825 protein-coding genes, 12 tRNA genes, 64 pseudogenes and 3 riboswitches (1 of these 904 cut by a window edge) are annotated in these 894,351 nt (G+C 62.6%); of the genes and pseudogenes, 398 read left to right on the top strand and 503 right to left on the bottom strand.

All coding sequences use genetic code 11. From position 1 onward, the window contains the following. The 3 genes from AC0V7N_RS24620 to AC0V7N_RS24610 form a co-directional block, all read right to left on the bottom strand. A protein-coding gene (locus AC0V7N_RS24620; protein ID WP_496627330.1) for a hypothetical protein crosses the window boundary here: on the bottom strand, positions 1–1,026 show its 5' portion. Its footprint begins 474 nt before the window's first position; the window shows 1,026 of its 1,500 coding nt (coding positions 1–1,026); it begins with the start codon at positions 1,024–1,026; the stop codon falls past the left edge of the window. Between the two features lie 148 nt (positions 1,027–1,174). After that, positions 1,175–2,338, bottom strand: a complete 1,164-nt coding sequence (locus tag AC0V7N_RS24615) for a DmpA family aminopeptidase (protein ID WP_475450900.1) — start codon at positions 2,336–2,338, stop codon at positions 1,175–1,177. Positions 2,339–2,370: 32 nt separating this feature from the next. After that, a complete protein-coding gene (locus tag AC0V7N_RS24610; RefSeq protein WP_475450899.1) occupies positions 2,371–2,973 on the bottom strand; it encodes a TetR/AcrR family transcriptional regulator in 603 nt (200 codons plus the stop codon). 147 nt (positions 2,974–3,120) lie between these two features. On the opposite strand from AC0V7N_RS24610, the gene AC0V7N_RS24605 reads away from it, so the two are divergent. Next, entirely contained in the window at positions 3,121–4,542 is a 1,422-nt protein-coding gene (locus tag AC0V7N_RS24605) for an APC family permease (RefSeq protein ID WP_475450898.1), read from the top strand. 695 nt (positions 4,543–5,237) lie between these two features. Here the strand turns inward: AC0V7N_RS24605 and glnA are convergent. Together glnA and AC0V7N_RS24595 are read right to left on the bottom strand one after the other, a co-directional pair. Beyond that, the gene (gene glnA, locus AC0V7N_RS24600; RefSeq protein ID WP_475450897.1) at positions 5,238–6,647 is read right to left on the bottom strand and encodes a type I glutamate--ammonia ligase; all 1,410 of its coding nucleotides are present in this window, start codon (positions 6,645–6,647) and stop codon (positions 5,238–5,240) included. 60 nt (positions 6,648–6,707) lie between these two features. Next, positions 6,708–7,046 (bottom strand): P-II family nitrogen regulator, encoded by a 339-nt coding sequence (locus AC0V7N_RS24595; protein ID WP_006205430.1) that lies wholly within the window; start codon positions 7,044–7,046, stop codon positions 6,708–6,710. A 357-nt stretch (positions 7,047–7,403) separates the two neighbouring features. Between AC0V7N_RS24595 and AC0V7N_RS24590 the strand changes: the two are divergent. Together AC0V7N_RS24590 and AC0V7N_RS24585 are read left to right on the top strand one after the other, a co-directional pair. Beyond that, positions 7,404–8,944: pseudogene (locus tag AC0V7N_RS24590) on the top strand (NAD(P)H-hydrate dehydratase). Further along, entirely contained in the window at positions 8,941–10,947 is a 2,007-nt protein-coding gene (locus tag AC0V7N_RS24585) for a hypothetical protein (protein ID WP_475450896.1), read from the top strand. The pseudogene AC0V7N_RS24590 and the gene AC0V7N_RS24585 overlap by 4 nt, the downstream one beginning before the upstream one ends. A 19-nt stretch (positions 10,948–10,966) precedes the next feature. On the opposite strand, the gene AC0V7N_RS24580 is transcribed toward AC0V7N_RS24585, so the two are convergent. Next, the gene (locus AC0V7N_RS24580; protein WP_475450895.1) at positions 10,967–12,499 is read right to left on the bottom strand and encodes an acyl-CoA carboxylase subunit beta; all 1,533 of its coding nucleotides are present in this window, start codon (positions 12,497–12,499) and stop codon (positions 10,967–10,969) included. A 391-nt stretch (positions 12,500–12,890) separates the two neighbouring features. Here AC0V7N_RS24580 and AC0V7N_RS24575 point away from each other — a divergent pair, with 391 nt between their 5' ends. Further along, positions 12,891–14,315, top strand: a complete 1,425-nt coding sequence (locus tag AC0V7N_RS24575; protein ID WP_475450894.1) for a DEAD/DEAH box helicase — start codon at positions 12,891–12,893, stop codon at positions 14,313–14,315. Between the two features lie 106 nt (positions 14,316–14,421). Here the strand turns inward: AC0V7N_RS24575 and AC0V7N_RS24570 are convergent, their stop codons facing one another. Continuing rightward, complete coding sequence (locus tag AC0V7N_RS24570; RefSeq protein WP_475450893.1) at positions 14,422–15,396, bottom strand: alpha/beta hydrolase; 975 nt, start codon at positions 15,394–15,396, stop codon at positions 14,422–14,424. Between the two features lie 93 nt (positions 15,397–15,489). Then, entirely contained in the window at positions 15,490–16,311 is an 822-nt protein-coding gene (locus AC0V7N_RS24565; protein ID WP_475450892.1) for an SDR family oxidoreductase, read from the bottom strand. 326 nt (positions 16,312–16,637) lie between these two features. On the opposite strand from AC0V7N_RS24565, the gene AC0V7N_RS24560 reads away from it, so the two are divergent. Then, positions 16,638–17,672, top strand: coding sequence for a cysteine synthase A (locus tag AC0V7N_RS24560; protein WP_496627328.1), 1,035 nt, complete (start codon positions 16,638–16,640; stop codon positions 17,670–17,672). Next, the gene (locus tag AC0V7N_RS24555) at positions 17,672–18,415 is read left to right on the top strand and encodes an alanyl-tRNA editing protein (protein ID WP_475460471.1); all 744 of its coding nucleotides are present in this window, start codon (positions 17,672–17,674) and stop codon (positions 18,413–18,415) included. The genes AC0V7N_RS24560 and AC0V7N_RS24555 overlap by 1 nt, the downstream gene beginning before the upstream one ends. 54 nt (positions 18,416–18,469) lie before the next feature. Here the strand turns inward: AC0V7N_RS24555 and AC0V7N_RS24550 are convergent, their stop codons facing one another. Genes AC0V7N_RS24550 through AC0V7N_RS24540 form a run of 3 tightly spaced genes read right to left on the bottom strand, consistent with a single transcriptional unit; the run spans position 18,470 to position 20,263 of the window. After that, entirely contained in the window at positions 18,470–19,309 is an 840-nt protein-coding gene (locus AC0V7N_RS24550; protein ID WP_475450890.1) for an alpha/beta fold hydrolase, read from the bottom strand. Positions 19,310–19,343: 34 nt separating this feature from the next. Continuing rightward, positions 19,344–19,634 (bottom strand): hypothetical protein, encoded by a 291-nt coding sequence (locus AC0V7N_RS24545; RefSeq protein ID WP_496628023.1) that lies wholly within the window; start codon positions 19,632–19,634, stop codon positions 19,344–19,346. Positions 19,635–19,648: 14 nt separating this feature from the next. After that, the gene (locus tag AC0V7N_RS24540) at positions 19,649–20,263 is read right to left on the bottom strand and encodes a hypothetical protein (protein ID WP_496627327.1); all 615 of its coding nucleotides are present in this window, start codon (positions 20,261–20,263) and stop codon (positions 19,649–19,651) included. A gap of 193 nt (positions 20,264–20,456) precedes the next feature. On the opposite strand from AC0V7N_RS24540, the gene AC0V7N_RS24535 reads away from it, so the two are divergent. Further along, positions 20,457–21,659, top strand: coding sequence for a cytochrome P450 (locus AC0V7N_RS24535; protein WP_475450888.1), 1,203 nt, complete (start codon positions 20,457–20,459; stop codon positions 21,657–21,659). Positions 21,660–21,668: 9 nt separating this feature from the next. On the opposite strand, the gene AC0V7N_RS24530 is transcribed toward AC0V7N_RS24535, so the two are convergent. Genes AC0V7N_RS24530 through AC0V7N_RS24520 form a run of 3 tightly spaced genes read right to left on the bottom strand, consistent with a single transcriptional unit; the run spans position 21,669 to position 23,792 of the window. Further along, entirely contained in the window at positions 21,669–22,478 is an 810-nt protein-coding gene (locus AC0V7N_RS24530; RefSeq protein ID WP_496627326.1) for a Stf0 family sulfotransferase, read from the bottom strand. A gap of 16 nt (positions 22,479–22,494) precedes the next feature. Then, entirely contained in the window at positions 22,495–23,361 is an 867-nt protein-coding gene (locus AC0V7N_RS24525) for an alpha/beta fold hydrolase (protein ID WP_496627325.1), read from the bottom strand. Then, positions 23,361–23,792 carry a hypothetical protein gene (locus AC0V7N_RS24520; RefSeq protein ID WP_475450884.1) on the bottom strand — a complete coding sequence of 144 codons (432 nt, stop codon included), beginning with the start codon at positions 23,790–23,792 and terminating at the stop codon, positions 23,361–23,363. The genes AC0V7N_RS24525 and AC0V7N_RS24520 overlap by 1 nt, the downstream gene beginning before the upstream one ends. A 195-nt stretch (positions 23,793–23,987) precedes the next feature. Between AC0V7N_RS24520 and sseA the strand changes: the two genes are divergently transcribed. The 3 genes from sseA to AC0V7N_RS24505 all read left to right on the top strand — a co-directional run bounded on the left by sseA (position 23,988) and on the right by AC0V7N_RS24505 (position 26,050). After that, on the top strand, positions 23,988–24,848 hold the full coding sequence (gene sseA / locus AC0V7N_RS24515) for a 3-mercaptopyruvate sulfurtransferase (protein ID WP_475450883.1): 861 nt from the start codon (positions 23,988–23,990) through the stop codon (positions 24,846–24,848). Positions 24,849–24,853: 5 nt separating this feature from the next. Next, complete coding sequence (locus AC0V7N_RS24510; RefSeq protein ID WP_475460469.1) at positions 24,854–25,417, top strand: GNAT family N-acetyltransferase; 564 nt, start codon at positions 24,854–24,856, stop codon at positions 25,415–25,417. 165 nt (positions 25,418–25,582) lie between these two features. Next, on the top strand, positions 25,583–26,050 hold the full coding sequence (locus AC0V7N_RS24505) for a DUF1203 domain-containing protein (RefSeq protein WP_475450882.1): 468 nt from the start codon (positions 25,583–25,585) through the stop codon (positions 26,048–26,050). A 214-nt stretch (positions 26,051–26,264) separates the two neighbouring features. Here AC0V7N_RS24505 and ald read toward each other — a convergent pair. Beyond that, positions 26,265–27,379, bottom strand: a pseudogene (gene ald / locus AC0V7N_RS24500) (alanine dehydrogenase). A gap of 157 nt (positions 27,380–27,536) precedes the next feature. Between ald and AC0V7N_RS24495 the strand changes: the two are divergent. Then, positions 27,537–28,010 (top strand): Lrp/AsnC family transcriptional regulator, encoded by a 474-nt coding sequence (locus AC0V7N_RS24495; RefSeq protein ID WP_475450880.1) that lies wholly within the window; start codon positions 27,537–27,539, stop codon positions 28,008–28,010. Here AC0V7N_RS24495 and AC0V7N_RS24490 read toward each other — a convergent pair. Both AC0V7N_RS24490 and AC0V7N_RS24485 read right to left on the bottom strand, forming a co-directional pair. Beyond that, entirely contained in the window at positions 28,007–28,420 is a 414-nt protein-coding gene (locus AC0V7N_RS24490; protein WP_475450879.1) for a hypothetical protein, read from the bottom strand. The two genes, AC0V7N_RS24495 and AC0V7N_RS24490, sit on opposite strands and share 4 nt — an antisense overlap. A 197-nt stretch (positions 28,421–28,617) precedes the next feature. Beyond that, positions 28,618–29,268 (bottom strand): 5-formyltetrahydrofolate cyclo-ligase, encoded by a 651-nt coding sequence (locus tag AC0V7N_RS24485; protein ID WP_475450878.1) that lies wholly within the window; start codon positions 29,266–29,268, stop codon positions 28,618–28,620. Positions 29,269–29,432: 164 nt separating this feature from the next. On the opposite strand from AC0V7N_RS24485, the gene AC0V7N_RS24480 reads away from it, so the two are divergent. Next, on the top strand, positions 29,433–30,698 hold the full coding sequence (locus AC0V7N_RS24480; protein WP_496627324.1) for an FAD-dependent oxidoreductase: 1,266 nt from the start codon (positions 29,433–29,435) through the stop codon (positions 30,696–30,698). Positions 30,699–30,846: 148 nt separating this feature from the next. After that, positions 30,847–32,826, top strand: a complete 1,980-nt coding sequence (locus AC0V7N_RS24475) for a bifunctional 2',3'-cyclic-nucleotide 2'-phosphodiesterase/3'-nucleotidase (RefSeq protein WP_475450876.1) — start codon at positions 30,847–30,849, stop codon at positions 32,824–32,826. Positions 32,827–32,883: 57 nt separating this feature from the next. Here the strand turns inward: AC0V7N_RS24475 and AC0V7N_RS24470 are convergent, their stop codons facing one another. The 3 genes and pseudogenes from AC0V7N_RS24470 to AC0V7N_RS24460 all read right to left on the bottom strand — a co-directional run bounded on the left by AC0V7N_RS24470 (position 32,884) and on the right by AC0V7N_RS24460 (position 34,861). Then, positions 32,884–33,198, bottom strand: a complete 315-nt coding sequence (locus AC0V7N_RS24470) for a hypothetical protein (protein ID WP_475450875.1) — start codon at positions 33,196–33,198, stop codon at positions 32,884–32,886. A 210-nt stretch (positions 33,199–33,408) separates the two neighbouring features. Continuing rightward, positions 33,409–34,664, bottom strand: a pseudogene (locus AC0V7N_RS24465) (class I SAM-dependent methyltransferase). Positions 34,665–34,762: 98 nt separating this feature from the next. Further along, a complete protein-coding gene (locus AC0V7N_RS24460; protein ID WP_475450873.1) occupies positions 34,763–34,861 on the bottom strand; it encodes a hypothetical protein in 99 nt (32 codons plus the stop codon). Positions 34,862–34,993: 132 nt separating this feature from the next. Here AC0V7N_RS24460 and AC0V7N_RS24455 point away from each other — a divergent pair, with 132 nt between their 5' ends. The 4 genes from AC0V7N_RS24455 to kdsA all read left to right on the top strand — a co-directional run bounded on the left by AC0V7N_RS24455 (position 34,994) and on the right by kdsA (position 37,424). After that, positions 34,994–35,128, top strand: coding sequence for a hypothetical protein (locus tag AC0V7N_RS24455; protein WP_475450872.1), 135 nt, complete (start codon positions 34,994–34,996; stop codon positions 35,126–35,128). Positions 35,129–35,297: 169 nt separating this feature from the next. After that, positions 35,298–35,588 (top strand): Dabb family protein, encoded by a 291-nt coding sequence (locus AC0V7N_RS24450; protein ID WP_475450871.1) that lies wholly within the window; start codon positions 35,298–35,300, stop codon positions 35,586–35,588. Between the two features lie 94 nt (positions 35,589–35,682). Further along, complete coding sequence (locus tag AC0V7N_RS24445; RefSeq protein ID WP_475450870.1) at positions 35,683–36,567, top strand: VOC family protein; 885 nt, start codon at positions 35,683–35,685, stop codon at positions 36,565–36,567. Further along, the gene (kdsA, locus tag AC0V7N_RS24440) at positions 36,564–37,424 is read left to right on the top strand and encodes a 3-deoxy-8-phosphooctulonate synthase (protein ID WP_496627322.1); all 861 of its coding nucleotides are present in this window, start codon (positions 36,564–36,566) and stop codon (positions 37,422–37,424) included. Before AC0V7N_RS24445 ends, kdsA begins: the two co-directional genes overlap by 4 nt. Positions 37,425–37,457: 33 nt before the next feature. Here kdsA and AC0V7N_RS24435 read toward each other — a convergent pair whose 3' ends face one another. After that, positions 37,458–38,147, bottom strand: coding sequence for a hypothetical protein (locus tag AC0V7N_RS24435; protein WP_475450869.1), 690 nt, complete (start codon positions 38,145–38,147; stop codon positions 37,458–37,460). Between the two features lie 144 nt (positions 38,148–38,291). Between AC0V7N_RS24435 and AC0V7N_RS24430 the strand changes: the two genes are divergently transcribed. Together AC0V7N_RS24430 and AC0V7N_RS24425 are read left to right on the top strand one after the other, a co-directional pair. Next, positions 38,292–38,495 (top strand): dodecin family protein, encoded by a 204-nt coding sequence (locus AC0V7N_RS24430; RefSeq protein WP_027045027.1) that lies wholly within the window; start codon positions 38,292–38,294, stop codon positions 38,493–38,495. Positions 38,496–38,578: 83 nt separating this feature from the next. Continuing rightward, entirely contained in the window at positions 38,579–38,944 is a 366-nt protein-coding gene (locus tag AC0V7N_RS24425; RefSeq protein WP_475450868.1) for a PRC-barrel domain-containing protein, read from the top strand. Positions 38,945–39,007: 63 nt separating this feature from the next. Here AC0V7N_RS24425 and AC0V7N_RS24420 read toward each other — a convergent pair whose 3' ends face one another. Next, the gene (locus tag AC0V7N_RS24420) at positions 39,008–39,133 is read right to left on the bottom strand and encodes a hypothetical protein (protein WP_475450867.1); all 126 of its coding nucleotides are present in this window, start codon (positions 39,131–39,133) and stop codon (positions 39,008–39,010) included. Between the two features lie 198 nt (positions 39,134–39,331). Between AC0V7N_RS24420 and eno the strand changes: the two genes are divergently transcribed. The 11 genes from eno (at position 39,332) to AC0V7N_RS24365 (ending at position 49,587) form a co-directional block, all read left to right on the top strand. Continuing rightward, positions 39,332–40,606: a phosphopyruvate hydratase gene (gene eno, locus AC0V7N_RS24415; protein ID WP_496627320.1), complete on the top strand. Its 1,275-nt coding sequence runs from the start codon at positions 39,332–39,334 to the stop codon at positions 40,604–40,606. Between the two features lie 157 nt (positions 40,607–40,763). Further along, positions 40,764–41,087, top strand: a complete 324-nt coding sequence (locus tag AC0V7N_RS24410) for an FtsB family cell division protein (protein ID WP_027045030.1) — start codon at positions 40,764–40,766, stop codon at positions 41,085–41,087. A 193-nt stretch (positions 41,088–41,280) separates the two neighbouring features. Further along, positions 41,281–42,318, top strand: coding sequence for a pyruvate dehydrogenase (acetyl-transferring) E1 component subunit alpha (pdhA, locus tag AC0V7N_RS24405; protein WP_496627319.1), 1,038 nt, complete (start codon positions 41,281–41,283; stop codon positions 42,316–42,318). A gap of 13 nt (positions 42,319–42,331) precedes the next feature. Continuing rightward, positions 42,332–43,729 (top strand): pyruvate dehydrogenase complex E1 component subunit beta, encoded by a 1,398-nt coding sequence (locus tag AC0V7N_RS24400; RefSeq protein WP_475450864.1) that lies wholly within the window; start codon positions 42,332–42,334, stop codon positions 43,727–43,729. A gap of 18 nt (positions 43,730–43,747) precedes the next feature. Beyond that, positions 43,748–45,112 carry a pyruvate dehydrogenase complex dihydrolipoamide acetyltransferase gene (locus AC0V7N_RS24395; RefSeq protein ID WP_475450863.1) on the top strand — a complete coding sequence of 455 codons (1,365 nt, stop codon included), beginning with the start codon at positions 43,748–43,750 and terminating at the stop codon, positions 45,110–45,112. A gap of 13 nt (positions 45,113–45,125) precedes the next feature. Beyond that, entirely contained in the window at positions 45,126–45,539 is a 414-nt protein-coding gene (locus tag AC0V7N_RS24390; RefSeq protein WP_475450862.1) for a hypothetical protein, read from the top strand. Positions 45,540–45,543: 4 nt separating this feature from the next. Continuing rightward, a complete protein-coding gene (locus AC0V7N_RS24385; RefSeq protein ID WP_475450861.1) occupies positions 45,544–46,182 on the top strand; it encodes an SGNH/GDSL hydrolase family protein in 639 nt (212 codons plus the stop codon). Between the two features lie 15 nt (positions 46,183–46,197). Next, positions 46,198–47,661: a dihydrolipoyl dehydrogenase gene (gene lpdA, locus AC0V7N_RS24380; protein WP_475450860.1), complete on the top strand. Its 1,464-nt coding sequence runs from the start codon at positions 46,198–46,200 to the stop codon at positions 47,659–47,661. A gap of 99 nt (positions 47,662–47,760) precedes the next feature. Beyond that, entirely contained in the window at positions 47,761–48,018 is a 258-nt protein-coding gene (locus tag AC0V7N_RS24375; protein WP_027028909.1) for a GlsB/YeaQ/YmgE family stress response membrane protein, read from the top strand. A 136-nt stretch (positions 48,019–48,154) separates the two neighbouring features. Further along, complete coding sequence (lipA, locus tag AC0V7N_RS24370) at positions 48,155–49,120, top strand: lipoyl synthase (RefSeq protein WP_475450859.1); 966 nt, start codon at positions 48,155–48,157, stop codon at positions 49,118–49,120. Positions 49,121–49,128: 8 nt separating this feature from the next. Beyond that, entirely contained in the window at positions 49,129–49,587 is a 459-nt protein-coding gene (locus tag AC0V7N_RS24365; RefSeq protein ID WP_475450858.1) for a type II toxin-antitoxin system RatA family toxin, read from the top strand. On the opposite strand, the gene AC0V7N_RS24360 is transcribed toward AC0V7N_RS24365, so the two are convergent. Next, positions 49,584–50,072: a CinA family protein gene (locus AC0V7N_RS24360; protein ID WP_475450857.1), complete on the bottom strand. Its 489-nt coding sequence runs from the start codon at positions 50,070–50,072 to the stop codon at positions 49,584–49,586. The two genes, AC0V7N_RS24365 and AC0V7N_RS24360, sit on opposite strands and share 4 nt — an antisense overlap. After that, positions 50,069–51,292, bottom strand: a complete 1,224-nt coding sequence (locus AC0V7N_RS24355) for a bifunctional 2-C-methyl-D-erythritol 4-phosphate cytidylyltransferase/2-C-methyl-D-erythritol 2,4-cyclodiphosphate synthase (RefSeq protein WP_496627318.1) — start codon at positions 51,290–51,292, stop codon at positions 50,069–50,071. Before AC0V7N_RS24355 ends, AC0V7N_RS24360 begins: the two co-directional genes overlap by 4 nt. Positions 51,293–51,523: 231 nt before the next feature. Here AC0V7N_RS24355 and dusB point away from each other — a divergent pair, with 231 nt between their 5' ends. The 8 genes and pseudogenes from dusB to hflX all read left to right on the top strand — a co-directional run bounded on the left by dusB (position 51,524) and on the right by hflX (position 61,679). Further along, on the top strand, positions 51,524–52,552 hold the full coding sequence (gene dusB / locus AC0V7N_RS24350) for a tRNA dihydrouridine synthase DusB (RefSeq protein WP_475450856.1): 1,029 nt from the start codon (positions 51,524–51,526) through the stop codon (positions 52,550–52,552). Next, the gene (locus AC0V7N_RS24345) at positions 52,549–53,691 is read left to right on the top strand and encodes a two-component system sensor histidine kinase NtrB (RefSeq protein WP_475450855.1); all 1,143 of its coding nucleotides are present in this window, start codon (positions 52,549–52,551) and stop codon (positions 53,689–53,691) included. Before dusB ends, AC0V7N_RS24345 begins: the two co-directional genes overlap by 4 nt. Then, positions 53,688–55,148: pseudogene (gene ntrC / locus AC0V7N_RS24340) on the top strand (nitrogen regulation protein NR(I)). The gene AC0V7N_RS24345 and the pseudogene ntrC overlap by 4 nt, the downstream one beginning before the upstream one ends. Positions 55,149–55,299: 151 nt before the next feature. After that, positions 55,300–57,585 carry a sensor histidine kinase NtrY-like gene (locus AC0V7N_RS24335; protein WP_475450854.1) on the top strand — a complete coding sequence of 762 codons (2,286 nt, stop codon included), beginning with the start codon at positions 55,300–55,302 and terminating at the stop codon, positions 57,583–57,585. After that, positions 57,575–58,936, top strand: a complete 1,362-nt coding sequence (ntrX, locus tag AC0V7N_RS24330) for a nitrogen assimilation response regulator NtrX (protein WP_095091615.1) — start codon at positions 57,575–57,577, stop codon at positions 58,934–58,936. Before AC0V7N_RS24335 ends, ntrX begins: the two co-directional genes overlap by 11 nt. Positions 58,937–59,032: 96 nt before the next feature. Continuing rightward, the gene (locus AC0V7N_RS24325; RefSeq protein WP_475450853.1) at positions 59,033–59,896 is read left to right on the top strand and encodes a D-amino-acid transaminase; all 864 of its coding nucleotides are present in this window, start codon (positions 59,033–59,035) and stop codon (positions 59,894–59,896) included. A 145-nt stretch (positions 59,897–60,041) separates the two neighbouring features. Then, positions 60,042–60,287, top strand: a complete 246-nt coding sequence (gene hfq / locus AC0V7N_RS24320) for an RNA chaperone Hfq (protein WP_006202172.1) — start codon at positions 60,042–60,044, stop codon at positions 60,285–60,287. Continuing rightward, positions 60,288–61,679, top strand: coding sequence for a GTPase HflX (hflX, locus tag AC0V7N_RS24315; RefSeq protein ID WP_475450852.1), 1,392 nt, complete (start codon positions 60,288–60,290; stop codon positions 61,677–61,679). It abuts the gene before it with no gap. Between the two features lie 55 nt (positions 61,680–61,734). Here hflX and mazG read toward each other — a convergent pair whose 3' ends face one another. Then, positions 61,735–62,559, bottom strand: coding sequence for a nucleoside triphosphate pyrophosphohydrolase (mazG, locus tag AC0V7N_RS24310; RefSeq protein WP_475450851.1), 825 nt, complete (start codon positions 62,557–62,559; stop codon positions 61,735–61,737). Positions 62,560–62,639: 80 nt separating this feature from the next. Then, positions 62,640–63,824, bottom strand: coding sequence for an amino acid aminotransferase (locus AC0V7N_RS24305; RefSeq protein ID WP_475450850.1), 1,185 nt, complete (start codon positions 63,822–63,824; stop codon positions 62,640–62,642). 179 nt (positions 63,825–64,003) lie between these two features. On the opposite strand from AC0V7N_RS24305, the gene AC0V7N_RS24300 reads away from it, so the two are divergent. The 6 genes and pseudogenes from AC0V7N_RS24300 to AC0V7N_RS24275 all read left to right on the top strand — a co-directional run bounded on the left by AC0V7N_RS24300 (position 64,004) and on the right by AC0V7N_RS24275 (position 68,623). Further along, positions 64,004–64,597, top strand: coding sequence for a histidine phosphatase family protein (locus AC0V7N_RS24300; RefSeq protein ID WP_475450849.1), 594 nt, complete (start codon positions 64,004–64,006; stop codon positions 64,595–64,597). A gap of 107 nt (positions 64,598–64,704) precedes the next feature. Next, positions 64,705–65,235 carry a sigma-70 family RNA polymerase sigma factor gene (locus AC0V7N_RS24295; RefSeq protein ID WP_475460467.1) on the top strand — a complete coding sequence of 177 codons (531 nt, stop codon included), beginning with the start codon at positions 64,705–64,707 and terminating at the stop codon, positions 65,233–65,235. Then, a complete protein-coding gene (locus AC0V7N_RS24290; protein WP_475450848.1) occupies positions 65,232–66,005 on the top strand; it encodes an anti-sigma factor family protein in 774 nt (257 codons plus the stop codon). Before AC0V7N_RS24295 ends, AC0V7N_RS24290 begins: the two co-directional genes overlap by 4 nt. 23 nt (positions 66,006–66,028) lie before the next feature. Further along, a complete protein-coding gene (locus tag AC0V7N_RS24285) occupies positions 66,029–66,745 on the top strand; it encodes a Bax inhibitor-1/YccA family protein (protein ID WP_475450847.1) in 717 nt (238 codons plus the stop codon). 168 nt (positions 66,746–66,913) lie between these two features. Then, positions 66,914–67,797, top strand: a pseudogene (locus tag AC0V7N_RS24280) (aldose 1-epimerase family protein). 46 nt (positions 67,798–67,843) lie between these two features. Continuing rightward, positions 67,844–68,623 carry a pyrroline-5-carboxylate reductase gene (locus AC0V7N_RS24275; RefSeq protein WP_475450846.1) on the top strand — a complete coding sequence of 260 codons (780 nt, stop codon included), beginning with the start codon at positions 67,844–67,846 and terminating at the stop codon, positions 68,621–68,623. Positions 68,624–68,630: 7 nt separating this feature from the next. On the opposite strand, the gene AC0V7N_RS24270 is transcribed toward AC0V7N_RS24275, so the two are convergent. Further along, a complete protein-coding gene (locus tag AC0V7N_RS24270) occupies positions 68,631–69,533 on the bottom strand; it encodes an agmatinase (protein WP_475450845.1) in 903 nt (300 codons plus the stop codon). Between the two features lie 273 nt (positions 69,534–69,806). After that, positions 69,807–71,183, bottom strand: coding sequence for an ISNCY family transposase (locus AC0V7N_RS24265; RefSeq protein ID WP_496627316.1), 1,377 nt, complete (start codon positions 71,181–71,183; stop codon positions 69,807–69,809). A gap of 235 nt (positions 71,184–71,418) precedes the next feature. On the opposite strand from AC0V7N_RS24265, the gene AC0V7N_RS24260 reads away from it, so the two are divergent. Continuing rightward, entirely contained in the window at positions 71,419–72,201 is a 783-nt protein-coding gene (locus AC0V7N_RS24260; protein ID WP_496627315.1) for a GNAT family N-acetyltransferase, read from the top strand. Here AC0V7N_RS24260 and AC0V7N_RS24255 read toward each other — a convergent pair. From AC0V7N_RS24255 to metG, 3 genes are read right to left on the bottom strand one after another with little or no spacing between them, the layout of a single operon-like run. After that, positions 72,190–73,011 (bottom strand): MBL fold metallo-hydrolase, encoded by an 822-nt coding sequence (locus tag AC0V7N_RS24255; protein ID WP_475450842.1) that lies wholly within the window; start codon positions 73,009–73,011, stop codon positions 72,190–72,192. The genes AC0V7N_RS24260 and AC0V7N_RS24255 overlap by 12 nt on opposite strands. Before the next feature lie 3 nt (positions 73,012–73,014). Then, entirely contained in the window at positions 73,015–73,809 is a 795-nt protein-coding gene (locus AC0V7N_RS24250) for a TatD family hydrolase (RefSeq protein WP_475450841.1), read from the bottom strand. Continuing rightward, a complete protein-coding gene (gene metG, locus AC0V7N_RS24245; protein WP_475450840.1) occupies positions 73,809–75,362 on the bottom strand; it encodes a methionine--tRNA ligase in 1,554 nt (517 codons plus the stop codon). Before metG ends, AC0V7N_RS24250 begins: the two co-directional genes overlap by 1 nt. 384 nt (positions 75,363–75,746) lie before the next feature. Between metG and AC0V7N_RS24240 the strand changes: the two genes are divergently transcribed. From AC0V7N_RS24240 to AC0V7N_RS24230, 3 genes are read left to right on the top strand one after another with little or no spacing between them, the layout of a single operon-like run. Further along, a complete protein-coding gene (locus AC0V7N_RS24240; protein WP_475450839.1) occupies positions 75,747–76,847 on the top strand; it encodes an aminotransferase class I/II-fold pyridoxal phosphate-dependent enzyme in 1,101 nt (366 codons plus the stop codon). Then, entirely contained in the window at positions 76,844–77,293 is a 450-nt protein-coding gene (locus AC0V7N_RS24235; RefSeq protein ID WP_496627314.1) for a hypothetical protein, read from the top strand. The genes AC0V7N_RS24240 and AC0V7N_RS24235 overlap by 4 nt, the downstream gene beginning before the upstream one ends. A gap of 7 nt (positions 77,294–77,300) precedes the next feature. After that, the gene (locus tag AC0V7N_RS24230; protein WP_496627313.1) at positions 77,301–77,714 is read left to right on the top strand and encodes a hypothetical protein; all 414 of its coding nucleotides are present in this window, start codon (positions 77,301–77,303) and stop codon (positions 77,712–77,714) included. Between the two features lie 40 nt (positions 77,715–77,754). Here the strand turns inward: AC0V7N_RS24230 and AC0V7N_RS24225 are convergent, their stop codons facing one another. The 4 genes from AC0V7N_RS24225 to AC0V7N_RS24210 form a co-directional block, all read right to left on the bottom strand. Beyond that, positions 77,755–78,804: a DNA polymerase III subunit delta' gene (locus tag AC0V7N_RS24225; RefSeq protein ID WP_475450837.1), complete on the bottom strand. Its 1,050-nt coding sequence runs from the start codon at positions 78,802–78,804 to the stop codon at positions 77,755–77,757. Then, positions 78,801–79,475: a dTMP kinase gene (gene tmk / locus AC0V7N_RS24220; RefSeq protein WP_475450836.1), complete on the bottom strand. Its 675-nt coding sequence runs from the start codon at positions 79,473–79,475 to the stop codon at positions 78,801–78,803. Before tmk ends, AC0V7N_RS24225 begins: the two co-directional genes overlap by 4 nt. A gap of 82 nt (positions 79,476–79,557) precedes the next feature. Further along, positions 79,558–80,724, bottom strand: a complete 1,167-nt coding sequence (locus AC0V7N_RS24215; protein ID WP_475450835.1) for a D-alanyl-D-alanine carboxypeptidase family protein — start codon at positions 80,722–80,724, stop codon at positions 79,558–79,560. Between the two features lie 83 nt (positions 80,725–80,807). Next, positions 80,808–82,037 carry a septal ring lytic transglycosylase RlpA family protein gene (locus AC0V7N_RS24210; protein ID WP_475450834.1) on the bottom strand — a complete coding sequence of 410 codons (1,230 nt, stop codon included), beginning with the start codon at positions 82,035–82,037 and terminating at the stop codon, positions 80,808–80,810. Between the two features lie 517 nt (positions 82,038–82,554). Here AC0V7N_RS24210 and AC0V7N_RS24205 point away from each other — a divergent pair. The 4 genes from AC0V7N_RS24205 to AC0V7N_RS24190 all read left to right on the top strand — a co-directional run bounded on the left by AC0V7N_RS24205 (position 82,555) and on the right by AC0V7N_RS24190 (position 85,522). After that, positions 82,555–82,737, top strand: coding sequence for a hypothetical protein (locus tag AC0V7N_RS24205; protein WP_496627312.1), 183 nt, complete (start codon positions 82,555–82,557; stop codon positions 82,735–82,737). A 259-nt stretch (positions 82,738–82,996) separates the two neighbouring features. Beyond that, positions 82,997–83,086, top strand: a tRNA-Ser gene (locus AC0V7N_RS24200). A gap of 219 nt (positions 83,087–83,305) precedes the next feature. Continuing rightward, positions 83,306–83,782, top strand: coding sequence for a hypothetical protein (locus AC0V7N_RS24195; protein ID WP_496627311.1), 477 nt, complete (start codon positions 83,306–83,308; stop codon positions 83,780–83,782). A 1,308-nt stretch (positions 83,783–85,090) separates the two neighbouring features. Then, positions 85,091–85,522, top strand: coding sequence for a hypothetical protein (locus AC0V7N_RS24190; protein ID WP_475450833.1), 432 nt, complete (start codon positions 85,091–85,093; stop codon positions 85,520–85,522). Positions 85,523–86,168: 646 nt separating this feature from the next. Here the strand turns inward: AC0V7N_RS24190 and AC0V7N_RS24185 are convergent. The 4 genes and pseudogenes from AC0V7N_RS24185 to AC0V7N_RS24170 all read right to left on the bottom strand — a co-directional run bounded on the left by AC0V7N_RS24185 (position 86,169) and on the right by AC0V7N_RS24170 (position 87,846). Then, positions 86,169–86,411, bottom strand: a complete 243-nt coding sequence (locus tag AC0V7N_RS24185; protein ID WP_475450832.1) for a hypothetical protein — start codon at positions 86,409–86,411, stop codon at positions 86,169–86,171. Between the two features lie 72 nt (positions 86,412–86,483). Continuing rightward, positions 86,484–86,705 (bottom strand): DUF768 domain-containing protein, encoded by a 222-nt coding sequence (locus AC0V7N_RS24180; RefSeq protein ID WP_475450831.1) that lies wholly within the window; start codon positions 86,703–86,705, stop codon positions 86,484–86,486. A gap of 69 nt (positions 86,706–86,774) precedes the next feature. Beyond that, a complete protein-coding gene (locus AC0V7N_RS24175) occupies positions 86,775–86,987 on the bottom strand; it encodes a hypothetical protein (protein WP_475450830.1) in 213 nt (70 codons plus the stop codon). Further along, positions 86,988–87,846 (bottom strand): annotated as a pseudogene (locus tag AC0V7N_RS24170) (ATP-dependent DNA ligase). It abuts the gene before it with no gap. Positions 87,847–87,959: 113 nt separating this feature from the next. Between AC0V7N_RS24170 and AC0V7N_RS24165 the strand changes: the two are divergent. Both AC0V7N_RS24165 and AC0V7N_RS24160 read left to right on the top strand, forming a co-directional pair. After that, a complete protein-coding gene (locus AC0V7N_RS24165; RefSeq protein WP_475450829.1) occupies positions 87,960–88,250 on the top strand; it encodes a DUF982 domain-containing protein in 291 nt (96 codons plus the stop codon). Further along, on the top strand, positions 88,247–88,471 hold the full coding sequence (locus AC0V7N_RS24160; RefSeq protein WP_475450828.1) for a hypothetical protein: 225 nt from the start codon (positions 88,247–88,249) through the stop codon (positions 88,469–88,471). Before AC0V7N_RS24165 ends, AC0V7N_RS24160 begins: the two co-directional genes overlap by 4 nt. Before the next feature lie 57 nt (positions 88,472–88,528). Here the strand turns inward: AC0V7N_RS24160 and AC0V7N_RS24155 are convergent, their stop codons facing one another. The 12 genes from AC0V7N_RS24155 to AC0V7N_RS24100 form a co-directional block, all read right to left on the bottom strand. Then, entirely contained in the window at positions 88,529–89,584 is a 1,056-nt protein-coding gene (locus AC0V7N_RS24155) for a hypothetical protein (protein WP_496627310.1), read from the bottom strand. After that, on the bottom strand, positions 89,581–90,306 hold the full coding sequence (locus AC0V7N_RS24150; protein WP_496627309.1) for a TIGR04255 family protein: 726 nt from the start codon (positions 90,304–90,306) through the stop codon (positions 89,581–89,583). Before AC0V7N_RS24150 ends, AC0V7N_RS24155 begins: the two co-directional genes overlap by 4 nt. Positions 90,307–90,579: 273 nt before the next feature. Then, complete coding sequence (locus tag AC0V7N_RS24145) at positions 90,580–90,870, bottom strand: hypothetical protein (protein WP_496627308.1); 291 nt, start codon at positions 90,868–90,870, stop codon at positions 90,580–90,582. Positions 90,871–91,096: 226 nt separating this feature from the next. Then, positions 91,097–91,288 carry a hypothetical protein gene (locus AC0V7N_RS24140; RefSeq protein WP_475450823.1) on the bottom strand — a complete coding sequence of 64 codons (192 nt, stop codon included), beginning with the start codon at positions 91,286–91,288 and terminating at the stop codon, positions 91,097–91,099. A gap of 45 nt (positions 91,289–91,333) precedes the next feature. After that, positions 91,334–92,650, bottom strand: coding sequence for a hypothetical protein (locus AC0V7N_RS24135; protein WP_496627307.1), 1,317 nt, complete (start codon positions 92,648–92,650; stop codon positions 91,334–91,336). Then, entirely contained in the window at positions 92,647–92,838 is a 192-nt protein-coding gene (locus AC0V7N_RS24130; RefSeq protein ID WP_475450821.1) for a hypothetical protein, read from the bottom strand. Before AC0V7N_RS24130 ends, AC0V7N_RS24135 begins: the two co-directional genes overlap by 4 nt. 200 nt (positions 92,839–93,038) lie before the next feature. Then, positions 93,039–93,755 carry a helix-turn-helix domain-containing protein gene (locus AC0V7N_RS24125; RefSeq protein ID WP_496628022.1) on the bottom strand — a complete coding sequence of 239 codons (717 nt, stop codon included), beginning with the start codon at positions 93,753–93,755 and terminating at the stop codon, positions 93,039–93,041. A 443-nt stretch (positions 93,756–94,198) separates the two neighbouring features. Next, positions 94,199–97,192, bottom strand: a complete 2,994-nt coding sequence (locus AC0V7N_RS24120; RefSeq protein ID WP_496627306.1) for a phage/plasmid primase, P4 family — start codon at positions 97,190–97,192, stop codon at positions 94,199–94,201. Beyond that, positions 97,189–97,653: a hypothetical protein gene (locus AC0V7N_RS24115; RefSeq protein WP_496627305.1), complete on the bottom strand. Its 465-nt coding sequence runs from the start codon at positions 97,651–97,653 to the stop codon at positions 97,189–97,191. The genes AC0V7N_RS24120 and AC0V7N_RS24115 overlap by 4 nt, the downstream gene beginning before the upstream one ends. A gap of 279 nt (positions 97,654–97,932) precedes the next feature. Next, a complete protein-coding gene (locus AC0V7N_RS24110) occupies positions 97,933–98,124 on the bottom strand; it encodes a helix-turn-helix transcriptional regulator (RefSeq protein ID WP_475450817.1) in 192 nt (63 codons plus the stop codon). 85 nt (positions 98,125–98,209) lie between these two features. Continuing rightward, positions 98,210–98,758 (bottom strand): hypothetical protein, encoded by a 549-nt coding sequence (locus AC0V7N_RS24105; RefSeq protein ID WP_475450816.1) that lies wholly within the window; start codon positions 98,756–98,758, stop codon positions 98,210–98,212. Then, the gene (locus tag AC0V7N_RS24100) at positions 98,751–99,989 is read right to left on the bottom strand and encodes a tyrosine-type recombinase/integrase (RefSeq protein WP_475450815.1); all 1,239 of its coding nucleotides are present in this window, start codon (positions 99,987–99,989) and stop codon (positions 98,751–98,753) included. Before AC0V7N_RS24100 ends, AC0V7N_RS24105 begins: the two co-directional genes overlap by 8 nt. Positions 99,990–100,423: 434 nt before the next feature. On the opposite strand from AC0V7N_RS24100, the gene AC0V7N_RS24095 reads away from it, so the two are divergent. Next, entirely contained in the window at positions 100,424–100,963 is a 540-nt protein-coding gene (locus AC0V7N_RS24095) for a DnaJ domain-containing protein (protein ID WP_475450814.1), read from the top strand. 64 nt (positions 100,964–101,027) lie between these two features. Here AC0V7N_RS24095 and AC0V7N_RS24090 read toward each other — a convergent pair whose 3' ends face one another. Further along, on the bottom strand, positions 101,028–101,261 hold the full coding sequence (locus AC0V7N_RS24090; RefSeq protein WP_475450813.1) for a hypothetical protein: 234 nt from the start codon (positions 101,259–101,261) through the stop codon (positions 101,028–101,030). 338 nt (positions 101,262–101,599) lie between these two features. On the opposite strand from AC0V7N_RS24090, the gene AC0V7N_RS24085 reads away from it, so the two are divergent. The 6 genes and pseudogenes from AC0V7N_RS24085 (at position 101,600) to rimO (ending at position 107,036) form a co-directional block, all read left to right on the top strand. Next, positions 101,600–102,397 (top strand): sterol desaturase family protein, encoded by a 798-nt coding sequence (locus AC0V7N_RS24085; protein WP_475450812.1) that lies wholly within the window; start codon positions 101,600–101,602, stop codon positions 102,395–102,397. Positions 102,398–102,543: 146 nt separating this feature from the next. Beyond that, positions 102,544–103,350 (top strand): annotated as a pseudogene (locus AC0V7N_RS24080) (alpha/beta fold hydrolase). Between the two features lie 167 nt (positions 103,351–103,517). Beyond that, on the top strand, positions 103,518–104,216 hold the full coding sequence (locus tag AC0V7N_RS24075) for a DUF2161 domain-containing phosphodiesterase (protein WP_475450811.1): 699 nt from the start codon (positions 103,518–103,520) through the stop codon (positions 104,214–104,216). Positions 104,217–104,272: 56 nt separating this feature from the next. Further along, positions 104,273–104,680 (top strand): DUF930 domain-containing protein, encoded by a 408-nt coding sequence (locus tag AC0V7N_RS24070; RefSeq protein ID WP_475450810.1) that lies wholly within the window; start codon positions 104,273–104,275, stop codon positions 104,678–104,680. Between the two features lie 191 nt (positions 104,681–104,871). Beyond that, positions 104,872–105,558 carry a TerC family protein gene (locus AC0V7N_RS24065; RefSeq protein ID WP_475450809.1) on the top strand — a complete coding sequence of 229 codons (687 nt, stop codon included), beginning with the start codon at positions 104,872–104,874 and terminating at the stop codon, positions 105,556–105,558. Between the two features lie 165 nt (positions 105,559–105,723). Beyond that, positions 105,724–107,036, top strand: a pseudogene (rimO, locus tag AC0V7N_RS24060) (30S ribosomal protein S12 methylthiotransferase RimO). A 72-nt stretch (positions 107,037–107,108) separates the two neighbouring features. On the opposite strand, the gene AC0V7N_RS24055 reads toward rimO, so the two are convergent. The 8 genes and pseudogenes from AC0V7N_RS24055 to AC0V7N_RS24020 all read right to left on the bottom strand — a co-directional run bounded on the left by AC0V7N_RS24055 (position 107,109) and on the right by AC0V7N_RS24020 (position 115,392). Beyond that, entirely contained in the window at positions 107,109–108,176 is a 1,068-nt protein-coding gene (locus AC0V7N_RS24055) for a BMP family ABC transporter substrate-binding protein (protein ID WP_069092151.1), read from the bottom strand. 50 nt (positions 108,177–108,226) lie between these two features. Continuing rightward, complete coding sequence (locus AC0V7N_RS24050; protein ID WP_475450808.1) at positions 108,227–109,147, bottom strand: ABC transporter permease; 921 nt, start codon at positions 109,145–109,147, stop codon at positions 108,227–108,229. Beyond that, on the bottom strand, positions 109,147–110,277 hold the full coding sequence (locus tag AC0V7N_RS24045) for an ABC transporter permease (RefSeq protein WP_475450807.1): 1,131 nt from the start codon (positions 110,275–110,277) through the stop codon (positions 109,147–109,149). The genes AC0V7N_RS24050 and AC0V7N_RS24045 overlap by 1 nt, the downstream gene beginning before the upstream one ends. Then, positions 110,274–111,851 (bottom strand): ABC transporter ATP-binding protein, encoded by a 1,578-nt coding sequence (locus AC0V7N_RS24040; RefSeq protein WP_475450806.1) that lies wholly within the window; start codon positions 111,849–111,851, stop codon positions 110,274–110,276. The genes AC0V7N_RS24045 and AC0V7N_RS24040 overlap by 4 nt, the downstream gene beginning before the upstream one ends. A 133-nt stretch (positions 111,852–111,984) precedes the next feature. Beyond that, positions 111,985–112,961: pseudogene (locus AC0V7N_RS24035) on the bottom strand (quinone oxidoreductase family protein). 27 nt (positions 112,962–112,988) lie between these two features. Further along, the gene (gene pcsA, locus AC0V7N_RS24030; RefSeq protein WP_475460465.1) at positions 112,989–113,795 is read right to left on the bottom strand and encodes a phosphatidylcholine synthase; all 807 of its coding nucleotides are present in this window, start codon (positions 113,793–113,795) and stop codon (positions 112,989–112,991) included. Positions 113,796–113,833: 38 nt separating this feature from the next. Continuing rightward, a complete protein-coding gene (locus tag AC0V7N_RS24025; protein ID WP_027045083.1) occupies positions 113,834–114,448 on the bottom strand; it encodes a DUF1326 domain-containing protein in 615 nt (204 codons plus the stop codon). A 14-nt stretch (positions 114,449–114,462) separates the two neighbouring features. Continuing rightward, positions 114,463–115,392 (bottom strand): DUF2182 domain-containing protein, encoded by a 930-nt coding sequence (locus AC0V7N_RS24020; protein WP_475450804.1) that lies wholly within the window; start codon positions 115,390–115,392, stop codon positions 114,463–114,465. A gap of 71 nt (positions 115,393–115,463) precedes the next feature. On the opposite strand from AC0V7N_RS24020, the gene AC0V7N_RS24015 reads away from it, so the two are divergent. Together AC0V7N_RS24015 and hspQ are read left to right on the top strand one after the other, a co-directional pair. After that, complete coding sequence (locus tag AC0V7N_RS24015) at positions 115,464–116,678, top strand: UbiH/UbiF family hydroxylase (RefSeq protein WP_475450803.1); 1,215 nt, start codon at positions 115,464–115,466, stop codon at positions 116,676–116,678. A gap of 149 nt (positions 116,679–116,827) precedes the next feature. Continuing rightward, positions 116,828–117,151: a heat shock protein HspQ gene (gene hspQ / locus AC0V7N_RS24010; protein ID WP_027027770.1), complete on the top strand. Its 324-nt coding sequence runs from the start codon at positions 116,828–116,830 to the stop codon at positions 117,149–117,151. A 109-nt stretch (positions 117,152–117,260) separates the two neighbouring features. Here hspQ and AC0V7N_RS24005 read toward each other — a convergent pair whose 3' ends face one another. Then, complete coding sequence (locus AC0V7N_RS24005; RefSeq protein ID WP_027045086.1) at positions 117,261–117,890, bottom strand: invasion associated locus B family protein; 630 nt, start codon at positions 117,888–117,890, stop codon at positions 117,261–117,263. Between the two features lie 233 nt (positions 117,891–118,123). On the opposite strand from AC0V7N_RS24005, the gene AC0V7N_RS24000 reads away from it, so the two are divergent. Both AC0V7N_RS24000 and AC0V7N_RS23995 read left to right on the top strand, forming a co-directional pair. Continuing rightward, complete coding sequence (locus AC0V7N_RS24000) at positions 118,124–119,944, top strand: extracellular solute-binding protein (RefSeq protein WP_475450802.1); 1,821 nt, start codon at positions 118,124–118,126, stop codon at positions 119,942–119,944. A 16-nt stretch (positions 119,945–119,960) separates the two neighbouring features. Further along, on the top strand, positions 119,961–120,641 hold the full coding sequence (locus AC0V7N_RS23995; RefSeq protein WP_475450801.1) for a DsbA family oxidoreductase: 681 nt from the start codon (positions 119,961–119,963) through the stop codon (positions 120,639–120,641). A gap of 28 nt (positions 120,642–120,669) precedes the next feature. Here the strand turns inward: AC0V7N_RS23995 and AC0V7N_RS23990 are convergent, their stop codons facing one another. Further along, on the bottom strand, positions 120,670–121,104 hold the full coding sequence (locus AC0V7N_RS23990; RefSeq protein WP_475450800.1) for a hypothetical protein: 435 nt from the start codon (positions 121,102–121,104) through the stop codon (positions 120,670–120,672). A 274-nt stretch (positions 121,105–121,378) separates the two neighbouring features. On the opposite strand from AC0V7N_RS23990, the gene AC0V7N_RS23985 reads away from it, so the two are divergent. From AC0V7N_RS23985 to mgtE (AC0V7N_RS23975), 3 genes are all read left to right on the top strand, one after another. Then, on the top strand, positions 121,379–121,780 hold the full coding sequence (locus AC0V7N_RS23985; RefSeq protein ID WP_496627304.1) for a DUF6252 domain-containing protein: 402 nt from the start codon (positions 121,379–121,381) through the stop codon (positions 121,778–121,780). Positions 121,781–122,152: 372 nt separating this feature from the next. Beyond that, entirely contained in the window at positions 122,153–124,045 is a 1,893-nt protein-coding gene (locus AC0V7N_RS23980) for an ABC transporter ATP-binding protein/permease (protein WP_475450798.1), read from the top strand. Positions 124,046–124,316: 271 nt separating this feature from the next. Continuing rightward, the gene (mgtE, locus tag AC0V7N_RS23975; protein WP_496627303.1) at positions 124,317–125,681 is read left to right on the top strand and encodes a magnesium transporter; all 1,365 of its coding nucleotides are present in this window, start codon (positions 124,317–124,319) and stop codon (positions 125,679–125,681) included. 48 nt (positions 125,682–125,729) lie between these two features. Here the strand turns inward: mgtE (AC0V7N_RS23975) and AC0V7N_RS23970 are convergent, their stop codons facing one another. The 4 genes from AC0V7N_RS23970 to rpiA all read right to left on the bottom strand — a co-directional run bounded on the left by AC0V7N_RS23970 (position 125,730) and on the right by rpiA (position 129,800). Next, positions 125,730–126,893 (bottom strand): serine hydrolase domain-containing protein, encoded by a 1,164-nt coding sequence (locus AC0V7N_RS23970; RefSeq protein ID WP_475450796.1) that lies wholly within the window; start codon positions 126,891–126,893, stop codon positions 125,730–125,732. Between the two features lie 42 nt (positions 126,894–126,935). Further along, entirely contained in the window at positions 126,936–128,324 is a 1,389-nt protein-coding gene (gor, locus tag AC0V7N_RS23965) for a glutathione-disulfide reductase (RefSeq protein ID WP_475450795.1), read from the bottom strand. A 119-nt stretch (positions 128,325–128,443) separates the two neighbouring features. Beyond that, the gene (locus tag AC0V7N_RS23960) at positions 128,444–129,082 is read right to left on the bottom strand and encodes a DUF2059 domain-containing protein (protein ID WP_475450794.1); all 639 of its coding nucleotides are present in this window, start codon (positions 129,080–129,082) and stop codon (positions 128,444–128,446) included. Then, positions 129,069–129,800: a ribose-5-phosphate isomerase RpiA gene (gene rpiA, locus AC0V7N_RS23955; protein WP_475450793.1), complete on the bottom strand. Its 732-nt coding sequence runs from the start codon at positions 129,798–129,800 to the stop codon at positions 129,069–129,071. The genes AC0V7N_RS23960 and rpiA overlap by 14 nt, the downstream gene beginning before the upstream one ends. A 173-nt stretch (positions 129,801–129,973) precedes the next feature. On the opposite strand from rpiA, the gene AC0V7N_RS23950 reads away from it, so the two are divergent. Together AC0V7N_RS23950 and AC0V7N_RS23945 are read left to right on the top strand one after the other, a co-directional pair. Continuing rightward, a complete protein-coding gene (locus AC0V7N_RS23950; RefSeq protein WP_475450792.1) occupies positions 129,974–130,660 on the top strand; it encodes a phosphoglycolate phosphatase in 687 nt (228 codons plus the stop codon). Positions 130,661–130,798: 138 nt separating this feature from the next. Then, a tRNA-Val gene (locus tag AC0V7N_RS23945) sits at positions 130,799–130,873 on the top strand. A 470-nt stretch (positions 130,874–131,343) separates the two neighbouring features. Here the strand turns inward: AC0V7N_RS23945 and AC0V7N_RS23940 are convergent. From AC0V7N_RS23940 to AC0V7N_RS23930, 3 genes are all read right to left on the bottom strand, one after another. Next, positions 131,344–131,994, bottom strand: a complete 651-nt coding sequence (locus AC0V7N_RS23940; protein ID WP_475450791.1) for a hypothetical protein — start codon at positions 131,992–131,994, stop codon at positions 131,344–131,346. A gap of 23 nt (positions 131,995–132,017) precedes the next feature. Next, a complete protein-coding gene (locus AC0V7N_RS23935) occupies positions 132,018–132,542 on the bottom strand; it encodes a COG3904 family protein (protein ID WP_475450790.1) in 525 nt (174 codons plus the stop codon). Between the two features lie 173 nt (positions 132,543–132,715). After that, positions 132,716–133,330 carry a hypothetical protein gene (locus tag AC0V7N_RS23930; RefSeq protein ID WP_475450789.1) on the bottom strand — a complete coding sequence of 205 codons (615 nt, stop codon included), beginning with the start codon at positions 133,328–133,330 and terminating at the stop codon, positions 132,716–132,718. 97 nt (positions 133,331–133,427) lie between these two features. Here AC0V7N_RS23930 and AC0V7N_RS23925 point away from each other — a divergent pair, with 97 nt between their 5' ends. Next, complete coding sequence (locus AC0V7N_RS23925) at positions 133,428–133,778, top strand: transposase (RefSeq protein ID WP_475450788.1); 351 nt, start codon at positions 133,428–133,430, stop codon at positions 133,776–133,778. Next, a complete protein-coding gene (locus AC0V7N_RS23920) occupies positions 133,727–134,575 on the top strand; it encodes an IS3 family transposase (protein ID WP_475460463.1) in 849 nt (282 codons plus the stop codon). Before AC0V7N_RS23925 ends, AC0V7N_RS23920 begins: the two co-directional genes overlap by 52 nt. A gap of 431 nt (positions 134,576–135,006) precedes the next feature. Here AC0V7N_RS23920 and AC0V7N_RS23915 read toward each other — a convergent pair whose 3' ends face one another. Next, entirely contained in the window at positions 135,007–135,279 is a 273-nt protein-coding gene (locus tag AC0V7N_RS23915) for a hypothetical protein (protein WP_475450787.1), read from the bottom strand. Between the two features lie 185 nt (positions 135,280–135,464). On the opposite strand from AC0V7N_RS23915, the gene AC0V7N_RS23910 reads away from it, so the two are divergent. The 3 genes from AC0V7N_RS23910 (at position 135,465) to AC0V7N_RS23900 (ending at position 137,221) form a co-directional block, all read left to right on the top strand. Then, on the top strand, positions 135,465–135,722 hold the full coding sequence (locus AC0V7N_RS23910) for a PepSY domain-containing protein (RefSeq protein ID WP_475450786.1): 258 nt from the start codon (positions 135,465–135,467) through the stop codon (positions 135,720–135,722). 160 nt (positions 135,723–135,882) lie between these two features. Beyond that, positions 135,883–136,623 carry a lysozyme inhibitor LprI family protein gene (locus AC0V7N_RS23905; RefSeq protein ID WP_496627302.1) on the top strand — a complete coding sequence of 247 codons (741 nt, stop codon included), beginning with the start codon at positions 135,883–135,885 and terminating at the stop codon, positions 136,621–136,623. A 121-nt stretch (positions 136,624–136,744) separates the two neighbouring features. After that, the gene (locus AC0V7N_RS23900) at positions 136,745–137,221 is read left to right on the top strand and encodes a hypothetical protein (protein ID WP_475450784.1); all 477 of its coding nucleotides are present in this window, start codon (positions 136,745–136,747) and stop codon (positions 137,219–137,221) included. Positions 137,222–137,224: 3 nt separating this feature from the next. Here the strand turns inward: AC0V7N_RS23900 and AC0V7N_RS23895 are convergent, their stop codons facing one another. Both AC0V7N_RS23895 and AC0V7N_RS23890 read right to left on the bottom strand, forming a co-directional pair. Next, on the bottom strand, positions 137,225–139,117 hold the full coding sequence (locus AC0V7N_RS23895) for a L,D-transpeptidase scaffold domain-containing protein (protein ID WP_496627301.1): 1,893 nt from the start codon (positions 139,115–139,117) through the stop codon (positions 137,225–137,227). 210 nt (positions 139,118–139,327) lie between these two features. After that, entirely contained in the window at positions 139,328–140,074 is a 747-nt protein-coding gene (locus tag AC0V7N_RS23890) for a 3-oxoacyl-ACP reductase family protein (protein WP_475450783.1), read from the bottom strand. A 100-nt stretch (positions 140,075–140,174) separates the two neighbouring features. Here AC0V7N_RS23890 and AC0V7N_RS23885 point away from each other — a divergent pair, with 100 nt between their 5' ends. Then, positions 140,175–140,789 (top strand): TetR/AcrR family transcriptional regulator, encoded by a 615-nt coding sequence (locus tag AC0V7N_RS23885; RefSeq protein ID WP_475450782.1) that lies wholly within the window; start codon positions 140,175–140,177, stop codon positions 140,787–140,789. A 57-nt stretch (positions 140,790–140,846) separates the two neighbouring features. Beyond that, positions 140,847–141,242 (top strand): rhodanese-like domain-containing protein, encoded by a 396-nt coding sequence (locus tag AC0V7N_RS23880; RefSeq protein WP_475450781.1) that lies wholly within the window; start codon positions 140,847–140,849, stop codon positions 141,240–141,242. A gap of 12 nt (positions 141,243–141,254) precedes the next feature. Here AC0V7N_RS23880 and AC0V7N_RS23875 read toward each other — a convergent pair. After that, positions 141,255–142,166: pseudogene (locus AC0V7N_RS23875) on the bottom strand (alpha/beta hydrolase). Between the two features lie 47 nt (positions 142,167–142,213). Between AC0V7N_RS23875 and AC0V7N_RS23870 the strand changes: the two are divergent. After that, positions 142,214–142,666: a MarR family winged helix-turn-helix transcriptional regulator gene (locus AC0V7N_RS23870; protein WP_027028975.1), complete on the top strand. Its 453-nt coding sequence runs from the start codon at positions 142,214–142,216 to the stop codon at positions 142,664–142,666. A gap of 16 nt (positions 142,667–142,682) precedes the next feature. Here the strand turns inward: AC0V7N_RS23870 and AC0V7N_RS23865 are convergent. Next, positions 142,683–143,293 (bottom strand): annotated as a pseudogene (locus AC0V7N_RS23865) (pyridoxamine 5'-phosphate oxidase family protein). A gap of 190 nt (positions 143,294–143,483) precedes the next feature. Next, a complete protein-coding gene (locus AC0V7N_RS23860) occupies positions 143,484–143,837 on the bottom strand; it encodes a gamma-butyrobetaine hydroxylase family protein (RefSeq protein ID WP_027045107.1) in 354 nt (117 codons plus the stop codon). A 191-nt stretch (positions 143,838–144,028) separates the two neighbouring features. On the opposite strand from AC0V7N_RS23860, the gene moaA reads away from it, so the two are divergent. From moaA to AC0V7N_RS23790, 14 genes and pseudogenes are all read left to right on the top strand, one after another. Beyond that, the gene (gene moaA, locus AC0V7N_RS23855; protein ID WP_475450780.1) at positions 144,029–145,024 is read left to right on the top strand and encodes a GTP 3',8-cyclase MoaA; all 996 of its coding nucleotides are present in this window, start codon (positions 144,029–144,031) and stop codon (positions 145,022–145,024) included. A 58-nt stretch (positions 145,025–145,082) separates the two neighbouring features. Next, complete coding sequence (locus AC0V7N_RS23850) at positions 145,083–145,412, top strand: hypothetical protein (protein WP_496627300.1); 330 nt, start codon at positions 145,083–145,085, stop codon at positions 145,410–145,412. Next, positions 145,409–145,555, top strand: a complete 147-nt coding sequence (locus AC0V7N_RS23845) for a hypothetical protein (RefSeq protein ID WP_496627299.1) — start codon at positions 145,409–145,411, stop codon at positions 145,553–145,555. Before AC0V7N_RS23850 ends, AC0V7N_RS23845 begins: the two co-directional genes overlap by 4 nt. A gap of 118 nt (positions 145,556–145,673) precedes the next feature. Next, entirely contained in the window at positions 145,674–146,033 is a 360-nt protein-coding gene (locus AC0V7N_RS23840; RefSeq protein WP_095200205.1) for a hypothetical protein, read from the top strand. A gap of 182 nt (positions 146,034–146,215) precedes the next feature. After that, a complete protein-coding gene (locus tag AC0V7N_RS23835) occupies positions 146,216–147,136 on the top strand; it encodes a DMT family transporter (RefSeq protein WP_475450778.1) in 921 nt (306 codons plus the stop codon). A gap of 44 nt (positions 147,137–147,180) precedes the next feature. Beyond that, positions 147,181–147,807, top strand: a complete 627-nt coding sequence (mobA, locus tag AC0V7N_RS23830; protein WP_496627298.1) for a molybdenum cofactor guanylyltransferase MobA — start codon at positions 147,181–147,183, stop codon at positions 147,805–147,807. Then, positions 147,804–148,307, top strand: coding sequence for a molybdopterin-guanine dinucleotide biosynthesis protein B (mobB, locus tag AC0V7N_RS23825; protein ID WP_475450777.1), 504 nt, complete (start codon positions 147,804–147,806; stop codon positions 148,305–148,307). The genes mobA and mobB overlap by 4 nt, the downstream gene beginning before the upstream one ends. A 159-nt stretch (positions 148,308–148,466) precedes the next feature. Further along, a pseudogene (locus tag AC0V7N_RS23820) lies at positions 148,467–149,251 on the top strand (ABC transporter substrate-binding protein). Between the two features lie 79 nt (positions 149,252–149,330). Then, entirely contained in the window at positions 149,331–150,050 is a 720-nt protein-coding gene (locus AC0V7N_RS23815; protein WP_096446000.1) for an ABC transporter permease, read from the top strand. Beyond that, positions 150,047–150,868, top strand: a complete 822-nt coding sequence (locus AC0V7N_RS23810; RefSeq protein ID WP_475450776.1) for an ABC transporter permease — start codon at positions 150,047–150,049, stop codon at positions 150,866–150,868. The genes AC0V7N_RS23815 and AC0V7N_RS23810 overlap by 4 nt, the downstream gene beginning before the upstream one ends. A gap of 106 nt (positions 150,869–150,974) precedes the next feature. Beyond that, complete coding sequence (locus AC0V7N_RS23805) at positions 150,975–151,844, top strand: NAD(P)-dependent oxidoreductase (RefSeq protein WP_475450775.1); 870 nt, start codon at positions 150,975–150,977, stop codon at positions 151,842–151,844. Between the two features lie 8 nt (positions 151,845–151,852). Further along, the gene (locus tag AC0V7N_RS23800) at positions 151,853–152,557 is read left to right on the top strand and encodes a DNA alkylation repair protein (RefSeq protein WP_475450774.1); all 705 of its coding nucleotides are present in this window, start codon (positions 151,853–151,855) and stop codon (positions 152,555–152,557) included. Continuing rightward, on the top strand, positions 152,517–153,095 hold the full coding sequence (locus AC0V7N_RS23795; protein WP_475450773.1) for a GNAT family N-acetyltransferase: 579 nt from the start codon (positions 152,517–152,519) through the stop codon (positions 153,093–153,095). The genes AC0V7N_RS23800 and AC0V7N_RS23795 overlap by 41 nt, the downstream gene beginning before the upstream one ends. Before the next feature lie 44 nt (positions 153,096–153,139). After that, complete coding sequence (locus AC0V7N_RS23790; protein ID WP_496627297.1) at positions 153,140–153,703, top strand: DUF3299 domain-containing protein; 564 nt, start codon at positions 153,140–153,142, stop codon at positions 153,701–153,703. Positions 153,704–153,718: 15 nt separating this feature from the next. Here the strand turns inward: AC0V7N_RS23790 and AC0V7N_RS23785 are convergent, their stop codons facing one another. The 4 genes from AC0V7N_RS23785 to AC0V7N_RS23770 form a co-directional block, all read right to left on the bottom strand. Beyond that, positions 153,719–154,210 carry an Lrp/AsnC family transcriptional regulator gene (locus AC0V7N_RS23785; protein WP_006205209.1) on the bottom strand — a complete coding sequence of 164 codons (492 nt, stop codon included), beginning with the start codon at positions 154,208–154,210 and terminating at the stop codon, positions 153,719–153,721. A gap of 108 nt (positions 154,211–154,318) precedes the next feature. Next, positions 154,319–154,993 carry a uracil-DNA glycosylase family protein gene (locus AC0V7N_RS23780; protein WP_475450771.1) on the bottom strand — a complete coding sequence of 225 codons (675 nt, stop codon included), beginning with the start codon at positions 154,991–154,993 and terminating at the stop codon, positions 154,319–154,321. Continuing rightward, on the bottom strand, positions 154,933–155,544 hold the full coding sequence (locus AC0V7N_RS23775) for a glutathione S-transferase (RefSeq protein ID WP_475450770.1): 612 nt from the start codon (positions 155,542–155,544) through the stop codon (positions 154,933–154,935). Before AC0V7N_RS23775 ends, AC0V7N_RS23780 begins: the two co-directional genes overlap by 61 nt. A 32-nt stretch (positions 155,545–155,576) precedes the next feature. Continuing rightward, positions 155,577–156,197: a thermonuclease family protein gene (locus AC0V7N_RS23770; protein ID WP_475450769.1), complete on the bottom strand. Its 621-nt coding sequence runs from the start codon at positions 156,195–156,197 to the stop codon at positions 155,577–155,579. 76 nt (positions 156,198–156,273) lie between these two features. Here AC0V7N_RS23770 and AC0V7N_RS23765 point away from each other — a divergent pair, with 76 nt between their 5' ends. Together AC0V7N_RS23765 and AC0V7N_RS23760 are read left to right on the top strand one after the other, a co-directional pair. Then, positions 156,274–157,794: a sensor histidine kinase gene (locus tag AC0V7N_RS23765; protein ID WP_475450768.1), complete on the top strand. Its 1,521-nt coding sequence runs from the start codon at positions 156,274–156,276 to the stop codon at positions 157,792–157,794. A 93-nt stretch (positions 157,795–157,887) separates the two neighbouring features. Beyond that, on the top strand, positions 157,888–158,475 hold the full coding sequence (locus AC0V7N_RS23760; RefSeq protein ID WP_496627296.1) for a GNAT family N-acetyltransferase: 588 nt from the start codon (positions 157,888–157,890) through the stop codon (positions 158,473–158,475). 14 nt (positions 158,476–158,489) lie between these two features. Here the strand turns inward: AC0V7N_RS23760 and AC0V7N_RS23755 are convergent, their stop codons facing one another. After that, positions 158,490–159,488, bottom strand: a complete 999-nt coding sequence (locus AC0V7N_RS23755) for a nicotinate-nucleotide--dimethylbenzimidazole phosphoribosyltransferase (protein ID WP_496627295.1) — start codon at positions 159,486–159,488, stop codon at positions 158,490–158,492. 242 nt (positions 159,489–159,730) lie between these two features. On the opposite strand from AC0V7N_RS23755, the gene AC0V7N_RS23750 reads away from it, so the two are divergent. Further along, a complete protein-coding gene (locus tag AC0V7N_RS23750; protein WP_475460461.1) occupies positions 159,731–159,916 on the top strand; it encodes a DUF1289 domain-containing protein in 186 nt (61 codons plus the stop codon). A 111-nt stretch (positions 159,917–160,027) separates the two neighbouring features. Beyond that, the gene (locus tag AC0V7N_RS23745) at positions 160,028–160,735 is read left to right on the top strand and encodes a TIGR02281 family clan AA aspartic protease (protein WP_475450765.1); all 708 of its coding nucleotides are present in this window, start codon (positions 160,028–160,030) and stop codon (positions 160,733–160,735) included. Position 160,736: 1 nt separating this feature from the next. On the opposite strand, the gene dusA is transcribed toward AC0V7N_RS23745, so the two are convergent. Next, positions 160,737–161,726 (bottom strand): tRNA dihydrouridine(20/20a) synthase DusA, encoded by a 990-nt coding sequence (dusA, locus tag AC0V7N_RS23740; RefSeq protein ID WP_475450764.1) that lies wholly within the window; start codon positions 161,724–161,726, stop codon positions 160,737–160,739. Positions 161,727–162,056: 330 nt separating this feature from the next. Next, positions 162,057–162,497, bottom strand: coding sequence for an Lrp/AsnC family transcriptional regulator (locus AC0V7N_RS23735; protein WP_475450763.1), 441 nt, complete (start codon positions 162,495–162,497; stop codon positions 162,057–162,059). A 137-nt stretch (positions 162,498–162,634) separates the two neighbouring features. Here AC0V7N_RS23735 and rocF point away from each other — a divergent pair, with 137 nt between their 5' ends. Continuing rightward, entirely contained in the window at positions 162,635–163,567 is a 933-nt protein-coding gene (gene rocF, locus AC0V7N_RS23730) for an arginase (protein WP_475450762.1), read from the top strand. Positions 163,568–163,569: 2 nt separating this feature from the next. Further along, positions 163,570–164,624 (top strand): annotated as a pseudogene (gene ocd, locus AC0V7N_RS23725) (ornithine cyclodeaminase). A gap of 157 nt (positions 164,625–164,781) precedes the next feature. Here the strand turns inward: ocd and AC0V7N_RS23720 are convergent. Together AC0V7N_RS23720 and AC0V7N_RS23715 are read right to left on the bottom strand one after the other, a co-directional pair. Continuing rightward, entirely contained in the window at positions 164,782–166,827 is a 2,046-nt protein-coding gene (locus AC0V7N_RS23720; protein WP_475450760.1) for an SPFH domain-containing protein, read from the bottom strand. A 303-nt stretch (positions 166,828–167,130) separates the two neighbouring features. Further along, a complete protein-coding gene (locus AC0V7N_RS23715) occupies positions 167,131–168,036 on the bottom strand; it encodes a LysR family transcriptional regulator (protein WP_475450759.1) in 906 nt (301 codons plus the stop codon). Between the two features lie 129 nt (positions 168,037–168,165). On the opposite strand from AC0V7N_RS23715, the gene AC0V7N_RS23710 reads away from it, so the two are divergent. The 3 genes from AC0V7N_RS23710 to AC0V7N_RS23700 all read left to right on the top strand — a co-directional run bounded on the left by AC0V7N_RS23710 (position 168,166) and on the right by AC0V7N_RS23700 (position 171,585). Beyond that, positions 168,166–169,500, top strand: coding sequence for an amidohydrolase family protein (locus tag AC0V7N_RS23710; protein WP_475450758.1), 1,335 nt, complete (start codon positions 168,166–168,168; stop codon positions 169,498–169,500). A gap of 69 nt (positions 169,501–169,569) precedes the next feature. Beyond that, positions 169,570–170,763 (top strand): arabinose transporter, encoded by a 1,194-nt coding sequence (locus tag AC0V7N_RS23705; protein WP_475450757.1) that lies wholly within the window; start codon positions 169,570–169,572, stop codon positions 170,761–170,763. Positions 170,764–170,814: 51 nt separating this feature from the next. Then, on the top strand, positions 170,815–171,585 hold the full coding sequence (locus AC0V7N_RS23700; protein ID WP_475450756.1) for an SDR family NAD(P)-dependent oxidoreductase: 771 nt from the start codon (positions 170,815–170,817) through the stop codon (positions 171,583–171,585). A 76-nt stretch (positions 171,586–171,661) separates the two neighbouring features. On the opposite strand, the gene AC0V7N_RS23695 is transcribed toward AC0V7N_RS23700, so the two are convergent. Further along, the gene (locus AC0V7N_RS23695) at positions 171,662–173,038 is read right to left on the bottom strand and encodes a hypothetical protein (RefSeq protein ID WP_496627294.1); all 1,377 of its coding nucleotides are present in this window, start codon (positions 173,036–173,038) and stop codon (positions 171,662–171,664) included. Between the two features lie 634 nt (positions 173,039–173,672). Here AC0V7N_RS23695 and AC0V7N_RS23690 point away from each other — a divergent pair. Beyond that, positions 173,673–174,038, top strand: a complete 366-nt coding sequence (locus AC0V7N_RS23690; protein ID WP_475450753.1) for a YybH family protein — start codon at positions 173,673–173,675, stop codon at positions 174,036–174,038. A gap of 126 nt (positions 174,039–174,164) precedes the next feature. Here the strand turns inward: AC0V7N_RS23690 and AC0V7N_RS23685 are convergent, their stop codons facing one another. The 8 genes from AC0V7N_RS23685 to AC0V7N_RS23650 all read right to left on the bottom strand — a co-directional run bounded on the left by AC0V7N_RS23685 (position 174,165) and on the right by AC0V7N_RS23650 (position 182,710). Then, a complete protein-coding gene (locus tag AC0V7N_RS23685) occupies positions 174,165–174,467 on the bottom strand; it encodes a DUF982 domain-containing protein (protein WP_475450752.1) in 303 nt (100 codons plus the stop codon). A gap of 140 nt (positions 174,468–174,607) precedes the next feature. Continuing rightward, entirely contained in the window at positions 174,608–175,588 is a 981-nt protein-coding gene (locus AC0V7N_RS23680) for an ABC transporter ATP-binding protein (protein WP_475450751.1), read from the bottom strand. 8 nt (positions 175,589–175,596) lie between these two features. Continuing rightward, positions 175,597–176,556: an ABC transporter ATP-binding protein gene (locus AC0V7N_RS23675; protein WP_475450750.1), complete on the bottom strand. Its 960-nt coding sequence runs from the start codon at positions 176,554–176,556 to the stop codon at positions 175,597–175,599. Next, positions 176,553–177,524 (bottom strand): ABC transporter permease, encoded by a 972-nt coding sequence (locus AC0V7N_RS23670; protein ID WP_475450749.1) that lies wholly within the window; start codon positions 177,522–177,524, stop codon positions 176,553–176,555. Before AC0V7N_RS23670 ends, AC0V7N_RS23675 begins: the two co-directional genes overlap by 4 nt. Then, positions 177,524–178,540 carry an ABC transporter permease subunit gene (locus AC0V7N_RS23665; RefSeq protein ID WP_496627293.1) on the bottom strand — a complete coding sequence of 339 codons (1,017 nt, stop codon included), beginning with the start codon at positions 178,538–178,540 and terminating at the stop codon, positions 177,524–177,526. Before AC0V7N_RS23665 ends, AC0V7N_RS23670 begins: the two co-directional genes overlap by 1 nt. A gap of 22 nt (positions 178,541–178,562) precedes the next feature. Beyond that, positions 178,563–180,224 carry an ABC transporter substrate-binding protein gene (locus AC0V7N_RS23660; RefSeq protein ID WP_475450746.1) on the bottom strand — a complete coding sequence of 554 codons (1,662 nt, stop codon included), beginning with the start codon at positions 180,222–180,224 and terminating at the stop codon, positions 178,563–178,565. A 20-nt stretch (positions 180,225–180,244) separates the two neighbouring features. Beyond that, positions 180,245–181,147, bottom strand: coding sequence for a proline iminopeptidase-family hydrolase (locus tag AC0V7N_RS23655; protein WP_475450745.1), 903 nt, complete (start codon positions 181,145–181,147; stop codon positions 180,245–180,247). Between the two features lie 54 nt (positions 181,148–181,201). Further along, positions 181,202–182,710, bottom strand: a complete 1,509-nt coding sequence (locus tag AC0V7N_RS23650) for a leucyl aminopeptidase (RefSeq protein ID WP_475450744.1) — start codon at positions 182,708–182,710, stop codon at positions 181,202–181,204. Positions 182,711–182,970: 260 nt separating this feature from the next. Between AC0V7N_RS23650 and AC0V7N_RS23645 the strand changes: the two genes are divergently transcribed. Both AC0V7N_RS23645 and AC0V7N_RS23640 read left to right on the top strand, forming a co-directional pair. Continuing rightward, positions 182,971–183,873, top strand: a complete 903-nt coding sequence (locus tag AC0V7N_RS23645) for a LysR substrate-binding domain-containing protein (protein ID WP_475450743.1) — start codon at positions 182,971–182,973, stop codon at positions 183,871–183,873. Between the two features lie 209 nt (positions 183,874–184,082). Then, positions 184,083–185,540, top strand: coding sequence for an NCS1 family nucleobase:cation symporter-1 (locus AC0V7N_RS23640; RefSeq protein WP_475450742.1), 1,458 nt, complete (start codon positions 184,083–184,085; stop codon positions 185,538–185,540). 81 nt (positions 185,541–185,621) lie between these two features. On the opposite strand, the gene AC0V7N_RS23635 is transcribed toward AC0V7N_RS23640, so the two are convergent. The 5 genes from AC0V7N_RS23635 to tpiA form a co-directional block, all read right to left on the bottom strand. Beyond that, positions 185,622–186,176: a DUF1697 domain-containing protein gene (locus AC0V7N_RS23635; RefSeq protein WP_475450741.1), complete on the bottom strand. Its 555-nt coding sequence runs from the start codon at positions 186,174–186,176 to the stop codon at positions 185,622–185,624. 83 nt (positions 186,177–186,259) lie between these two features. Continuing rightward, entirely contained in the window at positions 186,260–187,897 is a 1,638-nt protein-coding gene (pyrG, locus tag AC0V7N_RS23630; protein ID WP_475450740.1) for a CTP synthase, read from the bottom strand. Positions 187,898–188,114: 217 nt separating this feature from the next. Then, complete coding sequence (locus AC0V7N_RS23625; protein WP_475450739.1) at positions 188,115–189,242, bottom strand: L,D-transpeptidase; 1,128 nt, start codon at positions 189,240–189,242, stop codon at positions 188,115–188,117. Between the two features lie 211 nt (positions 189,243–189,453). Continuing rightward, positions 189,454–189,930 (bottom strand): preprotein translocase subunit SecG, encoded by a 477-nt coding sequence (gene secG / locus AC0V7N_RS23620; protein ID WP_475450738.1) that lies wholly within the window; start codon positions 189,928–189,930, stop codon positions 189,454–189,456. 167 nt (positions 189,931–190,097) lie between these two features. Beyond that, positions 190,098–190,868: a triose-phosphate isomerase gene (tpiA, locus tag AC0V7N_RS23615; protein WP_475450737.1), complete on the bottom strand. Its 771-nt coding sequence runs from the start codon at positions 190,866–190,868 to the stop codon at positions 190,098–190,100. A gap of 143 nt (positions 190,869–191,011) precedes the next feature. Between tpiA and AC0V7N_RS23610 the strand changes: the two genes are divergently transcribed. Genes AC0V7N_RS23610 through AC0V7N_RS23590 form a run of 5 tightly spaced genes read left to right on the top strand, consistent with a single transcriptional unit; the run spans position 191,012 to position 196,417 of the window. Then, entirely contained in the window at positions 191,012–192,904 is a 1,893-nt protein-coding gene (locus AC0V7N_RS23610) for a SurA N-terminal domain-containing protein (RefSeq protein WP_475450736.1), read from the top strand. After that, positions 192,901–193,911: an anthranilate phosphoribosyltransferase gene (trpD, locus tag AC0V7N_RS23605; protein ID WP_496627292.1), complete on the top strand. Its 1,011-nt coding sequence runs from the start codon at positions 192,901–192,903 to the stop codon at positions 193,909–193,911. Before AC0V7N_RS23610 ends, trpD begins: the two co-directional genes overlap by 4 nt. 3 nt (positions 193,912–193,914) lie before the next feature. After that, complete coding sequence (gene trpC / locus AC0V7N_RS23600) at positions 193,915–194,727, top strand: indole-3-glycerol phosphate synthase TrpC (RefSeq protein ID WP_475450735.1); 813 nt, start codon at positions 193,915–193,917, stop codon at positions 194,725–194,727. 2 nt (positions 194,728–194,729) lie between these two features. Then, positions 194,730–195,212 (top strand): cyclic pyranopterin monophosphate synthase MoaC, encoded by a 483-nt coding sequence (gene moaC, locus AC0V7N_RS23595; RefSeq protein ID WP_475450734.1) that lies wholly within the window; start codon positions 194,730–194,732, stop codon positions 195,210–195,212. Beyond that, positions 195,212–196,417: a molybdopterin molybdotransferase MoeA gene (locus AC0V7N_RS23590; protein ID WP_475450733.1), complete on the top strand. Its 1,206-nt coding sequence runs from the start codon at positions 195,212–195,214 to the stop codon at positions 196,415–196,417. Before moaC ends, AC0V7N_RS23590 begins: the two co-directional genes overlap by 1 nt. Before the next feature lie 46 nt (positions 196,418–196,463). Here AC0V7N_RS23590 and AC0V7N_RS23585 read toward each other — a convergent pair whose 3' ends face one another. Next, a complete protein-coding gene (locus tag AC0V7N_RS23585) occupies positions 196,464–197,294 on the bottom strand; it encodes a hormone-sensitive lipase (protein WP_475450732.1) in 831 nt (276 codons plus the stop codon). A gap of 316 nt (positions 197,295–197,610) precedes the next feature. On the opposite strand from AC0V7N_RS23585, the pseudogene AC0V7N_RS23580 reads away from it, so the two are divergent. Beyond that, positions 197,611–199,237, top strand: a pseudogene (locus tag AC0V7N_RS23580) (AMP-binding protein). After that, positions 199,234–200,070: a tryptophan 2,3-dioxygenase gene (gene kynA, locus AC0V7N_RS23575; RefSeq protein ID WP_258583683.1), complete on the top strand. Its 837-nt coding sequence runs from the start codon at positions 199,234–199,236 to the stop codon at positions 200,068–200,070. Before AC0V7N_RS23580 ends, kynA begins: the two are co-directional and overlap by 4 nt. 4 nt (positions 200,071–200,074) lie before the next feature. Here kynA and kynU read toward each other — a convergent pair whose 3' ends face one another. Beyond that, positions 200,075–201,322 carry a kynureninase gene (gene kynU / locus AC0V7N_RS23570; RefSeq protein WP_475450730.1) on the bottom strand — a complete coding sequence of 416 codons (1,248 nt, stop codon included), beginning with the start codon at positions 201,320–201,322 and terminating at the stop codon, positions 200,075–200,077. A 166-nt stretch (positions 201,323–201,488) separates the two neighbouring features. Between kynU and AC0V7N_RS23565 the strand changes: the two genes are divergently transcribed. Both AC0V7N_RS23565 and lexA read left to right on the top strand, forming a co-directional pair. Then, entirely contained in the window at positions 201,489–202,223 is a 735-nt protein-coding gene (locus AC0V7N_RS23565; protein WP_496627291.1) for a GntR family transcriptional regulator, read from the top strand. A gap of 382 nt (positions 202,224–202,605) precedes the next feature. Further along, entirely contained in the window at positions 202,606–203,343 is a 738-nt protein-coding gene (gene lexA, locus AC0V7N_RS23560) for a transcriptional repressor LexA (RefSeq protein ID WP_475450728.1), read from the top strand. Here lexA and AC0V7N_RS23555 read toward each other — a convergent pair. Further along, positions 203,337–205,791 (bottom strand): annotated as a pseudogene (locus AC0V7N_RS23555) (ComEC/Rec2 family competence protein). The gene lexA and the pseudogene AC0V7N_RS23555 sit on opposite strands and share 7 nt — an antisense overlap. A 102-nt stretch (positions 205,792–205,893) precedes the next feature. Between AC0V7N_RS23555 and gltX (AC0V7N_RS23550) the strand changes: the two are divergent. Continuing rightward, complete coding sequence (gltX, locus tag AC0V7N_RS23550; protein WP_475450726.1) at positions 205,894–207,318, top strand: glutamate--tRNA ligase; 1,425 nt, start codon at positions 205,894–205,896, stop codon at positions 207,316–207,318. 183 nt (positions 207,319–207,501) lie between these two features. Continuing rightward, positions 207,502–208,830: a citrate synthase gene (gltA, locus tag AC0V7N_RS23545; protein ID WP_475450725.1), complete on the top strand. Its 1,329-nt coding sequence runs from the start codon at positions 207,502–207,504 to the stop codon at positions 208,828–208,830. Between the two features lie 32 nt (positions 208,831–208,862). Here gltA and lpxB read toward each other — a convergent pair whose 3' ends face one another. The 13 genes from lpxB to AC0V7N_RS23480 all read right to left on the bottom strand — a co-directional run bounded on the left by lpxB (position 208,863) and on the right by AC0V7N_RS23480 (position 221,972). Continuing rightward, complete coding sequence (lpxB, locus tag AC0V7N_RS23540; protein ID WP_496627290.1) at positions 208,863–210,035, bottom strand: lipid-A-disaccharide synthase; 1,173 nt, start codon at positions 210,033–210,035, stop codon at positions 208,863–208,865. Continuing rightward, on the bottom strand, positions 210,028–210,927 hold the full coding sequence (locus AC0V7N_RS23535) for an LpxI family protein (protein ID WP_475450724.1): 900 nt from the start codon (positions 210,925–210,927) through the stop codon (positions 210,028–210,030). Before AC0V7N_RS23535 ends, lpxB begins: the two co-directional genes overlap by 8 nt. Next, complete coding sequence (gene lpxA / locus AC0V7N_RS23530) at positions 210,914–211,747, bottom strand: acyl-ACP--UDP-N-acetylglucosamine O-acyltransferase (RefSeq protein ID WP_475450723.1); 834 nt, start codon at positions 211,745–211,747, stop codon at positions 210,914–210,916. The genes AC0V7N_RS23535 and lpxA overlap by 14 nt, the downstream gene beginning before the upstream one ends. A gap of 13 nt (positions 211,748–211,760) precedes the next feature. Next, entirely contained in the window at positions 211,761–212,228 is a 468-nt protein-coding gene (gene fabZ, locus AC0V7N_RS23525) for a 3-hydroxyacyl-ACP dehydratase FabZ (protein ID WP_027044543.1), read from the bottom strand. Continuing rightward, positions 212,221–213,276 (bottom strand): UDP-3-O-(3-hydroxymyristoyl)glucosamine N-acyltransferase, encoded by a 1,056-nt coding sequence (gene lpxD, locus AC0V7N_RS23520; RefSeq protein ID WP_475450722.1) that lies wholly within the window; start codon positions 213,274–213,276, stop codon positions 212,221–212,223. The genes fabZ and lpxD overlap by 8 nt, the downstream gene beginning before the upstream one ends. A 73-nt stretch (positions 213,277–213,349) precedes the next feature. Then, the gene (gene bamA, locus AC0V7N_RS23515; RefSeq protein WP_496627289.1) at positions 213,350–215,716 is read right to left on the bottom strand and encodes an outer membrane protein assembly factor BamA; all 2,367 of its coding nucleotides are present in this window, start codon (positions 215,714–215,716) and stop codon (positions 213,350–213,352) included. Between the two features lie 217 nt (positions 215,717–215,933). Next, positions 215,934–217,076, bottom strand: coding sequence for an RIP metalloprotease RseP (rseP, locus tag AC0V7N_RS23510; protein ID WP_475450721.1), 1,143 nt, complete (start codon positions 217,074–217,076; stop codon positions 215,934–215,936). Positions 217,077–217,171: 95 nt separating this feature from the next. Beyond that, the gene (locus AC0V7N_RS23505; RefSeq protein ID WP_475450720.1) at positions 217,172–217,987 is read right to left on the bottom strand and encodes a phosphatidate cytidylyltransferase; all 816 of its coding nucleotides are present in this window, start codon (positions 217,985–217,987) and stop codon (positions 217,172–217,174) included. Continuing rightward, positions 217,984–218,718: an isoprenyl transferase gene (locus tag AC0V7N_RS23500; RefSeq protein ID WP_475450719.1), complete on the bottom strand. Its 735-nt coding sequence runs from the start codon at positions 218,716–218,718 to the stop codon at positions 217,984–217,986. The genes AC0V7N_RS23505 and AC0V7N_RS23500 overlap by 4 nt, the downstream gene beginning before the upstream one ends. A gap of 32 nt (positions 218,719–218,750) precedes the next feature. Then, complete coding sequence (gene frr, locus AC0V7N_RS23495; RefSeq protein WP_111546531.1) at positions 218,751–219,305, bottom strand: ribosome recycling factor; 555 nt, start codon at positions 219,303–219,305, stop codon at positions 218,751–218,753. A 111-nt stretch (positions 219,306–219,416) separates the two neighbouring features. Continuing rightward, on the bottom strand, positions 219,417–220,139 hold the full coding sequence (pyrH, locus tag AC0V7N_RS23490; RefSeq protein WP_027044550.1) for a UMP kinase: 723 nt from the start codon (positions 220,137–220,139) through the stop codon (positions 219,417–219,419). 142 nt (positions 220,140–220,281) lie between these two features. After that, complete coding sequence (locus tag AC0V7N_RS23485; RefSeq protein ID WP_475450718.1) at positions 220,282–221,391, bottom strand: aldo/keto reductase; 1,110 nt, start codon at positions 221,389–221,391, stop codon at positions 220,282–220,284. A 53-nt stretch (positions 221,392–221,444) separates the two neighbouring features. After that, the gene (locus AC0V7N_RS23480) at positions 221,445–221,972 is read right to left on the bottom strand and encodes a nuclear transport factor 2 family protein (RefSeq protein ID WP_475450717.1); all 528 of its coding nucleotides are present in this window, start codon (positions 221,970–221,972) and stop codon (positions 221,445–221,447) included. A gap of 115 nt (positions 221,973–222,087) precedes the next feature. Here AC0V7N_RS23480 and AC0V7N_RS23475 point away from each other — a divergent pair, with 115 nt between their 5' ends. Beyond that, entirely contained in the window at positions 222,088–223,023 is a 936-nt protein-coding gene (locus AC0V7N_RS23475; protein ID WP_475450716.1) for a LysR substrate-binding domain-containing protein, read from the top strand. 13 nt (positions 223,024–223,036) lie between these two features. Here the strand turns inward: AC0V7N_RS23475 and tsf are convergent, their stop codons facing one another. From tsf to AC0V7N_RS23450, 5 genes and pseudogenes are all read right to left on the bottom strand, one after another. Next, a complete protein-coding gene (gene tsf / locus AC0V7N_RS23470) occupies positions 223,037–223,957 on the bottom strand; it encodes a translation elongation factor Ts (RefSeq protein WP_475450715.1) in 921 nt (306 codons plus the stop codon). Positions 223,958–224,067: 110 nt separating this feature from the next. Beyond that, positions 224,068–224,849: pseudogene (rpsB, locus tag AC0V7N_RS23465) on the bottom strand (30S ribosomal protein S2). A 178-nt stretch (positions 224,850–225,027) separates the two neighbouring features. Continuing rightward, entirely contained in the window at positions 225,028–225,639 is a 612-nt protein-coding gene (locus AC0V7N_RS23460; RefSeq protein ID WP_475450714.1) for a LysE family translocator, read from the bottom strand. Next, positions 225,636–225,914 carry a DUF4031 domain-containing protein gene (locus AC0V7N_RS23455; protein WP_027044556.1) on the bottom strand — a complete coding sequence of 93 codons (279 nt, stop codon included), beginning with the start codon at positions 225,912–225,914 and terminating at the stop codon, positions 225,636–225,638. Before AC0V7N_RS23455 ends, AC0V7N_RS23460 begins: the two co-directional genes overlap by 4 nt. 36 nt (positions 225,915–225,950) lie before the next feature. After that, positions 225,951–226,781, bottom strand: coding sequence for a cell envelope integrity EipB family protein (locus AC0V7N_RS23450; protein WP_475450713.1), 831 nt, complete (start codon positions 226,779–226,781; stop codon positions 225,951–225,953). 138 nt (positions 226,782–226,919) lie between these two features. Here AC0V7N_RS23450 and AC0V7N_RS23445 point away from each other — a divergent pair, with 138 nt between their 5' ends. The 4 genes and pseudogenes from AC0V7N_RS23445 (at position 226,920) to AC0V7N_RS23430 (ending at position 229,937) form a co-directional block, all read left to right on the top strand. Then, positions 226,920–227,384, top strand: a complete 465-nt coding sequence (locus AC0V7N_RS23445) for a RidA family protein (protein WP_475450712.1) — start codon at positions 226,920–226,922, stop codon at positions 227,382–227,384. A gap of 13 nt (positions 227,385–227,397) precedes the next feature. After that, positions 227,398–228,127 (top strand): annotated as a pseudogene (locus tag AC0V7N_RS23440) (glycerophosphodiester phosphodiesterase). A 55-nt stretch (positions 228,128–228,182) separates the two neighbouring features. Next, positions 228,183–229,396: pseudogene (locus tag AC0V7N_RS23435) on the top strand (GNAT family N-acetyltransferase). Between the two features lie 109 nt (positions 229,397–229,505). Continuing rightward, positions 229,506–229,937, top strand: coding sequence for an HIT family protein (locus tag AC0V7N_RS23430; RefSeq protein WP_475450709.1), 432 nt, complete (start codon positions 229,506–229,508; stop codon positions 229,935–229,937). 33 nt (positions 229,938–229,970) lie between these two features. Here the strand turns inward: AC0V7N_RS23430 and AC0V7N_RS23425 are convergent, their stop codons facing one another. The 4 genes and pseudogenes from AC0V7N_RS23425 to AC0V7N_RS23410 all read right to left on the bottom strand — a co-directional run bounded on the left by AC0V7N_RS23425 (position 229,971) and on the right by AC0V7N_RS23410 (position 234,088). Continuing rightward, a complete protein-coding gene (locus tag AC0V7N_RS23425) occupies positions 229,971–230,591 on the bottom strand; it encodes a chloramphenicol phosphotransferase CPT family protein (RefSeq protein WP_475450708.1) in 621 nt (206 codons plus the stop codon). Positions 230,592–230,653: 62 nt separating this feature from the next. Next, positions 230,654–233,126: pseudogene (gene clpA / locus AC0V7N_RS23420) on the bottom strand (ATP-dependent Clp protease ATP-binding subunit ClpA). A 6-nt stretch (positions 233,127–233,132) separates the two neighbouring features. Continuing rightward, positions 233,133–233,462: an ATP-dependent Clp protease adapter ClpS gene (gene clpS, locus AC0V7N_RS23415; protein WP_027029050.1), complete on the bottom strand. Its 330-nt coding sequence runs from the start codon at positions 233,460–233,462 to the stop codon at positions 233,133–233,135. Positions 233,463–233,758: 296 nt separating this feature from the next. Next, positions 233,759–234,088 carry a phasin family protein gene (locus AC0V7N_RS23410; protein WP_172228772.1) on the bottom strand — a complete coding sequence of 110 codons (330 nt, stop codon included), beginning with the start codon at positions 234,086–234,088 and terminating at the stop codon, positions 233,759–233,761. A gap of 287 nt (positions 234,089–234,375) precedes the next feature. Between AC0V7N_RS23410 and AC0V7N_RS23405 the strand changes: the two genes are divergently transcribed. Further along, positions 234,376–235,833 (top strand): SPOR domain-containing protein, encoded by a 1,458-nt coding sequence (locus AC0V7N_RS23405; RefSeq protein ID WP_475450706.1) that lies wholly within the window; start codon positions 234,376–234,378, stop codon positions 235,831–235,833. Positions 235,834–235,879: 46 nt separating this feature from the next. On the opposite strand, the pseudogene AC0V7N_RS23400 reads toward AC0V7N_RS23405, so the two are convergent. The 3 genes and pseudogenes from AC0V7N_RS23400 to AC0V7N_RS23390 all read right to left on the bottom strand — a co-directional run bounded on the left by AC0V7N_RS23400 (position 235,880) and on the right by AC0V7N_RS23390 (position 238,777). Further along, a pseudogene (locus tag AC0V7N_RS23400) lies at positions 235,880–236,580 on the bottom strand (DnaJ domain-containing protein). A gap of 278 nt (positions 236,581–236,858) precedes the next feature. Further along, entirely contained in the window at positions 236,859–237,296 is a 438-nt protein-coding gene (locus AC0V7N_RS23395; protein WP_475450704.1) for a DUF1489 family protein, read from the bottom strand. Positions 237,297–237,373: 77 nt separating this feature from the next. After that, entirely contained in the window at positions 237,374–238,777 is a 1,404-nt protein-coding gene (locus AC0V7N_RS23390; protein WP_496627288.1) for an L-serine ammonia-lyase, read from the bottom strand. A 173-nt stretch (positions 238,778–238,950) separates the two neighbouring features. Between AC0V7N_RS23390 and AC0V7N_RS23385 the strand changes: the two genes are divergently transcribed. Further along, positions 238,951–239,670, top strand: coding sequence for a DUF599 domain-containing protein (locus AC0V7N_RS23385; RefSeq protein WP_475450703.1), 720 nt, complete (start codon positions 238,951–238,953; stop codon positions 239,668–239,670). Here the strand turns inward: AC0V7N_RS23385 and AC0V7N_RS23380 are convergent. From AC0V7N_RS23380 to AC0V7N_RS23350, 7 genes are all read right to left on the bottom strand, one after another. Then, the gene (locus AC0V7N_RS23380; RefSeq protein ID WP_475450702.1) at positions 239,643–240,440 is read right to left on the bottom strand and encodes a YdcF family protein; all 798 of its coding nucleotides are present in this window, start codon (positions 240,438–240,440) and stop codon (positions 239,643–239,645) included. The two genes, AC0V7N_RS23385 and AC0V7N_RS23380, sit on opposite strands and share 28 nt — an antisense overlap. Before the next feature lie 29 nt (positions 240,441–240,469). Continuing rightward, positions 240,470–242,035: an amidase gene (locus tag AC0V7N_RS23375; protein WP_475450701.1), complete on the bottom strand. Its 1,566-nt coding sequence runs from the start codon at positions 242,033–242,035 to the stop codon at positions 240,470–240,472. Continuing rightward, a complete protein-coding gene (locus AC0V7N_RS23370) occupies positions 242,035–242,487 on the bottom strand; it encodes a GNAT family N-acetyltransferase (RefSeq protein ID WP_475450700.1) in 453 nt (150 codons plus the stop codon). The genes AC0V7N_RS23375 and AC0V7N_RS23370 overlap by 1 nt, the downstream gene beginning before the upstream one ends. Positions 242,488–242,494: 7 nt before the next feature. After that, a complete protein-coding gene (gene gatC, locus AC0V7N_RS23365) occupies positions 242,495–242,782 on the bottom strand; it encodes an Asp-tRNA(Asn)/Glu-tRNA(Gln) amidotransferase subunit GatC (protein ID WP_010909575.1) in 288 nt (95 codons plus the stop codon). A gap of 75 nt (positions 242,783–242,857) precedes the next feature. Further along, positions 242,858–243,709 carry a radical SAM protein gene (locus AC0V7N_RS23360; protein ID WP_475450699.1) on the bottom strand — a complete coding sequence of 284 codons (852 nt, stop codon included), beginning with the start codon at positions 243,707–243,709 and terminating at the stop codon, positions 242,858–242,860. Positions 243,710–243,711: 2 nt separating this feature from the next. Next, positions 243,712–244,128, bottom strand: a complete 417-nt coding sequence (locus tag AC0V7N_RS23355) for a hypothetical protein (RefSeq protein ID WP_475450698.1) — start codon at positions 244,126–244,128, stop codon at positions 243,712–243,714. Between the two features lie 24 nt (positions 244,129–244,152). Then, the gene (locus AC0V7N_RS23350; RefSeq protein ID WP_475450697.1) at positions 244,153–244,860 is read right to left on the bottom strand and encodes a metal-dependent hydrolase; all 708 of its coding nucleotides are present in this window, start codon (positions 244,858–244,860) and stop codon (positions 244,153–244,155) included. Positions 244,861–244,983: 123 nt separating this feature from the next. Here AC0V7N_RS23350 and ruvX point away from each other — a divergent pair, with 123 nt between their 5' ends. Further along, the gene (gene ruvX / locus AC0V7N_RS23345; protein ID WP_475450696.1) at positions 244,984–245,490 is read left to right on the top strand and encodes a Holliday junction resolvase RuvX; all 507 of its coding nucleotides are present in this window, start codon (positions 244,984–244,986) and stop codon (positions 245,488–245,490) included. On the opposite strand, the gene AC0V7N_RS23340 is transcribed toward ruvX, so the two are convergent. From AC0V7N_RS23340 to AC0V7N_RS23330, 3 genes are all read right to left on the bottom strand, one after another. Further along, positions 245,408–245,749: a DUF6105 family protein gene (locus tag AC0V7N_RS23340; protein ID WP_172228752.1), complete on the bottom strand. Its 342-nt coding sequence runs from the start codon at positions 245,747–245,749 to the stop codon at positions 245,408–245,410. The two genes, ruvX and AC0V7N_RS23340, sit on opposite strands and share 83 nt — an antisense overlap. Then, complete coding sequence (locus tag AC0V7N_RS23335) at positions 245,749–246,312, bottom strand: hypothetical protein (protein ID WP_475450695.1); 564 nt, start codon at positions 246,310–246,312, stop codon at positions 245,749–245,751. Before AC0V7N_RS23335 ends, AC0V7N_RS23340 begins: the two co-directional genes overlap by 1 nt. A gap of 156 nt (positions 246,313–246,468) precedes the next feature. After that, positions 246,469–248,097 (bottom strand): DNA alkylation response protein, encoded by a 1,629-nt coding sequence (locus AC0V7N_RS23330; RefSeq protein WP_475450694.1) that lies wholly within the window; start codon positions 248,095–248,097, stop codon positions 246,469–246,471. Positions 248,098–248,274: 177 nt separating this feature from the next. Between AC0V7N_RS23330 and AC0V7N_RS23325 the strand changes: the two genes are divergently transcribed. From AC0V7N_RS23325 to dprA, 5 genes and pseudogenes are all read left to right on the top strand, one after another. Then, positions 248,275–249,240, top strand: coding sequence for an aspartate carbamoyltransferase catalytic subunit (locus AC0V7N_RS23325; protein ID WP_027044583.1), 966 nt, complete (start codon positions 248,275–248,277; stop codon positions 249,238–249,240). Next, positions 249,237–250,523, top strand: a complete 1,287-nt coding sequence (locus AC0V7N_RS23320; protein WP_475450693.1) for a dihydroorotase — start codon at positions 249,237–249,239, stop codon at positions 250,521–250,523. Before AC0V7N_RS23325 ends, AC0V7N_RS23320 begins: the two co-directional genes overlap by 4 nt. A gap of 124 nt (positions 250,524–250,647) precedes the next feature. Continuing rightward, positions 250,648–251,301, top strand: a complete 654-nt coding sequence (locus AC0V7N_RS23315; RefSeq protein ID WP_496627287.1) for a methyltransferase domain-containing protein — start codon at positions 250,648–250,650, stop codon at positions 251,299–251,301. A gap of 42 nt (positions 251,302–251,343) precedes the next feature. Further along, positions 251,344–251,931, top strand: coding sequence for a glycerol-3-phosphate 1-O-acyltransferase PlsY (gene plsY, locus AC0V7N_RS23310; RefSeq protein ID WP_475450691.1), 588 nt, complete (start codon positions 251,344–251,346; stop codon positions 251,929–251,931). A gap of 17 nt (positions 251,932–251,948) precedes the next feature. Next, positions 251,949–253,081 (top strand): annotated as a pseudogene (gene dprA, locus AC0V7N_RS23305) (DNA-processing protein DprA). Between the two features lie 9 nt (positions 253,082–253,090). Here the strand turns inward: dprA and AC0V7N_RS23300 are convergent. From AC0V7N_RS23300 to AC0V7N_RS23280, 5 genes are all read right to left on the bottom strand, one after another. After that, on the bottom strand, positions 253,091–253,303 hold the full coding sequence (locus tag AC0V7N_RS23300; protein WP_475450690.1) for a hypothetical protein: 213 nt from the start codon (positions 253,301–253,303) through the stop codon (positions 253,091–253,093). 52 nt (positions 253,304–253,355) lie between these two features. After that, positions 253,356–254,138 (bottom strand): trehalose-phosphatase, encoded by a 783-nt coding sequence (gene otsB, locus AC0V7N_RS23295; RefSeq protein ID WP_475450689.1) that lies wholly within the window; start codon positions 254,136–254,138, stop codon positions 253,356–253,358. After that, complete coding sequence (locus AC0V7N_RS23290) at positions 254,138–255,907, bottom strand: trehalose-6-phosphate synthase (RefSeq protein WP_496627285.1); 1,770 nt, start codon at positions 255,905–255,907, stop codon at positions 254,138–254,140. The genes otsB and AC0V7N_RS23290 overlap by 1 nt, the downstream gene beginning before the upstream one ends. A gap of 109 nt (positions 255,908–256,016) precedes the next feature. Continuing rightward, positions 256,017–258,179, bottom strand: coding sequence for an amylo-alpha-1,6-glucosidase (locus AC0V7N_RS23285; RefSeq protein WP_475460456.1), 2,163 nt, complete (start codon positions 258,177–258,179; stop codon positions 256,017–256,019). Positions 258,180–258,221: 42 nt separating this feature from the next. Continuing rightward, complete coding sequence (locus AC0V7N_RS23280; RefSeq protein ID WP_475460454.1) at positions 258,222–259,283, bottom strand: glycosyltransferase family 4 protein; 1,062 nt, start codon at positions 259,281–259,283, stop codon at positions 258,222–258,224. 174 nt (positions 259,284–259,457) lie between these two features. Here AC0V7N_RS23280 and AC0V7N_RS23275 point away from each other — a divergent pair, with 174 nt between their 5' ends. Then, positions 259,458–259,973, top strand: a complete 516-nt coding sequence (locus AC0V7N_RS23275) for a hypothetical protein (RefSeq protein WP_475450688.1) — start codon at positions 259,458–259,460, stop codon at positions 259,971–259,973. Positions 259,974–259,997: 24 nt separating this feature from the next. On the opposite strand, the gene AC0V7N_RS23270 is transcribed toward AC0V7N_RS23275, so the two are convergent. Beyond that, positions 259,998–260,717 (bottom strand): carbonic anhydrase, encoded by a 720-nt coding sequence (locus AC0V7N_RS23270; RefSeq protein WP_496627284.1) that lies wholly within the window; start codon positions 260,715–260,717, stop codon positions 259,998–260,000. A gap of 363 nt (positions 260,718–261,080) precedes the next feature. Continuing rightward, positions 261,081–261,156, bottom strand: a tRNA-Lys gene (locus tag AC0V7N_RS23265). Positions 261,157–261,460: 304 nt separating this feature from the next. Between AC0V7N_RS23265 and AC0V7N_RS23260 the strand changes: the two genes are divergently transcribed. After that, positions 261,461–261,955 carry a BA14K family protein gene (locus tag AC0V7N_RS23260; RefSeq protein ID WP_475450686.1) on the top strand — a complete coding sequence of 165 codons (495 nt, stop codon included), beginning with the start codon at positions 261,461–261,463 and terminating at the stop codon, positions 261,953–261,955. A 71-nt stretch (positions 261,956–262,026) separates the two neighbouring features. Here AC0V7N_RS23260 and glpK read toward each other — a convergent pair whose 3' ends face one another. From glpK to AC0V7N_RS23175, 17 genes and pseudogenes are all read right to left on the bottom strand, one after another. Continuing rightward, positions 262,027–263,517 (bottom strand): glycerol kinase GlpK, encoded by a 1,491-nt coding sequence (glpK, locus tag AC0V7N_RS23255; protein WP_475450685.1) that lies wholly within the window; start codon positions 263,515–263,517, stop codon positions 262,027–262,029. Between the two features lie 92 nt (positions 263,518–263,609). Next, positions 263,610–265,334, bottom strand: coding sequence for an ABC transporter substrate-binding protein (locus AC0V7N_RS23250; RefSeq protein ID WP_475450684.1), 1,725 nt, complete (start codon positions 265,332–265,334; stop codon positions 263,610–263,612). Positions 265,335–265,413: 79 nt separating this feature from the next. Further along, complete coding sequence (locus AC0V7N_RS23245; RefSeq protein WP_475450683.1) at positions 265,414–265,701, bottom strand: DUF2160 domain-containing protein; 288 nt, start codon at positions 265,699–265,701, stop codon at positions 265,414–265,416. A gap of 67 nt (positions 265,702–265,768) precedes the next feature. After that, positions 265,769–266,689 carry a carbohydrate ABC transporter permease gene (locus tag AC0V7N_RS23240; RefSeq protein ID WP_475450682.1) on the bottom strand — a complete coding sequence of 307 codons (921 nt, stop codon included), beginning with the start codon at positions 266,687–266,689 and terminating at the stop codon, positions 265,769–265,771. A 1-nt stretch (position 266,690) separates the two neighbouring features. Further along, complete coding sequence (locus AC0V7N_RS23235) at positions 266,691–267,557, bottom strand: carbohydrate ABC transporter permease (protein ID WP_027044598.1); 867 nt, start codon at positions 267,555–267,557, stop codon at positions 266,691–266,693. Continuing rightward, the gene (locus tag AC0V7N_RS23230) at positions 267,558–268,625 is read right to left on the bottom strand and encodes an ABC transporter ATP-binding protein (protein ID WP_475450681.1); all 1,068 of its coding nucleotides are present in this window, start codon (positions 268,623–268,625) and stop codon (positions 267,558–267,560) included. It abuts the gene before it with no gap. Positions 268,626–268,635: 10 nt separating this feature from the next. Further along, a complete protein-coding gene (locus AC0V7N_RS23225) occupies positions 268,636–269,715 on the bottom strand; it encodes an ABC transporter ATP-binding protein (protein WP_475450680.1) in 1,080 nt (359 codons plus the stop codon). Positions 269,716–269,757: 42 nt separating this feature from the next. Then, entirely contained in the window at positions 269,758–271,284 is a 1,527-nt protein-coding gene (glpD, locus tag AC0V7N_RS23220; RefSeq protein ID WP_475450679.1) for a glycerol-3-phosphate dehydrogenase, read from the bottom strand. Positions 271,285–271,411: 127 nt separating this feature from the next. Then, positions 271,412–272,179, bottom strand: a complete 768-nt coding sequence (locus tag AC0V7N_RS23215) for a DeoR/GlpR family DNA-binding transcription regulator (RefSeq protein WP_027044602.1) — start codon at positions 272,177–272,179, stop codon at positions 271,412–271,414. A gap of 116 nt (positions 272,180–272,295) precedes the next feature. Continuing rightward, the gene (locus AC0V7N_RS23210; RefSeq protein ID WP_475450678.1) at positions 272,296–272,700 is read right to left on the bottom strand and encodes a hypothetical protein; all 405 of its coding nucleotides are present in this window, start codon (positions 272,698–272,700) and stop codon (positions 272,296–272,298) included. A 45-nt stretch (positions 272,701–272,745) separates the two neighbouring features. Next, positions 272,746–274,159 (bottom strand): annotated as a pseudogene (locus AC0V7N_RS23205) (pyridoxal phosphate-dependent decarboxylase family protein). 114 nt (positions 274,160–274,273) lie between these two features. After that, positions 274,274–275,005: a proteasome-type protease gene (locus AC0V7N_RS23200; protein ID WP_475450677.1), complete on the bottom strand. Its 732-nt coding sequence runs from the start codon at positions 275,003–275,005 to the stop codon at positions 274,274–274,276. A gap of 31 nt (positions 275,006–275,036) precedes the next feature. Continuing rightward, a complete protein-coding gene (locus AC0V7N_RS23195) occupies positions 275,037–275,831 on the bottom strand; it encodes a transglutaminase family protein (protein WP_475450676.1) in 795 nt (264 codons plus the stop codon). Positions 275,832–275,916: 85 nt separating this feature from the next. After that, positions 275,917–276,858 (bottom strand): alpha-E domain-containing protein, encoded by a 942-nt coding sequence (locus AC0V7N_RS23190; protein WP_475450675.1) that lies wholly within the window; start codon positions 276,856–276,858, stop codon positions 275,917–275,919. Positions 276,859–276,879: 21 nt separating this feature from the next. Continuing rightward, positions 276,880–278,292 carry a circularly permuted type 2 ATP-grasp protein gene (locus tag AC0V7N_RS23185; RefSeq protein ID WP_475450674.1) on the bottom strand — a complete coding sequence of 471 codons (1,413 nt, stop codon included), beginning with the start codon at positions 278,290–278,292 and terminating at the stop codon, positions 276,880–276,882. A gap of 171 nt (positions 278,293–278,463) precedes the next feature. Beyond that, positions 278,464–278,700 (bottom strand): Lrp/AsnC family transcriptional regulator, encoded by a 237-nt coding sequence (locus tag AC0V7N_RS23180; RefSeq protein ID WP_010909609.1) that lies wholly within the window; start codon positions 278,698–278,700, stop codon positions 278,464–278,466. An 81-nt stretch (positions 278,701–278,781) separates the two neighbouring features. Continuing rightward, positions 278,782–279,405 (bottom strand): DsbA family protein, encoded by a 624-nt coding sequence (locus AC0V7N_RS23175; protein WP_475450673.1) that lies wholly within the window; start codon positions 279,403–279,405, stop codon positions 278,782–278,784. 191 nt (positions 279,406–279,596) lie between these two features. Between AC0V7N_RS23175 and AC0V7N_RS23170 the strand changes: the two genes are divergently transcribed. Then, positions 279,597–280,010 carry a DUF4864 domain-containing protein gene (locus AC0V7N_RS23170; protein WP_475450672.1) on the top strand — a complete coding sequence of 138 codons (414 nt, stop codon included), beginning with the start codon at positions 279,597–279,599 and terminating at the stop codon, positions 280,008–280,010. 4 nt (positions 280,011–280,014) lie between these two features. On the opposite strand, the gene tgt is transcribed toward AC0V7N_RS23170, so the two are convergent. From tgt to coaD, 7 genes are all read right to left on the bottom strand, one after another. After that, the gene (gene tgt / locus AC0V7N_RS23165; protein ID WP_475450671.1) at positions 280,015–281,145 is read right to left on the bottom strand and encodes a tRNA guanosine(34) transglycosylase Tgt; all 1,131 of its coding nucleotides are present in this window, start codon (positions 281,143–281,145) and stop codon (positions 280,015–280,017) included. After that, positions 281,138–281,407, bottom strand: coding sequence for a hypothetical protein (locus tag AC0V7N_RS23160; RefSeq protein WP_475450670.1), 270 nt, complete (start codon positions 281,405–281,407; stop codon positions 281,138–281,140). Before AC0V7N_RS23160 ends, tgt begins: the two co-directional genes overlap by 8 nt. Then, entirely contained in the window at positions 281,397–282,485 is a 1,089-nt protein-coding gene (queA, locus tag AC0V7N_RS23155; RefSeq protein ID WP_475450669.1) for a tRNA preQ1(34) S-adenosylmethionine ribosyltransferase-isomerase QueA, read from the bottom strand. Before queA ends, AC0V7N_RS23160 begins: the two co-directional genes overlap by 11 nt. Continuing rightward, a complete protein-coding gene (locus tag AC0V7N_RS23150) occupies positions 282,485–282,934 on the bottom strand; it encodes a DMT family transporter (protein WP_464610388.1) in 450 nt (149 codons plus the stop codon). Before AC0V7N_RS23150 ends, queA begins: the two co-directional genes overlap by 1 nt. 12 nt (positions 282,935–282,946) lie before the next feature. Beyond that, complete coding sequence (locus AC0V7N_RS23145; protein WP_475450668.1) at positions 282,947–283,459, bottom strand: peptidylprolyl isomerase; 513 nt, start codon at positions 283,457–283,459, stop codon at positions 282,947–282,949. 43 nt (positions 283,460–283,502) lie between these two features. After that, positions 283,503–283,997 (bottom strand): peptidylprolyl isomerase, encoded by a 495-nt coding sequence (locus AC0V7N_RS23140; protein ID WP_244277616.1) that lies wholly within the window; start codon positions 283,995–283,997, stop codon positions 283,503–283,505. Between the two features lie 111 nt (positions 283,998–284,108). Continuing rightward, positions 284,109–284,609, bottom strand: coding sequence for a pantetheine-phosphate adenylyltransferase (gene coaD / locus AC0V7N_RS23135; protein WP_475450667.1), 501 nt, complete (start codon positions 284,607–284,609; stop codon positions 284,109–284,111). A 194-nt stretch (positions 284,610–284,803) separates the two neighbouring features. Here coaD and AC0V7N_RS23130 point away from each other — a divergent pair, with 194 nt between their 5' ends. Beyond that, positions 284,804–284,956, top strand: a complete 153-nt coding sequence (locus AC0V7N_RS23130) for a hypothetical protein (RefSeq protein WP_013895297.1) — start codon at positions 284,804–284,806, stop codon at positions 284,954–284,956. Positions 284,957–285,026: 70 nt separating this feature from the next. Here the strand turns inward: AC0V7N_RS23130 and gyrA are convergent, their stop codons facing one another. Next, on the bottom strand, positions 285,027–287,831 hold the full coding sequence (gyrA, locus tag AC0V7N_RS23125) for a DNA gyrase subunit A (RefSeq protein WP_475450666.1): 2,805 nt from the start codon (positions 287,829–287,831) through the stop codon (positions 285,027–285,029). A 175-nt stretch (positions 287,832–288,006) separates the two neighbouring features. Here gyrA and AC0V7N_RS23120 point away from each other — a divergent pair, with 175 nt between their 5' ends. After that, a complete protein-coding gene (locus tag AC0V7N_RS23120) occupies positions 288,007–289,743 on the top strand; it encodes a SulP family inorganic anion transporter (RefSeq protein ID WP_475450665.1) in 1,737 nt (578 codons plus the stop codon). Continuing rightward, the gene (locus AC0V7N_RS23115) at positions 289,740–290,363 is read left to right on the top strand and encodes a ParB-like protein (protein WP_475450664.1); all 624 of its coding nucleotides are present in this window, start codon (positions 289,740–289,742) and stop codon (positions 290,361–290,363) included. The genes AC0V7N_RS23120 and AC0V7N_RS23115 overlap by 4 nt, the downstream gene beginning before the upstream one ends. Here AC0V7N_RS23115 and AC0V7N_RS23110 read toward each other — a convergent pair. Beyond that, positions 290,327–291,220 carry a helix-turn-helix transcriptional regulator gene (locus AC0V7N_RS23110; protein ID WP_475450663.1) on the bottom strand — a complete coding sequence of 298 codons (894 nt, stop codon included), beginning with the start codon at positions 291,218–291,220 and terminating at the stop codon, positions 290,327–290,329. The two genes, AC0V7N_RS23115 and AC0V7N_RS23110, sit on opposite strands and share 37 nt — an antisense overlap. Positions 291,221–291,304: 84 nt before the next feature. Between AC0V7N_RS23110 and AC0V7N_RS23105 the strand changes: the two genes are divergently transcribed. The 3 genes from AC0V7N_RS23105 to AC0V7N_RS23095 all read left to right on the top strand — a co-directional run bounded on the left by AC0V7N_RS23105 (position 291,305) and on the right by AC0V7N_RS23095 (position 292,975). Further along, positions 291,305–291,832 (top strand): hypothetical protein, encoded by a 528-nt coding sequence (locus tag AC0V7N_RS23105; protein ID WP_475450662.1) that lies wholly within the window; start codon positions 291,305–291,307, stop codon positions 291,830–291,832. A 32-nt stretch (positions 291,833–291,864) separates the two neighbouring features. Next, positions 291,865–292,242 (top strand): VOC family protein, encoded by a 378-nt coding sequence (locus tag AC0V7N_RS23100; protein WP_496627283.1) that lies wholly within the window; start codon positions 291,865–291,867, stop codon positions 292,240–292,242. A 103-nt stretch (positions 292,243–292,345) separates the two neighbouring features. After that, the gene (locus AC0V7N_RS23095; protein ID WP_023670949.1) at positions 292,346–292,975 is read left to right on the top strand and encodes a MarC family protein; all 630 of its coding nucleotides are present in this window, start codon (positions 292,346–292,348) and stop codon (positions 292,973–292,975) included. A 34-nt stretch (positions 292,976–293,009) separates the two neighbouring features. Here the strand turns inward: AC0V7N_RS23095 and AC0V7N_RS23090 are convergent. Continuing rightward, positions 293,010–293,434, bottom strand: a pseudogene (locus tag AC0V7N_RS23090) (OsmC family protein). A gap of 135 nt (positions 293,435–293,569) precedes the next feature. Beyond that, positions 293,570–294,091, bottom strand: a complete 522-nt coding sequence (locus AC0V7N_RS23085; protein WP_475450659.1) for a single-stranded DNA-binding protein — start codon at positions 294,089–294,091, stop codon at positions 293,570–293,572. Positions 294,092–294,318: 227 nt separating this feature from the next. On the opposite strand from AC0V7N_RS23085, the pseudogene AC0V7N_RS23080 reads away from it, so the two are divergent. The 9 genes and pseudogenes from AC0V7N_RS23080 (at position 294,319) to AC0V7N_RS23040 (ending at position 302,143) form a co-directional block, all read left to right on the top strand. Further along, positions 294,319–294,632: pseudogene (locus AC0V7N_RS23080) on the top strand (ArsR/SmtB family transcription factor). A gap of 14 nt (positions 294,633–294,646) precedes the next feature. Then, on the top strand, positions 294,647–295,141 hold the full coding sequence (locus AC0V7N_RS23075; protein ID WP_475450657.1) for an SRPBCC family protein: 495 nt from the start codon (positions 294,647–294,649) through the stop codon (positions 295,139–295,141). 21 nt (positions 295,142–295,162) lie between these two features. After that, positions 295,163–295,768: an ATP-dependent Clp protease proteolytic subunit gene (locus tag AC0V7N_RS23070; protein ID WP_475450656.1), complete on the top strand. Its 606-nt coding sequence runs from the start codon at positions 295,163–295,165 to the stop codon at positions 295,766–295,768. A gap of 89 nt (positions 295,769–295,857) precedes the next feature. Then, positions 295,858–296,157, top strand: a complete 300-nt coding sequence (locus AC0V7N_RS23065; RefSeq protein ID WP_475450655.1) for a hypothetical protein — start codon at positions 295,858–295,860, stop codon at positions 296,155–296,157. Positions 296,158–296,876: 719 nt separating this feature from the next. Next, a pseudogene (gene uvrA, locus AC0V7N_RS23060) lies at positions 296,877–299,797 on the top strand (excinuclease ABC subunit UvrA). Beyond that, a complete protein-coding gene (locus tag AC0V7N_RS23055; RefSeq protein ID WP_475450653.1) occupies positions 299,797–300,204 on the top strand; it encodes a DUF302 domain-containing protein in 408 nt (135 codons plus the stop codon). Before uvrA ends, AC0V7N_RS23055 begins: the two are co-directional and overlap by 1 nt. After that, complete coding sequence (locus AC0V7N_RS23050; RefSeq protein ID WP_475450652.1) at positions 300,201–300,647, top strand: GNAT family N-acetyltransferase; 447 nt, start codon at positions 300,201–300,203, stop codon at positions 300,645–300,647. The genes AC0V7N_RS23055 and AC0V7N_RS23050 overlap by 4 nt, the downstream gene beginning before the upstream one ends. Further along, a complete protein-coding gene (locus AC0V7N_RS23045; RefSeq protein ID WP_475450651.1) occupies positions 300,648–301,262 on the top strand; it encodes a hypothetical protein in 615 nt (204 codons plus the stop codon). It begins immediately after the preceding gene. A 73-nt stretch (positions 301,263–301,335) separates the two neighbouring features. Beyond that, positions 301,336–302,143 (top strand): annotated as a pseudogene (locus AC0V7N_RS23040) (DUF72 domain-containing protein). A 96-nt stretch (positions 302,144–302,239) separates the two neighbouring features. Here the strand turns inward: AC0V7N_RS23040 and AC0V7N_RS23035 are convergent. Next, positions 302,240–302,956: an autotransporter domain-containing protein gene (locus tag AC0V7N_RS23035; RefSeq protein WP_496628021.1), complete on the bottom strand. Its 717-nt coding sequence runs from the start codon at positions 302,954–302,956 to the stop codon at positions 302,240–302,242. Positions 302,957–304,274: 1,318 nt separating this feature from the next. Between AC0V7N_RS23035 and AC0V7N_RS23030 the strand changes: the two genes are divergently transcribed. Both AC0V7N_RS23030 and AC0V7N_RS23025 read left to right on the top strand, forming a co-directional pair. After that, positions 304,275–305,903, top strand: coding sequence for a sulfotransferase (locus AC0V7N_RS23030; RefSeq protein ID WP_496627281.1), 1,629 nt, complete (start codon positions 304,275–304,277; stop codon positions 305,901–305,903). An 82-nt stretch (positions 305,904–305,985) separates the two neighbouring features. Next, on the top strand, positions 305,986–307,134 hold the full coding sequence (locus tag AC0V7N_RS23025) for a GGDEF domain-containing protein (protein WP_475450646.1): 1,149 nt from the start codon (positions 305,986–305,988) through the stop codon (positions 307,132–307,134). A 137-nt stretch (positions 307,135–307,271) separates the two neighbouring features. On the opposite strand, the gene AC0V7N_RS23020 is transcribed toward AC0V7N_RS23025, so the two are convergent. The 6 genes from AC0V7N_RS23020 to urtA form a co-directional block, all read right to left on the bottom strand. Continuing rightward, complete coding sequence (locus AC0V7N_RS23020; RefSeq protein ID WP_013531844.1) at positions 307,272–307,448, bottom strand: hypothetical protein; 177 nt, start codon at positions 307,446–307,448, stop codon at positions 307,272–307,274. A gap of 267 nt (positions 307,449–307,715) precedes the next feature. Next, positions 307,716–308,411 carry an urea ABC transporter ATP-binding subunit UrtE gene (gene urtE, locus AC0V7N_RS23015; protein ID WP_013895283.1) on the bottom strand — a complete coding sequence of 232 codons (696 nt, stop codon included), beginning with the start codon at positions 308,409–308,411 and terminating at the stop codon, positions 307,716–307,718. Positions 308,412–308,482: 71 nt separating this feature from the next. After that, positions 308,483–309,229 (bottom strand): urea ABC transporter ATP-binding protein UrtD, encoded by a 747-nt coding sequence (urtD, locus tag AC0V7N_RS23010; protein ID WP_475450645.1) that lies wholly within the window; start codon positions 309,227–309,229, stop codon positions 308,483–308,485. Positions 309,230–309,235: 6 nt separating this feature from the next. Then, positions 309,236–310,471 carry an urea ABC transporter permease subunit UrtC gene (gene urtC, locus AC0V7N_RS23005; protein WP_475450644.1) on the bottom strand — a complete coding sequence of 412 codons (1,236 nt, stop codon included), beginning with the start codon at positions 310,469–310,471 and terminating at the stop codon, positions 309,236–309,238. Beyond that, positions 310,468–312,084: an urea ABC transporter permease subunit UrtB gene (gene urtB / locus AC0V7N_RS23000; protein WP_475450643.1), complete on the bottom strand. Its 1,617-nt coding sequence runs from the start codon at positions 312,082–312,084 to the stop codon at positions 310,468–310,470. Before urtB ends, urtC begins: the two co-directional genes overlap by 4 nt. Before the next feature lie 105 nt (positions 312,085–312,189). Next, entirely contained in the window at positions 312,190–313,470 is a 1,281-nt protein-coding gene (gene urtA, locus AC0V7N_RS22995) for an urea ABC transporter substrate-binding protein (RefSeq protein WP_475450642.1), read from the bottom strand. A 343-nt stretch (positions 313,471–313,813) separates the two neighbouring features. Between urtA and AC0V7N_RS22990 the strand changes: the two genes are divergently transcribed. After that, positions 313,814–314,221: a hypothetical protein gene (locus tag AC0V7N_RS22990; RefSeq protein WP_475450641.1), complete on the top strand. Its 408-nt coding sequence runs from the start codon at positions 313,814–313,816 to the stop codon at positions 314,219–314,221. A gap of 17 nt (positions 314,222–314,238) precedes the next feature. Here the strand turns inward: AC0V7N_RS22990 and AC0V7N_RS22985 are convergent, their stop codons facing one another. Continuing rightward, on the bottom strand, positions 314,239–315,591 hold the full coding sequence (locus AC0V7N_RS22985; protein ID WP_464614840.1) for an IS5 family transposase: 1,353 nt from the start codon (positions 315,589–315,591) through the stop codon (positions 314,239–314,241). Positions 315,592–315,844: 253 nt separating this feature from the next. Here AC0V7N_RS22985 and AC0V7N_RS22980 point away from each other — a divergent pair, with 253 nt between their 5' ends. Then, positions 315,845–317,758, top strand: coding sequence for a PhoX family protein (locus AC0V7N_RS22980; RefSeq protein WP_475450640.1), 1,914 nt, complete (start codon positions 315,845–315,847; stop codon positions 317,756–317,758). 63 nt (positions 317,759–317,821) lie between these two features. Here the strand turns inward: AC0V7N_RS22980 and AC0V7N_RS22975 are convergent, their stop codons facing one another. The 3 genes from AC0V7N_RS22975 to AC0V7N_RS22965 form a co-directional block, all read right to left on the bottom strand. After that, positions 317,822–319,393: a GMC oxidoreductase gene (locus AC0V7N_RS22975; RefSeq protein WP_496627280.1), complete on the bottom strand. Its 1,572-nt coding sequence runs from the start codon at positions 319,391–319,393 to the stop codon at positions 317,822–317,824. Between the two features lie 49 nt (positions 319,394–319,442). Continuing rightward, complete coding sequence (locus tag AC0V7N_RS22970; RefSeq protein WP_475450638.1) at positions 319,443–319,973, bottom strand: gluconate 2-dehydrogenase subunit 3 family protein; 531 nt, start codon at positions 319,971–319,973, stop codon at positions 319,443–319,445. An 80-nt stretch (positions 319,974–320,053) separates the two neighbouring features. Continuing rightward, the gene (locus tag AC0V7N_RS22965) at positions 320,054–320,449 is read right to left on the bottom strand and encodes a VOC family protein (RefSeq protein ID WP_475450637.1); all 396 of its coding nucleotides are present in this window, start codon (positions 320,447–320,449) and stop codon (positions 320,054–320,056) included. Positions 320,450–320,677: 228 nt separating this feature from the next. Here AC0V7N_RS22965 and AC0V7N_RS22960 point away from each other — a divergent pair, with 228 nt between their 5' ends. Further along, positions 320,678–320,983: a ribbon-helix-helix domain-containing protein gene (locus AC0V7N_RS22960; protein WP_475450636.1), complete on the top strand. Its 306-nt coding sequence runs from the start codon at positions 320,678–320,680 to the stop codon at positions 320,981–320,983. On the opposite strand, the gene AC0V7N_RS22955 is transcribed toward AC0V7N_RS22960, so the two are convergent. Further along, positions 320,920–321,693, bottom strand: a complete 774-nt coding sequence (locus tag AC0V7N_RS22955; protein WP_475450635.1) for a purine-nucleoside phosphorylase — start codon at positions 321,691–321,693, stop codon at positions 320,920–320,922. The genes AC0V7N_RS22960 and AC0V7N_RS22955 overlap by 64 nt on opposite strands. Before the next feature lie 89 nt (positions 321,694–321,782). Beyond that, positions 321,783–324,359, bottom strand: coding sequence for a cell cycle histidine kinase CckA (gene cckA, locus AC0V7N_RS22950; protein WP_475450634.1), 2,577 nt, complete (start codon positions 324,357–324,359; stop codon positions 321,783–321,785). Between the two features lie 318 nt (positions 324,360–324,677). Between cckA and AC0V7N_RS22945 the strand changes: the two genes are divergently transcribed. Beyond that, entirely contained in the window at positions 324,678–325,436 is a 759-nt protein-coding gene (locus AC0V7N_RS22945; protein WP_475450633.1) for a hypothetical protein, read from the top strand. 161 nt (positions 325,437–325,597) lie between these two features. Here AC0V7N_RS22945 and dksA read toward each other — a convergent pair whose 3' ends face one another. Then, entirely contained in the window at positions 325,598–326,014 is a 417-nt protein-coding gene (dksA, locus tag AC0V7N_RS22940; protein ID WP_006202025.1) for an RNA polymerase-binding protein DksA, read from the bottom strand. A gap of 276 nt (positions 326,015–326,290) precedes the next feature. Between dksA and AC0V7N_RS22935 the strand changes: the two genes are divergently transcribed. From AC0V7N_RS22935 to AC0V7N_RS22920, 4 genes and pseudogenes are all read left to right on the top strand, one after another. After that, complete coding sequence (locus AC0V7N_RS22935; protein ID WP_496627279.1) at positions 326,291–326,794, top strand: histidine phosphatase family protein; 504 nt, start codon at positions 326,291–326,293, stop codon at positions 326,792–326,794. Positions 326,795–326,882: 88 nt separating this feature from the next. After that, a pseudogene (locus tag AC0V7N_RS22930) lies at positions 326,883–328,357 on the top strand (YcjX family GTP-binding protein). Next, positions 328,354–329,439 (top strand): YcjF family protein, encoded by a 1,086-nt coding sequence (locus tag AC0V7N_RS22925; protein WP_475450630.1) that lies wholly within the window; start codon positions 328,354–328,356, stop codon positions 329,437–329,439. The pseudogene AC0V7N_RS22930 and the gene AC0V7N_RS22925 overlap by 4 nt, the downstream one beginning before the upstream one ends. 123 nt (positions 329,440–329,562) lie before the next feature. Beyond that, positions 329,563–330,114, top strand: a complete 552-nt coding sequence (locus AC0V7N_RS22920) for a hypothetical protein (protein WP_172228651.1) — start codon at positions 329,563–329,565, stop codon at positions 330,112–330,114. Positions 330,115–330,200: 86 nt separating this feature from the next. On the opposite strand, the gene AC0V7N_RS22915 is transcribed toward AC0V7N_RS22920, so the two are convergent. The 3 genes and pseudogenes from AC0V7N_RS22915 to AC0V7N_RS22905 form a co-directional block, all read right to left on the bottom strand. Next, positions 330,201–330,467: a hypothetical protein gene (locus tag AC0V7N_RS22915; protein ID WP_027029131.1), complete on the bottom strand. Its 267-nt coding sequence runs from the start codon at positions 330,465–330,467 to the stop codon at positions 330,201–330,203. Positions 330,468–330,646: 179 nt separating this feature from the next. Continuing rightward, positions 330,647–331,854 (bottom strand): annotated as a pseudogene (locus AC0V7N_RS22910) (MFS transporter). A 58-nt stretch (positions 331,855–331,912) separates the two neighbouring features. Continuing rightward, positions 331,913–332,902 (bottom strand): AraC family transcriptional regulator, encoded by a 990-nt coding sequence (locus AC0V7N_RS22905; protein ID WP_475460450.1) that lies wholly within the window; start codon positions 332,900–332,902, stop codon positions 331,913–331,915. 160 nt (positions 332,903–333,062) lie between these two features. On the opposite strand from AC0V7N_RS22905, the gene AC0V7N_RS22900 reads away from it, so the two are divergent. Then, on the top strand, positions 333,063–334,898 hold the full coding sequence (locus AC0V7N_RS22900; protein ID WP_496627278.1) for a monovalent cation:proton antiporter-2 (CPA2) family protein: 1,836 nt from the start codon (positions 333,063–333,065) through the stop codon (positions 334,896–334,898). Positions 334,899–334,913: 15 nt separating this feature from the next. Next, on the top strand, positions 334,914–335,459 hold the full coding sequence (locus AC0V7N_RS22895) for a DUF924 family protein (RefSeq protein ID WP_475450628.1): 546 nt from the start codon (positions 334,914–334,916) through the stop codon (positions 335,457–335,459). Between the two features lie 26 nt (positions 335,460–335,485). On the opposite strand, the gene folK is transcribed toward AC0V7N_RS22895, so the two are convergent. Genes folK through folP form a run of 3 tightly spaced genes read right to left on the bottom strand, consistent with a single transcriptional unit; the run spans position 335,486 to position 337,196 of the window. After that, positions 335,486–335,998, bottom strand: coding sequence for a 2-amino-4-hydroxy-6-hydroxymethyldihydropteridine diphosphokinase (gene folK, locus AC0V7N_RS22890; protein ID WP_475450627.1), 513 nt, complete (start codon positions 335,996–335,998; stop codon positions 335,486–335,488). Next, positions 335,982–336,341, bottom strand: coding sequence for a dihydroneopterin aldolase (gene folB / locus AC0V7N_RS22885; RefSeq protein WP_172228641.1), 360 nt, complete (start codon positions 336,339–336,341; stop codon positions 335,982–335,984). The genes folK and folB overlap by 17 nt, the downstream gene beginning before the upstream one ends. A 3-nt stretch (positions 336,342–336,344) precedes the next feature. Continuing rightward, positions 336,345–337,196: a dihydropteroate synthase gene (gene folP, locus AC0V7N_RS22880; RefSeq protein ID WP_475450626.1), complete on the bottom strand. Its 852-nt coding sequence runs from the start codon at positions 337,194–337,196 to the stop codon at positions 336,345–336,347. Positions 337,197–337,296: 100 nt separating this feature from the next. Here folP and AC0V7N_RS22875 point away from each other — a divergent pair, with 100 nt between their 5' ends. Then, positions 337,297–337,920 (top strand): DUF922 domain-containing Zn-dependent protease, encoded by a 624-nt coding sequence (locus tag AC0V7N_RS22875; RefSeq protein WP_475450625.1) that lies wholly within the window; start codon positions 337,297–337,299, stop codon positions 337,918–337,920. 230 nt (positions 337,921–338,150) lie between these two features. Then, the gene (locus tag AC0V7N_RS22870) at positions 338,151–339,632 is read left to right on the top strand and encodes an MDR family MFS transporter (RefSeq protein ID WP_475450624.1); all 1,482 of its coding nucleotides are present in this window, start codon (positions 338,151–338,153) and stop codon (positions 339,630–339,632) included. Positions 339,633–339,716: 84 nt separating this feature from the next. Here AC0V7N_RS22870 and AC0V7N_RS22865 read toward each other — a convergent pair whose 3' ends face one another. The 3 genes from AC0V7N_RS22865 to AC0V7N_RS22855 form a co-directional block, all read right to left on the bottom strand. After that, positions 339,717–340,748, bottom strand: coding sequence for an NAD(P)/FAD-dependent oxidoreductase (locus tag AC0V7N_RS22865; protein WP_475450623.1), 1,032 nt, complete (start codon positions 340,746–340,748; stop codon positions 339,717–339,719). 98 nt (positions 340,749–340,846) lie between these two features. After that, positions 340,847–341,167: a 2Fe-2S iron-sulfur cluster-binding protein gene (locus AC0V7N_RS22860; protein WP_027044661.1), complete on the bottom strand. Its 321-nt coding sequence runs from the start codon at positions 341,165–341,167 to the stop codon at positions 340,847–340,849. Positions 341,168–341,264: 97 nt separating this feature from the next. Beyond that, complete coding sequence (locus AC0V7N_RS22855; RefSeq protein ID WP_475450622.1) at positions 341,265–341,633, bottom strand: Hpt domain-containing protein; 369 nt, start codon at positions 341,631–341,633, stop codon at positions 341,265–341,267. Between the two features lie 270 nt (positions 341,634–341,903). Here AC0V7N_RS22855 and AC0V7N_RS22850 point away from each other — a divergent pair, with 270 nt between their 5' ends. Together AC0V7N_RS22850 and AC0V7N_RS22845 are read left to right on the top strand one after the other, a co-directional pair. Continuing rightward, positions 341,904–348,497, top strand: coding sequence for a kinesin (locus tag AC0V7N_RS22850; protein WP_475450621.1), 6,594 nt, complete (start codon positions 341,904–341,906; stop codon positions 348,495–348,497). Positions 348,498–348,682: 185 nt separating this feature from the next. Beyond that, positions 348,683–349,297, top strand: a complete 615-nt coding sequence (locus tag AC0V7N_RS22845; RefSeq protein WP_475460448.1) for a 3'-5' exonuclease — start codon at positions 348,683–348,685, stop codon at positions 349,295–349,297. A gap of 39 nt (positions 349,298–349,336) precedes the next feature. On the opposite strand, the gene AC0V7N_RS22840 is transcribed toward AC0V7N_RS22845, so the two are convergent. The 4 genes from AC0V7N_RS22840 to AC0V7N_RS22825 all read right to left on the bottom strand — a co-directional run bounded on the left by AC0V7N_RS22840 (position 349,337) and on the right by AC0V7N_RS22825 (position 353,413). Further along, complete coding sequence (locus AC0V7N_RS22840; RefSeq protein WP_475450620.1) at positions 349,337–349,945, bottom strand: ABC-type transport auxiliary lipoprotein family protein; 609 nt, start codon at positions 349,943–349,945, stop codon at positions 349,337–349,339. A gap of 79 nt (positions 349,946–350,024) precedes the next feature. Continuing rightward, positions 350,025–351,398, bottom strand: coding sequence for an MlaD family protein (locus AC0V7N_RS22835; protein WP_475450619.1), 1,374 nt, complete (start codon positions 351,396–351,398; stop codon positions 350,025–350,027). Positions 351,399–351,412: 14 nt separating this feature from the next. Then, positions 351,413–352,222: an ABC transporter ATP-binding protein gene (locus AC0V7N_RS22830; RefSeq protein WP_475450618.1), complete on the bottom strand. Its 810-nt coding sequence runs from the start codon at positions 352,220–352,222 to the stop codon at positions 351,413–351,415. Between the two features lie 3 nt (positions 352,223–352,225). Next, the gene (locus AC0V7N_RS22825; RefSeq protein ID WP_258583542.1) at positions 352,226–353,413 is read right to left on the bottom strand and encodes an ABC transporter permease; all 1,188 of its coding nucleotides are present in this window, start codon (positions 353,411–353,413) and stop codon (positions 352,226–352,228) included. 76 nt (positions 353,414–353,489) lie between these two features. Between AC0V7N_RS22825 and dgcA the strand changes: the two are divergent. Next, a pseudogene (gene dgcA / locus AC0V7N_RS22820) lies at positions 353,490–354,472 on the top strand (N-acetyl-D-Glu racemase DgcA). Here dgcA and AC0V7N_RS22815 read toward each other — a convergent pair. Further along, complete coding sequence (locus AC0V7N_RS22815) at positions 354,392–355,657, bottom strand: MFS transporter (RefSeq protein ID WP_475450616.1); 1,266 nt, start codon at positions 355,655–355,657, stop codon at positions 354,392–354,394. The pseudogene dgcA and the gene AC0V7N_RS22815 sit on opposite strands and share 81 nt — an antisense overlap. A 125-nt stretch (positions 355,658–355,782) precedes the next feature. After that, the gene (locus AC0V7N_RS22810; RefSeq protein WP_027044671.1) at positions 355,783–356,598 is read right to left on the bottom strand and encodes a UDP-2,3-diacylglucosamine diphosphatase; all 816 of its coding nucleotides are present in this window, start codon (positions 356,596–356,598) and stop codon (positions 355,783–355,785) included. Positions 356,599–356,717: 119 nt separating this feature from the next. Between AC0V7N_RS22810 and AC0V7N_RS22805 the strand changes: the two genes are divergently transcribed. The 4 genes from AC0V7N_RS22805 to AC0V7N_RS22790 all read left to right on the top strand — a co-directional run bounded on the left by AC0V7N_RS22805 (position 356,718) and on the right by AC0V7N_RS22790 (position 362,147). Next, entirely contained in the window at positions 356,718–357,497 is a 780-nt protein-coding gene (locus AC0V7N_RS22805; protein WP_475450615.1) for an SDR family oxidoreductase, read from the top strand. A 176-nt stretch (positions 357,498–357,673) separates the two neighbouring features. Further along, positions 357,674–359,998 carry an NADP-dependent malic enzyme gene (locus AC0V7N_RS22800; protein WP_475450614.1) on the top strand — a complete coding sequence of 775 codons (2,325 nt, stop codon included), beginning with the start codon at positions 357,674–357,676 and terminating at the stop codon, positions 359,996–359,998. 193 nt (positions 359,999–360,191) lie between these two features. Then, a complete protein-coding gene (locus tag AC0V7N_RS22795) occupies positions 360,192–360,869 on the top strand; it encodes an outer membrane protein (protein WP_475450613.1) in 678 nt (225 codons plus the stop codon). A 72-nt stretch (positions 360,870–360,941) separates the two neighbouring features. Next, complete coding sequence (locus AC0V7N_RS22790; RefSeq protein WP_475450612.1) at positions 360,942–362,147, top strand: DUF2865 domain-containing protein; 1,206 nt, start codon at positions 360,942–360,944, stop codon at positions 362,145–362,147. Here the strand turns inward: AC0V7N_RS22790 and gltX (AC0V7N_RS22785) are convergent. The 7 genes from gltX (AC0V7N_RS22785) to AC0V7N_RS22755 form a co-directional block, all read right to left on the bottom strand. Next, positions 362,065–363,438 carry a glutamate--tRNA ligase gene (gene gltX, locus AC0V7N_RS22785; protein WP_475450611.1) on the bottom strand — a complete coding sequence of 458 codons (1,374 nt, stop codon included), beginning with the start codon at positions 363,436–363,438 and terminating at the stop codon, positions 362,065–362,067. The two genes, AC0V7N_RS22790 and gltX (AC0V7N_RS22785), sit on opposite strands and share 83 nt — an antisense overlap. Before the next feature lie 275 nt (positions 363,439–363,713). Then, on the bottom strand, positions 363,714–364,895 hold the full coding sequence (locus AC0V7N_RS22780; protein WP_496627277.1) for a hypothetical protein: 1,182 nt from the start codon (positions 364,893–364,895) through the stop codon (positions 363,714–363,716). 381 nt (positions 364,896–365,276) lie between these two features. Beyond that, positions 365,277–367,082 (bottom strand): ATP-binding cassette domain-containing protein, encoded by a 1,806-nt coding sequence (locus AC0V7N_RS22775; RefSeq protein WP_496627276.1) that lies wholly within the window; start codon positions 367,080–367,082, stop codon positions 365,277–365,279. Positions 367,083–367,465: 383 nt separating this feature from the next. After that, a complete protein-coding gene (locus AC0V7N_RS22770; protein ID WP_475450609.1) occupies positions 367,466–368,416 on the bottom strand; it encodes a diacylglycerol kinase catalytic domain-containing protein in 951 nt (316 codons plus the stop codon). Between the two features lie 7 nt (positions 368,417–368,423). After that, positions 368,424–369,311, bottom strand: coding sequence for an SPFH domain-containing protein (locus tag AC0V7N_RS22765; RefSeq protein WP_475450608.1), 888 nt, complete (start codon positions 369,309–369,311; stop codon positions 368,424–368,426). A 26-nt stretch (positions 369,312–369,337) separates the two neighbouring features. Then, a complete protein-coding gene (locus AC0V7N_RS22760; protein WP_475450607.1) occupies positions 369,338–371,014 on the bottom strand; it encodes an NAD+ synthase in 1,677 nt (558 codons plus the stop codon). Between the two features lie 124 nt (positions 371,015–371,138). After that, positions 371,139–371,855 carry a DNA-3-methyladenine glycosylase I gene (locus tag AC0V7N_RS22755; RefSeq protein ID WP_475450606.1) on the bottom strand — a complete coding sequence of 239 codons (717 nt, stop codon included), beginning with the start codon at positions 371,853–371,855 and terminating at the stop codon, positions 371,139–371,141. 95 nt (positions 371,856–371,950) lie between these two features. On the opposite strand from AC0V7N_RS22755, the gene AC0V7N_RS22750 reads away from it, so the two are divergent. Together AC0V7N_RS22750 and AC0V7N_RS22745 are read left to right on the top strand one after the other, a co-directional pair. Continuing rightward, entirely contained in the window at positions 371,951–372,514 is a 564-nt protein-coding gene (locus AC0V7N_RS22750) for a DUF1003 domain-containing protein (RefSeq protein WP_475450605.1), read from the top strand. Beyond that, positions 372,511–373,098, top strand: a complete 588-nt coding sequence (locus tag AC0V7N_RS22745; protein WP_475450604.1) for a DedA family protein — start codon at positions 372,511–372,513, stop codon at positions 373,096–373,098. Before AC0V7N_RS22750 ends, AC0V7N_RS22745 begins: the two co-directional genes overlap by 4 nt. A gap of 4 nt (positions 373,099–373,102) precedes the next feature. On the opposite strand, the gene AC0V7N_RS22740 is transcribed toward AC0V7N_RS22745, so the two are convergent. The 3 genes from AC0V7N_RS22740 to AC0V7N_RS22730 all read right to left on the bottom strand — a co-directional run bounded on the left by AC0V7N_RS22740 (position 373,103) and on the right by AC0V7N_RS22730 (position 374,585). After that, positions 373,103–373,690 (bottom strand): hemerythrin domain-containing protein, encoded by a 588-nt coding sequence (locus AC0V7N_RS22740; RefSeq protein ID WP_475450603.1) that lies wholly within the window; start codon positions 373,688–373,690, stop codon positions 373,103–373,105. A 40-nt stretch (positions 373,691–373,730) separates the two neighbouring features. Beyond that, entirely contained in the window at positions 373,731–374,090 is a 360-nt protein-coding gene (locus tag AC0V7N_RS22735; RefSeq protein ID WP_027029167.1) for a diacylglycerol kinase, read from the bottom strand. 78 nt (positions 374,091–374,168) lie between these two features. Beyond that, positions 374,169–374,585, bottom strand: coding sequence for a GFA family protein (locus AC0V7N_RS22730; RefSeq protein ID WP_475450602.1), 417 nt, complete (start codon positions 374,583–374,585; stop codon positions 374,169–374,171). A gap of 56 nt (positions 374,586–374,641) precedes the next feature. Between AC0V7N_RS22730 and AC0V7N_RS22725 the strand changes: the two genes are divergently transcribed. Further along, a complete protein-coding gene (locus AC0V7N_RS22725; RefSeq protein ID WP_475450601.1) occupies positions 374,642–374,827 on the top strand; it encodes a hypothetical protein in 186 nt (61 codons plus the stop codon). 171 nt (positions 374,828–374,998) lie between these two features. Next, positions 374,999–376,069 carry a diguanylate cyclase domain-containing protein gene (locus tag AC0V7N_RS22720; RefSeq protein ID WP_475450600.1) on the top strand — a complete coding sequence of 357 codons (1,071 nt, stop codon included), beginning with the start codon at positions 374,999–375,001 and terminating at the stop codon, positions 376,067–376,069. A 111-nt stretch (positions 376,070–376,180) separates the two neighbouring features. Here the strand turns inward: AC0V7N_RS22720 and AC0V7N_RS22715 are convergent, their stop codons facing one another. From AC0V7N_RS22715 to AC0V7N_RS22705, 3 genes and pseudogenes are all read right to left on the bottom strand, one after another. Next, entirely contained in the window at positions 376,181–377,554 is a 1,374-nt protein-coding gene (locus AC0V7N_RS22715; RefSeq protein WP_475450599.1) for a class II 3-deoxy-7-phosphoheptulonate synthase, read from the bottom strand. A 136-nt stretch (positions 377,555–377,690) separates the two neighbouring features. Then, positions 377,691–381,188 (bottom strand): annotated as a pseudogene (mfd, locus tag AC0V7N_RS22710) (transcription-repair coupling factor). Positions 381,189–381,260: 72 nt separating this feature from the next. After that, entirely contained in the window at positions 381,261–381,548 is a 288-nt protein-coding gene (locus tag AC0V7N_RS22705) for a succinate dehydrogenase assembly factor 2 (protein WP_475450598.1), read from the bottom strand. A gap of 92 nt (positions 381,549–381,640) precedes the next feature. Here AC0V7N_RS22705 and recG point away from each other — a divergent pair, with 92 nt between their 5' ends. Then, on the top strand, positions 381,641–383,749 hold the full coding sequence (recG, locus tag AC0V7N_RS22700) for an ATP-dependent DNA helicase RecG (protein ID WP_475450597.1): 2,109 nt from the start codon (positions 381,641–381,643) through the stop codon (positions 383,747–383,749). On the opposite strand, the gene AC0V7N_RS22695 is transcribed toward recG, so the two are convergent. The 4 genes from AC0V7N_RS22695 to glmS form a co-directional block, all read right to left on the bottom strand. After that, a complete protein-coding gene (locus AC0V7N_RS22695; protein WP_496627275.1) occupies positions 383,701–384,453 on the bottom strand; it encodes a DUF502 domain-containing protein in 753 nt (250 codons plus the stop codon). The two genes, recG and AC0V7N_RS22695, sit on opposite strands and share 49 nt — an antisense overlap. Before the next feature lie 81 nt (positions 384,454–384,534). Further along, positions 384,535–384,834, bottom strand: a complete 300-nt coding sequence (locus AC0V7N_RS22690; RefSeq protein ID WP_475450596.1) for a HigA family addiction module antitoxin — start codon at positions 384,832–384,834, stop codon at positions 384,535–384,537. Between the two features lie 38 nt (positions 384,835–384,872). After that, positions 384,873–385,154, bottom strand: coding sequence for a type II toxin-antitoxin system RelE/ParE family toxin (locus AC0V7N_RS22685; RefSeq protein ID WP_224590168.1), 282 nt, complete (start codon positions 385,152–385,154; stop codon positions 384,873–384,875). Between the two features lie 118 nt (positions 385,155–385,272). Continuing rightward, a complete protein-coding gene (gene glmS / locus AC0V7N_RS22680) occupies positions 385,273–387,096 on the bottom strand; it encodes a glutamine--fructose-6-phosphate transaminase (isomerizing) (RefSeq protein WP_475450595.1) in 1,824 nt (607 codons plus the stop codon). Positions 387,097–387,304: 208 nt separating this feature from the next. Between glmS and AC0V7N_RS22675 the strand changes: the two genes are divergently transcribed. Next, positions 387,305–387,679, top strand: coding sequence for an ADP-ribosylation/crystallin J1 (locus AC0V7N_RS22675; protein ID WP_475450594.1), 375 nt, complete (start codon positions 387,305–387,307; stop codon positions 387,677–387,679). Between the two features lie 3 nt (positions 387,680–387,682). Here AC0V7N_RS22675 and glmU read toward each other — a convergent pair whose 3' ends face one another. After that, positions 387,683–389,050, bottom strand: coding sequence for a bifunctional UDP-N-acetylglucosamine diphosphorylase/glucosamine-1-phosphate N-acetyltransferase GlmU (gene glmU / locus AC0V7N_RS22670; RefSeq protein WP_496627273.1), 1,368 nt, complete (start codon positions 389,048–389,050; stop codon positions 387,683–387,685). A 191-nt stretch (positions 389,051–389,241) separates the two neighbouring features. Between glmU and AC0V7N_RS22665 the strand changes: the two genes are divergently transcribed. After that, positions 389,242–389,457, top strand: a complete 216-nt coding sequence (locus AC0V7N_RS22665; protein ID WP_475450593.1) for a hypothetical protein — start codon at positions 389,242–389,244, stop codon at positions 389,455–389,457. An 18-nt stretch (positions 389,458–389,475) separates the two neighbouring features. Here AC0V7N_RS22665 and AC0V7N_RS22660 read toward each other — a convergent pair whose 3' ends face one another. Then, positions 389,476–390,222, bottom strand: coding sequence for a cytochrome c biogenesis CcdA family protein (locus AC0V7N_RS22660; protein WP_475450592.1), 747 nt, complete (start codon positions 390,220–390,222; stop codon positions 389,476–389,478). A gap of 177 nt (positions 390,223–390,399) precedes the next feature. Between AC0V7N_RS22660 and AC0V7N_RS22655 the strand changes: the two genes are divergently transcribed. From AC0V7N_RS22655 to AC0V7N_RS22620, 8 genes and pseudogenes are all read left to right on the top strand, one after another. Then, entirely contained in the window at positions 390,400–390,777 is a 378-nt protein-coding gene (locus tag AC0V7N_RS22655) for a COG4315 family predicted lipoprotein (RefSeq protein ID WP_475450591.1), read from the top strand. Positions 390,778–391,142: 365 nt separating this feature from the next. Continuing rightward, a complete protein-coding gene (gene topA / locus AC0V7N_RS22650) occupies positions 391,143–393,956 on the top strand; it encodes a type I DNA topoisomerase (RefSeq protein WP_475450590.1) in 2,814 nt (937 codons plus the stop codon). After that, positions 393,866–396,073, top strand: coding sequence for a ribonuclease R (rnr, locus tag AC0V7N_RS22645; RefSeq protein WP_496628020.1), 2,208 nt, complete (start codon positions 393,866–393,868; stop codon positions 396,071–396,073). The genes topA and rnr overlap by 91 nt, the downstream gene beginning before the upstream one ends. Further along, complete coding sequence (locus tag AC0V7N_RS22640; RefSeq protein WP_475450589.1) at positions 396,073–396,525, top strand: DUF983 domain-containing protein; 453 nt, start codon at positions 396,073–396,075, stop codon at positions 396,523–396,525. Before rnr ends, AC0V7N_RS22640 begins: the two co-directional genes overlap by 1 nt. A 73-nt stretch (positions 396,526–396,598) precedes the next feature. Continuing rightward, positions 396,599–397,339, top strand: a complete 741-nt coding sequence (locus AC0V7N_RS22635; RefSeq protein WP_475450588.1) for an NUDIX hydrolase — start codon at positions 396,599–396,601, stop codon at positions 397,337–397,339. A gap of 78 nt (positions 397,340–397,417) precedes the next feature. After that, positions 397,418–398,584, top strand: a pseudogene (locus AC0V7N_RS22630) (MFS transporter); the annotation flags it as partial. Positions 398,585–398,687: 103 nt separating this feature from the next. Next, on the top strand, positions 398,688–399,143 hold the full coding sequence (locus AC0V7N_RS22625; RefSeq protein ID WP_496627272.1) for a YqfO family protein: 456 nt from the start codon (positions 398,688–398,690) through the stop codon (positions 399,141–399,143). 85 nt (positions 399,144–399,228) lie between these two features. Next, a complete protein-coding gene (locus tag AC0V7N_RS22620) occupies positions 399,229–400,185 on the top strand; it encodes an IS5 family transposase (RefSeq protein WP_475450585.1) in 957 nt (318 codons plus the stop codon). Positions 400,186–400,366: 181 nt separating this feature from the next. Here the strand turns inward: AC0V7N_RS22620 and AC0V7N_RS22615 are convergent, their stop codons facing one another. Next, positions 400,367–401,299 carry an IS110 family RNA-guided transposase gene (locus tag AC0V7N_RS22615; protein WP_475450584.1) on the bottom strand — a complete coding sequence of 311 codons (933 nt, stop codon included), beginning with the start codon at positions 401,297–401,299 and terminating at the stop codon, positions 400,367–400,369. 417 nt (positions 401,300–401,716) lie between these two features. Here AC0V7N_RS22615 and rpmG point away from each other — a divergent pair, with 417 nt between their 5' ends. Beyond that, positions 401,717–401,884, top strand: coding sequence for a 50S ribosomal protein L33 (gene rpmG, locus AC0V7N_RS22610; RefSeq protein ID WP_006201775.1), 168 nt, complete (start codon positions 401,717–401,719; stop codon positions 401,882–401,884). A 103-nt stretch (positions 401,885–401,987) separates the two neighbouring features. Here rpmG and AC0V7N_RS22605 read toward each other — a convergent pair whose 3' ends face one another. The 7 genes and pseudogenes from AC0V7N_RS22605 to AC0V7N_RS22575 form a co-directional block, all read right to left on the bottom strand. Then, positions 401,988–403,055, bottom strand: a complete 1,068-nt coding sequence (locus tag AC0V7N_RS22605; protein ID WP_496627270.1) for a sn-glycerol-3-phosphate ABC transporter ATP-binding protein UgpC — start codon at positions 403,053–403,055, stop codon at positions 401,988–401,990. A 4-nt stretch (positions 403,056–403,059) separates the two neighbouring features. After that, positions 403,060–403,908 carry a carbohydrate ABC transporter permease gene (locus tag AC0V7N_RS22600; protein ID WP_475450582.1) on the bottom strand — a complete coding sequence of 283 codons (849 nt, stop codon included), beginning with the start codon at positions 403,906–403,908 and terminating at the stop codon, positions 403,060–403,062. Further along, positions 403,908–404,831, bottom strand: coding sequence for a carbohydrate ABC transporter permease (locus tag AC0V7N_RS22595; protein ID WP_475450581.1), 924 nt, complete (start codon positions 404,829–404,831; stop codon positions 403,908–403,910). Before AC0V7N_RS22595 ends, AC0V7N_RS22600 begins: the two co-directional genes overlap by 1 nt. A 175-nt stretch (positions 404,832–405,006) precedes the next feature. Next, positions 405,007–406,284 (bottom strand): ABC transporter substrate-binding protein, encoded by a 1,278-nt coding sequence (locus tag AC0V7N_RS22590; protein ID WP_475450580.1) that lies wholly within the window; start codon positions 406,282–406,284, stop codon positions 405,007–405,009. A gap of 29 nt (positions 406,285–406,313) precedes the next feature. Further along, the gene (locus AC0V7N_RS22585; protein ID WP_496627269.1) at positions 406,314–407,501 is read right to left on the bottom strand and encodes a PLP-dependent transferase; all 1,188 of its coding nucleotides are present in this window, start codon (positions 407,499–407,501) and stop codon (positions 406,314–406,316) included. Beyond that, complete coding sequence (locus AC0V7N_RS22580; protein ID WP_475450579.1) at positions 407,498–408,232, bottom strand: FadR/GntR family transcriptional regulator; 735 nt, start codon at positions 408,230–408,232, stop codon at positions 407,498–407,500. The genes AC0V7N_RS22585 and AC0V7N_RS22580 overlap by 4 nt, the downstream gene beginning before the upstream one ends. A 155-nt stretch (positions 408,233–408,387) precedes the next feature. Then, positions 408,388–409,061, bottom strand: a pseudogene (locus AC0V7N_RS22575) (DJ-1/PfpI family protein). A gap of 88 nt (positions 409,062–409,149) precedes the next feature. On the opposite strand from AC0V7N_RS22575, the gene AC0V7N_RS22570 reads away from it, so the two are divergent. Continuing rightward, positions 409,150–410,097, top strand: a complete 948-nt coding sequence (locus tag AC0V7N_RS22570; RefSeq protein ID WP_475450578.1) for a GlxA family transcriptional regulator — start codon at positions 409,150–409,152, stop codon at positions 410,095–410,097. A gap of 41 nt (positions 410,098–410,138) precedes the next feature. Here AC0V7N_RS22570 and AC0V7N_RS22565 read toward each other — a convergent pair whose 3' ends face one another. From AC0V7N_RS22565 to AC0V7N_RS22555, 3 genes are all read right to left on the bottom strand, one after another. Beyond that, the gene (locus tag AC0V7N_RS22565) at positions 410,139–411,629 is read right to left on the bottom strand and encodes an FAD-dependent monooxygenase (protein WP_475450577.1); all 1,491 of its coding nucleotides are present in this window, start codon (positions 411,627–411,629) and stop codon (positions 410,139–410,141) included. Positions 411,630–412,161: 532 nt separating this feature from the next. Then, positions 412,162–413,535, bottom strand: coding sequence for a PleD family two-component system response regulator (locus AC0V7N_RS22560; protein WP_475450576.1), 1,374 nt, complete (start codon positions 413,533–413,535; stop codon positions 412,162–412,164). A 33-nt stretch (positions 413,536–413,568) separates the two neighbouring features. Then, positions 413,569–413,985: a response regulator gene (locus AC0V7N_RS22555; RefSeq protein ID WP_475450575.1), complete on the bottom strand. Its 417-nt coding sequence runs from the start codon at positions 413,983–413,985 to the stop codon at positions 413,569–413,571. A 202-nt stretch (positions 413,986–414,187) separates the two neighbouring features. Between AC0V7N_RS22555 and AC0V7N_RS22550 the strand changes: the two genes are divergently transcribed. Then, on the top strand, positions 414,188–414,487 hold the full coding sequence (locus AC0V7N_RS22550) for a DUF3572 domain-containing protein (protein ID WP_172228527.1): 300 nt from the start codon (positions 414,188–414,190) through the stop codon (positions 414,485–414,487). Next, positions 414,484–415,137, top strand: a complete 654-nt coding sequence (locus tag AC0V7N_RS22545) for a hypothetical protein (RefSeq protein ID WP_475450574.1) — start codon at positions 414,484–414,486, stop codon at positions 415,135–415,137. Before AC0V7N_RS22550 ends, AC0V7N_RS22545 begins: the two co-directional genes overlap by 4 nt. 97 nt (positions 415,138–415,234) lie before the next feature. Here AC0V7N_RS22545 and AC0V7N_RS22540 read toward each other — a convergent pair whose 3' ends face one another. Both AC0V7N_RS22540 and AC0V7N_RS22535 read right to left on the bottom strand, forming a co-directional pair. Beyond that, complete coding sequence (locus AC0V7N_RS22540; RefSeq protein ID WP_475460443.1) at positions 415,235–416,797, bottom strand: hypothetical protein; 1,563 nt, start codon at positions 416,795–416,797, stop codon at positions 415,235–415,237. Between the two features lie 92 nt (positions 416,798–416,889). Further along, positions 416,890–417,476, bottom strand: a pseudogene (locus AC0V7N_RS22535) (GNAT family N-acetyltransferase). Between the two features lie 66 nt (positions 417,477–417,542). Between AC0V7N_RS22535 and AC0V7N_RS22530 the strand changes: the two are divergent. After that, a pseudogene (locus AC0V7N_RS22530) lies at positions 417,543–418,869 on the top strand (DNA polymerase IV). A gap of 28 nt (positions 418,870–418,897) precedes the next feature. Here AC0V7N_RS22530 and AC0V7N_RS22525 read toward each other — a convergent pair. After that, positions 418,898–419,404 (bottom strand): hypothetical protein, encoded by a 507-nt coding sequence (locus AC0V7N_RS22525; protein ID WP_475450571.1) that lies wholly within the window; start codon positions 419,402–419,404, stop codon positions 418,898–418,900. 190 nt (positions 419,405–419,594) lie between these two features. Between AC0V7N_RS22525 and AC0V7N_RS22520 the strand changes: the two genes are divergently transcribed. Together AC0V7N_RS22520 and AC0V7N_RS22515 are read left to right on the top strand one after the other, a co-directional pair. Further along, positions 419,595–420,476, top strand: coding sequence for a DMT family transporter (locus AC0V7N_RS22520; protein WP_475450570.1), 882 nt, complete (start codon positions 419,595–419,597; stop codon positions 420,474–420,476). Positions 420,477–420,644: 168 nt separating this feature from the next. Continuing rightward, positions 420,645–421,685 carry an IS110 family RNA-guided transposase gene (locus tag AC0V7N_RS22515; protein ID WP_475450569.1) on the top strand — a complete coding sequence of 347 codons (1,041 nt, stop codon included), beginning with the start codon at positions 420,645–420,647 and terminating at the stop codon, positions 421,683–421,685. Positions 421,686–422,084: 399 nt separating this feature from the next. Here the strand turns inward: AC0V7N_RS22515 and AC0V7N_RS22510 are convergent, their stop codons facing one another. The 3 genes from AC0V7N_RS22510 to AC0V7N_RS22500 form a co-directional block, all read right to left on the bottom strand. Then, positions 422,085–422,888, bottom strand: coding sequence for an ion channel (locus AC0V7N_RS22510; RefSeq protein ID WP_475450568.1), 804 nt, complete (start codon positions 422,886–422,888; stop codon positions 422,085–422,087). A gap of 52 nt (positions 422,889–422,940) precedes the next feature. Continuing rightward, positions 422,941–426,468, bottom strand: coding sequence for a DNA polymerase III subunit alpha (dnaE, locus tag AC0V7N_RS22505; protein ID WP_475450567.1), 3,528 nt, complete (start codon positions 426,466–426,468; stop codon positions 422,941–422,943). Positions 426,469–426,729: 261 nt separating this feature from the next. Further along, positions 426,730–428,742: an acetyl-CoA carboxylase biotin carboxylase subunit gene (locus AC0V7N_RS22500; protein ID WP_475450566.1), complete on the bottom strand. Its 2,013-nt coding sequence runs from the start codon at positions 428,740–428,742 to the stop codon at positions 426,730–426,732. Between the two features lie 199 nt (positions 428,743–428,941). Here AC0V7N_RS22500 and AC0V7N_RS22495 point away from each other — a divergent pair, with 199 nt between their 5' ends. The 6 genes from AC0V7N_RS22495 to AC0V7N_RS22470 all read left to right on the top strand — a co-directional run bounded on the left by AC0V7N_RS22495 (position 428,942) and on the right by AC0V7N_RS22470 (position 433,719). Further along, complete coding sequence (locus AC0V7N_RS22495) at positions 428,942–430,069, top strand: S-(hydroxymethyl)glutathione dehydrogenase/class III alcohol dehydrogenase (protein WP_475450565.1); 1,128 nt, start codon at positions 428,942–428,944, stop codon at positions 430,067–430,069. Positions 430,070–430,137: 68 nt separating this feature from the next. Continuing rightward, positions 430,138–430,707, top strand: a complete 570-nt coding sequence (gene gfa / locus AC0V7N_RS22490; RefSeq protein WP_496627268.1) for an S-(hydroxymethyl)glutathione synthase — start codon at positions 430,138–430,140, stop codon at positions 430,705–430,707. A 63-nt stretch (positions 430,708–430,770) separates the two neighbouring features. Then, a complete protein-coding gene (locus AC0V7N_RS22485; protein ID WP_475450564.1) occupies positions 430,771–431,238 on the top strand; it encodes a YaiI/YqxD family protein in 468 nt (155 codons plus the stop codon). A gap of 31 nt (positions 431,239–431,269) precedes the next feature. Beyond that, the gene (locus AC0V7N_RS22480) at positions 431,270–431,947 is read left to right on the top strand and encodes a DUF1345 domain-containing protein (RefSeq protein ID WP_475450563.1); all 678 of its coding nucleotides are present in this window, start codon (positions 431,270–431,272) and stop codon (positions 431,945–431,947) included. A 97-nt stretch (positions 431,948–432,044) separates the two neighbouring features. Continuing rightward, entirely contained in the window at positions 432,045–432,926 is an 882-nt protein-coding gene (locus AC0V7N_RS22475) for a cytochrome b/b6 domain-containing protein (protein ID WP_496627267.1), read from the top strand. Position 432,927: 1 nt separating this feature from the next. Beyond that, positions 432,928–433,719, top strand: a complete 792-nt coding sequence (locus AC0V7N_RS22470; RefSeq protein ID WP_475450561.1) for a molybdopterin-binding protein — start codon at positions 432,928–432,930, stop codon at positions 433,717–433,719. Between the two features lie 82 nt (positions 433,720–433,801). Here AC0V7N_RS22470 and AC0V7N_RS22465 read toward each other — a convergent pair whose 3' ends face one another. Together AC0V7N_RS22465 and AC0V7N_RS22460 are read right to left on the bottom strand one after the other, a co-directional pair. Next, the gene (locus tag AC0V7N_RS22465; protein WP_475450560.1) at positions 433,802–434,230 is read right to left on the bottom strand and encodes a hypothetical protein; all 429 of its coding nucleotides are present in this window, start codon (positions 434,228–434,230) and stop codon (positions 433,802–433,804) included. Positions 434,231–434,435: 205 nt separating this feature from the next. Continuing rightward, positions 434,436–435,329: an aspartate racemase/maleate isomerase family protein gene (locus tag AC0V7N_RS22460; RefSeq protein ID WP_496627266.1), complete on the bottom strand. Its 894-nt coding sequence runs from the start codon at positions 435,327–435,329 to the stop codon at positions 434,436–434,438. 216 nt (positions 435,330–435,545) lie between these two features. Here AC0V7N_RS22460 and AC0V7N_RS22455 point away from each other — a divergent pair. The 3 genes and pseudogenes from AC0V7N_RS22455 to AC0V7N_RS22445 form a co-directional block, all read left to right on the top strand. Beyond that, a pseudogene (locus AC0V7N_RS22455) lies at positions 435,546–435,647 on the top strand (FAD-dependent oxidoreductase); the annotation flags it as partial. 176 nt (positions 435,648–435,823) lie between these two features. Beyond that, the gene (locus AC0V7N_RS22450; protein WP_475450558.1) at positions 435,824–436,825 is read left to right on the top strand and encodes an FAD-dependent oxidoreductase; all 1,002 of its coding nucleotides are present in this window, start codon (positions 435,824–435,826) and stop codon (positions 436,823–436,825) included. Positions 436,826–436,833: 8 nt separating this feature from the next. Then, positions 436,834–437,556: a GntR family transcriptional regulator gene (locus AC0V7N_RS22445; RefSeq protein WP_475450557.1), complete on the top strand. Its 723-nt coding sequence runs from the start codon at positions 436,834–436,836 to the stop codon at positions 437,554–437,556. An 18-nt stretch (positions 437,557–437,574) separates the two neighbouring features. Here AC0V7N_RS22445 and AC0V7N_RS22440 read toward each other — a convergent pair whose 3' ends face one another. Continuing rightward, entirely contained in the window at positions 437,575–438,576 is a 1,002-nt protein-coding gene (locus AC0V7N_RS22440; protein ID WP_475450556.1) for a hypothetical protein, read from the bottom strand. 197 nt (positions 438,577–438,773) lie between these two features. Continuing rightward, positions 438,774–438,860: riboswitch (glycine riboswitch) on the top strand. Positions 438,861–439,009: 149 nt separating this feature from the next. Between AC0V7N_RS22440 and gcvT the strand changes: the two genes are divergently transcribed. From gcvT to gcvP, 3 genes and pseudogenes are all read left to right on the top strand, one after another. Continuing rightward, positions 439,010–440,110 carry a glycine cleavage system aminomethyltransferase GcvT gene (gene gcvT, locus AC0V7N_RS22435; RefSeq protein WP_475450555.1) on the top strand — a complete coding sequence of 367 codons (1,101 nt, stop codon included), beginning with the start codon at positions 439,010–439,012 and terminating at the stop codon, positions 440,108–440,110. Between the two features lie 5 nt (positions 440,111–440,115). After that, positions 440,116–440,484, top strand: a complete 369-nt coding sequence (gene gcvH / locus AC0V7N_RS22430) for a glycine cleavage system protein GcvH (protein ID WP_475450554.1) — start codon at positions 440,116–440,118, stop codon at positions 440,482–440,484. A gap of 17 nt (positions 440,485–440,501) precedes the next feature. Further along, a pseudogene (gcvP, locus tag AC0V7N_RS22425) lies at positions 440,502–443,313 on the top strand (aminomethyl-transferring glycine dehydrogenase). 6 nt (positions 443,314–443,319) lie between these two features. On the opposite strand, the gene AC0V7N_RS22420 reads toward gcvP, so the two are convergent. The 4 genes from AC0V7N_RS22420 to AC0V7N_RS22405 all read right to left on the bottom strand — a co-directional run bounded on the left by AC0V7N_RS22420 (position 443,320) and on the right by AC0V7N_RS22405 (position 446,127). Beyond that, positions 443,320–444,495: a GGDEF domain-containing protein gene (locus tag AC0V7N_RS22420; RefSeq protein ID WP_475450552.1), complete on the bottom strand. Its 1,176-nt coding sequence runs from the start codon at positions 444,493–444,495 to the stop codon at positions 443,320–443,322. 170 nt (positions 444,496–444,665) lie between these two features. Continuing rightward, entirely contained in the window at positions 444,666–445,139 is a 474-nt protein-coding gene (locus tag AC0V7N_RS22415) for a hypothetical protein (protein ID WP_475450551.1), read from the bottom strand. A gap of 160 nt (positions 445,140–445,299) precedes the next feature. Beyond that, positions 445,300–445,494, bottom strand: coding sequence for a hypothetical protein (locus tag AC0V7N_RS22410; protein ID WP_475450550.1), 195 nt, complete (start codon positions 445,492–445,494; stop codon positions 445,300–445,302). Between the two features lie 12 nt (positions 445,495–445,506). Next, positions 445,507–446,127, bottom strand: coding sequence for a PA3715 family protein (locus AC0V7N_RS22405; protein ID WP_475450549.1), 621 nt, complete (start codon positions 446,125–446,127; stop codon positions 445,507–445,509). 628 nt (positions 446,128–446,755) lie between these two features. On the opposite strand from AC0V7N_RS22405, the gene AC0V7N_RS22400 reads away from it, so the two are divergent. Both AC0V7N_RS22400 and AC0V7N_RS22395 read left to right on the top strand, forming a co-directional pair. Next, entirely contained in the window at positions 446,756–447,163 is a 408-nt protein-coding gene (locus AC0V7N_RS22400; protein WP_475450548.1) for a transposase, read from the top strand. Continuing rightward, a complete protein-coding gene (locus AC0V7N_RS22395) occupies positions 447,160–448,017 on the top strand; it encodes an IS3 family transposase (RefSeq protein ID WP_475450547.1) in 858 nt (285 codons plus the stop codon). The genes AC0V7N_RS22400 and AC0V7N_RS22395 overlap by 4 nt, the downstream gene beginning before the upstream one ends. 108 nt (positions 448,018–448,125) lie before the next feature. On the opposite strand, the gene AC0V7N_RS22390 is transcribed toward AC0V7N_RS22395, so the two are convergent. The 7 genes from AC0V7N_RS22390 to cpaB are packed head-to-tail and all read right to left on the bottom strand — an operon-like array spanning position 448,126 to position 455,420. Next, positions 448,126–449,091, bottom strand: a complete 966-nt coding sequence (locus AC0V7N_RS22390; RefSeq protein ID WP_496627265.1) for a type II secretion system F family protein — start codon at positions 449,089–449,091, stop codon at positions 448,126–448,128. Position 449,092: 1 nt separating this feature from the next. Beyond that, positions 449,093–450,058 (bottom strand): type II secretion system F family protein, encoded by a 966-nt coding sequence (locus AC0V7N_RS22385; RefSeq protein WP_475450545.1) that lies wholly within the window; start codon positions 450,056–450,058, stop codon positions 449,093–449,095. A 4-nt stretch (positions 450,059–450,062) separates the two neighbouring features. Then, positions 450,063–451,484 carry a TadA family conjugal transfer-associated ATPase gene (locus AC0V7N_RS22380; protein ID WP_475450544.1) on the bottom strand — a complete coding sequence of 474 codons (1,422 nt, stop codon included), beginning with the start codon at positions 451,482–451,484 and terminating at the stop codon, positions 450,063–450,065. Next, positions 451,481–452,695 carry a CpaE/TadZ family protein gene (locus AC0V7N_RS22375; protein WP_475450543.1) on the bottom strand — a complete coding sequence of 405 codons (1,215 nt, stop codon included), beginning with the start codon at positions 452,693–452,695 and terminating at the stop codon, positions 451,481–451,483. The genes AC0V7N_RS22380 and AC0V7N_RS22375 overlap by 4 nt, the downstream gene beginning before the upstream one ends. A 36-nt stretch (positions 452,696–452,731) precedes the next feature. Further along, complete coding sequence (locus tag AC0V7N_RS22370) at positions 452,732–453,001, bottom strand: hypothetical protein (RefSeq protein ID WP_027045917.1); 270 nt, start codon at positions 452,999–453,001, stop codon at positions 452,732–452,734. A gap of 4 nt (positions 453,002–453,005) precedes the next feature. Next, positions 453,006–454,457, bottom strand: coding sequence for a type II and III secretion system protein family protein (locus tag AC0V7N_RS22365; RefSeq protein ID WP_475450542.1), 1,452 nt, complete (start codon positions 454,455–454,457; stop codon positions 453,006–453,008). A 30-nt stretch (positions 454,458–454,487) separates the two neighbouring features. After that, the gene (gene cpaB, locus AC0V7N_RS22360; protein ID WP_475450541.1) at positions 454,488–455,420 is read right to left on the bottom strand and encodes a Flp pilus assembly protein CpaB; all 933 of its coding nucleotides are present in this window, start codon (positions 455,418–455,420) and stop codon (positions 454,488–454,490) included. A 237-nt stretch (positions 455,421–455,657) separates the two neighbouring features. On the opposite strand from cpaB, the pseudogene parE reads away from it, so the two are divergent. Further along, positions 455,658–457,711 (top strand): annotated as a pseudogene (gene parE / locus AC0V7N_RS22355) (DNA topoisomerase IV subunit B). A gap of 45 nt (positions 457,712–457,756) precedes the next feature. Further along, a complete protein-coding gene (locus tag AC0V7N_RS22350; RefSeq protein ID WP_496627264.1) occupies positions 457,757–459,823 on the top strand; it encodes an FUSC family protein in 2,067 nt (688 codons plus the stop codon). Here AC0V7N_RS22350 and AC0V7N_RS22345 read toward each other — a convergent pair. Further along, entirely contained in the window at positions 459,820–460,944 is a 1,125-nt protein-coding gene (locus tag AC0V7N_RS22345; RefSeq protein WP_496627263.1) for a DUF2336 domain-containing protein, read from the bottom strand. The two genes, AC0V7N_RS22350 and AC0V7N_RS22345, sit on opposite strands and share 4 nt — an antisense overlap. Positions 460,945–461,097: 153 nt before the next feature. Here AC0V7N_RS22345 and AC0V7N_RS22340 point away from each other — a divergent pair, with 153 nt between their 5' ends. Then, positions 461,098–461,550 (top strand): MaoC family dehydratase, encoded by a 453-nt coding sequence (locus AC0V7N_RS22340; RefSeq protein WP_475450538.1) that lies wholly within the window; start codon positions 461,098–461,100, stop codon positions 461,548–461,550. After that, positions 461,550–462,430 (top strand): annotated as a pseudogene (locus AC0V7N_RS22335) (HpcH/HpaI aldolase/citrate lyase family protein). Before AC0V7N_RS22340 ends, AC0V7N_RS22335 begins: the two are co-directional and overlap by 1 nt. Here AC0V7N_RS22335 and AC0V7N_RS22330 read toward each other — a convergent pair. Continuing rightward, positions 462,427–464,274, bottom strand: coding sequence for a CASTOR/POLLUX-related putative ion channel (locus AC0V7N_RS22330; protein WP_496627262.1), 1,848 nt, complete (start codon positions 464,272–464,274; stop codon positions 462,427–462,429). The pseudogene AC0V7N_RS22335 and the gene AC0V7N_RS22330 sit on opposite strands and share 4 nt — an antisense overlap. 323 nt (positions 464,275–464,597) lie before the next feature. Next, the gene (locus AC0V7N_RS22325; protein WP_475450535.1) at positions 464,598–465,272 is read right to left on the bottom strand and encodes a methyltransferase family protein; all 675 of its coding nucleotides are present in this window, start codon (positions 465,270–465,272) and stop codon (positions 464,598–464,600) included. Between the two features lie 143 nt (positions 465,273–465,415). On the opposite strand from AC0V7N_RS22325, the gene AC0V7N_RS22320 reads away from it, so the two are divergent. Next, positions 465,416–466,132 (top strand): TetR/AcrR family transcriptional regulator, encoded by a 717-nt coding sequence (locus AC0V7N_RS22320; RefSeq protein WP_475450534.1) that lies wholly within the window; start codon positions 465,416–465,418, stop codon positions 466,130–466,132. Between the two features lie 17 nt (positions 466,133–466,149). On the opposite strand, the gene AC0V7N_RS22315 is transcribed toward AC0V7N_RS22320, so the two are convergent. Both AC0V7N_RS22315 and AC0V7N_RS22310 read right to left on the bottom strand, forming a co-directional pair. Continuing rightward, positions 466,150–466,758: a flavin reductase gene (locus tag AC0V7N_RS22315; RefSeq protein WP_496627261.1), complete on the bottom strand. Its 609-nt coding sequence runs from the start codon at positions 466,756–466,758 to the stop codon at positions 466,150–466,152. A 1-nt stretch (position 466,759) separates the two neighbouring features. After that, positions 466,760–467,344 carry a nitroreductase family protein gene (locus tag AC0V7N_RS22310; RefSeq protein WP_475450532.1) on the bottom strand — a complete coding sequence of 195 codons (585 nt, stop codon included), beginning with the start codon at positions 467,342–467,344 and terminating at the stop codon, positions 466,760–466,762. A gap of 154 nt (positions 467,345–467,498) precedes the next feature. On the opposite strand from AC0V7N_RS22310, the gene AC0V7N_RS22305 reads away from it, so the two are divergent. Next, entirely contained in the window at positions 467,499–468,461 is a 963-nt protein-coding gene (locus AC0V7N_RS22305; protein WP_475450531.1) for an RgsD C-terminal domain-containing protein, read from the top strand. 2 nt (positions 468,462–468,463) lie between these two features. On the opposite strand, the gene AC0V7N_RS22300 is transcribed toward AC0V7N_RS22305, so the two are convergent. Continuing rightward, complete coding sequence (locus tag AC0V7N_RS22300) at positions 468,464–469,402, bottom strand: 1-acyl-sn-glycerol-3-phosphate acyltransferase (RefSeq protein ID WP_496627260.1); 939 nt, start codon at positions 469,400–469,402, stop codon at positions 468,464–468,466. 82 nt (positions 469,403–469,484) lie between these two features. Continuing rightward, complete coding sequence (gene thrS / locus AC0V7N_RS22295) at positions 469,485–471,461, bottom strand: threonine--tRNA ligase (protein WP_475450529.1); 1,977 nt, start codon at positions 471,459–471,461, stop codon at positions 469,485–469,487. 315 nt (positions 471,462–471,776) lie between these two features. Between thrS and AC0V7N_RS22290 the strand changes: the two genes are divergently transcribed. Beyond that, a complete protein-coding gene (locus tag AC0V7N_RS22290; RefSeq protein ID WP_475450528.1) occupies positions 471,777–472,568 on the top strand; it encodes an SAM-dependent methyltransferase in 792 nt (263 codons plus the stop codon). 5 nt (positions 472,569–472,573) lie between these two features. Here AC0V7N_RS22290 and blaOXA read toward each other — a convergent pair whose 3' ends face one another. The 4 genes from blaOXA to AC0V7N_RS22270 form a co-directional block, all read right to left on the bottom strand. Further along, entirely contained in the window at positions 472,574–473,401 is an 828-nt protein-coding gene (gene blaOXA, locus AC0V7N_RS22285; RefSeq protein WP_475450527.1) for a class D beta-lactamase, read from the bottom strand. A 121-nt stretch (positions 473,402–473,522) separates the two neighbouring features. Further along, complete coding sequence (locus AC0V7N_RS22280) at positions 473,523–473,729, bottom strand: hypothetical protein (RefSeq protein ID WP_475450526.1); 207 nt, start codon at positions 473,727–473,729, stop codon at positions 473,523–473,525. 73 nt (positions 473,730–473,802) lie between these two features. After that, entirely contained in the window at positions 473,803–474,177 is a 375-nt protein-coding gene (gene yidD, locus AC0V7N_RS22275) for a membrane protein insertion efficiency factor YidD (protein WP_475450525.1), read from the bottom strand. Between the two features lie 85 nt (positions 474,178–474,262). Next, positions 474,263–474,421: a hypothetical protein gene (locus AC0V7N_RS22270; protein ID WP_475450524.1), complete on the bottom strand. Its 159-nt coding sequence runs from the start codon at positions 474,419–474,421 to the stop codon at positions 474,263–474,265. A 91-nt stretch (positions 474,422–474,512) separates the two neighbouring features. Between AC0V7N_RS22270 and AC0V7N_RS22265 the strand changes: the two genes are divergently transcribed. Next, positions 474,513–475,430 carry a LysR substrate-binding domain-containing protein gene (locus tag AC0V7N_RS22265; protein ID WP_475450523.1) on the top strand — a complete coding sequence of 306 codons (918 nt, stop codon included), beginning with the start codon at positions 474,513–474,515 and terminating at the stop codon, positions 475,428–475,430. 24 nt (positions 475,431–475,454) lie between these two features. Here AC0V7N_RS22265 and tolA read toward each other — a convergent pair whose 3' ends face one another. Together tolA and AC0V7N_RS22255 are read right to left on the bottom strand one after the other, a co-directional pair. Then, positions 475,455–475,919 carry a cell envelope integrity protein TolA gene (tolA, locus tag AC0V7N_RS22260; protein WP_496627259.1) on the bottom strand — a complete coding sequence of 155 codons (465 nt, stop codon included), beginning with the start codon at positions 475,917–475,919 and terminating at the stop codon, positions 475,455–475,457. Positions 475,920–475,942: 23 nt separating this feature from the next. Next, a complete protein-coding gene (locus tag AC0V7N_RS22255; protein WP_475450521.1) occupies positions 475,943–476,389 on the bottom strand; it encodes an iron-sulfur cluster assembly scaffold protein in 447 nt (148 codons plus the stop codon). A 239-nt stretch (positions 476,390–476,628) separates the two neighbouring features. On the opposite strand from AC0V7N_RS22255, the gene folE reads away from it, so the two are divergent. The 3 genes from folE (at position 476,629) to AC0V7N_RS22240 (ending at position 478,824) form a co-directional block, all read left to right on the top strand. Then, a complete protein-coding gene (gene folE / locus AC0V7N_RS22250; protein WP_183451676.1) occupies positions 476,629–477,264 on the top strand; it encodes a GTP cyclohydrolase I FolE in 636 nt (211 codons plus the stop codon). 42 nt (positions 477,265–477,306) lie between these two features. Further along, a complete protein-coding gene (gene hisI / locus AC0V7N_RS22245; protein WP_475450520.1) occupies positions 477,307–477,768 on the top strand; it encodes a phosphoribosyl-AMP cyclohydrolase in 462 nt (153 codons plus the stop codon). 84 nt (positions 477,769–477,852) lie between these two features. After that, entirely contained in the window at positions 477,853–478,824 is a 972-nt protein-coding gene (locus AC0V7N_RS22240) for a patatin family protein (RefSeq protein WP_475450519.1), read from the top strand. An 80-nt stretch (positions 478,825–478,904) separates the two neighbouring features. Here AC0V7N_RS22240 and AC0V7N_RS22235 read toward each other — a convergent pair whose 3' ends face one another. Next, the gene (locus AC0V7N_RS22235; RefSeq protein WP_496627258.1) at positions 478,905–480,152 is read right to left on the bottom strand and encodes an MFS transporter; all 1,248 of its coding nucleotides are present in this window, start codon (positions 480,150–480,152) and stop codon (positions 478,905–478,907) included. A 32-nt stretch (positions 480,153–480,184) separates the two neighbouring features. Further along, positions 480,185–480,463 (bottom strand): hypothetical protein, encoded by a 279-nt coding sequence (locus AC0V7N_RS22230; RefSeq protein ID WP_475450517.1) that lies wholly within the window; start codon positions 480,461–480,463, stop codon positions 480,185–480,187. Positions 480,464–480,557: 94 nt separating this feature from the next. On the opposite strand from AC0V7N_RS22230, the gene AC0V7N_RS22225 reads away from it, so the two are divergent. Continuing rightward, on the top strand, positions 480,558–481,529 hold the full coding sequence (locus AC0V7N_RS22225) for a GlxA family transcriptional regulator (RefSeq protein WP_475450516.1): 972 nt from the start codon (positions 480,558–480,560) through the stop codon (positions 481,527–481,529). A gap of 171 nt (positions 481,530–481,700) precedes the next feature. Here AC0V7N_RS22225 and recJ read toward each other — a convergent pair whose 3' ends face one another. The 8 genes from recJ to AC0V7N_RS22185 form a co-directional block, all read right to left on the bottom strand. Beyond that, a complete protein-coding gene (gene recJ, locus AC0V7N_RS22220; RefSeq protein WP_475460441.1) occupies positions 481,701–483,482 on the bottom strand; it encodes a single-stranded-DNA-specific exonuclease RecJ in 1,782 nt (593 codons plus the stop codon). 154 nt (positions 483,483–483,636) lie between these two features. Beyond that, positions 483,637–483,861: a DUF6434 domain-containing protein gene (locus AC0V7N_RS22215; RefSeq protein ID WP_475450515.1), complete on the bottom strand. Its 225-nt coding sequence runs from the start codon at positions 483,859–483,861 to the stop codon at positions 483,637–483,639. 73 nt (positions 483,862–483,934) lie between these two features. Beyond that, on the bottom strand, positions 483,935–484,918 hold the full coding sequence (glpX, locus tag AC0V7N_RS22210; protein ID WP_475450514.1) for a class II fructose-bisphosphatase: 984 nt from the start codon (positions 484,916–484,918) through the stop codon (positions 483,935–483,937). A 204-nt stretch (positions 484,919–485,122) separates the two neighbouring features. Next, positions 485,123–485,290, bottom strand: coding sequence for a Thivi_2564 family membrane protein (locus tag AC0V7N_RS22205; RefSeq protein WP_081293949.1), 168 nt, complete (start codon positions 485,288–485,290; stop codon positions 485,123–485,125). Between the two features lie 55 nt (positions 485,291–485,345). After that, complete coding sequence (locus AC0V7N_RS22200; protein ID WP_475450513.1) at positions 485,346–485,705, bottom strand: hypothetical protein; 360 nt, start codon at positions 485,703–485,705, stop codon at positions 485,346–485,348. A 125-nt stretch (positions 485,706–485,830) separates the two neighbouring features. Then, positions 485,831–487,144, bottom strand: coding sequence for a homoserine dehydrogenase (locus AC0V7N_RS22195; RefSeq protein ID WP_475450512.1), 1,314 nt, complete (start codon positions 487,142–487,144; stop codon positions 485,831–485,833). A 37-nt stretch (positions 487,145–487,181) separates the two neighbouring features. Continuing rightward, positions 487,182–488,399, bottom strand: a complete 1,218-nt coding sequence (locus tag AC0V7N_RS22190) for an LL-diaminopimelate aminotransferase (protein WP_475450511.1) — start codon at positions 488,397–488,399, stop codon at positions 487,182–487,184. A 45-nt stretch (positions 488,400–488,444) separates the two neighbouring features. Next, positions 488,445–488,714: a hypothetical protein gene (locus AC0V7N_RS22185; RefSeq protein WP_475460439.1), complete on the bottom strand. Its 270-nt coding sequence runs from the start codon at positions 488,712–488,714 to the stop codon at positions 488,445–488,447. A 220-nt stretch (positions 488,715–488,934) separates the two neighbouring features. On the opposite strand from AC0V7N_RS22185, the gene phaC reads away from it, so the two are divergent. From phaC to AC0V7N_RS22165, 4 genes are all read left to right on the top strand, one after another. After that, complete coding sequence (phaC, locus tag AC0V7N_RS22180; RefSeq protein WP_496627257.1) at positions 488,935–490,770, top strand: class I poly(R)-hydroxyalkanoic acid synthase; 1,836 nt, start codon at positions 488,935–488,937, stop codon at positions 490,768–490,770. A 216-nt stretch (positions 490,771–490,986) separates the two neighbouring features. Continuing rightward, the gene (locus AC0V7N_RS22175; RefSeq protein ID WP_496627256.1) at positions 490,987–492,240 is read left to right on the top strand and encodes a D-Ala-D-Ala carboxypeptidase family metallohydrolase; all 1,254 of its coding nucleotides are present in this window, start codon (positions 490,987–490,989) and stop codon (positions 492,238–492,240) included. Positions 492,241–492,677: 437 nt separating this feature from the next. Beyond that, positions 492,678–492,752, top strand: a tRNA-Glu gene (locus AC0V7N_RS22170). A 115-nt stretch (positions 492,753–492,867) separates the two neighbouring features. After that, positions 492,868–493,164, top strand: a complete 297-nt coding sequence (locus AC0V7N_RS22165; protein WP_496627255.1) for a hypothetical protein — start codon at positions 492,868–492,870, stop codon at positions 493,162–493,164. A 217-nt stretch (positions 493,165–493,381) separates the two neighbouring features. Here AC0V7N_RS22165 and AC0V7N_RS22160 read toward each other — a convergent pair whose 3' ends face one another. The 3 genes from AC0V7N_RS22160 to AC0V7N_RS22150 all read right to left on the bottom strand — a co-directional run bounded on the left by AC0V7N_RS22160 (position 493,382) and on the right by AC0V7N_RS22150 (position 494,786). Further along, entirely contained in the window at positions 493,382–493,684 is a 303-nt protein-coding gene (locus AC0V7N_RS22160; RefSeq protein WP_496627254.1) for a hypothetical protein, read from the bottom strand. Between the two features lie 201 nt (positions 493,685–493,885). Then, on the bottom strand, positions 493,886–494,632 hold the full coding sequence (locus AC0V7N_RS22155; protein WP_475450508.1) for a hypothetical protein: 747 nt from the start codon (positions 494,630–494,632) through the stop codon (positions 493,886–493,888). Further along, positions 494,625–494,786: a hypothetical protein gene (locus AC0V7N_RS22150; RefSeq protein ID WP_496627253.1), complete on the bottom strand. Its 162-nt coding sequence runs from the start codon at positions 494,784–494,786 to the stop codon at positions 494,625–494,627. The genes AC0V7N_RS22155 and AC0V7N_RS22150 overlap by 8 nt, the downstream gene beginning before the upstream one ends. Positions 494,787–494,972: 186 nt before the next feature. Here AC0V7N_RS22150 and AC0V7N_RS22145 point away from each other — a divergent pair, with 186 nt between their 5' ends. Continuing rightward, the gene (locus AC0V7N_RS22145; protein WP_475450506.1) at positions 494,973–495,230 is read left to right on the top strand and encodes a transcriptional regulator; all 258 of its coding nucleotides are present in this window, start codon (positions 494,973–494,975) and stop codon (positions 495,228–495,230) included. A 42-nt stretch (positions 495,231–495,272) separates the two neighbouring features. On the opposite strand, the gene AC0V7N_RS22140 is transcribed toward AC0V7N_RS22145, so the two are convergent. From AC0V7N_RS22140 to AC0V7N_RS22120, 5 genes are all read right to left on the bottom strand, one after another. Further along, a complete protein-coding gene (locus AC0V7N_RS22140) occupies positions 495,273–495,488 on the bottom strand; it encodes a hypothetical protein (protein ID WP_475450505.1) in 216 nt (71 codons plus the stop codon). Positions 495,489–495,624: 136 nt separating this feature from the next. Further along, entirely contained in the window at positions 495,625–495,786 is a 162-nt protein-coding gene (locus AC0V7N_RS22135) for a hypothetical protein (protein WP_475450504.1), read from the bottom strand. Positions 495,787–495,797: 11 nt separating this feature from the next. Continuing rightward, positions 495,798–496,019: a DUF768 domain-containing protein gene (locus AC0V7N_RS22130; protein WP_475450503.1), complete on the bottom strand. Its 222-nt coding sequence runs from the start codon at positions 496,017–496,019 to the stop codon at positions 495,798–495,800. A 24-nt stretch (positions 496,020–496,043) separates the two neighbouring features. Further along, positions 496,044–496,181 (bottom strand): hypothetical protein, encoded by a 138-nt coding sequence (locus AC0V7N_RS22125; RefSeq protein WP_475450502.1) that lies wholly within the window; start codon positions 496,179–496,181, stop codon positions 496,044–496,046. A 43-nt stretch (positions 496,182–496,224) separates the two neighbouring features. Continuing rightward, a complete protein-coding gene (locus AC0V7N_RS22120) occupies positions 496,225–496,485 on the bottom strand; it encodes an exopolysaccharide production repressor protein (RefSeq protein WP_475450501.1) in 261 nt (86 codons plus the stop codon). Between the two features lie 442 nt (positions 496,486–496,927). Between AC0V7N_RS22120 and AC0V7N_RS22115 the strand changes: the two genes are divergently transcribed. Both AC0V7N_RS22115 and AC0V7N_RS22110 read left to right on the top strand, forming a co-directional pair. Beyond that, on the top strand, positions 496,928–497,095 hold the full coding sequence (locus AC0V7N_RS22115; protein ID WP_475450500.1) for a hypothetical protein: 168 nt from the start codon (positions 496,928–496,930) through the stop codon (positions 497,093–497,095). Positions 497,096–497,932: 837 nt separating this feature from the next. Continuing rightward, positions 497,933–498,136: a hypothetical protein gene (locus AC0V7N_RS22110; protein ID WP_475450499.1), complete on the top strand. Its 204-nt coding sequence runs from the start codon at positions 497,933–497,935 to the stop codon at positions 498,134–498,136. A 201-nt stretch (positions 498,137–498,337) separates the two neighbouring features. Here AC0V7N_RS22110 and AC0V7N_RS22105 read toward each other — a convergent pair whose 3' ends face one another. The 14 genes from AC0V7N_RS22105 to AC0V7N_RS22040 form a co-directional block, all read right to left on the bottom strand. Beyond that, positions 498,338–500,101: a hypothetical protein gene (locus AC0V7N_RS22105; RefSeq protein ID WP_496627252.1), complete on the bottom strand. Its 1,764-nt coding sequence runs from the start codon at positions 500,099–500,101 to the stop codon at positions 498,338–498,340. A gap of 405 nt (positions 500,102–500,506) precedes the next feature. Next, positions 500,507–500,857 (bottom strand): phage upper tail fiber protein, encoded by a 351-nt coding sequence (locus AC0V7N_RS22100; protein WP_475450497.1) that lies wholly within the window; start codon positions 500,855–500,857, stop codon positions 500,507–500,509. Positions 500,858–500,869: 12 nt separating this feature from the next. Continuing rightward, entirely contained in the window at positions 500,870–501,661 is a 792-nt protein-coding gene (locus AC0V7N_RS22095; RefSeq protein WP_475450496.1) for a hypothetical protein, read from the bottom strand. Between the two features lie 18 nt (positions 501,662–501,679). Next, complete coding sequence (locus tag AC0V7N_RS22090; RefSeq protein WP_496627251.1) at positions 501,680–502,615, bottom strand: hypothetical protein; 936 nt, start codon at positions 502,613–502,615, stop codon at positions 501,680–501,682. Further along, on the bottom strand, positions 502,552–503,148 hold the full coding sequence (locus AC0V7N_RS22085; RefSeq protein WP_496627250.1) for a hypothetical protein: 597 nt from the start codon (positions 503,146–503,148) through the stop codon (positions 502,552–502,554). Before AC0V7N_RS22085 ends, AC0V7N_RS22090 begins: the two co-directional genes overlap by 64 nt. Further along, positions 503,145–503,309, bottom strand: coding sequence for a hypothetical protein (locus AC0V7N_RS22080; RefSeq protein ID WP_475450494.1), 165 nt, complete (start codon positions 503,307–503,309; stop codon positions 503,145–503,147). The genes AC0V7N_RS22085 and AC0V7N_RS22080 overlap by 4 nt, the downstream gene beginning before the upstream one ends. A 620-nt stretch (positions 503,310–503,929) precedes the next feature. Next, complete coding sequence (locus tag AC0V7N_RS22075; RefSeq protein WP_475450493.1) at positions 503,930–504,403, bottom strand: hypothetical protein; 474 nt, start codon at positions 504,401–504,403, stop codon at positions 503,930–503,932. Further along, on the bottom strand, positions 504,388–505,263 hold the full coding sequence (locus AC0V7N_RS22070; protein WP_475450492.1) for a hypothetical protein: 876 nt from the start codon (positions 505,261–505,263) through the stop codon (positions 504,388–504,390). Before AC0V7N_RS22070 ends, AC0V7N_RS22075 begins: the two co-directional genes overlap by 16 nt. After that, positions 505,260–505,496, bottom strand: coding sequence for a hypothetical protein (locus AC0V7N_RS22065; protein ID WP_475450491.1), 237 nt, complete (start codon positions 505,494–505,496; stop codon positions 505,260–505,262). Before AC0V7N_RS22065 ends, AC0V7N_RS22070 begins: the two co-directional genes overlap by 4 nt. A 186-nt stretch (positions 505,497–505,682) precedes the next feature. Beyond that, complete coding sequence (locus AC0V7N_RS22060; protein ID WP_475450490.1) at positions 505,683–505,877, bottom strand: hypothetical protein; 195 nt, start codon at positions 505,875–505,877, stop codon at positions 505,683–505,685. Then, positions 505,877–506,068, bottom strand: coding sequence for a helix-turn-helix transcriptional regulator (locus AC0V7N_RS22055; protein ID WP_496627249.1), 192 nt, complete (start codon positions 506,066–506,068; stop codon positions 505,877–505,879). The genes AC0V7N_RS22060 and AC0V7N_RS22055 overlap by 1 nt, the downstream gene beginning before the upstream one ends. Before the next feature lie 92 nt (positions 506,069–506,160). Next, a complete protein-coding gene (locus AC0V7N_RS22050; RefSeq protein ID WP_475450488.1) occupies positions 506,161–506,679 on the bottom strand; it encodes a hypothetical protein in 519 nt (172 codons plus the stop codon). Next, positions 506,679–507,806 carry a tyrosine-type recombinase/integrase gene (locus tag AC0V7N_RS22045; protein WP_475450487.1) on the bottom strand — a complete coding sequence of 376 codons (1,128 nt, stop codon included), beginning with the start codon at positions 507,804–507,806 and terminating at the stop codon, positions 506,679–506,681. The genes AC0V7N_RS22050 and AC0V7N_RS22045 overlap by 1 nt, the downstream gene beginning before the upstream one ends. A 1,267-nt stretch (positions 507,807–509,073) precedes the next feature. Continuing rightward, complete coding sequence (locus AC0V7N_RS22040) at positions 509,074–509,976, bottom strand: LysR substrate-binding domain-containing protein (RefSeq protein WP_475450486.1); 903 nt, start codon at positions 509,974–509,976, stop codon at positions 509,074–509,076. A gap of 95 nt (positions 509,977–510,071) precedes the next feature. On the opposite strand from AC0V7N_RS22040, the gene AC0V7N_RS22035 reads away from it, so the two are divergent. The 4 genes from AC0V7N_RS22035 to AC0V7N_RS22020 all read left to right on the top strand — a co-directional run bounded on the left by AC0V7N_RS22035 (position 510,072) and on the right by AC0V7N_RS22020 (position 513,379). Beyond that, positions 510,072–511,094, top strand: a complete 1,023-nt coding sequence (locus AC0V7N_RS22035; RefSeq protein ID WP_475450485.1) for an agmatine deiminase family protein — start codon at positions 510,072–510,074, stop codon at positions 511,092–511,094. Between the two features lie 69 nt (positions 511,095–511,163). After that, entirely contained in the window at positions 511,164–511,355 is a 192-nt protein-coding gene (locus tag AC0V7N_RS22030) for an agmatine deiminase family protein (protein ID WP_475450484.1), read from the top strand. A gap of 8 nt (positions 511,356–511,363) precedes the next feature. Beyond that, positions 511,364–512,254, top strand: a complete 891-nt coding sequence (aguB, locus tag AC0V7N_RS22025; protein ID WP_475450483.1) for an N-carbamoylputrescine amidase — start codon at positions 511,364–511,366, stop codon at positions 512,252–512,254. 39 nt (positions 512,255–512,293) lie between these two features. Beyond that, positions 512,294–513,379, top strand: a complete 1,086-nt coding sequence (locus AC0V7N_RS22020; protein WP_496627248.1) for an extracellular solute-binding protein — start codon at positions 512,294–512,296, stop codon at positions 513,377–513,379. Between the two features lie 25 nt (positions 513,380–513,404). On the opposite strand, the gene AC0V7N_RS22015 is transcribed toward AC0V7N_RS22020, so the two are convergent. The 13 genes from AC0V7N_RS22015 to AC0V7N_RS21955 all read right to left on the bottom strand — a co-directional run bounded on the left by AC0V7N_RS22015 (position 513,405) and on the right by AC0V7N_RS21955 (position 529,826). Further along, complete coding sequence (locus tag AC0V7N_RS22015) at positions 513,405–513,758, bottom strand: TadE/TadG family type IV pilus assembly protein (protein ID WP_475450481.1); 354 nt, start codon at positions 513,756–513,758, stop codon at positions 513,405–513,407. A 129-nt stretch (positions 513,759–513,887) separates the two neighbouring features. Then, positions 513,888–514,685, bottom strand: coding sequence for an IS3 family transposase (locus AC0V7N_RS22010; protein ID WP_496627247.1), 798 nt, complete (start codon positions 514,683–514,685; stop codon positions 513,888–513,890). Positions 514,686–514,698: 13 nt separating this feature from the next. Next, on the bottom strand, positions 514,699–515,034 hold the full coding sequence (locus AC0V7N_RS22005) for a transposase (RefSeq protein ID WP_496627246.1): 336 nt from the start codon (positions 515,032–515,034) through the stop codon (positions 514,699–514,701). A gap of 145 nt (positions 515,035–515,179) precedes the next feature. Then, on the bottom strand, positions 515,180–515,620 hold the full coding sequence (locus AC0V7N_RS22000) for a TadE/TadG family type IV pilus assembly protein (RefSeq protein ID WP_475450479.1): 441 nt from the start codon (positions 515,618–515,620) through the stop codon (positions 515,180–515,182). Positions 515,621–515,626: 6 nt separating this feature from the next. Then, entirely contained in the window at positions 515,627–515,878 is a 252-nt protein-coding gene (locus AC0V7N_RS21995) for a hypothetical protein (RefSeq protein ID WP_475450478.1), read from the bottom strand. Positions 515,879–515,929: 51 nt separating this feature from the next. Continuing rightward, entirely contained in the window at positions 515,930–516,502 is a 573-nt protein-coding gene (locus AC0V7N_RS21990; protein ID WP_475450477.1) for a pilus assembly protein TadG-related protein, read from the bottom strand. A 321-nt stretch (positions 516,503–516,823) separates the two neighbouring features. Next, a complete protein-coding gene (locus AC0V7N_RS21985) occupies positions 516,824–518,368 on the bottom strand; it encodes an autotransporter domain-containing protein (RefSeq protein ID WP_496627245.1) in 1,545 nt (514 codons plus the stop codon). Next, positions 518,365–518,679, bottom strand: coding sequence for a hypothetical protein (locus tag AC0V7N_RS21980; RefSeq protein WP_496627244.1), 315 nt, complete (start codon positions 518,677–518,679; stop codon positions 518,365–518,367). Before AC0V7N_RS21980 ends, AC0V7N_RS21985 begins: the two co-directional genes overlap by 4 nt. Continuing rightward, the gene (locus AC0V7N_RS21975; protein ID WP_496627243.1) at positions 518,676–523,412 is read right to left on the bottom strand and encodes a beta strand repeat-containing protein; all 4,737 of its coding nucleotides are present in this window, start codon (positions 523,410–523,412) and stop codon (positions 518,676–518,678) included. Before AC0V7N_RS21975 ends, AC0V7N_RS21980 begins: the two co-directional genes overlap by 4 nt. A gap of 4,703 nt (positions 523,413–528,115) precedes the next feature. Beyond that, positions 528,116–528,379, bottom strand: coding sequence for a DUF6074 family protein (locus AC0V7N_RS21970; RefSeq protein ID WP_475450474.1), 264 nt, complete (start codon positions 528,377–528,379; stop codon positions 528,116–528,118). Positions 528,380–528,580: 201 nt separating this feature from the next. Further along, positions 528,581–528,877 (bottom strand): DUF982 domain-containing protein, encoded by a 297-nt coding sequence (locus tag AC0V7N_RS21965; RefSeq protein ID WP_475450473.1) that lies wholly within the window; start codon positions 528,875–528,877, stop codon positions 528,581–528,583. Between the two features lie 182 nt (positions 528,878–529,059). After that, entirely contained in the window at positions 529,060–529,299 is a 240-nt protein-coding gene (locus tag AC0V7N_RS21960; protein WP_475450472.1) for a hypothetical protein, read from the bottom strand. 110 nt (positions 529,300–529,409) lie between these two features. Continuing rightward, positions 529,410–529,826, bottom strand: coding sequence for a hypothetical protein (locus AC0V7N_RS21955; RefSeq protein WP_475450471.1), 417 nt, complete (start codon positions 529,824–529,826; stop codon positions 529,410–529,412). Positions 529,827–530,027: 201 nt separating this feature from the next. Between AC0V7N_RS21955 and map the strand changes: the two genes are divergently transcribed. The 3 genes from map (at position 530,028) to AC0V7N_RS21940 (ending at position 532,810) form a co-directional block, all read left to right on the top strand. Beyond that, on the top strand, positions 530,028–530,855 hold the full coding sequence (gene map, locus AC0V7N_RS21950) for a type I methionyl aminopeptidase (protein ID WP_475450470.1): 828 nt from the start codon (positions 530,028–530,030) through the stop codon (positions 530,853–530,855). A 56-nt stretch (positions 530,856–530,911) separates the two neighbouring features. After that, a complete protein-coding gene (radC, locus tag AC0V7N_RS21945; protein WP_475450469.1) occupies positions 530,912–531,673 on the top strand; it encodes a RadC family protein in 762 nt (253 codons plus the stop codon). A gap of 300 nt (positions 531,674–531,973) precedes the next feature. Further along, positions 531,974–532,810: a hypothetical protein gene (locus AC0V7N_RS21940; RefSeq protein ID WP_475450468.1), complete on the top strand. Its 837-nt coding sequence runs from the start codon at positions 531,974–531,976 to the stop codon at positions 532,808–532,810. Between the two features lie 7 nt (positions 532,811–532,817). On the opposite strand, the gene AC0V7N_RS21935 is transcribed toward AC0V7N_RS21940, so the two are convergent. From AC0V7N_RS21935 to AC0V7N_RS21925, 3 genes are all read right to left on the bottom strand, one after another. Next, positions 532,818–532,988 carry a hypothetical protein gene (locus AC0V7N_RS21935; RefSeq protein WP_475450467.1) on the bottom strand — a complete coding sequence of 57 codons (171 nt, stop codon included), beginning with the start codon at positions 532,986–532,988 and terminating at the stop codon, positions 532,818–532,820. Positions 532,989–533,025: 37 nt separating this feature from the next. Beyond that, positions 533,026–534,117 (bottom strand): hypothetical protein, encoded by a 1,092-nt coding sequence (locus AC0V7N_RS21930; RefSeq protein WP_475450466.1) that lies wholly within the window; start codon positions 534,115–534,117, stop codon positions 533,026–533,028. A 216-nt stretch (positions 534,118–534,333) separates the two neighbouring features. Further along, on the bottom strand, positions 534,334–534,558 hold the full coding sequence (locus AC0V7N_RS21925; RefSeq protein ID WP_475450465.1) for a hypothetical protein: 225 nt from the start codon (positions 534,556–534,558) through the stop codon (positions 534,334–534,336). Positions 534,559–534,675: 117 nt separating this feature from the next. Between AC0V7N_RS21925 and AC0V7N_RS21920 the strand changes: the two genes are divergently transcribed. The 7 genes from AC0V7N_RS21920 to AC0V7N_RS21890 are packed head-to-tail and all read left to right on the top strand — an operon-like array spanning position 534,676 to position 541,779. Next, positions 534,676–535,857, top strand: coding sequence for a carbohydrate kinase family protein (locus tag AC0V7N_RS21920; protein WP_475450464.1), 1,182 nt, complete (start codon positions 534,676–534,678; stop codon positions 535,855–535,857). 60 nt (positions 535,858–535,917) lie between these two features. Further along, entirely contained in the window at positions 535,918–536,694 is a 777-nt protein-coding gene (locus AC0V7N_RS21915) for a glutamine amidotransferase (RefSeq protein WP_475450463.1), read from the top strand. A gap of 27 nt (positions 536,695–536,721) precedes the next feature. After that, entirely contained in the window at positions 536,722–537,492 is a 771-nt protein-coding gene (locus AC0V7N_RS21910) for an ATP-binding cassette domain-containing protein (protein WP_475450462.1), read from the top strand. A gap of 34 nt (positions 537,493–537,526) precedes the next feature. Next, positions 537,527–538,513: an autoinducer 2 ABC transporter substrate-binding protein gene (locus AC0V7N_RS21905; RefSeq protein ID WP_475450461.1), complete on the top strand. Its 987-nt coding sequence runs from the start codon at positions 537,527–537,529 to the stop codon at positions 538,511–538,513. 46 nt (positions 538,514–538,559) lie between these two features. Then, the gene (locus AC0V7N_RS21900) at positions 538,560–539,507 is read left to right on the top strand and encodes an ABC transporter permease (RefSeq protein ID WP_475450460.1); all 948 of its coding nucleotides are present in this window, start codon (positions 538,560–538,562) and stop codon (positions 539,505–539,507) included. Beyond that, a complete protein-coding gene (locus tag AC0V7N_RS21895) occupies positions 539,504–540,463 on the top strand; it encodes an ABC transporter permease (RefSeq protein WP_475450459.1) in 960 nt (319 codons plus the stop codon). The genes AC0V7N_RS21900 and AC0V7N_RS21895 overlap by 4 nt, the downstream gene beginning before the upstream one ends. Beyond that, positions 540,463–541,779: a M20 family metallopeptidase gene (locus AC0V7N_RS21890; RefSeq protein ID WP_475450458.1), complete on the top strand. Its 1,317-nt coding sequence runs from the start codon at positions 540,463–540,465 to the stop codon at positions 541,777–541,779. The genes AC0V7N_RS21895 and AC0V7N_RS21890 overlap by 1 nt, the downstream gene beginning before the upstream one ends. 3 nt (positions 541,780–541,782) lie before the next feature. On the opposite strand, the gene AC0V7N_RS21885 is transcribed toward AC0V7N_RS21890, so the two are convergent. The 8 genes and pseudogenes from AC0V7N_RS21885 to AC0V7N_RS21850 form a co-directional block, all read right to left on the bottom strand. Next, entirely contained in the window at positions 541,783–542,661 is an 879-nt protein-coding gene (locus AC0V7N_RS21885; RefSeq protein WP_475450457.1) for an SMP-30/gluconolactonase/LRE family protein, read from the bottom strand. Between the two features lie 36 nt (positions 542,662–542,697). Continuing rightward, positions 542,698–543,660 (bottom strand): 3,5-dioxohexanoate:acetyl-CoA acetone transferase, encoded by a 963-nt coding sequence (kce, locus tag AC0V7N_RS21880; RefSeq protein ID WP_475450456.1) that lies wholly within the window; start codon positions 543,658–543,660, stop codon positions 542,698–542,700. Next, positions 543,657–544,603 (bottom strand): annotated as a pseudogene (locus AC0V7N_RS21875) (3-hydroxyacyl-CoA dehydrogenase). The gene kce and the pseudogene AC0V7N_RS21875 overlap by 4 nt, the downstream one beginning before the upstream one ends. A gap of 10 nt (positions 544,604–544,613) precedes the next feature. Then, entirely contained in the window at positions 544,614–545,420 is an 807-nt protein-coding gene (locus AC0V7N_RS21870) for an SDR family oxidoreductase (protein ID WP_475450454.1), read from the bottom strand. Between the two features lie 13 nt (positions 545,421–545,433). Then, positions 545,434–547,509 carry an ABC transporter permease subunit gene (locus tag AC0V7N_RS21865; protein ID WP_496627242.1) on the bottom strand — a complete coding sequence of 692 codons (2,076 nt, stop codon included), beginning with the start codon at positions 547,507–547,509 and terminating at the stop codon, positions 545,434–545,436. Further along, entirely contained in the window at positions 547,506–549,071 is a 1,566-nt protein-coding gene (locus AC0V7N_RS21860; RefSeq protein WP_496627241.1) for an ATP-binding cassette domain-containing protein, read from the bottom strand. Before AC0V7N_RS21860 ends, AC0V7N_RS21865 begins: the two co-directional genes overlap by 4 nt. A 63-nt stretch (positions 549,072–549,134) precedes the next feature. Continuing rightward, entirely contained in the window at positions 549,135–549,263 is a 129-nt protein-coding gene (locus tag AC0V7N_RS21855; RefSeq protein ID WP_475450452.1) for a hypothetical protein, read from the bottom strand. Then, the gene (locus AC0V7N_RS21850) at positions 549,260–550,261 is read right to left on the bottom strand and encodes a sugar ABC transporter substrate-binding protein (protein ID WP_475450451.1); all 1,002 of its coding nucleotides are present in this window, start codon (positions 550,259–550,261) and stop codon (positions 549,260–549,262) included. Before AC0V7N_RS21850 ends, AC0V7N_RS21855 begins: the two co-directional genes overlap by 4 nt. A 219-nt stretch (positions 550,262–550,480) precedes the next feature. On the opposite strand from AC0V7N_RS21850, the gene AC0V7N_RS21845 reads away from it, so the two are divergent. Continuing rightward, positions 550,481–551,161: a GntR family transcriptional regulator gene (locus AC0V7N_RS21845; RefSeq protein ID WP_183460182.1), complete on the top strand. Its 681-nt coding sequence runs from the start codon at positions 550,481–550,483 to the stop codon at positions 551,159–551,161. Between the two features lie 14 nt (positions 551,162–551,175). Here AC0V7N_RS21845 and AC0V7N_RS21840 read toward each other — a convergent pair whose 3' ends face one another. After that, on the bottom strand, positions 551,176–552,081 hold the full coding sequence (locus AC0V7N_RS21840) for a LysR substrate-binding domain-containing protein (protein WP_475450450.1): 906 nt from the start codon (positions 552,079–552,081) through the stop codon (positions 551,176–551,178). A gap of 239 nt (positions 552,082–552,320) precedes the next feature. Between AC0V7N_RS21840 and AC0V7N_RS21835 the strand changes: the two genes are divergently transcribed. The 11 genes and pseudogenes from AC0V7N_RS21835 (at position 552,321) to AC0V7N_RS21785 (ending at position 562,226) form a co-directional block, all read left to right on the top strand. After that, positions 552,321–553,163, top strand: a complete 843-nt coding sequence (locus AC0V7N_RS21835; protein ID WP_475450449.1) for a transporter substrate-binding domain-containing protein — start codon at positions 552,321–552,323, stop codon at positions 553,161–553,163. Between the two features lie 171 nt (positions 553,164–553,334). Then, positions 553,335–554,048, top strand: coding sequence for an ABC transporter permease (locus AC0V7N_RS21830; protein ID WP_475450448.1), 714 nt, complete (start codon positions 553,335–553,337; stop codon positions 554,046–554,048). Continuing rightward, positions 554,048–554,766, top strand: a pseudogene (locus AC0V7N_RS21825) (ABC transporter permease). Before AC0V7N_RS21830 ends, AC0V7N_RS21825 begins: the two are co-directional and overlap by 1 nt. Then, entirely contained in the window at positions 554,763–555,545 is a 783-nt protein-coding gene (locus AC0V7N_RS21820; RefSeq protein WP_475450447.1) for an ABC transporter ATP-binding protein, read from the top strand. Before AC0V7N_RS21825 ends, AC0V7N_RS21820 begins: the two are co-directional and overlap by 4 nt. Positions 555,546–555,603: 58 nt before the next feature. After that, the gene (locus tag AC0V7N_RS21815) at positions 555,604–556,776 is read left to right on the top strand and encodes an NAD(P)/FAD-dependent oxidoreductase (protein WP_475450446.1); all 1,173 of its coding nucleotides are present in this window, start codon (positions 555,604–555,606) and stop codon (positions 556,774–556,776) included. A gap of 288 nt (positions 556,777–557,064) precedes the next feature. Then, a complete protein-coding gene (locus tag AC0V7N_RS21810; RefSeq protein ID WP_475450445.1) occupies positions 557,065–557,949 on the top strand; it encodes a cytochrome c oxidase subunit II in 885 nt (294 codons plus the stop codon). A gap of 21 nt (positions 557,950–557,970) precedes the next feature. Then, the gene (gene ctaD / locus AC0V7N_RS21805) at positions 557,971–559,740 is read left to right on the top strand and encodes a cytochrome c oxidase subunit I (RefSeq protein WP_475450444.1); all 1,770 of its coding nucleotides are present in this window, start codon (positions 557,971–557,973) and stop codon (positions 559,738–559,740) included. Next, complete coding sequence (locus tag AC0V7N_RS21800) at positions 559,737–560,441, top strand: cytochrome c oxidase subunit 3 (protein ID WP_475450443.1); 705 nt, start codon at positions 559,737–559,739, stop codon at positions 560,439–560,441. The genes ctaD and AC0V7N_RS21800 overlap by 4 nt, the downstream gene beginning before the upstream one ends. A gap of 9 nt (positions 560,442–560,450) precedes the next feature. Then, positions 560,451–561,170 carry a heme-copper oxidase subunit III family protein gene (locus tag AC0V7N_RS21795; protein WP_475450442.1) on the top strand — a complete coding sequence of 240 codons (720 nt, stop codon included), beginning with the start codon at positions 560,451–560,453 and terminating at the stop codon, positions 561,168–561,170. Positions 561,171–561,179: 9 nt separating this feature from the next. Then, on the top strand, positions 561,180–561,572 hold the full coding sequence (locus AC0V7N_RS21790) for a cytochrome C oxidase subunit IV family protein (protein WP_095199925.1): 393 nt from the start codon (positions 561,180–561,182) through the stop codon (positions 561,570–561,572). Positions 561,573–561,752: 180 nt separating this feature from the next. Further along, positions 561,753–562,226, top strand: a complete 474-nt coding sequence (locus AC0V7N_RS21785) for an aminoacyl-tRNA deacylase (RefSeq protein ID WP_475450441.1) — start codon at positions 561,753–561,755, stop codon at positions 562,224–562,226. 56 nt (positions 562,227–562,282) lie between these two features. Here AC0V7N_RS21785 and AC0V7N_RS21780 read toward each other — a convergent pair whose 3' ends face one another. The 5 genes from AC0V7N_RS21780 to tig form a co-directional block, all read right to left on the bottom strand. Beyond that, the gene (locus AC0V7N_RS21780) at positions 562,283–563,101 is read right to left on the bottom strand and encodes a DUF2189 domain-containing protein (protein WP_475450440.1); all 819 of its coding nucleotides are present in this window, start codon (positions 563,099–563,101) and stop codon (positions 562,283–562,285) included. Between the two features lie 453 nt (positions 563,102–563,554). Continuing rightward, entirely contained in the window at positions 563,555–564,493 is a 939-nt protein-coding gene (locus AC0V7N_RS21775) for a heme o synthase (protein WP_475450439.1), read from the bottom strand. Between the two features lie 159 nt (positions 564,494–564,652). Next, positions 564,653–565,033: a c-type cytochrome gene (locus AC0V7N_RS21770; RefSeq protein ID WP_475450438.1), complete on the bottom strand. Its 381-nt coding sequence runs from the start codon at positions 565,031–565,033 to the stop codon at positions 564,653–564,655. Positions 565,034–565,185: 152 nt separating this feature from the next. Continuing rightward, positions 565,186–565,710: a hypothetical protein gene (locus AC0V7N_RS21765; RefSeq protein WP_475450437.1), complete on the bottom strand. Its 525-nt coding sequence runs from the start codon at positions 565,708–565,710 to the stop codon at positions 565,186–565,188. 164 nt (positions 565,711–565,874) lie between these two features. After that, on the bottom strand, positions 565,875–567,353 hold the full coding sequence (gene tig, locus AC0V7N_RS21760) for a trigger factor (protein ID WP_475450436.1): 1,479 nt from the start codon (positions 567,351–567,353) through the stop codon (positions 565,875–565,877). Between the two features lie 395 nt (positions 567,354–567,748). On the opposite strand from tig, the gene AC0V7N_RS21755 reads away from it, so the two are divergent. Next, a tRNA-Leu gene (locus AC0V7N_RS21755) sits at positions 567,749–567,831 on the top strand. A 70-nt stretch (positions 567,832–567,901) separates the two neighbouring features. Here the strand turns inward: AC0V7N_RS21755 and AC0V7N_RS21750 are convergent. The 3 genes from AC0V7N_RS21750 to AC0V7N_RS21740 form a co-directional block, all read right to left on the bottom strand. Further along, entirely contained in the window at positions 567,902–568,312 is a 411-nt protein-coding gene (locus tag AC0V7N_RS21750) for a RidA family protein (RefSeq protein WP_475450435.1), read from the bottom strand. A 166-nt stretch (positions 568,313–568,478) separates the two neighbouring features. Then, the gene (locus tag AC0V7N_RS21745; protein ID WP_475450434.1) at positions 568,479–569,063 is read right to left on the bottom strand and encodes a GDYXXLXY domain-containing protein; all 585 of its coding nucleotides are present in this window, start codon (positions 569,061–569,063) and stop codon (positions 568,479–568,481) included. Next, complete coding sequence (locus AC0V7N_RS21740; protein ID WP_496627239.1) at positions 569,060–570,178, bottom strand: DUF2157 domain-containing protein; 1,119 nt, start codon at positions 570,176–570,178, stop codon at positions 569,060–569,062. Before AC0V7N_RS21740 ends, AC0V7N_RS21745 begins: the two co-directional genes overlap by 4 nt. Before the next feature lie 236 nt (positions 570,179–570,414). Between AC0V7N_RS21740 and AC0V7N_RS21735 the strand changes: the two genes are divergently transcribed. Next, positions 570,415–570,555, top strand: a complete 141-nt coding sequence (locus AC0V7N_RS21735; protein WP_013531315.1) for a DUF1127 domain-containing protein — start codon at positions 570,415–570,417, stop codon at positions 570,553–570,555. Between the two features lie 49 nt (positions 570,556–570,604). Next, positions 570,605–570,745 carry a DUF1127 domain-containing protein gene (locus tag AC0V7N_RS21730; RefSeq protein WP_013895120.1) on the top strand — a complete coding sequence of 47 codons (141 nt, stop codon included), beginning with the start codon at positions 570,605–570,607 and terminating at the stop codon, positions 570,743–570,745. A gap of 49 nt (positions 570,746–570,794) precedes the next feature. Here AC0V7N_RS21730 and AC0V7N_RS21725 read toward each other — a convergent pair whose 3' ends face one another. Further along, complete coding sequence (locus AC0V7N_RS21725; RefSeq protein ID WP_496627238.1) at positions 570,795–570,980, bottom strand: hypothetical protein; 186 nt, start codon at positions 570,978–570,980, stop codon at positions 570,795–570,797. 340 nt (positions 570,981–571,320) lie between these two features. Here AC0V7N_RS21725 and trmFO point away from each other — a divergent pair, with 340 nt between their 5' ends. Beyond that, positions 571,321–572,736 (top strand): methylenetetrahydrofolate--tRNA-(uracil(54)-C(5))-methyltransferase (FADH(2)-oxidizing) TrmFO, encoded by a 1,416-nt coding sequence (gene trmFO, locus AC0V7N_RS21720; RefSeq protein ID WP_475450433.1) that lies wholly within the window; start codon positions 571,321–571,323, stop codon positions 572,734–572,736. A 4-nt stretch (positions 572,737–572,740) separates the two neighbouring features. Continuing rightward, a complete protein-coding gene (locus tag AC0V7N_RS21715; RefSeq protein ID WP_496627237.1) occupies positions 572,741–573,286 on the top strand; it encodes a hypothetical protein in 546 nt (181 codons plus the stop codon). Positions 573,287–573,289: 3 nt separating this feature from the next. Here the strand turns inward: AC0V7N_RS21715 and AC0V7N_RS21710 are convergent, their stop codons facing one another. The 7 genes from AC0V7N_RS21710 to AC0V7N_RS21680 all read right to left on the bottom strand — a co-directional run bounded on the left by AC0V7N_RS21710 (position 573,290) and on the right by AC0V7N_RS21680 (position 579,282). Then, positions 573,290–574,240: a sterol desaturase family protein gene (locus AC0V7N_RS21710; RefSeq protein ID WP_496627236.1), complete on the bottom strand. Its 951-nt coding sequence runs from the start codon at positions 574,238–574,240 to the stop codon at positions 573,290–573,292. Continuing rightward, positions 574,240–574,674 (bottom strand): hypothetical protein, encoded by a 435-nt coding sequence (locus AC0V7N_RS21705; protein ID WP_475450431.1) that lies wholly within the window; start codon positions 574,672–574,674, stop codon positions 574,240–574,242. Before AC0V7N_RS21705 ends, AC0V7N_RS21710 begins: the two co-directional genes overlap by 1 nt. 84 nt (positions 574,675–574,758) lie before the next feature. Beyond that, positions 574,759–575,610: a phytoene/squalene synthase family protein gene (locus tag AC0V7N_RS21700; RefSeq protein ID WP_475460438.1), complete on the bottom strand. Its 852-nt coding sequence runs from the start codon at positions 575,608–575,610 to the stop codon at positions 574,759–574,761. 1 nt (position 575,611) lies between these two features. Next, a complete protein-coding gene (locus tag AC0V7N_RS21695) occupies positions 575,612–576,004 on the bottom strand; it encodes an Mth938-like domain-containing protein (RefSeq protein WP_475450430.1) in 393 nt (130 codons plus the stop codon). A 28-nt stretch (positions 576,005–576,032) separates the two neighbouring features. Then, positions 576,033–578,582 (bottom strand): protein translocase subunit SecDF, encoded by a 2,550-nt coding sequence (secDF, locus tag AC0V7N_RS21690; protein ID WP_475450429.1) that lies wholly within the window; start codon positions 578,580–578,582, stop codon positions 576,033–576,035. Between the two features lie 51 nt (positions 578,583–578,633). Beyond that, positions 578,634–578,975: a preprotein translocase subunit YajC gene (gene yajC / locus AC0V7N_RS21685; RefSeq protein ID WP_027043763.1), complete on the bottom strand. Its 342-nt coding sequence runs from the start codon at positions 578,973–578,975 to the stop codon at positions 578,634–578,636. Between the two features lie 94 nt (positions 578,976–579,069). Next, on the bottom strand, positions 579,070–579,282 hold the full coding sequence (locus tag AC0V7N_RS21680) for a hypothetical protein (RefSeq protein ID WP_475450428.1): 213 nt from the start codon (positions 579,280–579,282) through the stop codon (positions 579,070–579,072). On the opposite strand from AC0V7N_RS21680, the gene AC0V7N_RS21675 reads away from it, so the two are divergent. After that, positions 579,266–580,141 (top strand): ATP-binding protein, encoded by an 876-nt coding sequence (locus AC0V7N_RS21675; protein ID WP_475450427.1) that lies wholly within the window; start codon positions 579,266–579,268, stop codon positions 580,139–580,141. The two genes, AC0V7N_RS21680 and AC0V7N_RS21675, sit on opposite strands and share 17 nt — an antisense overlap. A gap of 6 nt (positions 580,142–580,147) precedes the next feature. Here the strand turns inward: AC0V7N_RS21675 and AC0V7N_RS21670 are convergent, their stop codons facing one another. Then, positions 580,148–580,969, bottom strand: coding sequence for a helix-turn-helix domain-containing protein (locus tag AC0V7N_RS21670; RefSeq protein WP_475450426.1), 822 nt, complete (start codon positions 580,967–580,969; stop codon positions 580,148–580,150). A 111-nt stretch (positions 580,970–581,080) separates the two neighbouring features. Between AC0V7N_RS21670 and AC0V7N_RS21665 the strand changes: the two genes are divergently transcribed. Continuing rightward, on the top strand, positions 581,081–581,971 hold the full coding sequence (locus AC0V7N_RS21665; RefSeq protein WP_475450425.1) for an NAD-dependent epimerase/dehydratase family protein: 891 nt from the start codon (positions 581,081–581,083) through the stop codon (positions 581,969–581,971). Between the two features lie 111 nt (positions 581,972–582,082). Here AC0V7N_RS21665 and AC0V7N_RS40925 read toward each other — a convergent pair whose 3' ends face one another. Further along, positions 582,083–582,463, bottom strand: coding sequence for a murein hydrolase activator EnvC family protein (locus tag AC0V7N_RS40925; RefSeq protein WP_503428552.1), 381 nt, complete (start codon positions 582,461–582,463; stop codon positions 582,083–582,085). Between the two features lie 50 nt (positions 582,464–582,513). Here AC0V7N_RS40925 and AC0V7N_RS40920 point away from each other — a divergent pair, with 50 nt between their 5' ends. The 3 genes from AC0V7N_RS40920 to AC0V7N_RS21650 all read left to right on the top strand — a co-directional run bounded on the left by AC0V7N_RS40920 (position 582,514) and on the right by AC0V7N_RS21650 (position 584,719). Beyond that, positions 582,514–582,759: a hypothetical protein gene (locus tag AC0V7N_RS40920; RefSeq protein ID WP_503428553.1), complete on the top strand. Its 246-nt coding sequence runs from the start codon at positions 582,514–582,516 to the stop codon at positions 582,757–582,759. A gap of 420 nt (positions 582,760–583,179) precedes the next feature. Beyond that, positions 583,180–583,422: a hypothetical protein gene (locus AC0V7N_RS21655; protein WP_496628048.1), complete on the top strand. Its 243-nt coding sequence runs from the start codon at positions 583,180–583,182 to the stop codon at positions 583,420–583,422. A 583-nt stretch (positions 583,423–584,005) separates the two neighbouring features. Next, positions 584,006–584,719 carry an outer membrane protein gene (locus AC0V7N_RS21650; RefSeq protein WP_475450424.1) on the top strand — a complete coding sequence of 238 codons (714 nt, stop codon included), beginning with the start codon at positions 584,006–584,008 and terminating at the stop codon, positions 584,717–584,719. Between the two features lie 77 nt (positions 584,720–584,796). On the opposite strand, the gene AC0V7N_RS21645 is transcribed toward AC0V7N_RS21650, so the two are convergent. From AC0V7N_RS21645 to AC0V7N_RS21585, 13 genes are all read right to left on the bottom strand, one after another. After that, positions 584,797–585,450 (bottom strand): protein-L-isoaspartate(D-aspartate) O-methyltransferase, encoded by a 654-nt coding sequence (locus AC0V7N_RS21645; protein ID WP_475450423.1) that lies wholly within the window; start codon positions 585,448–585,450, stop codon positions 584,797–584,799. Continuing rightward, positions 585,447–586,205, bottom strand: coding sequence for a 5'/3'-nucleotidase SurE (gene surE, locus AC0V7N_RS21640; protein WP_352655206.1), 759 nt, complete (start codon positions 586,203–586,205; stop codon positions 585,447–585,449). The genes AC0V7N_RS21645 and surE overlap by 4 nt, the downstream gene beginning before the upstream one ends. Next, positions 586,205–587,509, bottom strand: coding sequence for a serine--tRNA ligase (serS, locus tag AC0V7N_RS21635; protein WP_475450422.1), 1,305 nt, complete (start codon positions 587,507–587,509; stop codon positions 586,205–586,207). Before serS ends, surE begins: the two co-directional genes overlap by 1 nt. Positions 587,510–587,611: 102 nt before the next feature. Further along, positions 587,612–588,487 carry a twin-arginine translocase subunit TatC gene (gene tatC, locus AC0V7N_RS21630; protein ID WP_496627235.1) on the bottom strand — a complete coding sequence of 292 codons (876 nt, stop codon included), beginning with the start codon at positions 588,485–588,487 and terminating at the stop codon, positions 587,612–587,614. Next, entirely contained in the window at positions 588,484–589,287 is an 804-nt protein-coding gene (tatB, locus tag AC0V7N_RS21625) for a Sec-independent protein translocase protein TatB (protein ID WP_475450421.1), read from the bottom strand. Before tatB ends, tatC begins: the two co-directional genes overlap by 4 nt. Positions 589,288–589,317: 30 nt before the next feature. Then, positions 589,318–589,539, bottom strand: a complete 222-nt coding sequence (locus AC0V7N_RS21620; RefSeq protein WP_013895102.1) for a twin-arginine translocase TatA/TatE family subunit — start codon at positions 589,537–589,539, stop codon at positions 589,318–589,320. 179 nt (positions 589,540–589,718) lie between these two features. Then, positions 589,719–590,486, bottom strand: coding sequence for an SMC-Scp complex subunit ScpB (gene scpB, locus AC0V7N_RS21615; protein WP_475450420.1), 768 nt, complete (start codon positions 590,484–590,486; stop codon positions 589,719–589,721). After that, positions 590,483–591,283 (bottom strand): segregation and condensation protein A, encoded by an 801-nt coding sequence (locus AC0V7N_RS21610; RefSeq protein WP_475460436.1) that lies wholly within the window; start codon positions 591,281–591,283, stop codon positions 590,483–590,485. The genes scpB and AC0V7N_RS21610 overlap by 4 nt, the downstream gene beginning before the upstream one ends. Before the next feature lie 62 nt (positions 591,284–591,345). Further along, positions 591,346–592,365 carry a beta-N-acetylhexosaminidase gene (gene nagZ / locus AC0V7N_RS21605; RefSeq protein WP_496627234.1) on the bottom strand — a complete coding sequence of 340 codons (1,020 nt, stop codon included), beginning with the start codon at positions 592,363–592,365 and terminating at the stop codon, positions 591,346–591,348. A 166-nt stretch (positions 592,366–592,531) separates the two neighbouring features. Further along, positions 592,532–592,762, bottom strand: a complete 231-nt coding sequence (locus AC0V7N_RS21600; protein WP_475460434.1) for an SPOR domain-containing protein — start codon at positions 592,760–592,762, stop codon at positions 592,532–592,534. A 761-nt stretch (positions 592,763–593,523) separates the two neighbouring features. Next, complete coding sequence (locus AC0V7N_RS21595; protein ID WP_475450419.1) at positions 593,524–596,028, bottom strand: hypothetical protein; 2,505 nt, start codon at positions 596,026–596,028, stop codon at positions 593,524–593,526. 103 nt (positions 596,029–596,131) lie between these two features. After that, positions 596,132–597,889, bottom strand: coding sequence for an arginine--tRNA ligase (gene argS, locus AC0V7N_RS21590; protein WP_475450418.1), 1,758 nt, complete (start codon positions 597,887–597,889; stop codon positions 596,132–596,134). Positions 597,890–597,951: 62 nt separating this feature from the next. After that, positions 597,952–599,166, bottom strand: coding sequence for a deoxyguanosinetriphosphate triphosphohydrolase (locus tag AC0V7N_RS21585; RefSeq protein ID WP_475450417.1), 1,215 nt, complete (start codon positions 599,164–599,166; stop codon positions 597,952–597,954). A gap of 90 nt (positions 599,167–599,256) precedes the next feature. On the opposite strand from AC0V7N_RS21585, the gene erpA reads away from it, so the two are divergent. The 4 genes from erpA (at position 599,257) to AC0V7N_RS21565 (ending at position 601,210) form a co-directional block, all read left to right on the top strand. Continuing rightward, positions 599,257–599,604: an iron-sulfur cluster insertion protein ErpA gene (gene erpA / locus AC0V7N_RS21580; protein WP_475450416.1), complete on the top strand. Its 348-nt coding sequence runs from the start codon at positions 599,257–599,259 to the stop codon at positions 599,602–599,604. A gap of 4 nt (positions 599,605–599,608) precedes the next feature. Further along, on the top strand, positions 599,609–600,001 hold the full coding sequence (locus AC0V7N_RS21575; RefSeq protein WP_475450415.1) for a VOC family protein: 393 nt from the start codon (positions 599,609–599,611) through the stop codon (positions 599,999–600,001). A gap of 6 nt (positions 600,002–600,007) precedes the next feature. Continuing rightward, positions 600,008–600,802, top strand: a complete 795-nt coding sequence (gene xth, locus AC0V7N_RS21570) for an exodeoxyribonuclease III (RefSeq protein ID WP_292869203.1) — start codon at positions 600,008–600,010, stop codon at positions 600,800–600,802. A 90-nt stretch (positions 600,803–600,892) separates the two neighbouring features. Continuing rightward, positions 600,893–601,210: a hypothetical protein gene (locus AC0V7N_RS21565; protein ID WP_496627233.1), complete on the top strand. Its 318-nt coding sequence runs from the start codon at positions 600,893–600,895 to the stop codon at positions 601,208–601,210. Positions 601,211–601,418: 208 nt separating this feature from the next. Here AC0V7N_RS21565 and AC0V7N_RS21560 read toward each other — a convergent pair. The 4 genes and pseudogenes from AC0V7N_RS21560 to AC0V7N_RS21545 all read right to left on the bottom strand — a co-directional run bounded on the left by AC0V7N_RS21560 (position 601,419) and on the right by AC0V7N_RS21545 (position 607,148). Further along, positions 601,419–602,269: pseudogene (locus AC0V7N_RS21560) on the bottom strand (tetratricopeptide repeat protein). Next, on the bottom strand, positions 602,256–603,977 hold the full coding sequence (gene ilvD / locus AC0V7N_RS21555) for a dihydroxy-acid dehydratase (RefSeq protein WP_496627232.1): 1,722 nt from the start codon (positions 603,975–603,977) through the stop codon (positions 602,256–602,258). Before ilvD ends, AC0V7N_RS21560 begins: the two are co-directional and overlap by 14 nt. Before the next feature lie 290 nt (positions 603,978–604,267). Further along, positions 604,268–605,533 carry an OmpP1/FadL family transporter gene (locus AC0V7N_RS21550; protein WP_475450412.1) on the bottom strand — a complete coding sequence of 422 codons (1,266 nt, stop codon included), beginning with the start codon at positions 605,531–605,533 and terminating at the stop codon, positions 604,268–604,270. Positions 605,534–605,927: 394 nt separating this feature from the next. After that, positions 605,928–607,148: an OmpP1/FadL family transporter gene (locus AC0V7N_RS21545; protein WP_475450411.1), complete on the bottom strand. Its 1,221-nt coding sequence runs from the start codon at positions 607,146–607,148 to the stop codon at positions 605,928–605,930. 80 nt (positions 607,149–607,228) lie between these two features. Between AC0V7N_RS21545 and AC0V7N_RS21540 the strand changes: the two genes are divergently transcribed. After that, positions 607,229–607,408, top strand: a complete 180-nt coding sequence (locus tag AC0V7N_RS21540; protein ID WP_475450410.1) for a hypothetical protein — start codon at positions 607,229–607,231, stop codon at positions 607,406–607,408. Between the two features lie 97 nt (positions 607,409–607,505). Here the strand turns inward: AC0V7N_RS21540 and AC0V7N_RS21535 are convergent, their stop codons facing one another. From AC0V7N_RS21535 to AC0V7N_RS21505, 7 genes and pseudogenes are all read right to left on the bottom strand, one after another. Further along, positions 607,506–610,289: a valine--tRNA ligase gene (locus tag AC0V7N_RS21535; protein ID WP_475450409.1), complete on the bottom strand. Its 2,784-nt coding sequence runs from the start codon at positions 610,287–610,289 to the stop codon at positions 607,506–607,508. Between the two features lie 117 nt (positions 610,290–610,406). After that, the gene (locus AC0V7N_RS21530) at positions 610,407–610,688 is read right to left on the bottom strand and encodes a hypothetical protein (protein ID WP_496627231.1); all 282 of its coding nucleotides are present in this window, start codon (positions 610,686–610,688) and stop codon (positions 610,407–610,409) included. 177 nt (positions 610,689–610,865) lie between these two features. After that, positions 610,866–611,735 carry a PopZ family protein gene (locus tag AC0V7N_RS21525; RefSeq protein WP_475450408.1) on the bottom strand — a complete coding sequence of 290 codons (870 nt, stop codon included), beginning with the start codon at positions 611,733–611,735 and terminating at the stop codon, positions 610,866–610,868. A 203-nt stretch (positions 611,736–611,938) separates the two neighbouring features. After that, positions 611,939–613,315, bottom strand: a complete 1,377-nt coding sequence (locus tag AC0V7N_RS21520; protein WP_496627230.1) for a TolC family outer membrane protein — start codon at positions 613,313–613,315, stop codon at positions 611,939–611,941. A 182-nt stretch (positions 613,316–613,497) separates the two neighbouring features. Further along, positions 613,498–614,166 (bottom strand): methyltransferase domain-containing protein, encoded by a 669-nt coding sequence (locus tag AC0V7N_RS21515; protein WP_496627229.1) that lies wholly within the window; start codon positions 614,164–614,166, stop codon positions 613,498–613,500. A 91-nt stretch (positions 614,167–614,257) separates the two neighbouring features. Then, positions 614,258–614,331: transfer RNA gene (locus tag AC0V7N_RS21510), tRNA-Cys, on the bottom strand. Between the two features lie 490 nt (positions 614,332–614,821). Beyond that, positions 614,822–615,108, bottom strand: a pseudogene (locus AC0V7N_RS21505) (hypothetical protein). Between the two features lie 234 nt (positions 615,109–615,342). On the opposite strand from AC0V7N_RS21505, the gene AC0V7N_RS21500 reads away from it, so the two are divergent. Further along, positions 615,343–615,417 (top strand) — tRNA-Asn (locus AC0V7N_RS21500). Between the two features lie 179 nt (positions 615,418–615,596). Beyond that, a complete protein-coding gene (locus AC0V7N_RS21495; protein ID WP_475450406.1) occupies positions 615,597–616,217 on the top strand; it encodes a hypothetical protein in 621 nt (206 codons plus the stop codon). Positions 616,218–616,274: 57 nt separating this feature from the next. Here the strand turns inward: AC0V7N_RS21495 and AC0V7N_RS21490 are convergent, their stop codons facing one another. The 3 genes from AC0V7N_RS21490 to AC0V7N_RS21480 form a co-directional block, all read right to left on the bottom strand. Next, positions 616,275–617,177, bottom strand: coding sequence for a hypothetical protein (locus tag AC0V7N_RS21490; RefSeq protein ID WP_475450405.1), 903 nt, complete (start codon positions 617,175–617,177; stop codon positions 616,275–616,277). A 457-nt stretch (positions 617,178–617,634) separates the two neighbouring features. Beyond that, the gene (locus tag AC0V7N_RS21485; RefSeq protein ID WP_475450404.1) at positions 617,635–618,639 is read right to left on the bottom strand and encodes a S24 family peptidase; all 1,005 of its coding nucleotides are present in this window, start codon (positions 618,637–618,639) and stop codon (positions 617,635–617,637) included. Beyond that, entirely contained in the window at positions 618,632–618,946 is a 315-nt protein-coding gene (locus tag AC0V7N_RS21480; RefSeq protein ID WP_475450403.1) for a hypothetical protein, read from the bottom strand. Before AC0V7N_RS21480 ends, AC0V7N_RS21485 begins: the two co-directional genes overlap by 8 nt. A 173-nt stretch (positions 618,947–619,119) precedes the next feature. On the opposite strand from AC0V7N_RS21480, the gene AC0V7N_RS21475 reads away from it, so the two are divergent. The 4 genes from AC0V7N_RS21475 (at position 619,120) to AC0V7N_RS21460 (ending at position 621,751) form a co-directional block, all read left to right on the top strand. Continuing rightward, positions 619,120–619,269: a hypothetical protein gene (locus tag AC0V7N_RS21475; protein WP_475450402.1), complete on the top strand. Its 150-nt coding sequence runs from the start codon at positions 619,120–619,122 to the stop codon at positions 619,267–619,269. Between the two features lie 320 nt (positions 619,270–619,589). Beyond that, positions 619,590–619,931, top strand: coding sequence for a hypothetical protein (locus AC0V7N_RS21470; protein WP_475450401.1), 342 nt, complete (start codon positions 619,590–619,592; stop codon positions 619,929–619,931). A 347-nt stretch (positions 619,932–620,278) separates the two neighbouring features. Then, entirely contained in the window at positions 620,279–620,638 is a 360-nt protein-coding gene (locus tag AC0V7N_RS21465; RefSeq protein WP_475450400.1) for an ArsR/SmtB family transcription factor, read from the top strand. Positions 620,639–621,583: 945 nt separating this feature from the next. Further along, positions 621,584–621,751, top strand: coding sequence for a hypothetical protein (locus AC0V7N_RS21460; protein WP_475450399.1), 168 nt, complete (start codon positions 621,584–621,586; stop codon positions 621,749–621,751). Between the two features lie 328 nt (positions 621,752–622,079). Here the strand turns inward: AC0V7N_RS21460 and AC0V7N_RS21455 are convergent, their stop codons facing one another. Together AC0V7N_RS21455 and AC0V7N_RS21450 are read right to left on the bottom strand one after the other, a co-directional pair. Then, positions 622,080–622,301 carry a hypothetical protein gene (locus AC0V7N_RS21455; RefSeq protein WP_475450398.1) on the bottom strand — a complete coding sequence of 74 codons (222 nt, stop codon included), beginning with the start codon at positions 622,299–622,301 and terminating at the stop codon, positions 622,080–622,082. 102 nt (positions 622,302–622,403) lie between these two features. Continuing rightward, entirely contained in the window at positions 622,404–622,613 is a 210-nt protein-coding gene (locus tag AC0V7N_RS21450) for a DUF768 domain-containing protein (RefSeq protein ID WP_475450397.1), read from the bottom strand. 442 nt (positions 622,614–623,055) lie between these two features. On the opposite strand from AC0V7N_RS21450, the gene AC0V7N_RS21445 reads away from it, so the two are divergent. From AC0V7N_RS21445 to AC0V7N_RS21435, 3 genes are all read left to right on the top strand, one after another. Continuing rightward, positions 623,056–623,685, top strand: a complete 630-nt coding sequence (locus AC0V7N_RS21445) for a hypothetical protein (protein WP_475450396.1) — start codon at positions 623,056–623,058, stop codon at positions 623,683–623,685. A gap of 435 nt (positions 623,686–624,120) precedes the next feature. Beyond that, a complete protein-coding gene (locus AC0V7N_RS21440) occupies positions 624,121–624,540 on the top strand; it encodes a hypothetical protein (RefSeq protein WP_496627228.1) in 420 nt (139 codons plus the stop codon). A gap of 140 nt (positions 624,541–624,680) precedes the next feature. Further along, complete coding sequence (locus AC0V7N_RS21435) at positions 624,681–625,112, top strand: cupin domain-containing protein (protein ID WP_475450395.1); 432 nt, start codon at positions 624,681–624,683, stop codon at positions 625,110–625,112. Between the two features lie 32 nt (positions 625,113–625,144). On the opposite strand, the gene AC0V7N_RS21430 is transcribed toward AC0V7N_RS21435, so the two are convergent. Both AC0V7N_RS21430 and AC0V7N_RS21425 read right to left on the bottom strand, forming a co-directional pair. Beyond that, on the bottom strand, positions 625,145–625,504 hold the full coding sequence (locus AC0V7N_RS21430) for a hypothetical protein (protein ID WP_475450394.1): 360 nt from the start codon (positions 625,502–625,504) through the stop codon (positions 625,145–625,147). A 9-nt stretch (positions 625,505–625,513) separates the two neighbouring features. After that, on the bottom strand, positions 625,514–625,969 hold the full coding sequence (locus AC0V7N_RS21425) for a carboxymuconolactone decarboxylase family protein (RefSeq protein ID WP_496627227.1): 456 nt from the start codon (positions 625,967–625,969) through the stop codon (positions 625,514–625,516). Positions 625,970–626,238: 269 nt separating this feature from the next. On the opposite strand from AC0V7N_RS21425, the gene AC0V7N_RS21420 reads away from it, so the two are divergent. The 3 genes from AC0V7N_RS21420 to AC0V7N_RS21410 all read left to right on the top strand — a co-directional run bounded on the left by AC0V7N_RS21420 (position 626,239) and on the right by AC0V7N_RS21410 (position 628,164). After that, on the top strand, positions 626,239–626,991 hold the full coding sequence (locus AC0V7N_RS21420) for a copper homeostasis protein CutC (protein ID WP_475460432.1): 753 nt from the start codon (positions 626,239–626,241) through the stop codon (positions 626,989–626,991). Beyond that, entirely contained in the window at positions 626,988–627,476 is a 489-nt protein-coding gene (locus AC0V7N_RS21415; RefSeq protein ID WP_475450392.1) for a GNAT family N-acetyltransferase, read from the top strand. Before AC0V7N_RS21420 ends, AC0V7N_RS21415 begins: the two co-directional genes overlap by 4 nt. Positions 627,477–627,666: 190 nt before the next feature. Further along, positions 627,667–628,164 carry an SRPBCC family protein gene (locus tag AC0V7N_RS21410; protein ID WP_475450391.1) on the top strand — a complete coding sequence of 166 codons (498 nt, stop codon included), beginning with the start codon at positions 627,667–627,669 and terminating at the stop codon, positions 628,162–628,164. A gap of 1 nt (position 628,165) precedes the next feature. On the opposite strand, the gene AC0V7N_RS21405 is transcribed toward AC0V7N_RS21410, so the two are convergent. The 4 genes from AC0V7N_RS21405 to AC0V7N_RS21390 all read right to left on the bottom strand — a co-directional run bounded on the left by AC0V7N_RS21405 (position 628,166) and on the right by AC0V7N_RS21390 (position 633,235). Then, positions 628,166–629,032 (bottom strand): acyltransferase family protein, encoded by an 867-nt coding sequence (locus AC0V7N_RS21405; protein WP_496627226.1) that lies wholly within the window; start codon positions 629,030–629,032, stop codon positions 628,166–628,168. Positions 629,033–629,457: 425 nt separating this feature from the next. Beyond that, a complete protein-coding gene (locus tag AC0V7N_RS21400; protein ID WP_475450389.1) occupies positions 629,458–630,255 on the bottom strand; it encodes an FAD binding domain-containing protein in 798 nt (265 codons plus the stop codon). Positions 630,256–630,267: 12 nt separating this feature from the next. After that, positions 630,268–632,619, bottom strand: a complete 2,352-nt coding sequence (locus tag AC0V7N_RS21395) for a xanthine dehydrogenase family protein molybdopterin-binding subunit (protein ID WP_475450388.1) — start codon at positions 632,617–632,619, stop codon at positions 630,268–630,270. A gap of 112 nt (positions 632,620–632,731) precedes the next feature. After that, positions 632,732–633,235 (bottom strand): (2Fe-2S)-binding protein, encoded by a 504-nt coding sequence (locus AC0V7N_RS21390; protein WP_258583276.1) that lies wholly within the window; start codon positions 633,233–633,235, stop codon positions 632,732–632,734. Positions 633,236–633,545: 310 nt separating this feature from the next. Here AC0V7N_RS21390 and AC0V7N_RS21385 point away from each other — a divergent pair, with 310 nt between their 5' ends. Together AC0V7N_RS21385 and AC0V7N_RS21380 are read left to right on the top strand one after the other, a co-directional pair. Next, positions 633,546–634,682 (top strand): FIST N-terminal domain-containing protein, encoded by a 1,137-nt coding sequence (locus AC0V7N_RS21385; protein ID WP_475450387.1) that lies wholly within the window; start codon positions 633,546–633,548, stop codon positions 634,680–634,682. Positions 634,683–634,701: 19 nt separating this feature from the next. Then, positions 634,702–636,042 (top strand): hybrid sensor histidine kinase/response regulator, encoded by a 1,341-nt coding sequence (locus tag AC0V7N_RS21380; protein ID WP_475450386.1) that lies wholly within the window; start codon positions 634,702–634,704, stop codon positions 636,040–636,042. Between the two features lie 64 nt (positions 636,043–636,106). Here AC0V7N_RS21380 and AC0V7N_RS21375 read toward each other — a convergent pair whose 3' ends face one another. Continuing rightward, positions 636,107–637,051 carry an IS110 family RNA-guided transposase gene (locus AC0V7N_RS21375; protein ID WP_475450385.1) on the bottom strand — a complete coding sequence of 315 codons (945 nt, stop codon included), beginning with the start codon at positions 637,049–637,051 and terminating at the stop codon, positions 636,107–636,109. A gap of 293 nt (positions 637,052–637,344) precedes the next feature. On the opposite strand from AC0V7N_RS21375, the gene AC0V7N_RS21370 reads away from it, so the two are divergent. Next, positions 637,345–637,809 carry an Imm26 family immunity protein gene (locus tag AC0V7N_RS21370; protein WP_475450384.1) on the top strand — a complete coding sequence of 155 codons (465 nt, stop codon included), beginning with the start codon at positions 637,345–637,347 and terminating at the stop codon, positions 637,807–637,809. A gap of 56 nt (positions 637,810–637,865) precedes the next feature. Here AC0V7N_RS21370 and AC0V7N_RS21365 read toward each other — a convergent pair whose 3' ends face one another. Next, positions 637,866–638,549, bottom strand: coding sequence for a response regulator (locus tag AC0V7N_RS21365; protein WP_475450383.1), 684 nt, complete (start codon positions 638,547–638,549; stop codon positions 637,866–637,868). 225 nt (positions 638,550–638,774) lie between these two features. On the opposite strand from AC0V7N_RS21365, the gene AC0V7N_RS21360 reads away from it, so the two are divergent. Both AC0V7N_RS21360 and maiA read left to right on the top strand, forming a co-directional pair. Continuing rightward, complete coding sequence (locus tag AC0V7N_RS21360; protein ID WP_475450382.1) at positions 638,775–639,476, top strand: fumarylacetoacetate hydrolase family protein; 702 nt, start codon at positions 638,775–638,777, stop codon at positions 639,474–639,476. Between the two features lie 11 nt (positions 639,477–639,487). After that, on the top strand, positions 639,488–640,138 hold the full coding sequence (gene maiA / locus AC0V7N_RS21355; protein WP_475450381.1) for a maleylacetoacetate isomerase: 651 nt from the start codon (positions 639,488–639,490) through the stop codon (positions 640,136–640,138). Between the two features lie 4 nt (positions 640,139–640,142). On the opposite strand, the gene AC0V7N_RS21350 is transcribed toward maiA, so the two are convergent. After that, a complete protein-coding gene (locus AC0V7N_RS21350; protein WP_475450380.1) occupies positions 640,143–641,387 on the bottom strand; it encodes an MFS transporter in 1,245 nt (414 codons plus the stop codon). A gap of 99 nt (positions 641,388–641,486) precedes the next feature. Between AC0V7N_RS21350 and AC0V7N_RS21345 the strand changes: the two genes are divergently transcribed. Together AC0V7N_RS21345 and AC0V7N_RS21340 are read left to right on the top strand one after the other, a co-directional pair. Beyond that, entirely contained in the window at positions 641,487–641,948 is a 462-nt protein-coding gene (locus AC0V7N_RS21345) for a winged helix-turn-helix transcriptional regulator (protein WP_475450379.1), read from the top strand. Between the two features lie 118 nt (positions 641,949–642,066). Continuing rightward, the gene (locus tag AC0V7N_RS21340) at positions 642,067–643,107 is read left to right on the top strand and encodes a zinc-dependent alcohol dehydrogenase family protein (protein WP_027043808.1); all 1,041 of its coding nucleotides are present in this window, start codon (positions 642,067–642,069) and stop codon (positions 643,105–643,107) included. A gap of 9 nt (positions 643,108–643,116) precedes the next feature. On the opposite strand, the gene AC0V7N_RS21335 is transcribed toward AC0V7N_RS21340, so the two are convergent. Then, positions 643,117–643,980, bottom strand: a complete 864-nt coding sequence (locus AC0V7N_RS21335; protein ID WP_475450378.1) for a DMT family transporter — start codon at positions 643,978–643,980, stop codon at positions 643,117–643,119. A gap of 105 nt (positions 643,981–644,085) precedes the next feature. On the opposite strand from AC0V7N_RS21335, the pseudogene AC0V7N_RS21330 reads away from it, so the two are divergent. Continuing rightward, positions 644,086–645,505: pseudogene (locus AC0V7N_RS21330) on the top strand (aminotransferase-like domain-containing protein). Between the two features lie 17 nt (positions 645,506–645,522). Here the strand turns inward: AC0V7N_RS21330 and AC0V7N_RS21325 are convergent. Further along, positions 645,523–646,413, bottom strand: a complete 891-nt coding sequence (locus AC0V7N_RS21325) for a LysR family transcriptional regulator (protein WP_475450377.1) — start codon at positions 646,411–646,413, stop codon at positions 645,523–645,525. 130 nt (positions 646,414–646,543) lie between these two features. On the opposite strand from AC0V7N_RS21325, the gene AC0V7N_RS21320 reads away from it, so the two are divergent. Both AC0V7N_RS21320 and AC0V7N_RS21315 read left to right on the top strand, forming a co-directional pair. Then, positions 646,544–648,004 carry an MFS transporter gene (locus tag AC0V7N_RS21320; RefSeq protein WP_475450376.1) on the top strand — a complete coding sequence of 487 codons (1,461 nt, stop codon included), beginning with the start codon at positions 646,544–646,546 and terminating at the stop codon, positions 648,002–648,004. A gap of 176 nt (positions 648,005–648,180) precedes the next feature. Then, a pseudogene (locus tag AC0V7N_RS21315) lies at positions 648,181–649,222 on the top strand (IS110 family RNA-guided transposase). Positions 649,223–649,559: 337 nt separating this feature from the next. Here AC0V7N_RS21315 and AC0V7N_RS21310 read toward each other — a convergent pair. The 3 genes from AC0V7N_RS21310 to AC0V7N_RS21300 form a co-directional block, all read right to left on the bottom strand. Further along, positions 649,560–650,057, bottom strand: coding sequence for a MaoC family dehydratase (locus AC0V7N_RS21310; protein WP_475450375.1), 498 nt, complete (start codon positions 650,055–650,057; stop codon positions 649,560–649,562). A gap of 258 nt (positions 650,058–650,315) precedes the next feature. Further along, positions 650,316–650,744: a phasin family protein gene (locus tag AC0V7N_RS21305; protein ID WP_475450374.1), complete on the bottom strand. Its 429-nt coding sequence runs from the start codon at positions 650,742–650,744 to the stop codon at positions 650,316–650,318. Positions 650,745–650,842: 98 nt separating this feature from the next. Further along, a complete protein-coding gene (locus AC0V7N_RS21300; RefSeq protein WP_475450373.1) occupies positions 650,843–652,138 on the bottom strand; it encodes a DUF445 domain-containing protein in 1,296 nt (431 codons plus the stop codon). Between the two features lie 287 nt (positions 652,139–652,425). Between AC0V7N_RS21300 and rirA the strand changes: the two genes are divergently transcribed. Then, positions 652,426–652,887, top strand: coding sequence for an iron-responsive transcriptional regulator RirA (rirA, locus tag AC0V7N_RS21295; RefSeq protein WP_475450372.1), 462 nt, complete (start codon positions 652,426–652,428; stop codon positions 652,885–652,887). Between the two features lie 27 nt (positions 652,888–652,914). Here rirA and AC0V7N_RS21290 read toward each other — a convergent pair. From AC0V7N_RS21290 to hemP, 5 genes and pseudogenes are all read right to left on the bottom strand, one after another. Next, positions 652,915–653,705 (bottom strand): annotated as a pseudogene (locus AC0V7N_RS21290) (heme ABC transporter ATP-binding protein). A 34-nt stretch (positions 653,706–653,739) separates the two neighbouring features. After that, the gene (locus tag AC0V7N_RS21285) at positions 653,740–654,843 is read right to left on the bottom strand and encodes a FecCD family ABC transporter permease (RefSeq protein WP_475450370.1); all 1,104 of its coding nucleotides are present in this window, start codon (positions 654,841–654,843) and stop codon (positions 653,740–653,742) included. Between the two features lie 5 nt (positions 654,844–654,848). Then, the gene (locus AC0V7N_RS21280; protein WP_475450369.1) at positions 654,849–655,745 is read right to left on the bottom strand and encodes a heme/hemin ABC transporter substrate-binding protein; all 897 of its coding nucleotides are present in this window, start codon (positions 655,743–655,745) and stop codon (positions 654,849–654,851) included. A gap of 10 nt (positions 655,746–655,755) precedes the next feature. Continuing rightward, positions 655,756–656,817 (bottom strand): hemin-degrading factor, encoded by a 1,062-nt coding sequence (locus AC0V7N_RS21275; protein ID WP_475450368.1) that lies wholly within the window; start codon positions 656,815–656,817, stop codon positions 655,756–655,758. Positions 656,818–656,839: 22 nt separating this feature from the next. Beyond that, positions 656,840–657,049, bottom strand: a complete 210-nt coding sequence (hemP, locus tag AC0V7N_RS21270) for a hemin uptake protein HemP (protein WP_027043821.1) — start codon at positions 657,047–657,049, stop codon at positions 656,840–656,842. A gap of 199 nt (positions 657,050–657,248) precedes the next feature. Here hemP and AC0V7N_RS21265 point away from each other — a divergent pair, with 199 nt between their 5' ends. From AC0V7N_RS21265 to hmuQ, 4 genes are read left to right on the top strand one after another with little or no spacing between them, the layout of a single operon-like run. Continuing rightward, the gene (locus AC0V7N_RS21265; protein WP_475450367.1) at positions 657,249–659,441 is read left to right on the top strand and encodes a TonB-dependent hemoglobin/transferrin/lactoferrin family receptor; all 2,193 of its coding nucleotides are present in this window, start codon (positions 657,249–657,251) and stop codon (positions 659,439–659,441) included. Positions 659,442–659,446: 5 nt separating this feature from the next. Beyond that, entirely contained in the window at positions 659,447–659,890 is a 444-nt protein-coding gene (locus AC0V7N_RS21260; protein ID WP_475450366.1) for a hypothetical protein, read from the top strand. An 8-nt stretch (positions 659,891–659,898) separates the two neighbouring features. Then, positions 659,899–661,023, top strand: a complete 1,125-nt coding sequence (locus tag AC0V7N_RS21255) for an energy transducer TonB family protein (protein WP_475450365.1) — start codon at positions 659,899–659,901, stop codon at positions 661,021–661,023. Between the two features lie 60 nt (positions 661,024–661,083). Then, the gene (hmuQ, locus tag AC0V7N_RS21250) at positions 661,084–661,398 is read left to right on the top strand and encodes a heme-degrading protein HmuQ (protein WP_475450364.1); all 315 of its coding nucleotides are present in this window, start codon (positions 661,084–661,086) and stop codon (positions 661,396–661,398) included. Positions 661,399–661,435: 37 nt separating this feature from the next. Here the strand turns inward: hmuQ and AC0V7N_RS21245 are convergent, their stop codons facing one another. After that, entirely contained in the window at positions 661,436–662,536 is a 1,101-nt protein-coding gene (locus AC0V7N_RS21245; protein ID WP_475450363.1) for a glycosyltransferase, read from the bottom strand. A gap of 45 nt (positions 662,537–662,581) precedes the next feature. Continuing rightward, a pseudogene (gene putA / locus AC0V7N_RS21240) lies at positions 662,582–666,189 on the bottom strand (bifunctional proline dehydrogenase/L-glutamate gamma-semialdehyde dehydrogenase PutA). A gap of 163 nt (positions 666,190–666,352) precedes the next feature. Here putA and AC0V7N_RS21235 point away from each other — a divergent pair. Further along, the gene (locus tag AC0V7N_RS21235; protein WP_475450362.1) at positions 666,353–666,805 is read left to right on the top strand and encodes an Lrp/AsnC family transcriptional regulator; all 453 of its coding nucleotides are present in this window, start codon (positions 666,353–666,355) and stop codon (positions 666,803–666,805) included. A gap of 1 nt (position 666,806) precedes the next feature. On the opposite strand, the gene AC0V7N_RS21230 is transcribed toward AC0V7N_RS21235, so the two are convergent. Further along, positions 666,807–668,006, bottom strand: coding sequence for a cytochrome-c peroxidase (locus AC0V7N_RS21230; RefSeq protein ID WP_475450361.1), 1,200 nt, complete (start codon positions 668,004–668,006; stop codon positions 666,807–666,809). Between the two features lie 7 nt (positions 668,007–668,013). Next, complete coding sequence (locus tag AC0V7N_RS21225) at positions 668,014–668,463, bottom strand: FixH family protein (protein ID WP_496627225.1); 450 nt, start codon at positions 668,461–668,463, stop codon at positions 668,014–668,016. 150 nt (positions 668,464–668,613) lie between these two features. On the opposite strand from AC0V7N_RS21225, the gene AC0V7N_RS21220 reads away from it, so the two are divergent. Then, positions 668,614–669,534: a sugar kinase gene (locus tag AC0V7N_RS21220; protein ID WP_475450359.1), complete on the top strand. Its 921-nt coding sequence runs from the start codon at positions 668,614–668,616 to the stop codon at positions 669,532–669,534. Between the two features lie 2 nt (positions 669,535–669,536). Here AC0V7N_RS21220 and AC0V7N_RS21215 read toward each other — a convergent pair whose 3' ends face one another. The 5 genes from AC0V7N_RS21215 to AC0V7N_RS21195 form a co-directional block, all read right to left on the bottom strand. Then, positions 669,537–670,559, bottom strand: a complete 1,023-nt coding sequence (locus AC0V7N_RS21215; protein ID WP_475450358.1) for an aldose epimerase family protein — start codon at positions 670,557–670,559, stop codon at positions 669,537–669,539. Between the two features lie 91 nt (positions 670,560–670,650). Further along, on the bottom strand, positions 670,651–672,108 hold the full coding sequence (locus AC0V7N_RS21210; protein WP_475450357.1) for an NAD-dependent succinate-semialdehyde dehydrogenase: 1,458 nt from the start codon (positions 672,106–672,108) through the stop codon (positions 670,651–670,653). 278 nt (positions 672,109–672,386) lie between these two features. Next, positions 672,387–672,713 carry a hypothetical protein gene (locus AC0V7N_RS21205; protein ID WP_475451542.1) on the bottom strand — a complete coding sequence of 109 codons (327 nt, stop codon included), beginning with the start codon at positions 672,711–672,713 and terminating at the stop codon, positions 672,387–672,389. Then, positions 672,710–673,816: an IS5 family transposase gene (locus tag AC0V7N_RS21200; RefSeq protein ID WP_475450046.1), complete on the bottom strand. Its 1,107-nt coding sequence runs from the start codon at positions 673,814–673,816 to the stop codon at positions 672,710–672,712. Before AC0V7N_RS21200 ends, AC0V7N_RS21205 begins: the two co-directional genes overlap by 4 nt. Positions 673,817–673,892: 76 nt before the next feature. Further along, positions 673,893–674,843, bottom strand: a complete 951-nt coding sequence (locus AC0V7N_RS21195; RefSeq protein WP_475450356.1) for an AEC family transporter — start codon at positions 674,841–674,843, stop codon at positions 673,893–673,895. 111 nt (positions 674,844–674,954) lie between these two features. Between AC0V7N_RS21195 and AC0V7N_RS21190 the strand changes: the two genes are divergently transcribed. After that, the gene (locus tag AC0V7N_RS21190) at positions 674,955–677,975 is read left to right on the top strand and encodes a caspase family protein (protein ID WP_475450355.1); all 3,021 of its coding nucleotides are present in this window, start codon (positions 674,955–674,957) and stop codon (positions 677,973–677,975) included. 101 nt (positions 677,976–678,076) lie between these two features. Continuing rightward, positions 678,077–678,625 (top strand): histidine phosphatase family protein, encoded by a 549-nt coding sequence (locus tag AC0V7N_RS21185; RefSeq protein ID WP_475450354.1) that lies wholly within the window; start codon positions 678,077–678,079, stop codon positions 678,623–678,625. On the opposite strand, the gene AC0V7N_RS21180 is transcribed toward AC0V7N_RS21185, so the two are convergent. Together AC0V7N_RS21180 and AC0V7N_RS21175 are read right to left on the bottom strand one after the other, a co-directional pair. Continuing rightward, on the bottom strand, positions 678,622–679,092 hold the full coding sequence (locus AC0V7N_RS21180; RefSeq protein WP_475450353.1) for a hypothetical protein: 471 nt from the start codon (positions 679,090–679,092) through the stop codon (positions 678,622–678,624). The two genes, AC0V7N_RS21185 and AC0V7N_RS21180, sit on opposite strands and share 4 nt — an antisense overlap. A gap of 17 nt (positions 679,093–679,109) precedes the next feature. After that, positions 679,110–679,361, bottom strand: coding sequence for a hypothetical protein (locus tag AC0V7N_RS21175; RefSeq protein ID WP_475450352.1), 252 nt, complete (start codon positions 679,359–679,361; stop codon positions 679,110–679,112). A gap of 254 nt (positions 679,362–679,615) precedes the next feature. Between AC0V7N_RS21175 and AC0V7N_RS21170 the strand changes: the two genes are divergently transcribed. The 10 genes and pseudogenes from AC0V7N_RS21170 (at position 679,616) to AC0V7N_RS21125 (ending at position 687,204) form a co-directional block, all read left to right on the top strand. Then, positions 679,616–679,689: transfer RNA gene (locus tag AC0V7N_RS21170), tRNA-Lys, on the top strand. 2 nt (positions 679,690–679,691) lie between these two features. Then, positions 679,692–679,761: transfer RNA gene (locus tag AC0V7N_RS21165), tRNA-Asn, on the top strand. Between the two features lie 362 nt (positions 679,762–680,123). Then, a complete protein-coding gene (locus AC0V7N_RS21160; RefSeq protein ID WP_475450351.1) occupies positions 680,124–681,266 on the top strand; it encodes a slipin family protein in 1,143 nt (380 codons plus the stop codon). Positions 681,267–681,438: 172 nt separating this feature from the next. Continuing rightward, positions 681,439–681,732, top strand: a complete 294-nt coding sequence (locus tag AC0V7N_RS21155) for an acyl carrier protein (RefSeq protein ID WP_027029416.1) — start codon at positions 681,439–681,441, stop codon at positions 681,730–681,732. Positions 681,733–681,788: 56 nt separating this feature from the next. Further along, the gene (locus tag AC0V7N_RS21150) at positions 681,789–682,979 is read left to right on the top strand and encodes a beta-ketoacyl-ACP synthase (protein ID WP_475450350.1); all 1,191 of its coding nucleotides are present in this window, start codon (positions 681,789–681,791) and stop codon (positions 682,977–682,979) included. A gap of 46 nt (positions 682,980–683,025) precedes the next feature. Beyond that, the gene (locus AC0V7N_RS21145) at positions 683,026–684,297 is read left to right on the top strand and encodes a beta-ketoacyl-ACP synthase (RefSeq protein WP_475450349.1); all 1,272 of its coding nucleotides are present in this window, start codon (positions 683,026–683,028) and stop codon (positions 684,295–684,297) included. Between the two features lie 36 nt (positions 684,298–684,333). Next, complete coding sequence (locus AC0V7N_RS21140) at positions 684,334–685,362, top strand: zinc-binding dehydrogenase (RefSeq protein WP_475450348.1); 1,029 nt, start codon at positions 684,334–684,336, stop codon at positions 685,360–685,362. A gap of 5 nt (positions 685,363–685,367) precedes the next feature. Next, a pseudogene (locus AC0V7N_RS21135) lies at positions 685,368–686,350 on the top strand (lipid A biosynthesis lauroyl acyltransferase). A gap of 195 nt (positions 686,351–686,545) precedes the next feature. Next, complete coding sequence (locus tag AC0V7N_RS21130) at positions 686,546–686,833, top strand: type II toxin-antitoxin system ParD family antitoxin (protein ID WP_475460430.1); 288 nt, start codon at positions 686,546–686,548, stop codon at positions 686,831–686,833. A 5-nt stretch (positions 686,834–686,838) separates the two neighbouring features. Beyond that, positions 686,839–687,204, top strand: a complete 366-nt coding sequence (locus tag AC0V7N_RS21125; RefSeq protein ID WP_475450346.1) for a type II toxin-antitoxin system RelE/ParE family toxin — start codon at positions 686,839–686,841, stop codon at positions 687,202–687,204. 90 nt (positions 687,205–687,294) lie between these two features. On the opposite strand, the gene AC0V7N_RS21120 is transcribed toward AC0V7N_RS21125, so the two are convergent. The 3 genes from AC0V7N_RS21120 to AC0V7N_RS21110 all read right to left on the bottom strand — a co-directional run bounded on the left by AC0V7N_RS21120 (position 687,295) and on the right by AC0V7N_RS21110 (position 688,196). Continuing rightward, positions 687,295–687,368 (bottom strand) — tRNA-Pro (locus tag AC0V7N_RS21120). After that, a complete protein-coding gene (locus tag AC0V7N_RS21115; RefSeq protein WP_475450345.1) occupies positions 687,359–687,814 on the bottom strand; it encodes an SRPBCC family protein in 456 nt (151 codons plus the stop codon). Before AC0V7N_RS21115 ends, AC0V7N_RS21120 begins: the two co-directional genes overlap by 10 nt. After that, complete coding sequence (locus tag AC0V7N_RS21110; protein WP_475450344.1) at positions 687,804–688,196, bottom strand: ArsR/SmtB family transcription factor; 393 nt, start codon at positions 688,194–688,196, stop codon at positions 687,804–687,806. Before AC0V7N_RS21110 ends, AC0V7N_RS21115 begins: the two co-directional genes overlap by 11 nt. A 120-nt stretch (positions 688,197–688,316) precedes the next feature. Here AC0V7N_RS21110 and AC0V7N_RS21105 point away from each other — a divergent pair, with 120 nt between their 5' ends. Together AC0V7N_RS21105 and AC0V7N_RS21100 are read left to right on the top strand one after the other, a co-directional pair. Continuing rightward, positions 688,317–689,075: an alpha/beta fold hydrolase gene (locus tag AC0V7N_RS21105; RefSeq protein ID WP_475450343.1), complete on the top strand. Its 759-nt coding sequence runs from the start codon at positions 688,317–688,319 to the stop codon at positions 689,073–689,075. A 132-nt stretch (positions 689,076–689,207) separates the two neighbouring features. Beyond that, the gene (locus AC0V7N_RS21100; protein WP_496627224.1) at positions 689,208–690,041 is read left to right on the top strand and encodes a class I SAM-dependent methyltransferase; all 834 of its coding nucleotides are present in this window, start codon (positions 689,208–689,210) and stop codon (positions 690,039–690,041) included. On the opposite strand, the gene AC0V7N_RS21095 is transcribed toward AC0V7N_RS21100, so the two are convergent. The 3 genes from AC0V7N_RS21095 to AC0V7N_RS21085 all read right to left on the bottom strand — a co-directional run bounded on the left by AC0V7N_RS21095 (position 690,026) and on the right by AC0V7N_RS21085 (position 693,261). Beyond that, a complete protein-coding gene (locus tag AC0V7N_RS21095) occupies positions 690,026–691,231 on the bottom strand; it encodes an NAD(P)-binding domain-containing protein (RefSeq protein ID WP_475450341.1) in 1,206 nt (401 codons plus the stop codon). The genes AC0V7N_RS21100 and AC0V7N_RS21095 overlap by 16 nt on opposite strands. A gap of 124 nt (positions 691,232–691,355) precedes the next feature. Continuing rightward, positions 691,356–692,564, bottom strand: coding sequence for a carboxylate--amine ligase (locus tag AC0V7N_RS21090; RefSeq protein ID WP_475450340.1), 1,209 nt, complete (start codon positions 692,562–692,564; stop codon positions 691,356–691,358). A 265-nt stretch (positions 692,565–692,829) separates the two neighbouring features. Next, positions 692,830–693,261, bottom strand: coding sequence for a L,D-transpeptidase (locus AC0V7N_RS21085; RefSeq protein ID WP_475450339.1), 432 nt, complete (start codon positions 693,259–693,261; stop codon positions 692,830–692,832). Positions 693,262–693,481: 220 nt separating this feature from the next. Between AC0V7N_RS21085 and AC0V7N_RS21080 the strand changes: the two genes are divergently transcribed. The 5 genes from AC0V7N_RS21080 (at position 693,482) to AC0V7N_RS21060 (ending at position 700,054) form a co-directional block, all read left to right on the top strand. Next, positions 693,482–694,759, top strand: coding sequence for an acetylornithine deacetylase/succinyl-diaminopimelate desuccinylase family protein (locus AC0V7N_RS21080; protein ID WP_475450338.1), 1,278 nt, complete (start codon positions 693,482–693,484; stop codon positions 694,757–694,759). Between the two features lie 124 nt (positions 694,760–694,883). Then, on the top strand, positions 694,884–696,362 hold the full coding sequence (locus tag AC0V7N_RS21075) for an ABC transporter substrate-binding protein (protein ID WP_475450337.1): 1,479 nt from the start codon (positions 694,884–694,886) through the stop codon (positions 696,360–696,362). Between the two features lie 259 nt (positions 696,363–696,621). Further along, entirely contained in the window at positions 696,622–697,569 is a 948-nt protein-coding gene (locus AC0V7N_RS21070; RefSeq protein WP_475450336.1) for an ABC transporter permease, read from the top strand. Then, positions 697,566–698,435 (top strand): ABC transporter permease, encoded by an 870-nt coding sequence (locus AC0V7N_RS21065; protein WP_475450335.1) that lies wholly within the window; start codon positions 697,566–697,568, stop codon positions 698,433–698,435. The genes AC0V7N_RS21070 and AC0V7N_RS21065 overlap by 4 nt, the downstream gene beginning before the upstream one ends. Then, complete coding sequence (locus tag AC0V7N_RS21060) at positions 698,432–700,054, top strand: ABC transporter ATP-binding protein (protein ID WP_475450334.1); 1,623 nt, start codon at positions 698,432–698,434, stop codon at positions 700,052–700,054. Before AC0V7N_RS21065 ends, AC0V7N_RS21060 begins: the two co-directional genes overlap by 4 nt. 35 nt (positions 700,055–700,089) lie before the next feature. Here AC0V7N_RS21060 and AC0V7N_RS21055 read toward each other — a convergent pair whose 3' ends face one another. Beyond that, positions 700,090–701,040 carry a tyrosinase family protein gene (locus tag AC0V7N_RS21055; RefSeq protein WP_475450333.1) on the bottom strand — a complete coding sequence of 317 codons (951 nt, stop codon included), beginning with the start codon at positions 701,038–701,040 and terminating at the stop codon, positions 700,090–700,092. Positions 701,041–701,267: 227 nt separating this feature from the next. Continuing rightward, positions 701,268–701,699, bottom strand: coding sequence for a TerB family tellurite resistance protein (locus tag AC0V7N_RS21050; protein WP_172227975.1), 432 nt, complete (start codon positions 701,697–701,699; stop codon positions 701,268–701,270). Positions 701,700–701,846: 147 nt separating this feature from the next. Here AC0V7N_RS21050 and AC0V7N_RS21045 point away from each other — a divergent pair, with 147 nt between their 5' ends. From AC0V7N_RS21045 to AC0V7N_RS21030, 4 genes and pseudogenes are all read left to right on the top strand, one after another. Beyond that, positions 701,847–702,632, top strand: coding sequence for a TSUP family transporter (locus AC0V7N_RS21045; RefSeq protein ID WP_475450332.1), 786 nt, complete (start codon positions 701,847–701,849; stop codon positions 702,630–702,632). Positions 702,633–702,673: 41 nt separating this feature from the next. Further along, positions 702,674–702,844 carry a hypothetical protein gene (locus AC0V7N_RS21040; RefSeq protein ID WP_081850490.1) on the top strand — a complete coding sequence of 57 codons (171 nt, stop codon included), beginning with the start codon at positions 702,674–702,676 and terminating at the stop codon, positions 702,842–702,844. A 163-nt stretch (positions 702,845–703,007) separates the two neighbouring features. Continuing rightward, positions 703,008–703,836 (top strand): annotated as a pseudogene (locus tag AC0V7N_RS21035) (helix-turn-helix domain-containing protein). Between the two features lie 127 nt (positions 703,837–703,963). Next, on the top strand, positions 703,964–704,383 hold the full coding sequence (locus AC0V7N_RS21030) for a VOC family protein (RefSeq protein ID WP_496628019.1): 420 nt from the start codon (positions 703,964–703,966) through the stop codon (positions 704,381–704,383). A 279-nt stretch (positions 704,384–704,662) separates the two neighbouring features. Here AC0V7N_RS21030 and AC0V7N_RS21025 read toward each other — a convergent pair whose 3' ends face one another. Then, positions 704,663–706,138, bottom strand: coding sequence for a cobyric acid synthase (locus AC0V7N_RS21025; protein ID WP_475450330.1), 1,476 nt, complete (start codon positions 706,136–706,138; stop codon positions 704,663–704,665). Continuing rightward, positions 706,138–706,752, bottom strand: a complete 615-nt coding sequence (locus AC0V7N_RS21020; RefSeq protein ID WP_475450329.1) for a dimethylsulfonioproprionate lyase family protein — start codon at positions 706,750–706,752, stop codon at positions 706,138–706,140. The genes AC0V7N_RS21025 and AC0V7N_RS21020 overlap by 1 nt, the downstream gene beginning before the upstream one ends. A 144-nt stretch (positions 706,753–706,896) precedes the next feature. On the opposite strand from AC0V7N_RS21020, the gene AC0V7N_RS21015 reads away from it, so the two are divergent. Further along, positions 706,897–708,063 (top strand): isobutyryl-CoA dehydrogenase, encoded by a 1,167-nt coding sequence (locus AC0V7N_RS21015; RefSeq protein WP_475450328.1) that lies wholly within the window; start codon positions 706,897–706,899, stop codon positions 708,061–708,063. Positions 708,064–708,089: 26 nt separating this feature from the next. Next, a complete protein-coding gene (gene mmsB / locus AC0V7N_RS21010) occupies positions 708,090–708,974 on the top strand; it encodes a 3-hydroxyisobutyrate dehydrogenase (protein WP_475450327.1) in 885 nt (294 codons plus the stop codon). 320 nt (positions 708,975–709,294) lie between these two features. On the opposite strand, the gene AC0V7N_RS21005 is transcribed toward mmsB, so the two are convergent. The 6 genes and pseudogenes from AC0V7N_RS21005 to AC0V7N_RS20980 form a co-directional block, all read right to left on the bottom strand. Beyond that, positions 709,295–709,906 (bottom strand): cytochrome c oxidase assembly factor Coa1 family protein, encoded by a 612-nt coding sequence (locus AC0V7N_RS21005; protein WP_496627222.1) that lies wholly within the window; start codon positions 709,904–709,906, stop codon positions 709,295–709,297. 110 nt (positions 709,907–710,016) lie between these two features. After that, positions 710,017–710,322: a hypothetical protein gene (locus tag AC0V7N_RS21000; protein WP_475450325.1), complete on the bottom strand. Its 306-nt coding sequence runs from the start codon at positions 710,320–710,322 to the stop codon at positions 710,017–710,019. A 199-nt stretch (positions 710,323–710,521) separates the two neighbouring features. After that, positions 710,522–711,901 (bottom strand): aspartate aminotransferase family protein, encoded by a 1,380-nt coding sequence (locus AC0V7N_RS20995; RefSeq protein WP_475450324.1) that lies wholly within the window; start codon positions 711,899–711,901, stop codon positions 710,522–710,524. Between the two features lie 244 nt (positions 711,902–712,145). Further along, a pseudogene (locus AC0V7N_RS20990) lies at positions 712,146–714,208 on the bottom strand (prolyl oligopeptidase family serine peptidase). 98 nt (positions 714,209–714,306) lie between these two features. Continuing rightward, the gene (locus tag AC0V7N_RS20985) at positions 714,307–715,467 is read right to left on the bottom strand and encodes an MFS transporter (RefSeq protein ID WP_475450322.1); all 1,161 of its coding nucleotides are present in this window, start codon (positions 715,465–715,467) and stop codon (positions 714,307–714,309) included. Continuing rightward, positions 715,464–716,645, bottom strand: a complete 1,182-nt coding sequence (locus AC0V7N_RS20980) for an MFS transporter (RefSeq protein ID WP_475450321.1) — start codon at positions 716,643–716,645, stop codon at positions 715,464–715,466. The genes AC0V7N_RS20985 and AC0V7N_RS20980 overlap by 4 nt, the downstream gene beginning before the upstream one ends. A gap of 254 nt (positions 716,646–716,899) precedes the next feature. Here AC0V7N_RS20980 and AC0V7N_RS20975 point away from each other — a divergent pair, with 254 nt between their 5' ends. From AC0V7N_RS20975 to AC0V7N_RS20965, 3 genes are all read left to right on the top strand, one after another. Then, positions 716,900–718,477 carry a trimethylamine methyltransferase family protein gene (locus tag AC0V7N_RS20975; protein ID WP_475450320.1) on the top strand — a complete coding sequence of 526 codons (1,578 nt, stop codon included), beginning with the start codon at positions 716,900–716,902 and terminating at the stop codon, positions 718,475–718,477. A 69-nt stretch (positions 718,478–718,546) separates the two neighbouring features. Then, on the top strand, positions 718,547–721,117 hold the full coding sequence (locus AC0V7N_RS20970; protein WP_475450319.1) for a GcvT family protein: 2,571 nt from the start codon (positions 718,547–718,549) through the stop codon (positions 721,115–721,117). A gap of 9 nt (positions 721,118–721,126) precedes the next feature. Beyond that, positions 721,127–722,482: a M24 family metallopeptidase gene (locus tag AC0V7N_RS20965; RefSeq protein WP_475450318.1), complete on the top strand. Its 1,356-nt coding sequence runs from the start codon at positions 721,127–721,129 to the stop codon at positions 722,480–722,482. On the opposite strand, the pseudogene AC0V7N_RS20960 reads toward AC0V7N_RS20965, so the two are convergent. Continuing rightward, positions 722,447–723,273, bottom strand: a pseudogene (locus AC0V7N_RS20960) (phosphate/phosphite/phosphonate ABC transporter substrate-binding protein). The gene AC0V7N_RS20965 and the pseudogene AC0V7N_RS20960 overlap by 36 nt on opposite strands. Before the next feature lie 87 nt (positions 723,274–723,360). Next, complete coding sequence (locus tag AC0V7N_RS20955; protein ID WP_475450317.1) at positions 723,361–724,371, bottom strand: fatty acid desaturase; 1,011 nt, start codon at positions 724,369–724,371, stop codon at positions 723,361–723,363. Between the two features lie 230 nt (positions 724,372–724,601). Between AC0V7N_RS20955 and AC0V7N_RS20950 the strand changes: the two genes are divergently transcribed. Further along, entirely contained in the window at positions 724,602–725,459 is an 858-nt protein-coding gene (locus tag AC0V7N_RS20950) for a helix-turn-helix domain-containing protein (RefSeq protein ID WP_475450316.1), read from the top strand. 117 nt (positions 725,460–725,576) lie between these two features. Further along, positions 725,577–726,599, top strand: coding sequence for a betaine--homocysteine S-methyltransferase (gene bmt, locus AC0V7N_RS20945; protein WP_475450315.1), 1,023 nt, complete (start codon positions 725,577–725,579; stop codon positions 726,597–726,599). Positions 726,600–726,611: 12 nt separating this feature from the next. On the opposite strand, the gene AC0V7N_RS20940 is transcribed toward bmt, so the two are convergent. From AC0V7N_RS20940 to AC0V7N_RS20930, 3 genes are all read right to left on the bottom strand, one after another. Next, a complete protein-coding gene (locus AC0V7N_RS20940; protein WP_475450314.1) occupies positions 726,612–726,881 on the bottom strand; it encodes a hypothetical protein in 270 nt (89 codons plus the stop codon). 282 nt (positions 726,882–727,163) lie between these two features. After that, on the bottom strand, positions 727,164–729,317 hold the full coding sequence (locus AC0V7N_RS20935; RefSeq protein WP_475450313.1) for a vWA domain-containing protein: 2,154 nt from the start codon (positions 729,315–729,317) through the stop codon (positions 727,164–727,166). Positions 729,318–729,319: 2 nt separating this feature from the next. Continuing rightward, positions 729,320–729,880 carry an RNA polymerase sigma factor gene (locus tag AC0V7N_RS20930; RefSeq protein ID WP_095200256.1) on the bottom strand — a complete coding sequence of 187 codons (561 nt, stop codon included), beginning with the start codon at positions 729,878–729,880 and terminating at the stop codon, positions 729,320–729,322. A gap of 24 nt (positions 729,881–729,904) precedes the next feature. Here AC0V7N_RS20930 and AC0V7N_RS20925 point away from each other — a divergent pair, with 24 nt between their 5' ends. Further along, complete coding sequence (locus AC0V7N_RS20925; RefSeq protein ID WP_475450312.1) at positions 729,905–730,648, top strand: chromate transporter; 744 nt, start codon at positions 729,905–729,907, stop codon at positions 730,646–730,648. Then, complete coding sequence (locus tag AC0V7N_RS20920) at positions 730,648–731,199, top strand: chromate transporter (protein WP_496627221.1); 552 nt, start codon at positions 730,648–730,650, stop codon at positions 731,197–731,199. Before AC0V7N_RS20925 ends, AC0V7N_RS20920 begins: the two co-directional genes overlap by 1 nt. 28 nt (positions 731,200–731,227) lie before the next feature. On the opposite strand, the pseudogene AC0V7N_RS20915 reads toward AC0V7N_RS20920, so the two are convergent. Further along, positions 731,228–732,405: pseudogene (locus AC0V7N_RS20915) on the bottom strand (BaiN/RdsA family NAD(P)/FAD-dependent oxidoreductase). 112 nt (positions 732,406–732,517) lie between these two features. Beyond that, on the bottom strand, positions 732,518–733,255 hold the full coding sequence (locus tag AC0V7N_RS20910) for a dienelactone hydrolase family protein (protein ID WP_475450309.1): 738 nt from the start codon (positions 733,253–733,255) through the stop codon (positions 732,518–732,520). Positions 733,256–733,448: 193 nt separating this feature from the next. Here AC0V7N_RS20910 and AC0V7N_RS20905 point away from each other — a divergent pair, with 193 nt between their 5' ends. Further along, a complete protein-coding gene (locus AC0V7N_RS20905) occupies positions 733,449–733,730 on the top strand; it encodes a hypothetical protein (RefSeq protein WP_496627220.1) in 282 nt (93 codons plus the stop codon). A 52-nt stretch (positions 733,731–733,782) separates the two neighbouring features. Here the strand turns inward: AC0V7N_RS20905 and AC0V7N_RS20900 are convergent, their stop codons facing one another. From AC0V7N_RS20900 to AC0V7N_RS20885, 4 genes are all read right to left on the bottom strand, one after another. Beyond that, positions 733,783–735,084 carry a CynX/NimT family MFS transporter gene (locus tag AC0V7N_RS20900; RefSeq protein WP_475450307.1) on the bottom strand — a complete coding sequence of 434 codons (1,302 nt, stop codon included), beginning with the start codon at positions 735,082–735,084 and terminating at the stop codon, positions 733,783–733,785. Next, complete coding sequence (locus AC0V7N_RS20895; RefSeq protein ID WP_475450306.1) at positions 735,081–735,758, bottom strand: FadR/GntR family transcriptional regulator; 678 nt, start codon at positions 735,756–735,758, stop codon at positions 735,081–735,083. Before AC0V7N_RS20895 ends, AC0V7N_RS20900 begins: the two co-directional genes overlap by 4 nt. Positions 735,759–735,858: 100 nt before the next feature. Further along, complete coding sequence (locus AC0V7N_RS20890) at positions 735,859–736,584, bottom strand: hypothetical protein (RefSeq protein WP_475460426.1); 726 nt, start codon at positions 736,582–736,584, stop codon at positions 735,859–735,861. A 562-nt stretch (positions 736,585–737,146) separates the two neighbouring features. Beyond that, positions 737,147–738,721, bottom strand: coding sequence for a trimethylamine methyltransferase family protein (locus AC0V7N_RS20885; protein ID WP_475450305.1), 1,575 nt, complete (start codon positions 738,719–738,721; stop codon positions 737,147–737,149). A gap of 289 nt (positions 738,722–739,010) precedes the next feature. Here AC0V7N_RS20885 and AC0V7N_RS20880 point away from each other — a divergent pair, with 289 nt between their 5' ends. Next, positions 739,011–739,709 (top strand): cobalamin B12-binding domain-containing protein, encoded by a 699-nt coding sequence (locus tag AC0V7N_RS20880; protein WP_172227924.1) that lies wholly within the window; start codon positions 739,011–739,013, stop codon positions 739,707–739,709. An 85-nt stretch (positions 739,710–739,794) separates the two neighbouring features. Here the strand turns inward: AC0V7N_RS20880 and AC0V7N_RS20875 are convergent, their stop codons facing one another. Then, a complete protein-coding gene (locus AC0V7N_RS20875; protein ID WP_172227922.1) occupies positions 739,795–739,932 on the bottom strand; it encodes an EncA/B family entericidin in 138 nt (45 codons plus the stop codon). Between the two features lie 64 nt (positions 739,933–739,996). On the opposite strand from AC0V7N_RS20875, the gene AC0V7N_RS20870 reads away from it, so the two are divergent. After that, complete coding sequence (locus AC0V7N_RS20870; protein WP_475450304.1) at positions 739,997–740,626, top strand: DUF1638 domain-containing protein; 630 nt, start codon at positions 739,997–739,999, stop codon at positions 740,624–740,626. Positions 740,627–740,632: 6 nt separating this feature from the next. On the opposite strand, the gene AC0V7N_RS20865 is transcribed toward AC0V7N_RS20870, so the two are convergent. Further along, the gene (locus AC0V7N_RS20865; protein ID WP_475450303.1) at positions 740,633–741,556 is read right to left on the bottom strand and encodes an NAD-dependent epimerase/dehydratase family protein; all 924 of its coding nucleotides are present in this window, start codon (positions 741,554–741,556) and stop codon (positions 740,633–740,635) included. A gap of 155 nt (positions 741,557–741,711) precedes the next feature. Here AC0V7N_RS20865 and AC0V7N_RS20860 point away from each other — a divergent pair, with 155 nt between their 5' ends. The 7 genes and pseudogenes from AC0V7N_RS20860 (at position 741,712) to AC0V7N_RS20830 (ending at position 748,492) form a co-directional block, all read left to right on the top strand. Beyond that, positions 741,712–742,287 (top strand): DUF4893 domain-containing protein, encoded by a 576-nt coding sequence (locus AC0V7N_RS20860; RefSeq protein ID WP_475450302.1) that lies wholly within the window; start codon positions 741,712–741,714, stop codon positions 742,285–742,287. A 90-nt stretch (positions 742,288–742,377) separates the two neighbouring features. Continuing rightward, complete coding sequence (locus AC0V7N_RS20855) at positions 742,378–743,160, top strand: formyl transferase (protein ID WP_475450301.1); 783 nt, start codon at positions 742,378–742,380, stop codon at positions 743,158–743,160. A gap of 202 nt (positions 743,161–743,362) precedes the next feature. Then, positions 743,363–743,665, top strand: a complete 303-nt coding sequence (locus tag AC0V7N_RS20850) for a virulence factor (protein ID WP_227346844.1) — start codon at positions 743,363–743,365, stop codon at positions 743,663–743,665. Continuing rightward, positions 743,610–744,253: pseudogene (locus AC0V7N_RS20845) on the top strand (methylenetetrahydrofolate reductase C-terminal domain-containing protein). The gene AC0V7N_RS20850 and the pseudogene AC0V7N_RS20845 overlap by 56 nt, the downstream one beginning before the upstream one ends. Then, positions 744,250–745,341 (top strand): methylenetetrahydrofolate reductase, encoded by a 1,092-nt coding sequence (locus AC0V7N_RS20840; RefSeq protein ID WP_475450299.1) that lies wholly within the window; start codon positions 744,250–744,252, stop codon positions 745,339–745,341. The pseudogene AC0V7N_RS20845 and the gene AC0V7N_RS20840 overlap by 4 nt, the downstream one beginning before the upstream one ends. Before the next feature lie 78 nt (positions 745,342–745,419). Continuing rightward, positions 745,420–746,391, top strand: coding sequence for a methyltetrahydrofolate cobalamin methyltransferase (locus AC0V7N_RS20835; protein ID WP_475450298.1), 972 nt, complete (start codon positions 745,420–745,422; stop codon positions 746,389–746,391). Positions 746,392–746,401: 10 nt separating this feature from the next. Beyond that, positions 746,402–748,492 (top strand): ASKHA domain-containing protein, encoded by a 2,091-nt coding sequence (locus AC0V7N_RS20830; RefSeq protein WP_475450297.1) that lies wholly within the window; start codon positions 746,402–746,404, stop codon positions 748,490–748,492. A gap of 51 nt (positions 748,493–748,543) precedes the next feature. Here the strand turns inward: AC0V7N_RS20830 and AC0V7N_RS20825 are convergent, their stop codons facing one another. Next, positions 748,544–749,569: an acyltransferase family protein gene (locus AC0V7N_RS20825; RefSeq protein WP_475450296.1), complete on the bottom strand. Its 1,026-nt coding sequence runs from the start codon at positions 749,567–749,569 to the stop codon at positions 748,544–748,546. 317 nt (positions 749,570–749,886) lie between these two features. On the opposite strand from AC0V7N_RS20825, the gene AC0V7N_RS20820 reads away from it, so the two are divergent. Then, on the top strand, positions 749,887–750,072 hold the full coding sequence (locus AC0V7N_RS20820) for a hypothetical protein (protein ID WP_464610070.1): 186 nt from the start codon (positions 749,887–749,889) through the stop codon (positions 750,070–750,072). Between the two features lie 234 nt (positions 750,073–750,306). Then, positions 750,307–751,260, top strand: a complete 954-nt coding sequence (locus AC0V7N_RS20815) for an alpha/beta hydrolase (protein WP_475450295.1) — start codon at positions 750,307–750,309, stop codon at positions 751,258–751,260. Positions 751,261–751,290: 30 nt separating this feature from the next. Here the strand turns inward: AC0V7N_RS20815 and AC0V7N_RS20810 are convergent, their stop codons facing one another. Next, positions 751,291–752,190 (bottom strand): LysR substrate-binding domain-containing protein, encoded by a 900-nt coding sequence (locus AC0V7N_RS20810; RefSeq protein WP_013531163.1) that lies wholly within the window; start codon positions 752,188–752,190, stop codon positions 751,291–751,293. 228 nt (positions 752,191–752,418) lie between these two features. Between AC0V7N_RS20810 and AC0V7N_RS20805 the strand changes: the two genes are divergently transcribed. From AC0V7N_RS20805 to AC0V7N_RS20795, 3 genes are all read left to right on the top strand, one after another. Next, on the top strand, positions 752,419–752,604 hold the full coding sequence (locus tag AC0V7N_RS20805) for a hypothetical protein (protein WP_095199791.1): 186 nt from the start codon (positions 752,419–752,421) through the stop codon (positions 752,602–752,604). A gap of 364 nt (positions 752,605–752,968) precedes the next feature. Further along, positions 752,969–753,103 (top strand): hypothetical protein, encoded by a 135-nt coding sequence (locus tag AC0V7N_RS20800; RefSeq protein ID WP_013894968.1) that lies wholly within the window; start codon positions 752,969–752,971, stop codon positions 753,101–753,103. A gap of 346 nt (positions 753,104–753,449) precedes the next feature. Then, positions 753,450–754,388, top strand: coding sequence for a GlxA family transcriptional regulator (locus tag AC0V7N_RS20795; protein ID WP_348647147.1), 939 nt, complete (start codon positions 753,450–753,452; stop codon positions 754,386–754,388). Between the two features lie 26 nt (positions 754,389–754,414). Here AC0V7N_RS20795 and AC0V7N_RS20790 read toward each other — a convergent pair whose 3' ends face one another. From AC0V7N_RS20790 to AC0V7N_RS20760, 7 genes and pseudogenes are all read right to left on the bottom strand, one after another. Then, complete coding sequence (locus AC0V7N_RS20790; RefSeq protein ID WP_475450294.1) at positions 754,415–755,224, bottom strand: ABC transporter ATP-binding protein; 810 nt, start codon at positions 755,222–755,224, stop codon at positions 754,415–754,417. After that, complete coding sequence (locus tag AC0V7N_RS20785) at positions 755,209–755,982, bottom strand: ABC transporter permease (RefSeq protein ID WP_183460440.1); 774 nt, start codon at positions 755,980–755,982, stop codon at positions 755,209–755,211. Before AC0V7N_RS20785 ends, AC0V7N_RS20790 begins: the two co-directional genes overlap by 16 nt. Positions 755,983–756,069: 87 nt before the next feature. Beyond that, positions 756,070–757,020 (bottom strand): ABC transporter substrate-binding protein, encoded by a 951-nt coding sequence (locus AC0V7N_RS20780; RefSeq protein ID WP_475450293.1) that lies wholly within the window; start codon positions 757,018–757,020, stop codon positions 756,070–756,072. A 98-nt stretch (positions 757,021–757,118) separates the two neighbouring features. Further along, on the bottom strand, positions 757,119–757,967 hold the full coding sequence (locus AC0V7N_RS20775; RefSeq protein WP_475450292.1) for a DUF1194 domain-containing protein: 849 nt from the start codon (positions 757,965–757,967) through the stop codon (positions 757,119–757,121). 91 nt (positions 757,968–758,058) lie between these two features. Then, positions 758,059–760,619, bottom strand: a pseudogene (locus AC0V7N_RS20770) (GcvT family protein). A gap of 125 nt (positions 760,620–760,744) precedes the next feature. Further along, on the bottom strand, positions 760,745–761,485 hold the full coding sequence (locus AC0V7N_RS20765) for a siderophore-interacting protein (protein ID WP_475450290.1): 741 nt from the start codon (positions 761,483–761,485) through the stop codon (positions 760,745–760,747). Positions 761,486–761,544: 59 nt separating this feature from the next. Next, the gene (locus AC0V7N_RS20760; protein WP_496627219.1) at positions 761,545–762,549 is read right to left on the bottom strand and encodes a hypothetical protein; all 1,005 of its coding nucleotides are present in this window, start codon (positions 762,547–762,549) and stop codon (positions 761,545–761,547) included. Positions 762,550–762,747: 198 nt separating this feature from the next. Between AC0V7N_RS20760 and AC0V7N_RS20755 the strand changes: the two genes are divergently transcribed. After that, positions 762,748–763,569 carry an AraC family transcriptional regulator gene (locus AC0V7N_RS20755; protein WP_475450288.1) on the top strand — a complete coding sequence of 274 codons (822 nt, stop codon included), beginning with the start codon at positions 762,748–762,750 and terminating at the stop codon, positions 763,567–763,569. Positions 763,570–763,588: 19 nt separating this feature from the next. Here AC0V7N_RS20755 and AC0V7N_RS20750 read toward each other — a convergent pair whose 3' ends face one another. From AC0V7N_RS20750 to AC0V7N_RS20715, 8 genes are all read right to left on the bottom strand, one after another. Then, positions 763,589–764,347 (bottom strand): FkbM family methyltransferase, encoded by a 759-nt coding sequence (locus AC0V7N_RS20750; protein WP_475450287.1) that lies wholly within the window; start codon positions 764,345–764,347, stop codon positions 763,589–763,591. Further along, positions 764,344–765,576, bottom strand: coding sequence for a hypothetical protein (locus AC0V7N_RS20745; RefSeq protein ID WP_475450286.1), 1,233 nt, complete (start codon positions 765,574–765,576; stop codon positions 764,344–764,346). The genes AC0V7N_RS20750 and AC0V7N_RS20745 overlap by 4 nt, the downstream gene beginning before the upstream one ends. 17 nt (positions 765,577–765,593) lie before the next feature. Then, the gene (locus AC0V7N_RS20740) at positions 765,594–767,024 is read right to left on the bottom strand and encodes an aminotransferase class III-fold pyridoxal phosphate-dependent enzyme (RefSeq protein WP_496628018.1); all 1,431 of its coding nucleotides are present in this window, start codon (positions 767,022–767,024) and stop codon (positions 765,594–765,596) included. A 103-nt stretch (positions 767,025–767,127) separates the two neighbouring features. Further along, positions 767,128–768,135, bottom strand: coding sequence for an NAD-dependent epimerase/dehydratase family protein (locus tag AC0V7N_RS20735; RefSeq protein ID WP_496627218.1), 1,008 nt, complete (start codon positions 768,133–768,135; stop codon positions 767,128–767,130). Further along, positions 768,132–768,566: an EamA family transporter gene (locus AC0V7N_RS20730; RefSeq protein WP_475450285.1), complete on the bottom strand. Its 435-nt coding sequence runs from the start codon at positions 768,564–768,566 to the stop codon at positions 768,132–768,134. Before AC0V7N_RS20730 ends, AC0V7N_RS20735 begins: the two co-directional genes overlap by 4 nt. Positions 768,567–768,690: 124 nt before the next feature. Continuing rightward, positions 768,691–770,040 carry an FAD-binding oxidoreductase gene (locus AC0V7N_RS20725; RefSeq protein WP_475450284.1) on the bottom strand — a complete coding sequence of 450 codons (1,350 nt, stop codon included), beginning with the start codon at positions 770,038–770,040 and terminating at the stop codon, positions 768,691–768,693. Positions 770,041–770,042: 2 nt separating this feature from the next. Continuing rightward, positions 770,043–771,476: a UbiA family prenyltransferase gene (locus AC0V7N_RS20720; protein WP_475450283.1), complete on the bottom strand. Its 1,434-nt coding sequence runs from the start codon at positions 771,474–771,476 to the stop codon at positions 770,043–770,045. A 227-nt stretch (positions 771,477–771,703) separates the two neighbouring features. Further along, positions 771,704–771,967, bottom strand: coding sequence for a hypothetical protein (locus tag AC0V7N_RS20715; RefSeq protein ID WP_475450282.1), 264 nt, complete (start codon positions 771,965–771,967; stop codon positions 771,704–771,706). 863 nt (positions 771,968–772,830) lie between these two features. Here AC0V7N_RS20715 and AC0V7N_RS20710 point away from each other — a divergent pair. After that, positions 772,831–773,016, top strand: coding sequence for a helix-turn-helix domain-containing protein (locus AC0V7N_RS20710; RefSeq protein WP_475460421.1), 186 nt, complete (start codon positions 772,831–772,833; stop codon positions 773,014–773,016). A 138-nt stretch (positions 773,017–773,154) separates the two neighbouring features. Next, positions 773,155–774,030 (top strand): NAD(P)H-binding protein, encoded by an 876-nt coding sequence (locus AC0V7N_RS20705; protein WP_496627217.1) that lies wholly within the window; start codon positions 773,155–773,157, stop codon positions 774,028–774,030. Positions 774,031–774,044: 14 nt separating this feature from the next. Here AC0V7N_RS20705 and AC0V7N_RS20700 read toward each other — a convergent pair. Beyond that, positions 774,045–776,427 (bottom strand): annotated as a pseudogene (locus AC0V7N_RS20700) (mechanosensitive ion channel family protein). Between AC0V7N_RS20700 and AC0V7N_RS20695 the strand changes: the two are divergent. The 6 genes from AC0V7N_RS20695 (at position 776,314) to AC0V7N_RS20670 (ending at position 783,504) form a co-directional block, all read left to right on the top strand. Further along, positions 776,314–776,736, top strand: coding sequence for a hypothetical protein (locus AC0V7N_RS20695; RefSeq protein ID WP_496628047.1), 423 nt, complete (start codon positions 776,314–776,316; stop codon positions 776,734–776,736). The pseudogene AC0V7N_RS20700 and the gene AC0V7N_RS20695 overlap by 114 nt on opposite strands. Positions 776,737–776,741: 5 nt before the next feature. Then, entirely contained in the window at positions 776,742–778,001 is a 1,260-nt protein-coding gene (locus tag AC0V7N_RS20690) for a sarcosine oxidase subunit beta (protein ID WP_475450279.1), read from the top strand. A 10-nt stretch (positions 778,002–778,011) separates the two neighbouring features. Continuing rightward, on the top strand, positions 778,012–778,308 hold the full coding sequence (locus AC0V7N_RS20685; RefSeq protein WP_475450278.1) for a sarcosine oxidase subunit delta: 297 nt from the start codon (positions 778,012–778,014) through the stop codon (positions 778,306–778,308). Continuing rightward, entirely contained in the window at positions 778,305–781,313 is a 3,009-nt protein-coding gene (locus AC0V7N_RS20680) for a sarcosine oxidase subunit alpha (protein ID WP_475450277.1), read from the top strand. Before AC0V7N_RS20685 ends, AC0V7N_RS20680 begins: the two co-directional genes overlap by 4 nt. Beyond that, on the top strand, positions 781,306–781,893 hold the full coding sequence (locus AC0V7N_RS20675; protein WP_475450276.1) for a sarcosine oxidase subunit gamma: 588 nt from the start codon (positions 781,306–781,308) through the stop codon (positions 781,891–781,893). The genes AC0V7N_RS20680 and AC0V7N_RS20675 overlap by 8 nt, the downstream gene beginning before the upstream one ends. A 168-nt stretch (positions 781,894–782,061) precedes the next feature. Continuing rightward, a complete protein-coding gene (locus AC0V7N_RS20670; RefSeq protein ID WP_475450275.1) occupies positions 782,062–783,504 on the top strand; it encodes an MFS transporter in 1,443 nt (480 codons plus the stop codon). Positions 783,505–783,545: 41 nt separating this feature from the next. On the opposite strand, the gene AC0V7N_RS20665 is transcribed toward AC0V7N_RS20670, so the two are convergent. After that, positions 783,546–784,250 carry a nitroreductase gene (locus tag AC0V7N_RS20665; protein ID WP_475450274.1) on the bottom strand — a complete coding sequence of 235 codons (705 nt, stop codon included), beginning with the start codon at positions 784,248–784,250 and terminating at the stop codon, positions 783,546–783,548. A gap of 225 nt (positions 784,251–784,475) precedes the next feature. Between AC0V7N_RS20665 and AC0V7N_RS20660 the strand changes: the two genes are divergently transcribed. The 5 genes and pseudogenes from AC0V7N_RS20660 to AC0V7N_RS20640 all read left to right on the top strand — a co-directional run bounded on the left by AC0V7N_RS20660 (position 784,476) and on the right by AC0V7N_RS20640 (position 792,016). Beyond that, the gene (locus AC0V7N_RS20660; protein ID WP_496628017.1) at positions 784,476–785,018 is read left to right on the top strand and encodes a helix-turn-helix domain-containing protein; all 543 of its coding nucleotides are present in this window, start codon (positions 784,476–784,478) and stop codon (positions 785,016–785,018) included. 22 nt (positions 785,019–785,040) lie between these two features. Next, the gene (locus tag AC0V7N_RS20655; protein ID WP_475450273.1) at positions 785,041–787,494 is read left to right on the top strand and encodes a GcvT family protein; all 2,454 of its coding nucleotides are present in this window, start codon (positions 785,041–785,043) and stop codon (positions 787,492–787,494) included. Then, positions 787,491–788,396 (top strand): homocysteine S-methyltransferase family protein, encoded by a 906-nt coding sequence (locus AC0V7N_RS20650; protein ID WP_475450272.1) that lies wholly within the window; start codon positions 787,491–787,493, stop codon positions 788,394–788,396. Before AC0V7N_RS20655 ends, AC0V7N_RS20650 begins: the two co-directional genes overlap by 4 nt. Next, positions 788,389–789,570, top strand: a complete 1,182-nt coding sequence (locus AC0V7N_RS20645) for a pyridoxal phosphate-dependent aminotransferase (RefSeq protein ID WP_475450271.1) — start codon at positions 788,389–788,391, stop codon at positions 789,568–789,570. The genes AC0V7N_RS20650 and AC0V7N_RS20645 overlap by 8 nt, the downstream gene beginning before the upstream one ends. After that, positions 789,567–792,016 (top strand): annotated as a pseudogene (locus AC0V7N_RS20640) (GcvT family protein). The gene AC0V7N_RS20645 and the pseudogene AC0V7N_RS20640 overlap by 4 nt, the downstream one beginning before the upstream one ends. Positions 792,017–792,223: 207 nt before the next feature. Here AC0V7N_RS20640 and AC0V7N_RS20635 read toward each other — a convergent pair. From AC0V7N_RS20635 to AC0V7N_RS20605, 7 genes are all read right to left on the bottom strand, one after another. Beyond that, positions 792,224–792,811, bottom strand: coding sequence for an NAD(P)H-dependent oxidoreductase (locus AC0V7N_RS20635; protein WP_496627216.1), 588 nt, complete (start codon positions 792,809–792,811; stop codon positions 792,224–792,226). After that, positions 792,811–793,392, bottom strand: a complete 582-nt coding sequence (locus AC0V7N_RS20630) for an NAD(P)H-dependent oxidoreductase (protein ID WP_475450268.1) — start codon at positions 793,390–793,392, stop codon at positions 792,811–792,813. The genes AC0V7N_RS20635 and AC0V7N_RS20630 overlap by 1 nt, the downstream gene beginning before the upstream one ends. Before the next feature lie 234 nt (positions 793,393–793,626). Continuing rightward, the gene (locus AC0V7N_RS20625) at positions 793,627–795,030 is read right to left on the bottom strand and encodes an FAD-binding oxidoreductase (protein WP_475460417.1); all 1,404 of its coding nucleotides are present in this window, start codon (positions 795,028–795,030) and stop codon (positions 793,627–793,629) included. Further along, positions 795,030–796,331, bottom strand: coding sequence for a cytosine deaminase (locus AC0V7N_RS20620; protein ID WP_496627215.1), 1,302 nt, complete (start codon positions 796,329–796,331; stop codon positions 795,030–795,032). The genes AC0V7N_RS20625 and AC0V7N_RS20620 overlap by 1 nt, the downstream gene beginning before the upstream one ends. A 189-nt stretch (positions 796,332–796,520) precedes the next feature. Beyond that, positions 796,521–797,372 carry an ABC transporter permease gene (locus AC0V7N_RS20615; protein ID WP_475450267.1) on the bottom strand — a complete coding sequence of 284 codons (852 nt, stop codon included), beginning with the start codon at positions 797,370–797,372 and terminating at the stop codon, positions 796,521–796,523. Then, complete coding sequence (locus AC0V7N_RS20610; RefSeq protein ID WP_475450266.1) at positions 797,359–798,183, bottom strand: ABC transporter ATP-binding protein; 825 nt, start codon at positions 798,181–798,183, stop codon at positions 797,359–797,361. Before AC0V7N_RS20610 ends, AC0V7N_RS20615 begins: the two co-directional genes overlap by 14 nt. 12 nt (positions 798,184–798,195) lie before the next feature. Then, positions 798,196–799,200 (bottom strand): ABC transporter substrate-binding protein, encoded by a 1,005-nt coding sequence (locus tag AC0V7N_RS20605; protein WP_475450265.1) that lies wholly within the window; start codon positions 799,198–799,200, stop codon positions 798,196–798,198. 265 nt (positions 799,201–799,465) lie between these two features. Between AC0V7N_RS20605 and AC0V7N_RS20600 the strand changes: the two genes are divergently transcribed. The 4 genes and pseudogenes from AC0V7N_RS20600 (at position 799,466) to AC0V7N_RS20585 (ending at position 801,359) form a co-directional block, all read left to right on the top strand. Then, a complete protein-coding gene (locus AC0V7N_RS20600) occupies positions 799,466–799,849 on the top strand; it encodes a RidA family protein (RefSeq protein ID WP_183460504.1) in 384 nt (127 codons plus the stop codon). A gap of 54 nt (positions 799,850–799,903) precedes the next feature. Further along, a pseudogene (locus AC0V7N_RS20595) lies at positions 799,904–800,706 on the top strand (creatininase family protein). A gap of 102 nt (positions 800,707–800,808) precedes the next feature. Further along, a complete protein-coding gene (locus AC0V7N_RS20590; protein WP_475450263.1) occupies positions 800,809–801,063 on the top strand; it encodes a type II toxin-antitoxin system ParD family antitoxin in 255 nt (84 codons plus the stop codon). After that, positions 801,063–801,359 (top strand): type II toxin-antitoxin system RelE/ParE family toxin, encoded by a 297-nt coding sequence (locus AC0V7N_RS20585; RefSeq protein WP_475450262.1) that lies wholly within the window; start codon positions 801,063–801,065, stop codon positions 801,357–801,359. Before AC0V7N_RS20590 ends, AC0V7N_RS20585 begins: the two co-directional genes overlap by 1 nt. Before the next feature lie 25 nt (positions 801,360–801,384). Here the strand turns inward: AC0V7N_RS20585 and AC0V7N_RS20580 are convergent, their stop codons facing one another. Next, positions 801,385–801,894, bottom strand: a complete 510-nt coding sequence (locus AC0V7N_RS20580) for a tyrosine phosphatase family protein (protein ID WP_475450261.1) — start codon at positions 801,892–801,894, stop codon at positions 801,385–801,387. After that, a complete protein-coding gene (gene cobD, locus AC0V7N_RS20575) occupies positions 801,891–802,937 on the bottom strand; it encodes a threonine-phosphate decarboxylase CobD (protein ID WP_475450260.1) in 1,047 nt (348 codons plus the stop codon). The genes AC0V7N_RS20580 and cobD overlap by 4 nt, the downstream gene beginning before the upstream one ends. On the opposite strand from cobD, the gene cbiB reads away from it, so the two are divergent. Beyond that, a complete protein-coding gene (cbiB, locus tag AC0V7N_RS20570; protein ID WP_475450259.1) occupies positions 802,936–803,910 on the top strand; it encodes an adenosylcobinamide-phosphate synthase CbiB in 975 nt (324 codons plus the stop codon). The genes cobD and cbiB overlap by 2 nt on opposite strands. Here cbiB and cobO read toward each other — a convergent pair. Genes cobO through AC0V7N_RS20550 form a run of 4 tightly spaced genes read right to left on the bottom strand, consistent with a single transcriptional unit; the run spans position 803,907 to position 806,035 of the window. Next, on the bottom strand, positions 803,907–804,521 hold the full coding sequence (gene cobO, locus AC0V7N_RS20565; protein ID WP_475450258.1) for a cob(I)yrinic acid a,c-diamide adenosyltransferase: 615 nt from the start codon (positions 804,519–804,521) through the stop codon (positions 803,907–803,909). The genes cbiB and cobO overlap by 4 nt on opposite strands. A gap of 1 nt (position 804,522) precedes the next feature. Next, entirely contained in the window at positions 804,523–805,038 is a 516-nt protein-coding gene (gene cobU, locus AC0V7N_RS20560; protein WP_475450257.1) for a bifunctional adenosylcobinamide kinase/adenosylcobinamide-phosphate guanylyltransferase, read from the bottom strand. Next, positions 805,031–805,840: a CbtA family protein gene (locus tag AC0V7N_RS20555; protein ID WP_475450256.1), complete on the bottom strand. Its 810-nt coding sequence runs from the start codon at positions 805,838–805,840 to the stop codon at positions 805,031–805,033. The genes cobU and AC0V7N_RS20555 overlap by 8 nt, the downstream gene beginning before the upstream one ends. Before the next feature lie 15 nt (positions 805,841–805,855). Further along, positions 805,856–806,035: a CbtB domain-containing protein gene (locus AC0V7N_RS20550; protein WP_475450255.1), complete on the bottom strand. Its 180-nt coding sequence runs from the start codon at positions 806,033–806,035 to the stop codon at positions 805,856–805,858. Between the two features lie 33 nt (positions 806,036–806,068). Beyond that, positions 806,069–806,266, bottom strand: a riboswitch (cobalamin riboswitch). A 143-nt stretch (positions 806,267–806,409) separates the two neighbouring features. Here AC0V7N_RS20550 and AC0V7N_RS20545 point away from each other — a divergent pair. After that, the gene (locus AC0V7N_RS20545; protein ID WP_475450254.1) at positions 806,410–807,579 is read left to right on the top strand and encodes an aromatic ring-hydroxylating oxygenase subunit alpha; all 1,170 of its coding nucleotides are present in this window, start codon (positions 806,410–806,412) and stop codon (positions 807,577–807,579) included. Between the two features lie 3 nt (positions 807,580–807,582). On the opposite strand, the gene AC0V7N_RS20540 is transcribed toward AC0V7N_RS20545, so the two are convergent. Further along, positions 807,583–808,782: an MFS transporter gene (locus AC0V7N_RS20540; RefSeq protein WP_496627214.1), complete on the bottom strand. Its 1,200-nt coding sequence runs from the start codon at positions 808,780–808,782 to the stop codon at positions 807,583–807,585. A gap of 225 nt (positions 808,783–809,007) precedes the next feature. Between AC0V7N_RS20540 and AC0V7N_RS20535 the strand changes: the two are divergent. Together AC0V7N_RS20535 and AC0V7N_RS20530 are read left to right on the top strand one after the other, a co-directional pair. After that, positions 809,008–810,007: pseudogene (locus AC0V7N_RS20535) on the top strand (heparan-alpha-glucosaminide N-acetyltransferase). Then, on the top strand, positions 810,004–810,480 hold the full coding sequence (locus AC0V7N_RS20530; RefSeq protein ID WP_475450252.1) for a methyltransferase family protein: 477 nt from the start codon (positions 810,004–810,006) through the stop codon (positions 810,478–810,480). The pseudogene AC0V7N_RS20535 and the gene AC0V7N_RS20530 overlap by 4 nt, the downstream one beginning before the upstream one ends. 6 nt (positions 810,481–810,486) lie before the next feature. Here AC0V7N_RS20530 and AC0V7N_RS20525 read toward each other — a convergent pair whose 3' ends face one another. Further along, on the bottom strand, positions 810,487–810,873 hold the full coding sequence (locus AC0V7N_RS20525) for a MerR family transcriptional regulator (RefSeq protein ID WP_006203215.1): 387 nt from the start codon (positions 810,871–810,873) through the stop codon (positions 810,487–810,489). 152 nt (positions 810,874–811,025) lie between these two features. Continuing rightward, positions 811,026–812,438 (bottom strand): magnesium transporter, encoded by a 1,413-nt coding sequence (gene mgtE / locus AC0V7N_RS20520; RefSeq protein ID WP_475450251.1) that lies wholly within the window; start codon positions 812,436–812,438, stop codon positions 811,026–811,028. A gap of 424 nt (positions 812,439–812,862) precedes the next feature. On the opposite strand from mgtE (AC0V7N_RS20520), the gene AC0V7N_RS20515 reads away from it, so the two are divergent. The 7 genes from AC0V7N_RS20515 to AC0V7N_RS20485 all read left to right on the top strand — a co-directional run bounded on the left by AC0V7N_RS20515 (position 812,863) and on the right by AC0V7N_RS20485 (position 820,678). After that, positions 812,863–813,483, top strand: a complete 621-nt coding sequence (locus AC0V7N_RS20515) for a response regulator transcription factor (RefSeq protein WP_027044923.1) — start codon at positions 812,863–812,865, stop codon at positions 813,481–813,483. Between the two features lie 149 nt (positions 813,484–813,632). Then, entirely contained in the window at positions 813,633–814,823 is a 1,191-nt protein-coding gene (locus tag AC0V7N_RS20510; protein WP_475450250.1) for an aminotransferase class V-fold PLP-dependent enzyme, read from the top strand. A gap of 11 nt (positions 814,824–814,834) precedes the next feature. After that, positions 814,835–815,785, top strand: coding sequence for an HpcH/HpaI aldolase/citrate lyase family protein (locus AC0V7N_RS20505; RefSeq protein ID WP_475450249.1), 951 nt, complete (start codon positions 814,835–814,837; stop codon positions 815,783–815,785). A 42-nt stretch (positions 815,786–815,827) separates the two neighbouring features. Continuing rightward, the gene (locus AC0V7N_RS20500; protein ID WP_473461855.1) at positions 815,828–817,012 is read left to right on the top strand and encodes a malate--CoA ligase subunit beta; all 1,185 of its coding nucleotides are present in this window, start codon (positions 815,828–815,830) and stop codon (positions 817,010–817,012) included. A 14-nt stretch (positions 817,013–817,026) separates the two neighbouring features. Continuing rightward, complete coding sequence (gene sucD, locus AC0V7N_RS20495; protein ID WP_140701761.1) at positions 817,027–817,926, top strand: succinate--CoA ligase subunit alpha; 900 nt, start codon at positions 817,027–817,029, stop codon at positions 817,924–817,926. A gap of 668 nt (positions 817,927–818,594) precedes the next feature. Continuing rightward, a complete protein-coding gene (locus AC0V7N_RS20490) occupies positions 818,595–819,356 on the top strand; it encodes a response regulator (RefSeq protein WP_475460415.1) in 762 nt (253 codons plus the stop codon). Then, positions 819,353–820,678: a sensor histidine kinase gene (locus AC0V7N_RS20485; protein WP_475450248.1), complete on the top strand. Its 1,326-nt coding sequence runs from the start codon at positions 819,353–819,355 to the stop codon at positions 820,676–820,678. Before AC0V7N_RS20490 ends, AC0V7N_RS20485 begins: the two co-directional genes overlap by 4 nt. Positions 820,679–820,765: 87 nt before the next feature. On the opposite strand, the gene AC0V7N_RS20480 is transcribed toward AC0V7N_RS20485, so the two are convergent. Next, positions 820,766–820,850 (bottom strand) — tRNA-Leu (locus AC0V7N_RS20480). A gap of 235 nt (positions 820,851–821,085) precedes the next feature. Here AC0V7N_RS20480 and lipB point away from each other — a divergent pair. Beyond that, positions 821,086–821,828 (top strand): annotated as a pseudogene (gene lipB, locus AC0V7N_RS20475) (lipoyl(octanoyl) transferase LipB). 22 nt (positions 821,829–821,850) lie between these two features. Here the strand turns inward: lipB and AC0V7N_RS20470 are convergent. The 5 genes and pseudogenes from AC0V7N_RS20470 to proS all read right to left on the bottom strand — a co-directional run bounded on the left by AC0V7N_RS20470 (position 821,851) and on the right by proS (position 826,871). Further along, on the bottom strand, positions 821,851–822,027 hold the full coding sequence (locus tag AC0V7N_RS20470; RefSeq protein WP_475450247.1) for a hypothetical protein: 177 nt from the start codon (positions 822,025–822,027) through the stop codon (positions 821,851–821,853). A 2-nt stretch (positions 822,028–822,029) separates the two neighbouring features. Then, a complete protein-coding gene (locus AC0V7N_RS20465) occupies positions 822,030–823,100 on the bottom strand; it encodes a site-2 protease family protein (protein WP_475450246.1) in 1,071 nt (356 codons plus the stop codon). A gap of 480 nt (positions 823,101–823,580) precedes the next feature. Next, on the bottom strand, positions 823,581–824,261 hold the full coding sequence (locus AC0V7N_RS20460; RefSeq protein WP_475450245.1) for an ABC transporter ATP-binding protein: 681 nt from the start codon (positions 824,259–824,261) through the stop codon (positions 823,581–823,583). Beyond that, positions 824,261–825,546, bottom strand: a pseudogene (locus tag AC0V7N_RS20455) (lipoprotein-releasing ABC transporter permease subunit). Before AC0V7N_RS20455 ends, AC0V7N_RS20460 begins: the two are co-directional and overlap by 1 nt. Then, entirely contained in the window at positions 825,543–826,871 is a 1,329-nt protein-coding gene (proS, locus tag AC0V7N_RS20450) for a proline--tRNA ligase (RefSeq protein WP_475450243.1), read from the bottom strand. Before proS ends, AC0V7N_RS20455 begins: the two are co-directional and overlap by 4 nt. 215 nt (positions 826,872–827,086) lie before the next feature. On the opposite strand from proS, the gene AC0V7N_RS20445 reads away from it, so the two are divergent. Continuing rightward, on the top strand, positions 827,087–829,600 hold the full coding sequence (locus AC0V7N_RS20445; protein ID WP_475450242.1) for a caspase family protein: 2,514 nt from the start codon (positions 827,087–827,089) through the stop codon (positions 829,598–829,600). 492 nt (positions 829,601–830,092) lie between these two features. Here AC0V7N_RS20445 and AC0V7N_RS20440 read toward each other — a convergent pair. Both AC0V7N_RS20440 and mce read right to left on the bottom strand, forming a co-directional pair. Further along, positions 830,093–830,376: pseudogene (locus AC0V7N_RS20440) on the bottom strand (DUF1467 family protein). Next, positions 830,373–830,777 (bottom strand): methylmalonyl-CoA epimerase, encoded by a 405-nt coding sequence (gene mce, locus AC0V7N_RS20435; RefSeq protein ID WP_475450241.1) that lies wholly within the window; start codon positions 830,775–830,777, stop codon positions 830,373–830,375. Before mce ends, AC0V7N_RS20440 begins: the two are co-directional and overlap by 4 nt. Positions 830,778–831,003: 226 nt before the next feature. Here mce and AC0V7N_RS20430 point away from each other — a divergent pair, with 226 nt between their 5' ends. Beyond that, positions 831,004–831,798, top strand: coding sequence for an MBL fold metallo-hydrolase (locus tag AC0V7N_RS20430; RefSeq protein ID WP_475450240.1), 795 nt, complete (start codon positions 831,004–831,006; stop codon positions 831,796–831,798). Between the two features lie 16 nt (positions 831,799–831,814). Here the strand turns inward: AC0V7N_RS20430 and AC0V7N_RS20425 are convergent, their stop codons facing one another. The 13 genes and pseudogenes from AC0V7N_RS20425 to AC0V7N_RS20365 all read right to left on the bottom strand — a co-directional run bounded on the left by AC0V7N_RS20425 (position 831,815) and on the right by AC0V7N_RS20365 (position 847,650). After that, on the bottom strand, positions 831,815–833,485 hold the full coding sequence (locus tag AC0V7N_RS20425) for a ribonuclease J (RefSeq protein WP_475450239.1): 1,671 nt from the start codon (positions 833,483–833,485) through the stop codon (positions 831,815–831,817). Positions 833,486–833,619: 134 nt separating this feature from the next. After that, a complete protein-coding gene (locus AC0V7N_RS20420) occupies positions 833,620–834,441 on the bottom strand; it encodes a biotin--[acetyl-CoA-carboxylase] ligase (RefSeq protein ID WP_475450238.1) in 822 nt (273 codons plus the stop codon). Between the two features lie 5 nt (positions 834,442–834,446). After that, the gene (gene nuoN, locus AC0V7N_RS20415) at positions 834,447–835,883 is read right to left on the bottom strand and encodes an NADH-quinone oxidoreductase subunit NuoN (protein ID WP_475450237.1); all 1,437 of its coding nucleotides are present in this window, start codon (positions 835,881–835,883) and stop codon (positions 834,447–834,449) included. An 18-nt stretch (positions 835,884–835,901) separates the two neighbouring features. Next, positions 835,902–837,407 carry an NADH-quinone oxidoreductase subunit M gene (locus tag AC0V7N_RS20410; protein WP_475450236.1) on the bottom strand — a complete coding sequence of 502 codons (1,506 nt, stop codon included), beginning with the start codon at positions 837,405–837,407 and terminating at the stop codon, positions 835,902–835,904. Further along, positions 837,407–839,380 (bottom strand): NADH-quinone oxidoreductase subunit L, encoded by a 1,974-nt coding sequence (nuoL, locus tag AC0V7N_RS20405; protein WP_475450235.1) that lies wholly within the window; start codon positions 839,378–839,380, stop codon positions 837,407–837,409. Before nuoL ends, AC0V7N_RS20410 begins: the two co-directional genes overlap by 1 nt. A gap of 10 nt (positions 839,381–839,390) precedes the next feature. Further along, the gene (gene nuoK, locus AC0V7N_RS20400) at positions 839,391–839,699 is read right to left on the bottom strand and encodes an NADH-quinone oxidoreductase subunit NuoK (RefSeq protein ID WP_202307073.1); all 309 of its coding nucleotides are present in this window, start codon (positions 839,697–839,699) and stop codon (positions 839,391–839,393) included. After that, positions 839,672–840,322 (bottom strand): NADH-quinone oxidoreductase subunit J, encoded by a 651-nt coding sequence (locus AC0V7N_RS20395; protein ID WP_496627213.1) that lies wholly within the window; start codon positions 840,320–840,322, stop codon positions 839,672–839,674. The genes nuoK and AC0V7N_RS20395 overlap by 28 nt, the downstream gene beginning before the upstream one ends. 237 nt (positions 840,323–840,559) lie before the next feature. Beyond that, positions 840,560–841,051: an NADH-quinone oxidoreductase subunit NuoI gene (nuoI, locus tag AC0V7N_RS20390; RefSeq protein WP_023812382.1), complete on the bottom strand. Its 492-nt coding sequence runs from the start codon at positions 841,049–841,051 to the stop codon at positions 840,560–840,562. Then, the gene (gene nuoH, locus AC0V7N_RS20385; RefSeq protein ID WP_172227648.1) at positions 841,051–842,094 is read right to left on the bottom strand and encodes an NADH-quinone oxidoreductase subunit NuoH; all 1,044 of its coding nucleotides are present in this window, start codon (positions 842,092–842,094) and stop codon (positions 841,051–841,053) included. The genes nuoI and nuoH overlap by 1 nt, the downstream gene beginning before the upstream one ends. 2 nt (positions 842,095–842,096) lie before the next feature. Further along, positions 842,097–844,177, bottom strand: a pseudogene (gene nuoG / locus AC0V7N_RS20380) (NADH-quinone oxidoreductase subunit NuoG). A 74-nt stretch (positions 844,178–844,251) separates the two neighbouring features. Next, positions 844,252–844,947, bottom strand: coding sequence for a helix-hairpin-helix domain-containing protein (locus AC0V7N_RS20375; RefSeq protein WP_475450233.1), 696 nt, complete (start codon positions 844,945–844,947; stop codon positions 844,252–844,254). 80 nt (positions 844,948–845,027) lie between these two features. Continuing rightward, a complete protein-coding gene (gene nuoF / locus AC0V7N_RS20370) occupies positions 845,028–846,332 on the bottom strand; it encodes an NADH-quinone oxidoreductase subunit NuoF (protein ID WP_475450232.1) in 1,305 nt (434 codons plus the stop codon). A gap of 10 nt (positions 846,333–846,342) precedes the next feature. Further along, positions 846,343–847,650: an NADH-quinone oxidoreductase subunit E gene (locus tag AC0V7N_RS20365; RefSeq protein ID WP_475450231.1), complete on the bottom strand. Its 1,308-nt coding sequence runs from the start codon at positions 847,648–847,650 to the stop codon at positions 846,343–846,345. A gap of 60 nt (positions 847,651–847,710) precedes the next feature. Here AC0V7N_RS20365 and AC0V7N_RS20360 point away from each other — a divergent pair, with 60 nt between their 5' ends. Next, positions 847,711–847,977: a hypothetical protein gene (locus AC0V7N_RS20360; protein ID WP_475450230.1), complete on the top strand. Its 267-nt coding sequence runs from the start codon at positions 847,711–847,713 to the stop codon at positions 847,975–847,977. Between the two features lie 98 nt (positions 847,978–848,075). Here the strand turns inward: AC0V7N_RS20360 and AC0V7N_RS20355 are convergent, their stop codons facing one another. The 5 genes from AC0V7N_RS20355 to AC0V7N_RS20335 form a co-directional block, all read right to left on the bottom strand. After that, positions 848,076–849,266: an NADH-quinone oxidoreductase subunit D gene (locus AC0V7N_RS20355; protein ID WP_095204095.1), complete on the bottom strand. Its 1,191-nt coding sequence runs from the start codon at positions 849,264–849,266 to the stop codon at positions 848,076–848,078. A gap of 66 nt (positions 849,267–849,332) precedes the next feature. Beyond that, the gene (locus AC0V7N_RS20350; RefSeq protein ID WP_496627212.1) at positions 849,333–849,710 is read right to left on the bottom strand and encodes a four helix bundle protein; all 378 of its coding nucleotides are present in this window, start codon (positions 849,708–849,710) and stop codon (positions 849,333–849,335) included. Between the two features lie 34 nt (positions 849,711–849,744). Then, entirely contained in the window at positions 849,745–850,347 is a 603-nt protein-coding gene (locus tag AC0V7N_RS20345) for an NADH-quinone oxidoreductase subunit C (RefSeq protein ID WP_475450229.1), read from the bottom strand. Between the two features lie 4 nt (positions 850,348–850,351). Beyond that, positions 850,352–850,933, bottom strand: a complete 582-nt coding sequence (locus AC0V7N_RS20340; RefSeq protein WP_023720749.1) for a NuoB/complex I 20 kDa subunit family protein — start codon at positions 850,931–850,933, stop codon at positions 850,352–850,354. Then, complete coding sequence (locus tag AC0V7N_RS20335; RefSeq protein ID WP_010910112.1) at positions 850,924–851,289, bottom strand: NADH-quinone oxidoreductase subunit A; 366 nt, start codon at positions 851,287–851,289, stop codon at positions 850,924–850,926. Before AC0V7N_RS20335 ends, AC0V7N_RS20340 begins: the two co-directional genes overlap by 10 nt. 333 nt (positions 851,290–851,622) lie before the next feature. On the opposite strand from AC0V7N_RS20335, the gene AC0V7N_RS20330 reads away from it, so the two are divergent. The 8 genes and pseudogenes from AC0V7N_RS20330 (at position 851,623) to AC0V7N_RS20295 (ending at position 861,970) form a co-directional block, all read left to right on the top strand. Next, positions 851,623–852,822, top strand: coding sequence for a winged helix-turn-helix domain-containing protein (locus AC0V7N_RS20330; protein ID WP_475450228.1), 1,200 nt, complete (start codon positions 851,623–851,625; stop codon positions 852,820–852,822). 29 nt (positions 852,823–852,851) lie between these two features. Beyond that, positions 852,852–853,056, top strand: a riboswitch (cobalamin riboswitch). Between the two features lie 38 nt (positions 853,057–853,094). Continuing rightward, positions 853,095–853,529 carry a DUF1636 family protein gene (locus AC0V7N_RS20325; protein ID WP_475450227.1) on the top strand — a complete coding sequence of 145 codons (435 nt, stop codon included), beginning with the start codon at positions 853,095–853,097 and terminating at the stop codon, positions 853,527–853,529. Next, positions 853,526–854,563: a cobalamin biosynthesis protein CobW gene (cobW, locus tag AC0V7N_RS20320; RefSeq protein WP_496627211.1), complete on the top strand. Its 1,038-nt coding sequence runs from the start codon at positions 853,526–853,528 to the stop codon at positions 854,561–854,563. The genes AC0V7N_RS20325 and cobW overlap by 4 nt, the downstream gene beginning before the upstream one ends. Before the next feature lie 120 nt (positions 854,564–854,683). Continuing rightward, positions 854,684–858,329 (top strand): annotated as a pseudogene (locus tag AC0V7N_RS20315) (cobaltochelatase subunit CobN). Beyond that, positions 858,326–859,819 carry a precorrin-3B synthase gene (gene cobG / locus AC0V7N_RS20310; RefSeq protein WP_475450224.1) on the top strand — a complete coding sequence of 498 codons (1,494 nt, stop codon included), beginning with the start codon at positions 858,326–858,328 and terminating at the stop codon, positions 859,817–859,819. Before AC0V7N_RS20315 ends, cobG begins: the two are co-directional and overlap by 4 nt. Positions 859,820–859,821: 2 nt before the next feature. After that, positions 859,822–860,454, top strand: coding sequence for a precorrin-8X methylmutase (locus AC0V7N_RS20305; RefSeq protein WP_475450223.1), 633 nt, complete (start codon positions 859,822–859,824; stop codon positions 860,452–860,454). Further along, positions 860,451–861,209, top strand: a complete 759-nt coding sequence (locus tag AC0V7N_RS20300; RefSeq protein WP_475450222.1) for a precorrin-2 C(20)-methyltransferase — start codon at positions 860,451–860,453, stop codon at positions 861,207–861,209. Before AC0V7N_RS20305 ends, AC0V7N_RS20300 begins: the two co-directional genes overlap by 4 nt. Then, on the top strand, positions 861,206–861,970 hold the full coding sequence (locus tag AC0V7N_RS20295) for a precorrin-3B C(17)-methyltransferase (RefSeq protein WP_475450221.1): 765 nt from the start codon (positions 861,206–861,208) through the stop codon (positions 861,968–861,970). The genes AC0V7N_RS20300 and AC0V7N_RS20295 overlap by 4 nt, the downstream gene beginning before the upstream one ends. Here AC0V7N_RS20295 and AC0V7N_RS20290 read toward each other — a convergent pair. Beyond that, positions 861,934–862,701, bottom strand: a complete 768-nt coding sequence (locus AC0V7N_RS20290) for a cobalt-precorrin-6A reductase (protein WP_475450220.1) — start codon at positions 862,699–862,701, stop codon at positions 861,934–861,936. The genes AC0V7N_RS20295 and AC0V7N_RS20290 overlap by 37 nt on opposite strands. 1 nt (position 862,702) lies before the next feature. Here AC0V7N_RS20290 and cbiE point away from each other — a divergent pair. The 8 genes and pseudogenes from cbiE (at position 862,703) to AC0V7N_RS20250 (ending at position 869,839) form a co-directional block, all read left to right on the top strand. Further along, positions 862,703–863,937: pseudogene (gene cbiE / locus AC0V7N_RS20285) on the top strand (precorrin-6y C5,15-methyltransferase (decarboxylating) subunit CbiE). Continuing rightward, complete coding sequence (locus tag AC0V7N_RS20280; protein WP_475450218.1) at positions 863,934–864,320, top strand: cobalamin biosynthesis protein; 387 nt, start codon at positions 863,934–863,936, stop codon at positions 864,318–864,320. The pseudogene cbiE and the gene AC0V7N_RS20280 overlap by 4 nt, the downstream one beginning before the upstream one ends. Continuing rightward, positions 864,317–865,081 carry a precorrin-4 C(11)-methyltransferase gene (gene cobM / locus AC0V7N_RS20275; RefSeq protein ID WP_475450217.1) on the top strand — a complete coding sequence of 255 codons (765 nt, stop codon included), beginning with the start codon at positions 864,317–864,319 and terminating at the stop codon, positions 865,079–865,081. The genes AC0V7N_RS20280 and cobM overlap by 4 nt, the downstream gene beginning before the upstream one ends. Then, a complete protein-coding gene (cobA, locus tag AC0V7N_RS20270; protein ID WP_475450216.1) occupies positions 865,078–865,896 on the top strand; it encodes a uroporphyrinogen-III C-methyltransferase in 819 nt (272 codons plus the stop codon). Before cobM ends, cobA begins: the two co-directional genes overlap by 4 nt. Then, entirely contained in the window at positions 865,893–867,206 is a 1,314-nt protein-coding gene (locus AC0V7N_RS20265) for a cobyrinic acid a,c-diamide synthase CobB (protein WP_475450215.1), read from the top strand. The genes cobA and AC0V7N_RS20265 overlap by 4 nt, the downstream gene beginning before the upstream one ends. A gap of 48 nt (positions 867,207–867,254) precedes the next feature. Next, entirely contained in the window at positions 867,255–868,028 is a 774-nt protein-coding gene (gene cobS, locus AC0V7N_RS20260; RefSeq protein WP_475450214.1) for an adenosylcobinamide-GDP ribazoletransferase, read from the top strand. A gap of 39 nt (positions 868,029–868,067) precedes the next feature. Beyond that, positions 868,068–869,078 carry a nicotinate-nucleotide--dimethylbenzimidazole phosphoribosyltransferase gene (cobT, locus tag AC0V7N_RS20255; RefSeq protein WP_475450213.1) on the top strand — a complete coding sequence of 337 codons (1,011 nt, stop codon included), beginning with the start codon at positions 868,068–868,070 and terminating at the stop codon, positions 869,076–869,078. 23 nt (positions 869,079–869,101) lie between these two features. Continuing rightward, on the top strand, positions 869,102–869,839 hold the full coding sequence (locus tag AC0V7N_RS20250) for a hypothetical protein (protein ID WP_475450212.1): 738 nt from the start codon (positions 869,102–869,104) through the stop codon (positions 869,837–869,839). 78 nt (positions 869,840–869,917) lie between these two features. Here the strand turns inward: AC0V7N_RS20250 and AC0V7N_RS20245 are convergent. Beyond that, positions 869,918–869,993: transfer RNA gene (locus AC0V7N_RS20245), tRNA-Lys, on the bottom strand. A gap of 107 nt (positions 869,994–870,100) precedes the next feature. Then, the gene (locus tag AC0V7N_RS20240; RefSeq protein ID WP_475450211.1) at positions 870,101–871,009 is read right to left on the bottom strand and encodes a PhzF family phenazine biosynthesis protein; all 909 of its coding nucleotides are present in this window, start codon (positions 871,007–871,009) and stop codon (positions 870,101–870,103) included. Between the two features lie 101 nt (positions 871,010–871,110). Here AC0V7N_RS20240 and AC0V7N_RS20235 point away from each other — a divergent pair, with 101 nt between their 5' ends. Genes AC0V7N_RS20235 through AC0V7N_RS20225 form a run of 3 tightly spaced genes read left to right on the top strand, consistent with a single transcriptional unit; the run spans position 871,111 to position 874,329 of the window. Further along, positions 871,111–872,403, top strand: coding sequence for an efflux RND transporter periplasmic adaptor subunit (locus tag AC0V7N_RS20235; protein ID WP_475450210.1), 1,293 nt, complete (start codon positions 871,111–871,113; stop codon positions 872,401–872,403). Between the two features lie 4 nt (positions 872,404–872,407). After that, on the top strand, positions 872,408–873,115 hold the full coding sequence (locus AC0V7N_RS20230; RefSeq protein WP_475450209.1) for an ABC transporter ATP-binding protein: 708 nt from the start codon (positions 872,408–872,410) through the stop codon (positions 873,113–873,115). Continuing rightward, positions 873,112–874,329 (top strand): ABC transporter permease, encoded by a 1,218-nt coding sequence (locus AC0V7N_RS20225; RefSeq protein ID WP_496627210.1) that lies wholly within the window; start codon positions 873,112–873,114, stop codon positions 874,327–874,329. Before AC0V7N_RS20230 ends, AC0V7N_RS20225 begins: the two co-directional genes overlap by 4 nt. Positions 874,330–874,472: 143 nt before the next feature. On the opposite strand, the gene AC0V7N_RS20220 is transcribed toward AC0V7N_RS20225, so the two are convergent. Next, a complete protein-coding gene (locus AC0V7N_RS20220; protein WP_475450208.1) occupies positions 874,473–875,699 on the bottom strand; it encodes a hypothetical protein in 1,227 nt (408 codons plus the stop codon). Positions 875,700–875,860: 161 nt separating this feature from the next. On the opposite strand from AC0V7N_RS20220, the gene AC0V7N_RS20215 reads away from it, so the two are divergent. Beyond that, positions 875,861–876,100 (top strand): hypothetical protein, encoded by a 240-nt coding sequence (locus AC0V7N_RS20215; protein ID WP_475450207.1) that lies wholly within the window; start codon positions 875,861–875,863, stop codon positions 876,098–876,100. A gap of 5 nt (positions 876,101–876,105) precedes the next feature. Here the strand turns inward: AC0V7N_RS20215 and AC0V7N_RS20210 are convergent, their stop codons facing one another. After that, positions 876,106–876,822, bottom strand: a complete 717-nt coding sequence (locus AC0V7N_RS20210) for an NUDIX hydrolase (RefSeq protein ID WP_475450206.1) — start codon at positions 876,820–876,822, stop codon at positions 876,106–876,108. A 5-nt stretch (positions 876,823–876,827) separates the two neighbouring features. Beyond that, positions 876,828–877,940, bottom strand: a complete 1,113-nt coding sequence (locus AC0V7N_RS20205) for an endonuclease/exonuclease/phosphatase family protein (protein ID WP_475450205.1) — start codon at positions 877,938–877,940, stop codon at positions 876,828–876,830. A gap of 189 nt (positions 877,941–878,129) precedes the next feature. Here AC0V7N_RS20205 and AC0V7N_RS20200 point away from each other — a divergent pair, with 189 nt between their 5' ends. Together AC0V7N_RS20200 and AC0V7N_RS20195 are read left to right on the top strand one after the other, a co-directional pair. Then, positions 878,130–878,714, top strand: a complete 585-nt coding sequence (locus AC0V7N_RS20200) for a BA14K family protein (RefSeq protein WP_475450204.1) — start codon at positions 878,130–878,132, stop codon at positions 878,712–878,714. A gap of 179 nt (positions 878,715–878,893) precedes the next feature. After that, positions 878,894–880,183, top strand: coding sequence for a lipase family protein (locus tag AC0V7N_RS20195; protein ID WP_475450203.1), 1,290 nt, complete (start codon positions 878,894–878,896; stop codon positions 880,181–880,183). A 76-nt stretch (positions 880,184–880,259) separates the two neighbouring features. Here AC0V7N_RS20195 and ilvC read toward each other — a convergent pair whose 3' ends face one another. Both ilvC and AC0V7N_RS20185 read right to left on the bottom strand, forming a co-directional pair. After that, on the bottom strand, positions 880,260–881,279 hold the full coding sequence (gene ilvC / locus AC0V7N_RS20190; protein WP_013531065.1) for a ketol-acid reductoisomerase: 1,020 nt from the start codon (positions 881,277–881,279) through the stop codon (positions 880,260–880,262). Between the two features lie 26 nt (positions 881,280–881,305). Then, a complete protein-coding gene (locus tag AC0V7N_RS20185; protein ID WP_475450202.1) occupies positions 881,306–881,959 on the bottom strand; it encodes a TetR/AcrR family transcriptional regulator in 654 nt (217 codons plus the stop codon). A gap of 154 nt (positions 881,960–882,113) precedes the next feature. Between AC0V7N_RS20185 and AC0V7N_RS20180 the strand changes: the two genes are divergently transcribed. After that, on the top strand, positions 882,114–882,557 hold the full coding sequence (locus tag AC0V7N_RS20180; protein WP_475460411.1) for an anthrone oxygenase family protein: 444 nt from the start codon (positions 882,114–882,116) through the stop codon (positions 882,555–882,557). Positions 882,558–882,559: 2 nt separating this feature from the next. Here the strand turns inward: AC0V7N_RS20180 and AC0V7N_RS20175 are convergent, their stop codons facing one another. Further along, a complete protein-coding gene (locus AC0V7N_RS20175) occupies positions 882,560–883,018 on the bottom strand; it encodes a MarR family winged helix-turn-helix transcriptional regulator (protein WP_475450201.1) in 459 nt (152 codons plus the stop codon). 99 nt (positions 883,019–883,117) lie between these two features. On the opposite strand from AC0V7N_RS20175, the gene AC0V7N_RS20170 reads away from it, so the two are divergent. Next, on the top strand, positions 883,118–883,849 hold the full coding sequence (locus tag AC0V7N_RS20170) for a glutathione S-transferase family protein (protein ID WP_475450200.1): 732 nt from the start codon (positions 883,118–883,120) through the stop codon (positions 883,847–883,849). On the opposite strand, the gene AC0V7N_RS20165 is transcribed toward AC0V7N_RS20170, so the two are convergent. Further along, complete coding sequence (locus AC0V7N_RS20165; RefSeq protein WP_475450199.1) at positions 883,797–885,062, bottom strand: FAD-dependent oxidoreductase; 1,266 nt, start codon at positions 885,060–885,062, stop codon at positions 883,797–883,799. The two genes, AC0V7N_RS20170 and AC0V7N_RS20165, sit on opposite strands and share 53 nt — an antisense overlap. A gap of 53 nt (positions 885,063–885,115) precedes the next feature. Next, on the bottom strand, positions 885,116–885,475 hold the full coding sequence (locus AC0V7N_RS20160) for a winged helix-turn-helix transcriptional regulator (protein ID WP_475460409.1): 360 nt from the start codon (positions 885,473–885,475) through the stop codon (positions 885,116–885,118). Between the two features lie 185 nt (positions 885,476–885,660). On the opposite strand from AC0V7N_RS20160, the gene AC0V7N_RS20155 reads away from it, so the two are divergent. Next, positions 885,661–886,551 (top strand): SDR family oxidoreductase, encoded by an 891-nt coding sequence (locus AC0V7N_RS20155; protein WP_475450198.1) that lies wholly within the window; start codon positions 885,661–885,663, stop codon positions 886,549–886,551. 34 nt (positions 886,552–886,585) lie between these two features. Here AC0V7N_RS20155 and AC0V7N_RS20150 read toward each other — a convergent pair whose 3' ends face one another. From AC0V7N_RS20150 to AC0V7N_RS20135, 4 genes are all read right to left on the bottom strand, one after another. Continuing rightward, entirely contained in the window at positions 886,586–887,614 is a 1,029-nt protein-coding gene (locus tag AC0V7N_RS20150) for an SDR family oxidoreductase (protein WP_475450197.1), read from the bottom strand. 35 nt (positions 887,615–887,649) lie between these two features. Continuing rightward, positions 887,650–889,569, bottom strand: a complete 1,920-nt coding sequence (locus AC0V7N_RS20145; protein WP_475450196.1) for a potassium transporter Kup — start codon at positions 889,567–889,569, stop codon at positions 887,650–887,652. Positions 889,570–889,757: 188 nt separating this feature from the next. Continuing rightward, positions 889,758–891,671, bottom strand: a complete 1,914-nt coding sequence (locus AC0V7N_RS20140; RefSeq protein WP_475450195.1) for a potassium transporter Kup — start codon at positions 891,669–891,671, stop codon at positions 889,758–889,760. 98 nt (positions 891,672–891,769) lie between these two features. Next, complete coding sequence (locus AC0V7N_RS20135; protein ID WP_475450194.1) at positions 891,770–892,510, bottom strand: pyridoxine 5'-phosphate synthase; 741 nt, start codon at positions 892,508–892,510, stop codon at positions 891,770–891,772. Between the two features lie 154 nt (positions 892,511–892,664). Between AC0V7N_RS20135 and AC0V7N_RS20130 the strand changes: the two are divergent. Then, positions 892,665–893,070, top strand: a pseudogene (locus AC0V7N_RS20130) (SpoIIAA family protein). A gap of 40 nt (positions 893,071–893,110) precedes the next feature. Here AC0V7N_RS20130 and AC0V7N_RS20125 read toward each other — a convergent pair. Continuing rightward, entirely contained in the window at positions 893,111–894,238 is a 1,128-nt protein-coding gene (locus AC0V7N_RS20125; RefSeq protein WP_475450192.1) for an ATP-dependent DNA helicase, read from the bottom strand. Positions 894,239–894,351: the final 113 nt, after the last annotated feature.

The raw sequence follows: 894,351 nt of genomic DNA, 5'->3' as shown, positions 1-894,351 counted from the left end.
CAATTGCACAGGATATTGTCTGCTTTCGCCCTCGGCGATCAATCGTTGGATCTCGGGCGAATCGTCGAGGCTTGCGGCGATGTCGAAACGAAGGCTCCAGGCCATTTGGGCGACATCCGGATCATCCCGGATTTTGTCCAGTATCTTGAGTGCGGCCTTCGCGTAGTCCGGCTGGTATCGGAAAGTCCCAGCGTAGAAATACAGATATCCAGATGCCAGGTTCCAGCGCGCCATCTGAAGCTGAAAATCCGGCGTCGGCTCCGACGAAGCCAGGACGCGCTGCGTGACTTGCGCGAGCGTTTGCAGAAGTCCCGGCTGAAACCTGTACTGATCCAGTGCCTTTGCCATGACCGTGGCCAAAGTCGAAGCATCTGCGTCGATTTTATAGATCTGGTCCGCGAGCAGATCGGCGGATTTGTCATCCGGGATGCCGCCATTGTTCGCGATTGCCACGACAGCCTCGGCGATTGCCAATGGTTGCCCTTTCGCTTTGGCAAGGCCAGCCGTGGCGGACATCACTGCCTTGTTGGGATCGCCGGTTCGGTCGAACAAAAGTGCCCAGCTTAGATCGACCCAGGGATCCTTGGCATCGAGTTCAGCTGCCTTGCCGAGTTGAAGCCTGGCGCTCGCCGGGTCGCCCGAGAGAATGAAGGCGCGAGCACCCAGAATGTAGGATTTGGCATAGGTCGGCTCGAGTTTTTGCAGCTCCAGAACAATCGGAGTGAATGACTTGGCTCCGATGACCATGCCGAGGCCGTCCGAAACCCATAGCCATTTGGCGCGGGCTGCCTCCACTTGAATCGGGATAAAGCCTGGGTGGGCGGCGCTGAAATTCTGGATGTCCGCCTGAACCTTCGCGACTTGCGCGGCATCGCTGCGCCAATTGTCGAGGGCGCTCACGATATTGTCGAATGCGGCTTTGTCGGTTTGGCTAAGCTGTTGGAGGCTGCCGCCAAACGTGCTGGAAGATTGCCCCATCATGAACAAGGCGACCAGTAGGGCGGCAATAACTCGCCTGGCGATCATCGGGCAATGCTCCATCTTTGCAACCGAGGATAGATGGATAGATTTATGACCGGGTGAATCCGGTCATGAAAATTGAAGAGATGACGGTGAGTGATTGTCATCGGGCGGCAGCTTGTTGGTGCCGCCCCGGATTAAAGCGTGCAAAGGGTCAGCCGGCGATAGCGTCGCGCACCTTCAGTGCGGCGATAACCTTCGCATGCGGCAAGGCAGGCATACGGTTGCCGTCGCGGCCGGTCATGTCGCTGTTGGCGACGAGCGCGTTGAGCACCGCCTCCTCGGTTGCCTGCACGACGGCAGCATAGAAATCGTCCATGCGGCCCCACGGGATGAAGTCCATGCGGCTGTAGCTCTCTTCGCTGGCCGGGCCTTTGGGAAAGCGGCCGTTGAGCGCATCGCGGTTGGCGGTCGAGAAGCCGAGGAAAATGTCGCCGGAGAAATGTGAGCCCGTAGTGCCGGTCCGCGCCAGGCCGAGCGGCACGCGCCGGGCCAGCGCCTTGCATTGGCCCGGCAAGAGCGGGGCGTCGGTGGCGATGATGCCGATGCAGGAGCCAGCGCCCGTCGGGCCGCCCCGGAAGTACGCCTCCATCGGGTTGTCGTCTGCCAGCTGATTACCAAGCGGTACGCCGGCGATGGTGAGCTCGCGGCGCGACCCGAAATTGGCCTGCAGGAAGACGCCGACAGTGTAGGAGCGATGGCCGTAGTCTACGATCCGTGAGGCCGTGCCCGAGCCGCCCTTGAAGGCATAGCAATTCATGCCTGTGCCGCCGCCGACCGAGCCTTCCTCGATGCGCCCGCTCGCCGCGTTGTCGATCGCGGCAATCGCATGATCGACCGTGACATGCGAGCCGTTGATGTCGTTGAGATAGCCGTCCCAGGTTTCGGCCACCACCGGCAGCAGCCACTGTTTCGCGACATCGGGCTTGTGGCGGGCCACCCAGTCGATGACGCCGCGATGGCAGGGACCGATCGCATGGGTGTTGGTGATCAGGATCGGCAGGCTGATGCTGCCGGCCTCCTCGATCCACGATGCGCCGGTCATCTCACCATTGCCGTTGAAGGAATGGTAGCCGGCGGCACAGGCGACGCCGACGCCGTCATGGCCGAACGGCAAAATGGCCGTCACGCCGGTGCGCACCGGTCCTTGTCCATTGAGCTTGCCTTCGCCCTTGATGATCGTGGAGTAGCCGACCAGGACACCACCGACATCGGTGATGGCATTGGCGGGGCCGGGCGTGCCTTGCAAGGGAATGGCGAGCGCGCGGGCCCGCGCCTTGCCGGCTGGCGTGGTGGTGTGGGTCGGCAATTGGTCCATGCTTGGGGTTCGCTCCGTTGATGTAAGCCGGCTCAGCGAAGGCTGCAGCCGGTCGCAAGCTCGGCGTAGCTGGTCAGGATTGCCAGCGCCGACGGTTGATCGACCGCGGGCACAACGTTGACGAGATGCAGCCCCAGCCCGTCCTCGAGCACCACTAGGCTGCGCGCGATCGTCTCGCTGGCCGCCTGCAGCTCGAAGATGCCGGTGGCGGAACCCGCTTCCAGAATGCCGACGTAGATCGACACCTGCCGTTCGAACAGCGTGATGTGGCGTGCGGCATAGCTCGGATCCGAGCGCGAGTAGGCGCCGAGCTCGAGCAATAGCCGGCAGAGCTGGTCATCCGCATCGGTCGGCAGTCCGTTCTCGATCATCGTTTTCAACCGCAGCCGCGGATCGGCGATCTCGGCGACCGACGCCGCGCGTATCGTGCAGAACCGCTCGACAGCCTTGCGCTGCACATCGTCCAGCAGGTCCTTCAGGCCGGGATAATAATAGAGCAGGGCGCTCGAACTCATCCCTGCCTCATTGGCGACGTCGCGCAGGGTGACGCCGGCAAGGCCGCGCCTGGCGATCATCGATTCTGCCGCCGCGACCAGAGTGAGGCGGCGATCGGTCTGGGTTTTGGGTCGTCCCATTTCTGTTTCCTGAATTTGATTCAGTTAAAAACTGGCATGTGAATTTTTGCAAGCATCAATGCGGCATATTTGTTGACGATATCTGACTCCATCGATAGGTTCCGCGTCGGAGGATAATTTTTATCTGATTAAAAAAAGGGGAGGACGATGTCTACAAACGAAGCAACAACAGGGGCGGTCGACAAGGCTGCGCCAACCGCCAAGGGACTGGACCGGGCACTCAATGCGCTGGGCACGCTGATGATCGTGCTGTCGGCGGTGACGCCGGCATCCTCGGTGTTCATCATCGTGCCGGGCGTCATCGCGCTCGCCGGCACCGGCTCATTTCTGAGTTTCGTCATTGCCGCCGTCATCGGGCTGTTCATGGCCTTCGTCTACGCCGAACTGTCATCGGCCTATCCGATGGCCGGCGGCGAATACACCATGATCGGCCGCACGCTTGGCCGCTTCTGGGGCTTTGTCACGCTGGTGCTGGTGTTTATCTCGATCGTGCTGATCGTTGCCGTCATCGCGCTTGGTGTCGGCACCTATCTCGGCGTGCTCATCCCCAACCTCAGCCCACAATGGGTCGGCGTGGTGACAATCGCGCTTGCCGGTACGGTCGCGGCCATGCGCATCAAGCTCAACGCCTTCGTCACAGGCATCTTCCTCGGCATCGAAATGCTGGCATTGCTGGTTCTGACTGGCCTCGGCTTTGCCCATGTCGAGCGGCCGCTGTCGAGCCTGTTCACGTCGCCGCAATTGCTCGATGCCACCAACACGCTGGTCCCGGCGTCGGCCGGGATCATCCTTGCGGCCACCGCCGTTTCGCTCTTTGCCTATAATGGCTATGGCGCGGCCGCCTATTTCGGCGAGGAGACACAGGACGCCAAACGCAACATCGGCAAGGTCGTGGTCTGGGCGCTGTTGATCACTGTCGCCGCGGAGCTGATCCCGCTGACCGCCGTGCTTCTGGGGTCGCCCGATCTGGCGGGACTGCTCGCAGCTCCCCAGAAAATAGAATATTTCCTCGAGGCGCGCGGTGGCCATGCGCTGACGGTGCTGATCAGCCTTGCCATCGCGGTTGCGATCTTCAACGCGGTCATCGCCATCATCCTGCAGGCAGCGCGGCTGCTGTTCAGCTCCGGCCGCGACAAGACCTGGTTTGGCCCGATCAATGCGGCGGTCGCCTCCGTCCATGGCAGCTACGCGTCCCCCTGGATCGCCACCATCGTCGTGTCGGTGCTGGCGGCGGTCGCCTGCTTCATCGACATCAACCTTTTGCTGGTGGTCAGCGGCACGTCGCTGGTGGTGATCTACGCGCTTCTGTGCGTGGCGGCGTTTGCCGGGCGCCGCAACGGCACCACGGCTGGCGGACACTACCGCATGCCCTTGTTTCCGGTGCCGGCCATCCTTGCCTTCGTGGCGCTGGTCTATGTCGCCTATCAGAACCTGCTCGACGCCGCCTTCGGGCGCCCGAGCCTGATCGCGACGCTGCTGATCATGGTCGTGGCGGCGATCTACTATGTTCTGGTCCTGGCTAGGCGGACGGACTGGAATCTGCACGGCCCCGACGAACTTGCCGGATAGGCGCCGCCCTCCGACGCTGCGTCCGTGCGAGAACCCCGGCCTTCGCCGGGGTTCTTTTGCCATGCTGGCCCGGCGGACCGAATTCCCCCAAAAAAAGTCAGGTTGAAAAGGATTCGACAAATTCACCAGGCTGAGAGGCTTTTGATTGACGCCCCTTGCCCCCATTGGTGCCGTGCGTTTCCGTGTTCCCTGAAAAAGCCCGGAAAACAGCCTGTTTCAGGTCATCCGTACACCAATGATCAGTTATATAAGCCTCTGATCAAACACTGAAATCGGCGTTCGACACCTCCGACCGGTGGCGTTGACAGATTGCACCGCAGCATGCGTATTCGGGCCTTGGGGTTACGCCAAAGCGATGCTGTTCGAACGGGGCGGGGTTTCTTGAACGACGGCATTGGCGGGGGCGCCGGACGAGCGGGCATTGCAGCCTGAGGCAGTGTGCCGCTCGCTCCTCGCTCGCTCCAGGCGTTCGATTGCGCTCGAAAATGGCCACGCGCACGCCTTCATTCGCGGCTTCTGCCGGCGGCCATAGCCCAGGCAAATCCTGCCATCCAGCGATCCGTTAAAACCAGAAGAGCTTGCCCGCTGTTGCGTGGCTGGTCGCACGCAATCCATCCGCGGAGCATTGGGGGCAGCAAAAAGCCCTTGAAGGCGGAAATCCTTCAAGGGCTTTGCATGGTTATCCCAAAGGGATCTTAGACCGAATAGTACATGTCGTATTCGACCGGATGCGGGGTCATTTCGAAGCGCATCACCTCGGCCATCTTCAGCTCGATGTAGCTGTCGATCTGGTCGTCGTCGAAGACGCCACCGGCCTTCAGGAAGCCGCGGTCCTTGTCGAGGCTCTGGAGCGCTTCACGCAGCGAACCGCAGACGGTCGGGATCTTCTTCAACTCCTTCGGCGGCAGGTCATAGAGATCCTTGTCCATCGGCTGTCCCGGATGGATCTTGTTCTTGATGCCGTCGAGGCCGGCCATCAGCAAGGCGGAGAAGGCCAGGTAGGGGTTCGCGCCCGGATCGGGGAAGCGGACCTCGACGCGCTTGGCCTTCGGCGACGAGCCGAACGGGATGCGGCAGGAGGCCGAGCGGTTGCGTGCCGAATAGGCGAGCAGCACCGGCGCTTCATAGCCGGGCACCAGGCGCTTGTAGGAGTTGGTCAGCGGGTTGGTGAACGCGTTGACCGCCTTGGCGTGCTTGATGACGCCGCCAATGAAGAACAGGCAGTTCTCCGACAGGCCGGCATATTCATTGCCGGCGAAGGTCGGCTTGCCACCCTTCCAGATCGACATGTGGACATGCATGCCCGAGCCGTTGTCGCCGAAGATCGGCTTCGGCATGAAGGTTGCCGTCTTGCCATAGGCGTTGGCGACCTGGTGCACGACGTATTTGTAGATCAGCATCTTGTCGGCATTGCGCACCAGCGCGTCGAATTTGATGCCAAGCTCATGCTGGGCGGCGGCGACTTCGTGATGATGCTTTTCGACGCGCACGCCCATTTCGGCGAGCACGGTCAGCATTTCCGAGCGCATGTCCTGCGCGCTGTCGATCGGCGGCACCGGGAAATAGCCGCCCTTGACGCGCGGGCGGTGGCCAAGGTTGCCGGTCTCGTAGTCGGTGTCGTCATTCGACGGCAGTTCGGTGGAATTGAGCTTGAAGCCGGTGTTGTAGGGATCGGCCTTGTACTTGACGTCGTCGAACACGAAGAACTCGGCTTCCGGGCCGACATAGATGGTGTCGCCGATGCCTTCGGCCTTCATGTAGGCCTCGGCCTTCTTGGCCGTGCCGCGCGGGTCGCGGTTGTAGGATTCGCCGGAGACCGGGTCGAGGATGTCGCACAGGATGACCATGGTCGATTGCGCGAAGAACGGGTCCATGTGAACGGTGTCCGGATCGGGCATCAGCACCATGTCGGACTCGTTGATGGCCTTCCAGCCGGCAATCGACGAGCCGTCGAACATGACGCCATCGGCAAACATGTCTTCCTCGACCTCGACGACATCCATCGTCACGTGTTGCAGCTTGCCCTTCGGGTCGGTGAAGCGCAGGTCGACGAATTTCACGTCGTTGTCCTTGATCTGCTTCATGATGTCTTTGGCTGTCGTCATGTCATGTATCCCTGTTTGATGACGTTTTTTGATGGATGACGGTTCTTGGAGGATGGCTTGTCAGACGGCATCCATGCCGGTTTCGCCGGTACGGATGCGTACAACTTCCTCGATATTGGAGACGAAGATTTTGCCGTCGCCGATGCGGCCGGTCTGGGCCGCCTTGCGGATGGCTTCGATCGCGCCTTCGACCGCATCGTCGCCGAGCACGACCTCGATTTTCACCTTGGGCAGGAAATCGACGACGTATTCGGCGCCACGGTAGAGTTCGGTGTGGCCTTTCTGGCGTCCGAAGCCCTTGGCCTCGGTCACGGTAATGCCTTGCAGTCCGGCCTCCTGAAGCGCTTCCTTCACTTCGTCCAGCTTGAATGGCTTGATGATCGCTTCGATCTTTTTCATGTAAAAAGTGGCCTCCACTGCCAAAAAAACGGGTTGTGAGCCCCCGCTTGCGCCTCAATCAAGCACGAACTGTGCCAATCCGAGGGATTCGAAGCGGTCTCATACGATTTCGAAGCCATGCCGCACCTGGATGCAAATTCGCGTCATTCACTGCAACGGATGCGGCATGGGCTGCAAGAGCCTATACAGTGCCGTCATTTGCGTCCGCGCAAAAACCAGGCAAGCTGCTCATATAATGGGCAATCTCGCGCCTGCGACGTGCATTCTGACGGTCTGGCGGCGGATCGCGACAACTCCTCCCCGTTTGCGTCGAGCCGAAAACTGGACAATGCTTGATCGAATGCGGATCGGCAATCCATGAGCAACGAACTTCTTTCTCCCGCCGAAATGAGCGAGGCGGATCGGCTGACGATTGCCGCCGGCCCGCTCAACGGTTTTGGCCTGATGCAGCGCGCCGGTGAGGCGGTCGCTGCGGTGGTCCTGGCGCGCTATCCGGCGGCAAGCCGCGTGCATGTGCTGTGCGGCCCTGGCAACAATGGCGGCGACGGCTATGTAGTGGCGCGCCTGCTGGCCGAGGCTGGCGTCAACGTCGCCGTTTGGGCGGAGGGCAAGCAGAAGCCTGGGAGCGACGCGGCACTGGCTTCCGAGGCCTGTGACCTGCCGGTGAACCATCTGAATGACTTTCATCCTACGGCAGGCGAAGTTGTCGTCGACGCACTTTATGGCGCCGGACTTCTCGAAGACCCTTTCTCCTTACGCTCAGGCGGCTTCAGGGATCAGCGGAGCGGAGAAAGTACCAGTCGTGTCGATCGATTTGCCGTCGGGCGTGTCCGGTGACACCGGATTGACCAAGGCTTATTTTCAAGCCGCAGTGACGGTAACTTTTGCACGGAAAAAGCATGGCCATCTGTTGATGCCGGGGCGCAGCCTATGCGGCGAGATCATCGTTGCCGACATTGGCATACCGGATACGATCGTTGACCAGCTCAACATCACGACGTTTGAGAACACGCCAGACCTCTGGCTGCGATGGCACTTCCCGAGAACGGCGCTCGACACGCATAAATATAAACGTGGCCATGTCGGTGTCTTTTCCGGCGGACCATCGGCGACCGGTGCGGCGCGGCTGTCGGCGATTGCTGCGGCCAGAACGGGGGCAGGGGCAGTGACTGTGCTATCGCCCGCCAATGCCATGCAGGTCAACGCTACGCACCTGACCTCAATCATGCTGCGCGCGGTAGATACGGCGGCTGACGCAGGCGAATTCATCGACGAAAAACGGCAGACGGCGTTCGTTCTTGGTCCCGGATTCGGAGTCGGCGAAAAAGCCCGCGATTTTGCCTTGCGATTGCTCAAGCAGGACAAAGCCTATGATTTTCGAACGCATGGGCTTGTTTGGAGGCATTGTGCTCGACGCCGACGGTCTGACGTCGTTTCGCAACGCTCCAGATGCTCTCTTCGAAGCTGCACATCGAACGTTCGCGCCGGCATTGGTGTTGACGCCGCATGAGGGCGAATTCGCTAGGCTCTTTCCCGACATTGCCGGTGAGAAGAAGCAGTCAAAACTTGCCAAAGCGCGTGTGGCGGCGGCGCGCGCCAATGCTGTCATTGTCTACAAGGGCGCCGACACAGTGATCGCGGCGCCAGACGGCCGGGCAGCGATCAACGCCAATGGCGCGCCGTGGCTTGCTACAGCCGGCTCGGGTGACGTGCTGGCAGGCGTTCTTGCCGGATTGCTGGCGCAAGGCATGGCGCCCTTCCAGGCAGCTTGTGCCGCGGTCTGGATTCACGCTGAAGCCGGCCGACGTTTCGGGCCCGGGTTGATTGCCGAGGATCTGCCGATGGCTCTGGTGCCGGTGCTGCGCGAATTGATCGAAAGCCAACCGGACCTTCGATGAGACGCCTTGCTATCCTTTTCACCGCGCTCGTCATGGCCGTATTGACGACACAGTCGGCGAATGCCGTCGGGCAGCCGGTGACCATCGTCGACGACCCGGCGGTTCTCGCCGCCCTCGATGCCAAGGGCTTTGGCTTCGCCGGCATTTTCGACGTCGATGGTGCGGACGACCTGAAGGCGCTCTATGACAGGGCGCCGGCCTATCATGCGATCGTCGATACCGTGGCATCAGACATTGCCACGCTGCGCGCCGAGATGAACGCCGGCGGGCGCACGCTCTATGAGGTAACCGACGGCAATGTCGGCCGGATCATGGACATGCGCTGGCTGAAGACCGAGGCGGCGCGCTTCCGGCTGGTCGGCGTCGTCAACCGGCTCGACCGGCGTGACTTCGCTGCCTTGGAAGGCGACAAGAGCTGCGGCGAGGTGCGTTTCATCTATCGCCTGGCCTACAGTTTCAGGAAGGGCGGCAAGGTTCTGGCCTCGCGGCTGCCGTTCAACTTCAACGCCGTCTACAGTGCGGCACCCGACGCCGATGGCGGCTGCGTCGGCGTTGCCGGACGCTGGACGCCGCAGCTGGATGAAAGCGTCGACGCCGGCTGGCTGACCGGCGGGCCGCTGGAGCGGGCCGGGCTCACCTTCAAGCAGCTCGAACTCAATGCGCAGGTGGTGCGCTTTCCCTCTGGTCAGGAGACCGAATTCGGCGGCCAGGCCGCGTATCTGATGCGGATCTTCGGCATCGATGGCGCTGATATCAGCGAGAAGCCGCTGGAAAACACGCCGGACACAGCGCGGCTCTCGCAAGACGCGGCGCTGAAGAAAGAGCTCGCCGACTATGTCAGCGCCAACGTCGCGGCGATCGATCTCGGCGTCTACGAAATCCCCGACGCATTCCTGGCGAAGAAGGTCATCTCGTGGTCGACCTTCGGCAGCGCGCGGCAAGCCAACCACCCGTTTACGCAATTATTCCAACCCAAGGAATTCGCGTCGCTCGATTATTCCAAGCCGAAACTGGTGCGCACGCCGGAGGCGCTGGTCGAGCGGCTGGACAATGGCGCCTGCCAGGGCTGTCACCAGGCGGGATCCACGGCCGGCTTCCACTTCATCGGCCTCGACGACAAGACGACATCGCCGCTAAACCGCATCGAGGTCGGCATCTCGCCGCATCTCCATGCCGAGATTCCCCGGCGCCAGGCCTGGCTGCGCGCAACGCAAGAGGCCAAGGAGCCGAATCGCTACCGGCCGCTGTCCTTCGCACCGCCTGCGACATGGACCGATACCGGCGATGTCGATTACGCGCCGGCCGGGATGGCGATGCCATGCCTGATGCCGGACGACGCCAAGCGTTTCGGCACGACCTGGCAATGCGGCGGCGGCACGGTCTGCACACCGCTGGCGACCGCATCGGGCGTGCGCACCACTCTGGCGCAGTGTCTGCTGCCCAAGGACAGTCCAAAAATGTTCTCCGGCCATCCCTGCCTGACTGGGGCGATCGCCAGCAACCAGTCGCAACCTTTCAACGACCGCTACAGCATCACGAGTCAGTTCGCGGCCTTTGCGCCGGATGTCTCGCGCGCCGCCTACACCTGCCGTCCGCCGAAGATCGGTGTGCCTGCAGGCATCGCTTATCGCGGCTGCGACGACAAGGACCGTGCCTTCGCTGCCTTCAAGGCCGGCAAGCCGATGCCGAACGAGATTTGCGGGCTGGTCGGTGGCAAGAAATTCGACATCTGCGTGGCGACCAACAATTTCGACCAATGTCTTGGCGGCGCCGTCAATCGCGGCAACCGGCCGGCCTGTGATGCCGAGCATTTCTGCCGCGAGGATTATATGTGCCAATCAATGCCGCCGGACACGCCGGGCATTTCAAAAATGAAAGGCATCGGCTTCTGCTCGCCGACCTATTTCATCTTCCAGATGCGCATCGACAATCACGCAACACCCTGGGCGAGCCCTACCAGCGCCACCAAGGACGCGGGGTTCGGCGCGGCGGAGGAGGAGTGAGGGCTCGACAGCTACCCCCTCACAGCGGGATGTTGTCGTGCTTCTTCCAGGGGTTCTGCATGTCCTTGTTGCGCAGCATCCGCAATGCCCGCGCAATGCGCCGGCGGGTCGAATGCGGCATGATCACCTCGTCGACATAACCGCGCTCGGCGGCGACGAAGGGTGACAGGAAGCGATCCTCGTAAGCCTTTGTATGAGCTGCGATCTTTTCCGCGTCGCCGATGTCCTTGCGGTAGATGATCTCAACCGCGCCCCTGGCGCCCATCACCGCGATCTGCGCCGTCGGCCAGGCATAATTCATGTCGCCGCGCAGATGTTTTGAGGCCATCACGTCATACGCGCCGCCATAGGCCTTTCGGGTGATGACGGTGATCTTCGGCACAGTCGCCTCGGCATAGGCAAACAGCAGCTTGGCGCCATGCTTGATCAGCCCGCCATATTCCTGCGCCGTGCCAGGCAGGAAGCCCGGAACATCGACGAAGGTGATGATCGGGATCGAAAAGCAGTCGCAGAAGCGCACGAAGCGCGCCGCCTTGCGGCTGGCGTCGGAATCGAGCACGCCGGCCAGCACCATCGGCTGGTTGGCGACGAAGCCGACCGTGCGGCCTTCGACGCGTCCAAAGCCGGTGACGATGTTTTTGGCAAAGCTCTGCTGGATTTCGAAGAAGTCGCCCTCGTCGGCGACCTTCAGGATCAACTCCTTGATGTCGTAGGGTTTGTTGGCGTTGTCGGGGATCAGCCGGTCGAGCGACAAATCATGGTCGGTGACCGACTGGTAGCATTCGACCTCGGGAATCTCCGATGTGTTCGAAGCAGGTAGGAAATCGACCAGCCGGCGCATCTGCAGCAACGCCTCGACATCATTGTCGTAGGCGCCGTCGGCGATCGAGGATTTCGTCGTGTGGACGGAGGCACCGCCGAGGCTCTCGGCGGTGACCGTCTCGTTGGTGACGGTCTTCACCACATCCGGGCCGGTGACGAACATATAGGAGGTGTCGCGCACCATGAAGATGAAGTCGGTCATCGCGGGCGAATAGACGTCGCCGCCGGCGCACGGACCCATGATCACGGAAATCTGCGGAATGACGCCGGAGGCCAGCACGTTGCGCTGAAAAATCTCGGCATAGCCGCCAAGGGCTGCCACGCCCTCCTGGATGCGGGCGCCGCCGGCGTCGTAGATGCCGATGATCGGCGCACGGTTGCGCAGCGCCATCTCCTGTACCTTGATGACCTTTTCGGCATGGGCTTCCGACAGCGAACCGCCGAACACGGTAAAATCCTTGGCGAAGAGGTAGACCGGACGGCCATTGACCGTGCCCCAGCCGGTGACGACGCCATCGCCGGCGATCTTGGTCTTCTCCATGCCGAAATCGGTCGAGCGGTGCTCGACATACATGTCGAATTCTTCGAACGAACCCTCGTCGAGGAACACCTCGATGCGCTCTCGCGCCGTGAGCTTGCCCTTCTTGTGCTGCGCATCGATGCGGGCCTGGCCACCGCCCATGCGGGCGATGTCGCGCCGGCGCTCGAGTTCCTTCAGCACATCCTTCATCGCTTGGTCCCCAAAATAGAAGCTGCATTTGTGGTAATGATGCCCGCCGGGGAGCGCAAGCGTCGGCTTTTGGTCGGTTTTTGCTGCACCGCAACATGACGCCCCTTGCATTCCGGGGCGAACTCAGCCATATGCAGCCCATAGGCGCTTGGGCCGGGAGATTCCGGCCTTCTCGACAAATGAGACTGGTTGCGTCTGTTTTCCCTCTTCCCGACAAATCGGTAAGGCGGCGAAAAAGCCCCGTGGCATGATGCCTGCGGGCACGACAGCGCAGCCGAGTGGACGTTTACGTCCGCCCGCCTTGTCGTTTCATATCAAATTTTTCGACGGCAGGTTGCGCCCTGCCGCCATCGATGTTTGCGGCCACGGAGCCGCGTGAAAGAAGATTATTTTGACCAACGAAAACACATTGCCCAGCAACGACACCGCGGAACTCACGGGTTTCGCAGCGCTGGGAATTACGGGTGCGCTGCTCAAGGCCACCCACAATGCCGGCTTCACCGAACCGAAGCCGATCCAGATGCAGGCGATCCCGCCGCAGCTGGAAGGCCGTGACATTTTCGGCATCGCACAGACAGGCTCCGGCAAGACCGCGGCCTTCGCGCTGCCGATCCTCTCCAAGATCATCGCGCTCGGCACCAAGCGGCGCGCCAAGACTGCCCGTGCGCTGATCCTGGCGCCGACCCGCGAACTCGCGGTGCAGATCGAGGACACCATCAAGATCCTCGCAAAAGGCCAGCATGTCTCGACCGCACTGGTGCTGGGCGGCGTCTCGCGTTTCAGCCAGGTGAAGAAGGTTGCGCCCGGCGTCGACATCCTGATTGCCACGCCCGGCCGGTTGACCGACCTGGTGCGCGAGGGCGACCTCATCCTCTCCGACACCAAATGGCTGGTGCTGGACGAGGGCGACCGCATGCTCGACATGGGCTTCATCAACGACGTCAAGCGCATCGCCAAGGCGACCGCGCCTGATCGCCAGACGGCGCTGTTTTCGGCGACCATGCCGGACGAGATCGCCGAACTGGCCAAGGGCCTGTTGAAGAACCCGGTCCGCATCGAAGTTTCGCCGCAAAGCACCGCGGCGGTCGAAATCTCGCAGGGCGTCGTCTTCGCCCGCACCAAGCAGAAGCGCCAGGTGCTGTCGACCATGCTCGCCGACGAGGCGATGAAGTCCGTCATCATCTTCTCGCGCACCAAGCATGGTGCCGACCGGGTGACCAAGGATCTCGAGCGCGATGGCTTCAAGGCCGCCGTCATCCATGGCAACAAGTCGCAGAATGCCCGTCAGAAGGCGCTCAACGATTTCCGTGAAGGTTCGGTGCGCATTCTGGTCGCGACCGACATTGCCGCGCGCGGTATCGATGTCCCCGGCATCAGCCATGTCGTGAATTTCGACCTGCCGGATGAAGCCGAAAGCTACGTCCACCGCATCGGCCGCACCGGCCGTAATGGCATGGACGGCATTGCGATCACGCTTTGCGATCCTTCGGAAAACAGCAAGCTGCGCCAGGTCGAGCGCATCATCCGCACCAAGCTGCCGATCGTTGCCGACCATCTCGGCAGCCCCGATCCGCAGCGCAATCCGGCTGAAAAGAACGAGCGCTTCGAGCCCGCCAATGATCGCAACGACCGTAACGGCCGGCGTGACGGCAGGCGGCCGGGCGGTGAGAACAAGGGCAACGGCTTTGGCAAGAAGCGTTTCGGCGACAAGCCGGCCTTTGCCGGTGAGCGCAAGCCGGAAGGCGGCAAGCCAGCCTTCAAGGGCAACAACAAGCGCCGCTTCGGCGGCAAGCGGCCTGCGGCGCGGGCTGCGTAAGCCAGACCGCGTTGTAATCAGTCAAGCCTTTGAGCCTGGCTGGTTGCCGTGATTGATAAGAAGAGGGCGGCGGAAGCGATGCTTCGGCCGCCCTTTCGTTTGACCCTTACTTCGCCACCGCCTCCACCCAGACGGCGATTCTCTGCGCCAGGAAAGCCGTGGTCGATGGCGACAGCACATCGCCGGCAATGACATGGTTGTCCGGGTCGCCGGTGCTTTCGATTGGCACCAGTTCGTGCGGCGCGCCCCAGCGGCCGGCGATCTCACGCGTGCGGTCGGGCCGCACCACTTTGTCCATATCCGAGAAGATGAACAAAGCCGGGATGGTTGCCTTCTCCACCCGCGCCCCATAGGCAAGTTCCGTCAGTGCCTGCATCGGCAGCGTCGCGGCAACCGGATATCTGGTGGTCCAGAACTTTTCGTGCAGGGCGTTGCGCGCCACGAAGCTGCGCTCCTTGCCGATGACGAGTTCGGCGATCTGCTTGCCCCATGGCATGGTCAGAATCTCGGCGCCGGACGCCTTCACGCCGAAATTGGGCGAGATGAACGCGATCGCGGCTACACCTTCCGATGCGCCAGGTTGCGTTGCCGCCCAAGCCGCCAGCGAGCCGCCGGTCGAGGTCGAGATGACGATCACCTTGTCGCCGATCGCCCGGCCGATGGCGAGCGCCTCCTCATAATCGTTGATCCAGGCATTGACGCTGCCTTGCGTCATCGCAGCGCCATCCTGTCCGTGACCGGTGAGGCGGGTGTAGAAGAGGTTGGCGTCGAGCTGGTCGGCCACGTCGTCGGGCAGGGGGCGGACTTCGCCCTTCGATGCGGAGAAGCCGTGGATATAGACGATCGATAGTGGCGTCCTGGCATGCACCATCGGATTGGCCCAGACGATCTCCTTCTCCAGCCCGTCGCGGATGCCGGGAACGGCGGCTTCCACCTTTGCCACATAGGCCTGCGGATCGTCACCGATGACGGAAGGATCAAAACGGATCGTGGTGTCGACGGGAACGCGTGGACCAAGGACGAAGGCCAGAGCAAGGACGGCGATCAGGCCGAGCACAGCAAGCACGATCCGTCGCCCCATCGCAGACTCCACGCAACAACAACGAACCTATGGTGGCGACCATGAACAGGCAACGGCCGTTCAAGCGCAGAAACCATCAAATCCTGTGGGCATCTATTCGTTCGGCGGCTTGCGCTCGTAATGCAGCGGCCGGGCCTTCCAACCGGTCATCAAGATGATCACCCATCGGGTGACCGGCCTTGGCAACAGACTGAGAAATTTCAGCGGCCAGCTCGTGCGGTACGGAAAGGTGACTTCGAAGCCGCCGGATTTGATTGCCTTCACCATACGGCGTGTCGCCCGGCTGACCGGCATCAGGCCTGGCATCGGCAGCATGTTCTTTTCGGTCAGCGGCGTGTCGACAAAACCGGGGTTTATCACCTGGACGCGGATGTTCATCTTGTCGAAATCGTACTTCAGCGACTCTGCCAGGATGTTGATCGCCGCCTTGGTGCCGCCATAGGCGGCCGTGGTCGGCCAGCCGAAATAGGCAGTGACCGATCCGACCAGCACGACATGGCCGCGCGCCCGCACGCGCATATATTCCACGACCGGCACCAGCCCGTTGATGATGCCGAAATAATTGACCTCGAAGGAGCGGCGAAAGTCCTTGACGACGAGAGCCTCTCCAGGCGTGGAAATGTAGTTTCCGGCGTTAAAGACGGCGAGCACGATGGGGCCGAGTTCCTTCTCGATCGCGGCGACCGTTCTTGCCATGCGCGGCTCGTCGCTGACGTCGCAGGGAAATGCCGTGACGCTGCCCGGCATCTGCGCGGTCTCGACGATCAGCGTGTCGATAGGATCGTCGTCCAGCGCCGTTACTGCCACCGCGTAGCCCTGGGACGCCAGATCCCTGGCCAGCGAGCGGCCAATACCGCTCGATCCGCCCGTGACCCAGGCGACGCCGTGTTTCGGATCGGCCCGATAGAGTGTCATGCTGCGCCCTGCCGAGTTTGTTGGTGCCTTGCTCTAGAGCGGTTCACCGTTTCACGGAAACGCTGAACAGCTCTATCTCTTTGTTTGGAGCAATTCCGGACGGAAAACCGCCACGCACTTTTCCTGGAATTGCTCTAGCGGTGAAGAAATCGAATGAAAAGAGTGCTTTTCGACGTTGGGTGCAAATGAACTGTGCGATATCCACCGGTCTTGGGGCGGTCCATGCACGGCCGTGCTGGAAATGCGACTGGACCAGACAAATTCTTGCCTTGAAACCGAAGCTTCGGGTTTCTAGGGTTTCGGCGTACGCACACAAGGAATCCTGAATGCCCCGTTCTGTGATCGACGCGATCGGCAACACGCCTCTGATCCGCCTCAACAAAGCATCCGAAGAAACCGGCTGCGAGATCCTGGGCAAGGCCGAGTTCATGAATCCGGGGCAATCGGTCAAGGATCGCGCCGGCCTGTTCATCATTCGCGACGCCGAACAGCGCGGCCTGTTGCAGCCGGGCGGCGTCATCGTCGAAGGGACGGCCGGCAATACCGGCATCGGGCTGACGCTGGTCGCCAAGGCGCTGGGCTACCGCACCGTCATCGTCATTCCGGACACGCAGAGCCAGGAAAAGAAGGACACGATCCGGTTGCTCGGCGCCGAGCTGATCGAGGTGCCGGCCGTGCCCTACAAGAATCCCAACAACTACGTGAAACTGTCGGGACGGCTGGCCGAGCAGATGGCCAGGAGCGAGCCGAACGGCGCCATCTGGGCCAACCAGTTCGACAATGTCGCCAACCGCGACGGCCATATCCGCACCACGGCGCAGGAAATCTGGGCCCAGACCGGCGGCAAGGTCGACGGTTTCGTCTCGGCGGTGGGTTCCGGCGGCACGCTTGCCGGCGTCGCTTTTGGGCTGAAGGCCAGGAGCAACAATGTGAAGATCGCGCTGGCTGATCCGCTGGGGGCCGCGCTCTACAGTTTCTACACCAGCGGCGAGTTGAAGTCCGAGGGCAGTTCGATCACCGAAGGCATCGGGCAGGGGCGCATCACCGCCAATCTCGAAGGGTTCACGCCGGACTTCTCCTTCCAGATCAGGGACGAGGACGCGCTGCCCATCGTCTTCGATTTGATCCAGGAAGAAGGCCTGTGTGTCGGCGGTTCGACCGGCATCAACATTGCCGGCGCCATCCGGCTGGCCAGGGAATTAGGCCCCGGCCACACCATCGTGACCATTCTTTGCGACTACGGCACCCGCTACCAGTCCAAGCTGTTCAATCCGGAATTCCTGCGCGAGAAGAATCTCCCGGTGCCGGGCTGGATGGAACTGCAGAGCAAGATTTCGGTGCCTTTCGAAAAGGTCGCATGATGGCGCACAAGACGGAAGCGCTGTTTCGCGACGATGCCTATCTCAGTACTGCGGATGCGACGGTCGTTGCCGTCAATGATCGTGGCGGCATCATTCTCGACCGCACGATCTTCTACGCCACCTCGGGCGGCCAACCGGGAGACACCGGCTATCTCGAACGCGCCGATGGCAGCCGCATCGCCATCGCCGCCACCATCACCGGCGAAACCAAGGACGAGATCATCCATGTGCCGGCGCCGGAACAGCCGGCCTTGGCGGTTGGCGAGAGGGTAAAACTGACGATCGATTGGGAGCGCCGGCATCTCCTGATGCGCATGCACGCGGCTTGCCATCTGCTCACCGTCGTCTGCCCATTCCCGATCACGGGCGCTTCGGTTTCGGAGGAAGACAGCCGTGTCGATTTCGACATTCCGGACGCCAGCTTCTCGAAGGAAGAAGTGACCGCGAGCCTGATGGAGCTGGTGCGCGCCGATCATCCGATTTCCACCAGGCTGATCAGCGATGAGGAACTCGCCGCGAACCCTGGCCTGGTGAAGTCCAAGAACGTCCGGCCGCCGGTCGGCACAGGCAAGATCCGCCTGGTCTGCATCGGTGAGAATGGCGCGGTCGACAGCCAGCCCTGCGGTGGCACGCATGTGAAAAGCACCGGGGAAATCGGCGAAATCCACATCGGCAAGATCGAGAAGAAGGGCCGTGAGAACAGGCGCTTCCGCATCCGCTTCGGCCCGATGCCGGCGAACTGAGATCAGATGGCATCGGCCCTCTATGGTTGCTCGGGCGATCCTAAGACACCTTGCTTAAGCAAGATGTCGGAAACTGGAAAGCGGTCGCTCCACCCAAGCCTCGATCTGCTCGGTGACAAACTTGGCTGCTTGGTGGTGGATGAAGTGACCGGCGCCGGGTAGCGCCACCAGTGCGGTCACATTGTCGACCTCACGAAAGGTGCCATCGAAAGCGCTGGCCGGAACATAGGGATCGTCGGTGCCGAACAGCACAAGGGTCGGCGCCTTGACGAGCGGCAGTTGGCCGATATCAGGCACTCTGCCAAGCGGTATGTTGGCCCTGTAGTAGCCCAGCATTGCCTCCGGATCGGATCGCTTGAGGGAGTCCAACAGAGCTTGCCTGTCCTCCGGATCGGTGACCCAGGCGCAGAGCTCGTTGATGTCCAGCATCTGGGCCGCGCCCGGCACCTGGAAACGGCGTATGTAGCCGGTGATCTCGGCATTGGCCGGGTCGGCAATGGCACGCAGATGATTGCGCGGGTGCGGCGTCGACAACAGGACGAGATGGCGCACGACCTGCGGCACTCGTATGGCCAGCCACCATGCGATGATACCGCCCCAGTCGTGGCCTACAATGGCGGCCTGGGTCAGCTTTTCAGCGGCTAGAACGGCCAGCACGTCGTTGACCAGATTGGTCAGCACATAGTTGCCGTAGCCCTGCGGCGCATCGCTTTGTCCGAAGCCACGCAGGTCCGGCGCGATCACGCGATAGCGGCCGCAAAGCGCTTGCATCTGCCGGCGCCAGCCCATTCCATGATCCGGAAAGCCGTGCAGAAAGACGATCGGCGGGCCAGAGCCCGCCGCCATGTAGTGCAATTTGACGTTGCCGTTGACCGCGATCCTGGATTCGAACATCGCGCCCAAGCTCACCGCGTGCCGGTTACGACCGTCACATTTTGACTTCGAGACGAAGGAACGGTCCGTGGAAGGTCTGGGTGGTACTGTCCGCATTGATCAGCAGATTGTGCCACTGCTCGATCTTGTAGCCGGCCGTAAAGGTCGCGCCTTCTAGGGGCATCCAGCTCAGGCCAGCCGAGGCGTCGAGATTTGTCACTGTCTGGTTCTCGAACTCGCTGAACAGCGTGCCTGAGCCCTGTTCACCCGTTGTGAAGTTGTAATTGAATCCGGTGCGGTTTTCACGGCGGCCCCACATGACGGAGCCGGAAACCGCGCCTGTCAGCCCCCAGGTTTCGCTCAGCGGGTAGTATGCCTCGGCGCCAACACGCGGGCCGATGCCCGATATTCCGACGATCCCACCTTGTCGACGGTTCCGCCCTTATCGGCCGCATTGTCCGGGGAGAATTCTTCAAAGACATCGGCTCTTTCATCCGAATGCACCAGGCGCAGACCGCCAAAGAACCGAATATCGGCGGCCTGAACCTTGACGTGCTTGCCGACATCGAAATCGAACGCCTGGAAACTGTAGTCGTCGCCGTAGCCTATAGTCAGAAGGCCTGGTGTGTTGCCTGTTATCTGGCCGCTCTCTTCCCAAGAACGGTTCTTGCCCAAGTGAAACGCACCTGCAAGGCGCCAGTCCATGTCCGAAGAAATCTGCTTGGTCAGCGCGATCGAACCCGAGAAGTCACCATTGCTGTTTCCGAGCTTGTCGGAGCCGCCGGTCTTGTCGTCCTGATGGACGTTGTTTTGAAAGAACGCGCCCTCGAAGGCGATTTTGACGCGTGAATCGATGACCGACTGGTCTGTGGGCTTCGCATCCTCTGCATGCGCGGCAATCACGCCCGCCGAAGTCACCGAGGCGGCGGATGCCGCGACAGTCGCCAATAGTTTACCAGATGCTTTAGCCCGCATTACTTAACCCCGCCCAGAATCCTGCCCCAAAACCCAGCATTACAGACATAAACTAACGGGACATTGCAGCAAGTCCGGCCAGCAATTTTACCGGATGATGTTGCAGCTTTGCCACGGTGCCCGGTAGCGCCGTTGGACAGATGTGGTAAGCGTCGCGCGAGGGATGGCCGAAGCTCGGCTGACAGGGGGTTTGGTGGACAATCCAGCGCAAATCGAAAGCGTGCTCAACAACCTTGTCTATGCGCTTTTCGCCCAGAGCGGGCAGGTGGGGCTGAACGGGAAAGCCCGAGATCTCGGCAATCTGACCGTCTTCGACAATCCCGAGGCCGTCGACGTCATCGTCAAGGCGCCGGAGCTCTTCCGAAAGAACTTCTCTCTGATCTCGGCCCTGGGTTTCAGCCGCTTCAACACCAATGATGAGGACTGGTCTCTCCGGCGGGCCATCACCCAGGATATTTATCTGGCGGCCGCCAGGTCGGCGCAGCAGCATCCCGTGGCGGAAATCTTCGCCGCCTGTCTGTCCAGTAGCGACACTACGCTGCCTGCAATCCAGCATGCCCTGTTTGCGGCATCGATGACGATATTTTACCGGGCTTTCGGCCTTGTTCCCGACATGGCGGCGACGCTGTTGCTGCTCGACAGGGTCCGCGACGTGCTGAGGCGTCTCCAATATTATTCCTGGGTGACGCCGACGACCGCCGAACGTGCGAACGCCATCCAGGATGCTCGCGCGGTGGTCGCCGATTTCGCATCGCTGCTGATGGCGGATCCCCGAGCCGCTGCGGAGATGGACCGCTTTAAAAGCGAAGCCACGGATGTCGAAGGCTTTTCGCCGGTGGAAGAGTTCGTCATGAATTTCTTCGCCGGCGTCGAGACGACGGTAACGACCGCACTTTGGGTGATCGACCGGCTGGGCGCCAACCAGCAGGTGCAGGAGCGCATCCATGCCGAGATTCTCTCGGGTGAGGCGCAAACGCCGTACACCGATTGCATGATCAACGAGACGATGCGCTATTTCCCGCCGATACCGTTCCTGACCCGGGAAGTCGGCGCCGATGCCGCGCTCGATGGCCGGACCCTGCACGCTGGGCAATTGGTCATGGTGTCGATCATCGGCGTGCACCAGAATCCGGCCTTCTGGTCAAACCCGGGTGTCTTCGACGCCAGCCGCAAGGAATTCATGGAAAACAGCTTCGACCGACGGGCTTTTATTCCATTTCTCACCGGACCGCGCATGTGCGGTGGTGCCCGTCTGGGCCGGCTGGAAGTCAAGGAGGCGGTTCTGGCCGTTGTGCGGCAGTTCGCATTCAGTCGTGCCGACGACATAATCCGGTTCGACTATGCGCTGGCGTTGCGGCCCGCGCAGGGATCTTCGGTTGGTGTTTCGCGTCGATGACAGGTTAGATCAGGCATGGTCCCGCCAAAACCGTCGGATCAAGGCGCCGAATTGCCTTCCGATCATGTCCTTGAAGTCGGCACCTTGCGCATAGCGTCTGCTTGTCGACGTGGCATTTGACTTCAGCTCGAAGCCAGGGAGCAAGTTGCTCATTGTGGCGGATACGTTTCCCTGTTGGTTCGCGATAAAGTCCTCATAGAAGACGTGAGCCACTCTGTTCTGATCAACGGTGTTCAGATAATTCTTCCACCTGATCTCGCCATTCAAAATGTGCTGGGCGGCATCTTGGACCACCCTCTCGTTCAAAACTGCCACCGTTGGAATTCCAGGCAATGTCTCCTGGCTGTCGAATGGCTGGCCCGTTTGAAGCACCGAGAGCAAGCTTATGGTTTGATCGACCTTGTTTCTCCTGGAGAGGAAAACGTAGAACGAGTTGTCGTCGTCGCCGCCGATTGAACTGCGCGCGAATGGCAGGTTCTCATAAAATATCTTTGCGCTGAACACGCCATTCTCGGTTCTTTTCTCCATGAGATGGCGACCGTATGCCGCCCCCTGCTCATTGAGTGTTTCAAGGCCCATGGTGTTGTCAGCCGACCAGCGTCTCATCAACGGCAAGGCATACAGCCACTGAAAATACTCGGTCGGTATTCCCAGGCCAAACTGCTGCAACACCTGACAATAGGAATGCCCCGCCGTTCGCGGGGTCGTACAAACCAGGATCTTGGCGGGATTTTCGATTGCGCTTTGACAATCATAAGTCGCGGCGACATATTCACTGTACAAATCGTCGAAATGCATTTTTGGAACCAACTCCGCCACGACCACAATCCAAATTTCAGACTGCGGACAGGAACCCCAGGATAAGCAGGGCCTGGTCCAGCGACATCAGCGATGGTGGATCGCCCGCACCGATGTTGTCGACAAGCCATAGATCCGGCCGTGCCAGCCTTGCGCGGTCGACGGCCTGCCGGTCAATGATCTGGCTGTCGCGGCCGTACATCAGCAGGATCTGGGCGTCGATCTTGCCGGCGATCGGGAACAGATCGTATTCGCGGCTGGCCATGGCGCCGAACTTTCCCGTGGTGGCCGGATCAAAGGCAAGCCGGAAGCCATCCGGACCGGCGGTTATCCTGTTCTCGACATAGCGGTTGAACACCGTGTCGTCGACCCGCCCCATAACGTCTCTAGTGGCGCTCAGATATTCCTTGGCCGCCGCGCGGGTCGGAAATGCAAGCACGCTCTCTTTCAGAACCTCGTTTCTCATCTCGTCAACCTTAGGTCCACCGAGCATGGGCACATTGTCGAAAACGATCTTCGAGGCCTTGGAGCGGGTCATGTGCAGAAACAACAGCAAGATCGTGCCACCCCATGACGTGCCGATAAAGTGGTTTTCCGTGCCGGCGAACTCGCCCAGCGCACGCAGGCATTTGGAATAGACATTGATGTCGTAGCCAGAACCCAGATAGGCGCTGCGTCCACGTCCCAAGAGGTCAGGGCAGATTACCAGGAAACCGTTGCGACACAGGAAAGTAGCGAGGTAGTCAAAGTCGGCACCGTTTCCAGTGAAACCGTGCAAGCAGAAGACTGTCGCGCGTGGTTTTCCGGATGGCCGCCAGATGCGCACGAACATCGCGGCATAGCGGTCATCCAGCCGGATGAGGATCTCTTGCGTCAGCGCCTCGGCGGAGCCGGCCGGATCCATCAGATGTCGCGCTTGCGGACGGCACGCTTGACCGAGCCGCGGTTGTCGATGAAGTCGCGCTTCCAGAACACCGACTTGTCCAGGTTGATGCGCTTGGCTTCCTTGATCATCGGCAGGATGTGGGACGAAGACCGCGTCGCCAGCACCGTCACGGCGGTAGCGTCGCCGCCGGGGAAGGGGTTGAGCGGCCCGCCATTCGTCGCCCAGGCCTCGGCTATCTCGCGGCTGGTCTGGATCCAGCCGACGTAAGCGACGATGGCGTCGTCGATCGAGCCGATCATATGGGTCTGCTGATCCAGCTGGTACCGCAGTGTCTTCACCATCAGACCGAATTCGTAGCCGTCAAAAGGCGGATAGTGAGCGATGAAGTTGCAAACAAGCCCAAGCGAAACCGGATTGCTGGGAACACGGGAAAACAGAAGATTGCTCATGCCGAGATTGTTGACCCCGCCCACCCCAGATCATAACGATCAATCCGTACTCGCCACGAAACACGAAAACAATCGGAATCATCGGACCGCTGCGGCTGGCTGCGTCGCGTACCCAAAGCGAATGTCGTGTGCTCGGAACGCATCCGAATTGCCAATCTAAACAAAGTTTTGCCGAAGATGATCAGGAGAACAAGAATGGCCCAGGACAGCCCTTTCACAGTCGACGCGGATTGGCTGCAGACGCGCCTCGGCGAGCCAGGCCTGACGATCATTGACACGTCCTGGTATCTTCCGGCGCAGAAACGCGACGCACGTGCAGAATATGAGGCCGCGCATATTCCGGGTGCCCGATTCCTGGATCAGGATGCAATTTCGGATCCGAATGCCGCTTTGCCGCACACGCTGCCGTCGCCGCAGCATTTTGCCCAATATGTCGGTGCTATGGGCGTCTCGGCCGACGACACCATCGTCGTTTATGACGGTCCGGGGTTCTTCTCGGCACCCCGAGCCTGGTGGATGTTCCGCATCATGGGTGTCTTCCAGACCTATATTCTGGACGGCGGTTTCGACGGCTGGAAAGCGGCCGGCCGGCCGGTGACGGCGGAACCGACGAAGATCGCGCCAAGTGTGTTCCATGCCGATTTCGACGCCGGCCGCGTCGCCAGCCTCGCCGACATGCGCCGGATTGTCGACACCAGCGCCAGCCAGATTGCCGATGCCCGCGGACCCGGCCGCTTCACCGGTGCCGAGCCTGAACCCCGCGCGGGCATCCGCTCCGGCCATATGCCGGGCGCACGCAATGTGCCTTACTCCGCACTGTCGGAAAATGGCATGCTGTTGTCGAAGGACCGTTTGCGCAAGGTGGTCGAGGACGCCGGCATTGACCTGTCGAAGCCCGTCGTTACATCTTGCGGCTCGGGTGTCACCGCCGCGGTGATCACTCTGACGCTGGAGACGCTTGGCCACACCGACAACAGGCTTTATGACGGCTCATGGACCGAGTGGGGCGGGCTTTCGGACACGCCTGTCGTGACTGGCCCCGCCGGCAAGGAATGAAGACGATGGAAAATGGCGTGCTGCAGGACATTGAAGTCACGGTGACTTTTCTCGAAATGCATGCCCCTCCTGCCGTCTCGCCGCCAGTGCCCTACAACCGCCAGGTCGCGCTGCTGAAGACCAAGGACATCCCCTTGCATTTCTACCGCTACTTGATGGATCGGGTCGGGCGCAAATGGCATTGGGTGAATGTTCTGAGATTGGACGACGACGAGCTTTCGGCTGGCATCCATCGCGAGGACCGCGATATCAGGGTGCTCTACCTCGACGGTGCGCCAGCCGGCTTTTTCGATCTCAAACCGCATTTGCCTGAAGAAGTCGAACTCGCCTATTTCGGCATGATGGAACATGCAACCGGACTTGGCATCGGCCGCTGGTTCCTGGGTGCAGCGATCTCCGCGGCGTGGTCGTACGGGCCAAAGCGGGTGGTGGTGCAGACCTGTACGCTCGATCATCCGGCGGCTTTGCCGCTCTACCAGAAGCTCGGCTTTGCGCCGGTCGCACAGAAGAAAGAGGTCGTTCACCCGCTGGCTTTCGCGGAGCGTTCAGCCAGCGTGATGCGGCCGTGATGTAGTGATTAGCCGGCTTATTTGCTCCGATTGATGGCGTCGCTGATCCATCGAGAGACCGACCAGCACCGGCTGCTGACACCCGATTCGACACTTGGCAGGAATCGGGTGGGAAGCATCGGCTTCAGGGCATAATTTCCGGTCAGCGACACCGGAGATTTCACCATGACCATTCAGTTCAAGGCGCTGCCGACCCAGGATGTCAGGGCGCTGCAGTTTGGCGGCCCGGATGCTTACGGCCACACGCCCGAGCGAAAGATTTCCGACGGTGACGGTATGCCTTGCCGGCACTGCCTGAAGAACATCGCCGCCGGCGACGCCTATCTCATTCTCGCTTACCGGCCATTTCCTGACCTTCAGCCCTATGCCGAAACCGGGCCGATCTTCCTGCATGCCGAAGAATGCGGTCGGGCCACTGAGACCGAGGCGCTGCCCGAGATTCTCGAAAGCCCAGACTACATCGTGCGCGGCTATGGCAGGGATAACCGTATCGTTTACGGTAGCGGTGGGGTCATCCCGACCGGAGCAATTGCCGCGCGGGCCGAGACCTTGTTCGAGCGCGACGATATCGCCTACGTGCACGTCCGCTCGGCGCGCAACAATTGCTATCAGTGTCGCATCGAGCGCGCATGAGGCGCAAAGATTGCCGGCAGAGATTATGTCGTACTCCCGTCGCATAGTTGCGATAGAAAGCCAGTGTCGATCGATTGGCCGACCGCGGATGAACCGGCGGCAATCTCGGTATCGAGGAAGCGGGGCTTTGGCTCCGCTTTTTGTTGCCTGTGTTTAGGCAAGAAAAACCCGCCGGCATGGCCGGCGGGCTGACGGGAGGAATATCCAGGCGAAATCAGGCGGCCAGAACAGCTTTGGGCTCGACCAGTTCGTAGCCAAGCGCTTCGGCCACCGCACGATTCGTGATCTTGCCCTTGTGGACATTGAGGCCATTGCGCAAATGATGGTCGTCGACCAGCGCCTTGAGGCCCTTGTCTGCGAGCTGCAGGCCGTAGTGCAGCGTCGCATTGTTCAGCGCGTGGGCCGAGGTGACCGGTACGGCACCTGGCATGTTGGCGACGCAATAGTGGATGACGCCGTCGACCTCGTAGGTCGGCTCGGCGTGAGTCGTCGCATGCGAGGTCTCGAAGCAGCCGCCCTGGTCGATGGCGACGTCGACCAGCACCGAGCCTTTCCTCATGCCAGACAGCATTTCGCGGGTGACGAGCTTGGGTGCTGCAGCGCCCGGGATCAGCACGGCGCCGACGACGATGTCGGCCGAGAACATTCTTCCTCGAGCGCCTCGACGGTCGAGTAGCGGGTATGCACACGGCCAGCGAAAAGGTCGTCGAGCTGGCGCAGGCGCGGGATCGAACGGTCGATGATGGTGACGTCGGCGCCAAGACCGGCTGCCATGCGGGCCGCGTGCAGTCCGACGACGCCGCCGCCGAGCACGGTGACCTTGCCGGGCAGCACGCCGGGCACGCCGCCGAGCAGCACGCCACGGCCGCCATTGGCCTTCTGCAGCGCCGTGGCGCCGGCCTGGATCGACAGGCGGCCGGCGACTTCCGACATCGGCGCCAGCAGCGGCAGGCCGCCACGGTCGTCGGTCACGGTCTCGTAGGCGATTGCGGTCACGCCCGAAGCGAGCAGGCCCTTGGTCTGTTCCGGATCCGGAGCCAGGTGAAGATAGGTGTACAGGATCTGGCCGTCACGCAGCTGCACCCACTCATTGGGCTGCGGCTCCTTGACCTTGACGATCATGTCCGACTTGGCGAACACGTCGGCGGCGGTCTTGGCGATGGTGGCGCCGGCAGCACGATAGGCGTTGTCGTCGGCGCCGATGCCGGCGCCGGCGCCGGTCTCTACCAGCACTTCGTGGCCATGCGCCACATATTCGCGGACCGCGCCTGGCGTGAGGCCGACACGGTATTCGTGGTTCTTGATTTCCTTGGGGCAGCCGACGCGCATAGTCTTCTCCTGATCCGGGCCCTTTTGGGCTCACTCCCTGTATTGGTGAAGTGAACCATGAATCGGCTCGCAAGTGTTTGCGAATGCGCTTGCGCGGACGGTCAGGTTTCGATAATCGTTGCGCGAAATAGCCGGATATTCGCAGGATTCACGAAAAATGTCGCTCGACAGGATCGATATCGCCATTCTCGAGGCTTTGCAGAAGGATGGCAGGATACCCAATGCGGCACTCGCCGAGAAGGTTGGCCTGTCGCAGTCGGCCTGTTCGCGCCGGCTCGATAATCTCGAGAAATCCGGAACCATTCGCGGCTACCACGCCCGGCTTTCCAACGCGGCGCTCGGTCATCAGATGACGGCGATCGTGCACATATCTCTGTCGGGCCAGTTCGAGAAGACGCTGTCGGATTTCGAGGCGGCGATCAAGCGCTGCCCCAACGTGCTGTCCTGCCATCTGATGTCGGGCGAATACGACTACATCCTGCGCATCGCGGCGAAGGATCTCGTCGACTATGAGCGCATCCACAAGGAGTGGCTGTCGGCGATGCCGCACGTGACAAAGATCAACTCGTCATTCGCCTTGCGCGAAATCGTTGATCGCACGGCGATGGGCATGAAGCCGGAAATGGCTTAACGCCAAAGGCACACCCGGACGTCCTTGCCGACATAGCATGCGCCTTCGCGGCGAAGTGCTTCCCAGCGTTCGTCACCGTGCGTTTCGTCAATTTCGGAGTTGCTGTAGCCGGCCCAAACATCACCGTCCTTGTAGACATCTGCCCAGTAGTCCCGGGACATTTCACCAGCCCCACTGGGCGTATCGGGATAGTCGATACCTGCAAAAACTTGCCGAGGCCCCTGGATATTAAAATCACCACCCGCCTCGATTTGATAGGAGCATTTTCCGGATATGCGGGTCTGACCGCTGACAACAAGCAGGCAGCGGCCCCATTTGTAATCGCTCGGCAAACGATGCCGTGGTTGCGCATGCGAAGGCGACAAGGAAAACGCGATGACAAGGGCAGCCGATATAGTTCGTCCGATCATCTTGTCCTCCGTTGTGAAGCAGACAATCCAAGAGCGACCCGAAATTGTTGGACTCGCCCAGAGCGCATGTCGAAACAGTCCTCCGCAGCATGGTCCGCTTAAAGGTCAGATCATTTATCGACCAAGTCGGATTTTTGTCACGTGACATCTGCACTGCTGCGCGGCGGAAGTATGGATAATTTTCCGGAAACAGGCTCTCAGGCCTCGGTGACGACCCGATCCATCGCAATGTCATGCGGCTGAGGATAGATGGTGGCGATGCGCTGCAGTTCGTAGCCGACGCCGATGACCAGCGGCTTGAACGGCATGGCGGCCAGTGTGCGGTCGAAGAAGCCGCCACCATAACCCAGGCGATAATTTGCCGGATCAATGCCGACGATCGGCGAGATGACGATGTCGGGCAGCACCGGATCGCCTTCGGCCGGGATCGGGATGTTCCAGATGCCTTTTTCCAGCCGGTCTCCGGATTTGTAGGCACGGAAGATCAGCGGTTGCCCTTTCTCGACGACGATGGGCAACGCCGTGCGGCCGCCGCGCTCATTGACGGACGCCATCCATGGCCGCAAATCCGGCTCCCCGCGAAACGGCCAGTAAAGACTGATTATGCGGCCACTGATCTCGCCGACGATCGCGTCGAGGCCCTCAGCGATGCGCTGCGACATCACCGTCCGAGCGTCGGCGGAAACAGCGAGGCGAGCCGCGATCAGGCGTTCGCGCTCGGCCTTGCGCCAGCGCCGGACATCGGTCCAGTCGGATAGCGGCGCCCGGAATTCCGGATCGAGTTCATGCATGAAACAGGGCGGCGAGGCATGCTGCGCCGGACCCTGGTCGTCATGATCGTTGGCCATGCTTTGCCTCGTAAGCGTGTTCGATGACGCTATACCTCGCGACACGATACATCTTGTGCGTTCACGACATGGGACGACGAGTCCCGGGCCCTGTCCTTCTGTTGCTGCATTGCACAAAAATACCTACATCTAGGACAGGCAATCTTACCGGCAGGGTGAATGAGATGAACGAAGCCAGCCATCATGTCGTCGTTGTCGGCGCGGGGTTCGGCGGCCTCGAACTCACCCGCGGGCTGTCAGGCGCACCAGTGCGCATCACCATGATCGACAAGCGCAACCATCATCTTTTCCAGCCGCTGCTCTACCAGGTGGCGACGACCGCGCTGGCGACCTCCGAGGTTGCCTGGCCGATCCGCCATCTCCTGCGCAAGCGCAAGGATGTGACGACGCTGCTGGCCAATGTCACCGGCGTCGACCGCGCCGACAAACGCGTGTTGCTCGATGACGGCAGCGCCGTCACCTACGACACGCTGGTGCTCGCCACCGGCGCACGCCATGCCTATTTCGGCCACGACGAATGGGAGCCTTTCGCGCCAGGCTTGAAGACGCTTGAGGACGCCACCACCATCCGGCGGCGCATTCTCCTGGCCTTCGAGCAGGCCGAGCGGGAAACCGATCCCGCCAAACGCCAGGCGCTGCTGACCATTGCGATCGTCGGCGGTGGGCCGACCGGCGTGGAACTGGCCGGCACCATCGTCGAACTGGCGCACGACACGCTGCGCGGCGAGTTCCGCAACATCGATACGCGGCAAACGCGCGTGGTGCTGATCGAGGCCGGCGACCGCATCCTTGCCAATTTCGCGTCAAAACTCTCCGACTATGCCAGCAAGGCGCTCGAGCGGCTTGGCGTGACGGTCGAACTCGGACGCGCCGTTACGCGCTGCGACGCCGAGGGTGTTGTGTTTGGCGACAAGCAGCTGGAGGCGAGAACGATCCTGTGGGCCGCCGGTGTTGCCGCTTCGCCCGCCGCCGAATGGCTGGGGGCGAAGGCGGACCGCGCGGGCAGGGTGCTCGTCGAGCCCGACCTCAGCGTGCCCGGCAGCCCGGAGATTTTTGTCATCGGCGACGCTGCCCTAGTGCTGCGGCCCGATGGACGGCCGGTACCCGGCGTGGCGCCTTCCGCCAAGCAGGAGGGCCGCCATGTCGCGGCCACTATCAAGGCCAGGCTCGGCGGTGATAGCACCGCGCGTCCTTTCCACTACAAACATGCCGGCGATCTGGCGACGATCGGCAAACGCGCCGCCGCGATCGATTTCGGTTGGATCAAGCTGACGGGCTGGCTCGCCTGGTGGCTGTGGGGCATCGCCCACATCTATTTCCTGATCGGCTTCCGCAACCGGCTTGCGGTTTCCTTGAGCTGGCTATGGATCTACGTCACAGGCCAGCGCAGCGCCCGGCTCATCACCCAGGGCGACGACGACAAGACCTGACTTTTCTTCACTGTCGCATTCATCCGCGCGTCATCTGTCGCTGATCGACTGGCGCTCCAATGCGCGCGACTTCTTGAGTGGACTTGAGCCGGTTTCAGCGCCAAGTTCGCTTCGGGGCAGGGCGTCAGGTCGTCGAAGAGGAGAAAACATGTCGCAACTGCTCCACCCAGTCTCTCGCCGCGGTTTTCTCGCGGGTGCCGCAGCCACAGGGGCGCTGATCGTGCTTCATCCCTTCTCCGCCCGTGCGCAAGCCAACCAGGCGCATCTTCGCATCATGGAAACCACCGATATCCATGTGAATGTGCTGCCTTATGATTATTACGCCGACAAAGCCAACGACACGATGGGCCTGTCGCGCACGGCATCGCTCATCGACGCGGTGCGCAAGGAAGCCGTCAATTCGATGCTGATCGACAATGGCGACCTGCTGCAGGGCAATCCGATGGGCGACTACATCGCCTACGAGAGGGGCCTGAAGGACGGCGATCTCCATCCGATCATGAAAGGCATGACCCTGCTCGGCTACGAGTGCTCGACGCTCGGCAACCATGAGTTCAACTACGGCCTGTCCTTCCTGGACAAGGTGCTGGCCGGCGCCAATTTTCCGTTCGTCTGCGCCAATCTGATCCGCGGCACCGAGCTCGCCGCCAACCCGCGCGACGACAAGCTCTACCTCAAGCCCTACGTGATCCTCGACAGGAAGATCAAGGACGGTTCGGGCGCCGAGCAGCCGATCAGGATCGGCATCATCGGTTTCGTCCCGCCGCAGATCATGGTATGGGACCTCAAGAACCTCGAGGGCAACGTCAAGACGCGCGACATCGTCGAGGCGGCCAAGGCCTGGGTGCCGCAGATGAAGGAAGAGGGCGCCGACATCGTTATCGCGCTCTCCCATTCCGGCATTGATGTGAAGCAGGGCGACATGATGGAGAACGCCTCGTTCTTCGTCGCCGGCGTCGATGGCATCGATGCCGTGTTCACCGGCCACCAGCATCTGGTGTTCCCCGGCAAGAAGGATTTCCAGTCGCTCGAGGGCGTCGACACACAAAAGGGTACGCTGCAGGGCAAGCCCGCCGTCATGGGCGGCTTCTGGGGTTCGCATATGGGTCTGATCGACCTGATGCTGCAGCGTGACGGATCGAAATGGAAGGTCGTTTCCGCCACTTCCGAGGCGCGGCCGATCTTCGAGCGCGTCGACAACAAGAACAAGCCGACTGTTCAGGACGACAAGCGCATCATCGCCGCCCTCGAACAGGACCACCAGGCAACCCTGGCCTATGTGCGCCGTCCTGTCGGCAAGACTTCGGCGCCGCTCTATTCCTATTTCTCGCTGGTCGCCGACGATCCGTCGGTGCAGGTCGTCAGCCAGGCGCAGACCTGGTACTTGAAGGACATTCTCAAGAGCACGCAGTGGAAGGATGCGCCGCTGCTGTCGGCCGCCGCTCCCTTCAAGGCCGGTGGGCGCAACGGCGCCGACTACTATACCGACGTGCCGGCCGGCGACATCGCCATCAAGAACGTCGCCGACCTCTATCTCTACCCAAACACCGTGCGCGCCGTCGAAATCACGGGTGCGCAAGTCAAGGAATGGCTGGAAATGTCGGCCGGCATCTTCAACAAGATCGAGGCCGGGAAGGCCGATCAGGCGCTCATCAACACCGATTTCCCATCCTACAATTTTGATGTCATCGACGGCGTTACCTACAAGATAGACCTGTCGCAGCCACCGAAATATGATGCCAAGGGCGGCGTGGCGAATGCCAGCGCCAATCGCATCGTCGATTTGACGTTTGGCGGAAAACCAATTGATCCCAATCAGAAATTCGTCGTTGCGACCAACAATTACCGGGCCGGCGGCGGTGGCAATTTCCCTGACATTAATGCCTCCAAGATCATTTATGAGGCGCCGGACACCAACCGCGACGTCATCGTTCGCTACATCGTGAGCCAGGGCACGATCAACCCGACAGCCGACGACAACTGGTCGTTCACGCCGCTGCCAGGCACCAGCGTCGTGTTCGAGACAGGCGTCAAGGCAAAGGACTTCATTGCCGACGTGAAGTCGCTGAAGATCGAACCGGCGGGCGAGGGCGAAGCCGGTTTTGCTAGATATCGCATCACTCTTTGAGGAAAGGCACAAACCCACGCAACAGGTGCGTGGGTTTGTTTTCCAAGGCGCGCGGCGTCAGTTGGTTGCAGGCGTCGGCGTCAGCGGCAAAGCTGTCGCGGGGGCTTGCGGGCTGACCGGCTGCGTCGGTTCGAGTGACATGCCCGTCGGGTCGCTTGGCACGGTCAAGGGCGTCATCCCGGCCGGAGCATGCACCCCGCGGATAGTCGAGGTCGGTCTGCTGTCGATAAGATCGCTCACACCAGGCGTCAAGGTTGGGCTGATGCTGTGGCCCAGCGGATCGTTCATGACGGTGGGTGGAGCTACGCGCCGTGCATCGGCTGCGGATACGGCGGCAAGCAGGATGGCAATGGCGGCAACGGTTCGCTTCATGGAAGCCTCCTATGGTCAGAGGCGCTCGGCGTTGATTTGGGCGCGGGCGTCGGATGCGGCAGAACGCCCGCCAAGCGATCGCGGTTGCATCACGTTGGCATCAGGAAATCGCGATCGAAAAGGGCGAAGCACGCCAACCGGCAATCGACCCGGTCGTCATGTCCAGCAGTGCCGCCGTCCACTGGTAACGAAATCGAAGAGCGTATCGACCTACGCCTTGTAGACCACCTGGCGCACATCGATGTAGCTGGCGCGGAAGCCGGCTTCGCAATAATGCAGGTAAAACTCCCAGAGCTTCTGAAGCGATCGTCGAAGCCGAGCGGCACGATCTTGTCCCAGGATACCCAGAAACGCTGCCGCCATTCGGCGAGCGTACGCGCATAGTCATCCGGAAACACGCGCTCGCGCAGATGCGCAAGGCCATGATCCTTGCCGAGCGCCTTCAGGATCGACGGTGTCGGCAGCATGCCGCCTGGAAAGACGTAGCGCTGGATGAAATCCGGCCTGGCGCGATAGGTGTCGTAGGCTGCCTCGTTGATGGTGATGATCTGCAGGCCCGCGGTACCGCCGGGCCGCAGGCAGGCCTTCATCTTGCCGAAGAACACCGGCCAGTATTTCTCGCCGACCGCCTCGAACATCTCGATCGACGCAATGCGGTCGTAAGTCCCTGTTTCGTCGCGGTAATCCTGCAGCTTGATTTCGACCTTGTCGGCAAGCCCGGCCTTGGCGATGCGCGCCTTGGCGAAATCGTGCTGTTCGCGGCTGATCGTCAGTCCCGTGACGCGGCAGCCGATTTCGCGTGCCGCGAATTCGGCGAAGCCGCCCCAGCCGCAGCCGATCTCCAGCACGTGGTCCTTCCTGCCGATACCCGTATCCCTGGCCAGCGCCCGATATTTGGCGGCCTGGGCGCTTTCCAGGTCATTGGCGCCATTGGCGTAAAGCGCCGAGGAATAGGTCATGCTCGGGTCGAGCCACTCCTTGTAAAAGGCGTTGCCGAGATCGTAATGCGCCGAGATGTTGCGCTTCGAGCCGGTGCGTGTGTTCTCGTTGAACCAATGGCGGATGCGCTGGACGGTGTTGATGAGCCAGCTGGCGCCGCCGGCGACGCGTTCGCCGATCGCCGAATTGACCACGAACAATTCCAGGAAACTGGTGACGTCAGGGCTTTCCCAATCGCCATCCATATAGGATTCGGCAACGCCGATCGTGCCGCCGGAAAAGGCGCGGCCTGGCAGGCGCCAGTTCTTGAGCACCAGTTCGGCGTCCGGGCCAGGCCCCTTGCCACCGACGAGAACAGCGCGACCATCCGGCATCCTCACCTTGAGCGTACCACGCGGCAGGTTCATCGCCGCCGACAGCACCATGCGCGCCTTGGCCGGCAGGCCTTTGACGATCTCGGCGAAATTGAACTCGTCGAGCCTGACCGCTTCGCCCGGCGCTACGCTATGATGGTCCCCGTCTGCCATTTCATGCCCCTGGATTTCCGTGGTGCCGGCGCAATTGCCAAACCACGGTTCTCTGGACCATCCGCCAGGTTCGAACGCCCTTGCCTGGTCCCGTTGGCTCACGGGTTAGGCGACGGGCGGGTCGAACGAAAGCGCGCGCCCGCTAACCGGAGCTTCCGCGCTTCCCAGCGAATGCCGATCACAATCTTCCACGTCATGAGGGGGAACTTCAAGAGGCAAGCCGTCAGCTGGGCTGTGCCACGTGGCCTTCGGCACTATCGTCGAGCCGCCGCTGCCCAAAATCAAAAAACGTCTATGGTCGCAGTCGCGCTTGTGCGATAGCTTTAGCCATGCGTTATGTAGTCGTCATTGCCGCCATCGCGTTCTTCCTGATCTGGGACGGCCTCTACAATCAGGGCCGGTATCTCGACATATCGGTCAGGGAGTTCTCCCATGCTGTGCGCTACGTCACCGGCAAGGCATAATATCCCCTTCTAGAGATAGCAGCCTGGCGCTTCTGCGAGCTGTTCGTTGCTGCGAGATGAGGCCAGGCCCCATCCGGGGCGCGTCGCAAGGACGCGTGGCGCCATGAACGGTTGACGCGAGGGGACCGCCGTCACTAAAGACCCCGACATTCAGATCGAGGAGGCGGGATTGATCCGGCATATCGTTTTCTTCAGCGCGCGGTGCAAGGAGGATGTGGAGGCAGTGCGCACCGGACTGCTGGCGCTCGGCAACATTCCTCATTCCAGTCTCTTCGAGGTCACTTTGAACACCAAGGTCGACCCGCTGTCGGATGAAGTTGATGTCGTCGTCTATGCCGAGTTCGCCGACGACGCGGCGCTGGCCGCCTATAAGGCGCATCCGCTCTATGCGCAGACCACAGCCAAGGTCAAACCATTGCGCGAACTGCGCTATTCCGCCGATGTCGTGATGGGCAGCTGATCCAGCGCGCGGTTCCGGATCTCGACAAGTCCCCGGCGGCCACCAACGGGAAATGGCCTTGAACCGCTCTTTGGAATGATGCACACCGCACCTCATGACCGACAGACCAACCACCGGCACACATCCGCTTGACCATCTCGTTCTGCCGACGCAGAACCTCGATGTGGCGCGAGCCCGACTCGCTTCGCTGGGCTTCGTCGTCGCTCCGACCGGCATCCATCCTTTTGGAACGGAAAACTGCTGCGTTTTCCTCGCCGACGGCACCTATCTGGAGCCGCTCGGGATCGGCAGTGACCAGACAGCGATTGACGCAGCCGCCGGGGGCAATGTCTTCGTCGCGCGCGACCGCCTCTATCGCGACAGCCGCGGCGATGAGGGGTTTTCCGCGGTCGTTCTCGGCACGGACGATGCCGACGCCGATCATGCGCGCTATGTCGAGGCCGGCCTGTCGGCGGGAGACACGCTGAGCTTTTCACGCGCTTTCATGGATACATCGGGCAAGAGCGATGTGGCGTCATTCAAGCTCGCCTTTGTTGCGACCCACGGAGCAACCGACGCGTTCCTGTTTGCCTGCCAGCGGATCAACGCGCCAAAAGTGGACCGTACGGCTTTACAGGCCCACGCCAATGGCGCCACGGGCATTGTGGAGGTGGTGGCGGTCAGCGACCAGCCTGCCGAACAGATCAGGCTGATCTCGGTGGCGGTGAACGATCCTGCCGCCGATGGCGGGGCGTTTCTCCTGGCGAACGCAACGTTGAGCGTGCTTGATCCCAAATCCTTCACCGCCCGCTTTGGCATTCCGGCCGGGCCATCGACGAAACTTCGCTTCGCGGCGATCGTCTTTGCCGTCCGAAGCATCGATGTCACGTCACGGCTGCTTGCAGCCAATTCCATCCAGCACGATATAGCGGACACTGACATTGTCGTGCAGCCGGCATCCGGACAGGGCGCGGCTTTCATCTTCCGGGAGATCCCATGAGCAAGTCCCAAGCGTCCAATTCGATGGCGCCCAATTCGTCGGTTACGGTCGGCAGCGTCGTTTTCGACAACAACGCGGCTTTGGCGCTGATCGCCGGCCCATGCCAGTTCGAATCGCGCCAGCATGCCTTCGACATGGCCGGCGCGCTGAAGGAGCTGACCGGCAAGCTTGGCATCGGCCTCGTCTATAAGACGAGCTACGACAAGGCCAATCGGACCTCGCTGTCGGCAACGCGCGGCGCCGGCATGGACGCCGCGCTTCCGGTCTTCGACGAACTGCGCAAGGAATTTTCGCTTCCTGTTTTGACCGATGTCCACACCGAAGAACAATGCGCGATCGTCGCGCCGCATGTCGATGTGCTGCAGATTCCGGCCTTTCTGTCGCGCCAGACCGATATGCTGGTTGCCGCCGCTAAAACGGGCAAGGTGATCAACGTGAAGAAGGGGCAGTTCCTGGCACCCTGGGACATGAAGAACGTGGTCGCCAAGATCACCGGTTCAGGCAACGCCAATGTCTTGACCACCGAGCGTGGCGCATCCTTCGGCTACAACACACTGGTGTCTGACATGCGCGCGCTGCCGATCATGGCGGAAATCGGCGCGCCGGTGATCTTCGACGCCACGCATTCGGTGCAGCAGCCGGGCGGGCAGGGCGGTTCCTCGGGTGGCGAGCGGCGCTTTGTCGAGACGCTGGCACGCGCTGCCGTTGCCGTCGGCGTCGCCGGCGTGTTCATCGAGACCCATCAGGACCCGGACAATTCGACGTCTTCCGATGGTCCGAACATGCTGCCGCTGAAGGATATGCCGGCTCTGCTCGAGAGGCTGATGGCATTCGATCGCATCGCCAAGGGCCGCTAAAGCGCCCTGACGGATGCTGCAACCGCCTGCATGTCAGTTGTTCTGGCCTGACCGCCTCATGTCGATCGCGAACACCGCGTAATAGTCGACGCCTGGCATCGGCGCCGTGACGGTCAGGATCCAGCGCACATTGCCATGCTGGCGCTCGTAAGCCGGCGGGCCGTTCGAGGGCAGGGCATCGGCCGGGATTGCAAAGGCGAAGGGAATGCCCACGCTCGATTGCACGGAACCACGCGGCACGACGAGCTTTTCCTCGTATCTGAGCTCTTCCTTGTAGGTCGATTTGTCCCCAGCGGTCGTATTCACGGCCGGTCCGCCGACGCGGTAGGTTCTGATACATCGCAATTTGACGACGTAGTCACCGGAAGGAGCCAGATCGCGGCTCGACCGGAGCCGGCCTTCGAAGCGTCCGCCAGGTTTTGCCGGCCCCGCCTCTAGCGTCGTCGCGCCGAATTTGCGCACGCGCAATGTGTCACGGATCGCCTTCAGCAATGCGTAGAGCCCGATGACGGCAAACACGACCGGGACGAAGACCAGTGGATTGAATTCGCGGTCGTTGACGTTGAAGTTGAGCGGCAGCTCGAAATACCAGGGGATCAGGACGGCGATCAGCACCATGGCGCCGGCAAAGAAGTAGCCGCTGGACGCATTCGTGGCATTGGCATCAACCACAGGTGCCGGCGGCTGCGCCGCTGCTGGCTGCTGACTGCGCCTTCGGGCCATTGCCGCCTCACAAAACGACCGGACGCTCCCTCAATGCCACGCTGGACGGCGGCGTGACAATGGCCCCGACGGGGCCGCGCTTGTGGAAGGCATGAGCCGGTTGTACGCTTGGCCGGCAAATGAGCGTTTTGGCAGGAGGAAGCCATGTCCGTCGCCCGCGTCACCGAAATCACCTCGTCGTCGAAGAAGAGCTTTCAGGACGCCATCGAAAAGGGAATCGCCCGCGCTTCGAAAACCCTGAAGAACGTCGAAGGCGCCTGGATCCAGGATCAGAAGATCGTCGTCGAGGACGGCAAGATCGCTGCCTATCGCGTCAACATGAAGGTCACTTTCATCCTCGCGGAGTGATTGGCCGCCGCCGAAAAAGTCGGGAACTTTCGCCCGCGCCCCTCATTGTCAAAGCAGAGTTCAACGACAACGAGGAGCAGATCATGACAACTCAGACAGGTCACACCGAAGCCATTGCCGCTTCGCGCGTCATCGGTACGTCGGTCTACAACACCGAAGGCGATAGCATCGGCAGCATCGAGGACATCATGCTCGACAAGACGTCGAACGGCATCATGTTCGCGGTGATCGGCTTTGGTGGCTTTCTCGGCATCGGCGAGAAGTACCACGCCGTTCCCTGGGCAAGTCTCGACTATGACGAGCACAAGGGCGGTTATGTCGTGCCCTTCTCGAAGGATCAGCTGAAGGCAGCGCCCGCCTATTCGATCAACGAACTGGCCGGCGCGGATGGTGAGACCGCGCGCGATGCCTCGTATGAATACTACAAGGTCACGCCTTACTGGCATTGACGCAACCTCAATCAAAAAAGGGCCTCGTTTCGACGGGGCCCTTTTTCGCGTCAATGCCAACGTCTATTCGCTGGTGCTCAACGCCGGCAAAGGCGCGAAGGCCTTCGGTGGCGATTGCTGGGTGTCGCACGACGTCAGGAACGCCGCCGCGATCAGGAACAAACTCAAGATACCGCTCAACTCGGACATGGCGAAACTCCTCCTGTTTCGCCCCGCGCATCGAAACCATAGCTCGAAAAGCGCGTCTGATGACATGACTTATGATGACAGAAATTTGCGCTTCGTGAATCGGGCTGGCGGCACTATTCGGCCATGGCCGGATTGCCTTTTGCGTCGCTTTGGCTAAGACGGGCGCGACCTTTCGTCAGATCAATCGGGGACATCGCAATGACCGCCATCATCGACATTGTCGGACGTGAAATCCTGGACAGCCGTGGAAACCCGACCGTCGAGGTCGATGTTGTACTCGAAGACGGCTCGATGGGCCGCGCCGCGGTGCCGTCGGGCGCCTCGACCGGCGCTCACGAAGCCGTCGAGCTTCGCGACGGCGGCGCCCGCTATCTCGGCAAGGGCGTGCTGAAGGCCGTAGAGGCGGTCAATGGCGAGCTGTTCGAGGCGATCGGCGGCATGGAAGCCGAAAACCAGATCCATATCGACCAGACCATGATCGAGCTCGACGGCACGCCCAACAAGGGCCGGCTCGGTGCCAATGCCATTCTCGGCGTTTCGCTGGCGGTGGCCAAGGCCGCTGCGGACGCCGCCGGCCTGCCGCTCTATCGCTATGTCGGCGGCACAAAGGCGCACATCCTGCCGGTGCCGATGATGAACATCATCAATGGCGGTGCCCATGCCGACAACCCGATCGACTTCCAGGAATTCATGATCCTGCCGGTCGGCGCGCCGACGCTGCGCGAAGCCGTGCGCTGGGGCTCGGAAATCTTCCACACGCTGCGCAAGAAGCTGAAGGATGCCGGCCACAACACCAATGTCGGCGACGAGGGCGGCTTTGCCCCGAACCTGAAGAGCGCACCGGTGGCGCTCGATTTCATCATGGAATTGATCGAAAAGGCCGGTTTCAAGCCGGGCGAGGAGATCGCGCTCGGCCTCGATTGCGCCGCGACCGAATTCTTCAAGGACGGCAACTACGTCTATGAGGGCGAGAAGAAGACGCGCGATCCCAAGGCCCAGGCCAAATACCTCGCCAAGCTCGCCGCCGACTATCCGATCATCTCGATCGAGGACGGCCTTGCCGAGGACGACTGGGAAGGCTGGAAATACCTGACCGACCTGATCGGCAAGAAGACCCAGCTGGTCGGCGACGACCTGTTCGTCACCAACACGGCGCGCCTGCGCGACGGTATCCGCATGGGCGTCGCCAATTCGATCCTGGTCAAGGTCAACCAGATCGGCTCGCTGACGGAAACGCTCGACGCGGTCGAGACCGCGCACAAGGCTGGATATACCGCTGTCATGTCGCACCGTTCGGGCGAAACCGAGGATCCAACCATCGCCGATCTCGCCGTTGCCACCAATTGCGGACAGATCAAGACCGGCTCGCTGTCGCGCTCCGACCGCATGGCCAAGTACAACCAGCTGATCCGCATCGAGGAAGAACTCGGCAAGCAGGCGCGCTACGCCGGCAAGTCGGTGATCAAGGGCTGATCCGAATACCGAACTCGGATAGTGCGCGAAGGGCGGGAGCATTCCCGCCCTTTTTCATTTCGCTGGTTGCCGGGCCAGTCTCCGTAACCGTCCGTTAAGCACAATCAGGCGAAAAAGGTTCCGGGTCGTTTGAGTTTGCGGCCATGGGGAATCGGTTATGTGGACGCGTCAGCACAAGCAGAGAAACACCGGCCGGCTGATCATCCCTTCGCTTTGCGTGGTGTTCCTGGCCTATTTCGGCTTCCACGCCTATCACGGCGAATTCGGCATCAATTCTAAATATCAGCTGGAAGCTCAGACGGTTGCGCTGCAGGCCCAGCTCGATGCCGTCAAGGCGCGTCGTATGGAGCTCGAACGCCGCGTTCGGCTCATGCATGACGGTACGCTGGAGAAGGACATGCTCGACGAGCAGGCGCGCAGAGCGCTCAATCTGTCCCAGGCGGATGAAATCACCATCATGTTGCCGACTTCGTCGAAATAACTGAAGTTCAGTTAATCGCTAATATTTTCAATGATTTTAATCCCTTAGGCGCATGCCAGCTATGCAAATTCGTCATGGCGCAACGCTCTGACGCGTGTTAGCCTTGCATAAATCGGTGGGGAGAGCTGATCTTCCCAGGGCAGATTTCGTCCTGCCCTAATGTCCGCAAAGAGACGCCAACAGGGAGTGATGCATGGCCACCGCAGCCAGAAAAGCGCCTGCCAAATCGAAATCCGACGGCAAATCGGTGCTTTCCGCGCCCAAACCCGCTGAATTCACCAAGGACGAAGAGCTTGCCGCCTACCGGCACATGCTGCTCATCCGCCGCTTCGAGGAAAAAGCCGGCCAGCTCTACGGCATGGGCTTCATCGGCGGTTTCTGCCATCTCTATATCGGCCAGGAAGCGGTCGTCACCGGCATGAAGATGGCGCTGATCGACGGCGATCAGATGATCACCGCCTATCGCGATCACGGCCACATGCTGGCGATGGAGCTTTCACCGCGAGGCGTCATGGCCGAGTTGACCGGACGCCGTGGCGGCCTGTCGCGGGGCAAGGGCGGCTCCATGCACATGTTCTCCAAGGAGAAGCACTTCTACGGCGGTCACGGCATTGTCGGCGCGCAGGTGTCGCTCGGCACGGGCCTGGCCTTCGCCAACCGCTATCGCGACAACAACAATGTCTCGCTGACCTATTTCGGCGATGGGGCCGCCAACCAGGGTCAGGTCTATGAAAGCTTCAACATGGCCTCGCTGTGGAAGCTGCCGGTGATCTACATCATCGAGAACAACCGCTACGCGATGGGCACCTCGGTGTCGCGCTCGTCGGCGGAAACCAATTTTTCGCATCGCGGCGCCTCGTTCAGATTTCCGGGCATCCAGGTCGACGGCATGGATGTGCGCGCGGTCAAGGCGGCCGGCGATCTCGCTACCGAGTGGTGCCGTGGCGGCAACGGGCCGATCATTCTCGAAATGCAGACCTATCGCTATCGCGGTCACTCGATGTCCGACCCAGCGAAATACCGCTCGAAGGAAGAAGTGCAGAAGATGCGCTCCGACCATGACCCGATCGAACAGGTCAAGGCGCGGTTGATCGAGAAGAAGTGGGCGACCGAGGACGAACTGAAGACCATCGACAAGGAGGTTCGCGACATCGTCGCCGACGCCGCCGAGTTTGCCCAGAACGATGCAGAGCCGGATCCGTCCGAGCTCTGGACCGATATCGTACTGTAAGGGAGGCCAGGACATGCCGATCGAAATTCTCATGCCCGCTCTCTCGCCGACCATGGAAGAGGGCAATCTTTCCAAGTGGTTGAAGAACGAAGGCGACAAGGTCGTCGCCGGCGACGTCCTCGCCGAGATCGAAACCGACAAGGCGACGATGGAAGTCGAAGCCGTCGATGAAGGCACGATTGGAAAGATCCTGATCGCCGCCGGCACCGAAGGCGTCAAGGTCAACACGCCGATCGCCGTTCTGCTGCAGGACGGTGAAAGCGCTGCCGACGTCGGTAACTCCGCGGCTCCCGCCAAGGCGGAAGCGCCGGCAAAGGCCGAGGCACCAGCCGAGGAAAAGGTGGAGGCTACAAAGCCCGCCGCCGCTCCTGTCGCAGCCGCCCCGAAAACGGAAATCGCCGCCGATCCCGACATTCCGGCCGGCACGGAAATGGTCTCGACCACGGTGCGTGAAGCTCTGCGCGATGCCATGGCCGAGGAAATGCGCCGCGACGGTGATGTCTTCGTCATGGGCGAGGAGGTCGCCGAATACCAGGGCGCCTACAAGATCACGCAGGGCCTGTTGCAGGAGTTCGGGCCACGGCGCGTCGTCGACACGCCGATCACCGAGCATGGTTTTGCCGGCGTCGGCGTCGGTGCGGCGATGGCCGGCCTGAAGCCGATCGTCGAGTTCATGACCTTCAACTTCGCCATGCAGGCGATCGACCAGATCATCAACTCCGCCGCCAAGACGCTCTATATGTCGGGCGGCCAGATGGGTGCGCCGATCGTGTTCCGCGGACCGAACGGGGCCGCGGCCCGCGTCGCCGCCCAGCACTCCCAGTGCTATGCCGCCTGGTACAGCCACATTCCTGGCCTGAAAGTGGTGATGCCGTATACGGCCGCCGACGCCAAGGGCCTGCTGAAGGCGGCGATCCGCGACCCGAACCCGGTCATCTTCCTTGAGAACGAAATCCTCTACGGCCAGTCCTTCGACGTGCCGAAGCTGGATGATTTCGTGCTGCCGATCGGCAAGGCGCGCATCCACAAGACGGGCAAGGACGTCACCATCGTCTCGTTCGGCATCGGCATGACCTACGCGGTCAAGGCGGAAGCGGAACTGCGCGGCATGGGCATCGACGCCGAGATCATCGACCTCAGGACCATCCGCCCGCTCGATCTCGACACCATCATTGCTTCGGTCAAGAAGACCAACCGGCTGGTCGTGGTCGAAGAAGGCTATCCACAGAGCTCGGTCGGCGATCACATCGCCAACCAGGTCTCGCAGCGCGCTTTCGATTTCCTCGACGCGCCGGTCATCACCATTGCCGGCAAGGACGTGCCGATGCCCTATGCGGCAAACCTCGAAAAACTGGCGTTGCCGAATGTCGGCGAAGTCATCGAGGCGGTCAAAGCCGTCGCGTATCGCTGAACCGGGCGGGAGGACAAAATGCCAATCAACATCACCATGCCGGCGCTCTCGCCCACGATGGAAGAGGGCAATCTTTCCAAATGGCTCGTGAAAGAGGGCGACAAGGTTTCGCCGGGCGACGTGATCGCCGAGATCGAGACCGACAAGGCGACGATGGAAGTCGAAGCCGTCGATGAAGGCACGGTCGCAAAGCTCGTCGTCCCCGCCGGCACCGAAGGCGTCAAGGTCAATGCGCTGATCGCGGTGCTCGCCGCCGAGGGCGAGGACGCAGGCGCCGCCGCGAAAAGCGGTGGCGGTGCCGCGCCAGCGAAAGCCGAAGCTCCCAAGACTGAGGCACCAAAAACTGAGGCGCCGAAGGCTGAGGCTGCTGTCGCAGCCGCACCCAAGGCAGAGGCGGCTCCCGCCGCCAATGGTCATGCGGCTGGCGAGCGCACTTTCGCCTCGCCGCTTGCACGCCGTATCGCCAAGGACGCCGGCGTTGATGTCTCGGCCGTGACCGGTACCGGCCCGCATGGCCGTGTGGTGAAGGCCGACGTCGATGCCGCGATTGCCGGCGGCGGCGCCAAGGCAGCACCCGCGGCCAAGGCTCCGGCCGGAGCGCCGGCTGCTGCTTCTGCCCCTGCCGTGAAAGCGATGTCGGACGATCAGGTGCTGAAGCTGTTCGAGCAAGGCTCCTATGAGCTGGTCCCGCATGACAATATGCGCAAGACCATTGCGCGGCGCCTGGTCGAGGCCAAGACCACCATCCCGCATTTCTACCTGACGCTCGACTGCGAACTCGACCCGCTCCTGGCGCTGCGCACGCAGATCAATGCGGCGGCTCCCGTCAAGAAGACCGACAAGGGCGAGGCGCCAGCCTACAAGCTCTCCGTCAACGACATGGTCATCAAGGCCATGGCGATGGCGCTGAAGGCGGTGCCGGATGCCAATGCGTCCTGGACCGAGAGCGCCATGGTCAAGCACAAGCACGCCGATGTCGGTGTTGCCGTCTCGATCCCCGGCGGCCTGATCACGCCGATCATTCGGCATGCGGACGAAAAGACGCTGTCGACCATCTCCAACGAGATGAAAGACTTGGCGAGCCGTGCCCGCAGCCGCAAGCTGAAGCCCGAAGAATACCAGGGCGGCACCACGGCGGTGTCGAACCTCGGCATGTTCGGCATCAAGGACTTTGCCGCCGTCATCAACCCACCGCATGCGACGATCCTGGCGGTCGGTGCCGGCGAGGAGCGGGCGGTGGTCAAGAACGGCGAGATCAAGATCGCCACGGTGATGTCGGTGACGCTGTCGACCGACCATCGCGCCGTCGATGGAGCACTCGGTGCCGAGCTGCTGGTCGCCTTCAAGCGGCTGATCGAAAACCCGATGGGCATGCTGGTCTAGGAAGGAAAAGGCGGTGCGGATATTCTTCACCAGCCTTTTCGCGTTCGTCCTCTCCGGCTTCGCCGGCGGCCTAGTTGCGCAGTGGCTGGCTGTCGCCACCGACGATCAGGGAGCATACATCGTCGCCTTTGCAGTCTCGATGCTGGTGACGTTCGTCGTCACCTTTGTCTTCTTCATCGCTCAGCTGATGAATGATCCCGTCACCGCAGTGGCCAAAACTGGCAAATGGACGCTGATCGTGTTTGCGGTGCTGCTTGTCCTGCTGGTCGCGTTGACGCTCTATAGCGACAGCAGTGCGGCAGTCGTCAGGAAAGACATGCCATTCATTGCAGGCCTTGGCTTGCCTGGGCTGGTGACCATCGTCGTGCAGTGGCTTTTCGTGCGCTGGCGGGTGAAGCGCGGCGTATTGGGCACAAAGGCAGGTTGAGCGCATGAAGACGGTGCTTTGCTACGGCGATTCGCTGACCTGGGGACACGACCCGGAGAGCCTGGGTCGACATGACTATGAAGACCGGTGGCCAACCACACTGGCGACAGCGCTCGGACCGGGCTTCCGCGTCATCGCCGAGGGACTGGGCGGTCGAACCACGGCTTATGACGACTTCCTGTCGGGCGCGGACCGCAATGGCGCGCGGATATTGCCGACGACCCTGAGCACGCACTCGCCGATCGATCTGATCGTCATCATGCTTGGCTCGAACGACATGAAGCCGTCTATACATGGCAGCGCGGTCATTGCGTCCTATGGCATGCGGCGCCTCGTTGAAATCGTGCGGGGGCACGCCTATCCGTTTGGCGGTGTCGCCCCCGAGATTATTCTGGTTGCGCCGCCGCATATCGTGGAAACCCGCAAGGCGGACTACGCCGAAATGTTGGGAACGGGCGCAATCGAGTCACCCAAGCTCGCCGGCTTCTATCAAATCGCCGCCGAAGAGATGGGCTGCGGGTTTTTTGATGCCGCGAGCGTCGCCAAATGTACACCGCTCGACGGCGTCCATCTCGATGCCGAAAACACGCGCAACATCGGCAAGGCGTTAGCGCCTGTCGTGCGCGGCATGCTGGAACTGTGAATAAGGAGAAAATCCGTGGCTGAGAACTACGACGTCATCATTATCGGCTCCGGCCCCGGCGGCTATGTCACGGCGGTCCGTTCCGCCCAGCTCGGCTTCAAGACGGCGATCGTCGAGCGCGAGCATCTCGGCGGCATCTGCCTCAACTGGGGCTGCATACCGACCAAGGCGCTGCTGCGCTCGGCCGAGATCATGCACTATTCGGATCATTTGAAGGACTATGGCCTGAAGCTCGACGGCAAGGTCAGCGTCGACACGGCGGCCGTGGTCGACCGTTCGCGAAAAGTTTCTCTGCGGTTGAATGGCGGCGTTGCCTTCCTGATGAAGAAGAACAAGGTCGACGTCATCTGGGGCGAAGCCAAGCTGTCGAAGCCCCCTACTGGTGAAAAATTGGGTGAGATCGTCGTCTCTAAGACGGCCAAGAAGGCGATGGAACCGCAGCCGCCGGTGCCGAAGGGCGTCAAGGGCGAGGGCACCTACACCGCCAAGCACATCATCCTGGCGACCGGTGCCCGGCCGCGCGCGCTGCCTGGCATCGAGCCGGACGGCAGACTGATCTGGACCTATTTCGAGGCGATGGTTCCGCCGGAAATGCCGAAGTCGCTGCTGGTGATGGGTTCCGGCGCCATCGGCATCGAATTCGCTTCCTTCTACCGCACCATGGGCGCTGACGTGACGGTGGTTGAGTTGTTGCCGGCGGTGATGCCGGTCGAAGATGCCGAAGTCTCGAAATTCGCGCAAAAGCAGTTCGAGAAGCAAGGCATGAAGATCATCCTCGAAGCCAAGGTGACCAAGGTCGAGAAGGGTGCCAACTCGGTCACCGCGCATGTCGAGATGAAGGACGGCAAGGTCGAGAAGATCACCGCCGACCGCATGATCTCGGCTGTTGGCGTGCAGGGCAATATCGAGGGCCTCGGACTTGAAGCACTTGGCGTGAAAACTGACCGTGGCTGCGTCGTCGTCGACGGCTACGGCAAGACGAACGTAGCCGGCATCTACGCCATCGGCGATGTTGCCGGCCCGCCAATGCTGGCCCACAAGGCCGAGCATGAGGGCGTGGTGTGCATCGAAAAGATCGCCAGCTTTCCCGGCGTGCACGCCATCGACAAGCTCAAGATCCCCGGTTGCACCTATTGCAACCCGCAGGTCGCCTCCGTCGGCCTGACGGAAGCCAAGGCCAAGGCCGAGGGCAAGGATATCCGCGTCGGCCGCTTCCAGTTCGCCGCCAACGGCAAGGCGATCGCGCTTGGCGAGGATCAGGGCTTCATCAAGACTATCTTCGACAAGAAGACCGGCCAACTGCTCGGTGCCCATATGGTTGGCGCCGAAGTGACCGAACTGATCCAGGGTTTTGTCGTGGCGATGAACCTCGAAACGACCGAGGAAGAGTTGATGCACACCATCTTCCCGCATCCGACGCTGTCGGAGATGATGAAGGAAAGCGTGCTCGACGCCTATGGCCGCGCATTGAACGCATGATAGATTCGCCGCAGGAGACTCAGCCGCGAAAGCCCTGGGAACTCGACGGCAACGGTGGTCGTTTCCGGATGGATTTTTACGCGCGCAAGGAGAAGGCATATGCACTTGAATGGCGTGGGCTGGATCGCAGCCATCATCATCGGCGGCCTGGCAGGCTGGTTCGCCGAAATGGTCATGAAGAGCAACACCGGCATTTTCATGAACATTATCATGGGCATCGTTGGCGCGGTGGTGCTGAATGCCATCCTGCAGGCGCTCAATATCGGCGTGTTCGGCGTCGGCTGGACCGCCTATCTGATCACCGGCTTCATCGGCGCCTGCCTGCTGATCTTTGTCGGTCGTCTGGTGCGCCGCTAGTCGATATCGTTGCCGGCTATGCGAAAACGGTTGTAGCGGCATGCGCCGCTGCAGCCTTTTCTTTGCGCCGAAAAGTCCTAGATGACGTAAAAGTGACGATCGCCGACGGGCGGTCGCAAGAAAAGCCAGGGTTCAGATGGTCACTGTCCTCGACACGATCGCTAACGCGCCGCGGCTGCGGCACCCGGAAAAGGCGCACAAGCCTGATCAGGAGGTGTTGCGCAAGCCTGACTGGATCCGCGTCAAGGCGCCGGTCTCGAAGGGCTATGCCGAGACACGCGAAATCGTGAAATCGCACAAGCTGGTGACGGTCTGCGAAGAGGCCGGCTGCCCCAACATCGGCGAGTGCTGGGAAAAGAAGCACGCCACCTTCATGATCATGGGCGAGATCTGCACGCGCGCCTGCGCCTTCTGCAATGTCGCCACCGGCATTCCGACCGCGCTCGATGCCGATGAGCCGGCCCGGGTCGCGCATGCCGTCAAGCAAATGGGCCTGACCCACGTCGTCATCACCTCGGTCGACCGCGACGATCTCGCCGATGGCGGTGCACAGCACTTCGCCGAGGTCATCAGGGCGATCCGCGCGGCAACGCCTTTGACAACGATTGAAATCCTGACGCCCGATTTCCTGCGCAAGGACGGCGCGCTGGAGATCGTCGTGGCGGCCAAGCCCGACGTCTTCAACCACAATCTCGAAACCGTGCCGTCGAACTATCTGAAGGTTCGGCCGGGCGCGCGCTATTTCCACTCGATCCGGCTGTTGCAGCGGGTCAAGGAACTCGATCCGTCGATCTTCACCAAATCCGGCATCATGGTGGGGCTGGGCGAGGAGCGGAACGAAATCCTGCAGCTGATGGACGATCTGCGTTCGGCCAATGTCGACTTCATGACCATCGGCCAATACCTGCAGCCGTCGAAGAAGCACCACCCGGTGATCCGCTTCGTCACCCCCGAACAGTTCAAGTCCTTTGAGACGATCGGCCGGACCAAGGGTTTCCTGCTGGTGGCATCAAGCCCGCTTACACGCTCATCGCACCATGCCGGCGACGATTTCGCCCGGCTGCGCGCGGCGCGGGAAGCGCAGCTCCAGAAGTCGCTCTAGCCGATTTTATGCCCAAATTTGAAGCCACCCGCCGCGTTGCCCACACGCCGCAGCAGATGTTTGCGCTGGTTGCCGATGTCGAGGCCTATCCGCAATTCCTGCCGCTTTGCGAAGCGCTGACGGTTCGCTCGCGCAAGGAGCGTGACGGACGCACCGTGCTCCTGGCCGACATGAGCATCGGCTACAAGGCCATCCGCGAGACCTTCACCACGCAGGTGCTTTTGAAGCCCGACGAGAACGCCATCGACGTGAAGTACATCGATGGCCCGTTCAAATATCTGAGCAATGTCTGGCGTTTCGAGCCCGACGGCGCCGGCTGTGCCGTCCGCTTCTTCATCGACTACGAGTTCAAGAGCCGCATTCTGGGCGCGCTGATGGGCACCATGTTCGACCGCGCCTTCCGCATGTTTGCCGAGGCTTTCGAAAAGCGCGCCGACGTCATCTATGGTGTCGCGCCGCAGGCCTAATTCTGGCTGAGCGCTAGCAGGCCCAGCTTCAGCGCGTGTCTCACCGTCTCGTGGCGGATGAATTCACGGCCCTTGTGGCCGAACAGCTGGCGCTCGGCGACGACCGGCTGGCCGGCGAGCGCCAGGCCGAACCAGACGAGACCAATCGGCTTGTCAGCCGAACCTCCGCCTGGACCGGCAATGCCGGTGACGGCAAGAGAAAGGCTCGCGCGCGAATGCGCCAGCGCGCCGGCCGCCATCTCCAGCACCGTTTCGCGCGACACAGCTCCATGCGCGTCGAGCGTTTCGGCTGAAACGCCCAGCATCTCCATCTTGGCTTCGTTGGAATAGGTGACGAAGCCGCGGTCGACCACGGCGGAGGAGCCGGCAATGTCGGTGAGCGCCGCGATGATCAGGCCGCCGGTGCAGCTTTCCGCCGTCGCCAGCATGATGCCTCGTTGCTGGCAGGCCACCAGCAGGGAGTTTGCGAGCTCGGCGTTGCTCATTCCGGCACCTCGCCCGGAAACACCACGCTGGCCGTGGCGATCGCCGCAATGCCTTCCTCGCGGCCGATGAAGCCGAGTTTTTCGTTGGTTGTCGCCTTGATCGAGATGCGATCGGCGGAAATGCCCAGTATCTGTGAAAGGGCTGCCGTCATCGCCTCGCGATGCGGCCCGACGCGCGGCGCCTCGCAGATCAGCGTGATATCGGCATTGGCGATGCGTCCGCCGCGCGCGCGCACCACCTTCGCCGCATGCTCGACGAAGATCCGCGACGCCGCACCTTTCCACTGTGGATCGGACGGCGGAAAATGCGTGCCGATGTCGCCGGCGCCGCAGGTCGCCAGCAGCGCGTCGGTCAAAGCATGCAGGCCGACATCGGCGTCGGAATGGCCCGACAGTTTTTTGTCATGCGGAATGGCGACGCCGCACAGGGTGACATGATCGCCGGGTTCGAAGGCGTGGACATCGTAGCCGTTGCCGGTGCGGATGTCGGGGAAGTGCGTTCGTTCGCTGGAAAGCCGCTCGTGTGCCATGGCGATGTCCCGTGCCCAGGTGAGTTTGACATTGTCCGGCGAGCCGGGAACGAGCTTGACTGGAATATGCGCCCATTCGGCGATGGCCGCGTCGTCGGTGAAGTCCAGCCTGCCCAGCTGATAGGCCTTGTCATGTGCTGCAAGGATCGGCCCGTAGGGAAAACCTTGCGGCGTTTGCGCCGCGTGGAGCCCGCTGCGGGAAACGGTTTCCGCGACCACGCCGGCGGCCGACTCGCGCTTCAGCGTGTCGGCGACGGGCAGGGCGGGCAACGCTCCCTCGTTCTCGCCGATGGCGGCGATGGTGCGGTCGATCAATTCCGCGTCGACGAACGGCCGGACGGCATCGTGAATCAGAACCCGGCCCGGCGCGTGGGCCTTCAGCGCCAGCAGCCCGAGCCGGACGGACTCCTGCCTGGTCGGTCCGCCAATGACGGCGGTGACACGCTGGGCCTGGGTGCCCGCTGCTTGCCGGAACAGTTCGTGGTCGTCGGCATGGATGGCGACAACGATCTGGCCGGTGCGCGGATGGGCAAGAAACATCTCCAGCGTATGCGCGATGACTGCGCGCCCACCGATGTTCTGGTACTGCTTGGGCCCGTTGGCCTGTCCGGCACGAGCGCCGCGGCCGGCGGCGACGATCACCACCGCAACCCCACCCGTCGCGCTCGCGTTTCCACTTCCGTCAGTCATGGCGATTGGCTTAGCGCACGATCCCCAAAAGTGTAATTGGTTTTCCGAAAAGATCGTGCGTCAAATATGAATTCCAAAGCGTCTTGAAGGACGCGCGGCGCCTCGGTCGCGGTAAAAGCCGAAGGCCGGCATTTTCCCAATTGCGCCTTAATGTGGCGTCATTCCGCGTTGCACATTGCGGCCGATATGGCTAGAGAATGTGCAACGAATGGACATGCTTGGTTTTTATGCATGGTTAACCTGACCAAATTGGCCGCGCCTCTCGACGTCGGCGGCGTGGAAATCCGCAATCGCGTGTTCCTCGCGCCGATGTCGGGTATTACCGACGAGCCTTTCCGCAAGCGCGCCCATGCGCATGGCGCTGGCCTGGTCGTGTCCGAAATGGTGGCAAGCGGCGAACTCGCCAAGGGAAGGGCCGGCTTCGACCTGCGCATACGCCATTCCGGCCTGCCCGTCCATATGGTGCAACTCGCGGGGCGCGAGGCGGTACACATGGCTGAAGGCGCGCGCATCGCCGCCGGCGAGGGCGCCGACATCATCGACATCAACATGGGCTGTCCGGCCAAGAAGGTCACCGGCGGCTATGCCGGCTCGGCATTGATGCTGGATCTCGACCATGCGCTGTCGCTGATCGAGGCCGTGGTTGGTGCCGTCAAGGTGCCGGTGACGGTCAAGATGCGGCTCGGCTGGGACGAAGGCGCGCTCAACGCGCCAATCCTGGCGCGCCGTGCCGAGCAAGCGGGCGTCAGCATGGTGACTGTACACGGCCGCACGCGCTGCCAGTTCTATCAGGGCAAGGCCGACTGGCGCGCGATCGCTCGCATCAGGGACGCCGTTTCCATCCCGGTCGTCGCCAATGGCGATGTCTGTTCCCCGGCCGAGGCTGCCGCCATTCTCGACCAATCCGGCGCCGATGCGGTGATGGTCGGCCGCGCGCACTATGGCGCGCCCTGGATCGCAGGTGGCATCGCAGCCGCGGCGGCAGGCGAGGCGGCGACCAACGTGCCGCAGAATCCCGCGGCATTGGCCGATTACGTCGTCGCCCATTACGAGGACATGCTGGCGCTTTATGGTGTCGAGAGCGGCTTGCGCCAGGCGCGCAAGCATCTAGGCTGGTATCTCGATCGCCATGCCGTTGGCGTCGCCGGTGACGACCGCAAAGCCATCCTGACCGCGTTCGAGCCGGCCCGCGTCATTGCCTTGCTGCGCAATGTGTTCTCGCGCGATCCGCGATCCTTGAACCTGCGGAGTGCGGCATGAACGCCAACGTCACCCATGGCACAGATATGGCAGAGGCCGCCCATATCGTGCTCAACACCATCCGCCGTCCGGTGATCATGGTCGATACGGATGGGTTCATCACCTACGCCAATGCCGATGCCGAGGACTTCTTCCGCTCAAGCGCGAATATGCTCGCCCGCAACACGCTGTCCAAGCTGATCCCCTTCGGCAGCCCGCTGCTGACACTGGTCGATCAGGTGCGCGAGCGCCGGGCCCCGGTCAATGAATATCGCGTCGATGTGTCGTCGCCACGCCTCGGCATCGAGAAGGTCGTCGACCTCTATGTCGCGCCGGTGCCGGAATTCCCGGGCTCCGTCGTGGTCATGTTCCAGGAGCGGTCGATGGCCGACAAGATCGACCGGCAAATGACGCATCGCGGTGCGGCGCGTTCGGTGACCGGGCTGGCGGCGATGCTTGCCCACGAGATCAAGAACCCGCTCTCCGGCATCCGCGGCGCCGCGCAACTGCTCGAACTGTCCGCCTCCGATGAAGACCGCGCGCTGACCCGGCTGATCACCGACGAGACGGACCGCATCGTGTCTCTGGTCGATCGCATGGAGGTGTTTTCCGACGAGCGGCCGATCGATCGCTATCCCGTCAACATCCATGTGGTGCTTGACCATGTAAAGGCGATCGCCAAGAACGGTTTTGCAAAGAAAATCAGGATATTGGAGGACTATGATCCATCATTGCCTCCGGTCTTTGCCAATCGCGACCAGCTAATCCAGGTGTTCCTCAACCTGGTCAAGAACGCCGCCGAGGCGATCGGCAGCGATCCGCAGGGCGAGATCGTGCTGTCGACCGCCTTCCGGCCGGGCATTCGCGTTTCGGTGCCAGGAACGCAGGACCGCGTCTCGCTGCCGCTGGAGTTCTGCGTGCGCGACAACGGCTCCGGCGTCTCGGAGGACATCCTGCCGATCCTGTTCGATCCCTTCATCACCACCAAGCCGAACGGCTCGGGGCTGGGGCTGGCGCTCGTCGCCAAGATCGTCGGCGAGCATGGCGGCATCATCGAATGCGACTCGACCCCGCGCGGAACCACCTTCCGCATCCTGATGCCGGCCTGGAAAGAAACGCCGTTCGGCGCTGAAGAAGACGGTGAAGGAGACCGCAAATGACGGTTCGCGGCAATATTCTCGTCGCCGATGACGATGCGGCGATCCGCACGGTGCTCAATCAGGCTCTGTCGCGCGTCGGCCATGAGGTGCGCGTCACCTCCAACGCCTCGACCTTGTGGCGCTGGGTGGCAGCGGGCGAGGGCGACCTCGTCATCACCGACGTGGTGATGCCGGACGAGAACGCCTTCGACATGCTGCCGCGCATCAAGAAGGCGCGGCCCGAACTCCCCGTCATCGTCATGAGCGCCCAGAACACGTTCATGACGGCGATCCGCGCATCCGAGACCGGCGCCTATGAATATCTGCCGAAGCCGTTCGACCTGACCGAGCTGCTCAACATCGTCAACCGGGCACTGTCGGAGCCGCGCCGGCCGAAGATCGATGCGCGGCCGGAAGAACAGCCCGATGCGATGCCGCTGGTCGGCCGCTCGGCGGCCATGCAGGATATCTACCGCATGCTGGCGCGCATGATGCAGACCGACCTGACGGTGATGATCTCGGGCGAATCCGGCACCGGCAAGGAACTGGTGGCGCGCGCCCTGCATGAATATGGCCGCCGTCGCGGCGGCCCGTTCGTCGCCATCAACATGGCGGCAATCCCGCGCGACCTCATCGAATCGGAACTGTTCGGCCACGAGAAGGGCGCATTCACCGGCGCCCAGAACCGCTCCACCGGCCGTTTCGAGCAGGCCGAGGGCGGCACGCTGTTCCTCGACGAGATCGGCGACATGCCGATGGAGGCGCAGACGCGGCTGCTGCGCGTCCTGCAGCAGGGTGAATACACGACGGTCGGCGGCCGCACGCCGATCAAGACCGATGTGCGCATCGTCGCCGCCACCAACAAGGATCTGCGCACGCTGATCAACCAGGGACTGTTCCGCGAGGATCTGTTCTATCGCCTGAACGTCGTGCCGCTGAGAACTCCCGGCGCTACGCGAGCGCTCCGAGGATGTGCCCGATCTGGTGCGCCACTTCTTCAAGCTTGGCGAGATGGAAGGGCTGCAGACCAAGCGCATCTCGTCCGGCGGCATCGAACTGATGAAGCGCTATCCCTGGCCAGGCAATGTGCGCGAGCTGGAGAACCTCGTTCGCCGGCTCGCCGCGCTTTATTCGCAGGACGAGATTTCCGCTGAGATCATCGAGGCGGAGCTCAAAACCGGCGAGCGCCCCGTGGTCCCCGGCGGTGGCAACCTCATTCCCGACGACCTCTCGATCGGCCAGGCGGTGGAGCATTTCCTGCAGCGCTATTTCGCCTCGTTTGCCGGCGAATTGCCGCCCGCCGGGCTCTACCAGCGCATTCTGTCCGAAGTCGAATATCCGCTGGTCCTGGCCTCGATGACGGCAACCCGCGGCAACCAGATCAAGGCCGCGGAGTTGCTGGGGCTGAACCGCAACACGCTGCGCAAGAGATTCGCGAGCTGGGCGTCAATGTCTACAAATCATCGCGGCCAGGCTGAGCGCTGATCCGGCGTCGCCTCTTTTCAGGAGACTGAGCGTCTTTTCAGGGGACTGAGCGGCGAAAGATTGCTGCCATTGTCACACTTGTTGCATAATCGCCACAATGCGTTGCATAGATCGGATGCAATCATTGGCTCCCGAGACGGCGACATGGCTCCGCAGGCACCTGTACTCAACCAACCGCTTTTCAGCGAACCCGGCGCCCGCGACGGGCGCCGCCTGCTGGCGCTGCCCGGCGTCGTGGCAGTCGTCGGCGCGCTGGTCATGGCGGCCATTTCGTTCACCATCCTCGTCGGCGCGACACCCATCGCGCCTGACGCCAGGACGACCTGGGCGCTGATCGCGCTCAACGCCGCTTTCGTGCTTTTCCTCAGCGCGCTGGTCGGGCGCGAGGTGCATCGCATCGTCATGGCGCGCCGGCATGGCAAGGCGGCCTCGCGGCTGCATGTGCGCATCGTCGCCATGTTCGCGCTGGTTGCCGCCATTCCCGCCATTATGGTGGCGATCATCGCCTCGATCACGCTCGATATCGGCCTCGATCGCTGGTTCGAGATTCGCACCAAGACGATCGTCAATTCCTCGCTGTCGATCGCCGATGCCTATGTCCAGGAAAACGCCCGCAATCTGCAGGGCACGACGCTGTCGATGGCCTATGATCTCGATGCGTCGCGCACGCTCTATGGCCTTGATCGCACAGGCTTTCTCGACCTCCTGAACAAGGAGGCGGTGGGCCGGTCGCTGGCCCATGCGGCGCTGATCAAGCCCGACGGCTCGTTCGTCATGAGCGCCCAGACCGATGCCGATTTCTCCATGCCGGAACCGCCGGAAGGCTCGGTCAGCAGCGCCACCGACGGCAAACCGGTGCTGATCGAGCCGCGCACCCGCAACATCATGGGCGCCATCGTCAAGCTGCGCGAGATCGAGGGCCTCTACCTCTACACCATCCGCCTTGTCGATCCCGAGGTGATCAAGGCGCGGCAGATCGTCAGGTCCAACACCGACGAGTATCGCAACCTCGAAGACAACAGGCGCACCTCGCAGGTCGCTTTCGCGCTGCCTTATCTGTCGCTGACCCTGATCATCATCTTGTCGGCGATCTGGACAGGCATTGCCGTCGCCGACCGTCTCGTGCGGCCGATTCGCCAGCTCATCGGTGCCGCCGACGAGGTGGCGACCGGCAATCTCGACGTCGCGGTTCCCGTCAGGCCTTCCGACGGTGATGTCGCCTCGCTTGGCGACACCTTCAACAAGATGCTGCTGGAACTGAAATCGCAACGCAACGAGATCCTGTCCGCAAAGGACCTGATCGACGAGCGGCGGCGCTTTTCCGAAGCCGTGCTTGCCGGCGTCACCGCCGGCGTCATCGGCGTCGATCCCTACGGCATCGTCACCATCGTCAACCGTTCGGCCGAATCGATGCTGGCCATCTCCGCCAGTGCCGCGCTCGGGCAGAACCTGTCCGCCCTTCTGCCGCATGTCGGCCGCGTCTTCGAAATCGGCCGCCAGTCGGGCAAGCCTGTCTACCGCGAGCAGGTGACATTCTTCCGCGCCGGCACCGAGCGCACCTTCAACGTGCAGATCACCATCGAGGCGGGCGACGACGGTTCGGAGGAAAAATCCTACGTCGTGACGGTCGACGATATCACCGATCTGGTTCAGGCCCAGCGTTCTTCGGCCTGGGCCGATGTGGCGCGCCGCATCGCCCACGAAATCAAGAACCCGCTGACACCGATCCAGCTGTCGGCCGAGCGCATCAAGCGACGCTTCGGCAAGGTCATCACCGAGGACCGCGAGATTTTCGATCAGTGTACCGACACCATCATCCGGCAGGTCGAGGATATCGGCCGCATGGTCGACGAATTCTCGGCGTTCGCGCGGATGCCGAAGCCCGAGATGAAGGCCATCGATCTGCGCGAATCGCTGCGCGAGGCCTCATTCCTGGTCGAAGTCAGCCGCGCCGACATTGCTTTCGAACGCGTGTTCGGCAACGAGCCGCTCAAGGGCACGTTCGACAGCCGCCTGATGGCGCAGGCATTTGGCAATGTGATCAAGAACGCCGCCGAAGCGATCGACGGACTGGAACAGAAGGACGGTTCGCACGGCATAATCCGGATTCAAGCCGGGCGCCAGAATGGCGCGATTCGAATCGACGTCATCGACAATGGCAAAGGCCTGCCGCGCGAGAATCGCCAACGGCTGCTCGAGCCCTATATGACCACACGCGAGAAAGGCACCGGACTTGGTCTCGCTATCGTCAAGAAGATCGTGGAGGACCATGGTGGCAGGCTGGAACTTCATGATGCCCCTGCGGATTTCCACAACGGGCGTGGCGCGATGATCAGCATCATCCTGCCGCCCGCAGCTGCCACGCCGTTGCGCGGTGAAGCCAGGACGGAACACGAAAGAGAAACTGAAAAGGTCGGTAATGGCGTCTGATATTCTCATCGTCGATGACGAGGAAGACATCCGTGAGCTCGTCGCGGGCATCCTGAGCGATGAAGGTCACGAAACCCGTACGGCATTCGATGCCGACAGCGCGCTCGCAGCAATAGCTGATCGGGCGCCGAGGTTGATTTTCCTCGACATCTGGCTGCAGGGTTCGCGCCTGGACGGCCTGGCGCTGCTCGACGAGATCAAGACCATGCATCCCACGCTGCCGGTGGTAATGATCTCCGGCCACGGCAACATCGAGACGGCGGTCTCGGCCATCCGTCGTGGCGCCTATGATTTCATCGAGAAGCCGTTCAAGGCCGACAGGCTGATCCTCATTGCCGAGCGTGCGCTGGAAACCTCGAAATTGCGGCGCGAGGTGTCCGACCTCAAGCTGCGCAGCGGCGAAACCTTCGACCTGATCGGCATGTCGTCGGCGATGAGCCAGCTGCGCCAGACCATCGAGCGTGTCGCGCCGACCAACAGCCGCGTGATGATCATCGGCCCGTCCGGATCCGGCAAGGAACTGGCGGCGCGCGCCATCCACACGCTGTCGGCGCGCAAGGGCGCGCCGTTCGTGACGCTGAGCGCCGCCAACATCACGCCCGAGCGCATGGAGATCGAGCTGTTCGGCACCGAATCGAACGGTGTCGAGCGCAAGGTCGGTGCACTGGAAGAAGCCCATCGCGGTATCCTTTACATCGACGAAGTGGCTGACATGCCGCGCGAGACACAGAACAAGATCCTGCGTGTGCTGGTCGAGCAGCAGTTCGAGCGGGTAGGGGGTACCAAGCGGGTCAAGGTCGATGTCCGCATCATCTCCTCGACCTCGCAGAACCTGGAAGCCATGATCGCCGACGGGCGTTTCCGCGAGGATCTCTATCATCGCCTGGCGGTGGTTCCGGTGATGGTGCCGGGGCTGGCCGAGCGGCGCGAGGATATTCCCTATCTCGTCGACAACTTCATGAAGCAGATCGCCCGTCAGGCCGGCATCAAGCCGCGCCGCATTGGTGACGACGCGCTGGCCGTGCTGCAGGCGCACAATTGGCCGGGCAACGTCCGCCAGCTGCGCAACAATGTCGAGCGCCTGATGATCCTGGCACGCGGCGACGATGTCGACGCGCCGATCACCGCGGACCTGCTGCCGTCCGAGATCGGCGATGTCATGCCGCGCACGCCGAATCAGTCCGACCAGCACATCATGGCGCTGCCGTTGCGCGAGGCGCGTGAACAGTTCGAGAAGGACTATCTGATCGCCCAGATCAACCGCTTTGGCGGCAACATCTCGAAAACCGCCGAGTTCATCGGCATGGAGCGTTCTGCTTTGCACCGCAAGCTGAAGTCGCTGGGCGTCTGACGCACAGAAGTCAGCCTGCCCGTGGCCTACGCAATTGTCGGTTACGGGTGCGGCGGAATCGCATAAAAAAGCCGGGACTTTTCTGAGGGATCACCTATGCCGCGCATTGCCTATGTGAACGGGCGCTACGTCGTCCACGCGGACGCTTCCGTGCATATCGAGGACCGCGGCTATCAGTTCGCCGACGGTGTCTATGAGGTCTGCGAGGTGGCGCGGGGCTTCATCGTCGACATGCCGCGCCATCTTGCCCGGCTGAACCGCTCGCTGACCGAATTGTCGATCGCCTGGCCGGTCGCGCGCAACGTGCTGCCGCTCATCCTGCGCGAGGTGGTCAACCGCAATCAGGTCGTCAACGGTCTGGTCTATGTCCAGGTGACGCGCGGTGTCGCCAGCCGCGAGTTTGTTTTCCCGTCGGCGGACACCAAGCCGTCTTTGGTGGTGACGGCCAGGAAGGCCGATCCGGCCGCAGGCGCAAAGCGAGCCGAGACCGGTATCGCGGTCATCACCGTGCCGGAGAACCGTTGGGACCGGGTCGACATCAAGACCGTCGGACTGCTGCCCAACGTGCTGGCCAAGCAGAAGGCCAAGGAGGCCGGAGCCCAGGAGGCATGGTTCGTCGACACCGACGGCAACGTCAAGGAAGGCGGCTCGTCGAATGCCTGGATCGTCACCAGGGACGGCGTTCTGGTCACCAGGCCGGCCGAGCATGGCATCCTGCGCGGCATCACCCGCACGACCATGTTCGAGGTTGCAGCGAAGCTCGGCCTGAAGATCGAAGAGCGCGGCTTTTCCGTCGCCGAGGCCAAGGCGGCGCGCGAGGCGTTCATCAGCTCCGCGACGACAATTGCCATGCCTGTCGTGGCCATTGACGGCGATCCGGTGGCCAACGGCCATCCTGGCTCTGTGACACTTTCGTTGCGGCAGGCCTTTTTTGACATTGCGGAAAAAAGTCCAGCCTGATAACCGCACAGGTGGAATGAACATCAATATATCTCGTTCTGCTTGTCGTTACTGACGACAAGACGGTGTTTGCGCGCTTGACATGTGCCCGACAATTTGGCGCATTGGCTTGCAAACCGAAGGGGATCGGCGAAAGACAAGAACAATGGCGGAACGATCGCAAAACCTTCAGGACCTGTTCCTGAATTCAGTTCGCAAGAGCAAGAACCCGCTCACCATCTTCCTCATCAACGGCGTGAAGCTGACCGGCGTGGTCACTTCGTTCGACAATTTCTGTGTCTTGCTGCGCCGCGACGGCCACTCCCAGCTCGTCTACAAGCACGCCATTTCCACGATCATGCCGAGCCAGCCGGTTCAGATGTTCGATGGCGAGGAAAGCCAGGGCGCCTGATTGGCACGTGAGAGGGACGCGGACGCGACCGTTCGCGGAAAACCAGCGCATCATCCCGGGACGGAAGCCAAGGGCCCGACCCGGGCTGTCGTCATTGTGCCTGTGCTTACCCGCCAGCCGCGCGGCGACGACGATACAAACCGCCCGCGGCTGACTCGATCGGCTGACGCACGCCGCGACGAGGCCGTTGGCCTTGCCCGGGCCATCAATCTTGATCCGATCCATACGGCAGTGGTGACCGTCAACGACCCGCGCCCGGCGACCTTGCTCGGCAGCGGCAAGGTCGAGGAGTTCGCCGAGATCGTCAAGGAAGGGCACGCGGAACTCGTCATCGTCGACCACCCGCTGACCCCGGTGCAGCAGCGCAATCTCGAAAAGGAACTGAACGCCAAGGTGCTCGACCGCACCGGGCTGATCCTCGAGATCTTCGGCGAGCGCGCCCGCACCAAGGAAGGCACGCTGCAGGTCGAACTCGCCCATCTCAACTACCAGAAGGGCCGCCTGGTCCGCAGCTGGACCCACCTCGAGCGCCAGCGCGGCGGCGCCGGCTTCCTCGGCGGCCCCGGTGAAACCCAGATCGAATCCGATCGGCGGCAGTTGCAGGAAAAGATCATCAAGCTGAAGCACGAGCTGGAAACGGTGCGTCGCACCCGCGACCTGCACCGCGCCAAGCGCAAGAAGGTGCCGTTCCCGGTGGTGGCGATCGTCGGCTACACCAATGCCGGCAAATCGACGCTGTTCAACCGGCTGACCGGAGCAGATGTGCTGGCGCAGGACATGCTGTTCGCCACGCTCGACCCGACGCTGCGCCGCGTGCGCCTGCCGCATGGCACGCCGATCATCCTGTCGGACACGGTCGGTTTCATCTCGGACCTGCCGACGCATCTGATCGCGGCCTTTCGCGCCACTCTGGAAGAGGTGGTCGAAGCCGATCTCGTCCTCCATCTGCGCGACATCTCCGATCCCGACACGGCAGCGCAGGCCGAGGATGTCGAGCGCATCCTGGCCGACCTCGGTGTCGATGCCAGTGATACCAAGCGCGTCATCGAAGTCTGGAACAAGATCGATCTGCTGGACGAAGGCAACAGGAGCCGGTTGCTTGCCGATGCCGCCGACGGCAGCAAGGGACCGCCGATCGCCGTATCGGCGGTGACCGGCGAGGGCATCGATGCGCTGAAGACGATCATCGAGACGCGCATGGCGGGCGAGCTCGAAGATTTGACGGTGACGATCGAACCGGCACAGTTCGGCCTTGTCGACTGGCTTTATCGCAATGGCGATGTCGTTTCGCGCACCGACAATGACGACGGCAGCGCCACCATCTCGCTCAAGGCGACGCAAAGCGCCCGCGAAGAGATCGAAAGCCGATTGCGTAGGAAAAACCAGGGGTAACCCAAGGCAATTCCAGCCAAAGTCTATAGCGGTTTTCCATCCGGAATTGCCGAGGTTACTTCGCGGTTTTCGCTTCCTGCCACAGCGCTTCCATTTCGGCCAAGGTGGCATTCTCCAGCGTATTGCCGGACTTCTCCAGGGCCTGCTCGACATAGTGGAAGCGTGAGCGGAATTTCTCATTGGTGCCGCTCAACGCGGCTTCCGAATCGAGTTTTAGGTGACGGCCGAGGTTGACGACGGCGAACAGCATGTCGCCGAACTCGTCCTTGATCGACGCCGTCTCGCCCTTGGCCAGCGCCTCGCGCAATTCGCCGATCTCTTCCTCGATCTTGTCGAGGATGGGGGCCGCCTCGCTCCAGTCGAAGCCGACGCGCGCAGCCTTCTCCTGAAGTTTGAGCGCCCGTGTCAGGGCGGGCAGGGCAACGGGCACACTGTCCAGAAACCCTTTGCCGTTGTCTTCGGGGTCGAGACCGCGCGCGAGCCGAGCGCTTCGCTTCTCGGCCTTCTCCTGCGCCTTGATCTTTTCCCACATGCCCTTGGCCATGCCGGCACTGCGGGCTTTTTCGTCGCCGAAGACATGCGGGTGGCGGCGGATCATCTTTGTAGTGATGGCCTGGACCACATCCGGGAAGGCGAACTCGCCGGCTTCCTCGGCCATCTGCGCGTGATAGACGACCTGCAGCAGGAGGTCGCCCAACTCGTCACGCAGATCATCGAGATCGCCGCGTGCGATGGCATCGGCCACCTCATAGGCTTCCTCGATCGTATAGGGCGCGATGGTCGAGAAATCCTGCTCGATGTCCCACGGACAGCCGGTCTTGGGCGCGCGCAGGGCGGCCATGATCTCGATCAGGCGCGAAATGTCTTTCGATGGCGTCATGTGGCGGATGCTATCCCGCTGCCCGACGCGCGGCCAATGCTGTCAGCCGGCGAGGGCGCCTTGTCCACAGCTGAGCCGCTTCAGTCGAGTACGGAGACGATCGCCTTGGCGAGGTCGTCCATCCCATCCTCCGGCAGTCCGGCGACATTGATGCGGCTGTCGCCGACCATGTAGACGCCATGTTCGGCACGCAGCCGTTCGACCTGAGCTTCCGTGAGGCCAAGCCGCGAGAACATGCCGCGATGGCTGGCGACGAAGTCGAAGCGGTCGGAGTTGGACTGCCGGCGCAGCGCCTCGGCGAACTGGACACGGAGCCTCAGCATGCGCAGGCGCATCTCTTCCAGCTCGGCTTCCCAGTCGGCACGCAAACTAGCGTCTTCCAGCACGATGCGCACCGCCGCGGCACTATGGTCAGGCGGCATCGAATACATGGCGCGCGCCGCCGACAGCATCTGGCTCATCGCCACATCGGCCTGTGCGCCGTCCCTGGCCAGGACCATCGCCGCACCGACACGATCGCGGTAGACGGCGAAATTCTTCGAGCAGCTCGAAGCGACAACCATCTCCGGAACTTTCGCCGCCAGCAGCCGCAGGCCGAGGGCGTCGGCATCGAGGCCGTCACCAAAGCCCTGATAGGCGATGTCGACGAAAGGCAGCAGGCCGCGCTCGACGACCAGATCGGTGACGGCCTCCCACTGGGCCGCGTCGAGGTTGGCGCCGGTCGGGTTGTGGCAGCAGCCATGCAGCAGCACCACGTCGCCGCTGTTGGCCGTCCGCAACGCCGCCAGCATGTCGTCGAAACGAACGGTGCCCGAGGCCGCGTCGAAATAAGGATATTCGCGGATCTGCAGGCCGGCGGCACGCATTACCGGCATATGGTTCGGCCAGGTCGGGTCCGACAACCAGATGGTGGCGTCCGAACGCGTCCGCTTGAGCATCTCCGCCACCAGGCGCAACGCACCGGAGCCACCAGGCGCCTGTGCAGCCCGGATGCGCGTCATGTCCGCGTCCGGGCCGAAAGCGAGCTTGGCCATCACCGCGTTGAACCCGGTGTCGCCGGCCAGCCCGAGGTAGGTCTTGGTGTCCTGGCTGTTCAGCAGCCGCTTTTCGGCCTCACGCACGGCGCGCATGACCGGCGTCTTGCCGTCGCGGTCCTTGTAGACACCAACGCCGAGGTCGACTTTGTTGGGGCGCGGATCGGCGCGATAGAGGCCGATCAGGGCCAGGATCTTGTCGGCGGGAGCTGGCTGCAGGTCTTCGAACATCGTTATGGTTCCGTTGGCGCGGCGGAGTGATACGCAAATCGGACGTGATGCACCAGCGCTTTTAGTTGTGCGAAACAGAAGGCGGCGCCCAAGGGTATGGCCTTTCGATCGAAACGATAGCCGCTATTCTAATCGCAGCGTATGCGCCGCTTCGAAAGCGGCTCAGGGATGACTGCTTCATGCTGGTACGGCTGACGATGATCTGCAACGGCGCCACGGCCGCGACCCGGCAGGGTGCGTTCCCGTCGGATGAGCCGTTGGAGCCGCGATCGCTGACGCAGGCGAAGGCGATGCGCGGAACGCTGCGCCGCGCCGACCGCGTGTGGACAGCGCCAGCACTTCGCGCCCGGCAGACCGCCGAGGCGCTGGCGCTGGACGCATCGGTCGAACCGCTTCTGGCGGACCAGGATCATGGAAGCTGGGCCGGCAAGAGCTTTGAGCAGGTCCAGGCGGAACAGCCCGGGGACATTGCCGCTTGGCTCACCGACCCCGATGCAGCCCCGCATGGCGGCGAGTCGCTGGCCGAGGTTGCTCGCCGGACCTCCGACTTGATGGACCGGTTGATGGCGGAGCGTGGTCACACAATCGCCATGACCCATGCCAGCATCATCCGCACCGCGATCCTGCATGTTCTCGGCGCGCCGCTTGCCGCCTGTTGGAAGATCGATATCGAGCCGCTCAGCATCACCGATTTTCGCAGCGACGGCCGCAGGTGGGTTTTACGCGCCTGCGGTCTAACGATGCCCAAACCGCCAAAACCACTTCGCCCCTGAGAGCCAGGCTGGGCAGGGTACTGGCAAACGCGACCCTTCGGCGAACCCGCCAAAGAAAAAATGACATGGCTCGGGATTAAAATCCCCACATGCTCCGTAAACAGGGCATGAAACGGTCGATGCCACGCTTTGACATCATAGGACAGCTCGGGTCGCTGCGGCGCTACGCGCAGTCGCTGACGCGCGACAGTGCGGACGCCGAGGATCTCGTGCATGACGCGCTGGTGCGCGCCTATGAGCGGCGCGGCACCTTCCGCTCCGGCGGAAACCTGCGGGCCTGGTTGCTGTCGATCGTTCACAACGCGTTTGTCGACCGCATGCGCTCGCGCCGCTCGGAAGCGGCGCGCATCGAACAGACCGGATACCTCGCCGATGCCAGCACACCGGCGCCGCAGGAGCATTCGGTGCGCCTGGCGCAGGTGCGGGACGCCTTTTTCAACCTGCCGGAAGAACAGCGCTCGGCACTGCATCTGGTCGCCATCGAAGGGCTTTCCTACAGCCAAGCCGCCAATGCCACCGGCGTGCCGCTGGGTACGCTGATGTCGCGCATCGGCAGGGCTCGCGCCGCCTTGCGCCAGATGGAGGACGCCCCGGCACTCGGCAGGAATCATTTGAGAATCGTGGGAGGTGAGCAATGACCGCTCTTGTCGACCCCGTGACCGACACCGACCTCGACGCCTATGTCGACGACCAGATGGATGTCACCCGCCGCATCGAGGTCGAGGCGTTCTTGTCGACGCGGCCGGAGGCCGCCGCGCGCGTGATGTTGGATCTGCGGACCCGCGACGAACTGCGCGTGGCGCTTGCCGGTTCCAAGGGCATGGCGCGGCCGGCGACCGCTGACGCGGCGCGGCGGCTGGAGAGGGGGCTTGTCCGCGGCCGTATCTTCGGTGTTTTGCAGCGCGCCGCGGCCGTTGCCGCCTTCATCGCCGCCGGCTGGCTGGCGAACGGCATCATCGGGCCGATGTCGGTGACCAAGGTCGTCGCTTCGCCGCAGCCGCCCGCCTATGTCGACGAAGCGGTGCGGGCACACAGGACGACGCTGGTGCGCGAAACCATGCCCTCGCAGCCGGAAGCGCCGAACTACAATGCCGGTGAGATCCGCGCCGCGACCGCGATCGTCATGCCGTCGCTGCCCAAGGACTGGAAGGTGCGCGACGTGCAGATCTATCCGTCGCGCTTCGGCCCGAGTGTCGAGGTGGCCGTCGACACCAAGGATATGGGGCTGGTGTCGCTGTTTGCGATCCGGCCGGGAACCTTCGACGTGGTCAAGCCGACCGTCGCGCCCTCGGGCGACATTTCCTCGGCCTATTTCCAGATCGGCGAGGTCGCCTATGCGGTGGTCGCGAAGAGCGGGGTCCATGACCTCGACCGCGCCGCCGAGACGCTCGCCAGAACGCTCTACTGACCGATCCACAAAGGAGACTTCAAATGAACACGCCCAATCTGGGTTATCGCGTCGGCACCGGCGCCCAAACCGGAGCCGTCTTCGACGAGGGTCTGCGCCAGCATATGCTGCGCGTCTACAACTATATGGGCCTAGGCCTCGTGGTCACCGGCCTGGTCGCCTTCATGGTGTCGTCGACGCCCGCACTTTACGTGCCGATCTTCTCCAGCCCGCTGAAATATGTGGTGATGCTGGCGCCGCTCGCCTTCGTCCTGCTGTTCTCGTTCAAGATGCAGACCATGTCGGCGGCAAGCGCCCAAGCGATGTTCTGGGCCTTCTGCGCGGTGATGGGCCTGTCGCTTGCCTCCGTGTTCCTGGTCTTCACCGGAACCAGCATCGCGCGCACCTTCTTCATCGCCGCCACCATGTTCGGCGCCACCAGCCTCTACGGCTACACGACCAAGCGTGACCTGACGCAATTCTCGTCGTTCCTGATCATGGGCCTGATCGGCGTGGTGATCGCCAGCATCGTCAACATCTTCCTCGGTTCGACCGCGCTGCAGTTCGCCATTTCGGTGATCGGCATTGCCGTCTTCATCGGCCTGACCGCCTGGGACACGCAGACGATCAAGGAACAGTATGCCGAGAATTTCGATGCGGAATCGCGTCAGAAGCTGGCCGTCTTCGGCGCCTTCTCGCTCTATCTGAACTTCATCAACATCTTCCAGCTGTTGCTGAATTTCACCGGCGAGCGCGAATAACGACTGTCCGCTGTGGGCAAGGGCGAGCATATCGCCCTTGATGCGGAGAGGTGGCCGGAGGAGAGACTCCGGCCACAATTCATTCGGGCAACGCTCGTCCACACCTTGAGTCCCCAAGAGCTTTTGCTAGTCTGCCCACCGAACCAGCATCCAACACTGCGAGGACATGTGGCACAGGACAGCCAGACGCTTCATGGCGACGGCTTATCGGCTGTCATAGTCGGGCAGGGCGCAGAGCTGGTCTCGCTGCAAGACGCGCAGGGATTTGAGTACTTGTGGCGGGCCGGGCCAGAGTGGCGGCGCCATTCGCCGGTGCTGTTTCCGATCGTCGGCCGGCTGAAGGGCGATCAACTGCGCCATCGCGGCCAGACCTATCCGATGACGCAGCACGGCTTCGCCCGCGACAAGCCGTTCACCTGGGCGGAGAGGGGGATCGCTCCTGCACGCTGGTCCTCACCGACGATGCCGACACCCGTGCGCATTACCCCTTCGCCTTTCGCATTGCCGTCACCTACACGCTGGAGCGCCAGCAGCTTGGTGTGGCCCTGGAGGTCATCAACACCGGTGACGAGCCGTTGCCGGCGTCGGTCGGCGCGCACCCGGCATTCAACTGGCCATTGCTGCCGGAATTGCCCAAGGGGGCCTATCGGCTGACCTTTGCCGACGATGAGCCGGCGCCGATCCGTCGCCTGAAGGACGGCCTCCTGCTTCCAGAATCGCGGCCGACGCCGATCGAAGGCAGAACGCTTGCCTTGTCCGAACGGCTGTTCGATGACGACGCTGTCATCCTGGATCGGCCCGCCAGCACCAGCGTGCGCTACGCCGCCGACCATGGTCCGGCGATCGAAATGTCATGGCAGGGGGCGGAGCAGCTGGGCATCTGGTCCAAGCCGGGCGGAGCGCCGTTCCTGTGCATCGAGCCCTGGCACGGCGTGGCAAGCCCGGTCGATTTCGACGGCGAATTCACTGAGAAGCCTGGCGTGATGCTGATCGAACCGGGGGCGAAGCGTTCGCTGAGCTACCGGATCGGCCTGGAGCAGGGGCGGCTGTGACCGACGGACGGCCAGCCGGAGAACCAACGCCTTGATGGAGCATTAAATGAAACTCGGCTTCATCGGCACGGGCGCGCTTACTTCAGCCATTGTCACCGGGCTCAAATCCCTCGAGGGCGATCCGGTATCGGTGGTGTTGTCGCCGCGCAACGAAGAGATCGCGGCGGACCTCGCTTCCCGCTTTCCGAATGTGCATGTTGCCGCCGACAATCAGGCGGTCCTCGATGCATGCGACACGGTCATGCTGGCGGTCCGCCCGCAAATTGCCCCTCAGCTGTTGCCCGAATTGCGGTTTCGGCGCGACCACCACCTCATCAGCCTGATCGCAACGCTGTCGCGCGAGGAAATAGTCAGCCTGACAGCACCCGCGAGCCGCGTGACGAAAGCGCTGCCCATGCCGATGATCGCCCAGCGGCTGGGGGCGACGATCATCTATCCGCCTGATCCGGACGTGACCGCATTGCTGGCCGGACTGGGGAAGGTGATCGAGGTCGAGAGTTCGAGCGAGTTCGACGCCTTGAGCGTCGTGACCGCGACCTATGCCACTTACTTCAAATATCTCGATACGATCCATCGCTGGCTGAAAGCGCATGGTGTGCCGGATACCAAGGGGCGCGACTATATCGCAGCGCTCTTCACGGCGCTTGGACACGCTCCGGAGACGGCGCCCGATGCGGACTTCACGCATCTGGCGCAGGATTATGCGACCCGTGGCGGCATCAATGAGCAGGTTCTGAACGAGCTCACGGCCCGCAACGTCTTCGATGCGCTGGCGGAAAGCCTGGATGGGGTGCACCGGCGCATTTCGGTGCCTGGCGCGACATAGCCGGGTTTCAAACCTGCCGGACGATCGCACCGATCACGTTGACAAGAAGGCGCGCGGCGGTCAGCGCCGACAGGCCGTCCATGTCGGCGGGCGGATAGAGCTCGACAAGGTCGAATCCCGCGATCCTGGCTCGCTTGCCGAGGCCGGCGATCAGGTCGATCGCCTGCGTGTAGGTGAGGCCGCCCGGCGTACGTGCCGCCACGCCTGGCATGATGCCGGGATCGAGGCTGTCGCAGTCGAAAGTGACGACGACCCGCGCGCCTTCCGGAATATGCCTGAGCGCCGCTTCCACGCCTTGAGCATGCACCTCGCGCGCGGTCACGAAACGGCTGCCATAGTGCTGCGCCGCTTCGATTTCAGCGCTGCGCGCGCTGCCAACGCTGCGCAGGCCAACCTGCACCATGCCGGCGACATGCGGCATCTCGCTCGCCCGCCGCATCGGGCTCGAATAGCCGTAGCGTTCGCCATGCACCTTGTCGCGCCAGTCGATATGGGCATCGATCTGCAGGATCCAGATCGGTCCGTGGTCGGCAAAGCCGGCAAGGAACGGAATGACGACGGAATCGTCACCGCCAAGCAGGATCGGTATGGCCGGCAGGGTCAGGATCTCGCGCGTCTTCGCCTCGATCCTGGCGCGGTTGCCGGCATTGTCGTGCAGGGTGGTCGAGATGTCGCCGGCGTCGACGCAGCAGACCGGCTTGCCATCGAACAACGGGCCGCCGAGATCGAAGTCCCAGTGCTCGACCAGCGTGGCATCATCCTGGCTGGCTGCGCGAATGGCATCGGCGGCCAAGGCATAGCCGCCGTCCTTGCCAGGATAGGTGCTGCCGTGGCCGACTCCGAAGATCACTGCGCGAGGCGTGCGGCCATCGGCAAGGCGATCGGGAAGGCCGAGAAACGATAGTGTCATTTTCTTGATGGTCCTGATGATATGGACAAGGAGGTTATCGCGTTACGGGGGCGGCAGCAAAGTAGCCATCTCGGTGCTGCTTCGAGCCAAAACGTGCACGTCAGATGTTGCAACCAAGTTCGAATGTCGCCGGGCCAGCAAAGTAGAAATGTCGCATCACGGTTCTGCTGGCCGCGACGAGAGCACCCGATCGGGCGTCAGCTGGTCAGGATCGCGCAGCCCGATCGGGTGCGATCCAGCAAGGCTCCCCGGGTTTAGCTTTGAGAGCTGACTTCACTCGGCAGCATCCAGCCTTGCCAGCGCTTGTTGTCGACGCGCGATGACAGCAGGATCATTCATGAAATCCTTCCTACGCCCCGGCTTCCTGTCGCGCTTCTGATAGCCAGTCTGTTCGCTGTTCGTCTTAATCTTCGGCGCGGGCCGAGCCTCATCTTGCTGGCTCTTGATCCAGGACAGAACCTCGCCAAGCCGCTTGTTCTCGGTGACCGCGGCGTGGGTGACGCGCTGCTCTTTGTCGAAGACAGTGTAGGGCAGGGAGCATGCCTTCCACCGAACATCCAGGCGACCGTCGGCGAACTCGTAAATATCGACATATCTGCCGACCAGGCCGCATGAGATATCGTTCTTCTCCAGCATGATCTGCTTGCGTTCGTAGGAGAAAGACAATTGCTGGCCGACATAGCGCTGCTCGCGTTTGCAGAGCAGGTCGCGGAGTCGATCGGCCGGCATGTTCAAGACACGATGAAGATTGTCCGGCCGGGTAGGGATCTTCGCAAACTTGTCGTTGAAGCTGGTCGTGAATGCCGGCAGAAAAGCGTTGGCTACTTCGATATCTGAGATGCCAGCAAGACGCAGTTCCTTCACAAGCCGGTCCTGCAGCGTGCGATTGACACGTTCGACCCGGCCCTTGGCCTGGCTCGAATTGGCGCACAGGATCTCGATGTTGAGCTCGGACAAGGCTCGGCCGAATTGGGTCATGCCGCGGCCGGCACGAGCCTCGGCCTTCGCCACCCGAAACACCGTGTGCTTGTCGGAATAGAATGCCACTGGGCAGCCGTGCGCCTTCAGATAAAGATCCAAGGCCTCGAAGTAACTGAACGTGCTCTCCGACTTCACGAAGCGCAGCTGCTGAAGCTTGCCGGTCGCGTCATCGATGAAGACGAGCAGGGTGCATGGACCGCCCCGCTCCTCGAACCATCGATGCTCGCTGCCGTCGATCTGCACCAACTCGCCATAGGCTTCGCGGCGCAAGCGCGGCTGATGGAATGTCCGGCGCTGCTTGCGCGACAGCCAGATTCCGGCCTCAGCCATCCATTTGCGAAGCGTCTCACGCGATACGGTGACACCATGATCCTCAGCCAGCTTCTCAGCCGCAAGAGTCGGGCCGAAGTCCAGATAGTGTTCGCGGATGAGCGATAGAGTGAAGTCCCGAACGCCGTCGACAATCTGACGGTTCGAGCGTCGGCCGCGCGCCTTGTGGCGCAGTCCGGAAGCACCATCGGCCTGAAACGACTTCAAAAGCCTCTGCACCTGGCGCCTGGTTAATCCAAGCACATGTGCTGCCGCGACAGTCGTCATCCTTCGCTCGATGGCCTTCGATAGAACCTCTATGCGTTGGAGCTCGCGTTCGCTCATCAAAACAAATCCCACTTGCTGTCTCCCTCACAAACGGCGCCGGGGAGAATGGCATTCAGCAAAGGGGAAGCGACATTCCTACTTTGCAGAAGTGGGACATTTTAACTTTGCTCGTACATCAGAAAGTCGCATAAGATAGATTATGGAACTGATACATTGGCCAGCAGCTGGAAATTACTGCTGCTTTTCATAGGCTTGAGACGCTCGATGTCTGTTGCCTCATGTGGATTGCCAACGCTACGCTGCGTGGATGACAGCAGCCAAGCGCGAGCTGGAATCGGCGATCGAGGTGTTCGTACATGGCTACAGCACCGACAAAAGCCGCACCTTTCCCTACGAGGTCAGCCGCGTCGGGCCATTGTGGGCGATGCGCGATGCGCCGCGTAAGAATGCTCGCGACTACCGTGGCGAGGAATGGGTCGTCCATGACGTCGCTGCCCAGGAAGCCGATGCGATCGTGCGGCAGCATGCGCGGCCGGGTTTCGCCATTTCCGTCGTGATCGCAAACGACGAACCGGATGGGCCGACGCGAGCCGCATACAAGGCTCTCGGCTACCGACTGCTGCGGACGGAAGGTTTTTTCGTCCAGCCATTGCGCCAGATTCCAAGCCCGCCGGCGGCCGTCTCGATTGAGCGCGTCCAGACAGTCGAACGGGCGGCGCAATTGGCAACGATCATCCGCAGGCGGCCGATTGCGGCCGATCTGCTCGGCGACGGTGCGCCGTTCCGCCAATATGTGGCGGTCGATGGTGACGCTATCGTCGGGCGTGTGCGCAGCATAGACGCTGTCGGCGCCACCTGGTGCGCGGCCATGTATGTCGAGCCTGCGCACCGGCGTCGCGGTATCGGCCAGGCGCTGATGTCCAAAATGCTGCAGGACGACCAGGCTCGTGGAGCGCGATGCTCGATGCTGTTGGCGACGCATGCCGGAGCGCTGCTTTATCCCCGCATGGGCTATGAGCGGATTGGAACGCTGCTGATATTGGGCCAAGGAAGCGAACGGAACAATGAACAGGCGTATTTATCGCGCTGATTCATAAGGAATTTCGATCACCATGCCATCATAGGCCGGGACCACCTTATCAGGCGTCTCGGCCATCACGGTCGCATAGTCGAGCGGCACGTGCATATGGGTCAGCACGGCATTCCTGGGTGCCAGCTTCCCAATCCAGTCCAGCGCCTGGCCGAGCGACAAATGGCTGGGATGGGTGTTGTACTGCAGCGCGTCGATGATCAGCATCTCCAGGCCGTGCAACCGCTCGGCCGTGGCGTCGGGAAAGCCGCTGATATCAGGGCAATAGGCCAGCCCACCGATGCGGAAACCGAGCGAGATGATGTCGCCATGGAACTGCGGCAGCGGTTCGAGGGTGAGGGCACCCCCCTCGCCTTCGATCACCACGGGCTTTGCGTGGTCGATGATATGGGCCCGCACGATCGGCGGATAGGAGCTGCCCGGCGGCGTCTCGAAGCAATAGCCGAACGCCTGCCGCAGGCGCAGCATCGTCGGTTGGTCGGCATGGATGTCGATCAGGTGGCGCTGCTCGAGCACATAGCCGCGCAGATCGTCGATGCCGTGGATATGGTCGGCATGCGGGTGCGTATAAACGACCGCATCGATGCGTTTGACCGAAGCCAGCAGCATCTGCTCGCGGAAATCCGGCCCGGTGTCGATGACCACGGTGGTACGGCGGCCATCGGCGGCAATCCGTTCGACCAGCGCTGCCGTGCGCATGCGCCGGTTCCTCGGATTGGCCGGATCGCAATTGCCCCAGTCGCCGGTGATGCGCGGCGTGCCTGGCGACGAGCCGCAGCCGAGAATGGTGAGGCGCAGCCGGTCAGTCATCGTTCAGGCGCTCTGCTCGGCAGGCCGCGGCATCTTGCCGAACAGCCGGAAGAAATTGTTCGTCGTCAGATCAGCGACTTCAGCCTCGCTGACGCCAATCGTTTCGGCCAGCACCTTGGCGGTGTGCGCGACATAGGCCGGCTCATTGCGCTTGCCGCGAAAGGGTATCGGCGCCAGGTAGGGTGCGTCTGTTTCGACGAGCAGCCGGTCATGCGGTACATCGGCGGCGATGGCGCGTAATTCGGCCGAATTCTTGAAGGTCAGGATACCCGAGAACGACACATAGCCGCCGAGCGAGACACCGATTTCGGCCAGCCGGCGTCCCGATGAAAAACAGTGCAGGATGAAGGGGAAGGCGCCCTTCCCTGTTTCGTCCTCGAGAATGGCCGCCATGTCGTCATCGGCGTCGCGCGAATGGATGACGAGAGGCAGGCCGGTCTCACGAGCGGCGGCGATGTGATTGCGAAAACCCTGCGCCTGCGCATCGCGCGGCGCCTTGTCGTAGAAGTAATCCAGCCCGGCCTCGCCGATCGCCACCACCTTCGGATGGGCAGACAAGCGGACAAGCTCTGCGGTTGTGATGTCCAGTTCCTCGGCGGCATTGTGCGGATGGGTACCGACCGAGCAGTAAACCTCGTCGAAAGTCTCTGCGATTTCAAGGATTTGCTGAAACCGCTTCACACGGGTCGAGATCGTCACCATGCGGCCGATTCCGGCCGCTTTGGCGCGGGCGACAATGGCCGCCCGCTCCTCGGCGAAATCTGGAAAATCCAGATGGCAATGGCTGTCGACAAGCATCAGGCGTTCGCGCCCGGCTGTTCGACATAACGCGGAAATACGCCCTCCGGTACGGGCAATGCCGTGCCGGGCACAAGCGCATAGTCGGCGTGGACATGCTCGAAGTCACGCTTGTCCGCCGACACCGCCAGCAGGTCGAGCAGCTTCGCGGCCGACCCCGGAACAAAGGGCTGGCACAGCAGGGTGACGCGTCGAACCACCTCCGCGGTTGTCCACAGCACCGTTTCCATGCGTTCCGGATCGGTTTTCTTCAGCGCCCATGGTGCCTGTCCAGCGAAGTATCGATCGGCTTCCGCCACCACATCGAAGATCGCCGCCAGTGCCAGATGAATGCCTTGCCCAGCCATTGCTTTGCGCGCGGTGGCAAGAGCCGCCACCGCCTGATCCAGGATGGCGCTGTCGGCTTCCGTCAAATCGCCGCGCTTCGGCACCACGCCGCCGCAGTTTTTGGCGATCATCGACAGCGAGCGCTGCGCCAGATTGCCGAGGCCGTTGGCAAGATCGGCGTTGGTGCGGTTGACGATCGCTTCATGGCTGTAGCTGCCGTCCTGGCCGAACGGCACTTCGCGCAGGAAGAAGTAGCGCACCTGGTCGAGACCGTAATGCTCGACCATGGTGAACGGGTCGATGACGTTGCCGACCGATTTCGACATCTTCTCGCCGCGGTTGAACAGGAAACCGTGGCCGAAAACGCGCTTCGGCAGCGGGATGCCGGCCGACATCAGGAAGGCCGGCCAGTAAACCGCATGGAAGCGCACAATGTCCTTGCCGATGATATGCGCATCGGCCGGCCAGAAACGCCATTTCTCATCATTTTCATCGGGATAGCCGACGCCGGTGATGTAGTTTGTCAGGGCGTCGACCCAGACATACATGACATGCTTGTCGTCACCAGGCACCGGCACGCCCCAATCGAAAGTGGTGCGCGAGATCGACAGGTCCTTCAATCCCGATTTGACGAAACTCATCACCTCATTGCGGCGCTCGGCCGGGCCGATGAAGTCGGGCTGGCTTTCATAAAGCGCGATGAGCATGTCCTGGTAAGCCGAGAGGCGGAAGAAATAGCTCTCTTCCTCGACCCATTCGACCGGCGTTCCCTGCGGCCCATAGCGGATATTGTCGGGACGGACCTCCGTCTCCTCCTCGCCGTAATAGGCTTCGTCGCGCACCGAGTACCAGCCGGCATAACCGCCCTTGTAGATGTCGCCATTGGCGTCCATCGCCTTCCAGATCGCCTGCGAGGCCGCGTAATGCCGCTCTTCGGTGGTGCGGATGAAATCGTCATTGGAGGCGTTGAGCGCGGTTGCCATGCGCTTGAAATCGGCCGAGTTGCGATCGGCCAGTTCGCGCGCCGAAATGCCGTCGCGCTTCGCCGTCTGCAGCATCTTGATGCCGTGCTCATCGGTGCCGGTGAGGAAGAAGACCTGCTTGCCGTCGAGCCGCTGGAAGCGCGCAAGCGCGTCGGTGGCGATCAGTTCGTAGGCATGGCCGATATGCGGCTTGCCGTTCGGATAGGAAATCGCGGTCGTGATGTAGAATGTGTCGCGTGACATGAATGAACCATCATGAATGTCTGAATGGAAGCCGTGGCGGTGGATATCGCATCGGAATGGCGATTGCCATCCCGAGGCCAATGCATGCCGCCCAAAAGTGGGGCAACGGCATGCACCAAGAAGTCCGTCACATTCGCATCGCAGAATTCAGGCGGTCGATCATGGTCAAGGCGTGCTGCTTCTTGTCGAGATTGTAGGTGTCGGTCTCAGATATAGGTGTAGGTCTCAGATATAGCGTCCAGCGCTTCATGCCAAGTCCCGACCTTGGTGATATCGCCGGAGCCAGCGCTGCTTCGATAACACCAGCCGAGCGCCGGCTGCTGGACCGTTGCAAAGCTAAGTCGCCATCCGTAGTTTCGCGGCGGTGCAAAAGGGCAGACCGGCATGGCCACGACCACGCAATATGATCCGCGACAGGCTCTTGATGCGCGCCTGCGTCAGGCCGGCGCCAGCAAAACCGTTTACGCCCTTGTCACGCCCGAGATCGAAACCGTGAAGGCCGAGCTGCTCGGCAACAGTGGGGGAAACGGCCCCGATCCGATCCGCGCCGCCTATCTCGATCAGTTTCGCCATGCCTGGACCGGAAAGCAGAACGCACTGCACAGGCGGTTTTTCGACACCTGGCTCGGTTGGGCAAAGCCGATGGCGCCCCTGGACGCGGCTGCCTTTCCATTCAGCTATCCGACATCGGGTGCAAGCGAGCCGCTTTTTCATCTGATTGCCGACTACGGTAACCGCGCACGCGTCGAGGGGTTTTCCCCTCGGCTTGTGATCTTTCGCGGCGAATATGAGGGCTACAAAGCCTATGCGGAAGCCTGTGGCGTTCCGGTGGTGGAGTATGAACGCCACGCCTGGCGCGATGTCGCCGATACCGTCAATCCCCAGGATTTGCTCTGTCTCAGCCAGCCCTCGGCCATCGATGGCATGGTGTGGCCGCAGGCCAATGCCTTTCTGCGCCGGCTGAGCCAGCGCGCGAACCTGGCCCAGCTCGTCCTCGATTTGACCTATGTCGGGGCGACCGGCGAACCTCCGGCGGAGACGATCCTCGCCGACGCGCCTTGCGTGAGCGCCGTGGTGATCAGCCTGTCCAAGCCGTTCGGCGCCTATTACGACCGCATCGGCGGGGTGTTCTGCCGATCGGAGAATCTCGGCCTGTTTGGCAATCAATGGTTCAAAAACCTGACATCGCTGCAATTGGGAATACGGTTGATGGAGCGGTTCGACGTCTTCGCCATGGCGCGCCGTTACGCCGGCATTCAAGGCAGCGTCGCCGAACATGCCGGCCAGGCGCTCGGCCTTGCCTTGACACCCGCGGACGTCTTCATTCTTGCCCAGGCCGCGGCGGGCGCGCAGAACGATCCCGATCTGGCCTCCTATCTGACGCGCGCCCCCGGGGCGGTCGATGCCCGGCCACGCTTGTGCCTGACGCCAGGCATGGCGGAACGGATCGGCATGGCCGGTCCGAATTCCGAGACGTTGTCATGAAGAATTTGATCCCGCTTGTGACGAGCGATGACGTCCATGCCCATTGCCAGGCGCACTGGAAGACAGAAGCATTCCGATCCTCGCATCGCCAAGGCGGCTATGTCCACGGCATCGTCGATCAGTATGCCCGCCTGCCCCGCTTCATCTGCGAGACCACCAACGACCGCCTGGAGCGCGCCCATTTCTGCACCTGGTGGGGACTGACCATGCGCCGGGATGACTATGCGTCCCCGGCCATCGAAGATCTCTACCTCCTGCATGAAATCTGGCACGCCGCTCATATGCCCTTTATCCCGGGCATCGGATTCGAGGCTTTCCACGGCAAGATGGAGCGCAACGAACTCGAAGCCAGCGTGGCGTCCGAACTGCTGGTCTATTTCAAGATCGATGGGCTGAGGGAAAGCGCCTTTCCCCATCCCATCTATGCGGGACCGGTTTCTGAATGATCCGGCGATGCGGCTTTTGTGGCGCGAAAACGAAGTCGTCGCCACCAACACATTGCTCGAAGCGCGCCGCAACGTCATGTACTCCAAGCCCGAAGGCGACATGGACCTGAGCGAGCAATGGATTCGCAAATTCACCATGCAGAACCGGCAATGGTCGATCGTCTGGGCCGATCGCTACCTCGACATCGAGGATCATATGCACCGGTTCCAGCAGATGGCTCTCGGTGGCGACAGGAAGGCAGCCGCCGACTTTCACGCTGACTGGATCGAAGCCGAAGCCGCTACGGACACGGTGGACCACGTGCCTTTCCGCGACCAGGCGCTGCTCTTCGCCACCATCTATTGGGCCAATCGCGCGAAATACGATGCCGCGCTCGCGGTGCTGCGAAAAAGCCAGTCCGACAATACGGCCCTTGCCTGAAAGCAGGCCGCCTACGTCGAAAGCGTCGCCGAACGACTGTTCACATCGCGGACTTCAGGCGATCGATCATGGTCAAGGCATGCTGTCTCTTGTCGAGATTGAAGGTCTCTGTCTCGGAAATCGCGTCCAGCGCCTCATGCCAGGTGTCGGATAGCGTTTTGGCCCGCGCGAGGTCGCCGGCGAGCGCTGCCCGGCTTGCCGCATCCGACAAAAGGTCGAGCGCCCGGCGGTTGAAGATATCGAACTGGATCGCCTGGTCGCGGCCGGCGACGGCTTCCGCGAGCCGATAGGCGCCGCCGATGTCGCTCTTTCCCTTCGCCACCAACCCATCGAGCGTCTGGGCGATCTCCAGCCCGCCATATTGCGTCAAAAGGATCGCATTGCGGGCGCTGCCCCCTGCCCGTTCGACCAGCGCCGCCCGCGCGGCCGGATCGTCCGGTGGCGGCGGTTCGGCGGTCTGCAGCACCGCCAGCAAATCGTCGGCATCGAGCGGCGTCAGGCGTATCACCTGGCAGCGCGAGCGGATCGTCGGCAGCAGGCTGCCCGGCGCATGGACGATGAGAATGAAAAGCGTTCGCGCCGGCGGTTCCTCAAGGTTCTTCAGCAAGGCATTGGCGGCATTGGCATTCATGTCATCAGCGGGATCGACGATGACGACCCGGTAGCTGCCGTCATGCGAGGTCATCGACAGGAACCGGTTGACCCTGCGGATCTCGTCGACGGTGACGACGGTCTTGAAGCTCTTGGTCTTGTCGTTCATCGGACGGGTCAGATGCAGCACGCCCGGATGCGCCCCGGTCGCGATCTGGCGAGACAGCGGCGATGCCGGATCGGGCACGGCAAGGCTTTCCGGCGCCTGCGCGAAGGCCGGGTGCTTCAGCAAATGATGCGCCAGATGGAAGGCCAGCGTCGCCTTGCCGATGCCGACAGGTCCGGCGAAGATCAGCGCATGCGGCAGCTTTCCCGATCGATAGGCGGCGGCAAGCATCTCGGCCGCCCGCCGGTGCCCGACCAGACGGGGCGTTTCCGAGGGTTCTGGCACGCCGTCCAGCGTATCATGCTGTTCCGGCGCAATGCGTTCGAAGATCATACCGGTGCGGCCTGCCTGTTGCGCGCGGGTGCCCTCGCCTCCAGAGCCGCGAACACGGCCGCGGTGACGACGTGCTCCACCGTGTCGGGATCGGCGGACGCGTCGACGACGATGCAGCGTCCCGGCTCGGCCGCGGCGATCGCCAGGAAGGCCTCGCGACGGGCCTGATGGATGGCAAGCGTTTCCTTCTCGAAGCGATCGGCGTCGGCATCGCTGCCGCGCCGCAGCGTCGCGCGCCTGAGGCCTTCGGCCGGATCGATATCGAAGATCAGCGTCATGTCGGGCATCATGCCGTTGATGGCGACCTGTTCCAGCGCATCCATGAACGCCGGGTCGATCCCGCCGGTGACGCCCTGGTAGACGCGCGAAGAATCCAGGAAACGATCGCACAGCACGATGGAGCCGCGCTCGACCGCCGGCCGGATGACCTGCTCGACATGGTCGGAACGGGCGGCGGCGAAGAGGAGCGCTTCCATCTTCGGCCCGAATGGTTCTGCCGCCCCTGAAAGCAGCACATGCCTGACCGCTTCGGCGCCCGGCGAGCCGCCCGGTTCGCGTGTGAGCAGGACATCATACTTCTTGGCGCGCATCTTCCCCGCCAGCCGCTCGATCTGCGTCGACTTGCCTGCGCCTTCGCCGCCTTCGAAGGTGATGAAAAATCCGCGCGCCAATCGAAAGGGCCTTTGTCCGTGTTGGAGTGGATTGTTGCGCTCTAGATAGTCCGCGTTCGGGAAAACGTCCATGCCGTCGGTGCTATCGCAGCCAGCCGATCGCCAGTTCCTTGACCGCATCGAGAGCGCGCTGCGGCAACGTGCCGACACTGATCGACTCGGCGGCGAAAAGCGGCGTCTCCTGGCTCAGCGTGTCGCCGATCCAGACGCGCAGCGCGCCCACAGGCTGGCCCTCCTCCACGGGTGCCGCAACCGGGCCGGTGTAGACGATTTTGGCCGTCAGCTTGTCGCGGTTGGTGATCGGCAGGAAGATGTCGATCGGCCCTTTTGCCTTCAGCGTCACGCCGGATTTCGCGCCGCCAAAAACCTGGGCCTCGCCGACCACCTCGTCCTTGGCGAAAATCTCGGTTTTCTGGAAGGAGCGCGCGCCCCAGTCGAGCAGCTTTCGCGCCTCTTCGGCACGTTCCTTGTCATTGGCCAGCCCGCTCATCGCCATGATCACCCGCGTGCCGTTGTGGCTGACCGAAGCGACGATGCCGAAGCCGGACGCCTCGCTCGCGCCGACAGCCAAGCCATCGGCGCCGATATCCATGGCCAGCAGCGGATTGCGGTTCCTCTGCGAGATCTTGTTCCAGGTGAAATCCTTCAGGCCGTAATAGCGATAGAAATCCGGGTAATCGCGCCAAAGATGCAGGGCCAGCTGCGCCAGTTCGCGCACCGTCGTCTGCTGGCCGTCGGCCGGCAGGCCGGTCGAATTGACGAAGGTCGATGTTTTCAGGCCGATCTGGCGCGCCCGTTCCGTCATTTGCGCGGCAAAATTGTCCTCGGATCCGGACATGCCCTCGGCGATGATGATGCAGCCGTCATTGGCGGCTTGCACGGTCACGCCCTGGATAAGGTCCTCGAGCCGGATCGCCGATTTGAGCTTGGCAAACATCGTCGATGTTCCCGACGGCGCGCCGCCCTTGCGCCAGGCGTTTTCACTGACCACGAACGTGTCGTCGAGTTTGAGGCGCCCTGATTTGATGGCGTTGAAAACCACTTCCATGGTCATCAGCTTGGCCATCGAGGCCGGCGGGATCGGCTTGTCGGCGTCTTTCGAAAACAGCACCGTGCCGGTGTCGGCATCGATCATGAACGCCTGTGTGGCCTTGGTCTCGAAAAGCTGCGCTTGGGCTGGAACGAGGCAAAGCAGCAGCAAAGCCAGTCCCAGAAAGCCGGCAAATGGCCGAAAGGCGCGCAACTGCATGAAATCTCGACCCGTTTGCCGGTTTTGGCACAACCAAGCTATCAGGGTTTTTTCCGCAGGATCAACCGCGCGGGCAAAATAGATCAGTTGCGCACAGCCAGAGCGTCCGGCGCGCCGTGCGACCATGCCGCCTGCAGCAGATCATCCACGCCGCCATGGCCATTCGGATAGAGATTGACCGCATACCAGTCATTGCCGTCGAGATCGGAACGCTGGATCTCGGTTCTGCCGAAGGGTTGAAGTGCGGCGGCCACGCGCTTGGCTTCGGCGGCATCGTCGAACGTGCCTGCGGCGACATAGTCGGCGCTGGACGGCGAGGCCTGCGGATTGGACTTTTTCCACGACCGCAGGATGTCGGCGGGCGCCATGCCGCTGTCGTCGAGCGCGGCAAAGACATCGGCGCGCTTTACGCGCTCATCCGCATAGGACAGCGACGCCACCGCGAACGGCGACTGCGGCGGCAGGCCAATCTCGGGGCGCTCCGGCACGATCGGTCCGAAATCGGGGAGCACCACGTCGCCGAAAGCCGGCGCCTGAGCTGACAGGGACGGCTGCGCGGCGAACGCCTCGCCGGAATTCGTCAACTGACCGGGGAACGGTACGGCGGCGGCGCCCACCGGCACGCTTGGCGACGGCCCGTTCATGGCCACCATGACACCGGTTGGCAGGCCATCCGACGGATCCGGAATCCTGTTGCCTGGATGGTAGGACGCCATCAAATACTGGTCGTCGTCGCCATCGAGCGGCGCGCGGCCGACATATTCGACCTTGACCTTCGCGGTGCCGACCTTGGCGTAGTCGAGCATCTGCGCCGCGCGCTCCGAGACGTCGATGATGCGGTTCTCATGATACGGCCCCCGGTCGTTGACGCGCACGATGACCGAACTGCCGGTTTCGAGATTGGTGACGCGGGCGTAGCTCGGCAGCGGCATGGTCGGATGCGCGGCCGTCAAATGCGTCATGTCATAGACTTCGCCATTGGCGGTCAGCCGGCCGTGGAAGGCGTCGCCATACCACGAGGCCAGGCCGACCTTGGCGTAGCGCTTGTCTTCCCTGGGATAGTACCACTTGCCGCGCACTTGGTAGGGTTTGCCGAGCTGGTCGCGACCGCCGCCGCGCCGCATGAATTGGACGCGCGGACTTGCCTTCACGCCATATTCGGTTTCGGCGAAGTATTCCTTGGAGCGAGGCTTGGGATTGACCATCCCCTTCGGCTCAGGCTGGGACGCGCAAGCCGCCAGCAAGGCTGCAGACGCGGCAAGCAGCGTAAGCGTGGAAGCGCGACGAAGACGCGGGCGCGCCGTAGCCTGCATTTTTCCTGAAATCCCCTACAGTCTCAATCAAAACGCCGTGGTTTGAACAGCAGAGGAGCCAAAGCACTCACTCGACAACACCAACGGCGCCCTGAACCCCGATCCTTTGTGCGCAGGAATTGTTTATCACGATATTAACCGATTGTGGCCGGAACCGGGCAAGATTGTGACGGCGCCCTGCTGCGCCCGGTGCGCCCTCAGGCATGTTTTGCTTCCTCCGTTTCAGCCCACCAGCTTTCGCTGCGTCGAGTATATTAGCAATCGCTTGAATTTTACCCAAATCGAGATCATTCTTATCGATGGGTGCGGTCCGCAGTTCGTTAAGCGTTGAAGGGGGTAAGGCGTCATGGAATTCGCTAGCTGCTATGACCAGAGCGCGAGCATTTTTGCGTCAACGATGTTCCTGAACATCACGGCGTTTTTCGTAATTATGGCCGCATTTGCCGTCGCACGGCTGGTAACAATGTCCGGCGAAGGTTCCGTCAACCGGCTTCAGACCGCGTAAAGCCTCGGGCACATGGCCGGGATGATCGCGATCAAGGGCTGGACTTGCGGCATGAGCGACGAACTCGGCCGTGTGGTGCTGACGATCAACCCGACAGAGGGTGAACCGATCGTCGTTCTGATGACAATTTTCCAGGCGGCAAAAATAGCCCAGGAATTGCGAACGCCGAAATTCATCCCCTTTTCCCCTGTGTGACACGATTGAACGTTCCCCGCCTCATCGTTGAGCGGGTGCCACCTCTGAGGATCGCTCCACCTCCCCCACGGCTTCCGTAAATTGAGTCCGGCGCTTGCCCGGTCAACAGGAAGGCGCCGCAGCGGTGGTTGACGCGGCCCTCAATGCCGCTTTACAGGAATGAACTGCGAACCGGTCAGGAACGCCTTCGGTGCCAATCCGGCGCCGACGGCGAAAACCCTTCGGAAGCGCACGATCCAAGTGATTGAAAAATCACGACGGAGGGATGGCCGAGCGGTTTAAGGCACCGGTCTTGAAAACCGGCGTGGGCGCAAGTTCACCGTGGGTTCGAATCCCACTCCCTCCGCCACATGCCTTTGTTTTGTTTGCACTTTCTTTCTTTTGAACCGTCATACGTACAAATATACGCGCAAGGTACTTAAACTGATGTTCACCCCGAGATGGACATATCCTGCGGCTCTAACGCGCACAAAGCTTCCACAATTTGCCAGCTTGGTTCCTGTGTTGGGATATGCCGTGCTGTGGGGTGAATCTTTCCAAAACCTGGTAATGAAATTTTCCCCAGAACTTGGCCCCTCTCTTTTTCTCGGTCCTGCAACGTATCTACCTGCTTTACGTCGGCGGCGTCGTTATTTTAATCGGCCTACTGCTGTTCTGGGCGGCTTGCCCGAGGCAAATACGACGTTACCGCAGCCGCAGAGAATACGTTGAAGCTGTTCAAGGTGACAGGGATGCCGAAGAAGTCCGGCGGGCCGGCAGAGATCTGGCCCATATCCAGAAGATTATCACATTCGGAACTCAACAGCCTGTCTACGGAATTTTGGTATCGAAGGAAGCGCTCGAAATCGTCGAGAGGGAACAACATGCGGTGGGCTCAGGCGCTGCGGCCATTGCCCTGACTGTTTACTATGAGCATTTAGATCGGAAGTGGCCAATTCTTTCAGTGCTGTGCTTTTGCCTTCTATTGCTCGGCGCAAGCTTATTCCTGCTCCCAAGCTTCGAGGTCTTTATAATGGCTATCACTCGCTTGATTTCTCATTTGTAAGGCAGCGGGCCGTCTGGACAAATTGTACACTCGGTCACAGCAATGATCGCTTGCGCTGGTCGGTTTTTGTTGAGACCATATGCTCGCGAAATCAAAACGCGCTGGTTTCAGGGCCATCAACAAGTCCTGCAAAAGGTCACCGGATCCCTCAATCGATCCGGGCTGGACCCTTCGGGGTCGTTACGCACCGCCTTTCGCCGCACGTGACCGGCGCTCTCATACTCACCTGAAGTTCGAACTTCGTTTTGAAAACATTGAGCTGAGCGCTTGGCTCCTGAAAGGAGCACCCCATGGACATCACGGTTGTCTACGGGAAGGGCTTCAGAATCCGAATCGGCGCGCGGTTCTTCGCCTCGCTGGTGTTTCTGTTGACCTATTTTGCCTGAATGACGGAGGCGGCCCTGTGTCGCCTCCGTTTTCGCCACCGGAGGCAGCGGGCCGCACTGTGGCGCGGCTGTGTGCAACAAAGGCCGTCGATCCGCGTTGAAGCTCGTCCCTCAGTGGAGCTTCGAGAATGGACCCGGCAACCGCGGCAGTGATGATTCTACTCTCTTGCAGCCCTGGCGAGGCTGCCGTTTGCAAGCCCATTGATGGCGCGCCGACCACATATGCGTCGCTTGATCAGTGCCGAGCTTCATTGAAAGACAAGCTCGCTGCTGCTCCCAACGGGGAAATTGTCGGACGATGCCATCCCGTTGACGAAACTGTCACTGGCTCTCTGCCTCCAGGGTATACCACCGTTGTTGTCACACGGGGCGTAGGAAGCAATGCCGCGAGCAATAGTTACATCGTTCCGCACAAAGAATAGAAAGCCCGCCACCGTGAGGCAGCGGGCCAATGGCGCAGAGTGGACCAAATAGCGAGACGCGCTTGGCTAGCTTCCGCGATCACACCATATGCAGGGATCGCCTTCGGTATATTAGCATTTGCTTGCGGCGGACCTGCTGTCCGCTTGGCCGGCTTCATCCCAAGCCCACCCAGCTCCCAACTGGCGCCGGCCATTTTCGAAAGGAACATCCAGACGTCAGCGACGTTTGCGGGCATGGCTCTCGTCACCGGGTTCGCATCTGCAGTGGTGGTTCTGTTTGTCGTCCTGCTGCTCACGCACGCAGCCCGAGACCTTCAAAGCTCGCCAATCTATCACAGGATATGTCGCCGACTGCGCCGAGCCCTTTAGCGCTTCTTCGGCTTCGGAGTGATTTCTTTGGGTTGGTGCTTTGTAACGAATAGCCTGATCCAAGGACAGCGTTGACGCTTGTGCCGGCAACCCGATGGTGATTTGCTGCTGCCAAGCGCCTGGGGGGCAGAATGGATATACCGGGGACAATCGCGGCTGTCGGGTCAGCGCTATCGATCGTCAAGGAGATCAAGGCGATAGATGCACAGATCGACCAAGCAACGCTGAAGCTGAAAGTCGCCGAATTGACCGCGGCTCTCGCCGATGCGAAGTTGGGCCTCGTCGACGTTTCGCAGCTTCTCCACGAGAAAGATGCCGAGATCAGCAGGCTATCCGCGTTGGTCAAGTACAGGGCTGAAAATCTCGTCGACCACAACGGTTTTCGCTATCAGGCTAAAGATGGCAAGGCGTCAGGCCTGCCCTATTGCCCTGTCTGTGAGGCGAAAGGCATCTTCCTCAAACTGACTCAGAACCGTTCGCTTCCGGGGATGCCGTACGTGTGTCCAAGCTGCAAAGCGATGTATGGGTACCATGGGATTCACGTTACCGAACAAAGCGCGTGAGGAAACCGCGCTTCGAAAGCGCCTCTTCGGGAAGCAAAGGGAGGATTCAAAATCGATGGCATTCGATCAGCCGATTCCGAACACTGTTACAGTCGACAAGGTAGATGGCGGCTACGTCTATGTGGTGACTTTTAGAGGGACGCGAACCAGACCGATTGGACCCTTTAGGACATCTGCAGAGGCGCACGCGGCCGGGCAACTCGACCTCGACAGACTTGAGGCTTCCGATAGACGATAGGCTCGTCTCCTGGTCTATGAGAAATGTGAGGGCAGGTGCAGATCGCCAGCCGGCATGTCGGTCACGCCCTCCCCCCAGTAGCGCGAAAGCCCGCACCCCTCTGGCGGAGAAGGGGCCGATCGGAGGCCCGATCTTCGGCGGGCGATGGAGGGCACCACCTGCCGCACGCAACAATCTCTTAGAAGCAGCTAATGTTCCGTCAATCGTTACCTTCGATCGAGCGTCGGCGTCCAGTCGCAATTTCGCTGCCGATCAGCTTCAAGTTGCATGCTGAACTTACCGTTTGTTGAGCAGTTGAGCGCACCATCATATGCGGACATGGAATGTAGCTCGTACATGACTAAAAGCCCCGGCGCCTCACCCCGCGCCGGGGCTTTGTTTTTGATGATGTCGGCAAAGCTCGATGGTCTACCCAGCCGTAGGGGGACGCACCGGTCCTGTAGTGTTCCACCGGATGAACTCGACTTCCTCGCCGGTCACGTCCCGCACGACCTTCAACAGCACTTCGTGCAGGGTTCGAGTGGCGCGGTAATGATCGCAGTGTGGCGATATGAACGGCTTGATGATGCTCAGGTGCAGCGCTTCCGCTGCCACCAGGAAGCGCTCGATCTCGGTCTGCGATAACTGCTGGGAAGGTTTTGATCTGGCCATTGGCGATCTCCGTTTTGAGGGGTTCGCCGCAACGAAGGAATTTATTCCTCACCTTCATCCCGGTGGCAAGGGCTATTCTGGCAAGCCTGGGTCGTAATGCACAATCGCGTCGAGGATGGTTCGATAGAGGCTGTCGACCTCTTCGTCGATCTCGCCCCGCTTGATGCCGAGGGCCTTGGCGTCCGCGATCAGTTTGTGCGTAAGTTCGTCAACGGAGATGACATCGGCCTTCGTCGTCTCGGGGACATTGTTGGCGAGCCATCGGTCCAGAAAGTTGATTCCGCGTGTGGTCATGACCGCTTAAGCTCGGTGCCGATATTAGGTTCCACCGTCTTGACGACCCTCAAATTGTTACGCCCTGGGCTAACGCCCCAGCGGCTGTCTCGACAGTGAGGCGAGCTCGGCCTCATCCTTTATCCCGGCCATGTAGTTGGCAATGATCCGGGACGCCAATCGGCCCTGCGCATCGGGTGATTGGTCGTCGACGAGTTTGAGTTGGTCGAAAACCCGCCCTAGCATGGCCAGTTCGGCACGATCAAAAATCCCGGCGTCCACAGCCTTTCGTCTAATCGGCATCTAGTCCTCCTCTCTGAAATCCTGCAGCGAAGCGTGCCGAAGGTCATCCTCGCCCCGTAGATGCTTCACACGGCCGATCAGCCCGGGCTTGACCCACTGCGTCGCCGGCCGCTTCATGCCCTTTGGCGCCGCTCCTGCGTGGTCCTGGACGCGTTTCCAGAGCCGTTCGCGCATTTCCCGGTTCAAGGTGATGAAGGCGCTGCCGACATAGCGCCCGGTGCCACGCTCCGCCATCAGGGCGAAGGCCGGTTTGCCCGCCTCGCGCTCGACGCCGAGAAGTTCGTATTCGTCGATGGTATGCCTTGATCTTCAGCCAGGCCGTCGATTTGCCGCTCCGGTACTTACTGTCTTTGCGCTTCGAGACCATGCCCTCCAGCCCGGCCTTGTCGACCAGTTCGAAGATCGCCTTGGCATCGCCGGGCAGCGCCTCGCTGAATTGGATGCGGAGCCCGGGCGGAACTATCGCGTATAGCCCAGCCCGGCGGTCTTTGAGCGGCATATCGCGAAGATCGTATCCGTTCAGGTGCAACAGATCGAAGGCCACGAAATAGAGGTCGTGCTGCCGGCTGGTGATTGCTTTGCGGAGTGCACGGAAGTCGGACAGGCCAGCCTCGTTCGTGACGATCACCTCGCCGTCGATGATGGCGCTTTTGACGTCGAGATCGCCGGCCGCTTTGGCGAGATCCCGGTACTTCGACGTCCAGTCGAGGCCGCGGCGGGTAAAGATCCGCACGCCTTCGGCGTCGATGATGACTTGGGTGCGGTAGCCGTCGAACTTGATCTCGTGAATCCATTCACCGCCCTCTGGAGGCTTCTCCACAAGGGTCGGCATCAAAGGCTCTATGAACTTCAAACGCATACACTGACCCGCGCCCGGCGATTCAATTAGATTAAGCTAAAATAGTTCCCAAATTTGGAAACCAAACTTTCCTTGGCGCGTTCCGGCGCTCTCAACAATTGGGAGGTCGTGCCATGAGCAACTTTCTACCGCTTTCCATCAAGCTGGTGGACGGCAGAACCATGAGCGTTTCGTCCATCTGCGAGGCGGAGGTTGCGCTTAAAGGTCAATGGCGAAACAAGGAGGCAGTACCCTATAAGGACGCGTGCCGGTTAATAGCTGCAGCCAAAGACGGTAGCTGCAAACCATCTATCGCTTTTGCAGCGTTCAGGGCTGCGGCAATTGGCCAGGGCCTGTCGCTGCCAGCATACAGGAGTGCTGCACTCAAAATGCTGGATGACGTGAGCAGGGACATGCAGATATGACGAAGCTATCGGATCTCGGCCCGTCGATCCCCGGCAAGCTGCACGGCGGCGACCTCATCCGCGAAGAGGGCCATTTCTACAACTGCCCGAACTGCGGCCAGAAGGTCGATCAGCGTGATTTGCGTCAGGTCGTTTGGCATGAGGAGCCGGGGCACGAGCCGCTGGAGCCCGAACTCCGCGCCTCTATCCTCAAATTCCCAGAGCGACGGACGAGCAAATAGAAAGGTCGCCCGCCTGAGCGCGTGTGGCCTTTGCTCTTCTTGCCATATGCGGCGACTCTAGGCGGGGAAATCCGTGTTGAGCGCGAATGCGGACCACGATGACGCGGACAGCATTTCTTCCAGCTCGACGTCGTCATGCGGGAATCGCCTCACCTCAGCATGCGAAATATTGTCTCCATCTGCCGCATGCACGATCCTGATTTGATGCTTTCGCTTTTCACACGTCTTTCTGATTTCTCCGGCAACGCCATATGCAAAGGCGCTTTTTTTCCCAACGTCTCTTACCTTCCGCGTCAATCGCACGGTTTCGAGCATCTGACTGGCTCGATCACCCGAATAGAACTCAAGCCAATTGGTCGAGAGGTATTCCTCCTCGGGCCGAAGCGAAAAGGCATTGTAGGCCGGGCCCTCAACTTTCTCTGACCCGTCTTCCAAAACAACTCTCCGGAGTTTTGACCATGCGACGTAGCGAACTAGGTGATGCGCCTCGTCAATGGCATTCGTCATTTGGGGTTGCCCATTGGGTTGAACCATTGGGCTGGCTCGTACGGCAATAGGACCGCAGGCAGTCGGGACACTACCGTCGATCCCGAGGCAGACTCTGGCTCGCCATCTCTTGTAGAAGTGACTATCCAGCGGACCCTGTCCCCCGGCTCGTGAGGCGGTTTTTGTCGTTGCTCCACGACGCAACCAAACTTCCATACTGGGTTGCACCCAGACCGGGGCGCCGTGATGGACGCAGAAAAGTATCATCCGAAGAAAGGTGGTGGAGGCGCGCTGGGTCACCGGAATGTCATCGGGATCCCACTCGTCTTTGTCCAGTAGATGATCGATCTGGCCGAAAAGCTTTGAGCGCCAATCACCATCTAAGTGCATAGCAATTGTGGCGACTTCAATTTTGAACGCCGCTCTCGAATTGAAAAGCTTTCCCTCTAGGTCGCCTGCTTGGTTCAAAAACTCAAGATGCTGCTTTCTGACAGGCTTAGGTGAACCAGAGTCACGTTGAGTGGAAAGTGATAACGTATTGTATGACACCCCCGCCGCAACCGATTGCTGCAACCCTTGGTGCGTGGGTGAAGAATTGGAACCTTTAATTGAGACAACCGCATTCATCGAAACAGCTCACGGCTCCTATCGGTCACAAATTGTTCAAATAATTCATTCTTTAATTCTCTGGCTTCTGTCAATAGAGCTTCCTGGCCCTTGGCGGCAGCTGGTATCTCCTGGCTCCGCCATACATCAACGTCAAGCAAGAGCGAAACATACCCGAGCAAGGGTGGCGGGTTTACCAGTCCAGCACCTAAGTTCACGTTCCAATGGGGTTTCCTGGAAGCTGTAGACAGCTGAGTGGAGAACCCACTCCAAGGCGCATCAGACACGTTTGGAAATTCGATACGAAGGCGGATGTAGTCAGTGATCGGTACTTTATCAACCTGATCAATGGGAACGTCGATCCTGTTGATGAACCTCACACCGATCCTTGATAGAACTGCGAGCCCCGCAATTTTTCTCCACGCCTTCCAGTTTGCCAGCATGGAATGCTCAAGGCTTTCCCAACCCAAGTAGGGTGCCGATCTCGACGTCGTTATTCCGCCGATATTCAAAACACAGACATCAGCTTGATCTAACGACGTGAGACGGTAGCCGGCAGGGGTCATATCAACAGGCTTCTGAGCGCCCACCAGGATCTCGATGTCATGGATACCCTGTTTGGTGGGATAACGACTATGCAACTTCTGCGATAGACGCTCCAGATCCTCCATTTTGGCCGAACCATTGACGCGGAAATCAATCACCGCTTCTGTTATAGGAGGCTTACCGTAGCTCCTAGGCACCTCTGGACTCCTCCCCGATAGGCTTCACGTCGTGTTTGTAACGCAATCTGCGCGCCGAAAAAGGCAGTTTCGACAGAATTCACGCGCCTCGCACGGTAGGATCCCTGTTATCAGATAAGGCTTGTGCCAGGGTTTCGCCAACACACCTTTCGGTGACATTGACCTGCTCTACTAGCTTGTCGGATGGGCCGCGCGCCATCACGGTCCGCCAGCCAGGCAGCGACCATTTTAGGGCTGGCGCCGCGTCAGGGGCTATAGCAGCAGTAAATGATATTAGATTGGCATTATACAACCGTTTTGGCCGCCGGTTTTGATCTTTGTGATGATGCCTCGGCTATCGGTTGTAACTTTGGCTGTGCAGAGATAGCCGCGCTTCCGTCCCTCAAATTCCAAGAATTTTCCACCGTCGCTGGTAGGAGCGATGCCAACGGGCACTCCGTACTCGTCGTAGAGCGCATCGATTGGTTTGCCGACATAAAGTGCCGCTTCGGTGCTTTGATGTGCATCCCAGTTCGCGCAGCCGGAGATAGCAACAGCAATACCAAGCGCGAGTACTCTAAGCATAATGTTTCCTAGCCAAATTCGCGCGGTTCTCAAAGATGTCGGTCAGCGCGTCGATTGGCGTTGACGAGCCGCGTTGACAGTTATCTCTAATAAAACTCTGCTGAACAAGACCCGACAGTCCCCGCTCCTGGTTTCTTGCGCGAGCGCGGCTACTTCGGTTGCTGACCGGGAACTGCATGACCGCGGCGGGGAAGTTTGTCCCCGTTGAGCAAGGCAGCGATGGGGGTCAGCCCGCCCGACGCTGGGTTTCGATGTTGTCAGTTGCGGCCTTGATAGCGTCCTGGACCCCGGAAGCGCCCGCTCGACGCTGAGCCTCGGCACTGTCCATTGCGGCCTTGACCGCGGCCTGTAGAGCGCCGGGCGCGGCCGTGCGGGCGGCAATGCCGATGTTGGGGATGCTGATGGTTACGCTTGCCATGGTAGTTCCTCTCAGGAACGAGGGTTAGCTCCGGCGGCCAATCATTCAGTCGCTCCGGCGGCCGTAGCGCCGCATGAGGTCGGTGTCGCCGGACATCGGACGGAGTTCTCGTACTTCCGCGTGTTGGCGATGAAGCGCGATCTTTTCGAGACCGAGGGCATGCCGCTTGATGACGGCAAGGGCTTTTTCGCCGACCGCCCGGAGCGGATCCGATTGCTCGCGCGCCGTCACAAGCGCGCTATGGGCGTTTGCAAGCCGGAGGTGGTAGGCCTCGTCACTCTCGCCTTTGCGATCGACGTTAAGCCGCCTCGCCAGCGCGTAGCGCAACCGGTCGCGGTGGTCGGCCTCGTTCTCGCCGTCGGTCAGCTGCAGACGCAGGGCGCCGGCCACTGCGGCCCACCGGCGAGCGCTGTAGCCATCGTCACCCTCGTTCGCTCGCCGCTCGACATGCATGGCGCTGCATTCGGCGAGCACAGCCGAGCTCACGGTCGTGCCGCGCTCTTTCTTGCCGTTCGGTGCGACCCCGGCATTCGAGGCAACCACGGACCATAGCCTGGCTTCGAACGCCTCGTCGGACTCGCCAGTCCGGACAGGAACCACGATGCTGGCATGCCGGGTGCCGATTGTGTCGAGCACGGCGCGGCGCAGGATGTCCATGTCGATGACCAGGTCGCGGCGGTCGTTTCCCAGCGCCTGCTGGTTCATCCCCTCGATGGCAAGCGCGTGCTCCTCGAGCACGGTTGCGCTGTGACAAACGCCGGCCAGCAGCTTGTACATGGTCATCATCGCTTCGGCGGCGGCTGCCTGGTGCTCGGCCTTGACCGCCGCGGCTTGCGTCTCCAGCGCCGCCTTGCCTACGGCGGCCTGGGCCTTCGCAAGCATGGCGCGCGCGGGCGTAAGCCCCGCTTCAAGGGTCTTGACCAACTGCTCGGCGTCTCGCAGCCCGTTGTGCAGCGCATCGAGATCGCCACCGTTCAGAACGACATCTGCCCGGCTGCCGTCCAGCTCTGCGAGGCGCTGTCTTGTTTTCGCGACGTCGGTTTCGAGCCGGTCGACCACGGCCTGCCGCCGCGCCACCTCATCAGCCAACGCTGTGGCGTCCACGGCCGGCGTGGTCTCGGCCGGCCGCAGCAGCTCGTCCAGCGGGGTCACCTCGCCCGGGCCGTAGGTCTTGAATTCGGTCGAGGGCTGCTCGATAGGCCCCGATATGCCGCGCTGATCGCCATCAGCCGGCTGCGCAGGCGCTCCCGCGCCGGCGGCGGCCGAATTGTCGGCAAGGCCCCCGCTTTTGCTTTCCTGAAAACGAGCGAAAACGGCTCGCTCTTCTGCGTCGGCCCCGGCTTCGGTGGTCCTGGCGTTCATGATGTCACTCTTCGTCTGGTTGCGAGGTAAGCGGCAATGCGGGCGAGGTCCTGGGTGAACCACCGCGCGGCATGTTCGGCCAAGGCATCGGCGGGCTTGCCGCCGGGGGAACGTCCGTCGTCAAGCGTCTTGTCAGCAGCGCCCGGCTGCGGGACGACCTGGGCGACGTTTTTCACGATGACAGCCATTCAGTTTGTGCTGCGGTCGTTTTGTGGGGCTGCCAGGGCGATGGTTGCGGGCATGAGTTAAGCTCCAAATTGCCTTCGCATTGTACGCTGATTTGTACGTAACTGGCAAGGATCGCTGCTTGTAGCCTAAGCACCATGCGGTCTTGGCGGACATGCCCTCCGCATAACCGATGCCTTGAGCCCGGAGGCGGGCACAAAGGTCACCAATTATCCCGGGGATCATCCATCGGCAGAGGGTCGCCGGCACTTTCATCCTCCCAGCCTTGCGGCTCTTCAAGTCCTACAGACTGGCCTCGGACGGCGCGGGCCTGGAGGCGCTCCTGGAGGCGACTTGCTGCCGTGGAGGGGGCGCCATCCGTGCGTTCTGGGGTAGTGTGCACGCCTAAAGAATGCACGCGGCTGCAGGCGGCCTCAGCCAGGAGTTCGTCGACTAGTTCTTTCAACGACAAGGCGGCCTCGCGTGCCGGTCTCCGGGCTTCGGCAGCCTGGGAGGCTGCACGCGCCCGTATTCCCCGCACGAGCCCAGCGCGAAACTCAGGGTACTTGGCGCGCCATCGCTCAACCGTTCGCGTGTCGCAGCCTACCTCGGCCGCTATCGCTGCCTGCGTCATGCCGGCCTCGGCAAGCGGTACGGCGATTTCAGATCGGTATCTGGTAAGTTTACCGGGATTACCAGCAGTGAAGTACCCCTTCCCGGTCCTGTTTCCGGGCCTCGAAGTCTCGCGCACGGGGGCGCGCGCGACGCGCGCGCCTTTTGGGTGTGCTATTTTCGCACCGACATTACGGTTTGTTTGCCGTGCTCGCGGTAACGTTGGCGGTGACGTTTGCGGCACCGGTGGTTCGGTAGGGGGTGTTATATCCGTTCGGACATAACATGCCGTTTGAGGTGCCGGTGGTGGCCTAGGACGCGTGACCATTCTTTCGCTCGCCTTATAGTCTTCGCGGTTTAACGACTGCCGGCCCAAGCCGCTTTTCGACCTCATCCAGTAGCAGCCTGAGTTCTGCGTCGGGCGTGCTGGCGGGAGGTTTGGCCGCCGCCGCCGGTGCGTCGCATAGCAACAGTTGCCTCTCGAATTGGCCGAGAAGCTCGTCCAGCGTCCCGGCTTTCATCTTACACCTTCTGCGGATGGCGGAGCGGTGCGTCGCGACGTCGGGTCCGGGGTCACTGCAAGTCGCTGCCGCTTGGCTCTGAATTATATCTCTTTTTAGCTTATTCATATTGTCTCTCTTATAGAGAATTAATAACTGAGACCCCAGACCACCCCGGACCCCGCCTTGGAAAATAAGGGTTTCACGGGTTTTTCGACCCCAGACGTAACCCCGACCCGCCCAGACCTGGAAAACCACGACCCGGACGCCATCACGCGCCCCTAGCCGGTCGGGAGCGACCGCCAAACGACACCGGCGTCGCGTTGGCGCCTTCAACCCCGGACCCGTCTGATGTCGGGACCGGGTCGGAGGTCTGGGGTACCTCCTCCAAACCGCGAGCCCACGCTCGGGCGGCGGCGCTGTTGTACTCGCTGTCACGCATCTTGATCCCTTTGAAACAGTACTCCCGCGCACCTTCCGCTGCGGTGCGGATAGTGCTGATGGCACCAGGGCGTATCGCGTATAGGTTGCGTGCGAACACGGAAGCATCGACGGACTTGTAGCCCCGGTCTTGCCGCCACTGCTGATAGAGCCGGTAAAGAGTTTGCTTACCGACGCGGAAACCGACACCCGTTTCGCACATCTCCGAGATGAACACGTCTTCCACCGACGACAAGGCGGCGATGTTCCTGACACCTTCCAGCGCGGTCGCGGATTGTGTGAAGCGACCTTCCTTCTCGAGATCGGCCAAACCGTCGAGAGCGGCGTTCAGGATGCCGGGCAGCTCAGGGCTCAGCTTGTTCTTTAGCTCCAGATCCTCGCGACCTTTAAACGACACGGAGAACATCATCAGGATGAAGCGGCCTGCTACCGCCGTCGAGGCATCGCCCAGATACGGGATCTCGTTCGACAGCCACATGATGCGCGTGCTCAGGCGCCCGGTCCACGCCTTCTTGTTCTTGCGGGCCACCGCGATGCCATCCTCGCCGCTAATGCTCAGTAGTCGTTCCACCACTGTCTGCGTGTTCTTGCCCGCCGTGCGGGTGTCAGCGATGATCGCCAGCGACTTGCCTATCAGGTGCTCCGTTCCAAACATCTCGCCGAGATCGGCTTGCGACAGCGGCGTGGCGCTTGCGCCCAGAAGCTGAGCAGCCAGCCACGAGATGGTGCTTTTACCGCCGCGCGAGGCGCCGATGAGGCCGAAGACGCTCTGTAGATCTGTGCGGCCTGAAACCAGGTAGCCGAGCATCTGCCGCACCGTCCGCGACGTTCCGTCGTCGGTCGGCCACAAGGAGCGCTCGAAGTTCGCAAACACCGGACATGTGGCCGACGCATCGTACACGATGGGTGTGTGCACCAAATTGAAGTAGAGCGGCGAGTGAGGCATCAATTCGCGTGTCCGGATGTCGAGCAAGCCGTTGGCGCAAGCGACCAGCGTACCGGTCGTGCGGCCGTCCGCCCAACTAGGCGACTCCACCTCATCCTCGATAAGCAATACCGCTTGCAGCGCGTGCTTGAGATTGGCGAGCTTGTGGCGATCCGGCATCCACAACGCCGGGCCTTTCGAGGTGTCGTACGTTGCGTCGATGGTGAACTCGTACAGGCGCTTGTCGAGGGTCTCTTCGCTGACTTCGGCCCAATGCGACCCCAGCCAACCCCACCACGACCCGCGCCACCGACGCAAGGTCAGTTGAACGGCGTCGCCCTGGTAGGCGCAATGCGCGGCCACGTACTGCTGCGCGACCTTGAGCGGCTCGGAGGGCGAGCACAGCTCCGCACGGAGCTCTCCGTCGTTCTGCTCGCCCGCATGGTCTTTCATCCGCGACAGACACAGCGCGACGCCCTCTCTGAGCGCCTTCCTCTCGTTTCCGAGGCCCAAAGCCTGCGCGGCCTGCTTCTCGCGCTGCGCAAACTCTACAGGCCCGACGTCGGAGAGGGCCAAGATGCGCGTAACGGCGTCGCTTCGGTTGCCAGCCGCGCTGATCGCACGCGTCGCGGTCTCATTGTCGTGCCTCAGCTGGTAAACCTTCGAACCGTGCGCAAAGCTATGGATGACAGGCTTCATCCCGTCGTTCAGGAAGATCTTGCCGACGGCACGCCCGCCATCGTAGTCCGGCTCGACAGGGTCGAAGCAGATCCGCCCATCGTAATCCCCGCCTTGATCGCTCAGCAAAGTTTCGACGGAAACAACCGTGCCGTCGTCGAGAACGACGTCATCCGAACCGATCAACGCGCCCGCCTCGAACCGCTTGCCCGCGGCGCGTTCGGCCGCCTCCCTCGCGACGCCCTTGGCCATCAAGACGCCCGTGTGCTCGCGAATGCGCCCCGCGATGAGCTTCTCTTTCTGCGGCGTGAGAGCCTGCCGCGCTTTGTCCATGTTCGCGCTGGCGAGCTTGCGATCCTCATCGCTGATAAGCACCGACGCGGCGACCAGGAGAGGACCGTCGTCGTCGTACACAACATCCGCATCACCCGCCCTCTTCAGGCCCGGGCCGAGGTCGGCGCGCGGATAGTCTGGCTGCGTGGCGCGCGCCATAGCCTGGTCGGCAATGCTGCGAAAGAGCATCGAGCCGCCGTCCGACAAGAAGGCAAAGCGGTAAACGCACTGAGCCCAGCAACGCAGGTGCAAGACGTCAAGGAGGCGCGGTATTTCGCGAGCGTCGTCGACCGGGATGTAGACCCGCCAGCCGCCGGGCCCCTTCACCAATTCGCCGCTCTCGTCGACGACCATGCTGGAAGCGCTGGCGCGGACCAAGACCGGACACCCGTTCGCCTCAGGCAGGATTTTAGCAATCGCTGCCGAAACCTCGTCGTGCGTTTCCAGACGGAACGGTTCTGCGTCCGGGTAGACCGCTGCGAGTTCCGGCTGCGACTTGTGGTCTACGTCGATACGCAGCACGCCAGGCCCTTCGCGAAAAGCAATATAGTCCGTCGTCGCGGCCACGACCGGCGTCTCGGGACCGTAGTAAGCTCTTGCAGCGGGCCCCGCCTTTCGGGGGAGAAGCTTCGCGCCTTCCACGTCAGGCGCGTACGTGCCTGAGAAGAACATCGTGTGCGCGTCGGCGTGCGTGGTCTGGTTGAACAGCTCGGTGGCCGTTGCGAAGTCTTTGTTGATCGTCTCGGCCGCGTTGGCGCGCTCGTCGAGCAACGTCGTCTTCACGATCGAGCCGTCCGGCGCGCGTTCGAGCCGCTTGCCTACCGGCTTGAGGTAAACGCAGCCGCTGACGCGGATCGGCTTGTGTTTGGCGAGGTTCTTCATGGTCATGCACTCTCTGTTATCCGCAGGCCGGGCCACTTCAGGCTCTTCGTCCATGCCTCGCCGATTTCGATATTGCTGAGACGTCCGATGCAGGCTTTGCAGACGCCGGTGCCGATAGCGGCAGGGCCACCCTTGACGGGCACTGCAACGATGACGGCTTCAGGCGGGACGCCGATGCCGAAAGCTTCTTCGCAGGCGATACAGAGCCGGGAGCTAGGGTCGTCAGCCTCGACCGCGTTGCACTGCCGCAGGTAGCCTGCAACGGCGTCACAGACGGCCAGGGCGACGGCGTCGCCTTCGTGAGCGTCCATGATAAGTAAAGGCAACACCTGCCGGCGCACTACATGCAGCGTTGCCTGGAAAGGGCCGCCGGGGAACCACCGGCCTTTGCTTTCGAATTCCTTGACGCGCAGCCGGTAAGCCGCCGCTTCCCGGCGCCGCTCGGTGCGGTTGAGGCGCCCGGTCATCGCAGCGCCGCCCGGAGAATGGCAAGCAGGGATTGCACCGCGTATATTGCATGTGCCGCGGCAGGTATTGCTAGCCAGCCTGCGAGGGCCCCGAACGCGGCACGTGTTGCTACGTTCAGCCAATGAGTTGGTTTGGGTGTGTGCATGGCGATCGGTCCTTGAAGGGCCGCGCCGATCTTGACTTGGACGAAGATAGGAATTAATTCTGTCCCAGAGCAGATTGGTCCCCGCTCTCAAATCCTATCCCAGCCCGTGCAAATCAGCGCGGGCTGTTTAGTTTTAGGCGGCGCGACCTACAATGCAGCGTTCCTGCCAAGCGGCGATATCGCTCTCAAGCCAGCCGACGGCGCGGACGCCGAGCTTGACGGGCTTTGGAAACTCGCCTGATGCTATTTTTGCATAGAGGGTCGATCTGGGGAGGCCGGTCGTGCGTTCTACGGCGTCCCGGCGGAGGATGTTCTGGATAGCCATGTTTAAGCTCCTGATAGAACCAATAAGACGTCAGGAGCTAAATCACACCTTCGTGCGCGCGGCATGGGGTGGAATTGCGTTTGGCTTAACACCCTAATAGGAGGCGGTAGAGCCAAACGTTCGATTGGTAGTGCGGCAACTTCTGCCATTCCCGCACAGTGACCTTGGCGGTATCCAACGAGGCGCGGTTATTCGGCAGCGCGCCAGTATCGCATAGGTGCTTCGCGACCGCGTAAAGCGTCGCAGGCTTTTTTGCAGGTTTCGCTTCGAACAGGATTGCGGACCAGTAGGCCGCTTCGCTGCCTGCCCGGACAGGCGATGTGCTGGCAGCCCTTTTGGGCGCGATGATCGCCCGGACCAGCCGTGACAACTCATAGGGGATCGGCGCCTCCGCTTCGACGTACTGCTCGGTCAGCTGCACGACTGCAGCCTCCACGGTTGTCTTGTGATAGCCCTCCACGGCCTCCGGCAGCTTTCCATCGAGCGCCTGCCATTGCTGCCATAGGACGCGCGCGTGGGCGTCTAGAACGGCTGGGTCTTCCTCGCCTATGAGAGAGTTCCGAACCTCGCCATCAATTTTTTGGGTTCTGTCGCCGACGCGGGGGAGTTTTGCATCGATCGGGTGTTCAGACATTGGCCGCACTCCTGATCGGTGTCACGTTGTCCGATGCCGCCGACTTCACCGCGCTGCAGAAATCGGCCCAATCCTGCATGAGCCGGCGGCGCTTCTCCATCATGTCGCCGCGGCGATAGGCAGCTTCGGTCTTGTCGCTGACAGTGTGCGCCAGCGCCATTTCAAGCAGCTCGTTCGGGTATGCCGTCTGCTCGGCCGCCCAGTCGCGGAACGTGCTGCGGAAGCCGTGCGCGGTCAGGTCAGCGCGTTCCATCCGGCGGAGCGTCATCAGCAACGCCATGTTCGAAAGCGGCTTGCCGCCCTTCTCGCCGATGAAAACGGCGGCGTTGCCCTTCTCTCGCGGCAGGCTCTCGAGGATTTCGAGAGCGCGATCGGACAGCGGAACGCGGTGTTCCTTGCCGGCCTTCATGCGGTCGCCGGGGATGGTCCACAGCGCGTTCTCGGTGTCGATCTCACTCCAGCGAGCGCCGACGACTTCGCCGGTTCGAGTGGCCGTCAAGATGGCGAACTCAAGCGCCTTGGGGCTGACGCCTTCCATCGGCCGCAATGTGTTCACGAACTCGCCGATCTCTGGATAGGGCAGCGCGGCGTGATGCTTCACCTTGGCAACCTTGCTGCGGGCCGGCAGCAACTTGTCGAGATGGCCCCGCCACCGGGCCGGGTTCTCTCCCTGGCGGTAGCCGCGCGCCGTCGCCCAATCGAGAATGCTCTCGATGCGTCCCCGCACCCGCGTTGCGGTCTCAGGCTTTGTGGTCCAGATGGCCTCCAGCGCCTTCAACACCAGCGCCGTGTCGACGCGCGAGACTGCGAAACTCCCGAACTGAGGATAAGCGTAGGCCTCCAGCGTGGCCTTCCACTGAGCAGCATGCTTGATGTTTTTCCACCCCGAGCGATGCGCCTTGATATAGGCCTCGGCCGATTCCTTGAAGGTCAGCACGGTTGCCGACGCCGCCAGCTTCTCCAGTCGCTCAGCCTTGCGCTGCTCGATCGGGTCGTCGGCATCGAGGAGCTTTAGCCGCGCCTCCCCTGCCCGTTCCCGCGCCAGCTTCAGCGTCACGGTGTTGACAGAGCCCAGGCCCATCTTGCGCGGCCGGCCGGCGAGCATGTAGCGGAAGATCCAGCTCTTGGCGCCGCCGGAGGAAACCTGGAGGTAAAGGCCCATGCCGTCGGCATAAAGGCCGGGCTTGGTCTTTGCGTTTACGGCGGCGACGGACAGGCGGTTGATTTGCATTCGAACTCTCCCTGCGAACAAGTCTACGTACAACTTGCTCCGGGACTTTGCAAGACACCCTTAGACGCTATGAGCACTCAAATGCATACTTTGCAAGGGTTTCGGCGGGGATATGGGAAGCTCTCGGAACGCCTTGGATTAGGCGGAGACAGACACTCCCTCCGCCAAACGGCTCCGGCATATAAAAAGCCTGTCACCTGTGAGGCAGCGGACCCGATTGTCCGCTCGACTGGCCTCTATCGACCCGCTCTCCCGTCCAGTGAGCTCCGGCCATTGTTCCTCCCACGATACAGTGGCCGACCATCGACGCCAGACCAAAGTCTTGTCTGTTGCAGCAATGGTCTGACGTAACCGCTTTGGTTCTCTGCTTGTCCATTGGATGTTCATTATTTTAGATTATACGAATATATGATTGCGTTGGAGGGAGCGCCGTGATGTTCATTGACTACTACGAAGTTCTGGAAGTTAGCCCAAACGCCAACTCCGAAACCCTGGAACGGGTGTTTCGTTATTTTGCCATGCGTTACCATCCCGATAATCAGGACACTGGCGACGAAGCTCGCTTCAGCGAAATCGTAGAGGCGCACAATACGCTCAAAGACCCAGTCAAGCGCGCGCAGTACGACATCCAGTATCAGGACCATGCGGGTCTGCGTCGGGAGCTGACCGAGGAAGCCGGCAACACCAAAGGCATGGAGCGTGACGCCGTTATCCAGGCCAGGCTGCTCGCGCTTCTTTATGTAAAACGCAGAAAAGAGGTCAACAACCCTGGCATAGGCGATGTGGAACTTGAGAGATTGTCAGGCTGTCCGCGAGAACATCTTGAGTTTCATCTCTGGTATCTCAAGGCAAAAGGTTGGATAGCAAGGATCGAGAACGGGACGATCGCGATTACCGTTGAGGGCATCGACCGTGCCAATTCCGATCATCGTCGCGACCCGACCACCAAGCTCCTGGATCATGCAGCTTCTTGAACCGCGCGCTCGCTTGCGGCCGGCGTGGTGGCGCGGCGGTGACGGGCCCGCGCAACGTGATTGCTTATTCGGACGGCTGGGTACGCTCCGCGATGGCAAATGCCTGCAGGTTCTTGGCCTTGCCGATATCCTGATCCGCATTTGCGATGATCGAAAAGAAGGCCGCTCTCGCTATGTCCTTCTTCGAGGCCTTGGGGTGCGCTTTCTGGGCTGCCTTGACAAGCTGCTTGGGAGACATGTCGGGCGTGACGATCCTCATGAGGGTGTCGCCGATCGCACTCATTTCACTTGCGTCCATGACGGGGTGTCCTGTGCTGACCGTAGAGCCACAATAGCAAGGACGGTTCGTGGCTGCCAAGATGGCATCTGAAAATAGAAAACCCCACCGGCAGGGAACCGGAGGGGTTGGTCTTGGGAGGACGCGCGGCACACGCTGCGTTCGTCGACCGCGCATTACTGAGATATCGCCCGGTTGCGACACGGATGTGACAGCCAGGCAAGCATCTCGATCACATCCTCGGCCGTGAGCATGACCGGGGGACCGGCATCAAGCCTTTGGAAAGGAGAAATGTGGTTCTGTCTGGAAGCCGAAGCGCGAGCGCGTGCTGGCCAAGGCAAGGCAACAGAGGCGGGCGAATGGATATATTTGGCATCAAGGCGCTGTTGATCTCCGCGTTGATCTTCATTCCGTTCGAACATCTGTTCCACGAACGGCCCCAGAAGACCCTCCGCAAGGGCCTGGGTGTCGATCTGATCTATGTGCTGTTCAACGGCCTTATCATAAAAGTGGTCATCGTTTTGATCGCGGCCAACACCCTCGACGCCGCCGCAATCCTGGTCCCGCAATCAATGGCGCACGCCGTCGGCGGCCAGCCCATCTGGCTGCAGGTCGCGGAAATCATCCTGATCACCGATATCGGCGTCTATTGGACGCACCGGGCCTTCCACGAAATCCCCGCGCTTTGGAAATTCCACGCCGTTCACCACGGCATCGAGGAGCTGGACTGGCTCGGCGCCTTCCACTCCCACCCGGTCGACGCAATCCTCACAAAGGCGATGTCGCTGACGCCGATCTTTTTCCTCGGCTTCTCCGAAGCCTCGATCGCCGTCTTTTCGTCACTCTATTTTGGACACACGCTGCTTGTTCATTCGAACCTGCGGATTCCGTTCGGCCCCTTGAAGTGGCTGATCGCCAGCCCGCAGTTCCATCATTGGCACCATGCCAACCAGCGCGAAGCCTATGACAAGAACTTCGCCGGGCAGCTGCCTGTCCTCGACATGGTGTTCGGCACCTACAATGCCACCGGCAACAAGGTGCCGGAAAAATACGGCGTCGATGATCCGATCCCCGCCGGCTATTTCGGGCAGGTCAGCTATCCGCTCCTGCCCCGCGAGAAGCCATCAACCCGTGTGGTGCCGAGCACCGAAGCCTGACGGCGACATCGACAGCGCAGGGTCTTTTGCCGCTCAAAATTGGCGGTGTCGCCTGATGGCAGCAGACTTTCCGTCGCGGCTTGGTTCTGGCGGATACCAGCAATAATTGTAGGCCCTGCGCATTCGCCTCGAGGCTTTCTATCAGCATGGACTATCGCGACGACGATCTCAGGAAATTCGAAGCGCATGGCGCAGCGCCCCTGCCGGTCGTGCGGGCCGAAGGCCAGGTCGAGCATGAGGGTGCAAAATCTGGTACGCCGCGTTTGGCGCCGGCCCTCCCGTGATCTTGTTGCATGGCGGCCTCGGTCATGGCGGCAACTGGGGATTTCAGGTTCCCGCGCTGATCAAGCACCGCTACCAGGTCGTGGTGATCGACAGCCGTGGCCACGGACGCAGCACCCGCGACGAACGGCCTTACAAATACGAACTGATGGCTTCCGATGTCCTCGCCGTAATGGACACGCTGCATTTGAAAAAGGCGGCCGTGGTGGGTTGGAGCGATGGCGCCTGCGTTGCCCTGATCCTCGGCATGAAAGCCGCCGACCGCGTCACGGGCGTCTTCTTCTTCGGCTGCAACATGGATCCGAGCGGCACCAAGGAATTCGCGCCCAGTCCAATTATCGAGCGGTGTTTCGGCCGGCATGCCAAGGACTATGCCGAACTGTCGGCGACGCCGGACCAGTTCGACGCATTCGTCAAAGCCGTCGGCCTGATGATGAAGACCGAACCCAATTATTCCGCCGCCGATCTGGCGCGGACGCGCGTGCCCGTGGCGATCGTTCAAAAGCGAGCATGACGAGTTCATCAAAGACGAACACGCGACCTATCTGGCCCACGGTATCCCGGGGTCGGAATTGATCACCTTGCCTGGCGTCGGTCATTTCGCGCCGCTGCAACGACCCGAGCAGTTCAACAGCGTGCTGTTGGCCTTCCTCGGAAAAATTCATTCCTGAGCAATTCCAGGAAAAGTGGGAAACGGTTTTCCGTCCGGAATTGCGCCAAAACAAAAGATAGAGCGGTTCGGCGTTTCCAAGAAACGATGAACCGCTCTAGGGATCGGTGCGCCGCTCTCCCTGAAGCCCGAAGGCTTTTTCTCGCCGAATCGGCTAAGCCTTGCGGCATGAACGAGACCTCACTCTATGCGCCGGTGAAGCGGTTTCTCGAAAGTCTCGACTTCGTCGTGAAGGGGGAGATTGGCGGCTGCGACATCGTCGCGCTGCGCGAGGGCGAGCCGCCGATCGTCGTCATCTGCGAATTGAAGCTGCAGTTCAATCTGGAGCTCGTGCTGCAAGGCGTCGACCGTGCGGCCGCTTGCGACGAAGTCTGGCTGGCGGCGCGCATGTCGGCACGCGGCAAGGGGCGTGAAAGCGACGCCCGGTTCCGCAATCTCTGCCGTCGGCTTGGCTTCGGCGTGCTTGGCGTGACCGCCAATGACAAGGTCGAAGTGCTTGTCAGTCCCGCCGCGCCGGAGCCGCGCAAGAATGCGCGGAAGCGCTCCCGTCTTGTCGACGAGCACCAGCGTCGCCGCGGCGATCCTGTCGCCGGCGGAGGATCGCGCAATCCGATCATGACCGCCTACCGCCAAAGCGCCCTCACCTGCGCCGCCGCGATGGTTGACGGACCCAGACGGCCGCGCGATCTGAAGGCCTTGACGCCGATCGCGCCGAAAATCCTGCAGCATAATGTCTATGGCTGGTTCGCGCGCGTCGATCGCGGCCTTTACGATCTCACCGATGCCGGCCGCGCCTCGCTGGTCCGTTGGCCGCAAACCCCGCACGATGATGTCCGACACGAGATTTTGATTGCGTCGACCGCCTGAATGCGGTGGCTTGCCGAGCACGAAGCGGCCCTCTTGGTTGATTTTTCAGACAAAATATGCTGCTAGTCCCGCCCATGAAGACACTCTGCATGACAGCCATTGCGTCCCTGACGCTGGCTTTTCCGGCCAGCGCAATGGACAACGCCTTGCGCAACGGCCTGATGAAACTTGATCCGCAAACACGCCTCGAGCAGCGCTGCGATGCCGAAGTCCTGGACCGGATCACCCACGATGACCGCAATTTCAAGGCCGACCGTGTCGTCGCCTACGCCTTCGCGACGCCCGAGATGAGTGCCGATGCGATCAGGAGCCCTGGTGCGGCGTTCCGCAGCAAGGGACAGTGGTACCGGCTGAAATTCAAATGCCAGACCGGTCCGGACCATATGGAAGTCCTGCAGCTGCGCTACCGGATCGGCGATGAGATCCCGGAAGCCGACTGGGCGAAGTACAATCTCTACGACTAGTTTTTCCACACCCGCAGCGGCGCAAGCGTTCGAGCTGCGAGAACTGAAAATCCCCCGGTAATCCCACTGTAACAAAAGTGGTTTCCCAACCTTGTCCGATGCAGCGTCTTGACGCCAGCGGACCATGCCTTTAGGCCCGTTTGGATAGTCGGCGACGAACACTCGGCGAACAGGCAAGGGCTTCCAGATCTATGGAAATATTCACTGCCACGGGCCTATCGGCTCTTCTTCAGGTCATAGCCATCGACCTTGCTCTGGCGGGCGACAATGCCATCGTCATCGGCCTCGCCGCGGCTGGCCTGCCGGCAAGCCAACGGCAGCGCGCCATTCTCGTCGGCATCGCGGCTGCCACCGTGCTGCGCATTTTCTTCGCCTTGATCACGCAATGGCTGCTCACCATTGGACCGATGCTGCTTATCGGTGGCGGCCTGCTGCTGTTGTGGGTCTGCTGGAAGATGTGGCGCGAATTGCGTGTCAGTCATGAACAGGAGCGCGACGCGACCGAATCTCTGTCGAATGGTGATTTCGACAAGGACGGTGTCATCGGCGGCAAGGGGCCGAGCAAGACCTTCTCGCAGGCTGCCTGGCAGATCGTCATCGCCGACGTTTCGATGTCGCTCGACAACGTTCTTGCCGTAGCGGGAGCGGCGATGAACCATCCGACGGTTCTGATTGTCGGACTGGCCCTGTCGATTGCCTTGATGGGCTTTGCTGCCTCGTTCGTCGCGCGCCTCCTGCACAAATATCGCTGGATCGCCTATCTCGGCCTGGCGATCATTCTCTACGTTGCGGTGAAAATGCTGCTGGACGGTGCCGTGCAGCAGTACCCCGATCACTTCGCTTTCCTGGCGCCCTGGTTCGGGTCGGGCGGGCATTGATCCATCCCGATGGCGCGGACCGGCCTGGCGGCCGGTTTGCTTGATTGCTGAAGCCATGCTATTGCGCCGCGCGTATTGGCTCCTGCCACGCGCCACAGACCGACATTTACAGCGACTTGAGGCCGGACCAGCGTTTCGGTCCTTGCCCCCATTGGAAACTTGCCTATGTCCGCCCCTCGCGTCAGTTTCGTCAGCCTTGGATGTCCGAAGGCGCTCGTGGATTCCGAGCGCATCATCACGCGCCTGCGCGCCGAAGGCTATGAGATCGCCCGCAAGCATGACGGCGCCGATCTCGTCGTCGTCAACACCTGCGGCTTCCTCGATTCGGCCCGCGACGAGTCGCTCAATGCCATCGGCTCCGCGCTTTCGGAAAACGGCAGGGTCATCGTCACCGGCTGTCTGGGCGCAGAGCCGGACGTGATCCGCGAGAAGCATCCCAATGTGCTGGCGATCACCGGGCCGCAGGCCTATGAAAGCGTGATGGCCGCCGTGCATGAGGCCGCCCCTCCTTCGCACGACCCCTACATCGACCTGCTGCCGCCGCAGGGCGTCAAGCTAACGCCGCGCCACTATGCCTATCTCAAGATTTCGGAAGGCTGCAACAACCGCTGCACCTTCTGCATCATCCCCGCGCTGCGTGGCGATCTTGTCTCGCGCCCGGCCGCCGATGTGCTGCGCGAAGCCGAGAAACTGGCCAAGGCCGGTGTCAAGGAACTGCTCGTCATCTCGCAGGACACCAGCGCCTACGGCATCGACATCAGTACCAGACCTCCATGTTCGGCGACCGTGAAGTGCGGGCGAAACTCCTCGATCTTTCGGAGGAACTGGGCAAGCTCGGCATCTGGGTGCGCATGCACTATGTCTACCCCTACCCGCATGTCGCCGACGTCATCCCGCTGATGGCCGACGGCAAGATCCTTCCCTATCTCGATATCCCGTTCCAGCATGCGTCACCGCAGGTGCTGAAGAACATGCGCCGCCCCGCGCATGGCGAAAAGACGCTGGAACGCATCCGCGGCTGGCGCGACGTCTGCCCGGATCTCGCGATCCGCTCGACCTTCATCGTCGGCTTTCCCGGCGAGACGGACGAGGATTTCGAGATGCTGCTCGACTGGCTGGACGAGGCCAAGATCGACCGTGCCGGCTGCTTCAAATACGAACCGGTTCGGGGCGCGCGCTCCAACGACCTCGGCCTCGAGCAGGTTCCGCAGGAGATCAAGGAAGCGCGCTGGCACCGCTTCATGCAGCGCCAGCAGAAGATTTCGGCGACGCAGCTGGCCAGGAAGGTCGGCAAGCGCCTGCCGGTGCTGATCGACGAAGCCCATGGCACCTCGGCCAAGGGTCGCACCAAATACGACGCGCCGGAGATCGACGGCTCGGTCCACATCCAGTCGCGCCGTCCGCTGCGCCAAGGCGACATCGTCACCGTCAAGATCGACCGTGCCGACGCCTATGACCTCTATGGTTCGGCTGTCTGAGCCTTCAAGCAGCTTCTCCAGACAAATGAAAAAGGGCGCCTCGCGGCGCCCTTTTCTATTCGGGTGTGTCGCTTATTGCGGCAGCTTGTCGTCGACGCCCTTGACGTAAAAGTTCATGCCGAGCAGCGTGCCGTCATCGGCGACTTCACCGTCCTTCAGCCATGCCGAGCCGTCCTGCTTGGCGATCGGTCCGGTGAAGGGGTTCCAGCCGCCGGCGATCTTCTTTTCGGTCGCTTCGGCCATCGCCTTCACGTCGTCGGGCATGTTGGTGTAGGGCGCGAGCTTGACCGCGCCGTCCTTGATGCCGAGCCAGACATTGTCAGGCTTCCATGTGCCGTCGATGGCTGCCTGCACCCGGCTGATGTAGTACGGACCCCATTCGTCGGTGAGCGAGGTCAGCTGCGCGTTCGGCGCGAACTTGATCATGTCGGACGACTGGCCGAAGCCGTGCAGCTTGCGCTCCTCGGCCACCTGCAGGGCAGCGGTGGAATCGGTGTGCTGGACGATGATGTCGGCGCCCTGGTCGAACAGCGCCTTGGCGGCGTCGGCTTCCTTGCCCGGATCGAACCACGAATTGACCCAGACAATCTTGGCCTTGAAGTTCGGGTTGATCGACTGCGCGCCGAGCATGAAGGAGTTGATGCCCATCACCACTTCCGGGATCGGGAAGGAGACGATGTAGCCGGCAACGCCGGATTTCGATTCCTTGGCGGCGATCTGGCCGAGCACGTAGCGGCCTTCATAGAAGCGTGCATTGTAGATGCCGAGATTGTCACCGGTCTTGTAGCCGGTGGCGTGCTCGAACATCACTTTGGGAAATTTCTTGGCGACCTTCACTTCGGCGTCCATGAAGCCGAACGATGTGCCGAAGATCAGCTTGCAGCCTTCGCGTGCCAGGCGCTCGAAAGCGCGGTCGGCATCGGGACCTTCGGAGACGTTCTCCAGATAGGCGGTCTCGACCTTGTCGCCGAGCGCCTTCTCGACCTCGAGACGGCCCTGGTCGTGCTGGTAGGAATAGCCGAAATCGCCGATCGGGCCGGTGTAGACCCAGCAGGCCTTCAACTTGTCGGCAGCCTCTGCGGACGCGGCCAGCGACAATGCCGCTGTCGTCGTCATCAGGGCAATAAGCAGTTTTTTCATTGTGTTACCTCTCTGTGTTAAGCCTTGGAGCTTCCCGTTTGTTATTATTGTCAACGATCCGGAACGAATGGCTGCCCCAGGGATGCCGGCGTGTTCATCATCGTCAGACGCTTGTTGCGCGAGATTAGAACGAGAACCACGACGGTTGCCAGATAGGGCAGAGAAGAAAGCATCTGCGAGGGCACCGGAATGCCAAAAGCCTGTGCATGAAGCTGGCCGATCCACACCGCGCCGAAGATGTAGGCGCCGGCCAGCACCCGCCACGGCCGCCACGACGCGAAGACCACGAGTGCCAGCGCGATCCAGCCGCGGCCCGCTGACATGTTCTCGACCCATTGCGGCGTGTAGACGAGCGACAGATGGCCGCCGGCCAGACCGGCACAGGCGCCGCCGAAAATGACCGAGAGATAACGGTAGCGGATGACCTTGATGCCGAGCGCGTGCGCCGACGTGTGACTGTCGCCGATCGAGCGCAGTGTCAGTCCGGTTCGTGTCTTGAACAGGAACCACATGACGGCCGCCGTCAGCGCGATCGAGATGTAGAAGATCGGGTCCTGGCCGAACAGCAGCTTGCCCACGACCGGGATTGAACTGAGGCCGGGAATGTCGAGATTGGGCAGTCTGACACCGGGCTGGCCGACGAAGCTCGTCCCGATCATACCGGAGAGGCCGAGCCCGAGCAGCGTCAGCGACAGGCCGGTCGCCACCTGGTTGGTGGCCAGCGACAGCGTCATGACGGCAAACAGCAGCGAGAACAGCGCGCCCATGACGATTGCCGCCAAAAGGCCGATCCAGGGCGAGCCGGTCAGGTAGCCGGCGCCGAAGCCGCCGACCGCACCCATGATCATCATGCCTTCGACGCCGAGATTGAGCACGCCGGAGCGCTCGACCACCAGTTCGCCGATCGCCGCGATCAGCAGCGGGGTCGCTGCCGTGGCGATGGTCAGGAGGATGTTGACGGTGATGTCCATCAGCGGGCTTCCTTCAACTTCGGCGCCGCTTCGAGCTTCGCCGTGCCTTCTTGTTTCGTCAGTGCCAGGCCGATCAGGCGGATGCGGTAGTGGATGAGCGTGTCGCAGCCGAGCACAAAGAACAAAAGCATGCCCTGGAACACCCTCGCCACCTTGTCGGAAATACCGAGCGCGCTTTGCACCGCCTCGCCGCCGAGATAGGTCAGCGCCAGCACCAGACCCGCCGCGATGATGCCAAGCGGATTGAGGCGGCCAAGGAACGCCACGATGATAGCCGTGAAGCCGTAGCCGGGCGAGATCACCGGCTGCAACTGCCCGATGGCGCCAGAGACTTCCGAGATGCCGGCAAGGCCAGCCAATGCGCCAGACAGCAGGAAGGCGAAGAACACCATGCGGTTGAGGCCAAAGCCGGCGAAGCGCCCTGCCCGTGGGCTCGAGCCCAGCACGCGGACCTCGAAGCCCTTGAGCATGCGGCTCATCAGGATCCAGACCAGCACCGCGGCAACCAGCGCAAAGACAAAACCCCAGTTGGCGCGTCCGGCATCCGGCATCAGTTCCGGCAGCACGGCCGAGTCGCCGAACTGGATCGTCTGCGGGAAACCATGGCCCTGCGGATCGCGCCACGGGCCGCGCACCAGCCAGTCGAGGAAGAGCTGGGCGACATAGACCAGCATCAGGCTGGTCAGGATCTCGTTGGTGTTGAACCGGGTTTTCAGAAACGCCGGGATTGCCGCATAGGCCGCACCGCCGACCATGCCGAGCAGAAGCATCAGCGGCAGCACCAGCGGCCCTTCGAATTGCGGAAACAGCACCGGAATGGCGGAGCCGAAGATAGCGCCGAAGACGAACTGGCCCTCGGCGCCGATGTTCCAGATGTTGGCCTTGTAACAGACCGACAGGCCAACCGCGATCAGGATCAGCGGCGCCGCCTTGATCGCCAGCTCATGCAACTGCCAGACCTGGCTGATCGGCTCGATGAAGTAGATCCGGAACGCGGTCAGCGGATTGACGCCGAGCAGCGCGAACAGAACCGCGCCGGCAATGATGGTCAGCGCAAAGGCGATGAACGGCGACAGGGCCGAAAACAGCACGGAACGCTGCGGGCGTTTGACGAGTTCGAGGCGCATCATGCCGTCTCCAGCGTATGTTCGGCGTGGCCGGGCTCGGCGCCGCCCATCAGCAGACCGACCTTCTCGAAGGTTGCCTCGGCGATCGGCATCGGCTTGGACAATTCGCCATTGTGCATGACCGCGATCGCGTCCGATATTTCGAACAGCTCGTCGAGATCCTGGCTGATCACCAGCACCGCCGATCCGCTGCGCGACAGTTCGATCAGCGCCTGCCTTATATGGGCGGCGGCACCGGCATCGACGCCCCAGGTCGGCTGGTTGACCACCATGACGCTTGGGCGGCGGTCGAGTTCGCGGCCGACGATGAATTTCTGCAGATTGCCGCCCGAAAGTGCTGCCGCTTCCGGATCCGGCGCGCTCTTGCGCACGTCCATCGCCTCGATGATGCGTTGCGAGGCGGCATAGATTGCGGCGGCCTTGACTATCCCACCGCTGCTGACGAAAACCTTGCCGTCGGTGGCATGGCGCGACAGCAAAAGGTTTTCCGAAAGTTTCATGCGCGGTGCTGCACCATGGCCGAGGCGCTCTTCCGGCACGAAGGCGGCACCCAGCTGGCGCCGTCCGGTGATGGTGAGGCCACCCGCATCCTTGCCACGGATGCGCACGGAGGCGGCATCCTGCTGCAACACCTCGCCGGAGACGGATTCGAAGAACTCGCCCTGGCCATTGCCGGCGACACCGGCAATGCCGATCACCTCGCCGGCGCGGACATTGAGGTTGATGTTCTTGAGCGGAATGGAGAACGGCGTCGCCGGCTTGCGGCTGAGGCCGCGGATTTCGAGCAGCGGCTGCGCGGTTTCGATCCCCTCGACCGGTGCACGCACCACGGCCTGCACTTCGTTGCCGACCATCATGCGGGCGAGCGATGAGGCTGTCTCCTCGCGCGGATTGCAGTGGCCAACCACCTTGCCATGCCGCAACACGGTGGCCCGGTCGCAGATGCGTTTGACCTCTTCGAGCCGGTGCGAAATGTAGAGGATCGATTTGCCTTCCGCGCGCAGCCGCTCCAGCGTCTCGAACAGCTTGTCGGCTTCCTGCGGCGTCAGCACCGAGGTCGGCTCATCCAGGATGATGAGTTGCGGCGTCTGCAGCAGGCAGCGGATGATCTCGATGCGCTGGCGCTCGCCGACCGACAGGTCGCCGACCAGCGAGTCCGGATCGAGCGGCAGGCCGTAGCTGAAGGAAAGCGCCCTCGCCTTCGCGGCGATGCTGCTGATCGGCGCGCCGTCATCCAGGGACAGCGCGATGTTCTCGGCCGCGGTCAGCGCCTCGAACAACGAAAAATGCTGGAACACCATGCCGATGCCGAGCTTCTTGGCAGCCCCCGGGCTGGTGATCCGCACCGCCTGGCCGTTCCAGAAAATCTCGCCGGAATTGGGCTCCAGCGAGCCGAACAGCATTTTGACCAGCGTCGACTTGCCGGCGCCATTCTCGCCGAGCAGCGCGTGGATTTCACCCTTGGCGATGTTGAGGTCGATATGATCGCACGCCGTCAGCGTGCCGAATATCTTGGTCAGGCCACGAACCTCAAGCAGGTTCGCCCCGTCATGATCTGCACTCACAGTGCCTCCCATCTGGTTAGCCAGATATGTTCTGTGTTCCCGCAAGCATGGTAGGCGCCGCCGGCTCTCAACGGAAAGCGGCACGCGTCTTGAAAGAGCTTCAAGAATTTCAGCGGAAATTCAAGGGATAGCAAGCCTGGCGGGACTAAGGGATGAGAATGGTCGTCCCTGTCGTCCTGCGGCCCTCGAGGTCGGCATGCGCCTTGCCCGCATCCTTCAGCGCATAGCGCTGGTTGATCTTGATCTTGACGGCGCCGCTGAGCACCACCTCGAACAAGGCAGCCGCGGAGGCATCAAGGTCCTCGCGTTTTGCATTGTAGACGAACAGCATCGGCCGGGTCGCGAACAGCGAGCCCTTCTGTGCCAGCAGTGACATCGAGAACGGCGGGATCGGCCCTGAAGACTGGCCGAAGCTGACGAACATGCCGAGCGGCTTCAAACAGTCGAGCGAGGCCGGAAAAGTGTCGTTACCCACCGAATCGTAGACGACGTCGCATTTTTTGCCGCCGGTGATGGCAGCGACGCCGGCGACGAAATCCTGCTCCTTGTAGTTGATGACATGGTCGAAGCCGTGCGCCTTGGCGAGCTCGATCTTGTCGGTCGAACTTGCGGTGCCAATGACGGTTGCGCCGAGATGTTTCGCCCATTGGCCGAGAATGAGGCCGACGCCGCCGGCCGCGGCATGGAACAGGATCGTGTCGCCCGCCTTCACCTTGAAGGTCCGGCGCAAGAGATATTCGGCGGTCATGCCTTTCAGCATCATCGCGGCGGCCTGTTCGTCGCTAATGCCTTCGGGAATCTTCACCACACGGTCGGCGGCGATGACGCGTTGCTCGGCATAGGCGCCGACATTCGTCGATAGGCGATCCGGTCGCCCGGCTTCAGCCAGTCGACGCCCTCACCGACCTCTTGCACCACGCCGGCGGCTTCGCTGCCCGCAATGAGCGGAAAACCGCCGGGCGGCGGATAGAGCCCGGAGCGATGATAGACATCGATGAAGTTGAGGCCGATCGCCGTATGCTTGACCAGGATCTGCCCGGAACCCGGCTGGCCGGGATCGGTGTCCTCATAGGTCAGAACTTCCGGGCCGCCATGGGCGTGGATGCGGATCGCTTTGGACATGGATTAGCTTCCTGTGGGAGTGGCTGATCAGGCCTTTTTGGCGCCGAGATTTGGAAAGAACTGCATCATGCCACCGATAGAGGCGAGGTAGAGCCCGCTGATGGTGATGCCGATCTTGATGAAAGTGCTGACCTGTTCGCCCAGCACGCCGATCTGATCATAGAAGGCGGCAAGTGCCGCCTGTGCAAGCGCAAGCGCGCCGAAGGCGCACCACAAAAGCGTCATTGTGAGATTGATGCGCCGCAGGCGCACCACCCGCACCGGATGAATGAAATTGATCGGGACGAACGTCAGAATGCCGGCCACCACCACCACCGCGAACGAGACCCATTGTCCCGGCTCGATGACGAATAGCGTGAACACCACCATGTTCCAGACAACCGGGAATCCCTTGAAGAAATTCTCCTTCGTCTTCATGCCGGTGTCGGCATAATAGATCGCGCTGGAGACGACGATGATCGCCGCCGACAGGAATGACAGGCCCTCGCCCATGAAGCCGCGCTGGTAGAGCGCGAAGGCCGGGATCAGCACATAGGTCACGTAGTCAATGATGTTGTCGAGGAGTTCTCCCGACCAGGTCGGCAGGATTTCCTTGACCTCGAGCTTCCTGGCGATCGGCCCGTCGATACCGTCGACGAACAGCGCCAGTCCAAGCCACCAGAACATTGACGTCCAGCGTTCCTCACTCGCCGCCACCAGCGACAGGAAGGCAAGGAACGAGCCTGACGCTGTCAGCAGATGGACGGAGAACGCCCTCGCCTGCGGCCAGGTGACTTTCTTCTTCGGTCGCGGAATCCGATCGGTGAGCTTCTTGGCGGCTTTCCTTGCTGCCATATTCCTGGCCGCCATATTCCTGGCCGTTGTGTTCTTGCTCACGGGCCCCGCCAATCCAACTTGCAGATTTCGGCCGAGCGGCCGGCAAAATTCCAGTTGCGGCCAAAGGCCCGCATCTTGCTCTTGTCGGACCTCGCCACGATGATCTCCGGTGCGATCCAGTATTCCGAATTCGTGATCACCGTATCCTTCTCGCGATCCTTGCCCGCGATTGGCGTCACCGCCCCGTCGATGATCTTCGGTATCTGGAAGATACGCGTCTTGTCGCGCGTCTCATAGGTGATCGGCACCTGTTCGACGCCCAGGAATTTTCCGACCAGGATCGACAGCAGCGACGTGGTCCCGCCCGCCTTGCCGGTGAAGATCTTCGTCAATGCCTTGACCGCGTAGACCGAGGCGCGTTTGTCGATGAAGAGGCCGGCTGTCCAGTTGCCGCGGCTCATATAACCGGGGATTTCCATGATCAGCCCAAGGTTGAGGCCGGACAGGTCGACCTCGCCGAAATGACCGGCGTCGATACGGAAACCCGCCCAGGTCTGGCAATAGCCCTCGGTCGGTGGGTGACTGCCAAGCGACAGCACGCAAGGGCAAAAAACCGTGCAATTGCAGGAGAGTACAAGCTCTCCTTTCATTGCCCAGCCCTGATCTGTCATTGAATTTCCCCCACTCACAACGAGACTACTAGCAGCGCGGCTGCCCAGACAAGCAGTATCGCACCGGCCAGCCGGGTTGGAAGACTGCCCGTCGTCTGTTTTTCAATCAGGGTGAACATGCCGATCAGCGCCATCCAGAAGATGTTCATCACGCCGACGGCAAACATCACCAGCATCAGCGCCCAGCAGCAGCCGAGGCACCATATGCCTTGCACAACGCCGAGCCGGAAGACGCGGATCGGTTTGACGCTCCAGTTCGAAAACAGGATCGAGAACGGGTTGCGGCATTTCTTCAGGCAAGCCTCCTTGAGGCCGCTGAACTGGTAGAGGCCGGCAACCAGCAATGCGAGCGCGCCGGCAATGCCAAGCAGCGGATCGTAGATGTCGCCGGACGCGGCGAATGTGTGCACGGAGAGCGTCAGTGCTGAAAACAGCATCGCTGCGGCGAGCCAGACGCCGAGATAGCCGGCAACCAGCACCAGCGGATGGACGACCGGCTCGCCCTTGATCCGGGCCGTATCGGCGATCTCGCAATAGGTGCGGACCATTGGCGCCGCGGACGGCAGCATCGCGGCGATCGCCATCAGGAACCACATCAGGACAAGCGCCAGGGCGCGCAACCCGATGCTTGCGTCCAGCGGCGCCGGCGACAGGCAGAGCGCGAAGAACCGCTCCAGGAAATCGGGCAGCGGCAGCTGTGGCAGGCCGCGCAGGAGAATGTCGCCGGGCGCGCTGCCCCGGGCCTCGGCACCGCGAATCGCCATCGCGGCCAGCGACAACCAGGCGAGCGCGATGCCGGCGCCGACAACGACATTGACCGTCAAGCGAGGGTTGCGCGCAATATCAGCCGTGGCGCGGCCGGCGCGGTCGAGATGGCTGAAATCGTCCTGGTGGCCGGTCATGACACCCGAATGGGCCGAATCGCCACGTTGATCAAGCCGCATGATCTGACCTATATGCTCCTTGACTGGCAGGTCTGGTGGCCCGCCTCGCATCGCAAGCCGAGAGCCGATCCTTGGAGCATCAGGAAACAGCGCCGATACTGATTGCCGGCACCGGACCGGCAGGGCTGATCGCGGCGCTCGCTTTCGCCGATGCCGGCTTCCCGGTGACGCTTGTCGGACCTGAGGCGTCGGCGCCTGATGGCCGCACCACGGCGCTGATGAACCCTGCCCTGAAAGTGCTTGAGCGGCTTGATGTCCTCGAAGACATCAAGCCCAAGGCCGCGCCCTTGAAAGTCATGCGCATCGTCGATGCGACCAGCCGGCTGATCCGCAGCCCCGTCGTCACCTTCCGCGCCAGCGAGATCGACGAGGACCAGTTCGGGCTGAACCTGCCCAACAGTGTCTTCGGCCCGGCGCTTGCCGGCAAGGTGGCCGCGCATTCCGGGATCGAATGGCTGAGGTCGATGGTCAAGACCTGGCGTCTCGATGCCGACAAGGCTTACGCCACCCTCACCGACGGCAGCGAGGTTGGCGGATCGCTGGCGGTCGCTGCCGATGGGCGCCTGTCGCCCGCACGCGAGGCGGCGGGCATGTCGACCGCGGCGCGCTCCTATCCTCAGGCGGCGCTCGTGCTCAATTTCGGCCATAGAAGCGAGCATGCCTTCACCTCGACCGAATTCCACACCGAGACCGGTCCGTTCACACAGGTTCCGTTATCAGGCAATCGCTCAAGCCTCGTCTGGGTGGTCAAACCCGAGACCGCCAAGGAACTTGCCGCACTGGATGATGCCGCGCTCTCAATGCGAGTCGAGCAGCAGATGCAGTCGATGCTGGGCCGGGTGACGGTAGAGCCGGGCCGCCAGATCTATCCGCTTTCGACCGTGACACCCTTGCGCTTTGCACAGCGGCGGGTGGCGCTTGTCGGCGAAGCCGCGCATGTGTTTCCGCCAATCGGTGCGCAAGGTCTCAACCTTGGCATCAGGGATATTGATGATCTGGTTGGAATTGCTGGTGAAAATCGTGAAGATCCCGGCGCGGACAAAGCCCTTGCCGCCTACGATTTCAGGCGCCGCCCCGATATTCTGGCACGCAGCAGCGCTGTCAATCTGCTCAACATGTCGCTGCTCTCCGATATGCTGCCGGCGCAGATGGCACGCGGCGCTGGTCTCGGCGTGCTCGGTGGCTTTGCACCGCTGCGCGCCTTCTTCATGCGCGAAGGGCTTCGTCCCGGCAGTGGTTTTGCAGCACTTGCCGGCGGCCTGCGAAAACCGATGCGGCAGCAGTAGCGATCTTGCGGACTTTATCGCGACATCGCGACGTCAATCAAAAACCTTTGCGCCGCATTCTGCGTAGTTTGAGGACGCTCAAACGCTTCGGGATTGAATTGACTCGGAGTCTGCGCCAAATAAAGTCAAGGAATTCAGTGGTGAGTACGATGAAAACGGCCAAATTCGCGATCGGACAGGTGGTTCGCCACCGGCTGTTTCCGTTTCGAGGCATCATTTTCGACGTCGACCCGCAATTCGCCAACACCGACGAATGGTACGAAGCCATCCCAGCCGACGTGCGGCCGCGCAAGGATCAGCCATTCTACCATCTGCTCGCGGAGAATTCGGAAACCGAATACATCGCCTATGTGTCGGAGCAGAATTTGCTTGAGGATCAGTCGGGCGAGCCTGTCCGCCACCCGCAGATCAAGGAGATGTTCGACAAGAAGCCGGACGGGCGCTACGAGCCGAAACGACAGTCCAGGCACTGACGTCCCGGCATTCCGGCCATCCGTCAGGATATCCAGGCCGCGGCCAGGAACGAAAAAAGCGGGGCATGACCCCGCTCTTTCTTTGACTCAAGAATGCCCGAGCCGGTGATCAGTTGGCGGTCTTGGCCTTGTCCTGCTCGTCCTTGAGCTTCTTGGCGAAGTCCTGGTTGTTCTTGGCGACGAAGTCCTGGAGCTTCTTCTGCCGGTCCTCGATGTCCGACTGCTGCAGCGGCGCGCCGTCATAGGCGCCGCTGAAGCCCTGCAGGGCGATCTTGATCGGGTTGGCCTGGTTCTGGAAATTGATCGAGGTCAGCGTGATCCCCTGGCCTTTCTTGAACGCGGCGACGAGCTGGTCGGTCAGCGGCACTTCGGCCACGCAACGATCCGGAAAGCAGATCACATAGTCGAGCTTCACGGCCTTGCCGGTATCGATCTGCAGGCCGATGCCGGGAGGTACGAGGCGGCCGGTCGGGACCGTCACCTGGAACACCTTGCGGTTCACCTTGCCCTTGAGTTCGATCAGGCTCACACCGGTGACGAGCTGGCCGTTGCCGGCAGTGACGATGTTCTGGACGTTGCAGATGTCGACGTCCTCCTGCTTGGTGCAGGCCTTGAACCAGCCCTGTGGGATCTGCGGCTGCTGCTGTGCGGAAGCGGCGGGAAGTCCTGCGCCCAGAAAGCCGACCACGCCCGCGGCCATGACCGAAAGGCGGTACGCATTGCTGTTCAGGCTCGTCATGTCGTGCACTTCCTCTCAAATGATCCCGGAACCGGCTTCTCTGCGCCGTGTGGTCCAGCTACCTGTTGCCGAAATGAGGCAACAGAATGACTTCGGTCGGCGTGTTACACTGCAAGTGGTGCCGAATCCAGCCCGCTCACTTGTAATTCTTGATGACACCGTTGGCCGGCACGCAGCTGCCTCATGCTAGGGTGCGCACCGAATCATCAAGCCGACCTGTTAAGGAGACGGTCATGGGCCGCGTTCTTGTTTGGCTGATCACCGCGACATCGCTTTTCACCTTTTCGCCGCGGCCGGCCATGTCGGAACCGAAGCACGCTATTGCCATGCAGGGCGAGCCGGCACTGCCGCCCGACTACACCCACTTCGACTACGTCAATCCTGACGCGCCGAAGGGCGGCAACATTACCTATTGCGTCGTCGGCAGCTTCGACAACCTCAACCCGTTCATCTTGAAAAGCCTGCGCACCACGGCGCGCGGGGTGATGGATCTGAACTACGGCAACCTCGTTTTCGAGCCGTTGATGCAGCGCAACTACGACGAGGCCTTCAGTCTCTATGGCTTGCTCGCCGACAGCGTGGACATGGATCCTGAGCGCAAGTCGATCGAATTCCATCTCAACCCCAACGCAAAATGGTCAGACGGCGAACCGGTGACGCCGGAGGATGTGCTGTTCACCTACGATGTTTTTACCGACAAGGGCCGCCCACCCTACAACGCACGCATGAGCCTGATCGCCAAACTTGAAAAAACCGGTGATCACAGCGTGCGCTTCACCTTCAATGACAAGGCCAATCGTGAAACGCCCCTGATCATTGCGCTGACGCCGATTCTGCCGAAACATGCCTTCAACAAGGACACTTTCGACAAGACAACGCTGAAGCCGCTGATTGGCAGTGGACCTTACACCATTGCCCAGGTGTCGCCCAGCCAGCGCATCGTGTTCAAGCGCAACCCCGATTATTGGGGCAAGGATGTCCCGGCCAAGCGCGGCTTCGACAATTACGACCAGATCACCATCGAATATTTCCTCAACGCCAACGCCAAGCTCGAGGCTTTCAAGAAAGGCCTCTGCGCCCTCGACGACGACAGCGATCCGGTCAAGCGTGAGCGCGATCTGGATTTCCCGGCCTTCCACAGGGGTGACGTGGTCGCCGAAACCTTCGACACCGGCATTCCGCCCGTCGTGACCGGTTTCCTGTTCAACACGAGGCTGCCGAAGTTCTCCAATCCAGTGGTTCGGCGCGCGCTCGGCATGCTTTACGATTTCGAATGGGCGAACAAGAACCTGTTCGGCGGCAAGTATACGCGCACGATGAGTTATTGGCAGAACTCCGAGCTTTCCGCGCTCGGCCATCCGGCCGACGACAGGGAAAAGGCGTTGCTCGCCCCCTACCCCGGCCGTGTGCCGCCTGACGTCATGGACGGCACCTGGAAACCGCCGGTGACCGACGGTTCGGGCCAGGACCGCAAGGTGTTGAAGACAGCTTTCGATCTCCTGAAAAGCATCGGTTACCATGTCCAGGATGGTACGATGCTCGATCCCGACGGCAAACCTTTCGGATTCGAGATCCTGACTGCTTCGCAGGATGAGGAGCGCCTGGTCGGCATCTACCAGCGCACACTGGAGAAGATCGGCATCAACGTCAGCATCCGCAAGCTCGACGGCGACCAGATCCAGTCCCGCAAGCAGCGCTTCGATTTCGAGGCTCTGATCGGATCCAGCGGCTTCAACAATTCCCTGTCGCCAGGCTTCGAACAGCTCGGACGCTGGAGCTCCGAGGCGGCCAAGGCCGAAGGCTCGTTCAATCTCGCCGGCGTTGCCGATCCGGCGGTCGATGCGGCGATCGAAGCGATGTTGCGCGCCCGATCGAAGGAGGATTATGTCGCCGCCGTTCGCGCTCTCGACCGGCTGCTGATCTCGGGCTACTACATGGTGCCGACGCAGTACAATACGCAGCAGTGGCTTGCTTACTGGAATTATCTGGAACATCCGAAGAAGACGCCCATATTCGGTTATCAGCTGCCGACATGGTGGCGCAAACCGAACTGACAATCCGGAGATCGAGATGAGCGAAGCGAACGCCATGACCGTCGATGTGGTGTCGGACGTCGTCTGCCCCTGGTGTTTCATCGGCCAGAAGCGGCTGGACAAGGCGGTCGCCGCGGTCGGCGATGTCGATGTGCATATACGCTGGCGTCCGTTCCAGCTCGATCCGACCATTCCGCCGCAAGGCAAGGACCGCCGCGAGTATATGCTGGCCAAGTTCGGCAGCGAGGAGCGCATCCGCGAGATCCATGCCCGTATCGAACCGCTTGGCGAAGCCGAGGGCATTTCCTTTGCCTTCGATGCCATCAAGGTTGCGCCGAACACGCTGGATGCGCATCGGCTGATCCGCTGGGCTGGTGCCGCCGGCGAAGCCGTGCAGAACAGGCTGGTCCGTCGCCTGTTCCAGTTGAATTTCGAGGAGGGTGTCAACATCGGCGACCATGCCGTGTTGGTCGAAGCCGCCCGCGAGGCCGGCATGGATGCGTCCGTGGTCGCCACACTCCTGCCCACCGACGCCGATGTCGAAGCGGTGCGCACCGAGATCGCCACGGCATCGCGCATGGGCATCTCAGGCGTGCCGTGCTTTCTGCTTGAAGGTAAATATGCGGTCATGGGCGCACAGGATGTCGATACGCTGGCTGATGCCATCCGCCAGGTGGCGGCGGCCAAGGCCCGCGGCGAGTTGGACAAGGTCGGCTGAGGTCGGCTGCTTCCGCGCGTTGCAGAGCCTATTGCACCGTCATCTTGGCTTTGCTGACGAAGAACCCGTGACCATTGCTGCCGGTGCAGGTCAGCCCCTTGGTCGACGACTGGCAAGTGAACGGCCCCTGGCTCCAGCTGTTCCCATAGTCAAGCTTATCTACGTCGCTGCAACAGCTCTGTTCACCGGGGTTCTTGATTAGGGTGGCCGGCCCTTTTGGGCCGAGGATTACGGTCACGTAGCTTGGTTCAACCCGGGAGCAGCTCAGTTCCGGACCGCCGTCCTGTGGTGAATAGGTGCTGGTGCCGCCTTTCGGCGTGTAGATACAGCCAATGTTACCAGAGGGAGCATTGAACTCGACTTGCCCTTCCGAACTTGCCGGAATGGATTGATCGCCGGCATGCGCCAGAGGCAGCCAAGCAAAAAGCAACAGGATTGCGGGTGCGGCTGCGCGTGCAAGCATTGGTAAGCTTCCTTGTTGGAGAACCCGATATGCATTGGTGCCGACAGCCCCGGGCTAGGTTCAACCTCATGTACGTATTTTGTCAAACGGCACTCTTCGCATGACAATCTGGTGAATCGCCCGCCGGCAAGGTCTGCGCTATTGTCCCCGGCATGGTTGATTGACGGGGGACGCTCACGCTCGCGCAACTTCGTGGTGTTTCATGCCTGCTGCTTTGCCTCACTGCCCTGGCCGGGTCGCAGTTCATATCGGCCGCAGCGCCGGGGACGCGGCCATGACCGCCAGTTTCGACGGCAAGCCGTGGACGGCATCCTTCGCGCAGGGCACGACGCTGGAGATGGCGGGCAAACCGGTGCTGAACCTGTCCGGGACCCAGCAGGGCTCGCCGACGATGACATTCAATTCGATGCTGGTGCTGAAAACATCAGGCGAATATGTCGGCACCTACAAGTTCGGCGGCGGCTTTCCCGCCAATGGCGCCAACTTCAACATCCTCGAATCCGGCGCCCCGGTCGGGCATGTCAGGTTCAAGAGCGGTGAAGTGGTGATCGAGACGTACGACCCTGCCGCAAAGACCGTTTCAGGTCATTTCTCAGCCGCCGGCAAGGACGATGACGGCAAGGAAGCCGACATCAAGGATGGCCTGTTTTCGGGAATTTTGGTTAGCCCGCAATGAAAGTACGGCCTGCCTGGCAAGGGAAAATGAGTCACAAAATCGTGTGAGCGCCTTCCCTAAGGGAAGGTTGAAGCGCCTTGCAGATCTCTTGGTAACTATCTGACATCGTTTCATTAAATCGCGGCTTCGCCGGCTTCCGCGCGACGCCCGGAAAGGCTGTTCTGTTGCCTTGCCGACACGCCCGACACTTCAATCCCGCCGACCCCCTAGAAAAATTAATGGAAAATGATCAATTGGTGTTACCATCCGTAACAAAACAAAAAAGGTTTGGGCGGGATCGTGATTCGGATCGGCAAACGATCGCAGGAGTCAGTACCGGATAGACTACACCGCGGGGCCGCAGGGCCGTCGCATTTGACGCCGGTATCCTCGATGCGCAGTTTCTGGGGGCTGATGAAGGCCTACTGGTTGTCTGACCACTGGAAGGAAGCCTGGACGCTAACCGTCGTCATCGCGCTGCTGACGGCGCTTTCCAGCAAGGCCGGCGTCTGGTTTGCCGTGGCATTGGGCGAGTTGGGCAATTCGATCGCCTTCTTCCACGATGCCGCCAACACCAACCCGCTGCAGGCAATTCTGACCAATGCCGGCATATTGGTGGTGCTGGTCGTGCTCAAGGATGCCGGCTTCACCGGCGTGCGCGGTCTTGTCTCTGCAACCTTGCACCGAAAATGGCGTGGCTGGCTGAACAGCCAGTTCAACCAGGCTCTGCTCGACGGCAATCATACCCATTTCCATGCCCAGCATGGTTCGGCGGCCGGCGGTATCGTCGCGCCCGACAACATCGACCAGCGCATCCAGGAATCGATCAAGGACATGACCGGCGGGGCGATCGGTCTCGCCATGGGCGTTCTGGGTGTCGCGACCTCGCTCTATTTTATCGGCGAAAATCTGATCGGATCCTCGGTCGAGGTTAAAGGGCTGGAGTTCCTCGGCAGTTATGGCAGCGCAGTGCTGGCCTTCCTCGCCGTCGCCATTTACGTGCCGCTGAACACCTGGATCGCGGTCAGACTTGGGCGCATGCTCGAGCGGCTCAATATCCGCATGCAGCAGGCCGAGGGCAGCTACCGCAGTGAACTGACGACATTCCTGCGCCGCAGCTTCCATGTCGCCGCCTCGCATGGCGAGGGCGTACAAAAGTCGATGCACGACAGGCTCTACGTCGATATCGACAAAACCTGGGGCAGGCTCAATGTCGTCAACAACAGCTACACGTCGTTCGAGCTGATCTACAACTTCGTCGGCGGCCGGATCGTCGCCTATGGTCCCGGTCTCGTGTCGTTCATCCACAATCGCCTGGACTACAAAGGCTATATAACCGGCTCTGAAATGGTCGCCCAGTTGATCAGCCAGTGCTCGTGGTTCATCCACGTCATGCCGGCCATTGCGACGCTACGCGCCAACAGCCAGCGTGTCACCGAACTGGCGAATGCGATCGAGGATGTTCAGCATCCGCAGGAGTTCTACAGCAAGACCGGCCGTTCCGACTTCCACTATGCCAGCCAGAACCCGGTCTTTGGCCTGACCATCCAGAAGCTCGAACTGGCGCATCAGGGCGAGGATGCGACGCCCTTCCTCAGTGCCGCCAATTTGCGCTTCCGGCGCGGCGAATGGACCTTCCTGAAGGGCGAATCCGGTTGCGGCAAGACTTCGCTGATCAAGGCGATCAACGGCCTCTGGCCATACGGCCACGGCACCATCGTCTTCCCTGACGGGGTGAAGAGTTTTTATGCCGCCCAGGAGGTCAAGCTCCCGCAGGTGTCGCTGAAACAGCTGGTCTGCCTGCCGGGCTCCGAACATGACCATGGCGATGCCCAGGTCGCGTCCGCGTTGCACAAGGCTGGTCTCGGCGACTTCATCGAACAAATGGCCAATGAAAGCCGCGAGGGCAAAAGCTGGGATCAGGTCCTGTCGGGTGGCCAGAAGCAGAAGCTGGTGGTGGCCCGCATCATCCTGCAGCAGCCGGGACTGCTGTTCCTCGACGAAGCGACCGGTGCGCTCGACCCGGAGGGCAAGATTGCCTTCCATCAGGCGATCAAGGACAACTGCCCCGATGTCACGGTAATCAGCGTCATGCACGAAGCGGTGGCGCCACGATCGGCTGCCGGTACCGAGTTCTACCACTCGATCGTCTTGATCGCCGACGGCGTCGCCACCAAGAAGCCGCTGGTTCCGACACTGCCTGTCGAACTCACCACGATCCTGGCGCAGCCACGGCCGGTCGAGGACAAATGGCTGCGTTTCTCGCGTCGGCTGAAGCAAAAATAACGGTTATTTCACCGCGACTTGCCGGGTAGAACGGCAGTCGGCGATCACAGTGTCGCGATCGGAGCTATCAGGCGCCGATTTCCTTCCTCACAACGATTGACTCGGCAAGGCGCGCTCCTATGTTGCGCCGGCTTGCTGATAGTCAAACGCGAACCCGCAAGCGGAAAGGTCATCGCGCCATGCCTGGCGACAGTATTAGTCGAACGCAACCGCCGTCCGCCTAGACGTGACCTGAATGGTTCATGTCCTGCCGGACGGCAAGGAGTGAGCCATGAACGATTTTCCCACTGTAGCGGACGACGAGGCCGTCGCCATCGCCCGCATCCTCGCAAACGACCACGTTGCCGACGTGGTCGAGGCGCTCAATCATGGATCGCGCGAAACCGCGACGGATCTGCTTTGCGCCGTACCCTTCGAGCGGCTGGTCGAGATTTTCGATCAGCCTGAACTCGAAGGGGCGCCCGAACTCGTAGACGCCCTGCCCCGCCCCAAGGCAAGCAAGCTGCTCACCGCCATGTCGGTCGACCGTGCGGCCGACATCCTGCGCGAGCTCGAGGAGCCGGCACGTTCCGAACTGCTCGGTGCTCTGGCGCCACCGCTACGCGCGACCTTGCTTTCCATCCTGGGCTATCCCGAGGGCAGCGCCGCATCGATCATGACGACCGAGTTCGTCAGCGTTCCCTCGGACTGGACCGTTGGGCGCACGCTCGACTATATCAGAAAGGTCGAGCGGACGCGCGAAACCGTCTATGCGATCTACATCGTCGATCCGCAAACGCACCTCCTGGTGCGCTCGACCGGTCTGCGTCGGCTCATCACCGGTGAGGCGGACGACCCGATCATGTCTGTAGCGCCGGACCGCGTGCCGGTCACGGTCACGCCGCTGACCGATCGTGAAACCCTGGCGCAGACGATCTCCAAATACGACCTGCTCGCCGTCCCCGTCGTCGATCACGGCAAGATCCTCGGCATCGTCACCATCGACGACATCATCGATACGATGATCGAGGAGACGACGGAGGATGTGCACCGCTTCGGCGGCATGGAGGCGCTCGACGAGCCCTACATGAAGATGAGCTTCCTCTCCATGATCAAGAAACGCGGCGGCTGGCTGTGCGCGCTGTTCATCAGCGAAATGCTGACCGCCAACGCCATGCAGAGCTACGAGGGTGAGCTGGAGAAGGCGATCGTGCTGACGCTGTTCATCCCGTTGATCATGAGCTCTGGTGGCAATTCCGGCTCGCAGGCGACCTCGCTTGTCATCCGGGCGCTGGCGCTGCGCGAGATCGGCCTGCGCGACTGGTGGCGGGTGGCGCTGCGCGAACTGCCCACCGGCCTCGTGCTGGGCGCCATGCTCGGCGTGGTCGGCATCTGCCGCATCGCGCTCTGGCAATATATGGGCTTCTACGACTATGGGCCGCATTGGCCGCTGATCGCCACGACGGTGGGCGCCGCACTGGTCGGCATTGTCACCTTCGGCTCTTTGTCGGGCTCGATGTTGCCGTTTGCCTTGAAGCGGATCGGTTTCGACCCCGCCAGCGCATCGGCGCCGTTTGTCGCGACGCTGGTCGATGTCACCGGACTGGTGATCTATTTCTCGGTGGCGCTGGTCATTTTGCGCGGCACGCTGCTTTAGCAGCGTCTGTATCTGCCGCCGGCTGTGGCCGGCGGCGATCCACCCTGCTCAGGCTTGCCTGCCATAGATGGCGTCGCAGAGCGCTTCGGGGAAGGCGCCGGTCATGCCGGCGATGGCGGTATTCGTCAGCGCCACCACCGTCAGGTCCAACGCCGGATCGACAAACCAGGAATGGCCGTAGACGCCGCCCCAGCGCCAGGCGCCGGCCTTCTGCGGCGTCGATGCGGCGAGCGGGTCGAGCAGGATGCTGAAACCGAGACCCCAGCTCCAGCCAGGCATGCCGGTTTCCAGGCCCGGTATCGCGTCCGCGACCATCGCCGCGGCCGTTTCGCGGCGGATGACTGGCCGGCCGCCCGAACGCAGAGCCTCAAGCAGCTTGAGGACATCGCCGGCGGTGCCGTTCATGCCGGTACCACCCGAGGCGAAGGAAGCGGGATCGAAAACACGGCCGGGCGAGAATGAAATGAAACCGTCACCGAAAGGCACGCGGTGATGTTCTCCCATGGCGATGGCCTTGCCGGGCCCGTCGGCGTAGGGCGTCACCAGCCGGGATCGATCGCGCACGGTGAAGGCCGTGTCTTGCATGCCGAGCGGCTGAACGACCAGGCGATCGACCAGTTCCGGCAAGGAGGCGCCGGAGGCTCTCGCCATGGCCTCGCCCAACACATCTATCGCCACCGAATAGCCCCAGCGCGTTCCCGGCGCATAGGACAGTGGCACTGAAGCGATGCGGCTGAGATTCTCGGCCATGGAGAGGCCGGGCTGATCGAGACCGTCGGAGACATCAGCACGATTATAGGGTCCGTCGGCCGCCTGGCCGAAGCCGTAGCTCAGGCCCGCGGTGTGCGTCATGAGCTGTCGGATGGTAATGACGGGTTCGCTGCCATCCGCGAGCTTCGGCCGGAATTCCGGGATGAATTTCGCCACGGGATCGTCAAAGCCGATAATGCCTGCTTCGACGAGGGCAAGTGCTGCGGTCGCGACGACGGGTTTGGTGACCGACGCAAGCCGGAAGATCGCGTCCGGCGTCATCGGTTTCCGCGCTTCGCGGTCGGCAAGGCCGGCGGCGCGGCTGTAAAGGATTTCACCGCGCCGGGCGACAAGGATCACGGCGCCGACAATGCGCCCCTCCTCGACGGCCGTGTCGATGACCTGATCGACACGCCCGCCAAACCCATGATCAAGCGGCGTGGAGTTGGTGGTGGCGGGCATTGAATGCTCCCTCTACCGCAGGCGCTGGAAACAGACGAAAGTCTAGATGCGCTGGCCGTCCTTCACGCGGTAGGTCGGCTTGTACATGGTGACGAGTTCCTCCGCCGCGGTCGGGTGCACGGCCATCGTGCGGTCGAAATCATCCTTGGTCAGTCCGGCCTTCAGCGGAATGCCGAGCAGCTGCGCCATCTCGCCGGCGTCCGGCCCCAATATGTGGGCGCCGAGCACTTTGCGAGACGCGCCATCGACCACCAGCTTGATCAGCATCTTCTCGTCGCGGCCCGACAGTGTATGCCGCATCGGCCGGAAGCTGGCGCGGTAGATTTCGATATCGGCGAAACGCTTGACGGCATCGTCTTCCGACAGGCCCACCGTACCGATTTCCGGTTGTGAGAAGACCGCGGTCGCGATCGTCTCGTGGTCGGGTGCGGTCGGGTTGTCCTTGAATGCCGTCTCGATGAAGCACATCGCTTCGTGGATCGCCACCGGTGTCAGCTGCACGCGGTTGGTGACGTCGCCGATCGCCCAGACATTGTCGATGTTGGTGCGGGAATACTCGTCGACCTTGATCGCGCCGACCGCGGTCATCTCGATGCCGATGCCTTCCAGGCCCATATTCTCGGTGTTGGGGATGCGCCCGATGGCCAGCATGACCTGGTCCACCGTCAGCGTCTGGCCGCTGGTGAGAAGGGCGTCGAGCCGGCCGTCCGGCCGCTTGCTCACCCGCTCGCTCACCGAATGGCAGAGTATCTTGATCCCCTTCTTTTCCATGGTCTCGTGCAGCGTGCGGCGCAGGTCCATGTCGAAGCGGCTGAGGATTTCCTTGCCGCGATAGACCAGCGTGGTGTCGACGCCGAGGCCGTGGAAGATGTTGGCGAACTCGACCGCGATATAGCCGCCGCCCTCGATCATGATCGCCTTCGGCAGCTCCTTGAGGTCGAAAGCCTCGTTGGAGAAGATGCAGTGTTCGTGGCCGGGCAGCGCTGGATGCGCCGCCGGACGGCCGCCGGTGGCGATCAGGATCTGGTCGGCGGTGACGGTGCGGTCCTCGCCCAGAAGATGCACCACATGTGGCTCGACGATCATCGCCCGCGAATGGAAGGTCTCGCCGCCGGAGCCCTCGACATTCTTCTTGTAGATCGCCTCCAGCCGGCTGATCTCGCGATCCTTGTTGGCGACCAGTGTGCGCCAGTCGAAACTTGCTTCCGGCACGGTCCAGCCATAGCCGGCCGCGTCGGCGAAATGCTCCGGAAATTGCGAGGCGTAGACATAGAGCTTCTTCGGTACGCAGCCGCGGATGACGCAGGTGCCGCCAAAACGGTATTCCTCGGCGATGCCGACGCGCTTGCCGAGTGCAGCGGCAACGCGCGCCGCCCGCACCCCGCCGGAGCCGCCGCCGATGACGAAGAGATCGTAGTCATAACCGGCCATGCGCGGCTCCTTGAACGTCGGAAAATGTGAGTGACAGGTAGGCCGCCAATGGCCAAAAGAAAAGCCCGGACAAGCCGGGCTTCACAGATGGCCGCAAAGCCGCATTTGAAAACGCAGGATCAGTTCTGCGTGCCGTCGGCGGGAGCCGAACCGTCGGCGGGCGCGGCGCCATCAGCCGGAGCCGCGCCATCTGCCGGAGCCGCATTGTCGGCCGGAGCGGCGCCATCAGCGGGTGCAGGCGCGGCCTTTGCCGCGGCCTTGGCGGCCGCTGCCAGCGTTTCGCCGACCTGCTGGGCGAGATCGCGGCCGACGCCGTTTTGCCAGATGTCGGCTGCCTTGACCAAATCACGTGTCACGGTCGGGCCGCTGTCGAGCAGCTTCTTGCCGGCGTCGGAGCTGTAGAAGGCGGCGATGTCGTTGAGTTCCTTTTCGGAAAACACCTTCGCATAGGCAAGGGCCGCTTCCTTCTCGAGATCGGCGCGGCGCGCGGCCATCGCCATCGCCTTCTCGTTGATCGTCTTGCCGATCAGCTCCTGCATGTCCGGGTTCTTCTGGATGAGCTGCGATTCGAGCGCGGCGGCCGCCTGCGGCAGGATGCTGTCGAACGGATCTGTCGCATGGATCGCCGCGACCGCCGCCCGGGCAGCCTTCAGGTGCGAGTCGGTGACGTCCTGCGAAAATGCCGGCGAGGAGAAGGCGAAAACGGCCGAAGCCGCCAGAACGACGCAAAGGCCGCGTACCCGGTTATGCAACATCATGATCGGTAGAACTCCCTGGTTTTCGGGCGGCATGGACGGTTTGGATACCGTCGCCGCCGGCGATGATGGCCGCTGACGCCAGCCCGATGAAAAGACCATGCTCGACCACGCCCGGAATGGCATGGAGAGCATTCGAAAGCGCTCTTGTATCCGGAATGCGGCCAAAAGATGCATCGAGGATAAAATGGCCGCCGTCTGTAACAAAAGCCTGGCCTCCCGTCATCCTCAATGTAATCGGACCGGAAAGACCGAGTTTTGCAGCCGCCTTGGCTATCGCGATCTCGGTGGCGCGCAGGCCGAACTGGTTGACTTCGATCGGCAGCGGAAAACGGCCGAGTGTCTCGACCATCTTCGACCTGTCGGCAATGACGATCATGCGTTGCGAGGCCGCGGCCACGATCTTCTCGCGCAGCAGCGCGCCGCCGCCGCCCTTGATCAGGGTCAGCTCCGGGTCGACCTCGTCGGCGCCGTCGACGGTGAGATCGAGCTCGGGCGTTTGCTCCAATGTCGACAATGGCACGCCAAGCTCGCGGCAAAGTGCGGCGGTGCGCTCCGAAGTCGGCACGCCAATGACAGTCATGCCGGTGGCGACTTTGTCGGCAAGCAGTCGCACGAACTCTTCCGCCGTGGTGCCGGTGCCGATGCCGAGCCGCATGCCGTCGCTGACATGGGCAAGGGCCGCCCTTGCGGCCTCGACCTTCAACTGTCTTGCATCCATGCCGCTTTGCTGCCCCGGGGAACCTTGTGGTTCGGGCTCCTAGCATTTTTGCCGGCCGGGTCAAAGCCTTTGACCGTGATCAAAGCCTTTGGGCGCCTGTCCACCGCTCTGCTTGCCTTGACGCGCCGCAGCCGCTATCGCCTGCCGATGCACAAACCTGCGCAGGATGGATCATGACTCGCCCGATCATCGTGTTCGACCTCGACGGAACGCTGATTGATACGGCGCCGGACCTGCTCGACAGCCTAAACCACAGCCTGGCCGCCAGCGAACTCCAGGCCGTCGACGAAGCCGGCTTCAAGCGATTCGTCGGCCATGGCGGCCGGGTGATGATCGAGCGCGCACACGCCGCCCAGCAGCGCTCGCTCGATGTCGCCGAGCACGACCGACTGCTAAAACTGTTCCTCGATCACTACACCGACAACATTCCCGGCAAATCCCGCCCCTACCCCGGTGTCATCGAGGCGATCGCGCGCTTCGAGAAGGCAGGCTATCTCCTGGCCATCTGCACCAACAAATACGAGGCCAACTCGCTGGCGCTGATCGAAGCGCTCGGCCTGACCAAACATTTCGCGGCAATCGCCGGCCAGGACACCTTCGCCTTCCGTAAGCCCGACCCGCGCCACCTGACCGAAACCATCAAGCTGGCCGGCGGCGATCCGCACCGCGCGCTGATGGTCGGCGATTCGCAAACCGACATAGACACCGCCAAGGCCGCCGGCATTCCGGTGGTGGCCGTCGATTTTGGTTACACCGACCGCCATGTCCGCGAATTCGAACCCTCGGCGGTGATCTCGCACTTCGATGCGCTGACCGTCGATCTGGCAGAAAAGCTAATCAAGGCCGCGGCAGGACACTGATCCGATGCGGCCGGGGTCGCTCCGGAAACAAACTCGAAAGTGCGGCAATCCGATCCACGGAAGAACGCCAGACAGCGCCTTGACTAAACCGGCCGGCCTCCCTTATATCGCGGCTCGCTTGGCCTTCGGGCAACGAGCGGGCGATTAGCTCAGCGGGAGAGCACACCCTTCACACGGGTGGGGTCGCAGGTTCAATCCCTGCATCGCCCACCATCTAACCCTGGTGAAATGGTTGGATGATTTATTCAGCAGCGATTTTTCTGATTTCGGTCGCTGGCGTGCAATTGGCACGCAAGGCTTCCACACCGGCAAGACCCTTCGGCAATTCGGCATATCAGCCGACCCGCTTGACCGGCTTCGAACTGCGGCAAGTGACACCCCGGCCCCGGCAGTTCGACACAAACCGCCGTCACCAGCTTTCCAGCGCGTCCGCTGCACCCTTGAGGTATGCCGGGTCGTAGGCCGTATAGGTCTCGGTCTGGCCGGGCGACGGCGACCGAGCTGGGTTGACGTATCCCACTCGCTTACCCTTTCGCGGCGCATCCAGCGCGTGGCGGTATGCCGGAGGCAGTAGAAGGTTACCGGTCATCAAGACCTGAGGCACATCACGCGCCGCATGCCACGCGGTACGGACGCTCGATACCGGCTCAAAGCGGCCGAACTGGCAATAGAAACCTGTCCCGTCACTGTATGCAGTTCCGTAAGGTCAGTTGTATGAGCGGACCGGCATTCGGGAACGAAACCGTGAGCATTTGCTGGAGGTCGTACGCATAATGGGGGACAAACTTGCCCTCTCCGTCCACGGCTGTGATCGTTGACGCCTCTGCGAGATCTCCTACCGACAACCCCTCCAGCGCCCAAGCTGTGGCAAGCATGTGAACACTGTTGGCGTTCGTTGCCGATTTCAATCCTGCAAGCTTGGGATGCACCGTGACATTCAGTCCGAGGTCGTTGGTGACTTTGAAGTCAATGTTATTTGCCACCGCACCCTGCATGGCGCTTTCATAGTCGAACCTGTCGGTGATGATAGCGGCCAGATACGGCGTCGCCGATTTGCCACGACAGTACAATCTAAACTTGGTCGGCGTGGCGAGGTTCGCGAAAACACCTTTTACGTGTTCGACCTCAAGCGCGGCACCACGGGCGCCGAATGGGATTATCTTGGGGGCGGAGTATTGGTCGACGGTGTTATCGACGCCAAATTTTTTGATTTCGTCCTCAGAGAGCCAATGAACCTCGACGGGAGGCGTCGACTGGGCCAGAACGGCATACTCCGGGTCGATACCCATGCTGACCACATAATCGAGAATGATGGCTGTGAATATTTGATCCATTGAGCGGTCGACGGCCGTAGCTGTCAACTCAAGGGGTTTTCGACCGACTTCGGCGAATAGTGTTGGTGGACCCCTAGCTTGCCCGTATTGCTTACATAACGCTTGTTACCGCCCAGGATTGCGTAGGCGCACGACGAAGCGCATACCCCTGCGGTGGGGTTGTCCGAGCGTACGATGTCATTGCTGATTTCCCCGGTAGTCTTGCCGATTGAGGTATCAAGGCCCCACTGCCGGATCAGGCGTCCGATCTTCAACGCCTCAATAACGTCACCGCCATTGGAATTGAAGTAGACGGTAAGAGGCCTCGATTTGTCTGGACCATGGAACCTCTTTTGCAGATATTCAAGGAACGCTTCAGAAGAGCCGCTGACGATCGTCCCTTCAGCAAGAATCCATTCGCAGGTGCCGCAATTACCGCCGTTGTATGCGTCATGGAAAGTGATGTCCTGGTCCTCAGACCAATCGAAAGGGGCGTCCTGTCCAAAGGCTGTGCGATCTGCGAATAGCGCAGAGCCCAGGATTAGTGCGGTGATAAGCCAGCGTCTCACTTTTTCCCCCCACAAACAACAGTCACGAATAGCTCACCATCAGTTAGCGGCTTTGACAACCGTGCTGCCGAGATGGGAACGGCTGACAGAGGCGGCGAAACTTACTACGTGCTCGATCGCTGCAAAGGCAGCGGTTGGGAGAAGTGGCGGAATAAGGTGAAGCGCTAGCTTGCTTACCCCAACGTGCCTTCAGCTCGAATGCGCAACGCGAACTTGGGCCGTATTTTTGTAATGTCGGCACTTGTGATCCGGCCGTCACCGATCGGACACCGGAACAGCTCAAGGAAGAAGCGGTAACTGGTCCATTCTGTACGATCATATAGGTTTAGCCGCTTGCTGCCGACAATTTTGTTTGCCGAACTCGTTCTAAGCCCCGCCTTGTCGTAGACAAACACGAACGCCGAGCTGGTGAACTTTAGCATTTTCTGACATTGGATTTTCAGTTCCGCGTCGTGCGCCGTCGTCATATTTTGATAAGGCCCAATCCGCTTAGCCTGAATGAGGACACCCTTGGAGTAGTCTTGCTCGGGTGTGTGGAGTTCAACGTGAAGGAGTATGTCGGCACCATACTTACCTTCCTCGCCCTTCCTCCTGTGTGTCAGTATGGCAGTATCAAATTTCAGCCCTCCGACCTGAAAATCCTTCATGCGCTCCCGCAGTGCCCCGACGAGATCGCCCGTCAAGTCATCCTCATGCTTGACGTGACCAAGCGCCAACTGTTGCATTGAATCTGTCGAGACTTGGTCGGCTCTATGGGCAATCTTCGCCATCGCTTCGTCAAAAGTCACGATAATCTCTCCCCCAGAAGTGGAGTGCGCCCCTCGGAGCGGACAGATTGACTAAGCAGAATTGACTTGGAAGCCGGGCTTTCGAAGGATGGAAGCCATGACTACACATCGCGCGCACAGCATCGAGTTCAAACGTCAGGTAGTGCAAGAGTTCCTCTCCGGTGAGACGCTTCATGGTCTGGCCAGGCGGCACGAACTAGCGCGTAACCTGATCCGTATCTGGGTCCAGAAATACGAGGCCGGCGCCTTCGACGAGGATGTAGCGGCGGCCGAGACGATGCAGACCTATGAGGCTCGGATCGCCGCGCTGGAGCGGCTGGTAGGCCGGCAAGCCTTGGAAATCGAGTTTCTAAAGGGGGCTCTGAAAAGCGCACCACGTCCCAGAAGCGGACCTACATCCGTGATCACCGGCCCCGCGGTGTCTCCATCGCTGAAGGATGCCGGCTGATGGGGATCGCGCGATCAACCTACTACGATCAGCCCGAAACCGCCGTGGATGACACAGCGCTCGTCGAGACGATGGGTGAGATCTCCGACAGCTTCGAAGCCTACGGCTATCGCCGCATGCAGGCGGCGCTGCGGCAGAGCGGCATTGTCGTGAACCACAAGAAGGTCAGACGATTGATGCGCGAGCATGATCTGCAGCCCAGGATCAGGCGACGCTTCATCGCCACCACGGACAGCAATCATGAATTGCCGATCTTCCCGAACCTGGCGAAGGACGTGACACTCCATGGCCCGAACCGGCTTTGGGTAAGCGACATAACCTACGTGGCGATTGCGGCAGGCTTCGTCTACGTCGCGGTCATCTTGGATGCCTGGTCCCGCAAGGTCGTTGGTTACGCCATCGGCCGGTCGATCGACGCGCGCTTGACCGTTGCAGCATTGAAGGCGGCAATCGAACGGCGAAAGCCGCCGCCGGGCTGCGTCCATCACTCGGATCGAGGCGCGCAATATGCCGCGCTCCTCTATCGCAAGCTTCTCGCCGAGCACGATCTTATTGGATCGATGGGTCGGCGCGGCAATCCCTACGATAATGCCAAAGCGGAAAGCTTCATGAAGACGATGAAGGTCGAAGCCATCTATCCGATGGCCTATGAAACCTTCACCGACGTCGCTGAGGACCTTCCCCGCTTCATTGATGAGGTTTACAACACTCGCCGATTGCACTCAGCGCTCGGCTATCTCAGCCCGCAACAGTTCGAAGACCAACACGCCCGGAAGATGGTCAAAACCGCCGCTTGATCCTGTCCGCTCCGAGGGGCGCACTCCAAAGGCCATTTCAATTGATAGCGATTCGCACAGAGCTGCGAATCGCAGATGTAACAGAAGTTCTCGTAATCAGCCCCCTACATCCTGGGAATAGACCTTGGCACTAAGACTGGCGTAGCGAGGGTTTTCACAGATGGTACGGTATCAAACATCTTGTGAAGTATGAGAACGACCTGTAATCGCGTATGTGCGGCGTGGCGGGTATCATCAAACTCAACGCCACCTCAAATTGCCTCGCCTTCCAAGAGTGCTGTTAGCCCCCACCAAATAGCTTCTACTTAGCTGGCGCGGCTAGATAACATGAGCAAGGCCTAAGAAAAGCGGCGGCCAGGAAGTCAAGGGCTGGCTGCGCCAGGATGCTCGCCATTTCCCTTGCTGAAATTGCACTCCAAGTCGGAATCGCCTCAACAACTACAGCTCGCCCCTTCCCCACCAAAATTCCTTTGAGCGAAATTCAACGCGCTGCTGTAGCTCGTATAGCTCTGGAACTGGCAGACGTTGGAGCCGTTACGCACCTTCATCTGCTCCAGATCCCAGAACGACACCTCGATACGGTCGTCGGCGCAGTAGACCGTGTAGCGTTCGGGTTCCAGTGCTCTGGCGTTCTGCACGGGCATGGAAACGGCCGGGATGGCAAGCACTGACAGTGCAAGCATGACGACGTGACGTGTGCGCATATGGACCCCCAAGTGAACCGCCAGCACTATGGCTAGGAATAGTGAAGCGGCGCACCGTGGTTTTTTGACGGACGGCTTTTCCTCTGGCCGGCTGCAAATCGGCGGGTTGGATGGTCCCGCATTCCAGATGCGGAACCAACCGCCGCGCCAGCGAGTTTCTCTGCGTCGAAACTTGAGGGAAAGCCATGTCCAGATTTCTGCTGGCGACCAGCGTCGCCGTTCTTCTCGCCGCCGGGCCGGCCTTTGCCGCGGATGAAGCGCCGCTGCCGCCGCAAAATGCCAAGAAGCTGTCGGAGATCCTCGCCAAGGTCGAGCAGCGCGACGGCTTTCGCTACGTCAAAGAGGTCGACTGGGACAAGGATGCCTACGTCGTCACCTACTACACATCGGACAAGGCAAAGGTCGAAATCACCTATGATCCGGTGACGGCCGAGCCCAAATAAGGGCCGCCGGAAGACGTCTTCCATTCGACGAATAAGCCCGTTTGTCCGGGCGTGTTCGATGGCCGACCGGACGTGCCGCAAAATGTCCATTGTTGGAGTATGATATCCATGCATGGCGCGGGGCAGCGCCTTGGGTAATCCTGTGGGCTTGGGGGCATGCATGCGATTTTCCGTTCGAACCGATGTCATGCTGGTGCTTGCCACCATTCTGGCCGGCAGCGTCCTTGGGGCCGCTCCGGCGCGGGCCGAGGGGCCATCCTTCGATTGCGCCAAGGCAAGCCTGCCGGCGGAGAAAGCCATCTGTGCCGATCCGCAGTTGTCGGCCATCGATCTGCTGGTTGCCAAGGCCTACAAGGATTTCGAGCCGGCCTTCGGCGGCGACAAGCGCAAGATCGCCCGCGGGCTGATTGCCGACCGCAACGCCTGCAAGAGCGACACCGCCTGCATCGTCAGCGCGCTGAACAACGCCTTGCAGACCTACGGCAATGCGCCGTCCTGGGTGCAGGATTATAACATCGCGCTGATCGGCAAGAAGGCGCTGGATGCGGCCGCACGCAACCCCGGCAACAAGGATCAGCCCCTGCCCTCGGCCGTCGGGCAATGCGCGACCACGCATATCAAGACGCTGACCACGCGGCTTGGCGACGACCCGCTGGAAACGGCCTCGCCTGAGGGAGGCAGCGCCGCCACCTTCACCAATGGCGGCGGGTCCGTGTCCTATGATCGCGAGCCTGGCCTCGCCGCCTCGAAGGTCGGCGAACCCGTCGAGATGTGCCTGATCGCGATTCCCAGGGACTGCCCCAAGGACGATGACCGCGGCCGGGTTTTTTACGCCCTGGACCTCGTCGCAAAAGGAAGTTGGGCTCTGCCGGACTCCGAACATCTGTGCGGCGGCGCCTGATCGGCCCTGCTTCATGTTCCACGAAGGCCCGCCAAAACCGCATCGCTCGGGGCCTCCTCTTGCGCCGGATCGGCTTTGATGGCTGATTGGAACAGTTGACTGCGCCGCGTGGGGGATTGGCATGGCGACGGCTAAGCATGTGTTGAAGCGCATATTGATGATGTTAGCCGGCTATCTCGTCGCCTTGCTGGTCGGCCTGGTCGCCGTGGTGGCGATCTACGCCGCGCTCAGTTCCCTGCCAAACGCGCCGGAGTATTTCGGCGTCATGAGCCTCTCGCCGATCGCGGTCCTGGTGGTGCCACCGCTCGGCATGTTCATCTATTTTCTGACGATTGTGGTGACCGGACTGCAGACGCTGATCTTCGCGCTCATTGCCGAATCCTTTTCGCTGCGCAATGTCCTGCTGCACATGTTTTTCGGCGCCGCTTCCGCGGTGGGCGGCTTTGCCCTGATGTGGCCGAGTTCGCCGGAAGACATGAATCCGGAGCGATGGGCCGACATCGGCATCATCGCTGCCGCCGGCCTCGTCGCCGGCTTGATCTACTGGCTGATCGCCGGGCGGGAGGCGGGTTTCCGCCGCCCGCTGTCGCAACTCTGACGATTAGCTAGACGGCGAACGGACCGCCTCGGTGGCGTCCAAGGCCTGCTTCAGCCGCGAATCGCGGTCGTAGACGTCATTGAAATACTCGACCTTGCCGGACATGTCGGGCCAGGCGGTGAAATAGGCGACATAGACCGGGATCTTGCGCGTCACATCCTCGGTCGAATGTCCGTGCTTCAGCTTCTCGGCGATATAGTCGACCGAGGTGCCAAGCACCGCCGCCGCCATGCCGCGCGGATCCTGCAGGCGCACGCAGCCATGGCTGAGCGCCCGCATATCCTGCTTGAAGAACGATTTCTGCGGCGTGTCGTGCATGTAGATCGCGTGCTTGTTGGGGAACAGGATCTTCAACTCGCCCAGCGCATTGGCCTCGCTCGGCTGCTGGCGCACATTGTAGGGAATGTTGGCGCCATAAGCGCCCCAGTTGACCGCCGACGACGGAATGCGCTTGCCGCGCGCATCCGTCACCTCGTAGCCGGCGCGGTCGAGATAGCCGGGATCATTGCGCAACCGGGGCAGCATCTCGTTGACGATGATCGACTGCGGCACGCCCCAATAGGGATGGAAGTCGACCTGCTTGATCTGGTCGTAGAAGAATGCCGTCTGGTTGGTGACCCGACCGACGACGGCGCGTGTCTTCAGCTTCTCCTCGCCATTGTCGATGTAGCTGGCGGTGAACGCCGGCTGGTTGATGAAGACGCGCGGGCTGCCGAGATCGGAAGGCAGCCAGCGCAGTTCCTCCAGCGCCACCTGCACCTTGAGCAGCCTGTCGGCCTTCGACGTGCCGGCCAACAAGGCGACCGTGCGCGGACCGATGACGCCGTCGCCTTTCATGCCTTCTTTCACCTGCACGGCCTTGATCAGCGGAACCAGTTCTGGAACGTAGACCTCGCTGGTGGCCAGCCGCGACAAGAGCTCGCCATAGGTGCCGCCCATGTCGTCATCGAGACTGCGTGCGATCAGCGTCAGCAGCTTCGGCAGTTCCGGGCTGGTTTCGCCCGGCTTCAGCAGCAGCTTGGGATCGACGACGATCTCGTTTTCGGCACTGGCCTGCAGCGATTCCAGCTCGACGCGCAGCGCCTGATATTCGGCATTCTGCGGATGCCGCGATTTGAGATAGGTGCGCACTTCCTGCGTATGCGCCAATGTCTTCAGCACGCCGACCATATCGAGCGGCTTGGCCGGGAAATCATAGTAGCCGGTCATCCGGTTGGGATCGACGCGGCCGTTCTGGGCATCACGGGCATAGCGCAGCACCCGGGCCGACAGCGCCATCTCGAAGCGGACGAACTCTTTCAGTTGCGCATTGGCGTCGGCCGACGACGCGCTGGTGGCAGGCACTTCGACCGTATAGTCGGCGGGCGTCAGGCCATAGCTAGCTGCCTCGCCAAGCACCCGCACCGCGTCCTGAGCGCGGCTGTTGGGGCTGGTTCCATTCACCCAGATGAAGTCCGGATTGGCCGAGTAGTAGGCGATCAGCGCCTTGGCGATGTCGGGCTCGGCATAGAGTTCATAGTCGCTGAGACCGGCAATGGCGTCGTGGAAAGCAGCCCCTGTTGCCGACGGAACGAACGCGGCGTCCTGCGCCGTCGCCGTCGCCGGCTGCGGTGCCGCGGACAGCGTCGAGAAGTCGACGCGCACCAGTCTGTCGGCCTTGTAGGTGTAGTAGGACGGGCTGCTGATCTTTACGCCGCCACCTCCGCCGCCGGCCGGGGCTTTGGGTCTGTGCTTTGGTGGCGGGGGCGGAAACTCGCCCTGCGGCTGGTGCTTGATGCCGCCGCCGAACAGCATGTCGAAGAGCCCTTGCGCACCTGCCTGGGGCGCGCCCAGGGCGAGCGTTGCCGCGATCGCCATCAGCGGCATTGCGGTTGCATTTTTACCGAGGAATTTCATGGATCACCCGCTCCGGTCGCAACCGGTTCCCGTTCCGCACGCTAGACCGTCTCGCTCACCGCATGGCGGATGTAAGGCGTGACTATACCGATTCATACCGATTTCGTTAAGCTTTCATAAATTTCAGAAAGCCTGTTGCAGAACGGTTTCACAACATCGTGACGGCTGGAGCGAGGGTGTTTCGCTCCAGCCCGAAGAACTCCTCAAAAATCAGGCGTTGGCGCCGCCATCGATGGTCAGTGCGGCGCCGGTCACGAAACGCCCTTCCGGACCGGCAAGCCAGGCAACCATGCCGGCAATGTCGTCGGCCTTGCCGAATCGCGGGGTCGCCATCTTCTGGCGCTGGTGTTCGGCATGCGGCCCGTCCGCCGGGTTCATATCGGTATCGGTCGAGCCGGGATGGACGACATTGGCGGTGATGCCGCGCGGACCGAGGTCGCGTGCGAGAGCCTTGGTCAAACCAACCAGCGCCGCCTTGCTGGCGGAATAGGCGCCAAGGCTGGTGTCGGTGACGCGTTCGGCGAGATTGCTGCCGATCGAGATGATCCTGCCGCCCTCGCCCATATGCGCCGCTGCCGCTTTCGAGGCGATGAACGGAGCTCGCAGATTGACCGACATGGTCTCGTCGAAATCGGCAAGCGACAGCGTATCGATGGGGGCCGCGCGCCAGATGCCGGCACTGTTGACCAGAATATCCAGTCGGCCGAATGCGACGACGGTGTCATCCACGGCCTTGTCTATTGCCTCGGCATCGCGGTTGTCGGCCTTGATCGCGATGGCGCGGCGGCCCTTGGCCTCTATCTCGGCGACGACCGAGCGGGCCTGTTCCTCGCCATGCACATAGGTCAGCGCAACATCGGCGCCGTCGGCCGCCAAGCGCCGGGCAATCGCCGCCCCGATGCCGCGACTGCCGCCGGTAACGAGCGCCACCTTGCCGTTCAAATTGCTGGAAGACATTGGTTTCTCCATTTGTGTAGTGATCGATACATAAATACCTGTCAGGCTTGTCCGGTCGCGTCCACTGATTTATGTATCGACCAACACAGAAAAGAGTGCTATGTCGGAAAGAGGCCGCCCCCGCACCTTCGATCGAACCGCAGCCTTGCGGCGCGCGATGGACGTGTTTTGGGCCAAGGGTTACGAAGGCGCGTCGATCAGCGACCTCGCCGCCGCAATGGGCATCAATTCGCCCAGCCTTTACGCCGCCTATGGCAGCAAGGAGGCGCTGTTCCTCGAGGCTACGGATTTCTATTCGCGCGTCGAAGGCCCGGATATCTGGCTGGCGCTGGATGAGGCGCCGACCGCGCGGCTGGCGATCGAGCTTTTCTTGAGCCGCACCGCCAAGGCCTATTCGCAGACCGATCGTCCGCAAGGCTGCCTGATCACGCTTGGCGCGCTGCATCAGGATTCAACCAGCGGCCTGATCTGCGCTGACCTGCGCCGCCGCCGCGCCGAGAACCATTCTGCTTTGCGCAAGCGCCTCGAGCGGGCTGTTGCCGAAGGCGAATTGCCTGCCGACCTCGACTGCGGTGCTGTGGCGACCTTCTACGCCACGGTGCAGCACGGCATGTCGATCCAGGCGCGCGACGGCGCTTCGTGCACCGCGCTGATGGCGACTGTCACTGGCGCGATGGCTGCCTGGCAGACGCTGGCGGGAACCGACAAAGCGTGACAAACGCCAGCCATTGTGGTGGAAATTCAGACATGCGCCGTCGGGAGGAACAAGCCTGTGAAAAAGGGGTATCGCGAACTGCTGGACGAGGCCAACGCCGAGATCGAAGTGGTTTCACCGGAGGAAGCCGCAGGGCTGCTCGATGACGAAGGCACGATCTTCGTCGACTTGCGCGATCCGCGCGAGGTAGAGCGCGACGGGAAAATACCCGGCGCCAAACATGTCACCCGCGGCATGCTGGAATTCTGGATCGATCCCGACAGCCCCTACCACAAGCCGTTCTTCGCTTCGGGCAAGAGTTTTGTTTTCTTCTGCGCCGGCGGCTGGCGCTCGGCGCTGGCCACCAAGACGGCGCAGGATATGGGACTTGCACCGGTCAAGCACATCCTTGGCGGCTACACTGCCTGGAAGGCGGCCGGACTGCCCGTCGAGCCCGGCGAGAAGAAGAAATAGCTTAGACCGCGCTTAATGCAGCAGCGATGGCTCACGGTGCTCCGCGACGAAGGCAACGGCGCGTGCGACCACACCCTTGTCCGCCAGAATGCGGCGGTGACCGAGCCCATCGGCCCAGTGCAGCCGCACATGGCCGCCGGCCCCAGCGTAGCGTTTCGCGTGCTCGGCCGGCACTTCGCGATCGTCCGGCGCGTGGATCACCAGGGTCGGCACGGGCGCCTGGGCAAGCTGGCGGTCGCCGGTGAATTCATGCAGCGGCCGGCCGGACAAATGTTGGACACGGTCCGCCATGGCGATTTGCGAGCGCGGACCGACATTGAGCAAGCGGCTGAAGTCGGCAAAGATCGCCGGCAAGGAGCTGGGTGCCGCGATCAGCACAAGGCGCCCGGCGGCAAGCGGCGGAATGTTCTTGACCGAACCCGCAATGGCGTTGGCGGCAACGGCGCCACCGAAGGAATGACCCACCGCCGCGACAAACGGGCCGAACCATTAGCCGGCGACCCGTACAGCCTCGACAGCATTGACCATGTTCAGGTGTCGGCCCTGCGAATGGCCATGGCCGGGCAGGTCAAGGGAAACGACCCTGTAGCCGGCCGCCCGATAGGCCTCGATCAAGGCGCGCATATATTCGGTGCGCGAACGCCAGCCATGAACGACAAGCACGGTGCCGAGAGCCGCCCTGCCCGGCTCCGGCCGGAATTCGTGCACCATGACGCAACCGGTAGCGGTCCTCAGTCGATGATGGCGCGCCTCGGTCATGAACTCCGCGGCGCGGCCGATGGCGCGGCGCTCGCCGTCGGTCAGCGCCTTGGCGCTCGGCGTACGGCAGAACAGTTCGAAAGCCGCGCGCCCGGTGATGCGTGGCGCAATATGTTCGGCCGCACCAAATACGCTCCGGATGACCTTCAGCCCGATTGATGCCATAGTGAGAATCCATCCATACGTTCAAGCATGAACATAATAGTTCAAAGATGAACAATAAACAAGAGCTACCCTGGGACAACCCGCGTTTTCGCAACTGGGTCGCGGTGGCGCGCGCCTGCCATGTGCTGGAGCGCACGCTGGCGGTGAAACTCGCGCCGCTCGACCTGAAGCCGGCGCAGCTCGACGTGCTGATGAACCTCTACCGCCATCCCGGCATGTCGCAGCACGACCTCGCCCGTAAGCTGCTCGTCGGCCGCTCCAACATCACCATGCTGTTGCCGCAGCTGGAGACGCGCGGCCTGCTGCGCCGCGAAGGCGATGAGAAGGACAAGCGCATCCTGCGGCTCGCCTTGACCGAAGCCGGCGAGGCGCTGCTGATGCAGGCGCTGAAAGTGCATATGGCGCTGATCGAGAAGGCGATGAGCCAGTCGACGCCGGAACAGTGCGACATGATCGGCGAACAGATGCGCAAGATTTACGATGTGCTGAAGGAAGCGTGACTGCCCTTTCGGTCACTCACCACATCGTCTTCTTCGCCCGCTCCGGCCATTCCTTGTCGTAGACCTCGCCGTCGATGTTCTTGCGGCTGGTGATTTCCAGGATTTTTCCGGGCGTCGGCAGCGATTTCGGGTCGACATGTTGGCCGGATTCCAAAGTTCCGACCGCACGATGGCGCGGGCGCACTGGAAGTAGACCGAATCGACATCGATGACGGTCACCGAACGCGCCGCCTTGCCGTCGACCATGAAGGACACGCAAAGTTCGGCGTCGGTGGTGATATGCGCCCGGCCGTTGATGCGCAGCGTCGTGCCGGAGCCCGGCACCAGGAACAGCAGCCCGACGCGCGGATCCCTGATGATGTTTTTGAGCGAATCGGCGCGATTGTTGCCGCGCCGGTCCGGCATCATCAGCGTCTTCGGATCAACGATACGCACGAAGCCGGCGAGATCGCCGCGCGGCGAACAATCCAGGCCCTCCGGGCCGCTGGTGGCAAGCGCAACGAAAGGCGAAGCCTCGATGAAGGCGGCATATTCGGGAATGACGTGGTCGAGTTCCTTGACCAGCGAGGCTTCGCCTGGAGCGCCGTAGAGCGCTTCGAGCTGTTCGACCGTGGTGATGAGCGACATCTCTTCCGTCTCCGAACCTTTGCCGGCGCTACTCCACATCGATGACGTTTTGACGACAGCGACGGGATCAGAGCATGATCCCGAAAAGTGGGAACCGGTTTTCTCGGACAAACGGTTTTCGTTTGTCCAGAGATCATGCTCCAACAAAAAGCTAGATCAGGATGACGATTAAACCAAACGTCATTCTGATCTAGCGATCGCGGCTCAATCCCTTTTCCGCAAGCTCCGCCAGATAGGCATTCCAGCGCTCATCCTTCTCGTGGCCGAGCGTGTGCAGGTAGTTCCAGGTGAAAATGCCGGTGTCATGGAAATCGTCGAAGGTGATGCGCACCGCGTAGTTGCCGACCGGCTCGATCTTCAGGATCGCCACATTGCGCTTGCCGGGAACCGTCACCCGCTGTTCGGGCGAATGACCCTGCACCTCGGCCGATGGCGAGGCAACGCGCAACAGTTCCGCCGGCAATTCGAACGGGTGGTGATTGGGAAAGGTGACCGACAGCAGTTTGCGGTCCTTGGAGACCCTGAGTTCTTTTGGTGCGGTCATGCTGTTTGATCCCGTATCGATTGCCTTCCCTACGCCGCTTCGCGAAAGGGGAAAAGTCCCGATGAGGCCGACCGACACACGGTGTCGGCTCCGGGATGTTACCAAAGATCGAGACACGGTATCTTGAATGGTGGGCTGCTTCGTATCACATAGCAGTATATAACGAAGCGGCCACGGGAAGCGCTTGAAGCATGGACATGATCGACCCCTTCGGTCGCACGATCAATTACCTGCGCGTGTCGGTCACCGACCGCTGCGATTTCCGTTGCACCTATTGCATGGCCGAGGACATGACCTTCCTGCCGAAGAAGGACCTGTTGTCGCTGGAAGAGCTGGACCGGCTCTGCACCGTCTTCATCGAAAAAGGTGTCAAAAGGCTGCGCCTCACCGGTGGTGAGCCGCTGGTGCGCAAGAACATCATGCATCTGGTGCGCCAGTTGTCGCGCCATCTCGAAAGCGGCGCGCTGGAAGAACTGACGCTGACCACCAACGGTTCGCAGCTGTCGCGCTTCGCCGCCGAACTCGCCGATTGCGGCGTCAAGCGCATCAACGTCTCGCTCGACACGCTCGATGCCGACAAGTTCCACCAGATCACCCGCTGGGGCCATCTCGGCAAGGTCATGGATGGCATCGATGCCGCTCAGGCGGCCGGGCTGAAGGTCAAGCTCAACGCGGTGGCGCTGAAGGATTTCAACGACGCCGAACTGCCCGACATGATGCGCTGGGCGCATGGCCGCGGCATGGACCTCACCGTCATCGAAACCATGCCGATGGGCGAGATCGACGCCGACCGCACCGACCAGTATCTGCCGCTGTCGCTGCTGCGCGCTTCGCTGGAGCGCCAGTTCACGCTGACCGACATTCCCTTCAAGACCGGCGGCCCTGCCCGCTATGTCCACGTCGCCGAGACCGGCGGCAAGCTCGGCTTCATCACGCCGATGACTCATAATTTCTGCGAGAGCTGCAACCGCGTCCGGCTGACCTGCACCGGCACGCTCTATATGTGCCTCGGCCAGGAAGATGCGGCCGATCTGCGCGCGCCCTTGCGCGCATCCGAAGGCAACGAACTGGTCGCCGACGCGATCGACGAGGCCATCGGCCGCAAGCCGAAAGGCCATGACTTCATCATCGACCGCCGCACCAGCCGTCCCTCGGTGTCACGGCATATGAGCGTCACGGGCGGCTGATTTCTCCGCCAATCCGTGCAAGGATTGCCTTCCGGTCATCGGCTTTGGGGGGCAGCAAATGCGGCGGCTTTTTTCAACAATGGCGGCTTTCGCGATGATTGCAGCCAGCAGCGCGATCGCCGCGCCGTCCACCTATGTGAACGAGCGCTTCGGCACCGTCTGCACCTTTCCAGATGAGATATTCACCGATCGTCAGCCTGAGCCCGACAATGGCGACGGACAAGTGTGGCTGAGCGCGGATGGCGCCAACCTCACCTGCTCCGGCATCCTCAACGTCGATGATGACACGCCGAAAGGCTTTGTCGCCGATGAAAAGGCAAGCAAGGAACCCGGCTACTCATCACCTACAGCAAGGTCGGCAAGAACTGGGCGGTGCTGTCGGGGATGAAGGATGGAAAGATCTTTTACGAGCGGCGTCTGTTCGGCAGGGATGGCGTCATCCGCACGGTCTGGATCGATTACCCGCCTGCCCTGAAATCGAAATACGACCCTCTGGTCGGCGCTATCGCCGGCAACCTCAAGGGGCCATGAGCATTTTCGGTCACATCCCAGAAAAAGTCTGATCCGCAAACGGTTGCCCGATTTACCGCCAGCATGTTCCGGCCTAGCTTTCCCCGCAGCGGAATCGTCGCTCACAGGGGAATACGTCATGCGCAAACTCATTCTTTCTCTTGCATTGCTTGGCCTCACGGCCCTGCCCGCCGCAGCTCAGTCGATCGGCGGCACCTATACCGTCGCCGGCACCAATTTCGACGGATCGAAATATGATGGCGAAGCCACCATCACGCTGACCAGCGGGACGACCTGCGCGATCCACTGGGAGACCGGCGGTTCTTCGTCCGACGGCATTTGCATGCGCAACGACGATGCGTTCTCCGCCGGCTATGTCATGGGCAAGGATATCGGCCTCGTCGTCTACAAGGTCGAGGATGACGGGTCGCTGCATGGTCTGTGGACCATCGCCGGCAAGGAAGGCAACGGCACCGAGATACTGACGCCGAAGAAATAGACATCGCCGCGGCTGTACAGTTTCCGGGAGGCGGAGCCGCCTCCCGACCGGATCCGTGCCGAATCCAGGATGTGATTTCACGTCGGCGATGCCGAATGCCCCGGTCCTGGCCCAGCCCTTTGCCGTTGCTGTTTCGTGGCGGGCTGTTACAGGCTTGCTTGCCCAAGCAACCGGTAGATGTCTTGCCCCTTTCTCCAAATCTTCGCGGCGCGTTGTTCATGATGGTGGCGATGGTTGGCTTCACGCTCAACGACGCCATCACCAAATATTCTTCGCAGTCGATGAACATGGCCCAGGTCATGCTGATCAGAGGGGCATTTGCCTCGCTCTTCGTCGGCCTGCTGGCCTGGCAACGTGGCGCGCTTTTGCGGCCGCGCCTGATGCTGCAGCCGCTGGTGGCAATCCGCGTCCTGGGCGAAGCAGGCGGCACCGTGTCCTTCCTCGTGGCGCTTGCCCATTTGCCGATCGGCAGTGTGTCAGCCGTTCTTCAGGCGCTGCCGCTGGCTGTGACGATGGGGGCCGCGCTGTTTTTCGGCGAAGCGGTCGGCTGGCGGCGCTGGCTGGCGATCGCCATCGGTTTTGCCGGCGTGATGGTGATCGTGCGGCCGGGCTTCGACGGCTTCAGCCTATATTCCCTTTGGGCGCTGGCCAGCGTCGCCTGCTGCACCGTGCGCGACCTCGCCACCAAGCGCATCCCCCAGACCATACCGACGATGCTGGTCTCGACGGCCACCGCATTGGCAATGACCATCGTCGGCGCGGTGCTGTTGTCGCCGATGGGGGGTTGGACGCCGATGACCGGCAAGAGCACCGCCCTGCTTGCGCTGGCGGCGGTGCTCGTGCTCATCGGCTATCAATTCATCATCATGGCAATGCGCTCGGGCGAAATCTCCTTCATCGCGCCGTTCCGCTACACGGCACTCCTCTGGTCCATCCTGCTTGGCTTGTTCGTCTTCGGCGACATACCGGACATGCCGATGATTGTCGGGGCAACAATCGTTGTCTGCTCGGGTCTCTATGCGCTGTATCGTGAGCGGGTCGTCGGCCGGCGAAGGATCGTCGCCGAAACCATCGGGCCGGCCATGGCGCCGGATGGAATCTAGGAAGTCGCTTGCGATTTCCGGCGGCTGGCATACAGGCTCGATGCATGAGACGAGATATTGCAGGAATCGTCCTGGCTGGCGGCCAGTCAAGGCGGATGGGAGGCGGCGACAAGAGCCTGTTGCCGCTTGGCGGCGGCAGCGTGCTTGACCAGGTCCTGTCGCGCTTTGCCCCACAGATTGAAACCCTGGCGCTGAGCGCCAATGGCGATCCGGCACGCTTTGCCCGTTTCGGACTGCCCGTGCTTGCCGATACCGTCGAAGGCTTTGCCGGGCCGCTTGCGGGAATTCTGACCGGCCTCGAATGGGCCGCTACCGGCACGCCGTGCAAGGCGATCGCCACCGCTGCCGGCGACACGCCTTTCCTGCCGCTCGATCTCGTCGACCGCCTGGCGGCGGCCGCCGGCCGACATCCCGGTTCGATCGCCGTCGCTTCCTCGGTCGGCAGGCTACATCCGACCTTTGCATTGTGGCCGACCGATTGCCGCGACGCCTTGCGGCATTTCCTGGTCGATGAGGATAACAGGCGGGTGTCAACCTTCATCGAGCGCCATGGCCATGTCGAGGTGGAATTCCCGGTCCCGCAATCCGCGGGGCTCGATCCTTTCTTCAACATCAATGTGCCGGACGATCTTGCCGAGGCCCTGCGCCTGTTGCAGAGCATGACATCATGAGCATCTTCGGCATCACCGGCTGGAAAAACTCCGGCAAGACCACACTGACCGAAAAGCTGGTCGCCGAGCTCGTGCGGCGCGGCTGGAGGGTCTCGACGGTCAAACACGCCCATCATGATTTCGACATCGACAAGCCCGGCGCCGACAGCTTCCGCCATCGGCAGGCCGGCGCCACCGAGGTTGCGATCGTGTCCGGCAATCGCTGGGCGCTGATGCACGAATTGCGCGGCGAGGATGAGCCGCCGCTGGAGGGCATCCTCTCGCGACTCGCCCCATGCGATATCGTGCTGGTCGAAGGCTACAAGCGCCAATCCCACCGCAAGATCGAAACGCGGCGGCTGGAGGCGAAGGACCGCACGCCGCTTTCGGCTGACGATCCCAACATTATCGCCATCGCCGCGGATTTCGCCGTCACGGACGAGAGCCTGCCGGTGTTCGACCTCGACGACGTAAAATCGATAGTCGACTTCATCGAGCGCACCACCGGCCTCGTTGCTTGAGATGTAACCTAACGGCAGAACCGCATTACCGATTTCGGTGGTTTTGCAGTTGCTTTTTTCTTGGAAAGAGTGGGAGTATCGCTTCAGCGGGCGGTCAAAAAGCACCGCCCCACAGAGCCGTTTCGGAACGACGGCCGGGACCATAAAGAGAGGACTATCATGCGTATTGCACTGCGTATCGCGCTCGCCGCATCGGCTGCGCTGCTGACGCTCGGCGTAGCCCAGGCCCAGGAGAAGACCCTGCGGATCGGCACCGAAGGCGCCTATCCCCCCTTCAACAACCTGACCTCCGACGGCAAGCTCGTCGGCTTCGACATCGACATCGCCCAGGCGCTCTGCGATCAGATGAAGGTCAAGTGCACCTTCGTCGCCCAGGATTGGGACGGGATCATCCCGGCGCTTCAGGCCGGCAAGTTCGACGCCATCGTCGCTTCGATGTCGATCACCCCGGAGCGCAAGGAGAAGGTCGACTTCTCGCATAAATACTACAACACGCCGTCGGCGCTCGCCGTGCCGAAAACTCGACGCTGAAGGGCGTGACCAAGGCAGATCTCGCCGGCAAGACCATCGGTGTCGCCACCACGACCACCCATTTCAACTATGCCTCGAAGACCTACACAGACAGCACCGTGAAGGGCTATCCGAGCAGCCCCGAGGAGCAGGCAGATCTTGCCAATGGTCGTCTCGACGCCATCGAGGACGATATTGTCGTGCTGCAGCAGTGGCTGGATTCGCCCGATGGCGCCTGCTGCAAGATTCTCGGCCAGCCGTCGCCGCAACCGGTCGAGATCTTCGGGCCGGGCGCCGGCATTGCCGTGCGCAAGGGCGAGACCGACCTGGTCAACAAGCTCAATGAGGCCATAGACGCCATCCGCGCCAATGGAAAATACAAGGAAATCAACGACAAGTACTTCAAGTTCGACGTCTATGGCGCCGAGTCCTGATCAATACGGCCAAGACGGCGGGGCAATCCCCGCCGTCTTTCTATTCGTCTCGGAAATGCCGTGGAGATAAGATCCGTCAATGCCAGCCCAAAGCATATGGACACTTCTCAGTTGGGGACCTGATGGCTGGAGTGACGATATTGCCTATGGCGTCATTGTAACGGTTCTGCTTGCGCTGGCGACGCTTCCCATCGGTTTGACGATTGGCTTTTTCATTGCGCTCGGCAAGCAATCCGAAGAGCCCTCGCTGCGCCTCGCCGCCAATATCTACACCACGGTCTTTCGTGGCTTGCCGGAACTGGTGACGCTCTTCCTGTTCTTCTTCGGCATGCCGATCCTGCTGCAGCACCTCATCCGCTATTTCCGCCCCGACGCGACCATCGACGTCAACAGCTTCGTCGCCGGGATGATCGTGCTCGCGCTGATCTTTTCGTCCTATGCCAGCGAGGTTTTCCTCTCGGCCTTCCGTGCCATCCCGAAAGGCCAGTATGAGGGTGGTTATGCCATCGGTCTTTCCTACGCGCAGACAATGCGCCTGGTGATCCTGCCGCAGCTGCTGCGCATTGCATTTCCCGGTCTCGAGAATTGCTGGCTCAGCCTGTTGAAGGACACCTCGCTGGTGTCGGTCGTCGGCCTTGCAGAAACGCTGCGCAACGCCGGCGTGGCCGCTCGCGTGACCAAGCATTCCTTCCTGTTTTACGGCGTGGCGGCTCTGGTCTTTCTTGCTCTGGCCATCGTGTCATCCTTCGCCACCAGCGCCATTTTGCGCTCGCTCGGCAAACGGGAGGCACAACGATGAGCGCGACTGCCACCCTGGTCGAACGGCCACCACCGCGAGCCCGCGGCTGGCCGCGAAGGCGCGTCGTCGGCTACGCGCTGGTCTGCTTTTGGATAGCCTTCGGCCTCGGTATCGTCGCCTACCTCTTCTTTGCCTGGAACGCACCCTTCTTCGCCAAATATGCGCCGGCCTATCTGCGAGGACTTGGCGTCACCCTGTCGCTCGTCGCCATTTCGATGGTGCTTGGCGCCGTCATGTCCTTGCCTGTCGCTTACGGGCGTATGTCCAGGAACCGGATCCTGTCCGGCCTTGCCTATTGCTACGTCTATTTCTTCCGGGGCACGCCGCTGCTGGTTCAGACATTTCTGGTCTATTACGGCTTGGGGTCGTTCCGACCGGAACTCCAGATGATCGGGCTCTGGGATTTTTTCAAGGACGCCTTCAACTGCGGCGTCTTCGCCTTTGCGCTCAACACCGCCGCCTACCAGGCCGAGATCCTGCGCGGCGCCATCGAAAGCGTGCACAAGGGCCAATGGGAAGGGGCTGCCTCGCTCGGCCTGCACAAACTGCAGACGCTGCGCAAGATCATCCTGCCGCAAGCCCTGATTGTCGCCTTGCGGCCTTACGGCAATGAGCTGATCCTGATGGTCAAGGCTTCGGCGATCGTCGCCATCATCACCGTCTACGATCTGATGGGCAATGCAAAACTCGCCTTCGCCAATTCCTTCGACATCCAGGCCTACATCTGGGTCGCCCTGGTGTATCTTGTGATGGTCGAGTTGTTGCGCCATGCGATCGAATGGATCGAGCGCCGGATCACCATCCACCTGAAACGCTGACCCGTTCTCGGCTGTGCCAGTCGATCGGACCACAGGCGTCTTGACGAAATGAGCGCAGGGCCTAGAGCTTGCGCAGCAATTTCGTTTCCGTCTGAAGGGCAAGTTCATGGCATCTGTGGCATTTCTCGGTCTTGGCGTTATGGGTTACCCCATGGCCGCACATCTCGCGAACAAGGGCGGCCACGACGTCACCGTCTACAACCGCACCAAGGCCAAGGCCGAGCAATGGGTTGGCCAGCATGGCGGCAGCCTTGCTGTAACGCCGGCAGAGGCAGCCAAGGACAAGGACTTTGTCTTTTCCTGCGTCGGCAATGACGACGATCTGCGCTCGGTGACGACAGGCCCAGAAGGCGCCTTCAAATCGATGAAGAAAGGTTCGGTCTTCATCGACAACACCACGGCCTCGGCGGAAGTCGCGCGTGAACTGGCCGCCGCCGCACAAGCCGGCGGGTTCTCATTTCTTGACGCGCCGGTGTCCGGTGGCCAGGCCGGTGCTGAGAACGGCGTGCTGACCGTCATGGTCGGCGGCGACCAGGCTGCTTTCGACAAGGCAAGGCCAGTCATCGATGCCTATGCCCGCATGGTCGGGCTGATGGGATCGGCGGGTGCTGGCCAGCTGACCAAGATGATCAACCAGATCTGCATCGCCGGACTGGTGCAAGGACTGTCGGAAGGCATTCACTTCGGCAAGCAGGCCGGGCTCGACATCGAGAAGGTGATCGAGGTGATTTCCAAGGGTGCCGCCGGCTCCTGGCAGATGGAGAACCGGCACAAGACGATGAATGCCGGCAAATATGATTTCGGCTTCGCCGTTGACTGGATGCGCAAGGACCTCGGCATCTGCCTGGCGGAGGCCGACCGCAACGGCGCCAGATTGCCGGTGACAGCACTTGTCGACCAGTTCTACAAGGACGTGCAGGCCATGGGCGGCAAGCGCTGGGACACGTCCTCGCTGCTGGCGCGGCTGGAGAAGTAGGGTTTGCGATGGCCGAGCTGTCGCCGCAATCCAGTGCCGACGAAATCATCGCGCATCTGCGCTCGATCGGCACCGCGGAAAACCGCGCCGGCATGGCGCGATTCGGCATCAACACCGCCACCGCGCTCGGCGTCGGCAATACGGATTTGCGGCCATTGGCGCGCAAGCTGAAGCGCAACCATGAGCGGTCCCTGGCACTGTGGGCCAGCGGCATTCGCGAAGCGCGGCTGATGGCGGCTTTCACCGGTGAGCCGAAGAAGATCACCCTCGAGGAATGCCGCCGCTGGGCCGGCGATTTCGATTCTTGGGAAGTCGTCGACACCGTCTCTGATCTGTTCGTCGATACGCCGTTTTGGCGCCAGTTGATCGAGGAGCTCGCCGCCGACGAGCGTGAGTTCGTTCGCCGCACGGCCTTTGCCATGCTGGCATGGGCAGCCGTGCATTTGAAAAAGGAACCGGATGCAACGTTCTTGTCCTATTTGCCTTTGATCGAAGCCCATGCCGGCGATGAGCGCAACTTCGTCAGGAAAGCGGTCAACTGGGCGCTGCGGCAGATAGGCAAGCGATCGATGAGCCTACACTCCCCTGCCCTGATCCTGGCGCAGATGCTTGCCGGCTCCCCGGACAAGACCGCGCGCTGGATCGGCAAGGACGCCGTGAAGGAACTGTCGGATGCCAAAACGCTCGAACGCCTCGCCGCCGGAAAAGTTTGATGTTGCCAATATTCGGTTCACCGAGGTGACACGGGCAACACGCGGCAGCTTCGAAATTTTGTTCGAGCAGCCGGGTGCGCCAAAATATTGCTGGTGCATGGCCTGGCGGCACTCCGGCCGCGAGCACATCCAGAACGATGAGAAGAAACACCGGATGATGGCGCTCGTCGATGCCGGCACCCCGGTTGGCATCCTCGCCCATATTGACGGCAAGACCGTTGGCTGGTGTTCGGTTGCGCCGCGCGAGACCTATCGCAAGCTTTCGAAACAGCAGGACGACAGCGAGACGGGCGTATGGTCGATCGTCTGCTTCTACGTGCCAAGGGCTTTGCGCGGCGGCGGCCTTGCTTCGGCATTGCTCGATGCGGCCATCGATCATGCCTTCGCCAAGGGGGCGCGTATCATAGAGGCCTATCCGGTGGGTGAAGCGTCGCCAAGCTACCGATTCATGGGCTTTCGCGACATGTTTGCGGCGCGCGGTTTCAAAGAGACCGGCAACGCCGGTTCTCGCCGACATGTGATGCGGCTCGAGCATTGACGTCATTGGCCTCGGCGTCTTTACTCCCGGCAAAGGAAGCGGCCATGAACAATTTCTCATCAAGCTTGGCGCTCGCGGCCGCGCTGTCTCTCTCCGCTGCCGGTGCTTCGGCCGAGACCATGCACATCTTCTGGAAAGATTCGCGCCCGGCGACCCAGGCGGTTGCTGAAGACGCCGGCCTGCCGATGATCGCGGCAAAATTGCCCGACCATGGCGAGACGCTGTCCCTCGATCTGCAGGACAAGACCGTACAATTAGCCGGCTATGCATTGCCGGTCGATCGTGACGGCGACCTTGTCTATCAATTCCTGCTGGTGCCCTGGACCGGCGCGTGCAGCCACATGCCGACGCCGCCGCCCAACCAGATCGTGCTGGTCACACCTGCCCATCCTTACAAGATGTCGCAAGCCTACCAGTCGGTCGCCGTCACCGGCGCCTTGAAGCCAGACATGGAAAAGAGCCAGCTGTTCATTCTCGACGGCGTCAGTGTCATCCAGTCGGGCTACACCGTGCGCAAGGCGGATGTAATCGGTGTCGACACCGTGCCGGACACCGTTACGCTGCCGGTGAACTCGCCCTGGAGTTTCCTCAACAAAAAGAAGAACTAATCAGGTCTGGCATCCTCAGGCCGCGTTGGCACCCGATTCCTTATCCAGCACCATGTAGTCGAGCGGGATTTCGGTCGTGTACTTGATCTGCTCCATGGCGAAGGACGACGACACATCACGGATCTCGATCTTGGCGATCAGGCGCTTGTAGAAGGCATCGTAGGCGGCGATGTCGGGAACCACGACGCGCAGCAGGTAGTCGACGTCGCCGCTCATGCGGTAGAACTCGACCACCTCGGGAAATTCCTGGATGACCTCGGAAAACCGCCGCAGCCACTCATGGCTGTGCGAATTGGTGCGGATCGAGACGAAGACGGTGACCCGCACATTGACCTTCTCATGGTCGAGAATGGCGACGCGCCGCTTGATGACGCCCTCCTCCTCGAGCTTCTGGATGCGGCGCCAGCAGGGCGTGGTCGACAGGCCGACTTTCTTGGCGACATCGGCCACCGCGAGCGTCGCGTCCTCCTGCAGGAGGCGTAGAATTTTTCGGTCAAGGCGGTCCATCAAAGGCTCCTAGGGGAATAGTTTGTCTATATTCCCTCTTATTCGAGGCTTTCACAAGAAAGAAATTCTGCCAATCGCCACGAAAGCGAGTGATTTCTTGCTGAATGCCTAGCCGATGCGATAGCGGATTTCCGAGCGAAGGAAAGGCAGCAAATCCATTTCAAACCACGGATTCTGCTTCAGCCAGCCGCTGTTGCGCCAGGACGGATGCGGCAGCGGCAGCACTTTCGCACCGATGGAATTCCCCCAGATGGCGCGCCAGTCCATCACCGTTTCCGTCAGCGAGGCGCGGCGCGCGGCGCCCATGTGCCAGGACTGCGCGTAGATGCCGATCGTCAGCACCAGGTCTATTCGCGGCATCAGCGCCATCAACGGCGCGCGCCAGGCCGGCGCGCATTCGCGCCTTGGCGGCAGGTCGCCGCCCTTGGCATCCTGGCCGGGAAAGCAGAAGCCCATCGGCACGATGGCGAATTTCTCGATGTCGTAGAATTCGTCGCTGGTTACGCCAAGCCAGTTGCGCAAGCGGTCGCCCGAAGCATCGGTGAACGGCATGCCTGACAGATGCACCTTGGTTCCCGGCGCCTGGCTCGCAATGAGGATGCGGGCGCTGGACGATGGCCGCAGCACCGGTCGCGGCTCATGCGGCAGCGGCTTGCCGATAGGGTTTTCGACGCAAAGGCGGCAGGCCCGGACCTCTGCTGCAAAACTGTCCAATTCCATACTCAAGCGGCGGCACTCGGCCGGCTGGAGATCGCCTGATGCCAGCGCAACACATTGGTGCATTCCTCCGGCACCTTGATGCGTGCCGGTTTCATGAAGTCGACCGCGATCAGGCCGGTGATATCGGCAATCGAATAGCTGTCGCCGGCGACGAATTCCCGGCTCGCCAGCTCGTCGTCGAGGAGTTTCAGGAATGCGACCGCCTTCGGTTTGTTGGCCTCGCCCCATTCGGGGATCTGCGGGACTTCCCATTCCTTCATGGCCGGATGGATGTGGCGAAAAGCCTGGGCGACGCAACTGAGCAGGTTGAACTCCATCCGCCGTTGCCACATCTCGACCTGTGCCTTGCCGAGCGCGCCGCGCCCGAACAGGGCCGGCTCGGGATGCAATTCCTCGAAATAGCGGCAAATGGCGACGGATTCGGTGATGATGGTGCCGTCGTCAAGCTCCAGCACCGGCAGGCGTTGCAAAGGATTGCGCGAGCTGACCGTTTGGCTCTTGTGCTCCAATGCGCCCATGTCGACAGACACCAGAGGAACCGCGATCCCCTTCTCGGCAAGGAAAACGCGAACCCGCCGCGGATTGGGCGCCCGGCCGCCGTCGTAGAGCTTCATTCGATCCTCCCTTCCTTCGGAGCCAATGCACTTCACCAGAAGCGAAAAATCTCCCGCACGGCATCGCCGATCGACGCCAGCGTACCGTGCTTTCGCTCCACGACCTCGCCGTGATGGCTGTCGCGCCAGTCCTGCGGCTGATCGAATGTACCCGCCCAGATACCGACCTTTGCCGCGCGGGCAGTCGCTTCCTCACCTTCGTAGTCGCCGAAGGCAACGGCCCAGCCCGCCTCGACCTGGGCGCGGTTGAGATCCGTGCCGCCGGCCTTGCAGTCGCCTAGCAACCGGCCATAGCGATCCCGCTGCCAGCCGCTGCAGGTAACCGGCCTGCCGGCGATCAGGCGCACCAGCGACTGGCGCGCAAGCGTGCCACAGGCATAATCCGCACCGTTCCTGCGGCAGGTCTGGGTGTATTCCGGGGCGTCGATGCCGCGCATGCGGATGCGCTCGGTGCCAAGTGTGATGGAATCGCCGTCATTGATGATGGCAGCCCCTTGTGTCTGGCGCGTTTCCACCCGATCGAGGCGTGCCGCCAACAGGATCAGCAGCCCCAGAATGATCGTCGTAAGCCCATAATCCAGAAGCCGCCGCCACGGGCTCCTGGGCACCGGTGCGTACCGTCGGCGCGATCTTGGCGACCATGAACGGCTCATATGGCAAACGGTTGGTTAATCATTCGAACGTAGCTTAACACCTTGAAACCGCTGCACGTATAAATCGAAGTTTTTGATGCCCTTGCAACGCTCGAACACAGCGGACAAGTTCATTGTGGACCGCAGGAAACCCCATCGCAACAGTGATGTGGCGCGCGCGGTGCGCAAGACGCGCGACCGTCTTTCGCAGCAGGCCGGCAATCCCGATTTCGACCGCGAACTGCTGAAACTCCATGCTCGCGCCATGACAAGCGGCGCCGTGGTCATACCGCTGCTCGTCTTGGCGATCGCAGCAGCCGGCCGGCTCGCCGGCGTCGGCAACGAGATCGGGCTCTGGGCGCTGTTCACGCTCACTTGCTATACTATCGTCGTCTTCATGGCGCGGCGCATTGAACGTACGGAAGCTTCCGAGCTCAACCCTTTGCAAGCGCAACGGGAATTCCTGGCCGGCCATTTCCTTTGCGGCCTCGGCTGGGCTTGGTTCGTCTGGCTTGGCTGCGGTGCCTGCGAGGTCGACCAGTTCCAGGTGATCAAGGCGGTCGTGCTGCTATTTGCCATGGCCGGGACCGCGGTCATGGCCTCATCCCTGAGCGGCGCGCTGCTGGCGACCTTTGCCGTGCCGGTGGCGCTCTATGCCTATGTCGGCACCAGGCTGTGGATGCCGGTCGAGGCGATCATGGCCGGGCTGCTTGTCTTGTCGCTGCCCTTCTTCGCCTATGTCGCCAGCCACCTCAACCGCTCCTCCCTGATGCTGTTGTCGTTCCGCTCGGAAAAGGACGCGCTGATCGCCGAACTCGAGACGGCGAAATCGATGTCGGACGAGGCGCGGCGGCGGGCCGAGGATGCCAATCTGGCCAAGTCGCGGTTCCTGGCTTCGATGAGCCATGAATTGCGCACGCCGCTCAACGCCATTCTCGGCTTTTCCGAGGTGATGGCGAACGAGGTGCTGGGGCCGATGAGCAATCCCACCTATCGCGACTACGCCCATGACGTGCATGATTCCGGCCAGCATCTGCTCGATCTGATCAACGAGATCCTCGACCTGTCGCGCATCGAGGCCGGCCGCTACCAGCTCAACGAGGAGCCGGTGATGTTGCTCAACATCGTCGAGGACTGCTGCCATATGATGGAGCTGAGGGCGCGCAACAAGGATATCCGGGTCATCCAGGATTTCGAACCGACATTGCCGCGGCTGTTCGCCGACGAGCGCGCCGTGCGGCAGATCACGCTCAACCTTTTGTCCAATGCCATAAAATTCACCGCCACCGGCGGCGAAGTTCGTGTCCGCGTCGGCTGGACGGCGGGCGGCGGGCAATACATTTCGATCAAGGACAATGGCCCCGGCATTCCCGAGGACGAGATCCCGATCGTGCTCTCGGCCTTCGGCCAGGGCTCGATCGCCATCAAGAGCGCCGAACAAGGCACCGGGCTTGGCCTGCCGATTGTGCAAGGCCTGCTTGCCATGCATGGCGGCGAGTTCGAGCTTCATTCCAAGCTGCGCGAAGGCACTGAGGCGATCGCCATCTTCCCGCTGAGCCGGGTGATGGAAGAACTGCCGGCACTGCCTACCGCCGCGGTCGCGGCGCGACGGCGCTAGGCCACCCTGGCGACCTGCCTCCACCCGGCCTCGAAGAGGAACGCAGACCGCAATGACCGCAGATTGGGATGCTAGAGCAATTCCAGGAAAAGTGTGAGCGGTTTTCCGTCCGGAATTGCGTCAAAACAAAGAGTTAGAGCGGTTCGCCGTTTCCATGAAACGGTGAAATGCTCTAGGCGCGTCGAAATCAGATCGGAGTGGCTTCGCCTTAAGCTGTTTACGGCCGATGATGCTGAAGAGGTGCTTGCCGCCATCACCCCCGCGATCACCCGTTTCATGCAGTGGGAACCACCTCGATCACCAACGACCTTTGCCGAGGTATGGCGATCCTGGCTGGCACCGATCCTTGACGGATCGGATCTGCATTTCGTTGTGCGTTCGTTGGCGGATGATCGCTGTATGGGGCTTGTCGGCCTTCACGCGGCCAAGACGGCCTGTCCCGAGATCGGAATTTGGATAAGGGAGGACGCACATGGAAACGGGATTGGCCGGGAAGCCGTTGCCGCTGTGGCGGCATGGGCGTCCGAGGAGCTCGATCCCGATTGCTTCGAGTACCCTGTCGCCGAGGAGAACGTGGCGAGCAGGCGAATAGCGGAAGGCCTTGGCGGGTCGATCGTCGAGACCCGCTCCAATCCGAAATATAGCTCAGTCGTCTATCGCATCCCCAATCTCAGGCGCTGATACACGCCGAGGACCTAGCCCCGAACCGCCGCCGCCATGCCTGAACTGGTCAACGCCGCCGCCTTAACCAGGCCAGCGCCAAGGGCTGCCCCGGCCCCCTCGCCGTGGCTGATGCCGAGGTCGAGCAGCGGACGCAAAGCGAGCAACTCGGCGGCCTTGGCGTGCGCGGGCTCCGCCGACAGGCTGGCGAGAAGACAATGGTCGAGCGCTGCAGGGTTCGCGACATAAAGCACCGCCGCGGCTGCCGTTGCCGCAAAGCCGTCGATCAGCACGGGTATCTTCTGCATCCGCGCGGCGAGGATGGCGCCGGCTATCGCCGCGAACTCGCGGCCGCCGACGCGGCGCAGCACCTCCAGCGGGTCGTCGAGATGGCCGTGGTGAAAGGCCAGCGCCGCATCGACCACCTCCGCCTTGCGTGCCTGCATCGCTGCGTCGGCGCCGGATCCAGGGCCGACCCATTCGGCACCCCTGCCCCCGAACAGCGCCGCAAACAGCGCGGCGGCGACAGTGGAATTGCCGACGCCGAGATCGCCGAGGCAAAGCAGGTCGGTGCCACCGGCAATCGCCTCCATGCCGAAGGCCATGGTGGCCGCGCAACCGCGTTCATCGAGCGCGGCGTCATCGGTGATGTCGCCGGTCGGGATGTGCAGGGCAAGATCGAACACTTTCAGCCCGAGATCATTGGCGATGCAGATCTGGTTGATCGCCGCACCGCCGGCCGCGCAAAGCTCGACCGCATTGGCGGTTGCCGCCACCGGTCGCGGCGAAATGCCGTGCCTGACAACACCGTGGTTGCCGGCAAAGACCGCCATCAACGGTCTTGTCACCGCGGGCGGAGCCCGGCCGCTCCAGGCGGCAAGCCACGCGGCGATGTCCTCGATGCGGCCGAGCGAATGCGTCGGCTTGTCGGCCTTGGCAAACAGCGTGCGCACGCGCGCCTCGGCTTTGAGGTCGGCTGCCGGCAGATTGTCGAGCAGGTTGCGAAAATCGTCGAAAGGCAGTGCGCTGGTCATGTCCTGAACAATCATTCCTGGATTTGGTGAGCGGCATAGCCGCGTTGCGTGATCGGCACAACCTCTCCCAAACATCCGCCTTGATTGCCGCAAAGATGGCCTGGGAAGGCGCGATCGCGAGGGCTTGCATTGGCTTTGCCGTTGCACCATGTGGAGGTGAAAGAGCGGACTCCGCACGGATCCCTCGAGAGAAAGTCAGGACGGCCATCGAATCTCCCTGCATCCTTGTCTGTTCGATCGACATGAAAACCGGCTTCTGCTTCGGTTGCGGCCGCACGCGCGAGGAAATCGGCGCCTGGATGGGGTTGACGCCGGAAACGCGCCGCAATGTGATGGCCGAACTGCCGGCTCGGCTGGAAACGGTCGAGCGCCGGCCGCGCCGGGAAACACGCCGCACCCGTATGGCGCGCGAACGCGACGCACTCTAAAGTCGTTCACCGTTTCGCGGAAACGGCGGACCGCTCCAACTCATTGTTTTAACGCAATTCCGGACGAAGAACCGTTCTACACTTTCCTGGAATTGCTCTAGCGAGGCACGGATGAGCAGTCGGCTGTTCTGGATTTTGATGGCGGTGATCGGCGTGGGAGCAGTCCTGCTCATGCTCAACGATTCCGCCGGCAGCACGCTTGGGGTCGAGAATTACGATTTTGGCCGGCTGATCTGGCTTGGCGCCTTCGGCGCCCTCATCGGCGCCAGCCTGCTGCGCTCTGGCCGCCCGTTGGGCGACCTGGCCCGCAACCTAGCCACCTGGGCGGCAATCGTGCTCGCGCTGATCGCCGGCTATCAATATCGCTACGAGCTGCAGGACGTCGCCAGCCGGGTGACCGCGGGCCTTGTTCCCGGCAGCCCGCTGGCGCTTGGCGTCGAAGACGGCCACGCCACGGTGACCCTCGACAAGGCTGACAACGGTCATTTTGAAGCGCGCATCCTGGTCAATGGCAACCCGGTACGGGCCGTTGTTGACACCGGCGCGACCAGCACGGTGCTGACGTCGGAAGATGCGCAAGCCGCCGGCTTCAACCCGGCCGTGCTCAACTACACGATACCGGTTTCGACAGCCAACGGCATGGCGCGCGCCGCGGCGGTCAAGACCGACGCGGTGGCGATCGGCGGCATCGTGCGCAAGGACATGTCGGTGATGGTCGCGGCACCTGGCATGCTGAGCCAAAGCCTGCTCGGCATGAACTTCATCGGCTCGCTGTCAGGCTTCGACGTGCGCGGCGACCGCATGATCCTCAGGGATTAGGTCAGGCCGCTTCTGCCGCCCCGCTACCGAATTCGACAGCCGCAAACGCCGTCTTCAGCACGTCGGGTCCGGCACCGGGCCGGTTTGCGTCGGTCGACAGAATCTGGCGGTAGCGGCGCGCGCCGGGCAATCCATGGAACAGTCCGACCATATGGCGGGTGACATGGCCGAGCCGCCCGCCCTGTTCGATGTGGCGCGCCGCATAGCCGGCCATCGCATCGATCAGCGCTGCGAAATCGAAGGCCTCGGGCTTCGCGCCGTAGAAGGCGGCGTCGACGCCAGCCAGAATGCCTGGTGTGTGGTAGGCGGCGCGGCCAAGCATGGCACCGTCGACATGATCGAGATGCGCCCGCGCCTCTTCAAGCGACTGAATTCCGCCATTGATACCGATGAATTCGTTCGGCTTTCTGGCCTTCAGCCGATAAACCCTGTTGTAGTCGAGCGGCGGGATGTCGCGGTTTTCCTTAGGGCTCAGCCCTTCCAGCCACGCCTTGCGCGCATGCACCCACAAGGCGTCGGCGCCGGCCTTGAAAACCCTGTCCGCCAGCGCATCGAGCGCCGGCTCCGGATCCTGGTCGTCGACGCCGATGCGGCATTTGACGGTGACGGGGATTGTCACCGCCGCTTTCATCGACGCGACACACTCTGCGACGAGGTCGGGCACTTTCATCAGGCAGGCGCCGAACGTGCCCGACTGGACGCGGTCGGACGGGCAGCCGACATTGAGGTTGATCTCGTCGTAGCCGAAGGCCTCGCCAATGCGCGCCGCCTCGGCAAGTTTCGCGGGATCGGAACCACCGAGTTGCAAGGCGACCGGATGTTCCGCGTCATCGAAGCCGAGCAGCCTCTCGCGTGCGCCGTGGATGACCGCGTCAGCCACCACCATTTCGGTATAAAGCAGCGCACGGCTCGTCAGCTGGCGATGAAAGAACCGGCAATGCCGATCCGTCCAGTCCATCATGGGTGCTATGGCGATCTTTGCTTTCGTCATGTCGTTCGGGCTGCCTTTTCAGGCAAATCGTCTCATTGGGATCGGTCAAGGCGAGACCATTGCGGCCCTATTTAACTTATCTGTCGCTTCTTTCAACTGTCGGGCCTTACCGGATGCTGCCCATGGTTGGCTTCACTGATCCAAGCCGTCGGTCTCGCGCCAGCTGGATCAAGCAGGCGCCCAATTTTCACGTTGTTCCGTGCCAGATTTTTTTCAGGCTCGGTCAAAGTCGCGCCGAGTGAGCCGTCTTTGGCGCAGCGGGGCGGTTTTAGCGATGAGGGAGCGGCACTAAGGCGACTAGGCCGTCGATTCTTAGGTTAGCCGCAAGAGCTAGGCCAGTCGTGCTCGCGTCGTGCGTGGCGTCGCCAGCAGTAGGCTGGTTTCGCTGCCCGTTATGCCGGCTATGAGGCGGATGCGCCGTAGCACCGCATCGAAATCAGTCAGCGAGGCCGTCCCGAGTTCAACCACCAGATCCCAGCGGCCATTGGTGGTATGGATGGTCGAGACTTCGGGGAAACCACCCAGCGCCCGAACCACACGGTCGGCGGCATGGCCCTCAATCTCGATGAGCATGATACCGCGGATGCGCTGATCGACCGCGTCGGCCCGCAGCACCACAGTGTAGCCGATGATCTCACCGGACCGTTCGAGCCGCTCCATACGTGCCCTGACCGTGGCACGCGAGACGCCGAGATCGACGGCGAGATCCGACACGCTGCGCCGCGCGTCATGCCGCAGCAAGGTCACGAGCCGTTCGTCCAGTGCATCCATGATGGGTTACCATTTTGATCAATTTCGCTGCCATTACGATAAACAATGCTTTTCGGATTTCCAATTCTGCCTATTCATATCGCCGGCTCGCAATGATCTCCTCGCGGTCAATCGAAATTGGGCCGCGGGAAAAACAAATGCGTTGCAAAATCGTCGGGGCGCCGGTGCAGGACGGCGCCGGCAGAATGGGATGCGAAATGGGTCCGAGTGCACTGCGGACCGCCGGACTTGCCGAGGTGCTGTCAGGCCTCGGCCACGATGTCGAGGACATGGGCGCCGTTCAGGCAGCTCCGGCAAGGCGCATTGTACACGGCAACTTGGCACTGAAGGCCCTTCCCGAGATATCAGCTTGGACATCCGCGATTGCCCAGGCAGCCTACGCGGCGAGTGCGGACGCCATGCCGATCTTCCTCGGCGGGGACCATTCGATATCTGCCGGGACCGTGTCTGGCCTCGCACGCCGCGCCGCAGAGGCCCGGCGCCCGCTGTTCGTTTTGTGGCTCGACGCGCATCCGGACTTCCACACACTCGACACCACCGCCAGCGGCAATCTGCACGGAGTCCCGCTCGCTTACGCCAGCGGCCAGCCGGGCTTTAGTGGTTATTTTCCGGATCTGCCGGCAGCGGTCGATCCCAAGCGTATCTGCACCATGGGGCTACGCAGTGTCGACCCGGCCGAGCGCAGCGCGCTCAATCAGGCGGGCGTGACTGTACACGACATGCGCGCCATCGACGAGCACGGCATCGCACCGCTGTTGCGCGCCTTCCTGGCGCGTGTGTCTGATGAAGACGGGCTGCTGCATGTCAGTCTCGACGTCGACTTCCTCGACCCGTCGATCGCGCCGGCAGTCGGCACAACGGTTCCTGGCGGCGCGACGTTCCGCGAGGCGCATCTGGTGATGGAGATGCTGTCCGACAGCGGCCTCGTCTCCAGCCTGGACCTGGTCGAGTTGAATCCCTTTCTGGACGAGCGTGGCCGAACCGCGACGCTGATGGTTGACCTGACGGCGAGCCTGATGGGCCGCCGCATCATGGACCGCCCGACCCGCAGCCATTCCGGGAGCTTCTGATCATGACCACGGCAAAGCTGAACATCGTCCCCTTCGTCAGCGTCGACCGCATGATGAAGCTGGTGAATTTCATAGGTGTCGAGCGCTTCCTGACCGAGCTCGCCGGCTACATCGAGGAAGACTTCCGTCGTTGGGAGCTTTTCGACAAGACACCACGCATCGCCTCGCATAGCCATGACGGCGTCATCGAGCTGATGCCGACGAGCGACGGGCGTCTCTACGGCTTCAAATATGTCAACGGTCACCCCAAGAACATGCGCCAGGGTTTGCAGACGGTCACTGCCTTCGGCGTGCTCGCCGATGTTGGCAGCGGCTACCCGATGCTGCTCACTGAAATGACCATTCTGACGGCGCTGCGCACCGCCGCCACATCCGCTGTCGCGGCCAAGTATCTGGCACCACGCGGTGCCCGCACCATGGCCATCATCGGCAATGGCGCGCAGTCGGAATTCCAGGCGATCGCCTTCAAGGCGCTGACCGGAATCGATCGGCTCAGGCTCTACGACATCGACCGCTCAGCCTCGATGAAATGCGCGAAGAACCTGGCTGGCATGGGATTTGACATCACCATCTGCGCAACCGGCCAGGAAGCGGTTGAAGGCGCCGGGATCATCACGACCGTTACCGCCGACAAACAGTGCGCCACCATTCTCACCGACAACATGGTTGGCTCCGGCGTCCACATCAACGCTGTCGGCGGCGACTGCCCCGGCAAGACCGAACTGCACAGGGACATCCTGCTGCGCTCCGATATTTTCGTCGAGTTCCCGCCGCAGACACGCATTGAGGGCGAAATCCAGCAGTTGGATCCCGACTATCCGGTGACAGAACTCTGGCAAGTGATCGCCGCCAAGGCGCAAGGCCGCCGAGACGCCAGCAGATCACGCTGTTCGATTCTGTCGGCTTCGCCATCGAGGATTTTTCGGCGCTGCGCTATGTGCGCGACCAGTTGCAAGCGACCGGCCTTTATGAAGAACTCGACCTTCTGGCTGACCCCGACGAGCCACGCGACCTGTTCGGCATGTTGCTGAGGGCGGCCATGCAACCGGCCGCCTGAGGGAACTATCTGTAGGACGGCACCTGTCTGGCAAAATGGCGGATCGCGGATACTCGCTGGATAGGATGGAGCACAGGATGGGCGTCACGTCCTGCGTCTGGCCGCGGTATGTTTCGGCAGGGCGCAAAATGGGCCGGTACAACCGGCCCATCCCTAGTCATTCCTCCTCAACGGGTGCCGGGATCTCATCCGGCAGGTTTTGCGGTCCAACCCGGTCGGCAACGAGCATCGAAAGCATCATCTCGACAAGGCCATTGGCGGCCCCCTTCTCGCCACCGGTCGCGCCGATCTGGATCTGCGGCACGAGCGGTATCCTGCCATTCTCGATCGCTTCGGCGAAGCGCATGAGAACCTGCGAGTTGAGCTGATAGTCCGGGCCGCCGAAGGCCGCGACCTTCTTCTCGGTGGCCTCGGCCTCCGCCAGACCGATGGCGCGCACTCTGTCGGCATCCGCAAAACCGGTGGCCTTGATGCGTTCGGCATCGGCATGCGCGATAGCCTTGATCATGTCGGCCTCGCCCTGGCCGCCGAGGCGCACCTTCTCGGCCTCTGCCTTGGCAGTGACCTGAATGGTTTCCGCCTGCTGGCGGGTACGGGCGAGTTGCGCCTTGCCCTCGTTCTCACTGATCTCGATGGTAAGGGCCGACGTCGTGATCTTGGCTTGTTGTTCGGCGAGCGCCTCCTTCTCACGCAACGTGCGTTCCTGAATGGCCGCCTTCTCCTGCAATTTATAAGTCTCGACCTTTTCGACTGCGATCTGGCGCTCGCGCAGCTGGATCAGGATCTGCTCAATGCTGTTCTGGCCATTGGCGGCACGAGGCGTACCAATCAACACTTCTTGCAGCTCGAGGCTGTAGGAATTAAATTTTTCGCGCATCTCCTCGCCCGATTTGCGCTGGATATCGCTACGCTCCTGCAAAAGCTGGATCAGCGTCTTTGTCTGGGCGATATTCTTGAAGTAAGCAGAGACCATCGGATCGAGCGTTTGTTCGACCAGCCGCTTGATGTCACCGAAACGCTGCACCACCAGCGGCGCCTTCATATAGTCGATATGCACGACGACGGAGAGCGGCAGCACCGGCTCGAACGCATCCTTGGTGATCAACGACACTTCAGACAGGTTCTCGTCCAGCCTGTGTTCGCCAAACTGCTCCTTCGTCCATTTGAGAACAAAGTTGGTGGTCGGCACGATGATGATATTGCCGGCATAGGTATTGAACGCATACTTGCCTGGCAGCAGCGGCGTTGACCAGACACCGCGTGCGCCGATTTCGACCAGCTCGCCGTGACGGTATGCCTGCCCGGATATATCCGTGCCGTGACGGCCGTTGTAGGAGACGACGACACCCACCGTGCCAACGTCAATGATCGTCTTCTCGACCAGTTCGACGGTCGCGAAAATGCGATTGAGGAAGTAGCTGCCGTCGGCCAGCACCTGCAGCTGCCGGCCACGGTAGCCACCGGCATTGAGAAACTTCTCCGGGTCCTGAAAATTGTTGTGGAAGTTCGGGTCGTTCGGATCGTTGGCGACGGTCGGTGCGATGATCTCGCCGTCCGGCAGGGCCGGACCGTCATGGATGGTGACGATACCGATCATGTCCTCGGCATTATGGATGACGACTGGCTCAAAGCCGCCCCGCTCCGAGATCATGCTGGACATATTGGCAAAAAGGTTTTGTTCCGACGAGCTCAGATTGACGGCATAGATCGACTGGGCGGTCAGCACGATGAATTGTGCGAGATTGATGGCGTAGGTGCCTTCACGCAAGATCTTGCGCTGCGGTCCTTTCTGTCCGCCCTTTTCGAGAAAGCCGCGCACATCCTGGAAATCATCGGCGACGGTGTTGCAAGCAAGTGTCTGCGTCGGAGGCAGCGGCTTGCCATCACGGGCAAAGACATAGCCGATCTGACCCTGCGGGATGGTGACAAGATTGGCGCGATGCATCGAATATTGGAACGGCATGAAGAAATGCAGGCCACCGCGCACGACTTCCGGCTGGTAGCCTGCCTCACGGTTGAGCGCAATGAAGCCATTGCTGACGGAGCCACGAAAACTCCATAGCTTTTCCAGGATGCCGAGCCTGTCGTTTGGGATGTAGCGGACCACGCCGCTCCACCAGAACAGGATTGCCAGCACGACGACCAGTACGGCGACCTCGATCGCCGTCCATTCCATCGGGCCGAGATATTGTAGGGCTTCCATTTCTTCTCTCCTATGGGCGCGCGGGTTCGTTCACCCGACGGCCGCCCGGTTGGTGTTGATTGATGAAGTGGGGAGATCGCGTACCGACACGCTCGACGCGCTAAGGGCGTGTCGAACGTTTGGGCTGCTCATTGGATGGGGAAATGACCGCGCGTCCCGAGTCCCAGTGAGGGGTGGCGCGGCCGTGAACGATGTCACATCGGTTTTGCCTTGATAGACATAACGGAAGATGACGTAGGGATCGCGCCAACAGGTTTAAAGATATTCCGCGCGGAAATAGTATAAATATTTCCAACGCTTTCGTTACAGTTCCCGACACACCTCGACGCAGAAATCGACGAAGGCACGCACCTTGGCAGGGGGATGCTTGCGCGACGGGTGAAAGGCAAACAGCGGGAAGAGCTCGCCATGCCAGTCCGGAAAGAGATCGATCAACACCCCATCCGCCAACATTTCCCTGACGCCCCAACTGATGACCTGGGTGACACCCGTTCCAGCGATGCATTCCTCCAACATCGATTTGGGGTCGGTGAAGGTCAGAGGTCCGCTGGTCGCAACCTCGATCGTTTCCTCGCCGCGCACGAACGCCCAGTCGAATGGCGTGCCGCTGTGCGGGTCCAGGAATTGCAGGCATCGGTGTGCCGAGAGGTCAGTGGGCTGACCCGGCCGTCCATGGCGCTCGATGTATCGTGGGGAAGCGACCGTCAGGATCGGCGCCTCGATCAACTTGCGCGCAACGAGCGTCGAAAAGCGTGGCTGTCCGAAACGGATCGCAAGGTCGATGCCATCCGACACCAGGTCGCCAAACTGCTCTTTCGACACGAACTCTATCTTCAGCTCGGGATAGCGATCGCAAAAGGCGCCGAGCCGGCCTGCCAGCACCAACGGCAGAAAGAAGGGGTCGATGTCCACCTTGAGGCGGCCGCGCACAGCTGACGCGGTACCAGAGGCGACAACCGCCGCATCCTCGATCGCATTCAAATGGGGTTTGACTTCTTCGTAGAAGCGCCGGCCTTCATCGGTCAGCGACAGGGATCGCGTGGTGCGATCGAACAGCCGCACGCCCAGACGCGCCTCGAGCCGTCCAATGGCCCGGCTGACACCTGAATCGGTAATGCCGATGAGCTCGGCGGCTTTGACGAAAGTACCGCCTTCGACCACGGCCGCCAGCACGCTGACCCCGGACAAGATCCTGCCATCGAACGCCATTGGTCATTCATGATTTTCAGTCAGGAAGTATCTGACATAAGCGCACTTAATTCAAGTTCGTCCAGGAGCGATAAGGCTGGCCATGCGGAACCGCCACTCGTCCCCGCGCACCTGGAAAGGAACAAGACCATGAGCACGCAGAAGAATCCCCGCACGCTATTCAAGGGCGGCACCGTCATCACGATGGATGCCGCCGTCCCCAATCTCGCGACCGGCGATGTTCTTGTCGAGAACGACCGCATCGTCTCGATCGGCGCAAATATCCAGGCGGATGACGCCGAAATCATCGACGCCTCGGCAAGCATCGTCATGCCAGGGCTCGTCGATGCGCACCATCACATGTGGCTCGGCGTGATGCGTCGCCTGATGCCTGACGTCGACGATCTCTTCGCCTATATCGGCGTCGTCGCCGAAACGCTCTGCGCGCATTACCGCCCGCACGACATGTCTGTCAGCACCAGCCTGACGGCCGCGGCCTCGCTCGATGCCGGCATAACGACCATCATCGACGCCTGCCACAGTTCGCGCAGCCCCGAACACACCGATGCGGCGCTCGATGCGCTCAAGAGGTCCGGCATCCGCGCGCTGCATATGGTCGGCGCCGCAATGGACAAGAAGGCGTCCAGCGCGCACCTGCCTGGTGATCTCGAACGCCTCGCCCGCAATTGGAACGCTGGCGGCCTGGTGCAAGTGGGACTGTTCGGCCAATTCAATCTCGACTGGTGGGAGGTCGCGCGCGACCTCGACATGCGGATATTGACCGAGTTCATCGGCGATCTCGCGAAGCTGCCTTCGGAAGTCACCGAAAAGGGCTTATTGGGCCCGCACAACATCTTCAACCATTGCACGCGCCTGCCTGAGGACACCTGGAAGCACTTTGCCGACGCCGGGGTCAACGTCACCATCAATCCGCGCTCCGATGCGCTGTTTGGCTTCGATGACGACCGCTTCGCCTATCAGCAGGCCATCGACCATGGTCTCACGCCGGCGCTTGGCATCGATCTGGACACCGCATTCGGCAGCGACCTGTTCGGCGAGATGCATGCATTGTTCGGACAGCAGCGTTCGGCAATGCGCTATCGCCGCTTCCGTGGCGAGACCAACGTGCCGGGGCCGATTTCCGTCGAAGCGGTGCTGCAAGCCGCCACCATCAATGGCGCCCGTGCCGCCGGCCTTGAAGCCGCCATCGGCACGCTGACGCCGGGCAAGCAGGCCGACATCATCATGGTGCGCACCGACGATGTCGCCGTGTTCCCGCTCACCAACGCCATCGGCACGATCGTCCAGGCGGTCGAACGCTCCGACGTCGACACCGTGATGGTCGCCGGCAAGATCCGCAAACACGCCGGCAAACTGATCGATGTCGATCTTGCCAGGCTGGCGTCCGAGGCAACCGCCCCACGCGACTATCTGCTCGAAACCAGCGGTTATCGCTCCAGCCTCTTCGAAGCCGCAGCGAAATAATCCGTCTGATCCGGCTGGTCGCCCAACAAGCGGCGGCCAGCCTGTCCCAACCATCCCATGGAGGCTGTCATGTCAGCACTCGCTGCGGCGAACCGGTCAAATGCCGCGCCGGCTCATCTTTCCCGTCCTGCGCCCGGCATCATCGCGGCGCTGTTCTGCGGCTATCTCTGCGTCGGTCTGCCGCTGCCGGTGCTGCCGCTGTTTGTCCATGACAAACTCGGTTTCAGCAGCCTGATCGTCGGGCTGGTCATCGGCATCCAGTTCCTCGCTACGGTGCTGACGCGCGGCTATGCCGGGCGTGTCACGGATCAGCAAGGCGGCAAGCGCGCGGCAATTCAGGGTGCGATCGTTTGCGCGTGCGCCGGGCTCCTCTATTTCGTCTCCGCGCTGCCCGGCCTGTCCCCTCCAACCAGCCTCGCTATCGTGGTTGTTGGCCGCCTGACGGCCGGGTTTGGCGAGAGCCAATTCGTCACAGGCTGTGTCTCGTGGTCGATCGCCTCGGTCGGTCCGCAGCGCGCCGGCATGTCGATGTCCTGGACCGGCATTGCAATGTTCGCGGCCCTTGCCGTCGGCGCGCCGGTCGGCATGGCGCTCTATCAGGCCTATGGGCTCGATGCCGCCATGGTTGCCTGCGTCGTGGCACCGCTCATCGCCGCCGCAATCGCCTTTGCCTCGACCTCTTACAAGACGCCCGGCGGCCAACGACTGCCCTTCTACCGCGTCGTCGGCCAGATCTGGCGCGAAGGTCTTGGCCTCATGCTGCAAGGCGTCGGCCTTTCCGGCCTCACCGCGTTTGCCTCGCTCTATTTCGCCGCGCATGGCTGGGGCCATGCCGGTCTGGTGATGACCGCTTTCGGCATCGGTTTCATTCTCATGCGGGTCTTGTTGGGACATCTGCCCGACAGGATCGGCGGCTATCGCGTCGCCCTGTGGTCCATGGTCATCGAGGCGATCGGACAGTTGATGATCTGGAGTGCCCCGCATGAAAGCCTCGCACTGGCCGGCGCCCTGGTCACCGGGCTAGGCTGCGCGCTGATCTTTCCTGCCCTGGGTGTCGAAGCCCTGAAGCGCGTCCTGCCGGCTAACAGAGGCAGTGCGATGGGTGCCTTTGTTGCCTTCCTCGATATCGCCTACGGGCTCGCAGGGCCCGTCGCGGGGTTCGTGGCCGGCCAGTTCGGTTACGCTGCCGTCTACCTGCTTGGCGCGGCCAGCGCGATGCTTGGCGTGGCGTTGGTCTCCACGACACGCAGCCGCGAAGACTGATCGTCGACCCATCGCCGCGCACCAACGCGGTCCGTTTCAAGGAGAACCGACATGTCTCGCATCTTCATTTCCGGCTCGTCCGCCGGTCTCGGCCTGATGGCGGGCGAACTGCTCGCAAGCCAGGGCCACCAGGTCGTCCTTCATGCCCGCAACGCAGCCCGCGCCAGCGACGCCCATAAGGCTCTACCTCAAGCTGAAGCGATCGTGGAAGGCGACCTCGATACCATCGCCGGAGCCAGGCAAGTTGCCGCACGCGTCAATGATCTTGGCCGCTTCGATGCGGTGATCCACAATGCCGCCGTCGGCTATCGCGAACCCCATCGACTGACGGCCGACGGCCTGCCACACGTTTTCGCCATCAACACTTTGTCGGCCTATGTCCTGACCGCCTTGATCGAGCGTCCGCGGCGCCTCGTCTATCTCAGCTCAGGCATGCACCATCACGCCGATGCCAATCTCGACGACATCTTGTGGCGCAAGCGCCGCTGGAACGGTTCGGCCGCCTATGCCGAGAGCAAGCTGCACGATGCGATGCTGGCATTCGCCGTGGCCCGTCGCTGGCCCGAAATGCTGTCGAACGCGCTCGAACCGGGCTGGGTCCCTACAAAAATGGGTGGCGCCGGGGCGCCCGACGATATGAAGCAGGCGCACCTGACGCAGGCCTGGCTCGCTGCCAGCAACGAACCGCAAGCCAATGCAACCGGCCGCTATTTCTATCATCTGCGTCCGCTGGCCGCCAACCGTCAGGCCGACGACAAGGCGCTACAGGATCGTCTGCTTGAAATCTGCGCCGAGCTTTCCCGCATCACGCTGCCTGCCTGAGTCGGAATGCACGCTCCGTGCCGTAAATATTTGAGTTTGTTGACTATTTTCAAATCAGCCAAAGCAAGGAACGTGCTCAATCCCGCCGCCGATACAATGTCCAACCAATGCCCGAAAGCCCCCAACTCGTCGCGGCATCGGTCCGTTCAAAGGCGAGGACACAACTCGGCGAAGGCTGGACGGATTGGAACTGCTCGTGAGCGCCACCCTCGAGGATGAGCCAGTCTGGAGGTTGGGAGCACATTTTCTCTGCCGGCACCAATGATGCCTGGCCGCCGATACGATCGGCGAAATAATTGACGACCATCCCGGTTCGCAAATCATGACTGCTGGCGTAGCTGCTGTCGCCACCACGCGTCATCTGCTCTACCATCGCGGAATAGGAGCCGCGACCGTGTTCGTAGAACTGAAGCAGCGATCCTATGTTGCCGACCAGTATTGCCGCCAATGCGGCCGCGGAAAGCAAAAACCCCCTGCCTCCCGCCTGGAAGCCACGCCCCAGCAATTCGCCAGCGACAAGCAGCAGCAGCGTCCCACTGACGAGAAAGTAGCGCGGAAACTCGACATTCGGCAGATGCGCGACTGCCATCAGCAAAGGCAGCCCGACGATGCCTATGACATAAAGGCTGGTCCGGCGATCGCGCCAAAGACGGGCAGAAGCAAGCACCAGGCCGCAAGCCGAGACTATACAAACCCAGTCACTGATCCACCACGGCAGACCGAACAAATAGTGGATCATTCCGCCATACCCTTGCGCGAAAGTCTGCAGCGAAAACGGTGAAACGCCGCCGAACTGGAACCCGAACAACTGGCTGCCTAGGAGCACGCAGGCTGCGAGCGGAAGCACGGCCAAAAAGGCTGGTGCGAAAATCAGACCAACCTCGAGATTGGTGGAGGCAAGGCTGCCGGTACGTGACCACACGAGCCACGAAGTCCAGGCCACAAGGATCACCACCGTTTCCGCCATGGTGAGATGGGACAGGAAGCCGAGCAGGACAATCGCAGCAAAAGCGATGGCTGACCCGCGATTGTCGAAGCGGCGTTCCAAAAACAACAGCGAAAGCAGCGTGAACAATATGAGGCCGGCATAGCCCCTTGCCTCGGAACCGTAGTGAACCATCGGGTAGCTCGTCGCAAACAGGGCGCTGGTAACGATGGCCGTGCGCCGCCCGCGTGAAGCCGCCACCAGGCCGGCAGCAACGACAGTGCCAACGCCCAATGCCAGCGACAGGCCACGTTGAACCACCGACGAGGCGTCGGGGCCGATCAGATAGAGATAGGCGGAGTTGAGGAAATGATTGTTGTCGTGATTTATGCGCCAAAATATCTGATCGATCGAGGTCAGCGGCTCAAGCAGCGCAAAAGTCCAGATCTCATCGAGCCAGAGATCGCCGCGCGCGCCCAGCAGACGCAGGACCAAGCCCGCTGCTGCGATCACCAATAGTGCCAGCAATGACCCCGCCGACCATCGTTGGACGACGCCGGAGGAACTGGCAGGGCCGCGAGCAGCCCCCGCTTTGCCTGCAACTGAAGCTTGTCCCAAGGCGTTCATGTCTCCCGGAACGCGCGCGCTATCTGATCGGCCAGAGGTTTCACCAGGTAGGACAACATGGTGCGACGCCACCCAGAGCGCTCGCGTGGTAAATCTTCAAGTGCCGAATACTACAATGGCGGCGATGCCGACAGCCGGAAAATCTTTATTTTATACATGAGTACATTCTAATTTACATCTTGATCTACTGTACATTTATGGATGGAACTCGCACCCACTCAACGTCGGAAACAAATTCCAACCCAACCAAGGGCTATACGAAAAATATACAGATGACGCCTGTCGAAACCCACCGTTTCGAAGTTCAAGACGACACGAAGGCATGTTTTCACCGGGCCTCTCCGATGCCCCTTGCCAGTCAGTCGCCGGATTGTGGGATGGACGCGAACCGGAGCGCCCTTGGCGAGCGACGCTTTCGGATATCCGTCCCATCGAATTTCTCCGATTGCTGGCTGAACCAAACGATGCCTCGACCTGATACGGACATGTCGGAGCCAGTTGCGGTAGGCTGTGTCCCAACAAGGGAGCTGTCACCATGAGCGATCCCAGCGCGGGAGAGCCCGCCTACGATCCGCAGCAGTTGGAACCCATGCTGATAGCGAGACAGCATGCCGGCGATGTCGACGGCATGGTCGCGCTGTTCGAGGCGGATGCGGTGATCGACTGCGGCGGCGAACGTTTTCTGCGCGGCCGTGAAGCCATTCGCGCCTACTATGCCGAGATTGTCGCGTCAGGGCGAAAATTTGCGATCGGTGAACAGCGCCCCGCTCTGATTTGCGGTGACCTCGCGCTCACCTCGACCCGGCTTCCCGACGGTGACGTCACCAGCGAGATTGCCCGGCAGCAGAGCGACGGCTCCTGGCTTTGGGTGATCGACCGCTATTCCGTCGCTTGGGATTAAGACTTTGGCCCCGGGCCAAGCGCTTGCGCCGTCCGGAAAGCCCGGCCGGCCCTGTCACCGCAGACATGTCAGAAACCCAACGCGGCCGCTACGGACGCAGTCCTGGCATTCAGCAATCCGGTGCGGCTAGCGCCGCAGCGCGTATACGCCCGCCATGGTTTCGCCGGCGACCGGCAGCGCCATGTCGTCGTCCAGAAGCCGCGTGATCCGGGCAAAGCCGGTGAAGGCCTTCCTGGCTTCCTCCGCCGACATCTGTCCCGACAAAGCGGCCGCGCAGCAATTCAGCGCGCACTGATACACTGGCCCACGTCGTCCCGTCGGCCATTTACGCAAGAAAACCATCGCCTCGGCGACACTATCCACTTCTTCTACAGGGTGTCCCTGCCCGCGCGAGATCCGCACGGGCGAAAAGAAATGCAGGTAGTCCATAGGTTCCTCCCGGTCGATCGCGATGCCGCTCGATCGAACCCAATTAAACGCGCTGTCTGGCGGTTGGTTCCACGCAGAAAACAGAATCTTTCAAAAATCTTTTGGCCGACTTCCGTCGTCGATCCACCGATGGATGCCGGCTAAACCGTCGGGAAGTGGCAGGCCACTTTGCGGCCGGGTCGATACTCCCTCAGTTCCGGTCGCTCGGTGCGGCATCGCTCAACCGCGATCGGGCATCGGGGGTGGAAACGGCAACCGGATGGCGGATTGAGCGGGCTCGGCACGTCGCCGGTCAGGATGATGCGCTTGCGCGTCCCGCTGGGCGTCGTCTCGACGACAGGAACCGCCGAGATCAGCGCCTGGCTGTAAGGATGGGCCGGTGTCGCAAACACCTTTTCGGCCGGCCCTTCCTCGACAATCGAGCCAAGATACATGACCGCGATGCGGGTCGAGACCTGACGCACCACGGAGAGGTCGTGGGCGATGAAGATGTAGGTGAGGTTCAGCTTCTCCTGCAGATCGGCGAGCAGGTTGACGATCTGCGCCTGCACCGACACGTCGAGCGCGGAGACCGGTTCGTCCAATACGACCAGATCCGGGTTGAGAGCAATCGCCCGCGCGATGCCGACGCGCTGGCGTTGCCCGCCGGAGAATTCATGGGGATAGCGCATGACATGGTCCGGCTGCAGTCCGACAAGGTCGAACAGTTCCGCGACGCGCGCGGAAATCTCGCGGGACGAAAGCTTGCCATGGATGCGCAACGGCTCGGCCACGAGATCGCCGACGCGGCGGCGCGGATTGAGCGAGGCCGATGGGTCCTGGAAGACCATTTGCAGGCGCCGCCGCAGCGGCCTGAGTTCCGACAGCGACTTCGAGGTGATGTCGTCGCCTTCGAACAGGAGTTGACCGTCTGATATCTCGTAGAGCCTCACCAGGCAGCGCGCCAGCGTGGACTTGCCGCATCCGGATTCGCCGACCAGCCCGACTGTCTCGCCGCGTCGCACGGTCAGTGAAACATTGTCGACGGCATGGACGGTCCGCTTGCCTTCGGCGGAAAAACGGCTGCCGATCGAAAAACGCTTTCCCAGCGAACGCGTCTCGAGGATTGGGCTGTCGGTCATCGGTCCGCTCATGCCTGTGCCACCCGGAAGCACGCCGCGGCATGGGTGCCGATGCCAAGGTTGGGCTTGCCGGTCACGCAGGGCTCGTATTGAACCGGACAACGCGGACCGAAGGCACAGCCTTGGGGCAAGCGCAGCAGCGATGGCGGCGAGCCGGGAATGGCCGGCAGGCGGCGCGGCTTTTCGCCGGTCAGCGGCGGGATCGAACCGAGCAGCGCACGCGTATACGGGTGCCGCGGATCGGAGAAAAGTTCCATGCGGCTGCCGCGCTCCACCACGCGGCCGGCATACATGACCATGACCCGGTCGGCGAGCTCGGAAACCACGCCCATATCATGCGTGATGAAGACCACCGCCGATTTGTGCGTCGCGCGCAGCTTGCGCACCAGGTCGAGAATGCCGGCCTGCACCGTGACGTCGAGCGCGGTGGTCGGCTCGTCCGCAACCAGCAGCGCCGGATTGCACGACAGAGCCATTGCGATCACCGCGCGCTGCCGCATGCCGCCCGAAAGCTGGTGCGGGTAGCGTGACATCGCCTCGTGCGGGTTTGGAAAATTCACCTCGGCCAAGAGTTCTTCGACGCGCTCCATCGCCTTGGCTTTGCTGATGCTGCGATGCGCGCGGATCTGTTCGGCGATCTGCCAGCCGATCGTGTAGACCGGCGTCAGCGCGGTCATCGGATCCTGGAAGATCATGGCGATCTCGTTGCCGCGCAGGCGCCTCAGTTCGCGCGGCGGCAGTCCGACGAGTTCGCGGCCTTTGTAGCGGATCGAGCCTTCGATGACCGCGTTTGGATCGGTGATGAGGCCCATGACGGCCAGCAACGACACCGTCTTGCCGGAACCGGATTCGCCGACGACACCGAGGATCTCGCTTTCCTCGAGGTCGAAGGAAACTTCATCGATGGCCCGCACCATGCCGTCATTGGTGCGGAAGGATACTTTGAGGTCGCGCACCGACAGTATCATGATGTCCTCAGGCGCGGATCGAGAAGGATGTAGACGAAATCGACGACCGCATTGGCGACCACCACGAACATGGACGCGTACATCACCGTCGCCATGATCATCGGCAGATCGAGGTTCTGCAGCGCGTCATAAGTGAGCTTGCCGATGCCGTTCAGCCCGAACACCACCTCGGTCAGCAGCGCGGAGCCGCCCACCAGCGCGCCGAAGTCGAGACCGAACAGAGTGACGAAGGCGATCAGCGACGTGCGCAAGGCATGGCGCAGCAGGATGCGGGTCTCCGACAGGCCTTTGGCCCGGGCGGTGCGGATGAAGTCTTCCTGCAGCGATTCGATGATCGCCGCGCGCAACACGCGTCCATAGATGCCGATATAGAGAATGGCCAGCGTGATCCACGGAATGACCAGGGTCAGGAACCAGCCTTTGGGATCGTCGGAGAAATTCTTGTAGCCGAGCGGCGGCACCCAGGAGAACGCCCAGCTGTCGTGGTAGCGGCTCTGGGTGATCAGGTTCATCACCTCGCCCAGCCAGTAGACCGGCATGGAAATGCCGAGCAGCCCCAGCGCCATCAGCAGCTTGTCCAGCCAGCTGCCGCGGGTGGCGGCGGCAACGATGCCGATGATGATGGAGACAACCACCCACAGGATCGCCGCCCCGAACACCAGCGAGAGCGTGACGGGAATGGAATCCATGACCGCCGGCACCACCTTCCAGCCTCGATTGACGAAGGAGGTCAGGTCGCCGGTGACGAAGATCTTCTCCATCATCTTCACATATTGCACGTAGAGTGGCCGGTCGAAGCCAAAACTGTGGCGCACCGCTTCCAGCACTTCGGGAGATGCATTGCGGCCGGCGATGCGCGCCGCCGGGTCGGCGCCCGGAGTCGCGAAGAAGATCAGGAAGACGATGACCGAGATGCCGAACATGACGAACAGCATCTGACCGAACCGGCGCAGGATGGCGTAAAACATCAGTTGCGCCCCAGCCGAACCTTGGAGCGCGGATCGAGCGCGTCGCGCAGGCCGTCGCCGAAGACATTGAGCGCCATGACGGAAACCGCGATTGCCAGGCCAGGCACCAGCGCCACCAGCGGTCTTGTGTAAAGCAGCGCCTGCCCGTCCTGGATGATGGTGCCCCAGCTCGCGGCCGGCGGCTGCACGCCGATCGACAGGAAAGAAAGTGCGGATTCCGTCAGCATGTTCAGCGCCATCATCAGTGGCACGAAGACGATGAGCGTGGTGGTGATGTTGGGCAGGATATCGCGCCACAGGATGCGCCACCCGGGTACACCCAGGTTAATAGCGGCGAACACGAACTCGCTGTGGCGCAGCGACAGCACCTGCCCGCGTATCGGCCGCGCCACATAGGGCACGTAGACGATGCCGATGATGATGACCGGCAGCCACAGGCTGCCGGACTTGATCTCGATCGGCCCGATCCTGATGCCTTGCGCGATGGTAACGATGGAAAGCGAAATCGCCAGCAGATAGATCGGAAACGCCCATAGGACATCCAGCAAGCGCGACAGCACGGTATCGGTGATGCCGCCGAAATAACCGGCGATCAGCCCCGCCGCCGTGCCGATGAGCAGGGTGAAGATGGTGGCTGCCCCGGAGATCAACAGCGAGCTCAACCCGCCATAGAGCATCCTGGCCATGACATCGCGCCCCTGGCTGTCGGCGCCAAGGAAGTAATTGCCGAGCCGCCATGTCGGACCGAGCGGCGTGTAGCCAAGCCCAAGCCCCTCGGTGGACTGCTCCATCACCGGAACGTCGGCGCCGTCGATCTGGATGACGGCGTCGAGTGTCGAGGCGAATGGATCCACGCCGGCCCATTTCGCGTAGAGAGGCGCACTGAGGCAGGCAAGCACGATGAGGAGGAACACGGCCAGGGATGCCATGGCAGCCCTGTCCGTTGCCAGCTTCGCAAACGCGACGGCCCAGGGCCCTCGCGTCTTGCGCGGCATGGCGACAGCTTGGTTCGACACGGACGTGTCCCTCCGCAGCTCGTTACTGCACCCAGGACTGGGTGATCATCCAGTTGAACTGCCGGTTGAACTTGAAATTGCCAACCCGTTTGCTGACGAAGTCAAGCCGCTTCGGCGTGAAGAGGCCGACGGCCGGCGCCTTGTCCGTGACCTGCCTGTCGATCTCGGCCCACATCTTGTCGGCGGCTTTCTGGTCGGTGACGCCGAGGTCCAGCGCCTTTTGCATCTTGGCGTCGGTGTCCTTGTCGCAGAAACCGGCGATGTTGATCGAGGCATCCGAACCTTCCCGGAAGGAGGCGCAGCTGAACAGGATGTTCAGGAAGTCGGACGCCGCAGGATAGTCCTTGTACCACTGGGTGACCGACATCTGCACCTTGTTGTTGGTGTTCTGGATGTAGGTGAACTGGATGTTGGACGAGATCGGCTTGACGTCGGCGACATAGCCGATGGTGGTCAGCACGCTCTGCAGATAGACGCCGATCGACCGCGAAATGGCGGTATCCTCGACGATGATCGTCACCTTCTGGCCCTTGGTGCCCGATTCCTCGACGAGCTGCTTGGCCTTGTCCAGATCCGGCGCCGACCATTTTTCACCGGGGTTCTTGGAGAAGGGGCAATAGTCTTCATGGCCGGGGAAGTCCGGCGGCAGGACCTGGCAGACCGGCGAAGCCAGCACCTTGCCGCCGAACAGCTTGACCAGCGTGCTGCGGTCGATCGCATAGGCCACGGCCTGACGCGCCTTTTCGTTGTCGAACGGAGCAAGGCGGTTGTTCAGCGGCGCGTACCACCATGCCGAAAGCGGCGAGATGTGCAGCTGATCCACGGACTTGCTGCCAAGTTCGCCCAGGCGGTCGCTTGGCAGCGCGTCGAACATCCAGTCCGCTTCGCCGTTCTGGATCGCGGTGACGGCTGCTTCCTCGGACAGGCCGAAATCATATTGTACGACATCCGGGTAACCGTCCGGCTGCGCGTCCTCGCTCCACTGCTTGAAGTTCGGGTTGCGCGACACCGTCATGCCCTTGTTGGGGTCGAAGGCGGAGATCATGTAGGCGCCGGTGCTGGGGATGGGCTTGGAGCCCATGTCTTCCGCGGGCGTATCCGCCGGCAGCACCACGGCATGCGGCAAGGCAAGCTTGTAGAGGATCTCTGCGTCAGGCTTGGTGAGATTGAGGGTGATGGTGCTTGCGGCTTCGTCGCCGACAACGCCGCCATCCAGCGTGCAGCTCTTGGTGTCGGCCAGGCATTTGTCGGCACCGACGATGCCGGCATAGAAGGTGCCGGAGGTCGGTCCGGAAACCTTGAAGATGCGCTGGAAGGAGGCGACGACGTCCTTCACGCCAAGATCCTGGCCGCTGGAGAACTTGATGCCCTTGCGCAGCTTGAAGGTGAAGGTCTTGCCGTCATTGCTGACTTGCGGCAGCGCCTCGGCAAGATCGGGGACGATGGTGAAGCCGTCCATGCCCTCAGCCTTGCGGAAGGCCACCATGCCGTCATAGATCGGCTGGTACATCTGCCAGCCCTGGTCGGTGTAGTTGATGTGCGGATCGAGCGTTCCCGCCGCCGAGCGGGCTAGAAGACGGATGGTGCCGCCTCGGTGCTCCTTGAGGTATTCGGCCTGTGCCGGAGCCAGCCATGTGCCGGCCAGCAATGCCGCGGCTGACGCCGCAAAAAGCAGTTTCTTCATGTCTTTATTCCCCTTTTTTCTCAGTTGTCGTTGTCGTCCAGGAAGTCTCCCACCACCCCCATGCACGCCTCTTGCTCCTCGACATGCGGCATGTGGCTGGAATGCTCGAATATCTCCCAGTGCGATCCTTTGATGCCGTCCTTGAACGGCTGCACGGTCGCTGGCGTGGCCTCGTCATAGCGACCTGATATGATCAGTGTCGGAACATCGATGGCCGGCAGGCGCTCGACGATGCTCCAGTTCTTCAGGGTTCCGATGACGTGGAACTCGTTCGGCCCGTTCATCAGATGATAGACCGTCGGATTGCGTGCGATCTGGGCGAAGGTCTCCGTCACTTCGGGCGGGAAAGGCACGCGGCAGACATGCCGTTCGTAGAACCGCATCGTCGCTTCCTGGTAGGCCGGATCGTCCGTCGTGCCGGCCTGCTCGTGGCGGGTCAGTGCCTCCTGCACATCTCCAGGCAGGTCGGCGCGCAACCGGTTGGCTTCTTCGACCCACAGCTTCATGGAAGCCGGCGAGTTGGCGATGGTCAGCGACTTCAGGCCTTTCGGCCGCGTGACCCCATATTCGGCGCCCAGCATGCCGCCCCAGCTTTGGCCGAGCACATGGAAGCCCGCGCGGATGCCGAGATGGTCGACAAGGTTTTCAAGCTCGTCGCTGAAGAGTTTGGGAGTCCAGAAATCGGCGCCCTTCTCGGGCAGCAAAGTGGAATTGCCGCATCCCAGTTGATCGTAGTGGATGACGGCGCGGCCCCGTCGGGCGAGCAGTTTGTAGGCATCGACGTAGTTGTGGGCGGCGCCCGGCCCGCCATGCAGGATCACCACAGGAGCCTTGTCGCCACCGAGTTCGCCGCTGACCCGATACCAGGTCTCGTAGCCGCCGAAGGTGGCCCGCCCCTCCCTGCCAATGATCTCAGACGACATCCCGATTTCCCATCCCGTTTAAATGCATCGCGTTGTTGTTCTCACAGCAGGCGCCTAGTTCACTCTGGCCTGCACCCACTCTTCCAGCATCTGCACGCCGAAGGCCGTGGCGCCTTGCCTGCCGAGCGGCCGATCGGCGTCGGCCAGCTCCTTGCTGGCGATGTCGAGATGCACCCAGGGGCGGTCTTCGGTGAAATGGCGCAGGAACGCCGCCGCATAGGGCGCGTCGCCATCCTCCATGTCCTTGGCATGGTGCCGCAGGTCCGCGAACGGTGACTGCAACCCCTCATCGTAGGCTCGGTCGAGCGGCAGTCGCCAGAACCGCTCGCCGACCGTTTCGCCGGCCGCGATCATCTGCGATGCGATGGTATCGTCGGTGCTGAACAGGCCGGCGAATATCGATCCGAGGCCGCGCGTCACCGAATAGGTCAGCGTCGCCAGATCGACGATCACCGACGGGTTGAAGCGCGTGGCCGCATAATGCAGGCAGTCGGCCAGCAGCAGCCGTCCTTCCGCATCCGTGTCGAACACTTCCACGGTCTGTCCCGAGGCGGTCGTGATGATGTCGCGCGGCTTGAGCGCGGTACCCGACGGCATGTTCTCGGCAATACCGAGAACGCCGACGGCGTGTACCGGGCTGCCTTGCCGGGCGAGCGCGATCAGCAGGCCGACCACCGCCGCCGCACCGCCCATATCGGCCTTCATGTCGAACATCTGCTCGCCGCGCTTGATGCAGAGGCCGCCCGAATCGAAACAGACACCCTTGCCGACGAAGGCAAGTGGCTGGGCCGGAGCACCCTTGCCGCGATAGCGCAGGACAGCGACGCGTGGCGGCCGCACCGAGCCGGCACCAACCGCCAGCAGCGCGTTCATGCCGAGCTCCTTCAGCTGCGCGGCATCGAGCATTTCGATGTCGATGCCGGCTTCGCGCAGCGGCTCCAGATGATCGTGGAAATTGTCTGGATGGAGATGGTTCGGCGGCAAATTGACCAGAGTGCGCGCATATTCGACGCCGTCCGCAATGGCATTGATCCGCGCCAGCGCCGGGGCCAGCTCCGCGCCGGCTGCCCCGATCAGTTGCACGCGCAAGGTCCGATCCGAGCCGGCGCCCTGGCGTCGGTTGCGCATGTCGAAACGATAGCGCCGCAGCCGCATGCCCAGCGCGACGCGGGCCAGGATTTCGGCTGCGGGCAGGTCGATACCGGCGATTGGGTCGAGGACAAGCGTGGCCGCGCATTCGCACTTGCCTTCCAGATGCGCGGCAAGCAAACCGCCGGCGCGCGCCAGTGACAGGGCGTTTACGGCTTCGGCTTTGCCCAGGGCCAGGACGATCACGCGCCGAGCCGACACGGCCTGCGGAGCTATAAGATCGATGCAGGCGCCGGATTCGGCCAAGACGGCCGGATCGGAGCAGGCACGGGACAGAATTCCGCCCATTTCAGCGTCCAGTGCCGCTGCCCGGCGGCCAAAGCCTGTCTGGGCAGTTTGCAAGATCACGACGACAGAGGTTTCCGCGGAAATCTCGTCCGCCGCTTCAAAGACCGGCACTGGTGATTGAGGCATAGACTGGCATTCTCCCATTTGCTGATGACCCCGGCCTCGGCGCAGCGTGGATCATGCGCAAAGCTTCGCCTGCCACCGGCAGGACCGGTGAAGCCGGTCACGCCGTTGGTGGAATGGTGCAGAAGTTCCCGGATAGTCGTTTTCTTGAGGCGACTTAGTTCCTCTTGCCTCTTGGGTATCCCCGAACAGGGCGAGCGATCAAACGCCAATTTTGCCCAAGTCGATTGACAAAAACTCAATCGACAATTCATGATCAGCCAATGGCCCTACCCTCACTCAACGGCATGCGCGCTTTCGAGGCCGCCGCACGTCTCGGCAGCGTCAAGGATGCAGCCGAGGAATTGCACCTGACGCCCTCTGCCATCAGCCGCCACATCCGTGCGCTTGAAAGAAATCTCGGCCAGGATCTGTTCGAGCGCGGCTTTCGCCAGATAACGCCGACCATCCGGGGCTCTTACTATGCGCGCAGCCTCTCCGAAGCGTTCGAGGCGATCTGGCGCGCCACCGACGATGTCAGCCTCGCCGATGGCCCGAGCCACAGCAGGACCCAACGTGTCCGGGTCTTGTGCGTGCCGGCCGTTCTGAACCTTTGGCTGGCGGACCGGCTGCCGAACTTTCGCAAGCTGCATCCGGCCGTGGAACTGGAGATCTCGACATCGGGCAAGCGCGCCAACTTCGATTTGGCCATTGTCGACGAGTTCGTCTACAAGGCCGGCCCCGCCTTGACGCTGCTGATCCCGCTGGTCCTGACGCCGGTCTGTGCGCCCGCGCTACTCGAAGGGCCGGTGCCGCTGCGATCGCCCGCCGATCTGGTCAATCATCACCTGATCCATGAATGCGAGAGCATGAGATGGAAGCGTTGGCTGGAGCAGGAAGGCGTTCTGGACACGACGCCGAAATCCAGCACGACGCTGGACGACTGCACGCTGATCATGCGCGAGGCGATCAATGGCGCCGGAATAGCGCTTGCCGACACGATGATGGCACAGGATTTTCTGCAGCAAGGCAAACTTGTCGCGCCGTTTGACGCCCGCCACACCTATCCGGCAGGCATCTACCTGCACCAGCGCCGCAGCATCGGCAACAAGCCGGGCACCGGCCTGTTTCAGGATTGGCTGTTGTCGGAAGTCGAGGACCACAAGCGGGTGATGGCTATAGCCTAGACGGAGTCGCCGCCACCGAAACTCGAATCACCTAACCGGCGGCATTCAACAGCGGCCCACCATTGCGCCCCCTCGATAATCGCGGTTCGCATTGAATATCTTTAAGCCCAAAGCCGGCAAATGGATTGCTTGTCGGTTCCCCAGCGTCAGGCCTAACCTGCACGGCCATCGCGTGGGGGCGCGCGGCCAATCAAGGGGAGGACATTGCAGTGACCATAGAAGGCGCATCGCCTGATCTGTACAACGAGGATCTCGCTCCGGCCAAGGTTCGAAACTGGGGACCGTTTTCGATCTTCAACGTCTGGACGTCGGACGTCCACAGCCTGTGGGGCTACTATCTCGCCGCCAGCCTGTTTCTGTTCTGCGGTGGTTTCGTCAACTTCATCATCGCCATCGGCATCGGCTCGCTGATCATCTACGCGCTGATGAACATGGTCGGCTATGCCGGCGTGAAGACCGGCGTGCCCTACCCCGTGCTCGCTCGCGCTTCCTTCGGCATCTGGGGCGCCAACATACCGGCTCTGGTGCGCGCCATCGTCGCCTGCTTCTGGTATGGCGCACAGACGGCCGCCGCCTCCGGCGCCATCGTCGCGCTGCTGATCCGCTCGCAATGGTTCGCCGATTTCAACGCCAACACGCATTTCCTCGGCCATTCCGGCCTGGAGGTGATCTGCTTCGTCGTCATCTGGGCGCTGCAACTGCTGATCATCCAGCGCGGCATGGAGACGGTGCGCCGCTTCCAGGATTGGGCGGGACCCGCGGTGTGGGTGATGATGCTGCTCCTGGCCATCTATCTCTGCGTCAAATCCGGGACCTTCGCCTTCACCAGCGACATTCCGATGGATGTGCTCCTGGAGAAGACCAAGGATGCCGGCGTGCCGGGCACGCCGGGCTCGTGGACCGCGCTGTTTGCGGTGGCCGCGATCTGGGTGACCTATTTCTCGGCGCTCTATCTCAACTTCTGTGATTTCGCCCGCTATGCGCCCGACCAGGCGTCGTTGCGCAAAGGCAACATCTGGGGCCTGCCGGTCAACCTCATCCTGTTCTCGCTGGTCGCCGGCGTCACCACCATTGCCGCCTATGATGTCTACCACGAGGTGCTGCTGCACCCCGACCAGATCTCGGCCAAATTCGACAGCTGGTTCCTGGCGGCGCTCGCTGCCTTGACCTTCGCGGTTGCCACGCTGGGCATCAATGTCGTCGCCAACTTCGTCTCGCCGGCCTTCGATTTTTCCAACGTCTTCCCGCGTCAGATCGACTTCAAGAAGGGTGGCTATATCGCCGCCGTGATCGCGCTGCTGCTCTACCCCTTCGCGCCGTGGGATGGCGGCGCCGCGCATTTCGTCAACATCATCGGCGCGACGATGGGGCCGATCTTCGGCGTCATGATGGTCGACTACTACCTGATCCGCAAAAGCGAAGTCGACGTCGAGGCGCTCTATCGCGAAGACGGCGAGTTCCGCTTCCAGGGCGGTTGGCACGTCAATGCCTTCATCGCCGCCGGCATTGGTGCCGTCTTCTCGTCGATCCTGCCCAACTTCACCAACTGGCTGCCTGAGTGGTGGGGCGTCTATGGCTGGTTCTTCGGCGTCGCCATTGCCGGCATCATCTACTACGTGCTGCGCACCGCCGCCGTGGGTGCTGGCGCCAGGACGGCGAAGGCCTAAACAAGGGAATAAGGCAGTAGGGCAGTAAGTGAGTAGGGAAATAGGAGCCCTACTGCCCTACTGCCCTACTGCCCTACTGCCCTACTGCCCTACTGCCCTACTGCCAACCATCGCAGCCAACTTGCGAACCGTGTTCCAGTTGCGCGCGGTACCGATGCCGAGACGCTTGTGGTTCATCGCCGCGAGTAGCCGTGAACTCGGCCTCTCGCGCGAAAAGACGACCCAGATGTCGCCATCGACTGAAAACGCCTTTTCATCCTCAGCGGCATAGGCCTGGAGCGCGGCGACGGCATCGGCGAGCGCAGGGTTACGCATCACCCTTACGGCCACCTGGTCGCCTGCTGCGGCTGAGTCAGCTGGGAATGGATTGCCGGCGGCAAGCTTAAGCCAGCCCTCGGCAGTGCGCACGATGATGTCGACATGGCGGCCGAAGGTTTTTTCGAAGGCCGCTTCCAGCCGCTGTTCCAGTTTCGCGATGTCGGTCACCCGCGCCTCGAAAACCAGGTTGCCCGTCGCCACCAGCGTGCGGACATTCCTGAGGCCAAGGCCTTCCGCCATCGCCTTGAGGTCCGACATGACGACCCGGCGCCCCTCGCCCAGGATGATGCTGTAGAGGAGCGCGACATAGGTCTGCATGAGAGGCCTCGCCTGAGCAATTCCAGGAAAAGTGTGAAACGGTTTTCCGTCCGGAATTGCGTCAAAACAAAAGGGTAGAGTACCTAGACCAGGCGCGACTGCTCCACCGCCGCCTCGATGAAGCTGGCGAACAGCGGATGCGGATCGAGCGGCCGGCTCTTCAGCTCGGGGTGATACTGCACGCCGATGAACCAGGGATGGTCGGGATATTCGACCGTTTCCGGCAGCACGCCGTCTGGCGACATGCCGGCAAACACCAGGCCGCAATCCTCGAGCCGCTCCTTGTAATCGATATTGACCTCATAGCGGTGGCGGTGGCGCTCGGAAATCTGGGTGTCGCCATAGATGTCGGCGATCTTCGAGCCCTTGGCGAGCTCGGCCTGATAGGCGCCGAGCCGCATCGTGCCGCCGAGATCGCCGGTCTCGCGGCGTTTCTCCAGCATGTTGCCTTTCAGCCATTCCGTCATCAGCCCGACGACCGGCTCGTTGGTTGGGCCGAACTCGCTCGAAGAGGCGTGCTCGACGCCGGCCAGCGACCGCGCCGCCTCGATGCAGGCCATCTGCATGCCGAAGCAAATGCCGAAATACGGCACCTTGCGCTCACGCGCGAACTTCGCCGCCAGGATCTTGCCTTCGGAGCCACGTTCGCCAAAGCCGCCGGGAACCAGGATGCCATGCACCTTTTCCAGCCATGGCGTCGGATCTTCCTTTTCGAAGATCTCCGATTCGATCCAGTCGAGCTTGACCTTCACGTGGTTGGCCAGCCCGCCATGCGAAAGCGCCTCGATCAGCGATTTGTAGGCATCCTTGAGGCCGGTATATTTGCCGACGATGGCGATGGTCACCTCGCCTTCTGGATTGTGGATGCGGTCGGAGACCTTCTGCCAGGGCTCCATGCGCGGCTTCGGCGCCGGATCGATGCCGAAGGCGGCAAGCACTTCCGAATCAAGCCCTTCCTTGTGGTAGGCCATCGGCACGTCGTAGATGTGCGGCACGTCGAGCGCCTGGATGACGGCACTTTCCCGGACATTGCAGAACAGCGACAGTTTGCGGCGCTCTTCCTTGGGAATGGCGCGGTCGGCACGGACCAGCAGGATATCGGGCGCGATGCCGATGCCGCGCAGTTCCTTGACCGAATGCTGAGTCGGCTTGGTCTTCAGTTCGCCCGCCGTCGGGATGTAGGGCATCAAGGTCAGATGCACATAGACGGCATTGTTGCGCGGCAGATCATTGCCGAGCTGGCGGATCGCCTCGAGGAACGGCATCGCCTCGATGTCGCCCACCGTGCCGCCGATCTCGCACAGCACGAAATCATAGTCGTCATTGCCGTTGAGGACGAAATTCTTGATCTCGTCGGTGACGTGCGGGATGACCTGCACGGTGGCGCCGAGATAGTCGCCGCGCCGCTCGCGTTCGATGATGTTCTTGTAGATGCGGCCGGTGGTGATGTTGTCCTGCTGGTTGGCCGAGCGGCCGGTGAAGCGCTCGTAATGGCCAAGATCGAGATCGGTTTCGGCACCGTCATCGGTGACGAACACCTCGCCATGCTGGTACGGCGACATCGTGCCGGGATCGACATTGAGGTAAGGGTCGAGTTTTTTGATGCGTGCGCGATAGCCTCGCGCCTGCAGGAGAGCCCCAAGGGCCGCTGCGGCAATGCCTTTTCCAAGTGAGGAAACCACGCCGCCTGTGATGAATACATATCGCGCCATGGGAGTCATCGCTTAACGCGGCCGGATTGATTCCGCCAGAGAAAAAACCACCGCGAAGGCTTTTTCCCAAGAAGGCGCTTGGACCAGGATCCCGAAAAGTGGAATCCGGTTCTCGAGGACAAACGGTTTCCGTTTGTCCAGGGATCACGACCGAACAGGCTTGATCGTGAACGGGCAAAACAAAAGGGCCGGCTGAGCCGGCCCTTTCGGCATGATGATGAAAACGTCAGATGATGACGACTTTGGTGCCAACCCTGACGCGGCTGTAGAGGTCCATGACGTGCTCGTTCATCATGCGGAAGCAGCCATTGGAGGCACTGGTGCCGATCGACTGCGGCGCGATGGTGCCGTGGATGCGCAGATGCGTGTCCTTCTTGCCGTCATAGAGATAGATGGCGCGCGCGCCGAGCGGGTTCTGGCCACCGCCGGGCATGCCGTCCTTGTACTGGGCATAGTGCTTGGGCTCACGCTTCTGCATGTCCAGCGTCGGGATCCAGCGCGGCCATTCCTGCTTGTCGCCGACGGCGACCGTGCCCTTGAACTGCAGGCCTTCACGGCCGACGGCGATGGCGTAGCGGCGCGCGGTGGTCGATGATTCGACGAGATAGAGCCGGCGCGCACTGGTGTCGATGACGATGGTGCCGGCATCGTAGCCGGTGAACTCCACGTCCTGAGGGACGAATTCCGGCTTCACCTTGAATGGCTTCTTGGTGCGTTTCTGGGCGAGTGCCTGGTCGAGCGCGCGCGTCTCGGGCAGATAGCTGATCGATGAGCCGGATGAGGTCCCACCAAACAGGCCGGCGAACAGACCGCCACTCGACTGCTTCTGGCCGCCGATGACCTCGCTGCGCAGTTCGCCGTTGTTGCCGGTCAAGGCAACGTTCATGGCCTCGGCCGGGAGCGGCTCGGCCGACTGGATCGGCGTGATCGGTTCAACCGGCTCGATGACCTTGGTGGTCTTCTTGGCCGGCTTGGCCTCGGCCACTTCGGTTGTCTGCGCTTTCTGGCCCTTGCTGGCCAGGAATGCCTGCCGTTCCGCGTCGGCCCTGGCCTTGGCCGCTTCGCGCATCGCCAGCTTCCTGGCTTCCAGCGCCTTGGCCTTGGCGTCTTCCTTGTCGGCAACGATCTTGGCCTCGATCTTCTTGATCTGGGCGAGATCGTCCGGTGTCGGGTTTTTCTTCTTCTTGAGAAGCCTCAACTGCGCCGCATCACTTTTGGTGGATGCGACAGGGATTGCATCGGTTCTGTCGACCGACTGATTGGCGACCATATTGGCCGGCACACCGGCGAAAGCCGGGGAACTCAGGCCGAGTGCGGCGCAAAGTCCCAGGAAAATGAAGCTGCGAAGCTGCATGGCGAAGATCCGATCGTTCAATGCTTGTTGCCCACGGCGTCGCTCGGCGTCCCCCAAGGACACCGAAAATGCCGCGTGCAATCTATAGTCGAATAAGCGCGGATGCCTCAAGCGTGGGACCGCGCTGCTGGGCGTCGAATCTTCGTGATCGCGCAGCATTTGCCGCGACTGTGTTCAAACGATCACAGATCGCGGTTTGGAAAAGCAGAGGTTATTGGTTCGGGACCTGCGGTGCCGCTGGCGCGGTGTTGGTGGTGCCGTTGCTTGCCGGCGGCGTCGCGCCAGAGGCCGGCGCGGTGGCCGGAGCTGTCGCCGGAGGCTTCGCCGCGGCGTCATTGCCGGACGGCGGCGTCGGCGTGGTGGTGCCGGCGGGTGCCGGGGTCGTTGTGCCAGGCAATTGGTTGAGCACGCCCTTGCCGGCGCCATCCGAAGTCGCGGGAACGCGGTCGAGAATGTCGATCGGCTTCTCGCCGTAGCGGGCAATGATCGACAAGGTCAGCGACGTGACGAAGAAAGCCGCCGCCAGGATCGCCGTCGCCCGCGTCAAAGCGTTGGCGGCGCCACGTGCCGTCATGAAGCCCGATCCACCACCAATGCCAAGGCCGCCGCCTTCGGAGCGTTGCAGCAGCACCACGCCGACGAGGGCGAGCACGACCATGAGATGGATGACGATCAGTACGGTTTGCATAGTTTATCCTGGCAAGGCCTTGCCCGGCCGCGGACACGACCGGTGAATTGGAGGCGGCTCAATACAATGCTTTCACGGCATTTCCAAGCCCGTGGCCGGAATATGGGAAGCAACGCGCCCTTTGCAACGAATTTGGACGGGATGAGCCCCGTCCATCCTCGTGGATATCAGCTCGAAATGCTGCGATAGGCTTCGGCGATACCGAGGAAATCGGCGGCTTTCAGGCTGGCGCCGCCGACCAGCGCGCCGTCGACGTTCCTGATGCCCAGCAATTCCACCGCGTTGGACGGCTTGACCGAGCCGCCATAGAGAATGCGCACTTTGGCAGCAATGGCGCCGAGCTTTTCCGCCAGCTTTTCGCGGATATGCGCATGCGCTTCGGCCACATCGGCGGCGGTCGGCGTCAGGCCGGTGCCGATCGCCCATACCGGCTCATAGGCAATGATGGTGTTGGATGGCGTGGCACTCGGCGGCACCGAACCGGCGACCTGGCGCGACAGCACGTTGAGCGTGGCGCCCGCTTCACGCTGTTGCTGCGTCTCGCCGATGCAAACGATGGCCACCAGCCCGGCACGCCATGCGGCGGCGGCCTTGGCCTGGACCGTCGCATCGTCCTCGCCACGTTGTTCGCGGCATTCGGAATGGCCGACAATGACGTGGCTCGCGCCGGCGTCCTTCAGCATCTCGGCCGAGATGCAGCCGGTGTAGGCGCCGCTCTCCTTGGTGTGGCAGTCCTCGCCACCGGCATGGACCGGCGTGCGCGACAGAATCTCCGCGGCATGCGAAAGCAGCGTCGCGGGAACGCAGACTAGGGATTCGGTCTCCGCGTCGAGCCCGCTCATGAACCCGTTGCCGATCATCCTGAGCTCGTTCAGCGAGGCGCTGGTGCCGTTCATTTTCCAGTTGCCGGCGACAAGCGGGCGAATTCCTGGCGTCATGGTCTGCTTCTCCGGGCAATATCAAGCTCTGGCCCTCACTACCAAAATCAGGCCACAAAGCAATCGACAGTGGGCCGGAAGGGCGCTATTGCGCTTGTTTCAAACTCGGCGCATCCGAAAATGCGCATAAATCGGAAGTAACGATGCTTGGTATATTGAGAAGCGCGGCGGGCACCTGGGTCGCGAAGACATTGCTTTCGCTGTTGGTGGTCAGTTTCGCCGCCTGGGGCATCTCCGGACGGCTGATGGGCGGCTTTGCCGGCCACGATTCGGTGATAATAGCGGGTGGCACCAAGGTATCGATCAACGAGTATCGCCTCGCCTATGATCGCCAGCTGGCCGTCATGTCGCAGCAGTTCGGTCAGCGCCTCACCCATGAACAGGCAAAGGCGCTCGGCATCGACAACACGGTTCTGTCGCAGCTCGTCTCCGGTGCCGTTCTCGACGAACAGGCGCGCAAGCTTGGTCTCGGCCTGTCCAAGGATCGGCTGGCCGAGCTGACGCGTGAGGATCCGGCATTCAAGGGCCCAGGCGGCCAGTTCGACAGAAGAACATTCGAGTACATGCTGCGCCAGGTCGGCATGCGGCCCGAGGATTACCTGAAGAACCGCGCCCAGGTGGCGGTGCGCCAGCAGATCGTCGAGGCGGTCTCGGACGGCCTCAAGGCTCCGGACACTTTCTTCAAGGCGGTCGCGCTCTATCGCGGCGAGGACCGCACCGTCGACTATCTGCCATTGCCAAAGACGCTCGTCGAGCCGATCGAGGCGCCGAGCGACAGCGTGCTCCAGGCCTATTTCGAGGCCAACAAGAAAACCTACGCAGCACCTGAGTACCGCAAATTCTCCTATGTCCGCCTCGAGCCGGTGGACATCATGGATCCGACCGCCGTCACCGACCAACAGGTCAACGACGACTACAACAAGAACAAGGGCCGCTACACCACGCCCGAAATGCGCACCATCGAGCAGCTTGTGTTCAAGACGCCGGATGCGGCCAAGGCGGCGCTTGATTCGCTCAAGGCCGGCGCCACTTTCGAAAAGCTGGTGACCGCCGAAGGCAAGACCCCGGCCGACACGCTGCTTGGCACGCTTGCCAAGGACAGGATCGCCGACAAGGCGGTTGCCGATGCCGCTTTCGCGCTCAACGCAAATGAAGTCAGCCAGGTCGTTCAGGGCACCTTCGGTCCGGTGCTGCTGCGCGTCACCGAGATCAAGCCCGAAGTGGTGAAGCCGCTCGCCGAAGTGTCCGACCAGATCCGCAAGGACCTGGCGCTGGGCGAGGCAAGCCGCATCCTTTTGGATGTGCACGACAATTACGAAGACACCCGCGCCTCCGGCAGTTCGCTGGCCGACGCGGCCGCCAAACTGAAGTTGAAGGACATCACCCTCGACGGCATCGATCGCAGTGGCCTCAGGCCGGACGGCTCGATCGTCAAGGACCTGCCGGAATCGCCGGAGCTGATCAAGGCGGTGTTTGACGCCGAACCCAACACCGAAAATGAAGCGCTGACCACGGCTGACAACGGCTTCATCTTCTATGAGGTTGCTTCGATCACGCCGGCGCGCGACCGGACACTGGATGAAGTCCGCCAGAAGGTCGTGGCCGACTGGACGGCGGCCGAGACGACCAAGCGGCTCGCCGCCAAGGCGGGCGAACTCGAAAAGCGGCTGAAGGCCGGCACCACGCTCGACGTCATCGCCGGTGAGCTCAAGCTGGAAAAGCAGACCAAGCGCGGCCTGAAGCGCGAGGCCGACGATGCCGATTTCGGCAAGGAAGGTGCTGCCGTGATGTTCGGCGTCGGCGAAGGCGGCACCGGCCTGATCCCCTCGCCCACCGGCGACGGGCAGATCCTGTTCAAGGTCGCCGAAGTGTTCGAACCCGCCGGGGCCGATGCCAGCTCGGTGCCGGATGACGCGCAGAAATCCTTCACCTCCGGCATGTCGGACGATCTGCTCGACCAATTGGTGGCGCAGTTGCAGACGCAGTACGACGTCCGCGTCGACCAAGCCGCAGTTGCCCAAGCTTCGACAAGATGAGCGCGCTGAAAACCCATATCGCCAAGGTCGCGACCGGCACCGCGCTTTCGTTCGAGGAAGCGCGCGAGGCCTTCGACATCATCATGTCTGGCGACGCGACCCCCGGGCAGATCGGCGGCTTCCTGATGGCGCTGCGCGTGCGCGGCGAGACGGTGAGCGAGATTTCGGGCGCTGTCGCCACGATGCGGGCCAAGATGCTTCGCGTCGAGGCGCCCGCCGGTGCGATCGATATCGTCGGCACTGGGGGCGACAATTCCCACAGCGTCAACATTTCGACCGGGTCGGCCTTCGTCATCGCCGGCAGCGGCGTGCCGGTCGCCAAGCACGGCAATCGTGGCCTGTCCTCGCTGACCGGCGCTGCCGATGTGCTGATCGCGCTCGGGGTCAAGATCGACATTCCGCCGGAAACGATCGGTCGCTGCATCCACGAAGCCGGCGTCGGCTTCATGTTCGCGCCCGCGCACCACCCGGCGATGAAACATGTCGGCCCGACCCGCGTCGAACTCGGCACTCGCACCATTTTCAACCTGCTCGGCCCCCTCTCCAATCCGGCTGGCGTCGTCAGGCAGATGGTCGGTGTGTTCCTGCCGGAATGGATCCTGCCGATCGCTGAGACGCTGAAGGCGCTGGGCACAGAGCATGCCTGGGTCGTTCACGGCGACGGCTATGACGAAATCACCACCACCGGCGAGACGCAGGTGGCGGAGCTGATCGGCGGTGAGATCCGCAGCTTCACGCTGACCCCGGAAGAATTTGGGCTGAAGCGTCACACCAAGGACGAGCTGCGCGGCGGCGACGCCGCTTACAATGCCAAGGCATTGCGCGATATGCTGGGCGGCACTGCCGGCGCCTATCGCGACACCGTGCTGATGAATGCCGGCGCCGGACTGGTGATCGCGGGCAAGGCGACGACGCTTGGCGACGGCATCGCGGCGGCCGCGCAGGCCATCGACAGCGGCCGGGCGCTGCAGGTGCTCGATCATCTGGTCGAAATTTCAAACGGGTGAACCGTGTCTGACATTCTACGCAAGATCGAGGCCTACAAGCGCGACGAGATCGCGGCGGCCAAGGCACGCGTGCCGCTGACCGAGATCAAGGCGCGGGCGAAGGACCTCGACGCACCGCGCGGCTTTCTCGCCGCACTCGAGGCGAAGCAGAGATCTGGCAACTTCGCCTTGATCGCCGAAATCAAGAAGGCAAGCCCTTCCAAAGGGCTGATCCGTGCCGATTTCGATCCACCGACATTGGCGCAGGCGTATGAGCAAGGCGGCGCCGCCTGCCTTTCTGTGCTGACCGATGCACCATCCTTCCAGGGCGCGCCGGAGTTTCTTACCAAGGCACGGGCGGCCGTCGCCCTGCCCGCGCTGCGCAAGGATTTCCTGTTCGATCCCTACCAGGTCTATGAGGCGCGCGCCTGGGGCGCTGATGCCATCCTGATCATCATGGCCAGCGTCGATGACGCCCTGGCGAGCGAATTGGAAGCGACGGCATTCGAACTCGGCATGGACGCGCTGATCGAGGTGCATGACGAGGCCGAGACGCTGCGCGCGGTAAAACTGTCGTCGCAGTTGATCGGCATCAACAACCGCAATCTGAGAACATTCGAAACCAGCCTTAAAACCTCGGAGCGGCTGGCTCCAATGGTGCCGGGCGGCCGCCTGCTGGTCAGCGAGAGCGGTATTTTCACCCATGACGACTGCCTCAGGATGCAGAAGACCGGCATCGACACCTTCCTTGTCGGCGAGAGCCTGATGCGGCAAGAGGATGTCACCGCGGCCACGCGCCTGCTTTTGACGGGCAAGGCATCAGCCGAGGCGGCCTGACGATGACATCAGCCCTCACCCATCTCGGTAAGCAGGGCGAGGCCAACATGGTCGACGTCGGCGACAAGGAAGAGACGACACGAACCGCGATCGCCGAGGGTTTCGTCTCGATGCAGCCCGAGACGCTGAAGACCATCCTCGCCGGCAACGCCAAGAAGGGCGATGTGCTCGGCACCGCGCGCATCGCCGGCATCATGGCGGCGAAGAAGACGCATGAGTTGATCCCGCTCTGCCATCCACTGCTCCTGACCAAGGTTTCCGTCGACATCGAACCGGACCATGCGCTGCCTGGCCTGAAGGTCACCGCACTGGCGCGCGTCACCGGCAAGACCGGCGTCGAGATGGAAGCGCTGACCGCAGCGTCGGTCGCCTGCCTGACCATCTACGACATGGCCAAGGCCGTGGACCGCGCCATGGTCATCTCCGGCATCCGGCTGGTCGAAAAGACCGGCGGCAAGTCGGGCGACTACAAGGTGGGCGCCTGATGGCGCTGGTTCCGGTCGCCGAGGCGCTCGAACGCCTGCTGGACGGTGCAGCACCTCTGGCCGGCGAAAGTGTTTCTCTCTTCGAGGCAGTCGATCGCGTGTTGGCGGAGCCTGTCGTGGCGCTGCGCACCCAGCCACCCTTCAATGCCTCGGCCATGGATGGCTATGCCGCCCGCGCCGCCGACGTGGCGTCTGCGCCCTCGAAACTCTCTGTGATCGGCATGGCGCCGGCCGGGCGCGGCTTTGGCGGCTCCGTCGGCGAGCGTCAGGCGGTGCGCATCTTCACCGGCGCGCCGCTGCCCGACGGCGCCGACACCATCGTCATCCAGGAAAACGTCCGGGATCTCGGTGGCGGCAATATCGAAGTGATCGAGCGCACAGCGGAGTGGCGCAACATCCGCCGCATCGGCCTCGACTTTTCCAAAGGCGATGTGCTGCTGGAAACAGGCCGCTTGCTCGACCCGGCGGCGCTTTCGCTGGTGGCATCGGCCAACCATCCCGTGGTCACGGTGGTCAAGCGGCCGCTGGTCGCCATCATCGCCACCGGTGACGAGCTGTTGCCGCCCGGCAGCGACCTCGGACCAGACCAGATCATCTCGTCCAACGCTTACGGCGTCGCCGCTGCCGCGCAATCGGTCGGCGCTCGTGCCCTCGATCTCGGCATTGCCGCCGATCGCAAGGAGGCAATTGCCGCGCTGGTGCAAAAAGCGGTCGCGGCCGGTGCGGATGTCATCGTCACGCTCGGCGGCGCCTCGGTCGGCGATCACGACCTGATCCATGACGTGCTGACCGGCGAAGGCATGACGCTCGGTTTCTGGAAGATCGCCATGCGCCCCGGCAAGCCGCTGATGTTCGGCTGCCTCGGCGCTATCAGGTGCATCGGCCTGCCCGGCAACCCGGTGGCAAGCCTGGTCTGCTCGCAACTGTTCCTGAAGCCGCTTCTGGCAAGGCTCGGCGGCCGCGATCATCGCCAGGATATCCGGCAGGCGCGATTGGGCGCCGCAATGCTGGCCAATGATCTGCGCCAGGATTATGTGCGGGCGGTGGTCAGGGAGGACGATGGCGGGCTGCTGGCGACGCCGTTCAGCATCCAGGATTCTTCGATGCTGAGGATGCTGGCCGACGCCAACGGGTTGGTCGTGCGGCCCCCGTTCGCCCCTGCTTCCGCTGCCGGAGATTCCTGCAGCGTTCTGATGCTGCGCTGAAGCGCCGCCATATAAGTCACTGATAATATGTAAAAAATGATCTCGGCTATTCCGAGATCAGGGTTCGTGTCAGCGCATGCGCCGGATCGGCGAGCCCATCGACAATATCGTAATGATGCCGGTCGGGCTCGACCACAGCGCTGGTGGCGGCGCCAAGGCCGGTCCAGATGTTGGCCAGCAGTGCATTCTGGCGCAGGAACTCCGAGCGCTCGCCGCCGCCGGCCCAGCAAGTGATGCGAACGCCATCCATGGGGCGCAGCAGCGCCGGGCTTTCAGCCAAGGCTTCGGCCTCATCGATTGCCAATGCCGCATTGTGCCCGGTGAACATAAGTGGGCGCAGGTCATGAAGGCCCGAAATCGAAACGACGTGGCGTACGCGCCGGGCAACATCGGTGGCCAGAGGCGTGGATGTGGTCACCATGCGGCTGGCGAGATGGCCGCCGGCCGAATGTCCGGTGAGCATCAGCGGCCCCCCAACCATTGCCGCCGCCTTGCTGATAGCCGCGCCGATTTCGCGGACGATGCCGGCGATGCGGATGTCCGGGCACAGCGTGTAGGACGGCATCGCCACGGCAAAGCCGTTGCCGACCGCGCCCTTGGCGAGATGCGACCAGCCGCTCTTGTCGGACTCCAGCCAGTACCCGCCATGGATGAACACGACGAGCCCCTTGGGCGCGTCCTTGGGAAGGAAAAGATCGAACCGATTGCGCGGCTGGTCGCCATAGGCGATGTCGAGGTGTGCCCGGCCCTGTGCCGACAGTGCGTCACGAAAGGCTTGCGCCGGTTCCGCCCAGGCGGCCGGCCAACGGTCGCTGCCGGCGATATTCGCACCGTTGGCGTAGGCATTGTCCCAATCGGCAATGCGATGGTCGAGCATCGGCACCCTCCCCCGAAGCGGCATCGTTTCCGCGCTAGCAATGGCCGCCACCATGCCATGCATCAATGCTCCAGGCAAAAACATTTTAGGCTTGAAACAAATTTCGACTGGTGCGATCCTGCCTGACGAACAGCTGACAATGGGAGGTCTGCTGTGCTGTCCCGAAACCTGCGGATGTTCATCCTTTCCGGGTGGCGTTGTCGAACAGGTCTAGCTGGCTGCACGAAGCCTCTCGCGAAAAGACGGGAACTTCAGATCCACCACCTCGGACAGCTGCTTCGCGCACTGGCCAGGCAGCAAATGGGATGGCGGCGACATGCTTGGGCCTTCAGCGCATATCGACACGTTCACGCGCGATCACCTGCCGCCGCCGGGTGAATGGCCTGACTTCCTGCTCGACGGCTTCGACTATCCCGAACATCTCAACGCCGGCGTCGAATTGACCGACAGGCTGGTCGAGAAGGGCCTCGGCGACCACACCGCCCTGATCGGCAATGGCCGCCGCCGCACCTACAAGGAACTCTCCGACTGGACGAACAGGCTGGCCCATGCGCTGGTCGAGAATTACGGCGTCAAGCCAGGCAACCGGGTGCTGATCCGCTCCGCCAACAACCCCGCAATGGTCGCCTGCTGGCTGGCCGCCACCAAGGTCGGCGCGGTGGTCGTCAACACCATGCCGATGCTGCGCGCCGGCGAACTCACCAAGATCGTCGACAAGGCGGAGATCACCACAGCGCTTTGCGATACCAGGCTGATGGATGAGATGACCGCCTGCGCCAAGGACAGCGCGTTCCTGAAGCAGGTCATTGGCTTCGACGGCACCGCCAACCATGACGCCGAACTCGATCGCGTCGCCCTCGACAAGCCGGTCACCTTCACCGCCGTCAACACCGGCCGTGACGATGTCGCGCTGCTTGGCTTCACCTCCGGCACGACGGGCGTGCCGAAGGCGACGATGCATTTCCACCGCGACCTGCTGATCATCGCCGACGCCTATGCGCGCGAAATTCTGCAGGTAACGCGGGACGATATCTTCGTCGGCTCACCGCCTCTCGCCTTCACCTTCGGCCTTGGCGGCCTCGCCATCTTTCCCCTGCGCTTCGGTGCCGCGGCGACATTGCTGGAACAGGCGACGCCGCCCAACATGATCCACATCATTGAGACCTACAAAGCGACCATTTCCTTCACCGCGCCGACCGCCTACCGCGCGATGCTGAAGGCCATGGATGAAGGCGCCGATCTGTCATCGCTGCGCGTCGCCGTTTTCGGCCGGCGAGACATTGCCGGCTCCGGTCTTCGAGGAATGGACTGAGAAAACCGGCAAGCCGATCCTCGACGGCATCGGCGCCACCGAAATGTTGCATATCTTCATCTCCAACCGCTTTGACGACATGAAGCCCGCATCGACCGGCAAGCCGGTGGGCGGCTATGAGGCACGCATCGTCGACGACGCGATGCGAGAGGTGCCGCGTGGCGAGACCGGACGGCTGGCGGTGCGCGGCCCGACCGGCTGCCGCTACATGGCCGACGACAGGCAGAAGGAGTATGTGCGCGACGGCTGGAACCTCACCGGCGACACTTTTACCCAGGACGAGGACGGTTTCTTCCATTTCGCCGCGCGCTCCGACGACATGATCGTCAGCGCCGGCTACAACATTGCCGGCCCTGAGGTCGAGGCAGCACTGCTGTCGCATCCCGATGTCGCTGAATGCGCGGTCATCGGCGCCGAGGATGGCGAACGTGGCCAGATCGTCGAAGCGCATGTCGTGCTGGTGCAGGGCGTGGCGCCGGACGCGCTGACCATCAAGCGCCTGCAGGACCACGTCAAGGCAACGATCGCGCCCTACAAATATCCGCGCTCGGTCAAATTCATCACCGCCCTGCCCAAGACCCAGACCGGCAAGATCCAGCGCTTCCGGCTGCGCACGGAGAAAATCAATTGAGCGAGCCCTACGATCCGGCGTCCGAAGGCGCACAGATGTCGTTCAAGGAGCGCATGTCCTACAGCGACTATCTGCATTTGGAAAAAGTCCTCGAGGCACAGACGCCGCTGTCGTCGGCGCATGACGAGATGCTGTTCATCATCCAGCACCAGACCTCGGAGCTCTGGATGAAGCTCGCCTTGCATGAGATTGGCGCCGCGATCCGCTCCATCCGTGCCGACCGGCTTGAGCCGAGCTTCAAGATGCTGTCGCGCGTCGCCCGCATCTTCGAACAGCTCAACAACGCCTGGGACGTGCTGCGCACGATGACACCAAGCGAATACACCGAGTTCCGCGACGCGCTCGGCCAATCCTCTGGCTTCCAGTCCTGGCAGTACCGCGCCATCGAATTCATGGCCGGCAACCGCAACCTCGCAATGCTCGGGCCGCACAAGCACCGGCCGGACCTCAGCGGCAAGCTGGAGGCGATCCTGGCCGAGCCGTCGCTTTACGATGAAGCGCTGCTGCTTTTGGCGCGCAACGGATTCGACATCGGCGCCGATGCCAAGCGCACGGACTGGCGTGAAACCCGCACCGAGAATGAAGAGGTCCTGGTCGCCTGGCAGACCGTCTACCGCGATCCGCAGCGCTACTGGATGTTCTACGAACTGGCCGAGAAGCTGGTCGATTTCGAGGATTATTTCCGCCGCTGGCGCTTCAACCATGTCACCACGGTCGAGCGCATCATCGGCCTGAAGCGGGGCACCGGCGGCACGTCGGGCGCGTCCTATCTGAAGAAGATGCTCGAGGTCGTGCTGTTTCCGGAACTCTGGACGGTCCGCACCCGGCTCTAGTTTCTCAGGTAACCGCTGTCTTCACGGCAAAACGCGCATCCTGCCACGCGCCGGTCCGCAAAATGTCCTCCAGCACCTCGACCGCCTGCCAGACGTCCCGGTAGCCCACGTAAAGCGGCGTGAAGCCGAAGCGGATGGTCGAGGGTGCGCGAAAATCGCCGATCACGCCGCGCTCGATCAGGGCTCGCATCACCTGGTAGCCATGCGGGTGCAGGAACGACACCTGGCTGCCGCGCGCATTGCCGTCGCGCGGGCTTTCCAGTTCAAGGCCGTAGGCGCCACACCTGGCTTCGACGAGCTGGATGAACAGGTCGGTGAGCGCGATGCTCTTCCTGCGCACCTCTGCCATGTCGACATCGTCCCAAATATCCAGCGCGCCCTTGAGCGCCCGCATCGACAACATCGGCTGGGTTCCACACAGGAACCTGCGGATACCGACGCCGGCAGCAAAACCCTGTTCGAAGGCGAACGGCCGCGCATGGCCCCACCAGCCGCTCAGCGGCTGATGGACATCGTCGTGATGGCGTTTCGCGGCATAGATGAAGGCCGGCGCGCCCGGCCCGCCATTGAGATATTTGTAGGTGCAGCCGATGGCGAAATCGGCATTCGCGCTGTCGAGCTCGACCGGAAGCGCACCGGCCGTGTGGCAGAGGTCCCAAACGATCAGCGCGCCGGCCTGGTGGGCCTTGCGCGTCAGCGCGGCCATGTCACGCAGTTGCCCGGATTTGTAATTGACGTGGTTGACCAGGATGACGGCGACGCGCTCGTCGATCAGCTCTTCAATGGTCGGAGCATCAACGCCCTCGAGCCGCAGCACCGTGCCCGGCCGCGTCGAGGCCACGCCCTCGGCCATGTAGAGATCGGTTGGAAAGCTGTCACCCTCGGCGACGATGACCGAGCGGTCCGGCCGCATGTTGAGTGCGGCATGCAGCACCTTGTAGATGTTGATCGAGGTCGTATCGCAGACCACCGTCTGGCCCGTCGCCGCTCCGATCAGGCGCCCCAGCTGGTCGCCAAGCGCGACCGGCATGTCGAACCAGCCGGCGGTATTCCAGGCACGGATCAGGTCTTGCGCCCACTCCTGCGTCGCGGCCTTCTGCAACTCGTTGAAGACGGCGGGGGCCGCGGCACCCAGCGAATTGCCATCGAGATAGATCACGCCTTCCGGCAGAATGAACCGGTCGCGCATGGCACGCAGCGGATCCGCCACATCCATGGCTTCGACTGCTGCGAGATCGAGCGTTGCATTCATGATCGATTGTCCTTCGCGCATAGGCGCGCCCAGATGAACACGTCAGGTGAAATCGGCTGGCCGACCATGGGCAGTCGGCCAGACTCTGTCAAACATTATATATAATTTACGCCATGGAAGGCTTTCATATATAATCGTGACGTGACAGCCTAAGGATGGGACAACGATGCTGGACGAAGGACTCTCGAAGACGGAAGCGGCCTACAGGCTGCTGCGTCGCGATATCCTCACGACCCGTCTGCGACCCGGCGCGCCGCTCAAGCTCAGCGCGCTGCGCAACAGCTATGGCATTGGCTGGACACCGTTGCGCGAAGCGCTGTCGCGACTGGAGGCGGAGCGCCTGGTGACTTCCATCAGCAATCGCGGCTTTGCCGTCGCTCCGGTTTCGCGCATCGAATTGGAAGACCTGTCGCGCGCCAGGTGTGTCGTCGAATTGCCGCTGCTCCAGGAATCGATCGAGAAAGGTGGCCACGATTGGGAAAACGCCGTCGTCGCCGCGCATTACCGGCTGTCGCGTTGCAAGACCGCGGTCGACGATCCATCCGACGCAGTGGTCGACGAATGGGATGAAAAGCACGAGGCTTTCCACGCGGCGCTGCTCAGCGCGGCAGCATCGCCCTGGCTGCTGACCTTCCATTCCACGATCGCGGATCAATTGCGTCGCCATCACCGTTTTCTCGGCCTTGCGCCAACGCTGCGGGCGGCCGCCGGCCTGCAGCATGGTTATGAGGAAGCCGTGGAAGCGTTGCGCCAGGCGGTCACAATCGAACATCACACCGCGCTCATGGAGGCGGCACTGGATCGTAACATCAAGCGCGCGAAAACCCTGATGATCGCCCACATCGGCTATACGCTGCATGTCTATGTCCATGCCGGCGATGGCAGCATAAACGAGCGCTAGCGCAACGAGGATCGTGGACCAACGCCAGTATGGCAATTTCTCGGTAAAGTTGGCATTTTGGCTTCGTTTCGTTCACGGCAAGCCAATGATCGGTGAAAGGGAGAAAGACCTCTCATCGAGCCTTGTCGGCAACTGATGCCAGACCTCGGAACAGGATAGGCCACAGGCCATTAACCAAAACAATTTCAAAGCCAGCGAGCGCACTGCGGCGGCAGGCAGGCGTCGAACACGGCCCGCTCCCAGGCGGCAAATAATTTCAGCCGCCTTAACAAATTCACTAAACTTTAAACGGTTGCAGAACACAACTGGAACAGATAGTGTTTGTTCTGGGTTTGTTTTTCGATTCTGGTTCAGACCTTTTGTTCAAGCCTTGGGGGCTGCCATGCTGACGCGTAAGCAACATGAACTCTTGATGTTCATTCATGAACGGCTAAAGGAAAGCGGCATTCCGCCCTCCTTCGACGAGATGAAGGAAGCGCTCGATCTCGCCTCCAAGTCAGGGATCCATCGCCTGATCACGGCGCTGGAGGAACGCGGTTTCATCCGCCGGCTGCCCAACCGGGCGCGCGCGCTGGAAGTGCTACGGCTGCCGGATTCGATAGCGCCCGGCCTCAACGCGGCAAAGAAATTCTCGCCAAGCGTCATCCAGGGCAGTCTCGGCCAAGGCGGCCTTGGTCGCCAGATCAAGCCGGCGCCGTCGCGCTTGCCCGCGGCCGGCAATGACGACGACGTGGTTTCCGCCGTGTCGATCCCGGTAATGGGGCGTATCGCCGCCGGTGTGCCGATCGATGCCATCCAGCATCAGACGCATTCGATCTCGGTGCCGCCGGACATGATCATGGGTGGCGAGCACTATGCGCTGGAGGTCAAGGGCGACTCCATGATCGAGGCCGGCATCTTCGATGGCGACACCGTCATCATCCGCAACGCCGATACCGCCCAGCCTGGCGAGATCATCGTGGCGCTCGTGGATGAAGAGGAAGCGACGCTGAAGCGGTTTCGCCGCAAGGGTGCCTCGATCGCGCTTGAAGCCGCCAATCCGGCCTATGAGACGCGCATCTTCGGCCCCGACAGGGTCAAGGTGCAAGGCAAGCTCGTCGGGCTGATCCGGCGCTACTGAGCAGGAGCGGCCGGCTTTTCGGGTTTGCGCCAGGGCAACAGCCCCCTCGCCTCACGTGAGTATTTGCGCTGCGCATGCCAGGGCCGATACGGCCCGTCCACCGCGAAGCTGACGATTGGCGGACCGGTCGCTGATTGGCGGTCGAAGAAGACGGCAGCACTGCCCTTGCGTGCGAGCTGCCGTTTGGTGACGACGAGAACCAGCGGATTGAGGCAGGCGTCGTAGCCCGTCGCGTCATTGACGACGATCAAATCGGCGAAACCGCAGGCCTTCCATGTGTCCTTGCGATCTTCGACATGCGCGATGATCGCGCCGGATGGGTGCCGGGCGAGACAGACGCCGTCCGTGCAATAGAACGGTGCTCCCGGTGGCAGGTTGACCGCATCGGCAATGTCGAATTGCCCGTCTGCCTTGCTGAACATCTCCGGCACGACGATGGTTTCCGATGTCAGCGCGCGTTTCCAGTTGTCGACGGTGAATTCGTTCGGACGTGCCCGGCTGACCGCGAGTTCACCGCCGCCGATCGGCAGCGCGACCAGCCGCGCGTCCTCCGAGATCAGCACATCGGGCGTGCGCGTATCCGACACCGTCAGCAGGCCGGCAAGCGCGAATGGCAGCGCTGCGAGCCGCAGCCATGTCGTCGCCATCGTCGCGATGACCAGGGCGACGGTCACCAGCAAGACCGATTGCTGCGAGATCAGCCCGACCGCATCGATCGGAGAGCGTTCCGATATCCACGCCGATATCGTGATCATCGCCGTCAGACCCTTGCCCATGAGGTAAAGGGATGGCGCATCCAATCCGAACGGCATCAGCAACGCGCTGGCAACGGCCAGGAACATCACGACTGACACAATCGGCATGACGGCCAGATTGGCGAACAGGCTGAGCGGCGACACCCGCTGGAAATGCCAGATGGCAAACAGCGCCGTGGCGCAGCCGGCGATGATGGAGGTCATGGCCAAGCCGCCCGTTGCCAGCAGGAATTTTCGCGTGAGAAAGCTCGGCAGGGATCGCTTTGGCGGTGGCGGCCTTGCCTTTCCCGCATGGTGATCCGCCCAACCGGCATAGGCGCCGACCAATGCAGCCGTCGCGGCAAACGACATCTGGAAGCTCGGGCCGACGACTTCGTGCGGCGACACCACGATGACGGCGATCGCCGAGATCGCCAGATTGCGCATGGTCAGCGCCGCGCGATCGAACAGGACGGCAATCAGCATCACCGCCAGCATGATGAAGCTGCGCTCGGCGGCAACGACGACGCCGGAAATGACGAGATAGGCGGCGATCGAGAGAAGTGCCGCGGCAGCCGCGTATTTCTTCACCGGTCGCCGCGCGGAAAAATCCGGAAACAGCGCCAAGGCGCCGCGCAGCAGACCCATGATGGTGCCGGCGACAAGCGCCATATGCAGTCCGGAAATCGAGATGATGTGATAGATGCCGGTGCGCCGCATCGCTTCGTTGATTTCGTCGGGAATGCCCGCGCGGACACCAACGATCAGCGCTGCCGCGATCTCGCCTTCGGCACCGCCGACCGTGGCCCGGATATGGTCGGCGATGTCTTCGCGGGCATTTTCTATCCCGGAGAAAAGCCGGGCCGAGAGCGGCATCTCGCCGTCGTCGGCGGAGACAAGCTTCGGATTGCCGAGAAAGAAGCCGCTGCCGCCGATGCCGGCGAAATAGCTGTCGAAGGAGAAATCATAGCTGTCCGGCCGCACCGGGCCAGTCGGCGGCAACAATTTGGCGTAGCCGGTGACCAGGGAGCCGGCGGTCATTTCCGCCGGGATATTGCGCGCCGAAAGCCGGACCCTTTCCGGCGCATAGCGCAGTTTCGGCCGCGCGGTCGACGTCACGTCTATAGTCAGCCGGATGCGGCCAGAACTCCATCTGCTCCAGTGAGACCACGCGGCCGGTCAGTTGCGTCGATATTTCCGAGCCCAGCATCTGGGTGCCCACTCGCCATGTCTCGACCTTGGCGGCAAGCAGGCCCAGCGCGCACAACAATGCCGCCATGAAGCCCAGATGGGTTTTCGGCCAGGAGCGCGAAACAAGCGCGCAGATCGCCATCAGCACGACGACCGCGACAGGCTTTGCAAAATCAGGCTCCACTGCCAGCGAATAATAGCCGATCGCTCCAGCGGCCAGACAGACCGGCACCAGCAGGAAGGCGATGCCCCGGTCAAGCTCCAGCTCTGCTGAGGCCGCCACGCTGTGGCGCAGGCGAGGCAGTGAAATCCGGCCCAGTTGCCGGCGCACACGCACAATCCTGCCTGTTTCGGTGGACGGAATTGGCGCTGGAACATTCGCCGGCAACGCTGGCTTACTGGAGCCCGGCACAAGTGGCGACGGTGGCGGTGGGGTCGCCAAAGGCGTCGCAAACAGGGACCGTTCGCTGACGCCGACAACAGCGTCCTCGCCCTCATCCGAGCCTCGGCCTCGTCCAGCCATCGGGTCTGCCCCTTGCACCCCTGACGCCCTATGCTACATGAACGCGCAACGCGCGAAAGTCCGTGCAGCCGCACCCCGCTTCAGATGGTTTCCGAGAGTTCCATGTCCGACAAGGTCGTCACCCGTTTTGCCCCCTCGCCCACCGGCTATCTGCACATCGGTGGTGCGCGCACGGCGCTGTTCAACTGGCTGTACGCCAAGCACACCGGCGGCATGATGGTGCTGCGCATCGAGGATACCGACCGCGAACGCTTCAACGAGGCGGCCACCCAGGCCATTCTGGATGGGCTGACCTGGCTTGGGCTTTCCTGGGACGGCGAGGCGATATCGCAGTTCGAGCGTGCGCCGCGCCACCGCGAGGTCGCCGAGGAACTCGTGCGCCTGGGCAAGGCCTATTACAGCTACGAGACACCTGCCGAGTTGGAGGCCATGCGCGAGGCGGCTCGGGCCAAGGGCCTGCCGCCGCGCTACAACGGCCAGTGGCGCGATCGCGATCCATCCGAGGCACCGCCCGGCGTCAAGGGCGCCATCCGCGTCAAAGCGCCGACCGAAGGCGAAACGGTCGTGCACGACCGCGTCCAGGGCGAGGTGCGCTTCCCCAACAAGGATCTCGACGATTTCATCATCCTGCGTTCGGACGGCAACCCGACCTACATGCATGCCGTCGTCGTCGACGATCATGACATGGGTGTCACGCACATCATTCGCGGCGACGACCACCTGACCAATGCCGCCCGCCAGACCGTGATCTACAACGCCATGGGTTGGGATGTGCCGTCGATGTCGCACATCCCGCTGATCCATGGCGCCGACGGCGCCAAGCTGTCGAAGCGGCATGGTGCGCTCGGCGTCGAGGCCTATCGCGCCATGGGTTACCTGCCGGAGGCGCTGCTCAACTATCTGGCGCGTCTCGGCTGGAGCCACGGCGACGACGAGATCATGTCGATCAAGGACATGGTCTCCTGGTTTGACATCGGCGACGTCAACAAGGGCGCGGCCCGCTTCGATTTCGCCAAGCTGGAGGCGATCAACGGCGCGCATATGCGCCGCTTGGCCGATGCCGAACTGTTCGACATCTTCATCGCCACCTTGCCCTATCTCGAAGGTGGGCCGGCGATGGCAGCGCGCCTCGATGACAGGAATAAGGCGCAGTTGCTGGCGGCCCTCCCGGGCCTGAAGGAGCGCGCCAAGACGCTGGTCGAGCTCGTCGATGGCGCCGCCTTCCTGTTTGCCACGCGCCCTCTGCCGATCGACGACAAGGCGGCCCTCCTGCTCAATGATGATGCCCGCAAGATCCTGCGTGGCGCTCACGAAGCTTTGAACGGGCTTTCAGGTGACTGGACGGCTGCCGCGGCAGAAGCCGCGATCCGCGACTATGCGTTGGCTGGTGGCCATAAGCTTGGCGCCGTGGCCCAGCCCTTGCGGGCAGCACTCACCGGCAAAAGCACCTCGCCGGGCGTGTTCGACGTGCTTGCCGTGCTTGGGCGCGAGGAGAGCCTGGCGCGCATAGCGGATCAAATCGATTAGGAGCAAACTGGCCCAAGAAGATTGGCATTGAAAGGCGCGTTTCGCAGTGCAACATTAGGCTCTGGCCCAATCTGGCACGCACCTCCTAAAATGCGGTGGCGAATACGCGCATTGCGGTGATTTCGACGTGTCGCTCTGCAGAATTTGCCTTTGCCGGCATGAGGAAACAAGAAGGAGTTTGCAATGACCGAAGCTGCGAAAAAACTGGATGTGGGCGGCGCGAACCAAGAGGCTACGGCAACGCTTGAATTCGCCGGCAAGACCCATGAATTCAAGGTGCGAAGCGGCTCGGTCGGGCCCGACGTCATCGACATCGCCTCGCTCTACAGCACGACCGGCGCCTTCACCTACGACCCCGGCTTCACCTCGACGGCAAGCTGCGAGTCCGAGATCACCTTCATCGACGGCGATGCCGGTATTCTTCTCCATCGTGGCTATCCGATCGACCAGTTGGCCGAACACGGCGACTTCCTCGAAGTCTGCTATCTCCTGCTCTATGGCGAACTGCCGACCAAGGCGCAGAAGGACGATTTCGATTACCGCGTGACGCGCCACACAATGGTGCACGAGCAGATGTCGCGCTTCTTCACCGGCTTCCGCCGCGACGCGCACCCGATGGCGGTGATGTGCGGCGTGGTCGGCGCGCTGTCGGCCTTCTATCACGACTCCACCGACATTTCCGACCCGTACCAGCGCATGGTCGCTTCCATGCGGCTGATCGCCAAGATGCCGACGATCGCGGCGATGGCCTACAAATACCACATCGGCCAGCCCTTCATTTACCCGAAGAACGATCTCGGTTTCGCGGCAAACTTCCTGCATATGTGCTTCGCCGTGCCGTGCGAGGAGTACAAGATCAACCCGGTGTTGGCGCGCGCCATGGAGCGGATCTTCATCCTGCACGCCGATCACGAGCAGAATGCCTCGACCTCGACCGTTCGTCTCGCCGGCTCGTCGGGCGCCAACCCGTTCGCCTGCATCGCCGCCGGCATCGCTTGCCTGTGGGGCCCGGCCCATGGCGGCGCCAATGAAGCGGCGCTCAACATGCTGGGCGAGATCGGCCATGTCGATCACATCCCGGAATTCATCGCCCGCGCCAAGGACAAGAACGACCCGTTCCGGCTGATGGGCTTTGGCCACCGCGTCTATAAGAACTACGATCCGCGTGCGAAAATCATGCAGAAGACGGCGCACGAGGTTCTGGGCGAGCTCGGCATCAAGGACGATCCGCTGCTCGACATCGCCATGGAGCTGGAAAAGATCGCGCTGACCGATCCCTATTTCATCGAGAAGAAGCTCTATCCGAATGTCGACTTCTACTCCGGCATCACGCTGAAGGCGCTCGGCTTCCCCACCACCATGTTCACCGTGCTGTTCGCGGTCGCCCGCACCGTCGGCTGGATCGCGCAGTGGAAGGAGATGATCGAGGACCCGCGCCAGAAGATCGGCCGCCCGCGTCAGCTCTACACTGGTGCGCCGGAGCGCGACTACGTGCCGATCGCCAAGCGCTGATCAAAGCTGTTTTGACCGAAAAAAGGCGCCTGTCAGGGCGCCTTTTTTATATGACGAAGCACGACGCCGGCCGCGATCTCGCCCGACGGCTTGTCCGTCGCCATGCGCCTGGCGATCTCGGCAAATCCGTCTTTCTGCCAGGCGCGCATGCCCGTGTCGGCGAACAGGGCTTCCAGCTGGCGCGCCAGATTGTTCGGCTTGACGTACTCGTTGTAGAACTCCGGGATCAAAGCGCGATCCGAGATCAAATTGGGCAGCAGCGCCGACCAGACGGAAACGAAATAGGGCGCAACGGCACGCGCGATGGGATCGAGCCTGTAGCACGAGACCATGGGCACACCGGCCAACGCCAGTTCCAGCGACACGGTCCCCGACGCGATCAGCGCGGCATCGGCCTTGCCGAAAGCCTGCCATTTGCGTTGGGGATCAACGATGATCTCGGGTTTTTCATCCCAACGGTTGACCGAGGATTTGACGAGGTCGGCGACATGCGGAACCGTCGGCAGCAACAGCCGCAGACGATGCCCGCGCGCGCGCAGCATTGACACGGTCTCGCCGAACGTATCGACCAGCCGCCGCACCTCGCTGCGCCGCGAGCCGGGCAGGACAAGCAATGTCTTGATGCGGTCCTGGGCAAGATCGCGCGGCAAAGCCTGCGCCTTCCCGGCAGCAAGCACACCCGCATCATGCGTCAGGCGATGCCCGACATAGGTGCCGGGCGGGCCGCCCAGCCGCTCGAGCTCCTTCACCTCGAACGGCAGGATGCAGAGGATATGGTCGACATAGGGCTTCATCGCCACCGCCCTGCCCGGCCGCCAGGCCCAGACGCTCGGGCAGACATAGTGGATGATCGGTATCGACGGACTGGCTGCACGCACCTTCCTGGCGACGCGCAAGGAGAAGTCCGGGCTGTCGATGGTGACCAGGCAATCCGGCTTTTCCTCAGCGATGGTTTTGGCCAGCTGGCCGATCCGCCTGAAAAGGCGCGGCAGATCACGCAGGACGGCACTGAAACCCATCAGCGCGATCTCGCCGGCATCAAAGGGCGACACCAGGCCCAATTCCCCGAGGTGCCGGCCGCCGAGGCCGACGAGCCGCACCTCGCGGCCGGTTGCCTGGCGGAGCGAACGCACGATGTCGGCGCCAAGCAGATCGCCTGATTCTTCACCGGCAACGATCGCGATCTTCAGCGCCTTGTCAGCCATGCGCAGGCTCCGCTGCGGCCAGGCCGACGATGAACAGACCAAGCTCATTGGCGCGCGCCAGGGTTGCGGGACCTTCGAGGATCAGTGAGCGTCCCGCTTCGACGGCAATGCCGGCGAGCCCGGCCGCATGCGCCGATTCCACCGTCTGCGGTCCTATGGACGGAAGATCCGCACGCAGTTCCTGGCCTGGCTTGGCGCATTTGACCAGCACGCCGCGGGTCTTGCCTGCGATACGGCCGTGGCCTCGCAACAGTTTTGTTCGGTCGAGCAATCCTGCCGTCCCCTCGATGCCTTCCAGCGCGATGACGCGGCCGCCCACCGCTATAGCCGCCTGGCCGATGTCCAGCGCCCCGATGGCCTTCGCCGCAGCGAGTCCGGCTTCGATGTCGCGCCGATCCGAATCCCTAGGCGCTGCTTTCGTCAACACGCCTTCGGCAGCAGCAAGGGTCGGAACGATTTCGTGGGCCCCTACGACCTTTATTCCACGCGCCTCCAAGCCTCGCGCTACGACCTTCAGCAGGCCGTCGTCGCCGCGTGCGAGTGCCATGACGACAACCGGTATGACCGCGAGTAGGCTGAAACTGGGGCGAAGACGTGTCAGCCTTGGCCGGCGCTTGATTTCGCCGGCGAGCACCAGATGGGTAATCCGGTGGCGTTTAAGCAGGGGAACAAGCGAGCCGATTGCCTCCAGGGCAAGGGTCTCATGCTCATACCGGCTCAATTCCGGCAGACGGTCGGCTTCGCCTTCCATGAGGACGATGAAGGGGGCATAACCCTGCCCGGCCGAGCCGGCCGCGACTTCGACCGGAAGACTGCCACCGCCGGCGATGATGCCGACCCTGGCACCTGGCGGGAGATCAAGACCAGCCGTCGCAGCCTCAGTCTGCGTCATCGACATCGTCGCCATCACTGCCCTTGAGCGATGGCACCGCATAGTGCCGCTTGCCGCGACTGCTGATGAAATCGATGATCTTCATGGCTGTCGGCGACGAGCCGAACTCGGCCTTGGCGAGTTCGATGTTCTCGCCAACGGTGCGGGAACGGTCAAAAATCGTCCGGTAGGCTTTGCGCAAGAGATAGATTTCGGAACGCGGCAGACCGGCGCGTTTGAGGCCGATGATGTTCAAGCCGCGCAAGGAGGCGCGGTTGCCGACGGCGATGGCGTAGGGAATGACATCACCAACAAAAGCCGAGCACCCGCCGAGGAAGGCGTTGTCGCCGACACGCACGAATTGATGAACGGCGCTGAGGCCGCCAATATAGACGTTGTCGCCGATCTCGCAGTGTCCGCCCAATGTCGCGCCATTGGCGAAGGTGGCGTTGTTGCCGACGACGCAATCATGGGCGATGTGGGCGTAGGCAAGGAAATTGCCGTTGTCGCCGATCGTCGTCTCGCCACGGCTCGTATCGGTGCCGACATGCATGGTCACACCTTCGCGGATGGTGCAGTTGGCGCCGATGACCAGCGTGGTGCGACCGCCCTTGTGCTTGGTGTTCTGCGGCGGAGCACCCAATGTCGCCATCGGATAGACCTTGGTCGAGGCGCCGATAGTGGTCGCACCCATGACGGAGACATGGCTGACCAGTTCGACACCATCGCCGATCACGGCATCGGCGCTGATATGGCAGAACGGCCCTATGCGCACACCTTGACCGATTTGAGCGCCTTCTTCCACGACGGAGGAAGGATGGATTGAAGTCTTGATTTTCATAAGCACTCGATCGTCAGTCGCTGGTGACCATCATGGCTGAAATCTCGGCCTCTGCTGCCTTGGTGCCATCGACCAGGGCTTCGCAGGCGAATTTGAGCAGGTTGCCGCGCTTCTTGATTTTCTTGACATGGATCTTCAACTGGTCGCCGGGAACGACCGGTTTGCGGAATTTGGCGTTGTCGATGGTCAGGAAATAGACCAGCGACGGTTTCGACGCCCCAAGGCTGCGGATGCAGATGGCGCCTGCCGTCTGCGCCATGGCCTCGACGATCAGCACGCCCGGCATCACCGGCTGCTCCGGGAAGTGCCCCTGAAAATGCGGCTCATTGATGGTGACGTTCTTGATGCCGACGGCAGAATCGTCACCATCGATGTCGACGATGCGGTCGATCATCAGGAAGGGATAGCGGTGCGGCAGAAGCTTCATCAGCCCCATTATGTCGACCGCTTCCAGCGTCGTCGCCGCCACCATATCAGCCATTGTCCTTGCCCTGCTTGCGTGCCCTGGCCATCGTGCGCAACATGGCTATCTCTCGCATGGCTTCCGCCATCGGCTGTGCCGGATAACCGCCCCATATCTCGCCGGCAGGGACATTGCTCATAAATCCACTTCTGGCGGCAAGCTTGGCTCCTGAGCCGATGGTCAAGTGATCCGCAAGCCCGACACCGCCGCCCATCGTGACATTGTCACCCACGACCACGGAACCCGAAATACCCGAAAGTCCGGCAACTATGCAATTGCGACCGATGCGGACGTTATGGGCGATCTGCACGAGATTGTCGATCTTGGTGCCCTGACCGATGATCGTATCCGACATGGCGCCGCGGTCGACGGTGGAATTGGAGCCGATCTCGACATCGTCCTGGATGACAACCCGTCCGATCTGGGGAACGCGTTCCGGCCCCTTGGCGCCGCCCACAAAGCCGAAGCCGTCCTGGCCGATCCTGGCGCCACCATGGATGATGACCCGATTGCCGATCAGCGCATACTGGATACTGGTGCCCGGGCCGACATAGCCGTCACGACCGATCTGGCAAAACTGTCCAATGACCGCGTTTGGCGCGATGACGGTGCCGCTGCCGATCGAGACACCTGGCCCGATGACCACGCCGGCCTCGATGATGGCGCCGGCTTCGACATGCGCGGTCGGATCGACATGGGCATGCGGCGAAACACCGGTTTCACCGGTCATTGGCCCCGGCGTGGCGGCTGTAGGGAACAGCAGTCGACCGACCAGCGCGAATGCCTGTTGCGGACGCGGATGGATCAAAACGGCAATTTCGGCCGGTGCCTTGTTGGCGAATTCCGCCGGGCACAGAACCGCGGCCGCCCGCAGCGACGGCATCAGCGCCGAATTGCGCCTGCCGTCGACAAATACAAGCGCATTGGCACCGCCTTCGTTGGCCGGTGCCAATGCCGAGATCGACACGTCGGAGTGGCCGGAATCGACAAGCACCGAGCCGGTCAGATTCGCGACTTCGGCCGCCGTATACCGGCGTGATGGCGCGAAGAACACCGGATCGGTCATTCCAGAAGCTATATCCAGCTAGGTCGAACATTTCTCCCGGATCCAAAAATCCGGGAGCATCGTTGGCCGCCGATCAGAAGCGGGTCGAAATGCCGAAGTTGAATTCCTGCACCTTGTCGCTCGCTTCCTTTTTGAACGGGATCGCGTAGTCGATACGGATCGGGCCGAACGGCGAGGCCCACATCAGGCCGAGACCGACCGAGGCGCGCAGCTTCATGTCGGTCGAGGTCTGGGTAACAGACGTGATCTTACTGCCATAAAGCGTGGCAGCGTCGGCGAACACAGCACCGCGCAACCCAAAGCTCTCCGGAACGACTGGCAACGGGAACTGGGCTTCCGCCGAAGCATTGAAGTAGGTCGTACCACCGAGATGGTCACCCGTCGCCGCGTCCGCAGGGCCAATGCCGCCATAGGCAAAGCCACGGATCATACGATCGGTGCTCTGGAATTGATCGAAGATACGCAGACCGTTACTGCCGTAACCCTCCACGTGACCCGCGCCGCCCGAAATGAGGCCGACAAGGTCGAGTTGCTCGGACAGCGTCTGATAGACACTGCCGCGCCCAGTAACCTTGACGAACTTGGCATCACCACCGAGGCCTGCAACCTCTACCGTCGTGTTGGCGTAGATGCCCTCATGCGGGTTCTTCATGTCATCGATCGTGTTGTAGACCAGCCCCAGGCTGACCGACGACTTGATCCAAGGACTTTGAGCAATGCCATCCAAGATGGCCGGCGAAATCGTGCAGGTACCATCAGGATCAGCCGTAGTAGTCGTACCGCAACTGCTATCAACCGAATATTTCTCTTGCGCGATATTATACGCCAGCTGCGTCGAGATGCTGTTGGTTATCGGCAGTCCGAAGCGGACCGTCGCACCAACGGTGTCGCTGTCGTAGTTGTTGTCGTATTGCCTCGTCGACTTGTAGACGTCGAAGCCGGCGGCGATGCGCCGGCCGAGGAAGTAAGGCTCCGTAAACGAGATGCTGTAATCGCGCGAATTCTTGCCACCGCCGGCCGACAGCTTGATGTACTGGCCACGACCGAGGAAGTTGCGCTCGGTGACCGATCCTTCGACAGATGGACCCGCCGAATCGCCGCCGGTCGAATAGCCGGCGCCAACCGAGAATTCACCGGTCGACTTCTCGACCACGTCGACCACCAGCACGACTTGGTCAGGCTGCGAGCCGGGCACCGTCGAGATGTCGACTTTCTCAAAATAACCCAAGTCTTCCAGGCGCTTCTTGGCGCGCTGGATGAGCACCTGGTTGAAAGCATCGCCTTCGCTGACATCGAATTCGCGGCGGATGACATAGTCGCGCGTGCGATCATTGCCGCGGATCTCGATGCGCTCGACATAGGCCTTGGTGCCCTGGTCAACCGTATAGACCACCGAAATCGTATGATTCTCGAAGTTGCGGTCGCCGCGCGGCGTCACCTGCGCGAAGGCGTAACCGGAACCGGCCACCTTCTCGGTCAGGGCAATGATGGAGTCCTCGACATTCTTGGCGTTGTAGACGTCGCCCTTGCGGGTCTCGACCACCGATTCAAGCGATTTCGAATCGACTTCCGGGATCGTGCTTTCGACACTGATATCGCCGAAATTGTAACGCTCGCCCTCCTGGACGGTTATGGTGACCGTGTACTTGTTCGTCGCATTGTCGAGTTCGCCGACGGCCGACACGACCTGGAAATCGGCGTAGCCGTGATTATAGTAGAACCGGCGCAGCAGCTCCTGGTCGGCGCGCAGCTTGTCCTCATCATAGACGTCATCACGCAGGATGAACGACACCCAGGACGAGCGCTTGGTGTTGATCACGTCCGAAAGGCGGCGGCTCGAATAGGCGCTGTTGCCGACGAAATTGATCGCCGCGATCTGCGTGCGGTCGCCTTCGGTAATCTTGAAAACCACATTCACGCGGTTGTCACCGAGGTCCATGACCTGCGCGGTCACGCCGGCATCGTCGCGGCCGATACGCCTGTAGGCAGACTTGATTGCTTCGACGTCGGAATCGAGGGTCGCTTGCGAGAACGTGCCGCGGGGCTTCAGCTGAAGCCCCATCTGCAGCGCATTGTCCTTGATCTTCTTGTTGCCCTGGAACAGCACCTGGTTGACGACCTTGTATTCGGCAACCTTGACCACCAGCGTCGAGCCGACCTGGTTGATCTGGACATCCGAGAACAGGCCGGTGCCGAACAGCGCCTTGACCGCGGCGTCGACATCAGAACTGGAGAAAGCCTTGCCCGGCTTAATGGTGATGTAGTTGCGGATGGTATCGGCGTCGACACGCTGGTTGCCGCTCACCTCCACCCTGCTGACGACAGCGGCTTCAGCCGCCGATGTGGCAACGAATTGCACTGCGAGCGCACCTGGTACGACCAGAGCCGCGGACAGTGCCGCCGCGGACGCGGCGTTCAGAAACTTGGATGCTGCCTTCATCGGGCTTAATAACCTTTTCTCGTAGTCCCCACGGCGAGAAAACCGGACGTGCGGTAATTTCCCCTACCGTATTAACCGGATTTTCCCTACACGCAAGGCTTCTGGTTAATTTGTATTTACTTAACCCTGGTGCGTGGCTTTCGCGTCACTCATATCCCCGTGCATGGTAAACGGCGTCTCAACATCGACCATGCCCAGGCCAAATTTCTTCATGATTTCAGCATCCAAACAGATCGTTCCAGAACACGAAACCCATGAAGCACAAGACCAGAAGCAGACCGGCCCGATAGGCCATTTCCATCATCCGTTCCGACACCGGCCGGCGGATGACGGCCTCCACCCCGTAGAACAAGAGATGACCGCCGTCGAGGGGGGGAATCGGCAAAAGGTTTAGAAAACCGATGCCGACAGACAGCAGCGCGACGAGTTGCACCAGCCATTCGAAACCCAGTTTGGCCGCCTTGCCGGCCATGTCGGCGATCTTGACGGGGCCGCCCAACTGACACTTGTCCTCGCGCCCTACGGCGAAACGCTGCAAGAACTGGCCAGTGCGCGAGATGACGTGGCCTGTTTCCTCAACCGCCGCAGCAACGGCCCCGACCGGCGTGTAGGTGACGAGACGAGGCTGGCCGAGTTCCTTGTTGTTGACGACGCCGATCACGGCGACCTTGATCTTGTTGCCGAGCGCGTCTTGCTGCTCCATCAGCTGCGGGGTCGCGGTCACCGTGACTTCCTTGCCATCGCGCAGCATGACAAAGGTGATCGTATCGCCGGCGCGGCCCGAGACCAGCCGCTGTACATCGCCAAAGGTTTCCACCTTGGCGCCGTCGACGCTGACGAATCGGTCGCCGGGCAGGATGCCCGCCTTCGCCGCCGGACTGTCTGCCGTAACTTCCGCCACCATGGGCTCAGCGACATAACGACCATAGGTGGAAAACAGGACGGCAAAGACGACGATCGCTAGCAGGAAATTGAAAAGAGGCCCGGCCGCCACCGTCGCCGCGCGCTTCCAGATCGCCTGGGTGTGGAAGGCAACCTTACGCTCCTCGTCGGTCAGCGTTTCCAGCTCATCCGACGTCGGCTGGCTGGAGGTGGCGTTCATATCGCCGACAAATTTGACATAGCCGCCAAGCGGTATGGCGCAGAGCTTCCAACGCGTGCCATGGCTGTCGTTGAAGCCGATGAGTTCGGGACCGAAACCGATCGAGAAGGCCTTGACCCCGATGCCGCACCAGCGGCCGACGAGGTAGTGCCCCATTTCGTGGACGAACACCACCACGGTCAGCACGAAGAGGAACGGCACGAGTGTGCCGAGAAGCAGGCCGTCCGTGCTGAAAATCGCGTGAAGAATCCCGTTCAACTCAAGCCCTCAAATTCTTCCGCAGTCGCGCCGTGACTGTGACAGCAATCCAGGCGAATCCAAGGCGCCCACATCAGATCGTGGAACGACATCATTCAAATCGGAAACAGCCCCTGTGCCGGATGATCGACGCCCGCCGAAATCCAGCCAATGACGTATAGGGCGAGAGCCGCCGCGACAAGCCCGTCGACACGGTCCATGACGCCGCCATGGCCAGGAATGAGCACGCCCGAATCCTTGCGTCCATGCCGTCGTTTGACCCAGGATTCGAACAGGTCGCCGGCCTGGGCGACGATTGAAAGCACAAGCGCCACAAGGCCAAGCAAGGCCAGATTGCCGGCACCGGCGGCGGCCGCCAGCATAACCCCGGCGACAACGCCACCGACAGCGCCGCCGACGGCGCCACTGCGCGTCTTGCCCGGCGAAATCGATGGCGCCAGTTTTGGGCCGCCGACGGCGCGCCCGACGAAATAGGCAAAAATGTCGGTCGCCCAGACGACCGCGAACAGGAACAGGATGGCGATGAGGCCCGGATGGTCGCCATCGCGCAGCAGGGCAAGCGACAGGCCGGACACGCTGGCATAGGCAAGACCGCTCGCCTCCCACTGCCCGGTCTTGCGAACCCGGGCTGCTACCGCCGTTGCGGCAATCAGAATCACGACAAGCAACAGCAGCCAGAAGGCGGCAAGCCCGGCAATCAAGGCGCCGATGAAAACGACGACCAATGCCTCGGGCAGGAAGCCCAGCCCATTGGCAGCAGCCGGCCGCGACATGCGTGTCCACTCATAGAAGATCATCGCCGACATGGCTGCGCACAGGAGTCGGAAAGGCAGGCCGCCAAGCCAGGTCAGGCCAAGGGCGATGACAGCAAGCACGACCGCTGAAATGACGCGGAGCTGAAGGTTGCTCATCCCGCGGCCGGTCGGGAAGCGACGTCTTGCGAGCCCAATGCGCCAAAGCGGCGCTCGCGGCCGGCAAATTCGCGCAACGCCTCGGCGAGGTGCTCGCGGCTGAAGTCGGGCCAATAGCAAGGCAGGAAGACGAGCTCGCTGTAGGCGGCCTGCCACAAGAGGAAGTTGGACAGGCGAAGCTCGCCACTGGTGCGTATGACCAGCTCCGGATCGGGAATGCCTTGCGTGTCGAGACCGCCGGCAAAGCTTTCGGCAGTGATCGCTTCGGCGTCGATTTCGCCACGCGCCACGGCCGAGGCAAGTTTGCGCGCCGTGCGGACGATCTCGTCGCGCCCGCCATAGTTGAAGGCGATGACCAGCGTCAGCGCTTCGTTGCGGGCGGTAAGCGCTTCGGCCTCGTCGAGCAGCCCTCTTATGTCGGCCTGCAGCCCTGCCCTGTCGCCGATGATCCTGACCCGCACGCCGCTCTGGTGCAGTTCGGCAAGGTCACGGCGGATGAACAGCTTCAACAGCCCCATCAGATCGCTGACTTCGGACTTCGGCCGCGACCAGTTTTCCGACGAGAAAGCGTAGACGGTCAGGAAGGAGATACCGAGACCCGGTGCCGCGCGCACCGTCTTGCGCAGGGCCTCTACGCCGGCGCGATGACCGGCAAGCCTCGGCATGCCGCGCGCCTTGGCCCAGCGTCCATTTCCATCCATGATGATCGCGACATGCGCGGGCGTTGTCATGATCTCGCTTTCGGGTCAGCCGACAGCCAACCCTAAACCTGCATGATTTCAGCTTCCTTGTCGGAAAGCAGATGATCGATGGTGCTGATCGTTTCGTCGGTAAGCTTCTGGACCTGGTCGGAACGCTTGCGTTGATCGTCCTCGCTGATGTCGCCGTCCTTCTCCGCCTTCTTCAGGAAGTCCATGCCGTCGCGGCGCACATGGCGCGCGGCGACACGAGCGTTCTCGGCGTAGCCATGCGAAATCTTGACCAGTTCCTTGCGGCGCTGCTCGTTGAGCTCTGGCAGGGGAATCCGGAGATTGGTGCCGTCGACGATCGGGTTGAAACCCAGATTGGATTCGCGGATGGCGCGGTCGACGGCGCCGACCATCGACTTGTCCCAGACCGACACCGAGATCATGCGCGGTTCCGGCACCGAGACGTTGGCCACCTGGTTGATCGGCATGGAGGTGCCATAGGCCTGCACCTGGATCGCATCGAGCAGATTGCTGGAGGCGCGACCGGTCCGCAGCGAAGCCAGATCATGCTTGAACGCGGCGATTGCCCCATCCATGCGCCGCTTGAGATCGTCGTACTCACCACTCATCTTAGTCTCCTCGACCCGTCTGACGCGGGTTCACTGCTTTGGGGCAAAGCCCCATCTTCGAGCCTGACTTTCGAAAGCCGGTTTCCCGTCTTTTCGGGATCAAGCCCCGGATCATTCGTCCGCAACGACCGTGCAGCGGCCGCCGCCCCTCAGAATATCGCCGAAACCACCTTTTTCGTGGATCGAATAAACGATTATCGGAATGTTGTTTTCACGCGCAAGTGCAATCGCAGCCGTATCCATGATGGAAAGGCCGCGTTTTATGACTTCACCATGGCTGATGCGCTCGAAACGGGTCGCGTTCGGGTCTTTCTTCGGGTCGGCCGAGTAGACACCGTCGACCTGCGTGCCCTTGAACAGCGCATCCGCGCCGATTTCAGCCGCGCGAAGCGCTGCGGCCGAATCAGTGGTGAAGAATGGATTGCCGGTGCCGCCGGCAAAGATCACCACCCTGCCCTGGTTCATGTAAGCGTCTGCCTGGCGTTGCGAAAAACTCTCGCAGAGTTCTGGCATGGCGATCGCCGACAGCACCACGGCATCGACGCCGATCTTGTGCAGCGAGGTGCGCAGCGCCAGCGAGTTGATGACCGTGGCAAGCATGCCCATGTGGTCGCCGGTGACGCGATCCCCGCCCTTGGACGCGACTGCTACGCCGCGGAAGATATTGCCGCCGCCGATGACGACGCCGACCTCGATGCCCAGCGCACGGGCCTCGGCGATGTCGGCGGCGATGCGATCCACGACCGAGACGTCAATGCCAAAATGCTGTTCGCCCATCAACGCTTCGCCCGACGCTTTCAACAAGACACGTCGGTAGAGGGGCTTCACCGTCATCTGGTCCTCGTCATTTTGCATGTGGTATCCGGGCAGGCATTCACGCAGGCGCCATCCCAAAACACTGGGTTCCGATACACGAAGGGCGCCGCGATGTCACGCGGCGCCCGACCGGCAAATTTGTGGCAATCCTGTCGATCAATCAGTTGGTGGACACGCTGGCCGCTACGCCCTCGACAAGCACCTGCGACGCGTAGCCGGAGGGCTTGTCGCCGGTTGCAGCACCGCCGGTGACGCGCGCCTGTATCTGCGACCCGAAATAGGAATAAGGGAACGGCGCCGGAGTCTTGCTGACCGACTCCAGCCGGTCGCGAAGCCCTGCCGGAATCTCGAAGTCCAGCGCGCCAAGATTGTCCTTGATCTGGCTGAGCGTCGTCGCACCGAGGATGACGGTGGCAATCCCCGGCTGCGTCGCCACCCAGTTGAGCGCGACCTGCGGCATGCTGCGGCCGAGCTCGGATGCGACTTTCTCGAGTTCGGCCACGATGGCCCAGTTGCGCTCCGTGAACTTCTGGAAGCCCGGATGCGTCGAGTTGCGGAATCCGTCGAGCCGGCCGGCATGTCCGGCCTGAGCCGGTCGATACTTGCCGCTGAGCAACCCGCTGGCCAGCGGGCTCCACACCATGATGCCGGCGCCGTGGCGGGTGCCGAATGGCACGAACTCGTTCTCGATCGCGCGTTCGGCCAGGGAGTATTCGAGCTGCAAGGCCGAAACCGGCTCATATCCGCGCAGCTCGGCGATCGCCTGTGCCCGCCCCGCATACCAGGCCGGCACATCGGACAGGCCGACATGGCGCACCTTGCCCATCCGCACGAGGTCATCCAGCGTGCGCATCACCTCTTCGGCCGGCGTAAGCTGGTCCCACACATGCATGAGATAGAGATCGATATAGTCGGTACCCAACCGCTTCAGCGAAGCATCAACCGCCCGCATGATGTTCTTGCGGCCGTTGCCGCCGGCATTCGGATTGCCAGGCTGCATGTTCATGGCGAACTTGCTGGCGATCACCGCGGTGTCGCGTAAGCCCCGCTCGGCGATGAATTCGCCAAGCCAGGCTTCGGCGGTGCCGCCGGTGTAGAGGTCCGCCGTGTCGAAGAAATTGCCGCCTGCCTCGACATATGCGTCGAACATCGCGCGGGCTGTATCTCTGTCGGCTCCCCAGCCCCATTGCTTGCCGAAAGTCATCGTGCCCAGCGCCAGCCGGCTGACCCTGAGGCCGCTGTTGCCGAGTGTGTAATAGGTCATGGTCATGATCGTCTTCCAATGCTTAATGGTGAATGCAGCCGCGTCACTGGCCCAGAACATCACTGGCCAGGAGTTGCCTTGACCCAAAGGTTGCCGCGCTCATGCGTCATGCGGAACGCGAAGCCATCGACCTTCCAGCCGCCGGCGGAGCGCGTCAGGTGATGCTCATAGGTGCCCCAGACTTCCCAGAGCGGGTCGCCATTGCCTTCCATCCGGTTCCAGGCATAGCCGTTCGACCGGACAGTCGCTGTGTCGGCGGCGAGAACGACCTGATGATTGGTGCGCAGATGCAGGCTTGTCTTGCTGCCCTTGAGATTGCCGGCCCAGGCGCCGATCAGATCATCGGAGGCGATGTTGGCCGCAGGCTGCCCGGACAGGCTGCTGAAATCGGCGGTAACCCGATCCGCGAAATAACTGCGCGCCAGCTTCCAATCCTGGGCGTCGACGGCGCGGTCGATGGCATCGGCAATACGGATGACCGCGCGTTCGTCCGCGAGCGCTTGCCAGCCGGATGGCTCCGCCCCACCGGCATCGATCGGCGCCAGCGCCATGCCTGCCGCGAATGTCACATGTTTCAACGCATTCATGTCTCTTCTCCTTTGTGCATCAGCCAATCGCCGCTGTGTTGGCGACAATGTGGACCGCTGCCTTGGCATCGATAAGATTGCATTGTTCGCAAAGACTATGCGATATCATGCATGAATGGACCGGGATCTGCTTACCCATCTGCCTGTCGTCATTGCCGTTGCCCGGCGCGGCGGCTTTGCGCTTGCCGCCGCAGAACTTGGTATGAGTCCGTCCGCCGTCAGCCATGCGGTGCGCCTTGTCGAAGAGCGCATCGGTCAGCCGCTGTTTGCGCGCACCACGCGCAGCGTTTCATTGACGGAAGCCGGTAAGGCGCTGGTAGAGACGGCGGCTCCTGCCCTTCAGGATATTGCCGAGCGGATGGATCGCATCCGCGCCATCAAGGGCCGGCCTTCGGGCCTGCTCAAGCTCAACGTTCCCAACATCGCCATTCCTCTGGCCGTGACGCCCATGGTCGCGGCGATGGCGGAACGCTATCCGGATGTGACAATTGAATTGCTGACGGACCAGGGGCTGATCGACATTGTCGGCGAGGGTTTCGATGCCGGCATCCGGCTGGGCGAGATGATTGCGCAAGACATGGTCACTGTCCGGCTGACGCCGCCGTTCAAGGCCGTCATCGTCGCCTCTCCCGCCTATATCGGACGGCATGGCCGTCCGCGCGGCGTGGCCGATCTCGCCAACCACAATTGCATCGGCTACCGGCTGGTTCGCTCCGGTGCGCTCTATCGCTGGGATCTGACCGAAGACGGCAAGGATGTCGTTGTGGAGACGAAGGGCACGGTCATCGTCACGGATTCACTCGCCGCGATTGACCTGGCGCTTGCAGGCGTCGGCCTTGCCTATATGTTCGAACCGCTGGCGCGGGCGGATCTTGCCGCCGGCCGCCTCGTCCAGGTCCTGCCGCAATCAGCGATCGAGGAACCTGGCCTGTTCCTCTACTTTCCGCGCCGGGCGGCGATGGCGCCGAAACTGCGGGCCTTTATCGACACCGCACAAGAAATCGGCCGGGCATCCCTGCGGACGCCCGGCCGAAAAACGCTGTCGGAATAAAGCGGTAGGAAGCTTACTTCTTGACCGCCGCCGCGACTTCCGCCGCGAAATCGGTCGCTTCCTTCTCGATGCCTTCGCCGAGCGCGAAGCGCAAATAGGCGGTGATCTTGGCCGGCGCGCCGATTTCCTTCTCGGCATCCTTCAGCGCCTTCTCGACGGTGATGTCGGGATTGAGCACGAAGGCCTGCTTCAAGAGCACGACTTCCTCGTAGAACTTGCGCAGGCGGCCTTCGACCATCTTTTCGATGATCGCTTCCGGCTTGCCTGACTGGCGTGCCTGATCGGAGAAGATCGCCTTCTCGCGCTCGACCGCTGCCGGATCGATCTGCTCCGCCGTCAGCGCCAGCGGGTTGGTGGCGGCGACATGCATGGCGACCTGGCGGGCAAAGGCGTTGGCGGCATGTTCATTGCCAGTGGTCTCGATCGCGACCAGCACGCCGAGCTTGCCGAGATTGTCGGCGACCGAATTATGGACATAGGTCGCCACGGCACCATGCGGCACCGTGAGCTTCGCCGAGCGGCGGAAGCTGATGTTCTCGCCGATGGTGCCGACAGCGTCCTTGATCACCTCGGTGACAGACTTGTCCGAACCGGGATACTTGGCGGCAGCCACCGCCTCGGTCGTGCCATAGGCGAGCGCCACCTTGGCGATGTTGCGGACGAGTTCCTGAAACTGCTCGTTGCGGGCGACAAAATCAGTCTCGGAGTTGACCTCGACAATGGCAGCCTCGCGCACGCCGGCATCGACGCCGATCAGGCCTTCAGCCGCGGTGCGGCCAGCCTTCTTGTCGGCCTTCGAAATACCCTTCTTGCGCAGCCAGTCGACGGCCTCTTCCATGTTGCCGTTGGTCTCGGTCAACGCCGCCTTGCAGTCCATCATGCCCGCGCCGGTCAAGTCGCGGAGTTCTTTGACCTGTGCAGCCGAAATGCTCATTGTCGCCTCTTTGTCTAGAATGCACCGACGCACCATCGGTGTTCGATGGTGCGTCTGTTTAGCGTGCCAAAATATGAGAAAGATGAAGGCCGTAAACCGGCCTTCGATTATCAAGCCTCGGGGGCTTCCGATGCCGGAGCCGGATCGAGCGCCGGTTCGACCGGAGCTTCAACCGAAGCGCCGATATCGACGCCGAGAGCGCCCTGCTGACGGGCGATGCCGTCGATCGCAGCCTTGGCAACCAGGTCGCAATAGAGCTGGATGGCGCGGGCCGCGTCGTCATTGCCGGGGATCGGGAAATCGATCTTGTCCGGGTCGCAGTTCGAATCGATGATGGCGACGACCGGAATGCCGAGACGCTTGGCCTCGAGGATGGCAATCGCTTCCTTGTTGGTGTCGATCACGAACATCAGGTCGGGCGTCGAGCCCATGTCCTTGATGCCGCCGAGCGCCTTGTCGAGCTTCTCGCGCTCGCGATCGAGGTTCAGGCGCTCCTTCTTGGTGAGGCCCTGGGCCTCGCCAGCCAGCATCTCGTCGAGCTTGCGCAGGCGCTGGATCGAATTCGAGATCGTCTTCCAGTTGGTCAGCATGCCGCCGAGCCAACGCGAATTGACATAGTACTGAGCCGAACGCTGTGCCGCATCGGCGACGATGTCCGACGCCTGGCGCTTGGTGCCGACGAACAGCACGCGGCCGCCCTTGGCAACGGTGTCGGAAACCTGCTTCAGCGCCTGGTGCAGCAAGGGCACCGTCTGCGAGAGGTCGATGATGTGGATGTTGTTGCGGGCGCCATAGATGTAGGCGCCATCTTCGGGTTCCAGCGGTGGGTCTGGTGGCCGAAGTGAATGCCAGCTTCCAAAAGCTGGCGCATGCTGAAATCAGGCAGAGCCATTCTTTATTTTCCTTTCCGGTTAGCCTCCACGGACACAGGCATTTTCGGACGAAGTCCTCGAACGCCACCGGAGGTTTCAGCCGGATTTCTCCCGGGCAGACACCAAAGTCCGTGTGTGGAATGAGCGGGCATATAGAGGGGAAGTGCGACAAACGCAAGCGTGGCGGCGCTTTACCGCTCAGCGTGCGGCAATCAGCGCTCCGGTGCCGATCATGGCACTACCGGCAAACCTGTTCATCAGCCGCATGCGCTTCGGCGTCCTGAACCAGCCCGAGGCTCGGCCCGCAAGGGCTGCATAGACACCCATTGTGACGATATTGACGCTGATGACGGTGGCCACCACCAGCAGGCCATCGACAAACGTCAGCGTGTCGAGATTGAGGATCAGCGGCATGATCGAGGCATGGAACAGAATTGCCTTCGGGTTCCCCAGCGCAATGGACGCGCCAAGGAAGAAGGACCGGGACAATCGCACCTCAGCCGTCCGCGGCTCATTCGATTGCGTGACTGATGCCCGCCACATCCTGATGCCGAGAAAGATCAGATAGCCGGCGCCGGCATATTTCAGCAGCAGAAAGATCCATTCGAAGGTCTGGGCGAGTGCCACCAGCCCGAGCAGCGCCAGGGTGACCAGCACGGCATCGCCGGCGGCGACCCCGACGCCGGCCATGAAGGCGCGAAGGAAACCGCGCGACACGCCATTGGTGATGACCGCGAACATCGCGGGCCCCGGCGTGGCGGCGGCGAGTGTGACGGCGGCGCAATAGGCGAGAAATGCCGTTGGTGTCATCGCTTGGCCTTTCCGTTGGGCACCCGCACGCGCCGGAAGATCGCGACGATCTCCTCGCGGCTGCATTCGATGGCGCCGAGCCGCACCGCGCGGTCGCGCTCGAAGCCGGTTATGTCATAATGCGGAGCCGATGTCTTGGGCGGTCCCTGGTAGGATGAACGCTTGACGCCAAGTGCTGCGGCGAAACGATGCAACTCGTCGGTGTCGTCGGCCATCAGGTGGCACCAGCGATGGCCGGCCCACTTCCAGATCGCCGCATCGACATAGACTGCCATCAAGCCCGCCGCGGCCAGCTCAATTGGCCAACCCTGCTATTTCGATACCGGGCAAGGCTTTGTCTGGTCGAACAGCGACAGGTTGACCAGCTTGCCGGTCATCGAGAAGTCGCCATAGTCCATGGTGAGATCGCGGGTGATGCCGTTCTCATGCAGCTTGAAGCTGATCCGGTACTCCGGCACTTCTTCACCATTCTGGGCGCTGTCGTCGAAATAGGCGATGTCGACCGGCCAGTATTTGTCGGTCGCGAGCTTCGCCAGCGCCGGAGCCTCGGGATCGGCCTTGTCGGCCTCGGTCTTCTTGCCGACGACGACGGTGGTCGTCATCACCTTGTTGGCGTCTTCCGAGCCGTCGAACAGGTTCGTCTGGTAGAAATTCTCGCCCTTCTCGGCCTTGCCGATCAACTCGACCAGATGCTGGGTTGGAAACTGGGTAGCGGCGAGTTCCAGACTGTTCTTCTCGGGCTTGTCGATATCGACCTTGAGCCCTTTCGTGTCTTTCGTGGCGATGCCCTTGACCTCCTTGTCGAGGTTCTGGTCGACAAAGGATTTGGTCACGAAGGAAAAGGTCTTGCCTTCGGCGTCCTCGAAAGTCGTCGTCTGCTGGTCGGTCAGTCGCGTATTGTCGTTGGTGACGATCTGGGTCACGAAACGGAATTTCACCGTATAACCTTCGCAGGCCGAGCCGTTGAATTCGTAGACCATGCGACCGGATATGCCTGTTATGCCGGAGCGGTCGGAGGCCTTGTTGAGGGTGAGGTCATACACGGCGCGATGCGCCTGCAGCGCCGGCACGGCGAAAGCAGGGACTATCGGCAAGACCGCCGACAACAGGACGGCGTGGAATGCAAGGCGCGCAGCGCGCATGAGGTACTCCGATCGTCGCGGCTGATGGCAGGCCGCAGGGAAAGATGGTCCAGCTTAAAAAAAGTCGTGGCGGAAGCGAGGCAAAAATAGCAATTTCGGCCCCGCCAGCGCGGCGCCTTCCAGCAATAGGGAAAAGCAATGAGTGAAACAATCGAAAAGCGGCTAAGTGATCTCGGCGTGACGCTTCCCGCCGCCGCCGCACCCGCCGCCAACTACGTGCCCTATTGCAGAACAGGCAATTTGCTGTTCACCGCCGGGCAATTGCCGCTCAAGGACGGCAAGCTGCAGGCGAGCGGCCTGCTCGGCCGCGATGTCGATACCGCTACCGGCAAGGACGCGGCAAAATACTGCGCGATCAACATTCTGGCGCAGGCCAAGGCAGCACTCGGCGATCTCGAGAAGATCCGCCGTCTGGTCAAGATCACCGTCTTCGTTGCCTCGGCTACGGACTTTATCGAACAGCATCTGGTTGCCAACGGCGCCTCCGATTTCCTGGTCGCTGCCCTTGGCGAGCGCGGCAAGCATGCCCGCTCCGCCGTCGGCACCGCCTCCCTGCCGCTTAATGCCGCAGTGGAAATCGAAGCGATCTTCGAAGTCGAATGAGCGAAGGCCTGACATGACCGACCTCTCCTGGCTGACTGCCCGGCCCGTCGCCCATCGCGGCTTTCACGACATGAACAAGACGCGCTGGGAAAATACGCTGTCCGCCTTCACCGCGGCGGCCGAACGCGGCTACGCCATCGAATGCGACGTGCATCTGTCGTCGGACGGCGTTCCCGTCATCATCCATGATGACGACCTGAAAAGACTGACCGGACAGGACGGCTTCGTCTGGCAGCGCAGCGCGGCCGAACTGACCGCGCTCAAGGTTGGCGGCACATCCGACCACTTGCCGACGCTGCAGGAGGCGCTCGACCTCGTCGATGGCCGCGTGCCCATGGTCGTCGAACTGAAAGGCATTCCCGGCCGTGACGAAGGCCTGGTGGCGCGCGTCGGCAAGATGCTCAGGCGTTACAAGGGCAAGGCGGCGATCATGTCGTTCGATCACTGGCTGATCCGCGACTTCCCGAAACATGCGCCCGGCATTCCCGCTGGCTTGACCGCCTACGGCAAGGACCTCAAGCTGATCGAAGCGCATTTTTCCATGCTGGCGCACGAACTCTCCTTCACCTCCTACGCCGCCGGCGACTTGCCGAACCCGTTCGTCAGCTTCGTGCGTGAAAAGCTCGAAAATGCCTGTCATCACCTGGACGGTGCTTGATCAGCCCGCGATCGACCTGACCTTCAAATATGCCGATCAGATGACATTCGAAGGGTTCGAACCCGATTTGGTCAAAGTCGCATGAGCGGGGTGTCTCAAACGTGACTTGTAGCGGCCCGGATGGAGCTTAAATAAGCCTGATGGATCAGGGCGATGATGGCGACGGACAAACGGCAAATGCGGACTACTCGATCCGCATCGCAGCTGGCATCGGCGCGTTCACCTGCGACGAGTGGAACGGCTTTGCCGGCACCACGCGCGGCGATGCGGAAAATGGCTATAACCCGCTCGTTTCATTCGCTTTTTTGAGCGCACTGGAAGATTCCGGCTGCGCCGTGCGGCGCACCGGCTGGCAGGGACATCACCTGCGGCTGGAGACCGCGCAAGGCAGGCTTCTGGGTGCTGTCCCCTGCTATCTCAAATCGCACAGCCAGGGCGAATATGTGTTCGACCACGGCTGGTCTGACGCCTTCGAGCGGGCCGGCGGCCGCTATTACCCGAAACTGCAAAGTGCCGTGCCGTTCACGCCGGTCACCGGCCCTCGCCTCCTGGTCACCAAAGGCGAGGATCCGGATGCGGTGAAGGCCGGGCTTGCCGCCGGCCTAAAGATGGTGACAGACAAGCTCGGCGTATCCTCGGCGCATGTCACCTTCGCGCAGGAAAGCGACGTCGCAACGCTCGAGGCCGCCGGCTTCCTGCATCGCACCGACCAGCAATTCCACTTCTTCAACGAAGGCTTTTCGACCTATGACGACTTCCTCGCCACGCTTGCCTCGCGCAAGCGCAAGGCGATGAAGAAGGAGCGGCGCGAAGCGCTCGGCAACGGCATCACCATCGACTGGCTGACCGGCAAGGACCTGACCGAAAAGGCCTGGGATGATTTCTACGCCTTTTACATGGACACCGGCAGCCGCAAATGGGGCCGTCCCTATCTGAACCGCGAATTCTTCTCGCTGATCGGCGAACGCATGGCGGACGACATTCTGCTGGTGATGGCCAAACGCAACGGGCGCTACGTGGCCGGCGCCATCAATTTCATCGGCTCCGACGCGCTCTATGGCCGCAACTGGGGCTGCATCGAGGATCACCCCTTCCTGCATTTCGAGGTCTGCTACCACCAGGCCATCGACTTCGCCATCGAACGCAAGCTGAAGGTGGTCGAGGCCGGCGCGCAGGGAGAGCACAAGCTGGCGCGCGGCTACAGGCCGGTGACCATGCATTCCGCCCACTACATTTCGCACCCCGGCCTGCGCAATGCGGTGGCAGACTACCTCAAGCGCGAGCGGCGCGAGGTGGAGCGGATGGGCGAAATCTGGAAGGACATACCCCGTTTCGCAAGGATCTCGAGGAATAGCAGGCTTTTTCGGCATCGTCGATCTCGCCTGATCGCACCGCCACATCGTCTTGCCGCTCCGGGACAGCTTCGCTACACGGGACGCCAGGCACAATCCGGAGCGTTCGCCATGACCGAAACCGCCTATGACACCGACAACATCTTCGCCAAGATCCTGCGTGGAGAAATTCCTTCGCATCGCGTCTACGAAGACGACGCTGTCGTGGCCTTCATGGATGTGATGCCGCAGGGACCGGGCCACACGCTGGTGGTGCCAAAGGCCCCGTCGCGCAATCTGCTCGACGCCGATCCATCGACCTTCGGCCCGCTTTTCACGGTCGTCCAGAAAGTGGCGCTCGCAGTCAAGAAGGCGCTCAGTGCCGACGGCGTCACCATCCTGCAGTTCAACGAGCCAGCCTCCGGGCAGACCGTCTATCACCTGCATGTCCATGTTATCCCTCGCTTCGAGGGAATTCCGTTGAAGCCGCATAGCGGTGGTATGGAAAAACCCGAAGTGCTGGCCGGGAACGCCCAGAAAATACGGGCAGCGCTCGGAAGCTGACCCGCACCTCGTTTCGCGGATAGGAAGAAGGTTTTAGGCGGCGGTTTGAGCCAGCCGTTCGATCGCGCTTGGCTGCGCGCCATCTCGCAGCCGCCGGCGGATCGCATCCGCGCACTGTTCTGGGCTGAGGGCCGAGGTGTCGACCTCGAGATCGTATAGACCCGGCCGGTGCACCGCTTCCTGCCACAGGCGCACTGGCAAAGGCACAGGATCGTCTGAAGAGCCGGTGACATAACCCCTGCCCGCTTCGCTGGCAGCTCGCCTTTCCATAATGATTTCAATCGGACAGCGCACGCCGACAAACAGCACGGGCAGGCCGGCGAGACGGCGCGCGCAGTCGGCGAGACAATCGAGGGGCTTCGAATAGGCGTCGTGATGGCCGACATCTGTCACGACGTTCAGGCCCAGTCGGCTATGCACCGCGATCGATTCGTAGAGGGCGGCGTACAGGCGCGGCACAAAAATTTCGAGGTCAGGGCGCTCGCCGCCAGGGCGCAATCCTATTCCCGGGCGAAGTTGCGGCGGTGTGATCTGCTCATAGCTGTCGACGCCCAGAGCCATCCACGGGCCATCAAAACTTTCCTGGATGGCTCGGGCGATGCTCGACTTTCCCGACCGCGGCGCGCCATTGAGGATGATGATCTGGCCTGCCATAGCCACCCTATTGCCCAAAATGAAAAAGCCCCGTTGCCGGGGCTTTTTCGAGTGAGTGCCGATCAGCCCTTGCGGGGCAGTTGCGGGACCAGGCTGCGCTTGCCGCCATCCTTGCCCTTGGGCTCCGGCTTCTGCGCCACAAGCTTCTTGGCGGCAGGCTTCTTGGCCGCCACGGCCTTGGGCGGCTTCGGCGCGTCTTCCGGCTCCTCCTTCTTCGGCTTCACCGGTGCCTCGTCGGCCAGCGATTCGAGCTTCAGGCCGGTCTCGCCGGTTTCCTTCTTCTCGACGGTGACGCGCACCGTGCCGCCCTTCTTGAGCTTGCCGAACAGCACCTCGTCGGCCAGCGGCTTCTTGATGTGCTCCTGGATCACACGGCCGAGCGGCCGCGCGCCCATGCGCTCGTCATAGCCCTTGTCGGCGAGCCAGGCGATCGCATCCGGCGACAGGTCGAAGGTGACGCCACGCTCGGAGAGCTGCGCCTCGAGCTGCATGACGAACTTCTGCACCACCTGATGGATGACCGGCACCGGCAGCGAGCCGAACGGGATGATCGCATCGAGACGGTTGCGGAATTCCGGCGTGAAAAGCCGGTTGATCGCCTCGACATCGTCGCCTTCGCGCTTGGTCGAACCGAAACCGATCGCCGCGCGCTGCGCATCGGATGCGCCCGCATTGGTGGTCATGATCAGGATGACATTGCGGAAGTCGATCTGCTTGCCGTTGTGGTCGGTCAGCTTGCCATGGTCCATCACCTGCAACAGGATGTTGAACAGATCCGGATGCGCCTTCTCGACCTCGTCCAGCAGCAGCACGCAGTGCGGATGCTGGTCGACACCGTCGGTCAACAGGCCGCCCTGGTCGAAGCCGACATAGCCGGGAGGCGCGCCGATCAGCCGCGAGACAGTGTGGCGTTCCATATATTCCGACATGTCGAAGCGGATCAGTTCAACGCCGAGCGAGGCGGCGAGTTGCTTGGCCACTTCGGTCTTGCCGACGCCGGTCGGACCCGAGAACAGGTAGGAGCCGATCGGCTTTTCCGGTTCGCGCAGGCCGGCACGTGCCAGCTTGATCGCCGAGGTCAGCGCGGTGATGGCGGTGTCCTGGCCATAGACGACGCGCTTCAGCTCGATGTCGAGGCCCTGCAGCACCTTCTCGTCATCGGCCGAAACCGTCTTCGGCGGGATACGGGCCATGGTGGCGATCGTGGCTTCGATCTCCTTGATGCCGATGGTCTTCTTGCGCTTGGCTTCCGGCACCAGCATCTGCGAGGCGCCGGTCTCGTCGATCACGTCGATCGCCTTGTCCGGCAGCTTACGGTCGTTGATGTAGCGCGCCGACAGTTCCACCGAAGCCTTGATCGCCTCGTTGGTGAACTTCACCTTGTGGAATTCCTCATAGTAGGGCTTGAGGCCCTTCATGATCTCGATGGCGTCCTCGATGGTCGGCTCGTTGACGTCGATCTTCTGGAAACGCCGCACCAGAGCGCGGTCCTTCTCGAAGAACTGGCGGAATTCCTTGTAGGTGGTCGAGCCGATGCAGCGGATCGCACCAGACGACAAAGCCGGCTTCAACAGGTTCGAAGCGTCCATGGCGCCGCCTGACGTGGCACCCGCACCGATCACGGTGTGGATCTCGTCGATGAACAGCACCGCACCCGGATAGTCCTCGAGTTCCTTGACGACCTGCTTCAGCCGCTCCTCGAAATCGCCGCGATAGCGCGTGCCGGCCAGCAGCGTGCCCATGTCGAGCGCGAAGATGGTGGCGTTGTGCAGCACTTCGGGAACATCGCCCTCGACGATGCGCTTGGCGAGGCCCTCGGCGATCGCCGTCTTGCCGACGCCGGGATCACCGACATAGAGCGGGTTGTTCTTGGAGCGGCGGCACAGCACCTGGATGGTGCGGTTGATCTCCGACTCACGGCCGATCAGCGGGTCGATCTTGCCGGCCTTGGCCTTGTTGTTAAGGTTGACGCAATAAGCGGTCAGCGCGTCCTGCTGCTGCTTCTTCTTGCCGCCTTCCTCCTGCGGCTCGGCGCCGTTCTGGCCGCCCTGCTCGTCATCGGCGCCGCGCGGCGAGCGCGTCTCCGATGCGCCGGGGCGCTTGGCGATGCCGTGCGAGATGTAGTTGACCGCGTCATAGCGGGTCATCTGCTGTTCCTGCAGGAAATAGGCGGCATGGCTCTCGCGCTCGGCGAAGATGGCGACGAGCACGTTGGCGCCCGAAACTTCCTCGCGGCCCGACGACTGCACGTGGATCACCGCGCGCTGGATGACGCGCTGGAAGCCGGCGGTCGGCTTGGAATTCCTCATCGTAGCCGGTGACCAGATTGTCGAGCTCGGTGTCGATATAGGTGAGAACAGTGTGCTTCAGCTCATCGAGATCGACGTTGCAGGCGCGCATGACGGCGGCCGCCTCGGTGTCGTCGATCAACGCGAGCAGCAGATGTTCAAGGGTTGCGTATTCATGGTGCCGCTCATTGGCGAGCGTCAGCGCCTGGTGAAGCGCCTTTTCCAGGCCTTGGGAGAAAGCCGGCATGTTACCTCACTTCTTCTCCATCACGCATTGCAGCGGATGCTGATTCTGTCGGGCGAAATCCATGACCTGAGACACTTTGGTCTCGGCCACCTCGAATGTATAGACCCCGCACTCGCCCACTCCATGATTGTGAACATGAAGCATGATGCGTGTGGCGGCTTCGCGGTCCTTCTGGAAAAACCGCTCCAGCACGTGAACCACGAACTCCATCGGAGTGTAGTCGTCGTTGAGGATGAGGACCCGGTAAAGGCTGGGCTTCTTGGTTTTGGTTTTGGTGCGCGTGATGACGGCGGTCCCGCGGCCGGCTTCATTGCCGTCGCCGCCGCCGTTTGCCATCCGCGCCACTTGTCTCGTGGCAGTCAAACCGATCGTCACGTAATCCTGCCTCTTTCGAATCCCCATGCGAGTTCGACATGTAGGTGTTCGATGGACGATTTTAAGCCCTTCTGGTTAGCTGACAATATGGCTAGGTGCCCAAACTTGGCTGATTTTCGCAATCGTGAAGCGCTATGCGGTTTCAGATGGGAAATTGACATGAAAAACCCGGCCGCGCTTCCGCGACCGGGTTTTGTCCCGAACCCAAGGGGCCGGATTTGAACTTGTCAGGCGAAGATTGCTTCGCCTAGGCGAAATTACTTCGCCTTGGCAACGATCGATTCGAACGGCTTGTAAGCTTCCTTGGCGAGTTCGGCATAGAGGTCGCCAATCTTGGTGGCCTCGGCGACGAACGCCTCGTAGGACTGCTTGGCGTAGTCGGACTGGATCTCGATCGCCTTGTCCAGCGACTTGGCCGAAAACAGCTTCTCGACAGCGGCGCTGCCCGCCTCAAAGCTCTTCTTGGTGTACTCACCGGCCTCGGTGGCGATCGCCTGAGCGCCCTTGGACAGCGAAGCGAAGCTCTTCAAACCGGTATCGGCGAAATCCTTGCCGTATTTGCTGAAGTCCTCATAGGTCTGGGTCATTTCACGATTCCCTTGACGGTTGAGGCGTCCTTCTTCGGGGGCGCCCTTGTGCAATGCACCTTAATATATTGTGCGCCGCACAAAAGTCAATATTTCGCCGGCGTGCCGAGGCCGCCTGCGCAGGCAATGGCTAAAAATCAAATAAAGTGAGCTTCAAGCCCGAAGAAAATGGTGAACGCGGCGGTTACCATAAACGGATTGGTAACGCTGCCCCGCTAGCTTGGCTGGAAGTGAGGCAGGAACCCTTTGCCGCCTCCAAGGCAACGAAGAATTCAAGGGAAATATCAGTGCGTCAGGCGTTGTTGGGCATCGTTTCCAAATCCACCTCCCCCCTCAAAGCGATCATGGTCTTCGCCTTGGCGTTGACCTTCGTTTGCGCCGACGTTGCCTCGTCGCTGGCAGCGCGGCCGGCGGCCATTGTCGTGGACGCCAAGACCGGCAAGGTGCTGTACTCCGCGGATGCCAATGGCAGGCGCTACCCGGCGTCGCTGACCAAGATGATGACGCTTTATCTGACCTTCGAAGCGATGGCGAAGGGCAAGATCAGCAGGAATTCGCAGGTCGTGTTTTCGGCCCACGCCTCCGCCGAGGCGCCGACGAAACTCGGCGTGAAGCCGGGCGGTTCGGTCTCGGTCGAGACCGCGATCCTGTCGATCGTCACCAAATCGGCCAACGATTCGGCCACCGCGCTGGGTGAAATGCTCGGCGGCGATGAACCCACTTTTGCCCGCATGATGACCGCCAAGGCACGGCAGCTCGGCATGAACGGCACTGTCTTCCGCAACGCCAACGGCCTGCCCGACCCCGGCCAGTTCACCACCGCGCGCGACATGGCCACCCTCGGCATCGCGCTGCGGGAGCATTTCCCGCAATATTACGGCTATTTCTCGCAGCGTTCCTTTCTCTACGGCCGCCAGCGGATCAACGGCCATAACCGTCTGCTCGGACGCATCAAGGGCGTCGACGGCATCAAGACCGGTTACACCCGCGCCTCCGGCTTCAATCTCGTCTCGTCGGTCAACGACGGCAACCGCCGGCTCGTCGCCGTTGTCATGGGCGGCACGTCGGGCGGCAGCCGCGACAACCAGATGGCGAACCTGATCAACACCTACATGCCGAGGGCCTCGACCCGCGGCGGCGGCGACCTGGTCGCCAAGGCTGACAGCAGCAGCAATCCGATCAAGGCGCTTGCCAAGGTTCTCCTGCCCAAGCACGACGCGCCGACCCCGGACGACAAGCCGGTGGCGGTGGCCAGCGCCGACGACACAGCCGTTGCCGAAGACGCGACTGTTGCGCAGGGTGATGATCAAGGTGATGATGAAGAGAGCGCCGAGGCCGAAGCACCCAAGCTGGTTGTCCCGGCAAAGAAGGTGAAGACCGTCATCGTCGCTGCGCCGAAGGTCGCCACCGCACAGGTCGTGGCTGCCTATGCCGAGCCGTCGCCGCCGGCTGTCGAGCCGACGCCAACTGTCGATCCGGTCAACACCGCGTCGGTGCCGTCGGGCTGGGCCATCCAGGTCGCCTCGTCGCCGAAACAGTCGGAAGCCCAGGCATTTCTCGACAAGACCACCAAGCAGGCGCCCAAGGTGCTGGCGGATGCTTCAGGCTTCACCGTCGCCTTCGACAAGGATGGGGTCACCTACTACCGCGCCCGCTTCGGCGGCTTCGGTTCGAAGGACGCCGCCTGGAAGGCCTGTACCGCTTTGAAGAAGAAGAAAATCGAGTGCTACGCCGTCCAGCAATAGGATGGCGTGGAAGCGATCTCCCGGAAATTTTTTGCGTCGAAGGAGACTAGTTGTGATTGGAGAGCAAGACGTCCTTGGCTTCGTTGATTCGCGCCGCCAGGAAGACGTGCCGCCGATATCGGGGTGCAGGCGCTGCATCAGGCGGCGGTGCGCCTTGCGGACATCCGCCGCGGCGGCCCCCGCTTCAAGACCAAGGACCTTGTAGGCCTCCTCCTTAGTCATGGCGCCCGGACCTGGCGCAACACCCAGCCCTTCGCCACCGTTCGTCTCAGTGTTTTTGCGCCAGACGGGAAATCTGCCGTCAAGATACGTCTCTAGCAACTGGCGGCTCTCCGCATCGCCGGAGAGTTCGCGGTAGAGATGCTGCAACTCCACAAGGCCCATCGCGCCAAGCATCTTGCCGTCATGGCGGCCAGCCAGAACCAGCCCTTCGAGGCCGCCCGTATTGTGATCGAGTTCCATCTCGAGCGCTGCCGTCCGCACCGTTGAGCGTTTTCCCGGCGCCAAAGTGACATCAGGCCGGTTCGTGCGCGTGGCGAAATACCAGCCGATTGCGACGAACAGCATGACGCCGCCGATTCCGCTTCGCCCGACCAGAAGCACGGCACCACCCACCAGCGCCAGCAGGATCGGCCCCAATGTTCTCGTCGTGCTCGCGAGGCTGGCCGGATCGGCGCGAAGAAACGCCGTGGTTACGATCAGCAGCACCAGCAGCAATGCGACCAGGACGATAATTGCGCCTAACATTTCCCACCACCCCGCGGATTCCCTGCCCGCCTGGACAGCCGCGTCATTTCATCAAACACTTTTTCTGCGCCGGAATCATGGCCTTCGCTTGGACAGCACGAGGTCTGCCATGCGAACTGGCTTCGCCAACGCCGCGATTCTTTGTCGAGTTCGACAGCTTTCATCGCGCATGAAATTCAAGATGTGGCGTTGCCGCGCTGCTTGCAAGTCCAGTGCGAAGCAAGATGGAGGGCCAGGAAAAGCCCCAGCCGGAACAGGCAACGCTTCTGAGCGATGGGCTACAGCAAGCCGAGATCGGCAAGCTCGCGCCTGAGTTTCGGCGGCATCTCGACCAGCCCGGCCTTGCCCTTGCCGAGATCAACTGGTGCATCGGACGGTTTCAGGTAGCGCCAGCCCTGAAAGGCCCGGCGCGGCTGCCAGTCGGTGCGAACGACCTGCGGATCGAGCATCAGATGGCAGCGGCCGATGCCTTCGTCATCGATGAACGGCCGGATCTCGGTGATCAACTGACGGCATTGCACATTGCCCTTGACCACCCAGTAGAGCGAACCGCCATCGGTGATTTCGGCGCCACGCGTCGGCACCATGCGGGTGGTGTGCCAGTGTTCGGCCGGTTCGCCGGCCCGACGCCGTTCGTCGAGACGGAACTCGATCCATTCCTCGAGATCCTCGACGCTGTCGCAGCCGACGCACAGTTTTAGGAGATTGAGAGCCATCCGCTAAGGTTAGTCCGGAGCGCCGCGACGTCAACGGCCTGACGGACTTCTCCACAGTGCCGGTTTAGGCCAGCCCCTCAGCACTCCACGACATTGACAGCAAGCCCGCCAAGGCTGGTTTCCTTATACTTCTCGTTCATGTCGAGGCCGGTCTGGCGCATGGTCTCGATCGCCGCGTCGAGCGGTACGAAGTGGACGCCGTCACCTTTGATCGCCAGTGACGCGGCGGTCACCGCCTTGACCGCGCCGAGTGCATTGCGCTCGATGCACGGCACCTGGACCAGCCCGCCGACCGGATCGCAGGTCATGCCGAGATGGTGTTCGAGCGCGATCTCGGCGGCATTCTCGACCTGCATTGGCGTGCCGCCCATGACGGCGCACAGGCCGGCCGCAGCCATCGCCGAGGCGGACCCGACCTCGCCCTGGCAGCCAACTTCGGCGCCCGAGATCGAGGCATTGGTCTTGATGATGCCGCCGACGGCGGCCGCCGTCAGCAGGAAGTCGCGGATGCTCGGCTGGTCGGCCTCGGGATGGAAATGCAGCCAGTAGCGCAGCACCGCCGGCAGCGTGCCGGCTGCCCCATTGGTCGGCGCGGTGACGACGCGGCCGCCGGCCGCATTCTCTTCGTTGACGGCCATGGCGTAGATCGACAGCCAGTCATTGGCGAGCAACGGATTGGGTTTGTTCTGCTGCCACTGCTCCTGCAGCTTGTCGTGCAGCATGCGCGCACGGCGCCGCACCTTCAGCCCGCCCGGCATGATGCCGTCCTGCGACAGGCCGCGGTCGATGCAGCTCTTCATCGCACCCCAGATGGCATCGAGGCCGGAGTCGAGCTCTTCGCGCGACATCTGCGTTTCCTCATTGACGCGCTTCATCTCGGCAATGGAATGACCGCTCTTGGCCGCCATCTTCAGCATCTCGACGGCGTTCTTGAAGGGATAAGGCACTTTCTTGCCTTCGGTCGTCACCGACCCCTTGGCCTTCATCCGCTGCAGCTCTTCTTCCGAAACCACGAAGCCGCCGCCGATCGAATAGTAGATGCGCTTGAGCAGCAGGCGGTCGCCGGCATCATAGGCATAGAACGCCATGCCATTGGCGTGACCCGTGAGCGGCGTCTTGCGGTCGAGCACCAGATCGGCGGCCGGGTCGAAGCGATAGGAGGGATGGCCGGGCGGCGAAAGGCGCTTTTCGGCAGCGATGCGGCCAGCAATCCCCTCGGCTTGATCCGGGTCGACGGTTTGCGGTGTCAGGCCGGCAAGACCAAGCACCACGGCGCGGTCCGAGCCATGGCCAATGCCGGTATAGGCGAGCGAGCCATGCAGGCTGGCGCCGACGCGATCCACCGCGACACCGGCAGGTCGCGGCCAGTCGCCATTGAGGATCTCGTCCAGGAAGCGGGCGGCGGCCGTCATCGGCCCCATCGTGTGCGAGCTGGAGGGGCCGATGCCGATCTTGAACAGGTCGAAAACCGAAAGGAACACGTTGTCTCCTGGAGTCGCGTCGGGGACTACATATAGGAATTCCCGCGATGTTTCCGCTCTTTTGACAATCGCGGCGCAGCACCTGCCGACCTTGTTTGCTCCGGCAGCGACATTGCTGTCGTTCGCGGGAGTCGGCATCGAAGCGACCGCGCTGGATGTGGTAAATTCAGCCCATGGGTGATTCCTCCTATCTGTCTGCGGCCGATCTCGGGGCGTTGGCCCTCTTCCTGATCGCGTGGCTGCTGCACACGCTCGCTTCCGACGGCAGGCTGGTCAGCCGGGTGTCGCTGACGACGGCGATGAATGCGCAGCGCGAGGCCTGGATGCGCACCATGGCCGAGCGTGAAATCCGCATCGTCGACACCGCCATCATGAGCGGCCTGCAGCAAGGAACCGCCTTCTTCGCCTCCAGTTCGCTGATCGCGCTTGGCGGCTGCTTTGCTTTGCTCGGCGCGTCCGACCGGGTGCTTGAAGTGCTGAGCAACCTGCCGCTCGGCGGCGCGCCGTCGCGCTCGGCCTTTCAGATCAAGGTGTTGGGACTGGTGCTGATCCTGGCGTTTTCCTTCTTCAAATTCGGCTGGGCCTATCGCCTGTTCAACTATTGCTCGATCCTGATCGGCGCCGTGCCGATCCCGCATGGCGAAGCCTCGCGCAATCCGGTCACGCAAACGGCGGTGTGGCGCGCGGCGCAGATGAACATGCTGGCCGGCAAGCACTTCAACTCGGGCCTGCGCGGCGTGTTCTTCTCGATCGGCTATCTCGGCTGGTTCGTCGATCCGGTGGTGTTCGTGCTGTCGACGCTTCTGCTGCTGGCCGTGCTGGTGCGGCGCCAATTCTTCTCGGCGGCGCGGCGCGCCGTCATCGGTCAGCCGCCAGGTGCTGGAAAAGGCTGATCGATGCGGCCCGAAAGCCAATAGGCGAAAAGCCCGATCCATTCGCGGATCGCCGTGGTCGTATTCTCCAGAGAATCGGCGGCATTGTCGCGAAACAAGCCGACACCCTCCTTGCCCGAGGTGCGATAGTCGACCGGCCATGCGACGGTTGGAAAACCCGCCTTGTCGAACAGCGCCTTGGCCCGTGGCATATGGAAGGCGGAGGTCACCAGCAGCCAGGTCTCGCCCGGCTTCGGTTCGACGAGTTTGCGGCTGAAGACCGCATTTTCATAGGTGTTGCGGGACTTGTCCTCGAGGACAAGCCGATCGGCCGATACACCCAGCGGGACGAGCAGGCGGGGCGCGGTGTCGGCGTCTCCCTCGCCATCAAGGAAAAGCGAGCCGTTTCCGCCTGATACAACCACCTTGGCCTGTGGGAAGCGCAGGGCGAGGATTGCGGTCTCGACCATGCGATCGCCGCCGCTGCTCAATTCATAACCGCCCCGCGCGAGGTTGATGGCGCCCTCGAACCCGCCGCCGAGCACGACAATGCCGTCGACCTTTTGCGGCAGCGGCGGTCGTGGAAAACGCTCCTCGAGTGGATTGAGCATCATGGCGCCGAGTGACGTCCAGGCCGACAGCGCAAGGACCAGAAACGCCAGCACGCTGCCAGTGATGGCCAGCCGCCGCCGGCCGACCAGCCCGGCAATCAGCCCCGCCAGAAGCAGGAAGATCGTCAGGTTGAGCGGCTGGATAAAGAAACCGAAGATCTTGGAAAGATAGTAGAACATCGCTCACCCTTTTCAGACGAGCGATACCCTTACCACCACTTCTCCGGCTGAAATGTGCCGGCCGCCTGTTCGATGACGGCAGCGGTCTGGAACAGCGTTTCTTCCTCGAACGGCCGGCCGATCAGCTGCAGGCCGAGCGGCAGCCCCTTGGGGTCGAGGCCGGCGGGCACGGCAATGCCCGGCAGACCGGCCATGTTCACGGTGACGGTGAAAATGTCGTTGAGGTACATCTTGACCGGATCGGCCGCCATATCCTCGTCGGCGATGCCGAAGGCGGCGGACGGCGTCGCCGGGGTCAAGATGACATCGACGCCGGCGGCAAAGACATTCTCGAAGTCGCGCTTGATCAGGTTGCGCACCTTCTGCGCCTGCAGATAGTAGGCGTCGTAATAGCCGGCCGACAGCACATAGGTGCCGATCATGATGCGGCGCTTGACCTCGCGGCCGAAACCAGCGGCGCGGGTCTTCTCGTACATGTCGACGATATCCTTGCCCGGCACGCGCAAGCCGTAGCGGACGCCGTCATAGCGCGCCAGGTTGGACGAAGCTTCTGCGGGCGCCACGATATAGTAGGCCGGCAGCGCGTATTTGGTGTGCGGCAGCGAAATGTCGACGATCTCGGCACCGGCATCCCTGAGCCAGGCAATGCCCTTCTGCCACAGCGCCTCGATCTCTTCGGGCATGCCGTCGACGCGGTATTCCTTGGGAATGCCAACCTTCATGCCCTTGATCGGCTTGCCGATCGCCGCCTCATAGTCCGGCACCGGGCGATCGACCGAGGTCGTGTCCTTCGGATCGACTGATGCCATCGACTTGAGCATGATCGCGGCGTCGCGCACGTCGCGGGCGATCGGGCCGGCCTGGTCGAGCGACGAGGCGAAGGCGACGATGCCCCAGCGCGAGCAGCGGCCATAGGTCGGCTTGATGCCGACGGTGCCGGTGAAAGCGGCTGGCTGGCGGATCGAGCCGCCCGTATCGGTCGCGGTGGCGCCGGCGCACAAAAAGGCCGAGACAGCGGTCGCCGATCCACCAGATGAACCGCCCGGCACCAGCTGTGCATTGTCCAGGCTGCGCTGGGTTTTCGTGCCGCCGGCCGAGACGAAGCCGCCGTCGCCCTGATGCGTCGTCGGCATCACCACCGTGTCGAGGCGCGAGCGCCGCCACGGGTTGATGACGGGGCCGTAATAGGACGTCTCGTTGGACGAGCCCATGGCGAACTCGTCCATGTTGAGCTTGCCGAGCATGACGGCGCCGTCGGCCCACAGATTGGCGGTAACGGTCGATTCGTAGCGCGGCTTGAAGCCGTCGAGCACATGGCTGCAGGCCTGGGTATGGACGCCTTCGGTGCCGAACAGGTCCTTGATCCCCAGCGGAATGCCTTCGAGCGCACCGCCCTCGCCCTTGACCAGCCTGGCGTCGGACGCCTTGGCCATGTCGCGCGCCCTGTCGCCGGTCACCGCGACATAGGCATTGAGTGCCGGATTGGCGCGATCGATCGCCGCGAGATAGGCCTCGGTGATCTCGGTCGCGGTGATTTCCTTGCCGCGCAGCTTGGCGCGGGCCTGCGAAATCGTCAGTCGGGTCAGGTCGCTCATCAAAGGCTCTTTTCGTAAAAAACCGACCACTCGGAATCGGGATAATCCAGCACCGGGCCGCAGCGCGAGAACCCGGCACGTTCGTAGACGGCCCAGGCGGCGGGATGACGATCACCCGTCTCCAGCACCAGCCGCCTCAGCCCTTCCTGCCTCGCCAGCGCCTCGACCCGCTCGACGATGCCGGCGCCGATCTTGCCGCGATGCGAAGGCCGCGTATACATGCGCTTGACCTCGCCAATGGCATCGTCGTGGCGCTTCAGCGCGCCACAACCGATGGCGATGCCATCGTCGCGGGCGATGAAAACGCTCGTGTCCTTGCCGGCCATCTGCTCGACCGTCAGATGATAGCAATGCTCCGGCGGCGTCAGTTCCAGCAAGGTCTCGTTGAGTTCCTTGACCAGGCCGCGCACGTCGTCCTGCAGCGGCGTCTCGATGGCGATCTCGATTGCCATCGGCGCCTTACTCCACGACCTTTGGCACCAGGAAGAAATTCTCTTCGGTCGCCGGCGCGTTGGCGACAATGTCGGCCGCCTTGTTGCCGTCGGTAACGACGTCTTGGCGTTTCTTCATCTCCATCGGCGTCACCGAGGTCATCGGCTCGACACCGGACACATCGACCTCGTTCAACTGCTCGACAAAGCCCAGTATGGCGTTCAGCTCGCCGGTCATGCGTTCTGCATCTTCCTCGCTTACCGCGATGCGGGCGAGACGCGCGACGCGCTTCACAGTCTGAAGATCAACGGACATGTATTTGCCTCGGGGGAAAACCAGTCCGGGCTATAGCGGCGCCGCGCGCGGTGCGCAACATGCATCATGGCAAGCCTATACAGCGATGCTGGCCCGGTCTTTCGGGCGGCGCAGCGGGTTGGGCAACTCGAACAATCGCTTGCTTGACGAACACATGCTGCATGCGCCCTCGTCTTCCAGCGCGGCAAAGGCTCGCAATTTCGCCGTGGAACAGCCTGGCTCAAGGGGCCGATATGCCAGATAGGGATCCCACTTGTCGGAGAGGCGGTATTTTGCCTTCTGCATCGGCAGATAGGCGAGAGGCGCGCACTTCCAGATCTGCCCGGCATGGAGTTGCCTGCATTCGCGAGCCGGACAGATTTCCCAACTGGCGCGGGGGTCGCCATCCTCGAAGGGCAACATGGCGTCGCCGAAGCCTTCGTAGCGACGGGTCCAATTCTTGTCTGATGGGCGGATCTGAACATATATCCCGTGTTCCCGGCGCCACGCCTCCAGGAGAGCGAAGACCGGCTTCAACTTTTCCTGGTACTCCTCGGAGGCGTGATGAACCGAAACACTCAATTGGGTGTTGCCATCGGCAGCGAGAATCGCCGGCAATGTCGGATGACGGTGCAGGAAAAAGCCGTTGCTGACGATCTCTATGCGGGCACCAGGCCAGTGCCGACGAACCAGCCCGACGAAGGACGGCAGCTCCGGATGGATGGTGGGTTCTCCGCCCAGGATGGAGAACCAGACAACGTCTATGCGCCGGCTCCACAGCCCCATCCAGCGGTCCGCCTCCTCAAGCGAGACGCTGCCGGAATGGCCGTGATTGGAGTAGTGCGAGCAGCTGTCGCAAGACAGATTGCAGCCATGCGCGACATGCAGTTCCAGTTTTGGGAACACCAGCCGCTCACGGCGGAAAAGCGACCTGATGCGCTGCATCATCGTCATGGCAGGGCAACACCCTCGCACAGATAGTAGCTGCCGCTGTTGCCGCTTGCCTCGCTTTCGTCATCGATCGGCCGGACCGATACGAGATCGACCTGCGTCGGGTTCATTTGCGTCACCGAGAGCACGTCGGGAAAGACATAGCCCGGCTCCTGGCAGATCGCCGTCACCGCCCAGCTCGGCGAGCGTGTCGCCTTGCTGACCTGAACGAACTCGCAATTGTATTCGACGCCTTGCAGACCGTGCGCCGACAACACGATGTTGCCGGCGTCGATCAGCGTCTGCAGCGTATCCTTTTTGGCCTGCGCACAAAGCTCCTCGGACTGCAGGTAGACGCCTTCGATGAAGTCATCCGCGGCGAGCGCGGGCGACGCCGCGGCAAACATCGAAATGAAAAGAGTTTGCCGCAACGCCATGGATTTGTTCCGCTTTAGCTATTTCTAGATCGTAATCGTCTCACCGATCCGAGGCAATGCGACCTTAACACCGGATCCTTCCAGGCCAGCCTCGAATTTCTCAGGCGTCGGATCGATCATCGGAAACGTGCCGAAGTGGCAAGGGACGACCGTGTCGAACTTGAAAAAGCGGCGGCAGGCAAGTGCCGCCACCGCACCGCCCATGGTGAAGCGGTCGCCGATCGGCACGATGCCGATCTTCGGCTCATGCAGTTCGTTGATCAGCGCCATGTCGGAGAAGATATCGGTATCGCCCATATGATAGAGCGTCTTGTCTTCCGGGAAATGCAGGACCAGCCCGCCCGGATTGCCGAGATAGACGTTCGTGCCGCCCTCTTCGCCAAACGAGGAGGAGTGCAGCGCCTGGACGAAAGTGGTGGTGAAGCCGCCGCAATCGACCGTGCCGCCGATGTTGCCGGGATTGATCTTGTTGCCGTCGGCGCCCTTGCCGACCAGATACATGCAGATCTCGAAATTGGCGACCAGCTGGGCGCCGCTTTTGCCGAGCACTTCCAGCGCGCCGCTGATGTGGTCGTTGTGTCCATGCGTCAGCAGAACATGCGTGATTCCTTCGGCCGGCCCTTCCCAGCCACCCGTCCAGGACGGATTGCCGATCAGATAGGGGTCGATGAGGATCTTGGAGTCGCCGGTTTCGATACGGAAGGCCGAATGGCCGTACCAGGTCAGTTTCATGAATGCATTCCTCGATTTTTGTCGGGCCAGAGGATAGAACGCCGATGGTCCCGAGATCAAAGGGTTACTGTGTCCGTTGCGCGTTTGACAAAACACGTGGTGGTGAAAGGCGAAGGACGGCCGTTGAGTATTATCACGATCGAGGAATTGCCCGCGCGGCTCGCCGGCGGCAAGACACTGGCGGGGCTCGATCTCGGCGACAAGACGATCGGCGTCGCGGTTTCCGACCGGGGATTCTGCTTCGCTCATCCACGACCGGTCATCATGCGAAGGAAATTCTCACTCGATGCCGCCATGCTTCTGGCCTTGCTGGCGAAGGAGAATGTCGGCGCGATTGTGATCGGACTGCCGATCAACATGGACGGTTCGGAAGGTCCGCGTGCGCAGAAATCACGCGCCTTCGTGCGCAACATGGCGCAGCTGAGCGACCTGCCCTTCGTGTTCTGGGATGAGCGGCTGTCGACGGTGGCGGCCGAGAGGACGCTGATCGAGATGGATTTCTCGCGCGCCAAGCGCGCCGGCAAGATCGATTCGGCGGCCGCGGCCTTTATTCTGCAGGGAGTTTTGGACCGGCTTCAGTCGCTCGCTGCATCCGCTCGAACGGAACCGGACCCTCCCAGCGCTGTTTAAGCCAGCCGGCGATTTCGCGGCGACGGCGGAACGCCCACAGCGCCATCAGCAGAAATCCATCGAAGATGCACGTCTTCGCCACCAAGCCCGGGATGATCGTTGGATCGACGCCTAGCATCTGGCCATAGAGCTGGAAGAAGAAGTCATGCATCTGCCGGCTGAGCATCACATAGCCGAAATTCATGTCATTGGCCGACAGATAGAACCAGCCCCAGAACAGCGCCATCGGGGCCGCCCAAAATGCGAAGATGTAGCGCATCAGCGGCCTCCCTTCGCTTTAGGGCCGGTCCGGCTGGGGCTTGTCCGACCCGATATCAGCGAGAGCAGCGAATTGTGGGCCGCTGCCTTCGCCATGTTGTGCGCCGTGGCGTGGAAAGCGGCGTCATCAGACACCGCTGCCGAGCGCCGCTCGGCAAGCATCGCGACATAGGAGGCCAGCAGTGCGGCGAGTTGCACGGCCACCACCATGAACAGACCGTTGATGCCCTGGGCCGCACCGCCAATCAGGATCATCGACAAGACGCCAGACGCTGAGATGAAAGCGATGCGAACGACGCTGTCGGCGCCCGGGCTGGTGGCATCGTTGATCAGGGAATCGACAAAGGCCCAGAAGAAAAGCACCGACACGACCAGCAAGGCGATCGCCAGCGGCGCGACCACGACGATGTTTTCCAGATTGACGAAGCGGGCACTCTCGACGGTCACACCGAGGACGCCGAGGGCTGCCGTCACACCGCGGTCTCCGTCGATGCAGATCAGCGCCAGCAAGGCGAAGACAATTGCCCAGTGCACAGACAGAAAGGAGGTCAGTACGTGTCGCATCGTGGTTCCTGCTTCGGCAGGAATGACAGTGGGCTTTGCCGCTCGCCGCCGCAACGGAAACCATTTGTTAAGGTTAACGGCGATCCACAGGGCGCACGACGATGCTCGCAGATGCGTGCAACTGATCGAAAAATCCAGCCGCGCGCCGCTCCCGGTTCAGTTCACCGGCGGATAGAGCGTGTCGATGATCATGCGCGCGTCGTGGCGCGCATCGAGCATGCCATAGGTGTTGCGCCACTGGCCGGCCAGACGCGTTTCGACAAAGGCATCGGCAATCCGCCCTGCCCCCAGCCGGCGCAGTTCCGCCGCCGCGGCCGACAACGCGAGCTGTTCCGTCAGCAGGCGTGCCGAGCCCTCATCGGTCGAAGCCACCTGCATCGCCGCCTTCAACACACCGATCGTGCCGCGCCCGCCGGCGCCGAGGTCACGGTCGATGCCGGCCAGCACCTCTTCGAACAGGCCAGGCGCGCGGCCGAGCACACGCAACACGTCGAGCGCCATGACATTGCCCGACCCTTCCCAGATCGCATTGACAGGGGCTTCGCGATAGTAGCGGGCGAGCGGTGCCTCCTCGACATAGCCATTGCCGCCGAGGCATTCCATCGCTTCGTAGAGCAGCGGCGGCGCGATCTTGCACACCCAGTATTTGACGACCGCCGTCATGGCGCGGGCAAACGCCGCCTCGCCGCGATCGCTCGCCGCCTCGTCGAAGGAGCGCGCCAGCCGGAACGACAGAGCGGTGGCGGCGGCAACATCCAGCGCCATATCGGCCAACACGCGCTGCATCAGCGGCTGCTCGATCAAGGTCGAGCCGAACACCTGGCGATGGCGGGCATGATGAACCGCTTCCGCCAGCCCTGCCCGCATGATCGCCGACGACGCCACCGCGCAGTCGAGCCGGGTCAAGGTCACCATGTCCATGATCGTCTTCACGCCGGCGCCAGGTTCGCCGACCATCTCGCCGATGGCGTTGACGAATTCGACCTCGGAAGACGCGTTGGAGCGGTTGCCGAGCTTGTCCTTCAGCCGCTGGAAGCGGAAGCCGTTGCCCGATCCGTCACCGAGAACACGCGGCACGAGGAAGCACGACAGTCCCTCCGGCGCCTGCGCCAGCACCAGGAAGGCGTCCGACATCGGCGCCGACATGAACCATTTGTGCCCGGTCAGGCGATAGAAACCGCTGCCGGCGCGTTCGGCCCTGGTCACATTGGCGCGCACATCCGTACCGCCCTGTTTCTCGGTCATGCCCATGCCGAGCGTCAGCCCGGTCTTCTCGACCGGCGGCTTCTGGCTCTGGTCGTATTTGCGCGTCGTCACGCGCGGCGCCCATTCGCGGAACAGTTTTGGACTGGCCATGAGTGCCGCCAGCGAGGCACTGGTCATGGTGATCGGGCAGAGATGCCCGGTCTCGAGTTCGGCGGTCAGATAGAAGCGCGCGGCGCGCACCTGATGGCGGCGGCCGATCTCGGCGTCACCATTTTCCCAGACAGAAGAATGCAGCCCGTACGCCACCGAACGGCGCATCAAGGCGTGGTAGGCGGGATGGAATTCGACCAGGTCGAGGCGCCGTCCCTGGCGATCATGCGTCCTGAGTTTCGGCGTCTCGACATTGGCCAGGCGCGCCAGTTCCTGCGCTTCCTGCGTGAGGACGAAACGGCCGAGACCGTCGAGATCCTTGCGCACCGGGTCGGAAAAACGCTCGGCAAGCTGGATCAGCAACGGATCGCCTCGCCAGGCATTGCCGCCCGTCAGCGGCGGCGGCTGGTTCGTTACGTCGTCGGTCACGCCCAATCCTTCAATCGGTAGAAAGGTCCCTATCGTGCGAAAGCCACGAATCCGAGGCCATCGGCTAGATATAGCCAAGCGTTGCCGTGCGCGCGACGAAAATACCGGGGAGAACGGCGCCAATCCAAAGCTGGTGCTTGCAGGCGCAAAATCCGCACCCTATAGCAGCCCCTTGAGATGACCGACGCTTCGTCCCTGCCACTCTATCCTCACCGCCATCTTCTGGGCATCAGCGATCTTTCGCCCGCCGACATCGAGCTTTTGCTCGACAGGGCGGATCGGGCGGTCGCGATCTCACGGCAGTCCGAGAAGAAAACCTCGACGCTGCGCGGCCGCACCCAGATCAACCTGTTCTACGAAGCCTCGACCCGGACGCAGTCGTCTTTCGAGCTGGCCGGAAAGCGGCTCGGCGCCGATGTCATGAACATGTCGGTGGCAAGCTCTTCCGTGAAGAAGGGCGAGACGCTCATCGACACCGCGATGACGCTGAATGCCATGCGGCCCGATATATTGATCATCCGCCACCAGTCGGCGGGTGCCGCCGCCCTTCTGGCCCAAAAGGTCGGCTGCTCCGTCGTCAATGCCGGCGACGGCGCGCACGAACACCCGACACAGGCGCTGCTCGACGCGCTGACCATCCGCCGCGCCAAGGGTCCGCTGTCGAAGCTGATCGTCGCGATCTGCGGCGACATCCTGCATTCGCGCGTGGCGCGCTCCAACATCATGCTGCTCAACGCGCTCGGGGCGCAGGTCCGGGTCGTCGCGCCTTCGACGCTGCTGCCCTCCGGTATCGAGAGGATGGGCGTCATCGTCACCCGTTCGATGGCCGAGGGCCTCAAGGACGCCGACGTGGTGATGATGCTGCGCCTGCAGCGTGAGCGGATGGAAGGCGCCTTCGTGCCTTCGGTGCGCGAATATTTCCGCTATTTCGGCCTCGACGCCGAAAAGCTGAAGGCCGCCAAGGACGACGCAATGGTGATGCATCCAGGCCCGATGAACCGCGGCGTCGAGATCGCCTCGGAAATCGCCGACGGCCCGCAAAGCGTCATCCAGGAGCAGGTGGAAATGGGCGTTGCCGTGCGCATGGCGGTGATGGAAGCGCTGCTCGATCCCCGTCGTAATCAAGAGGGCCGCGGCGCATGAGCACGACGGTCTTTGAACGCGCCCGCATCGTCGACCCCTCGCGCGGCATCGACGAAGTCGGCTCCGTCATTGTCGATGGCCGCAAGATCGTTGCCGCGGGCAAGGCAGCGTTGAACCAGGGCGCGCCCGATGGCGCTATCATCATCGATTGCGCTGGCAAGGCCATTATTCCCGGCCTGATCGATGGCCGCGTCTTCATCGGCGAACCGGGCGGCGAGCATCGCGAAACCATCGCCTCGGCGAGCGTCGCGGCGGCGGCCGGCGGCGTCACCTCCGTCGTCATGATGCCCGATACCGACCCGGTCATCGACAATGTGGCACTGGTCGAGTTCGTGCTGCGCACCGCCAAGGACACGGCGATCGTCAACATCTTCCCGGCGGCGGCGATCACCAAGGGCCTCGACGGCCGCGAGATGACCGAGTTCGGCCTGTTGCGCGAGGCCGGCGCCGTCGCCTTCACCGATGGCCGCCACACCATTTCAAGCGCGCTGGTGATGCGCCGCGCGCTGACCTATGCCCGCGACTTCGGCGCCACCATCGTGCATGAAACGCAGGATGCCGACCTCGGCTCCTCAGGCGTCATGAACGAAGGCCTGTACGCCAGCTGGCTCGGCCTCTCCGGTATTCCGCGTGAAGCCGAATCGATCCCGCTGGAACGTGATCTGGCTCTGGCCCGTCTGACGCGCGGCTCCTATCACGCGGCAAAAATCTCGACGGCAATGGCGGCAAACGCCGTGACGCGCGCCAAAGCCGATGGTGCTGCCGTCACTTCTGGCGTGTCGATCCACAATCTGTCGCTCAATGAAAACGATGTCGGCGAATACCGCACCTTCTTCCGCCTGACGCCGCCTTTGCGCGCCGAGGAAGACCGGCTGGCGATGATCGAGGCGGTCAGGGACGGCACCATCGACATCATCGTCTCCTCGCATGATCCGCAGGATGTCGACACCAAGCGCCTGCCCTTCGCCGACGCGGCGGCCGGGGCCATCGGGCTCGAGACACTGCTTGGTGCCGCCTTGCGGCTCTACCACAATGGTGATGTGCCGCTGCTGCGGCTGATCGAAACGCTCTCCACCGCGCCGGCAAAACTGTTCGGCTTGCCCGGCGGGACGCTGAAGCCGGGTGCTGTCGCCGATCTTGCGCTTGTCGATCTCGACGAACCCTGGATAGTCAGCGAAAGCGGCATTCGCTCGCGCTCGAAAAACACCTGTTTCGAGGGCGCGCGCCTGCAAGGCAAGGTCTTGCAAACACTGGTGGCAGGCCGCACAGTATTCTCAGTTTAACCCTGCCGACCAGCCAATCTTCTGTCATCCACCGCCTCTTCCAAGAGCCTTTGCCATGAGATCGCATCATCCTTCCTGGTTGCAGTCGATGTGGCATCGCCTTCGTCCCGCGCCGAAGATCATCGTGACGCAGAAATTCAACCGGAATTCCCAGAAGGTGAGTTCCCTGATGCCGCCGGAGGATAGCGGTGCCTGGCTGCTGGAGAGGATGCGGCAGCAGATCGGATTGAAGACCCTCGCAGCCAGCCGGCTCCTCGACTTCGGCTGCGGCGTCCGGTTCACCCAGGCTATTCTAAATCGCAGGATTCCGATCCGATCCTACACCGGTGTCGACTGCTTCGCGGAGATGATCGACTTCCTGCGCTCCACCGTACTCGACCCCCGTTTCTCCTATGTCCCTCTGGACGCGCATCACCCGCTCTATAATCCGAAAGGGCGCCCACTCTCCAATCAGACGGAACTCCCGCTGCCCTTGCAGGCCTTTGACGTCGTCTCGCTATTTTCTGTGATCACCCACCAGAGCCCGGATGACGCGGCGTTCATCTTCACCCTCCTGCGCCGCCATACGGCAGCCGAGGGCCGCCTCCTTTTCACTTGCTTCCTGGATGCCGGGATCGCCGAGTTCGAAGACAGGAGCCCGGACAAGAACGGCGGCATGTGCTTTTACAATCCTGATTTCCTTGCCCGTCTGGTGGAGGGCTGCGGCTGGCGAATCGTCCAAAGAGCGCCAGGCGAAGGACCCCTGATCGGTGACTCGTTCGTCTGCGCCTTGGCTTGAACGCAGGCCAAGGCGATGACATAAGAAAATACGGGGGAAACAATGAACTACGGTATCATCCCAGCACTTGTTTTCGGCTATCTGCTCGGCTCGATTCCCTTCGGGCTGCTGCTTACCCGTGCCGCCGGCCTTGGTGATGTGCGCAAGATCGGCTCCGGCAATATCGGCGCCACCAATGTGCTGCGCACTGGCAACAAGGGCCTGGCCGCCGCGACCTTGCTGCTCGATGCGCTGAAGGGCACGGCCGCCGTGCTGATTGCTGGCCATTTCGCGCCGGAAACGGCGATCTGGGCCGGCCTCGGCGCCTTTCTCGGCCATCTCTTCCCGGCCTGGCTTGGCTTCAAGGGCGGCAAGGGCGTCGCGACCTATCTTGGCGTGCTGATCGGCCTTGCCTGGCAGGTGGCGCTGATCTTCGCCGTCGTCTGGCTGGTGATGGCATACCTGTTTCGCTTCTCATCGCTGGCAGCACTGACGGCGGCCGTCGTCGTGCCGATCGCCCTCTATTTCATGAGCACACCGCAGATTGCCATCCTGTTCGTGGTGATGAGCGTCATCGTCTTCATCAAGCACAGGGCGAACATTTCGCGGCTGCTGGCCGACACCGAGGGCAAGATCGGAGCCAAGGGGTGAGCGAGCACGCCACCGCGGTGAGCGATCCGGCCGCCGGGCCGCGCCTCAGCGACCGGCAGCGGCTGAGCTGGTTGCGGCTGATCCGCACCCAGAATGTCGGCCCAGCCTCCTTTCGCGACCTGATCAACCGCTTCGGGTCCGCCGAGGTCGCGCTCGAAATCCTGCCGGAACTGATGATTTCCGGCGGCGCCAGCCGGATCGCCCGCATTCCGTCGATCGCCGAAGCCGAGGCCGAACTCGAGGCAGCCCGCAAGACTGGCGCGCGTTTTGTCGGTATCGGCGAGCCCGACTATCCATCCCTGCTGAGAAGTATGGACAATCCTCCACCCCTTCTGGCGGTCAAAGGCAATGCCGCTGTCTTCCGGCTGCCGGGCATTGCCATCGTCGGCGCCCGCAACGCATCGCTGGCCGGCATCAAGATGGCGCGCATGCTGGCCGCCGATCTTGGCGGCAACGGCTATGGCATCGTCTCCGGCCTGGCGCGCGGCATCGACACGGCGGCGCATCAAGGCAGCCTCGCGACCGGCACGATCGGCGTGCTGGCCGGAGGCCTCGACCTTCCCTATCCGCCCGAAAATGCCGGCCTGTGCGCGGAAATCGCCGAGCGCGGCGCCATCATTTCGGAAATGCCGTTCGGCTGGCAGCCGCGCGCCCAGGATTTTCCACGCCGCAACCGCCTTGTCGCAGGTGCGGCCCTTGGGCTGGTGGTGGTCGAGGCGGCACAACGTTCGGCTCACTGATCAGCGCCAGGCTTGCCGGTGAAATGGGCCGGCTGGTCTTCGCCGTGCCGGGCTCGCCACTTGACCCACGCGCCGCCGGCACCAACGGCCTGCTCAAGGACGGCGCCACGCTGGTCACCGAGGCATCGGATATTTCCAGGGCGATCGCGCCGCTGACCGGTATGCGGGCGCCTGACGTGCCGCCCTTTGAAGACCCGCCCGACTTCTCGGCCACGCCGCCGCCCGGCGAGAGCGATCGCGCAGAGGTCATCGAGGCGCTTGGCCCGACGCCGGTGTCGGTCGACGAAATCATCCGCCACACCGGCCTGCACCCGGCCCAGGTCTTCATGGTGCTTTTGGAACTCGACCTCGCCGGCCGGCTCGAACGCCATGCCGGCGGCAATGTCTCGCTGGTTTTCGGGGACGGCTGAGCGCAACCGTCAATGGCGATTGCGGCCCTTCCCGCCGGTCTCGGCATAATCCGTCGTGTTGGCTCCAAACAAATCGTTCTCGACAGCCTTGCGCCAGACCGCGTCGGCGTCTTCGGGACGCAACGGCTGGGCTGCCGTCTTGGCATCACCGCTTTGCGGGTCAGAGCGCCGCCGCAGCCAGGCGGGCATGATTTCCCGGATGAAGCTGGTGAGTTGGGTCATTGCAAACTCCTTCCATGCGCGTGAAGCATGAGTGGGTTCGGTGCAATCCGGTTTATTTGGCCATTGCGGCCAGCGTGGCCGCAGTCTCGCGTCTGCTCATCCCGTCCAGCCAGGCCAAGGCCGCATCCACGCCGGCCAGCGCAAAAGGCGCCGCTGTCGATCCATGCGGCTTTATGCGAACCGAGATGCCGTCCAATTCGTTGACGACCTCGAACCCGTTCTCGTCTGACGTATCGTCACCAAGGAACACCGGTCGGCGTCCCCTGAAAGCCGGAATTTGCATGAAGCGTCGGATGGCCGCTCCCTTCGCCGCCTCCAGTGGCATCAGCTCCACACCGGCATTTCCGGCCAAGACCCGATATCCCGCGGGTAATTTGTCCAATGCCTGTTCGACCAGCTCCGTCGCGCGCTGCAGCAAATGCGGGGCTGCGCGTGTATGGATGGCCAGGATTGGTCCCTTGCGTTCGATGTAGACGTCCGCATTGTCCAGTTCCGTCGCGATTTGGTTGGCAAGCGCTGCAATGTCGGCCGGTTCGACAGCCGCTTCGACCGGACCATCGCGTGCCAGCCTGTGCTCGAGGCCATAGAGGCCCGCGGCGCGCAATCTGAGGGGCTGGAAGAGATGGTCGACGGCGGCGATCGACCGTCCCGTGATGAACGCCAATGCTCCGTCCAATTGCGATTCAAGCCGTGTCAACAGCATGCGCAATTCCTCACTGACAACCACCGCATCGGGATGCGCGGCGTGTTCGAGAAGCGTGCCATCGATATCGAGGAACAGGCTCCATGGCCCTTGCGGGACGACGGGTTCCGGCGGGTTTGGCGATATCGACATCACAGCGCCGCCACGCGTCGGCGATCAAGCAGCGATATCACATTGGCTGCGGCCGCTGGAGCAGCACCCACGGCACGATCGACTGCATCACGCTTGCGCAAACGCGCAGCATCGAGAAGCATGCTGCCCGCCCACCGATAGACATTGTTTTCGCGCACGATCTCGCGCATGCGTCGCATCCGCTGGCGTTGCTCCTCCTCGGACATGGTCAAGGCCTGCAACAGGATGTCGCCCATCATCGCCGCGTCATAAGGATTGACGATGAGTGCTTCCAGCAGCTCCTTGGAGGCGCCGGCGAACATGCTGAGCAGCAGCACACCCTGTTCATCCTCGCGCGCCGCGACAAACTCCTTGGCAACCAGGTTCATGCCGTCATGCAGGCTGGTAACCATGCAAACGTCGGCGGCACGGTAGATTTCGTAGACCTGCAGCTGCGAGTGATGTTCCGTCACCATCAGGACGGGCGTGTAGCCTTGGCGGCCATAGCGCTGGTTGAGATCCTCGGCATGGCGCAGGCACTCCTCGTACAATTGTTGATAGGCAGGCAGAGTGCCGCGGCTGGGCGCCGCGATCTGCAGGAACGCTACCTTGCCGATCCATTCCGGGTGAAGCGTCAGCAGTTCATCGAGCGCATTGAAGCGATCGAGGATGCCTTTGGTGTAGTCGAGACGTTCAACACCCACGCACAGTTTGACATGTTCGGCCAGGCCGAATTTCTCGCGAACCTGGCGACGGCATTGCGCGACGTCGGGCAGTTTGTCCAGGTGCGGTGGCGACCATTCGATTGAAATCGGATAGGCGTGAACCAGGCTGATCTCGCCGCCATAGGAAATGGCTGAATCCTCGCGCTCGATCCGGCTTTCCAGGAAACGGTCGACGCTGTCGATGAAGTTGTTGCAATGGAACTGGGTGTGGAAGCCGACAATCGAACTGCCGAGCAGGCCGTCGAGAATCTTCTCGCGCCACGGGCAGATGCTGAACACTTCCGAATTCGGCCAGGGAATGTGCCAGAAGGTGATGATGATCGCCTCCGGCAGGCGCTCCCGGATCATCCGCGGCAGCAGCGCGAAATGGTAATCCTGGACCAGCACGATCGGCCGCTCATTGCGGGCTTCCGCGATAACGGTGTCGGCGAATTTGCGGTTGACCGCCTCATAGGCTTCCCAATCCGAGGCGCGGAATATCGGCCGGGTGAAGGCGATATGGCACAGCGGCCAGAGACCTTCATTGGCAAAGCCGAGATAATAGCCTTGCTGCTCCTCCTCGCTCAGCCAGACCCGGCGCAGCGTGTAGGAAGGATTGTCCGGCGGCACCTCGATCCGGTCGTTCTTGTCGACCACAAGCGCGTCGGCCGAACCACCGCCATAGGCGATCCAGGTGCCTGCGCAGGCACGCGTGATCGGCTCGAGGGCGGAGACGAGCCCGCTGGCGGGTACGACCAGTTTGATGTCGTCGCCCTCGCGGTTGTGAATATACGGCTCACGATTGGAGACGACGATCACCTGGGCATCTGGGAGTTCGGTTGCCAGGATGTGACGCAGTGTTTCGGGTGACCATTGCACCAGCGCGGCGACAGCGGATTTCCCATTCTTCTCGAATTCCGGCAACGGGCCACGAGCCAGGTCAGCCTCCACAGCGGCCGGCCTCCTGCCCCTGCGCGCCCGCAACATCATCGTCACCAGCGCAATGATCAAGACGCCAACAGCTGCAAGGGTGAAGAGCCACAATGCGATTGAGGGAGCGACCAGGTAGGAACTGCTATCGGGCATTGAAATCGATTACCTTTCAATGGGATACCGTAACCACTTCCTTTGGCTGGGAGTTTTCGGCACCCATAGTGGGGGTCCAACGCCCGTGGCGCGGGATGGTTCCGATTTTTCAGCTCCTGACCACCAGAGGCACCAGCCCCTCATGCGGTTCGGCAAGGAAGGCGCCGACACGATCTCCCACGCGCTGGAATGTCAGATCCACCGCCGCTTGCCCTACCGAAAGATGCCGAATGACGAGGCTGTCGATGCCGATCGGCAGGCGCGGCCGGGTCACATGGATCTCGCCTGCCCAGCCATCGATCTGAAGGCCGAGACACGATTGCATGAGCATGAAGGCCGAGCCCGCGGACCAGGCTTGCGGCAGACAAGCCACCGGATAGGCAATCGGTGCCTCGCCGGCCGCGCGCGTGAAGCCGCAAAACAGTTCGGGCAGACGCATGTTGAAATGGACGGCGGATTCGAAGGTTCCGCTCATCAACCGCACCACGCTGTCGCGCCTGCCGTATCGCGCCAGTCCGGCCGCGCAGATCGCGGTGTCGTGCGGCCAGATGGACCCGTTGTGATAGGACATCGGATTGAAGAAGATCGCATCGTCCGCCAGCGTCCGCAGTCCCCAGCCGGAATGGAACGAGGCCGACAGCAGCTGGTCGGCGACCATGCGCGCGCGATCCGGGCTGGGAAGACCGACATAAAGCAGGTGACCGGCATTGGATGTGCGCACCTTGCAGGGCTGACCGTCGCCATCCAGCGCCAGCGCATAGTAGCTGAGGTCCTCGATCCAGAAATGGCGCTCGACTTTTTGGCGAAGTGTGTCCGCGCGTATTTCCCACCCCTCCGCCCGCTCCGTTTCGCCGCGCAGCCGTGCCAGTTTCGCCAACCCCTGGAATGCCGCGAAGACGTAGCCCTGCACCTCGACCAGCGCAATCGGCCCCTTCGGAATGCGGCCATCGGCGTGAAAGACGGAATCGAAACTGTCCTTCCATCCCTGGTTGGCAAGGCCGGATTCCGCCGCGCGCTGGTAGGTGAGAAAACCCGTCGAACGGCTCGCCGTTTCGATCCACTCGGCCGCGGCGCACAGCGATGGCCACAGCGTATCGATGAAGGCTATGTCCCCCGTACGGTCCGCATAGGCACAGGCAAGATGGATGTAGAGCGGCGTGGTGTCGACACCGCCGTAGTAGCGGCCGAACGGCAACTCGCTGAGCGCCACCATCTCGCCCTTGCGGGTCTCGTGCATGATCTTGCCGGGTTCGGAATCGCTGAAAGGCGAGGTCTCTGTTGCCTGGTGCTGGGCGAGAAATGCAAGAACGCCACGCGCCAGCCCAGGATTGAGCCAAAGCATCTGCAAGGCTGAAATCACGCCATCCCGACCGAAGGCGGTGGAGAACCAGGGAATGCCGGCATAGGGATACGGCCCGGTCGGCAGTTCCGTGGTGAGCAGCGCGACATCGGCGCGAGCCCGCGCCATCCAGTCGTTGAAAACGCGGCCCGAACTGTGCAGCGTCGCGCCATGCCGGCGTTTGGCGCGCATGCCGAAACGGGCACGGGCAGCAGCAGCGCGAAACCGATGGTTTTCGGGGCGATCATCTGTCTCGTTGCCCACCTCCACGTAAAGCGTCTGGCTGCTGCGCTTGGTGACGGCGATGACGAAATCCGCCCGTTCGGAGGTCAGTTGATCGGGCGTCTGCGAAAACGATATCGCCGATGTCCGCACCACCTTGTCCAGGCCTTCGTAGCGGAGCACGACCGCGTTCTGGGCAATCTCTGCCGTATGGGCGGTTCCGCGCTTCGAGCGGGTCGAGCCCCGGACCTCGAACATATCGCGGAAATCGGCGCCAAAGCCTAGCGACAGCAGGATCGTCGAATGCTCCCGACTGTAATTGGAGAGCGTTATGCGCTCATACAGCCTTTCCTCCCACAGCAGCCTGACGCGCTCGATATGAATTGCGCCTTGCGGAATCTGGCGGCCAGCAGCGCTTTCAATCGGCAGATTGGTCAGATTGGCGGTGAAGAGGACGTTGTCCTGGCTCAGCGACGCGCCAAGCAATGACGTCGACCGCCCACCGACGGTTAGACGAAATTCGGAGAGCACGCGCGTGTCGTCGCGAAAGAACCCGTCCCCGACACCGCGTATATCGCCATAGGCGTCGGCGACGACAAAGCAGTCGCCATGCTTGAGGGCGAACAGCCTGTGCGGCTCCCGTGGCGCGGTTTCGTCCAGGGAAGCCAGGGCTATTGCAGGATCAAGCGTGCGCTCGTCGAGTTGGGTGATGGTCAATAGGCCTGTCCCTGTTCATTTCCGGAAGGAGTACCGCTACGAGGCCTTTACGTGACCGCCGGCGTCGACCAGCTCTGCATAGGCTGCGGCGTAGTCCTGAGCCATCCTGCGGGCCGAAAAGCGCCGCTCGAACACCGCCCGGACTTGCCGCCTGTCGAGCTGCAGGAGAGCCGGCATGGAGGCAACGGCATCCTCTATGGTCTCGACGACGAAACCGGACACGCCGTGGTCGACGATCTCCGGCATGGCGCCACAACTCCAGGCGATGACAGGTGTCCCGCAGGCCATCGCCTCGATCACGGCAAGGCCGAATGGCTCCGGCCAATCGATCGGGAAAAGCAGGGCGGCGGCGTTTCCGAGGAACGCCGTCTTCTGCTGCTCATTGATCTCGCCGACATATTCGATCTGGTCGCCATCGATCATCGGCTGGACGACTTCCTCGAAATAGGCGCGATCGTCATCACCGATCTTGGCCGCGAGCTTGAGCTTCAAGCCGGTGCGGCGAGCGATCTCGATCGCCCGATCCGGGCGCTTGTCGCGCGACATCCTGCCGAGAAAAGCAAGATAGCCGCCATCCCAGCCTGCCTCGAATTCGGGTTCGTAGAGATCGACCGGCAGGCCGTGGTGGATTGTCGCCAGCCAGTTCGCGGATGCGAATCGCGCCCGCTGGCTGCGCGATATCGAAATCATCGGGAAGCGTGGGAACCGATCATAGGCTTGTGCGAGGTCCGCGTAGTCCAGCCTGCCATGCGGCGTCGTCACCGTACGCCGCGACATGTCGCGGAAAAACGGGAAATGCAGGAAATGGCTGAGATGGAAGTGAATGACGTCGAAATCGTCGGCCCGTTTCCTGACCTCGTCGAGCATCGACAGATGCGCCGCGATCTCGGATTTCAACGGACGGGGATCGAGACGAAGCGCCCGCTCGCGGCATGGCACGAGCCTGGCAGAGGTCTTGGTGTCGCCGCTGGCGAACAGCGTCACGTCGTGGCCGAGGTCGACAAGAGCCTCGGTAAGGTAGGAGATGATGCGCTCCGTCCCACCATAGAGCCTTGGCGGCACGGATTCGTACAATGGTGCGACATGGGCGATCTTCATGGCCCGGCCTTCCCTCAATGAGCTGGTCATGGAGCGAAATGCTTCAGCCGCAGGATCGTTCCGGCCTCATTGGCAGATGCGCCGAATGATCGAAGAGCGTTTGATGTCCGACCTTGCCGCCCTATTTCCTGTGGGCTGCCGAATTTGCACGCACGGCAGCCCAAGGAGGCCCAAGTGCAGGAACCGAAGGATGCGCAAGAACCCAGGGATATTGCAGCCCGACGCCTGGGCATGATCATCGAACAATATGTCGAGGCCAGAAAACGGCGTTATGACTTCGTGTCGACGGATCAGGCCGCCAAGGTGGTCCGCAGGATGTTGAAACCCACGGATCCAGCCCTCTCAGACCGCAAGCTCGACGATATGGTCGCAGCGCTGGCCGTCAAGAACGGCCTGGCAGTCGTCTTCGATCGCGGTGTCAGAGCACCGGCCGATATCGCCGAGCCCGGCCTGAACAGAAAGGAATCGACCATGCGAGCACCAACGGAGACCCCGGATGTTGCCGGCGCGGTGGATGCCATTCTGGGTAGCCAGCCCGCGCCGCTTTCCCAAATCACCCCACTTTCAATGAGCGCGGTGATCTCGCTGCTGCGCGAACGGACCGGGACCAAACGGTCGGACGCGGATCTGGAAGGCCTGATTGCAAAGAAGGCCGCTGTGCTCGACGTGCATTTGTCGCGGAGTGGGTGAGGGATCGCTGCGCGTCGGGCGTCGTTATTCGATGTAGGTCACGGCACCTGTTTGAAGGTCATAGATCGCCGCGACGATCTTCAGCCTTCCCGCCTTGGTGAGACCGGCCAGCAGTTTGCTCGAAGCGGTCAGGCGCATCGCCGTTCTCCGCGCGCTCTCCTTGGCGGTGTTGTCGACGAAATCGCCCGCTTGGCTGCGCACTGCTATCGCGGCAGGCAGGATCGGCTCGATCATCGGGCCGATCGCGCCGGGATAGGTCGCGTTCTTGGTGACCACGTCGCACGCAGCCTTGACGGCTCCGCAACTTGTGTGCGCCAGGACGACAATCAAGGGTGAGCCGAGCACCGCCGCGCCGTATTCAACCGTGCCGAGCGTCGCGGTGTCGACGAGGTTGCCGGCATTCCGGGCGACGAACAGTTCTCCAACACCGTGGCCGCCGAAGATCAGCTCCGGCGGAACGCGACTGTCGGCGCAACTGATGATCGTGGCCCAGGGCGCCTGGTGTGCGGCGACAGCGTTCCGTTGCGCGGCAAGGTCGATCGAGCAAAGTTCCGGGTGGCTGATATAGCGTTCATTGCCGGATTTCAGCGCAGCCAGTGATTCATCGAGGGTCAGCTGCGGCGCCGCGCTCTCGTCCGCGCGCGCCGGCCATGACGCTCCACCAAAACCGAACGCAACGAGTTCCGCGCCGACTTTGAGGAAATCCCTCCGGCCAAGCCCTTCACCGTCGCAGTTGCTGCACACTGTTTGGCTCCGTCGCTGAGATTTGAGACTGCTCTACGACAAACATGCGCCTTCTCTAATATAGTCGCAAGGAATTACGGAGCGAGGGGATCACGCCGACGGTGAAGAAGGGCGCTGGGGGTCAACAATGCGGTGCGCCGTGGCCCCAAAACAGTCCCGATCAATAAAAAGCCCGCCACAGGAGCGACCTGCGACGGGCTTTTGGAGTGGCTACATCCCTGAAGGAATCGACCGCTTGTGATTGCATTGTGAACTGTGTGATCGCGTTAGCCTATGGGCTGATCGCGGAAGCCCCGGGCCTGCGCTCGCCCAATTTGCGGGCACGCAGACTGACCGCGTGCCTTGCTGCATCCTGGGTTGATTTGGTGAGCGCGATGGGATTCGAACCCATGACCTACTGATTAAAAGTCAGTTGCTCTACCGGCTGAGCTACGCGCTCCCGCGGGCTTGAAAAGGCCGCCCTCGAAATTGCGCGGAACATAGGGAGAGTGGCTCAACCGGTCAACCGGAAAAAACGGATCGGAGAGCCAAGCTTTTCCGACGTCGTCGACTTGCCCAAACGGCCATTTCGATGAAGCGAGATATAGGCGCTGCAGAGCCATTGGCTGAGCACTTTGCAGCGCTGGTGTCAGGCTAGAGAAACATTACAGATCAGCAACTTGGTGTTTTGCGAGGAACCATCCAGTGCATCGCTCGTTGTCTCGCCACAAGGGACGTCAATCACCCTTTCGAAGGAGAAGACAATGAACAAGATCGTAACGGGTATACTGGCGACCACCTTGTCAGTTTCGTTTGCCGCTGCCGCAGCTATGCCGGCCAACGCTGCGCAGATGTTTGTGCCGCAGGCGGCATCAGCTTCGAGCGATGTACAGACCGTTGACTACAAGCCATGGATGAAGAATCGCCACTTCGGCAATCGCAATTTCGGCAACCGCAATTTCAACGGCAATCGCAACTTTGCACGAAACAATGACGGCGGCGGCTATTGGAATGGTCATCGCGGCTATCGCGATTACCACCGTGGTTATCGCCGCCACGGCGACTATTGGTTCCCGCTGGCGGCATTCGCGACTGGTGCCTTGATCACCGGTGCAATCATCAACAACGAGAACAACCGCGTCTACGAAGGCAACTCGCACGTGCAGTGGTGCTATGACCACTATCGCAGCTACCGCTCTTCGGACAACACGTTCCAGCCGAACTACGGCCCGCGGCAGGAATGCCGTTCGCCCTACTGATCCAAGGATGAGTATCAGTAGCAGGTAAGTGTGAGTAGAAGACCCGCGTCGGAAACGGCGCGGGTCTTTCCTTATGCGCTCAAGGTCCTGCGCACGGCATCGCGCCAGCCTGCCAGCTTGGCGGATCGTGTCGAGACATCCATCTCCGGCTTGAACCGCCGCTCGAGCGCCCAGCTCTTGGCGAAGTCCTTCGCCTTCGGCCACACGCCGGCTTTCGAACCGGCGAGCCAGGCAGCACCCAGCGCGGTCGTCTCGAGGATGGTCGGGCGGTCGACCGGCGCATCGAGAATGTCGGCCAGGCGCTGCATGGTCCAGTCCGATGCCACCATGCCGCCATCGACCCTGAGCACCGTCTTGGCCGACGTGCCTTTCCAGTCCTTGCGCATGGCGTCGAGCAAGTCGCGGGTCTGGTAGGCGACGGCTTCGAGTGCCGCGCGTGCAAATTCCGCCGGACCGGAATTGCGTGTCAGTCCGAAGATGGCGCCTCGCGCTTCGGCGTCCCAATGCGGCGCACCCAATCCGACAAAGGCCGGCACCAGATAGACGTTTTGCGTCGGGTCGGCCTCGGCAGCCAGTTTGCCGCTCTGCTCGGCCTTGCCGATCACCTTGATGCCGTCGCGCAGCCATTGCACGGCAGCCCCGGCGATGAAGATCGAACCCTCCAGCGCATAGGTGGTCTTGCCGTTCAGCCGATAGGCGATGGTGGTCAAGAGCCGGTTCTTCGAACGCACCAGATCGCTGCCGGTGTTGAGCAGCGCGAAGCAGCCGGTGCCATAGGTGGATTTCATCATGCCAGGCTCGAAGCAGGCCTGGCCGATGGTCGCGGCATGCTGGTCGCCGGCGACACCGAGGATCTTTATCTCGGCGCCAAACAGATTTTTCTCGGTCACTCCATAATCGTCGGCGCAGTCTTTGACCTCCGGCAGCATTTTGGCCGGGATGTCGAGAATGGCCAAAAGCTCGTCGTCCCAGGCATTTTTCTCGATGTTGTAGACCAGCGTACGCGAGGCGTTGGTGGCGTCGGTGGCGTGGACCTTGCCGCCGGTCAGCCGCCAGATCAGAAAGCTGTCGATGGTGCCGGCCAGCAATTCGCCTTTCTCGGCACGTCTCCTCGCGCCCTTCACCTTGTCGAGCATCCAGGCGATCTTGGTGCCCGAGAAATAGGGATCGAGCAGCAAGCCGGTCTTGCGCGTGAATGTCTTCTCCAGCCCCTGCTTCTTCAGTTTATGGCACAGCGGTGCGGTGCGCCGGTCCTGCCAGACGATGGCGTTGTGGATCGGCTTGCCCGTCGCCTTGTCCCAGATGACGACGGTTTCGCGCTGGTTGGTGATGCCGATCGCCGCCACTTCGGATGCTTCACAGCCTCCCTTTTTCAGCGCAGCCTTCACGGTCGTCACGACGCTTGCCCAGATCTCTTCCGGATCGTGCTCAACCCAGCCGGAGGCCGGATAGTGCTGGGTGAATTCCTTCTGCCCGCTGCCGGCGACTTTCATCTGGCCGTCGAACAGGATCGCCCGGGTTGATGTCGTTCCCTGGTCGATCGCCAGCACAAAACCGTTCATTCCCGTGTCCTCCACCTGGATACAAAGAAGGGAGACGGCAACGCGCCGCCTCCCCCAATTTCACACGGGCGCGAGCGCCCGCATAGGCAGTCTTACTTCTGCCAGCTCTTGACCAGTTCGTCGTAGTTGATGGTGATCGGCTTGTCCTTCTCCTGCTCGAGCTTCAGCTGAGGCGCCAGATTGCCGCCCTTGACCGCGTCGGCGTTCCAGTAGGCAAGGTCATGCTCTTCGGCCATCTTCGGTCCGATGTCGCCCTGGACACCGGATTTCTCGATACGGGCCATGACTTTTTCCTGATCGGCGCACAGCGAATCCATGGCTTCCTGCGGTGTCTTGGCACCCGAGGATGCGTCACCGATGTTCTGCCACCAGAGCTGCGCCAGCTTCGGATAGTCCGGCACGTTGGTACCGGTCGGCGTCCACTGCACACGGGCCGGCGAGCGGTAGAACTCGATCAGACCGCCGAGCTTCGGCGCACGTTCGGTGAAGCTCTTGTCATGGATGGTGGAGTCGCGAATGAAGGTCAGGCCAACCTGGCTCTTCTTCACGTCGACGGTCTTCGAGGTGACGAACTGCGCATAGAGCCAAGCGGCCTTGGCGCGGTCGGTCGGCGTCGACTTCATCAGCGTCCAGGAGCCGACGTCCTGATAGCCGAGCTTCATGCCGTCCTTCCAGTAGGAGCCGTGCGGCGACGGCGCCATGCGCCACTTCGGTGTACCGTCGTCGTTCATGACCGGCAGGCCGGGCTTGACCATGTCGGCGGTGAACGCGGTGTACCAGAAGATCTGCTGGGCAACATTGCCCTGCGACGGCACGGGGCCGGATTCGGAGAAGGTCATGCCCTGGGCTTCCGGCGGCGCATAGGCTTTCAGCCAATCGAGATACTTCTGGATGGCATAGACCGATGCTGGTCCATTGGTGTCGCCACCGCGCGCGGTGCACGAGCCGACAGGCCTTGAATTGGCGTCGACCTTGATCCCCCATTCGTCGACCGGGAGGCCGTTCGGCAGGCCCTTGTCGCCGTTGCCGGCCATCGACAGCCAGGCGTCGGTGAACCGCCAGCCGAGCGACGGATCCTTCTTGCCGTAGTCCATGTGGCCATAGACCTTCTTGCCGTTGACATCGCGGCCGGTGAAGAACGCGGCGATGTCCTCATAGGCCGACCAGTTGACCGGCACGCCGAGATCGTAGCCGTACTTGGCCTTGAAGTCGGCCTTGTTCTTCTCGTCGTTGAACCAGTCGTAACGGAACCAGTAGAGGTTGGCGAACTGCTGGTCGGGCAGTTGGTAGAGCTTCTTGTCCGGCGCGGTGGTGAACTTGGTGCCGATGAAGTCGTTGACGTCGAGCATCGGATCGGTAACGTCCTTGCCTTCGCCCGCCATCCAGTCAGTCAGGTTGCGCACCTGCTGGTAGCGCCAATGCGTGCCGATCAGGTCCGAATCGTTGACCCAGCCGTCATAGATGTTCTGGCCGGTCTGCATCTGGGTCTGGATCTTTTCGACGACGTCGCCTTCCTGGATGACGTCATGCGTGACCTTGATGCCGGTGATGGCGGTAAAGGCCGGTGCCAGCACCTCTGACTCATACTTGTGGGTCGTCAGGGTTTCCGAGACCACCTTGATGTCCATGCCGGCAAAGGGCTTGGCCGCGTCGATGAACCACTGCATCTGCTTTTCCTGGTCGGCGCGAGAAAGCGTCGACACGCCGCCTATCTCCTTGTCCAGAAAGGCTTTTGCCTCATCCATCCCGGCATAGGCATTGCCTACGCCGAGCAACAGGACAAGGGCCGTTGTTGATGTTAAAAATTGCCGTCGCATGTGTTTCCTCCACTGTTTCAGGTTTCAAGTGCGATCTGGAGCGGCGGCCGGCACGCTGCCGCTCCAACAGTTTCCCCCTCTATACGTAACGGAACACGCCAATGGCGTAGACCACGGAGAGAGCGAGAGCCCACCAGAGGCTCGGTCCGACAAGACCCAGCCAAGCGAGATGGATAAAAGCGCTGCCGAGCAGCGATAGGAACAGGCGGTCGCCGCGCGTCGTCTCGAAGCGCAGCACGCCGACGCGCGGATTGCCGCCCGGCGAGGCATATTCCCAGGCGCCCATGCCGACCAGCAGCAGGGCGATGACGCCGAAAAAAGCGGCCGTCGGCCAGGTCCATGCCATCCAGGAAAAGTCGAAGTTCATGATCATACCCTCCCCAGGGCGAAGCCCTCAAAGATGGTGCTGCGGACGAACTCTTGCGTTCGCTTCATCACACCCTCCCCAGGGCGAAGCCTTTGGCGATGTAGTTGCGCACGAACCAGATGACGAGCGCGCCGGGGATCAGCGTCAAAACGCCGGCGGCGGCGAGCAGCCCCCAATCCATACCGGAGGCCGAGACAGTGCGGGTCATGGTGGCGGCGATCGGCTTGGCATCGGTCGTGGTCAGCGTACGGGCGATCAGCAGTTCCACCCATGAGAACATGAAGCAGAAGAAGCAGGCGACGCCGATGCCGCTGGCGATCAGCGGCATGAAGATCTTGACGAAGAAGCGCGGGAACGAATAGCCGTCAATATAGGCGGTCTCGTCGATCTCCTTCGGCACCCCAGACATGAAGCCTTCGAGGATCCACACCGCCAGCGGCACGTTGAACAGGCAGTGGGCGAGCGCCACCGCTATGTGTGTGTCGATCAGGCCGAACGCCGAGTAGAGCTGGAAGAACGGCAGCGCGAACACCGCTGGCGGCGCCATGCGGTTGGTCAGCAGCCAGAAGAACAGATGCTTGTCGCCAAGGAAGCGGTAGCGCGAGAAGGCGTAAGCCGCCGGCAGCGCAACGGACACCGAAATCACCATGTTCATGACGACATAGGTGATCGAGTTGATGTAGCCGGAATACCAGACCTTCTCGGTGAAGATGGTGACGTAGTTGGCGATCGTCGGCGCGTGCGGGTAGAGCGTCAGCGAGTTGACGATCTCCGCATTGGTCTTGAAGCTCATGTTGATGAGCCAGTAGATCGGCAACAGCAGCACGAAGATGTAGAGCGTCGGCACGATCCACCACCAGCGCGATTCCTCGCCGCGCCGGCGCATGCGCTTGTCGAGGTCGCTCTGCGACAGCGAACTGGCCAGGCCTCCCGATGTAGCCGTTCCGTTCATCGCATTGCGCTCGGTTCGTTCATTGGCGCCAGCCATCTCAGCGCTCCGCGTCGTAGTTGGTCATCACGGTGTAGAACACCCACGACAACAACAGGATGATGAGGAAGTAGACCAGCGACATCGCGGCCGCCGGACCAAGGTCGAACTGGCCGAGCGCCGTCTTGACGAGGTCGATCGACAGGAACGTCGTCGAATTGCCGGGCCCGCCGCCGGTGACGACGAAGGGCTCGGTGTAGATCATGAAACTGTCCATGAAGCGCAACAGCACCGCGATCAAAAGCACGCGCTGCATCTTCGGCAGCTGGATGTAGCGGAACACCGCCCAGCGCGAGGCGCCGTCGATCTTGGCTGCCTGGTAGAAGGCATCCGGGATCGAGACCAGGCCGGCATAGCAGAGCAGCACGACGAGGCTGGTCCAGTGCCAGACATCCATGACGATGATCGTTACCCAGGCATCGAACGGATCCTGCACGTAATTGTAGTCGATGCCGATCGCATTGAGATAATAGCCAAGCAACCCGATGTCGTTACGGCCGAACACCTGCCAGATGGTGCCGACGACGTTCCACGGGATCAGCAGCGGCAGCGACATGAGCACCAGGCAGACCGGCACGCCCCAGCCTTTTTTCGGCATGTTGAGCGCGATGAAGATGCCGAGTGGCACCTCGATCGCCAGGATGATGAAGGAAAAGATCAGGTTGCGGACCATCGCTTCCCAGAAGCGGCTCGACGACAGCAGTTCCTCGAACCATTCGGTGCCGGCCCAGGTGAAGACATTGTTGCCGAACGTGTCCTGCACCGAATAGTTGACGACCGTCATCAGCGGGATGACGGCGGTGAAGGCCACCAGCACCAGCACCGGCAGCACGAGGAACCAGGCCTTGTTGTTCCAGGTCTTGTCCATCTATGCCCCCATCTCGACGCGCCAGGAATCGGCATAGATGTTGATACCGGCTGGATCGAACCGCACCTTTGGTTCGGCCGGCACGGTCTCGTCCTCGCCGATCACCGCGGCGATGTCTCGACCTTCCAGTCTGGCGCGCACCACCTTGTGGCGGCCGACATCCTCGACCTTGCTGATCGAAACGGCCATGCCCTCGCGGCCCAGCCGCACATATTCGGGACGGATACCAAGCTCGACGGCGCTGCCGTCCGCCTTCGGTACGCCCGGCAACTCGATCCGTTGCGACCCGAGCGTTGCCGTCCTGCCTTCGATCGCCACCGGCATGACGTTCATGCCGGGCGAACCGATGAAATAGCCGACGAAGGTATGGCGCGGCCGTTCGAACAGTTCCGCCGGCGTGCCGATCTGCACGATGCCGCCATCGTACATGACCACGACCTGGTCAGCGAAGGTCAGCGCCTCGGTCTGGTCGTGCGTGACATAGACCATGGTGTAGCCGAAGCGGCGATGGAGCTGCTTCAATTGCGAACGCAGCACCCATTTCATGTGCGGGTCGATGACGGTCAGCGGCTCGTCGAACAGGATGGCGTTGACATCGGAGCGCACCAGTCCGCGGCCGAGCGATATCTTCTGCTTCTGGTCAGCGGTCAGGCCCCTCGCCTTCTTCTTCGCCCAGGACGCCAGATCGATCATCTCCAGCGTCTCACGCACCTTGCGGTCGACATCGGCCTCCGGCACGCCGCGATTGCGCAGCGGGAAGGCCAGATTGTCGTAGACGGTCATGGTGTCGTAGATGACCGGGAACTGGAACACCTGCGCAATGTTGCGCTCCTGCGTCGACAGATTGGTCACGTCCCTGCCGTTGAACAGCAACTGGCCGTGCGAGGGGTGAAGCAGCCCCGAAATGATATTGAGCAGCGTGGTCTTGCCGCAGCCGGACGGCCCGAGCAACGCATAGGCGCCGCCATCCTCGAAGGTGTGGTGCACTTCCCTGAGCGCGAAATCGGCATCCTTCTGCGGGTTCGGCAGGTAGGAATGCCTGACATGGTTGACGTCGATGCGCGCCATATCGTCCTCCTCAAGCCGCCAGCTTCGGCGCGGTCACGGCGCGGCCGTGCTCGTCGAAGACCATGATGTGACGCGGATCGATGAACACCTCGACCACTTCGTCGGTCTCGAAATCCCTGATGCCATGGGTCAGCATGACCCAGCGCACATCGGCGAAATCGAGATGGATGAAACTCTCTGAGCCGGTGATCTCGGTGATGGTGACTTTTGCCCGCACCGGCACGGCCAAGGCATTGGGCCGTTCGAGCGACAGATGATGCGGCTGGAAGCCGATCGTGTAGTTGCCGTCGGCAATGCCGACGAGTTCGGGCGGCACCGGCAGTTTCACCCCGCCTTCGAGCAGGAAGTCGGGACCCTTCTTGGCCAGAACGATGGTGTTCAGCGGCGGATCGGCGAAGGTCCTCGCCGTCACCAGGTCGACCGGCTTGCGGAAAACGTCGATGGTCGGCCCGAACTGGGTGATGCGGCCTTCCGACAAAGTCGCCGTGTTGCCGCCGAGCAGCAGCGCCTCATGCGGCTCGGTGGTGGCGTAGACAAAGATGGTGCCGGCGGCAGCAAAAATCCTCGGCAGTTCGGCCCGCAATTCCTCGCGCAGCTTGTAGTCGAGATTGGCCAGCGGCTCGTCAAGCAGCACCAGGCTGGCATTCTTGACGATCGCACGCGCCAGCGCGGTGCGTTGCTGCTGGCCGCCCGACAGGCTGAGCGGTGTGCGGTCGAGATACGGCGTCAGCTTGAGCAACCCCGCGGCTTCGCGCACCTGGCTGTCGATCTTGGCTTGCTCGACGCCGGCCACCCTGAGCGGCGAGGCGATGTTCTCATAGACCGTCATTGCCGGATAGTTGATGAACTGCTGGTAGACCATGGCGATCTTGCGCTTCTGCACCGGCGTGCCGGTAACGTTCTGGCCGTCGAACCAGACCGAGCCGGAGGTCGGCACATCGAGGCCGGCCATCAGCCGCATCAGGCTGGTCTTGCCGGAAAGCGTCGGCCCGAGCAGAACGTTGAGCGAGCCGTGCTGCAACGTCAGCGACACGTCGCGGATGTGCTCGACCGCACCGACCGTCTTGGTGACGTTCCTCAGTTCAAGCATGACGCCTCCTCCCAGGCTTTCTGCATCAGCTCAAAACCCTCTTCATTCGGCGGCCGCGACATGCCGCCGGCTTATGCCGTGCATGAATTCATCGAGTGCCGCGACCTGCTCGCGGCTGAGATGCAGGCCGCGCTTGGTCCGCCGCCACAGCACATCTTCCGCCGTGACGGCCCATTCATTTTCAACGAGATAGCGCACTTCGGCCTCGTAGAGATCGCCGCCGAAATTGCGGCCGAGCTCGGCATTCGACTTGGCAAGGCCAAGCAGAGCCTGAGCGCGGGTCCCGTAAAGCCGCGTCAACCGGCGGGCGAGGCGCGCATCGAGGAACGGATAGGCCGTCTTCAGCTTCGCCACTTGCGCGTCGAAGCCCGTGGCCGGGAAATCACCGCCGGGCAGCGGCGCATCTGATGTCCACGGCTTGCCGCGCTTGCCGAGAAAACCCTCGATCTTTTCCAGCATCGATTCCGACAGCCGGCGATAGGTGGTGATCTTGCCGCCGAAGGCATTGACGATCGGCGCGGCGCCCTCGCCGCCATCGGCCTTCAGCACATAGTCGCGCGTCGCTTCCTGCGCCTTGGAAGCGCCGTCGTCATAGAGCGGACGCACGGCCGAATAGGTCCAGACGATGTCGGAACGCTTGACGGCTACCGCGAAATATTCGCTGGCGGCGGCACAGAGATAGTCGATCTCGGTGTCGCTGATCTTCACATCGTGCGGATCGCCGGGATAATCCTGGTCGGTGGTGCCGATCAGCGTGAACTCTTCCTCGTAGGGAATGGCGAAGATGATGCGGCCATCCTTGTTCTGGAAGAAATAGGCGCGCGGATCGTCGAACTTCTTGGCGATGACGATGTGGCTGCCCTGCACCAGGCGGACATTGTGCACATCGTTCAGGCCGACGACGCCGGAAAGCACGTGATCGACCCACGGTCCGGCCGCATTGACCAGCAGCCGGGCCTTGACCTCTTCGGTCTCGCCACTCTGCAGGTTCTCGATCTTGATTGTCCAAAGGCCGTTTTCGCGCCGCGCGCCGACCACCTTCGTGCGGGTTCGGATCGTTGCACCCCGGTCAGCGGCATCGCGAGCGTTGAGCGCCACCAGCCGCGCATCATTGACCCAGCCGTCGGAATATTCGAACGCCTTTTTGAACAAGGGTTTCAAAGGCTTGCCCGCCGGATCGCTTGCCATGTCGAGCGTCCTGGTCGCAGGCAGCAATTTGCGCCCGCCAATATGGTCGTAGAGGAACAGGCCAAGCCTGATCAGCCAGGCCGGACGCAGGCCCTTGGCATAGGGCAGCACGAAGCGCATCGGCCAGATGATGTGCGGCGCGTTCCTCCACAGAACCTCGCGCTCCATCAGCGCCTCGCGCACCAGGCGAAACTCGTAGAACTCAAGGTAGCGCAGGCCACCATGGATCAGCTTGGTCGAGCCGGAGGAGGTTCCGCTGGCAAGATCGTTCATCTCAGCCAGAAAAACCGAAAACCCGCGCCCAACGGCATCACGGGCTATACCGCAACCGTTGATACCGCCACCTATGACGAAAATGTCCCGGACTGAAGACGTGTCCACTTAACTCCTCCACGATTTCGCATTGCACCATTTTTGGTCTTTTGCGAAACCGTGGCGGAATTATTTCGAACTGATAACGAATGTCAAACGAAATATCACAAGCCCGTGAGATGGCCGTGAAGAAGCCTCATCCAAGCGACGTCTCGATCAGTTGAACCTCGGCCTCCTGACAGATCTTGCGCACCGATGCGATGTCGCAACGGTCGGTGATGAAGGTGTTGACCTGCGACAGATGGCCGATGCGCACCGGCGCCGTGCGCTCGAATTTGGTCTGGTCGGAAACCAGAATCACGTGTCTGGCATTGGCGATGATCGCCTGCGCCACTTTCACTTCGCGAAAATCGAAGTCGAGCAGCGCGCCGTCATGATCGATGGCAGAGGCGCCGATGACGGCGTAGTCGACCTTGAACTGCCTGATGAAATCGACCGCCGCCTCGCCGACGACACCGCCATCCGAACCGCGCACCACCCCGCCGGCGATCACCACCTCGATCGAGGGATATATGCGCATCCTATTGGCAACATTGATATTATTGGTGATGACCATCAGGCCGTTGTGATCGAGCAACGCCTTGCTGACCGCTTCCGTCGTGGTGCCGATATTGATGAAAAGCGAGGCGTTGTCGGGGATCAGCCTGGCCGCCGCGCGGCCGATCGCTTCCTTCTCGTCCGCCGCGATCTTGCGCCTGGCCTCATACTCCATGTTCTCGATCCCAGAAGGGAACAGGGCTCCGCCATGGATGCGCGAAAGCAGCCGCTGGTCGCACAGATCGTTGAGATCCTTGCGAATGGTCTGCGGCGTCACGTTGAAATGCGTGGCCAAATCGTCGACCAGCACGCGGCCATGATCCTTGGCCATCTGGATGATCTCGGCATGGCGCGGCGACAGATACATTGAGAACCTCCCCGTTTTCGTTTTTCTTGTTTATAGCCGAAAACGAAAGCGGTGAAAAGGGAGACGCCGGCTAATGAAATATCGATGATTGCAAAGGCGAACCGGGCAGATACAGTTCAGACGCGCTCCGCCATCTTGCGGGTGGCGGCAGCGATTTTGCCCGACTCGCGGATCATCAGGAATTTTCCGGACCAGCTTCCCCGAATTCGCCAGCTGCCTTTGATCTCCGTTGCGTCGCCGTTCAGGATGCCGCTGTAGTCGATCGGCTGCACCTTCAAACCGGCATCGTCGTATGTCTTGACGAAGGAGACGGAGTTGCCATCGCGCTGCCCTTGCAAGGTTGCGTATCTCACAGCGCCAGTCACCAGGCCGGCCGGTTCATGGGTCGTCCCCATCAACCTGGTTGCGGTCTCAATCAGCGTCGCAACGAAGGAGACCGGCGCCAGTTCACGCGGATAGAAATAGCGCCCGCTCCACACGCCGGTCAGGTTCTGGTTAGCCTCTTCGCCCTGCCCGGCCATATGCTTGCTCGCAAATCCCTGCTGGCTACCTCGGGACAATCCCTGTCAGCTCCTCAGGGATCTTGCACAGTCGCAGATGACAGTGAAGGCGGTATCGACATCGGCGGCGGTCGCCTCGAACTGGCCGACCTGGAACCTTATCGCCACCTGCCCGTCGACCCTCGTCTGCGTCAGGTAGATGCGGCCATCATCATTGATCGCATTGACCAGCCGCAGATTGTGCTCGTCGGCATCGGCGTTTGAGCCCGCTCTGTGCCGGAACGAAAACAGCGACAGCATCGGCTCGCTGACGATCTCGAAATCGGGTTCCTTTGCCAGCCGCGCGGCAAGGCCTTCGCTCCACGCGACATGGTTGCGGATCATCGCCCGCAGGTTTTCCAGCCCGTGGGCGCGCAGCAGGAACCACAGTTTCAGGGCGCGGAAGCGCCGGCCGAGCGGCACCGACCATTCGGAATAGTTGATGATGCCGTCATGACCATGCGTCTTCAGATAGTCCGGCTTGATCGCCAACGTCCGGACATGGCTTTCGGGATCGCGCAGGAACTGGATCGAGCAGTCGAATTGCGCGCCGAGCCATTTGTGCGGATTGAAGACGATCGAATCTGCGCCTTCGACACCGGTCCAGAAATGCCGGTACTCCGGCAGATCATCGCCGACCCAGCCCAGGCCGCATCGACATGAAGGTAGAGCCCATGCCGCTTGGCGACCTCCGCAACCGCCGCAATGTCGTCCGTACCGCCCGTGCTGGTGCCGCCGACGCAAGCGATGATGCCTGCCGGCAGCAGGCCGGCTTGCCGGTCGGCCACGATGGCTGCTTCCAGGGCAGCGGTGTCCATGGCGCGAAAGCGGCCGCTGACGGGAATGCGCACCAGATTGTCCTCGCCGATGCCCGAGACCCAGATCGCCCGGTCGATCGACGTGTGCACCTGATCCGAGGAATAGATGCGCAGCCGCCCCTGCCCGGTCAGTCCCTTTTGTTGCCTTGCCAGTCCAGCGTCCGCTCGCGCATGGTCAGCACAGCATTGAGTGTCGCCGACGAGGCCGAATCCTGGATGACGCCGGAAAACCCTTCCGGCAGGCCGAGCGCCTGGCGCATCCAGTCGACGGTGCGTGTTTCGAGTTCGGTCGCCGCCGGCGAGGTCTGCCACAGCATGCATTGCGCAGCCATCGCGGAGACGAGGTACTCGGCCACCACGGAGACCGGCGCCGCGTTGGCCGGGAAATAAGCGAAGAAGCGCGGATGCTGCCAATGCGTCATCCCCGGCACGATCTTCTCCTCGAAGTCGGCGAAGATCCTGTCCATGGGTTCGGCGTCTTCGGGCGGCGACGCTTCTATGCTCCTGAATATGTCGCCTGGCTCGACCAGCGGCCGCACCGGCCGCTCGCGCAAAGTGCCGCGATAGTCGGCGCCCCAGTCGGCGGCGCGCTGCGACCATTGCCGGAACTCATCATTGTTCATCCTGTCCTCCCGACATGATCCATCACCGCCACCCGCTAGGGTTGGCCTTTAAAGAACCGATACTATTTAACATGTGAAATATACGCAACCGCCAGTGGCGAATGCTGCTGCACGCTAACCGGGAAAATCCGGCAGGCTGGCAAAGGCCGTCTTCAACGCGTTCGACCAGCCATCGGAGATCGTGCGGTAGTACTGGTCGTCCTGGCCAATCCGCTTCTTCAAACCGACCTTGAAAGTATCTTTTTCCAGGAACAGCAGGTCGAGCGGCAGGCCGACCGACAGGTTCGATTTCAGCGTCGAATCGAACGAGACCAGCAGCAGCTTCACCGTCTCGGCCAGACTCATGGTCCGTTCATAGGCGCGGATGATGATCGGCTTGCCGTATTTGGTCTCGCCGATCTGGAAGAACGGCGTGTCGTCGGTCGATTCGATGAAATTGCCTTCGGGATAGATCATGAACAGCCGCGGCGGACTGCCCTTGATCTGACCGCCCAGGATGAAGGAGGCATTGAAATAGGAATCGGCCTTCTCGCCGGCGGGTGACGCCTGTGCGATTACCTCTTTCACCGTATCGCCGACCAGCCGCACCGTCTGGTACATGGATGGCGTTTCGAGCAGCTTCTCGTGGCGGTCCGTCACCGTCTTGGTGCGTTCGTCGAGCAGGCTGACCACGGCTTGCGTCGTCGCCAGATTGCCCGCTGACATCAAGACGATGACGCGCTCGCCAGGCTGTTCCCAGACATGCATCTTCTTGAAGGTGGAGATCGAATCCATGCCGGCATTGGTGCGCGTGTCCGACATGAACACGAGCCCGCGATCGATCTTGAGCCCGACGCAATAGGTCATGGAATCTCTTCTGGCGCTAATCCTCGGCGGATTACTGCTCTACCGTGACGGTGACCGCAAGCTGTTCTTCCGCCTGTCCCAGTCGAATTCCCGACACCGGCGTGGCATCACGGTAGTCCCGGCCCGTTGCCACCTTTACGTAACGTTCGTCAGGAGAAATGCCGTTTGCCGCGTCGAAGGCAACCCAGCCCAGTCCATAAACATGTGCTTCGGCCCAGGCATGGCTTGCCGCCTGCTCTACCGTCGCATCCAGCATCAGATAGCCGCTGACGTAACGGGCTGGAAAGCCCATGCAGCGCGCCGCGGCGGCAAAGATGTGGGTGTGATCCTGGCAGACACCGGTTTTCAGCGCCAGGGCCTCCTCGGCCGGTGTCGTCGCATTGGTGGTGCCGGGCGTGTAGATGACACGCTCGCCGATCATGGCCATCAGCCTGTGAAGCCGTTCGATATCGGTTCCGTTGCCGACTGAACCGGCGAGTTCGCGTATCCCGCCGCCAATCGTCGTCAGCGGCGTTTCATGGCTGTAAAGCCATAATGGCGTAAAGCCCTGGTGCGGTCCGGAAACGCCCGCGGTGTCGCGTGTCACCACTTCACCAGCCGCTTCCACCGTGATGAAATCGCGTTCGCCCTCGACGCTCAACAGCCGTGTGTCGTTGCCGAAATGGTCAACAAAACGAACCTCTTCGCGTGCGCCTTCGATCGTCAGCGCCCAGGACAGGACGGTCTGCGTCGAGCCGCTGACCGGAAGCAGCCGCAGTCGCTGCAGCAGATACTGCACCGGCGCGTCGTAGCGATACTCGGTCCGGTGGGTGATCTTGAGCCGCATGTTTATTGTCCGTTTGTGAGCATGATCTCGCCCGAAAACCGGACCCCACTTTTCGCTGACGCGGTCCTTCGGTTCGGGATCATGCTCAATTGAACTGGTAATCTTGCGCGATCTCGTCGCCGAGCTTGGTGTTGTCGCGAATGAAGTTGGCCAGGAATTCGTGCAGCCCGGCGTCGAATATGTCCTTTATCGACCCCGCCCTCAGCATCGCCTGCGTTTTTTCCGCCGTTGCGTGGCAGGCATGACGCTCACCGTAATCGTCGCTGAGGAATTTCAGGTGCTCGGACAGGAAGCGGTAGCAGAAGGTCAGTGAACGCGGCATGCGGACATTGAGGATCAGGTAGTCCGCAATGTTGGTCGGCTTGTAGTCTGCATCATAGACCCAGCGGTAGGAGCGATGCGCCGACACCGAGCGCAGGATCGATTCCCACTGATAGTTGTCGAGTGTCGAACCGACCCAGGAGATCGACGGCAACAGCACGTAATATTTCACATCGAGGATGCGTGCCGTATTGTCGGCGCGCTCGACATAGGTGCCGAGCTGCGAGAAGTCGAATATCTCGTTGCGCAGCATGGTGCCGTAGAACGAGCCGCGGATCAGCGCCGTTTCGCGCTTGATCGCATCGAGCACGCTTGGCAGGTCGCGCTCATCGATCGGCCTGGCCAGCATCCGCTTCAACGACATCCAGGCTTCGTTGATGCTTTCCCAGGTCTCGCGCGTCAGCGCGGTGCGCACCATGCGGGCATTGTTGCGGGCCGTCTCGATCGACGACATCGTGCTCGACGGGTTCGAGGTGTCGCGCAAAAGGAAATCGGCGACATCGGCCGCCGTATAGTCCGAATACTTCTGCTTGAAGGCGACGTCGGAGCCGGCGCTGAGCAGCACTGAGTTCCACTCTTCCGAGGCACTTTGCGTTCGGGTCAGCGCCATGCGCAGTCCCGCGTCAACCAGGCGCGCCATGTTTTCAGCCCGCTCAATGTAACGGTTCATCCAGTACAGTCCGTTGGCGGTCCGGCCTAAAAGCATCCAAAACCCTTCACATGAAAATCAATCATCCAGCACCCAGGTATCCTTGGTGCCGCCGCCTTGCGAGGAATTCACCACCAGCGAGCCTTCCTTCAGCGCGACGCGCGTCAGGCCACCAGGCACGATCTGGATGCGGTCGGAGACCAGCACGTAGGGCCTGAGATCGACATGGCGCGGCGCCAGTCCCTTGTCGGTCAGGATCGGACAGGTCGACAGCGCCAGTGTCGGCTGGGCAATGTAATTGGAAGGTTTTGCCGCCAGCTTCTTTGCGAAATCCTGGCACTCCTTCTTCGTCGCCGCCGGTCCGACCAGCATGCCGTAGCCGCCGGAGCCATGCACTTCCTTGATCACCAGCTCGTGGATGTGCTCGAGCACGTATTTCAGGCTGTCCGGCTCCGAGCAGCGCCATGTCGGGATGTTGCCGAGGATCGCCTTGCGGCCGGTGTAGAATTCGACGATCTCGGGCATGTAGGAATAGATCGCCTTGTCGTCGGCGATACCGGTGCCCGGCGCATTGGCGATGGTGATGTTGCCGGCGCGGTAAACATCCATGATGCCCGGTATGCCAAGGGCCGAATCCGGCCTGAAGGTCAGCGGGTCGAGGAAAGAATCATCTACCCGGCGGTAAAGCACGTCGATCTGCTTGTAGCCCTCGGTCGTGCGCATCGCGACATGGCCGTCGACGACGCGCAGATCCTGGCCCTCGACCAGTTGCACGCCCATCTGGTCGGCAAGGAAGGCGTGCTCGAAATAGGCGGAATTGAAACTGCCGGGCGTCAGCACCGCAATCGTCGGCGCGCCCTTGGTGCTCTGCGGCCGCACCGCCGCCAGCGACTGGCGCAGCAGCTGCGGGTAGTTCTCGACCGGCCGCACCTTGATCTTCTGGAACAGCTCGGGGAACAGCTGCATCATCGTTTCGCGGTTCTCCAGCATGTAGGAGACACCGGATGGCGTGCGCGCATTGTCCTCCAGGACATAGAACTCGTCCTCGCTGATGCGCACGATATCGACGCCGATAATGTGGGTGTAAACGCCGGCCGGCGGGCGAACGCCGATCATTTCCGGCAAAAACGCCTCGTTCTTGGCGATCAATTCCCTGGGAACGCGGCCGGCGCGCAGGATTTCCTGGCGATGGTAGATATCGTCGAGAAAGGCGTTCAGCGCCTGCACGCGCTGCTCGATGCCTTGCGTCAGGCGCCGCCACTCATTGCCTGAAATGATGCGTGGGACGATATCGAACGGGATCAGCCGTTCGGACGCCTCCTGCTCGCCATAGACGGCGAAGGTGATGCCGGTCTTGCGGAAGACGCGTTCGGCGTCCTGCATCTTCTCGGTAAGCCTGGCTGGATCCTGCTCCTTCAGCCAGCGATCATAAGCCGAATACGGTCTTCTCAATCCGGAGACTTCCGGAAGCATTTCATCAAACGCTGCCAATCGCATACTCCCCTGTGACGCCATTTCACTGGCGTCGCCGGAGAAAATCAAGCGCAATCGGTGATTTGGGAGATCCGGACGATCAGTATGTTGCGCCTGCCTAAAATTGAGGCAGTCGAAATATGACCTTGATCAGGCTTTGCCTCGTGCCCGGGCAAGTGGGTTCAGCGGCTAGAAGGCGCGGAAGGTGACGACCGTGAAGGTGTCCTTGATTCCGGGGAGAATCTGTACCTTCTCGTTGACGAAATGGCCGACATCTTCCTCGTCATCGACATAGAATTTGGCGAGCAGGTCGTAATTGCCGGCGGTCGAGTAGATTTCCGAGGCGATCTCGGCGTCGGCAAGCGCGCTGGCAACCTCATAAGATTTGCCGAGCTCGCATTTGATCTGCACGAAAAACGCCTTCATGGCTTCGTCCCGCTAAACGTCCAAGTCCAAGCGGCCCTTCTGGCAGACTGGAGGCGGCCTTTCAAGCACTGGAATCCGCACTTAGCCGGCGCGGGCCCTGGCCACGGCCTCGCGCAGCTCCGCAACCGGCATGCCGCGCTTGAACAGCCTGCCGCCGATCACCAGCGCCGGCGTGCCCTGCAGCCTGAAGGCCGTTGCCTGGGCATCGTTGCGCGACAGAAGCGCATCGATCTCCGGCTGGCGGGCAGCAAGACCGGCGCGCGCACCGGCAACATCGACACCGATCGCACCGAGAATATCGTCGGTGCGATGCGCGGAAAGCCCACGTTCGTTGGCCATCAGCGCATCGACGGCGGCGGAATAATTTGGGCCGGCCGACAATGCCATCCGCGCCGCGTCTCGCGAGACGTCGCCGAAGATCGGCCAGTCCTTCATCACCAGCCGGATGCCATGATCCTCGGCCAGCAGCCTCTTCAATTCGACAAAGACGAGCTTGCACACCGGGCACTGGTAGTCGACGAATTCGGCGATGGTCACATCCCCCTGGGGATTGCCAAGTGCCGGTATCGCCGGATCGAAGGCCACTTCCGTGACCGTCGGCGCGATCCTTGCCCAGGCCGGCAGCGGTGCCAGAGCGGCAAGGCTGGCGGCACCTCTGAGCAAAAGGCGCCGGCTGACAGGCTGCGCGAACATCATTTGTCCCATGGGTTGCTCGCTCTCTCCCCCGGGTTCACGATGAGCGCCCCGCCTTAAAGGAAGCTTAAGCATAGGCATCCGCCTCGGCGAGACGAATATTCTCGGCCGCTGAAACCGTGGAGCGCCGTCACGCGTATGTTAGAATGTGTCCTGGAACAGTCTTTCCGGAGGCATCTTTCGAGGGACAGTGGAGACAGGTCATGCGCCGCGCCTTTTTCGCACTCGCGTTCGTCATGCTGGCATCCTCGGCGTTTGCCGGCGATGCCGAGGTCAAGGCCGGCCAGGCTGTCATCGACGGTCAGTTGAAGGCCCTCCTCGCCGATGACGGCGCCAGGGCCTACAGCTTCGCCGCCCCGAACGTGAAGCAGATTTTCCCGACCGTCGATGCCTTCATGAACATGGTGACCAATGGCTACCCGCCGGTGCGCAAGCCACAATCCTATGCCTTCGGCAAGGTCGAGCAGACGGGCCCGGGTTCTATTGTCCAGCAAGTGCTGATCGTCGGCCCCGACGGCAAGGATTATGAGGCGGTCTACACGCTGCAGCAGCAACCCGACGGCACATTCCAGATCACCGGCTGCAGCTTGCGAGCGTCGAACTCGCTCAGCACCTGAGGTTTTACAGGACGGGGATGTCGCCCCTCGCCCAGCCTTCGGTGATCTCAGCCCCACTCGCCTCGAAGGTCTGGGTCTCGATGGCAGCGCGAATGTCCTGCATAAGCTTTTGATAATACGAAAGATTGTTCCAGGTCAGCAGCATGGCGCCGAGCGCCTCTTGCGAGCGCACCAGGTGATGCAGATAAGCGCGCGAATAATCCCGCGTCGCGGGACAGTCGCTTTCCTCGTCCAGCGGGCGCGGATCATCGGCGTGGCGGGCGTTGCGCAGATTGACCTTGCCGCGCCTTGTGTAGGCAAGACCGTGCCGGCCGGCCCGCGTCGGCATCACGCAATCGAACATGTCGATGCCGCGCGCCACCGATTTCAGGATATCGTCGGGCGTGCCGACGCCCATGAGATAGCGCGGCTTGTTGTCAGGCAGTTCCGGGCAGGTGATCTCGAGCATTTCGAGCATCACCGCTTGCGGCTCACCGACGGCCAGCCCACCGACCGCATAGCCCTTCAGCTCCATCGCGCTCAGCGCCTGCGCCGAGCGTACCCTGAGCGCTGCATTGTCGCCGCCCTGCACGATGCCGAACATCGCCTTGCCCGGCTGGTCACCAAACGCCGTCTTGCAGCGCTCGGCCCAGCGCAGCGACAGCTCCATGGCGCGCTCGATCTCCTTCAGCTCGGCCGGCAAAGCCGTGCATTCGTCGAGCTGCATCTGGATGTCGGAATCGAGCAGCCCCTGGATCTCGATCGAGCGCTCCGGCGACATTTCGTAGGCGGCGCCGTCGATATGCGAGCGGAAGGTGACGCCCTTTTCGGTCAGTTTCCTCAGCTTCGACAGCGACATCACCTGAAAACCGCCGCTGTCGGTCAGGATGGGATGCGGCCAGCGGGCAAACTCATGCAGGCCACCGAGCCGCGCCACGCGCTCGGCGCCCGGGCGCAGCATCAGGTGGTAGGTGTTGCCCAGAATGATGTCAGCGCCGACACCGCGCACCTGGTCCATATACATGGCCTTGACGGTGCCGCCGGTGCCGACAGGCATGAAGGCGGGCGTACGGATTTCGCCGCGCGGCATGTCGATCACAGCGCGCCGCGCCTTGCCGTCGGTCGCCAGAACCTTGAAGCTGAACGGCTTAGCCATTGAATTCCTTGTCGTCGATCGGCGCGTCAGGCGCCTGTCTGTCGAGCGACTGGCGGTATTGCACGCAGCCGCGCATGAATTTGGACCATGGCGGCACGGCGATCGATGGCTCGGTCTTCTCCGGCAGCAGATCCCACAAATCGGGGTGATGCCAGCAGAGATCATGGCCTGATGTGTCGCGGTGTGCGCGAATGCCCGCACGCAGTTTTTTCACTTCCGCAATCAGGCTTTCACGGTCGAGGGTCTGCAGATCATCGTCCATCGCTCACCTCCGCTCGATAAAGCAGGCTTGCGTCTCCATAGGAGTAAAACCTGTAGCTGCTATCGATGGCATGCGCATAGGCCGCACGCATCGTATCGAGGCCGCTGAAGGCCGATACCAGCATGAACAGCGTCGAGCGCGGCAGATGGAAATTGGTCATCAGCATGTCGGCGGTGCGAAAGCGGTAGCCGGGCGTGATGAAGATGTCGGTCGGCCCGGACCACGCAGCCACTGTGCCATCCTCGCGCGCCGCACTCTCCAGCAGGCGCAATGACGTCGTGCCGACAGCAATGATGCGCCCGCCCCGCGCCTTGGCCGCGTTCAGCGCGTTGGCTGTTTCCTGGCTGACCGAACCGATCTCGGCATGCATCTTGTGGTCGGCGGTGTCGTCCGCCTTGACCGGCAGGAACGTGCCGGCGCCGACATGCAAGGTGACGAAGTGGCGTTCGACACCCTTGGCGTCGAGAGCCGCAAACAGCTCCGGCGTGAAATGCAGGCCTGCCGTGGGCGCGGCAACGGCGCCCTCCTCCCTTGCATAGATGGTCTGGTAGTCAGCCCGGTCGCGCTCGTCATCGTCGCGCTTCGAGGCGATGTAGGGCGGCAGCGGAATGTGGCCGACGGCGTGCAGCGCCTCGTCGAGGAACGGCCCCGACAGGTCGAATCCAAGCAGCGCTTCGCCGCCCTCGCCCTTCTCGATCACGGTGGCGTCGAGCTGGCCGAGGAAGCAGGAGTTGCCGTCATGGCCAAAGTGGATGCGGTCGCCAGCGGCGATGCGCTTGCCTGGTCGCATGAAGGCCAACCAGCGGTCCGGCGCCACGCGCATGTGCAGCGTCGCTTCGACCTGCGCCTGTGCTTCGCCGCGCCGCCGGATGCCTTTGAGCTGCGCCGGTATGACCTTGGTATCGTTGAAGACCAGCACGTCGCCGGCTTTGAGCAGGGATGGCAGGTCGCCAACCCTGCGGTCGTCGAGCGCCTCGCCTGACTTGACCACCAGCATCTTGGCGCTGTCGCGCGGCTCCGCCGGGCGAAGCGCGATGCGCTCCTCCGGCAGATCGAAGTCGAAGAGATCGACACGCATCAGTAGAGCCGGACGAGCAGCGCTCCGGCCAAGAGCAGCACCGCGCCGGCAATGCGGCCGAGCGAGATTTCGCGCACCGCGACGCCGAGGAAGCCGATGCGGTCGATGAGCATGCCGGCCAGAAGCTGGCCGGCCACCAGAAACGCCATCAGCGCGGCAGCGCCGATGCGCGGCGTGAGGATTGTGGAGAGGGTGACATAGAAGCCGCCGAGCATACCGCCGGCGACGAACAGCCAGGGCGCCGGCGCCTTCCAGTCAAGCGTAATGCCTTGCAGCTTCACCACCGTGACGGAGATGATGCCGAGCACGACAGCGCCAGACAGGAACGAAAACGCGGCTGCCGCGACCGGGAGTCCCAGGCCGCGCGCCAGCTGCGAATTGATCGGCGCCTGAATGGCAATGAAGGCGCCGGACAGAATGCCGAGAAGCGACCAGACGACGCCCATCATTGTCGTTCTACCTTACTTGACGTCAGCAGCGACCTTCAGCGACACGATCTTGTCGGGATCGACCACCGGCTCGCCGCGCTTGATCTTGTCGACATTGTCCATGCCTTCGATGACCTGGCCCCAGACCGTGTACTGGCGGTTCAGGAACGCTGCATCGTCGAAGCAGATGAAGAACTGCGAGTTGGCCGAGTTCGGGTTCTGCGAACGGGCCATCGAGCAAGTGCCGCGGCCGTGGTTGGCGTTGGAGAACTCCGCCTTCAGGTCAGGCTTTTCCGAGCCGCCCATGCCGGCACGTGACGGAGCAAAGGTCGGTTTGCTCGAATTGCCAAACTTCACGTCGCCGGTCTGCGCCATGAAGCCTTCGATGACGCGGTGGAAGACCACGCCGTCATAGGCGCCTTCCCTGGCCAGTTCCCTGATCCGGGCGACATGGCCGGGGGCCAAATCGGGGAACAGTTCGATGACCACCTTGCCCTTGGTCGTTTCCAGGATGAGCGCGTTCTCGCGGTCCTTGATCTCAGCCATGTCAGATTTCCTTTTTTCTCAAAAACAGAATTATTTGACAATTTTACTTGTCTGCGGCGATGCGCACTTTGATCATCCGGTCGGGGTCGGAGACCGTACCGTTGTCCGCCTCGTCGCCCTTCTTGATCTTATCCACCAGCTCCATGCCGCTGACGACATTGCCGACGATGGTGTACTGGCCATCGAGCGGCGGCGCCGGCGCGAACATGATGAAGAACTGCGAATTGGCGGAGTTCGGATCCTGCGAGCGGGCCATGCCGACCACGCCGCGCTTGTAATGCTCGGTCTGCGAGAATTCAGCCGGCAGGTCAGGCAGGTCGGAACCGCCGGTGCCGACGGCCTGGGCGTTAAAACCCTTCTTCATGTTGCCGAACTTGACGTCGCCGGTCTGCGCCATGAAACCGTCGATGACGCGGTGGAACGCGACATTGTCATAGGCATGGTCACGCACAAGTTTCTTGATCTGCGCGACATGCTTGGGCGCCAGATCGGGCCGCAGAGCGATGGTGACGTCACCGTCCTTCAACGTGATGATCATGGTGTTTTCCGGATCAGCGGCATAGGCAGAAACGGACGCGGTCGAAAAGACCGGCGAACACAACAAAGAACGAGGCGAGCCTTTTGAGCTGCATGAGGATTTTCTCCGGGCTTATTTCGCGAATTTGGCGGTGAGCGCGCCGGCAACAGCGGCCGGCACGAAGGGGCGGATGTCGCCTCCCATCGAAGCTATCTGGCGCACAAGTGTGGCGGTAATGGTGCGTACCGAAGGGCTGGCGGGCAGAAAAACCGTCTGCAGCTCGGGCGCCATGGTCTCGTTCATGCCGGCCATCTGCATTTCGTAATCGAGATCGGTGCCGTCGCGCAGGCCGCGGATCATGATCGAGGCGCCTTGTTTCCTGGCGGCATCGATCACCAGCCCATCGAAGGCAACAACCCTGATGCGGGCGCCATCGCGGCCGAATTCGGCTCTCGTGGCGGCTTCGATGAGGTGCACCCGCTCCTCGAAGGAGAACAGCGGCTTCTTGCCCGGATGAATGCCGATCGCGGCATAAACGATGTCGGCAACCGCAAGCGACGCCTTCAGCACATCGAGATGGCCGTTGGTCAGCGGGTCGAAGGAGCCGGCATAAAGGGCGGTGCGTTCAGTCATGGCAGGTGCTTCTAGCGAGCCTCTCTCGCAAAGGCAAATCCGATTGGCGCGAAGGCAGTGAACCTTTTCCCGCACATGAACGACAGATGAACACGCTGATCACGAAGCCTTCACGCAGCGTTCACTAGGTTGCCCCTTAATAAGATGAAACCAAAATCCCATCTATCCGTTGTAAGGCGCAGGAGAACACGCAAATGCTGATCTACATGCTCGCCACCGCAATGACCGTCGCCATGCTGATCGCCACCGTATTTGGGCTGCATCAGGAGGCACAACGCGTCCGCGTCAGGGCAACCACCAAGCGCTTCGAAGGCTTCGGCCCCCGCAAGCCATATCGTCACTACTAAAAGTCAGTTCAGACTTGCTGCCGCGCCGGCCAATGGGCCGGCGTTGCTATGTCAAAAGCTGACCCAGGACTTACTCGGCGCTGTCCGGACCAGCATCAGATGCCGGAGCAGACTCAGCGCCACCCTCGACGATCTCTTCGCTTTCCTCGTCAGCTTGCGGCTCCGAGATCCGCTCGACCGACACCACCTTCTCACCTTCAGCCGTGTTGAAGATGGTCACGCCCTTGGTGGCGCGGCTGGCGAAACGGATGCCGTTGACCGGCACCCGGATGACGGTGCCGCCGTCCGACACCAGCATGATCTGATCGTCATTGCCGACCGGGAAGGTCGCCACCAGCCGACCGATCTCCGCCACTTTCGACACATCGGTAGCGCGAATGCCCTTGCCGCCGCGGCCGGTCAGGCGGAAGTCATAGGACGATGACCGCTTGCCGTAGCCATACTCGGTCACTGTCAGCACGTACTTCTCATGTGCCTTGAGGAATTCGTAGCGTTCGTCGGAAAGCTCCGTCTCCTCGCCGACCTCTTCATTGGTCAGCGCGATTTCTTCTTCTTCGCCGGCAGCGATGCCGGCGGCAGCCCGCCGTTCGGCCGCGGCTCGCTTGAGATAGGCGGCACGTTCGGCCGGTGGCGCATCGACATTCTCGATCACCGACATCGAGATGATGCGGTCGGTCTCGGCCATGGTGATGCCGCGCACGCCGACCGAGTTGCGGCTCTGGAAGACGCGCACGTCGCCGACCGAGAAGCGGATGCACTGGCCGGAACTGGCGGTCAAAAGCACGTCGTCATTGTCGGTGCAGGTCTCGACGCCGAGGATCTCGTCGCCCTCCTCCTCCAGCTTCATGGCGATCTTGCCATTGCGGTTGACCTGGACGAAGTCGGACAGCTTGTTGCGGCGCACGGTGCCGCGCGTGGTGGCGAACATCACGTCGAGTTCGCCCCAGCTCGTCTCGTCCTCGGGCAGCGGCATGATGGTGGTGATGCGCTCGCCCTGCTCGAGCGGCAGCATGTTGATCAGCGCCTTGCCGCGTGACTGCGGGTTGCCGATCGGCAGCCGCCAGACCTTTTCCTTGTAGACGATGCCGCGCGAGGAGAAGAACAGCACCGGCGTGTGGGTGTTGGCCACGAACAGCCGGGTGACGAAATCCTCTTCCTTGGTCGACATGCCGGAGCGGCCCTTGCCGCCGCGGCGCTGCGCCCGGTAGAGCGACAGCGGCACGCGCTTGATGTAGCCGGAATGGCTCACCGTCACGACCATGTCCTCGCGCTGGATCAGGTCTTCGTCTTCCATGTCCGCGCCACCGTCGGTGAGCTCGGTGCGGCGTGGCGTGCCGAACTCGTCGCGCACGGCGGCGAGCTCGTCCTTGACGATCTGCTGGACGCGGGCGCGTGATGACAGGATGTCGAGGTAGTCCTTGATCTCATCGCCGATCGTGTTCAGCTCGTCGGCGATTTCGTCGCGGCCGAGCGCGGTCAGGCGCTGCAGGCGCAATTCGAGGATGGCGCGCGCCTGTTCCTCGGACAGGTTGTAGGTGCCGTCCTCGTTGATGCGGTGGCGCGGGTCGTCGATCAAAAGGATCAGCGATTCGACATCACCCGAGGGCCAGCGCCGCTCCATCAACTGCTCGCGCGCCGTCTGCGGATCCGGCGCGGTTCGGATCAGCTTGATGACCTCGTCGATATTGGCAACAGCGATGGCAAGGCCGACCAGCACATGGGCGCGGTCACGCGCCTTGCGCAGGAGGAACTTTGTCCGCCTTGTGATGACTTCTTCGCGGAAGGAGACGAACGCCTTCAGCATGTCGGTCAGGTTCATCACTTCCGGCTTGCCGCCGTTCAGCGCCACCATATTGGCGCCGAACGAGGTCTGCAGCGGCGTGAAGCGGTAAAGCTGGTTAAGGATGACGTCGGCGACGGCGTCGCGCTTCAGCTCGATGACGACGCGATAACCCTGACGATCGCTCTCGTCGCGGATGTCGGAAATCCCCTCGATGCGCTTGTCGCGCACCAGTTCGGCCATCTTCTCGATCATCGACGACTTGTTCACCTGGTAGGGAACCTCGGTGATGATGATCGATTCACGGTCATTGCCGCGCTGTTCGATGTTGACCTTGCCGCGCATGACGATGGAGCCACGGCCGGTCGAATAGGCGCTGTAGATGCCGGAGCGGCCAAGCACGATGCCGCCGGTCGGGAAATCGGGACCCGGAATGATCTCCATCAGCGCTGGCAGGTCGATCGCCGGATTGTCGATGATGGCTATGGCGCCGTTGCAGACTTCGCCGAGATTGTGCGGCGGGATGTTGGTGGCCATGCCGACGGCGATACCGCCGGAGCCATTGACCAGCAGATTGGGAAAGCGCGCCGGCAGAACCTTCGGTTCGGTGTCCGAGGCATCATAAGTGTCCTGGAAATCGACGGTGTCCTTGTCGATATCCTCCAGAAGCTCATGCGCGACCTTGGTCAGCCGCGATTCGGTGTAGCGCATCGCCGCCGGCGGATCGCCGTCGATCGAGCCGAAATTGCCCTGCCCGTCGATCAGCGGCACGCGCAACGACCAGTCCTGCGCCATGCGCACCAAGGCGTCATAAATCGAGGCATCGCCATGCGGATGGTATTTACCCATCACGTCGGCGACCGGACGCGCCGACTTCACATATTTGCGGTTCCAGTGGTAGCCGCTCTCATGCGCGGCATAGAGAATGCGGCGATGCACCGGCTTCAAGCCATCGCGCACATCGGGCAGCGCGCGGCTGACGATCACGCTCATGGCGTAAGAGAGATAGGAACTCTGCATCTCCTCGATGATGGAGATCGGCTCGATGCCGGTGGGGCCGCCGTCGGCGCCGCGCGGTGTCTTTTGGTCGGTCAAATTGGATCACAATCTAATCAGGAATCACTGACCGCTTATATAGGAAGCACGGGCGAAACTCCAATATTCGCGGCACTTTTCCAGTGTCATTTTTGGTGGTAATTTCAAAAGGATACCGCAGATTGCGACGATATGGCCATCACGCTTTTCGCCGCCACCAAGGCAAAAGCCGGCAATGGACCAAATTCCCCAAGCAAAAGCCGCGAGCACCGTGAATTGGCGGTCGTGGTTGCCTTTGCGGGCGCTGAGCGGATGGCAGGCTCGGGATCTCAATGGCGATCTGATCGCGGGCCTGACACTGGCCGCGATCGCCATTCCCGAGCAGATGGCAACGGCCCGGCTCGGCGGCTTTGCTCCCGAGGTCGGCTTCTTCGCTTTTGTTGCCGGTTCGGTGGCGTTTGCCCTGTTCGGCGCCAATCGTCACCTCTCCGCCGGCGCGGATTCGACCATCACGCCGCTCTTCGCCGGCAGCCTGGCGCTGCTCGCCACATCCGGCTCGCCGCATTATCTGGCGCTGGCGGCCATGCTGGCGCTGATGGTCGGACTGATCGTGACGCTGAGCGGTGTCTTTCGCCTCGGCTGGATCGCCGATCTCCTGTCGGTGCCGGTGACGACAGGGTTCCTGGCCGGCATTGCCGTCCACATCATCGTTTCGCAAATGCCCGGACTGCTTGGCCTGCCTGCCGAAAGCGGTGAAACACTGCGGCGTGTCGGTGAGATCGCTGGCAGTCTCCATCTCACCAACCCCTGGAGCCTCGGGCTCGGCCTTGGCGTGTTCGCGATCGTGCTCTGCTCGGAACGGATCAGCGCCCGCATCCCCGGGGCTTTGATCGGCATGGTGCTTGCCACGACAGCGGTCGCGGTCTTCGGCCTCAAGGATCGCGGCGTCGAAGTGCTCGGCGCCTTGCCCAATGGCCTGCCGCAGCCGGGCCTGCCGCTCGTCAGCCTCGACGACGCGCAGGCGCTGGTTCCGCTGGCATTGCTGATCGCCATCGTCGTCATGGTGCAGACGGCGGCGACCTCGCGCTCCTTCGTGCCGCAACAGGGCGACCCCGATGTCAATCGCGATTTCGTCGGCGTCGGTGCCGGCAGCATTGCAGCCGGACTGTTCGGCGCCTTTGCCGTCAATGCCAGCCCGCCGCGAACCGCAATCGTCTCCCAGTCGGGCGGCCGCTCGCAACTGTCAGGTCTCATCGCCGCGGCCATCGTGCTGGCGCTTGGTGCCTTTGGCGGCGGTCTGCTCGCCAATGTTCCCCAGACCGCCCTTGCTGGCGTTCTGATGTTTGTTGCCCAGCATATCCTGCGCTGGAAAGTGTTCGCCAATGTCTACCGGCAGGCGCCGGTCGAGTTCGCGCTGATCCTCATCACCATGGCGGCGATCGTCGTGTTGCCCATTCAGAGTGGCGTGGCGGTCGGCATCGGACTGTCACTGCTGCACGGGATCTGGAGCGCGACCCGCACGGTTCCGATCGAGCTTGAACAGGTGCCCGGAACTTCGGTGTGGTGGCCACCTGGCAAACCAAGCGCCGGTGAGCAGCTCTCGGGCGTGCTGGTCGCGGCCTTCCAGGCGCCGCTGTCCTTCGTCAACGCCGACCGCTTCAAGCGCGGCCTTTGCGATCTCATTGATGCCCGGAACGAAACCGTGAAACTGGTCGTGCTGGAGGCCAGCAACATCGTCGAAATCGACTACACCGCCGCGCAAGCTCTGATCGACACCATCAAGCACTGCCGCAAGACTGGCGCGGTCTTTGCCATTGCGCGGCTGGAATCGGTGCGCGCCCAGGCAGCGCTGGAGCGGTTTGGCATCGCCGAAATGGTCGGCACGCATCGCATATTCCACAGCGTCGACGCCGCGATTAAGTCACTTGGTCCGGGGAAACAGCAGCAGCAAGAACAGGATGGAATGCCATGATTGACCCCCGAGAACCCATTGTCACGCCGGTTCCCGTCGAGGACCTTCGGCCGACGCAGATAACGGTCGGCATGAGAGAAGTTGCGTTGAAGCGCCAGATGATCCGGGCGCAAGACGCCAGGAAGAAGACCGGCGCTTTTCTCGGCAAACACATGGTGCCGGTCGTCTTGGGTCCCAAAAATCGCAACTACGTTACCGATCACCATCACCTCGCTCGCGCTCTGCTCGAGGAAGGCGTCAAGGACGTGCTTGTGACCGTGATCAGCGACCTGTCCGCGCTCGACAAGGACGCGTTTCTGTTCGTGCTCGATAACAGAGGCTGGATGCACCCGTTCGATGAGAACGGCCGGCGCCGCGATTACTCGGCAATTCCGAAGACAATCGGCGAGCTGATCGACGATCCCTACCGGAGCATGGCGGGCGAGTTGCGCCGGCAAGGCGGCTTTGCCAAGGACACGACGCCGTTCAGCGAATTCATCTGGGCGGATTTTTTGCGTCGGCGCATCGACCGCGATGCGGTGACGAAGAACTTCGACAAGGCGATGAAGGATGCCTTGACGCTCGCCAAGGGCAAGGACGCGGACTACCTGCCGGGCTGGTGCGGCCCGACCTCGGATTGAGCTTGTCTCGGTCGAGGCATACGCATGCCGGAACTGCTTGATCGGCGAGCGCGATAGTCACCCGGCGTCTCGCCCATGACGCGTCGAAACCGACGGTTGAAGGTCGACAGATCGTTGAAGCCGGCGTCGAAGGCAATCGTCGAGATCGCATCGTCCGACAAGCGCAGCCGCACCGCTGCCCGATGCAGCCGGGTTTTCAACAGGAACTGGTAGGGCGTCATGCCGGCGACCTGCCGGAAGGTGCGCAGGAAATGATAGGGGCTGGTCGCTGTCTCATCCGCCAGTGCCGACAGCGAAACCGGCCCGTCGGCATCGAGTTCGATCCGCCGCACCGCCTCCGCCACCCGTTTCTGATCACGGCGGCTCGGTCCGCGCCTGACAGGCATGGCGCCGGGAACCGTGGCCACGGCCGCACCTGCAATGCGCAGGGAAAGTTCCTCGAATGCATCCTTGTCGGCCATTTCGCGCGCGGCCTCCGCCTCGGCCAGCAACGACGCCAGGGCCGGCAAAGGCGGCAGGCGCGGCGCCTCGAATGTGAGCGTCCTGGCGCCGGGCACGCCGGCGACGATCCGCTCCATGTAGGCCGGCCCAAAATGGAACGAGAGACAGCGGTCGCCGGCGCCATGCTCGTGCCCGCATTCATAGCAGGTGCCGGAATTGCCGAGCAGGAGCGCGCCCGGCGCTAGCATCGCCGTGCCTTGCTGCGCGCGGTAACGGAACGTGCCGCTGGTCACCGCGGCGACGCAGAAATCCTGGTGCGCCTCCTCGAAGGGCCGGTCGCCCACACCGGCCGTGCAGATCACATCCGCCACGTGCCAGCCAGGTCCGGATGCGAGAGTGCGGGTCGTCGCTGTCATGGCCGAAATATAGCAATTTTTCCCAAGCCCAGAACCCCGTCAGCGCCTACTCCTCCCGGTCTCCTGACAGAAGAGACCGCAGCCATGCTCGCCCCCTTTGCCGAAGCCCTGCACAGTCCCGGTCCGATCGGCGGGCTTGCCGAAAAACTGAACCTTTACGGCCGCTTCGTCGGTGCCTGGACGTTTGACGCCTCGCGCCATCTCGAGGATGGCACCGTGCTGACCGGACGTGGCGAGGTGCATTTCGGCTGGGTGCTGGAAGGCCGCGCCATCCAGGACGTCTGGATCCTGCCCGCGCGGAACACCGGTTCCCAGCCTTCCCTGGGCAAATGGACGTTCTACGGCACGACGCTTCGGGTCTATGATCCCGGCGCGGACGCCTGGCACATCTTCTGGAGCGATCCGCGCAACCAGTACTTCAGCCGCCAACTCGGCCGCGCCGAGGGCGACACCATCGTGCAGGTCGGCGCAGACGGCACCGGCTCCTCGGTGCGCTGGAGTTTTTCGCGGATCACCGAGAATTCCTTCCGCTGGCTCGGCGAGCGCTCGCACGACGGCGCGGACTGGCACCTCGAAGTCGAGTTCCTGGCGCGCCGTCAATCTGCAAGATGACATCACAACCCTTTGTAACAATGGAGAAAGCCATGTTCGATCATATCTCGATCGGCGTCCGCGACGCCAAAGCCTCGAAGCGCTTCTATGACGCAGCGCTGAAGCCGCTCGGCTATACCTGTCTCAGCCAGTCGCCGGGCTCACTGGGTTACGGCGCCGAGAGTCCCATGCTGTGGGTCAATGAGGCGCCGCGGCCGGTGCCGCCGGACGAAAAATCCGGCCTGCATTTCTGCTTCGCCGCTCCGACACGGGACAGCGTCGACGCCTTCCATGCCGGCGCGTTGCGCGAAGGCGGCAGCGACAATGGCCCGCCCGGCCTGCGCGCCGCCTATGGCGACAACTACTATGCGGCCTTCGTCATCGACCCGGACGGCTACCGGCTCGAAGCTTATTGCGGCGCTGCCGGCTGACCCTTCGAGAGCCGTAGTTTCGCGGGTCCCGACTGTTCCCACCGACCGGGCTTTGCTCTACCACTATTGGAGCGCGGGCTCGGCCCGGCGGGAGGGGTCAGCGATGCCGAGTTTCGACAGCCTGTTCAATGCCTTCGTCACCATTCTCGTGACCATCGATCCGCCCGGGCTGGCGCCGCTGTTCCTCGCCGTGACACGTGGCATGAACCGCGAAGAGCGCCAGCAGGTTTCGGTGCGCGCCTCGATCATCGGCTTCCTGGTGATGGCGCTGTTCGCGGTCGCCGGTGCCTCGATCCTGTCGGTGTTCGGCATCACGCTGCCGGCCTTCCGCGTCGCCGGCGGCTTCTTGCTGTTCTTCATCGCCTTCGAAATGGTCTTCGAGCGCCGCCAGGACCGCAAGGAGAAGATCGGCGACGTCGCCATCACCAAGGACATGATCCACAACATCGCCGCCTTCCCGCTGGCGATCCCGCTGATCGCCGGTCCCGGCGCGATTTCGGCGACGGTGCTGCTTTCCGGCTCGTTTCAGGGCTTTGCAGCGCAGGCCGCACTCGTCGGCATCATCTTCGTCTGCCTCGCCATCACCTATCTGGTGTTCGTGCTGTCGGAACGCATCGACCGCATCCTCGGCCAGACCGGCCGCTCGATCCTGACCCGCCTGCTCGGCGTCATCCTGGCGGCGCTGGCGGTGCAGTTCGTGGCGGATGGCATCAAGGCATTGATGGCCGGGTGAACGGCAGTCCCTACTGCCCTACTGCCCTACTGCCCTACTTCGCCATCGTATCGATGACCTCGAAATCGTGTGTGATCGTGGCCGTCTTGGCCATCATGGCGGAGGCCGAGCAGTATTTTTCGATCGACAGGTCGATCGCCCGCTTGACCTTGTCGGACGAGAGCGCCCTGCCCTTGACGATGAAATGCATATGGATGCGCGTGAACACCTTTGGCTCGGTCTCGGCCCGATCAGCGTCGAGTTCGACCACGCAGTCCTCGACCGCCTCGCGACCCTTTTCGAGGATATGCACGACATCGTAGGCCGAGCAGCCGCCAGTGCCGATCAGCACCAGCTCCATCGGGCTCGGCCCGGCGTCTTGCCTTCCGGTCCGGATGCCGTTCCCAGCACCAGCTTGTGGCCGCTGCCGGACTCGCCAACGAAGGTGCGTTCCTCGACCCATTTTACCCGTGCTTTCATCGAACTCGTCCTTCACCGTATTTCGTTGATCGCTAATTGAACGTTCAATCCGACAATGCAAAACCCCGAAAATCCATGAAGGACTCTCGGGGTGCAATGCTTGACTTAAGCCAAAAGGGGCATTCGTCGCTGTGATCAGAACGGGATTTCGTCGTCCAGCTCGCGCGACGAACCGCCGCCACCGCCGCCCCTGGGAGCGCCGCCGCCACGATTGAAGCTTTCGGTCGGGCTGGACTGGCCGAAATCGGAACCGCGGCTGCTGCCGCCACCGGAATAGCTGCCGACCTGGCCGCCCTCACCCTGGCCGCGCGCGTCGAGCATCTGCAGCTCGCCGCGGAATTTCTGCAGCACGACTTCCGTCGTGTACTTGTCGGCACCGGTCTGGTCCTGCCATTTGCGCGTTTGCAGCTGGCCCTCGACATAGACCTTCATGCCCTTCTTCAGATACTGCTCGGCCACCTTGGCAATGCCCTCATTGAAGATGACGACATTGTGCCACTCGGTCTTTTCCTTGCGTTCGCCCGAATTCTTGTCGCGCCAGCTTTCCGACGTGGCGATGCGGATGTTGACGACCGGCTCGCCCGAGTTCAGGCGACGGATTTCAGGGTCCGCGCCGAGATTGCCGACCAGAATGACCTTGTTGACGCTACCCGCCATGATTTTTCTCCGCGCTCATCCGAAAACAAAATTTTGTCGCAGCACCTTACAGGCTACCGGCGTCAGCCGCTTGCCAAGGCTGGCTTTTCCCACAACGTTTTTGTTCCCTTTTCGTTCCTATATGCACTGCCGCTGATTGTCAAGGAATGGCAGCAATGCCCGCGACCATCATATGGGTTTCAAAACAGCGCTTGCCAAATCGATAAGTATCGACTTATGCTTTTGCCATGATCGAAGCCGAGATTTTCCGCGCCCTGGCCGACCCGACGCGCCGCGCCGTCTTCGAGCGTCTCGCCGCAGCTGAGATGAGCGTATCGGAATTGCGCAGCGGCCTGACGGTTTCGCAGCCGGCGGTGTCGCAGCATCTGGCGGTGCTGCGCGGCGCCGGCCTTGTGGTCGAGCGGCGGGCCGGCCGCAATGCCTATTATCGCGCCGATCCGCAGGGGCTTGCCCCTTGCTCTCCTGGATCGAGCGCTACCGGACCTTCTGGCCGGAGCGCATCGAAAAGCTGAAGACGGTTTTGAAGGACATGGATCAGTGAAGAACGTGGGATCAATGAAGGACGTGGGATCAATCAACGCCAAAACCCAAGGCGAAGCCGCCCCGGATGCGCTCGAGTTCGAATACGACCTTGCCGAACCGCCCGAAAAAGTGTGGCGAGCGCTGACCGTGCCGGAACTGCTCGCCGCCTGGATGATGCCGAACGACATCAAACCGCAGACCGGCAGCCGTTTTGCCTTCGCCGGACCGGAGGCTGCGATCGAATGCGAAATCCTCGACGCCGAGCCGGAGCGCCTGCTGCGCTATTCCTGGCGTGAGCAGTCGGGCGATGCGACGCGGCAGGATCCGCTCGACAGCACCGTCACCTTCACACTTGCCCGCACCGTTTCCGGCGGCACGCATCTGCGCGTCGTCCATGACGGTTTTGCCCGCAAGGCGATGCCCGCCGTCGCCATGGCAAGCGCCGGCTGCCGGCTTTCGCTCGGCTTGCGCGGAGCCGGAAAGCCCATCGCCGCAAACACGCCGCACCTTCTGCTGCGCGCAGCCTGAACACGGAAATCGGAGACAAAAATGAGCGGTATTGCCAGTCTGGTGCCGATGGTGATCGAGCAATCGAGCCGCGGCGAACGCGCCTTCGACATTTTCTCGCGGCTGCTGCGCGAGCGCATCATCTTCATCAATGGCGAGATCAACGACGACGTCTCGACGCTGGTCTGCGCGCAGCTCTTGTCGCTGGAGTCGGACAATCCCGACAAGGAGATCTCGCTCTACATCAACTCGCCGGGCGGCGTGGTGACCAGCGGTTTCGCCATCTACGACACGATGCAATATATCAGTTGCCCGGTATCGACCGTATGCATGGGCTTCGCCGCCTCGATGGGGTCGTTCCTGTTGATGGCCGGCTCAGCGGGGCGTCGCATCGCGCTGCCGAACGCCACCATCCTGCTGCACCAGCCGCTCGGCGGCTTCCAGGGCCAGGCTTCCGATATCCAGCGCCATGCCGAGCGCATCGGCAAGACCAAACGGCATATGGCCGAACTCTATGCCCAGCATTGCGGCCGCAGCTATGAAGAGGTCGAACGCACGCTCGACCGCGACCATTTCATGACCGCCCGCGAGGCCCAGGCATGGGGCATCGTCGACCACGTTTTCGACACGCGCAAAAAGGCGGCATGAAGCTAGGGCCGGATCGGAATCCTGCCCGCTGTCGAAGATTTGACGATACCGGTCTGGCCGTATCGGCGGCGCGTCACTATTATCCCGGGATGACCGACACTCATTCGCCCAGGACATCGCATCGCGTCATCGCCGCCGCGGTGCTTACTTTTGCCGGCCTTGTGAGCGGCGTGGCACTTGCCGACGACAGTACAGCGCAGGCGCAGAAAGGCGCCCTGCCCGGCGTGAGCGGCGATTATCGCATCGCCAAGCCGGCTCCCGTAGCGGAACCCGACGACGCATTCCCCAGCAACGGGAACGGTACGTTCAAGATCGGCAATACCGATGTCAGAATTTCCGGCAGCATCACGGTCGATGTCGCCACCGGCGGGATCAAGCCTCCGAGGTAGGTGACCGCGTCGCGGCTGGCTCAGCCATTTCCCAAAAGAACAGCCCCGCCGTGCCTAGGGCAAACGGACGGGGCTTTTATGGATCTCAAATCCATTTTTGCCGGGAGTGTACTGCCGGCGTTTGATTTCGGATGCTTCGCGGCGTCAGCCGACGATCCGACTAGCAGTCTCTGATTTTGGGGGAATACGGCAAGTCACGGTTTGTCGGGTGGCGCAAACGCTAAACCCTGGCACTTATGCCTGCCGCGGCTCCAACGAGATGTGGAGCCCTTGGGGACTATCCGGTGGCGTCATGCTCCGCTCCTGTGTCCGTTGCGACATTGTCGTCGCGAAGCGCAAATCGCTAGTGTCTGCGGCGTCTCGCAGGCCGCCTTGGGGCGGCGAGGCCATCGAAGGACGGCCGGCTTCACTTGACTGTTGGAGACTGCGCCCGTGAGCCGGCCACGTCAACCATCAATAGCCGGTTACCGAAAATTGTGATCGCCGGGAGGTTACGTTCAGGTCAACTTTCTGAAACAGCAGGTCAGTTTTTGCACAGCTTTGTCAGGAGCGTGTTCGGCCTTTGTTCTTTCCGCTTGCCCCTTCGCGCGAAAGACGGTTAAACGACTTTGGTCGAGAATTGTGGCGTCTCTCGACGCGGCGGCAAAAACACCTACATAGGGGATGGTCGGGAAAACCCGCCAATCCCACGAATTCCAGATCTGAGGCGGCGACCGGCGATGGCCGACCATAAATTTCTTTCCATTCGCGGGGCGCGCGAACACAATCTGAAGAACGTCGATCTCGACCTGCCGCGTGACAGCCTGATCGTCATGACCGGCCTGTCGGGCTCAGGCAAATCGTCGCTCGCCTTCGACACCATCTACGCCGAGGGCCAGCGCCGCTATGTCGAGAGCTTGTCGGCCTACGCCCGGCAATTTCTCGAAATGATGCAGAAGCCTGATGTCGACCAGATCGACGGCCTGTCGCCTGCCATCTCCATCGAGCAGAAGACCACCTCGAAGAACCCGCGCTCGACGGTCGGCACCGTCACCGAGATCTATGACTATATGCGCCTGCTGTTCGCGCGTGTCGGCATCCCCTATTCGCCGGCCACCGGCCTGCCGATCGAGAGCCAGACGGTCAGCCAGATGGTCGACCGTGTGCTGGCGGTCGAGGAAGGCACACGCCTGTTCCTGCTGGCGCCGATCGTGCGGGGCCGCAAGGGCGAGTACCGCAAGGAACTGCTGGAACTGCAGAAGAAGGGCTTTCAGCGTGTCAAGGTCGACGGCGTCTTCTATGAAATCGCAGACGTTCCGGCGCTCGATAAAAAATACAAGCACGACATCGACGTCGTCGTCGACCGCATCGTCGTGCGCGGCGATCTTGCCACGCGTCTCGCCGACTCCATCGAAACAGCGCTGAAGCTCGCCGAGGGGCTGGCGGTGGCCGAGTTCGCCGACAAGCCGCTCGATTCCAGCCAGACCGGCGAGGATTCGGTCAACAAGTCGAAGAACGAGACGCATGAGCGCATCCTGTTCTCCGAAAAATTCGCCTGCCCGGTGTCCGGCTTCACCATTCCGGAGATCGAGCCGCGGCTGTTCTCGTTCAACAACCCATTCGGCGCCTGCCCGACCTGCGACGGTCTCGGCAGCCAGCGCGCCATCGACCCCAACCTCGTCGTGCCCGACGAAAACGCGTCGTTGCGCGACGGTGCCGTCAGCCCGTGGGCGAAATCGACCTCGCCCTACTACGTGCAGACGCTCGAGGCATTGGGCAAGGCCTACAACTTCAAGCTCGGCGACAAGTTCAAGGATTTGAGCACGGAGGCCCAGGACGCGATCCTGCGCGGCACCGGCGAGCGCGAAGTCACCTTCCAGTATGATGACGGGCTGCGCTCCTACAAGACGACCAAGACCTTCGAAGGCGTCATTCCCAACCTCGAGCGGCGCTGGAAGGAAACCGAATCCGCCTGGATGCGCGAGGAAATCGAGCGCTTCATGTCGGCGACGCCCTGCCCCGTCTGCAAGGGTTATCGGCTGAAGCCTAAGTCGCTGGCCGTGAAAATCGCCGGCAAGCATATCGGCGAAGTCACCGAGCTTTCGATCCGCAAGGCCGACCAGTGGTTCACCGACCTGCCGCCACATCTCAACGCCCAGCAGAACGAGATCGCGGTGCGCGTGCTCAAGGAAATCCGCGAGCGGCTGCGCTTCCTCAACGATGTCGGTCTCGACTACCTGACCCTGTCGCGCAACTCCGGCACGCTGTCGGGCGGCGAGAGCCAGCGCATCCGGCTGGCCTCGCAGATCGGCTCGGGCCTGACCGGCGTGCTTTATGTGCTGGACGAGCCGTCGATCGGCCTGCACCAGCGCGACAATGCGCGCCTGCTCGACACGCTCAAGCACCTGCGCGACATCGGCAACACGGTGATCGTCGTCGAGCACGACGAGGACGCCATCCTGCATGCCGACTATGTCGTCGATATGGGTCCGGCCGCCGGCATCCATGGCGGCGAGATCATCGCCCAGGGCACGCCGCAGCAGGTGATGGCCAACCCCAATTCGATCACCGGCAAATATCTGTCGGGCGTGCTCGAGGTCGCCACCCCTGGTGTTCGGCGTGAGGCGAAAAGAACCGGCGCTTGAAAATCGTCGGCGCGCGCGGCAACAATCTGAAGAACGTCACCGCCGAAATCCCGCTCGGCACCTTCACCGCCGTCACCGGCGTGTCGGGCGGCGGCAAGTCGACCTTCCTGATTGAGACATTGTTCAAGGCGGCCTCGCGCCGCATCATGGGGTCGCGCGAGCATCCGGCCGAGCATGACCGCATCGAGGGTCTGGAATTCCTCGACAAGGTCATCGACATCGACCAGTCGCCCATTGGACGGACCCCGCGCAGCAACCCCGCCACCTATACCGGCGCCTTCACGCCGATCCGCGACTGGTTCGCGGGCTTGCCCGAAGCCAAGGCGCGCGGCTATCAGCCGGGGCGCTTCTCGTTCAACGTCAAGGGCGGCCGCTGCGAAGCCTGCCAGGGCGACGGCGTCATCAAGATCGAGATGCACTTCCTGCCCGATGTCTACGTCACCTGCGACGTCTGCCACGGCAAGCGCTACAACAGAGAGACGCTCGACGTGCAGTTCAAGGGCAAGTCGATCGCCGATGTGCTCGACATGACGGTCGAGGAAGGCGTCGACTTCTTCGCCGCCGTGCCCGGCGTGCGCGACAAGCTCGATACGCTGAAGCAGGTCGGCCTCGGCTACATTCATATCGGCCAGCAGGCGACGACGCTGTCCGGCGGCGAGGCGCAGCGCATCAAGCTGGCCAAGGAACTGTCGCGCAAGGCGACCGGCAAGACACTCTACATCCTCGACGAGCCGACCACCGGCCTGCATTTCCACGACGTCGCCAAGCTGTTGGAAGTGCTGCACGAACTGGTCGACCAGGGCAACACGGTGGTGGTCATCGAGCACAATCTCGAAGTGATCAAGACCGCCGACTGGGTGCTCGATCTCGGCCCCGAAGGTGGTGACGGTGGCGGCGAGCTGGTCGCCCAGGGCACGCCGGAGGCCATCGTGCGCGAAAAGCGCAGCTACACCGGCCAGTTCCTCAAGGAGCTGCTGGAGCGCCGCCCCGGAGGCAAGCGCGAAGCGGCGGAGTGATGGCTGGGGATGGTCTCATCACGGTCGAAAGCCGCTTTGGCGTGACCGAAACCATCGACCGCCTGGCTGAGGTGGTTAAGCTCGCTGGCCTGCTTGTCTTCGCACGCATCGATCATGCCGCCGGGGCGCGAGACGTCGGCGCCGCACTGCGGCCAACCGAATTGCTGATCTTCGGCAACCCGAAAGGCGGCACGCCGCTGATGCAGGACAGGCAGCTTGCTGGTATCGACCTGCCGGTGAAGGCACTGGCCTGGGAGGATGAGCAGGGCAAGGTCTGGCTGTCCTACAACGATCCGCACTGGATAGCCGAGCGCCATGGCCTGGGCGGGGCCAGCAGCGAGGCTGTCGCGGCGATTGCCGCCGGCATGGAAAAAGTGATCGCTGCTGCTGGAATGGATCAATCATGAGGCTTGCCCGCTCAGAAGATCTCGCCGCGATCCTCGCGTTGACGGAGGCGGCCTACGCTCCCTACAACGCCATACTCGACGCGCCGCCGATCCCGGTTACCGAGGACTATGCGCCGCGCATCGAGCGCGGCGAGGTTTGGCTGCTGGAGAGCGGCGGAGAACTTGCCGGAGTGATCACACTGGAGCGACATGAGGATCACGCGATGATCTTCTCCGTCGCGGTGTCGCCCGCCTTCCAGGGCAAGGGTTTTGGCATAAAGCTGCTCAATCACGCGGATCAACAGACGCGCTTGTGGGGCCTGCCGGAGATACGGCTCTACACCAATGCGAAAATGGAACGGAACATCGCGCTCTATCTCGCATACGGTTATCGCGAAACGGGTCGCCGGCCCAATCCGTATCGGCCAGGCTGGACGCTCGTCGACATGGCGAAGGCGGTGTGAATGCTGGCCGGAAGCTCCTGGGAAAACAAACTGACCTTGGATGGCGTGGTCCGCTCGTCGCGCGCTTACGGCACCGACTATCTGCCCGAATTCCAGCGCATCCTGCTGCAGCATGTGAAGCCCGGGACGCGAGCCTATCTGGAATGGGGCATGGGCCACACGACGCTGGCGATCCTTGAGCTGAGGGAGCGACTGGCCATCGACAATCTCTTTTCGATCGAAGACAGCCAACCCTTCCTCGACCAACTTCTGCCGCAGCTGCCGCAGTGGAGCGGTTTCCATCCGATCTGCCTGGACCTCCAGGGTCCCAAGCTTGGCGACCGCGATCCAGAACTCAATTATTCGACCTGGCCGCTGAGCCTGAAGCGCAAATTCGATTTTATCTTCATCGACGGCCGGCGCCGCATGGAATGCGCGTTCATGGCGACGCTGCTTTGTCATGCCGAGACGATTGTGATGTTGCACGACTATCGCCGCGCACGCTATCAGCCGATCAAGGCTCTCTACGACATCGTCGAGGACGGAAATCAGTTTCGCGTCATGCGGCCGCGGAAGGACCTTTACCCCTCTGGCACTCCGACAATCTTTTCCCCGGATTGGTCACCGCCCACTTGACCGAAATTGCCAGTTGCGGATCGATTTTACCAACGCAAGTCCCTCGTGACAAAACACATTGGAGGAAAAGTCCATGAGCAAATCGGGAACAATCCGCTCCGGCATGGGCGGCTGGACCTTCGAGCCCTGGGATACGTCCTTCTATCCGGACAAACTCTCCAAGGCCAAGCAGCTGCAATATGCCAGCCGGCAGGTGCCGAGCATCGAGGTCAACGGCACCTACTATTCCAGCTTCAAGGAGCCGACCTTCGTCAAATGGGCCAGCGAGTTCCCGGACGGTTTCGTCTATGCGCTGAAAGGCAACCGCTTCGTCACCAACCGGCGCGTGCTGGGCGAGGCCGGTGAATCGATGATGCGCTTCCTCGGCTCCGGCGTTGCCGCGCTCGGCGACAAGCTCGGGCCGATCCTGTGGCAGTTCGCGCCGACCAAGAAATTCGATCCGGATGATTTCGAAGCCTTTTTTGAAACTGTTGCCGGAAAAGCAGGATGGTGTCGCCCTGCGCCACGCGCTCGAAGTCCGCAACGACAGTTTTATCGTGCCGGAATTCGCAGCACTTGCCCGCAAATACAAGGCGGCGATCGTCTATGCCGACCATGCCAAATATCCTGATATCGCCGATGTCACCGGTGACTTCGTCTATGCACGGCTGCAGACCGGCTCGGACGACAATCCCGATTGCTACACGCCAAAGGGCCTCGACGAATGGGCGGCGCGGGTAAAGACATGGGCTGAGGGCAAGCAGCCGGCCGATTTGCGGCGCGCCGATCCCGCCACCGACGCGCCTGTGCAGCCGCGCGACGTCTTCGTCTACTTCATCACCGAGGGCAAGGTGCGCGCACCGTTTGGCGCCATGGCGCTGATGAAACGGGTAACAGCCTAGCAACTCTCCAGAGGCACGCGATTGCACAAGCACCATGACTGGAGCGGTCCAGAGATATCCGGACCGCTCTGCCGCGTCGGTTTGGCTGCTCCGCGTCTAGAGCTTGAGATCGAGCCCGATGCTGATGGTGTTCTGGTTGCGGCCGCTGCCAAACTGCCCGCCATAAGACGAGGTCAAGGCCAGGTTTTGCGTAAGGTTCGCCGAAAGCCCCGCCTCGACCCGACCAAAGGCGCCTTTCTGCGAGTCGATGTCACTGAGGAAGGTTGTCGGTGAACTGGTGTAGGACGTGGATACGGAATCGTTTCCAAGGAAGCTGTCGCCAACCCCCGCGCTGACGAAGGCGCGCAACTTGCCGCCATTGGTCATGGTCCAGTCCCGGGCCGCCGAAACGCCGACGAAGCCCTCGAGATGGTCGACGGAATAGGACGGAACATTGAGATTGCTATTGCCGGCGTCCGTTTCTGTGTAGCCGTCGACATGCGTGCGCAGGTAGGACAGATTGGCGAAGGGCGTGATGGTGGCCACCGGCATGTCGTATGGCTGCGCCACGCCGATGCGGGCGCCGAAGCTGCTGCCGTCGATGTCAGCGTTCGCCGTTCCCGCGCCAGCGGTGCGGGAATAGGTCCAGGATTCGTTCGACAGTGAAATCCGCGCATCCAGAATGGTGCCGGTGGGCGCCACCCAGCGCGCATAGGGCGCGACGGTGTATTGCTTGTTGGTGATATCGGAATAGACGCTGCCGACGTCGCCGCTGCCATGCGCGTAGCCGCCGGCGATGCCGAGCAGCAGGCCAGATGCAAAATTGTGCTCGATGCCGATACCGGCCAGGTAACCATCGAAATCGAGGTTGCCGGCCGATAGTCGCGCGAACCCGTGGTGTAGCCACCGAACAGGTAGCTGCGCGTGCCGTCGACATTGGTAACCGCGACCTTGCCGCCTTTCTCGCCGATCTCGTTGGCGAGGGCGGCCGCGCCGTCCTGCTTTCCGCCAGGTGCATTTTCGGCAGCATACTGCAAGGCGCCGGTCACCATTCCGGGAGCGTTGTAGCCGTTCGTCCAGATCACGGCGTCGCGGTTGAGGATGCCGTCGAACGCATCATGCATGCTTTGCGACAGGCCGGTCACCGCGCCGGCGGCGGGCAGGCTACCGTCGACCAGCACATTCCAGTTCACCAGTGTCTCGAGCTGTTGCACGGTCAGGCCATCGAAAACCGGACTGTTGACGAAGAGCTGCGCCTGCTGGATCGCCAGCGCGACGTCTTGCGCGTAGACGGATCCACCGCCGTCCGGCTGGCGCGCGTTGTCGCCAAACAGGATATCGACATTCATGACCGACACCGTTTGGCCAGGAGCAACCGTCAACGGATAGACGATGTAGGGGTTGTCGTCGCCATTGACGAAATGCACGGTGGTCTGGCTGAACGCGTAGTTGTTGTTGCCGTATAGATGGGCAATGACCGGATCGGTCGATTCGCTTCCAGGAGCACCTTGACCCGTTACCACATAGCCTGGCCCGGAGGCGTGCACGTAAGTGTTGCTATCGGAGCCAAGGTTGCCTCCGAACGCGACATTGGCGCTAATGGCACTGCCCGTGTTGTTGGTGAAACTGTCGAACCAGCGGATGGAATTGGCCGGCAATCCCGGCACTGCTTCGTAGGACTGGGTCTGACGTGTCGCGGCAAGGCCGTTGAATGGTGTTCCGTAAGGACTATTATAGACGTTGCCACTGGTTGTAGTGGTGCCGTAGATGGCTCCCCAGCCGTCATAGGCATCGTTGACGACGTTATTGGTCGCACTTGCTTCCGACACGCCGCCCGCGACAGACGAAGAACCGTTCGCCGAGTCGAAGCCTGGGCCAATGTAAGACGTATGGTTGGTGTTGCTGCAATAATCGCTCTGGCTGGGTCCCTGACAGATAAAGAACTGAATAACGCTTTGATCGGCGTGGGCGCTCGTCGCCGGAAGCGTAAGCGCCATGGCCGAAACGGAGGCGAACAAGCCCGCTGTCAGAAATTTCATGCTATCCCCACCACCCTGCGACCGTATCGCAGATAACCCATGACTTTGCGTAACCCTCTTTATACGCGGTAACAATTGATGTTTTCTGACAACATTAGAGATTGGTAACCGAGTTGCAGAAAAGCAACAGTTTCTCACTGGATCGCCTCATTGCCGAGGCCCGCAGGCTGCATCTTGCCGGCGATGTCAGGCGCGCCCGCGCCACCGCCGAAGCCATTCTGCGGCAGGCCCCGCGAAATCTGCAGGCACTGGAAGTCATCGCCTTGGTCGAGATGGAACATGGCGACCTGGGTGAATCGGTTCGACTTTTGAAACGGATCGCAAAAGAACTGCCTGCCAGCGCCGAGGCGCAGTACAATCTGGCGCTGGCTCATCGCTATTCCGGTCGGCTTGAACTAGCCGCATCCGGCTTCAACTTGGCGGTCAAATTGAAACCACGAATGCAGCGCGCATTGGCCGAACTAGCGAATACTTACGCAAATCTCGGGCAATTCGAAAACCTGATCCGGGTCTGTCGCACGATGATCGAAACAGACCCAAACAATTCACGACCCTACAGTCATCTCGCATTCAACCGGCCCGAAGCAATTTCGGAGCAGGACCTCACGCTGATGAAAAGCGCGAGCCAGGACCCGAAAGTGCCGCCAGGGGCCCGCGCAAGCTTTTTGTTTTCGGTCGCGGAGATCCTGCGACGCAAGGGCGAATACGATCAGGCGTTCACGGCCTTGAAGCAAGCTAATGACTTGACCTTGTCGACGTTGCAGAAGGCGAATGGACCGTCCAATGCGATCGCTCCGTTCAACGACAAGCCGAAGTTCACGGCTCCGGAAGCGGCAGGGAGGGCGCACGCGCTCGTCTGTGACTATGTCAAGGACACCTTTACGCCGGAATTCACGGCAAGGTTCGGCGGGCACGGCGAGCGTAGCCGCATCCCGGCTTTCATCGTTGGCATGCCGCGCTCGGGCTCGACGCTGGTCGAGCAGATTCTGGCCAGCCACCCCAGTGTCTTCGGCGCCGGCGAGATTCCCGACCTGTCCATCATGACCAACATGCGCTGGCCTTACGGCGGTCCGAGCACCGACAATGGGAAACGTCCGGAAGAACCGCCCGCCCCCATCTCCACCCATTTCCGGGATATCGGCCGCGAATACATCGCCAGGCTTCGCAAAATCGATGCGCAGGCGTCGATGGTCGTCAACAAGATGCTCGGCAACTACGTCCATATCGGCATGATCGACCTGTGCCTGCCCGATGCCGTCATCATCGACATCAGGCGCGACGCGGTCGATACTTGTCTGGCCTGCTATCAGCGCCAATTCCGCACTGGGCACGAGTTCACCTACGATCTTGCCGCACTGGGTGCGCAGTACCACCGCTATGTCGCGGTGATGGACCATTGGGGCCGTGTTCTGCCCGGAAGGGTGCTTCGCCTCTCGTACGAGGAATTGGTTCGCGACCCCGAGCCGCAGATACGCCGGCTCCTGGATCATTGTGGCTTGCCATGGACCGACGAGGTCATGCGTTTCCACGAAAACGCACGCCCGGTGCGGACAGCCAGTCTCTCACAGGTAAGACGGCCAATCAGCACGGCCTCGGTGGCCAAGTGGAGGCCGTATGCCCGGCATCTCGGGCCTTTGTTTGAAAGCCTGGGCGACCTGGTAATGGCAGACCAGGTGTCATTGCTGGGGATCGGCGATGCTGTTGAACCCAGCGAGAACCTCGCATCTTCGCCTTCATCGTAACCTTATCGACACTTCCTTGCTGCATGAATGCGGCGACGCCAAGCCGCAGAGCTGGAGCCGCCGCCGGCAGGGAAAGAGGGGCATGTCGCTCGACTACACTTCACTTCTGCTGGCTGTCGGTTTCTCCGCGGCTTGCCTGAGCCTGACATTGTTCGGCATGTGGCTGACCGCGCGCTCGGAAAAATTCCTGCTGACATGGGCGATCAGCCTGGTGTTCGTGGTCGGCGATATCTTTGTCTATGACGCCTATATCGACATGCCCGGGCGCCTGCTCGGCATCGCCACCCTGGCCCTCCTGCTGCTCGGTTTCTCGACCATGCTGGGTGCTGCCTACCAGTTCAGAACCGGCGGCTCGCCGCTGCCGCGGGTGCTGTTGGGCTGCGTTTCGCTGGCGATAGCGCTGCCTGCCATGGCTCTGGGCTATGACGGCCTCGGCTTCATGTTCGAGAACCTGTTCGCCGCTCTGCTCCTGGTCGCGACAGCGCTCGAATACTGGAAAGGCCGCGACGAAGCCCCTGCCCTGACGATCGGCCTCACCGCACTCTATGCCGCCACGGCCACCTCCTTCGCGCTCTGTGCCATGGTTCTCATTGAGGACGGCAAGCTGGTTCTCGGCCATGCGCCCAGCAACTGGGCCGAGGAATTGAGCCTCATCGTCGTCATCGCCAGCATGACGGGTATTGGCGCGCTGTCGCTTGCACTCAACCAGGGGCGCCTGGCCAGGCACCACCGCCGCAACGCTCTCACCGATCCCCTGACCGGCCTGCTCAACCGGCGCGCTCTGTTCGACCTGCATGGCCATGTCCCGGTCGGCGCCTTTACCGCTGTGATCGTCTTCGACCTCGACAATTTCAAAGCCATCAACGACGAGTTCGGCCACGCGGCGGGCGACGAGGTGCTGAAGGTGTTCGCCGGGGAACTCGCCGGCAATCTTCGCCAGACCGACGTTGCCGCACGCATGGGCGGCGAGGAGTTCGCACTGGTGCTGAAGCGCACCCTGCCGGAGACGGTCGAGGAAGCGGCGGAGCGCATCCGGACCGCTTTCGCGACGCGCCTGATAGAGACCGAGACGGGATCGCTGACCTGCACGGTCAGTGCCGGGTTTGCGTTCGGCAGCAAAGACGGCATCAGCTTCGACAAGGTGCTCAGCGCCGCCGACAGGGCGCTCTATGACGCCAAGCGCGGCGGCCGCAACCGCGTCACCGCCTCGCCATTCCGGCGCGCGAGCTGACCGCGCGTATCAGTGCCGAGCCTGTAATTGCTGGATAATGCGTGTCGCCCAAAAGTGACCTCGGTTTTGGGAGTACGACACGCATAAAATCAAAGACCTAAAGCGCGTCACCTGACGCGCTTTAGGCGAAGGCGGCTCTATGCCGCCATGACGATTTCATTGAAAGTATCGAGGTCGACGTAGAACACCTTGGTGATCTCCTCGATCAGGTCGTCGTAGTCGCAGCCCTGCGATCTCAGGATGTTGATGGCGGCGATAATATCGACGCGTTCGGTAAGCCGCCGCTTCTGGTAGTCCTCGACGTAACGTTCCATGGCTGTCCCTTAGCCTGTGTGCCCAAACGCGTTGAACGACAGAAATCGCAGGAGGGAAGCTAGGAAGCCTTGCTTGCGTGGAACTTGCCCGGCCTTCGCCGCGCCCTCGATCTGCGATAACCAGACTGATACGGAAGCGGCCGACTCACAAAGCCAACAAAAGACTAGCATGCAGCCTCTGGCGCGCCAGAGATGCAGGTTGCTGAATGGAAGAAATATTGGACTTGCCAGGGACTTTGGATCGTCAGTCGAAATCCAGCACCGATTCTAGACGGTAAGGAACTTCCGTACATCAGCGCGATCTAAATCTTCCGCCGGGCCAGTATGGACGATCTGGCCCCGATCCATGATGTTGACCTCGTCAGCGAGTTCGCGGCAGAAGTCGAGATACTGTTCGACCAGCAGCACCGCAATGCCGGCCTGATCGCGCAGGTAGCGGATGGCGCGGCCGATATCCTTGATGATCGATGGCTGGATGCCTTCCGTCGGCTCATCCAGAACCAGAAGCTTCGGCCGCATCACCAGCGCCCTGCCGATCGCCAGTTGCTGCTGCTGACCGCCGGAAAGATCGCCGCCACGGCGGCCGAGCATCTGCTTCAGCACCGGAAACAGTTCGAAGACATGCGCCGGCACGTTGCGGTCGGCACGCTTCAAGGGGGCAAAACCCGATTCCAGGTTTTCGCGCACCGTGAGCAGGGGAAAGATCTCCCTGCCCTGCGGTACGAATGCGATGCCCGACCGGGCGCGGTCATACGCCGCGCTCCGGTCGAGCGCCTTCCCCTCGAAGGCAACGCTTCCGCTCGTCAGCCGGTGGTGGCCGACGATCGATCTCATCAAACTGGTCTTGCCGACGCCGTTGCGGCCGAGCACGCAAGTGATCTTGCCGGCGCCCGCCTTCAGCGAAACGCCGCGCAGCGCCTGGGCGGCGCCATAGTGGAGCGTGGCGTTTGAAACTTCGAGCATGTCTCAGCGCCTTTTCCAGGATCGGAGAAACGACAGGTCGAAGCGATGGAATTGAACCCGCCAGACCATGCTCATCTCCCCAGATAGACTTCGACGACGCGCTCGTCGGCCGAAACGAAATCGAGTGTGCCTTCCGACAGCACCGAGCCCTCGTGCAGGCAGGTCACCTTGACGCCAAGTTCGCGCACGAAATGCATGTCATGCTCGACGACGATGACCGAATGGTCGCGCGCAATGTCCTTGAGCAGCCGCGCGGTCTCCTCGGTCTCGGCGTCGGTCATGCCGGCCACCGGCTCGTCGACCAAAAGCAGCTTTGGATCCTGTGCCAACAGCATACCGATCTCCAGCCACTGTTTCTGGCCATGGCTGAGATTGGCCGCCAACTCGCTGCGCTTGTCACCCAGCCGGATGATGCCGAGAATGTCGTCGATCTGCCGCGCCTCGGCCGCCGAGCGGCGATGAAAAAGCGCCGGGAAGATCGAACGCGGTCCTTTCAGCGCCAGCATCAGGTTTTCCTCGATCGTGTGGCTTTCGAAGACCGTCGGCTTCTGGAATTTGCGGCCGATGCCCATCATGGCGATCTCGGCCTCGTCATGCCTGGTCAGATCCACCTGACCGTCGAAGAACACTTCGCCCTCGTCGGGCCGCGTCTTGCCGGTGACGATGTCCATCATCGTCGTCTTGCCGGCGCCGTTAGGGCCGATGATGGCGCGCATCTCACCCTTGTCGAGCACCAGCGACAGATTGTTGATGGCGCGAAAACCGTCGAAGGAGACCGAGACGCCGTCGAGATAGAGGATGGTGTTCGATTTACTCATGGTCGCTTACTCCGCCGCCTGCGGTTCAGGGTCGGACCAGGACCATTCGCCTGGATTTCTCGCCGGCGAGCGAGCGGGCTTCGAGGTCGCGGTCGCCACGCCAACCTCGGTGCCGGCTTCTTCAGCAACGGCGGCTGCGCGCAACGCCTTCGCATTGCCGCGCCAGCTATCCCACATGCCGATGATGCCCTTCGGCAAGAGCAGCGTGACGGCGACGAACAGGCCGCCGAGCGCGAACAGCCAGAGCTCCGGCAGCACGCCGGTGAACCAGGATTTGCCGGCATTGACCAGCAGCGCGCCGATGATGGGCCCGACGATGGTGCCGCGCCCGCCGACGGCCGCCCAGATCACCACCTCGATCGAGTTGGATGGCTCGAACTCGCCGGGATTGATGATGCCGACCTGAGGCACATAGAGCGCACCGGCAATGCCGGCCATGACGGCCGACACCGTGAAGGCGAACAGCTTTACGTTCTCCGCCCGCCAGCCGAGGAAGCGGGTGCGGCTTTCGGCATCGCGCACCGCCATCAAGAGCTTGCCGTATTTGGAGCCGACGATCGCCCAGGTGATGAACACGGCGAGCGCGAGCATCACCGCGCTCGCGGCAAACAGCGCCGAGCGGGTCGCGTCGGCCTGCACGTTGAAGCCCAGAATATCCTTGAAATCGGTCAGGCCGTTGTTGCCGCCGAAACCCATGTCGTTGCGGAAGAAGGCGAGCAGCAGCGCATAGGTCATCGCCTGGGTGATGATGGAGAGATAGACGCCGGTGACGCGGCTGCGGAAGGCGAACCAACCGAAGATGAAGGCGAGCAGGCCGGGCACGGCAAGCACCATAAGGCCAGCGAACCAGAAATGGTCGAAGCCGTACCAGAACCAGGGCAGTTCCTTGTAGTTCAGGAACACCATGAAATCAGGTAGGATCGGATTGCCATAGACGCCGCGCGAGCCGATCTGGCGCATCAGATACATGCCCATCGCGTAGCCGCCGAGCGCGAAGAAGGCGCCGTGGCCAAGCGAAAGGATGCCGCAATAGCCCCAGACCAGGTCGAGCGCGAGCGCCAGCAGCGCGTAGCAGAGATATTTGCCGGTCAGCGCCACGATATAGGACGGGATGTAGAACGCGCTCGCCGGCGACACCGCCAGGTTGAGCAGCGGCACGATGACGGCCACCGCCAGCAGGATGAAGATGGTGATGGCGATGCGGCGGTCCGCGCCAGCGGCAAAGAAGCGTCCGGTAATCATGCTTCCACCGCCCTACCCTTGAGCGCGAACAGGCCGCGCGGGCGTTTCTGGATGAACAGGATGATCAGCACCAGCACGACGATCTTGCCGAGCACGGCGCCGGCATAGGGCTCAAGGAACTTGTTGACGATGCCGAGCGAAAAGGCGCCGACCAGCGTGCCCCAGAGATTGCCGACGCCGCCGAAGACGACGACCATGAAGCTGTCGATGATGTAGCCGCGGCCGAGATTGGGCGAGACATTGTCGATCTGGCTGAGCGCCACACCGGCAATACCGGCAATGCCGGATCCGAGCGCGAAAGTCAGCGCGTCGACCCATGGCGTCCTGATGCCCATCGAGGCCGCCATGCGCCGGTTGGCGGTGGCGGCGCGCATCTGCAAGCCCCAGGGCGTGCGCTTCATGACGTAGAGCAGCAGGCCGAAGACGGTGAGCGCGAAGACCAGGATCCACAGACGGTTCCAGGTGATGGCGAGCTGACCAACGTTGAACGACCCTGACATCCAGGAGGGGTTACCGACCTCCTGGTTGGTCGGTCCGAAGATCGAGCGCACCGCCTGCTGCAGGATCAGCGACACGCCCCAGGTCGCCAGCAGCGTCTCCAGCGGCCGGCCATAGAGGAAGCGGATGACGCCGCGCTCGATGATCAGGCCAACCAGCGCTGAGACAAGGAAGGCAAGCGGCAGCGCGATCACCAGCGACCAGTCGAACAGGCCGGGAAAGGACGTGCGGATCACCTGCTGGACGACGAAGGTGGTGTAGGCGCCGAGCATGACCATTTCGCCATGCGCCATGTTGATGACGCCCATGACGCCGAAGGTGATGGCGAGCCCGATCGCGGCGAGCAGCAGCACCGAGCCCAGCGAAATGCCGTACCAGATGTTCTGGCCGGCATCCCAGAAAGCCAGCGTCGAATTGATGTTGGCGATCGCGGCCGTCGCCGCTTCCTTCACAGCTCCCGAGGCATTGGCCTCGACTGAAGTGAGCAGCGAAACCGCGTCACGGTCGTCGCGCGCACCGATCAGGGCGATTGCCGTGAGCTTGTCTGCATCGGGTTTGTCTGAAACCAGTATGGACGCGGCACGCGCCTGCTCCAGCAAAGCCTTGACGCTCGCCACGCTTTCACTGGCGATCGCTGCCTCGAGCGGCTCGATGTTGGCGGCATCGGGTGTCTTGAACATAGTGTCGGCTGCGGCGATGCGGACAGTCGGATCCTTGGAACCAAGCGTCAACGTGCCCAATGCATCACGGATGGCGCGGCGCAACGTGTTGTTGACGCTGATCTTGGTGATGTCGTCCGCGGAGGCCTCTCCTGCTGCCTCGCCGCTTAGCGGGTCAAAAAGCTGGACGCTTTCATCGCCTTCCTTGCCGACAAACACCATCGAGTCAGCCGTGCGAATGTAAAGATTACCGTCAGCCAATGCGGCAAGCGCCCGTTCGACAGCGGGATCCCCTGTGGCGGTCAATTCGTGAACGACGGCTCCCGTCTCGGAGAAGTCCGTTACTGTCGCGAATTTAGCGATAATGGCATGCAGATCGGCTTCCGCAGCGCCCGAAGACGACAGCGTCGTCAACAGGAACAAAAGCGCCAGGCCCATCGCATGGAAAATCTTCATCGGCTCTTGGTGACCCTTGAAGGTTGAGTGGCGTCCGGACAGTGGAGGAAACCGTCCGGACGCGCGCGGTCTTGGGCATGGACCCGGAGGTCCAGCCCGGGAGGATCAGTTCGTGCCTTTGCCGCCGCACTTGCCGGTTTTGACGTTGAAGTTGCCGCAGCTGAGCGGCGCGCGCCAATCGGAAATCAGGTCCTTGGAATCGGGCAGGTAGTCGGACCATTCGTCACCCATGACCAGGCCCGGCGTCTTCGAAACCGTTTCGAACTGGCCATTGGCCTGGATTTCACCGATCAGAACCGGCTTGGTGATGTGGTGGTTCGGCATCATCGTCGAGTAGCCGCCGGTCAGGTTCGGCACCGAAACGCCGATCATGGCGTCGATGACCTTGTCCGGATCGGTGGTGCCGGCCTTTTCAACCGCCTTCACCCACATGTTGAAGCCGATATAGTGGGCTTCCATCGGGTCGTTGGTGGTACGCTTGTTGTTCTTGATGAACTTGTGCCAGTCGGCGATGAACTTCTTGTTCTCAGGCGTATTGACGCTCTCGAAATAGTTCCAGGCGGCGAGATGGCCGACCAGCGGCTTGGTGTCGAGACCGGCAAGTTCCTCCTCACCAACCGAGAATGCCATGACCGGGATGTCCTCGGCCTTGATGCCCTGGTTGCCGAGTTCCTTGTAGAACGGCACATTGGCGTCACCGTTGACGGTCGAAACGACGGCGGTCTTCTTTCCGGCCGAACCGAACTTCTTGATCGCCGAAACTTCCGTCTGCCAATCGGAGAAGCCGAACGGCGTGTAGTTGGTCATGATGTCTTCCGCGGCGACGCCCTTGGACTTCAGATAGGCTTCGAGGATCTTGTTGGTGGTGCGCGGATAGACGTAGTCGGTGCCTTCCAGCACCCAACGCTTCACCGAGCCGCCGTCCTTGCTCATCAGATAGTCGACGGCCGGAATGGCCTGCTGGTTCGGAGCGGCACCCGTGTAGAACACGTTGCGCTCGCTTTCCTCACCTTCATACTGGACGGGATAGAACAGGATGTTGTCGAGCTCGGAGAACACCGGCAGCACCGACTTGCGCGACACCGAGGTCCAGCAGCCGAACACAGCCGCGACCTTGTCCTTCGAAATCAGCTCGCGTGCCTTTTCGGCAAACAGCGGCCAGTTGGAAGCCGGATCGACGACGACGGCTTCGAGCTTCTTGCCGAGCAGGCCGCCCTTGGCGTTCTGCTGCTCGATGAGCATCAGCATGGCGTCCTTCAGCGTCGTCTCCGAAATCGCCATGGTCCCCGACAGCGAATGGAGAATGCCGACCTTGATCGTGTCCTCGGCCGCCCTGGCTGGTACGGACATCAGCAGGCCGGCGGCGACCACGCTTGCCGAAAACATTTTTGTTATTGTAGAGAAACTACCCCTCATACCGAAGACTCCCAAGCTGGTTGATTGCACCGCAACAATGCAATGCAACCCCCATGCCAACCGCTTAGGGGACGCTGAAAAGCGACAAATAGCCAAACGTTATCAGCGCGTTATTATATTAGATTGAACAAACAAAAGAGAGCCGGTTAAAAATTGGTTGAGGGAAATTTGCGCAGCGCACACGGCGTCTGCCTAATTTTCGCCCAATTTTACCAAATGCCTAGATTTTGGCCTCAACACGCAGGTCGCGGACGACAAATGTTGCGGCGCGGCGCAAAAATAGGGCAAGCTCGCTCCTCAACCGAGCAACGTCATGGCATCCCTGATTTCACGCATTTTGATCGGCATCGTGTTTCTGGCAACAGCGACCGGGGCAGCACGGGCCGACTTCAGTGACGGCAAGATGCCCGATGGCACCTATCACTGCGAAGTCTACCTGCTCGGCATGTTCCTCAACCTTGGCGACATCACCATCAAGGGAAATGTCTACACCGGCCCTGTCACCTTCGGGACCGTCCAACAGGGCTATAATTACCAGATGGACGCAAACGGCGTGATCTCCTGGCTGGGACCGCTCGGCGGCTACACCACCGGCGGCAACGCGCTGTCGATGACCCAGGCAACGCTGGATGGCCAGAGCCCGCCCTCCTTCGACATCATCATGAAGCAGCCCGACGGCGCCTTCACCGCCTCGACCTGCACCAAGGGAGGCAATCAGTAGTCGGCCCTGAATAACGGCTAAGGCGTTGATATTCCGAACGCGTGAAGACGGGTGGAAGCATCCGATTTCGCAGTTTTCGGCTGGAGTGCTTGCAGGCACCAGGCAAGCCAAAGCGCGAGAACCGTGAGGACCAGGCGCAGATTGTGGCCTGCGGCGACGAGCAGCGCATTGGTCGCATCGCCATCATGGCCGAGGAGGAAGTTGCGGTCCAGTCGGCCGTCGGTCTTCATGTGACCGATGGTGGCCTCGATGGCCGATCGTCGTTTCAGTTCCCGACACATGGTGGCCGTCAGGCCACGCTTGCGGCCGGCGACCATCACCGATCCCGCGCCGGCATAATCGTGGCCGCGATAGCCCTTGTCGACGTAGATGCGGTCCGGCTCGACGCCGCCAATCTGCGCGGCCTGATCGACCGTTGCTGCGAGCGTGTGGCCATCATACGGATTGCCCTCGAACGCCTTGGCCGCCAGCACGAGGCCCTCGCGGTTGGTTGCCGCGATCCCGACCTTGCAGCCGAATTCGTAAGGGTTGCGGGCTTTGCCCTTCGAGATGCAGACCACCTCGGGCGCGTGCAGGGAATAGATCTTGTTCCTGTCCTTCGGCTTCTGCGCCAAGAGCCGCTCGACGAGCCCGAGCAACGGGGCAAATCTGGCCTCGAGTTCGGCATTGCCGGCGATCTTGCGACCGACGTCGCGGAACACCCGGCCGAGATAGGTGCGAAGGCGCTTGAGTTCGCGACGCATCCGGCGGAACTGCCGGGCATGCGCATAGCGACCCGCCCGTACCGCCGCTGCCTTGGCCAGCCGCATGTGGCTCTGCCTGAGCATGATGCCGTACCGCTTGGCCTGACGCACCAGGATCTGGATTGCCTTGAGGTAGAGCCGGCTGTCGGTGGGGTGGGCGATCGCCTTCGGCTGCACCGTCGTGTCGACGGTGATCCGCTCCAGCGAACCGGGCTTCGCAGTCCCCGTCTCGAGTGCGACGTCGACGCTTGCCTTCAGCATTTCCTCCAGCCCCTCGGACCCGATCCGCTTGCGCCAGCGCGTCATCGTGCTGGCATCGATCGGCGGCTCGTGCTGGAAGAACTCGAAGCCGCAGAAAAACTGCCAGTACGGGTTCTCAACCCAACGCTCCACCATTTCTTCGTCGGACAGGTCGTGGACGTGCTTGAGGTAATGCAGACCGACCATCAGCCGCGTCGGCTTGGCCGGCCTGCCGATCGGGCGATAAAACCCGCCAAACGCTTCGTCAAAGCGCGACCACGGCATCAATGCCGACAACCGGACCAGCGGATGGCGCGGATTGATGATGGCATCGAGGCGCTCGCGGAACAAATCATTCTTACCGGACGACGGACGGGCTGGAAGCATTGCAAAAACACCAGGAAACGACGGGATCGAAGGTGGTTTCCGGCATTCTCCAATACTTCAAACCCGATGGGAATCCCTGCAACGCAAGGGATCCAAGAGTTTTTCAGGGCGAACTCAGTAGGCCTTTCCTCGGCGACGGCGCCGCCCCCATGCGGCCCGCAAGCCGTGTCCGCCTTCTCATGTCATCTGGATGTTGCCGAAGCTGGATAGGGCAGCGGTGCGCCGTCACCCATCCACATCGAGAGGCAGACACATGGCCAATTTCCCGTCTTCATCCTCCCCTGTCATTCGCGAAATCATCGCCGAACGCGTCTCGCGCCGGACCCTCCTGAAGGGCAGCCTTGCTTCCGGTGCGTTGATCGCCGGCGGCAGCTTTGTCGGCTCGCTGTTTGCTGGCGAGACACATGCGGCTGCAGCGCTTTCCACGATCGGCTTTCCCGAACTGAAGCGCGTCTATGACAAGACCCACGCCGCCGCCGAAGGTTACGAAACAACGATCGTCGCACGCTGGGGCGATCCGCTTGTCGCCGGCCTGGCGGATTTCGACGGCAACACGGTCCCAGCCGCCGAACAGGAAAAGCGCTTCGGCTATAACTGCGATTACATCGCCTTCCTGCCGCTGCCCAAGGGTTCGGTGAACTCTGATCATGGCCTGCTTTGCGTCAACAACGAATACATCTCGCCCAATGTGATGTTCCCCGGCATGACCGAGGACAACGCTGGCAAGACGATGAGCAAGGAACAGGTCGAGCTCGGCCTGGCGGCGATGGGTCATTCGATCGTCGAAATCATGTTCAAGGACGGCAAGTGGCAAACGGTCGAGGACAGCCCGCTCAACCGCCGCATCACCGCCAACACCGAGATGACCGTTTCCGGACCGGCGGCCGGCCATGCGCTGCTCAAGACATCCGCCGACGCGACCGGCACAAAAGTGCTTGGCACCAGCTACAATTGCAGCGGCGGCTTCACCCCCTGGGGCACCGTGCTGACCTGCGAGGAAGGCGTTTCCGATCTATTCGGCGGCGACCCGAAAAAGGCGCCGACCGCGAACATTCTCGACCGCTACGGCTTCGATGGCTCCGACATCTATGGTCGCGGCCGTTTCCATGACCGCTTCAACATCGACAAGGAGCCGAACGAGCCGAACCGCTTCGACTGGGTGGTGGAGATCGACCCTTATGATCCCCAATCGAAGCCGGTGAAGCGCACCGCCCTTGGCCGCATGTCGCACGAAGCCTCGACGGTCGTCCTCAACAAGGACGGCCGCATCGTCGTCTACATGGGCGACGACGACTATTTCGAATACATGTACCGCTACGTCTCGAACAAGGCCTACGACAAGGCGAACCCGGCTTCCAGCAACGGCCTCCTGGACGATGGCGTGCTCTCGGTCGCCCGTTACGACGCCGATGGCTCCATGACCTGGCTGCCGCTGGTTCACGGCCAGGGCAAGCTCACCGCCGAGAACGGCTTTGCCGACCAGGCCGAAGTGCTGTTGAAGACGCGCCTTGCTGCGGATGCCCTCGGCGCGACCCCGATGGACCGGCCGGAGGACATCGAGACCAATCCGGTCACCGGCCACGTCTACGCCGTCATGACCAAGAACAAGAAGCGCGACGAATCCAAGGTCAATCCGGCCAACACGCGGCCCGAAAACCTCTGGGGCCACATCGTCGAGCTGATCCCGCCTGGCGGCCGCGGCACCGAAGCCGACCACACCGCCGACAAATACGCTTGGGACCTGTTCGTGCTCTGCGGCAATCCCAAGGACGCGAAAGTCGGCGCCACCTTCCATCCCGACACGTCGGACAATGGCTGGTTCGTCTGCCCTGACAACATCACCTTCGACCCGGCCGGGCGGCTGTGGGTGGCAACCGATGGCGCCAATGATTTCGACCTCCCGGACGGCGTCTATGGCGTCGACACGGAAGGCCCGGCGCGCGGCCTGCCAAAGCTGCTGTTCACCTGCCCGCATGGCGCGGAAGCGACCGGCCCTTGCTTCACCCCGGATGGCACGACGCTGTTCCTTTCGGTCCAGCATCCCTCGGAGGATGCAGAAACGCTCGACAAGGCACAGTCGCTGTGGCCCGATTTCAAGGACGGCCAGCCGCCGCGGCCATCGGTCGTCGCCATCCGCCGCAAGGACGGCCAGCCGGTCGGGGCCTGAGGCTGCGAGGTCAAAAAAAGGCGCGGAACCCGTTGAGTTCCGCGCCAGCAGGCAGTCGGGAGGTCAGATGGTTTTCGCCGACATCTGGGCGGCGATGTAATCGGCCTGGCGGATTGCCAGCGAGACGATGGTCAGGGTCGGGTTTTCTGCGGCACCTGTCGTGAACTGGCTGCCGTCGGACACGAACAGGTTCTTGATGTCGTGCGCCTGGCCATGCTTGTTGACGACGCCGTCTTCCGCCTTCTCGCTCATCCGATTGGTGCCGAGATTGTGGGTCGAGGGATAGGGTGGCGTCGGGAAGGTGCGGGTGGCGCCGACCGCATCGTAAAGTGCGGTGGCCTGCTTGTAGGCATGGTTGCGCATCGCCGTGTCGTTCGGGTGGTCGTCGAAATGCACATCGGCGATCGGCATGCCATGCGCGTCCTTCTCGTCCTTGTGCAACGTGATGCGGTTCTCCTCGCGCGGCATGTCCTCACCCACGATCCACAGGCCGGCCATATGGTCGCAGTGGTCGAGCGCCGTGGTGAAGGAGCGTCCCCAGCCGCCCGGATTGAGGAAGGCCGCCATGAATGGCAGGCCGAGCGACAGCGTCTCGAACTCGTAGCCGCCGACAAAGCCGCGCGATGGATCATGGCGCGCCTCGTCGCGGATGATGCCGGCCATGGTGGTGCCGCGATACATGTGCACAGGCTTGTCGAAGATGGCATAGACCGAGCCGGTGGTGTGCCGCATGTAGTTCTTGCCCACTTGCCCCGACGAATTGGCAAGCCCGTGCGGGAACTTGGCCGATTCGGAATTGAGCAGCAGGCGCGGACTCTCGATCGAATTGCCGGCAACCGCGACGATGCGAGCCTTCTGCTCCTGCAGCTTGCCGTCCTTGTCGGCGTAGACGACGCCGGTCACCTTGCCGCTGGCGTCGTGGTTGATCTTGATCACCATGGCGTTCGGCCGGACTTCGAGATGGCCTGTCGCCTCGCCCTTCGGGATTTCGGTGTAGAGCGTCGACCATTTGGCGCCCCACTTGCAGCCCTGGAAGCAGAAGCCGGTCTGCTGGCAGGAGTTGCGGTCGTCGCGCTCGACCGAGTTGATCGCCATGTTGCCGGTGTGGCATTCCTTGTAGCCGAGCTTGTCGGCGCCGGCCTTCAGCACCTTGAAATTGTTGTTGCCCGGCAGGCGCGGCCAGTCATTGGTGCCGGTGACGCCCATCTTGGCTTCCGCCTTGGCGTAGTAAGGTTCCATCTCGGCCAGCGTGACCGGCCAATCGAGCAGGTTGGCGCCTTCCACTTTGCCGTAGGTCGACGCCGTCTTGAACTCATGCTCCTGGAACCGCAGCGAGGCGCCGGCCCAGTGCGTGGTCGAGCCGCCGACCGACTTGACGATCCAGGCCGGCAGGTTGGGGAAATCCTCGGCCACGCGCCAGTCGCCGGATGTCGTGCGCTTGTCCGTCCAGGCAAGCTGGGCGAACGAACCCCACTCGTCGTTGATGAAGTCCTCATATTCGTGACGCGCACCGGCCTCGAGGATGACGACGTCGATGCCCTTCTGGGCGAGTTCATTGCCGAGCGTGCCGCCGCCGGCGCCCGAGCCGATGATGACGACCACGCCATCGTTTTTCAGATCAAATGAAGCTGCCATGGTTTCCTCCCATGAATTCCTGTTTGCGGGTTACTGGAACGATCGAGGCTCAGAGCCACTCGATGTCGCTGAGACCGCGCGCGATATAGCCGCCCTTCGAATAGGACTCGCCCTCGTAGCCGAAGATCGGCCACACCTCTTTCTGGTTGTAGAGGCTGACGACGAGACCGCCGCGCACCGCCTGGAAGAAAGGCGTCTTCTCTATTTCGGTGAGCAGCGCCACACGCTGCTCTTCCCAGCCGAGCCCGCGATAGCCACCCTTGCCGGCCTTCTTGTCGAGTTCGGCAATGCCGTTCTCGATCAGTTCCTTGTGAGCGGGATCCTTGGCCGCCGTCTCGTCATGGCCCTTGACCGCAACGGCATAGTATTTGTCCGGCACCTGATCGTGCGGATAGATATCGCGCGCTACCTGGATCAGCGTCGCCATCGTCTCCGGCTTCAACGCCGAGGTTTCCAGCCCCCAGGCGTGCTCCGGGCTGATGACCGCGCTGCCGGAAATGACGAGCAACGCGCCGATGCTGCCGCGCTTGAGAAGTTCCCGACGCGAAAGTCCAGGTTTCCCGTCATAGATCGTGACCATTTGTTCCTCCCTGCTTGCTATTTGCACCCCTAGGAATGCCGTTGCTGGCGCCGCACCTGTCGGTGCGGCTGCGATGTGTCCTATTGGAAGCGCCCTCCACGCTGCAGGACCTCGATCTTGTAGCCGTCGGGATCCTCGATGAAGAAAAAGCGGGCGATCAGCGAACCGTCGCGGTTGAACTCAACGATCTTCTTCGGGTTGAGGCCAAGCGCGCCGAGGCGGTCGTGTTCGCTGTCGAGATCGGCAACCGAGACCGCGAGGTGGCCGTAGCCGTCGCCAAGCGCATAAGGCTCTTGCCGCCCCTTGTTGACGGTCAGCTCGACTTCGAAAGGCGTATCGGCATTGCTGAGGTAGATCAGCGTGAAGGTCTCGAAATCCAGCCGCTGGGCGACGTCGAGACCGAAGGCCTTATTGTAGAAATCGATGGACCGGGCCTCGTCGAGAACCCGGACCATGGTGTGGATCGCCTTCGCCAAATCAGCCCCCGCAGCGTTCGTGCTTTCGCAGGTGATTATGCGCGCCGGTGGAGATAAGGTGGTGGCAGCCGATTACCACGCATAGGATCGGAAAACGGGTACATACATTAAGGACGAAAGTCCGATTGCCGTTGTCGACCGTCCGGTCGAAAATGAAATCGCAGGCAGTGATCAAAAGGCGCCGATGGCTCCGTCGACGCCCAAGACCAACAAAAATGGGAGGTAACGATGTGCAGAGTGTTTGCCGCACAGGATCCGGAAGGCTATCGCCAGATCAACCGGTCGATTCGCATCGATGGCCATTCGACCAGCATCCAGCTCGAGGCGACGTTCTGGGCCTTGCTCGACGAAATCGCTGAAAGCCAGAACCTGACAACGCCCAAATTCATCTCGAAGCTTTACGACGAAGCCATTGAGATCAATGGCGAGATCCCCAATTTCGCGTCCATGCTGCGCACCACCTGCGCGCTCTATCTGCGCGGCCATCGGCCTGACTTGGACGAGCGGATAGCGCTGAAGCAGGAAGCGGCGTAGTACCCTTCCACGGCGATTTCGAGCGCCAGCCGGCTCATATCGGAGAAAAGCGCCTGGCGTTCGGAATAGTCGGCCTGTTCGCCGGTAACCAGATTGTCGACGACGGTCAGCAGCGACAAGGCCCTGGCGCCGAAATGCGCCGAGATGCGGTAGAGCGCACTGGTTTCCATGTCCACGGCCAGCGCTCCGAGCGCCCTTGCTTCGGCATAGCGGGTGCGCTCGTCAGGATGGTAGAATATGTCGGTGCAGGCTGTCAGGCCGGCATGGTGGTCTATGCCGAGTTCGGTTGCCTTGGCCAAGGCGCAAGCAAGCAGCGCCGGATCCGGGCCGGCATCAGCTCCGTAGAGGCCAAAGACCTGACCGCTCTCAGTGTTCTCCGGCCGTGCCATTTGCGAGATCACCAGGCTGCGCAGCTTTAGCTCGTCGCTGAGGCCACCGCAGGTACCCGTGCGGATCAGTGTTCGGGCGCCATAATAATCAAGCAATTCATGCACATAGATCAGGAACGATGAAATACCGATGCCCGTCGCCTGAATGCTGATGGGCCGGCCGCGAAAGAGACCGGTAAAGCCGAGAGCACCTCGCCGGCGATTGACGCAGCGTGGCGCCTCCAGAAATGTCTGCGCCATCCATTCGGCGCGCTGCGGGTCACCCGGCAACAGCACCGTTTCGGCGTAGTCGCCCTTGTCTGCTTCGATGTGTGGCGTCAACCGCTGCTCCCCCAAGCCCGCTTGCCGTTTCACCCGCAATCATGGCGCTGTCACGGCGTTACGCAAAACGGTTATTGGAGGACGCTAAATTAGGATTCAAGCACATCCTTGACGATCGTCGCCAGTTGCTTGAGCGAGAACGGCTTCGGCAGGAAGCCGAAATGCGCGTCGGCCGGCAAGTTCCTGGCGAATGCGTCCTCGGCATAGCCGGACACGAAGACGAACTTGATGTCCGGCTGGCGCTTGCGCAATTCGCCAAGCAGGGTCGGCCCGTCCATTTCCGGCATCACCACGTCGGAGACGACGATATCGACCTTACCGCCCAGGGCTTCGAACACTTCCAGCGCCTCGACGCCGGAGGATGCCTCGTGCACCGTATAGCCGCGCGAAATCAGGGCCCGCATGCCGCCCATGCGCACGGCATCCTCGTCCTCGACCAGCAGCACCGTGGCCGACCCGGACAGGTCCTTGGTGCTGTCGATTGGTTTGACTGGTGCTGCGCTCGGCGCTTCCCCGGGTTCGGCCGCCGTCTTCGCTTCCGCGATGTGGCGCGGCAGGAAGATGCGGAAGGTCGATCCCTTGCCGACCTCGGAATCGCAGAAAATGAAGCCGCCGGTTTGCTTGATGATGCCGTAGACCATGGACAGGCCAAGGCCCGTGCCCTTGCCGACCTCCTTGGTGGTGAAGAACGGCTCGAAGATCTTCTTCAGCACGTCGGGCGCGATGCCGCTGCCGGTGTCCTCGGCTTCGACCACGACATAGTCGGCCGCGGTGAGTTCGCGATAAGGGAAGGTCTTGCACTCCTCGGCGGTGACGTTGCGGGTGCGCACGGTAAGATCGCCGCCGGCAGGCATCGCGTCGCGCGCATTGACCGCCAGATTGACCACCACCTGCTCGAACTGGCCAATATCCACCTTGACCGGCCACAGGTCGCGGCCGTGGTCGATCTTCAGCTTGATATCGTTGCCGACCAGGCGGGCAAGCAGCATCCTGAGATCGGCGAGCACGTCGGTCAGGTTCAGCACTTCCGGCCGCAGCGTCTGCTTGCGCGAGAAAGCCAGCAACTGCCTGACCAGCGAGGCCGCCCGGTTGGCATTCTGCTTGATGTTCATGATGTCGGGGAAAGACGGGTCCGACGGCCGGTGATTGGTCAAAAGCAGGTCCGACGCCATGATGATGGCGGTCAGCACATTGTTGAAGTCGTGGGCGATGCCACCGGCGAGTTGTCCGACCGCCTGCATCTTCTGGCTTTGCGCCATCTGCCCTTCGAGCGCCTTCTGCTCGGTCGTGTCGACGGCGTAGACGATGGCCGATTCCTCGGCACCCTCGCCGCCGGTGCCATCGGCGACGGCATTGACGTAGAATCGGATGTGTCGCTCTTCGTTACCGGGCAGCACGGTGTCGATCGGCTCGATGTCGGCCTGCCGCTGCCGGGCTTTCTCGAATGCGGCGGCAAAGGCCGGCCGCTCTCGTTCATGGATCACCGTATCGAGCCGCACGCGGCGATCCACGGCGTCCCGGTCGACGACCGAGGAAAACAGCGACAGGAACGGCGCGTTGGTGCGCAGGATGCGCCCGCTGGCATCGACACCCGCGATCGCCATCGGCGTCGAGTTGAAGAAGCGGGTGAAGCGCACTTCCGAAGCGCGCAGATCGGCCGAAGCGTCCTCGCCCTGCGTGCGGTTGAGCACGATCGTGCGCGTCGGGCCGCCGACACCTTCGCGGCTGGCCGAAACGCGATGCATGAAGCGCACCGGCAGCGCCTCTCCCGTCATCGTCGTCAGGTCGAGATCGATGACCGCGTTGCGCGTCGTACCTGGATCGGCCTTGACCGAGCGCACCAGCGCCATGCCGTCGCCGGCAACGATATCCGGCAAGGTCACGGCGCCGGGCGTGAAGCTGGCGAGATCGATACCGAGCCATTCCGCGAGCGTGGCGTTGATGTAGGTGACCCGACCGTCCTGGTCGGCGGAAAAGAAGCCGGCCGGGGCGTGGTCGAGGTGATCGATGGCCTTCTGCAGGTCGAGGAAGAAACGCTCCTGCTCGGCCCGTTCCTGAGAAATGTCGGAGAGTTGCCAGGCCAGCATCGGCAATCGCTGGCCCGGAACGTTGAACGTGCGGGCACGCGCCCTGTACCAGCGAGCGCCCGGTTCGGCGCCGGGCCGGATCGACTGCGCCAGCCGAAATTCGCCGTCGCCCGGCTGGCCGTCACGCAGGCCGGATGCCAGCCGGTAAATGGTCACCGAGGCCTCGGGAACATCCGATAGCAGCCCTTCGACCGTCTTGAGGTCGGCGGCCGAGGAGGCTCCGGTCATGTCGGCATAGGCCCGGTTGGCGTAGACGACGCGGCCCTTGGTGTCCGTGACCAGCAGGCCCTGTGCCATCGAATCGACGAAAGCCTTGGACAGTTCATCGCCGGTCGAGCGCGGCGTGACCTGTACGAAGCCGATCGCGGTCGCGAACAGGAAGCCAACGCCGATCATCGCCAGCACGCCCAGCATGCCGAGCAGGAACGGGTCCCCGAGGCGCTCGCGGAACAAGCCGAAAATGATCGCGGCGCCCGTCAGAACGACGATGAAGATGATGAGCCGGGTGACCGCGCCCGGTCGCGTGTTCTGGTCGACGATCGGTACCGGATAGAAATCGCCGCGCGCTTCCTTGGCCATATGCCCCCTGCTCGTGAAGTCCGACGTTCCGACACCCGCCCCTAATGCATGTCGCCCAAAAGTGACTTCGGTTTTGGGAAAACGACATGCATGAAAACAAGGATCTAGAACGCGTCGCATGAATCGGCGTCAGCGCGACGCGCTTTAGCCGGTTGAATCACATTCTCCTGGTCCGGAAAAGGCCCGGGCGGCAAATGTCAGATAAAAATGATGCCGGCCGTGTTTCAAGCTGTTCACGATGCGTGAAAGGCAACTTGCGGTAGCCAGTCGCAACGGTCTAGTGTCGCGTCACTTTCCAAAACCGATCAGGGGAAACCAATGCAGTGGCTGGATAGCGTGGCGGGCCCTGGTTATGCGGCGGCACTCCTGTGGACCTTTGCGGCGCTGATCCTGCTGGTCATCGTGCTCGTCATCATCAGGCTCGTGCGCAACCTGACCTTCGGCACGTTTGTCGCCGGTGGCCGGAACCGCAAGACGCGGCTCGCCGTCATGGATGCCACCGCCGTCGACAGCCATCGCCGGCTGGTATTGGTGCGCCGCGACGACATCGAGCATCTGCTTCTGATCGGCGGCCCGACCGATGTCGTTGTCGAGCGCGACATCCGTCTCGCCGCCCCGCGCCGTCCGGCGTTGACCGGAGATGGCGGCCTGCAGCCTGTCCCGGCCACCGCGGCCCCGGCGGCAAAGCCGCGGCCGCCTCAGCCGGCTCCCGCACCGGCACGACCGGCACCGGTGCCCCAACCGGTGACCGCGGCCGTGCCGCCTGCCCGCCCGCGCCCGGCAGCGCCGCCACCGGCCCCGGCGCCCGCACCAAAACCGGTGACGCAGACCTATCAATCGACCAATGTCACGCCGCTGCCTGCCTACGGCTCCGCCAACGCCAATGCCATCAGGCACGCGCCACCACCGCCGCCAAGGCAGGACAGCATCGACGAAACGTTGATGAAGGACCTCGAATTTTCGCTCGACCAGCCCCGCTCCGGCGGCCCGGTGGGCAAACCGGCAGCCAAGGCGCCGCAGTCGCTCGACGATGAAATGACCAAGCTGCTGGGCGAACTTTCAAGCCAGAAGAGATAATTGGCGCCTGAGGCGCCCCGCCCGGCCGGCAATCTGGCCGAGGTTTGCTTCCGCTTGCTGCAATGGATTTGCCACGCACCAATAAAAACGGCCGGAAAACCCGGCCATTTTTGTTGCTACTTCATTGAAACTGCCCTGACAGGCAGCTCACCCTCGATACGTCAGTCGTCGCGATAGACTTTTTCGCGGCGCTCGTGCCGTTCCTGCGCTTCGATCGACAAGGTAGCGATCGGACGCGCGTCGAGCCGCTTCAGCGCGATCGGCTCGCCGGTTTCCTCGCAGTAGCCGTAAGTGCCTTCATCGATGCGCTGCAGCGCCGAATCGATCTTTGAAATGAGTTTCCGCTGACGGTCGCGGGCCCTGAGCTCAATGGCGCGGTCTGTTTCCGAAGAGGCGCGGTCGGCGAGGTCGGGGTGGTTGGCGTTTTCCTGCTGCAGGATTTCGAGAGTTTCGCGCGCTTCGCGCAATATGTCATTTTTCCAAGTGACGAGCTTCAGGCGGAAGTAGGATTTCTGCCGTTCGTTCATGAACGGCTCGTCTTCGGAGGGTACGTAATCGGCGGTAACGATGTCGTTCATTCGACTCACCCAAACTGCCCCAAATTTCGCGCCTATATATTCGCCGCCCGACGCCTGCACAAGCGCAATCGGCCACCGACTCACGCAATTGTTAAAGTGCCCCTGCGGCACGTGTCTGAGCGAGATGCTGCTGATTCGATGGCGAAAGTGCCGCAACCCATTACCACGTGGTGTTGTGCGCAATTCCTTGCGCGGGAGAATACGGACCATTGTGCGCAACGCCCTTCTTGTGGCTAATCGCGATGCGGGTTCGGCTTCGGCATCATTGGAGGTTGGGTGAGCAGGCTCTATCTGTTGCGACACGCCAAGGCCGGCTGGGCGCTGCCCGGCATGCGCGATTTCGATCGCCCGCTCGACGCATCCGGCCGCGCCGACGCCGAGATCATGGGCACTGCCATGCGCTCACGTGGCTATGTCCCCGACCTGACATTGTGCTCCAACGCCAGGCGCGCCAAGGAAACGCTCGAAGGCCTGGCTGGCCAGGCCGACACCGGCAAGGTGCTGTTTCTCGACACGCTCTACAGCGAAGACGCGGCCGGCTATCTCCGTCTTATCCGGGAGCATGGCGGGCCGGGTTCGCTGCTGGTCATCGGCCACAACCCGATGACGGAGGATCTTGCCATGGCGGTCTCGGGCGACGGCGACGAGACGGCGCGTGCACTGCTCAATCATGGTTTCCCGACCTCGGGCCTGGCGGTCGTTCGTTTCCTGGATGAATTGGCGAAAGCAAGCCAGGAAGCGGGCTATCTCGAAGCGTTTCTGACACCGGCCGATCTCTAGCATCGATTTGGATGTCAATTTCTGGCGCCATTTCAAAGCCGGGCTCCAACGCCTATATCGGACGGACGCAAGCCCGAGAGATCACATTTTGGCATCATCGCTGACCACCTTCACCGACGAGGCAAGGATTGCCCTCGATACGCTGTCGGGACGCGCCACCGGGCTATTTTCGCCGTCGCTGCGATTGGGCGTTACAGGCCTTTCGCGCGCCGGCAAGACGGTGTTCATCTCCGCGCTGGTCCACAATCTGATCCACGGCGGACGCCTGCCGCTGTTCGAGGCGCAGAAATCCGGGCGAATCGCGCGCGCCTTCCTCGAAGAGCAGCCTGACGACGCCGTGCCGCGCTTCCAGTACGAGGACCACATCGCCGCATTGGTCAACGACCGCGTCTGGCCCGATTCGACGCGCGCCATTTCGGAACTGCGGCTGACCATCGATACGAATCGGCCTCCGGTTGGAGCCGCATGTTCTCCTCAGGCAAACTGTCGGTCGATATCGTCGATTATCCCGGCGAATGGCTGCTCGACTTGCCGCTGCTCGGCAAATCCTTCGCCGATTTTTCGCGTGAGGCCATCGAGATGGCCACTTTGCCGGTGCGCGAGGATCTTTCGCGGGCCTGGCAAGCGATTTCAGCCGAGATCGACCCGAATGCTGACGCCGACGAGATGACCGCACGGCGCTTGGCCGAAAGCTTCGCCGCCTATCTCAAGGCCTGCAAGCTCGACGAACGCGCGCTTTCGACCCTGCCGCCCGGCCGTTTCCTGATGCCTGGCGATCTCGAAGGCTCCCCTGCGCTGACCTTCGCGCCGCTGTCCGGCCTCGACAGGCGTCCGCGCCCGGGATCGCTGCACGCCATGATGGACAGGCGCTACGAAGCCTACAAGACGCATGTCGTGAAGCCCTTCTTCCGCGAACACATCACGCGTCTGGACCGCCAGATCGTGCTGATCGATGCCATGCAGGCGCTGAACGCCGGCCCCGGCGCCATGGCCGACCTCGAGCGCGCCGTGACCGAGATCCTCAGCTGTTTCCGCCCTGGCCGGAGCAGCTTCCTCACCGATCTCTTCTCGCGCCGCATCGATCGCATCCTCGTCGCCGCGACCAAGGCCGACCACCTGCACCACGAAAGCCATGACCGGTTGCAGGCGATCGTTCGGCGACTGGCCGACCGTGCCGTGGCGCGGGCGAATTTCACCGGCGCCGATGTCGACGTGGTCGCCATGGCGGCGGTGCGGGCGACCCGCGAGGGCATGGTCAAGCAAGGTCGTGAGACATTGCCCGTCATCATCGGCACGCCGATCGCCGGCGAGAAGATCAACGGCGAAACGTTTGATGGAAAGACGGAAACAGCTATATTTCCCGGTGACTTACCAGAGAAGATTGATGCGGTATTCGATACTTCGGGCCCCGATCACCGGCAGGATTCCACGGACCCGGCAATCCGCTTTGTCCGGTTCCGTCCGCCAAAACTCGAACGCACGGCCGAAGGCGTCACGCTGTCTTTGCCGCACATCAGGCTCGACCGTGCCCTGCAGTTCCTGATCGGAGACCATCTGGCATGATCGCGCCCCGCAAACCGGCGGCATTCCGCATCGAGCCGGAAGCCGCGCCGACACAAGAAGCAGCAAAGACGCGCCAGGCCGACCCTTCGCGCAAACCCCGTGTGATGAAGACCGATGTCGCGCTGGTCATACCGGCGGAGGTCGACGTCTTCGACGAACCAGACATCGTTGCCGCCGAACCGCCACCGGCGGTCGCTCCCAGGAAACGCTCGCTGTTCGGCAGCATCTTCTTCGGCGCCATTGGCGTGCTGGTTTCGCTGGCTGTCGGCCTGTGGACCGACCAGCTGATTCGCGATCTCTTTGCCCGCGCCGAATGGCTGGGCTGGCTGGCCGCCGGCATGGCCGTTGTCGCGCTGCTGGCGCTTCTGGTGATCCTGATCCGCGAATTCCTGGCGATCGCCCGCCTCGCCGAAGTCGAGAAACTGCAAAAACGCGCGCTCGATGCCATCGCGCGCGACGATCCCAAGGCGGCACGATCGGTGGTCGACGAGCTTTCGGCTTTCGTCGCGGCCAAGCCCGAGACCGCGGCCGGCCGGCGCGCACTGGCCGAACTGCGCGGCGAAATCATCGACGGCGGCAATCTGGTGCGTCTGGCCGAAGCGGAAATTCTCGGCCCCCTCGACGCCAGGGCAAAGGTGATGATTCTGGAGGCCGCCAAACGCGTCTCGTTGGTGACGGCGGTCAGCCCTCGTGCGCTCGTCGACGTCGCCTATGTCGTGTTCGAGGCCGGGCGCCTCATTCGCCGCCTCTCCGAACTCTATGGCGGACGACCGGGAACGCTGGGTTTCTTCCGCCTGGCGCGCAGCGTGCTGGCGCATCTGGCGGTCACCGGCTCGATCGCCGTCGGCGACAGTTTCGTCCAGCAGATTGTCGGCCATGGGCTGGCCGCACGGCTTTCAGCCAAGCTTGGCGAGGGCGTCGTCAACGGCATGATGACGGCGCGCATCGGCATCGCGGCGATGGAAACGGCGCGCCCCCTGCCCTTCAGTGCGGCGAAGCGCCCGGGACTAGGCGATTTCCTCTCGGCTCTGACATCGTTTGCCACGAAGAAGGACACTGAGACATCAGGCCCCGGCAAATAGCGTTTTCCTCTTCGAGACGGTGAACGGATCGCGGTTTCGCGGCCCCACAGTGACGAAGCATTAACCAATCTTCTTCATGGTCAAACCGGTTCCAAACAGCATCTTTGTTGCCGGGTGTCGTCGATGAAAAGCGTAATTCTGTCCAGCGTCTTGCCCTTGGCCGTCGCGATCACAGCAGTCGTCGGTGTTGCCTCGGGGGCTTCCGCCACAGAGCCGGACAAGCAGTTCTTCCAGTCGGCCGAAGGCAAATGGGTCGGCCCGGGCGAAATCGTCGCCGGCAAGTACAAGGGCACGAAATTCAACTGCAGCTTCACCGGCTCCACGCCGGACGGCAAGATGGGCATGACGCTGGACGGCGGCTGCCGGGTCGGCATGTTCACCCAGCCGATGTCGGCCAAGATCGAGCGCAAGGGCCGCGATTACAAGGGTTCCTTCATGGGCGGCGCTGCCGGTTCCGGCCTCGACATCATCGGCGGCAACGTTGTCGATGCCCGCAAGGTGGTCTTCACCATCAACCGCAACCAATTGCGCGGCGTCATGCAGGCCCGCATTCCCGACGACAATTCGATGACCGTGACGGTTGCCGTGCGTGTCCAGGACCAGCTGGTACCGGTCATCGGCATGAGCCTGAAGCGCGTCGATGCCGTCGAAGTCGGCTCTATCGCGCCGAACTGAGCGCGTATGGCGCCCTAATCCCAAAAACAAAGAGGCGGCAGCCCATCGCCACCGCCTCCCCTTAGAACAAACAGTCGAACCGGGCGTCAGCCCTTGATCGCGGCTGTCACCTCGTCATACGCCTTGCAGGCGTCGGCGAGCGTCGTGGAACCCTGATACTTGGTTGTCACCGCCTGGACCTTGGCGGTCAGGTCAGCCGCCTTGGACGGGTCCTTGGTGATCGCTTCCTGCAGCGCGGCAGCCATGTCCTGCGCCTTCTTGGTCGCGATCTCGGTCGTGCATTCCGGCGCCTTCGAACAGGCCGAACCGGCGAGCACCGCCAGGCCGACGGCAACAAGCAAAAACTTCTTCATGTCAGTCATCTCCTCAAAAGGGCGCGACTTGATCGTCGCTCACCCTCCAATGGCCGAAGCCGAGCGTCCTTAGCCTTCGAATGTGGCAACAAGCAACGCGCGCATGGCGTAAACTTGTGTAACGCGCCTGCAATATTGTCCGGGCCGGATTCGGGCTACTGTGTCAGCGGCGGCAAAGTTCAGTTGCGCGGCTGTAGCAGCGCCAAGACGGCTGTCGATGCGGCAAGGATAGCAGTCACGGTCAAAGGCGCTGTAGGGCCATAGGTGTCCACAGCATAGCCGCCGACAACCGCACCGATGGTGATGGCGACCTGAAAGAGGCGACCATCAGGCTGCCCGCTGCTTCCAGCGCGTCCGGCGCTGCGCGAGACAGATTTGTCGGCAGCACCACCGGCGCCATGCCGAAGGCGAAGCCCCACAGCGTGGCGAAGCCAAAGGCAACGCCAATGTGCACGCCCCAAAGCACCAATGCCAGCGCCGCAAACGCCATCAATGCGGCGGTAACCACGAGAGCCACGTGGATATTGGCGTCGGCCATGCGGCCACCGGCAATATTGCCGATCACCGCGGCGATGCCAAATCCGAGCAAAGCCAAGGCAATTGGCCCGGTTGCAAGGAGCGTCACATGTTCGAGAAAGGGACGCACATAGACCGAGCCGGCAAAATGCCCCGTCATCAGCAAAAGAATAGCAAGCATGCCAAGTTGAATGCCACGCCGCCGTGTCAGCCGAAGGACGTCTGCAAGACTATTGCTTGCCGTTGCAGGCAAAGACGGCAGGCTAAGCAACTGCAGCAACATGGCAACCACGGCCAGCCCCGCTGTCATGGCCATGGCGCTGCGCCATCCCAGCAAGTCGCTGATCAGCGCCCCCATCGACGGCGCGGCAATGGTAGCGAGCGAGACGCCGAGGGTGACGATAGCCATGCCCCGACCTGTCGCATTGGCGCCAACCAGCCTCGCGACGACGGCGACCGAAAGCGCCCAGAAAGCGCTGAGAGCGATTCCCAACCCGGCCCGGCCTAGCAACAGCAGCCAGAAATTGGGCGCCAGCGCCGCAAGAATATTGGACGCGACCGCCAGGGCCATGAGGCCAACCAGCACCGTCTTGCGGTTCAATCGGCCGATGAGAACATTGCTCAACATGGCCGTCACGGCGCCGACAGAAGCGGTGGCGGTGACGACCTGTCCGGCCGTCCCCTCGCTGATGCCGAGATCGCGCGCCATCGGCGTCAACAGACCTGCCGGCAGAAATTCGGCTGAGACCAGGGCAAAGCTGGTGGCCGCCAATGAAATGACCGCGAACCAAGTGGTTGCGCTCCACGCGGCCGGCGCAGCGGCATCAACGTCTATCGCTGCGTCTTCAAGCTGTAATGTTGTGTCAGTCACGGAAAGATCTCCAAGTTTGGAGATCTTCATAAACCAATCTCTTCGGATGATATGTATCTCAAAATCCGAAATCCATGTCTATTCGTCCGGGAATTGTGCGACGCACAACGCCTGGCGAGACATTGGTGATGCGCTTGAAGGCGCGAGCGAACGATGCCTCGGAATCATAACCCATGCGGGTAGCAACCTCGGCCACCGACAAGCCGTTTTGCCCCAGCAACTCGCGGGCAAGCTGCATGCGCAAACGGGCGAGATAGCGTGCAGCACCCTCTCCCAATACAGCGCTGAAGCGCTCGGCGAAAATCGAGCGTGATTGGCCTGCCAGGCTGGCGAGGCTTTCGAGCGTCCAGTTATGGCCGGGGTCTCTGTGCATGGCTGCCAGAGCGCGGCCAATATGGGGGTCGCGGATGGCAGCGAGCCAACCGGTGGTCGAAGCTCCCGTACAATTGACCCAGCAGCGAATGAGCCGGGCCGTCAGCAAGTCCGCCATACGCGACAAGATGGTGGCGCTGCCCATCTGCGGTTGCGCGGCCTCCGCGGTCATGGCCGCCAGCAACGGACCAACCACCGGGTCATTGCCGGCCACGTCGCAACCCTTGATGATAGGCGGCATCAGCGTGATCAATGGGTTTAACGCACAGGCGCCTAGGGCCATTGAGCCGCAGAAAAGGGTGCTTGTCGCGCCCGTGCCTTCCCGTACGACTTCGCAGACGTTGCCCCCCAGCTTGGTTACCCGGCAATCATCGAGCGAGCCGCCTGCAACGTCCGGCGCGCTGGCCAGCCGATGGGCGATGCCTTGCGGCAGCAGCGCCAGATCGCCATCGCGCAACTCCTGCCAGCCTTGCGCTTCGCTATGGATCCAGCAAGGACCCTGACCGACAAAGTGAAAACGAAGCAGCGATTGTTGCGGAAACTCTATGCTCCAAGGATGTCGGAGCTCGCAGCGGCCATAATTGACGCCACTCAAGCGAAAGTCTTGCAGGACTTCGCTGAGCGCATCCATCGGAATATGGGGCGGCGGAGACGGCCGGGACGAATGGACAGTCATCCCGCCGATATAGACACCGATCGTCCGGCAGGCAAGCGGAGACGGTTGTTCCACCAGGGGAAACGCTTCAACGGCACCTACCCGTCCTGGCAGGCTCCCCGCCCTTGCCTCCCGCTCCAACTGCATGCAAGGAGTGCTGTCGGACATAGGGACAAGAGGCATGGCAGCGGAAGCGTCGGGCAGCGATCTCATTCAGGTGGTGGCGCTGCTTGCCGCGGGCGTCGTCGCCGTTCCGATCTTCAAACGCATGGGCCTGGGCTCGATCCTGGGCTATCTCGCCGCCGGCGTGGTGATTGGCCCATTCGGCATCGGCGTCTTTTCCGAATCGGGAGCCATCCTCCATGTCGCAGAACTCGGCGTCGTCATGTTCCTGTTCATCATCGGACTGGAAATGCAGCCGTCGCGGCTCTGGGGCCTGCGCAGGGAGATTTTTGGGCTCGGAGCACTGCAGGTCGGGGTCTGCGCGGTCTTGTTGACCGGTGTGGGAATGGCCGGAGGCTTCCCGATCTCGCAATCCTTCGTCGCCGGCGCCGGTTTCGTGCTGACCTCGACGGCGATCGTCATGCAGCTTCTCGAGGAACGCGGCGAGATCGCCTCGCCGAAAGGCCAGCGCATCGTCTCCATCCTGCTGCTGGAAGATCTGGCCATCGTGCCGCTGCTGGCCCTGATCGCGTTCCTGGCGCCAGGCGGCGCCGACACCAGCCTGTCGGAAAGGCTGACCGAGGTCGGCATCGGCCTTGCCGCGATCGTCGGACTGGTGCTGGCCGGCCGCTATCTGCTCAACCCCTTCTTTCGCATCCTGGCGGATGCCCGTGCCCGTGAGGTGATGACGGCCGCGGCGCTTCTGGTCGTGCTCGGATCGGCGCTCGCCATGCAGCTCAGCGGCCTATCGATGGCGATGGGCGCGTTCCTGGCCGGCGTTCTTCTGTCCGAATCGACCTTCCGCCATCAGCTGGAAGCCGACATCGAGCCGTTCCGCGGCATCCTGCTCGGCCTGTTCTTCCTGGCGGTCGGCATGTCGCTCGACCTGCATGTGGTGGCCGCGAACTGGAAGCTGATCGCCATCTATGTCGTCGCCTACATGGTGATGAAGGCGTTTGGCATCTACATCGTCGCCCGCATCCTCAAGACAGGCCATCGCGAGGCGCTGGAACGCGCCGTCTTCATGGCGCAAGGCGGCGAATTCGCCTTCGTCCTTTACTCCGCCGCCGCTGCCGTCGGCATCATCGACAGCAACGCCAACGCGACGCTGACGGCGATCGTCATCATCTCCATGGTGCTGACACCGCTGGCGATCATCGCCTTGCGCTATATCACCCCGCGCGACGAGCAGTCGCTCGACGGCGTCGACGTCGCCGATGGCCTGACCGGCAGCGTGCTGGTCATCGGCTTCGGCCGCTTCGGCCAGATCGCCAGCCAGCCGCTGCTGCTGCGCGGCATCGATGTCTCGATCATCGACAATGATGTCGAGATGATCCAGGCGGCCGCCGATTTCGGCTTCAAGGTCTATTATGGCGATGGCACACGACTCGACATCCTGCGCGCCGCGGGCGCTGGCCAGGCGCGCGCCGTGCTGATCTGCGTCGACAAGGCCGACGCCGCCGTCCGCATCGCCGAACTCGTCAAGGCTGAGTTTCCCTTGCTGACCGTGCTGGCGCGCGCCTTCGATCGCGGCACCGCTCTGCAACTCATCCGCACCGGCGTCGACTATCAGCTGCGCGAGACCTTCGAATCGGCACTGGTTTTCGGCGGCTCGGCGCTGGAATCGCTTGGCGTTGATCCTGAAGACGTGGCTGAAACGATCGAAGACGTCAGGCGCCGCGACAACGACCGGTTCGAAACCCAGCTCGCCGAGGGCATCCGCGCCGGCCAACGCTTCTTGCGGGGCAGATCCGGTACGCCGATTCCGACACCGCTCTCCACGCCGCGCCGTCCTGGTCAGGCCCTCAACGAGGAGACGGCCGGCGTTCTGCACAAATCCGAAACGGCCGATTGAACTAAGGATCCATGCATGGAATTGGACAGCCGGGCCCTGTCGGTCACCAAATTCTGGCGTAACGCCGGCGAGGATGCATGGTTCGGGAAGAACGAGGCTTTCGATGCCGATTTCCGTGACCGCTTTCTCGACCTGCACTATGCCGCCGCGCGGCGCGAATGCGACGACTGGTCAGGCCATGCCAAAGGCTCGCTGGCGCTGATGATCCTGCTCGACCAGTTTCCGCGCAATTGCTTTCGCGGCACCGGCCATATGTACGCGACCGACCCGCTGGCGAAGCATTTCGCTCAAGAGGCGGTCGCTGCCGGGCATGACCTGGCGCTGGAACTGGAAGTCCGCGTTTTCCTGTATTTGCCGTTTGAACATGCGGAAAACCTTGCCGATCAGGACATTTCGGTCGAACTGCACACCGCCAGGGCCGAGTTCAACCTGAAATACGCACTGGAGCATCGCGACATCATCCAGCGCTTCGGCCGCTTTCCGCATCGGAACAAAATGCTTGGCCGTGAGACGACACCGCAGGAGCAGGCGTTTCTCGACGAAGGCGGCTTCTCCGGCTGATCGCTACGACGGTCGTGGCGAAGAGCTCAGGTCAGCCACCAATCCCGACCGGACGTCAGACGTTCGATGCCTGATGTCTCGACCCCAGCCAGGCGTTCCGACACGCTTCGCCCGCCGACGGCAAGGTCCGGCGCGATCTCGGCCAACGGCGCCAGCACGAAGGCGCGCTCCAGCATGCGTGGATGCGGTACTTCCAGCCCGGTCTCGTGGATGACGCGGTCACCGAACACCAGAATGTCGATATCGATCAGGCGCGGCCCCCAGCGCTCCTCGCGCACGCGCTTCAGCTTGCGCTCCGCATCGAGGCAAAGGTCAAGCAGCGCCCGAGGCGACAGCCGCGTCGACAGTTCGGCCGCGGCGTTGAGGAAATCCGGCTGGTCGATCTTGCCCCAGGGCGGCGTGCGGTAGAGCGAGGAGACGGCGGTGACCCGCGTGTCCGCATCGGCGTCGAGAATGCGCAGCGCCGCCGCCATCGAGGCCGCCGGATCGCCCAGATTGCCGCCGAGGCTGAGGTAGACGGTGTTATTCGGGCCAGACAACGGTCACCTCGACATAATCGAGCACGCCGGGCACTGGCGCGTTGGGCTTGCGCACGGTGATTTCGGCCCTCCTGATCTGCGGAAACCGCTCCGTCAGCGCCTTTGCCACTTCCATTGCCAGGGCCTCGATCAGGAAGCGCCGCTCGCCGGTGATGATCTTTTCGATCACGGTGAAGGCAATGCCGTAGTTGACGGTTTCCCCGATGGCGTCGTCGACAAGGGCGCGTCCGGGTTCGACCGACAGCACCGCGTCGACATAGAAACGCTGGCCGAGCGCCTCCTCCTCGTCGAGCACGCCATGCCGGGCAAAGAAGGCGCAGTTCTTCAAGCGGATGACATACATGGCTCAGCGTCCCGGTCGGTCGTTTTCAAGAGCCAGCATAGCATCCGCCACGGCCAGCGCGTCCACGTTGATTGCGACATCATGGACGCGAAACAGATGCGCGCCCTTGAGCCTGAGAATGACGCTGGTCGCCGCCGTCCCGGCAGCGCGGTCGGCCGCATCGCGGCCGGTGACGGTGCCGATGAAGCGTTTTCGCGAAGTGCCTGCCATCAGCGGAAAGCCGAGCGCATGAAGCTCGGAAAACCGCGCCATCAGATTGAGATTTTCCTGCGCCGTCTCCTTGGCGAAGCCGAAGCCGGGATCGAGCACGATGCGATTGTCCGCAACGCCGTTGCGACGCGCGATCTCCAACGATTTTTCCAGGAACGCAAACTGGTCGGCGATCACGTCGGGCAGTTTCTCACGGTCCCGCCCGGTATGCATGATGATGAGCCCGGCGCCGGTTTCGGCCGCGACCCGCGCAATGTCGGGCTCGCGCTGCAGGCCCCAGACATCGTTGACGATGTGTGCGCCGGCAGCCACGGCCAGCCGCGCGGTCTCAGTACGATAGGTGTCGACCGAAATCAGCACCTCATTGGCGCTCGCCAGCGCCTCGATCACCGGCAGGATACGCGCCTGTTCCTCGCTGGCCGATATGGCGGCGGCGCCCGGTCGGGTCGATTCTCCGCCGACATCGATGATGCCAGCCCCTTCCCCGACCATGCGACGCGCCTGAGCCAACGCCGCTTCGGGAGCATCAAACAGGCCGCCGTCGGAAAAACTGTCGGGGGTGACGTTGAGGATGCCGACGACCACGGCCTTGCCGCCAAGCTCGAGATGGCGTCCATGCGCCAGCTGCCATCGCCTTGCCGTCATTGCTCATCTACCATGGGGCTCATCAACGATGTGTGATCCGCAAAGGATCAATTCCGTTGCGCCGGCAACGGCCGTAAAGCAAGGTGGTTGAAGAGGCAATATGATGAAACGATCCCTGCTTTGCGCACTGCTGCTTGCCGTGACCGCCGTCCCGGCGGGCGCGGCCAATCTGGTGAAAACTTACAGCTATTTTTCCATTGGCGGCAGCACGCTCGAAGATATCGAGAAGCAGCTCTCCAAACATGGACCGCAGGTCAAAAGCACAGGCTCGCGCCACCCCGGCGCCACCCAGATGGCCTTCACCACCCGTATCAGCTACGCAAAACAGGCCGGCTCCTGCCGGATCGCGGACGCGGCCGTGACCGTCAAGGTCAAGGTGATCCTTCCGGAATGGAGCCGCCCGCGCAAGGCGGACCCCGATGTGAAGCTGTTCTGGGATACGCTGGCTGCCGACATCAAGCGCCACGAAGAACGCCATGTCGAGATCGCCAAGAACCATGGCCGCCAGTTGGAAGATGCGCTGAAGGCGACTTATCCGCAGAAGGATTGCGGTGCGGCCAAGGCCAAGGCGGCCGAGATCACCGCCGCCATCCTCGCCAGCCACGACCGCGCCCAGGTGCAATTCGATCGCGTCGAAAGCGTCAATTTCGAAAGCCGTATCCTGCGGCTCATGCGCTATCGAATCCAGCGCATCGAGAACGGTCAGTTGCCGCCACCGGCCTGAATTTCGGCGGCGCAGCTGATGGCGCCAACGCAGGCCAACCACGCCGAAGCGTAGTGCCAGCTTCGAAAAATTTTCGAGCAGAGGTCGAATCGGCTTATACGGAACGACATATCACGGGGTTGGCAGGGCACAACCTTCGAAGCACGAGCACCACGACCTATCGCGCGGCGGATACACCAGGCAAGCCCAATCGGTGACCCGAACAGCGCGCAAACACATGGACAAAGACTATGGACCAGGCTGCCGACAAGCAGACCATGGCGGCTGCCGCCACACCACTGACCGAAAGCGAGAAGAACGCCATCATTGGCGGCGTTCTCCTATCGATGCTGCTGGCCGCACTTGACCAGACCATCGTCGCGCCTGCCATGCCGACCATCGGGCGCTCGCTCGGCCATGCCGAATACCTGCCATGGATCGTCACCGGCTACCTCCTGACCGCAACCGCCGTGGCGCCGCTCTACGGCAAGATTTCCGATGTCTATGGCCGTCGGCCGACCGTCTATGCGGCAATCCTTATCTTTCTCGCCGGATCGCTGGTCAGCGCAATGGCTCCCAACATGTTCGTCCTTGTCCTGGGACGCGCCATCCAGGGTGCCGGTGGCGGCGGCCTTTTTGCCCTGACGCAGACGGTGGTCGGGGACCTTGTCCCGCCGCGCGAGCGAGCGCGCTATGCCGCGTGGTTCTCCGGTACGTGGGCCGTTGCCAGCGTCGCCGGGCCGTTGCTGGGCGGCACCTTCGCGCAACATCTGCACTGGTCGCTCATCTTCTGGATCAATATCCCGCTGGGCTTCCTTGCGATGGCGATCATCAACAAGCCACTCAAGAAGCTGCCGATCGCCGCCAAGAACCACAGCATCGATGGTCTTGGCGCGTTGCTTCTCATTGTGGCCACGGCCCTGCTGCTGCTGGCGCTGAACTGGGGCGGCAGCGCCTATCCCTGGTTATCGCCGGAAGTCATTGGCGTCCTGGCCTGCTCCGCCTTTTTCTGGGGCGCCTTTGCCCTGCGCTTGATGCGAGCCGCCGAACCGCTCATCTCGCTCGAGGTGCTGGGCAATCCGATCGTCCTGGCCGGCACTCTGTCGATGTTCCTGTTCCAGGCCTCCAGCGTCGGCCTTGCCGTCTACCTGCCTGTCTATCTGCAGTCGATACTTGGCCTGACGGCCAGCCAGTCGGGCATTGCGATGCTTGGCCTTCTGCTTGGAACCGTGGGCGGCGCCGCTTCCAGCGGCCGCCTGATACCGCGCTTTACCCATTACAAGCGCATCGCAATGACCGGCGTCATCTTCGCCTCCCTGTGCATGGGCCTGCTGGCCTTTGTCGCCGGCCATGCATCGCTGCTTGCTGTCGAAGTGCTGACCATCTGCATCGGATTGGGAACCGGGACGACATTTCCGGTAACCACCGTCTCCGTGCAGAACGCCGTCGATCGCATGCACCTTGGCGTGGCAACGGGCGTGCTGACCTTCCTGCGTTCGCTGGGCAGTGCGTTGGGGGTCGCGATTCTTGGCGCCGTCGCTCTGGGCTTTGGCTTGCCACTGGCCGGCGAAGGCGTGCAGATGGCTGGACATGTCGTATCCGTCCAACCCTTCATGATGATCTTTCTCGTCGCGGCCGCCACTTTGGTGCTGGGGCTCATCACGCTGACGCTGATGCCCGAGAAAGAGCTTCGCGGTCATGTCGACAATCCGGCGCCGATCCTGGCGGAGTAAGGGGCAATTCCAGGAAAAGTGTAAAACGGTTTTCCTGGGAAAAGCGTATGGCGCTTTCCCTTGGGAATTGCATCAGAAAAAGCTCTAGCCGGTAACGCCGAGCTTCTTCTGCAGGCTTGTCGACGAGGTCGTGTACTGGAACACGATGCGTTCGCCGGGGCTGATGATGCGCTTGGCGGCCTGCGCCATCAGCGCCACTTCATGGAAGCCCGACAGGATCAGCTTCAGCTTGCCCGGATACCAGTTGATGTCGCCGACCGCGAAAATGCCGGGCACCGACGTCTGGAACTTCTCGGTGTCAACCGGGATCAGGTTCTCGTGGAGATTGAGCCCCCATTCCGCGATCGGCCCGAGCTTCATGGTCAGACCAAAGAACGGCAGCATGCGCGTGCATGGCACTTCGATATCGCCGTCCGGACCGCCCTTGATGGTGGCCGATGACAGTTGGCCGTCTGCGCCGGTCAGCCCGGTCACCTGGCCGACCCTGAATTCCAGCTCCTTCATTTCCTGCATGGCGTACATCTTGTTGACGCTGTCGGGCGCGGCGCGGAACTCAGGACGCCGATGGACCAGCGTCACGCTCTTTGCCACCGGCTGCAGGTTCAGCGTCCAGTCGAGCGCCGAGTCGCCGCCGCCGACGATAACAAGGTCGTGGCCGCGAAAATCCTCCATCCGGCGCACCGAATAGAAGACGCTCTTGCCTTCATAGGGCTCGATGCCCGGGATCGGCGGCCGCTTCGGCTGGAACGAGCCGCCGCCGGCGGCGATGACGACCACCTTGGCCTCGAACACCTCATTCTCGTCGGTGGTGACGCGAAAGCTGCCATCCTCCAACTTTTCGAGGCTGGAGACCATGCGATTGTAGGTGAAGTCAGGCTTGAACGGATGGATCTGCTCGAGCAATTTGTCGACCAGCCCTTGCGCCGAGATCGAAGGCCAGCCGGGAATGTCGTAGATCGGCTTTTCCGGATAGAGTTCCGCGCATTGGCCGCCCGGCCGGTCGAGAATATCGATCAGGTGGCACTTCATGTCGAACAGGCCAAGCTCGAACACGGCGAACAGGCCGACAGGCCCTGCCCCGACAATGAGAACGTCCGTCTTGATTGTTTCGCTCATTCGATGTGTCCCCTTGGGAATGGGGCGAGACTGCATGAGCCGTGGCCTGCTGCCAAGCAGCAAGTATCAAAGAAATTGGACCGTGGGCCGAAGGCGCCTTAGCCCTGGCGCTCCGGCACCCGCACCACCAGGCCGTCGAGCGCGTCGCGCACCTTGATCTGGCAGGACAAACGCGAATTCGGCTGGACGTCGTAGGCGAAGTCCAGCATGTCCTCTTCCATCGCTTCCGGTTCGCCGACTTCCGCCGTCCACGCCTCGTCGACATAGACATGGCAGGTCGCGCAGGCGCAGGCGCCGCCGCACTCCGCCTCGATCCCAGGCACGGCGTTGCGGATGGCGTTTTCCATGACCGTCGAGCCGTTTTCGGCATCCATGTCAAAATGTGTGCCGTCATGGGCGATGAAGGTCAGTTTGGTCATTTGTCACCTGAGAGTTTCCGCCGAGATAATCACTCCGGCAGACAAGTCAACTGCCGCGCGAAAGCGCCGCTCCGTGACGTTTTTCCACAAACCGGGTTCAGCGATTGATGGCGGCGATGAAATCGCGCACTTCGTCGATCAGCTTGCCAAGCCGCTTGAGTGTCAGGCCGTCCTCCGGCCGCCGCTCGATTTCGGTGGCGCAATCGGCGATGGCGAAGGCGCCGACGCCGCGAGCCGACCCTTTCAATCCATGCGCCAGCAGAAGCCTGTCCTTGATGTCGGCATCGACTATTTTGTCGCGCACCGACAGCGCCTGCTGTACAAACAGTGCCAGCACTTCCTGCTCAAGGGCGCGGTCGCCCATCGTTTGCCGGGCAAGGTGTGCCAAATCGACCGGTCGGGACTGTCTGGTTCCCGATACGTCGCCCCCGGGCATTGAGAAGGCAATGCCGCTTTCGCCACGCATGAACTCGAACTCCGTTTCTTCGGTCGCCAGAAAACTAGGCGAATCCAATGGACAACGGGTTAATGAATGGCCGGGAAAAATGTTGCGAAAGCGGCGCCCAAATCACGGTTCCGTTAACCTTATATTTAAAGTTTTACGTATCTCGCGGAATGCATGTTTTCTTTACCCCCCTGTGTCATTACGATACGAGGGTCCATTTTCAGCCTCCTGCGCGGGGGTACGACAACGACAATTATAAGCCCGCGGCAGCTAGTACAGGGTAGCGAAGGCATGGCAAAGAAACCAACGACGACGACGAGAACGCTTGACAGCGACGTGGCCAGGGAACTGGAAAAAGCGCTCGATCTCGACCTCAGCAGCGATGTCGGCAGCGGCGACCTCGATATCGCGGCTTCGATGGAAGATCTGGAAGCGCAGATATCCCAGGCCGCCGACGAACTGGCACGCGAGGGACGCAACCAGAAGCCGGCACCCGCCGCCAATCAGGCTCCCGTTGCCAATCAGGCCGCAAAGGCCAAGCCCGCCGAACTGCGTCCCGTTGAGACACGCAATGGCAATGGCACGCAGCCAACGGGCTTTGCGCCGGCCAATGACGATCGTCAGAAGGACTACAAGACGCTTCTGCACAGCCTGAACAGGCGTGCCTCCAACACCGTCTACTGGATCATTGCCTTTGTCTCGCTCGCCTGGATCGCGGGCGCCGGCGGGCTGGCCAACCTGCTGTTCGGACCGAGCATCTGGCGGATCCGCACGCTCGACCAGTTCCTGGCCCGTCCCGAACTGATTGGCCTCGCCATCGCGGCGATCGTGCCGATCATCCTGTTCTGGGCCTTCGCGGCCATGATTCGCCGCGCCCAGGACATGCGCATTGCCGCACAGTCGATGACGGAAGTGGCCTTCCGCCTGACCGAGCCAGAAAACATGGCGCAGGATCGCGTCATGATGATCGGCCAGGCCGTTCGCCGCGAGGTGGCGGCCATGGGCGAAGGCATCGAACGCACGCTTGCCCGCGCCGTGGAACTGGAAACGCTGGTCCACAGCGAAGTCAACCAGATCGAGCGCTCCTATTCGGAAAACGAAACCCGCATCCGTTCGCTCGTCGACGGGCTCGGCAGCGAGCGCGAGGCGGTCGTCACCCATGCGGAGCGGGTCCGCGCCTCGATTTCGGGTGCGCATGAGACGCTCCGCGACGAAATCGGCGCTGCCAGCGACATCATCCGCGACTCGATCCTCAACGCATCGACCAAGCTGTCGATGACGATCACCAATTCCGGCGACACGCTGATCGACCGCATCAACGAAAGCTCGATGTCGATCTTCGATTCCGTGGAAGGCCGGCTTGATAACATCACCGACAGGCTGTCGACCTCTGGCGAGGCCTTCGCCAGCCTGCTCGACACGCGCATTGCCAAGCTGACGGACACGACGGACGGCCTGACCCGGTCGCTGACCGATCTGCTCGACGATCGAACCACCGGCATGGTGTCGCTGCTTGGCGGCGCCGCGCGCACCCTCAATTCGGAGTTCGAAGCCAGCCTCAACGGCATCGAGCGCACGCTGGCCGAACGCGGCCAGGCGCTGATCAGCGAGTTCCAGACCCGCGCCGAGGCTCTGGACACCGGCACCCAGAAGCTCAACGCCGCGCTCGAGGCCCGCGCCCGCCAGATCAATGAGACGCTGGTCGAGCGCGCCCGCGAAATCGCCCACACCTTCGCCGAGAGCAAGGACACGCTGGCCGCGATGATCGATCAGGGCAAGACCCAGATCGGCGCCGACATGGCCGACATCGTCACCTCGACATCGAGCATGCTGGAGGCCCGTGCCAGCGACTTTGCCGGGCGCATGGAAGCGGCGCGTCATGTCGTCTCGCGCTCCTTCGACAGCGACATCCAGCGGCTTGCCGACGCCCGCGTCGGCATCGAGGAAGCCGTCGAAAACCACAGCCGCAAATTGTCCGAAAGCCGCGAGCGCATGGCTGCCGCCATGCAGGCGGATCTGGCGAAATTCGCCGAGGGTCGCGCCGGCATCGATGCCGCGGTGACCAACCAGGTGCAGAAGCTGGCCGAAGGCCGCACCCTGATCGCGCGCGCTCTCGAAGAGGATCTGCGCAAGGTCAACGAATCGCGCGCTGCCATCGATGCGTCGCTCGGCAGCCATCTCGAAAGGCTCGAAGAAGGCCGCAACCGGCTCTCTCTGGCTCTCAACGAAGACTCCGGGAAACTCGTGCAAGCCCGCACGATCATTGATGAAATGGTCGCCGGTCACGTTGGAAAGCTCGCCGAAGGCCGCAACATCCTGTCGCGCGCCCTGGAAGCAGACCTCGGCAAACTGTCCGACAGCCGCGCCAGCATTGACGGCCTGGTCGCCGGCCAGGTCGAGAAGATTGCCGAAGGCCGAGCGGTGCTCGCCAAGGCCTTGGAAAACGACATCGCCGGCATCAAGAGCCTGATCGAGGCGCATTCGACGAAGCTGGTGGAAGACCGCGGTCATCTCGGCCGTTCGCTCGAGAACGACCTCTCGGGCATCAGGGGCCTGCTTGACGATCATTCGGTCAAGCTTGCCAATGACCGCAGCCTGCTGTCGCAGACGCTCGAAGCCGACCTTGCCAAGCTGGCTGAAAGCCGCTCGAGCATCGACGGCCTCGTCGCCGGTCAGGTCGAGAAGCTGGCCGAGGGCCGCGACATTCTCAAGCGCGCGCTGGAATCGGACCTCAACACCATCAAGGGCGTCATATCGAGCCAGTCGGAAAGGCTGGCGGAGGACCGCGGACAGCTTTCGCGGGTCCTGGAAGCCGACCTGCAGAATGTGAACAGCGTCATCGCCGACCACATGAACAGGCTGGTTCAGGATCGTTCGACCCTGTCGAAGGCTCTCGAGGACGACCTTGCCAAGCTGGCCGACAGCCGTTCCAGCATCGACGGTCTGGTCGCCGGTCAGGTCGAGAAGCTGTCGGAAGGCCGCGACATCCTCAAGCGTGCCCTGGAAGCCGACCTCAACACGATCAAGAACACCGTTGCCGACCAGTCGCAGAGACTGGTTGACGACCGCGCCCAGTTCGCCCGGGCGCTCGAAGCCGATCTCGACAGCGTCAACAGCCTCGTCAACAGCCATGGCGAGAAGTTGGTGCAGGACCGGTCGACGCTGTCCAAGGCGTTGGAAGACGATTTGGCTAAATTGGCTGAGAGCCGGTCCAGCATTGACGGGCTGGTTTCGGGCCAGGTCGAGAAGCTCGCCGAAGGCCGAGATATCCTCAAGCGGGCTTTGGAGACAGACCTCAACACAATCAGAGGTGCAGTTACCGACCAGTCGCAGAAGCTTGTCGATGACCGCGCGCAGTTCGCGCGAGCTCTGGAAGCCGACCTTGAGAGTGTCAGCGGCCTGGTGAACAGCCATGCAGAAAGGCTCGTCCAGGATCGTTCTACTCTGTCGAGAGCCCTCGAGGACGATCTGATCAAGCTGGCCGAGAGCCGTTCGAGCATTGACGGCCTGGTTGCCGGCCAGGTCGAGAAGCTGGCGGAAGGCCGCGACGTTCTCAAACGCGCCCTCGAAGCCGATCTCGCGAAGCTGGCCGAAAGCCGCTCCAGCATCGACGGTCTGGTCGCCGGCCAGGTCGAGAAGCTGGCCGAAGGCCGCGATATTCTCAAGCGCGCGCTGGAATCGGACCTCAACACCATCAGGGGTGTCATATCCAGCCAGTCGGAAAAGCTAATGGAAGATCGCGGGCAGCTTTCGCGGGTCCTGGAGGCCGACCTGCAGAAGCTGACCGAAAGCCGCGGTGAGATCGACGGTATCATCGCCGGCCATGTCGGCAAGCTGGCCGAAGGCCGCAACATGCTCACTCGCGCGCTGGAAGACGATCTCGGCAGGCTTTCCGAGACCCGCAAGGATGTCGACCGCTCGCTGTCCGGCCACATCGACCAGATCGCCGCCCGGAGCACCGACATTTCGGCCGCGATCGCCGCCGATGTGGACAAGATCGAGCAGGCGTTCAGCCGTCAGACCGGCATCATCGAGGAACGCGCCGGAACCATGGAGCGCGCGCTCTCGACCGGCGTCGACAATGTCCGCAGCGTGCTCGAGAAGAGCGCTGTCTTCGTCGCCGGTGCCTTGCGCGAAAAGGTCCTGGAGGTCACCAGCACGCTGCATGAGCAGGCCGGTGCGGCCTTCAGTGACGCAGATCGCAAGATCGCCGAGCGCGCCGAGCAGACGTCCGCCGCGCTCTTGGCTCGGGCCGAAGACATTGCCCGCACCTTCGAGGAGGCCGATCGTCGCCTCCACGCCCGTGCGGAAGATACATCGAACGCCTTGCTGGCGCGTGCCGACGATACGTCCAGCTCGCTGCTGGCCCGTGCCCATGAAGCCGCCGACCAGCTGGCCACCCGCGCCGGCGAAATCGCCGGAACCTTCGACCTCGCGGACCAGAAGCTCGCTGCCCGCGCCCAGGCAACCACCGACCAGCTGGCCGCCCGGGCTCAGGATACCGCGGATCATCTGGCCGCCCGTGCAAACGAGATTGCTGGCGCCTTTGACGCGGCCGACCAGAAACTGGTTGCCCGCGCCGTCGAGACGGCGCAGTCGCTGGCCGCCCGCGCCGGCGACATCCTGCGCAACTTCGAAAGTGCCGACCAGCGGCTCGGCGTGCGCATCGGCGAATCGGCCGAGGCGCTGGCCGCCCGCGCGTCGGACCTTGGCCGCATCTTCGACGCCGCCGACCAGCAACTGGTCTCGCGCATCGCCGAAGGTTCGGACGCACTCTCCAACCGTGCTTCGGAAATCGGCCGCATCTTCGACGATGCCGACCAGCGCCTGGTCTCGCGCATCGCCGACAGCACGTCGACGATCGGCGAACATGCGCAGACCATCGTCGGTGCTTTCGCCAGCACCGAGCAGAGGGTTGCCGACCGTGCGCGCCAGACCGGCCAGGAGATGGCCGTGCATGCCCGCGAAATCGAGCAGGCGCTTGCCGGCGCCGACGAGCGTCTTGCATCGAGCGCGGCGGCCGCGGCCGCCCGTGTCGAGGAGCAGATCGCCAGCGTCGAGAACCGGCTCGCCTACACCGCCGAAACGATGGGCCAGAGGCTCAACGAGCAGGTATCGACCGCCGAGGCGCAGCTCGTTTCGCGCGCCAATGTGATCGCCGAGACCTTCACCGCGGTTGGCCAGCATATCGGCCAGAGCACCAACGATGCCGCCAAGACGATCGGCGCCAACACCCGCGAACTCAACACCATGCTCGCGGCGCGGTCGGCCGAAATGTCCAAAATCCTCGACGAGACCGCACGGCCTTTGGTCGAGCGCTTCGCCCAGGGCGGCTCGGAACTGCAAAAGAGCATGGAAGAGGTCACCGAACGCGCCACCGAGAAGCTGCGCAGCGAAAATGCTGCCCTGGTCAACGCGCTCGCCAGCCGCACCGCCGAGACCTTGTCGGCGGTCGAAGGCGCCCGCTCGTCGCTGTCCGACAGCGTTGCCGATCTCATTGGCCGCATGACCAAGTCCAGCTCGCAGCTCGGCCAGCTGATCGAACAGGCCGCTGTCAACCTCGGCCAGGTCGACGAACGCCTGAGCGGCAGCACGCAGAGCTTCGCGGCGACCACCGAAAAGGCGGCGCAGACCTTCGCCAGCTCGGCGCGTCTGGTCGATTCGAACACCACAAGGCTGACGGAACTGTCATCGTCGACCCTGCGCGAAGTGGCCTCGATCGCCACCAAGTTCGATGAGCACAGCCGTCTGCTGGCCAGCGCCTCGGACCTGTTGAGCTCCGCCCAGAGCAACCTCGAGCACACGCTGGAAAGGCAGTCGTCGCTCGAAGACCTCGCCGTCGGCCTGGTCAAGAAGTCGGAAGATCTCGAAAGGGTCATGCGCTCGTTCGAAAACCTCGTCGGCCAGACGCTGCAGAACGCCGAAGGCAAGACGATGGAGTCGGCCGACAAGATCCGCAACGCCATCACCGATGTCGTCGATTCGGCGACCAAGCGCTTCGCCGATGCGACCGATGAGATGCGGCGCACCGCGAGCTCGATCAAGAGCGAACTCGACCTCACCCGCGCCGAGCTCAAGAAAGGCGTCATCGAGATGCCGGAAGAGGCAAAGGAATCGACCTCTGCCATCCGCCGGGCCGTTTCCGAGCAGATCAACGCCCTGAAGGAGCTTTCGGACATCGTTGCCAAGTCCGGTCGCGGCGGCGGCGACACCTCGGAGCCACGCAATCTGCGCCCGGCGCCGCAAGCGCCGGCGGCACGTCCCGCAGAGCCGCCACGTCGTGCGCCGGCACCGCAGCCCGAGCTTCGCACGCCTCAGGCACCGCTGGGCGGCACCGCGCTGCGCGGCACGCTCGATCTCGAGCGTCCGGCCGAGGCGGCACCGCGCCAGCGTCCTGACGCCAACGCCCGCACGCCACAGGGCGGCTGGGTGCGTGACCTGCTGACCGCGGCGTCGAACGATGCGGAGCTCAGGCCGGCAGCACCGCCTTCAGCGCCTGCTGAAGCACCGCGCGCGGCCCCTGCCCAGCGCTCGCCGCTGCATGTCGTGGAATCGCTCAACTCGCTGTCCGTCGACATCGCACGGGCCATCGACCACGACGCTTCGATCGAGTTGTGGAACCGCTATCGGCGCGGCGAGCGGGACGTCTTCACGCGCCGGCTCTACACGCTGAAGGGCCAGCAGACGTTCGACGAAATCCGCCGCAAGTATCAGGGCGAGGCCGAATTCCGCGCCGCCGTCGACCGTTACTGCGACGACTTCGAAAAGTTGCTCAAGGATGTCTCGCGCAACGACCGCGACAACATCATGGCGCAGACCTACCTGACCTCGGACACCGGCAAGGTTTACACTATGCTGGCCCACGCCAGCGGCCGCCTGCACTAAGCCAGGATTGAACAGGCGGGGCCATGGCCCCGCCTGCGCGCCCCCTTACATTCGGCGCGTGCTGCCCACCATCACCGGTTGTTGTGATCCAGATGCTTTCGCGAACCTCCCAAAGCCAAAGTCCGACAGCGCGAAGACCACAGGCAAACCGCTGTTCCTGACCCTGGATAAAAAGCGTGCCGACCGTGAAGACGGCAATCATATTCGACTGCGAGTTTCTCTGCCTTGAGGGTTCGCAACGCCGATTCTGGTGCGCGGCCCACGATCCCGACCCGGTCATCGCGCAGATCGGCGCGGTCAGGCTTGGGCTTGAAGACGACTTTCCGCTGCTCGGTACACACAAGGCTTATGTCAGGCCGATCGACCGGTTTGGCCAGAGATACGCACTCGACTCGTTCTTCACCAAACTGACCGGCATCACCGAAGACGACATCGAGACCGGCGGCGTCGCGTTGGGAGATGCCCTTGCCGACGTCGATCGTTTTTCCGACGGGGCGCGATTCTGGTCCTGGGGCAAGGACGAACTGAACATGATCGCCATCAGTTGCTATGTCGCAGGCATTCAGCCTTCCATCACGGCCACCCGGTTTGACAATGCCGTAAAGCTGCTGATCGCGGCCGGGATGCCGATCGAGGATTTGGCGAGGACGCCGAGCAACAAGCTCGCGGACTATTATGGCGTCGAACACCCGCCGTTGCAGGGGCACGACGCACTCGACGACGCGCTGTCCGTAACTTACACCTTGCAGCACCTGCTGAAGGCCGGAAAGCTGCGGCCCGATGTCTTCGGTTGCCTGTAGCTTGAAAGAGAGTCTGGCGGGATTCCAGTACGCTGAAGCTCAGATCACCGAATCGGTCCAGCGAACGATCTGCTTGGCGGCATCCCCAAACGCGCTGTCGAGCGCGCTGACATAGGCAGGGTTGCCACTGCCCGAAACGGGCGCGGATGCCGTAAAGCTCTTGGACGCGCGCACCTCGCCGTTGCGGTCGTTGAGGATGCGCACGAACAGGTCGACCTCGGCGTGCTCGCCACCATCGACGCGCACCTCGAACGAACGGACCTCGACGATCACCTGGTAGTCGATCGCCAGGCCCTCGCCCGGCTTGCCGACGCCGGCAAAGCCACCGGAGCGCTGGAAGGTCTCGGCCAGCCGCGCCTGCACGATCAGCGGCAGCCGGTCGGCCCATTGCGCACCCTTGAGGTACTGGATGGAGTGGTCGGATGGCTTGATAACGATGTTCTGGCTGTCCAGCGCCTTGAGCGCCGAAGGCTGGGCGATCAGGATTTGCTTGCGGCTATGGCCATGGGCGTCAACCGAAGGCGCAGACAGCTCGAACGTGTCGAGCGGCGCAGGCTTGCCGCCCAGTGCCGCGCAGCCGGCAAGCGATAGCGCAAGCAGTACCGCAGCCGATGTCAACCCGCCCGTTCTCACCCACACAGACTTCACGCGCGATCCCCGTTGTCCCCGGATCGTAAGATCAACCCGCTTTCGCAGCTCATGTTCTTGAGGCGAGCCGACGCCGAAGTCAACGCCGCGCCCTGCCATCGAATTGCCGAACCTCGCCGTCGCCACCCGAAAGAATGCGTTGCGGATTGCGGCTGAGATCCGTCACCGCCTCCTCGATGCGGTTGATCGAGCGGCGGCTGTCCTGCACCAGCGCCTCGACATTGGTCAGGCCCTGGCCCGAGAAGCGCGCCAGATTGTCGGTGATGACGCCAAGCCGCGCATTCAGCGTATCAGCGACCTGCTTGAACGACTTCAGCGTATCCCTGGCGTCGGCCATCACGCCATCGGCCTGCCCCGACCCAAGCAACGTATCGACCTTGGCGAGGATGCCGTCGACACGCACCGAGGCGTCGTTGAGCCGCTGCGCCAGTTGCTTGGCGTCCTTGATCGTCTGGTCGATGTCGTCGGCCCGGTTGGCGAACTTGCTGGTCACCACGGCGATGTCGGCGGCGGCCTTGTCGGCGCTTTCACTCGCCTTCTGGATGTTGGCGAGAGCTGTGCGCACCTGCGCCGGGTCGATGCCGTCGAGCACGCCATCGACCTTGGCCAGCGTGCCCTGCGTCCGCTTGGCGAAATCATTGACGGATCCGACCGCGGTGTCGACATTCTTGATCACGCCGTCGAGCTGCTGCGATGTCTCCTTGAGATTCGCGGTCACCGTGTCGACATTGGCAACGATGCTCTTGATCTTGTCCTTGTCGACAGCATTCAGAATCCCTTCGGCGGCCTTCAGCGTGCCGTCCAGCTTGCCTGAAACGCCTTTCAGCTCATCGGATAGCGCACTGACGGCGGTCAGGAACTTGTCGATGCCGTCAGAATTCTTGGCCAGCGCGTCGGAGAATGTCTGCACGTTCTGGACAGTCTGCGTCAGCGGCCCGCGAACATCCTTGGTGAAGCCCTCGAGTTCGGTCAGCACCTTGTCGGCACGTGTGAAGATGTTCTGAGCCGTCTGCAGCAGGTTGGTCACAGCCGAGGGGTTGGCGACAATCTCGGCCACCTTGCCTTCCTTCTCGGCCTGGTCGAGAAGTTTGACTTCCTTGGGATCGGCACCCTTGAGTTCGATATTGGCCTGGCCGGTGAGGTTGGCAAGGCCAAGATCGGCCTGCGTCGACTTGGTGATCGGGGTCAGCCGGTCGACTTGGGTGTCGGCGATGGCGACCGTCGGATTGTCGAGGTCGAGGTAGACGCGTTTGACCACACCGACCTTGACGCCGTTGAACAGCACCAGACTGCCTGGGCCGAGGCCGGAAGCCGAACCCGGAATGCGCACGCGCAGCAGCGTGGTCTCGCCCCTGTCGCCGATCGCGGCGGTCCAATAGACGAAAGCGAACGCCGCCAGGATCGCAACCAGCGTGAAAATGCCGACAATGACGTAGTTGGCTCTGGTTTCCATGGCTTCACTTATGGCTATGCACGTGCGGCAAGATCAAGTTGCCGGGCGCGTTTTCCGCGGAAATAGGATTTCACCCACGGTTCCTCGCTCTTCAGCATGTCGTCGATAGTGCCCTCGACCAATACTTTCTTCTTGCCGAGCACCGCCACGTGGTCGCAAGCGGTAAACAGCGTATCGAGGTCATGCGTGACCATATAGACGGTCAAATCCATGGTGTCGCGCAGCTTGACGACGAGTTCGTCGAATTCGGCCGCACTGATCGGATCGAGGCCGGACGTCGGCTCGTCGAGAAAGACGATGTCTGGATCGAGTGCCAGGGCGCGCGCCAGTGCGGCGCGCTTGATCATGCCGCCGGAGAGTTCGGAGGGAAATTTCTGCGCCGCGTCCGGCGGCAGCCCGACCAACTCGATCTTGAGCAGCGCCAGCTCGTCCATCAGCTTTTTCGGCAGGTCGAGATATTCGCGCATCGGCACCTGCACGTTTTCCTGCACGGTCAGGGCCGAAAACAGCGCGCCATGCTGGAACAGCACGCCAAGCCGCATGTCGACGCGAAGACGTTCCATGTCGCTCGCTTTATCGACATCTACGCCGAACAACTTGATCGTTCCAGATTGTTTGCGCAGCAGGCCAAGGATGGTGCGCAAAAGCACCGATTTGCCAGCGCCCGAGGCGCCGACAAAGCCTAGGATCTCGCCCCGTCTGATATCGAGCGAAAGTTTGTCGAGGATCAGCTTTCCGTCGATAGCAACGGTGACGTCACGCACCGAAAGAACGATATCGCCGTCGTCCACTTCCTTCATTTTGATGCCATTGCCCTCCGCCATCTGTCAGAACGCGATCGCTGCGTAGAAGATGGCGAAAAGCCCATCCAGGATGATGACGACGAAGATCGACTTCACCACCGAGGCGGTCACGTGCTGCCCCAGCGATTCGGCGCTGCCGCCGACCTTCATGCCTTCAACCGAGGCGATCGTGCCGATGATCATGGCCATGAAAGGCGCCTTGATCAGGCCGGCAAAAATGGTGCTGAGGTCGATGGCGATGCGCAGCCGGTCAATAAACGCCGCTGGTGTAATGCCGGAATAAAGCCAGGCGGCGGCCATACCGCCGCCAAGCGCCGCGAAATTGGCGATGATGGTCAGGCAAGGCAGCGCGATGACAAGCGCGACCAGCCGCGGAAACACCAGAACGCCGATCGGGTTGAGGCCGATAACCTTCAGCGCGTCGACCTCCTCGCGCATCTTCATCGAGCCGATCTCGGCGGTGATCGCGCTGCCGGAGCGGCCGGCGATCATGATTGCCGTCATCAGCACGCCGAGTTCGCGCAGGATCAGCACGCCGACCAGATCGACGACAAGGAGGTCGGCACCGAAATAGCTGAGCTGGTAGGCGCCCTGCTGGGCAACGATGGCGCCCACAATCGCCGACATCAACACCACCACAGGAATGGCGCCGACGCCCATGCGATCGATCTGGTTGAAGATCGCCGCCGGGTTGACGGCATGGCCGCGGCCGAGCTTCATCTGCGCGCCACGGATGGTGGCGCCCAGAATATTCATCGACGCGAGGAAATCATCGCGCATCTCATAGACGCGCCGGCCAACCGCCTCTAGGGCGCGAATGACGATGTTGGGCGGCCGCGCCGGTGCGGATTCAGGCTCGCGCCGGACAGCCTCGCTCACCGCGTCGAGCAGGATGGAAGCAATCTCGCTTTGGCCTTGCAGCCGGACCTCGACGTTCTTCTTCTCGAAGGCGCTGACCAGCCGGTCGATCAGCCACGCACCGGCGGTATCGATCTTCTCAATTTTCGAAAGATCAAGCGCCAAGGTCTTGAAACCGCTTCGTTTCTCGATTTTGCGCATGTCGGCGTCGATCAGCGCTACGGTCCGTGTCGTCCAGATTCCGGAGAACGCGCAGCCGAGAACGCCGCCCTCCTCGCCGACCGCCACGTGCGGTTGGTGGTCAGCCTCCGAGGCGGTCGTGCCGCTTGCGTCGCGCTTGCCGATGGTCAACATGGCGTCCTGTTTAGCCTGACGGGTCTGACCTGTCGATTTGCCGACCACGCTTGTCGCATAGCCGGAGCAGAAAAATATGGCGCGTGTCATTTCGGTTGAGGCCGAGCGTTTTCCCATCGCCGGCACCTTCACCATTTCCCGCGGCTCCAAGACCGAGGCCGAAATCATCACCTGCACGATCGGCGAAAACGGGCATGTCGGTCGCGGCGAATGCGTTCCCTACAAGCGCTATGGCGAGACGATGGAAGGCGTGCACGCCGCGATCGAGGCAATGCGCGAGCAGATCGCCGACGGCATCGACCGGACCGCCCTGCTCGACGCAATGCCGGCGGGAGCCGCCCGCAACGCCGTAGACTGCGCCCTGTGGGACCTTGAGGCAAAGATTAGCGGCAACCCGGTGGCGAACGCCATCTGGCCGGGCCCGCTGCGTCGGCTCGAAACCGCCTACACGCTGTCGCTCGGTGAACCCGAGGCGATGGCGGCACAAGCCCGGGCCAATGCGGACCGGCCACTGCTGAAGGTCAAGATCGGCGGCGACAATGACATCGCCCGCATCCAGGCGGTGAGACAGGCCGCGCCTCAGAGCCGAATCATCCTTGATGCCAATGAGGGCTGGACCGACGACAACATCGTCGCAAACCTCGCTTTCGCCGCGGAGCAAGGCATTGCGCTCGTCGAACAGCCGCTGCCGGCGGGTCACGACGAAATCCTGCGCCACATCGCGCATCCGGTGCCGATCTGCGCCGACGAAAGCGTGCATGAGGCGAAGAACCTGGAAGCGCTGGTCGGCCTTTACGATGCCGTCAACATCAAGCTGGACAAGTCGGGGGCCTCACGGCGGCGCTCGTGCTGCGAGATCGTGCCCGCGAGCTGGGTTTCGGCGTCATGCTCGGCTGCATGGTCGGCACATCGCTGGCGATGGCGCCTGCGGTCCTGCTCGCCCAGGACGCCGATTTCGTCGACCTTGACGGGCCGCTGCTACTTGCCCGCGACCGTGTGCCCGGCCTCGTCTACCAGGGTTCGCTTGTCTTCCCTCCGGACCGGGCGCTTTGGGGCTGAGCGCGCGGCGAGCCCGATCAGCACGAGGCCGACGACTGCGATCGGGATCATCACCAGGAAACCATCGACGCCGAGACGGTCATAGAGCGGGCCGGAAGCAAGCGTAACGGCGGCCATGAAGAAGCCGTTGAAGAAATAGGCGATGCCTTGCGCGGCACCCGTGCGCTCTTCGGAGACGGTCTCGGCGATCATTTTCTGCAGGCCTATGAGCACCATTGCGACCGACACCGAATGCAGCGACTGCACGGCGAAGAAGCCGGGGATACCAAGGCCGAGCGGCCATACCAGTGGAAAGAGGATCCAGCGCACGATCGACCCGATGCCGGCGATCACCATTACCCTGACGACGGACACGGAGGCGAAAATGCGATTGAAGAACAAGAACATGCAGACTTCTGACACGACACCCCAGGCCCATAGAAGGCCGACGACGGAATCGCCGATGCCGATCGATTTCCAGTAGATGGAAACGAAACCGTACAGAAAGGCGTGGCTGGCGGTAATGATGCCGACGCCGAAGGTGAAGTAGAGGAAATAGGCATTGAACAGGCTCGGCGCCGCATGCTGGATGTCCGCCGCCGACAGCGGCGAGGCCTTGCGGGGCCGCCCCATGCGCGGTGCGAACAGGGCAGCGGCAAGCGCTGCGGCGAGCGCCACGAATATGATCACCGGCACGGCTTTGGCTCCGGCCCCCGCCAGGATGAAGCCGCCCACGACATTGGCGCAGAGATAGGAGATCGAGCCCCATTTGCGCATAGCGGTGTAGTTCGAGCCGAAGCGGCGCACCCCGGACAAGGCCAGCGAATCGGCCATTGGCGAATGCGGCGTCCAGACGATCGTCAAAAGCAGCGATACGGCCAGCACGATCGCGTAGGTTGCCGGCAGGAAATAGCCGGCCGAAATCACCATCGTTGCCGCGACCAGCGCGATATAGACGTTGGCGCGGTCCTTCGCCCGGTCGGCAAGCGCCGTCAGCATGGGCGTCGTCACAACGCGCAGGAACATCGGCGCGGCAAGGATGACGGCGATCTGTTCGGCGCCGAAACCTTTCGCCTGCAGCCAGAGCGGAAAATAGGGCAGATGCGTGCCTTGCGACACGAACAATGTCGCGAAGATCAGGCTCATGCGCAGTTCGAAATGGCGCGGCTTGACGAGCTGTTCTGGCGAAAGCGGCGGCAGGGACATGAATCGATCCAATTACGCCGCGCTCGACCGGCTGGCGGTGTAGATCGATCCCTTAACATGGCGGAAAACCAGACGAAACCAGCTGGACCAATCGATTGACGCTTAAAGTCGTCGCGACCTTCGCGTCAGGCCGCCTGCCCTACGCGATCTTCGATGAGCATGGGGATGAAAGGCTCGTCCAGCGATTCAGGCAGGACTTGCGCCCAGGTCAGGATTTCCATCCGGCCATCGAAGTGCTCGACCACGGCCGTGCAGCTTTCCACCCAGTCGCCGGTGTTGATGTACTGGACATCGCCGAAATTCTCGATGGCGGCATGGTGGATATGGCCGCAGATGATGCCGTCGACATGCGAGCGGCGCGCTTCTTCCGCAAGCATGGTCTGGAACGAGCCGATGAAGTTCACTGCTTTCTTGACGTTGACCTTGGCCCAGGACGAGAACGACCAGTAAGGCAGGCCGAGCAATTGGCGCAGCCGCGTCACCACGCGGTTGACGATCATCGCGGCGTCATAGGCGTGGTCGCCGAGATAGGCGAGCCAGCGCGCGTTGTGCACCACCGTGTCGAACTGGTCGCCATGGATGACGAGCAGGCGCTTGCCGTCGGCTGTTTCATGGATGGCGCGGTCGGCAACGACGATGCCGCCGAAATGCACGCCCTGGAACTGGCGGGCGAATTCGTCATGGTTGCCGGCGATGTAGGTGATGTTGGCGCCCTTGCGCGCCTTGCGCAGCAATTTCTGCACGACGTCATTGTGGCTTTGCGGCCAGTGCCAGCTCCGCCGCAACCGCCAGCCATCGACGATGTCACCGACCAGATAGATGATGTCGGCGTCGTGGTAGCGCAGGAAGTCGATCAGGAACTCGGCCTTCGCCGCCTTCGAGCCGAGATGGACGTCGGAAATGAACATGCTGCGGAAAGTGCGGGGCTCTTGGCCTGACATCGCGATTTCACCCTTGCTTTCGAGCAGCCTATGCCCCGATTCATGCAACAACCGTATGACGGTTGCGATTGGTCCAGCCTAAGGACTAGCTTGCCGGCCAAATCACAGGAGAAATCGTCATGGATCTCGGTATCAGCGGAAAGAAGGCCATCGTCTGCGCTTCGAGCAAGGGTCTTGGAAAAGGCTGCGCGATGGCGCTGGCCGAGGCCGGTTGCGATATCGTCGTCAACGGCCGCAACGCCGAGCTGGTCGCCAAAACCGCCGCGGAGCTGCGCCAGCGCTATGGCGTGACGGTGACGGAAGTCGTAGGCGACGTTTCGAAGCCCGAGGTGCAGAAGGCGCTGCTCGCCGCCTGTCCCGAACCCGACATCCTGGTCAACAACAATGGCGGTCCGCCGCTTCGCGATTTCCGCGAACTCGACCGTGCCAAGATCCTTGAAGGCGTTACCCAGAACATGGTGACGCCGATCGAGCTGGTGCAGGCCGTGCTCGACGGCATGGCCAAGCGCGGCTTTGGGCGCATCGTCAACATCACCTCGCTGTCGGTCTACGTCCCTATTCCTGGTCTCGACCTGTCGTCGGGCGCGCGCGCCGGCCTGACTTCGTTCCTTGCCGGCGTGGCGCGGACGGTGATCGACCGCAACGTCACCATCAACAGTCTCTTGCCGGGCAAACTCGACACCGACCGTTTGCGCGGCCCGCATGAGGCCGGCACCGTCGAGGACCCCGCTGCAGCTGCGGCGCGCAAGACCCGCATCAGTGCCGATGTGCCGGCCAAGCGGCTCGGTACGCCGGAGGAATTCGGCCAGATCTGCGCCTTCCTCTGCTCGGTCCATGCCGGCTACCTGACCGGGCAGAACATACCGGTCGACGGCGGCCTCTATGTCAGCGCCTTCTGATCGAAAGGGCGGCGAAACGGCAGGACTCATCTGGTATGAAACAGCCGTAAGCATCTGACATCTAGCGATTTTCGACGCGCCGTCGTTTAAAGCTACCGGCGCGTCAATTAGCGTCGCGAAAAACCTTGGCCGCATGCTAAAAGGTCTCTCGAAGCAGGTTTCGAGGGAGTGCCCGCATGGAAGGCGAGAACAAGAAAACGGCACGTTCGGACCTCGACGAAGCCGCCCTTTACTTCCACAAGCACCCAACGCCGGGAAAGCTCGAGATCCAGGCGACCAAGCCGCTCGGCAACCAGCGCGACCTGGCGCTTGCCTATTCGCCCGGCGTGGCTGCCCCTTGCCTCGAAATCCGCGACAATCCGGCAACCGCCGCCGACTATACGGCGCGCGCCAACCTCGTCGGTGTCGTCTCCAATGGCTCGGCCGTGCTCGGCCTCGGCAATATCGGCCCACTCGCCTCCAAGCCGGTCATGGAAGGCAAGGCGGTGCTGTTCAAGAAGTTCGCCGGCATCGACGTCTTCGACATCGAAATCGACGCGCCGGGGATCGAACGCATGGTCGAGACGATCTCGGCGCTGGAGCCGACCTTCGGCGGCATCAACCTCGAGGACATCAAGGCGCCTGAGTGTTTCGAGGTCGAGGAGCAGCTCAAGGCGCGCATGAAGATACCGGTGTTCCACGACGACCAGCATGGCACCGCCATCATCGTCGCCGCCGCCGTGCTCAACGGGCTGGAATTCGCCGGCAAGACCATTTCGGATATCAAGGTCGTCACTTCCGGTGCGGGTGCGGCCGCCCTTGCCTGCCTCAACCTTCTGGTCTCGCTTGGCGTACGCGTCGAAAACATCTGGGTCACCGACCGCTTCGGCGTCGCCTACAAGGGTCGTATCGACGAGATGGATCGCTGGAAGGACCCCTATGTCAAGGACACCGAGGCGCGCACGCTGGCCGATGTCATCGCCGGCGCCGACGTCTTCCTCGGCCTCTCTGCCGCCGGCGTGCTGAAGCCGGAATTGCTGCAGCACATGGCGCCAAAACCGCTGATCCTGGCACTGGCCAACCCCAATCCGGAGATCATGCCGGAAGAGGCGCGCGCGGCGCGTCCCGATGCCATGATCTGCACGGGTCGGTCCGATTTTCCCAATCAGGTCAACAATGTCCTGTGCTTCCCCTACATCTTCCGTGGCGCGCTCGATTGCGGCGCCAGCGCCATCAACGAAGAGATGAAGATGGCCGCTGTGCGGGCCATCGCCGCCCTCGCCCGCGAAGAGCCCTCGGACGTCGCCGCACGCGCCTATTCGGGCGAGACGCCGATCTTCGGACCCGAATTCCTGATCCCCTCGCCCTTCGATCCCAGGCTGATCCTGCGCATCGCGCCGGCCGTTGCCAAAGCGGCCTGCGACACCGGTGTGGCGACACGGCCGATCACCGACTTCGCCGCCTATATCGACAAGCTCAACCGTTTCGTCTTCCGCTCCGGCCTGGTGATGAAGCCGGTGTTCTCATCCGCCAAGGCGTCGAGCGCCAAGCGCGTCATCTACGCCGACGGCGAGGATGAGCGCGTGCTGCGCGCCGCCCAGGTGGTGCTCGAGGAAGGCATCGCGGAGCCGATCCTGATCGGCCGTCCGCACGTCATCGAGGTCAGGCTGAAGCGCTATGGCCTGCGCATCAAGCCGGGCGTCGATTTCGGCCTGATCAACCCGGAGGACGATCCGCGCTACCGCCACTATGTCGACCTGCTGATCGAACTCGCCGGCCGGCGCGGCGTGACGACGGAGGCCGCGCGCACCATGGTGCGCACCGACAACACGGTGATCGCGGCACTTGCACTGAAGCGCGGCGATGCCGACGCCATGGTCTGCGGCCTCGAAGGACGCTTCGAGCGGCATCTGCGGAATGTGACCCTTATCATTGGCCCTCGCGCGGGCATCAAGGACCACGATCTGTCGACGCTCTCCATGCTGATTTCGCAGCGCGGCATCATCTTCCTGACCGACACGCATGTCTCCGTCGATCCGACAGCCGAGGAGATCGCCGAGATGACGGTGCTGGCGGCTGAGGAAATCCAGCGCTTCGGCATCGAGCCGAAGGCAGCCCTTTTGTCGCATTCGGATTTCGGCTCGCGCGATTCGCCGAGCGCGCTGAAGATGCGGCAGGCGGCGGCGATCCTGGCGCGCATCGCGCCGGAACTGCAGTGCGACGGCGAAATGCATGCCGATTCCGCGCTGTCGGAGCATCTGCGCCAGCGCGTCTATCCGCATTCGCGCCTGAAGGGCGAAGCCAACCTGCTGGTGTTCCCGAACCTCGATTCGGCCAACATCACGCTGACGGCGTTGCGCGCCATGATGGATGCGCTGCATGTCGGGCCGATCCTGCTCGGCACCGACATGCCGGCGCACATCCTGACGCCCTCGGTCACCTCGCGCGGTGTCGTCAACATGACGGCGCTGGCCGTGGTCGAGGCCGCGCACAAGGCGCAGGCCATCGCCAATCTGGACTGAGCCGGCTCCTGCGGGTTCGGCCTGGCCTGCAGGGCAGCTTGCCTCATGTATCCCGGCAATCATCTCGTTCCAAAACCGGGGTGTTGCCGGCCAGCAACTTGCGATTGCGGAAATACGGCGCCGGCTGGAAGCGGATTTCGCAGGGAAAGCCGACCTGATATGGTCGCGCATCTGATTTAACGGCGAGGACGTCGTGAAGGGCCTGTTGCTCGCATCCGCATTGTTGTCGCTGATCGGCGAGCAAGCTCTCGCCGCCGACGCCATCAGTGCCGAGCCTGCAACCGTCCACGACTGGTCGGGCGTCTATGTCGGTGGGCAGATTGGCTACGGTTTTGGAAAGACCGACGCGAGTTTCAGTTCGCCCAATGCGCCTGGGTTTCAAGCCAGCCAGGACTATGACATAGACGGTTTCCTGGGCGGTGTTCAGGTCGGCTACAACTACCAGATCAATTCCGTGGTTCTCGGCGTCGAAGCCGACATTGCGGGCGCCGATATCAAGGGACACTCCGACGAAATCAATCTTGGCGGAGGCGATACGTACGACACCAAGGTGGACTGGTTTGGAACGTTGCGCGCCAGGGCCGGATATGCGTTCGACAGCACCCTGATCTATGGAACTGGTGGCCTGGCTTACGGAAGTGTCGAAAACCGGTATCTTGACGGACCCTTCAACAGCTTTTCAGAGAAGAGCACCAAAACTGGCTGGACCCTCGGCGCAGGGCTGGAGCAGGCATTCACCGATCATTGGTCCGCGAATGTCGAATATCTTTATGTCGATCTGCGAGAGCAGACCATCGACTATGGTGGCAGCAACACCGAGTTCGACAACAAGTTCAGTACGGTCAAGATCGGCATGAACTACAAGTTCTGACAGCTAGCCGAAATAGACGATTAACCGCGAACGGGGTAGCTTGGCGACCACAGGCAAGCGGGATTCAAGCGGATGACAAGCGGAGGGTTGAAGCGGGCGCATGCTGCCATGCTGCTTGGCCTCCTGCTGTCCGGCGCCACCATCACCGAGCCCCAGGCTGCCTCGCGCGTCTGCCGTCAGTTGGAGGCCGATCTTGCCGCGGCTTCGCGCGGCGGTAGCGGTGGTCCGGCAATGATCCGGAAATATGATGCCGCGATCGACCGGCAACGCGAACAGATCTCGAAGGCCCGCGACCAGGCAAGCAACTCCGGTTGCGGGTTTTCGCTGTTTTCCCGCAACATCAATCGATGCGCGGGGCTCAACGCCACCATCGACCGCATGAACGCCAATCTCGACAATCTCCAGGCCAAGCGTGCCCAACTCGCCGGCGGCGGCTCGCGCCGCGACCGTGGCCGCATCCTGGCCGCGCTCGATGCCAATGGCTGCCGCGACGACACGATTGCGCCACGCCGCGCACCATTGCAGGAAGCAGACCATGGCGAAGAAGACGGCAACGCAAACCTGTTCGACCAGCTTTTCGGCAACGACAGCCCGCCGAGCGACACACTTGACCAGCCGGAGGATTCCGGCGAGGAACGCAATGTCCGCCGCGTCCTGAACCTGCCCGGCATTCCGGACTTTCCGAACTCCAGCGGCGAGTTCCACACCACCTGCGTGCGCACCTGCGACGGCTATTTCTTTCCGATGTCGAACGCAGCCTCGGTCGGCGATTTTGAGCGCGATCAGAAGAATTGCGAATCGAGCTGCCCAGGCACCGAGATGCAGGTCTTCTATTCGCGCGGCATGGACGACGATTCGGCCGCGATGACGTCATCGGTTACCGGCAAGCCTTACAGCGAATTGCCGACCGCCTATCTCTACAAGCAATCCAACATGTCGCGGCCGCCGGCCTGCGGCTGCAACGCCGCACAGAACTTCCAGATCATTGGCGGCAATCCACCCAACCCTCAGCAGTCGCAGCCGGAAACGGACGCAGCCCCCTTCGTTCCCGTGCCGGCCTCCAAGCCCGATCCGGGCGCCGACCCGGAAACGCTGGCCAACAGGGACGGCGGGCTCGACCGCGAAGCCATCAAGCGGCTTTCCGCCAAGCCGGTGACGTCCCCCGTGTCCGCCCTGCCGCCGGAACAGCGCAAGGTCAGGGTCGTCGGGCCAACGTTCCTTCCCGACCCATCAGCGGCAATAAATCTGCAAGCTCCGGCCCCGAAGGCAGTCCAGTAAGCGCAAGCCTCAGCGGCATGAACAGCCCCTTGCCCTTGCGGCCCGTCGCTTCCCTGATCTTGCCGGTCCAATCCTTCCAGACCGTGCCGTTCCAAGGCTCTTCAGGCAGCAGATCGAACGCCTGTCCGAGGAACTCACGATCATGATCGGAGAACTCCGGTCTGTCCTGCGGCCCCTCGCGCAGGATACGCCACCAGCCCACCGCGTCGGCAAGCCGGTCGAGATTGCCCCGCACCGCCAGCCAGAACGGCTCGGCCTGTTCGCCGGAGACGCCCAGCACCATCAGCCTGTCCCGTGCCTCGTCGAACGACATATGGTGCAGCAGCACGCGGTTGAGCACGAACAGTTCGTCCGGATCGAACTTGGCCGATGATTTCGAGGTCGCGGCCGGGTCGAAATGGCCGGCGAGTTCGCTCAGGTCATGCTCGGCCGCGACATTCTCCGAGGTGCCGACCAGAACGGCCAGCGAAGCGACGGCCATCGGCTCGATGCCGTCCTCGCGCAGGCTTTCGATGGAGAGCGCGCCAGTGCGCTTCGACAGCCCCTCACCCGAGACGGTGGTCAAAAGATTGTGGTGGCCGAAGACCGGCGGCTCGGCGCCCAGCGCCTTGAACAGGGCAATCTGCACGCCGGTGTTGGTGACATGGTCGTCACCGCGGATGACATGGCTGACGCCCATCTCGATGTCATCGACGACGGACGGCAGCGTGTAGAGATAGGTGCCGTCCTCGCGCACCAGCACCGGATCCGAAAGCGAAGCGAGATCGACCGTTTCCTCGCCGCGCACCAGATCGGTCCAGTGGACCTCCGTGCGCTCCGGCTGCTGTGGATCTCCAGTGAAATTGGGCAACAGGAAGCGCCAGTGCGGCCGGCGCCCGTCGGCCTGATACTCGGCCACCTGCTCATGCGTCAGCGCCAGCGCCTCACGGCCATAGACCGGCGGCAGGCCGCGCGTACGGCGCACTTTTCGCCGGAGATCGAGTTCCTCCGGGGTTTCGTAACAGGCATAGAGAACGCCCGCCGCCTTCAGCCGCTCGACAGCCGCGTCATAGACCTCGAAGCGCCGCGACTGATACTCGGTGGCATCCGGAAAAATGCCCAGCCAATGCAGATCGTAGAGGATGGCGTCGGCGAATTCCTGCTTCGAGCGGGCGATGTCGGTGTCATCGAAGCGCTGGATGAAGCGGCCCTTGTTGTTGAGCGCAAACAGCCAGTTGAACAGCGCGGTGCGCGCATTGCCGATATGGATGCGGCCGGTCGGTGACGGGGCGAAACGAACGGTAACTGTCATGAGCGGGGCGTACCGGATGCTTTTGTGATTGACAAGACGCGCCCCCGCGCCGGTCGGCACACATAGAACATGACGCGGGCAATGAAAAGACTTAAGCAATTCCAGGAAAAGTGTGAAACGGTTTTCCCGGGAAAAGCGCGTAGCGCTTTCCCTTGGGAATTGCGTTAAAACAAACAGTTAGAGCGGTTCGCCGTTTTCGTGAAACGGTGAACTGCTCTAAGGGGCCAAGCGAGGCGCATGACCCTTGCCCGATCAGATCAGATCGTCGAAGGCGATCAGCGGCCGAAGTCGTCGGAACTGAGGCGGGTCCAGCGGTCGCCCATCAACCCACCGATGAAGATGTCGCCGGCGCGGACCGCTTGCGTTACCTCGGGGATGCGCGAGCGCACCATCGTCCCCCCGGCATAGCGGAAGAACACATTCTTGCAGCTGAAGAGTTGCGGCATGAACCTGGTCTGCGTCTGCCCGATGATGGCTGCGCAGCCCATATTCCACGCGTCCGCCATCAGGCTATCCAGCGTTGCGCCCCAGTGAGATCCGGAGGCCTGGATTTGCAACAGGTTCGCGACGCCGCCGGCTTGACCGTAGAAAGCGTAGCAACCGAGCATTTTACCGGCTTCGTCGTAGGTTCCACTGAAATGAAGGGGGCCGTCGGCCCGCTTCTCGGCCGCCAGTGCGAGCAGCCGTGGCAGCTCGCCATCCTGCCAACGCGGCCGAAGCGAGTAATCGGACGTAAGCGTCGGCAACCGCTCCGCAAATTGCGCGGCATCCATCGCCTCTCGATGGACCCGGTGTGACGAGGAATGCTGGACGGGCGGCTCGAACCTTTTTCTCGTAAAGGGATCGAATACCTTGGCGCAAGGGTCGAATACGAAACGGGACAGGCCCGGCCATTTACCGCGCATCACGGCGGAGGCCACCGCTGCCGGGCGGAAAATGCGGGTCCATCCCAGACAATGCGCCGGCAGGAGCTGGTATTTCATCGGACGTGCGAAGGCCAGAGAGACCCGGTTGGCCGAATCGGTCAGATAGAGATCGAATTCGCCTTGATGCAGGACACGCAGCAATTGCGGTCCAGCCGAGCCGTGATCGGTGCCGGGGTCGGCCATCAGTGGACCGATGATCGCCGCATTCAATACCGCGCCGTTGAGCTCGTAGCGGGCTTTCAGGACACCGAGGAAGCCACCCAGATGGCCCTGCGGGTTGATCTGGACAAGAGCGTTGCTGGCACCGGGCTGGCCGGCAGGGTCGAGATAGATCTTTCTCATATACTCGGCCGTCTCAGCGATCGCGCGATCGAGGAGGTGACGCCGCCGCCGGCGAAACTTCGTCAGGAAGAGTGCGGCGACGCGCTCGAGGTCCTCGGCAGCAAGCGGCCGAACCGAGCCATGGTGAGACTCCTGAACCGCCGGCGCAGCCACCTTTTCCACACCGGTATTTTCAGAAACAAGATGCATCGTGGAGCCTATGGAGGTCGTCTGCCGCAGGGCGAAATCCTGCGCTGATCAATCGGATCCCAGCATATGCGTCGACCGTCTCTGGGTTGCCTAGAGAAAACGTATATCAATCAATGGTTGAAACAACGTATCTCGATCAGCATCTTAAACAAATCATCTCAAAACTCAGCATATGGAAAAGAATTGGATACCCGCGTCACGGATTTGTGCGGCCGGCATACGCTGAGTGAAAGGGACGTCGGACATCTCACGCCCGCCGATGCGCTCGCGGCAGGTTCGGCTCCGCCTGCGATTGCGTGCCCTGCACCACCCTCCGCCCGACCAGCCGGTGGCGCGCCTGCCAGAGGTGGCCTCCGGCCGAAGCCGGAGGCCACCTCAGGGTCAGATGACCAGCCCCTTGGTCAGTTCGAGCGCCTGACGCTCGAACAGGCGGCGGTAGATGCCGCCCTTCAGCCGGATCAGCTCGTCATGCGAGCCCTCCTCGACGATGTTGCCGCGGTCGAAGACCAGCAGCCGGTCGAGCGCCCGCACCGTCGACAGCCGGTGTGCGATGACCAGCGTGGTGCGGCCGACCATCAACCGTTCCATCGCCTGCTGGATCAGCACCTCCGATTCCGAATCGAGGCTCGATGTCGCCTCGTCCAGGATCAGGATGCGCGCATCGGCCAGGAAAGCGCGCGCGATCGCCACGCGCTGCCGCTCGCCGCCCGACAGTTTGACGCCGCGCTCACCGACCAGCGTGCCATAGCCCTTCGGCAGGCTGGTGATGAAATCATGCGCGCTCGCAAGCTTGGCGGCATGCTCGATCTCCTCCTGCGTCGCGCTCGGCCTTGCATAGGCGATGTTCTCGGCCAGCGACCGATGGAACAGGATCGGCTCCTGCTGGACGATGGCGATCTGCCCGCGCAGCGACGCCTGCGCGACCTCGGAGATATCCTGGCCGTCGATCAGGATCTTGCCCGCGTTCACGTCATAGAGCCGCTGGATGAGCTTGACGAAGGTCGTCTTGCCCGAACCGGAATGACCGACGAGCCCGACCCGTTCACCCGGCGCGATATCGACCGAAAAGTCGCGATAGAGCGGCGATCGGTGACTGCCATAGTGAAAGGTGACGTTGTCGAAGCTGATCGCCCCTTTCGTGATCCGGATCGGCCTGGCGCCGGGCCGGTCCTCGATGCCGAGCGGTTCGGACTGGAAATCGACCAGTTCCTCCATGTCGTTGATCGAACGCTGCAAATTGCGGATATGCGTGCCGATATCGCGCAAATAGCCCTGCAGCACGAAGAACGAGGTCAAGACGAAGGCGACGTCGCCGGCGCTCGCCTGCCCCCATGACCACAGCAGCAGCGCCAGGCCGATCACCGCGGCGCGCATGACCAGCAGCAGCACTCCTTGCGTGGTGCCGTTGATGGTGCCGCGCACCCAGGTGCGTCGCGTGCGCGCCCGCCATTTGGCGACCACCCTGGCAAGGCGGCCCTCCTCGCGCTCCTCGGCGCCAAAGCCCTTGACCACGGCGTTGCAGCTCACCGCATCGGCGAGCGAACCGCCAAGGCGCGTGTCCCAGGTGTTGGCGAGCCTTGCCGCCGGCGCCACATAGCCAAGCGACAGCATCGCCGTCACCATGATGAACAGCACCGAACCGGCGGCAACGACCACACCCATCAGCGGCCAGAACCAGCCAAGCAGCAGCGTCGAGCCGACGAGCATGACGACCGACGGCAGCAGCGCGATCAGGATGGTGTCGTTGAGCAGATCGAGCGCCCACATGCCGCGCGTCACCTTGCGCACCGTCGAGCCGGCAAACGAGTTGGCGTGCCAGTCGGTGGAAAAGCGCTGGACGCGATGGAAGGCATCGGCGGCGATGTCAGCCATCATCTTCAGCGTCAACTCGACGATGCCCATGAAGGCAAGGTTGCGCAACACGAGGCCGGTCAGGGCCAGCGCCATAAGGATGAAGAACGCCGTCATCGCGGCATTCCAGGCAATGGCGTCCGCGCCGGCGCTGCTGGCGACGGCGTCAACCAGCCGGCCGGAATAGAGCGGCGTCAAAACGTCGGCCAGTGTCGACAGCAGGAAACCACCCATGATCAGCGAAAGCCGCCAGGGCTGGCGCCGCCAATGGGTGAGCGTGAAACCAAGAACGCTGCGAAAGGCGCTTGCGCGCAAATCGATCTTGAAACGAGCCATGATGTCATTCGGGCGCAAACGAGCCCGATCCCAGTAAGGTCAAAAATTGAAGAAGCCGCGCAAGGGGCGAAGCAGTGCCCAGAAGCGGAGTGGCATATTTTGGCGTCACGCCCGTAATCGGGCGGCGACCGGCATCGGCATAAGCCTGTGCTCAAACCGGCTCTGGTACGAAGGATCGACCTTCGCGGAGCGCCGGTAGAGACCTAAGCTTCGCGGCCTCGCATTACCATTTCAAATACTGCCATTCGGACCTCCCGCAAATGAATCGCGGAACGGTCCTTATAGAGACGCCTTGGCGCAGCGCCAAGACGGGCTCACGCCAAAAAGCATATCTGGTCCAACCACTGCGATTATTTTGCAACAACGGGCGGAGCAGACCATGATCACGGCACCACGAGATAGGCCTTCTGGTCGGCAATCGCGATCGTCACGTCCGTGCCGGAATTGAACTCGACGAAATCGACCTCCATTCCGTCGCTGAAGATGACGCCGCCCTTGCTCTGTCGCGAGGAGACGACCAGCGGCCGATCGCGGGTGATGACACCATGGACCAGCGACACGCCTGTGGTGTTGCTCGGAAACCGCTCGCGCACCGAGAAGAACAGCTGCTCGCCCTCACGGTCATAGCCCTGCGGCGGCACCGTCGGCACGGATGTGTCACCATAGGCCGCGGCCAGTCCGGCGGCACCTGCCATGACCGAACGCAGCCAGCCGGTGGAGCCGGCGCCGGTGGAAATGATGATGCCGCTCGACGACTGGCGCTCGGTCCTGCCGCCATAGCTCAATTCATAGCGGGCCGAGACATGCGTGCTGGCCCCGACGAACAGGTCGTTGAAGGCAATCAGCCGCCTTCCGTCATTGGAACGCGCCTCGGCCATCACCACCGCCTGGCGCTTCGCCTTGCCGGAAATCGTCAGATCGAGGACCCTTTCGGTGTCGTCGGCATTCCAGGGCAAGAGGACACCGTCAAAAAGCGCCGGATTGGGATTGATGCCGATCAGCGGCTGATGCGGCAGGTACTTTGCCGTGTTGGAGACCAACCCGTCCTGGCCAAGCGCGATCACCACATCGGACCCGAATTCGAACTGCGGCACCAGCTCGCGGTCGAGCCGCAATTGCTTGAGGCCTGGCGGTAGCGAACCCATCACCCGGTCGAGCGCGTGATGGTAGGTATCGTGCGCTGATTTGACCGGGTCGAAATTCATGCCGGCTTGCCGGAGATAGAAGCGGGCCTGGCCTTGCGTGTTGAAACGCGTCGTCAGTTCCTCGAGCTCGGTCTTGCGGGTGACGACGATCACCCGGTCGATCGGCCTATCGCCCTGCTCGCCGGCCACGGCTACATCACTTCTCGGTCTTGGCCGGCGCGGCAAGCTGGCTCAGCGCGCTGGTCAGCATGTCAGGCGTGATCGACACATTGCCGACCGAACCGCCCTTCTCCGCCCAGGCCTTGAAGGCCATTGCCGTCAGCACGTTGGCGGGCGCCGACGAATAGACGGTCAGTTCGAGCTGCTGCGCCTTGGCGGCCGCTTCGGCCAGCGTCAGCTTGTTGCGCGCCTCGGTGTCGACCAGCAGTTTGTTGCGCTCGGCCAGTTGGATCTCGGTCGCCAGTTCGCTCTGCTTGATCTCGCGCTCTTTCTCGACGGCATGCGCCCGGCGCGCATAGATCGCCTCGTCGGCCTGACGCTGCAGCGCCTCGCGATACTCGGTCTGCAGCGCCTTGCGGATTTCCGGCGTCGGCTGAACCGAGGTGATATGGACCTCCTCGATCGACAGGCCGGCGGTCGAGGCGATCGGATCGCTGCGCAGCAAGTCGGCAAGATTGCCGCCGAGCTTGGTCACCTCCGCCAGCGCCTGTTCGAGCGTCATGCTCGACACCACGGCCCGCGCTCGGCTCTGGATGGCCAGCACGAGGCGTTCGGCGATCTTCTCGCGGCCGTCGCCGGCAACGTCGGACTTGCTGAGCCTGGCGCTGAAGTCAAAACCTTCCGCCGCCTTGACCGGATCGACGATGCGGTAGCTGACCGACCCCTGGATCGCCAGATCCTGGAAATTGGCGGTGGTTTCGGTGAAGATGAACGGGTTGTCGAGCGACGTCACCGGCACCATCGCGATGGTCGTGCCCAATGTGCCGTACCAGAAGCTGATGCCGCGCCCCTGCTCCCGGATCTTGCCGTTCTTGAAGCGGACGATGTGGTATTCAGGCGTTCCCCTGAAATAGCTGACAAGCATCTGCGCCCCCTCAATGAAAACAGTGTCTATCCGCGATCCCTGAAACGGTTGGTGATGGGATAGCGGCGGTCGCGGCCAAAGTTCTTCCGGGTGATCTTCACGCCCGGCGCTGCCTGCCGGCGCTTGTATTCGGCGATGTAGAGCAGATGCTCGATGCGCGTCACCGTGGCCCTGTCATGGCCGCGCGCCACGATGTCGTCGACGCCCATCTCGTTTTCGACCAGGCATTCGAGGATATCGTCCAGCACCGGATAGGGCGGCAGCGAATCCTGATCGGTCTGGTTCTCGCGCAATTCGGCCGACGGCGCCTTGTCGATGATGTTCTTCGGGATGACCTCGCCCGAAGGCCCGAGCGCGCCCGGCGGCACATGGCTGTTGCGCCAGCGCGACAGCGCGTAGACCTGCATCTTGTAGAGATCCTTGATCGGATTGAAGCCGCCATTCATGTCGCCATAGAGCGTGGCATAGCCGACCGACATCTCGCTCTTGTTGCCTGTCGTGACCACCATCGAGCCGAACTTGTTGGAGATCGCCATCAGGATGGTGCCGCGCGCGCGGCTCTGCAGATTTTCCTCGGTGATGCCTTCCTTGGTGCCCTCGAAAAGCTGCGTCAGCGCATGCAGAAAACCTTCGACAGGCTCGAAGATCGGCACGATGTCATAGCGGCAGCCGAGCGCGCGGGCGCAGTCCTCGGCGTCCTTGAGCGGATCCTTCGAGGTGTAGCGGTAGGGCATCATCACAGCGCGCAGCCGCTCCTCGCCAAGCGCGTCGACGGCAAGGGCAGCGCAAATCGCCGAATCGATACCGCCGGACAGGCCGAGCACGACATTCTTGAAGCCGTTCTTGTTGACGTAGTCGCGCAGGCCCAGCATGCAGGCGCGATAGTCTGCCTCTTCCCGCTCCGGGATTTTCGACATCGGCCCTTCAGAGCAGACCCAGCCGTCCTCCGTGCGTTTCCACGTCGTGACGTCGACCGCGTCCTCGAACTGGCTCATCTGGAAAGCCAATGTCTTGTCGGCGCCGATGGCAAACGAGGCGCCGTCGAAGATCAGTTCGTCCTGGCCGCCGAGCTGGTTGGCGTAGATCATCGGCAGCCCGCATTCGATGACTTGCTTGATGACCACCTGATGGCGCACGTCGATCTTGGCGCGATAATAGGGCGAGCCGTTCGGCACCAGCAGGATTTCCGCCCCGCTCTCCGCCAGCGATTCGCAAATGCCGACATCGCCCCAGATGTCCTCGCAAATCGGAACTCCGATGCGCACGCCGCGGAAATTGACAGGGCCCTGAATCTCGAGCCCGGCCTGGAAGACGCGCTTTTCGTCGAACTCGCCGTAGTTCGGCAGGTCGAGCTTGTAGCGCTCGGCGATGATCTTGCCGCCATCGGCGAAAATGATGGAATTGTGCGTACCGCTTTTGCGCTTCAACGGCGTGCCGATGATGACGCCCGGGCCGCCATCTGATGTATCGGCGGCAAAGTCCTGCGCCGCCTTTTCGCAGGCTTTCAGGAAGGCCGGCTTCAGCACCAGATCCTCCGGCGGGTAACCGGCAAGGAAAAGCTCGGTGTAAAGCACCAGATCGGCGCCCTGCCGCGCGGCATCCGCCCTCGCCTCGCGGGCTTTGGCGAGGTTACCGGCGACATCGCCAACGGTCGGGTTGAGCTGGGCGATTGCGATGCGCAGTATGTCGAGCTTCTTGGTCATGCTTGCCGGTTTAGCGCGGCAAAATTCGCCGGGCAATGGCGTTCGTTCGGACCAATTCGGACCGATTGACATCGTCAATCGTGTCGGACCGATTGACCTAAGTTATTGACGTCCAGACTGGCGATCAATCGTCACCCATATACTCGCGCAACGACTGCGGCGAATGGTTCTCGCCAATCGACATCGCCAGGATGCGCGAAATGTGCCGGCGCGGCAGGCCCGTGTCCGCCACCCATTGATTGATCTGGGCCTGGATCTTGTCGAGATCCTTCTTCGAGGTCGGGCTTTCGGCGATGTCGAGGCCCGCATCGCGAAGGGCTGCCGCCATGTCGGCCGAAATAACGAAGGCATCCCAGCCCAGCCAGCGCAGGAAATACTGGCCGGTGTTGCCGCCCAGCCGACTGCCATGCTTGCCGAGATAGGCCATCAGCCCGACCTGGTCGTCGGCTGGCCAGTTGGCGAGGAATTCGCCGAAGCCGCCATGCTCCTTAGAGACGCGTTCGACGAAAGCAGCGTTGTCGCGCACGGATTTGATTTTCTGCGGGTTGCGCACGATGCGATGATCGGAAGCCAGATCGTGCCAGAAATCGTCAGGCTGGAACAACAGCCGCTTCGGCTCGAAGCGCAGAAACGCTTCCTCGAAACCGGGCCATTTCTGTTCGATGACGCGCCAGACAAAACCGGCGGCGAATATCCGCTCGGCCATGGTCGACAGAATGCGATCGTCGGCGATGTCAGCCACCGCTGCATTGTCGGGCGCCGGCCCCAGAAGGGACGAAAGCTCCGTCTCGCCGCCCTTGCGTTTGGCTGCATGGGCGCGGATTTTGGCGAAATCTGGCATTTTTGCTTCCATCTCCATGCCGCGCTTTTGAAGGTACGGCATCTTCCTATATGGAGACGAGACTGCCAAGCCGACGCTTTGGTGTGGAGACGTCCATGAACAAGACAGTGCCCGAACTGGCCAATCGATGGCTGAGGCGAAACCCAGAGAATTTGAGCGAGATCGAGAGGCGGGTGCTGCAAAGCACTGTCGACCGCAAACCCATATCACAAGACATCAACGACAATCTTGCCGGCCTTCAGGGCGCCGGCGATCGTATCGCCGATGCCATTGCGCGTGTCGGCGGTTCGTGGACGTTCATCCTGTCATTCATCGCCTTCCTGATCCTGTGGATCGGTGCCAACTGGTGGCTGCTGGGGCAAGAGTCGTTCGACCCCTACCCCTTCATTTTCCTCAACCTGGTGCTGTCGATGATCGCTGCCCTGCAGGCGCCGGTAATCATGATGTCGCAGAATCGCCAGGCGGCGCGCGACCGCATCGACGCGGCCCACGACTATGAGGTCAACCTCAAGGCCGAAATCGAGATCATGGCGCTGCACGAAAAGCTGGACGAATTGCGCCACAGCCAGATCATCGGCATGCGCGACGAGATCGCGCAGATAGCCGAACAGCTGAAGCGGATCGACGAACGGCTCGCTCCCCAGACCCAGCCCTCATGACCGAAGCGATCCATCATTTCATCGAACAATATGGGCTGCTTGCCGTCTTTCTCGGCTGCGTGGCCGAGGGGGAAAGTGCCGCCATCCTCGGCGGCTTCTTCGCCCACCAGCATGTTTTCGTGCTGTGGCATGCCTTTGTCGCGGCAGCGCTCGGCGCTTTCGTCGGCGACACCTTCTTCTTCATCCTCGGCAGAAGTTTCGCCGACAACCGGCATGTCGTCAGGCTGCGCAGGCGACCTGGCTTCCGCCGCGCCTACCGTCTGCTCAACACCCATCCCAACATCTTCGTGCTGTCGAACCGCTATGTCTACGGCATGCGTCTGGTCGGCGGCATCGCCGCCGGCCTGTCGACCATAGCAGCACCCCGCTTCGTCATCCTCAACGCCATCTCATCGGTGATCTGGGCGGTGCTGTTCAGCTCAATCGGTTACGTTTTCGGGTTGGGCGCCGAGCACTTCGTCGGTCAGGCGTTGCTGCGCCACGAACGGCTGCTGATCGGGCTTGGCATCGGCCTCACCGTGGCCGTGCTTGCCTGGCTCATCGCACGACATATCGCCAAGCGGGAGCGCGCCAAGGAGTTTTGACCCGTCAGTCGATACCGAGCGCCTGATCACCTCGATCGAGGATCAGCGGGATGATCAGGTCTTCCTCATCGGCAAGATGCCGGGTCAGCATGGCGATCAGCCGGCTATTTTCGTCGGCATAGGCATCCGCCGCGAAGCGTTGTTTGTCCTCGCTCTCCTGAAGCGTCTTGATGAAGGCATTGGCCGCCTCGGCATTGCGCTCCAATCCTTCATGGATGGTGTGGTGGTCTGTGTCGAGAATCTCGAAACCGCGCTTCAGCCGCGCCTCCGCTTTGGCGAAGACCGGAAAATATTGATGATCCTCGACATTGTGGTGACCGTCGAGATTACCGAGAAAATGGTTGAGGCGCGGCGCGAACCAGCGCGCGAAGTCAGGCGCCGTGAGCCTGCCCTCGCGATAGTCGCCAATACCGTTGGTCAGCATGCCGCCGAGTTCGCGGAACATGTCGTGCCGCTGCAGCCACATGTTGGCGATACCGTGGATGTTGGCGTGGCCCTGCCAGTTTTCACGCGGGTATTTTTCGACCAGCCAGCGCAAATCGGCCGGCAGGCCTTTGCGTTCGAGAAGCAGAATATTTGTGGCTTCGGACATGACGGTTTCCTTTAGTTACCGTCATATAAGAATGGCAACGCTAGATCGGTAGTCCGGTGATCCGCTCGATGAGCGCGATGCCCCAGACGCCGGCGACGATGACCACCGAAATCAGCACCGCCAGCGAGCCGCAATCCTTGGCCAGCTGGATGTCGACATTGAACTCGCGGCTGAAGGCATCGCAGGCCGCCTCGATGCCGGTGTTCAGCACCTCGACCATGATCAGCAGCAGCACCGCGCCGATCAGCAGCGCATAGCCACGCCACGACACCGAAACGAACCACCCGGCCGGCAAGGCAAGCGCGAGCAGCATCAGCTCCTGCTGGAATGCCTTCTCGCTGGCAGCCAGCTTGCGGAACGCCCGCACCGAATTGATAAAAGCATCGATCAGCCGCTGCATGCCCAAACCTCTTTCCGAATTACCGGCACGAGATAAAGCAACGGCCCGATCAAGGGAATAAGGCGTCTCGTCCAAAATTCATTCAGCGACCACTATCGAAGGCGTCGACTTTTCAAACTGCGGCAGCCCGTCGTCGATCGAGTAGTAGTCGCCCTTGTCACCGATGAAGATATGGCAGTCGCCCTTGAGGTCTGTCGGCCTGTCGAACGATCCCGCCATGACCGAAATGTAGTCTTGATCCCTTGGCTTCCAAAAAAGCACTGACCCGCATGCCTTGCAGAAGCCGCGCCTGGCGAAAGCGGACGCTTCATACCAGGTGATGCTTTCCACGCCTTCGATCACGATGTCGGCGTCGGCAACATTGGTCGCGGCATAGAAATGTCCGCTTTGCTTCCTGCATTGCGAGCAATGACAGTAGACGACCCCGCGCAATGCTCCGCGTGTCCGGAAGCGCACCGCTCCGCACAGGCATGATCCCTGGTGACTGTCGCTCATTCGGCACTCCTTGAAGAAACCTCGTCCAGCATCCTGGTCAGGATTCCAGCTTTGCGGTGGTTACGCGCAAGCAAATACGACATCGACTGGCGCTCGGAATTCGAAATTCAGTTTCATTTTCAGCAGCGCGCGGCGTGGATTTCGAATTCAAAGCCGCCAAACTGGGTGTTGGCGGTGACGATGGTGCAAAAATTTATGCTTCTACAGCCACAGGTAGAGAAAAACCTGTGGAAGTCGTGTGAATTAAGGAAACTTTAGCGTCGCCGCATTTATGGTCTCCGTAAGCGAAGGTCGCGGGTGGGGACGCGCCTCTTCGTAAGATGTTCTGGACTATCGGGTCGCGTTCCCCAGGTCGGCGATCGATGGAACCCGCAAATTCTGCGCCGGGATCCGAGGGGAAGAGTGAACCAGACATGCAGCCGGCAGCCGCCCCAACCGACAAAAATAATGACATCGCATCCGCCGTCGTCGCCACCATGCGTCAACTGGGCGTGCTCGGCCTGCCACGCAACTACGAGATCTTCTACGAGGCATTGAGCGGCACCAACCGCGAGCTCAGCCTCGCCGTCCTTGCGCTGAGCAATCGGCCGACACAGGACGAGCTGGATAAGATCGGGCGCGCTTTCTTCGCCCAGAACCATGGTCCCAGCATCGTCGAGCATGCCCGAGACGTCATCGCCAGGGAGCTCGAGGACGTCGCCTCGCTGTTGCGGAGCGAGCGCAGCCACATCGAGAAATACGGCAGGATCCTGGATGAAACATCGAGCGGCTTGAGCAATCGCAGCCTGCTCTCGCAGGACCTCCTGCAGAAGATCGCCAATGCCATGGCGGTTGCCACCAATTCGACCATTGATCACGGCCGGCAGGTCGCCTCGACGCTGAGCGACAAGACGGCCGAACTCGAGAGCGTCAAGTCGAAGCTCGAGGAATACAAGCGGCTGGCCGACACCGATCCCTTGACCCACATCTGGAACCGCCGCGCCTTCGACAAGGAAATCACCAGTATCTACACCAGCAACAAGGGTATCCTGTTCAATGCCTTGATCCTTGCCGACATCGATCGATTCAAGGATATCAATGACCGCTACGGCCATCCTGTCGGCGACAAGATCATCCAGATCATCGCCGAGATTTTCCAGACCAGCATTCGTGGCGACATGTTCGTTGCCCGCACCGGTGGCGAGGAATTCGCGCTGATCATCGAGGGTGCCAGCGAAGACGCCACTTACGAGATCGCGGAGCGCATTCGCGCCCTGATCGAGCAGACGCCCTTCACCAGCAGCCAGACCGGCATGAATTACGGCACCGTGACGGTATCGATGGGCATCTGCATGGCATCCGAGGCTGAAGGGCCGGAAGACCTCTACACCAAGGCCGACCGGGCGCTCTACCGCTCGAAGGTCAGCGGCCGCAACCGCGTCACCAAACATTCGACAATGGCCGGCCGCGCCGGCAAGAGCTGGTTGCTCTACAAGAAAGACTGACGTCTTTTGCCAATCGCGCCGGCTTGGGCGGGAGCGCAGACGATAAGCTGAAAAAAGAAAAGGCGCCGGGTTTCCCAGGCGCCTTTTTCTTTATCGGCCCAATGGTTGGGATCAGCCGTTGGCGACCTGCTTGTGCTGTACCGGGTGGCTTTTCTTGAGCAAATCCGACACCAGGAAGGCCAGTTCGATCGCCTGGTCGGCATTGAGGCGCGGATCGCAATGGGTGTGGTAGCGGTCCTGCAATTCCTCGGCCGTGATGGCGCGCGCGCCGCCCGTGCATTCGGTGACGTTCTTGCCGGTCATCTCGACATGGATGCCGCCCGGATGCGTGCCTTCGGCGCGGTGCACCTCGAAGAAGGTCTGCACTTCCTTCAGAATGCGGTCGAACGGCCGCGTCTTGTAGCCGGCGGCCTCGATGGTGTTGCCATGCATCGGGTCCGACGACCAGACCACGCTGCGGCCTTCCTTCTGCACCGCGCGTACCAGCTTCGGCAGGTGGTCGGCGACCTTGTCCGAACCGAAGCGGGCGATCAGCGTCAGCCGGCCCGGCTCGTTCTCGGGATTGAGCAGGTCGATCAACTCCAGCAGGCCGTCAGCGGTCAGCGACGGGCCGCATTTCAGGCCAAGCGGGTTCTTGATGCCGCGGCAATATTCGACATGGGCATGGTCGGGCTGGCGGGTGCGGTCGCCGATCCAGATCATGTGGCCCGAGGTCGCGTACCAGTCGCCCGAGGTCGAATCGACACGGGTCAACGCCTCCTCATAGCCGAGCAGCAGCGCCTCGTGGCTGGTGTAGAAATCGGTCTCGCGCAGCGCGTAGTTGGTCTCCGAGGTGATGCCAACGGCCTTCATGAAGTCCATCGTCTCGGTGATGCGGTTGGCGAGCGACTCGTATTTTTCGCCTTGCGGGCTATCAGAGACGAAGCCGAGCATCCAGCGATGCACGTTCTCCAGGCTGGCGTAACCGCCCTGCGCGAAGGCGCGCAGAAGGTTGAGCGTCGCCGCCGACTGGCGGTAGGCCATTTCCTGGCGGGCGGGATCGGGAATGCGCGACTTCTGGTCGAATTCGATGCCGTTGATGATGTCGCCGCGATAGCTCGGCAACGTGACATCACCCTTGGTCTCATTGTCGGACGAGCGCGGCTTGGCGAACTGGCCGGCAACGCGGCCAACCTTCACCACCGGCTGGGCGCCGGCAAAGGTCAGCACGACCGACATCTGCAGGAAGACGCGGAAGAAGTCGCGGATGTTGTCGGCGCCATGTTCGGCAAAGCTCTCGGCGCAATCGCCGCCCTGGAGCAGGAAGGCGTCGCCATTTGCCACAGCCGCGAGCTGCTTCTTCAGCTTGCGCGCCTCACCGGCAAAAACCAGTGGTGGGAAGGTGGCGAGCTGGGCTTCCGTGTTCTTGAGCGCGGCAAGGTCCGGATAGGCGGGAACCTGCTTGATCGGCTTTGCTCTCCACGAATTCGGCGACCATTTCGTCATCGCTGCACCCAACGCTCTTTCCGGCGAGTACCCTCACCCGCCTTTTTCCGCCCCTATATGGGGTGGCGGCTCCATACACGAAGCCGATTTCCTATTCTAGACCGGAATTTCAGCGCTGGCGAATGGCGGCCGGCGGCTAAGCCGCCTTCTCCACCAACCGCGCGAGCTGTGTCATCACCACCGCCGACCCCGCCAGGCGCTTGTCCGGCGTCGGCCAATCGCGCACGAAGACGACGCTGTGGTCCGGCCGGATCTTGGCCAGTGAGCCCTGTTCGCCGATGAACTTGACCAGACCGACCGGGTTGGAGAATTCGCGCTTGCGGAAGTGGATGACGACGCCCTTCGGCCCGGCGTCGAGCTTCTCGACATTGGCCTTGCGGCAAAGCGCCTTGATGAAGACGATCTTCAGGAGATGCTTCACCTCGTCCGGCAGCGGGCCGAAGCGGTCGATCAGTTCGGCGCCGAAGGCGTCGATCTCCTCGGTATTTTCGAGATCGCCGAGACGGCGGTAGAGCGCCAGCCTGAGCTGCAGGTCCGGCACATAGCTTTCCGGGATCATCACCGCGGTGCCGACAGCGATCTGCGGCGACCAACCGCCATCCTGGACCTCGCCGGAATCCTTCACTTCGGCGACTGCCTCTTCCAGCATCTGCTGGTAGAGTTCGAAGCCAACCTCCTTGATATGGCCGGATTGCTCTTCGCCGAGAAGATTGCCGGCGCCACGGATGTCGAGATCGTGGCTGGCGAGCTGGAAGCCGGCGCCAAGCGTATCCAACGACTGCAGCACCTTCAGCCTGCGCTCTGCGGTGTCGGTCAGCTTGCGGTTGGCAGGCAGCGTGAACAGCGCATAGGCGCGCACCTTGGAGCGGCCGACGCGGCCGCGCAGCTGGTAGAGCTGCGACAGGCCGAACATGTCGGCGCGGTGGATGATCAGCGTGTTGGCGGTCGGGATATCGAGGCCGGATTCAACGATGGTGGTCGACAGAAGCACATCATACTGGCCGTCATAGAAGGCGTTCATGATGTCGTCGAGCTCGCCCGGCGGCATCTGGCCATGGGCCACCGCCACCTTCAATTCAGGCACGGATTCCCTCAAGAAATCATGGATTTCCGCCAAGTCGCTGATTCGCGGAACGACATAGAAGGAATGGCCGCCGCGATAGCGTTCGCGCAGCAGCGTCTCGCGAATGACAAGCGGATCGAAGGGCGAAATGAAGGTGCGCACCGCCATGCGGTCGACCGGCGGCGTGGCGATCAGCGACAGTTCGCGCACGCCCGTCAGCGCCAGCTGCAGCGTACGCGGGATCGGCGTCGCCGACAGCGTCAGCACATGGACGTCGGTCTTCAGATCCTTCAACCGTTCCTTGTGCTTGACGCCAAAGTGCTGCTCCTCGTCGATAATCAGCAGGCCGAGATTCTTGAACGAGATCGCGGAGCCGAGCAGCGCATGGGTGCCGATGACGATGTCGACCTGGCCCTCGGCAATGCCTTTCTTGGTTTCGGCGAGTTCCTTGGCACCGACCAGCCGCGAAGCCTGGGCGACGCGGATCGGCAGGCCGGAGAAGCGCTGCGAAAACGTCTTGAAATGCTGGCGCGACAACAATGTCGTCGGCACCACCACGGCGACCTGGAACCCTTCCATCGCCGCGATGAAGGCGGCGCGCAGCGCCACTTCGGTCTTGCCGAAGCCGACATCGCCGCAGATCAGCCGGTCCATCGGCTTGCCGGCGCCAAGGTCATCGCGCACCGAGTCGATCGCCGTCTGCTGGTCCTCGGTCTCCTCGTAGGGGAAACGAGCCGAGAATTCGTCATAGAGGCCTTCGGCCGGTACCAACGCCGGTGCTGACCGCATCTGCCGTTCCGCCGCAATGCGGATCAACTGCCCGGCCATGTCGAGCAGGCGCTTCTTCAGCTTTGCCTTGCGTGACTGCCAGGCGCCGCCGCCAAGCTTGTCCAGCGTCGCTTCGGCGGAGTCCGAGCCATAGCGCGACAGAAGCTCGATGTTCTCCACCGGCAGGAACAGCCGGTCGTCGCCGGCATAGTGGATTTCAAGGCAATCATGCGGCGCACCGACCGCCTCGATGGTGCGCAGGCCGATGAAGCGGCCAATGCCATGGTCGGCATGGACAACGATATCGCCGGCCGACAGAGCCGAGGCTTCGGCAATAAAGTCGGACGCACGCTTCTTGCGCTTCGAACGCCGGATCAGCCGGTCGCCCAAAATGTCCTGTTCGGCGACGACGACCAGTTTTTCGGTCTCGAAGCCGGATTCGAGCGGCAGCACGGCCAATGCCGCCTGCCCCGGCTCGAGTTGTTCGGCTTCCGCCAGCGTCTCGACCTGCTTGAGATTGCCGAGATGATGCTCGGCCAGGATCTGGCCAAGCCGGTCCAGTGAACCTTCGGTCCAGCCGGCGATGACGACACGGCGGCGGGCGGCGCGCTCATCGGCGATGTGCCTGACAACGACGTCGAAGACATTGATATTGGGATCGGCGCGCTCCTCGACGAAGCTCCGGCCATGGCGTGAGCCGGCGTGGTAGACTTTTTCGCGCCGGCATCGGGCGCGTCGAAGGGTGTGAAATCGATCGCTTCGCGCGGCCCGAGCGAGGCGATCAGGTTTTCCGGCGAGAGATAAAGCAGGTCGGGCGCCACCGGCTTGTAGGGCGCCGCATCCTTCAATGCCGCGTCCGCCTGCTTTTTGCGCGCTTCATAGTGGTCGAGGATCAGCGTGTGGCGTTCGGCCAGCGCCTCATGCGCCAGATGGTCGAAAATGACAGGCGTATCCGGCAGATAGTCGAACACCGTCTCCAGCCGTTCGTAGAAGAAAGGCAGCCAGTGTTCCATGCCGGCGAAGCGCCTGCCTTCGCTGACCGCAGCGTAAAGTCCGTCGTCACGCTGGGGTGCACCAAAGGCTTCGATATAGGAGCGGCGGAAGCGGCTGATGGTTTTCGGGCGTCAGCGCCACTTCGCTCATCGCCTGCAGCGCCATCGACTTGCGCTGGCCGGTGGTGCGCTGGGTGGCGGCGTCGAAGACGCGGATCGATTCCAGCGTGTCGCCGAAGAAGTCGAGCCTGAGCGCCTCGGTCCAGCCTGGCGCGAACAGGTCGAGAATGCCGCCGCGCACCGCGAATTCGCCGACGCCTCGCACCGTCGGCACGCGTTCGAAACCCGACGTTTCCAGCCGCGACACCAGCGCGTTCATGTCGATCTGGTTGCCGGGCCTGGCATGAAACGTCTGTGCCTCGACAAGGTCGGCCGGCGGAATGCGCTGCAGCAGCGCATTGGCGGTGGTGAGGATGACGGCGCGGTGCGGCTTCTTCGCCAGCGCGATCATCGCGGTCAGCGCATCGAGGCGCTTGGCGGCGGCATCCGAGCCGGGCGAGACGCGGTCATAGGGCAGACAATCCCAGGCCGGCAATTCCAGCACCGGCAGGCTGGGCGCGGCGAAGGCCAGCGCCTCGATGATCGCCGGCAGGCGCTGGCCGTCGCGCGCGACGAACAGCACCGGCTTGTCGGGCGCGATCTCGAGGGCGGCCTGCACAAGCGCAAAGGCTTCATAGCCATCGGCGACACCGTCGACGATGAACTGGCCGGCGCGGCCTTTCGGCAGGCCAATGGTGGGAATGAGGCTCATCAAATCACGGTCTTGTTTTGTCGCAATTCCGGACGGAAAACCGCTTCGCACTTTTCCTGGAATTGCTTGTGTTCAGAATGTCATGGTCCGGCGGGATGCCAGGATCTTTTGCAGGACGGCACAATCGATATCCGCCGGCACCGGGCGTTCGCCCGTGATCAGTGGCAGGAATTCGGTGTCGGGAATGTCGAGAAGCCCCTCATATTGGTCGATTTCCTCGCCGGTCAAGGCACCGATCTCGGCGTCGGCGAAGGTGCCGAGGATCAAATCCATCTCGCGCATGCCGCGATGCCAGGAGCGGAACAAGAGCTTGCGGCGGCGGGCATCCAGCCCCTCGCTTGATCGTTTCGTCCCAGTCATTGTGCCACATCCTCACTTGCTGCGGCGCATATAGCGTGGATAGAAGGGGCTGTCAGCCTTGCGCTGCGGCCGTCGCGACATAAGCTGACATCATGCGTCCTTCCATCCTCGATCCGCTGTTTGTTCCGATCACTTCGCTTGCCGGCGTCGGGCCGAAGGTCGGCGCGCTGATCGAGAAGGTCGTCACGGCTGATCTTGGTGATCGCGCGGCCCGCGCGGGCGATCTTCTGTTCGTCCTGCCGCACACCGTCATTGACCGCCGCAACCGGCCTGGTATCGCGCTCGCGGCCGAAGGCGCGATCATCACGCTTGAGGTGCGCATCGATCGTCACCAGCCGCCACCGCGCGGCAACCGGTCGGTGCCCTACCGGGTCTACGCCCATGACGACACCGGTGAAATCGGCCTGACCTTTTTCCATGCGCATGCCGCCTATCTCGAAAAGGCAATGCCTGTGGGCGAGCATGTCGTGGTCTCGGGCCGCATGGAATGGTTCAACGGCCGCCCGACCATGGTCCACCCCGACCATATCGCGCTGGCGAGCGAGGCGGAGAACCTGCCGCTGGTCGAACCGGTCTATCCCCTCACCGCCGGGCTGTCCGGCAAGGTGCTGCGCCGGGCGATCGGCCAGGCGCTCGCCCGCGTGCCCGAATTCCCCGAATGGCAGGACGGCGCCTTCATGCGCCGGCACACCTTTCCCACCTTTGGCGATGCGCTCACCCGCATCCACAATCCGGCCGACCCGATCGACGTCTCCATCGAGGGTGCTGCCTGGCGGCGCCTTGCCTATGACGAGTTGCTGGCGGGCCAGGTCTCGCTGGCGCTGGTGCGGTCAAAGATCCGCCGCCTGTCCGGCCGTCCCCTGGTCGGCGACGGCCGCATCGTCGAGAAACTGCGCGCCGCCCTTCCCTATTCACTGACATCAAGCCAGGAGTTCGCGCTCGCCGAAATCAATGCCGACCTTGCCGACCCCGAGCGCATGCTGCGGCTGCTGCAAGGCGATGTCGGCTCCGGCAAGACTGTCGTCGCGCTGCTCGCCATGGCGCGCGCCGTCGAGGCCGGCGGCCAGGCGGCACTGATGGCGCCGACCGAAATCCTGGCGCGCCAGCATCTGGCGACGATCGCCCCCCTCGCTGCCAAGGTCGGCCTGCGTATCGCTATCCTCACCGGCCGCGAGAGAGGTCGCGAACGCACCGAGACGCTGGCTGGTCTTGCCAGCGGCGAGATCGACATCGTCGTCGGCACGCACGCACTGTTCCAGGAGACGGTGACCTTCCACGATTTGGTCTTCGCCGTGATCGACGAGCAGCATCGTTTCGGCGTCCACCAGCGGCTTGCCATCACCGCCAAGGGCGATGCGCCCGACATGCTGGTGATGACCGCCACGCCCATCCCGCGCACGCTGGTGCTGACCGCTTTCGGCGACATGGACGTATCGAAACTGACGGAAAAGCCGGCCGGCCGCCAGCCGATCCGTACCGTCACGCTGCCGCTTGAGCGGCTCGACGAGCTGGTTGGCCGCATGGAGGACGCCGTCGCCGGCGGCCAGAAGATCTACTGGATCTGCCCGCTGGTCGAGGAATCCGAAGAGATCAAGCTGATGTCGGCCGAAGACCGCTTTGCTTCGCTGAAGCCGCTGTTCGGCGACCGCATCGGCCTCGTCCATGGCCGCATGAAGGGCGCCGAGAAAGACGAGGCGATGCGTGTCTTCAAAGAGGGCGAGACGCGCATCCTGATCGCCACCACGGTCATCGAGGTCGGCGTCGATGTGCCCGACGCCACCGTCATGGTCATCGAGCATGCCGAGCGTTTTGGCCTTGCCCAATTGCACCAGCTGCGCGGGCGGGTCGGGCGCGGCGACAAGCCATCCTCCTGCGTGCTGCTCTACAAGGATCCGCTCGGCGAGACCGCAAAACGCCGGCTGTCGGTGATGCGCGAGACCGAGGATGGTTTCCTGATCGCCGAGGAAGACCTGAAATTGCGCGGCGAAGGCGAGCTTTTGGGCACCCGCCAGTCGGGTACACCGGGTTTCCAGGTGGCGCGCATCGAGGCGCATGCCGATCTTCTGGAAGCTGCCCGCGATGATGCGAGGCTAATCCTGTCCCGCGACCCGGAACTGCAATCCGACCGCGGCGAGGCGCTGCGCCTGTTGCTCTATTTGTTCGGCCGCGACGAGGCCGTGCGGCTTTTGCGCGCCGGATGAGGTCCTAGCGGCGGATTGGCCACCGTTCCGTTGATCGGCTCGCCATTCAGCGTCACCATCTTGGTTTTCACCTCGGGCGCCACCAGCCCGGCCGAAACGATCAGCTTGGCGCCGTCCTCGATCGTCATGTCGAGCAGCACAATGTCCGACTTCAGCACATACATCAGAAACCCGGTGGTCGGGTTCGGCGTGCAAGGCATAAACACGGCGATCAGCGGATCGCCTTCCTGGTCGAGCTTCTCATTGATCTCGGTTTCCTTCTCGCTGGCGACGAACACCAGCGACCACACGCCCTTGCGCGGATATTCGACCAGCCCGACCTGGCGGAACATGTCGCCCTTGTTCGACAGCACTGTCTCGAAAATCTGCTTCAGCGAGCCATAGATGCCGCGCACCAGCGGCATGCGGCCAAGCAAGCGCTCCCCGAAACCGACAATGGCGCGGCCGACAATGTTGGCGGTGAGAAAACCGATCAGCGTGATCAGGATCAAAGCAACGATCAGCCCGAACCCCGGAACCGGAAACGGCAGATAGGTGTCGGGGCTGTAACGCGCTGGAATATAAGGCTTTACCCATGAATCGACCCAGCCGATGAACGACCAGGCGATATAGGCGGTGATCGCCAGCGGTGCGCAGACGACGAAGCCCGTGAGGAAATAGTTCCTCAGCCGGGTCATGCCGGAGGTCTTGGGAGCATCGGACATGGTTCACCGGGGGCGCGGGTTGCAGCGCAACATTAGTGAACCGCAGCCCGGTTTGGAACTGCGAAGTTTTTAAAGGGTCGATTATGCCGCCGCTTCCAGCGGTTCGATCTTCTCGAGTTCCGTCGCGAGCTTCTTCGCTTCGGTCTCAAGCTCGTAAGCCTGCTGAAAATTCATCCAAAACTCGGGCGTGGTATTGAAAAATCTGGCAAGGCGAAGCGCCGTATCAGGGGTCAAACCGATCTCTTCCTTGGCAATGCGTTCAATACGGGTGCGCGGCAGATTGAGCTTTTTCGCCAGCGCGCCTGCACTCATGCCAAGCGGAACGAGATATTCTTCCCGCAGGAATTCTCCAGGATGAACTGGACGTGCAAACTTGAGCATAATTCAGGATCCTCAAACGTTCAGGGGCAAGTGCCCGCTTAATGGTAGTCGACGATCTCCACGTCTTCAGCGCCAGCAGCGGTCCACCTGAAGCAGATACGCCACTGGTCGTTGATGCGAATTGAATGCTGCCCGACGCGGCTCCCTTTCAGGGCCTCCAGGTGATTTCCGGGCGGCGATCGAAGGTCATTCAATTGGGCAGCGTTGGCAATTGCGCGAAGGCGACGTTCGCCGCGGGCAACCAAATCCGGCGGAAAGCCTTTTGGCGCCTTCCCTTCGGCAACCGCTTCGACCGCCTTGCCTTTGAACGAAACGATCAACGATGCGCCCTCTTGGCTGTATCATACACTGATACAGCCAATGCACAAGCAAATGTATCATCGGCCGATACAAAATTTGCCACCTGTTGATCGATGGCAATAGAGGGGCTGCCTGCAGCTACTCCACCGTCACCGATTTCGCCAGATTGCGCGGCTGGTCGACATCGGTGCCCATGAACACGGCGGCGAAATAGGCCAGCATCTGGATCGGCAGCGCATAGATGATCGGCGAGATGATTTCCGGCACGTCCGGCAGGATGATCGTCTCCATCGTCTTCACGCTCACCTGCGCGGCGCCCTTGCTGTCGGTGATCAGGATGATCTTGCCGCCCCGCGCCGCCACTTCCTGCATATTGGACACGGTTTTCTCGAAAATGCGGTCATGTGGCGCAATGACGATGACCGGCATGTTCTCGTCGATCAGCGCGATTGGCCCGTGCTTCAGCTCGCCCGCCGCATAGCCTTCGGCGTGGATATAGGAGATTTCCTTGAGTTTCAGCGCGCCTTCCATGGCCAGCGGGAAATTGGTGTCGCGACCGAGATAGAGCACGTCCTTGTAACGGGACAGTTCCCGCGCGATACGTTCGATCTGCTCTTCGAGCTTGAGCACCTGGTTGGCATAGCGCGGCGCTTCCGAAAGCGCGCGTACCAGGGTCTTTTCCTGTTCCTGCGAGATCGTGCCGCGTGCCACACCGGCGCGCACCGCAAGCGACGCCAGGACGGACAGCTGGCACGTGAAGGCCTTGGTCGAGGCGACGCCGATCTCAGGCCCGGCGAGCGTAGGCAGCACCACGTCGGATTCGCGCGCCATGGTCGATTCGCGCACATTGACGATGGCGCCGATCTTCATGCCTGCCTTGCGGCAATAGCGCAGCGAAGCCAGCGTGTCGGCGGTCTCGCCCGATTGCGAGATGAAGAACGCCGCATCGTTCGCCGACAGCGGCATCTCGCGGTAGCGGAACTCCGAGGCGACATCGATGTCGACCGGCAGCCGCGCATAGCGCTCGAACCAGTATTTGCCGATCAGGCCGGCGAGATAGGCTGTGCCGCAAGCGGAAATCGCCAGCCGGCCGATCTTGGCGAAGTCGAAAGGCAGGTCGAGCGGCTTCGAGACGCCGGAGACGAAATCGACATAATGGGCCAGCGTATGCGAGATCACCTCGGGCTGCTCATGGATTTCCTTCTCCATGAAATGGCGTCGGTTGCCCTTGTCGACCATAAAACTGGTCGACAGCGACTGCTGCCGCTTGCGCTCGACCTTCTTGCCGTCGATGTCGAAGATCGCGACGCCGTCGCGGCGCACCACCGCCCAGTCGCCATCTTCCAGATAGGTGATCGAATTGGTGAACGGCGCGAGCGCAATGGCGTCGGAGCCCAAAAACATCTCGCCATCGCCATGGCCCACGGCCAGCGGCGGCCCATTGCGGGCGCCGACGATCAGGTCTTCGTCGCCCTTGAACATGATGGCCAGTGCAAAGGCGCCTTCCAGCCGCTTCAGCGCCTGGTGCGCGGCCTCGACCGGCTCCAGCCCCTTGGCGAGTTCGCGCGCCACCAGATGGGCCACGACCTCGGTGTCGGTCTGCGACGAGAAGGAATAGCCGTCGCGGATCAACTCGTCGCGCAGTTCGGCGAAATTCTCAATGATGCCGTTGTGGACGATGGCGACGCCGTCGGAAAAATGCGGATGCGCATTGGTCTCGTTGGGCACGCCATGCGTTGCCCAGCGCGTGTGGCCGATGCCGATCGTGCCGTCGAGCGGCTCCTCCTTGAGCCGGCGCTCAAGGTTGACCAGCTTGCCTTCGGCGCGGCGGCGGCCAAGCTGTCCCTTGTCGATGGTGGCAACGCCGGCCGAGTCATAGCCGCGATATTCGAGCCGCTTCAGCGCATCGACGATGAGCGGCGCAACCTGCGAGTGGCCGACGATTCCAACGATACCGCACATGCAGACAGTCCCCGATTCCCCATGCAAAACCAGCGCTATTTAGGGATGGCCGGCCTGCCGCGAAAGTCACATTGCATTTCGTCCGGTGTAACGGACGCTTGCGCAGGCATGCACCATGACAGGCCGCTCTTGCAATCCGGTTACTGCAATTGTTCGGTTTTTCGGCGATCCTGTTCTCGTTCCGGCAATATTTGGCTAAGCTTCGGCCATGAATGAAGCCCAGCCCACCGTTACACTCTGGCGCCCGGTCGGACCTCAGGAGCTAAAACTCATCGAGGCGTCCGACATGCGGGCATTTCCGCCGCGCCTGCCCGATCAGCCGATCTTCTATCCGGTTCTGTCGGAAGCCTATGCCGTGCAGATCGCGCGCGACTGGAATGTGCCGGCAAGTGGTTCCGGCTTCGTGACGTGCTTTGAGGTCCTGAAAAGCTTCCTGGATGGCTATCGTGTCGAGCACGCCGGCAGCAGGGCGCATCTCGAATACTGGATACCGGCCGAGGATTTGCCAGCCTTCAACAAGGCAATCATCGGCAAGATCAAGGCGACGGCTGCGTTCGGAAAGACCGCCGAAAGCGCCGTTTGAGAATTATTCGGCAGCCTTCTTCTTGGCCACCGCGGCCGAGGCAAAGCGCTCGCGCAATTCCTTGCCCTTGCCCGGGATCGTCTTCTGGCGGGCACGGCCGAAGGCCAGCGCATCGTCGGGCACGCTTTCGGTGATGACGCTGCCGGAAGCAATATAGCCGCCCTTGCCGATCGACACCGGCGCCACCAGCGAGGAGTTGGAGCCGACAAAGGCGCCCTCGCCGATGTCGGTGAAGAATTTCGAGTAGCCGTCATAGTTGCAGGTGATGGTGCCGGCGCCGATGTTGGCACCCGCGCCAACGCGGGCATCGCCGATATAGGTCAGATGGTTGACCTTGGCGCCCTCCTCGATGACAGCCTGCTTGACCTCACAGAAATTGCCGACCTTGGCTTTCTGCTTGAGATCGGCGCCCGGCCGCAGCCGCGCGTATGGCCCGACATCGCAGTTGGACGCAATGGTGGCGCCTTCGATGTGGCTGAAGGCATGGATCTTGGCGCCCGTGGCAATCTTCACCCCTGGGCCGAACCAGACATTGGGTTCGACGAGCGTGTCGGCGCCGATCTCGGTGTCATGCGAGAAATAGACGGTCTCCGGTGCGATCAGCGTCACACCCAAAAGCATCGCCTCGTGGCGGCGGCGTGCCTGCCAGATGGCCTCGGCTTGTGCGAGTTCGGCGCGGTTGTTGATGCCGAGCGCGTTTTCGAAGCTGGCTTCGGTAGCGACGACATCGAGCCCCTGCACGCTAGCGATCTCGACGATGTCGGTCAGATAATACTCGCCCTTGGCATTTTTGTTGCCGACCGCATCGAGCAGCTTCAGCGCGTGGGCACCGGCCACCGCCATCATGCCGGCATTGCAGAAACCGATCTTCTTCTCCGCCTCGGAGCAGTCCTTTTCCTCGCGGATGGCAATCAACTTACCGCCCTTTTCGACCAGTCTGCCATAACCGTTTGGAAGAGGCGGACGGAAGCCGATCACCACGACGGCCGCACCTTCAGCGAGTTTCGAGCGCGCCACGGTCAGCGCTTCCGCATCGATCAGCGGCGTGTCGCCGAACATCACCAGGATATCGTCATAACCCCTTGATATCGCTTCGCGAGCAGCAAGAACGGCATGCGCCGTACCCAGGCGCTCTTCCTGCACAAAGGTCTCTGCCTTCGGTGCGAACTTCGCCACCGCTTTGCGCATCTCTTCCGCGCCATGACCAATCACGATCGCCTCGCTGCTGGCGCCAGCGGCATCGGCCGCCTTCACGACATGGGCGACCATCGGCAACCCGGCAATCTGGTGCAGCACCTTCGGCAGTGCGCTCTTCATGCGCGTGCCTTCACCGGCGGCGAGAATGACGGACAGGCAGGATCTCTGGCTCATGGAAGGACAACCATATCAAAGGGTTGGGAATCAAGAAAGGATAGCAGCGGCGGCATGCTGCACCAATGCGGTTAAATTCCGGTGAGATGGCTGCCGACCGGTGACAGCGCTCTAATCATCATTCATGCAAAATCAATCTGCCAGCTGCATTGTCCAAGATGTAGCCTTGGAACGTCCAAACGGTGCATGTCATGCAATCCATCTTGAACATGGTAATCGTGGCAGTCGTCTTTTGCGTCGGCGCGATATTCGGTGGAGTTATGGGCGTGCTTCCGAGCTTGTTCATCAAGGGCATGGACAGGGGGCTGACCTACCTTTTTGTTGCGGTTCCGCTTTTCGCTCTGCTGGGCGGGGTCGCATCGCTGGTCGTGTTGCACTACGCCACCGAGCGCCTAAATCGGGGCTAGCGTCCGGGGTTCGCAAACCTACCCCAACCGCCCCAGCACCGGGAAATTCTCCAGCAGCCAGTAGGACACCGTCTGCACGCCGCCGGTCAGGAAAAACACGCCGGCGACGACCAGCAGCGCGCCGATCGCCTTTTCGACGCGGCCGAGATGGACGCGGAATTTGCCGAGGAGGCGCATGAAGGCGCCGGAAAACAGGGCGGCGATCAGGAACGGGATGCCGAGGCCAAGCGAATAGGCGGCGAGCAGCAGCGCGCCCTCGCCGACCGTCTCGCGTCCGCCGGCCAGCGTCAGGATCGGCCCCAGCACCGGGCCGATGCACGGCGTCCAGCCGAAGGCGAAGGCGAGCCCCATGACATAGGCGGCGACGGCGCTGGCAGGCTTGCCCTGCGACTGGAAGCGCGCCTCGCGCGACAGCAGCGGAATGCGCAGGATGCCGAGGAAATTCAGCCCCATCAGGATGATCAGCACGCCGGCGGCCATCGCCAGCGGCTCCTGCCAGACGCGCAGCAACCGGCCGATGGTCGAGGCGCCGGCGCCGAGCGCGACGAACACGGTCGAGAAGCCGAGCACGAAGGCAATAGAAGAATAGAGCAGCGCACCGCGCGCGCCTTCCCTGGCTGTCACACCCGCATTGCCGCGAAAATCGTCGACCGAAACGCCGGCCATATAGCAGAGATAGGGCGGCACCAGCGGTAGCACGCAAGGCGACAGGAACGAGATCGCCCCCGCCCCGATCGCGCTGACATAGCCGATGTCCAATGCCATTCCAAAACTCCGACTGTTTGGCGACGATATAGCGACGGTCAGGTATGTCTGCCAATCACCATTGTGTGGAAGTCATCGCCGCATGCGAGCATCGGGGACGAAAGCACCTGCGTTGGACGTTGATACGAAGAGGCCGCGATTCCCCGCGCGTCTCCAATATCAGCCAGGGAGATTTCCATGAAAACCATAACCATAGGGCTGGCAGCACTTTTGCTCAGCACCGCCGCTTCCTTCGCCGCCGATGCGTGGAAGGAAGCTGATGTCGGTGGCACCAAGATCTACACCGATGCCAAGGGCATGACGCTTTATTCCTATGACAAGGACGGGAAGGGCAAGTCGAACTGCTACGACAAATGCGCCACCAACTGGCCGCCATTGAAGGCTGAGGCCGGTGCAAAGGCTTCGGAAGGATGGACAATCGTCGACCGTACCGACGGCACCAAGATGTGGGCCTATGACGGCAAGCCGCTCTATACATTCATCAAGGACAAGAAAGCCGGAGATGTGAGCGGCGACGGTGTCGCCGGTGTCTGGCACATCGCCAAAGCCGACTGATCCTCAACACCCATTCCCGCCTGCTGGCGGGACATGAGCTGGTCGCCGGCATCCCTCCATGCATCTGGCGGCCAGCTTCTTCTTGCGCAGCGTGACACGCAGCCAGGCTCCCGCACGCAACGCAATTCCTCGAACTCACCGAAAGCAGCGGTCGTTCTCGCCGACTAGCGGCCATCATCTCCTCTGAGCGAAATTCTGTGATCTTCTCCATACACTCTAAGAGTGTATTGCTGCTGACAGCCCTGCAATTTGGGCGCTTCCCCTTGACCCGATGCAAAAGCGCGGCCATGTGAGCGACAAATAGAACGAGATTTCGTCGCGCGCAGCGGAATTCTTCTGCCGCACCACAGCTGATATGAGACCTCATGGACGTCGTCGTCGTCGAATCGCCGGCCAAGGCGAAGACAATCAACAAATATCTCGGCAGGAACTACAAGGTTCTGGCCTCGTTCGGCCATGTCCGCGATTTGCCGGCCAAGGATGGATCGGTGCGTCCGGATGAGGATTTCGCCATGTCCTGGGCGGTCGACACCGCTTCGGGCAAGCGCCTCGCCGACATCGCCAAGGCAGTCAAGGATGCCGATGGCCTGATCCTCGCCACCGATCCAGATCGTGAGGGCGAAGCCATTTCATGGCATGTGCTGGAAGTGCTGAAGCAGAAGCGCGTGCTGAAGGACAAGTCGGTCAGCCGTGTCGTCTTCAACGCCATCACCAAGTCGTCTGTGCTGGAAGCCATGGCCAATCCGCGCCAGATCGATGCGCCGCTGGTCGATGCCTATCTCGCCCGCCGGGCGCTCGACTATCTCGTCGGCTTCACGCTGTCGCCGGTGCTGTGGCGTAAACTGCCGGGCGCCCGTTCCGCCGGCCGCGTCCAGTCGGTGGCGCTGCGCCTGGTCTGCGACCGCGAATCCGAGATCGAACGCTTCGTCCGCGAGGAATATTGGCAGATTGCCGCTCTGCTGGGCACGCCGCGCAACGACACATTCGAAGCGCGGCTGACCGCCTTTGAGCGCAAGAAGCTGCAAAAGCTCGACATTGCCAACAAGGCGCAGGCCGACGACATCAAGGGAATGCTTGAAGGCGCAACCTTCAAGGCGCTGTCCGTCGAAGCCAAGCCGACCAAGCGCAACCCCGGCCCGCCCTTCACCACCTCGACGCTGCAGCAGGCCGCCTCGTCGGGCCTCGGCTTCTCCGCCACGCGCACCATGCAGGTGGCGCAGCGGCTGTATGAGGGCATGGAGATCGGCGGCGAGACCACCGGCCTGATCACCTATATGCGAACAGACGGCGTGCAGATGGCGCCGGAGGCGATCGACGCTGCACGTGACGCCATCGCCAAGGAGTTCGGCCCGAAATATCTGCCGGAAAAGCCACGCCAATACACCGCCAAGGCCAAGAACGCCCAGGAGGCGCACGAAGCGATCCGCCCGACGGATTTCATGCGCACCCCGGCATCGGTCCGGCAGTATCTCGATTCCGACCAGATGCGGCTCTACGAGCTGATCTGGAAGCGCGCCATCGCCAGCCAGATGCAGCCGGCCGAAATCGAGCGTACCACGGTCGAGATCGAAGCGGTGAACGGCGCCCGCACCGCCGAGCTTCGCGCTGTCGGTTCGGTCGTCCGTTTCGACGGCTTCATCGCCGCCTATACCGACCAGAAGGAAGACGATGCGGAAGACGAGGAAAACCGTCGTCTGCCCGAAATCCGCGCCGGCGAGCAGCTTGCCCGCCAGGCGATCAACGCCACCCAGCACACGACCGAGCCGCCGCCGCGCTATTCCGAGGCGACGCTGATCAAGAAGCTGGAAGAGCTCGGCATCGGTCGGCCGTCGACCTATACGGCAATCCTGAAGACGCTCGAGGACCGCGACTATGTCACGATCGACAAGCGCCGGCTGGTGCCGCAGGCCAAGGGCCGCCTGCTGTCCGCCTTCCTCGAAAGCTTCTTCGAGCGCTATGTCGAATATGATTTCACCGCCTCGCTGGAGGAAAAGCTCGACGAGATTTCGGACGGCAAGCTCGCTTGGAAAGACGTGCTGCGCGATTTCTGGAAGGATTTTTCGGGCGCCGTCGCCGACATCAAGGAACTGCGCGTCACCGACGTGCTCGACGCACTGAACGAGGAACTGGCGCCGCTGGTGTTCCCCACAAGGGAAGACGGTTCGAACCCCCGCATCTGCCCGAAATGCGGCACCGGCAATCTCTCGCTGAAGCTCGGCAAGTTCGGCGCCTTTGTCGGCTGCTCGAATTATCCCGAATGCTCCTTCACCCGCCAGCTCGGCGACGCCGCCAACCCGAATGGCGAGAATGGCGGCGGCGAGGACGGCACCAAGGTGCTCGGCAAGGATCCCTATACGGCGGAGGAAATCACGCTGCGCTCAGGCCGCTTCGGCCCCTACCTCCAGCGTGGCGACGGCAAGGAAGCCAAGCGCTCGAGCCTGCCCAAGGGCTGGACGCCCGAATCCATCGATCATGAGAAAGCGTTGGCGTTGCTGGCGCTGCCGCGCGATATCGGCAAGCATCCGGAAACCGCCAAGATGATCTCGGCCGGGCTCGGTCGCTATGGTCCATTCGTGCTGCATGATGGCACCTACGCCAATCTCGACAGCATCGAGGATGTGTTCTCGATCGGCCTCAACCGCGCCGTCACCGTGATTGCCGAGAAGCAGTCGAAGGCCAAGGGCGGCCGCAACGGCGGCACTGCGGCTGCGCTGAAGGAACTCGGCGATCATCCCGACGGCGGCGGCAAGATCGTCGTGCGCGACGGTAAATACGGACCTTACGTGAATTTCGGCAAGGTCAACGCCACGCTGCCCAAGGGCAAGGATCCGCAATCGGTGACCATCGAGGACGCGCTGGCGCTGATTGCCGAGAAGGAAGCCAAGGGCGGCGGCAAGAAGCCGTTCCGCAAGGCGGCGGCGGCCAAGGCGCCGGCAGCGAAGAAAACAGCCGCCAAGAAGCCGGCGGCGAAGAAAAAGGGTAGGACGGCGTGGCGCGCAGGATCACCGGTAGGAGCCACGGCGATCCACGCACCGCCGACACGAGAGCCAAGGTCAAGGACGACTACCGGCCCTCGCGCGACGAAATCCTGCGCTATATCGCCGAAAATCCCGACCGTGCGGGCAAACGCGACATCGCCAAGGCGTTCGCGCTGCGCGGTGACGACCGCATCTGGCTGAAGGACATTCTGCGCGACCTGCAGGATGAAGGCGTGCTCACCAAGGAGCGCAAGCGGCTGGCCCGCGTCGGCGCCCTGCCCCATGTCGCCGTGCTCGACATTTTTGGCCGTGACGGCGACGGCATCCTGCTGGCGCATCCGGCCGAGTCCGTCGGCACCGGCGAACCGCCAGTGGTCTCGATCCGCGTTTCACGCAGCGGCAACGGCCCGGCGCCAGGCATTGGTGACCGCGTGCTGGCCAAGACCTTCCCGACCGATGACCCGTCTGGCCCCGCCTATACCGGCCGGGTGATGAAGATTTTCGAGAAGCGCACCGATGCCGTACTCGGCATCTTCCGCGTGCTGCAGGACGGCACCTTTCGCATCGAGCCGGTCGAGCGGCGCCAGCCGGAGCTGATCGTCGACAAGGAATTCCAGAACGGCGCCAAGAACGGCGACCTGGTCGAGGTCGAGCCGGCGCGCGCCTCTCGCTATGGGCTTCCTCGCGCCAAAGTGCTCAACGTGCTGGGTTCGCTGACCAGCGAAAAGGCGGTCTCGATGATCGCCATCCACGCCCACGACATTCCGCACATCTTCCCGGCCGATGTCATCGCCGAATCCGAAGCCGTCAAGCCGGCGACGATGGATCACCGCGAGGACTGGCGCGACCTGCCGCTGGTCACCATCGATCCGGCCGACGCCAAGGACCATGACGACGCCGTCTTCGCCACACCCGATCTCGACGAGAAGAACCCCGGTGGCGTGATCGCCACCGTCGCTATCGCCGATGTCGCCGCCTATGTCCGCTATGGCACGGCCCTCGATCGCGAAGCACTGAAGCGAGGCAATTCAGTCTATTTCCCCGATCGCGTCGTGCCGATGCTGCCTGAACGCATCTCCAACGACCTCTGTTCGCTGCGCGAGGGCCAGGATCGCCCGGCGCTGGCGGTGCGCATGACCTTCTCCGCTGATGGCCACAAGATCCGGCACTCCTTCCATCGCGTGATGATGAAATCCGCGGCGAAGCTCGCCTACCCGCAGGCGCAGGCGGCCATCGACGGCGTGCCCGACGACAAGACCGGCCCGATCCTCGACACGGTGTTGAAGCCGCTCTGGGATGCCTATGCGATCCTCAAGCGCGGTCGCGACGGCCGCCAGCCGCTCGAACTCGACCTGCCGGAGCGCAAGATCCTGCTCAAGCCGGACGGCACGGTCGATCGCGTCATCGTGCCGGAACGGCTCGACGCCCACAAGCTGATCGAAGAATTCATGATCCAGGCCAATGTCGCCGCCGCCGAGACGCTGGAGGCGAAGAAGCAGGCGCTGGTCTACCGCGTCCACGACGCGCCGTCGCTCGCCAAGCAGGAATCGCTGCGCGAGTTCCTGCAGACGCTTGGCCTGTCGCTGGCGCGCGGCGCGCAAATGCGGCCCAGCCAGTTCAACGGCATTCTGGAGCGCGTGCGCGGCGCCGACAATGAGGCGCTGGTCAACGAGGTGGTGCTGCGCTCGCAGAGCCAGGCCGAATATTCGCCGAAAAACATCGGCCATTTCGGCCTCAACCTGAAGCGCTACGGGCATTTCACCTCGCCGATCCGGCGCTACGCCGACCTGATCGTGCATCGCGGGCTCATCGCCGCACTCGGCCTCGGCCCGGGAGGGCTGACGCAAGACGAGGAGGCGCGGCTCGAAGACGTTGCGGTCTTGATCTCCGGCACCGAACGGCGCGCCATGGCGGCCGAGCGCGATACGGTCGACCGGCTGATCGCGGCCTATCTCGCCGAGCGCATCGACGACCGCTTCGATGCCCGCATCTCAGGCGTCACCAAATCAGGACTATTTGTCCAATTGCCGCAGTTCGGCGCAGATGGCTTCATCCCGGTGTCAACTCTGGGCGGCGATTACTATATATACGACGAAGCGGCTCGCTCCCTGTTCGGAGAACGCACGGGCAAAGGCTACCAGCTCGCGGACCGCGTCGAGGTCCGGCTCGTCGAGGTAGCACCGATGGCCGGCGCGATGCGCTTCGAGATGTTGACCGACCCGAAGCCCCTGCCAGGCTCCAGCAAGTCGTTTCACAAGGCTAAGGGCCGCGCCCGTGCGTCGCAATCGCGACCGGGTTCGCGCGGCAGGAGACGATGATGCCAAAGGAATTAGCGATACAAGAACAGGTTTTCGGCGGCGAACATCACTCGGGCCGGGCTGCCCGCCCGCTGTGGAGGGCCATGAAGCGCGGCCTCTTGGGCCGCTGCCCGAATTGCGGTGAAGGCAAGCTGTTCCGCGGCTTCACCAAGACCGTCGAGACCTGCAGCGTCTGCGGCGAGGAAATCCATCACCATCGCGCCGACGACCTGCCGGCCTATCTGGTCATCGTCATCGTCGGCCACATCGTTCTCGGCGCCTTCATGGGCGTGGAAGCGACGTCGACCTTGTCCACCTGGCAGCACATCGCCATCTGGGTGCCCTTGACCATCGTTTTGTCGGTTGCGCTGCTGCAGCCTGTCAAAGGCGCCGTCATCGGACTGCAATGGGCGTTCTATATGCACGGATTCGGTGGCGAAAAGGATGGGACGGAGTCCCACCACGGCGCCTGAAGCGTCGCTGGCGCAACATACCGACCGTGGAAGGCCACTTTCGTTTGCAAGAAGTTTCCGCTAGGTCCAGCGCATGGAAGCAATGACCAAGGCGGCCGTCGACAAGCTCGACAAGGGTCTTGCCGCGCATAGCGGCCGGCCCCTGCGTCCGCGTGACGCCGCGACCCTAATTCTTCTCGACCGCAAGGACGACGACGTGCTGGTGCTGATGGGCCGCCGTCACGCCGGCCACGCCTTCATGCCTGGAAAATTCGTGTTTCCCGGCGGCCGCACCGATCCGGCGGACAGCCGCATCGCGACGGCCACCGCATTGCATCGCGACGAGGAAGCAAAGCTGCTTGCAGGTCCCGGCCGCACCAGTGCCGCGCGAGCCCGCGCTGTCGCCTTGTCCGCAATTCGTGAGACCTATGAGGAAGCCGGTCTGCTGATCGGCCAGAAAGCCGCCTTTGCCACCGACAAGCGTGACTGGCAAGGCTTTGTCGAACACGGCGTGACACCTTCACTGGAGACGCTGCGTTTCATCGCGCGCGCCATCACCCCGCCCAACCGGGTACGCCGCTTCGACACGCGTTTCTTCAGCGCCTGGCGCAACGACGTCGCCGTCGAACTGCCTGATGGCGGACCGACCAACGAACTCGAGGAACTGGTCTGGCTGCCGCTTGCCAAGGCCAGGGAAGCCGACATACCCGACATCACCCGAATGATCCTGGACGAGCTGGAAAAGCGCCTCGCCCATGATCCGCTGCTGCGTCCGGGCGGTCCCGTTCCCTTCTACCGGCTTATCCGCAACCGCTTCACCCGCGAACTCCTGTAAAGCAATTCCAGGAAAAGTGTGACGCGGTTTTCCGCCCGGAATTGCCTAAGATCAAAGAGACAGAGTATTCAGCATCCCATGACGGTCGATACCCAACCACAGGGCGACGAACGCGTACACTGGCTGCCGATGGTGGCGGCGATCTCGTCGATCAGCGTCGTCGGCATCGCCATCGGCCTTGGCATGCCGCTGCTCAGCGTCATTCTGGAAACGCGTGGCCATTCGGCTTCGATGATCGGCCTCAACACGGCTGTCGCCGGCCTGGCTTCGATCGCCGGCGCGCCGCTCGCCACGCCGCTCGCCATGCGCTTCGGCGTCGCCTGGACCATGATCGCCATGATTGCCACCGGAGCGCTCGCCTTCGTCGGCTTCCATTTCGCGCCCGATTTCTGGATGTGGTTCCCGCTGCGCATCGTGCTGCATATCGCGCTGACGGTGCTGTTCATCCTGTCGGAATTCTGGATCAGCACCTCGGCGCCGCCGCACCGGCGCGGCCTTGTCCTTGGCATCTACGCCACCGTCCTGTCGCTCGGTTTTGCCGCCGGACCGTGGCTGTTCGCCCATCTTGGCAGTTCCGGCTTCAGGCCGTTCGGCGTCATCATCGGGCTGGTGACGCTGGCCGCGATACCGGTGCTGGCGGCACGCAATGAGAGCCCGAGCATCGCCTCCGACGGCGAAACCAGCAATTTCCTGCGCTACATCTGGCTGGTGCCTTCGGCGACCGCCGCCGTACTGGTCTTCGGCGCGGTCGAGACCGGCGGCTTCGCGCTGTTTCCGATCTACGGCAATCGCATCGGCTATTCCGAAGCCGACGCCGCCTTGCTGCTGACCATGATCGGTCTCGGCAATGTGCTGCTGCAGATCCCGATCGGCATGATCAGCGACCGCGTCAGCGATCGCCGCTATCTGCTGCTCGCCTGCGCCACCGTCGGCCTGGCCGGCACCATCTTCATGCCCTTCTTCGCATCGAATTGGCACCTGATGGCCGCCCTACTGTTCGTCTGGGGCGGCGTGGTCGCTGCCATGTACACGATCGGCCTTGCCCATCTCGGTTCGCAGCTTTCCGGCCATGAACTGGCATCGGCCAACGCCGCCTTCGTGCTCTGCTACGGCGTCGGCATGGTGCTTGGCCCGCAGGCGATCGGCATCGGCATGGATGCGTTCGGACCCTCCGGCTTCGGCTGGTCGCTCGGCCTGTTCTTCGCCGCCTACATGGCGCTGGTCGGCATCAGGCTCGTCCGTAAATTCTGCTTTGACTCCTTGAGGCAGCGCCCGCTGCTGACAGAACCGTGTCAGCAGCGCTGGGTTAAGAGAGTTTCCCAAAACATCGGACGTTGAGGACACTCCCATGATCGACAGCGGCTTTGAAACCACATCCCTGCGCATGACACTCCTGCTGCTCGTAACCTTCCAGGCCCCGGCCGCGGATGTCGACCGCATCATGGACGCGGTGGTTGCGATCGCCCCGCTGGCGATGGGCAAATATGACCGCAACGCCTACCAGTCGGCGCACGGCATCGAGCGCTACAGGCCGCTTGAAGGGGCCGCTGCCGGTGCCGAAACCGACTTGCGCCGCCGCCCAGGCACGGTCGAGGTGTCATTCGAACTGCCTGATGACCAAGCGCTGGCAAGCCGCGTCGTCGAGGCGATTTTCCAGGCCCATTCCTATCAGGAGCCGGTGATCCGCATCCAGCCGATCCTCGCCAGCCGCTCCAAGGGCCTGGACGACCGCGCCAATCCGAATCGCTGGTGGAACACGACCGGAGACTGGAAGAAGGTTGCGGCGGCTAAGGAAGACGCATAGATCGGCCTTCCCTTCTCCCCTTGTGGGGCTGTTGCGTAATTCGCTGTTTGTGATTCTCTGAGATTGACGCTCGGAGGGAATCACGATGGCAGTGAAGCGGACGGGTCAGTTGAGCTTGGCGGAAGCCTTTCTGGGCACCAAGCTGGTGGGCGGGGCTTCGCCGCTCGACCGTCTTGTCGGTCTGGTGAAGTGGTATCGCTTCGAGAAGCTGCTGACACCGCTACGCGATGGCGGGCCGGGTCGGGCAGCCTGGCCGCCGCTGGTTCTGTTCAAGGCGCTCTTGCTGCAATCTCTGTACGGGCTGTCGGACCGCGAACTGGAGGAGGCACTTGGCGACCGGCTGTCGTTTCGGCGCTTTGCTGGGCTGGGGCTGGACGATACGATCCCCGACCACACGGTGCTGTCGCGCTTTCGCAATCTGCTTGTTGGCGAAGGTCTGCTTGAGAAGCTGTTTGGCGAACTGGACCGGCAGTTGGAGAAGGCCGGCGTGATCCTGAAGCGGGGCACGATGCTGGATGCCACGCTGATCGATGCGGTCTCATCGCCGCCTTCGGGCGAGCGGGTCTCGAAGGATGCGGACGCCCGTGTCACGGTGCGGCAAGGCAAGGGCGGCTTCACCTTCGGCTACAAGGCACATGTCGGAGTGGATGAAGGCTCTGGCCTGATCCGCAAAGTGATCACGACGCCTGCCAACGTCAACGACACGGTGGTGGCCGATGCCTTGATCTGCGGCGACGAGAAGACGGTATGGGCGGACGCCGCCTACGACACCCATGCCCGCCGTGCCCGGCTCAAGGCTGCAGGCAAGAAGACTCGCATCGCGCGCCGCCCCAATAAGCACCATGCGCTGGCGCCACGGCTCAAACATTACAACCGTCTAATCGCCAGACGGCGTGCCGCAGTCGAGACCACCTTCGCCACGCTCAAGAACCGCATGAAGCTGACCACGATCCGCTATGTCGGGCTGGCCAAGGCCGCTGCCCAGGTGACACTGGCGGCGATCGCCTTCAACATGCGCCGATGGGCCGCCATCACAGGATAGGTGCGCCCGCAGTCCGGCTGCACCACCTCCAAAACCCCAAATCAAGCGTCAGGGCTCACAAATACGAGCGGAATCCTTGCGATCCCGCTCCCTTCAAACATCCACGGCTACTGCGCAACAGGCCCACAAGGGGAGAAGGTGGCCTCGCGAAGCGAGGTCGGATGAGCGACTATCTGGGGTGTCAAGTTGCATTTGCGAATTCGTTACGCGCGTCGCGTGCTTTTGCATTGAGAATGACGAGCTTGCGGGCGAGCGCAATGCGGATGACCATTTTCTCCTTTCCGGCAGCCTGCAACCGTTGCTTGAAAGCTGCCAGATGCGGATCATATTTGGCAACGATGCTGGCAACGAGGAAGAGGACGCCGCGCGGCCCTGCCCGACCGCCGCGCACTGGTCTTCGACCGCTGCGCTTGCCGCTGTCATTGGCGATCGGCGCCAGGCCGGCCAACTTGGCGATGGCCTTGTTGGAGAGGATGCCGATCTCCGGCAACTGCGCCATCAGCCGCGCCACGGTGCGAGAGGCAACACCCTTGAGCGAGCGGAAGGCCCGGTCGAGGCATGCCCACAGCGGATCGTCATCGATGAGCGTGGCGATCTCACCCTCGAGCCTGCGGCTCTGGCGCGCAAGCAGCGCGATCACCTCATCAAGGCTTGCGATGGTTTCGGCGTCGGCAGTGCTCTTGCGCTGCTTTTGAATGGTGAGGTCACCTCCCACCTGGGAAAGCCGCGCAACCAGCGCCTTGAGCCGCTGCTGGGCCGCGCTTGGCGGCGGCGTCGGCTTGAGCCGCTTGACGGCACCATAACGGGCAATCACGGCGGCATCGATCCTGTCGGTCTTCTCCAGGAAACCCATCGCCTCGGCAAAGTAGCGAACGCTCCTCGCATTGGCCATGCCGCAGGGTTGGCCCATCTCCCACAAGAGCAGGAAGGCCAACCGTTCGTAGCCGCCACTGGCCTCCATGACGACGAGTTTGACATCATGGTTCTGACACCAGGCGGCCAGATCGGCGATGCCTGCCGCATCGTTGGCGAAGCGGTTTGCCGCTCCCATCGGCTCGATATGGGCATCAAGCCAGTCTTTCGAAATATCTATTCCACAGAGGATCGTGTTCACGGTAACCTGCCTTGTGCGTGCGATTGGAGCCAAGCGACTATTCGGTCGTGCGTGACGAAGGCGAAGATCCCAGGCTCATCCACGGTTGTAGCCGCAGGGGTGTCGGGCGACTTCGCCAAGCCTCGAATCGGATGGCCGTCCGGTTCGAGGCTCAGTCGCTTCCATCGCACAAAGTCTCCTCCGTGCAGATACAAGGGGTGCTCCAGCTTGGCAATGACGGCACTCCGTCACGCACCCCTCAACCGTCTCGGCGCTGCGCGCCGATCCACCTTCTCCCACAGGGGGAGAAGGAAGAGATGGAGCCTCCGGGCTTGACTTTCCAGGCACGTTCTTTATGTGTCGCGCCAAGTTTCCCGCGTCCGGGTGTTTTCCCGTGCTCCAGCGGCCAAAACCCCACGAACATAACGGACTGAGATCATGGCCAAAGCCGCAAACATCAAGATCAAGCTTCTGTCGACCGCCGACACCGGTTTCTTCTACGTCACCAGCAAGAACAGCCGTACCAAGACCGACAAGCTGTCGTTCCGCAAGTACGACCCGGTCGCCAAGAAGCACGTCGAATTCAAGGAAACCAAGATCAAGTAATCTGGGTTTTCCCTCTGGAATGCAAAACGCCGCCCAATGGGCGGCGTTTTTGTTTGCAAGGCAGAGGCTACGTCTGAGTGCCCTCAGCCCCGGCTGAGTTGCCTCAACCGACGCGATCGCCGCTTTTCGGATCGAACAGATGCAGTGACGCCGGATCGGCCGACAGCCGCACGATGTCGCCGGGCTTCACGCCGGCGCGACCCATGGCAAAGACGCAAAGCTGCTGGTTGGCCAGCTTGACGTAGAACTGCGTCGACAGGCCGAGCGGCTCCACCACCCCCACCTCGCCTTGCAGCACACCGTCATCGGCCAGCCTGATGTGCTCGGGCCGCAGGCCGACGGTGATGACGTCACCATCCTGCAGCGGCAGGCCGTCCGGCAGTTTCAACGCCTGACCATCCGCAAGCACGGCCTCCGAAGTGGCACCCTTGCGAACCGTCGCCGGCAAAAAGTTCATGCCCGGTGAGCCGATGAAACCGGCAACGAACATGTTGGCCGGACGGTCATAGAGATCGAGCGGCGCGCCGACCTGCTGGATCAGCCCGTCATGCATGACGACGATGCGGTCGGCCATGGTCATCGCCTCGATCTGGTCGTGGGTGACGTAAACCGAGGTGGTCTTCAATTGCTGGTGCAGCGCCTTGATCTCGGCGCGCATATGCACGCGCAGTTTGGCATCGAGGTTCGACAGCGGCTCGTCGAACAGAAAGACCTTGGGATCGCGCACGATGGCGCGGCCCATGGCGACGCGCTGGCGCTGGCCGCCGGACAGTTGGCGCGGCAAGCGCTGCAGGAACGTGTCCAGGCCCAGCCGCTTGGCCGCGCCGTCCACCCGCGCGTCGATCGTGGTCTTCTCAGCCTTCTTCAACAGCAGGCTGAAGCCCATGTTCTTCGACACGTCCATGTGCGGATAGAGCGCGTAGGACTGGAACACCATGGCGATGTCGCGGTCCTTCGGCGCCACGTCATTGACCAGCCGCTCGCCGATGCGGATCTCGCCGCCGGAAGCCTCCTCCAGCCCGGCGATCATGCGCAGCAGTGTCGATTTCCCGCAGCCAGATGGACCGACCAGGACGACGAATTCGCCGTCGGCGATTTCAAGGTCGACCGCGTGCAGGACGCGGACGGCGCCATAATCCTTGCGGACCTTTTCGAGCGTAACAGAAGCCATCGATCTATCCTTTGACGGCGCCGGCGGTCAGGCCGGTGACGAGATAGCGTTGCAGGAAAGCGAAGAAGATGCAGACCGGGATCAGCGCCAGGATCGACGCCGCCATCATCTGCCCCCAGTCGACGGCGAACTTGCCGATGAAGGTGAGCAGGCCGACAGCAAAAGTCTTCTGGTCGTCGCTGGAAATCAGCATCAGCGCGAACAGAAGCTCGCTCCAGGCGGCGGTGAAGACGAAGCCGAGCGTCGCCCCCATGCCGGGCAGCGTCAGCGGCACGATCACCTTGCGCATCGCTTGCGCGCGCGTGCAGCCGTCGATCATCGCCGCCTCTTCCAAATCCTTCGGAATGCCGTCGAAGAAGGACTGCATCAGGAAGGTGGCGAAGGCGGTGTTGAAGGCGGTGTAGATGATGATCAGCCCGGTCAAGCTGTTGATCAGCCCGATCTGACCCATGACGCGGTAGATCGGTGGAATGACCATCACCAGCGGAAAAGTCTGGGTCAGAAGCAACATCAGCGCTAGTGCCGCCTTGCCACGAAAAGTGAAGCGCGACATGGCGTAGCCGGCAAGCGTGGCGATGATCGTCACCAATGCCGCCGTCGACACCGAGACGATGACGCTGTTGAGGAAATAGCGCGGGAAATCGGTGGCTTCGAGCACGGTGATGAAGTTCTGCAACGTCATGTGCGACGGCCAGAAGGTGATGCCTTCGGAATAGAGCAGCCGCTCCGGCGTCACCGAGATCTTCAGCGTCCAGTAGATCGGGAACAGGGCGAAGACCACGTAGGCCGCGATTGCCGCATAGAGGCCGACGCCGCCGAAGAACCGTTGTGAAGCAGAACGTCCCGCGATCATCAGACGTGCCTCACCAGTGAGCGGCGGATGGCGATCAACGCGATCGCATAGGCAATGAGCAGGACGAGCAGTAGCACGGCGACCGCCGAGGCATAGCCCTTGTCCAGCGACTTGAAGGCGCTGACATAGATGTAGACCGGCACCGTGTTGGTCGAGCCGGCCGGTCCGCCTTCGGTCATGACGAAGATCAGGTCGGCGAAGGTGGCGATCCAGATGGTGCGCAGCATCACGGTGATGGCAATGGTCGGCGCCAGGAACGGCAGCGTCACCTTGGTGAAGCGCTGCCAGGGCGAAGCGCCGTCGATCGCCGCTGCTTCATGCAATTCGGACGGAATCGACTTCAGCGCCGCCAGAAGCGTGATGGCGAAGAACGGAATGCCGAACCAGACATTGGCAATGATCGGCCCCCACATCGCCGTGGCAGGATCGGAGAGCACATTGGTCGGTTCCGCCTTCAGCCCCAGCGCGAACAGCCAGTGCGGTAGCGGCCCGACAATCGGGTTGAACAGCCAGGCCCAGGTCAGGCCCGATAGGAAGGACGGCACTGCCCAGGGCAAGAAGACCAGCGCCTGCACCACCTTGCGACCCCAGAACGGCTTGTCGAGCAGCAGCGCCAGGCCAAGGCCGAGGAAGAACTGGAAGAACAGGCTGGCGACCGTCCACCACAGCGTATTGACCAGCGCTTGCCCTAGCACCTGATCCGAAAACATCGCCTGATACTGGCCGAGCCCGACATATTCCGACTTGAAGGCCGAGAATTTGCGGAAGGAGTAGCTGATGCCGATGACCAGAGGCACCAAAAGCACCACGACCAGCAGGATGATCGCCGGGCTGAGATAGAGCCATGGCTCGATGGCGGCGTGCGACAGCCGCTTTCGTCGCGGCTTGCCGGCGGATCTTATTTCGGACACGGCATAGGTCATTGCTGAGGATCGGCTCCCTGGAGCGACGGCGGATACAGCATCTTCTCCCCGTTTTACGGGAGAAGATGCGGCAGGCAGATGAGGGGCAGCGCGAGCCTTGGGGTGCTGGCGCCGCCCCTCATCCGGCCCTTCGGGCCACCTTCTCCCCGTGAACGGGGAGAAGGAAGAAGTTGGCTTACTTCTTGTTCTTGGCCAGCCAGTCCTGCTGTTCCTTGGTCAGGAACGTAGCCCATGCGTCGGCCGCCTCCTTGGCCGTCTTCTGGCCAAGCAGCACTTCCTGGAAATTCTTGATCGCCACCTGATCGACGAAATTGCCGAGGTTTTCCAGATGCGTCGGCGGCGTCACCATTTCATATTTGGAGGTGTCGCTGAGCTCGGTGAACCAGCCCTTGAACTGCTCGGTCTTGAAATGGGGGTCCTGGTCGGCGCCGTTGTGGATCGGGACGACGCCGACTTCCTTGGCCCATTCCAGATTGTCCTTCGGCGAGAGCAGCGTCGCCATCAGCTTCCAGGCATCGTCCTTGTGCTGCGAGTTGGCGAACATCGCCCAGCCGGCATAGCCGAGCGTCGGATAGGACTTGCCGCTCGGACCAACGGGAAGCGGCGCCACGGCGAAGTCGTCGGCGCTCATCTTGTCGGCGATGCCGAGCAGCGCGTCCGGATCCTGGTTGAGCATGGCGCAGGTGCCGGAATAGAAGCCGGTGACGGTTTCGTTGAAGCCCCAGCTCACCGCATCCTTCGGCGCCAGGCCGTCCTTGTACATGTCGGCCAGCATTTGCAGGCCCTTGACCGAGCCCTCGTCATTGATGGTCGAGGTGCCGTCTTCGTTGAAGTAGCCTCCCTTGCCGGCGGCGATGTTCATGAACATGTGCATGCCGTTGAAGGCGCCGGGACCGCCGCGCAGGCAATAGCCGTATTTGCCGGGAATGGCGGAGATTTTCTTGGAATCGGCGATGAAATCGTCGAGCGTGGCCGGCGGGCCGTCGAGGCCGGCTTGCTTGAACAGCTTCTTGTTCCAGAACAGCGCGTTCACATAGTAGCCGTAAGGGATCATGAACTGGGTGTTGTTGACCGTCGAGCCGAACTGCTTGGCACGGTCGCCCAGCGTCTTGGCGTCATCCCACTTGGCCATATAGGGGCCAAGGTCCTCGAGCTGGGCATTGTTGGCATAGAGGCCCATCCAGCGCTCCGGCATCTCCACCACGTCGGGCGTATCGCCGGCCTGCACCATGGTCAGGAACTTTTCGAAGGCCTGGCCCCAGGGCAGCGAGATCAGCTCGACCTTGACGCCGGGATTGGCAGCTTCGAACTCGGCGATCTGCTTTTTCAGGAATTCGGTGCGCGGCGGGCTGGTGATGACTTCGACCATTTTCAGGGTCGAATCGGCCGCAGCACTTCCGGCGGAAATCGCCAGCCCCGCAACGGTGGCAAGCATGACGGTCAGTTTTTTCATGTTCAAGACTTCCATTTTGAACCCGCTTGTTATTTTCTGGCTTTTTCGAAGGCCTGGGCCACATCGGCCCAGAGGTCTTCGACACTTTCCAATCCGACATTGAAGCGGATGGTTCGGGGGCTGACGCCGAAGCGCGCCATCGAATTCAGTCCCGGCGTCTGCTCCAGCGACGCCTTGGCCGGCACGACCAGGCTTTCATGCCCACCCCAGCTGACGCCGATGCGGAAATATTTCAGCGCATCGACGAAGACGGGGATGTCGATATCGTCCGTCACTTCGAAGGAAAACAGACCGGCATAGCCCGCCAGCGTCGCCTTGCCCGGATGGTTCGAATAGACGGGATGGTTGACGCGCTCGACATTGGCATGCGCCTTCAGCCGTTCGGCGATGGTGAGCCCGCTCTTCATGTGGTGCGGCAGGCGCAGCGGCAGCGTGCGCAGGCCGCGCAACAGCAGCCAGGCTTCGAACGGCGACAGCTTGCCGCCGAGATAGGAATAGGTCTGCTCGTTGATGTGCTTGATGTGCGCGGCCGAACCCGCCACCACGCCGGCGACGGTATCGCTATGGCCACCGAGATATTTCGAGGCCGAGTGCAGCACCAGGTCGACGCCATGCGAGATCGGCTTCTGGAACACCGGTGAGGCCCAGGAATTGTCGATGGTGGTGATGATGCCCTGTTCTTTCGCCAACCGGGTCAGATGCGCGATATCCTGCAGCTCGAACATCATCGAGGTCGGGCTTTCCAGATAAAGCAGCTTGGCGCCGGGAAGCGCCGCCGCCACCGCATCCGGATCGGAACCGTCGACATAGTCGACCTTGATGTTGAGCCGCGGCAGGAGCCGCTCGAACAGCCGGTAGGCATCGCCGTAGCAGTTGCGCACCGCAACGATGCGCTCTCCGGCGCCGACGAAGGCAAGCACGGTGGCGCTGATCGCCGCCATGCCGCTGGAAAAGCCGCGCGCGGCCTCGGCGCCCTCGAGTGCGGCGACGCGCGCCTCGAACTCCATCACCGTCGGATTGTCACCGCGCGAATAGATCGGCTGCTTTCGTTTGCCGGCAAAGGTGTCGGCCATTTCGGTATAATTGGCGAAGGTGAACAGCGACGTCTGGTAGATCGGCGGCACCACCGCACCGCCGGGGAACGGCTCGTCATGCGCCAGAAGCGTCGCCGCCTCGGCAAGATAGTCGTGATCGAAACCGGTCGGATGCTCGTTCATGTCTGGCTCGGAAGTTTGAGATTGGCCGCACCGCGCCTGAGATCGTCCTCGACGGTGGCGATCAGCTTGAGCGCCTCGGCGCGGGCGCCCAGCGGGTCGCGAGCGATGATGCGTTGGTACATGGTGCGGTGGTAGGGAAAGCTGGCGTGACCGAAGTCGCGCACGCCCAGCGGATGCTCCCAGAAGCGGTGGAACAGCTCGTGCATGGCGGCGATGATCTGTTCGAACAGCGGATTGCCGGAGACGCGGTAGATCGCCTGATGGAACTCCCAGTCCTCTTCCGACGACATGCCGTCGCGGGTCCGAAAAGCCTGCTCCATGATGTCGAGCTTGCGCTCGATCTCGGCAATGTCGGCCGGGCTGGCGCGCTCGGCGCAAAGGGCTGCCGCCTCCGCCTCCAGAGCGCGGCGGATTTCAAGCGTCTGCATCAGGCTGGTGAAGTCGTTGCCGCCGGCCAGCGTCAGCGGCATGTGCAGCATATCGGGTGACACAGCCGCCTTGAGGTAAGTGCCGCTGCCTTGCCGGCGCTCGACCAGCCCCAGCCCCTCCCACCGCGTCAGCGCCTCGCGCACCGTGTTGCGGCTGACCTTCAGCCGCTCGGCCAGGATACGCTCGGTCGGAAGCCGCTCGCCCGGCTGCAAGGCCTCGGCGCGGACAAAACCCACCAACGCCTTCAGCACGGCGTCATCGCGCGCCGTCGTCTGAATGGGTGGCAGGCTGTTCTGGTCCACAAATCCTCCCCGAAGCGCACAAGTGGTGCAATGGCCCAACCAATTCTGCACGGACGGAGAGACGTGTCAACAGCCGAAACGAAGACGGGCCGCACCGCGCGCCGTGGCGCCGTTCGGCCCGTCAATTCAAGCGTGGCTTGGCGCCGGCGTGATGGCTACGCGGCGCGCCAGCGCGCGAACATGTCCTCGCGAACCTGCCTCGAACCCGCGAGCCGCTTCTTTGCCTCCGCCAGCACGGAAAGCGAAGCCTGTGCGGGCGTGCCCGATTGGAACGGAGGAGCCGGGCATATTCGAGCGAGAGTTGCACCGTTTCGGCCTCGGCCTGACCGAGAAGCCTGGCGACCAGGACGAGACCGAAATCGATCCCCGAGGTTACGCCGCCGGCGGTTATCAGGTTTCCGTCCTCGACAATGCGCTCGTCAACTGGAATGGCGCCGAACTCGGCGAGGAAATCATGCGCGTACCAATGCGTCGTCGCCCGCTTGCCTTTGAGCAGGCCGGCGGCACCGAGCACCAGGGCACCGCTGCATACCGAGGTGACATAGCGTGCCTGTGCAGTGCGCTCACGCACGAAATCGAGCACGGCCTGGTCCTCCAGCAGCGGGTTGACGCCGCCTCCACCCGGAATGCACAGCACATCGAGAGGCGGGCAATCGTCGAAGGTCGCCGTTGGCTTGAGCGACAGCCGCGTCGACGACATCACCGGATTGCGATCCTTCCAGATCAATTCCACCTCGGCGCCTTTCGCCGATGCCAGGACTTCATAAGGGCCGGTGAGATCGAGCTGCTGGACATTGGGGAAGACGAGGATGCCGAAACGAAGGGTCATGGAACTCTCCACAGGTTGACTCCAGCCAATCTAAGGCATCATGTTTTGGCACGATCGCCAATCACCCCTCGTTTCAAGCCAAATCGCCATGCACCGTATCGAAATTCTTGCCTATCCCGACATCCAGCTCCTCGATGTCAGCGGCCCGCTTCAGGTCTTCGCCAGCGCCAACGACTTCAGGACGCAGGCCGGCGAACCAGCTCCCTACGAGGTCGCGGTCGTCGCCGCCTCGCGGCAGATCAGGACATCCGCCGGTCTCGTGCTGGAGGCAGCCGCGCTGCCGGTGCACGGGCTGGAGATCGACACGCTGATCGTGCCTGGCGGATGGGGCGTCAACTCGGCCTGCGAGGATCCCGAACTCGTCCAATGGATCATCGGCCGCTCGCGCGACGCCACGCGAACAGCTTCGGTGTGCAGTGGCGCCATGCTTCTGGCGACGGCAGGACTGCTCGACGGCCGGCGTGCGGTTACCCACTGGGGACGCTGCGCCGAGTTCGCGCGGCGCTTTCCAGCGGTCCGCCTCGAACCCGACCCGATCTTCATCCGTGACGGCAATGTCTGGACGTCGGCAGGCGTGACGGCGGGCATAGATCTCGCCCTTTCCTTCGTCGAGGCCGACCTTGGCCGGCGCGTGGCGCTTGCGGTGGCGCGCGAGCTGGTGGTCTTCCTGAAACGACCCGGTGGCCAGGCGCAGTTCAGCCAGACGCTCAAGCTGCAGCAAGGCGACGAACGCTTCGACCGGCTGCATGGCTGGATCCAGGACAATCTTGACGGCGACCTTTCGCTGCCGACCCTGGCCGAGCGCGCCAATATGAGCCCGCGCAGTTTCTCCAGGCACTATCGGGAGGCAACGGGCCGCACACCTGCGCGCGCGATCGAGGAGATCCGGATCGAGGCGGCGCGACGGATGCTGGAACGGGGCCAGGCCGTCAACCAGACGGCCCGCCGCTGCGGCTTCGGATCGGAAGAGACGATGCGGCGCGGCTTTCTACGCGTCCTCGGCACAAACCCCCGCGACTATCGCGAACGCTTCTGACGCGGCGGCCTGCGGCACCATTCCTAGTCTGAAGCGTGTCGCTAACTCGCGGCGGGCGGCCCGAACCAGGTGGTCAGCGCGTCAGCCAGTCCCTGTTGGGTTCCGACCCCAACCCAGGCCACATAGCCATCGGGCCGGATCAAGACGGCGTCGGGCGCGGCGACCGTCCCGAGGACTGGAAGCTCCCAGGCACCGGCATACAAAGCATTGATCTGGCGGACCCGATCCGCCCAAGGCGCAATGTCCAGTCTGCCTGGTTCACCGAGGTTGAGAAGCACCGGCCGGGCATCGTGCAGCAAGCTGAAGACCCGCACCGGACCGCTGGCCGTGGCCAGGTCGAGGTCGGGCATTCGCCGCCCAAGCAGTGGATGTCCCACGCCAAGATCGTAATGGATACCCAGACCCGACATCTCCGCGGCGATCCGTTTTCGCGGCTCTTCCATGCCAAGCAACTCGGTAAAGATGTCGTTCAATGCCTTGGTGCTGGCATCCATGCGACGAAGCGCGACCTGCGCCATCGCGTTGCGCAGGACGCGAGCGGCGATCGGATGACGCTCGGCGTGATAACTGTCGAGAAGGGTTTCCGGCGATATCCGCTTGACCACCTGGACCAGCTTCCATCCCAGATTGACCGCGTCCTGCACGCCAATGTTGAGCCCCTGCCCGCCCATCGGCGGATGGATATGCGCGGCGTCGCCGGCCAGCAGGACGCGTCTGTCGCGGTAAGCGGCAGCCTGGCGCGTTGTGTCCGTGAACCGGGAGATCCAGGTCGGGCTGTGGACCCCGAAATCGGTACCGTAGACCGCGACGAGCGCTTCGCTGAGATCGCCCAGCGTCGGTTCGCCGCCGATGGTCAGTTGCCTCTCGGTCAGCACGACACCCACCCGGTCGCCTTCCTCGATCCTGCCTATCGCATGAATTCCGTAGGCATCGCTGCGAAAGCCCAATGCCGGTTCCCTAGACATCTCGACCTCGGCGATCATCCAGCTCATCGTCGGATCCTGTCCCGCGAACTCGATGCCCGCCGCCTTGCGGATCGTGCTGCGTCCTCCGTCGCAGCCGACAAGGTACTGCGCCCTCAGCCGGCGGCCACCGGACAAATCCAGGTCGACACCGTCATCATCCTGCGCGAAGTCAGTGACGTCCTGTCCGCGGTAGATCGGTACTTCCAACTCGCTGATCCAGTCGGCCAATATCCGCTCGATATGGTTTTGCCGCAGCGCCAGCAGACAGTTATGCCGCGTGGGAAAATCGCCGATGTCCAACCGGATCATGTGGAAGCCGACGGTCGGGAAGCGCTGCCCCTGGGCGAGAAACCGGTCGGCAATTCCGCGCTGATCGAGAACCTCGATGGTACGCGCGTGCAGGCCACCCGCGCGCAAGCCGATCAGCTGCTGGTTCGGGCGCCGCTCGACGATGGCGACATCGATGCCGGCCAAAGCCAGTTCGCCTGCCAGCATCAGCCCGGTCGGACCGCCTCCTGCGATCATCACCGCATGATCCCGACCGTCTGCTGGCGACACAACACCCATTCCCATCTCCCGTTTCCGCTGGCTTGGGCCGCGGTTTTACGGGAACAGGCGGGTCTTGCCGCAAGCCCCTTGTGCGCCATATGCATGAAGTGGAGAGGGGTACTCTCCTTGCCCTGGATGGACGACGGCCAAAAAACGGCAGTTCGCAGTCGCGCCGCCGCCATTGAAGCCACCCTTGACTCAGGAAGCGTTTCTCAAATTTTCCGCGCATGAAAAAGCCCCTTTCGGGGCTTTTGCGGAGGCTTGAAACAAAGGGGGCCGGTCGGCGTTTGGCAGCGGTACGAGGAGGCCACTATGTGCCAGCGCCGGCCGGCCGACCCCACGGACCCAGGAGATGCGGCGGACCTGAGCATCATGGGGTATTTCTAGGGATCGAGCCGGCTATCTACCCTCGTGCCGGCTTCGTCTTGGTCTGCACATTTGCGCAAGAGCTTATGAAAATCAACAGTTTCTTAACCAAGGCTCGCGAATCGCTTGGATTAAGGTAAATAGCTAACCTTATTGGATTGACCGGACAATCAGGCGCGGAGGGTTACGCCGCCTTGGCAACCACACGGTTGCGGCCGCCGCTCTTGGCTTCGTAAAGCGCGAGATCGGCGCGCTTCATCAGCGCCGCCACCGTATCCACACCCTTCAGCACCGACGACACGCCAACGCTGACGGTGACCTCGATCGTCTTACCATCAGTACCGATGGCGAAGGGCTGCTGGGCGATTTCGGCGCGGATGCGTTCGGCCACTTTCTCGGCCACGGCGCCATCGGTGTCCGGCATCACCACCACGAACTCCTCGCCGCCGAACCGGCAGGCAAGGTCGATACCCCTGACATTCTTGCGCAGCCGCCGGGCAAATTCCCGCAGCACCTCGTCGCCGCCATCATGGCCGTGCGCGTCGTTGATCGACTTGAAGCGATCGAGATCGGTGATCATCACCGACAGCGGCCGGCGCCGCGCCACGGCGCGGTCGAACAGCGTCTGCAGATGGCTGTCGAGATAGCGGCGATTGTGCAGCCCGGTCAGGCCATCCGTCACCGCCATCTCGATGGTCTGGGTGACGCTGGCGCGCAATTGGTCGTTGTAGCGCTTGCGGCGCACCTGGGTGCGCAGCCGCGCCGTCAGTTCCTGCTGGTCGATCGGCCGCATCAGATAGTCGTTGATGCCAAGTTCGAGGCCGCGGATGATGCGCTCCTCCTCGCCCTCATCCGCCAAAAGGATGATCGGCACGAAACGCGTGCGGTCGAGCGAGCGCAACTGCGAGCAGAGCCTGAGCGGATCGAAATCGGCGAAAGCCGTCGAAATCATCACGCATTCATAGGATGTTTCGGCCGCCTGGAAGAACCCGGCATGCGGATCGCTGTTGACGTCAAGATCGGCGCGATCACGCAACATCCTCTGGATGCGCTCGACCGACGATTTGCGCTCGTCGATCAAAAGCACTTTCGGCGTCGTGTCTTCGGACGCGAAATTGCGGCTGAGCAGCTCTTCGATGCCGATGTTGCGGGTTGTCGAGGCGCGCAGCCTGAGCTCGTCGGTCAGAGACTTCAACCGGACCAGGCTCTTGACGCGCGTCATCAGCTGCAGGTCGTTGACCGGCTTGGTCAGGAAATCGTCGGCGCCGGCCTCAAGCCCCCGCACGCGGTCGGACACCTGGTCGAGCGCGGTGATCATCACCACCGGGATGTGCGACGTCGCCGGATCGCTTTTCAGCCTGCGGCAGACCTCGAACCCGTCCATGTCGGGCATCATCACGTCGAGCAGCACGACATCGACCTTGCCGTTCTCGCAGGTCTCGATCGCGTCAGGCCCGTTGGTGGCGGTCAACACCTCGAAATATTCGGCCAGCAGCCGAACCTCCAGCAGCCTCACATTGGCAGGGATGTCGTCGACGACGAGGATCCGCGCAGTCATTTCACAAGGCTCCGGCTCGGCTGGAATGGCACATCAGGCATCGCCCAGATAGGATTTGATGGTTTCGATGAAACGCGGCACCGAGATCGGCTTCGAAATATAGGCCTCGCAGCCGCCCTGGCGGATGCGTTCCTCGTCGCCTTTCATGGCAAAGGCAGTCACCGCGATGACCGGAATGACGTGCAGATCGTCGTCCTCCTTCAGCCATTTGGTCACCTCCAGACCCGACACTTCGGGCAGCTGGATGTCCATCAAGATGAGATCGGGACGGTGCTTGCGGGCCAGATCCAGCGCCTCCAGACCATTGCGGGTGCGCACCGTCTCGTAGCCGCTCGCTTCTATGAGGTCCCGAAAGAGCTTCATGTTGAGCTCATTGTCCTCGACGATCATGACCTTCTTAGGCATCGACATCCCGTCCCGGCCGTCCTTCCGATCGAAGGTGACCGTCATGCGCCCCTGGTTGAACGCACCAAACCCTGCTTCACTATACGGCAATATGATTGACGAAACGGAAACCCTCGGCCTGCAAAGCAGCGCGAATTCCACCTCGCCTCCCTGCGCGTCCAAACGGCGCGCCGCGCTGTAAAGGCTTGCCGCAAGCAATTCTTGCCATTACTGCGGAAGAGACTCATTCCACATACCGAAGGTAGTGATGGCAAACGCGACGTCAATGCGCGAAGAGGCGGAAACCCTTGCCGTGAAGGCGCTGGGTTTCGTCGCCTCGGATCCGGAGCTGTTGCCGCGTTTTCTGGCGATCACCGGAATAGAGGCGCATTCGATCCGCAGGGCCGCCGGCGAGCCTGGCTTTTTGGCCGGCGTCCTGCAGTTCATTCTTGCCCACGAGCCGACGCTGATGCGCTTTGCCGAGGAAACCGGCACGCCGCCAGCCGCCGTCGGCAAGGCGTTGCGCGCCCTGCCGCTCGGCGACGATAACCATGAGCATTCGATATGAGCGATGATCCAGAGACCGCGCGCCAGATCGAGGAACTGGCCGATGACGACCGGCCGTTGCTGGTGCTCGACGTCGACGACGTCGTGCTCGAATTCATTCGCCCCTTCCCGCATTTCCTCAAGTCGCGCGGCTATGGCCTGACGCTGGCGTCCTTCCGGCTGACCGGCAACATTGCCGAAACGGCGAGCGGCCGGCTGATCGAGCAGCCCGAAGTCACGACACTCCTTGGCGATTTCTTCGACGCGCAAGCCGATTGGCAGAGCATCACCGACGGCGCCGCGGAAGCCTTGGCAAGGCTCGGGGACCGGGCGGAAATCATATTGCTGACGGCCATGCCACATAGGCATCGCGCCGTACGCCGCGCCCATCTCGATGCCCTGGGTCTGAACTATCCGCTGCTGACCACCGAGATGGCCAAGGGACCGGCCGTGGCCAGGCTGCGCGGCAAGGGTGGTCGGCCGGTGGTCTTCGTCGACGATCAGCCGCACAATCTGACGTCGGTGCGGAAGTCGGTCGCCGACGCCAATCTTTTCCACCTTATGGCCGACAATTCGCTACGCGCATTCCTGCCGCCGGTTCCGGACGATATTATCGTCGTCCAGGACTGGCATGAAGCCGCGCCGAAGATCGCGGGCGCTCTGGGGCTGTAGAGCAATTCCAGGAAAAGTGTGAGACGGTTTTCCCGGGAAAAGCGCGTAGCGCCTTCCCTTGGGAATTGCGTCAAAACAACAGTCTAGAGCCGAACCCTCAAGGATTCAGTTTCGCGCCGGCCCCGCCATTGTCGTTGCCGCCACTATTGGCGCCACCGCCATTGTCGCCGCCGCTGCTATCGTCCGCGCCACCACTATCGTCGACGCTGTCGTCCACCGCCGGATCGGCCGGCTTCAGCATGACGCCATTGACGGTGACCGAGCCGTCGGCCTTGGTGCTGACAGCCCATTCCAGTCGGCCGTCCGGCAGCGTCTTGGCAAAACCCTTGGCCATGAGGGCGACGGGCACGTATTGCCCCAGCTCCGGCTCCGCCTTCGCCGCTTCCTGCAGATGCTCCATGATCTTGTCGAAGCCGGCGACATCGACCGTGAGATTAGCGTCGGGCTTCTCACCGAAGCTTGTCATCTCACCTTCCAGCGCGATCTCCATATCCTTGTTCTTCACAGTGCTGTGGCCGATGACGACCTTCGGCGCCTTGGCCAGGAAGTCGGCTTTGAGCTGGTCGCCGAACTCGGGCGACAGCGGCGGCTCCTTATTGAGATCAAAGGCTTCGATCGCCTTCTTCGCCATGCTGTCGAGATCGATATTGGCACCGCCGAAGTTGAGGTCGATATCGGTGGGCAGCAGCGCCACGCTCCAGCTCGGCAAAAGCTGCTGCGGCACGGTCAGCCCCGAGGCCTTGATGCCGTAGGTGACCTTGCCGTTCTGGGAAACGCCGTCGCTGCCGAACGCGGTGCTGAGCTGGGTCGCCCCGAAAGTGCCGATCGGGCTGTCGACCGCGAAATCCTTGAAGCCATAGGTGCCGTCGATGCGCTCCCACACCGGAAGCGCGGCGAGCAGAAGCGACTTCAGCTGCGCCTGGTTCGCCTTCAGCGTCTTCTCGTCCTCATTGGCCACGGCAAATGCCAGAAGGTCGAGCAGCGGCCTAGTCTGCACGCCCTTGCCGCTGGCTTCCACCGACAATTCCGGCGACTTCACGGTGACCGGAAAATTCAGCCCGCTCTCGGGATCATTGAATTTGATCGCTTCGACGAAATTAGAAACTTTCTGCGACGTCGTGAAATCAACGCCGCCATTGGCGGCCTTGGTGGCGGCAATCGTCGCGGTGCCCGCGCCGGCACTGGCATCCACCTGCTGCTTGCCGTCCTTCGATGCGATCGTCATGCCAGCCATCGAACTGGCGCCGCTGATGAAGGCCGCCAGTTTCGGGTCGTAGACGCCGGAACCCTTGCCGTCCTTGATCGAAAACTGCGTGCTTTGCAGCCCCTCGGGCCCGTTGAACTCGAAGGACGCGCTTTGCGAAAAGTCCATCGAGACATCCCAGGTGCCGTCGCTGCGCGGCTTGACCATCAAGGCGTAAGGGGCAAAGTCGAATTTCCCCAGCTTCTGGTCTGGAAAGCTCGCGGCCAACGCCTTGAAATCGAAAACGATCTTGTAAGCATTGCCTTCGACCGAGACCTTCAAAATGCCCTTGTCGAGCGCCTGCTTGCCGACATAGCGCGACAGGTCATCGGACAATTGCTTCGCCCCCTGGCTGTCGACGGTCTGGCCGAAAGCGGGCGCGCAGAACAGCAGGGCGGTAAAGGCAGTTGGCAACATACGGTTCACGGCAATTCTCCGTTGGGTCGAAGGCAAAATCGTTTCGGTACTTCTGGTAGGGAAATACCATCACAACTGCAAGATGATGACAGTCAGGCAATCGGCTCCAGCACCAGCCGCATCAGCGGTCGACCCGCTTTACGTTCCACAAGCCTCTCGAACCCCGCCTTCTCAAACACCCCCGACGAGCCGACGAACAGGCCGATCGAGCGCGAATCGCGCGACAGGTCGATCGGGCAGGCCTCGACAAGCCGTGCCCCGTTCTTGCGGGCGAAATCGATGCCGCCTTCGACGAGGCGATGGGTGATGCCCTTGCCGCGCGCCTTGGCGCGGATGAAAAGCAGGAAATCGCCCACACGGCCGGATCCGAAGCGTCGCCGGGATCGATCGGCGCCGAGCCTCTGCCCTTGTTGTTCCATTCGGGCACGTCGGCGCGTGGCCCGATCTGCATCCAGCCGACCGCCTTGCCGTCCTCGAAGGCCAACAGGCCAGGCGGCGGGCCGGCTTCAATGCGCGCCCTGATATGGTCCTTGTTGCGTTCGCGGCTATTCTCGCGCCGCGCCACCGGCGCCAGCCGGAAATGCGTGCACCAGCAGCCATAGCAGGCGCCCTGCTTGCCGAAAAGGTCCTCGAAATCAGGCCAAAGCTCAGGCGCCAGCGGCACTATGGTCGTGCTCATACGGTTCTCCCCAGGTCAAGCTTGTGGCTGACCCTGCACTGTCGTACGATTGCCTCTGTTCTCTTTATGTTCGCAGCGATGGCGGCCCCTGTCAACAATCCCGATCACGGTTTTTGCCGTGACTGCCTGACCTTTCAGCGCAGTGAAACGCGCCGCTGTGAGCGCTGCGGCAGCCCTCGCCTTGCCCGCCATCCCGAGCTCTACCGGCTGCATCTGGCCCACATCGATTGCGACGCCTTCTACGCGGCGATCGAAAAGCGCGACAACCCGGCGCTCAAGGACAAGCCGCTGATCATCGGCGGCGGCAAGCGCGGGGTTGTCTCCACCGCATGCTACATCGCCCGCATCCGCGGCGTGCGCTCGGCCATGCCGATGTTCAAGGCGCTCGAGGCCTGCCCCGAGGCGGTCGTGATCCCGCCCAACATGGAAAAATGTGCGCGTCGGCCGCGAGGTGCGCGCCATGATGCAGGCGCTGACGCCGCTGGTCGAGCCGCTGTCGATCGACGAGGCGTTTCTCGACCTCTCCGGCACCGAACGGCTGCACGGCCTGCCGCCGGCGGTGGTGCTGGCGCGCTTTGCGCTGGCCGTCGAGAAGGAGGTCGGCATCACCGTTTCGGCCGGCCTCTCCTATTGCAAATTCCTCGCCAAGATCGCTTCGGACTTCCGCAAGCCCCGCGGTTTTTCGGTCATCGGCGAGGCCGAGGCGGTCGGCTTCCTGGCGGAGCAGCCGGTGACCATGATCTGGGGCGTCGGCAAGGCTTTCAACGCGACGCTGGAGCGCGACGGTATTCGCACCATCGGCCAGCTTCAGAAGATGGAGCGTGGCGACCTGATGCGCCGCTACGGCACGATGGGCGACCGGCTTTACCGGCTTTCGCGCGGTGAGGACGTCCGCCGCGTCGATCCCGACCAGGACGCCAAGAGCGTATCGGCCGAAACCACCTTCGATACCGATATCGCATCGCTGGATGAGTTGGTCGCGGTGCTGAGGGGCCTTTCGGAAAAGGTCTCGGCGCGGCTGAAAAAGTCGGGCATTGCCGGACGCACCGTGGTGCTGAAGCTGAAGACCCAGGATTTCAAGCTGCGCACGCGCAATCGCCAGCTCGGCGACCCGACGAGGCTCGCGGACCGTATCTTTCAGACCGGCGTCGAGCTTCTTCGCAAGGAAACGGACGGAACGAAATTTCGGTTGCTCGGCATCGGCGTCAGCGACCTCTCGGACGACGACAAGGCGGACCCGCCGGACCTGGTCGACGTGCAGTCTCGCAAGCGCGCCATGGCCGAAGGCGCCATCGATGCGCTGCGCGACAAGTTCGGCCGCAAGGCGGTGGAAACCGGCTATACGTTCGGCAGGGGCCGCGATGCCCACCCGCCGGAACAGCTGGAAGACTGAACCTTCCGGGACGCTAGAGTCCGGGACGCTAGACTCTCGTCAAATCGATACGACTCGTCACCACGCTCTTGCCGGTTTTCGGATCGGTATCGATGACCGTCAGCCGGATGCCGTTCTCGCCTCGCTTCTCCACCGTCATCCGTGCCTTGCGATCGCCATTGACCTCCTTCGCCCAGCGGATGCCAAGATTGATCGCGTTGCCCGAACGGCTGCCGTTCAGCTGTGCCGGTCCGGTGCGCGACCCGACATAGATGCCGCTGTATTTCGCGCCTGTGACCTTCAGATTGGCGCTGATGGCCCGCGACACCACAACGAGACCGCGGCAATTGCCATCCAGTGAGAGCGAGGTTGAGGTCGCATTCGACTTGAAGCTGCAGGAAACACTGACATTCGGCACATCCGTGGTCACCTGCACAGTGCCCTTGCCGGCGAAATTACCCTTGAACGACTGGAGGAACTTGGTCTCGTCGGCATGAGCTGCGCCGGCGGCGATCACCAGGCAGCCAGCGAGCGCGACTTGCGCGAATGGTCTCATGGGACTCTCCTTGTCGATATTGAAAGGCAGGTTTTGCAAAGCACGGACAAAATATCGCGACTCAACGCCCCTGGCCGTCTCAGGTTCCGCCAGCACCATGACGGTTTCGCAAGCTGGTCGCCGCAACTGGCCCAGAAGAATACATCAGCTAGCGATTGCGGCAAAAGCCGCGCCCTGCGAGATAGCAGCAATGGCACCCACCCCCTCGATCCCAAAGGCCGCGTTCTGGATGGCGCTGTCGATTACCTCCTTCCTGGGGATGTCGATCGCCGGCCGCGCCACGACGGCCGAACTCAACGTCTTCCAGGTTCTAGAACTGCGCTCGGTGATCGGCTTCTTCATTCTCTTGCCGCTGGTGCTGACGAGTGGCGGCTTTGCGGCGATGCGCACGCAGCGTCCCCTCGCCCATATCGCCCGCAACGTCGTCCACTATAGCGGCCAGGCGGCATGGCTCTACGCGTTGACGCTGATCCCGCTGGCGGTGCTGATCTCGATCGAATTCACCACGCCGATCTGGACGGCGATCCTGGCGGTGACTTTTCTTGGCGAAAGGCTGAGCCGGCCGAAACTGGCGGCAGTCGTGCTCGGCCTGATTGGCGTCGTGGTCATCGTGCGCCCGGGCGTTGGCTCGATTGATCCGGGACATCTCGTCGTGCTGGGCGCCGCTGTCTGTTTCGGCGTGTCGCTGGTCCTGGTCAAATCGCTGACGCGCACCGACAGCGTCGTGCGCATCATCTTCTGGATGCTGATCATCCAGTCGGCGGTCGGCCTGATCCCCGCGCTCTACGTATGGCGCACCCCGTCGCTCGAACTCTGGCCATGGATCCTGCTGATCGCCTTCACCGGCATGTCGTCGCATTTCTGCATGGCCCGCGCGCTCACCTATGCCGACGCGACCGTCATTTCACCGATGGATTTCCTGCGGGTGCCCTTGTCGGCGCTGGTCGGTTGGCTGCTCTATCAGGAACAGATCGACGCCTTCACCGCCGGAGGCGCGCTGCTCATCCTGATGGGCAATCTGCTCAATCTGCAGCGCAAGCCGGTGCGAGCGGCCGAAGTGGCGGCGTCTTAGCACCCGGCTAGGTGTATTGAGATTCAGGTCAGGCCGAGTCGAGAACGGTAGGTTCCGAGAACCGGAGCGGAGCGTACATTTAAGTACGTGTTGGGGTGGACGGCCCCCGACGGCATCGCGATGTGCCAGATTGAGGTCGTTGCAGATCTCAAACCAGGGAGACCGTCCGTGGATAAACTTATTCGCATTGGCATGGATACGTCAAAGAGCGTTTTCCAGTTGCATGGCGTGAATGAAGCTGAACAGCCGGTGTTGCGCAAGAAGCTGCGGCGCAATCAGGTGCTTGCCTTCTTTGCCGAGCTTTCGGGACTGAAAATTGGCATGGAGGCCTGTGGCGCGGCGCACTACTGGGCGCGGGAATTGCGCGCGCTGGGCCATGAAGTGGTGTTGCTGCCGCCGCAGTACGTGAAGCCCTATGTGAAGCGCTCCAAGTCGGATGCGGCGGACGCCGGGGCGATCTGTGAGGCGATGAGCCGGCCAGAGATGCGTTTTGTTCCGATCAAGAGCGCCGACCAGTTGGGATCGCAAATGCTGGCGAAACTGCGCGCGCGGTTCATCGGCCGGCGCACGCAGCTCGCCAATTCGATCCGAGGCTTTGCGGCGGAGTTCGGTCTTGTCGCGCCCAAGGGGCTTTCCCGCCTCGGCGATCTGCTGGCTGACATTCGCGCTGATGTGACGATCCCGGACACGGCCAGGGACATGTTCGAGACGCTGGCGCGCGATTATGCGCATATCAGCGCCGAGGTCGCCACGCTCGATGAGAAGCTGCTTGCGCTTCACAGACAGAGCGAAGTGAGCCAGCGGTTGGCCGCCATACCGGCGGTTGGTCCCGTCGGAGCGACGCTGCTGGCCATCAAGGTTACGGATGCGCATGGCTTCAGATCGGGACGGGACTTTGCCGCCTGGCTCGGACTGACGCCGAAGAACCATTCAACAGCAGGTAGAAACAGGCTCGGCGTAATTACCCGCGCCGGCGACGAGATGCTGCGAAGTGTGCTGGTGGCGGGCGCGACCGCTCTCATCCAGCACATGCGGCGTGGCAGCAAACGGGTCTGGCCCTGGTTACGGGCCTTGATTGCGCGCAAAGCTCCCAAGCTGGCAGCGGTGGCGCTGGCCAACAAGCTCGCTCGGATCGCCTGGAGGTTGATGGTCAGCGGCGAGCATTATCGCCCTATCAGCGCCATCCATCCGACCTCGGTGCAGCCGTAAGAGATCAGAGTTCGGCGTCGAGTTCACGTTCGACGTCGAGGCCGGAACTTGCAAGCAGAGGAGAAGATGGCGTGACCGGTCGAACCGGGACAAGCGAGGCATTCCGAGGTGCTCACCGGCAGCCAATGTCGTGTACGTGTTTGGAACTCGCTATCCGTGAAGCCCATCTTGGCCAGCGCTCACAAATCCGCGCGCAAAAGGCCGGACATATGAGCGCAAGCGATCCGATCAAACCATCCCAACCGAGCCTTGCAAGCAGGGGGCCGTCCACATATGAGTACCGGCCTACGCCGGCCGTAGCCTTAGTTGCCACGCTACTCACGAGTGCTTCGGCCGGCGAAGGCCGGAAGCGCAGGAAGCTGCCGTTCGCAGGCCGGCATCACCTGAATATCAATGCACCTAGTCACCTTCGTCGGGTATGTTGAGAACATGCCCACAGGCCTTGCAATGCACCGCGTCCGGTTCATGCCGCTGCAGCCCGCATTGCGGACAGGGAAAGAACACCTTGGCCGGCCGGAATATCGCCTGCGCCAGCCTGACGAACAGCGATATGCCGATGATCATGGTGACGATCGCGGTCAGCTTGCCGGCTATGCCCGGCAGCACGATGTCGCCGAAGCCGGTTGTCGTTACCGTGGCGACGGTGAAATAAAGCGCGTCGATGTAGTTTTCGAGCCCTTCACCGGTACGGAAGAAGAAAGTGTAGACGAAGCCGGTGATGACGAAAAGAAACGTCAGCAGGTTGATGACCGCGTGGCTCGCCTCGCGCCAGGGCCGCAGGCCACGCATCTCGAAATGCCGCCAGATCGAACCGCTGCGCGACAACGACCACAGCCGCAGGATGCGCAGAAAACCGAGATTGGCGAGCGCCGTCGGCATCAGCAGTGTCAGCAGGATGAAGACATCCACCCAGGAGGTCGGCTGCTTCATCAGCCGCAGCATATCGTTGGAGGCCAGCAACCTGGCAATCAGATCGGCGCCGACGAGGGCTACCGCCGCATAGTCCAGCCACAGGAACGAGGCCGATTGCTGGATGACGGGTGTCGCGATGAAGAAGGCGATGATGGCCAGATCGATGACGATTGCCACCACCTGAAACCGGAAGGCGGCGGGCGTGCGCCCATGATAGAGCTTTCGCAGCCTGTGGCGCAGCCGCGCCAGCGCTGAACGATCCTGTGATGCGCGCTTGTCCGCGGCCTTCATGCTGATCGCGATGACATAGGTGGCAGGTGCCGAAGCGTGCCAAGGGGCGCGGTCACACCAATTCCACTTCGACCACGCCGGGCACCGCGCGCATCGCCGAGGCGATCTGTGGCGAGACGCGGTAGCCGCCTTGCAAGGCGATCTCGACTTCGCCCTGCGCCTCTTCCTTGAGAACGATAATGCTCACCTGGCTCTCGCCGCGCTGGGTGAGCTGGGACTGGATCATCGAGGCAGGCCCATCGTTCCTGACGAAAATGCGCAGTGCCTTCTGGATGCGGCTTGCCTCGTCTTCCAGCGACTGCACGGAGTTGATCCGCAAATTGACGCCCTCGGGCCTGTCCTCCGCCGCGACGGTGATGACGACGGAGCGGCCGGCTTCCAGGAGGTCACGGTACTGGGCCAACGCTTCTGAAAACAGCACGGCCTCGTACTGGCCGGAGGTATCGGAAAAGGCCACCACGCCCATCTTGTTGCCGGTGCGCGTCTTGCGCTCCTGCTTGCTGGTCACCGTGCCGGCCAGGCGGCCGGCGGTGGCGCCACGCTTGACGCCCGCCGAGAACTCCGCCCAGTTCTGCACCCGCATCTTCTGCAGCGCCGCCTTGTATTCGTCGAGCGGGTGAGCCGAGAGATAGAAGCCGACAACCTGGAACTCGCGATGCAGCCGGTCCGCGGCGAGCCAGGGATCCGTCGCCGGCAGATTGAGCGCCTGCGACTGAGCGCCGAGCGAGGCGCCGAAAATATCGGCCTGGCCGGAAACGGCATTCTGCTGGGCGAGTGAAGCCAGGCCCATCATCCGTTCGACGCCGGCCAACATCTGGGCGCGGTCGTGACCGAAACAGTCAAGCGCGCCGGCCATGATCAGGCTTTCGAAGACGCGTTTGCCGACGATTTTGGGATCGACCCGCTCGCAGAAATCGGCGAGATTCTTGAACGGCTTTTCGCCACGCACGGCGACGATGTGCTCGACCGCCGCGTCGCCGACGCCCTTGAGGGCGGCCATCGAATAATAGATGCGGTTCTCGCCGACCTCGAAAGGCCGAAAACTCGTCATCACCGACGGCGCCAGAACCTCGATGCCAAGCCGCAGCGCATCCTGGCGGAAGTCGGCCAGCTTGTCGGTGTTGCCCATGTCGAGCGTCATCGACGCCGCCAGGAACTCGACCGGATAATGCGCCTTGAGATAGGCGGTCTGGTACGAGACGACTGCGTAGGCGGCGGCATGCGATTTGTTGAAACCATAGTCGGCGAACTTGGCCAGCAGGTCGAAAATGAAGTCGGCTTGCGGCTTGCTGACACCGCGCTCCACCGCGCCGGTGACGAAGCGCTCACGCTGCTTGTCCATCTCGGCGCGGATCTTCTTGCCCATGGCGCGGCGCAGAAGGTCGGCTTCGCCGAGCGAATAGCCGGACAGCTCCTGCGCGATCTGCATGACCTGTTCCTGATAGACGATGACGCCTTGCGTCTCCTTCACCAGATGGTCGATCTTGGGGTGGATCGACGCCATCTCCTCTTCGCCATGCTTTCTGGCGTTGTAGGTCGGGATGTTCTCCATCGGGCCCGGCCGGTAAAGCGCGACCAGCGCGATGATGTCCTCGATACAGTCTGGCCGCATGCCGATCAGCGCCTTGCGCATGCCGGCACTTTCCACCTGGAACACGCCGACCACTTCGCCGCGCGACAGCATGGCATAGGTGTCGGGATCGTCGAGCGGAATCGTCGCCAGATCGATGTCGATGCCGCGGCGGCGGATCAGTTTCACCGCCGTCTCCAGCACGGTCAGCGTCTTCAGGCCGAGGAAGTCGAATTTTACCAGCCCGGCCTGCTCGACATATTTCATGTTGAACTGGGTGACCGGCATGTCCGAGCGCGGATCGCGGTACATCGGCACCAGTTCCGACAAAGGCCGGTCGCCGATGACGATGCCGGCGGCGTGTGTCGAGGCGTGGCGATAGAGACCTTCCAGCTTCTGCGCCATGTCGAGCAGCGTCTGGATGATCGGCTCCTTCTCGGCCTCCTCGGCAAAGCGCGGCTCATTGGCGATGGCGTCCGCCAGCTTGACCGGATTGGCCGGATTCTGCGGCACCATCTTCGACAGCTTGTCGACCTGGCCATAGGGCATCTGCAGCACACGGCCGACGTCGCGCAGCACGGCGCGCGCCTGCAGCGTACCGAAGGTGATGATCTGTCCAACCTGGTCGCGGCCGTATTTCTGCTGGACGTAGCGGATCACCTCTTCGCGGCGATCCTGGCAGAAGTCGATGTCGAAGTCGGGCATCGACACGCGGTCGGGGTTGAGGAAGCGCTCGAACAGCAGCGAGAAGCGAAGCGGATCGATGTCGGTGATGGTCGTCGAATAGGCGACCAGCGATCCGGCGCCCGAACCACGGCCCGGTCCGACCGGAATGCCTTGCGCCTTGGCCCATTTGATGAAGTCGGCAACGATCAGGAAGTAGCCGGGGAATTTCATCTTCTCGATGATGCCGAGCTCGAATTCGAGCCGCTCGCGATATTGCTCGATCGTATAACCCGGCGTCGGTCCGTGCAAAGCGAGCCGCGCGTCGAGCCCCTCGCGCGCCTGTCGGGCGAGTTCCGCGGCCTCGGCCTTTTCGGCCGCATCCTTGTCGGAGGCATCGCCGCCGGTGAAGCGCGGCAGGATCGGGCTGCGGGTCTTAGGATAGTAGGAGCAGCGCAGCGCGATCTCGACCGTGTTGTCGATCGCTTCCGGCAGGTCGGCGAACAGCTTTGCCATGTCGGCCTGGCTGCGCAGGAAATTGTCCGGCGACAGCCGGCGTCTGTTATCGACGGCAACGACGGTGCCCTCGGCAATGGCGATCAGCGCGTCATGCGCCTCATAATCGTCGCGCGAGGAGAAAAAGGCCTCATTGGTGGCAACGAGCGGAAGTTCGTGCGCATAGGCGAGATCGATCGTCTGATGTTCGATGACCCGGTCGTAGCCCGCGACCCGGTCCAGTTCGACATAAAGCCGGTCGCCGAACAGCGCCTTGAGCGTCAAAAGCCGCACCTCGGCCAGATCGCGGCGATCCTCCTTCAAGGCGTTGCCGATCGGGCCGCGCGGTCCGCCGCTGAGGCAGATCAGCCCATCGCTCTGTCCAGTCAGCGTCTCGGTGGTCAGGTGCACCGCCTCACCGGGCGGTGTTTCCAGGTAGACGCCGCTCACAAGCCGAACCAGATTGGAATAGCCGGCTTCCGTCGCGGCGAGCAGGACGACCGGCCGCATCTCCGGGCCTTGCCGCCGGCGGTCGCGCTGGCCGTCGCTGTTTTCGCCGGAAAAGGCGAGCGCGATCTGGCAGCCAATGATCGGCTGGATCCCGTCCTTGACCGCCTTCTGCGCAAACTCCAACGCGCCGAACAGATTGTTGGTGTCGGTGACGGCGATCGCCGGCGCTTCGTCTTTCACGGCGTGGCCGACAACCTTGCCGAGCTGAAGCGCACCCTCGAGCAGCGAATAGGCGGAATGCACGCGCAGATGGACGAACGGCCGCGCCGGCACCTCCGGTCGCGCGGCAGCAATCGCTGCTTCGCGCTTCAGGGGATCGCGTGGAAGTCTGTCATCCGCCATGGTTTCTCGCGCTGCCCGGGGCTTTGAGTCGATGGAAATGTATTGTCCGGGACCGGGCGATACCAGTCCAGCACAAACGACTGATGACCACAGGCTTCCATTGCCTGCTCACCCACCCAGAGATTGTTTCGAAATTCGCTCTGGCGAGTCATATGGTGGTGGTTTCGAGAACCGGAGCGCAGCGGACATTTGGGTCCGTGAGCACCGGAAGCGCAGAAAACGCCATCAGATGGCCGCCAGAGTAGAATTTCCAAACAGTCTCTAGGCGAATTCCATGATCACCGCGTCCACCGCGAGACTGTCGCCGGGCTTGGCGTTGAGCTTCGAGACGACAAGATCGCGCTCAGCCCGCAGCACGTTTTCCATCTTCATCGCTTCGACCACGGCCAAAGTCTCGCCGGCCTTGACCTCCTGACCTTCGGTAACAGCGATCGACACGACAAGGCCGGGCATCGGGCAGAGCAGCAGGTTCGACGTATCCGGCGCCACCTTCTCCGGCATCAGCCGTTCCAACTCGGCGGTGCGCGGCAGCATGGCGCGCGCGGTCACCGACATGCCTTTCCAGGCGATGCGAAGACCATTGGCGACTGGCCGGATCTGGGCCGCAACCCTGCGCTTGCCGACCGTGCCGCGCCAGATCAGGTCGCCCGGCCGCCAGTCGGATGAGACGGTCAGCGCCTTGCCGCCCTCGATCGACAGGTCGATCTCCATCGGGATCGAAATCATGCCTTCGAGGATGGACGCCTGGAGATAGTCTTCGCCGATCTTCACCACCCAGTCGCGCTTGAGCGCTCCCGAATGCGGCGCCAGCCTACCACCCAGCCGGTCAAGCCGGTCGCGGCGCAGCAGCTCCACCGCTGTGGCGATTGACGCCAGCACGGCCTTTTCCTCGCTGTTGGGTACGATCGGCGCGAAGCCGTCGGGATACTCTTCGGCGATGAATGCCGTCGATATCTGTCCTTTCCGCCAACGCGGATGCTGCATCAGCGCCGCCAGGAACGGAATGTTGTGCTCGATACCGTCGACGACAAAACTATCGAGCGCTTCCGACATGGCATCGATCGCTTCGATGCGCGTCGGCGCCCAGGTGCACAGCTTGGCCAGCATCGGGTCGTAGAACATCGAAATCTCGGAGCCCTCGGTGACGCCGGTGTCGTTGCGGATGACGACATCGCCGAATGTCCCTTCCTCCGGCGGCCGGTAGCGCGTCAGCCGGCCGATCGACGGCAGGAAATTGCGGTACGGGTCCTCGGCATAGAGCCGGCTTTCCACCGCCCAGCCATTCAGCTTGATGTCGCCTTGCTTCAGGCCAAGCTTTTCGCCGGCGGCGACGCGGATCATCTGTTCGACCAGATCGATGCCGGTGACGAGCTCGGTCACCGGATGTTCGACCTGCAATCGCGTATTCATTTCAAGGAAATAGAAGTTCTTGTCCTTGTCGACGATGAACTCGACCGTGCCGGCGCTCTGGTAGTCGACGGCCCTGGCCAATGCCACCGACTGCTCGCCCATCGCCTTGCGCGTCTTGGCATCGAGAAATGGCGACGGCGCCTCTTCCGCCACCTTCTGGTTGCGGCGCTGGATCGAGCATTCGCGCTCGCCGAGATAGAGCGCATTGCCATGCGCGTCGGCCAACACCTGGATCTCGATATGGCGCGGATCGACGATGAATTTTTCGATGAACACGCGGTCATCGCCGAACGAGCTCTTGGCCTCGGAGCGTGCCCGATCGAAGCCGTCGCGCACTTCCGACTGGTTCCAGGCGATGCGCATGCCCTTGCCGCCGCCACCGGCCGAGGCCTTGATCATCACGGGATAGCCGATCTCGCCGGCGATCTTTTCGGCATGGTCGGCATTCTCGATGACACCGAGCCAGCCGGGCACGGTCGAAACCTTGGCGGCGTTGGCGAATTTCTTCGATTCGATCTTGTCGCCCATCGCCTTGATCGCCTTGGGCTTCGGCCCGATGAAGACGATGCCTTCCGCTTCCAGCGCTTCGCAGAAGGCGGCGCGCTCGGAGAGGAAGCCATAGCCGGGATGCACGGCCTGCGCGCCGGTTTCCTTGCAGGCGGCGATGATCTTTTCAGGCAGCAAATAGCTCTTCGCGGCGGGCGAAGGCCCGATATGCACCGCCTCGTCGGCCATCTCGACATGCACGGCATCGCGATCGGCATCGGAATAGACGGCGACCGTGGCAATCCCCATCTTGCGCGCCGTCTTGATGACGCGGCAGGCGATCTCGCCACGATTGGCGATCAGGATTTTCGTGAACATGCTGAGGTCATTCCCCTCCGGTCGGTCGTTCCTTTTATGGCCTGTGCTTGCGGGGTCAAGCCGACCATGCAAATCACTGCCTTTCAATCGATTTGCGATTCCAATTCTGCGCTGTGGCCCAGTCTCGGCACCAGCTTCCAGTTGATCGTGTCGATAAAACCTGAAACCTTGGAAAAAAATTCGCATTGGAGGACGCCTGATGAAAACCCGCGCCGCTGTCGCTGTCGCCGCCGGAAAGCCGTTGGAGATCATGGAGGTCGACCTCGACGGTCCGCGCGAGGGCGAGGTGCTGGTCGAGATCAAGGCGACCGGTATCTGCCACACCGACGAATTCACCCTGTCGGGCGCCGATCCCGAAGGCCTGTTTCCGGCCATCCTCGGCCATGAAGGCGCCGGCGTGGTGGTCGATGTCGGCAAGGGCGTCACCTCGGTCAAGAAGGGCGACCATGTCATCCCGCTCTACACGCCGGAATGCCGGCAGTGCCCGTCCTGCCTGTCCAGAAAAACCAACCTCTGTACCGCCATCCGCACTACGCAGGGCCAGGGCCTGATGCCCGACGGCTCGTCGCGCTTCTCGATCGGCAAGGACAAGATCTTCCACTATATGGGCTGCTCGACCTTCTCCAACTTCACCGTGCTGCCCGAGATCGCGGTGGCCAAGGTCAATCCCGACGCCCCCTTCGACAAGATCTGCTACATCGGCTGCGGCGTCACCACCGGCATCGGTGCTGTCATCAACACCGCCAAGGTCGAGCAAGGCGCAACTGCCGTGGTCTTCGGCCTTGGCGGCATCGGCTTGAATGTCATCCAGGGCCTGAAGCTTGCCGGCGCCGACATGATCATCGGCGTCGACCTCAACAACGACAAGAAGGAATGGGGCGAGCGGTTCGGCATGACGCATTTCGTCAATCCGAAGGAGATCGACGGCGACATCGTCCCTCACCTCGTCAACATGACCAAGCGCGGCGCCGACCAGATCGGCGGCGCCGACTACACCTTCGACTGCACCGGCAACACCAAGGTGATGCGCCAGGCGCTGGAAGCCTCGCATCGCGGCTGGGGCAAGTCGGTCGTCATCGGCGTCGCCGGAGCTGGCCAGGAGATTTCGACCAGGCCGTTCCAGCTGGTCACCGGGCGGACCTGGATGGGCACCGCCTTCGGCGGCGCACGTGGCCGCACCGATGTGCCAAAAATCGTCGACTGGTACATGGACGGCAAGATCCAGATCGATCCGATGATCACCCACACGCTGAAGCTCGAGGACATCAACAAGGGGTTCGACCTCATGCATGAGGGCAAGTCGATCCGAAGCGTCGTCGTTTACTGAAGCAAGGCCACAAGCCGCCGACCGACCGGCCAGCGACCTCTGTGGTTCACAAACGGGAGGAGAAAAGAATGGCGGAGAAACTGCATCCGAAAATCGACAATGGCTTGCCCAAGGAGAGCGCAAGCTTTGCCGGCGGCACATTGGTCTGCGCCTGCACCAGCAAGCCGGTGAAGGTGAAGGTCAAGGGCCAGATCGCCCATAACCACGCCTGTGGCTGCACCAAATGCTGGAAGCCGGACGGCGCGGTGTTCTCGGTGGTTGCCGTTGCCGGCACCGGCGATGTCACCGTCACCGAGAATGGAGACAAGCTCAAGGTGGTCGATCCCTCGGCGCTGATCCAGCGCCATGCCTGCACCGGCTGCGGCGTCCACATGCACGGCCCGGTCGAGCGCGACCATCCGTTCAAGGGCTTGTCCTTCATCCACCCCGAACGCTTCCTGGAGGATGGCTGGTCACCGCCCGGCTTCACCGCCTTTGTCTCGTCGATCATCGAATCCGGCGTCGACCCGAAACGCATGGACGGCATCCGGGCGCAGCTGAAGACAATCGGGCTCGAACCCTATGATTGCCTCAACCCCGGCCTGATGGACTATATCGCCACCTGGACGGCGAAGAAGTCCGGCGCTTTGCCGGCCTGAACGCTGTAGGATTTCAGGCAGGGGCCGGACACGTTTCCGGCCCCTGTCCGTTTCGGAGAGACAATGCCTGCACCTGCCATCTACGTCGATGCCGACGCCTGCCCGGTCAAGGCCGAGGTGGAAAAGGTTGCCGAGCGCCTTGGCGTCATCGTCACCTACGTCTCCAATGGCGGCTTGCGGCCATCGCGCGATCCGATGATCCGCAATGTCGTGGTCTCCAAGGGCGCTGACGCCGCCGACGACTGGATTGTTGAGAACGCAAAATCCAACGACATCGTGATCACCGCCGACATTCCGCTTGCCGCCCGCGCGGTGGCGCTCGGCGCGCATGTGCTTGGGCCTACCGGGCGCCCGTTCACGCCGGAAACCATCGGCATGGCCGTGGCGATGCGCGACTTGAAGCAGCATTTGCGCGAGACCGGCGAAAGCAAGGGCTACAATGCCAGCTTCGTACCGCAGGACCGCTCGCGGTTCCTTGGCGAACTCGACCGCATCTTGCGGCGCGCGCTGAAATCCGCCACACCCAGCTAGAAACCGAGCGTCATCCAGGGTGGAGACCGCCATGGCCGCCGAAGCCCCGATCAAGAACCCCATGCAGCGCCACATGCTGTTCGCAGTCTCGGCGTGTTTCGGTGCGCTTGCGCTCCTCGTGGCGTTGCTGCTGCACGCTCCGCTCGCCTATTCGATCGGCGCCAACGCATTTTTCGCCGCCTACGTCATTCTTGTCGTCAGCCAGATGCCCACGTTCACCGGCAAGTATCTGAGCAAGAATGCACGCGCCACCGACCTGCCGGTGCTGGTCATCTTCGCGGTGACGCTTGTCGTCGTCGGCGTAGCCCTTATCTCCTTGTTCCTGCTGATCAATCAGAAGGACAGAGGCCATCCCGTTGAACTTGGCTTCGCGCTGCTGTCGATCCCGCTCGGCTGGTTCACCATCCATGCCATGGCGGCACTTCACTATGCGCATGTTTATTGGATGGACGGCGATGCGGTCGACACTGAGACCAAGAGGAAAATCCCGATCGGTGGATTGCTGTTCCCAGGCGACAAACGGCCGGAGGGCTGGGATTTCCTCTACTTCTCAACGGTGATCGGCATGACGGCGCAGACCGCTGACACCAACATCTCGACGACGCATATGCGCTGTGTCGTACTCGTCCATTCGATCCTGTCGTTCTTCTTCAACACGGTCATCGTCGCCGCCGCGGTCAATCTCGCCGTCAGCCTGGGCGGTCCATAATAAATCCGTGATCAGGTGAAACATCGGTTTGGATCGCGACGTATCAGGAGGACAATGAACGCGCAGGTCGCGCCGCGAGGCCGGGAGACGAGACAAGATGGAATCGGTTGCCAGAAGCCAATCCGAAATTGGACCGGGCGTTCCCGCTTCGAACGACAAGACGCTGATCTACCGGCAGTCGCGCTGGACACGGCTGACGCATTGGCTCTGGGCCATCTCGCTGTTCTTCATGCTGCTGTCCGGCCTGCAGATCTTCAACGCCCGGCCGCAGCTCTACATCGGTAAGCAATCCGGTTTCGGTTACAACAACACGATCTTCGAGATCGGTGCCGAAAACACGAGCGCCGGTCCGCGCGGTTACACCGAAATCTTCGGGCACCGCTTTGACACGACGGGCGTGCTTGGCTGGTCGGGTCCGGCCGGCAACGAGACGGCGCGCGGTTTTCCGTCCTGGGTGACCATCCCGTCCTACTATGATCTCGGCACCGCCCGCGTCGTGCATTTCTTCTTCGCCTGGATCCTGACGACGACCTTGATCGTCTGGCTGGTCGCCAGCCTGATCAACGGCCATATCAGGCGCGATCTGGCGCCACGCCTCGACGACCTCAAGCGGCTGCCGCGGGACATCATCGACCACGCCAAGCTGAAATTCCACCACACGCGCGAATACAACACGCTGCAGAAGATGGCCTATGGCGGGGTGCTGTTCGTGCTGTTGCCGCTGATGATCATCACCGGCCTAGCCATGTCGCCCAGTATGAATTCGGTCCTGCCCTTCCTCAACGATCTGCTCGGCGGCCGGCAGACGGCGCGCACCATCCATTTCACCGTCATGCTGCTGCTGGTCGGCTTCTTCATCATCCACACCCTGATGATCCTGGCCGCCGGCCCGATCAACGAACTGCGCTCCATCATCACCGGCTGGTATCGCACCGATCCTCCCGCGCATGACGACAAGACGACCGAGAGGAGTGCCTGACATGGCGAAGTTCCAGATCAGCCGCAGGAAATTCCTGACCGCAGCCAGCCTCGGCGCCTCCGGCATCATGGTATCGGGCTGCGACGCCTTCGACAGCCAGTTGAGCATCGGCAGCGGCCTGCGCAGTTTCCTCGAAAACGCCAATGGCCTGACATATCGTGCGCAACGCCTGCTCGCCGGCCGTGACGCGCTGGCGCCGGAGTTCACCGAGGCCGACATCCGTCAGCCGCAGCGGCCGAATGGCGTCACCGCGCCCGACGATGACACCTACAAGGGCCTGCTCGCCAACAATTTCGCCGACTGGCGGCTGGAGGTCTCCGGATTGGTCGAAAAGCCGCTGTCGCTGACCCGCGAGCAGCTGCAGAACATGCCAAGCCGCACCCAGATCACCCGCCACGACTGCGTCGAGGGCTGGAGTTGCATTGCCAAATGGACCGGCACGCCGCTGTCGCTGCTGCTTGACCAGGCCGTGGTCAAGCCGCAGGCGCGCTATGTCATGTTCCATTGCCTCGACACGATCGACCGCAGCCTGTCCGGCGACATCAAATACTACGGCACGATTGACCTCATCGATGCCCGCCACCCGCAGACGATCCTGGCCTATGGCCTGAACGGCAAACCTTTGCCGGTCGAGAACGGCGCGCCACTACGCGTCCGCGTCGAGCGCCAGCTCGGCTACAAGATGCCGAAATATCTCTACAAGATCGAACTGGTCGACGGCTTCGCCAATGTCGGCGGCGGTCGCGGCGGCTACTGGGAAGACAATGGTTACGACTGGTACGGCGGAATCTGACCCGCTTCCCAAAAAGATGATCGGCCCGTGGAGATCACGGGCCGATCCCGACACCTAGGTTTGATTTGAGCCCCGGCCCCGCTCAATAGCCGGCGTAGATCCACTGACAATTGTTGTAGGAATCGCAGCTGTAATACCAATAGCCGTCGCTGCGCGCCGTTTCGCCGTTCGACGTCGCCATGCTGGCAACGGCATCGGCCTTTTTGGCGTCGGCGCCCATGTCCTTGGCCATTTTGGCCATCTTGCCGGTGTCCATCAGCGTCGGCTTGCCGTCCTTCATCTTGGCGCCCTGCTCGGCCACCGGACCGGCCTCGGCCAGCATTCTGGCGGCGACGAGCATCGCCTCGCCGTCCTTGTCGGCCTTGGCGATGTTGGCCAGCGCCACGGCTGTTTCGACCTTGGTGCGCGCGTCGGCCTGTTGTTGCGGCGTCATCCCGCCGGCGAAGGCCAGTGTTGTCGAGCCAAGGCCGGCGACAAATGCAAGCGCAAGCATCTTACGAAGCATGGTCATGTGTTGTTCTCCCCTGAGAATGGACGTCCCCACCCGACACTAGAGGAGTTTCATGGCCGACGAACCCTATCGAAACCGAGAGGGTGTTTTCCGGCCTGCCAAATCCGGCCGCAAGGTCCCTACGGTCACGCATAGGCGCCACTGTCCCGGGGTGACCTGGGATAGAGACAGGATGTATGACACTGTTGCTGGGCGCAGATTTGCGTTAGGCGCAGCCATTTTGTCGCTCGCGGCTTGCTCGCCCTGTGGTGGAGCGGTTTTGAACCGCTGATGTCGATTGGTTCGGCTTTTCAAGCAACCGTGCTACAGCGAACAGCGAAACAGTTCGCCCTTTCCGGCAATTTCCTCGGCGACGCCGCCGAGTTCGCAGCATGTGCCAGGCAAGCGCATGGTTGCTTGACGTGACCGGTTTCCCCAGCTCCTTCTCGACCTCCTCGATTATCCGGGCAACGCGCATGCTGGTGCAGGAAACAAAAACCGCATCGCACTCGCTGGATGCGCCGATCTCGAGAATGGCCTGCTTGACCGAAGCCGGCGTGATGCGTGCGACGACATTGTCGTCGGCTTCATTGAAAGAGCCCATGACCGGGATGTCCATCCCCCGCGCCATCAGCGAGGCCCGCAGCGAATGGTTGATTTTCGCAAGGTAGGGCGTAAGCAGCGCGATCCGCGAAGCGCCCAGGGCCTTCAGCGCGGCACGCGCCGCTGTCACCGGGTTGGTCACCTGTACGCCTGGCAGCACCTCGTGAACCCGCGCGGCAACCTTGTCCTCGCCGATGACAAGAGCTCCCGACGTGCAGGCAAAGCCGATCACATCGAACTTGACGTCGGGCAAGAGGCCGACCGTGCCGGGGATCACCGCCGACATCTTCATCAGGTTCTCCGGCGTGATTTCGACATCGCTGTAGAGCCGGGCCTCGTAGAGCGCGACGTCGCGCGCGGGCAGCGCGTAGCGGAATTCGTCCTCGATGGTTTGATCGGTCCGCAGGACGAGCAGACCGAGATTGGCGCGGGTGCCGATACCCTCGTCGGTCTTGAAGGGAATGTGTTCCTTGTCGAGGACAAGTCTGTTGTCGGCGTGCGTAACCGGGGTGTCCATGCAATCCCCTTTCCAGATGCCAATCCGAATTGTCGACAATAGAAACGGCAACTATGGCGAAGGTGTCAAGAGCCTCCTGAGGCTTGGAGGCCAAAAGCGGAGTGCATTTCGGCCGGAATGGACCACTTCCTGGCTACCGGTGCATCCGCCGTTGACAACGATCGGCGTCTTCCTGTTGAATTGTCGACAATGAAATGACAGCCATTCGGGGCGGCGATGCGCGTAGTGATCTTGGGCGGGGGTGTTGTCGGGATCACCACTGCCTATCAACTGCAAAAGGACGGCCACACGGTCACCGTTCTCGAGCAGGCGCCGCAGGTGGCCGAGGGCGCGAGCTGGGCCAATGCCGGCATGATCGCGCCCGGCCATTCCTTCGTCTGGTCATCGCCAGCCGCGCCAAAAATCCTGCTGAAATCGCTGTTCCTGAAGACCAAGCGCTTCGCTTCAGGCTCTCCGCCGACCCGCATCTCTACAGCTGGTCGCTGCGCTTCCTCATGCAATGCACGGCCGCCAAGGCACGCCGCAACACCCTCCTCAAGCACCGCCTTGCGGTCCATTCCCAATCGGTCCTTCAGGAGGTCGTCGCAGAAGAAGGTCTGGAATACGACAGGACGTCGGCCGGCATTCTTTACTTCCATCGCAGCCGTCAGGCGCTCGACAAGGGCGTCGCCAACATGCGCCTGCTGGAAGCCGATGGTCAGGAAATCCGCGTCGTCGACGCGCAGGAAATCGTTGACCGCGAGCCGGCGCTTGCTTCGTCGCGCGACGGCATTGCCGGCGGCATAGTGTGTCCGACCGACGAAACCGGTGACGCCGCCAAGTTCACGCGTGCGCTGGCGGCCATCGTCGAGTCGAGGGGTGGCAAGATCCTGGCAGGCACCCGGATCCTAAGCATCGAACGCGGCAACGATGCGATTGCCCGGGTGGTCACCGACAAGGGTGAGGTGTCAGCCGATAGCTATGTCCTGTGTCTGGGCGCGGAAAGCCCGATCCTCGCCCGCAAGATCGGTCTTGGCCTGCCGATCTATCCGATCAAGGGATACTCGCTGACCATTCCCGTCGTCGACCGAGCCCTGGCTCCAAAACTTCCCGTTATCGACGAACACAACCTCGTTGCCATCACGCCGATGGGCGACCGCATCCGCGTCACAGCCACGGCGGAGTTCGCCGGCTATGATCGCAGCCACAAGCCCTCGGATTTCGCCTTCATGAAACGCGTCACGCGGGAGCTGTTCCCGCGCGGCATCGACTATGATCGCGCGGAGATGAGGGCGTGCCTCAGACCAATGACGCCTGACAATCTACCGGTGCTGGGCCTCAGGAACATCCGCAACCTCTGGCTGAACACCGGCCATGGCCATATCGGCTGGACCATGGCGCATGGATCGGCCCGCATCGTCGCCGACCTGATCGCCGGCCGCGCCGTGCCCATCGCTCTCGACGGAATCCTCCCTGCGCAGCCGCGGTTCGCCGCGCCGAGCGCCGCAAAGGCTTGACTGACGCCATGCTCCGACCCACCAGGCAAGCCAACCAGGACAACAGCGCGGCATCCAAGCCGATCAAGACCGGCCCGCGTGTCTATGAAGAGATCCGTCGGATGGCGATGGACTATCGCTTCAAGCCGAACGAACGCATCAACGAGGTGGAGCTTGCCGCGAGGCTGAATGTCAGCCGCAGCCCAATCCGGGAGGCACTGCAGCGGCTGGTCACCGAGGGGCTCATCAACTTCCAGACCAATCGCGGTTTCTTTTGCCGCGGCTTCGATGTCGAGGAGGTCGTCGATCTTTCCGACGTGCGGACCGTGCTCGAGGAGCGCTCCGTCAGGCTGGCAATCCAGCGAGCGACAGATGAGGATCTCGCCGCGCTCGTCGACTGGTGGACAATCACCATGGCGCGCGCGGACTCGTTTTCCAGCGCCGAACTGACAGCCAAGGACGAGGAATTCCACATCCGCATCGCCAGGCTGTCGGGCAATTCCGAACTGGCGCGCATGCTTGAAGGCATCAACGTCCGCATTCATTTTGTGCGCAAGATTGAAGTGGAGAAGCACCGGCGACTGTCGACGACCTACACCGAACACAGCGACATCGCCCGCGCCATGGTCGCCCGCGATGCCGACGGGGCCGCCAGGCTGATGCGTGACCACATCGGCATTAGTCTCGCCGATGCCATGTCGACCGTCAGGGAAGGGCTTGCGCGGATCTACATCGACGCCGACCAGGCCTGATCCGCAACCCGGTGTTTGTCAGGCGACCTTGTCGAGCAGCGGCCTCAGCGCCGGATGAATCTCCGGCGAAGCGTGCTTGATGAGCGTCAGCAGCGCGCGTTCGTTTTCGTAGAGAGGCCTGTCCACGCCGATATGTCCGACCAGCCATCTGGCTTCGCCGGCATCGATCGTTTCGGCACGGCGGGCCAGCGCCTCGGCCGCCCTGTTCTTGGCTTCCCACTCGGCCTCGATATCATCCGGGGACCGGTAGGCCTCGATGATGCCGGCAAGGCCGCCTGAGACCATGCGGCTGAAGAAGCCGCCGATTTCCGGATCGGCGTGTTCGAGGAAGCTCTCCTGGCGCAGCGCCACATCGCGGGTCGGCGCTTCATAGCCGGCCGAGCACATGACGAAATTGGCGATCGCCTTGACGAACAGATCGTTCCAGGACGGATCGTTCTTGGCCTGGGCAGTCTGTTCATTGATCCTGAACAGCACCTCGGCCTCGCCCCGTGTGATCGCTATGTTGCCGTCGCCGCCATGGGCGTGGAGGATACGGCGCAGCAGTTCGACCTCCGCCTTGGCAATCAGCCCGGGCACCAGCGCGCCACCCAGCATCAGCGGCCCCTTGCCGTCGATGACGGCATGGGCGACCTGCTCCAGCGCATAGACGCAAAGCTTGCCCGGCGACGATCTCGCTTCTTCCAGCACATGGACCAGCAATTCGAGCTCGGTGCGGCTGTCGACCATGCCGTCGCGCGAGATGGTGCGGACCAGCCAGTCGGCATTGTCCTGCGAGATGTAGCCCGAAGGCCTTTCCTGATGGACGATGTAGTCGGTCACTGCCTCGACGAAAAACGGCGCCCAATCCGCGCATTTATCCTTGGCCGTCTGGTCGAGCGCGAACAGCGCCTCGGCCTCGCCTCGGGTCACCACGCCATCGGCGAACACGTCGCGGCGCAGCATCACCACGTCTTCCGGGGCAATGCGATTCTTCGATGTCAGCCCCGCCACCGGCGCGCTCATGATCAATTCGCCCATTGTCGTCCCCGTCCGCCCCAAAGCGTTACATCAGCCAGCTATATCAGGAGTGTCTTGAAAAACCGGCAAACGGCGTGGTTAGCGAAGACTTGCCGGCATCACCTGAATATCAACGCACCTTTAGATGTCGCTGGGAGGTGACAAGGTGTCGCCGACGGGCTATGGATGGCGCGTCGAGGGCTCAGGGTTTCGAGTCCTACCTGTTTGCGGGAGAGAGCAGCGAGAGCTGCCGCCGAAGGGGAAATCGCCCGAAATCTCTCAGGCAAAAGAACCGTAGACGGGAAAGACACTCTGGAAAGTCGGGGCTTGCCCCCGCGCCGAAGGTGTAAGCGCCGCTGACAGAGTTCCGGCTGCGCGAGTCTCTCAGGCTTCAGACAGAGGGGCACGGACTGGTCGCCATCAGCGGCCGATTGCGTGCGACTCTGGAGATGACATGACGGGCGACGACTCAAGACACCTTCCCCTCGAAGATATCCACACAGCCGCCGGTGCGCGCTTCGGCGCCTTTGCCGGCTGGTCGATGCCGCTGACCTATCCAGCCGGCGTCATGAAGGAGCATCTTCACACCCGCGAACATGCGGGCCTGTTCGACATCTCGCACATGAAGCTGTTCGAGGTCAGCGGGCCACAGGCGGTTGCATTGCTCAACCGCGCTTGCCCCTTGGATGCCGGCGCACTCGAAATCTCGCAGTCGAAACTGTCCTTCTTCCTCAATGAGGCAGGCGGCATCCTGGACGACCTGATTGTCACCCGCCTCGGCAACGAACGCTTCATGGTGGTCGCCAATGCCGGCAACGCCGTCGCCGACGAAAAGCATTTGCGCGCGCTGGCCGCTGATTTCGATGTGAAGGTCGAGCCGCTCGACCGCGTCTTCCTCGCCATCCAGGGACCCGAGGCCTGGGCAGCCCTCTCCCGTGCCGGCATCGAGACCGGCTCGCTGCTGTTCATGCATGGCGTCGAGCCGCGGAAAAACTGGTTCATGAGCCGGTCGGGCTATACCGGCGAGGACGGTTTCGAGATCGGCCTGCCGGCGGCGGATGCGCGGGATTTGGTCACCAAGCTACTCGAGGATGAGCGCGTGCTGTGGATCGGCCTTGCCGCACGCGACAGCCTACGGCTGGAAGCCGGGCTTTGCCTGCATGGCCAGGACATCACGCCGGAGACCGACCCGGCCGCAGCCGCGCTGATGTGGGCGATCCCCAAGGACATCCGCGCGTCCGGCGCCTTCATCGGTGCCGATGCCTTGCGCGCCGCCGTCGAGCGTGGCCCGGCGCAAAAGCGCGTCGGATTGAAGCCGGAGGGCCGCCAGCCGGTGCGCGCCGGCGCTGCCCTGTTCGACGCCGACGGCAACCCCGCCGGCCATGTCACATCAGGCGGCTTTGGCCCCTCGGCCGGCCATCCAGTCGCCATGGGCTATGTCGCCGCAGCGCTGGCAAAGCCTGGAACGCGGGTCTTCGCCGACGTACGCGGCACGAAAATCCCCGTCGATATCAGTTCCCTGCCTTTCACTCCTCATCGCTACCGCAAAGGATAATCCCGATGGCAACGACCTATTTCACCTCCGATCACGAATGGCTCCGCGTCGAAGGCGGCATCGCCACTGTCGGCATCACCGACTATGCGCAGGAACAGCTCGGCGATCTCGTTTTCGTCGAGCTGCCCGAGATCGGCAAGAAGCTGAGCAAAGGCGATACCGCCGTCGTGGTCGAATCCGTCAAGGCGGCCTCGGATGTCTATGCACCGGTCGATGGCGAGATCACCGAGGCCAACGGCACGCTGTCGTCCGACCCGTCGCTCGTCAACTCGGCGGCAACCGGCGCCGGCTGGCTGTGGAAGATGAAGCTTGCCGACGAAAGCCAGCTCGCCGGCCTCATGGATGAAGCCGCCTACAAAGCCCATATCGGCTGATAACAGGACGTATTGACATGACCGCAGCACCCTACCCTTTCTCGGCCCGCCATATCGGTCCTGATGTCAGCGATGTCAGAGCCATGCTTGCCGTGATCGGCGTTCCCTCCGTCGAGACGCTGATCAGCCAGGCCGTACCGCAGTCGATTCGCCTCGACGTGCCGCTGGCCCTGCCCGCGCCGGCGAGCGAAGCCGAAGCGCTGGCCGAATTGTCGGCGACCATGGCGAAAAATACGGTGCTGAAGAGCTTCATCGGCGCTGGCTATCACGGCGTGCATGTGCCGCCGGTCATCCAGCGCAATTTGTTCGAGAATCCGGCCTGGTACACGGCCTACACGCCCTATCAGGCCGAGATCAGCCAGGGCCGACTGGAAATGCTGTTCAATTTCCAGACCCTGGTCACCGAATTGACCGGCCTGCCGGTGGCATCGGCCTCCCTGCTCGATGAAGCGACGGCGGTGGCTGAAGCAGTCGGCATCGCGCTGCGCCACCACCGCGACAAGCGTACCAAGGTGGCGCTTGCCGGCACGCCGCACCCGCAGACGCTGGATGTCGTGCGCACCCGCGCCGAACCGCTTGGCATCGAGATCGACGGCGAGACGATCGACGACAACACGGCTGCCCTGCTTGTTTCGTGGCCCGACACCTTTGGCGTCTATGGCGACCACAAGGCGGCGATCGACAAGGCTCGCGCCACCGGCGCCATTGTCGTCTTCATCGCCGATCCGCTTGGCCTGACGCTGACCGATGCGCCGGCAAAGCTCGGCGCCGACATCGCCGTCGGGCCGATGCAGCGCTTTGGCGTGCCGATGGGCTTTGGCGGCCCGCATGCCGCCTATTGCGCCGTGTCCGACAGGCTGACGCGGTTGATGCCGGGCCGCCTCGTCGGCCAGTCGACCGACAGCAAGGGCCGGCCCGGCTACCGCCTGGCCTTGCAAACACGCGAACAGCATATCCGCCGCGACAAGGCGACCTCCAACATCTGCACCGCGCAGGCGCTGCTTGCCAACATGGCGACGGCCTACGCCATCTGGCACGGACCCGCCGGGCTGCAGGCGATTGCCGGGCGTATCCACGCGCTGGCCAACCGCCTGGCGAGCGGCCTCAAGGAGGCAGGCATTTCGGTGCTCGGCGCCCACCGTTTCGACACGGTGACGGTTGAGGCGAAGGGCAAGGCCGCGCAGATCGCCGCCGCCGCCGAAAAGACCGGCCGGCTGCTGCGCGTCATCGACGCCGAGCATGTCGGCATCAGCTTCGACGAGACTTCGACCGACGCCGATCTCGATGCGATCGCGACCCTGTTCGGCGCCAAGGCTGAGGCTTCAACCAGCAGCACGGTGCCCGGCAAGCCACGCGGAAAAGAGTTCCTGACCCAGCCGGTCTTCAACGAGAACAAGTCGGAAACCGACATGATGCGCTTGCTGCGCCGGCTGGCCGACAAGGATCTGGCGCTAGACCGCTCAATGATCCCGCTCGGGTCCTGCACCATGAAACTCAACGCGGCGGCCGAAATGATGCCGGTGAGTTGGCCAAGCATCGCCAATCTGCATCCCTTCGCGCCATCAGCGCACTCGGCCGGTTACCGTGCCATGATCGGCGAGCTGGAAGGCTGGTTGTCGGAAATCACCGGCTTCGACGCCGTCAGCCTGCAGCCCAATGCCGGCAGCCAGGGCGAATATGCCGGCCTGCTCGCCATCCGCGCCTATCACCGCTCGCGCGGCGAAGGCCATCGCACCGTCTGCCTGATCCCCTCCTCCGCGCATGGCACCAATCCGGCAAGCGCGGCGATGGCCGGCATGAGCGTTGTCGTCGTGCGCTGCCTGGAGGACGGCAATATCGACATGGACGATATGCGGGCCAAGGCCAACGAGCATTCCAAAAATCTCGCGGCGCTGATGTTCACCTACCCGTCCACGCACGGCGTCTACGAAGAAGGCGCGCGCCACCTCTGCGCCCTCATTCATGAGCATGGCGGCCAGGTCTATTTCGACGGCGCCAACCTCAACGCTCTGGTCGCCCTGGCCCGCCCCGCCGATATCGGCGCCGATGCTCTGCCACATGAACCTGCACAAGACCTTCTGCATCCCGCATGGCGGCGGCGGCCCCGGCGTCGGCCCGATCGGCGTCAAGGCGCATCTAAAACCCTATCTGCCGGGCCATGTCACCGAAGGCTCGGCGCATGCCGTCTCGGCGGCACCCTTCGGCAGCGCTTCCATCCTGCCGATCACCTGGATGTATATCCGCATGATGGGCGCCGCCGGCCTGAAGCAGGCAACGGAGACCGCCATCATCTCGGCCAACTACGTGGCGACGCGGCTCGCGCCGCACTTCCCACTGCTCTACAAGGGCCGGCACGATCGCATCGCGCATGAATGCATCCTCGACACCCGCGTGCTCAAGGAGAGCGCCGGCATCAGCGTCGATGACATCGCCAAGCGCCTGATCGACTACGGCTTCCACGCGCCGACCATGTCGTTTCCGGTCGCCGGCACGCTGATGGTCGAGCCGACCGAGTCCGAGCCCAAGCGCGAGCTGGATCGCTTCTGCGAGGCTATGATCGCCATCGCCGGCGAGGCAGCCAAGGTGGCGAAGGGCGAATGGCCGCTGACCGACAATCCGCTGGTCAACGCACCGCACACCGCCGCCGAGGCGCTGGCCGGCCAGTGGACCCATCCCTATTCGCGCCTGGAAGCGGCCTATCCCGCCGGCGACGCCGACACGGCGGCAAAGTACTGGCCGCCGGTGTCGCGCATCGACAATGTCGCCGGCGACCGCAACCTGGTCTGCTCCTGCCCGCCTTTGTCTGATTATCTGGGAGCGGCGGAGTAGCCCGCTCTACGCTGAGCGCAAGGCCGGCCTGACCGGTTCGGCCTTGCCCATCCTTTTATGGCTGATGACGCAATTTCGGCCGGCATGCTTGGCCGCGTAGAGTGCTGCGTCCGCTTCGGCCAGCACCTCGTCGAGGCTGCTGCCTTCGGCGCCGCCAAAGCCGATGCCGCCGCTGACCGTGCTGCGCAACGGACCGAGCGGTGTGGTAACGATTTCGGTGCCGAAGGCAACGCCGATCTTGCTGGCGAGATCATGCGCCCGCTCTTCCGTCATCCGCGACATGACGATGGCGAACTCCTCGCCACCCAGGCGAAAGGCGTCGACGCCTGTCCTGGCATACTTCCTGATGACGGCTGCGAAGCGGCACAGAACCTGGTCGCCGACCGGGTGACCGTAGACGTCGTTCGTCCTCTTGAAGTGATCGAGGTCGAACATGACGACCGCCATGAAGGGACCGAAGGGCCGCTCGCCATAGTGCGACGTCAACCCGCGACGGTTCATCAGCCCGGTCAATGGATCGGTCATCGTCTCGGCCTTCAGCTCGATCTGCGCCTGCAGATGGTGCAGCGACAGCGTCAAGGCGCCGAGACCTGTCATGCAGGCCACCGCAACGACGGAATTCAGACGTTCGGCCCAATTGTCGGGCGCGGCGCCGAGCGTCCATTGCCCCTTTGCCATCAGAACCACGCCGCAAAGGGCAAACGACACCGCGCAGGTACCGCTCAGGAACGAAACCACCAGCAGGATCCGGCGATCGTGACTGCCATTGACCCAGAACATGGCTCCGATCGTCGACAGCAGCACGGTGACCGTCGCGTAGGTGACGACGAAGCCGATACCGTCAAGGCCGACGAAGGTCACCGCCGCGCAGACAGCCATGGCGGCAAATGTCGGCACAATCGCACGCCTGTAGTCCGGCACGCCGAGATATTGCATGGCCGAAATGCAGAGGATCAGGAAGCCCAGGCTGAGCAGCGCCAGCGCGATCTGGCAAAGCAGCGGATCAGGCTCCTTGGTGTAGCGCCAGAACAGGATCACATGCGCGACAAGCACGAGAATGCCGCACGCCACCGTCAGCACGAAACGCGCCCGCGGCGCGGTCAACCAAATCGCAAACATGGTGACGGCCAGGCAGGTACCCGACAGCGCGGCCGCGAGCAGGAGCGAACTGAAATCCAGCATATCGGGCGGGGGCCTCTCGAGCGTCGGCGGTTACGCCGCATTCTAGGTCAGCGGCAGCCCTCGGACATGGTTTTCAGCCGATCTTTCGACCCAAGCTGACGATAGGGTTTACAAAAGGTCGACACTGCCTGTCCCGCAATCGCACCCAAGACCGGTGCGAGGACACGGCATCAACCCTTGTTCAGCAGAGCGAGATTGGCGTTGACGACCGTGGGGTCGGCCATGCCGGCCTTCGCCTCGAGCAGCAGCGCCCTGGCCTTCTTCTTGTTGCCGCGCAGCAGTTGCGAATAGCCCATATTGTTGACGATCTGAGGTTTGCGGCCGGCGACCTTCAAGAGCTGGCCGTAGGCGCGGTCGGCAAAGTCGAAGCGGCCGAGCTCGTCATAGGAAGCGGCCAGCCCCATCCAGGCCTCCGCATTGTCGGCCTTCAACTCGACCGCCTTGCGGAAATGCTGTTCGGCGAGACCATAATTGGCATCGCGAAACTGCGCCTTGCCCTGCGCCAGATCAGAGGTATCGACGGTCTTTGCCGCCGGCTGAATGGCCGTGGTCTTGGTCGTGTCGACGTTGTTGTTCGTCGTGCACCCGGTGATCATCAAGACAGCCGCCATCGTGGCCGCCGCCGCAAATTTTATCTGACGCATGCCCTGCCCCGTCGCCCGATTTGTCGGGTCGTTCTTCAGGGAAAGACACTACAGCATGGCGGTTAAGCTTCGGTGCCGAAATGCATACAAGATTTGGTTTCGGGAATACCGGCCATTAACCACTGGGCCGCAACTGCTCAAGCAAACGCGAGCGTTGGTCTCACGGCGTGTCCAGGACCTTGAGCGCGGCCGGAACCGGATAGTGGCTGCCGTCATAGCGCAGCCGGTAGGTCCGGCTCATGGACTTGCCGGGATGCGACTGGCACTCGCCATCCTGGTCGGGAGCCGGCTCGTCGGTATCCTTCCGCGCGACCACGATGATGTCGCGGTAGCCGCGATGGATCGTCGGGCTCATCGCCAGGCTGACCTAGCTGGAATGAAAGGATTCCACGCAACTGGTGTCGCCTTCGCCGCCAAAGCCGGCCACGACGAGGCCGTCGAGCACCATGTGCAGCGCATTGCCGGCAATGGCGTAGAGCCGCAGGTCGGTTTCATTGAAGGGATTGGGCTGCGAATGGTTTGCCATGTCGATACGCAGGCCGAAGGCGGTGACGCCGGGCGCCAGCCCATAACGGCCGGTATCGAATTCGATGCCGCGGATGGCGATGGCATCGTCGTTCATCAACCCGGGCTGGAGCAGCCGCTGGCGCACCTGCAGGGTCTCCCTGTCGACGACCAGAAGCCCGATATCGCCAAAATGCTCGCCGTCGCTGGACTTGGCGCTGTCGATCAGCGGCACTGCGACCAGCAGCAGATCGTCATGGGCAGGCCATATCTTGCAGACCAAGCCGGGCGTAAGGTCCTGCGGATCCGCGAGCGCAATGCTGGTATGGGGTTCGAGCGTAAAGGAGTCGCCGTCGGCGCCTTTCTGAACCTTGGGATAAGCCTGCCGCAACAGCGCGGCAGCATCGCCGCAATCGTCGGCCATGGCCCAGGCGGGCCACAGGGCGGCGGCTGCGAGAGCGACGGCACACAACACTATTCGCATGGGGTTCTCAGGTCGCAGGCCGCGTTCGGACAGGGTGATGGTTGTCGGCCCCTGCTCTGTGTTTGTCGATGATCATTTGTCGATTTTGCAGATGCCGATGTGCCGTTACCTGAACCGCTTTATCCAGCGTTCGCTGTTCCTTTCGCCTGGTAGACGGAACAAGCCAGGGAAACGGAGCCATCTATGCGCAACAGCTGTCGATCCACCAAGCAATCCTTTTCGATTATTTTTCTTGGGCCATATTTTCATTGGCCAAATAAGAGTAGATATATATAAGACAGCTATCAATACGCCCGTCACAATCTCGACTACGCGTAGCCAACAAATTAAATTCATTTGCCAGACAAATATGTAAACTACCACATTCTTTACGGAATAGGCCACGGTCCTTCCTGTCTCTGGATTAGGAAACCGTGGATAGCCCACAAGATCGGTGTCAACGGCACCGCTTATAGCAAAGGCTATTACAAAAACTGCCCCCACAACCCCCATGACAATGTATCTGACCCTATCCCGCAAATTTCACCTTCCCAGTAAATTGCCGAGCGAATTACGGTGACAGTGCTGGACTGCACCCCGAGGGTGAGACACGGTAATTTCTGTGACAGGTTATCCTGGAGGATGACCTATGACAGACAGAATGACGTTCAGAACGTTTCCGACGGCATTTAAGTTAGCGGCGATCAAGCGGCTTGAGGCGGGCGAGGCCGTGTTGCCTTTGGCCCGCGAACTCGGCGTTTCACGCAAACTTCTGCATGACTGGCGCAAGGCGTGGGAGCTGCATGGGCCTGCGGGATTGAACCGTAAGCGCGGTCCCAAACCCGGTCGGCGTAAGTTACGCCCGTTGGCTGAACCGGCGGCAAAAGGCAGCAGCGGCGAACTGGCCAAGGCGCGCGTGAAGATCGCCGAGCTTGAACGCAAGATCGGACAACAGGCGCTCGATATCGATTTTTTTCACAAAGCCTTGCGCGCCTTGGACGCGGCGGATCGGCAAGGCTCAATCGCGCCCGTCTCACGGAAGTCATCGAAGCCATGACGGCATCTGACGCCGGCAAAGTTGACGTTCAGCATCTGTGCAAACTCGCCGGCGTGTCCCGGGCGAGTTATTATCGCCGCTTCGAGGCCCGTGCCCCGCGCGAAGCCGATGTAGAACTGACGAGCCATATCCAATTACTCAGCCTGCGCCACCGGTTCTATGGCTACCGCCGTATCACGGCCGTGCTCAGGCGTTCAGGCATGGTTGTAAATGCCAAGCGGGTTCAGCGGCTTATGCGCGAGGACAACCTGATCGCGATGCGCCGCAAGCCTTTTGCGCCACCCACTTCGGACAGCCGCCATGGCTTTCTCATTGTGCCCAATCTGTTGCGTGGCCTGGTGCCTTCGGGGCCGGACCAGATCTGGGTGGCGGATATCACTTATATTCGCCTGCGCGAGGCCTTCGCCTATCTCGCCGTCATTCTCGACGGCTTCTCGCGCAAGGTCGTGGGCTGGGCGCTGGCTCCCAACCTCGATGCCTCCCTTGCCGTGGCAGCGTTGGAGCACGCACTTGCCGATCGCAAGCCCAGACCCGCCAGCCTCATTCATCATTCTGATCGTGGCGTGCAATATGCTTCGACCGATTATCGCCAGCGCCTCGCTGGCCACGACATCACCGTCAGCATGAGCAGGCCCGGCAATCCCTATGACAATGCCAAAGCCGAGAGTTTCATGAAGACCCTCAAGACCGAAGAAGTCGACGGACGCCGCTTCAAGAACATCGAGCACGCAAGACGTTTCATCAGCGTCTTCATCGACACCATTTACAACACCGAGCGCCTCCACTCCGCCCTCGGTTACTGCCCGCCGCTTGAATTCGAAGCCAACTTCGCGCTAGCCCTAAACTCTAAATGAAAACAACCTGTCACAGAAATTACCGTGTCTCACCCTCGGGGTGCAGTCCAGTGCACTTTGATCCTTCGGAGTAGGCACTATTCCAGACACGTCGCGACCTAGGCGCCGCTAGTGGTGACCCGTCATTTTGACGATGATCGGAATGACCGCGATCATCAGCACCACCGGCAGGATACACACCGTCACCGGTATCGACATCTTGGCCGGCAGGGCGTGCGCCTTTTCCTCGGCCAGCGACATGCGCTTGTGGCGCATTTCGTCGGAGAAGACGCGCAGCGCGCCCGACAGGCTGGTGCCGAGTTCCTTCGACTGCTGCAACAGCGTGGCGAAGGAGCGGACCTCGTCCAGGCTGAGGCGGTCGGCGAGCGCCTTCAGCGCGTCGTCTAGGCTGCGCCCGGCCCGCAGTTCCAGCGACACCAGCTGCAGGTTCTGGCTGAGCGCGGGATAGGTCTTGGCGAGTTCCTTCGAAACGCGCTCGATGCCGGCCTCCATGCTCATGCCGGCATCCGAGCAGACGATCATCAGATCCATGAAATCGGGAAAGCCGTTGCGGTATTCGCGCATCTTCTCCCGCACCTTCTGGGTCAGCACCAGGCCGGGCAGGAAATAGCCGGCCACGCCCGACAGGATGACGAACGCCCAGCGGCTGGTCATCGTCGCTTCGGCACTGGCCAGCCACTGGTTGAGGACAAAGGCGCCGATCGCGCCGCCGACCAGCGCCGAGAAGCGGATGATGAAGAAGGTGCCAACGGCACGCGGCTCCATATAGCCGGCCTGGATCAGCTTCATGCGCAACCGGGCGACATTTTCCGGATCGCTCTTGGCGTAGAATTCCTGCGCCCGCTTCACCGCCTTCTCGCGCACGACATTTGCGTTCTTCTTCTGCAGCGGCTCGGCTTTCGCGGCCACGGCACCATGGTCGACCTTGAGCCGGCGCTTCACGTCGTTGCGGTCGCCCTTCGCCGTCACCATAGGCCAGGCGACCGCGATGGAGCCCAGGGCCAAAAGCAGGATGGCCACCGGCATCAGGGAGGTCGGGGCAAGCGAGGCGAGAAACTCGATGAAGCCCTGCATGTCAGAACCTGAAATTCGACATTTTGAACATCATCAGATTGCCCAGCATCAGCCAGGTGATCGACCCACCGATCAAATACCAGGTCTTCGGCTCGTCCCAGACATCGCGGTAGAAGCCCGGCATCAGCGCCATGATGGCGGCAAACAGCAGCGCCGGTATCGCCGTCAGGATGTAGGCCGACATGCGGCCTTCGGTCGAGATGGCGCGCACCTTGCGGCGCAGCTTGCCGCGCTCGCGTATCGTCAGCGCCAGGCCGTCGAGGATCTCGCGCAGATTGCCACCCGAACTGGACTGGATCGAGACGGCGGTGATGAACAGCGGCAGATCCTCATGACCGACCCTGTCGAACAGTGAGTTCAACGCCGAGACCAGATCGGAACCATAGGTCACCTCATCGGCGATGACGCCGAATTCGGTGCCGATCGGATCGGGCATCTCGCGCGACACCATGGCGATGGCCACCGGCACCGGGTGACCGGCCTTGAGGCCGCGCGTGATCAGCTCCAATGCCTCGGGCAGTTGCATGCCAAAGCGCTTGAGCCGGCGCTTGCGCTTGAAGCGCATCACCATCACCGGCACCAGCGGCATCAGCACGACGAACAGCAGAAGCCCCATCAGCAGCGGCAAGCCATACCAGATGGCGACCAGGGTCATGCCCATCGCCACGCCAGAGGTGATCATCAGGAATTTCGGCAGCGGCATGATCATGCCCGACTGCGTGCGCAGCGCACGGAACCGGTCCGGTGAGAACAGCGAGGTGCCTGCGTCGAGCCCGCGCTCCTTGCGCAGCTGGATCAGCACCTGTTCCTGGCTGATCTTGTTTTCCTGCAGCTTCATGCGCCGGTTGATGGCGGTGCGCTTGTCGCTGCGGCCTGCATAGAGGAGATAGCAGGCCTCGGCGATCATGATGCCGGTGAGTGCTGCTCCGGCATAGACGACATAGATTGCGCTCAGCCCGTCGAACACCTGGTTACTCCTGCGGCCGGCCGGGTTCGAAATAGCGTCCGGGAAACTCGATGCCCATGGCGCGCAGATCTTCCAGGAAGCGCGGCCGGATGCCGGTCGCCTCGAAATAGCCGAGAATGCCGCCATCGGCATCCATGCCGGTGCGCACGAAGCGGAAGATCTCCTGCATCTGGATGACATCGCCTTCCATGCCGGTCACCTCGGCAACGCTTGTCACCTTGCGCTTGCCGTCGGAAAGCCGGGTCAGCTGGACGATGATGTCGATGGCGCTGGCGATCTGGCTGCGGATCGACTGCACCGTCATCGGCATGCCGGTCATGCCCAGCATCTGTTCGAGGCGCGAAATGGCGTCGCGCGGTGTGTTGGCGTGGATGGTCGCCATCGACCCTTCATGGCCGGTGTTCATCGCCTGCAGCATGTCGAAAGCCTCTTCGCCGCGGCACTCGCCGAGGATGACGCGGTCGGGGCGCATGCGCAGCGCGTTCTTGACGAGATCGCGCTGCTTCAGTTCGCCATGGCCCTCGATGTTGGCGGGGCGCGTCTCCATGCGCGCTACATGCGGCTGCTGCAGCTGCAGTTCGGCCGCGTCCTCGATGGTGATCAAGCGCTCGTCTTCGGGAATGAAGGCCGACAGCGCGTTGAGCATCGTCGTCTTGCCGGTGCCGGTGCCGCCCGAGATGATCGTCGTCTTGCGGGCATGCACGGCCGCCGCCAGCACTTCGGCCATGTTCTGGGTGATGGCGCCGAATTCGACCAGCTTGTGGAGGCCGAGCTTGTTCTTGGAGAATTTGCGGATCGACACCAGCGGCCCGTCGACGGCGACCGGGCGGATGGCCGCGTTGAAGCGCGAGCCGTCCAGCATGCGCGCATCGACCATCGGCTGCGATTCGTCGACCCGGCGGCCGACGGCGGCGACGATCTTGTTGACGATTCTGAGCAGATGCGCCTCATCCTTGAACGGGATATGGACCTTCTGCAGCTTGCCCTTCTTTTCGATGAAGCAGTTCTCATGGCCGTTGATCAGGATATCGTTGATGTCGGGATCCTTGAGCAACGGCTCAAGCGGACCGAGACCGACCATCTCGTCGACGATGTCGTCGACCAGCGCTTCGAGTTCGACGGTGTTGATCGCCATCCGCTCCTGGCGGGTTTTTTCCGAAACGAAATCATGGACTTGCCGGCGCATCTCCTCCTTGGGCAAACGCTCCAGCGCAACGAGATTGATTTCTTCAAGCAGCATCCGGTGGATGCGCACGCGCGCATCGAGCACCTTGTTGGCGCTCTTTGCCGGTGCGGTGTCCGGCTTTGCCGCCAAAGCCTTTCGGTTGGTCGGGATGACGACCGCATGATGCGCGACCGGGGTCGAGTCGGCCGGACGGAGCGGGCGCGCGTCGCGGTTCTGCAGGGTGGAAAAACGACTGGTCATCCGGCCTTCCTCTTCAGCAGACCCTTGCCGAAGCTGAACAGCGACTTCGACTTGACCCCGGTCGCGACCGCCTCTTCCGGAAGGATGATCTTCTTCAGGTCGTTGATGACATTGGCGTTCGGGTCGATCTCGTGCAGCGGTACGCCGCGATCGACCGCCTCGCGCACTAGGCGATAATTGTTGGCGATGCCGCCGACGAAATGTTCGCCGAGAATCTCCTGGACGTCCGCCTGCTTGATGCCGTTGTCGAACATCTTCTGCTCGAAACGGTTGACGATGACGTTCGGCTTCACTTCCTTGCCGGCGGTCTCATAGACCGCCTGGATCAGCCTCTGCGTGTGGCGCAGGCACGGCACCGTCATTTCGGCGACGATATAGAGCTTGTTGGAGCCAAGCAGCACGGTCTCCGTCCAGGGAAACCAGGTGCGCGGCATGTCGATGACGACATTGTCGAAATAGGCCGAGACGAGGTCCAGCATGCGCACCACGACATCGGTCTTGAACGAGCGCATCTCCGAGGGATGCGTTGGTGCTGCCAGCACGCAAAGGCCGCTGGCATGCTTGGACAGCATCACGTCGAGCAATTGCCGGTCGAGACGTTCGGGTTGATTCTCGATCTCGGTGATGTCGAAACGCGGCTCGAGGTCGAGATATTCGGCACAGGCGCCCTGCTGGAAATTGAGGTCGACCACGCAGGTCGATGCGCCCCGCGTCACCGAGTGATGCAGCTGGAAGGCGGTCTGCAGCGCCAGCGTCGTGGTGCCGACGCCGCCGGCGGCCGGCATGAAGGTATAGATCTGCGACTCGGTGTTTTCCTCACGCCCCGGTCCTTGCAGGGCGCGCACGACCGAGCGCACCAGATCGGCCGTGGTGATCGGCTTGACCATGAAGTCCGCGACTTTGAGCTGCACCAGGATGCGCACGGCGGCGGCGTTGAACTCCTGGGTGACCACGACCACGGGCGCCTTGCCCTCCAGCCGGCGCATGATGCGCTGCAGCGACTCGACCTCCTCCAGCCTCGCCGCGTCCATGTCGACGATGATGGCGCCGAAGTCGGTCTCCTGGATCTCGCCACGCAACTCCGTGACACTCTTCTCCACCGCCGAGAGCTGGATGATCTCGGAGGCGGCGAATGCGGTCCGCGTGTCCTGCACGAAGGTCCTGTCCGTCGATACGAGCAGGATCTTCTTGGTCTTGATGCCGTTAGCCATTTTTTGTCAGCCTGTGGGCTTGATCGCCCCTTGGGGTCAGTTGCCCGTGGTCGCCTGAGATGCCTTCGAAGCGGCGGCCTGGTCGGGCGTGACAGGTCCGGCGTCGCCGCGCTTGGCAGGTACGAGAAGCCTCGTATTCTGGACGCCGTATTTCCACGGATCGACCATCTGCATGACGGTGTTGGCGGCCTGCGCGTTGCCGGGGCCGGTCGTCACCCCTTCGCTGCGTGTGTAATCGTCGCTGGTGCAGCCGCCGGCCAGACCGGCAAGAAGCAAGGCGATGCTCGATTTCAGGACCAGTCGCATGGCTTCAGTCCTTCGGCAGGTCGAGGAAGTGCCCGACCGTGGTGGCGGGGGCGGTCCGTGCGGCGCTGCCATCGGCCATCGCCAGCGCGCGACCGGTGTCCGACGTCTTCACTTCCTCGGTGTTGTTGAGGAAATAGTCGACATTGCTGGCCGGCTGCGAACCATCTGTCGGCTCGGCCATTTTCTTCGACGGATCGACCGGCTTGACCAGATAGGGCGTGACGAGGATGACCAGATCGGTCTCGCGCCGCTGGTACGATTTCGACGAGAACAGCGACCCAAGGACGGGCATCTTGCCCAGGCCGGGAATGCGCGAGGTGGTGATGTCGTTTTGCGACTGCAGCAGCCCTGCGATCATGAAGCTCTGGCCGTTCTTCAGGTCGACCGAGGTCTTGGCACGGCGAACCGTGAAGCCCGGCACCGAGATGTTGCCGATGTTGTAGGACGCCGACGCGTCGATCGAAGAGACTTCCGGCGCGATGTCGAGGCTGACCAGCCCGTCCTTGAGCACGGTCGGCGTGAAGTCCAGGCTGACGCCGTATTTCTTGTAGGTGACGGAGATCTTGCCATTGTCCTCTGAAACCGGGATCGGAAATTCACCGCCGGCGAGGAAGCTCGCGGTCTGTCCGGAGCGCGCGATCAGGTTGGGCTCGGCTAGCATACGGGCAAGGCCGCGCTCCTCCAGTGCTTTGACGGCGATATCGACGGACACGCCGTTCGACAGCAGGCTGCCGATGATCTCACCAGTACCGGCCGTCGGCACCGACGCCCCATCCGGGTTCAGCACGACACTGCGCCCACCGATGCCGTAGGCAAAATTGGCGCTGTATTTTGCACCGAGATCCTGACCTGCCTGCCGGTTGATCTCGACAAAGCGGACATTGAGCTGGACCTGCTGCGACGACGAGATGTTGACCGAGTTGATCACCTCCTCGTTGCCGGAAAAGCGGGTCGCGATCTTGTTTGCCTTTTCAGCGGCGACCGCGTCATCGGCCTCGCCCGACAGCACCACACGGCCATTGGCCGAGCCGACCTTGATCTTGGCGTCCGGCACGCTGGCGCGAATGGTGCTGGCCAGTTGGTCGGTGTCGAGCGTCACCTCGATATCCACCGTGCCGACAAGCTGCTTTTTCTCGTCGAACAGCGCAATGCCGGTGGTGCCGAGATTGTTGCCGAGCACATAAAAGGATTTGTCGGTCAGTGGATTGACGTTGGCGATCTCCGGATCGCCGATGACGATCTGGTAGAAGGCGGCGCTCGTTATGATCGTCTTGGGCTTGCCCTTGGCGACCTTGATCGACGCATTCTTGGTCGACGAGACATAGACGATGTCATTGTCCGCCTTGGCCGCGCCGGGCAGAGCGAGCATGCCGCTCGCAACCAGTGCAACCGCCATCGCCAGGGTGCGCACGAAGCGCGACCGGCCCGTCATTCGATATAGGGTACGCATCAACATTGCCCTGTCCCGTCCGGTCCCCACCGGCCTTTACTTCTGGTTCTGATCCCGCGCGGGAACCTGATATTCCTCGGCCTTCGTGCCGCGCGTCACGATGACCGTCTTGAATTTCGGCTTCTCCGGCTCCTTGGTCATAGCATCGAACAGCGAGCCGGCCGCTGCCTGAGCCTTGGCCGCCACCGATCCGCCGAAGGAAGAGATGGTGGTGACGCCGTTCTGGCCGTCGCCGCCTTCGCTGGCGGAGCGCAGCGACAGCGACAGCGTGCCGACGGTGCGGGCAAGCGCCACTTTCTGCGCGCCTTCGGTCGTCACCTCGATGGTCACGGAATTGGTCACCTGCGGCGTCGTCTGGCGCTCGTCGGCGCCCTGGCCGACACTCAGCACCTTGGCATCGGCAACAACGATCTCGGAAGTGATGGTCGAACCGGCGGCGCCTTGCGCGTTCTTGGCGACTTCCTGGATTTCGCCGGCATCCCGCGTCAGCACGACATCGACGCGGTCGCCCGGCGTCACAAAGCCGCCGACACCGGCGATCTCGTCGGTGCGGATGGTGACCGCCCGCATTCCGGGCGTCATCATGTTGGAGAGCGTCGCGCGGCCGTTCGGACCCGACAGCTTGGTCAGCAGCACCGGTTCGTTGACCTCGATCGGCGACAGCACCACGCGACTGCCTTCGCCAAGCAACCCGTCGATGGTGGGAAATGCCCCTTGCGGCAGCGAATCCTGCGGCCACGGGATTTCGATCAGCTTGGCGCGGTCGAGTTCCATGCCGTAGCGCAGCGGCGCGTTCGCCACCACGATGGTCTTGAACTCGATCCTGGGCGGTGCCGGAGCGGCGATCGACGCCGTCTTCTCCTCGGCATCGGGCTTGGCCTGGCTTTTGACCCAGAAATCCGCGGCAAAGATCGAGATCGCGCCGAAAACGGCGGCGATGCCGATCATCGTTATGGCCTTGCCCCTCACGCCGAAAACCCCTGATGCCCGCAGTTTCTTATTATGTTGGGCTCACGCTAGGCCGCATTGTTAAAGAATCAGGAATCTTGTGCGGTGGCATTCGACCTATTTCCGCCCGCTTGGTTATCGAATGGTTTTAGGATAAGACGGGTCAAATCCCGAACGTAACAGGAACCTCCGTCGCTTGGCGCCGCAAAGCGTGGCAGTATCGACAGGTGATTCGCAGCATCGGACCCGATGGCAGGCATGGACGACAACAACGATCTCTTCGGCAATATGGACAAGCAGCCACAGCCGGTTCGCACACCCGCGCGCCAGGCTGACCCGCTGGTGCAGGCAGCCAAACGTCCGGCCGCGACCAAGGATGGCAGCGAGGGCTATAGCGCCGCCGACATCGAGGTGCTCGAAGGCCTGGAGCCGGTGCGCCGCCGGCCGGGCATGTATATCGGCGGCACCGACGACAAGGCGATGCACCATCTGTTCGCCGAGGTCATCGACAATTCGATGGACGAGGCTGTCGCCGGCCATGCCACCTTCATCGATGTCGAGCTGTCGGCCGACGGCTATCTGGCAGTCACCGACAATGGCCGCGGCATTCCGGTCGACCCGCATCCGAAATTCAAGAAGCCGGCGCTCGAAGTCATTATGACGACGCTGCATTCGGGCGGCAAGTTCGACTCCAAGGTCTACGAGACCTCGGGCGGCTTGCATGGCGTCGGCGTGTCGGTGGTCAATGCGCTGTCGGATCATCTCGAGGTCGAGGTCGCACGTGGCCGCCAGCTCTATCGCCAGCGCTTTTCGCGCGGCGTTCCGGTGACCGGCCTGGAGCACCTCGGCGAGGTCCACAACCGGCGCGGAACAAAAATCCGCTTCCATCCCGACGAGCAGATTTTCGGCAAGGGCGCGGCCTTCGAACCGGCTCGGCTATACCGTATGACGCGCTCGAAAGCCTATCTGTTCGGCGGCGTCGAGATCCGCTGGACCTGCGATCCCTCGCTGATCAAGGAAAAGGACCAGACGCCGGCGAAGGCGGAATTCCATTTTCCCGGCGGCCTCAAGGATTATCTCAAGGCGTCGCTCGGCGACGACTTCCAGGTGACGCGCGAAATCTTCGCCGGCAAGAGCGAGAAGCAAGGCGGCCATGGCTCGCTCGAATGGGCGGTGACCTGGTTCGGCGGCGACGGCTTCATCAATTCCTACTGCAACACCATCCCGACCGGTGAAGGCGGCACCCACGAGGCCGGCTTCCGCAACGTGCTGACGCGCGGGCTTCGCGCCTATGCCGATCTCGTCGGCAACAAGCGCGCCTCGATCGTCACCTCGGAAGACGTCATGATCTCGGCGGCAGGCATGCTGTCGGTGTTCATCCGCGAGCCGGAATTCGTCGGCCAGACCAAGGACAGGCTGGCGACGATCGAGGCCATTCGCATTGTCGAGACCGCGATCCGCGATCCGTTCGACCATTGGCTGGCCGACAATCCGCAGGAAGCCTCGAAGCTGCTTGAATGGGTGATTGCGCGCGCCGACGAGCGGGTGCGCCGGCGCCAGGAAAAGGAAGTGTCGCGCAAGAGCGCGGTGCGCAAGCTGCGCCTGCCGGGCAAGCTCGCCGATTGCACGCAGAACGCCGCCGCCGGCGCCGAACTCTTCATCGTCGAAGGCGACTCGGCCGGCGGCTCGGCCAGCAGGCGCGCGACCGCGCCAGCCAGGCCGTGTTGCCGCTGCGCGGCAAGATCCTCAACGTCGCCAGTGCCGGCAATGACAAGCTGGCCGCCAACCAGCAGATATCGGACCTGATCCAGGCGCTCGGCTGCGGCACGCGCTCAAAGTATCGCGATGAGGATTTGCGCTACGACCGTGTGATCATCATGACCGACGCCGACGTCGACGGTGCTCACATCGCTTCGCTGCTGATCACCTTCTTCTACCAGGAAATGCCGGGGCTGGTGCGTGGCGGCCATCTCTATCTGGCGGTGCCGCCGCTTTACTCGATCCGGCAAGGCGGCAAGGTCGCCTACGCCCGCGACGATGCGCACAAGGACGAGCTTTTGCGCACCGAGTTCACCGGACGCGGCAAGGTCGAGCTTGGCCGTTTCAAGGGCCTGGGTGAAATGATGGCAGCCCAGCTCAAGGAAACCACCATGGATCCGAGGAAGCGCACGCTGCTCAGGGTCGATGTGAACGAAATCGATTCAGCCACCAAGGACAGGGTCGATGAGCTGATGGGCACCAAGCCGGAAGCTCGCTTCCGCTTTATCCAGGAACGCGCCGAATTCGCAGCGACGGAAGTGCTGGATATCTAGTCGCTCGCCGGTCCATAACAGGCTCAACTTGCGGAGATAAGCAATGTGACCTGGGTGCGGCTGAAAACCTATCTCGAGACGAGTTTGGCCGGGCTGACACAGCCGACGCGCTCGGACTGGATTTTCGCCCTGCGCACTGTTTCAGCCGGTCTGATCGCGCTGCTGGCCGCCTACGCCCTCAAGCTCGACCACCCGCAATGGGCGATGATGACGGTGTTCATCGTTGCCCAACCCGTCGCCGGCATGGTGCTGGCTAAGGGTTTTTACCGGTTGCTCGGCACGCTGGCCGGCGGCATCGCGGCGATCGGCATCACCACGGTGTTCGGCACCAACCCATGGGTGCTGGTGACCGTGCTTGCCGTCTGGATCGGCATTTGTACCTTCGTCTCGTCACTGCTGCGCAATCCCGAAGCCTATGGTGCGGCGCTTGCCGGCTACACCGCGATGATCATCGGCCTGCCGGCCTTCGGACAACCCCACCTCGTCGTCGACCTCGCGGTCGCGCGCTGTGCGGAGATCGTGCTCGGCATTGTCTGCGCTGGCCTGACCAGCCGGCTGATCCTGCCAAAACTGGCCAGCGACGCCATCATCTCGCGGCTGAAACGCTGCATTCTCGATCTCGCCACCTATGCCGGCGGTGCGTTCTCCGGCGGCGATCCCGCAACGCTCTCCGGCCTGCATCGAAAGCTGGTCGCCGACACCCAGACGCTTGGCGAGATGCGCGCCTATGCCAGACTTGAGGCACCGAGTTTCGCGCCACGCGCCCATCCGGTCCGGCGCACCATCGGACAACTGCTCTCGGCCCTGTCGGCGGCACGCGCGCTGCATTCGCACGCCGCCCCGAAAAACGCCGCACTCATCCCAGTGCGATCGGAATTGCATAGCCTTGTCAGTGAACTGGCGGCGAAGCCGGGCGCGTTGGACGACACCGCCCCCTGGGTGACACGGCTCGACGCGATCTCGGCCAAGGCCCGGCAGATTCCCGATGCCTCGGTCGACCAGGGCGACGACAGGGTCGGCACCATCACCCGTCTCACCATCGCCGCCGATTTCGCCGAGGCCTTCAAGCAGGTGCTGCGTGGTCTCGACGCCTTGCGCGCTCCCGTCACGCGCCCGGTTCGCGGCAGCAGGCAGCCTGCCCTGGTGGTTCACCGCGACTACCCCGGCGCATCACGCAATGCCGTGCGCGCTGCCCTTGCCACCTTGCTGGTCGCCGTCTTCTGGTTGACGACGAAATGGTCCGAGGCGGCGGGCACGGTCATTCTCGTTGCCGTCGTATCCAGCCTTTTCGCCGCTCGCCCCGATCCGGTGCAGGTGTCCTGGGGCTTCTTCAAGGGAACACTGCTGGCTTTGCCCTTTGCCTTTCTCGTCGGCCAGATCGCGATGCCTGCCCTGCCCGGCTTCGGCTGGTTCGTGCTGTTTGTCGTGCCGATCCTGGTGCCAACGGCGCTGGGCATGGCCAATCCGCGCTATGTCGGCGTGGCCACGGCCTTCGCCATCAACTTCCTCGCTTTCCTCAGCCCGCATCAGGCGATGACCTACGATCCTGGCCCGTTCTTCGCCGGCTCGGCGTCGGTGCTGGTCGGTATCTTGCTGGCGATCGGCGTCTTCATCCTGGTGCTGCCCGCCGATCCGTGGCTCGCGGCAAACCGGATCGTGCGGGCCATGCGCGAGGATCTGGCCCGGCTTTGCCTGCACGAGCGCGTGCCGAGACGTTCGGCCTTCGAGAGCCTCGCCTATGATCGGGTCAACCAGCTGATGCCGCTGGTGCAGAATTCCGGCAGCAAGGGCGATGCGGTCCTGGGCGGCGGCGTCGCCGCCGTCACAGTCGGCCTGGAAATCCTGCGGCTGCGCGAGGCGCAACAGGCGCATGCCGTTCCGTCCGAAACCGCGCTTTCGATCGCCAATTTCCTAAGGGGATTGGCACGCGAACTGCTCTTCCGCGCCCCTGGCGATCCGCAGACAGCAACCGTCGCCGTCGCCCGCCAATATGCGGCGACCATCGCCCAGCGAAGCGCCTCCGGCGACGTGCTGCAGATCGCGGCGTCATTGCGCATTATCGCCGCCGCGATCGAGGATTTTCCGGATTTTTTCGCGAGGGATAAGGGCTAAGCTGCCGCTATCGCCAGTGCGTGCCCACGCGCATTCTCGCGCAGCGCATCGAGATGGATCGACTTGATCAGGGCGGCAAGATCGCCTTCTGCGGATTGCCCGCCCACCTCTTTCAGCATCAGCCAGCTGACTTCCTGCACGCCGGCGACGCGCTTGCCGTTGGCGACTTCCCGCCAGATTTTCAGCGCGCGCAGGATGATCGCATGCGTGGCGGCGGCCAGGCCGGCGCTGCGGAACAGCGCCTGCAAGGCCACGTCGTGCCCGCCAGCCAGCAGCGTCCTTACCCGCGGCTCGGACTGCTGGCTGAGCGCGACCAGTGTAGAGCCAAAGAAATCGACCTTGCCATGCGCAATGGTGCGGATGAGGAAGCTCGCGGTGAGATCGCCGCGCAGCCTGAGATGCTCGATCAGCGCCGCATGTTCTTCCTGGCGCGTGCCTTCGATCAGCGTCACCGAAGCCTTCACGCAAGCGTCGCGCATGACGCGGTCGGCACGCGCGGCGCCCATCAAAGCCATGACCAGCGGCGATGTCTTCAAGGTCTCGCCGAGCTTGATAAGCAGCATGTGCCGGCAGTCGGCAGGCAGCCTGATATCCGATATCAATGCCTCACGCACCAGCGGCAGATGCCCGTGGCGTTCGGCCATGCGGCGGAAACTGAGTGAAGCAATGTCGGCGCCGCTATTGGCCAGCAGCATGGCGCAGGCTTCCGCCTCGCCGATCTCGGCAATGGCCGCCGACACCGCCATAGAGACAACAGGCCGATCGGCGATCAGCTTCTGCGTTGCCTTCTGGCTCGACGCCACGCGGTTGATCAGGTCGGCATCGGTGAGCAGCGGCGAGCGCGCCAGCACGACACCGGCGACTTCAGGCTGATCGGATGCCAGCGCACTGATGATCTGCAGCGGCGCGTGGTGGCTCATGGAGAGCGCTTCGGCCATCGCCAGCCGCACTTTCGACGAGGCATCGTCGAGCAGCAGCGTCAATGCCGCTTCGGCGGCGCAGCGATCCTCGAACGGCAATTCGGAATTGACATAGGCCCGGGCCAGCGCATTGGCCGCGGCGGCGCGCTCGGACACTCTTGCCGTGTAGATCCACTTCAGGAAATGCGAAACAACAACCATGCCCGTCTGCTTACGCCCCTTGCCGGAAGGTTTCCGGCCCCGCTGAGGACGGTAGGCAGAAATGGTTTACGAACGGTTCACCATGTTCATTAACTGGCTTGCGAGCGCTGGATGCAGCGCCTATCAACCGTCAATCAGCGCAGGAGACGGAAAATGGCCGGGCTATATCTCGAGGAGTTTGTCGTCGGCCGTGTCTTCCAGCACACGCTGCGCAAGACCGTCACCGAGAGCGACAACATGCTGTTTTCGGTGATGACGCTGAACCCGCAACCGCTGCATATCGACTTCGATTTCGCCGCCAAGAGCGAATGGGGCAAGCCGCTGGTCAACTCGCTGTTCACGCTCGGCCTGATGATCGGCATTTCGGTCAACGACATCACGGTCGGCACGACGGTCGCCAATCTCGGCATGAAGGAAACCGTGTTTCCGCACCCGGTCTTCCACGGCGACACGATCCGCGTTGAGACCACAGTCGTCTCGGTGCGCGAGTCCAAATCGAAGCCCGATCGCGGCATCGTCGAATTCGAGCACCGTGCCTACAACCAGCATGGCGACCTCATCGCCAAATGCACAAGGCAAGCAATGATGCTGAAGAAGACGGCCTGATGCGTTCGCTGCTGTTCGTTCCCGGCGACTCCGAGCGCAAGCTGGAGAAGGGATTTGGCGCCGGCGCCGATGTGGTGATCGTCGATCTCGAGGATTCCGTGGCGCCGCAGAACAAGGCGGCCGCGCGGGCGATTGCGGCACGCTTCATCACCGAGCGCAGGGGCAAACCAGCTCGGCGATCTATATCAGGGTCAACGACCTCTTGACCGGGCTGACGGACGATGATCTTGCCGCACTCGCTCCAGTGAAGCCGGACGGCATCATGCTGCCCAAGTCGAACAGCGGCCAGGATGTGCAGCAGCTCTCGGCAAAGCTCAGGGTTCGCGAGGCCGAGAACGGCTTGGCCGACGGCACGACCAAAATCCTGCCGATCGTCACCGAAACCCCGGCGGGTGTGCTCGCCGCCGCGACCTATGCCGGCGCAAGCGCGCGGCTCGCCGGTCTCACCTGGGGCGCGGAAGACCTCTCGGCGGCGATCGGCGCGCGCACAGCCCGCGATGAGGACGGCCGCTACACCGACGTGTTCCGCCATGCTCGCCTGATGACCATCCTTGCGGCCGGTGCCGCGGAGGTCGCTGCGATCGACACCGTGTTCCCGAACTTTCGCGACATGGCGGCCTTCGCCACTGAGTGCACTGAGGCCGAGCGCGACGGCTTCACCGGCAAGATGGCGATCCACCCCGATCAGGTGCCCGTCATCAACGCCGCCTTCACACCATCGGCCGAGGCGGTGAAACACTCCCAGGCAATCGTCGACGCATTCGCGGCGGCGGGCAATCCCGGCGTCGTTGGCATCGACGGCAAGATGTTCGACCGCCCGCATCTGCGGCTGGCCGAACGGCTGCTGGCCCGGGCCAAGGCGGCAGGGGTTTCCGCTTAATCCCGCGCCAGCACGATGATCCGGTCCTCCGGCAGATAGGCCAGCGCCTCCGACTTCAGCGGATTGACGGTGACACCGCCCAGCGCCCGCTGATCGGCGTCTCCGGCGCGGATGCGCCGGTACCCAATGGCGATCTCGCCACGCAGCCGCGCCGATTCCGCGATCGTCCAGAAGGTCAGGGGCTGGTCGATGGCGACATAGTCGGCGACCGGGCGCATGTAGATTTCAGAACACTTCTCGTCGAGCAAATCGTCGAAGATCGCGGCGAGATACTGGTTCTCCGACGCCTGCGCCAGCATCAGGCTGACCAGCCGGTTGCTGACGACGAAATCATCGGCCTTGGTCACCGCCGCAAGCTCGCGGTTGCGCACGTCGATCATCTCGCTGACGATGGAGATGTGCAGGCCGGCATCATCAGCGATCTTGCGCAGATGCAGCAGCGTCACCAGCGTGCGCGTGTCGGCGGGCTGCGCTGCCATGGTTTCGCTGTAGCCGAGGACGAGCACGTGGTCGTAGGAAGGCACGTCCAGGCTTACCAATGCCGTGCTGCTCGACGTGTCGGTGATGCGGCAGGTAACGGACAGATTGTTGCCAGCGACCAACAGTCCGGCAACTTCCTGCTCAAGACCAGGTGTATCGGCGGCGATAGTCAGGATCGAACCAGGCGCGACGTAGCGCGACAGTTCGTAGGTGATGATCGGACCGCGCCGGTTCCAGCCGAGGATCAGCGTGCGCTCCGGCTTCGCCTCGACGGATCGGGGTCCGCGGATCACGTTCGCATCGATCTTGATCCCGGTGCTTCCCAACTTGATCGCCGCATCGTCCTCAGCAATGATAATGGCGCGCATATCCCCACCGATCATCAGGTCCGACGGCGGGTTGAGATTGACGCGCCCCTTTTGGTCGCAAAGCCCGATCAGCGCGCAATGCTCATACGCCATGACAGCTTCGCCGAAGGTCTTGCCGGTGAGATCAGGCTGCTCGGTCGTGTAGATTTCGCAGCCGTCGAAATCGAGCAGCTCCGAATAGACGCCGCTGAGACCCGATTGCCGGCTCGAATGCACGACGATGCGCGAGATCAGCTGGTCGGCCAGCACGAGCTGCACCTCGGCCCCGCCGACGACGCGGGCAACCTCGGCATTCTTGCCGTCGCGGATCTCGGCGGCGATGTTGTAGGGGTCGGTGCGGCGGTTCGGATCGTTGACCAGCGCCAGCACTGTCTTGATGACCTGCGAATCCGGATCGTCGCCGTCCGGCGACAGCACGACGACCGACCGCGAGCTCTGCGGATTGACGATCGCCAGGTCGTAGAGATCGGTCGGGTCGCCGCTGCGGCAGATGATGCGCGTATTGCCCGGTTTGCCGACCTTGGCCGCGATTTCGTCCTCCATCTCGACCTTGTCCATATTGGCCATGACGACGATGCGCGGACGGCGGCGGCTGGCATTGGCGATGACGAGTTCGGAGATGACATCGAAGATCGACGGCGACCAGTTGAGGATGATGGTGTGATCGGTCTCCAGCACCCGCGACCGGCCCTTGCGCAATTCATCGAGCTTGCCGTCGACGCCGGCGCTAAGCACGCCGATGAGAGCCGACACGACGAAGATGCCGGCAAGCGTGACAACCAGCATGACGAGACGGAAGGCCCAGCCGGTATCACCGCCCATCGTGCCGGAATCGAGCGTGCGCATCAGCGATTCCCAGAACGCCTCGAAAAAGTTCAGCGGCTCGCCGCCCTCGGGCGCGATGCGGGTCACCGCGAGGAAAGCCGCGGCGGCAATGATGATCAGCAGGGAAACAACAGCGAGCCAGCCGATCAGCGCGATCGGGCCGGCGGCCATGCTCTTGTCGAAGCCGTAGCGCAGCCGGGTTCCCAGCGAGTTCTCGTTTCTTCATGCCGCCGGTGCCCCCGCACTATCCCCAAGGTCGATGCGCCAACGCACCGCCGAAGTCGCTCTCTTAAAGCAATTCCAGGAAAAGTGTGAACGGTTTTCCGTCCGGAATTGCGTCAAAACAAAGAGTTAGAGCGGTTCGCCGTTTCTGTGAAACGGCGAACCGCTCTAACCTGTGTTTGGATGAAGGGGAATCGCTATTCGCGTGTTCGCGGCTAAGGAATCCGCCGCGATGGCGAACCGCGCGAGGCGCTAACCATTTCGCCTGGCCGCTACCAGACCATCGGGATCAGGCGGTAGCGGACCTCGGTTGCGTAGTCGTCATAGCCGCGCAGGCCATTACGAAGCGTTTTCTCTTCGATGAAGGTGCGAATGGCCAGGAGAACCACGAACACGAGCACCAATACCAGTCCCCACCAGGAGCCAAGCAGGAGTGCCGTGCCGGCGAAGAAGAGGATAGTGCCGGCATACATCGGATGGCGGACATAACTGTAAGGCCCGGTGGTGATCACGCGCTGTCCGCGTTCATCCTGGATCTTCACCACCGGTGCCGCGAAACTGTTCTCCAGCATGGTCAGGTAGCAGATCCAGATTCCGACCAGCAGGACCAGCGCGCCGACCACCTGTGCCCAGACGGGAACCACTGACCAGCCGAAACGGACGTCCAGCCCCATGAAGACCTGCCAGCCGAAGATGGCGATGAGAAGTATGGACAGCAGGACCTTGTCAGCAGGGGTCTGATTCTTCTGGATGGGAGAACCCAGTCGCTCATTCATCAGGCCGGGGTCCCGCCGCACCAGCGCCATGCCGAGAGTGAGGCTGAGTCCCACCATCCCCACCAGATAGATCCAGGCCCCCAGCCAGTGCAGCGTGCCGGCTGACAGGAAGAGCAAGGCGCCCATGACGCCGAACCAGATGAATGTCTGAAGAACCATTTTCGCGATCATGATCGACCTTCCACGGTATGCCCCCGCGGCATTGGCTGAAACAGACCAATGGTCTATCATACCGACCAGTGGTCTATAATTCAAGCGGACTATCTGATATCCCGTGCTGGACGGGAACAGCCGTCGCGTGCAGAAGGTTCGTCATGCCCCGTGTCATCAAGCATCCAGAACTCAGGCGAGAAGAACTTCTGGACCATGCCCAGGCCCTGTTCCTGACGCAGGGCTACGACAGAGCGAGCCTCAACGACGTCATTGCAGCTGCCGGCGTCTCGAAAGGCGCCTTCTATCATTACTTCCCGTCCAAGGACGCTCTTCTGGTGGCGCTGGCTGACCGCTTCGCGAGACAGGCGCTGGCTGGTGTCCAGGGCATACTCGACGATCCCGGCCTCGACCCGCTTGGCCGCCTGAATGGCCTGCTCAGCCAGTCGCGACAGGCCAAGATCGAGACCGCGGCGGAGGCCTGGGCTCTTTTCGAGACGATGTTCCGGCCCGAAAACCTGGTGCTTTTCCATCGCATCAACCTGGCGGCCAGTGCGTCGTTTTCACCCCTGCTGGTCAGGATCATCCGGCAAGGCGTCGAAGGCGGCACCTTCAGGACCTTCGACCCGGAAGGTGTCGCCGACATCGTCATGCAGTTCGGTCTGGCCACGCATGACGTCGTCGCCAAGGCGATTACCGGCGGCAGCGACGCCGATATGGAGGTCGCGATCGAAGTCCTGGAGAAACGCGTCAGGCTCTACGAGATCGCTCTCGACCGCATCCTCGGCCTTCCCGATGGAAGCATCCGGATCGGCGAGCCCGGCTATATCAGGGCCGTCATGACGGCCCGTCGGCGAACCGATGTCGACAAGGCGCGGTGACTTGCCAAATCTGAAGCCTACTCCTTACCCCAGCGTGGCCGGCGCATCGAAAAGACCTCGCTGACGCTGGCATAGTCCATATAGCCGAGACGCGCGACATTGCCGGCCTTGGTGATGTCGAACAGGCCGTCTTTCAAAAAGGCATCGTCGATGTGCACGCCGACCACTTCGCCGGCGACGACGACGGCACTCGTCGGCGTTCCGTCCAGCGCCTTTGGGCGAAAGACCTCCGTCACCCGGCATTCCAGCGCGGCGGGCGCTGCCGCCACGCGCGGCGGCCTGACGAGACGCGAAGGCGCCATGGCGAGATCGGCATAGACGAACTCGTTGACGCCGCGTGGCGCGTTGACGGAGGTGTAATTCATCTTCTCCGCAAGATCGCGGCCGACCAGATTGGCGACGAACTCACCGGTCTCCTGGGCGAAGGAAGCGCTGTCCTTCTCGCCCTCCGAGGAAAACCAGACGATGAAGGGTCGCGTCGAAACGGCGTTGAAGAAGGAGTACGGTGCGAGATTGATCTCGCCTGCCCCGTTCAATGTCGATATCCAGCCGATCGGGCGCGGCGCCACGATCGCCTTCGACGGATCGTGCGGCAGCCCGTGCCCCTTGGACGGCTCGTAGAACATTTTAGCCCACCCAGGGCCCTGAGTAATCGGCATAGAGCTTTGCCGGATCGGGCCGTGGCCGCTCCGGCGCCGGGCCGGCATAAGAGCCGATATGGATGAAGCCGACGACGCGCTCCTGCGGCGCCAGTCCGAGGATCGCCCTGCCCTCCGGCACGTCGGAATACCAGTTGCTGATCATGTTGGTGCCATAGCCCAGCGCATTGGCTGATATCATCAGGTTCATCGCCGCCATGCCGCCGGACAGGAACATTTCCCATTGCGGGATCTTGGGATTCTCTTTCGGCACCGACACCACGCCGATCACCAGCGGCGCGCGCGAAAAGCGCGCCAGTTCCTGGTTGTGGCGGCCCTCGGGCAGCGGCCCTTCCCGCTGTTCGGCAAGCGCCGCCAGCTTCCTGCCGATCTCGATGCGGACATCGCCGCGATAGAGGATGAAGCGCCAGGGTTCGAGCCGGCCATGATCGGGCACGCGCGTGGCGGCGGCGATCATGGTTGCGATATCGGCATCGCTCGGCGCCGGCTCCTTGAGCTCCGGAATCGGTGCTGAATTTCGGGTCAGCAGGAAGTCGATGATCGGCGACGCCATGGGCGCAAGTCTCCTAAAACACTCTGTTTTGAGCTGAAGCGCACCATCGGGAATTCGGGCGGCTCGGCAAAGGCGCACAAGCGCCGGGCTGAAGAGTCGTCGATTGGACTCTTAAGCCTTGAAATTGCCACCGCCATGGGCTTCAACGCAAGGCATGTTTGAGGGGCGACTGCGTCTTTTCCTGGTCTGGCTCTGCGCCGCGCTGTTCCTGCTGCCGGTCTCGATGGCTGCTGCGCAGGAGAAGGACGGCGTCAGCGACCTGAAACTTCCCGGAATTTCGAGCTATGCGACGCCGAAGAGCGAAACTCCGCTGGCGCTTGGTGGCGGTGGCGCCATCACTTTGTCGGCCCAGCTGACCGACAAAGGCACAGACATCACCCGCGGCCTCGTCTGGCGTGTCTTCAAGCCCGAAGCCGTCAACGGAAAATTGCCGATGGTCGCCTCCGCGCATGGCGGCAGCGCCGTCTTCCAGCTCGAACCTGGCAGCTATCTGGTTCATGCCTCCTACGGCCGCGCCGGCGCCACCAAGCGCATCACGGTCGGCAAGGAAGCCAAGCGGGAAAGCCTCGTGCTCGATGCTGGCGGTTTGAAGCTCGATGCCGTTCTGTCCGGCGGCGTGCGCATACCGCCAAAAAAACTGCGCTTTTCGATCTATGAGGGCACCGCCGAGGCCAATGGCGACCGCGCGCTGATCATTCCCGATGTCGAGCCCAACAGTGTCGTGCGGCTCAATGCCGGCATCTACCACGTCGTCTCGACCTACGGCGCGGTCAACGCGGTGATCCGCTCCGACATCCGCGTCGAGGCCGGCAAGCTGACTGAAGCCACCGTCGAGCACCACGCAGCCGAGATCACCATGAAGCTGGTGCGCGAAGTCGGCGGCGAAGCCATCGCCGACACGTCTTGGTCGCTGCTCAACGAATCCGGCGATCCCATCAAGGAGACCGTCGGCGCCTTCGCCTCGATGGTGCTTGCCGAAGGCGACTACACCATCATCGCCAAGAACCGCGACCGCATCTACCAGAAGGATTTCACCGTCGTGGCCGGACAGAACCAGGAAATCGAGGTTCTGGCGACCGAAGCCGCGGCCATGGACCCCGAGGAAGGCGCGGACTAGCCTTAGGCTGCCAGTTTCGTGCGTGCCGGCAGGAAGGGAATGCGGCGGCGCGGTGCCGGCGGCGCCAAATCGAACACCCCGCGGTAAAGCCGGTCGAGCAATATTTTGCGGTCGCGCAGCGGCTCCAGTTCGCTCCAGCTCAGTACATCGCCGACGCGCACGTCGATCGCCTTGCCGGACAGCCGCGCGAATTCGTGGATGAGCATCGAAAGGCGCAGTGTCAGTGAGGCCTTGCCGACGAACTTAGCCACGCGGCCGTCGCGTTCGGCCATGTTCATCGGTCCGCTGATCAGATGGAACAGCCTGCCATTCTGTCCGGAAAAATGCATCGGAATGACGGACGCCTTGGCATCCTGGACCAGGCGTGCCGGAAACATCTTCCATGGCAGGTCGCGTGCCCGGCCGAAGCCCTTCGGCGCGGTGGCGACGCCACCGGCGGGAAACACCACGATGGTGACGCCTTCCCTGAGCAGCCGCACCGCCTCATGGCGCACGGCCATGTTGTTCTTCAGTGCTTCCTTGGTCTCGGAAAAGTCGATTGGCAGCGAATAGGGCTCCATCTCGCGGATCTTGAGCAGGTCCTTGTGGATCATCACCCGGAACGGCCGCCCCAACTGCTCTACCAGAGACAGCACGGCAATGCCGTCGCCGATGCCGAACGGATGGTTGGCCACGATCACCAGCGGTGTGTCCGGCAATGGCGCCGGCGGCCATTGGTCGGCGGTCCGTATCCGCACGTCGATCAGGTCGAGCATGCGGCTGAACACGCGCTCACCTGATGGCACCACCTGGCGGCGCCAGAAATCATAGAGCGCGGCATAACGGTCGCGCCCCGACAGGCCTTCAATGGAATGGATGACCCAGCGCGTTAGCACCGGTTGGTGCGGATTGGCGTAGGAAAGTTCGGGAAATGGTTTTTCGCGCAATTTCAGCTTGAGCATAGCGATTCGTTACAAGATCGGCGTGACAGGGATATGAAAATGGCGGTGGATCACTCCACCGCCATCACCAAGTGCTGTTCAATCAGGCGGCGCGCTTGCGCCGGCGATCGGGTGTGATCGCTTCTTCGGTCAGCCGTTCGATCGCCTCGGCAAGGCCAAGCGATTCCTGGTCGCGCGAGCCGAGCCGGCGCATGTTGACCGTCTGTTCCTCCGCCTCGCGCTTGCCGCAGACGAGGATGACCGGCACCTTGGCCAACGAGTGCTCACGGACCTTGTAGTTGATCTTCTCGTTGCGCAGATCGGCTTCCGCCAGAAGCCCGGCAGCCTTCAGCTTTGCCACCACCTCGGTCGCATAGCCGTCTGCCTCGGAAGTGATCGTCGCCACCACCACCTGCAGCGGTGCGAACCACAGCGGGAAATGGCCGGAATAGTTTTCGATCAGGATGCCGAGGAAACGCTCCATCGAACCGCAGATGGCGCGGTGCACCATGACGGGCTGTTTCTTTTCCGAATCCGAGCCGATGTAGAAGGCGCCAAAGCGTTCCGGCAGGTTGAAATCGACCTGCGTCGTGCCGCACTGCCATTCGCGGCCGATGGCGTCCTTCAGCACATATTCGAACTTCGGCCCGTAGAAGGCGCCCTCGCCCGGATTGATCGAGGTCTTGATCCGGTTGCCCGACCGCGTCCTGATCGTCTCCAGCACATTGCCCATGATCGCCTCGGCATGATCCCACGCCTCGTCGGTGCCGACGCGCTTGTCAGGCCGTGTCGACAGCTTCACGCTGACCTCTTCAAAACCGAAATCGGCATAGGTCGACAGGATCAGATCGTTGATGCGCAGGCATTCCGCCGCGAGCTGCTCTTCGGTGCAGAAGATGTGCGCGTCATCCTGCGTGAAGCCGCGCACGCGCATCAGTCCATGCAATGCGCCCGATGGTTCATAGCGATGCACATTGCCGAATTCTGCAAGTTTTACGGGCAGATCGCGATAAGACTTCAACCCATGCTTGAAAATCTGCACGTGGCCCGGGCAGTTCATCGGCTTGAGCGCAAAGACGCGGTCGTCGTCGGTATCGTCGCCGGCGACCGTCACCTTGAACATGGCGTCGCGATACCAGCCCCAGTGGCCCGACGTTTCCCACAGGCTCTTGTCGAGCACCTGCGGCGCGTTGACCTCCTGGTAGCCTTGCTCGTCGAGACGGCGGCGCATGTAGTTGACCAGGTTCTGGAACATCTTCCAGCCCTTGGCGTGCCAGAAGACGACGCCCGGCCCCTCTTCCTGGAAATGGAACAGGTCCATCTCGCGGCCAACCTTGCGGTGGTCGCGCTTCTCGGCCTCCTCCAGCATCGTCTGGTAGGCATCGAGCTGCGCCTGGTCCGCCCAGGCCGTGCCATAGATGCGCGTCAGCATCGGGTTGTTCGAATCGCCGCGCCAATAGGCGCCGGCCACCTTCATCAGCTTGAAGGCGTTGCCGATCTGGCCGGTCGAGGCCATGTGCGGGCCACGGCAAAGGTCGAACCAGTCGCCCTGCGCGTAGATCTTGAGATACTGGTCCTCGGGAATAGCGTCGATCAGTTCGAGCTTGTAGCGCTCGCCCTTGTCGGCAAACACCTTTTTCGCCCGGTCGCGCGACCAGACCTCCTTGGTGAACGGCTTGTTGCCCGCAATGATCTCGCGCATCTTCTTCTCGATCACCGGAAAGTCGTCGGGCGTGAACGGCTCGTTGCGAGCGAAGTCGTAATAGAATCCGTTCTCGATCACCGGCCCGATGGTCACCTGCGTTCCCGGCCATATCTCCTGCACGGCTTCCGCCAGCACGTGCGCGGTGTCGTGACGGATGAGCTCAAGAGCGCGCGCGTCGTCACGGGTGATGATCTCGACCTTGCCGGACTTGCCGAGCGGGTCGGAGAGGTCGCGCACGGTGCCGTCGATGGCGTAGGCGACGGCCTTCTTGGCCAGCGACTTCGAGATCGATTCGGCAAGGCCTGCACCAGTCATCGCCGCGTCGTAGTCGCGGACGGAGCCATCGGGAAATGTCAGGGAAACGGAATTCAGCATTTGGTTCTCCTATCCAGTCCCGCAAACGAGCGCGGGTGGTTGAAATGCATGTCACCCAAAAGTGTATGGCGGTTTTGGGGTTACGACATGCATAGGGTAAAGCCGGATGCGCCAATCACATGGACAAACGGCAGCGGGCGGTTTTTAGAGGCACTGCCGGGCCAGGTAAAGAGCGCTGATTGGCCTGGCCGTCAGGAAATGTCGCCAGAGATGTCGCAGGTCCGTCGCCCAGGCTTGCGAACATCCCCGCAATCGTCTGGAATTGTCGATATGGAACACGCAACACCCAGCCGAACCGCCCTTGGCGTCGCACGCATGAGGGCCCTGCATCAGTTTTCACCGCAGGCGGGGCTGTTTCGCGATCCCTACGCAATCGCGATTCTGGGTGAAGCCGCGCCCACGGCACAGGAGCTCGAGCAGGAAGACGAGCGCCGACGGCGCATGCGCCTGTTCGTCACCGCGCGCGCCCGCTTCGCCGAGGACTGGCTGGCGGCGGCGGTCCGTCGCGGCATCCGCCAGCTCGTCGTGCTTGGCGCCGGCCTCGACACTTTTTCGCTACGCAATCCGTATCCGGATCTCAGGATATTCGAAGTCGACCACCCGGCCACGCAAGCCTGGAAACGCAAATGCATTGCCGACAGCGGTCTTGCCGAGCCACCCGCCACCAGATTCGTGCCAGTCGATTTCGAGCGGCAAAGCCTGTCCGCGGAACTGGCCGCGGCCGGTTTGCAGTCGACCGAGCCCAGCTTCTTCATGTGGTTGGGGGTCGTGCCCTACCTGACGAAAGAAGCGATCTTCAAAACGCTGTCCTGGATTGCCGGCGTCCCAGGCTCGGAGGCCGTGTTCGATTACAGCGAACCGGCTGAGAACCGCGATGCGGCGGGACAGGCTGCGCTGGCCTTCCATGCGGCGCGCGTCGCCGCTGTCGGGGAGCCATGGATCAGCTTCTTTGTTCCAACCGACCTGGCGAAATCCCTGACCGACCTCGGCTTCGACGAGATCGAAGATATCGAGAGCGGCGATATTGCCGCCCGCTTTTCCGGAGCACCGAAGGCAGCGACGAGCAATTCCGGCGGTCACATCATCCGTGCCCGCCGAAGCGTCTGACCAATTTATTTCATCAGCAGCGGCAGGTCCTTCAGAAACCCGGAGCGTGTGCTCCAGCCCTTCGGCACATCGGTGCGCTTGGTGTCGACGATAAGACGCGCAAAGACGATCTGCTGGCCGTCCTTCTTCGCCCAGCCGACGAACCAGCCGAGCGAACGCTTGTCCCTGATCTTGTCGGCATCGCTAGCCAGCCTTGTGCTGCCGGTCTTGCCTTGCACCGTCCAGCCTCCGGCCTTGAATGTCGGGATGATGGCTGACGTCATGTCGTAGGCCTTGGCTGAAACCGGCAGCTTGCGCGCCAGCAGATTGCGCAGGAAATCGACCTGCTCGACCGGCGTGATCTTGAGCGAGGAATTCACCCAGGAATGGGTAAGGCCGTCATTCTTGCCGGGATTGCCGGAGACGTCATTGTTGCCGTAGCCGAGTTTCGAGACATAGCCGGCAAAGGTCTCCGCCCCGAGCCGGCGCGTAATCTCGCGGGAGAACCAGATAATCGAATCCCGTTCCCAGATCACCGGATCGACAGTCTTCTGATCCCGTTTCACCGCGTTGAATTCGGGTCTGTAACCCCAAGTCGGCGTATGCTCGTCGCTCAGGATCCCGGCATCATAGCCGATCAGCGACAGCGGCACCTTGAACGTCGAGGCAGGGCTGAACCGCTGGTCACAAGTGCCGTCCTGATAGAGCGTCTTGCCGCTCGCCGCATCGGCAATCAACGTACACTGCACATCCCCAAGCGGCGCCGACTGCGCGCGCATCGGGAACCCCAGCAACCAGGCGAGCAGGAACAGGACTCCAGCCAGGATAAAGGGAAGACGGTCGATGTTACGCATTGATGCTCGCTCCAGAAGGGGTGTTCGCGAGCGGCTTAGCGGGGTCTCTTGTCTCGATTTTGTCTCAAATGCGCAGTCTTTGTGCACGCTTGCGTTAACCCTACCGGATCGTAAACACAGCCTAGAGGATGACCGGCCTTCGAACGGCCTTGCGCGGTTGAGGATCAGGTTCTGAAGCGCCTTTGGTAACCCGACTGGAGCTGGTTGGGCTTTCATTCATAGCTTTCGGCACGTCGCGCGGCTGCGGCGTTGTTCCGAGAAATTCGGGCAGCAATCCATCGCCCCGTTTTGCAGCGTGGATGTGGATCGCAAGAAACAGCGACATCATGGCAAACCTCCAATTCTGGAGGTCTTAGTGTCGCCTCGGCCCACAAGCGACGCCACCCGTTTCCGGACTATCCTCAGCTGTCGGTTTTGCCGCCTTTTTTGCCGATCCGCCAGTACCGCCAGGGCATGAACCAGACGTAGCGGTCCGCCAGCACTTCCGGCACCAGGTCGATGCCATGCGTGCCAAAGGGCCCGCAGCGCAGCACGCGGAAAAATCCCATCCAGCCGCCCGCCCACAGGCCATGGCGGGCGATCGCCTCATGCGCGTATTCCGAACAGGTCGGCAAATGCCGGCAGGAATTGCCGACAAAGCCGGACAAAGTCAGCTGGTAAAGGCGCACGAACGACGTGCCGAGGAGACGGCCAGGCGTCTTGCGCCATGGGCCGGGCCAGTTGCGGCCGCGCCCCGGCGGTCTGGCAGTATGGGCATGCCCATGCGGGTCGTGCACCGCAGTCTCCGTATCGCGTTCTGTCCCGCGATAGATGTGAGCTTCGTCATGAGAACGCAATCCCCGCCCCTTGTCCCCCGTGCCGTCATGAACGGAAGCGGCGAAATGGCTGCCTGTCGATCGGAGGCGCCCAGCGGCCGGGGCTGGCCGGCTCCTCGCTGCGCTTTGCATGATGCCTTTCGTCACGCCATTGAAACGTTGCGATCCGCATCACATCGCCGAAGATGCTCAGGAACTGGATCATGGTCGGTCTCCTTTGATGCGATTAGACCGCCGCTGGCCTTGGCCTTCAAACGAGTATAATTTCCACTTCGGATAACCCTGGATTATGCGAAATGAAGCGCGGACGCCTGCCATTGACGGCATTGAGGAGTTTTGAGGCGGCCGGCCGGCATCTGAGCTTCAGCCGGGCCGCCGAGGAGCTTTTCGTTTCGCAGGCGGCGATCAGCCGACAAATCCGCGAGCTCGAAACCTTCCTGCGCCAGCCCTTGTTCGAACGTCACCATCGCCGCGTCGAACTGACGGATGCGGGCCGCCGGTTGCTCGCCCAATTGGTCAGGAGTTTCGATGACATCGACAGACTGCTTTCGGAATTGGTCGCTGTCCCCGCGCAGTCCGTGGTTCGTGTCAGCGTCGAGCCGTCGCTTGCCTCCGTCTGGCTGGTCCCCAGGCTCAACCGGTTTCGCCAATTGCGACCCGACATCGACGTCTCGCTCGAAGTCGACCCGAGGCTGATCGAATTCCGCAGCGATCAGCCCGAGCTTGCCCTACGCTTCAGCGCCCATGCCATCTCTTGGCCTCGCAGTCAGGCCGAGCGGCTTGCCTCGACCGTCGATTCACCGGTTCTGTCGCCAGCGCTGCTCGCCTCGGGCCCTCCCCTTGAGAAGCCGATCGACCTCGCCCGCTACACACTTTTGCACGAGGAAAATCGCCAGGGCTGGGCGCGCTGGTTCGAAGCAGCCGGCGTGCCCGCAGATGCCGTGCCGGCGCGGGGTCCCATGCTGGCGGACGCATCGCTTTCAAAGCAGGCCGCCCTGCTCGGGCATGGCGTGGCGCTCGGCGATCTCTTGCAGATCGGTGGGGAAGTCGCAGCCGGCGCGCTGATCAAGCCATTCGATATCGACGTTGCATCCGGCGCCTACTGGCTGGTGGCCAGGAATTTGCGCGATCTTTCCGAGCCAGCCGCGGCTTTCGCAGACTGGCTGAGAAGCGAATTTGCCGAAAGCAGACGGACCCTGGAAGCAACTGCTTGAACCGGTTCCCGAGCCTGGCTTCAGCTACTTTGACTTCTTGTATTTTCCGAGAAATTTGTCGATGTCGTTCGCATCCACCTTCGAAGGCCCAGCCGGCGGGGCTTCTGCCGGATTGAATGTGAGGACGACATCGCGCCACAGATCATAGTGGGCCGCATAGGGTATCAGCCCCGGAAATGGCGCGCAGCGCGTGATAGCCCGAACCGCAGCCACGGCAACCTTGTCCAGCGGCGGTGTCACGGGGCTGATGATTTTTGGCGGGCCGGCGAGCGATCCGTCCCTGTTCAGGCTGATCTGAACGCGTGCAACGCTCGTGGTGTTTGCAGGCATGTTCCAACAGACCTGGATAGCCTTCATGAGATAATCGCCGATGTCCCGCGTGGTCGCCACGTCGGCCCGGCTCGAGCCGCAGCTCGACGCGAATACGCTGGCAAGGCTCCAGACGAACACCAAGCCATGGAAGGAACAGTGCCGCGAGCGGCCGCGCATCGTGAAAAGCGGAAACCGCAAGGTCAGGCCGCTTCTTCGGCGCGCTTCTTCTCGATCTGGCCGATGGCGTCGACCACGGCGTCGAAGGTCAGCATGGTCGAGGCATGGCGCGCCTTGTAGTCGCGCACCGGCTCCAGGTACTTCAGGTCGGCGAAGCGTCCCTCCGGCGGAGCGCCATCGTCCTTCAGCATCTTCAGCATGGTGTCGCGCACCGCGCGCAATTCCTCGGCACTCGCGCCGACGACATGTTGCGCCATGATCGAGGACGACGCCTGGCCAAGCGCGCAGGCCTTCACGTCATGGGCAAAGTCGGTGACCACGCCGTCTTCCATCTTGAGGTCGACGGTAACGGTCGAGCCGCACAGCTTCGAATGCGCCTTGGCGGTCGCGTCAGGATGATCGAGGCGGCCGATGCGGGCGATGTTTCCGGCAAAACCGAGAATTTTCGCATTGTAGACGTCGTTGATCATATTTTTCCAATCCGTCGCCGCCAAGCGAACAGCGATTGCCGCTGCTGCGTCTTCCTTTCACTCGCTACGATCTTATATAATGCTGGCAGTCCGGTATCGACAAGGCATGAGCGCCGCTGTCCTGGCCGGGAAGTTCACGCCGCTTACGGGGCTGGAAACGGGGCGAGTTTCCGACACCGAAAGGTCGTGGTCCGTTCAACTCGTTCCTCCTTGGAGAGGAACTACGGGAGACGCCTTTTATGGATGCCGTCATCAAGAAACTCATGCCCCAGTCCGCCTACATGGAAAAGCCGGTCACCGACCGGCCGAGCGAAGCCGAAGTCGAGGCCGCCGTGCGCACATTGCTGCGCTGGACCGGCGACAATCCGGACCGCGAGGGGCTGATCGACACGCCCAAGCGCGTCGCCAAGGCCTATCGCGAAATGTTCGGCGGCTACGACATGTGCCCGGCGGAGGAACTCGGCCGGACCTTCGAGGAGGTCGCCGGCTACGACGATCTCGTCATCGTCAAGGACATCACATTCCATTCGCATTGCGAGCACCACATGGTGCCGATCATCGGCAAGGCGCATGTCGGCTATCTGCCTGACGGTAAGGTCGTCGGCCTCTCCAAGATCGCGCGGGTCGTCGATATCTTCGCCCATCGCCTGCAGACGCAGGAAGCACTGACCGCGCAGATCGCCGGCGTCATCCAGGATGTGCTCAACCCTCGCGGCGTCGCCGTCATGATCGAGGCCGAGCACATGTGCATGGCGATGCGCGGCATCCGCAAGCAGGGCTCGACCACGCTCACCTCCACCTTCACCGGCGTGTTCAAGGATACGCCCGAGGAGCAGGTTCGGTTTGTCACCATGGTGCGCGGCGGCGGGGCGTGAGCCCGTCGCCGGCATCACGGTCAGCAGGAAAATAGACCGGCGATGTCGGCACTCGAATTTCCCAAAGCTTCGTCAGACAAGAAGGCCCTGGAAGAAGGCGCGGTGTTCTCACCGCGCTTCGACGCCGCCGGTCTTGTCACCGTCGTCGTCACCGATGCCGAAGACGGCGTGCTGTTGATGGTCGCGCATATGAATGCGCGGGCGCTCGCGCTAACCTTGGAGACGGGCATCGCCCACTACTGGTCGCGCTCGCGCAATGCGCTTTGGAAAAAGGGCGAGACCTCGGGCAATTTCCAGCACGTCGTCGAGATGCGCACCGACTGCGATCAGGACGCATTGTGGCTTCGCGTAAAAGTGTTGGGCCACGACGCAACCTGTCACACTGGCCGGCGTTCATGCTTTTATCGGACGGTGGGGCTGGTCGACGGCAAGGGGACGCTTGTTGACGACGGCAGCAAGCCGCTGTTCGATGCGGAAACCACGTATCGAAAGCCATCGTCTTGAACCTTCTGCCTCACACCAACCACACAGATTCATCATTTCGATACGGCCCGTCCGTATATTAGCCTTGGGACAAGGGAGATCGTGATGCTCGAGTGGGCGTCATTGCGTAACAGACCGGATGTAAGGGAGGCCAACGGCCCCGCTTCGTCCGGCGGCGCGTCCGAGCAAAAACCGGCAAAGAAAACAGGCATTTCGCTCGCCCTTGGCGGTGGCTGCGCCCGAGGCTGGGCCCATATCGGCGTGCTGCGCGCGCTCGATGAAGCTGGCATTGAAGTTTCGATGATCGCCGGCACCTCGATCGGCGCGCTGGTCGGCGGCTGTTATCTCGCCGGCAAACTGGATGAGCTGGAAGAGTTCGCCCGCAGCCTGACCAAGCGGCGCATCTTCGGGCTGCTCGATCTCAATCTGCGTGGCAGCGGCCTCTTCGGTGGCATGAAGCTCGATGCACGACTGCGCGAGCATATGGCCGGTATCCGTTTCGAGGATCTGCCCAAGCCGTTCGTCGCCGTCACATCCGAAATTCGCACCGGCCACGAAATCTGGCTGTCGAGCGGCTCGCTGATCACCGCCATGCGCGCCTCCTATGCACTGCCTGGCGTGTTCGAGCCCGTGAACTGCAACGGCCGTGTGCTGGTCGACGGCGCCCTGGTCAATCCGGTGCCGGTATCGGTCTGCCGCGCCTACGAGCAGCCGCTCGTCGTGGCGGTCAATCTTCACTACGACCTGTTCGGCCGCGCCGCCGTGATCAAGCACAGCGCCGGCGAACTGGTCGTCGAAAAGGACGCGCCGCGCGCCGGCCGTGTTGACGCCGAGCACCAGTCACATCAGACGCGCCTCGGCATCACCGGCGTCATGGTCGAAGCCTTCAACATCATCCAGGACCGCATCTCGCGCGCCAGGCTGGCCGGCGATCCGCCCGACATGTCGCTGCAGCCCAAGCTCAGCCATATCGGCCTCACCGAGTTCCATCGCGCCGACGAGGCGATCCAGCTCGGCTACCAGGCGACGATGGCGCAGATCGGCGAACTGAGCCGGCTGCAGAGCGTTTTGGCCTGATACATATCGCCAGATGCATGCAAACAGCTGGAGCGCGTCGGCTCGATGCGACGCGCTCCAGGCACCCCGACTGAGCCGGATCAGCTGGCGGCTTCGGCAGACTTGGCGGCATCCCTAGGTATCGCTGGATTCTGCTTCAGCATCAGAGCCAGGACCGCACCAAGGAAAACCGCGGCCGCGGCAAACAATCCCGCCATACGCAATCCATTGACGACATCCGTTGCGCTGGCCGCCTCGCCACCCAAACCGACATTGGCGACGACAAGACTGGCGGCCAGACCCAATGCCGCGCCAATCTGCAGGGAGGTCGACCCCAGCGCCGACGCCACGCCCTGTTCGTTGGCGGCAACTCCGGAAGCGGCGGCTACGAACAGCGTCGTAAAGGCGATGCCACCACCAAAACCATAGATGAGGATGCCGGGCAGCACGGCCCAATACGAACCGCCTGGCGACAGGGCAAGAGCAATCGCCACCAGCCCGAGCCCATAGATGAGCATGCCGGTGAACATCGTGGCGCGTGTCCCCCAATTGTCGAGCAGCAGCGCCGCGCCCTTCCCGCCACCGATCATCGCCAGCACACCGAGCGGAACGAATGCCAAGCCGGCGGCGAGTGCGTTGTAACCGAGCAGGTTCTGAAAATAGGTCGTGAGAAGGTAGTAACCGGAACTCAGCGCCATGTGATGAAAGAAACTGACACTCATGGCCGTGACGAGGCTGCGATTGGCGAACAGCCGCAACGGCGCGAGCGGGTCACGCACGCGTTTCTCGATGAGAATGAAAGCACAGAGCAGCAGCGCGCCAACCACAAGCGATCCGGCGCTGCGAACCGTAGTCCAACCCACTTCAGGCCCGCGGGCCAAGCCGAACACCAGCAACGTCGCGGCTGCCGTCACAACCAGCGCGCCCAGAAGATCGAACCCTCGCCTCTGGCCTTTGCCCACCGGATCGGGCGCCAGCAACGCCGGCGCGGCGATCAGGGCAGCGCCCAAAGCCAATGGTACGGTGAAGAAGAAGACCGCTTGCCAACCCCAGCCATTGGTCAGGACGCCTCCGATGATCGCACCGGCCGCCAGACCACCGCTTCCTGTTGCTCCCCAGACCGCCAGCGCCCGGTTGCGTTCGGCACCTTCCGCGAAGCTCGTGTTGATCAGCGCCAGTGTTGCGGGAAAGAGAAGCGCCCCGCCCAGGCCCTGAACTGCCCGAGCGACCACCAGCGTGAGCGCGTCGGGGGCAAATCCACCTGCAAAGGACGAAATGCCATAGAGCACGAGCGCCAGAATGAACATGCGCCGCGGGCCAAGCCGGTCAGCCGCGCGGCCGCCGAGCAAGAGAAAACCGCCAAAGGCCACGGCGTATGCGCTCACCACCCATTGCAGCGGCTGGTGGTAAAGCCGACATCCCGGCCGATATCCGGCAGGGCGACATAGACGATGTTGTAGTCGATCGCGATTATGAACTGCGCGAAGGCCAGCAGCGCGAGCCTGAGCCCGGACCAGCGTGGCGGTTGTGCGACGACATTTGAGTCCGGTGTACTCAATGCGCCCGTATCGGTTTGATTCAGCGATTTCTGCATTTGTGATTGTCCCAGCCATGGATTGCGCAGTCCGCTCTTGGTCAGCGAGATCCGCGTGTTGCCCATGCTGGAGACGCCGAGCCTATTTCGGAATTGGCATTTTTGACAAAGATTGTGCTAAACTTGCCATCCAACGAAGACGATACCGGGAGTGCCGCGAATGGCTGACAGGTGCATCCATGTCGTGATCTGGCTGCCGGCCGATTTCTATTCGGCGGTTGTCTCGACGCTGGCCGAAATGTTCCAGCTCGTGAATGACGTCCGCGGCTCACAGGTTCTTTCATGCGAGTTCGTTTCCAGGGCATCGCCGGCGATGTCGACGACGGGAATTTCCTTTCCGACGAAGACGCTTCCGTCCCGGAAAATGGACGTGTTGATTCTCATCGCGATGCCGGGTGTCGAGATTCCCGAGCTTCTCCGCTCGCTTGAGAAGGAGAGCGAACACTCAAAGCCGCTGATCGCACTCGCGCGACAACAGGAAGCAATCATCGCGGCACACTGCGGCGCATGCTATCTGCTCGCTGACACGGGTCTTTTGGACGGCAAGCGTGCGACGATATCCTGGTGGCTGAAGTCCCACGCAATCAGCCGATTTCCGCAAGTCGAATGGGACTCTTCGCGCATGCTTGTCCGCGACGGTCGCCTTTACACCTGCGGCGGCGGATTTTCCGGGCTGGAACTCGCCAAAGCCTTGCTGGCCGATCTGGGTTTCGCGAAGGAGGAGCGGATCGTTCGAAAACTCCTGGTTCTTCCACCTTCGCGCAAATTTCAAAGCCCCTACGAATTTCCTCTCGAAGACCCTCCGAAAGAACCCAATCCACTGGAGAACAGACTGCGTGAACTCGCGGAAGACAAGATACGTGAAATCGATCTGAACGTTCTGGCGGCGGGGCTTGGTGTGTCTGCGCGAACGCTGTCACGCCGATTTGCCAGTGAGCTCAAGACGACACCGGGAAAATGGATCCAGGAAAAGCGGCTAGAAATGGCAAGGTCCCTGCTTGAGGCAACGAAGCTGAGCATTGCGGAGATCTGTTATCGCGTAGGCTACCAGGATGTCGCTTCGTTCAGCCGCACCTTTTCCAAAACGACCGGAATGGCGCCGGGCGAATTTCGAAAGCAAGCTCGATCATAGGCCGCTCGACAGTGACCGTACATGCACCCGGTCGTGCTGGGTGGCGGCAAGCCATACTTCCAGTCCGGCCTGTCGCTGGCGTTGAGGCCGCTTGGCACGGAAAGCCTCCCCCAGGGCGTGACGCTGCTGCGTTATGCGCCGGTCAGCCAAACTGGGTAGCTTCAGGCGCGGCTACGCCCGCGCCGCATCGACAATGCGAAATTGCACCGTGCGGTTGCCATTCCAGTAATTGCCCGACAGCGAGCCGGCGACATGCACGGTCTTGCCCCGGTTCTTGAACAGGAATTCGCCAAGTGCGGTGTCGACGGCGCGAAAGGCGATCGCCTGGATGCGGCCACCGCTGTCCGACTGCAATTCGCAGCGGATGTGGTTGGTGCCGACCGGCCGGGCGTCGGCCAGCCGATGGCGCGGCAGCACGAAAACCGGTGCGACGTGACCAGCGCCGAAGGGACCGGCCTTTTCCAGCGCATCGAGCAGGCCGAGCGTCGCGCCTTCCGCGGCAAGCGCACCGTCGATCGCCAGGCTTTCCTCGTCCTGCAGCCGAAACACGTCGGCGGCCGCCCGCTCCTCGAAGAATGCCCTGAGTTCGCCCAGCTTGGCGCGCTCAACGGTGATGCCGGCCGCCATGCCATGGCCGCCGCCCTTGACGATCAGCCCGGCATCGGCGGCTTCACGCACCAATCGGCCGAGATCGAAACCAGACACCGAACGACCCGAACCGGTACCGATGCCCACAGCGTTGAAGGCGATGGCGAAAGCCGGCCGGCGCGCATGATCCTTCAGCCTCGAGGCGAGCAGGCCGACAATGCCGGGATGCCAATTGTTGCTGGCGGTGACGACGATCGCCGGTCCGTTGCCACCCGCGAGTTCGGCATCGGCCTCGGCACGCGCCGCGGCCAGCATCTCCTGCTCCATCTGTTGCCGTTCCTGGTTCAGCCGGTCGAGCGTCTCGGCGATGGTCCGCGCCTCGACCGGATCGTCCGTCGCAAGCAGCCGGCTGCCGAGAGCGGCATCACCAATACGCCCGCCGGCATTGATGCGCGGACCGATCAGATAGGCGAGATGGAAGGTGCTGACCGGCTCGCCGATGCGCGAAACCCGAGCCAATGCGGCCAGCCCTTCATTCTTCTGCTGACGCGCCACTTGCAGCCCTTTGACGACGAAGGCTCGGTTGATGCCGGTGAGCGGCACCACGTCGCAGACGGTGGCAAGCGCCACGAGATCAAGCAGCGAAAGCAGGTCGGGCGGCGCGACATCGCTCAGGCCGCGCAGGATCTTTGCGGTCTGCACCAGGGCGAGGAAGACGACACCGGCGGCGCAGAGATGGCCCTGCCCGGAAAGATCGTCGTCACGGTTTGGATTGACGACGGCAATTGCCGCCGGCAAGGCGCCGCCGACCTGATGGTGGTCGAGCACCACGACATCGGCGCCGGCTTCATTGGCCGCATCGACGGAAACGGCGCTGTTGGTGCCGCAATCGACGGTGACGATCAGCGTCGCGCCGCGCGAGACGAGCTCGCGCATGGCATCGGGATTGGGGCCATAGCCCTCGAAGATACGGTCTGGAATATAGATTTCCGACGGTATGGAGAAATGCGCCAGGAACCGCTTCAGCAAGGCCGACGAGGCGGCGCCGTCGACATCGTAGTCGCCGAAGATCGCCACCTTCTCCCTCGCCATCACTGCCGCGGCGATGCGGGTGGCGGCTTTGTCCATGTCCGTCAGCGAGGCCGGATTCGGCAACAGGTCGCGGATCGTCGGATCGAGGAAGCGCTCGGTCTCATCGGCGGTCACGCCGCGTCCGGCAAGCACGCGCGCGACGATGTCGGGCACGCCATGGCCCTGCGCGATGGCAAGCGCGACCATGTCCTGCCGTTCGGTCAGCCGATGCTCCCAGGAGAGACCGGTCGCCGACTGCCTGACATCGAGGAAGAGGCGCTTGTCCCCCATCATGCGCTTTGCCAATTCATGGTTGGCCGCAGGATAATGCATGTCGCCCAAAAGCGTGCAGCGGTTTTGGGACAACGACATGCACAAACAACAGCCTGAAGCCGGGCAAAGCCAGGCGGTTCGCGGCGGGTGGCATCGCGGGAAAATTCAAGAAAAACTACGCTTTCCGCTTTTCAGCCTGGCGCCGGACCCATTCGTCGGCTGCATCCCCCATCGTCTTTTCCCGGCCGTCCTTGAGCCAGGCCATGAACGACCGATCGAACCTGAACGTATCGCCGCATTCGCGGGTGAGAAAGCGGCGCGCATTCTGGGTGTTGCGGTAGGATTTCGTGATGGGCGTGGCACGCGAAATCGGATCCGCGTGCCAGTCGAACGCATTCATCGTCAATCCTTGCGCGGCCAGGGTTCAGATGCAGCCAAGGGCTAGCAACTGCGGTGCGGCTTCGCAAGCACGTCTAGAATTTATCCAGATCCTGGTGCCGGGCCTTGATCTCCCGCACGGTCCGTGACGACGAGCGCAGCACGATCGTGTGCGTAGTGATATAGGTGCGGCCGAACTTGACGCCGGCCAGCATGTTGCCGTCGGTGACGCCGGTGGCCGCGAACAGCACGTCGCCGCGCGCCATGTCTTCCGCATGATAGATCCGCTTCGGATTGGAAATGCCCATCTTCGCCGCGCGGGCCATCTTCTCGGGCGTGTCGAGGATCAGCCGGCCTTGCATCTGGCCGCCGGTGCAGCGCAGTGCGGCCGCCGCCAGCACGCCTTCCGGCGCGCCGCCGGTGCCGAGATAGAGATCGATGCCGGTTTCTTCCGGGTCGGTGGTGTGGATGATGCCGGCGACGTCGCCGTCGCCGATCAGCCGGATGGCGGCACCCGTGGCGCGCACGGCCTCGATCAGTTTGGCATGGCGCGGCCGGTCGAGGATGCAGGTGGTGATATCAGTCACCGCGACGCCCTTGGCCCGCGCCAGGCTGGCGATGTTTGCGGCCGGCGAGGCATCAATGTCGATGACGCCTTCGGCATAGCCCGGACCAATGGCGATCTTGTCCATGTAGACGTCGGGCGCGAACAGCAGGCTGCCCTTCTCCGCGATGGCGATGACGGCAAGCGCGTTGGGCAGGTTCTTGGCGCAGATCGTCGTGCCTTCGAGCGGATCGAGCGCGATATCGACGGCGGGTCCTTTGCCGGTGCCGACCTCTTCGCCGATATAGAGCATCGGCGCCTCGTCGCGCTCGCCTTCGCCGATCACCACCGTGCCCTTGATGGCAAGGCGGTTGAGCTCCTGGCGCATGGCGTCGACGGCGACCTGGTCCGCCGCCTTCTCGTCGCCGCGCCCGCGCAGCCTGGCGGCCGCGACGGCGGCCCTTTCGGTGACGCGCACCAGTTCCATGGTGAGTATCCGGTCAAGACCGGCGACAATGTTCTGGGCCACATTCATTTTCGGGAAATCCTCGTTCGCACGGCGCCTCCCGCCGGAGGCGCGCCAGTTTTGTCAAACGAGCATGACAACGGCAAGACCTGCCGAATGTTTTATCGAAAGGTCAGCAATATCAATCGATTGAAGCGCATTCCCAACAAGATTGTGGCCCGGCCGGAAACGACCGGGCCACTTTGAAGACGCCCAAATTGTGGGTCTCGCGATCTAGAAAACCGCAAGGTATTTGAGCAGCGAAATGATGCCGATGATGATGACGATAATCTGCACGATCTGTCGCATCCTGGCGTCGAGCGGCAGGCGCTGCACCAGATAGAGAACGAGAATGATGACGAGAAATGTGATCAGAATGCCGATCAGCATGGATGAAGCCATGATGCCCTCCTAGAAATGATTTCTTGAAACGGAAACCGGCTCAAGGCCGGCGCGCTCAATACCAGCGGCGCGACGTGTCATTGTTCAAAGATTGGCCGACGGCAATTCCAGCCAGAAAGCCGAGCAGGCCGATGACGCCGACCACGGCCGTCGTCGTGCCCGGGTTTTCGCGGGCGACTTCCGACACCGCCTGGGCCTGGCTGCGCAACTGCTGTGCTGTGCGCGATGCACGCGCCGCCGCCGTCTCGTAGAAATCCGAAGCCTGCTCGCTGGCGTCATCGAGCATTTCCGCGCCCCGCGCCGAAATGCTCTTGTTGATCTTGGTGATCTCCTTGCGCAGTTCAGCGATCTGTTTTTCCAGCGTTTTCTGGATATCGTCGATTTGAGGGGTGTCGGACTTGTTGGTATCGGCCATGAAGTGGCTCCCTTGGTTGCTGACCAAGAGAACGGCGCCGCAACGATTTCGTTCCGGCTTATTCGCGGCTGGTCGCCAATCGGATCGACCGCGAGGTCGGCGGGGATTCTTCCCCGGGGACGGAGCTACCCTGCCCGCTCGATGCGGATGACCTGCGGCTTGTCGGTCAGGTGACCGTCCTTAGTGATGCCGTCCACGGCCTTGCGCACGGCGGCCTCGGTGGTCTCGTGCGTCACCAGGATCACCGTCTTCTGCGCCGCCGCCTCGCCGCTGATTGCGTGCTGGACGATCGATTCCAGCGAAATATCGTTGTCGGCCATGCGCTTGGCGATCGCGGCAAAGACGCCGATGCGATCATGCACGGTCAGCCGGATGAAATAGCCGCCGGCATGGCTGCGCATCTGCGCCTTCTTGTAGGGCCGCAACTCCTTCGCCGGCCGGCCGAAGACCGGGCCATGCTGGAAGCCGGGCCGGCTCTTGGCGATATCGGCAACATCGCCGATGACGGCCGAGGCCGTGGCGTTGCCGCCGGCGCCGGGGCCGGAGAGCAGCAACTCGCCGAGAATGTCGGTCTCGATCGCCACCGCATTGGTGACGCCGTGCACCTGCGCGATGACGGAGGCCGTCGGCACCATGGTCGGATGCACGCGCTGCTCGATACCGCTTTCGGTGCGCTGGGCAACGCCGAGCAGCTTGATCCGGTAGCCGAGATCGCCGGCCGCGCGGATGTCGGCCTGGGTGATGTTGGAAATGCCTTCCATGTAGACGTCATTGGCGGCGATCTTGGTGCCGAAGGCAAGGCTGGTCAGGATCGACAGCTTGTGCGCCGTGTCATGGCCCTCGATGTCGAAGGTCGGGTCGGCCTCGGCGTAGCCCAGCCGTTGCGCGTCCTTTAGGCAGGCGTCGAACGAGATGCCCTCGGCCTCCATGCGGGTCAGGATGTAGTTGCAGGTGCCGTTGAGAATACCGAACACGCGGGTGACCGAATTGCCGGCCATCGCCTCGCGCATCGTCTTGATGACGGGAATGCCGCCTGCCACCGCCGCCTCGTAGTTGAGCAGCACACCCTTCTTCTCGGCGATCTCGGCCAGCGCCACGCCATGCTTGGCAAGCAGCGCCTTGTTGGCGGTGACGACATGGCGGCCGGCTTCGAGTGCCGCCTTCACCGACAGGCGCGCCGGCCCTTCGTCGCCGCCGATCAGTTCGATGAACACGTCGATATCGGCGTTCTGCGCCATCTTGACCGGATCGTCGAACCATTTTGCCGAACTGACATCGACGCCACGGTCGCGTTTCGGGTCGCGCGCCGAAACCGCTGACACGACAATGTCGCGCCCGCATTGCCGGGTCAGCTCAGCCGCCTTGTCGCGCAGCACGCGCGCCACCGACGCACCAACCGTGCCAAGACCGGCAATTCCAACACGCAATGCTTCAGCCATGGAAGGCGACGCCCCTCAAATCAGATCGAATTTTTGCTTACCGGTGGGCGGACAGCGGCACCACATTGTTGGGCTGCTTGGCGCTGGCCGACAGGAAGCGCTTGATGTTGCGCGCCGCCTGGCGGATCCGGTGCTCGTTCTCCACCAGCGCCACGCGCACAAAATCGTCGCCATGTTCGCCGAAGCCGACACCAGGCGCTACCGCCACGTCGGCGTGCTCGATGAGCAGTTTGGAGAATTCGAGCGAGCCGAGATGCTTGAACGGCTCGGGGATCGGCGCCCAGGCGAACATCGAGGCCGCAGGGGCCGGAATGGTCCAGCCGGCACGGCCGAAGGCATCGACCATCACGTCGCGGCGCTTGTGGTAGATGTCACGCACCTCGGCGATATCGGCGCCGTCGCCATTGAGCGCATGGGCCGCCGCCACCTGGATCGGTGTGAAAGCGCCGTAGTCGAGATAGGACTTCACCCTGGTCAGTGCCGAGATCAGCCGCTCATTGCCGACCGCAAAGCCCATGCGCCAGCCGGGCATGGAGAAGGTCTTCGACATCGAGGTAAACTCGACGCAGACATCGATCGCGCCCGGAACCTGCAGCACCGAAGGCGGCGGATTGCCGTCGAAATAGATCTCGGAATAGGCAAGGTCGGACAGGATGATGATGTCGTTCTTCTTCGCGAAGGCCACCACGTCCTTGTAGAAATCGAGCGAAGCGACCAGCGCCGTCGGGTTCGACGGATAGTTGAGGATCAGCGCCAGCGGCTTCGGGATCGAGTGGCGAACACCGCGTTCCAGCGCCGGAATGAAACCATCGTCCGGCTCGACCTGCAACGAGCGAATGACGCCGCCGGACATGATGAAGCCAAAGGCATGGATCGGATAGGTCGGGTTCGGGCACAGGATGACGTCGCCGGGCGCGGTAATCGCCTGCGCCATGTTAGCGAAGCCTTCCTTCGAGCCAAGCGTGGCCACCACTTGCGTGTCGGGGTTGAGCTTCACGCCGAAGCGACGGGCGTAGTAAGCGGCCTGCGCGCGGCGCAGGCCCGGAATGCCGCGTGAGGAGGAATAGCGATGCGTGCGCGGATCGCGCACCACTTCGCACAATTTGTCGACGATGGCCTTGGGCGTCGGCAGGTCCGGATTGCCCATGCCGAGGTCGATGATGTCGGCGCCGCGCGAACGGGCGCTGGCCTTGAGCCGGTTGACCTGCTCGAACACGTAAGGCGGAAGCCGGCGAACCTTGTGAAACTCTTCCATGGCAGTTCCAGACAGCAAAAGGAGTGTTGGGCGCGCGCTATATACTCATTTGCAGGTAGGGTCGAGGGCGGGGTCGCATTTGCCTTCGATCTGCTTCAGCGTCTGCGGGCCATGCTTCTTGGCCAGGTCCGTCAGCGCCGCCTGATTGCTGGCAGCGCCGCCACCGCTTTTGGCGCCCTGCGCGTTCTCGGCGGCCTTGAGTTCGGCGAGCTTGGCGTTCGTCTCGGCTGGCGTGAACTGTTTGTTCGCCACTTTCGGCGGGATGTTCAGGTTCGGAAACGTGCCGGTGTCCTTCGGGCCTGCATTGTCGGCCATGGGCACCGGACCGCTGCTGTTCGTGCTCGAACACCCGGCGATCCCCAACAGGACGATCGCCGCGCCGATGCGGCAAAACCGTGCGGCACCAAAAAAACAGTCTCGCCAATATTAATCGTCATATTGTTTCCTTGGCAGCCGAGGTAGAGCGAGATTGGACCCTGTCGGATGTCCCATGTTACTATGTCAAGAAAACGCTTCGGGAGGAACCCCGCGACCCATGTCCAAAGCACCCGATTCGGGCAAAACGGAACATGACGAGCCTTCGACCGTCGAGCAATATCTGGTGAAGGATCCGGAACGCTTTGCCTTGAATATGGCGCGCATGGTCGAGCAGGCCGGCAAGGCGGCGTCCGCCTGGGCCGAACCGCGCGAACGCGGCGAAGTGCGCGACCACGTCGCCGAGCCGGTCGTCGACATGGTCAAGACCTTCTCCAAGCTCAGCGAATACTGGCTTGCCGACCCGCAGCGCGCACTCGAAGCGCAGACGCGGCTGTTCGCCGGCTATATGACCGTGTGGGCGAACGCCATCCAGCGCGTCAGTCCCAACGCCGAGGGCCCCGACGACGCGGTCAAGCCGGAGCGTGGCGACAAGCGCTTCCAGGACCCTGAATGGGGCCGCAACGCCTTCTTCGATTTCCTCAAGCAGGCCTATCTCGTCACCTCGCGCTGGGCGTCCGAACTGGTCGATCACGCCGAAGGTCTGGACGAGCACACCCGCCACAAGGCGAGCTTCTACGTCAAGCAGGTGTCCAACGCCATCTCGCCGTCGAATTTCATCCTGACCAACCCGGAACTGTTCCGCGAAACCGTCGCCTCGAACGGCGAGAACCTGGTGCGCGGCATGAAGATGCTGGCCGAGGACATCGCCGCCGGCAAGGGCGACCTGAAAATGCGCCAGGCCGACTATTCGCCCTTCGAGATCGGCAGGAACATCGCCACCACGCCCGGCAAGGTGGTCGGCCGCAGCGATGTCGCCGAGATCATCCAGTATGATCCCGCAACGGAAACAGTGCTTAAGCGCCCGCTGCTGATCTGCCCGCCCTGGATCAACAAGTTCTATATACTCGACCTCAACCCGCAGAAATCCTTCATCCGCTGGGCGATCGAGCAAGGCCACACCGTCTTCGTCATCTCCTGGATCAATCCGGATGAACGCCACGGCGCCAAGGGTTGGGAGGCCTATATCCGCGAGGGCCTGCAATACGGCCTCGACACGATTGAGAGGGCCACCGGTGAACGCGACGTCAACGCGATCGGTTATTGCGTCGGCGGCACGCTACTGGCGGCGGCACTGGCGCTGATGGCGCAGGAGGGCGACGACCGCATCAAGTCGGCGACCTTCTTCACCACGCAAGTCGACTTCACCCATGCCGGTGACCTGAAAGTGTTCGTCGACGAGGACCAGGTCGCGGCGGTGGAAAAGTCGATGAACGAAAAGGGCTATCTCGACGGCACCAAGATGGCGACCGCCTTCAACATGTTGCGCTCCGGCGACCTGATCTGGCCCTATGTCATCAACAACTACATGCGCGGCAAGGATCCCCTGCCCTTCGACCTGCTCTACTGGAACGCCGATTCGACCCGCATGGCCGCAGCCAACCACTCTTTCTACCTGCGCAACTGCTACCTCGATAACACGCTTTCGCAGGGCACGATGGAACTCGCCGGCCACACGGTCTCGTTGGGCGACATCATCATCCCGGTCTACAACCTCGCCTCGAAGGAAGATCACATCGCGCCGGCGCTGTCCGTCTTCCTCGGTTCGAATATTTTCGGCGGCAAGGTCGACTACGTGATGGCGGGATCCGGCCATATCGCCGGCGTCGTCAATCCACCTGCATCCAACAAATACCAGTACTGGACCGGCGGTGCGCCGATCGGCGATTTCAACCAGTGGATAGCCAGTGCAACTGATCATCCGGGCTCGTGGTGGCCACACTGGCAAAGCTGGATAGAGGCCAAGGACAACACCCGCGTGCCGGCCCGCAAACCCGGCAAGCATATGAAAACCTTGGGCGATGCTCCCGGCAGCTATGTCAAGGTGCGTGTGTAACGGACTGTAATGTCTGGTGAGTTGACGGCCCGGTAAAAGCGGGCGAAATGGTGTCGTCAACCATCAAGCAGCCGTAATTCGGCAATCACCGCAAAAATACTTCCAGGCTTGCGGATTTGACACAGGTCTCGTTTCCGGATCGGAGACAAAGGTCACCTCGACGCAGACATCTTAGGGCTGCGGCAAGGACATACCGACCGGACATCGAGGGGGAATTTGACTTTGAAATCAGCAGGATGGAGCCTCGCAAAGGGAGAACGCCGCGCCATTGTGGCAGCGCTCTGCTCCGTGCTCCTGGCCTCCTGCACCTCGGCTGGCGACCCGACAATGTCGGTCGGAATGCCCGGCTACAATGCTTCCGCCTCGAACATCAATGCGGCCGCCACCGGCAAGCCGATCGCCACCGCCGATTCGACATCGCAAACGACGACCACGCAGACGACCGTGATGAGCGAAGGTGACACGGCGCTGCCCGAAAAGGTCGCTTACGTACCTGTGGCCAAGCCGCAAGCCGCCTTTCCACTGACAACGCCGGCCGGCGTTGAAACGATCGCGGGACAAACGCCGCGGGCCTTGCAGCAGCCGGTCCAGACGGCGCAGCAGACCGACGCGGTCGCCCAGAAGATCGCCGCCGCCGATGCCGCCGTGACGACGCCGAAACCGGCCGCGGCACCGGTGATGAACAATCCGGTCTATGTGACCGCGGGCGAAACGCCGCAAGCCGAGGCGCCGAAGAAAAAAGGCTTCCTGGCCTCGATGTTTGGCGCCACGCCCGCTTCGGCAACGCCCGCGCCGCTGGTCAACACCAGGTCGGGCGAACAGCCGGCCGCGCAAGCCAAGCCGGCGGCGGCGGCCAAGCCGATCATCACGCTGGCCTCGGCCGACTCCACGGCAAAGCCGATACAGTTGGCCTCGACCGGCGACGAAGCCGGTCACATCACGGGCGGCGATGCTCTGCCCGGCGTGCGCCAGACCGCCCTGTTCGAGATCAAGCGCAAATCCGGCCTCGACGACGAAAGCGACGTCGACCTCAATGAGGACGAGGGGCCAATCGGCGGCTCCTATCAGGTTGCGTCCGCTGCCGGCATGGCCCGGCTGGCGCCCAACGGGCTGCTCAAGCAGAACGAGACCGTCGACGTCGCCTGCCTGAAGCCGTCGCTGGTGCGCGTGCTGAAGACGATCGAAGGCCATTACGGTCGCAAGATGATGGTCACCTCAGGCTATCGCGACCCGGCCCGCAATCGCCGCGCCAACGGCGCCAAGAACTCGCTGCATATGTATTGCGCCGCCGCCGACATCCAGGTGCCCGGCGTCTCCAAATGGGAGCTGGCGAACTACATCAGGACCATGCCCGGCCGTGGCGGCGTCGGCACCTATTGCCACACCGAATCGGTCCACGTCGACGTCGGCCCCGAGCGCGACTGGAACTGGCGCTGCCGCCGGCGCAGCGGCGGTGGTGACGACGGCTAGCAGCGCGATTTGACAGGCTGGAGCCTGTTGGCAGCCAGGATCGTTCCGCCAAGATCGCTCCAGTGGAGCATCCCCAAACATTCGAGATAGGCCGAAGCGTCCCCAACTTCGTCATCCACGGGCGTAGCAGGAGCGAAGCTCCGTCGCGGAGACCCGAGGATCCATGCCGCGCCCTGGCCAAAGAGCGCTGCGGGACCGAATTCTGCGCCGCTGTGGCGTTCAAAAGTCGCGGAATGGATTCCAGGGTCTGCGCCGCGTCGCTTCGCTCCTTGCTCCGCCCTGGAATGACGAAGCGATGGATGTCTCCACTAATCCATCAAGCAGTGTAGCCGTGACGAAACGCCCGTGTTTCCAAACACCGGAAAAAAGTTGTCCAAGGCGGCAACTGACGGGTTGCCGGTTGCGCACAACGTCAGTATAAGCCGCTTCGTCTGAGCGCGCCCATCGTCTAGCGGTTAGGACACCGCCCTTTCACGGCGGTAACAGGGGTTCGATTCCCCTTGGGCGTACCAGAGATTTCAATCACTTAGCTGAAAACCTCCCTGCTCTGTCCAATTTTTGGCCAATATCCATCCCGAATCCTATTGCTTGCAATTCCCCCGCGCCTGCGAATATTAGCAGTTCCGAATGGACGCACCCTACGTGCGGGGTAGAAAAATGGACTTGGAACAATTCATCTCAGAGACCCTGGGACAGATACTCTCCGGCGTTGCCAAAGCGCAGGACACTGAGATCCGCAAGAACGTCAACGCGTCATTCCTTGGCGAGCTTGGCAGCAATCTGTCCGTGCTTTCTGACTTAGGGTTCGTCCGCGTCGACTTCGATATCGCTGTGACGGCCGAATCTCGGCCGACGGCAAAGAGTCTATCAGAGTGTGGGCATTGCGAGCCGACGGCGGCAACGACAATCGATCTCGAACGGTAAGTAGGGTGGTGTTCGCGGTGCCACTGCGCCTTCCGGACGGTGACCAATCGGCCCGACTGGTTGCAGCCAGGTCGGACGCGGCAAGGGCGCAGCGACTTCGCCAATGGTACGAGCGGCATAACGAGGAGATCAGCAAGTGGCGGGATGAGGCAGCAGGCCGAGACGAGCGAGGAACCAACAGCAATGACTTCTTACGAATTTGGAGCCGGTGCCTCTCTCACATCTCGCGGGCTCCGTTTAAACGCCCGCCACCGTAAGGCAGCGGGCCAAATGCGACAGCGTGTCGTATTTCAGTAGTGGTGGTAGTGCCTATGGTGGTGATGCCTGTGGTGGTGGTAGTAGTAGTGCCGGTGGTGGTGCCGGTAGTACGGGCGATATTGCCCATCATAATACTGATCGCCGTAGTAATCTTGGTTGTAATAGTGGCGATATGGGGAGGGAAATCCTCCGAAGCCACCAAGATAGCCACCGTTATAACCCCCGAACGGCGAGAAGAGAAATTGCGCTTGCGTCGGTTCAACTACAGCGGCCGTGCCAGCAATCGCGATCACGGCCGCGAGTATTAGCTTCCTCACGGTGTTACCTCCATCGGTTCGATCGTGAATAACGCGGACTCTGGCCGACTCGTTCCTCCCGCGACCGGGCGCTGGATCAATTTCCGCAGTCGCATGCAAAAGCGCCACCATGAGGCAGCGGGCTCATTGGTTCGCGTGCGGAATGATTAGAGGCCTAGGCCCCCCGATATGAAGCCGGGGCCGTCATAGTCACCGTGATCGAACTCCCGCTCGTCGTCGCCTTCCCTGTCGTCTACGGCGTCGTTCCCACGCCAACCGGTGGCAATGCCCGACCAGCCTAGTTCGGGCTCGCCTTCGGGATGGTTCCAAGTGTTTTGCTCGACCTTGCCGGCGAGACGCTGGTCGACATGCTCTGTCCAGCCCAACTCGTATTCGTCATCGTCCCGGCCGTCGTGCGGTTCGTCGAGCACGTCGCCTCCATGTTCATTTTCAGCCTCGCACTCGTCTTGGCTCGGTGCCGTCGCTCGCTCGCCTGCCCAGTCCTCTTGTGAGTTGCTGCCGTAGCGCATGACAGTCAACTCGCCACAGCGGCCCCATGGGCTTTCTCGTGATGTAGGATGGCGCTCGCCGGCGCCCATCATAGGCTCACTGTCGCCGCTGTCCTCATCGTCGCAGTCGTCACGCTCGCAGTCGTCACCGGCAATGGAAGGCTCATCGTCGGCGCCGTCCTCTAAGTCAGGATCTAGCGACATGGCGTCGAGCACGTCAATCAGCCGCTCGATCGAGGTCGCTATGGCCACGCGGTCATTCTCGGCCACTATCAGGTATAGGGCACCGTCGAAGCGGCCCATTTCGGGTTCGTGAAACGCGCCGACGTAGCGCCCGGTGTCAACCACGGTTGACATTTCGGCGACGTAGCGCTCGGCCTTCTTGGTGATCTGGAGGTCATCCATTGAGGTGATCCTCCTTCACGTTGGCAAGGGCGCGGCTGCCGGCCTCGTACAGCACGTTGGAGGCGCGGAGTAGTTCACGGGCCAGCCACAGGCGCCCGAGGCGCGTGCGGAGGCCCGCTGCGGCCAGCAGCATGGCTATTGCGGCGCATGTCATGACCGCCTCCGCTGCAGGACTAGGACACGGCCGGAAAACCGACCGACGATGGCGATCCGGTCAGCGGGCATAGCTTCGCCGGCTGCCGGAACATGGGTGTTCGGCATGGTGGTTGCTCCTTGAGCGGTTTAATTGACTGTGATAGTTTTCGCTCAAATCAAGCGATTGTCAACGGATTAGCGCAAAATGAGCGAAAGCACTCAATTCACTGGTCGACAAATATCTGCGGCCAGGGCTTTGCTGGGGCTTGCGCAAAGCGAGTTGGCGGCTGCCGCATCGATATCAGTAGCGACGCTTCGAAGAATGGAAGCGAGCGAGTTTGCCGCTGTGGGGCTCACCAACAATGTGGCAGCCGTCCGCCGAGCGTTGGAGGCGGCCGGCGTCGAGTTCATCGCCGAGAATGGCGGCGGTGCTGGTGTGAGGCTGAGGAAGCCAACGCCTTAGCGTAGCGCCTCTTGCCCCTCAATGTACGATAGACGAACGCGGCTAGTGCAGATCGCGCGGCAGTTCATCGGCACCGCGCCTTTCGATCTCACGATACAAAAGGATACGCATCACCATTTCGGCGCTGCCGGGCGGTGACCGTGACGGTAGCACGCCAAGCAGCTCTTCCAGCTCCAGCTGGTCGATGGTGACGAGGTGTTTCCTGATTGCCTCAATGCTGTCGCCAAGTGCCGTAAGCAATTCTGCTGCTATCTGCATCAGGTTTTTGTAAGCCAACCCACAAAAATATCGAGTGCCTTGCCTTAAAGAAATTCTAGGTCACGCATTAGATTTTCTATAGGGACCGCGCTTTCCCGGCTTAGGCGCAACGGCGTCCATTTTTTCGCAAAGACCATCAGCGCTTCACCTTCGGCGTGATCGTCTCGACCCGCACCTTGTCGCCGATCTCCTTGGCCATATCGAAGGCCGCCTGCTTGTCCGTCGTGGTAATCACGGTGCGCCAATTAGGCTTCTCAAACACGCTCACGACGTAGGTTGTCTTCGGCATCTGTGTCATGCGCTCGTTCCTCAATCCGCCACGCCTGCATCGTGGTGCACGATGGCGTCCAGGATTGTCTCATAGACGCTGCCGGTGTCTTCCTCGATCTCCATGCTGCTTATGCCGATCGCCTTGGCGTCAGCGAACAGCTTATGGGTAAGCTCGGCAACTGAGATGATATCTGCGCCCACCGTTTCAGGAACGTTGGATGCAATCCATTTGTACAAAAAGTCGGTTCCGCGTGTGCTCATGGGGCCATTAAAGCGGAACAGGCGTTAAGTTCCATGGTCCCGGTCATCGGCCTCCTTTGCCTTGCCGTAGGCGTTCGGCGACGTGTCCGGCGTATAGATCAGCCCGACTTTCTTGCCGCCGCATTTGGCGCACTTCAGCTTCGGAATGAGGTCATCTGGCATTGCACGCGCAGGGGGCGAAGCGGTCGCGCAGCTTTAGGCCCCTTTAGCGACCGTCTCCGCGTAGTGGATGGCTCGGAAGGACCGGCTGTTTGGTGGCGTCCGGATTTTCCTCCATCGCCTGCCCGGTGTCTCGCCGCCCGTAGACAAGCCTGAACACAAGCGCGAAGTACCCGACCTGCAACAGAATCGCAGTGACGATGCCCCAGGCAACAGCCTTCCAGATAGATCCCGTGGCCACATAGGCCCAAGCCCCGACGAGGGCAGACGTGGTGAACATCCCCACCAGAAACTGCGGAAAATACATCGTCCCAAATCCGGTTCCCATTCCCCAATGGGCTCCAGGTGAAATTTTCACTATTTTAGCAGTCGCGCAAGTATCAAAGCCATTGGGCCGATCGCCACGCGCTGGAGGAGAACTCGCCGGGCCAAGACCCCACCCACTTCAAGCCCCCGCGAGCCTACTACCTGATCAGGTACGCGATCAGGGCCGGAATCACCCGGCATCCATCCGACGCAAGAGCGATGCCAGCACCCCCGTCCCGAAATGGGACAATACCGGGGAAAACGTCCATGCAGGGTTCTTTTGCAGATTTGCTAACATTACGGTCGCGCCAGCCGGCGTGCCCTCGCCGGTCAGGCCCGGTGCTACATTCCACCCCAACAAAGGTGCCGGGCCGCCTTCGTCAAATCCGTAATCGACGAAATATCGCCTTTGCGCTAAATTGGTCGCAACCAGGGGTGGGCTCATGACCAAAAAGCAGCCGAAGCGGGAAGTCGTCGAGGTTCATGAGGATGCGGTTTTTGCCGTGGAAAACGGCATCCCGCTCGACCAGTTGAGGGATCTGATCAGGACACTTGGTAATGATCGAGAGACATTAGTCGAAGCGGTTCGGGCGTTGCGAAACGTGCGGTGAAGCCGGTTGGGCGTGATGGATGAATTCGACTTCCTTCCCTGTCACTTCCCGCATGCAGGGTCCGCGTTGAGCGATTGAGATGGCAAGGGTGGTCCGATGAAAAAACCCGCTGCCTATCGGCGGCAACGGGCTGGAGTGTGCCTATGGAGGGCAATTAAGCCCACCGTAATATTAGGTCGGGAAGGCGTGCTTGTCGTTAAGCGATTGCCTGTCGACGACGGTTGGGGACTACCTGTGGATAACTCGGGCATGTGTCTGTGTAGGGCCTCACCAGCGCGCGTTCCTGCCGGCCGCTGTCCTACAGCGGAGATGCGTCGCGCGCACCCTTGGCGGGCGTCTGTGGCTTGGCACTTTGTCATCACCATCGCAGGGGTCTGGCATCAGAAAATCTTGGATTGACAGTGCCGTTTTGGATGGCGCTTGCTATGCTTGCTGATCTACTACTGGGGTTTCTACTTTGGCTGTTGAAATAAGACTTCCGGGAGGCACCCTGAAGGTGAAGACCCATCGCGAACTGCGCCTTAGAGAGCGTGAGAAGCGGGTACCCGTAATTAAGCTGGGGTCGATCTACCTTATATGGTGGCAGAAGCCATTCAACGATCAACCGCTTGGCTAACAAAGATGGTAGCTGGCGAGCCGGATGACGTGCAAGTTAGTCATTCCGCCGACCAATGGGCCGTGCGGACCGCCGAAAAGGGCGAGGTAACGCAGCACCTTTTCGAGACGCAGGCCGCCGCCGAGACCTTCGCGGAAGGCGAGCGATCGAGGCTTGGCCTTCCGGGCAAGCCGCCCATTCATAGTCAGCGACCGATCACGGGGAGTTGGTAGGGAGCGCGAATGCCGACGAATCTTAACGAGCCAGCAACTTGGTTTGAGAATCCCGACGCGAAGGGCGTCTCCTTCGATCTGTTCGAACGGGCAATCTATCACGCGTTGGAGGTTCCATTGACGGATCGACATCCGCTCGCGCGGATCCTTACCAAGTCGGGCGCCGTCTACGGATGGGACGCCATCAAAGAAGCCGCGGAGCGTTTCAGGTAGAGGCGTTGTCGATCATTTGACAGACTCAGCGCGCGGCCAGGGGGCTTAAGGCCCGTTTCTTTGCCTGGCGCTCCGCCGCTCGCCGCTGCTGCCGGTTCGATCCAATGGGAACGACGTTTCCAACGGCGGCGAAGGGATCGATCTTTTCGCCAACCTTATCGGGCCACGTCTTGACGCGATCGATGACAACGCCATCGGCCGTCACCGTCGCGGCGTCTTGAAGGTGTCCTTCGTCTCCGTCAGCGCCATGTTGTAGCGCATCATCTGAGCTTCCTGGCTGTTGAGATCGACCTGCAGGCCGGCGCTCTGCTGGGCGGAGGCGATCGCCTGGTCATCGGCGTTGCGGAACAGTTGGGCGCGATCGAAAAGCAGGCTCTTCTGGAGGTTCGCATGCGCCATCGCCTCGGCTTGGGCATTGAGTTCAGCCGTGTTGGCGCGCAACAGATTGGCCTCTGTCCCATAAAATGGGATGCCTTTTTCGCGGATGAGTTGCTCAGTCTTGAGCACCTCGATTGCAGCCTGACGTGCCAACGTGTTTTGGCCGACCAAGGTGAGTTCGAGCTTGCCTAGTTCGAGATCGCTCTGCTGGGTATGGATCTGCTGGTGCGCCTGCTGCAACGCAATGTTCTTGCCATACTCGACCGAGGTTTCCTTGATCTTGGCGATCGTCTCGCCATAGATAGCCTGGAACTGTTTTTCATCATCGATGCCGTTGCGCGCGGCATCCTCGCGGACCTGCGCTTCAAGCTGGAAGGCTACCTTCAGGCCTTCGACCTGTGCCGTGGTCTTGCCGACGAGTTCGAGATCGAGTTGCGCGGATGCAAGCGTCTGGTCGAGCGAGCGCTTGCGCTGTTCCTGCGCCGTAGCCAGCGCGAGTTCCTTTTGGATCTGCTGTTCACGCAACTTGGCAAAGGGATCGTCGCCGAACCGCTGGCTCATCACGGACTGGTCTTGGCCGGCCTGCTGGGTACGGTCGAAGTTTCCGACCGAAGCGCGGTTCAGGTCTTTGATGACGTTGGCGGTGTTGCCAATCTGAGCCGCTGCTTCCGTCGCGGCGGCGACAATGCCGAGGATTCTGTCCTCCGTCTTCTGCAGACCGGGGTTTTGTGCAACGACGTCGTTGAGCGACTTTTCGAAGGCGGCGAAGACTACGGGTCCGTTATGCGCTTCCTTGACTACTTTAACGATCTGTTCATTGAACGCAGCGAATTGATCTCGTGCAACGATGACGCCCTGACCGGCTGCGAATGGGTTGATCAGTTGGGAAAGAGCATCAGCAGTGGCGACACCAGACGCCATCTTGAGGTCATCCGTCGTGCGCCGCGCATCGGATTCGGCGGCGATGACAGATTTGGCGTAGAAAGCATCCTTCTGAAGCTTTGCCTGATGATAGGCGTCGGCGAGATCATCGACCGCCTTGCGCTGGCTGTCCGTGGCGTCCTTCAGCGAAAGAGTACTGCCATCGAGCTTTTCAAACGCCTTGATTGCCACTTCGACGCCGACCGTAAGAGCCAGGAAGCCGAGAACGAAGGGGTTGAAGACGGCCGAGGCTAGACCGCCAAGAGCTTTCATCGCGTTGCTCATCGTCAGCACGCCAGTGCCTGTCGAGAGCAACCTTTCGTTCAAGACGATCAGCGAACCGGGGATGCGCGAGAAATTTCCCCGTGCGACCTCGGCACCGAGGACCATGAACTCGCGCGTAACGCCAGCGCTGAGGGCGGCGGCTTCCGTCTCGGCCACCCCTAGCGTAGCCATACCGGCGGCGGCTGACTTGCTCGATGCCGCGATAGCCTCTGCCCCAGTTGCCACCTCAGCCGTGCTGGCCGCTGCACGTAGATTTGCAACCGCAACGGCCTCCGTCTGTGCGGTCAGGCCGAGCATGGCCGGCGTGATCTTGGAGAGATTGCCGCCTGTCGCTTCAAGGGCCGCCGCGAAATCCTTGGCTGCGATCGTGCCGGCGGCCAAGCCACCTCGGCCACCAGTGCCGAGCGTACTCAACTCGGCATTGGCGACCTTCGTTGCCGTGGCGACCTCCGCCAGCGCTGCCGTGGTCGTCGTGGTCGAGGCTGTCAACTGCGTCATGGTCGCGCCGGCCGCGGCGCCCATCGTGGTCAGCTTGCCCAGAAGCACGTTGCTGCCTTCGGCGGCGGCCACCAGTTTCGCAAGCGACACATTGGCGGCATCGACGCCTGACGCGATCCGCGCCATGGCGATATTCGACCCCGTGGACGCCGCCGCAAGCCGCTGCTGCGCCGCCTCGGCCCGAGCGGCGGCAGCCGTCATCCTCTCCAGGTTCGACGTCGCGGCAACAGCCTGCGAGGAGTCGACCGCGAAGCCGAGTGTTGCTGTTGATGACATCAGTGGCCTCCGTCAGCCGACAATCAGATACAGCGTTGCAGGATCGGCAGGTGACAGCGCGTCATAATCAGCTTGGGAAAGCTTGACGATGCGCTCGATCGCCGGTGTCACAGCCGGGAAATCCACCGCGGCGATGTCGTAAGACAGCGTGGCGAGGTTGCTGCGCAGAGCGTGTCTGGTCGTGAAGGCAAACGGGCCTACCGTGGTGGCAGCGCTGATCGCGGTCGTCCCCAGCGATGCATCGCCCGGATTGTTGCCGAGACGCTCGATGCTTCCCGATCCAGATCCCGAAACGGTAATCGACAACGCGCTGAAGGCCGGCAGGTTGAGGGTGGTGACGCCATTCGGTGCGAGCGTTTTCATGCTCGTGATCCCCTAAGCCGCTACCTGGAAGGTGTGGAAGCCGTCTTGGACCAATTCCCCATCCCTGAACCGCCAGGTTGGAACGGTGAGCGCCTCCGCAGAGGTTGGCGGTTTCTCGTGCTTGGCCTTCTCGGCGGCGATCTCGCGTTCCACTTCCGCGCTGGCGGTTACCATCCAGGAATTGAAGAAAGAATCATTGCCGAAGTCCCCTTCGGTCTTCACCGCCCCCACCGCCATTTCGATTGCGGCCTGGGTCAGCTCGACTGCTTCCTTGGCGCTGTTGATCGCCTCGATGGCCGGCCCGTGGGCCTGTTCGATCATGCGCCGCTCGAGATCGGTGCGAAGTTCCTCGGTGAGGCCGGAAAGCGCGGCGGGGCCTTCGAATGCCGCGGTGAGGAAAGCCGGGTCAGACATCACGAGGCCTATGCGTTCGCCGTTGTCCATACCTCGCAGCATCGAACGGATTTCGCCGCGCAGCATCGCGCCGGCGATATCGGTCTTGTCGTGCTGCCTTGGCACCGCAAGACGCGAAAGATCATTCTTGATGCCGTTGGCCGTCCTCTCAGCCTCCCACATAGTCCGGCGGAGATCAGGGACCACCTTTTCGGCCGCCAGGGCTCGTACTGCATCGTTCAGACCCTTCTCCGACAGGGTGCCCGGTCCAGCCAGTTGCGAGCGGGTTTTTGGGACGGTTTCGATGAAATGAAGGGCCTTGTTGAAGGCAGCATTGAGCCGTGACAGGTCGCGACGATCGGACCATTCCGGACGCCAACGAGATTTCAATGCTTCGATACGAGTCGCCATGATCGTTTCCTTTTCGCTTTAACCGAAGCTTCGGGTGTAAGGGCTCTCCGGCGCCCACGGGTCGCGATAGGTGGTGAAGGTGCCGGACGCGGCCACCGGTCCTTGCACGGCAGCCTGAAGCACTAGATAAACCGCGCCCGCGATCACATTGGCCAAGTCATCGTGTCCGCCCGGCGGGTGGTCGACCGAATCACGGCCGCCGCGGGCTGTTCGCCGCTCAAGCCCAACGAGTTGTTCAACCGCGCGATCGTCGTCGAGCAGGGACACCCGGTTCGAATTCAGGGCGGGAACCAGGGCGATGTACAATTCCGACTTGCTGGCGTCGCTCAACCGGTAGTCGATGCCGTGGCGACGGAAGGGCTCGCGGCACCATTCGCCGCCGAACCGGTCGCCGGTGACGGACGAAAGCCCAAACGATTTCAGGATGGCCGCAAACTCGGCTGTGACCGCTTCCGGGCTGTACGGCGGCCGCTTCTCGCGGGTGAGGTCGAGAACCGCCCTGTTGCCCTCCCTGTGGCCAATGGCAAGCGTCATCGAGTCGGCAGAGCCGCCACTCGGATCGACAAAGGCACGATATCTGACACCAGACACGCGAGGCCGCGCCGTGACGTTGAGATCAATTGCCGCCTCGACCGTTTCGCGGGTCAGCAGCGTTTCGACGTCGATCCTGAACTCGCCGCCATATTCCGCAACCGCGGACGCTGCATCCCGCTTGTAAGCCTTGTCGATTTCCGCCTGTGGCAGGCTCGGATTGAATGTTTTCGATGCCCCCTTTGCTACGAGCAACAGCGGGTCACCTTCCTGCCCGTAGTCGCTTCGGTATGACCGATAAAGCTCGCCGCGCCGCGCATAGGGCGACGAGATGACGGCCAGCGGACCGCCTGTGGTGATCAGCGCCGGCCGGATGGCGGCAAGGATCTCGCGATCAGGGTTCTGGAGCCCTCGATCATCCAATACGCGATTTCGTCGCAGATGGCGGCAACAGCGGTGATCGAGCGGATGGTGCGGAAGTTGGCCGGCCTGATCTGCACATCGATCTTGGTCGACAAGCGGATGGTGTCAGCGGTCGGCTCGCCCTCGATCATGCCCGACAGAACGGGCGAATGCTGGAGCACACCGGCGATATGCGCAAAGCACCGATCGGCCTGCGATGTCGAAGCTGCCAGGACAGGCAGCACGCCGCGCTCACCGGGTGCAAGCTTGTCGCTCCAGTCGCATAGGGTGGCAACGTAGGCGCCCAACGTGCCCGCTGCACGGGTCTTGCCTCCACGGCGCCCGACGATGCACCAAAGCTCGTCGACAGGCTCCAGCGGCTCGACATCTCGTCCGGTCACTGACGTGAATAGGATGCGTTCCTCGTCGGTCAGCGGTTCGCCCATCGCGGCAATGAGCAGCGCCCTCCACACAGCCCAGGACGGGCCAGGAATGGCACTGCCGAGCAGCTGAGGGTCAGTGAGGGCCTGCCTCATGGTGACGAGCGGCTTCATGCGGCGGCTGCACCGGACAGATAGGCTTCAAGGCTGGGCTTCTGCGGCTTGGTCCTGGCGGCGATGCCGAGCGCCTTCTCTGCCCGCGCCGCCTGGTTCGCAGTGCGGACGACGTCATCGGCCACGGCTCCAGCGCCGGCCATGAAGCTTGCGCGGGTCATTTCGGCAACAACGGCAAGCTCGGCGGCGGTCTCGATCTAGGCTGCCAGGATCGGCGAAACGACACTTCCGGCAAGTGCTGAGGCGAAGACAGCGATCAGTTCGCACCGGCGGCGCCATTCGCGAGTCCGGCGATCGATCATGTCAACCGCAAGAGGCCGGCCATTCGCATGGCTGTCGGCTACGTTTGCGGCGGCTATCGCGGCGGCTATCGCGGCGGTATCGGAAAGCACTTTTGAGCCCCCATATGGTCCAACTGTTGGACATACTATCCCGAAGCACAACGCTATCGCACTGTATTTATTGGACTATCGGCGTCCACGCGTGTACAGGTTACCGCCTTGATGAGGCGGCAATCTGGAGACACCCAGCCGGAGCTTGCTTGCTTGGGGAAAATGAACGTGCTCCGAACGCGTCTGCGGCTCGCGCGCGCATGCGGAGGCAGCGCAAAGAACGCCCGGAAGAAAAGGTCTTTGTCTGGGTCTGCCGTCTGCGCTCTTCGTCTGACGTCTTTTTTCTTCTCTCTCTCGGTCTCCTGTCTACGTATGCGTCTCTGTCTCTGTCTCTGTCTCTGTATATGCATACAGTTCCGATACCGTATGCAGACACTATCGAAAGGGTTTCAGAAGGGGCTGCGGTTGTCGTCATCGTCAGCCACCATCTTCTTCGCTTTCGCAGCCCATCGGCCCTTGTTGGCCTCGGTAAACTCGACCTCCAGGATCTCTCGGATCGCATCGCTTTCGATCTCGGCAATCCGCGAGATGATGCCTGCGGCGTGCTTCTCGTTTTGTGGCGGACAGACCAGATACCAGCGCCGAATGAACACCTCCTCGGTCTCGTCGTCGTAGGCGATCAGTTCGGCCGCCTGCAGAGCCTTTCGCTCGGCTCGATACTCCTCCAGTGACCAGTCCAAATCGGCCACCGCATAGCCTTCCGGGAGGTGATAGCAGCCGGCCGAGTTCTGGTGCTGGCAGGTCATGAAATACAGGTGCAACAGCCTGGCGCGGTCGGCGCCAAGAGCGTTGAAACGCTTCGATCGCCAAATGGCAGGGGAGACCTTTGAGAATTCGCGCTTCGTCCTCATGCCGCCCTCCATCCCGAAAGTATTGACTGCAGTGATTCCAACTCGGCCGCGTTTACCGTTTCACAGCGCGCCCAGGCTTCCGGCTCAATCAGCCCTTTGATCTCCCTGTCCACGCAATCGCGCAGGTCGCGCGGGTCCATGGCGTCAAGTTCAAAGCAATGGTGCGCGTGGTTGCGGATGAACCAACGGTAGCGTTTATCGCTGCTCTTGTCGGACGCTGGAAAATACGGAAGTCCGTCCAACTGGTGAACAGTCAGGGCGATGCGCCGGAACCTGACATGGGAGCCACCATACTCGGCGAGGCGCCGCGGCAAGTCTTCCTCTGACATGTACATGCCGCTCGGGTCGTAGTCGCCGGCATAGAGGACAATCAGGGGCCGCCCGTCATCATCCTGGGCGATGTCGTTGACGGTGGTCGCACTGGCGAAACCATGCATGACACGGAAGCCGACTGCGTAATGGTCGAGCACCGGCTTCAGGACACCCCGAACGGTCCCCTTCTCAGACCACACTTCGACGCGATATGGCTGCTGATTCCAGAAGTCGCGACGATAGGACCGCGCCACGGCGCGAGCGTATTGCGCTGGATCGTCCCAGGTCGAGACGCGCTCCAACTCACGCGTCTCGTCAACGATCCAGTCCCACGGGATGTCGCCCTGTTCTCGCGCGATCCGCAGGAGCCGATAGACCTTCTGCATGTCGTTGGTCGACATCGACGGGATCAGCCCTGCCGTGAAAAGCTTGTAGCCGATGCCGCGACCGGTTATCGGCTGCATCGCCTCGGCGATCTGGTGCATCGCCTCGATCAGGTCGAGCGAGGCTTGCGCCATGCCGCGACCCTTTTTCAATCCCGGTTGAAATTGCTCGGTCATGATGCCGCCTCGCATTTCAGCTGCATGTGGGCGTGGCGATGATGCAGGCGGCAGAGCCAATCGACGTCGAGCGGCTTGTCGTAATCGGGGTGATGCGCCTCGGCATCGAGGGCGCCGCATTCCTTGCAAGGCTCCTGAATAATCAGGCCACGCTTGAGCGCCGATCGAAGGGCCGCTTGAGCCCATACAGCTTTCGGATGAGCGTTCTTCCACTTCGTTGCCGGCGAGGTCATGGGCGACCTCCCAGACAGGCAAGCTCGACCACCACGCGGGCCGTCGGCGCCGGCAGATGCCAACGGACGGCAATGAATGCCGTTGCGAAGTCATTTGCCGAAATCGAGAAGTTCGGATAAATTCCACGGATTGGTCCGTTGGAATTCCCGCCGTTCCCGATGCTACTCGGGGCGGCGGTTTCAATTTCAGGAGGGCCCATTTGCACCTCCCACTCGCAACACATGGGCCATGCGAATCGCCTCGATGGCTTGAAGCGCCGTGATGCCGAAGCGGGTTTTCATCTCAGGCACGATCGCCTGGCCGGTCGGGTCGCGTCCCTTCGCCAGCCATTCGGCCGCCGCCTGGACGGCGACGTCAGGTTCTAGGTCGATCTGGTGCATCACGCCGCCTCGACCGCTTCACAGGCCTTGCGCCAGTCGGCAGCGGCTTCTTTCGAGATCAGAACGCGCCCGCCAACCTTCATGGTGCGCGGAGCGGTACCGGCCTTCACGAGGTTGTAGAAACTTGCGCGGCTAATCCTGTGCGCGGCGCAAAACTCCGGAATGCAATAAGCTTCAAATGCGTAATCCATCGGGGTTGCTCCTGTTGAGAACAGGTCCAAGATGGATGGCGCTGGAAATTCGCTCTACGGTTGAAGGGTTATTGACGGGTGGGGTAAAGGGTTCAACCCTTTCTCTTGGTCTTCGGATTACCTCCTCCCATGGCTTCCAAAGGCCGAACTGCGGTGGCCATCGCCCCCGCCATGCGGAGGGTCACCTTTTTGCCTCCGGGAAGTGATTGGTCCATAAAGAAGTGCTCTAGTGTTTTGACAAGTGGCGGTGGCTGATCCGCTCGAATGTCGTATTTCTTGATCGCTTGGATCATAAGCAGCATGAATGGCGACAGATATAGGCCTTCAAGGTTCGGTGCTGTCGGCACCAAATGCATCGGCTTTGGATTGGCCACCAAGATTGGGACACCCCGATCCCTAATGTCTGTCCGCCACTCGCCCCATTTCAACCATTCAGAGGCGACTGCCCGTGACCAGTCTTCCGGGGAAATTTCGTAAAAGCTGCCGCCGGCCTCGTTGAAACAAAACGCCTGTAGTTCTCCCATAAAGAGTTTGTTGCGAGCGGCCTCAACGCCATGCTGCGCGACGACAGTGCGAAGCTCTGAATAGCCTGGGGGGACAAAGCTGACCATCATACGCCCCCATCGATGCGAACAACGTTGGATGACTTTACCGTTCCGAAGCGTGGCGCGCCCGCCCGCACCGCATCGGCGACGTAAGAGGGCGATAGGTGCCCGTAGTGTTTTTCAACCATCCTCGTGTCGGTGTGGCCAAGGTTCTTGGCAACGACCATCAGCGGCATCCCATTCATAACGGACAGGCTGGCCCAGGTATGCCGAAGGCCATGGAAGCCGATTGCAGGAATGATCTTGGCGTTCTTGCAAGTCTCGACCATCGGCCGGAACTGATGCGACTTCTCCCATATGCCGCCGGCCTCCGTGGTCAACAGCAGTTGGCCCCGACTTTTCCCCGTCGCGAGTTGCGCGAAAAGTTCGCTTCCCTCGTCGGTGAGGACGACATGGCGAGCCTTCGCTGACTTACTTTGCCGAATGGTCAGGGTGCCGACATCGGCGTTGAAATCCTCGACCCGGAGCCGAGCCAGTTCGCTGTAGCGGGCGCCGGTCTGCAGCGCTGCCTGGACGAGATCCCGGAAGCTGCCGCTCGACGCGTTCACCAGCCGTTGCGCTTCCGCGATCGTCAGATAGCGAACGCGGGCGCTCTCGACATCTTCGAACGGCTCGACGCGGCGCCATTCCTTATCGGATGTCACCTTGCCCTCGCGCCAGGCGTAGTTGAGTGCGGCCTTCAGGATGGTCAGAACACGGTTTGCGGTAGCGCGGCGCTGCCGGATCGATTCCGCGTCTGTCCCCATCTCCTTGAAGCGCTGTTGGACATCGGCTTTGGTTCGAAGGCGCGGCGCCGTAGCAGCGACCTTACTATGCCATTTCCGAATTTGGCTGGCGGTGAGCTTTGAGACATCGACGCTGCCGAGTTCAGGCAGAATCAGTGCTTCCGCGCGCCACCGTGCATCTTTGGAGGATTTCCGATTGCCCTCCATCCATAGGAGGTAATCGTCGACGGCCTTCTTGACGGTGTAAGCGCTGGCAACCTCGCCACTATCGCCTGATAGCCGCTTGTGAAGCTCCCTGGCCTTATCCTGGGCCTGCCAGAACGAAAGGACCGTGTTGCCATTCGCATCCAGCTTGTCGTCGGCATCCGCGATGGTCTCGACGCGGTAGTCCTGATCGCCGACATACATGCGAACCACCCACCGCCCGGCCTCTTTGCCCTTGCGGTAGCCGACATGAAGACCTGGCCCGATGCTCTTGTAATAAGGCTTGCCGCGCGGCTTCAGTTTTGCCCGCGCATCCTTGCTGTCGAGCGTAGCGTCACGAACTCTCTTTGCCATGTCCCTGCCCTGCCGTGTCCAACAATTTGTCCAATATACAGGCGTGGACCATATTGGACAAGCATAAACGCAACTGGGCACAAATCCTTATGTCGCAAGGGGTTCAGTGAATTGGTCTGGACGGCGCTGGATATATTAGAAGCCCTTTCACGGCGGTAACAGGGGTTCGATTCCCCTTGGGCGTACCAGATCTTCCCAAAGACATGCCACCGACAATTTGCACGACGTATCCGCGTCGAGCTTGGTGGAAACGCGCCGTTAACGTCGTTGGCGGGTGGCAGTATGTCGGCTCCGGTTCGAAAGTGTAAGTTCTGCACGCTCTCAGCCTTGGAGGCGGGAATGAACTTGCTGCGAACATCGCTTTTGTGCACAGCCATCATCGCCCTGGTAGGACTATCGGCCGTACACGCTGAAGATAAGCCCGTTCCGCCAGACGGCGAAGGAACGCCACTGCAGCCGCCAGTCCATTGCGAGGGGCAAAATTGCCTGCCTCCGGCCAAGGACCCCGTCCTCGACTGCAAGGGTCAGGATTGCACGCCGGCTCCGGCGACCGACCAGACGCCGGCTCCGGAGATCCAAAAGGTCAAGTAAATGGCATCAGCCAGTTTCTGAATTCTGTGAGAGCCGGGAAAACCGCACCGGCCTCGGATCAATTGGGAACCATTGGCGACGGTTCTTCGCACCGATAAACCATGCACTGACCGTCACTGGCCGGAACATAGTCAACCATCGGCACAGAAGGAGCATCGCACTCATTGCCGAACTGGCGGACATAGCGATCATAAGTGTTCGGTCCGGTGCTCAGCACAGCGGCATGTTGGCTCTGAATCAGGGGCCTGAGTCTGTGCACACGTCATTTTCCGCGTGTCAGGCCGAGCGTTGGCAAAATTTGTAGCGGCAATCACCATCGCTGCCGTGCAAAGCACAGTCCTGCATGTGGGCATCGTGGCATCCTCGCAAAACCTCGTACCACCCAAATTCGCATCTTGTGACGGAGTTCCGCAACCTTGGTGCTGTCACGATGCAGCGAGCGGGCCGCCATCGCCCCGATTTCGGCACGGCCTGAGCCTCCACCGCAGTGACGAGCGGATCAGGTTCGTTCCGGGACCGCATTTGGTCATGAACGATGCTGGGGAGGAGCCATCTGCGCCTGCTCGCCCAGCCACTCCCAGGTCCCCAGCACATCGACATCCCGGAACCGATCCCGGGTGGAAATCGCATACCATCCACGCCCCGCATCAAGGACGAGTTCGTATGGCTGCACGAGGCTCCCCGAAGCGATCGCCTCTGCCGCCAAAGTCAGGCTGCCCAACGCCACACCCTGGCCTTGCTCGGCGGCCGCGAGCGCCAGGTCGCTGTCGCTGAAATTGCTTCCGTGCCAGGTGCCGTTCGGCTCCATGCCGACACTGCGCAACCAGTCCGCCCAGCCGGTCGGGCGCTCGTCGTGGATGAGCGAGGCGCCAAGCAGGTCGGCGGGCGTGCGCAGCGTGCTGGCCAGATCCTTCGTCGCGACAGGTGATAGAAAATCGCTGACGATCAGCAGGCTTTCGCAGCCTTCAGGAGGCGCGTCCGCGTAGACGATTGCGAGGTCGAGTTCCATGGTCTCGAAATCGACAGGCGCGCCGCTGGTGTCGAGCCATGGTTCGCAGGCCGGAACGGCCGCCCGCAAGGCCGGCAGGCGATGCAGCAGCCAGCGCCGGCTGAAATCACGCGGCGCATAGATCACGACGCTGCCAGGCTTTCTATAGGGCTCCAGGCGCCGGTAGCCCTCCTCCAGAAGGTCGAGGCAGCGGCGCACGGTGCGCTGATAATCGCGTCCGGCATCGGTCAGCCGCACCTCGCGGCCGAAGCGCATGAACAGGGGCTGACCGATATGACCCTCGAGCAGGCGCATCTGATGGCTGATCGCCGACTGGGAGAGGCCAAGCTCTTCAGCGGCGCGGCTGAAACTTTCCAGGCGCGAGGCTGCCTCGAACCCTTTCAGGAACTGCGTCGGCGGAATATGCCGGAACTTCACCATTCATGAATTCCATTCACTGAAGTCAGGAATCCTTCTCAGTTGTACGGCGGCTGGTGCCGATTAACAATGAGTTCAATACATGAATGGAGAGTTTGATGAACGCCATCGAATGGCCGGCGCAGCATTTGAAGATCCGGCGTCCGGCGGAGTTCGAGCCGCATGCCAGGACATGGATGGCCTGGCCGCATAGGCAGGACATGTATGGCGCCACCCTGCCCGCCATGCAAAAAGCCTATGCCGATGTCGCCCACGCCATCGCTGAGTTCGAGCCTGTCACCATGGTGGCCCATCCCGACCATGCCGATGGCGCCCGTGCGCAGCTTGGACCCCGGATCGAACTGGTCGAAATTCCGATCGACGATTGCTGGATCCGCGATTCCGGCCCGACCTTCGTGAAACTGGTCGATGGCGGCCTTGCCGGCGTGTCCTGGCGTTTCAATGCCTGGGGCCGCAAACATGAACCCTATGACCAGGACAATGCGCTGGCCGAGCGGCTGCTGGCCCGTGAGGACGCATCCATCCTGCGCTCCTTCCTGCATTGCGAAGGCGGCTCGCTGACGACCGACGGGCAAGGCACGCTGATCGCGACCGAAACCAGCCTGCTCCATTCCAACCGCAACCCCGGCATCTCCAAGGCCTGGGTGGAGAAGGAGCTCATACGCATGCTCGGCCTCGAAAAGGTCGTGTGGCTTCCCGGCGATCCGCTGGATCTGGAGACCGACGGCCATGTCGACGGCATGTGCTGCTTCGTCAGGCCCGGCGTGGTGATGTTCGAATTCAATCCCGATCCGTCCGACCTGCACGGCCGCATCCTTGCCGACAATCTTGCCGCACTTGCCAGCCAGACCGACGCGCGCGACCGCCATTTCGAAGTCATCCCTATCCCCGAGGCCTACGACGTCGAGGCAACAAGTGCTGTATTTGCCCGCTCCTACATCAATTTCGCGCTTGCCAATGGCGGCGTCGTCATGCCGGATTTCGGGCGCCCGTCGAGTGAGGAAGCCAAGGCTGCGGTTGCCAGCGCCTTCCCCGACCGCCGCATCGTCACCGTCGATGTCGGCGCCGTCGTGCCGGCAGGCGGCGCCATCCACTGCATCACCCAGGAACAGCCTCTGTAGGCGGGTCCAGCGATGAGGACATCATGGACACGACGTCACGCCATCATGGCAGCAACAGGGTGGGCACTCATGCCTGAGATTGCGATCACGACAGCCAGGGCCGAAAGCTGGAAGGGTCACCGTGCCTTCCGAGCCGATGCCCTGGCGAGCGAAACGCTTGGCCGACTGCACCCGGACCGCCGCATCGTCGCGCTCGACATGGACCGCATCTACGAGAATGGCGGCGGCATCCACTGCGTCACACAACAGCAACCGAGGTGAGGTGACCCATGCGCCAACTGATCGCCGCCGCTGTCCAGATCTCCTGCACCGATGAGGTCGAACGCAATCTCGACAAGCTCGAAAATCATGTCCGCGAAGCCGCAAGGCGCGGTGCCGGGCTTGTCGTGCTGCAGGAACTGTTCGAAGGCGTCTACTTCTGCATGGACGAGGATATCAGGCACAACAGCCGCGCCCTCCCCCTCGATGGCCACAAGACCATCGCACGCATGGCGGCGCTGGCGCGCGAGACAGGCGTCGTCCTGCCGGTTTCGCTGTTCGAACGCGACGGCTCGGCGTTGCACAACACGCTGGTCATGATCGACGCGGATGGCAAGGTGCTCGGCCACTACCGCAAGAGCCATATCCCGAACAGTCCAGGCTATTCCGAAAAACTCTATTTCGCCGACGGCGACACCGGTTTCCGCGTCTTCGAAACCGCCGCCGGCAAGATCGGCGCCGGCATCTGCTGGGATCAGTGGTTTCCGGAAGCCGCCCGCGCCATGGTGCTGATGGGCGCCGAGGTGCTGATCTATCCCACCGCCATCGGCTCGGAACCATCCTTTCGTGGCTGGGATTCCCGCGACCATTGGCAGCGCGTCATGCAGGGCCATGCCGGCGCCAATCTGACCCCGGTGATCGCCGCCAACCGGGTCGGCGTCGAGACGGGGCAAACAAGCGAGATCGTCTTCTACGGCTCATCCTTCATCGCCGATCACACCGGCGCAAAGCTCACTGAGGCCGACCGCGTCAACGACAGCGTGATCACGGCAGCTCTCGACCTCGACGAGATCGCCGCCGCGAGGCGCAGCTGGGGCGTGTTCCGCGACCGGCGTCCCGATCTTTACGGCGTGCTGCTGGAGCCGACGCCGGACCGCCTGCTTGCCAAAAATGCGGCCTGACTGAACAGCCCCGTCCGGGGCTCACCAACGGAGGACATGATGAAACATTGGCTCGCGCTCGCCGCGGCATGCCTTTTTGCGACCTCGGCGCAGGCCGAGGAAAAAATCCTGCATCTCTATTCCTGGGAGTCCTATTTCGGGCCGGGCAGCATCGAAAAGTTCGAGGCGGAGACCGGCATCAAGGTCACCTACGACATGTTCGATTCCAACGATATGGTCGAAACCAAACTGCTCACCGGCGGCTCGGGCTACGACCTCGTCACCATCAATCTCGCGCCGCATCTGCAGCGCGAATTGCCGACAGGCGTCTGGGCGGCGTTGGACAAGAGCCGCCTCTCCAACCTCGGCAATCTCGACCCAGCCGTCGTCGCCCGCCTCGACGAGGTCGACAAGGGCGGCGCTCACGGCGTGCCGTGGATGTGGGGAACGACCGGTGTCGGCTATAACGTCGAAAAGATCCGCGCGATCATGCCCGATGCCCCGGTCGACTCGCTGCGCATGCTTTTCGACCCTGAAATAACAGCCAAATTCGCACCGTGCGGCATCACCATGCTCGACGACGCCGAGCAGGTGCTGGGCCTGGCGCTGATCTATCTCGGCCTGGATCCGGACACCACCAATCCCGACGAGCTGCAGAAGGCGGTGGACGTGGTCGCGAAGGTGCGCCCGTACGTGCGCAAATTCCACAGCTCCAGCTACATCAACGACCTCGCCGAAGGCGATGCCTGCCTGTCGCTCGGCTTTTCCGGCGATATGCACATCGCAGACATCAGGGCCAAGGAAGCAAAGCGCCCGTACTCCATCACCTATCGCCTGTCGAAGGAGGGCAATCTGGTGTGGGCCGACATATTGGCGATACCGAGCGACGCCCCCCATCCGGAAGCAGCGCACGCCTTCATCGACTTTGTGTTGCGTCCGGATATCGCCGCCTCTGCGGCCACGGACACCGGCTTCTCGACCGCGAACAGGGCAGCACTTCCACTGCTCGACGAGACATTGCGCGCCGACCCCAATCTCTATCCCTCGGCAGAAGCCCAGAAGCGCTTGCATCTGCCGAAAGCGCTCGATCAAAAAGCGCTGCGGATGTGGTCGAAAGCCTGGGACCATGCCAAGGGTCTCGAATAGCGAACATCCTGAGCGGCCCGCGAGCCTAACTGCCCACCAGCGGCACGGTAACGGTGGTGGCGTAGTTGATCGGGAAGGCGCTGAGGTAAGGGAAGTCGACAACGAAGGCATAGGTGGCGGTCAGATGCGCCATGCGGAAGCCGCTGCTTGCCGGGTCGATGGCGATCGTCACATTCACATCCTTCAAACCCAGGGCCTGCAATTTCTGCGTGGCGATCGCTTGGATGTCGGCCTGGGTCAGCGTGTTTTGAAGCTGCAGCGAGCGGGATGACGTCTCCAGCGTATAGCGGACGCTGAAGACGGAGTTCATCGACCAGCCCAGGGCGAAAATCCCGAACAGCAGTATGATGAGGAACGGCGCGATCAGCGCGAACTCCAACCCGGCCCCGCCCGATCGATCCCGTCTGAAGGCGCTTGCCCTAAAGCAATTCCAGGAAAAGTGCGTAGCGGTTTTCCCGGGAAAAGCGCGCAGCGCTTTCCTGGAGTGCGCCCCTCGGAGCGGACAGGATCAGGCGGCAGTTTTGACCATCTTCCGGGCGTGTTGGTCTTCGAACTGTTGCGGGCTGAGATAGCCGAGCGCTGAGTGCAATCGGCGAGTGTTGTAAACCTCATCAATGAAGCGGGGAAGGTCCTCAGCGACGTCGGTGAAGGTTTCATAGGCCATCGGATAGATGGCTTCGACCTTCATCGTCTTCATGAAGCTTTCCGCTTTGGCATTATCGTAGGGATTGCCGCGCCGACCCATCGATCCAATAAGATCGTGCTCGGCGAGAAGATTGCGATAGAGGAGCGCGGCATATTGCGCGCCTCGATCCGAGTGATGGACGCAGCCCGGCGGCGGCTTTCGCCGTTCGATTGCCGCCTTCAATGCTGCAACGGTCAAGCGCGCGTCGATCGACCGGCCGATGGCGTAACCAACGACCTTGCGGGACCAGGCATCCAAGATGACCGCGACGTAGACGAAGCCTGCCGCAATCGCCACGTAGGTTATGTCGCTTACCCAAAGCCGGTTCGGGCCATGGAGTGTCACGTCCTTCGCCAGGTTCGGGAAGATCGGCAATTCATGATTGCTGTCCGTGGTGGCGATGAAGCGTCGCCTGATCCTGGGTTGCAGATCATGCTCGCGCATCAATCGTCTGACCTTCTTGTGGTTCACGACAATGCCGCTCTGCCGCAGCGCCGCCTGCATGCGGCGATAGCCGTAGGCTTCGAAGCTGTCGGAGATCTCACCCATCGTCTCGACGAGCGCTGTGTCATCCACGGCGGTTTCGGGCTGATCGTAGTAGGTTGATCGCGCGATCCCCATCAGCCGGCATCCTTCAGCGATGGAGACACCGCGGGCCGGTGATCACGGATGTAGGCCCGCTTCTGGGACGTGGTGCGCTTTTCAGAGCCCCCTTTAGAAACTCGATTTCCAAGGCTTGCCGGCCTACCAGCCGCTCCAGCGCGGCGATCCGAGCTTCATAGGTCTGCATCGTCTCGGCCGCCGCTACATCCTCGTCGAAGGCGCCGGCCTCGTATTTCTGGACCCAGATACGGATCAGGTTACGCGCTAGTTCGTGCCGCCTGGCCAGACCATGAAGCGTCTCACCGGAGAGGAACTCTTGCACTACCTGACGTTTGAACTCGATGCTGTGCGCGCGATGTGCAGTCATGGCTTCCATCCTTCGAAAGCCCGGCTTCCAAGTCAATTCTGCTTAGTCAATCTGTCCGCTCCGAGGGCGCACTCCATTCCCTTGGGAATTGCGTGAAAACAAAGAGACGGAGCGGTTCAGCGTTCCCATGAAACGGTGAACCGCTCTACCGGACACGGATCACCTCCAGGTGGCCAACGACGCTTGGGGCAGAAAAGACACCGAAGGTGAAGGGCGGTGTCCAGGTGGCCGATGCCTGGATCTGAACAAAGACCGATGGCACCTTTGGCCCACTGCACAAGGTGGAAGCATCGACCACGGTCGTCCCGCACATGTAGATCCGGCTTAGCGTGACCTGGCCGTCCGCTGGCCGCTTCTCCCAGCTCGACATGGCAACGGCCTGCGTCGCCGTATCATTGCTCGAGCCTTCCATGATCAGATTGGCGGCGGTCTTCACGCCGGCGCGCATCGACAGCGAACTCGTCACATAGGACCAGCCGTCGATGATACCCAGCAGCGCCGCGCACAGAAAGGGCAGGACCAACGCGAACTCGACCGCGGCAACGCCCGAGTCATCGCCAAGGGTCGGCTTTGATCGGCGTTCCACGGAAGGCTACTCGACCAGTGCCACGGACTGCGTGGCCGGAATGTCGCGCATTCCGAGGCTCGTGCAATCCTGGTTGATGGTTGAATTCCCTGACCATTGGATCAGGTCCGCAACGACCTGGGTGCACCCGTTCTTGCCAGAGAAATTGCCGAGATAATTGACCTGCTGCTTGGGGAAATAAAGCGCGCCTGTCAGCAGCGAATCCGCCGTGCCGTTGAAGGTGCTCTGTCCGCCGGTGCTCGTTCTGTCGCCATACATCAGCACGCCGGAATAGGTACCGGACGTCGGCGCGCTCAGCGACCCCTGATATCAGGCAATCAGCCTGGAGGCCTGCCGAGCCCTGAAGCTTTTGGCGTCCGAGGCGATCGAATTGGCCATGACCGAGCAGCCGATGAGCGTCACGCTGGTGTTGCCGGAAAACAGCGCCGCCTGCGAAGCGGATGGGTCGAGCGCAAGCACGCAGGCCTTCGAAGCATTGGTGATGAGGGCCACCGCCCTCGCCTGTTCGGGGACCTGACCTCGCGTGAAGATCGAGGTGAACATCCGGTCGAGGTTCTGGCCGACGATCACCTCGACCGCCTTCTTCGCCGTGTTCGGTCCGGACGCGGGCGGCGTGTTGACGACGATCGTACCCGAGCCAAGCCCATTCGTCGCCGCCGACTGGGTCGCGGCCGCGACGATCGTCGGCGTGTCGGAACCCGAGATTTTCTCCAGCGCGCCGGCATAGGCCGCGGCATCGGCCGTCGCCTGCGGTTTCAGGCTGTTGTAGTACCAGTAGGAGGTCTCCACACCGAAGCCGTCGGCGCCGACAACGATCGGCAGGCTGAGGGCGAAGATGGTGGCAACATTTGCCCTTGTACTCCGGCGTATACCGGTCGCCATGACCCGAATTAAGGTGAAGCAATTGAAAGCCATCGCTTAAATTAGAAAGAACGCATATATGAAGGAACGGCTAAAAAGTTCCGTTCATTTTTGAATTGGCTTCAAACAGCCGGACGTTGGCTGACCGGTGGCCGGCAGATCGGAGGCATCGACGCTTGCCTCCGCTGCGCGGCTACTGGGTCACTTGTCGCCTGCCGCACAATGGTCCCGTCAAGTAGTGGTAGGCAACCCCGCCGCGCCGGCGCGGGTTTTCTTCATCGCGATGTCTGCGTGCACCGATAGGTCGCCGTGTATTTATCGGCGAGCGATCCTTACCCTCGCCTACCAGTTCACCCTGAACCCGACATTGCCGCCGTAGGTCTGCACCTTGTCGGCGAACTTGCCATCAAAAGTGGCGAACACCGAGGTGCTGGAGCTCCAGTTCAGCTTGACGCCGGCGTTGACGGCGACCGCGTCTTCCGCGGCTGCAGCGCCCTGGATGACGAAGGAATAGCCGGGCGCTGCCTGGAAGCCTGGTTCGACCGAGCGGTCCGGCTTGAAGTCGTGCACCCAGGCCGCACGGCCCCAAGCCTGCAGCGTCTTGCTCTCGCCGATGGCCATCGTCGTGTCGAGTTGCAGGCCGAGCGAGACCGGCAGCGAGATGACCGTGCGGCTGTCGAAGTCGAGGCCGAGCGCTCCGTCGCTGGTCGACTTTTCCGAGAAGGCCTGCATCGCCAATGCCTGGAACTGCAGTCCGGCGAACGGCGTGATGGCGCCGGCGCCGAATGGCTGCCGCCAGCCGGCTTCGAGGCTGGTGCCGAAGCCCGCGCTCATGAAATCGCCGGTCCAGTGTTCCCTGGTGATGGCCGGCACAGGATTAAGCGGATCAGGCGCGCCCGGAACCGAGGTGAAGCGGTCGGTCGTGTTGCTGTAGAGATCCATCGCCAGCGAGCCGTTGATGTAGAACTGGCCCCATTTGCGCGCGCCATAGGCGCCGGCATGGCCGCCGATGATGTTGCCGGAGGTTTCGCGATCCGGCACGGCGAAGGATCCGGCGACGCCGCCCAGCGCGAAGCCCATCAGGACATCGGGATCGCCCTGTGAGTCCAAGCCGACGGCGAAGTTGCCCGACTTGTAGCCAAGGGCCGCGCTGCCAACCACGGGATCGCCGGAAGCCACGCCCGAATTGCCGCCCGCCGTCGCCCAGTATTTCCAGCGCTGCTCGTTGGGCGCCTTGGTCAAGGCATCGAACGGATTGGCCTTGCCCGGCGGTTCGGCATACGCCTCCGGCGCTTTCAGCGACTGGCTCATTGGATCCGTCGCCAGGCCCATGCGCCAGGCGTCGGCCTGCCGGTTCATCTGGGTCAGGAAGGTGCTGTTGGCGTCGAACTCCGGCTGCTGGAAGCCGCTGATGCCCTCGCCCGAGATGGCGTCGTAGACGGCGCCAAGCTGGTCGAGCGTCGGGATGTAGAAGATCGCATTGGCGATCTTGGTGAAGTTCGGTGATGTCTGATCCGTCTGGATCGCGTTGATCGCTGACCCGACCGCCGTCTGGTTCTCGGTCAGGCCGGTGCGGGCGAAATTGATGTCGACGTTGAGGACGACATCGTCAGGGTCGGGATATTTCAGCGAGTACTGCGCTACGGCACTCGGGATCGTATCCAGCTTCAGCCCATTGTTGGTGACACCGCCCTGCGCCTCCAGGATGATGTAATCCTGGTTGCCTGGCTTCGCCGCGCCTGGGTTCATGATGTTGATGCTGACCAGGCCGTTGACGTCGGCGGTCCCGGTCACATTGATGCGGTCCGCCTCCGGATCGAGGTCCAGGTCGAGCAGATAGACGCCGCCGAGCGACTGCGACCAGTTACCGGTGACTTCGGTCGTCATAACGCGGTCGAGGCCGCCGGGAGCAGCAAAACCGTCATTGTTGAACGGCCGGCAAGGTCGAGATAGACCGTGTCGCCCATCAGGTAGACCGCGTTGGTCTTGTTGTTGAAGATGTTGAGACCGGCTCCGAGGTCCATCGATCCGACCGTCAGATACTTGTTGTCGAACGTTTCGTTGCCGATGCCGCCGCGCATGGCGTAGCCGTCGATCAGCGACACCGAACGGACGGTGCCGTTGTTGGTCAGCACATTGTCCTTGCCGTCCTTGTAGCCGACACCGGCACCGGCACCCGAGCCGCCGGTGATCGTCACGCCGCTGCCGATGGTGACGTTGATGTCGCCATTGTCTGCAATGTCACCAGTGCCGCCGGCGCTCTGCTCAATAAGCGCGAAGGAATTCTTGCCGGTGACAGGTCGGCCGTCTGCGTGAAGGTGATGGCGCCGCCGGTGCCGCCGCCGCCGGCGCTGCCCATGAAGCCTTGCGGTGCGACGGCCATGGCCATCATCATGCTGCTTGCGGCCGGCGCCTGGTCGAGGCCGAGATAGTTGCCGGAAAAGCCGCCGACACCACCGCCGCCGCCAATGCTCTGGCCGAACACGCCGACTGAATTGTCGCCGGTGATCAGCATCGCGACATTGCTGTTGATCGTCACCACACCACCATTGCCGCTGCCGCCGGCAACGGCCTGGACGATGCCGTCAGTGCCCGCCGTCACCACGCCGCCGCCACCACCGACAGACTGCGCGAAGATGCCGACCGAGCCATTACCGGTCAGCCTGATCTGCCCCGTATTGGTGACGGTGACGTCACCGCCCTTGCCGGTCGCGCCGGTGTCGCCGCCGATGAACACCGGCACGCCGATCGCCGCGGCAATCGCGGTGCCGCCCGAGCCGCCGCCACCGCCGACCGATTGCGCGAAGATCGCCACCGAATTGTCGCCGTCGAGCTGCATGGCGCCATTGTTGATGACGGTGACGACGCCACCGTCGCCGCCGGCAGCACCCTTGCCGCCGAGCGCGATCGCGAGTCCGGGCGGGCCGCCCGAGACGGAATAGGACGCGCCGCCGGAACCGCCGCCGCCGCCCACCGACTGTGCCATGATGCCGGTCGAGCCAAAACCCTGGGTGTGGATGATGCCGTCGCTGAAATTGGTGACGTTGACGTTGCCGCCCTTGCCATTGGCGCCGCCGTCGCCGCCGATGCCGAAGGTGAAGGCGCCGGGCGCGGGGCTCGCCGCCACGCTCATGGCGCCGGTGCCGCCACCGCCGCCGATCGATTCGGCGAAGATCGCGATCGACGAGGCCGAAACTGTCGTGATGTCGCCATGGTTGTTGACGGTGACGACGCCGCCATCGCCCGAACTGCCGCCGCCACCGCCGACGCCTATCGCCACCGGCACGATGCTGACGCCGAAAGCGCCGCCGCCCGAGCCGCCACCGGCACCGACCGATTGTGCGAAGATGCCATGCGCGCCGACGCCTTCAACCGTGATCGTGCCCGCGGCATTGTTGTTGACGGTGACCGCACCGCCGGAACCCTGACTGCCGGCGATGGTGCCGTTGCCAACATCGCCGCCCTTGCCGCCAACGGCGATGAAGCCGATCGCGCGGCCGCCCGAACCACCGCCGCCGCCGACCGACTGGGCGTTGATGCCGTCCGCACCGGCGCCGTAGGTGTGCAGGCTGTTGTTGTTGGTGACATTGACGATGCCGCCGATACCCGACGAGCCGCCGGCGCCACCGATCGAGATAAGGGCCGGGATCGAGCCGGTGATGCCGCCATTCTTGCCACCGCCCGAACCACCGCCGCCGCCCACCGACTGCGCCTGGATCGCGTAGGAATCGATGCCGTGCGTCTCGATCATCGCATCGTTGATGACATCGACCTGGCCGCCGGAGCCGCTGGCGCCGCCGGAGCCGCCGACCGCGATCGCGCTGATGCCGAGCGAGCCGCCGGCACCACCGCCACCGCCGATCGATTGCGCGAAAATGCCAACCGAATCATCGGCATGGGTGAGGATGCCGCCGTAATTATTGACCGTGACGTGACCGCCGGTGCCGCCCGCCTTGCCCGAGCCGCCGAGCGACAACAGGCCGCCGGCGCCACCGCCCGTGCCGCCACCGCCACCGACCGACTGCGCGAATATGCCAGCCGAATAGCCCTGCTCCGGGTCGGCGCTCGGCGCGCCCTCCGCCGGCGGCGTCGGCGACGTGCCGAATGTCTGGATGATGGCCATACCGGCCTGGCTCAGGTCGGTCTTGCCGTTGGTGATGGTGACCGAGCCGCCATTGCCGGCGGCCTTGCCCTGGCCGCCGATGCCGACGGTGCCGAGCGCGCCGGCCTCGCCGTCGCCGCCATCGCCGCCGCCGCCGCCGATCGACTGGGCATGGATGCCGTCCGACTTGGTGCCGTTGGTCGTGATCACGCCTTCATTGGTGACGATCACGGTACCGCCATTGCCGCCGCCGGCGCCATTGCCGCCAATGGCGACCGTACCGGACCTGGTCAGGCTGCTGGTGCCGAGCGGCTTCAAGAGCAGCGTCGGATCGACCGGCACGTAAGGTATCGCAAGCAGGCCGCCCGTCCCCACATAGGCGTCGCCGCCGATGCCGCCACCGCCGCCGATCGACTGCGCGACGATGCCGGACGACTTGTCGCCATGGGTGGTGATGAAATCATAATTGCCGACGTCGACCATCTCGGCGTCATTGCCGGTTCCCCCGGCGCCGCCGACCGTCGCCTGCAGGTTCCAGTTCGGCTTGCCGCCGGCCGGTTCACAGACTTTCGTAAGGGTGCATTTCGCACCAAGCTGCAGCGAGATCGAATTGGCGCGGCCGCCTGTGCCGCCGCCGCCGCCGATCGACTGCGCCAGGATGCCGAAGGCGCCCATGCCGTTGGTTTCGATGCCGCCATACTGTCTGATGGTGACGTTGCCGCCCGTATTGCCGTTACCGGCCGCGCCGCCGACGGCGACACTGACATTGACCTGCGTGCCCGCATTGTTGCCGTTGAGGCCGAGCACGCCGGTGATGGCGTTGCCGCCGGAGCCGCCGCCACCGCCGACCGACTGCGCGAAGATGCCGTAGGCGCCGTCGCCATTGGTCGTGGTCTGGCCGACCGCGAGCAAGCCGGTCTGCAACAGGCCGTGATTGGTCACGAAGACGTCGCCGGCAAAGCCTGCGTCGCCGCCGAAGCCGCCGACCGTGACGCCGGCATTGAAATTGGTTCCGGTGCCGAGCGAGCCGATGACGGCCGAGACGGCCATGCCGCCATTGCCGCCGCCGCCGCCGATCGACTGTGCCTGGATGGCATGGGATTCGACGCCGTAGGTCGAAATCGCACCGGTGTTGTCGATCGTCACCTTGCCGCTGTTGGTGCCGGCGCCGCCGAAGCCGCCGACGCTGGCCGACAGGGTCTTGGCATCGGTGCCGGCAATCACGCCGGAAATCGCCATGCCGCCATTGCCGCCACTGCCGCCAACCGATTGTGCAAACAGGCCTATGGACTGATCGCCAGTGGTGATGGTCGAGCCGTGGCGCGTCAGCAGCACTTCGCCACCCGTGCCGCCGCCACCGCCCTCGCCGCCGACCGCGGCGGTGATCTGGTTGCCGCCCTCACCGAGGTTGAGCGCCGCCGCCACGCTGAGCCCGCCGGTGCCGCCGCCACCGCCGACCGACTGCGCCAGCACGCCGAAGGCCTTGTCGCCGCCGGTCTGGATGATGCCGGTGGAATCGACCGTGACCTTCTCGGCGTCGCCGCCGGAACCGGCGCCGCCGCCGAGTGATACCGAGACCGCGCCGTTCTTGCTCGGGTTCTTGCCGAGTGAGCCTTTGATTGTCGCGGCAAAGGAGAACCCGCCATTGCCGCCACCGCCGCCGACGGACTGCGCCAGGATGCCGTTCGCGCCATTGCCTTGGGTCAGGATGTTGTCGACCGAGGTGACGTTGACGGTCTTGCCGTCACCGGAGCCAGCTCCCGAACCGCCGACAGACACGGCGATCGCGGCCTTGGCATTTTGGCCGGTGACCGAAACAGCACCGGAGAAGCCGCCATCGCCACCACCGCCGCCGACCGATTGCGCGAAGATACCGTTCGAATCCCCGCCAACGGTGTGGATGGTCGCGTTGTTGTTGGCGAGCGTGGTGCCGACATTGCTGTTGACGATGACGCGGCCGCCATCCTGGCCGGTGCCACCATTGCCGCCGACGCTGACGGAAGCGCCACCGGCGCCGTCGACGACCATCTCTCCGGAAATGGCGAAGCCGCCGGTGCCGCCACCGCCGCCGATCGACTGGGCAAGGATGCCGTTAGCCTTGTCGCCGGTCGTGTCGATCGTGCCGATGTTGTTGACCGTGACCAGCTGGGAGGTGCCGCCCTTGGCGCCGGCGCCGCCGACGGAAACCGCCGCGGCTGCTTTCTGGCCCGCGCCGGCGATGGTCACTGCAGCGCCACCATTGCCGCCGCCGCCGCCGACGGATTGCGCCAGTATGCCGTTCGAACCGTTCTTCAGGGTGACGATGTTGCCGGTTGAAGTCACGGTGACCGTGTCGGCATTGCCGCCGCCCTTGCCTGAACCGCCGACACCGACGCCGATCGCGCCGGCACCCGTGGTGATCGCCAGCGCGCCGGTGAAGCCGCCATTGCCGCCGCCGCCGCCGATCGACTGCGCCAGGATGCCGTCGGCTTTCAAGCCTTCGGTCCTGAGATCACCGGTCGAGGTGACGGTCACCGCTTTGGCGTCGCCGCCATTGTCGCCCGAACCGCCGACACCGATGGCGAGACTGCCGGTGCCCTGCCCGGTCAAAGTGCCGGCCACGGCGCCACCGCCATTGCCGCCGCCGCCACCGACCGATTGCGCGAAGATCGCATGCGAACCATCGCCATCGGTCTCGATGTTGCCGTGGCTGGTGACGGTCACGACCGCGGCGTCGCCACCGCTCGAGCCGGAGCCGCCAACCGCGACACTGGCCGCCATATCCTTGCTGCCGGCCAGCGCAATGGCAAAACCGCCATTGCCGCCACCGCCGCCAACCGACTGCGCCATGATGCCGAAGGAGTCTTCCCTCCGGTCAGGATGTTGTTGTAGCTGGTGACGGTGACCGTATCGGCGGTCGAGCCGGATCCGGCGCCGCCGCCGATGCTGACGCCCAGCCCACCGCCGCCGAGCCCGACGCCGAGGCTGCCGGCGAAGCCGCCCGAACCGCCGCCGCCGCCGACCGACTGCGCGAAAATGCCGGATGAATTGTCGCCCTGGGTCCAGATCGACACAGTGTTCGAGGCCGGCGCCTGCAGCACCGGCTGGCCATTGGAGTCGACGAGGCTGTAGCTGTTGACGACCACCTTGCCAGCGGTCGAGCCGGTGGCGCCCGTGCCGCCGACGCCAACGCCGATGCCGGCATTGCCTGTCGTGGCCGAGCCGGCGACGGCGAAGCCGCCATTGCCGCCGCCGCCGCCGATCGACTGCGCCAGGATGCCGTTGGAGAATTTGCCCGTCGTCGTGATCGTGCCGGTGCTTGTCACCGTCACGTCCTTGCCGACGCCGCCGACGCCGCCCTTGCCGCCGATCGCGACCGATGCCGTCGCCGCATCGGGATCGCCGAGCGCACCGGTGACGGCAACGCTGAAGCCGCCATTGCCACCGCCGCCGCCAATCGACTGGGCGATGATGCCGGACGAATTGTCGAAATTGGTCGAGATGTTGCCGGTCGAGGTGACTTTGACGATGTCGGCGCTGCCGCCGCCAGCGCCGCTGCCGCCAAACGCCACGCCGACAGCGATCGACTTGCCGCCGGCAAGCGTGCCGGCGAAGCCGCCATTGCCACCGCCGCCGCCGACCGATTGCGCCAGGATGCCGGCAGCGCCCGTGCCGCGAACACCACCCGATATGAAGCCGGCGCCCGTCGAGATGTTGCCTGTCGAGATCACGGTGACATCGAGGCCGTTGCCGGCCGCGCCGCCCTTGCCGCCAAGCGCCACGCCGATACCGGCATCCTTGGCAAGCGCCAGCGAAACGGTCGAACCGCCATTGCCGCCACCACCGCCGACCGACTGCGCCAGAATGCCGATCGCCTGGTCGCCATAGGTGGTGATGTCGCCGGTCGAGGTGACGCGAACGGTTTCCGCGCTGCCGCCGCCGGCGCCATTGCCGCCAAGCCCGACCGCGGCGCTGACGCCCTGCAGCGTGATCGCGCCAGCACCAGCGAAGCCGCCATTGCCGCCACCGCCGCCGACCGACTGCGCCATGATGCCGATCGACTGGTCGCCATGGGTCTGGATGTTGCCGGTCGAGGTCACCGTCACCTCGCCTGCACTCTGCCCACTGCCGCCACTGCCGCCGACGGCCACCGACGCGCCCAGCGCTCCGGTCGTGAACGTACCGGCGACGCTGAAGCCGCCATTGCCGCCGCCACCGCCGATCGACTGCGCCAGGATGCCGTCGGACTGTTTGCCGTAGGTTGCGATGTTGCCGTAGCTGGTGACGAAAACGTCCTTGCCGACGCCGCCGGTGGCGCCGCTGCCGCCGACCGAAACCGCGGCCGCGCCGCCGGCGCCTTCGTAAGAACCGGACACGCTCAGCGTCACGGCAAAGCCGCCATTGCCGCCGCCGCCGCCGATCGATTGCGCCAGGATGCCGGTCGAGTTGTCGTCTATCGTCAGGATGTTGTTCTGGGTGACGGTGTTGCCGACCTTCTTGCCATTGTTGACGGTCGCCGTGCCGGCATCGCCGCCGCCGCCGCCGGTGCCGCCAAGGCTGACACCAACACCGACAACGCCGCCCGCCGCGAGGCTGCCTGAGAAGCCGCCACTGCCGCCGCCGCCGCCGATGCTTTCGGCCTGGATGCCGACCGCGTTCTTGCCTTCGGTGACAAGGTTCCAGGTGCCGGCATAGCCGGTGGTGACCGCATGGCCGGCGCCATCGGAATTGACGGTGACATTGCCGGCATTGCTGCCGTCGGCTCCCGCGCCGCCAAGGCCGACACTCGCCGCGCCACCGCCAAGGGCTGCCGAGATGGTGAAGCCGCCATTGCCGCCGCCGCCGCCGACCGATTGCGCCAGGATGCCGGTCGAATTATCGCCCGTCGTGTGGATCGAACCGGAGCTGCCGACGATGACGTCGGCGCCATAACCACCGCCTGCACCCTTGCCGCCGATATTGACGGCGATACCGACCGCGCCGCCGATGGCACCTCCGATCGAGTAGCCGCCATTGCCGCCGCCGCCGCCGACCGATTGGGCAACGATGCCGCCGGCATTGTCGCCGGCCGTCGAAATGTCGCTGAGGCTCGACACGGTGACGAGTTTCGATGCACCACCGGCGCCACCATTGCCGCCAATGCCGATCGCCGCCGCGAATGTTCCGGTGGCGTTGATGGCGACCGCGATCGCCGCGCCGCCATTGCCGCCTGTGCCGCCGATCGACTGCGCGAAGATGCCGCGCGATCCCTGGCCATAAGTGGTCAGCGAGCCGGCAGTCTCCACCGTCACCGTGTTGCCGTCGCTGGCATTGCCGGCAGCCCCGCCCATGGCGAGCGCAAGCACGCCGACCGCACCCGAAACCGAAAATCCGCCATTGCCGCCGCCGCCGCCGATCGATTGCGCGAAAACGGCATCCGACTGGTCGCCATGGGTGATGATCGAATAGGCGGTATCGTTGGCGTCGCGCAACACCTCCACCGCGCCGGACGTGCCGCCGCTGCCGCCGGCGCCGCCAATCGCGACGCTGAAGCCGATGCCGCCGGAGAACGCGCCGCCGCCATTGCCGCCGCCGCCGCCGACCGACTGGGCGAATATGCCGGCGGAATTGACTGAAGCGGCGCCATTTTTTCCGGTCTCGATGTCACCCGCATTGGTCACCGTCACCCGCGCGCCGTTGCCGCCGGCGCCGCCCTTGCCGCCGGCCGAGAACAGGCCGCCGGAGGTGCCGCCATTGCCGCCGCCGCCGCCGACCGACTGTGCGAAGATGCCGGCGGACTGCTTGCCGTCGGTGCTGATCGAACCGGCCGATGTGTTCGTCACCTCGACGATGCCGCCATTGGTGGTCGAGGCGCCGTCGCCGCCAAGCGAAACGAGGCCGCCTGAATTGCCGCCATTGCCGCCGCCGCCGCCAATCGACTGCGCCAGGATGCCGTTGGATTCCTGGCCATGGGTGACGATCGCGCCGGAATTGGTGACGCCAACCGTCACGACATTGGCAGGGCCGCCATTGCCGCCGAGACTGCCGCTGCCGCCCGACGCGAACAGACCGAAGTTCGAACCGCCGTCGCCACCGCCGCCGCCGATCGTCTGGGCCAGGATGCCCTGCGAATTATTGCCCCAGGTGGTGATATCAGCATTGTTGGTGACCTGGACGATGCCGCCATTGCCACCATTGCCGCCGCCGCCGCCGGAGGACGAAAACAGGCCGAAACCACCGGCACTGCCGCCGCCGCCGCCGCCGATCGACTGGGCGGCGATGCCATGCGAATAGACGCCATGGGTGGTGATCGTCGTGCCGACACCGGTGAAGACATTGGCGTTGCCGCCGCTGCCGGCCGGGCTGCCGCCGCCCGGATTGAAGACCAGGCCGCCGCCGCCGCCGCCATTGCCGCCGTGGCCGCCCTGGCTGATGGCGACGACGCCGACTGAATAGTTACCGAAGGTCTCGACGCTTCCGCCGTTGAAATTGACGGTGGCGTTGCCACCGCTGCCACCCAGCCCGCCATCACCGGCATCGCCCGAAATGCCCTTGGCGTCGCCACCATCGCCACCATCGCCACCGACGCTGCTGGCGACGATGCCGGCGTTGGGACAAGCCGTTGGCAACACGCAATTGTTGCTTGTCTTGATGGCGCCGTCGACGTTGACCGTGATGACACCGCCATCGGCGCCATTGGCGCCGTCACCGCCATCGGAGAAGACGTAGCCGTTGCTGCCATTGCCGCCGCGGCTGCCATTCGAGGCGCCGAGAACACCGATGGTGCCCGTCGCGATCACCGCGCCGCTGTTGGGAGTACTGGTATTGGCCGTCGGCTGATTGTAGTTGACCACAAGTGTCGGGCCGGAATTACCCGAAGGCCCGCCGGCGGCCTTGACCGGCGGTGCGACGCAGCTCGTTCCGGAAGGCGCGCCACCGGCGACCGCGCAGCTCTCGGCTACAGCGGGATTGCCGTTCTGGGCGGGTTGTGCCGGGGTGATGACGCAGTCGGCCGCGTTGCCGGTGCTGCAGGTGTAGTGCTGGACTTCCGTTGCCGCCGACGGGCTCGCGCCCGAACCGGTCAGGGATATCCGGCTGGGATCGATCGTCAGCGTGTTGACGTTGAGCGTGGTAACGCCAGGCGCGGTGTAGCTGATATCAGACTGTGCTCCGGCCCCCGCGCAATTCTCGACGCCGCCACTTGGCCCCGTGCAAGTCGCTTCGGCTGGGCCCGTCGAGCCGACGAACAGCGTCAGTGCCATGAGAATGGCCGCTACCGCCGCAAACCCCGACAGGCCGAGAAATCTCTGTTTCAGCCACCCAGAAACAACGCGAGACTCGGCTGCGCGCCCCCGAACACGAGTCATCATCACCCCCCTGACCCGCGCCGCAACGGCACGAATCTCCCCTTGCTAATGCAACCTATCAGATTGCAATGGCGATGGGGGCTCCTAAGAATAAAGGCGATGTAAATTGGGTGCAGTGTTGCCGTTCAAGCACAGAGATCCACAGCAAAAGACAGCGTTTACGCGCTATTGGAGTAAAAGGCGTAACGCAATAGAGCAGCCTTTGCTTCAGGCGGAAAGAACTGGAGCCGCCTCAGCCGCCAGTCCAGCCGAAAGCTCTCCTTGTACGGCCAGGAAAAACCTGCGTACTTCATCGCTGGCTGTTGCTCTGTCCCTGCCTGACCCTACAACGAGGTCAAGCAACTCGGCTGCTTTAGCCCTCCAGAACGAGGCTGCAGGTTCGCCATGCAGATGGTCGAGCTTGGCTGCAACTTCTCTGACTAGGAATAGCTGACGGTCGATTGGGAATGCACGGACTTTTTCTGGGGACATCTTCCAAACCCTGAGACTGACGCAACGAATCAACCATCGCCGAACAAGCAATGGCGTAGCCGCCAAGGTGGAAACGGAAGCTTAACGCCGCCATCGATGCGTCGTCATGGAAGGACACGCACGCAATGATCCGCACACGAGATCATCACGCGTTCAAGCAAAGTTGGTTGAGAGGCGGAGTTGGTCGATTCGAAGCAGTCGTCAGGCCTGCAGCGCCCTCGCCTCGCCGCCACGCTTGCGCGGCGCCATCATGTCGCTGGCCATCAGTCCGGTGACACGGCAGAACGCCATGAACGCGCGGCAGGCATCCTCAGTCTTGACCACGTCCACCATGGCGCCAAAGCAGGCATTGAAGGCTTTCTGATACACCGGCCCCTGCCGGCGCGCCGGCCAGTCCTGGAGAAAATCCAACGCCTGCTCGACGCTGTAAATCTCCTCGACGGGCAAGCCGGGGCCTTGCGCAATGCGCACCGGCACCTCGAATTGCAATCTGTCCATCAGGCATCTCCCGAACTGGCGTCGCCCAAGCAACGCCGTTCGTCGTCAAAAGTTGCTTTGACCGGTTAGTGCCACGCAAATGTGTCGTCACTGCGGAAACGGCCATTTTTGCTGCAAACGGGCCAAGGAAAGTTCTGCCGGCACCAGCGGGTCCGGCAGCACTTTCCAAGTTGGCGGCGCGATTACTGGTTGGCCGGATCGGTCTCCGCGTCGAACGCCATGCGCACCACCATCAGCAAAACATAGGCCGACGGCAAGGCGAACAGGGCACCAAGGACGAGTGCTCCGCTTCCCGAGAGATAGAGCGTCTCGGCGACCGCCCAATAGACGGTTCCGATACAGATGAACGCCTGGACGGACAGAAAGGATGCAGCCGAGGCCGCACGCGACAGGCTTTTGAATGTCTTGATACGTTGTTGCATTGCAATCATCCGAAAATGACGCGCCGCGCCACCCATGCGCGGCTCTCGGCCGCCGCACGGATCGCGACGCGAATAGCTTGGAAATGGGCGAACGTGCGGTCCTGGACCGCTCAGGCCTGCGTGGAGGGTGGCGCACGCGGCTGGTTGGTGCTCGCGCCAGGGGCGAAGACCGTGCCGGATCCGGCAACAACCATCGCCGGCGACATCGGAGCGAGCCAAAGGAAAACAGCTTGCGGAGCCGGTAGCGCCGGATAGCCGCCGGCGAACTTGGCAAGCACCGGCCGGGCAGTGCGAACCTCCAGGGCCTGTGCCTTGTTGGTGACACGCAGCAGCGCCACGACTTCGCCCGACCGTTCCAGGCCAACGCTGGCGCCGCCCTGGGCAGGGTCCGCGAAGGCGGGCACATCAGGCCGGCCGAGGCACAGCATCGCCAGCAGGACCAGGCCCATCAGACATGAGCAGGCTGCCGTCAGCGGCGCTTCAAGCGATCTGGCGCGCTTTTGGGCTGGACGCGATCTCCAAAACATCGTCCCGCCCTAGCGCACGATGGCTGGAAAGGAAAGCAAACCGTGTAAAAACCAACGAGAGATCGCCCCGACGCGACGAATATCGCGACGGCTCGGGTCGCATCAGGCAGTTCTTCCTTGAACCTTTTGCCTCCAAATGCCAAATCTGGTGGGATTTTCACGCCAGCACTCCTGCAGCGCGCTACCTCTCATACGGACAAAATGGTCACCTATCTCGACGCCGCCACGGCCCCTCTCCGAAACACCGGCCAGATCCGCCTCTATGGCGAGGACGGTTTTGCCGGCATGCGCAAGGCATGCGACCTTACCGCGCGTTGCCTGGACGCGCTGGTGCCGATGGTCGCGCCCGGCGTCACCACGGACACCATCGACCGTTTCATCTTCGAGTTCGGCATGGATCACGGCGCACTGCCGGCGACGCTCAACTATCGTGGCTACACGAAATCGTCCTGCACCTCGATCAACCACGTCGTCTGCCATGGCATCCCCGACAACAAGCCGCTGAAGGATGGCGATATCGTCAACATCGACGTCACCTACATCCTCGATGGCTGGCACGGCGATTCCTCGCGCATGTATCCGGTCGGCACCATCAAGCGCGCCGCCGAGCGGCTGCTCGAGGTCACCCATGAATGCCTGATGCGCGGCATTGCCGCGGTCAGGCCGGGTGCCCGCACCGGCGCCATCGGCGCCGCCATCCAGACTTTTGCGGAGGCGGAGCGCTGCTCGGTGGTGCGTGATTTCTGCGGCCACGGCGTCGGCCAACTCTTCCACGACGCTCCGAACATCCTGCACTATGGCAGCGCCAATGAGGGCGTCGAGATGCGGCCCGGCATGATCTTCACCATCGAGCCGATGATCAATCTCGGCCGCCCGCATGTGAAAGTGCTGTCGGATGGCTGGACGGCGGTGACGCGCGACCGTTCGCTGTCGGCGCAGTACGAGCACACGATCGGCGTGACCGACACCGGCTGCGAGATTTTCACGCTCTCGCCCAACAACCTCGACCGTCCCGGCCTGCCGGCCTAGTATTTGATACACCGGGCGACGGCTTTGCCCGACTGATTGGCCGGATGCGGGGGCAGATGGGGAAAGCCAGCGACGACGACGAGCGGAGTTTCTTCTCCGAGGTGCCGATCCGGCCAGCGGCGAAGGCCAGGCCGGCTCCAGCCGAAAAACCTGGCTATCTCGGCCATCGCGACCGCTTGCGCGAGCGCTTTGCCTCGGCGGGTCCAGACGCACTGCCCGACTATGAACTTCTCGAGCTCTTGCTCTTCCGGTTGATCCCGCGCGCCGACACCAAGCCGGCCGCCAAGGCGCTGCTGGCGCGCTTCGGCACGTTCGCCGAAGTGCTCGGCGCGCCCGTCAACCTGCTGCAGGAGGTCAAGGGCATCGGCCCGGCGGTGGCGTTCGACCTGAAGGTTGTCGCGGCGACAGCCCAGCGCATGGCGCATGGCGAGGTCCATGGCCGCGAGGTCCTTTCGTCCTGGACGCAGCTTCTCGCCTATTGCCGCTCTGCCATGGCCTTCGAGGCGCGCGAGCAGTTCCGCATCCTGTTCCTCGACAAGAAGAACGCGCTGATTGCCGACGAAGTGCAGCAGACCGGCACTGTCGATCACACGCCGGTCTATCCCCGGGAAGTGGTCAAGCGGGCACTCGAACTCTCGGCCACCGCGATCATTCTGGTGCACAACCACCCATCGGGCGACTTGACGCCGTCGCGTGCCGATATCGAGATGACGAAAGAGATCATCGAAGCGGGCAAGCGGCTGGGTATTTCCGTGCATGACCACATCATCATCGGGCGCAAGGGATACGCCAGCATGAAGGGCCTGTTGCTGATCTAGGGCAACGACCCGCATGCCGTCGAAGTCGTCTTCGCCGGGATGAAACCAGGCGCCCGCGTGGCCGTTGCTGTGCCGCGGATTGGCAACTAGGACCATAGTCCGGCCGACATGGGACTTCAGTACTGCAGCAGTTTCATGGCAATAATTCTTATGAAATATCAAAAGCTTATGGTGCCCTCTGGTTGTCAGCTCGCGTATTGAGACCGCATTTGTCTAAAGTTTACTCTGTACAGTTAGCAATTCCTCATACGACGCTTCCTTAGTTGTCGGGCGGATGGCGATTCCCCGAGGAGGTTACCCATGACAAACCGAAAAACTCTGTTCGCGGCGCTTGCCGCATTGGCGCTTCTGGCGTCTCCAGCGCTCGCCGGAGCCGGCGGCAACGGGCACGGCGGCGGCGGTGGCAATGGCGGCGGTAACAGCGGCGGCAACGGCGGTGGCAACGGCAATGGCAACGGCGGTGGCAACGGCAACGGCAATGCTGGCGCCTCGCATGGCAAGAGCGACGCTTCGCACGGCAAGTCGTCGTCAGCCCCGGGACAGGTGGCCAAGTCGGAAACGGACACCACGGTCGATACGACTGCGGTTTCGTCCGTGTCCAAGGAGAAGAACATCCACGCCAAACTTGGTCGGCTGAACTCGCTGCAGCGCAACATCAATGCCTATATGAACTCCAAGAGGAAGAAGTTCGCCGCCATTCAGGCATTCGTGACGCAGTCGGCGAAGGCCAAGATCGCCCAGGCCGCGGCTGACGCGGCAGCCGCCACGGCGGCCGCCGCCCAGGCGCAACTGGCTGCCCTGAATTCGCAACTGAGCGCGCTGACGTCGCTCACGGCCGCTCAGATTGCCGCCATGTCGCCCGCAGACCAGGCGGCCCTGCCCGGGAAGATATCGGCTCTGCAGGCCGAGGTCACTGCTCAGCAGGCAGTGGTCACCGCCGACAACACGGCGGCCGACCAGGCCGAGGCAGCGGCGGCCACGGCGACCGTCGGCACCGATCAGGCATCGCTCGATGCAGCGCTGAAGGATATGGCCAACAAGCCGGTCGATCCCGAGGTCACAGCCTGGGCCCAAGGCGTCCTTGCCGGCAAGATCGATCAGATGGCTACCAAGATCGAAGCGGAGACGACGCCTTAAGCGTCGACTAAAACGGCAGCAGCCGATCGAAGAAGAGCCGCCGGGCACCACCCGACGGCTTTGCTATTTCTTGACCATCGAAGAAAGCCGGCCCGTTGCGATCTTCGGCGCTTTCGGTCCTGCCCGCCACGAAATGGAGATCGGCGCGCACGACATCATCGTCGGCCGGCGAGGCCATTCCAGCATGAAGGGGCTGCTGCTGATTTAGCCTCGTATCACTTCAGCCCAACCAGCCGCCTTAGGCGTCGGCGCAAGCTCATTGCAATTATCTGGCGACGAAGGCGGTCGATTTCAGCGTCGAGTCCGGCTCGCTCTGCGGCGTGCGCCGCTGCGGCCGCACTCAGCTCTTCCGCATAGACCCTGGCCCGATCGAGCGCTGCATCTGCGGCGAGCTTTTCCTCGGTGATCCCTGCGTTCTGGATCGCTGCATCCGCGGCCAGCTTTTCCTGGTTGATCCTGGCGCGCTCGAGCGCCGCATCTGCGGCCAGCTTTTCCTCTCGAACGCTGCGGAGTTCGCGGCGCAACGCAATATTGTCCACCTCCACAGGGCTCGGGTATCGGATTTGCGGTTGGGGGATCACGGTATCCGCTGCCGATAGCCCTTTTTGTGTTGCAACCTCGTCGCCGATCCTGACCTTGGCACGCGAAGCAACGCTAGCATGTGCCTCCCGAGCGGTTTGCGGAGATACGTCTATGGGCAGGATGGGTTTCAGCGTGTGGTAGAGATATTCCCAGTCTTCAACCATCCGCGGGAAGACTGGAAAAACAAGTGGAATTTGGGCTTCTGCGGCACGATGAACCAACCTGTGGAAGCTGACGGCCAGCAGTCTGGCCTGATCGAGCGGATTGAGCGAAAAAACGAGCCCGCCGGGGGTCACCCCGGCTACTTCCCAGCTTCGATCCAGCTTGTCCGCAACCCACGGCTGGGTCTGATGAATCGATCGATACTCCGCCACGGCGCGGCTGGTAGCGGCCTCGACAAGATCCCGAATAGGAACCACCAGCGCATCGATCGCAAATCGCTTGCTGCCCAGGATCTCCTCAATATATTCCCCGGCCCACGGTGACTTGAGGACATAGGGCAGATCCTGGTCCGGCTGGACCAGCAGCATCTGTTCCAAACCGGCATTGGCGGACGAAGACCAGCCAGCCCCCGCTTCACCGTAGCGTCCGAAGCTGGTGTCCAGACCAAGGGCAGTCAGATACTTGACGAGAAAGCTTGTCCCAGCCCGGCCTGTTCCAGCAATCAAGAGATGACGCCGGGGCGACGCTGGTTCAGCGCCTGAACTGGTAGAGGTCTCGGTCATCACGAAATTCCGATCTCACGTCTGTTGTGAATCGCCAGACCGTTCTCCTGCGTCATTTTATCGACGCTGGAGCCGTCATGGGCCGACGCCGAACGGCAAGCCTTCAGCAGCAGTGTCATGAGAAGCCGATCCGTTGGAAACAAGAAACTCTACGGCAATTGCAGCAACTGGAATTTATCAGCTACGTACCAACCGGATTTGAATGTGGCAACGCCCTCAAACTCCAGTCTCGGGCGTCGAAACCAAACAAGGCGCCTTGCCCGCAAAAACGCGCTGCGTCTCGGTTTCTGTCGGCCGCTCGCGGCTGACGAAATGGCAGCTGCGCCGAGCACCGATCAGGCCGGCCGGCCAAACAAAGTGCAGAAAATGCGAATGCACAATCTTTTTGCCGAAAATTGAAAATCGTTCAAAGTTGGTAACACGAATTCGGGCTTCGGCCACATCATGGTTTTGGTTTCTAAATTAGGACCAACACTACCAACTTTTTGGAAGATAATTCCGTTGAGGTGTCACATCTCCGCTGCTACCGTTTGAAACGCTTCAATCGGAACCAGGCAATTGCAACGCAAGCGCCCTACCATAGCGGATGTCGCTCGAACCGCCGGTGTCTCCATCGGCACGGTATCGAACTTCATCAATGGCACTGCCGGCCTCAGAGACGACACACGCGACCGCATCGAGAAGGCGGTTGCCGCGCTGATGTACCGGCCCAGTTCCTTCGCCCGTTCGCTGCCCGGCCGCGCGCCGCGCAGGCCAAAAAACCTCGATCACCTGCCAAGGCTTCTGGTCGCCGGACGCGTCAGCGTCGACTTCCTGTGCCGCGTCGACGTGCTGCCGCATCGCGACGACCGCATCACCGCCAGCCATATCGAAAAGGCGCTGGGCGGACCGGCGGCCAATCTCGCGGTTGCCGCGGCCGGCGTTGGAGCGCCCTACGCCCTTGACGTGGAACTGGCGACGGCGGTCGGCAGGGACGCCGAAAGCGACTGGGCTTTGGGCGAGCTCTCCAAACTGGGCGTCCACGCCCTCCCCATCCGCAGCACGCCCAACAACCGGCTTTCGCAGGCGATCGTCATCATCGAGCGCAACGGCAGCCGCACCATCATCAGCGAACCCTTCGAACTGGGTGAGGTGGACCTGACCGCCAATCTGGACATCCAGCCCGAGCAGCGCCCGGCCTGCCTGCATATCGAAGGCTTTCACTATGAGACGATGACCGCCTCCATCGCGCGCTTTCATCAGGCCGGCTGGAAGGTGAGCCTGCATTCGGCCGGCTTGCCCAGAAGCACGCGCACGCCGGAGGCTTTTACGCAGATGGTCGGGCAGATCGACCTGACCTTCATCAACGACGTGATGATGCGGGAGATTTTCGGCTTTCGCACCGGGATGGCGAGCATGATCGAAGAGGTGCGGTTGATCCTGTCCCGCATCAAGCCGCGCGGGACGGTCGTGCTCACCCTTGGCGAGTTTGGCGCGGTCGTCTTCCCGGCCGGCGGCGGCCCACAGATCGAGGTTCCCGCGCTGCCGGTCAACCGCGTCGATGCCACCGGCGCCGGCGACAGTTTTGCCGGCATCTTCCTCAGCCTGTGGCTGCATGGCGCGTCGCTGGATGCCGCCGCCCGCTATGCCGCGATCGGCGCTAGCCTGACGACCACCGTCGAAGGCGCGCAGGGCTACATCGCGGATTTCGCCACCCTGAAGGCCACCGCCTTGGCGAACGACACTGTGATGGCAAGTTAAATCAAAGGCTTATCGATTTCCGGGCATCGGCCCATCTGGCGAAATCAGGAGAATATGATCATGGCGAAAGCAAAAGTCCTTCTGGTCGGCGAGAGCTGGATGAGTTCGGCGACCCACTACAAGGGGTTCGACCAGTTCGGCAGCGTCACCTTCCATCTCGGCGCAACACCGCTCGTCACCGCCTTGAAGGACAGCGAATTCGATCTCGAATACATGCCGGCCCATGAGGCTGTCGAAAAGCTGCCTTTCACCATGGAGGGCCTGTCGCAATACAAGGCGATCATCCTCTCAGACATCGGCGCAAACTCGCTGCTGCTGCATCCCGATGTCTGGCTGCACGGCAAGACGGTCCCCAACCGGCTCAAGCTGCTGCGCGACTGGACGCTGGCCGGCGGTGGGCTGATCATGATCGGCGGCTACTTCTCCTTCCAGGGCATCGACGGCAAGGCGCGCTGGCACCGCACGGCGGTCGAGGATGCGCTGCCGGTAACCTGCCTGCCCAACGATGACCGGCTGGAAATTCCTGAGGGCTTTCGGCCTGAGATCACCGGCCCCAGGGATCATCCGCTCTTTGCCGGCATTGACGGCGAGTGGCCCATTCTTCTCGGCGCCAACGAAGTCGTTGCCCGCGACCGGGACGATGTCGAAGTCCTGGCACGCCTGCCGCGGGATCAGGGCGGCCACCCGCTGCTGGTCACCGGGCGCCATGGCGAAGGGCGCACCCTGGTCTGGACATCGGATATCGGCCCGCACTGGCTGCCCAACAGTTTCGTCGAATGGCCCGGTTATGCGCGCCTTTGGACCAATGTGCTGCGCTGGGTGAGCAAGGCCGTCTAACCGATCCGCAATCGCTGGATAACCGCCATGACAGAACCCTTTCTTGTCGCCAGGAACATCGCCAAGCGCTTCGGCGCGCTGACGGCGCTTTCAAATGTCGACCTGGAAATCCGCTCCGGCGAGGTGCTGGCGCTGCTCGGCGACAATGGCGCGGGCAAATCGACCTTCATCAAGATCCTGGCGGGCGCCCATGCGCCGAGCGATGGCGAGTTGGTCATCGAAGGCAAGCCGGTCGCCTTTTCCTCGCCCAAGGATGCGGCGTCGTCGGGCATTGCGACGATCTTCCAGGAACTTGCGCTCTCCGAGAACCTGTCGATCGCCGAAAACGTTTTTCTCGGTCGGGAATTGAAACGCTCCATTTTGGGCATTCCATTCCTGAAGCGCCAGGAAATGCGCCAGCGCGTCGATGACCTGCTGAAGGAGCTCGATGCCCATATTTCCGATCCGGAAGCGCCTGTCGGCAGCCTGTCGGGCGGTCAGCGCCAGGCTGTCGCCATCTGCCGGGCGCTCAATCTGAACGCCAGATTGGTCATCATGGACGAGCCGACGGCGGCCCTTGCCGTTGCCGAGACCCGTAAGGTCCTGGCGCTGACGCGGCGGCTCGCCGCGCGCGGCTGTGCCGTCGTCCTCATCAGCCACAACATTTCCGAAGTCTTCGAGGTTGCCGACCGCATCGTGGTGTTCCGGCGCGGCCGCAAGGTGGCCGAACGACTGGCGGCCGAAACCAATCACGAGGAAGTCGTTTCGCTCATAACAGGCGCTCATCCCGACGTGCGGGCGCTCGAAAAAACAAACTGAAACGCACGTCATTTCCAGAGAGGATCAAACCACAATGCTTTCACAGTTCAAGAAAGTGCTCGCCGCCTCCGCATTGTCACTCGTCATTGCCACGGCAGCGCACGCCGCCGACAAGCACAAGGTCGCCTTTGTACCGCAGTTGATCGGCATCCCCTATTTCAACGCCATGGAAGCCGGCGGCAACCGCGCCGCCAAGGATCTTGGCGTCGATTTCATCTATTCCGGCCCCGTCGACACCAATCCGGTCGACCAGTTGCAGATCGTCCAGAACCTGATCGATCAGGGCGTCGAGGCGGTCTCGGTCAGCGTGCTTGATGCCTCCAGCATCGCCCCCGTTGTCGAGAGCGCCAAGGCGAAGGGCATCAAACTGTTCACCAGCGACAGCGATGCGCCCGACAGCGGCCGCGCTGTCTACGTGGCGCAGGCGACCGACGAAGGCCTTGGCACGACGATCGTCGACGAACTCGTCAAGCGTGTCGGCGAGGACGCAACGATCGGCATCGTCTCCGGCGAGGCAACGGCGTCCAATCTCAACGCCTGGATCGGCTTCATGCAGAAGGAAGCCACCGCCAAATATCCGAAGCTGAAACTGCTCGCGCCGCAATTTGCCGGCGGCACGGCCGAGCGCGCCGCGCAAATATCAGGCGATCTCATGGCCGCCAATCCCGACATCAAGGCAATCATTGCCGTCGCATCCTCGACCTGCCCCGGCGTTGCCCAGGCCATCGAAACCGCCGGCAAGATCGGTTCCGTCATCGGCGCCGGCTACTGCAGCCCGAACACAGCGCGCTCCTACCTGAAGAGCGGCGCCTTCGGCTTTACCGTGCTGTGGAATCCCGAGCAGCTCGGCTATCTCACGGTCTGGGCCGGCAAACAGCTGATCGACGGCAAGGCCTTCGAGGCGGAGAACAAGATCGCCGGCCTCGACAAGCCCGTCACCTACGATGCCGCCAAGGGCATTCTGCTGCTCGGGCCGCCGGCCGTCTTCACCAAGGACAATGTCGACAAGTTCAACTTCTGAGCCTGACATGAGCGCGGTGCGACAATCTGCAAACGGTGTCTTCTCCATGAACGGACGCGAGTGGTCTCTGCTTGTCGCCTGTTTGCTGGCGATCGTCATCTTTTCTGTCGCATCGCCCCACTACGCCACGTCAGTCAATGCGGCGACGGTCCTGCGCAACAGCGTCGAACTGCTGCTGATCGGCCTTGGCATGACCTTGCTTCTGGCCATGGGCGGCATCGATGTGTCGATCGGCATCGTCATGGGGCTCGCGGCCATCGCCATCGGCCGCGTGCTCGGTGCCGATGGCAATCCGGCGCTGGCGATCATTGTCGGCCCGCTGGTTGGGGCCTTGCTTGGATGCGTGACGGCCACCGTCGTCGTGCTGGGCCGCGTTCCGGCCATCGTCGGAACGCTCGGCCTGCTCGGCGTCTACCGTACCGCCGTCTTCGTCCTGCTCGGCGGGCAATGGCTTTCCGGACTGCCCTCGAGCCTAACCAATGTTCTTGCAACGACCGTGCTCGGCGTCCCCGTTCCTGCCCTGGTGATCGCCATTGCCTATCTCATCGTCTGGCTGGCGTTGCGGCGAACGCCCTATGGGCTGCATTTGCTGGCGATCGGCAATTCGGAGGAAAAGGCGCGGCTGTCGGGCATACCGGTCATCAAGACCCGCCTCATGACCTTCCTCATCAGCGGCTTTCTGACCGGCATTGCCGCCACTTTCTATGTCGCCACCTACCGCAATGTCGAAATGACGATCGGCAGCACGCTGGCGCTGGATGCCATTGCCGCGGTCATTCTCGGCGGCACCAGCATATTGGGCGGCAAATGCAGCCTGATCGGCACCGTACTCGGTGTGCTTCTCCTGCGCATTCTCCAGAACGGATTGCTTCTGATCGGCGTCCCCTCCCTCTGGCAGCCTGTCGTCACCGGGGTTCTCATCATCGGCGTGCTCGGCTTCGAGGCCGTCTCCAACCGGTTGCCGCTTGGCCTGATACAGCGGGCCCGCGCATGAAAACGCTCCGCAACCTGCAGGGCCCAGCCCTCACCTTGGCCTTGCTCTGCGGGCTCTGGCTGGTCGTGATTGTCGGCCTGCTGGCGCTCAGGCCTACGGTTTTCAACCTCGGCACCGTCACCACCGTCCTTCAGTTCTCGACGATCCTGGCGCTGGTCGGCCTTGGCCAGGCGCTGGTCATCCTGGCAGGCGGCGCCGGCATCGACCTGTCGGTCGGCGGCGCGGTCTCGCTCTCGGCCATCCTTGCCATGCTTTGCATCAAGCTGGGCTTGCCACCTGTCCTGCTGCCGGCCGTCTGCATCCTGGCAGGCGCCCTGCTTGGTGCGTTGAACGGATGGCTGGTCAACGGGCTCGCCCTGCTCCCCTTCATCGCGACGCTGGGCACATTCTTCGTCTATTCCGGCGCGGCACTCGCTGTTACCGGAGGTGCCGCTCAAGCTGGCGTACCCTCATGGCTGCTTGTCTGGGGGCGTGGCGTCGCCATGGGCATTCCCATGCCTTTCCTGACGCTCGCCATCCCGTGCTTCGTTCTGGCCGGCCTAGTGCTGATCTCAACGGCCTGGGGGCGCTGGATCTATGCCATGGGCTTCAATGAACGCTCGGCCAAACTGGTCGGCATTCCGGTCGATCGCGTGCGCTTCATTCTCTATTGCTTGAGCGGCGCGCTCGCTGGTGCTGCCGGTCTGGTTTCGCTGGCCTGGCTCGGCAGTGGCAGGCCCAATATCGGCCAGAACCTCGAGCTCGAATCGCTGACCGCCGCCATGCTCGGAGGCATCGTCATCACCGGTGGGCGCGGCGGCGTCGGCGGCGTCTTCGCCGCCGTCCTGCTGCTGGTCACGCTGAAGACCGGCCTTCTGCAATTGAACATCAACACGGTTTGGCAGGTGGGGATTGTCGGCGCCCTTCTGGTGTTCGTCCTTCTCGCCGACCGACTTTCCCAACGTTGGAGATCATGATGCCGTCCAAAGAAGAGATCATCGCCGCGCGCGTCGAGGCAGCCGCCGACCGTATCGTCGCAACGCTGAGCGATCTCGTCGCCTTCCCCTCCATCGTGAAATCCAACCCCAAGGAGGCCGGCCCCGGCGAGCGTGATTGCCAGCTCTATCTGCAAAAGCGCATCGAAGCGCTCGGCTTCGCGACCGATCTCTGGGATCCGGATGGCCCGGCGCTCTACGAAAAGTACAAGGGCCGCGCCGGCGCCAATAAGGGCCGGACTTTTGAAGGCCGGCCCAATCTCGGCGGCGTCCTGAAGGGTACGGGCGGCGGGCGTTCCATCATGCTCACTGGCCATATCGATGTCGTTCCGCCGGGTGCCGCCAGCCACTGGGCGACCGACCCGTTCCAGCCCGTTCTCAAGGATGGATTCCTGCACGGCCGCGGCACGGTCGACATGAAAGGCGGCGTCGCCTGCATGCTGATGGCCGTCGAGATCCTGAAGGAGCTCGACATTCCACTGTCCGGCGACATCGTCTTCACCACCGTCGTCGATGAGGAAATCGGCGGCATGGGCTCGCTGGCCATGGTCGATCGCGGCTTTCACGCCGACGCCGGCATCATGACCGAACCGACGGCGAACAAGATCGCACCGCTCTGCCACGGCATATTATGGGGCAGGATCATCATTGACGGCATAGGCGGCCATGCCGAACTCACGCCGAATGCCTGGTATTCGAGCGGCCCGGTCGATGCCGTCCAGCTTTGCCGGCAAATCCTCGACGGCATCGACATTCTCAACCGGCGCTGGATGTTCGATCCCCGGAAGAACCATCCGCTGATGGATCTGCCCAACCAGATCATCGTCACCCAGATCAATGCCGGCGAACACCCCTCCTCCATGGCAGGACGCGGCGAGATCATCATCGACGCGCAATACCTGCCGAGCGAGCATGACGAGTTCAGGCTGGGCGGTAACGTCAAGCGCGAAATCGAAGAGCACATTGCCAATGTCTGCCAGGCAGATCCCTATCTGCGAAAGCACCCGGCCCGCATCGAATGGATCCTCGATGCCGACTGCGCCGAGCTCCCGTCAGACAATCCGTTCGTCGGTGTCTTTCAGCAGGCGGTCGAGGAAGCCAACCTGTCACCGATCCTCAGCGGTTTCGGCGCGCATAGCGACATCGGCCTGCCGACCGGCCTTGGCAACACGCCGACCGTCAATTTCGGCCCGGGCGACCCGGCGCAGGCGCATCAGCCGAACGAACGGGTCTCGGTGCGCGATCTCGTCGATTGCACAAAGGCGATTGCGATCGCGGTGGAGAAATGGTGCCGCTAGCCCTCACCCGCCAAATCGCGGCTCGGGAACACCTGTCACGCCGAGGCCTGATATGGCGAACAGGCTGCCGCGCAGGACGCCGTCGCCGGGAAAGCGCGGCAGCGGCGGCTTGGCCATCGAGGTGACATAGAGCGTGTCGAGCTTCGGCCCGCCGAACATCACGCTGGTGATCTTCTTCACCGGCATGTCGACTATGCGATCGACGGTACCGTCCGGCGCATAGCGCACCAGGCGGCCATCATAGACCAGCGCATTCCACAAATAGCCCTCTGCGTCCACGGTCGAGCCGTCGGCCGCACCGCCCTTGCTGGTATCGACGCGCACGAAGGTACGGCGGTTGGTGGCGGCACCCGTGTCGATATCGTAGTCGTAGGCCCAGATCTCGCCGGTCCAGGTGTCGGCGAAATAGAAGGTGCGGTCGTCGGGGCTCCAGCATGGACCGTTGGAGCAGATGATGCCGGAATCGATCCGGGTGACCGAGAAATCCGGATCGAGCCGGTAAAGCCCACCGGAAGGCCCCTCCTCCATCGTGTCCATCGAGCCGGCGAAGAAGCGGCCGCGTCGGTCGGCCTTGCCGTCATTGAGACGGTTCATCGGCCTGTCCGGCTCCGGATCGTGGATCATCGTCACATCGCCAGAAGCGAAATCGAGCAGATGGAAGCCGCGCTGCAGCGAGACGACCGCGCCGCTGCCATCCTTGCGCAGCGCCATAGAACCGATCTTCATCGGCACGTCCCAGGAGCGGATCTCGCGCCCGTCGGCGGTGGCGCGGAACACGCGCCCGTCGAAACTGTCGATCCAGTACAGGCGCTCCTGTTCGACGTCCCAGAGCGGGCCTTCGCCCAGTGTCGTCTTCACGTCCACCACGACTTCGATCTTCATGCCATCCTCCTCTGTTTCGACGACTGTAGCGACTGGTCAGAAGGCGACCTTGTCGCCGCCCTTCAAGGACAGGATCTCGCGCGCCTCGTCCGGCGTCGCCACCTCCATGCCAAGCCCTTCGATGATCTTGCGCGCCAGCAGGACCTGCTCGGCGTTCGACTTGGCGAGCTTGCCCTTGCCGGCCCACAGGCTGTCCTCCAGCCCGACGCGGATGTTGCCGCCGAGTGCTGCCGATTGCGCGGCGATGCGCAGCTGGCTGGCGCCGGCGCCGAGCACCGACCAGCGGAACTGGTCGCCGAACAGCCGGTCCGCGGTGCGCTTCATATGGGCGACGTCTTCGGGATGGGTGCCGATGCCGCCGAGCAGGCCGAACACCGACTGCACGAAGAACGGCGGCTTCACCAGCCCGCGATCGGCGAAATGGGAGAGGTTGTAGAGGTGGGCGATGTCGTAGCACTCGAATTCGAAGCGCGTGCCATTGTCGTAGCAGGTCGCCAGAATGTACTCGATGTCCTTGAACGAGTTGCGGAAAACCAGGTCGCGCGTCGCCTCCAGATGCGGCTTTTCCCAGTCGAACTTGAAGGTCTCGTACTTGTCGGCGAGGTGATAGAGCCCGAAATTGATCGAGCCCATGTTGAGTGAGGCGACCTCGGGCTTGAACTGGGCGGCCGGGCGCACGCGCTCCTCGACCTTCATGTAGGGGCTGCCGCCGGTGGTGATGTTGATGGCGGCATTGGTGCCTTGCTTGACGCGCGGCAGGAAGCGGGCGAAGGCCTCCGGCGTCTGGTCGGGCTTGCCGGTTTCGGGGTCTCGCGCATGCAGGTGCAGGATCGCGGCACCGGCCTCCGCTGCCGCGATCGCCTCCGAGGCGATCTGGTCCGGCGTGATGGGCAGATAGGGCGACATGGTCGGCGTATGGATCGCGCCCGTCACCGCGCAGGTGATGATGACCTTGCCTTTGGCTGCCGTCGCGCCGGGCTTGCGGCTGGTTTCTGTCATTGTCCGAACTCCTGATCCGATTTCTTCTTGTGTGCCGCCAGCGCCATCAGCCGGCGATCCCGCCAGACCTGCCGCTCGCCTAGGCTTTCCCTGGGCAAGCGCCTGCTGCGTTCTGCCTCGACGGTTTTCATGACCTCACCCGCCCAGTCGACCCGGCGCAGCATCTGCGGGAAGATGTTGGAATAGATGCCCTGGTAGCGCTCGACATAATCGCGCACGCCACCGGGCGCATCGAGGTCGATGGTCTCGAACGGACCCATGAACGACCAGCGCAGCGCCAGCCCGTCACGGATGCCGATATCGACATCCTCGACGCTGGCATAGCCATCCGCGACAAGCCGGAAAGCTTCCTCCAGCAAGGCGCCCTGCAAGCGGTTCATGATGAAGCCGTCGAGCTCGCGCTTCATCACCAGCGGCGCGTGGCCGGCATCGATGAGGAAGGCACGGGTTCTTTCCAGCGTCTCGGCGGATGTCCACGGCGCCGGCACCACCTCGGCCGCCGGAATGAGATAGGGCGGGTTGATCGGATGCACGACCAGGCAACGGTGCCGCCCCGGCAGATGGTCGGTGAATTTCGACGGCAACAGCGCCGAGGTGGAGCTGGCGATGACCGTATGCGGGTCGGCAAGCCTATCGATGAGGAGAATACCTGCCGCTTCACAGCGAGGTTTTCAGGAGTGTTCTCCTGGACATGGGCTGCGTCGGCCAGCGCTTCCGCCAGTTCGCCGACGATGGCGATGCGGCCAAGCACGGTGTCGACGGACTGCCCGCGCAGCAGATCGTTCGCGGCAAGGTCGCCGAGCACACCTTCTATGTAGTCGCGCGCGCCCCCCGTCGCGGCGGGCGACTGGTCCCACATGCGCACATCATGACCAGCGCGGGCGAAGCTGATCGCCCAGGCCCGCCCGATGAACCCACTTCCGACAATCGCGACATTGGCCATGGATCGTTCCTCAGAGTGTTTCGACGTTGCCGTCGACGCCGAGCGATTGGCCCGAAATGTTGACGCCCGCATCGGAGAGCAGGAACGCCACCATCGAGGCGACATCATAAGGACTGGTCATGCGGCGCAGCGAGATGTTCTGCAGATAGCGCCCAGTCATCTCCTCATGGCTGATGCCGACTTGCTTGGCACGTGCCGAGATGACGCCTTCGATGCGCGGTCCCTCGATGATGCCGGGCAGGATGGCATTGACCCTGATGCCGTGCGGCCCAAGCTCCTTGGCCAGGCTCTGCGTGAAGCCGATGACGCCGAACTTTGCCGCCGAATAGGGCGTGCGGAACGCGTAGCCGTGGCGACCGGCCGCCGATGACATCGAGACGATCGAGCCACCGCCCGCCGCCTTGATCAGCGGCACGGCACGCCGTGCGCAGAGGAACTGGCCGGTGAGACAGATGTCGATGCAGCGCCGCCAGTCGTCCGGTTCGATCTCGTCGACACCGCCGGTCGGCCCGGCAATGCCGGCATTGTTGATCAGCGCGTCGAGCCCGCCGAGTTCTTTCTCGACCGCCTCGAACAGCCGGTCGACGTCGTCGTCGCGCGAGACATCCGCCTTGACCGCTGCGACCAGGTCGATCTTGCCCGGAGCGGCGGCCAGCGCTTCGTCGGAAACGTCGCAGACGATGATGCGTGCGCCGAGCCGCGAAAGCGTTTCGGCGATGGCGAAACCGATGCCGCCGGCGCCTGCCGTCACCAGCACGCGCTGTCCCTTCAGGCCGGCCAGAAAATCGTCCGCCGATGCGGGTGCCTTTGTGCTCATCGTCCTGTCCTTTTCATTGCAGCCGCCGTTCGCGCAGCGCCATGACGGCACCCAGAACGACCAGCCCGTAAAGAATTGCCCTGGTGGCGTAGGGCAGCGTGGTGCCGGCCAGCAGCATCTGCAGCGCGGTCAAAAGCAGCACGCCGCCGAGCATGCCGAGATAGTGGCCGCGCCCGCCGGTGATCAGCGCGCCGCCGACCACCACGACCGCGATCGACGGCAAGAGATAGTCATCGCCCATGCCAAGGCTCGCCTGGCCGGAAAAGCCGGTCAGCATGATGCCGACGATAGCGGCGCAAACGGCCGACAGCATGTAGACCAGGATCAGCGTACGCTCGACGCCGATGCCGGACAGGCGCGCCGCGCGCAGCCCGTTGCCGATGCCGTACACCCGGCGTCCAAACGGCGTGCGTCCAAGCAGCAGCACCGCTCCGACCACGAAGACGACCATCAGCAGGACGATTGGAGTGACGAAACCGAGCTTGGCCGTCATGAACCAGCGCAGCATCGGCGAGGAGAAACCGGCCGGCGTTCCCTGCGAATAGATCAGCGCGAAGCCCTGCAGGATGCCGTTAGTGGCGAGCGTCATGACGATCGGCGAGATGCCGAGATAGGCGATGCCGAAGCCATTGGCGAAACCGATCGCGCAGGCCATCACCAGCACGACCGGCAAGGCGTAGACAAGGGCGGCGTCGGAGCCATTGACCATGCCGGCCAGGATGATGCCGGAAATGCCGATCGTCCACGGCACGGAGAGATCGAGGCCGCCGGTCAGAATGACCGTTCCCTGCCCCAGCGCCAGGACGGCGAGGAAGGACGACAGCACCAGCAGCGAATTCCAGTAACCCGGATTGAGGATGGCGCGGCCGAGCCAGACCTGGGTGACGATGACGATGACGAGCAGGCAGACATAGGCGGGCAGCGCATAGCGCAGCGTCTCGGCATTGCGCAGGCGAAAAGCCGGGCGCGGCGCTGCCGGCCCGCGCTGGCCATGCGACGGTCCGGCGATCTTCAGCCGCCGGTCGATCGGCTTGAGCTGCGAGGGCAATATGCCGGCACGCCAGGCGGCAAACCGGGCGCGCGCGGCGCGCAGTTGCACGGCAAGCACAGATGCGTGAGACAAGGAACCGGCAAGGGCCGCCAGCACGAGAATCGTGCCTTCCGCGATGGTCGCATAGTAGGCCGACACATTGAGCACCAGCAGGATGTTCACCACCATCATCAGGATATAGGCGCCGAAGACGGTGCCCACCGGACCACCCTGCCCGCCGCCAAGGCGCGTGCCGCCGACCACCACCGCCGCGAACATCGACAGCAGCAACGGATTGCCGACCAGCGGGTCGCCGCTGCCGGTCTGCGCGCTGATGAACACGCCGGCAAGGCCGTAGCAGCCGCCGGCGATGACATAGACGGCAAAGCGCACCAGCACGACATTGATGCCGACGGCAGCGGCCGAATCCGGGTCGCTGCCAACGGCATAGAGTGCTGTGCCGAAACGGGTTCCCTTCAACCAGAACCAGGCGAGCAGGACGACGCCGATCACCACCAGCGGCATAGGCAGCCAGCCGGTGATCGCGTCACCCAGGTAATAGCTGCCGAGATCGGGCGAGACGAAGCCGCCGGGTTTGTCCATCACCAGCAGCGTGACGCCTTGCAGGATGAACATGGTGGACAGCGTCACCACGATGGGCTGCATGCGCAGCACCGCGATGAAGAAGCCGTTGAAGGCCCCCACCGCCATGCCGACGCCGATGCCGACCGCGGTCCACAGCAGGATGCTGGCGCCCGGCGCCATCGGGTCCATGCTCGATGCCAGCACGGCATTGACCAGCGAAATCACCGCACCGGCGGAAAGGTCGAAGCCACCCGACAGGATGACGATGGTCTGGCCGATCGCAGCCAGCGCCGAGGTCGCGCCGCCGCTGGACAGGAACGACACGTCGAAATAGGTCAGCGGACCGGCACTGATCCCGTCAACGATGAAAAGCAGGATCGCCAGCACGGCGGCTGCGATCAGCGCGCCGCGATGGCGCATCAGCGCGCGGCGCAGCCCGAAACCGGCAGAAACGGTAGGGGAAACGCTGCTCATGCGGCGGCCTCCCCGGCATGGCCGAGCGCCGGGCGCATGATGGCGGGCTCGGTGATGGCATCGCCTTCGAGCTCGGCCGCGATGCGCCCGTCATAGAGAACCAGGACCCGGTCGCATTGGTGGACCAGTTCGGGAATTTCCGTCGAGTGCAGCAGGATCGAGCCACCGGCGGCGACGTAGTTTCGCATCATCACATAGAGCTCATGCTTGGTGCCGACATCAATGCCGCGTGTGGGATCGAACAGGAGCAGGATGCGGCTCTGCGCCACCAGCCAATTGGCAATGGCGATCTTCTGCTGGTTGCCGCCTGAAAACGCCCCGGCCCGCGTCCACAGCGCGCGGCGGTCGACCTCGACAGTGGCGAATGCCTCCTCGACGGAGCGGGTCTCGGCCGCGGCATCGACAAGGCCGAAGCGCGTGAAGCGCGACACCACCGGCAGCGTGGCGTTCTGGCTGCCCGACAGTTTCAGGAACAGGCCTTCGGATTTGCGGTCTTCCGGCACCAGGCCGATCGCCATGTTGGGCCGCAAGGCATCGGCCGGAGAGCCGAGCCAGACCTTGCGGCCGTCGACAAGGACGTCGCCACGGATGATTTCGGCCATGCCGAAGCAGGCCAGGAACAGATCCTGCTGGCCCATGCCCTGCAGTCCGGCAACGCCGAGGATCTCGCCCCGGCGCAGGTCGAAGCGCGCGCCATCGAGCTTGCGGCCGACCTTGAGGTCGCGCACGCCCAGCACCGGTGGACCGAAGGCCTGGGCGCCGTCGGGCTTGGGCGGAAAGGTCTGCTCGATGCTGCGGCCGATGATCTTTTCGATGACGTCGCCGTCCGAAATATCGGCAACCGGCGCGGTGACGATGTGGCGGCCGTTTCTCAGGATCGTCAGCGTGTCGCAAAAGGCGCGCACCTCGCGCATGCGATGGGTGATGAAGACGATGGTCGTGCCCGTCGCCTTCAGCCTGGCGATGATGTCGCCCAGCCAGTCGACGTCGCGGCCGGCGAGCGTCGAGGTCGGCTCGTCGAGCAGCAGGATGCGCGGCTTGCGGTAGACGGCCCGCGCGATCTCGATCTTCTGCCGCACCGAAAGCTCGAGTTCGCTGACCTCCGCGTCGAGATCGACGGAAAACCCGAGCTCGTCGATGTGGTGGCGGACCGCCTTGCGGGCGGCATTGCGGCGGATGAGGCCGGAGATGCCGACGGGAGCATAGGGCAACAGCATGTTGTCGAGGACGGAGAGATCGCGCACCAGGGTCATCTCCTGGAACGCGGTCTGCACGCCCAGCGCATGCGCCGTGCGCGGCGCGCCATAGCCGATCTCCTGGCCGAAGACCCTGATATGACCGGCACTCGGCCGCACCAGCCCCGACAGCAGTTTCACCAGCGTCGACTTGCCGGCTCCATTCTCACCCAGCAGCGCATGGACGCTGCCGGGCGCGATGCGGAACGACACGCCGTCCAGCGCGACGGTCGCGCCGAACGCCTTGCCGATGCCGTCAATCTCGATGGCGGGGGCTGTTCTGTCATATCCTCGATCGCAGGCTGCGCACTTTTGGACGCCACGCATTGGCGCGGATCGACGATGCACGGACAAGATATCAGTGCATCGTCGCGATTGGCCTTGGGAGGCTCAGTTCTCCGGCTGTCCGACGAGGGCGGCGTTGAGGCCGATCTCGGGCGTCTGGTCCGAAAAGATCGAAGCGAACCAGCCGGGGTTGGACACCAGCGACGGCTTGAAGACGTTGCAGCCGGCCTTCATTTCCGCCCAGGTGCCTCATCGCACAGCTTGATGGTCTCATTGGTGACGAGCGGCAGCGGCAGGATCGTGGTCTTCGGCACATCCTTGCCCTCGATCGCCTCGACGGCAAGTTTTAGCGCCAGCGCCCCGGAATAAGGTGGCGAGGCATAGGAAATGCGTTGTGCGCCCGCCGGTGCATAGGGTGGAGCCGCACCCTCGACGTCGGTGCCCGCCGGCAGCATCTGGATGCGGCCGCCATTGGAGCCTTCACCGGCGCAGGGCAAGAGTTCGCTCGCCTTCTTGCCGGCCTCGAGCTGCATCGAGTTGGCGGTGAAGCAGCCGACCTGCATCCACAGCCCGTTGATGTCGTTCCAGCTGCGTGTGGCGAGGATCTTGGAAAGCTCGGTGCGGGCGACCGCCTGGCTCCACATGCCGACAGCCTCGCCGACAATCTTGATGTCGGGGTACTTGGCAAAGACTTCCTTGGCGGCCTTTGTGCGCTGGTCGTCGACCGATGTGCCGGGAACGCCGGTAATGGCGATGATGTTGCCCTTGCCATTGAGCTTCTTCACCAGCCATTCGGCGGTCACCCTGCCCGCTTCCAGTTGGTCGATATGGACGTTATAGGCACAAGGCTCGGTGATCTCGGCGTCATAGGCAAAGACCTTCACGCCCTTGTCGCAGGCATTCTTCACGACCTGATTGAGCGCGGTCGGCGAGATCGGATAGACGACGATCGCCTCGGCGCCGCTTTGCACCATGGCGTTGATCTGCTGGATCTGGCGTTGTGCGTTGGGCCCGGCCACCTGGACCTGCAGGTCGACCTTGTCGGCAAGGCTCTTGTGCGCGGCCATGGCCTTGACCATGTTTGCCGCCTCGGCCTGCCAATCATTGCCGATGTAGCTCATGCTGAGAAAGATCTTGTGCTTTTCGGCTGCTTCAGCGCCCGACATGCCAAAGGCGCAAGCAGCCATGCTCGCCAGCAGCGCGAGCCGCCGGACTTTCAATCCGATACCCATGTGAATTCCTCCCGATACGAACGACCGAATGCCTCCCGAGGGCACGAAACGTGGCCCTCGCCATCCGATGTCGATAACCCTAACACTATTTGATCAAAGATCAATGATGAAATATCTTTATACCGAGCCGCCGGTCGCATACGCTTGACGCGGCAGCCGGAACCCTGCATTCCGGGAACGGGTTGTGGCGCGGCCTTTGCGCGGAAAGGTTGATGGGAGATGGCCGGAGCAGCGTTCAGGAAGCCTGGTGTCGAGATCGTACCCCTGTCCAGGGAAACCCTGCAGGACAGAGTCTATCGCCATGTCACCGAATTGATCCTCGACGGCAGCATCGTGCCTGGCGAGATGGTGACGGTGCAAAGTCTTGCCGACGCCTTCGGGGTCAGCCCGATGCCGGTCAGGGAGGCGTTGCGGCGGCTGACCGCGGCCAATGCCTTGATGGTTGTTTCAGGCCGCTCGATCGGCATTCCCGCACTCAGCCGCGCGCGCCTCGTCGATCTCAGGAATGTCCGCTTCGAGATCGAGGCGATCGCCGCCGCATGGGCGGCCGAGCGCATCGACGATCAGGGCATCGCGCAACTCGGCCAGCATTTGGCAGCGCTCGAACAGGCCAATGCGGCGGGGGACGTCAAATCCTATCTGCGCGCCAACTACGCCTTTCATTTCTCCATCTACCGGGCGGCTGGCTCGGAAAACATCCTCAACATCATCGAGAATTTGTGGCTGCAGATCAGCCCCTATTTCAACATGCTGCATGATTCCGGGAACTATTCGACCGCCAACGAGCACCATCAGGCGATGTACGCGGCGCTGCGCAACCGCGATGCCGAAGCCGTCCGCCAGGCCATCCGCGCCGATATCGACGCCGCCTTCGACGTCCTGGTCGACCTGCTGAAATAGGACTGCAAAGCCGGCTAAAATAAGCGGACGCCTCCGCTCACATTCTCCTCGAGCGCGGTTCTAAATTCCCGCTCGAACGCCTGCTGCAGCATGGAAGAGACCTGGGCCCTGTTTCTGACCATGTAGATGTCGCAGAGAAGATCGGGGCTGAAGGGGCGTATCGTCAATTTGCCTGCCCATCGAGCCGCCGAGAACGGATCGACGATCGACACGCCCAGACCCTGTGCGACCAAGGCGCACGCCGTATCTGCGAATGGTGTTTCGAAACGGTGGTCGACGGCAACGCCGGCATGATCCAGGAGACGCTCGATATCCTGCCGCGTGCGGTCCTCGCGGCCAAGCGCGATGAATTCCTGACCTTCAAGCTGGGCTGCGAAAATCACGCTGTCATTGGCGAATGCATGGTCGAGCGGCGCCACGCAGACGCATTCCGTCTGGAAAATCAGATCGCAGGCGATGGCTGGATCGACCACCGGCATCTGAATGAGGCCGATGTCGATCTCCTTGTTTGCCGTCAATTCCGCGATCCGCAGCGAGGCCGCCGGAAAGATGCTCATGCGCGCCTTCGGGTGATGCCCGGCAAATGATTTCAGGAAACGCGGCAAGACGATGCTGGCAAGCGCCGGATAGACACCGATCATCAGCCGCCCGGCTTCCAGTTGCCTGATATCTCCAGCCAGGCGCCGTATCCTTGCCATTCCCTTGACGATCCGCCCGACCTCTTCGTTGAGAAGCATGGCTTCCGCCGTCGGAACGAGGCGTCCCGCCCGACGAATGAACAGCGGGATTTTCAGCGCATGTTCCAGGTTCGAGACATGCGCGCTGACCGAAGGCTGGGCGATATGCAGAATTTCGCTCGCACCGGTGACCGTTCCTGCCTCCATGACCGCCCGGAACGCTTCAAGCTGCTTGTAATTCATCAGCGATCTCCAGCTCGACTGAGGCAAAATCTATAGGAAAAAGCTATATTCCGCGCAACATTTCATATTGGAATGCGTCGGAAGTTTCCTTTCTAGTCGAACGAATAACCCGCTCCAGTCAATTCTGGATAGGCATTCGCCGAAAGCGGGAAGATCGATACCTCATCTGAGGATATCGGTTTTTCCTATCATCGGCGGTGAGGCTTCGGGCGTTTCAAAAACAAGAGTGGGAGCTTCGCATGATCAGAAATATCATCCTGGCGGCAGCGTTATCGCTGGCTGGCCTTTATCCCTGTGGTGAGGTCCTGGCGCAGGACGCGCTCCACATCCGCATCGCAACCGAAGGCGCCTATGCGCCATGGAATTATACGCTGCCGGACGGCACGCTTGCCGGCTATGAGATCGATCTCGCCAAGGAATTATGCAAGCGCATGAAGGCGCAATGCGAGATCGTCGCGCAGAATTGGGACGGGATGCTGCCGGCGCTGAACGCCGGAAAATTCGATGCGATCATCGCCTCCATGGGCGTTACGCCCGAGCGGGCGGAAGTGGCCGCGTTTTCGGACCCCTACTCCACCGCGCCCAACGCTTTCCTGGCGCTGAAGGGCAGCGGTTTGGCTAAGGCCCTCCCCTGGCATGACAAATTCGATCTCCGCGACAAAGCGGCGGGATCAAAGGACATTGTCGAAAAGCTCGACGCGGCGCTCAACGGAAAAATCCTCGGCATCCAGGGATCGACGACCGCCGGTAAATTTGTCGACGAGTATCTGAAGGACGCGGTCACGGTCAGATCCTACAAGACGCAGGACGAAGCCAATCTCGATCTTCTGGCGGGTCGCATAGATCTCACAATGGCCAACATCACGGTTCTCGCCGAGGCGCTGAAACGGCCTGACATGGCTGAGGCGGAACTCGTGGGACCGACCTTTCTCCTGGCCAGCGGAACAAGCGTGGCCCTTCGCAAGAGCGACACCGCGCTGAAGGACAAGTTCAACGCCGCGATCCACGAGGTCAACGCCGACGGCTTCAACAAGGCGCTGACGGAAAAATGGTTCGGCGTCGATATCTCCGTGAAGAATTGAAACGAACGAGCGCGAGCGTTTGGCGTCTTTCCCCGATTGTCGCCTCTTGACGCGATGAGCGGCCCGGCGCGCTGGGTCGCCTTCGCATTCCCCATGCCGCTCGTTTCAGGGATGCCAGCCTCCAATGAACCCCTCCCCACGCGGCTGCGCCCTGCGCGACGAGATACTACGATGACGGCTTCCGATTTCGTTCTGGGATTTGGCGAAGCCGGCTGGGGGCCGGCACTGCTTCAAGCCGCGATGATGACCCTCGCCGTGGCCCTGACCGGCTATGCCTTCGGCCTCTTGGTGGGCAGCCTCGGCGCGTGGGCAAAGATCAAGGGCGGCGTTCTTCCGCGATTGATCGCCGATGCCTACACCACCGTGCTTCGCGGCGTACCGGACATTCTCGTCATCTATCTCTTCTACTTCGGCTCAAGCGCGGTCCTGACACCGCTGGCCGGTCTGTTCGGCATTTCGGGTTTCGTCAGCCTGCCCGGCTTCATGGCCGGAGCACTGGCGATCGGGCTGGTGTCCGGTGCCTATCAGGCAGAAGTCATGCGCGGCGCCTATCGCGCGGTCTCGCCTGGAGAAATCGAAGCGGCGATCGCCGCCGGCATGTCCCGTATGACGATGTTTCGCCGGATCATCGCACCGCTGGTGCTGCGGCATGCGCTGCCTGGCCTCGGCAATGTCTGGCAACTCGTGCTCAAGGAATCGGCCTTGGTCTCGGTCACCGGGCTCGTGGAAATCCTGCGCCAGGCGCAGATCGGCGCCGGATCGACCGGCCAGCCCTTCACATTCTTCTTCGCCGCCGCCGTCCTGTATCTGGCCATTTCGTCGTTCTCGACATGGCTTCTGCGGTGGACCGAGGGACGGCTCGCACTTGGCACAAGGCGGGCCTGATGGATATTCCATTCCTTTACGAGACACTGCTGAAGCTTCTGACCGGGATACCGCTGACATTGCAGCTCGCGGTATCCTCCGTGGCGCTGGGTGCCGTTCTGGCCGTCATGCTCGCTTTGGCGCGGTTGTCAGGTCTGCGGCTCCTGGCTTGGCCCGCGTCATTCTACGTCTTCATCTTCCGCTCCACACCGCTGCTCGTACAGATTTTTCTGATCTATCATGGTCTTGGCCAGTTCCATGCCGTGCGGGCCAGTTTTCTGTGGCCTCTCCTGCGCGAACCCTATTGGTGCGCGCTCATCGCCTTGACCTTGAACACCGCCGCCTATTCCAGTGAAATCATTCGCGGTGCCTTGCTGTCGGTTCCATCAGGCCAGATCGAGGCTGCACGGGCCTGCGGCATGTCGAGCTTCACGCTCCACCGCCGCATCGTCTTCCCGCTTGCCTTGCGCCATGCCTTGCCGGGATACGGCAACGAATTCATCCTGATGATAAAATCGACGGCGCTGGCCTCCATCATCACCTTGATGGAGGTGACCGGCATCGCGGCCCAGCTCATTTCCGATCCTTCCGCGCCATCGAAATCCTGATCGTCGCGGCCGCGATCTATCTCTTCCTCAATTTTACCGTCACGCGCCTCGTTCAGTGGGCCGAATACGTACTGAGCGCCGATCTGAGGCCGCCTCCGGCTGCGGCACCTGGGCAAGGAGAAACCCAATGACCGACCAGCTCAAGCCGGCCGTGCGCCTGACGGACCTGCGCAAGAGTTTCGGTGCCTTCGAGGTGCTCAAGGGCATCTCGCTCGAAGCGATGGAAGGTCATGTCGTCTCCATCCTCGGCTCCTCCGGCTCCGGCAAATCGACCATGCTGCGCTGCATCAACATGCTGGAAACGCCCGATAGCGGGCAGATCGAGGTCGGCGGAGAGACCATCGGGCTGAAGCAGGTCGGCGGCAGGACGCGGCCGGCCGACAGGCGCCAGCTGCAACGCATGCGCGCGAGCATCGGCATGGTGTTTCAAAGCTTTAATCTCTGGTCTCATATGACGATCCTGGAAAACCTGATCGAGGCCCCGATCCATGTTCAGAAGCGTCCCCGCGCCGATTGTGTGGAGGAGGCTGAGGCGCTTCTGGAAAAGGTCGGCATTGCCGAGAAGCGCAATCATTATCCCGCCCATCTCTCCGGCGGTCAGCAGCAGCGGGCGGCCATCGCCCGTGCGCTGGCCCAGCAGCCGAAGGTCATGCTTTTCGATCAGCCGACCTCCGCGCTCGACCCCGAGCTTGTCGGCGAGGTCCTGCGTGTCATGCGCGCGCTTGCCGCGGAAGGCAGGACGATGCTGGTCGTTACCCATGAAATGGGCTTCGCCCGGGACGTCTCCAGCAAGGTCGTGTTCCTGCACAAGGGCGCGGTCGAGGCGGAAGGCTCTCCGCACGACATGTTCGCTGCCGGCCGGTCCGAATGCTTCCGGCAATTCCTGTCCGGGGGCAACGGCTTGAAGTGAGCCGACCTTTCCACGCATGCGATACACACGACAAAATATCTGAGAAGGAACTGACAGCATGACTACACCGGCCACCGCGTCTGAAATCGTGATCGTCGGAGGCGGCATCTACGGTACGAGCCTTGCCTACGAACTGGCGCAGGCCGGCAGGACCGTTACGCTGCTCGAGACCGACGACATCGCGGCCGGCGCATCGGGCGGTTCCGGAGAACGGGGCGTGCGTGCAAACAGCCGCGACTTGCGCGAACTGCCGATGGCGACTGTCGGCTTTCCGCTCTGGGCGAGATATCAGGAACAATTCGAAGGCGGCGTTGGCTACCGCCGTATCGGCGGCCTTCATCTCTTCAATATCCCCCATGGCGGCCATGAACATGAAGTGCGCGGCAACATGGAAGCCATGGCAATGGCACAGAATGCGCTTGGCGTTCCCTCTCAGCTTCTCAACCGTCACGAAACGCTGGAGCGCGAGCCGGAATTGTCGGGGGATCTGATCGGTTCGGTCTACTGCCCGAATGACGGTGTGTGCGATCACACCTTCGCCACGCAGGCCTTCGCCAAACAGGCAAGCAAGGCCGGAGCGAACCTGCGCACTGGCACGCGCGTCACCGAAATCCTCCACACCAAAGGAAGGGCGACGGGGGTCAGGCTGGCGAGCGGCGAAGTTGTGCCGGTTGGCGATAAGCTCGTTCTCCTGGCCAACAACGGCGTCCTGCCGTTGCTGAAACCGGTTCTCCAGCCGCAAGAAATCATGCCCGTCACCACTTTGATGCCGCAGATGATGTTCGTCACCAATCCGCACGGCAAAAAGATCAATCATCTTCTCGGCCATGCCCACCGCACGCTGTCCGTGAAGCAGATCCAGGATGGAACGTTGATGCTTTCAGGCGGCCAGAGCGTCGCCTATACGCCGGAGGGCCGTTGGAAAGGGTCGCTCAGTGCGACAGCTCTCGGCCTGACAGATGCCATCGCGACCTTGCCCTTCATCGACGAGTCCGCCTTCCTGAAGGTCGATGCGTCCCGCGTCGAGAGCTGTGCGGTCGACGGCATCCCGATTGTCGATACATCAGCTGCCTTGCAAAACACCATCTATGGATTTGCCTGGACCGGCCATGGCTTCGCCATCGCCCTTGGCTTCGCCAAATACCTGACCGACTGGATTGTCGGCGGTGAAAAGCCGCAGGCCCTCAAGGTCTTCTCGGGAAAACGGTTTCAGGGGCCGCATCCCGGCTAGGGCGCCGCTTCCAATTGCCTCTATCGATCGCCACCTTGTTCGAGAGTGTCGAAATACACCTCGAAGATTCATCTGGCCGATGCGCTGGAGCAGCGTATCTCGTCGATCACCTCAAAAGGCGAGCAGCACCTGCTTCTCGATCGGGAGGCGATCCCGTCCGGCCGGCGATAGCAACGTTTTGCACATCAAATAGTCGGCTCTGGAATTTCAACCGGAAAGCGAGCATGATGCGGCCTGGTATTTCGCAGGCCCGCTTGGCGCGCCGCGAAATATCCGGAGGAACGGGACATGGCCATTGCGCTTGTACTCGTTTTGATCGTTGTGGGCTCGGTGCTGTTCCACTTCCTGAGCCCATGGTGGTGGACGCCGATTGCCTCGAACTGGGACTATATCGACAACACCATCATCATCACGTTCTGGATCACCGGCGCCGTCTTCGCCGCCGTCGTGCTTTTCATGGCCTATTGCGTGTTCCGCTTCCGACACAAGGAAGGCAACCGCGCCGCTTATGAACCGGAGAACAAGCGGTTGGAATCGTGGCTGACGATCGTCACCGCGGTCGGCGTAACCTCCTTGCTGGTTCCTGGCCTGTTCGTCTGGAGCCGCTTCGTCAACGTTCCGAGCGACGCCACCGAGATCGAGGTCATCGGCCAGCAATGGCAATGGAGCTTCCGCTTGCCCGGCAAGGACGGCAAGCTTGGCACGTCGGACACCCGCGACGTATCAGCTGAAAATCCGCTCGGCGTCATCCCCACCGATCCCAACGGCCAGGACGACGTCGTGGTCGAAGCGGCGGACCTGCATCTGCCGGTCGGCAAGCCGGTCAAGGTGTTGCTGCGCTCGATCGACGTGCTGCACGATTTCTACATACCGGAATTCCGCGCCAAGATGGACATGATCCCGGGCTCGGTCACCTATTTCTGGTTCACCCCGACCAGGACCGGAAGCTTCCAGGTCCTGTGCGCCGAACTGTGTGGCCAGGGCCATCCCCTGATGCACGGCATGGTCATGGTCGACACCGAACAGGACTACCTGGCCTGGCTCGGCCAGCAGCAGACTTTCGCGCAACTGTCGGCGCCCCAGAAAACAGGCTCGGCAGACCAGACGCCGGGTAGGACGATGGCGTCGGGTTTGAAGGTTGCAGCACAGCTCGAAACGGTCGGGTCTCGCTGAAAAGAACACGGAGGTGTTCCTATGGTCGACATCACCCCTGCAGATGGCATCCCGCCGGCCGAAGTCGCGGAAGTGGAACTCTACCATCCGCACAGCTGGTGGACGAAATACGTCTTCTCGCAGGACGCCAAGGTCATCGCCATCCAGTATTCGGCGACGGCAACGTCGATCGGCCTCGTGGCGCTGGTGCTGTCCTGGCTGATGCGGCTGCAGCTCGGCTTTCCTGGAACGTTCGACTTCATCACCCCGGAGGCCTACTACCAGTTCATCACCATGCACGGCATGATCATGGTGATCTACCTGCTCACCGCGCTCTTCCTCGGCGGCTTCGGCAACTATCTCATCCCGCTGATGGTCGGCGCGCGCGACATGGTCTTTCCCTATGTCAACATGCTGAGCTACTGGATCTACCTGCTCGCCGTCCTGGTTCTGGTGTCGAGCTTCTTCGCGCCGGGCGGACCGACAGGTGCCGGCTGGACGCTTTACCCGCCGCAAGCCATCATGAGCGGCACACCAGGCGGCCAGGACTGGGGCATCATCCTGATGCTCTCCTCGCTGATCCTGTTCATCATCGGCTTCACCATGGGCGGCCTGAACTATGTCGTGACGGTGCTGCAGGGCCGCACGCGCGGCATGACAATGATGCGCCTGCCACTGACGGTCTGGGGCATCTTCACCGCGACCGTCATGGCGCTGCTCGCCTTTCCGGCACTGTTCGTCGCCTGCGTGATGATGCTGCTTGACCGCACGCTCGGCACCTCCTTCTTCATGCCGGCGATCTCCGAGATGGGCGAGCAGCTGCCGCACAATGGCGGCAGCCCGATCCTGTTCCAGCATCTGTTCTGGTTCTTCGGCCATCCCGAAGTCTACATCGTGGCGCTGCCGGCCTTCGGCATCGTATCCGACCTGATCAGCACCCATGCGCGCAAGAACATCTTCGGCTACCGGATGATGGTCTGGGCCATCGTCGGCATTGGCGCACTGAGCTTCGTGGTCTGGGCGCACCACATGTATGTCAGCGGCATGAACCCCTATTTCGGCTTCTTCTTCGCCACCACGACATTGATCATCGCCGTTCCGACCGCCATCAAGGTATACAATTGGGTGCTGACCTTATGGCGCGGCGACATCCATCTCACCATACCGATGCTGTTCGCGCTGGCCTTCATCGTCACCTTCGTCAATGGCGGGCTGACCGGGTTGTTTCTCGGCAACGTTGTCGTCGATGTTCCGCTGTCCGACACAATGTTCGTCGTCGCCCATTTCCATATGGTCATGGGTGTCGCCCCGATCACCGTGGTGTTCGGCGCGATATACCACTGGTACCCGAAGGTCACCGGCCGCATGCTCGACGAGACGCTGGGCCGGTTCCATTTCTGGGTCACGTTCCTCGGCGCCTACCTGATTTTCTTCCCCATGCACTATCTCGGCCTGATGGGCGTGCCGCGGCGTTATGCCGAACTGACCGACATGACCATCATGACGGAGTCAGCCCATCACCTGAACTCGTTCATCAGCATCATGGCCTTCATCGTCGGCTTCGCCCAGATGGTCTTCCTGTTCAATCTGATCTGGAGCATCCGCCATGGTCGCGAGGCCGGCGGCAACCCGTGGCGGGCCACGACGCTGGAATGGCAGACGCCGCAAACACCGCCGGCGCATGGCAATTTCGGCAAGGACCTGCCGATCGTCTACCGCTGGGCCTACGACTACAGCGTGCCGGGTGCCAAGGAGGACTTCATCCCGCAGAACGTGCCGGGCGCCTTCGCCCCCTCCAGGGAGCCGGCATGAGTGTCATTCTGGTCTTCTTGCTCGTGATCGCCGGCATTGCCGGCTGGTGGCTTTCGCACCAGCGGCTGACGGCCAAGCCATGGCTGGAGCAAGGCGTGGCCGGGGATCTCGTCGGCTTCGACCGGTCGGCTCTACCCACCGCCAAGATCGGCCTCGGCGTTTTCCTCGCCGTCGTTGGCTGTCTGTTTTCGCTCTTCACCAGCGCTTATTTCATGCGGATGGCGGTGTCGGACTGGCAGCCGCTGCCGCTGCCGCGCCTGCTCTGGCTGAACACAGGCGTGCTGGTGCTGAGCAGCGTCGCGTTGCAATGCGCCGTGTTCGCCGCGCGCAAAGGCCAGATCGATAACGTCCGGCTCGGCCTTGCCACGGCCGGGCTGACGGCGCTCGCCTTCCTCGTCGGACAGCTCGTGGCGTGGCGGCAGCTGACCGAAGACGGCTACCTGCTGAGCGCCAATCCAGCCAACAGCTTTTTCTACCTGATCACCGGGATGCATGGCCTGCACATACTGGGCGGTCTGATCGGTCTCGGCAGGACCACCGCCGGCGCCTGGAGCGGAGTGCGGCCGCAGCGGCTGCGCCTCAGCGTCGAGCTCTGCGCCATCTACTGGCATTTCCTGCTCTTCGTCTGGCTGGCCATCTTCGCCCTTTTGGCCGGCTGGGCCGCGACGTTTATCGATATTTGCCGGCAACTGCTGACCTAGGAGATAGGGATGGCTGAGACAGTGACGCACACCGGCCAAATGAGGCCAAGACCAGTTGGCTGGCATGGCATTGCCGCCGACTGGGCCTCCGACCAGCGCGCGTTCAAGAACGTGTCTTGGGGCAAGGCCATGATGTGGATTTTCCTGCTCAGCGACACGTTCATCTTCGGCTGCTTCCTGCTCTCCTATATGACCGCGCGCATCTCCACGCGCGTGCCGTGGCCAAATCCGAGCGAGGTCTTCGCGCTGCGCATCGGCGGCCAGGAAATCCCCCTGATCCTGATCGCCATCATGACCTTCGTGCTGATCTCGAGCAGCGGAACCATGGCGATGGCGGTGAATTTCGGCTATCGCCGCGACCGCCGCAAAACCGCGATCCTGATGCTTCTGACGGCTGCGTTGGGCGCGACCTTCGTCGGCATGCAGGCCTTCGAATGGACCAAGCTGATCACCGAAGGGGTACGGCCCTGGGGCAATCCCTGGGGCGCGGCGCAGTTCGGTTCGTGCTTCTTCATGATCACCGGCTTCCACGGCACGCATGTGACGATCGGTGTGATCTTCCTGATCATCGTGGCGCGCAAGGTCTGGCGCGGAGATTATGACACCGGGCGGCCCGGCTTCTTCACCAGTCGCAAGGGCCGTTACGAGAACGTCGAGATCATGGGGCTCTATTGGCATTTCGTCGATCTGGTCTGGGTGTTCATCTTCGCTTTCTTCTATCTTTGGTGAGAGGCAGATATGGCTGAAGCAACCGCAAACGGCCTCGGGCAACACGCACTTCACGCACATGATGCGCCGGTGGCGGCCGCCCATGCCGAAGTTCACCAGGAACACCCGATCAAGCTCTACCTGGTGGTCTGGGCGTGGCTGTTCATCCTCAGCACCTGCTCCTATCTGGTCGATTATTTCGGCCTGCACGGCTATCTCAGATGGTCGCTGATCCTAATCTTCATGATCCTCAAGGCTGGGCTGATTGTCGCTGTCTTCATGCATATGGCCTGGGAGCGGCTGGCGCTCGCCTATGCGATCATCCTGCCGCCGATACTGGTGCTGGTGTTCGTGGCGATGATGCTCTTTGAGGCCGATTACACGCTTTTGACCCGGATGACGTTTTTCGGCGCTGGCCCCTGACCTGCACTCCGGGTTCAGCCGGCGCCATCCGCGGCCGGAAATCGCCCGCGCCGCTTGCCAGTCGGCGGCCTTGAAACAAGCGGCCGCTGGTGCATTTCTCCTGGTACCGGAAACAACAGGAGGAACGAATTGCCCTCGTTTCCGCATGCGTCGCGAACTCAAGCAAGAGGGACGCCAAAAATGACCATCGCAAACAGACTTAGGGAATTTATCGACGGCAAGGGAATTTCCTACGACACCGTCCCGCACCATCGCACATCCACCAGCAGGCAGTCGGCAATAGCCGCGCATGTGCCCGGCAGCATCATGGCCAAGTCAGTGGTCGTCCACCACGAACTTGGCTATGCGCTGGCCGTGGTCCCAAGCACGCACAGGATCGAGCTCGGCAGGTTGCAGGACGTCATGGACAGACGCCTCGGCCTCGCCTCCGAAGATGAGGTGGTTTCCCTCTTCGGCGATTGCGACATCGGCGCCGTCCCGCCGATCGGTGCGGCCTACGATGTGCCGGTGATCCTCGATGAAAGCCTCGGCGACGCCGCCGACATCTATTTCGAGGGCGGCGACCACAGGACGCTGGTGCATGTAAGCGGCAAGGACTTCCGCAACCTGACCAGCGATGCACGCCAGGCCCGCTTCAGCCACGCTGCCTACTGAACCTGATCCTGTCGCGCCGGCGCGCCCTCGCCGACGCGACAAAGGCTGGAACGTCCTCAGTTCACCGGTCTGGCGGAGGCCGGCGGCTCCACGACCTTGCGGTAGACATGCCAGGTGGCGTGACCGAGGATCGGCAGCACGACCGCCAGTCCCACAAACACCGGCACAGAGCCGATGATCAGCGCGACAGCGACGATCAATCCCCAGACAGCCATGGTGATCGGATTCGCCATCACCGCCCGAACCGAGGTGTGGATAGCCTCGTAGGCGCCCACATCGCGGTCGAGCAGCAGCGGGAAAGCAACGACCGTCGTGCACAACACCACGACGGCGAAGACGAAGCCGATGGCGTGCCCGATGATGATCAGCGTCCAGCCGCGCCCGGTGGCGAATATCTGATTGATGAAGCCGGATATCGATTCCGGCGGCGCCGGGCCAAACAGATATTGGTAGAACATCTGCGCAGTCAGGAGCCACGCGATGAAGATCGCAAACAGCATGATCCCGACAGCCGCGATCGCCGGCAAAGCCGGGGAGTTCCTGACCTCGAAAGCGTGCCGCCAGGACGTATCGAGCCCGGCCTCCCGCCTGCGGCTGATCTCATAGAGGCCGATCGCCGCGAACGGGCCGATCAGCGCAAAGCCGGACACCAGCGGAAACAGCAAGGGCAGCGCATTGGCGCCCGATGTCCAGGCGGCGAGCACGACGCCGACGAGCGGGTAGATCAGGCAGAGAAAGACGATATGCGAGGGCTTGACCATGAAATCGTCGACGCCGCGCCTGAGTGCGTCGAGGAGATCGGAAACACCGATCTTTCGAATTCTCGTATGCTCCAGCGTCTCGCTGGCACCTGCAATCACGTGAAAGCTCGCCATAACCGTTCCTCCAGATCAGGTCCGGCAAGGTCGGGGGTTCACGGTGCCACCGATGGGCATGGCTGGCCACGCAAACGCGACCTGCACTGTCCTTAACATACTCTCTTGTGCGGGACTTGTCGCCTTGTTGGTGGGGAGTTAGTGGCGGCGGGGCGGGACGCTGGCCCCGGAAGTCTTTCTTCGATATTCTCATACGGTGCCGCCCGCCCCTTTTTGGCGCGCCCGGGACGCTGCAGGCACTTTGATTGGCGCATGATCTCCCGGCGGAGGTCAGCGAAGCGAAAATCGATCCCGGTTTTCGCAGCCATGCGCCAGATCGAAGGTGAAGGTCATGGACGCAAGGACGGTTCTCATACTTGGCCTCGGCATAGTCATTCTGCTGCTGCTGGGATTTTGTGCGCTGCCATCGTGACGGATCAGCGTTCGGTCTTCAGCATGGCACTTACCAACCGTTCAAGCGCCGGCTGAAACCAGCGCGCGCATGATGACGGTGTCGGCAAGCAGCGCGGCGAAGATCGCGAAAAGATAGATGATCGAGTAGGCAAACAGCGCCTTGGCGGGCTTCAGCTCCTTTTCGGCAGCGGCCAGGACCTTCCAGGCGTGCCAGATAAAACCCGCGCCCAATACGGCCGAGACAATTCCGTAGTAACCGCTGGCGAATCCGAAGGCCCAAGGCAGCACGCCGGCCGGCGCCAGAAGCAGCGCATAGGCAAGGATCTGCTTCTTCGTCGAAGCCGGGCCGGCCACATTCGGCATCATTGGAATGCCGGCGGCGTCGTAGTCGCCGACCTTGAACAGCGCCAGCGCCCAGAAATGCGGTGGCGTCCACAGGAAGATGATCAGGAACAGGACAAGGCTTTCGACGCCGACGGCGCCGGTGGCCGCCGCCCAGCCGATGACTGGAGGAAGAGCGCCGGCAGCACCGCCAATGACGATGTTCTGCGGCGTCGAGCGTTTCAGCCACATCGTGTATATGACGACGTAGAAGAAGATGGTGAAGGCCAGCAGCGATGCGGCGAGCCATCCAACCAACAAGCCGAGCGTCATGACCGAAAGACCGGCAAGCACCAGGCCGAAGCCGAGCGCCTCGCCTGGCATGACACGGCCGGACGGAACCGGCCGCTTTGACGTACGTGACATCAGCGCGTCGATGTCCGCGTCATACCACATGTTGAGAGCCCCGGCCGCCCCTGCCCCGATCGCAATCGCACCGATAGCGATCACGGCGATGATCGGATTCATCACAACGGGAGCCACCATCAGGCCGACGAAAGCGGTGAAGATGGAGAGCGCCATGACGCGCGGCTTCAGCAGCGCGAAGAAATCGGCGGCCATCGCTTCCGAGAGACGGACGCCGGTGGTGTCCCCGAGGCGGCTTTCCTTAGTCGACATTGCAGGCGACCACCGATGGAAGCAGGCAAGCTGGGCCATGATCCCGAACTGAACGCCCACGTGGGCGAAAACTGAAGCCTGTTTTTGCTTACGCTGTCCCTTTGATTCCAATGAGATCACGTTAAAACAAGGCGTTAGACGAATGGCGGAGGAGCCAGGTCACTTGGAGAACGTTTTCAGATAGGCAATGACGTTGGCCACGTCTGCATCGTTCTTGAGGCCGGGAAACGTCATCTTGGTGCCTTTGACCATGGCTTTGGGATCGTGAAGGTAGGTCGTCAGCGTTGGCTCGTCCCATTTGATGCCGGATTTGCCTGCCGCAATCATGGCATCGGAATATTTAAAATCCGGATGCGTACCGGCCGTGCGGCCGATGACGCCATGCAGCGATGGACCGATCTTGTTCTTGTCCTCGTTTGCAATGTGGCAGACTTGGCATTTGGTGAAGACCTTCTCACCAGCCGCGGCATCCTGTGCCCGCGACGGATGCGCGATAAAGATCATAACGGACACCGCAGCGAAAAACGCTATAGCGCGCATGGCATTTCCTCCCTGATCGCCATTTATGCCTCGAACGATCGCGCCTGGGAAGAATATCTCTCCCCGGTGGAATTGCAGTACTTACATACCATAGAATCCAGGCGGCGGGTAGAAAAAGCCAAGCATTGCGAAGGTTTAGAACCTCGGCGCGCTCATGGCGGAGCGGTCCGGCAGGTCCCGGCGATCTGCTCGACCGCCTGTTCGAGCCCAGCAAGGTCGAAATCCGCCTGGCCGCGGCCCGACAACAATCCGAACCGCCAGGAAAGCGACAGCCGGCTTGCAGGAACGAGGCGCTTGATGCCGTCGGCGCCGTCGCGCATCAGCATGCGGCCGCGCGATCCGACCGACCAACTCTCGTCGAACTTGCCGCCGCCGTCGACGGTGACCGACATGGTGATCTTGCGGCTGGCCGAAACCCCATCATTCAATTGCAGCCATTCGGTCCAGCGCGGTTCGCCGTCTGCCCGGCAGGCAATGGTCAGCACCGGGCTGTAGCTCAGGGCGCCGCCACCGGTGATCAGTTTGTTGGTGCCATGAAGCGAAGCGGTGACAAAGCCACCGTCGTCCGTGCCGAAGCGCCAGTCGCCGGCAAGCGCGTCGGCTTGGGCAAGATCACAGGCGAAGGCCAGAACCAGCGCCAGGGCGACGGTACGCCCCGTTTCGAAGAATAGGCTCAACGCCCCCTCCAGGAACCACACGGTTTGCAGCAACAGCGCAGATAGTGATTAGCGCTTGGTATAACCAAGGGCCGCCTCCCGCGAAGCGAATCGGCTGTTGCAGTTTCGCAACGAAAAAGGCCGCCCCGAGGGCGGCCTTCGTCGATTTCATCAAACGCGAGAACTTATTCGGCGTCCTTGGCGGCCTTCTTCTTCGGCGCGGCCTTCTTCTTCGGCTCTTCCGCCTCGTCCTCGTTCGCCTTGGCTTCAGCCTTCTTGGCCGCGGCCTTCTTCGCCGGCTTGGCCTTGGCCGTGGTTTCCGCGTCCTCGTCGTCGGCCATCAGCTCTTCCTTGCTGACCTTGACGTCGGTGACCGAGATCTGGCCGAGCAGATGATCGACGACCTTCTCCTCGAACATCGGCGCGCGCAGCGCATTCAGCGCCTCGGGATTGTTGCGGTAGAACTCGAAGGCTTCCTGCTGCTGGTTGGCCGGGAAGCGGCGAACCTGCTCGAACAGGCCGCGCTGCAATTCCTCGTCCGATACGGTGACACCGGCCTTCTCGCCGATCTCGGCCAGCACCAGGCCGAGGCGCACGCGGCGTTCGGCAAGACGCAGATATTCGGCGCGGGCTTCTTCTTCGGTCGTCTCTTCATCGGCGAAGGTACGGCCGGCCGCTTCCAGATCGCGGTTGACCTGGGCCCAGATGTTGTTGAACTCGGCCTCAATGAGCTTCGACGGCGCCTCGAACGAATAGGCCGCGTCGAGCTGATCGAGCAGCTGGCGCTTGACCTTCTGGCGCGTCATCGAGCCGAACTGGTTCTCGATCTGGCCGCGCACGATCTCACGCAGGCGCTCCAGCGATTCCAGGCCAAGGTTCTTGGCGGTCTCGTCGTTGATTTCCAGTTCGCCCGGCTTCGACACTTCCTTGACGGTGACGTCGAAGGTGGCTTCCTTGCCGGCCAGATGTGCCGCCTGGTAGTTTTCCGGGAAGGTCACGGTGACCTGCTTTTCGTCGCCCGCCTTGGCGCCGACCAACTGGTCTTCGAAGCCTGGAATGAACTCCTTGGAGCCCAACACCAGCGGCTGGTCGGTGCCGGCGCCGCCGGCAAAGGCCTCGCCGTCGATCTTGCCGACATAGTCGATGCTGACGCGGTCGCCTTCAGCGGCCTTGCCGGTCTTCGGCTCGTAGCTGCGTGCCGATTCGGCAACGCGCTTGACCTGGTCGTCGATCTCGGTATCCGGCACGTCGAACACCTGACGCGTCACCTTGATGTCGGAGAAATCCTTGATCTCGATCGCAGGAATGATCTCGTAATTGAGGCGGAACTCGAAGTCGGTGCCGCCGGCCAGGATCTTCTCGGCTTCCTTCTCGTCCTCGGTCATGATGACTTCGGGCTGCATGGCGGCTTTTTCGCCGCGGCCGGTGATGATCGAACGGGTCGAATCGTTGAGGATCTCGTTGACCACTTCGGCCATGAACGACTTGCCGTAGACCTTGCGCAGGTGCTGCACCGGCACCTTGCCCGGCCGGAAGCCGTTGATGCGAACCTTGTTGCGGGCGTCCGACAGCCGCGCCATCAGCTTGGCTTCCATGTCACCCGCCGGCACGGTGATCTTGATCTCGCGCTTGAGACCGGAGTTGAGCGTTTCGGTGACCTGCATCGTAAAACCTTTGTTTTCACCAATGAGACTGCCACGGCCTCTGCCGTTTACAGCCTGCCGGTATAATCTTGCCGGGAATGGCTTTTGGTACGGAACCTGGCGATTTGACCGAAATTACGGCTCAAACTCTCCCAAACTGCGTTCCAAAATGTGAATAAGTTCTTGTTTTTCCTACTTCTTATCACATTCTGTAGAAGCGGATCGTCGCGTCCCGTCACATTTGACACGCCTTTTGTCACAGGCGAGGCTAATTTTCAACAGTCTTCGCGTTTAGGCGAATAACCAACATTTTGGCCCTGACCCGACATTCCGGCCCTCACCGGCATTTTGGACCTGACCCAACATCTTGAACCCGACATTGACAGAATGATGGCTACATGGGATTGCCGGACCACGCGGGTATGGCGGAACTGGTAGACGCACCAGATTTAGGTTCTGGCGAGAGATCGTGGGGGTTCGAGTCCCTCTACCCGCACCACCCTTCGCTCTTCGAGCTTCGGGTGGCAGGCCACCCGAAGCTCGCTAGATGTAAAGCGTGTCCTCCGACGCTAGCTTCTGATGGCCTCGTCAATGACCGCTATCGCGTCGACTTCTATGAGGTAGCCCGGGGACATTATCGCTACCCCGACCACCACGTTTGCTGGTTTGTGATCTCCAAACAGCGAAATCTGCGCTTCTTCGATGATCGGAACATGCTCATCGCGCCTATAATCGACAATGTAGATTGTGATCTTGCAGACGTGCTCAGGCCGCGCACCTCCCGCACGGAGCGCTCGGCCGAGATTGCCGAATGCCAGGCGCGCTTGCGTCGCAAAATCACCATGCCCAACGAGCTTGCCGTGAATGTCTTCGGGCTGCTGACCTGAGACGAATACCAGCTTGGATCCCGTCGCGACGACAACCTGCGTGTACATCTCTGGAACTGGCAGATCAGCGGGGTTGATGAGTTCGAGCGACACTGAACAATCTCCTACTTCGTTCGACTGAAATCGACATTGATGATCACCGCGTCGCTGGCACACAAGGCGATAGCGGCGCTGCGCGTGGCAATCAGCGGCATGGCCCCGCGCGAAATCTTTCGGGGCGACGCGCTAGCGCCAGCGCGCCCGATTATGAGTGTGCAGCCTAGTACAGCGGCTCCTCGAACAGCGTCTTGTCGCCGTCGACCAGTGCCTTGATCTGCGCGGTGCCGTCGCTGGCAAGCGCCAGCCTTATCCCGAATGGGCGCACCCGCATGTCGTTCTGGATCGCCATCCCCTCGCCTTCCGGCAGATAGAAGCGCTCGATGCCGTAGTCGGGCGCGATCGTCGTGCCCTCGCTGTGCAGGTCCCAACCCGCGGCGACATGGCCTGATATGTCGGCTTCATCGGCGGCGGCCGGCGTCGGCGCCTTGCCGAACCAGGCGGTGGTCGGCGTCCAAAAGCCGTCGGCGCCCTTCTTCAGCCGGACCACGATCGAGGTGTCGTCACTGGAAAGTTTATCGGCGGGAATATTGGCGATCATCTTCACCGGTATGCGCGAAATGTCGTAGCCGAGGATGATATAGTCGCCGCGCAGCAGGTCGCGCGGATCGACGGGTTCGATCTTCAGCAGCACTTCCTTGCCGTTGCGCAGAATCGCCGCCCTGCCGGCGATGATCCAGCTCAGGAAACCGATCTGGACAAGCGCCAGCACCAGCGCCGAGATAACAAGCCGCTTTCCGGTCATCATGCCGTGACTCCCCCGGTGACTGGGCCCTTCATGCGTTTTTCGACCCGGATGATGACGATCGCCAGGATCCCGAGCAGCACCGCGGCGGCAAGGAAGAAGCCGGCCGTATCGAGCATCGATTGCAGGGTCACGACATAGATCATGGCGAGTTCGAAGGCGAAGCCGAGATAGGCAAGCCAGCGCAGGCCTCGGCTCTCCCTTCCTGCCAGCACGATAGCGGCGACGATGCCGGCGAGCGCGACGACCGAGGCAATGGTGAAACCGCTGTTGTAGGTGCTTTCGTCGGCCAGTTCGAACTGGATGATGGCGAGGCCGGTGAGAAAGCCGAGCAGCGCGTGCAGCGGCAAGCGGCCGCCAAGCTGCACGAGCCGGTCAACCGGCTCCGGCGCGAAGACGGCAGCCGCGAAAAGCACGACAGAGACAATGACCAGGGGGATCGCCACCGGCAGCGTCGCGTGGTTCCCGGCCAACAGCACAAGATAGAAGAGCAGCGACAGGATGATCAGGTGCCGCGCCGGCTGGCTGCGGGTCCAGAACGAGATGGCAAACAGCACGACCGCCATGACGACGAAGGCATGCGGAAAGTCGCTGCGGCTGTAATAATCGAAACCTTTGAGGAACAGCCATGCATCGGCGATACCGACCGAAGCGACGGTCAGCGGGTTCGACCGCAGCGCGACCGCCGCCAGCGCCGTACCGGCGCCCCAGGTGATCAGGGCGGACGCCTCGTCGCCGGACAGATGATACATCTGGCCGATCAGCGCGATCGAGCCGCCGAAGGCAGCAGCCGCCACGATCCATAGAGCTTCGCCGATCGCTGCATGGTCGCGCGTCTTCAGCACCGCGCCGCCGACATAGCCGCCAAGGATGATGGCAAACAGCGCTGCCACCCGCGCCAGCCGCGGGATGGCGTCCCAGTTGGCGGCGACGAAGATCAGGATGGCCGCGCCAAACAGCAGCGCCGCCATCATAGCCAGGATCGAACCGAAGCTCAGTGATTTGCGCGCATTGGCTTCGACGTCACGCGTCAGGGAATCGGCTGTCGCGGCGTCGATCAGGCCTGCCTGAAGCCATCGCGCAATATCGGACCTGACTCGTGTCGAATACCCCGTCATGTCCTGCCTCCCCCGCTAGGTCGTTTTTTCAGCCGAACCAGCCAAACCGTTGACGTCACGGCACTTTCTGATTCTGGCTTCTTTGTGTCAGGTCCGTGAAGGCGCGTTAATGTTGCATTGCACAATTTGCATTGCTGCCATGCAGCCATAGCGCTTTTAAATCGATATGACCCCGCCTATTTATGGTTCGTACACAAACGGAATGATCCGCAAGAAAAGACGAAACGAGAACTACCATGAACCTGATCCGCAACTACCGCAACTGGCGCCGGTACAGGGACACCGTGTCCGAGCTGAGCCGCCTGAGCAACCGTGAACTGACCGACCTCGGCATCAGCCGCAGCGACATTCCTTACGTCGCTCGCAAGGCGGTCTAATCCTTCGGACCGCGAATGGTCCGAACAAGTTTCTGAAGAGAGAACGACAATGAACCTGATCCGCAACTATCGTAACTGGCGCGTTTATCGCGAGACGGTTACCGAGCTGGGTCGCCTTTCGAACCGCCAGCTGCATGATCTCGGTATCGTCCGCGACGAAATCAAGATTGTCGCCCGCCGGGCGATCTAACAACGGAATTTCGCTGGGGTCGACCTCCTCCCCGACCTCCAGCGAACGGTCAGCCCTTATCCTCCTCCCGAGGGTTGACCACCAAAACGGCGCCCGCCGCACCTCCTCCCGCGGCGGGCGCTGTTTCCCCGGAGCAAAATCCATTTTTGCTCCAAAGGGTTTCGCCCCTTTTCAAAAACGCGAAAGAGATTTCGTCAAAGCCGACCTCCTCCCCGGCGATGACGAATAGGCCCAACCTTCACCTCCTCCCGAGGGTTGGCCAACCAAACGGCGCCCGCCGCACCTCCTCCCGCGGCGGGCGTTGTTTCCCCGGAGCAAAATTCATTTTGCTCCAAAGGGTTTCGCCCCTTTTCAAAACGCGAAAGAGATTTCGTCAAAGCCGACCTCCTCCCCGGCGATGACGAATACGGTCGATCTTCACCTCCTCCCGAGGATCGACCCCCAAAACGACACCCGCCGGACCTCCTCCCCCGGCGGGTGTTGTTGTATTCAGCGCCTGGTTTCGCCCTCTGCGCTTCGCCCCGAACCAAGCGGGACAATTGCAATCGCGGCGGCAAGCGATTATTCCGGCGCTCATGAGCAAAAACCCTATCCATATCATCGGCGGCGGTCTCGCCGGGTCAGAAGCCGCATGGCAGGCGGCGCAAGCCGGCGTTCCCGTGGTGCTGCATGAAATGCGCCCGGTTCGCGGCACGGACGCCCACAAGACCGACGGCCTGGCCGAGCTCGTCTGTTCGAACTCGTTCCGCTCCGACGATGCCGAAAACAACGCGGTCGGCCTGCTGCATGCCGAGATGCGGTTGGCCGGTTCCTTGATCATGAGCGCCGGCGACGCCAACCAGGTGCCGGCCGGCGGCGCGCTCGCCGTCGACCGCGACGGTTTCTCCGAGGCCGTCACGAAAAAGCTCGAAGCGCACCCGCTGATCACCATCCAACGCGAGGAAGTGCCCGGCCTGCCGCCGGCCGACTGGGACCAGGCGATCATCGCCACAGGACCACTGACCGCGCCTTCGCTTGCCCAGTCGATCGCCGAGACGACCGGCGCCGATGCGCTTGCCTTCTTCGACGCCATCGCCCCGATCATCCATTTCGACACGATCGACATGGACATTTGCTGGTTCCAGTCGCGCTACGACAAGGTCGGACCCGGCGGCACCGGCAAGGACTACATCAACTGTCCGATGGACAAGGACCAGTACCTTGCCTTCGTGCAGGCATTGGTCGAGGGCCAGAAGACCGAGTTCAAGCAATGGGAAGGCACGCCCTATTTCGACGGCTGCCTGCCGATCGAGATCATGGCCGAACGCGGCGTCGAGACACTGCGCTACGGGCCGATGAAGCCGATGGGCCTGACCAATGCGCACAATCCGACGGTGAAAGCCTATGCCGTCGTCCAGCTGCGTCAGGACAATGCGCTGGGCACGCTCTACAACATGGTCGGCTTCCAGACCAAGCTGAAGCATGCCGAGCAGGTCCGTGTGTTCCGCACCATTCCAGGCCTGGAAAACGCCGACTTCGCCCGCCTCGGCGGACTGCACCGCAACACCTACATCAATTCGCCGACCTTGCTCGACGCTTCGCTGCAGCTGAAGTCGCGCCCCGGCCTGCGCTTTGCCGGCCAGATCACCGGTTGCGAAGGCTATGTCGAAAGCGCTGCGATCGGCCTGCTCGCCGGCCGCTTCGCCGCCGCCGAACGGCTCGGCCATGCGCCGTCCCTGCCGCCGCTCACCACCGCCTTCGGCGCCCTGCTCAACCACATCACCGGCGGCCACATCGTCTCCGACGACGAGCCGGGAAAGCGCTCGTTCCAGCCGATGAATGTCAATTTCGGCCTGTTCCCGCCAGTGGAAGCGGTGAAGATCGAAGGCAAGCGTCTGCGCGGCAAGGACAAGACGGTCGCAAAACGGCACGCCGTCACATCGCGCGCGCTGGGCGATTGCCGCGAGTGGCTCGGGTTGCCGGCACCGACGGCGCAAGCCGCCGCGGAATAGCAGCATGCCTGGATCCGAATTCCGCACGATCCCTCAGCTTCTGCCCCCGGGCTGGCGGGAGAGTGAGGAACCGTTCGCTGGCGACTACGAGATCTTCTGGAGCATCTACGTCAGGTGCAACAACAAGCGCAAGTTGCGCGAAGTCCATATACCGGCGCTTGAAGCGCTCATCGGCCAGCCCCATGGAGGCAAGGGCTGGGTGCTCGAAAACGAAGACTACAACGAGGACCGCGATCGAAGCCTGCAAAGGATCGTTGCCGTGCAGCGCCTTGGGCGCCCTTACAACGACCGATTCCTCGTTGATTTCCTGAAGACGCTCTATTCGCTGTCGCCGTCCTGGACTATCCAAGCCCGCCTCGATCCGTCACATCCTCACGGCGTGTACGTCAACGCGCGATTTGCACGAGAGACAGCCCCGGAGGCACCGGCGGTTGTCGATGCAATGGTCGAGTTGGAGGGCAGTTTCAGGGACGGCACGGGTGGCGAATCCGGACGTTACCTCGGGACGGGTCAACGTATCGGTGATAATTCTGCAGCCGACGGATCGTGATGGCTACTCTGCCGGCTCAGCACCCGCCATCGGCAATCCCGGCTTGCCCGCCTCACCCGGATTTCGCCTGACATAGGCCGCCTTCAAACTCTCCGAAGTGTCACGCGAACCGTCGTGGCTCCAGCCGGGCGGCTTGATCAGGTAATTCAGGCGATCGCTGAGCGTCAGCCCCGGCGCGAAGGCATCCCTGAACATGCCGATCCACTCGTGAAACGCCACTTTCAGCGGGTTGAAGGTGCCGAGATTCTTGACGATGCCATAGCGCGGCCGGTCCTCCTCCAACTCCTCGACGAAGGTGCCGAACATGCGGTCCCAGATGATCAGCGTGCCGGCATAGTTGGCGTCGAGATAGCGCGGATTGGTGGCGTGGTGGACGCGGTGATGCGAGGGCGTGTTGAAGACGAACTCGAACCAGCCCCACATCTTGCCGATGGTCTCGGTGTGGATCCAGAACTGCCAGACGAGGTTGAAGCCGAAGGTGAAGGCAATCACCGCCGGATGGAAGCCGAGCAGCACCAGCGGCGCCTGCAGCACGAACATAAAGGTGAACAGCCCGGTCCAGCTTTGCCGCAGCGCCGTCGACAGATTGTAGTGCTGGCTGGAGTGATGGTTGACGTGCTCGGCCCACACCCAGCGCACCCTGTGCGCGATGCGGTGATAGACATAGTAGCGCAGGTCATCGAGCAGGAAGGCCGCCAGGAACACCCAGACCAACAGGCCGAGATTGAAGACGCGGAACTGCCACAGCCATAGCAGCGCCCAGTAGGACACAACGCCAAGCAGCAGCCCGGCGACGACATTGCCGGTGCCCATCATCAGGCTGGTCAAGGTATCGCGCGTCTCGAACGAGCCCTTGGCGCGGCCTGTGCGCACCAGCCAGAGTTCGATCAGGATGGCGGCGACAAAGAACGGAATGGCCAGTTGGGTGACCTGCGGAAAATCATAACTGTCCATCACGCGGCCTCCCTGGCGGAATTTGAATGGTTCGACCCGAGAGCATGCAGCAAAGCCTGGGCATCAGCGGCACTGGCGAAGCGGAAGCGGCCGCCTTTCCAGGTGAAGTCGGTCAGCCGTACCCGAATCGTGTTGGCCTCGTCAGCGCTGGACACTTTTGTGTTGGCAGCCGTAACGATGCGGGTCAAAAAGCAGTCGCCGATGCTGTGAACGATGCCGATGCGCCCTCGTCCGAGGTCCAGAAATGCCGTCTTGGCGTCTGCCGTCAGGCGGACTGTCACAGCCATCTCGTCAGGGTAATCCTCGGCGAAACGGCTCAGAGCCTGATCTGTGTCGGCCAGCGTCGCCGTCTTGCTGCCGCCGGTGAAATGCACGGCAGCGACAGACAGCGCTATGCCAAGGGCGACGATCGCGACCAGTAAAGGCAAGCTCATGGACAGGTATCTCCTCCGAGCCGGCCTGTCGTCTTTGGCGTCAGTTCCGGGCTCGGCGAATCTTTAACACGATTGACGTTTACGTCAAAGTGCAGGCCAGCCCTTGCTCGCGCGACGCACCAGCAGCCAATGCCGGCGCAAGGCCGACAGCCGCGCCACGCCGTCGAGCGGTGAATGGCGCGAGCCTTCCATCTTGTCGAGATAGGCACGCGACAGGGCCAGCGGCAGGAATGCCGGACGCAATGACACCGGCAGCCCAGCTGCGCCCCGCTCGAAAGCGGAAAGGTGTTCGCGCGCCAGCGCGATCATCGCCGCCACCGCGCGCTGCGCGCCGGGCCCGCCATCGCCGGCAACAAACTCTTCCGGCGACGATCCCGCCGCCGCCAGAATGTCAGCCGGGACAAAACACTGCCCGCGCTTGCGGTGCAGCGGCAACAGAAGCAGCAGGCCGGTCATCGCTTGCGCACAGCCCGCCTTGCCCGCCAGTTCGGCAAAGCGAGGCGCCTCGACGGGATCGAGCACCATCGCCGCAAGCTGGATCAGCGCAGCGGCCGTCTCGCCGCAATAGCCTTCGAGATCCGTGCGCGACGGCATCGGATCGTCGTAGAGATCGAAGATGCGCGCTTCGAGCATGTTGTCGAACGCCAGCTTTGGCAGGCGATGAGCGGAAATTGTCGCCTTCAGCGCATCAGCGACGGGATGGCCAATGCCTGCGCCATCATTGTCGGCGGCGATGAGGTCACGCCACCATTGCAGCCGTACTTCGCCGGGCAACGGCTCGTGGATGCGGTCGCGGATGCCCGCGATTTCGGCATTGAAGGCATAAAGCGAAAACAGCGCATCACGCCTGTCGGCCGGCGCGTAGAGCGCCGTGAGATAGCGGTCGTGGTCGGCGGCGCGCACCGCGTCCATGACGATTTTGGCATTCTGCGACATATCAATCGACGGCGATGAGCGCGGCAGCCACGGCGCGGTCTTCCGCCAGAAGGACATTGTAGGTCCGCACCGCCGCACCCGTCGACATCGGGTCGGAAGCAATGCCTGCCTCTTTCAGCGCCGCCCGCAGCGCCGCCGGCAATGGCCTCAAATCCCTGCCCATACCGACCAGCAGAATCTCGACCTTGTCGGCCTCGGCCAGCAGCCTGTCAAAATCCGCCACCGTCAACGCCAGGGGATTTGCCGGTTCCCAGCCATGGATGCCTGTGGGCAGGCATAGCAGCGAGCCGCGATGCGACATGTCGGCAAAGCGGAACCCGCCATTGCCGTAGGCCTCTATCGGCGCGCGGCCGGGGAAATGCGCCTCGCGGATGACGATGCCTTTGCCGGTCACCACTCTATCAACCCTTCGGGGCCGCGCGTCAGGTCGCGACCGCCTTGCCGCCGCTGACCGGCTTCTCCTCATCGGCCGAAGCCTGCGGCCGCAGCTTGAACAGGATCAGCAGCGGTGCGGCGATGAAGATCGACGAATAGGTGCCGAACACGACGCCGAACAGCATCGCCATGGTGAAGGAGCGGATAACTTCGCCACCGAACAGCACCAGCGCCAACAACGCCAGGATCGTCGTCACCGAGGTGAGCGTCGTTCGCGACAGCGTCTCGTTGATGGCGTTGTTCAATAGCTGCGGCAGCGGCATTCGCTTGTATTTTCGCAGATCCTCGCGGACGCGGTCATAGACCACGATCGTATCGTTCAGCGAATAGCCGATAATGGTCAGGATCGCCGCCAGCGATGACTGGTTGAATTCAAGCCCGGTGATGACGAAGAAGCCGAGCGTCATGACCACATCGTGCACCGTCGCCACGATGGCGCCGACCGCGAACTGCCACTCGAAACGGAACCAGACATAGACCAGGATACCAATCAGCGCGACGAGCATGGCAATCGTGCCTTGCTTGGCCAGTTCGCCGGAAACCGTCGGTCCCACCACTTCGACGCGGCGGAAATCATACTGGTCCTGCAACTCGCCGCGCACCTTGTCGATGACCGTCTGCTCGGCATTCTCGCCGCCATCCTGCGTGCCGACGCGGATCAGCACGTCGTTCGGCGCGCCGAACTGCTGCACCTGCACCTCGCCGATGTTGAGCTCCATCAATCGGCTGCGGATATCGCCGATATTGGCATCGCCGCTCTTGGCCTTCACCTCGATCATCGAGCCGCCCTTGAAGTCGATGCCGTAATTGATGTCGACCGTCATGAACAGCACCACGGACAGCACCGACAGGAAGCTCGACAGCGCGAACGTCCAGCGGCGAATGCCCATGAAGGGGATCTTGGTACCTGGAGGGATGAAGGTCACCGGCGCCTTCGGCAACTCCTTCGGGCGAGCCCGACGCAGCCAGATCGACACCAGCAGGCGCGTGAAGGTGAAAGCAGTGAAGACCGTGGTCAGGATGCCGATCGCGTAGGTGATGGCAAAGCCCTTCACCGGGCCGGTGCCGAGATAGAACAGCACCATGGTGGCGATCAGCGAGGTGACGTTGGAATCGACGATCGTCGCCAGCGCCTTGGTAAAGCCGGTGTCGATCGCCTGGATCACCGAGCGGCCGGCACGTCGTTCCTCGCGGATACGCTCGTAGATCAGCACGTTGGAATCGACCGCCATGCCGATGGTCAGCACGATACCGGCAATACCAGGCAAGGTCAGCGTCGCCCCAAGCAGCGACAACAGTCCGACAATCATCGCCACGTGCACCGCCAGCGCGATGTTGGCGAGGAAACCGAGGAAGCCATAGGCTACGAACATGAAGGCAACAACGAGGATCGAACCGATGATGCCGGCGACCTTGCCGGCATGGATCGAATCTTGGCCAAGGCCCGGACCGACAGTGCGCTCTTCGATGACCGTCAATGTCGCCGGCAGCGCACCGGCACGCAAAAGCACGGCGAGATCGTTGGCGCTCTGGGCGGTGAAGTTGCCGGAGATCTGGCCGGTACCGCCGAGGATCGGTTCACGGATCTGCGGCGCTGAGATCACCTGGTTGTCGAGGATGATGGCGAACAGCTTGCCGACATTCTGCGCGGTCGCCTGGCCGAAGCGTGCGGCGCCCTTCGAATCGAAACGGAATGAAACCACCGGCTCGTTGTTCTGCGAATTGTACGTCGCCTGCGCGTCGACCAGGTTTTCGCCTGAAACGATGACGCGGTTTTCAATCAGATACGGAACCGGCGGATCGTCCTGGGAATAAAGCACCGACGAGCCGGCGGGCGGGCGCCCCTTGAGCGCGTCCTGCACCGGCATCGACTGGTCGACCATCTGGAAGGTCAGCTTCGCGGTCTGGCCGAGGATTTCCTTCAGCCGCTGTGGGTCCTGCAGGCCGGGCACCTGGACAAGGATGCGGTCGTCGCCTTGCCGCTGCACGATAGGCTCGGTCGTGCCGAGCTCGTTGACGCGGCGCCCGACCACCTCGATCGACTGCGCCAATGCGGTCGATGTGCGGTATTTGATGCCGGCGTCGGTGACGGTGAACTTGAGCAGGCCCGGTTCGGAATCGTCCAGCGACATTTCCTGGATGGAGCCGCCGGAGAACAGGCCTGCGGCAACAGGATCGGTCAAACTCTTCAACGTCTTCTTTGCGGCATCGAGTTGAGTGGGATCCGTGATGCGGACCTGCAACGTCCGGCCGATGCCGGCAAGACCGGTATAGCCGATCTTGGCGTCACGCAGCAGTGTGCGGATTTCGTCGCGCGTCGTCTCCAGCCGATCCTTGATCAGATCGTTCTGGTTCATCTCGAGCAGGATGTGCGAACCGCCCTGCAAATCGAGGCCGAGCGTCATCTGCCGTTTCGGCACCCAGCTCGGCAGCTGAGCCAGCGTGCTGGTGGGGAACAGGTTGGGCGCGGCGAGGATCACTGTGATGGCCACGGCCACCCAGATCAGGATCATCTTGAAGCGCGAAAAATACAGCATATGGCGTCGTCCGTCAGAGCGTGTCCGCGGATCGCTCCGCCTGGAATTGGATTATTTCTTGGCGTTCTGGTTGGCCACCGGTTCGCCCTTGACGCGCACATCGGCGATCGTCGAGCGCAGCGCCGTGACCTTGGTGCCACCGCCCAGGTCGATCTCGAGCTCGTTATCGTCGATCACCTTCGTCACCTTGCCGACGAAACCGCCGCCGGTGACGACCGTGTCGCCGCGACGGACCGCCGCCAGCATCTCGCCGCGCTTCTTCAGCTGCGTGCGCTGCGGGCGGATGATCAGAAAATACATGATCACGAAAATCAGGACAAACGGCAAAATGCTGATGAGCATATCGGGAGAGGCGCCGCCGATGCCTTGGGCGTATGCCGGTGTCACGAACATCGAGAGTACTCCTGAATTTTGAAAACAGCCGCCAGCCGTCCTGCGGAGTTTGGCGGCCCCTTGAAATTTGGCCGGAATATAGTCGGTAAAGTTGTCAATGCAACTGCGCGGCCAGCCAAATCGGCTGCTTTTCCGGCTTGTTGAGCCGTGTTAGAGCATGACCGCGAAAAGCGCGAGCCGGTTTTCCGAAAAGATCACGCTCGAACAAACGGTTGGAACCGGTTTCGAACCCGACGGAATCGAACGCCCCCACCTGCCCGCCCCAGGAAACGAACCAAAAAAGACCTGAAATGACCGACAGCAGCATCGACGCCCTCAACAAGAAACTTGACCGCCTGATCGAGGCGGTCAGCCGCCTCGCCCCGCCGCCGGTGCCTGAAACCGACCTCGGCGAGGCCGACTGCTTCGTCTGGCAGGCCGATCCGGGCTATCTGGAACCGGTGCGCAAGGTCAACCGCGTCGACATCGGCCTGATCCGCGGCGTTGACCGTGTCCGCGACATCCTGGTCGACAACACCGAGCGATTTGCCGCCGGCCACCCGGCCAACAACGTGCTGTTGTGGGGCGCGCGCGGCATGGGCAAATCGTCGCTGGTCAAGGCCGTGCATGCCGAGATCAATGCCAAGGCCAAATCCGACCTGCCGCTGAAGCTGATCGAAATCCACCGCGAAGACATCGACACGCTGCCGAAGCTGATGGGTTTGCTGAAGGCGGCCCGCTTCCGCGTCATCCTGTTTTGCGACGATCTGTCCTTCGATCATGACGACACCTCCTACAAGTCGCTGAAGGCAGCACTCGAAGGCGGCGTCGAAGGCCGCCCGGCCAACGTCATCTTCTACGCCACCTCGAACCGCCGCCATCTGTTGCCGCGCGACATGATCGACAACGAGCGCTCGACCGCCATCAACCCGTCCGAAGCGGTCGAGGAGAAAGTCTCGCTGTCCGATCGTTTCGGACTTTGGCTCGGCTTCCACAAATGTTCGCAGGACGAATATCTCGAGATGATCAACGGTTATGCCAGCCATCACGGCCTCGACATCGACCCCGAGCAGCTGCGTGCCGAGGCGCTGGAATGGGCGACGACGCGCGGCAGCCGCTCTGGCCGCGTCGCCTGGCAGTTCACCCAGGATCTGGCCGGCCGGCTTGGCAAGCCGCTCAAGGATTGAAGCGTGTCACCTGGGCGGCTGCGCCCGCCGCAAGTCGCGCGGTGTTTGGCCAATCTCACGGCGCATCCAATGCGCCAGATGTGATTGATGCGCGAAGCCCGTCAATTCCGCAACCTCGCTTGTGCTGAGATCGCCCTGCTGCAGCAGAACGCGCGCGCGTTCGACGCGACGCCGCAACACGTAGCGATGCAGGGTGACGCCCGTCGCCACCTTGAACCATGTCCGCAAATGCGAGCTGCTGGCGCCGGCAACCCGGGCTAATCGATGGATCGAAAGCGGCTCGTGGAGAGCCGCCTCAATATGCTCCAGAACACGCTTGAGCTGGGTATCCGACAACCGGTTCGTTCGGTCGATGTCTGAATCGTCGAGGCCGAGCAGCCTGACCGCGAGCGCGGCACCAATGCTGTCGGCAAACAGAGAGCCGCTCGGCGCGCCTGCATCGAGATCGCTCTGGAGTGCTCGAGCAAGATGCTCGATGCGTTGGTCACGAAGCAGATGGCGCGTGTCGAGCCGCAATGACGGCGCCCTGCCGCCGAGTTCCGCCGCTACCCTTTCCATCAAGGCTGGCTGCAAGGCGATCTCGATCGTGTCAAACGCGGTCTCGGCCTCGAAACCGCCCTCCTCGCCAGCCGGCACCATGTCGATATCGCCGGCGCGCCTGACGAAATAGCGTCCAACCTGATTGCAGTAGGAGCGCGTCGCCGCGCTTGCATGCACCATGATGCGATGGTGCGGCGCCCGGGACAGACGATGGACGCCCGCCTCGATATGCCGGGAAACCATTGTTACGTCGGAAGGAGATCGGGCCGGAGCGAATTGCGGACGCATGCTCTCTCGATTCATGGCGAAACCTGTTCAAGATTTGGCAATTCCCGCGCGATTTTCAATGCCGCGAACCTGTACTCACGCCTCTCCATCAAGCTTGAAAGAGAGGTTGCCATGAGTTTCTATGTTGTTGTCGGAGCAGGCCCGGTTGGTCGCGAGACCGCTCGCCTTCTCAGCGAAGAAGGACATGAGGTCGTTCTCACAAGCCGTAGCATCGGTTCGCACGCGTTGCGGAACGTGCGAGCCATACAGGCCGACGCCACGGATGCCTCCGAACTGTCGCGTATCTGCCAAGGCGCCGATGCGATCTTCATGTGTGCCATGGCCACATATCACAGGTGGCCGACCGACTTTTTCCCCATCATCGACGGCACCGTGCGCGCGGCCGAAGCGGTCGGCGCCAAGCTCATTGTGCTCGGAAACCTCTATGGTTATGGGAAAAATGCCGACAGCCCGCTTCGCTCCGACCTATCCCTGGACCCGACTTCGAAGAAGGGAACCGCCAGGACGATCATGTGGCAGCGGGCGGTCCGCGCCAATGTACCGGCGATCGAAGTACGCGCCAGCGACTATCTCGGGCATGGCGCGATCAGTTACTTCTCGCTGGTCGCGCTGCCCTCCATCATCGAGGGCAAGCCCACCGCCTTCATTGGAGACCTCGACGCAACTCATGCGTGGAGCTTGACCAAGGACGTCGCGAGCACACTTGTCGCGGCTTCCCGTTACACGGGCGAATGGGGGCGAGCGTTTCATGTCCCCTCGCAACACGCCTCGCCCCGGGAGCTCATCCAGAAAACCGCAGCGATGCTGGCACGAGAGGTTTCAGCGATACGTTCCTATTCCGTCGCGCAGATGGAAGCCTTGGGCATGCATGAGCTCATCGAGATGAGCTACCTCTTCGAGAGCCCCCTGCTGGTTGATTCCTCCGACACCGAGGCGCTTCTGGGCGTGAAGGCCAGCAGCCTTGAGGAGATGATCGCCGACACGCTCCGTGATCATATGTGAACCCTGCGAGCGGGCTTTTGGACAAAACTGAAAAAGCCCGCTCCTTGCGGAACGGGCTGAGCCGGCGGGCCGGACTGGAGGTCAGACGGCCCGCAAATCGCTTTTTTTATTCTATTCGAGATAACCCGACGGATCGACCGGGGCCGAGTTCTTGCGCACTTCGAAGTGCAGCTTCGGCGAGTCCGTCGTACCGCTCATGCCCGAGAGCGCGATTTCCTGGCCGCGCTTGACCTTCTGGCCGCGCTGCACCTCGATCGAGCTGGCGTGGCCGTAGACGGTGACCAGGCCATTCTCGTGGCGCACCAGCACCGTGTTGCCGAATTCCTTGAGCCCGTCGCCGGCATAGATGACGACGCCATTCTCGGCCGCCTTGACCGGCGTGCCCGTCGGCACGGCGATGTCGACACCGTCCTTGCCGGACCCGAAGCCGGAGATCACCCGGCCGCGCACCGGCCAGCGCATCTTGCCAATCCCGGTGGCATCGGGCGCCACCGCATCGTCGTCCTCGGCCTGCTGGATGACTTTCGAATTTCTTGGGCGGCGTGTACGATGCCAGCGTTTCCGCAGGCGTGGCCTTCGCGGCGGGTTGCGTCGTGGCCGTGGTCACCGGATCGACCTTCGCCGGCTTGGCGCTGGCGACCGTCGCGGTTCCGCCGGCCGGCACCTTCAGGGTCTGGCCGATCTTGAGCAAACCATCCTTCATGCCGTTGGCCTGCTTCAGCGCCACGACGCCGACGCCGGTCTTCCTGGCGATTGAGGACATCGTGTCACCCGACTGGACCGTATAGGTGCCGGCAGCACCGGTTGCCTTGGCGACCTGCGCCGGCTTGGGCTCCTTGGGCTGGCTTGCAGCCGCCGACGCATCGACCTGCGCGGCGGACTTGCCTTCCTTGAGCTTCGGTTGCTGCGGCAGGACGGCGACCTTGTCCGGCGCGGTGGCCGGCAAATCGGGCTTGCCATCCTTCGCCGGCTTTGCGTCGGCGACTTTCGGTTCGGCCTTGCTCGAATAGGCATAGGCCGGGATGACGATCTTCTGCCCGGTCTTCAGTCCCTTGGTCGCGCTAAGCCCGTTGACCTTCATGATGACGTCGGCCGGCACTTTGTAATGCTGCGCCAAGCCGTTGATCGTTTCGCCGTCGCGAACGACGATCTCGGTCGCGTGCGGCCGGCCCGCCTCTGCCATCTTCGGCTCGTCGGGCTGGGCATTCTTGAACGGCTTCGCAGCCGGCTCGACGGTGCCGGTTGTGGTCCTGTCGACATGCGGCGCCGGGCGCACCATGGCTGGCGCCGATGCGACACGCACAGGATTGGCGGCAGGCGCGAGTGCCGGCGCGGCCTGGGCTGAAACGGGCGGCGGCAACGGCCGGCTCGAAACCGGCTCGAGGCTGGAGCGGCTGACCGACTGGGTGTGGCTGCCGTCAAGCGGAGCTGCGGAGACATCGCCCGGATAGGGCTGCACGGCATCCTGCTTGTTGATGATGGCGCGCTGATTGTTTGTCGAGGAAGTGAAGACATCGTCGACACTGTTGAACCGCGAAGCCTGGGAACTGCACCCGGCGGCCGCGCCCGCAATCATGAGAACAGCGCAGCCCCGCGCCAGATTGCGACTGTTTGCCTTCAAAACACTGAGTTGCATCGCACTAACCCGCACAAAACTCTCACCAACTGAGACAGGATTAAAGCGCGTTAATGTTACTGGGCGGTTAACCCATTAGAATCCGACGAAAATTTTCTTAAAACATTTTGGGGCCACCTCGGAGCGGCCAGCGGCTCAGGCTTGGTCGGTCGGGAATGCTGGTCCGCGGCAGCCCGAGCCTGGCATCCCTTGAAGATGTGGCGCAGACCTGGGTCATCGGTACGGATCCAGTGCGAGGATCGAGCGGCAGCGCGACCTGTTCAAGCATGCTTCGTATTCAAGCAAGCTTGTTCATGTCCGTGCGGCACTTCTGAAATATCCCCTACTGTTGCGTTGAGGTAACGGTACTTCGGGGTTGAGTTCGGATAGGGTCAGGACGGGCTTTGGGGGGTACTTCTATGAAACGTTTTCTGATTGCCGTGACGGCTGCCGCTGCTTTGGCTCTCGTTGGGCACGCATCCGCCGCCGATCTCACCGAGACGCCGGTCGCCGCCAGCTACGACTGGAGCGGCCTCTATATCGGCGCCAATGGCGGCTGGGGATCGAGCCACTCCTGCTGGGACGCGTCGTTCTTCGGCCTGTCTTTCAGCGAGGGCTGCCATAACGCCACCGGCGGGGCACTCGGTGGACAAATCGGCTATCGCTGGCAGCGCAACGACTGGGTGTTCGGGGTGGAGGCGCAAGGCGATTGGGCCGATCTGAAGGGCTCCAATCAGTCCGAATTTATCCCGGTCTTTACAGATCGCTCACGCGTAGACGGGTTTGGATTGTTGACTGCCCAGGTCGGATATAGCTTCAGCAACGCCCTCGTCTACGTCAAGGGCGGAGCCGCCGTAACGCGTAACCATTTCGAGGTCGTCACCACATTTCCTCCCAATACGCTTGCTGGCACGACCGATGATCAGACCCGTTGGGGCGGCGCGCTGGGAGCCGGCGTTGAATATGGCTTTGCCCCGAATTGGTCGCTCGCCGTCGAATACGATCACCTGTTCATGCCCGACAAGACCACCGATTTCGCGTCCGTCGGATTGCCCTTCCCGTTCGGCACGGACCGCATCAGCCAGAGCGTCGATCTCGTTGGCTTACACCTGAATTACCGCTTCGGCGGTTGAGGAACACGAGACGGGGTGACGCGCCGTGCATGCGGCGCTGTCAGCCGCGCACGCATGACCAACCAGTCCGTTCGTTCTCAGATCACCGCCGCGACGCTGCGCAGGATCGGCTGCAGCCGCACCATGCCGATGTCCTCGCGCTCGAAACGGCTGCCGACCTTGGTCAGCTTGGCCAGCACCTGCTCGCCCTCCTCCGGCCCGATCGGCGCGATGACGATGCCGCCGCTCGACAGTTGGTCGAGCAGAAAGCGCGGCAGGCTGTCGAAGGCAGCCCAGGCAACGATGCGGTCAAACGGCCCTTCGGCCGGCAAGCCGCCGGAGCCGTCGGTCTGGCGCACGATGACATTGCCGATGCCGAGTGCCTCAAAACGCTGCCTGGCTTGCTCGACCAGCGTCTTATAGCGATCGATGGTCACGACGCGCGCCGCCAGCCGCGACATCACCGCCGCCGTATAGCCCGATCCGGTGCCGATCTCGAGGACACGGTTTCCCTCTTCAAGGGCAAGTGCCGCGATCACCGCCGCCTGCATGTCGGCGCCTTCGATCGCCTCGCCGCATTCGATCGGCAGCATGCGGTCGGACCAGGCGATCTGATGGAAATGAGGCGCCAGGAAACCGCGCCGTGGTGTCGCCTCGAAAGCCGCGATCAGCGCCTTCGGCACCGTTCCCCTGCCGCGCAGGCGCAACAGGAAAGCGGCAAATCCTTCGCGATCATCGATTGGCAGGTTCATGCAAGCGCCTTGCTCAGCTGGTCACGGATCTCATGCGCGGTGAGGTCGAGCTGCAATGGCGTCACCGACACCAGGCGGTTGCGCAGCGCGTAAAGGTCGGTGCCTTGCTTGCCTTCGACCGGCTCACGGCCGAAGCGCAGCCAATAGTAAGGCAGGCCGCGCCCGTCGCGGCGCTCGTCGACCCATAGGCTGTGCACGAGTTTTCCCTGCGAGGTGACCACCGTGCCGGCGACCTCTTCAGGAAGGCAGTTGGGAAAATTGACGTTGAGCAGCACGCCGTCCGGCAATGGCGTCGCGACGAGCTTCTTCAGCAGCGCCGGCGCCAGCGCCTCGGTGGTCTCGTAGGGAACGACGCGATCCTCGCCGACGTAAGAGTAGCCCTGGCTGAGCGCGATCGAGCGGATGCCGAGCAGCGCGCCTTCCATGGCGCCGGCGACGGTTCCCGAATAGGTCACGTCGTCGGCGATGTTGGCGCCGGAATTGATGCCGGACAGGATCAGGTCGGGCGCACCGGGCAGGATCTTCTTCACGCCCATGATGACGCAGTCGGTCGGCGTGCCGCGCACGGCAAAGTGCTTCTCGCCAATCTTGCGCAGCCGCAACGGCTCGGAGATCGACAACGAATGCGCATAGCCGGACTGGTCCTGCTCCGGCGCCACCACCCAGACATCGTCGGACAGTGTGCGGGCGACGCGCTCGAGCGACGCCAGGCCCTCGGCATGAATGCCGTCATCATTGGTCAGAAGAATGCGCATTATTTCGCTTCGATCTTTGCCAGACCGCCCATGTAAGGCCGCAGCACTTCAGGAATGGTTACGCTGCCATCCTCATTCTGGTAGTTTTCGATGACAGCTATGAGAGCGCGGCCGACAGCGGTGCCCGAACCGTTGAGCGTGTGGACGAAGCGGTTGCCCTTGCCATCCCTGTCCTTGTAGCGGGCATCCATGCGCCGCGCCTGGAAATCGCCGCAGACCGAACAGGACGAGATTTCGCGATAGGCATTCTGGCCAGGCAGCCAGACCTCGATGTCATAGGTCTTGCGTGCGCCAAAGCCCATGTCGCCGGTGCACAGCACCATGGTGCGGAACGGCAATTCCAGCCGCTTCAGCACTTCCTCGGCGCATTGCGTCATCCGTTCGTGCTCGGCGAGTGAGGATTCCTGGTCGGTGATCGACACCAGCTCGACCTTGTAGAACTGGTGCTGGCGCAGCATGCCGCGCGTGTCGCGCCCGGCCGAGCCCGCCTCCGAGCGGAAGCACGGTGTCAGCGCCGTATAACGCAGCGGCAGCTTTTCATGCGCGGTGATTTCTTCGCGCACCAGGTTGGTGAGTGGCACCTCGGCGGTCGGGATCAGGCCAAGTCTGCCCTCCCCGTGCTGCACAAAGAACAGATCCTCCTCGAATTTCGGCAATTGGTTGGTGCCGAAAAGCACCTCGTCTCGGACCATCAGTGGCGGGATCACTTCCTCATAGCCATGCTCGGTCGTGTGCAGGTCGAGCATGAATTGGCCGATGGCGCGTTCCATCCGCGCCAGGCCGCTCTTCAGCACGGTGAAGCGCGAGCCCGACAGCTTTGCCGCCCGCTCGAAATCCATCATGCCGAGCGCTTCGCCGATCTCGAAATGCTCCTTCACCCAGTTCGGCCGCGTCGGCACCGTGCCGACAATGTGTTTGACGACATTGTCGTGCTCGTCCTTGCCGACCGAGACGTCGTCGAGCGGCACATTGGGCAGCACCGCCAGCGCGTCGTTGAGCGCCTTGTCCAACTCGCGCTCGCGCGCCTCACCATTCTGGATGAAGGTTTTTATCTCGCCGACTTCGGCTTTGAGTTTTTCGGCAAGGGCGGCATCGCCCGAACGCATGGCGTTGCCGATCTCCTTCGAGGCGGCGTTGCGGCGCTCCTGTTTGGTCTGCAGTTCGGTGACATGCTCGCGCCGCGCCTCATCCTTGGCGATCAGCCCGTCGACCGTGGACTGCGCCTCAGCCGCCGACCACGAGCGCTTCTCCAGCGCCTCGACAAGGGCCTTCGGGTTGTCGCGAATCCATTTGATGTCAAGCATGGTTTATCCGTCCTCAGCTATGCGAGAGGGCGTAAACCGCATCCTTGATTGATGCAAGATAGGCCGGGCAGCGACGGGCTCTTTCCGGCGTTGCCTGTTGTTTTACGAAGCGGCCGGCGCTGGAGGCTCGTCCGGCGTTTTATCGGCCACGGTCTCGCCGGCCTCTTCCTTCTCGCGCGCAACCCGCTGCTTTTCCTGATCCCGCTCGATCCAGCGCGCGGCCCAGATCGAGACCTCGTAGAGAAGGATGGTCGGAATGGCCAGGCCGATCTGGCTCATCGGATCCGGCGGTGTCAGCACGGCAGCAACGATGAAGGCGATGACGATCGCCCATTTGCGTTTTTCCGCCAGCGCCTTGGACGACAGCATGCCGACACGCGTCATCAGGCTGGTCACCACCGGCAGCTGGAACACCAGGCCGAAGGAGAAGATCAGCGTCATGATCAGGCTGAGATATTCCGACACTTTCGGCAGCAGCGAAATCTGCACCTGATCGTCCGTGCCGACCTGCTGCATGGCGAGGAAGAACCACATCACCATCGGGGTGAAGAAGAAATAGACCAGCGAAGCGCCCATCAGGAACAGGATGGGCGACGCGATCAGGAACGGCAGGAAAGCGTTGCGCTCGTTCTTGTACAGGCCAGGCGCGATGAATTTGTAGATCTGCGTGGCGATCAGCGGAAAGGCGATGACCATGCCGCCGAACATGGCGAGCTTGACCTGCGTGAAGAAGAATTCCTGCGGCGCGGTGTAGATCAGCTCGACCTTGTGCGGGTCGAGGCCCGCCCACTTCGTCGCCCATTTGAACGGGACGACCAGAAGGTTGAACAGCCTCTTGGCAAAGAAGAAGCAAACCAGGAAGGCGACGAAGAACCCACCGAGCGACCAGATCAGTCGCCTGCGCAGCTCGATCAGATGCTCCATCAGTGGAGCGGACGATTTCTCGATCTCGTCCTTTTCCTTGTCCGAAACGCTCACTTGGCGGCTCCAGCCGTCTTTTTGGCCACCGGCTTCTTCGCCGGAGCAGGCTTCGGTTCGGCTTTCGCCACGGTCTTGGCAGCAGTCGCCTTGGCGGCGGCGGGCTTCGTCGAAGCGGCGGTTGCCGGCTTTGCCGCTGTCGCGGCCTTTGTCGATGTCTTGGGTGCTGGTGTCGCTTTCGCCGCCACCACGGGTGCGGCCTTTGCCGTCACCACTGGTGCGGCTTTTGCCGTCGCCACCTTCGCGGAAGTCGCGGCCTTGGACGGCGCTTTCGCTGCCGGTGCGGTCTTGACGGCTTTCCTGGCCGCGGATGCCTTCGGCGCCACGGCGGGTTCCGTGGATGTCGCCACCACCGATTCGTCGGTCATCGCCGGGAAAATCGGCGTTGCAGGGGCGGCTTCCGGCCCGCTGACGCCAGGCATTTCTGTCGCACCGTTCTTCAACGGCTCAGCCGCCTGTGGCGTCGAAGCGGCGGGCGTTGCCGGATCAGCGGCCGGCTTCATCGCCGCATCGACACCGGCGCGCACATCGGCCGCCGCCTGTTCGAACGGATTGAGCTGCTTCTTAATCTCGGCAACCGGGCTGAGGCCCCTGAGCTCGTCGACCGACTTCTTGACGTCGTCGAGCTCGGCTTCCTTCAGCGCCTCGTTGAACTGCTTTTGGAAATCGGCCGCCATGGCGCGCAGCTTCGCCGTCGTGCGCCCGAAGGTGCGCAGCATGTTGGGCAAATCCTTCGGCCCGACGACCACGATCATAACGATCGCGATCACCAGCATTTCGGTCCAGCCGACTTCAAACATGGCAATCTGTTCCGACTAGAACTTTTTGGCTCAGCTCTTGCTGGCCTTTTCCTTCACGGCCGAAACGGTCTCATCGGCACGGTGTTCGACGGTGCGCTTGTCCTCGGCGACGTCGTCGTCCGCCATACCCTTCTTAAAGCTCTTGATGCCCTTGGCCATGTCGCCCATCAGCTCCGGAATCTTGCCGCGGCCGAACACCAGAAGCACGATGACCAGCACGATCATCCAGTGCCAAATCGAAAATGAACCCATAGCAAATCTCTCTCGAATGTTTTCCCTGGCGATGATCTATGCGTTTTCGCGTTGGGATTCAAACACAACCGCGACAGAGTTTATGAAAGGCTGGCGGAAGTCACGCATTTTCGGCAAGGCGGCCCGCTACCAAACGGCGCATGTAAAGGCGTAAAGCCGCTTTTGATAGACGCTTGCGGTCAATCTTCCGTGACGCGTGGCGTCAAAAGGCCGAGTTCCTCGAGATCGATGTCGGTCAGTGGATCCTCGTCCTCGGTCAGTGCATCGGGATCGGCCGGCGGCTGCGGAATGGAGAAGTTCGACGGCATGCGTCCCGAAAGCAGGCCGGCGCCCTTCAGTTCCTCCATGCCGGGAAGATCGCGGATTTCCTCGAGTGCAAAATGGTCGAGGAAAGTTTCGGTGGTGCCGTAGGTGACGGGACGGCCGGGTGTTTTGCGGCGGCCGCGCATGCGCACCCACTCCGTCTCGAGCAGCGTGTCGAGTGTACCCTTCGACGTCTCGACACCGCGGATATCCTCGATCTCGGCGCGCGTCACCGGCTGGTGATAGGCGATGATCGCCAGCACTTCGAGCGCCGCCCGCGACAGCTTGCGCTGCTGCACCGTGTCGCGGCTCATCAGGAAGGCCAGGTCGCCGGCGGTGCGGAACGCCCAGGCATCACCGACGCGCGCCAGATTGACGCCGCGCCGCGCATAGACCTGCTGCAACTCGGCCATGGCAAGGGCGATGTTGATGCCGTCGGGAAGGCGCGCGGCAAGCTGCTTTTCGCTGACCGGCTCGGCGCTGGCGAAGACAATCGCCTCGGCCATGCGCACGGCCTCCGCCATATGCAGGCGCTCGGCCGGGTTCTGGGTCGAATTCTGGACGGAAGCCTCGTCGAGATCCCCCTCTTCCGGCCCATCATCCACCTTGAAGGGGATAACCGAAGCGTTGGCGCGTTCGCTCATGATGCCACCTCGACTGCCTTGATTGCCTGCACCCGGCCGCGCAGATAGATCGGTGCGAACGTCTGATCCTGCCGCAAATCCATCGTGCCGTCGCGCACCAGTTCCAATGTTGCCGCGAAGGAACTGGCGATCGCCGTGCGCCTCTCCTCAGGGCTGGTCATGTACACGATCAGGAAACTTTCCAGCGTCGTCCAGTCGCTGACAGCTCCGACCAGGCGGGTCAGGATGTCGCGCGCGTCCTTGAGCGACCAGACACCACGCCTGGCGATGGTCACATTGTTGATCGCCTGCTTCTGCCGCTGCTGGGCATAAGCGGTCAAGAGATCGTAGAGCGACGCCGAATAGGCGTTGCGCTTCTCGATGATGACCATTTCCGGCATGCCGCGCGCGAACACGTCGCGGCCGAGCCGGTTGCGGTTGACCAGACGCGCCGACGCGTCGCGCATGGCTTCCAGCCGCTTCAGCCGGAATTGCAGCACCGCCGCCAGTTCCTCGCCGCTCTCGCCTTCTTCGCCCGGCTGCTTGGGGATCAACAGCTTCGATTTGAGGAAGGCGAGCCACGCCGCCATCACCAGATAGTCGGCTGCAAGCTCCAGCCGCAGCGCCCTCGCCGTCTCGACAAAGGTCAAATACTGCTCGACCAGCGCCAGGATCGAGATGCGCGCCAGATCGACCTTCTGGGTGCGGGCAAGATGCAAGAGAAGATCGAGCGGACCTTCGAAGCCGGCAACGTCGACGACCAGCGACGGATCGCCGGTGACGCGTGAATCGTCATTCTCGGCCCACAGACGGTCCATCGGTGCGGCCTTCGCGGCCTTGCTTTCCAATGTTTCCGCCACTGCCCTGCTACTTCCCTTCGTTAGGCCACCGCATCGAAATAGGTGGCGAATTCAGCGCGTATCTCGGTTTCCTCGACCGCGTCGTGTTTCTTTATATAGGTCAGTGCCCGCTTTGCGCGCTCCAGCGACTTGCCTTCAAGCCCCTTGGTCCGCGACGCGATGCCCGCCATCTCCTCGAAAACGCCATTGCAGTGAAGGACCAGATCGCAGCCCGCCGCAAGGATCGAGGCCGCCTTTGTCGGGAAATCCCCAGAAAGTGCCTTCATCGAGGTGTCGTCACTCATCAGCAACCCATCGAAGCCGATCTCGCGGCGGATGATCTCGTCGATGACCTTGCCCGACGTCGTTGCCGGGTTGTTGGGGTCGATGGCGCTATAGACGACATGCGCCGTCATCGCCATCGGCAGGTCGTTGAGCTCCCGGAACGGGGCAAGATCATGCCGCTGCAGATCGCTGAGCGAGGCGTTGACTATTGGCAGCTCGAAATGCGTGTCGGCAAAGGCCCGGCCATGGCCCGGAATGTGTTTCATCACCGGCAGCACGCCGCCCGCCATCAGCCCTTCCGCCGCCGCACGGCCGAGCTCGATAACCGGTCTCGGCTCCTTGCCATAGGCGCGAGCGCCGATGACGTCGCTGGCGCCCTCGATCGGCACGTCGAGTACCGGCAGGCAATCCGCCGTAATGCCGTAGCGCAAGAGGTCGAAGGCGTGCAAACGCGCCATCAGCCAGGCAGCACGGGCGCCGGCGTCATGATCGTCGCGCCACAGCGCGCCAAGCGCCCCACCCGCCGGATAGTTCGGCGCCAGCGGCGGCCGCAGGCGTTGCACCCTGCCGCCTTCCTGGTCGATGAACACCAGCGCGTCCGGGCGGCCGATACAGTCGCGCATCTCGGCGACCAGATCGCGGATCTGCTCGGTCTCGCCGATGTTGCGGGCAAACAGGATGAAGGCCCACGGGCATTCATTGCGATAGAAATTGATTTCTTCGCGGGTGAGCGATTTCCCGGCACAGCCGAGGATCATGGATTTTGATTCGGTCATATCAGGAGTTTAGGGCTTCGAGCGATCAAAGGGAATCGTCTCCGGACACATGCCGTCCAATGCCGGACATGCTTCCACATGAAAAACGTTGGCACATGAAAAACGCTGGCACATGAAAAAGCCGGCGCTACCTTGGGCCGCGCCGGCTTTGATTCGTTGAACGCGTCTAGCGAGAGACGAAGCAGTTGCCGCCGGCAGCCTTGTAGCTGGTGCACAAATTGATGGCATCGTTGCGCGACTGGGCGACAACGCGGACCCGGTAGAACGTGCCCTTGCCGGCAATCTCGGCCTTGACGATGTTGGCGGTGCGGCCGGCAAGCACGTTGCCATAGCGGCGTTGCAGATCCTGGTAGGTCGACTGGGCGCTTTCCACCGTCGGCTGCGAGGCAACCTGCATCGACCACGAACCGCCACCGGTCGCCGTCGTTGCCGGATCGATGGAAGCGACCTGATCGGGCTTGACCTCGCCGACGACGTCGACCGGCTGATCGGACGGACGCTGCGGCGCGATCGCAACCTTGGCCGGAGTGTTGGCTGACTGCGCCTTCGCCGGCTTGGCTGCCGGCTTGAGGGCCGGCTCGTCGTTCGCCTGGGCGGCGGCGGGCGCCACGGTGCCGGTCTGGTCGGCATCGGCCTGGGCCGACGGGGCGACATGCTGCGGCGCCGGATCGCTCGGCTCAGCCGCCGCCACCTGCGGCGCGGCCGGTGCTGGATCCTCGCGCGGCACCAGCGAGCCGTCCGACTTGACCACCATGGTCCTCACCTTGCGCGGCGCAACGGCAACGACATCGGTGTTGGTGCCCTTGTCGGCATCCTGCAGCACCTGCGCGATGCGATCCTCGGACTTGGGCGCGGGCGCCGCATTGTCGACCGGCGCGGCAGTGTCGGCCGCCGCAGCACTTGCAGTGGGCGCGGCATTGCCGGCGTCGGCTCCGCCGGCGGCACTCTGATCAGCAGAAAGATCGACGGCACGGGCCGGATCCTTCGCCTGCACATCCACAGGGACCTCAGTGTTGGTGACAAGCTTCTGCTGCACGGGTTCAGCGGGCTTGGCGCCCTTGACCACCGCGTCATAGACCTTGTTGTCCTGGTTCGGCACCACGGTGCCGCCCGGATTTTCCGGCTTGACCTTGATCGGTGAATTGTCGGCCTTGACGATCACCGGAGCTTCGCTGCTGCCCTTGCCGCCCAAATGCAGGGCAAAGGCACCAACGCCGCCTGCGATCGCCACGGCACCGACGATCGCTGCGATGAACAGGCCGCGGCGGCCCGAAGGCCTCGCCGCCTCCCGCTCGCCGAGACCGGGAACGGACATCGCCTCGTCCAGCTCGGGATCATAGTCGAGTTCATCGACGGTGAAATCGTCCGCCTGCGAGACCGGCTGGCTGCCGGGCAGATTGTCGAGATCGAAGCCGTCAGCGGCGTCGGCATAGCCTGTGTTGGCCGCAGCGCGGGCCGGCATTTCCGCCGGACGCGCCGCATAGGTCCGCGCTTCCGGCTGGAAGGCCGGTTTGACCCCGTCATAACCCGGCTTGGGCTCTTCATAGGACGGAGCCTGATAGCCCGAAGTGAATCCGGCGTTGTAGATTCGTCGGCATAGGCAGCGCTGCTCGCGGGAGCAGCAGGAGCAGGCGCGACCTCCACCGAATTCATTTCCGTCAGCAGGCTGGCGAACTCGGCGTCGAGATCGTCATAGCCAGGCGAGGCCGGCTCATCTTCCTCGAAATGCAGTTCCGGAATGTCGAGATCGTCCGCCAGCGCCACGACGCGCTCCGGCACATCAACCGTTTCGACATCGGGCATGTCTTCGTAGCGCGGGGACTGTCGCTGCAGCGGAGCGGATACGTGGGCTGCATAGGGAGCAGCCGCAACCGGCTCGGGCGCACGGTAGGACGGCACAACAGCCACTGCTGGAGCCAATTCAGGCGCGGCGGCCCTGGCCGCCATCGAGGCGGCCGGCTGCGCGGCGAATGCCGGCTGCTGGGGAACCGGCGTCACGCGGCTCCACGAACGGGTCGGCTCGGTCGGCGCCGAGCGTTCGGCCAGCCAATCGAGGGAATCGGCCTGCTGGGAAGCACCCTCGTCACGCGGATCGAGGTTCCTGGCCAAGGCCGCGTCGAACGCATCATTGTCGAAATCGACATCGACATGACCAGCTGCATCAGAGCTAAGATCCTGGCCCTGAAGCTCATCGAGCAGCAGATTGTCGAGATCGGCATCAGCGGCGCTGGAGGGATGCAGATCCTCGGGCGCCTGTTCGTCGAGATCCCAGTCGAGATCGCCAGGTTCCTCGGCAGCCGTTGCAGGCGCGGGAACATACTGCTGAACGGGAGCGGCAGCCGGCTGAGCCACAAAGGGCTGAGCGATGACAGGCTGAGCCACAACAGGCTCCTTGGCCGACGGCAGCGTGCGCGCCGTCATGGCGCCCAGAAGCGCGTTCAACTCGTCTTCGAGGCTTCGTTCGTCCGCCACGGGGGCCTGCACCGGCTCGGCCATGACGGCTGCCGGAGCGATCGGCGGGACCGGGGCAGCAATTTCGGCGACCGGCTCTTCGACAGGCTCGGCGAACGCGTCGTCCAAGCTCAGATCGAACGCATCATCCGAAACGGCCTCAGGGCTTGAGAAGTCGCCACTGGCGTCCACGGCATCGGCGAGCACTTCGTGCGTTTCCGCGCCATCAAAGGCCACCGGCTCGTCCGCCTGAACGTCAAAATCCATATCGACATCAGCCATGGCGTCGTCGAAGTGACCCTCGAAATCCTCATCGGAAATCGCCTGGGCTTCATGCGCGGCGGCCAGCACCGGCTCGTCCGACTGAACGTCAAAATCCATATCGACATCGGCCATGGCGTCGTCGAAGTGACCCTCGAAATCCTCGTCGGAAATCGCCTGGGCTTCATGCGCGGCGGCCAGCACCGGCTCTGGATAGTCGACCGCGGCCGCAGCCACATGGTGCTGATCCGCGGAATGGTCGTCCAGCATCAGCTCGTCTTCGAGCGAAAGCGCGACCGCATCATCGAATTCAAGCTCGGGGGCCGGCTCGACAGCCACCGGCACTTCGGCAACGGCATGCTGGGGCTCGACGGCCTCGTCTTCGATCTGGACGGCATGGTCCTCGATGTGGAAATCCCGATCGAGCGACGCGGCAAGCTCGTCCTCCATCGGCAGATCGTCTTCAAAGGGCGAAACATCCTCGAGCGAACTGGCGACGGCATTGTCGAAATCGACGTCGAAGGCAGGTTCGACAGCCGGCGCGACTTCGGCAGCGCCGGTATCGGCATGGCTGGCGACGACCGCATGGTCATCGGCACCGGTGAAGTCCAGATGGAAATCGTCATCGAGCGACAGCGCAAGATCGTCGTCGGCCGCAAGATCGTCGTCAGCAGGATGCGTGGCCGCCGTTTCGAATGCCGGCTCATGAGCCTCGACAACCGGAGCGGCAGCGCTGTCGCCAGCGTCGAACTCGCCCATCAGTTCCTTTTCGAGGTCGATCTCGAAATCGTCCCCTTGCGTGGACTGACTAGCGGCCTGCGGTTGGGCCGGCGCCTGCTGCTTGACCGGCTGGCGTGGGTCGAATCCCATGATCCTGGTCAGTTCCGCGAACGGATCATCGTCAGCGATGTCGTTGTTGTCGGCTACTCTCAGCTGGGTTCTGTCTGCCATTATTGTTCCCGAACTCGCACTCATTCGGACGCCATGGACGTCGCGCAGGGTTGGCCCTTACCAGCGCAATGTGGGCAAAAGGTGACAGGTGTTTTAGTCAAACCTAACGCATTTCGGTGGGCGCGGCGGCCCCGATCAGCGTCAGGCCGGACGTGAGAACGTCCGAAACAGCCTGCACCAGCCCTAGTCTGGCATGCGTCAATTGTCGGTCGTTAACCTTAACAAAACGTAAGTCCGGATTATCCGTGCCCCGGTTCCAGTGCCCGTGGAGACTGGAAGCCAGATCATAGAGATAAAATGCCAGCCGATGTGGCTCCAGCGCAAGAGCGGCCGACTCGATCAGGCGCGGATATTCCGCAAGTTTGCGGATCAGGCCAAGCTCACCCTCGTCGGTCAGCAAAGCTGCCGCGGCAGCCAGGCTTTTGCGATCGAAATTCGCCTCGCCCAGCTGCTCACTGGCCTGCCGGAACACCGAATGGCAGCGCGCCGAGGCGTACTGCACATAAAACACCGGATTGTCCTTGGACTGTTCGGTGACCTTGGCGAAGTCGAAGTCGAGCGGCGCATCGCTCTTGCGGAACAGCATCATGAAGCGCACCGCGTCGCGGCCCACCTCTTCAATAACTTCCCGCGCCGTGATGAAATTCCCAGCCCTTTTTCCCATCCGGACCGGCTCGCCGTCGCGAAACAGCTTGACCAGATTGCAGAGCAGAACCGTGAGCTTCACCTCGTCGCCGGCAATCGCCCGCGCCAAGGCTTCCAGCCGCTTGACGTAACCGCCATGGTCGGCGCCAAGCACGTAGATCAGGTCGACGAAGCCGCGATCGACCTTGTCCTTCAGATACGCAACATCGGCGGCGAAGTAGGTGAATGAGCCATCGGACTTGACCAACGCCCGGTCCATGTCGTCGCCGACCGCCGTTGAGCGGAACAGCGTCTGCTCACGATCTTCCCAGTCGTCAGGCTTCTCGCCCTTGGGAGGCGGCAGCTTGCCCTTGTAGATATGGCCCTTCAGCGTCAGATCATTGATCGCCAAGCGGATCTTCCTGGCATTGTCGGCGTGCAGCGTGCGTTCGGAGAAGAACACGTCGTGATGCACGTTGAGCAGCGCCAGATCATCGCGGATCATCGCCATCATCGCGTCGATGGCGCGGTCTTTGACGATGGCTAGCGCCTCATCCTCAGGCATTTGGAGCAGGCTGCGGCCGAACTCTGTCGCCAGCGCCTGACCGAGAGGAACCAAATAATCGCCTGGATAAAGGCCGGGCGGAATCTCGCCGATCTCGTCGCCGAGCGCCTCCCGATACCGCAGTATGACCGACCGGCCGAGCACGTCGATCTGTCCGCCGGCATCGTTGATGACGTATTCCTTGGTCACGTCGTAGCCGGCAAACGCCATCAGATTGGCAAGCGCATCGCCGACAACCGCGCCCCGGCAATGGCCGACATGCATCGGCCCCGTCGGGTTGGCGGAGACATATTCGACATTGGTTTTCCGGCCGGCGCCGATCGTCGAGCGGCCATAATTACGCCCATCGCCCAGAAGGGCCGACAGATGCGCCTGCCAGAAGCCGTCCTTGAGCCTCAGATTGACGAAGCCGGGACCGGCAACCTCGACGGCAGCGACATCCTTGTCGTCCCGAAGCGCCAGTGCCAGCCTTTCGGCCAGCGCGCGCGGGTTCTGGCCGGTGGGCTTGGCCAGCACCATTGCCGCATTGGTCGCGAGATCGCCATGGCTGGGGTCGCGCGGCGGCTCGACGGCGATGCGCGACAGGTCGGGCGAAACGCCGTCCTTGTCTTTCAGATCAAGCGCTTCGACAGCCTTTGTGACTCGCGCGGTGAAATCGGCGAAGATGTTCATGGGTATTGCTCTGGCGGCTTTATGGCGAATCCGGCTCGTTGGCCGGCAAAATCGCGCCCGCCCTAGCTCAAATCCGGGGTGCGGTCAAACAAACGCCTGTGTTCCTTGAGCGCGTAGGTGTCAGTCATCCCGGCCAGGAAATCGGCCACACTGCGCGCCTTGATGCGATCCTCGGCCCTGTCCAGCCCCTCGCGCCAGCCATCCGGCATGGCGCGCGGGTCGGCGAAATAGACGTCGAACAGATCCCTGACGATCTGCTCCGCGCCGGCGCGCACCCGCATCACCTCCTTGTGCCGGTAGAGGTGCTTGTAGAGAAAAGCCTTCAGTTCCTTCTCGGCCGCGGCCATCTCGGCGGAAAAGGTCACCATCGTCTCGCCCGCCGCCCTCACCGCATCGGCGCTGCGCGGCCCGACACGTTCCAGATTGGCGGTCGCCGAGACAATGACATCCTCGACCATAGCGGTGATCTGGCGCCGCATCAGTTCGTGGCCGGTGCGCACATCATCGAGTGCAGGGTAGCGCTCGCGCACACCCGCCAGGATCGTCCCCGGCAGCGAGACGTTCTTCAGCATATCGAGCGTCAACAGCCCAGCCCGCAGCCCGTCATCGATGTCATGCGTGTTGTAGGCGATGTCGTCGGCAATCGCAGCGCACTGCGCCTCGATGCCGGCGAACCGGTCGAGTTCGAGATCCTGCAGCTCCGAATAATCGCGAATTGCCTGCGGCACCGGCCCTTTCAGGCCTTTGCCACCGGTGTCCGTCAGCGGGCCATTGTGCTTGACCAGGCCCTCCAGCGTCTCCCAGGTCAGGTTCAACCCGTCGAATTCGGCGTAGCGCGCCTCAAGCCGCGTCACGATGCGCAGCGACTGCGCGTTGTGGTCGAAGCCGCCCCAGGCGGCCATCTTGTCGTTCAGCGCGTCCTCACCGGTATGGCCGAAGGGCGTATGGCCGAAATCATGCACCAGCGCGACCGCTTCGGCCAGATCCTCGTCGCCGCGCAGCGCCCGCGCCAGCGCACGCGCGATCTGCGCCACTTCGATCGAATGGGTCAGCCTTGTGCGATAATGGTCGCCTTCATGCGCAATGAAGACCTGGGTCTTGTGCTTGAGCCGCCGGAAGGCCGTCGAGTGGATGATGCGGTCGCGATCGCGCTGAAACGGCGTGCGGGTCGGGCTCTCGACCTCGTCGAATAGCCGGCCGCGCGAGCGCGCCGGATCGGTGGCATAGGCCGCGCGCGGTCGATAGCCGAATCCGATGTCGCCCAACTCATTGGTCATGGCTGATGCTGCCGCAGTTGACTTGATCTAGTTGACTTGGCCCCTCGCGCTTCATACCTATCATGTGAAACCGAAAGCAAGGTGACGCCCATGGGCGCGGATGCCAAGACTGCCATGAAAGTCGACATGACCGAGGCCGCGGCCAGACGGATCGCCAAGATTGTCTCTGGCGAGGCCGGCAAGACGGCGCTGCGCGTTTCCGTCGAAGGCGGCGGCTGCTCCGGCTTTTCCTACAAGTTCGACCTGGTCGATGCGCGCAACGACGACGACGTCGCCATCGAGAAGGACGGCGCCACGGTGCTGATCGACGATCTGTCGCTGGTCTATATGGGCGGCTCGATAATCGACTTCGTCGACGATCTGATGGGCCAGTCCTTCCAGATCCGCAATCCGAACGCGGTCGCCTCCTGCGGCTGCGGCACGAGCTTCTCCATCTAGCGGCATGCCTGGCATAGGTGCGGTCCGTCAGGTCGCGCTGTCGGCCGGACGCAACCTTGATTCGACGCTGGCCTTCTGGCGCGATGTGCTCGGCATGGGCGTTCACGCCCGCTACGATCCCCCCGGTATCGCCTTCATCATGGCGGGCGATGTGCGTCTGTTGTTCACCGACGGTGTGCCGGCCGGGACCGTCTATCTCGACATAACGGGCCTCGAAGCCTTCCACGCCGAGGCAAAGGCATCGGGCATTCCCTTCACCGCGCCGCCAGCGCTTGTCCATCGCGACACCGAAGGCACATTCGGTCCGGCGGGGGAAAGCGAGTGGATGGCCTTTCTAAAGGACCCGGCAGGCAATACGATCGGCCTCGTCGAACGCCATCCGCCGCAGGAAGAATAGACCGCCATGAAAATCGTCACCTGGAACATCAACGGCGTTCGCGCCCGCATCGGCAACCTCACCCATTGGCTGACCGAGAGCGCGCCCGACATCGTCTGCCTGCAGGAAATAAAGACGGTCGACGAGCAGTTCCCGCGCGCCGAGATCGAGGCGCTGGGCTACAATGTCGAAACCCATGGCCAGAAGGGTTTCAACGGCGTGGCGCTGCTGTCGAAGCTGCGCTTCGACGAAGTCAATCGCGGCCTGCCGGGCGACGACACCGACGAGCAGGCGCGTTTCATCGAAGGCGTGTTCTCGACCGACAAGGGCGCGCTTCGGGTCGCCTCACTCTATCTGCCGAACGGCAATCCGATCGATGACGAGAAAAAGTTCCCCTACAAACTGTCCTGGATGGCGCGGCTGGAGCGCTGGGCCGAGGAGCGGCTGAGGTTGGAAGAGGCGCTGGTGCTGGCCGGCGACTACAACGTCATTCCCGAGCCGATCGACGCGCGCTTTCCGGAGAACTGGCTGGGCGACGCGCTGTTCCAGCCGCAGACGCGGCAGGCTTTCCGGCGGCTGCTCAACCTCGGCTTCACCGAAGCGGTGCGCGCGGTCACCGATGCGCCCGACACCTACACCTTCTGGGACTATCAGGCCGGCGCCTGGCAGAAGAACAACGGCATCCGCATCGACCATCTGCTGCTGTCGCCGGAAGCCGCCAACCGATTCTCGTCGGCCTCCATCGAGAAGCATGTACGCGCCTGGGAAAAGCCCTCCGATCACGTGCCGGTGGCGATCGATCTCGCGCTACAGCCGGCCTAGCCGAAAGGCCCTGCGCCCCGAGGCCTGAGGCCAAGCACGTCGATGCTGGACCTCATATCGCCACATTCAGGCGCATGATGGGAGATCATCATGGCGGCCGGGGTTCCCATGACCATTCGATTTGTTGTTTGTCCGATCGGCTTGGCATTTGCCACGGCCGCCATGGTGCCGGCTTTCGCCGCCCCGGAATGTCTCGCCAATGGAAAATCCTATCCGGTCGGTCAGGTCGCCTGCCTGACGGTTGCCGACCAGAGTCATCTGGCTCGCTGCGAGATGGTGCTCAACAACACATCCTGGACGAAAGTCGGCGACAGCTGCCCTGAAAACACGATGGCGCCGCACCCGCATGTCACGCCGATCTCGACGCCAGCGCCAAGCATGGTGCCGACGGAGCCGACCGAGAACTGATTTTTCCAGATAGCTGATCTTCCCCCTTGTGGGGGAGATGGCCGGCAGGCCAGAGGGGGGCGCGAAGGATCGCCACCTCTCGTCCAACCTACGCAGTGCCGAGACTTAACCACCTGCAATGTGCAATTGACTGATAAGGCCGGAGGGACAGCGCCCCCCTCTGCCCTGCCAGGCATCTCCCCCACGAGGGGGGAGATCGGCAGACGACTCACTGTTCCGTGTTGGCGGTGCCCTTGGTCAGGATGTCATCCGCCAGCGAAATCGCCGTGCGCCGGTCGGCTTCGCCGGCCGCGGCAAAAGCCTCTTCCTGCATGCCGCGAATCCAGGGCTGGTCGGCAGGCGAGGCGCGCTCGAGTGCCGCGGTCATCATCGCCAGGCCGCGAACGATCTTGCCGCTCTGGAACAAGAGATGGCCAAGCGTCGCCTGGGCGCCGGCATGCCCCTTTCGGCCGCGAGCTGGAACCAGCGCCCGGCCTGCTTGACGCTGGCCTTCACGCCGCCCTCGCCCTTCAGGAACATCTGCCCCATCTCGAACTGGGCGTTCGGGTTGCGGTAGTTGGCGGCGGCACGCATGTAATATTCCTGGGCCGCCACCTCGTTCTCGGTAACCGGACTGCCGGGAATGCCCGTGCGCAGATAATCGCCGAGCGCCACCAGCGCGTCGGAGACGTAGCTTTCCTCAGGCGAACCGGGCTCGACATCCTGGTCGACGATCTCTGAGAAGAACTTGAACGCCTCATAGTCGTCGCGCGCCACGCCGTCGCCCTCGGCATACATGCGGGCAAGCTTCCAGGTGGCGCCGATCTGGCCGTTTTCGGCGGCGTATTTATAGGCTTCGGCGGCCTGTTCCTTGTGGCCGTTCTTGTAGGCGGAGAAGCCGAACTGGAACACCGCCCAGGGGCTCGACTGCGGCTTCACACCGGTCTTGTCGTCGAACACCTTGTCGTCGAAGGCCAAAGCCTGGCCCACGGCGCCAAAGATCGCGACAGCGACCAGTGCCGGAAGGACAGATGACCTCAACAACTCTGGTGTTGACCTCAACAACTCAGATATCCGCATAGCAGTGTGTTTCTTTCGCACCGCCCGGATGGGTGACCGCGCCGTCGCGGGCAGACCCGACCGTCTGTGCGTATTTCCATATCGCACCCGACTGGTAGTCGGTCGTGCGCGCCTTCCAAGTCTTGGCCCGCGCCGCCAGTTCGGCCTCGGTCAGCGCCACCTCGATCGTGCCGTTCACTGCATCGATCGAAATCACGTCACCATCCCGGATGAGACCGATTGGGCCGCCAACCGCGGCTTCCGGCCCGACATGGCCGATGCAGAAGCCGCGTGTCGCGCCCGAGAAGCGGCCGTCGGTGATCAGCGCCACCTTGCCGCCCATGCCCTGGCCGTAGAGTGCCGCCGTCGTCGACAGCATCTCGCGCATGCCCGGGCCGCCGCGCGGTCCTTCGTAGCGAATGACGAGAACCTCGCCTTCCCTGTAGTTGCGATGCGTCACCGCTTCGAAACATTCCTCTTCCGAATCGAAGCAGCGCGCCGGGCCGGAGAATTTCAACTCCGCCATGCCCGCGACCTTCACGATCGCGCCTTCGGGGGCGAGGTTTCCCTTCAACCCCACGACACCGCCGGTTTGGGTAATTGGTCTGTTGGCCGGGCGGACCACATCCTGATGTTCATTCCAGGCAACATGTTCCATGTTTTCGGCCAAAGTGCGGCCAGTGACCGTCAGGCAATCGCCATGCAGATAGCCATGGTCGAGCAGCGTCTTCATCAACAGCGGAATGCCGCCGGCCTCGAACATATCCTTGGCGACATATTTACCGCCCGGCTTGAGGTCGGCGATGTAAGGCGTCTTCTCGAGGATTTTCGCCACGTCGAACAGGTCGAACTTTATCCCCGCCTCATGCGCGATCGCCGGCAGATGCAGCGCCGCATTGGTCGAGCCGCCGGTGGCGGAAACCACGGTCGCCGCATTCTCCAGCGCCTTCAGCGTGACGATGTCGCGCGGCCGGATGTTTTTCGCGATCAGTTCCATGATCTTTTCACCGGAGGCGAAATTGAAACGGTCGCGCATTTCGTAAGGGGCCGGCGCACCACAGGAATAGGGCAGCGCCAGACCAATCGCCTCGGCGACGGTGGCCATGGTGTTGGCGGTGAACTGGGCGCCGCAGGAACCGGCCGACGGACAGGCCACCTGCTCGATCTCGAGCAGCTCGGCATCATTGATCGTGCCGACAGAGTGCTGGCCGACCGCCTCGAACACGTCCTGCACGGTGATCTGGCGGCCGCGATAGCTGCCGGGCAGGATCGAACCGCCGTAGATGAAGATCGACGGCACGTTGAGCCGCACCATGGCCATCATCATGCCGGGCAGCGACTTGTCGCAGCCGGCCAGCCCGACCAACGCATCGTAGCAATGTCCGCGCATGGTGAGTTCGACCGAATCGGCGATCACCTCGCGCGACACCAGCGACGACTTCATGCCCTGGTGGCCCATGGCGATGCCGTCGGTGACGGTGATGGTGCAGAATTCGCGCGGCGTGCCGTTGGCAGCCGCGACGCCCTTCTTGACCACTTGCGCCTGGCGCATCAGCGAGATGTTGCAGGGGGCGGCTTCGTTCCAGCAGGAGGCGACGCCGACCAGCGGCTGCGCGATCTCGGCGGAAAGCCCCATGGCATAGAGATACGACCGGTGCGGCGCGCGCGCCGGACCGACAGTCACATGGCGGCTAGGGAGCTTAGCCTTTGAAATGACCTTGGCGTCCATTCTCATCCTTGCCGCGGGCGGTGCGGCCTGTCCCATCGCCGAGCCTTTTGGCGCGTGTCCCGAGACAAGATCGAGGTGCGCCGGGTTTATGGCGGGAAATGGGCAATTTCCTCGACCTGACTTCTAGCGCAGGGGTTGTTCAGAAAGTGTTGCCAAAACGTCACAATCGCACGAGGCGGCCCCAGTGCGGCTTATATGCAACGCAGCTTGGATGACGAGGCCAGCGACAACGCCGGCACAAAAGAAAAAGGCCGGGCAATGCCCGGCCTTTCCTGTTCAATCTCAGTCAGTTACCACTTGACCTTCAATGAAGTCGAAAGTGCCGTGACAAGGTCATTGCCGAAGTCGGCGGTGTAGCCATTGTCATATGTTAGACCATCATCCGTGCTAACGGCCGGGTGTATAGATCCGCTGGTCAGCACGCCGATCGCTCCACCGAAGCGGAGCTCGATGTTCTGAGTGGGCGTGTAGGCCACGCCACCGCTGAGGGTCCAGGTATCGGTCTGGGCACTCAGGCCGGTCGTTGTTCCGCGATCCCAGGTGATAATCGCAGCACCGCTCCACTGATCGTTGAATTTGTGGCCGATACCGCCGGAAACCGTCCAGCCATCGCGATAGAGCAAATCAAGCGAGGTAAGCTTTGAAGAGCTGGTTGTGGTACACGAAGCCGTGCCGGTCGGGCAAAACGGAATGCTCTGCAGCTCGCTCCAATTCATCCACTTTATGGATCCGAATGCCAGCCAGCCGGGAGCTATGCCCGACTGAAGCTTGAGCTCCAGAGAATCCGGAACTTCCGAGGAACCGCTGACGTTCGTCACCTTTCCCAAAAACGGATTTAACGGATTGAGGGCCGCAGGCACCTGAGTCAGATCCAGCGTACCATCCAAACTGTCGAGCTTGACCGCCGAATTATAGACCAGGCTGGCTCGCAGGGCGATATCCGGAATCTCATAGGCAACGCCGGCTCGCCATCCCCAGCCGTCTCCCTCGAGGTCAAGGCGCCCAATGCCCGCACCGGGAATGGGAGCCACCAATTGTTCTTTGAAGCCAGAAACATCTTCGTGGAACACGCCGCCGATGAAACGAAACTGTCCTTTGCCGAGATCCATCTTGTAAGAGCAGGTGCCGCCCACGGCCTCGCTCTTCACCTGGGTGTTAACATTGCTGTTCGCGCCGGCCCAGTTCCGACCCGGGTTGCTGGACGCACCGATTGGCTGGCCGTAGTCGACGAGACAGTCAACGGGTCCCATACCCGCCTTGATACCGACGCTCGGCACCCAATAACTTTCGGTATCGCGAGCACTGTTGGAGAAACCCGGAATGAGGTTAAGGGGGCCGTCAGATGGATCGGTGTCCTTCACGTTCTTGAGGTTGCGTTGCGGCATCACATAGGTGCCGGTGACCTCACCCGTGACTTGGGCAGGGTCAAACAGAAGGTCGATGTCATAACCGCCGCGCTCAAGGCCGCCAGCATGCGCCGAGTTCATCGCCGTCCCAAGCAAAGCCAGCGAAAACCACCCTGCCCCCAGCAGCGTTTTAAGACGCAGATTGAACATGAATCGCCCCCGAATTCGAACACAACCCAAGCAAGAACCATTTTGCGTGGGTAGTGCAACAACGATTTCAAGAGGCGTACATGTACGTATTTTTGAGAAAATGCCTTTCCCGATGTAAGGCCATCAATGCCGTCGAGCCGAAATGCCTGTCTTCGCCCAATGCCCAGCCAAAAACCCAGGAAAATCAGATGAAAACAGCGCAAAAATAACATCTTCAATAGCTAATTTGTCCGCTGTTACATTATGGCAACAATGCGGCGAAAACTTCCGTTAACGTCAACCATGACGCAACGGAATGCCGGTTTAGAATAGCGTTGGCACTCGCAGATCGGCCGATCGGGCAAACGAAAAGGCCGGGCGCGTGCCCGGCCCTTTCGTCCGAATGTTTAGAATCCTAGAATTTGATCTTGACCGAAGCTGAGCCTGCCAAGAGCAGATCATTGCCATAGGTATAGGTGACGGCATTTGCCGTATCGCCAACGCCAGGGAAAGTTGACGATCCGCTGGTCAGCACGCCGATCGAGCCGCCAAGCCTGACTTCCACTTTGTCGTTCGGTGAGTAGGAGATGCCGGTCGCCAAGGCATATGTGTCGGATTGATAACCGGAGACTGTCGAGGTTCCACGATCCCAAGTCAGCGAAACCAGGCCAGATAGCTGGTCAGTGAACTTGTGACCGATGCCGCCCGAAATCGTCCAGCCATCGCGATAGAGCAAATCGAAGGAAACGGGCGAAGGAGCACCTGTCACGGGGCTACGCACGCCAGTGATTGGAATGATGCCAAGCTTGCTCCACTGCTGCCAACGCACTGAGCCAAAGGCAAGCCAACCTGGAGCTATACCGCTCTGCAACTTGAATTCGAGAGCTTGCGGTATCTCGGCGGAGGCGGACACTGGATATATTCCAGTAGAGCCCGGTATGATATTTGCCGGAAACGTTCCGCTAAAGCCTGTCGTATCGACAGTTCCGGAAAGTCCATCATATTTGTAGCTCGAATAATACATCAGGCTCGCACGCAGAGCGATGTCCGGGATTTCATAAGCGGTGCCCGCGCGCCATCCCCATGCTGAGTCTGTAAGGTGGAATTTTCCGAGGCCCGTGTTGCCAAAAGCCAATAGCGTCTGACGAGACAGAAACGCATCGACATCCTGATAGGAAACGCCGCCGATGAATCTGAGGGAGCCTTTCCCGACGTTGAACTTATAGGAACAGGTAAGGCCGTAATCGTTCGTTTTGACCGAGTATTTGGATGCGGTTGTCGAATATGCGTTATTCGTTCCGTAATCCGCGTCAGCGCCGTAGGGCTTAGAATAGCTTGCGAGACAGTCCACAGGTTCAAATATGGTAGCCTTGATTCCGATTCGAGGCACGGCATAGTCACCACCGACGTCTACTTCCGACGTCGACAGACCTGAACCATCTAGGCGCTGCACATTCTTGAGCTTGCGCTGTGGCGACACGTAGGTGACGCCGGCGTCGAACGAATATGGCGCGGCGTCGAACAGCTGGTCGATGTTGACGCCGCCGCGGTCGAAACCGCCGGCATGTGCCGTCCCGATCAATGCAAGCGAATAGCACCCAGCCCCCAGCAGCGCTTTCAGTCGCAGAATAGTCATGAATGTCCTCCCCGAATTCGAGTGCATCAAGCTAGAACCAATTCAGGTTAACGGCGCAACAACGAATTCATGGCGCGTACATGTACATGTTCGCCAAACGCATTTTCGACAAAATGGACAGGCGTACCGTAAGGCTAAAAACGGCCCGAGGCGGGCTTGCCGGACTAGAAAATGAAGAGAAAAAGCCCAAAACGGCTCAAAAAAAGCCGCTTTCAGGGGATTACGACCCCATTGTTACATTATGGCAACAATGGGGCTAAAGTTTCCGTTTACGTCAAAATTAACGCAGCGGAATGCCTATTTTCGAGGCAAAACACCTCCGCTGAAGGCACGCCGAGCAAGCCGAATCCTGCCGCCTCAGCCGGCGTCACGAACCCTGGTCAAAGCCACTGAAAGCTTGTCCTGCGCGTCGCGGTATTCGGCGAGCTTTTCGCGCTCGGCGTCGACGATCTCGGCCGGCGCGCTGGCGACGAACCGTTCATTGGACAGTTTCTTGTGCAGCCGGGCGATTTCCTCGGTCACCTTGGCCAGTTCCTTCTGCAGCCGGGCAGCCTCGGCGGTGAGGTCGATCAGGCTGCCGAGCGGCAGGCAGATCGTCGCCTCGTTGAGGACGATCTGCGCCGAGCCTTTGGGTGCCGTGTCAGCCAGCGAGATGTCGCCGACACGCGCCAGCCGCTTGATCGCGGAGTCCTCGCGAACCAGCCGCTCGCGCGTGACATCGTTGGCGCCGACCACGACCAGCGGCGCGATCGCCGCTGGCGGCACGTTCATCTCGGAACGCACCGAGCGGATGCCGGAGACGAGGTCGACCAGCCAGTTAATGTCGGCGGCCGCTTCCGCGTCCTCGAAGTCCGGCGACGGCCATGCGGCGTGGCAAAGCAGCGAGGAGCGCTCCTTGCCCTCACCCGCCGTCTGCGCCCACAGCTCTTCCGTCATGAACGGCATCATCGGGTGCAAGAGCTTGTAGATCTCGTCGAGCACGAAGGCAACGCAGGCGCGGCTTTCAGCTTTGGCCGCTTCGTCCGTGCCCATGAACACCGGCTTCAGCAGCTCCAGATACCAGTCGCAGAACAGGTTCCAGACGAAGCGATAGGCAGCACCGGCCGCCTCGTTGAAGCGGTATGAGGTGATGCCGTCGGTGATCTCGCGTGCGGCCCGCGTCAGCTCGGTCAGGATCCAGCGGTTGACCGCCAGCTTGGCGTCGTTCAGCCAGAAATCGTCATTGCGGGCGACTTCGTTCATCTCGGCAAAGCGCGTCGCGTTCCACAGCTTGGTGCCGAAGTTGCGGTAACCGGCGATACGCGCCGGGTCGAGCTTCACATCACGCCCCTGCGCCGCCATCACCGTCAGCGTGAAGCGCAGCGCATCGGCGCCAAACTCGTCGATCAGATCGAGCGGATCGATGACGTTGCCTTTCGACTTCGACATCTTCTGCCCGTTCTTGTCGCGCACCAGCGCATGCACATAGACGGTGTGGAACGGCTCCTCGTCCATGAAGTGCAGGCCCATCATCATCATGCGGGCAACCCAGAAGAAGATGATGTCGAAGCCGGTCACCAGCACGTCGGTCTGGTAATAAGTCTTCAGCTCGGGCGTCTGGTCCGGCCAGCCCAGCGTCGAGAACGGCCACAGCGCCGACGAGAACCAGGTGTCGAGCACATCCTCGTCGCGGGTCAGGATCTCGCCCGGCTTGTAGTTCTCGAGCTTGTCCTCGACCCAGCCTTTCCACGGCCCTTCCAGCGCCAGGTAATATTCGATAGCCGCGCCCAGCGCCTCTTCCTCGGTCTTCTCGACGAAGACGCGCCCGTCCGGTCCGTACCAGGCCGGGATCTGGTGGCCCCACCACAGCTGGCGCGAGATGCACCAGGGCTGGATGTTTTCCATCCAGTCGAAATAGGTCTTTTCCCAGTTCTTCGGCACGAAATTGGTGCGGCCTTCGCGCACCGAGGCGATCGCCGGCTTGGCGAGTTCGGCCGCATTGGCATACCACTGTTCGGTCAGGAACGGCTCGATCGGCACGCCGCCGCGGTCGCCATGCGGCACGGCGTGGCGATGCGGTTCGATCTTTTCGAGGAAGCCGCCAGCCTCCATCAGCTCGACGATCTTCTTGCGCGCGACGAAACGGTCGAGCCCGTTGAGATCGTCCCAGACAGCTTGGCGTTCCGGCGTCACCTCGAGCCCGGCGAGGAAATCCTCATTATCCTTGAGGTTTATCGCAGCCTCGATGGTGAGGATGTTGATCGCCGGCAGCTTGTGCCGTTTGCCGACCTCGAAGTCGTTGAAATCATGCGCCGGCGTGATCTTCACCGCGCCGGACCCTTTTTCCGGATCGGAATACTCGTCCGCCACGATCGGAATCTTGCGGCCGACGATCGGCAGCACCACGTTCTTGCCGACCAGATGCCGGTATCGCTCGTCGTCCGGATGCACCGCCACGGCCGTATCGCCCAGCATCGTTTCCGGGCGCGTCGTCGCCACCGTGATGAAGGTCTTCGGATTTTCCGGGTCGAAGGCCTCACCCTCGATCGGATAGCGGAAGTGCCAGAGATTGCCGTTGACCTCCTGCTGCTCGACCTCGAGGTCGGAGATCGCTGTCAGCAGTTTCGGGTCCCAGTTCACAAGGCGCTTGTCCTTGTAGATCAGGCCTTCCTTGTAGAGCGTGACGAACACTTCGAGCACGGCCTTGGACAGGCCCTCGTCCATGGTGAAGCGTTCGCGCGACCAGTCGGCCGAGGCGCCGAGCCGCTTCAGCTGGTTGAAGATGGCGCCGCCGGATTCGGCCTTCCATTCCCACACTTTCTCGATGAACTGCTCGCGCGTGAGATCGCGGCGGTGGATCTGCTTCTCCATCAGCTGGCGCTCGACCACCATCTGCGTGGCGATGCCGGCATGATCCATGCCCGGCTGCCACAGCACATTCTTGCCGCGCATGCGCTCGAAGCGCACCAGAATGTCCTGCAGCGTGTTGTTGAGCGCGTGCCCCATATGCAGCGAGCCGGTGACGTTGGGCGGCGGAATGACGATGGTGAAGGCCTCGGCGCCCTCCTCGGCGCCTGCGCCGGCACGAAATGCGTCGGCGTCTTCCCAGATTTTGGCGATCTTCGGCTCGACGGTCTTGGCGTCGTAGGTCTTTTCAAGCATGGGAAAATGGTCCGCGCTGTCGGGATTTTTGCTGGTTCGGTGTAAATCGGAAGGTCTGGGCCAAGTCAACCGCAAGGGCCGTCTCGGTTCATGAGAAGCAAATAGGCATGACCCTGCCTATTTCAACGGAATGCCGTGTCCGTACTCGGCGCAAAACTTCGCTCGTGGTGTCCGGTAGGGCTTTCCGCAGGACGGGCAGTCGGGGCCGTAGTCGGAACGGCGAACATGCAGGAGCCAGAAAGTATGATGAAGTGTTACTCCGGTCCGCTCGCGATAGCGATCGGCTGCCGGATGCTTCATTTCTGTCCATTGTCCGTGCTGGGAAATGAACCTCTTGACCTGAAAATATAGCGCTGCGGGGTCGCCGACGACATCCCGATACTCTTCATCGGTCAGCATCGGAACCATCGCCCGCAATCGGTAGCTATACGTCAACTGTCGGTTCATCGGCCAAAGGGAGCAATCGTCCATGGCTTTAGAAGGGCATCTTGTTTGCCATGATTATCGCGAGCCGACCCTACCAACAGAAACGCCGCCAAGGAGGCGGCGCTTTGTCAGAGGGATGGGCTGTGCGTCCTATTGCGCGCCGCGCGCCACGCGCTCGATTTCCTCGCGCACCAGCCTTTCGACCAGCGTCGGCAGATTGTTGTCCAGCCAGTCCTGCAGCATCGGCCGCAGCATCTCCTCGGCCATCTCGTCGAATGTCTTCTTGCTTCGGCTGGCAAAAGCATCGGACAGCTCGCCGAAGGCCGCTGCCACCTGCCGGCCCGTATGTTCGGAAAGGATTGCGGCGCGGACCGCGGGCGCTTCGCTTGCCGCCGCGCGCGCCTGAGCAGCGCCTGCCGGAGCGTCGCTTGAAGAAGGCCGCTCGAACGCAGCCTCCACCACCGGTTCGCTCGTTGGCACCTCCGGTTGGGGCGCATCGGGTTGGGCGACCGGCCTGCGGACGCTCCTGTCCGGTATCGCTTTTGCCTGCTCTCCGACCGCCGCGATCTCGCGCCGCCAATCGGCAACGATGGCATCGCTTGTCGCGCTGGCTGGCGAAGCCCCAGCCTGCGGGACCATCGCCGCGTCGGCCCTGACGGCAGGCGCCGGTTCGGCGGCGATCCTGGCGCTGACCTCCGCAAGCGTCATCGACGGCTTGGCGGGCGCGGGATCGGCACGTGTCTGCGATTCCATGCGCGCTATCACCGGCTCGGGCGACGGCGCCTGGACTTCCGCGAGCGCAACCGGCTTCCTGACTTCGGGGGCAGCATGCAGCTCGGCGCGAAACGCATCGACATCAGCGGCCGGAGCCTCGCTCGACGATGGCTCCAGGTCCTGGCGCAGCTCATCGGCCTCGCCCGGCTGCTTGCGGCCGTTGTCGCTGTCCTCGATGATCCTCCTGATGGAAGCCAGTATCTCTTCCATGGAAGGTTCGCGCTGCGCGCTGCTTGCCGTTGCCATCGTCACATCCGCCGCCCTTGTGACCTCTGTGGTCTTCCGCCCCGGCACGAGCCGGATTCGAATCATGGCGACAGCGTAACCGACGGATCGCCGCACGAGAATCCCCAATCTGGGGACATGTGGGATTTCAACAGATTAGAGCGCGAAATCGAAGCAGGACCAGCTTTCAGGTAAGGTCCCGCTCCACAAGTCGCCGTCGGCGCCTAGCGGCCGTCCGGCGTGCGCAGGCCGATCCACTTGTCCTTGACGGCGTTGTAGTGCTCTTCGGGCTTGTACTTGGTCACCCCCAAGCCAAGCCGATCGACCGACAGGCGGCCCACCGCCGACAGGATGGCATAGCTCGCCACGACCACATCGTGTTCGGAATTGGCCTGGTTGATCTTGGCGGTGATGACGGTGGCCTGCGCGTTGAGCACGTCGAGCGTGGTGCGCTGGCCGACATTGCGCTCTTCGATGACGCCGTTCAGCGCCAGTTGCGCGGCGTCGATCACCTGCTTGTTGGCCGACACGCTCTGCTGCGCGGCGGTGTATTGCGACCATGCGGTGGCAACGGCCTGGCGCACCTGGTCACGGCTGACATCGACCTGGATACGGGCCTCGCCAAGCGATTCCTTGTTCTGCCGCACAACCGCCGAGGTCCGGCCGGCCGAATAGATCGGAATGGTCAATGTCGCACCGATATTGGCCGAGGTCGAATTGCCGTTCGTTCCGATGTTCGGATTGCGATTGAGATAGTCATCCGAAATGCCGGCCGAGGCGGTAAGCTGCGGCAACAGCGCGCCTTCCGCCGACTTCACCGAAAACGCGGCCGCATCGACCAGATGCTGGGTGGAGAGAATGGCCGGATGTTCGGCCGAACCAATGGCAATCGCCGAAGCGAGGCTCGACGGCAACAGCTTCGCCAATGGCGCAGCCGGCTTGAGCTTGCCCGGCTCGTCGCCGACGATCTGGTGATAGAGCGCGGCGCTGGCCAATGCCTGCGCGCGGGCGGCGCTGAGAGAAGCCACGGCCGAGGCGCGCGACGCATCGGCCTGCGCAACGTCGGTGCGCGTGCCCTCGCCAACCTCGAAACGCGAGCGCGCGGCGCGCGCCTGCTCGGTCAGGAACTGCAGGTTCTGTTCGGTCAGCACGGCGATCTGCCGGTCGCGGATCACGTCCATATAGGCACTGGCCGCATTGAACAGCGTGTTCTCCTCGGTGTTACGCAGGCTCTCCACCGACGCCTTCACCTGGGCTTCCGCGGCCGCCACATTGTTCCTGGTCTGAAAACCGTCGAACAGGGTCTGGTTGATGACGATACCGACGCTGGCCGACCCCGTTTTGCTGTTGGCGCCGCTGGCGCGCGTGTTCACATAATTCGCGTCGGCAGTTCCGTTGATGGTTGGGCGCCAGCCCGACTTGGCAATGGCCACGCCTTCGTCGGTGACGCGCACACCGGCGCGGGACGAATTCAGCGTGGAATTGTACTGATAGGCCTTGGCGAGCGCGCCGGTGATGGTTTCCGCCGAAGCGGTAAGGGGCGACAGCGCGGTCGCGGAAACAAGGATGGCGGCAAAAAGGGTCTTGGATACAGACGGCACGGTATATCCCTCATTCGTTTTCCATGGGAACCGCGCCGCGCCAGCTTCTCGTTAAAGGAGCCGGAGTGGCGTGTCTTTATGTTCCCTGTCGCTCGGTCCCAAAGTGCCCCCAGTCTGAGATCAGCAACGATTGTTCAAGTCCAAGCGACCATGACAAAGCCTCTGCTGCAAGGCCAAATCATTCAGAATTCAAAGGCATGCTCACGTTCGAAGCCGGGTAGTGGCTTAATTGCCGCATTAAATGCCCGTCTCCCGGTTACAACCCCCCCGGCCTTAAAAAAAAGTCGCGCCACGCCGGAATTGCCCTGCCCTTCGACCGCGACGAGTCGGCCGCCTTCGGCGAGCTGGTCGAGCAGCGGTGCCGGCACTTTCTCGACACTGCCGGCGACGAAGATGACGTCATAAGGCGCCTCGGCCGCATGCCCCTGCGCCAGCGCGCCCTGGACCACGGTCACATTGCCGCAGCCAAGGCCGGAAAGGGTCGATGCCGCGGTTTGCGCCAGCGCCGAATCGCATTCGAGCGCCACGACCGACCTCGCCAGCCGCGATAGGATGGCCGAGGCGTAGCCGGTGCCGCAGCCGACATCGAGCGCCGAATCGGTCGGGTTAATCTCGGCCAGCTGCATCAGCTTGGCCAGCGGCGATGCTTCCATGAGATAGCGCGCGCCATCGGCGCCGTCGGCAATGCGGATGTCCTCGTCGATATAGGCAAGATCGCGCTGGCGCTCGCCGACGAAAAGCTCGCGCGGCACGGAAAGCATGGCATCCAGCAGCGGAGCGCTGGTCACGTCGGTGGTGCGAACCTGACCATCGACCATCTTGACGCGAAGCTCGGCAAAATCAGCGCTCATGTTCCAACCAATCCGCTTGCCGCGTCAGAACCGCGGTTCATTTCGATGCGAACGTCAGGCTCCGGCGCTGAGCGCGCGGGAGCCCGGGTATTGGAGGCCTCGCCCGGAATCGAACCGGGGTGCAAGGATTTGCAGTCCTCTGCGTAACCACTCCGCCACGAGGCCTCGTTGCTCCCGGCGTTCCACCCGGTTCCAATAGGTTGCGGCGAAAATGGCGTCAAGCGGCCACCACGCATTCCGCGCGGTTTCCTCTGCAAGAATCTGACCCTCCGCATCGAGCGTCGCGACCACTGCGGTCACGACGCATATTAGCAGAGCGTTAAACATAGCAGCGATCGCGAGAAACTCCACGCCCCGGCCACCGTTGAGAAACGAGGAGGACTGCGCCATGCGGCCGGCAAGCCCGAACGACGGAACGAGCGCCTGGGACGGCCTGTCGCGAGCGGGATGCGAGGCGTTGCTGCGCCATGCCATCGATTGCCTGGCAATAGACGGCACGGCCAGGCTATCGCCGCGCGACCGTGCGCGCCTTGCTTCGGCTGCCGCCGTTCTCAAGGAAATCCGCGAGGATCTCGGGAGAAGTGCGAACCGAAAAGCCGATTCGCGAAAATCCGGAACCCGAACAACGGCATAAGGCCGCGGAAGGATGGCGTGGTCAAAGGCGCGGCTTGGTGCCCGTCGTTCCATCCGGCCGTCGCCGCCGCTCCCACCAGACGACGAAGCGGCGCCGGTGGCGGCGCACCATGGCGAATTCATACGAGAGCACCAGCAGTCCGATCGGCACCATCCAGAAGCCGAGAATCGGCAGAAAGCCGAGAATGCCGCCGATTGTCAAAAGAATGCCGATCGCGATTCTGAGCCCACGCGACTGCGGCATGGCGAACTCGCGCCCGAAAATCGAGATCTTCGTGCCGGTATCCGGTTTTCGTCTGCTGCCGTCATCGCGAGGGGCTGCCTGTGTGGTCGCTTGTCTGGTCGCTCGAAAATATCATTTTACGAAAGCCGCGACCGCCCTTTCGGTTCCGCGCCCATCGCCAAGACGGCTAATATGAGGGCGGACGCCGCCGATTGCGAGAAACGCCTGAGCGAAAAAGTCTCGGAAAAAAGCGAAATGCTTCTTTGCAAAGCCGAAAGGTGTTTGCTATAGGCTGCGCCACTTGCTCAAAGAGCCTCCGTTCCCCGGTAGCTCAGTGGTAGAGCAACCGGCTGTTAACCGGTTGGTCGCTGGTTCGAATCCGGCCCGGGGAGCCAATCATTTTCAATGACTTAGCCGCAATCACTACATTCCCTCATTTGCGGGAAAGTTCCACTAGGGCTACGTCACGGGCTACATTTCAGAAAATCCACGAATCCCAAGCTGCCCAGGCCGCATTGCGACTATCGGCAGGTCCGTGCGACATAGGCGCGACACGAGGCTGGGAGGGAATGGCATGTTCGGCCGAGGCAAGAAGCGGGATCACGAACAGCCGACGTCTCCCGATGAGATTCAGGAGGAGATCGAAACGGGTATTCCGATCGAGCCAAACCACCAGCAGCCAGTCAGCATAGAGACTGGCGCGATTGCGTCGTTCATGACGGATGCTGATCGAGAGGCATTTGCGAAGACAGCCGACTTCGGCACAAGGTTCAACAAAAAGCTAAAATGGGGAGGCTTTCGAATCGAGGAGATACCTCGTTCGGAGCTGCGCCTCCTGCATCAGGACTCGCCTGCGTACGGCCGCAATTTCAGCGTCTATTTCAACCGGGTGAAGTTAGGAAAGTTGGCAATTGAGGCAATGGCTAGCAGCGCCATGTTGGAGCACCTAGACGGGCTCTATTTTTGGCTCGATCTGAGTTATCCGACTATGTTGGATTATGGCGATATACGATCGTTCCTTATGGACATTGCTCACGCCGCATCTGACGGCAATGACATGAAGGATCGTGCGGCTGAGGTTGATCGCTCGTTGACGATGTGCCTCTGGAATCAGATTCGAGCTCGGAATGAGCCGCCAGAGATGACGTTCGCTCAGAGTGGAGCGGCGATGTGGGCGATTCCAAGAAACCATTAGAAACGCCCGCCACCGTGAGGCAGCGGGCCTGCGTGGCGGAAATGTTTTCCGCGACGTTCAGTGCTCAAGACCCTCATGTGTTTCCAGGGCGTCATGCAACGGCGCGTGCATCTCAACCGCCAGCGCCATCAGCCGGCTGATGGATGCTGTAGCGTCCGGCGACAGACTGCCACCCTCGGCACCGTCAGTCACCGCTTTAACAAGATGCAGTATCGCAAGCAGATCGTAGCTGCACCCGGCCAATTGCGCGGCAGTCATGTCGCCTTGATCAACGAAACGGTTAAGGCTCCGAAACCGGCCGCCCTTGAGCATCACGATATCGGAATCTTCCTCTTCGTCCTCTTCCGGGTCATAGGGCTCTGGCGCCTCCAGCAGGTCGATCCTGCGTAGGTCACTGCCGCCCATAAGAGCATCGAGGGAGAGGGTTTTGAAGGTGTCGTATTCCCGGTTGTAGCCGGTGATGTAGTCCTTCATGCGCGCGCCGACGTGCTCCAGCAGCAGCTTGCCTTCGAGGACTGCCAAGAGCATCGAGTTGATTACGTCATCACGCATGAAGCGCGGGAGCGCCGAACTGACGGCCCGGCTGACCACCAGGTAAACCGTTTCCGGGCTGTGCCGAACGGTGTTGATAGAAATTACTCTACGCCTGTATCCGGCCTGTTGGCCCAAGACTTGAGCGCGGTTCTTTAGATAATATGATTTGTTATAGGCGGATAGAGCTTCCTTGGTCTTCGCCCTGTAATTTTGGCGAGTAACAGCCACCTTATCGGGATGTTCAAGCTTCCACTTTTTTGTTTGAACATCATGTTGCGACCTATGTTCGGCTCTTTCTTGCTTGGCTTTGGCTGCGTCCTTCCGCCGGTACTCGGCTACTTTGTCCGGGTTTTCAATCCTCCATTTTTGGGTTTGAATTTGGTGTCGCCGCTGCGCTTCGCGGTGTTTGATTGGATCGCTGACCATCCTGAATGTGACAGTCCGCTAGGGGTTTGCCGCAAGGGGCCGAGCGCAATTGTGCCCGCTAATCCCGCTGCGCTCCACCGCTGAAAGCAAGAAGCCCGCCACCGTGAGGCAGCGGGCTGACTTCTGGATTTTTGGCAACTCTGCCGAAATTCCAGCCTTGTTCGCTTTTGGCAACTCTGCCGATTCCGAACAAATTTCCTAAACGGCGAAGTTTGCCGAATTGGGAATTGTCCTGGCGGGATAAGAAAAAACGCCCACCACGTTTTCCGCAGCGGGCGCTAGTTCGGGAGGATGTCGGGCAGCCCCTTTGCCCTCGACGACGGTACGCCCCGCTTACCTGGATAATAAGCTCGCGCAGGTTGAAGCTCTGCATATTCAAGCTGCGTGACTTTTCTGCCACAAGATAAGGAAAGCCCGCCACCGAAGCAGCGGGCCAAATTTCCCTACGTCGGGAATTTTAGTGAGCGCGCATCTCCAGAGCGCGGCGGGCGAGCAAATCGCCATCGTTCATCCTCGGCCCAGGCACGAAGTCGGCCGGCGCCGGTTCGGCAAACCAGACGGCTTTCGTCTCAGCCTTGGCAACGAAGATGACCCGCGGCGGGTTGAGCATTTCCACCACCAGCGCCTCGGGGAACTCCTGGACGAACCGCTTGACCCGCAGAACGTGACTTCCCTTTGAGACGATGGCAGGGTCGAGATAGATCACCACGAAGTCGCCGGGCTGATACTGCCTCGTCTTGTCGACGAGCACATGCGGGCCGTGCATGATGACCGGCTCGCAGCAAGCGCCGTCAGCGATCATGCAGAAGCGGTCGGGATAGAGGTCGGCAGGGACGCTCGGGTTGCGCGGTCTGTTGTCGCTCCAGCCATTGTCGCTCCAGCCGCCTTGCTCCGCATCGTCGCTGCCATGCTCGTTTTCGCATTCGCGCATCTCGCCGGCATCTTCCTCGCCGTCGTTCGCGGGATCGCCCTCACGGATGCCTCGACCGGCATTCTCGCACCAGCCGAGATAGGGTTCACCATCCTCGACCACCCAGGCCTTTGGATCGGTTTCTAGCCGGCGCTGTTGGTCTATCTCCTCGGTCCATCCCAGCGAGGGTTCGCTTTCCGGCCACGTCTCGCCATGGTCGCCGCCTTCAAGGTCGTATTCCATGCGACCGTTTCCCCATTGGCCGATGACGCCAAGAGATGGCTCCAGATCGTCGACGTCGTCTTCCCGGTCTTCGGCGTCGGGGACGCGCCAGTTACGCTCCTGCGACCCGCTATGAGGCAATTCTGGTGCGCCGAGCCACGGCTCGATGTCTGGATCCGGCTGCATGGTATCCAGCATGTCAATCAGCCGCTCGATCGAGTCCGCGATCGCCCGACGGTTGGTGAGCGGGACGAGCAGGGTTTCTGGATCAGCAGCCAGCGACGCCGCGGCATAGGCCTCGCCTTTCTTGGTGAGATTGAGGTCATCCATTGCGGCGATCCTCCATCTTGCTCAGCGTGCGATCGAGGATCGGGCGGCCGATATCGTCCTCAAGGTTTTCGAGCGTGCGATAGCCGACGATGTAGAGCCGGTTTGACAGCCTCATGAGGACGAAGGCCAAGGTTGCGCGCCCAAGGCGCGTGCGGAGCCCGGCTGCGGCAAGCAGCAGGCGGATGGCAGCATAGGTCCATGATGGCCTCCGCTGGACAAGCAGGATGTGGCCGGAAAATCGTCCGATAATGGCTATCTTGGCAGCGAGCATAGCTTCGCCGGCTGCCAGAACATGGGTGTTCGGCATGGTGGTTCCCTTTGAAAAGTTGTTACAGTGTGATAGATACTTTGTATCTGGTGTTAATGTCAACACAGAGTAATAACTAGTCAGCACAGGGTGATAACTTGACGCCTTCACAGATGCGAATGGCTCGAGCCGCGCTAAAGATCGGTGTCCGCGATTTGGCGGAAATGGCGAGCGTGACGACTGCCACCTTGACGCGCTACGAGAACGAGCGCGGCGGGATGCATGCTGATACGCGAGACAAGGTCAAGCGCGCCCTCGAATCGGCCGGCGTCGAGTTCATACCCGAGAACGGCGGTGGCGCCGGCGTGAGGCTTAGGAAATGAAGCCCTTAACGCTTATTCAATTTGTCTATTTTAGAATGCGCTAATGCGCTTCCCAATCCTGCTTTTTGGCTGGGCAGCATTTTGCTGTTGGGATTTCGCCGCCAATGATGGCCGAACCATTATTGGCCTTGGCGTGCGAGTTGCCCATCTAGTCCACATGTCGGGGCTTATGTGAAACCGGCATCGTCACCCGTTCGCTGATCTCGTCAAGTGCGCCCTTGCGGGGACGAAGCTTCTTGCGCTCTGCGGCTCTTGCCCTTCTGTCTTGCGCCGCATGCGAAGAGAGGCAATGATCTGCCCAGGATTGAAGAAAGCAACAAATGGACAAGCCCAGAAATCACGGCGGCATAGACCTGCGCAAGATTGACGAACTTTCCGGACCACTCAACGGTCTGGTGACAAAGATGACCTCCGCAGATGAGCAGAACTGGCCACATAGCGGGCAGCATGGGATGGACCGTCTCCCATTGCTTGAGACACTGAAACGAATTTCCGACGGTGGCGTTAAGGGACGCTGGGGCTACAGAAAAGTGCCTCCTCCGCCATCGCGCCGAGATGACCAAACCCCAGTGGATGAACCCGACTCATACTACACCTTCTTCTTTGAAGATCGGTCCGATACGATGATTTTTGAGACCTGGTGGCTGAAACCGAAGGCGTGATGATCAAAGAGATATAGGGTCAAAGGCGGCGGCGCAGGGGTGAGGTTGAGGAAGAGAACCCTACATAATCGCCATCTGTCGAAATCACTCAGCGCAGGAATCTTTGAGCGCGCGCTTCCGCGATCACACCATAGGCGCTGGCGGCAACCGTATATTAGCGTGTCCTTGCGGCGGACCCGTTTCCGCCTTGGCCGGTGCCGTTACCCCAACGCCCCCCGCCCAACTGAGCGCCGGCCATCTTCTTAGCACCGGGCGAAAAAATCTGGGAAGCTTTGAACCTAACAAATCTGGGAAGCTTTGAACCTAACTGAGCGTTTACCGCAGCAGACCCGTACGGAGAATAAGGGATGATTTCCGAAAAACTGGCCGCAACGAGGGAGCCTGTCGCTGAGCTGTTATCTTTGATGGGCTCAGAAAAGCGGCTGTTGATCTTGATCCATTTGGCTGGGGGTGAATTGTCAGTTGGCGATCTCGCCAAACGAGTTGGGTTAAGCCAATCCGCTTTGTCGCAGCACCTTTACAAGCTGATGCGCCTGAAACTGGTAACTCCTCGACGCCTCCGGCAGAACATCTTCTACTCGTGCAAATCCGAGGCCGCCCGAGAAATCCTCCGTCTGCTGGATAGTCTTGCAGCGGCCGGCAGCTTGCCCTCTTCGCGAATTGAGGATCACGCCGGCGAGACGGCGCGTCAATCGACGGCTGCATGAGGCATTGCGTCTCCAGTACGATTGGAGGCCCGCGCCACTTGCGGGAGGCGCGGGCCGATCGGGAGCCGGTGAAGATCCCGATCTTCAGCAACGATGGGGTGAGCATCGTCTGCCACAAGCACAATTAGTTAGAGATTGCTAATGTTCCGTCAAGCCGGTTTGGTGCAGTCGAAAGTCGGCTTCCAATCGCGGTTGCGCTCCCGCTGCTGCCCATTGGCTCGATCGGCGACTTACGGATTTGTAAGCTGGCGCTCCTTCATTCGCATGTCGGAAGCATTAGCAATGGCGCATATAAGCCATCGTCGGTGAAGCCCGCACCCAACTGCCGGGCTGCGGTTCCACTGTCCCAAGGGCTTCATCACAACGAAGGGCGACATGCGTAGGCAGCCATGGGATCCATTCTGAGATATTCACGGGGAATTTCTAAGGTGGACGCAGTAGGCCTTTTCCGTTGCCCAGGAAATCCGCCCTTTGCCTGCATCCTGGAGAAGGCCAAATGCAATTACATTGCGCAGGACGCCTACCGCGCTGGCGGGCTCAAGCCGGACTTTGACGCATTGCCTTGGGAATCTGACTATAGGGCCGCAAAACAAAATTCTAAGCGATAAACCCGCCGGGCGAAGACCCCAACCACCTCAAGCCCGGCGAGCCTACTACCTGATCAGAGTACGCGATCAGCACCGGGATCAACCGGCACGCTATCCGACGCAAAAGCAGTGCCAGCACCTGCCGTCCCGAAATGGGACATTACCGGGGGAAAACGTCCGCGCAGGGTGTTGTTGCAGAGTTGCTAACATTACGGTCGCGCCAGCCGGCGTGCCCACGCCGGTTAGGCCCGGCGGCCGGTAAGTCATACCCCAACGGGCTGCCGGGCCGCCTTCGTCCAATCCGTAGTCGACGAAATATCGCTTTTGCGCTAAATTTGTCGCAACCAGGGGTGGGGTCATGACCAAAAAGCAGCCGAAGCGGGAAGTCGTCGAGGTTCATGAGGATGCGTTCTTTGCCCTTGAAAACGGCATCCCGCTCGACCAGTTGAGGGACCTGATCAGGACACTTGGCAATGATCGAGAGACATTAGTCGAAGCGGTTCGGGCGTTGCGAAACGTGCGGTGAAGCTAGCTACGGTTGTCAAAGCCCTACACACTGCGCTCAAAGGCGCGCGTTCTTGCCGGCCGCTCTCCTACACCGCCAAAGCGTCCCGCGCGTCGTGGTGCCCGCCTGTGCCGCGCGTGCTCATCCAAACCAGCCAAACGTAATGCTTACCATCACCACCGCAATCAGGATGGAAAGTGGCAATGCGATGAACAGCCCAGCCTCTAGAAATCGGGTTTCTTTGTCACTGAACATTAGGTGCGCCTTATGTGTGGTTCCTTCGGGTAGAAAGTGCGCCGGCTTTGACCGGAGTCAAAAACCGTTGGTTTGGCCGGACGGCCCCGCGCCCTTAATTGTGGTTATCCAACAAGAGAGCAAGCTTTCTGGTTGCCGCGCTTTCTAAGATTAGTTCCTCCAAACCGCTGTCGCCGACGCGCGAATTGTTGACGCGACGCCTGATTACACGGGGCGCTTCAGATATCGAAACTGCGGTGGTCTTCGCGTGATCATCCAGATATCGGCCGACTTCAATCACGGCATCTGCATCGATGTCGAATGGCAATTCTCGCATGGCACCCTCCCACGGCACCCGAACCTTGCGAGCATACAACTGCCAGCCCAAACACAGCATCATCAATAAGGAGGAAGCCCGCGCTTCAATGTTCCGCTGTTTTCAAATAGGCCACGCCAGCGGCCAGGGTGTCGGCGAGGGTCTTGAGGGGCCAGGGTCGTAGTGCACAATCGCGTCGAGGATCGTGCGGTAGAGGCTGTCGACTTCTTCGTCGATCTCGTCCCGCTTTATGCCGGCCGCCTTGGCGTCGGCGATGAGCCGGTTGGTGAGATTGTCTACCGAGATGACGTCGGCGCCGGCTGTTTCCGGCACGTTGTCGAATCGGCGATCGAGCGGCGGCTATGGCAGTCGACGAGGAGCGGCGGCGCCGGGGTGAGGCTGCGCAGCAATGCACGGCCCGGGACAGGTGGCATCGTTGGAAACGGCTGAAGGTGCTATTAGGCGAAGTTACACCCGCGTGTTAGCTATCCAGCCCTAGGGGTACCCGCTGGGCTTCCGACAGAGCGAAGGATTCCAGAGGTAGGTGGTTTCCGATGGACCGCGAGTTTTACGTCGACGGCAACTGGGTCTATTTCGAAGGATGGAAAGCCCTCGCACTATTTCGACTGAATGGAAATCGGGAAACTTGCCATCGTGGAGGCGGAGGGGCATGACGAAAACGATAGACGTTCGACTTAGCAATATATCCCTGCGAGCGGAGGGCAAAGCCTACACCATCGGTACGCTGTCCCGCTACACCGAGCAATACGAGGCAATGGTTGAGACCTTCGTCGCCAACGGCTTCGGCGTGGACGACTGCGAGTTCCTGGTCGTTGACAACCGGCGCGACGATCAATGGGACGCCTTCCACGGGCTGAACGAAGTCCTCAACCAGGCACAAGGCCGATACGTCATCCTCTGCCATGAGGACATCCGCCTCATGCAGGATGGCCGGGCTGAGCTCGACGCCCGACTGGCCGAACTGACAGCGCTGGACCCGAAATGGGCGCTGGCCGGCAACGCAGGCGGGACCGATGCGGGCACCCTCGCGATCCGGATCACCGATCCGAACACCGGCGACACGGCGATGGGGGGGCCGTTCCCGGTTCGGGTCATGTCTTTGGATGAGAACTTCATCGTGGTGCGCAAAGGTCCACGAATCGGCTTTTCCAGCGACCTCGACGGCTTTCACCTCTACGGCGCGGATCTCTGCCTGAACGCTGAAATCATGGGCCATTCGGCCTACGTCATCGACTTTCACCTGCAACACCTGAGCGGCGGAAACGCCGATGCGACCTTCTGGGCCGCAGCCAACGCCTTCACCGACAAATGGCGTCGCGCCTTCCGAAGGCGAACGATGCGCACCACCGTCGCCATCCTGCCGATGGAGGGGGCGCCGGACTAATGGCCCGCAGGAAGCGTTGTTCGGCCGCGCAATTGGCGTGGTGTCAGGCGAGTAGATCAGCCCAATAGTAGCTGGTGGCGGCGGCGGCATAGTCTTCCTGATCGGATGCATGAAGATGCTGGTAGGCCGCACCTATCGTCACAATGTCGTGGTCCAGTCTGAACCCCGCTAGCGCTTCTTAGGCCTCGGCGTGATCTCCTCGATCTTGGCCTTTGCGCCGTCCTGAAGCATTGCCTGCTCCAGCGCCTGGGCTTCGCCTTCATCCTTTCGCGCAGGGTATCAGCCCGATGCCTTGCATTTTAGCTAAATTGAATGTGAGAATGGTCATGAAATTCCGAGCGGGGGCTCATGACTACAGACCTATTTCTCGCCACTGTCGCGGCATTCGGGCTTCTCGTCCCGCTCTACTTCATCCTCAAGTGAGAATTTCGTGAAATGGGCAGGGCCTGCCGGCCGCTGTTTCCTGGCGGTTTGGCTCGCTGCATTGTGACAGCGCGGCCATTGCGACACCGCATCCCAAAATGCGAATTTGCTGATCCGATGTTTCGCGAGGATGCCGCCATGCCCATATGCAGGATTGTGCTCTGCACCGCAGCGATGACGGTTGCCGCTACAAGTTTCGCAGGCGCTCGGCCGGACACGCGCAAGATGACCTGCGCGCAGACCCAAGCATTGATCCAGAGCCAGCATGCAGCAGTGCTGAGCACCGGGCCGAACACCTATGATCGCTACGTCCGCCAATTCGGCAATGAGTGCGACGCTCCTTCCGTGCCGATGGTTGCCTATGTTCCGACCAGTGGCGGTCAATGCATGGTCTATCGATGCGATGAGCCCTCGGCCCAAGTTCCGAACTGATCGGCGGATTCGCGGCGGAACCTCGCACAGAACGTCCGCAAGCCTCCAGCAGAGACACTGAAAGTATCTGCCAGCACCTCTTGCAGTGCTTGCGCGCGCACTGCCGTCGCGCGATAGATGCGTCCGTTTAGGGAGGAATCATGCGCAAAATCCTGGTATCAGCGCTGCTGGCCGCGGCTGCTCTCTATGCAAACTGCGCTCTGGCTCTCGACAGCAGCAGCACGCCTGTCGTCGTCACACCGCTCGCGTCCCGCACGACCACCGCGTCCGGCCAGCCGATCACGCTGCCGCAGAAGAACGTGCAGGTGCTGGTGTCGACCTTCGACATCGCGGTCGGCGCGACCTTGCCGGTGCACCGGCACCCCTTCCCGCGCTACGCCTATGTCGAGGCCGGAACGCTGAAGGTCACCAATGTCGAGACCGGCAACAGCAACACCTACAAAACAGGCGATTTCATCATCGAAATGATCGGGCAGTGGCATCAGGCCACCAATATTGGTGACGGCCCGGTCAAACTGCTGGTAATCGATCAGGTCGAGGAAGGCGCCAAGAATACGGAATTGCGCCAGTAGATTATCGGCTGATATAGCTTGCGCTTGACGTTTCAGAAGCCGAATTGTTCCTTCCGCAACGCGTCTTCGTATTCTTTCTTCAATTCCAGAACCTTGCTGCGCACCTCATCTTCCTTGAAGTGTGCCGCTTCCCATCTGTCAATCTCGGCTATTGAATGATTGACAGACGCGAGTTGCTCTTCCTGCCTGATCGCAGCTATCCATTCTTCCACCGCAGCCTTGTAGGCACCCTGGAGCTGGTCGAGATCCGAAGTATCGATTAGCATGGCGCACTCCATCGTTGACGCCACTTTGTAGGTCAGGGCGATGAACAAACTAAGACAGTCGCCATCGCCATCATTTCCGCTGCCTGGCATAGCGCCGCGCGGCGCAGCACCTCCGCGCGCAGCCACGCCGTCCCGTTACCCCCAGGTGACGACCATCTGTCGTGTCGTCGCGTTCAGCCGGTTGAAGGCGTTGATCAGGGCGATCTGAATGACCAGCGCGGCGAGCGCCTTTTCGTCATAGTGCCGGGCGGCTTCGTCCCAGATATCGTCCGGCACGGCGTCCGGGCGGTCGGCGAGCCTCGTGCCGGCCTCGGCCAGCGCCAAGGCCGCCCGTTCGGCATCGGTGAAGTATGGCGTCTCGCGCCAGGCCGCCAACGCAAAGATGCGCTCGTCCTTCTCGCCGGCCTTCTTCAGTTCGCGCGCGTGCATGTCGACGCAAAGGGCACAGTTGTTGATCTGGCTGGCGCGCAGATGAATGAGCTTGCGCGTAACATAAGGCACATTGGCCGCCTCCGTCGACTTGTCCAGCGCCAGCAGCGCCTGCAGGGCGCCTGGGATCAGCATCACCGGATTCTCGATTCTCGCTTGCATGGTCTTTCTCCTTTCGAGGGCGTGTTTTGCCGAGCCCGAATGGAGCGCATCCAGGTTTTCAGCTGATGGATTTTTCGGCCGCCGCCGCGTCGCCAACGGTCAATCAATAACCCGCCGGCTATGGGTTATCTCATAACCATGCAGTTATAAGACTGTCAAGCCGGGAAATGTCGCCTGGTCCAAATGGCAGGGCATCGTTCACGCTTTCGCGCCAGTCGCCCCGGTGCTAGGGCTTTGCGCAACATCATGGACTGGATCGCCCCTTGACTATGGAAAACCGCCCGCCGCTGATCGAAATTTGTGTCGAAGGCATTGATGGCCTGCTCGCCGCGCAAGCTGCCGGCGCCGACCGGGTCGAACTGTGCGCCAGTCTCGTCGAAGGCGGCATCACGCCGAGCCTCGGCACGGTGCGCGCAGCCCTCGATCAGGCAACCGTGCCGTTCCACGTCATGGTGCGGCCGCGCGGCGGCGATTTTCTCTACAGCGAGACCGAGTACCGCTCGATGCTCGCCGATGTCGCAGCACTTCGCGATCTCGGCGCACCCGGCGTGGTGTTCGGCTGCCTGAACGCCGACGGCACCATCGACGAGAAGCGCATGGGCGAACTGACGGAGGCCGCTGGCCCTCTGAACGTCACCTGTCACCGCGCCTTCGACATGACGCGCGATCCGGCCGAGGCGCTGGAAGCGCTGATCCGCTGCAAGGTCGGCCGCGTGCTGACCAGCGGCCAGCGCGACACCGCCATCGAAGGCCTGCCGTTGCTGGCCGATCTGGTGCGGCAGGCCGGCGACCGCATCATCATCCTCGGCTGCGGCGGGCTCGATCTCGCCAACATCGCCGAGGTGCGCAGAAAGACCGGGCTGGCCGAAATGCATTTTGCAGCACTGAAAGACGTGCCGAGCGCCATGCGCTACCGCAATCCCAAGGTCGGCATGGGCGGCTCCGACCTCGACCGCGAATACCGCAACACACTGACCGACACACCGCTGGTGGCGGCGACGATCACGGCGGCCAAGGCATGACCTCTGAGATAGACCACATAGCGCAAGGCGACGAAGCCGACATACTGGCGCTCAACAATGAGCATGCCGCCGAACTGTCATGGCTCGAAGCCGAGCGGCTGTCGTTCCTGCTTGGCGAGGCATTCTATGCGCGGCGCATCGGCGATCTCGAAGCCTTCATCATGACCTTCGACCAGGAGGCGAACTACGACAGCCCGAATTTCCTCTGGTTTTGCGAACGCTACGAACGCTTCATCTATGTCGACCGCGTCGTCGTGGCGGCGCACGCAAGGGGCCGCGGCCATGCGCGCCGGCTTTATCAGGACCTGTTCGACCATGCGGAGCGCGCCGGCCACACGCTGGTCACCTGCGAGGTCAATGCCGATCCGCCCAACCCCGCCTCGGATGCGTTCCATGCCGCGCTGGGCTTCGCCGAAGTCGGCGACGCGGTGATCCATGGCGGCAAGAAAGCCGTGCGTTACTACGTCAAGCAGATCGTCGCCTGATCCGCAGAGCAATTCCAGGAAAAGTGTGAAGCGGTTTTCCCGGGAAAGCGCGTGCACTTTCCCTTGGGATTGCGTAAAAACAAAGAGATAGAGCAGTTGGCCGTTTCCACGAAACGGTGAGCTGCTCTGGCGCTGGCCACATAAAGAAGCCACATCTAATATAGGCGTTCCGCCAACCGGAGGAACCGCCATGCCAAGCAACGTCTTCCGCTTCGACGAAAGCTGGCACATTCCCGAAGGCACGCCGCGGCAAGTGTGGGACGTGCTCTCCGACGCCGAACTGCTGCCGCTGTGGTGGGGCGAGGTCTACAAGGAAGTGGTTCCGCTCGACGGCAAGGGCAAGGCGTCCGTCGGCTCGCGGGCAAGGGCACGGGCACGCGGCGCCCTGCCCTATGAGCTGAACTTCATCATCGAGGCCGCCGAACTCGAGCCCGGCCGGCTGGTCGTGGTGAAAACCCATGGCGATTTCGACGGGCTGTGGCGGGCCGAACTGTCGCCGTTGGGCACCGGCACCCATGTCCAGTTGACCTGGCAGGTCACGGTCGAGAGGCCGATCCTCAAATTCCTCGCGCCGCTGCTGCGGCCGGCCTTCGCCTGGAACCATCGCTGGACGACGCCGCGCGGCGAAGCCGGCCTGCGGCGCTATCTCAGGCTCGGAACAACAGTGTCTCGGCGCGATGAGGCCTGAATCACCAGTTGCGGTTCAACCATTCACGCGCTGGCCGCTCGATGAGGTAGTAGCTGCAGAGCGCGCAGGCAAAGACCCCGGCCAGCATTGGCCATGGGTTGCTGCCTTGCTCGTAGACGAATTTGTAGAACGGCTGCTGCCACAGATAGAGCGAGTAAGACCACAAGCCCAACGTCGCCATTGGCCAGGACGACAGCAAATTGGAAAAAATCGGCGTGCTGAAATCGAGCGCATTGACGGCCAGCGCCAGCAGCGGCACCGCCAGGAGATAATGGATCGGCGTCGGCACCGGGTCCATGAACAGCAGAACCGCGCCAATTGCCGCCGCCAGGGCGACATAGGGTCCCTTCAGCATGGCCGGCAGCCGGCCTTCGGCCTTGAGCAGGCAGATCGAAGCCGACAGCAGGATCGAGGCAATGTGCACGTCGGTGCGCCAGTAAGTGGCCTCGTAATCCAGCTTGAACACCCAGTACGAAATCGCGCCATCGGCCATGGCGAGCAGGGCCAGCGCCAGCAGCAGCGGGATGACGCGGTTGCGGCTGGAGACGAGCGCACTGATCAGCGCCAGGATGATGTAGGCGTGCTCTTCGACGCAAAGCGACCAGATATGGTCCAGCGCCCCGGCACGGGTGACGAGGATACCGGCATAATTGTAGGTGAAAGTCAGCGCCGTCAGCGCCGCCTTCCATTTGAAGGCGATGAACGTGCCGGAGAGCGCGATCATGGCAATGATGACGAAGACCAGAAGCGCCGGGTAGATGCGCGAGAAACGGCGCTTGAAGAACTTCTTCAGCGGGTAGCGTTCGATGAACAGGATTTCGCCCATCAGCCGGCCGCTGAGCACGAAGAAGAATTCGACGCCCAGCACGCCAAGATTGATTCCGGGAACCGGAAAAAGTGTCCGATAAGCACCAGGGCGATCGACAGGCCGCGCCAGCCATCGAGATAGGCGAGCCTCGTCCGGGCCGATCTGTCGACGGCGGATCGGGACGGAACCAAATGGGTCGCGGAAATTTCGGACATGCCGATCCCTTGCATTGGCATGCGAAAGGGCACGGCGATACGCTTTCCGAACCCGGCTCGCATTCCCGCCCAAGTTCATATTGCAGTGCAATATCAGTTTGTGCAAGTGCGAGATTGCCGCCGATCCAGTTTCCGAGTGACTGGCCGGAATTGCTTCAGGCAAAGGGATGGTGCGCTACGCTGATCCCATCAGGAACTGGCCGCTACAGGACGCCACAGACGAAAAGGGGCCGCGACGGCCCCTTTCTTGTCCACAACTGCCAACGTGCGTCAGGCATTGGCTGCTGCTACCGCACGCTTGGCCATGACCGTGATCAGATTGGCGCGGTAGTCGGCGGAAGCGTGGATGTCGCTCATCAGGTTCTTCGCCGGCACTTTCACGCCGGCAAGCGATGCAGCATCGAAATTCTTCGCCAGTGCGGCCTCGATCTCCTTCGAGCGGAAGACACCGTCATCGCCGGCGCCGGTGACGGCGACGATGACGCCGTCCTTGCCCTTGGCCACGAACACCCCGACGATCGCGTAGCGCGAGGCCGGGTTGCGGAATTTTTCGTAGGCAGCCTTTGCCGGCGCGGTGAAGGACATCGCGGTGACGATCTCGCCATCTTTCAATGAGGTTTCGAACAGCCCCTTGAAGAACTTGTCGGCCGATATCTCGCGCTTGTTGGTGACGATGGTGGCGCCCAGCGCCAGAAGTGCCGCCGGATAGTCCGCCGCCGGATCGTTGTTGGCGATCGAGCCGCCGATCGTGCCCTTGTGGCGCACCGCCGGGTCGCCGATCAGCGACGCCAGATGGGCAAGCGCCGGACAGGCCTTTTGCAGCTTCTCGTCATTGGCGACGTCGAAATGCGTGGTGGCGGCGCCGATGGTGACCGTCTTGCCCGACACTTTTATCCCCTGCAGATCCTTGATGCGTGACAGATCAACAAGGTCGGAGGGCGCTGCCAGCCGCGTCTTCATGGCGGGGATCAAGGTCATGCCGCCGGAGAGCAGCTTGGCGTCGCCGCTCTTCACGAGCTTGGCGGCGTCAGCGACCGAGGCGGCACGGTGATAGTTGACCGAGTACATGGCTGTTCCTCCTCAGTGCTTCGTCGCGGCGCGGATCGCTGCCCACACGGTGGACGGCGATGCTGGCATGGCGAGATCGTTGCTGCCGATGGCATCGGTGATGGCGTTGATCACTGCCGGCGGCGAACCGATGGCGCCGGCCTCGCCACAGCCCTTGATCCCCAACGGATTGCCCGGGCATGGCGTGTTTGAGGTCGAGACCTTGAATGATGGCAGGTCGCCGGCGCGCGGCATGGTGTAATCCATGTAGCTCGCCGTCAGCAGCTGTCCGCCGGCGTCATAATGGGCGCCTTCCAGCAGCGCCTGGCCGATCCCTTGCGCGATGCCGCCATGCACCTGGCCTTCGACGATCATCGGATTGATGATGTTGCCGAAATCATCGGCCGCCACGAACTGGACGATCTCGGTCGTCCCGGTCTCCGGATCGATCTCGACCTCGCAGATGTAGCAGCCCGCCGGGAAGGTGAAGTTGGACGGATCGTAGAAGGCGGTTTCCTTCAGCCCGGGCTCCATCCCTGCCGGCAGATTGTGGGCGGTATAGGCGGCAAGCGCCACCTGGAACCACGGCACGTTCTTGTCGGTACCGGCAACCTTCAGCGCGCCGTTCTCGATGACGATGTCGCCCTCGTCGGCTTCGAGCAGGTGGGCCGCGATCTTCTTGGCCTTGGCCTCGACCTTGTCGAGCGCCTTGACGATCGCCGACATGCCGACCGCGCCTGAGCGCGAACCGTAAGTGCCCATGCCCATCTGCACCTTGTCGGTGTCGCCATGGACGATCGAAACAGAATCGATGGGTACTCCGAAGCGCTCATTGACCAGTTGCGCGAACGTCGTCTCGTGGCCCTGGCCATGGCTGTGCGAGCCGGTCAGCACCTCGATCGTGCCGACGGCATTGACCCGCACTTCGGCCGATTCCCACAGGCCGACACCGGCGCCAAGGCTGCCTACCGCCGCCGACGGCGCGATGCCGCAGGCCTCGATGTAGCAGCTCATGCCGATGCCGCGCAGCAGCCCCTTCTTGGCGGCGGCAGCCTTGCGCTTGGCAAAGCCGGCATAGTCCGAAGCTTTCATCGCCGCGTCGAGCGAGGCCGCGTAGTCGCCGGCGTCATAGCACATGATGACCGGCGTCTGGTGCGGAAACGCGGTGATGAAGTTCTTGCGCCGCAGGTCAGCCGGCGACACGCCGAACTGGCGCGCGGCGGTTTCCATCATGCGTTCCATGACGAAAGTTGCTTCCGGCCGCCCTGCCCCGCGATAGGCATCGACAGGTGCGGTGTTGGTGTAGATCGCCTTCACATTGGCGTGGATCGCCGGGATATTGTACTGGCCCGACAGCAGCGTCGCGTAAAGATAGGTCGGGGTCGCCGACGAGAACAGCGACATGTAGGCGCCGAGATTGGCTTTTGTTTCGACCTTGAGGCCAAGAATCCTGTGGTCGGCATCGAAAGCCATTTCGGCATGGGTGTGGTGGTCGCGGCCATGCGCGTCGGTGAGGAAGCTTTCGGTGCGGTCAGCCACCCATTTCACCGGAACGCCCGTCTTCTTCGAGGCCCACAGGCAGACGATTTCTTCCGGATAGATATAGATCTTCGAGCCGAAGCCGCCGCCGACATCCGGCGCGATGACGCGCAGCTTGTTTTCCGGTGCGACATTGTAGAAGGCACTCATCACCAGCCGCGCGACATGCGGGTTCTGCGACGTCGTCCAGCAGGTGTAGTGGTCCTCGGCCTTGTCGTAGTGGCCGAGTGCCGCGCGCGGCTCCATGGCATTGGGAACCAGCCGGTTGTTGATGATGTCCATCTTGATGACATGGGCTGCCTTCTTGAACGCGGCGGCGGTGTCGTCGGCATTGCCGATGTCCCAGTCGAAGATCAGGTTGTTTTCGGCCTCCGGATGAACCTGCGGCGCGCCCTTGTCCATTGCTTTGGAAGCGTCGACGACGGCCTTCAATTCCTTGTAGGTGATCTCGACCGCCTCGGCCGCATCGCGCGCCTGGCCCTTGGTCTCGGCGACGACGATGACGACGGCGTCACCGACATAACGGACCTTGTCGAAGGCCAGTGGCGACCAGGCGCCCATTTTCATCGGCGAACCATCCTTGGATTGGATCATCCAGCCGCAGATGAGGTTGCCGATGCCGTCGGCCTTGAGCTCCTTGCCGGTCAGCACGCCGATGACACCAGGCATGGCTTGCGCCTTCTTGACGTCGATCTTCTTGATCTGCGCATGCGCGTGCGGGCTGCGCACGAAGGCCGCATGCTTCATGCCGGGAACCACCATGTCGTCGACATAGCGGCCGGCGCCGGTGATGAACCTTTTGTCTTCCTTGCGCGCGACCCGAGCGCCAACACCTTCAATGCCCATAGAAATTCCTCCCGAGATTGTAGGGGGGTAGGTGAGTAGGGGAGCACGGCAGTGGGGAAAAATTGGTTCCGGTTCCCTACTGCCCTACTGCCTTACTGACCTACTGCCTCGTTCACGCAGCTTGTTTCGCTTTGGCCTTGGCGGCCCCCTTCGACATCGTCTTCGATGCGGCGAGGATCGCCTTGACGATGTTGTGGTAGCCGGTGCAGCGGCAGATGTTGCCTTCCAGCTCGGCCCGCACCGTCGCCTCGTCGAGGCCCTCGGGATGGCGGGCGATCATGTCGGTTGCCGTCATGATCATGCCTGGCGTGCAGAAGCCGCATTGCAGGCCGTGATGTTCCTTGAAGGCGGCCTGCACGGGATGCAGGTCGGCGCCGTTGGCGAGACCTTCGATCGTCACGACGGTCGAACCTGAAGCCTGGACGGCGAGCATCGAGCAGGATTTGACCGCCCTGCCGTCGACATGGACGACGCAGGCCCCGCATTGCGAGGTGTCGCAGCCGACATGCGTGCCGGTCAGGCCGAGATTCTCGCGCAGGAAATGAACCAGCAGCGTTCGATCCTCAGCGGCCCCGCTGACCCGCTTGCCGTTCACCATCAACGAAACGTCCGACATGAATCCTCCCTGGGTATCAACCTTGGTCATCACGCTGCCGACGCGCCGCTGGCACTTCGGCCATGCGTTATTCGTACACCGCACAACGCACAAAAAACAGCGCGACGGAAAAGGCGGATCATTGTACTTTCGGTCATGGCCACGGCCAAAGGCGCATTCCCCTCGCCCCATTGCCAAAACGCCTATTGGAAGCAACAATATCCATCGACGCCCGCGCGCCAGAAGCTTTTAAAACAGCGCATAAAAACAGCGTCGGAGGAAATGCGGGAGAACGCCGCTGACCAGTTCAACGACGCGCTACGCCTGCGGCTTGTCGGCGCTGACCACGGACGAGCCCGACCCGGACGTTTTCGCACGCGCGGTAGCCAGCGAGGCTGCCGCAATCAACGCCGGCTTTGCCCTCGTGTTCTTTTCCCAGAGCCTCGTCGAGGCCGGTGCCCTGTCGCGGGCACTCTCGGCCTACGCGCCGGCGCTCCACCATGCCGGCTGCTCCACCGCCGGCGAGATCACGCCGCAGGGGCTCGAGGAAGGCCATATGCTGGCGATGCTGCTTCCCTCGGCGTCGTTCACCGCGGTCAGCGCCATGGTCGACAATTTGTCCTCATCGGGCATGGACAGGATCACCGGCGAGGTCGAGGCCCTGCGGCGCACGCTGCGCGGCCGGCTTGGCTGTGAGCAGACCGGCAACACCTTCGCGCTCTGCTTCATCGATGGACTGTCCTATGCCGAGGAAGCGGTCAGCTCAGCCATCCACTGGGGTCTTGACGACATACCGCTGCTCGGCGGCTCGGCCGGCGACGATCTGAAATTCGAGACGACGCGCCTGATCTCGAATGGCAGGGTCACCTCGGACAGTGCCATCATCGTGCTGATCGCGACGGAAATTCCGTTCCATGTCTTCAAGACCGACAATTTCGTTCCGACCGACGAGAAACTGGTGGTGACGGCGTCCGATGCCGATCACCGCATCGTGCGCGAGTTCAACGCCACCAATGCTGCCGAGGAATATGCCGCCTCCGTCGGCATCGTGCCGCAGACCCTGACACCGTTGAGCTTCGCCTCGCATCCGGTGGTGGTGAAGGTGGGCGGCGAATATTACTGCCGCTCGATTCAGAAGATGCACCCGGATGGCTCGCTGTCTTTCTTCTGCGCCATCGACGACGGCGTCGTGCTTTCGATCGCCCAACCCAAGGACATGGTGGAATCGACGCGCGCGGCGCTGCGCGAGGTCGAGGACAGGCTGGGCGGTATCGACCTGATCCTCGGCTTCGACTGCGTGCTGCGCCGGCTCGATGCGCGCAACCGGCAGGTCTTTCGTGACATTTCTGAGCTCTACCGGGTCAACAATGTCATCGGCTTCGGCACTTATGGCGAACAGTATCGGTCGATGCATCTGAACCAGACCTTCACCGGCATTGCCTTTGGCGAACGGCAAGCGGCGGAATAGGGGGCCGCAGAACAACAAGATGCCGCTCAAGGACATAAACGACCTCGAAAAGCTGAAGAGGATCAACGCCGCCCTGGTCAGCCGCGTCGAGCGGTCTATGGACCAGCAAGGCAATGCCTTCTCGCTGTTCCAGACGGCGATCTCGCTCGAGAACCGCGTGCGCACGCGCACCGAGGAACTGCATTCGACGCTGCGCCGGCTGGAACAGTCGAACATAGATCTCAGCGCCGCCAAGGAAAATGCCGAGCTGGCGAACCTGTCCAAGACCAGATTCCTCGCCGCCGCCAGCCATGACGTGCTGCAGCCTCTGAACGCCGCCCACCTCTCCGTCTCGGCACTCGCCGAGGTACAGACCAGCGACGAAGGCAGGAAGCTGGTGCGGCAGGTCGAGCGCTCGCTGGAAACGATGGAGGACCTGCTGCGCACGCTGCTCGACATTTCCAAGCTCGACGCCGGCGTGGTGCAGCCCGATATCGGCGACGTCAGCCTGGAGGCGCTGTTCTCGTCGCTGCGCTCGGATTTCCAGCCGGTCGCGGAAATGAAGCGCCTGTCGCTGAAATTCCGGCCGGTCAATGCCGTGGTCCGCTCCGACCGCACGCTGCTGCGCCGCATCCTGCAAAACATCCTCTCCAACGCGCTGGGCTACACCCGTTCCGGCGGCGTCTTGGTCGGCACCAGGCATCGCGGTGACACCATCCGCATCGATGTCGCCGATACCGGCTGCGGCATTCCCGAGGACCAGCGCGAGGCGGTGTTCGAGGAGTTCCATCGCGGCACCTCACCGGCCGGTTCGGAACGTGACGGCAACGGTCTCGGGCTCGGGCTTGCCATCGTGCGCCGCATGGCCGGCGCGCTCGGCCACCCCGTGACCTTCTCATCGAAGGTCGGGCGCGGCACGATCTTCCACATCGATGTCCCTGTCGGCATCGGCGCACCCGCCGACGCCATCGCCAGCGCCACCAGCCTGGAGCGGTCGCGCGGCTACGGCCTGTTCGGCACCAAGGTGCTGCTGGTCGAGAACGACATCGAGGTGCTGGAGGCCATGACCTTCCTGCTCGAGCGCTGGCAGTGCCTGGTGCGGTCCGCAACCTCGACCGACGATGCGCTGGACCTGCTCGGCGACACCGATTGGGTGCCCGACATCGTCATTGCCGACCAGCATCTCGACGGCGGCGATCTCGGCACCGCCACCATATCGGAAGTCCGCGACTATCTCGGCCGCGCCGTGCCGGCGCTGATCGTCACCGCCGACAGTTCCGAAGCCGTCGCTAAGGCGGCGCGTGCCGGCGGCATCGAACTAATGCGCAAGCCACTGAAACCGGCGCAGTTGCGCGCGCTGCTGGCGCATTTGCTGGCTTGATGTTTCCTTCTCCCCGTCACTATACGGGGAGAACGTGGCGGCAGCCGGATGAGCAACTGTGTTTTCAGGCTTTGTCTGGATACCAGGGTTGGTTGTGTCGAAGCATGGCGCTGAGGATGGTCATAATCTTTCGGGCGACGGCGACGATGGCGACCTTTGGTTGCTTACCGTTTGCAATAAGACGCTGGTGGAAGGCTCTGAGTACGGGATTTGAGCGGCTGGCGGTGAGCGCTGCCATGTAGACCACCCTGCGCAGAGCATGCCGGCCGCCCCAGATGACGCGGCGACCTTTGAAGGTGCCGGTGTCGAAGTCGTAGGGCGCCAGACCGGTAAGCGCTGCAATCTCGCGTCGCGAGGCCTGCCCGATCTCCGGCGCCAGCGCCAGTATGGTATGGCTGAGGACTGGACCGGCCCCGTGGAAGGACTGGATCAGGCGATCCTTGGCCGCGAGCGCCGGCTGGCTGGCGACGAGTTCGGCCATACGCTTGGCGAGCAGTGCGATATCGAGTTCGATACGACGCAGCCGCTGGGTGAAGATGCGCTTCACCATCGGCTCACGTAACTGCTCGAGTTGATTGGCGAGGCTGACCTTATCGTCGCTAAGCTGCCTGCGGGCCACGACCAGATCGGCCAGTTGCTCTGCAATTGGGTCGCAACGCACCGGCCGGGTCGGCAGTTCGGCGGTGTAGCGCGCAATCAGCAAGGCATCGATGCGATCATTCTTGGCCAATCGGCCAAGGGCGCGGGCATAGTGGCGCAATTTGTGCGGATTGACGTTCCTGGCCGGCAGGTCCGCGCTGCGCAGTGCCTTGGCCACGCCGCGCTCATAACCGCCGCTCGGCTCCATGCCGATGGCGCGCACGGTGCGGCTGCGGAGCCACTTGATCAGCTTGGCCCATCCGTCCTTGTCGTTGTCGAAACGCGCTTGTTCCTGCGTTTGAAATACCGCCACGTCGAGCCAGCCTTTGGCAACATCGATGCCGATGTCCTGAACCGTTTGCGCTACCATCTCCTCGGTCCCTTCCTTGTGTGCGGGGGCTTGCCCCTTGCAACTGTTCGGGTTCACAAAAGAAGGCGGTCGGGCCCCAGCTCATCCACGGTTTAGGCCACCTGAGGGGCGACGGGCTCTCGACCACCGCCACGGATCAGGCAAGCACCTGGTCCGTGGCACCCTCAACAATGCACGATTCCAAACACACAAGGGGCGGCGCTGGCGTTTGCGATCTTTCGTCGGCAACGGGAAAAGAAAATAGTGTACTGTGTCACCGTAATTCAACTGGCGGCGAATAGGGGAAATTATACGTGAGAAAACTACCTTATAAAGAAGGCACCTTATTTGCCATTCCGTTGAGATCTGGTGGCTATGGGCTTGGCTTGGTAGCCCGTATGGCCCGAATGGGAAAGATTATTCTAGCATATCTATTTGGACCAATGCGTCTGGAATTGCCAAACGCGGATGAATTAAATGACATGAGTCCAGATAACGCGGTCAGGTGCCTACGGTGTGGCGATCTCGGTTTAATTAATGGAAGTTGGCCAATTATTGGTCAAATGAAGAGCTGGGAAGAAGACAAATGGCCTATGCCAAACTTCGTTCACAAAGAAAGCCTTTCTGATCGAATTCTTATTCGAAAATACTCAAATAATGATCCCTCGAAGCTGGAGGGTCAAGCCAGCGTAGCTTCAGCGGGCGATTTGGAGCAGGACGGTTTACACGGATATGAAATCGTCGAATTGCTTCTGACCGAGCAGCTGAAACCTCATTGATCAAGGAATCACGGTAACGATGTGAATTACGTTGACAGAGTGCTCTTTACACTAACTTAAAACCCAGCCTGATCCCTGAACAGCTCCGCATTGTCCAGCTTCGAAACCTCGATCACCGCCTGCGTGCGGCTGTACACGTTGAGCTTGCGCAATATCTCCGAGACATGCGCCTTGACCGTGGTCTCGCCGACCTGCAGCTCATAGGCGATCTGCTTGTTGAGCAGGCCCTGGCGCAGCATCTGCAGCACGCGCAGTTGCTGCGGCGTCAGCTTGGACAGGCGCTGGACCATGTCGGCGCGGTCGATGCTGTCGGCGTCGGCCGGCTGGCCTTCATAGGTTTCCGGCACATAGATCGCGCCATCCATCACCGAGCGGATGGCGGCGGCTAGGTCACTCTTGCGCGCTGATTTCGGGATGAAGCCGGCAGCACCATAGGACAAGGCCTCGGAAATGATCCGCGGTTCCTCGTAGCCCGAGACGATCACCACCGGCAGCCGCGGATAGCGGGTCCTGAGCTGCAGCAGCCCGTCAAAGCCGTGCACGTCGGGCATTGAAAGATCGAGAAGCGCAAGGTCGAAAGGCTTGGCGTCGGCAAGGAGATCGAGCGCCTCGGCAATCGAGCGCGCCTCGACCGTGTCGACCTCCGGATAGGCCATCTGCACGGCGCTGTGCAGCGCCTCGCGAAACAGCGGATGGTCGTCGATGATCAGGAACCGGGCGCGATCGTTGGATACTGTCATGTGGCTCGTTCCGGTTTACCCGCCACACCATAGTCCTGTGACCATGGCCGGATTATTGGCAAATAGTCTATCGCCAGTTGATAGGATGCACTGCTGCAAAAGTGATGGGAACCCAGAATTCCTTATAGAACCCCGGCAAAGCCTTTGCTTTATGAAAAGCGACGCCTTGCCCGGTCTTTGAAATCGGTCGAAGGTGCCGCCATCATCCCGTACGCAGAGACCACAATGACCGCCTTCGTCCTTCCCGTGCCGCCAACGCCTTCCGTCGCCATCAGCGGCTCGGCCGAGCGTTTTGCCGTGCGGCGCATTTTCTGCGTCGGCCGCAACTATGCGGCGCACGCGCGCGAATTCGGCAATGATGAGCGCGATCCGCCCTTCTTCTTCACCAAGCCGGCCGACGCGGTGGTCGATTCCGGCACAGTGATCCCCTACCCACCGCTGACGGCCAATCTGCACCATGAAATCGAGCTGGTGGCGGCGATCGGAAAGCCGGGCTTCCGCATTGCGCGTGACCGGGCGCTGGATCACGTCTGGGGTTATGGCGTCGGCATCGACCTCACCCGCCGCGACCTCCAGGACGAGGCCAAGAAGTCGGCGCGGCCCTGGGACTGGTCGAAAGCCTTTGACCGCTCCGCCCCATGCGGTCCGCTGGTCTCGGCACAAAAGTCAGGCCATCCGACGAAAGGCCGCATCTGGCTCGCCGTCGACGGCAATGTCAGGCAGGACGCCGATCTCACCGAGCTGATCTGGCCAATCGCCGACATCGTCTCGATCTGCAGCGAGGGCATCGAATTGCAAGCCGGCGACCTGATCTTCACCGGCACGCCGGCCGGCGTCGGCACGGTCAAGCCGGGCGAGACGATGACCGGCGGCGTCGACGGCATCGGCACGATCGAAGTGACCATCGGCCAGCCGCCGCAGTCGTGAACGACAAAGCCATGAGCGACATCGTCCTGCACAATTACTACCGTTCCTCCACCTCCTACCGGGTGCGGATCGCGCTGGAGATGAAGGGGCTGAGCTATGACTATGTCCCGCATCATCTGCGCCACGGCGACCATCTGGAACCATCCTACCTCGCGGTCAATCCGCAGGGGCTGGTGCCGGCATTGGTGCTTAGCGACGGCACGCTTTTGACGCAGTCGCTGGCGATCATCGAATATCTCGACGAGATCCAGCCCGCGCCGCCGCTCCTGCCGAAGGATACTTTAGGACGCGCCCGAGTCAGGATGCTGGCGCAGATGATCGCCTGCGACATCCACCCGGTGAACAATCTGCGTGTGCTGACCTCGCTGCGCACTCTGTTCGGCGCCGGCGACCAGGACATCACCAACTGGTTCCGCCACTGGGTGAACGAAGGTTTTCAGCCGCTTGAAAAGATTCTGGCTTCCTCGTCTGAGACCGGAGTATTCTGCCATGGCGACGCGCCGGGGCTCGCCGACATCTGCCTGGCGGCACAAATCACCAGCAACGCCCGCTTCGGCGTCGACCTGGCGCCCTACCCGACCATCACCCGCATCAACGCCGCCTGCATGGCGCTGCCGGCTTTTCAAAAGGCGGCGCCGCAGAATCAGATCGACGCGGAGTAGGTCTTCATCGGCCCACGCGCAGCGTCAGTGCCCAGAACAGCAACGCCATCAGGCCGATGCAGGCGCCCAGCATGCAGACGCCGGTCCAGCCCATGGCGCCATAGACCATGGTCGAGGCGATCGAGCCAAGCGCGCTGCCGAGCGAATAGAAAATCATGTAGCCGCCGACCAGCCGACTGCGGGCATCCGGTCGACGCGAAAAAATCAGGCTCTGGTTGGTGACGTGGACAGCCTGGATTGCCAGGTCCAGCATAACGATGCCGGCGGCAAGCAGCCAGAGCGAGACGCCCATGAAGGCGATCGGCAGCCAGGCTGCCGTCATCAGAAGCAGGCTGAGGCCGGTGACCAGTTGTCCGCGCCCGCGGTCGACGAGGCCGCCCGTCCAGCGCGCGCCAAGCGCCCCGGCGACGCCGGCAAGGCCAAACAGCCCGATTTCGGTGTGCGAGAGCGAAAATGGCGCAGCACTCAGCGGCAGCACCAGCGGCGCCCACAGCACGTTGAAGGTGGCGAAGATCAGCATGGCGAGCACGGCGCGCACGCGCAGCAGCGGCTCCTGCACGAACAGCAGCACCACCGAGCCCAGCAGGCGCGGATAGGATGTGTGGGGTCGCTCGGGCTCGTGACGCGGCAGGATGAGGAAGAGAACCACAGCCATGGCAAGCGTCAGCGCGGCCGAGATCAGATAGACCCAGCGCCAGCCGGCGAAGTCGGCGACGACACCAGCGACGAAGCGGGCAAGCAGGATGCCAAGGATGACACCGCTGGTGACGGTGCCGACCGCCCGCCCGCGCTCGGACGGCACGGCGAGATCGGCGGCGTAAGCCACCAGAACCTGCACCACCACGGCAAGCAGCCCGACAATCGCGAGGCTGGCCAGCAGCATCGCGGCGTTCGGTGCGACCCCGACCGCGATCAGCGCCATGGCGGAAAGCACCGCCTGCCCGGCGATCAGCTTGCGGCGGTCGAACAGGTCGCCGAGCGGCACGATGAAGAACAGGCCGAGTGCGTAGCCGATCTGCGTCACCGTCACCACGATGCCGACTGTGGCCGGCACGATGGCAAAATCATGCGCCATGGCGTCGAGCAGCGGATGGGCGAAATAGACATTGGCGACGCTCAGACCGCAAGCGATGGCAAAGATCAGCGCGGTCATTCCCGACAGTCCGGGCGGTGACGCCTGTGCGGTCCGCGGCGGCCCATCGGACCGCTCCGCACTTGCTGTTGCGCTGTTCACCACCTGCACATTCATGTCGCTCTCCGCATAAGGTTTCAACTTGAAACCACTTGCTGGATAGACAGAATAGTTTTATCTTGCAACCGAAATAGCGGATCTGGACCAACGACTGCCATGGTGAAACGAACGAGCCACCACGAAGCCGATTGCTTGATCGCGCGGCCGCTCGACGCGATCGGCGACTGGTGGTCGCTGCTCATCGTGCGCGACGCCTTCGACGGATTGCGCCGCTTCGGCGAGTTCCAGAAGAGCCTTGGCGTCGCCAAGAACATCCTGTCGGCACGGCTGCGCAATCTGGTCGCGCACGGCATATTGGAAACGGTTCCCGCACCCGACGGCAGCGCGCACCACGAATATGTGCTGACGCAAAAGGGGCGTGGCCTGTTCTATGTGCTGGTTGCCTTGCGGCAGTGGGGCGAGACCTATTTCTCCGGACCGGGCGAGCCCTACACTTTCATGGTTGACACGCAGAGCGGCCGGCCGATCAGGCGCCTTGAGGTGCACGCCGAGGATGGACGGCTGCTCGTTCCCGGCGACACAAGGCTCACCGATTTCCGCAACCAGGAAAACAGCTGACCGCCCTGGGCAGGTTCGACGGACCGGCCAGCCTGGCGGAATCGATTTCCGCTTGACCGGACAGGGAATCGGCTATCGTTTTCCGGCAATGCGTGCCGTCTTAAGCGTGGAGTGACCGATGAAAGCCGTCGTCTTCGAGAAATTCGGCGAAGCGCCGACGATCCAGACCGTTCCCGATCCGAAGCCGGCTGCCGATGGCGTCGTCATCAAGGTCGAGGCGACCGGGCTCTGCCGCAGCGACTGGCATGGCTGGATGGGCCATGATGACGGCATCACCTTGCCGCACGTCCCGGGACATGAGCTCGCCGGCGTCGTCGTCGCCGCCGGCAAGCAGGTCAGCCGTTGGAAGGCTGGCGACCGCGTGACGGTGCCGTTTGCCGTCGGCTGCGGCCGCTGCTTCGAATGCACTTCGGGCAACCACCAGGTCTGCGAGCACCAGACGCAGCCCGGCTTCACCGGCTGGGGCTCGTTCGCCGAATATGTCGGCATCGAGCATGCCGACACCAATTTGGTGCGCCTGCCCGAGGAGATGGAATACGCCACAGCCGCCAGCCTCGGCTGCCGCTTCGTCACCTCGTTTCGCGCCATCGTCGACCAGGGGCGGGTCAAGCCCGGCGAATGGGTGGCGGTGCATGGCTGTGGCGGCGTCGGCCTGTCGGCGATCATGATCGCAAGTTCGATGGGCGCCAATGTCATTGCCATCGACCTCACCGACGAGAAGCTGGACTTCGCCAAAAAGATCGGCGCCGTGGCGACCATCAACGCGTCGACGACGCCGAATGTGGTCAAGGCCGTCAAGCAGATCACCAATGGCGGCGCGCATATGTCGATGGACGCGCTCGGCCACCCCACCACCTCGTTCAACTCGATCGCCAATCTGCGCCGGCGCGGCCGCCATGTGCAGGTCGGCCTGATGCTGGGCGAACACGCCCGCCCGCAAGTGCCGATGGACAAGGTCATCGCCTTTGAACTCGAAATCCTCGGCAGCCACGGCATGCAGGCCTATCGCTACCAGGCGATGATGGACATGATCCGCAACGGCAAGCTCAAGCCCGAACTGCTGGTCGGCAAGAAGATCAGCCTCGACGAGGCGCCCGCGGCGCTCATGGCGATGGGCGGTTTTGAAGGTATCGGCATTGGGGTGGTGACGAAGTTTTAGGGCGGGCGTCTACCGCGCGAACTTCTTCGCTCCGAACACGCACGCCACGACGCCGAGCGTAACCACCACCATCAGCGGGCTGACCTGCTCGTGCAGCAGCGTCGCCGCCAGCGCCAGGCCGAAGAAGGGCTGCAGCAGCTGCAACTGCCCGACGGCGGCAATGCCGCCTTGCGCCAGGCCGCGATACCAGAAGACGAAGCCGATCAGCATGCTGAACAGAGAGACATAGGCGAGACCGATCCAGGCGTGGGAGCCGACGGCGGCAAAGGACGGCGGCAGCGTCGCAACAGTCAGCACCAGCATGATCGGCAGCGACAGCGTCAGCGCCCAGCAAATCACTTGCCAGCCGCCGAGCTTGCGCGACAGCGCGGCGCCCTCGGCATAGCCCAGGCCGCAGACGACGATAGCGGCGAGCATCAGGCCATCGCCGACCGGCGACGCCGTCACGCCTTGCATCAGCGCGAAGCCCGCGACCAGCGCGCTGCCGATGCAGGAAAACAGCCAGAACGCCGGCCGTGGACGCTCACCGCCGCGCAGCACGCCGAAGATCGCGGTTGCCAGCGGCAGCAGGCCGACGAAGATGATCGAGTGGGCGGAGGTGACGTGCTTCAGCGCCAGCGCGGTCAGCAAGGGAAAGCCGACCACCACGCCGAGCGCGACGATCACCAACGACAGCAGGTCGCCCCGCTCCGGGCGCTTCTGCCGAAACAAGAGCAGCATTGCCAGGCCAAGCAGCCCGGCAATCGCGGCGCGGGCCGATGTCACGAATGTCGGATCGAAGTCCATCACGGCCACGCGCGTCGCCGGCAGCGAGCCTGAGAAGATCAACACGCCGATAAATCCGTTCAGCCAGCCGCTCGCGGTCTTGTCCATTCCAGGCTCCATGTCTTTCGCCTTCTATCGGGCAGATGCCATGGCGCAGCCAGAGACAATGGGGTACAATTCAGCGAAACTGTAATGGCCTGACGAGCAGTACGGATGACGGACTTCGCTTTGGAAAAGGACGACGCGCGGCCCCTGGACGCCCCCACCCTCGTCGAAAGCGTCATGGCGACCATTCGCCAGCGGATCGCCGCGCGCAGCCTGACACCGGGCGCCCGGCTGCCCTCCATCCGCGCCTTCGCCCAATCCATGCAGGTGTCGAAATCCACCGTGGTCGAAGCCTATGAGCGTCTTGCAGCCGAAGGCACGATCCGCTCCCGGCTGGGTTCAGGCTTCTATGCCGCCGGCTCGCTGGCGCCGCTGTCGCTGGCCGAGATCGGTCCCCGGCTCGATCGTGCCGTCGACCCGCTCTGGGTTTCGCGCCAGTCGCTGGATGCCAGCGACGAGACCCTGAAACCCGGCTGTGGCTGGCTGCCGGCCTCCTGGATGCCCCAGGCCGGGCTGCGCCGCGCACTGCGCACGGTGGCGCGGGCCGACGATGTCGCGCTGGCCGATTACGGCACGCCGCTCGGCCTGCCGCCGCTGCGGCAGTTGCTGGCGCGGCGCATGGCCGGGCACGGCATCGAAGTCTCGCCCGAACAGATCATGCTGACGGAATCGGGCACGCAGGCCATCGACCTTCTGTGCCGGTTCTTGATCGAGCCCGGCGACACGGTGCTGGTCGACGACCCCTGCTATTTCAATTTCCACGCTTTGCTGCGCGCCCACCGCGCCAAGGTCGTCAGCGTTCCCTACACGCCCTCGGGACCGGATATCGAGTTGTTCGCGCAGGCGCTTACCGAGCACCGGCCGCGCCTCTACATCACCAACTCCGCCATCCACAATCCGACCGGCGCGATCCTGTCGCCGGTCACCGCGCATCGTCTGCTCAAGCTCGCCGACCAGTCGGACCTGACCATCGTCGAGGACGACATCTTCGCCGATTTTGAACATGCCCCTGCCCCGAGGCTGGCGGCTTTCAACGGCCTCAGCCGCGTCGTCCAGATCGGCAGCTTCTCCAAGACGCTGTCGGCATCGATCCGCTGCGGTTTCATCGCCGCGCCGCGTGACTGGATCGAGGGCCTGACCGACCTCAAGATCGCCACCACCTTTCGGCGGCGGGCGGCTGGCGGCTGAACTGGTGCTGACGCTGCTCAAGGACGGCAGCTACCGCAAGCACATGGATTTGCTGCGCGCAAAGCTCGCGCGCGCCATGGTCGAGACCGGCACCCGGCTGAAGGCGATCGGCATCACGCCGTGGATCGAGCAGCCGGCCGGACTGTTCCTGTGGTGCAGCCTGCCCGATGGCGTTGACGCGGCCGAAGTCGCGCGCCGGGCGCTTACCGACAATGTCGTGCTGGCGCCCGGCAATGCGTTCAGCCTGTCCGGAACGGCCAGCCGTTTCCTGCGCTTCAACGTCGCCCAATGCGAAGACGAGCGGATTTTCAAGGTGCTGGAAACCGCGATGAAGCGGTGATCGCACGTCGCTTTCAATCAGCGGCTCGCACAGACCTCCCGCACGCAGTCGCGCAACCAGCGTTGCGCTGGGTCGGCGTCGAGCCGCGGATGCCAGAGCATGGAGATGGTGACCTCCACCGTGCTAACTGGCAGCGGAAAACTGTGCATGCCGGCGCGCGCGCCAGCCGTATGCCGCTCGGGCACGCTGGCGATCAGCTCCGAGGCGCGCGCCATGGCGAGCGCGGCCGAGAAACCCGAGACCATACACACCACCCTCCGCTGCAAGCCAAGCCCGCTCAGGGCCTCGTCGATCGGTCCTCTTTCGCGGCCACGCCGCGAGACACTGATATGCCGGCCAGCCGCATAGCGCTCGGGCGTCGCAATGCCCTCGGTCAAGGGATGGCCTGATCGAACGGCGCCAATGAAGCGGTCGCGAAACAGCGCCTGGATGCGCACTTCGGGCCCGGTTTCGCCGGCAACGCCGATCTCGAGGTCAATCGCCGCTTCGCGCAGCGACATCACATCCTTGTCGGATTTTGCCGCGAAGCGCAGCCGCACCCCTGGCGCATCGGCCTCGATGCGCGCGACCAGACGGGGCCCGAACTCCTCGACGAAGCCTTCGTTGGTGCGCAGCGTGAAGACCCTGTCCAGGCTTGCGAGATCAAGCAACTCGGCAGGGCGCAGCAGCGCCTCCGCGCCCTGGACGACAGAGCCGACCTGCCGGCGCAATTCCTCCGCGCGCGGCGTCGCCACCAGGCCGCGCCCGGCGCGAACCAGCAAGGGATCGCCCGTCGCGTCGCGCAGCCGCGCCAGGGTCCGGCTCATCGCCGAAGGACTGAGCCGCAGACGGCGCGCCGCGCGGGCGACGCTGCCTTCCGCCAGCAGAACGTCGAGAGCAAAAAGCAGATTGAGATCAGGGGGCGTCATCCGCGGATCATAGCATGATGTGGCGTCTGGTGCACGAATATGATGCATATGCTGCGCCTTCCGCCATATCAAGCACAGGACTAGATCTCCGACAACTCCAGTTTCCGGAGCGAATGGAAAGGAGATCGCCATGGCAGTCGCCGCGCAAAATCGCGATGGGCTGATATCAGCCCCGCAACAGAATCAATCCGCCGTCTGGGCGCTGGCAAGCCTGTCGCTCGCCACGCTGCTGTCGTCGCTCGGAACCAGCATTGCCAGCGTCGGGCTTCCCTCGCTGATGCAAGCGTTCGGGGCGACGTTCCAGGCCGTGCAATGGGTGGTTCTGGCCTATCTCCTTGCCATCACCACGCTGATCGTCAGCGCCGGGCGGCTGGCCGACATGTTCGGGCGCCGCCCCTTGCTGCTGGGCGGCATCGCGCTGTTCACATCGGCATCGGTGCTGTGCGGCCTGGCGCCGACGCTGTGGCTGCTGATCGCGGCGCGGGCCGTGCAAGGGCTCGGCGCGGCGCTGATGATGGCGCTGACGCTGGCCTTTGTCGCCGAAACCGTGAGCAAGGACCGGACCGGCAGCGCCATGGGCCTGCTCGGCGCCATGTCGGCGATCGGCACGACGCTCGGCCCCTCGCTCGGCGGTCTGCTGATCGCCGGCCTCGGCTGGCGGGCGATATTTCTCGTCAATGTGCCGCTGGGCCTCCTGACCTTCGCCCTCGCCTGGCGCGCCTTGCCCGCTCGCAGCAAGACAGCGCAGGCCGCTCAAGGCAAGTTCGACGCGATGGGCACTGTCCTGCTGGCGCTGACGCTGGCCGCCTATGCATTGGCCATGACGCTTGGCCGGGGCAATTTTGGCGCGCTCAACATCGGCCTGCTGGCTACGACCGCCGCCGGCGTCGGTCTATTCGTCATCGCGCAGAGGCGCGCGAAGAACCCCTTGATCCAGCTTGCCAGCTTCCGGGATCTTCGGCTCAGCGCCAGTCTGGCCATGAGCCTCATCGTCGCCACGGTGATGATGGCGACCCTGGTGGTCGCCCCGTTCTATCTGTCCCGCGGGCTCGGGCTCGATGCCGCAATGGTCGGCGTGGTGCTTTCGACCGGGCCGCTTGTCTCGACCCTGTCGGCGCTCTTGGCGGGACGGCTTGCCGATCGTTTCGGCGCCCACAGGATGATGGTCGCCGGGCTCACCAGCCTTGCAACAGGCACATTTCTTCTGTCGCTGGCCATGACGAAACTCGGCATCGTCAGCTACATCGTTCCCATCACCGTCACCTGCTTCGGCTACGCCCTGTTCCAGACCTCGAACAGTGCAGCCGTCATGAGCGGTGTCGGCGCTGGCGAGCGCGGCGTCATATCAGGCCTGCTCAACCTGTCGCGCAATCTCGGCCTCATCACCGGCGCATCCCTGATGGGGGCGGTGTTTGCCATCGCTACGGGGCAAGGCGCTGCGGACACGACGATCCTGTCGCCGGCCGCGGCCGCGCAGGGAATGCAGACCACTTTCGAAGCGGCAACCGGCATGGTGCTGGCTGCGCTGATCCTAGCCGCTCTTTCGGCCCGTTTTGCCAGCCGGATACCTGGCACATCCGCCTCAAAATAGTCTTCACGTGAGCCATTCAGGGTATATCGAGATTTAGGTCAGGCCGAGCCGAAAATGGTGGGTTCCGAGAACCGGAGCGGAGCGTACTTTTCGTACGTGTTGGGTGGACGGCCCCCGACGGCATCGCGATGTGCCAGATTGAGGTCGTTGCAGATCTCAAACCAGGGAGACCGTCCGTGGATAAACTTATTCGCATTGGCATGGATACGTCAAAGAGCGTTTTCCAGTTGCATGGCGTGAATGAAGCTGAACAGCCGGTGTTGCTGCAAGAAGCTGCGGCGCAATCAGGTGCTTGCCTTCTTTGCCGAGCTTTCGGGACTGAAAATTGGCATGGAGGCCTGTGGCGCGGCGCATTACTGGGCGCGGGAATTGCGCGCGCTGGGCCATGAAGTGGTGTTGCTGCCGCCGCAGTACGTGAAGCCCTATGTGAAGCGCTCCAAGTCGGATGCGGCGGACGCCGGGGCGATCTGTGAGGCGATGAGCCGGCCAGAGATGCGTTTTGTTCCGATCAAGAGCGCCGACCAGTTGGGATCGCAAATGCTGGCGAAACTGCGCGCGCGGTTCATCGGCCGGCGCACGCAGCTCGCCAATTCGATCCGGGGCTTTGCGGCGGAGTTCGGTCTTGTCGCGCCCAAGGGGCTTTCCCGCCTCGGCGATCTGCTGGCTGACATTCGCGCTGATGTGACGATCCCGGACACGGCCAGGGACATGTTCGAGACGCTGGCGCGCGATTATGCGCATATCAGCGCCGAGGTCACCACACTCGATGAGAAGCTGTTTGCGCTTCACAGACAGAACGAAATGAGCCAGCGGTTGGCCGCCATACCAGCGGTTGGTCCCGTCGGAGCGACGCTGCTGGCCATCAAGGTTACGGATGCGCATGGCTTCAGATCGGGACGGGACTTTGCCGCCTGGCTCGGACTGACGCCGAAGAACCATTCAACAGCAGGTAGAAACAGGCTCGGCGTAATTACCCGCGCCGGCGACGAGATGCTGCGAAGTGTGCTGGTGGCGGGCGCGACCGCTCTCATCCAGCACATGCGGCGTGGCAGCAAACGGGTCTGGCCGTGGTTACGGGCCTTGATTGCGCGCAAAGCTCCCAAGCTGGCAGCGGTGGCGCTGGCCAACAAGCTCGCTCGGATCGCCTGGAGGTTGATGGTCAGCGGCGAGCATTATCGCCCTATCAGCGCCATCTATCCGACCTCGGTGCAGCCGTAAGAGATCAGAGTTCGGCGTCGAGTTCACGTTCGACGTCGAGGCCGGAACTTGCAAGCAGAGGAGAAGATGGTGTGACCGGTCGAACCGGGACAAGCGAGGCATTCCGAGGTGCTCACCGGCAGCCAATGTCGTGTACGTGTTTGGAACTCGCTATCCGTGAAGCCCATCTTGGCCAGCGCTCACAAATCCGCGCGCAAAAGGCCGGACATATGAGCGCAAGCGATCCGATCAAACCATCCCAACCAAGCCTTGCAAGCAGGGGGCCGTCCACATATGAGTACCGGAAGCCCAGGTATCAGCCATTTGCAGGCTGGCCTCACCTGAATATCAGCATACCTCAGGCCCCTGCCCGTTTGCGGCGCTCATAGAGCATGACCAGCGTTTCCGCCATCAGTGCCGGCTTTTCCTCGCCCTCGATCTCGACCGTATTGGCTGCCTTCATCAGATACTGGCCGGGCCCCCTGTCCTCCATGGAAAGCAGGACCGTGCGCAGCCTGATGCGCGCGCCGACCTTGACCGGCGCCAGGAAACGCACCTTGTCGAAGCCATAGTTGAAGGCCGCCTGGGTGTTTTCCGGCACGATGCCCATGCCGAGCGCCAGCGCGCCGATGATCGACAGTGTCAGATAACCATGCGCGATCGTCGTGCGGAACGGGCTTTGCCGCCGCGCCCGCTCAGGATCGACATGAATCCATTGATGGTCGCCTGTGCATTCGGCGAACTGGTTGATACGGTCCTGGTCGACCGTTGTCCATTCCGAGACACCGAGCTCCTGCCCGGACATCGTTCTCAACTGCTCGTAGGTCGGCGGCGTTTTAGGCCGTACTTCTGTCATTCCTGCTTTCCCGATAGCTCACCGCGCCTCCGGACCACGAACGGACGGCCCCTGTCAATTCGCCCTGCGTGAATCCGTTCCGCCGAATTCCGGCTGAATCGTGCCATGCCTTACCATGCAATGGCAGGCCGAATTCGGAATTCTTGGACGTTCCAAGGCTGCCGGGAGCCTATCCGTGGCGCGAATGCAACTATGGGCAAGGTTGCAAAGTCGGGAGGCCGCGTGCCCTGCGAAGGCGAAACGGCAGGCTGCAAGAGCCTATTTCTGCCCATAGCCGGCGCGGATTTCCTGCATCGCCTCTTTGATGCGCTCGCGCAGGATTTCGATCGATTCGGCGCCGGATTTCCGGGCCAGTTCGGCCACCTCGTCGGCATTCTTCAGCGCAGCCTCGAAGGATTTGCGGGCGAACTCCGTCTGTTTGGCCATCAACTCCTGCGGATTGCCCGGCGCCCGGTAGCTCTGCGCCATGTCGGCAACCTCGCGCAGCGTGTCCTGCAGCAGTTCGCGTTGCCTTGACAACAGCGAGGTCGCTCCGGCGGCGCCGGCTCGCGCCGATTTCTCCAAGGCTTCGAGGTTCTTGCGGTGATGGGCAAGGATCGCCTCGACATCGACATTGGGCACCTTCAGGTCGCGGCCAAACCTGCCGAACATGTCCATGAAGGAATCGGATTCCGGTTGCTTGGCCATGATGTCTTCTCCCCTTTGCCGCAAATGCGGCAGCCCTCGCCCGGGAGCATATCACTCGCGCGCCGCGTGTCCATTTCGAACCTGGCGATCGGAGCGCATCAATTGACCGGGAGCAGCAGCTCGATCGTGTAGAGCACGATACCCGCCAACCCGCCGATGATCATGCCGTTGAAGCGGATGTATTGCAGGTCCCTGCCGATGTTCATCTCGATCAGCCGCGTCAATTGGGCAAGATCCCAGCGCTTGACCTGGTCGGCGATGAATTTCGACACGCCGCTCTTCTGACTCTCGACGAAGGAGGCCAGCGCCACGACGAACCCCTGGTTCATGTCGGCCCGGATCTGCACATCACCGGCGAGATGACGCCCGACCTCGACGAACATGTTGGCGAGATGCGCGCGGATCACCGAATTCGGCGCCTTGGCGTCCTGCTCGATGAACAGGCTGAGGCTCTCCCACATGTCGCCGGCCAATCCCTTGACCTCCGGCCGAGCCAGAAAATCCCGCTTCATCTGCTCGGCGCGTTTGGCATACTGCTTCGATGTCCTGAGTTTTTCGATGAAGCCTTGCGCGAAACGGTCGAACTCGGCGCGCATCGGATGGTCGGGATCGGCCCGCACCTCGTCGAGCAAGGCCCCAGCCGAAGCGACGATCTTCTTCAGGAGATAGGCGTCGGCTCTGAACAGGTTGAACAGCGACGGCAATTCCTCGCGGATTTTTTCGCGCATTGTCGCCAGTGCCTGTTCGTCGTTCAGGAACCGGCCGATCACCTTGATGAACTCGTCGAACAGTTTCTGGTGACGGCGGTCGTCGGTGAGTGCCGACAACAGTTCCGCCGCCAGCGGCGCCAGCGGCACCTTTTCGATCTGCTCGAGCATGCGGCTGGTGACGAAGCCGCGCAGGCCGGACTGCTCGACCGCGGCAAGTGTCTGCGGCACCAGCCGCACGACGAAACGCGACAGGCCGGCGGCGCGTTCGGCGTCGGCCAGCCAGTCGGCGACGAGCGCTGCAAAATCGACCTCGGCGAGTTTTTCGCGCACCGGCTCGGGCGCCAGGAAATTGGCCTCGATGAAGCGGCCGAGATTGTCGGCGATGCGGTTCTGGTTTTCCGGGATGATGGCGGTGTGTGGGATCGGCAGCCCGAGCGGCCGCCTGAACAGCGCCACCACCGCGTACCAGTCGGCAAGGCCGCCAATGGTCGCCGCCTCGGCGAAGGCCGCAACGAAGCCCAGCCACGGATAGGTGCCTTGGAACGACTTGGCCAGGGCAAACACCAGCACGCAAAGCGCCAGCGCGGCCGTGGCGATGAATTTGGTGCGCCGTAGCGCGGAGAGCTTGGCGGCCCCGTCGGCATCGAAATGGACAGGCGCCAGGGACGGAGCCGATTGTGACATGAATGAACTGCTCCTCGTCGAACGCAGGGGGCGATCTCGGACTATCTAGCGCCTCGACCGCCGAAATGCCCGCGACGACAGGTTTTTCCCGCGTTTTGCCGGGTTGCGCACATAAAGTTGACGAGAATATTCATCTATCACGCGCTGCTAGTCTGGAATTACTCCAAGGTATAGGCCATATTCGCCCAGGCCAGTGTGGCGAATCCGAAATTCCGGGTCAGAGCCGCGCCAGCAAAGTTCTGGAATCCGGCGTGGTTGCACCGCGCCGGCGCCTAGTGAGGACAAAAATGCGGCTTACACGCCAGACCAATTATGCCATGCGCATCCTGATGTACTGTGCCGCCAACAATGACCGGCTGAGCCGCATTCCCGAAATCGCGGCCGCCTATTCGGTGTCGGAATTGTTCCTTTTCAAGATCCTGCAGCCACTGGTCGAGCATGGCCTGGTGGCGACGGTGCGCGGCCGCAATGGCGGCGTCCGGCTTGGCCGCGCCGCGGAGTCCATCAGCCTCTTCGACGTCGTGCGCGTGACGGAAGAGAGCTTTGCCATGGCCGAATGCTTCGAAAATGACGCCGCCGAATGCCCTCTGGTCGACAGCTGCGCGCTGAATTCAGCGCTGCGCGAGGCTCTCAATGCCTTCTTCGCCGTGCTTGCCCGCTACACCGTCGCCGACATGGTGGCGGCAAGGCCGAATGTGCGCAACCTGCTTGGCATTGACATGCTGGAGCGCCGCGCCCCGGCCGCCTGACCTGGACAGGCCAGCCTCACCTGAATATCAGCCGACCGACGATTGCGGCAAGACGAAGGGTACGTTCCCAGTCGGCAGCACGCCGACCCTGAGCCGGCAGTCGAACACTTTTCGATCAGATCGTCGCTCAGCACATCCAGCGGCGAACCGGTCGCGGCCAGCCGGCCGCGATGCATGACGAAGATGCGGTCGGCATACATGGCCGTCAGATTGAGGTCGTGCAGGATGGCGACCACGCCGCCGCCCCTTCGGGCGAAATCGCGGGCGATGTTCATGATGATCAGCTGGTGCTTGATGTCGAGGCTGGAAACCGGCTCGTCGAGAAACAGATAGCGCGGCTTGCTGTCGAGCACCGGCGCCCAGACTTGGCATAGCACGCGTGCAAGCTGGACGCGCTGCTGCTCGCCGCCCGAAAGCTCCTGGTAGAAACGCCCGGCAAAACCATCGAGGTCGACACGCGCCAACGCCCGCTCCGGCAGTCGCGCATCCTCGCCCGGCAAGACACCCGAGCGGCCGCCGACAAGACCGAGCTTGACCACCTCTCGCACCGTGAACGGGAAGGACAGCGTCGTCGCCTGCGGCAGCACCGCGCGATGCACGGCAATCTCGACCGGTTTCATCGCCGAGAGATCGCGGCCGTTGAGGGTGACGCGCCCGGTATAGGCGAGTTCACCCGACAAGGCCTTCAGGAAGGTCGTCTTGCCGGAGCCATTGGGGCCGACGATTGCCGCGATCTCGCCGGGCCGTGCATCGAAATCGACCCCGCCGACGATACGCTTGCCGGCGATATCAACGGAAACATCCCTTGCCTCGATCATCCCAGCCTCACAAAAGTCTCACAGATCCCAGGTCTCACAGATCGACGACGCCGCGCTTGCGCAGCAGGATCCACAGGAAGAATGGCGCGCCTGCGATCGCGGTGACGATGCCGATCGGCAATTCCGCCGGCGCCACGATGGTGCGGGCGACCGCATCCGCCAACAGCAGCAGCGAGGCCCCGAGCAGCGCCGAGGCCGGCAGCAAATAGCGATTGTCCGGACCGATCAGCAGGCGCAGCAGATGCGGCACGACGATGCCGACGAAGCCGATGCCGCCACTGACGGCGACGGATGCACCGACCGCAGCCGAGACACCGATGATGGCCGTGTATTTCAGCCGCTGCACCGGTATGCCGAGATGGCCGGCGGTCGCCTCGCCCAGCGCCAGCGCGTTGAGGCCCCGCGCGAGGAACGGCATCGCCGCCAGTGCCAATATGATGATCGGCCCAACGGAACCGATCTTCTGCCAGGTTGCGCCACCGAGCGATCCCAATTGCCAGAAGGTCAGGTCGCGCAGCTGGCGATCGTCGGCCATGAAGATGAGAATGCCGGTCAGCGCCATGGCAAGGGCTGCCAGCGCGATGCCGGCCAGCAGCATGGTGGCGACCGAGGTTTGCCCGCGTCGCGTAGCGACCTGATAGAGCACCAGTGTCGTGGCAAGACCACCGAAGAAGGCCGCCAACGGCAGCGCGAGCGTGCCGAACAAGGCTGTCACCGGCGCCTGCACCGTGGTGCCAAGAACGATAACGGCGACCGCGCCGAGGCTGGAGCCGGCGGAAACGCCGATCAGGCCGGGATCGGCCAGCGGATTGCGGAACAGCCCCTGCATGACCGCGCCGGAGACCGCGAGCGCCGCGCCGACCAGCATGCCGAGGATGATGCGCGGCATGCGGATGTCGTAGACGATCAGACTGTCACGGGCGCTCAGCGCTGCATCACCCGGGACGGCTCCAAGCAGCCAGTCCTTGAGAACGTTGACGGCCGAAGCATCCGACGCCCCTGACGTGAGCGACAAAAGCGCGGCAGCCGCGAGCCCGAGGCACAACAGCAGGATGACGATGCGGGCGCGGCCCGAGCGGTCGCCTTCGGATGCATTCGCCATCACCTTCACCGGGCCGGCGATCGATTGGTCGACCATGATGCTTAGTCCGTGACTTCAGCGCCATAGAGCGAGACAGCGAGGTCGTGGATGGCTTCAGCCGTGCGTGGCCCGAAGCCGAGCAGATAGCCGCCATCGATGCGGATCAGCTTGCGCGCGGTTCCGGCCGGCGTCGAGGCAACAGACGGATTGCCGAACAATTCGTCGTCCGACAATGGCGGTCCGGCATTGCTCATCATCAGGATCACATCGGGCCTGGCGGTGACGATCGCCTCGTCGGAGATCTGCTTGTAGCCGGAAAAGCCTTCAACGGCATTGACCCCACCCGCGAGCTTGACCATGCCGTCGGCCGCGGTATCGCCGCCGGCCGCCAGGATCTTGCCGCCCTGTATCGACAGCACGAACAGGATACGCTTGCGCTCCTTGATCGACGCCGTCTGTTTTTCCGCAGCGGTGAGCTTGGCATCGAGCTCCTTGGCCAAGACCTCGGCCTTGGCATCGACGCCCAGTGCCTTGCCGACGATGCGGACCTTATCGAGGATGCCTTCGTGACTATAATGCTCAGGCACTTCGACGAACGGAACGCTGCTCTTCTTCAGCACATCGACGGCTTCCTTGGGACCGCTGCCGTGCAGCGCCAGGATGCCGGTCGGATTGACCGACAGCACACCTTCCGGCGACAGCGCGCGCATATAGCCGACATCGGGCAGGTCGAACGCCGCCTTCGGATAGCGGCTGCTGGAGTCGCGCGCCACCAGATGTTTCTCCTCGCCAAGCGCATAAACGATCTCGGTGATCGAACCGCCTATGGCGACGATCTTCGAGGTGTCCGTGAAAATCGAGACGCCTTCGGTGGCGGCAGCCGGCTGCAGCATGGCGAAAACGAGGGAAAGGCCGACCATTGCGCCACGCGTGGTCGGCGATTTCGAAAGAAAAGACATCGTTTGTTCCTCAGGCTGCCGTCGGGTTCGGGATGCGCGGCAGGTTCTCGGCCAGGAAGCGCCAATCGTCGCGCTCGCTTTCGCCTTCGTGGCGCTTGCCGAAGAACTGGATGATCATCTCGCCGTCGGCGGCGTAGACCTCGAGCGAGGTGACATGGCCGTCCTTGGTCGGCTTGCGCACTGCCCAGACTTCATGGATGTGGTCCGTGCGCAGGTGCAGATGGAAGGTCTCGTCCAGCACATTGATCCACGGCCCCATCGGCTTGATCGACTTGACCGGTCCGGAATGGATCTGGATGCAGCCGCGGTTGCCGACGAAGCACATGATCGGCATCTCGCCTTCGGCGGCGTGATGGAACATGGCGCGGACCGCGTCATTGTCGAGCAGCCAGGCATAGTCCGTGCCGACCATGCGCACCGCCTGGCGGCGGCTGAGCTTCAGCGTTTTCAGCATGCCGAAGAACTGGTGCACGTCGGTCAGCCGGCTCCAGCGGTCGCGCAGATCGTCAAGGTTGGCGGTCGTCGCCGTGGCCTCGCCCTCATCGTCGGAGAATGGCCCAGCAATGGCGACTGTCGGTTCCTGGTTGGACGATTCCAGCGAGGCGACCAGCTTCTGGTAGGCATAGAGGCTGGAAGTTGGGCGCAGATGCACCTTGTGCACCGCCTCGCCTGCCGCGTCGAAGAATTGCAGGCTGCGGCGGATGTCGTCGCCGTCGCGCTTCTCCACGGCGAAGCCGTGTGCCCAGACCTTTGGGAAGATGCGCAGGTCGATATTCTCGCCAAGCACCATGGCATTGTGGTTACCGGTGACAACCTTGTCGTAAACGCCGATCTTTTCGTGCACCGCACTTTCGTTGCGGGTCAGCGCCATCACCTCGCCGACGGCCTCGAGACCGGTCAAGAGATCGTTGACGCGCGGCTCGACGCGGATGACGCCGTCGCCGCAATGCGCGGCGACCAACTCGGCTTCCGAAATGCCGAGTTGGGCGGCCAGGTCACGCTCGCGCGTTTTCGGATTTTCCGTCCGTGCCCGCCGGATTTCATGCGGGGCGGGTTTTACGCGCTGGTCCATGTCTCGTCCCTACTGCCTTGCCTTACTTGTTGAGAATGAGCTTGCCCTGACGGGTGATCTTCAGCCGGTAGAGCGCGCCATGATGCTCGATGCCGATCTCGTGCTCGCCCTGGAACAGCGTGTTGCTGGACAATGTCCTGACCGCAAGCGGAACCCGGTCGAAGCGGGTGACGGGGGCCTCGTCGGAACGGCGGACGCGGTAGCGAAAGTCATTGGGATTGTGCGTGTTCATCTGGGTCGATCCCTTTCCTGTGCCGGGCGTCTGGCTAGGCGTTGCGAAGATCCGATTTATTTCTTGACTTGAATAATCATGTTTATTAGTCAGTGCAATACCGGATTAAATGAGTCAACATTTAACACGCCGGACACGATCAAAAATGCCAGCGAGCCACGGGCCAGCCAGCACGAAACCTGGAATCTGGAGTTGGGGCATGGGGTTGTTGGTGAACTGGGAATGGCGCGGCCGGTCGGCGGCGAACGGTGTGGCGGCTTTTTTGGCAAGCGTGGCGGCGATCGCCCTGTCCGCGCCATCGGCGCATGCCCAGCAAGTAACGCAGCCGGCGGGCGAGCAGACGGATCAATCGAAGAAGGCTGACCAGGAGAAGGCAGCCCCCGCGGGTGCGACGCTGCTCGACAAGATCCTGGTGCTCAGCCGCACCGGGGAGACGGCGATCGAATCGCTGGCCTCGGCCAGCCATCTCGACAAGGAACAGCTCGACCGCCGCATGGCGACGACACCCAACGAGATGCTGTTCGGCGTGCCCGGTGTCGCAGCACAGGCCGACGCCAGGCGCGTCAGCACCAGCATCAACATTCGCGGCCTGCAGGATTTCGGCCGCGTCGCGGTCATCGTCGACGGCGCGCGCCAGGATTTCCAGCGCTCCGACCATGGCACGCAGTCGACCTTCTACATCGATCCCGAGCTCATCAAATCCGTCGACGTAATCCGCGGTCCTGTCGCCAACACCTATGGTTCGGGCGCCATCGGCGGCGTCGTCTTCTTCGACACCAAGGACGCCGCGGACTTCCTCAAGCCGGAGGAAACATGGGGCGCTTCGGTAACCGGACGCTATGAGAGCAACGGCAAGGGCTGGACCACCAGCGCCACCGGCGCCTACCGTTTCAATGAAAACTGGGATGCGCTCGGCAACATCGTCTACCGCAATTACGATAACTACAAGGATGGCGGCGGCGACAGCGTCAACGGCACCGGCTTCGACGTCTTGAGCGGCCTGCTCAAGACCACCATCCGTCCGACCGACAACAGCGAGCTGAAGCTCGGCTGGGTCGGCTCAAGCGACAGCTGGGACGAAACCAGCGGCGGCATCCCGGTCAATGACGTCGACCTGAAGTCGAACACCTTCACGGCCCGTTACAACATCACCGACGAAGACAAGAGCTGGCTCGATCTCCACATCAACACCTCGTACAACAAGACCAATCTCGACCTGACCAGCCTTGTTCCGCAAAACCGCTTCGATCCGGTCACAGGTCTTCCGGTGGTGCTGCCAACCGGCTCGACGTCGACTTTCGATGTCGGCACGGCCGCAATCGACATCTGGAACACCTCCCGATTCGAGACCGGTGGGGTTGCGCACGAATTGACCTATGGCGGCGACTGGGTGAATGACGACGTCAAGACTGGTGGCACCGCCGGTGGCGACAGTTTCTACACGCCGTCGGGCAAGCGGAATGTGTCCGGCGCCTATGTCCAGGACAAGCTCACCTGGGACTGGCTCGAGGTGATCGCCGGGCTGCGTTACGACAGCTACAGCCTTAAGGATGACACCCACCATACATCGGGCGAGCGGTTGTCGCCGCGCATCACCGTCGGCGTCTCGCCCTTCGACAACGCCAGCCTTGCCGGCTTGCAATTCTATGGCACTTACGCGGAGGGCTACCGTTCGCCCTCGCTGACGGAGACGCTGATCAGCGGCAACCATCCGGCGGGCGTCACTTTTCCATTCCTGCCCAATCCAAACCTGCGGCCTGAGACCGGCAAGACGACCGAATTCGGCATCAACTACAAGCAGAACGATATATTGGAGGCTGGCGACGCACTCCGCATCAAGGCGGCATATTTCAACAACGACGTCGACGACTACATCGAAGGCGTGACATTGTCGCCGTTCGCCCCAGGCAGTGGTTGCCCGTTCGGCCCCGGCATTCCGATCTGCTATCAGTACCAGAATTTCGCCAAGGCCAAGATCCACGGCTTTGAGTTTGAAAGCGTCTACGACGCCGGATGGGGCTATGCCGGGCTTTCGGCATCCATCACCAATGGCCACACCATTTCCTACAAGGGTGTGGAAGCCGATCTCGCCACAATCCCCTCCTCGCAGGTCACCGCCCAACTCGGCCTGCGTTTCCTCGAGGACAAGCTGACCGTCGGCGGCGAGGTGCAATACAACGGCAAGCCGAAGGGCAATGCGGTGGCCGAGGACTACACGCTGGTCAATGCCTTCGCCAGCTATCAGGCGACCGACAATCTGAAGGTCGATTTCCGCGCCGACAATCTGTTCGACGTCAAATACGCCAACCCGCTGAACGGCACCACGACAGTCGCGGTCTACGAGCCGGGCATAACGCTGAAGCTGGCGGCAACAATGCGATTTGGAGGCTGATGATTATGACGAGCTTGACGACATCTCTTCGTCTGCTGACCTCGACGCTGGCGATGTCGCTTGCGATGGTTCCGGCGTGGGCTGAAGGGTCCGCGCCGGTCCCTGCGCTGACCCTGGAGCTTAATGCCGCGCAACCTTCCGACAAGGGCTGCCGGCTGACCTTCCTGGTCAACAACAATCTCGGCGCCGACCTCTCCAAGGCGGCGTTCGAGATCGCCCTGTTCAACGAGACCGGCATCGTCGACCGGCTGACCGTGCTCGACTTCAAGGACCTGCCGGCAGGCAAGACCAAGGTGACGCGCTTTGATCTCGCCGGCAGCGACTGCGCCAAGATCAGCCGCGTGCTGATCAACAGCGCGACGGAATGCGCCGGCTCCGGCGTCGAACCGGCGGCCTGCATGCGCAAGCTGAAGACGGACACCAAGACCGGCATCGCTTTCGGCGTCTGAGAACGGCGTTGGGACTGCATCCCGCATTCACGCGAAATACCGTGGCCTGGCCAATGGCCGGCCACGGGTCGCTGACACCAGGAGCAAACGATCTTGATTTGACTTTTGCCCGCTGGTCGCTGCAATTTCCGGCCCGCGACATGCAGGAAATCAGTCCCTTCCCCGACGCCGGCAGCGAGCTGGCGATAGCGCCGGCCGAACCGCTTGCAGTCGCACGGCCAGCGGCCTTTAGCGGCAAATGGCCCACAGCCATCGTCGTCTCCGGCCTGCTCCATGCCGCAGCGGCGGCATTCTTTCTGATCTCCCCTTCCGGCACATTCAATTCCAGGGATGCGGTGCAATCGGAAGGCAGCGATCAGACCGGAGATAAGGTGGCCGGCAGCGCGTTGGACAAGGATCCGGCGGCAATCAATGTCACGCTGGAGCCGACACCGCGGCCGGCCAAACCACAGCCCGCTAAGGCAGCCAGGCCGGTGCAGCCGACAAAACCTTCGCAGCCTGTACAGGAAGCCGTGAACCACGCTCCCGAGCCTACCCGGGAAGTAGTCAAGCCGCTGCCCAAGCCCCTGCCGGAAGCTGTCAAACAGCCAGATATACTGGTGGCGGCGACCCCGCGCTCCGATGGCCAAAGCGTGGCCGCCAAAGCCGAAACGCCGGCACAGCCGAGCACCCAGGCCGAAACCATCGAAACGCCTGTCGCTGTCCCAGAGCAACCGCCAATCCCAAGCGCCAGGCCAACGCCGGCGGCGGTCCCTTCAAAAGCAGTGGCCGAGAAGCGCGGCACCGCTGACGGCCAGGACCGGCTGGCTCAGGCGGCCAGCAAGGGCAAAAAACAAGAAGAACCAGGCAGTGCCGCGGAAGATAGCTACCGCGGCGACGTGATCAGAAAGCTCAGCCGTGTCAATCGAGCCGTCCCGCCCTCCCTGCAACTGACCGCGCGAAACAATGCCGTTGTGACATTCGTTATCAGCAGCAAACGCGGCATTGATGACCTGCGTATCCTGGAAAGGTCCGGATCGCCAAACTTCGACCAGATCGTGCTTGGCATCGTTCGCAAGGCAGCCCCCTTCCCGCCCATCCCGCCCAAAATCGGCAGCAGCCTGGAGTTCACCGGCGCCATTGGACCGTTTTGAATGTCCCGCGTCCGAACCATTGGAAATCCCAGCAATCCATTGATTTTAAAAGGAAACACCATGTACATCGCCATGAACCGCTTCAAGGTGCAGAACGGCTCGGAGGACGATTTCGAGGCCGTCTGGAAAAACCGCGATTCCAGCCTCGCCGAGATGAAGGGTTTTCGGGAATTCCATCTGCTGCGCGGCCCGGTCAACGAGACCGAAGGCTACACGCTGTTTGCCTCGCACACGGTGTGGGCAAGCCAGGACGATTTCGTCGCCTGGACCAAGTCAGAGAATTTCCGCGCCGCGCACAGGAATGTCGGCACGACCAAGGTCCACTATCTCGGTCATCCGCAATTCGAAGGCTTTTCCGTCGTCGAAGGCGCCTGACGCGGCTTTGCCGGAGCAAATGCAAGGACCTCCCTCGTCACGATCGCGTGGAACCGCGCCCACCCAGCCGACGCAGCCACTGGGCAATGTGCAAGCGCAGCCACTGCCAGGGCCTTCTCCGGGTCAGGTATCGCATTAGCCGCGGATCGTCGGCCAGCTCCCTGAACTGACGCACATGCTGCGTCAGGAATGCGGGTATGAATTTGCGCCCGTTGACATCACTGAGCCAGGCTGAGTTCTCCAGCACATAGTCGACGACATCCGCCGCCAATGTGCTCCTGTAGGTCCGGTAGGCAGGCGTTTGCCGCACATGGCCGCCGGCAAAGCCAGTGCCGGTGGAGGACAGGTTCGACCCGTGCAGGCGATAGAGGCCGAGGCCTTCGGACAAGATGAGGCTGCCGCCGGCCAGATGTGCGCATGTGGCCGTCAGATAATCCGTCCCCACCTTGGCCTTGAACGGGAAGGACAGGACCGATTCCAGCGCGCCACGCCGGTACATGATCGCCGAGCATGGTGACCATAGCCAGCCGGTTGTCGCGGGCGTGAAATAGGTCACCGGATGCTCCGATGCGTAGGCAATCCCGGACGCTATGCCGGCAAGCTGGCCACCAGGCGCGATGGCGACGCCATTGCCATCGGGCCTGGAGCGGGGTTTGCGCAGGGGAAGGAAAGTGCCGCTCAGCAAGGTGCCGCTGCCATCGACCAGGAACACATCGGAGCTCGACAGCGCGGCCGAATGCGTTGCGTTGAGGTGGGCAGACAGGTGCGCCAGGAGAAAATCCGGCAGCCACGCATCGTCGGCATCGAGAAACACCACGAAAGGCGCGTCGGTCGCGGCAAAGCCATCGCGGAATCCCGCGATCTGCCCGCCATTTTGTGAGCGCGCCAGCAGGCGCAGGCGCGGATCGTCAATGGCTGCCAGAAGCTGGCGGATATGGTCGGCCGAACCGTCGGTCGAGGCGTCGTCGACAATGACGCAGTCCCAGTTCCGGTAGGTTTGCGCCAACACCGAGCGGATCGCCTGTTCGACGTAAGGCCGGTAATTGTAGCAGGTGATGATCACCGCCACGCAAGGCAGCTCAAACGGTGGGGACTTGTCGTTCATCTGATCGGTCGCCCCGCTCGAATTGCCGCCCATGCTTATCCCCGGCAACTCGACACAAAGCAAGCGAGGCGGACCTGCTTATGCCGCAGCCAGAAGGCTGGCATTGCCGCCGGCCGCGGTCGTGTCGACGCAGACGGCCCGCTCATGCGCATAGGCCGCCGGGTTGAGCACCTCGCTGACCAGCGGCACGATCGGGCCAGTCCTGTCGGCGATGACCTTGCGCACGATGCGTGCGGCTTCCGGTGTGCCTGAAAAAGCGACGACATCGACGCGCAACGAGCGCGCCTCGACCGGATCAGGCCGGCCGTCTATAGCAGCCAATGGCAAGCCCTTGCCGGTCAATGCGGAGAGTGCGGCCGGTGCACCCGGTGCAACGGCGAGCACTGCATTGCCGGCGGCGAGCGCCTGGATCGTCTGGGCAAGCAGCGTGTCGCCGTCGGGGCCGAGACACAGCACGCGGCCGCGCGGCGACAGCGACAGCGTATTGGCCTCGCCGGTCGGCCCGGGCAGGTCGACCTGACCGAAATCGATTGCAGCGGCGGCGCCAATGGCGGCAGCGCCCTTGCCGCGCAGATGTTTCCTCAGGATCGCAATTCGATCCGGCCGCGTCGACCAGCCGCCCAGCGTTGGATCGGGCAGATTGTCGGCCAGCTCGGTCGCCGTCACCTTGTGGCCCTCGGCAATCTCGGTACCAGCTTCGGGCCCCTTGCGGAAACGCCGGAGATAGTGCGGGCCGCCGGCCTTCGGCCCGGTGCCCGACAGCCCCTCGCCGCCAAATGGCTGCGATCCGACCACCGCACCGATCTGGTTGCGGTTAACATAGATGTTGCCGGCATGGATGCCGTCGACGAAATGCTGGACGCGGCCTTCGATACGGGTGTGCAGGCCGAAGGTCAGGCCATAGCCCTTGCGGTTGATGGCGGCGATGACCGCATCGATCTCATCGGCGTCGAAGGTGGCGACATGCAGCACCGGCCCGAACACTTCGCGGTCCATCTCCTCGATGCCCTTGACCCGGAAGACATGCGGCGCGACGAAGCGGCCGTCCTTCGGCGCCTCGAGCTTGGCGATCAGCCGGCCCTCGAGGCCCCTCTTCGTGCAATAGTCGCGGATCGAGGCCTGTGCCTCATCATCGATGACCGGACCGACATCGGTCGAAATCTGCCAGGGATCGCCAATGTTGAGCGCCTCCATGGCGCCCTTCAGCATCTCCAGCATCTTCTTCTCGACGTCCTTCTGCACATAGAGCACGCGCAGCGCCGAGCAGCGCTGGCCCGCACTCTGGAAGGCCGAGGCCAGGATGTCGCGCACCGCCTGTTCGGGCAGCGCGGTGGAATCGACGATCATCGCGTTGAGGCCGCCGGTCTCGGCGATCAGCATCGCGTCCGGCGCAGCCGTCTCGGCCAGCTGTTTCTCGATGAGCTTGGCGACCTCGGTCGAGCCGGTGAAGCAGACGCCGGCAATGCGCGGATCAGCGGTTAGCGGGCCACCGACCGAGGGGCCGTCGCCGGGCAGCAGCTGGATGACGTCTTCCGGTACGCCGGCCTCGCGCAACAGCTCGACGGCGCGGAAGGCGATCAGCGGCGTCTGCTCGGCCGGCTTGGCGATGACCGAATTGCCGGTGACGAGTGCCGCCGCGATCTGGCCGGTGAAGATGGCGAGCGGGAAATTCCATGGCGAGATGCAGACGATGGCGCCACGCGCCTGCGTGCCGGCTTCGTTGTTGGCCGCTTCGGCAGCGTAGTAGCGCAAGAAGTCGACGGCCTCGCGCACTTCGGCCACGCCATCGGCCAGTGATTTTCCGGCTTCGCGGGTGGCCAGCGCAAAGAACTCGACGGCGTTGGCTTCATAGAGATCGGCGGCGCGGTCGAGGATGGCGGCACGCTCGGCAACCGGACGTTTTGCCCAGGCGGGCTGTGCCTCCACGGCGAAGCGTACGGCGGTCGCCACCTGCTTGGCGGCGGCCTCGCTGACCGTGCCGACCACGTCCGAAGGCTTGGCTGGGTTGACGACCGGGCGCTGCTTGCCATAGCCGGCGGCGCGCGTGATCGGCTTGGCATGCCAGCGATCTGGTCCGGCAAAGGCCGCTCTGGCCTTGTCGATTGCCGCCAGCGTCACCGTATCGGTGATGTCGAATCCTCTGGAGTTGCGGCGGCCGGAGCCAAAGATCTGGGACGGCCGGGCAATCGCCGGATTGGCGGCGGGCCCCTGGTCCTGGACCGTTTCGAGCGGATCGCGGGCAATATCCTCCGGCTCGACATCCTCGTCGGTCAGTTGGTGCACGAAAGAGGAATTGGCGCCGTTCTCCAGCAGCCGCCGGACAAGATAGGCCAGCAGATCGGAATGCGCGCCGACCGGCGCATAGATGCGGCAGCGCGTGCGTTCGGCCTGGCGCACCGTCTCGTGCAGCGCCTCGCCCATGCCATGCAGGCGCTGGAACTCGAAGGAGTCGCGATTTCCGGCCATCGACAGGATGGCGGCGACGGTATGGGCGTTGTGGGTGGCGAATTGCGGATAGATACGATCGGTCATGCCAAGCAGTTTCTTGGCGCAAGCTATATAGGAAACGTCGGTGTTCGCCTTGCGGGTAAAGACGGGATAACCCGTGAGCCCCAGCGTCTGGGCCCGCTTGATCTCGGTGTCCCAATAGGCGCCCTTGACCAGCCGGACCATGATGGTGCGGTCGTACTTCTTGGCCAGCGCATAGAGCCAGTCGATGACGAAGGCGGCACGCGGCCCATAGGCCTGCACCACGACGCCGAAACCGTTCCAGCCAGCAAGCTCCGGCTCGGCCAGCACCCGCTCGATGACGTCGAGCGACAGATCGAGGCGGTCGGCCTCTTCGGCGTCGATGTTGAGGCCCATGCGCGAATGCCTGGCTGCGAGCGCCAGCGACAGCAACCGCTCGGCCATGACGGGCAGCATCTCTTCCTTCTGCGCCACCTCGTAGCGCGGATGCAGCGCCGAGAGCTTGACCGAGATACCGTGGTTCTGACGGATGTCTGGGCCGTTGGAACCCGAGTTCAGCGAGGAAATGGCGTCGGCATAGGCCTTGAGGTACCGCAAAGCGTCGGCCTCGGTGCGGGCCGCCTCACCCAGCATGTCGAAGGAATAGAGATAACCCTTCTGCGTCATCGGCCGGCCGCGCTTGACGGCTTCGGCGATGGTGCGGCCGAGCACGAACTGTTCGCCCATCTCGCGCATGGCGGCGGCCACCGCCTTGCGGATGACCGGCTCGCCCAGCCTGCGCACCATCGAGCGCAGCGTGCCTTCGATGCCGCCCTCGCCCTCGTCCAGCACACGGCCGGTCAGCATCAGCGCCCAGGTCGAGGCGTTGACGAAGATCGAACTGGAACCGCCGGAATGCGCCGACCAGTCGTGCGGCGCGATCTTGTCGGCGATCAAATCGTCCATCGTCTCGGTGTCCGGCACGCGCAGCAGCGCCTCGGCCAGGCACATCAGCGCCACGCCTTCCTTGGTCGACAGGCCGTAGGCGGAGAGAAGACTTCCATCAGCCGGGGATCGGACGAGCCGCGCACCGCCCGCACCAGATCGGCGGCTCGCGCCGAGATCGCATCGCGATCCCCGGCCGAAAGCCCTGTCGCCGCGGCCAGCCGCTTCACGGCCTCGTCTTCGTCAGGCAAATAGTTGGCGCGGATCTGCTGGCGGATGGTGTCGAGTGGCATGGCGGATCCTGTGGAGCGAGCATCAGGGAGCGGGCCGGCGGTCACCGGACCGAATGGCGCAAACTAGCACAGGCGCGGATTTCAGTCGGTCCAAAGAAATCGACATTGCAGGCCATTTGATCCATCATGGTGGCACAAGATCGACGAATGGACTGCCTTTTCGATGGCCGAAGACCAATTGGACCGCATCGACCGGAACATCCTGGCGGCGCTGGCAAGCGACGGCCGGCTTTCCATGTCCGAACTGGCGGCAAAGGTCGGCCTGTCGAAGACGCCGGTGCAGGCGCGGGTCAAGCGGCTGGAGAAGGACGGCTATATCAGGGGCTACCAGGCGATCATCGACCGCGAGCGCATGGGCGAAGGCCATGTCGCCTTCGTGCAGGTGAAATTGTCCGACACCCGTTCCGCGGCGCTCGACGCCTTCAACCGGTCCGTCCAGAACGTGCCGGAGATCGAGCAGTGCCACATGATGGCGTCGAGCTTCGACTATCTGCTGAAGGTCCGCACCAAGGACATCGCCGCCTACCGCCGCGTTCTGGGCGAGCGTATCTCGGCGCTTCCGCATGTCGCCCAGACCTCGACCTTCGTGGCGATGGAGACGGTGAAGGATCGATAAGTCATTCCGCCAAAGTCTTCAAAAACGCCACCAGCGCAGCGCGTTCGCGATCCGATAGCTGCAACGGGTGGATTTCGGATACCCCCTCCACGCTGGGTGCAGCCTTGGCGTAATGCGCCACCACCTCGTCGAGCGACGAAAACTGCCCTGCATGCATGTAGGGCGGTCGCGTTGCCGCACCGCGCAACGACGGCGTCTTGTAAGCGCGGATCAGTTGCGGCGCATCCTTGACCATGAAACGCAGCTCGCCGCAGGCACTGACGTCGCCATCGCGATAGGCGCCGAAGCAGTTGAACGGATCGGCTTCGACCTGTGCCACCGCGTCGATGCGACCACGATCCGGCGGCAGGTCCGCGACGGGCGGCACGCCGGTGTTGTGAAAACTGTTGTCGGTGAAGCGCGGGCCGTTGTGGCAGGTCACGCAATTGGCCTTGCCGATGAACAGTTTCAGCCCAAGGATTTCTTCGCGCGTAAAAACCGCATCGCCCTTCGGTTCGGCGCCAGTGGCGAGGTCCAGCGCAAAGCGGTCGAAGCGCGTCTGCGCCGGCTCGATCGAGCGTTCGAAGGCGGCAATCGCCTTGCCGATATTGGCATAGACGCCGTTGATCGCGTCACGCTGCGCGCCGCTCATCGCGTTCCAGGCCGCCTTCTCGGCATCGGTTCCAAGCGGACTGGCATTTGCTGGCATGCCGGCAAAGTCGGGCAGCGGCCCGAAGATGCGCTCATAGCGCTCGCCAAAGCGCGTCTTCATGTAGTGTGCATAGGCGGTGCGGTTTCCAGCCTGCTCCAGCGGGTTTTCGAGCGGCGTCAGCGCTTGCGCCCACAGGCTGTCGCGGCGGCCGTCCCAGAAGAACCAGGGGTCACGCGCCACGCCCGCCAATGCCATTGTGCGGCGGTTGGTGCGGCCGACGCCGACGGCTTGCGGCAGGTCGTCCTGGAACTGGCGGTCGATCTTGTGACAGGTCGAGCAGGACACCGTGCCATCGCGGCTCATGCCCAGATCGAAGAACAGCGTCGAGCCAAGCGCGGCTGCCGCCGGCAAGTCGGCGAAGCGGTTGGTGGTGTCGGGCTTCAACGACGGCAGCGTGTTCAACGCCAGCGAGGCGATGGTCTTCTTCTCGGCGTCGGAGAAATCCGGCTTGCCGCAGCCGACGAGGATGACAGCGACCATCAGCGCCAGAAAGCAGAAAAGGCGCTTCATCGATCGCTCACAGCACCACGTTGAACAGCACTGTGTCGGAGCCGGCGCCGGACGAGATGGCGAAACGAAGTTGCCACCAGCCGCTCATCGTGAACTTGACCCCTTCGATCCGGTAGCGTCCGTCGCCCAGGTAATCGGTGACCTGCGGGCTGGTCGGCAGGCCGTGATTGTGTTGCGGCATACCGCCTGAGATCGCGATCGCGGCTCCTTCCACCGGCGCGCCGGCCTTTGTCTTCAAGGTCAGCAGCCAGGATTGCAATTCGCCCTGCCGCACAACGCCCCGTTCCGGCGAAAAACTTGCCACGAACAGCCCATTGTCGCTGTTCCTCGTGCGCGAAACATCCGGGCCGACGGACTGAGCCGATTGCGGCGCCGTCAGATAGACGACCGCAAGGATGCCGACCAGCAAGGCAGCCAGACCAAGACCCGCCAGGAGATAACGCCATAATGATGCCAAACCGGTTCCTCTTCTGCGGACAACGCTCTGCCGGGTGGATCGCATCCCGCCAGCCCTGAGAAAACGCTGTGGCGCAAAAATGCCTGCTTGCCAAGCATGGCGCTGCCGCCGGCAAAAAGCTACAGGACCGAAATCACTGGAGGATTGCAGATGGCGGGAAACGGCGTCGCCTCGATCGGCGAATGCATGCTCGAACTGTCGGGCCAGACCGGCCCGAACTGGCGCATGGGTTTTGCCGGCGACACGTTCAACACGCTGTGGGCGCTGCATGCGTTGAGCGGCGGCCGGCCGGCCACCTACGTCTCGGCCTTCGGCGACGATCCCTTCTCGCAGGGCCAGATCGGCTTCTTCGCCGAAAACGGTATCGGCGTCGGCTCCAGCCCGGTGATAGCGGGTGCAAGGCCTGGCCTTTACGCGATCACCCTGACCGGCGCCGAGCGCTCCTTCACCTACTGGCGCGGCGACGCCGCCGCCCGGCAGCTTGCCTCGGATCCCGCCGCACTGTCGAAAAGCCTGGAAAATCAGGCGCTTGTGTACTTTTCCGGAATCACTTTGGCAATTCTGGACGATGCCGCGCGCAAAACACTGCTGACGGCCGTGGCCAAGGCGCGGGCGGCGGGCTCGCTGATCGCCTTCGACCCCAACTACCGGCCACGGCTCTGGCGCCGGCGCGAGGACGCGCAAACGGCTATCGTCGAGGCGCTTGCCGTCACCGACATCGCACTGCCAACCTTCCCCGACGAGCAGATGCTGTTTGAGGATGCAACGCCGCAGGCGACCGCCGAGCGGCTTGGACAATGGGTCGGCGAGGTCGTCGTCAAGAACGGCGAGCAGCCGGCGCTGATTGCCGAAAGCGGGACACTGCACGACGTGCCGGCGATCCATGTCGCGGTCCCCGTCGACACCACCGGCGCCGGCGATTCCTTCAACGGCGGCTATCTGGCGGCGCGTCTTGCCGGTCATGGCCCGCAGGAAGCTGTCCGCCGAGCCCATCGCGTCGCCGCCGCCGTAGTGCAGGTTCGCGGCGCGCTGGCGCCGTTCGAGACGCTACGGGCAGCGTTCGCGGGATAACATCAAGGCAGACGGAAGCGGTATTCCGTCACATGATGGTAGATCGCGCCCGACCACAGCGTTGCTTGCGGGAAATAGGGCCGGTTCGGCGCATCCGGCCATATTTGCGGCTCCAGGCAGAAGCCGGAAAACGCCTTGTAGTCCCGCCCTTCCAGCCCTTTGCGCGGCGTCACATACTGTCCGGTGTAGAGCTGGACGCCGGGTTCCGTGGTCCAGACCTCCATCTCGACGCCGGAACTGGCTCCTTGCGCCCACGCCGCTTGCCGCAACGGCCCGCGCGCCGAGGCAAGGCAGAAATTCTGGTCGTAGGGCAGTTGCTCGCCCTCTGTCTCCATGCGCAATGGCCGCGCCTGGCGAAAGTCGAAAGGCGTGCCGTCAACCGGCTTGACCACGCCGGTCGGGATCATGTCGCCGTCGACAGGCAGATAGGCGCCAGCATTCAGCATCATCCTGTGGTCGAGAATGTCGCCGGCGCCGCCATCGTCGAGGTTGAAATAGGAATGCTGGCTGAGATTGCACAGCGTCGGCTCCTCGCAGGTCGCCGTCAGCTCGACGCTTAGCGTGCCGGGGATCTTCAGCCGGTAGGTGCAGGTGACGTCGAGTGCGCCGGGAAAACCCATCGTGCCGTCGGGATCGTGCAGCGTCAGCGTGACAAAGTCCCTGCCGTGCAAAGAAACTGTCCACGGCCGATGCGAATAGCCTTGCGAGCCGCCATGCAGCGTGTGCTTTTCGAGGAAGTTTTGTTCGGTCTGGTAGCGATTGCCGGCGATGGTAAAACGGCCATCATGGATGCGATTGGCGTAGCGACCGACGACCGCGCCAAAGAACGTGTTATTGGTCTCATAGGCTTCCAGATTGTCGTAGCCGAGCACCAGCGGCGCATCGTGCCCGGTCAGGCGCAAATCCTGGATGACAGCACCGAGCCCGATGATGTTGGCAGTGATACCGCCGCCCCTGATGGTGAAGCGGCGCACCGCCTCGCCCGCCTGCGTCGTGCCGAAAACCTCGCCGTCCTTCATCGCCATGCCCGCAAATGCCAGTTGATCCAGAGGACTTCGGCTGGTTTCCCATAAGAGATGGGCAGGCGATTGGCCTGCCCATCTCAAGAGCAGTCTATCAGAGGCCGAGGCCGCCGATGCAGACATATTTGGTATCGAGATAGTCCTCGATGCCTTGATGTCCGCCTTCCTTGCCAAGGCCCGATTCCTTGACGCCGCCGAACGGCGCCTCGGGCGTGGTGATGAGGCCTTCATTGACGCCGACCATGCCGTATTTCAGCCCTTCCATGACGCGGAAGGCGCGACCGAGGTCGCCGGTGTAGAAATAGCAGGCGAGGCCGAATTCGGTGTCGTTGGCGAGCGCGATTGCTTCCGCTTCGGTCTCGAACTTGAACACCGGAGCGACCGGGCCAAAGATCTCTTCCTTCATGAACCGCATCTTGGGCGTCGCGTTGGCGATGACCGTCGGCTGGAAGAACGAACCGCCCAGTGCATGGCGCTTGCCGCCGGCGACGATCTTGCCGCCTTTGGAAGTGGCGTCGGCAATCAGTTCCTCGACCTTCTCGACCGCCTTCTCGTCGATCAGCGGTCCCTGCTGGACGCCGTCTTCGAGGCCGGAACCGACCTTCAACCCGTTGCTGGCCGCGGCAAGCTTTTCGACGAACTTGTCATAGACGCCGGCCTGGACGAGGAAGCGGTTGGTGCAGACGCAGGTCTGGCCGGAGTTGCGGTACTTGGCGGTGATCGCGCCGGCGACGGCACGCTCGAGGTCGGCGTCGTCGAAGACAATGAATGGCGCATTGCCGCCGAGCTCCATCGACACTTTCTTGACGGTGACCGACGACTTCTGGATGAGCAGCTTGCCGACCTCGGTCGATCCGGTGAAGGTGATCTTCGACACCAGCGGGTTGGCGCAAATCTCATCGCCGATCTCGCTGGCCGAACCGGTCAGGATGTTGACGACGCCCTTGGGGAAGCCGACTTCCTCGGCAAGCGCGCCCCAGGCAAGACCCGAGTACGGCGTCTGCGAGGCCGGCTTGACGACGGCGGTGCAGCCGGCGGCGAGAGCCGGGCCGAGCTTGCGGGCCAGCATCGAGGACGGGAAATTCCACGGCGTGATGGCGGCGATAACGCCGACCGGTTCCTTGGTCACCAGGATGCGGCGGTCCGCCCATGGCGACGGCACGACGTCGCCATAGGTGCGGCGGCCTTCCTCGGCGAACCACAGAATGTAGGCCGCGGCAGAGCCGATCTCGCCCTTCGATTCGAACAGCGACTTGCCCTGCTCGATGGTCAAGAGCTCGGCCAGCACGTCCTGATTGTCCATCATCGCGTCATGCAGCTTGCGCAGCAGCTTCGAGCGCTCGAGCGCGGTCGTCTTGCGCCAGGTCTTGAAGGCGGCGTCCGCGGCCTCGATGGCGCGGCGGGTCTCGGCCTTGCCCGACTTCGGCACGGTGCCGATCTTGAGGCCGGTAGCCGGGTTGTTGACGTCGACCGTCTGGCCGCTGTCGGCCTGCACCCATTCACCGTTGATGAGATTGGCCTGCCGCATGAAATGGCTGGTTTTCTGAAGCATGGTCTAGCCTCCGCTCGGCGCACTGACGGGCCGGTATCTGGATTTTCTTCGATGGACGTGCCCGATGGTATCGAGGCCGGGACACTGGAGCCAGTGCTCTTTACCTAGGGCAAGCCACGCAATCAATTGCAAGATGGCATATAGGCTTTGGGCCAGCGCGAAACCAGCCGAGACGAACTGGAGCAATTCCAGGAAAAGTGTGAAGCGGTTTTCCGTCCGGAATTGCGTTAAAACAAGAGCTAGAGCGGTTCGCCGTTTCCGTGAAACGGTGAACTGCTCTAGCAGGCTGTTGAAGAAGTCCACTTGCGGGCGACGAAGTCTGCTTCGTCACCGCCATGGAAGCAGATTTGTCCACTGATGGAGCCGTCTGGTTGGATTTCGGCCCAGCCATTGCCTTGGGCTTCGTCCATTTCGTCATTGCCTTGCCAGGAGAAGGCGGCATTGTTGCCGTCGCCCGCGCCGAAGATCTGCCCAGTGACGCAGCCGAAGGCGAATTCGCCGGAGCCGTCGGCCGCGAACTCAATGTAGGCGGCCTCCATCATGTCGCGATAGTTCTCGACATAGTCGGGCATCGCGACGATCCGCCAGCGGCCGGTGAGGCTCATATCGGCGCTGCCAGCAGCTTGGGCAAGCGGATCAGATTGTAGGCCGCCAGGTTCAAGGTGAAGGCCGCGCCCACACGGGCGCATCCTCGCAGCTTGACTTTGGCCATGCCGGCCGAGGCCTTGATCCAACCGAACACCTCCTCAATCCGCTTGCGGCGGCGCTGGCTGACCGCATAGCCGGCGTGGCGACGCGTGCGGCCATCGACCGCCGTCACGCGAGGCTTGCCGGTTTTGCTCAGATGGCCGTCGACGGCGATATGCGGCGTGACCTTGCGCTCGCGCAGATCCTTGATGAAAGCGCGCACGTCATACGCCTTGTCCGCACCCAGTGTGATGCGCCGCCGCGACGGTCTGCGATCCAACATGGCGAGCGCGGCATCACGTTCGCCCGTACCTGTCGCTTGGGTAATGCCGCCATCGACCGCCAGCCCATGACGGTTCTCCATCAGCGCATGCCCCATGTAGCAGAGCTTCGCCGGCTGCCCGTCGCCCTTCTTGTAGAGCCGTGCCTGCGGGTCGCTCGTGCTCTGATGTGTGTCGTTGGAGCGCTTCTCCTTGTGGAAGCCGCGCTCGGCGTTACGGCCCGCTCCATCCGGGTCGTTGTCGTCCCCGTCCTTGCGGCGGAAGCTCTTGATCGAAGCCCAGGCCTCGATCAGCGTCCCATCCACCGAGAAGTGGTCCGACGACAAAAGCCGCTTCACCTTTGGCTGAGCAAGCACCGCGCGCAGAAACTTTGCCGCGATCTCACCTTCCAGCAGCCGATCCCGGTTCTTGGTGAAGCTCGAATGATCCCAGGCCGGCTCGTCTACACCAAGCCCCACGAACCAGCGGAACAGAAGATCAAACTCCATCCGCTCCATCAACTGACGCTCCGAGCGAATGCCGTAGAAGGCCTGCAGCAGCATCGCACGCAGCAAACGTTCCGGCGCGATCGACGGGCGGCCGAGTCCGGGCGGATAAAGCACCGCAAAATCGCCGTCCATCTCCACAAGAGCGGCGTTCACGATCTCTCGTATCACCCGCAGCGGATGGTCGCGGCGAACCCGCGCCTCAAGGTCGACATACGAAAACAGCGAACCTGTCCGTTCGTCTGAGCCGCGCATCCACAAATCCCCAAATCATCCGGGGAGCAGTGAATCACGCTCCAAACAGCCGCGCCAGTACTTCTTCAACAACCTGCTAGCCGTAGACGTGGAGAACCACGGTCAGCCAGAAAGCCGTGGTGACGGCGGCGCAGGCGGTGGCGATGGTCATCTGGTTCGATGCCAATGCCTGGCCGGTGTTGAACTGCACGGCGATGAGATAGGAATTGATGCCGGACGGCAGCGCCGCCACCACGACGGCCACCTTGGCCGTCATCGGCGGCAGGCCGAGAAGCCAGACGAAGGCGAGCACCAGCGCCGGCATCAGGAACAGTTTCAGCACTGATAGCGCCAGTGCCGGCCGGACATTGCCGGAAACGCCGAAGCGGCGCAGGCTGAGCCCCATGGCAAACAACGCCACCGGCCCTGCCGTGTCGGCAAGCGCATCGACCAGCCGCATGAGGAGGTCCGGAAGCGACACGCCGCTCAGCCGCCATGCCAGCCCGAGCAGAATGCCGATGATCAGCGGATTGATGAACAGCCGTCTCAGGAAGCTGCGGATGACGCGCAACGGATGGACGGATTCACCCCCGCTGCGGCCGAACATCTCGAACAGCACGATCGAGGCCATCATCATGACAGGCAGATGCACGGAAACCAGCAGCGACAGCACTTCGAAGCCGCTCGGGCCGAATATGCCAAGAATGAAGGGAGCACCGAGCAGCACGACATTGGAGTAGGCCGACGACACGCCGCCGACGACACCGGCACGCGCGTCGCGTCCAAAGATTCGCGTGGTGACGAGATGGCCCGCGGCCCAGGTGATCGCCACCGCCGTGAAGTAAGCCCCCCACAGCGGCCAAGGTGCGACGCCGTGGAAATCGGCATTCACCATCGTCTGGAACAGAAGCAGCGGCATCGCCACAGAGACCGCGAAGTCCGATATCCCCTCGCCGCTCGCCGGTCTGAGATAGCCGGTCAGCCCGGCGAGATAGCCGAGCGCAACCAGGCTGAAGACGAAAAGCACGGTTTCTGTGAGCGGAGACATTTTTCAGGGATAGGCGAGCCACGCGCGCGGCGCAATCGCGCCCGAATTTGATCATGGTATACTGGCAGCGTTATAGAGGGTTTGGAATATCAGGGCGGACACGAACGACAAATGACCTTTGTCGAAACCTCGGGACGCAATCTTTTTGCGCGGATGTGGCTGACGGCCTTCGCCGCCACTCTGCTTTGTCTTGCCGCGACGGCGCTTGCACTTGCCGAGACGAAAAGCCTCAAGGGCGTGGCGCTGATCATCGGCCAGTCGAATTACCTGCACATCGCCGCCCTGCCCAACCCGGCCAACGACGCCCGCGACATGGCCAAGATGCTGACCGACCTCGGCTTCGACGCCCGCAACGTCACCGATCGCGATGCCGCCAAGCTGAAGCGCGACCTGGAACGCTTCGTCGAGGATGCCGAGGGCGCCGATGTCGCTTTCATCTACTACTCCGGCCACGGCATCGAGGCCGGCGGCGAGAATTATCTGGTTCCGGTCGATGCCGACGTCTCGTCGCTCAAGGATGCAGGTCAGGCGTTGGTGCCGATATCAGCCGTCATGGATGAGTTGAAGAAGACCGTGCCGGTGACGATCGTGCTGCTCGATGCCTGCCGCACCAATCCGTTTCCGGCAGATGCGGTGGTGCGCCGTGCTCCGACCGCTTCCGCCGAGCCGATTGGCGCCGGTGGGCTGGAACCGGTGCGTGGCGCCAAGGCGCTCGGCAACGCACCGGCGGCGGACGCGAGCCTCGGCACGGTGGTCGGCTTCGCCGCCGAGCCGGGCCGTCCGGCGCTGGACGGTGCAGCTGGCGAAAACAGCCCCTATGCGGCTGCGCTGCTGCGCCATCTCGCGGCGATGAAAGGCACGGAGTTCGGCTCGGTCATGCGCATGGTGACGGAGGAGGTCTATCTCGACACCAAGGCGAAGCAGCGCCCATGGGTCAATGAAAGCTTGCGCCGGCTGCTCTATTTTGGTGTGGCGCCACCGGAACCGACCGGAGACGACGGGCTGATCACCGGCGAAAGGCGGCAGTTGCTCCTGACCATTTCCGACCTGCCCGATCCCAAGCGGGCGCAGGTGGAATTGGCCTCGCTGCAGGATGGCGTGCCGCTCGACGCGCTCTATGGCGTCCTGAGAGCGCTCGGCACGGACAAGATCCCCGAGGATCCGACCGACCTGCAGAAGGTGCTCGACGGCCAGGCCGAGCGCCTGAAGAAGATGATGTCGGAGCGCGCGGCACTGCGCACCGACGATCCGGAGATCAAGCGGCTCGTCGCCTCAGCCGACAAGGCGATCGGCCAGGGCGCCATGGTGACGGCGCGCAAATTCCTCGATGACGCGGTCGGCAGGGTCGAGCAGAACAGCGGCGCTGTCGACGAGGCCGAGGAACTGGTGAGGCAGAAACGCATGGGCGATGCCGCCATCTATGCCAAGCGCGCCGACGCCGTCGCATTGGTCTTCGATTACAAATCCGCCGCCAACGACTACGCCAAGGCCTTCTCGCTGGTCGAGAAATGGGACGACAAGCTGCGCTGGAACTACAAGAACCAGGAAGCCGAAGCGCTCAACTCCTATGGCTACGCCACCGGCGATCTCGATGCGCTGCAGCATGCAATCGAGGCCTATCACGTCATCCTGAATTTCATTCCCAATGGCGAGCAGAACCGCGACTGGGCAATCACCCGCAACAACATGGCGGTTGTGCTGCAGACCATCGGTGAGCGCGAGACCGAAACCGCGCATCTGGAAGAAGCAGCGCAAATCTTCAGCGATTCGCTCGTCGTCTTCGAGCGCGAGAAGGACGACCGCAACTGGGCCGCAGCGCAGAACAATCTCGCCAATGTGCTGTTGAAGATCGGCGAACGCGAGAGCGACCCGAAGCGCCTCAACGAGGCGGTGGCGGCGATGCGTGCCACGCTGGAAAAGCGACCGCGCGACAAGCTGCCGTTCGACTGGGCGGCTTCGCAGAACAATCTCGGCCTGGCGCTCTTTGCGCTCTCCGAGCGTGATCCCGCCGGCGAGCATCTAAAGGACGCGGAAGCCGCCTACCGGCTGGCGCTCGAAGAATACACGCGCGAGAAAGCCCCCGTGGAATGGGCGATGGTCGAGAACAATCTCGGCAACACACTGGTGACGCTTGGCATCCAGCTCAACGACAAGGTGAAGATCAACGAGGCGGCCGACGCCTTCCGCGCCGCGCTGAAGGTACGAACTCGCGAGACCTTCCCGGTCTCCTGGGCGACCAGCCGGCTCAACCTCGGCAATGCGCTGAGTGGCGTTGCTCGTTTCGACATGGGCACCGACACACTCAAAGAGGCGGCGGCAGCCTATGACGACGCGCTGACAGTGTTTACCCGTCAGCGCTTCCCGATGGATTGGGCGTCGGCGCAGAACAATCTCGGCTCGATCTACCAGACGCTTGGCCAGCGGACCCGTGACGCGGCCAAACTGGAGCAGTCGGCGGCAGCGTTCCAGGCAGCCCGGCAGGTCTATGTCAGGCGGAAGTTCCCGCAGGATTGGGCCATGAGCTACTACAATCTCGGCAACACGCTGCAGCTGCTTGGCGGCGTGACGGACAAGCCCGAGCACTACAACGAGGCGGTCGACGCCTACGGCAATGCGTTGCGCGAATACAAGCGCGAGACCAACCCGCGGCAATGGGCGCTGGCCCAGGCAGGTCTCGGCTCGACACTGCACTGGCTGAGCATGAGCAATGCCGATCCCAAGATCCTGCGGGATTCGATCGCAGCCCGGCGGGCGGCCCTCGAAGTGCTGACCATCGAGACGGCGCCTGTCGACTGGGCGAACGCCCAGAACGGCATCGGCATGAGCCTGCTCAATCTCGGCAACATCGAAAAGACCGGCAAATACCTCGACGAGGCCGAGGCGGCGTTCACGGCGACGCTGAAAGTGTTCACCAGGGAGAGCCAGCCCATGCAGTGGGCCTTTGAACAGAACAACCTTGGCGACATCCACTGGAGCCGCGCCAGCTATGGCGGTGGCAAGGCCGAATATCTCAGAGCCATCGAGTTCTTCGAGAACGCCAAGCAGGGTTTTACTGAGGCCGGCTACACCCTCCCCATCCCGCTGACCGACCAGAAGATCGATCTGGTGAAAAAGCAGATCGCCAAAAAGTGAGACTCGAGACGCGGCCGGCTTCTGGCTTGTCTTTGTGCCCGCTTTCCAATCCCTATATGCGAATGGTCGGGGTCTGATGCCAGGCTCCTGGAAGGACTGCGATGATACGATTTGCCCTGGCCTTGTTCCTGCTCGTCATTCCCGTCGCGGCCCATGCCACGGATGCCGGCTGGGCGCTGCTGCGCGATGGTGGCCATGTCGTGCTGCTGCGCCATGCCATGGTCACCGGCACCACCGATCCGGCCAATTTCGACATCGACAGCTGCGCCACCCAGATGAACCTGTCGGCGCGCGGCAAGCAGCAGGCGAGCAAGATCGGCGCCTTGTTTGCCGCTCGCGCCGCCCCGATCGAGCGCGTGCTGTCCAGCCGCTATTGCCGCTGCCTCGACACCGCGCGCATCGCCTTCGAGGCCGAGCCGGCGCTATTTGCACCACTTGACCTGTTGAGGGGCGACGATGCGCAGAAGGCAGCGCAGATCGCCGCCATCATGAAGGAAATCCGTGCCTATTCCGGCTCCGACAATCTGGTCATGGTCACCCATCTGGAAGACATCGTGGCGCTCACCGGCATCTCGCCGCGCGAGGGCGAAGCCGTGGTCGTCGAGCCGCAAGGCGACGGTCTGCGCGTGCTCGGCCGCGTCACTTTCTAGCGATGACCAGCGCCAACTGACGTCTCAGTGAGCAGCCACGTATCGATGCGGACTTTCCAGTTCTCGATCATGTGCGCGAAGGCATCCTCCGTCAGTTCAGACAGATAGGATTCCCCCGCCGCGTTCAAAGCCGTGAACGTATAGGCAATCGATGCTTCGGTGCCGCCATCGGCAGTCGAACGGCAGGCCACTTCGACAAATCCGAAACGCGAGTCCGGCGTGACCCTGACATAGCGCACCCGATGCGCGGTTGGATCCCAATCGGCGCAGGCCCACAGCGTCGTCTCATCGCCATGGACGGTTCGGAAAACCATGCCTTGCCGCGTTTCTCCACCTTGCGGATGCAGAAATTCCGGATCCCAGCCCTCCACCCACAAAGTCTCGCCGATCGGCGTGAACAGTGGGAAGACGCGGTCGACCGGACCGGAAAGGACGATGCTGTGGCTGCGTTCAAGATGGCTCGTCATCCGCCTTCCCTTTCCATTCAGTCAGAGGATGGCGCTTCAGCCAAACGGTGGCTGTCCGCCGCGCCAAGCTCCAACCCGTAGATGCGTTTCAACTGGCTGATCGTTTCGAGCGTCTCCGGTGAAAACGGCGCCTGCCCTTCGAAAGCATGCAGCACGATGCCTTCGATGAGATCGCCGAGGCTCATGTCGCGATGCTCGGCCAGCGCCTTGAGCACCTTCACCAGCCGTTTCTCCAGGCGCACGCCGGTCTGTATACGTTCGATGTTCATGGCGCCTTGTACCATGGTACATTGGTACAAACAATATGCGGGGTGACGCCGACCGGTACTGTTGCCGAAATGCCACCGCTGAAAGAAGCCGCAAATTCGCCGCGACAATGCCGCTTGCGACAACCCGTCGCAGGGGCTATAGGCGCGCACCCGGTCACGAAAACCGAAGCGAGCACAACGGTTGGAGCTTTCGTCTCCGCCCGTGCAGGCGGCTTTGCCGCCCTGTATACGGAGCCGCTTTGGGGATTGGGATCGCGGATGTAGCTCAACTGGGAGAGCGCCGGATTTTGTCCGGAGGTTGTGGGTTCGAGTCCCGTCGTCTGCACCACGGATAGCTCAGTTTGGTTAGAGCATCAGATTGTTAATCTGACTGTCGAAGGTTCGATTCCTTCTCCATTGGCCTGATAAGCCAGCACCCTGCCACGGTGTTATCTGAAAAACGGTCCGGGAACTGGAATGCTGAAGACCTGACGGATGGCCGAAGCCTTCGGGCCAAGGCCGTTTCGAAAGGTCCGACGCCATCGGCTCGCGGCCAGGTCCGCGGTGATGATCAAGGCGCAGCGTCGCCGGCAAGGGAGGTCAAGGCCTCCGGCGCCCGCTTCACTGCCCCGCGATCCGCTCCCGAAGGCCCGCCACGGATTGATGCCACCGGTCCCCGGATCATTCGTGCCCGGACTATGACGACGTGAAACGAGAAACGAAGGGAAGATCGACGCATGAGTTGACGCCTCGCATGGGGCCATGCCCGACAGGAGTAAGACAATGACTGTTCTCGACAAAGTTCTTGGACGCGAGCGCGTCCTCGTTAGGGAAAACGAACGTGCCCTCACCCTCTACAAGGGGGAGATCAAGGCTGTCCTGCTGCCGGGCGAGCACTGGCTCGCCAACCGGCGCGGAAGCCTGGAAGTATCCCGGCACGATCTGAAGAACCCGGAATTCGTTTCGGCATACGAGAAGGCGTTGTTCGACAAGCTCCCGGATGTGGCCGCGCGTCATTTCACCGTCGTTCGCACCGGGCGCACGGATGTCGCCGTCATCGAGCGTGACGGGAATCTGCATGCCGTGCTGGCGCCGGACCGCAAGCTGGTGCTGTGGACGGATGCCGGGCCGTGGAAGGTGACGATGGTCGACACTTCGGCCGACCTCGCCATCGATCCGGCGGTCATGCGCCGGCTCGGCCAGGCCCGGAAGGCGGAGTTGATGTCCGTCCACCCGGTTGTCGACGGCCAGGCCGGGCTGCTGTTCGTCGACGGTGTCCTGGTCCGGACGCTGGCTGCGGGCGTGCATGGCTTCTGGAACGTCGGACGCATGGTGCAGGTCAAGGTCGTCGACCTCAAGCGCCAGTCGCTCGACGTCGCCGGGCAGGAAGTGCTGACCAAGGATCGCGTCACGATCCGTGTCAACATCGCCGCTGAGTATCGGGTCGTCGATCCGGTCAAGGCGGTGAGCGCCGTGAAGGACTTCTCCGAAGCCCTCTACCGCGCCCTCCAGTACGCCTTCCGCAAGACACTTGGCGGGCTGACGCTTGACCAGATCCTTGAAAAGAAGGTGACGGTCGACGAGGAAGCCGCGGCCAAGGTCCGTACCGACATGGCCGAGATCGGCGTCGAGGTCAGCGATATCGCGCTCAAGGATGTCATCCTGCCTGGCGAGATGCGCGAGATCCTCAACCAGGTGGTGTCGGCCGAAAAGCAGGCCGAGGCCAACGTCATCCGCCGCCGCGAGGAGACGAACGCCACGCGTTCCCTGCTCAACACGGCCAGGGTAATGGCGGAGAACCCGGTGATGCTGCGGCTGAAGGAGCTCGAGGCTCTGGAAAACATCGCCGGCAAGGTCGAGCGGCTGACCGTCCACAACGGAACGGGCGGGTTGCTCAATGACCTGGTCAAGCTCCGCGAGAGTTGAGCTGACGCAACGTCAATGGGAGGGCCGCCGGCTTGACCGGCGGCCCTTCTTGCGTTTCTTGGGCACGCTTCCCATCTGCGCCCGGCCTATCAGGCCTTTTCCTGCCGGGAAAAACCGATTAGACAGCGCCCAAGATGCGGACAATTCCGCCCGCAGAGAAGGAAAAGCCCCGTTGTCCACCACGAATTCCACCACGTTCGACAAAGTCGCCAAGATCATTGCCGACACCAGCGAGATCGATATCGACACCATCACGCCCGAGAGCCACACGATCGACGATCTCGGCATCGACAGCCTCGATTTCCTCGACATCGTCTTCGCCATCGACAAGGAATTCGGCATCAAGGTGCCGTTGGAAAAGTGGACCCAGGAAGTCAATGACGGCAAGGCTTCGACCGACGATTACTTCGTCATGAAGAACCTGTGCGCCAAGATCGACGCGCTGGTCGCCGCCAAGACCGCCTGACGTCAGTTGCGCGCGCGACCTTGACGCGCTCTGCCGCCTGACACACAAAGCCGCTCATGAGCAGCCCCCGCGACGTCGTCATCACTGGTATCGGCCTTGTCTCCTCGCTGGGAGAAGGCCCTGACGCCCACTGGCAGAAGCTGGCGCAGCCGGGCCTGCAGCCGGTGCTCGAAGCCGCGCGCTTTGCGCCCTACACCGTCCATCCGCTGCCGGAAATCGATTGGAACCTGCAGATCGCCAAGCGCGGCGACCAGCGGCAGATGGAAACATGGCAGCGGCTCGGCACCTATGCCGCCGGCCTTGCGCTCGACGACGCCGGCATCAAGGGCAATGACGAACTCTGCACGACCATGGACATGGTTGTCGCCGCCGGCGGCGGCGAGCGCGACGAGGCTGTCGATGCCGTCATTCTGGCCGCATCCGAGAGCCGCAACGACCGCGACGTACTGCTCAACGAGAAGCTGACCACCGAACTGCGGCCGACCTTGTTCCTGGCGCAGCTTTCCAACCTGCTCGCCGGTAACATCTCCATCGTCCACAAGGTGACCGGCTCGTCGCGCACCTTCATGGGCGAAGAAGGTGCCGGTGTTTCCGCCGTCGAGACGGCCGCCGCACGTATCCGCTCCGGCCAGTCCACGCACGTCCTGGTCGGTGGCGCTTTCCAGACAGAACACTCCGACATGCTGCTGGGTTATGAGCTCGCCGGCTATCTGCATCGCGGCGCCTGGAAACCTGTCTGGCAAAGATACGGCGCCGAGGGCGGCGGTGTTGTAACTGGCTCCGGCGGTGCCTTCCTGGTGCTGGAACAGCGCGAACACGCAATGAGCCGCGGGCGCAAAATCTACGCCGAACTCGGGCCGGTCGTTTCCGGCCGCGCCAGGCGGTCGCGCGGAGAACTCGACACCGAGATCGCCGCACTGCTCAGCCAAGCGGCGCTGCCGAACGGCAAGCTGCTGGCACTTTCGGGCGCCTCGGGCGCGCATGCCGCAACCAGCGCCGAGAAGACAGCGCTCGATGCCAATCCGGCGATATCAGCGCGCGGCTTCTCGACGCTGACCGGACACATGAAGGAAGCGCAGTTTCCGTTCGCCGTGGCGCTGGCGGCACTCGCCGTCGACCGCAAGGCCGCCTACCCTGTCTTTGATGCCGCAACCGAGAAGCCGTTTGACGGCATCCCGGCAAGCGTCCTTGCAACGGCGATCGGCTATCACCAATTCGAGGGCATGGCGCTGGTCAACGCCGCGTAAGGCGGCGCCCGCATGCTGCAGAGATAAACCGCTCGAGGGCTTCCCGATGACCAAATTCAGAGATCACATGGGCAGGCCAATCGTCGCCGTCACCGGCATCGGCGTGGTCACCTCGCTTGGCGTCGGCAAGGCCGATAATTGGGCGGCGCTGACCTCGGGCAAGTCGGGCATCCATCCGATCACCCGCTTTCCGGTCGACCACCTCAATACCCGCATTTCCGGCATGGTCGATTTCCTGGACTCAAGCTCGAAGGGTGCCAGCCCCCTCACCTACGAGCTGGCCGAAACCGCCGCGCGTGAGGCGGTGGCCGAATCCGGCCTCGATTCCAGCGATTTCGGCGGCCCGCTCTTCCTCGCCTCGCCACCCGTCGAGCTCGACTGGCACGAACGCTTCTCGCTCTACAATTCCGACAGTGAGGACGCTGGCGCCGAAAGGCTGCTGCGGGTGGCGCGCGGATTGAAGGAACTGGATATTTTCGAAACCACCCAGTTCGGCTCGATCGCCGACCGGCTCGCCGACCGTTTCGGCACGCGCGGCCTGCCGATCACGCTGTCGACCGCTTGCGCCTCGGGCGCCACCGCCATCCAGCTTGGCGTCGAGGCGATCCGCCGCGGCGAATGCGACCGGGCGCTGTCGATCGGCGCCGACGGTTCGGCGACCGCCGAGGCGCTGATCCGCTTCTCGCTGCTGTCGGCGCTGTCGACCCACAATGACATCCCTGAAAAGGCGTCAAAACCCTTCTCCAAGGATCGCGACGGCTTCGTGCTGGCCGAGGGTTCAGGCGCTCTCGTGTTGGAGTCACTGGAAGCCGCCCTTGCCCGTGGCGCCAGCGTGCTCGGCATTCTGCGCGGCTGCGGCGAAAAGGCAGACGATTTCCACCGCACCCGCTCCAAGCCTGACGGTTCGCCGGCGATTGCGGCGGTTCGCGCCGCCCTAGCCGATGCCGGCCTGAGCAAGGACGAGATCGACTACGTCAATGCCCATGGCACGTCGACGCCGGAAAACGACAAGATGGAGCATCTGTCGCTGTCGACGGTGTTTGGCGAGCGGATCGGCTCTATGCCGGTCTCGTCGAACAAGTCGATGATCGGCCACACCCTGTCTGCGGCCGGCGCCGTCGAGGCGGCGTTTTCGCTGATGACGATGCGTGAAAGCGTCATTCCGCCGACCATCAACTACGACAATCCCGACCCGGCGATCGTGCTCGACGTGGTGCCCAACAAGAAGCGCAATGCCGAGGTTCGCAGCGTCCTGTCGAACTCCTTCGGCTTCGGCGGCCAGAACACTTGCCTTGTCATGGCGCGGGAACCGGTCTAAGCGAGCCCTTTCCGTTCAACAGAACCGACAGGCTTCATGCGCGCACTGCAACTTATCGAGGACCGCCGTCTTGAAACGGTGGACCTGCCGCCCCCGCCGCCGCCCGCACTCGGCGAAGTCACGCTGCGCATCAAGGCGGTGGCGCTGAACCATATCGACGTCTGGGGCTGGCGCGGGATGGCCTTTGCCAAGCGCAAGCTGCCGCTGGTCATCGGCGCCGAGGCTTCCGGCGAAGTCGAGGCGGTCGGTCCCGGCGTTTCCAGCCTGTTGCCCGGACAATTGGTGTCGATCTATGGCGCGCGCACCTGCGGCCTTTGCCGTGCCTGCCGCGAAGGCCGCGACAATCTCTGCGAACATGTTTCGGGCGTTCACGGCTTCCATCTCGACGGCTTCGCGCAGGAGAAGATCAACCTGCCGGCGCGCCTGCTCGTGCCTGCCCCGCCAGGCGTGACCGACATCGGCGCTGCTGTCGCGCCGGTCACCTTCGGCACCGTCGAGCACATGCTGTTCGACAATGCCAAGCTTCAGCCCGGCGAAACCATCCTCGTCCATGCCGGCGGCTCCGGCATCGGCTCGGCGGCGATCCAGCTGGCCAAGCGCATGGGATGCACCATCATCACCACGGTCGGCTCCAACGACAAGATCGACAAGGCCAAGGCGCTGGGCGCCGACCATGTCATCAATTACCGCGACGACCGTTTCGAAGGCGTCGTGCGCAAGCTGACAAAGAAGAAAGGCGTCGATGTCGTCTTCGAACATGTCGGCGCCGACACCTTTGCCGCCTCGATGCTGTGCCTGAAGCGCGGCGGCCGCCTGGTCACCTGCGGCTCGACCTCCGGCGTATCGACGCAGATCAATTTGATGCAGCTCTTCCAGCAGCAATTGAAGCTGCTCGGCTCCTTCGGCTGCCGCATGGAGAACATGGCCAACGCCATGCAGAAGATGGCGGCCGGTCAGGTCGCACCGGTCATCGACACCGAGGTCGGCTTCAGCGACATCGATGCCGCGCTGAAGCGCATGGAAGGCCGCGACGTCTTCGGCAAGATCATCCTGCGGGTCGGCTAGCGCCTGTGTTCAAGAAGCTTCGCCGGGACTTGAGGTATCGCTACGGCCGGCAGCTGCGCCAGTTGAACTACTGGGTGGTTGCGCGCGCGGCGATGATGATCATCTCGGTGCTGCGTCTGCTGCCGGCGGATAGTGCGCTGAATTTCGCCGACCGCGTGGCCCGCCTGATCGGCCCCAGGGTGGGGCGCCATCAGGTCGCCGTCGACAATCTGCGCAAGGCCTATCCGGAAAAGAGCGAAGACGAGATCCAGGCCATCGCCTCTGACATGTGGGCAACATGGCCCGCCTTGCCGCCGAATACATTTTCCTGGACGCCCTGTTCGACTATGACCCTGCCGCCAGCAAGCCTGGCCGCGTCGAAGTCAAGGGAACAGAGCATTTCGTCGACATCGCCGCCGAAAAGCGGCCGCACATCGTCTTCACCGGCCATCTCGGCAATTTCGAACTGCTGCCTGTCGCCGCGGCGACCTTCGGCATGAACATCACGGCGCTGTTTCGCCCGCCCAACAACCCCTACCTCGCCGATTACATCCTCTCGACACGGCGCTCGACCATGGGATCGCTGCTGCCGTCGATGGCCGGCGCCTCATTCGCTCTGGCCGGCGTCCTGGAAAATGGTGGCAATATCGGCGTCCTCGTCGACCAGAAATTCTCCAACGGCCTCGACACGACCTTTTTCGGCCGTCCCTGCCAGAGCAACCGCGTGCTCGGCACTCTTGCCCGCCACTATGACTGCGACGTCTATCCGGCGCGTTGCATCAGGCTGCCGGGCAACCGCTTCCGGCTCGAGATCGAGGACAGACTGGTCTTGCCGCGCACCGCCGACGGCAGCGTCGACGTCCACGCCACCACCCAGATGCTGAACGACGTGGTCGAGCGCTGGGTGCGCGAGGATCCCGGCCAGTGGATGTGGTTCCACAAGAGGTGGGAGATCAGCAACTGGCGGCGCAAGAAGCGGCCGAAGCCAGCTCCCGTCCCGGGCACCTGAACCGGAACTCGCGACACGGATTTGGCTTATCGAAGATTTTCGAGGATCTTCGTTCTTGTCGGAGTGGCAGGATTTGAACCTGCGACACCCTCGTCCCGAACGAGGTGCGCTACCGGACAATGTTGCACTAGGAACAGGCCAATGGCATATTATGCCATGGCCGCCGTCCCGCTGAATCGCGGAAAGGAGATTTCCATGCCAACGCGCAACGTCGTTCTGACGGAACACCATGAAGAGGTGATCGAGGGGTTGGTGAAAACCGGCCGCTATCAGAATGCCAGTGAAGTGCTGCGTGATGGTCTGCGTTTGATTGAGTTGCGCGAGGCGCGAGAGAAAGCGAGCCTTACCGCACTCGAAGAGGCAGCGCGTATCGGATTTCGCGACATCGAAGAAGGCCGGTTCCGCGACGTGAGCGACGACAGGCTGGAGATGTTCATGAGCGACCTCGGACGGCAGGCAAGCGCTGGAAAAGCCGGTCGGTAGGTCCGGTGGCTGTCTATCGGCTTGCAGCATCCGCCGAACGAGATATCGTCGACTTGCTGGCTTACACGGAAGCCAATTTCGGTGAGATCGCGCGTATTCGCTACGAGCGGTTGCTGATCGCCGCAATCCGCGACATTGCCAACGACCCAATGCGGGTTGGCAGCGTTGCCCGCACCGAACTTGGCAACAATGTTCGGAGCTATCATCTGAGATATAGTCGCGACCGTGCAAGAACCGATCACGGTATTGTCCTTCGCCCACGTCATCTCTTGCTTTACCAGGCTGACGTCCACGTGATTGGTGTCGGCCGCGTTCTCCATGACGTAATGGAACTCGAGCGCCATCTCCCGAAAAGTTACGGCAACGACTGAGCGCCTACACTCGAAGACACTGTGCCAAAGGCAAGTCATCTGCATCGGACAGACAGTTTTGGGAGAACAGCTAAGCCGCTGTTTTTCTTGTCGGAGTGGCAGGATTTGAACCTGCGACCCCCTCGTCCCGAACGAGGTGCGCCACCAGGCTGCGCTACGCTCCAGAAGCCTTATGAATCGCGTCCGCCAGATGGTCCAGTATATTTCCCCAACCCTTGGTATGACCTTCAACAATTGCCTGCGTCGGCAGGCGCTCGTGGGTTAGCACGAGGTCGGTTTCGTCGCCGAGCGGATTGAGTTCGACGGTTACCAGCGTCGTCACATCGTTCGTCAGTGGGCCAACCCACGTGAACACGAGCTTGCGCGGCCGATCGACCAGCACATAGGTGCCGGAGACTTCGCGGCTTGCTTCCGCCGATGACATGAAAAGGCTGAAGGTTCCGCCAGGGCGCAGGTCACAGCTCGCCTTGCAATCGACCGCGCCCGGAAAGGGGCTCATCCAGCGAACCATCAACTCAGGTTGGGTCCACAGGTCGAAGATCTGCTCGGCTTTGGCCCTCACGCGCCGACGTAGCTGCACGGTCGGAGCCGTCGTATCATCACGAACCATGCTTGCCGTCCTTTGGCCCTACATGGTCCTTGTTGAGTTCGCCCAGCAGGTGCTCCATGGCGTCCAGCCGCTTCTCCCAATAGCGGCGCGTCCCCTCGATCCAGCCATCGACCTCGTCCAGCGAACGGGTGTTGATGGACAGAATGTGGTCGCGCCCTTTCCTGTGCCGCTCGATCACGCCGCTCGCTTCCAGCACTCGAATGTGTTTCGACACCGCGTTCAAGGACATGAGGAACGGTTCGGCGACCTCGGTCACGCGCGCCTCGCCGCCCGAGAGCCGTTCGATAATCGCCCGCCGCGTCGGATCGGCCAACGCAGCGAAGACCGCATCGAGGCGCGCGGTGCGCGACGCGGCTTCCTTCAACGCTTCGATCTCAATCATGGCGATCCGCCCGCTCAATTCCCCATTCCAAAAATACTCAACCCAAAGGTTGACAATCTGTCAAGCCAACGCTTTATTCAACCTAATGGTTGAGCAAATTTGATAGCGAAGGAGAGCTCGATGCTAAATAGATCCACTGTCGCAGCGGCCGCGGTGGCCGCACTTCTGTCAGCTGCCGTCGCCCCGGCGCGAGCCGATCCGGTCAAGAACGTCGTCATCGTCCACGGCGCCTTCGCCGATGGCTCCGGATGGCATGATGTCACCGACATTCTTGGTAAGGACGGCTATGCGGTCAGCGTGGTGCAGGAGCCGCTGACATCACTCGCAGACGACGTTGCGGCGACCAAACGGGTGCTGGATCTGCAACAAGGCCCCACAATTCTGGTCGGCCACAGCTATGGCGGGGTGGTCATCACCGAGGCAGGCGATGCGCCTGACGTCGTCGGCCTCGTCTACGTCGCCGCCTTCATCCCCGACAAAGGCGAAAGTGCGATAAGCATGCTCTCCCAGGCCGCCCCCGCCAACAACGACTTGCGCGCCACCAAGGACGATTTCCTCTACCTTGATCCGGCCGCCTTCCCCGCCGATTTCGCCGCCGACCTCCCGGCTGCCGAGGCGAAGTTCATGGCCCGGTCCCAACCGATGCTGGCCAAGGCCGCCGCCGGCGCGCCGGTGACGGCGGCCGCCTGGCACCAGAAGAAGAGCTGGGCGCTGGTCGCGAGCAAAGACCACAACATCAATCCCGATCTCGAACGCAGCATGGCCAAACGCGCCGGCAGCGAAACGATCGAGGTTCCCGCCAGCCACGCGGTCTACCTTTCCAAGCCAGAGGAAGTGGCGCGCTTGATCGAACGGGCGGCAAAGGCCTCGGCTCAGTAACCCGCCCGTCAGACCCGGCGCCTCGCGAAGCCCTCGATCCAGACATTCGTAACGTTACTGGTCAGGAAATCTTAAACGGGCGCGGTGCAGATACCCCAGGAGATGTTCATCGACTGGGATGGAGCCCGTGGCATGACGAATATCGAGATGCCGCGCCTGGATCGGGATGGCCTCGAAGATCGTTCGTTCGGCCGTTTTGGCCGAGCATGGTCCCATATCCGTCAATATGGCCTGCTGGAGCCAATAAGGCTCGTCCATCGGCACGGGCTCGGCGCAAGCCTTGGCTTTGTCCGGCGCAACATCAGGCATATGCTTGCCGACCGTCTCGCCCGGAAATGGGATCGCCGGCACGGCGTCGATACGGCCGGCTCGATCCAGCTCGGCGCCCTGACTGTCGTCGGCCCGCACCGCGCCAAGGGCAACGAAGCCGTCTGCACGTCGCCCAGAACCTTCGACTTCATCATGAAGTCGCTGCCCCGCGATCTCGATAACCATACATTCATCGACATCGGCTCCGGAAAATCACGAACACTGTTGCTGGCGTCGCGATATCCGTTCGCGGAGATCATCGGCGTGGAGTTCGCACGGGAACTGGTGGACATCGCCCGAAGCAACATCGAGCGTTTCAGGGATCCGTCGCAGAAATGCCAGGCACTCAGCGTCGTCGAGGCCGATGCGGTGGCCTATGATTTTCCCAAGGCGCCGCTGGTGGTCTATTTCTACAATCCCTTTTCAAAGGACGTGTTCGATATCGTCCTGAAAAATCTCGTGTCGTCGCTCGAACGCCGCCCCCGGGATTGTTTCATCGTCTATGGAAGCTCAAGCCACCGCGCCATCGACTGGGCGAGGCCAGCAATCCGCGAAACCGGTATTTTTAGGGAACTGCCCGTACCGGCGATGCCCGGCTTCCTCGATGCGATCCGCCCGATCGACTATGCGGTCTTTCAGGTTCAGGCAGCAGTATAGCTTCTGTCCTTGGCTCCCTGAACGAAACGGGCGACCGTGCGCGCGGCAAACGGCGTGCCGGCGGTGAAGCGCATCAGCGGGCCGAAACTGCCGACCGCGCTCGCGCCGACGAAATGCAGGCCCGGGATGCTGGATTCAAACCCCGCGGAGAGCACCGGCAACCCTTCCCGGCGTGCAATCGCGGCAAGCATGTCGGGTGCGAACAAACCGAGCCTGGCGATATCGATCCGGTAGCCCGTGCCGAGCAGGACGTGATCGAAGGTGGAGGAACCCTTCTCGAACCGCAGTTCAATGGCATTGCCCTTGGCGGACGCACTGATGATCCTGCTGCCGGCATTGACCTTTATCCCGTCGAAATCCGGCTTCAGCCAGCCCGTCGCGCCGGCGCCGAGGCTGCGCCTGTTGAGCCCGACCCGGGCTGCTTCCGGGAACCGGTGCACGAAGCCTGGGACTTCGACCAGCCAGGAAATCGGGAACGGGCCGACCCTGGAAGGCGATGCGAGCCGCTCCGACAGGAAGTCGCGCAAGCTCCAGCTCTGCTTTCCCAACAGCGCCCGATAGCCCAGCCAATGGATGTCGCCGTGGCAGATGAGTTCGACATCGGCCCCGTTTCGTTTTAGCAGCGCGGCGGATTCGCAGGCGCTTTGCCCCCGCCCGATGACGGCGACGCGCTTGCCGCGGAAGGCCTCATAGCCGGTATGTTCGCTGGCATGACTGACCAGTTCGCGAGGGATCCCGTCGAAGACTGCGGGGATCAGCTGCTGGTTCATCAGGCCAGTGGCAACGACGACGCGGCGCGCCTTTAAGGCATCGCCATCGACCAGTGCCAGACGAAATCCACCGTTCGCCTTCTCGACGCGGCCGACCCTGCGCGTATCCAGATCCGGAACCGCCTGGGCCTGGATCCACAATCCATAGTCGACGAAGTTTTCGAGCAGCAGCGGTTCACTGGGCGAGATTCCGAGGACCTTCGCGTTGGAATCGAGCGAGAGCGGACCTTTGGTGTGACCGATATAGGTCGCGTGCCAAGGCGAGCGCAGCCGCATGCCTCTCGGCATATGGTCACGCCAGAACGACATCGCGCCGCCGAGCGTGAGCGTATCGACGCCTGACGCCTTGAGGGAAGACGCGACAGCCAGCCCGAAAGGACCAGCACCGATCACGGCCACCTCGCAGTCAGTCCTGGGCATGGGAGCGGTCATCTCAGCGGTCTCGCCTGTCGGTTTCTGCAGCCGTGGAACTCACTCAGTCACGCCGCCGTCCTAAACATTCCCCGGTTAAGATTGCGGAAAGAGAGGCCAGGCATTGCCCTGCTCATAACAGCCGAAGTAGCCGCCGCGTCAGCACTCTCCAGGCAGTCAAGGGCACGTCGATCAGGCCCGGCATCGGGTCCTTTGCCTGGAATGTCGCCCATGCCCGCACTTTGGCGAATGAGCTGAAATAGGCCCGCTTGGTCAGCCTGCCGCTCGAGATCAGCTTGACGGCCGCCACCATGTCCCGAACCAGATACATCCAGGACGTATTGGGCCGTGCTGCAGCTGTCTTTACCGCCTGGCCCGATTTGATCGCCCAAAGCATGGCGCCGAGATCGATGCCGGCGGCGGCGCCCAGTCCAAACCATGTCCAGGACCGTGGATTGACGTCGAGCACCTTCATCGAGCCATCACGCGCGTCGCGCTTGAATTCGACCTCGACCAGTCCGTGATGCGCGATCGACCCAAGCAGCCGGCGCGCGGCCTCGATCAGTTGCGGTTCGTCGACGACCTCCACGAAGGTGCTGGTATAGCCGAAATCGACCGGATATTGGCGCGTGCGGCGGGCGGTGAATTCCGCCACCGGCGCGCCCTCGTTCCACAGCGCCGCGTAGGAGAACTGGCTCTCTCCGCCGCCCGGTATCATTTCCTGAACCACGACATTCTCGCTGCCGATCTCTTCGGCAGCCCATCTGTAGGCTGTCAAAAACGATGCCTTGTCATGGGTGAGAACGGCCTTGGCGCGCGCAAAACGGCTGCGCCCGCCCATGTTCGGCTTCAGGATGACGGGAAAGCGAAGTTCGGCTGCCTCTGCCTGCTCGAGCGACGTGATCGCATAGGTCAGCGGAACGGCAAGCCCCAGTTCGCGCGCCCGGCGGTAGAGAAGCGGCTTTTCACAAACCCATTTCAGCTGCTGCCATGGCGGCAGCACCACGTCGAACACGGCGGACAGCTGGTCGATCGATTGCGACACAAAACGAACTTCAGGGTCGCCGCCGGCGATCAGCAGAAAGCCGTCAAGCCCCTCAACCTTGGCCAGATCGAGCAGGAAGGCCACGGCACCATCGTCATCGGGGCCGGGCCACGTCATTGTCCGGCGGGCATATCGCGAAAAGCTGGGCAACGGCGTGTCGTTGCTCACCAGCCAGGCAGGCACTTTCTGAACGCCGAAGCTCCTGACCAATGCCAGCGTCCCGTGCGCCCCACCAAGAATGAGCACCCCGGCGGGCCGACTGGGAACACGATCGTCCGTCTCTGGCTGGGGATGCATCTGTCAATTCCGGCAAACGGCACACTATGGCAAGGTTCCCGGCGAACCGATTGACCGCCCGCAATATTTAAGCGAACTCTAATAATTCAAACCGCCCGGTACTGCTGATTGTCCTCAGTCAGGCAATGGCATTGAAAGCACACCCCATATCCCTCGGCAATAGCCGCCGATATCGGAACAGGTAAAACCTTGGCCGATTGTTGCTGCCGTCAGTGGAAAGTCTCGCGCCGGGCTCCGGCCCGGCAACGAGAGTTCGCGCTTGCTGCTAGTTCGTCACAACAATGCGCGTATTGCCGAAGCCCACTTCCCGCACCATCGAATAGAAGGCCGCGGCATTGGCCGTGTGCAGCCGCACGCAGCCATGCGAGGCCGGGCGGCCGAGTTGCCTGACGGCGCCCGTGCCATGGATGGCATAGCCGCCATGGAAGAACACGGAATAAGGCATCGGCGACATATGGTACTTTTTCGAATACCACATCCGCGCCGTGCGCTGCGGCCGGTACGTGCCGCGCGGCGTGAAATAGCCGGGACGCGCGGTGGACACGGTCCACCGGTAAACCGACAGGCCATATCTGACCGTCATCGTCTGCGACGACACATCGATACTTGCTTCCAACATGGCCGCGTAACTTGCGGCCGGCATACCAAACAGCGCGGTTGCCAACATCGCCGCTGCGACTAGAAAAGACTTCTTCATGCGACCAAACCCCTTTGATTGCCCCTTGCCTGCTTGCCATCACTTTGTTTTTCACCTTTTTAATGGCAGTGAACAGATAGCACATACTCCTTGATCAATTCGCCAATCCGAAGCAGCGAATTTGAACGATTTCCCGCGATAGTTGCCGCAACGACACGTCGCACGGACTTGATTGCCGGCGGGCTTGCAATGCAGCGTCGTTCTTTGCTCAACTCTGCCGATGAACGAACGACTCCTGCAAGCAATCGACATCAGGCGCGATGAAGTCGTCGCGCTGACCGCCGACCTCATCCGTTTCCCGACCATCAATCCGCCCGGCGAGGCCTACCGGCCATGCGCCGAATATATCGGCGCGCGGCTGAAGAAGCGCGGTTTTGAGACCGAATTCATCCGCGCCGAAGGCACGCCCGGCGACACCGATCGCTACCCGCGCGTCAACGTTGTTGCGCGCTTCGACGGCCGGTCACCCGGCGCATGCGTCCATTTCAATTCGCATATCGACGTGGTCGAGGCCGGTGACGGCTGGACCGTCGATCCCTTTGCCGGTGTCGTCAAGGGCGGCAGGGTCTATGGCCGCGGCGCCTGCGACATGAAGGGCGGTCTTGCCGCCTCGATCATCGCCGCCGAAGCCTTCATGGAGGTCTATCCCGACTTTCCCGGCGCCATCGAAATATCGGGCACGGTCGATGAAGAATCCGGCGGCTTCGGCGGTGTCGCCCATCTGGCCCGGCTCGGCTATTTCTCCAAACCCAGGGTCGACCACGTCATCATCCCCGAGCCGCTCAACAAGGACCGCATCTGCCTTGGCCATCGCGGCGTCTGGTGGGCGGAAATCGAGACCAAGGGCGAGATCGCGCATGGCTCGATGCCGTTTCTCGGCGACAATGCGGTGCGCCACATGGGCGCCGTGCTAAGAGCTTTCGAGGACGAATTGTTCCCGGCGCTCGACCGCAAGATGACGCGCATGCCGGTCGTGCCCGAAGGCGCAAAACGCTCGACCATGAACATCAATTCCATCCACGGCGGCCAGACAGAGGGTTTCCGGCCGGGCCTACCCTCGCCCAACGTGCCCGATTCCTGCCGGCTGACCATCGACCGCCGCTTCCTGCTCGAGGAAGACCTCGCCACGGTCAAAGGCGAAGTGACCGGCATTCTCGAGCGGCTGAAGCGCGAGCGCAAAAAATTCGACTACGAGATCCGCGACCTTATGGAAGTGCTGCCGCTGATGACCGAACGCGACGCGCCGGTGGTCAAGGCGGTGGCGCAAGGCATTCATGCGATCTTCGACCGCGAGCCCGACTACGTCATCTCGCCCGGCACCTACGACCAGAAGCACATTGCCCGCATCGGCCACATCTACGACTGCATCGCCTATGGACCCGGCATTCTCGACCTCGCCCACCGACCGGACGAGTGGGTCGGCATAGAGGACATGGTGGAATCGGCCAAGGTGATGGCGATCGGGCTCAACGTGCTGCTGCGCGGCACAACTGGATGAGCGGCCCGCGGCGCAAAAACATTTCTCCTGGCGCGGTGCGACAGCACGAAACGCAATTTACTCCCGCGCGAAATCACGCTTCTATCCGCCGGCTTGAGCATTTGAGCACATAGGGAGTTCAGCGATGAAACTGTGGAAGACCCTTCTGGCCGCTGCCGTGCTGGCGTTCGCAACCGCCACTTCGGCGTCTGCTGCCCGGACCGATCTTGTCATCGGCATTCCGCTTGAACCCCCGCATCTCGATCCGACGGCGGGAGCGGCCGCGGCAATCAGGGAAGTCACCTACGCCAATGTGTTCGAGGGCCTGACCCGAATCGGCCCCAATGGCGAGGTTCTGCCGGATCTTGCCGAAAGCTGGACCATTTCCGATGACGGCAAGGTCTACACCTTCAAGCTGCACACCGGCGTGAAATTCCACGACGGCGCCGATTTCAGTGCCGTGGACGTGAAGTTCTCGCTCGACCGTGCTCGCGCGGAAAACTCCCTCAACGCGCAAAAGCAGCTCTTTGCCGCCATCGACAAGGTCGAAGTGGTCGACCCCGCCACCGTGAAGGTGACGCTCACACACCCGCAGGGCTCGTTCCTCTATAATATGGGCTGGGGCGATGCGGTGATCGTGTCGCCGAAATCCGCCGACACCAACAAGGAAAAGCCTGTTGGCACCGGCCCCTTCAAATTCGAAAGCTGGGCCAAGGGTTCATCGGTCACCCTGGTGAAATCAGATCATTACTGGGGCACCCCTGCTTTCCTCGAAAAGGTCGAGTTCCGCGTCGTTCCCGATGCCGCGGCGGCGGTGCCGGCGCTGCTTTCCGGCGACATACAGGCTTTCCCGTTCTTCGATCCCGACAGCGTCTCCCAGGTCAAGGACGATCCGCGCTTCAAGGTGGTGGTCGGCGCGACCGAAGGCGAGACCATCTTGTCCATCAACAACAAGAAGCCGCCCTTCGACAAGCTGCAGGTGAGGCAGGCGATCTCCTATGCGCTCGACCGCAAGGCGATCATCGACGGCGCCTCGGCCGGTCTCGGCCTGCCGATCGGCTCGCATATGTCACCGGCCAACAAATATTATGTCGACCTCACCGGCCGCTATCCGCACGACGTGGCCAAGGCCAAGGAACTGCTCAAGCAGGCAGGACTGGAGAACGGCTTCAAGGCCACCTTGAAGCTGCCGCCGACGTCCTATGCGCGGCTCGGCGGCGAGATCATCGCCTCGCAGCTCCGCGACGTCGGCATCAACCTCGAGATTATCCCCGTCGAGTGGGCGCAGTGGCTGGACCAGGTGTTCACCAAGAAGGACTACGACCTGACCATCGTCTCCCATACCGAGCCGAACGACATCGATATCTATGCGCGCAAGGACTACTACTTCAACTACGACAACCCCGCCTTCAACAAGGTCATCGCCGATCTGGACCTGACGTCCGATGAGGCCAAGCGCAAGGAATTGTATGCGCAAGCGCAAAAGATCCTGGCCGACGACGCCGTGGTCGGCTTCCTCTACGAACTGCCCAAGGTCGGGGTCTGGGACGCCAAGCTGCAAGGGCTGTGGGAAAACGCGCCGATTCCTGCCAACGACCTGACCAAGGTGAAGTGGAGCGAGTGAGGCTCTCTCGGTTTCGTCATCCTAGGGCGAAGCAGGCGCGCAGCGGCTGCGTAGACCCTAGGATCCATTCCGTGACTTGCGAGCGCCCCGCGGCGCAGAATCTGGGAGACGCAGCAGTGGAGACAGAAAGAGGCGACGCTGGTTTTGGACCGTCGCGCTCTTTGATCTCTGTCACGGCATGGATCCTGGGGTCTCCGCGACGGAGCTTCGCTCCTGCTTCGCCCCAGGATGACGACGCTACCGTTGTCGTAAAGCATCCATGACCGCCTATCTCCTCAAGCGCCTGGCCATCTCGCTTGCCACGCTGGTCTTGGCTTCCATCGTGGTGTTCGCCGTGCTCGAAATCCTGCCCGGCGACCCGGCGCGGCTGATGCTGGGCATGAACGCTAGCGCCGACCAGGTCGAACTCCTGCGCAACCAGATGGGCCTCAACGCGCCGCTTGCCTTGCGCTATTTGCACTGGGCCGGCGGCCTGCTTAGCCTCGATTTCGGCCGCTCCTACACCTATTCGGTGCCGGTCATCGATCTCGTGCGTGAACGGCTTGCCGTCTCGCTGCCGCTTGCGCTGATCGCACTCGCGCTCTCCACCATCATCGCCATTCCCGTCGGCCTGTTTTCCGCCAGCCGGCGCGGACGGGCCGGCGACACGATTTCCATGGGCGCGGCACAGCTTGGCGTCGCCGTGCCCAATTTCTGGTTCGCGCTGATGCTGATCTACGTCTTCGCCGTCTGGCTGCGGCTGGTTCCGGCCGGCGGCTTTCCCGGCTGGAGCGCGGGCATCTGGCCGCCACTGAAATCCCTGCTTCTGCCGGCGATCGCTCTTGCCTTGCCGCAGGCGGCGATCCTGACGCGCGTCACCCGCTCGGCGCTGATCGAGGTGCTGAACGAGGACTATATCCGTACCGCCCGCGCCAAGGGCCTGCCCTACCGCGCCGTTCTGTGGCGGCATGCGCTGCGCAACGCCATGATCCCGGTGCTGACCATTCTCGGCCTGCAATTCGCCTTTCTGCTCGCCGGCACCATCATCATCGAGAATGTTTTCTATCTCCCCGGCCTCGGCCGGCTGGTGTTCCAGGCGATTACCCAGCGCGACCTGATCGTCGTTGAAAGCGTCGTCATGCTGCTGGTCGCCGCCGTCATTGCCGTCAACCTCGTCGTCGACCTTTCCTATGCGGTCGTCGATCCGCGCCTGAGAAGCCGGCAATGACGCTGCACGTCGACATGTCAGAGGAGACGTTCAGCTCCATCCTGGCCAAGGCATTCAGGAACACGGCCTTCGTCACCGGCTTTGTCATCACCTTGCTGATCCTGGCGATGGCTGTCGTCTCCTATGTCTGGACGCCTTACGACGTGACGAAGCTGGTCATAGCGGACAAGACGCAAGGCCCGTCGCTGGCGCATTGGTTCGGCACCGACCATTTCGGCCGCGACATCCTGTCGATGATCATGGTCGGCGCCCGCAATTCGATTGCCGTGGCGCTGGTCGCGGTCGGCATCGGCATGGGCATCGGCGTGCCGCTCGGCGCTTTCGCCGCGGCGCGCGGTGGCCTCGTCGACGAGGCGCTGATGCGCATCAACGACCTCGTCTTCGCCTTCCCGGCACTGCTATCGGCGATCATGATCACCGCTATCTTTGGGCCGGGCGCCGTCAACGCCATCATCGCCATCGGCATCTTCAACATTCCGGTCTTTGCCCGCGTTGCCCGCGCCGGCGCGCTGGCAATCTGGCCGCGCGAGTTCATCCTTGCGGCGCGTGCCGCGGGAAAAAGCAGCACGCAGATATCGATCGAACATGTACTGCCCAACATCGCCACGCTGCTGCTGGTGCAAGGCACCATCCAGTTCGCGCTGGGCATCCTGGCCGAAGCCGGGCTTTCCTATCTCGGCCTCGGCGCGCAGCCGCCAATGCCGAGCTGGGGCCGCATGCTGTTCGACGCGCAGACGCGCATGGTGGTGGCGCCGTGGATGGCGATCTTTCCCGGCATGGCGATCGTCATCACCGTGCTCGGCCTGAATCTCCTGGGCGATGGTATCGCCGACATCCTCGACCCGAAATCGCGGCGGCAGCGATGAGCTTGCTGGAGATCGAGAACCTGTCGCTCGCGATCGGCGACACGCCGATCCTGAAAGGCATCGAACTCTCCGTCGAGCCCGGAGAGGTGATGGGACTGGTCGGCGAATCCGGCTCCGGCAAGTCGATGACCGCACTGACGCTCATGCAGCTGCTGCCACACGCCGCGCGCGCCACCGGTCGCGTCACCTTCGACGGCATCGACATTCTCGGAGCAACCGAGGACCAGATGTGCGCGCTGCGCGGCGACGACATCGGTATGGTGTTCCAGGAGCCGATGACCGCCCTCAATCCGGTCAAGACCATCGGCGAACAGGTGGCCGAAGGCATACGCTGGCACACCAAGGCCACCCGCGCGGCGGCTGAAGAGCGGGCGCGCAAAATGCTCGACCGGGTGGGACTGCCCGAAGCAAAATTCCCGCTGTCACGCTATCCGCATGAACTATCCGGCGGCCAGCGCCAGCGCGTCGTCATCGCCATCGCCTGCGCGCTGAAACCCAAGCTCTTGATCGCCGACGAGCCTACGACGGCGCTCGACGTCGTGCTGCAAGCGCAAATCCTCGACCTCTTGCGCGATCTCGTCGCGGAGAGCCGCATGGGCCTGCTGTTGATTTCGCACGACCTTGCGGTGGTGACCGAGATGGCCGACCGCATCACCATCCTGCGCCATGGCGAGGTGATGGAAGCCGGCGACACCGCGCGCACGCTGTCGGCGCAACTCCACCCCTACACGCGCCAGCTGGCGCAGGCCTCGATGCATGTGCCGGCGCGCGCCAAGGTTCACGCTGTCGGATCGGCCAAGCCACTGCTCGAGGTCGAAGGCGTGACCCGCGACTATCCCGGCCGCCGCACCTCTCTGTTCAGAGGCGCCGGACCGATCCGCGCCGTTGACGACGTTTCGCTATCGTTGGCGCCTGGCCAATCGGTGGCGCTGGTCGGCCGCTCCGGCTGCGGCAAGTCCACGCTTGCCCGGATGATCCTGGCGCTCGACAAGCCGACCTTGGGGGCGATCCGCTTTCGCGGCGAAACCATCACCGGCAAGAGCGAAGCCGAGCTGAAGCCGGCCAGGCGCGACATGCAGGTTGTGTTCCAGGACCCCTACGGCTCCTTCGATCCGCGCCAGAAGGTCGAAAAACTGGTCGCCGAACCTCTGCATGTGCTGGAGAAGAAACCGACGCGCGCCGAGCGCCGCGAGATGGTGGCGCATGCGTTGCACGAGGTCGGCCTCGATCAGCGCGACATGGACAAGTACCCGCACGAATTTTCAGGCGGCCAGCGCCAGCGCCTGTCGATCGCCCGCGCCATCATCACCCGTCCCAAGCTGGTCGTTGCCGACGAGCCGGTCTCGGCGCTCGATGTTTCGATCCGCGCCCAGATCCTCGACCTGTTCGCCGAGCTCAACCAGAAGCTCGGCATCGCCTACCTCTTCATTACCCACGACCTGACCGTTGCCCGCGCCATCACCGACGAGGTGCTGGTCATGCATGACGGCAAGATCGTCGAGCGCGGCAAGACCAGTGAGGTGCTCGATCATCCGCAATCCGAAGCAGCCAAGGCGCTGGTCAGCGCCGCTCCCGATTTGCACCGGGCGATCGCGCGCCGAATGCGGGAACAGGGGTAACAGGTGAAAGCAGCTCGACAGGGCAACCGTATTTTTCAGAGATACGTATAACCAAGCGCTTCGATCAACTGCATTTGTACATAATTCTCGTTCCAAGGGTCCATCGTTGCAGACTTGCCGGTCAAGTTGGGATGACCTGCTGGGTTGTTGACTTGCCATAAGTGCCACAACCTATCGACTTCGGCATGATGTAGCCAAAACACGGGATCAACAGGAGAGAGGGACGTATTACTCATGATCCCGCCAACCCAATCATGCACATGATTATGCGCAGGCAATGACGACCCATCTGCTCGCTTCCCCCAACCTTCGAGCCCAAACGTAAACAATGCAAAATCGTCATCGACATCAAACCACTTTTTCTGATCGAGAAAATTCGCCAAAATGTAGTCTATGTCCGCCTGAGTAGGTTTAGGTGGGGGAGCCTTCTCCGTTCTCGCAGAAGGTTTTGAGTTATTGCCGGGCAGTTTTGCTGGTAGGAACTTGTCTAACCACACGGGAAACGGATCTGCCCAGTGCCAATAGGGCAAGGTGATCACATCCGCCGCTCCTGGTCTCAGCTCACCGTCCGCTGCGGTCAGCATCCGTTCAAATTCCAACACATATCGCCGATGCCATGGAAGGAACCGCAGCAAACCTAGTTTTCCCATGGATCCATGCATCATATGTTTCATATCCGCATGGATCATAACAAGGCTGGCATATTTGCCTTCATCAACGATCTTCTGAGCCGCATTCTTGAAATGATTTTGCTCATCTGACGTAAGTAATTTTTGATCTCGTCTTACGGTGAGCTGAAGTTTTACGGCGTCGAACGTGATCGTTCCAGAAGCAATTTTCTTTCGGAGGCTTAGCACTGCCTCCGATGGTGGAGGCGATGGTTTCGGAGGTTTGCCCCTTCGCAATTGCCGAGCAACAAAAGCGCTCGGAAAATCAAAATTCGTAAATCCTATTCGGTGACCTTTGCTCTTGGATTGGGTATCCATACGGGCTCCATTGGCTTCAATTTCGCACAATCGGCGGGAGAGCGAAGCCCATATTATACCAAAGTGATATAGTGAAAAGACGATTCCTTATCGGCTACAGAAACAAAAATAGCATATGCGCAATTCTTGCCCCACCAAGAATCGAAATCATCTTTATTTGAAAATAGGAATTAAAAGAAGGACGTGAGAGCCTCCGTCCATTCGTCGCGACCGAAGGTGAAAGCCGATCACTCTTCCGGCTTCACCACATCGACCGGGCTGATGTCGAGCAGGTCGAGCGTGCGGCGCAGCAGGCGCACCTCGCTCTCGGCAAGTTGCGAATCCGCCTTGGCGATCTCCGCCATATGCTGGGCCAATTGCTTGCGTCGCTCAACATCGAGATCGCGAAACAGCGCGATTGCTTGCGAGCCATTGGTCTCGTAGCCGAACTCATTGAGATATTCGATGACGGCGTCGATACTGGTTTCCGGAATGCCGAAGGCATCCTTGCAGATGCGCCGGAAGGCAACCATCTCGCTCTCGCTGACCGTGCCGTCGGCCAGGATCATGCGGAAGAGCATCAAGAGTTCCGCCGACAGCACCGGATCGTCCGCGACCTTGCGCACGCCGGGGTCGCCGTCAAAGATCGAGCGTATCTGGTCCAGCAATGCGAATGCCATCATGGCCTCTTTCCGGGTTAACGACACACAAATACAAATCCACGCGCGATGCGCTTGGATAGAGGTAGCGCGGAATCGGCCTTGCGCAAACAGGGCTGTCGTGGTCGAACGCCGTTATCCCGCCGACCGGACGTCTCCACACATCAGATGATCGACCTCACCACCCCGACAATCGCCATGCTCGCCTTCGCCGCCTTTGCCGCTGGCTTTGTCGATTCGATTGCCGGCGGCGGCGGGCTGATCACCATCCCCGCACTGCTGCTTGCCGGTTTCTCGCCGGTCGAGGCGCTTGGAACCAACAAGCTGCAAGGCATGTTCGGCTCCGGATCGGCAACCATCCACTATGCCTCGAAGGGCCATGTCGATCTGCGCCGGCAATTGCCCTCGGCGCTGCTGGCACTTGTGGGGAGTGCCATCGGTGCGCTGCTGGCCACCATCGTGCCCGGCGACCTGCTGCGCGCCCTGCTGCCACTGGTGCTGATCGCCATTGCCCTCTATTTCGCGCTCAAGCCCAACATGAACGATGTCGACCGGGCCGAACGCCTGTCGCCATTCCTGTTCGGACTGACCCTGGTGCCGGTCATCGGCTTCTATGATGGCCTGTTCGGCCCCGGCGCCGGCTCCTTCTACATGCTGGCCTTCGTCGCCCTTGCCGGCTACGGCGTGCTCAAGGCGACTGCGCACACCAAATTGCTCAACTTCGCCTCCAACATCGGCGGCTTCATAGTCTTTGCCGCTGTCGGCGTCATCTCCTGGAAGATCGGCCTGATGATGGGCGTTGCCCAGTTCCTCGGCGCCCGCGTCGGTGCCAGCCTCGCCATGCGCATCGGCGCCAAACTGATCAAGCCGCTGCTGGTGATCGTCTGCGTGGCGCTGGCGGTGAAGCTGCTGGCCGATCCGGCCAATCCGCTGCGTGTGATGATTGGTGTGTGATAGACTGCCACTGTTCGAATCATGTTGAGGAGGAGCCAAACATGAATCTCAGCGCACCCACACAGATCGTTTTCATCATTGCAGTTGTTATCGCCATCATCGGCGTTCTCGCAGCCCTTGGCATCTTGGCCTTCATACCATTGGCCTCGGTCTGGATCGTAACCATCGCTTTCGTCGTCCTGGCCGGAGGCTGCCTGATGCGCGGCGCCTGACAAGTTTCCCTTGAAGTGGGGACGGAGAGCGCTCGGCCCAAAAGCCGGGCGCTTTTGATTCCGGCCCATGGCTATCTCTTTGTTTTGACGCAATTCCGGACGGAAAACCGTCTCACACTTTTCCTGGAATTGCTGTAGATTTATCTCGGCGGAAGGATGGCCGATGCCGATCGAGATGCAGCGCCGGAAGGAACAGGACCGCTCCATCGCAGGGCGTTTCGAGATGCGCCGGCGCCTTGCCGATCCTGCACTTGATGGCATCATCACCGACATTTGCGGCTATCGTGAAATCGCGGTCGGCCATTTTCGCAATGTCGAATACGCCTCGCTGACCGTGCCGCTGGTGATCAGTTTTGCCGAGCCCTTCGCCATCGGCCTCGGCAAGACGCCCGGCGACAATGACCGTTTCGCCAGTTTCGCCGCCGGCCTCTTTGCCGGACCGGTGATGATCGGTCCTTCGGCGCCGCTTGCTGTGTGCAGGTCAACTTCACCCCGCTTGGCGCGCGCCGTTTCTTCCGCTTGCCGATGAGCGAACTGACCGACAGCATGGTCGTGCTCGACGACGTGCTGGGCGCTGAGGGCATGGCGCTGCGCGAACAGCTTGGCAATGCGCCGGACTGGGCGTCACGCTTCGACCTAGCCGAAGCCTTCGTCGCCGCCCGTCTTGCGAGCGCCGCCGAAACGCCGTTGGAAATCGCCTGGGCCTATGACCGCATCATCACATCAGGCGGCCGGACCCGCGTTGCATCGATCGCCGAAAGGCTGGGCTGGAGCCGCAAACACCTCGCGGAAAAATTCACCGACGCAACCGGCATCGGCCCAAAACGCTGTCGCGCATCGTTCGCTTCAACCGGGCGCTTCGCCTGTCGCGGCAGCAAACGGTGGACTGGGCCGACATCGCCGCCGATTGCGGCTATGCCGACCAGGCGCATCTGGTGCGCGAGTTCCGCGACCTCGCCGGCGAGACGCCGACGGCACTTCTCGGCAGGTAACATTTCTTCAAGACGCTGGAACGGCCTTCGAACAGAGTGATGCATGTCGCCCAAAAGTGCGCAGCGGTTTTGGGACAACGACATGCACAAACAGGATTCATTGACCAACCCAGATGAAGGAGTTCCTATGCCCACCACCACTGAAGCCCCCCGCCTCTACCCCGCTTTGCGCTATAAAAACGCGGCGAAAATGATCGACTGGCTCTGCGAGGCCTTCGGCTTCAGCGTCCGCGCCCGCTATGGTGAAGGCGATGTCGTGCACCATGCCGAACTGGTCTTCGGCTCCTCAATGATCATGCTGGGCACGGTGCGCGACGACGACTACGGCAAGATGGTCGGCGAACCCGGTTCAGGCGGTGGTAAGTCGATCTATATCGCCGTCGACGATGCCGATGCGGCGTATGCCAAGGCCAGGAAAGCCGGCGCCACCATCATTCAGGAATTGACGAACCGCGACTATGGCAGCCGCGAATTCATCTGCCGCGACCCGGAAGGCAGTGTCTGGTCGTTCGGGACGTATTGGCCGAAGGCGGGAGACAAGGGCTGAACCGGTAGCGCTACGGGTTCGAGATTGGCCGGAAGCGCCCCCACCTTCGTCATCCTAGGGCGAAGCAGGAGCGAAGCTCCGTCGCGAAGACCCTAGGATCCATTCCGTGACCTTTATCGAAGGATGCAGCGGAGCAGAATTCTGAACCGTTGCAACGCCTTAACCTCACGGAATGGATCCTCGGGTCTGCGCTGCGTCGCTACGCTCCTTGCTCCGCCCGCGGATGACGACGCGGGGGGCGTTTATCGCTAATTGCCAAGGTGGTTCGCCAACGGGCCCCTACCTAGCCAGCCCGAAAAGCGCGTCACAGTCGAGGTGGTTCTCCAGCTCGGCCGCGACGTCGTCCAGCGCCCGCTCGACTTCGGCGCGATAGTCGATGCCGCCGCCCTTGATGCCGAGGCTTTCGAGGAATTTCCCGCGAAAGCCGTCGGCGCCGAACAGGCCGTGCATATAGGTGCCGATGACCTTACCGTCGGTAGAGATCGCGCCGTCCGCGACACCATTGATGATCGCCGACGGCCGCATGGTGTCCGGGCCGATGGTGCGGCCGAGATGGATTTCGTAGCCTTCGAGCGGCAGATCGAATTGGACCGAGCGGGCGCTGACATTGCGCACGGTCTTCTCCGGCTCCATCACCGTTTCGATATCGAGCAGGCCGAGCCCTTCGGCCTCGGTGACGCTGCCCTCGATACCGTCGGGATCACGCACCCGACGGCCAAGCATCTGAAAACCGCCGCAAATGCCGACGACATGGCCGCCGCGCTTGCGGTGCACGGCAAGATCCCGGTCCCAGCCATTCTCGCGGAATTTCAGGAGATCGCCGATCGTCGATTTGGAGCCGGGGATAACCACCAGCCCGGCATCGGCCGGTAGCGGCTTTCCCGGCGGCACGAACACCACTTCGACCTGCGGTTCGGCCTTGAGCGGGTCGAGATCGTCGAAATTGGCGATACGGCCAAGCATCGGCACCGCCACTTTCAGCGCGCTCGCCTCACCGGATGCCAGTCGCTCCAGCACCACCGAATCCTCCGAGGGCAACCGCGCTGCCGCCTTCAGCCATGGCACGACGCCAAAGCAGCGCCATCCGGTGAATCTTTCGATCGCCTTCAAACCGTCGTCGAACAGCGAAACATCGCCGCGGAACTTGTTGATGAGATAGCCGACGATCATGCGCCGGTCCTCTTCCGGCAGGATCAGATGCGTGCCGGCGACCGAGGCGATGACGCCGCCGCGATCGATGTCGCCGACCAGCACAACCGGCACATCGGCACGCGTGGCAAAGCCCATATTCGCGATGTCGCGGCTTCTGAGGTTGATTTCGGCCGGCGAGCCGGCGCCCTCGACGATGACCAGATCGGCGCCCTCGCCCACCTTGCCCCAGGAGTCCAGCACGGCGTCCATCAGCCGGACCTTCAGCGCCTGGTAGTCGCGCGCCCGCGCCTCGCCGAACACCTTGCCCTGGACGATGACCTGCGCGCCGACATCGGTCTGCGGCTTGAGCAGCACCGGGTTCATATGGACCGATGGCGCCACGCCGCAAGCGATCGCCTGCAGCCATTGCGCGCGGCCGATCTCGCCGCCGCCATGGTTGTTGTCGCCGGGAATGTCGGCGACCGCGGCATTGTTCGACATGTTCTGCGGCTTGAACGGCCGCACCTTCAGACCACGCTTTTTCGCGGCGCGGCAAAGGCCTGCGACCAGCACCGTCTTGCCGACATCCGAACCCGTGCCTTGCAGCATGATCGCTTTGGCCATCAGTTCTGGCCCTGCGTCGCGGTTCCGGTGATCGTGGATTTCTGCGCCAGCGGCCCGTCGCGCCAGATGTAGAGCGCCAAAAGCGGCGCGTTGCCGGTTCGCATGGCGTGGTTGACATTCGAGGCATGGTGCACGATCTCGCCGGCCTCCCGCTCGCGAAAGCCGCCCTCGCCCATCCGCCATTCCGTGCCGCCCGTCAGCGGAATGTAGATTTCCTCGGCAACATGGTGGTGATCAGGATAGACGATACCAGGCCCGAGGATCAGCAGGCCGGCGGCCACCGCGTCATTGGCGAAATGGCCGCGTGTGCCGAACATTTCCAGCCAGCCGTAATTGTCGATGAAGGCCTTGCCGAAATCAGCCTCGGTGTAGGTCTGCCCCCAATGCAATTCGTTGCGCTGCTCCGCCAGAACTTGAACCAGCGGCTTCGCATCGGATGGCGCCAGTTCGGCGGCGCGATCGAGATGATGCAGGCAGCCGAGCGGATGCGGCTCCAGCGCGCGGGCCGGCATGTCCCAACCGATGCGTGCCACGGCGTCGCGTACCAATGCGTCATCCACGCAAGCGAGATAGGCGTGGAAGCGTCGCAGCAGTTCATCGAATTTTGTCGTCACATCTCGCTCCGGACATACATTGATGCACAGCCGCTCCGCAGGGGATCGGGTTGCGCGGCGGCATCATTGGTCTAGATTGGTGCGCGCGCAAAGCCAAAAACGACAGGCCAGCGGGCTAGCTGGCCAGCACATAGGGAGCACGCCATGGACGCCGCGGTCGATGCGAGCACCAGCCAGTTCGAACTCAACGAGGAGCAGCGCGCCATCCAGGAGATGGCGCAGTCCTTCGCCGCTGATCGCGTCGCGCCGAACGCGCTCGACTGGGACCGCAGGAAGCATTTTCCCGCCGATGTGATCCGCGAGACCGGACCGCTCGGCCTCGGCGGCATCTATGTCAGGGACGATGTCGGCGGCTCGGCGCTGGGCCGCCTCGACGCCGTGCTGATCTTCGAGGCGCTGTCGCACGCCGATCCTGCCTTCTCGTCCTTCATCTCGATCCACAACATGGTGGCCTCGATGATCGACCGCTTCGGCAATGACGAGCAGCGCCAACGCTTCCTGCCAAAGCTGACTTCGATGGAATGGCTGGCAAGCTACTGCCTGACCGAACCGGGCTCCGGCTCCGATGCCGCGGCGCTGAATACGCGCGCGGTGAAAAGCGGCGGCGACTATGTCCTCAACGGCGCCAAGCAGTTCATCTCGGGCGCCGGCGACAGCGATGTCTATGCCGTCATGGTGCGCACCGGCGCCGACGGGCCGAAAGGCATTTCCACCATCGTCGTGCCCGAAGATGCGCCCGGCCTCTCCTTCGGCGCCAACGAGCACAAGATGGGCTGGCATATGCAGTCGACCCGCCAGGTCATCTTCGAGGACTGCAAGGTGCCGGCGGAAAACCTTTTGTCGGGTGAAGGCGCCGGTTTCGGCATCGCCATGGCCGGCCTCGATGGCGGCCGGCTGAACATCGCCGCCTGTTCGCTGGGCGGTGCGCAGTCGGCGCTTGACAAGGCGCTAACCTACACGGCCGAGCGCAAGGCTTTCGGCTCGAAGATCAACCAGTTCCAGGCGCTGCAGTTCAGGCTGGCCGACATGGAGACCGAGCTGCAGGCCGCGCGCATCTTCCTCTATGCGGCGGCCTCCAAGCTCGACCGCAAGGCGCCCGATGCCGGCAAATGGTCTGCCATGGCCAAGCGTTTCGTCACCGACACCGGCTTCACCGTCGCCAACGATGCGCTGCAATTGCTTGGCGGCTACGGCTATCTGCACGACTACGGCATCGAGAAACTGGTGCGCGACCTGCGCGTCCATCAGATCCTCGAAGGCACCAACGAGATCATGCGCGTCATCATCGCCCGCGCCTTGATCGGGCGCTGAAGCCAGCAAACTCCGGGAGTGAGACAATGACGACGATCGCCTTCATCGGCCTCGGTAACATGGGCAATCCAATGGCCGCCAACCTGGTGAAGGCTGGACATGCGGTGAATGGTTTCGACCTGATGCCTGAGAATTTGACCGTCGCGCGTGACCACGGCATCGTCGTAATGGCCAACGCACCGGCCGCCGTGAACGACGCCGATGTGGTGATCACCATGCTACCCGCCGGCAAGCACGTGCTGTCGGTCTATGAGGACATCGCGCCCAAAGCAAAAAAGGGCGCGCTGTTCATCGATCCCTCGACGATCGACGTCGAATCGGCGCGCAAGGCGCATGCGACGGCCGTAAAACACGGCCTCAAGTCGATCGACGCGCCGGTTTCGGGCGGCACCGGCGGAGCGACAGCCGGCACGCTGACCTTCATGGCCGGCGGCTCCGACGATGCCTTCGCCGCCGCCGAGCCGATCCTGAAGCCGATGGCCGGGCGCATCGTCCATTGCGGCGGCGACGGTGCCGGCCAGGCGGCAAAGATCTGCAACAACATGATCCTCGGCATTTCGATGATCGGCGTCGCCGAGGCCTTCGTGCTGGCGGAAAAACTCGGCCTGTCGCATCAGGCGCTGTTCGACGTCGCCTCGACCTCTTCGGGACAATGCTGGTCTTTGACCACCTATTGCCCGGTGCCCGGCCCGGTGCCGACCTCGCCTGCCAACAGGGATTACAAGCCCGGCTTTGCCGCGGCCCTTATGCTGAAAGACCTGAAATTGTCCCAGGAAGCAGCACTTGGCGCAGGCGCGGTGACCCCGCTTGGCGCCGAAGCAGCACAGCTCTACGCCCTGTTCAACGCCCAGGGGCATGGCGGCGCCGATTTCTCCGGCATAATTAATTTTCTCAGGGGTGACCCAGCGTAACAAACGGATTTTATGGGCTTTTCCGGAATCGTCCGGCAGAAAACCCGCAAATTTAGATTTGCTTAAGCTCTCGATAACTCTGCGGTAACGATGTCCCTATAAAACGGATGGCGAGGCGGACATATCGCATCCGCCCGGCGCTCCGGATCAGGTCTCGCGTACCGGAGCCCGTAAGTTTCGCCAAGTGTTTGAGTAGCGAAGCGCCATGCGTATCTGGCAAAGCCGCGTTCCCGATGGAGCGCGGTTTTTGCGTTTCTGGAACTATTGCTGCGTCGTCCGATTATATTTTGGTTCCCGCCTCTGGACTGGCGAAATGATCCTCATCGACCAGCACGATTGGCGCCCCTCCCGCCATGACGACAAGCAGGCGCAGGTTCCATTTTCCCGCGCTGCGCACAGCATGCGACATCACCCAGGCCGATCCACGGCTGCCATGGATGCGCATGCTGAACTGGGCGTCGCCAGAACTCGTTTCCAAAAGTCTGGACGCTGCCTAGCACCCAATAGCCGGCGTCAATATTCTCGCCCAGGGCAGCCTTGACGCGCCCATCGGCGCGAACAGCATCCATGGTTAGCCGATAGGCGTCGCTGTTCTTCAGGAGACGAGGGACAACGCCGACCACGGCGGCGGCACCGGCGAGCCCGAGCCCAAATGCAATGAAACCGGCAATCGCCCAGTTGCGTTGGACCCTGCGGAAATGCGCGGCATCGCGCCAGGAAACATTCTGCCAAGCCCAGCGGCTGCCCTTGGCGCCCAGCACGAAGAGCATGACGATATTGACCAGCGGGACGAACATCAACAGCGCGATGAAGGTGTTGTTGGCGATGCCCCAGATCCAGTTGAAGAAAAACGCGCCCCAGTTCCAACGGTCGAGTTCGGGCGGAATTTCAGCGGGCTGGTTGAGTGGTTGCACGGCCATGATGTCCCCCATCGGCAAAGACTACCCGACGGATTCTAGCGCAGGCACCGCAAAAACTGGAATCGGTTTTCACGTCCACCTCGGACGGAGACGCGGCGGCCTTGTCCGACTCGATGCTTCAATCAATTTTTTGTCGACAAACGTCGAAAATTCGCCTTCACCGCGCGGCTGGCCGGCTTCAGCGCGGCACTGATCGACCGTTCCGCCGCGACGCCGTTGAACAGCGACGGCGTGCGACCGGAAAGGAGTTCCGGCCAGAACCGCGATGCCGACTGCAGGACAGACATTTGCGCCGCGAACGCGCCCTCGGCGATTGCCGCGGTCTTCTCGTTCACCGCACGCGCGGTTTCAGTGCCCCAGGGCTGGCTGCTGCCGGCGTCCATCGCCATCAACGGCATGCGCATCATTGCCACCAGCGGCGCCAGCATCAGGTCCGCGCTGATGCTGGCTGCTTCTTGCGCGCGTCGGCTCTTGCCGGTTTTTCTCATGGAAATGAACCCCTTGTCGCAGCCAGGCTGGCCGCTGCCTCACACACTACGCGCGGAGGATGAAGTAGTTCCGCATTGCGGCAGCATGTTCTCGAGGCCGGGCGTTTCCCTCTAGGAAACGCCCGGCCGAGGTTGGCTCTTAGCGCTTGCGCAGATCCGCCTGTGCCAGATCCAGCGCCTTGCCGATACGCTCGCAGGCCATGTCGATCGTGTCGCGGGTCCAGATCAGCGGCGGCGACAGGATCATCGTGTCGCCGGTGGCGCGCAGCATCATGCCGTTGGCGATGGCATGATCGCGCACCGTCACCGCGGCACTTCCCGACGGCAGGAAACGTTCCTTGGTCGCCTTGTCCTTGACGATCTCGATCGCACCCATCAGCCCGATCGAGCGCACCTCGCCGACCAGGTCATGCCCGGCAATGCGCTCCTGCAGGGCTTTGGCGAAATAAGGCCCGGTGTCGTCCCTGACGCGGTCGACCAGGCCTTCCTGTTCGATGATCTCGAGGTTCTTCAAGGCAACGGCGCAGGCCACGGGGTGCCCGGAATAGGTGTAGCCGTGGTTGAACTCGCCGCCCTTCTCGACCAGCGTCGAGGTGATGCGGTCGCCGACCAGCAGTGCCGACAGCGGCTGATAGCCTGACGTCAGTGCCTTTGCCGTGGTGATGGTGTCGGGCTCGATGCCGAAGGTCTGCGCCGCGAACCACTCGCCGGTGCGGCCATAGCCAGTGATGACCTCGTCGAGCATCAAAAGCACATCGTATTTGCGGCAGATGCGCTGCACTTCCGGCCAGTAGCTCGTCGGCGGGATCTTGACGCCGCCCGCGCCCATCACCGGCTCGCCGATGAAAGCCGCGACTTTGTCGGCGCCGGCTTCGAGGATGGCGTCCTCGACCGATTTAGCCGCGCGAAGGCCGAAATCATGATCGCTTTCGCCCGGCAGTGCCAGCTCATAGGCATAGGGCATCATCACATGGACGATGTTGGGCACGGCGCCATTGAGCTGCTTGTGCATGGCATCCATGCCGCCGAGCGAGGTGCCGGCAATGGTCGAACCGTGATAGGCCATCTTGCGCGAGATGATGCGGTTCTTCTCCGGTTTGCCTTCCAGCACCCAGTAGTGGCGGACAAGACGCAACGCTGTGTCGTTGGCTTCCGAACCGGATGAACCGTAGAACACCTGGTTGACGTTCTTAGGCGCGATTTCGGCCAGCTTCTTGGACAACAGCACCGGCGTCGGCGTCGAGCATTTGAAGAAGGAATTGTAGTAGGGCAGTTCCTTCATCTGCGCATAGGCGGCCTCGGCCAGCTCGTCGCGGCCATAGCCGATGTTGACGCACCACAGGCCGGCCATGCCGTCGAGCAGTTCGGCCCCTTCGGAATCGTAGATGAACGGGCCATTGGCGTGGGTGATGATGCGCGAACCCGCCTCGCGCAATTCCTTGTGGTCGGTGAAGGGATGGAGATGATGCGCGGCGTCGATCTGCTGAAGCTGCTTCAGCGAATAATTCTGATAGGTCATGTCTGGATCTTTCCTCTGAAATCATTCCGGCGGTGCCGGGGCGAATTCGTCAGAGGATGGCAGGCGGCGAATAACCGATGCGGGCGCACAAACGCAAAAGCTCCGCCCGCAGCGTGCGCGATGACGGTGTCACCGCAACCCGGAATGCGCGAGCTGATAATCTAGCGAGAGCCATGGCAGGCACCTTAGAGCAAAGGGCGGTCAAGGTGAACCACCCTTCGCTTCAGTGGCTCCATGGAAAGTGTCAGGCCTTGGCGCTCAGCGCCCGATGCAGGAACACATACTTCATCGCCGTCTGCGCCGCCTGCGGCCGGCGGTCGCCACGCCCGCCATGCCCGCCTTCGGTCTCCTCGAAGAACAGCGTCCTGGCGTGCCCGGCCTCCTGCAAGCGGGCCGCCATCTTGCGCGCATGGCCGGGATGGACCCGGTCATCGGCGGTCGAGGTTGTCAGCAATACCGGCGGATAGGCGGCCCCGGCGTCGACATGCTGGTAGGGCGAATAGGCGGACAGCCATTTCGCGTCTTCCGGCTGTGACGGATCGCCATATTCGGCCATCCAGGAGGCGCCGGGCGGCAATTGCGTGTAGCGCAGCATGTCGAGCAGCGGCACCTCGATGATGACGGCGCCGAACAGCTCCGGATGCTGCGTCAGCGAAACGCCGGTCAGCAGGCCGCCATTCGAGCCGCCCTGGATACCGAGCGATTGAGCCGTCGCGATGCCGCGCCTGACGACGTCCTCAGCCACCGCGGCGAAATCATCATAACCGTTCTGGCGATTGCCTTTCAGCGCCGCCTGATGCCAGGCAGGCCCAAACTCGCCACCGCCGCGGATGCAGGCCTGGACATAGGCGTTGCCCTTCTCCAGCCACAGCCTGCCGCGCACGCCGGCATAGCCGGGCAAGAGCGGCACTTCGAACCCGCCATAGCCGTAGAGCAGCGTCGGCACCGGCCCCTTCTGGTCGCGCCGCCTGACCACGAAATACGGGATCATCGTGCCGTCCTTCGAGCGCGCCTCGAACTGCTCCGAGATCAGCGGCGAGGCATCGAACCGCGCCGGTTGCGACTTCACCGTGGCGAGCGTCTCGCTATCGTCATCCGACCAGATGATCGAGCTCGGCGTCAGGAAATCCGTGAAGGAAAACGACACGCTGGAGCCGAAATGCTCGGCATGGCTGATGCCGACAGTGCCGTTTTCAGGCAACGCCACCGGCTTCATGGACCAGGCGCCGTCCTTGCGCTCGCAGACGAGAACCTTGCCGCGCACATTGTCCATCAGGCTGATGAACAGCCGCTCCTGCGTGCGGGCAATGCCGGCGATCGACACGCGATAGGCCGGTGCCAGCAGGGTTTCGATCGCGCCAAAACTGCCGGTTTCGATCCAGTAAGCGAAATCGAGCGAGTAAAGCCCGTCCGGCTGGCAGGCGGTGCCGTCCGGCGCCGTCCACGGCGTGCGCACCCCGAACAGCAGCTGGTCCTTGAACAGCGATGTGTCGGTGACATCGTCGGGCAGCGGAACGCGCCGGTTTTCACCGGACGGGAGATGCAGGAAGCTGTGCGATGCGAAGAAATTGATTGCCCGCGCCAGGAACACGTGACGCTTGTCGCCGTCGAACTCGACACCGGCTCCGGCGGCGAGATCTTCTTCTGCGCCTCGAAGATCGGCGTCGCCTCTTCCAGCTTGGTGCCGCGCTTCCAGAGCTTGATCACCCGTGGATAGCCGGACTCGGTCTTGTCAGCGTCCTCGAAAGCCGCCGAGACGATGACCGTGTCCTTATCCAGCCAGCTGAAACCCGACTTCGACGCCGGCGCGCGAAACCCGCCCTCGATAAACGATTTGGTCTCAATGTCGAATTCGCGCATTTCGCTGGCATCGCCACCATCCGGCGACATCGACAGCAGGCAGCGGCTGAAGTCCGGATAGAGCCGGCTGGCGCCGCTGAACACCCATTTTACCCCCTCTTTCGCCGCAAGCAGGTCGAAGTCGATGATCGTTTCCCACACCGGCTTTTCGGTCTTGTAGGAAGCGACCGTCGTGCGGCGCCACAGGCCGAGCGCATTGGTCTTGTCCTGCCAGAAATTGTAGACATGGCCGGCGATGGCCGCGCCGACGGCGATATTGTCCTCGGCCGTCATCAGGTCGAGCGCGGTCTGGAATGACGCCTGATAGGATGGATCGCCCTGCAATTCGCCAACCGTGATCTCGTTCTGGCCATGCACCCAGTCGAGCGACTGTCTGCTTGTCCTGTCCTCCAGCCAGAGGAAGGGGTCTGCGGCGCCGGTTTCCGGCTTGGTGATGGGCTTGGTCATGGAATCTCCGATAGGCAATGCGTCGGCATGCAACATCGACATGTCGCGTCCGATATTCAATAGCTGCATTCAATAGCTGCGGCATCTCGGCAGAGCATTCAGGCCTTCCCGCGACCAGCGACGCTCGCAACCGCCAGCGCCAGGCATAGCAGGCCAAGCGTGATCGGCAGGCCTCTTGCGCCCAGTATGTCCATGGCGGTACCAGCCAGCGGCGGCACGGCGATGCCACCGACGCCCCACATCAGCGAGAACGCGGCGTTGCCGGCGACCAGTGTCGAGCCGGTGAAGCGCTCGCCGAGTTCGATGATCGACATCGTGTAGATGCCGTAGGAAACCGCGCCCCAGACGAAGATCATCGGCCAGATCAGCGGCGTTTCGATGAGAAGCGGCAGCAGCACGCATCCAAGCACCGTCAAGGAAACACAGGCAAGCCGCACCAGGCGTGCGGTCAGCCTCTCCGCCAGCAGCCCGAGCGGTACCTGCATGGCGATGTTGCCGGCGATCATCATCGACAGCAGCGCCGACATGCGGATTTCCGCGATGCCGTGATGGGTGCCATAGACCGGCAGCAAGGCCAGCGCGCCCTGCTCGAAACCAGCGGCCACGATGACGGCGAACAGAAGCAGCCACGCCATCGGCACGAAGCCCAGGACGGAAACCTGATGCCCGGCCTCGTCCACCTTTGGCAGGCGCGGCAGCACCGACGCCAGGCAGATGCCGCACAGCACGAAGGCGCAGATGCCGACGAGGAAGGGCGGCCACCCCTGCGTGCCGACGGCCAGCAGGCAAAGCGGCCCGGTGGCAAAGCCGGCCGAGATGATCGTCGAATAGACGCCCATGATGCGGCCGCGCCGGGCCGGCGGCGCCAGCGCGATCACCCAGATTTCGCTTAAGACATAGAGCGGATTGGTCACCACGCCGATCAGGAAGCGCAGCGGGAACCACAGATAGACATTCTGCGTCCAGCCGATCAGCGCCAGCACGACAGCCGAGAGTGCGGCACAAGTAAGCGCCGTGCGCCCTGCCCCGAACCGCCGCGCCAGCCCCGGGATCAGCGGCGACGAGATGATGAAGCCGATCGGCGTCATCGCCGCCGACAGGCCGATCATCGCCGGCGACACGCCCTGGCGCTGCAGGATGAAGCTCAGCAGCGGATAAGACAGGCCCTGCGCGATGGCGAACACCGAAACGGTCGCGATCACGCCGGTGATCGCCGCCCATTGCATTCCTTCGCCAGTTTCCGAATCCGCCGCGGTCATGCCTTGCTGCTCCGGCGGACCGATGAGCGATAGAGCGCGAAGATCACCAGCAGGGCGTCGAGGCCGATGATCACGATCGGCAGCCCGAGCGGACCGATGCCTTGCATGAGCAGGCCGGCGCCCGGCGGGCCGACAATGCCGCCAACGCCCCACAGCAAGGCGAAGGCCGCATTCCCGGTGACGAGCAGCGTGCCCTTGAAGCGGCTGCCGAGTTCGACCAGCGCCATCGTATAGACGCCGTAACCGACCGCGCCCATCACCAGCAACACGACCCAGATCAGCGGCGTCATGATCAGCAGCGGCAGCAGCGCCGCGCAAACCGTTGTCGCCACCGCGCAGGCTACGATCATCGGGCGGCCGCCGAAGCGCTCGGCGAGCAGGCCGAGCGGGATCTGCAGCAGGATGTTGCCGAGGGACAGCGCCATCACCAGAGCGGCGAGCACGGCCTCCGGCAGGCCATAGCCGGCGCCGAAGACCGGGACCAGCGCATAGGTGCTTTGCTGGACGGCGGCCGAGACCAGCACGGCCAGCAGCAGCGCCGGCGCCAGCCTGGCAAAACCGATGAAGCTGCCGGCAGGCTGGCCGTCATCCTCGAAGCCGGTGAGTTTTGACGAGACAAGGCGCAGAATGACCGCGCAAAGCAAGAAGCCGCCGACACCGACGCTGAACGGTGCCCAGCCCGATGTGCCGATGAAGGTCAAGGTGAAGGGTCCCGCTGCATAGCCGGCGCCCATCAGCGTGTTGAACACACCCATCACCCGGCCACGCCGCGAAGGCGGCGCCAGCGACAGCGCCCAGACCTCGCCAAGGATATAGAGCGGGTTGATGACGACGCCGATGATAAAGCGGATGACATACCAGGCCACCCAGTTCTGCAGATAGCCGATCGCCAAAAAGCACAGTGCGCCGATCAGCGAGCAGCCGACCGCCAGGTTTCGTGCACCGACCAGCCGCACCGCGGCCGGCACGAACGAGGCCGACAGGATAAGCCCGAGCGGCATCATCGCCGCCGACAGGCCGATCAACCCGGGCGACATACCTTGCTTCTGCATCAGCAGCGTGAACAGCGGCGAGCTCAAACCTTGCGCGGCGCCGAACATGGCAAGTGCGGCGGTGACGCCGGCGAGCGCTGCCCACTGCGTCCCCGCTTCGCCTTCGCTCGAGCCGGTTGCCACCATTCCGTCATTCCATATGAGGTGCCGGCAGACCTCCCGGCCGGCAAGGCTCACCAGCTACCGGTTCGATCCGGGGAAGAAAGGGCCGGCAAGGGAAATCCGCTTGCGCCAACCCGACGGCGATCAGGCGAATGGCGCGCCGCGCAACTGCCGTTCCGGCATGTCGCTTCCCTCGCCCTAGTGGTCGCCGCCTCCGCAATGGCCGGCGGGCCGCCGGTCCATTATGCCGCCCGCTATCGCATCGTACGAGGACCATCATGACCGCCGCCCTACAATCTGCAGAACCGGGCCAGGCACCCGACCGTGCCCGCCGTGGCGGCCGCGCCGGAAAGCGCGCCGGCGGCTCGGCCGCCTTTGAGCAGCCCGCTTTTCGCCAGTTGAGAAATCCACTGACGCCGACCAAACTGGTTTCCGAAGACGAACTGGAATCGATCCACCTCGCCTCTTTGCGCGTACTCAGGGAAATCGGCGTCGACGTCCTGCATGACGAAGCCCGCCGCATCATGAAGGCGCATGGCGCGGATGTGCGCGAAGGCTCCGAGCGCGTACGCTTCGACAGCGATATGATCCTCGATCTGGTGTCGAACTGCCCGTCCGAATTCACCATCCATTCCCGCAATCCCGCGCACAATGTGCGCTTCGGCGGCGACAATCTGATCATCTCGATGATGGCGTCGGCGCCCAATTGCTCCGACATCGATCGTGGCCGCCGGCCAGGCAACCAGCAGGACTATCGCAACTTCTTGCGCCTGGCGCAGATGCACAACATCCTGAATTGCACCGGCGGCTATCCGGTCGAGCCGACCGATATCCATCCGTCGGTCCGCCACCTCGAATGCATCCGCGACCTCGCCACGCTGACCGACAAGGTGTTCCACATCTATTCGCTCGGCAAGGAACGCAATGTCGACGGCATCGAGATCACCCGCATCGCGCGCGGCATCAGCCACGAGCAGCTGCTCGCGGAGCCGTCTGTCTTCACCATCATCAACACCAATTCGCCGCTCAAGCTCGACGTGCCGATGATGGAAGGCATCATCCAGATGTCGAGCAAGGGCCAGGTCGTCATCGTCACGCCCTTCACCCTGTCCGGCGCGATGGCGCCTGTCACCATCGCCGGCGCGCTGGTGCAGCAGAATGCCGAGGCGCTGTCCGGCATCGCCTTTGCCCAGATGGTGCGCAAGGGCGCGCCTGTCGGCTATGGCGGCTTCACCTCCAATGTCGACATGAAGTCCGGCTCACCGGCCTTCGGCACGCCCGAATACATGAAGGCGCAGCTCGTCGGCGGCCAGCTGGCCCGCCGCTACAACATCCCCTACCGCACCTCCAACACTTGCGCCGCCAATACGGTCGACGCGCAGGCGGCCTATGAGAGCGTGTTCTCGCTATGGGGCGCCATTCAGGGCGGCGGCAATCTGATGATGCATGCCGCCGGCTGGCTCGAGGGCGGCCTGCGCTGCTCCTACGAGAAGACCATTCTCGACATCGACTTGCTGCAGATGGTGGCCGAATTCCTGACCCCGCTCGACATGTCCGACGAGGCGCTCGGCTTCGACGCCATCCAGTCGGTCGGCCCCGGCGGCCATTTCTTCGGCACTCAGCACACACAGGACCGCTACAAGAACGCCTTCTACTCGCCGATCCTGTCCGACTGGCGCAATTTCGAGACCTGGGCGGAAGCCGGCTCGCCGACGGCGATGGAAAAGGCCAACAGGGTGTGGAAAGAACGGCTGGCGTCCTACGAAGAACCGTATATGGACCCGGCCATCCGCGAGGAACTCAACGCCTTCGTCGAAAAGCGCACGGCCGAAGGCGGCGCGCCGACCGATTTTTGATCGGGAAGCCCCGTCGCCACGCCCGCTCACCAACCCTGATTCAGTTTACGCAAAAACGGACCTATCTTCATGAAATCCCACGTAAAAGCGGTTGTCATCGGCGGCGGCGTCGTTGGCTGCTCGGTGCTCTATCACCTGGCCAAGGCCGGCTGGACCGACATCATGCTGATCGAGCGCTCGGAACTGACCTCCGGCTCGTCCTGGCACGCGGCGGGCGGCTTCCATACGCTGAACGGCGACCCCAACGTCGCCAAGCTGCAGGCCTACACCGTGCAGCTCTACAAGGAGATCGAGGAAATCTCCGGCCAGTCCTGCTCGCTGCATCTGACTGGTGGCGTGATGATGGCCGATACGCCGGAGCGCATGGATTTCCTGCGTCTGGCACACGCCAAGGGCCGCTATCTCGGCATGGACACCGAACTGATCACGCCGTCCGAAGCCAAGGCGATGTTCCCGCTGATGGACGAGAGCAACTTCGTCGGCGCCATGTGGGATCCGGTCGAAGGCCATCTCGACCCGTCCGGCACCACCATCGCCTATTCCAAGGCGGCCAAGAAACTCGGCGCCGAGATCGTGCTGCGCAACCGCGTCGTCGACCTGACGCAGCAGCCGGACGGCACCTGGAACGTCGTCACCGAACAGGGCACGGTCCACGCCGAGCATGTCGTCAACTGCGGCGGCCTGTGGGCACGCGAGATCGGCCGCATGGTCGGCGTCGAGCTGCCGGTGCTGGCCATGGAGCACATGTACCTGCTCACCGAGCCGATGCCGGAGGTCGAGGAATTCAACAAGTCGACTGGCCGCGAGATGATCGGCGTGCTCGACTTCAAGGGCGAGATCTATACCCGCCAGGAGCGCAACGGCATCCTGCTCGGCACCTATGAAAAGGCCTGCAAGCCGTGGTCGCCGGTCAACACGCCATGGGATTTCGGCCACGAACTGCTGCCGCCGGATCTCGACCGCATCGCGCCGTCGCTGGAAATCGGCTTCAAGCATTTCCCCGGCATCGAAAAGGCCGGCATCAAGCAGATCATCAACGGTCCCTTCACCTTCGCGCTAGACGGCAACCCGCTGGTCGGTCCGGTGCAGGGCCTGACCAATTTCTGGTGCGCTTGCGCCGTCATGGCCGGCTTCTCGCAGGGCGGCGGCGTCGGCCTCGCTTTGTCCAACTGGATGGTGCATGGCGATCCGGGCTTCGACGTCTGGGGCATGGACGTCGCCCGCTTCGGCGAATGGGCGGGCTTGCGCTACACCAACGCCAAGGTGCGCGAAAACTATTCGCGCCGCTTCTCGATCCGCTTCCCCAATGAGGAACTGCCGGCCGCACGCCCGGCGCAGACGACGCCGCTCTACGACACGATGCTCGCCAACAACGCCGTCATGGGCGACAGCTGGGGCCTGGAAACCCCGCTCTGGTTCGCGCCGAAGGGCAAGGAACCCAAGGATATCGTCTCCTTCCATCGCTCCAACGATTTTGGCCCGATCGGCGAGGAAGTGCGCGCCACGCGCGAGCGCGTCGGCGTCACCGAGATCGCCAACTTCGCCAAATACGAAGTGTCGGGACCGGGCGCGGAAGAATTCCTCAACCGGCTGATGACCAACCGCATGCCGAAGACCGGCCGCATCGTGCTCACCCCGATGATCAACGAGTTCGGCAAGCTGATCGGCGACTTCACCATCGCCAAGGCCGGCGAAGACCGCTTCATGATCTGGGGTTCGTCGGCTGCGCAGAAATACCACATGCGCTGGTTCGAAAAGCACCTGCCGAAGGACGGGTCAGTGCGCATCCATCGCTTCGACCAGACGCTGGTCGGCCTGTCGATCGCCGGGCCGAAATCACGTGACCTCTTGCAGAAGCTGGTCGACGTCGACATCTCGACCAAAGCCTTCCGCTTCATGGATTTCCGCGAGATGGCGGTCGGCGGCGCACCGTGCCTGGTCAACCGCATCACCTACACCGGCGACCTCGGCTACGAGATTTGGATGGCGCCGGCTTATGAGCGCTTGGTGTACAAGGCGATCAAGGATGCCGGCGAGGAGTTCGGCCTGGTCGATTTCGGCATGCGCGCGCTGCTGTCGATGCGTCTCGAAAAGAACTTCCCGACCTGGTTCCGCGAGTTGCGGCCGATCTACGGCCCGTTCGAAGGTTCGATGGACCGCTTCATCAAGCTCGAGAAGAACGATTTTATCGGCCGCGAAGCCGCCGCCAAGGAACAGGCGGAAGGGCCAGAACTGCGCCGCGTCTCCTTTATCGTCGACGCTGCCGATGCCGATGTGATGGGTGACGAGCCGATCTGGGCCAAGGTCAGCAAGGATTTTGGCACGGTGGAAAAGCCGCATGGCTACGGCGCGCCGCGCTTCGACACATCAGGCAAGGAAGTGCGTGGCTCCAAGGCTGCCGAAGGCGCATCCGCCGTGCGCGGCATTGTCGATGGCGACTGGCGCGTGGTCGGCTGGGTGACCTCGGGTGGCTACGCCCACTATGTCCAGAAGTCGATGGCGCAGGGCTATGTGCCGGCAGCATTGGCCGAGGACGAGAGTGCCGGCCTGTTCGAGATCGAGATTCTCGGACATCGCCGTCCGGCGCGCATCAATGTCGAGGCGCCGTTCGACCCGAGCGGCGAGAAGATGCGGACCTGAGGTTCGACCATGGACAGCGCGGGGCCAAAGGGCAGCTTCGGCCGCCACCGCAAGATCATGCCGTTTGTATCAGGCTCGATCGAGGCCCTGCGCGATGCCTCCCGCGAAAAGGCGGCTTCGCTCAACCAGCATGTGCTGGGCTATGGCGCCCAGGCTGAAGCTGAATGGGCTGCGGCAGACATTGCCGCGCCCGATCTTCCGGCGATGCGCAAATACCGGTTGGAGCGCATCCGCACCGAGCTGAAGCGCCGTGGCTATGCCGGCGCCCTGCTCTACGACCCGGTCAACATCCGCTACGCCACCGACTCGACCAACATGCAGCTGTGGGTGGCGCACAATCCGACGCGGCATTGTTTCGTCGCCACCGAAGGCCCGGTGGTACTGTTCGATTATTTTTCCTGCGAGCATCTGTCCGACCATTCCGGCGTCGTCGACGAGGTGCGCCCGGCCGTTTCGTGGATGTATCTCTACGGCGGCGAACTCACGGAACAAAAAGTCCGCCGCTGGGCCGCCGGCATCGCCGATCTGGTGAGAGAACATGGCGGCGGCAACAATCGCATCGCCGTCGATCACATCAATCCGGAAGGCGTCGAGGAACTGGCGCGGCTTGGTGTCTCCATCGGCAATGGCGAAGCGGTGATGGAGAATGCCCGGCTGATCAAATCATCAGACGAAATCCTCGCCATGCGCCGCGCCATCGTCGCCTGCGAGGCGGCGATGGGCGAGATGGAACAGGCGCTGATATCAGGAACCTCCGAGAACGAGCTGTGGGCGGAGCTGCATCGCGGCAACATTGCGCGCGGCGGCGAGTGGATCGAAACGCGGCTGCTGGCGTCAGGCCCGCGCACCAATCCGTGGTTCCAGGAATGCTCGTCGCGAAAAATCGAGGAAGGCGACCTCATCGCCTTCGACACCGACCTGATCGGCCCCTACGGCTTTTGCGCCGACCTGTCGCGCACCTGGCTCTGCGGCGACGCAAAACCGACCAACGAGCAGCGCGACCTGTTCCGCATTGCAGCCGACCAGATCGCGCACAACACTGAGTTGATGCAACCCGGCATCTCGTTTCGCGATCTTGTCGAGCGCTCGGCGGTGCCGCCTGGGGACTGTTTCCCGACCCGCTATGGCGTGCTCTATCACGGCGTCGGCCTGGCCGACGAATACCCGACGCTGCCGCATGCCAGCGACTGGACGCCGGACACGCCGGACGGGGTGCTCGAACCAGGCATGGTGCTGTGCGTGGAAAGCTATATCGGCAGGCTTGGCGGCCGCGAGGGCGTCAAGATCGAGGAGCAGATCCTGATCACCGAGACCGGCAACGAGCAGCTTTCAACCTACCCGCTGGATGCGAGGCTGCTCGGCTAGCTCTGCGAGCGCATCGCGCATTGCCCGGATTGTTTTTTCGGGCGTTGTCCTGGCGGTGATGAAGGGCAGCCCCTTGCGCCGTGCCGTCCAACCGACGATCGCGACCTTGCGGGCGGCCGCCTCGAAACGTTGCGCCAACGCCCAGCTTTCGCAGTCGATCGCGGCGATATCCGCCTTGCCCTCGGCCACGGTGACGATTGAGGCGCGATGGCCGCCGCTTGCGCTACGTGCCGAAAAGATGTCGAGGCTTTCGCCAGCCGCCTGCAGGTCGCGCGTCAGCCCGATAATGCCCGACATCGAATCGGTCCCATTGAAGGTGAAGCGCTTGCCGCGGATAAGGTCGAGCGGCAGCGAGGCCTTGCCGTCCGAGGGCGATCGAACCTCCGGCCCCTCGCCCGTCCGCATCACCAGCGCGCTCGATAGAGCTCGCCCTGCCCGCCTTCATAGGTGTCGTAGCTCGCCTGGCCGACCACTTGCACATGGCTCGACAGGCCGAGTTCCATCGGTCCCCAGCAGGTCTGCGCGAACAACAGCGCCGGGTGCAGCCAAAGCTTGTGATAATCGAGTTCGTCCGGCGGCGATCGCGCCGGGTCCGGCGCGATCAAGACTCCCTCGGCATCGCGGATGCCGCCCGGCACCGGCGGCAGGTCGCCATTGCGGCGCACGATGGTTTGCGGCGCATCGAGGCCCTTTTGGCGGAAGGCATCGCGCAGACGGGTCCACTGCGCGTCAACCTCGCCGCGCACTTCAGGCCAGTCATACATCGGCAACGCCGCAATCAATTCGCTCATGCCGACACTCAATCATCATATCTGGATAAAGGATCGCAAAAACGCGGCGCCGAAGCAGAATTGGGCGACACGGGTTTGGGCTCGGGATTATTCCTTTGGCGGCTCGGCCGGAACCGGCGCGCTGCCAAGCCCATTGATGCTGCGCGCCCGGATGCGCGGCTTGAACGCCCGGCCGTGCTCAGGCGCGCGCCTCAGCACCGGATGCACGATCGGCTCCTTCGCCTTGAAGGCGTAGGCTTTGATCAGTGCGAAATAGTTCGGATAGGCATAGCCATTGTTCATCCGCAGCCATTCGTCACGGCGCTCGCGAAACAGCTTGGGCAGTCTGTACCAGGCCACCGTCGGCGTCTTGTGGTGGACGAAGTGCAGATTGTTGTTGAGGAACAGGAACGACAGCGGCGAGCGCTCGATGATCACCGTGCGGCCTTCCGGGTGCTCGGACCACTGATGCTCGGCGAAGGTACGGATCGCGATCAGCGACTGGCCAAGCCAGACCGGCGCCAGAATGTAGAGCCACAGCGGAATGCCGAAACCGAACTGCACGATCGGCGCCACGATGGCGAGGCCGATCACATGCAGCAGCCAGGCTTTGCGGATCACCGTGTCGCCGGCCATGATCTGCTTCGCATCATCGATGAAGAAGCCGACGCAGGACAGCCAGGGGCCGAGGAAGAAACGGCCGGCCATGGTGTTGTTGATCTTGAGCAGGAATTTCATCGTCGGCGGCAAATCGTCATGCTGCCACAGCGCCTGGTAATAGCTTTCCGGATCGTCGAGCGGATCTGTCAGCCGTTCGTCGGCATGGTGGCGCAGATGCAGCGTCTTGAAGCGCCGGAACGGCCAGACGAGGCCGATCGGCAGGAAGACGAAAGCTTCGTTGATCAGCGCGCTGCGCGTCGGATGGCCATGCAGCACTTCGTGCATGATCGATGATTGCAATGCCAGGATGAAGCCAAGGATGGCGAGCGCCAGGATAGGGTAAGAGGGCCAGAGCAGGAAACCGGTGGCGAGCCATGTTCCGTAACAGAAGAAAGCGAGAACCACGGTGGGCCACTCGATGGCCGGTGCATTGCGTCGCTTGATGCTCTTGCCTGTCATGCTATCGACCACTGTCCCTCAGTCGCCGGAACCCCCAGTGGTTCCTGACAGCATAGTGTCAGGAGAAGTGATTCCACTCAACGAGACAAAGTGTACAAAATGTTGCGATTGCGCATATTTGACCGCACATGTTACACATTGTAAACAACCTTAGGGATTCATTTACGCATGAGACGCCGGTTTGACGGCTCTAGCGCAAATTTTTCCTAAGAGATCGCGGAGAACGAACAGTGGACAAACGCGACCTGTCGGCAATCTTTCGGGAGCGTTTGAAGCTGCTCCTGACACGGTCCGACCTCAACCAGTCGGCATTCGCGTCAGCGGTCGGCATCGATCGGTCGGCGCTGTCGCAGCTTATGTCAGGCGCCTCGACGCGCCTGCCACGCGCCGAAACGCTGCTCAACATCGCCGCCGAATTCAAAGTGTCACTGGACTGGCTGCTCGGCCTCAGCCAGGACGAAGGCGTCACCGGCGAAATCCGCGAAAGCCTGGAGATCGAGGAAGCGCCGGATGGTTTCGACCGCACGCTGCTCGCCAGATGGTTCGCTGAAGCCGCAGGCACCAAGATCCGCTACGTGCCGGCCGGCATCCCTGACCTGCTGCGAACCCGCGCGCTGGTCGACTACGAGGCCAACATCACCAACAGGAGCCGCCTGGCCCAGGCCAGCGAGACCCAATACCGCATCGAATACAACCGGCGCCCGGAAACCGACATGGAAGTCTGCATGCCGCGCCACACGCTGGAGATTTTTGCGCGCGGCCTCGGCGTCTGGGACCGTTTTCCCGAAGCCGACCGCAGGCAGCAACTCGCCCATATGGCGACATTGCTCGACGATCTCTACCCGACCTTCCGCCTGTTTCTCTATGACGGCCGCATGCGCTATTCGATCCCGCTCACCATCTTCGGCCCCTATCGCGCCGCCATCTATGTCGGCGACATGTATGTCGTGCTGAACGCCACCCAGCCGATCCAGGCGCTGACCCAGCATTTCGACAATCTGATCCGCGCCGCCGACATCAACCCGCACGAGGCCGCCGCCTACGCGCGCAATCTGGCCGGCATGTCGTTCCCGTCAGGCTCTGTCTGATCGACCCTGCGCCGTGAGCAGGCCCATCGCCACCGCCAATTTCATTGCTATTTCATTGACTGGACATAAAGACTTCTTTATATCCTTATTTGAATTCGAAATACGAAAGCCAATCCGATGACGACGACCAATCCGATCGATGCCTTGCTGGCTGAAAAGGGTGTGCTGCTGGCCGATGGCGCCACCGGCACCAATCTGTTCGCGATGGGCCTGGAGGCTGGCGAGGCGCCGGAGCTGCTGAACGAGACAGCGCCCGACACCATCACCAGCCTGCACCAGAACTTCGTCGATGCCGGCGCCGACATCATCCTGACCAATTCTTTCGGCGGCACCCGCCATCGGCTCAAGCTCCATCATGCGCAGGACCGCGTGCATGCGCTGAACAAACGCGCCGCCGAGATTGCGCGCGCCGTCGCCGACAAGGCCGGCCGCAAGGTGATCGTCGCCGGCTCCGTCGGCCCGACCGGCGAATTGCTGGTGCCGCTTGGCGCCATGACCTATGACGAGGCGGTCGACGCCTTTGCCGAGCAGATCGAGGGTCTCAAGGAAGGTGGCGCCGAAGTCGCCTGGATCGAAACCATGTCAGCGCCCGACGAGATTCGCGCCGCAGCAGAAGCCGCGATCCGCGTCGGCCTGCCCTACACCTATACCGGTTCCTTCGACACCGCCGGCCGCACCATGATGGGCCTGTTGCCGAAAGACATCCACGGCGTCGTTGACGGCCTGTCTGAAGCTCCGCTCGGCGTTGGCGCCAATTGCGGCGTCGGCGCCTCCGACATCCTGGCCTCGCTGCTCGACATGACAGAGGCGAAGCCGCAGGCGACCGTCATCGTCAAAGGCAATTGCGGCATTCCCGAATTCCGCGGCACCGAGATCCATTATTCCGGCACGCCGGAACTGATGGCCGACTATGTCCGTCTCGCCGTCGATGCCGGTGCCAAGATCGTCGGTGGCTGTTGCGGCACCTCGTTCCAGCACCTTGCCGCCATGCGCAAGGCGCTCGACGCCCACACCAAGGCGGATCGTCCGACGGTTGAGAAAATTGTCGAGCGCATCGGTCCGATGCGCAACAAGGTGGCGACGGAAAACACCGCCGAGACCAGCGAAGCCCGCCGCGAGCGGCGCCGCAGCCGGGCCTGAAGATATCTTCGATTATTCGCTGTTGTCGGCGTAGCTCGACTGCGCCGACTTGAAGTCGACCACGTTGTCGCCGCGCATCGTCATCAGCGCGCCGGATGCAGCCGGATCGCTGATCTGTTCCAGCATGGCGCGGAAGCGGTCATTGGTCAGCGCCGACATGGCTGTATTGCGCGCCTGCGCGACATCGTCGCTGATGCGCCTGGATTCGGCTGATGGAGCCGATGAGACCGACGAAGCGTCTCGTGCCGGCGGTATCGAGTTGGCGATAGTCCTGATCTGCAATTCCGGCTCCCTCAAGCCCTGTAGACCTGTCCGGTGTAGCAAGAGGACATTGCGATCCGGTACCGGAAATGTCGCGCAATTTAACGATCATGCGGGTTAAGGCCGCGCCTTAGCATCTGTTGATATTCAGGTCAGGCCACAGGCCGGTCTCGCCTGAATATCAATAGATCCGAAAAAAGGCCGGCAAGGGAATGAACCCCTCGCCGGCCTGCCTCACCCGCCCGTAGGCCGGTTTCCCGTATCAGAACGATCCCATCTGAAAGAAACCGGCCGTCATCGCCACTACCGGTTACCGCCCAGCGCCGAGGCAAGGCGCACAAGCGAAAGGAACTCGGACCTGTACCCAAACGGGTCGGCTCCTCGGGCGGCAGTGGCAATCTCCATGATCTTGTCGTATCCGAACTTCGCGGTCGCATCCTCGTCGCGCAGCTTCTGGCCAAAGGCCGCGACGGCGACGGAGAAGCGCTGGTCGGTGCTGGCCTGGTCGAAGGACGCCACCTCGTTGGCCGATGTCACCGGCGTGGTGATCAGCTTCGAGATGTCTTCGTTGGGCAGCTTGTAGCGGATCTTGACGAAGGCATATTCGTCCGCGTTGGCGACGCCGCCATTGTTGACCGTAGCCTGGCCGTAGCGCAGCGGATCGATCTGCTCGCCGCCACTGCCCTTCGGCGTGATCTCATAGATCGCGGTGACCGAATGGCCCGAGCCGATATCGCCGGCATCGACGCGGTCATTGTTGAAATCCTCGCGGTTGAGCGCCCGGGTCTCGTAGCCGATCAGGCGATATTCGGAGACCTTGTTCGGGTTGAACTCGACCTGGATCTTCACGTCCTTGGCGATCGGGAACAGCGTCGAGGAGGCATCCTCGACCAGCACCTTTTCCGCCTCGGCCAGCGTATCGATATAGGCGGCGGTGCCGTTGCCGTTCTGGGCAATGGTCTGCATCATCTGGTCGTTCAGATTGTCGTGGCCGAAGCCGAACACCGACAGGAAGACACCGCTTTTGCGCTCCTGCTCGATCAGGCGCTTCAGATCATCGTCGTCGCTCTGGCCAACATTGAAGTCGCCGTCGGTGGCGAGCATCACCCGGTTGACGCCGTCCTTGATGAAGGACTGCTGGGCAAGCTTATAGGCCTCCTTGATGCCGGCCTCGCCGGCGGTCGAGCCGCCGGGCGTCAGATTGTCGATGGCATTGAGGATCTTGTCCTTCTCGGCAGCCTTGGTCGGCATCAGCACGGTGCCGGCTTCACCGGCATAGGTGACGATGGAGATCGTGTCGTCGGCCTTCAGCTTGCTGACCAGCAGCCGGAATGCCGATTTGAGCAGCGGCAGCTTGTCCGGCTCGTCCATCGAACCCGAGACGTCGATCAGGAACACCAGATTGGCCTTCGGCTGCTCGGTCGGCTTGATGTCGAAGCCTTTGATGGCAACATGCATCAGCCTGGTGTGATCGTTCCACGGCGTCGGCATGACGCTGACGGTCGAATTGAACGGCGTCGACGCCGAGTCCGGACCCTTCCAGTCATAGGGGAAGTAGTTGATCATCTCCTCGACACGGACCGTGTCGGCCTGCGGCACCGAGCCTTCCTTCAGCGAACGGCGCACGAAGGAGTAGGAGGCGGTGTCAACGTCGATCGAGAAGGTCGAAACCGGCTCTTCCAGTGCCGCATGCACCGGATTGGTCTTGAAATCCTGGACGCGGTTGTGGTTCTCCTCCTGCGGCGCGATCTGGTCGGCCGGCGCGGTGGGCTGCGGCGCCATCAGTTTGGAGTCGGCCGGCATACGGTCAACCCGCGATGCGTAGGGCGCGGTCGTGGTGCCATCCAACGCGAACTCGCCCGTCGGGGCCGGCGCCGGCTTGTAGGCCTTCAAAGTGCCCGACTCGAGTTCATTGACTGTTGCCGGAGCGTCAGCAGGCACACCACGCCCCAGTGCATCCTGCTGCGCCACGCCGCCAGCAGCGGTCGTTTCGGATTTCGGCGGCGAAGCCGGCGCGACAAGCGCGTCGCTGGCATCGCGGCTTTCTACATCCGCGTCGGCCTTCTTGTCCTTCTCCAACCCGGTCGGAGCCTGCTTCGGCTCGGCCGGCTTCAGGGTCGCCGGCTTGTCGGCCAGCGTCTCGGTGATTTTTTCATCGCCGCCGAATTTGGGCGGCTGTTCCCTCAGCAGATGGAAGGTGGCGTATCCGGCGATCGGCAGGGCGACGAGCCCGGCAATGGCCGGCGTGGCAATGAGTTTCTTTTGCATGATCTCGCTCCAGAGCTTTTGTGCTCGCTCTGTGAGACGAAGGCCGCCGACCGATCCTTGGGTGACGGCGGAAATATTTTCCTGATCATAGGCGCGCAGGGCGGCTTCAAAGGCGCGCGCCTTCGCGCTCTCGCCCGGTGCCGGTGCCGCGATATCGCGCAGCTTCTTGAGTTCGTTGTCGTCGACCATGGTCACACTTCCCCGGCCGAACGCATCAGCGTCTTCAGCCGTTTCTTCGCTTCATGGATGTGCCAGGAAACCGTCGTCTCCGAGATCGCCATCGCCTCGGCGGCGGCCGCGTGGCTCAAGCCCTCGCCATAGACCAGCAGCACGGCGTCGCGCTGCTTGTCCGGCAGTTGCCGCACCGCCGCCCACAGCGCCTCGGCCGGATCCTCGCTCTCGGCCGGGGCCTCGCCGGAAATCAGCGCATGAACGCCGTAGGCCTCGGTCTTCACCGTCTCGCGAGCGGTCTTGCGCATCATATCGCGCGCCGCGTTCATCGTCACGGAATAGAGCCATGTCGTGAAGGCGCCGCCGCCGCGATAGTCGCGGATCGCCTTGCCAAGCCGGACGCAGACTTCCTGGGCGATGTCCTCGGCATCGGCCTTCTTGCCGCACCAGCGATAGGCGGCGCGATAGACGAAGTCGTAGTGGCGCTCCAGCAATGTGCCGAAGGCCCCCCTGTCTCCGCCCTTCGCCCGCCCGATCAGTTCGGCGTCGGAGGCTTCGCTCTCATCCAGCATCATCGCCATCATTTGCCTGTTGGACGAAGGCTAATGGCTAATCCTTGGGGTGATGCAAAGATTTTTTCAGCCCAGCGCTTTGACGGTGGGATGGCCCACTGGGACGGCTTCACGACAGACGCAAAAAAGAGTGACTTGTGGTCATCCGCATGGCGCTGGCAAATCCATCTCGACTCGGATCTCTGGTTCCCCTCACCAACGGCTGCGGCCAGAACGTCGAACATGTCGAAACCGGAAACAGCACCCGCCCCCAGTTGCTTGCAGCTGTTCTGGATTTTCACATGCATCGCCTTGACGAGTTTCGGCGGTGGAGTGAGCGGCTGGCTGCTGCGGGAATTTGTTCAAAACCGCAAGTGGATGACGCAGGAAGAATTTCTCAACGGCCTGTCGATTTCCCAGGCGCTGCCGGGCGTGAACGTCAAGAACATGGCCGTCTGGATCGGCTACCGGCTGCATGGTTGGCGTGGCGCCATCATTGGTTTTGCCGGCATCATCGTCCCGCCTGCCATCGTCATCGTCCTGTTGGGAACGCTGTTCTCCTCGCTGTCGCGGTATGCGCTGACGCATGTGGCGTTGACCGGAGCCGCGGCGGCGGCCGTTGGCCTGTCGCTGTCGATGGGCATCACGGCAGCGCGAGCGGTGCCTCGAAAGGCAGTTCCCATTGCGATTATGGCCGGTACTTTCATTGCTGTCGCACTCCTGCACTGGCCTCTTTTCTGGGTCGTTCTCGTCGCCGGGTCCGTAAGCGTCGCCTACACCTACGCGGAGGCAAGGTGATGAGCGAGACCCCACACACATCGTTGTTGCTGAGCCTGCTGGCGGTATTTGCTCCGCTCTCCCTGGTTACCATTGGCGGCGGACAGAGTGCGATTGCCGATATCAACCGGCAGGTCGTCGACGTCCATCAATGGCTGAGCCAGGCGCAATTCGTCGATGCGTTCGCCATCTCGCGGATGGCTCCGGGGCCGGGATCCCTGCTGGTTACGCTGATTGGCTGGCAAGTCGCGGGTTTTTCGGGCGCCGTGGTTGCAACGATTGCAATCTTCGGTCCAACCACCTTTCTTATCTACGCGGTCGCCCATATGTGGTCCCGCAATGGCGGAGCGCGCTGGAAACGAGCGCTGGAGACCGGGCTCCGGCCCGTTGCCGCAGGCATGATCCTTGCCGCGACCTACGTGTTGCTGCAGGCCATCGATGGCGGCTGGTTCGCACGCGCCGTGGCATTCGCATCAACGGCAACACTGCTTTGGAGCAAGGTCAATCCACTTCTCCTGATCGGCGCAGGCGTGGCTATTTTCATCGGACTTCATGCCATGAGCCTGGTTTAGGCAACCGCCACCCTCTGCAGCCCACAGCTTAAGCCGCCTGCCCTGCCACCCAGCCCGATGACCATGCCCATTGGAAATTGTAACCACCCAGCCAACCCGTGACATCGACGACTTCGCCGATGAAGAACAGTCCCGGCACCGATTTCGCTTGCATCGTCTTCTGGTCCAGTCCGTCGGTGTCCACCCCGCCCAGCGTCACTTCGGCGGTGCGATAACCCTCCGAACCCGCCGGCTTGATGCGCCAGTCGTTAACCGCGGCGTCGACCGTTTTGATCTGCACATCCGAAGATCGGCGAGGTTGCCGTCGAACCCGGTGCGCTCGGCGATCGACTGTGCAAGCCGTTTCGGCAGGTGATTTGCGAGCACTGTCTGCACCGCCTGCCGTCCATTGGCGCGCTTGGCCGTGCGAATGAGGTCCGCCACGTCGACCCCCGGCAGCATGGCGATACGGATTTCATCGCCCTCGCGCCAATAGGATGATATCTGCAGGATGGATGGCCCGCTGACACCACGATGCGTGAACAGCATGGCCTCTGAGAACCGCGTCTTGCCACAGCTGACTTCCGCGTCGACCGCGTTGCCGGCCAAGGGCGCCAGCCGCTCGAGCGTCTTGGCGTCGAAGGTCAGCGGCACCAGCGCCGGCCGCGTTTCGACAATGGCAAGGCCAAACCGTTCGGCAAGCTCGTAGCCGAAGCCCGTCGCGCCCATCTTGGGGATCGACTTGCCGCCGCACGCCACCACCAGGGACTGGCACGTGACCGTGCCGGTGGAGAGGGTGAGCTCGAACCCCTCCATGGTTTTTCTGATATCCCTGGCCTCCGTGGACAGTGCGAGCTCGACGCCCCTGCCCTGCATTTCCGAAACCAGCATGTCGATGATCTGCCGCGCGGAGCCCTCGCAAAACAACTGCCCCAGCGTCTTCTCGTGATAGGCAATCTTGTGCCGTTCGACCAACGCGATGAAGTCGCGCTGCGTGTAGCGGCTGAGCGCCGAGATGCAGAAATGCGGATTGCCCGAGATAAAGTTCTTCGGGCTGGCGTGGATGTTGGTGAAGTTGCACCGGCCCCCGCCGGAGATGCGGATCTTTTCGCCGGGCGCTGCCGCGTGATCGAGGATCAGCACCGAACGACCCCGCTTGGCGGCCTCCATGGCGCACATCATTCCGGCGGCGCCAGCGCCGATGATCACGACATCGTAGGATTGCATCAGGCCAGTCGTTCCCGCTCGGCCCCCGCTCAATTCGGGGAGCCGTCATTCAGGTTGCCTGATACCGCGAACGGGTCGGGCCGCCAACAGGCAAGGACAGCCGTGCGAAAACTCAGATCAGCGTTTCGGCAAACAGCGTGGTCAGCCGTTGCCAATGCCGCTCGGCGCCAGCTTCGTTGTAGACGCTGTGATCCGGCACGCACCAGCCATGCGCCATGCCGACATAGTTCTCGATCGTATGGTCGACCTCTGCATTCCGGAGCGCCTCTTCCAGCCGCGTCGACTGTTCCGGCGGGAAACTCCTGTCGACTCCGGCCATCCCGATATAGACACGCGCCTTGATGGCGGCGGCCTTGCGGTGCGGGCTGTCGGCGGCATCGCTGGCAAGATTGCCGCCATGGAAACTGGCGGCGGCCTTGATCCTGTCGGGATAGGTCGCGGCGGCATTGATCGCCCGCGCGCCACCCATGCAATAGCCGACGGTGCCGATCGGCCCGGTAACGCCCTCGCCGGCGAGCGCCTCAAGAAAGGCGGCGCTGTCGCTGATGGTCATTTCCTGCGTCGTGCCGGTGACCAGCGCCATCAACGCCACCTTGGTCTTTTCCTCAACGAAAGCGGTCTTGGCATCGAACGGACCGTACGGCGCGTTGCGATGAAAGAGATCGGGCACCAGCACCGCATAGCCTTCATTGGCCAGCCGTTCGGCCATGCCGTCGAGCGCCGGGCGCGGACCGAACGCGTCCTGGTAGAGAATGACACCGGCCTTGGCCGTGGAAGCCTTGGCCGAACGGAACAGGCCCGCCTTGGCCACGCCGTCACGGGTCTTGATCTGAAGGTCCTGCTTGGTCATTGCCTGCTCCGTTCATCCGATGGGCGATACATATCCGCGTCGGACGGTTGGGCAACCCAGTCCGGACCCCTCCGCGTTCACAAATGCGTATCGGGGTTGCTCTATACCGTCGCTGTGAACATTCTTCCGGGCGCCCGCAGGCAATGGCGGGTGTAGAGTGCGTGCGTTTCAATCTAAGATACGGAGTTCCCATGTGGCAGGCGGCACTCCTTGCTTTTTCGCCGGTGTTTTTGGCGCCAATGGCGTCCCACATTTCGTGAGTGGGATAACCAAGGGCTCCTACCCCTGCCTCTTCGGCAACTCCGCGGTACCCAATCTGATAGCCGGATGGGTAAGCTTCGTCGTCGCGACCCTCTTTGCGTACGAGACCAATTTCACGCAGTATCCCGTCGTCTCTCTGGCCTGCGGCGCCATCGGGGTTCTGCTGATGGGTCTCTTTCATGCGGCAGGGTTGGCTTTCGGCCGGAAAGCCTGAGATCGGACTCGGTCGGCCCTTGCCCGCGGCGGACCCTGAAGGCTTCTGTAAATCAGCCCTGATCCTGGACGCGCACGGTCCTGGCGCCGACTTGCAGCGCACGTCCGGCGCCGAATCCCATGATGGCAGCACCCAGTCCAAGCGCAACGAACAGGAAGGCGGACTCCGAGAAACTGCCGGTCCAGCCGCGGATCAGGCCGACCAGCAGCGGGCCGGTTGCCGCGAGCACATAGCCCACGCCTTGCGCCATCCCCGAAAGATGCGCCGCGACATGCGAATCCGGCGAGCGCAGCACGATCAGGGTCATGGCGGCAGCAATCAGGCCACCTTGCCCGATGCCTTGCAGGATCGCCCAGAACAGCACGGTCGAGGTTGGCGCGAACAGAATGCCGAGCAGCGCAACCACGGCGATGCCGACGAGCGCCACGTTGATGCCGCGCTGGTCCTTCAGCCGCACCGCGATGGACGGCACGGCAAGGCAGGTGATGACCTGCGCCATGACAGACACCGAAGCGATGGCGCCGGCGGTTGGTCCGTCGAAGCCGCGTTCGCGCAGGATCGGCGCCAGCCAACCGAAGATACAATAGGCAAGTGCCGACTGCAGCCCCATGAACAAAGTCACCTGCCAGGCCAGGCGATCGCGCCAGAGGCCGACGACGCGAAAGCCGCGATGGCTGACCTGCCGCCGGCTGCCCAGTGCCTGCGGGGTCCAGATCAGCAGCATAAGCAATGTCGGCACCGCCCACGCACCGAGCGCGCCGGACCACGAACCCGTGAAGAGATGCTCGATCGGCAGGGTGAGCCCTGCGGCGGCGGCCGAACCGGCGCACAGCGCCATGGTGTAAAGTCCGGTCATGACGGCGGCGCTATCGGCAAAATCGCGCTTGACCAGACCCGGCAGCAGCACATTGCCGATGGCAATGGAACCGCCGGCAAGAAAGGTGGCGACAAACAAAAGTGGTACCGAGCCGAACCAGCGCAGCCCGGTTCCCAGCGCCAGCAGCACCAGCGCGCCGAGCAAGGTGCGTTCGGCCCCGTAGCGCTGGGCAAGCCTGGGTGCAAAGGGGGCGAACAGGCCGAGGCACAAGACCGGCAGTGTGGTCAGCAGGCTGGCGCCAGTCGTCGAAAGACCGGTCGCCTGCATCACTTCGGGCAACAGCACCGACAGGCTGGAAAACAGCGGCCGCAGATTGAAGGCGATCAGCACAAGGCTCGCGCCAAGCACGATGCGCGCGGCGCGGCTGCGCAGTTCAGGCGGCTGCGGCTTGGGCAGGCTATCGGCTTCGGCGTCGATGAGATCCAGCCCCTCGACGGCATCGGCCTTCGGGTCGGACTGGCGAAAAATCTGGTTCATTGGGAAAGCAGTCTTTCAAGTTGGGCAAGCACCGGCGCCATGAAAGCGTGGACGGCGGCAACCGCACGGTCCGGATCGTTCGCGGCGATGGCATCGACGATTGCCGCGTGCGCCTGCTGGTCCGGCTCGGGCAGTTCGCCGTCGATGGTGGCATGGATGGTCTCGGTGATGGCGGCGGTGAAGAAGTCGTAGAGCTCCATCATCGCCTTGTTGCCGGAGGCTGCGACGACCGATTTGTGGAAGGCGAGATCGCGCCGGATGAAGGCTTCGCTGCCGCCGTCGGCGACAGTGCCGCGCTGGGCAAGCAGTTGGCGCATCCGCTCGAGATCGGCCGGCGTGTGGCGCAAGGCGGCAAGCCGCGCGGCCTCGAGGTCCAGTGCCGCCCGCGCCTCCCATTGGTCGCGCAGGCCGGTGCGCTTGACCCGGTCGAGCGCGGCTGAGGAATCGACGGTCGAGCGTACATAGGTGCCCGAACCCTGGCGTGTGTCGAGCAATCCTTGCGAGACCAGCACCCTCACCGCCTCACGCACCGTGCCACGGCTGACCGACAGAAGGTCGCTGAGAGCCGCTTCATTGGGAATACGCGCGCCGACGCCCCAGCGGCCGCTGACGATTTCAGCACGCAGGCTCCCGGTCGCGCTGTCTGTAAGATTGGTTCGGATGGCTGGTTGCATCGGCCTATTCATCAAGTCATCGGATGACTTGATGAATAGGCTTGCTTCCGGCAACCGTCAAGACGCAGATGGATAGAAGTTCACCAAGCCGTGGTGGCGATCAGTTGGCGGCCCGAGCGAAGCTTGCCATGTGAAACGCCTGAACCTCAGGCGGGTAGCGATACGACGTGCCATAGGGACAGGCATTGCGGTCAAGGCAACCGCCATCGCGGCATGGCCCGCCAGTTGCTCCCCGCACATGCGCCAGGCAGGCCTGGTAGGCGAAGCCTTCCCTGGAATAGGCATCGACAGGGCAGGATTTCAGGCAGGGTTTCTCGACACAGGCATCGCAAAGGTGGATTGCCTCGCCCTGCTCCGGAAGCGCGATCTCGTCCTCGAACAGCAGCGCGCCGCGATAGGCATGCCAGAGCCCGTATCGCGGATGCATGAGGATGCCGAGCGGCGACGGTTTCAATCCCCCCGCCCGAACAGCCCATTGCTGGAACGGCAGATAGGGCTTGTCGGACGGTGAAACGGCGCGTGCGCCAAAAGTATCGGCGACCGCGCCTATAACCTCTCGCGACCACGTATCGAGCGGATTGGCGACTGCCTGTATCTGCCTTTCTCGCCACTGCAGAAAATGCGGCCAAGGCTCCGCACCCGCCTGCCCCACCAGCAGGATGGATTTGGCCGAAGCGCCGGACAAGCCGACAGGCGGTGCATCACCTGCCGTGAAATTGAAGCCGCCTCGAAGAATGAGACCGTGGGCGACTAGGGCTTCGCCAATGCCGTCAGAGCGAAGTCGGGAACCGTGTGATTGCAACCCAAAGGACGTCACTTCGGACATGGTCGCCCTATAAACCTCTGGAGCTACGCAACTCTCGTGCTGGATCGTGGGGGCGGGAGCAACCGGAAATCGTATGATTCCATGCCTTTCCTCGATCATCGACAATCGTCAATGAACATCTAAAGGCGTTCTCGTCGCGCATGCAGAAATCGACGCCAGAACTACCTCGAGGCAAATCGAACTCGACTTCGATCGAACACGTTTGGAATCTCAAGCCTCTGGTAGCTGCTTGGGCTTCGATCATCGAGCGATGCCGCCTTATCAGCGAAGCGAAGGCCGGTAGCGCCACACACGACTCGTCAGACAATTCCACCCGAATTTTGGGTGTCGAATTTTTGCGTGCCAATGAATGGAGCACGCCAATGCCCCAATATCCATCAACGTCGTTGGCGCGACTTACGAACGAACTAGCCACGTCGTTCGCAACACCCCTGAAAGCATTCCTTCCAGCCATATCAATGTCCGCACGTCATCCCTTCTTGACCGGATCGGAGAACGCGCTCCGCCAGACTTCCTTGTGGATGATGTTGGCGACTTTAGCCCCGCCTGACTCGGGCTCCTTTCAGGTGAAGGCGTCGGGCATCGACCCCTTCTTCTTGGCGATGAAGTCTTTCAGCGCCTCGTCGATGCTCGGATCGAGATATGGCGCCTCATAGCTTTCCAGCCAGCGGCGGGCGAGATCGTTGGCGCGCTGCGGAGCGGTCTTCTCGCCTTCGGCCAGCCACTGTTCGTAGGAATTGTTGTCGGCGATGTTGGAGCGGTAGAAGGCGGTCTGGAAATTCGCCTGCGTGTGGTCGCAGCCGAGATAATGGCTGCCTGGGCCGACCTGGCGGATGGCGTCCATTGCCTGGCCGTTTTCCGACAGATCGACGCCCTCGGAGAATTTCTGCGTCATGCCGAGCTGGTCGATGTCCATCATGAATTTTTCATAGCAGGACGCCAGCCCGCCCTCGAGCCAGCCGGCCGAATGCAGGACGAAATTGGTGCCGGCAAGGATCGTCGAGTTCAGCGTGTTGGCGCTTTCATAGGCCGCCTGTGCGTCCGGAACCTTGGACGCGCAGAGCGAACCGCCGGTGCGGAACGGCAGGCCGAGCCGGCGTGCGAGCTGGGCCGCGCCATAGGACACCAGCGACGGCTCCGGCGTACCAAAAGTCGGCGCGCCCGACTGCATCGAGATCGACGAGGCGAAAGTGCCGAACAGCACCGGCGCGCCCGGCCGGATGAGCTGCGTGAACGACGCGCCGGCCAGCACTTCGGCCAGGACCTGCGTCAGCGTGCCGGCGACCGTCACCGGGCTCATCGCGCCGGCCAGGATGAACGGCGTGACGATGCAGGCCTGGTTGTGGCGCGAATAGACTTTGAGCGCGCCCAGCATGGTCTCGTCGAACACCATCGGCGAGTTGGCGTTGATCAGGCTGGTCAGCACCGTGTTGTTTTCGACGAAATCGTCGCCGAACACGAGCTTGGCCATCGCCACCGTATCCTCGGCACGCTCCGGTGCGGTGACCGAGCCCATGAACGGCTTGTCGGAATATTTGATGTGGCTGTAGATCATGTCGAGATGGCGCTTATTGACCGGCACATCGACCGGCTCGCAGACCGTGCCACCCGAATGGTGGATCGACGGCGCCATATAGGCGAGCTTCACGAAATTCTGGAAATCCTCGATCGTCGCATAGCGCCTGACGCCGTCCAGATCGCGCACGAAGGGCGGGCCGTAAACCGGCGCGAACACCGTGGCGTTGCCGCCGATCTGCACCGAGCGTTCTGAATTGCGGGCATGCTGGGTGTAGACGGACGGCGCGGTCTTCAGCAGCGACCGGCAAAGCCCCTTCGGGAAATGCACGCGCTCGCCCTTGACGTCGGCGCCGGCCTCTTTCCACAGCTGCAGCGCTTCGGCATCGTCGCGGAAGATGATGCCGATCTCTTCCAGCACTGTGTCGGTGTTCTTCTCGATCAGCGCCAGGCCTTCCTCGTCGAGCACCTCATAGACGTTGATCTTGCGCTTGATGTAGGTGAGCTGCGTGCCGGGGCCACCGCCCGAACGCGCCGCGCGCCTTGCCGCCGCGCCGCCGCTGGCAGCGCGCCCACGCCGTTCGTTTGACGCTTCCTGGTCGACTGCCGCGTGTTCGCTCATGATCGCTCTTCCCTGAATATGGCCTGGCCTGACGGTGGCTGGTCCGTAACCGTTGCGGCCGCATGGCGCGGCTTTCGCCGGATCGTAGCCATGCACCCTATTCGAAACGGCCCGTCCGCGCCAACGCCTGTCGCAAAATCGACAAGAAAACCAATAGATTTTCCAGTCGCTTTCCTTTTGCGGGAAGTCGCAAATCAGCTATGGATACCCGCCCATTGCGGGTTAGGTATGAGCGCTAAAATTTTGTGCCTTGCGACGCAGTCGCGATGCCGTGAGGAGCTGGATTAAAATGTCCGACGACGAGATCATCCTTTCTGAACTTTCCGACGACGAGTTGGTGCAGCAGATGCACGACGATCTCTATGACGGGCTGAAGGAAGAGATCGAGGAAGGCACCAACATCCTGCTGGAGCGTGGCTGGGTGCCTTACAAGGTGCTGACGGAAGCGCTGGTCGAAGGCATGCGCATCGTCGGCGAGGATTTTCGCGACGGCATCCTGTTCGTTCCCGAAGTGCTGTTGTCGGCCAACGCCATGAAGGCCGGCATGTTCATTCTGCGTCCGCTGCTCGCCGCCACCGGCGCGCCCAAGCAGGGCAAGATGGTGATCGGCACCGTCAAGGGCGACATCCACGACATCGGCAAGAACCTCGTCGGCATGATGATGGAAGGCGCCGGCTTCGACGTCATCGACCTCGGCATCAACAATGCGGTCGAGAAATATCTCGATGCGATCGAAAAGCACCAGCCCGACATCATCGGCATGTCGGCGCTTTTGACCACCACCATGCCCTACATGAAGGTCGTCATCGACACGATGAAGGAAAAGGGCATTCGCGACGACTATGTCGTGCTGGTTGGCGGCGCGCCGCTCAACGAGGAATTCGGCAAGGCCGTCGGCGCCGACGCCTATTGCCGCGATGCCGCTGTGGCGGTCGAGACCGCCAAGGACTTCATGAAGCGCAAGCACAACGTCCGCGCTTCCGCCTGACCCAAGGCATCAGGATGGACCGACAAGAAAAGCCGCGCCTTGCAGCGCGGCTTTTTTGTTCCCAGATGACGGACGAGGCTGCCGATCAGTTGGCGACAGTGTCCTTGACCGCCCTGGCCGTCGATTTGACGTCCTTGCCGACGCCGCGGACGGTGTTCGCGCAAGCGGAAAGGGCCAGGGCACAGGCAAGAATGGCAATCGGTGCGATGCGTAGCAGTTTCATGGACGGTGTCTCCCTCAACAGATAAATTAGCCCCATAGCAACGAAGGCCGGCTCGACTGGTTCCATGGCCAAAACACAGAAAACGAAACCGAATCAACACGACAGGCTGCTCGTCATCGCCTGCGGGATGATTGCGCGCGAGGTATTGGCCGTCAAGGAACAGCTCGGGCTGAATCACCTCGACCTGACCTGTCTGCCGGCGGAGTTTCATTTCTATCCCGACCGCATCGCGCCCGCCATGGACAAGGCGATCGAGAAGGCCAAGGCGGAGGGTTACGAGCATATCTTCGTCGGCTATGCCGATTGCGGCACCGGTGGGCTGCTTGATCGCGTCCTGGAGAAGCATGGCGTCGAGCGCATGGCCGGCCCGCATTGCTTCGCCTTCTATCAAGGCATGGAGGCCTACGCGAAAATCGCCGATGACGACATGATGTCCTTCTACATGACGGACTTCCTGTGCCGTCAGTTCGACGCCTTCTTCATGAAGCCGCTCGGCCTCGACAAGCACCCGGAGCTGATCAAGGACTATTTCGGCAATTACGAGAAGCTGGTCTACCTCGCCCAGACCGACGACCCGGAGCTTGACAAGGTCGCGGAAAAGGCAGCCGCCCTGCTCGGCCTCGCCTATGAGCGGCGCCCAACCGGCTATGGCGACCTGACGGCCGGGATGGCGCAAGCGGCCGCGCATGCTTGACGACTCTCAGGAGACGCTCTCCTCAGCCCGTAATTGTGCCAGCACATCGGCAAAACTCGTCTTGCAGACAAAACCCAGCCTGTCCTGCGCCCGCGACGCGTCATAGACCCGGTCGATGGAGGAAAACATCGTCCAGCCCTTTCGCGCATAGAGCGCCGGAAAGTCCGGGTAATAGCGCGCGACGACGGATGGCGCGTCTCTGATCAGTGCATCGCAGTCGTCGGGCTGGAACGGCGTCGGCGCACAGATGATAAAAGTATCGAAACCGAGCTGCGGCGCCCTCTCCAGCGCAGCGATATGGGCCTGCGCTGCATCTTCCACCGTCAGCCGCCGGAACAAAAACTCGTTCGCCTTGGTGTTGGCATCTGATTGCTCGATCGCATGCGCCATGTCATCGGCTTCGGGAAAGAAGCGGGCCGTGCGCAGCACGACCACCGGCAGACCGTGCTGAAGATAATAGAGGCGGCAGAGATGTTCGGCCGAAAGCTTGGTGACGCCATAGATGTTGCGCGGCTCGGGCGACATCGCCTCCGTCAGCCAGGCGGCCTTGCACGCGCCGCCTTTGAACCCGTCGCGTATCGCTTGCGAGATCATCAGCGAAGTCGTTGACGTGAAGACGAAGCGCTGCACGCCGGTCGCCACCGCCGCGTCGAGCAGGTTCAACGTGCCTTGCACGTTAGTGGCGACGAAATCACTGTTGGCGCGGCTCTCTATGTTGGGCTTGTGCAGCGCACCGCTGTGAATGATGGCTTCGATTCTATTATCCCCGACCGTCCGCATGACCAGGTCACGATCAGCAATCGAGCCAACAATGTGCGTCTCCGTTGATGGAGCGGGATCCAGCCCGATCACCTCGTGACCAAGGCTGCGCAGGCGCGGCGCCAGCGCGCTGCCCAGCCAACCCGACGACCCCGTGAGCAAGATTCGCATGCGTCACACCATGATTTTTGACGGTGACGCTGTTAAGCACGGATGACAGGCGCGAGCGACCCGGTAAAATCAGACATCGGCCGGGAGGAGCGCCGATCCAGACATTAACTGCCATTTTTATCGACTGCCATTTTGGAGATTCAGGGAGTTTAGAGATGACCCTTCGCCCACTGCTCATCGCCATCGGCCTGCTCTGCTGCACCCTGCCCGCTTTTGCCGACGGCGCGGTGCAGAAGCTGATCACGCCTGCCGACAAGGTCCGCCTCGACAAATATGGCGAGACGCGCAAGGCAGCCCTTGTCGAGGCGAAGGCCGGCGACCCGGCCGAGGTCAAACAGCTCGATGCCTTGCTGGCCAAGCCGCTGGTGTCGTTCTCCGACAAGGACCTGACCGGCAGCTGGCAGTGCCGCACCATCAAGGCAGGCGGCTTGAGCCCCCTCGTCATCTATGGCTGGTTCAAATGCAAGGTGACCGACGATGGCTCCGGCTGGCGGCTGGAAAAGATCAGCGGCTCACAACGAACCCAGGGCCGCTTTTTCGACGACAGCGAGAAGCGCGCTATCTATCTCGGCTCAGGCTCCGTCAACAACGATCGGGCAAAACCCTATGGCAGCGGCCCGCAGACCGACCAGGTCGGCTATGCCTTCCGCACCGGCGCCAAGGAATGGCGCATCGAATTGCCCGCGCCCTATTATGAATCGAAGCTCGACATCATCGAGTTCAAGCGCTGAGCGTGGTCATCAAGATTTAACCCCATTCCGGCACAAATTCCGACCAGCAGCATGCGGCAGCCGGCTGCGTGCAAGGCAGGGAAGCGGGCTATGTCTTCACCGATTGGAACCAGCGCGCCGATCGTCGTCGTGACCGGCGGCGGCCAGCATGTCTGGGCTATGATCAACGCAATCGCCGATCGCGTTGGCCCTGTCAGCGTCGTCCTCGAAACCCCTGAATCCAAAAAGCAATTGCTGCGTGGCCGGGCTCGCCGCCAAGGCTGGGTCTCGGCCATGGGCCAGCTCGGCACGATGGTGCTGAGCAGGTTGGGCAAGCGGTTCCTCGCCGGCCATGCCGAGCGGTTGATTGCAGAGGAGAGACTGGAGGTTGAGCCACGACCGGGCCAGGAGATCATCCAGGTCACCTCGGCCAATGGGCTTGAATGCCTGCAGGCGATCCAGAAAATCCGGCCAGGTGTGGTGCTGCTCAACGGTTGCCGGCTGATCTCGGCTGAGATGCTGAGCAAAATGCCCTGCCCGGTGCTCAACTACCATGCTGGCATCACGCCGAAATATCGCGGCATGAATGGCGGCTATTGGGCTCTGGTATCAGGCGATGCGCAGAATTTCGGCACCACTGTCCACCTCGTCGACGCTGGCGTCGACACTGGCGGCGTGCTGAAGCAGGCGCGCGGCAGATCGAAAAAAGGCGACACCATCTCAAGTCACGCGCTACGCCAGACGGCGTTCTCGCGCGACATCTGCGTCGAGGCCGTCCGCGATGCCCTGGCCGGAAAACTCACGACGATCGATCCCGGCCTGCCTTCGAAACTGTGGTATCATCCGACGATCTGGTTCTACGTCTGGACCGGCCTCAGAACCGGAATCTGGTAGGTTTTTCAGCCCCGAACCGCATAAGGCACGACGGCTCTTTCGGCACGTCGACCCTGCCGCCGGCACACGCCGCAAACGAATAAACGCACCTTTCATTTTACGACATTGAAATGCGTCGCTTTTGAATGCGCGCGCGTCGTCCCATAACAAGCGGCCCCACGGCGCATGCGGCAATGCTCGATAGTTCGAGGAGCGAGAATTCATGGCCGATCTTATCGTCGTCTACTGGCGCGACATCCCTGCCCAGGTCATCGTCAAGAAGGGCCGGCAAAACGCCAAGCGCGAACTGCCGTTGCGCTTCACCGAGGCCATCGACATGTGCGCCATGCGCACCGGCGCCGGCGGCACCGACGACTATCTCGCCGAATGGCGCAAGGCCGATCCCATTCCTGTCGGCGACGATCTAGAAGCCGAAGTCGAAAAAGCCTTTCAGGACCTCGACACGAAATATGACCGTGAGCGGCTGGTCGCTCTGGTCAAGGCGGGCGGAAAAGAAAATGTCTGAAGCGCAACCGTCAGTTACCCAGGCCACCCAGGTCAAGAAGGCAGCGCCGAAGTCTGACTACAAGCCAGCCGATGTATCGCCGCAGCGGCGCGTGCAGCGCTCGTTTGCGATCAGGCTGTGGTCGATCCGCCATTCGCGCCTGCTCGAATGGTTCTACGCCCGCTTTGCCGACACCTTCCTGCTGCTGCATCCCTTGTGGAAAGGCCTTGGCTACGGGCGCGTCGAGGCCCCGATCAAGTTCGTCGAGAAACGCGTCAAGGGTTTCATGTTCGACTGCCGCATGTGCGGCCAGTGCATCCTCTCGTCGACCGGCATGTCTTGCCCGATGAATTGCCCAAGCAGTTGCGCAACGGCCCCTGCGGCGGCGTGCGCGCCAACGGCAATTGCGAGGTCGAGCCCGATATGCCCTGCGTCTGGGTCAAGGCCTGGGAAGGATCGCAGAACATGGTCAACTCCGACAAGATCCTCACCGTGCAGAAGCCGGTCGACCAGTCGTTGCGCGAAACCTCAGCCTGGCTGCGGGTCACCGCGCAAGCGGCGGCAGCCCGTGAAGCCGCGGCCGCGCCAAAGACCGGAGCCGCCGCATGATCGGCCGTCAGCGCGACGAAAACCCGGCCGGCATCGATCTGCCGCTCGATCCCCTGCCCGGCCACTCCTCCCGCGGCCGGCTGGAGCGTGTGCTGCGGCGCGGTGAATTCGCGGTGACGACCGAGCTCAATCCCCCCGACAGTGCCGATCCGGAAGACGTCTACAACAGGGCCAAGATATTCGATGGCTGGGTCGACGCCATCAACGCCGTCGACGCGTCCGGCGCCAACTGCCACATGTCGTCGGTTGGCATCTGCGCACTCCTGACCCGCATGGGCTATGCCCCGATCATGCAGATCGCCTGCCGCGACAAGAACCGCATCGCCATCCAGGGCGACGTGCTGGGTGGTGCTGCCATGGGTGTCGCCAACATGCTGTGCCTGACCGGCGACGGCGTGCAGGCCGGCGACCAGCCCGGCGCCAAGCCGGTGTTCGACCTCGATTCCATGTCGCTGCTCGAAACCGTCCGCATCATGCGCGACAACGGCAAGTTCCTGTCGGGCCGCAAGCTGACGACACCGCCGCAGGTCTTCCTGGGTGCTGCCGTCAACCCCTTCGCGCCGCCCTTCGACTTCCGCCCGATCCATCTCGGCAAGAAGATCGCCGCCGGCGCGCAATTCGTGCAGACCCAGTATTGTTTCGACGTGCCGATGTTCAAGACCTTCATGCAGAAGGCGCGCGATCTCGGCCACACCGAGAAGGTGTTCGTCCTGTGCGGCGTCGGCCCGCTCGCCTCGGCCAAGACGGCCAAGTGGATCCGCAACAACGTGCCAGGTATCCACATCCCGGACGCTATCATCAAGCGGCTAGAGGGCGCGCAGGACCAGAAGAAGGAAGGCAAGCAGCTCTGCATCGACATCATCAACGAGGTGAAGGAAATCCCCGGCATCTCCGGCATCCATGTGATGGCCTACCGCCAGGAGGAATATGTCGCCGAGATCGTCGACGAATCGGGCGTGCTGAAGGGCCGCCAGCCCTGGAAGCGCGAGATCCGTCGCGACGACCAGATGGTTGCCGACCGGCTCGACCACATACTGCACGACGAGATTACCGAAACACAGGTGGACATGGTAAAGACCGCGCACTGAGCGCGGCCCATCACCAGACCCTGGAACGAAACCAGAGACGATATAAAGAAGCACTTTATATCAAGGCGGAGAGACTTCATGACCCGGACCATCGTCGCCTCGGCGACACGAGAGATCATTATCGGCTTCGACCAGCCCTTCTGCGTCATCGGCGAGCGTATCAACCCGACCGGCCGCAAGAAGCTCGCCGCCGAGATGATCGCCGGTAATTTCGACACCGTGATCAGGGACGCGCTGGAACAGGCCGCCTGCGGCGCCACCATGCTCGACGTCAACGCCGGCGTCACCTCGGTCAACCCGAACGAGACCGAACCCGGCCTTCTCGTGCAGACGCTGGAGATCGTGCAGGGGCTGGTCGACCTGCCGCTGTCCATCGATAGCTCGGTGACCGCCGCGATCGAGGCAGCGCTCAAGGTCGCCAAAGGCCGGCCGCTGGTCAACTCCGTCACCGGCGAGGAGGAAAAACTCGAAGCCATCCTGCCGCTGGTCAAGAAATACAATGTGCCGGTCGTCGCCATCTCCAACGACGAGACCGGCATTTCGATGGACCCGGACGTGCGCTTTGCCGTCGCCAAGAAGATCGTGCAGCGCTGCGCTGATTTCGGCATCCCGGCGCATGACGTCGTCGTCGACCCGCTGGTCATGCCGATCGGTGCGCTGGGCGACGCCGGCCGCCAGGTGTTCGCGCTGCTGCGTCGGCTCCGCGAGGAGCTCAAGGTCAACACCACTTGCGGCCTGTCGAACATCTCCTTCGGCCTGCCGCATCGCCATGGCATCAACGCCGCCTTCATCCCGATGGTGATCGGCGCCGGCATGACCTCGGCGATCATGAACCCGGTGCGTCCGCAGGAAATGGAAGCCGTGCGCGGCGCCAATGTGCTCAACGGCACCGACGAGAACTGCACCAACTGGATCAGAACCTACAAGGACTACAAGCCGGCCGAAGGCGGCCAGGCAGTTGCGGCACCGACACAGGTCAATGCACCGGGCGACGGTGCTGCCGGCGGCCGCCGCCGCGGCGGCCGTGAAGCCCGGATGGGTCGGGGATAAGCGTGCAATCGTGAATTCACCTGCCAACATCACCGATCCACTCGTGCTGTTCATGCCGTCGGGCAAGCGCGGGCGGTTTCCTGTCGGCACACCGGTGCTCGATGCCGCGCGCCAGCTCGGCGTCTATGTCGAGAGCGTCTGCGGCGGCCGTGCCACCTGCGGGCGTTGTCAGATCGAGGTGCAGGAAGGCAATTTCGCCAAGCACAAGATCGTCTCGTCCAACGACCACATCTCGCCCAAGGGACCCAAGGAAGAGCGCTACGAGCGCGTGCGCGGCCTGCCTGAACGGCGCCGCCTCTCCTGCTCGGCGCAGATCCTCGGCGACCTCGTCATCGACGTGCCGCAGGACACCGTCATCAATGCGCAGACCATCCGCAAGGATGCCGACACCAGGGTGATCGCCCGCGATACCGCGATCCGCATGTGCTATGTCGAGATCGAAGAGCCCGACATGCACAAGCCGCTCGGCGATCTTGATCGACTGAAGATCGCGCTGATGAAGGACTGGGGCTTCAAAAACCTCGAATTCGACTTCTACCTGCTGCCGCAGGTGCAGGGCATATTGCGCAAGGGCAACTGGACCGCCACCGCCGCCATCCACAAGGATGCCGACAGCGATATAGCGCGGGTCATCGCTTTGTGGCCGGGCCTCAAGAACGAGGCCTATGGGCTGGCCTGCGATATCGGCTCGACCACCATCGCCATGCATCTGGTGTCGCTGCTGTCGGGCCGCGTCGCCGCCTCCTCCGGCACGTCGAACCCGCAGATCCGCTTCGGCGAGGATCTGATGAGCCGCGTCTCCTATGTGATGATGAACCCGGATGGCCGCGAAGGCATGACGGTGGCCGTGCGCGAGGCGATCTCCAGCCTCGTCGACAAGGTCTGCGCGGAAGGCAACGTCCAGCGCAATGACATTCTGGATTCCGTCTTCGTCGGCAATCCGATCATGCACCATCTGTTCCTCGGCATCGACCCGACCGAACTCGGTGGCGCCCCCTTCGCGCTCGCCGTCTCGGGCGCGGTGCGCATCAAGGCCTCCGACATCGGCCTCAAGCTCAACCAGGGCGCGCGCCTCTATATGCTGCCTTGCATCGCCGGCCATGTCGGCGCCGACGCGGCGGCGGTGACGCTGTCGGAAGGTCCGCATCGCCAGGACGAGATGATGCTGATCGTCGACGTCGGCACCAATGCCGAGATCGTGCTTGGCAATCGTGCGCGGGTCGTGGCGGCTTCCTCGCCCACCGGCCCGGCCTTTGAGGGCGCCGAAATCTCCGGCGGCCAGCGCGCCGCGCCCGGCGCCATCGAGCGCGTGCGCATCGATCCCGAGACGCTGGAACCCAAATACCGCGTCATCGGCTCGGAACTGTGGTCCGACGAACCGGGCTTCCTCGACAGCGTGCAGGCGACTGGCGTCACGGGCATTTGCGGCTCCGGCATCATCGAGATCGTGGCGGAGATGTATCTCGCCGGCATCATCTCGGAGGACGGCGTCGTCGACGGTTCACTGGCCGCGCGCTCGCCGCGGGTCGTCGCCAACGGCCGCACCTTCTCCTATGTGCTGAAGGAAGGCTCTGACGCATTGAAGGAAGATGGGCCGAAGATCACCATCACCCAGACCGACGTGCGCGCCATCCAGCTTGCCAAGGCAGCGCTTTATGCCGGCACCAAGCTGCTGATGGAGAAGCAGAATACCGAGCATGTCGACCGCATCCATTTCGCCGGCGCCTTCGGCTCCTTCATCGATCCGAAATACGCCATGGTGCTGGGCCTGATCCCCGATTGCGACCTCGACAAGGTCTCGGCCGTCGGCAACGCCGCCGGTGCAGGTGCGCGCATGGCGCTGCTCAATCGCGGCTATCGCCGCGAGATCGAGGAGACGGTGAGCCAGATCGAGAAGATCGAGACCGCGCTGGAGCCAAAATTCCAGGAGCATTTCGTCTACGCCATGGCGCTGCCGAACAAGGTCGACCCGTTCCCGAAACTGTCGGCGGCGGTGAAACTGCCGCCGCGCAAGACGGTCAGCGAGGATGGTGTCGCCGGCGACGCCGCCCCGCGCCGCCGCTCGCGCGAAGGCCATGCGGCAAGACGCAGCCGGGAATAAAAGCGCGGCGCGCTACAACGGGATTCAGCGCCCGCGCCTTGGATTCATGTTTCAATCCGCGGCAGGTGCAAGTCGAACCATGGCTTGACCTGTTGCGGGCTTTTGGCGCGTGAGCGGTTTGAGCAAGCCGGTCAGCGGTTTTTCAACAATCAGGTAGAGCCCTGCGGAAATCGCAATGCTGACAAAGGCAACCGATGCCGGCTGCCAACCTGGCGGAACCCCAAGCCGCAATATGATGCCGGTTACAACGACAACCACCAGCACGTGCCAGACGTAGATCGAATACGAGGCATTGCCGAAAAATGTGAACAAGGCCATTGGGCTGAACGGCCTGGCGCGCTCGGCAAACACCGCGCCGGCAACGACCAGCATCGACGGAACACCCCAACGCAGGACACGGGGCATTTCGGGGTCGAGCATCTGGACCATTATCAGCAAGAGAAATCCGCCGACAACCAGCGACAGCGCCAACACAAGCTGGAGCCGAACATCCTTCATCCACAGACGCCCGACGACAATGCCGGCCGCGAACTCGAGCACGATGGGCGAGGTAAACGCCTCGGCGTAGCCCTTCAGCAGCAACACGTTCAACACCACCAGCGCCGTCAGCACGCCGATCAGCGCGGCAAAACGCTGCTTCTCGCCCAGCAAGAGCGACAAGGCGAAAATGACGTAAAACATCATTTCATAACACAGCGTCCAGCCCTGGATCACCACGGGGTGAAGTGCGCCATTCTGCGTGATCGGAAGAAACAACAGCGAGCCGACGAGATTTGCCGGGCTCAGCACGTGTCCGAAGAGAAATTGCGGCTTGATGAAGATTGCCAGCGCGGTCAGCAGCGTGACAATCCAATAAAGCGGCACGATACGAACGATCCGTCGCCACATGAAACGCTGTGGATCGACAGGGTGATCGACCGTCGTCACCCACATGATGAAACCGCTGATGACAAAAAACAGGTCGACCCCTGCTGCGCCAATTGCGAACGGACCGCCGAACTGCTCGCTGATGTGAAAGAGGACTACAGAGAAAGCGACAAGCCCTCGAAGGTATTGAATACTGTGGATGTCATTCACGCCCGTACCCCTACTACCTAAATTAGCACCCCCATATGCTGCACTGCACAATAGCGGACATCTGCTACCTGCTGTCAACCGGGTAAAACCGTAGGTAGCGTTACAGTGTCGCGTTCGGCTGACTGCGACATGGCCGAGAAGCAATCCCTTCGGGCCGCAAACTCATTTGCATGCAAATGTTTCCGGATCGACCCGATCCGGAAACCGAAACGCTGTTTTCGCGAAATCCATCCGATACATGGCAGGCGCATTTAGCCCGCATCGAACGGCGGCCGAAGATAATCCTCGGCCGCAGCCGTTCTTCAAGGGAGATGAAAATGTCGATGTTCGGAAATCTCGGCCGCTTCGGTGCGACCATCAGGCAGACCCATGCCAGGAACAAGGCGATCCGCGCGCTGAACAGCCTGCCGGCGCATGTCCAGAAGGACATTGGCTGGCCGGCATCGCCGCCCAGCGACCCGCAGGCCGCCCTCACCTCGCTGCTTCTGGGGACGGCGCGCTGATGACCTTCGCCGACAAATGCAAATTGCTCGGCAGGCGCCGGGGGTCTCGCACATCCTCGGCGGCAACCAGCAACCGGCCGCGCGCGGCACTTTTGCCGCGCCGCTGACGTCAGCGGCGCGGATCACAGCGCCGTGTGGACACTGCGTAAAACTTGACTTTTTCGGCCAAGGTACGATGTTCGGAATTAGTGGAGGTTTCTCTTAGTCGGCTCTTGCCGAAGTTCGTGTATCCGCATGCCAAGCTTCAAAAGCCACGTCGTGTCCTTCGTGCTCAGGTACAGCCGCAAAAGGGCGTTTTCCAGCCCGGAAAACCTGCAGCGCTGGATCGCGGCCGCGCGCAAGACCGAGGATCATCACCCGCCGGCCTCGCTGCAGCAGCGCTTGGACATCCAGACACGCACCGTTGACGGTTTTCCGGTCTACGAAATCGCTCCAAGAGCCGGCGAGTATAGGCGGATCCTCTATTTGCATGGCGGCGCCTATGTGTTTGAGATCACGCCCTATCACTGGCATCTGATCGCCGACATGGCCGACCGACTGGGATACGGCATCACCGTGCCGATCTATCCCATTGCGCCCGAACACGATTTCCACGCCATGTTCGGCATGGTCGGCGACGTCTATCGCCAGATGCTCGACGAGACGGAAGCGGAAGACATCATCTTCATGGGCGATTCCGCCGGCGGCAACATGGCCGTGGTGCTGACCATGATGGCTGCCGAAGAAGGCTTGCCCCTGCCATCGCGCCATGTGCTGATCTCGCCCGGCGTCGACATGTCGCTTTCCAACCCAAAGCTGTTCGAGGCCGAGCGCAACGACCCTTGGCTCGGCATTCCAGGCGGCCTCGAAGCGATCCGGATGTACAGTGCCGGCATCGACCGCAGCGACTGGCACATCAGCCCGGTCTACGGTGATCTCTCCGTGCTGCCCAAGACACTGCTTCTGACGGGCTCGCGTGATCTCCTGACCCCCGACAATCTGGTCTTCGCGGAAAAGGCGCGGGCCGCCGGCGCCGAGGTCGACGTCGTCCATGAGCAAGGCATGTTCCACGTCTGGCCACTGTTCGACATGCCGGAATCGCGGCGCGCCCGCCAGCACATCGTGGCGTTTCTCAACGAGAGCCCCTCGCCGATCAGGCAGGACACGAGAACAAGGTTCGAAGCGCCCTCGGCCGAGGCGGCGGAGTAGCGCTTCTGCTTTCGGTCTGATCCCGGCGGATCAGAACTTGCCGGTTTCCCGGAACACTTCGAAGGTTGCGCGGATGTGGTCGGCGACGGCCTTGACGGGCGCGCTGGCGTCCGGCGCCACCACCATGGCCAGATTGTAGGTGCCGATATCGGGCATGCCGTCCTTCGGGCAGAGTTCGACCATGTCGTTGCCCAGAAACGACTTCGGCAGCGGCGCCACCGCGAGGTCGGACATGATCGCGGCGCGCTGGCCGGCCGTGTGTGCGCTCATATAGGCGATGCGGTAGTTGCGGCCTTCGCGTCCCAGCGCATCGAGCGCACCGGCACGCCAGGCGCAGCCCTCCTCCCACAGCGACACCGGCAACGGTTCGCGCAGATGCGCGCAACCGCCCTTGGCGCCGGCCCAGACGATCGGCTCGGTCAAAAGCACCTCGGCGCCGAGCGCGCTGGTCTTGTAGGAGTTGGTCAGAAGCGTGATGTCGAGCGCGCGGTCGTCCATGCGCCGGCGCAGATTGCTGCTCTGGTCGATGGTGACGTCGACGGCGATCGACGGATGCGACTGGGCGAAGCGCTTCAGCACATGCGGCAGCACACGCTCGCCATAATCATCCGGCGAGCCCAGCCGCACCACGCCGACAATCTCGGGAATGATGAACTTCGAGACCACCTCGCGGTTGATCGACAGCAGCCGGCGGGCATAGCCGAGCAGCATCTCGCCGTCCGTGGTCAGCGACACCGAGCGGGCGTCGCGCGCGAACACCGAGCGGCCGAGAATGTCCTCCAGCTTCTTGATCTGCATGGAGACGGCCGACGGCGTGCGGAAGACGGCATTGGCGGCGGTGGTGAAGCTGCCGGTCTCGGCGATCGCCACGAAAGTGCGCAAAACGTCGAGATCGAGCAGTGGTAGCGGATGATTGAGCGGAGCGTTCATGGGAAGCGACCTTCAATTTTTCTGATACAAAGCATCATTCCATTTCGTTTGATTGAACATCAGATTAGGAGGATAGTCAACTCCATCGAAGCAGGTAGCTGCCACAAGCAGCCACGAAACGACCACGACACAGACCTGTAATCGACATGAAATGGGGTTGAAACACGCCGCGTGGAAGGCCCCATCAAACGCCGGAATGTCTCCGGCCCGCCACCAAAGGAGAATGAAATGTCTATCCTGTCGTCCCTCGGTCGCATCGCGACTGAATTCAGCGCTGCCCGAGCCCGCTACCAGACCGAACGCGCCATCCGCTCCCTGCCGATCGAACTGCAGAAGGATATCGGCTGGCCCGAAGCTTCCGACACCAAGACCGGCATTCGCAATGGCGTTGGATCCTGGGCTGGAGCAAAGTAAACCGTGTGTACCAAATGCTGAAGGCCTGCCGCGCGGACCCAGCCCGGCAGGCCTTCTCTATTCTACCCTTTAGGCCCCCTGCACTTTATTTGCATTCAAATGAGTTTCAGAGCCATGTCGCCAACGCATGGCGCATATGAGCAAGCCGCATAGCGGCTCATATTTCCGATCAATGCCTTGTAAACAATCATAAATTTCGAGCACGCTGCCCAAATTTGTCGCATTCGGTGTCGCATTTCATATCAAGCGCTTCGCTTTTGCGATTTAGTTTTCACTCACACAAGCCTATATCCCCACCAGCAAACGAGCTGCCCCACTCCATCAAGCGAAGGCGACCCGTCTAAGCAACCTATTGGAGATGATCATGAAGCTTTTTGCCCGCCTCTTCGCCCGCCGCGAAATGAACCTGACCACCGCTCTCGAGCGTCAGCGCCTTGCCAACACCATGCCCGGCCAGACCGGCGCGATGGCTGCGGCGCGCCTCGGCTTCGTCGCCTGAAGATTTCTCCCAGGCAGCGCTTTCCCTGCCGCTGCTTAAAAACTGTAACGCCGCCTGGCTCCGGCCAAGGCGGCGTTTTTGTTTTGCCTTTGCGCATTTTGCCCGTCGCTTGAACAATTGCTGCTGCTTCCCGAGCACCTCCGCACAGCAATTGCCCATTTGCGACCCATGTCGCAAATTTTGTCTCGCCAAGGCGGCTTAGCCAATTGACAAGCAAGGTTTTTCCTGATGACGCTATGCTATTCGCGACATCCTGTTCGCGCCATGGCTGTGTGAGGTTCCCTTGAACGCCGTAAAGCATCCGATCAAGCGATCGTTTGTATTCTTCCTTGTTCCCGATTTCACCATGATCGCGTTTGCGACCGCGCTCGACCCGCTGCGCTCGGCCAACCGCATGCTCGGCTACGAGGCCTATCGCTGGCGCCTGGCCAGCATTGACGGCAAGCCAGTGCGCGCCTCGAACGGCGTCGAATGCGCGGTCAACACCTCGCTGGAGGAAGAACGCAAGAAGATGGCAGGCCCCGACCGGCCCAACATGGCCATCGTCTGCAGCGGCATCAATGTCGAGCGCTACCAGAACAAGTCGGCCTTCGCCTGGCTGCGCGAAGAGTACAATCGCGGCGTCGCCGTCGGCGGCCTGTGCACCGGCGCCCATATCCTCGCGGCTGCCGGCCTTTTGTCCAACAAGCGCTGCGCCATCCACTGGGAAAACCTGCCGGGCTTTTCCGAGGCGTTTCCGAAGGCCAATGTCTTTGCCGACCTCTTCGAGATCGACCAGAACATCTACACCTGCGCCGGCGGCACCGCCGCGCTCGACATGATGCTGAAGCTGATCGGCGACGATTTCGATGAAAGCCTCGTCAACCGCGTCTGCGAACAGGTGCTGACCGACCGCGTGCGCAGCCCGACAGACCGCCAGCGCCTGCCGCTGCGCGCCCGCCTTGGCGTGCAGAACTCGAAGGTGCTGACCATTATTGAACTGATGGAAGGCAATCTCTCCGAGCCGCTGTCGCTGATCGAGATCGCCGACCATGTCGACCTGTCGCGCCGCCAGATCGAGCGCCTGTTCCGCACCGAGATGGGCCGCTCCCCTGCCCGCTATTACCTGGAGATACGGCTCGACCGCGCTCGGCACCTGCTGATCCAGTCATCCATGCCGGTGGTCGAGGTGGCGGTCGCCTGCGGCTTCGTCTCGGCGTCGCATTTCTCGAAATGCTACCGCGAACTCTATGCCCGCTCGCCGCAGCAGGAGCGCGTCGACCGCAAGCAGTTGCTGGCAGCCTGATCCCGGGATCAAGCCTTGATCCGCGATCAGGCCCCGGCCGGCTGCGCTTGTGCCGTCCGCATCGCCTCGACGCGGATGTCCTCGGTCAGCCGCGCCTTCAGGCCTGAGAATTCCGGACTGGTCTTCAGCGTGTAATGGCGGGGATGCGGCAGGTCGACGGCGACATCCGACTTGATGCGGCCGGGCCGCGCCGTCATCACGATGACGCGCGAGGCCATGAAGATCGCCTCCTCGATGTCGTGGGTGACGAACAGCACCGTCTTCTTGCGCCGCTCCCAGATGCCGAGCAGCAACTCCTGCATCAGCCCGCGCGTCTGGTTGTCGAGGGCGCCGAACGGCTCGTCCAGCAGAAGAATCTCGGGATCGTTGGCGAGCGCGCGGGCAATCGCCGTGCGCTGCTGCATGCCGCCGGACAGCTGCTTCGGCCAATGGTTCTCGAAACCCTTCAACCCGACGAGGTCGACATAGGACGCGACGATGCCGTCCCGTTCCTTTTGCGCCATGCCGCGTTCGCGCAGGCCAAAGGCGATGTTTTCGGCCACCGTTAGCCAGGGAAAGAGCGTGTAGGACTGGAAGACCATGCCGCGATCCGGCCCCGGCCGCGTCACCGCCTTGCCGTCGAGCAGCACACGGCCCTCGCTCGGCGCCTCGAGACCGGCGACGATCCTCAGCAGTGTCGACTTTCCGCAGCCGGACGGCCCCAGAATGGTGATGAAATCATTGGCGGCGACCGCCAGGTCGACCGGCATCAGCGCCTTGACCGGCTGTCCGCCGCGCACGCCGGCAAAGGTGCGCGAGACGCCCTCGACGAGAAGCTTGCTCACGCCAGGCTCCATGGAAAGAGCCAGCGGTTGAAGGCCTTGAAGGCGAAATCGGACAACAGCCCGATCAGCCCGATGACGATGATGCCGAAGATGATCTGTCCGGTCGCCAGCCGCGACTGGCTGTTGATGATCATGTAGCCGATGCCGGACGATGAGCCGATCAGCTCGGCTACGATGACATAGGTCCAGGCCCAGCCGAGCACCAGCCGCAGCGTCTCGGCGATTTCGGGCGCATTGGCCGGCATGATCACCCGTTTGACGATGCCGTTGTTGGTCGAGCCCAGCGTATAGGCGGCCTCGACCAGGTCGCGCCGCGTCGAGCCGACCTTGACGGCGACGATCAGGATGATCTGGAACACCGAGCCGACGAAGATGACCAGCAGCTTTTCCAACTCGCCAATGCCGGCCCACAGGATAAGCAGCGGAATGAAGGCCGACGCCGGCAGATAGCGGGCGAAGGAGACGAAGGGCTCCAGGAACGCTTCCACCGGCTTCCAGGCGCCCATGGCGATGCCGATCGGCACGGCGACGACCGAGGCCAGCACAAAGCCGCCGAAGACACGCCAGATGGTGATCAGTATGTCGAGCCAGAAACGATCCTCGACCAGCAGCCGCCAGCCATCCCTGAGCATCGACAGCGGATCGGCGAGGAAGATGCGGTTGACGTGGCCGCCAAGCGTGATCCAGGCCCAGAAGGCGACGAACAACACGAAGAAGGAAATGCCGAGCACCGTTCGCAGGCCCGGCGAGACTGGATGCAAGGGGCGCATCTTCACATCGTCCCCATCAAATGGTCACGTGTCCAGGAGAGGACGGCGGCGCCAGGCGCCGCCGCAGGATGGGCAAAGGCCGGACGATCAGTTGGACACCGCGCTGGTGTCGGCCAGCGTGGCGACGTCGGGCGCTTCCTTGATCAGCCCCATCTGCAGCAGCAGATCACCGGCGGTCTTGGAAAAATCCTGGAATTCCTTGGTGAAGAACTGCTTGTTCTCGGCCTTGTCGGCCCATTTCAGGTACTTCGCCGAATCCTCGAATTCCTTGGCCGACTGCTTCACGTCGGCGCCCATGATCTCGTAGGATTTCTGCGGGTCGCTCTTGATCAGGTCGAGCGCTTCGAAATAGCTGTCGGCCAGCGCCTTGGCCGCGTCGGGATTGGCCTTGAGGAATTCAGGCGTGCAGCCGACCGTGTCGAGCACCATCGGATAGTCGAGCGTGGTCGCCAGTATGTGGCCCTGGTCGGACTTGTCGCGTACCGCCGAGATGAACGGCTCATAGGTGACCGCAGCATCGTTCTGGCCGGCGAGGAAGGCCTGCGCCGCAGCATCCGGCTCCAGATTGACGACCGTCACATCCTTGGTCGACATGCCGTTCTTGTTCAGCACCCAGGCGAGCATGAAATAGGGCGACGTGCCCGGCGCCGAGGAGGCGACGTTCTTGCCCTTGAGATCGGCGACGCTCTTGATGTCGTTGCGCACGACGATGCCGTCGGCGCCATAGGATTTGTCGAGCTGAAAAATCTGCTTGGTGGTCACCCCGCTGGCATTCCACACCAGCCAGGTCTCGACGGTGGTAGCGGCGCATTGCAGGTCGCCGCTGGCGATGGCAAGCGGACGGCTGGCCTGCGGCACCTTCTTCAAGGTCACGTCGAGGCCGTGCTTCTCGAAGAGCCCGGCCTGCTTGGCAAGCGTCAGCGGTGCAAAGCCGGTCCAGCCGCTAATGCCGATGGTGACCGAGGTGGCGGCCATCACCGGCGCGGACAAACCGGCGGCAAGCGTCAAGGTTGCGGCGAAAACGGCGATCCTGTTCATGTGAGTTCCCCTTTTGTTTTATCTCGGGGGAATTGTCTCACAGACGCCAATCGGCTTGTCAATCAACAGGATGGTGAGGCATGTCCCTGGGATAAGGCCTAGCGGCTGTCCAACATCCAGCTGCGGTTGCGCCACATCTTCTCGCCGATCTGGCAGTCGCTGGCGGGCTTGTCCTGCGCCAGCACCACGGGCGGGTGATCCGCCTCTTCCGCCGCCCATTGCGGCGACGCCGGACCGGCGAGCTCCAGCACCAGCTTGCGGCGGATGGCTTCGGGAAATTGCGTCCAGTCGTTGACCGGGATCATGAACGCTCCGGGGCCGCCGATGACGCAGTCGCTGTAGTAGCGGTCGAGATCGTTGACATCGTAGGCGCCGGAAAAGCCGCCGCGCGTCATCAGCGGAAGGCCGTTGATGACGATGCCTTGCCTGACCACGCCGTCGCGGGTGAGATTGACCGGCGCGCCCTGATTGTTGGGTCCGTCGCCGGAAATATCGATGACCCGCTTGGTCCCCTGGTAGCCACTCTCGGCGAAAAGGTCGCTTCCGAACTCCAACGCACCGGAGATAGAGGTGCGCCGCGCGCTGTCGGGCGGATGCGCCGACATTTGCGCCACCACCCGCTCCGCATCGGCACGGTTGGCGATGACCGTCCATGGCACGATGACGCGTTGCCACGTGGTGCCGGCCCATTCGACATAGGTGACGGCGATCTTGCCATAGGCGCCATCGGCGATCGCCTGCAGCACATTGTCATGCGTCAGCGCCGCCGCGTAGCCATGACGCTGGATCTCGAGCTCGTCCGCCGACATCGACAGCGAAACGTCGACCGCCAGCACCAGTTCGACATCGACAGGCTCGTCCGCGCGGGATCCCGGCGCCAGCCAGAGCATCAGCGCCAGTGCGGCACAGCCCGAAAGGAGATGTCTTGCACAGGAAGAAGCAGACATGCCGCGAGGGTAAGCGAAAACCGTGCGCTTAAAAAGACAAAAGCCCGGCGCGAAGCCAGGCTTTTGCAATCAGTCCGCTCTCGGCCGAAGATCAGCTGCGCGGCTTGAGGTTTTCCGGATCGTAGAGCGGCTTGTAGCCGACGCCGGCGACTTCGACCGGATAGGTCTCGCCAAAATACTCGACCTTGAGCTTGCGGCCTTCCTGCGCATACGAATGCGGCAGATAGGCAAGCGCGATGTTCTTGCCGATGGTCGGGCCATAGGCGACCGATGTGGTGAAGGAGCGGCGGCCGAGTTCGTCGACCAGCGTCTCGCCGGTGGCCGGATCCATCACCGGCATGATGCCGACCGGATAGCGCGCCACGCCCTTGGAATCGGTGTTTTCGGTCATCACCAGCGTGCACAAAGTCGCCGGCTGGTGCTCGCGGGCGCGGTATTCGACATGCTTGGCCTTACCGCAGAAATCGTTCTCCTTGACCTTCGGACGCGCCAGATCGGCTTCGAGCAGATTGTACTCTGTCAGAAGATCGGCGTTCTGCAGCCGCAGGCTCTTTTCCATGCGGCGCGTGTTGGCATAGGTCTCGACGCCGAACGGCATCACGCCGGTCGAGCGCAGCGCATCCCAGACGGCAAGCCCGTCCTCATAGCGCATGTGCAGTTCCCAGCCCTGTTCGCCGACATAGGAAATGCGGAAGGCGGTGACATCCTTGCCGCCGATCCTGACCGGCTTGATTGCCGCGAATGGGAAATTCTCCGGCGACAGGCCCTCGGGATTCTCGACCACCTTCTGCAAGGTCGTGCGGGCGTTCGGGCCCCAGATGCCGATGGTGACGTTTTTTCGGTCACATCGGTGATGGTGACGTCAAAACCTTTGTCCTGCGCGGTGCGCTGCATGTAGCGGAAGTCGCGCGGGCCGGCGTCCGCCCCGTCGATCAAACGGCAGCGATCGGCCATGCGGATGACGGTGAAGTCGGCGCGCACCATGCCCTCCTCGTCGAGGAAGTGGGTGTAGATGCCCTTGCCGATATTGTTGTCGCCGCCGACCTTGGCCGCGCACAGCCATTCCAGCAGCGCGACATGATCGGGTCCCTCGATGTCATACATCGAGAAGTGCGACAGGTTGACGATGCCGCAATCCTCGCTCATCGCTAGGTGTTCGGCATTGGAGACGCGCCAGAAATGGCGGTTGTCCCACTCGTTCTCACGTACGGGAACCCGGTTGCCATACTTCTCCAGCAGGTGCTCGTTGGCGGCATAGCCATGCGCGCGCTCCCAGCCGCCCAGTTCCATGAAGTAGCCGCCGAGTTCTTTCTCGCGCTCCCAGAACGGCGAGCGCCGGATGTTGCGGCCCTTGGAGAACGGCTCGCGCGGATGCACCGCCGGATTGTAGACCTTCATCGCCGTCTCGGTGCAGCGATCCCAGATGAACTGTTCCTTGGTCTGGTGCGGATAGAAGCGGGCGTAGTCGATGGCGTGATGGTCGATCGACGTGCGGCCGTCGGTCATCCAGTCGGCGATCAGCTTGCCCATGCCTGGGCCGTCCTTGACCCAGATGGCGACGGCATACCAGAGGCCCCTCACCTTCTGGCTTTCACCCATCGACGGGCCGCCATCGGCGGTCACCTGCAGCAGGCCGTTGAAGGAATGGCTTTCATTATAACCGAGTTCGCCCAGGATCGGCGTCAGCTCCATGGCGCGTTCGAGCGTCGCCAGGATCTGTTCCATGTCGAGATCGCGCTGCGACGGCGACAGCCGTGCCTCGTGCTTTTCCAGCAGGTCGCGCGGATGGCAAAGGCGCGGATTGTTTTCTTCGTAATAGCCCCACTCGATCTGGCCACCCTCGGCGGTCTTGGGATCGCCGGTGTCGCGCATATAGGCTGAGTTGCCCTGGTCGCGCAGCAGCGGCCAGCCGATCTCCTTGCCGGTACCGGCAAACTCATTGTAGGGCCCGAAGAACGTCAGCGGATGGTCGATCGGCATGACCGGCAGGTCTTCGCCGACCATTTCCGCGATCAGCCGGCCCCAGATACCGGCGCAGACGATGACATAGTCGGCCTCGATCGTGCCGCGATCGGTCACCACGCCTGATATGCGGCCGTCCTTGACGACCAGCGACCTGGCCGACGTGTTGGCGAAGGATTTCAACTTGCCCGACGCTTCCGCCTGGTCGACCAGCTTGCCGGCAACGGTCTGCGAGCGCGGGATGACGAGGCCGGCGTCCGGGTCCCACAGGCCGCCCTGCACCATGTCCTGTTCGATCAGCGGGAACTTTTCCTTGATCTCGGCCGGTTCGATCAGACGCGCACGCGTTCCGAAGGCCTTTGCCGAAGCGATCTTGCGCTTGATCTCGTCCATGCGGCCGTCATCGCCGACGCGCGCCACTTCGAGGCCGCCGATGCGGGCGTAGTGACCCATCTTCTCGTAGAAATCGATGGAATAAAGCGTCGTCCAGCAGGACAGGAAGTCGTGGCTGGTGGTGTAGCAGAAGTCGGAAGCATGCGCGGTCGAACCGATATCGGTCGGGATGCCTGATTTGTCGATGCCGACAATATCGTCCCAGCCGCGCTCAATCAGGTGATGCGCGATCGATGCGCCGACAATACCGCCGAGGCCAATGATGACGACCTTCGCCTTTTTCGGAAACTCTGCCATTGCCCGCGACTCCAAAGTGATAAAGCGGGCGGACTATAGGGCGGAGCGGCGGGCCTGATGAAGCCTGTTTGCGACATTGGCAAAAAGCCGAGCGACCAGACGGCAGAATGGTTTCAGTTCGAGGCTCAGTCCAACCCGACCTTGCCCGGCGCCCAATAGGGCTTGGCTTTCACCCGTGACGATCCAACGCCCTCAGTTTTCAGCACGCGGCTCACATGCTGGATCGAACGTGCCTCGCCTGTCAGCACGAAATGCGCACCGGTGGCAGCATGCGCAGCCACCTCGACAGCCGCCGCCGCGAGATGCGCATCGTCGGTGGCACGCGCAACCAGAGTCACGTCGCCAAGGCCGATCGCCTCCAGCACCGGCCGTGATTCCGCAATGTCGGTCGCTTCGAAAATGCAGCTCACGCGCGATCCAGGAATGGCGCGAAGTGCCGCTGCCAGACCGAAAGAGGTTTCATCGCCGAACAGCACCACCGGCGCATCGAGGCCGGAAAGATCAAGCGAGCGGCGCGGCCCGAAGAACTGGCAAATATCGCCTTCGCGCAAGGCGTCAGCCCACCGGCTGCCGGGACCATCGCCATGCGCGAAGGCGAGCAGCCGTGTCCTGCCATGCGCCGCATCCCACGACATCGGCGTATAGGTCCGGGCGGTCAGGCCCGTGCCCATCGATATCTGCAGCTTCTGGCCGACCGCCCAGGTGATACCCCGGAGCGCCTCGCCTTCAAGGTCGACCAGGCGGAAATGCTCCGACATAACCTCTACGGCGGCGACGCGCGCGGGGCGCATCAGCCATCGCAGCAAGGTCCGCGTCATGTAACCCGGCTGGGGCGACGCGGTGTTCTGGTGGGCGGAATCGGTCAAGGCCTCACTCCGTTAGAGTCTCAGTGGTATCGGCATCGCAAGCCGATCACGATGGAGCACTAAGAGAGATAGTCCCTGTGGTCCGTTTCCAGACCTTTCCGCAAAAGATCGGAAACACCGGGAACCGACACGGCAGCATTCGCTAGTTCGGCGCCGAGGTCTGTGTCCCGGGTGAGGCTGATGTGCTCGGCGAATGGCTTGGCCGCCCCCATTGCGCGGACTGCTGTCGTGCCGGGCCAGTCGCTGAGGCGCAGAAGGGTCGGGCTCTCGCCGATCTCGGCGGCGGCCTCCTCGATGATGGCGACCCGCGCTGACGTCTCGTCCTGGAAGACGAATGGTGCGCATGCGTTCTGGTCGATCGACATGCGCACGTTGCCCGACACACGGGTGACCTGCGCCGAACCCAGGACCAGCATCATGGCGGCGACCTGAGGCCGCCGAAGATGATGGCCGAAGAGGCGATTGCTTGGACGCTCCGTGAAACAGATCCCGCCAATCTCGATCCGCGCCAGTATGCCGGCCGGATCGTCCTTTGGACTGAGCTCGACACGGCCCCACGCGTCGACGGTCGCCAGCGCCATGAAGCGATTGGCGGCAGCGAACGCGCTAACGCCTTGCGGCGCCAGCATCTCGAGCAAGGCCGCCCAATATTCGGAGCGGATCAACGCCCTGTCGCAATGGCCGTAGCATTCCTCGACGGCGATGCGGATCACGCCATCGCGAACCTCCCTCACCGTGCCGTTGACACGCATCGTCTCGCCGATGCATGGCAGCAGGAACAGCGAGCCAAAACCCTGGCCAGGCACGGCCAAGGCTGGATCATCGAGCATCGCGACAGGCAGCCGCAGTTCGTATGTATCGCCGGCGGCGAAACCAGCGTCGCCGCCGCCAAGGGTGACACTGAGCCCGGAGCTGTCTCCGAACGCTGCGAACATCAGCGGCGAAGCCGCGATCCAGCGCAACGCCGCGCGATCGAGATGACCGATAATCCGAGAGTTCATCGGCGGCGGGGTGGCGTCCATGGTTGCGTTCAAAAGGGCGGCGGTATCGATCGGCTTGTTCATGGCAGCACTCCGCGTTTGGGTGGGGCGTTGAGGGCCGATGTGCCAGCCTCAATGCCCTCTACGGTCTCCTAACGGGCTCCTTCCGGACATTTCCCTTGGGTTCGCGTCCAATTACTACGGCTTTGAGCCGTTGGCAGCATCGGGCAAGTATGACAAAATGTTTGGAGATCCTGCCAATGTGGAAAGCCAATAGATCCGATGCCGATCATCGAATCGCATCCCAAACCTGCCGATTTTCCCGATCCGGACGATGTGCCTCGGCCAGTGATCGTCTATGGCTTGACGCTGGCGACCGGTGTCATCGAGCTCAGCCATCACGCGCATCGCAAGGCGCAGCTGCTGCTCACATTGCGTGGCGTCTTCACATGCGAAGTGGAGAGCGGACTGTGGCTGGTGCCGCCACATTGCGCGATCTGGATGCCGGGCGGTGCCCTGCACGCCATCAAGGCGTCCGGGCCGATCGAGGGCTATAATGTCTTCATCGATCCCGTGATGGCGACCGCCTTGCCGGCAACCTGCTGTACGCTGTCCGTCTCGCCGCTGCTGCGCGAATTGCTGATCCGGGCTGCCAGCTTTCCCCTGGACTATCCCGAAGGCGGTCGGGAATCGCATCTGGGGACGCTGCTGCTCGATGAGATCGCCGCGGCCCCGGTCGAGCATCTGCACCTGCCGATGCCGCGCGACGATCGGCTGCGCCGGATCGTCGAGGCGATGATGGCCGCCCCCGCCGATCGCGGCACGATGGAAACATGGGCGAGGCGCGCCGGTCTCAGCGAGAGGACGTTTGCGCGCATTCTGATACGTGAGACGGGAATGAGCTTCGGCCGCTGGCGCCAGCAGCTGACGATCATGCTTGCCCTGCAATGGATGGCCGCCGGCGCTTCGATCCAGAGCGTGGCGCTCGGCCTTGGTTATGAAAGCGCGGGCAGTTTCGTCACGATGTTCCGAAAGGCGTTCGGCACGTCACCGGATCGCTACATGGCCGAACGGCGCGAAGCCACTGCAGCCGTTGACGGGTAAACCACAACGGCCCTGGAGCTCAGGCGAAAGCCCAGATATCCTCGGCCTGGAAGCCCACCTGGTAGCCCGCCGTCTTCAGCTTGACCACGACCTGGCCGATCTCGGTCGCCGGCAACGCACCGACTTCCACCTTGATCATGCCGGGACGATAGCGCTTGAGGTCGAGCTGTTCGAAGACGATCCAGTCGGCACCTTCGCAATCGACAAGGAAGGCATCGATATGGGCAATGCCGTTGCGGTCGAGCAGCGTTTGCAATGTTTCCGACGGCACTTCGATGTCCTTCAGATGCGGCGCGAATTTGTTGAAGTTGGCGTCGGCCTCGCCCCAGGCATTCTTGCCCGACATCAGATTGGTGTCTGTCACCGAGGAGCAGCCGATGAATTCGATCGGCAGCGTGCCGGCCTCGAGGGCGGCGGCATCGAACGTGTGGACGGTGATGGTGCCCTTGGTCCTGGTGACGGCTACCGGCTCGATGATGAAGCGGTCCGTATCGGGATAGTTGGCGCGCAGCCGCTTCTGATTGTACGGGATCGGCTCGACCAGCATGGCGCGGGCGCCGGAAATCTTGTGCAGCCACGGCGTGACATCGTCGAACAGCGCGCCATCGCAGGCACCGACATTGACCATCTGGAACGGCTGCCCTGCTCCGCCGAAGCGCGCTTTCAGCGCCGCCTTGGCCAGGAATTTCGTACCGCGCAGCGAGGGCCCGCGATCGAGCAGGCCTGAGGGAAGGCCGAGCGACAAGGCGATGCGCGCCAGGTTGGATAGCGAACTCATGGCTTGTCTCCGGGAATGATGTGCAAGGCGGCGCGATGCTGGCCGCGTGTCACCGCTGCCCACAGCGCCATGAACGGCGTCGCCAGCAGCAGGAAGGGCGGGATCAGGTGGGGAAAATAAATACGTGTATCGTGGATCGGGAAGACCGTGAACTTGGCCAGAGCCCCCAGCACCAGTGCGGCGAACAAAATGCCGGCCCGGCGGTCGAGGCGGAAGCCGGCATGGCCGGCGGCGAACCAGCCGGCCAGTGCCAGCACCGAAACGCCGACCCAGCTGTTCAGATTGACGGCGCGCAGCAGCGATGTCGCGAACGCCCTGAGATAGGCGGTGACCGAGAACGCCGGCTCGAAGCCGTCCATATTGTAGTGCTGCTCGATGCTGGAGAACCACAGATGCGGCCACCAGCCGGGATGCTGGGCCCAGTGCGAAATGGCGAAATAGGCGACGAAGGACGCGGCAAAGCCGGCAAGCGCGCCCCAGGCCTTTTGCCGGAAGGCGACCAGCAGCACCGCGAAAACCGCAAGAAAAACAATATTGTCCGGCCGCACCATGAAGGCGAGGAAGAGCAGGGTCGCCGTCGCCACCTCGCGGCCTCTGACATAGGCGTAGAGCCCGCCGAGCAGCAACGCCGACGTCAGCAGGTCCGGCGTCGAGGCCCGCGCCGCATCGCCGAAATCAGCCATGATGAGCACCGCGCCGACCACAGGCGCCAGCGCCAAAGCCTTTTCTGAGCGCAACCAGAGCAGCGCGATCGCGCCGAACAGCAGCACCGAAAACACCTGCACCAGGCGCATTGCCTCGACCGGCGACATCACCGCGCTCAGCGTCGACAGGATCTCGGCATAGAGGAATTTTATCCGGTACATGCCGAGCAGCGAATGGAAATCGGCGGCATTGTCGGTCATATGGCTGCGGAAGCCGCCACCATCGTCGGTCAGCGCCTTGTAGTCGCCGGCCGATACGCCTGATTTGACGGTGCTGTAGGCATAGTCATGCAGTGCCTGCGCGTCGGGATAGCTGCCTTCCTCCGATATTGCGAGATAGGGCAGCATGTCCCAATTGGCGTCCGGCATCACCCAGGCCGTAAACGCCGTCAGCAGGATGTAGAGCGCGAAGGCGGCCGCGCCGATGGGTGCGGCCAGCCGCGCATAGGTCCCCTCGCCCCACGCCAGACCGGCCTCGGTGAACCGGTCGAGCGGGTTTTTCGCAGCGGGAGACTTGGTCAGCATTGCTCAGCGACCTTGCTTCAACGGACTTGGCTTTTGACGAAATCCTTCACGATCGACACGATGCCGCGCGACAGCAAGCTGTCGAAGGCATCGACGAAACGGTCGACATGCTCGCGCTGGCAGATCAGCGGCGGCTCGAGCCGGATGACGTTGCGGTTGTATTCGGTGAAGGCGACGAGCACGTCGTAATCGCGCAGCAAGAGCGCGCCGACGAAGCCGGACAGCGAGCCCTTCAGCTTATCGTCGAGCACGCTGACGATCGGACGCAGCACCATCGGCAAGGTCTGCGAGAAGTCGTGGAACTCCAGACCGACCATGAAGCCCTTGCCGCGCACGTCCTTGATGATCTTCGGGTATTTTTCCTTCAACACTTGCAACCGTTGCAGCAAATAGTCGCCAGTGACGGCGGCGTTGTCGATCAGCCCCTCGTCATAGAGCACGTTGAGGCCCTCGATCGCGGTGACGCAGGCCTCGCCCATGCCGCCGAAGGTCGCCATGGCATGGATCATCGCCGTCTTCGGCGTGCCATAGGCCTTCATGTAGACGTCGCGCTTGGCGATCATCGCACCGACCGCGGCCTTGCCGGCGCCGAGCGACTTGGCCAGAGCGGTCACGTCGGGAACAACGCCGTAGTGCTCGAAGGCATAGAAGCGGCCCGACCGGCCATAGCCGCACTGCACTTCATCGGCGACCCAGAGCACGCCATGCTGGTCGCATAGCGCCCGCAGCTTCTGCCAATATTCGGCAGGGGCCTGGATGATGCCGCCGCCGCCCTGGATGGTTTCGAGCACGATGACGCCGACCTCGGGATCGCTGCGGAACAGGCGCTCGACCGCCTCGATGTCGCCGAACGGAATGCGCACCGTGTTCTCGGCCATCTTGAAGTCGGCGCGGTAGAGCTGGCCGTCGGTGATGCCCAGCACGCCCTTGGTCTTGCCGTGGAAGGAATTCTCGGCATAGACGATTTTCGGCCGCTTCGGGCCGGCGGCGCGTTCGGCGAGCTTCACCGCCGCTTCCATCGCCTCCGAGCCGGACGAGCCCAAAAACACCATGTCGAGATCGCCGGGCGAGCACTTGGCGATGTTGTGCGCAAGGGCCGCCGCATATTGCGACATGAAGGCGATGGCGATCTCCTGGCGCTTCTCCTCCTGGAACTTTTTGCGCGCTTCGAGGATGCGCGGATGGTTGTGGCCGAAGGCCAGCGAACCGAAGCCGCCGAAGAAGTCGAGGATCTTGCGGCCGTTCTGGTCGATGTAGAACATGCCTTCGGCACGCTCGATCTTGATCTTGTGGAAGCCGAGCAGCTTCATGAAATGCAGCTGGCCGGGGTTGAGATGCGCCTTGAACAGATCGGTCATGCGGGCGACATCCATCGCCTTGGCCTGCTCGACGCTGATCAAATCGGGCTTGGCGATGGTGGCGGGCGACAGCGACGGCGCGCTCACCATGGTGCGCGCATTGGTCTGTTCGGGCTTGGCCATGACGGTCATTTCAATCTCCTGTCCGCGCTGACGACCCGCGTCGTGCGCCATAAACTGTTTGGCGAGCCCACTATTCGGCGGGCACATGTTTGGTGGCGACAGCGTGACCGGCCTTCTTGGCGCGGTATTCGCTGTAGGCGGCGATCAGCATGTCCTCGTCGCGATAGTGCGGCACCCAGCCGAGCTGGCGCTCGGCCTTGGACACGTCGAGCACGCACTCTTCGTCGGCGATCAGATATTGTTCCGGATCCATGATCGGCATGTTGATGAGGTCGAGCAGGTCGAGCGTGCGCTTGACCGCCCAGCCCGGGGTCGGGATCAGGATCGATTTCGAGCCGGCATGCCTGATCAAATCGCCAAGCAATTTCTTCACCGGCGGCGGGTTGAGGGAACCCAGATTGTAGGCCTCGTTGGGCACCCCGGCCTTCCAGGCCGAGCGGGCAGCTTCCGCGCAATCGAACACAGAAATGAACTGATATGGGTTCCTGCCCGAGCCGATCATCGGCACGGGAAAATTCCAGTCGATCAGCTTGAACAGTTTTTCCAATATGCCCAGCCGACCGGGGCCGATGATCAGGCGCGGCCGGAACAGCGAGATCGACATGCCGCGCTTGCGCCATTCGGCGGCCAGTTCCTCGGTCTTCTGCTTCGACCAGCCATACTCACCGAGCGGCGCGACCGGATGCTCCTCGGTCATCGGCTGGGTGACCGTGTGGCCGTAGATCATGTCGGTCGTGTAGTGGACAAGTTTTGGTGCACCCGCCTTGTCCATGGCCTGCAAGATGTGCTCGGTGCCATGGAAATTGACTGGGAAGAAGAAGTCGTGCCGCTTGGCGCGAACCTGAATCGGCGACAGCATCTTGGCCGACAGATTGTAGACCATGTCGTCGGCCTTGAGCCCGACAGCGGCGACCGACGCCGGATCGGTGACATCGCATTGGACGAAGCGGACATTGCGGTAATGCGCAAGGTCGCTCTTGACGATGTCAGCGACGACGACCTCTTCGCCATCGGCCACAAGCTTCGGGGCAAGGTGACGGCCGACGAAACCGTCCCCGCCGAAAATCACATGTCTCATCGAACGGTCTCGTTTGCAGGGATCTTGTCGGGCGTGATGGAAGCGGTCTGGTCCTCATGCGCTCGCCCGCTTTGCGCGATCAGCACGGTACCGACGCAGATGAAGGCGATGCCGGCGATGCGCCAGCCATTGAGGTCTTCGCGGAAGACGAAATAGGCGAAGATGGCGACGGCGACATAGGCGAGGCTGAGGAAGGGATAGGCGAAGGAGAGCTCGACCTTCGACAGCACATAGAGATGCGAGGCCATCGAAATGACGAAGGTGCAAAGCCCGAGGAACACCCAGGGGCTGAAGACGATCTGCAGCAGCTTGACGAGCGGATTGACGCCCTCGAAAGAGATCGGCCCAAGCGACATCATGCCTTGCTTGAGCATGAGCTGCGCAGCGGCATTGGTCATGACCGTAAAGAGAATGAAGACGATATATTTCATGCCTGCTCACCCACCCCGTGTCATCGAGTAATACAAAGCTGAAAAGATTTCGTGAACTCACAAGAATGTTTTGAGTAAACCTTGCAATTAATCATTCTCTAACCACGATTCATTCCAATTTTATCTATTCCGCAGCCTCGGCGCCGCGCCGCCGCAGGTCGATGCTGCCAGCCGTGCGCGCCCAGAAATCGGACATGAAGGCAGGGTCGCGCAATGCTTCCAGCCTCGGCCAGTCCGCAAAGGAGGCGGCGAAAACTGCAGCGCCCATGCGCGCATCCTTGTAGGGGTTGACCGCCCCGCCGGCCGCGATGGCGATGCGGTCGAGTTCACCAAGCAGGGCAAGCGTCGCCGCTCCCTTGTTGGGGAAGTCCAGCGTCAGTGTGTAGCCGGGCCTGGGGAATGACAGCAGCGCCGGCGAGTGGATCGAGCCGAAGCGTTTCAGCACGGTGAGGAAAGACCCCTGCCCGGCCCGCCGGGCCGCGGCGAGCAATTCCGGCACGGCGGCACGCGCGACCTCTTCCGGCACCACGCTCTGGTGCTGGAACAGCCCCTTGGGGCCATAAAGCCGGTTCCAGTCACGCACGCCGTCGAGCGGAAAGAAGAAGCCTTGATAGCCGGTCTCGCGCGGCACGGTCGCGCGGCCTTTCTTCCACCGGTAGGCGGCATTGAAAGCGGTCAGGAACGGCCGGTTCAGCACATTGAAGGGCGGCTGGAACGGCACCGCAAGATTGCCGCCGGCGCGCGTGGCCGCATGCGAGCCATGTTCGGCATGGTTGCCGGTGAACAGCAGGCCGCGCCCGCTGTTGTGGCCATTGGCAAGCTGGTCGATCCAGGCCACGGCATATTCATTGGCCTGGTCCGCCGCCTCGGCCAGATCGAAGAATTCGTCGAGATCGCGAAACGGCGTCGTCTTCTCGACGATGTCCAGCGAAGGCACCCGCATCAGCCGGATCGCGGCCGACAGGATCAGGCCGGTCAGCCCCATGCCGCCGATGGTCGCCCCGAACAGGCGGGGATTGTCGGTGGCCGAGCAGCGATAGGTCTTTCCATCGGACCGCAGCAGCGTGAAGCTCTCGACATGGCAGCCGAACGTGCCGCGCCGGTGATGGTTCTTGCCGTGCACGTCATTGGCGATGGCGCCGCCGAGCGTCACGAATTGCGTGCCCGGAACGACAGCTGGGAAGAAGCCATAGGGGGCTGCGTGCGCGATGATATCCGGCAGCAGCACGCCGGCATCCGCCTCGAGCACGCCGGTCTCGGCGTTGAAGGCGCGGATATGGTTCAGGGTCCGCATGTCGACGATCGCGCCGGCCTGGTTCTGGCAGGAATCGCCGTAGGAACGCCCGTTGCCATAGGCCAACAGCGACCCGTCCTTCGCCTGGCCGCCCTTCAGCAGCGCAATGGCGTCGTCGGCGTGGATCGCTCGTGGCGCAGGCGGCGTGGCGAGGCCAAAGCTCTGGAACCGGCCGGCCATGCCTACCAGCCCCCGATGACCAGCAGCACAGCGCCGATCGCCACCACGATCTGGCTGCGCCAGTCGCGGATGATGAAGACGACCGGGTCGTCATGCATCTCGTCGCGGCGTGCCAGGATCCAGACGCGCATGGTGAGGTAAAGCACGATCGGCGCCAGCGGCCAGATCAGCCATGGATGCGGATAGAGTTCGCGCACCGCGACACTGTCCATGTAGAGCGCCAGAACCAGCGCCGAGGAAAAGGCCGAGGCCATGCCGGCCTGGGCGACGATCTCCTGGTCTTCCGTGCGATAGCCGCGGCCGGCAATGCGTTCGCCCGGCGGAATAGCGGTGGTGCGCAATTCGACAAAGCGCTTCACCAGCGCCAGCGACAGGAAGAAGAAGATCGAGAAGGCGAGCAGCCAGAACGAGACGTCGACGCCGGTCGCGGCCGCACCGGCAAGCACGCGGATCGTGTAGAGGCCGGCGAGCGTCAGCACATCGACCAGCAGCATGCGCTTGAACGACAGCGAATAGGCCGTGGTGACGACCATGTAGCCGCCGAGCACACCGAGGAATTGGATTGGCAAAAACAGGCTGGTGCCGATGCCGATCGCCAACAGCACGACGATCGCACCGAGGCCGAACGGGATCGACAGTGCGCCGCTCGCGAACGGTCTGTTGCACTTGGTGACATGCTTGCGGTCGAGTGCGAGGTCGAAGAAATCGTTGAGGATATAAATGGCGGACGCCACCGCGCTGAACGAGATGAACGCCAGCAGGCATTGCCAGATCATGTTGGCGTTGAAGTACTCATGCGACAGCACCATCGGCACGGCGATCAGCGAGTTCTTCAGCCACTGATGCACGCGCAGCATCTTGACGATGGTCCGCAAGGTCGGCTTCGGTGCCGGCATGGTTTCGGCGCCATGCGCCGCCTGCCAGCGCGCGGCATGGCGGTCGGGCGCGACGACGATCGCATTGCGCGCCGCGTCGAAGACCTGGAGGTCATGGCGGCTGTTGCCGGCATAGTCGAAACCGCCATCGCCGTAGGCTGAGATCAGCGAGGCGCGCTTCTTGCCGGAGATGAGATTGTCGAGACCGTCGGTTGCCAGCACGCGATCGAAAATGCCGAGATGGGCTGCTATGGCCTCAGCGAATTTGCGCGGCGTGCCCGTCGCCAGCACGATCTTGCGGCCTTCGCTGTGCTCGGTGCGGAGCCGCTCGAGCAGCGGCGCGCGATAGGGCAGTGTCGCGGGGTCGATGTCGATGCGCTGCGCGATCGCTTGCTTCAGCCGCGCCGGCCCGCCGGCCGCCCAGAAAGGCACCAGGAAAATGTAGAGCGGGTTCTTCTTGAGCAGAAGGAACAAGCCTTCCCACAACAGGTCGGTTGCGATCAGCGTACCGTCGAGATCGACCGCAAGCGGTATTGCGTTCCTGTCCGACCGCGCGTCCATGTCTGTCCTGCCCTGCCAGCGTATGATCCGGGAAACCGGAATCTGGTTGCGCGCCGCGTTTCGGCGTCTTGACGCTGGTATAGCGGGGGATGGCGTAGCGAACGTTAAAACGCCTGGTTGCAGGCGGCTGCCGCACCGGTATTTCCGGCGTCATTGTTAAACAACTGCTACCGGAAACGATAAAAGGCCGAGCAAATTGCCCGGCCTTTCCAGTCATGCCACCCGGATTACTTGATGCGGGCGACGCCGCCCGAGATTTCGACGGTTTCCGAACCGGTCAGGGCTTCGAGGTCACCGTTCGGCAACATGACGAAGCAGCCGTTCTGGCAGAACTCGACGGTTTCACCGCCGGCCAGCGCAAGCTCGGTCTTGCTGCCGCCCTCCGTCACGACCAGCGTGCGGGTCTGGGCGTCCTTGTTGACCGCGCTGGCGGCATGGGCCGAGCCGCTCACGGCGAGCAAGGCGACGGCAGCGACGAGAGACTTCCACATGTTGCAATATCGGTGTTCCCACCGCCTCTGTTGCATTTCGCAAGGCATTTTCGCCCTTTGCATGGGAGCTTATATGAGATGGAAGCTGAACCGCAACTGAATGCCGCATTCATGCCGCAATTGGTTTTGGCTTCTCCAGTGTCGGCTGCGGGCGCACGCCCGACCCCTGTTAATTTCTCCGACCGGCCCGATATGATGTCTAGGGCGGGCCAACGCGAAGAAAAGACCATGCACGACAACTGGCTGGAAACGATCGGCGTTGGGGTTGAGTTGCGAAGGATTGCCGCGCGACTGACCCATTATGTGCCCGCATCCATCAATCATCGGCTTGGAATCCACGTCGGAGCGCCGGTCAACGCATCGTGCCACTGCGACGGAAAGCATCACCGGCGGGTTCAGTCGGATGGCGACATCGATATCGTGCCCGCCGGGCTCGACGGCGACTGGGAGGATGACGCCGACTGCACCATTCTGCGGCTGTGGGTCAGCCCGGCGCTGGTTCGCCGTGCCGCCGAGGACCTCGAAATCGATCCGGACCGGGTCGTTGTCCATCCGCAGTTCCAGCGCCGCGATCCGAGGATCGAACATATCGCCCATGCGCTGGCGACCGGGCTCAGCCCGGACGTGCCATCCGACAGGCTGTATTTCGAAAGCCTGGCCAAGGCGCTCGCGGTACAGCTCATCCAGGGTGCAGGGTCGAAGTCGAACGTTCCGGCCAGGCAAACGCTTTCCTTCGGCCAGAAGCGCAGGCTGGCCGATTTCATCGAGGCCAATCTCGACCAGGACCTTTCGCTGGATGATCTGGCGCAAGTGGCTGCCATCAGCGTCTCGCATCTGAAAGTGCTGTTTCGCCGCACCTTCGGCTGCCGCCCCACCAATATGTCATCCATCGCCGCGTCGAGCGGGCCAGGACCCTGTTGCATCAGGCGAAAATACCGCTCAGCCAGATCGCGCTGGAGGCAGGCTTTTCGCATCAGAGCCACATGGCGCAGAGCATGAAGCGCATCCTCGGCGTCACGCCTGCCACACTGCTCCGCATGCAGCGATAACCGGTCCGGCATTTTTCACCGCCTTCGGCTTTCGAATCCAACCATCCGTTTTTGTCTTCCGCCGTCCATATCTGGGCGACCCGGGCGCACCAATCCGGCATTCCTGACATCTCATTGGTCAGATTGAAGGATACGAGCATGTTTGTTGTGTTAGGCGCTGCTGGAAAGATCGGACGGGCCACCATCGGTGCGCTGCGGAGACATGGCGCTCCGGTCAGGGCCGTGGTGCGAAACCCGGCGCATGCCGAAGAGTTCCGTGCGCTCGGTTGCGAGACGGAAATCGCCGATCTGCGCGATGCGCCGGCATTGGCGCTGGCCACAAAGGGCGCGACCGCTGTTCAGGTCATCTGTCCCACCAGTGTCCGCGCCGATGATGCGTCGGCGGCGATGAAATCCACCATCCGGTCGATCGTCACCGCACTGGATCAGAGCCGGCCGCAAAGCATCCTGGCGATTTCGGACTATGGCGCCCAGCTTGCCGCCGGCACCGGCATCACGCTCACCTTCCACCATCTGGAATCGCAGCTGAAGACAATCCCGGCGGCGCTGACGGTGCTGCGCTCTGCCGAGCACATGCAGAACTGGAACCGCCTGGTTGGCCGCGCGATCGACACCGGCGTGCTGCCGAGCCTGCATCATCCCGTCTCCAAATCCTTCCCGACGGTCTCGGCCGGCGATGTCGGCCTGATGGCGGCGGATCTCCTCCTGTCGGGCAATGGCGATACGCTGCGCGTGGTCCATGCCGAGGGGCCCGGTCGTTACAGCGCAGCCGGTGTGGCGCGGACGCTTGGCGAGATCGCCGGCCGCGAGATCGTCGCCCGCGAACTGCCGAGGCAGGATTGGGTTGCCGCCCTCGTCGGCGGCGGCATCAGCACGAGTTACGCCGAACTGGTCGCGGCGACGTTCGATGCCCACAATGCCGGCCGCATCGATGTCGAGCACGGCGTCGGCGAGATCAGGCGCGGCAAGACCGATCTTCGGACAGCACTTGCCGCCCTGATCGCCAAAAGCTGACGGGGAACCGGCCTCTAATCGGGATCGGGCTTGCGCAGCTTGCGTCCTGATTTGGCAAGCTTTTTCGCCTCGGCCGCGGCGTCCGCCTTTGCCTGCTGCTGGTCGGCAAAGACGGCCTCGATCTTGTCGTCGTCGGTCGGCCAGGCCTTTGCATGCTTGGTCTCGATAACGGCGCGCGGCGTCGAGGGGATTTCGATATGCTGGTCGCTGAATTTTTCCAGCACGGCGAAGCGGACGTCGTTTTGCACGATGTTGCCGTTCATCACATCGGCCAGGAACACACGGATCTCGAATTCGAGCGCCGCGGGTCCGAAGTTGGAAAACAGCACGAAGGGTTCCGGGTTCTTCAGCACCATCGGGTGGCTGCGTGCGATCTCCAGCAGGATCGCGTGAACCTGCTTGACGTCGCTGCCATAGGCGACGCCGACCTTGATGTCGATGCGGCCGAGCTTGTTGCGATGCGTCCAGTTGCCGACGGCGTTGTTGATCAGGTTCGAATTGGGCAGGATCACCGACTGCCGCTGAAAAGTCTCGATCTCGGTGGCGCGCACGCTGATCTTCTTGACCGTGCCGCTGACGTCGCCGGCGACGATCCAGTCGCCGACCTTGAACGGCCGCTCGGCCAAAAGGATCAGGCCGGAGACGAAATTCGACACCACATTCTGCAGGCCGAAACCGATACCGAGGGAAAGCGCACCGGCGACCAGCGCCAGGCTGGAGAGATCAATGCCCGCCGCTGATATGCCGACCAGCCCCGCCAGCGCCACGCCGGCATAACCGACCGCCAGCCGGATCGAGTTGCGCACGCCGGTATCGACCTTGCCGCGCGCCATCACCGAGCCGTCGAGCCAGCCCTGGAACCAGCGCGTCAGGAAATAGCCGATGACGAAGACGATGATACCCGAAAGGATGCCGGTAACCGAAATCGTCACCGAACCGATATTGATCCCGGTCGCCAGCTTGTAGGCCCAGGCCTGGATGTCGCCGGGCTGGAATCCCCACATCAACAGGATCAGCGGCAGGAAAACCAGCACGATCAACAGGTTGATGGCAACACTGACGACGAGGCCGAGCTGGTCGAGTGCCGTGTCCTCGTAGCTGGAATTGGTCGACAGCCAACGCCCGACGGATGTGTTGGCGAAAGCCCCCTCCTCGCCGATCGCCCGCGCCGAGAGGAAGCCGATATAGGCGGTGATCAGCGCCGTGCCGGTGACCACGACCTGCAGCGAGACGAACAGCGCAAGACCGATATAGCCAAGCAGAGCGGCTATGATGGTGAACAGGCCAAGCGCCAGCGCCAGGTAGCGCAGCCATGCCGGCCACGGCCGCCAGCTTCCGTCCCGTGCCTTGAACGGCCGCAGCATCGCCATCAGGATCAGGATGATGCCGACGACAATGGTGGCGACGAAACTGCGCGCGATGGTCAGCGACAGCGGCGATCCCATCTTGTCGTTGATGATCGACAGGAAGGTGTTGACTGAGATGACCACGGCCATGGCGGTCGCCAGGCGCACCAGCCAGCGCGCCGGCCCGGTTTCGACCGGGATAAGGCGCCAGTTCGGCAGACGTGGCGACAGCGCTGCATTGGTCAGCCGATTGACGCAGAATATCACACCGATCGCAGTCGCCAGGGCATTTAGGAACAGACCAATATCGCCACGCAACACATTGTAATAATTGAAAAAGAAGATGGTCGAACCAAGAAACGAACCGACCGCGAGCGTCGGCAGCAAGGTAGACCAGAAGGCCACCGACAGGCGACTGAGATAGGACGGGTCTTCGTTGGCGGGGTCGGCCTCGAACACACGCCCGAACAGGCGCCTGCCGCCGACCAGCAGCACCAGCGCCAGCCCGAGCGCCACGAAGGTTGCCGCCAGGATGGCCTGGAACTTGAACTTGAAAGCGAAACTCAGCCACGACGACACCGCCTTGTAAAAGTTGGCGTATTCGTCCTGTGCGTCGGAAAACACCTGCGGGCTCAACGCATCCGACAGCACGTAGCGCTTGCTCAAAAAGTTGCGGAACAACTCGCTGCGCATATTGCCGATCTTGTCGATCAGCCCGCTGATGCGGATCGACAGGTTCTGCGCGGCGGCGACGACCGCGTTGATCTCGGCCTTTTCCGACGCCAGCGCCTGGCGTTCGCCGGTCACGATGTCGGGCTCTCTGCGGTTGGCCCGCTGCCGGCGGCGGGCCAAGCACTTCGATGCGATTGTTGATGTCGGTGAGGCGCGAGCGGAACGCCAGCGCACTGGTCAATGCCGCCCGTGACAGATCCTCCAGTTGCAGGCGGATATCAACGAGCGAGGAATCGTCCTCACCGTCCTGCTGTATTTTCTTCTCGAGATCGTCCGCCTTGGCCGTCAGGCTCTTGATGACTTTCTGCTGATCGGTGATCAAGCCGGCGGAGCCCTGGCCAAGCGCCTGCGCCATCGCCTCGAACGAAGGCTGCGCCGAAACGACCAGCGCGAGGATCAGGAAGAGGCGAAGCAATCGAAAAAGCATGATTTGTTGGCGACTTACGGGCGGCAAAGGCATTCAAAAAGCCTGTCCTTGATAAAGACGGCCATATCATGGGGCAAGCCGTCGCATCCGATCGCGCTCGGATCGCGATCCGAGCGTCGGTCAGTCGAAAGGCCATGGCGCAATATTGGCTTTGCGGATGCGGCCTGCTCTATAGTCTGCCGCATCGCCCGAACCGGATGACAATGATGGCAGAGTACTCGGCCTTTTCGCTGCTTGCGAACGCGCTCAAGGGAAACAAGGACTGGAAGCCGGCCTGGCGCAAGCCGGATCCGAAGGCGTCCTATGATGTCATCATCATCGGCGGTGGCGGTCACGGCCTGGCGACCGCCTACTATCTGGCCAAGGAACACGGCATCACCAACGTTGCGGTGCTGGAAAAGGGCTGGCTCGGCTCCGGCAATGTCGGCCGCAACACCACGGCCGTGCGCTCGAACTACCTGCTGCCGGCCAACACCCGCTTCTACGAACACTCGATGAAGCTGTGGGAGGATCTGTCGCACGAACTCAATTACAACGTCATGTTCTCGCAGCGTGGCTGCCTGAACCTGGCGCACACGCCGGCCCAGTTCGACGATTATGCAAGGCGCGGCAACGCCATGCGCCATCTCGGCGTCGACGCAGAGCTGATGACGAAGGCGCAGATCAAGCGCCTGATCCCGGCGCTCGATATTTCCAGCGATGCACGCTTTCCCGTGGTCGGCGGCCTGATGCAGCGGCGCGCCGGCACCGCCCGGCACGACGCTGTGGCCTGGGGTTATGCCCGTGGCGCCGACCGCCGTGGCGTCGACATCGTCGAGAATTGCGAGGTCACCGGCTTCCTGCGCGATGGCGACCGCGTCACCGGCGTCACCACCTCGCGCGGCGACATCAGGGCCAAGAAGGTGGCGGTTGCCGTGGCCGGCAGCACCGGGCGCGTCATGCAGCTTGCCGGCATCGAGACGATGCCGATCGAGAGCCATGTACTTCAGGCTTTCGTGACGGAATCGCTAAAACCCTTCATCGACACGGTCGTGACCTTCGGCATGGGCCATTTCTACATGTCGCAGTCCGACAAGGGCGGCCTCATCTATGGCGGCGATATCGACGGCTACAACAGCTACGCCCAGCGCGGCAATTTGCCCATCGTCGACGAGGTGATGAGCGAGATGCTGGCGCTGTTCCCGGGCCTTGCGCGGGTGCGCATGCTGCGCTCCTGGGGCGGCGTCTGCGACATGTCGATGGACGGCTCGCCGATCATCACCACCGGCCCGCTGCCTGGCATGTATCTCAACTGCGGCTGGTGCTATGGCGGCTTCAAGGCGACGCCGGCCTCCGGCTGGACCTTTGCCTGGACCATCGCCAAGGATCAGCCGCACGACTTCAACGCGCCGTTCACCCTCGACCGCTTTCATCGCGGCCTCGTCATCGACGACAAGGGCCAGGGCGCGAACCCGCGGCTTCATTAGGAAACATCCTGTGCTGATCACTTGCCCCTATTGCGGCCCGCGCGACGTCATCGAGTTCACCTATCAGGGTGACGGCAACCGCGAACGTCCCGACCCAGCCTCGCAGAATTTCGAGGCGTGGAACGCCTATGTCTATGACCGGCTGAACCCGGCCGGCGACCACAACGAGATCTGGCAGCATTCCGGCGGCTGCCGCGCGCATTTGCGCGTCGTGCGCAACACGCTGACGCATGAGATCTCCAGCGTCGCCTTCGTGCGCGGCGATCATGGCTCGGCCGCGCGCCGCAGGGCAGAGGACAGGTCATGAGCCCGCGCCGCACCGATACCGGTGGCCGCATCGACCGGCTGAAGACGATCCGCTTCACCTTCGACGGCGTTGCCTATACTGGCCATGCCGGCGACACGCTGGCGTCCGCCCTTTTGGCCAAGGGCGTCACGCTTTTCGGGCGCTCGTTCAAATACCATCGCCCGCGCGGCCTGCTGACCGCGGGCGTCGAGGAGCCCAACGCGCTGGTGACGGTGCTGAAGGGCGAGGTTCGCGAACCCAACATTCCCGCCACCATGGTCGAAATCCATGACGGGCTGGTCGCCATCAGCCAGAACCGCTTTCCCTCGCTGGCCTGGGATATCAATGCCGTCAACCAGCTTGGCGGCAAGATCCTGTCGGCCGGTTTCTACTACAAGACCTTCATGGGACCGGTGGTCGGCCCGCTGAAGGGCACGCGTTTCTGGATGTTCTGCGAGCATTTCATCCGCCGTGCCGCCGGTCTCGGCAGCGCCGGATCGGCAAAAGACCCCGCCCGCTACGAACGCATGAACGCCTTTTGCGACGTGCTGGTGGTTGGCTCCGGCCCGGCCGGCCTGATGGCCGCCAAGGCCGCCGCCGATCAGGGCGCCCGCGTCATGCTGGCCGATCTCGAACCGCGTTTCGGCGGCTCCACCAACTGGTCCGATGAAACCATCGATGGCGCGCCGGCCGCCGATTGGGCGCGCCGCACGGTTACCCAGCTCGAAGGCCGCGACAATGTCCGGCTTCTGCCGCGCACCACGGTCTGGGGTTACTACGACAACAACACGCTTGCCGCACTCGAACGGGTGAGCGACCACAAGGAACAGCCCGCCAAGGGCGAGCCGCGCCATCGCTACTGGGCGATCCGCGCCAAATCCGTGGTGCTGGCCACCGGCGCCTTCGAGCGTCCGCTGGTCTTCCCGGGCAATGATCGGCCGGGCGTGATGCTGGCCCATGCCGCCGAGCGCTACGCCAATGAGTTCGGCGTGCTGCCGGGCGAGCGAATCGCGCTGTTCACCAACAATGACAGCGCCTACCGCGCGGCTGTCGCCTTGAAGAAGGCAGGCGCCGCGATCGTTGCCATCGCCGACGTCAGGTCCGAGCTGTCAGCCGAAATGCGCAAGCTGGCGACGGAGGCCGAAGCCGAACTGTTGGCTGGTCACGCCGTTGTCGCCACCGAGGGTGGCAAGGCGCTCTCCGGCATCAAGGTCCAGCGTTTCGACATGGTCACCGGGGCGCTGAACGGCGATGAACGAAGCATCCATGCCGACTGCCTGCTGATGTCGGGCGGCTGGTCGCCGACCATCCATCTCGCCAGCCAGGCCGGCGCCAAGGCGGAATGGAATGCCGCGCGGCAAGCTTTCCTCCCACCGAAGCCGACGCAGCATTGGCCAACACAGCATTGGGTCGGCGCCGGCGCCTTCACCGGCAGTTTTTCCACTGCCGAAGCGATCGCCGAAGGCCGCGCCGCCGGTCTTGCAGCAGCCGGTGGAACGAGCACGCCGGCGGCGTTGCCCACGGTCGAGGCCGTACCCGGCGATCCCGATCCGGCGCCGGTCTTCGAGATCAGGGCCAAGGGCAAGAGCTTCGTCGACTTCCAGCACGACGTGACGGCGGAAGATGTCCGCCTGGCGCATCGCGAAGGCTTCGTCTCGGTCGAGCACCTGAAGCGCTACACCACGCTTGGAATGGCGACCGACCAGGGCAAGAGCTCCAATGTTCCCGGCCTCGCCATCATGGCGGAAGCGCTGGGCAAGCCGATCCCGGAGGTCGGCACGACGCGCTTCCGGCCGCCCTTCGCGCCGGTGTCGATCGGTTCGCTGGCGGCGGAGCGCTTTGGCGACCTGAGGCCGGAACGGCTGACGCCGATGCATGACTGGCACCTCGCCAATGGCGCGACGATGTATTCCGCCGGCCTCTGGTACCGGCCGATGATCTACGGGCTTTCAGGCGAAACCGTCGAGCAGGCCTATGTGCGCGAGGCCAAGGCGACGCGCGAAAGCGCGGGCATCGTCGATGTCTCGACGCTGGGCAAGATTGCTGTGCAAGGCCCCGACGCCGCCGCATTCCTCGACCGCGTCTACACCAACATGTTTTCGACGCTCGCCGTCGGCAAGGCGCGTTACGGGCTGATGCTGCGCGAGGACGGCCTTGCCTTTGACGACGGCACCACCTGGCGGCTCGGCGAGCAGGATTTCTTGATGACCACCACCACGGCCAACGCAGGCAAGGTGATGCAGCATCTGGAATATTTCCTCGACGTGATCTGGCCGGAGCTGAAAGTCCACGTCACCTCGGTGACCGACGAATGGGCGGGTGCTGCGATCGGCGGGCCGAAGGCCAGGGCAATCCTTGCCGCTTGCGTGACCGGCACCGCGGTCGACAATGCGACCTTGCCCTTCATGGGCATCGTGCGCGGCGAGATCGCCGGCGTGCCGGTGATGATTTGCCGGCTGTCTTTCTCCGGTGAAATGGCCTTCGAGGTCTATTCCGGCGCCGGCCACGGCACCCATGTCTGGGAAGCGTTGGCCGAGGCCGGCAAGCCGTTCGGGCTGGTCACCTACGGGCTCGAGGCGCTGGGCACGATGCGCATCGAGAAGGGCCATGTCACCGGCGCCGAGATCGATGGCCGCACCACGGCGCGCGACCTGCATCTCGACTGGATGCTGTCGAAGAAGAAGCCCTTCATCGGCTCGGCGATGATGGACCGCGAAGGCCTGATCGCATCCGACCGATTGGAACTGGTCGGCCTGATCGCGCTCGACAACCGGCCGCTCAATGGCGGTGCACACATTGTCGAGGAGTTGGACGAGGTCAATCCGCACGGCTCGATCGGCCACATCACCGCTTGCTGCTATTCGCCGGCGCTCGGCAAGCACATCGCACTGGCGCTGGTCGAGGGCGGCAAGGCAAGGCAAGGCACCCGCGCCCATGTCTCCGATCCCTTACGCAACCGCTTCGGACCGGTCGAGATCGTCTCCAACCATTTCTACGATCCGGAAGGGACCCGCATGCATGGTTGAGCGCCAATCCCCCCTCGAGCCGGAGTTTCATGTCGGCTCGCATGGCAATTTCGAGCATGGCGTCGAGATCATCCTCACCGAAACGCGGCCGGGCTCGATCGTGCAACTCGCCGCCTGGCCGGGCGAGGAGAAGACGTTGATCGCTGCCATCCGCACCGTCACCGGGCTTGCCCTGCCCGACGGCGCCGGCGGCGGCTTGAGCGACGGCGTGAAATCGGTGTTCGGTTTCGCGCCGGGAAAATTCACCGTGGCCGATGAAGCCGAAGGGCTGGCCGCTTCCTTCGTCAAGGTGGTGACGCCGGCCATCGGCACGGTGACCGACCTGTCGCACGGCCGCACGGCCATCCGCATCGCCGGGCCGAAGGCCGAATGGGTGCTGGCCAAATTCTTCGCCATCGACTTCGCGCTGCCGGCCTTCCCAATCGGCGCCGGCCGCTCGACCACCCATCACGACGTCTTCGCCCAGATCCAGCGCACCGGCGCCGACCAGTTCGACATCTACGTCTTCCGCTCCTTCGCGCGTTCGTTCTGGAAGGCGCTTTGCCATGCCAGCGAGGAAGTCGGCTACGAAGTGCAGTAGGCGATGCGGCCGGATGGCCGCCGCTTCTGGCCTCAATGCCGACCGGTTCTGCCGCTAGAGAATCGCGCCGCCAGCGGCCATGGTGGAAAAACGTGGCCGCCAGATCGGCCCAAGGGGTATAAAAATCCCGTCTCAGACTCGGCACATTCGTTTGGTTCGAACATCCCCATGACCGCAGAATTATCCGCCGGCGCCACGGATCGCGCCGATGTGTCGGCCAGAGCCTTGCTCCTGCTGCCGCTGACGGTCGCTTGCGGCGTGTTCATGACCAGCCTCGACCAGAATGTCGTGGTGACGGCGCTGCCCGGCATTGGCGAAAGCCTCGCCCGTCCGCCGAGCCAGCTCGGCCTCCTGATCACCGTCTATGTCGCCAGCCTGATCATCTCGATGCCGCTTGGTGGCTGGGCCGCCGACCGCTTCGGCCTGCGCAACGTCTACTGCTTTGCCTTGCTGGTGTTCGCCGGCTCGTCGGCGCTGTGCGGATTGTCCGACAACATCTGGATGCTGGTCGGCGCCCGTGCCCTGCAGGGCTTCGGCGGCGCTCTGATGGGCACGCTCGGCCAGGTCGTGATCCTGTCGAGCTTTCCGCGCAGCCGCACGCTCAAGGTCAACATGTATATCTCCGTGGCCAGCCAGACCGGGCCGCTGGTTGGGCCGCTCGTCGGCGGCGCGCTGACCACCTACATTTCCTGGCGCTGGATCTTCTTCATCAACGTGCCGTTTGCGCTGGCGGCGGCAATTCTTGCCGCGTCATTGTTTCCGACAGTGACCAAGCCGGTGCGCACGCGGTTTGATTTTCCAGGCTTTCTGCTGGTCGGCAGCGGCATGATCCTGCTGGTCTTCGGCATGGACTCGCTTGCAGCCAAAGACGCGGTCGGTGGCATGGTCGCCGGTGAACTGGCGCTGGCGGTCGTCATCCTGTCGATCGCCTCGCTCTACTGCCTGCGCGTGCCCAATCCCCTGCTCGACCTCAAGCTCCTGCGCATCCGCACTTTCCGCATCTCGTTCCTCACCGGTGGCGGGCTGGACACGATCGGGCTGAGCTCCGTCGCCTTCCTGTTGCCGCTGATGTTCCAGCTCGGTTTCGGCATGAGCGCGGTGCAGGCAGGATCGCTGACCTTCGTCGCCGCGCTCGGCTCGGTGATCATGCGTTTCTTCATGCCGCGCGTTCTCAACCGGTTCGGTTTCCGCCGCGTGCTGGTCTTCAACACGCCGTTCGTGGCCGCCATGGTTGCCGGCTTCGCCTTGATGCAGGCAACGACGCCGGTCTGGATCGTGCTTGGCTATATCTTCGTTTTCGGCGTTTTCCGTTCCATACAATGGGCCTCGACCGGAAACCTCGCCTATTCCGACATCGCCCCCGAACAGCTCGCCCGCTTCAGCGCGCTCTACTATATCCTCTGGCAGCTGGCGGTGGCGATCAGCGTCGGCCTGGCGGCTGCGATGCTGTCGTTCCTGGCCGGCGGCGGGCCTGCGGTGACCAATGATTTCCGGATCCTGTTCGCGATCGAAGGCGTCATCACGCTCTGCGCGCTGATTGCCTATCTCAAGCTGACACCGCAGGACGGCGCCCATGTCAGCGGCCACGGCATGCAGATGAATGCGGAATAGTGCATGTCGCTCGCGTCGGCATGCTTAGCGGCGCGGACAGGCTATTCGCTGAACGTCACCCACTCTTCCAGCGGCACGCGGTCGGTGCGGAAGGCGTTTTCCGGTTTGGACGTGTCCTCATGGCCAAGAGCCATGCCGCAGACGACGATCTCTTCGTCGGGAATGTTGAGTACCGGCCGGATCTGCCGGTGATAGGGCGCGAAGGCCGCCTGCGGACAGGTGTGCAGGCCCCTGCCCCGCGCCGCGACCATGATGTTCTGCAGGAACATGCCGTAGTCGATCCACGAGCCCTGGTTGAGCCGGCGGTCGATGGTGAAGATCATGCCGACAGGCGCATCGAAGAAGACGAAGTTGCGGTCGTGCTGGGCGCGCATCTTGTCGACCTCGCGGCGGCCGATGCCGAGCGCGCCATAAAGGCCGAAGCCATTGGCGCGGCGGCGGGTGAGATACGGTTCGAAGAACTGGGTCGGATAGTAGCGGTACTCATCCCAGTCGGCCTTTTCAGCGCGGATACCGGAATTCAGGATAGCATCCGATATCTGTTGCTTGGTCTCGCCCTTGGTGACGTAGACCCGCCATGGCTGCATGTTGGTGCCGGACGGCGCGCGTGCCGCAACCGCCAGAATGTCCCGGATCGTCTCGTCGTCGATCAAGTCGGGCAGAAACGCGCGCACCGAACGGCGCGACACGATCGCCTCATCGACGATCTCGGCCTCATCCGCGATTCGAGCCTTCTTTTCCAGCATGGGCCGTCCCTTAGCCTTTGTATCGATCGGACGTCCCCACTCGCCGCTCGCGGCGGAGCCTTTGCATGAACCGTCAAAATCCTGCAAGTAAATCTTGAGCATTGGTGAAATTCTGCTTGATTTTTTCATGAGCATGATTTCTCATGAAATTCGGATTGAAATTTTCATGAAGAGAGCGTTTTGGCGTCTCCTAGCGCACGAACATTGCAGGGACCTGACGAACGCGTGCTGGCCGGCGATATCAGGGCACTGCGCCGGGCACGCGGGCTGACGCTCGCCGAAATCGCCCTGAAGCTCGGCCGTTCGGTCGGCTGGGTCAGTCAGGTCGAGCGCGGCCTGTCGACGCCATCGCTCAGCGATCTCAGGGCCTTTGCCGAACTGTTCGGCGTGCCGATCAGCCTGTTCTTCAGCCATGACGTACCGGTCGAAAGCGAGCGCGGCGTCGTGGTGCGGGCCGGCAGGCGCCGCACGCTTGGCACCAGCGAATCCGGCCTGGTGGAAGAACTCCTGTCGCCCGATCTCGGTGGTAGCTTCGAGATGGTGCGCTCGATCTTCGCGGCGGGCGCGGAGATGAAGACCGAGCAGCTGCGGCCGACCGAGGAAGCCGGCTATCTCGCCTCGGGTATTTTCGAGATCGAGATAGCTGGTATCTGGCACCGCCTCGGCGAAGGCGATTCCTTCCGCTTCGAAGGCAAGCCCTATCGCTGGCGCAATCCGGGAACCGAGCCGGCGGTTGTCATCTGGGTGGTTTCGCCACCGGTTTATTGAATTAAGTTTTGGGAGAAGAAACATGGCGGGTTTGCCGAGCACGGCGCGCGTGGTGATCATCGGAGGTGGTGTTGTCGGCACCTCCTCGCTCTATCATCTCGCCAAGGCGGGCTGGACCGACTGCGTGCTTTTGGAAAAGAACGAGCTGACCTCGGGCTCGACCTGGCATGCCGCCGGCAATGTGCCGACCTTCTCCTCGTCCTGGTCGCTGATGAACATGCAACGCTATTCGACCGAGCTTTACCGGGGCCTGGGCGCCGAAGTCGACTATCCCATGAACTACCACGTCACCGGCTCGCTGCGGCTCGCCCATTCCAAGGAGCGGATGCAGGAATTCCAGCGCGCCAAGGGCATGGGCCGCTACCAGGGCATGGATATCGACGTGGTCGGCGTCGACGAGATCAAGCGCCGCTATCCCTTCATCGAGACGCATGATTTGAAAGGCGCGCTCTACGATCCGAGCGACGGCGACATCGACCCGGCGCAGCTCACCCAGGCGCTGGCCAAGGGCGCGCGCGACATGGGTGCGAAGATCATCCGCTTCTGCCCTGTCACCGGCGTGCGCCGCGAAAACGACGAATGGGTGGTCGCCACGCCGCAGGGCGAGATCCGCTGCGAAATCGTCGTCAACGCCGCCGGCTACCGAGCCGCCGAAGTCGGCCGGATGTTCGGTCGCGAAGTGCCGATGATGGTGATGAGCCATCAATACATCCTGTTCGAGGAAATCCCCGAACTCGCCGCATGGTCGAAGGAACAGGGCAAGAAGCTGCCGCTGCTGCGCGATGTCGATACCTCCTACTATCTGCGCCAGGAAAAAGCCGGCATGAATCTCGGCCCCTATGAGCGCAATTGCCGCGCGCATTGGGCCACCCACAATGATCCGATGCCGGAGGATTTTTCCTTCCAGCTCTTCCCCGACGATCTCGACCGGCTGGAACATTACCTGGCCGACGCCGTCGCCCGCGTGCCGATCCTCGGCACCGCCGGCCTGTCCAAGGTCATCAACGGTCCGATCCCCTATGCGCCGGACGGCAATCCGCTGATCGGGCCGATGCCCGGCGTGCCCAATGCCTTCGAGGCCTGCGTCTTCACCTTCGGCATCGCCCAGGGCGGCGGCGCCGGCAAGGTGCTGGCCGAATGGGTCACGCAAGGCCAGACGGAATGGGACATGTGGTCCTGCGATCCGCGCCGCTTCACCTCCTTTGCCTCGGCGCCCGACTATTGCGTCGCCAAGGGCATGGAAATCTACGGCAACGAATACGCCATCCAGTTCCCGCGCCATGCCTGGCCGGAAGGCCGGGACCGCAAACTGTCGCCGATCCACGACCGCACCAAGGCGCTCGGCGGCCGTTTCGACGCCTATAATGGCTGGGAACGCGCCACCTGGTACGCGAAGGACGGCGACGACATTTCCGAGGAAGCCACGCTCACCTTCCGCCGTGAAGGTCCCTGGCAGCATCGCGTGCGCGAGGAATGCCTGGCGGTGCGCGACGCCGCCGGCATTTTGGACCTGCCGGGTTTCTCGCGCTTCCGGTTGCAAGGCCCGGGCGCGCGCGACTGGCTAGCGACGATGATTGCCGGCCTGGTGCCGAAACCTGGCCGCATCGGCCTCGGTTACTTCTCGGACGACAAGGGCCGTATCGTCACCGAGATGTCGATCATGGCGCTGGCCGAAGACCTGTTCTTTCTGATCACCGCTTCAGTGGCAGAACAGCACGACTTCGAGTGGCTGCAGCACCATCTGCCGCAACCCAATGAGCTGACGCTGCAAAACCTCACCGAGGCCTTCAGTTGCCAGATCCTGTCCGGGCCGAAATCCCGTGACATCCTCTCGGAATTGACGGACGCCGACCTTTCGCTGCCCTGGCTTTCGCACCAGTCGGTGCAGATATCAGGGCACTGGTGCCAATTGGTGCGTGTGTCCTTTGCCGGCGAACTTGGCTGGGAAATCCACACCAAGATTGATGACACGGCAGCGGTGTTCGACGCCGTCTGGGCGGCGGGACAAAAACACGGACTGAAACCGTTCGGCATGTACGCGCTGGATTCACTCAGGCTCGAAAAAGGCTACCGCACCTGGAAGGGCGATCTCTCGACCGACTATTCGATCCTGCAAGGCGGGCTCGAGCGCTTCGTCAAATGGGAAAAGCCCGACTTCCGTGGCAAGGCCGCGCTGCAGAACGAGAAACAGCAAGGCGTGAAGAAGCGCTTCGTCACACTGGTGGTCGAAAACCCCGGCGATTGCGACGCGCCCTACATGTCGACGCTGTGGCATGGCGGCCAGATCGTCGGCGAGACCACGTCAGGCGGCTGGGGCCATCGCATCGACAAGTCGATCGCGCTCGGCATGTTGCGCGTCGATTTGACCGAGCCGGGCACATCAGTCGAAGTCGAAATCTTCGGCGACCGTTTCCAGGCGGTGGTGCAGAAGGATGAGCCGCTCTGGGATCCCAGAAACGAGAGGCTGCGCGCATGAAGGCGGTCATCCTCACCGATGGCGGCATGGGCCAGGAACTGGTCCGGCGCAGCAAATCCGAGCCGACGCCGTTGTGGTCGGCAAAGGTGCTGATCGACGAACCGGATCTGGTGCGCGGCCTGCATGCCGAATTCATCCGTGCCGGCGCCCGTGTCATCACCATCAACACCTATTCGGCGACACCCGAACGCCTGGCGCGCGAGGGCGCCGAGGACCTGTTCAAGCCGTTGCAGAAGCGTGGCATCGAACTGGCCAGGCAAGCTTGCGACGAAGCCGGCGATGCCACGATCGCCGGCTGCCTGTCGCCGCTTTTCGGCAGCTACGCGCCGGCGCTGACCATCTCTTACCAAGAGACGCTCGACATCTACCGCCGCATCGTTGCCGAGCAGGCGGACGGCGTCGATCTCTTCCTCTGCGAGACCATGGCCTCGGCCGATGAGGCGCGTGCGGCCGTCACAGCGGCTTCGGAGAGTGGCAAGCCCGTCTGGGTGTCGTGGACGCTCGCCGATCACGGAGCACCACGGCTGCGCAGCGGCGAAACAATAGCCGCCGCGGCCAGCGCGCTTGATGGCCTGCCGATAGCGGCGCGGCTGCTCAATTGCTGCCGGCCGGAAGCGATCGCCGCCGCCTTGCCTGAACTGATCGATCTCGGCGGCCCGGTCGGCGCCTATGCCAATGGCTTCACCTCCGCGGAGGCGCTCAAGCACGGCGGCACCGTCGATGTGCTGCACGCCCGCCACGACCTCGGCCCGGACGCTTATGCCGAGCAGGCGATCGGCTGGGTGGAGGCAGGTGCCGACATCGTCGGCGGCTGCTGTGAAGTCGGACCGCCGCATATCGCCGCTCTACGCGACCGGCTCGAACAGGACGGCTACGAGATTTCGGGAGTTTTGCATGCCTAGACCATCATCGCGCATTTCCGGCATCGTCCCGTCAGGCAAGGATGGCTGGGAAGTCCATTCCGCTGCCTGGGCCCGCAAGGCGGCCGGCGAGAACATCATCATGCTGTCGGTCGGCGACCATGATTTCGACACGCCCTCCCAAACGATCGAGGCCTGCGTGGCCGCGGTTCGTGGCAGCAATCACCACTACACGCCGTTGCCCGGCCTGCCGCGCTTGCGCCAGGCAATGGCGGCAGCCTCCAGCGCCTGCACCGGCGTCGAGACGACGCCGGATCAGGTCATCGCCACGCCGGGCGGCCAGGCGGCCCTCTACGCGGCGGTGCAGGCCGTGCTCGACCAGGGCGACCACGCCATCGTCGTCGCCCCCTACTATGCCACCTACCCCAACACGTTCAGCGCTGCAGGTGCCAGTTTCACCGTCGTCGAGACGCCGGCCGAGGATGGTTTCCAGCCGCATGCCGACATGATCCGCGCGGCACTCAAGCCCAACACGCGCGCCATCCTGATCAACACGCCGAACAACCCGACCGGTGCGGTCTATTCGCGCGAGCGGCTGGAACAGCTGGCCGAAATCTGCCGCGAGCACGACCTCTGGCTTTTGTCGGACGAAGTCTACTGGACGCTGGGCGGTGGCGAGCACGTCTCGCCGCGCTCGCTGCCCAGCATGGCCGAGCGCACGCTGGTCATCAATTCCATGTCCAAGAGCCATGGCATGACCGGCTGGCGCATGGGCTGGCTGACCGGTCCTGAAGCGATGATCACGCTGCTCATCAACCTCAATCTGGTGACCACCTACGGCCTGCCGGCCTTCATCTCGGTCGCTTGCGCCGAGGCGCTGGAGAACCATTACGGCGTGAAGGACATCGCCGAGCGCTACGCGGCGCGCCGCACCGTCTTCCTCGATGCCGTGCGCGGCATGAACGACGTCGCCGTGCGCGGCTCCGAAGGCGGCATGTATGTCATGCTAGACATTTCGGCCATCGAGCCCGACGACGAGAAATTCGCCTTCACCTTCCTCGACAAGGAGAATGTCGGCGTGATGCCCGGCTCCAGCTTCGGCGAGGCCGCCGCCGGCCACATCCGCATCAGCCTCTGCCAGCCGGAGCCGATTCTCCAAGAAGCAGCACTCCGGCTGCGTCGTTTTGCTTCCAGCTACCGCCGTGAGGCCGCATGACCACCAAGACCATCCCTACCAAAGCAAGGGCCGTCATCATCGGCGGCGGCGTTTCCGGCTGTTCGGTCGCCTATCACCTGGCCAAGCTCGGCTGGACCGACATCGTGCTCCTGGAACGCAAGCAGCTGACGTCGGGCACGACGTGGCATGCCGCCGGCCTGATCGGCCAGTTGCGCGGCTCGCAGAACATGACGCGGCTGGCGAAATATTCGGCGGACCTCTACGTCAAGCTGGAAGCCGAGACCGAGGTCGGCACCGGCATGCGCCAGGTTGGCTCGATCACCGTCGCGCTGACCGAGGAGCGCAAGCACGAAATCTACCGGCAGGCGTCGCTTGCCCGCGCCTTCGATGTCGACGTACGCGAGATTTCACCCAATGAAGTCAAGCAGATGTACCCGCATCTCAATGTCTCGGACGTCGTCGGCGCCGTGCATTTGCCGCTCGACGGCCAGTGCGACCCGGCCAACATCGCCATGGCGCTGGCCAAGGGTGCCCGCAAGCGCGGCGCCACCATCGTCGAGAACGTGAAGGTCACCAAGGTCCACACCAGGGCCGGCCGCGTCACCGGCGTATCCTGGGCACAGGGTACCGAAACAGGCATGATCGAGGCCGATATCGTCGTCAACTGCGCCGGCATGTGGGCGCGCGAACTGGGCGCTCAGAACGGCGTCACCATCCCGCTGCACGCCTGCGAGCATTTTTACCTCGTCACCGAGCCGATCGCCGGCCTTGGCCGGCTGCCGGTGCTGCGCGTGCCGGACGAGTGCGCCTACTACAAGGAAGACGCCGGCAAGATGATGCTCGGCGCCTTCGAGCCGGTGGCCAAGCCGTGGGCATGGACGGCATCCGCGAGGATTTCTGCTTCGACCAGCTGCCCGAGGACATGGACCATTTCGAGCCGATCCTCGAAATGGGCGTCAACCGCATGCCGATGCTGGCCACCGCTGGGATTCACACCTTCTTCAACGGCCCCGAAAGTTTTACCCCGGACGATCGCTACTATCTCGGCGAAGCGCCGGAATTGTCCGGCTACTGGATGGCGACCGGCTACAATTCAATCGGCATCGTCTCCTCCGGCGGCGCCGGCATGGCGCTGGCGCAGTGGATCAACGACGGCGAAGCGCCCTTCGACCTGTGGGAGGTCGACATTCGCCGCGCCCAGCCGTTCCAGAAGAACCGCCGCTATCTCAAGGAGCGCGTCTCCGAAACGCTCGGCCTGCTCTATGCCGACCATTTCCCCTATCGCCAGATGGCAACGTCGAGGAATGTCAGGCGCTCGCCTTTGCATGAGCATCTGAAGGCACGCGGCGCCGTGTTTGGCGAAGTCGCCGGCTGGGAACGCGCCAACTGGTTCGCCCGCGAGGGACAGGAGCGCGAATACCGCTATTCCTGGAAACGGCAGAACTGGTTTGACAACCAGCGTGACGAACATTTGGCGATCCGCAACAAGGTCGGCCTGTTCGACATGACCTCCTTCGGCAAGATCCGCGTCGAGGGCCGCGATGCCTGTGCCTTCCTGCAAAAACTGTGCGCCAACGACATGGACGTGGCGCCAGGCAAGATCGTCTACACACAGATGCTCAACCAGCGCGGCGGCATTGAGAGCGATCTTACCGTCTCGCGGCTGTCGGAAACCGCCTACTTCCTCGTCGTACCGGGTGCGACGCTGCAGCGTGACCTCGCCTGGCTGCGCAAGCATCTGACCGATGAGTTCGTCGTCATCACCGATGTGACGGCGGCCGAAAGTGTGCTCTGCGTGATGGGCCCGGATGCGCGCAAACTGATCCAGAAGGTCAGCCCCAACGATTTCTCCAACAAGAACAACCCATTCGGCACCTTCCAGGAGATCGAGATCGGCATGGGCCTCGCCCGCGCCCACCGCGTCACCTATGTCGGCGAACTCGGCTGGGAGCTCTATGTCTCGACCGATCAGGCGGCGCACGTCTTCGAGGCGATCGACGAGGCCGGTGCTGATGTCGGGCTGAAACTCTGCGGCTTGCACACGCTGGATTCCTGCCGCATCGAAAAGGCCTTTCGGCATTTCGGCCACGACATCACCGACGAGGACAATGTGCTGGAAGCGGGCCTTGGCTTTGCGGTGAAGACGGCGAAGGGCGATTTTCTCGGCCGCGATGCCGTGCTGAAGAAGAAGGAAGCCGGATTGAGCCGCCGGCTGGTGCAGTTCCGCCTGAAAGACCCGGAGCCCCTGCTCTTCCACAATGAAGCCATCCTGCGCGACGGCAAGATCGTCGGCCCGATCACGTCAGGCAACTACGGCCATCATCTGGGCGGCGCGGTCGGGCTTGGCTATGTGCCGTGCCAGGGCGAGAGTGAGGCCGACGTGCTGGCCTCATCCTACGAGATCGAGATCGCCGGCGAGCGTTTCGCGGCGGAAGCGTCGCTGAAGCCGATGTATGACCCGAAGGCGGAAAGGGTGAAGATGTAGCGCCTCTTCCTTCTCCCCGTTTCACGGGGAGAAGGTGCCCGAAGGGCGGATGAGGGGCGGCGCCAGCGCCTCAGAATAAGGCAAACGTTCGCGCTGCCCCTCATCTGGCTGCCGCCGTTCGTCATTCGAAAAGCCAAGCAATTGGCTTTTCGTCCGCTGCGCGGACCACTCCTCACCTCCCCGTAAACGGGGCGAAGAAAGCTACTTCTAAAACCGCTCCAGCTTCGCCCTCACCTTCGCCAGAAACGCCGCCCGCGTCTTTGGCGTCGAGGCATCCATCAGATAATGCGCCAGGAAGAACGTCTTGCAGCGCGTCGCGCACAGCGCCCGCATGCCGCGCAGCAGGGTCTTGCGCCCGGGCTGGCCGACGACGACGCTCCACCAGGTCGGCGCGCCGCAGGTAGTGATGACCCCGACCTTGGTGACATGCGTCATCAGCGATGTGATCCGCCCCTTGCCCGCCGGCAGCTTGAAGGCGACGTCGGTCGCCCACACCCGGTCGAGCCAGCCCTTCAGCATTGCCGGCAGCCCGTACCACCAGGTCGGATAGACGAACAGGATCGCCTCGGCCCAGTTGAGCAGCTCGAAATGCGGCTTCAGCGCTGGGTCCAGCGGCGCCTGGTCATTGTAGCTGCGCCGCTCCTCGCAGCCCATCACCGGGTCGAATTTCTCGGCATAGAGGTCGAGCAGCCGCACCTCCCAGCCCCTCGCCTTCAGGACATCGACGGCGGTGTCGCGAATGGCGGCGCAAAAGCTCTCCGGCACCGGATGGCAGTAGACGACCAGCGCGCGCATCAGAAGGCGTCCATGCTGGCCGCGACCTTGGCCATGAAAGACTTCCGTGTTTGGTCGGTCGACAGGTTCATCGCGTAGTGCGCGAGGTAGGTCACCGGTGCGCCCGGTTTTACCGTAGCGCGCAACATGCGCTTGATCAGTTTGCGCGGCGGATCGCCCATCAGCATGGCGCGGAACCGGCTGCCGCCATAGGTGGTGACGGCCGCGACCTTGCGTATGTTGTGCAGCGACGGCTGCACCTTGCCGTCGACCAGCCTGAACGACACGCCGGGCAGGAAGACGCGATCGAAAAAACCCTTCAGGATCGCCGGAAAGCCGTAGTTCCAGACCGGATAGGAAAGCACCAGCGCATCGGCCCGCAGCAGGCGCTCGACATACGGCGCGGCGGGGTCCGCGGAGCCGCGCGGGTTGTGATAGTCCAGCCTCTCCTGGCGGGTCAGCCGCGGGTCGAAATCCTCAGCGTAGAGATCGCAGTCATCGACCGTATGGCCCGCCGCCGTCAGCCGCTCGACGATCAACCGGTGCAGGCCGGCATTGAAGCTGGTCTCGACCGGATGCGCGTGGAGGACGAGGATGTTCACGGGAGGACATCCCGAAGGTCAGCGCGAGGCACATCCCAGACGTTAGCGCGAGGCACCCCCCTCTGCCCTGCCGGGCATCTCCCCCTCAAGGGGGGAGATTGGCAGCTTCTGCGCCGCACCTGTCCTTCCCGCGTTGGAGGTTGGCGAAAGCGGCGAAGCGAATAATCTCCCCCCTTGAGGGGGAGATGGCCGGCAGGCCAGAGGGGGGTGCAGCGCCACGCATTCGTCATTGTCTCACCCCACCCTCTGCAGCCCCTTGAACAAGAAAGTCCTGCCCGAGCGATAGTCGTAATCCGGATTTTCCCAGGCGATCATCTTGCCGGGATTGAGCAGGCCTTGCGGATCGGTCTCGCGCTTGAAGGCGAGCTGCACCGCATCCGTCTGCTTCATGCCGCCCTCTTCCAGCGTGTAGCGGTGCGGGTTGAAGATCGGGCAGCCATTCTCCTCGTGCAGGCGTACGATCTCGTCGAGCCGCGCCTCGGTGGTGAATTTCACCAATGGCAGGCCAAAGCAGGTGATGTTGCCGTCCAGCCGCACGAATTCCAGATGCGAGAACACCTCGCCGGGAAACATCGCATCCATCTTCTCGACCAGCGCCAGCTGGTTAGGGAAAGGGTAGAGCGATTGCAGGTAGGTGATGTCGGGATCGACCCGCAGCGCTCTCAGCGTGGTGTGGTTCCAGGCCAGCTCATAGGCCGGCGGCAGGCCCTTTTTCTCCTCGGGCGGCGCTGTGGCGGCGTTGAAGAGCACCGCGCCGCCGACGCGCCGGGTGAAGGCGAGGAAGGCATCCAACCCGTGCTGCGCCACCATGACGACGCAGATGCTTTGCCCTTCCTTGAAAAACTTCTGATGCCGCTTGAAATAGAGCTGCGGCACGGGTGCGGCGATCGGTGTGATCAGCTTGGTCAGGATACCGTCCTGGCACGCCAGCGCATTGCCGTAGCGCGCCGCATCCATGAAGGCATCGAAGCCGACAATGACATCGACCCACTCATAAGCCGCGGTCAGCGGCATCTCGACTTCGCTGATGATGCCGTTGGTGCCGTAGGCGTGGGTGACCTTGTGCAGGTCTTCGCCGGTGAGTTCGAGCGCTTTCGGCTCGGCCTCCATCGTCACCACACGCAGCCGCAGCACATTGCCGAAATCGCGCAACCCGCCGAAATTGATCGAGCCGACGCCGCCCGAACCGCCGGCGATGAAGCCGCCGATCGAGGCGGTGTTGTAGGTGGAGGGCGACAGCCGCAGTTCCTGGCCGGAATGCGCGCGTGTCGCCTTGTCGATATCGGCCAGCACCGCACCCGGTCCCGTCACCACGCGCCCCGGCGCGATCGACTTGATCTCATTCATCTCGGCAAGATTGAGCACCACGCCGCCTGACAATGGCATCGCCTGGCCGTAATTGCCGGTGCCGCTGCCGCGCGGCGTCACCGGAATGCCATGCCGATGACAGGCAGCAAGCACACGGATCAGCTCGGCCTCTGTCTTCGGCGTCACGATCAGATCGCCGGTGACATGGTCGAGCTGCTGCTTCAGCACCGGGCTGTACCAATAGAAATCCCGGCTCTTCTGCTGGACGATGGCCGGATTGTCGTCGAGTTTCAGCCCGTCGAGATCGCGTTTGAGCGCCGAAACGTCCATCATTCCACCATCAGTTCGTCGAGTTCGGCATAATCGGGCAATTGCCGGTCGATCGCGCGGCCATCGCGCACGACGATGCGATCCGATTCGGGCCGCGACAGCAATTCGGTCCAGCTTCGACCTTTGAACAGGATGAAATCGGCATCGCCGCCCACGGCAAGCGTGCCAAAGCCGTCGAGCCGCATCACCTTGGCCGGCGTCGCGGTGACGGCTTGCGGCCAGTCGGCGACCGGATGATCGAAATGCAGGATGCGCGTCGCCATGCGGTAGACCTCCAGCATGTCGAGGTCGCCATAGGCATAGAACGGGTCACGCGTGTTGTCGGAAGCAACCGCGACCGGAATGCCCCTCGCCTTCATCTCGTGCAGCAGCGTCACGCCGCGCCAGCGCGGCGTGGTCTGGTCCCCGCGCCGATCCTGCAAATAGAGATTGCACATCGGCAGCGACACCACCGCCGGCCCGGCCTTCGCCACCTTGTCCAGCGTGTCCAGCACCTCGAGGTCGGGCTGGCGCGCCAACGAGCAGCAATGGCCAACGAGGATGTTGCCCTCGAAGCCGTTCCAGAGTGCGGCCTCGGCGATCTTCTTCAGCGAGATCGCCGCTACGTCGTCGGTCTCGTCGGCGTGGAAATCGAGGTCGAGGCCATGCTTGATCGCCTGCGCGAAGACATGGTCGAGCAATTCCTCCAGGTCCGGCACCATATAGGTGACGACGCCGAGCACGCCCTTGGCGGCGGCAACCCGTTTCGCCAGCCTGTCGAACCATTTCTTGTCGCGCACACCCTCGATGCCGAGCAGGCAGGCGCCCTGCAATTCGATCCGGCCGCGCCATTTATCGCGCATCGTCTCGAACACCGGCCAGGAGATCTCCTCCTGCGGCGCGACGCTGTCGAGATGGGTGCGCAGCGCCCTGGTGCCATGCGCATAGGCCGAGCGCAGCGAGAAATCCATGCGTTTTGCCAGATCCTCGGCGCTCCAGCGCGCGACGCGGTCGGCGCCAGCGGCATTGAGCGCGCCCATGAAGGTGCCGTCGGGATTGGGCTTTCGCGGCCAGATATGGCCCTTGTCGATATGGGTGTGGCAGTCAACGAAACACGGCAGCATGATGCGGCCGGCGAGGTCGATGGCATCGGCTGGCGCCTTCGATTTGCCATGCGGGGCTATGCTTGCAATTTTACCCTCGGCGACGCTGATAACGGCAAGCGCAAATCCGTCGCCATCGAAAGGCCCGGCAAAGCCTGGCGTCAGTGAGCGATGAACACGGACGTTGGCGAGATTGTAAGAGCCGAAGGTTGGTATCAAGCGTCGCCCCCCTCCGCCCTGCCGGGCATCTCCCCCTCAAGGGGGGAGATTGGCAGCATCCGCGCCGGCTCTTTTCTTTCAATGTTGAAGATTGGCGAAGGTCGTGACAACAGCCAATCTCCCCCCTTGAGGGGGAGATGGCCGGCAGGCCAGAGGGGGGTGCTTCGCGCCAACCCTTCTTCAGTCATCCTATCGCTCCTGCTTCAGTGCGCTCTCGTGCCAGCGCCGCAAAATGAGATGCGAGATCAGCGACAACACGAGGAAGATCAGGATGCCGGTCAGCGAGATCAGGAACAGCGCCGCGAACAGCCTTGGCGCGTTGAGCCGATAGCCGGCCTCGATGATGCGCGAGGCGAGCCCCGACGACTGGCCAGTGGTGCCGGCGACGAACTCGGCCACCACGGCGCCGATCAGCGACAGGCCGCCGGCGATCTTCAATCCGCCGAGGAAATACGGCATCGCCGCCGGCAGCCTGAGATAGCGCAGCTGCTGCCAGCGCGTCGCGCCATTGAGCTTGAACAGGTCACGCAGATTGCGGTCGACGGAGTTCAGGCCGAGCGTGGTGTTGGACAGGATCGGGAAGAAGGCGACGATCCAGGCGCACAGCAGAAGCTTGGTCGTCTGGTTGTTCACATAGATGTTGATCAGCGGAAAGATCGCCACGATCGGCGTCACCTGCAGCACGATGGCGAACGGGAAGAACGACATCTCCACCCATTTCGACTGCGTGAACAGCACTGACAGGCCGACGCCGCCGATGACAGCCAAGGCCAGGCTGAGGAAGGTGATGCGCAAGGTGACCAGCAGCGAGGAGAACAGCAGCCCGGCATCATTGTAGAGCGTTGACAGCACCACGCCCGGGCGCGGCAGGATATATTGCGGAATCTCGTTCCACACACAGATGCGGTCCCACAGCCATATCGCCAGGATCATGATCGCCAGCGGCAGCACCCAGCGGCCGACGCGCTCGAACCGTTCCTGGCGCACACGGCGCGCCTCCTCCGGGTCGAGCTTGAGCACCCCTTCGTCAATGACCGTCATGATGCGAACCCGCAGTTGAATTGATGGCATTGACCAGCACGTCCGAGGCTTGCCGGCAAAGCGCCGCATAATCGGGCGAGGTACGAAACACCTCGTCGCGCGGATACGAGGCCTCGATGGCAAGTTCGTCGAACACCCTGCCCGGCCGCGCCGCCATGACCACGATCCGGTTGGACAAAAACACGCTTTCGAAAACGCTGTGGGTGACGAAGACGACGGTGAAGCGTTCGTCCTGCCACAGCTCCAGCAGGTCATTGTTGAGCTTGAAGCGGGTGATCTCGTCAAGCGCCGCGAACGGCTCGTCCATCAACAGCACACGCGGCTTGGTCACCATGGCGCGCGCGATCGAGACGCGCATCTTCATGCCGCCCGACAGTTCACGCGGCACCGCATCTTCGAAGCCGGTCAGGTGCACTCGCGCCAGCATCTCCGTGATCGCCGGTGCGGCCTTGGCGCGGGAAATGCCTTTTAGCCGCAGCGGCAGCCAGACATTGTCGAAGACGCTCGCCCAAGGCAGCAGCGTCGGCTCCTGGAAGACGAAGCCGATGTTGGCGCGGTCGAGCGAGCCGCCGCCGCGCCAGTCGAGCACGCCGGAGGTCGGCGTCGACAGGCCCGCGATCAGCCGCAACGCCGTCGACTTGCCGCAGCCGGACGGCCCGAGCAGGCTGAGGAAATCGCCTTCCCGGATCGTCAGGTCGACATCGCTCAACGCCGTCACGCCGTTGGAAAACACCTTGCCGACGCCGCGCAGCGCCAGCAAGGTCGGAGCGACGTCCGATGCCGGCGCTCGCGCCACCTTTTCCCCTATCATGCCCGGACTGGCCTATTTCTTCAGGTCGAGCCCGACGCCCTTGTTGACGAAGGTCAGCGTGTAGGCCTTGGTGATATCGATGCCTGCAGGCGTGACCTTGGCCTTGACCATCTTGTCATAGAAGCTCTTGATCCGCGCATCGGTCATGGCGCCGATGCCGAGCTTCTCGGTGTCGCCGGAATCGGCAAGGCCGAACTTCTTCATCTGCTCGATCGAGAAGGCGATCTGGTCGTCCGTCATGTCAGGATTGTCTTTCTTGATCATGTCGTTGGCGGCCTTGTTGTCGCCGTAGAGGTATTTGTACCAGCCCTTGGCCGAGCCATCGACGAAGCACTGGACCACTTCCGGCTTCTTGTCGATCGTGTCCTGCATCACCTCGATCGTCGTCGAATAGGTGTCCCAGCCATAGTCGGCGAGCAGGAACTGGTTCGGCACGAAGCCGCCTTCCTTCTTGACCGCGAACGGCTCCGAGGTGACGTAACCCTGCTGGATCGACTTCTTGTTGGCGAGGAAAGGAGCGGTGTTGTAGGTGTAAGGCGCGCGCTTGGCGGCGTCGAAGCCGAGCGCCGTGACCATCCACTGGAAGAAGGTCTGCACGCCCTCGTCGCCCAGAATATACTGGTCGGCGTTCTTCAGGTCCTCCCATTTGTCCAGCCCCTCGCCAGGGTGGGACATGATGACCTGCGGATCCTTCTGGAAGTCGGCCGCCACCACGCGCATCGGGATGCCTTGCTGAACGGCGTCGAAGGCCGACAGCAGATTGCCGCCCATGTAGAAATCGATCTTGCCGGCCAAAAGCATCGGCCGGCCGCTGACCTGTGGGCCGCCCTGCATGATGGTGACGTCGAGGCCGCAGGCGGCATAGGTGCCGTCCGCCACGGCCTGGTAGTAGCCGCCATGTTCCGGCTCGGCCAACCAGTTGGTGCCGAAGGTGACTTTTTCATTCGCCGCGGCACCCAGCGTGCTGGCCGCCAGCAAGGCCACCACCGCCACCGAGATCTTCTGTTTTGCGTACATCGACAACCACCCTCTGTTTGCTCCGGCGCCACGCGCCAGGCTCGACACCAAAGCTTCAAGAAGCAAGACACATGCCACCGGCGTCTCGCGCCGGGACCCGCCCGCCTGCACCACAGCCATCTGCGAAAGCCGGAAAGGTCGTGCTGCACCGGAGGCATCGTGCCTATTTTTTGAACGCCTGTCCACAATCGCACCGGCGACATCCCAGGCCATCTTGAAGCTGTAGTGAATACGGCCTTAGGCTGACGGTATCCAGGAGATTGCCATGTTCAGATTCCTCACCCCGAAGTCGATCAAGCCGCCTTTTGCCCGCTACAGCCACGGCGTCGAAGTGCCCGCGGGCAAGCGGCTGGTGCTGTGCTCCGGCCAGGTGGCGATCACGGCGGACGACCAGATTCCCGAGGACGCCGGCGCCCAGGCCGAGCTCTGCTTCCGCAACATCGAGGCGATCCTCGCAGAAGCGGGACTGGGGCTCGGGGATATCGTTCGGATCAACGCCTATGTCACCGACCGCGCGCATCTGCGCCCCTATATGGATGTCCGCGACCGGCTGTTTTCGAGCCCTGCGCCAGCCTCGACGCTGATGATCGTCAGCGGATTTGCCCGACCCGAATTCAAGGTCGAGGTCGAGGCCATCGCGGCCGGGTGATCGACAGCAGGCCCTTCCCGCGCTAGGTCTCACCGATCATCGAAGAGGCATGACATGACCGCTGCAAGAAGACGCGTCTGGTGGGGCGACTACCGGACCACCGAATATGCCTCGATCGATCCGGAGGCGACGATCGCCGTTCTGCCGGTAGCGGCGATCGAGCAGCATGGACCGCATCTGCCTGTGTCGACCGACACCTCGATCATGAACGGCATGCTCGACACCGTGATCGCCCGCCTGCCCGACGATCTCGACATCCGCATCCTGCCGGTCCAGGCCGTCGGCAAGTCGAACGAACATCTGCATGCGCCGGGCACGCTCACTCTGCCGGCAACGACGCTGGTCGAAGCCTGGACCGAACTCGGCGTGTCGATCGCGCGCGCCGGCGTGCGCAAGCTCATCGTCGTCAACTCGCATGGCGGCAATGAAGAGATCATGGGCATCATCACGCGCGAATTGCGCGTGCGCGAAAGATGCTGGCGGTGAAGACCAGCTGGCAGCGCTTTGGCCGCCCAGCCGGCATGTACACCGAGCTCGAGGACCGCCACGGCATCCATGGCGGCGATGCCGAGACGTCGCTGATGCTGCATTTCCGGCCAGACCTTGTCGACATGGCCAAGGCCGACAATTTCGTTTCCAATGTCGCCAAGGCCGAGACGGAATTCGCGCTGCTGCGCCAGACCGGCACCCATGCCTTCGCCTGGATCGCTGGCGATCTCAACCCGAACGGCGTGGTCGGCGACGCCAGCATCGCAACGGCCGAAAAGGGCCGGCTGACAGCGGAATATCAGGCCGACGGCTTCATCAGCCTGCTCAGGGATGTGCGCAAGGCGAAGCTCTCCGAGTGGCTGAAGTAGCCGCCTAGCCACAATCGCGCCTTCGCAAAAAAGACTCCCGCATATGAGATTTTGACAAACTTTGCCAAAATAGATCATACTGGATGGGATATGGAGGCCGATATGGCAACAATGAACGTATCATTGCCTGATCCGATGAAGGATTGGGTTGAGGCGCAAACCGAAACGGGTCGCTACGCAAACGCGAGCGACTATGTGCGCGATTTGATCCGTCGGGATCAGGAGCGAAACGACAACATTGCCGCCATCCAGCGCTTTGTCGATGACGGCTTGAAGAGTGGCATCGGCAATCGATCCAGGGACGCGCTTTTTACTGAGGCGGTCAAACGCGCTGGAAAGTCACCCGGCAACGGGTAATGGGATTTCGCCTTTCTTTAGCCGCGGAAGAGGACATCATCGGTATTGCCGAGCAAGGGGTGCGCCTGTTCGGTGCTGTGCAGGCCAGACAGTATCATGACGAGTTGTTCGCGATCTTCGACCTGATCGCTGCCAGTCCCCGAATGGCACGGGAGCGGCTTGAATTGTCGCCACCGATGCGTATCCATCCCTTCAAGGCCCATCTTGTCGTTTACCGGATCGAAGCCGACGGCGACGTGTTCATTGTCCGGGTACGCCACGGGCACGAAGATTGGGCGAATGAAGGCACTCGATAATAGCCAACAACGATATATGGCGCAGCTAGCTGTCGATCCTCAGCGCGAACGGCGTGCCTTCAAATGCGTCGGCGCCGCGTCCGATCGACTGGATCGCCTCGATCATGCGGCCGTTGCGATCAAGTAGCGCATCGGCCACGGCAATGAGCCGCGGATTGGGCGTTGCCGACGGCGACAGCGCCCGCAATGTCCGCGCCAGCTCGGCCTCGTCGCGTTTCGGCGCCAGTGCGGCGGCGATGATGTAGGCCGAAGCGGTCGAGCGGCTGATGCCGGCATAGCAATGCACCACCATCGGCTTGGCCCGATCCCAGCGGCGGGCGAAATCGAGCAGATTGCGGACATGCTCCTCACCCGGCATGGTCATGCCGTCTTGCGCCACCGCGATATCGTGCATGACCAGATGCAGGTGGTTTTCCCTTGCTATCGAGGCCGGGCGGACCACCTCCGTTCCGGCGGAGAGCAGCGACAATACCCGGTCGGCGCCCGTCCTTGCCACCGTTTCCTCGATCTTCGCCAGCGAGCAGACATGGATCATTTTCTTGAACCCTTTGATCGATCCTCGCGCCGCGTCGCCCATTCGGCAAGGGCGGATTCGAGCCGCAGCCATTCCTCCTGACTCCCCGGCAGACCGGCGCGCAGGACATGCGGCCGGTCGGAGAAATGCCGAAGCAGGATGCCGCGTTCGCCCAGCGCTGAAAACAGGCCGGCGGCATTCGGCAGGCTGAGATAGCGGAACAGAGTGGTACCGCCGGCGACAGGCACGCCGAAATGGCCGAACAGTCCGTCGAGCCGCGCCGCTGCTTCCACCAACGACGCGCGCATCGCGTCCTGCCAGCCAATATCGGCAAGTGCGCGAATGCCATATTCTAGCGATGGGCCGGCGACGGCCCATGGGCCGAACTGCGTTTCCAGCCGCTGGACTGTCGCGGCATCGGACAGCGCAAACCCAAGCCGCAGGCCGGCCAGGCCAAAAAACTTGCCGAACGAGCGCAGCACGACGATACCGCCTTGATCGACATCGCCGGCCAGGCTGTGCTCGCGCGGACCGACATCCATGAACGCCTCGTCGACGACCAGCAGCCCGCCCTTTGCGCGCAGCCCGGCGGCCAGCGCCAGCAACCGGTCGCGCTCGATGACGCGGCCATCGGGATTGTTCGGATTGACGATAACGGCAAGGTCGGCGTCCGCCAGTGCCCCAAAATCGCTGACTTCGGTCACCTCGTGACCGGCAATCGCCGCGGCACGCGCATGTTCGGCATAGGTCGGCCCCAGCACCAATGCCTTGCCGGGTTTGACCAGCGAGGCCACGCGCGGCAGCAGGATCTGCGTGCCGGGCGCCGCGACGACATTGGCTGGCGACGGCGCGCCATAGGTGCCGGCCGCGATTTCTGTCAGCTCGCGCCCGCGCCCGGCTTCCGGCAATCGCGACAGTGAGGTGGCGGGCAGCTCGAAAAGCGGATAGGAGTGCGGATTGATACCAGTCGAGAGGTCGACGAAAGGCAGCACGGCGTTGGGGAAAAGCACCCTCGCTCGGCCAAGACTTCCACCATGGTCCACCGCTCCATCAAGAAGCTTCATGTCAATCCTGATCGCTTTCCTGTCATTGGCCGTCGAATTCGCCCTCGGTTACCCGGACTGGCTGTTCCGCGCCATCGGCCATCCCGTAACGTGGTTCGGCAGGCTGATATCCTTTCTCGATCGCAGGCTCAACCGCGCCACTGATCCCGACGCCCTGCGTCGCCAACGCGGTGTCCAGGCGCTGCTGGTCATCGTGCTCGTGCCGGCGGTGATTGGCCTCTGTGTGCAGCTTGTCCTGCTCTGGTTCGTTCCGTTCGGGCTATTCATCGCCGCCCTTCTGGCAACATCGCTTCTGTCGCAGAAGAGCCTTTACGACCATGTCGAGGCCGTTGCCGATGCGCTCGACAGCGGCGGCCTGGCCATGGGCCGTGTCGCCGTCTCGCGCATCGTCGGACGCGATCCCGAAGCGCTCGACCGCGCCGCCGTCTGCCGTGCCGCGATCGAAAGCCTGGCCGAGAATTTTTCCGACGGCATCGTCGCCCCCGCCTTCTGGACCGGCGTCGGCGGGCTGGCCGGCGGTGCCGCCTACAAGGCCGCCAACACCGCCGATTCGATGATCGGCCATCGCACCCCGCGTCACCAGGCCTTCGGCTGGGCCGCCGCGCGCTTCGACGACTGGATCAACCTGCCGGCGTCGCGGCTGACCGCGCTGCTGATCGTGCTGGCGGCTTTCCTGGTCAGGGATGCCGACCCCCGCAGTGCCTGGCAAGCGGTGGGGCGCGATGCGAGAAAGCACCGCTCCCCCAATGCCGGCTGGCCGGAAGCCGCCATGGCCGGCGCGCTTGGTCTGGCACTGGCCGGGCCGCGCAGCTATGGCGGCATCGTGGTCGACGACGTCTTCATGGGCGAAGGCGGCCGCCGCGACGTCGACAGCGGCGACATCAGGCGGGCGCTGAAACTTTATCGCGTCGCCGATTATTTGCTGATTGCGCTCTTCGGGGTGGTTTCGGTGATCGCGGTTCTGGTGTTCTAGAACTCGATCCCCTGCTGCGCTTTCACGCCTGCCGAAAAATGGTGCTTGGTCACGCCCATCTCGGTGACCAGATCAGCGGCCTCGACCAGCGCCGGCTTGGCGTTGCGGCCGGTGACGACGACATGCAGGCCCTCGCGGCGGGCCTTCAGCGCACCAACCACCTTTTCGAGATCGAGATAATCGTAACGCAGCGCGATGTTGAGCTCGTCGAGCACGACGAGGCTGATCGAGGGATCGGCGATCAACTCCAGCGCCTTGGCCCAGGCAGCTTCCGCCGCCGCGATGTCGCGCTTCAGATCCTGTGTTTCCCAGGTAAAGCCCTCGCCCATCGCGTGCCAGACGACGCGATCGCCGAAGGCGGCAAACGCATCCTTCTCGCCGGTGTGCCACTTGCCCTTGATGAACTGGACGACGCCGACGCGCTTGCCATAGCCGAGCATTCTGAGCGCCAGGCCAAAGGCGGCCGTCGTCTTGCCCTTGCCCGGACCGGTGTTGACGATCAGCAGCCCCTTTTCGACCGTTTTGCTCGCCACCTCGGCGTCCTGCACCGCCTTGCGCTTCGCCATCTTGGCGCGGTGGCGTTCTTCATCCTTATCGTCGATGTCGGTCATCTCATTTCACCTTGAGCGGCAGCCCCGCCACCATCAGCAGCACCGTATCGGCGATCGCCGCGACCTGCTGGTTGAGCCGTCCAGCGGCATCGCGAAAACGGCGCGCCAGGGCATTGTCCGGCACGATGCCTTGGCCGACTTCGTTGGAGACCACGAACCAGGGCCCGCGCGGCCGCGACAGCACGTCCGCCAGCCGCCGGCATTCCAGCTCGAGATCGTGATCGGCCAGCATGTGATTGGTCAGCCACAGCGTCAGGCAGTCGACAAGCACCGGCTGATCGTCTGGCAAGGCCTCAAGCGCGTCGGCAAGATCGAGCGGTGCGTCGATGGTCATCCAGCCCTCACCGCGCCGCGAGCGGTGCAGTGCGATGCGCTCACGCATCTCGTCGTCATAGGCTTCAGCCGTGGCGATATAGGTCCATGGTGACGACAACGCCGTCGCCAGGGTTTCGGCGTGCGCGCTCTTGCCGGAGCGCGCGCCGCCGATGATGAAGGTCAGCGAGCTTCGATCAGGCAAAGCTGTCGCGCAGGCTGGTCGCGGTGCCGGTGAAGCGTCCGCGCACCACGCCGACGACGGCGCCAAGCACCAGCCAGAACACCAGATTGGTCACCGTCACCGCCACCACGAACTGGTGGTGCAGGCCTTCCGGGATCGGCGTTTCGAAGCTGTCGGGCTGCGGCGCGCCGACAATGTGCGGAGCGACGATCAGCGCCACGGCAAGGATGGCCAGCGGCAGCGATTTGCGGAACGCGATCAGGCCGAGCCCGATGGCGGTCGCGATCACGGTCGCCACCCACCAGATCTGGCGCTGCGTCAGGTCGGCCGCCGGCATCGCCGGCAGTTCCGGCGGCAGGCCGAGGCCGGGCGCCAGCGTGAACACGGCAAAGCCGGCCAGGCCCCAGAACACGCCCTGGCGCCAATTGCCGATGCCGCCGGCGAATTCCGAAACCGCGACCAGGATCAGCGCGAAGCCGATGCCGGTGACGACGTTGGAGACGACGTTGAAAGCAAAGCGCTCGAAACCGTCGGCCGGCGCCCAGCCCTCGTCTTCGGCCGGAGCGGCAGCCTCAGCCGGGGCCGGCGCGGCAGTGCTCATGGCGTTCGATGCCGCAGGAGCCGCGGAGCTCATTGCGTTGCCGCTGGCGGCATCGGTCGGTGCCGCGGCGTGTTCATGCTTGTGGCCGCCTTCGGCCTGTTCGTAGACTTCCGCCTTGAGGATCAGCGGCACGGTGGCATAGGCCTGCATGCAGGCGAGGACGACGCCGGCCACGAGCCCAGCGATCGCCGCGATGAACACGACGTTGCGAAACAGATTCATGATGTCAGATCCTCGTCAGTGGCAGGGAAACGCCATCGAATGCCGGTTATCATGACCGGCATTGTGGACCGCATCGATGTGCGAGAAGCCGACAAAGCCGATGATGAAGGTGCCGAGCAGCGCGGCGAGCGCCAGCTGCATGAAGCGCGACTGCGAGGAGACGGAGGCGCCGAGGGAGATGGAAGTGGTAGTCATATCTTGTCCTTTCACCCTCCACCCGAGGGCCTGTCAGTTTTGCCGTCGTCGGCAGGTCTCCTGGCTCGCGGATCAGCGCCCTTCTCCACCTTCCCGAAGACGAATCTTCAGTGGCATATGGAGAGGACTACCGCACACAGTTGCGGGGGCAGCCACGGCATTGGGCAACAAGTCAGCCCGCACCGCATTCCCTCTTGGCTCCAAAACGGAACCGACGACTGTATGACTATAGGGAAAATCACGACACGCGGCAAACCAAATTCCGCCGGCAAACAGCGCGATTGCGCCATGCCGACAAGACAGTTGGTCCTGGGCACGACAATTGACAATTGCACTGGCCGGGTGTCGGCTGGCGTCCTCACAGGAAGCCAGCCATGCAGCCCATTGCCAGCGAGCGCGATCCCTATAACGGCCTGACCCGGGCCGAACCGACGCTGCCCGCATCGGCTTATTGGGATGCGGCAGCCTATCAACGCGACCTTGATGCCATCTGGTACAAAAACTGGCTGCTCGTCTGTCGCGAGGCCGATCTGGCCCAGCCGCTGGCCTTCCGCCGATTCCGCATCGGCACGCAGGACGTCATCGTGCTGCGCGACGACACCGGCGAGCTCCGCGCCTTCCACAACACCTGCCGCCATCGCGGCTCGCAGCTGTGCCAGGAGAGCGAGGGCCGGCTGAAGGCGCGGCTGATCACATGCCCCTACCACGCCTGGTCCTATTCGCTGCGTGGTGACCTCGTGCGCGTACCGTCGAAATCGCTACCGGACGGCTTCGACAAGGCCGACCACCCGCTTTATCGCGTCGCGCTGTCGGTGTGGCGCGGTTTCGTCTTCATCAATCTGCAGCAGGATGCGGCGGGCTTGGCGCAGGAATCCTTCGATCCCGCCTCCGGCAATCTCGGCAACTGGCCGCTGGAAACACTGGTCTCAGGCCATGTGCTGCGCAAGGTGATGAACTGCAACTGGAAGATCTTTTGGGAAAACTTCAACGAGTGCCTGCACTGCCCGGGCGTCCACAAGGATTTGTCGCGGCTGGTGCCGATCTATGGCCGCGGCCTGATGAGCCGGCATGACGATCCCGAATGGACCCGCCACGCCGACAATGACGCGCCGGAGTTTTCCGGCGGCCTGCGCGCCGGCGCCGAAACCTGGTCACGCGATGGCCAGACGCATGGGCCGGTCTTCTCAGGCCTGACACCGGCCGAACGTGCCGCCGGCCAGACCTACGCCACCAGCCTGCCGTCGATGTTCATAGTCGGCCATGTCGATTATGTCAGGACCGTTCGGCTGGTACCGCTCGGCCCCGAACAGACGGAGCTTGTCGCCGAATGGCTGTTCGCGCCCGAGGCGCTCGCCGCGACCGACATCGACAACATCGTCGCCTTCGGCACACAGGTGCTGGAAGAGGATGCGGCGATCTGCGAGGTCAACCAGAAGGGCCTGCGCTCGATGCGCCACGAAGCCGGCGTGCTGATGCCGGAGGAATATGACCTGCACCGTTTCCACAATTGGGTGCGCGAGCGCCACGCGGCGCTTTCGCCGTGATCCTCACAAAGACTTCGGCAGATACCGCCACGTCACAAAGCCGCATACAGCGGCCAGCAGGCTGAGCGTGATGAACACCGAGCCCAGTCCGAAGAAGATCAGCACGACGGAATAGACCAGCGGCGGCGTCAGCTCGGAAAAGTCGAGATAGGTGCGGTAGACCGCCGCCATCTGCGCCCGCTCATAGGAGCGCACCGAGCGCATGAAGGCGGTCGAGCCCAGCGCGTCGAGCGCTATGGTGAAGAACGCGCCACCAAGCAGGAAAGCGCCGGTCAGCAACGGTGCGGTCGCTCCCACCGTGCCCGCCGCCAGCAGCATTGCCGACATGGCGAAATAGGCAAAGGTCATGGTCTTGCGTCCGCCAAAGCGTTTTCCCGCCTTGCCCCAGAAGATCGCCATGAACAGCAGCGCATTGCCGGCCGAGACCAGCAGGCCGCCGGCCAGTTCGCCCTCGCCGGTGATGACCATGAACAGCGGTCCATAGACGAAGAATGTCGACCAGAAGCAGGACCGGCCGAAGGCGATCAACCAGGCGAGCCTCAGCCTCGGCTGCGCAATGAAGCGGCCGATATTGGCGAGCGGGTTGGCCGGCCGGGTCTTGCCGGACCGGATCGACTGGTTGTCGCCCAGCCGATAGGTCCAGAACAGCGCCAGCAGGGCCAGCGCGAACACCGCCACCGCGCCATGCGCGGCATAGATGCCGAAGCGTGTGTAGAGGAAGATGCCGAGCGTCGGCCCGCCGGTCCAGGCGAACATCGACCATGCCATGCGCAGCGATTCGGCCTGCATGAAGTCGGTCTTGCGGATGTGGTCCATGATGTAGAGGTTGAGCGTGATCGACAGCGCGCTGGCGCCCATGACGCGGCACAGCATGCCGGCCAGCTGCCCGGCAAGCGTGTGGGTGACGAAGAACAGCGAGCCGATGGCGAGCAGGCAGGCGCCTGCCGTGTAGACCCAGCGCCGGGCAAAACGGCGGATCAGCATCGGCATGAACAAGGTCACCGACAGGCCGAGCAGCGCCACGATGGTGTAGAGGATCGAGACGATCTGCTCGTTGTGGAGGATTTCGTAGGCCTGGATCGGGATGACGCTCGAAACCGTGGCGCGGGCGAAGGATTCGACCGCGTAGAGTGAAGCGAAGGTGCGCGCATCCGCGGCCTTGAGGGCCGGGAGCCAGATCGGATGGCGCACATGGGTGGACATTGCTTCCCCAAAGCAGAATCGCCGGTCAAATCTGCCGTGGTCGATCCCGGGCGATTAAGAGGAAACCGACGCGTAACCGGCAAAAAGCGAAACCGGTCAATGGCTTCCCGGCTCTGGCCCAAAGCGTCGCTCGATCCCGGTGCCTGCATCGCCGTGCTCCCGGCCTTCTTCTGTCCCGCCCAACCGTGATAGTCCTCAGGCGGGGCTGAATCAGATCGCGAGACCATGACCATCGACACGCCGACCGCACCCGTTCCGGAGCCATCCAGGCGCATCGTCGCCATCGATATCGTGCGCGGCATCGCGCTGCTGGCCATGGCGAGCTATCATTTCACCTGGGATCTGGAATTCTTCGGCTACACCGATCCCGGCCTCACCGCCTTCGGCTGGTGGAAGATCTTACGCACGCTGCATCGCCTCGACCTTCCTGTTCCTGGTCGGCGTCAGCCTGTACCTGGCGCACGGCCAGCAGATCCGCTGGAACGGTTTTTGGAAGCGTTTCGCCATGGTTGCCGGTGCGGCGATCGCCATTTCGGTGGTCACCCGCATCGCCACGCCGGACGGCTTCATCTTCTTCGGCATACTGCACGAGATCGCGCTCGCCAGCCTGCTCGGCCTCGCCTTCCTGCGGCTGCCGGCCCTGCTGACGCTTGTCGTCGCCGCGCTCGTCATCGCCGCGCCCATCTATCTGCGCTTCGAGGCCCTGGACCACCCCTGGCTGTGGTGGATCGGCCTGTCGGCGATCAATCCGCGCTCCAACGACTATGTGCCGCTGTTTCCATGGTTCGGCGCGGTGCTTGTCGGCATCGGGGTGGCGAAACTCGCTTCCGCCGCCGGTATACGAGCGCGGCTGGCGAGACTAGCGCCCGGCCGCTGGGCCAATCCGCTGCTCTTCATCGGCCGCCATAGCCTCGCTTTCTACCTGATCCACCAGCCGCTGCTGATCGGCTGCGTCTGGCTGTTTTCGCAGGTCATGCCTGCCCAGGTCGAAACCCCACAGGTCAATTTCCTGAAAACCTGCCAGCGCTCATGCGAGCAGACGCGCAACGCAACCTTCTGCACCAGCTATTGCAGTTGCATGCTGACGACGATCGAGGGCGAGGCCACGCTTGATCGGCTCGAGAACAACGACCAGAGTGCGGAATTCCGGGCGCATCTGGGCGATCTGGCCGGCAGTTGCACGGCCCAGACTGAAGACAAGATGGACGAGGGAGGAACGCAATGACCGAAACCCAGCCGAAGCCCGGGGTGATCCCATGGCCGCCGGTGATCTACACTGCGGCGATCGCCATCAGCATCATCCTCGGTATGTTCTATCCCCTGCCCTGGATCGGCGACCTTCTGGGCGACCTGCTGTTCGCCGCCGGCTGGGTGGCGCTGTTCGGCGTCGCGGCACTCTGGTTCACCGCCATCCGCACCATGATGCGGGCCAAGACCACGCTCAACCCCAACGCGGTGCCCGACCACCTCGTCACCACGGGCCCCTTCGGCATCACCCGCAACCCGATGTATCTCGCCAACACGCTGCTGTTGATCGGCGTCGCCTTTGTCTCGGGGATCGTCTGGTTCCTGCCGCTGGCGTTCATCGCCGCATTCGCCACGCAGAAGGTCGCGATCGAGGGCGAGGAAAAGATCCTGGCGGCGAAATTCGGCAAGAAATACCGCGACTACGCCAAAAGGGTTCGGCGCTGGATTTGAGCAGCGCTACGTGTTGACACCGAGCTCCACCAGCCGCTCGACGCAGGATTCCTCGGCCTGGTCGAGTTCGGCGAGCGTCTCCTCGAGGTCGCGGCGCTTTTGCCGCAAATCCTCGCGCTTTTCCTCGATACGCTTGATCATCAGCTTGAGTTGACCGACCTCGCCGGGCGGCTCCTTGTACATCTGGATGATTTCGCGGATCTCGTTGATCGAGAAGCCGAGCCTTTTGCCGCGCATGATCTGCCGGATGAGATGGCGGTCGGACGGGCGAAACAGCCGCGTGCGGCCACGCCGCACCGGTTGCACCAGCCCCTCGTCCTCATAGAAGCGCAGCGTCCGCGTCGACACGTCGAATTCGCGGGTCAGCTCAGTGATCGAATAATATTCCCGCATTGTCACTCCCGCATGCCGGAATCCCTGGCGATCGCCATGCGGCGTCGCCTTCTGTCCCGAACCAAACCCTTGCCACGCCGGAATCGATGCAGCGCCCCGCGCGAGCCTCGCACGGCATTTACGTAAAAGTCAATTGAGGGACGCTTGTACCTTCACGGCACGGCGAACCACCAGGTGGCAAGGCCGAGGAAGGCGAAGAAGCCGACGACATCGGTGACCGTCGTGACGAATACCGCCGAAGCCACCGCCGGATCGATCTTGAACCGGTCGAGCAGCAGCGGGATCAGGATGCCGGCAAGTGCGGCGACGAACATGTTGATGATCATCGCCGCCGCGATGATGCCGCCGAGATTGCGATCGTGGAACCAGGCCGCCGCGACGATACCGATCAGGATGGCGAAGATGATGCCGTTGATGAAGCCGACGCCCATTTCGCGGCGGATGATGCGGCCGGCATTGTAGATGTCGAGATCCCTGGTCGCCAGCGCCCGCACGGTGACGGTCATGGTCTGCGAGCCGGCATTGCCGCCCATGCCGGCGACGATCGGCATCAGCACGGCAAGCGCCACGATATGCTCGATCGTGCGGTCGAACAGACTGATCACCGACGCCGCCAGGAATGCCGTCAAGAGATTGATCAGCAGCCAGGGAACGCGCGAGCGCGAGGTCGAAAAAATACTGTCGGAAAGTTCTTCGTCGCCGACGCCGCCCATGCGCAGCAGATCTTCCTCGGCCTCCTGCTGGATGACGTCGACGACATCGTCGATGGTCAGCACGCCGACAAGGTGCTCGTTCTCGTCGACGACGGCGGCCGAAAGCAGATCGTACTGCTCAAACTCCCGCGCGGCCTCTTCCTGGTCCATCGTCGCCGGAATGGCATGCCGCGTCTCATGCATGATCTCTCCGACCTTGACCGTGCGCTTGGTGCGCAGGATCTGGTCGAGATCGATGGCGCCGAGCAGCTTGAAGGTCGGGTCGATGACGAAGATCTGGCTGAAGCGCTCGGGCAGGTTCTTGTCCTCTCGCATATAGTCGATAGTCTGGCCGATGGTCCAGAACGGCGGCACCGCGACGAACTCCGTCTGCATGCGCCGCCCAGCGGTCTCTTCGGGATAGTCGAGCGAGCGGCGCAGCCTGATCCGCTCGGTGAACGGCAGTTGCGACAGGATCTCGTCCTGGTCTTCCTTTTCGAGGTCTTCGAGAATGTAGACGGCGTCGTCGGAATCAAGTGCCTGCACCGCCTGCGCGATCTGCGCATTGGGCAGATGATCGACGATCTCCATGCGGATCGCCTCGTCGACCTCGGTCAGCGCGGAAAAGTCGAAATCGGCGCCCAGCAGCTCGACCAGGGTCCGCCGCTGCTCGGGATGCAGCGCCTCGATCAGGTCGCCGAGTTCCGACTGGTGCAGATGGTCGACTTCATGCTTGAGGGCCGACGTATCGCGGTCGGCGATCGCGGCCCCGATCTGGGCAAGGAAGGACGACCGGACCGCACCGTCCTCGCCATAGATGTCGGCGTGGATTTCTTCAGCCACCCTGGCGGAGGTCGTCTGCTTGTCCTCCACCAGCGCCTCCCGCCATCCCGGAAAAAATTGTGTCTCAGGTCTAGAGCATCGGACCTCAAAGCGGAAACCGGTTTCGCGGAAATCCGATGCATCTCGCGTGCAGACGCGATTCGATTTGAGAACTTATCGCTCTAAGGCACGGAATATCAAACGAAACGCCTATTCCACGCCACGCGGCGGGCGTATCGCGGATGCAGACCTGGCAATACCAATCCCATCAAAAACCAGCGAACCCCAGCTTCAGACGGCGCGACAGCCGATGTCGCTGGGGAAAGAGCACCCCAGCGCGATTGGGGCAGAATTGTCATGATACGGGTCCAGGTCTGAAACTTGGCCTCAGAGTTGCGGCACAATCCGCCCAGGACAAAAACGGCCCTTGAACAGCAAGCCCGGGAAAACGAGCAAGGCAATTGGCGACCGGCGCATGCGCATTGTCGTTGCCGAGCGCAATCCGTTCGTCATATCGGCGCTGCGCGAGATGCTCGAATGCGACGGCCGTTTCGAATTGCTGAGCACCGTGCAGAGCGGCAAGCAATTCCTGGATCTGGCTGACAAGGGCGGTTTCGACGTCGCAATCATCGGCTGGAAGCTCGCCGACATGGACGGCGCCGATGTGCTGGCCGAGGTCCAGAGCCGCAAGCTCGATGTACGCATCACCGTCTTTTCCAACGACCATGACATCGGCATCCTGAAGCAATGCGTGCGGCTCGGCGCCCAGGGCTACTGTTTCCAGTTCGACGACCCGGCCATCATCTTCGACACGATCCTGGCCGTCGCGCATGGCCGCATCTGCATCCCCTACATCGACATCAACAAGGTCAACGACACGCCTTTGGCGCAGCTGACGGTGCGCGAGCGCGAGCTGCTGGCGGTGCTTTCCGACGGCTGGACCAATCTGCAGATCGCGACGCGGACCGGCATTTCCGAGAACACGGTGAAATACCACCTCAAGAATCTCTACGACAAGCTCGACGTCCGCAACCGGGCGATGGCCGTCGCGCTCTATTCGCGCGAGAGGCGTACCCAGAAGCAGCCTTTCGGGTAGGCCAAGCTTGTACCCAGCCGGGTAGGCCTGCCGGGTAGTCCGAACCCACCCGCGCGCGGCGAGATATTACCCGCTGAGGTGTTGTTGGCTTTAGCCGTCGAAACGAAACTCCCCACCACCGCTTTGCTGGATCAGGAGGAGTTCGCATCATGGCCGGTTTCACCCATCTCTTCATTCCGGGGCCGACCAACATCCCCGAACAGGTCCGGCAGGCGATGAACCTGCCGATGGAGGACATGCGCGCCGCGTCCTTCCCCGATCTCACGCTGCCGCTGTTCGAGGACATCAAAAAGGTTTTCAAGAACGAGACCGGCCGCGTCTTCATCTACCCATCCTCCGGCACCGGCGCCTGGGAAGCGGCGATGACCAATGTGCTCAGCCCCGGCGACCGCGTGCTGATGTCGCGCTTCGGCCAGTTCTCGCATCTGTGGGTCGACATGGCCGAGCGCCTCGGCTTCGAGGTCGATGTGATCGACTGCGAATGGGGCACCGGCGTGCCGCTCGAGCTCTATGCCGAGCGGCTCAAGGCGGACAAGACGCATCGCATCAAGGCCATCTTCTGCACGCAGAATGAGACGGCGACCGGCGTGACCAGCGACGTCGCCGGCTGCCGCGCCGCGCTTGACGACGCAAACCACCCTGCCCTGCTCTTCGTCGACGGCGTCTCGTCGATCGGTTCGATCGATTTCAGGCAGGAGGAATGGGGCGTCGACTGCGCCGTCAGCGGCTCGCAGAAGGGCTTCATGCTGCCCGCCGGCCTCGGCTTCCTCTCGGTCAGCAAGAAGGCGCTCGTCGCTTCAAGGACTGCCACCCACCGGCGCTGCTTCTTCTCCTTCGAGGACATGATCCGCGCCAACGATGCCGGCTATTTCCCTTATACGCCGGCGACGCAGCTGCTGCGCGGCCTGCGCGCCTCGCTCGACCTGATCGCCGACGAAGGGTTGGAGAACATCTTTGCCCGCCATCATCGCCTCGCCGAAGGCGTACGCAAGGCGGTCGACGCCTGGGGGCTGAAACTTTGCGCCAGGGCGCCGAAATGGCATTCCGATACGGTCAGCGCCATCCTGGTGCCGGAAGGCATCGACAGCGGCGACGTCGTCAAGCGCGCCTACCAGACCTACCGGACGTCGCTCGGCGGCGGCCTCAACAAGGTGTTCGGCAAGGTCTTCCGCATCGGCCATCTCGGCTGGCTGAACGAGGTTATGGTGCTGGCCTCGCTGTCGGCGGCCGAAATGGCGCTGCTCGATTGCGGCGTGCGGCTGGCGCCGGGCTCCGGCGTCGGTGCCGCCATCCAGCATTTCCGCGCCTCGGCCGCCGTGCCGGTCGCCGAAGCCGCCTGAGGGAGCCGACGATGAGCCACACCATCAACCACCTGAAGAAACTCAGGCTGCAGCGCAGCGAGCTGGCGGTTCCCGGCTCCAGCCCGGAGATGATCGACAAGGCGGCGAACAGCGCCGCCGACTTCGTCTTCCTCGACATCGAGGACGCGGTCGCCCCGCCCGACAAGGAACGCGCCCGCAAGAACATCATCCAGGGGCTCAACGACATCGACTGGCGCGCCAAGGGCAAGACCGTGTCGGTACGCATCAACGGCCTGGATACCCATTACATGTACCGCGATGTGGTCGACGTCATGGAGCAGGCCGGCGACCGGCTGGACACCATCCTGGTGCCGAAAGTCGGCGTGCCGGCCGACCTCTATATGGTCGAGGCCATGGTCAACCAGATCGAGATGGCCAAGGGTTTCAAGACCCGTGTCGGCCTCGAAGCGCTGATCGAGACGGCGCTCGGCATGGCCAATGTCGAGGCGATTGCCGCGACGCCCGGACGGCTGGAGGCCATGCATTTCGGCGTCGCCGACTATGCGGCGAGCTGCAAGGCGCGCACCGTCAACATTGGCGGCCTCAACCCCGACTATCCCGGCGACCAGTGGCATTTCGCTTTGTCGCGCATGACCGTCGCCTGCCGCGCCTATGGCCTGCGCGCCATTGACGGGCCGTTCGGCGACTTCTCCGATCCGGAGGGCTACATCGCCGGCGCCAAGCGCGCCGCAGCCCTTGGCATCGAAGGCAAATGGGCGATCCACCCTTCGCAGATCGCGCTCGCCAACGACGTCTTCTCGCCGCCGGAAAAGGAAGTCACCCGCGCCAAGCGTATTCTTGAAGTGCTCAGGGAAGCCGAGGCGCAGGGCAAGGGAGCGGCAGCGCTCGACGGCAAGATGATCGACGCCGCGTCGGAGCGCATGGCGAGGAATGTGCTGGTGGTCAACGAAGCCATCGAACGCGCCGGCCAACTTGGCTAACGAGCCGCACGCCGCGCACTGACGGATTTTGGGAGGACAAAAATGGACATCCACGAATATCAGGCCAAGGAACTGCTGGCACGGCACGGCGTGCATGTGCCGCGCGGCGGGCTGGCCTACAGCCCCGAACAGGCGACTTATCGGGCGCGCGAGATCGGCGGCGGCAAATGGGTGCTGAAGGCGCAGGTTCATTCCGGCGCCCGCGGCAAGGCCGGCGGCATAAAATTGTGCGCCAATGACGAGGAGATTTCGAGTGCCGCCGAGGCCATGCTCGGCCGCAAGCTGGTGACCCAGCAGACCGGTCCGCGCGGCAAGCTGATCTCCAGGCTCTATCTCGAGGAAGCCGTCGACATCGCGCAGGAGCTCTATGTCGGCTTCGTCCTCGACCGCAAGGAAGAGCGCGTCATGATCGTGGCTTCGGCCGCCGGCGGCATGGAGATCGAGGACATCGTCGAGAAGGCGCCCGATTCCATCCTGCGCACATCGGTCGATCCCGGCGTCGGCATGCAGCGCTTCCAGGCCCGCGAGATTGCCTTCGGGCTCGGCCTCGACCACGATTTGATCGGCAAGGCGACCGAAACCATCTTCAGCTGCTACCAGGTGTTCCGCGACTACGACGCCTCGATGCTGGAGATCAATCCGCTGGTGGTGACCCGCGACGGAAGCCTGATCGCGCTCGACGCCAAAATGTCGTTCGACGAGAACGCGCTTTTTCGCAGGCCGGAAATTTCCGAGCTGCGCGACAAGAGCCAGGAAGACCCGCGCGAAACCTTCGCCAGCGACCGCGGCCTCTCCTATGTCGGCCTCGACGGCAATATCGGCTGCATCATCAACGGCGCCGGTTTGGCCATGGCCACCATGGACATGATCAAGATCGCCGGCGGCGAGCCGGCCAATTTCCTCGACATTGGCGGCGGCGCCTCGCCCGAACGGGTGGCGAAATCCTTCCGCGCCGTGCTCGGCGACAAGAATGTCGAGACCATCCTGGTCAACATCTTCGCCGGCATCAACCGCTGCGACTGGGTCGCGGAGGGCGTCATCAAGGCAATACGCGAGGTCGGCGTCAACGTGCCGCTGGTGGTCCGGCTCTCCGGCACCAAAGCCGAGGAAGGCCGCCGCATCCTAGCCGATTCCGGCGAGGCGGTGATCGTCGCCGACACGCTGGCCGAAGCCGCCGAAAAAGCCGTCGCTGCATGGCGCGCGGCCGCCAAGAAAAAAGCAGCCTGAGGGAGGTCGAAAAAATGGCAATCCTGCTCAATCGCAGCACCCGCGTCATCGTCCAGGGCTTTACCGGCAAGATCGGCAGCTTCCATGCCGAGGACATGAAGCGTTACGGCACCAAGCTGGTCGGCGGCGTCACCCCCGGCAAGGGCGGCCAGACGCATCTCGGCCTGCCGGTCTTCAACACGGTCAAGGGCGCGGTGCGTGAGACCCGCGCCGAGGCCAGCATCGTCTTCGTGCCGCCACCCTTCGCCGCCGATTCGATCATGGAGGCAGCGGATGCGGGCATAAAACTCTGCGTCTGCATCACCGACGGCATCCCGTCGCAGGACATGATGCAGGTCAAGCGCTACATGCGCCGCTACCGCTTCGAGGACCGCATGCGGCTCGTCGGACCGAACTGCGCCGGCATGATTACCCCCGGACAGGCGCTGATGGGCATCATGCCCGGCAGCATCTACCTGCCCGGCCGCATCGGCATCGTCGGGCGCTCCGGCACGCTCGGCTATGAGGCCGCCTCGCAGATGAAGGCGCTGGGCATCGGTGTGTCGACCAGCGTCGGCATTGGCGGCGACCCGATCAACGGCTCGTCCTTCAAGGACATTCTAAAACTGTTCGAACAGGATGACGAGACCGACGCCGTGGTGATGATCGGCGAGATCGGCGGACCGCAGGAAGCCGAAGCAGCGATCTGGGCGCGCGATAATATGCGCAAGCCTTTGATCGCCTACATCGCCGGCCTTTCCGCCCCAAAAGGCCGCCGCATGGGCCACGCCGGCGCCATCATCTCGGCCTTCGGCGAGTCGGCGCAGGAGAAGGTCGAAATCCTGAAAGAGGCCGGCGTGATCATCGTGCCGACGCCATCGTCGTTTGGCGAGGTCGTGGCGGACACGCTGGCGCGGATGAAGAAGGCGGCTTGATCTCCGCTGTCAGGCGGCTGTTGCGGAAACATCAAGCGGCGGCGCGGTCGGCATGACCCGCCGCCAGTGCCGTTGGGAAATCGAATTCAGGAATTTGCGTACACGCCGGACTAGCAAACCGACGCCCCGCCATTTCAGAGCGCGCTCGTACAGGCGACAACATCAGACCAAGATTGCGCAACAAAACTTAACATCACTTCACGCATGCAGCCACTTTCACCTGAAATAGTCCGAGCATCAGGGGCTCTTACTGCCTCGCTGCTCTGGAGCATGCATGTTCAAAATGGTTTCTGGGACCTTCGCCGGCCGGGCCTCCCTCGCGGCGATGGCAATCCTGTTTTCAACGCATTCGGGGATCGTGCTGGCGGCGGACGCAATTGCCGTCGATACGGATGCCGATACTGGGGATTTGACCCCGCCGCCCGAGCCTTCCCGTTTCGGGCGCTTCGAACAGAAACTGGGCGACTGGCATGTCGTCCTTGGCGGTGGCGCCATCATCGCTCCCAAATATGAGGGCAGCAACGAGTTCAAGGTCATGCCGGTGCCTTTCGTGTCGGCGACATTCCTCGACACCGTGACGTCGCCGACAGCCCTGTTGTCGTCGACAAGGTCCAGCCCTCGGGGATGCTCCTTGTCGGATATCGGTTTTAATGCCCACACATCCAGCAATGCAGGCTGCGGCAGACTCTGGCCGGATCGATTTGAACGCCGAGTTCAAATCGGCGAGGCAAGGGTCGCGTATCCTCATTGTCGAAGACGATATCGAGATCGCGCGCATGCTGGGCGAGACGCTCACCGAAAACGGCATGATCGTGGAAGTCGCCGGCAACGGCGTCCGCATGAACGCCGCGCTTCGCAACCAGAAATTCGATCTGATCGTGCTCGATATCATGCTGCCGGGTGAAAACGGCCTCAGCATCTGCCGCCGGCTTCGCGCGCAAACGAACGTTCCGATCCTGATGCTGACAGCACTTGGCGAGGAAATCGACCGCATCTTCGGACTGGAGATCGGCGCCGACGACTACGTGACGAAACCGTTCAGCGCGCGCGAACTGACGGCAAGGATACGGGCGTTGCTGCGCCGCACGGCCCCCAACGAACGGGACCGGACAAAGGTGCTTTGCTTCAACGGCTGGCGCCTCGATCCCGTTCGCCGACAATTGCACGATCCGAGCAATGCGCGGGTTGCGACCACGACGCATGAATTCGATCTGTTGCTGGCGTTCTGCCGCAATGCGGGCCGGGTTCTGTCGCGCGAGGAACTTCTCAGCGTAACCCATGCCGGACTTGCCGGCCCGATCGAGCGCAGCGTCGATGTCCATGTCAGCCGAATCCGCCAGAAGATCGAAAAGGACGCGCGCGACCCGGTGCTTCTAAGGACCGTTCGGCTGGGTGGCTACATTTTCACCGCGACGGTGGAGGAAGCGTGAAGGATCTGGTCCGCCGATTCCTGCCCCAGTCGGTGCGTGGGCAGTTCGCGGCAATCATTTTCATCGCGGTGATTGTGATCATGTCCGTCGGATCGGTCGTCGAAGGTTGGATAGAGAATGTCGACCTTCCCGTTGTGGAAGATAGCGAAAGCCGGGCTGCCATTGTCGCTGCCTTGTTGCGCGAAACACCAACTGAAGCGCGCAGTGCCATTCTGGCAACGGCGATGCGAGCTGGCCTTGATTTCAAGATCCTGCCCAGGGAACAGATCCGCAATATTCCCTATTCCTATCTGCAATGGCGAAGCATCGAATGGCTCTTCCGAATCGACGGCGGGACGGTTGATGGACACTGGACAAGGATCGGCGGCCAACACGCGTTTGTCGTCGATCTGGACCAGCAGAGCGTCCTGGCGCATTTCGGCATGCCCGATTCCTGGCTGACGTCAGGTTTCGTGCGTGCCTCGTTCTACAGATTCATGGCTTTCGTCGCCTTGCCCATCCTGATCTGGCTGTTTGCGGTATGGGCCGTGACGGACCCGTTGAAGCGCATCTCGGCGGCAGTGGGAGAGGCCGAGATCGAGAATGGCAACGAGCTTTTCGCCGAACATGGCTCCATCGAAATGGTCGGCCTGACGCGCGCGCTGAACAGGATGCGAGCGCGTATCCGCACGATGATCGAAAACCGCACGCGCATGTTGCGCAGCGTCAGTCATGATCTGCGCACGCCGTTGACACGGCTGCGGCTTCACGCCGAGCGCATGGAGGATGGGCCTGTTCGAACCGCCCTGCTGTCCGATGTCCAGCATATCGAAGATCTGATCGACGAGACCCTGACCTATCTGCGCAACGATGTCTCGACGGAGAAGCTGCAGCGGGCCGACATTGCCAGCGTGCTGCAAACCGTCTGTGCCGAATTCTCCGATGTCGGGTTTTCGGTTTCCTATTCCGGACCGGACAGGCTTCTGGGCTGGTGCAAGCCCAACGCGCTGGCGCGCGCGATCACCAATTTGTGCGATAACGGGGTCAAATTCGCCGGCAACGTCACCGTCGCATTGACGCAGACCGACACGGCGGCGCGCATCGCGGTCGGCGACGATGGGCCGGGCATTTTGATGACGGCGCGCTCCCGCGTTTTCGAACCCTTCTTCAAGGAGGACATGTCACGCGGCGTTGCCTCGAAGCACGGCTTTGGTCTCGGCCTTTCAATCGTAGCGGACATCATCCAGGGCCACGGCGGCAAGATCGAATTGCACGACAACCAGCCAACCGGCCTCGTCGTGACCGTCGATCTGCCGAATGGACCAAGGGTCCAGCCTTTGTAGGACGGCCAGCGCCGTGCTCGGGGTCTGATGATCGCCAGATTGCCGGAGGTGATTTCACGGCGTCCGAAGGCTTGCTTCAGGAAATATTGGTGCGGTCGAGAAGACTCGAACTTCCACGGGTTGCCCCACAGCGACCTCAACGCTGCGCGTCTACCAATTCCGCCACGACCGCACGTGGTAGGAGCCGGAACCGACCGGCTCGCGGCGTGTAGCAAATCGTTTCCGGCGAAACAAGTGCGCGGCACGCAATAATCTCAAGCGATTGGCATAACGGTCCACAGGATTGGAATGAAGGGCCGGAACTGGACGTTTTGGACGATTGACGCCATATGGAAGGCGTTGCATGTCGCCCAAAAATGCAAGGCGGTTTTGGGACCACGACATGCATGAGCAAAAAGCGACACGTCATGCCAGAACGCAGCCAGATTGCCACGTCGTTCCTGCCCCTGCCCGGTTCAGCGCCGGTCGAATGGCGCATCGAGCCTGGCCTCACCGCCTATCCCGATGCGCTCGCCTTCATGGAGGCGCGTGCCGAGGCGATCCGCAGCGGCGCCGCCGGCGAAATGGTCTGGCTGGTCGAACATCCCCCGCTCTACACCGCCGGCACCAGCGCCCGCATCGAGGACCTGATCGATCCCGACCGCTTTCCGGTCTTTCGGCCGGCCGTGGCGGCGAATACACCTACCATGGGCCCGGCCAGCGGGTTGCCTATGTCATGCTTGACCTGAAGCGGCGGCGTGAAGACGTGCGCGCTTTCGTCGCCGCACTCGAACAGTGGATCATCGGCACGCTCGCCGCCTTCAACGTCCATGGTGAGCGCCGCGAGGACCGTGTCGGCGTGTGGGTGGTGCGGCCCGATCGCCCTACGCTGCTGGACGGCTCGCCGGCGGAGGACAAGATCGCGGCGATCGGCATCCGGCTGCGGCGCTGGGTAAGCTTTCACGGCATCGCCATCAATGTCGAACCGGAGCTCGAGCATTTCGGCGGCATTGTGCCCTGCGGCGTGCAGGACCACGGCGTCACCAGCCTCGTCGATCTCGGTCTTCCCGTCGGCATGGCCGACCTTGATCTGGCGCTGAAATCAGCCTTCGAGGACGTGTTCGGTCCTGCCACTGCCTTGACCGCCGAAGCAGTCCGCAAGGCCGGTTGACCCTTTCGGACTCAACACGAGCTCAAAGCAGTTGCGCCGACGCCCACAACACGCCGCAGCCATGAATGGTGAACACCGCCAGCAGCGCGCCGGCGATGGCGAAGCGGTCAACGGTGCGGATCGGCTCCAACTCGTGGCGAGGCTTCACGCCGCTGCCGACAGTGAGCAGGCTGAGGATCGAAAAGACCGCCCCCGCCACGATTAGAAAGCCGGACGAGAAGCCTGCCTGTCGGCCAAGTGCCAGGAAGACGGAAAGCAGGAAGAACGAGGCCAGCGCCAGCGCGATCGGCCCGGGCAGATCTGGCGCAGCACTTGGCCGCCGTCGAACTTCCACACCGGCACCAGATTGGCGATGTTGAACAGGGCCGCGCAGCCTGCCAGCGCCGCCAGCAGCGCGGCCGCGGCCTTGTGCCCCTCGCCGCCCGCAAACGCACTGGCGGCAATGACGATCGGCACCAGGAAGGCGGAGAAACCCGCCCCCATCAGCGCCACGAACGCCACCTCGAAACGGCTGTTATAGGGCCGGCCGCCAATGGCGATGCCGCCAAGCAGTGGAATGAAGATCATTCGGGCCTTGCGGTGGCCCATCAGCCGGAACGCCGCCATGTGGCCGAGCTCGTGCAAGGCCACGACCGACGTCAGGATGGCGGCCAGCGCCAGCCCGCCGAGATGGAGACCGAAGAACGGCCACAGGATCAACGCCGACAGCACGGCAAAGCCGACCTGGCTCAGCGGATGCTCGAACCAGCCGCCCTTGCGATATTGCCCGGTTACCGCCCAACGCTGCAGCTTGGACAGCTCGCGGCGTATGGCGAAGTACCGAAACACCAGAAAGGCAGCGCCGCGGTAACGATCCGTCTGGCTGAGCGTCACCCGCGTGCCGCTGGCTTCGGAAACAAGTTCGGCGGTTTCGCGATAGTCTTTCCAGAACGAGACATCGAGCGCCGTATCCTCGAGGACGCGCATGGCGAAGCGACTGCCCTCGACGACGTCTTCAAACCGCGCCCTGCGCTCGATCGGCTTGCCGTCGCGGCCTTCCCACGACAGCATGATGCGGGACACCCCCTCACCGTCCAGCGGCTCAGCCGACAGGATCTCGCCGGACCAGCCGGCATCGCTGCCAAGCGGCCACAGCGCCTGCCAGAGGCGCTGGCGGTCCGTCGCAATCACGCGGCTGACCCTGACCGTGCGCAAACCAAGCGGCACGGTCATCAAGAGAAAGATCAGCCCGAGATTGCTGGCCACCAGAATGGCCGTGACGATGGGCGACACCTGGACGTTGCTCCTGCCTTGGAGACGCACCCTAGCGCCGCGGCGGCAAGAAAGACTTAACGGCGAAGCGGGTTTCAACCGCAGGGAACGACGGCGGCAAGAGCCGCCAAATCACATGGCGCCGATCCAGATCGCCATGGAAACGAGAAACGCACTCATGCAAACCAGCGAGATGACATCCTGAACCAGATCGGTCATAACTCTCTCCTGTTGTTGATATGTTCGCAATTTGTTCTAATTTTGTTTCAAAGTCAACGAGCAGAATCCGCCCGCGGCCGGAATCTTCGAGCGATCAAATCGGCAGGGTTAAGAAAAGGTTGACGGAGTGGGACCTATCAACAGGTCACGACAATGCGTGGCGACGGCCCGTCGGCGAGACCCGGAAAACCAGGCGAAATCCGGTCAACCTATCGTCGTGGAAACCTGGCTGGATATGGTGAGCTTCAGGTCAGGCCGGCATCACTTGAGCGTCGGCACAGCCTAAAGCGGCACGACTTTACCATCGGCCAGAGTAACGCGCCGATCCATGCGCGATGCCAGGTCGTGATTGTGGGTCGCGATCAACGCCGCGAGGCCCGATTGCTTGACCAGTGCGCCCAGCGCGTCGAACACGTAGGAGGCGGTGACCGGGTCAAGGTTGCCGGTCGGCTCGTCGGCCAGCAGCACCAGCGGCGCATTGGCGACCGCACGGGCAATCGCGACGCGCTGCTGCTCGCCGCCGGACAATTCGGCCGGCCGGTGCGATGCGCGCTTGCCGATCTGCATATAGTCGAGCAGCTGTGCGGCGCGCTCGGCCGCTTCCTTGCGCGACAGGCCCTTGATCAGCTGCGGCATCATGATGTTTTCCAATGCGGAAAACTCCGGCAGCAGATGATGAAACTGATAGACGAAGCCGACATCGTTGCGGCGGATCGACGTGCGCTCGTCATCGGACAGCCGCCCGCAGGCCCGGCCGGACAGGATCACGTCGCCGGCGTCGGGGCGTTCCAACAGGCCGGCGGTATGCAGCAGCGTCGACTTTCCGGTGCCCGACGGCGCCACCAGCGCCACCATCTCACCGCGCTTCAGCGAAAAATCGGCGCCGTTCAAGATGGTGAGCTTGCGCGGCCCTTGCACATAGTGCCGCTCGACACTCTTCAGCTCAATAATGACCTCGGCCACTACTCGTACCTCAAGGCTTCGACGGGATCGAGGCGAGCCGCCCGCCACGCCGGAAACACCGTCGCCAGGAAGGACAGGCCAAGTGCCATGATGACGACATAGGTCGTCTCGCGTGGATCCATCTTTGCCGGCAGCTGGCTGAGGAAGTAGAGCTCCGGGTTGAACAACACCTTGCCGGTCATCCAGGAGAAGAACTGGCGGATCGATTCGATGTTGGTGCAGATGACGACGCCAAGCAGCACGCCGGCAAGCGTGCCGGTGACGCCGATCGCCGCCCCCGTCATCAGGAAGATGCGCAGGATGGCACCGCGCGTCGCGCCCATGGTGCGCAGGATGGCAATGTCGTGCCCCTTGTCCTTCACCAGCATGATCAGCCCGGAAATGATGTTGAGCGCCGCCACCAGCACGATCAGCGTCAGGATCATGAACATGACGTTGCGTTCGACCTGCAGGGCGGAAAGAAGGTCTCGTTGCGCTGGCGCCAGTCGACCATGTCGATCGGCCGCTGCGCCGCCTCTTCCACCTTCGGTTTCAGCGCGTCGACATCGTCAGGATTGTCGACATAGATCTCGATCGTCTGCGCGCGGCCATCCATGTTGAAATAGAGCTGCGCTTCGGAGAACGGCATGTAGACGATGGACGTGTCATATTCCGACATGCCGACTTCGAAGATCGCCGCGATCTTGTAGCCTTTCATGCGCGGTGTCGTGCCGATCGGCGTCACATCGCCATCGGGTGAGATGAGCGTGATGGTGTCGCCCAGCGTCAGCCCAAGATTCTCGGCCATGCGTTTGCCGATGGCGACGCCCTCGCCGCTATCGAAATCGGCGAGCGAACCTTGCTTGATGTTGCTGGCGACGATGGCGATCTTGCCGAGATCTTCACCGCGTATGCCGCGCACCAGCGCGCCGGTGCCGCCGCCGACATTGCCTTGCGCCAGCACCTGGCCGTCAATCAGCGGGATGGCGTATTTGACGCCGGGCACGCCGTTGATGCGGCCGGCAACCTGGGCGTAGTCCTCAAGCGGCGAATCGAGCGGCTGGACGATCAGATGGCCGTTGACGCCAAGGATGCGCGTCAGAAGCTCGGCGCGAAACCCGTTCATCACAGCCATGACGACGATCAGCGTCGCGACGCCGAGCATGATGCCGAGGAAGGAGATCGAGGCGATGACGGAAATCACCGTCTCCTTGCGCCGCGAGCGCAAATAGCGCCACGCCACCATGCGTTCGAAGATGGAGAAAGGGCCGGCGCCCGCCGATCTTGTCGCCGCCGCCTCGCTCATGCGGCCGCACCGAAGCGTCTTTTCGCGTCGGCCAGCGGCAGTGTTTCGCGCTCACCGGTCTTGCGATTCTTGATCTCGATCTCGCCGGCGGCCACGCCGCGCGGCCCGACGATGACTTGCCAGGGCAGGCCGATCAGGTCTGCGGTGGCGAACTTGCCGCCCGGCCGCTGGTCGGTGTCGTCGTAAAGCACATCCTTGCCGCTGGCTGCGAAGGCGGCATAGAGCTCGTCGCAGACGCGGTCGCACTCGGCGTCGCCCACCTTCATGTTGATCAGGCCGATGTCGAACGGCGCCACGGCGTCCGGCCAGATGATGCCGTTCTCATCGTGGCTGGCTTCGATGATCGCCGCGACAAGCCGCGACGGGCCGATGCCGTAGGAGCCGCCGGAGACGAAATGATCCTTGCCGTCGGGCCCGGTCACCTTGGCGCCCATGGGCTTCGAATATTTGTCGCCGAAATGGAAGATATGGCCGACCTCGATGCCCCGCGCCGAGACCCGGTCGGCTTCGCCGAGCTTGTCCCACGCCGCCTCATCATGCATTTCGTCGGTGGCGGCGTAAGGCGTCGTCCACGTTTTGACGATGTCCGATATCTCGGCGTCATTGGCGAAGTCGGTGTTTTCGCCGGGCACCTGGAGCGACAGATAATCGCGATCGCAATAGACCTGGCTCTCGCCGGTGTCGGCCAGGATGATGAATTCGTGGCTGAGATCGCCGCCGATCGGCCCGGTATCGGCCCGCATCGGGATCGCCTGCAGGCCCATGCGCGTGAAGGTCCTGAGGTAGGACACGAACATCCTGTTATAGGCAGCTCTCGCGCCTTCGAAATCGAGGTCGAAGGAATAGGCGTCCTTCATCAGGAATTCGCGTGAGCGCATGACGCCGAAGCGCGGCCGCACCTCGTCACGGAACTTCCACTGGATGTGGTAGAGATTGAGCGGCAGGTCCTTGTAGGACTTGACGTAAGCACGGACGATTTCGGTGACCACTTCCTCATTGGTCGGACCGTAGAGCATGTCGCGGTCCTGTCGATCCTTGATGCGCAGCATCTCCTTGCCGTAGTCGTCATAGCGGCCGCTTTCGCGCCACAGATCGGCCGACTGGATGGTCGGCATCAGGATTTCCAGCGCACCGGCGCGGTTCTGCTCCTCGCGGATAATCTGGCAGACCTTGTCCAGCACCCGCTTGCCGAGTGGCAGCCAGGAAAAGCTGCCCTGCCCCTGCTGGCGGATCATGCCGGCACGCAGCATCAGCCGATGCGAGACGATCTCGGCCTCGCGCGGATTTTCTTTGAGGATAGGCAGGAAATAGCGCGACAAACGCATGGACTGGTCCGTGAGTGAGAACGGCCACGCCAGAATCGGCGCGACACAAGCTTGCTTGACCCGGCTTCATAGCCATTTCATGGCACAATGGGAACCCGGCCATGGCGGCACATTGCCGCCCTCTTGCCGGATTCCCTCACTTCCCAGATCATGTTGCGCCGGCTTGCTTGAGCCGAAAAGCCGTGGGACGCTGTCTGCTTGGGTGGATTGGGGCATTGCGTTTTTTCCTGGCAGTCATCCTTGCGACCTTTTTCGTCTCGGCGGCACACGCCGAGCGGCGGGTCGCGCTCATCATTGCAGCCGACGAGTACCGCAACGTGCGGCCCCTGAAGAATGCGGTGAACGACAGCCGCACGATCGAATCGGCGCTGCAAAAACTCGGCTTCGACGTCACCACCGAAGCGAACCGCGACTTGAAGCGTATGCGCCGCGCGCTGGAGGACTTTCGCGATGATGCGGCCGGCGCCGATGTCGCGCTGATCTATTTCTCTGGCCATGGCGTCGAGATCGCCGGCGACAACCGTCTTCTGCCGGTCGATGCCGATCCGTCTTCCCTGGACCGGTTGAAAGCTACAAGCCTTCCGCTTGAGGAGGTGCGCGAGACGGTGACCGCGGTCGGCAAGATCGGCCTCGTGGTGCTCGATGCCTGCCGCAACGATCCTTTCGGCCAATCCGGGGGCGGCCAATCTGGAGACAGTAACTCTGGCGAAGGACGCGGCGTGGTGTCCATCGCGCCAGAGGTGAAAGCCGAAGCCAAGCCCGGGCTCGGACGCATGGGCCGGGCGGAAAACGTGCTGTTCGCCTTCTCCGCGGCGCCCGGACAGACAGCGTCCGACGGCGCATCCGGCAATTCCGAGTTTTCCGCCGCATTGGCCAGGTTCCTGCCCACCGACGGACTGGAAATACGCTCCGTGCTGACGCTGGTGCAGCAACAGGTCTACGATCTTTCACGCGGCAAGCAGCTTCCCTATGTCGAGAGCGGCTTGCCGCGGCTGTTCTTCGCCGCGCAGGCCAGCAAGGACGCCCTGCCCGAGCGCGATCGGCTGCTGCTCGCCATGGCCGATGTCACGCCGGACTTGCGCGTCGAGGTCGAGGCGGTGGCGGCCCACGCCGACATGCCGCTGGCGCCGTTATACGCCGCACTCATCACCTCCGATGGCAAGGCGATGGCGCCAGGGCAGCGCCAGCAAAAACTCCAGGAAGCGGCCGACGCTTTCATCAAGGTGCGAGCCGATTTGCGCAACTTCGCCTCCTCCGATCCGCAGGTGACGGCGCTGCGCCAACAGGCCGAAGCGCAATTGGCACTCGGCTCGTTCGACGAGGCACGTGCGCTGCTTGGCAAGGCAGCCGATATCGACGGCAAGTCGCGCGACGATCTGAAAAACCGCTTCATCGAACGTACGCTGTCGGAGGCCACGACGCACTATTTAGCCGGCGGCGCCTCGCAGGCGCAGTTGCGTTACGACCTCGCCATCGAAGACTACCGCAAGGCCGTGGCGCTCTACGCTGATGTCGAGGGTTTCCAGATACCGGACGACGCGCGCTATCAGCAGACACTGTCCTGGGAACTGATCGGCACACTGGAAACGACCGTCGGTCATCTGCAGGAAGCCGGCAAAGCCTATGATTCGATGGTCCGGTCCGCCGAGAAACGTGCGGCCGCCGAGCCCGACAAGATCGACCACCAGCGCGACCTTGCCGTGGCGCAGAACAAGGTCGCCGACGTCAGGAAGGCGATGGGCGATACCGCCGGCGCGATCGCGCTTTACCAGCAGGCTCTCGCCACAATGAAGGCGATCCTCGAAAAGGAGCCTACGCTTGGCTATCTGCGCGACTACGCCGTCTGCTTCAACCGCATCGGCGACGCCATGCGGGTTTCGGGCGACGGACCCGGCGCGCTGGCGAACTACCGTTCGGCGCTCAAGGTGGCCGAATTCCTGGTCGAGAAAGCGCCTGATAATGACGGCTTTCGGCGCGACCTTTCGGTAAGCCATTCCAAGGTCGGGCTGGCGCTCAGGCTGACCAATGATCTCGAAGGCTCGATCGCCGAATATGAAGTGTCCTTGCAGATCACCGAGGCGCTGGCGAAGAAGATGCCAGACGACGCCGAACTGCAGCGCGACATCACCGTCAGCCTCACCGCTATCGGCGACCTGCAGCGGCTGACGGGGCACAACGAAAAGGCTTTCGAACCCTACCAGCGCAGCGTCGATATCGCGCGGAGGCTGGTGGCGCGCGACCCCGGCAACACATTATGGCGGCGTGACCTCGAGCTTGCGCTGGGCAAGATAGCCGACGCCCGCGCCGAGGCCGGAGACCTTGATGGATCGCTCGCCGACCGCCGTTCCGCGCAGGCCATTGCGGAATACCTGGCCGAACTCGACCCCGACAATGCCGAATGGCAGCGCGACCTTGCGGTTGGCCACAACCGGATCGGCGACGTGCTGATGGGCAAGGGCGACAGGACCGGCGCGGCTGCGGATTACCAGGCTGGCTTCGTCATCGCCAAGGCGCAGCTGCAAGCCGATCCGGGCAACGCACAGCGCACGGTCGATGCCGCCTACAGCCGCTACAAGCTTGCTGTGGCTGGCGTTGACCCGTCGACAAATTTCAAGGCCGCGCTGGTCATGCTGACCGGACTGAAATCTGAAGGACGCTTGCCCGGTGCCAACGAAGGCTGGATCGGCATGGTCGAGAAAGCGATGACTGAGGCCGGTGTCACAAAATAGGGTCCAACCGATTGTGCGGGACAGCCGAACGTCTTCGGCTTTGGCCGCCAATTCTTTGCGCGCGTCAACTGAGGACATGCCGCAAAGGCTCTGTGGTCGTTTCGAAAGCAAAGCATGCCATACTATTGTGCAGTGCAGCACGAGAATGCCTGTTTCGAGGCAAAATTCTTCGTGACATTTTCATTCGCCTTAGGCTAATGTCCCGCGATAACCGAGAGGGCGGAGAAAAATCTGCTCTCCTACGCGGTCAAAGTCTTGGGAGGATGCGATCTAGGCGCGGTTATTCGCTGCCGCCGGAAAACGGAAACAGATCGGACGCGTTTAATTGCAAGGCCTCGTGCCTTGCATTTTTTTTGTGCAATCATCTGGTTAGCGCGGCCTGTTCCCAGGCTACATGACCTTGCGTCAGCAAGCGAACGGCCGCGAAACATGCCGCCGCTCGACCCGCCTCCGCAGCGCTCCGATATAGTCGGAGCGCCCTCTCGGGGAGATCTATTTTGCCGGGGTCTGGCCGAAATCCGGCACGATGTGCGGGATGTCGTTGAGACTGTATCCCAGCCCGTGCGTCAGGCCATAGAAAATGCCCATCAGGATCGCCGTGGCGATGGTGGTGCGGATCACGGCGCGCAGCATATGCGGCCCGCGCGGCGCGCTTGGAACCGTACCCAGCGTCACGTCGTGATCGTCGTCTTGTGTGCGGACGCTGAACGGCAGCACGGCGAACAGCACCACCCACCAGGTCGCAAAAACAGGGCGGTGAACGAAACCCAGCTCATGATTGCTCCAGTTCGATCAGCGTGCCGAAGAAATCCTTCGGATGCAGGAACAGCACCGGCTTGCCATGCGCGCCGGTCTTCGGGTTGCCGTCGCCCAGCACGCGGGCGCCGGCGGCCTTGAGCTGATCGCGCGCGGCCAGGATGTCGTCGACCTCGTAGCAGAGATGATGCATGCCGCCGGACGGGCTCTTCGCCAGGAACGCGGCAATCGGCGAGCCCTCGCCCAAGGGCTCCAGCAATTCGATCTTGGTGTTGCCGACATTCACGAACACAACCGTGACACCATGCTCCGGCAAAGCCTGCGGCTCCGTCACTTCGGCGCCCAGCGTGTTGCGGTAAGCAGCAACGGCAGCAGCCAGGTCCGGCACCGCAACCGCGACATGGTTCAGCCGTCCGAGCATGTCCGAGCTCTCTCCTCTGTCCAATGGCTGGCGTCATACGTCAAATCGGCCGAGATCAACAGCCATTCACGAGGCGCGCACTGTCGCACTTTGGTGAACACTCTCCCAAATCACGATCGAGGCTGTTCCGACCGGCAACCGCAAAGTACAAACGGCAATGTCTTACATCCGCCCTGCCCGCGCCCGCGTTTTCACCTTCGATCTCGGGTCATTCAAGATTGCCACCTTGCTCGACGCCGTCGATGTTCGCGACAACCTTGCATCGGCCTTTGCAGCCGGACAGCCGCCAAGCGCGGTGCTCGAACTCGCGGTCTCGAACTTCATCGACCCGGATCGGTACGAACATTGTTTCATCCCGACGCTGATCGACACCGGTTCCCAAAAGATCCTGTTCGACACCGGATGCGGAGATGAAGGCAGTTCACTCCTGGACTGTTTGCAAGACCTTGGGCTCGGGCCTGAAGATATCGACGTGGTGGTCATCACGCACGGCCACCCGGATCACATCGGCGGGCTCGTCAGAAATGGCGAACCCGTTTTCAGCCGGGCACGCTATGTATTCGGCGCCGCGGAGTTCGCCTTCTGGACCGAGGGAACAGCGGTTCGCGAGGCCAGATTGGCCAACCGTGATCTGTTCAGACAGATTTGCACCGGGCTGGCCGACCGGGCAACATTCATAGCGCCTGGAGATGAGGTGCTGCCGGGCATTACCGCCATCGACGCGTCAGGTCATTCCCCCGGCCTGCTGGCATTTCTCGTCGAAAGCGGCGGCCAGCGATTGCTGATCTGGTCGGACGCCTTCCTGCACTATGTCGTGTCCATCCAGCATCCGGAGTGGCATGCCGACTTCGATGACCACAAAGAGCAGGCCGTCGAGACCCGCAAGCGCCTGCTGAAAATGGCCGCGGAACAGCGCCTGCTGGTCGCCGGCCATCACATGCCATTTCCAGGCCTGGGCTACATCGAATCGGCGAACGGTTTTTTTCGCTGGCTTCCGGTCAGCTATCAGCTGAACTTGTAGCGAACCACTGCCGTCCTCACCGTGTAACGAATACCGTCACCAGCGGTTTCTTGCCCCAGGCTTCGTTGGCGGCGCCGCGCACCGCGCGCCGTACCGCTTCCTGAACCAGGTCGAGGTCCTTTCGCCGCTGGCGGGGGATCGAATCCACCGCGCCGACGGCCGCATCGATCATCAAATCTTCCAGCGTCTCGCCGCTGGCATCGGCTTCGGCAACGCCGATGGCGACCAGGTCGGGATCGCCAGCCAGTTCATACTTGTCGTCGAGCACGACATTGACCGCGACATGGCCGGCAAAGGACAATTTGCGCCGGTCGCGAATGCCCATCGCCTGGTCGGTGCCGATCAGCCTGCCGTCCTTGTAGATGCGGCCGAACGGCACCTGGTCGATGATCGTGGCCGGTCCGGGAGCAAGCCGCAGCATGTCACCGTCGCGCACCTGCGCCACCTGGCCGATGCCGGAGGTCGACATCAGCGAGCCCTGTGCCACCAGATGCGCCGCCTCGCCATGCACGGGAACGCCGATCTGCGGGCGCACCCATTCATACATCTTGCGCAATTCGCTGCGGCGGGGATGGCCGGAGACATGCACCAGCGCATCGCCGTCCTCGATGATCTTGACGCCGAGATCGATGAGACGGTTCTTGATCTCGAGGATCGCCTTCTCATTGCCGGGGATGGTGCGCGAGGAAAACACCACCGTGTCGCCTGCTGTCAGCGACACTGATTTCATCTCGTCGCGCGACAGTTTGGCCAGCGCGGCCAGCGGCTCGCCCTGGCTGCCGGTACAGATGATCACCAGGTTTTCGCGCGGGATGAAGCCGAAATCTTCCTCGGCGATGAACTCCGGCAAGCCGTCCATATAGCCGAGTTCGTCGGCGACATCGATAACGCGCTTCAGCGAGCGTCCCAGCACCAGGCACTGGCGGCCGGCATCGCGTGCCGCTCTCGCGATGGAGACGATGCGCCCGACATTGGAGGAGAAGGTGGTGACGGCGACGCGGCCGACAGCACTCTGGATGACGCCCTTCAGGCCCTCGCCGACGGCGACTTCCGAAGGCGATTCGCCTTCGCGCAGCGCATTGGTCGAATCGCAGATCAGCGCCAGCACGCCCTTGTCGCCATAGGCCCGGAAACGCGCCTCGTCGGTCTTGGGCCCGATCGTCGGTTCCGGATCGATCTTCCAGTCACCGGTATGGATGACCGTGCCGGCCGGCGTGGTGATGGCCAGCGACATTGGTTCGGGAATGGAATGCGCGACGGGAATGGCCTCGATCTCGAACGGGCCGACCGTGAATTTTTCGCCGGCCCGGTAGATCGTCACCGGAATCTTCGGTGCGCCCTGCTCGCCCTGCCGCTTGGCGTCCAGCAGCCCGGCGCTGAACGGTGTCATCCAGACTGGCGCCTTCAGCTTCGGCCAGGTGTCGAGCAGCGCGCCATAATGGTCCTCATGCGCGTGGGTGATGATGATGCCGCGCAGATTGGCGAGGTTTTCCTCGATGAAGCGCGTGTCGGGCAGCACCAGGTCGACGCCGGGCAGACTGGCATCCGGGAAGGTGACGCCGACATCGATGACGATCCACTCGCGCGCGCTGGGCGGACCGTAGCCATAAAGGGCGAAGTTCATGCCGATCTCGCCGACGCCGCCAAGCGGCACGAAGACGAGTTCAGCGTTTTCGGCTTTCGCCATGATTTTTTCCTTCCTGGCCCTCAGGCCAAGCCGTTGAAGCAATTCCAGGAAAAGCGTGTAACGGCTTTCCCACAGGAATTGCGCAGAAACAAACAGTTATAGCCGTCATTGTTCATATCGAACAATGAACCGCTCTAAACCCGGGCGGACGCCACCGCGCCGAAATGCACGTCGCCGGCTGCGATCGTCACAACAGACCCCTCATCGTCGCGGATCACGAAACGACAGTCTTCGTCAATGGTCTCGAACACCCCACGCACCACATTACCGTCAATTCTGACAGCAACCTCGCCGCCAAGCCCCGCCGCGCGCGCCAGCCAGCGCCGCCTGACGGCGGCTAGGCCGCGCCCTTCATCCCACAGGCGGGCATTCTCGCTCCAGGCATCCGACAACGCCAGGAACAGCGTTTCCGCGTCGCATGTCGCGCCCAGTGCCTGCAGCGATGTCGCGGGATACGGCAAATCCGGCGGATGCGCCACCACATTGACGCCGATGCCGACGGCGACCGCGAAGCGGCCACCGTCCAATATCGCCGACTCCAGCAGGATGCCGGCGAGCTTCGCACCGGAAGCAAGCACGTCGTTCGGCCATTTCAGCTCGAAGCGGTTATGCCCCTGGCTCGCGCCATCGAGGCCAATGGCGATGCGGCCTTTCGGAACCACGGCGTCGAGTGCATCGGCTAGCGACAGGCCGGCAACGAAACCCAGCGTCGCGGCAAGACGAAGCTCGCCGCCGGTGATGACGAGCAAGGTCGCGGCCAGATTGCCTTCGGGCGAGACCCAGGCACGGCCACGCCGGCCACGCCCGCTTTCCTGCTTCTTGGAAACGACCCACAGCCTGCCCGGGTCGCCTGCCCTTGCGTGGTCCAGCGCCACCGTATTGGTGGAGCCGACGCTGTCATGGGCCTCGAGCCGGAACCCTTCCGACGCCGAGGTTGGGGCCAGCCGAAATGCCATCCCGTCTAGAAAAATGTCTTGGCGGCGGCTTCGGCATAGGTGCCGATCGGACCGCCGATCAGCACATAGAACAGCACGAAGGCGCCGCTGACGCCGAGCACGACACGCAGTTCGCTGGCCATCGGCACGAAGCCGCCGACCGGTTCGTCGAACCACATGATCTTGATGATGCGCAGATAATAATAGGCGCCCACCACCGAGGCCAGCACGCCGATGATCGCCAGCGCGTAGAGATGTGCGTTGATGGCGGCGAGGAAGACGTACCATTTTCCCCAGAAGCCGGCGAGCGGCGGAATGCCGGCCAGCGAGAACATCAGGATGGTCAGGATCGTCGCCATGATCGGATTGGTCGACGACAGCCCGGCCAGGTCGCTGATCTGCTCGACATTGCCTTCCTTGCGCCGCATGGCGAGGATGAAGGCGAAGGTGCCGAGCGTCATCACCAGATAGATCAGCATGTAGATGGCAACACCGCGCACACCGGCCTGGCTGTTGGCAGCAAGGCCGACCAGCGCGTAGCCCATATGGCCGATCGAGGAATACGCCATCAGCCGCTTGATGTTGGTCTGGCCGATCGCGGCGAAGGCGCCGAGCGCCATCGAGGCGATCGAGATGAAGACGATGATCTGCTGCCAGTCGGCGGCGATCGGCTTGAACGCGCCCATGGTGACGCGCACGATCAGCGCCATCGCCGCCATCTTGGGCGCGGCCGCCAGAAAGGCCGTCACCGGGGTCGGCGCGCCTTCATAGACGTCGGGCGTCCACATATGGAACGGCACAGCTGAGATCTTGAAGGCAAGTCCGGCCAGCACGAAGACCAGGCCGAAAACCAGGCCAAGCTGGCGCTCGCCGCTGCCAAGTGCCGAGGCGATTTCCTGGAAGCCGGTGTTGCCGGTGTAGCCGTAGACCAGGCTGATGCCGTAAAGCAGCATGCCCGACGACAGCGCGCCGAGGACGAAATACTTCAGGCCGGCCTCGGTCGAACGCAGATTGTCGCGGTTGATCGCGCACAGCACATAGATCGCCAGCGATTGCAGTTCGAGGCCGAGATAGAGCCCGATCATGCTGTTGGCCGAGATCATCAGCATCATGCCGAGCGTGCACAGCAGGATCAGCACCGGATATTCGAACTTGTCGAAACGCTCCGCCTTGGCGAAGCGCATCGACATGATCAGCGTCACCGCCGAGCCGACCAGTGCCAGCACTTTCATGAAGTGGGAGAACGAATCCTGGATGAAGGCGTTGCCATAGGCACTGCCCTGCCCGGTCTGGAAGATCAGCCAGAAACCGGCGATCACCAGCACGGCCACCGCAAGGCCCGTGACAAAGTTGGCGGTGTTGGCGCGTGAATAGGCGCCGACCATCAGCAGCGCGAGCGCGCCGATGGCAAGGATCAGCTCGGGCGTCGAGAGCGACAGGCTGGAGAGAAGGTCCGGCGTCATGGTTCGCAAAACCTCTGGTCAGTTCGCCGCCGCGGTCTGCGCGGCGCCGATGGATGCGGTGACATTGGTGACGAGCGACTTGACCGATTGGGCCGTCGCGTCGAAGACGGGAGCGGGATAGACGCCGAAGAAGATGACCAGCACGACCAGCGGGTAGATGATGAACTTCTCGCGTGGCGACAGGTCGAGCAGGCCCTTCAGGCTGTCCTTGGTCAGCGCACCGAAGATCACCCGGCGATAGAGCCAGAGCGCGTAGGCCGCCGACAGGATGACGCCGGTGGCCGCAAAGAACGCCACCCAGGTGTTGACCCGGAACACGCCGAGCATGGTCAGGAATTCGCCGACGAAGCCTGATGTACCCGGCAGGCCGACATTGGCCATGGTGAAGACCATGAACACGGTGGCGTATTTCGGCATGTTGTTGACCAGCCCGCCATAGGCGGCGATCTCACGCGTGTGCATGCGGTCATAGATGACGCCCACGCACAGGAACAGCGCGCCCGAGACGAGGCCATGGCTGAGCATCTGGAAGATCGCGCCCTGCACGCCTTCCTGGTTCATGGCGAAGATGCCCATCGTGACGAAGCCCATATGGGCGACCGACGAATAGGCGATCAGCTTCTTCATGTCCTCCTGCATCAACGCCACCAGCGAGGTGTAGATGATGGCGACGACCGACAGCGTGAAGACCAGCGGCGCGAACATTTCGGATGCCAACGGGAACATCGGCAAGGAGAAGCGCAGGAAGCCGTACCCGCCCATTTTCAGAAGGATGGCGGCAAGGATCACCGAACCGGCCGTCGGCGCCTCGACGTGCGCGTCCGGCAACCAGGTGTGCACCGGCCACATCGGCATCTTCACCGCGAAGGAGGCGAAGAAGGCCAGCCATAGCCATGTCTGCATGTTGGCCGGGAATTGGTGGGTCAACAGCGTCGGGATGTCAGTCGTGCCGGACTGGTAGAACATCGCCATGATGGCAAGCAGCATCAGCACCGAGCCGGCGAGCGTATAGAGGAAGAACTTGAACGAGGCGTAGACGCGCCGCTTGCCGCCCCACACGCCGATGATGATGAACATCGGGATCAGACCGGCTTCGAAGAAGACGTAGAACAGCACGATATCCAGCGCGCAGAACACGCCGATCATCAGCGTCTCGAGCAGCAGGAAGGCGATCATGTAGGCCTTGACGCGCTTCTCGATCGATTCCCACGACGCCAGGATGCAGAGCGGCATCAGGAAGGTCGTCAGGATGACGAACAGCATGGAAATGCCGTCGACACCCATATGGTAGGAAATGCCGGAGTCGAGCCAGGCGAATTTCTCGACAAACTGGAAGCCGGCCTGCGAATTGTCGAAGCCGGTCCAGATGGACAGCGAGATGATGAAGGTGAACGTCGTCGTCAACAGCGCGATGGCGCGGATGTTGCGGCGTGCGTTTTCGCTGTCATCATTGATGAACAGGATCAGCAGCACACCAACCAGCGGCAGGAAGGTGACCAGCGAGAGGATTGGCCAGGCGGTCATCAGAGCATCATCCAGGTGACGAGTGCGGCAACGCCGATCAGCATGGCGAAGGCATAATGGTAGAGGTAGCCGGTCTGCAACTTGACGACGCGGTTGGTGACATCGACGACGCGCGCCGAAATGCCATCCGGCCCGAGGCCGTCGATGATGGTGCCGTCACCGGTCTTCCACAGGAAATGGCCGAGGCGCTTGGCGGGCCGCACGAACAGGAAGTCGTAAAGCTCGTCGAAATACCACTTGTTGAGCAGGAAGGCGTAGAGCCCGCGATTCTGCTTCGCCAGGTTCACCGGCATTTCCGGCGAGCGGATGTAGAACTTCCAGGCCAGCGCGAAGCCGATCAGCATGGCGATGAAGGGCGACAGCTCGACCCACAGCGGCAGTTCTTCGATGTCGTGCAGGATGTGATTGTTTGGCAGCGTGAACAGTGACGCCTTCCAGAACTCGGCATAGCCTTCGCCGATAAAGGAATTGTGGAAGATGATGCCCGCAAACAGCGCCCCGGCGGCCAGGATGAACAGCGGCACCAGCATCACCGGCGGCGATTCATGCACATGGTGCATCACCTCATGGCTCGCCCGCGGCTTGCCGTGGAAGGTCATGAAGATCAGCCGCCAGGAATAGAAGGAGGTGAAGCAGGCGGCGATGACCAGCAGGATGAAGGCAAAGCCAGCGACCGAGTTATGTCCGGCAAAGGCGCTCTCGATGATCGCGTCCTTGGAGAAGAAGCCGGCGGTGCCGATGACCGTCACCGGAATGCCGACGCCGGTCAGCGCCAGCGTGCCGATCACCATCATCCAGTAGGTGGTCGGGATCAGCTTCCGCAGGCCGCCCATCTTGCGCATGTCCTGCTCGTCGGAGACGGCATGGATGACCGAGCCCGAACCAAGGAACAGCAAGGCCTTGAAGAAGGCGTGCGTGAACAGATGGAAGATCGCCGCGCCATAGGCGCCGACGCCGAGCGCCACGAACATGTAGCCGAGCTGCGAGCAGGTCGAATAGGCGATGACGCGCTTGATGTCGTTCTGGACGAGACCGACCGTCGCCGCGAAGAAGGCGGTGAAGGCGCCGATGAAGGTGACCACCGTCAGTGCCGAATGCGACAGTTCGAACAACGGCGACAGCCGCGCCAGCATGAACACGCCGGCCGTCACCATGGTGGCGGCATGGATGAGTGCCGAGACAGGCGTAGGGCCTTCCATGGCGTCCGGCAGCCAGGTGTGCAGCGGCACCTGCGCCGACTTGCCCATGGCGCCCATGAACAGCAGCAGGCAGACGACGGTCATCGCCGTCTGCTTGTCCAGCGCATGGCCGAGGAAGGTCAGCACCGCCGCACCTTGCGGCGCGCCTTCAGCCGGGATGAACGTTGCTGCGTTGGCGAAGATGGTGCCGAGATTGACCGAGCCGAACAGCACGAACAAGCCGAAGATGCCGAGCGCGAAGCCGAAATCGCCGACGCGGTTGACGACGAAGGCTTTGATGGCGGCGGCATTGGCCGACGGCTTCTTGTACCAGAAGCCGATCAGCAGATAGGAGGCGAGGCCCACCCCTTCCCAGCCGAAGAACATCTGCACCAGATTGTCGGCCGTCACCAGCATCAGCATGGCGAAGGTGAACAGCGACAGATAGGCGAAGAAGCGCGGCCGGTTCGGATCGTGGTGCATGTAGCCGATCGAATAGATGTGGACCAGCGCCGACACGGTGTTGACCACCACCAGCATCACCACCGTCAGCGTGTCGATGCGCAGCGCCCAGGATGCTTCGAGCCCGCCGGACTGGATCCAGCGCAGCACCGGCACGACGAACACCTCGCCATGGCCGAAACCGACGCTGAAGAAGGCAACCCACGACAGCACCGCCGAAATCACCAGGAAACCCGAGGTGATGTATTCGGATGCCTTGGCGCCGAGCGACGTGCCGAACAGGCCGACGATCAGGAAGCCGAGCAGTGGAAGGAAGACGATGGCCTGATACATGGTGGTTCCGTCAACCCTTCATCATGTTCACGTCTTCGACCGCGATCGAGCCGCGGTTGCGGAAGAAGACGACGAGAATGGCAAGTCCGATGGCCGCCTCGGCCGCCGCGACCGTCAGCACGAACAGTGCGAACACCTGGCCGACCAGATCGCCGAGCGCCGCCGAAAAGGCGACGAAATTGATGTTGACCGCAAGCAGGATCAGCTCGATCGACATCAGGATGACGATGACGTTCTTGCGGTTCAGGAAGATGCCGAACACGCCGAGCGTGAACAGAACAGCCGATACGGTCAGATAATGTGCGATGCCGACGACCATCTCAGAACTCCTTCGCCCGACTTGACCTTGCGGATTTCCATGCCTGTCGCCGGCGTGCGGCCGACCTGGGCTGCGATCGACTGCCGCTTGACCCCTTCCTTGTGGCGCAGCGTCAGCACGATGGCGCCGATCATGGCAACCAGCAGGATGAGGCCCGAAATCTGGAAGTAGTAGAGGTAGTCGGTATAGAGGATGTCGCCGAGCGCGGCCGTGTTCGAGCGCGCGGCGAGATCGGGTATAGGCTTCGAGACCGTCGCGGCCAGCTTCGGCGCGAAGGTGTAGCCGCCGAGAACCACGATCAGCTCCGCCGCCAGGATCAGCCCGACCAGCGCACCGATCGGCGCATATTGCAGGGCGCCGCTCTTCAGCTCGGCGAAATCGACGTCGAGCATCATGACGACGAACAGGAACAGCACCATCACCGCGCCGACATAGACGACGAGCAGGATCATCGCCAGGAACTCGGCGCCGGTCAGCATGAACAGGCCGGCGGCGTTGAAGAAGGTCAGGATCAGGAACAGCACCGAATGCACGGGGTTGCGCGACGAAATGACCATGAACGCCGACGCCACGGCGACAAAGGCGAAGAGGTAGAAAAAGGCCGCCTCTAGTCCACTCAGCATTGGGGTTCCCCCGGGTTCCTGTTCGAACATGGCGCTCGCGCCGGGTTCGATTTTTTGCGACCGCCTCCGGTCGGCAAGTTGCGTGTTCCTATCGCATGTTCCGATCGGGTTGAAAGACCCGATCGAAAGAAACATGCGACACTCTTTCATTCCGGAGGATGATCTGGTCCGAAAAGTCTGCAACTTTTCGGGATCATCCTCTGGACGAGGCCCCTCGCCCCGTCCATGCGTCAAATATCAGCGGTAGGGCGAGTCCAGCGAGATGTTGCGCGCCAGTTCGCGCTCCCACCGGTCGCCATTCGCCAACAGCTTGTCCTTGTCGTAGTAGAGTTCCTCGCGCGTCTCCGTCGCGAACTCGAAATTCGGCCCCTCGACGATGGCGTCGACCGGGCAGGCTTCCTGGCAGAAGCCGCAATAGATGCACTTCACCATGTCGATGTCATAACGCACCGTGCGGCGCGTGCCGTCATTGCGGCGCGGGCCGGCCTCGATGGTGATGGCCTGCGCCGGGCAGATCGCCTCGCACAATTTGCAGGCGATGCAGCGTTCCTCGCCATTGGGATAGCGGCGCAAAGCATGCTCGCCACGGAAGCGCGGGCTGGTCGGCCCCTTCTCGTGCGGATAGTTGATCGTCTCCTTCGGCGCGAAGAACTGGCGCATCGACAGGAAGAAGGCGCTGACGAAATCCTGCAGCAGCAGCGATTTTGCGGCCTGGGAAAGAGCGGACATCACGCAAACCCCGTGATCTTGAGGAAGGCTGCGGTGGCAACCACCATGAACAGCGAGATCGGCAGGAACACTTTCCAGCCGAGCCGCATCAGCTGGTCGTAGCGGTAGCGCGGCACGAAGGCCTTCACCATCGAGATGCCGAAGAACACGAAGCAGACCTTCAGCACGAACCAGATGACGCCGGGCACCCAGGTGAAGGGCGCGAAGTCGAAGGGCGGCAGCCAGCCGCCGAGGAACAGGATGGTGGCCAGCGCGCACATCAGGACGATGGCGACATATTCGCCGAGGAAGAACAGCAGGAACGGCGTCGACGAATATTCGACCATGTGGCCGGCGACCAGCTCCGATTCGGCCTCGACCAGGTCGAAGGGCGGCCGGTTCGTCTCGGCCAGCGCCGAGATGAAGAAGATGATGAACATCGGGAACAGCGCCAGCCAGTTCCAGTCGAGGAAGGTGTTGGGCAGGCCAAGCCGCGTGCCGATCCCGTCATGTTGCGACAGCACGATATCGGTGAGGTTGAGCGAGCCGGCGGTGAGCAGCACGGTGACGATGACGAAGCCGATCGAGACTTCGTAGGACACCATCTGGGCCGCCGAACGCAGCGCGCCGAGGAAGGGGTATTTCGAGTTGGACGCCCAGCCGCCCATGATCACGCCATAGACCTCGAGCGAGGAGATGGCGAAGACATAGAGGATGCCGACATTGACGTTGGCGATCGCCCAGCCCTGATTGACCGGAATGACCGCCCACGCCGAGATCGCCAGCACCGCCGACACCAGCGGCGCCAGCAGGAACACGCCCTTGTTGGCGCCGGACGGGATCACCGGCTCCTTGAAGACGAATTTCAACAGATCAGCGAAGGCCTGCAGCGTGCCCCACGGGCCGACGACGTTCGGACCACGACGCAGCTGCACCGCCGCCCAGATCTTGCGATCGGCGTAGAGGATGTAGGCGACGAAGACCAGCAGCACGACGATCAGCACGACTGACTTCAAGAGGATCAGCAGCGCCGGCAGCACGTAGAAGGAGAAGAAGGTGTCCATGCTTATTCCGCCGCCTGCTTGAAGCCGCTCTTGGCCAGTGCCGAGCATTCCGCCATCACGGCGGACGCCCGCGCGATCGGGTTGGTCAGGTAGAAATCCTTGACCGGCGAGGTGAATGTACCCTTGTTCAGCCGCCCGCCGAGCTTCGCCACCTTGGCGATATCCTCGGCATTGCCGGCCGCGACCTGATCGATGCGGGCCAGGTGCGGATACTCGCCATAGAGTTTCGCACGCAGCTGCGGCAGCGAATCGAACGGCAGTTTCTTGCCCAGCACGTCCGACAGCGCTCTCAGGATCGCCCAGTCTTCGCGGGCATCGCCCGGTGCGAAGCCGGCGCGGTTGGTCTGCTGCACACGGCCTTCGGTGTTGACATAGGTGGCCGACTTTTCGGTGTAGGCGGCCGCCGGCAGGATGACGTTGGCGCGATGCGCGCCCTGGTCGCCATGGGTACCGATATAGACGACGAAGGCGCCGCCGGTCTTGCCCATGTCGATCTCGTCGGCGCCGAGCAGGAACAGCACGTCCGTCTCGCCCAGCATGCCGGCGACATCCATGCCGCCCTCGCCCGGCACGAAGCCGAGATCGAGGCCGCCGACTCTGGCCGCCGCATTGTGCAGCACGGCAAAGCCATTCCAGTCCGCTCGCGCCGCGTTGACAGAAGCAGCGAGCTTCGCCGCCTGGCCGAGCACGGCCGCGCCATCGGCACGAGACAGCGCGCCCTGGCCGACAATGATCAGCGGATGCGTCGCCTTCTTCAGCGTCTGGAAGAACTTGCCATTGCCGTCGGCCAGATCCTTCAGCGAATCCGGTCCGGCGCCCAGCAATTCGTACTCGTAGCGCGTATCGCCGACATCGCCGATGACGCCGACCGGCAGATTGCCGACCCGCCAGCGCTTGCGGATGCGGGCGTTGAGCACCGAGGCTTCATAGCGCGGGTTGGCGCCGATGATCAGCACCGCGTCGGCCTGCTCGATGCCTTCGATGGTCGGATTGAAGATGTAGCTGGCCCGGCCGAGTGCCGGATCAAGCGCTGCGCCATCCTGGCGGCAGTCGGTGTTCTTCGAACCGAGCGAAGCCATCAAAAGCTTCAGCGCGTAGATTTCTTCCACCGCGGCGAGATCGCCGGCAATGGCGCCGATCTTCTCGGGTGCGGCCTTGGACACCGCGTCCTTGATCGCGGCGAACGCCTCGGCCCAGCTTGCCGGAACCAGCTTGCCGTCCTTGCGCACATAGGGGCGATCGAGGCGCTGCGTGCGCAGCCCGTCCCAGATGAAGCGGGTCTTGTCGGAGATCCACTCCTCGTTCACGGCCTCGTTGACGCGCGGCAGGATGCGCATCACTTCGCGGCCACGGCTGTCGACGCGGATCGCCGAGCCGACCGCGTCCATCACGTCGATGGATTCGGTCTTGGTCAGCTCCCACGGCCGCGCCTGGAAGGCGAAGGGCTTGGAGGTCAGCGCACCGACGGGGCAGAGATCGATCACATTGCCCTGCAATTCCGAAGTCATCGCGCTTTCGAGATAGGTGGTGATCTCGGCATCCTCGCCACGGCCGATCAGGCCAAGCTCGGAAATGCCGGCGACTTCCGTGGTGAAGCGGACGCAGCGCGTGCAATGGATGCAGCGGTTCATCACCGTCTTGACCAGCGGGCCGATATATTGTCTTCGACCGCGCGCTTGTTCTCGTGATAGCGCGAAGAATCGACGCCGAAGGCCATCGCCTGGTCCTGCAGGTCGCATTCGCCGCCCTGGTCGCAGATCGGGCAGTCAAGCGGATGGTTGATCAGCAGGAATTCCATCACGCCTTCGCGGGCCTTCTTGACCATCGGCGTGTTGGTGAAGATTTCCGGCGGCTCGCCGTTCGGGCCGGGACGCAGGTCGCGCACGCCCATGGCGCAGGAAGCCTGCGGCTTGGGCGGCCCACCCTTCACCTCGATCAGGCACATACGGCAATTGCCGGCGATCGACAGCCGCTCATGGAAGCAGAAGCGCGGCACTTCCGCGCCCGCGTCTTCCGCCGCCTGCAGCAGCGTGTAGTGGTCGGGTACAGTGATCTCTTTCCCGTCGACCTTGAGCTTTGCCATTTCGCTTCAAACCCCTGCGGATTTCCCGCAATCTCATTTCCCGGGCGCGGCAGACGCAGCGCCCGACATTTCATTCACTTCTTCGCGGCCAGCACCGCCGCCTGGGCAGTCCAGCCGTCACGGCCGATGCGGCCGTTGAACGACAGATAGTCGTCGACCCAGGCAATCTCCTGGGGCGACCAGGCGGCGATCTGGGCAAATGTCCAGATACCGAGCCCGTTCAGCACCTTCTCCAGCTTCGGGCCGATACCCGAAATCGCCTTGAGGTCCGACGGCTTCGCCGGCTTGTCCATGGCCTTGGGCTGCCTGAAATCCTCGGGCAGCAGCACATCGGCGGCCTCGCTCGTTGCCGGAGCCACATTCACCGCCGGTGCCGTGATGGCGGCTTCCTTGGCGGCGATGTCGGTGACTTCCTGCGCGAAGGACTGCGCCTCGGCAATCATGGTCTTCGCCGTCGCCCGCGCCTTGGTGGACGACGAGGTCGCGTCCTCGAACTGCTCGACACGCGCCTCGAATTCCTCGATCAGCGGCTGCATGAGGCGCTGCGATGCCTCGGCGGCTCCCGAAAGCGCGCCCAGCCAGACGCCGAACGCATGGTTGGCGAGGCCGATGCCAAGCGCCGACATCGCCGCCGCACCCGCGACAGGGTGCACGAAAAGGTTGACGGCGCTGGCCATCTCCTTCGGCATCATCCTGGTCAGGTCCTGGTTCATCTTCTCGAGCTGGTCCAAATTGGGCATCATTGAGTAGGGTGTCGAATACGGCGCCATAGAAGTTCTCCTGGTCGTTTCTTCGTTCGCCCCGCCCCGCTAGTCTCGCTTCGGGCTTTCGCCCGCAGTCACAAATTCATCTATTCCGCCGCCACCATCACCGGTTCGGCCCGGTGCGCGTTGCGCGAAAACTCGTCGATGCGGCGCTCCACCTCGCTGCGGAAATGCCGCATCAGGCCCTGGATCGGCCATGCCGCCGCGTCGCCCAGCGCGCAGATCGTGTGGCCCTCGATCTGCTTGGTGACGTCGAGCAGCATGTCGATCTCGCGCTTCTGCGCCTCGCCGCGCACCAGCCGCTCCATCACCCGCCACATCCAGCCGGTGCCTTCGCGGCACGGCGTGCACTGGCCGCAGCTCTCATGCTTGTAGAAGTAGGACAACCGGGCAATCGCCTTCACGACATCGGTCGACTTGTCCATGACGATGACGGCGGCCGTACCGAGGCCGGACTTCAAGTCGCGCAAAGCGTCGAAATCCATCGGCGTGTCGATGATCTGCTCGGCCGGCACCAGCGGCACCGAGGCGCCGCCGGGAATGACTGCCAGCAGATTGTCCCAGCCGCCGCGAATGCCGCCGCAATGCGTTTCGATCAGCTCGCGGAACGGGATCGACATCGCCTCTTCGACGGTGCACGGATTGTTGACGTGGCCGGAGATGCAGAACAGCTTGGTGCCGACATTGTTGGGCCGGCCGAAGGACGAGAACCACGCCGCGCCCCGGCGCAGGATGGTCGGCGCCACTGCGATCGACTCGACATTGTTGACCGTTGTCGGACAACCGTACAAGCCGACATTGGCCGGGAATGGCGGCTTCAGCCTGGGCTGGCCCTTCTTGCCTTCGAGGCTTTCGAGAAGCGCCGTCTCCTCGCCGCAGATATAGGCGCCGGCGCCGTGATGCATGTAGATGTCGAAATCGTAGCCGGACGTGTTGTTCTTGCCGATCAGCTTGGCCTCATAGGCCTCCTCGATCGCGCGCTGCAGCGCCTCGCGCTCGCGGATGAACTCGCCGCGCACATAGATGTAGGCCGCAATCGCGCCCATGGCGAAGCCGGCGAGCAACGCGCCCTCGACCAGCGTGTGCGGGTCGTTGCGCAGGATGTCGCGGTCCTTGCAGGTGCCGGGCTCGGATTCGTCGGCGTTGATGACGAGGTAGCTCGGCCGGCCGTCGCTCTGCTTGGGCATGAACGACCATTTGAGACCGGTCGGGAAGCCGGCGCCGCCGCGGCCGCGCAGGCCCGACGCCTTCATCTCGTTGACGATCCAGTCGCGCCCCTTGGCGACGAGGCCGGGCGTATTGTCCCAGGCGCCGCGCGCCATCGCGCCGGCCAGCGACTTGTCGAAGAGGCCGTAGATGTTGGTGAAGATGCGGTCTTTGTCCTGAAGCATTTTTCGTCCCTCAGACCGGCTTCTTGCCGAAAACGCGGATGTATTCGGCGACGCCGCCCTTGGCGAGCGCCTTGGCCTGCTTGACCCAGTCGTCGCGGTCGATGCGGCCGTGGAAGGAGAGATAGCCGTCCACCCAATCGCGCTCGGCCTTCTTCCAGGAAGCAACCTGCGCGAAGGTGAAAATACCAAGCGTATGCAGGATGCCCTCGATCTTCGGGCCGACGCCGGAGATCAGCTTGAGATCGTCGACCGCGGCCGGCCTGTCGATACCGGCCGGACGATTCTTGTCCTCCAGCGACGGTTTTGCCGGTTTTGCCGCTGGCACCTTGGTTTCCGGTGCCTTGAAGGCAGCGGCCGGTTCGGCCTTGGCCGTCGGCCCATTGCGCTGTTTGGCGACCTTCTCGACTTCCGGCGCTGCCGTGTTGGCGTTGGCGGCCGAATGCAGCGGTGCCGAAACGCTCGCCGCCTTCTCCGCCGCCGGCGCCACCTTGGTCGCCGAAGGCGTCTTCAACGCCGGGCTGGTTTCAGGTGCATCGGTCTTAGGCTTGCTGGCATTGGACGGCGCGACAGGAGTGCCGGCCGGCGCTTGCGCCGCCGGAGCAGCCGGTGCGGCTGCGGCCGGAGTGGCGGCAGCGGTCGGCACCGCATTCTGGGCGGCCTTGGTCGCCGCCTTGGCTTCCTTGTCACGCGTCGACTTTAGGATCGCCTTTTCACTCTTCAGCGTCGTCAGGCCGGAGGCCGGCTCCGAGCCGGTGCGGCCATTCTGCGGCCCCGGCGCCACCGAGGCACCCTTGCCCGCGTCATAGAGATCGATGATTTCGGCCAGCCGTTCCGGCGTCAGATCCTCGAACGTATCCTTGAAGACCATCACCATCGGTGCGTTGACGCAGGCGCCGAGGCACTCGACCTCTTCCCACGACAAGGTGCCCTTGTCGTTGGTGTGGAACTGGTCGTGGTGGATTTTCGAGCGGCAGACATCCATCAGCGCTTCCGAACCGCGCAGCATGCAGGGCGTGGTGCCGCAGACCTGGATATGCGCGCGGGTACCAACGGGGTTCAACTGATACTGAGTGTAGAAGGTCGCGACCTCGAGCCCGCGGATACGCGGCATGCCGAGCATGTCCGAAATCGTCTCGACCGCCGCCTTGGTGACCCAGCCTTCCTGCTCCTGCGCGATCATCAGCAAGGGGATGATCGCCGACTGCTCGCGGCCTTTCGGATACTTCTTGATCCATTGCTTCGCCGCTGCCGCATTCGCCCGGTTGAAGGCGAAGGAGGCTGGCTGGACACTGGCTTCTGCGAGACGGCGGACTGACATGGAGTATCGCTTCTACGTTTCTTACTGAGCTGATCTATAAGTGCGGTAGCAATCCTCTGATTGTCCCAGCACGCATACGAACTCTTCATTCCCACGCTTCAGACGGATAAACTCGTCGTAACGGTCATTCCACCAGATACTTCCGCAGCGAGGTCGAGGCTGGCTGGGCACTTCCGCAACGAAAATATCATTTCGATTGCAATCTTCGCGCGGCGGGCCGTGTACAAATATCCCGGCGTCCAAAAGCTGATAGCCACCAATTTCGCGGACCGTCAGCAGATCGCCTTCGGCGACGAGCTTGAACCCTTCTTTCAGAAGGTCAGCTGATGAGAGCCCCCCTTCGGATCCCGCAAACGACGCCTCGGCTGACGCAGCAAAACACGCCGCTGCCAGAAACGCTCTTGATGGTCGCGCCACTCCCATCATCACCGATCGACCTCACCAAACACGATGTCGAGGGAGCCGAGAACGGCGGTGACGTCGGCCAGCATGTGGCCGCGGCAGAGGAAATCCATCGCTTGCAGATGCGCGAAACCCGGCGCACGCAGCTTGCAGCGGTACGGCTTGTTGGAGCCGTCGGAGACGAGATAGACGCCGAATTCACCCTTTGGCGCTTCGACGGCCGCATAGACCTCGCCGGCCGGCACCCGGTAGCCCTCGGTGTAGAGCTTGAAGTGATGGATCAGCGCTTCCATCGAACGCTTCATCGCCTGGCGCTTCGGCGGCACCACCTTGCCGTCGAGGTTCGACACCGGGCCGGTGCTTTCCTTGCCGAGCAGCAGGTCGACGCACTGGCGCATGATCCGCGCCGACTGGCGCATTTCTTCCATGCGCACGAGATAACGGTCGTAGCAGTCGCCGTTCTTGCCGATCGGGATGTCGAAGTCCATTTCCGAATAGCATTCATAGGGCTGCGACTTGCGCAGGTCCCAGGGCGCGCCCGAACCGCGCACCATGACGCCGGAAAAACCCCAGGCCCAGGCATCGGCCAGCGAAACAATGCCGATATCGACATTGCGCTGCTTGAAGATGCGGTTGCCGGTCAGCAGACGGTCGAGGTCATCGATCGACTTCAGGAACGGATCGATCCACTTGCCGATGTCCTCGACCAACTGGCGCGGCAGATCCTGGTGGACGCCACCGGGGCGGAAATAGGCGGCATGCATGCGCGAACCGGAGGCGCGCTCATAGAACACCATCAGCTTTTCGCGCTCGACGAAGCCCCACAGCGGCGGCGTCAGCGCACCGACGTCCATCGCCTGCGTCGTCACATTGAGGATGTGCGACATGATGCGGCCGATTTCGCAATAGAGCACGCGGATCAGCTGGCCGCGCCTCGGCACCTCGATGCCGAGCAGGCGCTCGGCGGCGAGCGCGAAGGCATGCTCCTGGTTCATCGGCGCGCAATAATCGAGCCGGTCGAGATAAGGCACAGCCTGCAGATAGGTTTTTGCCTCGATCAGCTTTTCCGTGCCGCGATGCAAAAGTCCGATATGCGGATCGACGCGATCGACAACTTCGCCGTCCAGCTCCAGCACGAGGCGCAAAACGCCATGCGCCGCGGGGTGTTGCGGCCCGAAATTGATGTTGAAATTGCGGACGGAGGTTTCAGCCATTCTGGCGCCTCTGACGATGAGTCAGTAGTGAGTAGTGAGTAGTGATCATCAATCTCAATGCCTGCTTCATTCCGCCTGCTTGGCCTGCACCGTTCGGATAAGAGATCTCATCATTTTTCCAATCTCTTCGCATCGCAGGAGCAGTTCAATCTCATTGTCTTTTCGTAGCAAGCCTACCCGGCATGCCAGCAGTATGTGCGTTTCCAGTTCCTTCAACGAGCCTTGCGACATGCGCAAAAATTGAACGAACGACCCTCTGTTTTCCCGACCGTATCCCTCCGCGATATTCGCCGCGATCGAAACCGCCGATCGCCGTATCTGAGAGGTCATGCCGTAAATCTCATCCTTCGGAAACTCTTTGGTGAAGCGATAACAATCTTCAGCGAGCGTCATCGCCGATTGCCACACCTTCAAGTCACGATAAGATTCGATCCGTTGCTCCAACTCTTTCCCTACTGACTACTGACTACTTCCCTACTCACTGTTTGGCTTTTTCGTCCCCGGGCAGCACGTAATCCGTCCCTTCCCACGGCGAGAGAAAATCGAAATTGCGGAATTCCTGCTTCAATTCCACAGGCTCGTAGATGACGCGCTTGGCTTCGTCGTCGTAGCGCACTTCGACGAAGCCGGTCAGCGGGAAATCCTTGCGCAGCGGATGGCCTTCGAAGCCGTAATCGGTCAGCAGGCGGCGCAGATCGGGATGGCCCGAGAACAGCACGCCATAGAGATCGTAGGTCTCGCGCTCGAACCAGTCGGCACCGGGAAAAACGCCGGTTATCGACGGCACCATTGTCTCCTCATCGGCCAGAACCTTGACGCGGATGCGCACATTCTGTTTCGGCGAAAGCAGGTGGTAGACGACGTCGAAGCGCTTGGCGCGCGACGGATAATCGGCGCCGCAGACATCGATGATCGAGATGAACTGGCAGCGCGCATCGTCGCGCAGGAAAGTCATCACCTCGACCAGATCGCGTGGTTCGGCATGAACGGTGAGCTCGCCATAGGCGATATCAGCGTCAGTGACGCGGCCGATCAGCTTTTCGCCGAGATAGGTCGACAGTTCGCTAAGGGATGCGGCCATGGATTTACCGTTCGATCGTGCCGGTGCGGCGGATTTTCTTCTGCAGGAGAAGAATGCCGTAGAGCAAAGCTTCGGCGCTCGGCGGGCAGCCGGGCACATAGATATCGACCGGCACGATGCGGTCGCAGCCGCGCACCACCGAATAGGAATAGTGGTAGTAGCCACCGCCATTGGCGCAGGAGCCCATCGAGATGACGTAGCGCGGCTCCGGCATCTGGTCGTAGACCTTGCGCAGCGCCGGCGCCATCTTGTTGGTCAGCGTGCCGGCGACGATCATGATGTCGGACTGGCGCGGAGAGGCGCGCGGCGCGACGCCGAAGCGCTCCGAGTCATAGCGCGGCATCGAGGTGTGGATCATCTCGACAGCGCAGCACGCCAGACCAAAGGTCATGAACATCAGCGAGCCGCTGCGTGCCCAGGTGATCAGCGCCTCGGTCGAGGTGACCAGAAAGCCCTTGTCGGCAAGCTCGTTGTTGATTTCGAGGAAGAAGGGATCGTCCTCCCCCACCGGCCTGCCGGTGTTGGGATCGATGAGGCCCTTGGGCTTCGGCGCGACGAGGGTACCTGAACTGTCGTTCAATCCCATTCCAGCGCTCCTTTTTTCCATTCATAGGCAAAGCCGATGGTCAACACTGCCAAAAACACCATCATCGACCAGAAACCGAGCATGCCGATCTTCGAGAAGGATACGGCCCAGGGAAACAGGAAGGCCACTTCGAGGTCGAAGATGATGAACAGAATCGACACCAGATAGAAGCGGATGTCGAATTTCATGCGGGCGTCGTCGAACGAGTTGAAACCGCACTCGTAGGCGGAAAGCTTTTCGGGATCGGGATTGCGGTAGGCCACCAGGAACGGTGCGGCCAGCAGCGCCAGGCCGACGACCAGAGCCACGCCGATGAACAGGACGATGGGCAGGTACGAACTGAGGAGTGCGTTCATGCAGCGGTTTCCGTTGGCGCCAATCCACTTTGATTACAGCACCGGACCTTAATGCGGAAGCGTGACAGTTTAACCGCTGAACCGTTTTAAGGGGCCTATGCTGCAACGCGGCGAGGGTTAGCGCAGCACTTCCAGCGAAGCAAGTCAAACCTTGTTCAAAACTCTGACCTGGACGGCATATCCGAAGAAACTGGTCCGATCCGCTCCTGTTTGATTTCCTTCGCTTTTTACTCCACTTTTCTCTCCTGACAGGGTTGCCGCCAAAACCCTGCTAGCATGGGCTGGAATCACCCGTCTGCATGATGGTCAACGAGCCATAAGAGTCGCATCCGAATGAAGGAAAAGATCTCGCTTGCCACCGCCCGGCGCATTGCGCTCGCCGCTCAAGGATTTCTCGATCCGCGCCCAAATGGCACACCTGATCGCCGCCACCTCGCCCGCGTGCTCTCCCGCACCGGCCTGCTGCAGATCGATTCCGTCAGCGCCGTGGTGCGCGCGCATTATATGCCGCTCTATTCGCGTCTTGGCCCCTACCCGCTCACCTTGCTCGACAATGCCGCCGTCACGCGCAAGCGCACCGTCTTCGAATACTGGGCGCATGAGGCGTCCTTCCTGCCGGTCGAGACCTATCCGCTGATGCGCTGGCGCATGCAGCGCGCCGAGCAAGGCGACGAGATGTATCTGGGGCTGGCCAAATGGGGCCGCGAGCACGCCGCCTATATAGAAGAGATCTACCGCGAGGTCGTCGCGCGCGGCCCGATCGCTGCTTCAGCACTGGAAGGCCAGAAGGGTTCGGGCGGCTGGTGGGGCTGGAGCCACGCCAAGCATGCCTTTGAATGGCTGTTCTGGGCCGGACGCATCACCACCGCGCACCGCCGTGGCTTCGAACGCTTCTACGACGTGCCGGAGCGCGTGCTGCCGCAGGCGATCCTCGATCTGCCGGTGCCGGCCGCCGAGGACGCGCACCGCGAATTGCTGCGCATTTCCGCCCGCGCCCACGGCGTGGCGACCGGAGGCGATCTGCGCGACTATTTCCGCCTGTCGCCCGCCGACATGAAGGGCCGGCTGGAGGAACTGGTCGAGACCGGCGAACTGGTGCCGGTGCGTGTCGAGGGCTGGGATAAGCCGGCTTACCTTCACAGGGATGCCCGTTTGCCCCGAAAAATCGAGGCGCGCGCCTTGCTGGCGCCTTTCGATCCGGTGGTCTTCGAACGCTCGCGCTCGGAGCGGCTGTTCGATTTCCACTACCGCATCGAGATCTACACGCCGGCCGAAAAGCGGCAGTACGGCTATTATGTCCTGCCCTTCCTGCTCGGCGACAGGATCGTGGCGCGCGTCGATCTCAAGGCCGACCGGCCGGCCAGCGTCCTGCGCGTGCACGCGGCCTACCCCGAGCCCGGCGCGCCGCCCGAAACGGCCGCTCAACTCTTCGAGGAATTGAAGCAGATGCAGGGCTGGCTCGGCCTCGAACGCATGGACGTGACGCCGGCCGGCGGTCTGGGGCCGGCGCTGGTCGACATCGCCATGTCGTAAGCCCGCGTTGACACCGCTGCCTGCAAAAGCCTAAATCCGCTGCAGACGGTCCCTTGCCCGCAACGGCAAGGGCTAAGAGGGAATGCGGTGCGGGATTTCGATCTCAAATCCGCGGCTGTCCCCGCAACTGTAAGCGAAGAGCCAAGGCCGAAAGCCACTGGGAGGTTCCCGGGAAGGCGGCACCCAAGGCGATGACCCGCGAGCCAGGAGACCTGCCGTCTGCGACAACATAATCCGATCGCCCGGCGGGTTTCCGGGCAAGGAGCCGGTTTTTGGACCACAACAGCAGTTTTTCGGCTGGCACAGCGGATATTTCGTCCGCCGACGGCGATGCTTTGGCCGGCGTCACCGTCATTGTCTGCGCCTCCTGCCGCGATGAATCCGGCTCGGACGCCCATCCCCGTGCCGGTGAACTTTTGGCCGAAGATACGCGCCGCGCGGCAGCGGCCGACACTATCCGCGTTCGCACGGTCGAATGCCTCGGCAATTGCAAGCGCCGCCTCAGTGCCGCGATCCTGCGCGACGGCTGCTGGAGCTATGTGTTCGGCGACCTGACCGCGGCCAGCGGCGCCGACCTTGTCACCGGCGCAAAGCTCTTCGCCACATCGACGGACGGCCTCATCCCTTGGCGCGGCCGGCCTGATTCCCTCAAGCGCGGCCTCGTGGCCCGCATTCCACCCCTCGACATGCTGAAGGACCAACCATGACCGCTTCCGTCTCCCGTGTTCCCTGCACCGTCGTCACCGGCTTCCTCGGCGCCGGCAAGACGACGCTGGTCCGCCATCTCCTGGAAAACGCCGGCGGCAAGCGTATCGCGATCATCGTCAACGAGTTTGGCGACATCGGCATCGACGGCGAGATTCTCAAGGGCTGCGGCATCGACACCTGCCCGGAGGAGAACATCGTCGAACTCGCCAATGGCTGCATTTGCTGCACCGTGGCCGACGATTTCGTGCCGGCGCTCGACAAGATCCTGTCGCTGACGCCGAAGGTCGACCATATCCTGATCGAAACCTCGGGCCTCGCTTTGCCCAAGCCGCTGGTCCAGGCTTTTCAATGGCCGAGCGTGAAGAGCCGTGTGACCGTCGATGGCGTCATTGCGGTTGTCGACGGCCCGGCGCTCGCCGAGGGCCGCGTCGCCAACGACATGGATGCCCTGCAGGCGCAGCGCGCCGGGGATGACAGTCTCGACCATGACGACCCGGTCGAGGAAGTGTTCGAGGACCAGATCGCCTGCGCCGACCTGATTATCCTGTCGAAGAGTGACCTTATGGACGCACCCGGCTCGGCCCGCGCCAACGCCATCATCAATGAACATTCCGCCCGCGCCGTGAAGATCGTGCCGACGTCGCATGGCAAGGTCGATCCTTCCGTTCTGCTCGGGCTCGGTCTCGCCGTCGAGGACGACATCGAGAACCGCAAATCCCATCATGACGGCGCATTCGACCACGAGCATGACGACTTCGACACCTTCATCGTCGACATTGCCTCGATCGCCAATCCAGACGAGCTGGCAAAGCGCGTCGCCACCGCCGCCGAACAGGAAAACGTGCTGCGCGTGAAAGGCTTCGTCGAGGTCGGCGGCAAGCCGATGCGGCTCTTGCTGCAGGCCGTCGGCCCACGCGTCAATCATTACTATGACCGCGCCTGGACGGCTGAGGACGACCGCCGCTCGCGCCTCGTCGTCATCGGCCTCAAGGGGCTGAACCGCCCAGCAATCGAGCGTATACTCGCCGGCTGACGCAAACCGCCCTAGCAATTCCAGGAAAAGTGTTTCACGGCTTTCCCACAGGAATTGCGTAAAACAAGGAGATAGAGCGGTTCGCCGTTCCGTGAAACGGTGAACCGCGCTAGAGCCGCGATGCATATCCTCACCACGACCTCCGCCTCGCTCGACGACCTCGCCGAGCCGGTCGATCTGCGGCAGACGCCGGCGGATATCGTGGCCCTGTCCTTCACCGGCAGCGACCTTGCCGGACTGGCCGCGGCATGGAAGGCCGATGCCGGCCGCCTGCCCTCGATGCGGCTGGCGGCACTTCGCGACCTGCGCCACCCCATGTCCGTCGACCTCTGGATCGACAGCGTCGCCCGCCACGCCAAGATCATCCTGGTGCGCATCCTCGGTGGCTACGACTGGTGGCGCTACGGCTGCGACCAGCTTGCCGCGACGGCCCGCCAGCGCGGAATTAAACTCGCGCTGCTTCCAGGCGAAAGCCATGACGAGGATCTGCGCCTGATCGAAGCCTCGACGCTGCCGCGCGAGGAGTTGGATAGCCTGCTCGGCTATTTCCGCGAGGGCGGCCCGGCCAATATGAGCGCGCTGGTGCTGCGGCTGGGAAGGTTGGCTGGGGCGCAGGCGGAAATTGTCGAGCCGGTCGCAGTGCCAAAAGCTGGCTACTACGAGCCCACACGCGGCGTCGTTCCCCTCCCCCTCGAGGGGAGGGTCCGGCCGCAGGCCGGGGGTGGGGTCCTCTCCACAGCGCGCCAACTCGAAGAAACGTCGCGCCCGGTCGCACCGACCCCACCCGGCCCTGCGGGCCACCCTCCCCTCGAGGGGGAGGGAAAGGTCGTGCCGATCCTGTTCTACCGTTCGATGCTGCTCGCCGCCGATGTCGCGCCCATCGACGCCCTTTTTGAAGCGCTCCGCCAACGCGGCATCGCCCCGGTCCCGATCTTCGTCTCCAGCCTGAAAGACCCGACCTCGCTGGCCTTCGTGGAAACCGCCATCGCATCCATGAACCCCGCCGCCATCATCACCGCGACCGCCTTCGCCTCCGGTGCCGAACCCGGCGTCGAAACCCTGTTCGACCGCGCCGGCGTCCCCGTCTTCCAGGTCATCGTCGCCACCACCCGTCGCGATGTCTGGGAAAACAACCAGCGCAGCCTGGCGCCGGCCGACCTTGCCATGCATGTCGTGCTGCCCGAGTTGGACGGCCGCATCCTCGCCGGCGCCATTTCCTTCAAGGGCGAGAGCGATGTCGATCCGGCCCTCGGCCACCGCGCCTTCGCCAACCGGCTGGAGCCGGACCGGGTCGCGCAGGTGGCCGACCGTGTGGCGGCGTTCATCAAGTTGCAGGAGACGGCCCGAGCGACACGCAAGCTCGCCATCCTAATCCCGGACTATCCGAGCGCGCCTGGCAGGACTGGCTATGCGGTCGGCCTTGATGTCCCGTCGAGTGTGCTCGCCATGCTGCATGACCTGAGCGAACAGGGCTATGCCGTTGAGGGGATTCCGCAAACGCCGCGTGAATTGCTGCGGATGCTGGAAATGACCGACCACGGGTTGGCCTTGGACGACTACACTGCCTTCTCGATCGAATTGCCGACAGCGGCAATAGCCGCGGTAGAAGCTGCTTGGGGCAAGGCAGAAGAGACAGGTTTGCGCGAAGCCCCCCTCTGTCCTGCCGGACATCTCCCCCTCAAGGGGGGAGATCACGCCGTCATCACCGCCCTCGCCAATAGCGGCCGTTGCAAAGGGAGATCCGGCGCCCGAACTGCCAATCTCCCCCCTCGAGGGGGAGATGTCCGGCAGGACAGAGAGGGGGGCCTCGCGCAAACCTTCACAAAAGACCGCCGCCCACTTCCCCTTCCGCGCCGCCACCTTCGGCAACATCACGGTCGCTCTCGCCCCCGATCGCGGCCGCTCCGCCGACCGCCGCGCCGACTACCACGACCCGACACTCCCACCCCGCCACGCCCTCCTCGCCTTCGGCCTGTGGCTGCGCAAATCGCTCGGCGTCCATGCGCTGGTCCATGTCGGCGCCCACGGCACGCTGGAATGGCTGCCCGGCAAGACCGTTGCGCTCTCGCAAACCTGCTTCCCCGAGATCGTCACCGGCCCACTACCCGTGATCTATCCCTTCATCGTCTCCAACCCTGGCGAGGCGGCACAGGCCAAGCGGCGCATTGCCGCGGTAACCCTTGGTCATCTGCCGCCGCCACTGACCGGCGCCGGTCTGGATGAAAACCAGTACAAGCTCGAGCGCCTGGTCGACGAATACGCCCAGGCTGACGGCCTCGACCGCCGCCGCCGCGACCGCCTCGCCAAGCTGATCGTCGACACCGCGCAAAAGACCGGCCTCGCCTCCGAAGCCGGTGTCGCCAGGACCGATGCACCCGACGAGGCGCTGCGCCGCATCGATGCCTGGCTCTGCGACCTCAAGGATTTTGCCATCAAGGACGGGCTGCACATCTATGGCCGCGCCCCCGAGGACGAGCCTGACGCCATCCGCCGCCAAAGTGCCGAGGCTGAAAAGGCGGCGCTGCTTGCCGCACTGGATGGCCGCCACGTCAAGGCTGGTCCAGCCGGCGCGCCCGCGCGGGGGCGCTCCGATGTGCTGCCCACCGGCCGCAACCTATTCACCTCAGACCCGCGCACCATGCCGACGCCGACCGCCTATGATCTCGGCCGCGCGGCAGCCGAAGAAATCGTGCGCGGCTACATGCAATCGCATGGCGATTGGCCACGCTCGCTGGTCATCGACCTCTGGGGCTCGGCTTCGCTGCGCACAGGCGGCGAGGAGATCGCACAAGGCCTGGCGCTGATGGGCTGCCGGCCGCAATGGGACGCCGCCACCGGCCGCATCACCGGCATCGAGGTGCTGCCACCTGCGGCACTCGGGAGGCCACGCGTTGACGTCACCTGGCGCATATCGGGCCTGTTCCGCGACATGTTCCCGACCCAGATCGCCCTGATCGATGCCGCCGCCAACACCGTCGCCGCGCGCGACGAGGACGATTCGGAAAACCCGCTCGCGGCCCGAACCCGCGCCGACGGCAAGATCAGCCCCCGCATCTTCGGCACCTCGCCCGGCACTTACGGCGCCGGCGTCGAGGATCTTTTGTCCCGTGGCGACTGGGGCGCGCGTGAAGAGATCGGCCGCGCCTATCTCGACGCCACCTCGCATGCCTATGGTGGCGAAGGCGGCGAAGGCATCTCGGCGCCCGGCGCCTTCGAGGGCCGCATCGCCGAGGCTGACCTTCTGGTCCATACCGGCGACGACCCCGGCCGCGACATCCTCGAAGGCTCCGCCGACGTCGCCTTCATCGGCGGTTTTTCGGCCGCGCTTGCAGCACTTGGCAGGAACGCCGACGTCATCGTGCTCGACACCACGGATCCACAAAAGCCGAAGCCGCGCTCGGTTGGCGAGGCCGTATCACGCGTCGTGCGCGCCCGCGCCGTCAATGCGCGCTTCATATCAGGCCAGATGCGCCACGGCCCGCGCGGCGCCTCCGAATTCGCCGAGACGGTCGACCGCCTAGTCGGCTTTGCCGAAACCACCCATGCCATATCGGGTGCGCTGATCGAGGCCGTGTATGACGCCTATGTCGGCGATCCAGAGGTTCGAGCCTTCATCCTGCGTGAAAACCCGGCCGCCGCGAAAGTCATCGCCGAGCGCTTCCTGTCGGCTCGCCGGCGCGGCCTTTGGCATCCCTTGCGAAATTCCATCGACGACGACCTCGCCGCGCTGATTGCCGAGGCCGAGGCGCTCGGGGTGGCGGCATGAACGCCTTCTCGCGCCGCGGCGTCTGCCCGGCTTTGTCGGCGCCGATGCAGACCGGCGACGGGCTGCTGGTCCGGCTCAACCCCATCTCGGGAGGATTGTCGCCCAAGCTTTTGATCGGACTCGCCGAATCCGCCTTGCGGCACGGCAATGGAATCATGGAAGTCACCGCGCGCGGCAGCCTGCAGATACGCGGGCTGACTGCGGCAAGTGCTGCACTGCTGGCGGCGGAGGTCGATGCGCTCGGCATTGCGGTGCGCACTGGCGTGCCGGTTGAGACCGGGCCGCTAGCCGGCATCGACCCGCAAGAGATCGCCGATCCCCGGCCGCTGGCTGAGCGGATCAGGGCGGCGGTCGAGCACGCTGGGCTGACGCAACGGCTAGGCCCAAAGGTTTCGGTGGTTGTCGACGGCGGTGGGCAACTGACAATGGATGAGGTGACGGCCGATGTGCGGCTGAAGGCGGCGCGGGCCGACAATGACATCGTCTGGAGTGTATCGGTTGCCGGCGACGGCCAGACCGCGAAGGTACTGGCAACGATCGATGCGGATGCCGCCAGGGACATAGCCGTTGCAGCACTGAGGATGGTCGCTGAAAAAGGCCGCGAAGCGCATGCTAGGGACTTGTCGGAGCGGCAGTTGGTGTCTCTGGCGGGTTGGCTATGCTTGATAGGTTTGCGCGAGGCGCCCCCCTCTGTCCTGCCGGACATCTCCCCCTCAAGGGGGGAGATCGGCAGCTTCGACGCCGGCTTTTCCTTAAAAACACCAGAGATTGGCGAAACCATCGGTGACAGCGCAATCTCCCCCCTTGAGGGGGAGATGTCCGGCAGGACAGAGGGGGGGGCCTCGCGCAAACCTATCGGCCTTTTCCCCTTGGCCGGCGACACTTTCGCCCTCGGCATCGGCCTCCCCTATGGCAGCATGCCTGCGGACAAGATCATCAGCCTCGCAAAAAGCGCCCTCACCTTCGGCACCACTGAAATCCGCCTCGCGCCCGGCCGCGCCCTCCTCTTCCTCGGTCAACCGACAACCGCAAACGAACTCCTCCAAACCACCGCCTCCACCCTCGGCTTCGTCACCTCCCCCGCCGACCCGCGCACCCGCATCGCAGCCTGCCCCGGCACGCCGGCCTGCGCCTCCGGCCGCATCGCCACACGCGACATTGCCGAAACGATCGCCGCCGAAAACGCCGACATCCTCGACTTCACCTTGCACATTTCCGGCTGCGCCAAGGGCTGCGCGCACCCCGGTTCGGCAGCGCTCACGATCATCGGCGGCGAAAATGGAGCCGGACTTGTCGTGAACGCGACGGCAAAGGCCCTTCCTGCCGGCTACAGGCCGGGCTATGACGCCGCGCGCGGCATTGGCCGCGTCGCGGCGATGATCCGCAGCGCACGATATCAAGGCGAAACCGCCGCCGCTTGCCTGACAAGGCTCGGGCCGGCAGCAATCGCCGAGGCTTACCGACAGGCCCAAACTGAAAAACGGAAATGAGCATGGCCGCCTACGACTACATTCACGACGGCACGGCGATCTACGAGCGCTCCTTCGCCATCATCCGCGCCGAGGCCGACCTCTCGCGTTTTTCCGAAGCCGAGGCTGATGTCGCCATCCGCATGATCCATGCCTGCGGCCAGGTCGAAGCATCAAGCCATTTTGTTTTCTCGCCTGATTTCGTCACCGCCGCGCGCAAGGCGCTGGCCGCCGGCGCGCCGATCTTCTGCGACGCGGAGATGGTTTCGCACGGCGTCACCCGCGCCCGCCTGCCGGCCGGCAACGAAGTGATCTGCACGCTGCGCGACCCGCGCACGCATGACATCGCCAGGGAGATCGGCAACACCCGTTCGGCCGCGGCAATAGACCTGTGGGGCGAACGCATGGCCGGTTCCGTGGTCGCCATCGGCAACGCGCCGACCGCGCTGTTCTACCTCTTGGAAAAGCTGCGCGATGGCGCGCCGAAGCCGGCCGCCATCATCGGCATGCCGGTCGGCTTCGTTGGTGCCGCCGAATCCAAGGATGCGCTGGCTGAGAATTCCTATGGCGTGCCCTACGCCATCGTGCGCGGCAGGCTGGGTGGCAGCGCCATGACCGCGGCCGCGCTCAACTCGCTGGCGAGGCCAGGCCTGTGAACGCGCTTCCAAAAGGCCGTCTCGTCGGCGTCGGCACAGGTCCCGGCGACCCCGAACTGTTGACGCTGAAGGCCGCGCGGGCCTTGGCCGAGGCCGATGTCGTGGCGTATTTCGCCAAGCGCGGCAACAACAGCAACGCACGCGCCATCGTCGAAGCGCGCTTCCGGCCGGACATGCTGGAACTGCCGCTGCTCTATCCCGTCACCACTGAGATCGACAAGGATCACGACGACTACCGCTCGCAGATAACGGGTTTCTACGAGGAGTCGGCCGCAAAGGTCGCCGAACACCTCGACGCCGGCAGGATGGTTGCCGTCCTGTCAGAAGGCGACCCGCTGTTCTACGGCTCCTACATGCATCTGCATGTGCGCCTCGCCCATCGTTTCCCCACGGAAGTCATCCCCGGCGTCACCGCCATGTCCGGTTGCTGGTCGCAGACCGGTGTGCCGATCGTCCAGGGCGACGACGTGCTGACCGTGTTGCCTGGTACGATGAGCGAATTCGAGCTGACGCGTCGCCTCGCCGACACCGACGCCGCGGTCATCATGAAGGTCGGCCGCAACCTGCCCAAGATCAGGCGGGCGCTGGAAGCCACCGGCAAGCTGACGCGCGCCGTCTATGTCGAGCGCGGCACCATGGCCGGCAGCGTCTCGATGAAGCTCGCCGACAAGCAGGATGACAAGGCGCCCTACTTCGCCATTGTGCTGGTCGCCGGCTGGTCCGGCCGCCCAGGTGCTTTGGGAGCGCAGGCATGAGCGGCCGCGTCACCGTCATCGGCCTTGGACCCGGCAATGCCGATCAGGTCACCCCGGAAGCCAGCCGTGCCGTCGCGCAAGCAAAATTCTTCTATGGCTACAAGCCCTATCTCGACCGGCTGGATCTGCGCCCCGACCAGACCCGCGTCGCCTCCGACAACCGCGAAGAACTCGCCCGTTCCAAGGATGCCTTGACCAAGGCCGCGGAGGGCCATGATGTCGCCGTCGTCTCCGGCGGCGATCCCGGCGTCTTCGCCATGGCGGCGGCCGTCTGCGAGGCGATCGAGGCCGGCCCGGCCGAATGGCGCGCGGTCGATGTTTCTGTCATACCCGGCATCACTGCCATGCTGGCGGTCGCCGCCCGCATCGGCGCGCCGCTCGGCCATGATTTCTGCGCCATCTCGCTGTCCGACAATCTGAAGCCGTGGGACTTGATCGAACTGCGCCTGCTGGCTGCGGCCGGCGCCGGCTTCGTCATCGCGCTCTACAATCCGATCAGCAAGGCCCGTCCCTGGCAGCTTGGCCGCGCCTTCGAATGCCTGGCCGCGATCCTGCCCGGCACCACGCCGGTGATTTTCGGCCGCGCCGCCGGCCGTCCCGACGAGCGCATCGAGGTGTTTCTGCTGGCCGACGTCGATGCGCAAAAGGCCGACATGGCGACCTGCATCATCATCGGCTCGCCGGAAACCCGCATCATCAAGCGCGGCGACAGGCCGGCGCTGGTCTATACGCCGCGATCGGCAGCGGGCTCGACAAAATGATCGATCATCGCGGCCAACGCTTCGACGGTTTCAGCCGAAGGCACGTCCGGCAAGGCCGGCCTGCGGACCATGACCACCTCGATGCCCAGCGCCCTTGCGGCGGCAATCTTGCCGTAGGTCGCCGCGCCGCCGCTGTTCTTGGACACGACGACATCGATGCGATGGTTTCCGAGCAGCATGCGTTCGTCGTCCTCCCGAAACGGCCCGCGCGACAGCAGATAGTCAGCGTCCGGAACGGCCAGCTTCGGCTCGACCGGGTCGACGCTGCGGATGAGATAATGGTGCTGGGGCGCCGCCTCGAACGCGGCGACCTCTTGCCGTCCCAGCGCCAGGAAAACCCGGCGCGGTGCCGGTCCAAGCGCTTGCACGGCCTCGCCGACCGCATCAACCTGAGTCCAGCGATCCCCCTCGACAAGCTCCCAGCCCAGACGGCGCAGAGCGAAGATCGGCGCGCCGGCCATGCGTGCCGCTTGCGCGGCATTGGCCGATATTCGCGCGGCATAGGGATGCGTGGCATCGATCAGCAGATCGATCCGCATGTCATTGAGATAAGCCGCCAGTCCGCCAGCACCACCAAAGCCGCCGACCCTTGTCGGCACGTTCTGCGCGATCGGGTTCTCGGTGCGGCCGGCCAGCGACAGCGTGACGGAGAAATCCCTGCGGACAGCCAACCTGCCGGCCAGTTGCCGGGCTTCCGTGGTGCCGCCGAGGATCAGAATGCGGTGGGTCATCATGCCTGCTGAGGGTCCGCGCGGTGCCAACTCAAGATGGCTCACCATCGTCGGCATCGGCGAGGACGGTTTAGCCGGTCTCGGCGACGAGGCCAAGCGGAGGATCGCCGAAGCGGAGTTCATCTTCGGCGGCAAGCGGCATCTGGCGCTCGTCGCGTCCTTCGCCAAGGGCAAGCCCTGCCCCTGGCCGGTCCCTTTCGATGCGGGAATGAGCGACGTGCTGGCGCTTGCCGGCAGCAAAGTCTGCGTGCTCGCCTCCGGCGATCCCTTCTTCCACGGGGTCGGCGCCACCCTCGCCCGCAAAGTGAAGCCGCAGGCAATGCATGTCATCCCGGCGCCGTCGGCCATTTCGCTGGCAGCCGCACGGCTTGGCTGGGCGCTCCAGGACATCGAGGCCGTCTCGCTGCATGGCCGGCCGCTCGACCTGATCCGGCCGCTGCTGCAGCCCAACGCGCGTATCCTGGCGCTGACATCCGATGGCGAAGCACCGACGGCAATTGCCCGCCTGCTCACCGAACTCGATTTCGGCGCCTCGCGGCTGACGATCCTGGAGGCGCTGGGCGGGCCAAGGAAACGCAGCGCACGGCTCGCGCCGATGCCTTCGACCTCGAAAACATCAATCCGCTCAACGTGCTGGCCATCGAAATTGATTCTAGCCCGCAAGCGCGCGTGCTGCCGCTCACGGTTGGCCTTGCCGATCATCTGTTCGACCATGACGGCCAGATCACCAAGCGCGAAATCCGCGCCATCACCCTGTCGTCGCTGGCGCCGAGGCGCGGCGAACTGCTGTGGGACATCGGCGCCGGCTCCGGCTCCATCGGCATCGAATGGATGCTGGCCCACCCCCTGATGCGCACCATAGCCATCGAGGCCGACCCAACCCGTGCCGCCCGCATCGGCCATAACGCTGCTACCTGTGGCGTTCCTGGCCTTGTCGTGGTGGAAGGCACCGCGCCCAAGGCGCTTGCGAGGCTGGACACGCCCGACGCGATCTTCATCGGCGGCGGCGGCAGCGACACCGGCGTGTTGAAGGCCGCCATCAAGGCGCTGCGCCCTGGCGGCCGTTTGGTCGCCAATGCGGTGACGCTGGAGATGGAAGCCCTGCTTCTCGCGCAGCACACAAAGCTCGGTGGCGATCTCACCCGGATCAACATTTCGCGCGCCTCGCCCGTTGGATCGATGCAGGCCTGGCGGCCGGCCATGCCGGTCACGCAGTGGAGCTGGGTGAAGCCATGATGGTCGCGGGCATCGGCAGCCGCAAAGGCGTGAGCGTTGAAGACGTGCTTGCCGCGATAGAGACCGCTCTCGAAGAGCATGGGCTGGCGATGACGGCGCTTTCTGCGCTGGCGACCGCCACGCTCAAGAAGGATGAAGACGCAATCGCCGCCGCTGGCCGCGCGCTAAACCTTCCGGTCATCGTCGTCGATGACGCAGCACTTCAAGCCGCCTCGCCGGACACGCTCAGCAGCTCCAGCCTCTCGCAGGATCTGGCCGGCACGCCCTCGGTTTCCGAGGCATCGGCCCTTGCCGTCGCCGGCAAGGGCGCCAGGCTGCTTGGCCCCCGCACCGTGCTTGGCCCGGTCACCTGCGCCATCGCCATCAGCGGAGATGCTGAATGACCGTCCATTTCATCGGCGCCGGTCCGGGCGCCGCCGACCTCATCACGCTGCGCGGCGCCAGGCTCCTGGCAAGCTGCCCGGTCTGCCTGCATGCCGGCTCGATCGTCGCGCCCGAATTGCTGCAGCATTGCGCGCCAGGGACAAAGCTGATCGACACCGCGCCGATGTCGCTCGACGAGATCGAGGCCGCCTATATCGAGGCCCACAAGGCCGGCCATGACGTCGCCCGGCTGCATTCCGGCGACCTGTCGGTGTGGAGCGCCGTTGCCGAGCAGATCCGCCGGCTGGAAAAACACGGCATCCCTTACACACTGACGCCGGGCGTCCCCTCCTTCGCCGCTGCCGCCGCCGCACTGCGCCGCGAGCTGACCATCCCCGAGATCGCGCAAAGCCTGGTGCTGACCCGCGTCTCCGGGCGTGCGTCGAAAATGCCGCCCGGCGAAACGCTGGCCGGTTTCGGCCGCACTGGCGCCACGCTCGCCATTCATCTCGCCATCCACGCCATCGACCGCGTCGTCACGGAGCTGACCCCGCATTATGGCGGCGATTGCCCGGTCGCGATCGTTTTTCGCGCTTCCTGGCCGGATGAGCGCGTGCTGACGGGAACGCTGGAAACCATCGAGGCACAGCTTGCCGCCGATCCGATGGAGCGCACCGCGATCATCTTCGTCGGCCGCTCGCTGGCGGCGGAAGGCTTTGGCGAGAGTTCATTGTACGACGCCCACTATCAGCGGCGTTTTCGCGGACGGGACGGATTGTGAGCGGCAGCACCAAAACCAACGGCGAAAACGCCACGCTCGAACAGGCGCTCGCCCGGCTGAACTTCAAGCCGCGCCCGCTTGAGCCGGGTCATGTCTGGCTGGCCGGCGCCGGTCCCGGTGACCCCGGCTGCCTGACCCTGGAAGTGCTGGCGGCGCTGGCCGAAGCGGATGCGCTGGTCTATGACGCGCTGGTCTCGCCTGATGTGGTCGCGGTGGCCGCAAACGCCGAGCTGTTCTTTGCCGGCAAGCGCGGCGGAAAACCGTCGATGAAGCAGGACGACATCACTGCCCTGCTGGTCCGGTTGGCGCGCGACGGCCGCCGCGTCGTCCGGCTGAAAGGCGGCGATCCCTATATTTTCGGCCGTGGCGGCGAAGAGGCACTGGCGTTGGCGCGTGAAAACATCCCGTTCCGCGTGCTGCCCGGCTTGACCTCGGGGCTCAGCGCGCTGGCCGCGGCCGGCATCCCGGCCACCATGCGCGGCATCAACAAGGCGGTGATCCTGGCGACCGGCCATGCCGCCGGCACCGATGACGACATCGACTGGGCGGCAATCGCCCGCACCGGCCAGCCTGTCGTGGTCTATATGGGCATGGCCAATCTGCCGCTGATCGCAGCCGCTCTGCTCGACGGTGGGCTGGCGCCGTCGACGCCGGCGGCGGTGATCGTCGCCGCGACGACGCCGCAGGAGCGAACCGTCGTCGCCACGCTCGCCACTATCGCCGAGGAAGCCGCCGCCGCAGGCCTCGCCTCGCCGGCGCTGATCGTCGTCGGCGGCATCGTCGCCATGCGCGCGGCATTGATGGGGCAGGCATGACGGCACGCGCGATCATCATCGGCGCGCCGCGCTCCGGCTCGGGCAAGACCAGCGTCACCATCGGCATCCTGCGCGCGCTCACCCGGCGTGGACTGAAAGTGCGCGGCGCCAAATCCGGCCCGGACTATATCGATCCTGGCTTCCATACCGCCGCCACCGGCCTGTCCGGCGTCAATCTCGACAGCTGGGCCATGCCGCCATCGCTGCTCAATGCGCTGGCCGCGCAACAGGCCGACGACACCGATTTCGTCATCCTTGAAAGCGCCATGGGCCTGTTCGACGGCATTCCGGCCGCGCCGGGCCGCACCGGTTCGGCGGCAGACCTCGCCCGGCTCTATGGCCTGCCAGTGCTGCTGGTGCTCGACGTTTCCGGACAATCGACCACGGCGGCGGCCGTGGCCAAGGGGTTTGCCACCTACGATCCGGATGTCCGCATGGCTGGCGTCGTGCTCAACCGGTTGGGCAGCGAGCGCCACCGGCGGCTGTCCGGTGACGCCATCGAAGCGATCGGCCTGCCCGTCGTTGGCGCCATCTTGCGCGATCCCACGCTCAATTTGCCCGAACGCCATCTCGGCCTTGTCCAGGCCGGCGAGTATGATGATTTGATGGCGCATCTCGACCGGCTGGCGGACATGGCGGAGAAGTCGCTCGATCTCGATGCCGTGATGAGGCTGGCAACGCCCCTCACCCCGGCGTCTGGCGACTTCGCCGGCGCGCTGCAGCCGCCGGGCCAACGCATCGCGCTGGCCGAGGATGCCGCCTTCACCTTCCTCTACCCGCATGTTGCCGCCTACTGGCGCAAGGCCGGCGCGGAGATCGTTCCGTTCTCGCCGCTCGCCGATGAGGCACCCGACGAAAATTGCGATGTCTGCTGGCTGCCCGGCGGCTATCCCGAGCTTCACGCCGGCAAGCTCGCAGCGTCGGAGACGTTTAAAACCGGCATGGCAAGCTTTGCCGCGACGAAGCCCATTCACGGCGAGTGCGGTGGCTTCATGGTGCTTGGCGAAGCGCTGGAGGATGCATCGGGCGAAACGCATCGCATGCTCGGCCTGCTCGGCCATTCCACCAGCTTCGCCAAGCGCAAGATGAACCTCGGCTACCGCGAGGCACGGCTGCGCGCCGACTGCCCCCTGGGCTCCGCGGGTGCGCTGATCCGTGGCCACGAATTCCACTATGCGCAAATGACCGCCACCGGCAATGATGAGCCTTTGGCCGACCTCGCCGACGGCCAGGGCAATCCGATCGGCGCCTCCGGCTACCAGCGCGGCCATGTCAGTGGCACCTTTTTCCACGCCATTGCGAGGGGCTAGAACAAGATGCCGAAAAATGGCGACCGGTTTTCGCAAAAGATCAGGCTCATGGTCCGCAACATCATCGTTTCGCCACGACAGATCGTCGACGACATCGCGCTCTGCCTCGTCTTCTTCACCCGACTGCCGCTCCCCGTCTTCGATTTTCGCGGCCGCGGCCTTGCCGCCGCGATCTGGGCCGCCCCGATTGCCGGCCTCGTCGTCGGCCTGATTGGCGCCATCGTCTTTGCCACGGCGGAGAGGTTTGGCCTTGCCATGGGCCCAGCGGCGGCCCTTGCCCTTGTCGCAACCGTGCTCACCACCGGCTGCCTGCACGAGGACGGGCTGTCGGATGTCGCCGACGGTTTTGGCGGCGGCAAATCGCGTGGCCGCAAACTGGAGATCATGCGCGACAGCCGCATCGGCGCCTATGGCGCCATGGCATTGGCCCTGTCGCTGCTGATCCGCTGGAGCGCGCTGTCGCAATTGGTCGACCCCACGCAGGCGCTCTTTGCCCTTGTAGCTGCGCACGCGGCCTCGCGTGGCGTGCTGGGCGCCTTCATGCATCTCTTGCCCCCGGCGCGCGACGACGGCCTCTCGGCCGGCGCCGGCACCGTCTCGCTGGAAACGGCAATCGCCGGCGCCGTGCTCGGCGCGATCCCGCTCCTCCTGCTTGGGCTCGGCGGCGCCATCGCCGCGCTGATCCTGCTTGGCCTGCTGTTTGCCGCCTTCCACGCCCTTTGCCTCAACCAGATCGGTGGCCAGACCGGCGACACGATCGGCGCCTTGCAGCAGGTGAGCGAAATCGGGGTGCTGCTCATCGCTTCCGTAGCCCTCTCTTGATCCCCCTTGGTCTGATTCCCTTCCGGAGACTTTGCCCCCATGCCCTTCAAATCCCTTGATGAATTGCGCGCAGCCTGCCTCGACCTGCCGGCCGGCAGCGATACCGCTGCAAAGGCGGTTGCCCGCCGCCAGGACACGCTCACCAAGCCGCAAGGCAGCCTCGGCCGGCTGGAAACCATCGCCGCATGGCTGGCGCGCTGGCAGGGCCGCGACATGCCCAAACTCGACCGTGTGAAGGTGTTCGTCTTCGCCGGCAATCACGGCGTCACCGCGCAAGGCGTGTCGGCTTTTCCCTCCGAAGTGACCGTGCAGATGGTGGCGAATTTCGCAGGCGGCGGTGCTGCCATCAACCAGCTCGCCCGCATCGCCGGCGCCGAACTCGATGTCATTCCGCTCGACCTCGACCATCCGACCGGCGACTTCACGCAAGTGCCGGCAATGGATGACAAGGCTTTCCTCGCCGCTGTCTCGGCCGGCTACGACGCGGTGACTGATGATCTCGACCTGATCTGCTTCGGTGAAATGGGCATTGGCAACACCACGCCGGCCGCCGCCATTTCGGCGGCGCTGTTCGGCGGCGGTGCCGAAAAATGGACCGGACGTGGAACCGGCGTCGACGATGCCGGCCTGAAGCGCAAGGTGGTCGCCATCGAAGCCGGTCTCAAGCGCCACGCCGCTGCCCTCGCCGATCCGCTGGGCATTGCGGCTGCACTCGGCGGCCGCGAACTCGCCGCCATCTTCGGCGCCACGCTTGCCGCCCGCCATCTCGGCATACCCGTGCTGCTCGACGGCTTCGTCTGCACCGCCGCCGCAGCCCCGTTGGCCAAGCTGCACCCAACCGGCCTCGCGCACACCATCGCGGCCCATGTCTCGGCCGAATCCGGTCATCGTGGCCTGCTCGAAGCGCTTAGCCTACCGCCCCTGCTCGATCTCGGCATGCGGCTCGGCGAAGGCTCCGGCGCCTGCCTCGCCGTCAACATCGTCCGCTCAGCGCTGGAATGCCATGCAAGGATGGCGAGCTTTGCCGAAGCTGGGGTCTCGGAGAAATAGGTTCGCAACGCCCGGATTGCCCGATGAACGAGCCCTCGCAGATATTCGGAGACCCCAAACAGGGTCTTCGAGATATTTACGCGCAGATTGTCAGAGATTTCGATCGAAAGATCGGAGCTTTTGCGGGCCTGAAATACGACTCACCATGGATATTGGCTACGGAGGATTGGGCGGAGCGATCGGGCCATACGGTCGAAGAACTGCGTGAGATGATTTCTCAGTGGCGGACTTCGATCAGATTCGACCACCCGGATCGGAGAACCATCCAAATTTTTGAAGATCTCCGCAACGCTGCGGAAGAGTGGAGAACTGAAACCGGCTACAGTGATCCGCCTACCCGTCTAACTCCTGAAATGACAAAATTCCCTAATCGCAAGGAACTGAAAACCCATACCCTTAAGACATGGAGCGCTCTGGGGTTGACGAGGCAATGGCAGAGCTATGATGCCCGAGACCTCAGTTTTGGCGGAGCTTTTGAAGACAGATTTGGTCACAATGTTTCGGTCACCATGACCTTCAAGCTTGGATATGGCGGGCCGGTTTGGCTGTATTTTCGCTTTCCCTATTACGAGCTTGGCGAGCCGACATCCTTTGAACTCCGTATGCTCTCAGGTTGGGGAATAAATCGGGCGCTCAAGTTGCCGGAAGCTCCCGAGCTGGAATGGACGGTCGGCAAAAGCAAGAGAGACTTCGAAGCTGTCGACGGCGTCATCGCAATAACCCGGGCGATTCTCACCTATCTGCGACCAACTGTACAATAACAGTCGAGCGATGCTGCCAACGGACGGCAGCGAAACGTCCCGCTTTTAGGGTCTTTCCACCAAGTCTTTTGAAGAATTTGGTGGGTGCGCACAGGATTGAACTGTGGACCCGCTGATTAAGAGTCAGCTGCTCTACCAACTGAGCTACGCACCCACTCGGCCGGCAAAAACCGGCGTTGGCGGGCATATAGCCGCCACCATCGGTCATGTCTAGCCCTGCCGGAATCATTTCCCGACAAATCGCTGAAGTGACGCAGATGGTCACACGAACAGCCTGCCTTCCGCCACCTTCACCGCATGGCCGCCAATGCGCGCCGAGGCCAGTTTTCCGCCTTGCACGGTCAGTTCGAGGCGGATGCGCGACGGCCGGCCCATCTCCAGCCCCTGCTCGATCCACAGCTGTGAAATACCGTCCGTCGGGCCGTCGAAATGCATGATGGCGCCGGCAAAGGCGGCCGCCGCCGAACCGGTCGCCGGATCCTCATAGGAAGGCGTGCCGGGCACGATCATGCGCACATGGAACGCGCTTTCATGGTTCACCGTCTCGCGGCAATAGACATAGGGGCTGGCGAAGGCCCAGTCGCTCTTGCGCGGCGCCAGTTCCGACCACGCCTGGTTGTCCAGCCGGATGCGGCCCGCCGCTTCGAGATTGGCGACCGGGATGGTGACATAGGGCACGCCCGCCGACCAGAAGGCGACGCGGTGATTCTCGAAGCCGATTTCATGCGGCGCCAGGCCAAGGGCGGCACCGATCGCCTGCGGATCGGCCTCCAACTTCAAAGGCTCCGGCAATTTCGCCAGGTCGAACTCGGCGAAGGTGGCGCCATCATGCGTGCTGACGGCGCAGCGCACCGGACCGATATTCTCTTCCAGCACGAAAATGCCGGCGCCGCCCTCGCCGGCCAGTTCGGCCAGCGCGATCGCGGCGCCGACAGTCGGATGGCCGGCGAACGGCATTTCATAGTCGGGCGTGAAGATGCGGATGCGGTTTTTGTGCTTGGGATTGTCCGGCGGCAGCACAAAGACCGATTCGGACAGATTGAATTCGCGCGCGATGGCCTGCATCGCGGCCGTGTCGAGACCTTTGCAATCCAACACCACGGCCAGGGGGTTGCCGGCCAGTCGCTCGGTCGTAAACACATCATAAAGCAAGTAATTCCGGGTTTGCATTCCTGCCTCATTCCCAACATGGGCGAAATTTAATTTGATATTTGAACCAGTAAGCCTGATCTGTGCACAGATAGGGACATTACGCATCATAGGGGTCCGACGTGGACCAGATTGTCAATCCGCCAAAGACGGGATCGGATTCCGCCATCGAGACGGCGCTTGGGCTCGATAAAAACGGGCGGAGCAAGTCGCGCCGGCGTGGCTGGCTCTATGCGTTGCTGACCCTGATCGTGCTTGCCGCTGGTCTTGGCCTCTACCAATGGTATGCGGGCACGCCGGCCAAGATCGATTACACCACCGTGCCGGCCGCCAAGGCCGATCTTACCGTCCAGGTGTCGGCGACGGGCACGCTGCAGCCGCTCACCCAGGTCGACATTTCCAGCGAACTGTCCGGCATCATCCGCTCGGTCTCCGCCGAGGAGAACCAGCGGGTCAAGAAGGGCGACGTGCTGGCGACGCTCGATACAGTGAAACTCGAGGTCCAGATCGAACGCGCCGAGGCATCCGCCAAGGGCGCCGCAGCCAATGTCGAAGACGCCACGGTGACACTGGCCGAGAACGAAAGCGCGCTGGTGCGCGCGGCGGCCTTGACCAAGCGCGGCATGGCGACGGACCAGTCGCTCGAGGCGGCAACCGCGACGCGCGACCGCGCCAAGGCAGCACTCGATAGCGCGCAAGCCAATCTCGCCATCGCCCAGGCCGACCTCAAGGCGCAGCAGACCGACCTTGCCAAGAGCACGATCTACGCGCCGATCGACGGCATCGTGCTGACGCGCTCGGTCGACCCCGGCCAGACGGTCGCCTCCTCGCTGCAGGCGCCGGTGCTGTTCATCATCGCCGCTGATCTCAGGAACATGGAACTGGTGGCGGCGGTCGACGAAGCCGATATCGGCGCCGTCAAGTCAGGCCAGCACGCGCGCTTCACCGTCGATGCCTTCCCGGAGCGGCCGTTCGATGCCGAGATCCGCGACATCTCCTATGCTTCGGTCACGACCGACGGCGTCGTCACCTACAATGCGCGGCTCGAGGTCGACAACAACGAGCTGTTGCTGCGCCCCGGCATGACCGCCACCGTTTCTGTCGTCACGAGGGAAGCCAAGGGCGTGCTCACCGTGCCCGCCACCGCCTTCCGCTACCGCCCGGTGCAGCAGGCGGCGCGCGCGTGGAGCCTCAGCGACCTGTTCACCGGCCGCATGGGTCGCCCAGGCGGCAATCGCCAGCGTCAGGCGGCAGCTGCCCCCACCGATGGCTCGCGCACGCTCTACGTGCTGGAGAACGGCCGGCCGCATGCGGTCAACGTCAAGATCGGTTCCACCGATGGCGAACTGACCGAAATCACGTCCGGCCTGGAGGAAGGCGCGCAGGTCATCACCGCCTCGCAGCAGCGGAGCTGATTCCGTGGCCGCCGGCGCGCCCCTCATCACCTTCGACAAGGTCTGGAAGAGCTATGGCCAGGGCGAGGCCCGGGTGCATGCGCTGGCCGGCGTCGACCTTGCCATCAAGCGCGGCGAGTTCGTCGCCATCATGGGCCCGTCCGGTTCCGGCAAATCGACGGCGATGAACATCATCGGCTGCCTCGACACGCCGACGGCCGGCACCTATTCCTTCATGGGCGTCGATGCCGGTCGGCTCAACCGCAACCGCCGCGCCATGCTGCGCAACCTCTATGTCGGCTTCGTCTTCCAGGGCTACAATCTGCTGGCCCGCACCACGGCGGCGGAGAACGTCGAACTGCCGCTGATCTATCGTGGCGTGGCTAGCCGCGAGCGCCGCGACCTTGCCATGCAGGCGCTGGCGCAGGTCGGCCTTGTCGGCCGCGAGCATCACACGCCCGCAGAACTCTCCGGCGGCCAGCAACAGCGCGTGGCGATCGCGCGCGCCATCGTCACACGGCCGACCCTGCTGGTTGCCGACGAACCGACCGGCAATCTCGACACCGCCCGCACGCACGAGATCATGGAGTTGCTGACGCAGCTTAACAAGGAGCTTGGACTGACTGTGGCCATGGTCACGCATGAGGCCGACGTCGCCGGTTACGCCGAGCGCACCATCCGCTTCCTCGACGGCCACGTCGCCTCCGACACCATGAAGGTAGAGCTGGCATGATCTGGGAAACTGTCCGGCTTTCTCTGCGCTCCATCCGCCGCAACGTGCTGCGCTCGTTCCTGACGCTGCTTGGCATCGTCATCGGCGTTGCCGCGGTCATTGCCATGCTCACCATCGGCTCCGGCACCACCGAAAAGGTCAAGGCCGACATCTCCAAGCTCGGCAGCAACCTGCTGGTCGTCCGCTCAGGTCGTCCGGCCGGTCCCGGCGGTCCGGGCGGGCTCGACCAGGTGGTGCGCCCACTGGCTGAAAAAGACCTCGAAGCACTGGTTGCGCATCTGACCGGCGCGCGCGCCATCTCGCCGGCTTCGCAGAAGCAGGTGCGCGTCATCTTCGGCACCGAGAGCCTGACCTCTGGCGTCACCGGCACCGACAGCGCCTATCTCGATGCGCGCGACTGGAAGCTGGTCTCGGGCCGCCCGTTCAGCGATTCCGAAACCCGCTCGGGCACCGGCGTCTGCCTGATCGGCGAGACGGTGCGCCAGCAATTCTTCGGCGCCGGCGACCCCGAAGGCGAGATCATCCGGGTCAACCGCACCTCCTGCAAGATCATCGGCCTGCTTGAGCCCAAGGGCTATACCGGCTTCGGTCAGGACCAGGACAATGTCGTGCTGATGCCGTTGCACGCCTATCAGCGCCGCATCGCCGGCAACCGTGACATCGACAACATCTACATCGCCGCCGACGACCGCACGCCGACCAGCGAGTTGCAGCCGCGCGTCGAGGACATTTTGCGCGATGCACGCCGCATCACGCCGGACCGCGAGAGCGATTTCGGCATCCGCGACATGACCCAGATCGCCGACGCCATGGCCAGCGCCACCACCACCATGACCGGCATGCTGGGCGCGGTCGCCGGCGTCAGCCTGCTGGTCGGCGGCATCGGCATCATGAACATCATGCTGGTCTCGGTCACCGAGCGCACCCGCGAGATCGGCATCAGGCTGGCCATCGGCGCGCATGAAAAGCACATCCTCATCCAGTTCCTGGTCGAGGCGACCGTGCTGTCGCTGCTCGGCGGCATCATCGGCATCCTGATCGGCCTGGCGCTGGCCGGCCTCGCTTCGGTGACGCTGACGATACCCTTCGCGCCAAGCCCTGCCGTCATCCTGCTCGCGGTCGGCTTTTCCGCGCTGATCGGCATGGTGTTCGGCTTCTTCCCCGCCCTGCGCGGCGCCAGGCTCGACCCGATCGACGCGCTGCGGCACGAATAGAGCGGCGGATCAAAATCTTCGGCGTTGCCGACCTGCCGAGCTCCACCCCGCCGCGGCACAGCGCTCATCGGGGGCTCGAACCCTCGTGGACGTTGAGGACGCGGCGATAAACCCGCTCTCAATGTCGCGGCGATTTGGGGGTATCAGACATCACCCCTCGTAGAATCAATCCACATTACTGCTGGATAGTAAATATATTCGTCGTTCTCGAAAAATATCATGACCATCCCCCTCCAGTTGTGTTGCGGCAGGGAGAATTTCTCGCCGTCAACACTATGGACCACTGGCGTGTATTCGAGATATTCGCTGTTTTTTTTGCTCATCGACCAAGCGGGAGAATCCGAACAATAGCCAAAGCCCCGGTATTTGCCGCCTTCTATGTGCAACTCACTGATGAGCACTGGTCCCGGACCTGAGAATACGGGAGACGCCTCCGTCGGCTTTGTCGGCCATTTGTCGGAGGAGAGAGGGCTGGAGACGGGATAGTAGGCAGCCGGATTGCTGGTACCGGCACGCTTGGGAATGCCGAAGCTCGGCATTCCTTCGGGATTCATATACGCGCCTCGGTTGCGCCCTACGCCACCGTCATCGCGCCGCAGGGGTTTTCCTGCAAGGAACCTTAACGCAGCGAGCTCGTCGGCGCCCGAAAGGCCCCAATAGCGTGGCGAGCCGGGCGGCCGAAGTTTGGCGAAATACGGCCTCACCTCGTCCGGCAGTCGGAACCGCATCGAAGCCCAGCAGTTTCGCGCGAAGGTCGGCCAGACCCGCTTCAGGCCCATCGCTTCGACGACGTTTGGCGGCTGAACCGAGTGATACTGCTCGCGCGATATCAGATTGGGCGGCCCGCTCTTTCGGAACTCCTCGAACTCGGACCGCGTGGCCTTCTGCACCGTCGCCTTGCCGAAATGCATCTGTGATAACGGGCTGTCATAGGCATCGTCCGAAAGGTAGGCGATGCCAAAATTCAACTTCTCGGCGTTGTCATAGACGATCAGAAGCGGCGTGAAGTCCTCAGGATATTTATAGTCCCCCGTGGCGGGCGCCTTACAGGCATTGGGCACCCGCACCACGAGCCCCTTGCCATCACTCATGCGCCGACCATAGACGGTAGGCACCAGCCCGACCTCATGCGTTCCCGAGCCGTCCTTGTAGCCGATGTCGACAACGTTGCAGCCAACGACGATGTCGAAATGCTGTGGCTCGCCACGATAGGTCACGTCGACCTTCAGCCGGAAATAGGTGCCGCGATCGACATAGGCGGTTTTTGTGAAGGACCAGCGACCGGTCAGAAGCTGACCACTCGTCGTCAAGGTCGCCCAGAGGACGCCAAGCACGACAAGACCACCAAAGACTAAAGCAAGCTTTCGCAACGCAACCCTCGCAACCGCCGCATGGTTCGCGATGTTTCGCCTCTTCGCGTTAATTCCCTGTGAGCAGCATTGCTAAAATGTGGCAAGGCTGCATCCGTGGTCTGTCGCAACAGATGCTGCAATGATAGTGCAACCGCGTTGGTAAGGCGGAGGAACAACGCATGAGCAAGAAGGCGCGACTGATCCTGGCGATGGTGATCATCGAAGCCTTCCTGGCGGGCATCTGGTGGTACCTCGCCCGTTACGGCATGGCCAATCCCGATCGCGTCACATCGGATTTCCAGGCGGTCGTCGGCCAGACCATGGGAACGGCCATGGGTGGGTTGCTGGGCATCGGCTTTATCTTGTTCTTCGTCGCCGCCCGCAATGATCGCAAGGCGATCAAGGGCAAGGCGCTATAGCCGGGCTATTCCATACCCGCGAAATGCCATTCGACCAGCGGCTTCATGTGCGGCGACAGCCCCTCCGGCAGGTCGGCGGCATGACGGATGATCACCGGCCCTTCGATCTCTGGATCGGTCTCGGTGGCGACGAAGGCTGAGATCCGCCGCGCGATCTGGTCGGCCGGCTCATCGACATGATAGCGACGGAAAATGACCGTGCCGCTCGCGGTCGACAAAGCGTGCCAGCGCACGCCGCGCCTGGCCGCCGACAGGTCGAGGCCGGTCTCCTCGCGCACCTCACGGATCATGTTGAAATCGACATCGACCAGCCCATCGCGGAAATCGATCGGCTCGAACGAGCCGGCGGCAAAGTAGACGCTGCCGGCTCCCACCGTGTGCGGGCCCATGCGGATCGCCACCAGCGCATTGTCGCCGGCCACCAGCATGGCGTGGCCATAGGCGTGCTCGGCGCCGGAGTTCTCGCGCCGCTTCCGCCAAAGCATGAAGGTGGAGTAGTTGACCGCATGGCAGCGGCCGACAAGGCGATTGTCGCGCCAGGCAAGCTGCGAGAGCAGCACCACGGTGCCGTCGAACAGCGCCGGGTTGGCAGCTATCTCACGCTGCCAGTTCTCGGTGATCGCCTGCTCGTTGTCGAGCGCGAATGGATGCGGGCCGGGGTCGAGCCGGACGTCGATGGCATCGACCGGCAGGATGACATTGCGCGGCAGGTCGAAACTCATGCGGTTCAAGCCATATCGAGCGTGATCGCCACCGGGCAATGGTCCGACGCTTTCGGCCGGTCCCAGCCGGCGCGCGGGAAGCGCTCGACTTCCTGGCCGGCCGGAAAGATCGTGCGCCAGGGCTGGCCGTTGCGGATGACGTCGGGAACCGCGGTGGCATTCTTCGCCGCCAGCCCCTTCGACAGCAGGATATAGTCGAGCTGGCAGAGATGCCGCTCGTCGGGCCCGCGCGTGTGATAGAAGGTCCAGCGGTTCATTTCCGGCCGCCGCTCGACAACGTTTTCGCAGAAGCCGCCCGCCGTCAGCACGTTGATGCAGGACTGGTTCTCGTCGACCACCTCGAAACGGTAGCCGTCGACATCGTCGCCGGCGATCTTCACGCGCTGGCGGTAATCGTTCATGTCGCCGCAGATCGCCCAGCGCTTGTCGGCGGCATGCTCCCCGCCGAAGCGCTCCTCGATGATGCGGCGCACCGCTTGCGCCTCGGCGTTGCGCACCGGCATCGTCGCCTCGCGCCCGTCGAGTCCGTTGCGCGGCGAGCCCATCGACTTGAAATGCACGAGATAGAGCGTCAGCGGCACGCCGCTCACGGTGATGTCGACTTCAAGGCAATCGCGTCGGAAAATGCGCTCATTGGCCTGGTTGCCAAGCGCCAAGAGTTCCGGCGTGTGCAGCCCGAACTGCTCGTAGGTGACGTAGGCGTGGCTGGTCATGCGCACGAATTCGATCGGCTGTCCCTGCGCGGTCTCGTTGCGCATCATCACGGCGACATCGATGCCGCGCGAATCATTGCCTGACGTGGTGTATTTCTGCCGGTAGCCCTGCCCCACCATCTTGAACAGATAGCCATATTCGAAGGCCTTCAACGCCTCGATGTTGTCGACCTCTTGCATGCAGATGATGTCGGCTCGGGTAGCGGCGATCGCCAGCGCCGTCAGTTGCCGCGTGTCGTCGGACTGGGCAATGGCGCGGGCCTGCTCCAGCATCTTGTATTCGGCCTCGCTCTGGATATCGAACAGCGCCAGCGTCCGATCCTCGTTCAGCTGGTTGCGATAGCCGGAAAAATCGAACCTGTTCATCAGGTTCTCGACATTGAAGGTGGCAAGGCGCAGCGACATGTCCTGACCTTTGCCTGCAAGCGCTGGAGAAAACAAGATCGCAGGGCCACAAGCCAAGATCGCTTGGGCCTGGAGGGATTCGCGCCATGGTTGACGGAACCTTTCCGTTCATCCGCCGTTCAGACGCAAAGATCCACAGTGGCCCCATTCCCAGGGTAGGCGTGGGGCCTGTATCTCTTGGAGAGTGCAATGAATTCGCTCTTTTCTTCCACCATCAAATCCGGGCTGATAGCGCTCGGCATTGTCTCCGGCATCACGGCACCGTCCGCCGCCGGACCGATCCTGCAGCCGGACCTGTCGATTCCCACCAGCACCGCGGCACCAACGGTCACACCGGTTCGCGACAGCTGGGCGGGCGGCAACAACCGGGAGTTCAACAACAACTGGAACAACGACTGGAGATGGCGCCGCCATGACGGGCGTCGCAACTGGAACCGCGGCAACTGGAACGGCGGCAACTGGAACGGCGGCGGTGACGATTGGCGCTGGCGCCATGGCCGCCGCCACTATCACGGTGGCTATGACGATGGTGCCGCTGCAGTCCTTGGCCTTGGTCTGGGGCTCGGCCTTGGCAGCATGTACAACAACAACTACTACAACAACTACAACGACGATTACTATGCGCCGCCGCCGCGCCGCTACTATCGCGCCGGGCGGCTTTCGAACGCCCATGTCCAGTGGTGCTACAACCGCTACCGGTCGTATCGTTCCTGGGACAACACCTTCCAGCCCTATAACGGCCCGCGCCAGCAGTGCTGGTCGCCCTATAGCTGAGCCGGACCGCCAGAGCATGCTGAACGGCGCCGCATCGCGGCGCCGTTTTCATTTGGTGTCACGCTGGAAAAAGCTGTTCCGATGCCGGGATGCTTATAACAGGCGGCGGACTTAACTTTTCTTGTCACTGCAACTACTATCGCCCCGCAAGACTTTGCGGCTTGAGGGGGTAAGCTGAAATGTCCGAAGCGCCCGTCGTCATCCTCATTCATGGCATCAGGACCGCCGCCTGGTGGCAGAACCGGATCGCCTCGGTCATCGAGAGCGAGACGTCCGCCACCGTCATTCCGATCAAATACGGCTATTTCGACCTGCTGCGGTTCTGGTGTCCGTTCGGCATCTGCCGGGCGGGCCCGATCGAGAAGCTGCGCCAGCAGATCGAAGGCGTCAGCAAGCACTATGGCGACCGGCCGCTGATCGTCTTCGCGCACAGCTACGGCACCTATGCGCTGACCCGGGTGATCCTGCAGAACCCCTATTTCCGGTTCGACAGGGTCATCCTGTGCGGCTCGGTGGTTCCGGGAGATTTCGACTGGCGCGCTGTCGAAGACCAGATACGCGGCCCAGAGAAGCGCAACGCCATCATCAATGAATGCGGAACGCGCGACATCTGGCCGGTGCTGGCGCAGTCCGGCACCTGGGGTTACGGCGCCACCGGGACCTACGGTTTCGGAACGTTCAATGTCCGCGACCGCTTCCACGACATCACGCACAGCGAATACTTCACCAACGAATTCGTCAAGGCCAACTGGATCCCCCTGGTTCGCGGCGAGAAGGTGACATTCTCGGATGTGGACACCCAGGGTGGTGGAACCCCGGCATGGTTCAACCTGTTGCGGCTGCCGCTGAAATGGGTCCCGTTTGTCGCGGCCGCCGGGGTGGCGGCGGTGCTTGCCCTGCATCCGGTCTGGCTACTCGGCGGCTGTGCCAGCGGCACGAAGCCTTACAAGGACCAGTGCGTAACCGAGGATTGGCTGGCAGGCCGCAAGGATCTGAAAAAACAACTGGGCGATGTTGTTGCGGAGGTCAACAAGACGCTCGACCTCAAGGGCGGTCGGTTGTTTCCCCTGATGGACGAATATGAAGCCGATCCGACGCCAGAAAAATGGGCCGAGATCGTCCAGGTCGCCGACATCTTGCTGAAGCAGATCGATGACGGCGTAGCCAAGGCGCTCGACTATGATTCCAGGCTGTACGGCGTCGGCAACAACATCACCCTGATTACGTCGACAGGCAAACAAACCATCGACAAGAAATACAGCAACCCCTTCGTGACCGTCGAAAAGCAATGGAACGGGCGCCAGTTCGTCGTCAATCAGATCATCAAGGTGAAGGAGATGCCGACCGTCGAGCAGGCGCGGCAGTGGCACCAGCAACTGTCCGAAATGCATCAGCAATTGACCGTGGAAATGCAGAAACTGATGGATTTGCTGGATGACGACGGCGAGCCGGGCGGATCAAGCGCCTAGCCAACTCCCAGCGACCAATGAAAAGGGCGGCTCTCGCCGCCCTTTTTGCATGTAGGGAAAGGTCCGCGAACCTCGCTTAGTTCTTGGCCTTGTCGACCAGCTTGTTCTTGGAAATCCACGGCATCATCGCGCGCAGCTTGGCGCCGACTTCCTCGATCTGGTGGCTGTCATTGTTGCGGCGGATGCCCTTGAAGCGCGACATGCCGGCGCGGTATTCCTGCATCCATTCCGAGGTGAATTTGCCGGTCTGGATGTCCTTCAGCACGCGCTTCATCTCGGCCTTGGTCTCGGCGGTGATGATGCGCGGGCCCGAGACATACTCGCCCCATTCGGCGGTGTTCGAGATCGAGTAGTTCATGTTGGCGATGCCGCCTTCATAGATCAGGTCGACGATCAGCTTGACCTCATGCAGGCACTCGAAATAGGCCATTTCGGGCGCGTAGCCGGCTTCCACCAGCGTTTCGAAGCCGGCGCGGATCAGTTCCACCAGGCCGCCGCACAGCACGACCTGCTCGCCGAACAGATCGGTTTCGCATTCCTCGCGGAAATTGGTCTCGATGATGCCCGAACGGCCGCCGCCGACGCCGCAGGCGTAGGACAGCGCGAGATCGAGCGCGTTGCCCGAAGCATCCTGGTTGACGGCGACCAGGCACGGCACGCCGCCGCCCTTCTGGTATTCGCCGCGCACCGTGTGGCCCGGGCCCTTCGGCGCGATCATGACGACGTCGACGGTCGATTTCGGCTCGATCAGGCCGAAATGCACGTTGAGGCCGTGCGCAAACGCGATCGCCGCACCGTCGCGGATGTTCGGCGCGATTTCGTTCTTGTAGATGTCGGCCTGCAGTTCGTCGGGCGTCGCCATCATCATCAGGTCGGCCCATTTGGCGGCGTCGGCCACGCTCATCACCTTGAGCCCGTCGGCCTCGACCTTCTTGGCGGTCGCCGAGCCGGCCTTGAGGCCGATGGCGATCTCCTTGGCGCCGGAATCCTTGAGGTTGAGCGCATGCGCTCGGCCCTGGCTGCCATAGCCGATGATGGCGACCTTCTTGCCCTTGATCAGGTTGAGATCGGCATCACGATCGTAATAGACGCGCATTTTTTCTTCCTTCCCGTTTCTTGAGATCAGAGGCCCTGGGGCCTGGTTTTTGCTCCGAAAAGAGCGAGAAACTGCTGCGTCGCGCGGACGGCATCGCCGCCGATCGTCGCCTCAGTCAATTCCAGCCGATCGCCGAGCAGCAGACGGATCTGCACGTCGCGGGCGACCAGCCCGAAAAAGCAGCGGAACGCCGTCTCGGCATCCGCAAAATCGAGAAGCCCGGCCTGGCGCCCGGCCTCGAGCACCGGCTTCAGCCGCCTCGCCAGCGCGAAACGGCCATTCTCCAGCACGACGGCGCCAAGATTATCCTTGCCCGACCCTGCATGGCTAACCGCCACCCGGTTGAGCGCGATCGAGGTATCGCTTGAAATCACCTTCAGCCAGTCGGATGCAAAGCGCTCCAGACTTGCCGTCAGCGAGGCAAGGTCGAGCCCCTTGCCGTCGACGGATGCCACCCGCACCTTGGAGGCCTGCCACTGCACGGTTGCCGTCAACAGCCCGTCGCGGTCGCCGAACCACTTGTAGAGGGTTTCCTTGGAGCAACTTGCCCGCCTGGCCACGGCGGTCATGGTCAGCTGATCGCCCTCCTCGACCAGCAGCCGCAACGCCGCATCCAGAACGGCCTTCTGCCGCTCCGTCAGCGTCTCGCTGGTGTCGATATCGGGCACGATGTGCAACACGCTCTTCCCTCACGGACAGGCCAGCCAATCAATTTCAGTAAGCCGTACCGTACGTTACGGTTCGGCACTTCTATGGCGTATTGTTCCGGGCCTTGCAAGCCCTATTTCTCTCTGGACGACTTCGCTTTTGGCGTCCTGCAAGGAAAGAAACATGTTGGTCGGATTGCTTGCCTTGACCATATCAGCCGTGTTCGCCGGCGCTGCGATCTATGTCAGCGTCGCCGAACAGCCGGCACGGCTTCGCCTTGACGACAGGGCCCTGCTGCAGGAATGGCAGCCTTCCTACGAGCGCGGCGCCGCCATGCAGGCGTCGATCGCCATCGTCGCCTGCGTCCTTGGCCTGGTTGCCTGGTGGTTGAGCGGCGGTCTTGCCTTTCTTGTCGGCGCGGTGCTGATCATCCTGCCCTGGCCTTGGACGCTCATTGCAATGATGCCGACCAACAGGGTGCTGGAAGCGATGGATGCCGGTGCCGACAATCCGCAGGCCAGGCTCCTGATCGTCAAATGGGGCAATCTGCACGTGGTTCGCGTCGCCCTTGGCGTGCTGGCGACACTGGCCTTTTTCTGGGGCAGCCATCTGGCTCCGGTCTTGCAATAACTTCAATCTCCGGCAGGCGGGTGGCGCAGCCGACCAAGCAGCGCCGACACAGTGTTCAGCTCATCCAGCGAGAGCCTGGCGCCAACCAGTTCGGCGATCGACCGTCCGTAGACGGCCCACATCCGCCGGCGCGTCTCTCGCCCCTTGGCCGTGATGCGGATGGTCTGGCCGCGACCGTCGTTTGCCACCGGCAGTTTTTCGACCAGCCCGTCGGCCTCGAGCCGGGCCAGCAGCCGCGAGATGTTGTACTGCGCAAACAGAGTGCGCTCGATCAATTGAAACGGCCGCAAGCCGCCCTCGCCCGCCTCGGCAAGCTCGTGCAGCACGTCGTACCAGGCAAGCGGCGGCAGGCCGCTCTCCTTCAACGCGTCCTCGGCACTCTCCACCAGCTGGCGCGACACGCGCATCAGGCGAGCCCAAGCCTTGATGGCTTCCGGCGAAGGCGTGGCTTTCTCGGTCATGGCCTACCTTTAGGTGATAGATGCAGATGCATCAAGCTTGACGATAAATGCACATGCATCTATATAAATGCAATTGCATTGATCATCGAAAGGCAAATCATGACCGACAAGCTCATCCTCGTCAGCCATCCTCTCTGCCCCTATGTCCAGCGCGCGGCGATCTCGCTGACCGAGAAAGGCGTGCCGTTCGAGCGCGTCGACATCGACCTCGCCGACAAGCCGGACTGGTTCAGGGCGATCTCGCCACTCGGCAAGGTGCCGCTGCTGCGCGTGCAGCGAAATGGCGAGGAAACGACAATCTTCGAATCCGCGGTCATCCTCGAATTCCTCGAAGAGACCCAGGCCAATCCCCTCCACCCCGCCGATCCTTACGCCCGTGCCCGGCACCGTGCCTGGATCGAGTTCGGCTCGGCCACCCTCAACGCCATCGGCCGCTTCTATTCAGGGCCGACCGAGGCCGGCGTCCTTGCCGAATCCGGAGTGCTGGCGGGGATGTTTGATCGCCTCGAGGCCGAACTGGCTGAAGGCACCGATCGGAATGGGCCATGGTTCGACGGCGACCGCTTTTCGCTCGTCGATGCGGTCTACGGGCCGGTTTTCCGATATCTCGACGCTTTCGACCAGATCGGCGATTTCGGCATCCTGGACGGCAAGCCGCACGTCCAGGCCTGGCGGCAGGCGTTGCGTGATCGGCCGTCGATCAGGCACGCCGTGGCGCCGGATTATTCGCGGCGCCTGCATGCTTTCCTGCAAGCGAAGGGATCGTTTCTGTCGAGCCTTATCCGCCGAAACGATCCGGCCACCGCGCCTCGGCAAGCCCTGCCCGCCTGAACGGATCGATCACCGTGCCGGCGACCATCGAGGCCAGCAACTGCGGCGCCGGCGGGATTTTTGCGATGGTCGCCACGAGCCTGTCGCGGATGAAGGGCAGCGCCACCGAATCCGACTGGTAGAACGGCGTGAACGCCAGCGACAGTGCCTGGAAGACGCGCACATGCCAGCGCCGCGCCTTGGCATAGGTTTCGAGCGCTGCCTCGATGCTCTGCGTGCGCGCCAACGCATGGCTGAGCGCCGCCGCGTCGAGCAGCGCCATATTGGCTCCTTGTCCGAGCTGCGGGCTGGTCGAATGCGCGGCATCGCCGATGACGGCCAACCTGCGGCCGACCGGAAGCTTCATCGTGTGGTGGCCGTAGCGGGCCAGCGACAGCTGATCGAAACTGTCGATCTGGCTGGTATACGCCTCGCTTTGCGGCCACAGCCCCACCACCCGCTCCTTCCAGGCGTCGAGGCCACGCTCACGCACCACATCGGCATCGGCCGGCTTCAGGCTCCAGAAGAAGGCCGCCATCTTTTCGGCATCGGGGTCCGGCCGGCCGATCGGCAGCACGCCGATCATCACGCTGGCCTTGTCGTAGCGCTGTAGAAGCGCGTGCTCGTCAAAACCCTCGTCGCACCAATCGAGCGATGCCCAGAACGCGCCATAGGTGAGCGGCCGTGGCGCGCCTGCATTGCCCACGCTCTGCCGCAGTTTCGAGCGCGAACCGCTGGCGTCGACGACCAGATCGAACGGCCCTGCCTGTCGTCCATTGCCACAGATTAGTGTCGCCCGTTCGCCGGCCTCCACGGCCTCGATCTCGACGCCGGTCTCGATGGCGATGGCCTCACGCCGGGCGGCGCGAAACAGCACGCCGAACAGGGCCGCCCGGTGCACGGCGAGGCCAAAACGGCGGCCGCGTTGCGCATCATAGCGGACGTCGAGCACGGTGCGGCCGGTCGAGGCATCGGCGCCATGCAGCCTGTCGATTCGGGCGCCGAGCGCCAGTATGTCGTCGAGCAGGCCGAGATCGGCGAGCACCGTCAAGCCGGTCGGCTGCAGGATCAGCCCGGAGCCGACAGGCTTCGGCTCCTCGAAGCGCTCGAAGATGGTGACCCTGTGCCCGGCACGCTTGAGATAGAGCGCTATGGCCAGCCCCGCCGGACCAGCGCCCGCAATTGCGATATCGTAGGAAATGCCGATGCCCCCAAGCCGAACTGGCCGGGACAATCCTTCAGCCGCCTGATGAAATCAAGTCGCGGCGCCGAATGCTGCCCGGCTGCTCAAGCCTGTGTTGCGTCGAAACCAGCACGCGCCTCGCGCACCGCATCGTGGTTGAGCTCGGCCCACTGGATCAGCTGATGCAAGGCGCCAAACATCGAGCGGCCGAGATCGGTCAGGCTGTATTCGACGCTCGGCGGTTTGGTCGGGAACACTTCGCGATGCACATAGCCGTCGCGCTGCAGATCGTAGAGCGTCTGGGTCAGCATGCGCTGCGAGATGTCGGGAACCAGCCGCCGCAATTCGCCGAAGCGATAGGGCTGCTCGGCCAGCGCCGCCATCAACAGCGAGCTCCATTTGCCATTGAGCCCCTGGATGACGTCGCGGACCGGGCAATCGGCGATGCTTCCGCCGTCGGTCATCGATTTGTAGATCTCAAGTTTGGATCTCAGTTTGATGGTCGTGCCGTCCATTGCTGGTTCCCTGGCTGTGCCTACCTCCCGAAAAGCTGCCTTCTTTACGGCACCAGGTCAATTCCTATTTTAGTGCTGGTCTCTTTTGAGACCACCACACGAACCGCCATTCCGGCGCAATGTCAGGATCCCCCATGACCGCAACTCTTCTCGTCACCGGCGCGTCCGGCCAGCTCGGCCGCAGCGTCATCAACCACCTGCTGGACACCTTCAAGGTTCCGGCGACGCAGATCATCGCCACGACCCGCACGCCGGCCAATCTCGCCGATCTGTCAGCGCGCGGTGTTGTCGTGCGGGCCGCCGACTTCAACGATCCGGCATCGCTTGCCAAGGCCTTCGCGGGCGCCGACCGCGCGCTTGTGATCTCGACCAACGAACTCGAGGTGCAGGGAAAGCGCCGCGAGCAGCAACTTGCGGCCGTCACCGCGGCCAGCAAGGTAGGCGTCGCCCACTTGCTCTACACCTCGATGCCCAACCCGGAGCCGGGGTCCCCCGTCCATTTCGCGCCCGACCACTACGACACCGAGCAGGCGATCAAAGCGAGCGGCATTCCCTACACGATCTTCCGCAACGGCTGGTACGACGAGAACCTGTTCATGGCGACGCCGCAGATCCTGGCGTCGGGCCAATGGTATACGTCGGCGGGTGAAGGCCGCATCTCCTTTGGCACGCGCGACGATCTCGCGGCAGCGATTGCCGCAGGGCTCGCCTCCGGCAACAACGAGAGCACGACCTACACGCTGACCGGTCCCAAAGCCTATACGACCGCGGAGGTCGCCGCACTGGTCACCGAAGTCACCGGCAAGCCCATCCAGGTCGTGCAGCTTTCCGACGAGGCCCTGACCGAGGGTATGAAGGCAGCCGGCCTGCCCGAGAACTTCGCCAAGCTTCTGGTGTCCTTCGACGCCACCACGCGAGGCGGCGGCCTTGGCATGGTGACGGACTCCGTGGAGAAACTCTCCGGTCGCAAGTCCGTATCGCTGAAGCAGTTTCTGGAAGCCAACAAGGCCGCACTGGCTGGCTGAAAACTTCGCGGCGGTGGGTCTTCCTGCCGCCGCGCTACTTCTTGAGCAGGCCGAGCCGGATCAGGCTTTCGCCGGTGGCAGCCAACGCGTCCTCGCGCGAGCGCGGCGCCCAGCCGAGCATGCGCACCGCCTTGGCGTTGGTGGCATTCTTGACCTTGCCCAATTCCGTCACCAACTGCGCGGCTTCCGGGTTGAACAATCCGACGATCCGCACCAGCCAATCGGGAAGCTCACGCGTCTTGACGCGCGCTGCCGCATCGCCGAGCCGCGTTTTCAAGGTCTGCGCGATCTCCCGCACGGTCATGAAATCGCCTGACACCGCCAGGAAGCGCTCGCCCTTCGCCGCCGGATTGGTCATGGCGCGCACATGCAGGTCCGCCACGTCGCGTGCATCGACGACGCCGAAGGACAGGCGCGGCAGCCCCGGCATGGCACCGTTCATCATGCGCTGGACAAATTCGGTGGAGGTCGAATGGTCCGACCCGAGCACCGGCCCGAAAATGCCGACCGGATTGACGACCGCCAATTCCAGCCTGCCGCCCTCGGCGGCGATGAAATCCCAGGCCGCGCGCTCGGCAAGCGTCTTCGACTTCACATAGGCGCTGACCTTGGCCGTCGGATCGGTCCAGCTCTCTTCGGTGAACGGCCCGGGCGGCATCTTGCCGTAGCCGATGGCCGCGAAGGACGAGGTCAGCACGACGCGTTTGACACCAGCGTCCCGCGCCGCCCGCAGCACCCGCAACGCCCCCTCGCGAGCCGGGATGATCAGATCATCCTCGTGCTTCGGCACGCCGGGCGGAAATGGCGAGGCGACATGCAGCACATAGTCACAGCCGGCGACCGCTTGCGGCCAGCCTGCGTCGCTCATGAGGTCGGCGATGGCAAAGGACAGTCGGTCGCCCGGCTCGACGCCACCGGCCTTCAGCATGGCCAGCACATCGGCTTGCCGCTTGGCGGAGCGCACGGTCGTGCGCACGCGATACCCGCCCTTCAGCAATTCGATAATACAGTGGGCGCCGAGGAAGCCCGATCCGCCGGTGACAAGCACCAATTCGCCGCTCATGACCGCCTCCTCTTAGGCCGAGGCGATCAAGCCGGTCAGATCGCCACCTGAGTGCCGATTTCTACCACACGTCCGGTCGGGATCTGGAAATATTCGGTCGCATCGGCGGCCGTGCGTGCCAGGCCGATGAACAGCTTGTCCTGCCAGACCGGCATGCCGGAATTGGGGGATGCCTTGAGCGAGCGCCGCGACAGGAAGAACGACGTCGTCATGATGTCGAACTTCCAGCCCTGCTTGCGGCAGATCGCCAGCGCGCGCGGAATGTTGGGCTGTTCCATATAGCCAAAGGTCAGCGTCACCCGCATGAACAGCTCGTTGACCGTCTCCATCTTGACCCGCTCGCTGTCCGGCACCACCGGCTGCGGTGCCGTCACCACCGAAAGGATGACGTTCTGCTCATGCAGCACCTTGTAGTGCTTTAGGCTGTGCATGAGTGCTGTCGGCGCGCTGAGCGGATCGCTGGTCAGGAACACCGCCGTGCCGGCCACCAGCTGCGGCTTCTTCTTCAACAGATTGCCGGCAAGGAAATCGAGCGGGATCTCGTTGCGGCGGGTCTTGTCGAAGAGGTAGCGGCTGCCGCGCACCCAGGTCCACATGCCCAGCACGATGGTGAAGGCCACAGCAAGCGAAGCCCAACCACCTTCGAACACCTTGACGATGTTGGAGGCAAAGAAGCCGACGTCGATGAAGGCAAACAATGCGGTCAGTGGGATCGCCACCATCAGCTTCCACTTCCAGATGCGGGTCATCACGACATAGAGCAGCACAGTCGTCACCAGCATGTTGCCGGTCACCGAGATACCATAGGCCGAGGCGAGCTTGCTGGACTCGCCAAAGCCGACCACCAGCATCATCACCACCAGCGCCAGCAAAAGGTTGACGCGAGGCATGTAGATCTGGCCGGATTGTCTTTCCGACGTGTGCAGGATTTCCAGGCGCGGCAGCATGTTGAGCTGCACCGCCTGCCTGGTCAGCGAGAAGGCACCCGAAATCACCGCCTGGCTGGCGATGACCGTCGCTGCGGTCGCCAGCACGACCATCGGGATCAGAGCCCAACCCTCGTTCATCTCGAAGAACGGATGGCCGACGATGCCATTCTTGGCCAGCACGAAGGCGCCCTGCCCGGCATAATTGAGCAGCAGGCAAGGAAAAACGATTGCCAGCCAGGCAAGTACGATCGGCTTGCGGCCGAAATGACCGAGATCGGCATAGAGCGCTTCCGCACCGGTCACAGCGAGGAAGACAGCGCCGACCGTGACGAAGGCCACATCTGGCGAATGAATCAGGAAGGCGACGATATAGTGCGGGCTGATCGCCAGCAGGATTTCCGGATCGTTGATGATATGTTTCAGGCCGGAAAGGCCGATGGCCAGGAACCAGACCGCGGTCACCGGGCCGAACACCAATCCCACCCCACCCGTGCCGAAACGCTGCACCGCAAACACCATGGCGAGGATGACCAGGGTCAGTGGCACCACATAGGGTTGGAAAGCAGGCGTAACGACGTTCATGCCCTCGACCGCCGACAGCACCGAAATCGCCGGTGTGATGACCGCATCGCCGAAAAACAGCGAGGCACCGACGATACCGATACCCAAAATCACCGCCGAGCGTTTCGGGAAACTGCCGCGCGCCAGCGCCATCAGCGACAGCACGCCGCCCTCGCCGCGGTTGTCTGCGCGCAGCACGAACATGATGTATTTTATCGTAACCGTAATCGTCAGCGACCAGATGATCAGCGACAGCACGCCGAGAATATCGCCGCGATCGGCGACGGTGCCGTGGGACGACGCCACCAGCGCCTCGCGAAAGGCATAGATCGGGCTGGTGCCGATATCCCCATAGACCACGCCGAGCGCGCCCAGCATCAGCACCTTGGTGCTATGCTGTTCTATCTCCGGATGGCTCGACTGTTCGACGGGTTCTGCCTCACTACCAGCATTGGCAAGGGCCATGGACGACACTCCGATAAGCGCGCGGTGCTCTACGCTTGCTGCAATGCAATATCAAGTGCCGTCGCGTAATGGCTCCCATGCCGGCAACGCTAGGCTCCTTGGGAAATGGCCTGTAAATCCAATGGTTGCGGGCTGAATTCGCGGCTGCGGGGCATGACGGGTGCCCAATAATACCTGCCCTATCTGCTTTAGATAGCGACTTGTGTGCCGATTTCCACGACACGTCCGGTCGGGATCTGGAAATATTCGGTCGCATCGGCCGCCGTGCGTGCCAGGCCGATGAACAGCCGGTCCTGCCACACCGGCATGCCGGAATTGGGCGAGGCCTTGAGCGAGCGCCGCGACAGGAAGAACGACGTCGTCATGATGTCGAATTTCCAGCCCTGCTTGCGGCAGATCGCCAGCGCGCGCGGGATGTTGGGCTGCTCCATGTAGCCGAAGGTCAGCGTCACCCGCATGAACAGCTCGTTGACCGTCTCCATCTTGACCCGGTCGCTGTCGGGCACCACCGGCTGCGGCGCCGTCACCACCGAAAGGATGACGTTCTGCTCATGCAGCACCTTGTAGTGCTTCAGGCTGTGCATGAGTGCTGTTGGCGCGCTGAGCGGATCGCTGGTCAGGAACACCGCGGTGCCCGACACCAGGTGCGGCTTCTTCTTCAAGAGATTGGCAGCGAGGAAATCGAGCGGGATCTCGTTGCGGCGGGTCTTGTCGAAGAGATAGCGGGTGCCGCGTATCCAGGTCCCCATGATCAGCCCCATCAGGCAAGCAACCGTGATCGACACCCAGCCGCCTTCAAAGATCTTCACGATGTTTGCCAGGAAGAAGCCGCTGTCGATGATACCGAACAGCAAGGTCAGCGGCAGGGCAACCGCCAGTGTCCATTTCCACAGCTTGCGCATGACAACGAACAGCAGGATCGTCGTCATCAGCATTTCGCCGGTCACCGAGATGCCATAGGCGGAAGCCAGCGAACTCGAGCTGCCGAAACCGACGACCAGCAGCATCACCCCCAGGGCGATGAGCAGGTTGACGCGGGGCATGTAGATCTGACCGTGTTGCATTTCGGACGTATGCTGCACCTCGATGCGTGGCAAAAGGTTGAGCTGCACCGCCTGGCGGGTCAGCGAAAAAGCACCTGATATGACTGCCTGGCTGGCGATGACGGTCGCGGCCGTCGCCAGTCCCACCATCGGCATCAGCGCCCAGTCGGGCAGCATCTGGAAGAATGGATTGGTCGGCCTCCCGCCATTGGCCAGCACAAAGGCGCCCTGCCCGAAATAGTTGAGCAGTAGGCAAGGGAAAACCACGGAAAACCACGCCAGCACGATGGGCTTGCGTCCAAAATGGCCGAGGTCGACATAGAGCGCCTCGGCACCGGTTACCGCCAGGAACACCGCGCCGACAGTGACAAAGGCGGCCGTGGGTGTGCTGACGAGATAGGCGACCGCGTAATAAGGATTGATGGCCAGCAGGATCGATAGATCGTCCATCAGGTGATAGAGCCCCGCGACGCCGATAGCCAGGAACCACAGCGCGGTCACCGGCCCGAACACCGCCGCCACCTTTCCTGTGCCGAAACGTTGCACCGAGAACAGCACGGCCAGGATGACTAGCGTGATCGGCACGACGTAAGGGTCCAGTGTCGGGGTCACCACTCTGAGGCCTTCGACCGCCGACAGCACGGAGATGGCCGGCGTTATGATCGAATCGCCGAAAAACAACGCCGCGCCGCAAAGGCCGATGGCCAGGATGAGTCGCGCGCCTTTGGGATAGGCGCTGCGCGCCAGCGACATCAGCGACAACGTGCCGCCTTCGCCCTTGTTGTCGGCCCTAAGCACGAAGGCGACATATTTTATGGTCACGATGATCGTCAGCGCCCAAACGATCAGCGACAGCACGCCAAGCACATGAACGCGCGTATCGATACCGGGCGAAGCGTGAAGCGCCTCACGGAAGGCATAGATCGGACTGGTGCCGATATCGCCATAGACAACGCCGAGCGCACCCAGCATCAGGACCTTGGTGCTTTGCTGTTCGGCCCCGGAATGGCTCGATTGCTCGACGGTTTCGGCCTCGCTACCGCGACTGGCAAGGTCCATAGACCACTCCCCGACAAGCGCGCGGTGCTTCACGCATGCTGCGATGCGATGTCAATTGCACGCTATGGCTGCCATACCTGCAAGGCGAAGCTCTATCCCTACCAGCCGCAGGCTCTGAGAAACCGACCCACCGTGCCGGCCATGCCATACTCCAACGCGTCGGCTGTCAACCCATGTCCGATCGACACTTCGGCCAATGCCGGGATGCGCTTCGCCAGAGCAGGCAGATTGTCCACCGTCAGATCGTGCCCGGCATTGACCTGAAGGCCGGCGGCAAATGCCGCATCGGCTGTTTTCCCCAATCTTTCCAGCTCCTTGGCCGCCTTTGCGGAATCGGAATGATAGCTTCCGTAGGGGCCGGTATAGAGCTCGATCCGGTCGGCACCGGTATCGCGCGCGACCGCCATGCCGGCAGGATCGGCGTCTGAAAACAGCGACACCCTGAAACCGCCCTTCTTCAGGCGCCTGACGATCGGTGTCAGGAATGCCGCGTCAGTGACGAAGTTCCAGCCATGGTCGGAGGTTGCCTGTGCCGGATCATCGGGAACTAGCGTCACCTGTTCGGGCTGGTGCTTTTCCACAAGCGCCAGGAAATCCTCGCTCGGGTAGCCCTCGATGTTGAATTCGGCCTGCGGAAACTCGTCGTCGATCAGCGCCCTGATCTCGGGTACGTCGGAATGCCGTGTGTGACGTTCGTCGGGACGCGGGTGGACGGTCAGCCCATGCGCTCCGGCGGCAAGGGCAAGCCGGCCGACACCGATCACGCTGGGCCACGGCAGATCGCGGCGGTTGCGCAGCATGGCGATGGCATTGAGGTTGACGGAAAGCTTTGCAGGCATGGGCTGGCGTCCGTGAAATCAGGCGGTTGAGGCGCGCCACTGTTCGGCCGCGGCGCGCTTGAGACCGGGCATCTATATCGTCTTTGACGGGAACAGATAGGGCTTTCCAGTGTTCCAGAAGACCAACTCTGTTCCGCAAAAGGAGGCACCAACCGTGAATTTCCTGCAATCCGTGCCGGCGATCCGTCGCATCGACACCGGTCGCGACGACCTGTTCGCCATCGATGTGGTCGGTCATGTCTCGGCGGCCGATGCAGAAAACCTGTTCGGCCTGCTGGAGGCGGCCTACGCGCTCCACCAGCGAATCGACGTGGCCGTGCGCATAGTCGATCACGATGGCGTCGACTGGACCGACATCTCCGACGAAACCCTCAAACAGGGTGCCGTCCACGCACTCGAGCATATAGGCCGTTGCGCGGCGATCGGCACGCCGGATTGGACGCCGTACGCACGGCACGCTTTGCCCGCGTCGTCGCCCATCGAATTCAGGCATTTCAACGCCGAGGACGAAGCCGAGGCCTGGGGAATGGCTCGGCGTCCAGCCGCTTGGCGCGCCATGACGGCCCCATTGGCCGCCATGTCTTACCGGACGGCCATGCCCTACCTGACGATCGTCAGCCGTTCAGCGGCCCGCGTGATCGCGGTATAAAGCCAGCGCTGGCGGGTTTCCTTGAAGGCCCAGCTTTCGTCGAACAGCACGATCTCGTTCCACTGCGAACCCTGCGCCTTGTGCACGGTCAGCGCATAACCGTAGTCGAAATCATCAAAACGCTTCTTCTGCTGCCAGGGGATGTCGGCGTCCGGATCCTCGAACGCCGCCTTGAGCAGCTTGATCTTGGCGACGCCGCGGTCCGGATCGTCCTCTTCGGGCGATACCAGCAGGTTGATGCCGGGCTTCACCGTCTCGCGCGACGAGGTCATCACCTTCCACAGCGAGCCGTTGAGCAGCCCCTTGGCGGGATCGTTGCGCAGACACACCAGCTTGTCGCCGGCCTGCGGATAGTCAGCATTGAAGCCTTTGAGTTCGCGCAGACGCTGATTGTAGCGGCGGCGCGTGCGGTTGGTGCCGACCAGCACCTGGTCCGCCTTCAGCACCAGCTCCTGGGTGACGTCTTCCTTGCCGATCACCTGCGCCGTGCCATAGTCGCCGCGCATGAATTCGCGGCCTTCGCGCACATCGAGCGCCAGCCGCAGGATCGGATTGTCACGTGCCTGCCGGTGGATTTCAGTGAGCAGGAAGTCGGGCTCGTGATCGGTGAAGAAGCCGCCGCCGGAAATCGGCGGCAACTGGCCGGGATCGCCCAGCACCAGGATCGGCGTGCCGAAACTCATCAGGTCGCGGCCGAGTTGCTCGTCGACCATCGAACATTCGTCGATGACGACCAGCTTGGCGCGCGAGATCGGGCTTTGCCGGTTCAGCGAAAAGGTCGGCGACATCGAAGTCTTGCCGGTCACCTCGTTCTCCACCGATTCCTCGCCCTTGGGCCTGTAGATCAGCGAATGGATGGTGCGGGCATTGACCGCCCCCTTGGAGCGCAGCACTTGCGCTGCCTTGCCGGTGAAGGCGGCGAACTGCACCTGACCGTCGACATGGTCGGCGAAATAGCGCGCCAGCGTCGTCTTGCCGGTGCCGGCATAGCCGAACAGTCGGAACAGCTGCGGCTGGCCGACCTGCAGCCAGCGGGCGACCGCTTGCAGCGCCTCGTCCTGTTGGGGGGAGAATTCCATCAGTGCGACAGACCGGATTCGCAAGCGAAAGACAAGACAGTCGCCTGTCGACTGCCATCAGTGACGCACCGAGCGCCGCCGACGGTTCAGGCTATCAGGCGCATACAAGAACG

The sequence above is a fragment of the Mesorhizobium kamtschaticum genome (genome assembly GCF_056174585.1).
The sequence above is the reverse complement of the archived record's forward strand: the minus strand, read 5'-3'. Positions and strand labels throughout refer to the sequence as shown.

What these genes read in the sequence shown, in the direction of transcription:
- AC0V7N_RS22050 (WP_475450488.1), bottom strand. Translation starts at nt 506,679, where the DNA reads ATGGTCAGCTTTGTCCCCCCAGGCTATTCAGAGCTTCGCACTGTCGTC.
- AC0V7N_RS22010 (WP_496627247.1), bottom strand. Translation starts at nt 514,685, where the DNA reads ATGGGGATCGCGCGATCAACCTACTACGATCAGCCCGAAACCGCCGTG.
- AC0V7N_RS22985 (WP_464614840.1), bottom strand. Translation starts at nt 315,591, where the DNA reads ATGCTTCCAGCCCGTCCGTCGTCCGGTAAGAATGATTTGTTCCGCGAG.
- AC0V7N_RS23910 (WP_475450786.1), top strand. Translation starts at nt 135,465, where the DNA reads ATGTCCAGATTTCTGCTGGCGACCAGCGTCGCCGTTCTTCTCGCCGCC.
- AC0V7N_RS21620 (WP_013895102.1), bottom strand. Translation starts at nt 589,539, where the DNA reads ATGGGTTCATTTTCGATTTGGCACTGGATGATCGTGCTGGTCATCGTG.
- AC0V7N_RS21855 (WP_475450452.1), bottom strand. Translation starts at nt 549,263, where the DNA reads ATGAAGGCCGGCTGCAACGTCTTCAAGCCGTCGCTGGTGTCCAACCCC.
- urtD (WP_475450645.1), bottom strand. Translation starts at nt 309,229, where the DNA reads ATGAGTAAATCGAACACCATCCTCTATCTCGACGGCGTCTCGGTCTCC.
- plsY (WP_475450691.1), top strand. Translation starts at nt 251,344, where the DNA reads ATGAACTACGGTATCATCCCAGCACTTGTTTTCGGCTATCTGCTCGGC.
- AC0V7N_RS21790 (WP_095199925.1), top strand. Translation starts at nt 561,180, where the DNA reads ATGGCTGAAGCAACCGCAAACGGCCTCGGGCAACACGCACTTCACGCA.
- AC0V7N_RS22790 (WP_475450612.1), top strand. Translation starts at nt 360,942, where the DNA reads ATGACAAGCGGAGGGTTGAAGCGGGCGCATGCTGCCATGCTGCTTGGC.
- AC0V7N_RS23350 (WP_475450697.1), bottom strand. Translation starts at nt 244,860, where the DNA reads ATGAAACTGACCTGGTACGGCCATTCGGCCTTCCGTATCGAAACCGGC.
- AC0V7N_RS24505 (WP_475450882.1), top strand. Translation starts at nt 25,583, where the DNA reads ATGACCATTCAGTTCAAGGCGCTGCCGACCCAGGATGTCAGGGCGCTG.
- AC0V7N_RS20585 (WP_475450262.1), top strand. Translation starts at nt 801,063, where the DNA reads ATGGGATTTCGCCTTTCTTTAGCCGCGGAAGAGGACATCATCGGTATT.
- AC0V7N_RS22570 (WP_475450578.1), top strand. Translation starts at nt 409,150, where the DNA reads ATGCACCGTATCGAAATTCTTGCCTATCCCGACATCCAGCTCCTCGAT.
- kce (WP_475450456.1), bottom strand. Translation starts at nt 543,660, where the DNA reads ATGACAGAAACCAGCCGCAAGCCCGGCGCGACGGCAGCCAAAGGCAAG.
- AC0V7N_RS20280 (WP_475450218.1), top strand. Translation starts at nt 863,934, where the DNA reads ATGATGGTCGCGGGCATCGGCAGCCGCAAAGGCGTGAGCGTTGAAGAC.
- AC0V7N_RS20170 (WP_475450200.1), top strand. Translation starts at nt 883,118, where the DNA reads ATGACCGACAAGCTCATCCTCGTCAGCCATCCTCTCTGCCCCTATGTC.
- nuoI (WP_023812382.1), bottom strand. Translation starts at nt 841,051, where the DNA reads ATGTCCGCTCTTTCCCAGGCCGCAAAATCGCTGCTGCTGCAGGATTTC.
- AC0V7N_RS22055 (WP_496627249.1), bottom strand. Translation starts at nt 506,068, where the DNA reads ATGGATTACGCATTTGAAGCTTATTGCATTCCGGAGTTTTGCGCCGCG.
- AC0V7N_RS22740 (WP_475450603.1), bottom strand. Translation starts at nt 373,690, where the DNA reads ATGTCCGAAGCCACAAATATTCTGCTTCTCGAACGCAAAGGCCTGCCG.
- AC0V7N_RS22005 (WP_496627246.1), bottom strand. Translation starts at nt 515,034, where the DNA reads ATGACTGCACATCGCGCGCACAGCATCGAGTTCAAACGTCAGGTAGTG.
- AC0V7N_RS22520 (WP_475450570.1), top strand. Translation starts at nt 419,595, where the DNA reads ATGGCACCCACCCCCTCGATCCCAAAGGCCGCGTTCTGGATGGCGCTG.
- AC0V7N_RS23025 (WP_475450646.1), top strand. Translation starts at nt 305,986, where the DNA reads ATGTCGCTCGACTACACTTCACTTCTGCTGGCTGTCGGTTTCTCCGCG.
- AC0V7N_RS24055 (WP_069092151.1), bottom strand. Translation starts at nt 108,176, where the DNA reads ATGAAAAAACTGCTTATTGCCCTGATGACGACGACAGCGGCATTGTCG.
- AC0V7N_RS24555 (WP_475460471.1), top strand. Translation starts at nt 17,672, where the DNA reads ATGGCGCACAAGACGGAAGCGCTGTTTCGCGACGATGCCTATCTCAGT.
- folP (WP_475450626.1), bottom strand. Translation starts at nt 337,196, where the DNA reads ATGACGGCAAGGCGATGGCAGCTGGCGCATGGACGCCATCTCGAGCTT.
- AC0V7N_RS24470 (WP_475450875.1), bottom strand. Translation starts at nt 33,198, where the DNA reads ATGAAGCGAACCGTTGCCGCCATTGCCATCCTGCTTGCCGCCGTATCC.
- AC0V7N_RS24175 (WP_475450830.1), bottom strand. Translation starts at nt 86,987, where the DNA reads ATGCCGATTAGACGAAAGGCTGTGGACGCCGGGATTTTTGATCGTGCC.
- AC0V7N_RS23940 (WP_475450791.1), bottom strand. Translation starts at nt 131,994, where the DNA reads ATGGATCAAATATTCACAGCCATCATTCTCGATTATGTGGTCAGCATG.
- AC0V7N_RS21885 (WP_475450457.1), bottom strand. Translation starts at nt 542,661, where the DNA reads ATGAAGATCGAAGTCGTGGTGGACGTGAAGACGACACTGGGCGAAGGC.
- AC0V7N_RS21195 (WP_475450356.1), bottom strand. Translation starts at nt 674,843, where the DNA reads ATGTCTCCGCTCACAGAAACCGTGCTTTTCGTCTTCAGCCTGGTTGCG.
- AC0V7N_RS21490 (WP_475450405.1), bottom strand. Translation starts at nt 617,177, where the DNA reads ATGGTCAGCGATCCAATCAAACACCGCGAAGCGCAGCGGCGACACCAA.
- AC0V7N_RS24230 (WP_496627313.1), top strand. Translation starts at nt 77,301, where the DNA reads ATGCGGCTTTTGTGGCGCGAAAACGAAGTCGTCGCCACCAACACATTG.
- AC0V7N_RS21840 (WP_475450450.1), bottom strand. Translation starts at nt 552,081, where the DNA reads ATGAATTACAAGCAGCTTGAAGCGTTCCGGGCGGTCATGGAGGCAGGA.
- AC0V7N_RS23610 (WP_475450736.1), top strand. Translation starts at nt 191,012, where the DNA reads ATGCTTGGTATATTGAGAAGCGCGGCGGGCACCTGGGTCGCGAAGACA.
- AC0V7N_RS20425 (WP_475450239.1), bottom strand. Translation starts at nt 833,485, where the DNA reads ATGGCGAAAGCCGAAAACGCTGAACTCGTCTTCGTGCCGCTTGGCGGC.
- AC0V7N_RS22755 (WP_475450606.1), bottom strand. Translation starts at nt 371,855, where the DNA reads ATGCCAGATTTCGCCAAAATCCGCGCCCATGCAGCCAAACGCAAGGGC.
- AC0V7N_RS24580 (WP_475450895.1), bottom strand. Translation starts at nt 12,499, where the DNA reads ATGAAGGATGTGCTGAAGGAACTCGAGCGCCGGCGCGACATCGCCCGC.
- AC0V7N_RS24540 (WP_496627327.1), bottom strand. Translation starts at nt 20,263, where the DNA reads ATGCGGGCTAAAGCATCTGGTAAACTATTGGCGACTGTCGCGGCATCC.
- gltA (WP_475450725.1), top strand. Translation starts at nt 207,502, where the DNA reads ATGACCGAAGCTGCGAAAAAACTGGATGTGGGCGGCGCGAACCAAGAG.
- AC0V7N_RS22390 (WP_496627265.1), bottom strand. Translation starts at nt 449,091, where the DNA reads ATGCAGGGCTTCATCGAGTTTCTCGCCTCGCTTGCCCCGACCTCCCTG.
- AC0V7N_RS21190 (WP_475450355.1), top strand. Translation starts at nt 674,955, where the DNA reads ATGACCTTTGTCGAAACCTCGGGACGCAATCTTTTTGCGCGGATGTGG.
- AC0V7N_RS22320 (WP_475450534.1), top strand. Translation starts at nt 465,416, where the DNA reads ATGCCCCGTGTCATCAAGCATCCAGAACTCAGGCGAGAAGAACTTCTG.
- AC0V7N_RS22440 (WP_475450556.1), bottom strand. Translation starts at nt 438,576, where the DNA reads ATGGGCGAATTGATCATGAGCGCGCCGGTGGCGGGGCTGACATCGAAG.
- lpxB (WP_496627290.1), bottom strand. Translation starts at nt 210,035, where the DNA reads ATGGCTGACAAGGCGCTGAAGATCGCGATCGTTGCCGGTGAAGAATCA.
- AC0V7N_RS22070 (WP_475450492.1), bottom strand. Translation starts at nt 505,263, where the DNA reads ATGACCGAGCAATTTCAACCGGGATTGAAAAAGGGTCGCGGCATGGCG.
- gfa (WP_496627268.1), top strand. Translation starts at nt 430,138, where the DNA reads ATGGCGGAGAAACTGCATCCGAAAATCGACAATGGCTTGCCCAAGGAG.
- AC0V7N_RS21785 (WP_475450441.1), top strand. Translation starts at nt 561,753, where the DNA reads ATGACCATCGCAAACAGACTTAGGGAATTTATCGACGGCAAGGGAATT.
- AC0V7N_RS23425 (WP_475450708.1), bottom strand. Translation starts at nt 230,591, where the DNA reads ATGGCAGGCCAGATCATCATCCTCAATGGCGCGCCGCGGTCGGGAAAG.
- AC0V7N_RS23815 (WP_096446000.1), top strand. Translation starts at nt 149,331, where the DNA reads ATGCCAGCCCAAAGCATATGGACACTTCTCAGTTGGGGACCTGATGGC.
- AC0V7N_RS21245 (WP_475450363.1), bottom strand. Translation starts at nt 662,536, where the DNA reads ATGGGCGGCAATTCGAGCGGGGCGACCGATCAGATGAACGACAAGTCC.
- hspQ (WP_027027770.1), top strand. Translation starts at nt 116,828, where the DNA reads ATGAAAACGGCCAAATTCGCGATCGGACAGGTGGTTCGCCACCGGCTG.
- AC0V7N_RS22585 (WP_496627269.1), bottom strand. Translation starts at nt 407,501, where the DNA reads ATGAACGAGCATCCGACCGGTTTCGATCACGACTATCTTGCCGAGGCG.
- lipA (WP_475450859.1), top strand. Translation starts at nt 48,155, where the DNA reads ATGGTCACTGTCCTCGACACGATCGCTAACGCGCCGCGGCTGCGGCAC.
- AC0V7N_RS21820 (WP_475450447.1), top strand. Translation starts at nt 554,763, where the DNA reads ATGACCGACCAGCTCAAGCCGGCCGTGCGCCTGACGGACCTGCGCAAG.
- AC0V7N_RS20635 (WP_496627216.1), bottom strand. Translation starts at nt 792,811, where the DNA reads ATGCGCGCGCTGGTCGTCTACTGCCATCCGGTGCCGGAGAGCTTTTGC.
- AC0V7N_RS24610 (WP_475450899.1), bottom strand. Translation starts at nt 2,973, where the DNA reads ATGGGACGACCCAAAACCCAGACCGATCGCCGCCTCACTCTGGTCGCG.
- queA (WP_475450669.1), bottom strand. Translation starts at nt 282,485, where the DNA reads ATGCGTGTCGATCTCTTCGACTTCGATCTGCCGGAGGAGCGCATCGCG.
- AC0V7N_RS20715 (WP_475450282.1), bottom strand. Translation starts at nt 771,967, where the DNA reads ATGTGGAAGTCTCTCGTCGCTGCCGTCGCCTTGCTCGCCGTGAGCGGC.
- AC0V7N_RS21205 (WP_475451542.1), bottom strand. Translation starts at nt 672,713, where the DNA reads ATGAGCCTCACCGGCCGCTGGCGGATCGTCGCGATGCCCGACTATGTC.
- cckA (WP_475450634.1), bottom strand. Translation starts at nt 324,359, where the DNA reads ATGGCCAAGGAAGCGCGCGGCGATTTCTATCCGGTACCGATCGTCGAC.
- AC0V7N_RS24355 (WP_496627318.1), bottom strand. Translation starts at nt 51,292, where the DNA reads ATGACTGACGGAAGTGGAAACGCGAGCGCGACGGGTGGGGTTGCGGTG.
- AC0V7N_RS22945 (WP_475450633.1), top strand. Translation starts at nt 324,678, where the DNA reads ATGCAGTGGCTGGATAGCGTGGCGGGCCCTGGTTATGCGGCGGCACTC.
- bamA (WP_496627289.1), bottom strand. Translation starts at nt 215,716, where the DNA reads ATGAAGGCAGCATCCAAGTTTCTGAACGCCGCGTCCGCGGCGGCACTG.
- yajC (WP_027043763.1), bottom strand. Translation starts at nt 578,975, where the DNA reads ATGTTCGTGACACCGGCATACGCCCAAGGCATCGGCGGCGCCTCTCCC.
- AC0V7N_RS22080 (WP_475450494.1), bottom strand. Translation starts at nt 503,309, where the DNA reads ATGACCCGCGCAAGCTTCATGGCCGGCGCTGGAGCCGTGGCCGATGAC.
- AC0V7N_RS23775 (WP_475450770.1), bottom strand. Translation starts at nt 155,544, where the DNA reads ATGAAGCTCTACGACGGCGGCCGGGCGCCCAATCCGCGGCGGGTTCGC.
- AC0V7N_RS21080 (WP_475450338.1), top strand. Translation starts at nt 693,482, where the DNA reads ATGAACGAACGACTCCTGCAAGCAATCGACATCAGGCGCGATGAAGTC.
- AC0V7N_RS21975 (WP_496627243.1), bottom strand. Translation starts at nt 523,412, where the DNA reads ATGGCGCAGTCGGTTGGCGGCGGTGGCGGCAATGGCGGTTTTGCCATT.
- phaC (WP_496627257.1), top strand. Translation starts at nt 488,935, where the DNA reads ATGTCCAAAGCACCCGATTCGGGCAAAACGGAACATGACGAGCCTTCG.
- AC0V7N_RS23745 (WP_475450765.1), top strand. Translation starts at nt 160,028, where the DNA reads ATGAGCAGTCGGCTGTTCTGGATTTTGATGGCGGTGATCGGCGTGGGA.
- AC0V7N_RS20500 (WP_473461855.1), top strand. Translation starts at nt 815,828, where the DNA reads ATGGACATCCACGAATATCAGGCCAAGGAACTGCTGGCACGGCACGGC.
- AC0V7N_RS21095 (WP_475450341.1), bottom strand. Translation starts at nt 691,231, where the DNA reads ATGCCCAGGACTGACTGCGAGGTGGCCGTGATCGGTGCTGGTCCTTTC.
- AC0V7N_RS22060 (WP_475450490.1), bottom strand. Translation starts at nt 505,877, where the DNA reads ATGCACCAGATCGACCTAGAACCTGACGTCGCCGTCCAGGCGGCGGCC.
- AC0V7N_RS21260 (WP_475450366.1), top strand. Translation starts at nt 659,447, where the DNA reads ATGACGAGCTTGACGACATCTCTTCGTCTGCTGACCTCGACGCTGGCG.
- AC0V7N_RS23250 (WP_475450684.1), bottom strand. Translation starts at nt 265,334, where the DNA reads ATGCGACGGCAATTTTTAACATCAACAACGGCCCTTGTCCTGTTGCTC.
- AC0V7N_RS22185 (WP_475460439.1), bottom strand. Translation starts at nt 488,714, where the DNA reads ATGGCCGACAATGCAGGCCCGAAGGACACCGGCACGTTTCCGAACCTG.
- AC0V7N_RS23445 (WP_475450712.1), top strand. Translation starts at nt 226,920, where the DNA reads ATGAGTGAAACAATCGAAAAGCGGCTAAGTGATCTCGGCGTGACGCTT.
- AC0V7N_RS20140 (WP_475450195.1), bottom strand. Translation starts at nt 891,671, where the DNA reads ATGGACCTTGCCAGTCGCGGTAGCGAGGCCGAAACCGTCGAGCAATCG.
- AC0V7N_RS22875 (WP_475450625.1), top strand. Translation starts at nt 337,297, where the DNA reads ATGATGAAACGATCCCTGCTTTGCGCACTGCTGCTTGCCGTGACCGCC.
- AC0V7N_RS24185 (WP_475450832.1), bottom strand. Translation starts at nt 86,411, where the DNA reads ATGGCCAGATCAAAACCTTCCCAGCAGTTATCGCAGACCGAGATCGAG.
- AC0V7N_RS21425 (WP_496627227.1), bottom strand. Translation starts at nt 625,969, where the DNA reads ATGCAAGCGAGAATCGAGAATCCGGTGATGCTGATCCCAGGCGCCCTG.
- AC0V7N_RS21280 (WP_475450369.1), bottom strand. Translation starts at nt 655,745, where the DNA reads ATGTCTTTTCTTTCGAAATCGCCGACCACGCGTGGCGCAATGGTCGGC.
- AC0V7N_RS21955 (WP_475450471.1), bottom strand. Translation starts at nt 529,826, where the DNA reads ATGTTTTGGAGATCGCGTCCAGCCCAAAAGCGCGCCAGATCGCTTGAA.
- AC0V7N_RS20760 (WP_496627219.1), bottom strand. Translation starts at nt 762,549, where the DNA reads ATGAACAAGCCGATCGATACCGCCGCCCTTTTGAACGCAACCATGGAC.
- AC0V7N_RS24110 (WP_475450817.1), bottom strand. Translation starts at nt 98,124, where the DNA reads ATGGCTATCCAGAACATCCTCCGCCGGGACGCCGTAGAACGCACGACC.
- AC0V7N_RS24605 (WP_475450898.1), top strand. Translation starts at nt 3,121, where the DNA reads ATGTCTACAAACGAAGCAACAACAGGGGCGGTCGACAAGGCTGCGCCA.
- AC0V7N_RS24240 (WP_475450839.1), top strand. Translation starts at nt 75,747, where the DNA reads ATGGCCACGACCACGCAATATGATCCGCGACAGGCTCTTGATGCGCGC.
- AC0V7N_RS20890 (WP_475460426.1), bottom strand. Translation starts at nt 736,584, where the DNA reads ATGTCCGAAGTGACGTCCTTTGGGTTGCAATCACACGGTTCCCGACTT.
- AC0V7N_RS23055 (WP_475450653.1), top strand. Translation starts at nt 299,797, where the DNA reads ATGGCTGGGGATGGTCTCATCACGGTCGAAAGCCGCTTTGGCGTGACC.
- AC0V7N_RS21005 (WP_496627222.1), bottom strand. Translation starts at nt 709,906, where the DNA reads ATGGGGGACATCATGGCCGTGCAACCACTCAACCAGCCCGCTGAAATT.
- AC0V7N_RS20800 (WP_013894968.1), top strand. Translation starts at nt 752,969, where the DNA reads ATGAAGCTTTTTGCCCGCCTCTTCGCCCGCCGCGAAATGAACCTGACC.
- AC0V7N_RS24100 (WP_475450815.1), bottom strand. Translation starts at nt 99,989, where the DNA reads ATGCAAATCAACCGCCTGTCCGTCGCCGCCGTAAACGCAAAGACCAAG.
- AC0V7N_RS24255 (WP_475450842.1), bottom strand. Translation starts at nt 73,011, where the DNA reads ATGACTGACCGGCTGCGCCTCACCATTCTCGGCTGCGGCTCGTCGCCA.
- AC0V7N_RS21585 (WP_475450417.1), bottom strand. Translation starts at nt 599,166, where the DNA reads ATGACCAATGAGTTGGGCGACATCGGATTCGGCTATCGACCGCGCGCG.
- AC0V7N_RS21740 (WP_496627239.1), bottom strand. Translation starts at nt 570,178, where the DNA reads ATGACGGGGTATTCGACACGAGTCAGGTCCGATATTGCGCGATGGCTT.
- pyrG (WP_475450740.1), bottom strand. Translation starts at nt 187,897, where the DNA reads ATGACTCCCATGGCGCGATATGTATTCATCACAGGCGGCGTGGTTTCC.
- AC0V7N_RS20330 (WP_475450228.1), top strand. Translation starts at nt 851,623, where the DNA reads ATGAAGGAAAAGATCTCGCTTGCCACCGCCCGGCGCATTGCGCTCGCC.
- AC0V7N_RS22040 (WP_475450486.1), bottom strand. Translation starts at nt 509,976, where the DNA reads ATGGTGAAGTTCCGGCATATTCCGCCGACGCAGTTCCTGAAAGGGTTC.
- AC0V7N_RS21670 (WP_475450426.1), bottom strand. Translation starts at nt 580,969, where the DNA reads ATGCGTCCGCAATTCGCTCCGGCCCGATCTCCTTCCGACGTAACAATG.
- erpA (WP_475450416.1), top strand. Translation starts at nt 599,257, where the DNA reads ATGGGCGCGGATGCCAAGACTGCCATGAAAGTCGACATGACCGAGGCC.
- metG (WP_475450840.1), bottom strand. Translation starts at nt 75,362, where the DNA reads ATGTCACGCGACACATTCTACATCACGACCGCGATTTCCTATCCGAAC.
- AC0V7N_RS21775 (WP_475450439.1), bottom strand. Translation starts at nt 564,493, where the DNA reads ATGTCGACTAAGGAAAGCCGCCTCGGGGACACCACCGGCGTCCGTCTC.
- AC0V7N_RS24490 (WP_475450879.1), bottom strand. Translation starts at nt 28,420, where the DNA reads ATGATCGGACGAACTATATCGGCTGCCCTTGTCATCGCGTTTTCCTTG.
- kynU (WP_475450730.1), bottom strand. Translation starts at nt 201,322, where the DNA reads ATGAATGCAACGCTCGATCTCGCAGCAGTCGAAGCCATGGATGTGGCG.
- AC0V7N_RS22665 (WP_475450593.1), top strand. Translation starts at nt 389,242, where the DNA reads ATGCAATCCATCTTGAACATGGTAATCGTGGCAGTCGTCTTTTGCGTC.
- AC0V7N_RS20880 (WP_172227924.1), top strand. Translation starts at nt 739,011, where the DNA reads ATGTCCGACGACGAGATCATCCTTTCTGAACTTTCCGACGACGAGTTG.
- AC0V7N_RS22465 (WP_475450560.1), bottom strand. Translation starts at nt 434,230, where the DNA reads ATGACCATGCTTCGTAAGATGCTTGCGCTTGCATTTGTCGCCGGCCTT.
- AC0V7N_RS24005 (WP_027045086.1), bottom strand. Translation starts at nt 117,890, where the DNA reads ATGACGAGCCTGAACAGCAATGCGTACCGCCTTTCGGTCATGGCCGCG.
- AC0V7N_RS22365 (WP_475450542.1), bottom strand. Translation starts at nt 454,457, where the DNA reads ATGTTGATGCGTACCCTATATCGAATGACGGGCCGGTCGCGCTTCGTG.
- AC0V7N_RS22130 (WP_475450503.1), bottom strand. Translation starts at nt 496,019, where the DNA reads ATGAGCACACGCGGAACCGACTTTTTGTACAAATGGATTGCATCCAAC.
- AC0V7N_RS20290 (WP_475450220.1), bottom strand. Translation starts at nt 862,701, where the DNA reads ATGACCCACCGCATTCTGATCCTCGGCGGCACCACGGAAGCCCGGCAA.
- cobG (WP_475450224.1), top strand. Translation starts at nt 858,326, where the DNA reads ATGAACGCCTTCTCGCGCCGCGGCGTCTGCCCGGCTTTGTCGGCGCCG.
- AC0V7N_RS22780 (WP_496627277.1), bottom strand. Translation starts at nt 364,895, where the DNA reads ATGCATCTTGTTTCTGAAAATACCGGTGTGGAAAAGGTGGCTGCGCCG.
- AC0V7N_RS22145 (WP_475450506.1), top strand. Translation starts at nt 494,973, where the DNA reads ATGAGCGAAAGCACTCAATTCACTGGTCGACAAATATCTGCGGCCAGG.
- AC0V7N_RS21485 (WP_475450404.1), bottom strand. Translation starts at nt 618,639, where the DNA reads ATGGATGACCTCAATCTCACCAAGAAAGGCGAGGCCTATGCCGCGGCG.
- AC0V7N_RS23925 (WP_475450788.1), top strand. Translation starts at nt 133,428, where the DNA reads ATGACTACACATCGCGCGCACAGCATCGAGTTCAAACGTCAGGTAGTG.
- AC0V7N_RS22495 (WP_475450565.1), top strand. Translation starts at nt 428,942, where the DNA reads ATGAAAACCCGCGCCGCTGTCGCTGTCGCCGCCGGAAAGCCGTTGGAG.
- AC0V7N_RS23795 (WP_475450773.1), top strand. Translation starts at nt 152,517, where the DNA reads ATGCCAAAACGCTCGAACGCCTCGCCGCCGGAAAAGTTTGATGTTGCC.
- AC0V7N_RS21440 (WP_496627228.1), top strand. Translation starts at nt 624,121, where the DNA reads ATGGGCAGGGCCTGCCGGCCGCTGTTTCCTGGCGGTTTGGCTCGCTGC.
- AC0V7N_RS24115 (WP_496627305.1), bottom strand. Translation starts at nt 97,653, where the DNA reads ATGACCGGGCGCCTCAACCGCACCGAGCGGCGCCGGGAAGCGGCGGCT.
- urtC (WP_475450644.1), bottom strand. Translation starts at nt 310,471, where the DNA reads ATGATTACCGGACGCTTCTTTGCCGCTGGCGCGGACCGCCGCATCGCC.
- AC0V7N_RS22540 (WP_475460443.1), bottom strand. Translation starts at nt 416,797, where the DNA reads ATGTTGCCAACTGCCTTTACCGCCCTGCTGTTCTGCGCGCCCGCTTTC.
- AC0V7N_RS20195 (WP_475450203.1), top strand. Translation starts at nt 878,894, where the DNA reads ATGTCCGAAGCGCCCGTCGTCATCCTCATTCATGGCATCAGGACCGCC.
- AC0V7N_RS21680 (WP_475450428.1), bottom strand. Translation starts at nt 579,282, where the DNA reads ATGCTGCTGTCGGTCATTTCAGGTCTTTTTTGGTTCGTTTCCTGGGGC.
- AC0V7N_RS23280 (WP_475460454.1), bottom strand. Translation starts at nt 259,283, where the DNA reads ATGAAGATCGCCCATGTCGCACCATTGTACGAATCCGTGCCGCCAAGG.
- AC0V7N_RS24190 (WP_475450833.1), top strand. Translation starts at nt 85,091, where the DNA reads ATGGATATACCGGGGACAATCGCGGCTGTCGGGTCAGCGCTATCGATC.
- AC0V7N_RS24385 (WP_475450861.1), top strand. Translation starts at nt 45,544, where the DNA reads ATGAAGACGGTGCTTTGCTACGGCGATTCGCTGACCTGGGGACACGAC.
- AC0V7N_RS21940 (WP_475450468.1), top strand. Translation starts at nt 531,974, where the DNA reads ATGACAAACCGAAAAACTCTGTTCGCGGCGCTTGCCGCATTGGCGCTT.
- AC0V7N_RS21990 (WP_475450477.1), bottom strand. Translation starts at nt 516,502, where the DNA reads ATGGCGACCGGTATACGCCGGAGTACAAGGGCAAATGTTGCCACCATC.
- AC0V7N_RS20850 (WP_227346844.1), top strand. Translation starts at nt 743,363, where the DNA reads ATGGCCGATCTTATCGTCGTCTACTGGCGCGACATCCCTGCCCAGGTC.
- AC0V7N_RS24365 (WP_475450858.1), top strand. Translation starts at nt 49,129, where the DNA reads ATGCCCAAATTTGAAGCCACCCGCCGCGTTGCCCACACGCCGCAGCAG.
- AC0V7N_RS24360 (WP_475450857.1), bottom strand. Translation starts at nt 50,072, where the DNA reads ATGAGCAACGCCGAGCTCGCAAACTCCCTGCTGGTGGCCTGCCAGCAA.
- AC0V7N_RS20125 (WP_475450192.1), bottom strand. Translation starts at nt 894,238, where the DNA reads ATGGAATTCTCCCCCCAACAGGACGAGGCGCTGCAAGCGGTCGCCCGC.
- folE (WP_183451676.1), top strand. Translation starts at nt 476,629, where the DNA reads ATGGATGCCGTCATCAAGAAACTCATGCCCCAGTCCGCCTACATGGAA.
- AC0V7N_RS22895 (WP_475450628.1), top strand. Translation starts at nt 334,914, where the DNA reads ATGGAATTGGACAGCCGGGCCCTGTCGGTCACCAAATTCTGGCGTAAC.
- AC0V7N_RS24420 (WP_475450867.1), bottom strand. Translation starts at nt 39,133, where the DNA reads ATGTCCGAGTTGAGCGGTATCTTGAGTTTGTTCCTGATCGCGGCGGCG.
- AC0V7N_RS21265 (WP_475450367.1), top strand. Translation starts at nt 657,249, where the DNA reads ATGGGGTTGTTGGTGAACTGGGAATGGCGCGGCCGGTCGGCGGCGAAC.
- AC0V7N_RS20870 (WP_475450304.1), top strand. Translation starts at nt 739,997, where the DNA reads ATGGCCAAAACACAGAAAACGAAACCGAATCAACACGACAGGCTGCTC.
- AC0V7N_RS23790 (WP_496627297.1), top strand. Translation starts at nt 153,140, where the DNA reads ATGAACAATTTCTCATCAAGCTTGGCGCTCGCGGCCGCGCTGTCTCTC.
- AC0V7N_RS20860 (WP_475450302.1), top strand. Translation starts at nt 741,712, where the DNA reads ATGACCCTTCGCCCACTGCTCATCGCCATCGGCCTGCTCTGCTGCACC.
- AC0V7N_RS21600 (WP_475460434.1), bottom strand. Translation starts at nt 592,762, where the DNA reads ATGCAGGTTGCCTCGCAGCCGACGGTGGAAAGCGCCCAGTCGACCTAC.
- AC0V7N_RS24215 (WP_475450835.1), bottom strand. Translation starts at nt 80,724, where the DNA reads ATGCAGTTGCGCGCCTTTCGGCCATTTGCCGGCTTTCTGGGACTGGCT.
- AC0V7N_RS20160 (WP_475460409.1), bottom strand. Translation starts at nt 885,475, where the DNA reads ATGACCGACGGCGGAAGCATCGCCGATTGCCCGGTCCGCGACGTCATC.
- AC0V7N_RS20805 (WP_095199791.1), top strand. Translation starts at nt 752,419, where the DNA reads ATGTCTATCCTGTCGTCCCTCGGTCGCATCGCGACTGAATTCAGCGCT.
- kdsA (WP_496627322.1), top strand. Translation starts at nt 36,564, where the DNA reads ATGAGCAAGTCCCAAGCGTCCAATTCGATGGCGCCCAATTCGTCGGTT.
- AC0V7N_RS23780 (WP_475450771.1), bottom strand. Translation starts at nt 154,993, where the DNA reads ATGCACCAATGTGTTGCGCTGGCATCAGGCGATCTCCAGCCGGCCGAG.
- AC0V7N_RS21345 (WP_475450379.1), top strand. Translation starts at nt 641,487, where the DNA reads ATGGTGAAACGAACGAGCCACCACGAAGCCGATTGCTTGATCGCGCGG.
- clpS (WP_027029050.1), bottom strand. Translation starts at nt 233,462, where the DNA reads ATGGCAAACGGCGGCGGCGACGGCAATGAAGCCGGCCGCGGGACCGCC.
- AC0V7N_RS22115 (WP_475450500.1), top strand. Translation starts at nt 496,928, where the DNA reads ATGACCAAAAAGCAGCCGAAGCGGGAAGTCGTCGAGGTTCATGAGGAT.
- AC0V7N_RS22745 (WP_475450604.1), top strand. Translation starts at nt 372,511, where the DNA reads ATGACCGAAGCGATCCATCATTTCATCGAACAATATGGGCTGCTTGCC.
- AC0V7N_RS24260 (WP_496627315.1), top strand. Translation starts at nt 71,419, where the DNA reads ATGACAGCAGCCAAGCGCGAGCTGGAATCGGCGATCGAGGTGTTCGTA.
- AC0V7N_RS20655 (WP_475450273.1), top strand. Translation starts at nt 785,041, where the DNA reads ATGGCGGGTTTGCCGAGCACGGCGCGCGTGGTGATCATCGGAGGTGGT.
- glmS (WP_475450595.1), bottom strand. Translation starts at nt 387,096, where the DNA reads ATGTGCGGTATCGTTGGAATCGTCGGCCACTCGCAGGTTGCGCCGCTC.
- AC0V7N_RS23785 (WP_006205209.1), bottom strand. Translation starts at nt 154,210, where the DNA reads ATGGACCGCCTTGACCGAAAAATTCTACGCCTCCTGCAGGAGGACGCG.
- AC0V7N_RS23240 (WP_475450682.1), bottom strand. Translation starts at nt 266,689, where the DNA reads ATGGCTGGCGCCAATGAACGAACCGAGCGCAATGCGATGAACGGAACG.
- AC0V7N_RS23700 (WP_475450756.1), top strand. Translation starts at nt 170,815, where the DNA reads ATGTCTCGCATCTTCATTTCCGGCTCGTCCGCCGGTCTCGGCCTGATG.
- AC0V7N_RS24550 (WP_475450890.1), bottom strand. Translation starts at nt 19,309, where the DNA reads ATGTTCGAATCCAGGATCGCGGTCAACGGCAACGTCAAATTGCACTAC.
- AC0V7N_RS21645 (WP_475450423.1), bottom strand. Translation starts at nt 585,450, where the DNA reads ATGAACCTGCCAATCGATGATCGCGAAGGATTTGCCGCTTTCCTGTTG.
- AC0V7N_RS24395 (WP_475450863.1), top strand. Translation starts at nt 43,748, where the DNA reads ATGCCAATCAACATCACCATGCCGGCGCTCTCGCCCACGATGGAAGAG.
- AC0V7N_RS24560 (WP_496627328.1), top strand. Translation starts at nt 16,638, where the DNA reads ATGCCCCGTTCTGTGATCGACGCGATCGGCAACACGCCTCTGATCCGC.
- AC0V7N_RS20410 (WP_475450236.1), bottom strand. Translation starts at nt 837,407, where the DNA reads ATGACCGCCTGGCCAATCCTCTCGCTGGTCACCTTCCTGCCGCTGGTT.
- ilvD (WP_496627232.1), bottom strand. Translation starts at nt 603,977, where the DNA reads ATGGACGCCAAGGTCATTTCAAAGGCTAAGCTCCCTAGCCGCCATGTG.
- AC0V7N_RS20590 (WP_475450263.1), top strand. Translation starts at nt 800,809, where the DNA reads ATGGCAACAATGAACGTATCATTGCCTGATCCGATGAAGGATTGGGTT.
- AC0V7N_RS23675 (WP_475450750.1), bottom strand. Translation starts at nt 176,556, where the DNA reads ATGATACTGTCGGTGCGCGACCTCAAAGTATCCTTCCGCACCAATGAC.
- AC0V7N_RS20895 (WP_475450306.1), bottom strand. Translation starts at nt 735,758, where the DNA reads ATGCAACCAGCCATCCGAACCAATCTTACAGACAGCGCGACCGGGAGC.
- AC0V7N_RS23680 (WP_475450751.1), bottom strand. Translation starts at nt 175,588, where the DNA reads ATGACCGACAGCCCAATCCTCGAGACGCGTTCGCTGGGAAAGCGTTTT.
- AC0V7N_RS24410 (WP_027045030.1), top strand. Translation starts at nt 40,764, where the DNA reads ATGTGGACGCGTCAGCACAAGCAGAGAAACACCGGCCGGCTGATCATC.
- AC0V7N_RS23130 (WP_013895297.1), top strand. Translation starts at nt 284,804, where the DNA reads ATGCTGATCTACATGCTCGCCACCGCAATGACCGTCGCCATGCTGATC.
- AC0V7N_RS22290 (WP_475450528.1), top strand. Translation starts at nt 471,777, where the DNA reads ATGAGGGCCCTGCATCAGTTTTCACCGCAGGCGGGGCTGTTTCGCGAT.
- AC0V7N_RS21900 (WP_475450460.1), top strand. Translation starts at nt 538,560, where the DNA reads ATGAACGGACGCGAGTGGTCTCTGCTTGTCGCCTGTTTGCTGGCGATC.
- AC0V7N_RS23120 (WP_475450665.1), top strand. Translation starts at nt 288,007, where the DNA reads ATGGACCAAATTCCCCAAGCAAAAGCCGCGAGCACCGTGAATTGGCGG.
- AC0V7N_RS24120 (WP_496627306.1), bottom strand. Translation starts at nt 97,192, where the DNA reads ATGACCATGAAGAACCTCGCCAAACACAAGCCGATCCGCGTCAGCGGC.
- AC0V7N_RS22775 (WP_496627276.1), bottom strand. Translation starts at nt 367,082, where the DNA reads ATGGCTCGTTTCAAGATCGATTTGCGCGCAAGCGCCTTTCGCAGCGTT.
- AC0V7N_RS21915 (WP_475450463.1), top strand. Translation starts at nt 535,918, where the DNA reads ATGGCGAAAGCAAAAGTCCTTCTGGTCGGCGAGAGCTGGATGAGTTCG.
- AC0V7N_RS21230 (WP_475450361.1), bottom strand. Translation starts at nt 668,006, where the DNA reads ATGAAGCGCCTTTTCTGCTTTCTGGCGCTGATGGTCGCTGTCATCCTC.
- AC0V7N_RS21140 (WP_475450348.1), top strand. Translation starts at nt 684,334, where the DNA reads ATGCGCGCACTGCAACTTATCGAGGACCGCCGTCTTGAAACGGTGGAC.
- AC0V7N_RS23235 (WP_027044598.1), bottom strand. Translation starts at nt 267,557, where the DNA reads ATGGACAAGACCTGGAACAACAAGGCCTGGTTCCTCGTGCTGCCGGTG.
- AC0V7N_RS21390 (WP_258583276.1), bottom strand. Translation starts at nt 633,235, where the DNA reads ATGTCGGACGTTTCGTTGATGGTGAACGGCAAGCGGGTCAGCGGGGCC.
- moaC (WP_475450734.1), top strand. Translation starts at nt 194,730, where the DNA reads ATGACATCAGCCCTCACCCATCTCGGTAAGCAGGGCGAGGCCAACATG.
- AC0V7N_RS22730 (WP_475450602.1), bottom strand. Translation starts at nt 374,585, where the DNA reads ATGAGCGACAGTCACCAGGGATCATGCCTGTGCGGAGCGGTGCGCTTC.
- AC0V7N_RS21055 (WP_475450333.1), bottom strand. Translation starts at nt 701,040, where the DNA reads ATGGATACCCAATCCAAGAGCAAAGGTCACCGAATAGGATTTACGAAT.
- AC0V7N_RS21495 (WP_475450406.1), top strand. Translation starts at nt 615,597, where the DNA reads ATGTTCGGCCGAGGCAAGAAGCGGGATCACGAACAGCCGACGTCTCCC.
- AC0V7N_RS20995 (WP_475450324.1), bottom strand. Translation starts at nt 711,901, where the DNA reads ATGACCTATCAGAATTATTCGCTGAAGCAGCTTCAGCAGATCGACGCC.
- AC0V7N_RS20920 (WP_496627221.1), top strand. Translation starts at nt 730,648, where the DNA reads ATGAGCGAGACCCCACACACATCGTTGTTGCTGAGCCTGCTGGCGGTA.
- AC0V7N_RS21160 (WP_475450351.1), top strand. Translation starts at nt 680,124, where the DNA reads ATGACTGTTCTCGACAAAGTTCTTGGACGCGAGCGCGTCCTCGTTAGG.
- topA (WP_475450590.1), top strand. Translation starts at nt 391,143, where the DNA reads ATGGACGTCGTCGTCGTCGAATCGCCGGCCAAGGCGAAGACAATCAAC.
- AC0V7N_RS22560 (WP_475450576.1), bottom strand. Translation starts at nt 413,535, where the DNA reads ATGACTGCGCGGATCCTCGTCGTCGACGACATCCCTGCCAATGTGAGG.
- AC0V7N_RS22830 (WP_475450618.1), bottom strand. Translation starts at nt 352,222, where the DNA reads ATGGCGGAGGGCAATGGCATCAAAATGAAGGAAGTGGACGACGGCGAT.
- map (WP_475450470.1), top strand. Translation starts at nt 530,028, where the DNA reads ATGGTCACCTATCTCGACGCCGCCACGGCCCCTCTCCGAAACACCGGC.
- AC0V7N_RS22750 (WP_475450605.1), top strand. Translation starts at nt 371,951, where the DNA reads ATGAACAAGACAGTGCCCGAACTGGCCAATCGATGGCTGAGGCGAAAC.
- AC0V7N_RS23690 (WP_475450753.1), top strand. Translation starts at nt 173,673, where the DNA reads ATGAGCGATCCCAGCGCGGGAGAGCCCGCCTACGATCCGCAGCAGTTG.
- AC0V7N_RS23450 (WP_475450713.1), bottom strand. Translation starts at nt 226,781, where the DNA reads ATGCGCGCTGCGCGCCTTGCATTCCACGCCGTCCTGTTGTCGGCGGTC.
- AC0V7N_RS22720 (WP_475450600.1), top strand. Translation starts at nt 374,999, where the DNA reads ATGCAGCCGGCAGCCGCCCCAACCGACAAAAATAATGACATCGCATCC.
- AC0V7N_RS22325 (WP_475450535.1), bottom strand. Translation starts at nt 465,272, where the DNA reads ATGATCGCGAAAATGGTTCTTCAGACATTCATCTGGTTCGGCGTCATG.
- AC0V7N_RS20835 (WP_475450298.1), top strand. Translation starts at nt 745,420, where the DNA reads ATGACCCGGACCATCGTCGCCTCGGCGACACGAGAGATCATTATCGGC.
- AC0V7N_RS21375 (WP_475450385.1), bottom strand. Translation starts at nt 637,051, where the DNA reads ATGGTAGCGCAAACGGTTCAGGACATCGGCATCGATGTTGCCAAAGGC.
- AC0V7N_RS23635 (WP_475450741.1), bottom strand. Translation starts at nt 186,176, where the DNA reads ATGCAGACCTATGTCGCGCTCCTCTACAGCATCATCCTGGGCGAGGGG.
- AC0V7N_RS22920 (WP_172228651.1), top strand. Translation starts at nt 329,563, where the DNA reads ATGAAAAGCGTAATTCTGTCCAGCGTCTTGCCCTTGGCCGTCGCGATC.
- AC0V7N_RS22190 (WP_475450511.1), bottom strand. Translation starts at nt 488,399, where the DNA reads ATGGAAGAGTTTCACAAGGTTCGCCGGCTTCCGCCTTACGTGTTCGAG.
- AC0V7N_RS20580 (WP_475450261.1), bottom strand. Translation starts at nt 801,894, where the DNA reads ATGATCCATGTCTGCTCGCTGGCGAAGATCGAGGAAACGGTGGCAAGG.
- AC0V7N_RS21830 (WP_475450448.1), top strand. Translation starts at nt 553,335, where the DNA reads ATGACGGCTTCCGATTTCGTTCTGGGATTTGGCGAAGCCGGCTGGGGG.
- AC0V7N_RS22155 (WP_475450508.1), bottom strand. Translation starts at nt 494,632, where the DNA reads ATGGATGACCTCCAGATCACCAAGAAGGCCGAGCGCTACGTCGCCGAA.
- AC0V7N_RS20665 (WP_475450274.1), bottom strand. Translation starts at nt 784,250, where the DNA reads ATGCTGGAAAAGAAGGCTCGAATCGCGGATGAGGCCGAGATCGTCGAT.
- AC0V7N_RS21445 (WP_475450396.1), top strand. Translation starts at nt 623,056, where the DNA reads ATGGTTGAGACCTTCGTCGCCAACGGCTTCGGCGTGGACGACTGCGAG.
- AC0V7N_RS24595 (WP_006205430.1), bottom strand. Translation starts at nt 7,046, where the DNA reads ATGAAAAAGATCGAAGCGATCATCAAGCCATTCAAGCTGGACGAAGTG.
- AC0V7N_RS24090 (WP_475450813.1), bottom strand. Translation starts at nt 101,261, where the DNA reads ATGGACGCAAGTGAAATGAGTGCGATCGGCGACACCCTCATGAGGATC.
- sseA (WP_475450883.1), top strand. Translation starts at nt 23,988, where the DNA reads ATGGCCCAGGACAGCCCTTTCACAGTCGACGCGGATTGGCTGCAGACG.
- AC0V7N_RS23985 (WP_496627304.1), top strand. Translation starts at nt 121,379, where the DNA reads ATGACCGCCAGTTTCGACGGCAAGCCGTGGACGGCATCCTTCGCGCAG.
- AC0V7N_RS22045 (WP_475450487.1), bottom strand. Translation starts at nt 507,806, where the DNA reads ATGTATGTCGGCGATCAGGACTACCGCGTCGAGACCATCGCGGATGCC.
- AC0V7N_RS22470 (WP_475450561.1), top strand. Translation starts at nt 432,928, where the DNA reads ATGGCGAAGTTCCAGATCAGCCGCAGGAAATTCCTGACCGCAGCCAGC.
- AC0V7N_RS23885 (WP_475450782.1), top strand. Translation starts at nt 140,175, where the DNA reads ATGTCGGAAAGAGGCCGCCCCCGCACCTTCGATCGAACCGCAGCCTTG.
- AC0V7N_RS22865 (WP_475450623.1), bottom strand. Translation starts at nt 340,748, where the DNA reads ATGAGCGAAACAATCAAGACGGACGTTCTCATTGTCGGGGCAGGGCCT.
- AC0V7N_RS22600 (WP_475450582.1), bottom strand. Translation starts at nt 403,908, where the DNA reads ATGATCGCGGGACGTTCTGCTTCACAACGGTTCTTCGGCGGCGTCGGC.
- AC0V7N_RS23870 (WP_027028975.1), top strand. Translation starts at nt 142,214, where the DNA reads ATGAACAATAAACAAGAGCTACCCTGGGACAACCCGCGTTTTCGCAAC.
- AC0V7N_RS23505 (WP_475450720.1), bottom strand. Translation starts at nt 217,987, where the DNA reads ATGAGCAACCTTCAGCTCCGCGTCATTTCAGCGGTCGTGCTTGCTGTC.
- AC0V7N_RS20725 (WP_475450284.1), bottom strand. Translation starts at nt 770,040, where the DNA reads ATGGCCGGCCGGTTCCAGAGCTTTGGCCTCGCCACGCCGCCTGCGCCA.
- AC0V7N_RS24510 (WP_475460469.1), top strand. Translation starts at nt 24,854, where the DNA reads ATGGAAAATGGCGTGCTGCAGGACATTGAAGTCACGGTGACTTTTCTC.
- AC0V7N_RS20265 (WP_475450215.1), top strand. Translation starts at nt 865,893, where the DNA reads ATGACGGCACGCGCGATCATCATCGGCGCGCCGCGCTCCGGCTCGGGC.
- AC0V7N_RS21850 (WP_475450451.1), bottom strand. Translation starts at nt 550,261, where the DNA reads ATGGGTATCGGATTGAAAGTCCGGCGGCTCGCGCTGCTGGCGAGCATG.
- AC0V7N_RS23140 (WP_244277616.1), bottom strand. Translation starts at nt 283,997, where the DNA reads ATGATCATCACGTTGAAGGACGGTGACGTCACCATCGCTCTGCGGCCC.
- AC0V7N_RS22970 (WP_475450638.1), bottom strand. Translation starts at nt 319,973, where the DNA reads ATGGTCACGATCTATGACGGGAAACCTGGACTTTCGCGTCGGGAACTT.
- AC0V7N_RS21465 (WP_475450400.1), top strand. Translation starts at nt 620,279, where the DNA reads ATGATTTCCGAAAAACTGGCCGCAACGAGGGAGCCTGTCGCTGAGCTG.
- AC0V7N_RS22800 (WP_475450614.1), top strand. Translation starts at nt 357,674, where the DNA reads ATGGAAGGCGAGAACAAGAAAACGGCACGTTCGGACCTCGACGAAGCC.
- AC0V7N_RS20225 (WP_496627210.1), top strand. Translation starts at nt 873,112, where the DNA reads ATGATCTGGGAAACTGTCCGGCTTTCTCTGCGCTCCATCCGCCGCAAC.
- AC0V7N_RS23990 (WP_475450800.1), bottom strand. Translation starts at nt 121,104, where the DNA reads ATGCTTGCACGCGCAGCCGCACCCGCAATCCTGTTGCTTTTTGCTTGG.
- lexA (WP_475450728.1), top strand. Translation starts at nt 202,606, where the DNA reads ATGCTGACGCGTAAGCAACATGAACTCTTGATGTTCATTCATGAACGG.
- AC0V7N_RS21795 (WP_475450442.1), top strand. Translation starts at nt 560,451, where the DNA reads ATGGCTGAGACAGTGACGCACACCGGCCAAATGAGGCCAAGACCAGTT.
- dksA (WP_006202025.1), bottom strand. Translation starts at nt 326,014, where the DNA reads ATGAACGACATCGTTACCGCCGATTACGTACCCTCCGAAGACGAGCCG.
- cobM (WP_475450217.1), top strand. Translation starts at nt 864,317, where the DNA reads ATGACCGTCCATTTCATCGGCGCCGGTCCGGGCGCCGCCGACCTCATC.
- AC0V7N_RS22815 (WP_475450616.1), bottom strand. Translation starts at nt 355,657, where the DNA reads ATGTCCCTGCCGCCGCTTTCGCCAGAACAGCTCGTCAAGCCGCGCCAT.
- AC0V7N_RS22125 (WP_475450502.1), bottom strand. Translation starts at nt 496,181, where the DNA reads ATGCCAGATGACCTCATTCCGAAGCTGAAGTGCGCCAAATGCGGCGGC.
- AC0V7N_RS21050 (WP_172227975.1), bottom strand. Translation starts at nt 701,699, where the DNA reads ATGGCATTCGCATTGCTGGACCAGATACGCTCGATCTTTGACGGCGAC.
- AC0V7N_RS21665 (WP_475450425.1), top strand. Translation starts at nt 581,081, where the DNA reads ATGAGTTTCTATGTTGTTGTCGGAGCAGGCCCGGTTGGTCGCGAGACC.
- cobT (WP_475450213.1), top strand. Translation starts at nt 868,068, where the DNA reads ATGCCCTTCAAATCCCTTGATGAATTGCGCGCAGCCTGCCTCGACCTG.
- AC0V7N_RS22230 (WP_475450517.1), bottom strand. Translation starts at nt 480,463, where the DNA reads ATGGGCAACACGCGGATCTCGCTGACCAAGAGCGGACTGCGCAATCCA.
- AC0V7N_RS21180 (WP_475450353.1), bottom strand. Translation starts at nt 679,092, where the DNA reads ATGACGAGCCATCTTGAACGCAGCCACAGCATCGTCCTTTCCGGTCCG.
- AC0V7N_RS24160 (WP_475450828.1), top strand. Translation starts at nt 88,247, where the DNA reads ATGACGAAGCTATCGGATCTCGGCCCGTCGATCCCCGGCAAGCTGCAC.
- AC0V7N_RS22620 (WP_475450585.1), top strand. Translation starts at nt 399,229, where the DNA reads ATGGCAGTGAAGCGGACGGGTCAGTTGAGCTTGGCGGAAGCCTTTCTG.
- ntrX (WP_095091615.1), top strand. Translation starts at nt 57,575, where the DNA reads ATGGCGTCTGATATTCTCATCGTCGATGACGAGGAAGACATCCGTGAG.
- AC0V7N_RS21350 (WP_475450380.1), bottom strand. Translation starts at nt 641,387, where the DNA reads ATGAATGTGCAGGTGGTGAACAGCGCAACAGCAAGTGCGGAGCGGTCC.
- pcsA (WP_475460465.1), bottom strand. Translation starts at nt 113,795, where the DNA reads ATGGCAGCAAGGAAAGCCGCCAAGAAGCTCACCGATCGGATTCCGCGA.
- AC0V7N_RS23290 (WP_496627285.1), bottom strand. Translation starts at nt 255,907, where the DNA reads ATGCCCGATAGCAGTTCCTACCTGGTCGCTCCCTCAATCGCATTGTGG.
- AC0V7N_RS20930 (WP_095200256.1), bottom strand. Translation starts at nt 729,880, where the DNA reads ATGGCGATGATGCTGGATGAGAGCGAAGCCTCCGACGCCGAACTGATC.
- AC0V7N_RS21455 (WP_475450398.1), bottom strand. Translation starts at nt 622,301, where the DNA reads ATGCGAGAATTGCCATTCGACATCGATGCAGATGCCGTGATTGAAGTC.
- AC0V7N_RS22305 (WP_475450531.1), top strand. Translation starts at nt 467,499, where the DNA reads ATGTTTGAGGGGCGACTGCGTCTTTTCCTGGTCTGGCTCTGCGCCGCG.
- AC0V7N_RS23160 (WP_475450670.1), bottom strand. Translation starts at nt 281,407, where the DNA reads ATGGACGATGATCTGCAGACCCTCGACCGTGAAAGCCTGATTGCGGAA.
- AC0V7N_RS22020 (WP_496627248.1), top strand. Translation starts at nt 512,294, where the DNA reads ATGAAACATTGGCTCGCGCTCGCCGCGGCATGCCTTTTTGCGACCTCG.
- glpX (WP_475450514.1), bottom strand. Translation starts at nt 484,918, where the DNA reads ATGAATGTGGCCCAGAACATTGTCGCCGGTCTTGACCGGATACTCACC.
- AC0V7N_RS20740 (WP_496628018.1), bottom strand. Translation starts at nt 767,024, where the DNA reads ATGGTGAGCGCGCCGTCGCTGTCGCCCGCCACCATCGCCAAGCCCGAT.
- AC0V7N_RS21780 (WP_475450440.1), bottom strand. Translation starts at nt 563,101, where the DNA reads ATGGCGAGCTTTCACGTGATTGCAGGTGCCAGCGAGACGCTGGAGCAT.
- fabZ (WP_027044543.1), bottom strand. Translation starts at nt 212,228, where the DNA reads ATGGCTGATATGGTGGCGGCGACGACGCTGGAAGCGGTCGACATAATG.
- AC0V7N_RS23355 (WP_475450698.1), bottom strand. Translation starts at nt 244,128, where the DNA reads ATGGCGTTGCGGCAAACTCTTTTCATTTCGATGTTTGCCGCGGCGTCG.
- AC0V7N_RS22735 (WP_027029167.1), bottom strand. Translation starts at nt 374,090, where the DNA reads ATGCAGCGGCTGATCGATGCTTTTATCAATTCGGTGCGGGCGTTCCGC.
- AC0V7N_RS23900 (WP_475450784.1), top strand. Translation starts at nt 136,745, where the DNA reads ATGGCGACGGCTAAGCATGTGTTGAAGCGCATATTGATGATGTTAGCC.
- AC0V7N_RS21675 (WP_475450427.1), top strand. Translation starts at nt 579,266, where the DNA reads ATGACCGACAGCAGCATCGACGCCCTCAACAAGAAACTTGACCGCCTG.
- AC0V7N_RS23720 (WP_475450760.1), bottom strand. Translation starts at nt 166,827, where the DNA reads ATGGAAGCCCTACAATATCTCGGCCCGATGGAATGGACGGCGATCGAG.
- AC0V7N_RS23655 (WP_475450745.1), bottom strand. Translation starts at nt 181,147, where the DNA reads ATGTCGTCTGAGATCATTGGCAGGGAGGGGCGGGCCACCTTCGGCGGC.
- hmuQ (WP_475450364.1), top strand. Translation starts at nt 661,084, where the DNA reads ATGTACATCGCCATGAACCGCTTCAAGGTGCAGAACGGCTCGGAGGAC.
- AC0V7N_RS24070 (WP_475450810.1), top strand. Translation starts at nt 104,273, where the DNA reads ATGCTGCTAGTCCCGCCCATGAAGACACTCTGCATGACAGCCATTGCG.
- AC0V7N_RS21400 (WP_475450389.1), bottom strand. Translation starts at nt 630,255, where the DNA reads ATGTACTCGGTCAACTATCACCGTGCCGCCTCGGTCGCTGACGCCGCC.
- AC0V7N_RS24445 (WP_475450870.1), top strand. Translation starts at nt 35,683, where the DNA reads ATGACCGACAGACCAACCACCGGCACACATCCGCTTGACCATCTCGTT.
- AC0V7N_RS22765 (WP_475450608.1), bottom strand. Translation starts at nt 369,311, where the DNA reads ATGCTTGTCAGCTATTTCAGGGGAACGCCTGAATACCACATCGTCCGC.
- AC0V7N_RS23500 (WP_475450719.1), bottom strand. Translation starts at nt 218,718, where the DNA reads ATGACAACGCCCGCGCATGTCGCGATCATCATGGATGGAAATGGACGC.
- dusA (WP_475450764.1), bottom strand. Translation starts at nt 161,726, where the DNA reads ATGACGAAAGCAAAGATCGCCATAGCACCCATGATGGACTGGACGGAT.
- cbiB (WP_475450259.1), top strand. Translation starts at nt 802,936, where the DNA reads ATGTCAATCCTGATCGCTTTCCTGTCATTGGCCGTCGAATTCGCCCTC.
- AC0V7N_RS22915 (WP_027029131.1), bottom strand. Translation starts at nt 330,467, where the DNA reads ATGAAGAAGTTTTTGCTTGTTGCCGTCGGCCTGGCGGTGCTCGCCGGT.
- AC0V7N_RS23410 (WP_172228772.1), bottom strand. Translation starts at nt 234,088, where the DNA reads ATGACCCAGACCTATGAGGACTTCAGCAAATACGGCAAGGATTTCGCC.
- proS (WP_475450243.1), bottom strand. Translation starts at nt 826,871, where the DNA reads ATGCGTTTGTCGCGCTATTTCCTGCCTATCCTCAAAGAAAATCCGCGC.
- AC0V7N_RS22405 (WP_475450549.1), bottom strand. Translation starts at nt 446,127, where the DNA reads ATGCGAATAGTGTTGTGTGCCGTCGCTCTCGCAGCCGCCGCCCTGTGG.
- maiA (WP_475450381.1), top strand. Translation starts at nt 639,488, where the DNA reads ATGAGCGACATCGTCCTGCACAATTACTACCGTTCCTCCACCTCCTAC.
- mazG (WP_475450851.1), bottom strand. Translation starts at nt 62,559, where the DNA reads ATGACGCCATCGAAAGACATTTCGCGCCTGATCGAGATCATGGCCGCC.
- eno (WP_496627320.1), top strand. Translation starts at nt 39,332, where the DNA reads ATGACCGCCATCATCGACATTGTCGGACGTGAAATCCTGGACAGCCGT.
- tatB (WP_475450421.1), bottom strand. Translation starts at nt 589,287, where the DNA reads ATGTTTGAAGTCGGCTGGACCGAAATGCTGGTGATCGCGATCGTTATG.
- cobS (WP_475450214.1), top strand. Translation starts at nt 867,255, where the DNA reads ATGGTCCGCAACATCATCGTTTCGCCACGACAGATCGTCGACGACATC.
- AC0V7N_RS20730 (WP_475450285.1), bottom strand. Translation starts at nt 768,566, where the DNA reads ATGAAATATATCGTCTTCATTCTCTTTACGGTCATGACCAATGCCGCT.
- AC0V7N_RS20645 (WP_475450271.1), top strand. Translation starts at nt 788,389, where the DNA reads ATGCCTAGACCATCATCGCGCATTTCCGGCATCGTCCCGTCAGGCAAG.
- AC0V7N_RS23810 (WP_475450776.1), top strand. Translation starts at nt 150,047, where the DNA reads ATGAGCGCGACTGCCACCCTGGTCGAACGGCCACCACCGCGAGCCCGC.
- AC0V7N_RS22850 (WP_475450621.1), top strand. Translation starts at nt 341,904, where the DNA reads ATGGCAAAGAAACCAACGACGACGACGAGAACGCTTGACAGCGACGTG.
- AC0V7N_RS22205 (WP_081293949.1), bottom strand. Translation starts at nt 485,290, where the DNA reads ATGGCTTCATCCATGCTGATCGGCATTCTGATCACATTTCTCGTCATC.
- AC0V7N_RS23905 (WP_496627302.1), top strand. Translation starts at nt 135,883, where the DNA reads ATGCGATTTTCCGTTCGAACCGATGTCATGCTGGTGCTTGCCACCATT.
- hemP (WP_027043821.1), bottom strand. Translation starts at nt 657,049, where the DNA reads ATGAACACGCACAATCCCAATGACTTTCGCTACCGCGTCCGCCGTTCC.
- AC0V7N_RS23895 (WP_496627301.1), bottom strand. Translation starts at nt 139,117, where the DNA reads ATGAAATTCCTCGGTAAAAATGCAACCGCAATGCCGCTGATGGCGATC.
- AC0V7N_RS23385 (WP_475450703.1), top strand. Translation starts at nt 238,951, where the DNA reads ATGGGTGATTCCTCCTATCTGTCTGCGGCCGATCTCGGGGCGTTGGCC.
- AC0V7N_RS23325 (WP_027044583.1), top strand. Translation starts at nt 248,275, where the DNA reads ATGACCGACGCTTCGTCCCTGCCACTCTATCCTCACCGCCATCTTCTG.
- AC0V7N_RS23660 (WP_475450746.1), bottom strand. Translation starts at nt 180,224, where the DNA reads ATGAAGAAACTGCTTTTTGCGGCGTCAGCCGCGGCATTGCTGGCCGGC.
- AC0V7N_RS23715 (WP_475450759.1), bottom strand. Translation starts at nt 168,036, where the DNA reads ATGGCGTTCGATGGCAGGATCTTGTCCGGGGTCAGCGTGCTGGCGGCC.
- AC0V7N_RS23065 (WP_475450655.1), top strand. Translation starts at nt 295,858, where the DNA reads ATGACCGACACTCATTCGCCCAGGACATCGCATCGCGTCATCGCCGCC.
- AC0V7N_RS22450 (WP_475450558.1), top strand. Translation starts at nt 435,824, where the DNA reads ATGCAATGCACGGCCGCCAAGGCACGCCGCAACACCCTCCTCAAGCAC.
- tgt (WP_475450671.1), bottom strand. Translation starts at nt 281,145, where the DNA reads ATGGCTAAGCCGTTCAGCTTCAAGGTTCTGGCGACCGACGGCAAGGCG.
- AC0V7N_RS21105 (WP_475450343.1), top strand. Translation starts at nt 688,317, where the DNA reads ATGCTAAATAGATCCACTGTCGCAGCGGCCGCGGTGGCCGCACTTCTG.
- pyrH (WP_027044550.1), bottom strand. Translation starts at nt 220,139, where the DNA reads ATGACGGTGAAGCCCCTCTACCGACGTGTCTTGTTGAAAGCGTCGGGC.
- AC0V7N_RS21565 (WP_496627233.1), top strand. Translation starts at nt 600,893, where the DNA reads ATGGCGGCCGGGGTTCCCATGACCATTCGATTTGTTGTTTGTCCGATC.
- AC0V7N_RS21130 (WP_475460430.1), top strand. Translation starts at nt 686,546, where the DNA reads ATGCCAACGCGCAACGTCGTTCTGACGGAACACCATGAAGAGGTGATC.
- AC0V7N_RS24225 (WP_475450837.1), bottom strand. Translation starts at nt 78,804, where the DNA reads ATGATCTTCGAACGCATTGCGCCGGAACAGCATGATACGCTGGACGGC.
- AC0V7N_RS20510 (WP_475450250.1), top strand. Translation starts at nt 813,633, where the DNA reads ATGGCCGGTTTCACCCATCTCTTCATTCCGGGGCCGACCAACATCCCC.
- AC0V7N_RS23375 (WP_475450701.1), bottom strand. Translation starts at nt 242,035, where the DNA reads ATGAGCGACCTGACCCGACTGACGATTTCGCAGGCCCGCGCCAAGCTG.
- AC0V7N_RS22810 (WP_027044671.1), bottom strand. Translation starts at nt 356,598, where the DNA reads ATGTCAGGCCAAGAGCCCCGCACTTTCCGCAGCATGTTCATTTCCGAC.
- AC0V7N_RS22605 (WP_496627270.1), bottom strand. Translation starts at nt 403,055, where the DNA reads ATGGCTTCTGTTACGCTCGAAAAGGTCCGCAAGGATTATGGCGCCGTC.
- AC0V7N_RS23100 (WP_496627283.1), top strand. Translation starts at nt 291,865, where the DNA reads ATGTTCGATCATATCTCGATCGGCGTCCGCGACGCCAAAGCCTCGAAG.
- AC0V7N_RS21285 (WP_475450370.1), bottom strand. Translation starts at nt 654,843, where the DNA reads ATGGTCGACCAATCGATCGCCGGCCCGGTGAAGGTGATGGCGAATGCA.
- AC0V7N_RS21575 (WP_475450415.1), top strand. Translation starts at nt 599,609, where the DNA reads ATGCCTGGCATAGGTGCGGTCCGTCAGGTCGCGCTGTCGGCCGGACGC.
- AC0V7N_RS23840 (WP_095200205.1), top strand. Translation starts at nt 145,674, where the DNA reads ATGCGCAAACTCATTCTTTCTCTTGCATTGCTTGGCCTCACGGCCCTG.
- AC0V7N_RS21860 (WP_496627241.1), bottom strand. Translation starts at nt 549,071, where the DNA reads ATGCGTGGCGTCCAAAAGTGCGCAGCCTGCGATCGAGGATATGACAGA.
- AC0V7N_RS22590 (WP_475450580.1), bottom strand. Translation starts at nt 406,284, where the DNA reads ATGAAAAAACTGACCGTCATGCTTGCCACCGTTGCGGGGCTGGCGATT.
- AC0V7N_RS21415 (WP_475450392.1), top strand. Translation starts at nt 626,988, where the DNA reads ATGACCTCTGAGATAGACCACATAGCGCAAGGCGACGAAGCCGACATA.
- AC0V7N_RS20420 (WP_475450238.1), bottom strand. Translation starts at nt 834,441, where the DNA reads ATGGCATTTCGGCTGGCCCCAACCTCGGCGTCGGAAGGGTTCCGGCTC.
- AC0V7N_RS23215 (WP_027044602.1), bottom strand. Translation starts at nt 272,179, where the DNA reads ATGTATCTGTCGCCGCGCCATGCCGAGATCATCCAGATGGCCAAGGAT.
- AC0V7N_RS23650 (WP_475450744.1), bottom strand. Translation starts at nt 182,710, where the DNA reads ATGCCTCAATCACCAGTGCCGGTCTTTGAAGCGGCGGACGAGATTTCC.
- AC0V7N_RS20355 (WP_095204095.1), bottom strand. Translation starts at nt 849,266, where the DNA reads ATGGCTGAAACCTCCGTCCGCAATTTCAACATCAATTTCGGGCCGCAA.
- AC0V7N_RS22150 (WP_496627253.1), bottom strand. Translation starts at nt 494,786, where the DNA reads ATGACATGCGCCGCAATAGCCATGCTGCTGGCCGCAGCGGGCCTCCGC.
- AC0V7N_RS23110 (WP_475450663.1), bottom strand. Translation starts at nt 291,220, where the DNA reads ATGACAGCGACGACCCGCACTCTCGCATCCGGACCTGGCTGGCACGTG.
- AC0V7N_RS22870 (WP_475450624.1), top strand. Translation starts at nt 338,151, where the DNA reads ATGGACCAGGCTGCCGACAAGCAGACCATGGCGGCTGCCGCCACACCA.
- AC0V7N_RS21185 (WP_475450354.1), top strand. Translation starts at nt 678,077, where the DNA reads ATGATACGATTTGCCCTGGCCTTGTTCCTGCTCGTCATTCCCGTCGCG.
- AC0V7N_RS22120 (WP_475450501.1), bottom strand. Translation starts at nt 496,485, where the DNA reads ATGTATTTTCCGCAGTTTCTGGTGGGGATGTTCACCACGTCTGCCCTC.
- AC0V7N_RS21220 (WP_475450359.1), top strand. Translation starts at nt 668,614, where the DNA reads ATGGCGGGAAACGGCGTCGCCTCGATCGGCGAATGCATGCTCGAACTG.
- nuoL (WP_475450235.1), bottom strand. Translation starts at nt 839,380, where the DNA reads ATGTATCAGGCCATCGTCTTCCTTCCACTGCTCGGCTTCCTGATCGTC.
- AC0V7N_RS24335 (WP_475450854.1), top strand. Translation starts at nt 55,300, where the DNA reads ATGGCTCCGCAGGCACCTGTACTCAACCAACCGCTTTTCAGCGAACCC.
- dusB (WP_475450856.1), top strand. Translation starts at nt 51,524, where the DNA reads ATGGTTAACCTGACCAAATTGGCCGCGCCTCTCGACGTCGGCGGCGTG.
- AC0V7N_RS23170 (WP_475450672.1), top strand. Translation starts at nt 279,597, where the DNA reads ATGCGCCGCGCCTTTTTCGCACTCGCGTTCGTCATGCTGGCATCCTCG.
- AC0V7N_RS22855 (WP_475450622.1), bottom strand. Translation starts at nt 341,633, where the DNA reads ATGCGTGGCGAAAGCGGCATTGCCTTCTCAATGCCCGGGGGCGACGTA.
- AC0V7N_RS24205 (WP_496627312.1), top strand. Translation starts at nt 82,555, where the DNA reads ATGGCCGGGATGATCGCGATCAAGGGCTGGACTTGCGGCATGAGCGAC.
- AC0V7N_RS23485 (WP_475450718.1), bottom strand. Translation starts at nt 221,391, where the DNA reads ATGACCATGACCTATTACACACTCGGCAACAGCGGCCTCAGGGTCAGC.
- AC0V7N_RS22100 (WP_475450497.1), bottom strand. Translation starts at nt 500,857, where the DNA reads ATGAAAACGCTCGCACCGAATGGCGTCACCACCCTCAACCTGCCGGCC.
- AC0V7N_RS21100 (WP_496627224.1), top strand. Translation starts at nt 689,208, where the DNA reads ATGACGAATATCGAGATGCCGCGCCTGGATCGGGATGGCCTCGAAGAT.
- AC0V7N_RS20935 (WP_475450313.1), bottom strand. Translation starts at nt 729,317, where the DNA reads ATGGTCGACGACAACGAACTCAAGAAGCTGCGCGATATCGCGGCACCG.
- AC0V7N_RS20690 (WP_475450279.1), top strand. Translation starts at nt 776,742, where the DNA reads ATGGCAGAGTACTCGGCCTTTTCGCTGCTTGCGAACGCGCTCAAGGGA.
- AC0V7N_RS20340 (WP_023720749.1), bottom strand. Translation starts at nt 850,933, where the DNA reads ATGGGATTGAACGACAGTTCAGGTACCCTCGTCGCGCCGAAGCCCAAG.
- AC0V7N_RS20555 (WP_475450256.1), bottom strand. Translation starts at nt 805,840, where the DNA reads ATGAATCTGTTTCGCAACGTCGTGTTCATCGCGGCGATCGCTGGGCTC.
- tolA (WP_496627259.1), bottom strand. Translation starts at nt 475,919, where the DNA reads ATGCGCGGCCGCTCGCGGCACTGTTCCTTCCATGGCTTGGTGTTCGTC.
- glpK (WP_475450685.1), bottom strand. Translation starts at nt 263,517, where the DNA reads ATGAACGGTTTTGTGCTGGCGATCGACCAGGGAACGACATCAACCCGG.
- nuoK (WP_202307073.1), bottom strand. Translation starts at nt 839,699, where the DNA reads ATGGTCGTCGGCATCGCACATTATCTGACCGTATCGGCTGTTCTGTTC.
- mobB (WP_475450777.1), top strand. Translation starts at nt 147,804, where the DNA reads ATGAGCATCTTCGGCATCACCGGCTGGAAAAACTCCGGCAAGACCACA.
- AC0V7N_RS22395 (WP_475450547.1), top strand. Translation starts at nt 447,160, where the DNA reads ATGACGGCATCTGACGCCGGCAAAGTTGACGTTCAGCATCTGTGCAAA.
- AC0V7N_RS23625 (WP_475450739.1), bottom strand. Translation starts at nt 189,242, where the DNA reads ATGCAGCTTCGCAGCTTCATTTTCCTGGGACTTTGCGCCGCACTCGGC.
- AC0V7N_RS20490 (WP_475460415.1), top strand. Translation starts at nt 818,595, where the DNA reads ATGCAGGCTGCGGCAGACTCTGGCCGGATCGATTTGAACGCCGAGTTC.
- AC0V7N_RS21730 (WP_013895120.1), top strand. Translation starts at nt 570,605, where the DNA reads ATGAACCTGATCCGCAACTATCGTAACTGGCGCGTTTATCGCGAGACG.
- AC0V7N_RS24105 (WP_475450816.1), bottom strand. Translation starts at nt 98,758, where the DNA reads ATGTCTGAACACCCGATCGATGCAAAACTCCCCCGCGTCGGCGACAGA.
- AC0V7N_RS20345 (WP_475450229.1), bottom strand. Translation starts at nt 850,347, where the DNA reads ATGGCCGCATCCCTTAGCGAACTGTCGACCTATCTCGGCGAAAAGCTG.
- nagZ (WP_496627234.1), bottom strand. Translation starts at nt 592,365, where the DNA reads ATGACCGAATCAAAATCCATGATCCTCGGCTGTGCCGGGAAATCGCTC.
- nuoH (WP_172227648.1), bottom strand. Translation starts at nt 842,094, where the DNA reads ATGGACACCTTCTTCTCCTTCTACGTGCTGCCGGCGCTGCTGATCCTC.
- AC0V7N_RS24130 (WP_475450821.1), bottom strand. Translation starts at nt 92,838, where the DNA reads ATGGCTGTCATCGTGAAAAACGTCGCCCAGGTCGTCCCGCAGCCGGGC.
- AC0V7N_RS24000 (WP_475450802.1), top strand. Translation starts at nt 118,124, where the DNA reads ATGGGCCGCGTTCTTGTTTGGCTGATCACCGCGACATCGCTTTTCACC.
- AC0V7N_RS23095 (WP_023670949.1), top strand. Translation starts at nt 292,346, where the DNA reads ATGCCGAGTTTCGACAGCCTGTTCAATGCCTTCGTCACCATTCTCGTG.
- AC0V7N_RS21650 (WP_475450424.1), top strand. Translation starts at nt 584,006, where the DNA reads ATGAAACGTTTTCTGATTGCCGTGACGGCTGCCGCTGCTTTGGCTCTC.
- argS (WP_475450418.1), bottom strand. Translation starts at nt 597,889, where the DNA reads ATGAACATCTTCGCCGATTTCACCGCGCGAGTCACAAAGGCTGTCGAA.
- AC0V7N_RS20720 (WP_475450283.1), bottom strand. Translation starts at nt 771,476, where the DNA reads ATGGACGCGCGGTCGGACAGGAACGCAATACCGCTTGCGGTCGATCTC.
- AC0V7N_RS21995 (WP_475450478.1), bottom strand. Translation starts at nt 515,878, where the DNA reads ATGTATGGCGACAGAACGAGCACCGGCGGACAGAGCACCTTCAACGGC.
- AC0V7N_RS20545 (WP_475450254.1), top strand. Translation starts at nt 806,410, where the DNA reads ATGCAGCCCATTGCCAGCGAGCGCGATCCCTATAACGGCCTGACCCGG.
- AC0V7N_RS22660 (WP_475450592.1), bottom strand. Translation starts at nt 390,222, where the DNA reads ATGGCATTGGACATCGGCTATGTCAGCGCGATCGGGGCGGGGGCGATC.
- AC0V7N_RS20605 (WP_475450265.1), bottom strand. Translation starts at nt 799,200, where the DNA reads ATGTACGCAAAACAGAAGATCTCGGTGGCGGTGGTGGCCTTGCTGGCG.
- AC0V7N_RS21110 (WP_475450344.1), bottom strand. Translation starts at nt 688,196, where the DNA reads ATGATTGAGATCGAAGCGTTGAAGGAAGCCGCGTCGCGCACCGCGCGC.
- AC0V7N_RS22825 (WP_258583542.1), bottom strand. Translation starts at nt 353,413, where the DNA reads ATGTTGACCATCGGCAAGCGCGACGCAAGCGGCACGACCGCCTCGGAG.
- AC0V7N_RS20975 (WP_475450320.1), top strand. Translation starts at nt 716,900, where the DNA reads ATGACCGCCGCCCTACAATCTGCAGAACCGGGCCAGGCACCCGACCGT.
- urtB (WP_475450643.1), bottom strand. Translation starts at nt 312,084, where the DNA reads ATGAAGATTTTCCATGCGATGGGCCTGGCGCTTTTGTTCCTGTTGACG.
- AC0V7N_RS22420 (WP_475450552.1), bottom strand. Translation starts at nt 444,495, where the DNA reads ATGCTGGATTTCAGTTCGCTCCTGCTCGCGGCCGCGCTGTCGGGTACC.
- AC0V7N_RS22410 (WP_475450550.1), bottom strand. Translation starts at nt 445,494, where the DNA reads ATGAGCCCGACGATCCATCGCGGCTACCGCGACATCATCGTGGTCGCG.
- AC0V7N_RS20785 (WP_183460440.1), bottom strand. Translation starts at nt 755,982, where the DNA reads ATGCGCCCCTTGCATCCAGTCTCGCCGGGCCTGCGAACGGTGCTCGGC.
- AC0V7N_RS22460 (WP_496627266.1), bottom strand. Translation starts at nt 435,329, where the DNA reads ATGGACACCCCGGTTACGCACGCCGACAACAGACTTGTCCTCGACAAG.
- serS (WP_475450422.1), bottom strand. Translation starts at nt 587,509, where the DNA reads ATGCTTGACATCAAATGGATTCGCGACAACCCGAAGGCCCTTGTCGAG.
- AC0V7N_RS21745 (WP_475450434.1), bottom strand. Translation starts at nt 569,063, where the DNA reads ATGATGACCGGAAAGCGGCTTGTTATCTCGGCGCTGGTGCTGGCGCTT.
- AC0V7N_RS22705 (WP_475450598.1), bottom strand. Translation starts at nt 381,548, where the DNA reads ATGACTGGGACGAAACGATCAAGCGAGGGGCTGGATGCCCGCCGCCGC.
- AC0V7N_RS22475 (WP_496627267.1), top strand. Translation starts at nt 432,045, where the DNA reads ATGGAATCGGTTGCCAGAAGCCAATCCGAAATTGGACCGGGCGTTCCC.
- AC0V7N_RS20200 (WP_475450204.1), top strand. Translation starts at nt 878,130, where the DNA reads ATGAATTCGCTCTTTTCTTCCACCATCAAATCCGGGCTGATAGCGCTC.
- AC0V7N_RS23735 (WP_475450763.1), bottom strand. Translation starts at nt 162,497, where the DNA reads ATGGATGCACTGGACGAACGGCTCGTGACCTTGCTGCGGCATGACGCG.
- AC0V7N_RS22135 (WP_475450504.1), bottom strand. Translation starts at nt 495,786, where the DNA reads ATGACACAGATGCCGAAGACAACCTACGTCGTGAGCGTGTTTGAGAAG.
- AC0V7N_RS21710 (WP_496627236.1), bottom strand. Translation starts at nt 574,240, where the DNA reads ATGGACAGTTATGATTTTCCGCAGGTCACCCAACTGGCCATTCCGTTC.
- AC0V7N_RS22835 (WP_475450619.1), bottom strand. Translation starts at nt 351,398, where the DNA reads ATGGAAACCAGAGCCAACTACGTCATTGTCGGCATTTTCACGCTGGTT.
- AC0V7N_RS21815 (WP_475450446.1), top strand. Translation starts at nt 555,604, where the DNA reads ATGACTACACCGGCCACCGCGTCTGAAATCGTGATCGTCGGAGGCGGC.
- AC0V7N_RS20515 (WP_027044923.1), top strand. Translation starts at nt 812,863, where the DNA reads ATGCGCATTGTCGTTGCCGAGCGCAATCCGTTCGTCATATCGGCGCTG.
- AC0V7N_RS24495 (WP_475450880.1), top strand. Translation starts at nt 27,537, where the DNA reads ATGTCGCTCGACAGGATCGATATCGCCATTCTCGAGGCTTTGCAGAAG.
- AC0V7N_RS21420 (WP_475460432.1), top strand. Translation starts at nt 626,239, where the DNA reads ATGGAAAACCGCCCGCCGCTGATCGAAATTTGTGTCGAAGGCATTGAT.
- AC0V7N_RS22900 (WP_496627278.1), top strand. Translation starts at nt 333,063, where the DNA reads ATGGCAGCGGAAGCGTCGGGCAGCGATCTCATTCAGGTGGTGGCGCTG.
- AC0V7N_RS22110 (WP_475450499.1), top strand. Translation starts at nt 497,933, where the DNA reads ATGCCGACGAATCTTAACGAGCCAGCAACTTGGTTTGAGAATCCCGAC.
- AC0V7N_RS20135 (WP_475450194.1), bottom strand. Translation starts at nt 892,510, where the DNA reads ATGCCTGCAAAGCTTTCCGTCAACCTCAATGCCATCGCCATGCTGCGC.
- AC0V7N_RS20750 (WP_475450287.1), bottom strand. Translation starts at nt 764,347, where the DNA reads ATGAGTTCGCTATCCAACCTGGCGCGCATCGCCTTGTCGCTCGGCCTT.
- AC0V7N_RS22035 (WP_475450485.1), top strand. Translation starts at nt 510,072, where the DNA reads ATGAACGCCATCGAATGGCCGGCGCAGCATTTGAAGATCCGGCGTCCG.
- AC0V7N_RS20955 (WP_475450317.1), bottom strand. Translation starts at nt 724,371, where the DNA reads ATGACAGGCAAGAGCATCAAGCGACGCAATGCACCGGCCATCGAGTGG.
- AC0V7N_RS21535 (WP_475450409.1), bottom strand. Translation starts at nt 610,289, where the DNA reads ATGCTTGAAAAGACCTACGACGCCAAGACCGTCGAGCCGAAGATCGCC.
- AC0V7N_RS22345 (WP_496627263.1), bottom strand. Translation starts at nt 460,944, where the DNA reads ATGGTTGTTGTTTCGCATTTCCTGAAGTGGATCTACACGGCAAGAGTG.
- AC0V7N_RS24275 (WP_475450846.1), top strand. Translation starts at nt 67,844, where the DNA reads ATGAAACTCGGCTTCATCGGCACGGGCGCGCTTACTTCAGCCATTGTC.
- AC0V7N_RS20680 (WP_475450277.1), top strand. Translation starts at nt 778,305, where the DNA reads ATGAGCCCGCGCCGCACCGATACCGGTGGCCGCATCGACCGGCTGAAG.
- AC0V7N_RS21360 (WP_475450382.1), top strand. Translation starts at nt 638,775, where the DNA reads ATGACCGCCTTCGTCCTTCCCGTGCCGCCAACGCCTTCCGTCGCCATC.
- AC0V7N_RS21705 (WP_475450431.1), bottom strand. Translation starts at nt 574,674, where the DNA reads ATGAGCTTGCCTTTACTGGTCGCGATCGTCGCCCTTGGCATAGCGCTG.
- AC0V7N_RS24020 (WP_475450804.1), bottom strand. Translation starts at nt 115,392, where the DNA reads ATGCGGCTTGATCAACGTGGCGATTCGGCCCATTCGGGTGTCATGACC.
- AC0V7N_RS23360 (WP_475450699.1), bottom strand. Translation starts at nt 243,709, where the DNA reads ATGATGCAGCGCATCAGGTCGCTTTTCCGCCGTGAGCGGCTGGTGTTC.
- AC0V7N_RS20335 (WP_010910112.1), bottom strand. Translation starts at nt 851,289, where the DNA reads ATGAACGCACTCCTCAGTTCGTACCTGCCCATCGTCCTGTTCATCGGC.
- AC0V7N_RS22485 (WP_475450564.1), top strand. Translation starts at nt 430,771, where the DNA reads ATGCCTGCACCTGCCATCTACGTCGATGCCGACGCCTGCCCGGTCAAG.
- AC0V7N_RS22370 (WP_027045917.1), bottom strand. Translation starts at nt 453,001, where the DNA reads ATGCGACTGGTCCTGAAATCGAGCATCGCCTTGCTTCTTGCCGGTCTG.
- AC0V7N_RS21025 (WP_475450330.1), bottom strand. Translation starts at nt 706,138, where the DNA reads ATGGCCAAAGCGATCATGCTGCAAGGCACGGGTTCGGATGTCGGCAAG.
- AC0V7N_RS23105 (WP_475450662.1), top strand. Translation starts at nt 291,305, where the DNA reads ATGCTCGCCCCCTTTGCCGAAGCCCTGCACAGTCCCGGTCCGATCGGC.
- AC0V7N_RS21890 (WP_475450458.1), top strand. Translation starts at nt 540,463, where the DNA reads ATGCCGTCCAAAGAAGAGATCATCGCCGCGCGCGTCGAGGCAGCCGCC.
- AC0V7N_RS20670 (WP_475450275.1), top strand. Translation starts at nt 782,062, where the DNA reads ATGACCGCAGAATTATCCGCCGGCGCCACGGATCGCGCCGATGTGTCG.
- moaA (WP_475450780.1), top strand. Translation starts at nt 144,029, where the DNA reads ATGGACATGATCGACCCCTTCGGTCGCACGATCAATTACCTGCGCGTG.
- AC0V7N_RS21545 (WP_475450411.1), bottom strand. Translation starts at nt 607,148, where the DNA reads ATGACTATTCTGCGACTGAAAGCGCTGCTGGGGGCTGGGTGCTATTCG.
- AC0V7N_RS21310 (WP_475450375.1), bottom strand. Translation starts at nt 650,057, where the DNA reads ATGACAGAAGTACGGCCTAAAACGCCGCCGACCTACGAGCAGTTGAGA.
- AC0V7N_RS24040 (WP_475450806.1), bottom strand. Translation starts at nt 111,851, where the DNA reads ATGGGAGGCACTGTGAGTGCAGATCATGACGGGGCGAACCTGCTTGAG.
- AC0V7N_RS22510 (WP_475450568.1), bottom strand. Translation starts at nt 422,888, where the DNA reads ATGAAGGCCGCGGACAAGCGCGCATCACAGGATCGTTCAGCGCTGGCG.
- AC0V7N_RS23460 (WP_475450714.1), bottom strand. Translation starts at nt 225,639, where the DNA reads ATGACACCAACGGCATTTCTCGCCTATTGCGCCGCCGTCACACTCGCC.
- AC0V7N_RS20295 (WP_475450221.1), top strand. Translation starts at nt 861,206, where the DNA reads ATGAGCGGCCGCGTCACCGTCATCGGCCTTGGACCCGGCAATGCCGAT.
- AC0V7N_RS22550 (WP_172228527.1), top strand. Translation starts at nt 414,188, where the DNA reads ATGGCAAACGCGACGTCAATGCGCGAAGAGGCGGAAACCCTTGCCGTG.
- lpxD (WP_475450722.1), bottom strand. Translation starts at nt 213,276, where the DNA reads ATGACCGATCCGGTGTTCTTCGCGCCATCACGCCGGTATACGGCGGCC.
- AC0V7N_RS24295 (WP_475460467.1), top strand. Translation starts at nt 64,705, where the DNA reads ATGAAACGGTCGATGCCACGCTTTGACATCATAGGACAGCTCGGGTCG.
- AC0V7N_RS22655 (WP_475450591.1), top strand. Translation starts at nt 390,400, where the DNA reads ATGAAAACCATAACCATAGGGCTGGCAGCACTTTTGCTCAGCACCGCC.
- AC0V7N_RS20965 (WP_475450318.1), top strand. Translation starts at nt 721,127, where the DNA reads ATGGACAGCGCGGGGCCAAAGGGCAGCTTCGGCCGCCACCGCAAGATC.
- AC0V7N_RS20815 (WP_475450295.1), top strand. Translation starts at nt 750,307, where the DNA reads ATGCCAAGCTTCAAAAGCCACGTCGTGTCCTTCGTGCTCAGGTACAGC.
- pdhA (WP_496627319.1), top strand. Translation starts at nt 41,281, where the DNA reads ATGGCCACCGCAGCCAGAAAAGCGCCTGCCAAATCGAAATCCGACGGC.
- AC0V7N_RS20615 (WP_475450267.1), bottom strand. Translation starts at nt 797,372, where the DNA reads ATGACGGTCATTGACGAAGGGGTGCTCAAGCTCGACCCGGAGGAGGCG.
- AC0V7N_RS23115 (WP_475450664.1), top strand. Translation starts at nt 289,740, where the DNA reads ATGATTGACCCCCGAGAACCCATTGTCACGCCGGTTCCCGTCGAGGAC.
- AC0V7N_RS21015 (WP_475450328.1), top strand. Translation starts at nt 706,897, where the DNA reads ATGGACGCCGCGGTCGATGCGAGCACCAGCCAGTTCGAACTCAACGAG.
- AC0V7N_RS22555 (WP_475450575.1), bottom strand. Translation starts at nt 413,985, where the DNA reads ATGACGGTCACCTTCGATCGGAAGGACGGCCGGGACGGGATGTCGATG.
- rpiA (WP_475450793.1), bottom strand. Translation starts at nt 129,800, where the DNA reads ATGGATGCAAGACAGTTGAAGGTCGAGGCCGCAAGGGCGGCCCTTGCC.
- secDF (WP_475450429.1), bottom strand. Translation starts at nt 578,582, where the DNA reads ATGCTGTATTTTTCGCGCTTCAAGATGATCCTGATCTGGGTGGCCGTG.
- mmsB (WP_475450327.1), top strand. Translation starts at nt 708,090, where the DNA reads ATGACGACGATCGCCTTCATCGGCCTCGGTAACATGGGCAATCCAATG.
- AC0V7N_RS20365 (WP_475450231.1), bottom strand. Translation starts at nt 847,650, where the DNA reads ATGTCAGTCCGCCGTCTCGCAGAAGCCAGTGTCCAGCCAGCCTCCTTC.
- AC0V7N_RS22415 (WP_475450551.1), bottom strand. Translation starts at nt 445,139, where the DNA reads ATGCGTCAGATAAAATTTGCGGCGGCGGCCACGATGGCGGCTGTCTTG.
- AC0V7N_RS21145 (WP_475450349.1), top strand. Translation starts at nt 683,026, where the DNA reads ATGACCAAATTCAGAGATCACATGGGCAGGCCAATCGTCGCCGTCACC.
- AC0V7N_RS22925 (WP_475450630.1), top strand. Translation starts at nt 328,354, where the DNA reads ATGATCGCGCCCCGCAAACCGGCGGCATTCCGCATCGAGCCGGAAGCC.
- AC0V7N_RS21000 (WP_475450325.1), bottom strand. Translation starts at nt 710,322, where the DNA reads ATGCTGGCGCCGCTGGTGGCAATGATGCGCATGCCGTTGATGGCGATG.
- AC0V7N_RS23890 (WP_475450783.1), bottom strand. Translation starts at nt 140,074, where the DNA reads ATGTCTTCCAGCAATTTGAACGGCAAGGTGGCGCTCGTTACCGGCGGC.
- AC0V7N_RS24585 (WP_475450896.1), top strand. Translation starts at nt 8,941, where the DNA reads ATGAGACGCCTTGCTATCCTTTTCACCGCGCTCGTCATGGCCGTATTG.
- AC0V7N_RS24345 (WP_475450855.1), top strand. Translation starts at nt 52,549, where the DNA reads ATGAACGCCAACGTCACCCATGGCACAGATATGGCAGAGGCCGCCCAT.
- gltX (WP_475450726.1), top strand. Translation starts at nt 205,894, where the DNA reads ATGTCCGACAAGGTCGTCACCCGTTTTGCCCCCTCGCCCACCGGCTAT.
- AC0V7N_RS23535 (WP_475450724.1), bottom strand. Translation starts at nt 210,927, where the DNA reads ATGACGCAGACTGAGGCTGCGACGGCTGGTCTTGATCTCCCGCCAGGT.
- AC0V7N_RS23260 (WP_475450686.1), top strand. Translation starts at nt 261,461, where the DNA reads ATGAACAAGATCGTAACGGGTATACTGGCGACCACCTTGTCAGTTTCG.
- tpiA (WP_475450737.1), bottom strand. Translation starts at nt 190,868, where the DNA reads ATGACGCCAGGAATTCGCCCGCTTGTCGCCGGCAACTGGAAAATGAAC.
- trmFO (WP_475450433.1), top strand. Translation starts at nt 571,321, where the DNA reads ATGAGCAAAAACCCTATCCATATCATCGGCGGCGGTCTCGCCGGGTCA.
- AC0V7N_RS20840 (WP_475450299.1), top strand. Translation starts at nt 744,250, where the DNA reads ATGATCGGCCGTCAGCGCGACGAAAACCCGGCCGGCATCGATCTGCCG.
- AC0V7N_RS24075 (WP_475450811.1), top strand. Translation starts at nt 103,518, where the DNA reads ATGAACGAGACCTCACTCTATGCGCCGGTGAAGCGGTTTCTCGAAAGT.
- AC0V7N_RS20855 (WP_475450301.1), top strand. Translation starts at nt 742,378, where the DNA reads ATGTCTTCACCGATTGGAACCAGCGCGCCGATCGTCGTCGTGACCGGC.
- AC0V7N_RS21515 (WP_496627229.1), bottom strand. Translation starts at nt 614,166, where the DNA reads ATGAGCGCTGATTTTGCCGAGCTTCGCGTCAAGATGGTCGATGGTCAG.
- AC0V7N_RS22635 (WP_475450588.1), top strand. Translation starts at nt 396,599, where the DNA reads ATGGAAGCAATGACCAAGGCGGCCGTCGACAAGCTCGACAAGGGTCTT.
- AC0V7N_RS23200 (WP_475450677.1), bottom strand. Translation starts at nt 275,005, where the DNA reads ATGACCTATTGCGTCGGGCTCAAGATCGATCGCGGGCTCGTGTTCATG.
- AC0V7N_RS22805 (WP_475450615.1), top strand. Translation starts at nt 356,718, where the DNA reads ATGGATCTCGGTATCAGCGGAAAGAAGGCCATCGTCTGCGCTTCGAGC.
- AC0V7N_RS24375 (WP_027028909.1), top strand. Translation starts at nt 47,761, where the DNA reads ATGCACTTGAATGGCGTGGGCTGGATCGCAGCCATCATCATCGGCGGC.
- glmU (WP_496627273.1), bottom strand. Translation starts at nt 389,050, where the DNA reads ATGAGCCAGAGATCCTGCCTGTCCGTCATTCTCGCCGCCGGTGAAGGC.
- AC0V7N_RS21870 (WP_475450454.1), bottom strand. Translation starts at nt 545,420, where the DNA reads ATGAGCACAAAGGCACCCGCATCGGCGGACGATTTTCTGGCCGGCCTG.
- AC0V7N_RS23755 (WP_496627295.1), bottom strand. Translation starts at nt 159,488, where the DNA reads ATGACCAGCGCACTGCCTTTCGACGATTTTCGCAACCTGCTCGACAAT.
- AC0V7N_RS21305 (WP_475450374.1), bottom strand. Translation starts at nt 650,744, where the DNA reads ATGGCCAAGCAACCGGAATCCGATTCCTTCATGGACATGTTCGGCAGG.
- AC0V7N_RS24565 (WP_475450892.1), bottom strand. Translation starts at nt 16,311, where the DNA reads ATGACACTCTATCGGGCCGATCCGAAACACGGCGTCGCCTGGGTCACG.
- AC0V7N_RS21470 (WP_475450401.1), top strand. Translation starts at nt 619,590, where the DNA reads ATGGACAAGCCCAGAAATCACGGCGGCATAGACCTGCGCAAGATTGAC.
- AC0V7N_RS23995 (WP_475450801.1), top strand. Translation starts at nt 119,961, where the DNA reads ATGAGCGAAGCGAACGCCATGACCGTCGATGTGGTGTCGGACGTCGTC.
- cobW (WP_496627211.1), top strand. Translation starts at nt 853,526, where the DNA reads ATGACCGCTTCCGTCTCCCGTGTTCCCTGCACCGTCGTCACCGGCTTC.
- AC0V7N_RS22445 (WP_475450557.1), top strand. Translation starts at nt 436,834, where the DNA reads ATGCTCCGACCCACCAGGCAAGCCAACCAGGACAACAGCGCGGCATCC.
- AC0V7N_RS24570 (WP_475450893.1), bottom strand. Translation starts at nt 15,396, where the DNA reads ATGGGGCGACGGATCGTGCTTGCTGTGCTCGGCCTGATCGCCGTCCTT.
- AC0V7N_RS24235 (WP_496627314.1), top strand. Translation starts at nt 76,844, where the DNA reads ATGAAGAATTTGATCCCGCTTGTGACGAGCGATGACGTCCATGCCCAT.
- AC0V7N_RS23430 (WP_475450709.1), top strand. Translation starts at nt 229,506, where the DNA reads ATGACCGAAACCGCCTATGACACCGACAACATCTTCGCCAAGATCCTG.
- scpB (WP_475450420.1), bottom strand. Translation starts at nt 590,486, where the DNA reads ATGAGCGAACGCGCCAACGCTTCGGTTATCCCCTTCAAGGTGGATGAT.
- mce (WP_475450241.1), bottom strand. Translation starts at nt 830,777, where the DNA reads ATGCTCGGACGGCTGAACCATGTCGCGGTTGCGGTGCCGGACCTGGCT.
- AC0V7N_RS22675 (WP_475450594.1), top strand. Translation starts at nt 387,305, where the DNA reads ATGAATGAAGCCCAGCCCACCGTTACACTCTGGCGCCCGGTCGGACCT.
- AC0V7N_RS23340 (WP_172228752.1), bottom strand. Translation starts at nt 245,749, where the DNA reads ATGCGCTACATCTTCGCATTTTGGGCGGCCCCGATGGCGCTGTTCTGG.
- AC0V7N_RS24425 (WP_475450868.1), top strand. Translation starts at nt 38,579, where the DNA reads ATGACAACTCAGACAGGTCACACCGAAGCCATTGCCGCTTCGCGCGTC.
- otsB (WP_475450689.1), bottom strand. Translation starts at nt 254,138, where the DNA reads ATGTCGATATCGCCAAACCCGCCGGAACCCGTCGTCCCGCAAGGGCCA.
- AC0V7N_RS20240 (WP_475450211.1), bottom strand. Translation starts at nt 871,009, where the DNA reads ATGCAAACCCGGAATTACTTGCTTTATGATGTGTTTACGACCGAGCGA.
- AC0V7N_RS20550 (WP_475450255.1), bottom strand. Translation starts at nt 806,035, where the DNA reads ATGACTACCACTTCCATCTCCCTCGGCGCCTCCGTCTCCTCGCAGTCG.
- AC0V7N_RS22500 (WP_475450566.1), bottom strand. Translation starts at nt 428,742, where the DNA reads ATGTTCACGAAAATCCTGATCGCCAATCGTGGCGAGATCGCCTGCCGC.
- AC0V7N_RS21715 (WP_496627237.1), top strand. Translation starts at nt 572,741, where the DNA reads ATGCCTGGATCCGAATTCCGCACGATCCCTCAGCTTCTGCCCCCGGGC.
- AC0V7N_RS24615 (WP_475450900.1), bottom strand. Translation starts at nt 2,338, where the DNA reads ATGGACCAATTGCCGACCCACACCACCACGCCAGCCGGCAAGGCGCGG.
- ilvC (WP_013531065.1), bottom strand. Translation starts at nt 881,279, where the DNA reads ATGCGCGTCTATTACGATCGTGATGCCGATCTCAACCTGATCAAGGGC.
- AC0V7N_RS24480 (WP_496627324.1), top strand. Translation starts at nt 29,433, where the DNA reads ATGAACGAAGCCAGCCATCATGTCGTCGTTGTCGGCGCGGGGTTCGGC.
- AC0V7N_RS22905 (WP_475460450.1), bottom strand. Translation starts at nt 332,902, where the DNA reads ATGACTGTCCATTCGTCCCGGCCGTCTCCGCCGCCCCATATTCCGATG.
- AC0V7N_RS24140 (WP_475450823.1), bottom strand. Translation starts at nt 91,288, where the DNA reads ATGGCAAGCGTAACCATCAGCATCCCCAACATCGGCATTGCCGCCCGC.
- AC0V7N_RS21905 (WP_475450461.1), top strand. Translation starts at nt 537,527, where the DNA reads ATGCTTTCACAGTTCAAGAAAGTGCTCGCCGCCTCCGCATTGTCACTC.
- AC0V7N_RS22085 (WP_496627250.1), bottom strand. Translation starts at nt 503,148, where the DNA reads ATGAAGCCGCTCGTCACCATGAGGCAGGCCCTCACTGACCCTCAGCTG.
- AC0V7N_RS21235 (WP_475450362.1), top strand. Translation starts at nt 666,353, where the DNA reads ATGGCCGAAGACCAATTGGACCGCATCGACCGGAACATCCTGGCGGCG.
- AC0V7N_RS21530 (WP_496627231.1), bottom strand. Translation starts at nt 610,688, where the DNA reads ATGCTGACCGATGAAGAGTATCGGGATGTCGTCGGCGACCCCGCAGCG.
- AC0V7N_RS23770 (WP_475450769.1), bottom strand. Translation starts at nt 156,197, where the DNA reads ATGAGCCGTTCATGGTCGCCAAGATCGCGCCGACGGTACGCACCGGTG.
- AC0V7N_RS22225 (WP_475450516.1), top strand. Translation starts at nt 480,558, where the DNA reads ATGGCTGACAGGTGCATCCATGTCGTGATCTGGCTGCCGGCCGATTTC.
- xth (WP_292869203.1), top strand. Translation starts at nt 600,008, where the DNA reads ATGAAAATCGTCACCTGGAACATCAACGGCGTTCGCGCCCGCATCGGC.
- AC0V7N_RS20505 (WP_475450249.1), top strand. Translation starts at nt 814,835, where the DNA reads ATGAGCCACACCATCAACCACCTGAAGAAACTCAGGCTGCAGCGCAGC.
- AC0V7N_RS23860 (WP_027045107.1), bottom strand. Translation starts at nt 143,837, where the DNA reads ATGACCGCACCAAAAGAACTCAGGGTCTCCAAGGACCGCAAACTGCTG.
- AC0V7N_RS22195 (WP_475450512.1), bottom strand. Translation starts at nt 487,144, where the DNA reads ATGGCTGAAGCATTGCGTGTTGGAATTGCCGGTCTTGGCACGGTTGGT.
- AC0V7N_RS21060 (WP_475450334.1), top strand. Translation starts at nt 698,432, where the DNA reads ATGAGCTTGCTGGAGATCGAGAACCTGTCGCTCGCGATCGGCGACACG.
- AC0V7N_RS20375 (WP_475450233.1), bottom strand. Translation starts at nt 844,947, where the DNA reads ATGGCGCCGTATTCGACACCCTACTCAATGATGCCCAATTTGGACCAG.
- AC0V7N_RS21300 (WP_475450373.1), bottom strand. Translation starts at nt 652,138, where the DNA reads ATGTCACAATCGGCTCCGTCCCTGGCGCCTGTCCATTTCGATGCCGAC.
- AC0V7N_RS21325 (WP_475450377.1), bottom strand. Translation starts at nt 646,413, where the DNA reads ATGACGCCCCCTGATCTCAATCTGCTTTTTGCTCTCGACGTTCTGCTG.
- recJ (WP_475460441.1), bottom strand. Translation starts at nt 483,482, where the DNA reads ATGATGGGGGACAAGCGCCTCTTCCTCGATGTCAGGCAGTCGGCGACC.
- AC0V7N_RS23565 (WP_496627291.1), top strand. Translation starts at nt 201,489, where the DNA reads ATGCTGGACGAAGGACTCTCGAAGACGGAAGCGGCCTACAGGCTGCTG.
- AC0V7N_RS20745 (WP_475450286.1), bottom strand. Translation starts at nt 765,576, where the DNA reads ATGCTGACCAAGTCTCCCGCTGCGAAAAACCCGCTCGACCGGTTCACC.
- AC0V7N_RS23980 (WP_475450798.1), top strand. Translation starts at nt 122,153, where the DNA reads ATGCGCAGTTTCTGGGGGCTGATGAAGGCCTACTGGTTGTCTGACCAC.
- AC0V7N_RS21065 (WP_475450335.1), top strand. Translation starts at nt 697,566, where the DNA reads ATGACGCTGCACGTCGACATGTCAGAGGAGACGTTCAGCTCCATCCTG.
- AC0V7N_RS23045 (WP_475450651.1), top strand. Translation starts at nt 300,648, where the DNA reads ATGCTGGCCGGAAGCTCCTGGGAAAACAAACTGACCTTGGATGGCGTG.
- AC0V7N_RS24180 (WP_475450831.1), bottom strand. Translation starts at nt 86,705, where the DNA reads ATGACCACACGCGGAATCAACTTTCTGGACCGATGGCTCGCCAACAAT.
- rocF (WP_475450762.1), top strand. Translation starts at nt 162,635, where the DNA reads ATGCGTTGCAAAATCGTCGGGGCGCCGGTGCAGGACGGCGCCGGCAGA.
- thrS (WP_475450529.1), bottom strand. Translation starts at nt 471,461, where the DNA reads ATGCTGAATTCCGTTTCCCTGACATTTCCCGATGGCTCCGTCCGCGAC.
- ctaD (WP_475450444.1), top strand. Translation starts at nt 557,971, where the DNA reads ATGGTCGACATCACCCCTGCAGATGGCATCCCGCCGGCCGAAGTCGCG.
- AC0V7N_RS20675 (WP_475450276.1), top strand. Translation starts at nt 781,306, where the DNA reads ATGGTTGAGCGCCAATCCCCCCTCGAGCCGGAGTTTCATGTCGGCTCG.
- AC0V7N_RS23670 (WP_475450749.1), bottom strand. Translation starts at nt 177,524, where the DNA reads ATGTTTTACGCCATCCTGCGCCGGTTCGGTCAGATGCTGTTCGTCATG.
- AC0V7N_RS24210 (WP_475450834.1), bottom strand. Translation starts at nt 82,037, where the DNA reads ATGCAGGCTACGGCGCGCCCGCGTCTTCGTCGCGCTTCCACGCTTACG.
- AC0V7N_RS22715 (WP_475450599.1), bottom strand. Translation starts at nt 377,554, where the DNA reads ATGACGAAATGGTCGCCGAATTCGTGGAGAGCAAAGCCGATCAAGCAG.
- AC0V7N_RS22215 (WP_475450515.1), bottom strand. Translation starts at nt 483,861, where the DNA reads ATGAATGCGTTCGACTGGCACGCGGATCCGATTTCGCGTGCCACGCCC.
- AC0V7N_RS22065 (WP_475450491.1), bottom strand. Translation starts at nt 505,496, where the DNA reads ATGACCTCGCCGGCAACGAAGTGGAAGAACGCTCATCCGAAAGCTGTA.
- gor (WP_475450795.1), bottom strand. Translation starts at nt 128,324, where the DNA reads ATGGCCGGTTATGACTACGATCTCTTCGTCATCGGCGGCGGCTCCGGC.
- AC0V7N_RS24475 (WP_475450876.1), top strand. Translation starts at nt 30,847, where the DNA reads ATGTCGCAACTGCTCCACCCAGTCTCTCGCCGCGGTTTTCTCGCGGGT.
- AC0V7N_RS20175 (WP_475450201.1), bottom strand. Translation starts at nt 883,018, where the DNA reads ATGACCGAGAAAGCCACGCCTTCGCCGGAAGCCATCAAGGCTTGGGCT.
- AC0V7N_RS23455 (WP_027044556.1), bottom strand. Translation starts at nt 225,914, where the DNA reads ATGGCAGTCTATGTCGATGCGGCGATCTGGAAGTGGGCCGGCCATCGC.
- AC0V7N_RS24145 (WP_496627308.1), bottom strand. Translation starts at nt 90,870, where the DNA reads ATGCTTAGAGTACTCGCGCTTGGTATTGCTGTTGCTATCTCCGGCTGC.
- AC0V7N_RS21435 (WP_475450395.1), top strand. Translation starts at nt 624,681, where the DNA reads ATGCGCAAAATCCTGGTATCAGCGCTGCTGGCCGCGGCTGCTCTCTAT.
- AC0V7N_RS21150 (WP_475450350.1), top strand. Translation starts at nt 681,789, where the DNA reads ATGAGCAGCCCCCGCGACGTCGTCATCACTGGTATCGGCCTTGTCTCC.
- AC0V7N_RS23705 (WP_475450757.1), top strand. Translation starts at nt 169,570, where the DNA reads ATGTCAGCACTCGCTGCGGCGAACCGGTCAAATGCCGCGCCGGCTCAT.
- AC0V7N_RS23585 (WP_475450732.1), bottom strand. Translation starts at nt 197,294, where the DNA reads ATGCTCGACCATCGCATTGCCGATTGGGACAATGCCTACGCCAACGGT.
- AC0V7N_RS22140 (WP_475450505.1), bottom strand. Translation starts at nt 495,488, where the DNA reads ATGCAGATAGCAGCAGAATTGCTTACGGCACTTGGCGACAGCATTGAG.
- AC0V7N_RS23395 (WP_475450704.1), bottom strand. Translation starts at nt 237,296, where the DNA reads ATGGCTCTCAATCTCCTAAAACTGTGCGTCGGCTGCGACAGCGTCGAG.
- AC0V7N_RS22480 (WP_475450563.1), top strand. Translation starts at nt 431,270, where the DNA reads ATGGCCGCCGAAGCCCCGATCAAGAACCCCATGCAGCGCCACATGCTG.
- AC0V7N_RS22240 (WP_475450519.1), top strand. Translation starts at nt 477,853, where the DNA reads ATGCTCGAGTGGGCGTCATTGCGTAACAGACCGGATGTAAGGGAGGCC.
- AC0V7N_RS21175 (WP_475450352.1), bottom strand. Translation starts at nt 679,361, where the DNA reads ATGAACATCGAACGTATACAGACCGGCGTGCGCCTGGAGAAACGGCTG.
- AC0V7N_RS22200 (WP_475450513.1), bottom strand. Translation starts at nt 485,705, where the DNA reads ATGGCCGATACCAACAAGTCCGACACCCCTCAAATCGACGATATCCAG.
- AC0V7N_RS20625 (WP_475460417.1), bottom strand. Translation starts at nt 795,030, where the DNA reads ATGGACGTTTCGGCGCTCAAACGCGATCTCGACGGGCTGAAACTCGAC.
- AC0V7N_RS20250 (WP_475450212.1), top strand. Translation starts at nt 869,102, where the DNA reads ATGAACGAGCCCTCGCAGATATTCGGAGACCCCAAACAGGGTCTTCGA.
- AC0V7N_RS21845 (WP_183460182.1), top strand. Translation starts at nt 550,481, where the DNA reads ATGGCCGGAGCAGCGTTCAGGAAGCCTGGTGTCGAGATCGTACCCCTG.
- AC0V7N_RS22565 (WP_475450577.1), bottom strand. Translation starts at nt 411,629, where the DNA reads ATGGGTGTTGTGTCGCCAGCAGACGGTCGGGATCATGCGGTGATGATC.
- AC0V7N_RS21895 (WP_475450459.1), top strand. Translation starts at nt 539,504, where the DNA reads ATGAAAACGCTCCGCAACCTGCAGGGCCCAGCCCTCACCTTGGCCTTG.
- gcvH (WP_475450554.1), top strand. Translation starts at nt 440,116, where the DNA reads ATGGCAACGACCTATTTCACCTCCGATCACGAATGGCTCCGCGTCGAA.
- AC0V7N_RS23050 (WP_475450652.1), top strand. Translation starts at nt 300,201, where the DNA reads ATGAGGCTTGCCCGCTCAGAAGATCTCGCCGCGATCCTCGCGTTGACG.
- AC0V7N_RS22270 (WP_475450524.1), bottom strand. Translation starts at nt 474,421, where the DNA reads ATGATCCAGTTCCTGAGCATCTTCGGCGATGTGATGCGGATCGCAACG.
- AC0V7N_RS21275 (WP_475450368.1), bottom strand. Translation starts at nt 656,817, where the DNA reads ATGGACCAGCGCGTAAAACCCGCCCCGCATGAAATCCGGCGGGCACGG.
- AC0V7N_RS21610 (WP_475460436.1), bottom strand. Translation starts at nt 591,283, where the DNA reads ATGGACCGTCTGTGGGCCGAGAATGACGATTCACGCGTCACCGGCGAT.
- AC0V7N_RS20925 (WP_475450312.1), top strand. Translation starts at nt 729,905, where the DNA reads ATGGCTAATCCTTGGGGTGATGCAAAGATTTTTTCAGCCCAGCGCTTT.
- AC0V7N_RS21200 (WP_475450046.1), bottom strand. Translation starts at nt 673,816, where the DNA reads ATGCGCGGCTCAGACGAACGGACAGGTTCGCTGTTTTCGTATGTCGAC.
- AC0V7N_RS20865 (WP_475450303.1), bottom strand. Translation starts at nt 741,556, where the DNA reads ATGCGAATCTTGCTCACGGGGTCGTCGGGTTGGCTGGGCAGCGCGCTG.
- AC0V7N_RS21835 (WP_475450449.1), top strand. Translation starts at nt 552,321, where the DNA reads ATGATCAGAAATATCATCCTGGCGGCAGCGTTATCGCTGGCTGGCCTT.
- AC0V7N_RS22310 (WP_475450532.1), bottom strand. Translation starts at nt 467,344, where the DNA reads ATGGCGTCGCCGATCATCGACTTCCTGCTGACCCGAAATTCAGCACCG.
- dnaE (WP_475450567.1), bottom strand. Translation starts at nt 426,468, where the DNA reads ATGGCGGATGACAGACTTCCACGCGATCCCCTGAAGCGCGAAGCAGCG.
- AC0V7N_RS23970 (WP_475450796.1), bottom strand. Translation starts at nt 126,893, where the DNA reads ATGCCCGCCACCACCAACTCCACGCCGCTTGATCATGGGTTTGGCGGG.
- AC0V7N_RS23335 (WP_475450695.1), bottom strand. Translation starts at nt 246,312, where the DNA reads ATGCGACACGTACTGACCTCCTTTCTGTCTGTGCACTGGGCAATTGTC.
- AC0V7N_RS21970 (WP_475450474.1), bottom strand. Translation starts at nt 528,379, where the DNA reads ATGTCCCCAGAAAAAGTCCGTGCATTCCCAATCGACCGTCAGCTATTC.
- AC0V7N_RS24520 (WP_475450884.1), bottom strand. Translation starts at nt 23,792, where the DNA reads ATGAGCAATCTTCTGTTTTCCCGTGTTCCCAGCAATCCGGTTTCGCTT.
- AC0V7N_RS21935 (WP_475450467.1), bottom strand. Translation starts at nt 532,988, where the DNA reads ATGGCCTCGCCGGCCGACGATGATGTCGTGCGCGCCGATCTCCATTTC.
- aguB (WP_475450483.1), top strand. Translation starts at nt 511,364, where the DNA reads ATGCGCCAACTGATCGCCGCCGCTGTCCAGATCTCCTGCACCGATGAG.
- AC0V7N_RS23845 (WP_496627299.1), top strand. Translation starts at nt 145,409, where the DNA reads ATGAAGGATGGAAAGATCTTTTACGAGCGGCGTCTGTTCGGCAGGGAT.
- urtE (WP_013895283.1), bottom strand. Translation starts at nt 308,411, where the DNA reads ATGCTCGAAGTTTCAAACGCCACGCTCCACTATGGCGCCGCCCAGGCG.
- mobA (WP_496627298.1), top strand. Translation starts at nt 147,181, where the DNA reads ATGAGACGAGATATTGCAGGAATCGTCCTGGCTGGCGGCCAGTCAAGG.
- AC0V7N_RS23850 (WP_496627300.1), top strand. Translation starts at nt 145,083, where the DNA reads ATGCGGCGGCTTTTTTCAACAATGGCGGCTTTCGCGATGATTGCAGCC.
- AC0V7N_RS21865 (WP_496627242.1), bottom strand. Translation starts at nt 547,509, where the DNA reads ATGAGCAGCGTTTCCCCTACCGTTTCTGCCGGTTTCGGGCTGCGCCGC.
- AC0V7N_RS20705 (WP_496627217.1), top strand. Translation starts at nt 773,155, where the DNA reads ATGTTTGTTGTGTTAGGCGCTGCTGGAAAGATCGGACGGGCCACCATC.
- AC0V7N_RS21960 (WP_475450472.1), bottom strand. Translation starts at nt 529,299, where the DNA reads ATGCAACAACGTATCAAGACATTCAAAAGCCTGTCGCGTGCGGCCTCG.
- AC0V7N_RS20795 (WP_348647147.1), top strand. Translation starts at nt 753,450, where the DNA reads ATGATCGCGTTTGCGACCGCGCTCGACCCGCTGCGCTCGGCCAACCGC.
- AC0V7N_RS23370 (WP_475450700.1), bottom strand. Translation starts at nt 242,487, where the DNA reads ATGGCAATCGAGATCGCCATCGAGACGCCGCTGCAGGACGACGTGCGC.
- AC0V7N_RS22265 (WP_475450523.1), top strand. Translation starts at nt 474,513, where the DNA reads ATGAAGCGCGGACGCCTGCCATTGACGGCATTGAGGAGTTTTGAGGCG.
- AC0V7N_RS20755 (WP_475450288.1), top strand. Translation starts at nt 762,748, where the DNA reads ATGCCGATCATCGAATCGCATCCCAAACCTGCCGATTTTCCCGATCCG.
- AC0V7N_RS21090 (WP_475450340.1), bottom strand. Translation starts at nt 692,564, where the DNA reads ATGCATCCCCAGCCAGAGACGGACGATCGTGTTCCCAGTCGGCCCGCC.
- AC0V7N_RS22315 (WP_496627261.1), bottom strand. Translation starts at nt 466,758, where the DNA reads ATGTTCTACGAGCCGTCCAAGGGGCACGGGCTGCCGCACGATCCGTCG.
- AC0V7N_RS20155 (WP_475450198.1), top strand. Translation starts at nt 885,661, where the DNA reads ATGACCGCAACTCTTCTCGTCACCGGCGCGTCCGGCCAGCTCGGCCGC.
- gcvT (WP_475450555.1), top strand. Translation starts at nt 439,010, where the DNA reads ATGACGGGCGACGACTCAAGACACCTTCCCCTCGAAGATATCCACACA.
- AC0V7N_RS21070 (WP_475450336.1), top strand. Translation starts at nt 696,622, where the DNA reads ATGACCGCCTATCTCCTCAAGCGCCTGGCCATCTCGCTTGCCACGCTG.
- frr (WP_111546531.1), bottom strand. Translation starts at nt 219,305, where the DNA reads ATGAGTGGTGAGTACGACGATCTCAAGCGGCGCATGGATGGGGCAATC.
- AC0V7N_RS24325 (WP_475450853.1), top strand. Translation starts at nt 59,033, where the DNA reads ATGCCGCGCATTGCCTATGTGAACGGGCGCTACGTCGTCCACGCGGAC.
- AC0V7N_RS24460 (WP_475450873.1), bottom strand. Translation starts at nt 34,861, where the DNA reads ATGACGTGGAAGATTGTGATCGGCATTCGCTGGGAAGCGCGGAAGCTC.
- AC0V7N_RS21115 (WP_475450345.1), bottom strand. Translation starts at nt 687,814, where the DNA reads ATGGTTCGTGATGATACGACGGCTCCGACCGTGCAGCTACGTCGGCGC.
- AC0V7N_RS21215 (WP_475450358.1), bottom strand. Translation starts at nt 670,559, where the DNA reads ATGGCGATGAAGGACGGCGAGGTTTTCGGCACGACGCAGGCGGGCGAG.
- AC0V7N_RS21965 (WP_475450473.1), bottom strand. Translation starts at nt 528,877, where the DNA reads ATGGACAGATTGCAATTCGAGGTGCCGGTGCGCATTGCGCAAGGCCCC.
- AC0V7N_RS22525 (WP_475450571.1), bottom strand. Translation starts at nt 419,404, where the DNA reads ATGAGACCATTCGCGCAAGTCGCGCTCGCTGGCTGCCTGGTGATCGCC.
- AC0V7N_RS20985 (WP_475450322.1), bottom strand. Translation starts at nt 715,467, where the DNA reads ATGACCGCGGCGGATTCGGAAACTGGCGAAGGAATGCAATGGGCGGCG.
- glnA (WP_475450897.1), bottom strand. Translation starts at nt 6,647, where the DNA reads ATGACGACAGCCAAAGACATCATGAAGCAGATCAAGGACAACGACGTG.
- AC0V7N_RS23710 (WP_475450758.1), top strand. Translation starts at nt 168,166, where the DNA reads ATGAGCACGCAGAAGAATCCCCGCACGCTATTCAAGGGCGGCACCGTC.
- AC0V7N_RS23950 (WP_475450792.1), top strand. Translation starts at nt 129,974, where the DNA reads ATGACTCGCCCGATCATCGTGTTCGACCTCGACGGAACGCTGATTGAT.
- AC0V7N_RS24270 (WP_475450845.1), bottom strand. Translation starts at nt 69,533, where the DNA reads ATGACACTATCGTTTCTCGGCCTTCCCGATCGCCTTGCCGATGGCCGC.
- AC0V7N_RS20530 (WP_475450252.1), top strand. Translation starts at nt 810,004, where the DNA reads ATGACCGAAACCCAGCCGAAGCCCGGGGTGATCCCATGGCCGCCGGTG.
- AC0V7N_RS24135 (WP_496627307.1), bottom strand. Translation starts at nt 92,650, where the DNA reads ATGAACGCCAGGACCACCGAAGCCGGGGCCGACGCAGAAGAGCGAGCC.
- AC0V7N_RS20820 (WP_464610070.1), top strand. Translation starts at nt 749,887, where the DNA reads ATGTCGATGTTCGGAAATCTCGGCCGCTTCGGTGCGACCATCAGGCAG.
- AC0V7N_RS20900 (WP_475450307.1), bottom strand. Translation starts at nt 735,084, where the DNA reads ATGAACCAGATTTTTCGCCAGTCCGACCCGAAGGCCGATGCCGTCGAG.
- AC0V7N_RS21930 (WP_475450466.1), bottom strand. Translation starts at nt 534,117, where the DNA reads ATGACCGAGACCTCTACCAGTTCAGGCGCTGAACCAGCGTCGCCCCGG.
- AC0V7N_RS21480 (WP_475450403.1), bottom strand. Translation starts at nt 618,946, where the DNA reads ATGCCGAACACCCATGTTCTGGCAGCCGGCGAAGCTATGCTCGCTGCC.
- AC0V7N_RS22860 (WP_027044661.1), bottom strand. Translation starts at nt 341,167, where the DNA reads ATGACCAAACTGACCTTCATCGCCCATGACGGCACACATTTTGACATG.
- AC0V7N_RS22255 (WP_475450521.1), bottom strand. Translation starts at nt 476,389, where the DNA reads ATGATCAACGACGTCTACAATGCGAAAATTCTCGGTTTTGCCGGAAAC.
- AC0V7N_RS20780 (WP_475450293.1), bottom strand. Translation starts at nt 757,020, where the DNA reads ATGAACAGGATCGCCGTTTTCGCCGCAACCTTGACGCTTGCCGCCGGT.
- AC0V7N_RS21030 (WP_496628019.1), top strand. Translation starts at nt 703,964, where the DNA reads ATGCCCACCACCACTGAAGCCCCCCGCCTCTACCCCGCTTTGCGCTAT.
- AC0V7N_RS23645 (WP_475450743.1), top strand. Translation starts at nt 182,971, where the DNA reads ATGGCCCTACCCTCACTCAACGGCATGCGCGCTTTCGAGGCCGCCGCA.
- AC0V7N_RS23765 (WP_475450768.1), top strand. Translation starts at nt 156,274, where the DNA reads ATGCCCTTGCAACGCTCGAACACAGCGGACAAGTTCATTGTGGACCGC.
- AC0V7N_RS23915 (WP_475450787.1), bottom strand. Translation starts at nt 135,279, where the DNA reads ATGCGCACACGTCACGTCGTCATGCTTGCACTGTCAGTGCTTGCCATC.
- AC0V7N_RS22375 (WP_475450543.1), bottom strand. Translation starts at nt 452,695, where the DNA reads ATGGCTAACGGCATCAAGACCAAGAAGATCCTGCTCGTATCGACGGAC.
- AC0V7N_RS21460 (WP_475450399.1), top strand. Translation starts at nt 621,584, where the DNA reads ATGACCAAAAAGCAGCCGAAGCGGGAAGTCGTCGAGGTTCATGAGGAT.
- AC0V7N_RS22760 (WP_475450607.1), bottom strand. Translation starts at nt 371,014, where the DNA reads ATGACCAAGAAGCTCGACATACTGCGCATCGCAATCGCCCAGCTCAAC.
- AC0V7N_RS24065 (WP_475450809.1), top strand. Translation starts at nt 104,872, where the DNA reads ATGGAAATATTCACTGCCACGGGCCTATCGGCTCTTCTTCAGGTCATA.
- AC0V7N_RS22695 (WP_496627275.1), bottom strand. Translation starts at nt 384,453, where the DNA reads ATGTCCGATGCTCCCAAGACCTCCGGCATGACCCGGCTGAGGAACTAT.
- AC0V7N_RS24430 (WP_027045027.1), top strand. Translation starts at nt 38,292, where the DNA reads ATGTCCGTCGCCCGCGTCACCGAAATCACCTCGTCGTCGAAGAAGAGC.
- AC0V7N_RS23075 (WP_475450657.1), top strand. Translation starts at nt 294,647, where the DNA reads ATGAAGGACGTGGGATCAATCAACGCCAAAACCCAAGGCGAAGCCGCC.
- AC0V7N_RS20215 (WP_475450207.1), top strand. Translation starts at nt 875,861, where the DNA reads ATGAGCAAGAAGGCGCGACTGATCCTGGCGATGGTGATCATCGAAGCC.
- AC0V7N_RS21045 (WP_475450332.1), top strand. Translation starts at nt 701,847, where the DNA reads ATGATCGACCTCACCACCCCGACAATCGCCATGCTCGCCTTCGCCGCC.
- AC0V7N_RS23300 (WP_475450690.1), bottom strand. Translation starts at nt 253,303, where the DNA reads ATGACCCAACTCACCAGCTTCATCCGGGAAATCATGCCCGCCTGGCTG.
- AC0V7N_RS23800 (WP_475450774.1), top strand. Translation starts at nt 151,853, where the DNA reads ATGGCCGAGCTGTCGCCGCAATCCAGTGCCGACGAAATCATCGCGCAT.
- AC0V7N_RS24290 (WP_475450848.1), top strand. Translation starts at nt 65,232, where the DNA reads ATGACCGCTCTTGTCGACCCCGTGACCGACACCGACCTCGACGCCTAT.
- radC (WP_475450469.1), top strand. Translation starts at nt 530,912, where the DNA reads ATGGGGAAAGCCAGCGACGACGACGAGCGGAGTTTCTTCTCCGAGGTG.
- AC0V7N_RS21365 (WP_475450383.1), bottom strand. Translation starts at nt 638,549, where the DNA reads ATGACAGTATCCAACGATCGCGCCCGGTTCCTGATCATCGACGACCAT.
- coaD (WP_475450667.1), bottom strand. Translation starts at nt 284,609, where the DNA reads ATGACTGAACGCACCGCCCTTTATGCCGGCTCCTTCGACCCGCTGACC.
- AC0V7N_RS24285 (WP_475450847.1), top strand. Translation starts at nt 66,029, where the DNA reads ATGAACACGCCCAATCTGGGTTATCGCGTCGGCACCGGCGCCCAAACC.
- AC0V7N_RS23070 (WP_475450656.1), top strand. Translation starts at nt 295,163, where the DNA reads ATGAGCGGTATTGCCAGTCTGGTGCCGATGGTGATCGAGCAATCGAGC.
- rpmG (WP_006201775.1), top strand. Translation starts at nt 401,717, where the DNA reads ATGGCCAAAGCCGCAAACATCAAGATCAAGCTTCTGTCGACCGCCGAC.
- AC0V7N_RS21410 (WP_475450391.1), top strand. Translation starts at nt 627,667, where the DNA reads ATGCCAAGCAACGTCTTCCGCTTCGACGAAAGCTGGCACATTCCCGAA.
- AC0V7N_RS23145 (WP_475450668.1), bottom strand. Translation starts at nt 283,459, where the DNA reads ATGGCTGAGATCAAGGACCGCGAGAACGCGCTCATCCTGGAAACGACC.
- AC0V7N_RS20735 (WP_496627218.1), bottom strand. Translation starts at nt 768,135, where the DNA reads ATGAGACATGTGATTTTCGGCGGGGACGGTTTCGTCGGCCGTCACCTT.
- AC0V7N_RS23480 (WP_475450717.1), bottom strand. Translation starts at nt 221,972, where the DNA reads ATGAATGCGTTGAAACATGTGACATTCGCGGCAGGCATGGCGCTGGCG.
- AC0V7N_RS23230 (WP_475450681.1), bottom strand. Translation starts at nt 268,625, where the DNA reads ATGGCGCGCATCGACGTCAACCATGTCAGGCATTCCTACCTGCCGAAC.
- AC0V7N_RS24435 (WP_475450869.1), bottom strand. Translation starts at nt 38,147, where the DNA reads ATGGCCCGAAGGCGCAGTCAGCAGCCAGCAGCGGCGCAGCCGCCGGCA.
- AC0V7N_RS23020 (WP_013531844.1), bottom strand. Translation starts at nt 307,448, where the DNA reads ATGGAACGTTACGTCGAGGACTACCAGAAGCGGCGGCTTACCGAACGC.
- AC0V7N_RS20885 (WP_475450305.1), bottom strand. Translation starts at nt 738,721, where the DNA reads ATGAGCGAACACGCGGCAGTCGACCAGGAAGCGTCAAACGAACGGCGT.
- cobD (WP_475450260.1), bottom strand. Translation starts at nt 802,937, where the DNA reads ATGAAGCTTCTTGATGGAGCGGTGGACCATGGTGGAAGTCTTGGCCGA.
- AC0V7N_RS22960 (WP_475450636.1), top strand. Translation starts at nt 320,678, where the DNA reads ATGTGCAGAGTGTTTGCCGCACAGGATCCGGAAGGCTATCGCCAGATC.
- AC0V7N_RS23475 (WP_475450716.1), top strand. Translation starts at nt 222,088, where the DNA reads ATGGACCGGGATCTGCTTACCCATCTGCCTGTCGTCATTGCCGTTGCC.
- AC0V7N_RS20525 (WP_006203215.1), bottom strand. Translation starts at nt 810,873, where the DNA reads ATGCGGGAATATTATTCGATCACTGAGCTGACCCGCGAATTCGACGTG.
- AC0V7N_RS21985 (WP_496627245.1), bottom strand. Translation starts at nt 518,368, where the DNA reads ATGACGACCGAAGTCACCGGTAACTGGTCGCAGTCGCTCGGCGGCGTC.
- nuoF (WP_475450232.1), bottom strand. Translation starts at nt 846,332, where the DNA reads ATGCTTCAGGACAAAGACCGCATCTTCACCAACATCTACGGCCTCTTC.
- sucD (WP_140701761.1), top strand. Translation starts at nt 817,027, where the DNA reads ATGGCAATCCTGCTCAATCGCAGCACCCGCGTCATCGTCCAGGGCTTT.
- AC0V7N_RS24050 (WP_475450808.1), bottom strand. Translation starts at nt 109,147, where the DNA reads ATGGACATCACCGTCAACATCCTCCTGACCATCGCCACGGCAGCGACC.
- AC0V7N_RS20150 (WP_475450197.1), bottom strand. Translation starts at nt 887,614, where the DNA reads ATGAGCGGCGAATTGGTGCTTGTCACCGGCGGATCGGGCTTCCTCGGC.
- trpD (WP_496627292.1), top strand. Translation starts at nt 192,901, where the DNA reads ATGAGCGCGCTGAAAACCCATATCGCCAAGGTCGCGACCGGCACCGCG.
- cobO (WP_475450258.1), bottom strand. Translation starts at nt 804,521, where the DNA reads ATGACCGACATCGACGATAAGGATGAAGAACGCCACCGCGCCAAGATG.
- AC0V7N_RS20540 (WP_496627214.1), bottom strand. Translation starts at nt 808,782, where the DNA reads ATGTCCACCCATGTGCGCCATCCGATCTGGCTCCCGGCCCTCAAGGCC.
- AC0V7N_RS20145 (WP_475450196.1), bottom strand. Translation starts at nt 889,569, where the DNA reads ATGGCCCTTGCCAATGCTGGTAGTGAGGCAGAACCCGTCGAACAGTCG.
- AC0V7N_RS23150 (WP_464610388.1), bottom strand. Translation starts at nt 282,934, where the DNA reads ATGATGGGCGTCGTCTGGTCGCTTCTCGGCATTCTGTCCGGCGCCTTC.
- AC0V7N_RS23195 (WP_475450676.1), bottom strand. Translation starts at nt 275,831, where the DNA reads ATGCGGCTCAAGATCACCCACCGGACCGAGTATCGCTACGACGCGCCG.
- AC0V7N_RS22380 (WP_475450544.1), bottom strand. Translation starts at nt 451,484, where the DNA reads ATGACCAGTCGTTTTTCCACCCTGCAGAACCGCGACGCGCGCCCGCTC.
- hfq (WP_006202172.1), top strand. Translation starts at nt 60,042, where the DNA reads ATGGCGGAACGATCGCAAAACCTTCAGGACCTGTTCCTGAATTCAGTT.
- AC0V7N_RS22400 (WP_475450548.1), top strand. Translation starts at nt 446,756, where the DNA reads ATGACAGACAGAATGACGTTCAGAACGTTTCCGACGGCATTTAAGTTA.
- AC0V7N_RS21550 (WP_475450412.1), bottom strand. Translation starts at nt 605,533, where the DNA reads ATGTTCAATCTGCGTCTTAAAACGCTGCTGGGGGCAGGGTGGTTTTCG.
- tsf (WP_475450715.1), bottom strand. Translation starts at nt 223,957, where the DNA reads ATGAGCATTTCGGCTGCACAGGTCAAAGAACTCCGCGACTTGACCGGC.
- AC0V7N_RS20980 (WP_475450321.1), bottom strand. Translation starts at nt 716,645, where the DNA reads ATGGTGGCAACCGGCTCGAGCGAAGGCGAAGCGGGGACGCAGTGGGCA.
- AC0V7N_RS20875 (WP_172227922.1), bottom strand. Translation starts at nt 739,932, where the DNA reads ATGAAACTGCTACGCATCGCACCGATTGCCATTCTTGCCTGTGCCCTG.
- blaOXA (WP_475450527.1), bottom strand. Translation starts at nt 473,401, where the DNA reads ATGCGTAACATCGACCGTCTTCCCTTTATCCTGGCTGGAGTCCTGTTC.
- gltX (WP_475450611.1), bottom strand. Translation starts at nt 363,438, where the DNA reads ATGACAGTTACCGTTCGTTTCGCCCCGTCACCGACCGGCCGCATCCAT.
- AC0V7N_RS21075 (WP_475450337.1), top strand. Translation starts at nt 694,884, where the DNA reads ATGAAACTGTGGAAGACCCTTCTGGCCGCTGCCGTGCTGGCGTTCGCA.
- AC0V7N_RS20305 (WP_475450223.1), top strand. Translation starts at nt 859,822, where the DNA reads ATGGCCGCCTACGACTACATTCACGACGGCACGGCGATCTACGAGCGC.
- AC0V7N_RS22640 (WP_475450589.1), top strand. Translation starts at nt 396,073, where the DNA reads ATGCCAAAGGAATTAGCGATACAAGAACAGGTTTTCGGCGGCGAACAT.
- AC0V7N_RS20210 (WP_475450206.1), bottom strand. Translation starts at nt 876,822, where the DNA reads ATGAGTTTCGACCTGCCGCGCAATGTCATCCTGCCGGTCGATGCCATC.
- hisI (WP_475450520.1), top strand. Translation starts at nt 477,307, where the DNA reads ATGTCGGCACTCGAATTTCCCAAAGCTTCGTCAGACAAGAAGGCCCTG.
- rirA (WP_475450372.1), top strand. Translation starts at nt 652,426, where the DNA reads ATGCGGCTTACACGCCAGACCAATTATGCCATGCGCATCCTGATGTAC.
- AC0V7N_RS22165 (WP_496627255.1), top strand. Translation starts at nt 492,868, where the DNA reads ATGGACGCACCCTACGTGCGGGGTAGAAAAATGGACTTGGAACAATTC.
- AC0V7N_RS22545 (WP_475450574.1), top strand. Translation starts at nt 414,484, where the DNA reads ATGAGCGATGATCCAGAGACCGCGCGCCAGATCGAGGAACTGGCCGAT.
- AC0V7N_RS21210 (WP_475450357.1), bottom strand. Translation starts at nt 672,108, where the DNA reads ATGCTTCAGAAAACCAGCCATTTCATGCGGCAGGCCAATCTCATCAAC.
- AC0V7N_RS20790 (WP_475450294.1), bottom strand. Translation starts at nt 755,224, where the DNA reads ATGGAGCCTGGCGTGAGCAAGCTTCTCGTCGAGGGCGTCTCGCGCACC.
- AC0V7N_RS22300 (WP_496627260.1), bottom strand. Translation starts at nt 469,402, where the DNA reads ATGCTCAAGCTGAAATTGCGCGAAAAACCATTTCCCGAACTTTCCTAC.
- AC0V7N_RS22280 (WP_475450526.1), bottom strand. Translation starts at nt 473,729, where the DNA reads ATGATGTCGCTGTTTCTTGCGATCCACATCCACGCTGCAAAACGGGGC.
- AC0V7N_RS24125 (WP_496628022.1), bottom strand. Translation starts at nt 93,755, where the DNA reads ATGGTCACGCGTCCTAGGCCACCACCGGCACCTCAAACGGCATGTTAT.
- AC0V7N_RS23590 (WP_475450733.1), top strand. Translation starts at nt 195,212, where the DNA reads ATGGCGCTGGTTCCGGTCGCCGAGGCGCTCGAACGCCTGCTGGACGGT.
- AC0V7N_RS21525 (WP_475450408.1), bottom strand. Translation starts at nt 611,735, where the DNA reads ATGGCAACGGCAAGCAGCGCGCAGCGCGAACCTTCCATGGAAGAGATA.
- mgtE (WP_496627303.1), top strand. Translation starts at nt 124,317, where the DNA reads ATGAACGATTTTCCCACTGTAGCGGACGACGAGGCCGTCGCCATCGCC.
- AC0V7N_RS24045 (WP_475450807.1), bottom strand. Translation starts at nt 110,277, where the DNA reads ATGATGCGCCTCGAACTCGTCAAACGCCCGCAGCGTTCCGTGCTGTTT.
- AC0V7N_RS21540 (WP_475450410.1), top strand. Translation starts at nt 607,229, where the DNA reads ATGTACATGTTCGCCAAACGCATTTTCGACAAAATGGACAGGCGTACC.
- AC0V7N_RS22975 (WP_496627280.1), bottom strand. Translation starts at nt 319,393, where the DNA reads ATGGCAGCTTCATTTGATCTGAAAAACGATGGCGTGGTCGTCATCATC.
- AC0V7N_RS23805 (WP_475450775.1), top strand. Translation starts at nt 150,975, where the DNA reads ATGGCATCTGTGGCATTTCTCGGTCTTGGCGTTATGGGTTACCCCATG.
- AC0V7N_RS24155 (WP_496627310.1), bottom strand. Translation starts at nt 89,584, where the DNA reads ATGAATGCGGTTGTCTCAATTAAAGGTTCCAATTCTTCACCCACGCAC.
- AC0V7N_RS22030 (WP_475450484.1), top strand. Translation starts at nt 511,164, where the DNA reads ATGCCTGAGATTGCGATCACGACAGCCAGGGCCGAAAGCTGGAAGGGT.
- AC0V7N_RS20395 (WP_496627213.1), bottom strand. Translation starts at nt 840,322, where the DNA reads ATGCTGAGTGGACTAGAGGCGGCCTTTTTCTACCTCTTCGCCTTTGTC.
- AC0V7N_RS21040 (WP_081850490.1), top strand. Translation starts at nt 702,674, where the DNA reads ATGAATCTCAGCGCACCCACACAGATCGTTTTCATCATTGCAGTTGTT.
- AC0V7N_RS22595 (WP_475450581.1), bottom strand. Translation starts at nt 404,831, where the DNA reads ATGACCTATGCCGTGTCCGAAATAAGATCCGCCGGCAAGCCGCGACGA.
- AC0V7N_RS20775 (WP_475450292.1), bottom strand. Translation starts at nt 757,967, where the DNA reads ATGTCTGCTTCTTCCTGTGCAAGACATCTCCTTTCGGGCTGTGCCGCA.
- AC0V7N_RS21735 (WP_013531315.1), top strand. Translation starts at nt 570,415, where the DNA reads ATGAACCTGATCCGCAACTACCGCAACTGGCGCCGGTACAGGGACACC.
- urtA (WP_475450642.1), bottom strand. Translation starts at nt 313,470, where the DNA reads ATGTTTTCGGCAAGCGTGGTCGCCGCCGGCCTGCTGATGTCCGTACCA.
- AC0V7N_RS21910 (WP_475450462.1), top strand. Translation starts at nt 536,722, where the DNA reads ATGACAGAACCCTTTCTTGTCGCCAGGAACATCGCCAAGCGCTTCGGC.
- AC0V7N_RS23380 (WP_475450702.1), bottom strand. Translation starts at nt 240,440, where the DNA reads ATGTTCTACTATCTTTCCAAGATCTTCGGTTTCTTTATCCAGCCGCTC.
- AC0V7N_RS20910 (WP_475450309.1), bottom strand. Translation starts at nt 733,255, where the DNA reads ATGACCAAGCAGGACCTTCAGATCAAGACCCGTGACGGCGTGGCCAAG.
- AC0V7N_RS20205 (WP_475450205.1), bottom strand. Translation starts at nt 877,940, where the DNA reads ATGTCGCTGCGCCTTGCCACCTTCAATGTCGAGAACCTGATGAACAGG.
- AC0V7N_RS23180 (WP_010909609.1), bottom strand. Translation starts at nt 278,700, where the DNA reads ATGAAGGCGTTTTTCGTGCAGATCAAATGCGAGCTCGGCAAATCTTAT.
- recG (WP_475450597.1), top strand. Translation starts at nt 381,641, where the DNA reads ATGCGTCCTTCCATCCTCGATCCGCTGTTTGTTCCGATCACTTCGCTT.
- AC0V7N_RS21700 (WP_475460438.1), bottom strand. Translation starts at nt 575,610, where the DNA reads ATGTCGCAGAATGCCAAAATCGTCATGGACGCGGTGCGCGCCGCCGAC.
- AC0V7N_RS21800 (WP_475450443.1), top strand. Translation starts at nt 559,737, where the DNA reads ATGAGTGTCATTCTGGTCTTCTTGCTCGTGATCGCCGGCATTGCCGGC.
- lpxA (WP_475450723.1), bottom strand. Translation starts at nt 211,747, where the DNA reads ATGAAAATCAAGACTTCAATCCATCCTTCCTCCGTCGTGGAAGAAGGC.
- AC0V7N_RS23750 (WP_475460461.1), top strand. Translation starts at nt 159,731, where the DNA reads ATGAAAACCGGCTTCTGCTTCGGTTGCGGCCGCACGCGCGAGGAAATC.
- tig (WP_475450436.1), bottom strand. Translation starts at nt 567,353, where the DNA reads ATGCAGGTCACCGAAACGCTCAACTCCGGTCTCAAGCGCGAGATCAAG.
- folB (WP_172228641.1), bottom strand. Translation starts at nt 336,341, where the DNA reads ATGTATGTCATCCGCTTGAAGAACTGCGCCTTCTTTGCCCGGCATGGC.
- surE (WP_352655206.1), bottom strand. Translation starts at nt 586,205, where the DNA reads ATGCGCATTCTTCTGACCAATGATGACGGCATTCATGCCGAGGGCCTG.
- AC0V7N_RS21085 (WP_475450339.1), bottom strand. Translation starts at nt 693,261, where the DNA reads ATGAAGAAGTCTTTTCTAGTCGCAGCGGCGATGTTGGCAACCGCGCTG.
- AC0V7N_RS22990 (WP_475450641.1), top strand. Translation starts at nt 313,814, where the DNA reads ATGGCATCCCTGATTTCACGCATTTTGATCGGCATCGTGTTTCTGGCA.
- AC0V7N_RS24485 (WP_475450878.1), bottom strand. Translation starts at nt 29,268, where the DNA reads ATGGCCAACGATCATGACGACCAGGGTCCGGCGCAGCATGCCTCGCCG.
- AC0V7N_RS21810 (WP_475450445.1), top strand. Translation starts at nt 557,065, where the DNA reads ATGGCCATTGCGCTTGTACTCGTTTTGATCGTTGTGGGCTCGGTGCTG.
- AC0V7N_RS22330 (WP_496627262.1), bottom strand. Translation starts at nt 464,274, where the DNA reads ATGGCCGCCGGCCCGATCGCGCTGATCGGCTGGCTCGCTGTTGTTTCC.
- AC0V7N_RS24400 (WP_475450864.1), top strand. Translation starts at nt 42,332, where the DNA reads ATGCCGATCGAAATTCTCATGCCCGCTCTCTCGCCGACCATGGAAGAG.
- AC0V7N_RS22690 (WP_475450596.1), bottom strand. Translation starts at nt 384,834, where the DNA reads ATGCTCAAGTTTGCACGTCCAGTTCATCCTGGAGAATTCCTGCGGGAA.
- AC0V7N_RS24455 (WP_475450872.1), top strand. Translation starts at nt 34,994, where the DNA reads ATGCGTTATGTAGTCGTCATTGCCGCCATCGCGTTCTTCCTGATCTGG.
- secG (WP_475450738.1), bottom strand. Translation starts at nt 189,930, where the DNA reads ATGCAAACCGTACTGATCGTCATCCATCTCATGGTCGTGCTCGCCCTC.
- AC0V7N_RS24095 (WP_475450814.1), top strand. Translation starts at nt 100,424, where the DNA reads ATGTTCATTGACTACTACGAAGTTCTGGAAGTTAGCCCAAACGCCAAC.
- AC0V7N_RS24025 (WP_027045083.1), bottom strand. Translation starts at nt 114,448, where the DNA reads ATGACAGATCAGGGCTGGGCAATGAAAGGAGAGCTTGTACTCTCCTGC.
- AC0V7N_RS21395 (WP_475450388.1), bottom strand. Translation starts at nt 632,619, where the DNA reads ATGGGCATTGAAGGTGTTGGCGCTCGGGTCGCGCGCAAGGAAGACAAA.
- gatC (WP_010909575.1), bottom strand. Translation starts at nt 242,782, where the DNA reads ATGTCCGTTGATCTTCAGACTGTGAAGCGCGTCGCGCGTCTCGCCCGC.
- AC0V7N_RS20970 (WP_475450319.1), top strand. Translation starts at nt 718,547, where the DNA reads ATGAAATCCCACGTAAAAGCGGTTGTCATCGGCGGCGGCGTCGTTGGC.
- AC0V7N_RS21340 (WP_027043808.1), top strand. Translation starts at nt 642,067, where the DNA reads ATGAAAGCCGTCGTCTTCGAGAAATTCGGCGAAGCGCCGACGATCCAG.
- AC0V7N_RS22340 (WP_475450538.1), top strand. Translation starts at nt 461,098, where the DNA reads ATGGCCGGGCTATATCTCGAGGAGTTTGTCGTCGGCCGTGTCTTCCAG.
- AC0V7N_RS24165 (WP_475450829.1), top strand. Translation starts at nt 87,960, where the DNA reads ATGAGCAACTTTCTACCGCTTTCCATCAAGCTGGTGGACGGCAGAACC.
- AC0V7N_RS23225 (WP_475450680.1), bottom strand. Translation starts at nt 269,715, where the DNA reads ATGCTTGAACTGAGGAACGTCACCAAGACGGTCGGTGCGGTCGAGCAC.
- AC0V7N_RS24250 (WP_475450841.1), bottom strand. Translation starts at nt 73,809, where the DNA reads ATGCTTGTCGACAGCCATTGCCATCTGGATTTTCCAGATTTCGCCGAG.
- AC0V7N_RS21335 (WP_475450378.1), bottom strand. Translation starts at nt 643,980, where the DNA reads ATGGACAAGACCGCGAGCGGCTGGCTGAACGGATTTATCGGCGTGTTG.
- AC0V7N_RS23685 (WP_475450752.1), bottom strand. Translation starts at nt 174,467, where the DNA reads ATGGACTACCTGCATTTCTTTTCGCCCGTGCGGATCTCGCGCGGGCAG.
- AC0V7N_RS22095 (WP_475450496.1), bottom strand. Translation starts at nt 501,661, where the DNA reads ATGGCGACTCGTATCGAAGCATTGAAATCTCGTTGGCGTCCGGAATGG.
- AC0V7N_RS21380 (WP_475450386.1), top strand. Translation starts at nt 634,702, where the DNA reads ATGCCGCTCAAGGACATAAACGACCTCGAAAAGCTGAAGAGGATCAAC.
- AC0V7N_RS24525 (WP_496627325.1), bottom strand. Translation starts at nt 23,361, where the DNA reads ATGGATCCGGCCGGCTCCGCCGAGGCGCTGACGCAAGAGATCCTCATC.
- bmt (WP_475450315.1), top strand. Translation starts at nt 725,577, where the DNA reads ATGACGACGACCAATCCGATCGATGCCTTGCTGGCTGAAAAGGGTGTG.
- AC0V7N_RS21595 (WP_475450419.1), bottom strand. Translation starts at nt 596,028, where the DNA reads ATGGCAGACAGAACCCAGCTGAGAGTAGCCGACAACAACGACATCGCT.
- AC0V7N_RS22980 (WP_475450640.1), top strand. Translation starts at nt 315,845, where the DNA reads ATGGCCAATTTCCCGTCTTCATCCTCCCCTGTCATTCGCGAAATCATC.
- AC0V7N_RS23190 (WP_475450675.1), bottom strand. Translation starts at nt 276,858, where the DNA reads ATGCTTTTAGGCCGGACCGCCAACGGACTGTACTGGATGAACCGTTAC.
- AC0V7N_RS23245 (WP_475450683.1), bottom strand. Translation starts at nt 265,701, where the DNA reads ATGAACTTCGACTTTTCCTGGATGGCATGGACCTGGCCGACGGCCGCT.
- AC0V7N_RS20610 (WP_475450266.1), bottom strand. Translation starts at nt 798,183, where the DNA reads ATGATAGGGGAAAAGGTGGCGCGAGCGCCGGCATCGGACGTCGCTCCG.
- AC0V7N_RS23320 (WP_475450693.1), top strand. Translation starts at nt 249,237, where the DNA reads ATGAGCACGACGGTCTTTGAACGCGCCCGCATCGTCGACCCCTCGCGC.
- AC0V7N_RS23085 (WP_475450659.1), bottom strand. Translation starts at nt 294,091, where the DNA reads ATGGCGGGTAGCGTCAACAAGGTCATTCTGGTCGGCAATCTCGGCGCG.
- AC0V7N_RS21320 (WP_475450376.1), top strand. Translation starts at nt 646,544, where the DNA reads ATGGCAGTCGCCGCGCAAAATCGCGATGGGCTGATATCAGCCCCGCAA.
- AC0V7N_RS20650 (WP_475450272.1), top strand. Translation starts at nt 787,491, where the DNA reads ATGAAGGCGGTCATCCTCACCGATGGCGGCATGGGCCAGGAACTGGTC.
- AC0V7N_RS20810 (WP_013531163.1), bottom strand. Translation starts at nt 752,190, where the DNA reads ATGAACGCTCCGCTCAATCATCCGCTACCACTGCTCGATCTCGACGTT.
- AC0V7N_RS23210 (WP_475450678.1), bottom strand. Translation starts at nt 272,700, where the DNA reads ATGGCCGGGCAGGGCGAAGAGGCTAACCAGAACCTGACCGGCGTGTGG.
- AC0V7N_RS22075 (WP_475450493.1), bottom strand. Translation starts at nt 504,403, where the DNA reads ATGGAGGGCGGCATGAGGACGAAGCGCGAATTCTCAAAGGTCTCCCCT.
- AC0V7N_RS24305 (WP_475450850.1), bottom strand. Translation starts at nt 63,824, where the DNA reads ATGTTCGAAGACCTGCAGCCAGCTCCCGCCGACAAGATCCTGGCCCTG.
- AC0V7N_RS24085 (WP_475450812.1), top strand. Translation starts at nt 101,600, where the DNA reads ATGGATATATTTGGCATCAAGGCGCTGTTGATCTCCGCGTTGATCTTC.
- AC0V7N_RS23960 (WP_475450794.1), bottom strand. Translation starts at nt 129,082, where the DNA reads ATGATGTTGCATAACCGGGTACGCGGCCTTTGCGTCGTTCTGGCGGCT.
- AC0V7N_RS23175 (WP_475450673.1), bottom strand. Translation starts at nt 279,405, where the DNA reads ATGGGACAAATGATGTTCGCGCAGCCTGTCAGCCGGCGCCTTTTGCTC.
- AC0V7N_RS20600 (WP_183460504.1), top strand. Translation starts at nt 799,466, where the DNA reads ATGTTCAGATTCCTCACCCCGAAGTCGATCAAGCCGCCTTTTGCCCGC.
- nuoN (WP_475450237.1), bottom strand. Translation starts at nt 835,883, where the DNA reads ATGACGCCGGACCTTCTCTCCAGCCTGTCGCTCTCGACGCCCGAGCTG.
- AC0V7N_RS22625 (WP_496627272.1), top strand. Translation starts at nt 398,688, where the DNA reads ATGATCGACAGCGGCTTTGAAACCACATCCCTGCGCATGACACTCCTG.
- AC0V7N_RS21770 (WP_475450438.1), bottom strand. Translation starts at nt 565,033, where the DNA reads ATGCGCGCTATAGCGTTTTTCGCTGCGGTGTCCGTTATGATCTTTATC.
- AC0V7N_RS24300 (WP_475450849.1), top strand. Translation starts at nt 64,004, where the DNA reads ATGCTGGTACGGCTGACGATGATCTGCAACGGCGCCACGGCCGCGACC.